Consider the following 922,746-nt stretch of genomic DNA (forward strand, 5'->3'; position numbering starts at 1 on the left):
TGTTCTTTATGCATAGCCAAGGCAGCTTCAATTTCAGACCATTCTCCGAAAAGTACAAGTGAATTGCCTTCGCCAAATATTTTTGTGTTTTCTCCGAAAGAAAGATTCTGTAAGTTCTCACCATTTACATAAGCCTTTACCGGCGTTGATTTTTTAGCGTGTTGAATATAAGAAATAATTTCATATGCATCCATCTGCTTCATTCTTGTTGAACTCCTTTCAATCTTAAATATGGACTAATTGTACAGGAAATCTGAAAATATTACATCTATTTAATTTGAATAATCATGCAATCTTTTTGCATGTTCTTCCACAACACTCACAAATGCTTCTACTTGTCTCAATTCAAAAGCTGATTCATAACCAATTAACCAAGTATCACGAGTCAATTCAAATTCTTCTGCTTGATTCGTTAAGGCAATTTTATTTACTTTTTCCAATCCACTTAACGTAATTGATGGCAGGATAGCATAGCCAATTCCATTCAATGCCATTTGTTTACATGTTTCTATCTGATCCACCGTAATCTGGCGCCTAGGACTCGAAGAGAAATGGCGTTGCCACCACGCCTGAATTTCTTGATAGTAATTGGAATCACTTTTGAACTGAATAAAAGGTCGGTCTGTTGACAAAACATCTTCTACTTCCTTTAGCTCTTGATCAACCAGATACAAAGTGTCGCGGAAAAGATGAATTTTCGTACCTTTCCATTCCGTATGTCCTCTGACGATGCCGATGTGAGCCTCTCCATCGTATAGAGATTTTACGATTTCTGAACTCCATCCTGTGATAAGGGATATTTTTGCTTCAGGATATTTCGTGACAAAATCTTTCAAGACTATCGGCAACCAGTTCTGTCCGACAATTGAAGCACAAGCAATTTTTAAAGTGCCGTGTACTTTTGATGTCATCGACTGTATGAGTTCAAATATTTCTTCTTGTTTGGCAATCGTATCAATAGCAAATTGGATGACAATCTCGCCAGCTGGTGTCGCAGTCAAGCCTTTTTGGGAACGAAGAAAAAGTTGAGCCCCCCACTCTTTTTCAATGGATTGAAGGCGTTGGGATAATGCTGGTTGAGATAGGAAAAGTCGTTCCGCAGCTTTTCTCATATTGCGTTCTTCGGCCAGAATTTTGATGATTTGTGATTCATTTGTCGTCACGCGCTTCTCTCCTTTATTCAAAACTGCTTTCATCCAATAGATATATTAACGTAAAAATTTTGTACAAACGAAAAAAGAAGACCTCCCATGGAGATCTTCTCTTATTTTTGCATATTACTGATTATTTTGATAGATATGTTTTTTCAATTGCTTCAATACAACTCGTCGAGTTAAAATACCTAAAAAAGTTTCTTCATCATCCACTACACATAAGAAAGGATGATTAATCAAAAGATCAAGTCCTTTTTTGAATTTTTCATTAATATGAATGGTTGGAACAGGTGATTGCATTACTTCATCCACTTTTATATCCGGTAGACGTTCGTACTCGATGTGATCAAGTCCTAAAATGGAATCTGTAATCATTTGTGTACTGACTAATCCTTTTAAACGGTACTTGAAATCTAAAACCGGTACGGATGAATAACCTGTTTTTGTTAATACTAATAGGGCATGTTCTGCACTATTTCCAACTTGCACATGTGCTACTTTTTCTGATGAGATGATGAATTCTTCGATTTGCATATCCAAAAAATCTCTGCTTGTAACCGAAATCATACACTTCTACTCCTTTATCTGCTCTACTTGCGAACAGCATACTACTCTTTTATCATATCATATTCTGGGAATGAACATAGATGTAAACGTTTTATCCATAATAAAACTTCTTCCCTGATTAAGCGGAAGAAGCCATTACGTAATACATGATAATAACGAAGACAAAAGCGCCTGCAGCTACAAATACCCAGAAAATTGGATTAAACGAAATGGGATTATCTTTTACTGATTGTGCAATTGGCGTATCATTCACTTGCTGCCGTCTACTTTCAAGTGTCATAACGCGCCACGTCCCGTACAAACCAATCAAACTTATGATGACGATAACGAATAGCAAAGGCCAAGTCCATATATCCATACTCATCCTACCCTTTCATTGAAGTAAAGTTAGTATGGGTCAAATCATGGATTTTAAGCTTAAAATGGAAACTTATTTAACCATTGACCGCCATCAAGCGTAATGATTTCTCCATTCATATATGAAGCTTTATCGGAAAGCATAAATGATGCAAGATCTGCAATTTCTTCTGGACGTCCGAGTCGACCAAGTGGAACAGATTTGAGCGTACGTGCTGCAGCTTCTTCGGATTCCCAAAGTTTTTCAGCACCACCAGTACGTTCTATTGGACCAGGTGCGATACCATTTACCCGAATTCCATATTGTGTACCCCATTCGACAGCTAATGTACGTGTCAATGACATGACTCCCGCTTTAGCTGCTGCAGAATGAGCAACACCAGCACCGGCATTCCACGCATATGTTGCCAGCATATTTAGAATGGCTCCTTTTTGCTCTTTCTCAATCCAATAGTTACCAACTGCTTGCGAACAATAAAATGTTCCGTTCAAGACTATATCGATTACGGATTTCCAGCCGTTCGGTGAAAGCTTTTCCGCATGAACGATAAAATTGCCCGCAGCATTATTAACCAGTCCATCTATTTTCCCAAATCTCTCGTCAGTGTACTGAACCATTGCCTTCACATGTTCTGGTTCGCGCACGTCCATTTGAAAAATACCTACTCTCTTGGAATCATGTGAAATAGCTTTTTGAGCTGTTTCCAGACGCTCCATATCGCGTCCAGTAATGACAACGTTTGCACCTTCTTCTACGAAACGTTTAGCCATATAGAAACCCATACCACTAGAACCACCCGTAATAATTATGGTTTGATCTTTCAATAACATACTAGACACCCCTTTTATTCTGAATATTCTTTCTTAATCCCAATTATGCCATTACTATCGTAGAAAAGTATATATGTTTTATTATATATTCTTCATTCTTTATCGTCCGGGACCCGATAAGCTAACTTTAAGAGCTCTTCCTGACTGTTCCAGACAGGTTCATCATTTTTCGGCAATCGGTGATGATACTCACCATATTGATCTTGCTCACGGGCCTTCGCTGTATCATCCATTTGAAATAAAATAAGGTTCATAATCCGTTTTTTTATTGTCTCTTCATAAACAGGAAAAAGAATCTCGACCCGTTTGATCATGTTTCTGGTCATCATATCCGCAGAAGATAGATAAACATGATTTTCACCATTATGATGAAACCAATAAATTCTCGAATGCTCCAGAAATCTTCCCACAATACTAATGACTCGGATATTTTCACTGATTCCCTTAATCTGCGGACGTAAACAACAGATACCACGTACGATTAAATCAATTTTCACCCCTGAAATAGAAGCATCATACATTTTCATAATCAGTTCTTTGTCAGTCAATGAATTCATTTTTGCACGGATATAACCATTCCCGTTTTTTTTATGGAATTCAATTTCCTGTTCAATCAGCTTGATAAACTCATCGCGAATATCATATGGAGCCACAATCAAATGATGAAATTTCGGTTTTTCTGTGTAGCCACTTAAAAAATTAAAGAAATTAGTCGCATCAATACCAAATTTCTTTTCCGTTGTAATAATTCCCATATCCGTATAAATTTTTGCCGTTTGATCATTGTAGTTTCCGGTACCTAAATGGACAAATCTTTCAATCCGTCCGTTTCGGCTACGTACAATCAATGTAATTTTGGAATGGGTCTTTAAATTATGCATTCCATAAATGACGAGGCAACCTGCCTGCTCCAGCTCTTTGGCCCAATGTACATTGTTTTCCTCATCAAATCTGGCTTTTAATTCAACTAATACCGTTACTTGTTTGCCATTTTCTGCTGCACGTTTCAGGGCATTTATCATAGGGGAATTACCACTGACCCTATATAACGTCTGTTTAATCGCAAGGACATTGGGATCTTCCGCTGCCTCAGAAACAAAATCTAAAATGGGGGCAAATGATTCATAAGGATGATGGAAAAATAAGTCCTGGTGTAATGCTTTTTCAAATAGGTCTTCCTCAGATTCCAGATCGTATGGCGGTTGAGGAATAAAGTTTTCAAATTCCAGATGTTCACGACCCTCTCTAATTTCTTTAATGAACGAAAAAAGAAAGGTTAAATCGATTGGGCAATCAATGTCATAAACATCGTCTTTATGAATCTCTAGTTCATCTAATAAATACGCTAAAATATCAGTGTTGATTTCATTTGACCGAACTTCCAGACGGCTTGCGGCTCCCCATTTCCTTTTCTTTAATTCTTTTTCTATTTCCACTAATAGATCTCGCGCGCCTTCTTCATGAATTGTTAAATCTGCATTTCGGGTCATACGAAATGTATTGACTGCTTTCAATTTATATCCATAAAACAATGTATCGATTTGATTGATAATCAAATCTTCCAAGTAAATGTATGAATCACTTTTATCCTTTGAAGGGATTTTTATCATCCTGGCTAGAACAGATGGAACCTGCACGATTGCCACTTTTTTATGAATTTCTTCTTCCCCTTTTTGTTCCAGCATGACAATAATATTCATGGTTTTACTCAACAAGGTTGGAAATGGACGATATGCATCTACTGCAATAGGCGTGAGTACCGGAAAAACATGTTCTTCAAAAAAATGTTGAGCGAAGATTTTTTGAGTTATAGATAACTCTGCAATCGATAAAACTTCCACATTTTCTTTTTTTAAATGAATACTAATTAATTGCTGATAAAGATCAGACTGTTTTTTTACAAGGGAATGCGTTTTCTTGGTAATTTCCTTTAGTTGCTCTTTAGGAGTCAAACCTGCTTTGTTTTCAGGTTTTTGAAAACCCGCCCTCACTTGATCTTGAAGACCTGCGATACGTACCATAAAAAATTCGTCCAAATTCGAACTGAAAATCGCTAAAAACTTCAATCGTTCTGCTAAAGGATTATGTTCATCCGCCGCTTCTTGTAAAACCCGATCATTGAAAGCAAGCCAGCTTAGTTCACGATTGTTATAGTAATCCGGTTGATCAATGTCTACCTTTGGATGTTGTTCAGCCATGAATATGACCATCCTTTTCTACAAATTCCAGATCGACGTTGCATTTACATAATCGTTCAAGATGCTTCTTCTGTTTCCTTGCCTGATATTCTTCCGCCATTGCATTCCCATTGACATGAATTCTCATAATCAGTCCTTTGCTGGAAGACTCCATCAAAACTTTGTCTACCACCGAACGTTTTGAACCATTCAAACCATAAGCAAATTTTAATATTGCCCCCAAATCCCTTAAGTGTTTTAGTTCATCTTTTGTCAGCCATTTTTCAAATGGAACCGCATAACGCTTGAGCGTTTCTTTATTTTTATAGGATGCTACTAAGGCCAATTTAATTCGATCTAAGTGATCCAAACCATCAATCGAACGATTCGATAATATATAGAAGGTATGTTGACTTGCTGCATCTGCGTCAATGTATTCACCTAAATAAAATAACGCAGCCGCTCTTCTCAATAACTTTAAACTTTCCTGCGATCGTTCAATCATTTGGTGACTCACGCAAGCTTCATAAATTTGTTCTGCCAAAAATTGAAGGTGCTCTGCCTCATGTCGATTCATTTCGAATTCTGCTGCTAGTGCCTCGCTGCTATGGGTAAAAACATCGTACTTGTTCAGAGCATCCGGATGTATTTGCAGCACCCGATTTAACATAATCCCTTCCCTCAGACCTTTGCGACTGAACACAAACTCCTCGGAATGGACAACTTTCATTAACGCTCTGAACACTTCAAGTGCCGGTAATATAATATCTGCCCTGTCACTCGACAACCCATCTATTTTGTTTAGTTCATTAAACGATAAGTCACCTAATGTATCACTTAAAGTGTATAAATCATGCACTTTCATTTGATATTGATGAACATTGGAAATCGGATATTCCTTCCGTTGTTGATCGATTTGTGCGATATTTCGTGCACTTCCCCCGATTGCGATAACTGGTAAACTCAGCCCATTTAGCCAAGAAAGAGATCGGAATTGGGCTTCTGCAAACAAAGCTAGCTGTTCTCTTTCGACGGGCGTCAACTTCTCATCTTTCATGAATTGTTGCTGCAAGGAAACAACCCCAAAAGGAAAACTATGTGTCTTTTGCAATTTTTTATCTACAAAGTACGTAATCTCGGTGCTTCCACCTCCGATATCAATCGTTACGGCAGACTCAGTCGATACAGAATGAACAACAGCTAAAAAACCAAAATATGCCTCATCTTCTTCACTTAAGACATCGAGATCAAATCCGGTTTCTTTCTTCATGCGTTCAACAATCTGTTGTTGATTGGTGGCTTGCCGAATAGCCGCAGTAGCTGTCGCAAGAACATCTTCGACATCATAGTCTTTAAGCATTTGTTTAAAAGATCTTAATACTTCCTGAAGAAGCAAAATCCCATCTTCAGACATTGACCCATCTGGTAGAATATAAGTGCGTAAGCGTGCAACTGTTTTTATATTTTCAAATTCCCGAAGTCCTCTGACATCATCATAGGAATATATCACTAAACGAATTGTATTTGACCCGATATCTAAAATGGCTGTTTTCTTTTTTTCCATAATTTTATCACCTTTCCCTTAATTTTTTGTTTTCAACTATACAGATTGGGAATGAATTGGTATGATAGTAGTTAATTGAATGCTCTGAATTTTTCTTGATTCTGGCTAATATTCTCAATTTTTCAAGATGTGAAGGGTGGGGTTTCATGAAACAAGATAGGACAGATGGACAACTGGCTTCTGCTATTTATTCAGTTAATCGTCATGCAAAAACTGCTACTGATAATAAATTTCTATATGAATTAAAAAGATTGACCATTGAAAAGATGATTGAAACCGGACGTGCTAAAAAATTGGGATTACACTTTGTGAAAAACCCTCGTTTTAGTCAACAACAATCTTCTGTCTTAGTTCAATGTGCTGATTACTACTTTCATTTATTACCCAAAAAAGAGGATTTTCAAAGTCTTCCACATTTGGGACATCTTGATGAGAACTATCGTAATCCACAAAGACGAATGAGTTTGAATCTTGCCAAACAGCTGTTAAGTGATTACACAGGCTTGCATCAAACGATAATAAAGAAAAAACCCACACATGCCTCCACCCCACTGTCTCGAAAACAACCAGTTAAGAAACGTTCTTATACTTTTGGCAGCACTTATTTAGATTAAATTATTTTTTAAAAGCCGGAACCATTTTCATGGTTACCGGCTTTTTTTGTTCAGCAGTGTTTTAATCCACTGGAATGGTTGAATCATGCTTTAAGCGTAAATGAATGATTAAACCAATAATCGTCATCACAATTAAAGTAGACAAGGCAATGCGACTTGCAATTGTTCCATAATCCTGTAATTGATACGTAATGGTCCCATAAAGTGCAGGGCCAATAATAGAAGACACTTTCCCAGAAAAAGCAAACAATCCAAAGAATTGGCCTCGCTTATCTTCTGGAGTCAGTTCAATTATGAGTGTACGCGACGTTACCCACATGGAACCAAGTGAAACTCCGAACATACTTCCTGCAATCCAGAACATCCATTGCTCGACTGCAAAAACAGCAACAATTAGGGATACAATCATTAATACAGCAACAATTGTCACCCCATTTTTTGCTCCTATCCTCTTTGTAATGTATCCAAATACAAAAGACCCAATAACAGTGGAAATAGTTGAAATAAGATATAAAATGATGAATTGTCCAGAAGAAAAACCGACTATGACAGTTGCATAAATGGCCATCATGGCAATAGTGGTTGAGATGGCATCATTTATAAAGAAATACGCAATCATAAAAGTGAAAACTGATTTATGGGATTTCATATCTTTGAACGTATTTATTATTACTTTATAGCCATCAAAAAATGAACCTTTGACTCTTTGATTTTTAGGAATCGGTATATCCTTGTTTATGAAAAATAATGGCAGACTGAATAGTAAATATAAAATAGCGGTTGGAATGAATGCTTTATGAAACTCACCATCACTGACAAGAAGATACACAAGTAATCCGACAATCGTTCCAATATAACCGACAGCCACTCCAAATCCAGAAATTAATGGCATTTCTTCTTTAGTCCCCAAATCACTCATCATCGAATCATAAAAGACAAGACTGGAGTTGAAAAAGAATTTAGCTATAACGAAACTTATGACCACCAATGCATAGGACATTGGCACGCCCCACATTAATGAATTCGATTCAAGCCCCCCGAATACCCCCATCATGAAAGTTGCTAGGATTGAAATAGAAGCGAACCAGACGATGAATCGTTTTTTGTATCCAGTTCGGTCAATCCATACGCCAAACAAAGGTGTAAACATGACCAAGAAAAAACTGGCGACAGCATTTGCATATGATACAAACGTACTGGCAACTTGCTGTCTAGCTACACTTGTGCCAATTACATCATCTGTGTAAAAAGGAAAGAATACCGTGTTGATATTAGACGAGAATATCGTATTGGCAAAATCATAAAAAGCCCAGGACAAAATCGGTAACGTTAAATAAAGAGCTATCGGACTCCTTGGAGTCGTTTGTTGTTGGCTCACTCTCAGCACCCCGTTATAATCTATTCTATTTTTTGTAAGCCTTTATTAAACTCTGTGTTCCTTCATTTTCAAATCCTTGATCAGCTAAAGATTGATACATGGCATACGCCATTTCTAAACCAGGTAACTTCAGGTTCATTTTTTTCGATTCATCGAGTGCAATGCCCATATCTTTGATAAAGTGTTTCATATAAAACCCGGCTTCAAAATCATCTTTCAGCATGCGCGGTGCAAGATTAGTCAAAGACCATGAACCTGCTGCTCCTTTTGTAATAGACTGCAAGACCATTTCTGGATCGAGCTTCGCTTCCTTGGCATAAGTGATTGCTTCACATGCTGCAATCATGGAAGAGGCAATGGCAATTTGATTAGCCATTTTTGTATGCTGACCAGCGCCCGCTTTCCCTTGATAAATGATATGTTCACCAAATAACTCAAATATCGGAAACAGCTTATCGAAAACTTCTTTTTCGCCTCCTACCATAATTGATAACTTGCCTGATTTTGCACCAACATCCCCACCTGAGACCGGGGCATCAAGTGAACTCATGCCCAGTGACTGGGACTTGTTATAAAGGTCAATCGCAAGTGTCGGTGTTGATGTTGTCAAATCGACTACAACCAATCCGTCTTTTCCGTTTTCAAAGATTCCAGTTGCGCTATTATAAACTTCTGCTACGTCTGATGGATAACCGACCATAGTGAAAATAATATCCACTTTGGATGCAACTTCACCTGGAGACTGTGCCCAATTTGCACCCAAATCAAGTAAATCTTCCGCTTTTTCTTTCGTACGTGTATAAATAGTGACTTGATGGCCACCTGTCAGTAGATGTTTAACAATACTTTTACCCATTACTCCTGTGCCTACAAAACCGATATGTGCTTTTTCAATCATTATATGTAACCTCCAAGTTGGAAAATTTCTGTAATTGACTATAAGTTTATCAAAGTTCCTTGATTTAAGCATCGAAACATTTTGAAATAATGAACTATTTTTCGACTTCGATCTTCCTCACTAATTAGAGAATTGTATCGTACCTGAAACTTTAATAATTTTAGTGGGTTTAGTGGATGGGAAAAAAGCTTATTCGAAGAATTCTTATTAGGTAAGTTTGGAAGACAAAAAAAAGTAGGACACATTCCTTTCGGAAATGTGTCCTATAAAAAGGGGGAAATGAGAATGTTGCTGTGTTCAAATATACTTTCCCCCAAAATTTAAAAAGTTAAACCTCATTTTTAAAATATTTTTTCGAAAGATGATTTAATTCTTCAATAAACCATTTACCATCATGGTCATTCATCAACCCTTTACTATAACGGACGACATCGTAAACGTCATAGAAGCGTTCAGAGACGTGCCATCCTTCTCTGATGAACCATTCCCGTATTGTTTCGTTGTGATTGCGTGTATAACCATGTGAGCTTGCCTCCAATTCATAAACTCGGTATGCGTCTCGCACTACATTGGTCTCCATTGAATAAGTCCATGACATATCCTTCTGTTCGCTTACTTGCATGGTGTTGCTTTGAGTTCTTTCGTATTCCACTTGATTTTCTTTAAGTTCTACAACTTCCGCTCTATTTTTAGCTAAGCGCCATACAATAATAATCAATATGATTAAAATAATACTACCTAGAATAGCCACCCAAGGTATATCCAGACCAAAATCAAGACCCTTAAGTTTATCTGCTTCCGTTTGTTCGAATTGCCCTTTTGGTTTTTCCTGGGAATCTCGGGAAATTGGAGGACTAATAAATTTACTAACAAGAGCATGTAACCCTTCCATTAATAGTCCAAGCGGGTATAAAATTAATTCAATCATATCCCCAAATAATAAGACAATGGATACGCGAGCTTTGCCTGCAAGACCAGCAATCACCGCAAAAGCAATTGCTGCAACGCTTATGATCCCCACATAAAATAATACAAGTTTATAAAAAGGAACACGATTTTCCTTTTTTGAGCGCTTCCATTGAACAATCATTCGATCCAACATAAATAATAGTAGGCCGATAATGGCCAATAAAATTGATTCTCTTATAGCTTCAGGTTTTCTTAATATGGTAGCTAAGAAAAAAGATAAAGAGAATACTACCAGAAGAAGCGTCATGAAGTATCCATCATGTGTGGCATCCTCTTGAATTTTAGAATATCGTTCTTGTATTCTCCAAACCGAAAATACAAATATTGCAGCAAAAAACCACAATGGGGCACCGAAAAGAAATCCTAACAGTCCGAAAACTGCAGAAACAAATAACGATATTGCTATTTGGTATCCCGTCTTGTAGAAAAACAAATTGACCGCAATCGCTATCAGCAATAAAATACCAATCCATACAAATAGAGAGGAAATCGTCGTATCCACTCTAATAAATATGAAAAGAAAGGACATTAACCAAACATCTTGCAAAAACTTTCCGATTGACTCAAATTGAACTAACGGCTTAGAAGAGACGGTTGTTGCCATTTCACATCACCTCCAAGACTATTGGATAATCGTACATCCACTTGAGTTTGTTTGGACCATTTCTTAATATATTTATCCAACTCTTGTGAGTCATGAGTGAATATAATGACTGTCATCGGCAGGTTTTCATGCGTATCCAGATGCATCAGCATACGGTTAAACGGTACGGTTAATTCATTATTAGATAGGACCGACAATAATTCCATTGCTTGTTGACGGTGTTTTTGGCCATCTCCGACAGGAAGATGCAAATATGGGACCGCCCCAAAGGATCTAACATTGACCGTCAACGAAAATGGTATGCCTTCTCTATAAAAATAATCCACAAAAGAGGCAACTTCCTCAATTCGTTCTTCCAAATCTGAAATAATTGAATAATGATTAACGACGTTCAATACTAGCAAGACTGATTCGTTTGCTACTTGTGTGAAAACTTTCGTTTGAAGTTGTTGCATTCTCGCACTTGCTTTCCAGTGGATATGGTGAAATTGATCGCCTGCCTGATAATCTCTTGTACCTATCGGTGAAAACAAATCTTGAAACAACGAATGCTTATACTCATAGTCCCCTGGTTTTAATGGGGAAGGCTTTCTGTTGTCTTTTAATGTATAAATATTTGGATAAACCATTTGTTCCATTCGTAGAAGAGGTTGATGAAGTAAAAGGACAGAGCCTTCACCAAAAAGATGTGGGATAGTCAATTCCAAATTTTTCAATCTGGATAAACCTCTCTTCTGTCCTTCAATCGGAACTTTCACTGTAACAATTTCCTTATATCCGATTGTCAGTGGAACAACGATCTCGATGAGCTTAGTATGACTCATATCTTTATTATTAAGTGGTTTAACAGCATCGTGAAAATGCAATCTGAGTTGTCCGTTCCAAATCGGGAACCCTGTATTTTCAAATTTCAGTTCCCATTCAGATTTTCCGCCTTTAAACATCCGACTTCTTTTTTTGTCATTTACTAGTGTCAATTTTTTCCCGACATTTTTTAAATAAAGAATTTGCATGGCAGTAACGACACCAAAGAAACCAAAAACGCCTGCTGCAACATATTGTGCAACTATGAATGACATTGTAAAACAAAGGGCAATAATTGTAAGAAACCAATTTGTTTTCATAGCACCATAATATTCCCGTTGCCAAATCATCTTGCCATGGCCTCTACAGGTGTTTGTACGGATTCAATGATATCATTAAGAATATGAGATGGTTCACGAATCAATAATCCTTCAGCAGATAAAATGAGTCGATGTGTAGCGAGTGGTGCAACCATTTTTTTCACATCATCCGGATTTACATACGAACGTCCATTAATATACGCATGTCCCTGCGCTGCATGCAATAACGCAAGAGAAGCACGTGAACTTAATCCTAACTCCACTTGTACATGTTGCCTTGTCGCCTGAATAATCTGTAGAATATAGGTTTCAATATCTTCATGAACCGTCACTTTTCTGACTTCACTGCGCCATAGTTTAACATCTTCAATGTCTATGAGCGATGAAGTTTTAACTTCCCCTGGGTTATGACTGAACTCTTTCAAAATTCTTCTTTCTTCTTCAAAGCTCGGGTAATTAATTTCAATTCGGAACAAGAAACGATCCAGTTGGGCTGCAGGTAATGAAAAAGTCCCTTGTTGCGATTCCACTGGATTTTGAGTGGCAATTACCATAAATGGTTCAGGAAGAGCAATCGTTTCTCCATCTATTGTTACTTGCTTTTCCTCCATGGCTTCAAGCAAACTCGATTGTGTTCTGGGTGTTGCACGGTTAATTTCATCAGCAAGCAATATGTTGGTGGCTACAGGGCCTGGGCGTAAGACAAATTCCTGAGCTTTCGGATCAAAATAACTGATACCGGTAACGTCAGATGGTAATACGTCAGGAGTAAACTGTAAACGTTTAAAGTTCCCTTTAAATGCATGTGCAAAAGATTTGGCCATCATCGTCTTCCCTGACCCTGGTACACTTTCAAGTAACACGTGCCCTCCCTGAATCAACGCAATCAGCATAAAATCAATTTCTTTTTCACGTCCCACAATTGATTCATTTAAATTCTTTCTCAACAGATTTAATTTGGACATTTTACTTCCCCCTTTAAGTTATATAAGTATACCAAATAAACCCATTATTCCGAAAAAACTTTACAATAAAAAAACTAAGCGAAAATCGCCTAGTTTTTGATTAATTCCTTATCGTTGGACGCTTTATTTGGGAAGTCTTTCAATTGATAGATATTTAACAGACGATCTAACTTTTTACTAAGTCGGATAGTATGAACGTTTCCAAAACCATTTTCAAGCGCTGACTTAATCATTTTCTCTCTCGTAAGTTCCACTTGCTCAAGAATTGATTCCGGCACGTGATACCTCCTTTACCAAACCCATATTATCCATTATTATACACGAAAATCTTCTCGCAAACACAAGTTTATTCCGACAAAATATGACATTGTTGTTAACTTCGTGCATCAAGATCATAAGTATAGATAACAATTCCGCCCTGTTTAGCAGTTCCTCTTATATGTTTAAAGTCTGCTCTTTGAACCAGCACATCACGAAATGTCAAAAAATCTTCTTTTTCGATTGTAATGGAGGTTAGCTTACCTGCTCTTAAATTCTCTAACTGCTGTTCATATGTATTCATGGAAAGTCTCCCTTTAGTTAAAAATTTGAAATGATTTAAATATGTTTTCAGAAAATACTTTACGTCAGAAAAATTATCATGCACACTATTGAATATGACCGCATTAAGGAGCTGAGTATCTGTGGAAATAGCAACTGTTGGATCAATAATTGAATTCAAAGATGGCTTGCAAGGGATTGTTGAAAAAGTTAATGAAAACTCCGTAATTGTGAATCTTTCCATTATGGAAAATTTCGAAGAACTCGAAATTGAAGAAAAAACAGTTATCAATCATAAACGGTATAAAATAGTATACCTTAAAGAACAAGAGTCTTCACCCATTACTGATGAAGAAGAATGATCACTAAATGCTAAAGTACTGGAGGTGTGCAAGTTGAATATTATGGCTTCTCATCTAAGATGGACTCTCAGTTTAGTTCTCGTCTATTTGCTACTTTTTTTCACTTTTTCATTTGAAGTAATTTTTTGGTATATGTACACATTTACTATGCTGTTATTTATGTCCTTATCATTTGTTCTTGGCAAGATGGAAGATGAAATACAAACATGGGAGTACTTAATTTTCGGAATTGGTTATGGTACACTCACTTATGGACTTATTGCAACTGCATATCGCTTCTTTTCCATATTTACGGATCAAGCAGCAATTTCAGTGGAGCAATTCTTAAGTGACTTTGGACCGACTACTGTTTGGCATTATTTATTGTTGATGTTAATTATTGCCCCAGGAGAAGAATTGTTTTGGCGGGGCTTTATTCAGCAAAAATTAAAAACTTACATGAGCCCTTTCTTCGCTGTGTTAGTGGCCTCCTTACTTTTCGGATTATCCATGGCTTTCAGCGGATTTTGGTTAGGAGTGCTTGCAGCAGTCACATCCGGTTTACTGTGGGGGCTTTTGTATGAATGGAAAAAAAGCATGCCGCTCATCATTATCGCTCATATTACAATGACGATTCTACTGTTTCTGGTTTTGCCTCTCAACTCTTGAAACATATGACAACCACATCACGTCTACTACATAAAGGAGGAAATATCACATGAAAAAATCTTGGCTACTATTTGCATCATTGTCTTTAGCAATTTCCATGCTTTCTGCATGTAACTCCACAGATGAATCTAATGGTTCTGAAAGTGATAAAACTACTGTTGCGGACTCTGGAGAAACAACGGTAGATGAAACAGCTGATGAAGATGAAGCAAAAGAGGAAACAAAAGAACCAGCACCTGCTACTGAAACAAGAGAACCTGAAAAGTCACTGTCATATTCGATCAATGACGAAAAGAAAGAAGAAACCGCAAAGTTGACGGATAGTGATGAACAGAACTATTCGATCTATAAATTAGATGGCTATTCATTAACTGGGGAAGAACCTAATAAAGATTCAATATACTATGACGAAAATTCTGCCGTCTTCATGCGAGTAGAAACGATCTCCAAAGATGAAGCAGACTATGAAATTATTAGAGATACGATGATTGAAAGTATTGCAGCTGTGAGCATTGGCAAAGAACCTGTGAAGATTGACAAACAAGAGAAATTACCTCAAGGCGAAGGGATTTCGAATCAGATTGGATACGAAACTACTTTTGAATTAGGAACTGTTTCAGGGATGGTATTTGAACAAGGCAATCTGATTGTCCGCTTGACAATCTTCGATCAAAACAGTGTGAACTTAACGGATGCATTTTTGAAAATGGGCGAAACAATCGCTGTAAAACAATAAAAAATTCCGGCTCACTAAGTGAGCCGGAATTTTTTTAATATGATAAATCTTTAATTGATAATCCTAATTTTTTCAATAATGTAATCGCTTGCTCTTTCTCATCATTATCCAAAGCACCCATCATTTCATGCAATTGTTTCTCATGCTCTGGGAACAATTGAGCCATGAATGCCTCTCCTTCAGGAGTGATTTCAGCAAATGTCACCCGGCGATCCGAAGGACATGAAACGCGGTGTATGAAGCCTCTTTTTTCCAGCTTATCAATGACATAGGTAATCGAACCACTGGCTAGCAGTATTTTATTTCCTATTTTCTGCAGCGGTTGTCGCCCCTTGTGGAATAACAATTCCAAAACTGCAAATTCAGTAGGGTTTAGTCCATTTGCTTGAAAAAATTGATTCGTACATTCATGCAATGTTTTATATGCTCTAGAAAGCACGATAAATAATTTTAACGACTGTGTCAGTTCTTCGGATTTCATCTCTATCACCTGTATTCCATTCTCTCTAATTAAAACTAGTATATAGGGAATAGAAGAACTTTGTCAAAATGGTTTGGAATTGATGTGTTTTTGCTCTAATTCGAGCAGATATTGTTTAATCGGTGTAAGAGAACCCGCATAGCCTTTCAATGATTTGTCTTTTCCTATAACACGATGGCAGGGTATGACTATCGGTAATGGATTTTTTCGATTTGCTTGTCCTACCGCACGACAGGCTTTTGTGTTGCCAATTCTATTTGCCAACTCTTGATAACTGATTGTTTCTCCATAGGAAATACCAGGCAATTGACGCCACACACTCTGTTGAAATAAAGTTCCTCTTGCAGACAGTGGCAAATCAAATTGTATCCTCTCTCCCTGAAAATATTCGTTTAATTGCTTCTTTACATTTTCATACACTGATTCATCTTGCTGGATTGCTACCGTCCCCAAATGCATTAGTGGTTCATCAAAATAAATAGCTGTTAATTTTCCGTCATCAATTTGAAGATATAACTTCCCGATTGGACTTTCCAAAGCTTTTATCATGTACCGTATGTCCCCCTTTAGCCTCCAAATGATAAACTGGAAGGATAATATGAAAAGTAGTACCGTGAGTTAACTCACTCTCTACCTCTATACTTCCCCCATGATCTTCGATTGTTTGAATTGCATGGGCAAGTCCAAGCCCAGTCCCTTGTTCTTTCGATGTATAAAAAGGTAAAAAAATCTTCTGCATCTGCTCCTGAGTCATCCCCCCACCTTGATCTTTTACGGACACACAAACTTGATTGTTATCACGTAAGGATTGAGTTATGAACACTTTCCCTCCATTAGGCATGACTTCCATTGAATTTTTTAAAACGTTCATAAATACTTTTTTTAATTCATGTGCGTCACCAAGAATCCAATCCGAGTCATTTTCACATGGTACCATTACAAGTTCAATATTTTGTATGATACCTTGTGGGTGCATAAAATCAACTACTTGCGAAATGATGGAAGAGACAGAAATAAATTGAAATGATTGAGAAGGCGGTTTAGATAAAACTAAAAACTCATTGAGTATGGATTCCATTCTAATGAGTTCACTATTGATAATGTCTAGATATTCGTATCCTTGTTCAGTTACTTGCGATGTTAGTAATTGTGTAAATCCTTTCAAAGAGGTCAAAGGATTTCGAATTTCATGCGCAATACTTGCAGCCATCTGACCGAGAGTCGATAACGAACGTGAGTGTTCAATTTGCTTTTTCAATTGAACATTTTCGGTATCATCACGAATGACCGTAACGTACATGTCCAAGTTATTATTGAACGCAGATGTAAAATGATAAAACTTTGGTTCACCGATTGTATCTAGTTTAGATACACTCATTTCGGCAGAACCTTTTAGTGAAAGTGTTTTGAAAAATTGTTCGAAATCAGATTTTGAATGAGGTAACAAGTCAAAAATGTTGTGTGCTTTTTTGCCTTTTAATTCATGTGGAGCTACGTCAAATAAGATTGTGGCTTTCTGATTGAAGTCAATAATGGTTCCTTCAGTGTCGGTCAAAATCAGTCCGTGCGGAGCATATTTAAAGAGAAATTCATATTTCATTAAACCATCTACTATATTATGGCTTAGAATTTCGTGTGGGCGTTGTTTGAAGCGGATCAGATATTGGGATGATGATTGATAATAATTGCCCTGGAGTTCGATAAATCTATTGCCTTTTACATTATCCGTTAAGCATATTTGACATTTTGCATTATTTGAAAATGTCGCTTCCTTTAAAAAATTTCTCCAGGTTTTAGAAGAAGACTTGTCCATTTGTGTGATAATCTCTTCAACTGTGTTGTGTGAGAAAAATTCCTTCGCCATTCTATTTAACTTAATCCCCTTGCCATTCTCGAGTAGAATGACTGGTTCTTTATCGTTCCAAAATAAATAATCGAACATCTCTGTGATTTTTTCGCCAAACAAGTCATTCACCGGACCTTTCTCGTTCTTTTTATACAAATTATGCTGTGAAATGCCTTTATATTCTGGATAGCTAAAAAAACAAAGATTAAAATTAATTCAGATTATTTCATATAGATTTAGCTAATATTGACTTATATTGTTTGAATCAACTTTCCTTGTTAAAATAGAATGATGTAAAGAAGGAGAATGCTTAATGAACATCGTCTTAGCAACGCTAAATGCAAAATATATTCATACCAACTTGGCACTAAGGTGTCTTAAAGCAAGTGCACAACCTGAATTTAATCCAACCATTGCTGAATATACAATAAAGGATCCAGCTTTTAATATTGTTTCTGATATATATTTAAAGAAACCTAAAGTTGTCGGTTTCAGCTGTTACATTTGGAACATTGAGGAGACTTTAAAAGTTGTTCGTCTTTTAAAAAGAGTGAGCCCAGATACTATTATTGTACTTGGCGGACCAGAAGTATCCTATGACTCAAACTACTGGTTGAGACGCATGAAAGAAATCGACTTTATTGTCATGGGTGAGGGCGAAGTATCGTTCAAACAGTTGCTTCATTTTGTCGAAGGAACGCTTCCTTTAAAAGAAGTACCTGGTATTTGTTTTATCCAGGATGAAAAATTTATGATTCACCCGCAAGGACCTAAAATTGATTTACGTGAAATGCCAACACCGTTTCGCTTTGAAGAAGATATTCCTCACTTGTCCAAACGAATTACTTACATTGAAACCAGCCGTGGCTGTCCCTTCTCATGCCAATTCTGCTTATCTTCCATCGAAGTCGGTGTCCGTTATTTCAATAGGGAAAAAGTGAAAGAAGATATTCGTTATTTGATGGATAATAATGCGAAAATCATTAAATTTGTAGACCGGACATTTAATATTAGCCGTAGCTATGCGATGGAAATGTTTCAATTTTTGATTGACGAACATCGCCCTGGTGTTGTTTTTCAATTCGAAATTACAGCTGATATTATGCGACCTGAAGTCATTCAGTTTTTAAATGAAAATGCACCTGCTGGATTATTCCGATTTGAAATCGGCGTTCAGTCAACGAATGAATTGACGAATGAACTCGTAAAAAGAAAACAAAACTTTGCCAAATTAACACGTACTGTGACAATGGTAAAAGAAGGCGGAAAAATTGCGCAGCATTTAGACTTGATTGCCGGGTTACCTGAAGAAGATTATGCTTCATTCAAACAAACGTTTAATGATGTATTTGCAATGGGACCTGAAGAATTGCAATTAGGCTTCCTGAAACTGCTACGCGGGACAGGGTTGCGTGTCCAAGCTGAAGAATATGGTTATGTATATGTGGATCAAGCCCCATATGAGATCTTCGCCAATAATGTCCTGTCGTTTGATGATATGCTCAGAATCAAACAAGCTGAAGATGTTCTTGAAAAATATTGGAATGCACATAGACTCGATCGGACAGTTGGCTATTTAGTCTCTGAAACGTTTGAAACGCCTTTTGATTTCTTCCAAGACTTTGGCAGCTATTGGGAAGAAAAAGGTTGGTCCCGAATTGGCCACCAACTTGAAGACTTATTTAAACGATTAGAAGAATTTTTACTTCAGGACGGCCGTGCTGACATGGCAGTCGTTAGAAGTTTGATGAAGATTGATTACTTGGTACATCATCAATTCCAACCGCGCAAGCCATGGTGGGAAAAAGAAATGGAAAAAGAATCACAGTCTGCAATTTATCGAAAAATTATTGAAAATCCAAGTCTAGCCGGTCAGTCTTTTGCAAAACTCAATCTTCATGAACGTGAAGTTTACAAACAGACGCTCCTTGTTCCCTTCTCACTTGATTTACAACAGCTTGACCAAGAGCAAGTCGTATCGAAGGATGGCTATTTACTAACTTTCTTCAAATCGGGACAAGCACCACAATTTTCGTTTATAGCAAAAGAGCAGGTATCCTGAATACAGGACCTGCTCTTTTTTTCAGCCTATGATAACACGTTCTTTTGGATAATGGAATTTGGTTTTGGTTGTACGACCGCCTATAGTATATAGGAAGGAGATTAATCCGATGCGCCCTACGAACATCAAAAGCATAATCAATATTTTACCGAAAGTCGATAATTTATCCGTGATGCCTAAAGACATCCCGCATGTTCCAAAAGCTGAGGTAATTTCAAAAATGATTGCCGTCATTGACAATGTGGGTTCTGAAATTGATAAGGCGATGGTTGCAAGTAACACAATGAAAATAGATAAAATGATTACCGCATATGAACGTAACACGTCGATTAATTGAATTTCACGATTAAATATTTGTATTTCATTTTTCCCACGCGCATAGTTAATCAAAAATAGGATCGCTATTGCAAACGTCGTAGTGCGAATCCCTCCACCTACTGAACTTGGCGAGGCTCCAATAAACATCAATGCACTCAAGAATATGTCGGTACCTTGTGTAAACTCTGTGATATCAACAGTAACAAGACCACCCGAGCGTGACGACACAGAGTGAAACATTGCAGTAAATAAGGCTTCATGCCATGACATACCGCGAAAAGATTTGAACATTTCCAAAGCAAGAATGACAACAGTTCCTACGACCAGCAATAAACCAAATGTAACAGTTGTAATCTTCGTAAACAGCGAGAATCGGAAATTTTTATTTTTATTCGATAAAAAGGCTTTAATTTCGATTAAAACAGGGAAACCGATTGCTCCTAAAATGATTAAGATCATGTTTATGATTTGCACAAAATAATCATCATGATACGGGATCATGGATTCGCCCGTAATATCAAAGCCACCATTCGTTGTTGCTGAAACAGAGGCAAACAAACCATGGAGAAAAGCTTCTGACAGTGTTTCATAAAATTGAGTAAAGTAGAACGTAAGAATGAGTGCGCCCAACAACTCGATAAGCAATAAAATCTTTATGATTTCAATAATTAAATTAACGACCCCAGACAGAGAATGCTGGTTATGATCTATCATGATTAATTGTCGTTCACGTAAGCCTATTTTTTTTCCAACCAGTAACCACACAAATGTACCAAGGGACATGATTCCAATTCCACCAAGTTGGAGGATAATCATTAACATGGCGATTCCAAAAGTTGAGTACGTTTCTGAAATATTTAATACACTTAAACCTGTAACGCTGACAGCACTGACTGCTGTAAACAAACTATCAATAAAAGCCACACTGACTCCAGGTTGGTGAACTCCAGGTAGGTTTAATAACCCCACAGATAACCCAATGGCTAAAAAATAATAAGAAACGATTGCTTGAGCGGGCGTTAAATTTCGTATGCGTTTAATAATTGGATTCATAAAAAGGTCAAGTCCTTTCAAATGACACGAATAGGTCATCTTCCTATTCTAAAAAACATTTTGTGAAAAAGAAAGAACTAGTCTTTATTCTTTTAAAAAAAGTGCTTCTCGATTGAGAAGCACCTGGATTAATGATTTTTATGATTGTTATTTTTGCCTTGTTTTGATTGTTCTTTACCACTTTGGCTTTTCTCTTGTTTTCTTTTTTGATTATTATCTTTTCTTTCATGATCTTTATTTTTCCCTTTTTTATCTTGGAGATGGTTATCGTGCTGGTGATCTGAATTCGTTTTTTTTTCAGAAGGATGGTTGCCCTTTGTTTTTGACTGTCCGTTATCTTTTCCTTCTCTATTCGAATCATTTTGTGGATTCGTCTGATTTTGATGACTTTGAGTCTTTTCTTCTGATTTTGCTGGCTTATCCCACTTCTTGTTAGGCTTAGCTTGTTTAGATTCTTGTTTTTGGTGTTGAGGATTTTGTTTACTTTTATTATGAGTGTTCTTGTGATCTTTCATGTCAACAGCAGGTATTTGCGATTCTTTTTTGTTTTCTTTCTGCAGTTTATTGTTGTCGTCGTGTTTCTTATTTTCATCTTTTTTCTTTATTTCCTGTTGCTTTTCTACCTTATTGTCTTTGAATTGTGCCTTGTATTTCTGTACGGAAATACCTTCATTGTTAGCAGCTTGACGATCCTCTAAAGAGGCTTCATTAACATTTACGGAGTATTTCTGCATCATACTTTTACTGTTGGAATTTGACACTGCCGAAACAATTACTTTTTCCAGCTTTGCATGGTTTTCTTTATTTTCATAGATGGTGGTAATCTCAATCTCCTCTTGTGTCTCGATGGTTGTTTCCGTACGATCTACAATTTGAAGTAAAACCCATGTTAAAGGCTTTCCTTTCCAGAAATCAATATCTCTCTTAAGTGCCTCCCCATCGTCATTGAGTCCCTTAAAAGAATACACTGTCCCTTCCTGATCAAGACCCAGTTCAACACTTGGATTGATATCAATCTGTACATATGCAGACACTGGAGTTTGTGAAGGCAGCAATATTGAAAATAGCAATACAAGTGTCGCCACCATCGAAAGTACCGGCGCTGTCCATGAAGAATTAAATGTTGCTTTATAGCTTCTCTTGTTTAATAAAGGTTTATAAAATGCTTCGTCACCTATTTCAACAGAAGCAGAAAGTGGTATGCCTTTTTCAAATACTCCATCTTCCGTGAAGAAAATGCTATATGAAGATGTTGTCTCAAACACGATCCCTCTTCGCGTGTTCATCATGACATCCGTCCTTTTAAATAATCTTTTATGTAGTGCAGGTCACTTTTTAGAAGAATAGCAATTGCTATTATAAATTTTCGTTGTCTTTCCAAGGTTTTACGTGAAACCTCAACTAATTCTTCCAATTCTTTTATTGGTAATTTCTTTTTTGTTTGAAGAACTTCGTAAAACTCGTCCGTTTCCACAATGAGTTGTGCTATTTGGATAGCGGTCTTTCTTGAGTCTTCATGCGATGGAGAAACTTTAACAAGTTCCTGAAAGCTTAGTCCAAATGGTTTTAGCAAAGATTCGTATACAGCAATTTGATGTTTTCTTTCATCTGCCTGCTGCGTCGCTGTAAATTGTTCAAATGAATGAGAAGATTCTAGGATTGAAAAAGAACTTGATTCAATCTCAGAATCAGAAGTCATTTGACCTAGACTAATTTCTTTTCTTCTTGCTTCTTTTCGAATAAAGTCAATCAGTTTACGCCGAATCAGCAAATGAGCAAATGTTAAGAATGATGCATTTTTATCATGTTCAAAATGAACGATCGCTTCATGGAATGCGTACATTGCAATACTGTACTCGTCATCTTGTTCCCCAATATAACGTTTACATATAAACGAAGCAGTTTTTTTCATAAAAGGAGTGTAGGAAGAAAGAAGTTCATTAAGAACTTCTTCATTCCCTTCTTTTGCTTGAATTACTAGCAATTCAAGATCGTTTTTTGATTGTTTCTTAGGAAAAAGTCCTTGAATCGTTGCTAGTATCACAAGCTCACCCCATTTCCGCACAATAGTTAAGTCCTATCGATTGTAACGGGTTCTTGATAAAATGAAAAGATGAATTGCATTTCATTTTCTTAACAATTAACCCAAGTGTTATTTGTTTTTGTTATCTTCATTATGTTTTTCGCCTTCATGACGATGCTCTTTTTTTGCATGATGCGATGCTTTACGCTCTTCTTTTTTAGCGTGATGTGTATTTTTGCGTTCTTGCTTTTCTACTGCTTTTTCAGCTTTTTTCACTTCTTTAGCAGCTTTATCTGCAGCTTTTTTCTCAGCTTTTACTACTTCTGAATCTTTTTCAGTTTCAGTTTTTTCTTTATCATTCTCCACAGTGTCTTCATCAGTTTGGGCAGGTTCAGTTGCCTCGTCAGATGGTGTTGTTTCTGTAGTTGGAATTTCTTCTTTATCTTCTTCTTTGTTCTTCTCTTCCCATTTGGCAATAGCTTTATCAATATTTCTCTGAAGAGCCGCTTTTGCAGTTGGGTTATTTATTTTTTCAATGTTCAGGGAAAGTGCAAAAATATTATTTGCAAGGTAACCCAAAGGAATATTTGTGGAAATCGTTTGCAAATCTTCAACTGAAGTCGTTTGTTCTTTCAAATTGTTCAATGCCTCTTGTAAATTTACTGTTTCAAAATTGGATGAATCTACTTTTTCGGTGTCATTGGCAAAGGCCGGAAAAGAAGTTGAAGCTACTAATCCTGTTGCTAGCAATGCTGCACTGATTTTTTGGAATTTTTTCAATGTGTGCCACCCCTTGTAAAATGCGTACGCTTTCACGTCATCAAACTATTCGATGCCATATCTAATTTTTTAGGGGGTACAAAAAAAGCTGCGTAAAATCTTTTCGATTTTACGCAGCTTACTGTTAAATCCTGAAATTATTGCTTACGATTTTTGTATCGTCCGGCCATTACTACTCCAACCGTCACCAATGCAATCATAATCCAGCCTACGTACGGGTTAGCATCAAAGAAATCGTGTAAGAACGGTTCATGTGTAATCATTCTTGCTGCCGTGAATGCCAAAACAGCAGATCCGATATAAATGATAATTGGGTATTTATCAATCAGTTTCACGAAGAGCGTACTTCCCCAGACCATAATTGGAATACTGATAATCAAACCAATTACAACTAATAAAAAGCTATGGTTTGAAGCATTTGCTGCACCAGCAACTGCTAATACATTGTCTAACCCCATAATTGTATCTGCAACGATTATTGTACCGATAGCTGACATTAAGGTCTTAGACGCTTTATGATCACCAGCATCCCCATCTTCAACTAACAATTTATAAGCTATCCAGATTAAAATAAGTCCCCCCACAAGTTGCAAGCCAGGAATTTTCAAAATCCATACAATGGCAAGTGTCGCAAGAACTCGAATCACTACAGCTCCAGCTGTTCCCCACATGATGGCTTTTCTTCGGTGATGAATGGGTAAGTTTTTCGCAGACATCCCAATAACGATGGCATTGTCTCCTGCTAAAACTAAGTCAATCATAATGATTGATAGTAGAGCTACTAAAAATTCAACTGTAAAAATATCCATAACGATCTCCTTTAATAAATATTTTTGAAAACAAAAAGACCCCTGCCTTATAAAAAGGCAAAGGTCTTGCTAAGCACATTATGTAAATGGCTATCATAACCGATGGTGTATACCATGTAATGACGACTATGAAATAGGTTTCCCTATAGCTACTCCCCTTTGACAACAGTCAAAAGTATATTAAGTTTTCATGTACAATAATTATAACATATTGAACGGAGTTGTAAACTAACACTACTTTATCTGAATATGATAAGACTGTTCTTTTTTATGAAGCTGATAAAAAGCAATCATACTTGGCAGGGATTCGATAAAATCCGCACATCGAATTCCACTGTCCTTCAAGATAACTTTCGCAACTGTCGTATCGAACTGAGCGTTCCAAGTCAAATAGTCCAATGTTTCTTTTTCAACACCCAAGCTTTTTCTCAGTACTTTCAATTGCATACCCATTTTTGCAAGCGCCAGAGGTATTCGTCCTTTTGGCCATTTTCCGGTTACATGCCAAACCATCTGTCGGTATACTTCTTCCACTGGGTGAGGTTTTGGATCCGTTAAATGAATGGTCTTACCTATAGCACCTACATCCTCACTGCAATATACCACTGCTTTAATAACAAAATCGATTGGTACAACATTTATCAATGATTGAGACTTGCCGATGTAAGGGATCACTGGAAGCTTCCTTAGGTTATCAATCATATTGATGAAGAAATAGGGACCGTCGAATTTTATTGTTTCCCCTGAAATGGAATGTCCCCGTACGATGCCTGGACGGATAATCGTTGTCGGGACTAAAGACTTCATTTTTTCAACCAGAACTTCCGCTTCAAATTTCGTTTCTTCATAATAATTTTTAAACGCCTTCGGACGAATCAATTCATCTTCACGTAGTAGACCTTCTCTGGTCCCTGCTACATATGCCGTACTGAAATATATATACCTCGTTAAGTTCGGTAACGTTTTCACAAAATCATTTACGTGATACGTACCGTGGACATTTACTTTCCACGCGGTATCTCTAGCAACAGCCAAGTCATAGATTGCAGCTAAATGCCACACCGTGTTGACTTCTCTAAAAAGTGTTTCAAGTTCCTCGGTAGCAATATCCAAACCTGGATATGTGATATCCCCTTCTACTAATTTAATCAATACATTAGGAGAATCTTTCATAATTTCCTGGGAAATTTCTTTAGCGAGTTTCATTTGAGAGGATAAGACCAATGTGTATATCGTCTCTACTTTGTTTTGGGCTATCAACTCTTGCATAATCTGCCGTGCAATGAATCCGGGAAATCCAGTAATTAATGGAATTTGCATACATTCTCCTCCGAAACTCTTAATAATTGAATAGTACGAAAATTAACAACAAAAAACAACGTCTATTTATTAATAGACGTTGTCTGTTCAAGATATCGGTTCTTTTGCACTTCGACGTGTTTCACGATCAAATAAACTATAAATTACTGGAATGACATACAGCGTCAGCAATGTCGAACTGATCAGACCACCGATTACGACAATACCCATAGGTTGATTAATCTCAGTTCCTTCACCTATCCCAATCGCTAGTGGCAACAAACCAAGAATCGTGGTTAGCGCGGTCATTAATATCGGTCTCACTCGATCACGTGCTGAGGAAACAATTGAATCATAAGAATTATTTCCTTCTTTTTTGCGTTGATTGATAAAATCGACCAGCATAATCCCGTTATTAACTACAATACCTACAAGCACTAATAAGCCAATTACTGCTGTAATACTGACTGGAGTCTGAGTGATAAACAACCCCAGTGCTACTCCGATAATCATCAGTGGGACTGAGAACATGATGACAAATGGATATTTGAACGATTCAAACTGTGCAGCCATAACAATATAGACAAGTACAATTGCAAGAATGACTGCCAACAACATATCATTAATGGCATTCTCGAATAATTCACGGTCACCACCGAACTTAATATCAACCTCTTCTGGCAAGTTTAATTTTTCAATTGCCTCGTCAACTTGATCGGACATTTCACCTAAAGTATAAGACGATTCATATTTTAGCTTAAAGCTGACCGAAGCTGCTTGGTCAATTCGACGAATGGAAACAGGACCTTCGGCAATTTCTATTTCTGCCACTTCCTGCAATTCAATAAATTGACCTGAAGGTGTTCGCAATTTCAGTTTCTTCAATTGTTGAATGCTGCTACGGTATTTTTCATCATATTTTACATATACGCCATAAACATCTTCATTTTCTGAAATAATTTGTGTAGCAAAATCGCCTCTCGTCACACTGTTCACCGTTTGGGCAATTTGTGCAGGAGCCAGTCCATATTCGGTTGCTGCATCTTTATTCACGGACACTTGCACTTCATCTATTTTCTCATCTAAATCATTCGTGATTTCTGTAATTGAATCAAATTCACTTAAAGTGCCTTGAATATCAGAAACGGCTTTTTCTAAACGTTTGTCATCCGTATCTGTTACAGAGAATGATAATGAATTTGGTGTGGAGCCAGAAGCAGTTTGTAAATTAAAACTTACTTCTGCCTCATCCCCTACGTCTTTCAATACTTTTGGTTGTACTTCATCCACAAATTCAAATACAGAACGCTCACGTTTATCTAAAGGAATGAGCTTGATATATACTTCCGCTCTATTCGATTCTGAAGTTCCTCGAGATTGGCCTTGTTGTGTTCCGCCAACGAGACTCACAAATACATCCACATCTTTTTCTTTGTTTAATTGATTTTCTATTTTTTTCACTACTGCTTTTGTTGCTTTTACAGAAGATCCATTATCTAACTCGACATTGACACTAACGAAACCTTCATCAGTAGCCGGTAAAAACTCGGTTCCCACTTGGAACATCCCATAAGTTGCAATTATTAGCATGATTGAAGTGATAATCAATACCATTAATCGATGTCCTAGAGCCCATTTAACCGAGCGTTCAAAATTATTATATGATTTTGAACGTCGACGTTTTGCTTCGAAGTCGCCTCTAGGTTTTTTCATCATTCTACTTGCAAGCATCGGAATGACGGTAAGTGCCACTACCAAAGAAGCAATTAAACTAAAGGAAATGGTTAAGGCAAACTCAGTGAAAATTTGGCCAATTAAACCTGTGATAAAGATAACAGGAACGAACACAGCAACAGTTGTTAAAGTTGATGCTATAATTGCCCCTGCCACTTCCTTTGTTCCCTCAGAAGCAGCAGGTTTAGAGTCTTTCCCCATACCGAGATGACGTTCGATGTTTTCGATAACCACTATTGCATTATCTACCAACATCCCAATACCAAGAGCAAGTGCACCCAACGTCATGATATTTAGAGCAAAATCAGCAAAATACATTAGCACGAACGTTACGATGACTGAATACGGAATAGCAATTCCAATGATAATTGGACTCTTTATTCCGCGTAAAAAAACAAAAAGTACAAGCATGGCGAAGAGTCCACCAAATACGAGCGAAGAACCAATGTTTCCGATGGCTAACTTCACATAATCACCTTGGTCAAACAAAATATCCGCTTCTACCCCTTTATACTCATCCTTCTTTAAAAGTTCTTCTAAAGATTCTTTTAACGAAGTTGAAACATCTGCTGTATTGGCTCCAGATTCTTGCAGTACTGACATCAAAACCGCGGGTTCATCATTCGCACGAGTTTCAGTTGAGGTTTCTTGTTCTGCCAACTCAACCGTTGCTACGTCTGCAACGGTTATGTTCTTACCGTCCATAGGATTGACAGTCACCACTAAATTTTTTATATCTTCGACATTTGTCAGTGTACTGACAATACGTGTAGTCAGTTGCTTTCCATCTTGTGTTTCGATTGGATCACCAGGAAACGAAACATTATTTGCTTGAATCAACTGCACGATGTCAGATTGCGCTAGTCCTTTAGCTTCAAGTTTTTGTTGATCCAATAAAATTTGTACTTCTTCCACTAACGCCCCTGAAACATTGACACTCGCTACGCCGTCTGTACGTCGCAGTTCTTTTTCCAGTTGTTCTGCGATGATTCGGACGTCTCCCTCATTTTCAGGAGCACGAAGTGATAACTGAATGATAGGGAACTGTGCTGGGTCAAATTTCAAAAAGCGAGGTTTTTGAGAGTCGTCAGGTACTGGAGTTTGATCGATACGCTGCATGATATCGTTTTGTATATCATCAATATTGGTTGACCAATCAAATTGCAATACAATAATATTGACGCCTTCTTGCGAAGTAGATTGCAATGTTTTTATCCCCGGTAAAGTTGACAAACTTGATTCAAGTGGCTTTGTCACTTTTTCACTGACTTCTGTCGGGCTCGCCCCTGGATAACTTGTAACTACCACACCAATAGGAGGGTTCAATTCAGGAATTAACGTAACTGGTATTTTGAAGTACGATACTAAACCTAAGATAATAACCAAAAACATAATGACTGTTGTAAAAACGGGACGTTTTATCGAAAAATCGCTGATTTTCATTTCATAATTTCCTCTCCTGCAAAAACTTCTCTCTCTATCATATTCGTTACGCCCACTTACTTCAAACGTGAATCGTGTAAAACTTTATTCGGAAACGTGATTGACAATATTTCTATATTAATTCACTAATAAATGGCGTTAGCTGCGTCCTTAATTACCGGACGTAAACGATCGATAACTCCTGCGGCTACTCGTCGCAAAGATTAGAACCAAATTGCCTTTGGTCCTAATCTTTCCTGCGGAAAAACGGGCTGGCAAGACCTCACAGCGAAGTACGAGTGAGGAGGCTTGCCTGTTCGTCCGTGGAAAGGGAGCAAATTCCCTCTAATTTATATAAAACACCATTAAAAATTAACATAGCCAACAAAATAAAAAACCTGTCGAAAGACAGGTTTTCTCATTATAACAAACTATATAGCTCGATATTTTCGTTTTTATCTTGGAACCAGCGCATTGCAAAATCATTTTCAAATAAGAACACATATCGATCATAACGATCACGAACGAGCATGCTTCGAGGACTTGACATAGATTCCTGAACTTCACTTTCGTTCTGAATCCAACGGGCAATTTTATTACCGATAGGTTCCATTCGAACCTCTACGTTGTACTCATTTTTCATTCGGTGTTCAAACACTTCAAATTGAAGCTGCCCTACCGCTCCTAAAATGACGTCTTCCGTATGAAGCGTTTTATAATATTGAATGGCACCTTCTTGCACCAATTGCATGATGCCTTTGTGGAAATGCTTTGATTTCATTACGTTTTTGGCTGTAACACGAACAAATAATTCTGGTGTAAATTGTGGAAGTCTCTCATAATTAAAGGACTTTTTACCACCAACAATGGTATCCCCAATTTGATAACTGCCGGTATCATGCAAACCGATAATATCTCCTGCAACTGCGTAGTCCACTGTTTCACGATCGTCCGCTAAAAACTGAGTCGATTGAGTCAGTTTAAACGTTTTACCAGTACGGGATAAAGTCACAGTCATACCACGTTCAAATTTACCCGATACGATACGCACAAATGCAATACGGTCACGGTGAGCAGGATTCATATTGGCTTGAATTTTAAAGATAAACCCTGAGAATTCCTCTGTTACTGGATTAATCACTTCTTCAGCATCAGTTTTTCGAGGTTGTGGAGTCGGCGCAAATTGTAAGTAAGTTTCCAAGAATGTTTGAACACCAAAATTCGTTAAGGCACTGCCAAAGAATACAGGTGTCATTTTTCCATTTTTTAATTTCTCAAGGTCAAAGTCATTACCCGCTTCATTTAACAACAAAATATCATCTAAAGCTTGTTTGTAATAAGAAGTTTGTTTCATTGAATGATCGACAGCTAATCCACCATCTTCGTCTAATGGCAAAAAGCGTTCCTTCTCATCGGTACGGAACTGTTCAATACGATTATTGAAACGGTCATAAATCCCTAAAAATTCTTTCCCCATACCAATTGGCCAGTTCATTGCATACGACTCAATTCCCAGCACTTCTTCGAGTTCTTCCATTAGTTCCAGAGGCTCTTTACCTTGGCGATCCAATTTATTGATGAACGTAAAAATAGGAATCCCACGTAAGCGACAAACTTTAAATAATTTTATAGTCTGAGCTTCAATTCCTTTTGCAGCATCAACAATCATCACCGCGCTATCTACCGCCATTAATGTACGGTATGTGTCCTCACTGAAATCTTGGTGACCTGGTGTATCTAGAATATTGATACGGCAATTGTCGTAATCGAATTGCATAACTGAAGAAGTTACAGAAATCCCACGTTGCTTTTCGATTTCCATCCAGTCCGATGTAGCGAACTTACCGGTTTTTTTAGCCTTTACCGTCCCTGCATCACGAATGGCTCCACCAAAAAACAGCAATTTTTCTGTCATTGTTGTTTTACCGGCATCGGGATGGGAAATAATCGCGAATGTTCTTCTTGCTTGTATTTGGTCTTGAACTTGATTAGTCATTATTAGGTATTCTCCTTCTTTTTTTCCTTTATCATCATATGGAGTTTTTCAAAAAATTACAAGTGAACAAAAAGTCGAAAGAACCGATCGGCAAATGTGATCGGTTCTTTGTTACGATTTCCAGCACTAAGCTCCAGCCCGATTTCTCGCTTCAGTGTAAACTTCTGCTATTTCAAGAACGAGAGGGAGAATCCTGGAATTTCAATTTACCAGCAGCCAATGCTATATCTCCATCGCTATGCGGGAACTTAGTACGTCCAATGATTTGATAATCTTCATGTCCTTTACCTGCAAAAATGATAATATCACCTGGCTCAGCAATCTCGATTGCATGCTTTACAGCCGCTTCACGATTACCAATACACGCATAATTCTTATGCAACATTCCTTTTTCCAGGTCAGTAAGAATTGATTCGTATGGCTCGTCGCGTGGATCGTCCGTCGTTAAAATCACATAATCAGCGACCGAAGCCATCTGTGCCATTGCAGGACGTTTTGATCGATCTCTATTTCCACCCGTTCCTACTAAGAAGATGAGACGATTTGTCTGATACGGTAGGACTGATGAAATCGCTTTTTCAATCGCGTCCGGTGTATGAGCATAATCAATAAAGATGGATATGGGCAACTCACTATCCAACTTTTCCATTCGTCCTTTAACTGGCGGAATTTTTTCAAGTTGTTCAATGATTTGTGGAATTGTATATCCTTGTGTATACAAAGCCGTTGTTGCAGCCAATGCATTATATACATTGAACTCGCCAAGTAGATTCATACGTACAGGAAAAATCCCCTCAGGAGTCTTCATCTCAAATTTTGTACAATTTGATTGCAACAGAATATTACGCCCCTGGAAATGTGCATCCGAATGAATCGCATATGACCATACAGGATAACCCGTCATTTCTTTCAATCGGTTAGACCAGGGATCATCTCCATTAACAATGGCATGTTTTGTACGTTGCAAATCTTGACCCAATTGTGAGAACAATAGACCTTTTGCTTGTCCATATTGTTCCATTGTTCCATGGAAATCCAGATGATCGTGAGTTAAATTTGTAAAGATGGCAATATCAAAATCTACACCAGTTAGACGCCCTAGTACCAATCCGTGAGAAGAGACTTCCATAATCATTGTCTGACAGCCTTCGCTTTTCGCACGTTGAATCATTAATTGTGTGCTTAATGCGTCACTTGTCGTATTCGCAGAATCATACAAAACTCCATTTAAATTAAAACCGATTGTACCAGTCAAAGCAGATTTCACAGCAAGTCCTTGAAGCATATTTTGAATGATGCCACTTACACTTGTTTTACCATTTGTACCGGTTACACCAATCATTGTTAAGTCTTTGGATGGGTATCCATAAAACTTGGAGGCCAGTAACGCGACCGCTCGCGTTGTATCGTCAACGACTACACAGGCGACTCGGGAATAGTCCAATTCCAGATGTTTTTCTGAAACAATTATTTTTGCTCCACTTTCAATTGCTTGCAAGGCATATTCATGGCCATCTACGGTATATCCCTTAATACAGATAAAAATACTTTCTGGTTGAACACTACGTGAATCAACCGCTATATCAAACACTTCGGCTGGAAGTGATCCGTGAATTTCTTTAACCGGCAAGCAGCTGATTAAGTCAATTGACTGCATTTGCTTTCCTCCTATTCTGTCTCCATTGGAGAGAGCACATATGCTTCTAGCAGTGCTGAAGTGTGTTTCAATGAATCAATATGTGTCCGTTCGTATGCATGTGATGCTTCAATACCTGGTCCGAATAAGGCATGTTTGACGTCGAATCCAGCGCGAATTGCAGCCGAGGCGTCAGAACCATAATACGGGTAAATATCCAGCTTATATTCAATGCCTTGCTGTTTAGCCAATTCAACCAAATGTCGTGTAAGTTCGTAATGGTAGGGACCTGAAGAATCCTTCGCACAAATGGAGACCGTGTATTCATCGGATGTTTGCCCATCACCAATTGCCCCCATGTCGACAGCGATATACTCCACTACTTCGTCAGGAATATTCGAATTACCACCATAGCCAATCTCTTCATTGTTCGAAATGTAGAAATGAGTGGTATATGGTAGTTTCAAATCATTTTCTTTTATGGAAGCAATCAATTGTAATAATAAAGCTGTACTAGCCTTATCGTCCAAGTGACGTGATTTGATAAAGCCTGATTCTACTTGCTCAAATCTAGGATCAAATGATACAAAGTCACCCACTTCTATTCCAAGTGCTTTTGTTTCCTCTGCATTCGTCACTTTCTCGTCAATACGTACTTCGATATTTTCAACATTGCGTTCTGCAGAACCGGCATTCTTATAGACATGAACAGTCGTTTGATGCATCAAAATCGTTCCGCGGACTTTTTTACCAGAGGCTGTATGTATATGACAATATTCGCCTTCTACCGCATTCCAATTAAATCCACCAATCATCGATAGTTTAAGTCGTCCACTACCTTTGATTTCTTTTACCATCGCACCGAGCGTATCTGTATGTGCTGTTAACAATCTATGTTTAGAATTATCTTTTCCCTCAATCGTGGCAATTAATGCCCCTTTGTTTGATTGTTGGTATGATACGTGCATGTTATCTAAAAGCGAAGCCATAAAATTCATGATTTCTTTCGTATATCCCGAAGGACTTGGAATCTCTACAAGCTTTTTAAGTAATTGAACTGTTTCTTTCTCTTTAAACACACTTGACATGATTAACCCCCTGTATGATAAATATCATATCAAAATTCAACATGTTCGCACACCGCTAAATCATGTATGATATAGGAATAACTACTTATTAACGAGGTGAAAAATGGACAAATCCATGCTACTGACAAAACGCAATCGATTGTTCATAAATTTATTTGCAGTTGGATTACTTTTACATACATTATCAAGTCTGTTTATCCATTACCAAAATCCAGTTTCCATCCCACTTTTCGCTATCCTATATTGTATCCTGTTATATATTCTTCGTAGAATGAACATAAATAATTATGTGATGCAAACCCTGATACTGGGCGGAATGAATGGATATATTTTATATCTAATTATTGATACACCTTATTACATACATATTTTGCTTTTTGTATATCCACTATTCATCGCTTCATTATACCATTCAATCATTTCAAGTTTAATTCTTTTACCAATTACTGCACTGGAAGTCATTTATCTTTTCCAAAAAAACTATATAAATTTTGAAAGTACCATTGAATTCGGTAATCTATATGTTGTCCTATTGTTTTTGATTTTAATAAGTTTGACGGCTGTTGTCCATTCACTCTTTATGCGCAACACATGGCATCGAATGGAAGAACAGCAATCTACACTGGAAAGAGCCCTAGATTCCAGGGAAGGCTATTTACATATGTTTTTTGAGAATGCCAAGGATGGCATTGCAGTATTTGATTTAGATGCCCGCATTATTGCACTGAATCCAGCTTTTGAGCTGCTCTATGGCTGGAGTCGAGAGGAATGTATCGGCAACCACATTCCACTTGTACCACCTGAGAATGTGGCAGCAGCAAACGAAAGAATCGAAAAAGTTTTAAAAGGAGAAAGTTTTTACTCTTTCGAAACAAAAGATATGAAAAAAAATGGCACTTTCTTTGATGCGCAATTGACGTTAAGTCCCATTTATAACAAAAGTGGGGATATAGTAGCAATGTCCGTTATTACACGGGATATTTCTTATCGTAAAGAAGCAGAAAAACTGATTGTCCAGACTGAAAAGCTGAAACTGGCAGGAGAAATTGCTGCAGGAGTTGCGCATGAAATCCGTAATCCAATGACTGTGATTTCAGGTTTCATTCAAATGATGAATACAGATGATCAACACCCCTATCAAACTTATACAAAGTTAATAGCTTCAGAACTTGAGCGAATCAACTTAATCATCAGTGAGTTTTTAATTCTCGCAAAACCTCATGTCACAAAGGCAAAAGAATTTCATATTGAAAGAATCATTCAAGATGTCGTACTTCTATTTAGTCCAGAGCTTAATTTAAGAAGTATTTTACTGAAAGAATCTTGGAATGCCCAAAATGCAATAGTTATTGGTGAGCAGAATCAAATTAAACAGGTAATAATCAATATTGTTAAAAATGCAATTGAAGCACTGACCAATGAAGGCTCCCTAGAAATCTCTACAGATTTGGAGACAGATGGATTTGTCAGTATTCATATTCGTGATAATGGTGCTGGGATGACTCCGGAAGTTGTGAATCAAATATTTGAACCCTTCTTCACGACGAAAACCACAGGTACTGGACTTGGAATGATGATTTCCGAAAAAATCATTCAGGAGCATGCCGGGAAAATTACTATTAATAGCCAACTCAATAAAGGCACTACCGTATCAATCTTACTCCCTTATAATAAAGCAGAAAAATCAGCGACTTCCAATTAAAATGAAGGTCGCTGATTTTTTAGTATTAGTATATTTTTTTCTTAGCTTTGTAAAACTGTACTGTTCAAGGAACGAAGGCTAAGAAGCCACCTCGTGTGGCAACGCCTTCGTGACAAACCTCCTGTTGGCCCGAGGAGGCTTGCTAGTTCGTCCGCGGAAAGGGATCTGATTCCCTCTAATCTTAATAAAAGTTAACATAACCATCTATTTAAGAAGAGTCTTCACAAGTTTCACTTTGTTTTTATATGGTGGAAATACAATATTCACTGGAAATTTGGTACTCTTTTTCAATATTGATTTGGCATGAGTAAATGCTTCGAAACTATATTTCCCATGATAAGCGTTCAGACCGGATGACCCCACACCGCCAAACGGCAAATGAGCACTCCCTACATGGGTCACTGTATCATTGATACACCCTCCACCGAAAGGCAGTTCATCCAAAAAGTACTGAATGGCATTTTCATTTTCGGAAAATAAATAAGCAGACAATGGTTTTGGTAATCTTCTAATTTGTCTTATTGCACTTTCCAATCGATCATAAGTCATTATTGGTAAAATTGGTCCAAAAATCTCATCTTCCATAGAAGGGCTATTCCACGAAACCCCGTCTAGAATGGTTGGTTCAATATATAAATCACTTGCATCCATATTTCCACCGGAGACAATGTGGGCACCTTCATGTCTGATTAACTGTTTTAATCGATCGAACTGTTTTTGATTAATAATACGGCCATAATCCGGACTCTTTTGTAGGTCTTTCCCGTAAAAGTCTTTTATTGTTTTCCTTAATAACTGAATAAATTGGTCTTTCACTTTGTAATGCACCAGTAAATAATCAGGAGCCACACAAGTTTGTCCGGCATTGACGAATTTACCCCAGACGATACGCTTCGCAGCGACTTCTAAATTTGCGGTATGATCGATGATTGCAGGACTTTTTCCGCCAAGTTCTAACGTCACAGGAGTCAATCTTTCAGCTGCAGCTTTCATGACGATTTTCCCGACTTGAACACTTCCGGTGAAGAAAATTTTATCGAACGGTGCATGAATAAGAATGGATGTCTCATCCCGTTCGCCCTCAACCACACGAATATATTCTGGTGGAAATGTTGATTCAATGATTTTCTTGATAACGACAGCCGTATGAGCAGCCGATTCCGAAGGTTTGACGATAGCACAATTCCCGCCAATCATCGCACCTATCAGTGGTTCCATGACCAGTTGAAATGGGTAGTTGAATGGACCAATAATCAAGACAGAGCCATAAGGTTCACGAATAATGAAACTTTTTGCTGGTTGTAAATGAAGAGCCGTTTTAACTGCTTCCGGTTTCATCCATTCCTCTAGATGTTTCAACATATATCCGATACTATCTAATACAAACCCTACTTCTGTGGCATATGCTTCAAATTCACTTTTATGTAAATCATCATAAAGTGCCCGTACGATTTCTTGTTCATGAAGTTGTATAGCCTGCTTCAGTTTAGTTAATTGCTGCTTTCGAAATGCTGCTGATTTTGTAGCACCTGTATAGTAAAAATCATGTTGAGATTGAATCATATGGTCAACGTCCTGCACTGTGAAATTCATGCTATCACTCCCGTCATCTATCACTTTATTGTAACGTGTAGTGTGATTACACGCAAAAAAGACACCTTCAAAAAAGGTGTCTTCATATGTATTCCACTTGTCTAAAAGGAATTTACTTAAGTCAATAATTCATCAATCCAACGCTGCACGATTAACCCTTCTTCAAAGGACACAAGCGAAGCTTCTTTTCCACTTCTCGCATCATGACAAGCATCCCACAAAGATTTGGTTGTTTTATTGATTTCTACTTTCTTCTCCGGCTCATCCTTTTCGCATACCCATAGTTCTGACCAATTTCTAATTGTCATCACTTTCTTTGTTCCAAACACCTTGAATTCCAAAAGTTCTTCCTGTCCTACTCCACTTAAACCATTGATTAGAATCGGAATTCCACTGTGAGTTTGACCGAGTGCAAATGTCCCTGTTTCAGATAAACTTTGATCTTCTGGATATTTTGTTTGATGCGCAGAAAATGAAAATTCCCCAAAAAGTCGATACATGATTTGCAGATAATGTGGAAATACTTCTCTTATAAACCCACCTTGAGCACGAGAACCAATCCATGGATTCTGTTGCCATTTTCTTGGCCAATGCGGGAAATATGTTTGAAGTTCAACGCGAAGTATTCCTCCAAGTGAATTGTCTGCAACTTCATTCATTAACGTTTGAATTGCTGGACTATACATAAGAGGAAAATGGATCGCCGTTAAGACATTTGCTTGTTTAGCACTTTCAACCATTAATTTCCCGCTTTCCACATCGTGAGCGAGTGGCTTTTCAGATAACACCAAACAGCCTTTTTCAGCTGCTTGTAAAGCAAGAGCGGCATGACTATTAGGAGGTGTACCTATATACACCCAGTGTGGTTTCGTCTCAAATAATTCTTCAATGGAATTTGCTATTGGCAACTCGTATTTACTTTTCATTTCTTGTAATCGTTGTGCATTCTCATCAAACGCACTGACAATTTTGCAATTAGGGTTAGCTAAAAGTTGATTGATAATACGTTCTCCTACAATTCCAGTACCAATAACCGCAAATGTTGTTTGATTCATATCGCTCACTCCTTCGTATAGTTTTTGCATCAATTTAAGGTCTTAAGAAGTATTTATCAAAAAAGTTGTTTATATGTGTAACTTTTTAGGGTAAAGAACTAACAAATAATTTAAGACAATCAAAGGAGGAAATAACATGTTAAAAACAGAAACTTGGTGGGAACCTATCTTTTCAGGAAACTTAAGCCTAGGTATCAATAAGGAACGTTTAGCTGAATTAGAAGAAGAATCCTTCATCTACTTCAATGAAATTGAACAAATTGAAACGACGGAACAATAAATTTGAATATAGAATTTCGATTCCAACCTACATAAGACCGCTTCCCCCTCAAGAAGATGACGGAGAAGCTGTCTTTTTTTGTTCGAATAAATAGAACATGCCGTAATATACAAAAGCGCTTACTACAGCTAGTATCGCAATGATGGTAAATGTCCAAAAGAAGCCGAACCAAACTGTTAGTGGAATGGATAATGGGGCAATCATTCGGCCAATTGTGTAACGTAGACTAGCAGCCGCAAAATACTGGCCCCGCATATGTTCTGGTGCCAATTTTGAAATAAAGCTTTGCTGCAAGCCTACAATCATTAACTCACCAAATGTAAAGATTGCCATCGCCAAAAGAAAAATCCAAAATAAATCAAACAGAGAAAAAACAATCATGGCCAATGCATACAAGATGGATGAGATGAAGAAAATGTTTTTCTCTTTAAACGACGCAACAAACCGTGTAACAGCAACTGTCAACAAAGCTACAAGTAATCCATTCTCTGAAATAAGTACACTAAAGGCAAGTTCACCTGTAAGCTCTACATCTGTTCCAAACCAAGTTCCCAAAGATTGATGTCCGATTACTTCCTTAATATATACCGGTAGCAATAAATCCAATTGCATAAACGTTTGTGCACTTAGTATTCCTGCAATAATGAAAAGCAGAAACAATTTGTCGTTCAGAATCACACCGTAATCTTTCACTTGTTTTTGAATGGCATGCATAAATCCACGAGGTGCCCCTTGTGCCTCATCATCTGAACGAACTGGTTTCGTCTCTTCAGTAAATTTAATGAGGATCCATGCCAGTAATAAACATACGAGACCTGCGGTTACCATCAACCCGAATCTATAGCTGAAAAAGAAAATCCCTCCAAGAATCGGTCCAATAACAACGGCAATATTTATGGAGGTATAAAAAACGGCAAAGACATCACTACGGTGCTCTTCTGGTACTACATCTGCTACCATAGCCTGACTTGCTGGCCAATAGAGAGAGCCAAACATACTTGCGATAGTGAATGCGATAAATCCTAAGCTAGGTGAATCTAAAATAGGTGAATTTGCAAGTGCAAACAGGAAAAACGCGCCCCCTTGACCAAACGAAGATAAGACCATCATCGTTCGTCGACCAAACTGATCAGCACAATAGCCTCCCGCTAAATTGGCTCCTACTGAAAACACTTGCGATAAGATAAGCAATAAACCGGCAGTAGTTTTACCAAACTCCTCTGCAAAATAAATGGCAAGGAAAGGGAAAAACATCCAAAACGTAATGTTCATAAACGCTTCTCCTATTAACCTTGCTCTCAAACTTCTATCCCAATCTCTAATTCTCATGATGTCTACTCCCCAAAATCATTATCTGATATTTCATAAAATTATTGTATCATTGGGACCCATTAATTAGACATACATAATTCGACTGAATGACAGAATTTACTCAATACTTCTCCATAAATAAAGCGATGCGTAGCTTAAATAAGGAGACCATTCCGGAAAATGTGAAGAAATTTCCGCAGCTTTCGGTTTATCTGCTGTTCCCCAAATTTTTTTCAGTGCATTTTGCAAACCGATATCTGCAAGTGGAAATAAATTGGGTCTGCCCAATCCGAAAAGCAAAAAACTTCCCGCTGTCCATGGACCGATTCCACGATATTTCACTAGAGTCTCAATAATTGTTTCATCATCTTGATAAGAAAGTGATTCAAGATCCAGTTCTCCGTTTGCAATCGCTTTTGAAACACCGATTACATATTCTGCTTTTCTCGTACTGAATTGCAATTTCCGCAGATCTTCAACTTGAAGTTGCCCTACTGCAGCAGGATCAGGATACACCCATACTCCTTCCACTTGTTCACCGAATGTATGAACAAATCGCTCTGTTAATGTATGTGCAAAGGATAAATTCAGCTGCTGGTGAATAATGCTTTTCATTAAGGTCGCATACAACGAAAATTCCCGAATGATGGGTGTCCCCCGGTGTTCTTCAAATAGTAAAGCAAGGTTCGTTTTTGCAAAGTGTTCATGAATAGGTTCTAGGGAACGGTCGAAATGAAAAATTTCTTTGATTTTCTGGATTTCTTTATCGTCTTCAGGTCCTATTATTTTGAATGCAGGCTCAACGGTTGTCCCAAAGGCTTGAACCTTATATATTTTGCGCTCTTCAGTTGGCACCATTACATATCGCTTTTCTTTGTTTAAAGAAATTAATGGATCCATTGATAATCGATCGAGCACACGCTCGAAATTATAAGGGAAATCTAAATGAATAGTTTCTGTCATAGTCGTTTCCTTCCTGTTCGGTTATATTTAGTACATACATTTTGACAGTAAGAATCGAGGGATATAAATGAAAAAATGGTTGTGGCTCCTTCTCGTTCCAGTTCTCTTCGCAGGCTGTGATGTGAGTTCGAATTCTACTGATAAATCAACCAGTGCAAACGATACGATTCCAGTCGAATTGATTGCTGTCATTGATGGAGATACCATTAAAGTAAAGTATAACGGAAAGATAGAAACTGTCAGGTATTTATTAATCGATACTCCCGAAGTAAGACACCAAACACTTGGGAATCAGCTTTTGGTGACGAAGCGAGTGAACGCAATGAACAGTTGCTGAAGAATGTTGCTGTGTCTCTCAAATTTGATGAAGGAGACCGCTATGATGATTACGAGCGTCTTTTGGCATATGTTTATGCAGATGGACAATCCGTCCAAGAAATATTGCTATCCGAAGGGCTTGCTCGTGTTGCCTATGTTTTCCCTCCAAATGATCGTTATGTAGATGCTTACAAAGAAGCTGAAGCAATTGCCCGTAAAAACAATTTGGGAGTATGGGAATATAAAAACTATGTAACCAAAAGAGGATTCGATGAAACAAAAGTTGAAGAAGAAAAAACAGAAGTAAATAAACATCCGAGCGAATGCTTAATTAAAGGCAATATCAATCGTGAAAACAAGAAAATTTATCACATACCAACAGGTAAATATTATGATCAAACAAAACCAGAAAAATGGTTTTGTTCAGAGCAGCAAGCATTGGATGCAGGATTTAAAAAATCTGGGAATAAGTAAAGGAGAAATGAATATGCAAGTACTTGTCTTAAGGTTTGATTACAAACTTTCCACAAAATTAGAGCATGATAGCAAAGACTTACACTTAGCTTCAAGACGGGGCAATGAAACGCAAATGCCTCCTCATATCAGCCTGTTTTCTTTTGAAAAGATCAATCCGGCGACATTAAAAGAACAAGTAAACAAATGGATAGAACAACAAAAACAACTAGACATTTCTTTTTCTTCATTAGGTTTCTTCAAACAGACTGGTACTTTTTTTGTGGCTCCCGTCGTTACAAAAGAATTGGAGACGTTTCATCGGGAATTATTTTCATTAATTTCGCATTTACATACTATTGAAATATCTCCCTACCTGCCAGGTAAATGGGTTCCTCACTCTACACTGATTAACAAAGTGCCTCTCACAGCGTGGGGTCCTCTTTTCCAGAGAGCCAGCTTAGCGTTTGAACCGCAATCAGGCAAGGCGGTCGCGCTGGAATGCTGGTCGATTGTAAATGGACATGCACAAACTGAATGGACATATTTTTTAAAGTAATTTATTCGCATATTTCTTTACTAAGTCATTGACTATTAGCCTATGAACGATATAATAGAATTTGTCCTAGTAAAAACGATCTTGTAGCTCAGCTGGGAGAGCGCCACCTTGACAGGGTGGAGGCCGCTGGTTCGAGCCCAGTCGGGATCATTATTTAAAAGCGCCTTAAAACATTGGTATATCAATGTTTTAAGGCTTTTTTTGTTTTTGTTTTTGATAAACATACTCCATCCATTTTTTCATATGTCCGCATTTTGTCCGCAGGATTTTTTAATACTCTTCATTTTGCACGGCTTTGTGAAAAATATCTGCAATATCATTATTTCTGTTTGGTAATAAATGTGCATAAAATTCTAATGTGGTTTTAGGGCTTGTGTGACCCAGTCGATTAGAAATTTTAACTATATCTACACCTTCTGAAATAAGAATTGAAGCGTGTGTGTGCCGAATATCATGAAATCGAATGTTAGAAACCCCTGAGCTTTTTATAATACGTTTCATAACACGTAATACATTACGAGGATCTTGAAAAGAACCCGTATGCGTGCAGATAATTAGGTCTTGATTCTGGAATAATTCCCCCACCAGTTGTTTCCATTGTTCCTGGCCATTCTTAACGGTCCGTAATTCATTTAAAACGAATTCTGGAATAGGAATTTGTCGTATAGAATGTTTCGTCTTGGGAGTAGTAAAAAGATAACCCACTTTAGGAACTCTAACTAACGATCGATTAACATAAATCGTTTTTTTATTGTAATCAATATCACTCCATTTTAGTCCTAATATTTCCCCACGTCGCATTCCTGTATAAATAGCCAGTAAAAAAGTTAAATAATGACTTTCATCTTTGCAATACTGAAGAAACTGATTAATTTCATTGAGCGACCAAATAGACATCTTCTGATGTCTTACGGAAGGTGGATCTGCATCTCTTACAGGATTAGAAGCGAGTTTTTTCCACTTAACTGCTTGATTAAATGCTTGATTTAATAACTGATGCATTTTTCTGATATAACTTGTACTATATCCATTCTCTAATTTCAAGTTATAAAAAGCATCAATATCAGCAGCTGAAATGTTAGAAATCTCCTTATGACCGAAAGGATTTTCTTTTAAAATATGTTTTTCTATAAGATATTTACAATTCGCTACACTAGATTCTTTAATTCGCTTTTTATAATGATTTTCAAACCATTTTCCTATGAAGTCAGAGAAAATCTCTTTGCTCTCCACTAACAAACGATTTTCATCATTCAATAGCTCGATTTTCCTCGCTGCAATTTCAGCATCTTTCTTACGAATAAATCCCCCTTTATTTATTTGTTTTCGTTTCCCAGTAATCGGATCGATTCCTATATCTATTGTATACGAATAGGTTTTGCCTCTTTTTCTTATGTGCGCCACTAACTAATGTACCTCCTTAATTTTTGCACAAAGAAAAGTAAACAAGTGGTCTATTACCAACCTGTTCACTTTCTTAAATTTTTATAAGAATTAAGGAAACTTTTTCATTTTCTTCTATTGTTGATTCATTAACCAACGAAAAAATTCATCCCTTAGAACTCGCTTACATCTTCCAATTTTTATCAAAGGAAAATCTGATCTGTTCATTACCTCATATGCACTGGGTTTTGATATTTTGAGAATAAAACTAAGCTCTTTAGCCGTTAATACAAGAGGAAATGTCTCTATTTCATATTTCTTCATTAGAACTCTCTAGATTACTAGTGTGATTTGATTTCAAATGAGACTCGTTTAGTACCCTGTTTTTGTCCAACTGATATTCCCACTCTTTAATTAATGCTAAAGCTTCTATACGCTTTGGTTCCAGCTCCTGTTTATTTTCCATTAAAAAACCTCCTAAAGAATTTACTTCTTTAGAAGGCTTTCTAAATTATCCTTTTTCTCTTCCTTTGGCCATTATTATGTCCAAAGAAAATATATTGTCCGCCAGTAAATCATTATTCAAATAGGTGATATCAGGAATATAAGAATCATCAATTGTTATTAAGAAAATTAATTTTTTATTTAAACGTAAAAATGCCTCTCTTATATATATTCTACTTCTAGCATTAATTAATCTTTGTAATTTTAAAAAAACCGGGTACTTTAGGTTTGCATCATTTTTAATATGAATTTCAATCGTAAAATATCTAGCCCGAATATCTACTCGGGTGTTTAGGATCCCCTCCCCTAATAATAAAAAATCATCTTGTTTTACTTTTACCCCATAAATTTTTCTTTGGTCTCCTACCATTACTTTTGATTTATTAGCTGCATCTTCTATAAGTTCTTTAAAAGAAACCCTTTGAATATTATTACGATCATATTCATCAAAAGAATCAATGTAATCAAATAATGTATCTGGATTTGCAAGATATCTGAATGGAATATCTAGAATAATCGCTAAATCATAGAGTAATTCTATTTTAAATTGTGGGTTTTTAATTGTAGAATCTTGTGATTCATTGGTGAAGTTACTTCTAATGAACTTGCTAATAGTAGTCTTAGAATTATAAATTTCAGACATTTCTATGAGTTCTCTATCATCTAAATCGAATACTGTTTTCATTACTAAGCAACGTACACCTATAGTAAGTTTTGATAAAAAATGGTCAAATATCAAAGGATTTGCATTTAGTAAATGTTTAACTTCAGTTAATTTTCCACTTGGAGTTAATCCTCGCTCACTGAAGTATTTTTCAAAATTCATTTCACCTTTTATAAAGCTGCTTATCAATTTTAAATAATCAGTTTCAATCATCTTAGACATCACCTATTCAGATGCTAATACGATGAAACTTTAAAGTATCACTTGGCCATAATTGTGTCCAAGCTTTTATCCTTTGAAGTTTAATACCATACTTCAAAAGCCAGTAATTCATGGACTACACTTTCTCATGTATTGCTGCGCAATGTAATAATAATGGGTTTTTATTCATAAAACTCCTCCTTAAAAGTTGCGGGGAACTTAAATTCCCTGTCAGTTTGTATAGATCGAAAAAAAGGTGGGAATAAGTAAATTAAATCTTATTCGAATATTCATTCGAACCTTCCCTCCATTTATCAACCCCGTGCAATAAAAAAGCACTTTTGATAAATGGACATACGAATCCCTTAATGGGAAAACGTCTGAACACTTACCAAAAGTGCTTACAAATGCCTTTATACCGCTTGGTTAAGGCCAATTAAATAAATTATTATTTTAATTATAAATTAAAATAATTTCAATAACAATAAGAATATACAAACTTAAACAATTTTTCAAGGTTTCTTAAAAAACTAATAAATAATAAGGAGACATAATGGGACAAACAATTACTTCCTTTCCTAATATTATTGAAAAACCTTTCTGTGGAATTTTTGAAGAATTTATAAATTTACAATCCAAAGCAAACCAAGAAAATAGTGAGAAGTTTATTCTATTTTTTTATAAAGAATGTCAAAAAGAAAAAGAAATTTTCGAAAACCAAACTAACACCGTACATTTTAGTAAATTAGAGATTAAGCATATGTTAAAAATTCAGGCACAGATTGAATTGTTAATTAAACACAATCAACTTGAAAAGATAGAAGCTTTAATTTTTCTAGATTATCTAACTAAATTTTGTAAATTTCTCACAAAAAAAGATATCGCAAAAATATATTATAAAAAGCCTCAGAAAAATGTTGAATCTCAAAATACAAGCATCATAAATTCACCTATTCTTTTGGAATTTGAAAATTTCATGAAAGTAAAAAATTATGCATTAGCAACTAGCCACGGATATGTGACTAGCGTTAAATGTTTCTTGGACTATTCAAACTATAACTCACAGATTCAAAATAGTAATATATTTTGGTCAACTTGTGTTAATCAATTCGAAGATTATTTGAATAAAAAAGTCCTATTAGAAAAAATTGAGGCTAATACTGCATATGCGTATTTAAAAGCAATTAGGTTATTCATTCAATTTTTATTTGAAAAAAGGTACATAAGTTTTCAATATCAAATCCCAAAGAGAATGATACAGAAGGGGAAAAGAAGTAATGAGTACGTTAACATCCAAGATGCTCTGTTAGTGATGGACAAAATTTTTGAAGTTTCTAATGACATTTTACGGGATATTTCAATATTTTTATTGCTTCTTGAAACTGGATGCCGGCCAATAGAACTTGTTAATTTGAATATTGACGACATTTATATTCATGAAAAACTTATCGTGCTAAAAAGTATCAAATCGCATCAAAGAACTTTAAGTCTTTCAGAATCTACCATAAATATAATCAAGGATTATTTACAAATCCGAAAAAATTATTTACCTAAAGAGACACAAGCATTGTACTTATCCCCTTCAGGAACTCGAATGTCTAGTGAATATATAACTAACCTGTTCAGAAAATACAATTTTCTCACCTTTAAAGAAATACGATTTACGCCAAAAAGCTTCAGACACACTTTTATAACAAACGCGATAAATAATAATAACAATATTGATCAAGTAAAAACAATTGTTGGACATAAACATTTAATATCGACTCATTACTACTATTATCGAGATATTAACAAAATAAAATCATTATTTATTGGAAAAAAACTATTTAATGGAGGCGGCAATGACCATGACAATTAATAAATCAATAAATATATCTTTTGAAGAAATTTGTAATCAATTAGGTATTTCAGAAAGTAAATTAATAAATTTTCTAAATGATAATGATACAAATATAGAAAAAAGTTCAATAAGTAATGAAAATACAGCTTTATTCGTACTTGAAAAATATCAAGAACATTTGAAAAAGATGGTTAGTATTGGTAAAAGATCTGAAGAGACTGCAACGACTTATAATAACTTTATATTGAGAATAAAGAAATATATATTAAATAATAATCCCAACTTGAATGTAAACGAATTGAACGAAATTGTATTAAATGAGATTATTATAAATCGTAATTCCGAGAGAAAATTTTCGATAAGAACTATTAATAAATATAATGCCATTATGAAAAGTATTTTAAAGTTTGCATTTGAAATGAATTATACAAATAAAGATTATAGATATAAATTCACATTAGAAAAAACTTCTTTAATTCCTCGTTATATTAAAGAAGAGCATATTCCAAAAATTTTTGAAACTATTAAAGAACTTTCAAAACCCCATCGTTGCAGAGGCATGATTATGTTTTTATTATTAACAGGTTGTCGAGTAAGCGAAATTTCGAACATTAAATTAAGAGATTTCGACATAGAGAACGACTTAATCACCATCTACGACGGTAAAGGCAATAAGGATAGAGTTATTCCAATGTTCTATGAATTAAAAGTTGAGATATTATTATATCTTCAAAAAAGTGGTATGTCAGATTGGAATCGAAAATGTGAGGGATATCTCTTTGCTCGAGATGAAGGTATTGAACGGAAGAGAAAATTTCCAATTAGAGCTTACCAGCATCTAGTTGAAAGAATTAAAAAACGTATGCCTGAACTTTCAGAAATAACTGCTCATTCCTTCCGACATACTTTCGCAGTCTCTTGTTTAAAAATAGGAATAGAACAGCATCATCTTACTGAAATTTTAGGACATTCCGACCCTAAAACGACAATGACATACACTAAATTACGTGGTGAAGATTTAAGAGATGCAATTAACAACAGGTTTCCTTATCCATTCGAAATTCTTTTAAAAACAATTAATGAGGATAGTAATGCGACGAACAATAATAGATGAACTTAAAATTTATAAAGACAATGTACGTTTAGCCAAATCAACTCTTTCTACTTATTCTCTTTACTTAAAGAAATTTATTTCTTTCTTATCTGTTGAAATGAATAATCCTAAAGATATTTATTTAGATCAAATTGTTTCATTAACTGATTCAACCGGAAAATTCATTAGATATTTACCAATAAATAGTGATATAATCGACAATTATTTTTATTTATTACTATCAAATAATAAAGGTTATAACGTCCTTAAAGACAATCATAAATCTTTAACAAGTTTTTTTAAATTTCTTGAGAATAATAATAACCTTGAAAACCCAATGGGTAATATTAAATTTCAACTTAAAGATTATTTACCGGAAAAAAAGTTCTCGAAAATTTTAACAAGAGGAAATATATTGAAATTTTTCAATTCAATAATTACTCATTCTAATGATTTACCTACAGATGCACTTCTGTTTACTATCCTACTTTCAACAGGGTGCAGAGGCTCAGAAATTTGCAATTTAAAATGTAGAGATATCGATTACAAAAATGATACATTTCTTTTAAAAGAAACGAAAACTAAACAAGAGAGAAATATATTTCTTTTAACTGGAATGGGATGTGAAATACAAAAGTATTTAACGAATTGTAACAGAAAGGATTCAGATTATTTATTTTTGAGAGACCACAAAGAACAATACACTCGTAAAGATATAGACATTTTATTGAAAAAGTATTTAACTTTAGCAAATTTACCCCCAATTAATGTACATGGATTAAGGCATTCATTTGCAACCCTGATGGCAGATCAAGAAACTCCTTTAGATATCATTAGACAATTGTTAGGTCACGAAAGTTTAAGTGCGACTAAGGGATACATAAATCCACATTATGTAAGAAACAAGAATATTAACATGCCAGAAAACAAAATTATTATTAACTATATAAAGAATAAACTATAATCCAAATTTGTAGAGTTCTGTATTTTAACAGCAAAAGTAATTAAATCATTTGTATTCAAAGTGCCCTTGTTGTAACTCCAAGTTTCCAAGGGTTTATTATGGGGCTTTTGGATATTCGCCTATAATTTCCCCTTGAGTTTTCCTATTCGAAATCCTTTCCTTGCGGGGCACTCGGGCTTTATTTATGCATTGCATACTGACCCAATTGTCTAAGCTTATATGAAGTTCGTTTACCACAGAACGGAGATTTGCTGCTAGGTTCCTACAGATTGCACGTCACCATGGAACCTTTGCATTAAGCTAATTGTTATTTCTAACTTCACAGTTCGAGTTTTTCACCCTATACATTACGCCAGTGTTGGTGCACAATGAGAAAAGAAGCCCATTAAAGGGCTTCTTTTTCTTTACCTCATTATTCTATTGATAGTTGAAATAAGGTTGTTGTTTTCTTCTGTTAGGACGAGTTTTTAATAAATAGTTGCTTTTAATTAGTTTATGTAGGGAATCTTGCGGTTTACTTTTAAGGACGGACGTTACGAATACTCCGTCAATAGTTTCAAAGGTCTGATTTTCATTCAACGTTCCTACAACTTTGTTGATACTTCCAAGGAGGGCGTATTCTTGATGTGTTGCTCTAAGGTGGTGGGTTCGTATGACTCTACAAGATCCACAAAAGATTGAAGGATTTTAATATCTTTCTTTGCTGCATCAACCGTTCTTAACAACTTCATTAATTTTCCCCTTTTTATGAGTTTTTGGTCATTATTCATAGTAATTAATATCCTTATTTTTCACTGTACAATCTAAATACTAATTTATCTGGCTCAAAAACAATTCCTCACACATACTTTCTTATACTAAAAAACCCTCAGAAAGATGAACGATATAAACAGATTATTCAATTAAATTACTTTTATTTTTAACATTTCTTATAAATTCAATTCCCAATGGACATAAGTTATAGCATAAGTGACAAATTATGAAAGGTTCACTTTTTCTTGTTTAGAAATTTATTATGTTGTTCTTTAATCATCCGATCTAAAAGCTCATGTACATCATCATACTTTGCGTTGTCTCTCAAAACGGTGAAAACAAACATCAATTCATCCATATCAATGTCGCCCTTCTTTTCATTTAAAGAATCAAGAGCAATTTTCATTGACAATGACATAGTTATTCCTCCTTACACACCCAAAAGTAAAACACGCTTATTTATTCTTTAATTTGTTAATTAAATGTTCTATATCAGATTTCATTTTTTGTGTATCGTTTCTCAAAATAGTTAGCGTTTGGATCGAGCCGTTGTCGGCAAATTCCATTTCGACAATATCGCCTTCTTTTATTCTCTCAGGTAATTCCATTGTAGGTACTAACTTTTCGATGGATTCATCATCTTTTAAAAGGAATACGGCCAGGTCATTTTCATACCGGTCTAACGTATATTTAATTGAGTTCACTCACAACAGCCCCTTGAGCATTTAGAAGTTTAGCAGGATCTCCACTGTTAAGCCAAATGTTTGCAGTTGTCCATTTTAGATAACCTGTAACTGACTTGGCATTAGGACCGCTTGTTACATATACCGTTTCTCCTGCCGCTAAATTATAGCTTGAGAATTTGTATGTTTGATTACCTTGTACAGAAAGCAATGTCCATCCATTGAGATTAACAGTAGTTGTACCTGTATTTTTAATTCCTACCACTTCTCCAGATAAATCTTTGCTAACGATTTTCACTGAAGATGTACCTGGTTGTGGTACTGGAGTCGGTGTTGGTGTTGGACTTGTCGTTGGTTTACATACATTTGCAACTGTATGTCCTTTACCGCTAGTTGTAACTGTTATGTCGCAATAGTCTACTGTGTTATAGATTTTCGTACCTATGGCTTTCAAACGGTTCATTACCTCCGAATGAGGATGGCCATAAGAGTTATCCTTACCGTATGACAAAATAGTGGTTACTGGTTTTGCTTCATTTAGGAATAATTGAGAAGTAGACGTGTTGGATCCATGATGACCGGCTTTCAGCACAGTCGCCTTCATATCATATTTCTGAACTAGTTCTGCTTCTGTAGCAGTTTCAGCGTCACCCATGAATAAAAACGATTCCGAGCCATACGTCATTTTTAAAACAATAGATGCTTCATTGTTATCGTCACTTGCTTCAGCCGCATTCAACACCTGTACATTCATGGACGAATCCACGGGTAATTTATCACCTACAGAAGGAACTATATACTTGATATTTTTCACGTCAATCAAGTTCAGCATTTCCTTATAGGTTTCAGTAGTATGAACTTTGCCACTATCCACGAAAGTACCTATAGAGATGGAGTTTAGGACAGAAATTAAGCCCCCGATGTGATCAGCATCTGGATGCGTAGCCACTACATAATCTAGCTTAGAGACGCCCTTAGATTTAAGGAAACTTACCACTTTTGTACCTTCTGATTTTTTCCCGCCATCAATCAGCATGTTCTTTCCATTTGGAGATTGGATTAAAATACTATCACCTTGATCAACATCTAGAAAATGAACTTTCATCACGTTAGCCGTAGTAGCTTTGTATCCCATCGCTCTTGCTAGGAATGCCGATATTTGACCTCTTGTTAACGTATCATTGGGTTTAAACGTACCATCTGGATACCCAGCGGTTATTCCTGCTTCAATAATTTTTTTAATGGAGGCATATGAAGCCATGTTTACTGAAATATCTTTAAATGATTTAGTTGATTCTGTGTTAAGATTGAAACCTCTAGCTAAGAAAATCGCCATTTGATCACGATTTACGATGGTTTTAGGTTGGAAGTTCCCATCGGGATAGCCTTGAAGAATCTGTGCCTTCGCAGCCGAGTTAATATAACCGGATGAAGCTAATGATTTTGGAACATCTTTAAATGGTGTTGTGGTTTGTGTTCCATTCAGTCCTACCGCTTTAGAAACCATAACCGCAACTTCTTCACGAGTTACTTTTTCGTTTACTCCATAGCGAGCACTATCCTTAATGACTCCTTTTTCTAATAGGAACATGATCTCCCCGTAAAATCCGTATGACGGAGTGACATCAGAGAATGATGCAGCTGACGCGTCTTGTCTTGGCAACACTGCTAAGAGCAAAAGTATTGCTATTAGTAAAGAAAATACTTTTTTCAATTGTTCATATCCTTTCCCATCCAATTTTTTATCTTAATTGTAATACTTGGAAATAGACAAGTCTATGAAATTACAAATTTAACGCTTTGATGGCAAACTATTTCCTTTTAATCAAAAAAAAAAAAAGAATCTCTCCTAAGAATAAGGGGTTCTCTTCAGAGGTGCAAAACACAAAATCGAGTCTCAAACAGCAATGTAAAACGATATGATATTAGCATCGCTTTTAACGGTTTTTTTTGTGGTTTTCTGACAGAAAGTAATAAAAAAAAACACTGATTATTTTCTCAGTGTTTTCTCTGGTTATAATTTTTAGTAATCTAGTTTTCATCTCTGTTTTTTAAGCTAAAGCAACCGTTAGTTTAATAAGAAATCTCTTTCTACTTTTGCAAAATCAGTCCATAATTCATTTTCATTTACCTTGTTTTTTTCTTTTTTTAATCTTTTTACCATTAACTCTAATGCTTCTTTTAGGTTATCAATAAGATAAATTCTGATATTTTTTGCATTAATACCTTCCCATCTTGACCGTGGCATCCCAACATCTATTGTAATATATCGATACTTTTTGCTAAGTCGTAATTTCTCACAACCTTCAAATCCCCAGTACGCCAAGTCACCATCTACACGTAGAATTGGTGCAATTTCATCTATCTCTTCGCAATAAATTTTGTCGCAAAACCTATAGATTAATTTCCTTAATTCATAAAGGTGAGGTGAAACGGCTTTACCTGCATTTACATCTCCTATGTCAGCTCCAAAGGTTATATAGTATTTAGCGATATTTTCCATCAGTTCACCTTCATTCTTAAACTTCTTATTATCATAACAGCTTGTTCCCTTATTAAACTAACCTGCCCCGTTAGTTCAATAAGAAAAAAGGTTTCACTCCTTATTGAAGTAAAGCCCCCGTTAGTTTAATAAGACATACCAGCTTCTCTAAAGGCATTTCGATAAATCTCAGTGTTTATTCTTTGAACATCAATCTGCAATAATTCTTTTCTAACGGTACTAAATAGGTCACTTGGAATATTAGGAAATTTACCTTCAAAATCCTCTCTTTTATCTAAATGATTTAGCGTTTGAATAATAACAAAATAAATGTTTGGATATTGATTTTTAATGTTGGAAGAATGTTTTAGAAACTCTTTGAGGTACTTATCAAAATAGTGTCTGTTGTATCCTTCTATACCTATATAGAATGGAAATCCACTTCGGTCTTCCCAGTCTATCAAAAGACCCCAAAAAGCAATAAGGGAACCCCCCCTATATCTCAAATTATCGTCGTTAAAGTGCTCATAATAAGGGTAAAACAATTTTACACACCAATCAAAGTCTACTATCCCATTCACTTCTTTTATCATATTATGTAATACGTCTAATTTTTCTTTGATCGAATTCATTAGTAACCCCCTCTGGAACGTAATTAACAATATCTCTTATACCTATTTTTATCGCTTTTCTTATCGAACTAACCTGCTGCGTTAGTTGAACAAGAGAATTTCCTTATTCAGGCAAATGTTGCGTACAATCCCACGTACTTTCGTTATTATTAAGAATAGTTAATGATGTATTTTCTACCCCACTTATTTAACCTTTCTTTAGTTATACCTTCGATTTCTCCACAGTTAATAGTTTCTCCTGTCATTAATTCAAATATAATAACCTAATGATTCATTTAATAAATACAATTATAATAATAAAACTTAATGAATGTATTAGATTTGAAACTTATTCTATTCCTTCTGCCTCTAATAAGTGAAAGGAGGTTGCTACATGTCGTATTCAACCGAATTAGTCGAGTCAGCCATAGCTGGAAATAAACAAGCATTTGAACAACTACTCAAATTTGAAAGTGAAAAGTTATATAAAATTGCTTTTATTCACATGCGTAACAAAGAAGATTCTCTTGATGTATTACAAGAAGCTACTTTTAAAGCCTATATTTCCATTCACCAAATAAAATCACCTGCTTATTTTAGTACATGGCTCGTAAAAATCTTAATTCGTATTGCGTATAAGGAATTGGAGCGTAAAAAGAAATTGATTCATCTACCAGAAGAAACGATCTTATTTCTATTAGAGGCTAATCAAGTACCAGATGCATCAATTGATTTATCCGACGCACTCGCCTCCCTAAGTGTAGATTATCGCAATGTTATCACGCTTTTCTATTACTATGAGTTACCGATTCGAACAATTGCTAATGTACTTAATAAGCCACAAGCAACCGTTAAAACTTATTTACGTAGAGCAAAGTTGGAATTAAAAAAAACGTTAGGGGATGAATTTTATGCAAAAAAATTTATTTGATTCTTCTACAAATGATATTGAACTACCTAAAGATGAAATGATGCTTGCGATTGATAGAGGAATTGAACGAGGCGAAAAATTCCGTAAAACTAACAAGCTCACGAGCGTATTAAAACGTACTTCTTTTTTTACATCTACAGCAGCTGCTCTGCTTCTTACTTCTGGATTTATTTTTTCTCCCGTTACAAATGTTTTAGCTCAAGTACCACTTATTGGAGGTATATATGAGAAATATCATTGGCAAATGGGACAGGAATTAGCTTCAGAACAACTCATCACTGAAATAAACGAAACTGCCCAAAATAATGGCGTAGAAATGGTGATTACTTCGATTTTCTATGATGGTTCCTATGTCGGATTAACGTTTAAAGCAACTGGTGAAACCTTATCTGATTCTATTGGAGGAGAAAGCAGTCCTGAATCTGGCCTTACGTATGAAATGTTTGATGGCAAAGATACATCTACTTGGCCAGGGACTATGGGTTCTTTAACAAAAGAAGGTGATGGTTATGTAGGTGCACTTATTTTAAAAAATCCCAATTCAATTGCTGAAAGCTCCCTAACTCTTCCGATTACTTTTACACATATTGCTGGTGTTCGTGGTGAATGGGCATTTAATCTAGCAATTGAAAAACTTCCATCAAAACAATATGCTATTGGGCAAACTGTTGCTTCTGAAGATGGAAAGTATCAAATCGAATTTCAATCCATCAATGTTGGGCAAACCAATGCTATTCTCTCTTATAACATCCTAAGTACCGCAGGAGTTGAAGGAGAAGTATTCCATCTAAAAATTTACGATTCAAAAGGAGAAGAATTGCTTCAAAACTCTCTTTCTCATTCAAAAGCAATCTTTGATATGAATAGTGGAAATGCAGATGATTTTATAACCGTAGAAACAAGTTTTAAAATAGGAGACAAAGAAATAAAGCTAGAAGCATTAAAAATCAACCTAGACTAACCAGATGCAAAAATCCGAACTCCTTTATATTAGTTCGGATTTTTTGTATTATATACCCCGATTTTTAACTATGCTTATTCAACTAACCTGCCCCGTTAGTTCAATAGGCAAAAGGGCTGACTAAGCAGACCAATGATCTTCAACTAAAGCACCCGTTAGTTGAATTAGACAGATTAATTTTACGGTCCATATATATCTATATATTCCCAGTGTAAGCATTCAACAGATGGTTCACTACCGATAAATTTTATTGTAAAAAAGCCACCCATTAGTTCAACAACTCATGCAAATCCCCAAAATTATTGCAATTATACGATTTTTTTTTGCGTTTATTCGGTAATACAGTCTTTTTTTAGTCACAACCACTTATTCCGGATTGTGTTTGCCATTGCCAATATAGGCCGGTGCTATTTCCCCATCAATATACATGAATCCATAATCAGTTTCTGGCTCGTCTGAAAAATAAACAATAGCTTTATAGCGTTGAATCCCCGTTTCTTTCAGAGCGTCAAATCTAATATCAACTTCGCGAATTTCTTCCTCAGTATATCCCCGTTCTGTGTAAAGGTATTCCCGCACATCTTTTTCCATTTGTTCTTCTACTGATGCCCGTGGTGTTAAGTAATAATAACCTCCAACAGCAGCAGCCAGAATAATTACTAGTGAAACGATGCTTATAATCACTGATTTTTTTTTCATTCTTCCAACCTCCACTTTTTAAAAATTTTATTATTCCTTATGTGGCCACTATTAGGGGTACAGTTCAAATGAGATATTAAGTAGCTTTTTTCTCTAATAATTATTTGAACTAAACTGCCTCGTTAGTTGAATAAGAAAAAAAGCTGCCAAGGCAGCCTAATGATCTTTAACTAAAGCACCCGTTAGTTGAATAAGAAATAGAAGCATATTTATTTAAATCTATATTGTATTAATTGGTTTTCCGTTCCTAAGTATTCTTCATTTCCAATCCTACTTATCTCTATAAATCCTATTTTCTCAAGCATTTTTCTGGAACGAATATTCTCTTCGTGAGTTTCTGCATTAAAAATTGTAATTCCTAAATTTTTAGAAGCGTAATTCATCATACATAGAATAGAATTAGCCCCAATTCCTTTTCCCCATAATGTACTCTCGCCAATTGCAATACCTAATTCAGCTGTATTATCTTTAATACAGGCTAAATCTGCATACCCAACTAACCTTTCTTCCAATTCTATTCCCATTCGAACAAAATCTTCAGATTCATTACTTATACAATTAAGCCACCATCTATATAATTCTTCTTCACTTCTATTTTTCTCCCATCCATTCGCTGAACAAAAAATGTCATCCTTACTCCAATTTAAAACAATTTCATAGTCATCTATGCATAAATTTCTAATTTTTATGGAGTGTATATTGTTGTTTTTAGTATCCATTTTTCTATCCCCCAATAGACTTCTTTGTTCAACTAACCTGCCCCGTTAGTTCAATAAGAAAAAGGCTTCACTCCTTATTGAAGTAAAGGACCCGTATAAGACTTATTTGATTTTTTGTAACAATAATTCAGAATCATATTTCAAGTTACTTCTTGTTTCTTCATCAAGCTCTCCTGAAACTTTTTTCACAGGGTATTTCTGCTTATTAATTGTATAATGCTTCAGTTTAAGGAAGGTACTCAAGGGGAAATCAAAATCATACCATTGTTCTCTGTAGCCAATAATTCCGTGTCTTTTAATTAAGGCATCTAACTCAATTAAAACAATTCTTAAGAATTCATCATATGGATATTCAGTTTTAATTAGTGTTTGAGAGTTATCTTTGCTGCCTAATTCTTCATAATGCACTACCTCAATAAAAAGTATTTGGTTTTCTTTTAATTCAAAAGACCAAACAATTCCCTCTGGCTCACCTTCCCATTCACACTTAGTTTTTTTCATTACCTCATCTTTTGGGACACAAAAAGAGTTTAAATACATTAATGACTTAAGAAAATCATCTAAACAATTAGTTAAATAACTTGTGGTGAATTCTAATTTTTGTGCATTTACTTCAACAATACAAGTAGCCCAGCCAATTCCACTAAGATAATATTTGAACTCCATTTCGATCTCACCTTTCCCCATACTTCTAACTTCGTTTATCCTTGTTCCACAATCCGTTAGTATAGATATTGTTAATAGCTTATATAACTAACCTCCCTCTATAAACATTGATGTATCAACGGTTTACATCACTTCGTGATGTGAGGAAAAATATTTTTGACGGTTTCAATAAACATAGATTTGAATATATAGTTTTTATTACCAACTTAAGAGTACGCTTCGCTAAAACTAATGGAAATCATTAGCTTTTCTTTGCCATTATGTGATGCACAATGGATCTCTGCGAAACTTATGATGACGGACCCTCCCATGTCTCTTAGCGTCAGTGCGCTTACATTCCTTCGTTTGGTCTATTCATAAGGCAGAGGCCTGCTAAGCTGCCCCGGGGACTCATGGTCTTAGTTTAGTTATGTTGCTGGCTTCTCCGTGTCATCCTTCTTGTCATAAATCGATCATCGAAATGTTTACGCTGCCTCTGAGAGGCAGTAAAGATCCTTCATCATATACTGCTCATTAAAATGGACTTTCTTTTTACATATGCCATGTAATACTTTCAGTAATTTACCGCACAAGACCACCATTGATTGCTTACCCCGTAAGGGATTTTGTTTGCGTGTTGTGTAGTATTCATGAAGCTGTTTAAACGCCGCGTTATGACGTATGAGTGGAACTATTACTTTGAAGAGGATATATCTGAGTTTCTTTCGCCCTCTTTTCGAGATATGTTTTTGTCCCTTATGTTGACCAGACGAGTTTTCACGTAGTGTTAATCCCGCTAGTTTGATAAGTTGGCGTGGATTTTCATAAAGTGAAAAGCTCCCTACTTCAGAAAGTAAATCAACAATCGTCGCATCTCCTAAACCAGGAACGGAACTGAGTAACTCATATTCCATTGTTGTTTGTGCCATTTCGGCTAATTGATTATTTACAGAGGCAATTTCGGTTTCTAATAAGCGATACTGACGTAGGAGCGTGGCGATTTCATGTCGGGCCATCTTTTCTCCTTCTTTCAGGCCGATTGAGTTAGTCGAAGCTTCAATGAGAAGCTTTGCTTTCGGCAACTGTGGCGTTCTCATACCCTCTACCTCACGGTATAGAAAAACCAACTCCTCAGCTGTTTTCCCTTCAATATCCTGTGGAAATGGAGTCATTTCCAATGCCGCCAACGCCATCTTTCCAAAAGACGGAAAGACTTGAGTAAACTCTGGAAAATAGCGATCAAGCCAACGGACGATTCGATTTTTAATACTCGCTAAATCTTCCGTTAACTTTGAACGGAGAGTAGATCCGATACGAAGTTCAGCTTCTACCTCTTTTAACAAACGTGGATAACTAAAACGGCCATCCTTCAATAAGCGTGCGATGACCAACGCATCTTTTTTGTCGTTCTTTGTTTGTAAATTATCGTCCAGTTCCTTCGAACGTTTGACGTGCATTGGATTTACCATGACGAGTGGAATGCCATAGTTACCTAAGAAATAAGCCAAGTTCATCCAATAGTGGCCTGTAGGCTCAATTCCAACGATAACGTCTGTTTTCTTAGCTTCCTTCATGGTTTGACGAATCTTTTCATACAAACTTTCAAAGCCTTCTTTTGATTGATTTACTGCAAAGGATTTTTCAATCACACGCCCTCGTTCATCGACAAAGCACGCATAATGAACACGCTTGGCAATATCCATACCGACAACGAGTGTATTTTCAGTCACTTGATTAATTTTTTCATTGCATTTAAACTGCATAGAGAAGTCCTCCTAGTTAGCTGATGGGTCAATGGTCGTTGACACTCACATCATACTAGAGGGCTTTTTTTCTTTCAAGATGGCACAAATCCTTCAAACAGGAATGCTGCCCCGTTAGTTCAATAAGAAAAAAGGCTTCACTCCACCTTATTGAAGTAAAGCACCCGTTAGTTCAACACTAGATTTCTAAATAAATTTCACCAAGTCTGGATTTAATGCAATGTAATGAGGCATCCAACAGTCAGAACATTCTGTACCTATTTCGTGATTACATTTACAAACCCTATTCATGCCATCACAACCATCATAACCGCAACAACCGTTTAATCTTCTCTCATCTGAATGGTAGTTTGAATTGATTAAATCCTTAATGTTTATTATGATAGTGCCTTTATGTCTTGGAATGAAATTATCATCATCATGTACTATATAAAAACCTTCTGGAATATAATCTTGACGATCGTTTCTATTCAGTAAATTCAAGTCTTTTAACTCCAATACTTCTTTGGAAACATCTAAATTACATAATTTACAAATCAGTTTCAATTTAGCGTTCCTCCTCCGTTATGAATGTATGTTTCTTTGTATGATTCACTAACCTGCTGCGTTAGTTGAATAAGAAAAAGAGCTACCCTAGCAGCCCGATGATCTTTAACTAAAGCACCCGTTAGTTGAAGAAGATTAAGATGCTTTTTCAGGTTCATCTCCAACGTCAAAGAGGGTACTTTTCTAAGGAATTCACCAAATCTTTTAATTCTTTACTATTATCATCATCCCACTTTTCTCTGTCTATTGCCCTAACTACCTTTTTTGAAGTAGGCAGTAAACTATCTCTTAATTGTTTAATGGTACACTCTGCCTTAAAGAGGACTTTCGATGAATTATTTTCGTAAAATGAAAGCTCAGCTTTGTCAGTGCTTATCTTCTTAGCTAAGACAATGGGAGAGCCATCCATAAAATCAAAGTCATATGTTCTTCCAATTTCAGAAATAATAATCCCCTTACAGGATTTAATCCACCAAGATAAAATGATAACTACAAAGTCTGACCAGTCTTGTTCTGGAAAGTAACGATGATAATCAATAGTAAAAAAAATATTGCCCATAATATTTGTCCTCTTCTCTAATGAGGCCAAATCAACTTCTATCACTATTTCCTGTACCAAAACATCAGCCCCTTATTCAAGCATAGGATTTAAAATGTATTCGACGTTATTGAACTAAACTGCTCCGTTAGTTCAAGAAGAAAAAGGACAGCTTAATCAGCTTGATGTTCTTTGACTAAAGCACCCGTTAGTTGAATAAGCACCTTCTCTTTTATTACACATTATGGTTGAACTACGAATTAAACTTTACTGTACATATAACTTAAATTTTCCATACAGTTGAATAATCTTTTATACTCTGGACATTCTAGTAACTGTATGAAAAAAATTACTATTAGTTAGGGAGTGTGATTATGGGAATATTAAGTGGAAATCCAAAAGATGAACCGTTACATTATGGTGAAGTGTTCGGTGTCTGGACAAATATGGCTACAAACAATGGATTGATTGCTGCATATCAAACGTTTATTAACCACACTGGTGACCAAGATTTAGCAAAACTAATTGAAGAATTTATTCTCAGTATGAAAGACGAAAATAAGCAATTAGAAAAGATATTAAAAGTAAATGGCGTCGGGCTTCCTCCAGCACCACCTGAACGTCCGGAAGCTAGATTAGAGGACATTCCACCTGGTGCAAGATTTTACGATCCTGAAATTAGCGCTTCACTTTCAATGAATGTAGCTGCAGGTTTAGTTGCTTGCAGTCAAGCTATGGGAACGTCCATAAGAGAAGATATCGGTTTAATGTATGGTCAATTCCATCTGAATAAAGTTCAACTAGGTGCCAAATTGTTACGATTGAATAAAAGTAAAGGTTGGCTTGTTCCTCCACCACTACATGTAGACTTTCCAGATAAACAATAATAATTCCAAGGGCAATCTATATTTGATTGCCCTTTTTAATTTTCTTAGTACATATAATGTGTCAAATGCGACATAAAAACTCCCATTCTCATCTTCAACTAACCTGCCCCGTTAGTTTAAGTGTAACATTTCACAATGTATCGCCGAAAACTACTTGATGTTTTGAACGTAAAAATAGACCATCGAAATGATGGTCTTGTTGAACTAAAGCACCCGTTAGTTGAAGATTGGCTAAATAACATAATTGGTCTCTGATATAGAAAGTATTTCGATTTCGGAGCAAAAAAAGTGAAGTGTATTTTCTTCATAGTCTTCCACTTCAAATTTCATCTTCTCCCAACCTCTTTCTGTTATGTCCTCAATATTTAAAGAAATTTGATGATAAAGCCCACCACTTTCAAAGCTGATACTCTGTGTGTTGTGGAAGCGAAATTGAACAAGATAACCATTACCATTTCCTTCGATAATAAAATCAATATCAAGTAAAGAACTATGAACATTGAATTCCTTTTGAAAACTCAAATTGAAATTTGAAATACACTTTATATCTGCAAATGAAAAATTCTGCAACTCATCTGTAATTAAACCAATATTTTTTATCATAAAGACCACCTTATAACAACTCTTTAATTTACATTTTAACATCTTTCTTGTTGAACTAGCCTGCCCCGTTAGTTCAATAAGGTTAAAATTATCCCTGACGTAGTATCTTTTGAAACATTCTCGGTTGATGTTCTTCAAAACCCTTAATCAATTCAATCCCAAAAATAGTTATGGTTTTTTCCCAAGGGTGTCCCAACAATCCCCATTCGAAATTTTTATGAATAAAAAAGTAATAATCACCATCTGGATAGATAGGTACTGTCCATTCATCAAATTCATTTTTCAGAAATTCTAAATGTGGGTTTATCCAATAACAAGGATGATGCCAATCTAATGCATACAAATATTCATTCTTCTGTATGCGTTCTTGAAAGACAAGCAATGACTTTTCCTCTAATTCACTATAAATCTCATTATAAGTATCTATATCTACTGACCCATTTGAATATAAGGATGTATCATAAGTGATAAATGGACTTGGCACTTCAAAAGATGGGAAGTTCGACACACTTGGTTTGAAATTAAATTTATCATATATTCTATCCCATACTTCCCTATATTCTAATGAGGATAATTCAATCCAATTCTTCATTTAATTTCCCACCTTTAGGATGTCTTAATAGGGATTATTATGACCCTTTATTGAACTAACCTGCCCCGTTAGTTGAACAAGAAAAAAGAGCCACCTAAGCAGCCCGAGAATCTTCAACTAAAGCACCCGTTAGTTGAAAAAGGTTGATATTATTAATGTTTATTATTTGTTTTCTAAATAAAACGTTTCTTCATTTCCGTCCCACTTAACAATCACTTTTAGTTGATCATCTGATTGTGCAACATGGCATCCTTCACAGGAGCTTCTGAATTTAACGGTTCTATCCGTTAGTGATTTTTGCTTTATTCCGCTTTCATCATCATTAATCATAATGGAAAAATCTTTAAAGTTGATTTCTTTATCGTCTTTTTTATACTTAAAGATAAATTCTCCGTTTTCCTTGTCAGTATTATGGATGTTTACCCTATAATCCCCTTCCCAACTTTCACTAGCACCGGAAAAATGCAAATTATCAGAACTACTACATCCAACAATAACCACGGCCATAATAGCTAAACATAATAGGTATAAGTAGTTTTTCATCTTTTGCCTCCTTGGTTCATGTTATGTAATTATTACCACTTAAAAGCTTCAATAATTTACATATGTTAACTTATTCAATAGCATTCCAAAAATCCCTATTTATTGAACTAACCTGCCCCGTTAGTTCAATAAGAAAAAGGGTTATTAAATCAGCTTTCATTCACATTGCACCTGTATCTCGGTAAAATGAAATGATCGATAGCGATTATTTCATTTTAAGCTGAGAAATCACCAATAATTTCTACCACTTCGATTTTTCCGTCAATTAATAACTCAGGAAGCACGTTTTTTAAATTACCCTGCCAATATTCTCTAGCTTGTTCAATTTTTTGAGAGAATGGGACCCCATCTTCCTTTGGTAAAAGGTTTCCATCACCCTCAAATGAATTTCCAATAACTCGAAGTTTAACAATCTGCAATACCTTCCGATTATACGAATCAAATAATTCTTTCCATTTCAATACATCTTCATAGCTTTTTGTAGCGTATAAACAAGATATTCTTGAAGGATACTCAGGAAATTCTTGTAGTCTGACCATTTCTACAATCACTTCTCTAATAGCTCTGATTGTTTGATCTGCATACTTAATTGCTACATCGGCATTTTCTTTATTCAAGTTCAAGCCTTCGTTTGTATAATGATCTTGTAAAATCCGAACAAAGTCTTCGCCTTTAGAATTCAATTGTTCCCTTTCAAAAAAGAAGCTATATAAGGTGTTTTTTTGGTTCTTGTCAAAGTTATTTGCCCTAGACTCATTTTTTTCCTAGTAACAATGTGATAAACATACAGTTCATTATCTTTCATAGTCTATCTCCGATCTGTCTTCAGCTATATTATCTCGTATCAGAAAAAAGGGGGTACCTTGTTCAACTAACCTGCCCCGTTAGTTCAATAAGAAAAAGACCGCTTAAGCAGCTCGATGTTATTCAACTAAAGCACCCGTTAGTTGAATAAGGAATTTAAATAAGTTCAATTGTTAAGGATGTCCTCTTTACCCTTTTTTTTACGTTCAAATATTAAAAAACAAATATAAATAACCAACAATATCATCGTAACGTTGATTGATATTTCATATCCAGTCCTAAATAAATCGGAGTTCCAGTGTCCAAAATGGTCTTCACCAAAAACATAATATGCCAACGAGTTGGAAACAGAATAACCATCGCGTTCTGGATAAGGTATTAAGTTATAATTATAGTTTTGTGCTAATGCAATATTAAAAACCAAAGATGTTATTAATAAAACAAGTGTCGATTTTGATTTACTATCATTCTTATCTAAATTTCTAAGAAGAAGGTACAACAATAAGAATGCAGGTAATAGAAACTTCACAAGAATTATAAACATATATTTCCTCCTCATAATTTTTATCCATTAATTTAATTTTAGTCTTTCGGATAATCATATATGCTGACCTTACTATCATAAAGCTGAATAAAAATTGTTCTAGTCACAGAACTCCCATCCTTTTGTTGATAGTTAAGCGGAACTTCAAAAACTGGCTCTGCTTGACTAGGTACAATGTTATCAATGGTTAGAGAGCTATAATCAATTTGTTTATATTTTTTCATCAAAGTTTCAATTTGATAGTCCTCTTTAAAAACTGAATATTTTTTGATTTCATCAGAATCACTATTTTTAAGAGCTTCTAAATATAAAATAAGGATTTTTGCTGCATCTTCATTTTGAATTTTTTCCTGGATAAATTTATACATATTGTTGTAATACGGATGGCTTAAAACTAAAAAATCAATATCATAATTATGTTCTGATGTAGATGAAGTAGGATCTGTTATAAGTAAATCTTGAGAATTATCCTCAAACTCAAAAGTAAAAGTCAAAAAACCGAGTGTTGCAAATGCAAATAAACTAATAAAAATAATGCCTAGTCTCTTAGGTAATCTGATTAAATTACTATCATTGGTTTTAGTGATTTTTTTTCTTAAGGTAGATACGAATGTCGGATCGGGTTCTAAATCTGGTCTCTCTAATAAAGGTTTTAGGAAATCATAATCCGTTTTATAATGATTTTGATTCTTCACGGTAATTCCCCCCTTTAATAATTATTAACTCTTTCTTTAATTGATTAATGGCTCGATGAAAATCAACTCTCACTTTTCCTTCAGTGCATCCTAAAATTTCTGCAGTTTCCTTCACACTAATCTCATTAAGGGACCTCAGAATAACTATGCTCCTATAATGTGGCTTAAGAGTTAATATTGCATTTTGGAGTTCACGCCAATTTTCCGTGTTAATTAATCGACTCTCGTCTGTTGCAACGTAGTGGCTCTTATGGTCATTTCCTTTTAAGAGTTGCGGGAGAAAATTAATCAACTTCTGCTTTCTTATAAGATCAATGGCGGTATTCTTTGCGATTGAAAGTATCCATGTCTTTTTCTTGCTCACGTCTTTTAATTGATGTATGTTTTTCATCACTTTTATAAAAGTTTCTTGCGTTATGTCTTCTGCTTCCTGTTTGTTATGTGTAAAGAACAATGAGAAACGATAAACATCATTACGATACTCATCATATAATTCTTCAATTATTCCTTGCTCCGACATCATTTTCATCCCTCCAGTCCAATACGGTAACAATAAGTCGTCTGGGAAAACGATTTGTTTCAATAGTCGAAAAATAAAAAAGGCAACCAAGTTGCCTTAAAATCTGTGTAACCATCTTTTTATACAATTCTCAAGTCTGCTTTAGCAGCCCAATGATCTTGAACTAAAGCACCCGTTAGTTGAATAAGGATTAAAGTACGTATTCAAATATTGCCCAAGGAAGCCATAATACTGATTCAGTTTCTAGTTCTTCATCATTGCTATATTCACAACACTTAATAGCCATCTCACGATTAGGTATAAATCCGTTTTCGTTTAAGCTAAATTTAAAATTATTATTATAGTCCTTTTCTAAACCATTACAAATATATGAATGGAACTGTCCAGATTCAAAACCTAGAACCTCATAACCGTTCTTCTTAGTCACTTCCATATCCATCGTCGTTTTGTTCATTAATAATGTTTCAATACCATATCGTTCTTTGGCAGGCTTAGATAGTGTTTCTTCTTCATCTAGAAATTCTTCTGCGAAATTTTCTTCTAATCCAATTCCAATTATTCTTATGTCATTTATGTGATTTAGAAATGTTTTTTTAAATTCTCTTGCTAAATCAACCGTTGTAAAAAGTTGAGGGAATTTGAACGTTCCATCCTCGAACTTTTTCTGTACCCATCCTTCCAATTCCTCGAAGGCACTATTAGAGAGATTTAACTCCTTAGAATAAGTTTGTTTCTTTTTTTGTGACCCTCCCCAAAGTATGTTTATATCGGGTTGGAAATCACACAGACACACACTAGCCGACAATATTGTTTCTGGTAGTAATGTTTTATCCATATAGTCTGCTCGTTCTGATGGTGAAACAATATAATAACCGCCTGAGATGTACTTCATTTAAACACCCCTTTTTAATTCTTAAACTTATTGTGTTTAATAACTAACCTGCCCCGTAAGTTCAATAAGCTCACTGATTTTCAACTCAAGCACCCGTTAGTTGAAGATTATCCTCTCTTTTTTTCAGTTATTTTGGGTTCTTCATACGAAATAATATCGATTATATGATTTAAGCAAGGAACTTGATAATGAACAAATTTGTCTTCGGGAAATATATCTTCTGCTATGGTTCCAGCTTTAATGAAATCTAAGTATCTTGATTTGGTGTAAATCTTAAATATTTCACCTTGAAAAACTTCATAATCATCCATCACTGTAAAGGACTCGTTTATTACCGAATAAGATACATAGGACTCAAATTCAAGATGAATAGCTGGTAATCCATCATCCACTTCAATAGGATAATAAGCTTCTGTAAGTCGTTCACCTAAATCAATATCCTCACTTTTGTTACCGATTTTGCATCTATCAATTAATATACATAGGGAATTTTCTTCAGGTTCTGACAAGTTGTTCAGATAAATATAACCTTTTGATTTCATTAAATCATTGTAATTCATATCATCATACACTCTTTCTTTCCACACTTTCATATTCATTTTAACATTTCCGTTCTTCAACTAACCTGCCCCTTTAGTTGAACAAGAAAAAAGTGCCACCTAAGCTGCCCGAAGATCTTCAACTAAAGCACCCGTTAATAAGAACAGCGACACTTATTAAACAATAGCGCCCGATTGCTGAACTGTTTTAGAATTTGGGATTAAGTCTATTCAATTATGATTACTTCTCCATCCCTCAATGCTTTAAATAGAATTTTATTCTCGATCATAAATTCAATTGCTCGGTCCATATCTTTAGATTCTTTGTGGTCTGATTTATAATGTGGGGCAATTACATAATCCAAAATGCATAAACCTTCCCATATAGCTTGATGTTCATTTCCGTAAGGTTTCTGCTCAGGTTCGTCTGCTAAGTGTATGCCTTTTAAAGTTGGTCCAAGAATACATCCACCTGCACTATATCCCCCATATAGAATATCTCTTTTTTCTCTATAATACTTTTTAATGATTTCATCGAAACCGCTTAATCTCATTGCTTGTGCAAGAACAAAAGTATTGCCACCTCTTACCCAAATAACATCGTATTGATCAAGCTTTTCTTTCAATCTTTCGTGGTTATGGAAGTACATTTTCAAGTCTAAAATATCCACTGTGAAACCTATTCTTTGCAGTTCACTTACGTCTGCAACATCACTTTTATTTTTTCTTTCTAAATCAGTCGCAAAGTCTAATGCATTATTAATATATGCAACTTTTTTATTCCCATTTTTCGTTAATTCGATTAGTTTCCGTTCTTCATTTCCAATTTTAAAAGATGAAAGATAAAATTTCATATTGTCCCCCTTATTGTGTATTTCAATTGCTCACTTTTTAAGCTTTCCTTTTCTGTTAAATGGCACGATTGTTGAACACAAGTTAAACAACACTCTTCAACTAACCTGCCTCGTTAGTTTAATAAGAAAAAGGGCTGCATAGCAACCCGATGATCTTTAACTAAAGCACCCGTTAGTTCAATAAGAAAAGGGCCCAAAGCAACTCAATGATCTTCAACTAAAGCACCCGTTAGTTGAAGAACGTTTTTTATCGTATAAAAAGCATCCTTACTTTGATTTTCTCTTATAAACAAAGGGAGCTCATTTTAACTCCCTTTGACTTTTATTTAATGCTTTCGGCTATTGTTATGATTTCTTTTTCTGTAAGTTCAGGTGCACCTTTTTTCCCATCGAGGAAATCGGCAAAGCCAGAAACAACAATTTTCCAATCACCTTGCTCAATATAAATATGATAACCATTTATATCCTGAATTCCAATTAATGTACCAGACATACCATTGATTGAAATTTCTTTTTCTATTACTGTACCTTGTGTTGTATTAGCAGTAAACTCTGGTTTTTCTTTTGAAACGTTTGTTGCTGTTATTCTATACATTCTGTCTTCTGTTCGAAGATAATAATTATATGAAACAAATTTGTCTTTACTTGTATTCACTGTATATTCCTTTACTGATGAATTTTCTTCGGCAACGTGTAATTGTTCTGGAAATGGGATATCCATACTATATTTTTTTTCAATTTCATCGACAGAGCTATAAATAGTAGCATCATTGCCTGCTATTCCTCCCCATGTCCAACCAATATTTGTTTGCGACATTTCCTCTACTTGATTAAAACTAAATAGATTCTCAATTGTCGCTTGAACGGATGGAGAAGCTAATGAACCGATTCCTAAAACAGAAATCATGACTGCTGCAACCCATAGTGTTGTTAATTTTCTTTTTGGTTGTTCTGATTTTGCTTTTTTTACACCAAGTTTTGACCTTTCGTGTAATTCTTTTGGAATCTGGATTCTTTCTAGTTCTTGCTTTATATTACTCACTAATATCAGCCTCCTTAAATTTTTTACGAAGTTTACCTAATGAACGGTACAACACAGATTTCGCCGTTCCTAACGGGATATTTAACATCTCCGATATTTCTTTAAATGAATAACCTTCATAGAATCTTAAAATGACTATACTTTTTTCATCTTCATTTAACTGTTCTAATAATTCTTGAAGTGTAATCGAAAGAGAAACATCTTCATCCTCCGAGCCAAGAAACTCTTCATACTCTGGTTTAAGTTGGACCACCTTTTTATTTTTTTTAACTAAATCAATTGAACAAGAGATAGTAATCTTTATTAACCAAGTCTTGAAATACTCTGGGTTCTTCAATGTATTTATCTTTTTAAATGAACGATATGCTACCTCTTGAACCACATCTAAAGCATCACTTTCATTTTTGACATATACATAAGCCATTCGATAAATATCTTCTTCATGTTTTTGGAAAAGTATTAAAAAGGCTTTATCATCACCTTTTTGTGCTTTTTTTATTAAACTAATGATTGTTATTCCCCCTCCCTACAATGTCTTACACCCATTAGACAAATTAAATTATCATTTGGCTCATTTTTTCAAAAATAAAAACAAGGATATAAATCCTTGTTTAAAATAACAGTGTAATTTCACTAACCTGCCCCGTTAGTTCAATAAGACCTAACGTTTATCTAAGAATTTATTTAATTTAATTAGTTCTTCATTCACTTCATTTCTTAGTTGTTGTTCTGATATTTCAAATGAAGTCTCTTGTCCAGGAAGACACTCGTGCCAGTAACAATCTGCTGATTCAAATACCCCATTCAGAATTTCAAATAAGGTTTCGTCCATTCTATCGTCCCATTCAATAAACTTTTTAAGATATTGTGTTTGAAATTCATCTGCGGACGTCTTCTCTTCTAAAAAATCCACCATCATTTGTTTGTATTTGTTTACTTTCATTTTTTACCCCCTTCAAGTGGTGAAATTAAGGATATTATAGCATTCCTTATTAAGCTAACCTGCCCCGTTAGTTGAATAAGGAATTTCACATGAAGATGACCAGGTAGTTTAGGTAGTTATTTTCATGAAGATCTTCCATCTCTCTGCCATGAGTAGCAAAGCATCAATGCTTCTTCTTGAGTAGGGATCCTCACCCTCCTGCCATTCGGGCTCACGCAGAATCTCATGATTAGTTATGGTTTCTAAGGCAGATAACCTTTTTCCAAAAGTACCAATCCTACCAAAACGAGCATCCTCCGCTAATCCAACCACTAAAGGTTTAATGAACTCTTTGCTTTTTATTGTAGCTGCTAACTTGCAGGCATTATATCGAATATCCGTATTATCATCGTTTATCAAACAACTAAGGTTCGGTGCTAATTCACCCCAAAAATTTGAACATAAACCAAGTGCATATAGACCTCCCATTCGTACATTAGGCGAATCATCATTTAGACATTTCAATACTTCTTCCCTTGTTATAAATCTAGGCTGAGTCGATAAAACGGTAATGGCAGCTGTTCTGATTTGGTAGGAAGGTGATTGTAAAAGATTCTTTACAGAGTCAATTTCTTCGATAGGCAACTTCTCAGGTAAGAAAGATAACAGAATATCCAGTTTCTCCGTCTGTTGGTTTCTAATACCTTCTACTCGTTCGGGTATTGATCGTTCTTTCCATTGGACCCATCGCAAATACATGGAATGTCCTGTGTTAGTAACACCCCCCTTTTGGGGATCGAAGGTTAAAGCTTCCGGAGATACTAGACCGGCTTTTAATGAAGCCCATTTATCATTTGTTAGAGATGTCAAAACTAATGCTTCCTTGACCTGATTAGAAGTCCAATCGGGATGTTTCTCCCAGATGCATGCGGCCAACCCCAAAACGATCGGGGCAGCATATGACGTACCCCATTGTCGAACATGATTTGGTGGAGGTTCATCGTCCGTTACCGTAAAATGATTCAATCGCTCTTCTTCTGATTCAAACGGGTACGGCAACACAACATTCATTGCAGGTGCCAAAACATCGGGATTCCATCTGTCTTCAAAGGTAACTCCCTTACTGCCTGGAAATACAATTGCATCTTCTTTCTTGCCATTCTGATGTATTACTATGCCACCAACAGACAAAACAGATGGAGAGATGACGGAACTGCTGACAAGCTCTTTAGTATTTCCAGATGCAACTACCACCAATATCCCTTCCTGAACTAAATCTTCACATAAAATACGAAGTGGATCGGCTTGCCAAGGGAGAAGTCCTGTATCCCGTTGACCTATAACAGTCAAAGCCACTGCTCGAATCCCATTTTCCCTGCCGTTTTGTTTCACCCAATTTAATGAGGCCCCCACATTTTTTTCGATTTCTTCAGGCGTTGAGAGTGGTCCCGTCTCGATTAAATACATATCTGCCTCACTTGCGACCCCAGAATATTTTCCATATGATAACGAACCGGATCCACCAGATGCAGCAGCCGTCCATAACCCATGAGTTCCTTTATTCCATGCCTCTTCACATAATTCCATTTTTACCGGTTCCTGAATAGAAGAATATGGTTTGACCAAATACGTATTTCGATTTTCATTTGAGACAATGTCTGGGTGATAAGGAAATAGCCCATCAATAATAGCTATTTTCACCCCTTTGCCGGTCAACTCCTTTGGAATATCAAGAAAGTCTCTGATAGAAGGCCAATTCATTTATAGTTCCTCATCATAGTTAAAAATAAAGAAGTCCAGGCATAAAAAACCTTGGACTCCTTTTAATAATTCATAATTTTTCCTATTTAATTATATCCTCAATCCTCTTCTTGAACTAAAGCACCCGTTAGTTGAATAAGTCGGTTTAGCTATCAGTATCTAAATCATCATCAAGAAAAGATTTTTTAACATCTTTAATTCCATACTTTTTTTTAAGAAAATCACCAATTATTGAATTGTTAATACCTCTTTGAACTGCTTTTTCAATAACCGCAAAAAGAATAAATAAGCCAACAATATAAAAGATAATATATAGAACAATAGCCTCCATAATAATCCCCTCCCACTAAATCTTACCAAAAAATCTAACTTCTTGTTTATAGCTAACCTGCCTCGTTAGTTCAATAAGAAAATATGCTTTACTGCTTATTGAAGAAAAGCACCCGTTAGTTCAGCAGTTGAAATTCATTAAACCTTTATTTTCCTTTACGTAGAAACTTTAAATAAAGTATTAATGAAATTAGCAATACTATTCCATAAAACCATATTGAACGGTACCAAACATTCTTAAACTCCATCAAAAAACTCATTCCGCCTTGTTCTGGAGGTAAAAGAGAATACACTGACACTTCAATAAATAACATAAAAACAAAAAACAAGAAGAAAATCAGAAAAATCATCCACTTGAAAAATTTGGATTTCATTAAAAGTATCCTTTCTATATCATCGTCATTTTAATAACAATAAAGTATATATCAATGCCATCAATGATGAAAATTTCTAGTATAAATATGATTGTTTTTCACTAACCTGCCCCGTTAGTTCAATAAGAAAAAGGCTTTACTCCTTATTGAAGTAAAGCACTCGTTCCTTTAAGTTCAATTTTTCACAAACTCTTTCAATCACATTAAATTACCATAACTTTTTTAAAAGGAATGATTTTTTGTTAATATGTTTTATCTTTCACATGCCCAGTTGTCTTTATCACGATCCATTTTTGATTGGTATGCACCGTGTCCTTTTGCTACACCATTTGGGTATTTCTTGCGTAACTCAGTACAGTTCTGAAAGATTTCAGTTTTTGCTGGAGTAGTGGGTTTAGGCACTGGTTTGGGTGCAGGAACTACTTTTGGTGCACAACCACCATTTATTGCATTTGCGCTTGACCATATACCTAGTTTTTTACCTTTTGCTGCTTTTTCTACAGCTTGTAATTCTTCCAAATATTTAGTGTTGGGCTTATAAATAGCAACACGAGCCAATCCTTTTTCAAGTAATGTCTTGTTAAACATCACATCATTAATATATATATAAGCAAGCAGCCGACCATATTGATCACGTGTTTCTACTCCTAATTCAACTTTAACCTCTTTATTTAGTAAAGCATTCTTTGTAAAAGCAGAGGCTTCAGCCCCAAATAATTGAACGCATGTTTGGGGTTTTTTCGTTTCTGGAGTGTCAATCAGAATGAAACGAACAGTTTCAGATTTTCCTTTATAATTTAATTTAATCGTATCACCATCAATTACTTCAGTAACTTTCGATTTCACAGCAGTTGCAGGTGGTTTTGCTGCTGCATGAACGATTGATGGTTCATTAAGTGGAGAAAGTGGGGATACAGAGCCGAAAAATAAGGATACAGATAATACTGTTGCTAAAATTGGTTTTAAAAGTTTTGATTTAAACATATAAATTCTCCTCTTAATATGGATTTTGCAGTTAAAAAAATGAGTACTAAATCTTTTTCTTATTTTATTTTCCCGAAATTAATAGATGTCTAATATCCTCCTATGTATGTTATTTGACATAAAAAATAGTCTAATATTTGGATAATATTAAAACAATCGGCCTAATTATTACATAATAACATAAATATCCATTAATCCTTTCAAATCTTGGTAAAAAAAGCACCTATGAGTTAACAAAAGAAAAGAAGTCCATTGAAAGGACTTCTTTTTCTATTGAAATATGTATTTATAATGCCATTTGAAATCATAAGTGACACTCCTTTATTATTTCACTGGTACCAAACATAAAAAAAGAGCATCGATTTTGAATGCTCTCTTCGTCATCCTATTCTATTCGTAATAAATCTTTTCCATTAGTAAGCCATGCCTTTACCTTTTGGTGTTCGGACCGTAGCTGGTCATAATCTTGTTTCAGTTTTTCATATGCTTTTACCAACTCATCATAAGATATCATCGCTTGTTGTAGATGACTGTGAACTTCATTGGGTTTGGATCGGTTCACTCTTTGTATATTGTACTGTTTTCGCAATGTTTTATTCCAACGGAACCCACATGCCTGCTTAGTACGGCCAAGGATTGTTGCGGTTTCTTGATAAGCTTGTAGTTGCGTTTTTCCTTCACGTATAAAAGTTAAAACCGTGTCAGCAAGAACCTTATCATCTTCTACCGTCCAACTATCTTTTCTTGTCTTCTCGTCCAAGCTATCACCCCCGTTTTTACTTACTATATGCAAAAGTAGACCGAACTTTAACATATTAATTGAGGAGTTAAGCCAAATAGCAGGGACAATATGCTAAGAGAGAAAACCTACATCTGTTTTTGTTTCCCAAAAATCCTTTTGACCGTTCAAAATAATAAGCATTTCTAGCGCAGACATTTGAGGAAGATTTTCCAGGAAAGATTGTGCTTCATCAAAATTTGAGAAGGCAAACGCCTGTAGTTCCTCTTTAAACGCCCATCCTTGATCTACAGTTTCTAACATAAATATTCTTACTATCGGACATTTTGAAGTTGGGTGCAAGTTTTCCCCTGCAATTGCGAGTCCAATATCATTTGTCGGGGTGAATATAGTCGCAATGACCTCCATCTCATCCTCGAAATTCTCCGGCATAAATATGTTTACAGCCTCATTATTCATCGTTTAAATTCCTCCCTTATCTGATTATCTTTCACCTATGTAATTGTGTTCAACGTACTGAAATGCTGTGTGCGCAGGGGTTTTACTCGGTTTTTTTCTTGTGTGACGCGTTTTATGTAAGTAGTGTGCTTTCATACGCTTATGTAATTCATCTTGCGGTTTGCTTTTGAGCAGATTAGAAACGAATGTGTGATCAATCGTGTCAGGACCAAATTCATTATTCATGTTTGCAACAACTTTGGCGATGCTTCCTGAATAGGCATAAGCCTTTAATATCTTTTGTACTAATGTCGTTGCTTGATAGTTTTCTACGAAAGACACAAAATCTTCAAGTACCTGGATTTCTTTTTTTGCTGCATCAACTGTTTTTATACTCTTCATTTGTCCTCCTCTACATAAGTTTTATCGCACTTTTACAGTATTCTCCATTTATTAGAGGATTCCCTCTAAAACTAGACCATATAGAATCAAATACCTTCGAGGGCGGTAGCACGAAAGCTCCTAACAAAGCAGCAAACGCTTTGAAAGAAGCTCTAACGTGTCGCTTTCCTCTAAAAAGCACGATAACCACGAACTTTACAGCATCGCCTACATTTCGTAGGTTCCTGTTCTTTTCTTTACGAGGAAGCGAGCCGAAGGGAGTAATTTCAAAAAAAAATGAAGAAATGGAGGTCAGCCCAGTGGCTGCCTTTTGTTGTTGTATTTTTTGCTTTTGTCCTCCGGATCGTACAGATTCCCAACCTGTCTAAGCCCGAAAGAAAGGCAGATTCCTAGGCGTTCGCCCTCCATCTATTTCGGACAAAGACAGGAGCCGACTAACCACCAAAATAACAGTCAAGGGGCGAAAAACTTTTTCACATCACGCTTGCGCAGAAAAACTTTTTACGCTGGTACCCTTGACTGGTCGGCTATTGGATCTGTTCGTCCTTCGTGTCAAAAAATGCAAAAAATAATCCCGTTTGGGACATTTACCGCCCGGAGAACAACACAAAAAAAGGAGCGACACAAATTCTATGACATTACAATTCTCAAAAATCGCTACAAAAACATTAAAATTCAAGAAGAGGTTCGGAATGTGAATATTACGAACATCTTTTTATCCTCAAACAGAAAAATTATCAAGAATTTTTTGAAAATTTACGGATAGGAAAGAAGTTATACAAATAGTTTAATATTTACAATTATCACAATTATTTATATCATTAAAATAATGATTCTAATTAACTAAATATTGAAAGGTGGTGGAACATTGAGTGTTGGGTTAATCATAAAACAAGAGAGATTAAAACAGAATATGAAACAGATAGTTCTCTGCAAAGGAATATGTTCAGTATCATATCTAAGTAAAATAGAGAGTAATTCCTTTCAACCAAGTGACGAAGTACTAGGGTTGCTCCTAAAACAATTAAAGCTGAATCCAAGTGAGATAACAATCGAGGATGAAACAGAAGTTATTACTCATTTATATGAAGTATATAAAACCGCTATTACTAAGAGGGATATAGAAGCTATTAATTGCTTCCTAGTTCAAGCTACTAACAACCCTGTACATTTTTCTAAAGCTTCTAATTATACCTCTTATTTATTACATATCTTCCGTTTGTATTTAATTCTGAACGATGATATGAATGAAATTAGACATTTGGCCACAACCATCCAGTCACTGGATAAATCTCTCAGTGATAAAGAACAGTTTCTTTTAAATTATAACTTGGGGCTATTTCACTATGAGGATAGGGAATATATTGCATCATTAAACCATATGGAAAGAGCCTTAGAATACTTAGAAAGTCGTACCATTAAGGACTGGGAAGTAGCGGATTTTTACAATGCCTTAAGTCTCACATATTATCAGAATCAAGAATTATTAAAAGCATCCTATTATGCTTCATTATCACTACCCATATTTAAGGACCAACTGTTATTTGATCGTGCAGTTGACAATTATATTGTATTAGGAAATATTAGTAAGGGCTTGAAGGATTATGCGAAGGCAGAAAATAATCTATTGATGGCTCAACGTTTAATAGTCGAGTTAAATTTAACGACTAAAGAAGCCATGATATTGCATAATATCGGTTCATTGAATGCTCTAAAGGGAGAAGCAGAAATAGCTATTCACTATTACAGTATGAGCCTAAGTAAGAGGGAAATGGGTTCTGAAAAATACTACCTTACCGTATTATCAATCATCAAAGAATACTCTAAAGAAAAGAATTTTAAGCAAGTTATCCGCTGGTGTGATGACGCTTTATCTTCCCTTGGCAATGTACCTCCTATTAACAAAAGACTGAAGCCGTATTATGTACACTTTACTCTATATAAGGCACTTCATAGTTTCGATGAAAAGTTGGAAAGTATATTAAAGAAAGCAATTAAATTTTTTGAAAAAGAACAGGATTTAAGGCATGTACAAAAATACAACTATTTGTTAGCTGAGTATTATACGAAACACAATAAATATAAAGCAGCGGTTAGTTATTATGAAAAAATAAAAGAGATCAGTTTTTCAAACAAAATGATCAAACATTGGGAGGATTTATAATGAGAAAAAAGATTAGTTTACTGTGCACCGCTTTACTTTTAAGTTTGGGTTTATGTTTACCAGTAAGTGCAGAAGATGATATGCCGGGACCAAAGTCAGTGGATATTGAGCTGATTGTAAAACAATCTATCTCTAATCCTTAAGTTATAATTGAAGCACTCAGAGTTGTCTGAGTGCTTTTGCATTTTTCCTATCAAGTGTAAAAACTCAAAGAAAGACTCAAAACTAGAGGAATAACTTAGAATGTATGGATTATCGTCGGCTAGGACGCGTATGGTACAGCAATTATCAAGTCTTAGAGCTCTTACTTTTCGATATTTTGATTAAATAGAACATCTGTGTAGATAATAACAATAGAAATCCGAAATTAAGTATTAATGCCTCTCCAAAAAACCTAAACCTTTCAAATAAAGAAGTTTGAAAGGTTATTTGGCATGAACAAATAAGTAAGCATGAAATATTTTAAGTTTTCATTAATAAATATTGACAAACTATTGGCTGGTTTAGTCTAATAAACTGATAAATATTTATTGAGGGTTATAAATTATTTGAAACCCTAGAAACTCCGGCAATAAGAAGATCAAACATAAACCCGTAAACGATAATGTTATAAATTTTTTCCTATCGAAGCCGACTCTTAATTCCCAAAGTCCCAGACATACTAAATACAAACCTAACAGTGTACTAATCGATGGTAAAATATTAATATCCATCACGTTTCCCCCTTATTATTAAAAGTCCTAATATTACCTCTTATAGAATGAAACTTAACCTAATTAAAATAACCCCTTCTTTTTTAACTAACCTTCCCCGTTAGTGAAATAAGGAAAGTGGTTTTAGTTGTTTTCCGTTGATAATTGTTCAAGAGTTTCCCACTCAACAATTTTGCCACTTTCTTCTCCATTAACGTTAAAATTGATTTTCACTTTTCGGTCACTCTCTCTCTTTACATCTTTAGTTGAAATTTTAAGTACAATTTTTCCTTCACTATTGATTTCTAAATTATTTATACTTTTTATATCACTTATATCTCTGTCACTATTCCTGTCACCATAAATTCCTGTTTTCTTTAATGGGTCTGCACCAAAAAATTCATACTTTATGCCATCTTCTTCATATGTAATAGGATTATCATCTCTTTTTACCAACTCCATAATAATTCCCCTACCTTTTTCAAAGTAATTTATCCATTAAATATCCAGTAATCGTATGGACTCAATCTTCAACTAACCTGCCCTGTTTGTTGAATAAATTGAAAAACTAACGTTAGTATAGTTAATAGAAGAAAACCTTTTGTTATAAAATACTAAAGGGTCATTATTCCGAATAACTAACACTCCCTTCTTTAAATAAAGCATCCTTTAGTTGAAGATTTATTAAAGCTACCAAGTTAATTCAGGTTCAAATTTAATTTAATCAACAGAAGACAGAAAAGAGTCAACTCTTTTCTGTCTTTTTGTTATTACACCAGTTTCTAAAATCTTGACACCTCTCATCACTTAATCATTTCTCTATTAGTTTAATTTTTTGAACTGGTTTGTTTAAATCGATCATAAGGGCAAGTGTCAGAAGATGATCCTTTTCTACTCCATGTAAACCATGCAATGTAAAGATTTTTTCTATCGCGTATACCTGTATCTTCTTTTGTTTATCGGAATAATAAGCATCATAACCATTGATTCGTATAGGTTCTTCGTCTGGCCCAATTTTTGTTCTTGTCTGCTTATGCTGATTTATATTTTCGGGAAGGTCGACATTCTCAATCATCTCAATTTCATAATCATCTCCACTATATGTTAAGAAAACACTGTAACCATCAGTTGTAGTCCTTCCGGATATTTGAGGTTGTTCTATAAAGGAAGGTGCCACATTTTGAATTTCTAAAGGTAAACTTAGACTCACAAGTAATTCATCATTGATGGCGATGGGGACATCAGCTGAAAGTTCACCATTTAGATCAGCACTAATTGGAATATTCTTTCCTTCCGTGGATTGAAAGGGTTCTTGTTTGGTTAAACCAATTTCTTGAAAAATATAAAAAATTCCTAGACCAAAAAATCCTAATGCAACTGCTATTGTTAAAATTTTTGGCAAGAAAAACATTTTTTGTTTTTGGATTCTATTCCGAACCTTTTTCTGGCTTTCCTCAGAGAACGTCTGTCCTTTATAAACTCCGTTTTCCATAATGGTTCTTAAATCCTCTAATTTATGATTCATTTCGAAAACTCCCTTCTAGTTTTTCTTCGAGCATTTCCCGTCCTCTTTTTAATCTGCTTTTTATTGTATTTTGATTTGTTTTCAACATATGACCGATTTCCACTATTGTAAGGTCCTCGTAATAATACAAAAGAATTACTTCTCGGTATTTGACCGGGAGCGATAAGATACCATCGGCTAGTATTGCATTAATATCCCTGTTTACAAAATGTTCTTCTGGAGAAAGTTCTGGGGATTTTCGAGATGCAAAGAGTTCACTACCGACAATAACTTTTCTTACAAAGTTGGTCCTTAAAACATCTTTACAGCGGTTGATGGTTATTTTGTAAATTAAAGCCTTAATATTTTCAGCTTCCGAGTAATGACTGTAATGTTTATAACAAGTAATGAATACTTCTTGCACAACTTCCTGTGCCATCCCCCAGTCTTTTAAGTAACTGTATCCAACTCGAATCATCTTATCGCCATATGCTGACATTATTTCTTCAACCCATATTTCTTTTGAATCCGAAAGAACTTTATTTTTCATATTGATTAACTCCATTTTGTCACCTCGTTTAAGTATCACTATAACGAGTGAGATTGTTTTTTGGTTGCATAATTAGAAAAATTTTTTAATAAATGGATTGAGCGAAAAAAAACAAAAGTGGAAAATAAAAAGACTGTAGGTGATTTATCTACCACAAACAGTCTTGCTTAAGCAGCACTTTATTATTTAGCCTCATCAACATCATCAATCCCCTTGCGTTGCGCTTCACTGTATTGTTTATTTGATGTAATTTGCATTTTTAGCAACCTTCAGTCCGAATACGGAAATCTTCTGCATCCTATTCGTTTTCGCCATTATAATCGTGTTCGATAAAAATGTCATTGCAGTCATCATCAGAATCCCAGTTATTCGCTTCTTCGGATATCAAAGAGATAATTCACCTTATGAACAACCCTATTACCACAAAAACTCCAACCAAAGGGGCAATAAACTTCATCAGGTGCCATTAAAGAAGAAGGTGATTAACAGTATCCGCATGTATCGCCATGCTAGAAGGTTGTTGCCAATTAGAGAAGCTGGCACAAATGATCCGCTCTTTACCACGAACACTGGTAAGTCCTTTACCCTTCATACTTTTCGCAGCATGTCAGTACTCAGATTAAACAATTAGATTCTAGAAACTACAATGATTTATTGTATTTACGAAGGAACGACATGAGTGTACAAAAAACACATGGGATTTTTATTTTACAAATAAATAGTGGTCCTCTTTCAACTCAAGTTTTAGTAACGCGAAAAAAATTTAGAGATATTGCAGTTATTAATCGTAATCTAAACTATTAATTTTTCAATATTAATATGTTTAATACGTATTTAACTTATAGAATATGGCTATTTGATATGAAAATAGGAAAAATTAAAAAAAGGAGTATGTTAAAGTAAGTATTTTTTTTCTATTTTCCTAAATACCTTTATTAATCTATTGAAACAGGGTTTGTGACATATTAAGAATTATGTAATAATCCAATTGTAAGCTTACAAAATTTTGAATATTTAATCATCTAAATATAATATGAATGGAGAAAAATGAATGAACACAATTAAGAAAATTTTATTTGTTTGTTTAGTTGGCATTTTCGTTTTGGGAGGTTTATCTCCAACAACCTTAGCAGCGGGTAATGAAAACAACGCTGGTTTAAATGGTGCCTTTGATCCTAATAATTTACCGGAAAATGTAACAGCAAGTGAAGTAATGACTTATGATGAAATGATTACTACTATGGCTAAAGATATGGATATTACGAAAGAAGAAGCAATTAAGATAGCGCCCGCTAAAGACAAAAGTGTAAGACAATCCACATTAACTTCAGATTCTTCAAATGCTGTAGCAGCGGCAGCAACTTATAGAACTTTCACTGTTTATTTACAAGAATTTAATAATTCATATGATGGTTATTATCAACCAAGTTTAAGATTCTATTGCGAAACAAGTGAATCTGGTTCGTTTCATGGAATAGTAAAAATTATTAATACTACTTTGAATAGAGATTGGTTTGCGGAGGTCAAAACTTTCACTGGTACTGTATTTGTCTATTTAGAACATGCGGGTAAAATTCATTATATTGTAAATGGAGATTGGTATGACATATCTACTGGTCAATCTTTTTCTGGTGGTGCTTCAATAACTATTGGAAAGAGTATTACCATAAATTTCAGTTCTAGTAAGAGCAACTATTTTGGATATATGGATGAAGCAAGGGATTTTTTCTGGTAAATTCAAACATTCTGAAAAAATGCACATAAATCGGTATACAAACTAAAGGCAGAATCACTTTGAGTTTCTGCCTTTTCATTATTTATTTGCTTTCATTTTTTAAATTGTTCTTATTAATACAAAGGAAGTCTTCAATATGGTAAGGTTCCATTTTAATAAGAGGTTCTGGTAGAATATCTGTATAAATATATGGATAGTCTTGGTCTCCACAAAAGTATTTAGCGTTAACCACAACTACTTCTTTACCTAGAAGCGCATACGCGCCCTCAAGTGCCCCTTGATGTAAATAAACAACTGTCGGATAATTTAGAAACGCGAAACAGATGCCGATCTCTGTTCATCCGTGGCTCCATACCCCATACAGCATCTTCTATTAATTCCTCAAGGAGTTTGGTACGATTTTTGAAATCACTTAATTTCCAATCTTCATTTCTTGCATGATTGCGTTCATATATTTGAACTAATTCCTTTAAACTTTTCAGCAAAGTTCTCCCCCGTTCCATTCTAATTCCGATAGCGTATGTTTACGTTAAATCTATCTATATATAGGAAATGTTCACTGTCTTTTTTAAATCCTTCTTTAGTTCTTTCTGATAGTAAGCTAAGAAATCTCGTATTGGGTATTGAATGAGCTCATCTTTCTGATTAAAGGTAAACCTAGTAGTTGCCCCCCTTATTTAACGGTCTCTTTTATCGTTCCGAACTATTTTGTTTTTGTTTCAATGCGAAAGCTTTTGCTTACGTTCTTTTAATTCCATAAAGTGAATTTCGTTTATGTTAATTTTTTCTGAACTTAAACGTTCAAGCGCTTCCTCAATAATTGCAATCTCGTTGTCGTAGTCTTTGAGTTTTCGATAGGTCATTGCATACGATCTATATAATGCTGGAGCATTGTAGCCGTTGTATCGTGCTATATCAAATAACTCAATAGCGCGTTCAAGGTTACCGGCTTTTCGTTCCTTATTGCCTGTTACCCAATACGGCATACCTCCGTCAAAGCCTTTTTCCCAGTCGTACAGGTTCTCTATATCTTTAAATGGAACTCGATTGTGGATTGGATTAATAAGGAGCTCTTTTGTTGAAATTGTTTCAACTTCGCGAAACTTTTCTTTTAAAAGCTTCCAAACATCAATTAAATGATAAGCTGGTATGTTTCTCCCTAATTTTTCTAATGCTTGCTCTTGGTCTTTTTCATAATTCATCACGTAATCATCACCAATGTATATCCAAGCAGTAACTGATTTTGCATATTTGCTTTTAAGTATTTTGTTGCCGTTTGTTGACAATGTTGCTAGTGTTTCCCCTTGATACTTGTCTAATTTTCCGCAATAAATGATACTAATTTCATCTCGTAAATTTCGAGTCATAAAGACTACCGCTTTTAAATTTTCGTACTTAACTTCATCAAATGTTCTAGATTTTATGCCAAAGTAATGTTCGTCTAACTTAATTTTAACATAAATTTACAATTATCGTACTTAGTAATTTGGAAATGGTCTGTTGAAAAAATGGATATGTAACAAAACTCGTCCTTTTCTGAACACGATACTACTGGTTCTAAAACATATCATTTTGAATCTATTAAATGTAACAAAACTCTGACCAGTATTCTATGTTCAATAACCATTAATAAATAGTCTTATGTTACAATAAATGTAGGATTATTATGGAAATGAGGAATAGAAATGCTAATTGGTTATGCCCGTGTATCAACAGGTTTACAAAACTTGGATTTGCAAACAGATGCACTTAATCAATATGGATGTACAAAGATTTTTCACGATAAGATGAGTGGATCAAAAAAACAACGACCTGGATTAGAAGAAGCGCTTCAAAATACTCGTCAAGGAGATACCATCGTTGTGTGGCGATTAGATCGTCTGGGTCGAAACATGCAAGACTTGATTGACCTCGTCAACACCTTGAATGATCAAAACATTGGGTTTCACAGTCTTCAAGAGAATCTAACTATGGATCGCAGCAATGTTACCGGCCAACTTATGTTTCATCTCTTTGCGGCATTTGCTGAATTTGAACGAAATCTTATTCAAGAACGTTCAGCTGCAGGCCGAGTGGCAGCTAAAGCACGAGGGCGTCTTGGTGGACGGCCAGAAAAATACGGAGTTAAAGATATAGAAATGATGAAGGCTCTTATCGATGGGGGTACACCAATCAAAGATGTGGCTGAAAGATGGGGTGTTTCTCGAACTACCATCTATCGCTATTTAGAACGTAAGTAATAAAAAAAGAGAAAATTATTAAAAAAGTTTTAGCTTATGAGAGTCATTATAATAGAAGAAACTCACGTGACGATAAAGTTGTAGTAGAAATGAAAGCGAAAGGGGTAGTTATTTTGGAATTGAATCATTTACCATTAAATCATTTAGAAAATGATAGATTGGGGTTTATCGAGAAGGCTGAACATATAGCAAAAAACATTAATAATCACCCTTCATATTTACCATATGCTATTAGCATAAGAGGTCCGTGGGGTGCAGGGAAATCTACGATGCTTAATTTTATAGAAAACTATCTAGATACAGAAAAATGTAGTGTAATTCGTTTTAATTCATGGCTAGTAACAGAAAAAGATTCTTTAATTATTAATTTATTTGAAGAGATATACTATCAAATTGACGGTGGTTACACGGCTATAAAAAAAGGATTTAGAGAGTATGCAAAAAAAGTTATTCCACCAGTATCAAAAGCTGTTACATACTTTACATCTGTTTCTCAAGGAATGGATTCAGCGAGTGCAAACATGGTGGCAAATAGTGCGGGCGAGGCGACAAAAGGGATTGCCGAACTAACTTTCGAAAAACCTTTATCAATGAGAAAAAAAGAGTTATATAATGAAATGCTGATGCATTATCAAGGTACCGACAAAAAAATTGTAGTTATGATTGATGAAATTGATAGGTTATTTCCAGATGAACTAATAACCATATTTCAAATGGTTAAATCAGCCTTAGACTTTCCGGGAATAGTATTTTTAGTAGCGATGGATGAATCTGTTATATGTGATGCTCTCGAAAAAAAAGGCATTATAAAACCTAAGGAATATCTTGAAAAAATTTTTCAAAAGAATTATTACATTAATACAAAATATCAACTCCAAACACTAACAGATTCATTAATGGTAAATTTTTTAGGAAATGAAGAGTCAGATGCGAAATTATTAGAATGTATAAAATCCTATTTGTTTTTAAAACAGGAAAACTTCACAAATGAACATCCATCACATGTAGAAATTCAAAAAAATAATTTAAATGAAACATTTTCTCTTAATGCTGTGGACTATGAAAAACTAAAAGAATCTTATTATAAACTGTATTGGTCACTTATTGATGATTGCAATCTATCAAATCCTAGAACATTTTTGAAATTTTCACAGAACCTTTTAGAGGTTTGGCCGGAATTTTATAGAGATTTTATCTATAATAAAGAAATGCAAAAGTATGAGCTACATGCTGCCTTTGTTACACTAATTGCATTTATTATTAAACCTCAAGAATTTTCTTATGACATTTTAAGTAACTCTTCAGAACAAAAGATTGAAGATTCATTATTAAAAGTAGTTAAAGTTCATCTTTCTTTATTACTACCAGACCTTATAAAACACTTAGATGAAAAACGTACTTCATACAGTGTTAATGACAATATAATTAGGGAAGCACTTTATTATTTTAATAAATATCCTGATTTATCGAGAAGTAGGTTAAGTGATTAATCCAATATGAAGCTTTTCATACCGAGTATACGAAAAACAGGACTGTTGCCTTTTATTAGCAGCAGTCCTGTTTATTTAATTAGTTATTTAAAGTGAACATCTTAAGAAAGACTTTTTCTTCTTTATATTTTGTAGGTGGCATTATCATTGCAGAATCTATAATCTCATTTTCTATTTTTTTCTTTTCATCATAATCTAAAAACTTAATTGAAGAAATTTTGCTTCCGTATCCGTTCAAAGATGTCCCAAGATTCATACCTGCGGAATCTGATATTATAAATCTATCATGTAGTGGTGAACTTCCAGAACCAGTTGCAAGCATGTATATATGAGTCTCAGGGGGAACATTGTCGCATATACTTTTCCAATGAGCTTTGTACAAATCTGGCAATTTCTCAAGGTTTGCAGATTTCGTAGAACTATAAATGAAAATTCTAGAATCATTTCCTATTTGTTTTAAAAGGTTAAGCATATTAACATCAAAATATGGATCGTATATCTTTAAATAGGTACCTACATTATTGTTAATCCACTGCTGAATGAGGGAAAAGGCATCTTCTTGTTGATTTAAATCGAACGTTTGAATATTAGTTGCAGATAACACTTTATAAAAATTTGCTTCGTGAAAATTGTCTTTGTTATACATTGTTGTTTCAACGTTTCTAATTAACTCTAATAATTGGTAAATCCTCATAAAAAAATCGTCCAGTGAAGATTCGTTATGATTTTTTGTTCGCGCAATTATATTTTCAACATACCATGAAAGTCCCAAGGCAATGGTCTCAAAGCTTTTACCTGCTGAATGCTTAAGACTTTCGCCAATCACTTCATCATGTTGTATTGTCCCTCTACTAGAACATAGTGTGCGGACCATTTTTTTATAAAAATCATGTAAAACTTCGTTAATTTCGCTTGGGCTATATTCTTTAATCTTTTGAGGATCTGAATGCAAAGTCAAAGTTTTCAATCTATCATTATAATTTGAAAGGTTTTCAATTGATTCTAATTTTGAAGCAATGTTTTGAGCCAAGTTGGGATCAATTGTATGTGCTAGTTCAACTAATCCTCCTAACATTTGGTCCCTTCCATTTTCGTCCGCATAAGACTTTGCTAGACCTATTGCTTGTTCCAATAAATATTTTGCTGCCTTGTTATTAGATATCTTTTGATAAGATTCGACAATCAATTCGTGCCTTTCAATTCTATCTAATGGATTATTTAAGTATTTTAAGTTCATTTCTGCTTCCTTGATGAGCTTATCTCCCATAGAGCTATTTTCATAGAGTGCGTTTTTACCTAGAGCTGCTAATACAAAAATTTTATCTGATGTATTATTAATTAATTTTGCATTCTTTTCTAAATCCTCTCGAGAGGGTATTATACTATTCCATCTCGGCATAGCTCGAAAAGAAGCAATATCACGTAGTAATGCTAATGAACCAAAGGCGGCTATTTTATATCCTTCATGTTTTATATTGTTTTTATCAGGCAGTTTAGTGTCTATAACCCCTTTTATTTTTGTTACTATTTCTAATAGTTGTCTTTCTTTTATTTTACTGATTAGCTTATTACTTTGCCCTTGCCTCTCTACTAAAGATTCAATTAATGTTTTTATAGAGGCATATATGTTTATATCCACATTAAGATTATCAATTAGCTCACATATTTTAATCGCCGTAGAATAGTTAATTTTTTGTTGGAACATTTCAAAATCCAATGGGTCTTCTGGTGGTCTCTTCGTAATTAGATATTTCATAACATTTCTAATTGCAATATCCCTAAGTTCATCACTTTCTAATGTATTGACTCTTTCAAATAGTATACTTTTTTCATAGAGATACAGCAGGGGGGAGATTTCCAAAATGATATTTCTGCTTGTATCGACATCTTCTTTACAATTATCCAGAATGTCTAAACACTTTTCTGTTATTTCATTAATTAATTCATTATTATCATTTGCAGAACACCTAAGAGCAATATTTGAAAGCAAAGAAGCCTGATGATAAGACGAAGGGATTGTTAGAATAATGTTTTTTAGCATTCTAATTTTAAATTTATAATCTTGGGATTTTAATATATCCGGAACCATTCTTATCATTAAGTTTACTATTTCTATAAAAGGTTCACTTAATCTTGTATCAAAAATATTGTTAGTTACATAATTTTCAATAACCTTCTTATATAATTGCTCTGCAAAAGAATTATGATTCTCGCTTATTATTTGAACTAATCTAAATCCTAATTCTCTCTTTTCATTAGTCGCATCAATTTTATCTAAGCAATTTTTCATTTCCTCAAACGCGGAAGTATATTTGTCAACGTCTTCTTTCATCCAATTCATATAATAAGCAAACGATAACGCCTTTATTTGTACACTATCAATGTCCTTTATGGTACCAAAAAAAATTCTTTTAATACTACTATCAACAAATTTTTCAGATTCAACAAGTTTTTTTAGTAATTGTAAAAGTACTCTATCTAGCAACGGCTTTTCATTAATTAAATCGATTACCTGATTAATAAAAACAAAATCGATATCATGTTCTTTTACATGTACTTTTAAAATTTCCGAATATACTCTATATCTTCTTAAATTAGTATTCAATTTACCCGCAAAATTTAAAGCAAGGTTTTTGTCTATTTTTGTTAACCGTTGGATTATCTTCCTTGTAACTTTAAAATGTTCTGCTGAAGCATTTATTAATCGGCTATAATCCATGATGAGCTGGTCCCTTAACTCAATTTTTAGCTTTGGATCGTTATCCATTATATCTTCTAAAGAATCTAATAAACGAACTAAGATTAAACATTTAGAATCATTATCGTAAACATCCTCTAATAAGAAATAAACCTTGAAATATCTCTCAAGAGCAGCATCTTTACTCCATTTTTTTTCAATTTTTGCTAAAGCTAATTCTACACTTGCATATTCATCAATAGGATTTTTAATAATAGTTGCACTTAAGTTATCTATTTTTTCTATTAGTTTTTGAGCAACACTTGACTCTTTAGTTTTTTCTAAAGCCTCGGCAAAGTTCCTCAAATGCATTTGTGTAGGTGTGTATTGATTATTCTCAATCATAATATTTAATGCATATTCCACAATTTTAAAAGCTTCACTGTTATCTTTGTTTTTATAGCACCAATTCTCTAAATAAAATAACTTAGCAGAAACATCATTAATTAGTTCTACCTTACTAAGTATTTCATCAATGCTCTCTAAATTGAATATATCTGAAGTGATTTTAATATAATCTTGAACATCATTATCACCTATATTATTTGTTATATGATCAATATCATTATTAGAATTATCTACCCTGGCTAATAATCTTATTAATAGATAATCCATTAACTTATCTTTCTCAATATTTTCTCCAGACTTACTTACGATTCTATCTAATAGGTTAATACTCAGCGCTGCATCGACACTGAATATATTCGATGATATATTAATTAGTTTTTCAATTAATTCTTTATTTAAATCTACAGTTGCATCAATTAAATTTATGAGTTCTTTAATACTGTCTAATAATTCAGGAGAAATGTTAATGCCATTATGCTTCATATAGTTACATATATGAGAAAGCAGTAATAACCGGTCTTCGGGTAGTATACAGGCATATGCAATTTGCAATGCATCTTCATATCTGTTTAATGCTAATAAGCTTTTCAACTGATTTTCGACAGCTGGTGAGCCAGAAGCAATCTGATTAAATACAGAATCTGCAAGGTTTGACCAAGATAAACTTTGCCAATCTTTATGTGTATAAGACATTTGTGATAAAATTTTTAAATTATTACGGACAGAAGAGATATTTCGAGATTTTTGTACGGTATTGTATATATAATCTATATTTACTAAGTCGACTAGCGGACCAAATTTATTTGCTTCCTTATAAATTTCTGGTAGGAATGTCAAGGAGCTATTGTTTAAAGGAGACTTTTCATAATAATCTATCATTAATTGTAATATCTCATTTTTGATTTCCGAGAGTTTATTTATTAAAAATATTCTATAGGGATTTATTAAAGTTATTTTTTCATCTTCTAATGAAATAAAACTGATATCATCAACAATACTGTAAATTTGATACTCATTAAGAGATAGAATTTCCGAAATAATACTTACAGTCAATTTTTCTGGTGAATATATAATTAATGCTATTAATTTTTTATAATCTGATTCAAAGTTATAATTTGACCATGTATTTTCTAGAAGTAAATTAAAACTTGTGGGTAGGTTATTAAGTATTTCTTCTTTGCCATTGCCTTCTTTAAGTTGCCTGATAAGCTCAGATATATATCCAGGCATGCCACTACTAAAATCGTAAACTTGATCTATCTCTTCATTAGATAAATAACCGTCTAGTAATTCTTTTGTTTCTAATCGTGAGAAAAACTGTATTTGCATACTATAATTATTAAGTGCAAATTGATTGTTGTTTTGACTACTTAAAAGAACATACACTCCATTTGGATCACCGTTGGGAATGTATTTTAATATTCCATCATTAATATTGTTGTTATTTAGTTTTTCTAACCCATCAATTACAATATAAAAAAATTTGTCTCCTCGTTTTGATTGTTTACACAAATCAGTATATAAGCGCGAAAAAAGTCCTATCAATTCATGTTCTTGAAGGAGTTCTATATCAGTTTGAATAATTTTATTTTTCAAACCATCACTGCTTACAGCTGCCATTTGTAGACATAGTTCTTTTAAAAAAAATGATACGTTTGTTCTCCAATAGTCATCTCCAATAAAAAATGATACACAATTCGATTTATGTCTTCTAACAAATTGTGCTAATAATGTAGACTTCCCTGTTGCATTTAATCCTTCAATCATTATGCAAGTTTTATCCTTTGAAAAAGTATCTTCAATATTCTTAATAATATTTTCACGTTCAATTTCATTAGCATTTACATCGGGTAAAGTCGATGAAAACTCGGTTATATTAATGTCATTCACGTAACTTAAGATAGGAATTTGTATACCCATTATGTTACCCCCAGTTATATTCTTTCTTAAAATATAACAATAATATTCAGAAAATAAAGTGATTCGACAAGAATAGACATAACACCAATCATAAAAAACCGTAACAGGCATACAAATTTTATAATAATTTATTAATGCGACCCCTAGCTCTAAAGAGGAAGGTACTTAACATCAATTGAAAGTGTTGTGAGAGATATAGAAATTCCATAATTATCAGTTCATCATCTTTTAATTTTCATATTACTCAATATACAGTTCGATTAACTATCATAGAAGGAATGAATGTGAAGTTCTCTCGGACTTTCCCCTGCCGAATGTAACGAAATACTATAAGTGTTACATTCGCCTGTTTTAACATAATAAATGATCCAAACAACTGTCGAATATCCCCAATACTCCATTTCGATAAATTCCCTTTACTGGAGATGCTGAAAGTGCCTTCTTGTGGAACTATGATGGTAGTCATCAAATTATCTTTATTACGTATAATTCTTCCCCTTAAGTTGTATCGTTTCTATTCCGCATGTTCCACTAGTCTAGCATCACTTCGGCTTATATCTTTAATGAGTGCCCTAATCTTGTTAATCCGTCTTGGAACAATGCACCGAGTTGATGAAGAAAAAAAGCTAAGAGAATTTCTCATAGCCTACAATATCAGTAATTATTCTTTTACTGTTACATACTGTTTCACTTAAAGAAGTAATACAGACCACCTGTTTACTCTCTTGTCTGCAATTTGTCCGCATAATTAATTTTCTGTATTGAACTTAATTTACTGAATTGATGAACTCAGTCAATGAAACCTTTAATAATCAGACTTATTTAACCTGGTTTACTCCTTTTAACCAGGTTATTTAAGGGATACAAAATTGACAGGGTGGAGGTCGCTGGTTCGAGCCCAGTCGGGATCATCATTTGAAGGCTTTTCTTTTTGTAATTCAGAAAAACATATTCCATTATTTTATTGATTTGTCCGCATTTTGTCCGCAGGATTTTTCAAAAATCATAACTCTTCATTTTGCACGGCATGGTGAAAAATGTCTGCAATATTATTATCTCTGTTTGGTAGTAAGTGTGCATAAAATTCTAATGTGGTTTTAGGACTTGTGTGACCCAATCGATTAGAAATTTTAACAATATCTACACCCTCAGATATAAGAATTGATGCGTGTGTATACCGAATATCATGAAATCGAATGGTAGTAACCTCTATGCTTTTTACAATGCGTTTCATAACCCGTATAACATTACGTGGATCTTAAACAGAACCCGTATTCGTGCAGATTACTAAGTCTTGATTCTCGAATAATTTACCCACTCTGTCCTTCCACTCTTCATGACCCTTCTTAACAACCCGTAATTCATTTAGAACAAATTCTTCTATTGTTGGCTCATTAACCAACGAAAAACTTTATCTCTTAATACTCCCTTACATCTTCCAATTTTTATAAGTAGAAAATCTATTCTTTTCATCACCTCGTATGCATTGGGTTTAGAAATTTTCAGGATTGAACTAATCTCTTTTGCTGTTAATACAAGAGGGTATGACTCAATTTCTTCTTTCTTCATTAAATATCACTCTTAACACCTCTGGTTATAAGTCCATTTTCTGTGATTTGATTAATATTAGACACGATTATTTCACTTCCCTCTTCTAGTCTCCTCTCCCACTCCTCTATTAATGCTAAAGCTTCTTTACGTTTCTGTTCTAAGTCGCGTTTATATTCCAATAAAAAACCTCCTAAAGAATTTTCTTCTTTAGGAGGCTTTCTAAACTATCCATTTTCTTTTCCTTCGGTCACTTTTTTGTCCAAAGAAAATAAATTTTCAACAGTACCATTGTCATAGGTCCCAATAACCATAATTTACAAAATAGTAACATAATTATACATTTTCTTAATTTAGTTTCTATAAAAACCATAAATTCCTTTTGTATGATTAAAGTAGAAATACATAAATCGATTAGGAGGATTCATTATGATGACAAAATATCAAAGACGAAAAGCAGTATCGTTCATGTTGACTGTTGCTTGTGCCATTGTTGCTCTTTCTGGTTTCGGACAAAACTCCTTTGCCGATGAAACCGAGTTCCCACGCGGAGAATCGGTTGACGTTAAGGTAATGTCTTATAACATTCATCACGGTGAAGGGACAGATAAGGTTTTGGATTTGGAACGGATTGCTCAGGTTATTGAAAACTCGGAGGCAGATATCATTGGCTTGCAGGAAGTGGACAATCATTGGTCTAGTCGCAGCAACTTCGAAGACCAGGCAAATTGGCTGGCAAAACGGCTTGGCATGTTTTATGTGTATGGAGCAAACCTTGATAATGCACCATTAATCGAAGGGGAACCGCGCAGCCAGTATGGGACAGCGATTTTAAGCAAATATCCAATCTTAGATTCTGAAAACCACAAACTTACTAAAATTGGAAACACGGAGCAGAGAGGCCTGCTAGAGGCGACGATCAATGTTAAAGGAAATCAAGTTCACTTTTATAATACTCACCTAGCGCTGACTTCCGCAGAACGCGAAATCCAGATTCGGGAAGTCAATGAACTTGCTGGGCAAGTTAAAGGACCTAAAATTATCATGGGTGATTTAAACGCAAAACCGGAAAGCCCGGAAATGCAGCTGATGATTTCCAATTATAGTGATGCTTTTGCTGATCAACCTACAGCTTACACTTATTCTTCAATAAACCCTACTGTGAGAATCGACTATATTTTCACAACCGATAATATCGAAACAGTCAATGCCGAGGTGATTCGAACTTTAGCTTCTGATCATCTCCCAGTGACCGCTGTTATCAAACTTGAACGAAACGAGCCATTTAATAATGGACAAAAGTAGATGGGTGACAGCTTACACTATTTCCGGTAAGAATTTTGGATTTTTGAACATAGGAAACACTTTATGCACTTAAGAGCTAAACATTCACAATAAGCCAAACAGGAATACTATGAATGAATCCTCTCTTCTCGGATCTGAATTGGAAAACAACCTTGCATTAAAGACTCCGGCACCTAAGCCGATTTTCCCTGATCCCAGAAGAGAGATACATTATTTTTTTTGGTGCAGCTAAAGCGTTGTCATAGGTATTGGGATGACGCAGCTTTTTCTTTAAATGAAGTTGCCGACTCCCTAAGAGACGGAGAGTAAGCAAAGGAAAATTTACTAAATTGAAGGGTGTGTAGAGGTGAGAAAGTTCGTTTTATGGAATATGATGCTCTTATTCATTATTACGATAACGTTGTGTCCTGTTAACGCTTCAGCTCACACAGATAACAGCGAGGGATATTCAAACATCACTCTGGATCGAGACAAGCTGAATGTAGAGCTTTATATAGACTATTTTGAGCTTGGAAGGTTGATAGATTTCGAGGTTAATCCAGGTTCCTCTAAGGACCAATTGACAAAGGCATTGGAAGATAAACAGGATGCTGTAACGGAATACCTGGCCTCCCATTTTCAACTATTCACGGATGGAGCTAAATCTGAAGGAATGATAAAGGCAACAGAGGTTGTAAAAAGAACGAACCGAGATTATGCCAAAATCACGCTTGAGTTCCCCCGCCCTGCCAAAGAGAAATCGATCCAAATTCAGTACAGCGTCTTTTTTGACGATAATGACCCCATGCACAGGAACATCGCAACCTATAACTTGGATAAAGTAAAAGGACAATTTGTTTTTCATGGGGGTGAACGGGAACTGCAAATCGGCAAGGAAACCATCATCGGCCAAATCATCCGGTTTATTCAACTCGGATTCCACCATATTATGATCGGGTATGACCATATCCTGTTTGTGATCGCTCTTTTACTTGGTACGCGCCGATTTTCAGATATTCTCAAAATTATTACTGTGTTTACTTTGGCCCACAGTATTACACTAGGCCTCACTGCCTTAAAGCTAATCAATCTCCCTTCCGAGATTATAGAGCCTCTCATTGCGTTAAGTATTGCATTCGTCGCCCTGGAACATTTCTTCGGATTCTCTACGAAGCTCCGTTTTGCCGTCGTATTTGGCTTTGGACTGATCCATGGGGTGGGATTTGCCGGTGCATTACAGCTGTCAAATGATGTAACCTGGCGTTCGCTTTTGTCCATTTTGTCTTTTAACGTTGGTGTTGAAGTAGGACAAGCACTGATCATCATGCTGCTATTTCCCATTCTTCTTTATATCCGCCGATTCAAATGGTCAACTGTCGTCTACGGATCGGCAACCGCTGGTATTTTTGGAATGGGATTATTCTGGTATTTTGAGCGATTTTTAGCCTAATGCTGAATCTCTTTCCTTTTCATATAGGAGGTGGTTCAAAAAGAGTAGCTTAAGGGTGTTAAAAATACGAGATTAATAGGAGGAATAAGAATGAAACCTTTAAATGAAAAAGGGAAAACGGTGAAGGAAAAGCTTAAACCGATTACCGTAGCCGTGATGTGTAGTCTTGCTTTGGCGGCTGTCGTCAAACCGGTTGTCGCAGATAATCCTAATGCTACTGTTACGGGAACGGTGTTCGCAGACAAAAATGGAAATGGAGTCCGCGATAACAACGAACAAGGAATTCCAAATGTGTCTGTATCAGATGGTAAGAGCATTTCCGTTACCGATGATTCAGGAAAGTATACACTGACGGCAAACATTGAAAGACGCCAGTCGGATATCGTCTTTGTTACCGTTCCTAGCGGGTATAGCGTCCCAACAGACGAAAACAAAACACCCCAGTTCTATAAGCAACTTGGCAACCTCGAGGCCGGTGAAACACGAGAACAAAACTTCGGACTGCTACTTAAGCCTGAAAGCAATAATCCTAACTTTTCCTTTGCCAACGTGGCCGATGTTCACGTGGAAGCAGGGTCAAATAATAACCGTGAACGATTCACATCACAGCTAGCGCAAATTAACGAATCGACAGGAAACCCGGCCTTTATCGCCGTTAGTGGCGACTTGACCAACCGGGCGACCGATGCAGAATATCAGGATTATACATCGAGCACAGCTACATCTGCTGTTCCTGTCTACCCAGCTGTCGGAAACCATGACTTTGCCCCAGGTTCTAGCTATCAAACAAGAGTGGACCGTTACCGCAAGTATCTCGGACCTGAGTGGTATTCATTCGATTATGGCAACAGGCATTTTGTCACATTGGAAAATACATTGGGCTTCAATGAAAATGACCAATTGGAATGGTTAAAACAGGATCTCGCCCAAAATGCAAAAGACAAAGAAGTAGTAGTATTCGTCCATAAGCCTTTGAATACACCGGAAACCCCGTCACCTGATAACACGAAGAAGTTTATTGAACTTCTTAGCCAGTATCAGACACGACTGGTGATGGTTGGACATACCCATGTTAACGATGTGGCACAAGATACGATTCCAGGTGCTAACCATGTAACGACTGTTTCAAGTGCTTATACGATCGATCAGTCACCGAACGGATTCCGAATGGTTTCTTTCCAGGGCGACCACAAGAATGCTAAGTATAAGATGTATGACGTTAAACAAAGCGCAGCGATTGTCCATCCAGCGGCCGGAAGCGATGTTCCAAAGGGCGAAGTGGACATATTGGTAAATGCCTATAATACGACAAGCAATGTCTCTAAAGTGGAATACAGAGTAGATGGCGGCTCATGGAAAAAACTGAAACAAAGCAGCGGAATGGCCTGGTTTACCCAATGGAATGCTAAAAAAGCATCAAAAGGCAAGCATGCCATAGAAGTTAGGGTAACCGACGATGCAGGAAAGGTTTGGGTTAAAAACAACACGTTCAACATCGTAGACTCTCAGCGTATCTCACCTAAGGGCGGTTCTGACTGGACGATGTTCCACGGCAATGCCCAGCATACCGGAGAGGCAAAAGATACACTCGAAGCGGGTATGCGATTAGGTTGGACCTACCGGACACCAGGTACGATTCTTACCTCCTCCCCTGCCATTGCAAATGGAATGGTTTATATCGGGACACGTGATGAAAACGGAACGGACCAAAATGCTATCCATGCGGTTGACCTGGAAACCGGCCTAAAGAAATGGGAAGTAAAAGCAGATGCCCAGGTCCAAGCATCCCCAGCGGTAGCAGACGGAGTCGTTTATGCGAATTCGATTCGCGGCACACTCTATGCGATGAATGCAAAAACTGGGGAAAGGATTTGGGAAAAATCCGTTGGCAAGGATCAAGTACAGAGATCCTGGATGTATTATTCTCCAACAGTAGCCGATGGAGTCCTATACCAGGCATACAGCACAGGCAGCGGAGGTGCAATCATGGCGCTTGATGCCAAAACTGGCGAACAATTATGGAATGCTCCTTTAGCAGGCGGCTGGATCGTTGAATCCACACCTGTAGTACAAGATGGCAAGGTATTTGTTGGTGCAGACGGCGGCTGGCTGATCTCTCTTGACGCTGCTACAGGCAAGGAAATCTGGCGCAAAAAACCAGCAGGCGGCTGGATGCACTCCATGCCTTCCATCTCAGATGGCCGTGTGTTTATGGGGTACCAGGGCGGTTTAATCGTCTCACTCGACGCCTCGACAGGCAACGAGCTATGGCGCTATAAGAGCTCCGATAAATCCTACATTCATGGTCAGGCAACTGGTTCCTCCCCTGCCGTAGCGGATGGAGTCGTCTACATGGGATTCCCTGACGGAAACGTTGCTGCAATAGACGCGGGCACAGGTTCCTTAAAATGGAAATATCGTACGGATGGCGGAATCATTTCATCAGCAGCCGTTAGTGGAGAAACCATCTTCATCGGTTCCAACGACGGAAAGCTTTATGCGCTTGACCGAATAACAGGACAGCCATTATGGCATCATGAAATTGGAGCTTGGGTGGCATCTTCCCCTGCGATTTCAGGAAATACGCTTGTTGTTGGTGCTCATGATGGAAATCTTTATGCATACACACCTGGAGGAAAATCTGCCCAAAGATGGCCGCGAGTAACCGGTAAGGTGACGGATGCTGATACCGGAAAACCGGTAGCCGGTGCGACCGTTGTAGCGACCGATACCGAGGGGAACCGCCTGACTTCAGTAGCCAATGCTGATGGCCAATACCTGATCGGATTAAAGCCAGGCAATTATACTCTTTCTACAAAACGAAGAGGGTTTCATTCAGACACTTCTCTTTCTGTCACGATGGTAGAGGGGAAAAATGAAACGAAGGAACTAAAGCTAAACGCCATAACCGAGCCGATTGCAGGAGAATCTCAGGAAGCTCCAGATTTTCATGCAGGAAGCACCCGCTTGGACGCAACAACAGACAACCCGTACCATTACATTATCAATAACAAGGTAGAGGCGACCATCTCTACACAAGTGGCTGCCAATAATCAGGCCGGTACTTTCCAGCCAGGATGGCTAGGCGATTTTGCCCTACAGGATGATAATGCCATGGAAACCTTGGATTGGAGCGAGTTAATCCTTTCACCGACTATGAATGATCCACAAGTTCCATGGAACCGTTCTGGAGAATGGCTGTCTCTTCCTAAAATCGAGACCTTAGGAAACGCAATAAAAGCTTCCGGAGAAGCACAAATTGATCCGTCCATCAAGACGTCGGTCACCTACCAATTGCTTCCGGATGCACCGGTGGCCAAGCTAACCTTGGAATTAGAAAATACCGGAACAAAAGATTTCAAAGGATACTTCCAATATTTACTCGATCCAGACAGTTCTGATGACACGGCAATAGTTCCAGGTTTTGCAAACGTTAATCCCGGCTTCAAGACTTCCGGATGGACGGGGAATTATGTGTATGATGGGCCTAAAACCGCTATAAACAGCCCGGCACATGGGATTGCCTGGGTCAAAGACAAACCAACTGGGATCAGTGCCTTCGGTTATATTTTCGGTGCCTCCTTTGATGCAAGTGTAGCAGCAGGCGAAAAACGGACAATCAGCTGGTACCACATCACCGACTATCCTGCCGAAGGAACGAACCCCGCAGCTAATATTGAGCGGTGGGCAACACAGCTGGAAACATTGGATCCAAATGCAGCAGAGTAATCTCTACATCCACTTTTACTTGACTGTTTTATAGTTTGATAGAATACTCATTAAATTGACCCTAATGAAAAGGAGTGCCGGAGTTTTCGGCACCCCTTTTTTAAGTGAATGTTGGGCAGTAAATGTTTTATTTGAAAGGGGATGCCCTTGCACATTGGTTGACATACTTCCGGATGAGGAAGTGATTACCTTCAGTTAAAAGTTGAACTAGGGGACATCAGGAAGGTAAACAAAAAAACCGAAGGCGCGACAACGCAAACGGCTTAAAGAAAAGAACGCCCCCTATTGCCACTCCGCACTAACCCGCCATAATCACCCTCTGCATTAACTATCAAATGCTACTATAGTGAAGTCATTAACTTCATTACCATTAAGAAAAAGCTCCGTGTAAAGGCAGCTTAAACTAAGCAGTTAGCCATCCATGTAGCGCAAAACCAGGCTACTACACAAGATGCTGTTTTTAAATAAAGTCACGATGTTTTTAAAAAAGACGCGATGTTTTGAATAAAATCGCGACGTTTATAAAAAAGTAGCGATGTTTTGCCCCTTTGGATCTGTTTATATAAAGGGGTGTTTTTATAGTGAAAAGTGAAAAGAAGTTCTGAACGGAAAGCGCGGATTAAGGAACTATTGAGTAGCAATAAAGTTACTCAACTAAAGGGCCATTTAATTGAATAAATCTAACCGTTTCTAGAGGAAACGGTTAGATTTACGAGAGAAAGTTTATTCACTCGTATTTTTTTAAAACAATAGCCGCATTATGACCTCCAAAACCAAATGAGTTAGATAGCCCCATATTTATTTTCACTTGGCGAGCAACAGACGGTACATAATCTAGATCACATAATGGATCAGGATTTTCTAAGTTAATTGTTGGAGGAACTATCTCTTCCTTTATGCTCATTGCTAAAGCAATTGCTTCAACTCCACCAGCTGCCCCTAACATATGACCAAGCATAGATTTATTAGCTGTTATTGGAATCTGATAAGCTAGCTTTCCAAATAGCTGCTTAATAGCCATCGTTTCAGAGATGTCCCCCACTTTTGTACTTGTTGCATGGGCACTAATAACATCAATTTCCTCAGGAGATATATTGGCATTTTTTAAAGCTGATCTCATTGCAAGATAGGCCCCTCTACCTTCTGGGTGTGTAGCTACCATATGGTGTGCATCTGAACTTGCACCATATCCAATGACTTCTGCATAAATCTTTGCCTCTCTACGTAAAGCATGAGATAAGGATTCTAAGATTAGAATTCCAGCTCCTTCTGACATGACAAATCCATCTCGATTTTCATCAAATGGACGACTAGCTTTAGTTGGATCGTCGTTTCTTGTTGATAATGCTGTAGCATTACCAAAGCTTGCTATTGATAAGTCTGTTATAGCTGCCTCTGTTCCACCCGCAAACATAACGTCAACTTCTCCAGAACGGATTAGTCTAAAGGCTTCTCCGATAGCTGTATTTCCAATTGCACATGCGGAAACAGGAGACATAGAAGGTCCCATGGCGTTCCATTGGATACTAATTTGTGCAGCAGCAGCATTAGAAATCATGGCAGGTACTAGAGTTGGGCTGACTCTTCTTGGTCCCTTCTGTCTAAGCGCATCAATATTTTCAATTAAGGTTTCAAGTCCCCCTATACCTGAACCTACGTATACGCCTAACCTTTCTCCGTCTATACGTTTGAGGTCTAACTCAGAGTCTGTCCAAGCTTGTTCGGCTGCAGCCAAAGAAAATTGAGAAAAGCGATCTAAACGTCTTGCTTCTTTCTTTCCAAAAATTTCATCTGCATCAAAATCTCGTATGACACCTGCAATTTTTGCCTTATGATTAGTAACATCAAATGTATCAATAAGGGATATACCAGACTCTCCGTTAATCAGATTGTTCCAAAATGTCTTGAGGTTGTTTCCTATAGGAGAGACTACTCCCATACCTGTAATCACAACTCTTTCCACTGTTCATCACTCCAAATCAATAATATACTTGTATTTTACAGTCACTTTATCCTATTACAAGTGATTGTTTATCCTGGTATAATTACCACTAGGTTAAATTGGTATGATGAGGAGTTTTAAAAATGAATGATAAAACTAGGCTTGAAGCTTTGTCGACATTCTTAAAAGCTAAGCGTGCTCAAATTAAGCCAGAGTCAATTGGTTTGCCTGTCGGAACCCGGAGAAGGACACCTGGGTTACGAAGAGAAGAGGTTGCACAACTAGCAGGTGTAAGTACCACTTGGTATACATGGCTAGAGCAGGGAAGAGATATAAAAGTTTCTTCAATCGTATTTGATTGTATTTCTACAGCTTTGCAATTAAATAATGATGAAAGAGACTACTTATATGACCTGGCATTAGAAGCAAAATCGGAAATTACACATCCAAAAAAGGATCAATCAGAGCTTAGCCCTTCTTTAAAACGAATACTAGCTGAATTAACATATTGTCCGACTATCATTACGGATCGACATTGCCATATTGTGGGCTGGAATCCTGCAGCTGCTCATGTTTTTTTAGATTTTGAACAAATACCGAATGATCAAAGAAATTTGATTCGTTTAGTGTTCACCAGAAAAGAATTCAAAGCATTGGCCGTCAATTGGGAACATTTTGCGAAAGGTTTTCTTGCCATTTTCCGTACCTATTATGGACACTATTTAGGCGATGAATGGTACAACCAATTTATTAAAGAAATGAGTCATTCACATCCAGAATTCCAAGATTTATGGCTAGAAAGTCAAGTGAGTAAGGCTCCAGAAATGATAATTGAATTCAGACATGCTAAAGCAGGCAAAATGTTGTTTAATTTAACTTCTCTCCAAGTTCAAGGTGATATGGATTTACGGTGCAGTATCTATACACCAGTAGAGGAAACAGATACAGAAAAGAAATTAAAGCGATTAATGAAGAGGGTTTCCGTTGAAAATTAATAAAGTAATTTCGTTATTCCATTATAGGGCGCTATTGTTGTGCAAACACAGGTAGAAAATGATCAAAACTTTTTTATAAAAAATTATTCACTAGCAACAAACAACCCAAGCATTTTGACCAAACTTTTTTCAAAATGTTTGGGTTTCTTCTGTTGAAAAATCAATTTTTGTAGCATGCTTTTGATCAAACTTTATTACAAACCAACACAAGAGAGGATTCGTTTTTAATGAATCCTGATTGGATAGCTTCAGCAACTTCTTTTGCAATCTCTATAATAGTTGAGTTCTTACAAATCTTTTTGTGCCAAATATGTGCTGATGGTCCTTCTGAATTGAAATCTTTAATTAATAGGAGTTCATAGAATGTACCTTCTTGTTTACACGTAACTATGTATACTGAAAAATTTAATGCTTCAAATATTTTTTGCTTAATGATATATTGCTTGTCAATTTCTTTAATATTTAGGGTCATTGGTAGCACTTCATTATTATTTTCAGACAATGTTAACATTGTAAGCCCCCCTAGATTTATAATTGACCACCCAATTTTATTAGTAACGAAAGAAACGAACAAAAAAATAAAACGAAAAATAAAAAGGTATTGGCTCCTCCTTCGCCAAATACCATGATAGCCACTCAAGCTATCCCCACTAATATATAGATTAACGATGTGTTGTTAATATAATACGTCCTAGATGTTATAAATTTGTAAATGATCTATTATTAAACATTAAAGACTATAAACCTTCCATTCACAGTAGGTTGACATTACTTCCGGATTATAAAGTAATCAACTTCATTACTCCATAAGAAAAAGCTGCCCTGTAAAGGCAGCCAATTCTTCAACTAAGGTACCAGTTAGTTGAAGAAGCTAATAGGAATAATGATGTCATTCATCTTCTCCCTTAATTTCATCCGAAACATTCCATGTTAATTAACCCAATAATTAAGTTGGGTTTAGTTCGCTCAGAATTGACGACTTTTATTTTTTTCCAATCATTATGCTCGTGATTTGGGTTTTCTTAAAATCAAAACGATTATTATTACTAATAGGCTAACTACAATCGTCTCATATGCATTCTCTCTAATACTAGATCCTACCACCATTAACTCAGGATTAAATAATAGTAAAATGATACCTATGCCAATCGCTTCTGCAAATTTGTTTATAAACGTTTTCATAAGAGTTATATCCTCCCTTCTTCTTTTCTCTTTCATATAGCAACTCAAGAAATAACCCTATTACATATTTTATTTTATATACTGTATCTACTATTTGATAAGTTTAAGGACAAATCTATTAATAAAACTATAACTATTAATTCAATAATGAAGAAAATGGTCATTTACTTATATTATTAACAACTAATTTGACTTTTATACATACTTTCAAAAAAATTTTGAATGTAACAAAATACATTCATGCCCTTTTCATCATCCAAGAAATTGTTTCTTGTATTCCTTTTATATATGGGGGTAAATTGTTAATTTTTTTTCATACTTTTCTCCACTTAATTGAACTGGATTTTCTGTTAAATACATCATTTCAACCGCGGTTCCTTCTCTTGAAGAAAGAGAAAAGTGAAATAGTATAAGGCAATCAGGTATCTATAATATGAGCTAAGAATGTTTCTACTTTCCTTAGCTCATAAAAACAAGGCCAATCCTCAGAAAGGATTGACCTTGTTTTTTGTGAATTTATTGTACTTAATGTCTAGTAGTACCTGAAGTTGTGTGTAATTCATTGTTAACGAATGAATCCGTTTTTCTGGCATTCGGAACTAACAATACGAGCAGCTTCCCATCTTTAACATCCCGTACGTATTAATCTGCCTCAGCTTCCGGAATGCCCATCCCAATTAATGCTCCAGCTAGTCCGCCTGTACCTGCACCGACTGCAGCTCCGGTTAACATAGCTACAATAGGACCTGCTGCCAGAAGTGGCCCAATTCCCGGAATTGCAAGCGCTCCTACACCTACCAATAATCCCGCGGCTCCCCCAAGAAGCCCTCCAGTTGCCTTTAATTCCTCAACCGCCCGAAATAGTAGACGAATAACATGGGATGGCAAATATATAGTTTTTTCTATTTTTTCTTCTTGTTCTTCAACTCACGGCCCCGTAAGTTGAAGAACGACTAAATTTACAATCGTACTATTTTGCCCCTCACTCTTTTGATTCATTTTCATTTGCAACTTTATTTATTCTTTCTAGCATTGTCGGATGTGAATAACGAAACCATTTTACGAGTAGTGGAGGATTCACCTCATTCAATCCTGCCTTCGTAAGTTCTTGAAAAGTTTTGACAGCTGCCTCCGGGTCGTCCATTAGGTTTATTGCATACTGATCAGCTCTTGTTTCCTGATATCTAGAAATATAATTTGAAATTGGACTTGAAACGAATAATAGAAAAGATGTAATAAGTAAAAATAATGGCAATGAATGAATAGCGTTTACTCGTTTAATTTTTAATACACGTCCAAAGCGATGGATAGCCCAAGGCATTATTTTAGCGGTTAACCAGAGCCCGACAAGCATCATTAGGATATAACGAGCGATTCCAAAATATATATGTTTCTCCACATAATGCCCCATCTCATGAGCCATGATGAAGAGAATTTCATTTTCTGATAAGCGGTTCAAAGTCGTATCCCATAATACTATTCTTGAATTATTCCCAATCCCCGTAACATAAGCATTTAGAGCATTTGTCTTTTCCGCCATGTTAACTTCATACACATGTTCTGTTGGAATTTTTGCTTGCTCAGCCAACGTGAGAATTTTCGTCTCTAATTCTTTATTTGTTAGTGGATAAAAATCATTATATAAGGGGTCGATTATTACTGGTTGAATAAACATGAGGAAAATGGAGAAAGGAATCATTAGTAACCAGGCATTGAACCACCATCTCTTTGTGCTTTTATTTATAAGCCAATAAAGAACCGTTACAATCACTACAGTCGTTCCTAAGTTAACCCAAAAATCAATGACATTATCTCGCATCCAAGAATTGAAATCCTGGGTACTAATCCCATATTTTTTACTTAAGAAATATCTGTAATAGTCTAAAGGAAATAAAACAATAAACGTAAGAACAGACAGTAAAAATACATATACTGCATTTTGCAAAATTGCCCATTTTTTTTGCAAAGGAATCCATCTTTCAAACGCTTGTGAAAGTCCAGTAATCAGTATAAATAAATAGACAAGCCATTCAAACGGTATTGATACAAAAAAGAGAAAATTCTTTATTCTTGAATACTCCTCACTAAGGTACAATTCTCGATCCGACATAAAAACATGCGGATCTGCAACAGTTCCTTTTAAAGTTGCAGGTATACCCCCACTGCCACTATGGAAGATATAAACATACATCAGGAAAGCATATACCCCAAATAAGAAAAGAGCATTAATTCCCCATTTTTTCGTCAAATCCACTTCACCTCCACTCACTCTCTCTTACATACATTTAGTGTAATCAAAAACGGAAAAGATAGAACCATATTCTAACAAATATGCTTTATTTCCAACTATTCTATTAAGAAAAGCCCACTTTGGACGGACTTAGAGATATCATCACAGAGTATTTATTAAAATGAAAGGAGTGCTGTATTAAAGCCAATATCTAATCAAAACCTAACGAACAATTGGCATGCACATCCGAGTGGACAGATTCTTTTGGTTACTGGCGGAAGAGGCTGGTATTAGGAAAAAGGAAAACCTGCTCAAGAAATATATCCAGGAGATGTAGTGGAAATACTTCCAAATGTAAACACTGGCATGGTGCTGCAGCTGATAGTTGGTTTGTTCATCTTGCCATTGATCCAGATACAACAGTAGGTCCTCCTGAATGGTTCGAAAAATGCGTTAATCCTTCTTTCTATAACCTTAACACCTAAACAAAAAACGCCTAAAACCTTTATCTATCAAGGGTTTTGGGCGTTACAAGAATGGTGGGTTATTTGCGTTAAAACGATACATGCGGAGCATACCTGTAAATACCGAAAGCTAAAACTGCTCCGATAGTTCAATAAGAAAAAAGGCTTCATTCCTTATTGAAGTAAAGCACCCGTTTGTTGAAGAAGGTTATTTAAAATTATCAATATTAAAGTGGAACCAACTTTATCCTACTATTTTAGGCGATGAGCATTACCCTTCAAACACTACATTGTTTTCTTCGTATGTCAAAGGACCAACTACATTGATTTCATTTCCAAGTTGCGCTGCTAATTGGAGTACATAAAATACTGCCTATTCAGGCTCTTCATTTTTTAATTCCGTTTTACATACTAGCTCATACTTTGTCTTATCTTTCCAATATTGCTCCAAAGATATAGTTACAATTTTATAGTTTACTGCAGACGTTGAAGCAACCAATAAAATGCTAAAACAAAAATAAGGCAAGACGCTGAGATCATCATTTTACGATACCATGGGAACCTGCGCAGCCAATTCAAGAGAGGCAGTAATAGACACAATACCATGAACTGACCCGTTTCCACTCCTAAATTAAATGAGAGGAGTGTGCCAATCAGATTGCTCTTTGGAAGTCCTATTTCAGTCAAAGCCCCGGCGAAACCCATACCGTGAATCAGGCCAAATATGGCTGTCAATAGCCACCGCCATTTCACCTTTTGAACAAATATATTTTCCACTGCCACATAACAGATGGTCAGCGCTATAAAAACTTCGACCCAATGCGAACTGACCTGAATACGGTCGGTGGCCACCAAGAATAGTGTTATGCTGTGGCCGATTGTAAAAGCAGTAACAATTTTCAACGCATCCTTGAAGCGAGATGCGATTAATACTAAGGATAACAAAAACAGCATATGATCGAACCCGGTCAAAATGTGTTCGATTCCAAGTACAAAGTATTTCCATAGGACGGATTCACTTTCAGGCTGAGCAATGGTGATCTGAACATCTTTTTTTTTGGTATCAAGAATATTCTGATAGAAATAATCCCCTGAATGGACCAAAAGTACATTCGTATGTAGAGGCGCATCTTCAAACATCAGATTGTAATGAAGATTAAATTGTTCGATAGCTTCATCGGCGGTTATCCTTAATTTAAAAATTACGCCAATCGTGGAACCCTTTTCTGCCAACTCCATCGAAAGCATTTCCATCGTTAAGGGCTTCGAATCCACATCTATACGAAGATCTTTCTGTAATACCGATTCGATTCTTTCTTTCTGCGAGGACAGTTCCTCGTTATCCAGATATTTATCCTTGTTGGTATCAAATTGTTCCAGCATGTCTATTTGATCAAGAAAAAGTTCATAGTCAATCGTTTTCCCTTTAATGTTTAAATTCGAGTAACCCCTACTTTTGTCGGTATGGGCAAATGAAGTGCTGGCATTCGCACAAAATAATAAGGTGACTATGAACAAGGACAGGAATGCACGTAGTTTCAAAGCGAGACCTCTTTTCATCAAAGTTAAAATCTAAACCCTCGGAGCGAATCGTAATTGTGTCAATAAATATTGAGCGCCTTAATATAGAACGTCCCGCAGCAAATATTTTGCCGCGGGACCTCTTTTCATCAAAGTTTAAATCTAATCCCTTGTGCGAATCGTAATTGTGTCAATAAATATTGAGCGTCTTGCAGCACATGCTGCTGTGATTTCCTCCCATACAACATTCACTGCCCCTGTTGTTCCGTCATTGTATATGGCCTCAACCTTTGCAGGAAGTGCGGGTATTGCCTATGCTCGTATTCACGGCAACCGGTTTGAAGTCTACGATGTCTTCGGTATTACACTTTCTGTTTCAAGGACGCTAATCTCCGTAGCCGGAAGCACTGGCGCTAAAATTTTCATTTCCGACAAACCGACATTTGGTCCGCTTCCACCGGATACCTGGAATTTGACCCATGTCACCGTCTTGTCAGGGAAAGTTACAGAATAAGCGCTCCCGTCATTCGGGATTCCTGAAACCGTCACAGTGCTTCCGTCGCTAAAGGTAAGTGTTCCGCCGGGCGCCCAGTCAGCTAAATAGGGCCGATCATAGAAGGTAATCTTGCTGATCGTTTGATTCGTCGTCCAATTCACCTGGATCCATGGATTCTGTTCTCCCTTGGACGCCCATTCGCCCGATTGCCCTATGATGCCATCGAACACTTTGTCGGGAGAACGAGCGGCATCGTAATACGATGAAGCGGTAACTGCGGCGGTCCACGCTGGGATCTTATTAACAGTTACTCTAATGCTTGTTGTTAAAGGCACGTTATTGGGATTTGCCACCCCATTTGGCAAAGTTACAGTTCCATTTACAGTGAAGGTCTGCGCCGTCGTGGCAGTGGGATCATAGTTTGAAGCATCTACATTCCATGTCACATTGGCATTATCCACCTTGCCTGCATCGGTATCCAAGGATACTTTCTTTGGAAATCCAAGGGCGTCCGCTGTCTTCGCCGTTCCGATTGCCACCTCTGTGATGTCAGCAGGTACTGTGATGCTGTTCAATTTTTTTTCTTGAATTTCTATCAATTCAAACCAGCGAAAAACCCAAAAACCTGCATTTACATTCAGCCTTATTTTATGTGAGCCTTCACTCAGTCTGACCGTTTCGGATTTAATGACATAGTTGGTCGGACCCCCGGTTGAGATTGAGGTTCTCGTTTGAGGTACTCCATCTACCAGGAATTCAACCTCTCCCGTATACCCCGCGTTTGATGCTACCTTGTAATTTAATTGATAGAATCCCGATTTTGCCACATCTACGTTATATTCCATCCAGTCGCCTATTTCCATAGCACCCACTCGCCATGCGGGTCCGCCATCATTAATCCGTTGATTTCTAAGTACAGCACCCTGTTTCGAATTGTAGTTTGCACTTTCTATCCTTCCTGGCACCAATGCTGAACCAGGCAATACATCTAAAATATTTACATTAAAGCTGGCTGTCTTTCCACCTAGAGTCACAGCCAGTTGCACTTTTCCTATACGAAAGGACTTAAAGCCGGTAATATTATCAACCGTTACGTTTTCCACTTTTGTTGTTCCATCGCTGTAAGTGCCTGTCACAACCAGCCCGTCTATATTAAGCCCATCTCCCTGCAGGTAATTCAACTTTGTTGGCAGTTTAGTTATTTCGATGCTTTGCAACTTAACGTTAGAAGTCTCGTTGGCAATTGCCATGATCTGATCTGTAGACAATGCTTGATTGTAAACCCTTACTGCATCAATACGTCCATTGAAGCTTTGTTGGCCTCTACTGTCTGCACCGATATACGTTCCCGTTGTTGGCGTATAAGGAGCTGTTGTATTATTGGTTACCGGTGTGCTCTTGCCATTGATATAAAGCTCCCAGGTGCCGCTTCTTCTTGCCGCCGTGATATTGGTCCATTGGCCCGCCGTCAAAGCAGTCTGCGATCCAAGGATCGTCTGCCCGTTGATTGCAATGGACACCTTATCGCCTTGGTCATGATCCAACACGATGGAATATCCATTGGTAAAGCCATCACCATTGGACAATATTTGTTGAGATCCTGAGGTTGCACCATTCCACTTCACCCAGGCTGTTAGCGTTAGATTGTTCTTTTTATTGGATACAAGATCTGTACTTGCATAATTACCGTCTGCACCGTTCAGGATGAGTGAAGCGGAACCTTCCATTTTATCCGTCTTATCAAAGGCAGCACTTCCATGCAAAGTTGCATTAAACCCATTCTTGATACTGTCGTTGCCATTGCCGTTAAATCCCCACATCCTTTTGGGATCGTTACCATCTATAATTTGGAATTTATCTATGTTCACACCCGCTGCGTTGCTATCGCTTTTTATGACGATCTTGTTATTTGGACCCGGATTCAGCTCAACAGGTACCACCAATTCGTTATACGAACTCATGCTTCCGGTAGTAGGAAAGCTGAGCGTCTGTACTTTGGCTCCATTTACATATATTCCCTTGGTAACATTGGCAGCATCGGTAGCATACCTGATTTTCAATATTTTGTTGCCGCCAGAAGCTCCTCCGTCAACCTTGAGCGACTCGATATATGCTTTTCCATCGTTCATTTTCACGTACTTTCCGCCGGACGGATTTATGTCTTCGCCAGCGGTTGCATATGCAAATACACTATCCTCGGCTTCATACATGCCGGTTGTATTCGGGTGCAGACTCATAGTACCTTCCCATATGGTTTTTTGTGTATTTACATCCCTTCCCTTTATATGTAACTTGTCTTTATATACATCAACAATCATAGCTTGATTATTTAAAACGGCACCGTCTCTTACTGCAGTGAATCCATTGGTGTACATGTTGCCTTCTATCTTAGTATCGTCGTGAAGATGTCCTGTTGTTAAAATAACCTGTGGATATTTTTCAAGGATATTTCTGAACTTCTGTTCCTGTACCAAATTTTCATTATAATTATCCGAAGAATATGACTTGGATACAGTCTGGTGAACAGGATTATGCGTGAACACAAAAATCGGCTTGTCCGGAACAGCATTTTCAGCAAGCTTGCTTTCAAACCAGGCTAACTGTTCGTCGGACATATACGCGTAATTGGTCGGTTTCTTATCAAACCCTAAAAATATGAAGTCATAGTCTTGTATTTCCCGGTGGTAATACACCTTCTCTTCTGGTATTCCTGCCTTTTGTATAAATCTGTTCTTCGCTACATTAAAATCCGGCTGCCAATCGTATTCATGATTTCCCATTGCATAATACACCGGCGGATGATCTTTTACAGAATCGATAGCATTTCTTATGGCGTCATATTCACCGCTATCCCCGAGATTGGTTATATCCCCGGCTAAAACTATTGCACTTACATTATTATTTTTAGCATCCGTTACAGCTTTAGCCGTTTTACCCGTATCGCTATGCGTGTCCGACATTGACATGAAGCTGAAGATAGGATCTTCCGTAGTGTTTTCTGCCCCTGCTGCAGAGCTTTCTGCCGAGATACTGCCTACTACACCCAACAGGGCTACATTCACCAGCATGAGTGATAGAAATGACTTTTTTAGCCTTTTAAGAAATAGCATAATTAATCCTCCTGTTTTTTCTTGTAATACTCAATATGCCGTTTGTCGTCTTGCTTAGCCCGTTAAGGGGTCCCTTAGAGGGGTTGAAAATCAGGGTTTTATATTACTTGATCACTTAGCTGGAAAAATTCGCGTTTTGAAGGCGAAACCCCGTTAACGTCGAATCTTGTTGTCCCTCACTCGTCGTAAAGTTTTTGAGCTAAATTCGCAAGCATTGATCCTATACAACACTTGCTACAAGATCCCCCCCTCCAGAATCAAATTTGCTTAACTGCTTAATAGTAAGTGATAAATTTTAATAGAGTGTATATATAACGTAAATGTTTTGTAATGTTGATATATTGTTATAACCATATAATTCGAAACATTAAGATAATTTCCTATTGTCTTAACCTAAGGCCACCGTGAATATTTGACCAATCGTAATCTTTAGTCAGACAATCCGGTATTGTCTTAACAAATTATAGTAAACTTTATGAAGCTTTAAAAAAAGTTTGATTAAAATTTAGCGAGCATCCTCAATTTCTAGGTAAAAAATAAACCTCGTATTTTGAACAAAGTTTGATCAAAATACGAGGTTTCACCTGTTTATTGCTATTCACTTTTTAAAAAAATGTCGGATTATTTCGGAAATTGAATCTTCAACTAAAGCACCCGTTAGTTGAGGAAGACTTACTTACTGACTTAGCAACCACACTGTCTACTAAGCAGTTTTATTGTGTAATAAATAAATTAAATTGAATGACTATTACTATTGCAAGTAACATTATTACCCCTTCGCTAAGAGTTAGAATATATTGTTTGGGGTTCTGCGAATATTTCCTCTCAAAAAATGCTCTTACAGGATAATCTAATCCAATGCAGAAAATTGGTATTAGTAAAAGGTAATTTGGATAATTTTCAACTATCACCAATATATTGGTAATTATAATTGTGATAATAGAAGTAATTCTGATACCCCAATCAATTTTCCTGTGCAGATTGTTTATGTGGTTGTAAGAAAAAAAGGAATTTTTTTCTTTTTCAATCTTAAGTACTTTTTTCAAAAGAAGCTTTACTACCACATTTAAACCAAACACTATCAACACAAAGAGTGCCAACTTTATCAAGAACATATGATCCTCCCGTTATTAAAATGACCTACTCTATAGTTGTAAAAGTAACTTAGGAATCTTCCACTAAAGCACTCGTTAGTTAAATAAAATAGCAGGTTAATTTGTCGACTTCTTATGTACCCATTTATTTCCAAACTTCCAAATATAGAAAAAAGTACAAGTAAGAATTGCACCCATAATCATCCCAATTACTGTTAAGTTTATTCCTGTCCCCGTGTTAGTACCATCTGCACGAAAAGATGCATTAGCATATATCGAGACGCAAACGATAATGAAACCAATCCATTCAAAAATCTTAGTTCTCATCACTCCCCCCCCTTATAAATAAACTATAACATAATTTACCAATTAGAAGCTCCCCACCTTCTTCAACTAAACTGCCCCGTTAGTTTAACAACATAGAAATCCAAAAACGGTCTGATGTATTTAATAAACCCACAACACTTGAAGCTATTTCCTCAAAATCGTCTTCTGTTTTTGCATTCTCAAAATCAAACCATATTCCTTCTTCATCAACTGATTTTGCTCCTAACCTAAACCGATTGTTTAGATGATGAGTAGTTGCTTTGTTTGGTGGGATTTTTTCTCCCCAACTCATAGTTACACCTTCTATTGGACACGTTTCCAATTCAACTCCAAATGAACCACCCAATCTGTTGAATTGGATAGTAATTAAATCTATAATCTTTTCATTTGTCCGTCTAAAGTGAGGAAACGAGCCTTTAAATTCTTGTTTTCTTAAAGCCGGTATCACAATTTTTTTCAAGGCATTATCCATCATTTTTCTTTGATTCGATTCCATTTTTTCTCCTTTCTCAGGTTAATTTGTTCAACTAACCTGCCCCGTTAGTTCAATAAGAAAAAAAGCTGCCTAAGCAGCCCAATGATTTTTACTAAAGCACCCGTTAGTTGAAGAAGGGTAAAGATGAACAAGCATTTGTTGGTCAAAATAATAAAAGACCGTCACAGAGTAACCGGATCTGTTTTGAGGTACAAGTAAGCAATTACTAAAAAGAGTCCTGATTCTTTTATGAATCGGACTCTTTATTTTTCTATATGTCTAAGCATTTCCGCCGTAAAAAATGATTGCGGTTTATAATTCCTTTTCGGTTGTGTTTTAATGTTTTGTGCACCTAAACAGAACCTGTTAGTCACAGCACAGTAATTTCTTCAACAAAAGTCCCCCTCAAGTGTTTTCATAATCACTCTGAGTTCTAATGCTAAGTAAAAGGAAATTGGCGATTTGATAAACATTGTTCGACCAAAATTGCCCTAAGCAGGTCGAATTTAGTGAGCGCTAAAAAGGTATAATTTATTGCTTAAAGTAAAAAATATAATGGATGTGATACTTGATAATAATTGGATTAGGGAAGTGAAGAATTGAAGGGAAAGTATGTTTTAGTGTTATCTACAATTATTCTTGTAAGTTCCATTTTCCATGTTGGATTTAATGTATTTGCTGATAAGGGACGTCGCCATTACGAACAAACTGGGGAAGTGGTGTGGGATATAAAAACGGAAGAAAAAATAGTAGCTCTTACATTTGACGACGGTCCCCACCGAAAATATACTGCTGAAGTTTTAGATTTATTAGCTAATTACGATGCTAAAGCTACTTTCTTTATTATTGGAGAAAATGCAGAAAAATATCCGGAACTTGTATTAAGAGTACACAATGAAGGGCATGAAATAGCAAATCACACATATACACATCCTTTAAAAACAACAATCACAAAATTAGAGAAAGAATTAAAACAGACCAATGAAACAATATACAGTATTACGGGTTCTTACCCAAAGTTGTTTCGACCTGTTGGCGGGCAATATACAGATGACATGATAAAGTTGGCTGTGGACAAAGGATACACAGTTGTAATGTGGTCATGGCATCAAGATACAGAGGATTGGAAAAACCCCGGTGTTAAAAAAATCGTCAATAAAGTATTGAATGTTACAAAGCAGGGCGACATCATTCTTTTCCATGATGGTGGCGGTAATCGTAAACAGACGGTGAAAGCACTTAAGGAGATTTTGCCTGAACTTCAAAAACAAGGGTACAAATTTGTAACTATTTCTGAACTTATTGAGTATAAAAATAACGAATAAAAGTGGTTGAAGCAGAAGGTTTTCCATAATTTCCACGTTATTAGGGTTATATAGGTAACCTTCCGATTTTCCCCTTATTCAACTAACCTGCCCCTTTAGTTCAATAAGAAAAAAGCTGCCTAAGCAGCCCGGTGATCTTCAACTAAAGCACCCGTTAGTTGAATAAGCTCTAACGACTATTTAACAGGTTATTTAATTTAATTAATGCTTCATTTATTTCTTTTCTTAGTTGTTGTTCTGATATTTCGAATGGAGTCTCTTGTCCAGGAAGACACTCATGCCAGTAACAATCTGCTGATTCAAATACCCCATTCAGAATTTCAAATAAGGGTTTGCCCATTATATCATCCGATCCTTTAAACACTTTAAAATATTGTGTTTGAAATTCATCTGCTGACATCTTCTCTTCTAAAAAATCCACCATCAATTTTTTGTATTTGTTTACGTCCATTTTTCCCCTCACAATAAGTAACTTTTAATTTTCTTCTCTCTACTGCTTTACTTGCTTTATTATTGTACTAAACTGCCCCTTTAGTTCAATAAGAAAAAAGGTTCACTCCTTATTGAAGTAAAGCACTTCGTTAGTTGAATAAGATTTATTCGTCCTCAAAGTCATCCTCGGCCTCTTCTTCTGATATTAAAATAATAAATTCTTTCAAATTAAGGGCATATTCTTCAAGTTCTACATCTTCGTGATACCAAATATAAATCTCATTCTCCATTCTTCCGTTATTTACTTTAAAACATAATTTATCTCCCGAACCATCTTCACCGATTGAAATAAGGTCTTTCGACATATCTTCTTCTCTGACTTCGTTGTTTTGTCTAACAACATCATCCCAAGTCTTTCTTGAATTTCTATGGTCTTTGATAGGATAAAGTGTCCATTCACCTATTTCTGCATTATTGATTAACTTGAAAAGTTCCTTATATTGTTCTGGGAAGACTGCATCTAACTTATTTTCTGTTGCCTTTATGTCTGATTCATCAACGCCTATTTTCCTTGTATGTATTAGTCCTATTACATCTTTCATTAAATAACCTCCCTGTTAGTTTTATGAAATATCCAAATTTTATAATGCATGTCCTTGTTCAACTAACCTGTCCCGTTAGTTCTATAAAAAAAAGGGCTGTTTAAACAGCCCGATGAACTTTAACTAATGCACCCGTTACTTTAAAATCACTTTCCAAGATTTTGAGGATTCTCAACATATAAGCCTAACACATACCCACAATTCGAGCAGTAAAATGAGGAAACCTATTGCAACAGCTGTGCCGTCTTCTGATTATTAAAAATACCACCTATTTAGAATTCGTTGATCCAGCCATTAGTTACCGAAAAAATCTGTTGTGTATCTCTATTACGAATTTTGTACATGGTCATAAAAATAATCCATCCTTTCTCTCTCTCAATAGATGTTTCCATAACTTATCTAATAGTTTTGACTATATAATATTCCTTTTAATTAATACGAGAATGTCTCATAATAGGATTTAGGGACTATTTAGAAGGAGATAATAAAAAGGAGATTGTGCCTATGAATCTATTTAGTTACGAACTAACAAGATTAGTTGATGATTATTTCAAGTGTGACTGTCCTAAACTGAAGTCTCAGATACGGGAAGATATTCAATTGTTAACTGATGCTTTTATACAAACCGAAGAAAACAAACAACTTATATAATAATCCAGTTTGCCTCACACTTCCTTTTATGATGACAGTAAGCATTATGGTGAGGGCAAACCTCCCATGTAGAATTATAAGGTTTTGTATAAAAACCTAAATTATCGAATCGTATTACGCTTACTTCCTTTTCCCCAAGAATTTTAGGTCCTATTTCAACATTTCCTTGTTCAACTAACCTGCCCCGTTAGTTCAATAAGCGTTAATCCTGCTCGGATCAACACAACTTTATTTCAAAACTACAACTCAGCAGTGCTATCTTTATTCAAATATAATCATTTTTGACGAAAATGTCCGGATATTAATGTTTGAATTTTCAATCTTAAAAGGGGTTAATTATGAAGTATATTGCACATATACGTGAAAAAGATGGAGACATACAAACAGTTCAAGAACATTTAAATGCTGTTCAAAAATTATGTGAGAAATATTGGGAAAAAATACAGATAAATTCAAAGAATATATTCGAGAAGCAATTGCGAATCCAGGAAATCCGCATCGAAAAGGGTCTATTGATCATTTAACTGCTGGCGGTAAATTACTTTATGACCAATCCCATAACTCCTGTCTGTAATGTTTCTTACAGAGCTGTATTTAGAGAGGAACTACAGACTGTGACAGGCTGAGCTAAAAATAGACAAAAAAAGAGCCCAGCATCAGCACAGCTCCAATTTCCTACTTTATGTTGTTACCATCCTCATCCACCTGATTTGTACCTCCACCATAATGCCATCCATTGGACTCCACAAACTCAATGAATTTATCAAGGAAATCATCTAGGTCAATATCTCCATTATCAGCAAATACACAGCCATCAATCTCTATACCTAACTGTTTTTTCTTTTCTAAACTGTAACTATCATCCTTTATATCCTGCTCTATCCTTTTTAATTTTTTTTCATAATTGGCTTTATCAATATATCCCTCATCCAATAGCTCCTCAAGTTTTTCCATTCTTTCCTGATGGTTAATAGGTATATTTTCAACCTCTATGCCATGCCTCTTATATATATTATCCCTCTTAGCTTTACAATCTCTATAGGTCATCTTATAATCTTGATACTCTTTAATGTATTTCTCAAGTTCTTCATCTTCCAGTAGCAAGTCAAACTGTTCATCAGTTAAAGCCATCTTTTACCCTCCATTTTGTTATCCTTCTAAAAATATACAATGATATTAATTATTTGTAAATGTATTCCAGTATACTGTAATTCTAAAAAGTTGAAAAAAGGAGAGCCAGCATATAACCTCAGCTCTCCCAACTGTTTACTTACTGTTACACTGTACATCCTTTCCAAGACCTCAGGCTGACATTCTACCATGTACATAGCAATCTCATAAGCCTCCATAGTTTCTCTCCCTGCATTAGCACTCTTACTCCTAAAACAACGGTTAACGAGTTCATACAAGAGCAGATCTTACTCCAAATATCCTTTTCTTCCATGTTATTCTTATCTTTATAAGCAACAAAATAAAGCCTAATGCAATCGTTATGGTCGTGGATTCACAAATAAGGTAAAGAATTGCTAGATAAAATTGAGGCAGTTGAATTAGGGTTAGAAAATTGTACCTGAAAAAGAAGAATTGAGTGAAGAAGCGAAAAAAGAACTCGAAATATTACAAGAAAAATTAGGAATTAAGGAAGTAGCTGCTACCACTCATTAAAATTTCCAATCAATTTTAAAACAGGCGAGTAAGAGGAAATTTTCTTCTACTCGCTTTTTATTATGCGGTAGCTTTGAAGTTTTAGTTTTTCTTGAGTAAGAATTTGAGTTGCTAAAAAGTAGATTGCAGTATGTTATTTTATAAAAAAATCGAACTGAAGAAGTAATTCACAGTGTTATATATTCATCAGTTCGATTTTTGATTAGAATATCTTTAAAAGTATATCCAATATGAATACGTTCATTCACGATTAATTAAGGATTGACTACTGTCTAAGTTTACTTTACAAAAGTTTAAAAATTCTAATAAATAAAAAGGAATTTAGAAAATATTGTAGAATATAACAAATGTAACACAATAATGGTAAAAAAATGGAGGCTGGAAATTATGAAAAAGAAAAAGAGATTATTGTCAGTAGCTACAGGATTTCTATTACTATTGAGTTTATCTTTTGCTACGGGAGCAAGTGCCATGGACGATCACGAAGGTAATGGTCCTAAGCCTATCTGTACTAATAATGGACATTGCTACTATCCGTGAATACTTATTATGTGAACTAAAGCATCTCTTCGGAGGTGCTTTTTATTTTCTTGAAAAAGAAATTGAAGCATTTAGGCGCTCACAAATTGTGGGTGCTTTTTCTAGCTCATTAAGGTCGGTGGTCATTCTTGCAATACTCTAAGTTAAATTCGAGAAATGGAGAGTGATCTATTATCTTCGAGCTATCGGTTAAATAGTAAATATGATTGTGGAGGGTTGAAGGATGGCGAATGAATTCAAAACAATATCAATTGAAATAATTGGCTTAAACAAACCACCAACAATTAAATTAGATGGCGTCAATGTAACCTTTGAATAAATAAACCTCGTATTTTGAACAAAGTTTGATCAAAATACAAGGTTTTACCTGTTTATTGCTATTCACTTTTATAAAAATATTTGATGATTTCGGAAATCGAATCTTCAACTAAAGCACCCGTTAGTTGAACAAGAAATATTCATTTTTCAACTCTAACTAAAGTTTTTCGGGGATTTCAATCTGGTCAATATCAAAGTTGTTTGAGGAATTGAATAGGAAGAAATTAGAGATGGTGTGAGCCTTCTCTTTTTTGGTGCAAATAAACAAGCCCTTCCACAAATCAGTGGTTGGACTTTACATATTTATATACATCTCAAGCAGTTCCTCGACACGATTACGCAACCTGACATTCAGATACCTTCGATGCTGCTCGTATCCTCCATAATAGAAAGCGTATTCCGTACATGCGTCGTCATTTATGATTATTATGAATTTTTTATTCGTAATTGAACTCTTTGATTTTAACAATAACGCAGAAGAAAAAGCCTTCTCAAATTTTTTTTATAAACCTCATTTACTTTTGGTACGGTTCACCGTTTCACTCGAGATGCGAATTTTTATCTCAAAGAAAAGAACAACCTATTTGGATGGTTGTTCTTTTCGCATATTATGAAGTTCAATTATACGCTTTCACTTGACGCACTCGTCCAATTACAGATAACAATAACAAAATCAATGTGACTAGTAGATAATATCGATAGTAACCTCTGTCAAGGGATTGTTGTGTAGTACCTATAAAGTCCATAATACCCCATTTGTTTAGGGGACCCAGATACCACATTAACATAAATACCACTTGGAATAGCTTTCCATTCCCCGACCATACACCTAAAGCTATAGCCAGCGTTGGAATAAACAATCCGCCTACTGCCATGGTCGTTAAGCTTTCCCACTCACCTGCGACAAGAAAATGAATCATAGCCCCACTGCCTGTCAAATAAGCAACGATAATTCCAGACATCCACAATACAATAAATTGATTTCGAACAGGATGCATGGCAGTGAAAATCAATTGATGGGTACGATGATACGTTTCATTCGTGCCCATTGACGACCAAATCAGAATTGGCCAAACCCAGGTAAAGGGTAAAACAAACTTTATTACGTCATCTATTGCCAACAATAAACCTAGAACGATTAAAACTAATGCGATCAAGTACCACCAAAAATGTAAGCCTTTGAGCATGAGACGCAGTTCCATGGCTAATGTCTTGATATAGCTGGATTGCCCTTGTGTATGATTATAAGGAGTTAACTTTATTTGAATGTCATTCCTAAGCACAGGCTTAATGTGTAGCTCAGCTTTTCTAAATTCTTTGTGTTTACCTTTTATATTTATTTTGGATGAACGTGTTAGATCAAACCGATGAAAGAAGATTGAAGCCACTACTACAATCACTACCGCCACGGCTAACCAAATATAACGTTCTAAAAACATCTGTAAAGTCCAGTTTACACCGTTCCAGTTGTATGTTAATAAATCTTCCTTCAACGGACTTATACCAGAGATATGGCCCCCATCGTTATGAGGAAGCCTCGCATTCGCCTCGCTCGACAGCCTATTAAGGATCGGAGAAAGGCCGAGCATATCCTGGCTTGAATGAATCGCCGTTGTAGAAAATTTAAGAGAAACGCCCCATAAAATAAAATAAATAAAATTGCCAATTCCCTTACGTAACAATGGTACAGATTCAAAAAGTATGGCAATTGAAGCCACCAAAGCCATAGTCGGCAATGTAGAGTAAAGAAATGGAAACAATAGATTCACCAAATCAATCGTATAAGCTTCCCCTCTAATCAGTTGCATGGCAATAGCAGATACAATTAATACAGCAACATAAGTCATCAAGAGAGCTAAGTTACTCCACATTTTGCCCATGGTGTATATCCATCGGGTAATTGGAGTCGTTGCTATTATTTGTCCCACCCCAGTTTGCATATCTCGCTCAATCGCATTATTCACGAGAAAAAACGCTGGTAGGCTTAACAGCATTGAGGCTAATACAGCTATTGCACTGCCGACCCAAGCGGAATTATATATGCCTCGTATACCGTGTAGCGATAAAGTTAAATAATTGTCATTACTTGAAGGAATGTACTTAAACACAATAAAAATCGATACTAGTACTGTAATCAAAAAGCTGTATCTACGGACCCTTTCTAAATAATCAGCTTTCATCATATGAAATAGTATACGAAGCGATGTCATGCTTTCGCCTCCTGCTTATTTGCCGAAATGTAATACAAATACGCATCCTCCAAAGTCGGTGTCACCAAGCGACTTTCTGCTGAAGGCTGAATATCGGCGATGACTCTCACACGCACTCCTTCACTGCTTTGAATGGTGCTGCTGATTAACAATTGTTTGCGCACTTCCATCCAAGTATCACTCGGTATCAACCACTCCCATACTTTTCCCTCCACCGCTGCCAATAATCTGCTCGGAGCAGCCTGTATCACGAGCCGTCCTTGATTAACAATAGCAATATCTGTTGCGGTCGCCTCGATGTCGGATACGATATGGGTTGATAGGATAATAATTCGGTCGCCTGATAATTCAGATAATAGATTGCGGAAACGAATACGTTCTTCTGGATCAAGTCCAACCGTTGGCTCGTCAACGATTAATAGCTTGGGGTCGTTCAATAAGGCCTGAGCTATACCTACACGTTGTTTCATACCACCTGAAAAACTATTTAACGGTTTTTTGCGAACCTCATAAAGATTGACCAAATGAAGTAACTCTTCAATTCTCTTTCTTGCCATTTTATGATCCAACCCTCTAATCGCCGCTAAATACTCCAAAAACTCAACTGCATTTAAATGAGGATATACGCCGAAATCTTGCGGCAAATAACTTAATATGGCTCGTACAGAATTGGGATCTTTCGTAATATCAATCCCGTTCCAACTCACCTTACCCTCGGTAGGCTTAGTAATTGTTGATAAAATCCGCATCAATGTAGACTTCCCAGCACCGTTGGGACCTAACAATCCCAAAATGCCTGTGTTGATCTCCAGCGATAAGTCACGAAGCCCGTAAAAATTCCCCTTATATTTTTTACTCACGCTTTCAATAATAAGCTCCATAAATTACCTCCTGATTATCTTCATGAAAAATCCGTAATCCGTAATGGGTAATATTGGTAAAACTACTTGATTATTTAAATCTTAATCTGCAGGTTCTTTTTAAGCAATCGTTATTTAAAATAAACTTTTTGCTTTCCCACTATGCGTAATAAGCGATTCGCGGCAGCTTATCATCACTAATGCGAAAAATCACTTATGGCCCAAATTTGCTCGCCACGGAGCTCAGTAATTCGCCACAATGTATGCATTTGATCACGAAAAAAGAACTCCCTAGATTCAAGGAGTTCTAATTAATACCTATAGAAATAGATTCCAAGTCACCATGGACACCCTTGCGTTAAGCTAACTACTACTTCTGTCTTCGTAGTTCGGGACTTACACCCTATATACTACGCCCATGCTGGGCGCACAAACAAAAAAGACCGTCAAATGACAGTCTTTTCTTCTTCAACTAAAGCACTCGTTAGTTGAAGAACTTTTCCAGGATATTAGCTACACCATCTTCATCATTTGAAGTTGTAATTTCTTTTGCAATACTTTTTAATTCGTCAATCGAATTGTCCATAGCTATTGGAATTCCACATAGCTTAAATAAACCTAAGTCGTTAAAATCATCACCGAAAACCATTGTTTTTTCTAATGAAAACTCTAATCTTTCAGCAAGATTTGCTATTGCAGATTCTTTTGAAATACCTAATCTCATTATTTGTGTAAGTTGATTCGAGTCCGTATTAATCACTTCTAATTTATCACCGAACTTTTTAGTAAAGTCTTCTATATTCTTTAAGTTTGAAACAAGTATTTTGGTTGGGCTTTTTAATTTTATTTCAACAATCTCAATAATTTCAGGATTCTCAGAAACCTTAGTAAATGAGCGATAATCAATATCTTTATAACTGTACCAAGTATCATTGACTTCAATAGAAAATAAGTGTTCAGGTTCATTGGTAATTAAGTATTCAATAATTTGTTGATTTATAGTTGAATCGATAGAATAATGTTCGTTTAATTGTAAGGGGTTATTAATAATTAATGCACCATTATAAAAAACAATAATTGCTACTTCATGTAATTCCTTTGGAAGAAACTCTTTTACTGTTCTTGGAGGTCTTGCTGTTGCAATTATGATTGGTATTCCAAGTTTATGTATTTCTATTATTGAATCTAAATTTCTATTACTTACTTTCTTATCAGAATTTAATAATGTACCATCCAAATCCAATACTACCGCATCTACTTTATTTCTATCCGTTAAAACTCTCATAAATACCTCCAATTTTTTCTACAAGTTTGGTAGTAATTAATATTCTCTATCTAATAAATTTTCCCTCTTCTTGTTCAACTAAACTGCCCCGTTAATTCAAGAAGAAAAAAGAGCTGCGTATGTAATATTTGAAAAACGATTGATTAATATTTAGCGAGAATACTCAATTTTCCAGGTAAAAATAAACCTCGCATTTTGAACAAATTTTGATCAAAATATGAGGTTTCACCTGTTTATTGCTATTCACTTTTATAAAAATGTTTGATTATTTCGGAAATCGATTCTTCAATAGGGATTTGGTGTTATTCGTGAGATAGTTATAAACGATTTAAAAAAGGCAGGGTTTAAGTAATTGTACTTATTCCTTGCCTTTTTTTTATGTATCAGTCCTCGTCCTTACTTTTTAACACCTGTTCCGTTCCGTTTTTACACCCAACACTATAACCAGTATCATAAGCTAACTTCATAATTAAAGTTTCTTCTTCCGTTAAATTCCTGTCTATGGAATCCTCAATATGATTCTTTGTTGCTAAAGTCATATCACCTATTGGTCTTGAATAGAAATGGTTATGAAATAACCAATCTAGGTATTTAATTCTTTCCCCATTATCCATGTTTTTCATTAGTTCAATCATTTGTTCACTGGTCATTTTTTGCATAGCTGCGTTGCACTTCCTTCCCTAAAAAGTTCCTAGAAAAATGGTGAAATTTTTTTTAATGATTTTCTATATTCTATTTTACCAATAACTCGGTAACATAAAGAATCTGATCAAAATTATATAGTCTACAAAATACATCGAGGAAGTCTCTAGATTTTGTTAAGGCGTCTTTTCCATACATAAGTTAAGGTAATAAAGATGTAGATGCAAAGTGTAATGATCGTTACGATGATAGATGTCGTAAAAATGATTCCGATTAGGATCGTAATTAAAGCGATGATCGCAGCCCAAGTCGTATATGGGAACCATTTAACTGTATAGGCACTTGTTTTTCCAGACTGTTGTTTACGTGATTTTAAATGAGCGAAGGCAATGATTAACCAGATGAATAATACGGTATATCCCAGTGATCCCATCAGGAAATCGAAGGTCTTGCTTCCAGCAAATAAGGAAATCAGTACACCACCATATAAAGCGGAAGTACACATTAATATTGCGTAAACAGGCACTTTCTTCTTGGATAAACGTGAAAATATTTTCGGAATGCGACCGTCGATGGCTTGTGTATACAGAACGCGAGATGAACCATACAATCCAGAGTTCATTGATGAAATAATCGCTAGTAGAACAACGGCGTTCATAATATGGTCAGCACCTGGAATCCCTATTTTTTGAAAGACCATCACAAACGGACTTTCAGGCACCCCGTTTACTTCATTCCAAGGAATTAAACTAACGATGATGGAAAATGGAATGATATAGAAAGAAATAATCCTGACCAATGTACTGCGAACAGCTTTTGGAACCACTTTTTCGGGATTTTTCGTTTCTGCCAATGTTACCCCAATAATTTCTGTACCACCATATGAATAGATTACCACCAGCATCGCTGTGATTAAACCTGTTGATCCATTCGGAAAAAAACCACCATGGTCAGTCAAGTTAGAGAAACCAATTGCTGTATGATCACCAAAAGTCACTAGCAGTAACAATAATCCAGCTATGATGAACACAATGATGACGGTAATTTTAATTAAAGCAAGCCAGTACTCCGTTTCAGCAAAAACCTTTACCGATAGCAAGTTGATCGCTGTAACTAACACCGAAACAGCTAATGCCAGTATCCAGATTGGATATTCAGGCAGCCAATATTGAATGAAAATAGCCGCAACGACTGATTCTGCGGTGATGTTCAATACCCACATTTTCCAATAGATCCAATCCAGGAAATAGGCAGGATACTTTCCTAAAATAGATTGGACAAGATCCCTAAATGTTCTTGCACCGCAATTGCTGACTGCCATTTCAGCTAAACCTTGCATGATGAATAATAGGATGATGCCCCCTATCAAGTAAGCAATTATTACGGATGGTCCTGCCATATCAATGGCTGAACTGCTTCCTTTAAATAAACCTGCCCCAATGGCACCGCCTAATGCCATCATCGTAATATGTCTTGAAGTCATTGTCCTCTGTAAATTCTGTTTGTCGGTTTCCATATCCTAACCTCCCCAAAAATCAAAAAAGGCATATCGTCTCTTCCTTCACAATCAAATGAAGAAAGAGACGATATGCCTTAAGCTTACCGCGGTACCACTCTTATTGGCTCTTTACGAACCCTGCTTTAAAAACCTTGTAACGAAGGTCAATCGTTAAAATTAGAGAATAGATTAAATCTAAACTTTCACTTTACCACTCCTAGGCAAGTTCAAAGTATCATTGGACTGCGTTGCACCAACCCGCAGCTCTCTTTACCGAATAATGAGCTTTTACTACTCCTGATCTTTGTGTTTTGAAAACTATATCTGATTTTTTTATAATATCCCATACTATACGGATTAGAAGTGAATTTGTCAATAATTATTTCAGAATAATATTTTTAACGAAACAATCTTGGTAATATGTGGTGAAATAGCTAAATAAGTCTGCAAAATGCTATTTCCGAAAAATATTATACCTAATCCTTTGGGAGTTACGAGTGGCAATAAGGATTCAGAAGGTGAATCAATTAACGTGACTGGGTTCACAATTAACCCCTCAATAAATTTGATTAATATAACCAATCTTATATTCAATGTTTTTTTCATAATAATCCCCACTGATAATACGAGTCACTCCTCACTTCTTTTCCCTGTCGGATGATTCGTCATGGACTTTAGGCAACTAAAAAAAGACCGCCTTTGACGATCTTCTCTTGTTCATGGGCATGATTATTAAACCAAGATTATCCAGTAAAATATTGAGCGATTAGCAAATTCTTCAAATTACCCTTCATCTTCAGTCAATAAAATTAGATCTTCATTAAAAATAAACTGATTTATATAATCAACAATTCCTTTTTCGCCGTAGTATGGTATGTCACCTTTCATACCTATTCGTTCTTGAGAGTTTAGAGGCTTTCATTCGGAAATTTTTTTTGATAATGCGCAAGTGCAATTAGAGGGAAAATATATCGATAACTATGATAATGAATATAGAAACTGCCAGCCATTCCCTGTCCTTTTGGATAAGAAGTTGTCCAGTCATCTTTGTCATTATTTTCTAAAATATATTTGATGCCGGATATTATTCCTGGTGTGAGTTCGTCTTCAGCAGCAATCAGCGCATCCAATGCCCAGGCTGTATGAGTTAACGTACTGGCTCCCAATGGAACGTACGTCTTCATTTTATCACTTTTACAAGACTCTCCCCATCCCCCATCCGAATTTTGAATATCACGAAGCCATTTGACTGATTTTAGAATAGAAGGATGGTCCGATGATATACCTGCTGCAACAAGCCCGGTTATAGCAGCCCAAGCACCATAAATATAACATATGCCCCATCTGCCATACCACGATCCATTCGGTTCTTGATGATCGAATAACCAATTTACACCTAACTTGATAGAGTCGTGACTCTTCTTTAAATCGGTGAATTTCCCGAAAAATTCCAATGTTCTTCCTGTTAAATCTGCACTTGATGGATCTGCGAGTAAATATTCAGCATCTTCAATTGGAATCATAGACAGAATGCTTTTATTCACACCTTTTTCGAATGATGGCCATCCTCCATCATCATTTTGCATTGAAAATACCCAGTTGATTCCTTTGTCCCAAGATGTATGGACCTTGGGTTTTTTAATGACAGTTTTGCAAATTGACCTTAAGGATGCAGTAGTATCATCAATATCAGGGTTCATTGTATTTACATTTGAGAAACCCCATCCCCCTGGAAGACTATGTGGACTGTGTATGACCCAATCCCCATATTTATAATGCTGTCGTGTTAATAAAAATTGGTTTGCTTTTTTTATAACGGGATCTAATTCGGAAACGCCTGCTTCTTGCATGGCATAACTAATTAAAGCTGTATTCCATACCGTTGCTGTGGTGAATTGCATATGAGTCTTCCCATCAACTTGGCATTTCATAGACTTTAAACCGTTTACCGCATGAATGATTGTGGGATGGTCTTTCTTATATCCAAGGGAAAGCAACGCGAAAATTAGCAGAAATGTCGAACTGAAGTAACTGTATAAGGTGCCATCTGGTTCAATTCGTTCCAGCATATACTGTTTTGTCTTATCTACTGCAAGTTCCTCAATTTGCTTTGGCAAACCAATTAGGTCCTCAATTCTTTTTTGAATGGATAAAAGAAAAGGACTCCATTCATTTGAGAGGATTCTTGATAAATATTCTTCATCCCACCTGTTGTGGTTCAAAATATATAAATCTGAAATGTTTGGACTTTTATTTGTTTTAATTATGTATTTCTTATCAGCGAGAATCATGAGTGGAGCGATATTTGCCCTACCAAAGACAGAAAAGTCGAAAAAGTTCATTGGGAATGAGTGTGGTAGTAAAACAAATTCTGTCGGGACAGTAAAAATTTTTGACCATGAAAATTGCCCAGTTACTGCCAGCATAATTTTTGTTAGTAAATTACTTTTGTCTATTCCCCCATTTGATAAAATAAACTGTCTTGCTACTTGCATTCGTACATCATCGTGAGAACAATAGCCGGAATATAGAAGGGCGTAATAAGCTTCAATCGTGGCAGCTACATTACCGTCATCTTCTTCATCATAAAACAGCTTCCAAGCCCCACTATCTTGTTGTTCGCTTAAAATCCGATCTACTAGTTCCTTTATTAATTTTTCATCATCAATAGTTAATGAACGCAATAAAATAATCATATAGGCATCCGTTGTAATACCTGTTTCAAAAGGATAATCCCAAGTTCCAACTTCAGATTGATCCTTCTTCAAGATGCTTATAATTCGATTAATTTCGTCTGATAGGGTACCGTTCACAAAATTCGTCCTTCCTATAGCATAAATTCAATACACCTAAACATATTCGTTTAGTTTTTAAAAAATGCGAGGAAGTGATTAAGGTCTTTAGTCGGAATCCAAACCATTAATCCCAAGAGAATAGGAATAATCAACTTCATTCTTTTCTAAGTAGCGATAATGATGGTTATCGCTACTTAGAAAATTTTAAAGAGAATTAAGTTTGGAATTTATATATCTAAACCAATTTCTTAATTTAGTTATAACATCATACTGATATAAAGGCGTTTTAAAAGAGCCCAATTCGTATGTGAATTTGGGCTCTTAGTTCAAAACTATGGTATTCCTGAAAACCATCTCTATCTAGAATTACACTGGTACAATATACAAGATTTCCTTAGGATATAAAAAATGTATAAATTAAAGCGTTTTTATATTTTGTCCCCAATTCCAGTCATATCACAAAAAGAAGCAGTCAGATTCAGTTACGAAAATGACTGCTAATTGGTGCTATTTAATTTTTTGTACTCGAAAACAGAACCCGTTAATTGCTTTTACCTAAATAACTAAGTCACTACGTTTTATAATAATTAGCTAGTAAAAAACTCAGTCATGCTTGAATCCGCTTCCTCTATGCGGCAGAGCATAATCGTTACCGCCCATAGACTTCAAATTCATAAATATTTGCTGTTCCTGTTTCCGCATAATTTTGCGGCGTTGTAATATAAAGTCTTACATACCTTGCGGTGGATTTCGTTATATACCTGTCCGTGCTGTTCGAAACGTTTCCTTCTACTGAATCTAGGTCAGTCCAGGTAGTTCCATCCAGACTTCCCTGAAGCTTATAATTTTTTGTATTCAGGGATAAGGTATCTCCGCCTTCTCCAGCATGCTTTACTACCCACCTGCTTATATCATAATTTCCTCCAAGATCGACCATCAGCCATTTGTCCCCGGTCGTATTGGAAGACCACTTTCGGCCGCTCTCAGCCGATCCATCTACTGCCTTGGACGGTTCGTATCCCACCACACTTCCGTTGGCTGTAATCTCCTTATTCAGAACCAAATTTACCGAAGCTGGATCGAAAGCTAAAGTGGTAACTTTTAATGGACTACTGGCCACTGAAACATTTCCTGCTGTATCCCTGGCTTTTACAGTAAATTGATAGGTCTTTTTTTTCTTCAGCCCTGTCACTTTAAAGTTCGTACGCCCTGTTGTAGATCCAATCAGTTTTTTTCCATTATATATATCGTAGCCTGTAACACCTACATTACCCGTAAAATTATCTGTAGCTGTATCCCATGACAGCATTGCCATCTTGTCTGTTACTACTTTCGTCGAGACATTGGTTGGTGCGGTAGGCGCTTGTTTATCTGCTGCAAGTGCATCCGCAGTGTAATTATTTATGGTCCAGGTAGTTACCGTACTTTTTTTCGAGAAGTCTCTTCCATTTATTACCACCCTATCGGCATAAACATCTAAAATCAAGCCTTGACCTGAATCCTTAATAGCTCCATCTCTCATCATTGTAAAGTACTGTTTGTTATAGAAAGTACCCGGTAACGTGAGAGGATAATGTATATGTCCCGTTAAGAAAACGCTTTGAGGATATTTTCCAATTATGTCCTTTAACTTTTGATCCTGTACCTCATCGCTTTGATAAGGATCCCAAGGATATTCCTCATATACAGTATTATCTAGTGGCTGATGAAGGAAGAGAAATATGGGTTTGTCTTTACTTGCATTCTCCGCCAACTTATCGCTTAACCACTTCATCTGGGTATCCGATATATATGCACTGTCTTTATCATCAGTCTCCGTTGCCAAATAGATGAAGTGGTATCCGCTTATCCACTTATCATAATAAACACCTGGCATACCAGTATGTGTCAAAAATCTGTTTTTAGCAGTTTCAAATCCTCCCATCCACCTTACATCATGGTTCCCTAAAATCAAGTTGCGATCAAGTTGAGGATATTTGTTCATTGTTTTCATTAATGTATTATATTGTGCATCTGTGCCATATTCAGTAAGATCTCCACCAATGCTAACGGATTGCACATTATTGCTAACTGCTTCCTGCAATGCATTGTCAAGTCTGACATCTGCGATATCCCCTTGTACATTTGCATGTGTATCAGAAATGGACATAAAGCTGAATTTATAACTAGTATCCCTGTCAGGTGTTGTTGAAGCAAGAACCGTAACATTGATGCTTGTTGACAATGCTACATTATCCGGATTTGTAACCCCAGTAGGCAGATCTACTGTTCCCTTTACCGTGAAACTCTGCTCGGTTTTTACGGACGGATCATAGCCTGATGCATCTATATTCCAGGTTACAGGTGCATTCAAATTACCGCCGTCGGTCACCATTACTACTGTGCTAGGCAATCCAAGGGCCACCACTGTAGGCGCTGTTCCGTTTACTACACCAGTAATCGCTGCAGGTGCTGTGATGTTTGTTAGTACCTTCGGCTTTATTTCTACTGGATAAGTTACTGTCTTACCGCGTACTGTGACGGTTAGTATCTGGCTTGCCACTGCAGATGAACTGTTAAATCCGCTTACGTCGGAAGCTCTGACTTCCTCCCCCCTAGTCGAACCGTCAATATAGGTGCCTGTGACTTCCATACCCGTGACATCAAGGCTCTCTCCAATACGGTATACAGTCTTTGCTGGTGTTTTTGTAAGCTCAATGCTGTTCAATGTCTTTGAAAACTGAAACCAGTTGAGGTTGGCTACATATGTTTTTCCCGCCGCTACCTTTACTACAAGGTATACATCATGAATTCCTGTAACGTCAGTAATATCGGTTGACATAGTTTTATAGACATTCCAGTTATCCGGTGCGGTAGCTGCGGTAGTAAGTGTCCCCACTTTTTTACCATTCGCGCTTGTCGGACCGTCAATCCATACTTCAATATTTCCCCCTGCATTTGATCCCTTAACTGAAAGTCTTGCACTAAATTTCGTAGCGCCATTAACGTCGCTACCAAAGTCAATATTGTTATATGCTAAATACTGGTTGTCATTAGTACCTCCTATACATTGTCCACCATCTGGGCAAGCTTCGACTTTTAGGTAGGCACCCGACTTGGAACTAAAGCTTTCTGCTTCTGTCAGACTATATGCATCGCTTGCTGCATGCACCGGCATATAGCCAACACTGGTGCTGAGCAGGAATCCAACTATCAGGATAAATGAAAATAATGACTTGTTAAACTTCGTTAAGGTAACCATAAACATCTCCCTTAATTTTTTTTATACGACGTAGTTTATTTTTTGAAAAAAGATTGATCAAATCCTTTAATCCTCTCATGTTGACCACATTTTCAGAATAAAGTTCGATCAAAAAACATTGATAAATCATGATTTATCAATGTTCTTATAAAATATGTACTGTATTCTAATCAATCTTTTTTATAAACGGTGCAATTTTTTTACAAACGGCCGAACATTATTTTAAGCCCCCCTACAGAATCAAATTTGCTTTTCTGCTTAATGGTAAGTGATAAATATTAATAGAGTGTAAATCTAATGTAAGCATTATGTAATATCCGATATATTGATATTATGTTATAACAATAAAATTCAATCCCTGGCCTCCTTAGACATGTCAATGGCTTTAAAATCTTCTATTCTATTTAAATACTCGTTACTACTACTTGTTTAAGGTTAGATGCACTTTCCTTAACTAAACATGAAAATAAGAAACGCCTGAAACCCATATATTTCAAGGGTTCATGAGGAGCATACCTGTAAATACAGAAAGCTAACGTCTTTTCTCAGACGTTAGCTTTTTTCTTTTTTCTTATTCAACTAAAGCACCCGTTAGTTGAACAAGACTTATTGTAGTGTTGACTTAAACTACGCACTAAAAGGATTACTAAGATAGGATGCATTTACTCTTCTCTCATATGAGTTTGAAAAAGTATTGAAAAATTGATACCAAAACTCTAAATGAGTCTTGGTATCAACGTTATGCAAAATGATGTCGTAATTCTATTATTTTCTGATTATGAATTTTGTAAACAGCTATAGTCTCAGGAGTTGTTTCTTCACCATTAGAGTCTATGATTCCAGTGAATCGCTCATGTACTGACACGAAATCACCTACACACGTAATATTTACAACTTCACAGTGTGCGTTAGGTGATGCTTGGAAAGCAGATTCATAAAACTTAAATACTTCTTCCATTGTTAATATTTTGTCGGTAGATGCATAACGGAAAGTACAAGAGTCATCATAATAGCTCTTGAATAGTTCTAGTTCTCCTGAATTATAGGCTTTAAGAGACTCAAGTACTACTTGGATCTTCTCAGTCATTTAATGTTCCTCCTTTCTTTGGTATTATAAAACCATTTAAAGTGAAATATTTTACCTTCAATTCTAGATTATATTATTAATTTCTAATTTGCACCAAATAGGTACTGCACAAGTTCGAACAAGATGTGTCGCACAGTTCAACCATACTACGCTTCTTCAACTAACCTGTCCCGTTAGTTTAACAAGGTTTAAATTATCCCTAACGTAATATCTTTTGAAACATTCTTGGTTGATGTTTTTCAAAACCTTTTATCAATTCTTTTCCAAAAATAGTGAGGGTCTCTTCCCACGGGTGTCCCAATAATCCCCATTCAAAATTGTTGTGAATAAAAAAGTAATAATCACCGTTTGGAAAAATAGGTAATGTCCATTCATCAAACTCACTTTTTGGAAACTCCAAACGGGGATTTACCCAATAACCTGGATGCTGCCAATCTACGGCATACATATATTCTATATTCATTCTTCTGTACGAGTTCTTGAAAAACAAGCAATGACTTATCCTCCAGGTCATTATAAATCTCATCATAAGTAACTGAATTTCCGGACCAATTTAAATACGGAGATACATCATAGGTGATAAATAGATTTGGAACTTCAAAAGATGGGAAGTTTGATATGCTTGGTTCAAAATTAAATTCATCATAATCCTATCCCATACCTCTTTCTATTCTAATGCGGATAATTCAATCCAATTTCCCATTTGAATAGCCACCTTTACGATGCTTTTATTGGGTGCATTATTTGCGTTAATACCGTGCATAAGAATGACTACTAGCATCTAATAATTAATAACAGTCCTATTTATTTAGTAAAATTATTTAATTAAAGTATAAGTAGCCAATTAATAGACAATAAATATTGTATAATTGGAGGGAAAGATAATTATGATAATAAAAAGTGATGATAAAATAATTTATTGCTACAATTGTCTTAAAAGAACCTTATTTACACGTAGAGATATGAACAATAATAGTGGTGTAGACAATCATTGTAGTGAATGTACGTTTGTTTGGTTTGAATGGCAAAATCGAGCAGTAGAGCGAGAAAAAGAAAAATGGCTTGAATATAATGGAGAATTAGTAAATAAAACTAGAAGGTCACTTTCAAATTACTCAGGCGTGATGTAAAACTGGTTAGGTATACTAACCGGTTTTTTTATTTGGCTCTGTTAAATTACGAAATGGCTATCGTTTTTCGTTTGAAGGTTGAGGTTTTAATAGGCTACGTTTTGATTGAAATATTATGAGTAAAAATAATCATTGTTTTGTATTGCATTATGTTCTATTATGATAACAGTCGTGAACTTTAAGTTCACTGACATATTGTAGTTTTGGCTTCCAATAATTTGGATTGTTAGTTTGAAGTTAATGTTTTGTCTCAGTCAGATTTATTGGGTGCCAAACCCTCGAGAACTCTTAAGGAACGAAGAGTTCTTCCAAAAAACACTATCTCTTATGAGATGGTGTTTTTTCTTTTAATGATATAGTGTGTTACATATAGCTCAGTGGGTGGCTTTCTTCTTTGTTTTTTACTCCGAGTGACCAAAAATAATAGCCCTTCCACAAAACACTTAACCCGTTCAATTATCTGGAACAAAATCTAAATTAAACATACAAAAAGAGCCCAAATTCGCATATAAATTGGGCCTAAGCATCCTATCGATTAGTCAATTGCATGTACTAAAGGCCACATGCGGACCTCTATTTTTTTTGAGAAATGCAAGATAGGCTGGCCACTTTCAACTTGAATTCCCTGGCTGGATAATACCGTGTTATGACTTATTTCTGCTTCTGCGTGCTGAAGCATCCATGGTTGATGCAAAATATCACATCGTAAGGGTACTCCCCTTTTGTTCAGTGTATATAAACAATAGCGCTCGGACATCCATTCATCAAAAGTGCCTTTAGCTGCGTGAAACGGTTCAGAAATTGGCCAATAGCTACAGAGCAATTTTGAATTATCGTCACTTAGTCTCCTGCTTTCATATTCAACGGTAGGTCCATTATGCTTCACCACAATATCAGCATATAAATATGGTAAGTGGTAAAATGTTTTAGCCGTCTTTATTGCAAGCAAATTGGTAGCATCCAGACTAAAAAAGTAAATGCCTGGCTTACCATCAATAGTTACATACGTTCGGACGTTGAGCTCAGGAAAGCGATTAGTACCAGGCAGAGGCGGCAAGCCTCGTAATCGTATGCCAGTCATATGAAATGGAACTACACCTATCCAGCCCATATCATTAAAAGAGTCTATCGCTAGCACATCGGGTACTAGTCTTCGTAACACCTCAAGTTTAATAGGATAGTGGGCAAATAAAAGGTCGTTCCAAGTCTGCTTCATCGTCCATGGTAAATGTGGTAGTGGCCATTGGCGATGACTGTCGTCCCATCGGGTTATTTTCGAGTCAATATTTTCTCCCATAACTAATCCACCGCTCTTCACCATCATTTACAAATGTAACTATTCTGCTACAGTTATCTCAATTAGAAAATCCTTGTTCTTACTTTAATAAAAAAGTGCAGTACACCTTACTTTTCCATAAAAATCGATGAATTGATTAGCCTTTTATATAATAGATCAAACCTAATAAAAATAAGAGGTTCAATAAAAAAGTCCCCAAAATGTGGAATCTTCTAGGGCATATAACCTTGCCCAGCACCTGCTGCACCCCAAGCAAAAAATCTCATCACGATTAACCTACCTCCATGTTATGCTTCGAAAGTTTAGTTAGTATTAGGAATCTGGAGTTAATTATACTTAAATAAATTAACTTCATCTTGCTGTTATATGCATATTGTATGGAAGTAATCGAATTAATTACAGCTAACCTCCACTCCTCCTCTGTTTTATGATTTATTAAGGAAGAGATTAAGAATGTTATTGATTAGTATTTTTATTGAACTGTCTTATCTCTTTTTTTTTTATAGAGGGAATAAGAATACCAAGCAGTTTATCGTTAACAATATTTTTATAAAATGATGATACACCAATAGATGGAGAGCCATTTCGCGTATTACACATTTCAGATATGCATCTTGAAAATATATCTGTTTTACCTTCTTAACTTTCTTCAATTCTGAATAATCAACCCATAGATTTAATTACTTTGACGCGTGATTTCCTAGATCGTGAGCGTACGATACCAAAACCACTGCCTTATTTACAAGTTTTGAATTTTATGGGCTTCGCATACTTTTCAGAATTCAGGAAGGGCTTTATTCTTCAACTTCAACGACGATATTGACGATAGAGGCATCGTGATCTTTGATGCGAAGCGGTGCTGTAAAGGCAGAAATGAGCTTTTTGCCGATCAATGGCTCTGGATTGATGTCTTCATAGATGAGCATCGTCGGTTCTTCATACTTTTCATGATCCAAGAAGGCATGGTGCACAAAATAGCCGTTTCCTTTTGCTTCTGTCAGGTTTTCAATGCTCAACGTATCAATGGCCACAGCTTTGCAGTTAGGCAATTTTGTTCGGATATATTCGGCGGCTTCCGGGGAGACAGCCGGGAAATTATTGGCGTATTTCTCGAAATCCGTATCCCGGTGTTTCCAATGACTCGTATTGAAGATTAGAATATCTGCTTCGTTCAGCTCTTCATATTCCTCTAACTTTTCAATGGTGATAAAGCCGTTAGGGCCTACCGGGCAATCGATTACCAAAGGCTTCCGATAGATAAAATCTTCAATAGGAATAGCGTCTATTCCCTTGCCATTATTCAAATGATGTCGCGGGGCATCAACATGGGTCCCGGCATGAAGATACATACTCAATACGCTGCCGTTCCAGTCATCTCCTTTGTTCAAGCGTTCTCTTGGTTCTAATTTCACATCAGGCAAACCTGGATAAACGGGCATTCCTTCATAAATTGGGTAACCAATTTCAACGTATTTTGACATACTGACACGCTCCCTATATTTTAGTTTTATTAGATCCCATATTTAATCGCGACATTTTTTACTTGTACGTAATTGCTCAAGGCAAGATGGCTTTTTTCTCTGCCAATTCCGCTTTTTTTGTATCCTCCAAAAGGCATTTGGACTCCTCCGGCAGCGCCGTAACAATTGATAAACACCTATCCCGCTTTTCAGAATTGGCACCATATCCGGATCTTACCGAACTCTAGACATTTTTATTCCTCTTTAGCATCTACTTTTGCATATCATCATCGAACTGTGAAGCAACTAATTACATCTGAAGTTCCTCTTGATTTTGAATGTCATACAAACAAAATCTTAGTGCTAATTTTCGTATAAAGGTATAATATTAGTATCTTAAAATCAAAGGAGTCTTGCCTTATGAGTCAAAGAGTTCCCTATTATGATATTGCACCTGATGGTATGAAAATTATGATGGATATGGAGAAGTACACTAAGCAGACTACAATTAATAGAACTACCAGAGAGTTAATCAAAATTAGAGCCTCTCAAATTAACGGTTGTGCCTTCTGTATAGATATGCATACATCTGATGCTCGTAAGATGGGTGAATCCGAACAACGCATTTATTGTTTAAATGCTTGGAATGAATGTTCTTTTTATACACCTGAAGAGAAAGTTGCTCTCGAACTATCTGAGCATATTACTCTAATCCCTACTAAAAGAGTTCCTGATGACTTATACAAGCGTGTCCGAGAACATTATGATGAAAAACAATATGTTGATCTAGTTCTTATTATTAATCAGATAAACAATTGGAATAGAATCTCTATTGCAATGGGCAATACACCAACAAAGATTTAACTTCTTAACGAACATCCTTTGGTGTTCGTTTTTTCATTTATTTTGTTGCACAGTTTGTGTCAAAAGCAACATTACACAGTCATTCTCTTATTGAACTAAACTGCCCTGTTAGTTCAATAAGAAAAAAGGCTTCACTCCTTATTGAAGTAAAGCACCAGTTAGTTGAAGAAAAAATGCGTTCTGTAAAATATCTATTCTATCGCTGAACGAGTGTGCTGCATGCACTCCTAGTAGACATAACACCCGGATTGGGAAGTATTCGATTTCATAACTCCATAAGAAAAGCTGCCATTTAAAGGCAGCAGGCTTCACATTTGTATATATACCAACTGACATAATGTTAAATAAAAAAATCGTCCGTTCTATCGGACGATTTTTTCTTATTGTGCTACTTCGCTGGCAATGCTTGATTCTGCTAAGCCAACTTCTTTAAGTACCTTATTTAATTCAGCTTCAGCCTCTTCAAATTTAGCATTTGCCTCATCTAATACAACGTCACCTTCTGCAGCTAATGCGTCTGCTTTCATTGTATAAGCTTCTTGAATTTTGTTTAATGCTGAGTCAATTGTTTCTTGATGATCTTTTAATTCAGCTGGAACTTCTAATTCTTCTACTTTAACCGCAGCATTTGCAGCAGCTGTTTTTGCAGCATCCCGCATTTTTTTAAGCTCAGCAGCTTCTGGAGGTGCTTCTACATCTATATTTTCATAAGCATTTAGATCTGCATCTACAGCATTAATAGATTGAGAGATTGATAAGTAAAACTTCATCATATCTCCAGCAGGGTTCGCTTTTTCTTCAGATATAGTTTCTTCAGATTTAGTTCCTTCAGTCGTTGTAACTTTTTTCTCTTCTTTGTCTTCAGTACAAGCTGCAAGAACTAAAGAAAGTGAAGCAATAAGCAATAATAGTTTTTTCATCATTCAATCTCCTTTAATCTTGGGAATATTTAGTTATATTATCACAGATAAACTCCCCTGTAAATGAATTACCAAATATTCAGTGTTTAGTAACGATTTATTCAAAGCTCATTGGCGAACGCGTTTCTAAACGGAAAGTATTACTTAGTATTTAACTGATCTTTTAATTCTCATATAATGCAAACTAAATCACAACGAATGAATCCATTTTAATCAATCTTTTTTAAAAATTTATGGTAATTAGCTAACCGTTTTTCTATTTGTATAATTGATAAATTTGGTGCATCGTAAAATGCAGTTATTTTTAGTTGTGGTCTTATACATTATTTTATTGATAGTCTCATGATAATTTCTTCGCCGATACGTCCTATTTGTCTCTCATTTGTATCTTCAAATCCTACTTTTAAATATAGTTTTTGTGCTGGAATATTATCTTTATCTACAACTAATACAATTTCATCACATTTAGGGAATTCTGATTTAACAAACTCAATCAGTAATGACATCCCTTGTTTAGCGTAGCCTTTTCCTTGCTCTGTATTATTAATTGAGAGAGCAGTTAATAACAAAGCGTTCAGATTAGTGGAGTATTTCTTTACTCGGTCATTTGAATTTAGTAGAAAGAAACCAACAGGTGTATTATCACTTAAAATAACAATACGATACTGTCCTTCTGTAACTTCCCCAAATTTGTTTGGTAATGCAGAAAATTGTTTTTGTTCTTCTGTAAGTACAAAAGAGTTCAATACTTTCATATACTCACTTGAAAAATGCTTTAGTTCGACACTGTTAAACTTTTCCATATAATAATTCCCCATTCATTTTTTCTATATCCTACCACTCTAAATGTAGTGATTACATCATTAAAGATAATTTATTTAACTATCCCTGTTGAACTAAACTGCCCCGTTAGTTCAATAAGAAAAGTGCTTTGCTTCCCTTATTGAAGCAATGCACTAGGTAGTTAAATAACCTATATTTGTTCTTGTTCTATTTTTAATGGTATTTTAAACTCTTCAAGATTTTCGACCAAATGATAAAAATCATCCACATCACCATCGGTATCAAAATACCATTCTGACGTTTCCAAACTTCTAAGTTCAAAATACAAATTCACAATGGAGTTGTTCCATCCCAGAATATTCGTTATCTTCATAGACAGAAAATTGTCTAACGAAATCAAAATAAAATAATTTTTCTCCTGTAAAATCGTATACTCCACATTGGAAGAGTAAAGCTATTTCCTCTTCTCCTTCAACTGGTTGTCTTCCAAACGATTTAAATTCATTCCAAACATTTGCTATATTAGTTGTATTTTCACCAATCTTCTCTTTGAGGAAATCTTCAGCATTTTGGACAGTAATCATATCGTCTCTCCATTAATCAACTTAGTATATCGTCCCTTTTGTACCAAATCTTTCTTCAACTAAACTGCCCCGTTAGTTCAAAAAAAGAGCTGAAATCAGCCCAATGTTCTTTAACTAAAGCACCTGCCGATATATTTTTACTCTTAATTGGGAAACTCTACTCTACCCATACTTTATATCTCTTAGGTTCATCTTCTGATGTATATACTTTTATTTCTTTTGCAGTAGCTAACCTAAAAGCCAATGCACAAGTAATTTTATAATCCGGAGTAATATAACCATTAAAGTTTCTACCATAAATTTCATTCACCAATGAAGCTGCCCATACATCAGGTGGTCCAGATAATGGAATCCTTTCGGTTTTTCATCCAGCAAAATAATTTGATAAGCATAGCAAAGCTAAAAAACGGAAAGAATAATAGCAACTAGAAGTCGAGGCGAGGAGTATTCTAAGATGAGTTTCTTTAAAAAAAATTCATTACACAATTATCATGTCAATGAAAGCGATCAACAACTTACTAGTGATATTAACAAAAATATACATACTATCCGAGAATATCTTTGTCAAACAGAAGACTTAATGGTTAAAGATATGATGTTTAATAACAAGGATTGCACTATTCTTTTTCTAGATTCGATGGTGAAAAAAGATTTTCTTCAATCTTCTGTTATAGGTCCTATATTGGAAATGAAATCAGGAGAAATTCAAAATGTAGTGAAGGCTACTGAATTGAAATGTTCTTCAAAAATTTCAGAAGTAGGGGCTAGTTTATTAGAAGGTTTCTGTACTATTTTATTAGAGGATGATGCGATTGCAAAGTCAGTCGCTGTAGGAGAAATTTCAGCGCGTACTATAGAAGAACCTGTTAATGAACGGAGTATTATAAGTTCTCATGATGGGTTTGTCGAAAATTTAGGTACTAATATTCTACTTTTGAGAAGGAGAATAAAAAGCCCTCAATTAAAAGTAAAATTTTTCACTTTAGGAAAACTTACAAATACGAAAGTAAGTATGGTGTTTATAGAAAATCTTGCAAATAAAAAAATTCTAGAAGAAGTTGAACGAAGAATTACTTCTATTGAAGTTGATCAACTACTTTCAATTGGCGAAGTAGAGGATTACATTGAGGACAATCCTTATACTCCTTTTCCTCAAATGTTGTCTACTGAAAGGCCTGATAGAGCTGCGTCGTACTTAACCGAAGGGAAAATCATATTACTTGTTGATGGTAGTCCTAGAATTTTAATTTTGCCAATTACTTTTTTTGCATTTTACCAATCGCCTGATGATTATAATAGTCGTTGGCTAGTAGGTTCTTTTTTTCGATTTATTCGCTTCTTTAGTTTTATCATTGCTATCAGTTTGCCGGCAATTTACATTGCCATCGTTTCTTTTCATTCTGAAGTACTTCCAATTGGAATTTTATATTCCATCAGGGTTTCATTAGAATACGTCCCCTTTCATCCTTTAATAGAAGCTTTTACGATGCAAATCATTCTTGAGTTACTAAAAGAAGCTTCCATTCGTTTACCTACTCCGATTGCTCAAACAATTGGTATTGTGGGGGGGCTTGTAATTGGGACAGCCGTAGTGGAAGCGAATTTAGTTTCAAATACGATGATTGTTGTAATTGGACTCACTGCCATAGCTTCATTCATAGCACCAGTAAATGAAATGGGAACCAGTGCTAGGTTATTGGGATTTCCTGTCATGATAGCCGCATCATTGTTCGGGTTTTTTGGAATTGTACTTGCATTAATGGTGCTCGTTATTCACCTTTGTAAATTAGAATCCTTTGGTATGCCTTACTTTGCGCCATTCGCACCTTTTAACATAGCGGACATAAAAGATACATTCGTGAGACTCCCTTTTTGGAAACTTAACACACGACCAACAGACTCCAAGCCCGTATACAAAAAACAACAATGGCATACACGGGGGTGGAAGAAGAAGTGATTACTGAAAAAATATCAATTACAAAGTTTCAGTTGTTTTTTGTATTAATTCAAAGTCAGATTGGTATTGGTCTTTTTTCTTTACCAAATGTTGTCCAAGAATCAGCAAAAGGGGACTCGTGGATATCGATCATTTTAGCAGGGATAATTGTCCAATTCTTGTTGGTTGTATATTGGTTATTATTAAAAAGATTTCCAAATGATACATTTACAAAAATAACCCAGAATATCCTTGGCGGTTTTTTGGGAAAAATATTAAATTTTATCTTTTACTTCTATTTTATTATGACCGGAAGTTTATTAACCATTCTAATGGTGAAAGTAATAAAATTACTATTATTGCCTTTAACGCCGAACTGGGCTATATCCTTGCTTTTATTAATCACCAGTATTTATTTGACCGTCAGCAATTTAAAAATAATAGCCAGATTTTTTGTTCTAGCTTCTACGCTGATAATCGTATTACTGTTTATTACTCTTTTTACTCTAATACTTCCGAAAGAGATTCAATTCATCCTTCCAATTGGGAGTTCAGGCATTAAAAACATTCTAATTGGCAGCAAGAGTGCATTATTATCGAAGTTGGGTTTTGAAGGATTATTGTTTTTATATCCCTTTATTATTCATAATAACAAAGGAGTATTAAAAACCATATCAATGGCAAATATCTTCGTCACAGGCTTCTACACCTATTTAGTCTTCATTTGTTTAATCAGTTTTAGTCCTGATCAAATGAATCAAATAAGAGAGCCAGTGTTATATCTTTTAAGGGGACTATCTTATAAAATGATTGATCACGTAGATTTGATTTTTCTCTCGATTTGGATTGTACCAATGACAACGTCAATTATTGCTTATTTATTCCTTGCAAGTAAAAGTATTAGTAATGAGAAAAAGTCTTATAAAAAGACTGTCGTGATAAATGGAATTCTTATATTTTTGATTTCACTTATTCCTCATACTGATGAAATCACGCTTCTTTTTAGCAAATATGTTACTTATTTAAGTTATGCCGTTGTCTTTGTCATTCCAGCTCTCTTATTAATTCTGTCAATCATATTTAAAAAGCATGAAACTGGTGATACAGCTTGAGAAACAGACTCTTACTAATTTTGATAATCATAAATATCTTTTTGGCAGGTTGTTGGGACCAACACCAGCTTGTTAATAAAACACTCGTAAACGGAATCAGTTTTGATTTAACAGAAGAAGGCAAAATACACGCTACAGTTCGAGCCTTGAATATAAAAAGTAAAGGAGGAGGACAATTTGAAATTGAAGATGAACTTGTGAGTGCTGAAAGACCTACTTTGGCGGGTTTAGGAATCGATATTAATAGCATGACAGCTGGGCAGGTGGATTTCAGTCAAGCACATATTATTTTAATCGGTGATGAATTGGCTCAAAATGGGATTCTTCAATTACTAGATCCTTTTTATCGAGGAAAAGACTCGAATATTGTAGCCAAAATTGCGATTACAAAAGGCAAAGCAGAAGATATCATATCTTCGGAAAAAGAAAAAAGCCCGATTGCATTCTTTATTTTACAAACGATTGAAGAAGCAGAGGAATCTACCTTATTACCAGAAGAAACTATTTTTACTGTATGGACAAACATTCTAACTACGGGCAAAGACTTTATCTTACCATATTTAGAAAAAGGAGAATCAGATAAAATTGCGATTGCTGGGGTAGCCCTTTTTAATGGAGATAAGTTTTCTGGAAAAACCTTATCAAAGGAGCAAAGCAGTTTATTATTACTATTACTCGATCAATTAAAAAAGACGAACAATATGGAACTCATGCTAAATCAAGCGAGTGAAGAAGATCGATCCATTGCTTTTTCTACACGGAAGATGAAAAGAAATATGGAGATAAAGGTAGACAAAACAAGTGGAGATATAACTTGTAACATAGATATTAGCATCCAAATAGAAGTGAATACCTATCCACAAAATCTCACTAAAGATTTAAATATAAAAAAATTAAATAAAGAAATTTCTGTAGAATTAACCAATCAGGCTAAGGAAGTAATAGCTATTCTTTTACAAGCAAATTGCGATGCATTTGGTATTGGAATGAGATTAGCTAATACACATCCTGACTTATGGAAGAAAATGAATTGGGATGAAGATTATAAAAATGTTCAAATAGAGCCAAAAGTAAATGTAAGTATTATAAAAACAGGTGCTGTCTATTAGACATTACCTGTTTTTATTTTTCAATAACGAAGAATTTCGGGACTTGGTAACTGTGGAACTCTCATCCCCTCCTCATGTTTGGTTGGTAAATTATCATCTAGTTCTTTCGAACGTTTGACGTGCATTGGATTGCCCATGACGAGTGGGATTCCATATTGGTCTAGGAAATAAGCTAAATTCATCCAGTAGTGACCCGTAGGTTCAATTCCAACAACTACTTCTGTCTTCTGAGTTTCTTTCATCGTTGAAGGCTCTTTTTCTTGCAAGCCTCCGGAAATCTTTCTAACAGGAATGCTGCCCCTATAGTTAGGATGCAACTTCTCTTCTATTACATATCATTTATGACGAAGTAAACTTCATTCAAATCTTGCCTTAGTATTTATCTCATCTTTAGCCCATCTTTATTTACGAGCATTATCATTATTGTTAGCAGATTAATAGTAATAATTTGTAAGTAGAGGAGAGCGTGGTGAAATATAGATGAGATCTCGAGAAACGAGAAAACAAAAGAGATTAAAAAGAGGAATTGTAAGCCTGTTTGGGTTAGTAATTGTATTCTCACTCATTTACCTTTTCATTGGAATGTTAAAAGATTTTGGAGATGTAAATGTAGCAAGAGGTTCAGTGAATGCACAGCAGCAAATAAAGAAACCGAAAAATGGCACCAAAGAGATAGCAAACGACGATACAAACCTTTCAAATGATATGAAACCACCTGTGGAGAAACCAAATGAAAAAAAAGAAAATAACCAAACTGATCCAATTAATCCAAACCCAGAAAGTGATGTAATTCAAACAAATAACAAACAACGCTCTGGCAAAAATCAGAAAGTCGTCTATTTGACATTCGATGATGGACCTAGTGAGTTGACACACCAATTTCTTGACGTATTAAATAGGGAACAAATAAATGCGACTTTCTTTATGGTTGGAGACCGTATAAATCGCTATCCCAATGAAGTGAAACGTGCCGTTACCGAAGGTAATTATGTCGGAGCTCACAGTATGACGCATGACTATCATAGCCTTTATAAAGAAAATCAATTTGTACTAGAAATGCAACAAACAATCTCCATTATCAAACAAGTGACAGGTGAAGATACCACTTTAGTACGCGCCCCTTATGGATCGAAACCAGGTTTGAATTTAGGACTTCGCAATGATTCAGTTGAAGCAGGATTTAAAATTTGGGATTGGAGTGTGGATACACAGGATTGGAGGGATTCTGTTAACTCTTCAAAAGTTGTAAATGAAGTAAGAAGGCAAACAACAAAAAATATTGAAGTCATTTTATTCCATGAAAATCAATCGACTTTGGACGCACTTCCAGAAATTATTAACTATTTAAGAACCGAAGAATATGAAATTAAGGTATATAATCCCGAAGAACATTTCCCATTAAATTTCTGGGACGATGGGCGTCTTTAAAATGGATAATCTACATACTCATATCTAAAATATTGATTTTATCGCCATTAACAACAATTAGACTTTTAAAATCTAGAAGATAGTTATTAAAATTAGGGGGAATATTCATGCGAAAGAGAAAGAATAAGAACGGATATATTTTTTTATTAGTAATGGCATTTATAGTGGTATTTTCTATCATAAAACTTCAAGGTAATGGAATGATGGGAAATAATGAAGGTTTAGCTAAAGAATCTTCTGTAAAGATTGTGAATTCAGCTGAAGCATCTTCTGAAAATAAAGTAAAAACTACTACAAAGATCTTAACAGGTAAAACAATCGTAATTGATCCCGGTCATGGCGGAGGGGATATTGGTGCAAGTGGACAGAATGGAACAATTGAAAAAGATGTAACATTAACAATGTCTAAAAATATTCAAAATAATTTAGAGGAACGTACTGGTGCTACTGTTATTTTAACCCGTAAAGACGATGTGAAAGTATCACTTGAAGATCGTGTGAAAGTTGCAGAAGAAGAGAATGCAGATCTGTTCGTTAGTATACACTTTGATGCCTTTTTTACAAATGATGTTGAAGGCATTACAACTTATTATAATAATACGGACGAGCCTATAGCGAAATTAATACATGAAAATATATTTAAAAATGGACTAGATGCTAGAAATCGTGGAGTAAGATTAGGAGACCTTTATGTATTAAGAGAAAACTCAAGACCAGCCATCTTACTTGAGCTTGGGTTCATCTCAAATTCAAAAGATGAAGCGCGTATGACTTCAGAAGAGTTTCAAAAAAACACGGCAAATTCAATTGTTGATGGAATAATCGATTCTTTAAGATAAGTAATATTTAAACCACATATAAAAAAATAAGAAGTTAATGTCTATAAAAAATAATCAAAAATACTTCTGAACTGCATTGACAAGACTAATTGGATTTTAAAAAAATTAAACAATAACGGCAAGTATCTTTATGGTAAGTTAATCGGTAATCTTTTGGTTTAAAATTCCACAAAATACAAAAACTTTATTTCCAATTGACACCTTCTTGACTTCATCTTAACATTGTCCGGTGATAATCATTTTGTAAGACAAATAAAACAATGAAATGAGGGATATTAAAATTTCACAGAAGTTAAAAAACTTTATTTCCAATTGATATCGTCTTGGTTTCATCTTTACATTGTCCAATTATAATCGTTTTTGTAAGGCAAATAAAACTATGAAATGAGGAATTTAAATGGGTAAAAAGAATTTATTCACTGTACTTAGTATTTCAACAGCATTATTAGTAGGAACTGGAAGTGCCTATGCTACACAAAATCAGAAAGATGTGTCAGTAAAAGCGGTACAAATAGTTAAATCGAATGAAATAACAAAACAAGAAGTAAAAGTACAAGAAAGCAAAAAAATACCAACTCAATATAGTTTTACTGATGAGGCTTTTTTCACATGGGATGGTCAGCCTGATTACTTTGCGAATGAGTTTTTAAATAATCAAGACCTATTTTCTTTATTAAATATGAATGGTGCAGAATTAATACAAGAATTAGCAACTGGAAAATCGGTTGATGAAATTGCATCATCTAAAAATGTTTCTACACAACAAGTGATTGAGGTCATTGCGAAAGCACAAACTATCGTGCAGATTCAAGGTGAAGATAATGGAGAAGTTCCTAAAAACTCTGCTTCAATGGAACAACGTTTAAAAGATATTGAACCGAAAGTATTACAAGTAATTGAGCACAAAAGTAATTGAGCACAGAACTGAAACACCTTGGAAGTAATATTCTGTTTCACCGCTTTACCGATTTAAGAAAATTCGAATATTAAAATCTTAAGTAAAACAAGAAAGCCTCCTCTTTTTGACTGGGAACTGACCCCATAGTTTGAGACAAATAAAAACACCTTAAGTTGAAAAACAGGTATGTAATACCTAAAGACAACTTGGAGGTGTTTTTATATGGATACAATAGTAAGTTATCCAGCAGAAGTTAAAAAGAGCAAGTGAATTAAGATAACTGAGTACCTATAAAACCAAATAAACACAAATCAAAACATGGGTGAGATTTGATCCCTGTCTCATAGCAGTTCGCTAGGAGGACGCTCTTTCTTTCATACCACATTTAATAACAGTCATCTACTTCAAATGAAAGATTGGATGGTAACGTGATGTTTAAATACAGTACATTTCAAAGATTCATATTTAAATAAAAGTAGAATAGTACTCCATCTGAAGTATTCATGACACCACACTTCACACCATGTAGATTTAATATATTTTTCGAAATGGCAAGGCCTAATCCAGTACTACCTTCTGATCGTTGTCTAGACGTATCACCTCGATAGAATCGTTCCCAAACCTTTTCTAATTGGTCAACTGGAATATGCGACCCTTTATTTTCCACGCAAACTTTTACCTGCTCATTCTCTACGATGGTCGAAATATAGATATGCTCATTCAAAGGCGTATAACGGATTGCATTTGTAATGTAGTTCGTAATGACTTGTTCGATAAGATGTTGATTTGCTAAAACTTTTATTGAATTCAATTCTTTATGAATGGTTAATTGCTTTTTCTCTATTTCTAAATGTAATTCATGACAAATATGCTCAATTACTTTGTCTAAATAAAAAGATTCCATTTTCATTCTGTACGTTCCGGACTCGTACTTTGCTAGTTCAAGCATATCAATAATTAAACGATCCATCTTGTCGACTTCTTTTTCCATCGCTTCAAAGTAGTAATCCTTCTTATGACTAGCAACACCGTCTCTCAGGATCGAAATACAACTTTTCATAATACTTAGTGGGGTCTTCAATTCATGTGAGACACTTGAGATAAATTCTTTTCTAGTATTCTCTAACTGTTTTTCTTTTTCAATGTCTTGCTGTAGCTGAGTAATGTGCGAATGTAGTGTATCCGATAGTAAATTTATATTCTGAGATAAATCGCCTATTTCATCTTTAGAGTAATATTCAATTCGTTCTGAAAAATCTAAGCCTGCAATTTTTCTAGTTGAATTGTTGATTTTTAATAATGGTCTTGCAATTTTGATTGAATAGTAAAAAGAAGCCAAAATAGTTAGTAGTAACACAAAAGCTATCAAATATATAAAATAATCGTTGACCATTTGTGCAGCTTCATCTACAGGTTGTAAGGAAGCCATTGAAAAGATATAACTGATGTTCCCATTTTTTTCTTTAACCGGATCAATGAATAGCTTATATTTTATTCCATTTTGCTCATAATCAAGCGTTTTGATCGTTGTGAAATGATTTTCTTCATTAAACAATAAATCTGTTTGGAATTCACTAATACGCTCCATAAATAAGCTATTACTATAGATGATACTGGAAACATCATTTTGATCAGGAAATCGTACATTCTGTATGATTCCTTTTGATTGACTGATTTGAAAATTAGAATGATATTGAGATTGATATTTAATTGTTAATGCTATTTTATCTTGCAGATTAAATTCTTTATGATGATCCATTTGGAATTCCTTATCAAGTTTTGTCCAAATAAATTGATTTACCAAATATGAATCATTCTGTGCCAAATATAGATAAAACGGGATTATTATATTATTTTTTTCAATCGTATAAAGATCCACTTCCTCTCCTATTATAATGGTTGGAGTATCTTTATAAACATCTTCTCCTTTTAATAAATGATACAGTGGAATCGTTACGAATTGATTTGAATTTTTAGCGTCACTTATTTTAATTTCTGCATAATAATCATTTGAAGATATAATATTTCCATTTTGATCCAATGTGGTTATCCATGTATTGTGAGTACGATAAAAATCTTGCTCTAATTGCTGGATGGATTGCACATTTCCATTACTTTTTAAGTATTGTTTCTCAAATGATTTGATACTTGATTTCAAATCATTTACTTTCTGATTTTCATAGTATTGCTTAAAGAAGATGGTCTGACCAATATAAATTGTACCTGTAATTAACAAACATAACGTTGTTGTTAATAAAAATAATTTTAAAACAATACCGAATTTCATAAACTCTCCTCAAACTTATATCCTGTTCGAATAATCGTTGAAATCAGTTTTGATTTGCTTCCTAATTTCGCTCGTAAATTACGAATATGTGTATTGATCGTTCGATCATCACCAAAGTAGTCATGTCCCCAAATCTTATATAAGAGTTGTTCTCTTGTAATCACGATTCCTTGATTTTGCATTAAATATGTTAAGATTTCAAATTCGGTATGTGTTAAATTAATATTTACTCCTTCTACCTTTACTAACCTTGAAGAAAAATCTACTGTAATACCATTTTTAGTTAAAGTATCTATTGATCCTTCATTCAATCGATATCGACTTTCAAGTAAACGTTTGACTCTTGCTAATAAAATTGGTGGACTATATGGCTTTGTGACATAATCATCAGCACCTAGCTCAAACCCAAGTAATGTATCATCCTCATCAATACGTGCAGTTAACATGATGATTGGAACATTTGATCCCTTACGGATTCTTCTACAAACAGTCCATCCATCTACTTTTGGCAACATGATATCAAGAATAATTAGATGAAAAGCATGTTTTTGAAATGATTCTAATGCTTGTTCACCGTCAATGGCTTCAACCACCTCATAACCCTCGTTTAGGAAATAATCTTTCACAATTTCACGTAAAATAGTCTCATCTTCTACTATTAAAATTTTGTACTGCATTATCAATTCACACTCTCTTTCAATGCTCCTTATTCTTAGATTCTATCCAATAACTCTTCGATTACTCCATTACTTAAATGAATAAATCGTTCCTATTAAGAACGGGAGTAGATTTAAAAGAGAAAAAACTGGAAATAAGAAAAATGTTGCAACTTTACCATTGTTATTTAATTGTTTACCAATGGTAATGTACTAACTTCTTTCAATATTTGAGTTTCAATAAATTTAATTTTTAATTCTGTTTCAAAAAAGTATAGCCTGACGAAATAAAGATTAGGTAAAGATACCGAATAAAAGTTTACGATCTCAAAAAATAAATAGTCCATTTTGTCATGGCTTCAGCAACCTTCTGGTGAGCTAATTAGCTGCTCATTGATCTTAAACTCAAGCACCATTAGTTGATTAAGCACTTATGCTTCTTTACTTCTCATTCTAAACCCGTTCGCTAACCTTGACTCTCCAAATCATATGATCATACCCCTCGTCCCAATAATCCTTTAACAAGTAATCAGGTTCTCCAAACTTCTTTTTCCATATTTTTTGTGCACTAGTATATCCACTATCTAAACAAAATTCTTCTATGCCTTTATTCTGTAAAGTAAAATACATTTTATTTAATAGCAAATTCCCTACCCCAATCCTCTGGTAGTCAGGAAGAACAAATACCGTACCTATTTCAATTAGCTCTTTGAAAGTATTGTTTGTACAATCACTAATGAGATCGCTTGCTGGGCCGTATTCAATTGAACCAATAATTTTATCACCATCTAAAGCAATCAAAAAATATCTTTTTTCACCATTGCTTTCAAAATCACTTTCTAAGTATTTTTTCTTAACTTTAATTTCATCATTAATATCATCCGACTTCTCCACTATACCTTCCTTATTAAACGTATCAATAATAACAATTCTAAAAAATTCATTTAACTGTTTAATGTCCTCAATACTTGGCCTTCTAATCACCACATTAATCACCTAAAACCCTCCCAACTCCTATTCACTTGAAACGAAATTGCAGTAATCCTTTTTAAAGTGTCCTGCCTCGTTAGTTGAATAAGAAAAAGAGCTGCTTAAGCAGCCCGATAATCTTTAACTAAAGCACCCGATAGTTGAATAAATAACATTGTCAAATTCCAAAAAAGTTATGTCTCTCTACTTTACAAACTCTGAGAGAAAAGTTTTTATACCATTCAGATTTCCCTTTATTTTGTGCTACTCTATGGGCTGAAATTTCCTTCCATTCTTTTATGGATTGTAAAGAATCCCAATACGAAACAGTAATTCCTAGTCCTTCATCCCGTGCATCTTCGACACCTAAAAATCCATTCTGCTGAGAAGCTAATTCCACCATTTTATCCGCCATTCTGCCGTAACCATTATCTCCTTCAGTTCTTTGTGAAGAAAAAATCACTGCGTAATAAGGTGGTTCAGGAGTTTTCGCAATTCCACTCATATGTAAGTCCCCTTAGAAATTTATTTTTCATTAATATAAAAAATTCCAGCATAATCTCAGGTCTTATTATTGAACTAAACTGCCCCGTTAGTTAAATAATAAATGCTTTAATCTATGCACCTGTTAGGGGAAAACGCACTTTTCTAAAAGGATGGAAAAATAGCATCCAACAAGAAAATTAATAATACGATTATAGCGAGAATAGTAAACTCTTTTTTATCGAAATTTTTATCTTCGCTGTATTTTTGTTTAATACTCCTATATTTAGCCTGTACCTTTTTTTGTATATGTTTTTTATCTTCTGACATCAAAACAGACTCCTTTCCATTTTCAATCGTCACCTCTGAATTTTTATTTATATTCCTTTCATTCTATACCTTGTGAATAAAAACCTTCTTAAACTAACCTGCCCCGTTAGTTGAATAATAAAAAGGCTTTACCCCTTATTGAAGTAAAGCCTCCGTTTGTTTACGTACATTTCTTCACAAAAATGAACTACCTCCCTCTAAATCCATTGCCAAAAAATTACCAAATCCCACTAAACCACCACCCAATAAGAATGAGACTCGCTCCACCCCAAACTGTGGTTCCCACTATCCACCAAACTATGGATTTAGTTGAACTTTTCTTACTTTCCATATTTCTTATTATAAAAGTGAGCTTACTATCCATATTTTTTTTCATAGAAGCGAGAACAATAAATCCGATTATGATGAAACCAACAGTTATCCAAAGTAATAAATCCAATTTTTTAATACACCCCCTTTTTGTGAATTACTTTCCTAACTTGCTGCGTAACTTAAGAACTTCCCTTCGCAATTTCTATTATATTTTAAACAAAAATATCCAATTATCTTCGTAGAAAGTCTTCTTGTTGCTTTGGAATAAAGTTTGATTAAAAAGTACCACTAAAACCCATATTTTACAATAAATTAAAAGAATCCATTTTGAAAGAAATTGTTCAAAATGGATTCTTTTTCAGCAGATTTAAGTCTGGTTTTATAAAAAAGTTTGATCTTTTTCTGTCTGTGTTGTTCCACAATCGCGCCCTTTAATGGAGTAACAAGGACTTCCGCTTTTGCATACTTCAATATTCTCCTTTAATTACAAAAAACGAGCCCCGAATTGTTCCAGCTAGTTTAGACTTCTGCCTAGCAAACTTAAACTTCCCTTCTAACTCGTTTGGTACCTCCATCCCCTCAGAAAGCTTAAAACCAACGGCCCGCTTCCTAGGGCCATCAACCGTATACATGACGTTGACCACAAGACCATCCTCATAAATGACGTAAGCAAATTTGATATTTTCCAGTTGAAAACGCGACGTTTCTAAAGGTTGGGCCGCAAACTCAATATCACGATCTTCTTTCAAAATTCGGTTCACATAATCAAGGGTCTCCTGGCCTTCGCTAGCTGGTACAACCGTAAATTCATGCTTGTATTTGTTCATAAAGTAACGGGCTTCATTAGCACGTAAACCAGCAAGCGCCTCTACTACAGGTGAAGATTCTAAACCAACCGTAGACACATTTTTAAAATCAACGATATAGGACATTTCCATCTCTCCTTTTATCTTTTTATTTCCTAACAACAGGAATCCACATTTCACCAAAAACTAAGCCGTTTCGCTGCCCCATCTCAACCGTTGCATTTGGCCCACCAACATAGGCAAAATTCTTTGCTTCTGGCAAGACTTGACCGAAGGCAAGGCCAACAAGCTTATTATTCAATTCATCAGCCGTCTTACCTTCCCCATTAACAACTAGGTATTCCCCTTTAGGAAATTGGATTACTCTGGCTTCTTCTGGTGCCGATGCCTCTGTCATGACGCCAGCATAATGCATCATCTTGTTATTCACTGCTTCGTTCACGGCAAAAATGTAGTCATTTGTGGCTATGGCTTTTAAAGAGTCAAGCCTTCCATCTTGGCTGAAGGCTTGCCAAAAGTCTGACTTTTCCTTGTTTATGCCAGCAAAGTCTGTGTAATCGCTCTTAAGCTCAGTTCCAAAACCTAAAACGGTAAAGCTGTCTTTTTCTTCTAAGGTATAATCTGCCATATTCAAAACCTTCCTCTTTTTTATATTTATCAAATGAATTGTCTTCTTCACTTGATAGGTTTATGATAGCCTTAAATCATGTCAAAAAATGATACTGTTTAGGAGTCACGATGAAAAAAGTTGAACGGATTAATATCATTATGCGGTATATCAACAACCGCGCCCACTTTACAATTTCTGAAATCATGCGAGAATTTAACATCTCTCGTTCGACAGCTATTAGAGATATCAGAGAAATTGAGGCCATGGGGATGCCACTTGTCGCTGAAGTTGGAAGGGATGGGGGTTATTTTGTCATGCACAACTCTGTCCTGCCCGCTGTTCGCTTTACCGATAATGAGGTCAAAGCTCTTTTTATTGCCTTTATGGCCACAAGAAATCAACAACTTCCCTATCTAAAGAGTCGTCAGTCTTTAGCTGAAAAATTACTAGGCCTCATCTCAGAAAACCAGCAAAATGACCTTGTTCTTTTAAATCAAATCTTGCTTTTTGAAGGGACCAACCCCAATAATCCCGACCTACTTGATCTTTCAGACCTCCCCCATCCCATGTTAGAAAAACTCATCCAAATCCTTCTTTTGGATAGCTATTTATTGATTACCATCAAAGAAGAGAAGGTAATAAAGTCTTATCCAATTTATCTCTTGCACCTTTATCATGAAAAAAGCCTTTGGCTGATTGAAGGCTTTGACTTAAAGGAAGAAAAGAAGCAGATTTTTCCTGTCGAGCATCTCACCAATGTCAAACCTTACCCGACGAAAAAAAGATTAAGTAAGAAAAAGATTTTAGAAAAACTAAGTAAGCAGGAAGAAGTAATCAACCTTGTCCTTGAACTTGGTCCAAAAGCGATTGCCCAGTTCAAAAAATACCATCCTTTAAAAGTTTCAATTTCCTATACGAATCCTTACCAAACCACAGCCATTCTAAAGACTTTTATCAATGTTAATAAGCCCGAAGAAGTGACCGAAATAACAAATTGGCTACTTTTCCTAGGTGGGGATATCAAGGTCAGGGAAGTGCCAGAAGAAGTCTTGGAAGGTTTACAGGAGAGATTATGCTTATACTGCCCATAAAATGTATCAATCAAGGAAACAGCGTTACTGCATGGTGAGTTTTTTGACATCGAAGCAAAAAGACGATCGTTGGAAAACCTAACTATAGTCTTTAGTTGTCCTTATTCAACTAAAGCATCCGTTAGTTGAATAAGAACAGAGACACTTCTTAAACATTCGCGCCCGTTTGCAGAATCACCGTATACAAATTATCCCCCAAATCCAAATAAAACCATAAGCAACAGTGGTAAAGCTAATCCAATAACAAGAAGAATTATTACTAAAAATCCTATATATTTGAGAATTCCCTTCTCCTTTGTCTTAAAGGCACAAATGCCCGAGATAATACCGCCTACCATAAGTATAATTCCAAAGATAAAAAGTATCCCAATAACGATTTTTTCTATAAAAGTCGGATTTTTAGATATAAAATAGCTAACTCCAAATGCAATTACTCCTATAATACTGAAAGCAAGTGACCATTTACTCTTCTTTTGTGTAGCCAATAATTTCACCCCTCATACCCCGATTGTTGAACACAAGTTATACAACACTGTTCAACTAACCTGCCCCTTTACTTTAATACGTTTGAAACGAATAAAAGCTCCAACTTTAAATAAATTTTCCATATATATAATTATCAAAGAGACGGAAAAGGTAAGATCTTTTTCCGTCTCTTTTAATGATATTTAATAAGGACCTAATGAAAGGTCCTTTTGTTGTGTTCAATATTCAAGCGTTCATCTAAAACCAACTCAACACTGTAGCAGTTAAACCACAGATTACCATAGCAACTGCTAACATAATATACCTCGAGAAATCCCTCTCCCATTTTTGTAGAAAGTTCTCTTGCTTATTTTTTGCTTTATCAAATTCTTTCTTGAACTTAAATAGTTGTATTAGTAAATAAATACCTAAACAAATTGCGATTAGACCAAAAAACACTCTTAACAATTCCATAACCTTTTTTCACCACCATTTTCGCGATGAGTCCATCATATGTACAACTATATTTAAAAAAGTTTCATTTAGCATTGGCAAATTATCCTTTGTTCTCTTTTTAACTATGTTTAATTAGAATACTTAACAGAATTCCGGAAAATCTACGGTTACACTACGCAATTTAAGTTAACTGGAATTAGTTATCTACATTAGTGGTGATTTCATTTTTCATTAAAGCAGCTTCATTTTCACTAATCTCTCTAATTTTCACTTTTTCATCAATTAAGTCATTAAGAGCTTTATTAAAATTCGCTTCAGATTCTAATCGATCTTTTTCCCTCTCCAACCACTCAATAGAAGTACGTCGTTTTAAAATTACATTTTCAACAAAGTGATTAAATTTCTCCTGTGCTTCGGAACGTAAATGAACAGAAAATAGGATTATATTATATGGCCACTCTTTATTTTTTTTATAAGAGGAATCAAAAAATAGGGTTTTCTCGTCCTCTGAATAATCATCGAAGTATATATCCCACTCTCCCTGGTCATTTTTATATCCAATTGCCTCGATACCCTCATCTTCATTGTCTTCAAAGTAATAGCTAATATGCCAATGGCGCCCTTTCAAATGCTCCTTTATTTCTTCAGAATCAAGACTAGTAGCAGTTTCTATATCAATTATTTCCATCCCTTCTAGTAGGTCTTTGCTTTGAATAGGTAATGGCTTTGGAAGGTCTTCATTGTCATATAAGATCCCAGCTAAAGAAAAGGCAAGTTGCTTTTGGGCTTCTTTTATCGCTTCAAGTCTGGTTGTTCCTACTGCTAATGGATATTCCCAGCCATCTTCAGGAAATAGATTAGGAAAATATATACCAAAATCCCCTTCTTTGTGTTGTTTAATACATGCTTGATAGACTAGTTTTTTGTATTCCATTCTTACAATGTCCTCTTCTCCATAAGTATTTTTCGAGTTTTAATCCAATATCTATGTAAAAATCATAAATTAGTAGATTCAGATTGTATCTAAAATCTCTTTAGCGATTTCATTAAGTTCTTCGTACAGTTCACTTTCTGTAGGTGCCTCGGCAACTCTGGTTAGATACTCTTTAAATTGCATTCTAGACTCTATAGGCAAGTAGTTGACTAAATGATTTAATATAAAATACTTCCAACTATCATCATCTGATAATGTTAATACATTTTGCACATGGGGAACAATTTCTTCTGGGAAGGTCAATAGTAGTTCCAATACGCCTCGTGCCACTGGCCAATTCATATCTTGGATCCATTCGAGAAGGCTAGGCAACAATGGTAATACTTGAGCTCTATCCATTTTTTTAATCATTTCAACTCTTTCATCATCAGTTTTATGTCGTGGCAGAAAATCTTTAAAGCTTCCCAGATGTATCACTCCATTTCAATTGTAAGCATGACGCTAATATCTGTTGAGTCAACCATTATTCCAGAGCTTAATCACTGATTATATCTGCTTGAATTCTTTTAGCTATATAGTCCACTCTCTTCATAATTATTGTCCAAAGATGAGCATGCAAAGTAAAAGTAAAATGAGTTTAGTAGCTTGTTAGCCCCAGTATGAATATTAGAACTGTAAGACAATAAACAGAACGCCTATTCCAAAGCTTGAAAGATAGACCCAACTTTTTTCTTTATGCAAATAAGTTTCTAATCCTTCGATAATGAAACTCACTCCTACTAAAATGAATGTTAGACGAACATAAAAGCCTTCAAAATTATTGATGATTCCCATTAACAAAACAAATCCAATTAACATTACCATCAGGACATTAATGAATATAAAAGGTTTTGTGCTTTTATATTTTCTCTTCTCAAAAAACAATCCCATTTAAAAACACATCCTTAACTTTTTTTCAATCTATATCTCCAAGCTATCCCATTGATAGATTGGAGATAGTATCAAACTCAATATTATCAGGTGGACCATTGCCATCTCGGGTAATAATATTCAGGAGTTAACCAAGGGTATTATTTTAGCTAAAACAATACCCGAAGAGTAAAATGACGAATAGTGTTCACTCCCCTTCCTAGGGTCATTTCGCAAACCAATATTTTACGACAGACAAAAAGAAGCCATTTTGAAAAAAGATTGAAAATGGCTTCTTAATTTGTTATTAGTTATTTCGTTTTTTATAAAAAAGTTTGAGCTTTTTTTAGTGGTCCTTATTCAACTAAAGCACCCATTAGTTCATTAAGGATCACTATTTTTCATTTACTTTCTTTTTCCAATACATTAAATCAGAAAATGCCAATCCAATTGATACACCCAAAGGAGTACCTAAATCCCAAACATCCATTTCCGAACGTCTGAAAAAATAAGAAAGAAGATAGTGCAATGCACTTAAAGAAATAAACCAAATAATAAACGTAAAAAACCTTTTTCTTATTTGAATACAATTTAATTTCCTTGTATTCGCAATAACTAAAAAGATGAAGAACAAACCATATAGAAGAAGATAAATTACATATCCTATAATAAATTTAAGAGATAGCGAAGTATCAATATCCTTATATATTATAAATATCGTAAGTATGGTTCCTGTCAAAAAAGCAGTAAACAAAATTAAGTTTAACGACATATATTTCTTCATCTTTTACCCCTTACCTTTAAAGTCTAGATACTGTTTGATTGTCTCAAAATATCAGAACTTATGTATTGGTAACTAATTCCTTATTGAACTAACCTGACCCGTTAGTTCAATAAGGAGCGTACTAATAACGGGGAAGGTTAATTAGAGAGGAAAATCAACACGCGTCTTTAACCGAGCCTTTCGGAAGTGAGTGTATGAAGCATGCATGCTGGGTTGAAATAACCCCCGCAGGTAATCGCACCCTGATTTATTTGTATTAGAAACACATAACATTACTAGCGTTTTTATAATTGTCTAGAGAATGTGTTGCTCAGATACGCGACAATTAATATTAGCTATTTACTTCCTTTATCTCATAACTTTTGCCTTTATTAATCGATCACTAATTAATAAGTTCAACATCATGAAAATGAAAATAAGAACAAACGATGCAGCAGCGATAATCAATATTGTTTCGTCCTTTAAATTTGAAAAACGGTAAAAATAATCAGGTATGAACAATAACGTTGGTATCCAAATGGCTGAAAAAGTCTTACCCCAAAAGGCTAATAAGATAAAAACTGCTACGCAAATTACTATAATGCCCAAGGTTACTATAGGGCTAGCTTTGTAGAACGGTTCTACTAGAAAGTTACTTCCTAACAAAAGAAGGATGAATAATGCAGTAACACTTGAACTGGCAATGATTCCAATAAAGAAGAGTTTCTTTGATGAATATTGATTTTTCCCAGCTTTTTGGAGCAAAAAAACATAAATGAGTAGTCCAATTACTGAAATTATTGGAAACCCAATTAATTGAACAATGTTCAATTCAAATTCACCCCTAATTGCCGGTCCCATAATAAAATAAGCAATAATCCCTAAAAAGTATATCGGAATGTTTTTCACAATACTTATATAATCTGTTTTCATCTCAAGCTTGATGGAGTCCATATAAGCTTCAGGAGTACCCCCGACTATTTCATCTATACTCTTTCCACGCTTTTCAGATTCAATTAAATGATCACGCAATTCTTCTGTTACTTCTTTCACTTCGTTTTCATTTTTCCCTGAAGTGAGTAAGTACATTCGAAGGTTATCAATGAAATTCACACTTTTTGTTGTTAGCATTTATTCCACTCCTTTGTTTATGTCATTATCAAATAAAGCATGCACTGCCTGAGAAAGTTCTTTCCACCTTGCATGGTAATCAGCTAGTTCATCTTGCCCTGCTTCGGTGATTGTATAGTATTTTCGGTTCGGTCCATTTGGTGAAGCTTTCATTACTGTTGTGACCAGATTTTCTTTCTGCATCCTCATTAAAACAGGATAAATACTCCCTTCACTGACCATATTGAAACCAAAATCTTCTAATTTCTCAATCATTTCATATCCATACGTCTCTCCGCGTTTGATAATCGCCAACAAACAACCTTCCAAGATTCCTTTCAACATTTGGGTGGACGTAGCCAATAAACTCACTGCCTTTCATTAAATGATACAAAGAAAATAAGTAACTTGTAATACACTATAGCTAATAAAAAGTAATAAAACAACTAATTTGCATTACAAGATAGCGGTTTATTGCTCCTTGGTGGATTAACGCACTCGTTTTGCCATGAAAGGCAGCCAAATGTTCAACTAAAGCACCCGTTAGTTGAGCATTCATTAATTTAGATTGTTTCTAAAACTTCTTTTGCGAGTTCATCATATTCTTTGTGTGGGTGTTTCGTCCAAATACTTAATATTCTCTGCTATAATAATACACATATATTTGAAGTTAGATTTGAACAGAGGTGAATCAATATGTATTGGACTCCATTATTTGAAAACGATGTACCAGTAGTACTCTTCTGCTCTTAATGGAGTGAAGGTGACTACATCTCTCCGTTAGGTGCATTTTCGACCTAAACAAAAGACGGAGGGTACAAAAAATGAAAAACAATACCTTATTAGGTTCATTATATTTAGTTTTAGCATCCAGTATTTGGGGCGGTATGTATGTTGTTGTTAAAGTTGTGGTATCTGTGATACCTCCACTCGAACTTGTGTGGATGCGATATTTAGTGGCAATTGTTGCACTTCTCGTTATCGGCTTCATAACACGACAAAACTGGCGAATTGAGAAACGTTATTTCTTATTAATCGTAGCTATTGGGGTCATTGGTAATGCGATTTCAATTGTTGCTCAGGAAACTGGTACAATGCTATCCACAGCACAAATGGGAGCCATTATAACTTCTTCAACACCAGCATTTATGGTTATTTTTGCTCGCTTAATCCTTAAAGAACGTTTGACATTAAAAAAGGGAATCTCCGTTTGTTTAGCAACAATTGGAGTACTACTCATTGTTGGAATTGGTAATATGAGTATGTCCAGTACACTTGGTGGGATTTGGCTTCTTATTGCTGCTTTAACATGGGCACTCATGTCTGTACTTGTAAAAAAGTTGCCGAGTGATTATTCACAAATTGTGGTAACGACCTATTCTATATTGGTTGCCCTAATTGTATTGACCCCTTTTGTTTTGCCGCGGTTACACGAAATTAATATCTCTGAATTGACTCACCCGACTATTTGGGGAGGACTTTTGTATTTGGGTGTTATCTCAACAGCAGTTGGATTTTTACTTTGGAATCGTGGATTGCAAATGCTTAACGCCTCAAATGGCGGGTTATTTTTCTTCTTTCAACCCGTGGTTGGAACATTACTTGGATGGCTTATTTTAGGCGAGAACATAGGTGTAACGTTTTGGATAGGATCTATCCTAATTCTCACTGGTGTTTTATTCGTTATTAACGAGAAAAATTAGTATTACAAAACCCCTTCAACCTTATTTGAAGGGGTTTTGCATGTTAGAAATTAATCTTCCTTATTGAACTAACCTGCTGCGTTAGTTCAATAAGAAAAAACGCAAAAAATGCTTTACTCCTTCTTGAAGTAAAGCACCGGTTTGTTGAAGATTGGCTTCAGTTTTTTGATGATAAAGCCCCCTTAAGATTGGGTAATCGAAATTTTTTTCTAAATAAAGCGATATCTACGAGACAATTGCGTGATAACCAAAATGACCGTTAACCCAACAACAAGATACCATAATATATTTAAAGGGACTATAAACATTAATACGCTAAATAGAATACCCATTAAAGAGCTAATTGTAATTGATTGTACAGACGTAAATTTATTTTGAATTAAATAATATAGAGCGAATGGTAGTGCTAACGTAAATATAGGAATATAAACTGTTTTAAGGGCTAGTGAAAGTACTGCAATTATAAAACCTATTAATGTAGTAAGTGTTCTACCTACAAATACTTTACCCGAATAATAGCCGTATAGCAGAATCAACATAATCGTTAAACTAGCACAAATCCCCGTTATTGAAACAAATGAATATCCCATGTTGAAAGACAATATAGAAAGACAAATTAATGAAACACATGGTAACCATAATATTAAATAATTTTGCACTTTTTCCATATTCATTACATTTGTAAAACCTACAATAAATAATAAAGAAAATGGAATCGTCAAATATCCTAATTCGATTTGATTACCATAAATTAGATTAAAATAACTAACATCAAGTTTACCGACCATTATTATTACAAGTGAAGCACTAATCTGACCAAGCAACTCCCAAATTCTTGATAATTTAAAAATTTGCGTAAGTTTAGTTATAATGACAATTAAAACGATACCAATAAATAAAGATAAATATAACAAACCTTTCCCCCCAAAAAAATAAATCTTTAAAACTGCTCCAGATTTGAATATTCCGATACCGATAATATCTTAATTCAATTATACAGTATATGGGAAAAACAACCCCAATAATATGGTTATGCTTCTTTAACTAACCTGCTCCGTTAGTTCAATAAGAAAAAAAGGCTCCACTCCTTATTGAAGTAAAGCACCCGTTAGTTGAAGTTGAAATTATTGCGAATCACTTGTTTTGGTACCCTGGTGAAAGGACATTTGCCACCTGTCATTTTTTAATTTCCATATTGAACTACGCAAAGAATGTTGGTTTTTTATCTCGTCAAATATACGGTAGGTAGTTAGAACAATATCTTCCGATAATGGATGTATTTCAAAATCACTTAATGTCATCTCTACCAAACCTATCCCCTTCTCCCCAATACCATTCTCCTTGTACAACATCTTACCCGAACTTCCAATTTCAAAAAAATTGTCTGCAAGTAAATTATTTAGCTCTGTTTGGGATGAACGAATTTCCGGTTTTAACAACTTCTCTTCCAAGTGACATAAATGTTCTTTCAATGAAGATTCACTATTCATTTTCCACTCTCCTTAATTATTGTTCATAATAAAACTATACTAATAACTCGTCATATCATCTTCAACTAAACTGCCCAGTTAGTTGAAGATGAAAATATATCAATCGAAGTCTCTTTAAACACATATCTTTTAAAGAGATTAAAAAAATTAAATGACTAAAACTTAGATTTTCCATGCACCATTTTCCATTATTAGAATTTCTTCTTGGTTTAATAATCCGTATACACTCATGGAGCTATCACCAATCATAATATCCTCATGAACGGCTGATCTATTCATACCTATCTCAGTTAGTTCTTCTTCAGTTTTTAAATGTCCATCCAAAATATTATCAATGTATGCTTGACCTAGTGCAATATGACAAGCGGCATTTTCATCAAATAAGGTACTTTTGAAAGTAATCCCCGTTTTAGCAATACTCGAATTTGCTGAAACAAGTGCAACTTCGCCAAGCATTCCAGCCCCCTCATCTGTTTGAAGAAAATCAAGAAAGCCTTGGTGTTTTGGTTCGATTCTTGTAACTTTCCCATTCTCAAAGAATATCTTTAAATTTCGAATAGTTTGTCCTGCTAAAATAACTGGTTTTGTGGTGGTAACATACCCATTCGCAAGAAACTTATTTGGCATTGTCCAAACTTCTTCAACAGGAATATTAGACATGAATTCCTTACCGTCTTTAGTAGTTTCTGATCCACTTAACCAAACATGATTTTTGACTAACGAAACAGTTAAGTCTGTTTTTTCACTAACATATCGCAATGCAGAAAACTTATAATTGTTCAACTTTTTAGCTATGCTTTTCAAGATATCATCATGTTGTTTCCAAGCTAATTCAGGATTAGGCTCATTCGATTTTGATGCGTCCAATATATGTTTCCATAAAAGTTCGGTCGCTTCATTTTCAGGGAGGTCTGGAAAAACTTGCAGTGCCCATTCCTTCGTTGGCGCATTGACAAGTACCCATTTATTATGATTTTCCATACCATAAGTTCGACGTGGACTCATAGCGATTGATTTTGCTTTATTGACTATCGAAGCTCTTTCGCCCCAATCAGAATCCTCATCTGAAAACGTTGGTGCAACTATTGTAATTGTCGAATAGCCAGACTTCGCATAATTCAATTCATTTTCAACTACTGATTTTGGGAAAACCTCTAAAAACTCGTCTTTTAGATAATGCACTCGATCGTTTTCAATTTCCGAATCCCGTAGATCAAGCGAGACAAATTGCGCCCCACTCTTATAGGCTTCTTTTGAGATTTCACGTACTAAAGGCAAATGTTCCGATGAAAAATTGATCTTAATTAAATCTCCCTTTTCAACTGTCACCCCAATATTTACAATTACTTTGGCATAATTATTTAAATACATAAACTGCTCACTGCTCCTTTAGTTTAATAGCATAAACCCCTTCTCGTTCTATCATTACCCAATACAAATTCAACGTTCTACCTAAAACTACCTTCTTTAAATAACCTGCCCTGTTAATTGGTAATCCTTCTTTCTATAACCTTAATACCTAAACAAAAAACGCCCAAAACCTTTATACATAAAGAGTTTTGGCGTTTCAAGAATGGTGGGTTATTTGCGTTAAAGCGGTACATGAGGTGTATTTAAATAGAACAAATACCATTAGCGTAATCACTAATGGTATCATTTGTGAAAATTTCATTCTGTTTCGGCAACGACTGTGAAACGTTCGTTTTTGTGCTGTGGATTTTCAATTTCATCTAACAACGCAATCGCATAATCAGCATAGCTGATATAGCTTTCGCCTTTTGCATTCAGAATCAGATTATCTTTTCCTTTCTGATAAGAACCAGTACGTTTACCCTCTGGATTAAAGAATCCTGCAGGGCTAATATAAGTCCATTGAATACCAATTGTGCTTTGTAGTTCATCAAGATTTTTGCCCATGTTTGTAGCAGTTTGAAGATAAGCTTCAGGAAAATCAGGTGTATTAAACTTTCTTAATGTTTTGGCCTCATCCACAAATAAACTTCCTGCCCCACCAACAACTACTAATCTTGTCTGTGGAGCACTTTTAAGTGCTTCAATTAGGACTTTACCAGCTTCAACATGTTGATCTTCTTGTCCTGGAGCAGCATTAAACGCGTTTACTACAACATCGAACTTCTCAACATCTTGTGAATTTAAGTCAAATACACTCTTTTCTACTACATTAATTTGTTGGTTTCTTATTTTCAAAGCATCTCTAACAAGAGCAGTAACTTCATGTCCTCTTTCTACTGCTTCTTTTAAAATTAACCTACCAGCTTTACCACTTGCACCAATAATTCCAATTTTCATTTTAAAATCCTCCTAAGTGTTTTATTAATTGTAACCAAATCGATTACTTGTAATCATTGTAATTACAAGTGAATTAAAAGTCAACAATTTAAATGTTTATCTTATTTTAATTTTTAAGGTATAATTAACCTGTAACTAAACTAATTACATTGTAAGAAGGTGATAATTCATGTCCATCAGTAGTAGATTTTCTGTTGGAATTCATATATTAGCTTTACTTGAATTTAATAAGGAAGGGATATGCTCATCGGAGTTTTTAGCTTCAAGCGTAAACACGAATCCCGCTTTAATTAGAAAAATTACAGGAATGCTAAAAAAAACAGGATTAATAGAAGTTCATCCTGGTATCGCAGGAGCTAAACTTGCAAAGAAACTAAATGATATTACACTGCTTGACATCTATAAGGCAGTTAATGTTGTACAGGATAAAGAGTTGTTTAGCGTACATGACAAACCAAATCCAGAATGTCCAGTAGGAAGAAACATCCAAGATACAATTGAACCCTTACTTTCAGCTGCTCAATTTGCCATGGAGAAGGTTTTGGGGAGTGTAACTCTAGGTGATGTTGTAAATGATATTACTAATAAAGAAAATATGATTTATTAGACAGAAGACATTACAGAGGAATGTCTTCTGTCTTGGTTGTTCAACTAACCTGCCCCGTTAGCTCAATAACATTCGTCTCTGTATTTTTAAACAGGATTATCCTCTTCTTTGATTGTTTGCTCTCGGTGATTATCAAGCATTTGTTTTAAATGTTCTTCAGATCTCCCCTTTGGAATACATGCCGTTACTTTAAGAACCATTCATTTTCCTAAGTTCCATAATCCCGCCGATGAGACCAATAAACCCACCGACTGTAAATGTTATAGGAACAAATAATGCATTTGAATTTGGGTACTCAACTATTAAACGATACAATCCAAAAACGAATAATATAATGCAACCTACTAAACCTATAATCACTCTTACATACTTATTAATTGCAGATACCTCCTGATGTAGTTTTAAACTAAAGGTTGATTAAAAATATCGTGTTAACCCGTATTCTACGGTAAAGAAAAAAAATCCATTTTGAAAAAAGATTGATCAAAATGGATTCTATCTAGCAGATTTAAGATTGGTTTTTATAAAAAAGATTGATCATTTTCTACCTGTGTTGCTCTACAATTGCGCCCTTTAACAGAAGACTCGATTTCAAGATAATCTTAACAGACATTAATATCGATCTTCAGTTACTGCTCCTTATATGTCCTAGTGGCAGGGTTCTTAACATTGACCGCAAAGCACCATGATGTCAATGATTCTCCTAATTCGAATGCTCTTCTTTTATGATTTAAATGTAATGAATTATAGTATTTCTATATACCCTTCTGTTCCATTTACTCGAATACGTTGCCCATCTTTTATCATATTGGTAGCATTTTCCACCCCGACAATTGCTGGCAAGCCATATTCACGTGCGATAACTGCTCCATGGGTCATCAATCCTCCAACTTCGGTCACTAGGCCTTTTATGGATACAAACAATGGTGTCCAGCTAGGGTCAGTAAAGGAGGTGACTAATATATCTCCATCTCCTAGATTAGCATCTTCCATGTTTATGATGACACGTGCTCGTCCCTCTATAACTCCGGAAGAAACAGGTAGACCTACAATAGCTTCGGCAGGGAGATTTTCTCGTTTGTACTCACCTACAATGATTTCACCATCAGACTTAATAACACGTGGTGGAGTTAGTTTTTCATATAATTTGTACTCGTCTTTTCGTTCGCTGATGATCTGGTAATCTAGTTTATTTGTGCGAACGACTTCGTGAAGTTCTTCAATAGTGAGATAGTATATATCTTCTTTTTCATGAATAACGATGGCTTGTACGAGTTGTTCGGCTTCTTTCAGTAAAGCCTGCTTATAAAAGAAGTAGCGATTAACCATGCCGTATTTTGGATATTCCCTATAACCGATGAAATTCCGGATTAGGTCGATCATTCGTTTTGTTTCTTTGGCTTTTTGTTCACCATCCGGTAATTGCTTCAATCGATCTAATAACTCTTGTTCTTTTTTCAAAGCTTCCTGTCGCCCTTGCTCAAATTTCCGATTGCTAGCATTAGGCTCAAAGTTTTTGATGTTATTGAGAATCATGGGGACAAGTGTAGTTGGTTTTTCGCTCCAACGAGTTTTAGTAATATCGATTTCTCCGGTACATCGCATTCCGTATTTGCTGAGATAATCATAGATAGCGTCTTGGGTTTCCTGTCCACCATTAAACTTAACCAGTTCATCCAAAAAGGTATCATCTTTTACAAGTTGCAAATAATCAATTACTTCTGGATAAGGACGAATCACATCTGCGACATCCAATAGCGCCAGACCCATTTCCGAAGTAATGTTGTTTGGTACAGATTGAGAAAGCGTATCTGCTACGTTTTTTTCACCTAACCACTTGTTCATATTTGCATTAATCCATGATGAAGCATCCATAGCAGCCATAATCACACCCAAACTTTGTGGGTCAAATAAAATCTTCTTTAATTGCTGGATATCTTCTAGAATAAAATCAAATAAATCGGATCCTGATTTCGTTTGGATGACTTGTTTTAACTCTTCTATCGATGTTTGACTACTCTTAATCAAATCAGAAACGATTGTCGGATCGTTTTCGATTTGTGCTTGAAAACCCGCAGACGACATACCTTTATTGCTTTTACTGGGACTCAGTTCTTTTTTATCATTTGGTAACGATTTTATAAAATCTCCTCGCTCTATTATGGTAATAAGTGCGTCTTTTATGAGCGGATCGGATTGTCCCAGGGTATCTAATAAAATTTCTCTGCTAACAGGTGAAGCTAGTTTATGTGTGATATCAACAAACAACCTTCCACCAGCTTTAAACCTTGGTCCAAAAGATGTTAACTGGAATATAGACATTCCCAATGGTTTCAAGGGGTCGGTCATCATTTGTTGATGACCGACAGATACGTAAACGTGATTTTCTTGATCATTTGCTTCAGGAATCGGGAATAAAGTAGTGATTGGCCGGCTCTGGACAATATAAAATGTATCATCAACCAAACACCATTCGATATCTTGTGGGCAACCAAAATAAGCTTCGATCTGTCTTCCTGTGCGTGCTAGTTGTAAAATTTGTTGTTCAGTAAGTGTTTGAGTCTTTTGCTGATCAGGATCGATCTGCTGTGTCTCTGTTCCGCCTTCTTTTAGTCCATAGATAGCCAATTTTTTGGTTGCTATCATCTTATCGACGATTTTATCTTCTTGCACCTTATAGCAATCCGCAGATACCAAACCAGAGACAAGTGCCTCACCCAGCCCAAAACTAGCATCGATTGATAGCAACTTCCGATTGGAAGTAACGGGATCTGCAGTAAATAAAATTCCAGAAGCCTGTGGGAACACCATCTGTTGGACAACAACGGATAAATACACTTGGTTGTGGTCAAAACCGTTTTGCATGCGGTAAACCACTGCACGATCCGTAAATAGGGAAGCCCAGCATTTTCGGATGTGCCGCAAAATGCCTTCTTTACCGGTGATATTTAAATAGGTGTCATGCTGGCCGGCAAAAGAGGCATATGGCAAATCTTCTGCCGTGGCACTGGAACGCACAGCATAAGCTTGCTCATAGCCAAAAGTTAAGAGACATCGATCGACATCTTCTTCGATCTCCTTCTCGATTTCGCTTCCCTCAATCAGCTCACGAATCTTCTTGCTAATCAAACTAATTTTTTCCCGTTCGTCCACTTTTAGAACGGCCAATTTATCCAGTAGTTGATGAAGCTTCTCATTTTTTCCGATGACTCTTTTATATGCCTCTGTAGTAACACAAAATCCCTTTGGTACAAGTATTCCTTCAATCCTCGAACATTCTCCCAAATTCATCCCTTTGCCGCCGACCACCGTTTGTTTCGTTTTATCGATCTCACGAAACTCTAGTACATATCGTTTCATTTCTTTCCCTCCCATTTATCGGTCAATACCAAGACGAATCATATGACAAAAATTGTTCATCTGATTAACCAATTACGCTGTCCACTCGTTCTTGCTCCTGGCGAAGTTCCATGTTCATAGGTTGGGCCTGGTTCCAATGACGACTGTAGCGTCAAGTTCGTCGTAATATGCCACCTGTGTTATTAGCCCGTTTTGAGCAAAAATCTCGACGGTCAACAGTGCCTGTCTCTCGCTAGTCTCAACCAGCAGATGACCGCCCGGCGCAAGCCAGAGTGTTGCCTCAGCAGCTACTCGCCGCTGGACGTCAAGCCCGTCCGCACCCCCGTCGAGTGCCACCCGCGCCTCATGTATGCGGGCCTCCTGGGGTAACAGCACGATCGCTTCGGTAGGGACGTAGGGTGCGTTTGCGACCAGGACGTTGACACGGCCCCGTAATGTGGCTGGCAGCGGCTCATAGAGGTCTCCTTCATACACGTGCCCTCCGACGGAAGTTACGTTTCGGCGGGCGCACCGCACCGCGGCTGGATCAATGTCAGCGGCGTACAACTCGATTCCTTCCATAGCTACGGCCAGCGCTAAACCCACCGCGCCTGTGCCGCAGCACAGGTCAACCACAATGGCGCCTTGTGTTACGAGAGCTGCTGCTTGGCGGACTAAAAACTCAGTGCGACGGCGGGGTACGAATACTCCCGGGTCCACCGCTATCCGGATACCGCAGAATTCAGCCCACCCTAAGACGTATTCAAGGGGCAAGCCGTTTATTCGTCGTTCCACCATGGTGGCAAATTCAGCCGGCGTCCTTGCCTCAGAGAAAAACAACCGTGCCTCATCTTCTGCGAATACACAACCGGCTGTCCGAAGCCTGGTTATTATACTTTTTGTTTCATCGTCCATATAAAAATTAATTTGCTCTTCTATTAATATCACCTAATCTTGATAGCTTTTAGTATTATTTGTAATTCGTTAAAAATAGAAGAAATCCTTCTTGAACTAACCAAGCTTTTCATAATACCACTCCACTTTTTCGATTAGATGTTAGAAGAATTTATTCATGGTCTTTTAGCTCTGATGTAGATCTTTGAGGTGAGAACTTCATTTCATCCATAAGAAAAAGCCACCTGTAAAGGCGGCAGCAAGTTCCAACTAAAGTACCCGTTAGTTGAAGAAGAAATTTTAAGTTAGTTCAATAAGAAACCCTGTATGGAAACAAAGAAAATAAATAAAGAAACAATAATGAACATATACCCTTCAAATCTCTTTCTGTCTTTCTGAAGTTCGAATAATCCTGTTACCAACATAAACGCACCTAAGAACAACATCATAAACGGCATCAACTCAAAGTTTCTACTTATTAAACTATAACTGGATAAAGCAATAACAATTATTCCTAATATAATTCTTATTATTTTCATCAATATAATCCTCTCAAAAATTATTTTATCTTATCATATAAAGTATTCATTTTGGTGGAATGAAGAGAACGGACGCTTACTAATCCGCCCCGTTAGTTGGACAACAAATACTGTAATATTCATTTAACTGAATTAGCCATTTTTAAAAAATCCTTAAGTGTATAGTTTTTCTTCTCTCCCTTGTGAGGAGGTATCATTAAACCGATGTCCACATTCTCTTCACTATCGTGCCACGAAATTACTTTAGCATCTCCTTGATCATCCCATTGAGCGTCTATTCCATTACTTAACTTCACTGTTTCCTGAGCGGCAAACGTATCGATTGCTTTGGTGAAAAGGTTGGATACGTGTAATTAGAAAAATCCTTTCATTTAAATATTAGAGTACATCCTTTTCGAACTAACCTGTCCCTTTAGTTCAATAAGAAAAGGGCTGACAAACAGCCCGATGATCTTTAACTAAAACACCCGTTAGTCGAATAAGAAATGAGGAATTATTCAAACACAATGCCTTTTATTTTTTACACTCAAAAGAATATTCACTTGTGAAATTATTATGGATTTCTAATATGACTTCTCCACCAATTTCATAACAGCGAGTACTAGCTAAATTTATTTCTGAAGTATTGAAATAACTAGATGAAATCGTTAAAAAAGCGAATCCAAATAAAGCTAAAACTAAAATCAATAACCCACCTGTAAAATGCCTATTTTTAAATACAGTCATTTTCAGAACACCCCTTATTTAAATTGAACAAACTTTCCATTTACTTTAATACGTTTGAAACAAATATAAGTTACAAAAAATTTCCATATGAAATCAACAAAAGTCCATTTCTGCTTATTGGAGTACCTGCCCCTTTAGTTTAAAAAGAAAAAGGCTTTACTCCTTATTGAAGTAAAGCATCCGTTAGTTGAAAAACACAATCCCTTATTTCGCTTCCACAACAAAACTTGTATAGGGTTTTTCATCAATAGTTACATCAATTTTCCATAACCCTAATTTGTCAAATCCGAATTTCGCTCCATTCTGTTCCTTTTCAATATTTTTTTCATGAAGCTAGACAGATTCGCCATTTTCTTTATGTGTAGCCGTCATTTTATATTTTTTCCCATTAAGTTCTTCGAGACTATTCAAGAAATAAACTGCATAAAGTCTTCCTTGTTTTGCTGGAAACTCAAGTTCATTGCTTTCTCCATTTACTTTAATAACACCAAATTCCCCTTCAGTTCCATGCAAAGTTAGATTATCGACATTGAATGCAGGACTTAGATTCCAATCTCCATCATTATCTTTTTCTTCTGTACATCCTAAGAGTAATAAAACTAAAACAAGCAACAGAAAACTTATTCTCTTCAATCGAATAATTGAAATGTCATTTCCTCCTTTTTTTCATCTGTTTATTCTTTAAACATTTGATAAAAATGCACATAGAAATATTCTTCAATTCAATCTAATCTCTTTATGTTACCTATTTCGGCGTCCTTCCAAATATACCTGCTTATTGAAGTAAAGCACCCGTTAGTTGAATAAGACAGATTAATTTAACGGTCCATATATATCTATTTATTTTCTAGTGTAAGCATTCATAATTGGACCAGATTGTGGAATAAGCGATATTTGATATTTAAAAATTGGATTTAAGGAATAGCGCTTTTTAATTAAAGTAGAATGGAAATTTAAAAACCTAAACTCTTTGTTCAATATGAACAAGGAGTTTAGGTTCAAAGATAAGAGTATGGCTTTTTGAGTAAGAGAGTTTTCTAGCTCCACATGGAAGCTACTTCGAATGATCATCACAGGAACAATCTTGGCCTTTTATTGTTCCGAAGGCCATTGTGCTTTTCTAATTAATTCGCTAAACTTTCTGCCAATTCGTTTTCTTTCCACATGACTGTAATACATAGGCCAAAGACCATAATGACAGCTGCGAATAGATAAGGATAGTGGATGTTTACGTCAAATAGTATTCCGGCCATGGCTGGCCCTACGATATTACCTAAGCTCGTATAGGTTGAATTCATTCCTGCAACAAATCCTTGCTCTTTCCCGCCAGCTTTTGATAAAAATGTCGTCACTGCCGGACGAAGCAAGTCAAATGCGAGGAAGATGAAGCAAGTTACCACCAGTACTGCCAAGAAGCTAGAGACCAAGGTGGACGCCACCGCCAATATTGCACCTACAATCAAACATAATTGGATCAGTTTCTTTTCTCCGAGTATATCTACCATTTTTCCAAACATAAATACTTGCACAACAACTCCAAAGATTGAGCTTATTGTAATAATAGCTGCAAGGTCTTTAGGCGTGAAGCCGAATTTATGATTAGAAAATAGACTAAAAACAGTTTCATATGCTGATAAACCGAAAGCGAGTACAAATACAATGATAAATGCAATAAAGTAAAGCGGATGAAGTGATCTTTTTAAATCGCCAATAAAGTTTGTTTGCTTTGTATTAGCAGAAATTTCCGAAAGCTGTTCCTTTGTTAGAGGCTCTTTTAAAATAAACATCGATGAAATGCATGCTAAAAAAGCAATTGCTGCCGCAAAGAAGAAAGGCAAGCGAACACCATATTCTGCAATAAATCCACCTATACCAGGTCCTATAATAAAGCCAGTGCTAATGGCGGCAGAAATATAGCCCATTGCTTTTGCCCGTTCCTGAACTGATGTAATATCTGCAACATATGCAGTAACACCAGGCATAATAAAGGCTGCACTAATTCCCCCTAGAAACCTTGATATATAAAGAACCGATACGTTCGTGCCTACACCAAAGATAAGTTCTGAAACACCAAAAAGGAATAAGCCGAATATAATGATTTTCTTTCTACCGTAACGGTCAACCCATCGACCTGCGAATGGTGACAGAAGCAGTTGCGCTACCGCAAATACGGCAACAAGATAGCCCATCGTACTTCCTGATAAATCCATGATATTCATAAATGACGGCATAACGGGGATGATGAGTCCAATTCCTAGAAATGCAATGAATATATTGCTTAAAAGAATAATTAATACCATCTTTTGTTTTTTAATTGGTTTTTTCATGTTTTAACACCTTTTTTCTGTATGGCTCATTGATGTGAAATACCTCTCCAAAATACTGTCCAAGAGGCTGCTAATTTGTCCTTCAGCCGTTTCTCATTATTGCCGTAAACAAGCTCCAGCAGAATGGAATCGACTACTCCTAAGAAAGCATAGGTAGGCGTTATTGCCTCATCTCCGAAGATTTTTTTTACATTGATCCAATCCTGAAATTTTCTTTCCAATATCATCTGTACCTTTTCCTCGATATCTATGACTTCCTGTTCAATTGCTTTTTCAAGATGGGCTGGCGGAAAAAAAGACATACGCAGCCAAAACTTTAACTGCTCATTTTTTTGGAAAAGATCGATGACCAATTGTAGAAATCCGTATAAATCTTTTTCAGGGTTTTCTGAATCAACTTGACTAAAATATTGAAGTTTTGAAGATAGCTCCGTCTCTTTCGCATCCCGTAAAACTTGCAGAAAAAGATCATCCTTTCCTTTAAAATGGGCATAAATGGATTGCTTTTTCATGCCGACTTCTTCAGCTATTAGAGAAAGGGATGCTCCTTCATAACCATGAATTGTGAAATATTTTAGAGCTGCCTTCTTAATTTCATTGCTTTTCAATAATATCACCTCAAATTTAACGAACGTTCGTTAGTTATATTAGCAAACTAAATAGATATAAGCAAGCAGATTAGTTTATAGAAAGGTTTTACAGCACGGTAATGCAGAAAAATATTCCATAATCGTCCGCGATTGTGGAACAAAACAAGTAGAAATTAACAGGGTTGGTGAATCGTCATTTATTAAATGATCACCCCACTCAAGCACTTAATCAGGCAAATAAAATTGGTATCATGTTATCGATTTGTACCGTTTTAAGTACATAAATGACACGTTAGGACATACCGTAGGCGATCATTTATTGATGGAGGTTACCAAGCGAATTCAAGCCGGCGTGGTTAAAGAGGATACAGTGACACTACGTTCATCATGTCTAGATGGAGTTCGAAACTTAGATAGTATGCATAATATAAAAGAGGAAATCGTAGATTGTTTGAAGAATACATTACTGAATACTTGATAGAATTGCTAGTTACTTAATTTACACTTGGAGGTAGTCATGACACTTAAAAAATATTGGTTGCCAGTGCTCATTCTATTCATGAGCATTCTCTACATTTTCATCATTCCTAAAGATACACTTGCTGTTAAGCTCTTGTTTAAATTAATTCCAATGTGGCTGATTATTTACTTTGCCTATTTACAAGCGCCAGCTAAGAAATTGCTTACACATTGGCTTCTGTTAATCGGTCTATTTTTTTGTATGCTCGGAGACGGCTTTCTCGTCTACTGGTTTGTCGTTGGTTTATCCGCTTTTCTGATTGGACACCTGTTTTATTTTGCGGGATTTTTGAGTAGATGGAACTTTTCAAAAATCCGTTTTGCAACCATCGTACCGATTGCGATATACGGTTACTTTTTCGGTAAAGAAATCATCAGTGCTCTAACTCTTGATGGCAACGATTCATTAGTATTACCCGTCTTGTTTTATATCATCGTCATTTCTTTGATGGCATGGTCCGCATTTATGACAGGCAACAAATGGGCGATTGTTGGAAGTATTTTGTTTGTCATTTCCGATTCCATTTTGTCCTGGAATATGTTTGTGTCCGATATTCCGTATTCAGGAATCCTTATTATGACGACTTATTACAGCGCACAATTTTTGATTGCTAATAGCATACGTTCCATTGTATCTGAAACTAATCGACCGTCTGCTTTCTCTTAAATAATTTTTCTAGTTCTTTAATCTTGTTACAACATTCTCCATTTATTACTATGATCCCTTAAGATATCATTAAAGTTTTAAATGCTCTTCCGCTTCTGAAATACTTTTAACACAATGTCATCTGAAAGAATATTGTTAATCAAGTGAAAAAAGTATCCTAGAAAAATTGCCAAAATAAAAGCCCATCCACAATAACTGTGGTTGGGCTATTTTAATTCTTCAAAAATTCCTACTACATCAACTTCATTATATTGTTAATTATGCTACCAATTAAGAGAACAAAGAACTGATTAAACTGCTTAAAATTACGAAAGTGTACATAGTCCTTTAAAAGTAAGAAAACGTCCAGGCAATTGCCTAGACGCTTTTTTGGTTTGACTGACAACCTGGTTAAGTTCCGCAGTCAATATAGTTTATGCAATACCATCCTGTTTATGTACAGAATTGCGTATCAAACCATTGTTAAACTTTCCCTCAAGTTTATATTACTCATTAATTTTTTGAATTACTTTTTATTTTTGATGGCTTTTTTGCTTTAGGATATAAGTGTCCATAAGCTAAAGTCACCTGCATTTATATATTATTTGAGGGCAAGTTAAAAAAGAATAATTATCTCTTTAAGAAAGGCCAAAAATCATGGACCGTGGATAATATTCGAACAGGCAAGATATTAACTGCCATATGACATCTGCAATATTGTTTAGAGGCTATTTTTTTATTCTTCTCTGGCTACGGTTATTGGAGCAACTTTGGGGAAGATTAATGATGTTGTTTTATTTAATGAAAGGAGGATTACAAAATTGGCAAAGATTGCAGTAGAAAAACCCTATGAAGACGTAAAAAAGGCTTTAGAAGAAAAAGGTCACACTGTGAAGATGTTCAGCACTGATGAGAATGTTTCAGGTTACGATATGGGTGTTGTAAGGGCGATTAACGAAGGTCATAATGACGAATTTGAATTTCCGGTTGTTGCGATGTCAGGAATGTCTATTGATAACGTAGTACAAGCGGTAGAACATCGGCTAGGTCAGATGTAATCGGAATTAATCAAATCAAAAAAGAAGCTCAGTCTACTTGAGCTTCTTTCTTTAACTCCTTTGTACGATAAAAATTAAAGACCCACTAAAATGCGTGGGAACAGGCTATTTCACATGGCGATCGCGAAGATCATCTTTTCGTTTTAGGCCCATTAAACCAATCAAGCCTAACAATCCTAGCCAACCCCATTCCATATCACCATCGTCGTCGTTTACGTCATCCACGACATCGTTATTTGTATTAGGGGTAGCGTAAGTAGTTGATTCTGCAAATGAAAAAGCAATCATAAAAGCGAGGAAAAGTGCTGCAAGTTTTTTCATTAATAATTCCTCCTCAAGTAAGTTAGGTACACTTTTATCTTTACCATAATCAAAACCAAATATTCACAAAATAAATGATTCATGGATTATAGTGTATATGATTGGGAAAAATTAAAAAGAAAAAAAGATGTCAGCACATTACTTCAATGTTTTGAACACTCCAAATGAATATTAAGTAATGCGCAAAAATTTTTAAACGTGACAAAAAAGCATCATCCCATTTGAGATGACGCTTTACATCATATTCTCTAAGCTCTCCAAACTCCACGTTCCCACTTCTCAATAAATTGCTCAAACGTAAGACCATATCGTTCTCTAATTTTATGATACACGAAATATTGTCCCAAGCTTTCAATGAGTCGCTCTTCCATTTAAACTCCTCCTGCTGTTTTGATGGATACATTTATTCTATTCATCAATAGCTTGTCCATATACATGAAATCATATTCAAGTTTTTATAAGGATAAGGGTGATTCAACATGTGTTTATCAGAACAAAAAAACGTTGAAGACGAAAATCCTTCAACGTTTTTCTATAACTCTAGCTTAAAAAGATGGTACTACTTTTTTCTTATTAGGTCGTTGTTCCTTCAATATTTGTTTCTGGAGCTGTCTCTTCTGGTTTAATATCGGCAAATGTCTCATTATGCTCTTCTAAGTCCCGTGTACGGTGTGCAATTCTTGACGATGCACATGCAGCGATACTTGCAACAAGATCGTCCAAAAATGTGTGTATGCCTTCACCTATTTTTGTATCCAGTTTTTTGATAATCCCAATTTTATTCTTATCCAGATGACCAAATGTGGTTACCGCTATACTTCCATACGTAAAAACGGAACCTAATGCAATCGTTTCATCTACTCCAAATAATCCTTCATCCGCTTCAACAATCTGTTGCAATGGCGTAGAGAGCATTTTCTTCTCTGCCAATTCATCAAGCTCAATGCCAACCAAAATGGCATGTTGCATTTCTCTTTTTTTAAGAACACTTTCGACCGATTCTATGCAATGTTCCAATGTAAGGCCTACATTGTATGCAACTTGCATTTCGTATACAATTTTCGCTATTTCTTCAATTGATACACCTCGGCGCTGCAAAGCCTCTTTTGTAGCTTCGAATACTTGCTTAGAGTGTACGCGCAAACCATTCCTATCCATTGTGCCATCTCCATTTCTTTCAATCCTTGTTGTCATTATTCATAATTATACCTTCCACCTTCAGTATGGTACAATTTCTGTAGCAAGATTTAGAGGAGGTTAAACCGTTGTCTAAAGGTACAATCCAAGACGTAACGCTATTTAGTGACGCCTTACAAGAAGATATGCAACTGCTGATTTATATACCAGCAAATTATTCACCACTTTATAAATATACAGTTTTAATTGCGTCTGACGGAAAAGATTACTTCCAATTAGGAAGAATTTCCCGTGTTGCGGACGAATTACTCGAAAACAAAGAAATTGAAAATATGATCATTGTCGGTGTCCCGTATAAAAACGTGGAAGATCGACGTCGTAAATACCATCCGTCCGGGGATCAGCATGATGCGTACTTACGTTTTCTTGCACATGAACTTGTTCCTTATTTGGATTTAACCTACCCTACATATCAGATTGGAATGGGACGAGCACTAATCGGCGACTCATTGGCAGCAACTGCTTCCCTTCTTGCCGCTATCAAATACCCCAATATATTTGGAAAAGTTCTTTTACACTCCCCGATGGTCAATGAAGATGTATTGGAAAAAATTAAAAATGTCCGGACACCGCATTCGTTCTCGGTTTATCATGTCATTGGAACTGGCGAAAATGCAGTAAAGCTAACCAATGGCGAGATTGAAAACTTCCTTGAACCTAACAGGGTTTTAAATTCATTGATGCAAGACAAAGGATTTTCGTTGTTCTATGACGAATTTGAAGGAGAGCATACTTGGAAACATTGGCAACCGGATTTGAAACGTGCGATTAAAATGAATTTCGGACATTGATCGTCAAATGAAGCCTTATCCAGAAAATTTGCTATACTATAAGTATGTACTTACTTAACTAAAAGGAGGTTTTTAGGATGAAATATGGAGTCGTTGCATTCCCATCTAAAAAACTACAAGACTTGGCAAACTCATACCGCAAACGTTATGATCCACATTATGCACTCATCACCCCCCACATGACGGTCAAGGGCGTATTCGAAGCTAGTGACACTGAGATTGAACAACTTTCTACAAAAATCAGCAACGTTGTCAAACGTCACAGCCCCTTCAAAATACACACAACTAAAGTTAGTTCCTTTTCACCGGTTACGAATGCAATTTATTTCAAAGTGGAACCGAGTGAAGAATTGCTTAATTTACATGAAGATTTGCATTCTGACGAAGTGGGTGGCAAAGCTGAATATGCCTTTGTCCCTCATATTACCATCGCACAAAAAATGTCATCAGGTGAACATGACGATATTTATGGCCAATTGAAAATGATTGGTGTCGATCACGAGGAAACTATTGATCGCTTGCATTTGCTGTATCAACTTGAAGATGGCTCTTGGACGGTTTATGAAACATTCCGTTTGACTGGAGCTGAAAATTGATTTGATTACTGCCAAACGAGTGGAAATACCAAAAGAGCTGGATGATGCATTTTTTGTTCGTCAAAAAGTATTCGTGGATGAACAGGATGTCCCAGTACATTTAGAGATGGATGAATATGATCAGTCTGCTGTTCATTTCGTGGCGTATGACGATGAAATGCCTATAGGTGCGGGCCGAATTCGAGAACCTGAACCAGGTGTCGCAAAAGTTGAACGTGTCTGTATCTTGCCTCAATATCGTGGCAAGCATTTAGGAAATTTGATGATGGAAACGATGGAAAGTTATGCGAGAGAAGCTAGTTTAACGACAGTTAAACTAAATGCTCAGTCTTATGCCGTTCCTTTTTATGAAAAACTCTCTTATCAAATTACCTCGCCTGAATTTATGGATGCAGGTATACCCCATCGTGCCATGGAAAAAAATCTATAATAAAAGCACTTGTTCAACTGAACAAGTGCTTTTTTTTATTCGTTTTTTTGGTTCATCATGTTTGCTATCTCATTAAGATTTAGCTTGTTTCCTTTTTGAACAACTGATTGAACAATTTGGTCTTCGAAATCGCTTGAAATCTGTTTTCCAGCAATTTTCGACACTCTTCGAACAATTTTTTTCACTTGGCGTTCATCTGAAAAATCAGCGTGCTGGATGGCATTGGCCAATGTAAAAACTTCATCCATCGATACACCAGTTTTTTGCTCAATCTTCTTAAAAAATGAGTCTTGCATTTGTTCCCCTCCTATCTGATGAAACTACTCCCTACGATGATTAATAGGATGAATAGTACAACTATGAGGATAAATGTTGACCCTTGATAAGGAGCACGAGCTGGATACATTTTTGGATAACCACCGCAAGGACTATAACCCTCACACATACGATTCCCTCCCTTTCCATTCGAACTAGAATATGCGAACGAGTTTAAAGGAAGAGGGCATTTTCCTCAGGACACTTTACCTTTGGACTTGAAAATGATTGCTGCAACCACACCGAATATTATGGCTGCACTGATACCTGAACTTGTCACTTCGAACATACCGGTTAATACGCCGATAAAGCCATGTTTTTCTGCCTCTGCCATAGCTCCATGAGTAAGTGAATTACCAAAAGAAGTAATGGGAATAGTTGCTCCTGCTCCTGCAAAATCGATGAAAGGCTCATATAAGCCAAACCCATCTAAAACAGAACCAATGACTACCAATAAACTTAATGTATGCGCTGGCGTTAATTTCGCCACATCAAAAAGTAGTTGTCCCACTACACAAATAAGTCCACCTGCGATAAATGCTAAAATGATTGAAACGATCATATTGTCACCTCATTCCATCGACAATTCAACAGCATGCGCAATACATGGGATCGTTTCACCCTGTTGAAATGAAAGTGGGGATAATAAAGCACCAGTGGCTACCAGCAGTATTTTCTTATATTGTTTCGCTAATAATTCAGCATAAATTGGTCCTAGATAGACCGTTGCAGAACAACCAGCTCCGCTGGCTCCAGATAAAAATTTATCGTCATTTCCGTAAAATTCCGATCCTGCATCACGATATTTATCAACAAGATAAGAAGAAACTCCACTTGTTTTGATAAGTTCCTGTAAAATGGCAAAGCCATTCTTCCCAAGATCCCCAGTCATGACAAAATCATAAGAAGTTCCTTTATTTTGAGCTAAATGTCGCTGAATTGTATCAAAGGCTGCCGGTGCCATAGCACTCCCCATATCAAGTGGATCCGTACATTCACAATCCATAACTTGACCAATTGTGGCAGACTGCACGAACGGTTTACCAACTTGATTGTGGGAAAGAACTCCGTAACCTGCTCCAGTTACAGTCCATTGGCCTGTAGGAGGCTTTTGTGCACCGTATTCAATTGGGTACCTAAATTGTCTCTCAACAGCGTTATGCTGGCTGGCTGCACCAAATAAGATCCGATCCATTTGTTTGGTTTCAAGAAAGAAACTTGCTGTAATTAGAGAAGAAATGCTTGTTGCACAAGCAGAAAACATGCCCATAAACGGAGTAGCGAGCTGGCGTGCCGCAAAATTGGTTGGTGTCATTTGATTGACTAAATCCCCTCCAAGAAACAAATCGATATCCGGGAGTTGAAATCCACCTTTCATGATGGCCAAATTACAAGTATCCTCTATTAACTGGGAATGCCCTTTTTCGTTTGTGTCTTGTCCAAGACGTTCATCATCGTAGACATGGTCGAAATGAGGATGGAATGGACTTTCTTTTTCTAGGGGACCAACAGCAACTGCCGTTGAAACGATACTTGGCTTTGTAGCAAACTGATACGTCCGCGAATTACTTACCAAGAGATCACCCCCATCTTAACGAGTATGGTTTTGATGAGCGCTACGACAAAGGCAGAGAAAGTACCATAGACGATAACTGGACCTGCCAGTTTAAACATATTGACTCCTACTCCTAAAATAAAACCTTCCGATTTATGTTCAATTGCTGCAGAGATTACGGCATTACCAAAACCTGTTACAGGTACTGCCGAACCTGCACCACCAAACTGGCCAATTTTTTTATAAATACCGAACCCTGTTAATAACATGGAAATAAAAACCATCGTGGCTACGGTAGGATTGCTCGCTGTTCGCTCAGTAAATGAAAAATAGGCCATGTAGAAAAATGAAATGACTTGTCCGACAGCACAAATGATACCGCCAGTCAGAAATGCTTTCAGACAGTTCTTTAAAACGGGTCGCTTCGGTGCCATCTCGTCCACTGTTTGTTGATATGAATTGGGATCCATTACGTATTCTCCTTTGCCAATGCTCGAAGTTTATCTAAATCTTTTTTCAAAGCATCCTCTGTCGGTTTCTTTTCAATAATTTTCTTAAGTTCCCAAGTGATTTTCAAATCAGGAGATACAAATACATCATGATCAGGGAAAAGCGATTTCACTTCTTTTTCAATTGATTTTGCAATTTTTTCTTTGCTGAATTTCGACATTGGTTCTACTTGCAAGGACACAACCAACTGATGATCAAAGAACACGGCAGCAGCCTCGCTTATTTTTTCATTGTCCTGGAAGATTTTCTTGAGTGATTCAATTTCTTCCTGATCATCATCAACATGATAAATGGATACTTGCGGTTGGTCATTTGAACAACCCACCAATAGCAATAATATACAGATCAACAATCCGAATTTTTTCATTTTCAATTCACCTTTTATCCTAGTATGATGTTTTTCCAAAAATTTATGTATAAATTGGTTACGCGCCCTGACCAACGAACACAATCTACATATTGTATAAAGACTCTTAAAGAGAGTGAGGTGAAAACAAAATGGGATGTGGACGTAACTTGGAATCATCATCATCATCATCGTCATCGTCATCTTCATCTTCTGGACATTTCAAGAAGAAAGATCAATGTATCTGTGATGTAGTTCGTGCAATCAAAGACATTCAAGATCGAGCAACGGACATGGACTGTCCGGTATGTCCAACAAATTGCTTCTTGGAGCCACTTGGTGGATTAGTAAGTCCTTCTCGTCACCAAGCTGATACTCGCGTATTCATGCTTTTGACGGATGACGGTACACCGTTCAAAGCTTTCTTCCGCGATAATGATCGTAAAGACTGTGATTGCTTCTCTGTATTCTTCCGTGTAGAAGAAATATTCGATGGTTGCTGCGCAACACTTCGTGTACTAGAACCTTTGGATCATCATCATAAAGAAGTAGATCTTTTAAACGACTGTGGTGACAAATTGGATTTAAGAAAAATTTGTAAAGTTCGAGATTTCAGACTTTCTAATAGCTGTATTACCGTTGACTTGAATTGCTTCTGTGGCATTGAATGTGTAGCAGACGTATTTCTAGGTGTTTGTGACTAATAAATAAACACGTCAAGCGTGCAGTGTCTAATTAGCTCGACTTCCTATCAAAAGGAGTCGGGCTTAGTTTTGTTTTATCAACAGAATGTGTAAAATGACAAAAATAATTCGGCTAGTTCCAGATAAAAAGAAAAAACATCCACTATGTTAAAATGGATGTTTTCTTCACTACTATTCACACTCGAATCGGGAGAATTTTTCCTCCCCACCAAATCTCTTTAATTTCGTTAATTTCAAATGCCATAATCTCATCTTCAGCTGATTTAATTTGGACACTATCTTGATAAAGCACATCCACGATTCCGCCAATTTTTTCACCATCTTTTAATTGAAAAAAAAGTGGCTTATACACAAACTTTGCAAAATCTGACGTCAAAAAGCGCAATCTTTGCCACATCAATGGATCGGTTTCAATTACGGTTTCGACTTTGGCTTCAACTTCGGCTTCGACTTTGGTTTCGAGGGCTTTTACAACAGGCTCCGGGAAGATTGAAGTACTTTCTTCTTGCCAACGAGACACCTTACGTACATACCTATAGACCGGCGGACCTTGGACAAAAAGGAGCGGATCATTTTCCAATGGAATACACACACCCTTTTTGAAATAGCTTATGCTGCAGGTTTACAATATGTGAAAACCGCTGTCACAATGAATGGTTTCACCTGTAATCCCGCGTGATAATTGACTAAATAAGAACAGTGCCGTATCCCCTACTTCTTCAGGTGTAGTATTGCGACGAAGCGGTGCACGTTCTTCGATCTCTTTCAACACACTGTTAAAATCACTTACACCTTTAGCAGACAACGTGCGGATTGGGCCAGCTGAAATGGCATTGACACGGATGTTATATTTCCCAAGATCTGCTGCCAAGTATCGTACTGACATATCAAGCGATGCTTTGGCAACACCCATGATATTGTAATTCGGTACCACTTTTTCTCCGCCTAAATAAGTTAAAGTGACAATACTTCCGCCTTCTGTCATTAATGGCTTAACAGCTTTCGCTACCACCGTTAATGAGAAAGCACTTATATTATGTGCAAGCAAAAACCCTTCACGTGAAGTATCTGAGAAGTTCCCCGCTAACTCTTCTGTTTTAGCAAATGCGATACAATGGGCTAAACCATCTACTTTTCCTACTGCTTGTCCAATTGTTGCGAAACATTTCTCCACATCTTCGTCATTTGTTACATCACATGGAAGAACAATTTCATGTTTCCCTTCCAATGTTGCTACTAAATCACGCACGGGTTTCTCGAATCGTTCCCCCGCATACGTGAAAATGATATTCGCTCCAGCTTTATCCAACGACTGTGCGATTCCCCAAGCGATACTGCGTTTATTTGCTACACCCATGATGACAAACGTTTTCCCCTGCAATGACAAAGACATATAAAAATCCCCCTAATTAATATTCTTTATTAATACCTGGTACTAATAATACATCACAAAAAAAGAAAGTGCAAAAAGAATATGACACTAGTAATAGCTAGTGGGTTTGTGAAGGCGCTTTTCATATAACAAAAAACCAGAACCCCAAATCAATGGGGTTCTGATTTTCATTAAGCTAAAGTTGTGTGAGAAACATGCTAGCCAATCCTAAATAGATTAAAATGCTGATAATGTCGTTGAGTGTCGTAATAAATGGTCCAGACGCCACAGCGGGGTCGATATTCATCCGGTGAATGAGTAACGGAATGAAAGATCCCGATAAGGTAGCAACAAAAATGGAGCCGAAAATTGCTGCCCCGACTAACAGTCCAAGCAATAAATCGTGTTGACTGAAAAACACAATGCCCACGCCAAATACCGCACAAACAATACCGGTGATTAGGCCTGTACCCGCTTCACGCATCAACAATTTCAATTTGCTTTGTTCGGCGATATCGCCTGTTGCAATCCCCCGAACGGCTACAGCAAGTGCTTGGGTCCCACTATTGCCTGCCATTCCTGCAATTAACGGAATAAAAACGGCTAAAATGGCAACCTGGTCTAGTGTTTCCTCAAAAATACCCATCAAGTTTGCAGTGAGCATCCCCAAAAACAATAAAATGATGAGCCATGGCAACCTTTTTTTTGCTGCTGTTAATGGCCCTTTATCAAATGTATCCATCTCTGATACGGCTGCCAATTTCGAGTAATCATCATTCGCTTCTTCTTCGAGTACATCTAAAATATCATCAACTGTGATGATTCCAAGTAAATGATTTTGAAAATCTACTACAGGCACTGCCAGGAAATCATAGTCTTTTATCATTCTTGCTACTTCTTCCTGATCGTCACTGACTGACACACTTACTACACGTTCATTTCGAATCGTACGTATAAGAGTGTCTTCTTCGGCAATAATTAAATCACGTAATGAAACAACTCCCGTCAGCTGGTGATCATCGTTGACGACGAAAAGGTAGTAAATGGTCTCAGCTTCAGGGGCAGCGTTTCGCAAGATGGTCATCGCAGAGCGACATGTTGAATTTTCGGGAATTGCTACATATTCGGTCGTCATAATGGATCCGGCCGTATATTCTTCATAATGGAGCAAGTCTTTGATTTCCTTAGCCGACTCATCATCCATGATAGTCAAATAGCTGGCTACTTGATCTTTGCCCAGCTCATTTAGTACGTCTACAGCATTATCGGCATACATTTCGGATAACATATCCGCCGCATACGTATTGTCCATTTCTTTTAGAAAAGGTTCATATTCATCGTCATCGAGTTCAATCGACTGGAAAATTACTGCCATTTCTTTCGGAGAGAGATACTGATAGATAATTTGCCTGCTGTCAGGTCCCACCTTTTCAAAAAATTGTGCCTGATCATATGGATGAAGCGCTAAAAATTCATCTCTGAATTCATCTACTTGTTGGTCAGTCAAAAATGCTAGCAGTTGTTCAGCATCGAATTGGTTTTCTTCGTTATGTTTACGCTCCTCTGTCATGTATGCCCCCTCCTTTCTTTGCCCGTTACAATTCTACATTCCCCATTGTATGGGGTAAACTGAAGTTATAGCAAACTATTTTTATAATGAGGTGAACGAATTGTTGTACGATATCGTTGGAGATATCCATGGATGTTACGAAGAACTGACTGCATTGATTGAAAAATTAGGCTATCAACCGACTGAAGAGGGATTCGTTCATCCACATGGACGCAAACTCGCCTTTGTCGGAGATGCAGCTGATAGAGGACCGCAATCCTTGGCAGTCCTGAACTTATTGTTTGATTTGCAGGATGCCACGCAATTAATTTATTCCCCGGGAAATCATTGCAACAAACTTTATCGCTATTTTAAAGGTCATAAAGTTCAAATTACTCATGGTCTGGAAACGACCGTAGAAGAATTTAAGCAATTATCTCCAAATAAACAAGAACCATTTAGAAAGCGATATATTGCTTTTTATGAAGCACTTTCACCCTACCAGCAGCTTGACGATGATCAACTGATTATCGCTCATGCTGGAATACGCGAAGATATGATCGGTAAACCGATACAAAAAAATATTATTGTTTTTGTCTTATACGGTGATATTTCCGGTAAACAACATGCTGATGGTCGTCCAATACGGGGAGATTGGGCCAAACATTATAAAGGTCCTGCATTTATTGTATACGGTCATACACCTACCAAAGAAGCACGCTTCAAAAACCGAACAGTGAATATCGACACCGGCTGTGTGTTCGGCGGGAAATTATCTGCCCTTAGATATCCTGAGATGGAAGTGGTTTCAGTACCTTCAATCCAGCCATATGTAGAAGAAAAATTTCACGACTATGAAAACTATGAAAACTAATGGAGTAATTTACTCATATCGTCTGGCAATGGACTCGTAATGGTTAAAATTTCTCCGGTTAAAGGATGTTTAATATCTACAGATGCACAATGGAGTGCCTGTCGTGTAATTAAGTCCAGTTTCCCCCCGTATAGATCATCTCCCATGATCGGATGACCAATATGAGCCAAATGTACACGAATTTGATGAGTTCTTCCCGTGTGCAATAGACATTTCACGTGTGAAAAATGTGAATCATATCGAATGACACTGACATCGGTATGAGCAAATAGACCATCTTTCCGTACTTCTCTCTCAATAATACTGCTTCCTTTACGTCCAATCGGTTCGATGATTTCTTGTGTCTGTTTCTCGACTCTGCCGTGAACAATGGCTTCATATGTCTTATTCATGACATGTCCTTGATTCATGATGTGATGGATGTGTCGATTTTTAACTAAACAGACTAAGCCAGATGTATCACGGTCTAGTCGAGTCAAAATATGGACTGTCGAAGGAATCGACATTTCTTCATAATAGTGAGCTACATAATTGGCTAACGTGTTTGATGGATGTTCCCTGGAAGGAATGGTGCTTTGACCAGGCGGTTTATTGACAATCAAGAGGACATCATCTTCGTAAATGATTTCCAGTGGACCTTCTTGGCGAATCAGCCCTGCACTCACTTCTTCATAAGGAAAAAGAACGGTCACTACATCCCCAACTGAAAGTGGATGTCTGACCGTTTTTTCTTGTCCATTTACTAGTAAGGAACCGCCGTCAAATTTAATTGATGTTAAAGTGCGTTTGGAAATCCCCCATTTACCTAGGGCTTCACGAAGTAATATAGGCTCTGTTGCGTTAAATAGTAAATGAAATTGTTTATACATCGCTGTCGATAAATGAATCGTGTACACGTTTCCAGAAAGGAAATGGACGGAATCGAGCAAATCGCACTTTTTCTTTTGCTACACGATATTGGATGGATTTTACGTCTTTATGGAGCAATTGCAAATGATCAATCGTCACCATGAAATCGACGGCCTTCACTGGTTTCAAAACGCATGTATGATGTGATGGTAAAACCAGAGGAGCGCCGACTGTACGGAAGACCCGATTGTTGATGGACGCCATTTCCGTCAACTGCATCGCTTCCAAAGATGGGTGAATAATTGCTCCACCAAGCGCTTTATTGTAGGCGGTACTTCCTGAAGGTGTCGACATACATAACCCATCGCCACGGAAACGTTCGAAATGGCTGTCATTCAGTTCGACATCCATCACCAATGTCACATCAGGAGATTTGATTGTGCTTTCATTTAAAGCCAAATAAACACTTTCTTCATCCGTATTACGATAATTAATTGTCGCTTCCAGCAAAGGATATTGAATCACTTCGAATTCTTTTTTGGCAATGGAAATCACCAACTTCTCGATTTCAGCTGGTTTCCAATCTGCATAAAATCCTAAATGACCTGTATGAATTCCAACAAAGGCTACTTTCGACAATTGTTCACTATAGCGATGAAACGCGTGCAACAATGTCCCATCTCCACCTATTGAAATCACGATATCAGGTGACTCTTCATCCCACACCAGTCCAAAATCCGACAAGTAGGTTTTGGCATTGGCCATCAATTCGTTTGAGTGTGCATCATTCCTTGATTGAATGGCAAATTTCATAAATGCTTCGACCTACCTTCCCCAGAGTTAGATGGGAAATTCGCATTTCCACTCTCTTTATATTCACTGAAATATTTTTGTGCTTCCTGGATTTCATCACGGATTAGTGACATCTCTTCATCTAAACGAAATGCTGCTTCAGCTGCACTTTGCAAGCGGTTTTTTATTTCTTCGGGAAATAATCCCTTATATTTGTAGTTTAACGAATGTTCAATGGATGCCCAAAAATTCATTGCCAACGTGCGGATTTGAATTTCCACCAGGATATGAATTTTCCCATGAATGGTTTGGACGGGATATTCAACAATCATGTGATATGAACGGTAGCCACTTGGTTTCTCATGTGAGATATAATCACGTTCTTCAACCACTTTGATATCGTGACGATTACGCAGTAACTCTACCACTGTCTCTATGTCATCAACGAATTGACACATGATGCGCAACCCTGCAATATCTTGCAGTTCATTAACTAGTATGGCAGAGGGCTCGAAAGCAATTCCTTTTTCAAGTGTTTTATCATAGATACTTGCAAGAGGTTTCACACGGCCAGTAACAAACTCAATTGGTGAGTTTGTATTTGCTATTTCATATTGCGTCCGCATACCCTTTAATTTTATTTTCAATTCATCTACTGCTTGCTTATAAGGCTCTAAAAAACGTCTCCATTGCCCCATGACCAGTCCCCCTTGCCAATGCTATCTTCGTGAATTTATTATGAATTCAATTTGCAGCCAGTTGTTCTTTAAAAGCTTCTTCTACTGCATTTGCAAATTCTTCACCGTAATTGTGATTTCCTTCGATATTGAAGATCAGCATATTTAATTCTTCTCTGAAATTATCAAGCACAATATCCGTCTTTCCCCAAACTAACACTGGGTCCTTGTCTGCACCAAGTGACACTGCCAGTAATGGCCACACTGTTTTGGGAAATAGAACATATGTATACCCATCGGAGTCATCCATTAAATAAACGAATGCATTCTCATCTGAATCAGTGATTAACTGACCAGCCGCTTTTACTTCCTGATTGGTTGGATCTTCTTGCAATAAAAAACGGATATCGTTTTCATTTTGCACGCCGCTATCGACAATATAAGTTTTACGCAATGTTTGCTCTTCCTTTCAATCTTTACTACCCCATATTTTATCATAGGTTCCCATATGTTGCAGTTTGCAATTTTTTCAGCATAATAAGAAGGAAGGTGGTGAATCACGATGTCCATTCAAAAAGAAATAGAATTTAAAAATCTGTTGGAAAAAGAAGAGTTTCATAATTTATGCCGTGAATTTGGCGTATCTGAGCATGACTTTCGCATGCAGACAAACACATACTTCGACACGAAGGATTTTCAGTTACGTGATGCTTACATGGGATTTCGTTTACGAGTCGTTGGACAGCGCACTGAATTAACCTTAAAAGCACCTGGTGAAAATAAACATACCATGATTGAAACTACACGCCTGTTAAGTGCAACAGAAAAAGATGAAATTTTGCAAAACGGCTTTATTATGCCCCAATCTTACAGTGAATTCCAGTCTTTACCCGAGGTTCTATTCGCATTTGGATCTCTTCATACACATCGTGTAGAAATTCCGTATCAAGATGGCTTGCTCGTATTGGATCGCTCCGACTATTTGGGGAAGACAGATTATGAAGTTGAATTTGAAGTGAATGATTATTTAAGTGGACAACATAGCTTTAATGAAATGCTTTCAACTTATAGAATTCCAATTCGTAAAACACCAAAAAAAATTGCCCGGTTCATGAAAGCGGCTCAACATAAATAAACTGTATGAATAGTAATACCGCTTGTACATTTATAAACTTGCATTCGTTGTTACGAAAATAAAATTGTATGTAAGAATTAACAAAATCGATTTGTTTGAGAAATATACGTGAGGTTGATAGAATGGGAATACAGCGCAAGCAAAGGAGTTTATAAAATGACCCGAAAACCTATTATTCCTTATGAGGAAATTGGTCCGGATAAATTGTCGCAACTTGTTGATGCATTTTACGAGAGAGTCGCGGCACACCCAAAGCTTAAGCCTATATTTCCAGATGACTTGACGGAAACAGCTCGTAAACAAAAACAATTTTTGACACAATATTTAGGTGGACCAAATATTTATTCACAAGAACACGGACACCCGATGTTACGTGCCCGACATATGCCTTTCCCTATCACACCAGACAGAGCACAAGCATGGCTTGAGTGTATGCATGATGCAATGGATGAGGTCGAGTTAGAAGGAAAAATCCGTGACGACTTTTATCATCGCCTTGTGCTAACGGCTCATCATATGACGAACCGGCCAGATCAAGAGGAGGAAATCGAGTGAATAACTTGCAGATTCCGCCCGAAGCGATAGTTTCTACGAGTTCAACAAAGCCAATTGAGCTTTACGCATTTATTGACCCACTCTGCTCTTCATGCTTTGATTTACAACCGATTGTGCGAAAATTACAAGTCGAATATGAACAATATTTCACGTTACGTGTAGTACTTAGTACGAAGCTTTCTACTCTTAATTCATTTTGTGCAAATGATTCGGTAGATGCCGATGATTTTACACATCCAGCACTTCCCTCTGTTGCCATTAAAGCTGCGGAGCTACAAGGTAAACGAGCTGGAGTCCGATATCTTCAAAAACTTCAAGAACAGTTTTTCTTGGATACAAAAAACGTTGCTTCATTTACAAGCCTCATAGCAATTGCGGAAGAAGCACAGTTGGATGTAGAAGAATTCAAGTCAGATATTCAGTCAAAAGAAGCCACCCGCGCCTTTCAATGCGATCTCCATATCAGTCGGGAAATGGAAGTCAGTGAATCGCCTAGCATGGTATTTTTCAATGAACATATTGAGGATGAAGGACTGAAAGTGTGTGGTGTGTATTCTTACGAAGTATACGAGAAAATTTTGGCTGAGATGTTGGATATGGAACTAAGTCCTCAAGAACCACCCACACTAGATGAACTTTTTATACGCTATCATACATTGTCTACTAAAGAAATCGCTTCCATTTACGGTGTGACAAACTATGCCGCGGAGCGAGAATTAAAAAAACGAACACTACTACAGCAACTTGAACGCATTCCATTGGCAGATACAAATCAATGGAGACTCAAATCTTATATGCAAAAAGCGTGAAACCTCCCTTTAAATAGGGCATATACTTTATAAAAACTATCCAAAGACAAAAGTAACTGCCCCCCACTTGTTAAACACAACTAACAAGTGGGGGGCAGTTTTTATGGAGATATATCCATTAAACATGGTTTGTTAAAGAATGCTGTTAATACTACTCATTAAAAAGAGAGGCAATCGGCTCCCTTTTCCTTTCCGTGGACGAACAGGCAAGCCTCCTTGGCCAACAGAATGTTGGTCACGAAGGCGTTTCCACAAAGTGGTGTTCTTAGCCTTCGTTCCATCGTTATCGATCCAGGGTCTTACCCACTGGAGTGTTAACGCAAGAGCGTGAATCGTGAGACCCGCAGGTAATTGGTTTTAATACTTGAAGGCTCATGCGGAACAGGCTGCTAGCGCAAATGTAAGATAAACAACAGTATAGTTTTAGAAAAAAATAAAGAACCGTCCTTCCATTTCTGGAGTGACGGTTCTTTTCACAAAGGGGATGGGAGAAATGTTCACGTTCAAACAAAGGGGTGTATGTTTGTGTGTGATTTATTTCACATTTAAACGATATCATGACATAACGAGTAAATCAATCCTTCACAATCTTTTTCACAAAATCGTCATAAGGTAAGCGCTTCCAGTAAAATGCGAATCTATTTCTACCATTTGAATGATATACCGATATAACTAAAATAAAAAAACACCTCCATCTATTTCAGATGGAGGTGGATAATGATTATTTTAATAACAGACTTTCAAGTTCAGCTAGCTTCTCTTCAAACACTTTACACGCTTCTTCAATCGGTGCAGCGGATGTCATATCAACTCCTGCTTTTTTCAGCACTTCAATCGGCGTATCTGAGCATCCCGCTTTCAGGAATTGGTTGATATAGCGATCAACTGCTGGTTGGCCTTCAGAAAGGATTTGATTGCTCAAAGCGACTGCAGCACTGTAACCAGTCGAATATTGATAAACATAATAATTGTAATAGAAATGTGGGATACGAGCCCATTCCAGACCGATTTCTTCATCAACAACCAAGTCGTCACCAAAGTATTTTTTATTCAAATCATAATAAACTTCAGTCAACTTATCTGCTGTCAATGCTTCCCCGTCTTGGTTCATTTTATGAATCAAATGCTCAAACTCAGCGAACATCGTTTGACGGAAAACAGTACCACGGAACCCTTCCAGCCAATAGTTCAGCAAGTAAATTCGTTTTTGCTCGTCTTCAATTGTGTTTAACATATATTCGTTCAATAATGCTTCATTACACGTTGATGCAACTTCAGCTACAAATATAGAATAGTCCCCATAAATAAATGGTTGATTTGCGCGTGAATAATAGCTGTGAAGGCTATGACCAAACTCATGAGAAAGTGTGAATAAATTATTTACATTATCCTGCCAGTTCATTAGTACATAAGGATTTGTTCCATATGCACCAGAAGAATATGCACCTGAACGTTTTCCTTTATTCTCTACAACATCCACCCAACGATTTTCCAATCCTTGTTTGGCAATCGATACATACTCTTCACCAAGTGGTGCAAAGCTCTTAAGCATAATTTCTTTTGCTTCTTCATAAGGAATTTCCATCTTTGCTTCTTTAACTAATGGTGTGTAAAGATCCCACATATGCAATTCGTCGACACCTAATACTTTCTTGCGTAAAGAGACGTAACGTTGTAATAAGTGCAAGTTCTTATTTACGGTATTAACCAAGTTATCATACACTTGCTCAGGAATATGATTTTCAGACATTGCAGCGTGACGTGCAGAAGTATAATTACGAACTCTAGCATTCACGTTATCGCGTTTAACATTCCCAGCTAATGTTGAAGCGAATGTGTTACGGAACTTTCCATATGTACCATACATGGCACGGAAAGCATCTTCACGCACTCGACGATCAGAGCTCTCAAGTAAGCGGCTGTATCGACCGTGGGTCAATTCCAGATCTTCCCCATTTTCATCTTTAATCGTAGGGAATTCTAAATCGGCATTGTTCAACATTCCAAATGTTTCAGATGAAGCATTTGCCACTTCCGCGAATTGAGCCAATAACGCTTCTTGTTCTGCAGGAAGAACATGTGGACGCATTTCATTAATTTCTTTTAATACTTGTTTATATAATTTCAAACCTTCATGTTCTTCTACATAATCTTTGACTTTCGTTTCATCCAACGCCAATAGTTCTGGTGTCATGAAAGATAAACCTGTTGATACTTTTACAAGCAACGTCTTAATACGGCTGTCCATTGCTTGGTAGTGGCTATTTGTTGTATCTTGATCGTAACGCATGTGAGAGTAAGTATATAAGCGATAAATACGCTCCAACACTTCATCTTTATACGTAAAAGCATTGAAAAGAGCTTCTGCCCCGTTCTCAAAGGTACCTTTAAATGTTTCTGCTTTTTCTGCGAGCCCACTTACTTCTTTGTATTCACTTTCCCATGCTTCATCGCTAGAGAAAATGTCTTCAAGCTTCCATGTCAAATCTGTTGGTACTTCACTACGTGATAAAATTTTGTTTTTTGTTTCTGTCGTCATTTCCGTTCCCCCTTGAGCCGATTTGATAGAAAAATCGAATAACTTCTATATTTTCTCAATTTTCCTAACGTTTTGCAACTATTAACCTATGAAAAAGTTGTTTTAAAAATGTTTCTTGCATGATTTGTTGTGATACTAATTTAGATAAATCGAAATTTATTTCTTGAAGCAATTGGCAATATTGCATGACTACATCTTTCGCTATTTTAAAGTCTATTACTCTACAGTATTCGGCAAGAAATGCTTCGATCCACACTTCGCTGATATTATCGAAATCTACTTGCTTTTGGGATAGCGCGCATACTAGCGCTAACTGCCATTCTGTAGAATGGTTTTGGAAGACTTGTGATCCAAGTAGTGGAAAGCCTATATATAACGGTAAATCTTTTGGTAGAATGCGTTCAACATAACAATTGTTTAAAAACTTATCTCTGGTACCAAATTTACTGGAATAAATTCGATTGGTTAAAAACTTTGAGCGTTTATGCTGGTAAATATTCCAATACTGATTTGCTTCGGTCTGAGTAAGTGGTTTTATGTGTGCAAAAGGAAAAGTTTGCAACATATTCGGCAAAGTACAAATCTTGGCAATAAATGATGACCCGCTAATATGTAATAGATGACTAATATAAACAAATTGAGTACTGGTCGGATCATAGGTGATTAACGTGGGCTTGGATGAAGAATCTATTGTGATAAACGACTGCTCAAACTTGGATAATTTGATGAAAGTTACGCCAGTTGCCTTGACATTAATATTAGCAGGGGTGCGAAGTAACCAAACGGATGGAATTTTCACTTGACTATATCCAAGATTTCTTTTATAGACATCGTCTATGGGTATTACACTGCACTGAAATTCTACAGCAAATAAATTTCTTCCTTTTTGCACTAATAAATCAGGTCGTTGTGAAATTTTCGGAATGAATGCTTCGACCTCTACTTGAAAACCTACTCGTGTAAAGAATTCAGCAAGCTGCTGTTTTCCAATTAAATGTGTTGGGGATTCTCTTTCTGAAAATGAAGTAAAACAATCGCTTAGCACGATATGGGCGAAATGGGGAGTGACGACTTTGCCAATTTTTAAGCGAAGGGGGTTTCCGCATTGGGGGCATGTAAATTGGCTTGTACTTCGTATTAGTTCCAACTGACTTTTTGTCATGTGTCTTTCCAGTGTGAAATTTTTCTCGTTATTTATTTGTGCCGTTAGAATACACAACACCTCCTTTTGAACATTTTACGAATATTCCGACATAAAGGCAATTAAAAAATTGTCACGCACCTCTTTAGAACAATTACAGCAATGCAAAAAAGAATATTTATTTTGAAGCAAGACATAAAAAAATCCTCCCCGTTAAGGGAGGCGATTAACTGAAATATTTATTGATTTGCTCAAAAACCTCATCGGCCATTATTTCTTTGCCATACTCTTTCATACGATGAACCGTCACAGTTGAACCGGACGTATATTCAGAAAGTATGCTGACCATATTTTCAATTTCTTCGTCATTCATTAACTCAGCATCTGCTTTAACGTATAAGTAGTAACGATCTTTATAAGCGAATAAAGACGTTGATACATACGTAGGCAAATCAATGCGCTTAGCTAATGGAATCAAATCTTCAAAGTCATTCACAAAAAATGTGAATTCACTTTGAGGTTCATCTGAATCAGTAAAAAGTCCACCATATTCATCATAAGATTGTTCGTCTGATGAACTTTCAGACATATTAGAAAAGTATTGACCCTTTTCATCCATTTCAAATGGAGAGTCTACTTTCTTCCCATCACGATTAATTTGTGCCCGAGTTACTGTTACTTCAAGTCCTTTATCCATTGCATGAACTTGAATCCACAATGGACCTTCGACTTCAAAGTCTGATTCATCATTAATTTCATCCATCATTTCCCAAAAGAGTTCTTCGCTTTTATCTCGATTAAACCAAATTTCGTCTCGGCTGAAGCCTCTTTTTTCAATGTCGATGTATGAAATGTAGAATTTGACTGTGTTTTCATTAATGCGTTCGATATCCATTTTACACATCTCCCTTCGATCGCTTTAAAGGGATTCCCCTTTTTTCAGCAACACTTCAAGCCGCTTACCGATACAGTGTCTGTTTCTATTGTATGACGGTCCAGAGAAAATGAAAAGGATATGCTCCTACTCTGGAAAATACAATTTATTAGCATTGTAGTAGAGCGAGAAGAGATTGGCAAGCTGAAAAATGCAAAATGACTGACGTTTCTTCTCAATTAAAATTAAAAGAAGAATCAATCAGTCATTTTTCATCCGAATTTAGTTAACCATGCGTTGTGCTTCAAGCAATTGATAAGCCCGAACTTTACGAGGTAAAAAACGACGAATTTCATCTTCGTTATAACCTACTTGTAGACGCTTTTCATCTAGAATAATTGGACGACGTAACAGTCCAGGATGTTCTTGAATTAATTCGTACAAACGTTGAAGTGGTAAGCTTTCAACATCAACATTTAATTTTTGGAATATTTTAGAACGAGTGGAAATGATCTCATCAGTACCATCTTCCGTCATTCGAAGAATTTCTTTAATTTCGCTAATACTTAGCGGTTCCGAAAAGATGTTACGCTCAGTATATGGAATGTCATGCTCTTCTAACCATGCTTTCGCTTTTCGACATGATGTACAGCTAGGAGAAGTAAACAATGTAACCATCATAGGAACACTTCCTTTCAAATGTGTAAACAAGTTCAAGTAAATTGTAACAACTTTTAATTTAGAATTACTTTAATATAGGTTAACAAAATTTATTATACACCATTTTCAAGATTTTTAATATAGAATATGAAGAAAAAGTCAAGTAATTTAATGTGGCGTCACATTTTAGCAATAATATGTAGGAAGCACGCACTCTAACTCAATTTCTATGCTATACATTTAAAATATACCCGCATCTAACCTGTTTTAAACAATAAAATTTGTTTGGATTTTCAATTCTCAATTAGAGAATGAAAATGACAAAATGTTTTTTCTCTTCATTAAATAATACGTTTAAAACACCCAAAAGGTTTCATATTTAGAAAAAAAAAAAAATTCTCTTCCATACGAAAGAGAATTTTTTCTGTGTTATGGTGTGTAATCCACACCTGGCGAATAACGATTGCCCGCATTCCATAATAAGTATTCTTTTATACCAGCTTCACTTAACGCACGTATTTGCGCTTCCACTTCTGCAGCACCGTATTTCTTGTAATTCCCTGCTCCTAAGTAGGAAGCTGTGAAATCCTGTAACCATGGACGTGAAATTGGCGGACTTTCAAGTTTGCCCAGTGTGGCATTTTCAGCTTTTGCATATTCTTGGACAAGTCGATACGGTTCTAAATCTGGCTTAGCGATGCCAAAATAAGACGTCCAGTGACTTGGGTAGATCATTGACGAAATCACATCAACGTTTTCGGAAATTTTTCCGAAATTTTGTCCGATTCCTGGTGCTTCAGGTAAGGTTGCGGCATACCCGAAGATATCCACAGATACTTTTACATCATAAGGTTTTAATTTCTCACGTGCATACGCTACAAAATCGGTCACTGCATGAACACGTAGTTGTACATCGTCATCTTTAGAAGTTGCATAGTCACCTTTTCCATATTTAAGTGAATCAGAACGCGTTTCAAATCCTTCAGGGAAACGTACATAATCAAATTGGACTTCCTGGAAGCCCATTTTTGCAGCTTCTATTGCAATGGCAACGTTATGATCCCAAACTTCTTTCATGAAAGGGTTTACAAATGATTCTCCGCGACCGTTTTTCCAGACTGTTGAACCTTCCACAAAGGAAAGCTCTGGTTTGGCATTAGCAAGGTTGGAATCTTTGAAAACCACTACACGTGCGATTGGGTATACTTGTTTTTCCTCTAAAACTTTTAACATCGCTTTTGGATCTTTAATATATGGGTTTCCGATATTTAAAGGTTTTAATGGTGAGTCGTCGGCTGGAACATATGTTAAATCGCCAAAATCATCTTTAATATCAATAACCATGGCATTTAATTCAGTGGAATCCATTAACTTCAACAACTCTTTAAAGCGTGCTCCTCCTGCTGAATGACCAGTTACATAGACACCACGGATGGCATCAGGATAAGTGAAATTCATACCCGAATCAAATCGAAACAATGCGGAAGCAGTAATCATTTCTTCTTCAACCGTAGTAAAGCCATATGTACGTTCAGTAAAGTCCTTGAAGATTACTTCTTTCGCTGCATAGCCTGAAGTAGGCATTAATAATGCTGCAACTAAAGCACTTGTTCCTATGTATTTTCTTACTGTCATAATTTGTACTTCCTTTCTATTCTCTACCATTTTAGCAAGTATACATATGCATTTAAAGATTAATTTGTCATATAAAAAAAGAAAGCCTATGTTAAACTTTCTCGGTTGTTTTTAAAAAATAGGCTCTGTTTAACTTGATTGTTGTTTTGTATCAAATTAAGAAGCGTATTCGATATTTTGAGTCGAATACACTTCTTGTTCTTTCGTATGGAGAATAATACTTACATTAAACTCCCTAATGCAATATAAAACTTTGGATAGATACGAATAGCGAAAATGCAAATACGACTATCAATAACCAACCTGTCAGCTTTTTATTTTGTTGGAATTCTTGTATTCCCGTCACCAACATTGATAAACCTAAAAATAAAATCAAATATGCTTGAAATTCAAAATTTCTTGTAATTAATCCATAACCAGCTAATGCTAATGTAATAATTGAAAATAGAATCCGTAAAATCATTAACAAAGTTTATCTACCTCCTTAAACTAAACTCGCCTATTTTCTTAACTAAGGCAATTTTTTTCTTACATTATATAATATAATTCTACAAATATTCCCAATTTTTTTGTTATGCTGTCCTTTTTCTTAATGGAATCGTTGCGTTAGTTTCGTTTATTGGGTATAAACATATGTTCTAAACAGTCGAATATCACAGTATTATTAAACAGATCCAAAAAAAGGAATCTGTGCCATTTCCGCAGCCGAACTAACAAGCCTCCTCGGGCCAATAGGATGTTGGTCACGAAGGTGTTACCACAAAATTGCATTTTGCGACTAGTAACCGCAGAAGCAGCCTTATCTTTGCGACGAGTAACCGCAGGAGCAGCATTTCCGAAGAATGAGACCCACAAATATGTGGTTTTCATACTCGCTGGCTTATGCGGAACATACGGCTAGCTTAAATGTACGAGAAACAAACTTCTCTTTTAACATAGCCAAAAGAAAAAGCCATTCCTTATGAAGGAATGGCACATTTCATTTTTCCCGTGTATCAAAGTTCATTATACACGAGCTGCAGAAGTTAACTTTAATGATTCAAATTCACGTTCTGAACAGAATACAAAATGTCCAGGTGTTACTTCACGCATCGCAATTTCTTCCCCATCTTGATAATTATGAGATGTAGGATCATACGATTTACGTACGCGTGTACGCTCATAGTTAGGATCTGGAAGTGGAATTGCAGATAACAAAGATTGTGTATAAGGATGTAATGGGTTATTGTACAACTCTTCGGCAGGAGCCAGTTCAACCAATTTCCCGAAATACATCACACCGATACGATCGGAAATGTATTTTACCATCGACAAGTCATGTGCGATAAATAAATAAGTCAATCCTTTTTCTTCTTGTAGTTCTTTTAATAAGTTAACTACTTGTGCTTGAATCGATACGTCCAGCGCAGAAATTGGCTCATCAGCGATGATGAATTCAGGATCTACTGCAAGAGCGCGAGCGATACCAAGACGTTGGCGTTGTCCACCCGAGAATTCATGTGGATAGCGGTTTGCATGTTCTTTATTAAGACCAACAGTCTCTAAAAGTTCATGGACACGATCTTTACGCTCTTTTGAATTTTTTGTTAAGCCATGAATATCTAAACCTTCTGCAATAATATCCAATACTTTCATACGTGGATTGAGCGACGCATACGGATCTTGGAAAATCATTTGCATTTTACGGTTAAATATTTTTAAATCCGACTTTGATTTTTTCCCATGAACATTAATTCCATCGAAAATCACTTCGCCGTCTGTTGCATTATATAAGCGGATAATTGAACGGCCAGTTGTTGATTTCCCACAACCAGACTCTCCAACTAATCCAAGTGTTTCACCTTTGTAAATATCGAAGCTAATGTCATCTACTGCACGCACTTCATTAGCTTTGCCTTCATTGAAATATTGTTTTAAGTTTCTAATTTCTAGCAATTTTTCAGCCATCAGCGCGCAACTCCTTCATAGTATCGACTTCCCGGGAATTTCTTCATACGTTCCACAATGGCAGCTGGCGGCTCGACTTGAGGTGCCTCCGGATGTAGTAACCAAGTCGCAGCATAATGTGTATCGCTCACTTGGAATACTGGCGGAGCCTGTTCCAAATCGATTGCAAGTGCATAGTCACTACGAAGTGCAAATGCATCTCCTTTTGGTGGATCCAATAAATCAGGAGGTGTCCCTGGAATTGCATATAATTTTTCATCTGCTGTATCCAGAGAAGGCATTGAGCTTAATAATCCCCATGTATACGGATGTTGGGGGTTATAGAAAATCTCATCCACTGTACCCATTTCGACAATACGTCCACCATACATAACCGCAACTCGGTCTGCAACGTTTGCTACAACACCCAAGTCATGCGTAATGAAAATGATAGATGTATCAATTTTCTTCTGTAAATCTTTCATTAATTCAAGAATTTGAGCTTGAATCGTAACGTCCAATGCTGTTGTTGGTTCATCCGCAATCAGAATCTGAGGATTACAAGCAAGAGCAATCGCGATAACGATACGTTGTCGTTGACCACCAGAGAATTGGTGTGGATATTGCTTAATACGTAATTCAGGTTTAGGCATCCCTACCATACGCAATAAATCAATCGCAATTTTTTTCGCTTCTGTTTTCCCTACTTTCTGGTGCTTTAACAATGGTTCAGTAATTTGACGACCGATTGTCATTGTAGGGTTAAGTGAAGTCATCGGATCTTGGAAAATCATTGAGATATCTTTACCACGAATTTTTTGCATTTCTTTATCTGAGAGCTTTGTTAGATCTTTGCCATTGAACAAAATTTGTCCGCTTTTGAATTCTGAACTAGATTCTGGTAAAAGGCGCATAATCGCTTTTGTTGTTACTGATTTCCCTGAACCCGATTCACCAACAATCGCTAGCGTTTCCCCTTTTTGCAAATCGAAGTTTACACCACGAATGGCTTTTACTTCCCCTGCAAAAGTGTGGAAGGAAAGCTGAAGGTCTTTTACTTCTAAGATTTTTTCCATTGTCGCTTTCCTCCTTCTTAATCTTTCATTTTCGGATCAAGTGCATCACGTAATCCATCTCCGAGTAAGTTAAATGCCACCATCAATAAACTCAAGACAATTGACGGGAACATCAAAATATGCGGTTGGAATTTGATTAGTTTATAGCCATCGTTAATCAATGTTCCAAGTGATGCAGCTGGTGGTTGTAACCCAAGACCGATAAAGCTCAAGAAAGCCTCGAAGAAGATTGCACCTGGAATTGTGAACATTGTGTTGATAATAATAATTCCTAGAATGTTAGGAAGTAAGTGTTTAGAAATGATGCGGTTGTTGCTTGCTCCTAAAGTACGTGAAGCCAATACGAATTCCTGGTTTTTATATTTAAGAACTTGTCCACGTACAACACGTGACATCCCGATCCATCCAGTAATTGTAATGGCGATAATAATGGCCATGATACCTGGATCCATGACGAGAATCATTAAGATAACCACGACAAGGTTTGGAATTCCGTATAAGATTTCAACGACACGTTGCATGATATCATCTACTCGTCCACCATAATATGCAGAAATACCTCCATAAAGAACGCCGATGACCATATCTATTAAAGCTGCAATGAATGCAATGAATAATGAGATTTGAGTACCTTCCCATACACGTGAGAACATATCACGTCCTAATCCATCAGTACCGAACCAGTAGTATTCGTCTACATTTTTCAGTTCATACAAATCTACTTCTTTACCTGCCAAATTCCCTGTTCCATCCCAAATACCGATGTTTTCAAAACCTGGAACTTTCGGTGGTAAGTTTGCATGAGTAAGAGTTTGTGTCTCTGCATCATGCGGACTTATCATTGGCCCTACAAATGACATGATTATAATCAAAAACAAAATGACAATACTAACGATGGCCGCTTTGTTTTTACGAATGCGTAACCATGCATCTTGCCAGAAGCTTAAACTTGGTTTAGTAATACGTTCTGCTGCACTGCTATCTATTGTAATACGGTTAAAAGAACCAGCAGGTAATTTATCTAGATTTTGTGTCATTAATTATTACCTCCTGATAAACGGATACGTGGGTCGATTACTCCATAAAGAACATCGACAACTAAGATAATGAAAATCAAGAATACAGAGAAGAACAACGTTGTTCCCATAATAATTGAATAGTCATTGATCATAATCGCTTTTACAAATTGCTCACCGATACCTGGAATCGCAAATATTTGCTCGATAACAAGTGAACCTGTAAGTAATCCAGCAGCAACTGGTCCTAAAACCGTTACCAAAGGAATCAAAGCATTACGGAAAGCATGCTTAAATGCTACTTCAAATCCACTGGCACCTTTAGAGCGTGCTAGAGTAATATAATCTGAGCTTAAGACTTCGATCATTTCTGTACGGATGAAACGTGAAGCAATTGCAAGTGGTCCCATTGCTAATGCAATGGAAGGCATAACACTGGACATCCAGCCGTCTTTCCAAAGAGCTACTGGGAACCAGCCTAATTGTACGCCGAACCAATATTGAAGAGTTGTTGCAAAAACGAATGATGGGATAGAAATACCGATAATAGCAATTAATGTACTACCGTAATCCCAAATCGTATTTTGTCGTAATGCGGCAATCATCCCAAGGATAATACCGATGAAAACTCCTAAAATCATACCTTGTGCACCTAGTAAGAAAGATGGTCCTAAGCGATTGAGAATTAAATCTGTTACGCTCGCACCTTTAAACTGGAATGAGTTACCTAAGTCACCTTGTGCTAAATTTAGCATGTATTTACCATACTGAACTGGTAGTGGTTCATTTAAACCATATTTCGCCTCTACTACCGCTAGCTGGTCAGGGGTAAGTTTCGAAGCGGATGCAATAGGGGAACCTGGTAGCGTTTTCATTAAGAAAAATGTTGCTGTCGCAATCAGGAAAAGAGTAATGAACATATAAAAAACACGTCTTGCGATATACTTAGCCATTTTTGCACCTCCTAAGTGAATACGAGCAGAATTTAAATTCTACTTTTCTATATAAACAGATGAAACTAGTTAATGTCAAATTAATATTTGAAAATAGTAAATTTTTAATTAATTCACTCTCATTTAAAAAGAGAGTATATGGCCCTATTGGATACCATATACTCTCTCTCTATGAGATTTTTTTTCTTAGTTAAAGATTACTCTTTACCTGAGATGTACGCCCATTTGTATGAGTAGTCTCCACCGAATGGGTGAGAAACAATACCTTTAACATAAGGTTGTACTAATGCCATTGTTCCGCGTTGGTAGATCGGTCCAATTGCATAATCTTCTTGAACTAACATTTTCTCAGCTTGAGCCATTGCTTCCCAACGACCTTCTGCATCAAGTGCAAGTTCACCTTTAGCTGATTCAATCAACTTGTCAAACTCAGGGTTAGAGTAAGACATTAAGTTATGAGAAGAACCTGTTACGAACAAGTCTACGAAAGTCATAGGATCTTGATAGTCAGGGCCCCAACCAGAAACTTGGATATCATAATCTTGTTTTTCATCAAGTTCTAAACGAACGTTGAATGGTACTTCTTTAAGTGTGATTTTTAAACCTTCAAGGTTAGTCTCTAATTGAGATTTGAAGTACTCATCCATTTTCTTAGAAAGGTCAGAGTCTCCACCTAGAATTTCAAGAGATAATTCAGTAACACCTAGCTCAGATAAACCTTTTTCCCATGCGGCTTTAGCTTCTTCAACATTGTAAGTAGCCATGTCGCCATTTACTTCGCGGAAGTCAGCACCTTCAGCAGTGAAAGTGAATTCTTGTGGTACTAAGTAGTTAGCTGGAAGAGATCCGTTAGCTAATACTACATTTGCTAAATCTTCTTTGTTGAATGCTTTAGCAAGTGCTTCACGAATGTTTACGTTAGCAAGTGGTGTTTTCTTACCGTTACGTTCTTGGTTATATTTGAAGTAGAACACAGTTGGCTCTAATTCTTTTAATAGATTTTCATCGTTAGCATATTGCATAGCATACTCACCAGAAAGACCAGTACGATCTTTTTCGCCAGTTGTGTAAAGGTTAACTGCAGTAGCTACTTCTTTAACAACGTCGAAGTTGATTTGAGTAAGTTTTACAGTTTCTGCATCCCAATATTGTTCGTTTTTCTTAAGTTTCCAAGTTAAACCAGTGCCATCCCAATCAGTCATAGTGAATGGACCGTTGTAAAGAATTGTTTCAGAATTTGTTGCATATTTATCGCCTTGTGCCTTAACGAATTCTTCTTTCAGCGGGAAGAATGTTCCGAATGACATCAATGAGATAAAGTAAGGAACTGGACGCTCAAGAGTAACTTCAAGAGTTTTCTCATCTAGAGCTTTAACTCCAAGGTCAGCAACTTCAGCTTTTTTCTCACCGATAGCAGTTGCGTTTTTGATAACGCCAGCCATCATGTAAGGACCGTATGGTGAACCAGTTGCTGGGTCAATTGCACGTTTCCATGCATACTCGAAGTCGTTAGCAGTAACAGCAGAACCGTCAGACCATTTAGCATCACGTAACTTGAACGTGTATGTTAAACCATCTTCAGAAATTGTTGGTTCCTCAGCAGCCATAGCTGGAACAGGAACATTTTCTTGATCCAAACGCATAAGACCTTCGTTTACGTTACCTAACATATCGAAACCAACTTGGTCTTCAACGATTGAAGAATCCAATGATGGAATCTCAGCGACGTGGTTTAGATTAAGGATTTGCTCCGCATCTAAAGCACCTTCAGCTGGTTCTTCTGTACCTGTATCGCCGTCTCCTTCAGTTGCTGGTTCAGTTGAAGGTTTTTCTTCATCTTTACCACAAGCAGCTAAGAACATACTAAGTACTAGCATAAGACTTAATAGCCAAACTAATTTACTTTTCTTCACTTAAAATGACCTCCTTAAATATTCTGAAAAATTGTTACAATGTTAATTATACATATTCAAAAAAATCTGTACAGTCTTTTTTTGAATATTTTTTACACTTATGTAACAGAAAGATTACAAGAACATAACAGAACCGTTGGTAGTCTAAGGTTTTTCGAGAATTGCGAATTATTAATTCGTTTAGCGAAATTTTGATTTTTTCCGTCAATTCTTCTACAATATGAGAAGGATTGAGGTGTTTTTATGAAAAAGTTGATTAATTGGTTTATTGCTTCTCAGTTACTTATCATTGCATTGATGTTACTCATTATTAAAGAAGTGACACTTACCTCTTATATAAACATGTCGTTTTTTGTCGGAGGAACGATCACTTTTATTGGGTTATTGGTCTATGTTGTGTCAAATGGATTTTTCGATATTTTTACTATGAGCTTCAGAAAAGTTTTCTCATCGAAAAGAAGTTTAGTGGATACGGAGTCAATGCGTGCCCCTTCGGAGTTGCTGGATTTCCAGACAAAACCTTTTTTCCAGTTAGGTGGGTCCATTTTACTCGCAATGTTGATTGCACTGATGATTTATTATTTAGCATAATTTGTACTTGATTTTGGAGTTTCTTCTATATTATAATGACAATCAAAATACATGATAAATGCAAAGACGAAGAATAGTACTTTTGAATGGGTTGTCCAGAGAATCTGTATTTGGTGAAAACAGATCTTCCCATCATTAGGAATGGACTTCTGAGCATGGTTTACGAACCGGATTTCGGTGTAGTTCATCACGTACCTTCACGTTACGAAGTTAAAGAGGCCAAGATTTTTTGGCAATCTGGGTGGTACCACGGATTCACACATCATTCGTCCCTTTTTGAGGGAGAGTGATGTGTTTTTTTTATTTTTAAGGAGGAAACCACATGAAGAAAATTTTTTCAGGCGTACAGCCAACAGGAACGGTCACACTCGGTAATTACATCGGTGCTTTCCGTCAATTCACTACCTTGCAAGACGAGTATGAATGTATTTTTTGTATCGTGGATCAGCACGCAATTACGGTTGCACAAGATCGACTAGAACTTCGTAAAAATATCCGATCACTTGCAGCGCTCTATTTGGCAGTCGGTATCGATCCAAAGAAAGCCATTCTATTCATCCAGTCGGAAGTTCCTGCACATGCTCAGGCGGGATGGATGATGCAATGTATCTCTTATATCGGTGAACTTGAGCGCATGACTCAGTTTAAAGATAAGTCTTCGGGGAAAGACGGCGTATCTGCCTCTCTTCTCACTTATCCACCACTTATGGCAGCAGATATCCTGCTTTATCAGACCGATATCGTGCCTGTAGGTGATGATCAAAAGCAACATGTGGAATTAACACGTGATCTGGCTGAGCGTTTCAACAAAAGATATAATGACGTTTTGACGATTCCAGATATTCGCTTACCTAAAAATGGAGCACGTATCAAGGCTCTACAGGATCCTTTGAAAAAGATGAGTAAATCTGATCCAAATAAAAAATCGACGATTTCTCTATTGGATACACCAAAAGAAATTGAGAAAAAGGTCAAAAGCGCAGTAACTGATTCAGAAGGCATTGTTGCTTTTGATGTAGAGAAAAAACCGGGCGTTTCCAATCTGTTGACGATTGAAGCTGCGTTGACCGGTGAAACAATCGAAGCATTGGTTGAAAAATATGCTGGTGTTGGATACGGTGATTTCAAAGCTTCTGTTGCGAATGCTATTATTGATCACATTACACCTATTCAGGAACGCTACGAAGCGCTGTTAAATTCGGATGAGTTAGATGGTATCTTGGATGATGGTGCGCAAAGAGCACAGGCTGCAGCTTCTAAAACACTCAAAAAAATGGAGAACGCGATGGGCTTGGGTAGAAAACGATAAACGTCATAAGAACAAACGAACAAGCAAATATGAAGAAATCGGGTGTCTGGAATATAAATGTCCAGACACTTTTCCATGTGTATCCCAGTGAAAGATAATTTAAATACAATAAAATCTGCATAAGGCTTATGACAATGCAAATGTAGCTGATTAAGAACATTAACCATTTGATCAATATTAGCACCCTTTTTCACTACTATATGAAGTGTTTGTACATGTCAGTCTGAAAGCTTGCTTCTTTTTACAAGAAGGCCTCAAATCAGCACTTTTCCAACTTTACTCTTACTTGTTCCAATTGCCGTTAATATTTAACAAAAAAAAACGACTCATCATTTTCAAGATGAGTCGTTTTAATTTTCATTATTTTACTGGTGCGTTAGCAGATATTGCAACTTCATCCCAGAAAGTCATTCCAGCAGCGATATCATAGTTAAGAACTCGCTTGTTAGTAGATGTTATGCTGTAACGGAACAATGTAGGAATTACAGGAAGCTCTTCGTTCATAAGTGCTTGCCATTCTTTGTAGACGCCTTGACGGTATTCAACATCGAATGCATCTTCAGATATACCCTTTGCAAGTAACTCGTCATTTTTTTCGTTTGTCCAACGAGTGTAGTTGAACAATGCTTTACGACCGTATAATCCTTCTGGATCCACGTCTGATCCTGTACCCCATGCTGCAGCAAAGATATCAATTTTTGGATCATTTGCTTCCACGCGCTCGTAGAATGAGTTGAACTCGTGTAATTTGCCTTCTAACAATTCAACTTTAATACCTACATCAGCCCAGTTTTGAATGTAGTGTTGAGCTAATGGCTCAGCTACATCAGAACCTGACATTGATGCAAAGTTTAATTTGAATTCTTTACCTTCAGGATCTTCAACAAAACCATCATCATTTGTATCTTTGTAGCCAGCTTCAGCTAACAATTCTTTTGCTTTCTCTGGGTTGTACTCGATAGCTTTTGCATCGAAATCATGGTAACTAGGGAAAGATGGTGGAATTAATGTAGTAGCCGGGAAACGTAAACCATGGTACATTTTTTCGCCAACTGGCTTGTTGTTAAGAGCTACAGCCATTGCTTGACGTAATTGTTTGTTTTCTAATTTCGGGTTGCCCATAATGTTTTCGCCTTTTTTAGCATCCCATTTACCAAGGTTGAAACCAATGTAAGAATAAGCTAAGTCAATTTGACCAAGTAATTCAGTATTTTGAAGTTCTTTTGCTGATAAATATTGGTCAGCAGGTAAGCTTGCAATATCAAGGTCGCCATTTTGCATTGCTTTAACAGCAACACTTGGGCTTACAACTTTAAGTACGATAGATTTAAGCGCAGGAACGCCTCTCCAGTAATCTTCGTTGCGTTCGAATTCAACAGATTCACCTGGAATGATTTTCTTAACTTTGAAAGGTCCGTAACCAATTGGAGTTGTACGAATCTTGTCAGATTCAAGTATTTCTGCAATTGTCATGTCACCCAAGTAGTGACGTGGTACTGGGTAAGCCCAGAATCCAGTTGTTAAAGAAGGACTAGCTTGCGTGAAAGTGATTTTAATTGTTTTTTCGTCTTTTACTTCGATACCAGAAATCGTTTTAGCTTTACCAGTATGGTATTCTTCCATACCAACTACCATAGGAACTAAACCTGAGTAACGAGCTTCAGTATAGTCTGGATGACCAAGTAATTCATAAGCATATAATAAGTCGTCTGCTTTAACTGGCTCACCATCATGCCAGTTTACATTGTCTTTGATTTTTACAGTAATAGATTTTTTGTCTTCTGATATTTCAAATGTAGCAGGACCGTCATTTGTAATTTCGTAGTCACCATTAATTGCAAGTAAGCTTTCATCAAAGAATTGAAGAACTTCAGAATCAGGGTTACCTGAATAGAATACATAGTTCAAAGTACCTTCAAATGGTGTATCTGAAATCAAACCATAGTTTAATGAACCATCTTTAACTGCTTCACCTTCAGCAGAAACTTTTGTCGGGAAAGCTAAATCAATTTTGTTTTCATCTTCCCCTGCTTCTTCATTATCTTTCTCTGGATCTTTCTCGCTACCTTTGTCTTTACCAGTACAAGCTGCTAAAAAGGCGCTTAGTACAAGCATCAAACAAAGTAACAACAGTGAACTTTTCTTCATTTTTCTTCCTCCCTTTTTATGTCAATCTTTGTCTTGCATCAGCCGCACGTTTCAACGCTTGACCGATGAAATTTATACACAGCATGATTACTAATATCAGTAATGATGCAGGTAACCAAACCCACCATCTATTTTCGATGACTTCTGGATTACTGGCGTACGCTACTAATGTTCCTAGTGAAGGAACACTTTCAGGTAAACCGAATCCGAGATAAGTTAATCCAGTTTCAATTCCAATATTACCCGCTAACGTTAACGTCATGTTTACGATAATAATAGAGCTCAAATTTGGTAACACTTCAAACATCATAATTTTCCAGTTTGGTGTTCCAAGAGTTTTTGAAGCATTTACGTAATCCAGTTCGCGTTCAGCAAGTGTCTTGGATCTGATTAATCGCGCTTTACCTGTCCATAAGAATAGAGACAGGATCGCGATGAACGTATAGACGTTGAACACAGGTACAACTGTTATCAATACGATAATAATCATCAAGAAAGGTAGGATGATGATGAAATCGATGAAACGCATAATAATATTATCTACAGCACCCCCGAAGTAACCGGCAATCAATCCTACCGTTAATCCGATTATTGCCGAAATTAACGTGATGACCACTCCGATGGTAATGGAATTCTTTGCTCCAATGATTAACGTGCCAAAAACATCACGTCCGCCATAATCTGTACCAAGCCAATTGGCAGCAGAAGGTTCAGCATAAATGTTAAAAACATCAATTCTTCTGATTTCCTCTAAGTCAAGAAAATACGATCCTATATACACCGTCAACAAAATACCGCTCAATAAGATAAGTGAAAAAAGCGCCATCTTATCATGTTTAATTTCACGCCACATCGTTTTGGCTAATGAAGTGTGCGTACTTTTAGATTTCATTGCACCCGTTACGGGCGTTTCATTTCCCATATTTACTGTCATTTTTCTCTCTCCAATCTAGTATCCTCAATCGATGCGAATTCTTGGGTCCACCCAGCTTAGAATAATATCGGATAGCATGGTGCCGACAATTGCAGCAATACCTGATATTAATACTAGGATTGTTACGACACTAAAATCTCGTGAACTGATTGATGATAAAAAGAGTTGGCCCAATCCTGGGTAACTGAAGATTGATTCTAAGAATATGGAGCCGCCTATTAATCCAGTAATTTCATAGCCTAGAAAAGCAGCAATCGGTAATAATGAGTTGCGTAATATGTGCTGCGTATAAACTTTACGTTCTGGTACACCTTTTGCACGTGCAGTTTTGACGAAGTCTTTAATTTTTGTATCAATGATTTCATTTCTTAAGTACTGGATTGTACCGAATGTAGCGAGTAATGCACCAGCCATTGTTGGTAACACTAAATGCTCTGCCTTACTTAAGACATATTCGAAAGTTCCTTTATCAGCCCTAATGTCGACCGAACCACCTATTGGGAACCACTGGAGTACAAAGCCAAAGATAAACAATAAGATTAAGGCAAATACGAATAATGGTGTGGCAAACGACAAATAGTTATACCAGACAATAATTTTGTCCGCCCACGAATCTGTCCACCTACCGGCTATAATTCCGAGTGGAATGGCAATTAAGTAACTGACAATTAAAATACTTGCGGATAACAAGAGGGTATTACCCACTCGGTCACCGATCAAGTTTGTTACCTTTTGTTGGTAGACCGCTGATTTACCAAAATCACCTTGGACGGCATTACCAATCCATCGGGTATATTGAACATGCCATGGATCATTAAGGCCAGCTTTTTCACGCAGTTCCACAATTCGTTCCGGATCAACATCCCCTGCACCGAGTTTTCCAGTCAATGCGTCCCCAGGCATTGCTTTTGCTAAAAGAAAGATTAAAACACTGAGTATGAATATTTGAGGAATCATAATCAATGTCCGGCGAAAAATAAACTTTAACATTGTTATGTCCTCCTATTGCATCGCAACTGAGTGCGTGTCTGTAATTTTCTTTAAACCGTAAGAACGGCCATCTTGATCGAAAAATTGATCTCTAGTTTGTCTGTACTCTTCCGCAATTTGTTGGCGAATCAACGTCTTTTCTTTGCGATGTCCTGTTTCCATTTCTGGAATAGCCGCAATCAAACGTTTTGTATATATATGTTGTGGATTGTTGTAAATTTCTTCGCTTGTCCCTTCTTCAACAAATTGACCGCGATACATAATTCCCATTCGATCGCACATATGACGAATAATGCCAAGATCGTGACTGATGAATAAGTACGTAAGGTTAAATTCTTTTTGGATGTCCTGCATGAAGTTCAAAACCTGAGCTTGTACCGAAACATCCAATGCCGACACCGGTTCATCTGCAATAATTAATTTCGGATTTAACATTAAAGCTCTGGCAATCCCTATACGTTGACGCTGTCCACCTGAAAACTCATGCGGATATTTATAAATAGCTTCTGGGTTCAACCCCACTCGTTCAATGACAAACTGTACGCGTTTGCGCTCTTCATCTGGTGATAACCGTTCGAAGTTACGAATCGGTTCTGCAACAATATCAAGTACACGCTTCCTTGAATTCAGTGATGAATAAGGATCCTGGAAAATCATTTGAATGTCTTTCGTATATTTGCGGCGATCACTTTTTGACAGCTTAGTCAAATCTGTTCCATCAAATAAAATTTCACCCGAAGTGGCTTTATTCAATCCAATGATTGTTCGTCCGGTAGTCGTTTTCCCACAACCAGATTCACCTACAAGACCGTATGTTTCACCTGCTTGAAGCTCAAAACTGACACCGTCGACTGCACGAACATGATCTTTTACGGTTTTAAAAACCCCACCGCGAATTGGATAATGTATTTTTAAATCGTTCACTTTAAGTAAGGACATAGTGTTTTTCTCCTGTTTTCCCTTCTGGGAAGTAGAAATTACGATAGCATGAGCAACGCACCCAGTGATTCGGTTCTACTTCTTCCAAAACGGGATTCTCTTGATGTTCTTCCTCACCAATCCATTCGATTCGAGGAGCAAAACGACAACCAGTTCTCTTCAGATTTTGAATCGATGGGACAACCCCATCAATTACGTGCAAACGACCTTTGTTTGAAAAATTACTTGGGATTGAATTCAATAAAGAGCGTGTGTATGGATGAAGCGGATTCGACAGGATTGTATCCACAGCTGCCACTTCAACAATTTGACCCGCATACATAACTGCTACTCGGTCTGCCATTTCGGCTACGACTCCCAAGTCATGTGTAATTAGGATAATGCCGGCCTTTGTATCTTCCTGTAGTGTTTTCATCAAATCCATAATTTGTGCCTGAATTGTTACATCTAATGCGGTTGTTGGTTCATCCGCTATCAATAGCTTCGGCTCGCAAGCAAGTGCAATCGCTATGACAACACGTTGTCTCATTCCACCTGATAATTCATGAGGATATTGTGTATAAACGCGTTCTACGTTTGGAATGCCCACTTTCCCAAGTAACTCATGCGCCTTTTTTTTACGCTGACTCCCTGGAAGTTTCGTATGATACTTCATGGACTCTTCAATTTGTTTCCCGATGCGCACTAATGGATTCAGAGCTGTCAAAGGATCTTGAAAAATCATACCAATATCATTCCCGCGGATTTTGTTCAAATTCGCATCGTTTAAACGCAATAAGTTTTGATTATTATAATTAACTTCACCATCTAATTTTGTTCGCTTTTTTGTGTGAAGCCCCATAATGGAAAGAGCTAATGCGCTTTTCCCACATCCCGACTCACCAACAATCGCTAGTACTTCGTTTTCATTTACAGTCAACGTGACATCATCAACCGCTGCATAATACTGCTCTTTAATCTTAAAAGATGTTGAAAGATTGCGAATATTTAACACAGGATTACTCAAATTAACGCCTCCCACATGTTGGTTTATCTTAGCTGAATAGTATGTATTAGTTCGTTTTATCAGAAAAGTCGAACACTTTTTAAAAATATACAATATCTTTCCAAATGTTACAACAATTATTTTTATATTAAATTTACTCATACTGTGTTTAAAGTATGAATGACACGTAAATTAAATAATCATTATTATTAAATTTAGTTATTTTAATATAGTTATAATTTTAGTTGAATTGATATCTATAGCCTTTTTATTGAGAATTTTAATATATTGCAGTAAATAATATTTAATTCGTTCATTTGATATGCATATAAAGTTTTTCTACTAAGTAACCATTGAAATTGTTTTCGTCTCCCTAATATTTCGACATCGTCCGACATTATCTAATGGATAAAACTAACAAAAAAAGTCTCAATAGCACTTACATGCTACTGAGACTTTAACTGTTTAATTACGAACTTTTTTGAATAAAAGTGACGCGTTATGTCCACCAAAACCAAGTGAATTACTCATTGCATACTCGATTTCTTTTTCACGTGAGGCGTTTGCCACATAATCAAGATCACAAATCGGATCAGGATTTTCCAAGTTCATCGTTGGAGGCAAAATACTATCATGTATTGCAAGCGAAGTAAATATCGCTTCAATTCCGCCAGCTGCTCCAAGCAAATGTCCTGTCATTGATTTTGTTGAACTCATAGCAAGTTTGTAAGCATGTTCACCAAATACTGATTTAACTGCCATTGTTTCAAATTGGTCGTTGTAAGGTGTACTCGTACCATGTGCATTGATATAGTCGACATCAGAAGGAGAGATTCCAGCATCCGTAAGTGCTTGTTGCATTGCACGGGCAGCGCCTTCACCCTCAGGAGCTGGTGCTGTGATATGATGTGCATCACCAGTTGAACCGTAGCCGATAATTTCTGCATAAATTTTCGCACCACGTGCAATGGCGTGTTCATACTCTTCCAAAATAACAATACCCGAGCCTTCTCCAATTACAAATCCATCACGGTTTGCATCAAATGGACGTGAAGCGGTCTTAGAATCTTGGTTAAGAGTAAGAGCAGTATTCGAACAGAAACCTGCAACTGACATATTTGTTATCGGTGCTTCTGCTCCACCAGAAATCATTACATCAGCCTCTCCACGTTGAATCACTTTAAATGCATCACCGATTGAGTTAGTGCCTGATGCACAAGCTGTCACGGTACAAGAATTCATTGCTTTTGCACCGAAATGAATCGATACTTGACCCGCTGCCATGTCCGGAATCATCATCGGGACGAAAAACGGACTTACTCGACGATAGCCTCTGTCTAGAAATGTACGGAACTGTGCTTCATATGTTTCCATTCCACCAATTCCAGACCCAATCCATACGCCTGTGCGAAGACCCAGTTCAGGTGTTAATTCCAAATTTGCATCTTTCATCGCCATAATGGATGCTGCCAGTGCAAAATGTGTAAAGCGGTCCATTTTTCTTGCTTCTTTACGCTCGATATATGTTTCGATATCAAAGTCTTTAACCTCTGCTGCAACTTTTGCAGGAAAATCGTCCGGGTTGACGCGAGTCATTGGTCCAATGCCCGATCTGCCTTCTTTAATCCCCGCCCAAGTTGTTTCAATATCATTTCCAAGCGGTGAAACCGCTCCTACTCCCGTTATTACAACACGACGTTTTGTCATGATTTTTTCTCCCTTCATGTGAAAATTGATTTTTATATTAACTGTTTAACATTGCATTACTTGACTGGGTGACAATCGTAACCCAACTGACACTCCATCAAAATAACTCTATCTTCCCCATTTTAAGCAAATGGCCCCCCATGTTAAACCGCCGCCAAATCCAACAAGAACCACTACATCATCGTCTTTCACTCTACCCACTAAAATATCTTCTTTTAATGAGATTGGTATAGATGCAGCAGATGTATTACCGTATTGATTAATTGTTTTGGACATTTTCTCTACAGGTAATTCTAATCGCTGTCTTGAAGCTTCCATAATTCGAATATTCGCTTGATGAGGCACCAAGAAATCGACTTCATCTTTTGTCAGTCCAGCTTTGACAATGACATTTTCAGCTGATTCCCCCATTTGACGGACAGCAAATTTATATACTTCCCGACCATTCATTTCAAGGAAGGGACCGTTTTGGAATAAGTGTTTTCCTCCGGAGCCGTCTGCACCAAGTTCAAATGATAGAATACCTCTGCCTTCCGAAACCTGACCAATGATGGCCGCTCCGGCACCGTCTCCAAATAAGACAGCGGTATTGCGGTCTTCAAAGTTCGTAATTTTTGATAGTTTTTCAACGCCCACAACTAGAACATACGGATAGACACCCGTCTCAACAAATTGTTTGGCTGTAATCACTCCGTACATAAAACCTGCACATGCCGCCGAAATGTCCATTGCCGCTGCATTCTTTGCACCGAGTTTCTCCTGAATCATCGTCGCAACAGTTGGAAAAGGCATATCAGGCGTAACCGTAGCAACCAAAATCAAGCCAATTTGATGAGCTTCGATCCCTGACTCTTCTATCGCTTGTTTAGCTGCTTCGAAAGCCATATCTGAAGTATTAACATCATCGTCCGCATATCTTCTCTCTTCTATACCAGTACGAGTACGAATCCATTCATCGGTAGTATCCATTTGTTTTTCCAAATCAAAGTTTGTAACAACACGTTCTGGCACATATCTTCCTAAGCCGATAATCCCCACACTCATATGACACCCTCATTTCAATTATTATCTTCTATTAGTACCTGGTAATAATAATAACGAATTAAGCATGAAATTTCAACTCATCGTCACGAATTTGCCAAACTTAGAGAAGGTTCTATAAAAGATTCTTTGTCACATTCGGCTCATATGCTATGATGGTAGAAGTAAATAGTCTGTCCAGAGGTGAAACAACATGAAATTTGTCATTACATTAATTTGGTCATTTCTACTTGTTACAATGCTGAACTATGTAGTAAGTTCAGTGGCAGCAGTGCCATTCGACTTTAACTTGGGTGCTATCATCTCACTTGGGTTTGCAGCACTTATCTTCTTGATTTCTGCAATTATTCCTAATGAGCCAGCAACACACGAGCACCACTAATTCAACAAAACAAAAACGGTATCTCCGAAGCTTCCACTTCAGAGATACCGTTTTTTATTAATTGATTATAACTTCTCCATTTTCAAGGGATACTTCAACATTGCTTCCGGGAGTTAAGTTCCCACCAAGGAGAACTTTTGCTACAGCTGTTTCAACGTGTCGCTGAATAAAGCGACGCAATGGGCGTGCCCCAAACGCTGCATCCGTTCCCTCACTAACCACCCAATCAATCAATGGCTGGGTGAAAGTAATTGTGATTTCCTGCTCTTTCAACCGATTTGCTAATTGCGCCAAATACTTCTCCGTAATTGACGTGAAGTGAGAACCTTTTAATGAATGGAACAAAACAATTTCATCCATTCGGTTCAATAATTCTGGTTTAAAATGTGTTCGAAGTGCAGTCATCACCAAAGATTCCGCTTGGTCGCTATCCTCCAACAAATATTGTGATCCAATATTTGAAGTCAGAATCACTACAGTATTTGCGAAGTTGACGACCCGCCCCTGACTGTCCGTAATCCTTCCATCATCCAAAAGCTGGAGTAAGATATTAGCGACATCAGGATGTGCTTTTTCTATTTCATCGAGCAAAACGACCGAATATGGATTACGTCTTACCATTTCTGTCAGTTGCCCACCTTCTTCATAGCCGATATATCCTGGAGGAGCTCCTACAAGACGTGATACGCTGTGTTTCTCCATATATTCGGACATATCAATGCGGATGAAATGATCTTCGGAATCAAATAAATTGGCAGCTAATGCCTTGGCAAGCTCTGTTTTTCCTACACCGGTTGGCCCCAGGAATAAAAATGAACCAATTGGTTTTGTAGGATCTTTAATACCCGCACGTGCACGCCAAACGGCTTCCGTTACAAATTGGACAGCCTGATCCTGCCCCACTACACGTTCCTGTAATGTTTCCTTCAATCTAAGAAGCTTATCTCTTTCTCCTTCAACTAATTTCATCACGGGTATTCCTGTCCAACGAGAAACGATAGAAGCAATTTCCTCCGAAGTCACTTCTTCGCGCAATAAACGATTTTCAGAAGTTGATTCAAGCGCAGACTCAAGTTCAGCGATTTCTTTTTCGAGCGTTGGTATTTTGCCATGACGAAGCTCGGCTGCTTTATTTAAGTCATAGCTATTTTCCGCCAGTTCCAGATCTCGTCGGTAACCATCCATTAACTCACGTTTCTTTTGAATGTACTGAAGGGATTCTTTCTCTTTGGACCATTGATTACGCATAGACTCGGTGGACGTTTTCAATTCATCGAGTTCCTGTCGTAGTTTAGATAAACGTTGTTGACTTGCCTGATCTTTTTCCTTCATCAATGCTTGTTCTTCTATTTCCAATTGCATCATTCTTCTTGTCACTTCATCCAGTTCCTGAGGCATGGAATCAATTTCTGTTCGGATCATCGCACATGCTTCATCCACTAAATCAATTGCTTTATCCGGCAAAAATCGTTCCGTTAAATAACGGTCAGACAATTGTGCTGCTGCAACAATCGCCCGGTCATGTATCCGTACAGCATGATGCAATTCAAAACGTTCTTTTAATCCACGTAAAATCGACACGGTATCTTCAACAGAAGGTTCCCGTACCAAAACTTGTTGGAAACGTCGCTCCAGTGCAGGGTCCTTTTCGATATACATACGGTACTCATCAAGCGTTGTTGCTCCGATACAATGCAATTCTCCACGTGCCAACATAGGTTTAAGCATATTGCCCGCATCCATCGCACCTTCTGTTTTTCCAGCACCGACAATGGTGTGAATCTCATCAATGAAAAGAATAATGCGTCCTTCACTATCTTTAACTTCTTTTAACACCGCTTTTAATCGTTCTTCAAACTCACCGCGGTATTTAGCACCTGCAATCAATGAACCCATATCCAGTTCATAAATATCACGTTCCTTCAATCCTTCAGGAACATCCTTCCGTACGATTCGCTGTGCCAATCCCTCAACTATCGCTGTTTTACCAACACCCGGTTCCCCTATCAGCACCGGATTGTTTTTAGTTTTTCTGGAAAGAATACGAATGACGTGTCTGATTTCCTGATCTCGCCCAATAACGGGATCCATTTTTCCATTACGAGCCTGTTCTACTAAATTGCGACCATACAGTTCTAGTGGTCTTTTCTGTTCTTGTTGCTGTTGCATATTCGCGCCACTCCTTGTTTGACCTTTTTTGACTAATTGATTTTATTATAGGATGCTGGGAGGAATATTGTAAAGAAATGTGCATAGGATTTTTGTGGTGCATAATGTTTGTTTGGTGAATTTCGTTGTTTAGTTGGGGAAGCATTCATTTGAAATTAAAATACTATGTTAACCTTTACAGTGGTTTATCGTACATTTGCGAAGGGTCTGATACTTCACGCTCTTGCGGCTTGCTAGGCGCAAATGTACTCTCTTGTTTTCAATTCAATATCCACAACTTTCTATAATAATGGCATAAAAAATCCACTCACTTAACTGTGAGTGGATTAATAGAATATCTTATCTGACACCGAGTGCCATTTTTGCGTAGCGGGACATATTGTCTTTTGACCAACCTGGAGTCCACACAATATTGACATCGACTTCTTTAACTTCCGGTAATTCGTATAATGCAGTTTTTACTTGGTCAACAATCATTGGGCCCATTGGGCATCCAAGTGAAGTTAATGTCATAGTCACAACTGCAAATCCATCTTCTGATAAATCCACATCATAAACAAGTCCAAGGTTTACAATATCAATACCAAGTTCTGGGTCAATAACATTTTCGAGTGCACCCATCATGCTGTCGCGCATATCTTGATCCATGTTCATACCCCTCTCTAACTAACGTATATATTCATCATAACAAATGCAGCTTACTGAGACAAATAGTGTGCAATGAAGCTGGTTGATTCCAGCATCCCTTTTCTTGAAACGGCATGACCCGCAGATTTATCCGTCATAAACTGGAAACGTTCAGGATCATGCACATATGATTTTTTCAACGCATTGAAAAAGTTAAAGGTAGGTTCATAAGGAACCACATTATCTTGAACCCCATGCCAGAAAAATACTGGCCGGCCATTCAATGCACTCGGGTTTAAAGTAAGATCGAATTTTCTTAACGTATCAAACATCTGCATACGCTCCACGTCAGTAATCGGTAATTTAAAGCCACGTGCTTCATACTGAGCCATTTGTGCCTTCGCCAAATGGACATATCCAGGAGAACCCATCATCACGGCAGCCGTGTCTATCCACGGATAAACATTCAGGCACCCTAATGTTTCAATGCCTCCCATTGATGTCCCAGCTAGCCCTATTTTTGTATGGTCCATTATTAAGTTTCGTTCAATTAATTGTTCTCTTAACATAGCTACTTCTTCAATAGATGTTAAAATTATTTCCCAGAAGCGCAGTGACAATTGAATTTCATCAAGATTTTCTTGTCTCTCCCCATGCAAATGGGCATCAGGCAGTAACACTCGAAAGCCTTTCTCGGCCAATTGATAGGCATAATGTAAGTTGTGTTCTTTAGCACTTGTGAAGCCATGAAGAAAAATCACGACTGGTACCTGTTGTTCCCGTAGGGATTCTTTGTATACATGCAATAGTGGAATATGTCCCCACCGCTCATTTTCAACGTTCACTTTTCCACTTCCTTTGTATCTAATACTTGTTATCGTAGCAAAACAAATCAAAAACTTCAAAAATGAAGTTGGATTTTTTTGACTAATGGATGTCCATGACGATACACTTTACTCTAATAGGAAAGGAGTCATTTAACATGCAACCTCATTTAATCGTTTTGGATCTTGATGGAACATTATTAACAGATGAAAAAGTCATTTCTGAAAAGACTTTACATACGTTATTTAAAGCAAAAGAAAAAGGTCATGAAATAATGATCGCGACTGGACGACCTTATCGTGCCAGTGAAGTTTACTACCACCAGTTAAAAATGCAAACACCCATTGTCAATTTTAATGGTGCCTTTGTCCATCATCCCACTGACCATACATGGAATCCGATTCATGAACCCATTAATTTGAAAGTCGTAAACGAAGTGATTGATGCCATTCATGATTATAAATTTCATAACATTATTGCCGAAGTTATGGATGATGTTTACTTGCACTATCATGATGAGAAACTGCTCGACATTTTCAGCTTCGGAAAACCACAAGTAACAACAGGTGATATACGAAATTATTTAAAGACCGACCCTACCAGTTTGCTTATTCATGCAGAAGAACATGAAGTTCCTGCCATCCGTCAACACTTACATGATGTACATGCAGAAGTGATTGATCACAGAAGATGGGGCGCGCCATGGCATGTAATTGAAATTGTACGCAGCGGCCTAAATAAAGCTGTAGGTATTTCGCATGTATCGAAACACTTGAATATTCCAAAGGAACGCATTATTGCATTTGGTGACGAAGACAATGATTTAGAGATGATTGAATATGCTGGAACCGGCGTTGCTATGGGCAATGCCATTGCGAAACTCAAAAACATTGCAAATGAAGTAACAACTTCAAATAATGACGATGGGATTGCGGATTTCTTACAAGAACGTTTAAAATTATAGAAATAGTTGATTCAGGAGGATACAAATGAGAATATTTGCAGACAGTGCTTGCGATTTACCGAAATCTTTTTATGAAACAAATCCGGTCACGTTGATTCCATTACGTGTACATATTGATGATGCCGAATACTTGGATGTCATGACAATCGATTCGACACAAGTTTACGCGGAAATTCGTCAAGGGAAACAACCAAAAACTTCACAAGCTTCACCAGAACAATTTTTGTCGTTTTTTGAAGAACTTGCGAAGTCCGGAGAAGAAGGCTTGTATATTGCCTTTTCTTCAGAACTTTCAGGAACACATAATACCGCAGTTATGATTCGGGAACAGGTAAAGGAAGACTATCCTGATCTTAAATTAACAATCGTTGATTCGCGATGTGCTTCACTTGGTTATGGCTTGCTTATAAAGGAAGCCGTCCGATTGATGAAATCTGGAGAACCTATGGAACGTATTGTCGAAATAATCCGTTTTAAAGCACTACATATGGAACATTTGTTTACAGTTGAAGATTTAGATTATATGGCTCGAGGCGGACGCGTGTCCAAGACCAGTGCTATTATTGGAGGATTATTAAACATCAAACCTCTTCTTCACGTGGAAAACGGCAAGCTTGTACCGATTGAAAAATTAAGAGGACGCAAAAAAGTAATGAAACGGATCATTGAACTCATGGAAGAACGCGGTGAGCGTTTACATGAACAAACTATTGCAATCAGTCATGCTGACGATGAAGCATTTGCAATGGAAATGAAGGCAATGGTTGAAGAAACATTCCATCCAAAACATGTAGAAATTCATATTATCGGATCTGCGATAGGTGCACATACTGGTCCTGGTGCATTAGCTTTGTTCTTTTCAAATCAGATACAGCCATAAGAAACGGAGCGAGTGAACATGAAGAAAATCGTCATCGTTGGAGCTGTTGCAGGAGGAGCGACTGTCGCTTCCCAAATTCGTTTTTATGACAAAAACGCAGAGATTGTTGTGTTCGATCAGGATGATACGATGTCGTATGGTGCGTGCGGAATGCCGTATGTCATCGGAGGGAAAATTTCAGAGCACAATCGTTTGATTGCGGCAACTCCTGAAGAGTTTAAAAACGAGCGGAAAATCAATGTTTTTCTGAAACATCGTGTGACAAAAATTGATCGCCAGCTTAAGACGGTAGAAGTCTTGAATCTCGAGTCCCAGCAATCCTTTAAAGAAACTTACGATTTTCTTATCCTCTCTCCAGGTGGTACACCGATTGTGCCTGAAACAACCGGTCTGGAAAGCGCGATCATGTTCACGTTGCGTAACTTCAGTGATATGAAAAAAATCAATGGATATATATCCACTGAGAAACCTAAAAGCTGTGTAATTGTGGGTGCTGGATTTATCGGTGTGGAAATGGCAGAAAATCTTGTTGACCTTGGTTTGAACGTATCAATTGTCGAAAAATCCCCTCAAGTGATGAACATCATGGACGTGGACTGCTCTACCCTTGTGGAAAAAGAGCTAAGTGATCATGGTGTGCGCGTATATAAGGAAGATTTTATTACCAATGTAAAGGGTTCTAATCTGGTTCTCGATTCTGGCAAAACGATCCAAGCCGATTTCATTCTTATGAGCATCGGTGTATCGCCCAATACGAAATTGGCTGAAGACGCTGGTTTAACGATTGGCGAAACGCGAGGGATTGTCACAAACGAATATTTGCAGACAAATGATGCTTATATATATGTAATCGGAGATGCTGCAGAAAATAAAGATTTCATCACTGGCGACGCCAAACGTGTTCCGCTAGCCTGGCCAGCTCATCGCCAGGCGTTTATCGTCGCGAAGCATATCACCGGAGAAAAAATTCCTTTCAAAGGATTACTTGGTACAACGATTTGCAAAGTCTTCTCACTGGATGTGGCATTAACTGGATTAAATGAGCGAACATTGAAAGATAGTCCGCTGAAGTTTGAAACGATTATTCAAAAATCTAAATCCAATGCTGGCTATTATCCGGACCATGCAAACATATTCTTGAAAGTTCATTATGATTCTGTAACCCGCAAAGTATTGGGTGCACAAGCAGTTGGTGGTAAAGGTATCGATAAACGAATTGATGTCCTCTCCACTGCCATTTTTGCCGGTCTCACAATGGACGATTTACAAGCTTTGGAACTGGCCTATGCCCCTCCCTATTCATCACCAAAAGATCCCGTGAATATGGTCGGTTACCGAGCTAATTAGAAAAGCGAAAAGCGTCACTTTAGCTCGACGTCAGTGCTGGAAAGGTTCTCATTGCGACGAGTAACCGCAGGAGCAAGACCCATGCGAAAGCCTGCTTTCGCCTGAGGTTCTGAAGCTTAGGTGCGAGCTGACGCTTAGAACTAGACATCGCGATCATTGAAAGAATTAATATTTCAGTAGAATCCATCTTAATGAAATTGAAAAAATCGCTTGGGACTGTATGTTGTCTCAAGCGATTTTTGTTTTTCGAGGAATATTGCTATGCGTTGGTAATCCTTTTGAAAAATCATTATATAGTTGACTGAGTCAACTATATACATTATACTCTTTTTAGTTTAAAATTTCTGAATATTGAGGAGGAGTTTTTATGGAAACAATTCATTATGTAGAAAAAATCCGGAAATTCAACAGGTTTTATGCAAATGTTTTAGGTAAAATCGATCAAGAAATTTATAATCAACCTTTTCCATTAACAGAGGCGCGGGTTATCACTGAACTCAATTATAGAAATGGTTGTACTGCAACTGAAGTCAGAGAAAAACTTGGAATAGACAGAGGTTATATGAGCCGAATTGTACAGCGATTTGAGGACGAAAATATTATCATTAAAAAACAGTCAACAGAGGATAAACGTCAATATTCCCTCTTTCTAACACAATATGGCAAAGAAATTTTCAATGACTTGGTTGAAAATGCAAATAGCGGAGTAGATAAAATGATTCAAAATTTATCAAAGAAACATCTGACAGAGCTAGTCCAATCTATGGAATCAATCGAATCGATTTATTCAAATGAAAATGATTCCTCACTGGTTGTCTCCATTCATCCATTTCAACCCGGAGATATTGGATATGTCGCCCACCTACATGGAAGGTTATATGCAAAGACATATAAATTCGGACGAATCTTTGAATATTACGTCATGAAAGGTTTAACTGAATTTATGATCGATACGGATGGTGGAGAGTTATGGGTTGCTGAAGTGAATGGTGATATCGTTGGTTCGATTGCAATTACTAAGTCGAGTGAAAACGTAGCACAGCTAAGATGGTTTGTTTTAGATGAAAACTTTCAAGGAATGGGCTTAGGAAAAAAACTAATGGAGCATGCTCTTAATTTCTGCCAGGCACAAAATTATCAGCATGTGTTCTTATGGACGGTAAGCACGCTCGAGACCGCTCGATATCTTTACAAAAAGTATAATTTTAGGCTGACCGAAGAAAAACCAAATGAAGAATGGACTGGAGAGCAATTAATAGAAGAACGATGGGATCTTGACTTTTCCGATGCAAACCAATCAAAATAAAAACGAAAAATCAATCTTGTTGGATTCATTACCGATGGGAAAAGCTTATCCTCTTTGGAAGTATTATAAGATGATGGGGATGTTATGCTTTCTGTTTATACATAAGTATGTTCTTTTAGAACCATTGAACATAAGTAAAAGAATAGAAAAAACTTTCACTTGGTAAAGCGAGGACTCACTAAAAATTAAGCCGGTTATTCCAATTAATAGGAAAACCGGCTTGATCATTGGGTACACGATTTTGCTGCTGGTGGTATACAGTCCCATGCAATAGAATTACAACTATCCTATATTTTTCTTTTCATCTAATTTTCGTTGCTTACCTTTGCGCCAAACAAGATAAATGAAGAACATGAATAGAATGTAGACTAAAACAAGAGCTGCTAAATACCCTTTATTGATTCCTTTATCATCAGTTACTTGATAAAATTCGGCAATTTCTCTGTCCACTACCAGACGATAGTTTCCATCATCTCTTTGTCGTAAAATATCCCCTTCAATTAAACCACGAAGTTGTTTATTATCGCCAACCACTTCTCGTGGGATATCAAAGCTTTGAGTACCACCTGTATTGTTGATGGCGACAATCCAAGTTTCCTCATCATTCGAACGTTCATACACCATCAAGCCGGCTTCGTTATATAACATTTCCATTGAACCTGTCCGAAATGCTGCTGAATCATTTCGAAGCGATTGTACATCTCCAATATATTCAATCAATTCTTCATCAGTCTTAAAGTCCATAATCGGGTGAGAAGCTGGAGGCTTCTCTCCGTTTACTGCAATCTCAGAACCGTAAGTCATCATTGGTATACCGGGCATTGACAATAAAGTAGCCATTGCCATTTTCCAACGTGTAGGCGGAAACATATTTTCTTCGGCCGCATTGGCGGTGAATCGTTTTGAATTGATCGTATCAATTTGATGGATGACTGGATTTTCAGTCGATATTTCTTCCAATGCCTTTGAATCTAAATCTACATTTTTGAAAATGTTTCGATACATATCTTCTTGTCCACTTACTAATGTGGCATCGAATTTAGCTTCACTAGATTCGGAACTGAGCACAGATAAATGTTCATTGTCTTTTTTAAGGCTCTCGATCAATGAATTTAAAAACGCAGAATCGATTCCTTCAATTTCAGTCAATCGCACGGCATCTACTTTATATTTTTTTACAAAATCAAGCGCTGCCTGTTCAATCGCTTTTTGTGCATCTTCATTTGTTAAATCCCATGAGATCGTTCCATCTTCATTGGATTGTACCCAGGAAGCCTTGTCCTTATCTTTTGCCCAAACGTGCTTCGCACTTACATTTTGAAGCGGTAAATCAATCATGACGCTCATGTTGTTTTTATGCGCTTTTTTGATCAAAGCTGTAAGCTCTTCGGATGTCCCAAAATGACGTTCTAGTTGCCCGTAATCCATGACACGTTTCCCGTCATATGTCTCTGTTGAAAAGACGGGTCCTAAAGACACCATCGTAAAGCCCATCTTTTGGATGTGATCCAATTTTTCCGCCACACCTTCGAAATCGCCACCTGCAAATGCACTGGGCTCCCTCGCATCAACTTCAAAATCATTTTCAATTGTTTTATTGAAATAGCGGTCGACTAGTAAGTCGTATATACTTTCGTTTTGAATGGATTGTTTTGATGCCGCCTGTGTAGTTAACGGGGCAATCAAACCCATAAGTAATGTTGCTGCAATTGTTGCACGAATCCATTTATCTATTTTCAATTGAGGTCCTCCTCTAACGAATCTTCCTACGTTATTTTATCAAACGGAACATTGCCACGCCATGATTAGCAAAGATTTAAGTAGTATTTACGTCAAAACTGTGAAAAATAACATGGATACCTCAAGGAACCTTGTAAGAGTCCGATTCCACCTAAACCTCCAGATTTCCCAACTAACCCTCCACTGACCTTCAAATCACGCAATAAAAAAACCACTTCACTCCAAATAAATGAAGTAAAGTGGTTTCTTCCTTTGTTTATGCTAAAAAGCTGCTGCCTAATGGTAATGAGAACCCTAGGAACATTGTGATAAACAAGAACACAAACAATAATACCCAAAACATCGTTGTTGGTTTTTGTTTTTTCATACGAACCAAAATCATTTCCATCATGCCGATGACTAAAATTCCACCAAGGAACTTAAATCCATAAAGCATGCCCATATCGGAATCCATGCCAACCATGAACAATGCCACACCTGTCAAAATGATGAATACGTAAACTAAACGTAACACCATATGTGTGATTTTTTGTCCTTTGCCTGTCTTAAGTAAAACAGAGACAAAGAACAAGATAATACCTAGTACCCAAGCTGTAATGTGTAAGTGCGTGTTAGCTAAAAAATCCAAAATCGTCACCTCATCTAATTAATCGTTCAATTCTATCGTATCATATCTCGCTGACTAATAAACTTTTTAACCTACTAGTTTCAATTTATAAAAAAAGTGTGAATCTCTGCTCCCTTTCCGCGGACGAACTGACAAGCCACCTCTGGCCAACAGGATGTTGGTCACGAAGGTGTTGCCACAAAATTGCATTTCGTTCGTTTATTCTCACTGAAGAGTTTTGGCAATCCATTTTTCAGCAGGAGTCACGAAGATTCTCTTATTCAATAACATGATGTTACAAAGCCTAAATAAATCTTTATTCAAATCGGTTTACCAATGTGCCAATTCCTTCAACAGACACCTTCACTGTATCACCGGCTACCAAAAATTTTGGGGGATTAAAGCCTTTTCCCACACCAGAAGGAGTTCCTGTCAAAATTACATCTCCGGGTTCAAGTGTTACCAATGCAGAAATTTGTGCAATCAATTCTTCTACAGAAAAAATCATATCATCTGTATGTCCATTTTGGCGTACTTCGTCATTCACTTTTGTCACAATGGATAGATTTTGCGGATTTGGTAACTCGTCTTTCGTCACTAAATATGGACCCATCGGACAAGATCCTTTCAAGCTTTTGCCAAGGAAAAATTGCTGGTGTTTCTTCTGTAAATCACGCGCTGTTAAATCGTTTGCGATTGTATAGCCAAACACATGATCATAAGCAAGTTTTTTAGGAATATTTTCTCCCTTTTTACTGATAACAACGGCCAGTTCACCTTCATAGTCATATGAAGAAGTGGCATCTGAATGTACTGAAAGTAATTCTCCGTCTGCTGCAATTGTTGTCGGTGATTTTGTGAAAATCATCAAATGTTCTGGTGCAGCTTCTGAACCCATTTCTTTTGCATGCTCTGCATAGTTTCGACCCACACCAAAAATATTTTTCGGTGTTCGTGGAATCGGAGATAGCCATTCGATGCTTGTAAATGGTCGTTTGAATTGATTCGGCTCTTCAGAATTCAGAGCAGCATCTGCGAGCTTACGCATCTGCTCAACAAAATCCATTCCTTTTTCAATTCCATCAACAATGGTCTGAGGAAAATCGGGCAACACTTGGAGCGTCTGTTGTATCGCCACCACGTCCCATATGGCTTCTTCTTTCTTCACCTTGGGACCGAAACGAATTTGACCTTCATAACGAAAAGAAACGATTTTCATACACTGACACTCCCTCTGAATGAAATTTTGTTTAATTCAGTCTACGATACTTCGACAAATTTTTCATCGATTTTTTTTATTTAATTTTTCCATACGTCGCTCTTTTCCAGAGCATTTCAATCGGTCCTTGCTTAAACTTGGATAACCAGATTTCTGCGAATATTATTTGGACGATAAAGATTCCGACAGCTAGCCAAGTTCCTGTCAATACATCCACTTTGCCATACAAGCCAAACCCATAAGAATAAAAGATGGTGGTGGCAATGACTGATTGTGTTAAATATGTCGTCATGGACATTCTTCCAACTTTAGCAACAGGCGAGAAGAGCTTACGGAAGACAGTTAATTGACATAACAGTGCAATCAGTCCTGCATAGCCAATAGCGACCAAGGGACCTCCAAATATATCTTGCACATACATTGTGAAAAAGTCCGCTTCTTTTGTGAAAGGCAAGAACTTGATGAAATAGCCCACTGCCAATGTTAGTACCGTCAATCCAATCCAAAAAATCTTCTTCTCTGATGTGCGTTCAATCAATTTCGCTTTAGCCGCCGCAGCACCAAGCAGCATATAAGGGAAAATCGTTATACCTATTAATAATAAGGTCCCCGACTCAATATTGGCATAGCTCCAATCGGCTGCCCGCTGAATGAAAATATCAGTCCAGCTTCCAGAACCAAATGCCAGGATAGAAGATTCAATCTCCTGTACACCGGCATAAAATTCTTGGCCAGTTTGCGCTGCGTAATAAAGTAAAAACGAGAAACCTAAGTTCGGTATGAGATAAAGAGGTAACGCAATTCCAAGTAACCAGCCACTTGAAAGTCGCAACAACAAAATGATAATAAACCCACTCAGTGCATATGTGATCAATATGTCACCTGACCAAATAAGGAAAGCATGTAGAATTCCGATGATCAATAATACGCTTAACCTGCGTATTGCAAGTGGTAGGAAAGATCCTCCTCGTTGCTTTGATTTAAGGAATTGCATCATCAATCCATAGCCAAATAGCATGGAAAATAAAGGATATACACTTCCTTGTAACACTATATCTATCCATTGAAACGTTTCTTTATCACTCAGATCTGTATACCAAGTGTACGGATTTATGTAGTAATAGGGAGTATGAAACGCCAGCATATTGACGATAAAAATCCCTAGGAGTGAGAAGCCGCGCATCATATCGATTGCAACGACCCGTTCCTGTAATTCTGTAGGTCTTAAATTCACCTTCAATCCTCCAATACAATGATTTGATTCGAGTCAAACAAATACAATATTTTTTCCTTGATGGTGATGGAAAGAATATTTTCTATAGCTTTTTGATAGAGCGACAGCTGTAAACCATAGCGATGCTGCATTTCCCGCAAAATCGAAGTCTCGTTATGGAAAACACCTTTAATTCGATCGGTTTTATAGTCGAGTAATACCCACTGTCCATCTTCTTCCTGGAATAAGCAATCTGCGATACCCTGCAAAATTTGAATGTCCCCATCCTCGTCTTTCATACCATACGTAAAAGGTACTTCACGCAGGACTTCGGAAGCATGACGCAATCTGTCCACAAGCGGTGATTGCAGGAAGTTTTCAATGGCATTCACTTTTATGGCTTTTGCTTCATTTGTAGTCAACAACTGACGATCTGCAAGCAGTTGAATAAAGGATTCAATCATTTCCCTGCCAGGATGTAAATTGAAATCGAGGTGCTGCATGGCCGTATGCATCGCTGTACCAATTTCTGCACTAGTTAGTTTGTGCTCCCCTTGTTGTAGAAAAGCAGGCCGTTTATGAACACTGGTAATGGCTTGCTGAACTTCTTTCGTCCTGAAAAATTCGGGTTCTTCTTCTTTTCGCAGTTGATCAATTCGTTTCAGTTCACTTACCGATTGCTTGGAACGTTTGACGGTTGAACGCTCGTGAATATAGACTGTATTGAATCGACGTTCCACTTCACTCATTATTTCCGGGGAAATTCCTTTTTGCTTCGTGGCATCAGACGGCTCTGAAGTAGTATCGATTGCAATGACCTGTCGTAATTCTTCTACATGAATCGTTTCAAACGACCATTTTGATGGATGTTGCAATGCATCTGAATCCACCTGTCCTTGCCACAACGCGAAGTCATGATGTCTAGCGACGGCAGGACCAATCCAATCCAGGAACCCCTTCGCACGTGAACGTACATATTCCGGTAACATATCGCCACTGGAAGCGGAAATATCCTGCCACTTGTCAATCGATTTTTGTGCATCCTTAACAGTCGCGACGAGCATTAACTTTTCCTTTGCTCGTGTCATCGCTACGTATAAAACCCGCATTTCTTCCGACTTCAGCTCCAGCTGCTTCTTTTCTTTCATGGCCAAAAATGGCAGTGATGTAAAGGAAATTCGTTTATCCGGATCCACTGCTTTTACAGCCAAACCGAACGTCTGATCAAATAAATACAGTTCATTGAAATCCATTTGATTGAAGTCACGGCCAAGACCGGCAATGAACACATAAGGAAATTCAAGTCCCTTGGAAGAATGGATTGTCATTAAACGGACGACGTTTTCTTTTTCACTCATTGCACGTGCTGTTCCCAAGTCGTCTCCACGCTTTTTCATTCGGTCGATAAATCGCAAAAAGCGGAAAAGTCCACGGAAGGACGATTTTTCATAAGACAGTGCACGGTCATGCAACGCACGCAAGTTCGCTTGTCTTTGTTTTCCTCCTGGCATGGCGCCGACCATTTCGTAATAGTGGGTATCCATATAAATTCGCCAGATTAAATCTGCCAATGATCCCCGTCGTGCCAAATCACGCCATTCTTCATAATGAAGGAAGAATCGCTGCAGCTTTTCAGCTGTTTCGGAAGCGATGCCACTGCCACCCATTCGGACGAAGTTTTTAAGTGCTTCATAAAATGGTTCTTTAGGAGCGGATAGACGGATATGGGAAAGCTCTGCTTCCGTTAACCCGACAAATGGTGCCCTTAGCACCGAAGCCAGGGGAATATCCTGATATGGATTATCGACAATACGCAGGGTATTCAACATAATCATCACTTCAAGCGCATCAAAATAACCTTTTGAAAGGTTAGCATATAACGGAATGCCCGCCTGCTTGAATTCTTCCGTTAGATCAGCTGACCAAGTCATAGATCTCGTCAGGATCACTATATCCCGGTATTCAAGTGGACGTTCTTTTTTTGTCCACGCATCGACGACCATCGTTTTCTGATCCATTAATGAGCGAATTTTTCGGATGATATAGCGAGCTTCCCACTGGGATTTTTTCAACTCGTCAATTTCTAAGATTTCTTCATTGATTTCTTTGTCTTCACTCGCACCTTCATCGACATCTTCCGTTTGCTGAGACAGAATCGTAAGCTCTACTGAAGATGGCTGATCCGGATACGGAGCTCCTGCTTTTAAGGCTGCCGCTTCATCGTACTGAATTTCCCCAACTCGTTTCCCCATGATTTGAGAAAATATAAAATTGGTTGCATCCAAAACTTCCGCGCGACTTCGGAAGTTGGCATTTAAATCGATTTTCACACCTGTATGTTGCGGTTCTATCGTAAACTTCAAGTACTTCTCCAGGAACAACATCGGTTCAGCCAATCGGAAGCGATAAATCGATTGTTTGACGTCACCCACCATGAACATATTGCCATTTGCTTCCGTACCGGTTTTGACAATTTGCAAAATGGTTTCTTGCAAACGGTTTGTATCCTGATATTCATCCACTAGAACTTCTTTGTATTGCATCATGATGTCATGTGCCGTGCTTGAAGGAACAAGTTGGCCATCTTCTTCTTCCGTCAATATTTGCAAGGCAAAATGCTCCAAATCCGAGAAATCGACTAACCCTCGCTCACTTTTTGCCAAACGATATTGGTCACCATAAGTTAATGTCAGTTCCACCAATGTTACTAGAAGAGGGTGCATCATTCTCATTTCCTGCAATAATCTTGCTGGTGTTCGTGTGAAATAGGCTTCTTTCACACCATTGACGCGTTTCTTCAATTGATCACGTTTATCTTTCGCTTTTTGAACGAGTTCGTCGTCGAACGTATCTTTCGGGATGCGGGCAGCCGTCGCAAATTTCAACGTTTGGAAAAAGTCAAAAGTCGACTGCCACGATTGTGTGGAAATACGACGAATCGCTTCAGCAATTACGAGTTGATCTTGTTCCACTGTGGTCCCGTAAGGAGCTGGACCTGCCGGAAGCAACGCATATTGACGAATCTCTTCCGTCATCGCATACGCTTCTTCCATAGCATGCTGGATGGTCAGTTTAAGCGCTCCGATAAAGGGCAGATCATCGATTACCATATCGTCAGGCACATTATAGCTTTGTGGGATTGACTGTAACCATTTCTTCGGTTCCGGATGTACACTTGCTGTGTCATATAATTTATCAATCAACGTTTCAATCATTTGATCGTCCCGGTCTGTCGTGAAACTGTCAACAAGTCTGTACAGCGCTTCCGGATTTTCCGCTTTATGCGCCGACTCCAATATCGCAGCCAATACATCATCACGAATTAGAGCTGCTTCCGCTTCGTTTGCCAGTCTGAATCCCGGATCCAAATCGAGGATGTAAGCGTACTGCTTAACAATGGATAAACAAAAAGAGTGAAGTGTCGAGATTTGCGCTTTATTCAATAGACTCAATTGTCTTCTTAAATGACTGGAATTCGGATTTTTCACAAGCGCTTTTTCCAGCGCTTCCGCCATCCGGTGTCGCATTTCGGCCGCCGATGCATTGGTAAATGTCACAACGAGAAGCTCATCCACATCAATCGGATTATCTTCACGAATCATCTTTTGGATTAGACGTTCAATCAGGACAGCCGTTTTTCCTGAGCCAGCTGCCGCTGAAACGAGTATGTCACGTCCTTCTGCAAAAATGGCGCGCCATTGAGCGTCAGTCCATGTAACATCTTGTGGTTTAATCGGTATGAGCATCAGGTGAGACCTCCTCTTTAATTCGTTGCGTGACTTCTTCTAGTGTACCTACCGACAGTTTACGATAGTGCTGTTCAGGATCTGTAGGATCAAACTGGCATACACTACGGAAATTACAATAGTCGCATGCTGTTTTATCCTTCATCCTGTAGGGCAGAACCCGTGTATCGCCAGCGAGCATCCCATCTCCGGCTTGCTGATGCTTTTTACGTACAAATGTCCGCAAATTCGCCATGTCCTGTGTGGACACAACTTTCGAAAAAGATTTGGATATGGAGCCATCTTTATTGATGCGGGCTGGTATAACTTTTGAAGTGCCTGCTATTTCCGTATCCATTTCACTTAAGACGTTGGCATCGTCTATCAGTAAACCGCGCATTTTATATTTCTTAAATACTTCTTCCGCAAGGTCCATGTCAGAAAGCTCTTTAGCCAATTTCAACATTGGATTATGAACATGCATATATAACACGCCTGCCGGACTGGCATCTTCACCTAACCAAATTGCCGAGTTACTGACAGCCACATCCAAATACGTAAGCATCTGCAGGGAAATTCCATAATACACATCATTTAAATCAAGTCCTTTAGCGGACGATTTGTAATCAACGATTCGCACAAATGGCTGGCCATCCACAACAGCTGCGTCCACGCGGTCTATTCGACCACGCATTTTCATGGCGTGACCATTTTTCAATGGGATTTCCAATGTGGGCAATTCTTCTCCAGGACCAAAACCAGCTTCTATCGCGATTGGAACAAAAGTCGAGACACTGGCATGATCACGTAAAGTCGTCATGGTGCGTTGCAAAATCTGGACGAGTTTACGTTGAATATAGGTATATCTTTTTGTGCTGAGTAAAATTTGATGGACAAAAAATGGCGAAATTTCTTCTACTGCTTGTCTCGCCAGTTCCCAAGCCTGAGTAGTTGAAAGCTGTGCCCAAGTTAACCCCAATCGCTTCGTTTCGTCAGAAATCCATTTCAAAGCGGCATGGAATAAATCTCCGATGGCCGGGGCTTCTAGTAAATATTCTGCGCGTTCTTCCAAGCGCAAACCATACGTTGCGAAATGTGCAAAAGGACAACTGTAATATTTCTCGACACGTGACACACTGGATGTAAACGTATCCCCATACAAGGCATTGGTCGTTTCACGGTCCAGACGCTCTGCGATTATTGGATTCGTCAGTGGTCGAATAATCCGTTCGAAAACGCTATGCCAAAATGGATCATTTTCATAATAGGAAGCAACCGCCTGCCATTCTTCCTCCAGATTTCCTTCTACAACCGCTTGTTTTAATTTAGTGGCAAGGTACGGCAAAGTTGCCCGAGGATGTTGGATATAGTAATCTGTACTGTCTTTCAAAACAGCCGGATCAATGACAGCCAGTTCCAATTCGATTTTCGGCAACAATTGTTGCAATCGTTTGATGAATGTCGAAGGAAGCAGTGCTTTCCCTTCTTCATCCGCAACAGCGTATGACACAAACAGTTTTTCGGAAGCTGTTGTCACCGCTCGGTACGCCATATAGGATTCGTCCATCAGACGCATTTTTGACGTCGGAGCCAGCTCAAAGCCAATTTGCATAAACCATTCCCGCTCGGTATCCGAAAGCAACCCTTCCTGTTCGAGTCGTTTTGGAAATACCCCGTCATTGACGCCAATTACAAATGCTGCCCGAATATCAGACAATCGGGATAAATCAACCGTTGCTACGGTTACTTGATCGAGTGACGGTGGAATGCGGGAGAACTCCAACGTGTCAAAACCTTCTTCCAATAGTAGCAAGCTTTCTTTAGGAGTCAGTTTTTCATCACCAAACATCAACACAAATTGATCCAGTACATCTACCCACTGTGACCAGGCCTGGTCATGCTCGGTAGCTAACAAAAGACGCCCCTGTTCATTTTCCTCATCTTTTAACCCTTGCAGCTTATCGTAAATCTGTAACTCTTCGATTAATTCAAATAGTGCCTGTGCGACGTCTCTTCCTGTCCCGCATGCCTCTATTTTCCGTCTAAACTCCTGAAGAGGGGTCAAAACGATGTTTCTCACTGCAGTTATGTCAGCTTGGATAGCACGTTCTTCATCTGTTTGAACTTTTGAATGGAATTCAAGTCCACGGTATTTTTTCACGAGCCAGCGTCGTTCATCCGACCAGCGATCGCCATAAATCCCTTGTGAAATCACGAAATTCTCTAAACGATCTGCGCGTTCACGCCATACTCTTTTATTTGCTTGTAGCGGGAAGAACAAATCCGTTTTGATGGCCCTGAACATTGGCTCATATTGAAAATCATTTAAAACTGCTTCAAAAACAGAACGACTGAATTCGACCAATGGATGATGAAGCATGGCCTTTTTCCGATTGATGAATACAGGAATATCGTATTGAGCAAATGTGGTTTCAATCAATTCATCGTACACTTCGGGTTGGCGATATAAAATCGCAACATCACGATAGCGAAGCTGTTCGTCACGAACAAGACTTCGGATATGTCTTGCAACTGCGTGAATTTCTGCCCTTCTACTGTCCGCTTCCACCACAAGTACATGATTATGATCGTCAATGGATGGTACGGGATAACTATGTAAGTTCGCTTCAATATGTTTAATCTCATTTGTCATAAAACGCTTGTTTTCGTTTAAATGGATTGAAGGTTCAATTGCTATGGATTCAGTACGTGCCACTTCCTTTAAACGTTCTGCAGTCTTAGCGGCACTGTGGAATAATGACTGCTCATCCATCAAATCAAGGCTTTCATCATCCAAAGGCAGTGCAATGGTGACGCGTTTCGCATGTTTAATCAGTTCTCCGATAATTTCGTATTCCCGGGTTGTCATCGTCACAAAACCATCAATATAAACGTCCGCCTCAGCAATTAATTCCGATTGAACAATTTGCTTGGACAGCAAAGCATAGTAACCTTCGCTGTCAATATAAGCAGTTCCAAGCCGTTCCTCCAAAGCACGCAACAAAACCGACAAGTCATGTGACTTATCTTGTAAAGTGCGCGGGGCATTCAGTTGTTTAAGAGATTCCTCAAGAGAAATTAAAGTTGTACCGTCAAGGCAGTATCGGGTGAACTCCTTTAACAGCATTTCCATCTGGTTAGTAAATCCTCGTTTATTGGCGGCTTGCTTAAAAAGAGAGAACTCTTCCTTGTGTTCTTCAAGCAATCGGCGGATTAACATGCGGTAGCCGAATCCACTGATTTCCTGACGGCTTATCCCTCCGGTTTCCTGTAATACACGCCAAGCCAGTCGTTTGAATGTAGTGACTTGTGTACGGATGATTCCTTTTGAATGATCCATTGCTGAAAGTGCAAATTCAGTGGAAAAGGACATTTGGTCAGGTACCACAAAAAATATAGGCGCACCCAGTGGATTACTCATGGCATTTTCAGTTACTTCATGCCGCATGAATTCAGATTTCCCTACACCAGCTCGTCCGGTAATTAATCGTAATGACACATCCATGCCCCCCTATTGAATCATGTATAAAAAACAAACAAAATCCCGAATATTTTCCTTCCCTCTATTGTACCTAACTACTGCAAGAGGGGGAAATTATTCGGGATTTTCACCTGAGAAATTCATTGTTGCTGATTCAAGTGGCCAGTACCTTGCGACTACTTTTCCAACGATATCTTCTTTGTTGACGAATTGAAAATAACGACTGTCCAAACTTTGTCTGCGATTATCACCAAGAACAAAATACGAATCAGGGGGAATACGTACTGCCCCAGTGATTCCTTCAAGCGTAAAGTTCTCTGTTAATCGGTCGTCGGGGTTTTGATAGGCATCATATGACTGCAAATACGGTTCTTCCACTCTTTGGTTGTTGATAAAGAGCTTGTCGTTCTTGTACGTGAGGACATCTCCTGGTATTCCAATGACTCGTTTTACAAAATCTTCATTGTCAGCGGAATGAAAAACCAAAACATCCAGACGATCAATATCACCAACGGAATACGAAATTTTACTCACTAGTACTTTATCCAAATTGTGGAGTGTAGGCTCCATCGAATGGCCAGAGACGGCATAATTCGTGATAAGAAATGAACGAATGATGACAATGATCATTACTCCGATGACAATCGCTTTTAACCATTCCCATGCCTCTTTTTTCATTGAAGTCAAACCGTTGGCCCCTTCCCTTCCTGTCGTTCTTTTTGAACCAATAAAAAGTTAGCTTCCACCCGTGCATTCAATCGACGTTCAATTTGTTTTCCGATGAACCAAAGCAAAATGATTACGCCAATGACTATAGCAGTCCGTATCGGCTGTGTAATTAGGGCTTTGATATCATAACCGATGAAGCTGATTGTCAAAATCATCACAAATTTCCCAGCCAACAATGTCCATAAATAAGAATTCTTTTTCATGTTAGACAATCCTGCTACCAAATTGACTAATGCTGACGGGGTAAAAGGAAAACATAACAGCAAAAATAATGGAGCGAAACCATGGGTCTCAACCCAATGGATTAATTTTTGAACACGCTCGTGTTTGGTCATGAAACGAAGAAAGCGCGCCCGTCCATATTTTCGAACCAGTAAGAAAACTAAATATGAACCCACAACTGTCCCCGCCCACGATAATAAAAACCCTATCCATAAACCATATGCGCTAGCATTTGCAAAAACGAATACAAATAGAGGTAAAAACGGTAAAAATGCTTCTAAAAATGGTAACAGGAAGCCAATGAGAGGTCCCAGTGAACGATAGTCCCTTGTTAGTTCCAATAAATTTTCAGTTGTTAACCAATCGAACATGTTCCTCATCCTCAAAAAAATTATAGTTATCCTTCAGTTTCCCCGTCGACTGCCAACATCAAACATACTGATAATGGATGATTAAATGAATGACCGTCGTTTCTTCGCTATTATTCACATACCGATGTGTCTGATTTCCGGAAAAAACAAGTGTGTCTCCTTTTAGTAAATCAACTTGTTCACTTTCAAGGATGACTTTCAGTTGTCCATCTACTATTGTAAGCGATTCCTCGACACCTTTCAGGTGAGGGGCACTTTCATAAGAACATAAAGGATCCATTTCAATCCGATAAAACTCCCAGCCCCGTTTTGGATCATACGGAATAATGGAAAATACACGGTAACGGCCTTCGTCTTCTGTTAAAAAAGGAATATCTGTAGGTGATATTTTTTTTGCATTCAGCCTCGGTGGTTGCAATAAAGATGAGAAGCTGATTTTAAGTCCGTCTGCAATTTTCCAAATGGTAGAAACCGTAGGATTGGATTCACCTTTTTCCATTTGCGCCAATTGTGCTTTACTTACATCCGTCAGTTTGGCTATATCATCTAAACTCATCCCGCGTTGTTGTCGTATCATTTTTAATTGTAGGCCTAAATTACGTCTCATCTGTTCCATCTCTTCACCTCTTATTGTTTACTTTACCATACAGATGTATAATATATTAAACTTTGAAGCGGGAGGAATTCGACCAATGACATTTATGAATGGAATAAGAGCTGGGTTAAGCATTGCCATTGGCTACTTTCCTATCGCATTAACCTTTGGATTACTAGCAAAAACAACCGGGTTGTCTATGTGGGAAGCAACAGCCATGAGTATATTCGTTTTTGCTGGTGCTGCACAATACATATCGTTAACTCTGATATCAACAGGTGTAGACCCTATCTTAATTGTTCTTAATACGTTTGTTGTCAATATCCGACACTTTCTTATGACGGCCTCATTAAATGAAAAGATGCAACCTGAAGCACGTTGGAAAAAAGCCATATATGCGTTTGGGGTGACGGATGAAACGTTCTCCGTATTAGCAACAAATAAAGCCGACAAAATCCGGACTCCTTTTGCAGCCGGTGTTATTCTGATTTCTTACGGCAGCTGGGTGGTCTTCACTGCTATAGGTCATGTCATTGGTGCCAATTTACCCGAGTTCCTTCAAGCAGCCATGTCGATTGCTTTATACGCAATGTTTGTCGGACTGCTCGTTCCATCCATGAAAGGTAACCGTAAAGTGATGCTGCTGGCTTTCTTCGGTGCAGTGATTCACAGTGCTTTGTATTGGAGCGGCCTCCTTTCAACAGGATGGTCCATTTTAGTAGCGACGCTCGGTTCAGCCATTTTGGTTGAAATGCTGTATGCGAAGAAAGGAAGTGCAAGTTAATGGAAAAATCGTACTGGTGGATGTTACTTGGAATGGCTGTGGTCACCTATATACCACGCGCATTTCCACTAACATTTCTGGAAGGCCGAGAATTGCCTCCCATTGTCAGCGGAATACTGCGTAATATTCCTTACGCTGTTTTGGGCGCACTGATCTTTCCCGCTATGTTGTTTGTACAGGAAGGAAATATGTTATTCGGGCTTATTGGTGCACTTGCCGCTTTTACACTAGCATTTGCTGGAGCGAATGTAATTATCGTTGTCATGGGGTCCATTGCTGTTCTGGCGATATATGGTTTGATAGGTTGATGTAATATATTTGGATTATATGACAAAAAACGAATAGCATCATAGCTATTCGCTTTTTATTATACTTCAATTCATTATATGTTCGGCTAGCGCAAATGTAAGATAAACTAGGCAGTCCCTTAACAAATCCCCTTTTTAAGCTTTTACAAGTTCCAGAACTCGATCCGGATCGAATCCCAAAACCCATTGACCGTTAATATTTGTTTGTGGAACTCCCATTTGCCCAGTTGTTTCCACTAATTTTTGTGCTGCTATAGGATCTGCTTGAACATTCACTTCCGTGAACTCCATTTCATTTTGTTTCAGGAAACTTTTCATCATGTCGCAATATGGACATGTGTTGGTTGAATAAACAGTAATTTGTGGTTTCATTTTGTATACCTCCGATATTATGCTTTTTTATAAGCAACATAATTGCCAGTTAAATGTTTAATATTTTCGCTTGTCTTGCTAATTTATCATAAAAAATGAGATTGAAAATACATTTACTTTCCCTCCAGTTTTTATGAAAATCCACATTTTATTTACAATATACTACTAGGGGTCTACAAGTTCAAATAATTAGTATTCACAATGTTTCCCACAAAAAAAACGTCTCTACACATAAGTGTAAAGACGTTTTGTTAATCATCCTGTCTTTTTCCTCGTTCCATCATACGTGTCGCGTACCAAAATCCGATTGTCAATGATAATGCATCAACAATAAATAACAGCCATGTATGCGTATACCCGACATAGACGGAGGCGGTTATAAGAGCTACGGTTAAAATTAAAGCAACGATATGTGAAAATGTGATTCTTGTAAACAGTACGACGAGCAGTCCTGGTAAAAATAATGCAAATAGTATTTTTGTAAACATTGATTCCATTATTGCTCTCCTATCTTACAACCAATAAACCGAGTCGATGATGATCGTGACGATAAATAACATGTTGTCTTAATCTGACTTCACCTTGATGATCCAATACTTCAAGTCGGCAATGTGCAGCATTTATTTGAATCGCTTCATATAATTCCCGTTCATTCGTGACCGTCTGCCCGTTAACCCTGCGGATACATTCTCCAATAACAAGTCCCATCTTATCCGCTGGAGATTCCGGTAATACGCCTGCAATCATCACACCTGAATCTTGTGGAGAAACGGCGTAATTTCCTTGTCTTTCCTTTATGGCAAAATACATCCATACCCCTATTCTTGCAAAAGCACCTAGAGCTAAACTAATAGCCGCGACAATTGGTAGCCAATAAGCAATGAGTGATAAACCTATTGTGGCCACCCCAACGATGATGACGGCTTTACCTAACTTCGGATATAAATTCACAGGGAGTGTCCTGCGTGCTTTTTGCTGGAACCCGATTACAATTGGAAATAACACAAAAGCAAACGTTTCATTTCCAATTGTAAATTGTGGCCAATAAGTCATGAAATCCGGTACTACACTTCCAGGTACAATGCCCAATACAGGCAACAACCACAGTCGTTTTGATAAATAACTGGCAGATGTCAAACCACGTGCCGATTTTTCCAATATAGGAGATGCCGATTCAGCACCTGTTTTTCGGATTAGCAACCCCTCTGCAATTACCGCTGCCCCCATTAACAGACTGACAGGCAAAGACAGTTCAATCCAATTGCGATCCCCGACCCATTCGAAATTCAAAATTGAAAAACTAGTATTCATTTCATAGCCAATCCACAATGCGCAAGTTGCAAGCGCTGCAGAAATGACGGGCGATCCAATCTGATACATAAAAAGTACGACAATAATCGCACTGATCAAACTGAACGTTACCACCCAATCTGTCGTAAGCGTCAGACCAATACCTGTACTGAGTAAGGATAAAATCAGTGCATACATCCATATATCCGTGAACATTCTCTTAACCTCTGTCCAACCCCAAAGAATCCGTGTACGGAATGAACGTCGTTCCCTCTTTACGCGTACGTATCCTAGAAGCACCGCAAAACAGATTGCCACATAAAATAATGGATTAATAAAAAATTTTCCGATTCCCTTAATCAATTCTAGTCCAATTTCTTGCCACATTTACGAATCACCACCCAATCAACGGTTCGTGCATTTCTTTCCATTGTAACAAACCGTTGATGGAATGCGTATAGGTTTTTTCTACTTTTGAATAGAGTGGAATAAATAGCCTAGAGACATTTGAAGCTGATTATCATGTTTCTTGCTTGATTTATAGGTCATAATGGTCTCTCTGACTTCTTTATAAAAAACGATATCCATTTTCGCTTCTGCCTTGAGTTTCTTTTGTTCCTTGAAAGATTTCACGGCTCTTGCTGTATCTTCATCGAAATAGCCATCGACTCTTGTAACAGGGAATCCTAATGCCTTCAGTACCTTTTGGCCATACTGTACATCTACATTAAAATCTCCTACTTGATAAGTTCCACTCATCGGAAGGGGTTCGAGCTGGTAAAGTTCGCTTGCTTTCACTTCAAAATCCGCCTTAATCCCAGTTCCATGAATCCACTGCTGTTTAGGTGTTAACCATTTGTGCGAAGATAACTTCATTTCTCCCCCATTTGTTAACTCCCATGTTTCTTGCACGGTGCCTTTTCCAAAACTCTTGGAACCGGCGATTAGTGCCCGTTGGTTGGATTTTAAAGCACCACTCAACACTTCACTTGCAGAGGCGCTACCTTCGTTCTGTAATAATACAATCGGAATCTTTTTCATAACTTTTGTATAGTCATCTTCATTTGTTGATTTTACGGCCAATGGCTCGAGTGCACCTTTTGAATCTTGCATGTAAGCAAAGATTTGCCCGCTTTTCAACATGGTGCCAATTACTTGTTCTACACTATGTAAATATCCTCCTGGATTACCACGCACGTCTATCAATAATCCATCAATTCCCTGTGTTACGAGTGTGCGGGTTTGCGTTTCCCATTCTTCTGCTGTTTTTTCTCCAAACACGGAGATGCTTACATAGCCAATCGAAGAACTATCTTGTTCAATTATCTCACTAGTCACCGTTTGTATCTGAAGTGCGGATCTGGTCATCTTTAATTCCACATGTCGATCTTCCGTTTCTCTGAAGACCGTTAATGAGACATTGGTTCCTTTTTTTCCTTTTATGGCCGACAGCAAATCAGCTAAGCTTTTTCCCTCTACTCGCTTCCCATCTACTCTTACAATTTCGTCATACGGTTTAACTCCTGCTTTTTCAGCAGGTGATTCTTTCATCGGTGTCACAACTATAAATCGACCTTTATTTTCTACAATCTCCAGCCCTATTCCCACGCGTTCGTCCGATAAGGATTCACGGTGAGCCTTTGCTTCCTCTTTGGTCATGTATTTGCTATAAGGATCTCCAAGTGTATCTGCCATTCCCCGTAATGCACCTTCAATCAATTGTTTCCCCTCGACGGGATGAACAGAACTTGCCAAGATACGTTCATAAGCCTGATCTATCGGTGACAGTTGGCTGATTGGTACACTTGCCACCTTGTCCTTTTTAAAAGGCGCCCAAAAAATGAGGAATAGAAGAATCAAAATCACTAAAAAACCAAACAAAAAAACCCTGCTTCGTCTCAAAAAATCGCCCCCTACTTTCTTCGTTTCAGTGTATGAACGAATAGGTGACGATAGGACAAGAATAAGCCAGATTTATTTTTATTGGCTATGTTATTTTTCACTGTTGATTTTATGAAAGAATGAATCTGTGCCCTTTCCGCGGACGAACTGGCAAGCCTCCTCGGGCCAACAGGATGTTGGTCACGAAGGCGTTGACACAAAATTGTATTTTGCGACGAGTAACCGCAGGAGCAGGGAGGTGGTGGTGTCCTTAGCCTTCATTCCTTTATCCTCACTGTGGGGTCTTGCCAGCCAAGATTATGGTCAAAGGTGTTTGACCATATCTTTGCGACGAGTAACCGCAGGAGCAGCTTTATTCTTTGCGACGAGTAACCGCAGGAGCAGACCTATTCTTTGCGACGAGTAACCGCAGGAGCAGCCCTATTCTTTGCGACGAGTAACCGCAGGAGCAGCCCTATTCTTTGCGACGAGTAACCGCAGGAGCAGCCCTATTCTTTGCGACGAGTAACCGCAGGAGCAGCCCTATTCTTTGCGACGAGTAACCGCAGGAGCAGCCCTATTCTTTGCGACGAGTAACCGCAGGAGCAGCCCTATTCTTTGCGACGAGTAACCGCAGGAGCAGTACTTTTGAAAAATGAGACCCACAAGTATGTTTTTCATACTTGTGGGTCTCATGCGGAACGTGCGGCAAGCGCAAATGTACGATAAACATCCATACCTATTAACAGATCATTTTTATTCTAAATTAGACACAAAATCTTTAATCATTTGGTCATCCATCGGTCCTACAATCTTGTTCTGAATGCGGCCTTTAGTATCAATCATATATGAAGTAGGTATAGTGATGGCTTCAAAGGTTTGACCAACGGCACCTTCAGTATCCATAGGAATCGGAAAAGTCAGCCCGTAGTCCCGTACAAAATCGTTCACTTTCTCTTCACTGTCTCCGCTTGTTAGATTGACAGCTAATATTTCCACATTTTCTTCTTCTGCGAAATCTTCATAGTAATTTTGCATATGAGGCATTTCGGCCTTACAAGGAGGACACCACGTCGCCCAGAAATTAACGATTACTTTTTTCCCTTGATAGTCAGAGAGCTTCACTTTTTTCCCATCAAGTGTTGTTAATTCAAAATCTGGTGCTGTATCGCCTTTATTCAATCCTTCGGATGCAGCAACACCTGTCATTTCGATACCTAATTGTTCATTTTCAAAGGACTTTGCCTCATCGATGTTATTTTTCACCATCGTCGCGATGACAATCGTTATAAGAACAGCAAGTATCACGAGTCCAAATACTTTTTTGGTCATTTGTTCTCCTCCATTTGTTGTTTATTCAAAAATATAGAAACGGTAAAACCGCAAATCACGAATAGTACCGTGACCATCAGCGGACTTTGGAACACACCTTCAGGCTGTAAAACGGCCGCAAGGATATGTGTAAATAAAAAGAGAGTAAGCAATTGTAATCTCCAAACATTTGATGCAAATGCTTTCTTCCAGGTTAAGGTAGTCATCCCAGTAAAAATAACAATTGTCATCAGTTTCTGCCAAATTTCCGCTTCATTCATAACAACCATAAGGAATTGATACAAAGATTGCAACAAAACGAACCCAATAAGCATCGCGCCAAACTCGCGTTCAGGCAAACCTCTGCTTCTTATTTGCCATACTAAACGACTAAGTGCTATAACCAATGCAATGTAGAAGCCGGTTTCACCCCCATTGAAATAAAGAATCCCAAGTGGGTATTTAACAATCATATCAAAATCAGTAAACACTACACTAAATTTCCATACAATTAAAAAGAGTATTGCTGCATCCGAAAACCAATCTACTGTATCTTTCCCAAATTTCATCCTTAATACGATTCCCGTAATAAATAACGCCAAAAGTATTGCTATCCACGATGAAGGAATTGTTAGAGACTTGATAATAAACCAATCCGTTACCGGCAACACTTTTCAACTCCTCAAGACATTCCAAATATACCCTATATCGTATATCAAACTACTTAATATGTGGAGAAATATGCTTGTGAACGTCAATAAAAAAGCTCACACTCAGTTTACCTGAGAGTGAGCTCAATTGACTTACTTTAGAATGATACATAACGAATCGGATTGACCGCATTTGAACGTTCACTATTCCAAGGTCCTTCATGAACTTCAAAATGTAAATGAGGTCCAGTCGAACGACCAGTATTTCCCATTCTACCTATCATTTGTCCTTTAGAGACTGATTGACCTGAACTTACATTGTATCCACTTAAATGCGCGTAGACAGTCGTGAAAATTTGACCATTAATAGAATGTGTAACCATAATTACATTTCCGTATGTTCCCATTGGCCCTGCATGAGAAACAATGCCATCCGCTGCTGAGACAATCGGTGTACCGATGCTGTTTGCAATGTCACTGCCGTAATGGAATTCCGCGCCTGATCCGATATTACGACCACCGAAAGTGGAAGAGAAACGTCCTGCAGCAGGGCGTGTCCAATCACCAGAAGATACTACTGGTGGAGGTGTTCCATTTGAATTTGAAGAATTATGTTTATTGCGTTCAGCAGCATCTTTTTTCTTGCGTGCGATTTCAGCTTGACGTGCAACTTCGATTAATCTCTCTTGTTCAGCTACTATTTTACTCTCTACCGCTTTACTGATTTCGAGTGTTTCAGAATATTCTTTTTCAAGTGAATTCTTTTGTTGGATTAATTTTCCTTGTTCCGCTTCTAGTTGGTCTACTAATCTACCTTTTGAAGCTTTTTGGGAATCAAGATTTGATTTAAGACTTACTAATTTATCACGGCTTGTCTTTTGTTGAGCCAATTTTTCTTCAACCGAAGATTTCTGCGCTTCCAATGACTTTTTATCTGCAGCCTGTTCTTCCAAAATCTTGCGGTCTGCATCCATTAGCGTATTTACAGCTGAGAAACGGTCAATGAAATCTGAGAAACTGCTAGCTCCAAGTAACACATCAAGATAATTGACGGAACCGCCACTTTCCTGAACGGAGCGAAGACGCTCTTTAATTAACTCGTCACGATCAGCGATTTTCTTTTCTAAAACCGTAATACTTTCATGCAATTTTTCAATTTCTAAGTTCGTGCGTTTAATGTCTCCAAGCACACGATCTATTTCGCTATTTGTCTCAATAATTTTGCTATCGAGAGCTTGAATTTGAGCAAGCAATTTTTCTTGGTCCGATTGATTTTCTGAAATATCGCCTTTTTTCTGATTAATAGTCGAATTCAATTGTGATTTTTTATGATCCAATTGTTTCTGTTCATTTTTCAAATCGTTCAAGGAGTTAGCCAATGCATCCGCAGGTTGTGTCATAAATAATGAACACCCCAATACTGTTGCAATGGAAACTGCCATCCATTTAGATTGTTTCTTTCTCATGTTCTGCCCCTTTCAAGCTCGCGTTTAAACGCGTAAAAACTTACGTACTGACATAAAACTTCCCCACACACCAATGAAAATGCCCATCAATAAAATGAGGCCGTTAACTTGATACAAAAATGGAGTAAGTGGTAATAAATTAAACAATTCGCCTTTCAAATAAGGTTGAACAGCGTGATATAAGTTGTAATAAAGTAAAGTGACGAGAGTTATTGGCAATATTGCACCAAGGATTCCGATCCACATTCCTTCTAAAACGAACGGTATACGAACAAACCAATTTGACGCTCCTACCAGTTTCATAATTTCAATTTCACGTCGACGTGCAACAATTGTGATACGGATTGTATTCGAAATTAGGAACATCGCAGTAAATAGTAACGCTAGGATTAATACTAAACCTATATTTCTAGCAACATTCAGGAAACTGAATAGTTTCTCAATCTTTCCTTCACCATATTCGACAGAATAGGTGTTTTTAAGACGATCTATTCGTTGAGCAACTTTCTCAGTTTCCTGAGGGTTTTCAGCCTTCACGTAGTAGGCTGCACGAAGCGGGTTATTTTGATCGGACAATCCCATTGTCGCTCCGAAATCTTTTATTAAATCTTTTAATTCAGCTTCTTTTGTTGAATAGACGACTGTTGCAACACCATCTAATTCTTTAATATCTTTTTCTAATTGCGTTGCAGCTTTGTCATCTGCAGTAAGTTCAAGCAACACTTTTATTTCAACATCTTTTTCTAAATCATCAGCCACTTTACTTAAATTCATCATGATCATTACGAATACGCCGACAAGCAACAACGTGACAGTCACTGCACTGGCAGATGCAAAAGTCATCCAGCTATTTCGGCCGAGACTTTTAAAACTTTCACGGAAATGACGTCCTACAGTCCTAGCTTTCATAACCGTAGTCACCTCCGACTTCATCACGTACGACGAGTCCGCCTTCAACTGCAATTACTCGATGTTTGATTGTATTAACAATTTCTTTATTATGGGTGGCCATTATAATGGTTGTCCCACGACGATTGATTTCCTCGAACAAATTCATGATATCCCAAGAAGTTTCAGGATCTAAGTTTCCAGTTGGCTCGTCCGCAATCATCACTTTTGGGATGTTGACAATGGACCGGGCAATCGATACTCGCTGTTGTTCTCCACCAGACAGCTCAGTTGGGAACATACGAGCTTTATGTTTAAGCCCTACCAAATCCAAAACTTCCATAACACGTTTACGAATCACTTTTGGCGATTCTTCAATTACTTCTAAAGCAAATGCTACATTTTCAAAAACATTCAATCTCGGTAATAATTTAAAATCTTGAAAGACAACACCTATTTGTCTTCTTAAATATGGAACTTTTTTCGACTTCAATGTCGCCAAGTTTATGCCATTTACTAGTATATCTCCACTCGTAGGACGCTCTTCTCTGTACATCATTTTGATAAATGTAGATTTACCAGCCCCACTTGGACCTACAACATATACAAATTCACCTTGTTTGATTTCTACATTAATTCCGTTTGCAGCAACAATGCCGTTTGGATATTTTTTGTAGACATTTTTCATTGAAATCATATTTTTGTAACCACCTATGTTTTTTCCTAGCTGTTCGAAATTTTTTCCGACAAGCTCATTATATCAAGTTTGTCGACAAAATTTTATTACAGTACTATTACAAAATTTAGACAGAAACCTTGTGATACCTCCTCATTAGTTCTTTATCCCTAAAATTCAACACGATATTTCGACCTATTAAATACTAAAATTCGGCATTAGGTTCCTGAAATCCTCCTTTTAGTTCGACACTTTTTTGACAAAAACAAAGACCAATGACATAAACAGTCATTGGTCTTTGTTTATTACAATTTATTTTTTATTAGCCAACCATTCTGCAACTACTTCAGCTTCTGCGCCTTCAATAATGTTCGGAGGCATTTGACCACGGCCTTTTTGAATTACCTGTAAAATTTCCTCTTCAGTAAGGCGGGATCCCACATCTGTCAGATTTGGGAAGTTGCCTTGCCCTTCTAAATTACCACCGTGACAGCTTGTGCAATTACCCTGTACAATTTTTTCAGCATCCTGTGTATCAGTTACTTCTCCGCCATTTTCATCATTGGTTGGCGTCGGTTTTTCATCATTTCCACCACCACATGCGGCAAGCATTAGTGCAGAACCAAAAATAGCTGCAAGAAATTTTTTGTTCATCTTGTTCCCTCCCTCAAAATAGTTTATATATACTTTTTAAGTATACCTAAATTATGGACGTTTGAAACCCTCACCGAGTACTTCGTAGGCATCTGAAACAATGACAAATGCTGATGGATCAACCATTTTAACTAATTGTTTCAATTTCGTGAATTCGGTTTGATAAACAACAACAAGTAGCATTGGTCGTTCTTGTTCGGTATAGCCACCAACTGCCGGAAGCTTGGTTACACCACGATTTATTTCGGTATAAATAGCATCCCGTAATTCTTCCTGTTTATTCGTAATAATGTAAACCATTTTCGATTGGCTGAATCCAAGTTGAATAATATCAATGGTTTTGGTTGTCACAAATAGACCAATCAGAGCATATAATCCTTTTTCAATATCGAAAACTAGGGCTGCAGAAAGAACAATCAGTCCGTCAATCAGCATAACGCTAGTTCCAAGGGTAAATCCGGTGTACTTCGCTAAAATTTGAGCCGCTAAATCTGTTCCGCCAGTTGATGCATGTCCTCGGAAGACAATACCCAATCCAACTCCTACTGAAATCCCGCCAAATAGTGCCCCGAGTAACGGATTTAATGTTGCGGGTTCCCATCCTGCAGTTAGTAGGACAAACATGGGAAGCGTAAGTGTTCCGACTAGTGAACGTGCGCCGAATTGTTTACCAAGAAAAATTACTCCTGCAATAAATAAAGGAATATTAAATGCGTATTGCACATATCCTGGATTCCAATTGAACAATCCTTTTAAAATCGTACTGATTCCACTAACTCCGCCAGATGCCACTTCGTTCGGCAATAAGAAAACGTTAAAACCTACAGCGATAATAGCAGCACCGGCGATGATATACATATATTCTAAAACGGAAGCCAAAATAGGATGTGGCTCTACCCGTGTTTTTCTATTCATAAAATTTCCTTCTTTCTATTATGTCCATTTTTCCCTAATGAAGTATAGCAGAGGATATATAGTGTGTGAACTTCATCATGTTAAAGTGAGCCTGTATGAAAATTTTCTTTCAACGTAACAATTGGCATATATACGTTGATTTATCGTACATTTGCGCTGGCCGCATGTTCCGCATGAGCTAACAAGTATGAAAACCACCTACTTAATTGTTTTCCCTTAATTTTAGTAAGCTATGTATTATTTCTTTGTTGTTGTTTAGGGATATGGAGCAAAACAGCAAAAATTAACTGAGCTTTTTTATCCTTCGTAAGAGTTTACAGAACCATAAAAAAACGGACACCTCTGTAGGATGTCCGTTTTTGCCTTAATTCATTTTTGATCGCAAGTAGGAATTGATGAACAAATCGATATCGCCGTCCATTACACCTTGCACATTGCCACTTTCAGCATTTGTACGGTGATCTTTTACCATTGAATAAGGATGGAAGACATATGAACGAATTTGAGATCCCCAACCGATTTCCTTTTGCTCCCCTCGAATTTCGAGCATCTGAGCTTCTTGTTCTTCGATTTTCAATTGATACAATTTCGCTTTTAACATCGTCATTGCTTTTTCACGGTTCTTGATTTGAGAACGTTCTTGTTGACACGTAACGACTGCACCTGTAGGTAAATGAGTGATACGGACAGCGGAGTCAGTCGTATTGATATGCTGACCACCTGCACCACTGGCACGGTACGTATCGATTTTCAAATCTTCCGTACGAATGTCAATTTCGATTTCATCATTAAATTCAGGCATAACTTCACAGGATACGAAAGAAGTATGACGTCGGCCAGAAGAATCGAAAGGAGAAATTCGTACTAAACGATGAACCCCTTTTTCAGCTTTCAAATAGCCGTATGCATTGTGGCCTTTAAAGCCTAGTGTGACGGACTTAATTCCAGCTTCGTCACCAGGTAAATAATCGAGTGTCTCCACTTTGAAGCCACGCTTCTCGCCCCAACGTGTATACATGCGCAGTAGCATGGAGCCCCAATCCTGAGACTCCGTTCCTCCTGCTCCAGGATGAAGTTCAAGAATGGCATTGTTTTTGTCATACGGTTCGCTCAGTAATAATTGCAGTTCAAAATCGCCCAATTTCGCAGTAAACTCTTTCATCTCACTGCTGAGTTCTTCTTGTAATTCCTCGTCAGGTTCTTCGCGTAACAATTCCAATGTCATTTCTAAGTTTTCCTGGGTATCAAGCAATTCGTTATATTCGTTCACAATTTCTTTTAATCCATTTGCTTCACCAATGACCACTTGCGCTGCTTGTTGATCATTCCAAAAGTCAGGCATCGACATATTTTCATCCAACTCAGCAATTCTTGCCTCTTTGTTTTCTAAGTCAAAGAGACCCCCTAAAGTCGGATAATTTTGAAGCTGTTCTGTCTAATTCATTACGTACATCTGATAATTCCATCATGTCTAAATTCCTCCGTTATCTTTCAACAGCACCATGGCAATTTTTGAATTTCTTGCCACTGCCGCATGGGCACATTTCATTTCTTCCTACTGAAGCTTCTGTACGAACTGGCTTTTTCTTGACAGATCCGCCTTCTTCTTTCGGATTAACAGCTTGGCCCTTCGCTACTTCTTCACGTTCCAGGTTATTGCGTATTTCTGCCTTCATAGCATATTTCGCAACATCATCCTGTACAGACTCAACCATCGCTTCGAACATCGCAAATCCTTCGTTTTGATACTCACGAAGTGGATCGATTTGTCCGTAAGCACGCAAGTGAATTCCTTGGCGCAGTTGATCCATCGCATCAATGTGATCAATCCATTTTGAATCAATTGAACGCAACAGGACAACTTTTTCAAATTCACGCATACGTTCAGGAGACATTTCCTCTTCTTTTTCATCATAGCGTTTGTAAACTTCCGCTTTAATAAATTCTGTGATTTCGTCCGCAGATTTACCTTCCAACTGCTCACGAGTTATGGCACCTTCAGATAGTAAATTTGCTTGAATTGTATCTTCCAGACCTTTATAGTTCCAATCTTCGTGCTTGTCTGAAGCAGTATGAGCTGCAACTGATCGTTCAATAACTTCGTCGATCATCGTTTCTACCAATCCACGCATGTTATCGGTTTCCAGCACTTCCAAACGTTCTTTATAAATGATTTCACGTTGTTGACGTAAAACATCATCATATTGAAGCAATCGTTTACGTGCATCAAAGTTATTTCCTTCGACACGTTTTTGTGCTGATTCAACCGCACGTGTCACCATTTTCGACTGGATTGGCTGAGAATCATCCATACCCAATCGAGACATCATAGCACGCATATTATCCGAACCGAAACGGCGCATCAAATCATCTTCCATTGATAAATAGAACTGAGTCACACCAGGATCGCCTTGGCGTCCTGAGCGTCCACGAAGCTGATTGTCAATACGACGGGATTCATGTCGTTCTGTACCTATGACAGCTAATCCACCAACTTCGATGACACCTTCACCAAGTTTGATGTCTGTTCCACGTCCAGCCATGTTCGTAGCAATCGTTACAGATCCTTTATGGCCAGCAGTTGTGATGATTTCAGCTTCACGTTCATGATTTTTCGCATTCAGTACATTGTGGCGAATGCCATGTTTTGTCAACAAGTTCGAAATAATTTCAGAAGTTTCGATAGCCACTGTACCAACAAGAACTGGTTGACCAGCTTTGTGTCGTTGTGCAATATCTTCCGCTACGGCTTTATATTTACCTTCCATTGAAGCGTAAATTAAATCAGCACGATCATCACGTCCAATGACACGATTCGTTGGAATGGCAATGACATTCATATTGTATATATTGCGGAATTCTTCTTCTTCGGTTTTGGCTGTACCCGTCATCCCAGAAAGTTTTTCGTACATACGGAAATAGTTCTGGAATGTAATGGTTGCCATGGTCATCGATTCATTTTGAATCTCAAGGCCTTCTTTCGCTTCAATCGCTTGATGAAGTCCATCCGAATAACGGCGACCTTTCATCAGACGTCCTGTAAAGGAGTCAACAATTACGACGTTGCCTTCTTGAACCACATAATCAACATCGTTATGCATACTTGCATGTGCCTTCAAGGACTGGTTAATGGCATGGTTTAAGCGAACATGTGTTAAATCGAATAAATTGTCGATTCCAAACGCTTTTTCAACCTTTTCAATTCCTGCCTCTGTTAATACGACACCTTTAGTCGACTCATCATATGAAAAGTCTTCTTCCTTACGAAGTACACGGACAAGAGCATTTGATTGTTGGTAAAGTTGAGCAGATTTTGCTGCTTGTCCTGAAATAATCAATGGCGTCCGTGCTTCATCAATTAAAATGGAATCGACTTCATCGATTACTGCATAATAGAGTGGTCGCTGAACATGTTCTTCTTTGTACAACACCATATTGTCACGTAAGTAGTCGAATCCAAGTTCGTTGTTTGTTGAATACGTAATATCAGCTGCATACGCTTCACGTTTCTCGTCCTTATTCAAACTGTTTAAATTCAATCCAACAGTTAATCCTAAGAAATTATACAACTGACCCATTTCGGCAGCATCACGGCTTGCCAAGTACTCATTGACCGTAACCACATGAACTCCTTTTCCAGTGATGGCATTTAAATAAACAGCCATAGTGGACGTCAACGTCTTCCCTTCACCGGTTTTCATCTCTGAAATATTGCCTTCATGAAGTGCAGCCGCACCCATAATTTGAACGCGGAAAGGATACATACCAAGAACTCGTTTGGCTGCTTCCCGAACTACTGCGAATGCCTCCGCTTGAATTTCCGATAAATCGGAACCACTTTCCAATCGCCCTTTAAATTCATCAGTCTTAGCACGTAACTGATCATCAGTTAATGCTTCCATGTCTTTTGCAAACGCCTCTACTTGATCGGCAACTTTTTCTAATCTTTTTAAATCACGCTTATTTAAGTCAAATACTTTATTTAATACTCCAAGCATTTAAATTCACTTCCCATATAGTCTCAAGGTTTTTTTATATAGTCTCAAGGTTTATTTTACCACTGCAACTATAGGGGTGCAAATGACGGCTATATCTCTACAGTGTTTGTCTATCTTTTAGAAAATCATGCAGTTGTGTCCAGTTCAAAGGTTTGCTGCCATAAAACCCTTGAATGACATCTGCATTCAAAGCCTTTATTAAGAAGAGCTGTTTTTGTGTTTCCACCCCTTCTGCAACTACGTTGAATCCTAAATCGTGGGACAAGTCAATGACGGACTTAATAATCGCCTGCACACGCGAATCATTCTCCATTTTCTGAACAAATGAACGGTCAATTTTCACACGGTTTATCGGTAAAATACGCAAATAATTTAATGAGGAATAACCTGTTCCGAAATCATCAAGCGCAATGGAAATGCCCATTTCTCGAATTTTTTCGAGCGTTTCCAACACTTCTTCTCCACCCTCAATAAAGATGGACTCAGTTATCTCGATTTCGATGAGGCCAGGATCTACATGATATTTATTCAACAACGATTTCAAGAGATGAATGAAGGTTGTTTCCCGTAGTTGAATCGTACTGACATTGATCGCTACAGACGACACATGTGGGTATTCCATATGAATACTCTTAATTTCGCGAATGGCTGTTTCAAGTACCCAATCACCTATCTCCTGAATTTTCCCAGACTCTTCCGCCACGGGAATAAACTCGGCAGGAGAAATCATTCCCCATTCTGGATGTCGCCACCGCAGCAATGCTTCCAGACTTTCGGTATTGCCTGTTTTTAGGTTGAACTGTGGTTGGTAAACGAGTGAAAGTTGATTGTACTTGATGGCCTCACGTAAACCTTGCTCCATCATATGCTGTTTTTCGAATGCTTCCTTCATTTCATAATTGAAATAGAGGACTCTGTTTCTTCCTACTGCTTTTGCTTTATAAAGTGCGGTATCTGCATTGATTAGTAATTGCTCACATGATTGAGCATCCGTGGGATAAAGTGAAACTCCTATGGAAGAAGTCACAAAAAACGCTTGTTCATTCAAATAAAATGCTTTTGCGAATGAAGTATGTATTGCAGTAAGGGTTGCTCGGACACCCGGGAATTTGTCTTTTTTGGAATGTAGCAAGACAATGAATTCATCCCCACTGAAGCGACCAAAGCAGCTGTTTTCTGGCAATAAGTCTTTTATCCGATGTGCTACTTGTACTAATAGCGAATCCCCGTAAGCATGTCCTTTCGAATCATTGATTTGTTTAAAATGATCAAGGTCAATAAATGCCACAGTTATCATTTGATCGGAATCGGTTAATTCTTCGATCCATCCGGCAAGTTCACGTTCAATCGAAAAACGGTTTGGCAAGTTCGTTAATGAGTCAAATCTTGCCTGATAGTCAATTTCTTGTACTTGTAGGTTTAGCAAATTGCCCATCTGCTCGATAGATTGTGCAATTTCACCAATTTCGTCCTTACTTTTGATTCCCATCTTAGCGACTAAATTCCCTTGTTCCATTTGACGGACATGCTTCACAATGGTCGGTAAGTCTTTTAACATGGAGCGAAGCAACCAGGATAAGGTGATTAAAATAAGAATTGCTGCGATGATCCATGATAAACCGATGATTTGTCCAAAACCTGCAAGTGGTTGGGTAACTGTTTTTTCGGGTGCATAACTAATCAATTGCCAACCAGTACTATCAATTTCTCGTGTTTGTACATAAAAGTTTCCTTTTGATGTTTTAACTAACTCGAATACATTTTCAGCGAGTGAAATGTTTTCGAATTCACTATTAATGTTGTCAGAGTCAAATAATGTTTGCCCTGTCTCTGTCAATAAAATATGCTTGTTTTCCTTTGTTTCATATGGATCTATCAATTTAGGAATCGTATCCAGGTGCATGTCCAAACCAAAATAACCGAGACGTCTGCCCTCTGATTCGACTGGATAAATGACACTCACGGTTAATTCCTTAGTTGTGTAATCGACATAAAGATCTGAGTATGATAAGCCTTCTGCTTCATTCGCTTTTTTAATCCACGGTCGTTTATGTATATCATAAGCGGCATCGGTAACGTATCCATTATCTGCAATTAAAAAATTCTGCTCGAGAAAGGCCATCCATACTAAACCAACACCATCTGTATTTTCTTGTACTCTTGTCATAAGCTGATTTGCTTGCTGATATGTATTTGACTCCTCTACATTTTCCCGTTCAATTGAAGATTCCATAAGTTCCCGTACATCTTCAAGTTCTCCAAGTTGTTTTGTAATTTCACTTTTACTACTTAACAACGTGTAGATTTGCTGAACCACCAATTCGTTTTCAAGGGCCAATTCTTCTTCCATTTGTGATTCAAATAAGTTTTTTGAATAATTGTATGAAAAAGAAGCCATCACAAAGAGGATTGGGATGACAATTGCACTCATGGCAAATAACACTTTCCCACGAAATCCAAGTCTTTTCCAAAATCGACTTTTCTTCATCCAATCCCCTCCCCTATTTAAGTGAAGTACCTAGCAATTAATAATGTAATAATTCGCTTCATTCGAGTGAATTCCTCCTCAATCGACAAATAAATCAATTTTAAAGGCTATGTTCAGCAATACTGTTGCTTTTGTCCGTTTGTACTAGCCATTCGCTCCGCTTGAGGCATTCTGGCGCAAATCATTTTTTAACATCAACTGCATTTATACAAATCATAATTTTTACTGCTGTTAAATGATGCTGCTGTTTATCGCCATTCGCGCTAGCCGCATGAGCCAACAATTATGCATATCACATATTTGTTAGTCTCACACTTGGGCCAACATGAAGTGGGTCATGAAGGTGTTGCCACAAAATTTCTCGCATTGCATTTTGCAACGAGTAACCGGAGACTCAGGACAAGGCGTTTTTAACCTTCTTCCCCTGGAATGCAGGCGCAAATACACTCTTTCTTATCAACAGCTTTATTTTGCTTAATAAATAAAAAAAGAAAGCCCAATTCTTTCTGGGCTTTCTCATTTATTGATTAAGATTAATTTGTTTCGATTAAACCATACTTACCGTCTCTACGCTTGTAGACGATATTTGTTCCATTAGATTCTGCATCAGTGAATACGTAAAAATTATGTCCAAGCATATCCATTTGAAGAACCGCTTCTTCCTGATCCATTGGTTTCAATTCAAATTGTTTTGTACGGACGATGTGTAATTCTTCTTCACTCTCGTCCTGATATGCCGCTTGCTCAGGAGAAACAACGTTTGCGAAGTATGCACCTACTCCTTCACGTTCACGGAACTTACGGTTTACTTTCGTTTTATATTTACGAATTTGACGCTCAAGTTTATCGACGATTAAATCGACCGCTGCATACATATCATTGTGACGTTCTTCAGCTCGAAGCGTTAAACTCTTCAAAGGAATTGTTACTTCCACTTTCGTTTGACTGTCGTTATACACTTTTAAATTGACATTTGCGTTCGCTTGGAGATCTTCGTTGAAATAGCGCTCTACCTTATTGATTTTGCTTTCAACGTGCTCACGAATCGCAGGAGTTACCTCGACGTTTTCACCACGGATATTAAAATTTAACATGTAAACTCCTCCTTTAATTAAGGCTATGTAAACCTTATTCTACATATCCCCTATAAACTCCTGCTACAAACCAAAAACTTTTCTGGATTTTGTCGAATAAATGCCTTTTTCTGTCGCATCATGCTCGAATCAATGTAATTGCATCTACTGATTCAGCCCCCGCTTTTTTCAAAACAAATGCGGCATGATGCAGTGTGGTGCCTGTTGTATATAAATCGTCGACCAATATAATGTGTTGATTTTGAACACTCTTGGACACGGAAAAAATTAATTCGGAGGACATCCGATCTTTTCTTGTTTTTCCGACTTGTGAACGATTTACAGTTTTGTCCAACACATGCGTATAAGGAACATGTGCAGCCATGAGCAATTGATCCACTTGTGAAAAGGTTCTCTCCTGTAACTTTTCCGGATGTAGAGGAATAGGGACTATCAACTTCTGAACATTTCTTAACGGTTTGAAATCTTCAGCAAAAATCGTTGCCAGCTCCACGTCCAACTGGAATTTGTATTGTTGAAACACATGCTTCATCCAGTCATTGTAAGTGTATATGGATCTGACGGTATCCAGTGCACCTTCATATATTGTCCCCGACCATTCATTTTCAATCTGATTATTTTGTACTTTTTCAAATTTTGCTCTGCAACCATGACAAAGAACGTCCGATTGTTTTAAGAAGAATAGTTTTTGCCAAGAAGCACTTTCTAAAAATGGTGTTGAACAGAGTAAACACGTCATTGCCTGTATCCACCCTGCTTATTGTGAGCTTCTATAGTAGCTTTGGCTGTATCCATGGCAGACGAAATTCCATGATGAAAAAACACCAGATCTCCATCAGGATAATCTATCGCTCGACCGACACGCCCACCTATTTGGATTAATGCACTGCTCGTAAAAATCGTCTCATCAGCACCTACTACTGCTACTTGAACATTAGGAATCGTGATTCCTCGCTCCAAAATGGTCGTTGTCAGCAAGCCACAAACTTTTTTCTGACGCAATTTAATGACCTTATCTTTTCTATCATTGTCTTCTGCATGGACTGACAAAATTTCCGGATGCAACAGCTGAAATAAGGGCAAAGCTTTTTCCATGAGTTCAATAGTAGGGAAGAAAATTAAAAAAGGTCGGGAGTGGTTCAAGCAATTTAAAGTCCACATCTTTAATTTTGGGGGAAGTTTACCTTTCTGAATGTGCTTATGATAATTCCACAACCCGACAAAACGTGGTATCGGTAGAGGAAAACCATGAAACCTTACAGAAATGACCGATTTATTAACAGCTTGTCTTAAAAGTTCATCAGATGGTGTAGCTGTAATAGTATGGACAACAGCTTCTTTCTTTTTCGCTTTTTGCACTGCATATTGCAGAGCTTTATCCACTGTATATGGGAAAGCATCCGCTTCATCGACAAACACGACATCAAAAGCTTCTTCAAATCTGTAAAGTTGATGTGTTGTTGCGATGATGAGCTGTGCGTAGTCCGTGTAACCCGGAGAGCCACCATATAAAGCATGAATAACTGTTTGCGGAAAAACTTGCTGGAATCTCGGCGCAAGCTCCAGTACAACATCTGTCCTTGGAGTAGCCACACATACACGTTGTCCCCTCTCAAGCAAATCAAATACAGCAGGAAACAATAATTCCGTTTTTCCAGCTCCGCATACGGCATGAACTAAATGACTTTGATTTCGACGGACGCTGGCTAGCAATTCATTTGAAGCTCGTTCTTGTTGGGATGTCAATTTGCCAGACCATGAAAACCGATGTGACTGGACTTGTTCAATCACAGGTCCAGTCCATGTTATCAACTCCGTGCAACTGCTCACTCTGCCCATACGAATGCAATGCCTGCAATAAAAGCAAACACCTTTACATTTTGCACAGTGGAAAGAGGTCAATTGGTTAACTCCGCAACGACGACATTGGTGTTGATTGGTTTTTAGTAATGGTGAAAAATGAGTTGATGAAATGCCTTGATGAGGGGTAATAAATCCTTTTTCAATTAAATCTTCTATGTCGGATAAAGGAAATGGGGTTTGTTCCTTCAACCATAATCGGCCACTTAAAAATGTTTGTATCTCTTTCATGAGCATCCCTCCAATACGGATATCTCATTCCTACCATTTAATCATAATCCCCAATTGTGGAACTCGCCAATTTAAGATGGGCATATTGGTGTATGGAGAGGGAAAATTTTTAACAAAGAAGTTGATATTATGAAGGAGTGTATTTGCACCTTAAATGCCGCAAGAGCTTGAAGCGTGTGTTAAGCGGATTTCATACTAGTTAGCTCTGGCGGAAGATTGAAGATAGCTCAAATACGTTGATTTACAGTTTAATGTAACTGGGCCTAAATAATAAGAACCTCGCACTTATGCGAGGTTCTCGTCTTCTTTATTCCGCTACATCACCGATGAAGTAGACACTGCTGACACGCCAGTTTCCATCCTCTTTGGCAAAAACGGTTACTTGTCGACCTGTTCGGTCAAGTTTAGCACCTGTTGACTCCTGTTCAAGCGAGATTGCAAGTGACGCAAAGACCTGTGCTTGGCTTTTGTCATACTTAATGACTGTCACATCTTCAGCTGTCCGTTTAACTTTATATTCTTTAAACGTTTTTTTAATCATCTCTTCTTCTTCCTTGTAATCAAACCCTTCAGGTTCTTTAGCGATGACAGACATATACGTCTCAAAGTCTTCGTTATTAAAAGAAGTCATATAGGTGTCAAACGCAGCCAATATTGCCTTCTTTTCATCTGCTGGCACATCTTGTGCCTCTTCAATATCAGAACCCGACATCTCAAAGCCAACATCAGATTGTTCCTGATCCTGATTCTTCACACCATGTTCTAATGCGTTATTTTCACTTGAAGTTTCCCCATCGGAAACGGAACCTGCACCGCCTCGGTCTTCTTCACTTGCACAAGCAGACAGTAATATTGAAATTAGCGCTAACACCATCATATATTTGAATTTCATTATAATTCGTCCCTCCTACTCGGCTATTTTGTCATAAAATGATTGCCCTTACAATAATTATAGCCGCAATCAGAATAGAGACGACACCCATCATGTGAAAGTTTCGTGTATTAAAGCGTAGGATTGTTGGATGGCTTCGGATTATAGTGGGCTGTTTCCATTTTGTGCAACCTGGAAGGCTAAACTGTCTACCTGGAATCCAATCTGTCTACCTGGATGGGCATTCTGTCTACTTGGAAATCTTTTCTAGTAATTCAGTTGCAACTAGATGGATAAAAATGCTATTTTTACATTATCCCAAAGACTAGAAGGAGTGATATTTTATTGTCGGAAATCGAGAAACACCTAAATCGTTAACGGTTTACCTTCGCTTACTAAATAGAGTACCCAAAGAACATCCGCTTTATAAGGAAATCGAATCGAGAATCAATCGGATTCGTGCTGGGTACAGCGGTGAAACGTATGTGGACAATTTTTTAAAGAATATTGATTTCCCATGTCCATATGTCATCTTTAAAGACATTAATGTTCAAACTTCAGCAAACACAAAAGCCCAGTTTGATACATTAATCATTACACCAAAGTTTGTATGTATATTAGAAATAAAAGCATTGAAAGGTCGAATCTCTTTCCACAAGACTCCTGCCCAATTAGTCAAAGAAGTCGACGGAGTTAAAACTTCAATGAAATGTCCAGAGGAGCAACTGAAACGTCATGAAAGAAGATTGGTTAAATGGTTGAATACAAATCAAATATATCTACCCATACGAAGTGCTATTGTTTTCGCATTTTCTAGCACCCTTGTAGATTTGCCCCCTAGGTATTCCAACATAGTGATGGGCTGTGATGTCGGTTCTTATATTGAAGACCTATTTGATCTCCCTCCCGCACTTACAGAAAAAGAATTCAATTCATTAATCGACTCCCTGCAACAGGCTAAAACGAATTATTCCCCCACCCCACTAGTAAATACTGTCCCAATTCTAGATTCAGAGATTGTCAAAGGATTACTTTGCCCGCAATGCTCTATGAATATTGGCTCTCTTTATAAATGTCCTACCTGCAAAATTACGAGGAAAGTAATCATTGCGAATGCTCTCGAGGATTGGTTTTATCTAATGAAAAGCACTATTACTACAAGAGAATGTCTGGATTTTTTGCAACTAAGGGATAAAACATCTGCATCACATATTTTAAATAGAGCTAAATTGATACCTAAAAACAATGGTCGCTATAGATTTTATAAATTATTTGACGATGACTATGAGGGTTCTTTTTCAATTCGAGCTGAAGCGCTTGAAAAAAAATAGGAGTTTGTGCTTCTTGGACGTTTATTCTGTCCCATGACAAGTTTTACATGAAAATACCATGTCACTTTTCATTTTGTGCAACCTGGATGGCCATTCTGTCAACCTGGAACCCAAAACTGTCTACCTGGATCCTCATTCTGTCAACCTGGATCCTCATTCTGTCTACCTGGAACACTAAACTACACACCCGACCCATTGTCATCTCACTAAAAATCAAAAAACCCCTCACATTTGTGAGGGGTCCAATTAGTAATTAGCGTACTTCAACCCAGCCATTTTTAATAGCTGTTACGACGGCTTGTGTACGGTCGTTTACATTCATTTTTTGAAGAATGCTAGAGACGTGATTTTTCACTGTTTTTTCAGAGATGAACAATGTTTCACCGATCATGCGGTTACTTTGGCCATCTGTTAATAATTGAAGAACTTCACATTCACGTTTTGTTAGTAAATGGAAAGGACGTCGAATTTCGGATTGGTGGAACGTTCCTTTATTTTCACGTTCACTCAAACGACGGAATTCCGCCACTAAATTACGTGTTACTTTTGGATGTAAGTAAGATCCACCTGCTGCAACCACTTTAATGGCTTGTACAATTGCGTCAGCATCCATTTCTTTCAACATGTACCCAAGAGCACCTGTTTTCAGAGCGTGCGTAACGTAAGATTCATCGTCGTGGATAGATAACATGATTACTTTGGCTTCTGGATATTTCGCCATTAGCTCACCTGTTGCTTCTACTCCATTTTTACGTGGCATGTTGATATCCATCAATATAACTTCCGGTGCATATTGCTCATACAAATTTAAAGCGTCGCTTCCATCATCGCCTTCAGCAATTACATCAAATGAATCTTCAAAGTCTAGAATTCGTTTTACCCCTTCACGGAATAATTGGTGATCGTCTATAATTACAATTTTCGTCATCGTCATTTCCTCCTAAATATAAGCAGACCTTATCTCTCTTTTTCCTCAATTAAAGGAATTCGAAACATCATTGTTGTTCCTTTGCCAGGTGAGGATTTCACAACCATTTCACCTTTTAATAGATCGACACGTTCTTGCATTCCAAGTAAACCAAATGAACTATCCCGAACAAGGCGCTGATCAAAACCAATTCCGTTATCTTTCACCGTAACGGCTACTTTGTTCTTATTCCATACAACTTCTACCCAAATTGTTTGGCATTTGCCATGTTTTGTCGCATTCGTCACAGATTCCTGAATCAGGCGAAATAGCGCTACTTCATAATTCGGTAAAAGTCGACGCTGTTCTCCATTTGAATGGAAGTGTATTTTGCACCCCATATTATATTCTTCGATAGTCATTAAGTATTTTTTGAGGGTAGGGACTAAACCTAAATCGTCCAATGCCATTGGTCGCAAGTCATAAATAATTCGTCTTACTTCCGACAGAGCATTTCGTACCATCAATTTTAAACTTGAAATTTCTACTAGTGCCTGATCAACACCTTTTTCACGATAAGTCCGTTCAATCAAATCTGATCGAACTAAAACATTGGCCATCATTTGGGCGGGACCGTCATGTATTTCACGAGATAGCCTTTTTCGTTCTTCTTCTTGTGCTTCAATAATTTTCAAACTGAAATCTTGTTTTAATTTCGCGGTTTCCAATGCTTGTCCAACATTTTTCAAATCCGATGTTAAGTAGTTGGTAACCACGTTGGCCTGTGTAACAAGTTGATCGGCATGCAAAATAGCATCGTTTAATTCATTTAAACGACGTTCCAAATCATCTCTACGTTCCCGTAGTTGGCGATCTTCCGTACGATTAATTGAAAGTTTAATTTGTAAATCGTTTGCTTGTTCATAAGCCTCACGCACTTGTTCTTCCGTAAACGTGTTAAAATGCTTGGATACATCGCCGAGCCGCTTTCTTGAAAGACGGGTATCTTCTTCAAGCAAATCACCTTCTATTAATACATCAGCTAATTTCGAATGGACAATTTCCAATTCTTTTTGCATTTGTAATAAGCTTTGTCGATTTTGTTCGCTTATAATGAAAATATCGTTTTTGGAGCGGTCCATCGTTTCAACCATTTGGCTGAAAATATGATCTAAAGAATTGATATCGACCTTTTTCCCTGACATCGGGTATTCTCCTTTTTCGAGCAACTGTCTGATGAATGCTTAATCATTCATTTCTCTATCTATATAATACGTCATATATGCCTTTATTCCTGCTATGACTGCATTTATTATATCACTATATACACAAAAACATATTAAAATTAGATGACAACTAGATGTCAGCGAGGAGTGGAAAGATTTGAGAAAAGATTATGTCACAGTTAAAGGCTTCGGAGAATCAGAAATTATTATTCAAAAATCCCGATTCCTCACTTACGTAAACCGAGCTGAGACGGAACAACAGGCTCAAGCCTTTATTGATGAAATAAAATCTCAACATAAATCAGCGAATCACAATTGTTCAGCTTACATGATTGGAGAACATGACTCCATTCAAAAAGCAAATGATGACGGGGAACCAAGTGGAACAGCTGGTGTTCCAATGTTGGAAGTTTTAAAAAAACAAGGCTTAAAGGATACTGTCGTTGTCGTAACGCGATACTTTGGCGGTATTAAATTAGGTGGAGGCGGTTTAATTCGTGCGTATGGAAAAGCTACTACCGAAGGAATTCAGGCAGCGCATATTGTCGAACGCCGACTCCACCATTTAATGAAAGTTTCTGTCGATTATACGTGGCTGGGTAAAGTCGAAAATGAAGTGCGTGGGTCCACCTATCCACTCGATCGTATAGATTACGCAGATACTGTTGAAATATTTCTCTACGTGCCTGTATCAACAGAAGAGACATTTGTAGAATGGATAACAGAAATGACGAATGGGCAAGCTAAAATCGAGCAACAATCTTCTAAATTTCTTGAGTTTGACACCTAAATTCGAGCCTTTATTGCGTATATATAGCAGGAAATATTTAACAGATGTAATGATTTTAAAGAAAATGTAAAAAACATTTCCTTTTACGGTATAGGTAAAGCATTGTATAATGAGGAGTGCTGTAGCTAGAGACGAAACAATGACCTAACTTGGGACGTCTTATTGAGTAGTAGGGTTGAACCCTACCCAGAGGAGATTAAAAATGAATCGAAAACAATATAAAACGACAAGTAACGGTACCTCGAAAAAGTCATTAATACTAAAAATTTCAGCTATGCTTGTTGCGTCCCTCCTAATCAGCTTAACTGCTTATGGAATTTATTTAGCTAAAAAAGCAGAATCTGCTGCAGACAATTCTTATGAAGCAGTTCAAGATCGCGCAGGTTCAGAATTACGTGAAGAAGCTGTGAAACCCCTTGAAGATAATGTATCTATTCTTTTCATTGGCGTTGATGATAGTGAAGCACGCGGTCAAGGTGAAGGCAACAGCCGTTCAGATGCATTAATGCTTGCAACACTTAATAACAAAGATAAAACCGTAAAATTAGTCAGCATTCCACGTGACTCACTTGTATACATCCCTGAAGTGGGACACAAAGATAAAATAACTCATGCACTTGCTTATGGCGGCACGAAAGCTTCCATAGAAACTGTTGAAGAATTACTTGATGTACCTGTGGATTATTATGTTCGAATGAACTTTAATGCATTCATCGATGTTGTAGATGCACTAGATGGCATTTATGCACATGTTCCTTATGATCGACTTGAAAAAGATGAAAATGACATATACTCCATACAATTAAAAGAAGGCTATCAGAAATTAGACGGCCGCGAAGCCCTAGCTTTGGCCCGTACCCGTAAACTGGATAATGATATTGAACGTGGCAAACGCCAACAAGAAATATTAAGTGCAATTATGAAGAAAGCATCTTCTGCTTCATCCTTTACAAAGTATGGCGATGTAATTGATGCTGTTGGAGATAACATGAAAACAGATATGACGTTTAGCGAAATGAAATCATTCATTGCCTATATCAAAGATGGTGCTCCTCAAGTTGACACACTGTCGCTTGAAGGTTCAGACGACATGTCGACTGGCGTTTATTACTGGTTATTGGATGAAGAATCATTAAATGAAACGCAAGATGTGCTAAAAAGCCATTTGGGCTTAAATCCTGATGCATCCAGTTACTCCGATAGTGGTTCTGAAACAGACTCAACTGAGTTTGCAAAAGAAGACGATTTAGACAATAATGAATAACTTTAAAATCTCGACACTTCAAACAGTGTCGGGATTTTTTTATGCTTAAAGCGACATCTTTCATCTAATGGCAATTTGTTTCAATATGTTTATCTTTTCCCTATCAAACCATAAAAAAACCTCATGCGAATTTCGCATGAGGTTTTGATCATTTGCCGATCATTCGGACAAAGTTGATTAATGGTTTATAGTTCTTGCCAGCCAAGCCAACTGCTTCTACGAACAATTCGATAGCTACTAACATAACAGCGATTAATAAGATTGCCCCCCACAACGTTGCTTGTGAGAAAATCAAAGCTGCCAGACCAAACATCGATGCCAGTGCATAAATGATAAGAACAGTTTGACTGTGAGTAAATCCTACATTCAATAGGCAGTGATGTAAATGAGATTTATCTGGTGCTGAGAGCGGCTGTTTCAAACGCACGCGTCGCACGATGGCGAAAAATGTATCGGAAATCGGAACACCCAACATAATAATCGGGATAATCAACGAAATCACCGTAACATTTTTGAAACCAAGCAATGCAAGTACACCAATCATATATCCAAGGAACAAAGCCCCTGTATCACCCATGAAAATTTTCGCAGGGTGGAAATTGTAGAATAAGAATCCAGCAGAACTCGCTGCAAGTAGTGCAGCCATTGCAAACACGAACATGTTACCCATCATAAATGCCATTCCTGCAAGTGTGATTAATGCGATTGTAGATACTCCTGCAGCCAATCCATCAAGACCATCAATCAAATTGATTGCATTGGTGATTCCGACAATCCATAAAATCGTTAATGGGATACTGAAGTAACCAAAATCCAATTCCCCACCAAAAGGTAAGTTAATGAAATCAATTTCCAAGCCGCCATAAATGACGATTCCTGCCGCAATGAATTGTCCAAGCAATTTTGCTTTTGCCGTTATTTCAAACATATCATCAAGTACACCTGTAATAATGATCATAAAAGCACCTAAAATAATATAAAGTGCAGTTGGATCTTCCGGGTGTAGCACAAAGTAACCAATTAAAAATGAACCAAATATGGCTAATCCACCTAAACGTGGCATTATACGTGCGTGAACTTTTCTATAATTAGGTCGGTCGACGGCGCCCACCTTAAACGCGATTGCCTTCACCACTGGTGTTAGTAGTATCGAAGCGACAAATGCCAGAACCAAAGATAGGTAGAGCATGTCTTTCCTCCTCAAGTTATTACATAATCGTTTATACATATAAATCCATAAGTATTATAGCATGAAACCGATGATGGTAAACAGTATTCGTAAAAATGAATGTTTCTTCCTATGAATATAACCATTAACTTGTCAAATAAAACACTTTCATCCTATTAGACGTCCGAAGTGATTATATGTTTCATAGTATTTCCTTCAATTTTTTGTTAAAATAAGTAGGTGTATAGAAATAAAAGGAGCGTAAAAATTATGATTTCCCTTTTTAAACGGTCAACAGAAACTAGCGAACGCCAATTAAAGAAGTACCGTAAATTAGTAGATCAAATTAATAACCTGGAAGATACATATTCTCAAAAATCAGATGATGAATTAAGAGAAGCCACTCAAGTGTTCAAAAAACGAATTGAAAATGGCGAAAAAATTCAGGCCATTATTCCAGATGCTTTTGCTGTTGTTCGTGAAGCTTCGAAACGCGTCCTAAATATGCGTCACTTCGATGTCCAGTTAATTGGAGGTCTAGTATTGACTGAAGGCAATATTGCCGAAATGCCAACCGGAGAAGGTAAAACACTCGTTGCATCCCTGCCTTCTTACGTGCGCGCACTTGAAGGGAAAGGCGTTCATGTCATAACGGTAAATGAATATTTAGCGAATCGTGACTTTGAACAAATCGGACAGATCCATCGCTTTTTAGGATTGACAGTCGGCATCAATCTGCCATTGATGCAACCGGCCATGAAACAAGAAGCCTACAATGCGGACATTACGTACGGTGTGGGAACAGAGTTTGGTTTTGACTATTTGCGTGATAATATGGCACCTGACCTTTCCCAAAAAGTTCAACGCCCTTACCATTTTGCCATTATAGATGAAGTGGATAGCGTATTGGTTGATGAAGCCAAAACACCGTTGATTGTGGCCGGCAAAATGTCAGCTGATGCAGATTTACATATGATTGCGGCTCGTTTGGCTAGACGATTTATCATAGAGCGGGACTACGATTTCGATGATGAAACGAAAGCAACATCATTAACTGAAACCGGAATCGAAAAAGTGGAAGCGGCTTTTGGCATTGATAATCTTTATGATTTGGAGCATCAGACTTTGTTCCACTATGTCATTCAGGCAGTTCGTGCTCATGTAATGTTTGAACGCGATGTTGATTATATCGTTAAAGAAGATAAAATCTTCTTAGTCGATATGTTTACTGGACGAATCATGGATGGCCGTACATTGTCTGATGGATTACATCAAGCAATTGAAGCTAAAGAAGGCGTTACGATTACGGAAGAAAATAAAGCCCAAGCCCAAATCACCATTCAAAACTATTTCCGGATGTATCCCCTACTTTGCGGGATGACGGGTACGGCAAAAACGCAGGAAAAAGAATTCCTTGAAGTATATGGAATGCAAGTTCTGCAAATTCCGACAAACCGCCCACGCATTCGTAAAGATGAAACGGATCAAGTCTATGAAACGATTGAGCAGAAATATACAGCTGTTGCCAAGGAAGTAAAAGCCCGTCACACAACTGGACAACCTGTTTTAGTCGGAACTACTTCTATTTTGCAATCAGAAGAAGTAGCGAAATATTTAAAACAACTAGACTTGGAATTCCAACTGTTGAATGCAAAAAGCGTGGAGCAGGAAGTATTCTTGATTTCACAAGCTGGGCAATTAAACCAAATTACCGTTGCCACTAACATGGCTGGTCGAGGAACTGATATCGAACTGGGTGATGGTGTTTCTGATGTAGGCGGACTATTTGTCCTCGGAACTGAAAAGCATGAAAATCGTCGAATTGATAATCAATTACGCGGTCGCTCTGGACGTCAAGGCGATCCAGGTGAGTCTCAATTCTTTATTTCCCTCGAGGATGATATGTTCAAACGTTTTGCAAAAGATGATCTAGAGAAATTCAATAAAAAAGTGAAAACTGATAGCTTAGGTCTTGTCCTTGGTAAAGATGTTCATGAATTGACGGAACGTACACAGCGTATTGTCGAAGGATCTCATTTCTCCATGCGTGAGTACAACCTTAAATTGGATGATGTCATCAATGAACAACGAAAAGTCATTTATACCTTAAGAGACAAAGTGCTTGAAAGAAATGATTTGATTGATCAATTACACAAAATGTTGGATGAAACAGTCGAGTTTGTTGTAGGGGAAAGTTGCTCAGAAGACGAACTTTCTGCACACTGGAATTTCGACCAAATCGAACAAACGATGAATCAAATTCTTCTAGCACCTGTTACATTGAATCGTTCTGTTTCTAAAGTGAAAGATATTATTAAACAACTTCAGCCGGCAGTAAATGAATTGAAAGATTACATGTCCACTTTCTCTGAGCAGCCTGAGGTTATGAATACCATTCCACAAGTGATGCTTGCCTACCTGGATTCGACATGGGTACGACATTTAGAGGCGATGACACGATTGAAAGAAGGTATCGGTTTACGCGCATATCAACAAGAGGACCCAATGCGTATTTACCAAAATGAAGGTCTGGAGCTTTTTGAAATGCATTACCAGGAGCTACGCCGTTCAATCGCAACTGAGATTATCAACTTTATGAAAATTATTTCAACTCGAGAGGAGACGATTTAATGGGCATTTTTTCGATTTTCAAGAAGACCGAAAAAACGGGTGCTGATAGTACCGTTGAGTCAACAGAGTTAGTTAATGGCACTGAACCGAGTGCTCAGTCGGAAGAAGTCACTACAGCATTGTCCCTTCATCCTGCTTGGGATGTACCAAAAGAACAACAATATGTATTCAGCTTCCTTTCGAATGAGCTTGAACCATTAAAACCAAATCAAATTTCTTTATCAGGCATCGATATTGAGCAAGACGACAATACACAAGCTTGGTTGGTTAAAGCATTTTTACGGACATCATTGGCTACTCCCATTACATTGAATACAGCTGAGCTCGTGCTGATCGATCAAAATGAACAAGTGGTGGCAGCAAAAGAATTCAATCTTGCGGAACTAGGCGAATTGCCTGCAACCAGTGCACGACCTTGGGTATTTGTTTTTGAACAGCCGACTTTAAAAGGAGAACTTCCTAAAGATGGTTGGCGTTTAGCTTTCAACGTTCAATCGTTGGTACCACACAAGATCGAATTGGATGCAGCTTGGGAAGAAGCTCTAAGCGACGAACAAAAAGATGGCTTAAAGAAAATTGTTGATTCCCTGCCTAAACTTCATGACAGAGAAGTAAACTTCAGTGGATTCCAAGCAAAAGTTCAGCCAGATGGTACACTTGCGGTCTCACTGTTTATTAGAAATGGGCACTCCCAGCAAATCACATTAGAGCAACTTCCACTGGAAGTGCTCGATGCGAATGGCAAAATTGTGGCACAAGGCGCATTTACGATTGATCAACTTAAGGTTAATGCAAATACTTCTAAACCCTGGACCTTCTTGTTCCCTAAGGAAATGGTCATCAATAAAGATTCTGATATGTCTAAATGGACCGTCAGAGTGCCTCAGAGCGCTTAAAAACCATTTATCGGTAAAAGTTATCATATTAAATAGAAAAAGCATGTGAGCAATCGCTCACATGCTTTTCTTATTGCACTTTAAATTCCGTTATCGAGTCTTTTACCATTCGGACACCTTTTCCATTCGGTACGAAATGTGTAACGACTAGTCGATAGGATTTCCCTTTCACATATCCTCCCGTTGGTGCACTGACGACAACCTTAGTTGCATCACTTCCCGTACGGACGGCTACACTTTGGCGAGCACCGAACTCATCCTCGACATAAACATGCTTCGTGTTGAAAAATGCGGAATTCATTTGTTGATTGAAAGTCACCGTAAATTGTTTATTTGTATCCACGACTCTCGCTGACGAAGAAGGAACAAACGATTTTGTAGGAATTGGTTGATTTGAATAAACGGCTTGGACCTGGTCAATCCAAATCGAACCCTTACCTTTCTTCGCTGAAGAAGTTTCAGCAATATATATCTTGTTCAATTTCACTGGACTTTGGACATTAGTCGGAATCGTTGCTTCAACGTATTTCCAGCCTACCCAATTAAGTCCTCCATCTTGAGTAAAGTCAATCACTGTTTCGCGACCATTAGCATCTGTAATGGCTGCGCGTAACCAATGATTTGCACCATCTCCATACACCCATGCACCAATTTTCTTAGGTGCCGCAGGAATGGACAAACCGTTCGGCCAAGTCAAGTACGATACGGAGGTACCCTCAGCAAAGCTTGAAAAATCATAAGACAACTTAAGGGAACTGGATCCTTCTTTAGCCTGCAACGTTTTTTCTAAACCAATGGTTGCAGATGAACGGATGGTTTCTGCCTTTAATCCAGTGAGTGAATCTAATCCACTGACTTGTAATGATTTATTTGAAACCGTAACAGGAATCGACACACGTGCAGACCCGAATGTTCCTGTGATTGAACCCGTAGCTTCACTATTTCCTGCATTGAAAGTAGTGCCGTTGATTGAACCTACGCCTCCTGTTGTCGTCCAGGAAACAGCTGCAGGATTGAAAATGACTTTTTGATTTTTACTGATTCCATTCACTTGGAAATTAGCTGATTCTCCAAGTCCGACACGAACTTCTGAAGGAGATGCCACTAATTGTTCAATCGTATCGGTAACTGTAACAGGAATTGAAACCGTAGCGGTATCGTATTTTGCGGTGATTTGCCCTGTTCCTGCTTTCACTCCGACGAAGCGATTATTTTCAATCTTCCCTACTCCATTTGAAACTTCCTGAAGTTCTAGTTTCGTAGAATCTACTTTTAAAGGATTATAATATTGATCTAACACATAATTTACTTTGAAACCTAGAGAAGCCCCAACAGCAACGATTCCCTCTTGATCTTGAGAGACATTTACATGAGTGGCTTGTCCATTAGGTGCAGTACTAATTGCTTCCAAAATAGCAGAGACGGAACGTTCAGAACCATCCGAAGGTCGGTTAATTAGAGATGGATATACATTTCCATAACGGCGTGTAACCATTGCCGTTGATCCACCACCATCCAAGTTGATGGCATTATAAGCACCGATTGAGACAAGGTACTTTGAAAATTCAATAAGTGTCATACCTTGGCTGTAACCAGACTGACGACCATCGACCGTTATGAAATATGCACGACTGCCAGTGGCATCGGTCGCAACAGCGGTACGGGGAGTTCTTTCAGTCGCACGACCGGCAGTGATATCAATTGTCAAAGCAGACTTTCCATCCTGTACGAGTAAAGGACCTGATGCCAACATGAATTGTGAGCCTTTCCATGCAGAATCAACATCAACTGTCAGTGAAACGTCATCTCCTATTTTCATAGATGATAATTTAGCACTCGATGTTCCAGATGCGGATAGAACAAAACCATCTTTCGGGATTGTCGAAGAAGTATACTGACCATACGGACGTATAGCGGATACTTTACCGGTCACTTTTTCTCCGAATTTCAACTGGGAGTCTACTTTTTTTGTTACTCCCGTTACAACCACTTCAATTCCATATTGGTTTTGACGGGTTTTATCTTCACGCAAACCTTCCGTGTATAAAATTAATTCGTTATTTGCTCTATCCCGGTTCATATCTGTCGTCTTAAATGACGACCCATTATGTTCAATCGTACGTTCTAACGAATAACGCCCAACTTTCGCTTTATTTTCAGCTGTCACACCAAATGCAGCTGGCACGTACATATAGTCATTAAAATTAGTCGAAACTCTTCCTAAATTAACGATTTGATCATTTTTTGCCAGTAAATATGAAGGATAACGATTTTCGAAGGTGTAAAAAGATGCATTAATTGCACCAACTACATTATGGCTCGGATATGTATGTTCTTTTGATAAATTAGTTACTGTCTTAAGTGTATTGATTGGATTGGATACCCCGTATTCAATTTTAGTATACGGATTTGTGACATCGATGGAGAGTTTGTTTACTTTTTGTGGGTAACCTCCCACTGATGTCGAGATAGTTTCGTGGTGTATACCAGGAGATAACGTGGCGGCAGAAACGGGTAAACTTGAAAAGACTAGAATGAATGCTAGTAGAAAAGCAGGCATTCTTTTAAATTTTAGGTACATGATGCAGCTCCTTTATGTTAGATTCTACTAATAATTATACTAAAATATAGTAAAATAGAAATAGTCTATATGTAATTGTTTTCCATAAACGAAAAAGAATCCACAGGAGACCAGTCCCGTGGATTCTTTTTCGCGCATCAACCAAGTTTTTAAGTTTATGAAAATACAAAACAGGAAGTTTAATACGTTTTCATTGTATCACAATTCAGAATTAGTACAAGATGGTAATTTTTCATTTTACAATTTAATCAACTGAAATTACTTCTGGGGGTGTAAGTGACCCAGCAGTTTCTGCACGGTAGATGAATAAGGCAAATTCACCTCGTGTAATATTTGCTTTAGAACCAAATTCAGTAGCCGTTTTCCCTTGCGTAATATTACTTTCAAGCAAAGCTGCTACAAAAGGTTTCACTGTCGATAGAACATCAGTAAATGGAATATCCATTGAAGTAGCCTTTAAATCGTATGTAAGTGCAATGACCTTCGCCATTTGTTCACGTGACATCGATTGATAACTACCGAATGTATTCGTAGATAATCCGTTCATAATACCATTTGCGGCAAGAGCATTAACAGCCCATTGACGATCTTTAGGTACGTCCGTGAATCCTGCTTGTTGATAATTTCCTTCCGGAGTAAAACCATTTACACGGGCAATCATGACTGCTGCATCAATACGTTTGATTTCGTTGGAAATACCGAATTGCGTTTCACTGATTCCCTGTGCATAACCTTTACTGACAATATGGTCCACAGCTGGTTTATATGTATTATTTACATCTGAAAAAGCCGCAAGAACCGAGTTCAAAGGAAGTAGGACGACAATTGCCAATGACAAAAGCAACAAAGTTTTTTTTAACATTTTACTGCTCACCTCTTTTTAAGTCTCTTATTAGTGTAACAATATATGGAAATGAATACCACCATGTAAATAGTGCCAGGCCCTCCCTCTCTCAGTTGGGACGATTGAGATTCAAACGGAATGACCTGACACTTAGTTTTGAATGCTTTATGGTACTAGTTTATTAACGAGTGGAATTTTTTGAAGAATCCACACGATGACAAATGATGAAAAGAATATAGCAATCCACACTAGCGGCACTGCAAGTACCGGATGAACCCAATATTCGTCAAACCCTATACGGCGACCATATAACTGAATGATGGGATGTAATAAATAGATTCCCATGCTGGCTGCACTGATTTTTTGTATAACAGTATTCGGCTTGAAGACATTCGGAAACTGCTGAAATAATACAAATAAGAAAACAGCAATAGCCACCGTATTCGGTGCAATATACAAATAGAAGAAACCATCCAATCTCCCGTCATTCTGGAGAGTCAAAACATATGTGCCATAGGCTGTTACTGCATACCCGATAACGGCTAACAGTCCAAGTAAAGGCAACCATTTCCGTTTGAGAGGATATAAGATTAAATACGCGCCTAAAATAAAGTAGCCAATATACGTACCGAACAGTCCAGCAGACAAAGCCAGCCCAAAATCGAAGAATTTTGGTACGAATGGAAACAAGCTTGACATGACAAACCAAGCTCCTATAAAGTATTGCAGCATTTGTTTAGAAGAGGAACTGACAATTTGTCTTAAAAACGGGGTCATTAAATATAAACCCAAAATAACGTATAGAAACCATAAATGGAAGAACACAGAGTCCGTCAACACCATTTTAATCATTTGTTTCCACGTATGTTCTTCAAACCACATGAATTTGCGATAGACGATGTAAATAATACTCCACGCCAGTAACGGTATTGCAACCTTACTAACCCGCTTCTTGAAAAAAGGGATTAACGGTTCCTGTTGTTTGCGCGTCAACAATAGTGCCCCACTGATCATGAAAAATAACGGGACACTGTTACGTAAGGCAGAATCCAAAAGATTTGCAAACCACCAAATTTGGTGACCAATCTCCATACTTGATACTAACTGTGCTACTACATGTATACCTACGACTGAAAAGATGGCGAAAACTCTCATCCAGTCCATATAATCATAACGCTCATTCGACATTCTCTCATATCCTTTCTACATCAAAAAATCTTGAACTAACTTCATTTATAAACTTCTTTGCTCTCGCGATTCTATTTCGAAGACTCACATCATATTATTCCATATAAAAACGCCTTATCGCAAATTGAATTTGCGACAAGGCGTATGAGAATGTAAGTTTATTTTTTAGCTGAAGCTACTTGGGATACGTTTGCAACACGCTTAGCGCCAATGTATTTTGAACCCCAGTAGTAGGGATCGTTAAGTTTTGCAATTGAAACACCTTTGCTAGATGATGAGTGAGCGAATTTTCCTCCACCGATGTAAACTCCCACATGAGATACACCCTTACCTGAAGTATTGAAGAAAACCAAATCGCCCGCTTGTAGATTTTTCTTAGCAACTGAAGAGCCTGTTGAGTACATGCCTGCAGATGTTCTTGGAAGATCAACACCTACTTGGTTGTAAACATAACCGATAAATCCTGAGCAATCAAATCCGTTTGCTGTCGTTCCACCACGTAAATACTTTGTTCCCATAACATTATTTGCTGCAGATACAAGCTTGCTTGAATCAACACCACTTGAAGCGTCCACTTCATTTGCTAATGGAGCAACAATTAATAGTATAGCGAAAGTAATCATCGTAAGAACTTTAAGGAACTGAGACTGTAACTTCATGTAGAATCCTCCGGTTTGGCCCATGGCTAAAAATTTTCTGAAAACTTAACTAAAGTCATCTTACCATGAAATATACCTGTTTTATTTTACAGTTGTGTAACAATGTCGTTACATTATGAGTCGAATTTAAGATAATCTTGTAATAATAGAATGTTCAGACTATTAAACATAAAAAAAGCAGTGACCGCTTTGGTCACTGCTTTTGCATGTTATTATTTTAATAAGTACTTACCAAATCCATCTGTACCTTCACCCAAGTAGCTGATATTACCACTAGTAGGAATAACTTCAACCGCTTTTTTAGATGATTCAAACATTACTTTAGCTGATGCAGGCAATGTTGTAAACTTCCAGTTGCCGTCAGCAGAAGGATCTATTGTTTTCTTTTCGATAATGTAGTCGATCACCGCTTGGCGGTTTTCAACAGTATATATTTCGACTTCTTTAGCATTTCGTACGCCCGGGAAATTACCGTTTGCTCGGTAGTTGTTTGTAGCAACGATGAAATCCTGTTTAGGATCGATTGCTTTTCCATCATACTTCAAGTTTTTGATACGTGCTGCATTGGCATTGATTTCTTTGCCATCAGCGTCATATTTTGCTGGTTGTGTTACATCGATTTCATACGTAACTCCATCAATTACGTCAAAGTTGTATGAACGGAAGTTAGTATTGATCAGAGATTGTTCTACTGTTTTCGTTGCGTCGATTTGGTTGAACTGACCTGCAGACATCTCAAGCCATTCTTTCACGTCAGCTCCTGTAAGTTTTAAAGTAGAGACAGTGTTGTCGTATAAGTACAAATCTGCGACGTTCTTGATTGCCAATTCACCTTTTGGTACATATGTGTAATACTCTGGATCGCTGCGGGTACCTGCTTTGAATGGTGCTCCTGCAGATAGAATAGGCAACTTGGCGTCAGCAGTTCCTGCTAATTCTTTTTCAACAAACCATTTTTGAGCATTTGTTACGATTTGAATTGATGGATCATCTTGAACTTGTGAGAAGTAACTATGGATGATGGCAGTCGTTGTTCCTACTGCTTTACGCACATATTTAATTGTTCCTTCGTGTGCAACTTTAACCGCTTCTACTACTGTAGCATCTACATCACTTTCATCTTTTGCAATCGCTCGTACTTCAGCTTTAGAAGAAGAAACTGTCCAATCTTTTCCTTTCTTAGCTAACGTCAAATCGATTACACCCAAATGGCTGCCGAACTTGCCAGACATTACTACAGGTTTTCCGTTGATCGTACCTTGTTCAACATTCACGCCAGTCAATGAAGCATCAACTTTCCCAGGGAAAACTTGATGTGCATGTCCTGTAATGATTGCATCGACGCCTTCAACTTTTGTCATCAAATATGACACATCTTCTTCGCCTTTTTCGTGAACCATGTCACCCATACCCGAGTGGGACAACACAACAATTACGTCTGCACCGTCTTTTTCCATTTTAGGAATAAGTGCTTCTACAGCATCCACTGAATCGTCTACAGTGACTTTTCCTTCTAAATGAGACTTGTCCCATTTAAGAATCGCTGGAGGGACAATTCCAGTTACACCGACTTTAATGGTCGTTTCTTTTCCTTTAGAATCTTTCACTTTTTTATCAATGATGACATACGGAGTATACATATTCTTCCCTGTCTTAGCGTCTTTCACGTTTGCATTTACATAAGGGAAGCCAGCATCGTCCATCACTTCATTCAAGTATGGAAGACCATAGTTAAACTCATGGTTCCCAAGAGTGGCAACGTCATAATCCAACAAATTAAGAGCCGCTATCGATGGGTGAACTTCCCCATCTTTCAATGGCTCCACTGATGATTTGAATGAGCCTAGTGGAGTCCCTTGAATCAAATCTCCATTGTCGAATAACAAAGTATTGCCATTTTCTTTACGGGCATTTTTGATTAATGTTGCTGTCTTTGCAAGACCCAAGCTGTTGGATGGTGTATCTTTGTAATAATCATAGTTCACTATATTCGTATGGATATCAGAAGTTCCAAGAATTCGTAGCGCTACTGTCGTATTCGCCACAGATGCCTTGTATTCTTTCAGGAAACGTTGCACGAGTGCACGCATTTCCCCTTTGCTTACATGGTGACCTGGTCTTACTGTTTTGTCGGCATATCCAAGTAAGAAGCCCATTCCAACTCCTTTTGAAAGATCAGAGCGTAAACTTCCGCTGATTTTGTTGCCATCCTTGAACTCTTTTAAGTTACTAATCGGAAAACTCTTATCAGTCCCGATACCACGAACCGCAATTACAAATGCTTGTTCACGATTTAGAGTTCCGTTTGGATCAAATTTTGTTGCAGATTTGCCATTGATTAGTTTTAACTCAACTGCTTTTTCAATATACGGTTTCAGTTCATTTGGAACGTCATCAAATTTAATTGTTTTTCCAGTTCCAAGTTCCACGCCCATAGCAGTTATTAGTGCCTTCACATATTCTCCGCGCGTAGCATCTTTTTCTGCAGCAGATGTTTCTTGGCTTATCCCCAGACCACTTACAGCTAACGACATTGCTAATGCTGAAGCGGATACTTTTTTCCACATTGTCATGCAGTTCTCCCCTTAATTCGAAATAGTGAAACAAATCCATTATACCAAATTTAGGATGTCGAAATGTTAAGTCTATGTGACTGTTTTATGAAGTTTTTCTACTATTTTCCTATTCTTAAAGCTCATTTTTTATTGGCTATATTAAATGGTATTGTAGATGTTCCGCAATACCGCTCCGCTTTCGTGGGCGAGCGCAGAGCCTCGGTCTCGACTGTCTCGCTTTCCCACATGAGTCTCCGCTGTTTTGCTGCATATCTCTTTATATGGAAAAATCAAAAGTGACCTTTAACATATCTTCTTTATTATCGATTAATATTAGTTCTTCAAAATAATAGAAAAAGAAAGAACCTATCTTTTTCACAGATAGGCTCCTTATACTCTATTTAGTTAACAGGATAGTACTCAGTTAGTTCACCAGTATTTACATCAAAGACATACGTTGTTTTCCCATTCACCTTAAACAAATCCAGTCCTAATCGAGGTTCTTTTCCTGTATGTTGAATGGAATCAACTTCTTCCTGGTAGTAAAGAGGAATAGCATATTTCAAGTAATCAATTGATTGCTCAATTGTGAGTTTTAGTGGATCTTCTTTAAACGTACGTGGGACGTACGATTTGATTTTCCATGTATCATTGCTTCGTACTAATTCAATCGTGGCACGGTAACCCGAGTTAATCCCATTTGAAGGAACGGTCGCATCCACTTTTAGGACATTGTCCGTTTTCGCAACGACTCTGAATGGTAATCCAAATTGGAAGTCATGTATAACATTTGCGTTATCACAGTTATAACATGAAGCTTCATATCCTTTTAATGCTTGTGATAAGTATGGCTCCACCACTAGCTCTGACAAATCATCCTTAATATCTGCAGCTTTATGATTCGGATGATATTTTTCAAGACCTTGAATCATGATAATTCGTGTTTTGCGAGTAGCTTCATTAATGGCATTCATCACTTCGAAGTCATTATAAGTAGATCCCGGAACCTTTTTAAAGGCACGATACATGAAAGCTGACATTTCACCTCGCGTCAACTTTTTATCCGGTGCAAACGACGTCGCCGTTACACCTTTGGTCACTCCATTGCGGAAAATCGCATCAACGTAAGGCGCCCAACGTTCATTGACATCAGTAAAAGGTACTTTAGCATTCATTGTCACTGAATAATTGAAAGCTCCTGACAAGATGCGCGTCATTTGAGAACGTGTCAATTCAACTTCAGGACGGAATGTCCCATCTTCATAGCCATTGACATACCCTAGTGAAGCAATTGTGGAAATTGCTTCATAATGGGCACTGTCGGATTTAACATCTGGGAAGCTCTTGCTGATTTCTGGCTCCATGCCAAGAAGCATATACAGCATGTATGCTGCTTCCCCACGAGTGACGATTCCAGCGGCGTCAATCAACACTTTACCATCATTCGTATATTCTGCTTCCCATACTTCTTTCATGTTCATGGAATAGACAGCCTCATAAAAAGTGTTGTTCATGGATAAATCGGTATAGATTGAATGTTTTACGCTAGCATCGGCTTCATTAACAAATGAACTTGCAAACAAGACTCCTAGTGCCAAGGATGCAATTGCTTTTTTCATCATCATATCCCTCTTTCCATTATTATATTAATTCCGTTTCCAAGCTTCATTGGCAGCGTGCAAACCGACTTTATGATTCTGTTTCCAAATGCCATCCCAATAAGCAAGTGGAACAGGCGCCTCTCCAGCATACGGAGCAATCTCCACTGTAACACCAGGCATCTTCGTCACTTTAATAAACCAATCCGCGGAAGATCCTGTTCCTTTTCTATAATAAGGTGGGACAACTGTATATCCTGTAATCGATTTGAGCTGATTCACATATTGAACATCCCTGCTCAGTTGCGCTCCTGCTTGGAAATTGAACCAATACAGGACTTGTCCAGAGGAATGATAAGAGACATTGGACATAAACTTATGTTTCTCGACGAAATGCTTCAACGCAACTGCTTCTGGTTCAGAAAACGCACGTGGTCCACGGTAACCCATCCAGTTTGGCTTAGTAATATTATTATCAATATAGCTCCATCCTGCATCAAAGTTTTTGTTTAAATCGACTCCCCGCACATTCGCTTTCCAACGTGCAAAGTTACTCGAACCGTTGATTTTTCGAGCAAGTGCGCCATTTGTAACAGCACCTTGCCCACCCTGAACCAGCGTAACACCGTCAGGATTCATCATTGGAACGAACCAAATGCTCGTTTGATCCAATACCGTTTTAACGTTATATCCAGCAAAGGTTGTTTTGTTATTGTAATGAAGAGAGTAAGTATCAATCATTTCTAAAAGTACATTGGTTGTCATGTGCTCCCGTGCATGCATGGATGCATCAAATAAGATTTCTTTCTTACCATTTCCTACTCTTAAAGCGTAGATCCCCCGTCCTTCTACACTCTTACCGATGAGTTCAAACTTAGTGAACTCCGGGTACATTCCCGCTATTACTTGCATCCAATAGGACATTTCTCTGTGAGAAATGTTTTTCTTTGGTTGAACAAGGTTGGAATGTGTCACATTTTTCAAAGGAATATACGCAACCGAACCAAGAAACTCAATTACGCCTTTATCTTTACTGAAGTTATGTAATGTCAGCATGCTTCCTCGACTCAAATAACCAATCGTAGTTCCCGAGCTGTTAGTGACAGCAGTTTCATTTTCCACTCGTACAGACGCGGGAAACATCGGTTTAGAAGCAGGTTTGATTGTTGCAGCTGTACTAGATGGCCAAGTGCCCTTTACAGGAATTTGATATGTCTTCCCTTTTGCGACAAATTGATGATAACCATTAACCTCTTTCTCACGATTAATGACAAAACCAGAAGCTAAGGATCCGACTTGAATTCGCTCACCACTACGTACTTCATATAACGGAAGCTTAGTTTCTAAGACTTGAATCGACATTGCAGGTTTTGAAAAAGAAATGATGGCATCATTCCCCGGGAAATATCCGATTTTCCCTGCAACCAAAACTTTGAAGAATCCATTTTCGTAGCCAATTGTCGTGAAAGAAACTGCTGAATTCCCACGAACTAACACATTGCTTGACGAAGACTTTTCACCGAAAATTGTAAAGTTGGTTTTTGTATTAATTTGTCTTTCGGTGCCAGTTTGAACGTCCGGCAATACTTTGTCGGTTGGTGCCAAAAATCGACTTTCCATGAAAAAGGTTTTTCCACCGATAGACACTTGCAACATTGCTGCATTTTGTGTCGGCTGGTATTGAACTGTGTTGCCTGCACCTTGCAAAGTTGCGACAGCATTTGTCATTCCCATTGATGAATACAATGGTACTTCATCATTAGTTAATTGACCATGCATCATAGTATCATTTGCGGAAACCAGTTGTGGAAGTGAAAATCCAATTCCGATAACAAATAAAAAGATTAATAGTGATTTTTTCATCTCTTTGCTCCTTCAGTATGTAATATAGGTAAAGTATATTTCATATAGAAGGCAGTTTGTGTGAATATTTACTAAATGAATCTATCTGCTTACTACTTACTACTATACAATATTCATTCCCTGTTACTATTAGTCCTATTTGCTTTACTAGTTAAAGGAATAAATTTAGTGAATATACGATTACAATTTTCTATCCTCATCAAAGGTAAACAGTTTATATATTATCTTATTTTCTATAAATTAAAATACCATCAAAATGTGTTCACTTACTTAATTTATCACAACCTAAGTAATGATTGAACATACTATTTTCTCAGGATGATTCTACCCCAACGGGCAATGTAAGAATGAAAAACCATTTCAATTCTTGTTTCTAGACAAAACAAGTTTAGAGGCTGTTCCTGTTACACTTACAGTTACTGCCTGTGAAGTGTTGTAAGTTGGAACTGTTAATGAAAAGTTTGTTATCTCCTACTACTCCATCAACAACAGCTGTGTAAGCTACTGTATTACCGTTGATTTTAACAACAAAGTCGTTAAAATCTGCAGCTAACAATGCTGCATCAACATTTTCACTGAAAGTAAGTTCAACAGAAGTTGAAAAAAGGAGACCTAAAAGGCCCCCTGTTTCTATTTCATATCATAAAAATTGAGTTTATTTTATTATCTGCAACTTCAACAGTACCAACATATTGGTTTAAATTGTTTCATGATATAGATTTAACTCCTGTTACAGTTAAAACTGCAACTTTTAAAATAAAACTTCACTACGTTCAATTTGAAGTTAGTACTAAATTTAGTCATAAAAAATTGCACCTCCAATTGTTAGTTGTGACTAACAATTGGGGTGCAGTTCATTTACATTTATTATAGAACCATAAAAGAAGCCCTGTAGAGAATTCACTCTACAGGACTTCGAGAAAATCGAGAATTATAATCCCCAACTTTTAATAAAATTAGTTAGCTGTTACAGCAGTTCCTAATTTAATAGTGTTACCAGCAACATCTTTAACAGAAGCAAGAGCAGAATCAGTAGTTACTGAAACAGTAACTGCTTGTGCTGTGTTATAAAGTGCAGTTGTTAATACAAGCTTGTTATCGCCTGCTACATCAGTAGTAGCAGTGTATGCAAATGTTACTCCATTAACTTTAACAACGAAATCGTCGTTAGCAAGTGCAGCTACTGTTGCATCATCAAGAACTTCATCAAAAGTTAATTCTACAGTTGTAGCAGAAGCTTTCTTAGCAGATACTAATGTTGGTAGAACATTATCAACAAATCCAGTAGAAATATTTATAGTTTTTGTAGCAGCTGAAACTTTGCTTCCAGTAGTAGATACTACGCTGTCAGAAAGTGTTAATACAGCACCACCTGATGATTTAACTGATCCAGCTGGAAGTTCAATTTTAACGCTCTCTGTGTCGCCGTCAAAATAGATATTTGTTCCAGCAGGTAAAGCTTTTCCATCAAGTTGATAGTTAGCTAATGTTGTAGCAGAAGTAGTCATAGGTGTACCTGTGAATTCTACTGCAATTACATTTACTGCTGCTGTAGCAGTTGCCGTTACAGTTGCTGCAGATGCAGACTTAGTAATTGCAACATTAGCAGCTGCAGAACTGTTATTTGATGCATCTTTAACAAATCCAGCAGGAAGATTAATATTGTAAGCACCAGCATTAATTGCTCCAGATGTCTTCACATTTGTTGAATCAATACGTAATACTTTATTGTCACCAGCAGCATTTGGTACAACTGTAGCTCCTGTAACATTTTGACGAACACCGTTTTTATCTGTAAGTGTAACTTGGCCAGTAGTACCAACTAAAGTTATTACTTCGTCAAAGTGAATATCGAAGAATTCATTTACAGCAGGTGCAGTTCCAGTATTAGTGATTGTGTTGAAACGGCTTACTACAGTAGGTGCAACTTTATCTTTAGATAAAGTAAGAGCTGAAGAGTAAACGTTTCCTACAATGTTATTAGCTGTCGCTTTAAATCCAGAAACTACAAGCGTTACATTAGAAGTGTCTACACCAGCATCATAAACTGTTACTGGAGGTACATTTGATAATGTTAAAGTAAATGTTTTGTTATCAGTAGTTGCAACAGCTACACCAAGATCATAGCCATTCTTTTTAACTTGGAAGTTACCAGTTCCTACTAGAGTAACAACTTTATCAAAAGTTACTTTAACTGTGTTATCAGCCGATTGTACAACTTTTGATACAGATGGAGCAGTAGTATCACTAGAAATTGTAACAGTAGAATTTAATACTGATGATTTATTACCAGCCGAATCAGTTACACCACTCACTAATACTGAATGTGAACCTGCTGCTAATCCAGTTGCTCCACCAGTAATAGTAATTGTTTTAGTAAGTCCTGCGATAGCTACAACGTTAGAAGTTTTGTCAACGCCATCAACTTTAGCAAGATCTAATGCAGAAACATAGTCATCAAAAGTAACTTCTAAATCGTTACCATTTCTTTCTACACTTGTGATAGTTGTAGCAGTTGTATCTGAGAATACCCAAGTTTTAGCGTAGTCTGCAGCTGCAGCTACTAATGATTTAGAAAGAACAGATTTTTTAACAGTAAGTTGTACCGCTTCATTGTTTGCTAATTTAGCAGCATCAGTTAAAGTTAATACAACTTTCTTAGCATCATCTTCATCAACTACAGCTGTAAAGTTAGCTTCAGTAGCTCCAGCAACCAATAAAGAGTAATTAGACTCATCTTCAGCAGTTACTGCGTCCATAGCTTGATTGAAGTTAATTTCGATTTCTTTTGCGTTAATCGCACTTACTGATACTACTGACGGTGCAGCAGGAACAAACGTTTCAGCACGGTAAACGAACAATGCGAATTGACCGCGTGTTACGTTTTCACCAGTACCGAATTTAGTAGCAGTCAAACCTTTAGCTACACCAGCTTCATTTAAAGCGTCAACATATTGTTTGAAAGTATCAGAAACATCAGTGAATGGGAATGTGTTTGTTGCATCGCCTACGAATTTATAAGCGTTAGCAATAATTTTTGACATTTCTCCACGTGTAGTGAAATCGTTAGCGCCGAATTTTTCAGCTGTTTTACCAGAAACGATTTTCTTTTCAACTAGGAAGTTTACAGCCCATTGACGATCCTTAGGTACGTCAGTGAAACCAGCGTTTGCATAAGTTCCTGTTGGTGAAGCTCCTAGAGCTTTAGCGATCATTACTGCAGCATCTTGACGTTTGATTTTGTCGTCAGTACCGAATTTACCGTTAGGATATCCTTGTGAGATACCTTTAGTAGATAGGTAATCTACTGCTGTTTTGTATTGCTCTGCCACGTCCGAGAATGCAGCCGAAGCTACTGGTGCGATTGCAGATGCAACAAGTGTTGCTGTCGCTGCTGTTGCAACGAATTTTTTGTACGACTTTGGTTGATAAGCCATGTTAAGTATTCCTCCTGTTTTGTGTATAGTCTGTGTTTTGAGAACGGCAATACCGCATCAAAAATATTTCACAGTTTAAATTGTACCAACATTTGCAAGTTCACGCCAGTTTTTTCTATTTACCTAGTAAATATATATCTTCTGCGCAAGAAGAAAGGTTTATAGAAATGGCAGTAAAAGGACAAAGTTTTACAATTAAACTCCTATTTATTCTAACAGATTACATTTACATTTCAACTATTTTATAAAGATTACGTCAAATTAACTGTCGCTTTTTAGGAAATTTCAGATTTTTCTAGTCTAACAGCCTATTTTTATAGGTCTATTAGCTTCTCTCTGACATTTAACATCGCTAAAATGGATGCGATATAGATAGAAACTGCTGGAGCAGTCAGTACATGGCCTGCTGTATATGCAATCCCCACTGCCAATAAGAAGGCCACCCCGTATAAAATATATAGATACGTAAAGTGTGTTTTAATATTTCGTACAAAATGTAGTAAAAACTTCCCTGTATACCAGAAGAATGGAGCCATTAAATAAAAGAAGCCAATCCATCCAAATGAATAGAACAAATCATGGAAGTCCATTTCAATCATTTTCAAGTCTTTTCCTGGTTCAGGTTCTTCATAGTTTCCTGCAAAGCCCATACCGAACAACTTTTGTGTGATTGGTGAAGAATTGAAATCTGCATTGAATTCTTTTTCATACTTTTCTCGTGAACTGAAAATCAAGTTTTGAAGTTGTTCATTTGTTATTTCGGGATCTTCTTCAATAATTTCTTCCCCGTTGGCATCAAATTGGGGTTCATCATTCTCAGAATCTCCGAAAAGATCAATATTCAAGATGTCCAAATGAGCGTACATATTTCCGAAAACAGGTGTAAATGGTGTTGCAGCTGCAAGCAAAACAATTAATCCAAATGAAATGATCAAACTTGATTTTACTTGTTGCGTTTTAAGCTTCATGAACACATACATGATGATGCTACCAATCAGTACTGATAAAAGGACAACCAGTATTCCACCGTAACCAACCTTAGTTCCTAATGCCAGCATTCCTAGTGACAACATGACAAATGGAATCCAGAACCACGGTTTCTTAGCATTTGTTGTTCGTTCGATTGCATACAGTGCAAGAATCGGTAAGATAATCGCCATAATTGCCCCTATTTCGTTTCCTGCATAGAACCAACCGGAGTAACCAACTTTGGTATGTGCATAGTTGGATAAACTCGTGCCAGTAAGCTGAGCTATGATAAATACTGCGCCGATAATAAAACCTGCTAACCACATATATTTCGTCGTATGTTTCTCGATATCCCAATCACGTGCTTGTAATTGTTTATACACAATCATGAATCCAAGGAACACGATATTGAAATATACTACTTTATTGAAGAACTTTAATTCCTGGAATAGATAATAAGGATCTTTAACGCTTATATTCAGGAAAATGTTAATACCAATAATTAGTGCTAAGCCAACTAGGTATATTATGTAGCCGCGTGCCAATTTATTCGAGCGGGCCATCCATAATAAAAATAAACCCATTGTTCCCATATAAGCAAAGCGGAGCATGACTCCGATTGTAATATTCGAGCCCAATAAAAGTTTGGACCCAGCTGTTAATACATCAATGACGGGTTGAAGCACAAGAAAAGCAATAAAATAGATTAGAAATTTAGTTTGATTCATGGCAAGTTAAAATCCTCTTTCGTTAGTTGTTTGTGGATTCAATTCATTAAAAATAGCTGAAAGCTTCGATTGAATTGTTGTTTGTTCATATTGTAAGGCGGTTTCATAAGCTGCTTGAGAAATCTTTTCATATTCTTCATTTGACAGTTCATCAAATTTAACCAATAAATCTTTTAATTGAACAGCGTCCCCTGGGGTAAATAACCATCCATTTTGACCATCTTGAACATAATCAAGGATGCCCCCTATTGCACTTGCAAGAATCGGAGTTTTGCATGCCATTGCTTCTAGTCCAACGAGACCCAGGCTTTCCCCTTTTCTGGTTGTCGGAAATATGAATGCTTCGATGACAGTATAGATATTTGCTAGATCAGATTGTTTCATCAAAGGATAGTGAATGATGACATCTTCAATGCCCAATGATTTCGCAAGTTCTTTAAATGCATCATCTTCTTTACCGGAGCCTACTGCAATAAAACGGGTACGGTCTCTTTCCTCTGGCTTTTCGTTCATATAAAACGAAATGGCCCGCAAATAATGATCCCAACCTTTTCCGACATCCAGTCTCCCTACATATCCGATATAACGGAAAGCAGGATCTAGTTTTAGTTGAGATAAAATATCTATTCGTTGGTTTTTTTTCGGATGGAAGACTTCCGCATTCACCCCACCAGATGGAAACACGCGTATAGGTGTTTTGACACCATATTTTTGTTGCACTAATTTTTCGTAATAATGAGAAGGTGTAATTATGAGTGATGATTGTTGAAGCAGTTTTTTAACTGCCGGTTGGTATTTTTCCTGTGAAGCAACTTCCGGTACCACATCGCTACCATGAACATTTGTCACAATTCGGACAGAAGGCTTCAGCTTTTTCAACCATAAAAGAGGCATGGCATTATGAGAAGCATAGTGCACATAAATTGCATCGTAGTTTCCAGTTAAACCTTTTGATAAGATTTTGCTGTAATAAATAGCGTAACCCAATATTTTAGACAGTTTAGATGTTTTCTTCTGTAAAACAGCTTTATCAACTTGAAAGCCTTCATTTTGTAAAATCTTTTCGGTGTTTTGTACAAAGACACCGTAACTTGGGAAGTTTGAGGATGGATACATATTGGCTACCAATAAAATCTTCATCTCTCACCCTCCTTTCCAATTAGTTCTAGACGCAAGTACATCGCGATTGCTCGCGATGTCTTATTCATACTGTTCAATTTTCTTTTTCATGTAGGCGATTAAATCATCTTTTAAATCTGGACGTTGCAGGGCAAATTCCAAAGTGGTTTCGACAAAACCAAGTTTTTCACCTACATCATAACGATTTCCTTCAAAAGCAAAGCCATAAACGCCTTGTTCCCCGTTCAACTTTTCAATAGCATCCGTTAATTGGATTTCGCCCCCCGCTCCTATTTCCATCTCATCTAAATACTTGAAGATTTCAGGAGTAAACACATAACGACCAATAATCGCCATATTTGAAGGAGCTGTACCTTGTTTTGGCTTTTCTACGAATTTACGAACTTTGTACCGTGAACCGATTTGTTCAGAAGGATCAATGACGCCATAACGGTGTGTTTCTGATTCTGGAACTTCCATTACACCAATCACTGAGGAAGCCGTCTCTTCGTAGTTCTCAATCAACTGTTTCAAGCATGGTGTTTCAGCTTGGACAATATCGTCACCGAGTAAAACCGCAAAAGGTTCATCCCCAATAAACTTACGTGCGGTCCAAACAGCATGTCCCAATCCAAGGGGTGCTTTCTGACGAATGTAATGAATTTCAACTTTTCCGGATTGTTGTACTTCTTCCAATAAGTCAAATTTCTCTTTTGCATATAATGTATTTTCAAGAAGTGGCGCAGAATCGAAATGATCTTCGATGGCACGCTTGTCTTTTCCTGTAACGATGATAATATCTTCAATACCTGAAGCAATAGCCTCTTCTACAATATATTGAATGGTCGGTTTATCAACAATAGGTAGCATCTCTTTTGGCATTGCTTTCGTTGCTGGTAAGAAACGTGTACCTAAACCTGCAGCTGGAATAATTGCTTTGCGTACTTTTTTCATCAACAATGCCTCCCTTAATTCTTGGAATCACCTAAAAGATATACATCAAATCCAGCTGCTTCCCATTTCGCACGATCAATACAGTTTTTAGTATCGATGATGATATGGTTGGTCATATGTGATTTGATTTCTTCAGGATTCAAGTCTCTAAACGCTTGGTGATCAGTTAATACTAAAATCGCCGAAGCATGTTGAAGCGCTACAAATTGATCTTGCGTCTGTTCCGGCAAATTGTTGTGTTTAATATGTGGATCGTATGCTGACAAACTCATTTGTCGCTCACGAAGTTGTTCCACTACGTCAACAGAAGGACTTTCACGCATATCGTCAATGTTGCCTTTAAACGCTAATCCCAGTACAGCAATTTTCGGATCCTTAATGCCTTTTGCATTTAAAATATCTGCCGTTAATTGAGCAGTATAGGATGGCATGCCATCATTTGTTTGTCGTGACAAGTGAATGATCTTCGCTTGTTGCGGATCAAGTTCCACCAAGAACCAAGGATCAACTGCGATACAGTGTCCACCAACACCAGGGCCTGGCATATGAATATTCACCCGAGGATGGAAGTTAGCAAGCTTGATTGCCTCCCAAATATTCACTCCAATATTCTGTGCGATTTTTGCCAATTCATTTGCGAAAGCAATATTAACATCTCGGTAGGTGTTTTCCATTACTTTTACAAGTTCAGCAGTCGTTGCATCGGTTTCATGCATCGTACCTTTTACGAATGATTGATAAAGTGCTGTCGTTTGTTTAGCTGACTCTACATTGACACCACCAATAATACGGTCGTTGGAAACCAATTCTTCAAATACTCGACCTGGGATCACGCGTTCAGGTGAGTGGGACACTAACAATTCCATGCCAATTTCCAAGTTCGCCTTAATCAATTCAGGCATCATTACATCTTCTACCGTGCGTGGAGGAACAGTTGATTCCAAAATAACCAAGTTACCTTTTTCAAGGAAAGGAACTGTAGATGCAGTAGCTATTCTTACATATTCTAAATCAGCTGTTTTGTCCGCTTTGATTGGTGAAGGAACAGCGATAATAAAGACGTCCGCCTTGATTGGTTCTGTAGAAACAGTCAGTGAACCAGAATCAATGGCTTTATCTAAACGCTCCTGTAGACCGTTTTCTTCGATATGTAATTGTTTCTTTTGAATCATTTTAACCGTGTCTTCGTTAACGTCCACTCCGTGAACTTGGTGTCCATGATTTGCAAACATGACAGCAGTCGGTAATCCGATATATCCGAGTCCAACTACGCAAATGGTTTTTTTCATAAGTATTCTCCTTCTGAATGAAAATAAATTAGTTTCTTCTATTATAAGTGTGTTTTGTATTGGTCACTCAAGTACCGCAATTATAGGAACAGAAATCACACGATTTCAATGTTATTTCTTACCTATTAATACTCGCCATAAAAAGATCGGCAAGTTCATTTGACGTTTGATACGTGATGGGTTACTTGCCAAACGATATAACCATTCTAACCCAAACTTACGGAAAAGTGCGGGTGCTCTTTTGACCATTCCCGAAAATACATCAAAACTCCCACCGACCCCTTGAAAAACAAGAACGTTTGGAAGGTTAACCAGGTTTCTCTTTATCCATATTTCCTGTTTTGGGCTGCCGAGTGCAACGAATAATATCTTCGCTCCACTTTCATGAATACGTTGTACCAAAGCTGCCTCATCTTTCTCATAACCATTTGTATATCCAGCAACGGTCAGAAGTGGTCTCTCTTTTTGAATCTCTGAAATCGCTTTAGTCACGACTTCTTCTTTTGCCCCATAAAAATAAACCGGATGGCCTTGTGATGCGGCGAAGTCCAGTAGTTCCCCCATCATGTCTACCCCAGTAACACGGGAAGTAATCTTGCCACCTCTTAGTTTTGATGCCAATAAGACACCAACGCCATCAGGAATCTGGAAAGTTGATTCATTAATTAACGTTTTCACTTGTGGATCCCGATTTGCAGTTATGACTTTTTCCGGGTTTACTGCGATAATTGTTGACTGCTCATTACGAGCCATTTTCTGTTGTAATTCACTGATAATTCCTTCATATGTTAATGGCGATACATCCACGCCTAAGTAGGTCTCTTTCACTATTTACAGCCTCATTTCGTTCACATTCAATTGATATAGTATAGCAGATTCTTTGTTTAGTTGCATAGCATCCGTGACAAGTGATAAAATTTGGACATAAGACGCTTTCACTTCGTTGTGAAAGCTTTTGTTATGGAAATTAAAAAGATAAATTTCTGTTATTATTATGTCTAGCTACAAGCGCCAGCTCACACTTAAGCTTCAGAAACTCATTCGGAAACAGGTTTCCGATTCGCTTCTTCCAGCGCCAGATCCAGTTGCACAGGCCAACCCGCTCCTAAGCTTCGCAACTTCATTCGAAAACAAGTTTTCGATTCAGTTGCTCCAGCGCCAGAGTCGGATTAGATTGGCCTGTTCCACATTTTAGAGCGTTGAGCTATAGTGGCGCTTTCCGCTTTTCTTAAAAGGAGGACTTCATTTGAAAATTGTATTATCCGGCTTCTATGGTCTTGGTAACACAGGAGACGAAGCGATACTAAAAGCGATCGTAGATAATCTGCGTTCTGAATTAAACAATCCTGAGATCACTGTGTTTTCCCTATCGCCTGAATTAACAGCGAAGGAACATGGCGTGAAATCTGTTTATCGTGGATGGAGACATCAAAATAAGGAAAAAGTAAGAGCGTTGCGTGATGCAGACTTATTGATTTCCGGTGGTGGCGGCTTGCTTCAAGACACTTACCCAACGAAGTTTTTATTCGGCCCGCTTCCTTATTATTTACTAATTGTGTTCTTAGCTAAACTTTGTGGAGCAAAAGTAATGTTCTTTTCACAAGGAATCGGCCCCGTTACCTCTACATGGGGTAAGATTTTGATGAAAATCTTTGCTAACCTGGCTGACTTCGTCACGGTTCGTGACCAATATTCAAAAGACTATCTGCATTCACTCGGTGTTAAACGACCTGAAACAGTGGTGACTGCTGATATCGTTTTCGCATTCCGAGCAGACGAAGAAAACTCGGCATATGATTCACTTCCTTTAAAAGGTGACGAAAAAATCGTTGCCGTTACTGTACGTCCATGGTTTGAGCATCCGGACTACATTGAAAAGATGGCTCATTTATTAGATGAGTTAATAGAACAACGTGGCGTTACACCGGTTTTCGTTCCAATGGAAGGAAAATATGATGTACCTGCTTCCAATGATGTATTGTCACATATGAAACATGCAGACAAAACATATATGCTTGGTTCTGATTTTTCACCAAATCAATTCTTAAACTTTATCCGCCATGCGGATTTAACTGTCGGCTTGCGTTTACATGCTTTAATATTCTCAGCACTCAGCAATGTTCCTCATCTTGGGTTCAGTTACGATAAGAAAGTAGAAAGCTTCCTAAAACGTTCTGGCATGTGGGACTACTCATTCCGTTTAGGTGAAATTGATCAGGCAAAACTTCTTGAGAATGCCCTTTATTTACTGGACAACAAAGAAGCTGCACAGAAAACAATGGAACCTAATGTCGATCAACTTCGTCGTGAAGCTATGCGCAACTTGGATTTATTAAAAGAAAAATTCGGAAACTAAAGGAGATTGTCATTCATGAAAATATTATTAGTCACGTCGTATGACTATCCTCATTTAGGTGGCCTTTCGACACATATGACAACATTACAATCCGGGCTTGAAGCTCGTGGACATCAAGTGGATACTTTATCTTTCTCTGATGTACCAAAATGGAAACGTGATTTTATCGCACGTGGTCCGTCGTTTATTTTAAACAAGATTTCTTTAGGTGCTGGTTATGTGTGGACGTTAGAACGTCGCCAGGCATTCCTCGAAAAAATGTTACGTGAAGATAAATATAAAGCGTATGACGTAGTTAATGCGCAAGACGTATTCGCCACTCGCGCTTCTCTTGCAGCAGGTCTTCCGACAGTTACCACTGTTCATGGTTATTTAACGTATGAAGGTATTTCAAAAGGATCTGTTGCTGAAGGATCAAAACATGCGGACAAGCTAATGGCAGTAGAACGTGTAGGTTACACGGCTACGCGCGAAGTCATTACAGTTGATACACGCATTAAAGATTATGTGAAGCGTGAAACAGGCGTTGACGGAACAATGATTAAAAACTTCATTGATGTAGATTCATTTAAACCAGAAGTTGAACGTCGCCGTGAATTCCGTGACAAATATGGCTTAAATCAAGATGAACTTATCTTCTTTGTTCCACGTCGTTTAACTCGTAAAAATGGCGTTATTTATCCAGTATTGTCATTCCCGCCTGTTTTGGAGAAATTCCCGAACGCTCGTGTACTATTTGCAGGCACAGGTGAAATGTTTGATGAAATCAAATCTAAAGCTGCAGAACTAGGCGTAGCAGATAACGTTACATTACTAGGAGCCGTAGCTCATAAAGACATGATCGAGTACTTTGCTCTAAGTGATGTTGTATTAGTTCCTTCTATATATAGTGCAGGAGTTGAAGAAGCGACATCCATTTCTGCTCTTGAAGCAATGGGCTCAGGTGTACCACTAATCGCTTGTGCTGTAGGTGGATTAAAAGAAATTGTTGACCATGAAAAAGATGGTCTACTTGTTGAAGAAAGAAACATTGAAGATCTTTCAAATGCCATGATTCACCTTCTTGAAAACCGTGAAGAAGGATCACAGCTGGCTGATGCTGCGCGCAAAAAAATCGTGGACCAGTATTCTCATTACGCAGCTGCCGAAAAATATGAAAGTATCTATAAACGTGCAATCTCTAAATAATCTAAGGCTCCTTGCTCCTATAGCAAGGAGTTTTTCTAAATAGGTAGGTGTAAGATGAGTAACTTGAAGAAAGCAGCGTTATGGTCAACAGGACTTGCTTTATTACTGAAATTATCAGGGTTCGTTCGTGAAGCAGTAGTCGCGAATGAGTTTGGGGCATCAAATGAAACAGATGGCTACTTCCTCGCTTTCGGTTTTATTACATTAGTGGTGGCCATGATATCTACAGGCTTCAATAATGTATTTTTGCCAATGTATATTAAACGTAAAAAAACTGGATTGGATACTAGTGAACAAAATGCGAATGCCCTCCTGAACTGGACAATGGTCATCTTTGGTTTTATCAGTATTTTGGGATGGTTTTTTGCGAAACAGTTTGTTCCCGTCATTTATCCCAATATGAAGGAAGGCATAGAGCCATATGCCGTTGAAATGACTCAGATTTTCTTTGCATTCATGATGTTAATCGCGTTAACCGGACTATTGGATTCCTATCTTCAGTCCCGGCGCATATTTGTACCTTCACAATTAGCGAAGTTGTTAGCTACATTGATGGCAGCCATTTTCGCCATTTTCTTCAGTGAAGTATGGGGAATTTATTCACTGGTCTACGGATTTTTATTCGGAACGATTTTAGGTGTTGTTATTCAGTTATACTTCCTAGGCCGTTCCGATTATAAATGGCGTATGGATTTCACTATGGAGCCGGATTTCAAGAAAGCTTTCATTATATTGATTATCCCCTCTTTATTGAACTCTGTGGTTGGACAAATAAATCTGTTCGTCAATAAAGCTTTCGCATCTGGTGTGGGTGTCGCTGACGGTGCTGTTACGTATTTAAACAACTCATCGCTTCTAATCAGCATACCGAATGCGATTTATGCGACGACTCTAGCCGCGATTATATTCACTTTGATGAGTGAACAAACGGAAGATATTAAGAAATTTAAAGATACTTTTTTCCGTGGTATGGAAATTTCTCTTGTTACGTTGTTACCAATTACAGTGGGGTTATTGGTTGTTGGTGACGCTGCTGTGTCGTTCATTTATGAGCGTGGAAAATTCTCAGCGCAAGATACAGATAATACGTATATTGCCTTGTTATTTTACCTACCAATTATCGTTTTCCAGGGAATGCAATTGATTCTATCCAAATCGATGTATGCTCGCGGAAAAACAGCTGTTGTATTCCGAATCAGTGTCACTACAATTTTATTAAACTTCTTATTAAACTGGTGGTTAGTTGATGATTACGGCTACCCTGCACTCGCCGTCTCGGCGTCAGTAGTCAGCATTTACTACTTTACAGTGTCTATGATTGTGGTTTACAGAGATTTAGGAATGTCTGAGTTTTCTCGATTTGCTCGTATGAGTGTCAGAGTGATCATACCGGCAGTCCTTATGGGGCTTGTGGTTTGGGGAGCTAAGATCGCTTTAGGTGCAGAGGATTGGTATTCGCTAATCCAGCTAGCAGTGCTTGTGCCAATCGGTATAATCGTATATGCAGCGTCATTAAAAGTCACTTACCCGACTGGCTTCAATCGCATGTTGAGTATGGTGAAACGATCTAAATAATAGTTAGTGAGCTTTTGGCCAGTGCCAGAAGCTTTTTCTTTTGATAAAGTCATTGTTAAACAATCATAATGAGTGAGGAGGCTTGCAAGTTCGTCCGAAGAAAAGAATCTGATTCGCTCTAATTTATATATAAAAAAATTGCCTTAATATAAAACTCAAAAGACCGTTTCGTAAAAATACGAAACGGTCTTTCCTATTTGCTAGTTAATTTTCTTTACAAGTGTGTTGTTTGCATCTTTCTCACGAATCCACCCGAAATCTGCAGGTGAATTTTGATCTGATAACACTTTAAACCACTTATATCCATCCGCGCCAATGATTTCATCTAAAATCACCAATGGATAACCAAAGCTATTGTTAGCACCTAAATCTTTTACTTTGTATGTGAATAATAGATTATCGGATTTGACTTCAGGAGTAGACCTCACGTTGATTACACCATTATGAGCTGTCATTGCCAATTGTTTCGCATTTACTCCACTATCCTTGTAACCTAGTAAAGTATCCCCACGCCACATATATTGAGCAATCTTAGCTCCCCAGTTTGGATCAGAAGCATAATGAACATTCATTCCTGAAGATTTATTTCCAGGCGCCAAACCTTTAGCATATGAGCCAGTAGGTGGACCATAGTTTAAGTTCACATAACGGGTCACGAATGCCACGACACTATCTTCAGGTTTGATATATGATTCTCCATCTTCAGGTGTTGAATCGAATACTTTAATACCGAAAAGATTGTTCTTCGTCTGTGCATTCACACTCATTCCTGAATCACTCTCATGCATCGCCGCACTAAGGATGAAGAGCGCGTTCACATTATACTTACTTTCCACTTCTTTTAAGAAAGCACCTAGCCCAATCAGTTTCGATTTAGTTAATGCCGTAGGATATTTTGAAGAAACAGTCTGTAAACGTTCCATAATGTATAGATTCAATTCATCTGCTGTATAGTTCGTTTTACTTCTTGCTGATAAGTATTGGAAATATGGATAGTGCTGACCTGCGAATACACCATTCTCATGATAGAAATTGACGCCATCCTGAGAATAATATTTTTGAAGATTCGTCATAAATATTGGTGCAGGTCCAATTTGATAGCCACCAAAACCAAATGATTTATTGGCATGATTATAAGTGAAATGTGTTAACACACCTGTAGATGACGGCATGTAGTAATCTTTATTTGTAATCAGCTCTTGCGGAATATATTCAATTTCACTTTGTTTCGCAAAACCAATTGTCCCACCAGCTTGAACTTTTACATATTTGTCATTGGACTCCAGTAATTTTAATTCTCTACCATATTGAATATATGTGACTTGTTTTGAAAAAGTGTTATCTGAATAAATGACAGTAGTTGATCCCGGTGTGTAATGCTTTGCATAAGCAAGGCCATCTTTAATTTGAATCATTTCATTGCCTTTATAGATTGCTTTGGCAGAAGGGTTACTTCTGAAAGCAGCAGCTGCAGCATCATATGTAATATATTCCGATTGCCCTTTCACAAGTTGACCATCTTTAATTATGGCATTGTAGTATTTAGTTGTATCAATAGGTGGCTCAGGTTCAGGTTCAGTGGGTGGTGTTGGCACATAGCTCTCTTTCGCTTCTAAGAAACGTACGATAAATGCGGCTGCTTGCGCTCTAGTCGCATTAGACTTCGGTTCAAATCTCATTGTCCCATCGTCATTCGGAATACCGTTTATAATTCCGTAATTAGTTGCATGAAAAATTGCTAATTTCGTTGCTGATGTCATTAAACTAGCATCTGAAAAAAGGGTTTCTTTTTTTACTAATTCCATTTTACTGTAAATCAATGCATTTTCAATGGTCAAAGCAACTTGCTCACGTGTAATCAAGGCATCAGGATTAAATCTATCTGACGTTACGCCTTGCATAATACCTGCACCAGCCACAGCATTAACAGAAGCAGCTAATGTCATATTTGGTGTAACATCCTTAAAAGTGGCTTGTGCTTCAGGTAAATTTAAAGCTCTTTTTATGAATGCTGCAAATTGAGCACGTGTTACTTGTTCTTCTTGGCCGTATTTTCCTTCTCCATAACCTAACAATATTCCCCGTTTAACAGCTTCTCTCATCTCAGGTGCTAAAGTACCGGTAATATCATCATGGCTATCGGCTTTTACTTTTTGTGTCGTCAATAACATCGTAAATGCCAACGTGAACATGACCACAAGAAGCAAACCCTTCTTTATATGTTTCATTCTCATTTCCTCCAATTATTGTGACTATTTCCATTTTAATAGAATAATTGGTATAATAAAAGGTTTTTTGGGTAATTATAAAATAGATAAAGATTTTTACCCATAAAATGGAACAAAATGAAAAGCCATTCGTCTAAACTAGTACGAATGACTACTTTTTAATTAATAGGTTTAACCCTACAAAATTTGGGGATATTAATAATAAAGAAAAGCCATTTGCCTCATTAGACAAATGACTTCGAACATAATATTATTTTGCCATTATAGCGCTGTACACCGCTGCTGAGAATTCAGCACGAGATGCTTCAGCATTAACTTTGTAATACGATGTTTGGAAAACTGTTGTTTGGTCAATTGTTTTTAATGCAACAATTGGATCGTGAGCCCAATACGTTTTTGGAACATCATTATATATAGAGGCCGTGTGAACTTGATTTTCTGTTGCAGCAGAAATTTTGAATGCACGGTCTAAAATTACGGCTAATTGTGATTTTGTTAAAGAATCATTCATTCCAAATCTTCCTGAAGTATAACCACTTAATATACCTGCTTCGTTCATTGCCGCTATATCTTTAGCAAAAGTATGATTTGTTGGAACATCAGAAAATCGAGATTGATTCTTAGGCGTTAATTTTAATACTCTATTTACCATCGCGGCAGCTTGTCCACGAGTAACTTCAGCATTCGGACGGAATTGTTGGTTTTCAAAACCATTGATTACACCATCCATATTTAGTTCCTTAATTGCTACATAGGCTGGATGCGTTGATTTCACATCCGTGAAATTACCATTTGTTACGGGTGGTGTAGATGCAACTGATGCACTTCCAATTCGTTTAGCACCCATATAATATTTTCCCCAGTAGTATGGGTCGTTTATGCTCGCTATTGCAATTCCTTTAGAAGAAGTTGCTGAGATAAATTGGCTATTTCCAATATAAATTCCTACATGAGATGTGTATCCCAAGTTATCGAAGAAAACTAAGTCTCCCGGTTGAAGATTTGATTTTGAAACAGAAGTGCCCTGTGAATATTGATTGGCAGCTGTTCTATTTAATGATATACCAGCAATATTTTTGAAAACATAAGATGTATATCCAGAGCAGTCAAACCCTGATGGAGTAATTCCACCATATTGGTATGGGACGCCCTGTAATGTTTTAGCGTAGTTCACGATTTCATTTTCTGTTGAAGCACTGGCTTGAGTCGTCATAAATGGCGCCACTGAGATCAGTAACACAGCGATGATCATCTGAGTAATACGTTTCTTCATTTTCCACCTCATGTAATTTTTGGAACCTAGACATAATATCTGGTTCATTTCTATAGTTTTAACAATCTATTTTAAATAATATCAGACATTTCATGATAGTTACTTTACGTTTAGGTTACAATTGTGTAACAATCGACAGAAAATTAAAAAACTCGAGGCGATAATCGCTTCGAGTTTTTCTTTTTTATTTAAAGACTGTCGGTTTTTGGGCTCTTGCTAAGAACACACTGTACGTTGACCTTGTCATTTTTGCATGAGGTTGGAATTGTGTTGTCGAAATACCTTTTGCTATTCCTTGTTGAACTAATGCCTGAATGGCTTCATAACTTGCCATGCCTGTATTCATATCAGAAAAATGTAAACCTTTATTAGGATCACTTGGGAACATGAATGCATTTTGTATGAGAATAGCCATCTCTGCGCGAGTCACAGCTTGATTAGGCTTAAATGTACCATCCGGAAAACCTGATAGAATTCCTTCTTCTAATGCAGACTGGATGTAGCCAGATGCAAAATTACCAGAACCTACATCTTTAAATGAAGTGACTCTCTCCTCCCCATTCAAATCCTTTGCTCGTCCAAGTAATGCTACTGCTTCAGCTCTTGTAATTTCTTTAGTGGGCTTAAATGATCCATCCTTATAACCATTCATTTGTTCTTTAAAGAACAAATAGCTGACATGACTTGAATACCACTGGGATTGATTCAAGTCAGTGAACGCCGGATTTTTTAATGTCACATTAACTTTTTCTGTTACAGCAGCTCCATTTTTCATTACAAAAGTAAAATTAAATGAATAAGTTCCCGCAGGACGATACAATTCCCACTTTGAGCCTGTCACTTCTTTTAGGGTAGTCCCATTTTCTGTTAGCTTCCAACTACTCACAGCATCTTTATTTTGTAATGTAAACAAGATCTGACCATTTGCTACTTTGGATTCCAAGAATGGTAGTTCTGTAATGATAGGCTCATAGGTAGCGACTCCATACCCAAACGTTTCATCTCGTCCTACTGCACCTAAATCCGTGGCTGTCACTTGCAACATTTGACGCAATTTTACATTTGATGCATTTGGGAATCGTTCTTTATAAAGTGCCAACACTCCGGTAACATGTGGAGCAGCCATAGAAGTACCTGATTGAGAAAAATATCCGTTCTTTAGGCCATCCGTTGTATCCAAATTTCTCGGATATGTACTAACTATAGATGAACCTGGTGCTGCAATTTCAACTTCTGGTCCACTTGAAGATTCAAGCAATTTCTCGTTTGTTGCAGTTATAGCAGCAACACCGATGACGCTGTCATATTTTGCGGGATATTGAACACTATCTTTTTGCAAAGACTCTCCTTCGTTCCCAGCAGCGGCAACTAGCACCATCCCACTTTGATACGCTTTATCCAATACCATTCGAAGCGCGGGGTCATCCCCGTTAGTTGTAACACTTATATTTAAAATATCTATATCATTCTTAATGGCCCACTCTACACCAGCGACTAAACTGGCAGTAGAACCGCCTCCATTACGATTTAACGATTTAATTGCAAATAATTCAACATTTGGCGCTACACCTTGAATACCTGCATTATTCTTCAGCGCAGCTATTGTTCCCGCAACATGTGTTCCATGACCGTTGTCATCATCGTAAGACACAGATTGTGGGCATTTCACTTCTAAACTGCAAAAGCCTCCACGAACAAACAAATCGGAATGCTCCGTGTCAATTCCTGTATCCAGAATACCTACCTTAACGCCTTTTCCTGTATAGGGTGTAACTTGTGTAGGCGTAACTTTAAGTTGTTTAAAGGATACTGGGACTGAATCCGCTGAAATTTGATAATCAAAATCTGGCAGGATTTGAACATTTGATGAATCCATCTTAAGTTCATTCAGTTGTGAAGATGTTACTTCAAGTTCAAATACCGGGATAGTGTCGAATTCACGCAGTATCTTGTAATTATCGAGTAAATCTTTCTGGCTATCGTTTACTTTTACTAGAATGTGATGCGTTGTTTCCGCAACTACTTCATGATTGGGTAAACTACCAAAAAGTAAAAGCGCAGACAAAGCAATACTCCCAATGTATTTCACGCTATCGCCCCCTATCTCTTTTTCTCATTATACTTTTAATTGACTCATATGAAAAACGCTGACCTAAATTTTCTTTAGATCAGCGTTTTTGGTTTAATGAAGTTTAGGAGAAGGTTTGCCGTTTACCGTGTTATATAATGGCAACACATCTTTTCGCCCTTCATAGTGGTAGAAATAGTCAAGAGTTGCCATGAAGATAGCTTTTGCCATTTGGTCACGACGTGTAGATGATGCGATATACGCATTATCAGTCTTGTTATCGATAAATCCGATTTCTGCTAAAGCTGCAGGCATTGTATTCTCACGTAATACATAGTAGTTCCCAGGTCTAGCACCACGATCTGCCAAATCCCATGCTTCTAGCATACGATTTTGAATATATGTGGCAAGAGCCTTGGAATCATTTACATATGGATTAGTTGCAGCTGTTCGATAATAATAAGTTTCTGTTCCATTCGCTGAACCATTCAGTGCATTTGCATGCATACTGATGAAAATATCACCATTGTTTTGCGAAGCAAATTTAGTACGTGCGCCCAACTCAAGAAAAACATCTGTGGATCTTGTCAATTTTGCCTGAATTGGTGTTTTATCGAAATATGTCTTAATTAATTTGGAAATGCTCAATACGACATCTTTTTCTTTATAACCAAACCCCTGAGCGCCTGGATCGTGTGCACCGTGACCTGGATCGATGATGACAACTAAATCGCTAGGTACAGTAGTAGGTGGCGGTGTTACGACAGGAGGCGTTGGATTATTCGGATCTGGCACATCTATTTGGATATATGAACTATGTACAAATCCTTCTTTTCCATTTACACGTATGAAAGACCAATCTCCAATTGTATATCCATATTCAACGACTTGTCCCTTGTTTACTTTTACCAAAGAAGGGTATTGTGTATTAGGACCAGTGCGGACGTTTAAACTATCTACATTTACATACATAGGACGGTTAAACGTTTGTTCATCAGACGTACGGAATTGACTATGAATTCCACGAGCTAAGAATACAGAGAAGTCTGCTCGAATAATCGTCTCAGATGCACCAAATGAACCGTCAGCATAACCTTGTGCGATTCCTTTTTCCATCAGACGAGAAGAAGCAATTGATACAGAGTTTGCTCCATAGCCAAATGAACGACTAATTAAAAGAGCCATTTCACCTCGTGTCAAAGTTTTGTTAGGTTGGAATTGACCATTAGGATAACCTGAAATAATCCCCTTATTTACCATTTGTTGAATATAACCAGATGCAAAATAGTTTGAAGAGACATCCGAAAAGGATGTTGGCTTTTTCTCTCCATTCAAACCAAGTGCACGCCCTAGCATAGCAGCAGCCTGTCCACGCGTTACTTGTTGGTTCGGTGAGAAGGATGTCGAAGAAATTCCGTTCGCAATTCCCCCTTCTACTAAATAATAGATTTCCTCTTGGGCCCTATGAGTAGTTCCAACATCACTAAATGATGTGTTAGCCGAAGCTTGTGTTACAGGAAACCCTAATCCAATGAATACTGCAGCAAAGAAAGCATACAACCATAATTTTTTCAAATCGCAAAATTCTCCTTTTTCTATGTTGTAACGGAATCGTAACATAAAATTTGCCAAATTTCTATGTTTCTATTGGTCTATATTTTACCAATAATCGACTTTTCACTCTAGTTTGCTGTATTTTAATAGGAAAAAGACCTCACTCTGTGAGGTCTTTTGTAATTTAGTTAATGAATTTGACAGATTGTAAGAAGTTATAAAGAATTTTTGCCATTTGGCCACGTTCAGTATCTTGTGAAGGACCAAACGTTCCATTGCTGTAACCATTGATGTATCCAGCTTGATAAACTTTTTGAACGTGTGGTCGTGCAGTGTTACCGATGTAACGGTAATCTGTAAAATTCGTAATCTTTTTAGTCGTGTCTACTTTAACGCCATCAGTGCCGATAAAATCAAGTGCACGGCTAATCATGATTGCCGCTTCATCACGAGAAATTTCATCATATGGACGGAATTTACCTTTCGCATCACCCTTAACAATTCCAGCTTCAACTACTGCTGCAATTTCACCATTAAGATTGAAAGCTTGTTTTGAAGAGACATCAGTAAATTTAACATTTGAAGATTTCGAAATTAATCCAAGACCACGAGATAAAATTGCAGCAAACTCACCACGTGTAATTTCACGGTTTGGAGAGAATGTTGTTGCAGTCGTCCCTTTAACTACCATACGAGAAGCTAATTTCTCAACATATTCTTCTGACCAGTTTTTACCGTTATTTACATCATTAAATGTCTTGAAGTTCTCAATTAGTGTGTAAACCGAGTTACTGTTACGGTAAAGATTAGCTCCTTTATCTTCTACAAATGTCGGAACTGCTACGACTGAACCGTCAGCATTGACTACCACACCAACTGTTGTTAATGGGTTTAAGGTTGTAGGAGTACTAATTGAACGTTGAACAGGTTTACTGAAGTTTTTCAATTCGATTGTTTTATTATCCGGTGCTACTAAAGAAAGTTTGAAATCAATTGCATCAGATAGTGTTTTAAACCCAGCTTTTCCTGCTAGTGGGTTTGCGACTTCATCAACTGTTACTACAAATTTTAATTCAGCAGAAGCAACACCTAGCGACGCAGCAGCTGCCAAAAGGTCAATCTGCGAAACAGGAACTTCATATGTAGCGTCTCCAGAAACGATAACAACAACAGCCTCGTTATTTTTGTTTTCAAGAGCAGCTAGGATTGTTGCAGGAATATTAACAACTACAACCCCAGCATCTAATTTAACAACTAACGCTTCAACAGTTGCCGCTTTCGTAATTGCATCGATTACAGATTGTGGATTTGACTCAATTGTTGATCCACCCGTTGATACCTCACCTTTATTTACCTCAACTGGAGGTGGTGTTGGTCCTGGAGTACCACCGCCTGGATTTCCTGTGTCGACACCGAATTTTCCGTCATAAATAGTCGCAACTTTTGCAAAAGCAGGTTTAGCGTCATTAATTATTCCAACACTCAAGATATCTTGGAGCTCATCAAAAACTCTAGTTAATACGAACTTATCTGTAATTGCTTTTTTTACATCTGGATAACTTGTTGGGGAAATTAGTGCATTCACAAATTCGTTAAATAAAGTTGTCCCTTTTGTATTGTTCGCATAGTTAGTAAAAACTTTAGTTTCAGTTTCTACTAAGAATGAAGTAAAAGTAGCTTTTGTAAATGTAGTAGAACCTACTTGTACATCAAATGCTTTTTGTAATTCAGCATCACTTACCTTTGAGTAGAAACTATTAATAGAAGCTTTTAAGTTAGTTGTTGTACTTGCGGCAAATAAAGGAAGAAGATACGTAAGAACTTTCTGCTCTTCAGCAGTTAAAGTACTTTTATTAAGCATTCTTTCTGCAACATCTACCCAGTCACTTTTGGCAGCTAAGTAATTTCGGGCTGCATGTAATTTAGATAAGTCATCTTTAGTCAAACTTGGATCCGCATAAACTACATCTAATTGATTAAGGAACGTTTCCACGTTACTAGGTAGAGAATCCTGCTCTGCTGCACTAGTCTTCTCAGCATTTATACCTACTGCTATCACGGGTGTGAATGCAACCGCTCCTGCGATTATTGCTTTTATAGTCTTATTATCACTAGAAAATTTAATCATTATATCACCTCTTGGTTATATTTGCTTATTACGTAGTGTTTATTATAGTCCATAGATTTTCCAACCACAACCGAATTTACCAAATATATTGAAATTGGATTGTCTTTTCAATAATTCTACTTGGTTCATGTCGAATTATGGTAATCTTATAGTAGAATTTATTTAGGAGGCGTCTGCGCGTGAAAAAGCATTGGAAGAAAATATTAGCTGCTTTCGTAGCTTTATTTTTAATCGTTGGTGGATATTTAATTTACATTTTTCAAATTAAGGAATATGATATAGCCGATTCAGAAGTCACAGAAATTACTAAAGAAACATATAAAATTGACTTACCAGATGGCACTACTATTGAATTAGATGAAGATGGCAACATTGTTGAATCGGAGGTTAACAATAATATTCCGGTCGTGTCTACTGACAATGGATCTTCAGGTACAAATTCTAGTAACGGAACAACAAATGACGACTCTTCTTCTGGTACAAAAACGAGTACAACTGGTAATGCGGGGAATTCATCAAAGGGAGGATCCAGCACAGGCAACACCCCTGATAGTGGTGTAACAGTTGCTTCTATTAAACAGAAATATGAACCCGTAATGTCGAGTCTGCAATCTCAGGCAAATAGCCGTATTGATGCATTAGTTGGTCGTGCATATTCAGAGTATCAAGGAAAAAAAGCAAATGGTGAATCAATTAACTACGCTTACTTCTACAACAAATACACTTCAGCTGCTTCTGAATTGGAAGGCCGAACAGACAAAGTATTTTACTCAGCAATTTCAGTTATTGAAAAGGAACTTGTAGCAAATGGTTATGGAAAGTCCCACGCTCAAAGTTTAATAAATGACTATGAAGCTGAAAAAGAAGCTCGACGTAGCGCACTATTAGATAAGGCAATGAATAGATAATAAGTCTTCCTGACCGAAATACCGGTCAGGATTTTTTAATAGAAAAATTATCTATTAAACATTACTATTATTGAGTTGTATATTATAAACTCTTTTTTAAAATACAATGACATACCCTCACTCATTTCATCCTTAAAAAAACAATAACCCCGACATCAAAAGATGCCGGGGTTATTTTACAATTTATTAATTACTCAATTAGTTAGCAGCAGGAGTAGCAACGTCAACGATGCGACCTTCTACTTTTGGATCAACTTTATCCAATGTCTTGATGTAATCGATGAAGCTTGTGTAATCAACGATACCTGGTTCAGACACACGGCCTTCATTGTAAGCCGTTTTGAACATTTCGTAACCGTCCCCACCTTTAGCAGTGAATGTGTTAGTTGCTACGAAGTAGTTTTTCGCATCTTCAAGAGCCACATATTCAGGTCCAACTTTTACTTGAACTTTTGTTACACGTTTGCCCGCTTCTTTTGAACTATCATACTCAAATTTCATGCCAGCTACGTGTAAGAATGCACCGTTTTCTTTTGGTGCTTGAGACACTGAATGTTCCAAAGCAGCTTTGATTTCAGAGCCTTTAAGGTCTATGATTGCCAATGCATTACCAAAAGGCATAACTTTCAATACTTCACCAACTGTAATGTCACCCGCATCGATTGAACTACGGATACCCCCTCCGTTTTGAAGAGCGATTACCGTATCTTTATTGATAACTTTTGCTTTTGCAAGCATACCGTCAGTCATCAAGTTTCCAAGGTTTGTTTCATTGAAGCGGACACTTGACTTGCCTTCTGTATCACCAGCACGTTGTCCATCTAACATCGCTACTGCTGTTGTACCTGTAGATTGAGTTTTAATAGCTTCAACTTCTGCTTTATACGGAGCTAATAATTTCACAGCGCCTTCATCAGCAGCAAAGTTTTCAGCCTTCATTTCTAAATATTCTCCAGCAAAGACTGAAACTTCGCCTTTTTTATTGAAAGTAACATCAAGAGTTCCTAATAATTTACCATATTCATTTGCCGTTACGATAACTGTTGGAGCGTCGAACGCTTTAGATACTACCGGAGCAGAAATTTTCGAATGTGTATGGCCACCAACAATAACATCGATACCTTCAACTTGTTTCGCTAATTCCAAGTCATTATCAAATTTCAAGGAATCATCTAAACCAAGATGAGTAAGTGCGACAATTTTATCTACGCCTTGTTCTTGAAGTGCTTTTACAGACGCTTTTGCTGATTCAATGTAGTTTTTGAATTCAACTTTCCCTGTTGAAGAAATTGTTGGTGTTTCTTCAGTTGTTAAGCCAAACACACCTACTTTTTCACCATTAACATCTAAAACCACACCATTATAGATTTGTCCATCTTTGTATGATGAAGCGTAAGTTTTTGATTGAAGTCCGTCAAACAATGGGTCTTTCGAGAAATCCACGTTAGCAGATACCAATGGGAATTTTGCATTTTTGATGAATTCCGTTAAAGACTTGTGGCCATCTTTTGAAGATCCCAAATCGAATTCATGATTACCAAAAGTCATGGCATCATAACCAAGGTAGTTCATCATCTCAACGTCTGCAGCGCCTTCAAATGCGTTGAAGTAAAGATCTCCAGAGAATACGTCACCAGCATCTAGTAAAATATTGTTTTCATTTTCTGCACGTACTTCTTTAATTGCAGTAGCACGGAATGGAGCTGTTTCCAGGTATGCATGTGTATCATTTGTATGCATGACAGTTAAATCATAGAAACCAAAATGTTCTTTTGCACGATCAAGGAACAACGCAAGTTCACCACGTCTCACTGCGTACCATGAACCATACTTTGTTTCTGTTTGTCCATTTGTGATTCCAGCTTTAACAAGTGCATCAACATATTTTGCAAATCTAGGATTTACATCTGTAAATTTAGTCTTTGTAACGCTCTCATCGATTGGTAGCTTAGCAGCATTTGCTAATATCTTAGAAGTTTCATCACGAGTCAAATCGTCATAAGAGCCAAACGATTTATTCGTCTTACCGTTTACAATCTTCGCTTCTACCAATGCATCAACTGCCCATTTTGCACGAGCTGGTACATCAGTGAATCCAGAGCTCTTATACTTTCCATCTTCAGAAAAACCTAATGCACGTGCAACTTGAACCGCTGCATCTACTCGGTCAATGTTTTTGCTAACACCGAATTGTGTATCAGTTAGCCCTTTAGATATACCGCTTCCCACCAAAAAGTTAACCGCATCACTATATTTCTCACCTACATCAGTGAATTTCACTTCGTCAGCTGATGCAACTGGTGCAAATGCCATGGCTACGGCCGCAGCAGTAACAGTAGTAGCTAAGAATTTCTTATTAGACAATTTCGACATGTACAAATTTCCTCCTTCGAATATGTAGGTTATTAGGTAAAAACTCTTACCCTATTAATTTTACCAATATTCCCATTAATAATATAGTTTATTTACAAAATCTTCATTTTTTTGCAAGCGTTTTCTTATCATGTAAAAAAGAAGCCCATTTTAAATGGACTTCTTTTTTTTAGACCTATACTTTTCAATGAAATAAATAGAGATTAATGCCAAACCCGCACCAAATGAATCCAACAAAACATCATGTATCGTGGGTGTCCGCCCGCCTGTCAGTGATTGATGAAATTCATCAGCAATCGCCAGTACTACTGTAAGGATGAATGCCATCCTTAAGCGACCTACCATGATATACGCGGCAATAGCAAGAGCACCAAACGTAACAACATGTGCTCCTTTTCTGATTATAAATTCAATAAATGCATGGTACCCACGTTCTTCCACAGAAACGATTGTCCCCCAATAAGGAATTTGCAAAAGAGATAAACCACCTTTAAAAGGTTCGTTCGGGAGCCATCTAATGAGGTCAGGAATCAACGACTGTTCTTCATACGTTTGAGCAGAAGAATAAAATAGTGTTGCTAGGATGAAGATAAATAGAATGTACTTTTTCATATTTTCAAGTTTAGCACACTTCCTAGATTTATTCGTGCTGAAGGGTGATTGTGGATCAGGAGTTGGAAATCTGCATTTCGTGCATGGTTATCTAGATTTCGATTAGCGTTATCTTGAATTCGTGGTGTGTTTTCAGGAATTGGTATCAAAGTAAATTGGTATCTACATTTGGTGCGCAGATATCTGTATTTCGTGATGACTTATCTAGATTTCGATTAGCGTTATCTAGAATTCGTGATGTGTATTCTGGAATTGGTGTCAAAGTAAATTGTTATCTACATTTGGGGCGCAGATATCTGTATTTCGTGATGACTTATCTAGATTTCGATTAGCGTTATCTAGAACTCGTGGTGTGTTTTCTGGAATTGGTATCGAAGTAAATTGTTATCTACATTTCGTCCGACGTTATCTGTATTTCGTGCTGACTTATCTAGATTTCGATAAGCGTTATCTTGAATTCGTGGTGTGTTATCTGGAATTGATGTCAAAGTAACTTGTTATCTACATTTGGTGCGTAGATATCTGTATTTCGTGCTGACTTATCTGGAATTGGTTACACCCTTCATAACATTGAAAAATGGCAGTCTAAGTTAGACTGCCACATAATTTCTCATATCTATTTACTTGAAAACATATGAACCCAATAGATTCGGCCATTTGAATCTTTCTTTATTCCAGCACCGATATTGGTATAGTCTTTGTTTAAAATATTGGCTTTATGACCTGGTGAATTCATCCACGCAGTTACAACTTCCTGCGGTGTTCGTTGACCATATGCAATGTTTTCTCCGAAGCTGCTATAACTATAGCCGAACTTCTCAGCCATATCCCAAGGCTTCCCATACGTTGGAGAGGTATGATCGAAATAATTGTTTTTTACCATGTCTTCCGCTTTTACTGTAGCTATTTTAGATAATGGTGCATCTGCCACTAATGCAGGAAGACCCGCTTTCGCGCGTTCAAGATTCACCAAGTGAATGGTTTGTTTTGCGGTATCATCAATTGCAAGCGTGGAATCGACATAGACTTTATTTGTGCTGTCATACTTAATCACACCTGAATCTCGTTTTTGATCCCAAGTCATCGCACGATCGATGAAGACCGACAATTGCGCACGTGTGACTTTGGCGTACGGACTGAAATAGTTCCATGAAACTCCTTCAGAAATTTTCACTTCTGCCAAAGTAGTAATGAATGGTTTCCAGTTGTCTTGTGGCACGTCTTTGAAAGTAACTTGGTGATTATCGTCAATTTTAATTTGGTATGCCACTACCAGAACTTTAGCCATTTGCGCACGACTCAATGGTGCATCAGGGTTAAATGTTGTCGCATTTGAAAAGATTCCTTTTTCAGTTAAAGCGCGTATTTCTTTAAATGCCCAGTGCGTTGAAGGTACATCTTGATAACTCGTTTTGAAAGTTGAATCAAGCGGTAGCTTTAACGCACTCGCCAATATTTTTGCGGCTTGTGCACGGGTAACTTGATTGTTCGGACCAAACGTCCCATTACTATATCCATTAATTATTTTTGCATTTGAAAGCGTTATAATTGAGCTATATGCCCAATGTTCCGTTGAAACATCCGGAAAACCAGCAGCTTGACTACTTGTCGGAACGAACAAAGTAATAGCGAGTAATGCCGCAACAATAAACTTTACGGGTTTCATTCTCCCACATCCTCTCCATATTACTCTACCAAAAAATAGAATAATTTTAATGAGGATAAGGAGGCACGAAAATAAATCTATGATATTGGAAGATTGTTGAAATTTGAAGGGATTTATGTTGGTGTAGGGTGATAAGTTTTAATAAATCTTGTGAGATATCATAATATTTGATAAATTCATAAAAAGGAGATGATTTTTATTCAACTAAATCGAGATATTCCTGCAGGATTATTTTCTCTTCGGCGATTGCATCGTCGATTATCGGTAAATCACCCCCAATTTACCGACATTAATCAAGATTTGTATAATTCCAACGCAGGTCATGCTGGAGAAGCATATATTGATTCTGTCTTATCGACCATTCACTTCCCTATCCCCCATATATTACTTCCCAATATTCGAATCCATGAAAAAGACATTCCTTCCACCCAAATTGATATTTTAATATTCACAACCGCTTATGCATTAATAATAGAAGTAAAGAATTGGAGTGGAACAATATCCTTCCAACAAGTCGGACAAGTATTACAAACAAAAGATGGCATCGTAAGATCAATGGATTGTCCTACCGTTCAAGCAGATTACTATGTCGGGAATTTGCTAGATTGGTTTGTAAAGCATGATACACAATTACCTGTACATCGAATTGTCAGTTTCCCCTTTGCTTCCACCTTACTAATTGGAGCTGAGAATCGGGGTATTCATTCTGCAAAAGAGTTACCTATAATTCTTCGGAAATTAAATAAGCTCCCGCAGCAACTTACTCATTATCAATTTCAAACACTTTCTAGGAAATTACAAGAAGCAAATCTACCTTTCGAACACGCAACTGCATGCCAAAAATATGGAATACATCCCTCTGATCTTCTGAAAGGAATTTTCTGCCCGAAGTGTGAGAGCCGCTTATTGAAAAAAAGTAATCGAGTATATGTATGCTCCTCATGTCTTCATATTCCTGACAACCCTTTTTACGATACGATGATAGATTGGTTTACATTGGTCGGTAATCAGATTACAAATAGACAATTACGTTTATTCGCAGGTGTAGACAAATCCTATACGGTCGGTTATTTTATGAAAAAATCAAACTTCCCTTACTCAGGTCAAAATAAGGGAACAATCTATCATGTAAATGCTGAAGAAATGCATCGCTTTCTATCCAAAAAGGAAAAAGCTTGCTTCCGGAAATGACCGGAAGCTTTTCTATTGTAAGTAAGAATTATTGATTGATAAACTTCATGCAATTTGCTGCCAAATGCATATTTTTTGCCGTAAGAAATTTTCGGTTTTCATGAATTTTAGATATGAGTACTCGATTTCTAGATAAACACTGTCCAATGCGAGATATCACCTATTGAAATGTAGATATCACACGTCGAATCCTCGATATCCACCCGCGAATCCATGATTCCAGCGATAAACCCACAGCAACGTGCCATTTGCGGTGCAAATGGCACCATTTCAGCGCGTTTGAATTGTACGGTTTTCGTGAATTTTAGATATGAGACCTTGATTTCTAGATAAACACTGGCCATTTCAAGATATCCCTTTCTGAAATGTAGATATTACACGACGAATACTCGATATCCACCCGCGAATCCTTGATTCCAGCGATTAACCCACAGCAACGTGCCATTTGCGGTGCAAATGGCACCATTTCAGCGCGTTTGAATTGTGTGGATTTAGTGAATTTTAGATATGAGTACTCGATTTCTAGATAAACACTGGCCAATTTGAGATATCACCTATTGAAATGTAGATTTCACACGATGAATCCTCGATATCCACCCGCGAATCCTTGATTCCAGCGATTAACCCACAGCAACGTGCCATTTGCGGTGCAAATGGCACCATTTCAGCGCGTTTGAATTGTGTGGATTTAGTGAATTTTAGATATGAGTACTCGATTTCTAGATAAACACTGGCCAATTTGAGATATCACCTATTGAAATGTAGATATCACACAACGAATCCTCGATAGCCACCCGCGAATCCTTGATTCCAGCGATACACCCACAGCAACGTGCCATTTGCGACGCAAATGGCACCATTTCAGCGCGTTTGAATTGTGCGGATTTCGTGAATTTTAGATATCTGTATTCGATTCCTAGATAACCCAGGCACATTTCAAGATATCCCTTTCTGAAATGTAGATATCACACGACGAATCCTCGATATCCACCCGCGAATCCTTGATTCCAGTGAAAAACCCTCAGCAACGTGCCATTTGCGATTCAAATGGCACCAATTCAGCGCGTTTAAATTGTGCGGATTTCGTGAATTTTAGATATCTGTATTCGATTCCTAGATAACCCAGGCACATTTCAAGATATCCCTTTCTGAAATGTAGATATCACAAGGTGAATCCTCGATATCCACCCGCGAATCCTTGATATCCCCAGCCTGATATCCCCACTCGATATCCCCAGCTGATATCCTGAAAAGTATTACAAAAATCCCCCACTCTTTCAGAGAGTGAGGGATTGGGTCAGGCTTCTATTTTTTCCAAAAGGACTTTTTTCACTAAATTCTCGAGTAACTGTGGCAATTCAACGAATGCACTTTGGATGTGAAGCCGTTCCGTACGTTTGTGTGCGTCTTTTCCGAAGGGTCCCACGTTGAGAACTGGAGCTTTTAGATTTCGCATTTCATTAAAGGGAATGGAGTACGTATCGCCCCATACAGGTGTGTTGGCTTCAAACACCTGCCATCCCCCATTTGTATCTTCGTAGTTCACGTAACTCAAATCAGAGATTCCATTAAAATAATGAATCTGTTCAATCGCTAGATTAAATTCCGATTTACCCAGCTCTTTTATAAATTCCATACACTCTTCCACTAACGGATCGTCACTCGTATTGACTGCAGGATAATATGGTGGGGCAAAAAGGAGTACGATTGCAGGTGCCAACTCCTGACATTGAATCATCAGTGTATCAACGATTCGGAATGATTTTTCACGATCATCCAATTCCTGTTGATCCCGAACGGTCGTTTTGACTAATTCTACATAATCGTAGCCAAATTTCGAAACTGCGTGATTCATCAATTCCTCGTACTTCAATACCCGTATCTCACCAACTGGTGCTACATCCTCACGAGTACAAATCGCTTGATAGCTTGAGTTGCAATCATCCGCAGCTTCATTCGCTACACCTTCAAAAATCGACATGATTTCAGCAGCATTGCGTTTCATCAGAAACACATTATATAATGCTTTCGCACGATACGGTGTCTGCGCTGAATACTCCATTTTCAAATCTTTTTGCTGAATGGTTACGGGTAATGGAGTCTTCTCACCTAGAACAGTTTCCTGAAATAATGGATTATATTCCATACGCTGCGTTAAAAATGAAGCAATATAATTGGCCGTAATTCCACTAAGCGGTTCTCCCACATGTGTCTCCATGCCGTAAAAAAGGGCTGACGGCATAATTTTTCCGATGGATCCCGAATACAAATAATATTTATCGTCACCCGGTTGTTGTGCGAAAACGGGCTCGCTGTTTAAAAATAGCTTGTATGTGAGATCATGTTGCTCACGATATTCATTCAATTTAGATACTGCCGCTCTCATGCCAGAGCTGTTTACTTCTTCGTCTGGAACCGTCAATAACAGGATATTGACCGGCCATTGTTCATGACATGCTTTTTCGATAAGGCTCATGTGCAATACTAGACCCATCTTCATATCCATCGTGCCACGACCAAATAAATAATTACCTGATTCCAAATCAAGTCGGGCGTCTTCAGGCAATTCTTCTTTTACATCATGCAAGGCTTTCGTCAACATTTCCGGTTCAAAAGCCAATGCTTCGAGGTCACCGTATTCTTCGGTATTAACCGTATCGAAATGACTAATTAGCACAATCGTTTCTTTCGCTTCTGGATGTTTATATAAAGCAGTGAGAAACTTCCGACCAAGATCTGCCTCGCTTAATTCAATGTTTTTATAATGATCTTGGAAGTATGGAATATCCTGCAGTTTCGCTTGAACCTTAAACGGAAATTCTCGTTCTCCATCTGATAGCGTCATACTTTTCCAACTGACTACTTCACATAACAAGGTACGGAGTGCTTCTGGTGTTGACCACATAAGTTCTGTCATGATGTATTCCCCCTGTTTTTAAGACAAATATCTTTTAATGGTGCCCTAACCTATACGATTTTAAGTAATTCCCTTTGTTTTGAAATGAATGCTTCCATTCGATCCATTCCTTTTTCCAATACCGGCATTGCATATGCATATGAAATGCGAAGGAACCCTTCACCATATTCACTGAAGGCACTGCCTGGCACACATGCAACGCCTCCTTCTTTCAACAGACTTGTTGCAAAATCAAAGGACGTCATTCCGAATTCTTTAATAGAAGGAAAAATATAAAAAGCGCCATTTGGTTTAACCACATCAAGTCCCATATCAATCAGTCGGCCATATACGTAATCACGGCGGACAATGTACTCTTTATTCATTTCAGCAGGAACATCCCTGCTGTTGCTTAGCGCCTCGATTGCTGCATATTGGCTTGGAACTGGTGCACAAACGGAATTATATTGATGAATTTTAATGCAATGTTGCATTAGTGCTTCAGGACCTAATAAAAATCCGATGCGCCAGCCTGTCATAGAGTGAGATTTTGATAATCCGTGAATGAGGAACAAACGGTCTCTTAATTCTGGATAAGAACCAAATGAACGATGTTCGCCAGAAAAAGTGTTTTCACTGTATATTTCATCGGACAATACATAGATTTCCTGCTCTTTCAATACATCCGCCAAGGCATCCATTTGCTTGGAATCAATGGTGACACCTGTCGGATTTGATGGGAAATTGAATAGAACTGCTTTCGTCTTCTCGCTAATTAAAGCTTTCAGACGTTCGGGAGATGGTTGGAAGTCTGTATCTGAAGTATCTAAGTACTTTACCTTTGCACCACACATGGTAATGATTGGAGCGTAACCTGTATAGCATGGCGCCGGCAAAATCACTTCGTCTCCTTCTTCCAGGATGGTTCGGAAAACCGCATCAATGGCTTCGCTTGCACCTATTGTGACGATAACTTCAGTTTCCGCTTTATATGCAAATTCATATTTCTCCAAGAAAAAGCGACTGACAGCATTGCGCAACTCAATCATGCCGGCATTATGGGAATACCCAGTCAAGTCATTTGAAATAGCTGCAATCCCTGCTTGTTTGACGGCTTCAGGTGTTGGGAAATCTGGTTGGCCTATCGTTAAATTCACTGCATCCGGATAATGTACAAGCTGATTGGAAAACTGACGGATGCCTGAAACGGCAATTTTGGTAATGCGCTCATTTATCGTAAGTGGCATGGAATCTTCAACCCTTCTCATAGTAATGAAGAAATCTTCTTTCAATATTATCCATATGTTCCAGCATGGCATTTATGGCACTAGATACGTCTTGTTTTTCAAGAGCGTTGACGATGTCTTCATGCTCCCCGCTAGCTTCCATTGCAGAAACGGGGTACGTATTCGCAAGGATTAAAAAGGCACGATTAACACCAGTATTGATGGTATAAATCATTTCACATAATTTTGTATTCGGATTTTGATCAGCCAATAATAGGTGAAACTCCCGATCCAGTTCAATAAATTCATGAAAGTCATTTTTCTCCGCTGCCCGTTTTTGAAGCTTAAGATTACTCTTCAGAGATTTAAGAAATTCTGGCGTTGTAAATTTGGCAACTTGCTCAATATTGTACGTTTCGAGTAACTTACGGACTTCCATATGATGAAGTGCATCCTCTTTCGTGAAGGATGAAACACTCGCTGGTTTGCCAGTTTGTAAGACCACGAGTCCATCAGTTGCTAACCGGCGAATTGCTTCCCGAAGTGGTGTACGACTTATGCCCAATTCCAATGCGAATTTTTCTTCACGCAGTTCTTCATTAGGCGCAAGAGTACCCGTCAAAATATCTTTGCGGATTAAATCATAGGCTTGATCCGCTAATGAATCGGGTTTTTTTATCTTTCTCAACAGATGTCAACCTCTTTCAAAAACAACTTGTATTCTGTATACAGTATATGTGAATTATAACGTACAGGTGTCTCAAAGTATAGAGTGATTGTTTGATAAATTCTGTCATAATTTATCAAATGCAGATGAAGACAACATTGTATTACTAATTATCCACGATATTTTATAACAATAAATAATTATTAATTAAGAATTATTAATATTTTTTCAACCCATTTATTAGCATATTGTGTAAAATGATAGATAAGTGATAGTGTGCGTCATTAAGTAACTGAATGGGGGTTTAGAACATGGACTTTCCAAAAGAGGAAGTTGGTAAAAGAATTAGGTATTTAAGAAAATCGCAAGGATTTACTGCGGATGATTTAGCGAAAAAAGCTGGGGTCAGCCAAAGTATGATATCTCAAATAGAACGTGGACAAGTATCGCCTTCACTGGATACATTGTGGAAAATGAGTCATTGCTTAAAAGTTCCCGTCTTCACATTCTTTGTAGAAGAAGAGCAAGAAATCGTTACAGTTCTACGTAATAATGAACAGCCTGAAATGAAGCAACTGCGTCCGAATGTTACATATCAACACCTGTCACCTACTCAAGGGAAACAAATCAACTTTTTTAAATTGATTTTAGAACCAGGTGAACAATCAGAAAATCCCTTGATGTTTCACACGGGGGAAGAATGTGGGTATTTATTGACAGGGCAAATTCGTGTAGAGGTCGATGGAGAAGTATATGAGCTTTTTGAAGGGGACAGTATTTACTTCAACAGCAATCTACCTCATCGTTTTGAAAATGTCAGTCCACAAATAGCAACAGCAATTTGGGCCATGACTCATCCTTTTTGAATCTTTTTCGCCTGTGGTCCGTATACTAATGTATCGGAATCAAAAGGAGGAATAATTCATGCTAAAAAACCCAGGCATTGCCGCTGTATTAAGTTTCTTTTGGACCGGCGTCGGGCAAATATATAACGGCCAAATCATGAAAGGCTTAATCTTGATTGGCGTTCAACTAATCAACTCATTATTAATGTTCGTATTGATTGGCTTCATCACTTTCCCGCTTGTTTGGATATGGGGAATGTACGACGCATACCAAGTTGCCGATCGAATGAATAAACGCACTTACTGACCACTTCCAATTGGGAGTGGTTTTTTTATTCGCGGTTTTGAGTGATCTATTCGCGTTATTGTTCTTTCAATTCGCGGTGTCGACTCTTCTATTCTTCTTGTCCCATCAAAAAAGAGCCTTCCACAAATTCGGAAGACCCTCATTTTATATCCTTCTCACTCTGAGAGGGACTTTTTCAATTTATATTTTCTCCAAATATCTTCAGCAGCACCAGAGCCCAATATTACGCCTGCGACAATCAAAACAAGTCCGTAAATATGACGACTTGTGATGGTTTCATTAAGAAATACAGACGAACCCACCAAGGTGAACAATGTATTCAAATTCATGAAAATGGCTGCTTTAGAAGGGCCTGCCTTTCCTACTGAATAGTTATATAGCATATGTCCAACTGCTGTTCCAATCATGCCACTTCCAAAGAATGCTACCCAAAACATCGGTGGAACTTCTAAAAATGCTCGAATTTCGCCAGGTTCCTGGAACAAACTGATCAAGAACAATACGAATGATCCGATTAAGAACATGTAAGCTGTAAGCAACCTGGGATCCAGTGTTTTTGCAGCTTTACTGATAACCAAGTAACTGAAAACCTGTGTCAATATGGCTAGGAACACGAATACGTCACCAAAAGATAACCCAGAGGTTCCTTCTCCTGCAGCTAGTACTGTTGCGCTAACTCCGAACAATCCGAGTATTACTCCTACCCATTGCAATCTAGAGGGATAAATCCTCATAATCATTGACACTAATACCGCGGTTAGTACTGGACCTGTGCCAAGAATTAACCCGGCATTCGAACTTGTCGTCATGGTCAGTCCGATCGACAAAAAGTAATGGTGGCACACAACATTAAGAAGTGCACCAAGGACAATGAATTTCCATTCTTGTTTTGTCGGTTTTCTGACGATGCGAAGTACCGCTAAAATCGAAAATACGGTTAAACTGGCTAAAAAAATGCGAAAGGCAGTCATTGTTACAGGACGCACTTCGCTAACTAAATATTTTACGGCAGGCAAATTAAAGCCCCATATGAACATAACGAAAACGAGTATGCCATAGATTTTCCATTGTTTCACGTGGTTTTCACCTCACCATTTCTTCGTTTCTATGAAAAGCCTAAAGCGCTACTTTAGCCCGACGCCGGCGCTGGAAAGGTTCCCTTTGCGACGAGTAACCGCAGGAGCAAGATTCCCTTTGCGACGAGTAACCGCAGGAGCAAGAACCGATGCGATAGCCTACTTTCGCCTGAAGGTCTGAAGCTAAGGTGTGAGCTAGCGCTTGGGGCTAGACATAGCAATTCTATAATTTTAGATACCCCTTAAATAATTTAGCATGTTGATTGTAGCTAAAAAACAATAGAACAACCATCTTAATCCTTTAACTGACTAAAGTAAATGATTTATTTCTCGATATCGTATTGTTGTCTATTACAACATACTTTGCCACACAAGAGCTTTGCCCTAAAATCGATTCTTCCATATAATACTTTTAAAAATTTACTTACTCTTATTATCCCAAAAAAGAGCATCCACATGGATACTCTATCGTCTGGTTTTATCATGAATTATGACTTATTCTTCTAAATTAGGTTTTTGCTTTTGACTGCGCAGAGGAACTTCTTTAATGGTAAATGTCAAAAGTGTAGCGATCGCCATGACAATTGCCGCTACTAAAAATACATTTGATAAAGCAAATGTTAATGATTGTTGTAAGTGCAACATTAAATCATTAAATAGTGGCAACATTTGTTCAGGTAACTGTGCCCGAATGGACTCGAGTTGTGTATGATCCAATAATAAATTGGGGTTTTGGAATTTGCTTAATGTTTCTCTTGCAGCTTCAGGTACATTGCTTGAATCGAATGAAGCCATTTTATCTTTCATCGATGTATTCAATACTGTTCCGAGAACTGCCACACCAACTGTTCCTCCCAGGGATCGGAAAAGTTGAGTAGATGCTGTTGCTACACCCAAATATTCAGATCCAACGGAATTCTGAACAGTCATAGTAAATACGGTCAAGCCCATTCCGATACCAAAGCCCACCAAAATTAAGTAAAGCACAAGTAGCCACTGGGAAATGTCCATGTCCATTTGGGACAATAATAATAGACCAACGACAGAAACCGCCAGACCAAAAGTTGCTTGTCGCTTATATTTCCCTGTTTTTGTAATCAATTGTCCACCCCATGCACTCGCTCCGACTAAACCAAGAGTCATGGTCATCGAAATGAAGCTGGAATGTGTTGCGGAATATCCTAGTACGCCTTGAACGAAATAAGGCACATACATGAGACCACCGAACATGCCTATTCCTACCGCAAAGCCAATAATATTTGAGAATGTAAAATTGGCATATTTAAACAAGTGCAAAGGCAATATTGGACTCTTCGCTCGGTTTTCAGCCCAAATAAACAACCCCAAGGAAACAATCGATCCTGCGAATAACGACAAGATGATGTCTGATGACCAATCATATTTAGAACCAGCCCATGAAAACGCAAGCAACATTGGAACCAATGTTCCGGTAAGGAAGAAAGTGCCTAAATAGTCAATGGTCTCATTTTGGCGTCTTTCTGTTTTAGGGAACAGCCTTAATATCAATACAAAAGCGACAATACCTAGTGGCAAGAACACCCAAAATACCCATCGCCAGTCTAGATTATCGACAATATATCCACCAATAGTTGGTCCAAGAACACTGGATATACCAAATACAGAACTCATAATACCTTGCCATTTTCCACGTTCTCGAGGGGCAAACAAGTCTCCCACTGCCGCAAAGGCTGTAGGAATAATAAGGCCTGCACCCACACCCTGGATGGCACGATAAATGATCAACTGTTCAATATAAGCGGATGTGCCACACAAAAATGCGCCAACAGAGAATATTAAAATACCGATCAGAAAAAACGGCTTTCTTCCATAGATATCCGAAAGTTTACCAGCAACGACTGTCATAATAGCACTCGTTAACATAAAGCTGGTAAATACCCAACTGTAATAATTCAAACCACCTAAATCAGAAATGATTTTTGGCAAAGCATTGCTGACGATTGTTTGGTTAACTGCTGCAAAAAATAGTGCCCCAATAATCGCAATCATAATAGTTACTTTTTCTTTTTGTTTTAAATGTTCCATGTAGAAATCAAACCTTTCTCTCGTTTGGCTTAATTTTCTGAAGAATATTCATGACTGAGAGCATTTCTTCATTTGAAATATCGCCAAACGTTTTACTGAAATATGCAAACATTATTTCGTCCATTTTCTTCACGAGCGTTAATCCTTCATCAGTCAAAGTCATATAAACCGTACGTCGATCTGAATCATTGCGTTCGCGGATGAGATATCCTTTTTGCACCAATTTATCACTCGTCAATGTGACATAACTATTGGTTGAATTCAATCTTCGTGCCACATCGGACACACGAAGTGTACGATCTTCTTCCAATGCACGTAGGACCGTAAATTCATTAAATGGTATATATCCTTCAAATTCGACCGCAAAATCTTGTCGAGTACTTCTTATTAAATAGCGGAAAGATCGGACAAACTCCTGAATTATTTCTTTGCGATCGTTCATGGAAAAACCCCTTCAACATTAAATAGTTTAGTAACTTAACTACTTTAGTATAGTAAGCTTGGAACTGACAGTTGTCAAATTGTGTTGCTTTCCAAAACAAAAGTCAAAATTGTGCACACAAAAAAATCCATTCAACAGAAACCTGTCAAATAGAGTGAATAAGGCAGGACTGATAAATCTTGACCCAAATATATATAATATTAAGCAAGTATTGACGAAATAGCAGAATATTATTATGATACTATTTGTGTTAACTAAAATTAATAAATAGTTCACTTAATGAAAAGAGGTTATACATATGAGAAACGAACACCTTAAGATGTTAATTGTTACCGCTCTATTCGCAGCAATTATTGGGATTATGGCACAAATAACTATTCCCCTTCCACTAGTTCCAATTACTGGACAAACCCTTGCTGTTGGACTGGCGGCTACCATTTTAGGCAAGCGTTATGGGGTATTGTCCGTCTTAGTCTATATAATGTTGGGAATTGCAGGATTACCTGTATTTAGTGAAATGTCATCAGGGATCGGAGTAGTTTTTGGTCCTACTGGAGGCTATATAATTGGATTCATTCCAGCAGCCTTCTTAATAGGCTGGCTACTGGAGCGATTCGGATTTACAGTTAAAAATGCTGTCATCGCAAATATCATTGCGATGATTATTACTCTATCATTTGGTGCTGTTTGGTTGAAATTCGTCGCTGAACTAAGTTGGACTGCAGCTTTAACTGGCGGTGTAACTCCATTTATTCTGGTGGGAATAATTAAAGCAATACTTGCTGCAACTACAGGGATTCTAGTTCGTAAACGTCTAACATCTGCAAAGCTATTACCAGCTACAATTTCATAAGCGAAGACAATTGATTAACCCCGTATCTAAAAAAGAGCTTTGTAGATATGGGTTATTTACGCCCATCGAGTTTTCGATTCTCAAGGAACTATTTTACATAACGGAAAGTTAAAACAAGCACTGGAGATACTCACTCCGGTGCTTGTTTTCATTTAGTCCGTTACAACATTAAAACGTTTAAACGCGACAAAGTGTAGTTGCCAATACGGATTATCAAGTTTTGTGATTTCTACACCTTTTGATCCGGCATGAACAAATGTATTTTCTCCCATATAAATGCCCATATGGGAAATTCCTTCTTTGTATGTATCTTTAAAGAATACTAAATCACCTACTACAGGTACATTCACTTTGGATGATAATTTGAAATAATCTTCACTACTCATCCGAAGTATATCCAGCCCCGCAAACTGATGAACGTAATGAATAAAACCACTACAATCAAAGCCAGCAGGCGTTTTCCCACCGAAAACATATGGCGTTCCGACAAAGTTAGGAGCGATCGAAGCAATATTTGCATATACTGCTTGTCCAGTTATAGAAACTGGTTTGGCAATCGGCTCAACTGTTTGAGTTTTTTTCTTGAAAATAGAAGATTTCTTTAACTGTGCCATAGTTGAAGTATGTGTTTTTGTTGTGCTGTATGCCTCTACAATCGGACTTAAAGTTAAACTGAAAGTCGATAACATTAGACAAATTATTATTATTTTTTTCTTCACTATCTCTATCCCCCATCTAATCTCTGAAAATCTTATACTCATCATATTAAAATACGAAAATTCAGTCAATATAATTTATATTATAGAAACAACTCGTATTAAGAATAATTTTGTCAGTAATTACTCTCGTGATTTGTTATTGCCCGGGAAATATTTGGAGACTATTGTCATTTACAGGTAGAAAGGACAATTGCCAATAGCAGCTTCACACAATTTCTTAGTTTTTCAGAAACTATGTTATTGGCTGTATGTCCACTCAAAATCGACTTAATTACTCCATCTTTCATCGACAAATCATTTGAAAGTACACCGATTTTCTTTTGACTATCACTCTTCAAGTAATTCCAATGATTATTAAGCAGTTTTAATCCATTCTCAACAGAAGTAAATATATTTTCCCATTCTCCTATTGAAAGTCAGCTTAGGCGGACTTGTTGGAAACATCATTTATATGACGGATTTTCATTCTACTATCGCCAATATTCTAAACGCACAAAACCCCTTACAGCCGCTGAATTCTGTAAGGGGTTTTTCTATAAGGAGGTCATCTTATAGCAATAGTATGGGCAGCATGGCTACCATTTATTAAAATAATTTGCTGTTTGGGGGAACTTCACGAAGATATTTATCTCTATCTAAGCTTTCCTCATATTGATTCGTTGTAACATCTTCATCTTCATCGACACCACCTAAGGGAATTTCATTCTCAGTAGAATTCGTGTCGAATGCAAATGCATTGCCATGTCCTTCATTTTCGTAACCAGTTTCTCTATACTCTGGCTCTTCGGATGTGTTGTACTTATTTAAAGCTTTTTCTTCAGATTGATTAGTTGGTTCGTTATGTTTACCTGCTGTATACTCAGTCCCAAAAACTCGTTTTTCTTCCGTTCGAGGATCTCTATCAAAATCGTGTTTCATTTCCTCAGTGGATTTATCATTATTTAATTCACTACCAAATGCTGCAGGTCCTAAATTAGGGTCTGCACCAGGAGATTGGAATCCATCTGTCTGTTGTTCATTCTTAATCGTATCCTGAATATTCGGACGATTCTCCCGAACCATTCTATCTTCCTGCATTGAATGACCAATATGGTCTTCTTCTTTGGCCAAATATGGATCCGTAGCGAAAGTTTCTCCTCGCCCAAAACGATCTGTAGGTTCGTCGAAACGACCATCTGTCTCATTAACAAAATCATTTGTTGACGGTTCAAATCCCTTTTCTTTAGCATATTCTCTTTGAGGATTTTTACCACTGTCAAAAGTCATTTCGCTTCGCGGTTCTTCTGCACTAAAGGTTGTGGAATCTCCAGTAAGATTTTTATCTGTTTCATTGAATCGTGATTCAACAAAGTCTGTACGTGCTGAAGCGGTAAACTCATTTGAATGTCTTGTCGCTTCGTTACGAGTCGTGTCTTCGAAACCTGGTTCAATTGGTTGAACTGCCCGCTCTTCTCCATGATAAGATTCATAACTGTTTCCAGTTGATCCAAACGTATCATAGCCTTCTTCAAACTCATTCTGGTGAGAATCTGTGACTCTATCGTTTAGCGATGCATCGGTGTACAGTAAAAACCCACCACTAGCAACATCTTTTGAATAGCGATCAGTTTCTGCGTCATTTAAATCTAATTTCCTCAGACCTTCTTTAACGGAATCTTCTCCCGTAAACCATGATTTGAATTTATCCATGAATGTACCCGCTTCATGCGTCGAAACTTCAGAATAGCGATTTAATGTACTCATGTGTGCATGATCTTTTGAAATGACATGTATATCACTCTCGGAATAACCTTGTGCTTTTAGTTGTTCTAATTTTTCATACATTTCATCCTCTGTACGAGCAACTTCAATTTTACGATTTGATTCAAAGTTCATGGGGTTACCTCCTATTTTTTGATTTACATTCTATCTACCCAACGCTTTATTAAAGTTAAACACTTTTGAAAACTTTTAATCAGACTGTAATATGATTGCACAAAAAAACCTGTGCTCAGCTGAGCACAGGTTTATCTTAGTCTATTTCATTTGTAATGCTTGGGATAGATTTCCAGCTATATGGATGTCTTTGAAGTTCAAACCCAGATGAACTGCTGTCAAAGCGATTTCTGGTCGAACTCCGGATAATGTAGTCTTAACTCCGACAATCTTCAATGCATCTATTAATTGGAAAATTTGCATGGCTACCATTGTATCAATTACATTTACACCTGATAAATCTACATACAAATGAGTAATGCATTTTTTCGTGCATTCCATCAATGTATTCTCCAACAAATATTTAGCTCGTTGCGTATCGATTTCACCCACTACAGGAAGTAAACCAACATCTTGATGTAATTTAATCACCGGAGCACTCAAGTCATTAATCAATTCTTGCTGACTTTTTAGCCTTCGCAAAGATAGCTGATCGTGTACTTCTACAAATCTAGTCATAACCCTACTGAACGCTTTTAGAATAATATGATTCCATGAATAAATTTGTTCTTTTGTATAAGTTCCTTCATTCTCTCTTTCAAAACTCTCAATCATACTAAGATATTGTCTTTGTACATTGAGGAATTCCTGCAAAATTATATGAGTGGGTGTAGATTGATGACCATTATCGGTAACAATTTCGTTTAACCAAACTTCAAAAGCTTTAAAGAATTCATGTTCATCTTCCAAAAAAACCTGAATTAAATGTTCATGAAAACTATAATTTTGAGATTTTAAACGATTAATATCTTTTGCATCTTTAGATGCATATACACCTACTGCAGTAGATTGATCAATCGATTTGTACCAGTCATCAGTTAATTTTTCGGCTTTTGTTATTAAGTATTTATAAAGATCCATATTCCTGTGCATGCTGAGGGCACTCCTTCACATTTTAGAATCCTTTCTGTGACGATATGTAGAAAGGAGATGATTTCGGTTGGTCTTGGATTTACTTTCTTCTCAAACCTCAATTCGTACATATAAAAACAAGAAATTGTCAAAAGAAGAAGTTTTGAACTTATTTCAGTTGCTCAACATGCAGCGAGTTCTCATTTTGTACAAGCTTATAGTGTTATTTGGATAACGGACGAAGTTATCAAGAACAAATTGGGGCAATTATCAAAAAAACCGACACAAATGAAAACAGCTGGAGCTATTTGTTTGTTTTGTTGATTTTAAGAGACTTCAAATTGCTGGTGTAATTAATGATACTACTATTGTAGCGGATACAACAGAAAATGTAATCGTCAGAACAACGAATGTTGCAATTTTCTCACAAATTTTCGCTATAACGGCTGAATCAAAAGAGGACCAACTGTACCCAATCAATGGCTAAGTTTTTAGGGGAAGCCCGTCTGTAACATATGAAAGATTTCCTGAAAAAACAAGGTTTTACTTGGAAATAATTTGATTGAATTCATAGTGATTAAAACGAAATCTGTGAAACATCTATGCTCTTGTTTCTGCATCGCTTCGCTAGATTCGAAACATGAAAGGACGTTGCATCGCTTCGTTAGCTTCGTCGCAAAGATTATGACCAAAGTAAGTTTGCCCATATTCTTTGGCATTACCAAAATTATGTTCTTTTTTTCAACAAAAATACGAACATATATTCTGTTTATGTTATAATAAAAGAAACAATTGTAGATGACAGGTAGCGGATGATCACTTCCAGGGAATGGAGGTGATGCCTATGACAAGTTTTGAATCGATGAGTTTGCTTATGCAGCTTGCAACTGTAATGATCGGGGGCTTTTCAATCGTTGTATCATTAGTCATTTTTTTCGCTAAAAAGAAATAGCCGTCCCCACTGATTAGGCGAGACGGCTTTTTCTGAATTAATCTGGATCAACCGCTATTTTGTACATTAGCGATTGTTGACTAGGTGCTGACACACCTAGTCTTTCTAATTTAAGTATACACTATTTTTTGCACTTCTCAAAGGTTTCTTATGTCTAATCTACTACTTGTTTTTGAGAAGCGACTGCTCTTGTTCAATTGTCGGCCCCGCCTTTAACTCTCGATTTATTGCCCATTGTCTTGTATCCTGTGCAGTCGTGGCTAAAGGTCTAATGGTCAGCCCGTTGTCGATTGCTCGTTGATTTTCAACAATGATAAAACCTTCGGGATAGTCTTGTGAAATGGATACCCAAAAAGGATATCTTCGGGAACCCAAGTCCGTTGATTCCAAAACGGCGTCAGGAATCCATTGTTTTTCAATTGTAGCTGTCGTTATACTGTCAATGAATTTTTCCATTGACAGTGGATTTGAAGCTGCATTAAATGTACCAGTTGTCCCATTTTCAATCATTTGCACAATCCAACTAGCCATATCCCTTACATCAATCCATTGGACCATGCGATGAGGTTCATTCCCACCGGGTAAAGCAACTTTCCCGTTTTCCATTAACCTTTTCGCATAGTACGTGAATCGGTCTGTAGGATCATGCGGACCTACAACGATACATGGACGAATAATCAATGCACGGTCCTTAAAGGTTTCGTTGATTAATTTTTCGCACATAACTTTTAATGGTCCATAAGTTTCACCAGTCACTTCATCTGACTCGATTTTTTGTGCAAAAGTAGAACTTGACTCATTAGGTCTGCCTTTTTTGTAATCGTCATAAACCGAAATGGTCGAAATGAACATATAACGATTTGTTTTATTTTTCAATACGCTTATCACTGGATGCAGGTCTTGAGGAGAATAAGCACATGTATCTAAGACTGCATCCCACTCTTTTTCACGTAACTTCTCCGCATCTTTCCGCCGATCTCCTTGAATATGCCTTAACTGTTTGAACACTTCAGGATTCGTTTTTCCCCGGTTAAATAATACCACTTCATGTCCGTTTTTGACTGCCGCTTCCACTAAGTGACGTCCTACAAAAGATGTTCCACCAAGCACTAAAATTTTCATTTTCCCATCTCCTCTACTTCTTACAATTTCTTCGCATATTAAAAAAAACCTTTAAAAATTTCAGTTAAAGCATTGCTTCTTGTTTTTAAAGCATACTAAATACGACATAGGACGTTTTAGTTAGATATAAAAATGGATATAGGGTATGGAGTAGCAAACCGTGTGGGAAAATACTCGCATTTTGTCGAACTGTGCTATAGATTCAATGCGTGCAATGTTAAACTTACCTAATCTTATTGAAGATAAAGGAGCATTTCATGGATATTCAATGGACTCAACTTCCTCAAATAAAAGCGCTCCACGTATATGGACCGTCTATGCAGCTAACGGTTGGGATTGTGTACGATTCAAGAGATGTACAAAATCAGTATGCCTTTTTTTGCATTATAGGAGAAGAAACCGACGGTCACTTATACATAGATGAAGCAATTCAAAACGGCGCTACCACTATCGTAGGTTCAGACAAAAGTACCCTCGAATCTTATGCTTCTTCCCATCCCCTATTATCTTTTGTATTAGTGCATGATTCACAGGAAGCCTTGGCTTTTATAGCGATTGAATTTAATCATTATGTCTCAGATAAATTATTCAAAGTCGGTGTTACCGGTACGAATGGAAAAACAACAGTTGCTACATATGTAAGAAACTTATTAAATTTACTCGGTTTGCCTTGTGGGATGCTCGGTACGAATGGCATTTTCACTTCAGATGAACAACTTCATATCAAGAAAAGCACGCCTACCACCCCGATGTCGTCGGATGTACAAGCTATTTTCACTGAGCTTGTGAACCATGGGGACAAAGCGGCATCCATGGAAGTGTCTTCGATTGCATTAGATCAGCATCGTGTAAGTGGATTTGAATTTGATGTAGCAATTCATACAAATATTTCAGAAGAGCACATGGAATATCATAAGACGTTCGAACATTATAAGATGTGCAAGCTTCGATTGTTTACACAGGCGAAAGCAAGTGTTATTAATTTGGACGATGACGGGATGAGTCAAGACATTATTCAAGCCGTACAAGGATCTATACTGACATATTCCAGTAATGTGGAATCCAATGCAGATTTAGTATGGACAAACATACAGCATCATCTTGATGGAATGTCTTTCGATTTAATTTACGAAGACCAGACTTATCGTATTAATGTCCCCATCTACGGGGAATATAATGTAGGTAATTTAGTTTCCGCGATTGGTGCTGCTTTATTTGCGAATGTCTCCCTACAGGAAATATTGCAAGTCCTCCCCAAGATGCAACAAGTAGATGGCCGCTTCCAAGTTATTCACGGTCCTGAAAATAGAACAATCGTTTTGGATTATGCACATACACCTGTTGCATTAGAAGCGATTATGCGGGCTGTAAAAAAATTGCCTCATAACCGATTAATCACTTTAATTACTGGAATAGGCATTAGAGATTTCTCTAAGATGCCCAAAATGGCAAAAACAGCAGAAGGAAAAGCAGATGCGTTGATTGTCACAGTTGATCATCCTGGCTATAATGATCCTTGGAATGTTGTTGACGCTGTCCTGAAGGGTTTTACCGAACCATATTTACAAGAAGTTTTGACCGCTTCTTCAAGACATGAGGGCGTTATGAAAGCGTTGGAAGCAAGTGAACCTGGTGATATTGTTTTACTGACGAGTGGATGTATAAACGGCTCCCAAATTGTAAAAGGGGAATATATTCCTCATTCGGATGAAGAAATTATTCACAATTATTTTTACAATACAAAATTGAGCGTATAAAACTTGTTGGCCTCGCGCCAACAGGTTTTTTGTTTCTTAAATGAAACTAAAAAAGAACTGCCAATAAGCCGGCAGTTCTTTTTGGTTTAGTTATTCTTCTCTTTTCGTTTAATCGCTGCATCAATATATGCCTTAAAGACTCGTTTAGACGGTTCATCTCCAGCTATTGCAAATTCCTCTGGATGCCATTGAAAAGCAAAAACGAAGGAATGCTCCGTACTTTCCACGCCTTCAATGATGCCATCTTTAGCTCGTGCTACTACTTTTAACGGTCCACCTACTTCATGACAGGCTTGATGGTGGAAAGAATTCACTCTGAACTCTTCTTCTTTAAGCATTTCAAACATTCGACTATCTTTGTCTACTTTTACTGGATGAGAACGATGAGTACGCTCTGCTTGTTGTTTATGTTGCATTACTGCTTCTTCTCTTTGAGAGTGAATACTTTGGTAGAGAGAACCTCCTGTTGCAACGTTTAACATGTGTAAACCGCGGCATACACCGATATATGGTTTATCAAGCTCCAACATTTTTTGCACTAAAGCATGCTCCATCGCGTCCAAACGTGGAGCGATTTTCCCTAAATGCACATGAGGATCTTGGTCATAATAAGAAGGATCTATATCTTCCCCTCCTGTTACAAACAGTGCATCAATTTGTTCACAAAGTGCATCGATATCTTCTCCCGGAATAAGAGGAATCACTAAAGGAATTCCACCTGCCTGTGTCACAGCATCTGGATAGATGCTGGGCATGAAATATCCTCCTCCCTCTGTAATTTCTGCGGTAATTCCAACAATTGGTTTCATGTATATTCTCCGTTCTATTAATAAAAGTTCTTATTCCTTTATCTACCCTCTTAGATTCAGGAAAAACGTAACTAAATATTCCAAATGTCATCATTTATGTGTTGAATGAGGAAGTTAAATCCATCGCCAATGGAAAAACTTTCAATAAATAGTTCGAGGGAGACACTAACGGTCCCAATACTGGAAATAGGAAATGGCATTCTTACAGATAGCTTTTCGCATAAGGAAGGATGCGCAGAAATTTTGATTGAAAAAGCAGGAGTATACGAAATCCACTTTCAAATTTCGGGTCTTCATCGAAATAAATTCTCCATTATCATAAATAATAATCCGATTCCGCATACTACCTTCATCTCTCCTGAAGGATATCCCCCTCCTTAATACTGGTTTAGTCATTCTTACTTTAGAATCTAATAGTAAATTGACAATATGAAATCAAACATCATCTTCTACTTATGTAGACTTACAGACTGATATCGAAAGTGATGAGATCATCTTAAACGCAGCAATCACTATTAAGAAACTTGTATGAATCAAACGTTGTCATAAAGGCAACGTTTTTTCACGTTTGAATCAGCCTGTGAAGGGAATAATTTTTATATATCATAATTTTTGAGGAGGCGTATCATGGCAAAAGATAAATACGAAAAAATTCACGAAGAAATTAAAGGTCAAACCCAAGATCACCAACCTGGAATTGAATCAAAAATGAATCCCGAACCGATTTACGACGATATAGATTATAAAGGATCTGGCAAACTGACTGGAAAAGTGGCACTCATTACAGGTGGAGATAGTGGTATCGGTCGTGCGATTGCCGTGGCTTATGCCAAAGAAGGTGCGAATATTGCTATCGCCTATTTAGACGAGCATGATGATGCTGAAAAAACGGTGAAGCTGGTTGAAGGATATGGCGGTAGAGGGATGAAAATTGCAACTGATTTGAGTGATGATGAAAATTGCCATGACGCCATTGACCAGGTGATTGCAGAATTTGGTCAGCTAAATATATTGGTGAATAATGCTGGTAAGCAATTTCCTACAGGGGACTTCTTGAAAATCACTCCGGACCAATTGCAAGAAACATTTTCAACAAATATCTTCTCGATGTTTTACTTATCTCAGGCAGCACTTCCCCATTTATCAAAAGGGGACACCATTATCAACACGTCTTCAGTTACTGCTTACAGAGGATCGCCACATTTAATCGATTACTCGTCCACAAAAGGTGCCATCACTACATTCACCCGCTCCCTGGCACTGAACTTGATCGATAAAGGTATTCGAGTGAATGCAGTAGCGCCAGGACCGATTTGGACCCCTTTGATTCCTGCAACATTTTGCAAAGAAGAAGTAGCTAAGGCGGGAGACGACACACCAATGGCAAGACGTGGACAACCTGCAGAGAATGCTCCGGCTTACGTTTTCTTAGCATCTTCTGACTCAAGCTACATGATCGGACAAACGATACATGTAAATGGTGGAGACTTCGTTACTTCGTAGAAAATCATAAAATAAGAAAAAGCACATCATCAAAGATGTGCTTTTTCTTATGGTTATTTGTTTAACGTTCGCAAGCAATCAGATCGTTGTCACGATCACTCTTAGTATTTAAATCATACAATTTCTGATTAACGAAAGGTTTGTACTTAGTTGCCCCACCTTTATTTTTCACTGTTGATGACCGTGCAATCCCACCTGGATAAATCTTATTAATTTCTTTGCAGTTACTATATTCCTTTACTGTCACCTTAGGAGCTGCTTCCACTTGTGTATGTCCTACCATTCCTCCGATTAATGCAACAGAAAGAAGAAGACTAGTTATTCTCTTTTTCATTAATATTCCTCCAACACTACTTAATTACCAATATCATACATTAAAAATAGACTATTTGTCCAGAGAATCTAATTTATTTGTAATTATCAAGTGTGCTTTACTAATCTCCCTTTTAATTTTTTCATCACTTTTAAAATCGATACACTCACTTCTAATTGCCACTATTGCTGGATATATTGTGAAGAGAGGTGTTGAAATACAAGTGAAATGGATGTTGGGTCATAAGCTTATCACGATCGTTAGTTTCTTATTTCTGGTTACAGGATTTGCAATTTATCATGTCTATTCAACTGTTGAATCCACAGTTGAACAAATGCACGAACCCTTAAAATTTCCTGAGTCTACTTTCCGATCTACGCCTATACTAATTGAAGAGAAGCCCCCACTTTCTTTTCTGTTATTGGGAGTGGATGAGAGAGAAAACGACAGAGGACGAGCGGATACAATGATTGTAGTCACCGTAAATCCAACTGATAATACGACGAAAATCATTAGCATCCCTCGAGATACCTATACAACATTGATCGGATTGAACAAAGAAGATAAAATTAATCACTCCTATGCTTTTGGTGGTGTAGAAATGGTCAAAGCTACCGTTGAAAATTTAATGCAGATTCCTATAGATTATACAGTTTCGATTAATATGGAAGGATTTATCGGTTTAGTTGATGCCGTTGAAGGTGTAGACGTAGAAAACAATTTAACTTTTGAAGTGGATGATTTTAAGTATCAACTTGGTCCCATTCATTTACAAGGTGAACAAGCATTGGCATTCGTTCGAATGAGGTATGATGACCCAAATGGGGATTTCGGAAGACAAGAACGTCAAAAAATAGTACTTAATGCTATTTTCAACAAACTGAAATCTTTCAATAGTGTGTGGAAATATAAAGAATTGTTAGCTGTTGCAGGCGACAATGTGCACACGAATTTAACGTTTGATGAAATGAAGAAAATTTTTAAAGATTATAAAGAGGCTTTTAGTCATCTAGAATCACTTTCTTTACAAGAAGGACATGGGCAAATTTCGGATGGTGTCTGGTATTACGTGTTAGATACACATGAACTTGAAAAGATACAGCTACAATTGCAGACACATTTAGAATTGAAAGATTGAAAAAAGCTCTATTCAAAATTGAAGAAGCTTATTTGTATGATTTCTGATGCAATTTTAAAAAATCCCGCCCTATTTTAAATAGAGGCGGGATTTACAAATTAATTAGCTAACGTTACTGAATAAAATTCATTAATATCTTTATAATATTTATTTAATGAATGAGTTGATACTCCATACCACTCAGCTATTTCTTTAACGCTCCAATATGGTCCTTCAAACAATTGATGCTCTTGCCCAAATCGAATGGCACCTGCAGCTACGGCCGCTTCTTTTCTGGCATTCGGTTGATTAGTTACCAAATAATCTTCGATGATATTCAACAATTGCTTAGGATTACGATTTTGTTTCTCGAGTCGATCCATTACTTCAAGTAGGATACCAGCTTCAAAATCGGTAAATTCGCCGCCAGCGTAACCGTTTGCCCCTAATAGTTCCCAAAAATCGATGAGGTGTGTTTGCAAGAAGTTGGCTGCCTCTTCCTTTGTACTGACAGCATTTGTTTGTGCGTAGGTATTGATAACATCCCGATGGTCAGTTGGGAGGAATATTAAGCTTGAAACCGCCAAGAAGTGATTGTCTTTTAAACTGATATCCGGCAGCATGAAGCAGAAAACATGCACGCCAACAGGAACAGGCTTTTCACTTTCACGTTTTAAATAAAGTGTTTCATTCGTAAGGATATTTTTTACTTTCATAAACTCTTGTGCTACTTCTACGACTTCTCCCAAAAGTACGGAAGGCGTTTTCCAATGCTCCAGAACATTGATAACAGATGGTCGCACCGCTTTCTTTTGTTGCTTTTCAACATATTTCAACCAGATTTCTGGTTTATGATGGAAGAAGAATTCATCGATTGCAATAGCTTCTATCATTTCTTCAAGCAAATACTTCTCTAGCTTCGATTTCCATTCCTTAATTACACTTAGCAATGCTGGAAAATCCTTGCGTTCGGGATACTCGTCATAAAATGATTGGAGCATTCTATCCAACTCTTCCGAACGAACAGCTTCAATTGATGGCTCCTGATTGCGTTCACAACATTTTTTAAATTTTTTCCCGCTTCCACATGGACACGGATCATTACGTCCTACCATTCAAACACGTCCTTCGATTAATAAAGTTTACGCCCTAGTGTAACATGCAATCCAGCATGAATACAGGGTACGAAGGATGTGGGACTTACGGAATAGCGCGGATATGGATAAATTCATTATTAAGATATGCACGCTGACAGGGATTAGCTGTAAACAAAATTGTCATACAACAAGAGTTGGATACTTTTTGATGATTTTTCTGTCTATTCGTGGTTTCCTCAGATCTATTCGCGAATCCAGGTTCTCTATTCGCGGTTTCCTGTCGACTATTCTCGCTCAGGTACATTCTATTCTCGTTTCAATAAATTTAAACAAATCTTGACCTAATTACAAAAGGCATGACTAAATTAACTTTCAACGGTTTTCATTGCTTTATGATTAAATGGACATTTCCCTTTAATGGGTTCAATGTCGTCTCCGATAAAGAATTGTTTCCATTCATTATGCTCTGGATCACCGAAATGGCTGATATCCGGATGCGTTGGCAGGTGGTCCCATGCCTCTACGCGTTCGCGTACTTTTTCGCGGGACATGATGCCACCTTTTTCAGTACCTTCTAACCCTTGGAATATTTTTCGTGGCTGGAAACCGAGCACCATGGAGTTACCTAAATGTCGTGTTTTTCTTTGTTTGTAAGCTGGAGCATTACCAAAAACAAAAATAGGTTCCCCATGAAAACGGAAATCCCATAAATGGTGGGCTGGATTCCGTGGTGCATCTTCAGGCCATTCCACTGGGTCGACTTCGTGTAAATACTGAAGAATGTCCCAAAATTGTTTGCGGTATTGCTCTAATTTGCCTTCGACTTCAAATGGTTCAACAAAAACAAATAAGCCATGACGCTTATGTTTAGGGTTATTAAACAAGTCCAAGAAACCTTCCAACGTTTTGGGTAGATTTGACCAATCGTCCTGTGTGATATAGCCATAACGCAATTCGCCTTTTAACTCTCCACTCATCCCGAAATAACAGGGAAAAGTTTTATCCGTAACTGTATTATGAAAAGTTTGATATTCATCGAGTAACCATTGTGGTAGATCCGATCGTGTAGAAAAATCCTCTTTTGTCAATAAAGCCAGTTCCTTTCTTATCATCCAAATTCCCTCCACCAAATAGCATGTATGTCATATTTTATTAATCAAATACCCTCTACCTTTGATTCGAAACAATCTCATCTAAATATTGAAAAATTTTTTCTTTCTTTTTATGTTAATTTATTACCGTTACGGGAATAACAGAAGAAACCATTACAATTTCATGGAGGATGAAAGATGAGCATTGAAAGTACCGATTCTATTCAAACGAGTTGCCAAAGTGAATATGACACTTTGCGAAAAGTTATTGTTTGTGAACCCCAATTTATGTCGATTGATGAAATTATCAACGATGTTCAAAAAAAATATAAAGATGAAAACATCAATATTGAACGTGCTTTGAATCAACATCATGATTTTGTTGAGAAAATGCGTGCAGAAGGCGTCGACGTCATTACACTGCCTGCTAATGCCTCTTATCCTGAACAAGTTTTTACACGGGATATAGGATTCACTCTTGGCAATCAGACCTTTGTATCTGAAATGGCAAGCAGTATCCGACAAGGAGAAGAAACCGTTCTAGAGAAGTGGTTAAACACACATCATGTACCTTTCCAAAAATTATCTCAAAACCATATTGAAGGTGGAGATGTCATTATTGACGATAGGACAATCTATATAGGGCTTAGTCATCGTACATGTAATTCAGCAATTGAACAGCTTCGCTCCGATTTGCCGAATTATGAAATAGTTGCGATTCCATTTGACCCTAAATATTTACACTTGGATTGTGTATTCAATATACTTTCCCCCACCGATGCATTAATATTCCCACAAGCACTAGACGCGGAAACTGTATCATTTTTAACAAACCGCTATCACTTAATTGAAGTAAGTAAGGAAGAACAATTTACGATGGGTACGAATGTGTTATCCATTGGACATAAAAGAGTTTTCAGTTTGCCTATCAACGCCCAAGTAAACAACAAAATGCGGAGGCAAGGCTATAAAGTGATTGAAGTGGACTTTTCAGAAATCATCAAATCTGGGGGATCTTTCAGATGTTGTACTATGCCAATTGCACGAGGATAAAGTGGCAGTTTTATAAAATTGCATACTAAATCACAATAAAAAGAATCCATTTTGATCAGTCTTGCTTCAAAATGGATTCTTTTTGTTTAATACAATATAATACCCTAAAGAAACACTTTCATTTATCACATGTTTATATGGTGGTTATCATTGAAACGGTTAAACAGTATGAGTTCTATAGTGTCATTTAATATCTTCTGTGCCAGCAGAAGATATTAAATTACTAATCAATCTTTCAAATCTAATACACCGTTAATCATTCACCCTAGGATTATGGAATGAAGTGATCATAAATACATGATTTTTGTAACTACTTCTCTAGGGCTCAGACTAAAGAATTCTTATGCACATTCAGCCCAAACGCTGACTCCCCACTGGGACCATTTCCAGTTGCCTGTGAATTTTTTGCCTTGATACACAACACACCAAATCATTAGACCTGCAAAAATAGTAAATGCCAAACCTAATAATACTGCTGCAAAGATTAAAAACCAAGCATCACTTTTAACCATTTGCTTTTGAAAAGAGTTAATAGCTTTCACCTTCATGGTTTGTAGAAAAACCAAAATACCGATTAAACTGTTATTTATGGACATTGTCAATTTATTCACCTCCTTTCAATTGAGAACTGAGATATGCTTTAATAATCATCATCCCGTCTCCAAAGGGAGGCAAGAGAAAGATTATGTGTAGAAGAAAAATATAAGAGACATACATCATTAACTGAGAACTAGCTGTCATGAAAAGAATCAACCCTATAGTGAAACAAATCAATGGTCCCATCATAGCCATCATCACTATCTGATAGTTACTTAGGTGAAAAAGAGGGATAATCGAAATTCGCAAAAATGTACTCTCAATTCGCACAGCACCTTTTTTTTTCAAAATCTTAAATGATAAGATATGAAAGTATTCATGCAGCATGAATGAAATAAGCAACGAACTAATCAAGGTGAATTGTTGGACTGTTAAAAAAGCAACTTCTAGTTTCAAAAACAGTGGCATTGGTAATAAGATGCTTACCATGATCATTATCACCAGTGGCTTATTGATTTTAAGGAATAACCATGAAAAATTCATAAGATTTATGTCTTCTACTGTTTTTGTGACTTGTTTCATGGCCTAATTATGGCTATTTTTAAGTTGGATTTGTTTTTGTCGTAAAAGTTTATAAGTAAAGAAAACAATCATATAAAATATAGTAAGTATAATCACTGTAAGGATTGCTGGAAGATAATTTTCAACTCCAAAGTGTAAAGAAACGGAACCATCAGCCTTATCGGCTGAATCGAAGAAAAGAGTGTCAAAGTAAACTGTTCTCTTTCCTAATTTGCCGCCATCACTGAACAACATGTAAAGAAATGAAAGAACTAGAATTACTAAAGTTGTGACAAAGGCCCCCAAAAACGCATTGAATCCTATAAAGACTTTTTTCATTTTATACTTCCTCCCTTATTTTTTTCAAGCCAAATATACTGAAATATATAATTACAAAAAAGATAAAACCGACAAATATAAAATTTTGGGTAGTAGACAATTGAAGAATTGCTATCCCTATCGCCAAAACAATTATTATCGTGAAAATAATTACGAAACTGATAATAACAGAGAATGGATTATCATCGTATGGTGGAAAAAGGATACCCACCAGTGTAAATAAAAAAACAGCAACAGTTACAGATGCTAAAGCCATAAAGTTTGTTGTTAGGCTTGTATTAAAAATTAATACAATTATCACCAATGGTAATGAAATGAACAGTATATATAAAATCTGACTACTAATAAGGAATACGTAGTCTTTCCAAACCGTATAATTCGTTTTCCACCATAATTTTCTAATAGAATTGGTATTTACATAATGATAAATTCCATTAAACGCCAAAGGTAGAAGTGCATATAATGAGTATTCACTTTTATTATCCATAAATAAATAGAGGAAGATGATATACGAAACACCTATGTAATTAAAGGTATCTTTCTTCCTGAGAATACTATACACATAGGAGACCAATAGGTTATTAAATCGTTTAAATAATTCAATTTTCAAATAATTTTGCGTAGACATGTACGCTTTATCAGGTATTTTGATATTCAAGAAACTCAAAAGTAAAAACGATATAATAAAAGTGACCAAAATAATCCAAAAGTCGAATCGTTCAAAGAAAATCGACCATGATATTAAAATATTAAATCCAACATCCTTTTCGTCGAGATATGCATATACAACTGACTCTGCCACAGAATTAGCATCTTGGTATAAAAAGAAGAACACTAGGCTAAAAATAAAGATTGTCACGATGTCTTTTAAAGGATTCAGGTTGAAAAAATTGAGAATAAAGACGATGACTTTATTAATAAGTTGTAAGATTAAATACGTAATAATACTAGAGAAGAAGACTGTACTAATTAATAACAAAATGAATTGAGTTCCATATGTAAGGATCAGTGAAAGGACAACAGCACTTGACAACAATGAGATTAAAATAATAGATATCACCGTTTCAAAAATTAAAAGTGCGCTATTTCTTTCATTCATCGTTACAGGAAGAGTGGTTGTCATCTTAAGAAAACTGTTGGACTTCATAAAAAGTATTTTGACAAACATAAAAATAATTAAAGACCAAAACATGATTGTCATACTATAAACTCTTAAGATAAGTGGAACTTCAAGGTTTTCATTCCCAATTAGATTAAAGAATGAATACAACATAAAAGTGAAAATACCGAGCATCATTACTAGGACTAATAGAAAGATAACTCTAAATGCTTTGCTTTTTAGAGGACCGATGTTAAAAACCTTTCTGGTGAAATATAAGCTAATCAGATGTACTAAATTGAAAACTTGTGCGGATCTCATTTTTCACCTCCTCTAAATTCATCAACTCTTTAAATGAATCTGAGAGTGATCGTGTAAGATTGCTTACGAGATCGTCCAGATATACTTCCCCTTTATAAAAAAGAATCACCCTATTACTTATCTCCTGCATCAACTCTAAATCATGTGAACAAATTATAATGGTGCCACCATTTTTCGTATACTCATTGAGTAATATTTTTATAATTTCTTTCGCCTCAACATCAATGCCATTTAAGGTTTCATCTATAATCATTAATGGAGGATTTAATAAAAGAGCATTTATTAATTGAAGCTTTTTTTTCATTCCATGGGAATAGGATTCCACCATCTCCGAAAGTTTCTTATTCATGCTTAAGTGAGATGAAATTACTTGTAAATTTTGTTCGTCTATGTTCTTTTTATATAACTTGGACATTAACATAATATACTCTCGACCTGTTAAAAATTCAGGAATATAATCGTCACTAGGTAAATAGACAATTTTACTCTGTACAGACAAAGAAGTATGAGATGTTCCATTGAAAGTGATGGAACCCTTTTGTAGCTTCAGTAAATTGCATACCAGTTTAATTAAAGTGGTTTTTCCTGATCCATTGGGTCCAGCAATTGCTACAAATTCTCCTCTCTTAATTTCCAAATTGATATCATTAAAAATTGGCTGTTCTTTATCATAAGAATGGTGAATTTTTTGAATAGATAGCATTTTTTACCCCCCGCAAGGCATATTAAAATCCATTTATTGGTAATGAGTAAATTTTAAGTTAAAAAATGGTATTTTTAATGTAGCATAAAGGAAAAATTAGTCAATGATTTATTTCAGAATATTTAAAATTTATTATAAAAAACTTTAAAAAATGCTTTTTGTTTATTTAACTGAGAAATGTAAAATGACAAATAGGAAAAATTCTTGATGGCTACTCGTTTTGTAATCTATATACTTATTTTACTATTATAGAAAAAAAAGGCTACTTATTTAAGTTGAGAAACTTTTTCCGAAAAAGCATTATTTTCCATAATTTTATAAATAAATTTCCCATTTTTTACTCTAAATTTAGTTATTAGAAATAGTAGGTATTACGATTACTTTTCACAAGTGGCTATGATATGCATGCTTAGATTATTGAATATAAAACGTGAGAGTGTATTACGCCTTGCATGCCGCAAGTGCGTGAAGAATGAGACCCACAAGTATGTGGTCTTCATACTTGTGGGCTCACGCGGAACATGCGGCTTAGCATAAATGTAGGATTACAACACATTAATGTTTACATATCCAATTACAAAACAAACACCGTAGCTTTTCGCTATGGTGTTTGTTTTGATTTAATAGATTTCTCGGATAGCACTGTAATGCAAATCGATATCGCCTTTTTCAAATCTTTGTGCGACCAGCTTGGGATGTTTCCATGTTGGATGGCTAATTCATGGGAAGCTGGTATATGAATAAATCCGGATGGGATATTTAAGTTGGTTGTATGAATTGTATGTAGTCCTTCGTACATCACGTTATTGCACAAATATGTACCCGCAGTATTTGAAATGGATGCAGGAAATCCGGATTCGTTTAATTTTTCTACCATCCCTCGAATCGGTAACGTAGAAAAGTAGGCTGCTGGACCTTCAGGATGAATAAGTTCGTCCACAGGTGTATGTCCTTCGTTATCTGCAGCACCATCTTTCACATTGATCGCGATGCGTTCTGGTGTTATTTTTGAGCGACCTCCTGCCAATCCCAATGAAATGACTGCATCCGGCTGTAACTCTTCTATCAATGCGACTAATTGGTCCCCTGATGACTTAAAATCAACCGTCATCGTTTTCCCTATAATTTGATAATCTCCAATCGTTTGTCCGTTTAATTCCTCCACTATTTTCATAGTTGGATTTACCGTGAACTTTAAAAAGGGTTCAAAACCTGTCAGTAACAAAGTTTTCTTCATAAGCTAGTAACCTCCTTTTCCCGTAATTTTATTGTACCGTATAGCTTCTTTTATTTCGAAAAGCAAACAATTTATGGATAATATTATTTGGAATTTTATCGATTTCAGTCCAAATAGATAGACCACTCCATTGGTATTTCTTCGTATAAAATGAAATTCAATTAACAAATCTGAGTAATAAGTATCACTCTGTAATGTTCATATAAATTCGAAAGATATTTTTACGCATAATTATTAGAAGTACAATTTTGATTTTGAGTTGAATTAAAGTTATTCAATTCAAAAAGATGTACAACACGAAATCTCCTAAATACCATCGTATATACCTTTCATCCTTACGATTAAATAGTATCCATCAGAATTATTTTAGGAAAGCAAATTGGAATTATGAAAGAAAATGTGTGATTGTTTGTGAAAGTGGGTATCATATAAGATAACTGATTTTTAACAACAATTGGAGGGATGACGATGTCTAGAGGAAATACACGTTCATTATTAATTGGAGGTCTTGCAGCTACGGCTTATATGTTTCTACAGAAAGCAGAAAATCGTGAAAAAGCCAAAATCATGATGAATAATACGATGACAAAAGTGTCCTCATTCATGGATTCAAAAAATGTAAAACAATGCCAAATGACAAAATCAGGTTTCTCAGATCCTAACGATCCGGATGACAATCGTATGGTGGAAGAAGGCGCCATGACCAGTGTTCAATATTATATCGAAAGTGTACTAAGCAAGGACACTAAGAAAGAAGCAAAACAAGCTTTCCCAAAATCTCAGCATAAAGCTGCACCAAAATCAAAAGAATCACTGCCTGAAGATAACAATGACTCACCAGCGAAACAAGAAAATGCAAAAAGATTGCCAAATGAATAAACAAAAACCGTGATCCTTATGGGATCACGGTTTTTTGATTAGTACCCTCCACGCTCATCCAAGTGATGGTTATTCTGACCATCTTTCACTTGAAGTTTTTCTTTTTCTTCTTTACTTAGCTGGTCTTCTTTTTGTGTTTGTTCAGTAGCTGATTGATTTGCAAATTCTTTTGCAGATTGTTTTTCATTGTCTTTCACTTTTTTTCACCTCTCCATTATAAAATTTCCGTCATAGTTGATTTTCCCCTAATAATCAAACTTATAACATGAAATTTAAATATTTATGTATGAAGAGTTAGATTACATCGAAAGTACTATTCGTTTACAAACGGTTTAATTTCACAATAATCCATGCAATTTTGATTTTTGTTTGTCAATGAATAGCTCATATTTTCTTTCAACAATTCACTCATGAATCCTGTCCAATAACTCAGCATTATAATACATTCTTGATCTTTATTAATTGATTTGAAAACCCTATGTTCCCAGCTATTGTGAAGTTCAATAATCACCTTTCTATCTTCTTTGGAAAACTTAGTGATTTTTCACATTTCCCCAACCGGCATTGCGATAATATCACTGAATTGAATTAAAATATTTTCAAGATCCATCCGTTCAGAATAGTACTTACTTGCTATTGCTCCCATGCGAAATCCAAAGTCCTTCAATATTGTATTGCTCTTTTCGATATCCAAGTGTTTATCCAAAGTTTGCAATAAGATTTCAATTTCTAAGTCCCATAATACGATTGCAGAGGCATCATTTTGAAAGAATAGTCCTCTTTCCATTTTCCATATAAACTCATCTCTGTTAATACTAAATTCTGTGATAGAGTCTGTCATTCACGAACTCCCCTTAAAATAAATTTTTCCTACAACAGTTTAATAGATAATTTCAAACATTCAATGCGGAATTTCCTGATTTTTTAACTTATTCATAGAGAAAACCGATTCTATTAGCTTTACGAAAAAATTACATATTTACTCAAATTTCAAAAAGTAGTCTTAATTGCACGTGAAACTTAGTTGTTTCAACATTGTTAAGAAGTAAATTTTGTAAACTTTCGAATGAATTACCCTTTTAATAGGTTAATAGTCTTGTATCTTTAGTTAGCTATTATGATAATAGTAGTGTTAAAATGATAATGTGATGGAATATTCATATATTTCTAAACAAAAATAACCAAACGGGGGATTGACGAATGTCTATTCATGTTAAAAGGTATCAAAAGTTCGTTGCTACAGCAGCCACAGCAGCTTTAGTCGCATCTACACTTCCGATTGCCGCTTCTGCAGCATACAGTGACGTACCAAGTACACTTAAAGCAGCAGTCAATTACGTAACAACCGAAAGTATCTCACAAGGGTATAGCGAATCAACATTTGGAACAAACGATTCATTAAAACGTGGAGATGCGGCAATCATGATTGCTAAAGCAATCGGTCTTAATGTGGCCACCGCACCAAAATCTACTTTCACAGATTTAAATGTACGAGTTGAAGGTTCAGTTAACGCTCTATTTGCAGCTGGAATAATTAATGGAAAAACGAAAACATCTTTCGATCCAGATGCTAAAATCACTCGTGGCGAAATGGCTAAAGTTTTAGCAATTGCATACAAGTTAGATGGCACGGGGGTTAACAACACATTTACAGATGTAAATAATCGCTGGGATTCATATGTAAACGCACTATTAAAAGCTGGTTTGACTGAAGGGAAAACAGACACTACATTTGGTTCAAACTTAGCGGTGACTCGTGGCGAAATGGCTATGTTCCTATATCGTGGTAAAGACATGAACCAAACAACTGACAAAGTAGCACCTACTTTCACTTACACAGGAGCTACTTCTATAAATGTTGCACACAATGGCCAATTTGCTGTTCCAGTTGTTACAGCTACTGATAACAAAGATGCTAGCGTTCCCGTTAAAACAACAATTCGTAACAGTGAAGGTGCTGAAATCAGCACGATTAACACAGCTAACTCAGGTACGTACACGATAACATATAGTGCGGAAGATAAAGCTGGAAACAAAGCAACTAACTTAGTGTTAACAGTTACTGTTGCGGCACCAGTAGTGGTTACACCACCAATAACACCCGGTAATCCAAATCCTTTCACACTATCACTAATGCATACAAACGATACACATGCAAATTTGGATAATGTGGCAAAACGCATCACGGCAATAAAAGAAGTGCGCGCTGCGAAGCCAAACGCTCTATTACTTGATGCTGGGGATGTTTTCTCGGGAACTTTATATTTCAATAAGTTCCAGGGAAAAGCAGACTTAGATTTCATGAATTTAGCTAAATACGACATGATGACATTAGGTAACCATGAGTTCGATCTTGGTTCTACTCCAGAAGGTCACAAAGCGCTTGCTGATTTCATCAAAGATGCTGAATTCCCAATTGTCAGCAGTAACGTTGATTTCTCAGCAGATGCTAACTTAAAAGATTTAAAAAATAGCGGCGTTGGAATTAATCCTACAGGCGGCAAAATGTATAACACAGTTATTAAAAATGTAAATGGAGAACGTATTGGATTCTTCGGATTAACAACAGAAGAAACGGCTGAAATTTCAAGTGCAAAAGATGTGAAATTTAAAAATTACATTACATCTGCAAACTCAGCTGTAGATGAGTTGACACGTCAAGGTGTAAACAAAATCATCGCAATCACTCACCTTGGCTATGATGACAATCCTGCATTCGACAATGATCTACTTCTTGCGAAATATGTTGATGGAATTGACGTAATCGTAGGCGGTCACAGCCATACAAAATTGGATGCACCAGTTCAAGTAAACTTGGATGAATATGGTGTAGCGAAGAGCCCGACAATTATCGTACAAGCCTACCAATACAGTGAATTCCTTGGAACACTGGATGTAACGTTTGACAAAAACGGAATTGTAACAGGTAAAACAGGTGGATTAATCACGATCTCTTCAAAAACTGAAGATGCTGAAGCGAAAGCTTTGCTGCAACCTTATGCTGATCAAATCGCAACAATTAAACTCGAAGAAACTGGAGCTACAGCTGTTTCAGCTTTAGACAACCCACGATCAAGTGATACCGGTCCAAGTGTTCGTTCAAACGAAACTAAATTAGGTAACTTGATTGCAGACGGTATGCTTTGGAAAGCAAAACAATTCAATCCAAACGTGGTCATATCAATGCAAAATGGTGGCGGTATTCGCGCTCCTATCAACTCTGGTCCAATTACAGTCGGTGAAGTATTAACAACTTTGCCATTCGGTAACACATTGGCAACAATGAACCTTTCTGGTACTGAAATCAAAACAGCTTTAGAGCACAGTGTTAGCCAATCACCGAAAGAAAGCGGTGGATTCTTGCATATTTCTGGTATGAAATTTACTTACGACAGCACACTTGCAGTCGGTAGCCGTGTTACTTCAATGAAAGTTGAAAATACTGACGGTTCATTCTCAGATATTGTTCCAGCAAGCAACTATGTAATCGCGACAAACGCATTTACAGCTAAAGGCGGAGACGGCTACACAGTTTTCAAGAATGCATATGAAGCAGGCCGCGTAACCGACCTTGGCGCTGCTGACTGGGAGAACCTTCGTGACTACGTTAAAAACTTAGGCACAGTCGACCCTCAAATTGAAGGTCGTATCGTAAACACAGCATCAGTAGTTATTCCAGGTCCTTTTACGTTGTCATTGATGCACACCAATGATACTCACGCTCGTTTAGACAATGCTGCAAAACGCTTAACCGCCATTAAAGAAGTTCGTGCAGCAAAACCTGATGCATTGTTACTTGACGCTGGGGATGTCTTCTCTGGAACATTATATTTCAACAAGTTCCAGGGACAAGCGGACCTTGCTTTTATGAATTTGGCCCAATATGATTTCATGACTCTTGGAAATCACGAATTCGATCTTGGCTCATCACCTGATGGCCATCAAGCACTGGCTAATTTTATTAAAGACGCAGAATTCCCGATTGTCTCAAGTAACGTGGACTTTTCGGCAGATGCAAACTTAAAAGATTTGTTCAACGATTCGACTGGTATTGATCCGGTCGGCGGTAAAATGTACAACACGATTATTAAGAATATTAATGGTCAGCGAGTTGGATTCTTTGGTTTGACAACGGAAGAAACAGTTCAAATTTCAAGTGCCAATGATGTGACGTTCAAAAATTACATCACTTCTGCAAATGAAGCAGTAGAAGAACTGGAAAGCCAAGGCGTAAACAAAATCGTGGCAATTACCCACTTAGGTTTTGATGATAATCCTGCCTTCGATAACGATCAATTATTAGCGAAGCATGTAGATGGCATTGATGTAATAGTCGGTGGCCATAGTCATACACAATTAAAAGCTCCTGTCGAAGTGGCAGTAGACGAAAATGGTGTGGCAAAGGACTTAACAATCATCGTACAAGCCTACCAATATGGTGACTTCTTAGGCACGCTGGATGTGACTTTTGATAAATCAGGTATCATTACTGCGCACAATGGACAATTGATCGCAACTGCTGGCAAAGCGGAAGATGCGCAAGCAAAAGAATTGCTTCAACCTTACGCTGATGAAGTTGCCACAATTAAAAATGAACCGACAGGCGCTACTGCACTTGAAGAACTAGCGAACCCACGCCTTGGACCTACTAGTATGGAGAGTGTCCGGGCAAATGAAACAAAACTTGGAAATCTAATCACTGACGGCATGCTTGATAAAGCGAAAGAATATAACTCCAAAGTTGTGATTGCAATGCAAAACGGCGGAGGAATTCGAAATCCAATAGACGCAGGACCAATCACAGTTGGCGAAGTGTTGACTACCCTTCCATTCGGTAATACGCTTGCAACCATGACACTGTCAGGTGCGGAAATCAAAATGGCACTTGAACAAAGCGTCAGTCTAGCACCAGGCGAAAACGGTGGATTCTTGCATATTTCTGGTATGAAATTTACTTACGACAGCCGCCTAGCAGCTGGAAATCGTGTTACTTCGATGAAAGTCAAAAACACAGATGGCTCTTTCTCGGATATCAATTTAACATCTGATTATGTAATTGCGACGAACGCATTCACTGCAAAAGGTGGAGACGGCTTTACAATTTTCAAAAATGCTTACGACCAAGGTCGTGTTACAGATTTAGGTTTATCAGATTGGGAAAATTTACGAGACTATGTTCAAAAATTAGGTACTGTAAATCCACAAATTGAAGAACGTATTTTGGACGATGCTAAAGCTCCTGTTGAACCGACTGGACCATTTGAAGTTACTCCGGAAGAATTTTCTGGATCTGCTGAGACACCAAAAACATTTATTGGCGATGTTATTGTAACCATGGAAAACGCTCAATTACTTCAACATGCAACAATTACAGGCGACCTGGTGCTCAAAGGAACTTCTTCAACTAACTTGTCATTCTTGAACATTCAAGTTGAAGGCAATATGGACCTTTCTGGACTAGATTTAAACAATGTTAGCCTTGATGGCATTCAAGTGGATGGCGACATCATTTTCTAAGCACCCAGAAAAAATTCAAATAGACTGGAGCGTACTTAATGACTTACTTAAAACGTAAAAAGACTAGTCTCCTTGGACTGGTTTTCATCTTATTACTCAGTATGGTCATACCTTACACATTACAAGTGGCAAAAGCCGAAGAAGTTAAGACAGTGTCAGATGCCATTGCCAACAACAGCGGTAAAGCAACCGTTCGCGGCTATATTATCGGACATATTAACAGTGCCACAAATGTCTCCAAAACTAATCTGCCTGACGATTTCAACTTCGCTATTGCAGATCGTGCAGACGAGACAAATGTAAATAACATGCTTTTCGTAGCTGTAACTTCTAGTTTCCGAAGTGATTGGGGATTAAACTCAAACCCTTCACTTATCGGAAAACAAGTTGACATTTCAGGTGACCTGACAGCGTACTTTACAAAGCCTGGTTTGAAAAACCCTTCAGCTATTGCATTTTCAACCATTGAAGAACCAATTGAGGTAACACCGATTACACCAGAAAAAACATTCAATTTCACAAATATACAAACGAATAAAATCACTATCGATGACCCAAGTATTTCCGTTACGATGGACAGTTCTTCGAAAATCACAGAAGGCCTCTTTGTAATAGGAGCATATGGTGAATTTCATGGACAAGGATTCTCGTCGAACAAACTGACACTTAATCCAGTATCTGCAGAAGCAATTTTTGATTTCAAAGGTAATATTGCTTCCAAAGTTGTGGTGGATGGACCGAACGTCAAGGAAATCCGTGGCGCTGAAAACATTCAAGCCCTAACTTTCATTAACGGTGCTAATCCTGAAACAATCGCATATACGAACGTAAAAGGCGAGGTAATTGACTACCCTGCAGATCCGAATGCAAACCATTCACCAATCCTGGCAAATACATTCACGAACAAATCAGTGAAAACAGGTGAAACCATCACCATAAACCTAGCTGAACATTTCACAGATGTGGATAACGATGAGTTAACCTACACGTCTACACTTGGTACAATTACAGATTGCGTATTGACATTATCACTAGCTGAAGGCTCGTATATTGTCGGAGTTACAGCAACTGATGGCGAATTCGAAGTAACAGGAAGCTTCTCAGTAACTGTATCAGATACTGAAATCCCACCTACCGCTGGTGATTATTACAAAGATGCAGAAGGTAAACAAGGTCAAACGCTAAAAACAGCTTTACACGATATCATAAAAAATCACAAAGTCCTATCATATGACGCGGTTTGGGCAGCTCTCCGCGAAACAGACGAGGATCCGAACAACCCGAACAACGTCATCTTGTTCTACTCAAAAGTATCAAGCCCGAAAAGCAATAACGGCGGGAACACAACTAACTGGAACCGGGAACACGTTTGGGCAAAATCACATGGCAACTTCGGCACAAGCAACGGCCCAGGTACTGATATCCATCACTTGCGACCAACCAACGTTCAAGTTAACAGCTCCCGAGGAAACCTTGACTTCGATAACGGCGGAAGTCCAGTAAGTGGCTGTAATGGTTGTTTAAAAACAGGCAGTTCATTCGAGCCACCTGATAGCGTCAAAGGCGACGTTGCTCGCATGCTCTTCTACATGGCAACACGCTATGAAAAAGGAGATAAAGTGGATTTAGAACTGAACAACAATTTAAACAATGGTTCAGCACCATACCATGGTAAACTGTCCATATTGCTACAATGGCACAACCAGGATCCTGTTGATGCATTCGAAGCGAACCGCAACAATGTCATTTACAGCATCCAAGGAAACCGCAATCCTTTCATCGATAACCCACAATGGGTAGAATCAATTTGGAATGCAGCTAATCCAAACGAATTGGAAGAAGCATCATAAACAAGCCTCCTCCCCTTCATCATCATGATGAAGGGGCTTTTTTTGCAATGTAAGACTCAAAATTCTTACCCCCTCCCTCCCTCCCTCCCTCTCTGTCGTATTGGACATGCTGCCTATTTACATAGAAGAAACTCATTTCACATATTAAATTTTCCCAAGGATTGTTCCGTTTTTATATTGGAACAATTCTTTTTACAATCTATTGCTACTGTAATTCTTAATAAAATCCGTATGATATTTTTACAATTTTCACACAAAAAATCACACCAGCTTAATATAACCAGTCTACAATGACTTTAGTAGTGAGTAATTAGACTGGGAGGAGAGGTATTTACTGGTTTTTATTTATTTTATTTGAACTATAAAAGAGGAGGAAGAAAGAATGAAGCGCCAAGTAACTAGTTTATTTATTGTATCCGCTGTTTTATCGGGTAGTTTATTTGCTCCCGTAGCAATTAATGAAGCACATGCTGCAGTCGTGCAACAAAATATGACTGTAAAAAAAGAAATGGTCTTAGTTGAGGGTATGGAAAAATCAGTTTCATTTATTGAGATCAACAAGATTAAGCTTCACTCCGTACAAGAATTGGCTAAAATGATGTCTGCTTCCATCACTTACAATCAAAAAACAAAAACATATACGATTACAAAAGGAATCGGGAAAAACAAAAAAACAATCCAGTTAACTCAAAACTCCAATGTTTATGTAGTGAATGGTAAAAAAAGTAAGTTAGGGATTCCAGCAAAGCTAGAACAAAAAACATTATTTGTCCAAGCAACACCCCTCGTTAAAGCATTAGGTGGAGATATATTAACAGATAAAAACCTATTAATCTCTGTAAATGGTAGTTTTAAACTTGGATCTTCCAAATTAATGGTAGACGGTACCGGAAAACAAGTGAATACGTTCACTGTAAACGGCAAACAGCTTTATTCTGTTCAAGATATCTCAAAATTATTTTCTGCAACCACAACAATCGGAAAGAATAATGAAATCACTCTTTCTAAGCAAGGTAAAACTTTGAAATTTAAATTATTAAGCAAGGTATTACAAAATAATGGAACATCCATGAAGTTAGTAGCAAGTCCTGTCCACGTGAAAGGCATTGTTTACGCTGATCTGAACGATATTGTTACTGCATTTGGAGGTGATGTTCAAAAGTTAAATAGCAGTTTATTTGTTGCAACTTCTGGTTTAGTAAGTGGAGATACGTTTGCGCCACAATTCATTAATGAAAAAACACTGTTAGTTACTAATAATGATCGTTCAGTGCTATTAGACACCCAAACTAAAAAAGCAAGCTGGACAATTAATGCAACAGATTTAATTGTTTCACCCAATGGCAAAAAAGCTGTTTATTCGGACGAAACAGGATTTATGCATTTAGTCGACTTTGAAACGAAAATGGATACTGTTGTAAATGCAGAAGATGACTCACTTAAAGTTGAATTTGTTTGGTCATCTGATGGAACAAAGGTTTACTTCCTTCAAGGAGATAAAAACGAAAAAATTTCATATATGACAATTACTGATGGTAAGGTTACAAAAGTTTTTGAAGATAAGCTGACCTACAAGTCGGATTTACATTTATCTTTTGATGGAAAAAAAGTTCTGTATGTAGTGGGTAAAGAAGGAACGACAAAATATACAGATGATGACAAAACAGATGTGGACTCTATCGATTTAACTGGCACTGAGCCTCAGATTTACTCTATAGACCTTGAGAGCAAAGAAGTGAAAGCAGATCAATTGACCACGACGAATGATAATAAAGTTTTCTCTATGTTCCTAAAAAATGCGGGCATCGTGTATTTAAGTGCTAAGACAGATAGTGAAGAGCTTCCAGAGTTAAAGATTTTATATGGAGTGGATGAAACGACTGTACTTGTTAAGAACAAAGACATTATTTCATCTCTGGTAACACCACAAGGAAAACTAGTGATTCTAGTTGCTGAAGAAAACAGCATGAGCACACTTTACGAAGTAAATACAGATACAAAAGGGTTAAGAAAATTAGCTCAAACTAACCTTCAATTAACATCATTCACAACTTCTCCTGACGGTAAGTCACTTGTTGCGACTACACCGGGTGAAGACGGCGAAATTGTGGTTGTATGGAAAAACGGTCAATTTGAAGCATTAACGAAAAATAAAGGAGCGAATAACAAATGAATATCTTGAAACGATTTACAGCAGCGGCACTAGTGGTTGTCGCATCAGTGGGTTTAACTTTTGGTGGAATAACAACAACAGCTCAGGCAGCAACAAGTGGGAAAATCGTCGTTGCAGGTTCTTCTGCTTTATTACCTTTAACACAACAAGCTGCAAAAGAATTTAAAAAAGCTAATCCTAAAGTTTCTATTTCGGTATCAGGTTCTTCTTCAATTGCTGGTCCTCAATCTGTTATGAAAGGTTCAGCAACAATAGGCGCAGCTGACTGGGATGCAACCAAAGCTGTTCCTGGATTCAGCGCATTTGATAGTTTAAAAGCTCACAAAATTGCAGTTATTCCATTTGCAACAATCACTCACAAATCAAATCCGGTAAAAAATTTATCAACAAAACAGCTTCAAGATATTTTTTCAGGGAAAATTAAAAACTGGAAGCAAGTTGGTGGAGACGATTCAGAAATCGTTGTAGTAAATCGTAAACATGGTTCTGGTACACGTGTTAACTATCAAATGAAGGCTTTAGCTGGAAATGATTTTATGTCAAAAGGTGAAAATTATAAAGAAGTTAGCAGTAATGGAGATATGGTTAAAAATGTCGGAGCAAATCCAAATGCTATCGGTTATACAGATTTAGCTTATGTAAAAGGTGATATTAAGGCTCTTAGCTTCAACGGTGTATCTGCAACTACGACAAACGTTGTGAATGGTAACTATAAAATTTGGGGTTATGGATACTTATTGACAAAAGGCACTCCTAAAGGTGCTGAAGCTGCATTTATTAAGTTCATTCAAAGCAGTAAATTCCAAAATGGTTCTTTAAAGAAACTAAAGTTTATTCCTATTAGTGCAATGAATTAAGTTAAATCTATGTTTACCATAAACATAGAAAGCCAGCTCTAATCAGAGCTGGCTTTAAATTAGTTTGGAGGATTTTTATGGCAAAGATCGCACATCCACTACCCACTGTAAATGTTTCATTTGCAAAAAATCAAATGAAGAAAATGAAACTTAACTACTTTAATAATCGATTATTTCAAGTCTTCTGTTTTACTAGCGCACTTTTCATGGGACTTGTTCTTTTCGCTCTTGTTCTTTTTATCGGGCGGACAGGATTTTTAGTCTTTAATGATGTTTCTCTGACTGAATTTCTCTTTTCTACGACTTGGGAGCCTTATGAAGAAAAGTATGGTGCTGCCGTCTTTATCATAGGTACACTTTCTTTGACCGCATTAACCCTGTTGTTTGCTGCACCGATTTCCATAGGACTAGCAATATTCACGGTTGAAATCGCACCAGAATCACTAAAACGTATAATTCGGCCTGTTTTGGATTTACTCGTGGGGATTCCGTCTATTGTCTATGGCTACTTAGGTTTGACCATTCTTTTGCCGTTTTTAAGACAAGTGACTGGAAGTCTGTTAGGAGATGGTTTGTTAGCTGCAGCGATTGTTTTGACGATTATGGTATTACCTACGATTTCAAGAATTAGTGATGATGCGATCACTGCTGTTCCTCGGGAGCTAAGAGAAGCGAGTTATGCTATGGGGAGCACAAGATTTCAAACAGTGTTTGGGATTGTTTTGCCAGCAGCAAAATCGGGGATATTTACTGCAATCATTTTAGGGATGGCTCGGGCCATTGGTGAAACGATGGCTGTTGTTATGGTGATAGGGAATACAGCACAACTACCAACTGATTTGGTCACACCAACCGCTGTACTTACCAGTAATATCGTTAACCAAATCATTGATGTTGAATTTGAATCAACATGGAGTAATGCCTTGTACATGATGGCTTTCATTTTATTAATTATCTCGTCACTTATGATTGTCCTAATCCGCAAACTTCGTCCAAAAGGGGTATAAGTATGAGAAGTGGTATTTCAAACGAACTGATAAAAAATAAAAAATCAAGATACCTTGTTGATCGTATACTGACAATTAGCTTATGGATATTAACAGTGATCGTTCTTTTTCTCATCGCTGCGTTACTTCTATTTATTCTTTCAAAGGGTTTACCAAAATTGACTCCTCACTTTTTCTTTGGATTACCAGATGAAATTTTAGCTGGAGGAGGTGTTGGGCCGTTTCTGATTAACTCCTTTTACGTCTTATTTATTTCATTGGTCATTTCGATTCCAATTGGTGTTGGTTCAGGGATTTATCTATCAGAGTACGCGCCAAATAATCGATTAACTGAATTTATACGAACATGTGTTGAGAGTTTAGCAACCGTACCTTCGATTGTATTTGGATTATTTGGCTATGTTGTATTTGTAGATATCTTTAATATAGGTTTAACCATTTTAGGAGCTGGTGTTGCCTTATCGTTGCTTAATTTACCTGTTATTACACGAGTAACAGAGGTGTCGCTTCAAGCTGTTCCAGCCGAGTTAAGAGAAGCATCCTATGCGTTAGGATCAACCAAATCAAAGTCGATTGTCAATGTAGTCGTTCCTGTGGCCATGGGTGGGATATTAACTGGATTAAGCTTGGCCACCTGCCGTGCTTTCGGTGAATCTGCTGTTATTTTACTTGTTGGTGGAACGGGGACATCGGGGAATATGTGGGACTTTAACTTGCTTTCGCAAGGTGGGACCTTACCTGTCCATCTTTGGTATCTTCAATCAAGCGCGATTGTAGAAGATGCTGCAGATATTGCAGACATGTCTGCAGCGGTTCTAGTGTTAATCGTCTTAATAATTAGTTTAACGATGAGATTTCCACTCTGGTTGAGAGATTACAAAATGAGAAGTCGTATGAAATAGGCAGTAACACCTCATTACTCCATAAAAAAAGCTCCCTCTTAAGGCAGCTGGTTCTTCTTACTATGGATGACAACTTCACTTATGAAGAAGTAACCCATCTTTTGCGTCTAACTAAAGGATGGGTTATTTGTTTCGGGGTAAATGACAGAAATGACACGATTAATGCTGCAAATGTTACCGCAAACATCTTATCAAGACTAATCTTAAAAATTTAAGTTTCTCTAATTCTTCCTAACATCCTTCTTACGCTAACCTGCTGCGTTAGTTTAACAAGAGTTTATTAACAAATCTTGTGTAGCACTTTTTTTAAAAAAATAGTTCGGAAAATAAACTACTTAATATTTTTATTACTTTCTAATTGTTTTTGAATACCTGACCTATCAATCTGAATCCAATACTCTGCAATTTTTTCATTTTCTATTTTATATACAGCACTCGCAATTTCAATTACTGGCAGACCCGTTGGGGGAAAACCATCGATTTCTCCTACGTGTTTACCTACTTGTTTCCAACGTACATATACTTTATTTCCTTGTACTAAAAATTCTTGAATTTCTAAAGAAAAATTACCATATGCTTCAATCATTTCTCTTACGTGTTCAGCATAATCTTTAGGTGTCCTCAAAACTGTTTGTTCTACTTCAGATACAATTTGATGTGCCAATACTTGTTCTGCCATTAATTGATTTGAGTAATCAGGATTATTACCTGAACGTACTTCTTCAAAAAATTCTCTAACAATTTGTTCTGGTGTCATTTAAAAACCCCCTTGTTAATAAATTCAAAACTAATAATATCATAGGTGATTTTATTCTAACTATTAAACTAGCGAGTGCGTTAGTTTAACAAGAAAAAAGAGCCGTCTATGCAGCTCATTGATCTTCTACTAACGCACCCGATAGTTTAAGTGTAATACTTCACAATTCCCTCCAGAATAAATAAAAATGGCGAGAAAAATGTCACAGGAAGGTGTATTACTCCTTAACTTCACCATTAATTTAAATGGATAATTTCCCAATTAATAAAGGGTCCCCCCTGCTACTTAATCAAGAACATCTCCCCTTTTTCATCAAATGCATGCTTAAAATCAAATGCAAAAGGAGTGGGACCATGCTGAATATAATAGTTGTATCTCTTGAATGCCTCCTCCCATGAGACATCATTAACCTTTTCTGTCCACCAAACTACATAAGAAAGGTGTTTCTTTGGATACGGCTCGATCCATCTGCTTCTATCTCGTAATGCTTGCATATGCTGTCCTGAATAGGTAAAGCGATATAAGGATTGAAGGCTTCTCCATACTGTTAGTGTAAGAATAGGAGAACCAATTCCCTTTACGGTTTCTTCAGGGAAAGGGACTCCTTCAGGTGAAAACGCCTCAATAAGTCCTGACTTAGTTGCCTGACGATATACTTCATTTCCCACTTGAAAAAATTCACGAGAGGCAGGGTGGTCATTGTGGTGGTTTAGCCTACCAACAGTATAGATTGAAACTAATGCCATAAACAGCCCTCCATCTATAGTCTTTTCCTAGATATATTCAAGTAAAAATGTGAAAATTCCTTCTTCAGCTAACCTGCCTCGTTAGTTGAAGAAGAAATACGATCTGTAACATATCTATTCTATCGCTGAACGAGTGTGCTGCATGCACTCCTAGTAGACATAACACCCGGATTGGGAAGTATTCGATTTCATTACTCCATAAGAAAAGCTGCCCTTTAAAGGCAGCTGGCTTCACATTTGTATATATACCAACTGACATAATGTTAAATAAAAAAATCGTCCGTTCTATCGGACGATTTTTTCTTATTGTGCTACTTCGCTGGCAATGCTTGATTCTGCTAAGCCAACTTCTTTAAGTACCTCATTTAATTCAGCTTCAGCCTCTTCAAATTTAGCATTTGCCTCATCTAATACAACGTCACCTTCTGCAGCTAATGCGTCTGCTTTCATTGTATAAGCTTCTTGCATTTTGTTTAATGCTGAGTCAATTGTTTCTTGGTGATCTTTTAATTCAGCAGGAACTTCTAATTCTTCTACTTTAACCGCAGTATTTGCAGCAGCTGTTTTTGCAGCATCCCGCATTTTTTTTAGCTCAGCAGCTTCTGGAGGTGCTTCTACATCTACATTTTCAAAAGCATTTAGATCTGCATCTACAGCATTAATAGATTGAGAGATTGATAAGTAAAACTTCATCATATCTCCAGCAGGGTTCGCTTTTTCTTCAGATGCAGTTTCTTCAGATTTAGTTCCTACAGTCGTTGTAACTTTTTTCTCTTCTTTGTCTTCTTTGTCTTCAGTACAAGCTGCAAGCACTAAAGAAAGTGAAGCAATAAGCAATAATAGTTTTTTCATCATTCAATCTCCTTTAATCTTGGGAATATTTAGTTATATTACCACAGATAAACTCCCTTGTAAATGAATTACCAAATAATTCGCCATTTAGTAACGTTTTCAAAGATCTTATAAAGACCGATTCAATCACTGAACCGAAGGGTTTTGTTCAGTAAATCAGGAGTTAATGAACACCCTATATTTACAGTGTTTTGTGAGGTTAATTCTTTTATTAATGTTCAAGAACTCGTTCAATAATCTAAGTTCAGTAACCTATACGACACCTAAGTATAGTTACACGATTAAATCTAGGCCATAAGAAAAAACCGCCTTGTAAGGCTGTCGGTTATTCAACTAAAGCGCCCGTTAGTTGAATATGAAAAAAGCAATTTATCACATATTAAATTTAGGAGTCTTCATTAATCTTTGGAAAAAGTAGTCCCGTCCAGTCGGAATTGGCTGATGGCTGCTTTATAGCAAGCTGCATCACCAGTGAAGCATCGATTCCAGGAGTCGTTGCAGTAGGCGATTTATTGAAACATGACTGCATTTAATTTGATTGCAGGTACATTTCAAGACGCAGCCAACACCATTAACAAAGTTAAGCAATACATCCAACCGGATGCTGCTAGTCTGGGGATGATTTCATCTCACAATGAGGTCTTTAAAACTCGTAATAAAGAATTAATAAAAGATTTGATTAAAGAAAAATACAAGTTTGAATGAACCACGAAAATGCATCAAAGAAGAATGTATTCACTTACACATAGCCTTTCACACTTAGCAGACTGTATTTTCTCTTGAAGCGTTCCAAGATTTTCGTCCAGCTTGCCCCGAAAACTAAAATGAAAAATACATTCGATAATCCATGCGCCAAATCGAAATAGATGCTGGAGACATAGACACCGACAAAAAATTCCCTTGTCAAAATCTCCATGTTGCTTACAATGATCCACATGTTCATGAACCAACCGAATAAATATCCCCAAAGGAACCCGAAGATGCACTTACCCCACATTTTCTTCATCCACCAAACGTTACGCAACAGACCGGCACTCATCCCAAGCATTCCCCACGCATACATTTGCCATGGAGTCCAAGGTCCTTGTCCCAAGAAGATGTTGGAAACGACCGCTGCGACAGCCCCTACGATGAAGCCCGATTCCGCCCCGAAAACAAGACCGGCCATCATGATGACGAATGAGGTGGGCTGGACACTGGGCAGGCCCGCAAAAGGAACGCGGCTAACCGCCGCAATGGCCGCGAGCATCGCCAAAATGACGATTTCCCGCCCTGCCAATTCCCTGAATTCAAAACGGGAAAAGAAGGGGAGCATGGTACACGCGATAATCGCAAGGCTCAGCAGCAGATAGGCATTGTAATCGAAATAAACGATGGAAACAATGAGCATGGTGAGCACAATAAAAGAAGCGGCCATCAAGTAAATGTGGGAGCGGGCCATGTTTCGATCGCCTCCTCTAACGTAAGTGCTTCATATACATTGCTTGACCTTGTCGCCCGGTTGATTGCCGTGGTGTAGAAGTAATTCCCTTTGAATAATTGATCCGCCGTGCCGGCAACCGTTATTTCCCCATCAAACATGATAGCGCATCTTTGTGCATTCCGGGCAGCGAACTCGATGTCATGCGTCACCATCATGATGGTCAATCCTTCACGATGGAGCCTATAGAGCACTTCGGAAAAGCGCTTTTTCGAGATGGGATCCAGCCCTTTTGTCGGTTCATCGATGAACAGGATATCAGGAGAGCCAATCAGCATGCAGGCAAGTGCCGCCCTTTGTATTTCTCCGCCTGAGCAATCATACGGATGGCGATCCCGCAGATGTGTGATATTGAATGCCTTCATCAATTCCTCCATTTTGGCAGTGCCGTTTTTCACATCGTGTCGCACGACCGCTTCTTCCAATTCCTTCACAATGGTATCATGGACGAAATAGGTCCGTGGATTTTGGGGAAGGTAGGCCATTCTTTCATACAGTTTCCTGCCCTTCAGCTTACTTACTTCCATTCCTTCATAGCATACTGTTCCCCGTTTCGGCTTGATGCTTCCAATGCACGCCTTCATAACAGTGGATTTTCCTGAACCGTTCCCTCCGACCAATGCAAAGAATTCCCCTTTGAAAATATCCAGCGAAAGACTTTTCAAGATCATCGATCCTTTTTTCTCGTATTGGAAATATACATCCTTCATTTCCAGTACCCGCTGCCTCCCAGTTCCCTTAGTGGCATCGGCATCCGCAACTTCAAGTGCAGGATATACCGGCAGTGTTCGGATCCACTCTTTGCTTTCCTTCACGTTCAATGGTATGCCATCCAGTCTTGGCCAAACTTCTTTTTCCATATAAAGCCTAGATATTGAAGGTACGTAAGGGATGAATCGTTCGTCTCCCCGCGCATATAGTTCAGTGATGACCGCTTTGCTGTTTCCATCATAAACGATTTTCCCGTCCTCCATCATAAGTACCCGATCCGCAACCCCGAACAGTTCTTCCAACCGATGTTCGACAAGAATGACCGTCATGCCCATTTCCTTGTTCAACCTTTCCAGAATGAGAATCAACTCTTTGGCCGCAATCGGATCAAGCTGGGAAGTCGGTTCATCCAGTAGCAGCACCTTGGGCTTCAATAACAGAACGGAAAGCAAATTCAGCATCTGCTTCTGGCCACCGGATAGTTCCGATGGCTTCAATCTCAGCAATCCTTCCACTCCAAAAAAATGGACCATCTCTGCAACCCTTTTGCGCATTTCGAAATTCGAGTAGCCCAGATTTTCCAAGCCGAACACAATTTCCTGCATCACTTCATCCATGACGATTTGATTGTCGGGATCTTGAAAAACAAGGCCAATTTGTTCAATCAATAACCTTTCTTCCCAGTCCTCCAAACGCTTTCCTTCGTAATAGATTTCCCCTTTCCTCCTGCCTGCAGGGGCAAGCTCTTTTTTCAAAAGACGCAGCAATGTCGTCTTGCCGCAGCCGCTCGGGCCGCATAGCACTACAAATTCCCCTTCCCTCACACTTAAATGGATATCCTTCAGCGCTTTCCATTCCATGTCGGGAAAGCCGAATGTCATTTCTTCTATACGGAAAATTTCCACTTCAATTGTTCTCTCCCTTCAACGAGCAATGGAAATGATACCAATAACATCATACAAATAAGCAGGACCCAATCCAGGAAATAAAGGTGCAATGTCCCCAGAGCTGGATAGATAATGATTTTGCCGTACCCAAGCATCCCGCCTGTTACACATAGCGCAAAAAGAGCAGTCATTGTCACGAGCCACCCCTTATCCCGTTTGTTCATTCTGTAGGGAATATAAGGATTCCGCTTGCCCGTCCCGTATCCCCTCGCCTTCATTGAATCCGCCGTGTCCAATGATTCTTGCAAGGACCATGTCAACAAAATCTGCAGCATGGTCATCCCATTTCCCACTCGCTCCCATACGGTTCCTGTCGAGGCTGTCGTCCCTTTGATGCGCTGCACGTCGCTTATTTCATCCAGCCTTCTTTTCAAAAGGGGGACGAAACGGATGGCCAGCATGGTCAAAAAGGCGGTTCTTGGCAAGAATGAAGAAAAAACGAACAGAAATTTATTGCCGTTCAAAATGATGTTGAATGAAATGAACATCAGCAGGATCATGACAATCGACTGCGCCATTACGACACCGTACATCGTGGCTTCCAGGGTAACCTGCTTCCCTCGAAAGTAGAAGAAAATGTGCGTACCCCTCGAATTCAACAATGGATTCAAGACAATAATGGCAACGCTCATCCAGACGAGTGATGGAATCCATTTCCTGAGCGCTTTGCCGCCGCCATGGGCAAGATTGGCCCCAAACAGCAGCAAGCACGCCACAAGCAGAAATGCTGGATGATTGAAATACATGGCGAGAAAGCCGACACATAAATAATAGAAGAAAACCACGAATGGGTGGCAGCTGCGAAAGCCACTTTCCATATTTGTACACCTTCTTTCATTTAACGTTTCTCATGCAGAAAACCGGCCGCATTGCACTGGCCGGTTTTCGCTTGGCTGAATTAACGGCGAAAAGGTTTCAGGTCGGCTTTCAGGTCCTCCCCAAGACTGGTCGTATAGAGCCATTCGACATGATCATCCACCATTAACGGGACCGTGCCTGCCCCACGATCCGGAAATACCCCATTTACACGGTACATCCAGCCGCTCCCCTGTCCACGATCAAATTCATAGACATTGGCGATACCTTCCACGTAAGCACTGGCGCCTTTCCCGCCACGGTAATCCATTTGGATTTTATGTTTTTTCGTGATTTGGATCAATGCGTCCAGTACGGTATCCCCTTCCTTGAATTCCATTTTTACAGGAGTCAGAGGGACCTCACTTGACGAGATGACGATTGAGAAGACGATTGTGGATGCTTGCTCTTCAGGTTCCTTTTCTTTTTCAGCGGGGCTTTCCACAGGCGGTGCCGGTGGCTTGGAAGGGACCTGTACGGGTGCTGCCGTTTTTGGGAGATTGCCGGCAGTGGCGTTTGAAGGTTGCTTGCCATCTTCCCCTAAAGGCCCTGACGTATGATTTTCGGCTTGTCCTGGCTGCTTTTTAGCCTGCTCCTTTGCATGAGTAGGCTGCTGCACTTCTTTCTTTGCCGACGCAACCGTTTTTTCCTGCTCATTTTCCACCCGTACCTTGGTTTCTCCTGCTTTTTCTTGCTCTTCCTTGCGGGAATCCGTTATTGATTCTTCAGAGATGCCCTCGTTCTCTTCTACGGGTTCCTGTTCCGTCAGCTCCTCGCTTGCATCCGTTTCCTGGCTGCTCTGCGGTTTTTCCAGCCCTGTCGGTTTCTGCAGTGACGATCCGCATGCGCCCAGCAAAAGAACCAATACAAAAGCGGCGGCCAAATTTCCGAAGAACTTCACATGGTTCCTCAACGATAGTCCCCCTTTACTTACATTCTTTGAATTGAATGTCCTCCATATTGCAGACAATCCAGCACCTTAGTGGAGGAATGCTGGACCGTCCTTGAAATACGATATTTAATGTGAACACTTGATAAAATGAACGCGACACTGTTTATTTCTTGTTGTTCAGTGAACGGGAAAGGAACACGGCAAAATGCGCGCGGGAGACAGACCCTTTAGGATCGAAATTTCCGTTCCCATTCCCAAGCGTGATACCATTTTGATATAAAATTTCTGCATCTTTCCGATGTGCATCCGACACACTGTCCAGATCAGCCAATTTCACTTTTTCATTTGTGGCTTTCAATCCAAAAGCTCGGACAAGCACGGAAGCCATTTGTTCACGATTCAGTTTTTCACCAGCACCGAAAGTTTCCCCGATCCCCTGACCTCTGAAAATGCCTGCCGCTTTCGCAGCATGTGCGGCTTCATAGAATACGCTAGATTTGGCTACATCCTTGAATCCTGCCGGCGACTCCGGAGCTTTCAAATCCAGTGCTCTGGCAAATAAAATCGCCGCTTCCCCTCGGTTCAATTCTAGGTTTGGCTTGAACGTCCCATCCAAGAAGCCAGCAATTACACCTTTTTCAGCAAGCTCCTGTATTTCTTTTTCCCCAAAAGATCCTTTCTTGACATCCGGGAATGAAAGATTCGGGGCCGATGCCTTTACGTCTCCCATATCATACAGGCCGGTTTTGCCAGTTTTGAGACGGTCATAGGCGACCAAAGCCATCATCCCTTGCTGGGTGGCCATGTAGTTGCTTTCCGCGCCTTTCGTATGGGAAATCCCCCCGTCCATATTGACAAAGGTTTGAAGTGCCGAAAGCAAATCGCCTTTCTCTTTCTTGAAGCGATTGTCTTCCAAGTCAATCCCAAGACTTGACAGCGCAATGATTACTTGCGAAACGCTTTCACTGTTGACTGATCCTGCCGACTGGAATCCACCTTCAGCCAGTTGTTGCTTGGACAGCCAATCCAATCCTTTATTCGTTGCATCCTTTGCTTCTTTCGTTTGCTGGTATTTCGCTAGAGCTTGCAGCGCCATGGCAGTCATGTCGATATCACTTGCAGCTCCATCCGTCAGCGGAAAGCCACCATCGCCGTTCTGTTCCGCAAGCAGCCAATCCACCAGCTTTGCTTTCGTCCATACCGCATTCGCAGGAACTTCGTAATTTTTTGAGTCCAAGGCAAGCAAAGCGAAAATGACACCGTTTGTCCCTTGCATCGTCATGCGTTCATTGTTGTAGATTTTTTCAATGAAGTCATATCCCGCGATATTTCTCGGATTTTTCCCGATCGAGGTGATGGCCAACGCCATCCGCTCATAGTCGGTGACTTTCCTGAACTCTCCTTTTTCCGCCTTTACATAGCTCTCGAACGCAGCGTAGTAAGAAGCTGGAACTTTTTGAGCCGCCCTCGCCAAACCAAGTACATCCCAATCGATGAAATGATCATAATTAGTGAAATCACGGGTTTTTTCGATCCATTTTGCTGCATTGGCAATTGATTTTTGTATCTCGATCTGGTTGTTTCCATTGCTATTGCCGTTTCCGGGACTGCCGCCCCCTCCGTTATCCGGAATATTTCCTTGTCCTAGATCATGCCCAAGATCCTTCGTATATTGCCAGCGGAGAACATCTCCGTCTTTCAACACATAGTTCCCTGCACTGTATTCCGGGAAGGTTCCGTTGACCGAATACATCCAACCACTTTGTGAACCATGGTCAAACTCCCCAAGATTTTCTATCGCCTGAACGTAAAGCCCAGCCCCGGATCCAATATAATCAATGGATACCCCTTTTTGGTCGGCCACTCTTTTCAATAATGTGAACGCAGTATCACCATTTTGCAGTGCCACTTCCATAGGCACGATGATATCTCCCAGACCTATTGTGCGCTTCTCGACGGACAGTGTGACCGTTTTGTCCGACGGGATGGCACCGCTGTCGGGGTCTTCCTCAATGATGATCTTACTTGATTGGCGCAGGAGCCTTGGATAACTACCGTTAATGTCTTTCGTGACCTTCAGCTCATACGTCCCGACCCTTGCTTTTTCACCAGGTATGCGTGCGACTCCGTTGGCATCCGTTCTGAATGTCTCCCCATTGAAGTGGATGGCCGCGTCCTTGATCTTCGCTACCTCGTTCTCTTTTTCCAGTTCCCAGGAACGGTTGTACACATTGTATTCTGCCGTCACCGTAACTTCAATTTCATCGCCTTCAAGTAATTTCGGCGCAATTGAAATGTTTGGGCGGAGGGTCAATTCCTCCACTTCATCGGCTATATCGATATCTTGGTAAATGTCCCCCACGTTCCCGTAAAACCAGACGATTTCATCTCCGTCTTCAATCGGGTACTCTCCGACAGACACACCCGGATAGTCATCATTCACTATATACTGCCAGCCATCCCAGGCCCCGAACGTCGCTTGTTCCTCTGGCCCTATTTTGGCAATATAGGAACTCGATCCTTCAAACGGGATGCTTGCTTCGGCAAGCGCCTGCTCCGTCGCATCGAAAGCATCGGCGGCTTCCATGAATGTCTCCACTTGGACATCTTTATTCATGAGTAGCGTATCGTTGATTCCTTCCACTCTTACCGAGACATTCGTTTGCTTGTCCAGTTCTTGCTCCTTGTAGTCTTTCAGCCGCACGAAAGTCGACTTTCCTGCAACGGCATCAGAGATGGCAAGCAATCCTTGCTCGGTTGCCAACTGCCAGGAGCCCAAAGTGTTCTCCTGCCAAGTAAATCTGCCATCAGCCATTTGATAGCGGTCCACAAATCGTTCAATCAGGTTGACCGATCCGAGCTGCGTCGTTTCCATGGTCCACTTTTCCGAGAAGAGGTCCTCGCCTACCGCCGCCAAGCCATTGATGATAGGCGCGACGCTATTGGAGTTTTCCCCGAACATCTGCCCCATGACTTCGCCCGTGGCTTTGTTCCGGTTGTCATGTATCCCTTGGACCGCCTTGTCGACAGCGGCTTTCACATCCGGCCGGTCCAAATGTGGGGCTAGGGCGATCAGTATCCACCCTGTCACATCGGAATCGCCAAAGTATCCTGTCGTGGCATTTTGCTTACTCAATATATATTGGATATGTTTATCCTGGTCATACTCCGCTTCCATCAGATCAAGCGCGACCATTGCCCAAGGCTCTCCCCAAATAGTAAAGAAAGATCCGTTCTCTTTCTGCTTCGCAACTAAATCATGCACTATGTCCCGTGTCCCGAATTTATATGGGTTTTTGCCCAAAACGATGGAACCGATAACAATTCCTGCATCCTCGTTCGAGGAAGTAGTCACCTTTTCCTTGCCGACGGTCCAATAAGACGCTGGATTCCATGGGGAAGCATTTTCTTTCCATGGAACGTCGTTTTCCAAGTCCGTCCCTGCACCCCATAAAGCGGACATCAGCCAATAATTGCTATGTGAAGTCCCTTTGGAATAGTCAGGGGGGTTCTGTATGTAGTAGTTTTTCGTTTTCTCGATTGCTTGTTCCACTTTTGCTCTTATCTCGGCGCTACGGTCGGTTTGTGTCGACTGCGTTTGTGTATTAATTTGCCCTTCGGCAAGCTGGCCTCTCGTCTCCTGAGGCAGCGAAGCATTTCCGCTTTCCCCTATGGCTCCTGCCTGGATCGGTGAAATCAAGGACCCGAGCATAATCAATGCCAATAATGCAGGAAGAAGGCGTCGCAATTTCTGTGTGTAGGTAGTCAAGTGATGATTCTCCATTTCTCATAGAATTTTTGATTAACGTGTTGTTGCGGTTCCGTGAAATCCTCCCTTTTTCGAAATCAAACAAAAAAAGCGCTTACCCCCGGAAGAAAGGTAAGAGCCTTTGTATTCTCACAAATTCAAAAAGAAATTCAATGATCCACAATGCAACCTTTTCCCGGAAGGTATTCTACATCTATATTTAGGCAAGTCTCCTGACTTATGAGGTTGGTACGTTTCTTCCGCCTTCCCAGTTTTTCAACTAGTGGCTCATGGAAGTCACTCCCTCAATTACAGTGGCCGGACCGTCCAGGATTTTAACCTGGTTCCTTTTTAATCTTTACCCGCAAGTAAAGAACCAAAATATATAACTATTCAATTATTAAATCGCTTTCATTATAGTTTAATGGAAATAGAATTACAATAATTGAATTGGTAAAGTTTGCCTACAAAAAACGGATGATTTTTTATATAGAGATAAAGTGGGGGTTATCGCTCCTACGATTAAAAAGTCTCCAGGACTCATCATCCTCTTCTGAAGTGTCTGGGAATAATTCCAATATATAACTTTTCGATAAATAGACCTTTAGCCCACCTACTTCATCTGAGTCAATGATTTCAACAATCAAATGTTCTTTTCCTAAAATATCCTGCTATGCGTTGGTAGTACCATTAGTTCAAAATGCTTCTTATTCATTTGGTAAATTAATCCTCTTATTGAACTAACCTGCCTCGTTTGTTCAATAAGAAAAAGCTGCCTAAGCAGCACGAGGATCTTCAACTAAAGCACCCGTTAGTTGAATAAGAAGTTTTATTTAATTCTCTTGATGTTTTTTCTTATACATCTCTTTTAGTACATCTACATATTTATCGCTTGTAAAGTCATCTTTTCCGTCTTTTGCCATTTCCAAATATGCGGCGGTCATCATTTCAATGCTTTTTAGCATCTGACTCATCTAAGGCAATGATTTTTTCTTTTGTTTTTCTAAATCCAACATAAATTATCTCCTTAGTTCTGAATGAAACTATAGTAAATTCGCTATAAGGGGTAGCGTCAGGAAAATGCAGATTTACAACGTTAAGGAAGTTTCAATATTAAAAAACCTAATTTCTCATTTAATGCTGAAAAATTAGGTTTTTTCATTAATAGAAAAAGACTTATAAGTATTTATCACTAATCACTTTCATATGGTGTAACTCGTGCCCGGCAATACCATATGCAATGGTACCTATCGAAACTGGGCTGTTCATTACAGTTCCATTACGAACCCACGCTGCATCATCAATGGTTGAAATAAGGCTTAACGTGTTGGAGCGTACTGTGTCAAAACCAGCTAGTAACTGCTCCCAGGATAATTTGTTGAAGTTTGCCGCAGCAACGTATTGATCCTGATCCATTGCTGGGAGTGGTGCACTTTCATTTCGTGCAATGGCAAGCATTCGATACGACATCACACGTTCCGAGTCGGTCATATGCCCAATCACTTCTTTTAAAGTCCATTTCCCTGGAGCGTACGACTTCCTTGCTGCCTCCTCTGATACGCTGCTTAAGAGGGTAATGGTCTTAGTTCGTTGCTTACTAAGTATTTCTTCAATATCTCCATCTGGCACAAGACTAACAAACCTAGCATGCTCTGGATTTTCAATAAATAATGGTCGTGGACGCACAAGAATCCTCCTCATCGGAATAGTTAATTATGGTTCTAGGCAAATATTCGACAGTAAGAAGATATTTCCTTCATTATCTGTACAACTGATTTATGCAGTTAACATAATACAGATAATAATGGATTAATTCACTTTTTATTCCACTAACCTGCCCCGTTAGTTCAATAAGAAAAAAGAGCTGCCAAAGCAACTCCACGATCTTTAACTAAAGCACCCGTTAGTTGAATAAGGAAAATGTTTATCTCTTTCGCTTTTCTAGCCAAGGTTGGATTTTCTTTTCAATTAATTTAACTCCAATATAAGCATCCAAGACACCAACTAATAAAACAATAATTATCATACTTATACCAGTAGAATCAGCATTTACAATCGGTTTGAAAATTCTAAAAACGACAGATAAAAGAATGGGTGATGTTATTACAACCCAAACAACTACAAAAATGTTAACCACTTCAAACGCCTCTTTTAATATTTATTTTAGGATAAGATAAAAGTTTTCTTTAGCTAACATGCCCCGTTAGATGAAAAAGAAAAAAGGGCTACCAAAGCAGCCCAAAGATTTTTACAAAAGCACCCTTTAGTTGAATAAGAAAATATCCGTCTTATTCAATAACCAAAAGCTTAACTTGCTTCCAACCTCTAATAAATATTAGTAGAAGGAAAAATGTAATAGCAAATGTAATCGGTCCGTACAATGCTAATTCCCCTATCAATTGTTCTCTCGAGGGCATGGCTAAATCAGTCAAATTTGGAGAATCGAATGTACTCAAAAGAATAGCTACAAGGTTTATTACTGCATGTAAAATAATTGGTATCCAAATGTTTTGTTTCAATAGATAAAAATAAGCTAACATACATCCCATAAGAAATGCATGAGCTATTCCAATGAAACCACTATGTACTATGGCGAAAATAAGAGAAGAAATTAATATTGCAGTAATAGGCTTAAATCTTTTTGTTAACTTTCTTAGCACTATACCTCTAAAAAACAGCTCTTCCCATATTGGAGTTAATATCGCTGTAGAGATTATAGGTATTATTAAACTTAATGCACTCCTAGATACGGGTTCAATATTTTGTTCAGAAAGAAAGTTAATAAAATAATCAAAAAGTGATGGGAATAGAATAACGAACAGCGTAAAACTAATTGCTGCTATGAAAGTAAAATTAATTTTTAAAATGATACTCAAAGAGACATATTTTGCCCATTTGATACCTGACATACTCTTTTTAAGAGAAACATTATTAAATTCAATTCTATACTTTTTAATTTGGTAGATGAAATAAATCAAGATGGCTATTTTTAAAACTAACACAAGTGTTCCGTTTGGATAATTCTTTAACATAAAACCAAAAAAAATTATTCCCGAAATCACTATAGACATATAAAAAAGAACAAATGACGTAATATTAAATTTCCGATAATTGTCTACATCCATTTACAAATCTCCCCCACTAAATTTTACCACAAAAAATCTTATCTCTTATTGAACTAACCTGCCCCGTTAGTTGAAGATGAAAACGGAATACTATTTCACCAATTTAATATCAACATTAAAATGCTTGAAATGAGGAATACAACAAAAAAGGCAAGGATGTAATATGTTTTTCCTTGTTGCTGTGTCTTATGTTTCTTTTCATAATCCTTCCAACCAATAAACACACCCAAAAACATTCCTATAATTCCAAAACGTAAAATCGCTATAAAATAATCAAGAAACGGTTTATACGTAATTAGTTGACCACCGTTATCTACCTCTTGAATTTCTTTGTAACTAACAAATAGAATGGAAACAGCCAATCCGAACACTAACCCATACAGACCTGATTTTCTTAATACTTTTTCCATAGTTCTCCCATCTCCCTTCTCCACAAAATGTCCCAATTGTTGAACAAAAGTTATACCACACTCTTCAACTAACCTGCCCCTTTAGTTCAATAAGAAAAAAGGCTTCACCCCTTATTGAAGTAAAGCATCCGTTAGTTTAAGTACAATTTTTCACAAACTTCGTTAATTATTTACTATATTTTGTTCCCCAAACTTTTCCTTCGTGTTTATTAAAACTAAAATCATATTTACTACACTTAATAATAGAACAACTAAAAACATATAGAAGATAATTGGGTCTCCTCCAGATGGAACTTCATCCGCTATATATCCCGAAATAAACATATTTACTCCCGATACGATACAAGAAACAAATACCAACATACTGACTGAATATCCACTTATAACGGACTTTTTCAATAATATTAAAATTAATGTAACTAACAAACTAAAAATAAAAACACCAATTGAAAATTTAAGATAATAAAAAACATCTACTAACATTAATTCAGCTCCTTTTCAAATTTGACGTTTACACATATTACCAAGTTCCACAATGATAACCCTACTCATTATTTTCATAATTCCTCGAGCAGTTATTCAACTAGACTGCCCCGTTAGTTCAATAAGAAAAAGGGCTGAATAATCAGCCCGATGATCTTTAACTAAAGCACCAGTTAAATAGTTGAAGTGTAAAGTCATCAATTTAGTTTATATAGTGGTTCTGCAAGAAAAATATAAAGTTGTTTTAACTTAAATTATTTCCCCATAAAGCATTTAGAAATACCATATATAACGTGAAGAATCCTGTTAATATAGTGAAGCTTAACGGGATAATTCTTAAGGTTTCGTTTTTTCTAATTGTTATTATAAAAATAGCAAAAGAAAGGATTGCAACAACATAAAAAAGATAAATCATAAGATAGTGAGTTAGTGGTCCCAAAAATAATCCAAGTACCGCAAATTGAATTAAAAAGGCTAATATAGAAATAGCAACCCACTTTAGTCTACTTTTGATGGATACTATATTTTTAATTGAGAAAAGTACTGAAATTAATACAATTGCAACAAGCAGCCATTCATACAAGTAGAACAATGATTCTTTGTGGACGGCAAAATAATATCCAAGAGCGGATAATGGTATGATTGTGAGCAGTAAATATCCATTTAGTTTGAGATAAAAGGTTTCGTTAATTTTCTTCTCCTCCTTTTAAATTCCCCATTTACGCCCAGTATTAAGATAACAGTCCAATTAATTTTAACAGATAATTCCATAAATCAAAATAATTTCTTTTAGTAAACTGACCTCTAAGCCACCCATGCAGCGAATAATCACTGCACCACAAAGGATGAAAATTTGTTCTTAATGGGTATAAATCACTACGGATGACGAAGAAGGTCGATGAACTATGGTGCCATAGAGCCCAACCGTTAGTCTGACTCCAACGACCACGGTGCATCACAAAACTGTCGCCCCAATATGAGTAGCACTTACGGGATATTTATCCTACTTTAGTTACTGCACCAGACTTGCCTTTATTCTTAGTAGATTGGAGATACTTCTCGATTTACTTACCAACTCCAAATAATTTCTCTTAAGGCTCAGCTTTTTTCGGGGTCCTTTTGATATGCACTATTATTGATTTTGAGCGTTTTTTAATTTTCATGTGAGTTCAATAAGTTAAAAAAAGAGCGTTATTCCTACTCGGATCATCGCAACTTTATTTCAAAACTACAATAGAATAAAAACCTCGTATTTTGTTTGATCAAAATACGAGGTTTCACCTGTTAATTACTATTCATTTTTATTTAATAGCTCCCAGCTAAACTGGCCAAAAGCCTTTTCTGATTGTGACACCCTACGTTCATATTGTCGAACTAACCTATCGAACGCAATAAATTCACTTCACAAATTGGATTGATTTCTGATTCCTCTGCCACACGACACTTACCAAGATTGTAATCCCTAGTACGACGAATCCTAGCAAGAAAGGATATATAATATTCACGTCATATAAAACACCAGCAAGTAGCGGTCCAACTACGTTACCAATACTCATATAGGCGTTATTCATCCCCATCGCGAAGCCTTGTTCATTACCTGCTAGCTTTGAGATCAGCGTATTCAGCACTGGTCTCAAAATAGAAGTTGCAAGGAACACCACTAACGTAATCATAAAGAACAGCACATAGGTGGAGGCAAATAAAGATAAGAAGAAACATAAAGCTGTCAGGGCGATAAAGAAATTCAAAATGATTCCTTCACCATACCTTCGAACGAGACGATCCACCACCAATAATTGCATCACAACGCTGACAATCCCTGTTGACGTCACCATCACTGCAATCTGTTTCGGTGTTGCGCCAAATTGATTATCCACAAACAGACCTAATACCGATTCATATGCCATCAACCCAAAACTCATGACGAGTGTAATAACAAGTGGGATAAAATAAGGCTTTTGTACAGACTGTGCAAGTTTTTTCACCATTGATTCCTGTTTAACTGCGCCTAAAACATCTCCAGTTTCCCTGCTTTCCTTCAATACAATTATTGAGAATATCACAGACAACAACGATACCAATGCGGAAACGAGTAATGGAAGCTTCAAGTCATAATCCGCCAAAAACCCTCCGATTCCAGGTCCAATGACAATTCCGAGTGACATCGCTGCGGAAATGTAACTATTCCCTTTTGCACGCTGATCCATAGTCGTAATATCTGCTACATAAGCGAAAATCGCAGGAATTAATAAGGCTGCTCCGATACCGCCTATCACTCGCGATGTATACAGCACCCATATTGAATCCGAGAAATAAAACACAAACATGGAAAGCGTTAATCCGCTTAGACCTGCAATAATCATCTTCCGTCGACCAACTTGATCTGCCCACTTACCGGCAATCGGTGACATGACGAACTGTGCCCCCGCAAAGATGGCAATCATAAGACCTGCCGCCATGCCCCCTTCACCAATCGACATTAGATAGGCTGGCAGTATCGGAATGATTATGCCAAAACTCCCTATTGCGATAAACATATTTATCATTAAAACAATTATTTTCTTTCGTTGATCTTGCATCATAACTATTCCTCATCTCATTTAACATACTTTCCTATCTAACCCTACCTACCAGTCAAACGTCAACTCTTTCGGTTCATTTACTTGAAATGTAATCTTTTTTTATGTTGGGTACGATTGTGACGAATTAAACAACTTTTTCGACTATATTCGACTTTATTCATTATTTGGTAGGTAAAATCCTTCTTATCAACTATAATAAAAAGGAGTACTAGCTACTATAATACAAAAATATTGTTATATATTGTAAAACCTTGAATTATTTACTTAAGACACTTTGCAAAAACCTTATTATAAAGGGGGGATTTGAATGCAAGCACAACAATTAAATTTACAGCTAATTGAACAGTCGAAAATGCGATGTGAAGAATGGGGATTGGATCCGACGATTATTCCCGACCCTTTTGAAATTGGCCATGAACAACTACAACAAATTCAAAAAGAAAATAAAGAAGTCTTGAAAGTGGTGGAATTTTTTATTCCAGAATTTTTGAAGATGGTAAAAGGAACTCCACTTTTGATTGTTGTTACCGATAATCAGGGCATCGTTACCTATATGGAAGGTGACAATACGATTAAAGATGTCATTCAACAACTTGGCTTCAGAACAGGCGTTCAGTTTACGGAGAAATACAATGGAACGAATTGTATCAGTCTTGCACTGAACCACAATCAACCGGTGGAAGTAGTAGGCTCTCAACATTATCATGATTTCCTCTATCAGTCGGCTTGTTATTCCGTGCCAGTTACAGATCATCGTACGAACGGCACTCTTGGAACAGTTTCCATTATGACCGCTTTGAATTTTGAAGACCCTCTACTCCTTTCCTTGCTTTCGATTGTCGGAACGAGTATCGAACGTGAAATCCAATTGCAAGAACAAAACAAAGATTTGAATGTGCTGAACCAAGTGTTAACGGAATCCTCACATACTGCCATGATTTTGACGGATCATTATGGTCGTATTATGGAATTTAATCCATATGCAGAAAAACTGACAGGATTGAAACGCCAAGATGTGATTAAAAAGCCTGCGTCTGAGCTGGCTATTCTTAAGGATTGGATAGATCAAATCATCCAAACGAAAGAAAGCTTCTCCGATATCGAAGTGAAATTCCAAAAACCGGATTCGTCAAAAGAAACCATATGTCTATTTGACGGCCGTCCAATTTACAGTGTGAATCAATATTTCATCGGGACAGTCTGCAGTTTCCGGGACATAACGGAACGCTATGAAAACCAATTGATCATGCAACATCACGCACATCATGATGATTTAACAACATTGCCTAATAGACGCTATTTCCATAACTATATAAATGGCATTCTGGATTCATCCGATGGGAAAAATATTTCATTGGCGGTTTTCCTGCTAGATCTTGATCGTTTTAAATTAATCAATGATACATTGGGTCATGCAAAAGGTGATACGTTACTTGTTGAAATCGCTCAAAGATTAAATCATTATTTACTCGACAAAGGAAAGCTGTTTCGAATGGGTGGCGATGAGTTTACCATCGCTTTGACAGATTTCAATTCAGTTGATGAAATAAAAAAAATTGCCGACGATATTATTGAAGTCGTTCGGAAACCATTTTTCCTTCAAAACCTGGAGTTTCATGTTAGCACGAGTATCGGTATCGCCCTCTATCCAAATGACGGGTCAGATATCAATACCCTATTCCTACATGCAGATACTGCTATGTACCGTGCAAAAGATCAAGGGAAAAACGGTTACTGCATATACAATTCGGATATGAACGAGGAATCTCTCAAGAAACTGACGCTCGAATCGGAGCTCGAATTAGCCATAAAAAATAACGATCTTATCCTGCATTACCAACCGCAGATTGATTTGCACACTAAGCAAATTGTGGGAGTTGAAGCCTTATTACGCTGGAATCATCCTGAACTCGGACTTATTCCTCCAGCTGATTTCATTCCACTAGCTGAAGAAATGGGATTGATGGTACATCTTGGTGAATGGGTACTCAATCACGGCTGCCGTCAAATGAAAAAGTGGCACGATCAAGGCATGACGTCATTGAAACTATCCATCAACTTGTCTCCTCAGGAATTTTTAAAGCAACGTCTTGTGGATAAAGTCAAACAAGTATTGCAAGAAACTGGGCTTGCACCACATGGTTTGGAACTGGAAATCACGGAATCTATGACAATGGATGTTATTCGTTCCACATCAATCTTGGAAGAATTGCATGAGCTTGGTATCCAGATAGCCATGGATGACTTTGGTACAGGCTACAGTTCACTTAACTACTTGAAGAACTTCCATATTCATCGTCTGAAAATTGATCGAAGTTTCATTCGTGACATGCTGAATGGACCGAAAGATGGCCAAATCGTTAGCACCATCATTTCCATCGCACATGCGCTGAATCTAAAAGTCATTGCAGAAGGCGTAGAAACAAAAGAACAGCTTCATTTCCTTGAAAAATTACAATGTGACGAAATACAAGGCTACTATTACAGCAAACCGTTATCAGCTACCGATCTCGAAAAAAAATATGAATTTAATTCATCTAGAGGTGTCATTCATCCATGAAATCAATTGCATCATTATTGGTCGAACACTTAAAATCATTTCAAGTAACTCACGCATTCGGTATTCCCGGTAAAGCGGTTGTTCCTCTTCTCCTTGCAATGGAAAAGAACGAACTTGAATTCGTATTAAGCAGACACGAATCTGGCGCTGGCTTCATGGCTGCAGGTTATGCACGCCAGAACAATACGCTTGGGGTCGCGGTCGGAACTTCAGGACCAGGTGGCACGAACTTGCTGACTGCTGCTGGACAAGCAAAAGCCTTCCACCTGCCGGTACTTTTCATTACTGGACATCCTTCAGTCAAAGATTCAGGACGTGCCATGGGTCAGGATTCCAGTATTTTCGGGACAGATCTTGTAAAAATGTTTGAACCAGTTACTCTTTTCAGCGCAAGAGTCGAACGAGCTGATCAGTTCCAAGTATACTTCCAGCATGCACTTCAAAAAGCACTGACTGGAACAAAAGGTCCTGTTCATCTTTCCATCCCTGCTGACGTGTTGATGGAAGAAATCGAGCCCTTTACATTATCGCTTCCGGCCTTGGAACCGGCGGTCTCGCCATACATGGGAGAAGTGAAATCCTTGCTGGAGCAAGCGAAAAGACCTCTCCTGTTCCTAGGGAAAGGTGTGCATATTTCACAGGCTTATGACGAAGTTAGCCAACTTTCACTTCAATACAATGTGCCCGTCATCACTACACCGGGCGGAAAAGGAACAATTCGCACTGACCATCCGGGTTACCTCGGTCCTTTCGGATTGGGGGGAACGCAAGCTGCGACTGATTATTTAAATGAAGGCGTTGACTTGTTAATTGTCATCGGAACGAAACTGACGGATATGACGTTAGCCGGTTTCACTCTGGACATGGCGCCTGAACAAATCATTCAATTTGATATTGAAGCGACATTTATCGGCCGGTCACTACCTGTTCCTACCCTGCCTGTCATTGGGGATGCAAAAACGAATCTACATGCCATTCTTGACCCGGCATTTCGTGAAATTGCGGCAACAACTTTCGCTGAGAAAGAAGCAATTGAAGTTGACATTCTTCCTTCAACTACCGAAAGATTGTCAGCAGTTACTGCTGTCCAATTGATGCGCAAACATCTGCCCTCAGAGACCATACTGTATGGGGACGATGGAAGTCATACTTTCTACGCAATCGAGAATTTCACGATTGAACAAGAAGGTACATTCTTTATGGATGATGTCTTCGGGACAATGGGACATGCAATCGGCTACGCCATCGGTGCTAAATTTGCAGATCCCAACCAAGCCATCGCCTGTCTGACTGGCGACGGCTGCATGATGATGCACGGCACAGAAATATCAGCCGCTGCATGCCATGACCTGCAAATTCCATTTATCATCCTGAACAACGGTCGCTTAGACATGGTCGACAAAGGCATGCGCTATAATTTAGGGCGATCAGTCGGAACGGTTTACGAATACCCAGCAAACTTAAGCCTATTCGGCGAATCACTGGGTGCAGCATCTTTCCGTTGCTTCACTGCTCAACAAGTTGAAGAAGCCCTGACCTTCGCAAATGCTAACAAAGGGCCAACCGTCATCGAAATAATGGTGGACCCTGAAGAAATCCCACCTACTCTGAAACGCGGTTAATAGATACCCCACCAACTTTTTTCGAGTTGGTGGGGCTTTGTTTTGTTAACTAAAGAAGTGTCACGTTAATTTTGATAAGAGGTTGCTGTTGTTTGTTGGAAAATGCCGTTTCAAACAAAAGTTGCGTTTTTTCCAACTAACATTTCAGATTCCCTAACTAACAATCAGAATTTTCCGACTAATTAGCAGTGGTTATGTTCGGAAGTCTATAATGGGTGTCTGGTATTTTTCTTTATATTAGAATTATAAAAGATTCCATAAATACAAAGAATTTCATGATAAACTAGAATTATCAGAACAGGAGTGATCACAATGCGCGTAGCCATTTTCGACTTTGACGGTACACTGTACCCGCAAGAAACATTTACATTAATGATGAACTATATGAAGAAACACCCTGTCCACTCATCAAAATATCAATCATTTTACCGAGCGCTTATGAAGCCATACCTTGCCTATAAAATGAAAATATACCCTGAAAATAAAATGAAAGCCAAATCAATGCAACTCTATCTAGACGCATTCAAAGGTATGTATCAACGTGAAATCGAAAAATACTTTGAGGATATGTCCCGTGATATGCACAAAGACCTTAACTGGAATGTTGTCGATCGTTTGCAAAAGCATTTAATCGAAGGTGACCATGTCCTTCTCGTGTCAGGTGCTTTCACTCCCATGCTAAACGAAGTTACCCGTGACTTTGCTATTCACGATGTCATTGGTACAGAAATTCCAATGCGAAACGGCAAAATCGATACAGATACTGGCATTTACCATATCCAAGGAGAACGAAAAAACGAAATGATAGAGAAAGCACTTGAAGGCATGGAGATTGACTGGGAAAACAGTTCAGCTTATGGCGACAGTATTTCAGACATCACCGTTTTGGAACTTGTTGGAAATCCGGTGGCGGTCCGTCCCGAATCCCGACTGAAAGCAGTAGCTGAAGAACGCAAATGGGAGATTATTTGGTAGACAGAAAAGTGGAGAAGCCCACTATAGCTCGACTCCAACGCTGGAATGGCCGAATCGAAAAACCTGTTTTCAAATGTTGTTAGGAAGGAAGGCTAAGAGCCCGACATCGTGTCGGAACGCCTTCATGATCAACATCCGATTGAACCAAGCTTAGGTGCGGGCTGGCACTTGTAGCTGGACCGCACAATTAATGTAAAAGCGACTGAAGATATAATTTCAGTCGCTTTTTCTTTTCCCGAAGCCTACTCAAGAGTGTTTCAGACGCGAGTGATGATTTTTCCGATGTCACCATCTTTTCCTCAAACTGAGATTTCGCACTAGTAAAGTTCAATGAATAGCCACCCCCGTGCACTGGTACGTATGATACACTTAAAAGAAAAAAGGAAGTATTCATAAATGAAACGTTTTAAATTTATCATTCCGATTATGGTAGTCGTCGCGGTTCTTTCGTTATGGCACTTAAGCACAGATTATTCAGAGGTTCCTCTTGCAACACGTATTTTGATTGCAGCAGGCGGTTCCGTCGTGTCAGGCATTATCTCCTACTTTATGCTGAGAAAAGATGTTCATAAAGTCGACCCAAAACCTGCAGAACCTACCAATAAAAAACGCTAAATATATTTACGTGCACTATAAATATGGACAACAAATACTACCTCCAATTGTTAGTTGTGTCTAACAATTGGAGGTGCAGTTCATTTTGACGGTGCTTTCTCTTTCCTTTCGAGACTTCTTAAAAATCTCATAGACACCTTTTACCTCAAAATTTATCGCTCAAGCACATCTCAACACCAACTTCACTTGTTGAGACACCTCTCACCTCAAAACAAAAAAACCTTCCCTAATCGGGAAGGTTCATAATTATTTCATTTGATATATACGTGTTTCAAATGGTGCCATCTCGAAACTATTCATTTCTTCGTGAGGTTGCACGTCTTTGTTCGCCAATAATAAGTTATCGAAATTAAATGCGGACTCCGCCATTTTTTCAATGGACACGGTATTTGCTCCCAAATTGGAAATGACAACTACTTGTTCGTCACCCAAAGTACGCGAATAAGCATATACGTATTCATAATCAGGCAGCAATAAATCGTACGTGCCATACGTAAAAACATCGTGTGATTTTTTCAGTTGAATCATTTTTTTGTAAAAATGATAGATGGACTGTTCATCTTTCAACTGGTTTTCAACGTTGATGTCAACATAGTTTGGATTGATGCCAATCCAAGGAGATGCTGTAGAGAAGCCAGCGTTTTGTTCAGACGACCATTGCATCGGGGTACGTGAATTATCACGGCTTGATGACCAAATGATGTCCATGATTTCTTCATGCGTCTTGCCTTCACTTATCTTAGAAGCGTACATCCCTTTGATGGCCACATCATTATAATCTTCAATCGATGCGAACTGTACATTGGTCATGCCGATTTCCTGACCTTGATAAATGAATGGCGTTCCTTGCATGAAGAAATACATAGCTGCGATAGATGTTGCACTTTCGTACCAGTACTCTTTGTCGTTCCCCCATGTGGAGACGATGCGGGCTTTGTCATGATTTTCGATGAACAATGCGTTCCAGCCATTGTTCTCAAGCCCCTTCTGCCAACGCGTCAACACTTCTTTAAGACCTTGGATATCCAGTGTTTTCTTACCTTCAGCATCCCATAATCCCAAGTGATCGAATTGGAACACCATATTGAACTTACCGTTCTCTTCTCCAACCCATTGATCGATTTCGTCGAGACTGACACCGTTTGCTTCGCCAACAGTCATGATATCATATTTTGAAAACGTCTCTTGCTTGAGTTCTTCAAGGAATGGTTGGATTCCCTCGACGTTCATATATTTTTCCCATGCGTGAATATATGGTTGATCCGTAACGTTTTCCATATCTGAAAACGTTTGGTCTTTTTTAATATGGCTGATTGCATCCACTCGGAAACCATCAATGCCTTGATCCAGCCACCAATTAATCATGTCATAAAGGGCTGTTCGCACGTCACCATTTTCCCAGTTCAGGTCAGGTTGTTTTGTCGAGAAGATGTGTAAATAATATTGCCCACTTTCTTCATCCAATTCCCATGTTGAACCGTTGAAAATACTTTCCCAGTTGTTCGGCTCTTTGCCATCTTTGCCGTCACGCCATACGTACCAATCACGTTTCGGATTGTCTTTTGACGATTTGGACTCGATAAACCATTGATGCTCATCACTCGTATGATTAATAACCAAATCAATAATCAGCTTCATCCCACGTGCGTGAACTTCTGACAACAATTGAGTGAAATCGGCCATCGTGCCAAACTCATCCATGATGTCCTGATAATCGCTTATGTCATAGCCATTGTCATCATTTGGTGATTTGTACATCGGACAGATCCAGATAACATCAATGCCTAAATCTTTCAGATAATCCAATTTTGAAATGATTCCTTGAAGATCGCCAATGCCATCTCCATTTGAATCCATAAAACTACGAGGATACACTTGATAAACAATTGCTTCTTTCCACCAGTTTCTAGTCAAATCTTTACCTCCTTCAGTCTTTCAAGATAACTGCACATTTCATTTTTCATTTAACTTTTTTCAACTTACCTGTTTTACTTCACATCACCAGCCGCTTCTCCTAAGATCCCTCTCGGTCGAAAACTTATTAAGACTATTTGTAACAATTTCATATGTATTAATCATTCTGTAAGGGGTCTCAACTTTGCCCCATCGATGTTGATATTGAATTTCCAAAATACGAAGAACAATGGAATCATGATTCATTGGAACGGATACCATATACTTTTCTTACGAGAAAGTATGTATGCTGCCATCGAAGAGATAATGATGATAAGAATGATTACGCTCGGGGTCATAATCATGAGGGTATTGAAAAAAATATTGGAACGAAATCCAAACGCTCTAAAATATCATTGTCATCATCCATATGAAAACAACGAAACATATAAAGTTCATTGTCCCAGCAAATAGAACATTTCTTAAAATATGAAAACGCTTGCATAAACTTTCCAGGAATCTGTGCAAACGTTTTCACAAATAGGTAAACTTATCGTATCACATGACGTTTCTTCATTCAATAACACTTTTTATATTATTCAATTACTTTATTTTACTTAATGCGTAATTCACTTTCTTTATCAAAGAAGTGTCCTTTTTCCAAGTTGAATGCAAGATTGATTATATCGCCAGGCTGAACATTGCTGCTAGCATCTATTCGTGAGATGAATTCTTGATTGTCGATGTTCGAGTAAACCATCAATTCCGCCCCAGTAAGTTCTGATACTTCCACTTTTACAGGCAAAGTTGGTGATCCAACAGGTGCTTCATTTGAAATATGTTCAGGACGAATTCCTAAGATTACTTCCTTACCTTCGTAGCCTTGCTCTTTTAAGTAAGTTGCATGTGAAGCTGGAATTTCAAGAGAAGTTTCCCCAATCACAAAATGTCCTTTCACGACTTTTCCATTGAAGAAATTCATAGAAGGTGAACCGATGAAACCACCAACGAATACATTATCCGGCTTATCATATACTTCTTTTGGCGTGCCGATTTGCTGAACGAGCCCGTCTTTCATAATGACAATACGTGAAGCCATTGTCATTGCTTCTGTTTGATCATGTGTTACATAAATAGTTGTTGTCTTCAGTCGTAAATGTAATTTGGCAATTTCAGCACGCATTTGAACACGCAACTTCGAATCAAGGTTCGATAATGGCTCATCCATCAAGAATAGATTGGCATCACGGACAATCGCACGACCTAGTGCCACGCGCTGACGTTGACCGCCTGATAGTGCTTTTGGTTTGCGATCCAAATAAGGTTCCAAACCAAGAATTTCAGCAGCATTTTTTACACGTTCTGCAATTTCATCTTTCGGGAACTTACGCAATTTCAATCCGAACGCCATATTTTCAAATACCGTCATGTGAGGGTAAAGTGCGTAGTTTTGGAAAACCATTGCAATATCACGCTCTTTTGGCGGAACATCGTTCATGCGTTTGCCATCGATATAAAAATTACCATGCGAAATATCTTCAAGACCGGCAATCATACGCAATGTGGTTGACTTCCCACACCCTGAAGGACCAACGAAAACAATAAATTCTTGTTCTTCTACATGCAAGTCAAAATTTGAAACGGCAGTAACGTTGTTATCGTAAACTTTTGATATGTTTTCCAACACTAATTTTGCCAATCCATACACGTCCTTTACTTATTTTTTCTCTTCTTCGCCTGACCATACCAGTAAAGCAGCACCAAGCATACCTGCTTCATTGCCAAACGTCGCTCTTCTTACTTCCAACGGCTTCAGCAACAACGGTTCGAGTGCCTCCAGTAAGTGAGACCACCATCCATCTGCCGATTCGGAAACACCGCCGCCGATTACAACACAATCCATATCAAGGACTGCCTGTAACGAACTGATAACAATAGCCAAATCACCCGTGAATTTTTTCGTGATAGCTAATGCTTCCGTATGGCCTTCACCAGCAAGTTCAAACATTCGGTTCGGTGACACTAACTGATTTTGATTATCCACAATATTACGTTCAGCAATAAAGCGTCGCAGCGCCGTCCCTGAAACATATTGTTCACTGCAACCCGGTCGACCACATGCACAGACGTGACCATTCGGATATAAAATCATATGACCGACTTCCCCCGCACCGCCGTGGGCTCCATTCATAACGTGACCATCGATGACAAAACCGCCACCCAGTCCAGTACCAACCGTTAAACAAACCGTGCGTCGGAAACCTTTTGCTGCGCCAAGTCGATGTTCAGCAAGACCGGCACAGTTCGCATCATTATTGACCTCGACTCGAAGTCCTGTCGCTTTCTGTAAAAGCGCTTTCACTTCTGTGCCTTGCCAGCCGGGCAATGTCTCGGTTTCGAAAGTGATCACGCCTTGTTCCGCGTCCACCATGCCTCTCGTGCCAATCCCAATCGCCTCGATGTGCGGATGGTTCTGTAAAAATTCGACTACTTTTTCTTCTAAATAAGGATACAAAGGGATCTGAGTTGGAACAACATGATCTTCAATCACTTGTCCCGTCGAATCGACAACGCCGAATCGAATCTTCGTCCCTCCAATATCCACACCAAGGACTACCATCTACTCTTGACCTCCATTATATTGAAATCTATTAAACGATGAAGTTATCTTTTTTATCATACATGATTTTACCGATTCGTCTATATTTGATTTTTCACAAAATTCATTCCGACGCAGATGAGTAAAAAATCAATGCCTCATATGGTCGCAACTCAATTTTATCAAGCAGATCAACAGAAGGATAATTATGGCTGATCAGTTTACTATTACAAATATAGTTTTTCACGACATCATCTTTTAGTAAAATTTCATCCTTACTGAAATTACATAACACCAACAGGCTTTCTTTCTCAGCTCTGCGTTCATAAGCAAATAGCTGTGCATGATCCTTGAATAATATTTTGAAGTCACCGATTGTGATAACGTCCAGCTGTTTTCTCAACTTGATCAGCTGCTGATAATGTGCAAACACCGACTGTTCACTCTGTAAATCATTCGCCACATTAATTTCTGAATAACTCGGATTAACTTCGATCCACGGAGTCCCCGTTGTAAAACCACCATTTTTTTCAGATGACCACTGCATCGGTGTGCGTGCATTATCGCGACCTTTTGCATAAATGGATTGCATAACGGTATCGTGATTGGCACCCTGCTCCATTTTTTCATGATACATATTTAATGTTTCCAAATCTTTGTATTGGTCAATTGTTTCGAATGCCACATTCGTCATGCCAATTTCTTCGCCTTGGTAAATATAAGGTGTCCCTTGCATCATATGTAAGCAAGTTGCGAGCATTTTTGCTGACTCCACACGATACTCCCCATCGTTGCCGAAACGCGACACAATCCGTGGTTGATCATGGTTATTCCAATAAAGACTATTCCACCCTTTGTCTTGAAGCGAGATTTGCCACTTTTCAAGATTGTCCTTCAGATCGATTAAATTCAAAGGTTTTAGATCCCATTTACCATTAGAACCATTATCTAAATCCATATGTTCAAATGTGAAAATCATATTCACTTCTTTATTTTCAGGGTTCGTGTAATCGATTGCTTCCTTTGGTGAAGCTCCTGGCATTTCGCCAACTGTCAAAACGTCATAATGCGAAAGCACTTCTTGATTCATCTCTTGTAAAAAGTCATGTATCTTCGGACCGTTAATGAAATAGGGACTGCCATCCCCGTAGACTTGTCCTTCATTTTGTGCACCATTAGGCAAACCTGGCTCCTTAGAAATGAAATTGATTACATCCATACGGAATCCGCCAATCCCTTTATCCAGCCAAAAACGCATCATGTCATACACCGATTGTCGCAATTCATCATTTTCCCAGTTTAAATCAGGCTGTTTTTTAGAGAACAAATGAAGGTAATAATCTTGTGTTGCGTCGTTCAATTGCCAAGCGGACCCACCAAAAACCGATCCCCAATTGTTAGGCGGCTGTCCGTTTTTACCCTGTGCCCATATGTAAAAATCTCGTTTAGGATTATCTACACTCGACTTCGACTCAACAAACCACGCATGTTCATCCGATGTATGATTGACGACCAGATCCATAATAATTTGGAGATTCCGTTCCTTTGCCGCTTCCAATAACTCATCAAAATCCGCCATGCTTCCGAATTCATCCATGATGGATTGATAATCCCGGATATCATAGCCGTTGTCATCATTTGGAGAATCGTATATCGGACTCAGCCAAATCACATCCACACCAAGCTCCACCAAATAATCCAATTTTGAAATGATTCCTTGTAAATCGCCGATTCCATCACCATTAGAATCATAAAAACTGCGTGGATACACTTGATACACAACACTTTTTTTCCACCAGTTAGTTTCAATATTCATGTCATTTCCCCCGTTAATTTTTGAAACTAGCGTACCATAATTTTCACTAGACCGAAAATTTTCATTTTTCTCTTATCTTGAGGCATAAAAAAAGAACCTACAATGTTTAGACGCTTGAAGATTCTCTTTAACGATATTTTAATTGTATGACACAAAATTAAAGCTCAATTATATTCCTTGGTATCTATTCAGTAATGAATCAAGCTCCTGGCTGCATGCGACTACGCTGGAATGCGTAAAACCAAAATGCTTTGCTTTGTAATACATTACTCTCCTTTTAATATTGATTTGTCCAAGTAAAAACATTTTAAGGTGAATATTTGTCATGATTACCCTTTCCTCCACTTAATAATTTTTGGTATTTTTTGTATACGAATTAGAGACGTTGTACACTCAAAGAACATCTTAACTAATTGGCTTTGTAAAAAAATGTCGCATTGTGGTGAGTTTTTAAAAATTCACTAATTTGTCACATTCACTAAATTATTTGATGTTTAATATTGAAAAAACATGTTTTTTCTGATTCGCAATTTTAGTAATACGAAATAATATTTTGTTCATCCAGGTGCTTCATGAATTTTATTTGTATTTGAATTTCCGGCAAGAGATTTACACAGTAAAAATGCTAATAGGATACCAATCATATCAACGCCTACATCAAAAAGTCTCCCATTGCGTTGAAAATATAGCTGTAGGATTTCTGTAAAAAACGCAAACATACTGCATAACATAAACGCATGGCCAAACCTTTTGATCGTTGTAAAAAGGAAGAAAAACAGAAGTCCAAAAGCAGAAATGTGACCGATTTTTTGTATCACATAGAACTCTTTCTCGAGGTGAATATCATGTGTAATAAACAAGTCACGAAAATTCGGTTTGACATCCAGATGAAAACTGATTGCTTGCTCATATAAAAAAGCGTGAGCATCCGCGGTACAGCCTGCGACTAATATCGTGACTATCCAGAATAACAGGAGGAGTGGTTTTAAACATGTGGAAAGCGCCATGTTAGTTCAACTCCAGCCCAGGTAGAAATATACTCTTAATAAAATTTTTAAGCTTTATTAATAAATAAAACAAAACCGCACATCCTTTCATCGAATGTCATGTAAAGCGGATATGAGGAAAGACTATCTGTGGCTATTGAAAAGGTTGACCACAATTTCTATCAGTTATTCGCACAAAATAAATAAAAGCCGACAGAATGAACTGTCGGCCCGTGTTTTATGAATTTTGGTTACCTCTTAATTGTTGTTGGGCTTGTGCTACTAATCGCTTAGTGATTTCTCCGCCAACGGAACCGTTAGCACGCGATGTAGCGTTTTCGCCTAATTGTACTCCAAATTCTTGTGCAATTTCATACTTCATTTGATCCAAAGCTTGTTTTGCACCTGGTACTGACAATTTGTTGCTTGAATTGTTGTTTGCCATGTTACTCACCTCCTTGTTGCATATAGAATGTCTCATTTTTAAAAAATCATACAAGAAGGTTATATATTTTGTTCAAGAATGGATGTTTTTTATGAAGCGATTTAGGCTGACCATTGTTTTGTTGGAACAATAGAGGGTTTAGTTGAAAAAAAGTGTGGCTTAATTGGAAAAAAGGAGATTTTAGTTGGAAAAATTGCAGCAATCGTTGGAATTATACCTATAGTGAAATCTATATGTGCCTATATTATTAATAACTCCTTTCATATATATAGAAACAGAAGGAGGATTCCGATGAACAAAGTGATGTATACCGTATATGAATGTTATAAAGAAGTTTTCAACCCACTTGAAATAGTGACGTCTATTTTTAGATACATTAAAATAACCAGTTGGAAAAACCGTTTGATTCTTGCTACCATGCCAACTTCGTTACTTGTCTGTCTATTTCTGTATTTCAATAATTATTTTGTCCTAGCCACACTAACTATTTTCACGGGATATTTAGTATATGCCATATTTGAATGTTATTTAAAACATGATATTTCCATTAACAACTCTATTTATCATTTCAAACAGGACTATGAAGAAGAAGTATCGACGTGGATTAACTTACTGGAACAGAAACTTCACTTTTCTCTTATGGATCTGAATAATCTCCAAATGCTAGAGGTCATTGTTCGAAATGAAATTGAAAATACCATGACCAAAAAATCGTTTGGAACCCGTATGAGTAGTTCCATTCAAATTTATTTAATTCCTTTACTAAGCTTTTTAGGCGGGATTCTCTTTTCCCAATCGATTACGATTCAATATTTGGACATGGTGTTCCTGGGAATTGTCTGGTTTTTCCTTCTCCTCGCAATTATTAATGTGATGGCACATACAATCTTTGATTTCTCGAGTCAAACGAAACTTCGGGATATTTTATCCTTGCTTTTGGAAATCAAACTCAACATTATTTCCTCACAGAAAAAATGATATTCCACACGAATTTAATTAGGCAATTCGATTGATTTTTAGATATGTTTGAATGATTTCCAGATAAACCACGTTGATTTAGAGATATCACCATGCGAAATATTGATATGTACGAATGAATTTCAGATATCCACTTGTGAATTTCAGATAATCTATAAAAGACCTATTTTTCAACACAAAAAAACCTTTTGGAACTCAAGCCAGAAGGTTTTTGCTTTGATTATAAGGAAATAATGCTTACATTTCTTCTGACAAGGTAAGAGAGTTCTTAAGGTTAACCGAGAATAATAAAATAATGAAACGACACATTTACACAAGGAGGTACATATGAATGAACAAAATATCACTAATTTAGTTGCTATCCTGCAAGACATTCAAATTGAGCTACATCACATCAGTGATTCGTTACATACGTTAGCACACCATCCTCCCATCCACGATAAAAGTTTCAACGGAATGGAAGAAAAATTAAGGCGCATCGCCTGTTTTCTGGAGGATATCTCATATAAAAAATAAATGATATGTAAATTTTTTGATACAAAAACCCACTAGAACCAGCTCTAGTGGGTTTCGTGCGTAAACTCTTTATTCATTTCACAGATACGCGATTGCGACCTGCTCCTTTTGATAAATAAAGAGCTGCATCCGCTTTAGAAAATAATATACTGGAATCGTTGCCTTTTTCATACGTTGTCACACCAATACTGACAGTCACACGTTTTTGAGTCCAGGAGCCATGATCGAGATTCAGTCGAATCCGTTCCGCCATCACCCGTGCGCTTTCTTCATTCGTATTCGGAAGCAAGATTATGAACTCTTCTCCACCCATGCGGGCAACAACGTCATGCTCTCTAGTCTCTCTTAAAAGCTTCCATGACAGCTCGCGAAGCACGGCATCGCCCATTGGATGGCCAAACGTATCATTGATCTGTTTGAAATGGTCGACGTCAATCAGCAACAAGGAAAAAGTCTCATTCTCTGAACTCTCCGCTAACTCAACGAGATCCATTAGTTTTTTCTCCAAGAAACGACGATTCTTCAATCCCGTCAGTGCATCCGTCATTGCAAGTTCCTGCAATTCCACATTTAAATCCAACAATTCCTGTTGTTTCCCTTCGACTTCTTTCAGTAACTCTTGCAATTTTCTGTTGGCTTCATCTGTATCATGAAGAATCCGCTCAGCATTTCGTCGAGCAAGCAACAGCTCATTCTCATACTCATCGCGGACTGCCATCTGAACCAGTACACAAGCAAATTGGTCATTGTGTTTAATCGCATTCATCAAAACCGGAAGATGATGTTCTTTACCTTTTAACATCAAATACATCTCATTGACTTTTCCGTGCAACATAATAGATGGAGCGAAGTAAGTTTGAAAATAAATGCGGGAAGGCACCGTCAAAATGTCATGTAAGTGAATAGGTGTATCTTCTACACCGAGCATATCACGCAAGGTACGATTCATTTCCACCACGTGAAAGCTTTGATTCATCACCAAATAACCACAAGGCGCCAAATCCAATTGCTCTTCCATTTAATTTCCTCCCTTCACTTCGTCAAATACGCTTTTATGCACGTCACAGTCTCTTCAGGATAACTAAGATGCGGATTGTGTCCTGTAGCTTCCATCAGCACAAACTCACTTGTAGTAATTTTCGTATGTAGGTATTCGCCTACTGCCACCGGGGCAATAGCATCGAATTGTGTCTGTAAAATTAAGGTTGGTGACGTAATTTCACCAAGTATATCACGCGAATCGGAAGTAAACGTCACTTCAGCAAACTTCCGTGAAATGACAGGATCATTCGAGCACAACGTGTTCTCAAAATTCTTTGTTATTGTTGAATCCGAATCTTCACCCATTACAACTGGCGCTAAATATTTCGCCCATTCCCGATAATTAATTTCCATCATATCTAGCAACGCATCAACATCCGATTTATCAAAGCCGCCAACATATCCTGGTTCATTCAAATAATGTGGTGAAGGACCAATCATTATTAATTTTTCTATTATCCCGGGTCTCTCAATACTAGCCAATGCACCGATCATACTACTGACAGAATGCCCAACGAATACGATATTTTCCAACTCAAGTGCGTCACACACATCAATTACATCTTGGGCATACCCATTCAAAGAATCGTATCGTTCTGTCGAATACCTAGACTTATCACTGTTGCCAGAACCGACATAATCAAACAGGACTACACGATAATCCGTTGAAAATGCTGGTGCTACATCACGCCAAACGGACTGATCACAGCCAAAACCATGAGCAAACAATATAGTCTTTTGACCTTCCCCAAACACTTTCACATTATTCCGTTCAACTATATCATTGTACATTTACCTAATTTCTCCTTCGTGACGTATTCCATTATAGGTTAATTATACCATAATAAACTCCACAATATGGTAACTTACCATCTATTTTAACAACTTCAAATATACATCTATTTACTGCTTGCTTAACATAAAAAAATAGAATTAACAAAACAACAGAACCCAGCGAATAAAACCTGGCATGGAGAAAGCTGTATCTTTCCTAGAGTCTCGCAGGTATGGAGCGATGTTAGATGCGACTTCCGAGTTTAACAAGATGGAAGGAATTGCAGAAGATAGTAAAGCCTATATCGCAATATCTTGCATTTTATTCTATGACGAATGTTACAACACAAAAACACTTCCAGTTACATGCACCGGAAGCGTCTATCAATCGCCTATCAACTTAAAAAATTCTACCTCGAGCTGTTCAGGACGAATCGGTTTACTGAAAAAATATCCTTGGCCCATCGGACAGTCCAATTCCGCAAGAAGATGAAGATGCTCCTCTTTCTCAATCCCTTCAGCGACAACATTGAGATTGAAGGTTTGTCCGATTGAAATGATGGTCTTAACCAGAGATAGGTCCTGGCTATTGCCAATCAAATCACGAATAAACGATTGATCGATTTTCAACGTATCAAATGGCAAGTTCTTCAGCATACTCAGCGACGAATACCCTGTACCGAAATCATCAATCGAAATACCTACTCCAAGAGCTTTCAGCGAATTAATTTTGGGCATAACCAAATCAATATTTTCGATTACACTTTCCGTTACTTCAAATTCCAAATATTTTGCTTCAATACTATAAGAATAAAGACACGACTCGATAAAAGGAACGAAATTATTATCACGGAATTGGCGCTGGGATACGTTCACTGAAACTTTAACAGGCGAATACCCTTTGTCCTGCCATCTTCGCATCTGGTACAGAACATCATTGATGATCCAGTTACCAATCTCATTGATCAACCCTGTATCTTCAGCTACCGGAATAAATTCCATCGGCGAAACCATGCCAAGAACCGGATTGTCCCATCGTATTAAGGCTTCAATGCCTGCCAGTTTGGAATTGTGCAAATCAAACTTCGGTTGATACACCACATAAAGCTCCTCATTGCGAATTGCTCTTCTCAATTCTATTTCTATGAGCGTTCTTCTTTCACGCTGCTCTTTTAACTCATTATTGAAGAATTTATAGGTGTTTTTTCCATCCAATTTTGCATAATACATCGCAGTGTCTGCCATTGTAATTAATTCATTCATATCGTCCGTATGTTCTGGACTGCCGCTAATGCCTATACTGGCCGTCACAAAGATTTCATTGCCTTTAAGATAGAAAGGCTCTTTTATGTATTCTCCAATGTCCATTGCGATATTTTTAACGAAATCCATGTTCTCTTTAAGAATCAGGACAACAAACTCGTCGCCACCTAAGTGATACGTCTTAATCATACGATTACTGAAGAAATTCAATCGTTCCGCTACCTCAATTAGTAATTTATCTCCCACTTCGCGGCCCATTGTATCGTTGGTTATTTTAAATCGGTCCAAATCAATAAACAACAACGATGATTCTAAAGATTGTTCTTTGAATATTTCTAGATCTTGATTCAACTTGCGGCGATTTGGAAGATGAGTCAATTCATTATGTTCAGCTTTATACTTCACCATGGCTTCGTATTGTTTTTTCTTTGTTATATCTCGAATAATCACGAGTGTTTTTTGAGTTTCATTTAATAGTGACATCGTGATTTCCAAAGGAAACGTGGACCCATCACTTTTAAGTCCGGTTGCTTCACTTCTGTCATACCCATTTTTTTTAACTTCAGAAAAGAAGTTTTCATGAAAGTAATCGATGGATTCTTGTGTAAAAAGTTTTTCCCAATGTATTGTTAAAAGCTCGTCCTTTTGATAACCATACAATCTCGCCAATTCTTCATTGACAAATTCATGGTTTCCTTCTTCATTCGTTATCCCAATCGCATCAACCGACGAATCCAATGCATACGTATAATCAACCAACACACTTTTCGTCGAATCAAGTTCTCTCTTCGAATGCAAATACTTATCAATCTGTAGCCCAACTACCCACCCTAAAAACAAATTAACCGGTAATGTAGCCAGACGCCACCACGAAAAGTTTTCTTGAATGACCAAGACGATTAAATTTAGGAGTAGTGCAATAGATGTAATTAATATTCGCCATTTAAATCGCTTTGATATACCCACTCACCCCTATCATGTTTTTCCTTAACAACAACGAATTGATTAAATTCGCCTTCGTTGATTTCAAGGCAATTTAACTGATGCCCATATACACAAGCCCCATCTATGCCGATTTTCTTATTTCCAAAATATATATCAGCCTTTTCATGTAAATAAATCGCTGGAGTATGACCATGAATAATCGTTTTGTCAAACTTGTGATTGACGGTCAAAAACGGTTCCCTTATCCAAACTAGATCATACTCACTTGTCGTCTTCCAATCTTCGTACTCTGGATTAATCCCTGCGTGAACAAAGATAAATTCCTCTGTTTCAAAATAATATGGTAGGTCTTCGATAAAGTTAACAATCTCTTCGTTTGATTCTAAAATCTCCTTTGCCCACTTCTCATAAGTCGAATCAACAGGGTTATCTATATTAATTTTACCGAGAAAAGAAATAATGGTTTCCAATCCACCACTCCTAAAATAAGTATGTTGTTTACCGATTGGATCTTTTAACCAATCATAAAATAGCTGGTCATGATTCCCTTTTAATGCAATCGCTTTTTGACGCTCTACCAATTCTTTGACGAAATAGATGACGTCCTTACTATATCTCCCTCTATCCATATAGTCACCTAGTAAAATTAAGTCATCTTTAGCAGAATCATAATTCACCAATGTTAGTAATTCTTTAAATTCATCTAAACAACCGTGTATATCGCTAATGGCAAGTATTCTTTTGCTAATGGTAATCAACCTCATCTTCATCGTAATTTCCCTGTTACATAAGATAGGAACGATAATTGCTTTATTACTTCCGTAATCAACTTGTGCTTTAATTTAAGATAGCCAAGTTACTTGTCCACACTCTCAAAGTATTTTTTAACATATTCTCTTATAAAGCTGTCTCTCTTCAGCAAATCTTCTTCCTTACGGAAAAACCCGACTTTTTTCATCTTTTGCTCAATCGGCAGCTGTTTCCATTCTTCAATCGCTTTTCCTTCAATTTCATAACCCTTCCGAACGGAAGAAATCATGATATCTATTTTTTCGGCTCTAATTTCTTGGGCTGTTTTTGGGACTTCCAACCTGTTCAATACCTGTTATTCAAGTTCCTTTTTCTCTATTATCATAATTCATCAACCTGAAAAAAGTCTATGTTTTCTAGCAATTTTGTAAATATCTTCATATGGTAGAGTGCGAAATTAAACACAAAAAATGGCCGTTCGAAACTGCCATCCTTTTTAAGCTAAAACTACCTAACACTCAACCATATGCTTAGTTGCCGCTTCCCGTGAATCATCACTTTCCCTCGTTGTTCGATGGTGTAAACACTGTTATGATTTCATGTATTTTTTACATCTTTTAACATCTTAAATTGCATATTTAACCTATTGATGCTTCGCATCCATTTTTCAATTCAAAGGGGGTATTTTGTCACTTTTCCAACTAAACCTACATTTTTTCCAACTAAACTTTTAATAACTCCAACTAAACCTGAGATTTTTCCAACTAATGCCCATTTCTTACACAGAAGCCCCAGCGCCATTTGTAAAAACTTGTCTCTTCTATTACGTAACAATTCTCTTAAAGTAACGATCCGTCACTAAACCAAACACCGAAGCCAATGTCTGTTGAAAAAGCATCCCCATGATAACTGGCACAGCAACTGCTGCCGGGAAGTATGAAATCGCGAGCACCGCACCCGCACTGATATTTCGCATGCCGCCATTGAACATTAGCGCAATCACAGTCTCTTTATCCTGCTTAAACAATTTTCCAGCGAAAAAGGAAATCAAATATCCGCTACACGCTATGAAAAATACAACGACCGCTATGGCAATCAGCTTCCCGCTTACGTCAAGCAAATACGGCGCAACTACCGCTCCATTCAACATCACAACAAAACCCATCCCAATTTTCGAAAAAGGTGAAAGGCTATCACTTAATCTCTTCACCTTATCACCGGTCGTCAGTTGATTCAGCATCATCCCCACAATCGAAGGAATCACAATCATCAAAATCAATCCTTGGGTCATACTGATAACATCCATTTCGATGTTTCCACCCACCAACAACGACATCGTAAGTGGCACAATCAACGGTGACAGCAATGTATCAATCAAAATAACTGATAGCGACAGCGCTATATTGCCTTTATAAATAGCGACCCACACAACACTCGAAATACCAGTTGGTATGGCCATCGACAACACCAAACCAGTTATGGTAAACATATCACCACTAAACACCACGTGACCTATCCCAAGCGCCAATAGTGGCATAAATACATGCAACACGAAGATTGTTAGCACCAAAGGCAAAGGAGAAAGCATTGCTTGTTTCATCGATGCAAAATTCGAATTCAAACTGCCGGCAAACGTCATGAACGCAAATATCCATGGAATCAGTCCCGAAAAATCGTGAAGCGTCGCAGAAAAAATAACCCCAATTACCAAACTGATTGGGATGAACAACGACATTATTTTTTCCAACTTTTTATTTATTCTATTTAACATGCAACCAAATCCCCTAAAAAATACGAAGTCTTTACACATTATAATCCCATTTGGTCTTTCGTGACCCTAAGAAAATATTTTTTTAAAACGTCACATGATAATGCTGATTCAAACTCAAACTAATTCAAACTGAATAGGCAACTTGATTAAGGAGGAATTCACATGGAACTGAACCGCATCAAACAAATCGTCAACTCTCCAAATGATATCGAAGTCACGTACAACGGAGTTTCCGTCTGGATCGACCAAGTTCACGAAAACGGCAAACTCGCAACAGTCCATCTTCGTCGCTCACTCGAAGAGCGTTCTGAAGTCGACATCTCCGAACTAAACGAAGTGGTACACTAATACGCCGATGTCTATTTTTCCAACTAACACGGAGTTTTTTCCAACTAAGCTTTACCCCCCTGCTGTAAACGAAAGAATTATCTCCATATTTCCATAAAACAGGCGGCTGAAGATGCAATTTCAGCCGCCTCCTCACTTTCTCCATAAAAAGAACCCAACAACTTAAAGTTGCTGGATTCTATCATCACTTTCTTTATCCTTCAGCCCCCTCCCCCTCAAACAAAACATCAAAGAGCATAATGGAATCCATAAAAAAAGGCAGTCGAATATGAAATTACGACCGCTTTACTGTTAATCTTACAATCGATTACTGCCATAAACATCGAGTCTAAACCACAAAAAAACGACCGAAATAAAAATTTCGACCGTTCATTTCATTTATTTAACTTTCGAGAGTGAATCCAATTTTCTTTATTGATTTCACGTAAATTAAGCACGCTATATCCCCAATTCATCTCTCCTAATCTATTATTTTTTTATTAAATTTGTAATATTGATGACTTTTTTTCCATAAATTATATCTTATTATCATTATTACTATTATACTAAAAATAAAAACACATAATTAGGAGTTTGGACATCATTAAATTAAATATTAGGCACTTCACTATGGTTTTTCTATTAATTATTACACTATTTTGTAATCCTTTTGAATCAAAAGCACAAGAATCACTTTCACAGGGTATCAAACCGTTATTCAATATCGGTGGATATGTACATATGGGCAATGAAAAAATGGGTTTTGCGACGTTTATGAAAGGACAAACATACTACATAGAGTCAGAGGATGAAAAATTTTATCACGTTTCATTTGGTAATGGATTTGTTAATGTAGATAAAAATCATGCTGAAAAAGTAGAGTTCCCAAATAAACAAGTTTTAGAATCAGGTACATCTTCTGTCATCGCAAAGAATAGACTTGTGGTTTTTTCACAACCTAAAAGCTCACCTTCACTGGGATATGTGAATTCTAATGTTCGCATACCTATCATTAAAGAGGACAAAGAGTTTTATGAAATTAATTTCGGTGGTTCAAAAGGATATATCAAAAAGTTGCAAACACGCACAGATAATGGCATTCCTGTGTTGATGTATCATCACATGATGCATAACAAAGCTCAATCTAATCAAGCTTTTAATAATATGACGATTGAATACAAGCAATTTGAGGATCAAATGCGCTACTTGAAAGAGAATAAGTGGAAAACAATATCCATGCAGCAACTAGATGATTGGCTGACTTATCAAACGAACCTTCCTGAAAAAGTCGTTGCCATTACGTTTGATGATGGAATAACCTCAACTGTGGACTTAGCGTATCCTCTGTTAAAAGATTTGGACTTTCATGCTACGTCATTCGTTATTACAGGAAAAATTCGGCAATCTTCAGATTACTGGATTGCGAGTGATTTGCAATATGTAGGGCTAAAAGAAATTAGAGAAACTTCCGATGTATATGACTACCAACATCATTCCAATGACATGCACCTATACAAACCTGGTGCTAGATCGGGCATGTACACAACGGAATCTTATGACGCAATCTTAAAAGATATTCAAAAGGGCACTGCCCAATTGGGAAAAGCATTTTCAAATGACCTTCTCAGAACAAAATATCTTGCCTATCCATTTGGTCATTACAATCAAACGACCATACAAGCTACTCAAGATGCCGGCATACGATTGGCGTTTACGACCATGACGGGAAATGTAAAATTAAGTGACTCTCCATACGAATTGAAAAGACAAGGCATTGCTCCCTATCATTCGATGGAAGACTTCATTCGTAAACTAGAAGGCACCTATTAAAATTTTATGATAAACACAAAAAAGGCGGCCGGTAATTCGGCTGCCTTTGCAATTTATATTATTCAAATCAATCCCAGGAAACGCGGTCTGATCCTTCCAAGCGATGTCCATATTTACGTTTTTTCCGTCGCTCATCATTCTCAAGCTTCGCTGCAATAAGTCCATAAGCGATTCCAAATAATGCGCCACCCAGTACTTCAATTGGTTGATGGCCAAGTAGTTCTTTAAGCTCACCTTCACGCTCCGTGTACTGGAAACTTGGATAATCACCAGAAAATGCGACCAATTCATCTTCTAAATCATTTACCAGTTGTGCAATCTCACCCGTATGACGACGAATTCCTTGCGCATCATACATAACGATAAAGCCAAAAACGACGGCAAGAGCCGTTTCAGTGTGACGAGTCCCTTTATTCGCTGCAACGTAAGAAGCAAGTGCCGCTACACCAGCTGAATGTGAACTCGGCATGCCACCCGTCTGAAACAATGGTCGCCAATCCCATACACCTGTATTTTTCTTATGTGTAAAAACCTTTAACCCTTGCGCAACGCCAATGGCAGATAGTGCCGTAATGATTCCACGATTCATCTTTTTCATTCTCATCACCCTCAGCTCTTTTATTGTTGAAAATGCTTTTAAATATTTTCTTCTTCCTTTTATTACCCCACTTGCTCATTTTTATTCTAATATTTTTTGGAAAGAAAAAATCCAGCAAAAAGATTTGCTGGATTTCCACTTATTCTTTCTCAGGATTAACCGTTTCAACTGCAAAGTAGATTTTTTCAAATCCTAAGTACGTTTTCTGTGAATCGCCGATTTTCACTTTTGTTAAAATCAAGAGCGAATCACTTTTCGCATCAAAGAACATATAATCAATTTCACCGTATGAAGTCAATTGATAAATCGATTCAAACGTATCGTAATCATAAACAGTAATTAGGTTCTTGCCGTTCGATGTATACAGCTCGCCGTATGTCAAATCATAGGCTGCAGCTGTAAATGGACGATCCAATTTGCCAACATACGTCATATCAGCAGCTGTATTGACACTAGCACGGAAAATCCCACCAAGACCATTGAATAAATAACGGCCATCTGGAGAAACTTCCAAATGTTTACTCAGATCATAGTCTCCATGATAAGGAGAATCTTTTTCAGGTTGAAGCTTGCCATCAACAATCGTATATGCCGCGAAATCTCTCGGTGAAGAATCGGTATCAATTGCATAAATTTTGTCTTGTTTTGGAGTCATATCGATATAAGAACGTTGGCGAATCATTTGGGAAGACAAAATTGCACCAGTTTCTCCATTGTAGCTTTCTATGCGTGTCCATTGACTAGATCCACTTGAAATATAAACGACGCCTTGATTATCTGCTTCAATGTCATATGGATCCAAACCGATATGGATTAGTTTCAGGCTTTCCAAAGTGTCCGCACTATACACACCAAATGCGCCTTGCTGTTGATCTTCATCCATATTTGAACTATGTGGGACCTTCACTTGTGTCACATAAACCTTACCGTTTGCATATGCAAGCTTTTCAGCTGGGTATGGTAATTCTACTGTAATACTTTCATACGTGTCCGTGTTGATCGCGTTCAATGTATTATCATTTCCATCGATTATATACACGATTGGTTCAGTCGGATGCTTGATAGCGTCTGTTGCAAGCATATCCCATGCATCTTCCAAATACGCATCCGCCACTGATGGTGAATACGGTTTGAACGCAGGATTCAAAATACGTGCCATAAATGCTGCAAACTGTGCACGATCAATCGTTACACCCGGCTTAAATGTACCGTCAGGATAACCAACTGTTACATTGTTTGCCGCTAAGGACGAAATAAACGGGTATGCCCAGTATCGAGTCGGAACATCCTTGAAACCTTTTGGATAAATACTGCCAAGCTCATATGCATTCACTAGAACCTTCGCCATTTCCGCTCGAGTCAATTTCCCTTGCGGATCAAAACGATTGCCCTCTTTCCCAGAAATAATGCCTAGTTCAACAGCAGCTGCCACTTCGGCATATCCGCGGTCAGCTGGCTTGATATCCACAAAACCAGGATCTTTAGGTGTTTCATTTGGCATACCCAAGTCGCGCATGATCATCATGACCGCTTGGACGCGTAGAATCGGTGCAGACGGACGATACGTCCCATCTGGGAAACCATTAATTATACCGGCTTCTGTTAAATACTCAATTTCCGTTTTAAAACTCGAAACATCACTAAAACTAGCAGCAGAAACACTATGGGTAGATGACAACATCATCAAACCTACCATCAATAAAGCCAGTCCGGCTCTCAAACTCTTTAGCACTTTCAACTTCCTCTCAAATTACAAATTCAATTTATTATAATGTTCTAGTAAATAATTTTCTTATGGCATTGGAACTATTTTTTCACAATAGCTTCAAAGTTTTGACAAGCAATTTTATTATCTATTTGAGCTTCATACCATTATTGAGGATAAATAAAAAAGGACTCCATTTGGAATCCTTTTTCTTAACTATTATCTAGATAATAAAGAGATGACCCACGTGAATGAACCGTCCATTTCCTGTGCAACTCCTACGCCCATTTCTTTGCGACTTGCGTCATACAAATAAGGTTCATTGATTGCCTGAGACAATATTTGTTGTAATGCAGATTCCACTGAGCCATTTGCATAACGCTCACTATAATCTCCGTTTAGTTTCTCTCCATATTTATCTTCATAAAATTTATATATGTCCATGACTCTCTCATCAGATGGATATTTAGCCATCGCTCTAATTTTCAAACCAGCCATATCCTGTAAACGCTCATTTAAAACGATTGGTTCATACCCCTTTTTTATACGGGCATTGTTAATCAACTCAATCATTTCAGTTTCCATTGCATTCAATTGTTGTTCTGTCAGCCATGTCGTTTTCACCCGCTGCAGAGTGTCCGGGTCGTAATGAACATATTCCATATACATTGGGTTAAATTCTTTTTTTACTGTTCGTCCAAGGAATCCTGCAAACTCTTGTCGGGTAATTTTTGCATAGGGCTTAAAGTACAAATTTTCATAGCCAAATGATATTCCGCCATTGAATAACGCATCGATTTCCTTCTTCCCAGTTGTAGTTGAAGAAACATCTTTAAAAGGAATGTCCCTACGATCTAGCGGAATATCATACGCACGTGCCAATATGATGGCCATTTCCGCACGAGTCAAGGAACCACTCGGATCAAAATAGCGTGTACCATCCTTGGCCACTTTCCCTTGAATCACACCATGTTCAACAGCTTCAGCTACTTCTGTATAAAAACCGTCACCTTTTTTAAAATCTGTAAAGCCTGGATCCTTAGCACCATCCCATCGTATTCCAAGTTCACGGACAATCATCACTACGGCTTCGCCTCTAGAGACAGTTGCATTGACTCCAAACGTACCATTAGTATATCCTTTTGCCACATTGCGCATCGCCAAATACGTTATTTCTTTCTCAAAACGTGGTCCGACGTCCGAAAACTTTCCGGCTGCCCCTGCAGACAGTGGCAAGACAAGCGACAAAGACAATGCCGATAAAGCGATTTTCCATTTCCACTTCTTCAACGTTAAAACCTCCATTATTCGTTTATGTTGGAAGAGAAATCACCAAGAATGTAATTAAAATCCCCTAATGCCTAAACCTTCCATTTGAAGTATATAGGAAATTTCACTATAAATGGCAGTGTCCTTCCAAAACCATCCCTTATACCTACACATTTCTTTGATTCCCCCATTTAATTGGGATTGCACGCTTCGCTTTCTAATCTTTACTGTTGGCGTAATGTTTCACTTAATTATCCTACTTCTAAGTTGACAGAACGGGTCTCCAGTTTGCACAATACCTTATCATCAAAATGAGAGAAACGACATGGTCGCTTCTCTCATCCTCACTTCTTATAAATAAACCCTAAACGCTTCATACCCGAAATACACCGAAAGAACCGACAGTGCAGCGAGCACGAGTGATTCCACTGTGCCACCTGTTTTAGTCGTCAATGGGAATCGTACACGTATTTTGAATGGAAATAGCAACTTAATGCCATTACGTGTCATCATGTCCAGCACATAATGACTGACCATCCCGACCAAAATTCCTTCTATCACTGCTTCATTTGTTACAAATGATTTCATTAGAATCGAAATGATGAATAAAAATAACAAGCTGTGAGTGAAAGAACGATGTCCGAAAATCACATTAATCATTTTCGAAATGAACGGGAATGTTCGTCCAATTTTACTGCCGCCATGACAAATATCCGGAATCAACGCTCCGATAACCCCCGCCCCTACCAATAGTACGGGATCAGATGTTGTAAATTGTGCGTATGCAAGACTTGCTGTCAAACCGCCTATGATGTGTGTCTTTCCTGTCATGCTTTTGCTCCTTTTTCATTGGTTTCTATACGGAACCAAACGATTTCATCCAATCGATGCCCTGTCCAAACTTTTCCATCAATAACTCTACAACAAGTCAATTATTCGAAACAAGCGGCTGAAGATGCATTTTCAAGTTCTATGGCGAAAAAGTTAAATTTTACGGTAAGGTTATTCAAGTGATGGAAGGCGATGGTGAAACCCAAGTTCGAATTGCCGTCAATGACGATTACGATAAGATTATTTATGCAAGTTACGTTTCATATATAGTAGATTCTCGTATTTTAGAAGACGACTTGATTACTTTGATGGGTACATCAGATGGTTTGTTAACTTACGAATCGACAATGGGTGGAGAAATCACCATACCGAGTATTATCATCGATAAAATCGAACAGTAACAACTGCTTCTCGGATTACCCACCACACGTAACAAATTACATGTGGTGGTGGGTTTTGTTATGACTTAAAGACAAAAATCCAGTAGCCTGAAAAGCTACTGGATTTTCATTTCTATCATGTGTTTGAAAAGGACCTTTTAGCTCTCAACTCGATAAACCAGTGTACGAATAAATTGATCCATATCCGATAAATATTCATATTTTTTCCCGTTCAATTCAAGTTCATAAATACCCGATTCCCTAATTGTAAAGGTGTTATCCCCTAAAAATTCACCCGCACGGTCTGTCGGGATCTCGTCATCGACATAACTGATGAACATGCTCATTGTATGAAAAATGGCGGCACTATCCGGACCGGTATCATGACAGATAAGCCTCATTTCAATGATTTCTTCGGTTTCGTTATTTACCGTGTAGACCAAGCTGATTTTCACCGCAGTGTTGAACTCATGCGAAAACGTCGTAACTTCATCATTGGATTTCATTTCATCTTTTACTATCCGAGACGCATCAAACCTGAACTCAGGATACCTCTCTATGAACTCAGATGCTGTCGCATTCCATTTTGCAACCTCGTTTTCCGCGTTCGGCAAGGTTTCCAACTGCTCGACTTTTTCAGGCTGTTCAACTACAGGCAGTTCATCGTCTTCCTTAGGTACGTTCCCCTGTACTTTTACAGTCTCTTCTTTCTTAGCCACTCGATCCAACGCAAAAAAACCAACAAACAACATCCCCATACTCATCATCATACCTACAATTATCGTCACTGCTTTACTTTTCACAGGATTCCCCTAACTGTAAAACCTTCATTCTCACGCCAAACTAAACATTACAAAATACTGCCGCTTTCCACTCGCTGTTCCCGCAACAAGAACTTTTGAATTTTCCCACTAGCATTTCGCGGCAATTCATTAACAAACTGATAATGCCTCGGACGTTTATAACCAGCCAGTTTGTCGTTTCCTTTACAGAATTTTTCAAGCTCTTCCGCCGTAAGTTCAGGATTCTGCGTCACGATAAACGCCAGCACCGACTCCCCCCACTTCTCATCAGGAATCCCAAGCACCGCTACATCCTGCACCGATTCGTGTTCATGCAGCACATCTTCCACTTCACGCGGATAAATATTTTCGCCACCACTGATGATCATGTCATCCACACGGTCTGCCACATACAAATAGCCGTCTTCATCCATGTACCCCAAATCACTTGAATGGTACCAACCTTTATACAGCGCCTTTTCAGTCGCGTCCTCGCGATTGAAATAACCGGCCATCATGCAAGGACCTTTTACGATGATTTCGCCCACTTGGCCCGGTTTCAAAATAGCATCTGGCTCGGAAGGCCCAATCTCATTCGGCTGGACAATGCGGATTTCATGATTGTATGCAGGTTTCCCAGCTGAACCCACTTTAGTTAGCTGCTCGTCTTCCTCTAGAAACGTAATCGCCGGCCCCATTTCCGTCTGGCCATATGCCTGAATCAAATCGATACCCAGAACTTCTTTTACTTTCTTAACAAGAATGGGAGCCATTGGCGCAGCACCATACAACCCTCGTTGCAACGTCCCGACTTTCGACGCTGCCCCTTCAAGGTCCGCCATCATGCTCCACATCGTTGGAACCGCGAACATCACCGACACTTTTTCTTGCTCGATCGTATCAAGCGCAACTTGCGGATGGAATTGATGCATAATAACGCTCTTCGCACCTGCCTGAATCCTCGGAATCACACAGCAATGCAGTTCAGCACAATGAAACATCGGTGCCGTTACAAGCCCAACATCATTTTTCGTATACTTCAACACCGCCGTGCAAATAAGACTTTGCTCCGCCATATCACGGTGACGGTGAATCACGCCTTTCGGACGCCCCGTCGTTCCACTCGTATACATGATGGCATACGTATCCGACTCGTCTACTTCCACTGCTGGAGCAGTCGACTGCGCACTGCCAACCTCCGAGTGATAGCTGATTGCGAAATCTGGTGTATTCTCATTAATAAACCAAAACTGAATCTCTGGAAACTGTGGCTGAATCACTGCCACCTGATCCTTCAGAATATCTTCAAACATCACAACTTTTGGTTTTGCATCATTTAAAATATATGCCACTTCCTCCGACTTCAACCGGAAATTTATTGGATTAAAAATAGCCCCAATTTTGGCACACGCAAATAAAGTCGTCGCAAGCTCACTCGTGTTGAACAAAAACGTCGACACCCGATCTCCTCTTCCAACCCCAGCCGAACTCAGCGCATTCGCCAAACGGTGTACTTCGTCCCGCCACTCCCCATACGTCCAACGCTGCCCCCGCTTCAAATCCACAAGCGCCTCTCGATTCGGAAAATTACTCACCGTCTGATCGAAAATACTCCCTAAAGTCGCATACATCATCCCAACCCCCATCAGTCTGAATCTTCATTCATTTCATTTTGTCAGAAAAGAATGAAGATTTCAATAACTTTTCAGTTTACTAAAGAAGCGTCACACCATTTCACAAAAGAAGGCGGCTGAAGATGCAATTTCAGCCGCCCCCTTGCCTTAGATATATGCTCCACTTCTCCCATTTTTCCAACTAAGTTAACTCTAGACACAAAAAATGGCTTTTGTACCTATCCTCTTCTATTAAATTTTCAGTAAAATGGAAATCTAGGGGGAAATAACCATGAATAACTGGAAACTCGCCACCATCATACTTGCTATCCTGCTCGGCATATCACTTATGTGGAGCGTTCAACAGCGCGCCAACTTTGAAAAAACACAACTCAAAGCATATGTACTCGAGTACGCCCAGCTTGAATACGCTCTAAAGGATACGATTGAAAGTTACGAACAAGGCGGAAGTCAAAAAGAGCTGGGAGAACGGCTACACTGGTTGTCTGGATTTGTCGTTAACATTAATCCAGCAGGACAAACCGTAGCTTATCATAGCTTTGACTTCGATTATGACACTAACGTTGTTCTCAGCGAAGTCCACCGCAAAGCAAGAGGCAACCAAGCCACAGAAGAAGATATAGATCGCCTTAAAACATTGCATCAACTAATCAATAGATTCCAAAAATCCGCACTCGACAACGTCGAACACAAAACCGTCGCCGATTACGAAGCCGACTTTATTGAATTTATGAAGTACTACGAAACCCAAAAAGAATACCTGTTTAAATAGAAAAGCAGCCGAAGATGTATTTTAAAAGCCTTCGGGTTACGAAAGAATAGACAACTTCATACCTAGAAAGGAAGCTGCCGAAAATACAATTTCGGCAGCTTTCTGCATTTCATATAGCCTAAACGGCTTCACTTTCGATTAATTGACACCGGCTGCTAATTAATCCGCATCGACTGCAATTTAATCGGCATCAAACCTGTGTTAATCCTTTCCATCCAGTTTCTCCGACCAAATATGATGTAACAACTAACATTCAAATATATTTCCCCACCCTATCAAATACTGGCATGTCCCTGCATATACTCCACAAAGGAGGCGGTACATATGTCGTATTATTTAGCGCTTACAATTGGGTTTATATTGTGTTTGGCCATGCTCGGGGGTGCGTTTTTTTATTTCCTTTCCCATGGATTAAAAACTCGTGATGCAACGAAAATCGATCCGAAATAAGAGAATTAAAGTTTCATAAAACAAGCACCCGTCGATAAAGATGAGGTGCTTGTTGCTTTGTTTATTTCGGTTGAATATAAACCTCGTCTGTGTGTCTCCCCACTCCAAGCAAGCAGTGTGACATATGCTGAAGGGTAGATTACGAGGAATGAGGTAGAAGTTTTGACAAATAATCCTTTTTATCGGAATGGAGATGAATTTGATTCATCACGCTTTCCACAAGGGTTCCAACAAGAGCTCTCAAATGATTATGTTGAGCCACCCCCATTTGGATCCCCACCCGGTGCTACCCTCCCACCAATGGTACCACCCCCTGACTTCTCTCCACCGATCCCCGCATGGCAGGTCGGACCCAGCAGAATCAGGAATTGTTTATACCGCAACACCTATATTTGGCTAAGAAACAGCAGAAGCTTTTGGTTTTCCCCTACCTTCGTAGGAAGACAAATAATCGTTGCTATCGCTGGAGAAGAAGGCGGGGATGGACATATCACATTTTGAATACGCACAAGATTCGTTCCTATCAATGCTTCTAAACGTAAAAGAACGTGGCCAACCATTTGAAATAGTTATCATTCATATAATTGGTTGATTCTCATAAGGTGAAAAATGAAAACAAGGTACGGAGTGAACATTCACTCCGTACCTTGTTTTTTGCATCAAAAATTTCGTTGTATTAGAGAGAATTCACTATTAATTTGACAACCGATACATAAACACTGCCAATTGACCACGGGTTATCGAATTAGAAACGCCATATTTCGTAGGAGAGATACCATCTGTAATATAGTTTGCAACCAAAGCGCCGACTGCATCGCTGTATTTCGGAGATACATCAGAAAAAGGGTATTTACTTCCGTCAGAAGAAAGCTTGTACGCACGTTGAAGGATAATGGCCACTTCTCCACGAGTCAATGTATCGTAAGCTCCGAATCTCGTGGTCGTTTTACCACCAACGATTCCTGCTTCTTTAAGTGCATTGACTGCCCCAATCGCGCGGTCTGGTACGTCCGTAAATCCAGATGCTTTTGCAGTTTCCTTATTCAAGCCAAGTTCTTTGGCCAACCAGATGGCTGCATCCGCGCGTTTGATATTTTTCGATACGCCAAATTCAGTCGTAGATATGCCACGTGTAATTTGATTTTGGACCAAATACGTAACTGCTGGTGAATAGAAAGATGTGACATCCTGGAACTCCGGAGCCGCTTGTGGATTTGCTTTTTGGAAATCAACCGGATCCAGGAAAGAAGCTGCCTGGATAAAACCGTAACCAAAATACGGATCTCTCCCTGCCGCGCCTAGATCCTTAGTATGTTCAATCAGAACGAGTCGAAGCTGCTCATTTGTCAATTCAGGATATGCTTGCTTTAACAACGCAAGTTGACCTGTCACATATGGCGTCGCCATTGACGTTCCGCTCATATAAGCATATTGATTGTCTAAATAGGTACTCAATATTTCCACACCTGGAGCTGCCACTTCGACTTCTGGACCAGTGGAGGAAAAGGGTGCCCGTTCAAAAAAACTGTTAACAGCACCGACACCGATTACCGAAGCATAACGCGCTGGAAAATCGACCGTGTCACCCAGACCATTCGGGGCTCCATCATTTCCAGCGGCCGCCACAATCAATAACCCACTGTCATAGGCCTTGTTAACGACATTAAGGAATGAACGAGTACTTGTTTGTGTTCCTGAACTCAAATTGATGATGTCCATGCCGTTTGCAATCGACCAATCGATTCCCTCGATTAAATCCGATAAGTAAGCCTCGCCGTTACGGTCAAATGCCTTTACTGCATAAATTTCCGTCTCATAGGCGACTCCTCTCACCCCAAAACTATTATTGCGTGCACCTATGATTCCAGCCACATGCGTTCCATGTCCTTGATCATCTTTGTAGGAAGAGGTGTAACCAACCGTCGAAATACCTCCAGCAATGTCAAGGTCACTATGCGGAGAAATTCCTGAATCTATGACTGCGACTTTGATTCCTTTACCTGTAAATCCAGAATCCCAAGCTGTTGGAACTCTAGTAGACGCAATCCCCCAATCTTCCCATTGGTTATTGAGCTTGAGGATGATATCTTCCTCGACAAGGTGCACAAAAGGGTCTTTTCTTAGATTTTCAGCTTCTACTGAAGTCAAATCGACCGACGCCATATCCACCTCTGTATAGGCTTCTGTCATTTCACCGCCAGCTTCCAACACCGTCTCTTTCATTTCCTGCTCATTAAGTTCTTCATCAAATACAACGAGCATTCGTTTCTCTTCGTACTCTTCGGCAGAAACAGTGGCATTTCCATAAGAGCATAATAGCCAAGTCACAGATAAACCCATAACGAAACTTTTCAATGTGACTTCCCCTTTCAAGTAAACTTGGCATTGTAAAAACAAGTTCAAGAAAAACATTCTATATGTATGAATAGCGCTATTATTCTCGACATCTCTTATCATTTTAATTACCTATAACGAAACCGACAACAAAATCTTTTTAGTAACTTCCCACTACTATTTTTATTATCGGTTAAAAGCTTTCACTATGAACAAAAAAACGAACGTTTATTAAAGCTCGGACCCCATTCGCTACTCTATTTGTTTATATAATTTCCAATATTTATATTTTCATAGTGCTTTTATTACGCACATATGGTATTAATTGTATTGTTGAAATATTGCAACGAGAGGAATTGTTATCATTGAAAAAGTTAATTATTTTGTTGTTATCTGCTTTTTTATTTTTCACAGTCTCAAGTACGCCCGTTTCTGCAGCGTCGAAAAACATGTGGGGCAAGATTGAGATTCAAACTGGGATGGTCGGTAAAATCCAGATTTTGAAGGATACTGATTTATATTCGGTTAGTAATGGTAAGTTGAAATTTGTGAAGAAGTTGAAAAAAGGAAATGAGCATGGGATTTTTGGAGAGTCAAAAAGCTTTGGTGGTGTCTATAAGCTGACTGGGAGTAATGTTGTTAAGAAGTCTTCTTCCATTAAGTATATACCAGTTCCAAAAGCAACCAAAAAAGTCTATACAACAAAAGAAATTGTAAGCTTAAACGATGCCAAGATTGTGCTTATTGATACTGATCAAGGACAAGGCAGTGGAATCGTCGTTGGAAATGGCTTGATTTTAACAAACCACCATGTCATGGATGGTGTGACGAATGCGACTGTCACTTTCACTAACGGTCAAAAGTTGGATGTAAAAGGCATTGTGGAATCCGATGCCAAAAAAGATATTGCCTTAATCAAAACAACGAAAACGTTCAAAACAGCAACTGTTGCAATTCGTCCTTCCAGCAAAGGGCTCGCTAAAGGTGAAAAAGTAGTTGCAATCGGAAGCCCCATCGGCTTGCAAAATACAGTTTCGGAAGGCATTATTAGTTCGTTCCGTACAATTAATGGCGTTTCATTGATTCAAACTAATGCAGATATTGACCACGGCAGTTCTGGTGGTGGATTATTTGATACGAGTGGGCAACTAATCGGGATGACAAGCAGTGGTTTTGATAGTTTGAGTGCTAACCTGAATTTCGCGATTTCCACAGAAGTGTTTATGCCTTTAGTGAAGAAATATAGCAGTAAAACCCATGCGAGCATTAACGCTTCGTTCCCAATACAAGTACAAACTCCCACCCTTGATAAGATTTCACTTGGGATGACGATGGAACAAGTCAAGAGCCTCTCAGGTGGTGTTTTCTACAGTCAAGAAAATGAGTATTTGACCTACACGGATGTAACGGTTTACGGATTAATGGCGGACGTGGATTACGAATTCGAAAACAACAAACTCGTCTCCATATCGGTTTATCACTATGTGGCAGATAATGCGCCTGACTTAGAAACAATTGAGAACTATTTCGACTACATGTACGATCAGCTTCGTTTAACATACGGGGAAGCTGATGAACTTGAATCGGATTGGGTAGAGGTGGATGATGGTTATCGTTTAGCTGCTTACTGGGCAAACAATAAACATGACGCTTTTCTATTGGTTCAAGTATTCTTGAATGACGAAACGTTTGGTGGCGTTCAGTTCACCATTTTAGAACAATAATGAAAAGCAGCCCCAGAAATCGATATAGATTTCCAAGGCTGCTTCTTTTATATGCTTTATTATTTCCTACTCTACCTTCAACTCACTAGTCGCCAGTATCTCAATCCCATTCAATGCCTGCGTCGCTAATCGGTCCGCTTCGGCATTCGATTTACGTGGAACCAATTGGTATTCGGGCTGGAGACCAAGTTCATTTAGCTTTTCGTCAATCCGGTCTGCCCACTGGGAGAGATTAGATTCGAGCGCTGGCCATTCCCCATTCAACTGATTGATGACCACTTGGGAATCCCCAACGATTTTAACCGGGAGATGATGGACGTTCAAGAGCTCGAGTTCCTGCAGGCATAAGTAAAGTGCCGCATATTCCGCCTCATTATTTGAAATCAGTTCGGCAGAAGGCGCGTTCCGTCGCAATCTGTATGACTTCCCGCTCTGTTCATAATAGATGACGCAGCCTAATCCAGAACTGTTTGTCGCGACATCAAACCCACCATCGAAATGAACCGTGATGTTATGTGGTTCGGTTTCAAGCCCTTTCAAGTATTGTTTCATTTCTTTCACCGTCCACGTGCTATCGTGCTCATCCGTGTACGTTACCTTTTTTGTACGCTTCGTCCGCTCTAAATCTTCCGCAATCAGCAAAGCATGCGCAATCGGCAATTCTTCGGATTGGAAGAAGGTTTCGGTTCCTTTCGGTGTTCTGTAATTCCATTCGATTCTGATTTTCATGGCCAGTCCTCCCTTTTCAACAAAACTATGTATGTATATTATTCCCTTTTTGCCCCGTCTAAACAATATGAGTTTTCCCAAGGCTGTTTATGTATATGCAAGTTCCGTTGGGCAAACGAAAGAATTGAAAGCTTATTTACAAAAAGGAAGCGGCCGAAGATGCAATTTCGGCCGCTCCTATGCTTTTGATTATGAATAAAAATTAAACCAGCGCTCATCCTTTCTCCATTTTGAGATAGGGTGGCTTTTCTGTTTTAATGGCCCTGTTAAACGATTTTGTAGATTTTCGTTACAGGCGGACGCTTTCCGCGGGCGGTCTGTAAGCCTCCTCGTCGCAAGCGCCTGCGGGGTCTCACCTGGACACGCTTTTCCCGCTGGAGTCGCCGCCTTTCACTACAATCACCTACTAAATTTAAATGATCAGAGATTTAGGGCATAGTTTTTGTATAATAAAAGTACTTAATATAGGTGGTGTTTTGAATGATTTCAAATCAACAGTCTCTTATTTAAAGGGAAAGCAAAATCTCGTTATAAAATTGAAGCAAAAAACAGTGAGTTAAAACATAGATATGCAAATACAAGGAACCACCGCCATATTCGCAGTAAATCTCAAACGAATTATAATCTTAATGAAGGAATCAAAGTATAGAATATCAACGGACAAGGAGAGATTTCGTTCAATTTTTGAACGAAATCTCTCCTTTTTTAATTGGAAGCACTTACTCCACTCTCTAACACATCTTTTTCAGTTGCCTCCCTATGAGGTAAATCACTTCTTTCTATTGAAAATCATATATGTCTACAATATTGTCCGCTCTAACGCGGTTATGACAAAGCTTGAACAACTGAGTCAAAAAATCCTCGATTTCCACAGTTGATGTTGGAAATGGAATATTCATTGTCGTCGATCCAAAGATTTGCTTATAATACGACTTCCGAATGTCATTTTTGCCATCCCTTTTTAAAGGGTTGTATTTCCACGATAGAAAGTTGACACCATTTTCTTCGATTATTTTGTTCAGCTCGGCAATTGTAGTGGATTTATCATGCGCATATATCACCAAGTAATAGTTGTCATTTCGATGCCAATCGATGAGTAAGAAATAATAGCTTTCTTCCCCGGGTTTAGCTACGTCATAGGCAGCAATCACCGGCTTGCCATTCGCCCATTGATGGAATTGACTCAAGGTGTTATTAAGTGTAGGCAATTTACTCACTTCATAAGTAGGCTCTTTGTATTGTTCCAGATATATGCTTAAATGATGAGCTAGTTTTTTTTCCATATTCCAGATCCCTTTATGTTGAATTTGAATTTACGTATACTCACTTACTTGTTTAGTAAAACCGTGATAAACTCTTCCAAGATTTTATGACTTACAGTAAAGCCTTTACGTTTATAGAATTCTAATGCGGCTTCGTTACCATTTGAGACAAAGATAAAATAATCCTCCACATCTTCAAATTGTTTCAACCACTCCATCGACAACTTAAAAAGCGTCGACCCAACTCCGTATTGTCTATATTCTTCTTTAATATAAAATTGCGATAAACACCCTACATTCATTCTATTAACACTAGATAGGTCAAAAAAAGTGGCAAATTCATTTGAATATGTTTCTTTAGGAGAGATATTCGAATAGACATACCCAACAATCTGCTCACCATCTTTAACGACTACCGTGTAATTATGTAATGCTTTTTTAACAGAAGGCATCAACCGTGTGTCAAAATTCATGTTGTCAAAGAGTTCTGGAGTTATGTATGCTTTTGACTTTTGAAAAGTCATAAGTTCATTGCAAGTATCTCGAAGGCATTCAATCTTTTCGTCAGGTAAAATTTCATAAGTTAAGTTCATTTTCCCATTCCTTTCTTAATAATAATTACCAATTATTAAACTTTTTTAATTCTATAACAGATTTCAATACAATGATATGTAAACATCACTTCTATATTCCAACCCTCAATTGTGATTAAAATCTCTTCCAATATGGGCCATTTGAGTAAATGCTACTTTTTAGCTTGATGCTTTTATGTCATGCAAGTTGCTCTAACGCTCTCACTCCTTATATCGGAAAAATACGTAAACGAACAACTTTCATATGGTAGTTAATAGGAATTAAGAACAAGCTTTTTTTATGTGAAAATGATTTTTCACTAAAACTTTAATGACCATTTTTAATCTCCTTTTTACTGTTTCGACTTTTAAATACAAAGAAAAATAGGTTATCGACAGAAGATTACAAAACCTCTTATGTACTAATAACTTTTTATGACTTAAATTAAGGTTGTAGGAAAAACGAATCAATGAAAAATGAATCGTTTTATTTTTTGTAAATAGAATAGATATTTATATCTAATTTATTAGTAATAAATGTAAGAGTTTTCATTTTGGGTATAAAGTGAAACTTCACTTTTACTATAAATTATTCTGGTCTATTGGCCCCAAGGGAGAGGTAGAATGAATCAACTTTTCAATTCAGCTTATTCGTAACAACATTTGCATCAGCTATTTGCTCCAATTGTTGCTGACCGTTTTGAAAGAATCGTACAAGCAATTGGAAGGGAGAGGAATTATTGAAAAAGATTTTTGGAATTATTATTGCATCCTCTGTGCTACTTGGTGCAGGAACCATGTATGCAAAAACCGATTCTGCAGCCAACCTTTCTAATTGGTATGAGCATTCATTTCAAAATGAAAGCATGAAATTAGGGGTGGAAACAGGTGCTGGACTCTGGAGAACGTTTTCGAACGTTAAAATCTTTGTAAGCGAAGCCAAACAATCTTTTGATACCTCGCTTGCAAGCTTCACGGCAAAACGTGTTAGTGAAGCAACAACTGAAATTGAACAATACCAAATCGATACAGAAAATCGCTTGGAACAAACAGTTTCAGAATTAAAAGATGAAAACCTCAAAGTGTATTCAAAACAAGCGAATATTAATGAGGATATCGAAGAAGACATCGAACAAAGCGTAGAAGAAATTTTAGAAGAAGTATTAAGTGAGTAGCATTCAAATGGATCTTGCAAAATGCTTGAATTCATTCAAAAAACCAACCACAAAGGGGACATTCAAATGTTAAAAACAATCAAAGGTAAAGTAATCGCAGGAACAGTATCAGTAGTATTATTATCAAGCGCTGGAGCAGCATTTGCTAATTCGGATGCTGGAGCAAAATTGCAAAATTGGTATGCTGGTCAGTTTGGTTTAGCTACTTCAAACATCGTAAATGATGTGGAAGATAATGTGAGTGGAAAAGTTAATGGTTGGGCTAGTGAATATGAAGGCTTAAAAACAGCAGCTGGAACAAGTATTGTAGCTGATGGAACTAGTGCAACTAATAAAGCAAGTGATAATATCGATGCGAAAACTCAAGAACACATCGCTTCTATTGATGCAAAACAAGCACAAATTGAAAGATATATGGATGGTCAGTTTGCAACACTTAAATTTGCGGCAAATGGATTAATCAATGAAGCTGGAAGAGGAGCTTTAGCATATGCAAATTCTGATTTAACTTCTTTCACTGGAGATAAAGGTGTTACTGCACGTGCTAACTTGACTACAGCATTAGAAGCTGATACGGCTTCAGCTGTTGCTGAATTAGAAAAAGCAATTGCTGACGCAAAAGGAGAACTTCAAACTCAATTAGATACAAAAGAAGCAGCAACTACAGAAGCGATTATAGCTGCAATTGATGCTAAGATTGTTGAACTTCGTGGCACCATCACTGCTAAACGTGATGCATTAGTTGCTGCTCAAAAATTACTTATTGACGCAAAAGCACTTGAAATGGAAAATGCTGCAAAAGATGCATTACAAGCTGTTGTTAACGGCATTTAATTAGTAATTTAATACTCAATAAGGACCTCGTAGTTTGGGGTCCTTATTGTTGTAACTGGAGGTAACGAAATGCTGAGCAGACTTGAGAAATATAAAAAGATTCAAAAGAGAAAAAAGATAATTTTGTTGGTAGCCGTAGTAGTGCTAACTCTCGGGATTGGCAGTGGAGTGAAAACTACGTTCGCAGATGCAGATGTAAGCACGCTATTGATTAATTGGTTTAAAAATAAAGAATCCCAATCCCTTAATGAAATTGATAAAGCGATTACGGATGAAAAAACAATACTTCTAGCTCAATTGAAAGTAGAATTGAAAAACGAAATGGATTCTGCTAAACAAGAACTAGATGCATTTACGGAAAAACAGAAGTCTGATCGTATTGCTTCACTCCGTCAGTATGCAAATGAGTTAATTGAGAATTTGAATGTTGATACAACTGAACAACAAGATAAAATTACTGCACAAATCAATTCAATCATGAACGAAGCAATCGCTCAAATGGACCAAGCGGTTATTATTGTTCCTGAAACGATTCCTGAAGTCCCTCCTGTCTCAGAAGGAGAAAATTCATCGAAACCAAATGAAAATGAACAGGAACCAGCAACCGAACCTGTTCAAATTCCTGCACCTTCAACACCGGTTCCTGAACCCGCTCCTATTTCTGACCCTTTGCCAAACCCGGAATCAGATTCCACATCTGCTAATGGTGTTGATAACGTTCAAGCTAATCGCAATCCAAGTACTGAAGACGAATTAGAAAACTCTGTTGAAAACGACTAACGCTATATCACATGAGACTCTCTTTGGAGAGTCTTTTCTTTTTCGATTCATAATGGAGTCAACGGAAAATTGCCATACGGATTTTTATTATGAAGTCTCAATCGGTAGCAGTCTTTAGAGCAACAGTTTTGCGTCTTCAATTTGATGACCGACTTCCCTTCGTGATAGCAGTGATACTACCAACCAATTGCCAATCTCGGTGTCCATCCTACTCTTTGAATTGAAAAAGTTAAGAAAAGGAACTAAGTCATCAACTGACTAGTTCCCTTTTGATTTACAAATCTAATTTAATATAGTCGAAACCATCTAATGCAAATCTTCTTTAATCAAGAAGGTTGCAATCTCTGGGAATATCGACAGTAGGACCATTAATAGTAGCATGATAATAGCATAAGGAATCACGCCTTTTACGATTTCGTCGATGGTATTTGTTCGATCGATTCCTTTCAATACGAACAAGTTCAGTCCGACTGGAGGTGAGATCAAAGCCAGCTCCATGTTGATTACCATGATGATTGCGAACCAGATTGGGTCAAAGCCTAATGCCACGATGATAGGATATAAGATTGGCAATGTTATAACCAAAATCGAAATCGTTTCCAGGAACATACCTAAGATCAATAGCACAATATTAATCAAAATAAAGACGACCCATGGGTTGATGTCCTGTTCAGTTGCATAGGTAGTAATAGTTTGTGGAATCTGCAAGATTGTCATGATATAGCCAAGCAGCATCGCACCGACAATGATGAACAATATCATCGCATTTGTTTTAACAGTAGAAATAATGATTTTCTTGAAGTTTTCCAAGTTCAAATTACGGTAGAAAAATGCAGCAATCGCAAAGCTCAACACGACACCTACTGCAGCCGCTTCAGTTGGAGTAAAAATACCTGTGTAAATCCCTCCAATTACGATTACAGGCAGCATCAATCCCCAGATGGCTGTTTTGGTCGCATCCATTCTCTCTTTCCATGTCGCAGGTGCATCTTTAAGGTGGCGTGCTTGGTAGGCAGCAAATACCATGAAAGAAAGCGTCAGTATGAGTCCAGGTATAATTCCAGCGATGAACAGTTTTCCGATGGATTCACCGGTCACTGATCCATAGATGATCATTGGTACGCTTGGTGGAATCAAAATCCCTAATGTACCACCGGCAGCAAGCAGACCTAATACATGTCTTTTGTTATATCCACGCTTGACCATCTCTGGCAAAGCAACCGAACCAATAGTTATCGCAGTAGCTACACTCGATCCAGATATTGCAGCAAATATGGCACAGCAGAAAAGTGTGGCAATCGCGAGACCGCCTGGGAAATGGCGGAACCAGCGGCTAGCCATTTCGTATAGATCACGGCCAACTCCACTGACCAATAAAACCTGGCTCATCAAAACATACATCGGTAATGCTGTTAGAGAAAAGTCATCAAGTGCCTTATAGGAAATGATTGGAACTTGCATAAAAGAAAAGGTTCCGCCATTAAAGAAGAACATCCCCGCGACTGCGAGAGTAGCAAGAGCAAACGCAACCGGCAGTCCGAGCAATAAGAGAGTTCCCAAACCACCTACAAAGAAAATATTCATATGTGCTCCCCTCCCTTATGTATCCCGCCGTCAACGATCTGCAAAATGAACGCCAGACACAATAGTACGCCACCGATAGGAAGGAACATTTCAGGCAGGTACATCGGAACACGCAACAAAGATGCAGAAGTAACTTCCAGTTCTATGGTATTCATCACGTGATGAATACCATAATAAGTAAAGATGATGCTGAATGCTAATCCCATGGCATTTGATAAATAAGCAAGCAATGTCTTTATGCGATCGTTAACATTGTTGATTAGTAAATCCACTGTTATATGAGAATAGGTTCGTACCGCATATGCACTTCCTAAATAACAACTGGCGATGATTGCATAAATAGACAGTTCAGTAGCCCAGATTGTCGGTTTGTTGAAAAGCCATCTAGAAACGACTTCAAAGAAAATCATGAAAGTTGTCACCATAATGAAAAATCCGGATGCATAAGCACCAAACCTAATGAGCAAATCGGAAAAATTATACAGCGATTTCATTAGTTTTTTCCTCCTTACTGCTCATCAACCATTTCAAGCAGTTCTTTCCCTAAATCGCCAGAGTTTTTAGTGAATGCCTCCCAAGCAGGTTTTGCTGCTTCTTTCCACTGCGGTAAGTCCTCTTCAGGCACTACATAAACTTCCATTCCTTTTTCCTCCAACTGCTTAGCAGTCTTTTCATCTTCTGACTGGGCTTGTGCACGAATCCATTCTTCTGATTCCTTAGCAGTTTCAGTCAATAGCGTTTGTGTTTTTGTAGGAAGTTTATCCCAGAAGTCCTGATTAATTGCCAATAAAAACTCGAGGTACGCATAATTATTGATAGTTAAATATTTTGCTACTTCATCATACTTTCTTTGAACCATTGCCGTTGTTCCTGATGTTGCTCCGTCAACTGTATTTAGTTTAAGTGCCATATATACCTCTCCACCACCCATGAATACAGGGGAAGCTCCATATGCTTTGATCATTTCAGAAGGAATGTCACCGATACTGCGGATCTTCAATCCTTCAAAATCGGAAGGTGATTCCAAAGGACGTTTGTTGTTTGCGAATTGTGCATAACCATAGTCAGCAAACATGAGAACCTTGGCACCCTTTTCTTCCATAGCAGTACGTAATTTATTCCCGAATTCACCGCTTAAAGCCTCACCAGCTTTTTCATAGTCTGAGAATACGTATGGAACATCAAAAATACCCATTGCAGGGACTGTACTTGCCCAAAGCGTCGAAGAATTGACACCCATTTCAACGCCACCAGTAAGAATGGACTGGTTCATATCCTTATCATTTAATAATTGGCCTGCTGGATATACTTGCATTTTTATAGCACCATCAGATTTTTCAGTGACATCTTTCACGAATTTTTCAAGCCCTTTAGCGATGTGGTGATCTGCCGGCAAGTTATAAGCTAATCTGATAGTCGTTTCTTCGTACCCGTCCCCAGTTGCATTGACTGCTTTTGTTTCAGGTTCTTTTGAGTTACATGCTGACAATAAGAACATAGAAATCATTAAGAACATAATTGCCTTCATCCATTTTTTCATGCTAATATCCCCTTTGTTTGTTTTCTTTCTACATGTCTAATGCGACCCAATGGATTTTTCGAAGAAAGACTCGCTGCATAGTCAGCAGCATCAAGTAATTTTTCAAAATCCAACCCTGTGTCGATGTTCATTCGGTGAAATAAATACACTAAATCCTCTGTTGCTAAATTTCCTGCTGCACCCGGTGCAAATGGACAACCACCTATGCCAGATACCGCCGTTTCAAAAATCCGAACGCCTACTTGATAAGCAGCATACGCATTTGCAGATCCGAGCCCCCTTGTATCATGCAAATGTATAGTAACAGGTGTTTCGCCTGCGACTTCAATAACCTTTTTCATCAATCGTTCCACTTGATCTGGAGTGGCAATTCCAATTGTATCGGCAATACCTATTCGATCAGCACCAGCATCTTTCACTCGTTTTACGAGATTCAGAACTTGCTCTTCCGACACTTCACCTTCATATGGACAGCCGAAGCTCACTGCAATTGAAAAGCAAGTTTTGATCCCATCCTTTTTGGCTTGTACCACAAGCGTTTCAAACTGACTAAGGTTTTCATCGATGGATAAACCAATATTTTTCTGGTTAAAACTTTCAGTAGCTGAACTGACCCAGTTAACTTCAGAAAGTGAATGTTCTTTTGCTCGCTCATACCCTTTTAAATTTGGTATAAGGGTTATGGCTTGCAAGCTTGTCCATTTAGTTACCTCTTTCAGTACTTCTGAAGCATCTGCCATCTGAGGCACTTTCGCTGGGTGAACAAATGAAGTTATTTCCACAGTATTTAAACCGGCCTCTAGCAAATGTTTTACTAGATTCACTTTTTCCACGGTTGAAATCAGCTTGGGATCATTTTGCAGCCCATCGCGGGGACTGACATCGATAATTTTCACATCCGCCATTTATATGACTCCTTGTTCTTTCAGTTTTTTGAACTCATCAAAAGAAAAATTCATAAACTCCGTGTAAATTTCCTCGTTGTGTTGACCAAGACTTGGACCGCTCCATTTGATTTCTCCTGGCGTTTCCGAAAGCTTTGGCACAACCCCCGGAACAAGAACTTTAGTTCCGTCAGGCAAGACTATTTCCTGCAGCATTTCCCTTGCCTTGTATTGCTCATCTTCAACAATTTCCTTGATGCCATATATAGGACCTACCGGTACGGATACCTCATCTAATATTCGCTGAGCCTCTTTTAATGGATGCTGTTTCGTCCATTCTTCAATGGTTGAATCAATGAAAATTACATTGTCCGCTCGCCCTTGGTTGGTTGAATAAGTCGGGTCATTCGCCAGGTCATCTCGGCCAATTGCTGTCATTAGACGTTTGAATATCTGATCCCCATTCCCACCAATAACCAAATGCTTTCCATCAGCACATTCATATGTGTTTGAAGGGGCGATTCCTGGTAGTGTACTACCTGTCCGTTCTCTTACCATCCCCGTTAAATCGTATTCGGGTAAAATTCCTTCTAGTAAACTAAAAACAGATTCATAGAGTGCGACATCAACGAGCTGGCCTTGTTTTTCTGGATTTTCTTCTCTTGCACGCAACGCCATCAACGTTCCAATGACTGCATAAAGTCCAGCAACCAAATCTCCTAATGCAATGCCGACCCGCACTGGAGGTAAGTCAGGATAACCGGTTAAATACCTTAAGCCACCAATTGCCTCGGCCACACTTCCAAATCCAGGTTTTTCTCGATATGGACCCGTTTGACCATAACCTGAGACCCTGGTCATGATGATAGATGGATTGACTTTACGTAAATCTTCCAATCCAAGACCCCATCTTTCCAAAGTTCCAGGTTTGAAATTTTCAAGAACTACATCCACTTTCTCTGCAAGTTGACGAATAATATGCTGACCCTCAGGATCACGCATATTCACAGTTATCGATTTCTTATTTCGAGATTGCACATACCACCAAACCGATGTGTCATTGTGCATCACACGCCAATTTCTCAGTGGGTCCCCTTTCGCTGGTTCTTCAACTTTGATAACCTCAGCACCAAACTCGGAAAGGATTTTCCCTGCAAATGGAGCAGCGACCAAGTTTCCTAATTCCAAAATCTTTACACCTTCAAGTGGCAGCTTTTTTGACATTTCTTACCCTCCTAAATCTTTCGAGCAAAATTCCATAAACAAATTGTAATCGCTTTCAATATGAGCTTTCATTAAACGCTTGGCTGCTTCCGCATCCTGATCCACAATTGCCTGAAAAATCTGTTGGTGCTCATGAATGGCATGTTCCATATGGAGCGGATTTTCTTCGAGTATCGATTTGCGGTAAAAACTATTAACTCCTCGAAATGCCGTCAGCATGGTAACGAGAAACTTGTTTCCGGTTGCCATAACAACGGCTTCATGGAAATTCACATTCGTATCATGGACTTTTTTCAGGTTATTCGTTTCTGAAATTTTACCCATCTGCAATAAAGAAGTACGAATGGTCTCAAGTTGTTCATGGGTCCTGCGTTCAGCTGCATAAAAAGCGGCTAGCGGCTCCATCTCAACCCGGCACTCATACAGATGTTGATAATCTTCGATTGACGGCTCAACAACCGTCACCCCGCCAGAATTATTTACGAAAAGCAGCCCATCTTTTTCAAGCATACGGATTGATTCACGAATCGGGCTTCGGCTGACCTGCAATTCCTCTGCAATCTTTTCCTCTATCAATCTTTCACCAGGCTTCAAACGACCCATAAGGATTTGTTCTTTCAAGTAGTCATACACTTGAGTTTTTAAAGTAGCCCTTTTTTTCACGATTGCTTTTATGATCCTCATCTCATTTCTTTTTCGTCGACTGTCGACTGTATACAATTTAGCTTTATGTTAGAATAATCAAAATAATTAAAACCGTCAATAAACTTTTTTATGACATTTTCAGTACTTAACCTTAATACTTACTCCTAACAAGGTTTTTTCCCCCGAAAAATTTTTTCCAAATTAATTTGATTTAATTCAAATAGTCCCTCTCCTAACATTCGCATTGAAAAATCGGATGAAGGAAGTATATGAGTACACTACTTTTTGGGGATATCTCGTAGTATTGTTATATGTCACCAACTCAAAAACATAAAAAAATCCAGAACCAATTGGTTTCTGGATTTCTAAATTAAATTATAAAAAAGTTGTTTGCTGCGGAACAATCATCTTTTTGATTCCCGATACCCAGCAGCCCGCGCTGCGGATTTTGTACAGAAAGTATCTTCAGGTTCTGTTATATCGTAGAAGTCTCCTGAAGGCACATGAAAAATCTTTTCCCCTGAGCTGGAAATATTCCCTTTGATTTTCAAGCAGGAACGTTCTGAATTTTCCTTAGCAGCTTGTTCGGCCTTTTCTCTTGCAGCCTGCGCCGATTTTTCCTTCTCGGCTTGTTCTGCTCTTTCTATAGCAGCCTGTTCAGCCTTTTCTTTTTCATCCTGTTGCTTTTTCTTTTTATCAAAGTCATCAGTCACTTTTACGGGTGCAATTAAACTTGTATCAGACTCTGTATCAGTGTCCGATTCAGATTCACTTACAGGTTATTCATACCATTCTTTATAGTGTTCAATAATGCAAGGAATCAAAAACCATAGCAATAAAAGTAAAGCTAGTATAATCACGAGTCTCCATTGCCATATGGATTGGCCCTTTTTCTTTCTAACCTTGTACCATTTAGCAACTAGCAAAATCAATATGACGAGAAGAATATTCCACCAAGCAGAAAAGATGCACACGATGATAAAGTATATAAATAATAAAACGTATAACAGGAATATCCCTATTAAGCTAAGCAGGTCTAGCAAAAATGTTCCCTCCAAATTTATGTATTGAACCATTAGTTTTTGGAGACTACGATTCCACTTAAATCATTGTTCATCCTTTAGTCCAATAAAACCATGATAATATTATCATAGAAATACATAAATATTGAGAGAAGTAAAAATTACCAATATTTAAAGATGCCTGTTACTCATTTCTAAATGAAGCAACAGGCATCTTTTCATCTTCTTATTAATAAACCAACTGCCCAACTTCATGTAGCATAGTCCCATTTTGTTTAAGGTTGGTATGCCACGAGAAAGCTTTTTCGAGTACGTGTGGGGTCTGGCCGCCACGTGTTAAGGCTTCTGCGTAATATTCCAATAGTTGTGCACGATATGTTGGATGTGCACAGTTTTCAATAATTACTAGTACTCTTTCTCGTGGAGCTAAGCCTCGTAAATCAGCGTAGCCTTGTTCGGTGACCACGATGTCCACGTCGTGTTCGGTATGATCAACATGTGACACAAACGGGACGATGCTTGAAATATTGCCGCCTTTTGCGGTGGATTTCGTAACGAAAATCGCAAGACGTGCGTTTCGGGCAAAGTCGCCGGAGCCTCCGATACCGTTCATCATTTTCGTACCTGATACATGAGTCGAGTTGACGTTTCCGTAAATGTCGAACTCTAAGGCCGTATTGATTGAAATGAGTCCGAGACGACGAATGATTTCCGGGTGATTCGAGATTTCCTGAGGACGCATGATGAGTTTATCGCGGTACTTCTCAAAGTTACCGAACACTTTGTCCATTTTGTCCTCTGATAATGTAATCGAACAGCAAGAAGCTGATTTCACTTTTCCTGCATCAATTAAGTCGAAAACCGAATCCTGTAACACTTCAGAATAGACATCAAGATCGGTGAATTCCGAATCGATCATCCCGAGTAACACAGCATTCGCCACAGAGCCGATTCCTGATTGAAGTGGTGCGAGTTTATCCGTCAGTCTTCCTACGCGAATTTCTGAACGTAGAAATTCGAGTAAATGGTCTGCCATTTGCTTAGTTTCAGCATCTGGAGCGACGATCGTAGAAGGTGAGTCCATCTGATTCGTGAACACGATTCCTTTAATCTTCGCTGGGTCAATCTTAATACCAGAGGTCCCAATTCTGTCATCTGGGTTCATTAACGGAATCGGTTTACGTTCACCTTGTTGTCCAGTGTCATAAATATCATGCAGCCCTTCAAGCATTTCTGTCTGCGCCATATTGATTTCCACAATGATGTGCTTCGCATGTTCCGCGAAAATCGATGAGTTTCCAACCGATGTCGTTGGGATAATCAAGCCATCTTCTGAAATTGAAACCGCTTCCAAAATTGCAAAGTCAATTGGACCAATAACTCCCGCACGAATAAATTCTGCCGTATGCGACAGATGTTGATCGACAAACAGCATTTCCCCATCATTTATTTTGCCACGCATAGTCGGATCTGCTTGGAATGGCAATCGTTTTCCGACAATACCCGCTTCTGCAAAAGCCTTATCGATATCCGAGCCAAGAGAAGCACCAGTATATATATTCACTTTGAATGTTTCAGTTTCGGCACGCTTGATTAACGCAAATGGAACCGCTTTCGCATCTCCTGCACGTGTGAACCCACTTAGGCCTAGCGTCATCCCATCATTAATCCACGTTGCCGCTTCTTCAGGCGTAACTACGCGATTTTTTAAATCCGGATGTTTGATTCGTTTTAATTTTTCTTCCATATTAAAAACCCTCTAATTCATGACTTTTTTAATAATTCTAACAAACAAAATCCTGATTTTGAGGTTTAGGGAAAGAAACAGGGATTTACCCGCTGAAACAGGCAAATCCCTCGCTGAAACAGTAGATTAGAAATCAAGTAACTTCCGAAAATAGCTGGCATAGGATTGACTCACCGGAATTTTCGTTCCGTCATTCATCAGCAACACAAGTGTAGAATGCGTATCCGGAAAGACTTCGCGAATCTGGTGGACATTGACGATAAACGAGCGATGGCAACGAACGAACAACTCACGTGGCAAAATAAATTCAAACGCCTGGAGAGATTTGCGATGAGTACCCGAAACTCCATTTGCTTCTATATACGTTTTCTTCTCTCGCACTTCCAGAAACTTCACATCTGTAAATGGCACTGGAACCCACCCGTCCTGAGTCTTCAGCATGACGACAGACTTCCCTTCCGTGAAAGAAGGATAAATGGCTGTTACGCTTCCAACGACTTTTCCATCACGGTGGAAAGGTACGGCCATGCCATGGTATGGAACAGCAAACACATCACGATTGATGAAGTCCGAGACCTTTTGTCCAGAGGATAGTGCCTTGTGGGCTAGCGAACCTGGTTTTACCATGTCCCCCGCCTTTATTTTCAAATCCACTCGGACGCTTGGACGGTAATACACATAGTGTTCCCCGTCGGATACAGCAATCGAGATTTCATCCGAAAACAACTCCCCAATCACATCCAGCATTTCATAATCCTGAAAATCCTTCATCTTGCAAAAGCACCTCTCTCGTAAACTAACATTCCTTCCTTCAATAATAACTGGTAATGGGGTTGTATGGACAAAGACTGCTCATATAGTACAAAAAACGAAGGATGTGACCACGTCAATTCCTTCGTTTCTGTTTGTCCTTATTTTAAATAATTGATCGCTCGTTTCAGGTAAATATCTATATCTGTTTCGTTAAAATACGAAAAATGATTCCATCCATTTGTAGTGTGAGGAATTTTGATTTCGTTAATGGTCACCATATTGTCCGTATGTACGATCCCGTCATTCAACAGACCCAGATTTTTCCCGACTAATGCAAAGTACTTTTTATTGGCATCTATTAAATCACTTGAATTTAATTGGCTAATAAAATCTGAGTTATTGGCGAGATCATGGAAACCTTGTAAATTCCCTGGCCTTACCAAGTGCCAAAAGTCTTCACTTTTTATTGAGTTTTTGCCCATTATGTTACTAAGTATGCCATAAAGGATTAAGCATTTTCGAGCTAACATTGGGACACTAATCAAGATCGAGCCATTATTCGGTGTTCCAGCCATGATGATTTTATCTATCGGTGCCTTTTGTTCGATATAAGCAGAACGGCTGACCAGTCCCCCCATGCTATGAGCTACGATTAATATTTCCTTATGAGGATACTTCTTCTTTAAACTCTCTACTTCTTTAGCCAAGAAAATCCCATTGTCTCTTATTCTTTCATCTACTGTGAGGTATTCAAAACCAAAAACTTCATAGTCATGACTTAGTGTATTAAACAAATTGAAGAATGAAGCACCTATACTGGATACCAATCCGTGGACGATGATTGCTATAGGTTTGTTTGGATCTATGGGTTCATCAGCTAGTTTTTCCTTTCGGAATGAATCGTCTCCATCTTTTATTAATCTGAAAAGACCGAGTTCACTTGGTTCGCTTTGAAACTTATTTAATACAATGTAAAAACTTTTATCAGAGGATGAACCAATCGTCTTTGAACTTAAACTGTCTACATGACTTGAAATTCTTTCAAGGTCTTCTATCGAATTATTGGTCAAGTAGTTAATCTGTCGTTTAGTAATTTTAGCTTCCACAGCATTATTGCCTTCAGAGTGTCTGAGTACTTCAATTCTCGGAGAAATTTGAGAAAACAACTCAACATTATTCTCAATATTGTCCAGGTCCAGTAACTGAAGAAAATTATCTTGTATCGCTAGAAAGTATTCATCGTTTTTTCCTTTTAACCGAAAAGATTTTTCTATGTTAAAGTTTTTAATATTAACTTTAAACAACTGCTTAGTAGTTGAATGAGGCATGCTGCTCAGGAGGTTGCTACTTCTCTTTTCAACTTGTTCAATGGAAAGTTCTTGATTATTAATTAAAAATGCATCGTCTGCATTTAAACTGTTAACTTGAGGCGAAAGTGTATTAATAATAATTTCATGATCATTTACGTAGATAAATTCCTCATTCATCTTGTCCCCTCCTTGAAACCCTTTGGAACTTCATTCGACAATATGTAATGGAAAACCTTCATTCATTTCATTTTAAGCATAGAACAAGCGACCGAAAAATCATTCGGCCGCTCACAATTTTTTTTATTTAAATACTGCTGAATTGAAACGGTTCAATCATCTTCAATTCGTATATAATTTTTTTAGCTGTTCCAATCTTTGTTTTATATTCATCGTGCGGATTCTTTTTAATGGGTTGTGGCGTTGCCCCTTTGAAACGAGATACACCCATGCAATTAAAGAAACAGTACCAATTAAATAACCAAGAAAAACCAATGTCGCTTTCAACATTATCCAATAGCCCGTCTTCCAATTTACCTCGATTAAAGTTTTTCCTGTATATCCTTCAATCACCTGTGGACCGAATGTAAACATGGCTAAGAATGCACCGGCTAAAACTAATATGAAGCTCCAAATCTTATACGGTTTATACCAGCCAATCCCTAGCATCAGCACAGAAAGGCCCAATGATAGTAATCCGTAACCGCGAAATGACTCCAGAAAAGGATTCAGGACAAACGACAAGACCAGTACAAACATAATAAAGAGGACTGGAATTGACATGACTGCTGTATATCCGAAAACTTCGAAAATTGATCGAATGAAACTGTTACGTTCAATGTTATCAATTTCCTGTACTCGATCTCGCTTCTTCGAATTAAAGATTTTCTTTGTTTTCATTTTCCGGTAATATTCCACTGTTTGATTAAATCGCACAGGTAAATTAAGATTTTTCACTCCACTAATAAATGACCGTATAAAATGCTGAGAATATTTTTTTGCAAAGTTCATGGGAAAACCTCCATCATTTTACAATTAATATCTACAGTCTACGATTCAAGGTGCTTGTTTTATACCTAGTATTATCATTAAAGTAAGCTCTTCTAGAAAACAAAATTAATTTCTCAGCCGATATGACAACAAAAAAGCTCGTGGAAAATTAAAAATAACTGTCCAACTCATATTTATTACATAATTCTTTTATTGATAAAAATTAACATAATTGAATTGTAGCAATTAATCAAAAATCTATTAGTAATAAATTCCCACCTCATATATAATAATAATTGTTTGAATTGGAGGAAATTTTCATGAAAATAGACCCTAGAATTATTGATTTATTAAAAAAAGAAGAAGCGCAAAAAGCCTTATGGAAGGTGGGGGTAGAAGTTTTACCTGATGTGGTCAAAGGGATTCCCTCTTTTGCAAAAGGTAGTGCTAGTAAGGTGAAAAATACCATTATTTTAGGAAAGGATAAAGTAAATGAAGGTTATGAAGCTTTAAATCATGAAAAATTATTTTATAAAAAAATTAAAGATAAAGTTATTCCCTTTCCTTCAAATTACACCAGAGTTGATTTAAAAGATTTTTTGAGTCAATCTTCTATTTATTTAAAGCAAAAAAATATTAAACCAGAGAAAAAAACCATACAAAAGAAATTTGATGAGTATCATACACTACATAGTTTACTCGATGAAACAATTCAAAATAAAGATTATGAAGAGTATATTAAGATTTATATAGGTAAAATTGAGGGTAACTATTTTATTGAAAGTGAAACCTTAAAGAACGATTTTATTAGTGTAAAACATGATTATAGGAAAGTTATCAGTTTCCTATACAATGTTATTGATGGAAAAAAGAGTGAAATGGATATTATGAAAGAATTATCAAAAGAAAAACCTGTAACTAACATTTAAATTATGCATATCTATATATGAAGTATCGATACCCAAAGCGGCTCTGTACATACATCTTCTTCCCTCTTGTGATGAACCTTGGATATGATTCTATAAAAAACACATCCAACGGACTGGATGTGTTTTTGGTCTTTGATATTATATTCCCTCAGATATCATTCGGGATTACTAATTCATCAAATTACTAACCTCCAAAAACCTCGCCAAAATCTTAGCCATTTGATCACGCTTCGTGAAGCCATTCGTATCAAACGTACCGTTACTCTTACCGTCAATGATACCCGCTTGGTAAACGTTTTCGATTCCTGCTTTAGACCAGTCTGTCATTTGCTTGGCATCTTTGAAGTCTGCTAGTTTTTTAGCATGGTCTAATTTTGCAAAATCGAAGTTCAGGAATTTTAGCTCCATTGCTCTTGAAATCATGACGGCTGCTTGGGTGCGTGTCAGTTTTTCGTATGGAGCGAATGTTCCGTCGTGTTTTCCGTTAATGATTCCGTATTGAACGGCTGCCATTAGTTCTCCATTGGCGTTGAACCATTCTGTTCCTTTTACATCTGAGAAGCGTTTGTCATACGCTTTTTCCGGAAGTCCTAGTGCACGAACCAATAATACGGTGAATTCGGCGCGGGAAATTTCTTCTGCTGGTGCGTAAGTTCCGTCTACTTTGCCTTTTATGATGTATTTAGATGCTAGTTTTTCAATCGAGTCTTCTGCCCAGTTGATGTTGTTCACATCCGGAAATGTCTGGTTGTTTTCAACAATCGCATATATTGAGTTTGTCAGTGACTTCACTGTTGCGATTTTGCCGTCAAATAAAGTAGGAAGTGAAGTGAATGTTCCATCTTGATTGAACTTCACTGCGACCATAGTTTTCGGATTGAATTCTTTATCGCCGACAATTTCTCGTTCAACAAATGAACCATATGCTGTGATTGTCACTTTCTTATCTCCAGCAACTGCTTCGACGTGGAATTCAATTGTATTGGATACAATCTTCGCTTTAGTCGAAGGAGATTTGACTACATTCACAGATACCGTGATTTGGACATCACTTTCTGCAACCCCTAGCTTTTTAGCTAAGTCTGCGACATTAATTTCTGATGCAGGAAGCTTGTAGCTTGCTTCATCAGATTGAATCTCGATCATTGCCTGTTTGTTTTTCTTTAACGCTTCTTTAAATAAACTGCCAGGAACCTGTGCTTTCACCGTTTCTCCAGTAGCCGGTTTTTCTAACTTAAGCGCTACGACAAATTTCTCAGGTGTGATTGCATTTACAATTTCCGTTACTTTTCCTGGAACAATTTTAGTTACGACTTCAATCATTCCGGAAGGATTTTTCTCTTTCACTACTTCTGCTGCTTGAGGTGGAAGCACGATTGTGTTCGGTTTTCCATTTGCAGGTGGTTGATACCCATCGTTCCCATTGTTCTTCGGTTCTTCTGTAGCTTTTCGATCCAGTTTGATTACAACTGTTGTTAATGGATCAATCGTCATGTTTTGGTTCGATAAGCTAAATCCTGATTTTTTCGATACGGGATGTGTTCCCGCTTCATCATTGTCTACTAGGACTACACCACCAGTGAAATCATAATCTCCTAATGTTAACGTACGAGCTTTATTGTCAGCATTTACAAATACGTAGTAGTTGCCTGTTTTATCAGTTGAGATATTTTCGTATGCAATAACTAAATCGGAATCTTTCATCTCAGGGAAATCAAGTAGCGATACGTTTGTATCTACTAGCGCTTTTTCACCTAAACGGAAAGCATTGGTTGATTTTCTTAAATCAATTAAGCCTTTCGTGTAAGCATTTGTTGTTGTATTGACTGCAAATTCTTTTTTGTTCGTTGCTTTTTGCCAGTCAAATTTATTGATGGCGTCTGAAGAGTCATAGGAATCATGGACGAAATAGCCAAATGTGTTCCCATCCATATCTTTCAATTCATGATATTTCTGTTCAGGTACACCTTCACCTAACCATTGCTTCGTTCTGCCGTACTCCTGCCCTGCATGAAGGAAAGCAGTGCCTTGTGATGTTAAAATCAATGAGTTCCCGATACGGATTCGTTTATGAATCTCCAAGTCATTTTCAGGAATTGCCGGATCCTTTTTAATGGACTGGGCAATGACATCATATAAAGGCAAGTTGTCGTGCGCTTCGATGTACTGTACCATATCGCCCGGATCATCATCAGCCGTATTGGAAGGCTGTCCTTTAATATTGTTGAAAATCGTATCAATATTTCTTGCGCCACCTGTAATGAATCTAGGCTCACCTTCTGAACCGAAACCAGATTTCAATTCATTGCGGATTTCGTCAGAGAATACACCAACGTCATCTGTTTTATCCATCCAATCCTGGTCTGCACCCATTCCTGCAAGTGCTGGATCAGCCAAATGACCAGCAAATGTTCTCCAGCCTTCTCCAATAAATAAAGCATCAGGATTAACAGAAGCTGCTACGTCATACGCCTTTTGAATGGATGGATACGTTGCGTCACCCATCATATCAAAACGCATGCCGTCAATTTTGTATTCGTCAAACCAATATTTCACTGAATCGACCATTAGTTTTTCAGCCATTATGTGACTTGTTGCCAAGTTGTTACCAAAGCCACCAAGGAAGTTACCTTTCGCATCCTGGTATGCATAGTAATTTGGCACAATGTCATTTAACATACTCGCTTTTGCCATATGCGTGTATACGACGTCAAATACAACACCCATATCCGCATCATGAATGGCATCAATTAATTCTTTCAGCTCTTTCACTCGCAGTTCAGCGTCTTTTGGATTTTCCGAATAGGCACCATCTGGTGAGAAGTAACTGTGAGGGTCATACCCCCAGTTGTATTCATTGCCACCCGCTGAGTAGTCAAGCTCGCGTTCGTCCATCTTCGTTTCATCACCATAATACCAAGCCATGACAGGAAGTAATTGAACATGTGTAACACCTAGAGATTTAATGTAATCAAGCTTGTCGATAAATCCTTTATACGAGCCCCATCTTGATTTCAAATCCTTTTCAATCGAAGGATCTGACGTAAAGTCACGTACGTGAACTTCGTAAATCACAGCATCTTCACGTTTTTCATACCCATCAATTGAAGCATGATCGAAACCTTTAGGGTTCGTGCCGCTTAAGTCGACAATCGCTGCTTTCCCGACCGTATCGCCGTCTGGTCCTGCATCACCTTCTGTATTCACCGTAAAGGTTGCCATGGATTTGGCATAAGGGTCCAATACTGTTTTCATTACGCCATTATTCGTTACTTCGTATTGATAATAGTAGCCTTTAAGATCAGTTACACCCAGATCACTTGGGTTGATATCTTTCGACCAGACACCTTGTTCGCCGAGCGTTAACTCTACAGTGTCAATTGGAGCTGTCGCATCTTCTTTATCGAAGAAGTTCGCCACTACTTTACTTGCTTTAGGCGCCCATAATTTCAATGTGGCACTTCCATTTTTGTACGTTGCACCTAGATCATTTCCATCATAAGCATACAGCTTATCAAGCATTCTCCAGCCTGTAGATGCTGAAACGGTTCTGCCTGAATACGTAATCGACAATGGAAGTTTATCTAAGTTCAGTGTTGCTGTTACTTCAACTGTTGTTGCTCCAGTAATTTCAATGCTTTCAATCGAAACATCTGCTCCATCAACATCTTTAATGGCCAAATCATCTTTCAGTTTTTCTGATGTTAATCCGTCTGTCATCGTGAATCCTAATAAAATCGTATCTTCAGAGATCACTTCACCCGATACAATGCCCGATGCCACTTCTCCATAAGGGGAAATGTAGACGTTATTATCACCTTGTTTAATCCATAAGTGATTATACTTATCCAATAAATTGAATGATTTATCTCCTGCATCTTTTTCTTGCGTCTGTTGATTGACGATGAGGAAGCCTATATCCTTCGCGCCTTCTTTCAGCTCGATATCCGCATATGCACCATAACGATCTGTCCCGTCTAAATCAACTGCTCCAGTTGGCCAACCGTCAGAAGGAGCTGCTGTATCGCCCCAGTTCCAAATGCCAAGGTTTTCGTAGTCAGCATTTTCACGCGTGTAGTGAATGCGGACCGTATTTGCAGGCAAATTAACCGGTTCGTACGTATACACTTTATCTGAACCTTGCTTAATCCATATTTCATTCATCTCAGGTTGAGAAATCGTAAAGCCTTTGTCTCCGCCATCTTTACCGGCGTCACCTTTTGTTATATCCATTACAAGGAAGCCAATATTTTTCGCACCGTTAGCCAGTGGTACGTCAATGTAAGCACCATAGCTATCCGTTTTTTCAAACATCGTTGCACCCACTGGCCAGTTAGCCGAAGGTGAAGCGACATCATTCCACAGCCATGCACCAAAGTTTTCGTACACATTGTCTTGTCGGTTGTAATGAATTCGTATCGTGTTATCAGGAATTGGTTCTACTTCAGGGTTACCGTCAGCCGTAGCAACCGCACCTGTAATATTTCCACCTTCAACTGTCAAAAGAACAGTGCCCCCATCAACTTTAGATGGAAGTGTTAAGTTAATTTCTCCTGTGTCGTTTGCTTCGTAAACTTCGCCTGAATAATAATCAGTCACTACTGCATCCGCCGAATCAACTGTTAACGTCACATCTTTCGCTTCTTCAGCGACGTTCAATCCCACGTATACTGATTGATCTTGATAGTCACGAGAGAATAATAGAAACTTATCTTTATCGGATCCGCCTACAAATGTTCTTTCGCCTTTCGCAAACACTTTTGAATGCTCACTTCTGAAGTTAAGAATCTTTGTGTAGTGTTCCAATACATCATTGTTTTCCACTTGATCCCACGCAAAGTTATAGCGGTTATCATATTGCGGGTAGTTGTTGGCTCCACTTAATCCAAGCTCTTCCCCGTAATAAATGACTGGCTGCCCTTTCGCTGTTGCCTGCAAAGATGCCGCAACTTTCAACTTGCCTTCATCGCCACCTAGTGAATGAAGGAATCCGTCTTCATCGTGGCTACTTAAAAACTGGCCAAATGTTCCAGCATTGTCGATTTTTCCGTTGCGATCAACAAGCGATTCATTTGCTGCTTTCAATTGACCATTTACAAAGTTTCGCGCTGTATTTTTAAACTCAAAATCAAGTAATGAATCCATCGTGCCTGTGTTCAGGTAACCGAGGTTATTATTAACGTTTGCACCCCAAGCTTCACCAATCATCTTAAACTCAGGCATTTTGTCCGTTAACGAATTTTTAAACTTCATCCAAGTAGCATCTTCCACATGCTTGACGGTATCTACACGGAAGTAGTCAATTGTGTTTCCATTTTCTGTAGTTGCTTGCTCAATCCAACTCGTTTGCCAATCAATGATTTGTTGACGAACTGCAGGGTCTTCCGTCTTAATGTCAGGAAGTCCAGCCAATTCACCAACAACCTCATCCGTTCCAACGTCAGCTCCTTGACGGACGATATCACTAAAACTCGCACGCTCTTCGTCTGTCGGGAAACCTGCAGGCTTGTTTGCCATAGCTCCATCGATTTCTTTCAAGCCATAGCCGGTATGATTCACTACGACATCCACCATGATTTTCATATCACGGGCATGCGCTGCATCAATCAGTTCGTGGAAGTCTTCCATCGTTCCAAAGTGCGGATTCAATTTCCCAAAGTCACTTGCCCAGTAGCCATGATAGCCGTAATATGGATCAACAGATGACCCGTTTGTTTCGACAGAACGGACATCATATTTGATGTTTTCTACAATTGGACTAATCCAAATCGTATTCACACCGAGATCATCAAGATAATCCAATTTAGTCGTAATCCCTTTTAAATCCCCACCTTGGTACGTTCCACGTTTAGAAGTATCATAGTTCAAATCGTAAGGGTCATTGTTCGATTCATCACCATCAAAGAATCGATCTGTTAACATAAAGTAAATCACAGACTCGTCCCAATCAAAATCAGACGTTCCTGTCGATTGTCTCGTTTTCACTTCAACTTCCGCTGTTCCTTCATACGTGTTTCCATATGAATCAACGACTGTTAAAGGAATCGTTTTGATGCCAACAGTTGTGTCGTCGTCTACTGCAATCGCAATCTCTTTTAAAGATGGATCAATCTCAAGTTTAGCTGATCCACCTAAAGAAGAAGCATCTGCGGAGATTTTGCTGATTTTCACATCGTCTGTTAGACCTTGAATATCAACAGTTAAGACAGCATTTTGATTATAATCAATCGCTACAGGTTCCACTGATCCTGAAACCGTCAAGTCAGCTTTCTTGAAGTCAATTGTTGAAACTCCGTCTGTTGTATTGTAAGGATCAGTTACTTCTGTTGTAATACCACCTTTTGTTACAAGGAATGAGTATGAGGTTTTACCATTTGGAATGTTGTCGTATGAGAATACAAATCTCTCATTTTCAGGTTCATATGTCATTTCATTCGTTTGGCCATTAAACTTTAACTCTACTTTTTCAATCGTGTCCATGTCGTCACTAGCGAAAAGGGCTTTGTCCCGGTAATAGAAAGTTGCGTCCCCTTTATCAATGACTGGAGCCGAACCATCCGGAACGATGCGAATTTGCTCGACACCGCTAGTAATATAAGCCTTTGTCAGTGAGTCGTTCTTATTCACTTGAATAAAACGATCCCCAAACTCTTTTTGAGCAGTATCCCAGTTATCAGTACTACGAAGAACAAATCCAAGTTGCTTCGTTTCAGGAGCAACCCCAATATTAACTGATGCCACTCCTCCTTCATACGATTCGAAATTGATTTGATCATTTTTAATGCCTGTATTCCATGCCCAAATATTCCAGGTACCATAGTTTTGATCTTCGCGAATATAAGTGAATCGTACATGACGATTCGAAGAGTCCGTTAATTCATTTACAGTTGTCTCTGTTGAACTCGTGGCATGTGCCTGTTGAGCTGGTATAAATGGTAGCCATAAGCTCAAAACCAGTACTGAAACGATAAACATATTTAGTTTGCGTTTAACATCTATTGCATTTCTCACTCAGCATTTCCTCCTTATTCTTTCGGTGTAATAGATTGATAGATTAATGCCAGTCCGCCTCCCTTTCTTGGTTAGATTTGAACCCACAACTCGATGTGAAACCGTTTGCACAAATAAATCAAAAGCGCTAACATATTACATTTGGAAGAAGGAGATTCTAGCTGAATTTATGCAATGAATAATATATGCAAGCGTTTGCAATACATGTAAAATTTTACTTTAAATCTAAATAAACGGCAACTTATAGTTAGAAGATTCAGAATAATATTTTGAGTTTAGTGAGCTAAATAAAGTGGCTGGCAATGGCTATTTGAACAAATACCCCATTTAAGAAAAAGATGTCCTTCTCCTCCTTGACTTCAGTCACTGAGAAAAAGGACACCTTTTTATCGTTTATTCATTAAATATAAATCGTTCCGAAATAGTAGTTTCAATTATCGATTCATCGAGCTAAAATTTGGTGAATGCAAACAGTTCTTCAGTTTCCTCGAAATACGTTCAGGAACTCACTGTTTAACCCTACTGCTAGCCATCAATCCAATAGCTTTCTCGCTTTATTTAACTTATTACTGTGCATTTCAATCTTATTGATAATCTCGTTCCTAAGGATAGGACAGACAGCCCCATTTAACAACGCTTTCTGATAAAACAAACAACACCTGCGCCAAAACATTACCACGCGCATCATCCCCTAATCCCTTATACATTGTAAATATCATAGAATAAATTCAGGAAATATTATGTGGTTAAATAGAATCGTTTTATCAATATAAAGTTATGCCCTTTGGATTGGGAGATATGACTAAATAACCTACATGGACAATTTAAAGTTCTTCTCCCCACGGTTCGTCAAGTAGAATGTACTAGAGAGATGTTCAATCCTTATTGTTTGTCGAAGCTGCCTCCACAAGGAAATCACCTATTTGGTCTCTGTATTTTGCGACCGTTGCGGATGAAACATCAAAATAAGTAGCAAGATCTTTCATCGTTGAATAAACAGGCCCCACCAGCCCGAAGTCATATGCCACTTGAATAGCACCAGCAGCCACAGCTTCCGGTTTCTTTGCTTTGACGCCATGTTCCAACAAAAAGGCACTCAGCAGTTTTTCGACCATTTCTTTGTCGTGACTGTGCTGATCCATATATTGTGCAGCCATATGCATGATTCTACTTTGGAAAGGCGTGAAGGAAAACAGAGATTCGACGTGACCGAATGACGCGTATAAATCTAGATAGTCTACGTCTTTTGCTTTCATTTTTCCTACCAGTTGTTCAACTAAAGAAGATCGGCTTTTCGGAATGAACACAATACCACTGGTTCCGATTAGACCTCGCTCACCTTCTCGTGGATCCAGCAAGACAATGCCAAATAACCACTCACCAATGACGGAATTCAATCCTCCTCCTGGCAATGTATAGTCCTCTTTACTTAACGAGTCCCGCACAACCAATCGGTCTCCTTGTACACCCGTCACTTCGCCGAGGAGCAAGAAAGGATGTTTCCAATCCGTCAACACATCGATTACTTGTTGTCTGCGCTGCTTCGTGATTTGCTTCTCCACAAAGCTCGTCCATAATTCCGAATGCTCCAGATAATAGTAACTATCCATAGCGATGGCTTCGATTAATTCCGGTTCAAAAATCGAACGAAGCTCAGACATCCATTTCCGTACACGCACGTCCAGCTCACCATAAGTACGCGGACCGATCCCCTCGTTCGCAAAACCTTCCATAATGCGTTCTAGTTCACCATCTACCACATCTGATAGATTGACGACATTCGTCTTGCCACAACATTTCTTATATTTTAGCCCGCTTCCACAAGGACAGGCATCATTTCTTCCTACCATATTAGGTCACCCTTTTCTTACTCATTCTACTAGTAAGGGTAACATATGTGTTTGTTTAGATACAATTGAGGTAGAAGCATGGATAATACAGAATTTTATTGTTGTCTCGTTAATTAAAAACTCATCATCTTATTTCGTTTAACAGTACTATTGACTGAGTTTAATTCTTCGAGAGGTGTAACATCTTCTCTTTTCGTATTTTGTCACGTAAAGCCGAAATCTTTCAATTTACTGGATCAAAAAAAATAATTCGTGATTATCGACCAATGTGTTTCTTCCTGCACTTTTGTTACATCATTTAAGATTTTCACTCTAGCGTAAAGAATAAATTTGTATAAGGCAAACGTTCAAAACACTGATTGGAACGGATTTTATGAATGCCCTACAATGAGGCTACCTAGGAATAACCCTAATGTGCGCATTGGCAAGGCAGCTCAAAAATGGACAATTTTAATAAAGTGTTAAATCAGTTTGAACCAATGATTCATGCATGTTTACGCAAGCTCCGTATTTATAAAAATCATGATGCGTTCATACAAGCCGGGCGTATTGGGCTTTGGCAGGCGTGGAAACGCTATGACAAGACTAAAGGAGACTTTGCACCTTTTGCCTATAGATGTATTTATGGAAGTTTACTGGATGAATTGAAAAAAGCGACGACCGAAGAATTGCTTATGCCAGCAGAAGATCAAACGCTGGAGCTTTTATTGAACCAACCCGTTTTGGGATCGGAAAATTGGGAGCAATTGAGTGAGGCCGTGTCTCGTTTGCAGCCCCATGAGCAACAGCTTATTCATTTGTTATACATGATCGGGAGTTCACAGGACGAAGTGGCCAAGCATTTGGGGATTACGAAAGCTGGAGTCAAAAAAAGAAGAGAGCGTACTTTGGCTAAATTAAAACAACTGATGACAACATAAACCTGCTTTCAACATTCAACGAGGTTCTATTATAAACCTGTTACCCAACAATGTGGATGCAAGAGTTTTGAGTGGAGCATCAATCTTTAAATGGACATGCAAATGGTTGTAGCACAAGTTTGCTTCATCATAAAAGGAATAGGAGACAACTTTTATTTTTTAGCAAATTGGCAATCGGTAAACCATCTATGCATGTTGGATGTATTTATGAGTAAATTATGTGATTATTCGTCGGTGGGTGGTGAATCTCTTCGTATGTAAGGTTTCTTTTGTCGGTGGATAAAGCGATAAGTATCTAAGGTGAAGTGGAGTCTTTGCTGTTGTTTCAAAAGGATGTGTTTGGAAACATGGACGGTAATGGACATCCCATTTGGAAACGTCACCAGACATTTCCCCTTTTCAAACTCTTCTACGACGAAGGGGTGATTGAACAGCCAGACACAATCTTGACGTTGATAGGACATCGTCGGAAATGCACCGATTTCCGTCGGTTCGATGAGGATTGGCGTTTTATTGGGATATTTCATAAAAATCCTCGTCGCCTGCATCCGGCCTTCCATTGTAGAAGCATATCGAATACATGCATTATTCAGTAATTCATGAACAGTCATTTTAGAATAATATGTCCCGTGGGTTGTCACGATTTTTGATTTATACTTCCCTGTAAATACAGGCTCAAGCAATAAGGCTTGATTGTCGATTAAATTAGAATCACAGTTTCTCAGAATAAATTCTCCTTTGCGTCTCCTATAGTTAAATTCTACTAAATTATCAGATAATTGTATAGTGTAAATTGACTGAATTATTAATTTTAATAAGATTGTTTTATATTCTGAGGTCTTTTTTCTTAGATAAGTACCTTTGCATTTCCCGTTGAAAAGTACCACCCATTCGAAAATTAATTCTATTTCATTTTATTTCACATAAAATAACTAAAAAGCAAACTGTGAAAGCGGTGATAAATTGAGTAAGAACAACGATTTCCAACCTTTTTCAAATGAGTCTTCTAATTGCTTCAAACCATTTATCAGTGCCAGTCCCATCACTTCATTTCATCCGGTTCCGCGTTACCCACATATTGATGACACCGCATTTATTAGCCCATTTTCCAGTGTGATCGGTGATGTTGTCATTCAAGATAACGTCTATATTGCTCCAAATGTTAGTATCCGTGCGGATGATGGAACACCTTTTCATATTGGGTCTAATGTTAATATTCAGGACGGCGTCATTTTACATGGTTTATTAAATAAACATTATTTGGTGGGAAATCACAGCTATTCGATTTTCATTGGAAATGAAGTGACAATTGCACATGGATCACTTGTACACGGGCCTTGTTTCATTGGAAATAACGTATTTGTTGGATTCAGGGCTATGGTTTATAATGCCATCGTCGAAGAAGGAGCCTTCCTATCTTACGATGCGATTGTAACCAATGGTGTAAGGATTCCACCAAATCGATTCGTACCACCTGGAGCGCATATTGATACGCAAGAAAAAGCAAATATGCTTTCACAAGTACCAAAGGACAGTGAAGAATTTGCAATGGAAGTTCAGCGTGTGAACCAAGAATTCCCATCTTCTTATCACCTACTGTTTGGCACAAATCGTTGTTCTTGCGGGCTTGCCTATACCCATTAAGTGACATTAGTTTGTTTATGGATTTTACGAAAAACCCTATAAATAGAAGAAGCGGTCGAACAATGTCGGCCGCTTCTTCCATTTTCAATAAAGTTGCCATCGTATGCCATGTATAGATTCCGTTACTTTTATCATATGTCACAACCTTATTTTGGAGGACGTGTATCACATCAATCCCCCTGTGATGTTTGTTCACAGGGGGATTGATGTTTTGTCTAGTTACCCTTCCAAATAAGCTCCCCATTTTCCAAGAAAATTTTATTTGGTGAATTTTTTCTTGATAGTTCTAGTAACTTGCCTTCTCTTATAACTTTATTGGAAAAATTTTGTTCAATATAGATTATTCTTAAGGTACAAGCAAAATATTCTTCATAGCCTTCTTCTGTTAATTCTAATCCATTATCAGTTTCATAAATTGTATCCAATTCTGCTTTAACTTTTAATTCGTTTTTCCACTCAACTAAAACTATTGTTCCATTTGGATACTTGTTTAATGCTGAAATTAAATCATCCATTTTCCACACCCACTTTCTATGGTCTTGCAGGTACAATATGGGCTCCGTTTTTCGAATAATGAATAATAACTTTGGTTGTATTAAAACTCTTTTTAGTAATTGGATCAACCCATTTTCCTATTACCAGCCCAATAACAAGGTTTAAATTATCCCTGACGTAATATCTTTTGAAACATTCTCGGTTGATGTTTTTCAAAACCTTTTATCAAGTCTTTTCCAAATATAGTGATGGTCTTTTCCCAAGGGTGTCCTAATAATCCCCATTCAAAATTCTTGTGAATAAAAAAGTAATAATCACCGTTTGGAAAAATAGGTACTGTCCATTCATCAAACTCACTTTTTGGAAACTCCAAACGGGGGTTTACCCAATAACCTGGATGCTGCCAATCTACCGCATACATATATTCATTCTTCTGTGTGAGTTCTTGAAAAACAAACAATGACTGATCCTCTAGGTCATAATAAAATTCATCATAAGTATCTGATTCTCCGGACCAATTTAAATACGGGGATACATCATATGTGATAAATGGATTTGGAACTTCAAAAGATGGGAAGTTTGATATGCTTGGTTCAAAATTAAATTCAACATATATCCTATCCCATACCTCTTTATATTCTAATGCGGATAATTCAATCCAATTTTCCATTTGAATAGCCACCTTTACGATGCTTTTATTGGGGTTACTATATCATTTTTTATTCAACTAACCTGCCTCGCTAGTTGAATAAGAAAAACGAGCTGCTTAACGCAGCCAATCATTTTCCCACAATAATAACCGGAAGTTGTCACTTAATTTTAACGGCTAATGATTCTTCATGTTGTTTCACCAGCTTGTAAAAAGAAGTCTTTTTTAATTCGCTTTTTTTCATGGCTGCTACAGTAAATGTCCCGGATTTCCATTCATTTATAGATTTCAATAAATTCCTCTGAAATTACTGAAGGTCTACCAAACTTAACACCTCATATTTACTACCCTATAACCCAAAGTGATAGAGCCTAGCAAAGTGACTATTTCACTTCGCTAGGCTCTTTTCTTACCGGTAATCTTGAGGTTGGTGTGCGTCTGTCACTTCCCATTGGAAAGCGAACAGTCACGGTTGTACCTTGGTTTATCGCACTCTGGAACCGGATCGTTCCTTTGTACTTTTCAACAATGTTAAAGCAGATCATAAGTCCGAGTCCGGTTCCTTTACTTTTTAATGAGTAAAATGGAGTACCCAAGGCTTGTACCTGTTCTTCTGACATGCCTACACCTTCATCAATTACTTTTATTTCAATTTCTTTGTCTTTTTGCAATGCCCTGATGACAACAAAATCTTCTTTAGTAGAAACTTCAACTGCATTTTTCACTAAGTTCATAAATAATTGTTTAAATTCAATGGTATTGGCATTTATGTATAGGTCTTCATCCACTTGCAAGTCAATCTTATTTTGATGGTAGAGACCATAGGACATAAGCAAACCTGTCACACTTTCCAAGGCATCCCGGACATTTACGGTTTCCATGTGTTGATGTTCATCCGGTTTTGCGATGGCCAAAAATTGGGATAAAACATGTTCCGCCGTCTTCAGCTCATCAATCATCAAAGATAAGTGCGCTTTCCCTTCCTTGCTGAAAGAGTTGTTCGTTTCATAAAACTGTAATAATCCCTTTACTACCGTTAGCGGATTTCTTATTTCATGTGCGACTGCAGCTGCTAATTGGCCGGTTGTTTTCAGCTTCTCTGATTGCTGCAATCTTTCATAATACATTTGCTGTTTTTTGATTCTTTGAGAAGTTAAATGAAAAATGAAATAGAGAATGACTTGTGTCCCCATGAAATTGTTAATATTCCCGAATACGTCCAGCTTGATATGCGCAAACTCATTTCCTTGGTCGAAGAAAATAATATAAATGAACGTCAACGTAATCAACAGGAAATTGATGACAAAAGAGAAATAAAACAGCTTTGAATCGAAAAACAAGATAGAAAAAGCCGGGATAAAACATAGCAAGGTAAAAGATGACCATGTATCAGGATATAAAAAGAAAAGCATATACAAATAAATAGACGCGAATGTAATAATGATCTTTCTAAAAAAATGGTTTTCATACTTCGGATAAATAAACAAACTCGCTGACAATAAAACGACTAATGCACCATGAAAAATGTATCCAGGGTCTGTTCCTCCCAATCTCGGATTGAAGAACAAAACTCCATTCACCATTAGTACAGTAGAAACAAATGCGGTGAGGTAATATAGTTTTTGGTTTCTATCTTGTTTAATATGCTTCACGGATACACACCTTTTGTTTTCTTCATTTCCTCAATTAGTATATTATACTCGTTTTCCGACTGTTTTGACTATATATTCTAGCAATAAATACCCATGGCGCATCTATTAAAAAAAAAGACAAAAAGAGAACTAGATATTTAAGCTAGTTCTCTTTTTGTTCTATTTAGAATGCCATTTCCAAGCACTCTCAATAATCTCTTCTAAATGATACTTTGGCTTCCAACCTAGTGCTTTGTTTATCTTTTCTGAAGAAGCCACTAATACAGACGGATCCCCAGCACGGCGATCAGCATATTCAATGAGAGCTGATTTGCCTGATACTTTCTCACAAACTTCAATAATTTCTTTTACGGAATACCCAGCACCATTTCCTAGGTTATAAACTTCATTAGATACATCACCACTGACTAATCCTTCATAAGCTAGTACATGGGCAGTGGCCAAATCAGTTACATGAATATAATCTCTAACGCATGTCCCATCTATTGTGTCATAATCACTACCATAAACAGAAATCTTATCTCTATGTCCTAGCAGATGTTGTAATACAATTGGAATTAGATGTGTTTCTGGATTATGACTTTCTCCTATGTCACCCAATTCATGTGCTCCAGCTGCATTAAAATATCTCAAAATTACATATTGCAAATCATGAGCATGAGCAACATCGGCCAAGATTTCTTCTACCATAAGCTTAGATCGGCCATAAGGATTAATAGGATTTGTAGCTGTCTCTTCAGTAATTAAATCTGTTTTGGGTATACCATAAGTGGCTGCTGTTGAGGAAAAGATAAATTTCCCCACACCATACTCAACCATCTTCTTTAATAAAGTAATTGTTGAACTCACATTATTAAGATAATACATTAATGGCTTTTCAACAGATTCCCCAACCAAGCTATTTGCTGCGAAATGAAAGACAGCGTTTATCTTGTGTTCAGTAAATACTAAATCAAGTACTTTTTCATCACCTAAGTCTCCGTTAATAAATGTTACCCTATCGTCCAATAAAAAAGGATAACCAGTAGATAAGTTATCCAAGACGACGACTTCGTATTTCCCAATGAGTTCCTTCACTGTATGGCTACCAATATAGCCAGCTCCACCGCATACTAAAATTGACATGTTATTCTCCTTTTACTTTGAACTCTATAGTTTATTTTACAATTATGTAGAGTCTGACTCTTCTCTTGTAGATACATAAACAAATCTATCCGACTTGCACTACTATCAAAGAAATACCGTGTTAATACACTTTCCACCTAGACCTATTATAGGAAAATGTTTGTTCATCGTGTGTGTTAGTCATTTTTATAAAATCCTTTAATTTATAGAAGCGGATTTGGTCACCAAATATATACTACAATGGTTGTTTAAAGAAAATTAGGATCGACCTACTGATTTTTGCTTACTTAAATTATTCATTATCATGATCCATACTAAATATGTTATTAATAATATTGAACCATATATTGTTAAATAGTTTTCAATACTAAGTTTAAAAATTAAAGCAAAATAAAAAATAGAAATTGTTTCAATAAGTAAAATTGATTGAAGAACTAATTCTATTTTTTGCTTCCCTCCTACAATAAAGCTTAGTGATAAACTCGAAGCTACAATTCTAACCGCAAACATGGGTGACAATATTTGAACTATTACACCTGCTCTTCCCCAACCAACACCAAAGGCAAACTCGAAAAATCTTTCTGCAAAAATCATAAGTAATAAAAATAGGGGTACAGAAAGAATAGTAAGACCTAACGCTGTTTTTTTAAAAACATCATGAAAGTTACCATTTAATTGTAATTCCTCACTAGCTTTGGAAAAGAAAACTCTACCCACATTCATACTAATAAGCGTGAGTGGTAGAACTAACATACTATATGCAATTGAATAGTATCCTGCATCCTTAAGACTATATAAACTATTAATAAAAAGAGTCATTAATGAAAAAGACAAACTATTCATTAATATCGCAGGTGAAGAATATAATGGTTGTTTTTTATATTTTTTAACAAGCTTAGTAATTCCAATAGTTTTTGTACGCATATATAATTCATGGAACTTCGGCATAAATTTAGCTTGCTTTTTAAGACCCACAAGGGAAGATAATAATAATGAGATAAGTAAACCTAATATTCCAAATTTCACAATTCCTAAACTTACTTGAGTTATAGCCTTATATAAAGCTTGAGTTACATAAACTGAAGCCATTAAGTTATAATTCTTATGTCTATTATGATAATTTGCTAATATATTTATGAAAGAATTCACGAGCAAAATTGGTAGAGAAAGATATATTAGATTATCTATTCCATTGAAAACAGTGCTATTAACTTGCATAAATATAAACAAACAAAATCCAATTATTATCAAAAAAAGTATTCCAAATAAAAAGCTAACGACTATTAATGATTCGGATTCTTCATCGCTATCAGATAATACGATTGCCATATCATATCTTCCATTAATTACAGGTGTAAAAATACTTACTATAGTAAGAACTGAAAAATATGCACCTAATTGTTCCGGCGCATATAATCTTGTAATAATTGGTGTTGTTATAACATTAATCATTTGTGCAAGTAATGTTCCAGAACTGAGTATAACCATATTTTTAATATATCTATTTTTTAATAGTGATTTTATATTATTCACTCCATTTATACTCGTTTGGAGAAGTTGGATTTTTAATTAATTTAATAATTTCTTGAGCTATTCGATCAGGAGCAAAAAAAGGTGAAGGAACAAATTGTAACTTACTGCATTTTATTTCTCTAATAGCTTTATTTATACTATCTACATTATTTTCACATAAAAAGTATCTATTAAATTGCTGGAAATATTCCCTCAGTTCATTTTTATATTCACCATCTAATATTATTAGTATGGGTTTTTCTGTTCCAGCATAATGATAAACTTTGCCCGGAATTTGTGTGCTATTTTTATTACAAAGGCAAATTAATAAATCACATTCTTTTTCGAATATATTCACCTGTTCTAAATTTACTCTAGGATTAATTTGAATATTTTTTAATTTTTTTATTTCTAAATTACTATTTCCACATATTAGTAAATTGTCTCCTAGAATTGAAACAGCTTCATATAGAGGTGAAATATTTCGATCTTTAGAAAAATAATCGCCGAAATAACCTAATTTAAAAATCTTTATACTTTTATTTTCTATTTCTTTCTCTTCGATCTTATTTTTATTATTTTTCAAATAAGGAATAGGTAAAAAAGAAAACTTCTCCTTAATTAAAGGGAACATTTGTTTTTGTTTTTCCAAAGTGAAAGGAGAAACATAAATAATTTTATCTGCTTTTTTTAGTATTCGATATTCTTCTTTTTTGATTAATCTACGAGGAATTAAAGATTTATTATTAATATCAATTGTAAAAGGATCTCCCCAATATTGAAGCCACATTTTAGATATTTGAGGAGTTCGTTGAATTAACTTCTCAGCTATTAAGTGTGAAGATTTAGGATCTGATGATGAAATAATCAAATCAAAGGTTTCATTTATAGTAAGGTTATTAATTTCAGATGTTAGTTTTTTTCTAGGATCATATATAGAAACAGCATTATAAAGTCTATAAACATTTTTCTTTATGTTTTTTTTAAATCTTGATTTGAAGTTATTTTTTTCATTTTCTTTCTTACTAATGAATTTGGCATGGGTACTACTAATTTCTAAATAATATCGTTTTATTATATTTAACTTATTAATGGATTTATCGTAGTATAAATCGTTTTCATCTGGTCTCGCTGCTAAAATTGAAACTTGATAACCAAGATTTATTAACCCGTAAATTAAAGCAACATTTCGAATATTTGCAGATGAACTATATTCGATCGGAGTACTTACAATGTATAAAATTTTCATATTATCCCATTCCCTTTATTCTTTAACTTTTGATTACTTGTAAAAATAATAGAAATTGAAAGAATTATAAGTATAAAATTCCCTTTAATTATTGGTTCAAGATCTGCAGTTGACACTATTATAAATGTATTTATTACTAACGCTGAGCTTACAAGGTTTTTTGTAATGCCATTTGGTAATTTATTTAAGGATTTATCAATAATTCCGAATATAAATCCTAATATACTAGTAATCAATATTACTCCTATTGTCTTAAACTGGATAAATCCAAAAGTAATAAAGTCATTAGGAATCCCCCCTAATATGTGCCAATTCTCACCTATAAAGTATAAGGATGTATTTTCATATGATTTAGAAAAATCTAGTCCTGGTAACAGACCAATAAATGAAGTAACAAAATCAATGCCATTTCTTAAGCCAAAAATATTCACCATTTCGGTCAAATTCAATATATTTCTAAATGGATGTATAAATTGATAGAGATAAGCTGAGTAATCAATTGTTGTCAATTCAAGTTGATGAGTAGAAAAAAATAAAAACACTTGATCCATAATATCAAGTAAAGGTAGAGATACTACACCTAAAACTATGATTAATGTCCATGACTTACGAATATACTTTTTAATATAAATAAAAGCAAAGCATAACAAAAAAGCGATTAAATGTGTCCTCCCAGCATTAAATAAAAAGAAAATAATGGCTAAAAGAAAAGATATAGAAAAGAATAATAAATATGATGATTTTCTTTTTTCTATTAACAGTAATAAATATAGAAACGGTGTAACTGTAATTAATCTTGCTGGGATAACCAGTAAAGGATACTTAGTAAATTCCTCTAAAGATACTGCAAATGATCGGTTTATTTCTGCAATTTTTAAAGCACTTGTTATCCCACCCATAGATATTAAAAGAAATAAAAAAGCTCCTCCCCCTACTATTAATGTTAATCTAGCAAAAAAAGAATAGATTTTTATTGCCTTCTTTTGATTGTATTCCCTGACAATATTAATTGGATAAATACTAAAATTCCTCTTATATGAAATGTTGTAAAACATTGTAAAAATAAAAAAACATAAAAGAGTTAAAAATAAAGATAAAATATACGACTGAGAATCTTTTTGGACTATAAATGTGTAAATATTGCTATATTTTAAACTCATAGATTCAATATTCGATATCAAAATAATGGGTATAATTATATAATAAATCAACATTGCAAAAACAAAGCCACTATATGTTCCAACCATTTCCAACCTTTTATTATTTCTATATATAGAAAACAGAAATAAAACCCCGAAAAGTATATATATAATCAAAAAACTGGCTATTATTTCCACCCGCTTCATTTATTTCTTTAATATTGTTATCTAACTAGAACTTTTTGTAATGCAGGGTATACATATCTTGTGATTAAATATAAAGATAATTTCTGTTGATATTTCATTAAGTAAAAATATACATATTTATATTTATTTAAATCTTTTGGGTTTATATATCTAATACCATTTTTAAAATCATCATTAGTTAGAATTTCTGATATTAAGTGTATTTTATGCTTTAATTCCCCATTATTTTTAGAATTTCCAACTTCTAATATCCTCCAAAATGCTATAGAGACATTTCTTTTATACACTTGATTCTCCAAATTTGGTTTGTTAGTATATAAGTTTTGAATTGCTTCATTTGCAGAAGTAAACTTATTTTCCATTAAATTAATCATCTTTGTTACAGATTGTTCATTATTCCTATAAATATAAATATGTTCATTTTTGACTTTTACAATTTTACATTTTTGAAGATAAGCTAAATTGAAAATTCCATCTTCATTATATTTGACTCCACTGACAAATCTAATATTGAAATCTCTAATAATACTTGTTTTATACAAACAAGACCATACACTCCCAAATAATATACCGGACATAGTTCCATCATCAATTAATTTATCACTTAAAGAATTAACAGAATAAATTCCCTCTGTTATTCTTGCTATCTTTTTAACCCTGATCCCTGAATAATCATACTCAAAATTACAAACAACTAAATCTGTTTGATTCATTTTGATTTCTTCATACATTATTTCTATTGCTTGATTTTTCAACATATCATCTGAATCCACAAATGTTATGTATTCACCCTTGCTCTCTTTAATTCCTAAATTCCTAGTATCCGATACACCACTGTTTTTTTTTGATAACAACTTAACTCTATTATCACTTTCAACAAACATTTGACAGATTTCAAGAGAACAATCATTTGAACCATCATTAACAAGTATTAACTCTATATTTGAGTAAGATTGATTTAATATGCTTTCAATGCAGTCAAATAAATATTTTTCTGAATTGTAAACTGGAACAACAATAGAAATCAAATCCAATATATTTCACCTACTTATTCCAATTCTTTTCTGTATATTCTTTGCATTTCTAATTTAATTTTTTCAATATCAAAATCTTTAATATCAACTAAATTATTTTCACTCATTTTTTTTCTTACTAAGTCATTAGTTGCAAGCGAGCTAATTGCATTCGCAAATCCTTCTGTATCTCCTGGATTTGCTAGTAATCCATTTCTATTTTCTTTTAATAAATCTGTATTACCCCTGATTTTTGATGCTATACAAGGCAGTCCTGCTGCCATTGCTTCCATTAATGAGCGGGGGAGACCTTCTTGATAAGTTGTAAATAAAAAGATATCTGCTATATTAAGAAGTTCTTTAATATCATTTCGGTAACCTAAGAAATGAATTTGTCTCTCTATTTCTAATTCCTTCGATAAATCCTCTAAATTTTTCAATTCTGGCCCACTGCCACAAATCAATAAATGCAAATTAGGATTAGTAGCTTTAGCTATAGCTTTAATAGAAGTACTATAGTCTTTCCTAGCAATCAAATCACCCATTGAAATGAGCACAATATCATTTGGTTGTAACCCTAATGATTCTCGAATTGGCATTTTATCTATCTCTTCAAGTATGTATTCTTTTGTATTAACTCCTACACCAGGAACATAGTAAACAGTACCTTTATTTCGTAATTTGAATTTTTTTGCCGCTTGATAATCCTCTTGATTTATAGTGATTATTGCATCTGTATAACGAGCCATCCACATTTCAGCCCATTTTAGAATAGTTCTATTAAATAGTGGAGCACCCTCATAAAAATGAAAACCATGTGCGGTATAGATTACTGTTGGTACTTTTGCTAATTTCCCACAAAGACGCCCCATCATGCCGCCTATTGGAGTATTGCAGTGGATAACCTGGATTTCTTCCCTTTTCAAAAGTTCCATTAAATTTTTTAACGCTTTATAGTTGCTTTTAAAGTCGATTAAACTTCTATAAGTACTTGAGTTGTAAAACTTTATATCGTAGTCACATTCAAGATCTTCTGCATTTGTTCTGTTTACACCCATAAACACTTCATAATCCATGTTCATCGCCGCTTCAACACTTGGTAAATTCACATTTGATAACTTAACTTTTTCTCTACTGTTCTGTTGATCAATCGTAGGTTTTGTACTGTTAGAAATAAAAAGGTACTTTTTCATTACGAGCTTCCCATCCCTATTAATATTCTAATTCAATAATAATTTTTTCAATTGCTTCTTCACAAGTCTTGATTGCATTCAGCGTATCATTAGAATGAGCTACCACATATCCAACTCTATCAAGACTACTATTTATTTCCTGTATAGTATCTCCTATAGTTTTGTTTATATATATTTCTTTAACACCATTCATTATCATGGCTTCTTGTTGACCAGAAATGGTTCTAATTTTACCTTTTGGTGTATTAAGATATCGTATCGCTGAACCCATAGAAATACTTTTATCAAAAGCAGGATTTTTACCTAAGGCAATCTGAATGCAGGCTTCTACCATATCAATTCCAGTAGCAAGAGGAACCAAATGTGTTGTAATATTATCCCCACCCAACCGAGCTCCTAACTCAACAACTTTAGGGCCTTCTTTGGTTAAAATAATTTCAGTATGAGATGGTCCATTATTAATACCTACAGCTTTTATTGCAGCTAATGCAACCCTTTCTATTTGCAACTTATTTTCATGAGATACTTGTGAAGGTATAGAATGCCCCATTTCTACAAATTTTGGTGCTCCAGTTGTCATTTTGTCAGTTACCGCAATAATATGAGTTTTCCCATCAAAGCTTAATGTCTCTACACTCACTTCGGGCCCTTCCATATATTCCTCTAATATAATTTCACCGCTTCGAGAGTGCTTTTTACTATACTCAAAAGCATTATTTATGAATTTATCGTTAGTAATATCTTCAACTAACAATACCCCTCGACTCCCTGAATTATCTGCAGGCTTGACAATAAACTTACTAGTGAAGTTGTTAACAGCAAGATTAAATTCATCTAGAGTAATCACCTTGAAAAATATCGGTACAGGAACATTACGCTGTTTCAAAACTGCCCTCATTGAAGCTTTATTAGTTACATTAATAGCTGTTTCATTAGTAATTCCAACTATGTTTAACTCTTCTGAAACTGCTGCCACAGTTCTCATTGGCATATCACTTGCAATGGTTAGTATCCCATCGATCTCATACTTTTTAGCTGCTTCAACAACTTTAGGGATGTCAATAGTACTTATTTCAAGACTTATATCTGCATGTTTAAATCCAATTGCATTTATGTCCATATCCACTGCAATTACTTTTATACCCATTTCTTTTGCTTTTAATATAGCGGGAAGTTGTAATAAACTTGCACCCAAAATCATAAGTTTTTTTTTCATTTTATTGATAACTCCTTTAGAAGAGATTACATACTATTTATTCTCCCCATTACCAAGACATTATGATATTCACCATCTTTATACCAATGTTCTTTTAGCATGCCTTCTAATTCATACCCACATTTTTCAAGCATATTTCTAGAAGCTGAATTGTATTCGAAAAGATAACCATAAACCCTACGAACATTTAATACTTCAAAACAAAAATCAATAATAAGCGAAAATGCTTCTTGCCCTATTCCCTTTCCCTGAATATCTTTTTCACCAATATATATAAATGGGTAGGTTGTTCGATTTATAGAATCATATTCATTATTTCCCACTAATCCAATAATCTTATTACTTTCCCTAATTTGAATAGCAAATGTTTTATTATACTTATCCATTATTTTTGCTTTAAACCACTCTTCATGTTCATATGTAGATACTGGAAATTTAGCACCTGTAAACATTCTAATACTTGGATCATTAACCCATTTTAGTGTCAATTCAAAAGACTCTCTATCTAAGGGAATAAGCTGTACTCTTTTACCCAATATCATAATTATTCTTCTCCCTCACTTTTACCAGTGTATATATTTTTTTTTATAAATACATTCTGTCTAAATAACACGCTAAGAATTGTTTTAAAAATAATCTTCGTGTCTAATAAAAATGATAGATTGTCTACATAATATACGTCGTTATTAAACTTATCTCTAGATAAAACCGAATTCCGGTAATATGCTTGATTATATCCAGTAATACCAGGTCTAACTTTCAATTTTCGCGCTTCAAATGAACTATAAATACTCTTGGCTTCTGGCAAATCCGGTCTTGGCCCAACTATACTCATATCACCTTTTAGAATATTAAGAAGTTGAGGTGTTTCATCAAGACTTGTTTTTCGAATAAACTTCCCTATATTAGTTAATCTAGGATCATCTATTCCATTAAAAGTCGACCCATCTTCATTTCTGAGATCAGGAGCATTCATTTTCATTGATCGGAATTTATACATCTTAAATAACTTGCCATCTTTACCTAGTCGTGAAGCATTATAAAATATTGACCCTTTGTCTTGAAAGTAGATAATTGGTCCAACAACAGCTAATATAATAAACAAAAATGGAAGTACTGCTAATGCTAGAATTAAATCAAATACTCTTTTTAATAAATTCTTATACATTCTTTTTCCCCACTTCAGAGTTCTTTCATTAACTTCATTAAACTCTCAATTACATACTCAACATCCGCATCACTCAACAAAGTATGGAGCGGCAATGTAATCTCATTCTCATACATACCAAATGCATTCGGATAATCCTTAATATCGAACCCTAAATTCTTATAAGCTGTAAACATAGGTAATGGCTTATAATGAACGTTACACGCGATTCCAGCATCAGCCATCTTAACAATAATTTCATTTCTTTCAGATTCTCCAATTCCAGGAATCCTAGCTAAATAAAGATGTCCTGAAGAGGTAAAAACTTCACCATAATGTTGCAAACTCTGTATTCCTATAGGTAGTAAAGCTTTATCATACATCTCAATTATCTCTTTTCGTCTTCTCATTAATTCTTCATATCTCTTTAACTGAATCAAGCCAAATCCAGCCATAATATCGGTCATATTACATTTATACGCTGGATAGACAATATCGTATTCCCAAGCGCCTATTTGTGTTTTAGCCAAGGCATCTTTAGACTGGCCATGCAAACTATACAGCATAAATTGTTTATATAACCAATCATCATCTAAACCAAGACCACTTCCCCAAACAACAGCACCACCTTCGGCTGTTGTTAAGTTCTTAACAGCATGGAATGAATAGCATGTGAAATCTGATACTTGGCCACACTTCAATCCATTTCTTTCTGCTCCAAAAGCATGGGCTCCATCGGTCATTACTATTACTCTATTAAATAATTTTTGAATATCATTATTAGCTTTAAAGAGTTCTTTTTTACTCTCTACTATCTTGAAGATCGTATTGTAATCACACATTTTCCCCGCAATATCAACTGGTATTATTAATTTTGTTTTTTCTGTGATTGCATCTCCAAGTTTTGAATAATCCATCTCAAATGAATCTTTTGCTGTATCTACCAGAACTATCTTTGCTCCTACATGATCAATAATAGAAGCAGAAGCTGTGTAAGTATAAGCAGAAGTAATAACTTCATCTCCTGGGCCAATGCCTAAAATACGAAGAGTGAGTTCCATAGCAGCTGTTGCAGAGTTCAAACAGACTGCTGTATTTACACCAGTAAATTCAGCAATTTTCTTTTCAAATTCTTTAGTTCTAGGTCCAGTTGTTATCCATCCAGACTTCATTGCCTTAATTACTTCACCAATTTCTGCATCTGTGATATCCGGTGGAGAGAAGGGAATATTTCTGACTTTAGTTTTTATCATTATTATCTTCCTCTTAATATAAATATTTTTAGTTGCTTAGTACTTACTTGGAAATTACTCTATTAAATCCAATCAACTACGAAACTACTAAAGTTTCTTCTTTTAATAAGTACCCCGTTCAAATAAGAGAATTAATTAAATAAACGGGGAGCACTAGATTATCTCGCTACTTTAGATAAAATCCCCTCAAGATACTCAACCAACTCATCTCTCAATTCCTCATGTTGTAAAGCAAACTCAATAGTAGTCTTAACAAACCCTATCTTCTCACCAACATCATAACGCTTACCCTCAAAATCGAAAGCAAACACTCGCTGAATTTGATTAAGTTGCTCAATCGCATCCGTTAACTGAATTTCTCCACCCGCTCCTGCACCCTGTTTTTCAAGGAAAGCGAAGATTTCAGGTGTTAATATATAACGACCCATAATTGCAAGATTTGAAGGCGCAGTGCCCAATCGCGGTTTTTCTACAAAATTGTCAACTTTATAAAGTCTTCCGTCTCGTTCTTGCGGTGCAATAATCCCGTAACGATTCGTTTCACTATCAGGTACTTGTTGCACACCAATGACAGAAGCACCAGTTTCATCATATTGATTGATTAATTGTCGTAAACATGGTGTCTCAGCTTGTACTATGTCATCTCCCAATAGAACTGCAAAAGGTTCATCACCTATAAATTTTTTCGCACATAGTACAGCATGTCCCAGTCCAAGTGGTTCTTTTTGACGGATGAAATGAATCTCGACCTTAGAACTTTCTCTTACTTTTTCGAGTAATTCGAACTTTTCTTTTCGAATCAGGTTTTCTTCCAATTCAAAAGCATGATCGAAATGGTCTTCAATTGCTCTTTTTCCTTTTCCTGTCACAATAATGATGTCTTCGATGCCTGAAGCAATCGCTTCTTCAACAATATATTGAATGGTCGGTTTATCAACAATTGGCAGCATTTCTTTCGGCATCGCTTTCGTTGCTGGCAAGAAACGTGTTCCTAAACCTGCAGCAGGAATGATGGCTTTTCTGACTTTCTTCATATTATATATACCTCACAATAATCATATTATTTATCGGAAACCAGCTCTTGGTGAACTTTCCAATTAATAGTCAAAATAAAAGGGCGTATCTCACGCCCAAATCATCCGACTACATTCAACATTTGAAGGGTCTTAACCTCAACATTCCTCCGATTAGCAATCCCAACCAAAGTATCCTTCAACTCTGATCCTGCAAGTGTTGGAATCTTATCCAACAAGAAAAAAAGCTCCTGCTTCGTAATCGGCGTAGCCTTCCCAATATAAATCTTCGGAAACACAACATCGCTCTGACGTTCGCTTTCATTCATCAACTCTTCGAAAAGCTTCTCTCCAGGTCTAATTCCAGTCTCTTTAACTTCGATTTCACCATCGGAATAACCAGAAAGTCGAATCAAGTTCTTTGCTAGATCCACTATCTTAACTGGCTCGCCCATATCCAGTACGAATACTTCCCCACCATTGGCAAGAGTTCCAGCTTGAATCACAAGTCTCGATGCTTCTGGAATCGTCATGAAGTAACGAGTCATACGTGCGTCAGTTATAGTTACAGGACCACCTTTTGCAATTTGCTTCTTAAATAGAGGGACCACACTACCACGAGAACCCAAAACATTCCCAAATCGTACTGCTGCGAACTTTGTCTTACTATCTTTCGCAAGATTCTGAATAATCATTTCCGCAAAACGTTTTGTCGCACCCATCACGTTCGGTGGATTAACTGCCTTATCAGTTGAAACTAATACAAAGTTACTAATGCCGAACGTATCAGCCGCTTCTGCCACATTCTTCGTACCAAAGATATTGTTCTTTACAGCTTCCATTGGGTTATATTCCATTAAAGGCACATGCTTATGTGCCGCAGCATGGTATATCACATCTGGTCTATACTCATCTACAAGGTCGAAGATTCTCGCACGATCTTGCACGTCAGCAATGATTGGACGAATATCTGTCCCTGTTCCTGCAATTATTCGCATTTCCTGATCAATCAAATAAATCGAGTTTTCCCCATGCCCTAACAAAATCAATTGTTTTGGACTGAATCGCATAACTTGTCGGCAAATCTCTGATCCTATGGAACCGCCCGCTCCAGTAACCAAGATTGTTTTGCCAGTAATGTTCTCAGAGATCACTTTCATATCCAGCTGAACTTCTTCTCGTCCTAGTAAATCCTCGATTTTCACATCGCGTATTTCGTTGACTGAAACTTTACCGGTCATCAAGTCTTCAATACGTGGAATCTGCTGTGTTTTAGCGCCCGACGCCACACAAACTTGAAGAATATCAACCATTTCATGTTTTGATAATGATGGAATCGCGAGTACAATATTTTCTACATTATGTTTTTTTACTATTGCTGGAATGTCTTTTATGTATCCTAGTACTTTAATCCCGTAAATCTCCAAGTTTTGTTTGGTGTGTTTGTCGTCTACATAACCAACAGGAATTAGTTCCGCATCGTGACTGTGCATCAACTGCCGAGTAACCATTGTTCCGGCTGCACCCGCTCCGACTATTAACGTTCGTTTCCTTACATCGGTCTTTTCAAATCTGTATCTTGAGTCGGCATAAAGGCGCCAGGAAAATCTGGATCCTCCAATTAAAAACACATGCAGCATCCATGTTAGTGCCAAAACTCGCCAGTAGATGTTTTGTTGTAAAGCATATTGAATGACCATAACCGTTAGGATTGTATAAGTAACAGCACGCACAATGGATAAAACTTCTCCCACCGATGCGTACGTCCATACTTTTCGGTATAAGCCTAAACGCCAGGAAAAAAAGTGATGGGCAAGGAAAATGGTGAGCGAACTGACAACAAGCATATCGTTGTTAAATATGTCCAAATAAGGATGTAGGACGAAATAACATGCATAAATCGAGAAAAGTACGATGATTGAATCTAGAAGAATCAATAAATAGGTACGTTTATGAATAGTCATCGTCGCTACCTCCTTTTGAATGAGTTGATTAAACAAGACCGAACAGCTTCTTTCGTTGTTGAATTCGTTCTGGCGCTAATTTCCGCATCGAACGTCCAAGCAGTACATCTTCTGCTTGAAGATTTACCAGATTCACCATATCTGAGCCAAGTTTTTTATCGAGCTTGTTCATCGCTTGTTTCCAGACACATGCACGATTTGTGATGTTATGAGCATCGGTTGCTACAAAGTGGGCGAGTTGGTGTTCAAGCATATTCAAACTCAATTTCTGTGTTTTCTTACCGAACATACCAGCTACGCTTGCTGCCGTCACTTGAGATAAAGCACCATTTTTAATCAAGCGGTATAGCTTGTCCGAGTTTTCGGCAATTTCCGCATTTCGTTCAGGATGAGCGATGATTGGTGTGTAGCCATTAACGAGCAAGTCATAGAATAATTGCTCCGTATATTTAGGTATATTAGATGAAGGAAATTCAACCAATACATACTCTGAATCATTTAAAGTAAGCAATTCTTCTCCTCGGTTGAAGATGTCGACCATTTCACCAAATAAGCGAATTTCCTGGCCAGCGTATAGATCCAGCTGGATGTTCTGTCTATTTAATTCGGCTTTCACTTCTTGAACTTTAGAAAGAACGTCTTTTTTGTCATTTGTAAAGCTGGGGTGTCTATGATGCGGAGTCGCTATTATCGATGTAATGCCTTCCACAACCGCTTGCTTCGCCATTTCGACACTGTCTGATAAGTTTTTCGACCCATCATCCAGACCCCATAGAATATGTGAATGAATATCAATCATCTAAATCCCCACTTTTCCCTTTTTATTAGTCCTTATTACCCTAACAACGCAACTATAATCATATATTAGCACGATAAAGGCACTATTAATAGGGGATTAGAAGTGAATAAATTGTCGAAATGATAGGTAAATAGTCTCTATTTTTGAAAGAAATTAATCGTTATGTCCATAATAATAATAATACTGTGAATCCTTTGCTTTTTTCATATTAAGCACGGCTCCAATCGTCTTGCCTTTAGCGGAATCCAATAGGTCTTTGGCTTTGCGCGCAGCTTCATGTTCCGTCTTCCCACTACAGATAACTAAAATCGAACCATCGACTTTGTTCGACAAAATTTGTGCATCAGCTACAGCTAACACAGGAGGTGTGTCAAATAAAACTAAATCGAATTCCGTTTTCACCTTTTCAATAAATTGCGACATTGCCTCAGATCCCAGCAATTCTGCCGGGTTAGGAGGAATCGGACCACATGTCAAAATAGATAAGTGTTCCACTTCTGTCTTTTGTACCGCTTCAGCCAATGTCGTTTGTTTAGTCAGGACGTTCGTCAATCCTCTGACGTTTTTCAAATTGAACGTATAATGCACGGTTGGTTTACGTAAATCGGTATCGACAAATAATACTTTCTTTCCTTGTTGGGCAAATGTAATCGCAAGATTGGCTACAGTGGTTGACTTGCCTTCTGCCGGACTTGAAGACGTTACTAAAATCGTTTTGTATTCTGTATCAATGGAAGAGAATTCAATGTTGGTACGTAACGTTCGGTATTGTTCTGTGATGGGCGAACGTGGACTGTCAATAGTAATTAATCGGCGTTCCATTTCTATCGCACGTCTTTTCTTAGCCATTGATAATCTCTCCTTCTGGTTTCAGTTTCTGTTGCACTTTATTCATCTTGTCTTGCTCTTTTTTCTCCATAGAAGAAATGGAGCCAATGACAGAAAGACCTAGTAAAGTTTCAATCTCTTGTTCGGTTTTGATTGTATTGTCCAGGTACTCAAGTAGGAACGCCAAACCAACACCTAACATCAAACCAACAACCATGGCGATTGCCATGTTCAACATTTTGTTTGGTTTAATCGGACTCTGTGTGTCTGTTGCAGTTGCTTTTGCTAGAATACTAACGTTGTTAACGTTCATAATATCCATGATTTCACGTTGGAACACACTTGCCGTTGTATTGGCAATATCACGGGCAACGAACTGGTCAGGATCTTGAACGGTAATCGTTAATACTTGCGATTCACCTACCGCAGAGACGGTGATTTTCGAGTTCAAGTCTTCAGTAGTTAGTTTTTCAAGTGCCAGATCTTCGCGGACGATATCCAAAATCGCCGGGCTCTTGATAATGACGTTATATGTATTAATCAATTGTAAGTTTGTTTGAATCTCACTGACATTTAATATTGGTGTTTCTGTTTTCTCTTGATTGACTAATAGTTGCGTAGACGCTTGATAGATGGGTGTAACAAAAAAGTAACTAACAATTCCGCTGATAAGAGTCGCGAGAATAGTTAGTGACAGGATTAACAGCATTCGTTTTTTTAACGTTTGAAATAATTCTTGTAAGCTGATTGTTTCTTCCATAGTTCAAAAGACCTCCATCGGTACAATAAGTATCCATATTATAGCACATGTAGCTACCGTCGAATTGTCTTGTTTTGTCGAATCGTGTTAGGTAATCGGTACCAAAAGTCTTACATTTCCTTTGCGAACCATAAAATTAAGTAAGGAGTCTTGAATGTTGAATCTACCTATTATGACTTTTTTACCAATCCATGACTTTGGATATAGATTTATATGAAAAACCCACCCAAGCTTCACTTGGGTGGGTTTAGAATGTGATTACTTAATATGTTTGAATTTCCACTTCTTCGATTTGTTGTCGTAGTAAGCTACTTCAATATCTAGCTTCTTACCTTTAGTTGTCGTGATGAAGAAGTAGTCTTTAAATCCGTTCGTGATTTGATTGCCTTTTGTATCAGTGAAGGACAGATCATTTAATTTCAAGTTTTCTTCTTGTTGACCATGATGTTTCTCATGGCCTTTCCCTTTTCCTTGGTGATTGTCATGACCGTTACCATTGCCTGGGTGGTTGTCATGTCCTTTTGGCAAATGATATTCCAGGGTCAATGAAAATGCGCCAGATTTAGCCAACACGTCAAAGTTCTTTGTTGTGATGGTGAATGATGACCCGTTAGCCAGTTTCAAGATGACTGGTTTGTTTACTGCATCGATCTTCTCCACAGCTTCCTCAGTGAATCGAATCTCGACTTTTCCATCGATATGTTGTGCAATTACTTCAATGAAGATGACTGGTTTCGTTGTATCGACATCGTCTGCCGTGACGATTTCAACTCCTTCTTCAGTTGCTAGCACTGTAACTTTGATTGACACTGTGTTTACTCCAACAGTTGCTGTGATTGTCGTCGAGCCAGCAGCTTTTGCTGAGATCAATCCTTTTTCAACTGAGATTACGTCTGTGTCATAGCCACTGTATGTTGCAATAGCAGTTACATCTTTATCAGAAGAAGTTTCATCTGCTTTAGTCGTTGTTTCTGTTACTATCAGTTGCTCCGTTGCACCAATTTCAAGTTCAACTGCTGATTTATTTACCTTCAATGTTTTCACATCTGGTACTTCGTCTTTTAAATCTACTTGAATCAATATTGGGTCATGGTCAGATGCGCGACCGTGAATTTCCATATAGTTTGCATTGATGTGAATCATATCAACTAAAGCTGTATCAGCTAAGTTGTTAGTTACCAACACGTGGTCAAGCACTTGATTGTTTCCTTGGTAGTAATAAGAGAAACGATCGCCAGCTGGTACTTTTTCCACCATGTTTGTCAAAATACCACCTTTAAGTGCTGCAAGTGTTGGTGTAAATTCGAAGTCATTCATGTCACCAGCCACAATTACTTTCAGGTTCGGATCTTGTGCTTGTCCTTTTTTGATAAATTCATTGATCATAGTTGCAAGTTCGATACGTTCTGCTTCAGAACCTAAGAATGGAGGTTGGTTTTTCCCGAATAACGGTTGGTCTCCACCTTTTGAGTTTAAGTGGGCTCCGATGACTACTACTTTTTCACCTTGGAACTCGAACTGAGCTGCCAGTGGTTTACGTGTGTTTGCTTGTGGCAAGTCAAGGATACGACCAGGGTTTTTAGATAGTTCTCCATCTACCCATGTTACCGCTTCAGTTGAACCACCTTTCGTTCCTGTTGCAAGTGATACACGTTCAGGATTGTATAAGTAACCAACGCGAATGTTCCCGCCTGGTTGTCCACCATCTTGATTGTATTCAGGTGCGATGTCAGTCCACTCATAGGCTGGACCTCCTGCCGCTACTATCGCTGCAATCAGACGTTCATAGCTTTCTGTCGCATCAGCGTTGTTAGAAGCCGTTGCTCCGTCATTATCTTGTACTTCTACAAGAGTAATAATGTCAGGTGATTTCATGTTTTCTACGAATGATTTTGCGATTTTCTCCACTTTTTCATCCGGAGTTTGTTCAATATTATTAGAGAAGTTCTCAACGTTGTAAGAAGCAACGTTCAATTTGTCTTCCGCTGGTTTGATATCTGTAATTGTCACTGGTTTTTCAACGCGTGTGATTTGTGGAAGTGTGTTTTCTTTCGTCCACAGTTTGTAGTTACCAAAGCCGAAGCCCATAACTCCAACAATGTTGCCAGTATAGTAGTCTCCAGATTTTGCGTCGTATGATTCGTTATCGAAGTCTACGATGACGCGTTCTGGATTGTAGTCAGTAGCAGAAATATTGATTCCGCCAAGTACGTTGAATACAGTTTTTGTAGAGTTTCCTGCTACAACCACCACTTCACCGTATTTTTGCGGTCCAACTACTTTCGCATTTGGAACTGCTAGACGCATTAATTCAACAGATTCCCAGAAATCAATACCGTCTTCAGCTGGATCGAATGAAGTCAATCCGTCGTTGTCGATGATTTCAGTTGCCGGGAAGATGTCTTCACCGATTACTAATGGTGCAGGAAGTTCATGTGTTCCGTTAGCTACTGTAGCAGTTGCTCTGATACGAGTAACTGGTAAATCATTTGTTTTCATATCTGAATAGCCTTCGTAATACCATTCTTCAACTGTTCCTGCAACGGTAACCAAGTCACCGACTTTAAGGCCATTTGAAGTTTTGTTTACGATGATTGCTTCAGATGTTGTGTTATCATCATCCGGATTTACATCCTGAATAACAAAGTTAGCCGAGTTGTATAGGTGAGTAACAACCCCAGTGATTTCTTTGACGGTAGCCCCTTGGTAATCCGAGTAATGACCTTCACCTTGAATGTCACGGATTTGTAGGTTGTCCACTTTCAATACGTTGTAAGTGAATGTGAATACTTCAGAAGTCGTGTCACTTACTGCGATTGCTTTGATTGTTGTGTCTTTCGTTAATTCGATTGGAGCAGTGTATTCTGCACTTGCAGACGTCGGTGTTGAACCATCTATTGTATAGTAGATTGTCGCACCTTCGATTGGTGAAATTAAAGAGATTTTTGTACCTGCAGACACTGTTCCTGGGAATACATCTGTGTAAACAGCAGGTTTGTTCACTAGGTCAAAGCTTTCAAGCCCTAATGTTTTTACTTGGTAAGTTGTGTTGAATTTAGAAGCAATACCTGAAATGTTTACAAGATCTCCTGCTTTATAGCGTTTGATGAATTCATCGTAAGCCAATCCGTTGCGGTTATCGTTACGGATGACCACTGATTCACCATTTTCATATGTAGCTGTGAATTCGAATGTTCCGAAGTCATTTGATTTTACTAAGTTCGTAATCTTTACGTTGTTTAATAGAATGCGTTCACTTTGTGTTTCTTCATTTACGCCAGCAGGAGTGATTTCTTGTGATGCCGGCAGTTCGTTGCCTGAAGAAATCTTCGTGATTTTCGGTTGTTCCATTTGAAGTTCGCCGCCATAGACGGTTACTTTTCCTTCTAGTTCAACTTTGTCACCAGGAGAGACATCCGCTGTAGAAGTGAAGATATATAGTCCAGCCGTGCTGTCCTGAACATAGAACGCTTTACCGCCCCAGTATCCAGTACCAGTCGTAACTGTTCCTTGTACTTTGATTAATTTATCCGATCCCACTTCTGTACGAGCAGCGGCAAGGTTCTCTTTCAGTTCCGCTTCAGACTGAGGTGGTTCTACTCCTCCATCCAGGAAGCTCATTGCATTAACAGCACTAATACCAGGTACCGAGAAGTAAGCACCTAAAGTACCTGTAATTTCAACTTTTTTCCCTTGATTAGCCGGGTTCGTCAACAATCCAAATTGTGCACGGAAGTTCGTAGCTAAACGGACGGGCATCATTTTCTTAATGTCAGTTTCATTTGGAGAATCCGCAATCACAACATTGGTGTCTGCAGGAAATGGCGCTGTCAAATCCACACTTGTCGTGCTGTTCATATAGCCTACGATATATCCATGGACCGTTGCAGAACCTGTATTATTTGCGATTGCATCGGCAACCGTTATCGGTTCCGCCGCTTGGGCACTTGGTGTTGTGATAAATGGTCCAACCATTGAGATCACCAGTAAGAATGCTAGTAGAATCTTACTGAAAGTATGTCTAAAAATGCCTTCTTTCGTCATCCATTTCACTCCTCAAAGAGAATTTATTGTAATTCCCCTAGATTATAGCAAAGGATTGTTATTATTTTCTTAATTGTTTGTAAGTGTTGTTAAGAAAACCCAAAAACAGTCAGTAAGTCTATTTAGTTGGAAGGAAAATGGTTTTTAACTAATACGAAGTTTCCATACGAATATACCTATAATATCAGGGTGGGTTTATGCTTCTTTTAATAGAAGAAGTTCAAGTTTCAATAAGTCTTTATATTTATACGAAGATTTTCATTTATTCTCCTTCGCTCGATGTGTTTATATCCTTTCGGATGCACTTTATTCCATTTCACACCAGGGTTATTCCTTTTCTACATCGATTTATTCCCTATCACCCAGTTATTCCCATAAAAAAGGAGCCAGCAATCGCTGGCTCCTCTTCGCTACTTAGAATTCATTCATTTTGTCCAGTGCACGATATAGCATGACTGCAGCTTCCGCACGTGTTGCGTTTGCTTTTGCAAAAAATTGATTACCACTACGGCCGTTAACGATTCCTAAGGCCACTGCTTGTTTTACACTAAGTTTCGCGAACACGCTGATGCTAGAATCATCTGCGAATACTTTCGTAGTATCCAGACCATTCAATATTGTAGCATCCGAATAGTTGACAGCGCGGATGATAATAGCCGCGATTTCTTCACGAGTTATTTGAGCGTCCGGCAAGAATGACCCATCCGCTTTCCCGTTTATGATGCCAGCACGGGATGCTGCTTCGATTCCAGCATACGCCCATTTTTTATTTGTGGAAACATCCGAAAACTTGCCCTCGTATTCTTTTACTTCTAATTCCAGAGCGCGTGCAACCAACACGGCAAATTCAGCTCGCGTTAATTTATCTTCCGGTGCAAACAGTTCTTCTGTTTTTCCTAAAAAGATTCCTTTCGATACCAAAGCTTCTATTTCTTTCTTCGCCCAGTGCTTCTCAACATCACCGAACTGTATTATGTCCTCTGGAAGAGGAACTGTCGGTGGCACAACTACTGGTGGTGTAGTCGGCGGTGTTACAGGTGGCGTCACTGGCGGACTAACTACCGGAGGGGCAGTCACCGTAATGTCCACTGAACTTGTTACTCCCTGATATTCAATCGTTACCTTCGTTTTACCTGGTGCTTTTGGCGTTACCAATCCATTAACGACCGATACAATTGATGAATCTGATACTGAATAAGATGCTAGCGTTGTTACATTTTTCACCACATCTGCTTTATTCGGTTCCTTCGTTACTTCCATGACTGCCATTTGATGACCCTCCCCCATTGTTACATTAAGGGATTCTTGATCCACTTGAAGAGAACGGCTGAATACGACTACATTGACATCCACTGTTTGCTTCCCAAATCTGACGGTAATTTTTGTCTTTCCTGCTTTGTGAGCTGTAATGACTCCCGCTTCCATCGAGATAATTGAATTGTCTTCTATTGAATAATTGGCGATTTTTGTTACGTCTTTTTCTTGCTTTTCATCTACACTTATTTCCGTTGTTTCCGTTACCTTTATTGAAAAATTTTTACCAGTTTCAATAAAAACTTCTGGTTCATTGACTGTAAGGGCTACAATTGGTTCCTCAGGCTTTGAAATTGAGTATACTTGCTCTGAAACCTGCGTTTCATTACCAGCGATGTCTTGAATGTTAATAGATACTTTATAGAACTTATCATATTCAAAACTCTCTAAAGGAAACTGAAATGATCCATCTTGATTTAATGTGAATTCACCACGGTCAATTACTTCATACTTGTAGTTTTGAATAACGAAAGATGCTTTTAAGTAATCATTCACATCAAACTCTTTAATGCCAAAATGTTCTTCTAAATCAGATTTGTAATCAACGAATCGATCGTTTACGAATCCCTCCAACATTGGTTTGTCATATGTCAGATAATCAATATGATCTATAAATACAAGTGATTTACTTGATTTAACAATAAACGGTTTTAATTCTGCTTGAGCTTCATCATCTCCTACTGATGTTTCAATTCTCATTCCATATAAACCATCATGCATGTCCCATTTCATATTATATGTTGTGTTAAAATACTTCGCATTCACTACCGCAGTCCCAGATTGTGGGTTTGATGTATCCAATAAGATATATCCCAGTTCATTCGCGTTTGAATCAACAAGCGTACTGAAAATATTGACTCTAACGGGAGAAGTAGGCTTTTCTTTAAATTCGAATGCCAATTGTGCTGAATCCAATCGTCCATCATTGTCTGGGGAAATGGCCATTGTGTTGACTCCGAATGATTTTACAAATGAATTTGATTCCTGGATAGGAGTTGAAGGGCGTAACGCAATCTTCTCTACCTCAACAGGTGTGTCCGGGTCCTGAACCTCTTCTTTTGCAAATATGAAGTCTTCATTTTTGTTACCTGCAGCGTCAACGATTAGAATAGAAATCATTTCTGTTTCTTCGTTTATTGGCGGCAGTTCGAAATCAAATGTTCCATCCTGCTCGAGTTTAAATTCTATAAATCTGCTCGCATTTTCATTAGAGTAAATTTGATAATAAGCCGACAATTTTTCGTTGAGATCATAGCTTAGTCCATGCTTCGCCAATTCAGCGTTATAGTCAATGTATTTATCTATCACTTGACCTTTTATTTTTCCTTCTGCATAGGTTCCTAATATTTGCGGAGTCGTTGTTTTAATCACGATTGGTCCCACATGACTCTGAATGGTTGCAGGATTTCCGGATACGGGCTGTGCAGTAAATTCAATATTATACAAGCCATCCGGAATTAGCTTCCATGGAGTGACATATTTATTTTGTTTGTAACGTCCATCCAGCAACAACAAATGTTTTCCTGCATATAGAGAATCTCCATATTCCAAATAGCCAAGATGGCCGTCTCCCAACTCACCAGCTTTCGGATTCATGAGATCGAAGAGTTGAATACTGTAGGAATTAACATCTCCCGTAGTCTCATATAAAAGAGTCGTCTGATTACTAAAATAGTCATTGCCAACGAATGACAGATCTGATTTTAAAATTTCCATATTTTTTATTTCCGTACCCACTTCAAGTGCCGGTAACATTGAGGGTATACTTCCATCTTCCGTCATAGAGTGGTTAGTATCCGATGCGATACTTTGTTGCGTGATTGGATTTGGACTAACTAGCTTAATAGGTTGTGTTGGTTGCATTGCAGATGCAGAAATTGGTGTTGCCAAAGACAGAACCATAACAGAAGCCAGTAAGCCGCTGAATCCTTTCGCGTACTTACCTATTTTCAATTCTCATTTCCCCTTTTCTCTATATTCCAACAAATTAGAATTGTGTGACTTTATAACATTATCACGAATTTCGAGGAATAAAAATAGTTTTACCAAAATTTTGTACCTATTATTTTTATTGGGAATTAGAAGGGTCTTATAACTCATCTTAAGCTAAGTTCAATATACCCAAATTCAGTTCCTAGCCATGATAATAAAATGAAAAGGAGCCAGCGAATGCTGACTCCTTTTGTGTTCTAAAATTCGTTCATTTTGTCTAATGCTCGGTAAAGCATAACTGCCGCTTCCGCACGTGTTGCGTTTGCTTTTGGATCTAATTTGTTTCCAGCACGGCCGTTTACAATACCTAGTCCTACAGCTTGTTTGATCGATACTTTTGCGAAGTCTCCAACTGCTTTTTCATCCGCAAATGTTTTCGATGTGTCTACATCTTTCAATAGATTCGCATCTTGGTATTTCACTGCGCGAACTATCATCGTTGCGATTTCTTCACGTGTGATTAACGCATCTGGATCGAACGAGTCTGTCGTCTTGCCATTTACGATACCTGCACGGTGAGCCGCTTCAATTCCTGCATATGCCCATTCCTTGCTTGTTGTTACATCTTTAAAAGTCCCTTTGTACTCTTCCATTGGAAGATTCAGAGAGCGAGCAATCAACACGGCGAATTCAGCACGTGTTACTTTACCTTCAGGGTTAAATGTCGTGTCTGTTTTCCCGCTTGTAATCGTTCGAGAAGCCAGCACTTCAATTTGATCCTGTGCCCAGTATTTTTGAATATCCGAGAATGTTTTGTTGTTTTCTACAACAACGAATTTCGAGAAGTGGTTTGTCTTGAAGACTAATTGACCATTTCCGTACGTTCCACCTACATATTCCAACCCATTTGTTAATTCGTTCACGTAGTAAGCAGCCACTTTTCGTGGGTCTTTAATTGCTGCAGCTACAGGAACTGTTACTTCAACTGGTGTTGAGAATGTAGTTACTTTAGTTGTGTTACCATTTTTGACTGTTGTGATTGTAAATTCAAACGTCGCAGATACCGCTCCGTTTACGTCAGTCGATTTAGCCATTTTCACAGAAACCGTCATACTTTCAGGATTGCCAGCTGCAATTTTTTTCAATACTTCATTTGGTACAACTACTTCTGTATTACCAGAAGCAATCACCAATGGTTTAGAAGATTGAGCAATTGTTTGCAACGAACCTGTTGGTACTTTTGCACTTACTTCAGGTTGAGCATCTGTTAGAGCTGGTACTGCTACTTTAATTTCTTTAGTTGCAGGATCATTCGCTTGATTTGATACTGCGTTTCCATCCACAGTTATATGACCAGGGTTTGTTGGTGTTACTGGTGGTTGTGGCGGGCTTGTTACTGCAGTTACTGTTACTTTTACAGTTTTTGAGTTGTCGCCAACTGTTACTGTAACGTTTGTTGTGCCAACTGCTTTAGCCGTGATCAAGCCATTTACAACTGAAATCACGCTTGTGTCGTGACCACTGTATGTTGCAGTATTTGTTACATCCGCATCAGTAGAAGTTTCGTCAGCTTTTGTAGTTGTTTCTATTACTTTTAATTGCTCAGTTTTGCCTACTTTTAGGGTAACTGAATCTTTGTCCACTGATAATGTTTTCACATCTGGGACTGGTACTGCTGTCACTGTTACATTTACCGTTTTAGTGTTGTTACCAACAGTGATCGTGATTGTTGTGGTACCTGCTGCTTTTGCTGTGATTAAACCATTTACAACTGAAATCACGCTTGTATCGTGACCACTGTATGTTGCAGTATTTGTTACATCTGCAACAGTAGAAGTTTCGTCAGCTTTTGTAGTTGTTTCTGTTACTTTTAATTGCTCAGTTTTGCCTACTTCTAGGGTAACTGAATCTTTGTCCACTGATATTGTTTTCACATCCGGAACTGGTACTGCTGTTACTGTTACATTTACCGTTTCAGTGATGTTACCAACAGTGATCGTGATTGTTGTGGTACCTGCCGCTTTAGCTGTGATTAAACCCGCTTCTACAGAGATTACGCTGCTATCTGATACTGTGTATGCTGCAGATGCTGTTACGTCTTTGTTAGTAGAAGAACCGTCGGCTTTAGTTGTTTTTTCTGTTACAACTAATTGCTCAGTTTTGCCTACTTCAACAGAAACATCGTTTTTGTTTACATCTAAAGTTACTACGTCTGGAACTGGTACTGCTGTTACTGTTACATTTACCGTTTCAGTGATGTTACCAACAGTGATCGTGATTGTTGCTGCACCTGCTGCTTTAGCTGTGATTAAACCAGCTTCTACAGAGATTACGCTGCTATCTGATACTGTGTATGCTGCAGATGCTGTTACGTCTTTGTTAGTAGAAGAACCGTCGGCTTTAGTTGTTTTTTCTGTTACAACTAATTGCTCAGTGTCTCCTACTTCAACAGAAACATCGTCTTTGTTTACATCTAAAGTTACTACGTCTGGAACAACTACTGGATCTTTCAAATCCACTTGAACCAAAATTGGATCATGGTCAGATGCACGACCGTGTTCTTCCATGAAGTTTGCGTTGATGTGAATCATGTCAATTAAAGTAGTAGCTGCTAAGTTGTTTGTCACTAACATGTGGTCAAGCACTTGGTTGTTCCCTTGGTAGTAATAAGAGAAACGTTCGCCAGCTGGTACTTTTTCTACCATGTTAGTTAAGATATTGCCTTTAAGTGCTGTAAGAGTTGGTGTGAATTCGAAATCATTCATATCACCCGCAACGATTACTTTAAGGTCTGGATTTTGTTCTTGTCCTTTTTTAATGAACGCGTTGATCATTGTAGCTAGCCCGATACGTTCTGCTTCAGACCCTAGGAATGGAGGTTGGTTTTTACCGAATAACGGTTGGTCTCCACCTTTAGAGTTTAAGTGCGCGCCGATTACGACTACTTGTTCACCTTGGAACTCAAATTGGGCTGCGATTGGTTTACGAGTGTTCGGTTGTGGAATGTCCAGGATACGTCCAGGGTTTTTAGAAAGTTCACCATCTACCCATTTTACTGCTTCTGTAGATCCACCTTTTGTTCCTTCAGATAATGTTACACGCTGAGGGTTGTATAAGTAACCAACGCGGATGTTACCACCTGGTGCCCCACCGTCTTGATTGTATTCTGGAGCAATGTCAGTCCAATTGTATTTAGGTCCTCCTGCAGCAACGATTGCTGCGATTAAACGTTCATAACTTTGTGAAGCGTCTGTATTGCCTGAAGCTGTTTCACCATCATTATCTTGAACTTCTACTAATGTGATAATGTCAGGAGATTTCATGTTTTCAACAAATGACTTCGCAATTTTAACAACTTTTTCATTTGGTGTGTTTGCCGTATTGTTCGAGAAGTTCTCTACGTTATATGCAGCAACGTTTAGTTTATCTTCTGCGAATGCAATTTCCGTTACTTCTTTGATTATTGGAGCTTCTACTAATGTTGGTAATGCAGCCACAGTTGTCATGATGCGGAAGTTTCCGAATTCGTAACTTACTGGACCTGTGATTGTGCCGTTGAAAACATCCCCCGATTTAGCTTTGAATGTTACAGAGTTCATATCAACTGTGATACGTTCCGGGTTATAGTCGTTAGCAGAGATATTGATTCCGCCAAATTTATTGAACGTTGTTTTACCACCGTTGTCAGTAGCCACGATAACTTCACCGTATTTTTGTGGTCCAACAACTTTTGCATCTTTAACTGAAACTAGCATACCTTCGATAGATTCCCAGAAGTCGATTCCGTCTTCTGCTGGATCGAATGAAGTTAATTTGTCGTTATCGATAACTTCTGTTGGTGGTGAAAGTTCTTCCCATTTAAGTGCTGCTGGAACTGGTTTTGTACCTATCTTATCAATTGTCGTGCTTGAAATTTCTGTTGTTGATAAATCAACAGATTTCATGTCAGAGTAACCAGCAATGAAGAATTCAGTCACTTTTCCGTCAACCGATACTAGATCGCCCGGCACAAATGTGTGCGCTTTACTGTATACAAGAACCGCGTCAGAAGTAGCAGGATCGCTGTCTGGCGTTAGATCTTGCATGAAGAAGTTGTTGTTATCAAGTTTGTAAGTTACTACTCCTTCGATATCAACTACTTGTTGATCAGCGTATGGTGATTTGTGCTGTTTGCCTTGGATGTCTGCAATTTGCACACCAGTAGATTTGATTACTTGGTATTCAAACGAGAATACTTCAGAAGTTTCGTTGCCTGATACTGCCAATGCTTTGATAGTTGTGTTTTCTGTCACATTAATTGGTGCTGAGTATACATTACTTGAAGTTGTTGGAGTCGAACCATCTACTGTGTAGTAGATTGTCGCATCTGCCCAACCACTTGCAAGAGTGATTTTTGTGTTTTCAGTTACGAAACCTGGGAATACATTAACGTATACTGCTGGTTTGTTTACTAGGTCAAAACTTTCTGCACCCAGTGCTTTAACTTGGTATACCTCGTTAAATTTAGAAGCGATACCTGAAACATGCACAAGATCGCCTTCATTGTAATGTTGGATGAAGTTATCATACGTCATGCCCGTACGATTATCGTTACGAACGATTACTGATTTTCCTTCTCCGTCGACAGCAGAGAATTCAAATGTCCCGTAATCATCTTTTTTCGCTAAGCCAGTAATTGTTACTTTGTTTAATTGAATGCGTTCACCTTGAGTATCTTCATTCACTCCAGTAGGCGCAATAACTTGTGCCGCTGGAAGTGGGTTGCCAGAAGATTTCACTGTGATTTTTGTTGGCTGGATTTGTAGTTCGCCTGCGTACGGGCTAACTTTCCCTTCAAGCTCAACGATGTCACCTGGTTTTACGTCAGCTGCAGAGACAAATGCATAAAGACCCGCAGTATCGTCTTGAATGTAGAAGCCTTTTTGACCCCAGAATCCAACGCCTGTTGTTACTGTACCGCTTACTTTGATCAATTTTGCTGGATCAGTTACTGCACGGGCAGCTGCTATATTGGCTACTGCTTCTGCTACAGGTGGTGGATCTACTTCTCCTCCAACGAATGTCATTGCCGAAACTGGCGCCTTTAGACCAGCATGGTTTCCAAAATATTTTTCAAGTGAAGCACTAACAGATACTTTTTTACCGATATTACCTGGGTTTGTTTTAAGTCCAAATGTTGATCTTAATGTAGTAGGTGTAGCAGGAACTTGTACATAAATCATTTTTGATAAATCGGTTTCATTTGCTGAGTCCGCAATTGCATAGTTGTTATCATCAGTAGCACCTGTCTTAACTACCGATGTTTCCCCTTTAACATAACCAACAATATAGCCATCCACTGTAACATTCTTTTTAGCAGCCACATCGTATTGTGCAAGTGCCTCAGCAACGGTCAATGATGTTGCGGCCGAAGCACTTGGTGCTGTGATAAATGGTGCCATCATTGAGATAATTAGTAAGAAAGCTAGTGCAATCTTACTTAAAACATGTTTCTGAATACCTTCTTTTGTCATCCATCCCACTCCTCGAAAAGTAATTTTCTAGTACTATCTGATTATATCAGACTATTGTAAGAGTTTTCTTAAGAATTTGTAAAATTCATAATGATTAAGTAAAAATAGGTAAGAAGTCCGACTATTTTGTTAAGTTATCATTAAGGAAAGTAAATATAGCTTATATTAATAGAATTAATTCTACTAATAAGATATGGGATACCTATTCGAAATATCACAGTTAGAGTTATTTCCTTTTAAATCGATTTGTTCCGTTTCTTCCTATTGTTTCCAGTGAATATACATACAAAAAGGAGCCAGCAATCGCTGACTCCTCATGTTTTTTTATAGATCGCCTAGTTTGTTAAGGGCACGGTACAGCATAACTGCTGATTCAGCGCGTGTTGCATTGTCTTGCGGAGAGAAGACGTTGCCGCCACGGCCAGATACGATTCCTAAAGCCACTGCTTGTTTAACGCTTAGTTTCGCAAAAGTACTGATATTTTTATCATCAACGAACACTTTTGAAGTATCAAGATTGTTCAATAATGCAGCATCTTCGTGTTTCACAGCACGGACAATGATTGCTGCGATTTCTTCACGTGTGATTTTCGCGTCTGGATTGAACGTTCCATCAGTTTTACCGTTGATGATGCCAGCGCGAGCTGCCGCTTCGATTCCAGCGTAAGCCCAAGCTTTGTTTGTTGTTACATCTTTGAATGTACCAGCATATTCTTTTGTTTCTAAACCAAGAGCACGCGAAACCAATACAGCGAACTCAGCACGAGTCAATTTATCTTCCGGTGCAAACAAATCAGCTGTTTTACCAAGAATGATTTTCTTCGTTGCTAATGTCTCGATTTCTTTCTTAGCCCAGTGGCTAGCGATATCACTGTATGTTACTGGTTTTGGATCAACAACTGGTGGTACTACCACTGGTGGTTGCGTCGGCGGCGTAACAACTCCATCTTGTTTCATAACCGTGATGTTCTGAGTAGCCTCGTGACCTACCATGTCAACTACTTTCAATTCGAAGTCATTTTTGCCATTTACTAATGGAAGAACAACATCAACTGTTTGGCTGTAACCTAACATTGCATAAGGTTCAGATAATGGATTTGCAAATACTTCGTTACCGTTGAGGTATAGACGAAGTTCATCGAAGTTATCGCCAACCTTAACTTTGATTGTTGGATCTGGCGAAGATGTTTTTACTCCAGATGGTACAGTTGCCGCAACAGCTTGAACTGTCGGTTTTGTTGTATCAACAAAGATTTTACGACCGATTTGCATTACGTTGCCATGCTCGTCAATTGCCTCCACTTTCACGTCTTTCACACCGTCAGTAAGCTTCAACTTATGAGTGAACTTAGAACCGTCGAATGAATCAGCAACTACACCATTTACTTTCAGTGAAACCACGTTCGAATCATCTTCAACCGTACCAGATACCACTACTTCTGAAGTTTTGTACTCCACAAAATAGTCCGATGGAGTTTCGAAGAAAATAACTGGCTCTTTTGTTTCGAATTCATTTTGCATTCCCGTCACGTTACCAGCAATATCCCATACCTTAACAGATACTTCGTCACCAATTTTAAGAACTTCATCAAGAACGTATGGTTCTACTGATGCTACATCCTCAAATACCAATTCTCCGTTCGCATACACTTCAACTCTATCTAGTCCTACCCCACCCTCATTATCTGCAAGGTTTGCAAGAGATAATGTTCTTGTTTCAGGATCGAAAGAAATGTCTGCAGTAGGTGCTTTAGTATCGAGGATGATTGGGAACTTGATTGATTGCCATTCAGCCCCCTCATAATCGATTACACCGCGTAATTCAATCGTATATTGGCCATCCGGAGCAGGTTTTCCATTGATTTTCCCATCCCATCCATTATCTCGATTGTACTTATAAGCTGGATTTGTTGCAGAATCAATATAGTTTTTCGTTAAATTGGAATCAGTTCGGATTGTACGTACTTTGTTGCCGTTTGCATCTAATACATTTACTTCTAATTTCTTAGCATTACGCATTAATGAGTAAACCGGGACTGCCAAGTCGATGTTACCATCGCCATTTGGTGAGAAAGCAAATTTCGATGGGTTGAAGTTTTCATCTAATGATGGACCAGTGATAGAGTCACCGTTTTGGTCAGCCAATCCTTGGTAACCCCAGTAAGTGGATTCTTCCCAAGCACTGCCGTCAAAAATTGATGCATCATCCCATGAACCATTGAAGCCAAAGAACGGAACTGTCAAAGGTACATTTCCTGATGTTTCTTCGTTTGAATCTTCAAGTGTAACGAAACCGTCAATGAAGAATCCGTTTACGAATGTTTCGAAGCCTTCCATGTCTTTCAATAGAGAAGCATCTACAGATACTTGAATTTCAGTTTCGCCATTTGCAGCGATTTCTATAGACTCAGGAGCCGTAACATCCACTAGGTCCGTCACGATATTTGAACCTGCAATGTTTGGTACAACTACGTTATATCCAGAAGTTGTCAATGCATGGTCAGTTTGAAGTTGAACATCAACATTGAAGTTTTTCGCTTCATCCGAGAAGTTTTTCGCTTTCAATGTGAAATTAAATTTGCCATCTTTGATTTCTTTCAAGGCTACTTTCGCTTCGCCTGTTGCTTTGTTTGTTACCATTACATCTGTTTCCAAAGCGTTTGCAAGCTGCATGATTCCAGCCCCTTGACGACGTGGTGATACGTATTCTTTCATACCATCGTATTCAGCCAAAACTACTGGTTTAGCTGTGTTCATCATCAATTTTTTAGCAAACTGTACGCGAGCTGCGCCAGTCAAGCCGAACTCTTTGTTCACACGTTCCATTACCAATGCCGTACCTCCGGCTACGTGTGGCGCTGCCATTGACGTACCGCTCATCAAACCGTATTCATTGTTATTGAATGTCGAGAAGATGTTTCCACCTGGAGCTGTGATTTCAGGTTTGAAATCCAAGTTCGGTGTCGGACCCCAAGAAGTGAATCCAGACATTTTTCCTGCAGTCGGACTAGCCACTTCGATATATTGCCCATCGAAACCTACAGTAACTTCTGTTCCTGCAACAAGTGCTGCTTTTAGTGCCTGTCCATCCACTTGAAGTGCTGACATATAAGGAATTTTAATCTCTGAACTTGAAGCCATGCTGATTGTACCTGCTGCATTGTTATAAACAATAACACCAGCTGCTCCTGCAGCTTGTGCATTTAGACCTTTTTCAACGAAAGAAATACTTCCGCGAGATACTAAAGCAAATTTACCTGTTAAATCTTTCCCAGCGAAATCAGCTGGTGTACCGAAACCTGCAAATTCGATTGGGTATTCTTCTTCAGGAAGATCGTTCGGTTCTGCATCATTGGCTAGCAAGAACATTGCACGTCCTGTTTGGACACCATCAAATTCATATGTGAAACTTGAAGCCGTAACGTGGCTATTTTCGAATGAGGCAACACCGAATGAATCTTTAGAAACAGATGGTGATCCAGTCAAACCGTAATCTTGGTTATCTGCCATTGGATAGAATGTACCAGAACCAAACATATCTGAGTTCCCCGCAGAAATGGCTACCAAAATACCACTATCTTGCGCACGTGTTACAGCCATTTGTTCTGGATTCGAATTATCCACATACCCGGCTGTTGAACCTAATGACATGTTAATGACGTCTGCACCAAGCTTGATTGCATCATCCATTGCTTTTACATAAATGTCACCAAAGGTTGATGGGAACAATGGATCGTTACCAAATACTTTAAGTGCCAAAAGTTGAGCTTCAGGAGCTACACCTTTAATCCCACCGTTTTCCTCGTCACCATTCGCTCCAACAGTACCTGAAACGTGCATACCATGCATTGACGCTCCCGGACCGATGTCTCGGATTTCCAGGTTGCCGTCCATGTAGTTGTAACCGTAAGGAACTTTCGCAGTGAAGTATTTACCCGCTTCTACTGAACCATTGCCAACCAATGTACTTACTTCTTCTGAAGTGATGTCACCAGTCGCATTATCTGTAAGAATCATGTCTCTGTGAGACGGGTCAATCCCCGTATCAATGACACCAACAACCATTCCTTCACCTTTGAAGTTATATTTTTCCCACGCTAGTTGGGCTTGTACTAATTCTTTTGAGTGTGTCATTTCTGGTGTTGCTACTGGGCGTGCATATTCAGTAGATTCGTGTACAGACTTAACACCAGGAGTAAGTGCGATACGTGCTACATCTTTTGCATCGACTACAGCAGAGAAACCATTGAATACAGTTGTGAAGTTTTCCTTGAAATCAATGTTCTTAGCAAACTTCGAAATGTTTGTTTGAACCCTCTTTTGATCTTGTTCAATTGAATCTTCTAAACTATTACGTTGGGATTGTGGAAGTTCTTTGTAAAGAACACCCTTTTGAGTAGCCGTTTCAATCGCTGGAGCTTTTTCAAGTTCAACGATGATACGCACTTTTTCAGTTGGATTTTCAGGCGAAACAAATCGATCCGGAATCTTTTTAGCCGGTTTTTGCACATTGATAACAGGAACCTGTTTTTCTAATTTCGCAGCATCTGCTGGAGCTGGTGCGCCGATTGTTGCTGTACTAAGTGCTAGTGAAGCTGCCATTGCAACCATCATGCTTTTTCTAGAATTACTCAATCTGCTTTCCTCCCTTTTTGAGTTTCATAACTTAGATTAATTTCCATTCATTAGATTTAACTAAATTATGTGACAATTAGAAATTTACCATATATTTTGATTGTTGCAAATATAAAAACGAAATAACTTATATTACATTTTGATTACAATACTTGGAAATTGAATTTTTATAGATAAAAAGTATTGCTTTAGTAAATAGATAATAGTTTTAATTGACCATTATTTTTTTATAATATTAATAGATCTAAAGTTCCTCATTTATAAATCATGTCTTTTTATGGATAATAAGGAAACTATTCTGATATAGCATAAGACTTTTATAATAGATTATCCAGTTAGTATGGATTGCAAAGTACCTACTCAAATATTGACTGGATTTATATTTGCGCTGGATTTTACGATATCATATTGCTAAATATGTAAGTTCTCCTGCACATTCCGAAAAATTATTTTACTTTAAAAAATATAGAAAAGAGCCAGCACGATGCTGACTCTTTTCTTTGGCATTAAAATTCATTCATTTTATCCAATGCGCGGTATAACATAACTCCCGCTTCCGCACGTGTTGCATTTGCTTTCGGATCGAATTTGTTTCCTGAACGACCTGTGATGATGCCTAAACCTACTGCTTGTTTTACGGATACCTTGGCGAAATCGCCGATTGCTTTATCATCCGCAAATGATTTAGAAGAATCTACATCTTTTAGTAGTGTCGCATCTTGATATTTCACTGCACGAACAACGATTGCTGCAATTTCTTCACGTGTGATAAGCGCATCTGGATTGAACGAGTCTTTCGTTTTCCCGTTAACGATACCAGCACGGTATGCAGCTTCAATACCAGCAAAAGCCCATGCTTTGCTTGTTGGTACATCTTTGAATGTTCCTTGGTACTCATCAATCGGAAGATTCAACGCACGTGCAATCAATACAGCAAATTCAGCGCGTGTAATTTTACCTTCCGGGTTAAATGTTGCATCTGTTTTCCCGCTTGTGATTGAACGAGAAGCCAGTACTTCAATTTCATCTTGTGCCCAGTACTTTTGGATATCGCTAAATGTTTTCGCATGTTCGATTACTACGAATTTCGAGAAGTGATTTGTTTTGAAAACAAATTTCCCTTCGGAATACGTTCCACCGCTATAGTCCAACGTATGTTTTAACTCATTCATGTAATAAGCTGCTACTTTACGTGGATCTTTTACGGTACTTGTTGTAGGAATTGTCAGTTTAACAGGTGCTGAGAACGAAGAAACAGTTGTCGTTTTCCCGTTTTTAACTGTTGAGATTGTGAATTCGTATGAAGCAGATACTGCACCCTCTACATCATCCGATTTCGATTTTTTCACGGTAACTGTCACACTATCAGGTGATCCAGCCGCGATTGCTTTCACTACTGCATTAGGCACGTTTACTTCTGTGCTTCCTGAGTTTATCACTAATGGTTTTGAAGATTGAGCCACTGCATTAATTGACCCATAAGATATTTTCGCACTCACTTGAGGCTGAGCATCTGTCAATGCAGGCAATTCCACTTTAACTTCTTGTACTTGCGGATTGCTTGTTTGGTTCAAGATCGTCGAGTCATTTACCACTACTTCGCCAGGAGTTATTGGTGAAGGAGTCGGCGGTGTTACGATTACTTTATTTTGTACTATGACATCAACCGTTGTGGAATGACCTTCGTATTCTACGGTAATTTTCGTTGTTCCTGCAGCTTTTGCAGTTACCAAACCTTTTTCCACTGCAACAATTGAAAGGTTCTGAACTGAATACGATGCATCAGTCGTTACATTTTTAACGATATCTTCTTTTCCAGTTTCTTTCACTGTTTTCAGAACCGTTAATTGTTCTTTACCATCTACTACTAGGTTAAGAGAATTTTTATTTGTGGATAATGATACAACAGGTAAAGCGACAACGTTCACTGTCATTTCTGTCGTTTTTCCACCATACGTAATCGTCACTTTTGAAGTTCCTACAGCTTTGGCTGTAATTTCTCCTTTATTGACCGATATGATCTCTTCTTTTTCAACAGCATAAGTCGCATCTGCTGTTACGTTCGTTACGATATCTTCTTTTCCGTCTTCCTGAATCACTTGTTCAACCGTGATTTGTTTCTTTCCTGATACTGGAAGGTCCACTGATTTAGGATTCACGGATAATGATACAACTGGTTCTGGCTCGACAACTTCTTCAGTAACTGTTACTTCGAATGTCGTTGTGTGACCTTCGAATTGAACCGTTACGTTTGTTTTCCCTGCTGCTTTTGCCGTAACTAGCCCTTTTTCTACTGTTGCGATGGAGTCATTTTCGATCTCATATGTTGCATCAGCCGTTACGTCTGTCGTTACATCGGCTTTGCCTTCTTCTTTCACTGTTTTGCTGATTGTGATTTGCTCAGTGCCATCAACAATCAGTTCCACTGCCGCTTTGTTCGGTGCTAGAGATACAACCGGTTCAGGAACGACTACTTCATCCGTTACCGTTACTGCTACTGCTACTTCTTTTCCACCGTAAGAAACAGTGATTGTTGTTGAACCTTCTGCTACTGCTGTTACAACGCCTTCAGAAACCGTTACAACGTTTTCATCCGCAACTGTATATGTTGCTTGTGCCGTTACGTCTTCTTCCGTCGCTTCACCTTCAGGAGGTGTTGTTGTTTGTGTAACTTGTAATGTTGCAGTATCGCCTGTTGTCATATCAAGAGCTGATTGATCTACAGAAAGTGTAATCACAGCATCAGGTGGATCTACTTCACTGATCATCACTTTTTCACCGACGTTGCCAGCTGCATCTTCCACGATGACTTTCACTGAGTCCGTTACTGCATTGAACCCTGAAACAGGGAATGCATATGAACCATCTTGCTCCAATTCGAATGGAACCGGATGTTCCTCAACGCCATCTTTAGAGACTACGTAAGAAGCAGATAGCTTATCATTCAAATCGAATTCAAGGCCATACAACGATAATTCTTCGTTGTAGTCCAAATATTTATCAGTCACTTTTCCAGTTGCCTGGCCTCTTACAACAGAGCCTGCGATTTCCGGTTTTGTTGTCTTAACAATAATCGGTCCTACATAGTCCCCAATATCTTCTTGTCCAGCCGTTGCTGAGAAGTCTATTGTGTATAATCCGTCTGGAATCGTTGTTGCCGGTTTTGCGCCCCACGGTTTGTATTGACCTTTAATCGGTAGTTTATAAGATCCTGCCGCTAAAGATGATGCTGCATGCAAGTATCCGATATAGCCATCGCCAAATTCCCCACCTTTAGGATTCATGATGTCCCAAAGCTCGATAAAGTTCGTTGTAACAGCACCAGTCAGTTTGAATGTCAGTTCCGCTGCATCTTGTACACCGTCCCCATTAAATGACAAGTCTGTCTCAGTAATATTCATGTCTTGTATTTCTGCAGAAGCTACTGCACCGCTGAAATCAGCTGCGAATGGCAATGAAATTTCTGTTTTTCCACCCTTAATGTGGATGTATCCAAGAAGTTCAGAACCTTTTGGAGCTTCCGCTTTTGAAGCAGTCAATGTGACATTCAGCAGTTGCTCGCCATTTAATGTGAAAGCCGTTTTATCGACTGTCAGCTTCGCGTCGCCAAATGATTTTGTAACATCTACTGATACTGCATAATCTCCACCGTCACCTGCCATATCCTTAACCCGGATTTGTTTAGTGACAGAAAGATTTTCTTTTAATGATTGAGGACCGAATGTAACTGTCCCTTTTAAGTTATCCACTATTTGTCCGCTACCGTTAAGAGTAGCTTTGTCTAGTGCATACGCGAGTGCACCTGGATGTGCAGCTGCATAAGCATCCACACGGCCAGCACCTTGAGCAAATACATCGTATTTTTGTGTATTCAGGATTTTTGCTGTATTGGAAAGTGCCACTTTCACGTCAAACGCATTCCAGTCTGGATTTGCTTGTTTAACAAGTGCCACGATTCCCGCGATATGTGGTGTAGCCATTGATGTTCCTGTATAACGATCATAAGCTTGGTCATATGAAACATCCGGATAATCTTCTTTGTACATCGCGATTGATGACATAATGTTTGTGCCCGGCGCTGTTACATCCGGTTTGATATCAAAGTTCGGTGTAGATGGACCACGTGAACTTGAATCATTTACATCGTCACCAAGTGTTTTTGCTTCACCATACTTGCCGAACGAAACTGTGCCTGCACCATTTTTCAATGCTGCACGGATTGCATCTCCGTCTGTTTGGGACAAATCAAACGTTGGAATGAATCCGAATGAATCACCAAGGAATACACCTGATTCATTTGGAGCATTTGTTCCGCCTGCGAAGTTGTGAATCAGTACTCCAACTGCGCCATTCTCTTTTGCAAATGCAATCTTGTCAACAAAGGCAATTGCACCACGTGAGACAAGTACAACTTTACCATTCACGTCAAGGCCATTATAGTCAGTAGCTGTCCCGTTTCCAGGAACTGCAACCAATGGTAGTTCTCCTTGAAGTTGTGTAGCCAAGTCTTTACCAAAAGTCGTTCCCATCAATTGCAATTGTTTGGAAAACTTATAGTTACCAACTTTGACATTTACTTCACCGTTGTACATCGTTTCAGGATTCGTTGAGTTCCCAACTGCTATTCCTAAACGAGCAGTTCCTGGAGTTCCCATTGTTCCACGGTTAGGACCTGAGTTACCTGTTGCAATAACTGAAATTGTGCCAGCCATCATTGCGTTATTAATCGCAAATGAACCGCTGTCCGTTTCAGTGTTCGATCCACCGCCAAGTGATAGATTAATAATATCCATCTTTTCAATTACTGCTGTTTCAATTGCAGCAATGATTCCAGAACTTGATCCGCTGCCGTAAGCACCAAGTACTCGGTATGCGTAAAGATCAACATCTGGCGCAATTCCTGAGATACCGTATTCGTTATTTCCTGCAGCTGCAATCGTTCCCGCTACGTGAGTCCCGTGAGACGTGTAGAATGGGTCCCCTTTTGAGTTGAACTCAGGCGTTCCAGCCGGACGTTCAGACGGTAATGTTTCAGATGCGTCATCCGCAGAACGTGTTTTTGTATATGTTGAAGAGTTCGGAATAAAGTTTTTCCCGCCTTTATATACACCTTCAAATTCAGGGTGATGTTTATCGATCCCTGTATCAAGGACAGCCACTTTAATGCCTTCCCCTTTATATCCTTCGTCCCATAACTTTTTAATTCCTAAGAATGAAAGGCTCGTATTCATTGCCGCTTCCATCTTGCCATCCTTATCAAGATTAGATGTTGACTTCGTTGCAGTAGCTTGCTTGTCTCCCAATGCATAAACCGTTACATCCGGTTCTACTAAAGTAACGCCTGGAATTGAAAGCAATTTTTTAAGGTCATTCGCTTTTACAGTTGCTGCAAAACCGTTCAACACTGTATTGAATGTATAGCCTTGCTTGACTGAAATGCCTTTCAAACTCATTTGTTTCTTAACGAGGGACTGTTGCGCATCTACATCCGCTTTCACTTTAGCCGCTTGAGCGTTCGTGAACTTTTTCCCAGCCAATTCGTTAATTCCCTGTTTCAGTGCTACAGGTTCCTCAGACAAATGAACAATAACCGCTACTTCTTTATCGCCTGAAACACCTAATAAATTTTTGTGAAGTCTTGGTCCGCCCTCTAAGACGTCCATTTGCTCTGCAATAGCTGCTTTTAATTCTAACTGCGTTTCAGTTTGAACATTCTGCTTAAATGGTTTCAGCTGTTTCGTGTTTGCCGATGCCGACATTGGCGTCAACAATGAAAGAACCATAAACATTGCAAGAATGCTACTGAAGAACTTATTCAACTTGTTTTTCTTCAATTCTCAATTCCCCCTAAATGATTTTATGTCTCAATAGTTGCTAAAGTTCCCCTCCTTTTTTTATGTCTGAAGATTCAAACATCGTTACCCATAAAAGGCAACACGGTAAATTTTACCATAATAATAGATTAATAGTTACTTATTTAGAGTGATTTTATATTACTTTTGTATTTCAAAAATGTAAATTAATGTCGATTTCTGACAACGAGATTGTCGGAGTTTGGAGGGTTAGTTATTGAATTTAGAGCCATTTCGACAAACTCGGGGTTGTTTATAACAAAATCGCGATTAATAACTGCTTAAACAAAATAAAAATGACCTCTCCCTATTGTTAGGAAGAGGTCATTAGCTGTGAGTATTAAACCTTATAACTCGTTCAGTATATCCAGTGCGCGGTATAGCATGACTTCTGCTTCAGCACGCGTTGCATTTGCTTTCGGATCGAATTTACTACCTGCTGTGTGACAGGTTATAAATCGATTATTTTCAAATCCCCTTTGTTCAGGTGAATCTACTATTTTTGGCCGTATGACTTGAATTTCTCCGCCATATGAGCCATTTCGTTATCGTCCAAAATTACTGGTTCCCCCACGGCCTTTGCTTTCAAATACACTTCGCAGCAAAATTCGATTTCTTCCGCGATGGCGAATGCGGTAGCAATATTGTTCGCACCTGCCAATAGCCCGTGATTAGCCAGCAAGACAGCTTGTCGATCTTTCATCCCTTCGAAGGCATTGGTCGCAAGTTCTGATGTACCAAAACTCGCATACTCCGCACAGCGTACGTCTTTTCCTGCATAAGCAACCAAATATGACACTGCTGGCAAATTCCATCTTAGTGATGCAAGCACGGTGGCGTGCATGGAATGAGTATGGACGATTGCATCTATGTCTGTACGTTGTTGATAGAAAATCGCGTGCATCGGGAATTCGCTTGATGGCTTTTTATCGCCAGCGATGACTTCCCCTTGCAGATTACATACGACTACATCTTCAGCTGTCATGATGTCGTAATCGATGCCGCTTGGACTGATGATCATATGGCCGGATTCACGGTCGAAGATGGAAATATTGCCCCCCGTCCCTTTGGTTAGGCCTCGTGTTCTCAATAACTTACAATAATCGACAATTTCATTGCGTTCTTTCATAAACATAGGTTGTTCCTCCATTCATGGTGTATATCTACTATGTTTAGCGAAATAGTTTTTTCAGGTTTTCTTCGTAAGGTGCACGAACAATTCCTTTTTCAGTGACTATGGCCGTGATATGTTCGTGTGGTGTGACGTCGAATGCGGGGTTGTACACATTAACATCTGCCGGTGCCGTCAGTCTTCCAAAGCCTTCGATGACTTCGGATTTATGTCTTTCCTCAATCGGAATTTGCGTGCCCGTTGGTGTATTTAGGTCAATGGTTGGTGTTGGTGCTGCCACGTAAAACGGAATGTTGTAGTGTTTTGCTAAAATGGACACTCCAAGCGTACCGATTTTATTGGCCGTATCACCGTTTGCAGCGACGCGGTCGCAACCGACGATAACAGCTTGAACTTTGCCTTGGGACATGACCATAGCAGCCATATTATCCGTAATGACCGTTACATCGATTCCCGCTCTGCTCAATTCCAGTGCGGTCAATGTAGATCCTTGTAGACGAGGGCGTGTTTCGTCAGCGTACACTTTGAAATCCCAGCCTTTTTCTTTTGCAAGATACATGGGTGCAGTAGCTGTTCCGTATTTCGAAGTGGCTAGAGCGCCAGCGTTACAATGTGTCAGGATGCCCATGCCGTCAGTTAGTAACGTTAATAGGTTTTCGCCGATGGTGCGGTTGATTTCTTCATCTTCTTTATGAATGGCTTTTGCTTCCGCTAATAAAGCTTCTTTATAAATAGCGTCCGGCGCTTTGACTGCTGTCATGCGGTCAAGAGCCCAGAACAAGTTGACTGCAGTCGGTCTGGACGTAGCCAAATACTCTGCGCTTTTCTGTACTACTTTCACCAAATCGGTTTCGGAATTGCGAACAGCCAAGTAAACGCCGTATGCTGCGGCAACGCCAATCGCTGGGGCACCGCGGACTTTCATCGTGACGATGGCATCCCAGACGCTTTCAACAGTTGTGAATTCTTCGTAGACAATGTCGTTAGGAAGCTTGGTTTGGTCAAGCAGGACGAGTGCATCGTTTTTCCATTCTATCGGGTTCAGTGCTTCAGTCATTTGTTTTCCTCCTGTAGTGCGTTTTGTAGCGCTGTTAAGTATTGTCCGCCTGTTTGAAATTCTGACGGGTTAAGGATTAGTTCCACTGCGACACGCAAGCAGAGTCTTTCTGCTTTCAGACGGTTTTCGATCGATTCGATGGTCGTGATGTCTTTCACTTTCGCCAGTCCAACGATGCGGCGTGCTAGTTCAAGACCTGCCATGCCAGCTGTGTCTTTCAGGATATTTTGTAAGTAATGTTCTTTGAAATCTACGTTTTTAGCAACGAGGTCCGTTGCGTGGTCGTCCCAAGCAATGCGGAATTTCGTGTCGAATAAGTCCATTACGTCGAATAATGTATTTTCAACCCACTCAGTGAATTCTTTGTTTTGGTATGCATCACCGCGAGCGAATGCAAAAATCAGGTTGGCCATGACGTTACCGATATCGTAGCCCATAGGTCCGAAGAATGCGAACTCGGGATCGATGACTTTTGTGTCGTTCTGATCGATGAAAATCGAGCCCGTATGTAGGTCGCCATGAATGAGTGATTGACTGTTGTTCATAAACTGGAACTTCAATTTCGCTACTTCCAAGTGAAGCGCTTCGTTTTCATAAAGGTGCGTCTGGACAAATTGTTCATTCCCCGGTGTCACTTCGTTGCGGTTAAAGTTGTTGTGGAACGGCTCTGTGAACACGAGGTCTTCCGAAATTTCACAAAGCTCTGGGTTCGTGAATTTTGCGACCAGTTCTTTCTTATCTTTATGGTTCAGGACAACGTCACTTGTGCGCAACAATGTGTTCACGAGGAAGTCCGTGATATGTTCCGCGAAATGAGGGAACGTCTCGAAATTTGCCAGCGCTGTGCGCATGATTGTCAGATGCGACAAGTCCTCCATGACGCAACAGCTCATCGTTTCATCCAACAGATAAATTTCAGGAACCAGTCCCGGTGCCAGCGTATGTTGCAGTTGAAGTGCTTCGGTCTCGATTTTGTTACGGCTAGTCGACAGGACGAATTCATCTGAAATGCGTGCAGTCGTGCCCGCTTGTTTGACGATGACCGATTCTTTCGTTTCCTCGTTGACGACGCGGTACACATAGTTCAAGTTGCCGTCACCAATTTCTTTGCAAGTAATCTGTTGTGCATTTTGGAATGACTCTATTTTGGCTTTCACATATTGAATGACGTCATCGGTATTCATCAGGAAGTATTGTTCAAAAGTATGCATAGGTGTTTGCATCTGCAACCGCTCCTTTGAAAATAGGTTTTTTTCTATCATAGCAAATTTCTTGTGAGAGTATTCTAGTTATTGAGAATTAGGTTGTATTTTCCCAACGGTTGGTGGGGGTTTTGGCGATTTCTAGTGGGGTTATTACTAATTCGCTCAGTGTTATAGCGAGTTGGCGGGGATATCTCGATTTCGTAGGTGGATATCGAGAATTGGATGATGGATATCTATATTTCGCGGGTGGATATCTCCATTTCGTGCACATATATCTATAATTCATGTCTGTTTATCTAAAATTCACCTTTTACGTACAATAAAACACAAAACCCTTTCTCCTATTTAAAGGGAAAGGGTTTTGTAGCTAGATCAATCGGTTATTTTTTTTGTTTTGAAACTTTGATTGTTTGGGTTGCTTCATGGCCAACCAAGTCCACTACTTTCAACTCGAACGTGTTGTTGCCTTTTACCAATGGAAGTTCCACATCAACAGTTTGGCTGTAGCCATTCATTGCATATGGTTCTGAAATTGGTTTGTAGAATACTTCACTGTCGTTTACATATAGACGGATTTCATCGAAGTTGTCGCCGACTTTTACTTGGATGATCGGGTTTGCTTCGTTCGATTTTACCGTTTTAGGTACTTTTACCGCAGCTACTGTTGGTTTTGTCGTGTCCACGAAAATGCGGCGTGTGATGCCCATATCATTTCCAAACTCGTCGATTGCTTCCACATTGACTTGTTGCACACCGTCAGCCAGTGTCAGTGTGTGTGTAAAGTTTTTGCCGTCAAATGATGTCGGCGTTTGCCCATTTACTTTCAATGAAGCGATGTTGGAATCGTCTTCAACAGAACCTGCCACCACTACTTGTGATGTTTTATGGTTGCTGAAGAAACTAGGTGTATTGATAAAGATTACCGGTTCAATTGTTTCAGGCTCGTTCGGTGCTGACGTATCGTCATCAGACCCGCCGTCACCAGGTGTTGTTCCTGGTTCTTCGCCTGGTTCTTCCCCGTCTTCTTTATAATCAGCACTTGTTGTTTTGATTGCAAAGGTTTGTTCTTTTACGTTCCCAGCAATATCCCAAACTTTAAGTGTGACTTTGTCGCCTTTTTTCACATTTTTAACTTCATATTCTTTTGCAAGTTCTGCAAGTTCTTCACGTTCAACACCGTTTACATATACTTCTACTCGATCAAGACCAATTCCAGCATCTTGGAGTGTGTTTGTCGAAATGATGTTTTTCTTTTGATCGAATTTATATTTAGCTTCAGGTGCTTTCGTATCCACATAAATCGGGAACTCAACAGACTGCCATTCTGCACCCTCGAAATCAATTACACCACGCACTTGAATGAAGTACTGGCCATCTGCAGCGAGTTTTCCATTAATCATTCCGTCCCATGCATTAGCTGAATTTAACTTGTACGCAGGGTTTGTAGCTGAATCAATATAGTTTTTCGTCATGTTCGTTTCCGTACGGATTGTGCGAACTTTTTTACCGTTGGCATCCAATACGTTGACTTCCAGGTTTTTCGCATTGCGTATCAACGAGTAAACTGGAGTGGCTGAATCGATGTTACCATCGCCATTTGGAGAGAATGCAAATTTCGAAGGATCGAAGTTCTCACCTAATGATGGTCCTTTAATATAGTTCCCTTCTTCATCCACCAAACCTTGGTAGCCCCAATAAGTAGATGATTCCCAAGCACTGCCGTCAAAAATTGATGCATCATCCCATGAACCGTTGTAGCCAAAGAACGGAACTGTTAAAGGTACATTTCCTGATGTGTCTTCGTTCGGGTCAGTTAATGTTACGAAACCGTCAATGAAGAATCCGTTAACGAATGTTTCGAAACCTGCCGTGTCTTTCAATAATGAAGCATCGACAGATACTTGAATTTCTGCCTCGCCATTTGCAGCGATTTCTACAGTTTTAGGGGCTTGAACATCCACTAAATCCGTCACGATATTTGAACCTGCAACGTTCGGTACAACTACGTCATATCCAGAAGTTTTCAATGCATGGTCAGTTTGAAGTTGAACATCAACATTGAATTTTTTCGCTTCATCTGAGAAGTTTTTCGCCTTCAATGTGAATTTGAATTTGCCACCTTTGATTTCTTTCAAGGCTACTTTCGCTTCGCCTGTTGCTTTGTTTGTTACCATTACATCTGTTTCCAAAGCGTTTGCAAGTTGCATGATGCCAGCCCCTTGACGACGTGGTGATACATATTCTTTCATACCATCGTATTCAGCAAAAACTACTGGTTTAGCTGTGTTCATCATCAAGTTTTTCGCAAACTGCACGCGCTCTGCACCAGTTAGTCCGAACTCTTCATTCACTCGTTCCATCACTAGCGCAGTACCCCCCGCTACGTGTGGAGCTGCCATTGACGTACCGCTCATCAAACCATAAGAATCATTGTTTAAGGTCGAGAAGATATTTCCACCTGGAGCCGTGATTTCCGGTTTGAAGTCCAAGTTTGGTGTAGGACCCCAAGACGTGAATGAACTCATTTTGCCTGCAGTTGGACTTGGTGCATCGATATATTTCCCGTCAAACCCGACATTTACGACTTGCCCTGCGTCAAGACTTGCTTTCATTGCTAGTCCATCTGCTTGAAGTGTGGACATGAACGGAATCTTGATGGCTGGATCAGATGCCATGTTGATAGTACCTGCAGCGTTATTGTAAACAATGATTCCTTCAGCGCCCGCAGCTTGTGCATTCAGTGCTTTTTCAACGAATGAAATTCCTCCGCGAGATACAAGTGCGAATTTGCCTGTTAAGTCTTTACCAGAGAAGTCGGCAACTGTACCAAAACCTGCAAATTCGATTTCATATTGATCTTCCGGTAGGTCGTTCGGATCTTGGTCATTTGCAAGCAGGAATAATGAACGTCCTGCTTCTGTTCCATTAACTTCATATTTGAAACTAGAAGCTGTGATCATATTATTTTCAAATGATGCTACACCAAATGAATCTTCAGAAACAGAAGGTGAACCAGTCAAACCGTAGTCTTGGTTATTCGCCATTGGGTAGAATGTACCTGACCCAAACATATCCGAGTTACCAGCAGAAATGGCTACTAATAAACCGTTATCTTGTGCACGTGAAACTGCTTGCTGTTCTGGGCTTGTGTTATCGACATATCCTGCAGTCGAACCAAGTGACATGTTAATTACGTCTGCTCCAAGTTTAATTGCATCGTCCATCGCTTTTACGTAAATGTCTCCAAACGTTGATGGGTATAATGGATCATTCCCAAACACTTTAAGTGCTAATAATTGAGCTTCAGGAGCTACCCCTTTAATTCCACCGTTTTCTTCGTCACCGTTTGCGCCAACTGTTCCTGAAACGTGCATACCGTGCATGGATGCATCCGGACCTAAATCACGGATTTCCTGGTTGCCGTCCATGTAGTTATAGCCATAAGGAACTTTATCAGTGAAGTATTTACCTGGCTCGATTTCTCCACCAGCTAACAATCCATTTACTTCATCTGCCGTAATGTCTTCATCCGTTTCTGTAGAAAGAACCATGTCGCGGTGGCTTGGGTCGATACCTGTATCGATGACACCAACGACCATGCCTTCACCTTTGAACGAATATTTTTCCCATGCAAGTTGAGCTTGAACCAATTCTTTGGAATGAACCATATTCGGTTCTTCGCTTGGTCTTGTATATTCGTTTGTTTCATAGATGGCTTTTACGCCTTCCGTTTGTGCGATACCCGCAACGTCACCCGCTTCTACTTCAGCAGAGAAACCATTGAAGACTGCATTAAACTCTTCTTTAAATTGAACATTTTTGGCTTTACCTTTTACTTTATCTTTTACTTTCTTTTGATCTGCTTTGATTGCTGCTTCTACATTTTTACGTTCCGACTTCGGAAGGTCTTTGTAGAGCTTGCCTTTCTTTGTAGCAGTTTCAATTGCCGGTGCTTTTTCAAGTTCCACGATAATGCGAACTTTTTCGCTTGGGTTCTGAGGAATCGCTAAACGTTCTGGTATTTTCAACGCTGGTTTTTGCAAGTTAAGTGTCGGAATTTGTTTTGCTAATTGTGTCGCTGCTGTTGGAGCCGGTGCACCGAAAGATGCAGTGCTAAGTGCCAATGTGGTTGCAAGTGCAATAAACATGCTTTTCTTTTTCATACTCAATCTAGTTTCCTCCCTAATTGTGTTTCTTCTATTTCTGACAAATATTTTAGAAACGTGACAACCTTGTCGAATTAATTAACAATTTGAAATTTAACATATATTAAGAACCTTGAAAACCTTATTTTATTTACCATAATTACTAAAATGATTACATTTTTTGTAATTTAGAGATTTTTAGATATATAGTTACTCATTCTTGAAACGTTTATAGGTTATATGAATCTATTAATTTTAATTGATAATAGGTCTTTTGGTTTTGAGAGTAATAACTTAGGTATTTCTTTTTACTCATTTTCATTAATTGGTGGGGATTCTATATTTTTGAAGTTGTTGAGGGAATATTGATTTACCAAGGGTAGAGTGGGGTTCTTTATTTTTTACTATTAGAAACAATCACTGGAAACTAGATTAGTTTTCACGAATTCAATAATTATTATAGCCAATTCATGAGTAGGGGTAGCGAATTTGCGTGGATATCTAGAATTCGCTGGTAGATATCGAGTATTCATAATGAGATATCTCGATTTCATATTTGGATATCTGCATTTCGACAGTCGTTATCTATAATTCGCGACTACTTACCTAAAATTCATCTTTTACGCACAATTCCTCAGACCTGTATTTGGTGGCTGACGGCTGGCGCCTGCCACTTTTCTGTTAGTACCTCAAGGTGTCACTAACAGAAAAATTGCCAGTTAGGTGGTCAACTGGCACCACTAATATCGCATTTATTGTGATATCTAGAATTCGTGAGTGGATATCAAGAATTCCATGGAGGATATCTCGTTTTCGTGGATGGATATCTCGATTTCGCGCATCGATATCTTTGTGTCGATGGTCGTTATCTATAATTCGCGACTACTTATCTAAAATTCATCTTTTACGCACAATTCATTCAGACCTGTATTTGGTGGCTGACGGCTGGCGCCTGCCACTTTTCTGTTAGTACCTCAAGGTGTCACTAACAGAAAAATTGCCAGTTGGGTTGTCAACTGGCACCACTAATATCGCATTTATTGTGATATCTGGAATTCGTGAGTGGTTATCAAAAATTCAATCCCGGATATCTCGATTTCGCGCATGGATACCTTGTGTCGACAGTCGTTATCTATAATTCGCGACTACTTATCTAAAATTCATCTTTTACGCACAATACCCTCAGATCTGTATTTGGTGGCTGGTGGCTGATGGCTGGCGCCTGCCACTTTTCTGTTAGTACTTCAAGGTGTCACTAACAGAAAAATTGCCAGTTGGGCGATCAACTGGCACCACTAATAGCGCATTTATTGTGATATCTGGAATTCGTGAGTGGATATCAAGAATTCCATGTCGGATATCTCGATTTCGCGCATGGATATCTTTGTGTCGATAGTCGTTATCTATAATTCGCGACTACTTATCTAAAATTCATCTTTTACGCACAATTCATTCAGACCTGTATTTGGTGGCTGACGGCTGGCGCCTGCCACTTTTCTGTTAGTACCTCAAGGTGTCACTAACAGAAAAATTGCCAGTTGGGTTGTCAACTGGCACCACTAATATCGCATTTATTGTGATATCTGGAATTCGTGAGTGGATATCAAGATTTCAATGGAGGATATCTCGATTTCGTGGATGAATATCTTTGTGTCGATAGTCGTTATCTATAATTCGCGACTACTTATCTAAAATTCATCTTTTACGCACAATTCCCTCAGACCTGTATTTGGTGGCTGACGGCTGGCGCCTGCCACTTTTCTGTTAGTACCTCAAGGTGTCACTAATAGAAAAATTGCCAGTTGGGTGGTCAACTGGCACTACTAATAACGCATTTACTGTGATATCTGGAATTCGTGAGTGGATATCAACAATTCAATGCAGGATATCTCGATTTCATATTTGGATATCTTCATTTCGACAGTCGTTATCTGTAATTCGCGACTACTTATCTAAAATTCATCTTTAACGCACAATTCATTCGCAAACAAAAATGACCTCTTCCATCGTTAGGAAGAGGTCATTTTATCTATCGTACTAAGTATTTCAGGTAGTTTTTCCATCCGAATGCTTTTACTGATTCCCATGAAGGTGAATCCATTGGCATTGGGTAGAAGATAGCAGGTGCATAACGGTAGTCGTTGATTTGTGGTTCGTAAACAACCACTGAACCAGCTTTAAGTCCTTCGCCGATGACTGAGCGTGTTTTCAAGTCAAATGCGATGTTGACCGGTGTTTTTACTGCGTAGCCGTATTTATTAACGACATGTGCACTTGCTGACCCAGCGAAGCGATTGTCTAACCAAGCGGTCTGAACAGAGACAGCTTTTTGTGCTTCGTTTATTAATACCATAGCGTTTGTCTTGTTACCGAAAGGCAAGTCTGTGATTGGTTCTTTCGGTTGAATACGAACTTCATAGTATGCTAGCGGGTTCTTATGGTCTTTTGGATCGAGCGCTTTATAGGCAGTCAGGAATTCGGAGTCTTTAGCAGGAACTTGGGAAACTTCTGTTACCGTTCCTTCTATTGATTGATCGATTCCATCCGCTTGTAGGCGAACACGGTCGTTTACTTTCACGTCCTGCCATTGTTCATCTGTTGCATACGTAACAATGATTTTTTCGATGCTGTAAATTTCGATTGCCAAGCGGTCATTGTTGTCTCGAATCGCGGATACTACGCCTTCGACCGGACTAAGGATGGCAGCCGCTCCCTTTTGAGCAAGCTGTGCATCAACGACTTGCAATTGCTGATTGACTTCAGATAGTTTTTGTTCCGCTTCAGCAATCGCATGTGCGAAAGCACCATCTTGAGAAACGTCCACGCCGAAATCTACATTTACATCAATATTAACCATTTTATCATCGGTGTTTTCAGTGACGTTGTCTGTCGCGTTGTCTGTCGAATTACTTGAGCTCTGCGCGGTCGCGCGGTCAGATTGTAAGGACTTTATTGTTGCGTTGGTTTCAGTCACTTGACGTTCAAGTGCTTCCTTTTCCGCTTCCCATACTTCACGTTGCTCGTCAGCCGTTGATGTGTTAAGCGTAGCGAGTTCGTCACCTACTTTTACTACAGCACCTTCTTTGACCAACCAGTCTTGAATCGTATCTTCACTTTCCACGTAAACCGTTGTCGTGTCGAGCGGTGCAACAAGTGATTCTTTCGGTAAGGATTGTACAAAGTCCCCTGTTGCGAGACGTTCGTATTCATTTACGTACACATCTTTAGAAATTACGCTTTTTTCGCTGAACAAGAGAATCGCGTTGGCTGCAATGAACGTAGAAACTGCAATGGATATACCAATCGTTAACCATTTATTCATTTGACGGCACCCCCTTCAACAAAACGTCCGTACCATTCTTCGAGTGGAAGAAGGCCAGCTGCCGAAGTAATGAGTGCCATACCGATATGTATTCCAATAATAATCAGTAAAATCATGCGCGGGTTCATATCCGTGAATGCACGGATGAATCGAACTTGTAATGCAATGATAAGGGCAGTAAAGATGGATAATTGATTAAAGAAAAATACTAGGAATGGATGATCGAACACCGTTGCTGCTAGTGGACCGAATGAAAACAGTGACACCGGAGTGGTTGCACCGGTCATAAGAAAGATGATAAACAGTAATGCTTTTTCAATTAGCAGGATTCCTACCACATACAGTTGCAACACGGCCAGTTTAGGTAAATCAATGCCCGTGATGCGGTTCAATATGAATGCAATGCCTAAAAAGTGAAATGCCATATAAAGAACTGCCCATAGAATGATTCCGACAAGTGAGACAAGACGTGCCAGTGTATACGGGTCATTGCCACTAAATGCGTATACGGATGTAAGGTGCTGTGTGTTCATTCCCCACAGTTCTTGTGTAACAAATAAGAGTAATCCGAATAGACCAACCATCCATACGCGTTTTTTAAAATCGCGCATCGTGGCAGAATCGAGATTATCTATTAATTCTTGCTGGTTTGCTAGATATCGCCAAAATCGAAAGTCAAATATCATATTTTCAAAAATCCTTCCCGTAACTACCAGTAGCTATTAATCTTCCTTTACTTTACCAAAATTCGACATCAATTGTAACGTACGAAGGGTACAGATAAAGAAAAATTGGTGAAAAAGTTGTGGGTGTTTGGAAAGAGATTCATAGGTTTGTGCAGTTTGTCGGATAATTTGTCAAATTATTGTCATTTTTGGTTATTTTGGGAAACCGTGAACAATATTTGCGCAACGTTAAAAGTGCGAGCACCCAAATTTGCTCACACTTTTAACGTCAGTTTAATTAAAGATTTAGGCCCCCGCCTAAACAGGTCGACTGGTCATACAGCCCGAAAGCTTAAGTGCATGCGGCGTAGGAATGAGGTGAGATTTCCGCAACGCTATGTATACAATCATTCGTCCTCTATCTCCCCTTCCCCAAAAGGTTCAATAGCTTCATTTAAGTGTAAATGGCTATTGTCAAGATGGAAACCTTTGCCCCCAAACTTGAATTTTGCCCACCTACTAAGCTTACAAAAATAAATTTTGACTTCGAAAAGCGTATCAAAATTGAATTTTGTAAAATGAAAAACTGAAATTCACATGAAATTGAATAAATTTTTCCAACAAAACCTAAACTTTATATAACCTATCAAAGGAAAATTTCTACATATATTAACTTTATCGTATTTCCTGCGATACGTTTGGACAGGCAAGGCGCCATGCCGCTTCCATAAAATCAATTAGCAGAGAAAAAAGTAGAGAGGATGTGGTAGATGTGAAATTTAATAAAATCCTTGAATTAACTGCTGTCGATATATTGTTCGGCGTCATCGGCTCGAGTGTATCTGTCATAATATTGTATATGTTGACTTCAATTTAGGAGCGTGATGTATGTACAGGTACTACTAGAACCCTTCCCCGATCGTGTCATATTCGGAGAAGGGTTTTTAATTTTGCTTTTTAACAGTAGCGCAGCGAAAACCAAACCAATTTGCCCCCAATCACTTCGTTTTCGGGGTTTTTCATGTAGGAAATACTAGGTGGACTGGAATAAACCTTGTTCGAAGAGGAATAAACGGGTTGTCAAACGGAATAAAGTGCACTCGCGAAGGAACAAACATATCATGAGAATGAAGAAATCAACAAGAAAGGGAGTAAACATGAATCCCTTAAAAACCACATAAAAACACCTCCCTCTTTTCATAGGCAGGTGTTTCTAACTTTTATTGAATTCCATGGTTATCCTCCAACGGTTAATGTGTCAATCGATCAAATAGACTTTGATCTCGCATTTGAAGTGCGTAGTCAATCATCCGGCTGCGATTTGCTTGCTCGAGTAACGAAATAAATTCGTTTGCTTCTTTTTTTACATCGCTGGCTGGTTCTCTGTCTTCCGGCTCGCCATGTTGTAATATGGTTTGCAAATGCATATGAATATCAGACACTAACAACAATTGATAGAGTGGTAAGCGGATGAAGCGATTGCCTTTTTGAAAGACGAAGACTTCGGATAAGTTTTCGACTTGGTACGTATTCATATTGACGATAATTTCTTTTCCTTCCACTGGAATGAAGTGGAATAGTTCGTCATCTTTTTTAATTGAGAAATATTGATAGGCAAATACCAGTTTCATCTTCTGGCCTTCCAATTTCGAATAAAATGGCTTCATAAGTTGTACGTGTAACATTGTGTTCCCCTCCTTTTTTATCAAAATATTCTGATTACTACTAGTGTATCACAATCCCGTATGTTTCGTGCATGACAAATCCGAAAAAAATGCTACCAGTATTAGGTAGCATCGACGTCTTTATTCCTTCTTTTTCTGTAAGTGAAAAAAGCGATCGATTGCTTGTGATACTGAATAAAGAACCCGAGAAGTATGTTTTGGATGTTTGAAACGACTTCCGTTTCAAGGTGGTTTTCATTGTATGTAAATGAGCATTTATTGTTCAAAAAATCAATGTGCAAATCTTCAATTTCAAATGAATCAAAAGTCAGGCGTTCAATGAATGCCTTTCCAATTTTATTGGATACAATAATTGCAGCTTTCCTCTCCCCGTTTGGCGTAACGTAGAGAATGTATTCTTGGTCTTTTTGTTTACATTTGGTACTCTGCAACCTTGGCAATACGATTTCATATGTTGGGCAAATGAGACAACAACCTTTCCTGCTTTGATTTATCTTGAATTTGGTTCTTTTGAATGGGATATTGCATATTTATTTTTTACTAAATATTCAGTTTTTATTAATATGAATATATCAATTATGAAACCGCGTTTCAAAAATAGGATATCTACAACCAAAGGAGTTAAAATTGTCTACACTACCTGCAACTAAGGTGGTGTTGATTTTGCAATTACATGAACTTATTACAGAGTCACGAATTCTAGCTCAATTAACTCAAAAAGAAGCTGCAAAACTACTGAATATTTCAGCCAGCACGTTATCGCGTTATGAAACGAATCCACAGAGCATTTCTCTACCTGTATTTCGAGCGATGTGTGAACTCTATGGAATCCCAAGAGATATAAGCAATAAGGTCATCTATCATTCATCCACAATTTCTTGTAAAAAATTGAGTGTAAAAAAATCGGTGGACGATTATGGTGATAAATCCTTGAACCCTGTCTACCTTGCATATAAAGCCGATCCTACTTTTTTTTCAGCTATTCCAGTGGTTTTATAGGAAACCAACCCCTGAAAAAGAGAAGTTCAAAGAAATTTTTTGAAAGCCTATCTGCATTTAAAACCTTAAATCTTTCCTTTCACTTACGGTTTTCCGAGAAAAGCCGTATAATGAAAGGAAAGATTTTTTTTGGAGATGTTGTTGTTGAGCCATTCTTTATTTAATATTGCCGTACGCTACCAATCCCATATCCAACAATGGATGGAGACGATTTCGGAAGATTTGCATCCCTCACATCAAGAGGATGAGGAGCTTGTCCGACGTGCTTCGTTTTCCGTTCGTAACGGAGCGGTACGTGCGCTTTCATATGACCCGTACGAACATTTACTCGAAGCAAAAGTGCAAGATGTGAGTCCTTGCATTGTGACGCTTCATTTAGTCGACGAACAAGTTACGTGTTCTTGTCCAGAAAAACGTCTATGTCGTCATTGCTTAGCCGTTTTATTCAGTTTATATATGCAGAAGTTTTCTTTATCCGAGTGGCTCCAGGAATGGCGCTTGAAGAAGTCGGAGCAACTTTCGTTACTTGCCAATGAACGTACACCGGAAAGCTGGAACGCAATCGTTCAATCGACGTTCAATGCTGTTTCTGGTGATTGGTCTTGGAAAGAGCGATACTTTATCGACAACTCGATTATTCAAATGAAACAGAAATTGAAGAAGTTCATGCCTTTTGAACGTGAATGGCAACCTCTTTACGATGTCTATACCAAAACTATGCTGCTTCGTTTGTTGTTTGATGTCAGCGAAGATATGAATGAAAACATGTTCCGCGCTACCATCCAGACCGATATTGAAGATATACAGCATCAGCTGCTGAATCTCTCGAGCAAACCACGTTTGTTCTCAGCTGATCCTTTTTATGATGCACTTGTGCTACATGTTCGTCATATCGTTTATGAGTTGGAAACGATGGCTGATCTTCGTTTTAATTTGTTTCACGCATATTGGGTCATACTGTTAACGGAAAAAGGCCGTCGTGAACAAGAGTTTGCTTATTTACAGGAAAACAAAAGTCTAAATAACGACCTGTTTCGGGCTTTATTTTGCTTATTGCTAAAAATACCGGATGAATTGAAACTCATTACGGACCGTATTCATCCAAGTGATATGCCTGAATGGATGCATTTGGCGAAACTTGCAAAAGAGCAGGAAGATCTGCCGTCGCTGACGATTATATTGCATGCGATGCGTCCACATATTTTTGATTATGTGAACAGTCATCTGTCTGCATGGAACCGTTCCGTGTTCGTTTCGAAATTATATGCGTTGTATAAATTCATCGAAATGCCGGATGCTGAACGTGAGCAGCTGTTCTGGCAATTTGGTTCATTTGGCGTCCGTGCCTATTCCGATTTCCTGATTGATCAACACCGATATAAAGATTGGGTGGCTCTGCATCACCGATTCGGGTCAACACTCGATTATGCGGAATCATGTGGTATGAAGACTGTCCTCCAGGAAGCACCTGAAACAGTGTTGCCGCTTTATCATGTACTTGCACTGACCGAAGTGCGAGAGCGCAATCGCCATAACTATAAACAAGCCGTTCGCATTTGGAAAAAAATGAAATCGGCTGCAAAGAAAAGTGGCAAAACCGAATATTGGAACAGCTACGTAAGCGAACTTCAAGCGAAATATCGTCGATTGCGCGCTCTCCAAGAAGAGATACAGAAAGGAAACTTGCCTTTATGACTTCCCGTGTATCGCCCTTTATGAAAAATTTAATACTGTCATTCGATCAAATGGATGATGGATTTACAACCGTGCATGCCTACAATGATGAAGGCATGCGTTTATTTACGGAACAATGGATATCTTTTATCTCATTCCAACATGAACCCTCTTTTTACGGTTTGAATCATGATGAAGAAACTCGGTTTTCTTCACTTGAATTAGTGGAACTGTTCTCACCTATCGTTAAACACCCTTACGTACACGTTAGTGGCTATGCACAGGAAGACGAGTTGACGATATCAACCATTCAACAAGCTGCAAACATATGGAGTGCGCCAACTCTTTGGAATGATATTGAGTTTGAAGAAGGCTCACTAGTACTGACAACTGAAGAAGTCCCACCTGCTGCAAAAGTGATGCTTACTTCTGCCATTCAGCAGAAACTGTATGGCGCAGGGTTGACGTTATCGGATATTCCTACGTTACTTCCCTTTTTCAAACAAGGCGGTTGGCCTCTGCAAGCTCAAAGCGGGCATGCTGATGTCATTGTGGCACTGCGGCTTAGTGAGCCTGAGTCCTTCTCGGATGAATGGCTATTGGAAACTGTGGTTCGCGGCAAGAAAAGTTCTGTGCACTGGACTCCCGCTTTTCGGAAGAAAGATTCTTCAATCGCTAATGCGCTACCTGATAAATGGAAAGTTCATGCTCCTTATGTGTATGAAACGCAATCCAATATGCTGGAATTAATGAATATGGAATCGGATGCGGATCGGTTTTTATCTAGTTCGTTAAGTGATTTGGACGTCCGCCATTTCTTGCGTGACGATGCAGCACGCCTGCAAGCTCTTGGTTTTGAAGTGATTTTGCCAGGTTGGTTAAAAGCGGTGAAAGAATCCAAACTGCGCGTCAAGTCGAATGCCAAGACCGCTTCGTTTAAAACAACAGCCGGTCTGAATGAAATTTTAACTTTTGATTGGCACTTCTCGTTAAATGGTCAAGCGATTACTGAAGATCAATTCAAACAAATGGTTGAAGAAAATCGTGAGTACATACGTGCCGGTAACGAATGGTTCCGCATCGATTCACACTGGATGCATGAAATCCGCCAGTTGATGGAACAAACGGAAGCTGAAGACTGGACCGTGAAAGAATTATTGTTCCGTGAACTGCCTGAAGCACTCGTACTTGATGAAGATAATTTGGAAGAAGAGGACGATCCATTATTCCAGTTCGAACTGAATCAATCCCTTCAAAAGTATTTGGAACAGCTACAGGATAAGAAAGGTCTGCCTACTACGACTGTTTCCCCTCATTTGTTGACGGAACTGCGTCCTTATCAGCAACAGGGCTTTGACTGGATTGTGTTTATGCGTGAACAAGGATTCGGCGTCTGTTTAGCGGATGATATGGGTCTCGGAAAAACAGTACAGCTGATTGCGTACTTGCTCCATGTACATCGCACAAATCAAACGGATAAGCCATCGTTTATCATTTGCCCTACTTCCGTTTTAGGAAACTGGCAAAAAGAGCTGGCACGATTTGCGCCTGATTTGGACGTCCATGTGCATTACGGGCAAACACGTTCCAAAGATGAATCACTGGCTACTGAACTCATTTCCATGAAACCGGATGTCGTATTGACGACTTTTGGTACGGCTTCTCAGGATGCTGAAGCGTTAAGTGAAATCGAATGGGCCAGTGTGACTCTGGATGAAGCTCAGAACATCAAAAACATGCACACGAAGCAAAGTCGTGCGATCCGCAAGTTACGCGGTGAACATCATTTGGCATTGACAGGAACACCAGTTGAAAATCGTTTGTCTGAGTTATGGGCCATTTTCGATTTCATTTATAAAGGCTATTTAGGTAGCTTCCGTAAGTTCCAGGATAACTTTATTGCACCAATTGAACGCGATGAGTCGGAAAATCATAAACAAAAACTACGAAACAAAATCCGTCCTTTCTTGTTGAGACGTACGAAGCAGGATCCAGACTTGCTGTTGAACCTGCCGGACAAACAAGAACAGCGTGAGTATTGCCCATTGACGACGGAGCAAGCAGCACTCTATGAAAGCTTGATTCAGGAGACGCTGTTCAAACTCGAAACATTGACCGGCTTTGAGAAAAAAGGACTTATTTTAAAAATGTTGAGCAAGCTGAAGCAATTGTGTAATCACCCAGCCCTTTATCTGAAGGAGGGGTTTGGTGAAGCGGAGTATATGATGGAGCGTTCTGAAAAACTGGCGCGCATCGTCACTTTGGCAGCAGAAATTGCCGCTCGCGGTGAGCAATGTCTCATTTTCACCCAGTACATTGGAATGGGTCATCTGCTACAGCATTGCTTAAGCGAGTTGCACGACATCGATCCGCCATTCTTAACTGGCAGCATGCCAAAAGCACAGCGTGACCGTCTGGTTGAATCCTTCCAGGAAAAAGAATTCCCTGTGTTTCTTTTGTCACTGAAAGCTGGTGGAACGGGACTTAACTTAACTGCTGCAAATCATGTATTGCATGCCGATCGTTGGTGGAATCCAGCGGTTGAAAATCAAGCAACTGACCGTGCCTACCGCATTGGTCAAACGCGTTTTGTCCATGTGCATAAATTCGTGACAATTGGTACGATTGAAGAGAAAATCGACAAATTGCTAGCTGATAAACAAGCTTTGTCGGAAGACTTGATCCAATCCAGCCAGTGGATTACTGAACTAGCGGATGATGATTTAAAAGAACTTCTTACATTAGGTTAACGTTTATATGGATGCCTGTCGGATTTCCGGCAGGCATTTTATTTTATAAAAATTGGAGGGAATCGGCTCCCTTTCCGCGTACGAACTTGCTAGCCTCCTCTGCTGAGTTTTTCTATATGTCTAGTTCTGCTGGCCAGACAGTACCTCCGTTTCACTGTCTCATTCGAAAACAGGTTTTCGAGTCGGCAGTTCCAACGTCGGAGTCGGTCTATCTTGGCCTACTACACTTTTCTTATGTCCAGCTTCAAGCACCAGCTCACACCTAAGCTTGGGCCCACAGGATGTGGGTCATGAAGGCGTTCGGACACGATGTCCGGATCTTAGCCTCCCCTCCCAAATACATGCGAAAGCGGGCTTTCGCTTCGTGCCTTCCAGCGCCGGTGTTGAGCTAGAGTGATGCTTTCCGCTTTTCTATATGTCTAGTTCCGCAGGCCAGACCGCACCTCCGTTTCACTGTCTCGTTCGAAAACAGGTTTTCGAGTCGGCAGTTCCAACGTCGGAGTCGGTCTATCTTGGCCTACTACACTTTTCTATGTACAAGACCGACCGTGCTTCACGCGGCCGGTTTCCTCTCTTGCCAATCTAGTAAAATCTTATTTGCCCACTACGCGTAATGTGGGTTCGGTTAATTTGTGTTCGAGCACTTGAATTCGCTCATTCAAATTCGCAATCATACGAATTAGTTGTTCCATATGTAGTTCCATTCGAATGAGATGATCAGATGATGAAGCTTTCATTGGGTGAATTCCTTTCTCTTGGATTGAGAAATCTTGTGTACTAACCAACGGTGCGGTCTACCGTGGAAAACATAGTTACACAACCGGTAATTCTTTGTGCTCTTCCTCAGAGAATATAAAGTCTTCTTTCGCTTGCGACTCTTTTTTCATATGAGGAATTTCTGAAGATTGTCCTGCTTTCGGTTTCGTTTGTAAGAATTGAACTTCTTCAACGATGACTTCGGTTACGAAGACTCGATTGCCATCTTCTTTTTGGTAGGATCTCGAGTGGATATGTCCACTGATTCCTACAAGCGAGCCTTTTCCACAATACTTCACTGTGTGTTCAGCAAGTTTCCCCCATACAGTGCATAATACAAAATCTGCTTCATCCGCTTTTGCACTTTTGTAAGTACGTTGTACAGCCAACACAAAACTTGCTTGCACCCTTCCTTCAGACAATTGCCGAAATACTGGATCTTTTGTCATGCGGCCAATCATCCCGATTTGATTCATTTATTCACCTCCTTTCAGGTTACTGAATTTATTGTACAAAGCACATTTAATTGTGTGCAAAGGACCAAAAATTAATTTTGCCCTCTTTTGAGCCTGTAAAAATTTAATTTTGCAAGTACCACATATTAACAAAGTTCTTCTTATACCATGTGGCTCTAAGTGTGAAGCATTTCTTTAAAATGCGGTTTTGGCTAGTTCTCTAAGATTTTTGAAGTCTATGATATAATAGAGTCAATTAAACTTTGCGGAAAGGCTGTGAGCTTATTGAAAACCTTTAAAATGTTGTCTATGACATTGGTTCAAGGGGACCAAACCATTGCGATTCCTCTCGTAGATGGCATCATCATCAATCAAGAAAACAGCCACCGATCATGGATATTAGAAATGTATGTCGATAAAAAAGACAGTACGATATTTGAGCAATACAATGGTTCTGGGGAATTGGTTGAAGTGAAAGTTGTCATTTCGTATCCTGAAAATGAACCTGCAAGCTTTGAAGTTGCAGTATATGCTGTCAAAGAAATTGGAGATTATGTTTCGGTGCTGTTGAAAGGGATGTTAATTCGCACCCGGCGTAAGTATGCCTTGCAACTTTTGACAGAACTTGTCCAAGATGGATTAACAGGTGAAAAGCTTATTACTCGCTTTGAAAACGATATGCGACAACGACCTCATTTAAAAAAAGACTCGGCTGAAATTTAGCCGAGTCTTTTTTGTATTAAAGCGAGCCCAATTCGCGTCTTAGCTTCAGAAACTCAATCAAATTTTCGATTCATTTCGTCCAGAAAAGACATTCGGGATTCTTCACAATTCAGTATTATTCGTCTTTGTTATCCGCGTCACGTCTATCCATGTCATCTTCAAGGATTTCTTCTTCATCTGTATTCGCGTCTTTCATCATGTCTTTATCATTATCTTTGTTTTGATCTTCGTTTGTTGGGTCCACATGATTTTCACCTTCAGTACCAGGCACTAAATCTTGGGTATCTTCTCGTACGTCATTTACGTCGTCATTTACATTGTTTTCTACGTCATTTACATCGTTTTTTACGTCGTTTTCCATTGGGGTTTCGTTTCCTGGTACTTTGTCGTTATTCATGTTACATCCGACAAGTAAAAGTGCACTCATACCAAAGACCATCGTTGCTTTTTTCCACATAAAAAATTCCCTCCTTTCCGGCAATTGTTCACCACAATTAATGTGATTCACTGTAGGTTGCCCGGGAAAGGAAGGAACTATCCGACTATGCGTTTAGTTTTTCTTTTAAAATGGATTCGACGTATGCCGCTTCCGCTTTACACGCATAATCATAATGAGTGTTGAGTTGTTCTTGCATAATTTCAATTTTTGCAACTTGTTCTTCAGACGGTGGCTCATTCAAAATTTTATCAATGGCTTGATTCATTTTTTTGGCAATTTCTTCGTGAAATACTGGATCTTGCTTACATTCTTCAGAAATCTTGTCTGTCCATGTAGCACTTTCACTTATATATATGCGCCAAGTTTGAATGAAGTCTTCCATACTGAAACGATTTTCAGACCATTCAATCGAAGCCATATAATGTTCGAAAACGGTTTTGATGGAGCGTGTAATGCTACTTTTTACTCCGGTTGGTAATTCTTTATACATGAAGCGGAAAACCTCCTACTTGAAAGGCTACACCGTCTGTTTTATTATTCCCTCAGACGATTAGCATTAAACAACTTGTACTTGTTGAATAGTGATTATTCTTTTTCAACAATTGGTCCGAGAGCAAATAAAATATCGGTTTCGCATGCGATTTCGCCGTCTACTGTCGCGATGGCATGACCTTTGCCCATTGCCCCGCGAAGTTTTACGAATTCCACTTCCAAGCGAAGTTGATCGCCAGGCACGACTTGTCGTTTGAAACGGCAGTTATCTACACCAGTCAAAAATGCAAGACGTCCTTTGTTTTCTTCTTTGTTCAATAACGCTACTCCACCAACTTGTGCCAATGCTTCGATAATTAAAACACCTGGCATTACAGGATATCCTGGGAAATGCCCATTGAAGAAATCTTCGTTGATTGAAACGTTTTTCAAACCAACTGCACGTTTGCCGTCTTCAATTTCAGTAATTCGATCGACCAATAAAAATGGATAACGATGTGGTAAAATTGCTTGAATTTGTTGAGCTGATAATGTCACTGTAAAACCTCCATAAGAAAAGCGTAAAGCGCCACTTCAGATCGACTCCGATGGTGGAAGAAACGAATCGAAAATCTGTTTTCGAATTGTTTTGGTATGAAGGCTAGTGTCCCGACATCATGTCGGGACACTAGCCTTCATGACCCATGTGTACCTAACCGGAGGTGTGAGCTGGCGCTTGTAGCTAGACAATATTTTTTTCTAAAGACGTGCAAAGAGTCGATTTACTTCTCTTTCCCGTTTAAAATGTCCAAAATGTGTTGCCATGTTTCCCACTTAAGGGCGTCTTTTGGTTCACCATCTCCGATGTAACCATAGCCAATAATTAATCCTGCTGCAATTGCAGCAACGACAAGAGCTAAAACCAAAATAATACGAAGCCAAATCGGGAAAAGACGTATTTGAACCCACCAAGTTTTCTTTTGACCCTTAGCTTCGGCTTTTTCAGCTTTGTGCTGTTTTCGGTTTGAAGCAACTGGCTGCGTTTTTACCTGTTGTTGTTCGTCTTTTACTTCATTCGTCATTCGCCGTTCTCCTTATCGTCCATCAATTGTGCATGTATATTTGTTGGTAATCTTTACAGTCGAGTGGAAGCTTTGCCAATATTGTTTAGCAAAATACCTGTACCGATGGCTACACAGTCCATTGGGTTTTCGGCTATTAAAACCGGTACTTTCAATTCCTGTGCAAGCAAGAAATCAATGCCGTGCATCAGTGCGCCACCACCTGTTAAAATCACGCCACGGTCGATAATATCTGCAGATAATTCTGGAGGTGTCTTTTCCAGAACATTTTTCGAAGCCTGCACGATCATGGCAATGGATTCTCGCAAACATTTTTCGATTTCCTCAGAAGTGATTAGAATAGTTCGTGGCAAGCCTGTAACCATATCTCGGCCGCGGATTTCCATTTCTTCTTTGCGTCCACCAGCGAATACCGTACCGATTCTTATTTTAATATCTTCAGACGTACGTTCGCCAATCAATAACTTATATTCGCGTTTTATGTACTGTAAAATATCATTATCAAACACATCACCGGCTACTTTAATCGATTCGGACGTTACAATGTCGCCCATCGAAAGGACCGCGATATCTGTTGTTCCCCCACCAATATCAACGACCATATTTCCGCTTGGCTGGAAAATATCCATGCCCGCTCCAATCGCCGCCACTTTTGGTTCTTCTTCGAGGAAAACTTTTTTGCCGCCAGATTTCTCCGCCGCTTCACGAATCGCTTTTTGTTCCACACTTGTGATATTCGTTGGGCAACAAATTAAGATACGTGGCTTTGATAAAAATCCTTTTACATCCAATTTATTAATAAAGTGTTTCAGCATCGCTTCAGTCACATCAAAATCAGCGATTACTCCGTCTTTTAGCGGACGAATCGCCACTATATTTCCGGGAGTACGCCCTACCATTTTACGTGCTTCTTCGCCTACTGCCAACACACGTTTCGTTTTGCGATCCATTGCTACTACTGAAGGCTCGTTTAATACAATGCCTTTACCTTTTACATGTATTAAAACGTTAGCCGTTCCAAGGTCAATTCCAATATCTTTAGCAAACATGAACCTTGTTTCCCCTTCCTACAAATCCCATAATAGTTGACTTTCTCTATCTTTGTCTCTACTAACTGACTATTCTATCATAGCGAGCAAATAATTACATCTTTTTTAGTAAATAGTCCTGTTCTGAAAACGAAGCTTCGGTGTTCTTTTAACCGCATGAAAAAACGCCATGACGAGTAATCGTCATGGCGTTTCTTCTGTGTGTTCCTCTTTAAGTTTCCACATCTGTTTCGTTGCTTCCCCGCCCCGGATATGCCGAATCGACTTATGATAGGCAAGGATTTCACTAACTTCTTTGGCCAGTGCTTCATTTACTAGTTTTAAACGTTCTGTTAAATCTTTGTGCACCGTGCTTTTCGAGTAGCCCGTTTTCTTTGCAACCGCGCGTACCGTTAAGCCCGTTTCATGCACCAATACGCCAAGCTCTAGGCAACGTTTCCGGATCTGTTCGTGCAAGACCGCATCCTTCCGTACCGAACGTTTCCTATACCGTATGCCTTAAAGTTGGGAATTAGAACGCTAAGTACGTACGTGGATTAATTGCTTCTCCCTTGTCATACACTTCAAACTGTAAATGAACGCCAGCTGTTGGGTTGAATTCATTTTCAGTAGCAGTTGCCATAGGTTGACCTTGTTGTACATGGTCACCGGCTTTCACTGAAATTTCTTTTACGGAACGGTATTGTGTAAGTAGGCCGTCTTCATGTTCTAGAACGATTTCGTCCCCAAGGAATGGATCAAGATTTACTTCTTTTACTGTACCACTCATTGCAGCTAAAATTTCAAACGGTTCGCCTTCAATTGAGATGGTCACACCGCTACTTGTTTCGTAAGTTTGGTTGAATACAAGAAGAGAATTTTCTTGTGATTCGTCCGTTGCAGTAGGATCATAGAAATCTTGCAGAATTGTCATTTGGTCAAGCATCGCTTCGTCAAATGGGAATTTCATTGACTCTTTTTGAGACGTTACAGCAACTTCTTTTGCTCCCGTGTCTTCTGTTCGTGGACCTTTTGCGACATTATCAGAATCAATAAACGCATTGTACCCCCAGATCATGCCGACAAATAGCAGCGAAAACCCTACGTAAATCGCTGGCCATAGCCACGTTTGTTTTTTACTTGGTTTTTTTGGTAGAGAAGGATTATTAGATTTTTCCTCTCGCATATTCATCACCTCTGATGCTAGTGTTGTCAGCGATTCAAGGTTTTAAACATCCTGGTTGAATAGATTGGAAATTTTTTATTTCCGTCTTCGGATAGTAGTGTTTCAAAATCTCCTCTACCTTACTCCCTTCCTGCGCCATAGCGTTTGCTCCGTATTGACTCATCCCGACGCCATGCCCGTATCCTTTCGTTGATACGGTGATAAGATTTGGATTGGATGCATCAATTTCGAAATCCGTGGAGGGGAGCCCTAAAATATCCCTTATTTCACGGCCTGTCCATTCGTGCTGAGTGGTCGTCATTTGTTTGACTCGTTGTGATTCATTTGGCGTCAGCACCAGTGTCTTGAAGTGATCGGCTGTCCAATTAAAGCCGAATGCCTCGTTCCATTCTTTCAGGGTGAATGTTTTCGTGTTGTTGAACTTCGGAGATATGGTATCCCCCAGGCTATCCGTGATGACTAAATATGGAATGTCGTTGCCACTATACCCTTTCGCGCTTTCCGTTTTCCCATTGCTCGTGGAGAAAAACATGGCTGTGATGAGTTCATTATTATAGGTAAGAATTTGTGAGGCAGTTTCCGTGATTGCTTGTGCGATATTTGGAGGGGATATGCGTTCACTCGGTGAGATGAACGCTTGGTGTGAAGTAGTTGGTTTAATAGATTTTGAACCAAAATTGGTTGTTTTGAGTGCGAATGTTCGTGCGGCAATTGCTTGCGCTTTTAAGGCCTCTAGCTTGAACGTAGCTGGCATTTCTGCTTGTACGACACCTTTGACATAGTCCTCTAATGGAAACGGCTCAGCATGCCCTTCCACGCGAATTAGTATAGGTTCACAAGCTACAACATTGTCGGTTTCGGGTTCGGGTGCTGACACTTGCCCTTGTTGCGGTAGTTTCTTAATTATTTGCAGTGGCAGGAGGAATAAACAGAGACAGGTGATAACAATGGCTAAGTATCTCATGGTGGAATATATGATGATAGAGTAAAGAATATGAATTACAGAGAGCATTAGAATTTATCTGGATTTAATGCGAGTAAATCTAGATTTCAAATGGGTTTCTTCATATCGTACGTCGAGATCTCTTATCAGCATCGCAACGGAAACAAAACCATTTTACACTTCTATGGATATTTTTTGGAAGTAACTGGGCGAACGGGAATAAAGTACTCGCGAGAGGGATTAAACGTATCCTTAATAGGAACAAATCTTGAAAGGGAATAAAAATTCCCTCCCGTTAATATTGCCACACTTCTAACAGGAGTAAAGCGTAAACAAACCAACTTGCCCCCTCCCACTTCATTCGGAGGGGAATTACTGTTATGGATTAATATAAACAAAGTGAGCTTCCCGAATAGGAACAAATAAAAAAGAAATGGCATACACTAAATATCCCCATACCCCCTCTTTCCAAAACTGAGTATTAACGGGAATAAAATTTTCCACAAAAAAACCGACATCTTGGGTATAAGATGTCGGTTTTTGGAATAGGATAGGATATGGATTAAACGGTTTGTTGCATTACTTTTTCATCAGAAGATTCAGATGAAACGCGTTCAATGTCTGCTCCAAGTGCTTGTAGTTTCAAGTGGAAGTTCACGTATCCACGGTCAAGATGGTAAAGTTCAGTAACGCGTGTTACGCCTTCTGAAGCCAAGCCCGCTAAAATTAATGCTGCAGCTGCACGTAGATCAGTTGCTGCCACTTCTGCGCCTTGAAGTTCAGATGGTCCTTGCATAATAACCGAGCGACCTTCAATTTTCACATTCCCGTTCATGCGACGAAATTCTTCTACGTGCATAAAGCGGTTTTCAAATACCGTTTCAGTCAACATTCCCGTGCCAGTTGCCGTTAACATCAATGCCATCATTTGTGATTGCATGTCAGTCGGGAAGCCAGGATGCGGCATTGTTTTAATATCCACGGATTTCAATGTTTCAGTTGCACGGATACGAAGTCCGTCTTCTTCTTCATTGATATGAACGCCCATTTCTTCCATTTTGGAAATTAACGCTGCCATATGCTCAGGAACTGCGTTTTCGATTGTTACATCACCTTTTGTGATGGCAGCTGCCACCATGAATGTACCTGCTTCAATACGGTCAGGAATGATATGGTGAAGTGTACCTTCTAATTCTTCTACACCCTCGATGCGAATCGTGTCGGTACCAGCCCCGATAACACGTCCACCCATTTCGTTGATGAAGTTCGCCAAATCTACAATTTCCGGCTCTCTTGCAGCATTTTCAAGAATTGTCGTTCCTTCTGCTAATGCTGCCGCCGTCATGATGTTTTCAGTAGCCCCAACACTTGGGAAGTCCATATAAATTTTAGCACCTTTTAAGCGACCATCTGTTCTTGCCTCAACAAATCCATGACCAAATGAGATTTCAGCGCCCATCGCTTCAAAACCTTTTAAATGCTGATCGATTGGACGAGAACCGATTGCACAGCCCCCTGGAAGTGCTACACGCGCAAAGCCGTTACGAGCTAAAATCGGTCCCATTACTAAGATCGATGCACGCATTTTACGAACGTATTCGAATTGAGCTTCACTTGATAATGTAACTGAAGAATCGATAATGACTTCGTTTTGTTTTGGGAAATATTGCACTGATGCACCTAAACTTTTCAATACTTCATTTATCGTGTAAACATCTGCTAAGTTCGCTACGTCACGAATGATGTTTTTTCCTTTTGATGCTAAAAGAGCTGCTGCCAATACCGGTAGTACCGCATTTTTTGCACCCTCTACTCTTACTTTCCCTGTTAACTTATGGCCGCCTCTTACAATAATTTTATCCAATGTTGACCCTCCATGTTTTATATAATGATTTTTCTCTATGTGTCGATTAAACTCGTATGATGTCATTTATTAGGAATAAAAACATTACTCATATTACAGACATTTCTCGTATAACACAAGTACCCATTCCCTCATTTTTTGTGAACTTTTTGACAAGTAACTGTTTTATATGATACGTAAGTCACAAGTTCTTTGTGTCGGTCAAAATGGAACTCTTTTAAACTCTTTTTTGTTAAGTTATTCTACCTACTAATTCCCTTCGACACTAGGATTAAACCATCCTTCGACAATTTATTTCCCGGGTAATATTTGTTCTCTCCATGGCCATAGCTACGAAACTCGTTCATCTTTATGGACATAAAGAGACTCTTTATGAAAAGAGGAACGGAATCTGTTTCGACCAAGTCGACATGTGCAGAAAGAAGTTCGACACTGAAGAACCGATTGCAATGCTCAAAAGAATGTATAGTAGTTGCACTTGAAAAACATGTTGCTTTTTGACAACTTTTTCGATCATGACAGCACGAAGTGCAAAAAATGTAATTCCGATAAAAAATGTATGCGATAAAATGCCAAGGATTGCTTGTTGCCCAATTTGTGTATACATGGTGATTGCTCCTTTTTGTATGAAAAGTGGTCGAATTAAGTAAGGAAAACACTTTTGTTAAGATGTTGTCTGGCAGCATACGTACGAATGTGAAAAATTAAGTTAATAAACTTATCACGTTACGAATTGTGTTGAAAAATGAAATTGGAGATTGAAAACTCATTTCCAGAAATACATTCATTACATTCAGATATAACATTGCGCATTGTAAATAAACAACAGTGAATCCTCTATATCGATCTGTGAAATAGAGAGACCCCCACCTATCAAATAAAAAAACGAGTCGAGGAGAATACTACTCCTCGACTCGCCATCTTTTATTAGATGTTACCCTCATTAACGTTGATACGATTCATTGCGCGTTTCAATGATAGTTCCGCACGTTTGAAATCGACGTCGTCTTGTTTTGATAAGTTCAGACGTTCTTCAGCACGTTTCATTGCTTCTTTCGCACGATTGATATCAATTGTGCTAGCTACTTCAGCTGATGGAGCTAGAATGGATACTTGGTCAGGTCGGACTTCCAAGAAACCGCCGCTTACTGCTACGATTTCAGTTGTTCCTTCCTTTTTCAGACGAATGGCACCCACTTTAAGTGGAGCAACCATTGGAATGTGTCCAGGTAGCACACCAATTTCACCAGTTGTTGTAGAGGCAATGATCATGTTGACTTCAGAATCGTATACCGGGCCGTCGGGAGTGACAATATTGACTTTGATGGTCTTCATTTTTTCCCCTCCTGGTCCCTGTTATTAAACTTCAACGCCCATGCTTTTCGCTTTTTCAATAACCTCTTCAATGCGTCCAACTAAACGGAATGCATCTTCAGGTAGGTGATCATATTTACCATCAAGAATTTGTCTGAATCCTTGAACTGTTTCTTTAACCGGTACGTATGAACCTTTTTGGCCAGTGAATTGCTCAGCTACGTGGAAGTTTTGAGATAAGTAGAACTGAATACGACGAGCACGGTTAACCGTTAACTTGTCATCATCAGATAACTCATCCATACCAAGAATCGCGATGATATCTTGAAGTTCTTTGTAGCGTTGAAGTGTTGATTGTACTTGACGAGCAACTGAGTAGTGCTCTTCGCCAACGATTTCAGGTGACAATGCACGAGAAGTTGAAGCCAAAGGATCTACCGCTGGGTAAATACCCATCTCAGAAAGTTTACGTTCTAAGTTTGTTGTTGCATCTAAGTGAGCAAATGTTGTTGCTGGAGCTGGATCCGTATAGTCATCGGCAGGTACGTAAATCGCTTGAATCGATGTTACAGAACCTACGTTAGTAGACGTGATACGCTCTTGCAATTGACCCATTTCAGTAGCAAGTGTTGGTTGGTAACCAACGGCTGATGGCATACGACCTAGAAGGGCTGATACCTCAGAACCTGCTTGAGTGAAACGGAAGATATTATCGATGAACAATAGTACGTCTGCACCTTGCTCATCACGGAAATACTCAGCCATTGTCAAACCAGTCAAGGCAACACGCATACGTGCACCAGGCGGCTCGTTCATTTGACCGAATACCATTGCTGTTTTCTTGATTACGCCAGAATCGCTCATCTCGTGGAATAAGTCATTTCCTTCACGCGTACGCTCACCAACACCTGCGAATACCGAGATACCGCCGTGTTCTTGTGCGATGTTATTGATTAATTCTTGAATAAGTACAGTTTTACCTACACCGGCACCACCGAAGAGACCGATTTTACCACCTTTGATATAAGGAGCTAATAAGTCTACTACTTTGATTCCTGTTTCAAGAATTTCAACTTCTGTTGAAAGGTGTTCGAACGTTGGTGCAAGACGGTGAATCGGGTCACGGCGTAATTCAGCCGGGATCTCTTCGCCTAAGTCAATTACTTCACCAAGTACGTTGAATACACGACCTAATGTGATGTCACCAACTGGAACTGTAATTGCTGATCCAGCGTCTGTAACTTCCGCACCACGTTTCAAGCCATCTGTAGATGACATAGCTACTGTACGGACAGAGTCGTCACCAAGGTGTAACGCAACTTCAAGAGTTAACGTTGTTGGCTCTTGGTTTGGACGTTCAATCGCAACTGTCAATGCGTTATAGATTGCTGGTAACTGGCCGTTGTTGAACTTAACGTCAACAACTGGACCCATTACTTGAAGAACGTGTCCTATGTTCATACTTGTTCCCTCCTGTCTTACTTACTTCTTCTATTCTAGAGCCGCTACGCCGCCGACGATTTCCGTAATTTCTTGGGTAATCGCTGCTTGACGTGCACGGTTGAATTGTAATGTCAATGAACTGATTAGTTCACTTGCGTTATCGGTTGCGCTCTTCATTGCTGTCATACGTGCAGCATGTTCACTTGCTTTGCCGTCTAGTAAAGCACCGTAGATCAAGCTTTCCGCATATTGTGGAAGTAGTACTTCAAGAATTGCTTCGCCTGAAGGCTCGAATTCATATGAAGCAGCCGTGCTTGTCATAGCGATGTCCGTTAACGGAAGCACCTTTTTCTCTGTAACGTCTTGTTGAATGGCGCTAACAAAATGGTTGTAGTACATATAAAGTTCATCATACATACCTTCTGTGAACATACCAACAGCCTTGCGCGCTATTTCTTTAATATCAGCAAATGAAGGCTGATCCGGTAAACCGACTGCACTTTCAATTACTGTAATGCCGCGTTTCGTGAAGAAATCACGACCGATACGTCCAACTGCAAAGACTACAAATTGATCATTTGATGTGTGACGTTCACGAATTGCATTCGTTACAGCACGTAACACGTTACTGTTGTATGCACCCGCAAGTCCACGGTCAGCAGTGATGACGAGGTAAGCTGTCTTAACTACAGGGCGAGATTTGAGCATTGCATGCCCATTATCGCTAGTTCCTGAAGCGATTGCTCCTACGACATCTTCAATTTTCGCCATGTAAGGAACGAATGATTTCGCATTCAATTCTGCACGGTTCAATTTCGAAGCCGACACCATTTGCATCGCTTTTGTAATCTGGCTCGTTTTCTTTGTCGATGTTATTCGGCTTTTAATGTCGCGTAATGATGCCACTGGTATTTCACCACCTTATCGTTTTTTATTCATCCAAAAAGATTACTCTGATTTAGCAAATGTCTTTTTAAACGCTGAGATCGCGTTTACTAAGTCTTCGTCAGCAGGAAGATCTTTTGTTGTACGGATGTGATCTAAAACGTTTGTGTGGTTTGAATCTAACCAGCTGTGCAATTCGTTCTCGAAACGAACGATATCTTGAACTGGAATATCATCTAAGTGACCACGTGTAAGAGCGTAAAGAATAATAACTTGTTTTTCAACCTTAAGCGGTTTGTTCAAGTCTTGTTTCAATACTTCTACTGTACGTGCACCACGGTTTAATTTTGATTGAGTTATTTTATCAAGGTCAGAACCGAATTGAGCGAATGCTTCAAGTTCACGGAATGCAGCTAAGTCAAGACGTAGTGTACCCGCAACTTTTTTCATTGCTTTAATTTGAGCTGAACCACCAACACGTGATACTGAAAGACCCGCGTTGATTGCTGGACGAACACCTGAGAAGAATAGGTCAGATTGTAAGAAGATCTGTCCATCCGTAATCGAAATTACGTTTGTTGGAATATAAGCAGAGATATCTCCAGCTTGTGTCTCAACGAATGGAAGAGCTGTAATTGACCCTGAACCAAGTGTTTCATTCAACTTAGCAGCACGCTCTAACAAGCGGCTATGTAAGTAGAATACATCCCCTGGATATGCTTCACGACCCGGAGGACGACGAAGTAATAATGAAAGTTCGCGGTAAGCAGCAGCTTGTTTAGATAAATCATCATAAACAATTAGTACATGCTTGCCATCAAACATGAATTCTTCCGCCATTGTAATACCTGTGTAAGGAGCTAGGTACAATAATGGAGCTGGTTGAGATGCTGATGCAGTAACAACGATTGTGTATTCTAATGCGCCGTTTTTACGAAGCGTTTCAACTACGTTACGAACAGTCGATTCTTTTTGACCGATTGCTACGTAAATACAAATCATGTTTTGGTCAGCTTGGTTAAGGATTGTATCGATCGCAACAGCTGTTTTACCTGTTTGACGGTCACCGATGATTAACTCACGTTGACCACGGCCGATCGGCACTAGTGCGTCAATTGCTTTGATCCCAGTTTGCAATGGTTCATGAACCGATTTACGGGCCATAACACCTTGTGCTGGGCTTTCGATTGGACGAGTTTTTGTTGTGTTGATTGGGCCTAAGCCATCAACTGGTTGGCCTAGTGGATTGACAACACGGCCAATCAATTCTGGTCCAACTGGTACTTCCATAATACGGCCTGTACGACGTACTTCATCGCCTTCTTTGATATCTGCATATGGTCCTAGAATAACGATACCTACGTTGTTCGCTTCTAAGTTTTGTGCCATACCCATAACACCGGTAGAGAATTCCAATAACTCTCCAGCCATGACGTTGTCGAGACCATGAGCACGAGCGATACCATCACCAATTTGGATAACTGTACCCACATCGCTAACTTTCATCTCAGATTGATAATTTTCAATCTGCTGTTTAATCAAGACACTGATTTCTTCAGCTTTGATGCTCATGTATGTCACCTCTTTCGTTTCATAATATTAACCAATAAGTTGTTTTTTCAAGCGGTCTAGCTTAGCGCTTACGCTGCTATCGAAAATACGATTCCCGATTTGAAGACGAATGCCACCAATCAATGATGGATCAATTTCGTTTTCAATGCGTAAAGAGTTCACCCCTACTTTGTGTGCAAATGCAGACGAAATCGCCGCACGCTCATCATCAGTCAAAGGACGTGTAGAGAATACTTTCGCGTCAGCAATACCTTGTGCTTCGTTTGAAAGTGTTTCAAATTCAGTAGCTACTGCCACTACTTCATTGATTCGTTTACGGTCAATCAACACTTGCAGTGTATTCACTACGAATGGATTAGCTTTACCGAATAACTCACGAATCAACTCTTTTTTACGGTCTAAAGAAAGCTTTGGAGAAGCAAGCATAACCTGCAATTCACGATTTTCTTTAAATACCACTTTCACTTCACGGAAATCTTCTTCCACGTGAGCTAGTTGGTTATGTTGTTGTGCTAGTTGAAACAATGCTAGGGCATAACGTTTCGCTGCAGTTGATTGACTCACACTACATCGCCTGCCTTCGCAATCGTTTCTTCGATTAACGCACGGTTATCTTCTTCAGAAATTTGTTTTCCAAGAACTTTAGATGCTGCAAGAACAGATAGAGATACAACTTCTTCGCGTACTGCTGCGATAGCTTTTTCTTTTTCTGTTTCAATCTCACGGACAGCTGATTCTTTCAAACGGCCTGCTTCAGCGCGTGCAGTTGTGATGATTTCTTCACGTTGTGCATCGCCTTGTTGCTTCGCGTTTTCAACAATCGCTTGTGCTTCTGTGCGTGCTTCTTTTAATAAGGCACGTTGTTCTTCAAGTAATTGATGTGATTCTTGGCGGCTTTTTTCAGCTGCTTCGATTTCACTAACAATTAACTCTTCACGTTGCTTCATTACTCCCATCAACGGACCCCATGCGAATTTCTTCAATAGGACCATTAAAAGGATGAAAACGATTAAAGTAGCAAAAATGTCACCAGTGTTAAGTGCTTTTACAGCATGTTCTGTAGTGGCATTTAGGACGAGGTAATCCAAAAACACGATTGTTTCACTCCCTTCAAGAGCTTCAAGTCTTTATCTGAATCTAAACAGATGGATTTTCTATGTTTAAGAACGATCAATATTCATAAGAGAATGACGAAGAATCGTCAAAGATCAACTTCGCCATTACCATTTGTGAGTATATATATATTATTTGTTTAAAACGATGAACGCGATAACTACTGCGATGATAGGAAGGGCTTCTACTAATGCAACCCCGATGTACATTGTTGTTTGTAATAATCCACGTGCTTCAGGTTGGCGAGCCATACCTTCGATTGTTTTTGAAACGATTAATCCGTTACCGATACCTGCTCCTAGAGCTCCTAAACCGATTGCGATTGCTGCTGCTAAAATACCAATTGAACCTTCCATGTGTGTGTTGCCTCCTTGAAATTTGTTTTTTCTTTGTTCAAGTATTGAACAAGTTATACTTAATGATCATGACTCACTTTGTGAGACATATAAACCATTGTTAAAATGACGAAGATGAACGATTGAATCGTTCCGACGAAAATCGAGAAACCTTGCCAAGCTAATGTTGGAATCAATGCTCCTGCAAAACCAAAAATACTTGCGCCACCAATACCTGCTAGTAACCCTAGCAATACTTCCCCTGCATAAATGTTCCCGTAAAGTCGAAGACCAAGTGTCACCGTATTGGCGAACTCTTCTACAATCTTAAGGGGCAGAAGGAACGGTAAAGGTTTCAAGAAATCTTTTCCGTACTCGGAAAGACCTTTTAACTTGATGCCATAGTAATGAGTTAATATCATGACCATAACCGCTAACGTCATCGTTATGATTGGATCTGCGGTTGGAGATTTCCACCACAATTCACCATTGATAACGATTGAAAATGGTAGACCTAACATGTTCGCTACAAAGATGAACATGATAAGCGTAATACCTAGAACATGGAATCGTCCACCTGTATTCCAGTCCATATTGCTTTTGATAATCCCTTTTACGAAGTCCATTAACCACTCCATAAAATTTTGCATACCAGTTGGCTTTAAACTTAAGTTCCGAGTAGAAACTACTGCGATTAATAGAACGATAAGTGCCGTTACTGTTAGCATCATAACGTTTGATAGGTTGAACGTAAGCCCAAGCCATACCACCGTCGGGTTCTCATGATGCACGTGCATTCACCTCTCTTTCACAATTCGGTATAGAGTTTTTCATGTATATAATCCTGTCTACTATTAATAGAAGACAATCGAGATTACTGAATTCATGCTTCTTCCTGATTTCGACATTCTCCATGTCAAACCGAAAGAAATTCTTGCAAAGGGTGTTTAAACGGAAAGTAGTTTCTATGTATGGTCTTACTGTTGAAACTGTTAAATGAGTTTCTTCCTATACATAAATAACGGTTTAAATCATGATTCACTCTTTTGAATGGTCAAGATCATGGCTGTTACACCGACTGCAAGGCCAATGAACAGAAAAAGCACTAAAAATAACGGGGTGGTGTCTATTTTGTCATCGAGCCACATTCCAGTGAAAACTCCTATTAAAATAGAACCAACAAGTTGTGAGAGAATAGCCGAATAAAGGGCCATTTCTTGTAAAGGACGTCTCGTTTGACGCATGGTGATCCTCACGTTTTTGCATGACTTTGTAAAAATCGCGAATCTAATAGAAAGCAGATACGACAAGGTTTCAACGTGAATTATACACATGAAAGCCCTCTCATTCATACCCTTTGTAAGCATACAATAGGGGTAAAATGATGTCAATTGATTCCCGTGAAAAACTTCACAAAGTCGCCTCAATCGACATATTGTCGACAAATTTGCAAACAGCAGGCTGAGTTGTTATGAAATATCTTTTTTTGGTGCTGGTGCAGATTGTTTAGTAGTGGTTATCTCGATGTTTATCTCGTATTCGAAGAAGGTTATCTGCATTTTGTGTGGTGATATCTTCAATTCGAGTAACGTTATCTAGATTTCACCTAAGTTTATCTAGAATTCGGACAACTATATCTAAAATTCACGTTTTCTAATACAATTCCCTAACAATGTCATAGTGAAAGGGACTGCCGAGGCTGTCCCTTTTCCTTTTTTCTACTTATTTAAATAGTCTTTCAGCGCTTCAACGATTCGTCTTGATGCTTCACCGTCACCATACGGGTTAGACGCATGAGACATCGATGCATAAGCTTCTTCGTTCGTTAGCAATTCTTTTGCTAAACCATAAATTGTTTCTTCGTCCGTACCCGCTAGCTTCAATGTTCCTGCCGCGATTCCTTCAGGACGTTCAGTCGTATCGCGCAATACAAGAACCGGTTTCCCTAAAGAAGGTGCTTCTTCCTGCACTCCGCCTGAATCAGTCAATATAATGAAAGAACGTGCTGCGAAGTTATGGAAATCGAGTACTTCTAGAGGCTCGATCAAGTGAATGCGTGGATCATTTCCAAGGATTTCACTAGCTATTTCACGTACAGCAGGATTCATATGAACTGGGTAGACAACTTGTACGTCGTCATGTTCTTCAATCAAACGTTTGATTGCACGGAACATGTTGCGCATCGGTTCACCCAAGTTTTCACGACGGTGTGCCGTCAATAAAATCATTCGGTCTGAGCCGATTTGTTCCAGTACAGGATGAGAGTACTCTTCGCGAACCGTTGTTTTCAACGCGTCAATCGCCGTGTTGCCTGTTACGACAATGCGATCTTCCGGTTTGTTTTCACGGCGAAGGTTATCTGCAGATACTTCCGTTGGTGAGAAATGCAGGTCTGCCATAACACCAGTTAATTGGCGGTTCATTTCCTCAGGGTATGGTGAGTATTTATTAAATGTACGAAGTCCCGCTTCTACGTGACCAACTGCGATTTGGTTATAGAAAGCCGCTAAGCTTGCAATGAAAGTCGTTGTCGTATCGCCATGTACCAAGACGATGTCGGGCTTCGATTCTTTCATGACTACATCCAATCCTTCAAGTCCACGTGTTGTCACGTCGATTAAAGTCTGGCGGTCTTTCATAATGTTCAAATCGAAGTCAGGTGTAATGCCGAATGTGTCCAATACTTGGTCAAGCATTTGGCGATGTTGCGCCGTTACGGTCACGATGGATTCGATTTCGTCTGTATGTTTTTCTAATTCCAATACGAGTGGTGCCATTTTAATTGCTTCTGGGCGTGTCCCAAAAATCGTCATGACTTTCCATTTTTTCGTCAAGGTCAAAGCACTTCCTTACTTATTTTGTTCCGAACAAACGGTCACCAGCATCGCCAAGTCCTGGCACGATGTAACCATGGTCGTCCAATTTTTCGTCAAGGGCAGCAATGTAGATATCAACATCAGGGTGTGCTTGTTGAAGAACCTCTACACCTTCTGGAGCAGCGATTAAGCACATAAATTTAATGCTTTTTGCACCGCGGTTTTTCAAAGCATTGATTGCAACAAGTGCAGATCCACCCGTTGCAAGCATTGGATCAACTAATATAAAATCACGCTCTTCAACGTCCGCTGGGAGCTTCACATAATATTCGATAGGCTGTAAAGTTTCTGGATCACGGTATAAGCCGATATGTCCGACTTTAGCCGCTGGGATTAATGTTAAAATACCGTCTACCATACCGATACCGGCACGCAAAATTGGCACGATGCCTAATTTTTTACCAGATAAAACTTTTGCTTTAGCTGTTGTTACTGGCGTTTCTACTTCAACATCATCAAGAGGCATATCGCGTGTAATTTCAAAAGCCATCAATGTTGCTACTTCATCTACCAATTCGCGAAATTCTTTCGTACCCGTCTTCTTGTCACGGATGTATGTTAATTTATGTTGGATCAATGGATGATCAAATACGTATACTTTTCCCATTTTGTCCTCTCCTTTAACGTTCAAACTTTATCTATTATAGCAGAAAAAAACGGTTACGCTCGACTCCCTTCATATTTACATTTTTAAGAAAGTTTCGTTTATATGACAAGATGATTGATTGAAAGGTTCCTTTCCAATTGGAGAGGAGTGTTTATTCCCTCTCTTATTTTGATTTGTTCCCTTTCGCGAATGTTTATTCCTTTTATATAATTTATTTGAATTCTCAATACATGCACACCAAGTTTTTCCTAATGGAAATTACCTTATAATGTATTTAACCCTATTTTTATCCTTTCAAATCATGTCTGTCGAAAAAATAAGAAAAGCACCACAGACTAATCGTCCATGGTGCCTTAAAATTCCACACTATTTTACTTCGTGTGATGGGCTCGGTTCTTTTTGTGGAACCCTTTTCCATAATAATAAACTGTTAAGAAAACTAGCCATAGTGGCCCAACAACAAGTGCGATTCTTGTATCCGGGGAATATGCCATTACAACGATAACAAACACTAGGAAAGCAAGTGCAATATAAGATGTGATCGGGAAGAAAGGAACTTTGTATTTCAGTTTTGCTTTCTCCGCAGGTTTTAGTTTCTTACGGAATTGGATTTGAGAAACCAAAATAATCCCCCACGTCCAGATAGCACCGAAAGTTGCGATGCTCGTTACCCATGTAAATACTTTAGCCGGCACTATATAATTCAAAATTACCCCAACCAGTAAAACTATTGCTGTTGCAATAACGGCTTTTCCTGGAACACCGTTTCTTGTCAGGTTTGCAAATTTCTTTGGAGCTTCACCGTGTTCTGCTAAGTTAAACAACATTCTTCCAGTACTGAAAATCCCACTGTTACAAGAAGATAGTGCTGCTGTCAAAATAACGAAGTTGATGATACCAGCTGCGCCCGGAATACCGATTTGTTCAAATGCCATTACAAACGGGCTTCCTTTTGATCCGATTTCCTCCCATGGATAAATGGACATGATGACAAATAGTGCCCCTACATAGAAAATCAAAATGCGCCAGAAAACCGAATCAATCGCTTTTGCAAGCGATTTCTCTGGATTTTTGACTTCTCCAGCTGTTACACCAATCATTTCAATACCAAGGAAAGCAAACATAACCATTTGCAGAGATAATAAAAGTCCTTCAATTCCGTTCGGGAAGAAGCCCCCGTGTTCCCATAAATTACTGATACCGGTTGCGATGCCCCCGTTACCAATACCAAATACAATCATGCCTGCCCCAATAAAGATCATCGCGATAATCGTGACGATTTTAATTAAAGCAAACCAGAACTCCAATTCACCATACGCTTTGACTGCTAAAAAGTTAATCGAAGCCATTGCAACTAATGCTGCTAAAGCCCAAATCCAGCGCGGCGTGTCTGGATACCAGTATTCCATATAAATACCAACAGCCGTGATTTCGGCCATACAAGTTACGACCCATAAGAACCAATAATTCCATCCAGTTATGTATCCTGCCAACGGTCCTAAGTAATCACGTGCGTATTTACTAAACGAACCCGCTACTGGTTTGTGAATAGCCATTTCCCCAAGTGCTCTCATAATAAAGAACATCATCATCCCGGCGAATGCATATCCAAATAAAATACTCGGTCCTGCTAACTTTATTGCAGTTGCAGATCCAAGAAACAGTCCTACTCCGATGGCTGCTCCTAAAGACATCAGTGTTATATGCCTTTCTTCAAGCCCCCGTTGAAGACCTTTTGGTTGCGTCTTGCCCTTCATATTTAAATCCCCCTTAGTTCTTCTGTTCTTCGTGATGAAAAATAGTTTTTCAATTTATAATACTCTTTTAAAATAAGTATTATATAAATATAAAACATTTCTAATAGTTTGACTAGTTACATATGTGCTAGTAGCAAGCGACGATTTTACTATTCAAAATAGATGAATATGCCTCCCACACTATATTTTGGTAATTATTCCCCAAACTTTACGGTCTTGAGGTAATGGTAGGAATACCCCAATATCACTCGGCTGAACATTATTTTAGCCAAAATAATTTCTAATATTGAATTACTATTATAGTATTTCAATATTTCAAATAGAATGATTTTCCATAAAAAAGAAGGGCTTCTCCAAATGGGAGAAGTCCTTCAATACATTATGCAAAAATCAATTCTTCTATACCTGATAAAGAGGGAACTTAGAAGTAAGTTCTGCTACTCGTTCAGCCGCTTCTTTATGAACTGCTTCGTCTTCGTGGTTTTTCAATAATTTCGACATGATTGACGCGATTTCTTTCATTTCTGGTTCTTTGAAACCACGAGATGTTACAGCTGGTGTTCCAATTCGGATACCTGAAGTAACGAATGGGCTTTCTTTATCGAAAGGAATCGTATTTTTGTTCACTGTAATGCCAACCTCGTCCAATAACTTTTCTGCTACTTTACCAGTTAAGTTCAAAGACTTTAAGTTAACGAGCAGTAAGTGATTGTCCGTGCCGCCTGAAACAACATCAATGCCTTCATCAATTAAGCAGTTAGATAATGCTTTCGCATTTTTGACCACTTGTTGAATATACGTTTTGAATTCAGGTTGTTGTGCTTCTCCAAATGCTACTGCTTTCGAAGCGATTACATGCATCAATGGACCACCTTGAATCCCCGGGAAAATTGTTTTATCAATTTTCTTCGCAAATTCTTCGGTTGTAAGAATCAATCCGCCACGTGGGCCACGAAGTGTTTTGTGTGTCGTTGACGTTACAAAGTGAGCATGAGGTACTGGATTTGGATGCTCTCCAGCTGCTACTAAGCCAGCAATGTGAGCCATATCAACCATTAAGTACGCTCCTACTTCATCTGCAATTTCACGGAATTTAGCAAAATCAAGTGTACGTGAATACGCGCTTGCTCCAGCAACAATCATTTTTGGTTTATGTTGCAAGGCTTTTTCGCGCACATCCGAGTAATCGATTGTTTCAGTCATTTCGTCCACACCGTATTCAACGAATTTATATTGAATCCCGCTGAAGTTGACCGAAGAACCATGCGTCAAGTGACCGCCATGGGATAAATTCATTCCCAAAACCGTGTCGCCTTGCTCAAGTACAGTCATGTAAACCGCCATATTTGCTTGAGAGCCAGAATGTGGTTGCACGTTCGCATGTTCCGCTCCAAAAATTTCTTTCAAACGGTCACGCGCAATGTTTTCCACTACGTCTACGTGTTCACAGCCACCATAATAACGTTTTCCTGGGTAGCCTTCTGCATATTTATTCGTTAATACAGATCCTTGAGCTTCCATTACTGCTTCTGAAACAAAGTTTTCAGATGCAATTAATTCGATATTCCCTTGTTGACGTGTTTTTTCAGCAGTCATTGCTTCAAAAATAGCTTTGTCTTGCTCAGCAATCTTCTTCATGTGTCCATATCCCCTTTATGTCTACTTGATTTTATATACTGCTCGCTCTCCGCCGATGAGTTTCGGACGGGTAGTAGCGAGTGTGACAATCGCTTCACCAATTTGTTTTACAGATGTTCGGATCGGCACTGCTACAGGCTTGATGTGCATGCCGATCAAAGTTTGTCCAATATCGATGCCACCATGGGCTTTTACTTGCTCGACCACAACCGGATCATTGAAATGTGTATAGGCGTAGGCAGACATGGAACCTCCCGCTTTTTGAACTGGAATGACATTTACCGGTTCTAGACCATAGGTATGTGCCGTTTGTCTTTCCATCGTTAGCGCTCGGTTAATATGTTCGCATCCTTGAAAAGCTAAATGAATCTCATGCTTGCTTGCAAATGCTTGCAACGGTTCGAATAAGCTTTCCGCCACTTCAAGCCCTCCTGCCGAGCCAATTCGTTTTCCAACAATCTCAGAGGTCGAGCAACCGATAACAATGATTTGCCCTGGTGTGAACGTGACTTGTGTCGCAAACTCACTGAGCAATTGTTCGAGTTGCGGCTGCCACATTGTGTGTGCATCCATATGACCAAACTCCTCTATTTGTTTTCGAGTTCTGAAAGTTTTGCGACGCGACGTTCGTGACGTCCACCTTCAAATTCGCTTTCCAACCATGTTTTCACAATTTCACGAGCCAGGCCGCCACCAATTACGCGTTCGCCCATTGCTAATATATTGGAATCATTATGGCCACGTGTCGCTTTTGCGCTGAACACATCGTGAACCAATGCACATCGGATTCCTTTGATTTTATTGGCTGCAATTGACATGCCAATACCTGTACCGCAAATTAAGATGCCTCGGTCAAATTTCCCAGTAGCAACCCCCTCTGAAACAGGTCCTGCATAGTCCGGATAATCGACTGAATCGCTCGTTTGTGGACCGAAATCCTGATATGTGTGTCCCAGCTCGTCAAGTAAAGAAGTAATTTCTTTACGCAAAGTATTGCCCCCGTGATCGGAAGATATCGCGATATTCATTTCAGTCCCTCATTTCTATTCATATTCGCTTTTATCTTACCATTTTTACTAAGAAAAGCGCAAAGTGCCTTTCTAGCCATTCTTTGATTTGGGTTAACTTGAATTCGTAAGGGGATATGGAGGAATCAGAGGTGGTTTTCTTTATTTCATTGGCGCATATCTCCATTTCGAAGTTGTTTATCTAGAAATGAAGCCTGCCGTCTCCTTAAGTTAACTTGCCAACGAGACTTGTTTGAGCGATAAATCATTCAATTTGATTGATAAATCTCCAGGTTGAGTGATAAATCTCTAGATTGATCAATAAACTAGCCAGTTTGAGCGTTAAATTTTTCACAAACGAAAAAGACAGCAAAAACTTGTCTCACAAGTCTACTTGTTGTGAGATATCACTTCTTCAAAACAGGAGCGTAGCGAAAACAAAACTATTAAATCTTAAAACCTGAAAATCTAGCTTTACAAAAAAACAGCTCCCAATCATTAAGAGCCGTCATTGTTCTTCATTTAATTTTGAATGTAATTCATTCGTCAGTTGAGTGAGCTCCTGGAAAGTTTGACGGTACATGTACACGTCACCGCCAAATGGATCGGACACGTCGTGGGAACCGTATGGGCGTACGTATTCTTTCAAGGTGAATATTTTGTCTGCAGCAAAAGGAAAAGCTTGCATGATTAGTTGCTTATGTGCAGAGGTCATGGTCAATACAAGGTCTGCCCAGCGTACATCCTCTCCACTTACCTGACGGGAATAGTGTGTGAAATCAATGCCGGCTTCACGAATGACTTGTTTGGCATTTTCCGAAATGTCACCATCGTCCATTGCATAGATTCCTGCTGAACGTACGTGCATTCCTTCTTTATTATGAGATTGGAATATTGCTTCCGCCATCGGACTGCGGCAAGTATTTCCTGTACATATGAAATAGATGTTCACGTGAATCCCTCATTTATTTAGCAAAGTGAGCAATCCCATCAACATGAGACATACTCCTGATATGCGTGTTAGCAATGGTCCTTTGATCAGTTTGCTTTTTAGCGCAACATATGAAAACGCTAAAGCGAAAAAGCCGGCACTGAATAAGAAAAACCACTTTTGTAATTGAAGCATACCAAAAGAAAGGCTAACTGAAAAGGTATCAATGCTGACAACAATGGCAAGAAAAATGGGGGGAATGAGTGTGGATTTTGGTTTTTGTTGATATAAGCATAAATGAACACCTGTAAGAAATAAAAGAATACTGGAGATGAAACGTCCACCTTCAACGATGAACGAGGTAACCCACTCTCCTGCTAGAAACCCGAGGAGCGGGAAAATCATATGTAAAATTCCTGTCCAGATGGCAAGGATGAGCGGGAAGCGGATTTTTGGTAATACACTATAAAGTGCGACGACATCCAGTGCGGTAAGTAGCCCCGCAAGCATTTCTGTAGACAATGAAAAAATCTCCCCCCTCTATTGCACTGCTTCTAGCTTATGCAAAAAAGGAAGAGATTAGGAGTGCCACCAGTTGCCATCGGCTGCTTTTTCTAGACGATTGAAAATGGCTGCACCAACACCTGTTTTTTCAGGTACCGTAACGAGTATCATATCAGCCGTTGTTTCATCGCACGAACGTAAATGTGCGTATAAATGTTGTGCAGAAGTTTCGAGATTTTGTTGATCGCCGAGCGAAAAGAACCAGTCTGCCCCTCCTTGACTGAATTCATCTGTAGCGAGTAAAGCAACTTTTTGTTGGTTCATATGTATTGTCTGAATGGCTTTCTTTACCGAGTTCACATCTGGTTGAATTAAATACACTGGCGCATCAGGTGCATAATGTGCATATTTCATGCCAGGTGCCCGTGGTACGGATGCTTCATCCACTTTGGTTGTTTCTGGTTCAATTACTTCGCCAATAACTTCCCGTAGCATGTGCGCTGTAACTCCGCCTGGACGCAGGATCACGGGTGGATCAACAGTAAAATCCACAACGGTTGATTCAAGTCCGATTCCGGTAGCCCCGCCATCTAAGATGAGAGGAATTCGTCCGTTCAAATCTTTCTCCACATGCAGAGCAGTCGTTGGGCTTGGTTTACCGCTGCGGTTTGCACTTGGTGCGGCAACGGGGTGATTAAGCATGGTCAGTAATTCCAGTGCAACTGGATGATCAGGCATGCGTAATCCTACTGTTGATAATCCAGCGGTTACATTCGGAGCAAACGTATTCGGTTTTGCGTCTAAAATCAGTGTTAATGGACCCGGCCAAAACGCTTTGATGCACGCATCTGCTTTTTCTGGAACAGAAGTGACGTATTTTACGATGTCGTAAGCTTTACCAACATGAACAATCAATGGGTTATCGGAAGGTCTGCCTTTTGCCTCGAAGATTTTCGCGACTGCTTGTTCATCCGTAGCAATGGCTCCCAAACCGTAAACTGTTTCAGTCGGAAATGCGACAACTTCACCAGACATTAATTTTTCCACAGCTTGTGAATAAACTTCGATTTTATTCACATTGTTATCCACAATGAGTTTTTTCGTTTCCATGCGATATTTCTCCTTTCTATTAGGATAATGTGTTAGTTATGCACATGTTGTTGATAACCATGTGTGTAAATGTGTATAACTCTTACCAAAACTTGCTTTTTATCCACTCCCATGTCCAAAACTTCACAGGCTCTTCTTCTATCACTTCTTCTTCTTCTTCTTGATAACATACCTTTGGAAATAATGCGCACCACCAGTTGTCACCTTTGCCACTTCCGATTGTCACAACAAGTGATTGGTGAAAATCTTGTGCATAAAAGTAAGTGCCATCTGTTTTTGGTGGAATCAATGCTTTTGCCAAGCTGATATGGATTGCCTGTTTTGTGAAAGCTTGTGCTTTTAACGTGATTTCCGTAGATAGCTCATTCAATTCTTTTTCAAGTTGTGCCGTTGTTTGTACGCTGGCAGCTGCTTTTTCAAGAAGTGGTTGAATTTCTTGCTGAATTAACGATTTGATTTGTTGATCTTCGCTTGTGTTGCTGTTTGCAACAATTCTTATTTGAATAGCGTCTGCTGGTACTGCCTCGGCTGCACCGCTAATAACTGGCAATAAAAATAGTAATGTTTGAATGAGTAAGAGCGACAGGATGAGTTCAATCCATGGAGACCGCTTCGTTTGCTGTTCTTCGTTTCTGAAAATCTCGTAATCTTGTATCACTGTTCATTCCCCCTTGACATCATTGTGGACAAGGTGTTGATAGTTTATTCACGAATCTCACAGAAAATCATTCTTTCTTTTCCGTTTATATCTTTTACTATATCAACTTGAGCAGTTGGGAACGATTTTTGGAAGAAAGATTGGACAGCGGGACCTTGCGCATAGCCGATTTCCAGACCAATCAGTGCAGGTCGATTCATGATTGCAGGGAGTTCTACAGCTAACCTTTTATATAACTGAAGTCCTTCTTCATCAGCAAAAAGAGCACTATGAGGTTCATAGTTTAATACAGTATCTGATAGAGTCGTAGCTTCTTCGTGTGCAATATAAGGAGGGTTAGATAATACGATATCCCACTTTTCATTGGCAATAGGAGCGGTTAAATCACCAAGCTTGAATGTGATGTCTGCATCAAGTTCAGCTGCGTTTGCTTGCGCCACTTTCAGTGCCTGTGGGGATAAATCGGTTGCTGTGACTTGTAAAGCAGGAACTACAGCCTTCATTGTAATGGCGATTGCCCCACTGCCTGTCCCAATATCCGCAAGATTTAACTCCGTTTTATTGTTGAACAAATGCTTTATACGGGCAGTCGTTTCCACAATAAGTTCTTCCGTCTCAGGGCGTGGAATAAGAACATGTTCATTGACAGAGAACGTTCGACCATAAAATTCTTCCGACCCGATAATGTATTGAACAGGCTTTCCGTCTTTGTGCTGTTCAATAAGTGACCAATACTGATTGAATTGGCTGTCTGAAATTTCTTCACGCATATCCATGAGTAACTGGACGTGTGTTTTATTTAAAACATGTTGTAGCAACATACGCGCGACAGGTTCTTCTCGACCGTTTTCTATTAAAAAAGACGAGGCTCGCGCGAGAGCCTCGTATACATATTTACACATTGGTTTCATTCATGCGCTCAAGTCTTTCGGATTGGTCCGTCATTATGAGAACATTCACGATTTCATCGAGTTTACCTTCCATGATTTGATCCAATTTTTGAATGGTCAATCCAACGCGGTGGTCGGTCACGCGATTTTGTGGATAGTTGTATGTGCGAATTCGTTCTGAACGGTCTCCTGAACCGACTGCAGATTTACGGACAGCGTCATACTCAGCCTGTGCTTCTTGACGGAATTTATCTGCAACACGTGCGCGAAGAACCGTCATGGCTTTAGCTTTGTTTTTAATTTGTGATTTTTCATCTTGGCAAGTTACTACTGTGCCAGTCGGAATATGTGTTAGACGAACAGCTGACATTGTTGTATTAACGGACTGACCGCCGGCACCTGAAGATGCATACGTATCTGTACGAATATCATTTTCATGAATTTCTACATCTACTTCTTCCACTTCTGGAAGACATGCAACGGTTGCTGTCGACGTATGAATGCGTCCACCAGACTCCGTTTCAGGAACACGTTGAACACGGTGAGCACCGTTTTCATATTTCATTTTCGAGTACGCTCCGTTACCGTTAATCATGAAGATCACTTCTTTATAGCCACCAATTCCAGTAGGAGAAGCATCCATAATTTCAATTTTCCAGCCTTGCGTGTCTGCATAGCGGCTGTACATGCGGAATAAGTTCCCTGCAAATAGAGCAGCTTCGTCTCCACCGGCAGCTCCACGAATTTCCATGATTACGTTCTTTTCATCATTCGGGTCTTTCGGAATCAATAACAGTTTCAAACGTTCTTCCAGCTCTTCAATTTGAGCCGCCAAATCGTTCATTTCTTCTTTCACCATTTCACGCATATCTGCATCGAGCTTATCGTCAAGCATGGCTCTCGCATCAGCATGCTGCTCTTTGACTTGTTTGTATTCACGGTATGCATTGACCGTATCTTGTAAGTCCGACTGTTCTTTCGAAAGCGTACGTAGTTTATTCATATCATTAACAATCTCAGGGTCACTGAGCAATTCATTTAAGCGGTCATATCGGTCTTCTACCGATTGTAAGCGATCAAACATACTTTCACCTCATCCGTTCATGTGATTAACAGTATAATTATATAGAAAAAGAGGCGAAATTGCCACTACAGCTTAGCTGGATATAACGTAAAGGAATCTGCTCCCTTTCCGCAGACGAACCGGCAAAGAGTGCTGTTGAAATTGAAAATCAAACGAAAGAGTACATTTTCGTCTAGCAAAAGAACAGTATTGTTTTACAAAGCCAAAAAGAAAAAGAGCAGCAATCGCTACTCTTTCTCGTACACTAATGAAGTTTGATGAGTAACGCCTGCTGGTACTTCGTGGTGGTGACGGCAACGAGGTTCGTAAGCTTCTGTTGCTCCAATCAAAATAATTGGATCCTCATAGCCAGCTGGCTCTCCGTTAATAAGTCGTTGCGTTCGACTTGCAGGTGAACCGCACACTTGGCAAACAGCCTGTAATTTCGTTACTTGTTCAGCACCTGCCATTAGTTTTGGCATTGGTCCAAATGGTTCCCCTCGGAAATCTTGATCCAGACCAGCAACAATAACGCGGAATCCATGATTCGCTAGACGTTCCACGACATCCACAATTCCTTCGTCAAAGAATTGGGCTTCATCGATTCCAATGACATCATATTCATCCGAAATATACGCCCATATATCTTTTGCGCGCTCAACTGGCATCGCAATCACTTTCGTGCCATTATGGCTTACAACTTCTTCTTCACTGTAACGATTATCTATACGTGGTTTGAACACGGCAATTTTTTGTTTCGCAAATTGCACGCGTCGTACACGACGAATTAATTCTTCTGATTTCCCAGAAAACATACTTCCGCAAATGACTTCTACCCAGCCAGTTTGTGACATCACGTACATGGAAGTCACTCCTTTCAAAACTCTCTATTCCCTATCATACAGAAAATTATGTTGCATTTCCCGTCTTTTCTTTCATAAAGTTATGTGATATAGAGGAAAATATTTATTCTAGAATATCAGTCATCATTCTATCAATTGTCTTCTCAAATAGAAACACCACTAAACATCCGTGTGTGGCGCAATTCAAAGGTTTTAATAACAGGGCTATTCGCTTTGCTCGGCAGCCTTTTGCTTAACTTTTAATACATACAGTAAGAATTACACTCCACTTAAATAAAAAAAGTATCAGTCACCTCAAATTTGCTAATAATAACAAAATAGGAGGTGTGATACTATGGCTCAAGATGTTCTGTGTGAAGTGAATAACTGTAAGTATTGGGACTCCGGAAACAAATGTAAAGCGGATTCTATTTATGTAGTCAGTCATAAGGGCAAAAAGGCATCCAATAGTGAAGAAACGGATTGCAAAACATTTGTAACAAAAGCTTAAACTTTTGAGGGTAACCATCATTTTGGTTGCCCTTTATTATTTATAGTAATGATGATAATTATCTTTTTCATTCAAGTTTATGAATTCATTTTATTTTTTCTATCCGCTTTGAAAAAGGAATGGAGTAAAAATATTTTATACCAGCTGTGTTATGCTGAGGTACCCCAAGTGGAGTTAAGGATGAAAGTGTATGTTTTTTTCAGTTTTAAATAGCAGGCAATGTGCATTTCCCACTTTTTCTTCTAAATAGTCAAGTGAATAATTACCCAATGGATCTGATAAATCGCCGATTGCCCGGGATAGATTATCAATCACAAGTCTTGTATCAAATCGTCTTAGCTCTTTCCTTACATTCATCTCATCCATAATTTCATGAGCAAGATGTTGGATTCGACGTAAGCGCATTTCTTTTGTTTGCATGATCTACTCATCCTCCTATATCCCAACTTATATTGTTTAAATATATGGCTAACAATAAGGATTCATGAGACGTTTTTTTATGTGAAGCTTACAATAAAATAAAAATCAATAATAGAGCAAATACAATCTGGAATAGACCGATTCCCCCGGCATAAGCTGATAACTTCCAGCCGTGCAGTGTAAGGTCTTTTATTTTCACACTCATTCCAATCCCCGCCAAAGCGATGATTTCCAAATAGTTTCCGAACCCCTTGATTGAATGTGTAACTGTTGCAGGGAAATATAAAATACTATTCAAACAACATAGTATGAAAAAGCCCCCGACATACCATGGAACGATTGTACGCCATTGAAATGACTCCTGCGTTTTTGGCTGTTCTCCATTATTAAGTTTGATCTGTTTCAAAACAAAAACAACAGCTACCAGAAAGATAATTCGACTGATTTTAAAGACGGCTGCTTGATCCTTTACCGCTTCACCAACAATGCTACCACTAGCTACTACTTGTCCAACAGATTGTAATGTTCCACCTATTAATGCAGACGACTGCAATACATCGTTTTGAAAAATCGCACTTGTTATCACTGGTAACAAGATCATCAAAACCGTACCCAACAGATTGACAATCGTAATAGAAACGGCCACATCAGATTCTTTAGCCTGGATAGCTGGTGCAGTCGACGCAATCGCAGATGAACCACAGACCGCATTTCCACTTGCCATCAGCAAACCAAAATCTTCACCGAATCGCAGTTTCTTTCCTAACCAAATAACAAACAAAATCGTTCCTGCCATTTGAATGAGAATATAAGCAAGACCTAACATTCCAATTTCAAATAATGAATTGAATGTTAAGGTTGCTCCTAATAAAACAATGGAAAAGTACAGTAAAGTACTTCCCGAAAACTTTTCCCCCGGCTTTAATATGGAATAAGAACCTATTTTTAAATTACCAATTAATATACCAATTAGAATTGCAAATAAACCACTCCCTAAATTAGGGAAAAATCTTCCGAGTGCTATACCTATCATTGCAATTGCAATACAAACCAGTAGTCCAGGTAAAATGTATACAACTTTTCTCGTCATTTCTCTACCTCACTAAATAGTTTTCTTTCGCTCACGCCCAAAGATTATTTTAACATATATTACACTTTATCTATTTTGGGAACCGTCTAGAATAATACCAACAACAGGAAGATTTCATTTATCAACTAAGGAGTGCTTAGTTGAAGAACCGACTGCCTTTACAGGGTAGCTTTTCTATTTGTGATGAGATTAAGAGTTCACTTCCATTATTTATTCAATTCAATCAAATTTCTCTTTTTACAACTAAACTCCCCAGAATTCAACTAACTGACCGCTCACCTTAAATAAAATAAAAAATACCCGCATAGAGTCGAAACTCTAAGCGGGTATTTTGTGATTATTCGTTGATTTCTTCTTTAAGACCGTATTTTTTGTTGAAACGATCAACACGGCCATCCGCTGCTGCGAATTTCTGACGGCCAGTATAGAATGGATGACATTCTGAGCAAAACTCAACTTTGATGTCTTCTTTTACTGATCCTGTTTCGAACGAGTTACCACATGAACATGTAACTGTAGCTGTTTTGTAATCGGGATGAATTCCTGGTTTCATCTTAAATCTCCTCTCGCCCTGAACCATCTGGAACAGAGTGGGTTATTTAACTGTCACCTTACACGACCCGTTCAGTTCAGCCGTATATGTCACAGAGTATGGTAAATCTACCGAACTAAATTATAGCAAAAAGGACTTACGAAATCAACCCTTTTGTTTAAATAAGGAACTACAATTTATCTTATAGCAGTCCCTTGCCACCACGATGAGCTTTCATATCGTCATTGAGCTGGTTGAAGAAATCTTCGTTTGATTTCGATTGACGCAATTTTTTTAGGAAGCGTTCGCCGAAATCGTGCGAATCCGAGAATGTTTTGCGAATTGCCCATAGTTTTTCGAGTTGATTTGAAGGAATAAGTAGTTCTTCTTTTCGTGTTCCCGAGCGACGGATGTCGAGTGCCGGGAAAATACGACGCTCTGCCAAATTGCGGTCTAGGTGAAGCTCCAAGTTTCCTGTTCCTTTAAATTCTTCGTAAATCACTTCATCCATACGTGATCCTGTATCAACTAGAGCTGTTGCAAGAATTGTTAAGCTTCCGCCTTCTTCAATGTTACGTGCTGCACCGAAGAAACGTTTTGGACGATGGAATGCAGCAGGGTCAATACCACCAGATAATGTACGACCACTTGGTGGAATCACTAAGTTGTACGCACGTGCCAGTCGTGTAATGGAGTCCATCAGGATGATGACGTCACGTTTGTGTTCAACTAAACGCATCGCACGATCAAGAACCAATTCCGCAACTTTTACGTGATTTTCTGGTACTTCGTCAAACGTTGAGCTTACAACATCGGCATTCACAGAACGCTCGATATCCGTAACTTCCTCTGGACGTTCGTCAATTAGCAAGACAATCAGTTCTGCATCCGGATAGTTTGTCGTAATCGAGTTTGCCACTTCTTTTAGTAACATCGTTTTACCCGCTTTTGGCGGTGCCACGATTAAGCCACGTTGACCGAATCCGACAGGTGCTACTAAATCCATGATGCGGGTTGATAGTTTGTTTGACTCTGTTTCAAGCTTGATGTGACGATCTGGATATAACGGTGTGAGTGCCGGGAAATGCACGCGTTCTTTTGCAGAATCCGGGTCTTCACCATTTACTAATTCTACGTGCAATAGGCCGTAGTATCGTTCATTTTCTTTTGGTGGGCGTACTTTTCCTGTTACTTTATCTCCGTTACGTAAGTCGAAACGGCGAATTTGAGATGCGGAAATATAGATATCTTCTGAACTTGGAGAATAGTTGATGGGGCGCAAGAAACCGAACCCTTCAGATTGAATAATTTCCAGGACACCTTCCATGAAGAAGTAGCCTTCTTGTTCTGCGCGTGTTTTTAATATCGCAAAAATAAGTTCTTTTTTCGTTAGTTTGCTGTAGTACGAGATTTTGAACTGGCGTGCAAGTGCATACAGTTCTTTTAACGTCATACTTTCTAGTTCAGCAATCTTTAAGGTTGTCATAAAATGGCACCACTCTTTTACATATTTTGTTGTGTCGATTCAAGTTGAAGGTAGGATTGGTTCTGCAATGAATTGATTTTAGTAGAAGATGCCCGGCCAAGTTATGGCCAGGCACATATTTTTGAAGTTAGTCTTCCATCATAAGATGAGGTTTTTTCTTCAAGCTGTGACGCCCTTCTACGAAACGGACTGTGCCTGATTTCGCACGCATAACTAATGAATGAGACTCTGCATATGATCCCTTGAATTGTACACCACGCAGAAGTTCTCCATCCGTTACACCCGTTGCCGCAAAGATTGCGTCGTCACCTTTTACAAGGTCTTCCATACGGAATACACGGTTTACATCAAGTCCCATACGAATACAACGTTGTAATTCTTGTTCGTTGGTAGGAACTAATTTACCTTGTATTTCGCCACCTAGACATTTCAAGCCAACTGCAGCAATAACGCCCTCTGGCGCGCCACCCAGTCCAAATAAAATATCTACGCCTGTTTCATCGAATGCTGTGTTGATTGCACCTGCAACGTCGCCATCATTGATCAATTTAATTCGAGCACCTGATGCACGAATCTCATCAATAATTTTTTGGTGACGTGGGCGGTTTAAAATTGTTGCCACAACGTCTTCGATGTCTTTGTTTTTAGCACGGGCAACCGCACGTAAGTTATCTGTTACAGAAGCGTTGATGTCCACTTGGCCTCTTGCTTCAGGTCCTACTGCCAATTTGTCCATATACATATCCGGTGCATTCAGCAGGTTGCCTCTGTCTGCGATTGCAAGAACTGCAAGCGCATTCCATCCGCCTGAAGCCACGATATTTGTTCCCTCGAGAGGGTCAACTGCGATATCCACTTCCGGACCGCCAATGCCAAGACCTAGTTCTTCACCGATATATAGCATCGGTGCTTCGTCCATTTCACCTTCGCCTATTACGACGACCCCTTGCATCGGGATAGAGTTAAAAACGTTTCGCATAGCTGTAGTCGCTGCGTCATCCGCTTCATTTTTCAAACCTCGGCCCATCCAACGTGCCGAAGCGATTGCTGCTGCTTCTGTTACACGCACTAACTCCATTGATAAACTGCGTTCCATTTTGTGTGTTCCTCCCGTTATCCGGTCATTTATTTGCGTCATTCTTCCACCTGTCATTGTACCATACGTGACAAGTGGTCAGATTTTTATTTTTCGTTGTCTTCTGTGCTCGAATGTTCGTGTTCATCTTCGATAGTTTCGCGGCGAATATCTGCACCGAGCCCATGCAATTTATCAATTAACGAGCTGTAGCCTCGTTCGATATGATAAATATCGCGAATTTCAGTTTCTCCTTCGGCAATCAATCCAGCCAATACCAAGGCTGCTCCTGCACGCAAATCTGATGCACGAACTGAAGCGGATTCCAATTTCGTCGGACCTGAAATAATCGCTGTACGCCCTTCTACACGTGCACTGGCATTCATACGTTTCAACTCATCGATATGTTTGAAACGGGCTGAATAAATGGTGTCTGTAATGACCGATGAACCTTTGGCCTGGGTCATTAAAAGAGAGAACGGTTGCTGTAAATCCGTTGGGAAACCAGGATACACCAGTGTTTTCACATCCACTGCCTGCAAGTTCTCTGATTTCGGAATGAAGATACTTTCTTCGCCTTCTTCGATCTTAACGCCCATTTCGCGCAGTTTTGCAGTCAGCGCTTCAACATGGAATGGGATGACATTGTCAATTGTAACACCGTCACCAGCCACTGCAGCCATTATCATGAATGTTCCTGCTTCAATTCGATCGGGGATAATCGTGTGGTTCGTCCCATGTAGTTCATCAACTCCATCGATTCGAATGACGTTCGTTCCTGCACCCTTGATTTTCGCTCCCATGTTTGTTAACAAAGTCGCTACATCAATGATTTCAGGTTCTTTCGCGGCATTTTCAATGGTCGTTTGCCCTTTAGCCATTACGGCAGCCAGCATGATGTTGATGGTGGCACCAACACTGACAACGTCTAAATAAATTTTAGCTCCACGCAATTCATCCGCACGCAAATAAATGGCACCATGTTCGTTCGTCACTTTGGCACCAAGCGCCTCAAAGCCTTTGATGTGTTGATCGATCGGACGAGGTCCTAAGAAACAGCCTCCTGGCAAGCCAATGACCGCTTTTTTAAAGCGACCTAGCATGGCACCCATCAAATAATAGGATGCTCGAAGTTTTTTAACGTTGCCGTTTGGCAAAGGCATGCCTTGCATTTTAGTAGGATCAATGTTCATAGTGCCGTCGTCGAAAGATACATCCCCACCGATTTCCTCTAGCAACTCTTTCAGTGTCCAAGCATCCGAGATTTCCGGTAATCCTTCAATCGTGACAGGAGAATTGGCTAAAATGGATGCCGGGATTAAAGCAACTGCGCTGTTTTTGGCACCGCTCACTTTAATTGTTCCTTGTAAACGTTTTTGCCCATTAATTTTATACACTTCCATGTAATTCACCTACAATCAATTCAAGAGTTAACTTATTCTGCACTTAAACGGTTATTCCAATCCGCTAAAAATGCTTCAATTCCTTTATCCGTTAATGGATGTTTGAACATTTGTTTCATTACGTTTATCGGCATTGTTCCAATGTGTGCTCCGTGAAGCGCTGCGTCTGTCACGTGTTGTGGATGACGAATTGATGCAGCAATGATTTCTGTATCAATATTGTGCAATTCAAAAATTTGTGCAATCGTACCGACTAAATCCATGCCGTTGTGACCGATATCGTCCAAACGCCCAAGGAATGGTGATACATAAGTTGCTCCAGCACGTGCTGCAAGCAAAGCTTGGTTTGCGCTGAAAATCAACGTGATATTTGTTTTAATGCCTTCTTTTGAAAATACTGAACATGCTGCTAGACCGTCTGGTGTCATTGGTAATTTCACTGTGATATTTGGTGCAATTGCCGCTAGTTCACGACCTTCTTTAATCATTCCTTCAGCATCCAAAGCAATTACTTCTGCACTGACTGAACCTTCTACTAGTGAAGTGATTTCACGTAAACGATCGTGGAAAGAAATATTTTCTTTTGCCACAAGTGATGGATTTGTAGTTACGCCTGACAAAATACCCCAAGCGTGTGCTTCTTTAATTTCTTCAAAGTTTGCTGTATCGATAAAAAATTTCATTTTTAGTTGCCTCCATTTGATGGAAAAAGAGGAGAAGGCCGTATTCCGACACTTCTCCTTACATTCTCTTGTTTTATTTATGCTATTTTATTTATGCTTTTCCAGAACTTCCGAAATCGCGCATTTTTCCTTGTACAGTGTTTTTGATTGCGTCACGAGCAGGAATTAAGTATTTACGTGGATCGTAAACATCCGCATCGCTATTCAAGAAATCACGAATTGCTTTTGTAGCTGCAATTTGATTTTCAGTATTAACATTGATTTTCGCTGTTCCCAGTGAAATCGAACGTTGAATATCTTTTACAGGAATTCCGGTTCCACCGTGCAATACAAGTGGAAGATCTGATAATTTCGAGATTTCTTCCATTTCAGCAAAACCTAAATTCGGTTCTCCTTTGTAAGGACCATGAACAGAACCCAGTGCAGGTGCCAAGCAATCGATATCAGTGCGTGAAACCAGTTCAGCACATTCTTTTGGATCTGCATAAATGACGCCTTCTGCGATAATGTCATCTTCTTGTCCACCCACAGTTCCAAGCTCAGCTTCAACAGACACGCCATGAGCGTGTGCATATTCCACTACTTGAGACGTGGTTGAAATGTTTTCTTCCAATGGATGATGTGATGCATCAATCATGACTGATGTGAATCCAGCATCAATTGCTTCTTTACATTTTTCAAAACTTGAACCATGGTCTAAATGAATCGCTACAGGAACCGTAATTTTATAGTCGTGCATCAATCCTTTAACCATGTGAACAACGGTTGTGAAACCGCCCATATATTTAGCTGCCCCTTCAGAAACGCCTAAGATTACTGGGGATTTTTCTGCTTCTGCTGCTTGTAAAATGGCTTGCGTGAACTCCAAGTTGTTGATATTGAATTGTCCGATTGCATAGCCTTCTTTTTTCCCTTTGATCATCATGTCTTTCATCGATACTAAAGCCATTGAGGAATCCTCCGTTTCATGAATAGGAAATATTGCTTTTAACCATCTTTTATAATAACAAAAACAGGCAGTGTTTGCCACTGCCTGCTTATGTCAGTCTTTTAACATTCCGTTTACAGCATCGCGCACTTCATAAATATCAAAGGGCTTTGTGAAATAATGTGAAGCGCCCAAATCCATTGCTTCTTTGATTAAATCAAGTTCTCCATATGCCGTCATCATGACGACCGGCAAGTCAGGAGTACGCGCTTTGATACGTTTCAAAATTTCTATTCCATCCATCCCCGGTATCTTCATATCTAGGAGCACACCGTCTGGCTTAACTCTCTCAGCTAGTTCTAATGCTTCAATTCCATTCGCAGCCAAAAATGTCGTGTAACCTTCACGTTTAAACACTTCATTTAATAACAAACGAATCCCCTGTTGATCATCCACAATCAGTAACTGTTTCATGAAAACGTTCCCCTTTGCTTGCACTGGTACTATTTCTAATAATTCTACAATCTTTTCCATAATCCTGCATAAAAAAGATATTTTTCAATAATAATTTGCTTTTATGAAGGAGAAAATGTAATCCCTTTATTATAATACAGGATATTCCATACCTGTAGTGCATTTTTAAAAAAAATATCTAATTTTATCCATAAATAGTATAACAAAAGCCCGTTCCTTCATTTTCAAAGGAACGGGCTTTTGGTTAAATTATTCCCCTACTGCCGCTTTGATGAACTCGCGGAATAGTGGTTGTGGACGTTGTGGACGCGAGATAAATTCTGGGTGGAACTGAGATGCGACGAAGAATGGGTGATTTGGAATTTCAATCACTTCAATTAATCGACCATCTGGGCTCGTACCAGAGAAAATGAAGCCAGCTGCTTCAAATTGCTCGCGGTATTCGTTGTTGAACTCGTAACGGTGACGGTGACGTTCGTACACTAACTCTTGTCCGTAAGCTTCATATGCTTTTGAACCAGGAATTAGTTTACATGGTTGTAATCCTAAACGAAGTGTACCACCTAAATCTTCAATATCTTTTTGTTCTGGTAACAAGTCGATAATCGGGTATGGTGTAGCTGGATTTAATTCAGCAGAATGAGCGTCTTTTAAATCAAGAATGTTACGTGCAAATTCAACTGTTGCCAATTGCATTCCTAAACAAATACCAAGGAACGGTACGTTGTTTTCACGTGCATAAGCAGTTGCAGCAATTTTCCCTTCAACTCCGCGGTCACCGAAGCCACCTGGAACCAATACGCCGTCAACATCGCTTAACCATTCTGCAACGTTTTCCTCGTTTACGTGCTCAGCGTTAATCCATTTCACTTCAATGTCCGCATCGAATGCAAACCCTGCATGTTTCATGGCTTCTACAACTGAGATGTACGCATCTTGTAATTCTACATATTTACCGACTAAGCCAATACGAACTTTTTTCGATAAATTTTTCACGCGGTCAACTAAAGCTGTCCAATCCGTCATATCCGCTTCAGGCGCATTAATGCCGAAGTGATCTAGGACGATTTGGTCCATATGCTGTTCTTGAAGCGCTAACGGTACTTCATATAAAGACTCCGCATCACGCGCTTCAATTACTTCGCTCGCTTTAATGTCACAGAATAACGCAATTTTATCTTTCATATCTTGTGGTACTTCATGTTCGGTACGCACCACGATGATGTTTGGCTGAATCCCTAAACTACGCAATTCTTTTACGCTATGTTGCGTTGGTTTTGTTTTCATCTCACCTGCAGCACGGATGTAAGGAATTAACGTACAGTGAATGTACATAACATTTTCTGCACCGAAGTCGCCTTTCATTTGGCGGATTGCTTCTAGGAATGGCAGTGACTCGATGTCCCCTACTGTTCCACCGATTTCAGTGATGACCACATCTGCATGTGTTTCTTTTGCAGAACGAACTAAACGTTCTTTAATTTCATTCGTGATATGTGGAATAACCTGTACAGTTCCGCCCAAGTAGTCGCCACGACGTTCTTTTTTCAAGACCGCAGAATATACTTTCCCTGTTGTTACGTTTGAGAATTTGCTGACGTTAATGTCAATGAAACGCTCGTAGTGACCAAGATCCAAGTCTGCTTCGGCACCGTCGTCCGTCACGTAAACTTCCCCATGTTGGTACGGGCTCATTGTACCTGGGTCTACGTTAATGTATGGATCGAATTTTTGAATCGCTACGTTAAGTCCACGATTCTTCAGTAAACGGCCGAGTGAAGCCGCGGTAATTCCCTTACCAAGTGAAGAAACTACGCCACCTGTTACGAAAATATATTTAGTCAAAGCTAACTCCTCCTATTATGGTGTATTTGAAATGAAGTTGGGTGAGGCGTGCTGTTAAAAAGTTCAAGATCGTTTCAAGCTTCGGCTCGATTGTAAGTTTTGAAACTTAGTAAAAACGAGTTTTCATGCTATTTTCGACAACTCTGAACTAATGTTGCGCTTTACACTTGTAAAAACAAAAAAAGCGCCCTCCCTGCAGTGTTTGCAGGGGGAGCGCATTATATAAGCGTTCAATCTCCCTTTTAGGGAGCCCAAGTAAAAGATTAATCTGAATGAACTAAGAAGTCAAGGGTTATTATACTTCGTCTTCTTCGTCTTCTTCATCTTCCTCATCTTCTTCGTCCACGATTTCGAATTCATCGTCTGTATCAAGAAGTTCTTCAGCAGCCACTTCTTCGATTTCTTCTTCATCGTCGTCCTCGTCCAACTCGAAGTCTTCTTCGCCATCTACGTCTTCAACAAATTCATCGAAGTCCTCTTCGAATGCGATTTCATCATCATCTGAATCATCTTCAAGATCGTCTTCATCCACATCAGCTTTTGCTTTTTTCTTGCGAACTTTTACAGTAGGCGCTGTTTCTTCTTCAATTTGTTCAACAGGGTACCACTCGCGTAGACCCCAACGGTTTTCAGAAATCGCCAGGAAGCGACCATCGATGTTCATATCTGTATAGTACTGAAGCATACGTTCTTTCATTTGAGCTTCAGTAAATTTATTTAATTTTTTGATCTCATCTAGTAATTCTTGTAAAGTCAGAGATTCGTGTTTTTCTTCCAATATTGCATATCCCAAATCGATAAACGATTCTTCACTTAGTTGTTCTGTTGTCATTTCACGAAATTTCAAATCGTGCACGTCCTTTCTACATACGTTGGCATAATAACCATTATATACAAACCTCATTGAAATATGCTACCGTGATTTGTTGTTTTTTGTTTCCCTTATCGTAGTCCACCCGAAATAAAACAAGTAAATCGATAATATCAGTAAGGGAATCGACCCCATTTGCTTGTTATACAAGAAAAATGTCCCGATAAGGCATGCCAAAACCACGACAATATGTATGCTGTTTTTCATTGTGACATCCTCCCAATTCCTCTTGTTCTATTATACCCAATTAAGTTAATAAGTTTATCTTTTTAAAATGGAATTTATGAATATTTTTAATTTTGGCATTGTAAACTTTTATTTGTACTTTTTTAATAAGAGTGGGTATCGGCTCTCATATAACATTACCTTTAAAAAAGAGTTTATGTTCATGAGACTCACAATTATACATTCTTACTAGTTGGCTCATACGAAACCTGCGGCTCTAGCGCAAATGCATGATAAATAGTTAGATTTTTTGAATAAGCCCAATTGTTAATATTTATCCGATTGGAAAACTATGCCATACTAGTAATAAATACATCTTTGATGCAAAGGACCCGATGATGACCAGAAAACTCAAATTATACACCTTAGGACTCTTACTCCTATTGATAGGTTCCCAATACTGGGTTAACTTGAATGAACAAAAAGCGCCACCTTCTCCTGAATGGAGCCGATCATTTCCTACTGATGAACAGGCAAGTGATTATATAAAGCTTCAAAGTGTACCGACTAAAAATGGCTATGCAGTTAGCTTGCTTAATTTTAGACAACTGGATTTATATGAATGTTCATTGACTATGGATTGTGAGAAGGCATGGTCGAATTCAGATTTAAATGCCAAGAAAAATACATGGAGCGATGGAAAAACTTCTTATACTATCGTTGAAGATTCGCTAATCTACTCTACTGAATACGGTAATAATGAAATGATTGCTGACCAGGTTGAGGATTTCACAAAGTCCGACGACACGCTTGTTTATTGGACAACTGATCAAAAAGTGTTCGTTCAGCAAGGTGATGGTGCGGTGATGCCTTTCACCACTGAGAAGCCAGTTTTCACAGCCAAAGTTTTGGATGATCATATTTTCATCGTGACTCGTGACATTCTCACTAACCGGTTCACACTTTACGAAGCTGGTAGTGAATTGGAAGAATTGTTCCAGTTCACCACGAATTCAAGTGAAATCATACAATCGATGACGCTTTTCTCGAAGCCAAACAATCTTTTCGGAATGCTGTTGGATATAGAAATCAATTCCGGTGGTTCTCGACAAAAGTCTATAAGAACGGCCACGTTTGAGTTAACGGAGCAAGAGACACCTTCTTTCTCACAACTTGCTTTTTTCGATAAGAATACCGGCATCAAACTGACAGATGTCCGTTTTCCAAGTATTTTTCTGAGTGAAGCCGATACATATATTTCTTTCACCGCTTCGCATTATGATTCAACTGGCAAAAAAGTGAATCAGGCTTATGTTGGACTTGCTGACAATGAACACATTGAAGCGGCAGCTGCAACGAAAATTGGAGATCTTTATACCAATCCAATTTTACTTAATATAGATACCCTGGCTTATTTCCAGTCAAACGGAACCGTCCAAAAACTCATGTATTCTTCAACTACTGAAGAAAAACGCGCACAGAGTTTAGACGGTCTGGAAGGCGACAATAAAGAAGCACTTTATACCATGTTAACGATCTTGTTTAACGGTTTCGTGATGATGTTGCTGTCTTTCGCCTGGCTTGTTCCGGCACTAAGTATTGGCTATGGCGCACTTGCTTTACTTCATAAATTGCGTAGATCCAATGCCTACTTCATTGCCTTATTGGTGAATACAGTCGCTTTGGTTGTCAGCCAACTTGTCTTGTTCGCAACCGTCTTCAATCCGGAAAAAATCGTTCAGAAAGCTCCTTATTTAACGGAGCTCTGGCAAGTATCGGCAGTAATTATTGTGGCAGGAATAGTATGTTTATTGCCAGTTTTCCTTTCGCGTACAAAAGTGTCGGAAGACAATGGTAATATGCTGATATTGTATACGACGGCTGTTAATTTCATGATTTTATTTTTCCTGATCGGTCCGTATTTTTTATAGGTTATAGGTATGATTTATAAGAGTTAAATGATAATCCCGCTTCCCTGGAGTTGTTCCATGGAACCGGGATTTTCAAATATAGCAAGCTTCTTTCACAGAAAAGAGCCAATGCAGCGATTTAGCGAAATTGCTCCCATTCAGGTTTAAAGATTTAATGGTTTTGTTTTCGCTTCGCTCCTGTTGTGTATAACACTAGTTAGGATGTTTATTCCTTTACGACGGCGGTTTATTCCCTCTCAACCATTTATCTCGACTTATACTCCTCGCAAAATAAAGTGTGAGTCGCCGTAACACCCTATTCTTCATATTCCCAAACAGAAAAGCGACCCACCAAAGTGGGTCGCTTTTTTCGGTTTACATATTACGACGGTATTGGCCGCCTACTTCGTATAAAGCATTAGTAATTTGACCAAGTGAGGCCACTTTTACTGTGTCCATCAGTTGTTCGAAGATGTTGCCGCCTGTTACTGCTACTTCTTTCAGGCGTTTCAGCGCAGCTTCTGCTTCTACAGAATTGAGTTGTTGGAAGGCACGCAAGTTGAGAATTTGCGTTTCTTTCTCCTCTGTTGTTGCACGTGCAATTTCCATGTTGTCAATGCTTTCCGCTGAAGGCGGGTTTGGGTTCAAGTATGTGTTCACACCGATAATCGGCAGTTCCCCCGTATGTTTCAGCATTTCGTAATGCATGGATTCTTCCTGAATTTTTCCACGTTGGTACTGTGTTTCCATGGCACCAAGTACGCCACCACGGTCGTTGATACGATCAAATTCAGAAAGTACCGCTTCTTCCACTAAGTCGGTCATTTCTTCAATAATAAATGCACCTTGTAGTGGGTTTTCATTTTTCGCAAGACCGTGTTCTTTTGTAATGATCATTTGAATCGCCATTGCACGACGAACGGATTCTTCCGTCGGTGTTGTAATCGCTTCGTCATAAGCATTTGTGTGAAGTGAGTTACAGTTATCCTGCAACGCCATCAATGCTTGAAGTGTTGTACGGATATCGTTGAAATCGATTTCTTGCGCATGCAAGCTTCGACCTGAAGTTTGTACATGGTACTTCAATTTTTGGCTACGGTCATTGGCACCGTATTTATCACGCATTACAACTGCCCAAATACGACGAGCCACACGGCCGATTACTGTATATTCAGGATCCAAACCATTCGAGAAGAAGAATGATAAGTTTGGTGCGAAATCATCGATGTTCATTCCGCGGCTCAAGTAATACTCAACATATGTGAAGCCGTTTGCAAGCGTAAACGCCAATTGCGAAATCGGGTTCGCTCCAGCTTCTGCAATATGGTAACCAGAAATCGATACTGAGTAATAGTTGCGTACTTTTGAATCGATAAAGTACTGTTGGATGTCACCCATCATGCGAAGTGCGAATTCCGTTGAGAAAATACATGTATTTTGCCCTTGGTCTTCTTTTAAAATATCCGCTTGAACAGTCCCACGAACGACTTGCATCGTTTTTTCGCGTACTTCGGTGAATTCTTCAACCGTTAACGTACGACCCAGTTTTTCTTCGTTCAACTTCACTTGCTGGTCAATTGCCGTGTTCATAAACATCGCCAAAATGATTGGAGCAGGTCCATTGATTGTCATTGACACAGAAGTAGAAGGTGCGCATAAATCAAAGCCATCGTATAGTTTCTTCATATCATCAAGTGTACAAATGCTAACGCCTGATTCTCCGACTTTCCCGAAAATATCCGGACGCTCATCTGGGTCTTCTCCGTAAAGAGTTACCGAATCGAAAGCTGTTGATAAACGTTTCGCATCGTCATCTTTTGATAAGTAATGGAAGCGGCGGTTTGTACGTTCCGGTGTTCCTTCACCAGCAAACTGACGTTTTGGATCTTCCCCTTCACGTTTGAATGGGAATACGCCCGCTGTATATGGGAATGAACCTGGTACGTTTTCTTTATAAACCCAGCGTAAAATTTCACCGTAATCCACGAACTTCGGCAATACGACTTTCGGAATTTTCAGACCGCTAAGGCTTTCTGTACGTAAGATCGTACGGATTTCTTTATCGCGTACTTGAGTGATGAACTCGTCGCCGGCATAAGCTTCTTTGAGCGCTTTCCAGTTGTCTAAAATGCGTTTTGATTCCGCAGTCAATTCGTCGCGAACACCTTGTGCAAGAGAAGTCAATGACTCGACTAATGCATCGTTCGGTGCTTTTTCGTTAACCGCTTCAATCGCGCCTTCTAATTGGAATAAACGACGTGCAAATTCCACTTGTTGATTGGACTTTTTGTGGTAGCCACGTACCGCATCCGTGATTTCGCGCAAGTAGTAACGACGGTCATTCGGAATAATAACGTTTTGCTTTTGCGTTTTCACAAATTGCTCATACGAAGTTTCCCAGTTCGTTCCGCATACTTCATTTACGCGTGACACTAAAGCTGCGAATAATGAGTTAGTGCCTTTATCGTTGAATTGACTAGCAATCGTGCCGTAAACAGGCATTGTATCAATACTAGCATCCCATAAGCCGCGGCTGCGTTGGTATTGTTTTTGCACTTGGCGAAGCGCGTCTTCAGAACCTTTGCGCTCGTATTTATTGATGACAATCAAGTCAGCGTAATCAATCATATCGATTTTTTCAAGTTGAGAAGGAGCTCCGAATTCACTAGTCATGACGTACATAGAAACGTCTGCTACGTTTGTGATTTCTGCATCCCCTTGCCCGATTCCACTCGTTTCCACGATGATTAAATCGTAGCCAGCCACTCTGACAACATCCAGTACGTCGCCAATAGCACCTGATAATTCAGTACGAGAACCACGTGTTGCCAAACTGCGCATGAAGACACGTTTGTTGAAAATTGCATTCATACGAATACGGTCGCCAAGCAATGCCCCACCTGTTTTTTGTTTTGTCGGATCTATTGATAGAACCGCAATTTTTTTATCCGGTAATTCCGATAAGAAACGACGAATCAATTCATCTGTCAAAGAAGACTTACCAGCTCCGCCTGTACCTGTGATCCCGAGTACTGGCGTTCCTTTAGAAAGTCCGCGCGCTTTTTCTACTAATGCTTTTGCTTCGGCATTTTCATTGTTTGCGCCATCTTCAGCCACACTGATTAAATGTGCCAACACTTCAGGATGGTCCGTATCAACTTGAGCCAATTGCTCTACAGCGTTATTTGCTTCAACAGCTTTATCACAGTCTTCTACCATGCGATTGATCATACCTTGAAGACCTAGTGTACGGCCGTCTTCTGGTGAGAAAATCCACGCGATGCCGTAATCATGAAGTTCCTTGATTTCTTTTGGAATAATTACACCACCACCACCGCCGTAAATGCGGATATGTGGAGCTCCTCTTTCAGCAAGTAAATCGTACATGTATTTAAAGTATTCAACGTGTCCACCTTGATAAGATGAAATCGCAATACCGTGCGCATCTTCTTGAATTGCCGCGTTCACAACTTCTTCCACCGAGCGGTTGTGCCCTAAATGAATGACTTCAGCACCTGTTGATTGTAGGATGCGACGCATAATGTTGATTGACGCATCATGCCCATCAAATAGACTTGAAGCCGTCACGAAACGTACGTGGTTTTTTGGACGATAAATTTCCACTGTTGCTGTCATGCTGTTCCCCCATTCCCTTGTATCCCTTGTAAGAAAAATGTTGTTTGCTGATCAATGAACTGTTCGATGGTCAGATCACGGTGGAGTCCCCAACGTCTGAAAGACCACATCTGACCTTGAACCACGATATGGTGCGCTGCCAATTTCACGGCATCTTGAGACAGTTGAAATTCCCCTGATTTGCGGCAAGCGTGAAGAATGTCTTCAAAGATGGCCACCATCTCGAGTTCTTTTTTCAATACATATTGCAATGCATCTTTTGGCAGTGATTTTGATTCCTGGTACATAACCATGAATTCATCCTGCATTTCATCAATAAGCAAGTAATAGTGACGGATGGCTGTTTTCAAGCCATCCAGTGTACCAGCTTGCGTTGGAAAAGCTGTAAGACGTTCCTGCACTTTTTCGTAAATGCTATCACACACTAAATACAATACGTCTTCTTTCGTACGGATGTATTCATAAAGTGTGCCGATGCTAAATCCTGCTTCTTTTGCGATTTCACGAGTCGTGGTGCGATGAAAGCCCTTTTGTTTAAAGAGCGCGACAGCCCCCTGAATCATTTGATTCCGGCGTTTAGAAATTAGGCTTTCATCTTTCACTGACGACTGGACTTCGCGCTTGGGCTTCATTTGCGTCACGACTTACTTCGTTAACATACGAGAAATAACAAGACGTTGAATCTCTTGTGTTCCCTCGTAGATTTGTGTGATTTTCGCGTCGCGCATGTAACGTTCCACTGGATAGTCTTTCGTATATCCGTAACCACCGAATACTTGAACAGCTTCCACTGTTACTTTCATCGCTGTATCCCCTGCCATTAATTTCGCCATCGCTGATTCTTTCCCGTACGAATGACCGTTTGATTCCAACCAAGCTGCTTGGTACGTCAATAAACGTGAAGCTTCGATTGATGTTGCCATGTCAGCCAATTTGAAAGACACCCCTTGGTTCGCAGCGATTGATTTACCGAATTGAACGCGTTCTTTCGCATATTCTACTGAAGCGTCGAGTGCACCTTGAGCGATACCAACAGCTTGTGCTGCAATGCCGTTACGTCCTCCATCAAGCGTCTTCATTGCGATGATGAATCCTTCGCCTTCTTCACCTAGCAAGTTTTCTTTCGGGATGCGGCAGTTGTCGAAAATGATTTCCGTTGTTGGTGATGAACGGATGCCGAGTTTCTTTTCTTTCTTCCCAACTGAGAAGCCTTCGAAATCAGCTTCAACGATGAATGCACTTGTACCTTTATGTTTTGAAGTCGGATCCGTTACTGCAAATACTACATAAATGTCAGCAATTCCACCGTTTGTGATGAAGATTTTCGAACCATTCAACACATAGTGATCACCATCGAGTTTAGCTGTTGTTTTCATGCCGCCAGCATCAGAACCCGAACTAGCTTCTGTTAAACCGTAGCCACCAATTTTTGTTCCTTCGGCCATTGGACGAAGGTATTTTTGTTTTTGTTCTTCGTTTCCGTATTTGAAAATCGGCCATCCAGCTAAAGATGTATGAGCTGAAAGTGTTACACCCGTTGATGCACAAACGCGTGAAAGTTCTTCTACTGCGATACAGTAAGCAAGGTAATCCGAACCGATTCCGCCGTACTCTTCAGGCCAAGGAATCCCTGTTAATCCTAGCTCAGCCATTTTGTCGAAAATCTCACGGTCAAAGCGTTCTTCTTCATCACGCTCTGCAGCAGTTGGTGCTACTTCTTTCGTCGCGAAGTCACGCACCATTTTACGAATCATTTCATGTTCTTCTGTTAGTTTGAAGTTCATTTTCTATTCCCCTTTTAAGTGAAATTAATATATAAGATTTGTTAACTATAAGTTGATTTTTATCAAAACGAGGGAATCTGCTCCCTTTCCGCGGACGAACTTCCTTGCCTCCTCGGGCCAACAGGATGTTGGTCACAAAGGCGTTGCCACACGAGGTGGCGTTCTTAGCCTTCGTTCCTTTGTCTTCGCTGTAGGGTCTTGGCAGTCCGTTTTCCCGCAGGAGCACAAGCTTGTCGCAGATTCCTTTACTATCAACAAAATAATCGCCAATATTTTAGTAGTCTTTATTTCAGTAAGTGTTTCCCGATTACTAGTCGCTGGATTTCAGATGTGCCTTCGTAAATTTCGGTAACTTTCGCGTCACGGAAATAGCGTTCTACTGGATAGTCTTCTGTGTAGCCATAACCACCAAATACTTGAACTGCTTCGATGGATGTTTCCACTGCGGTTTTAGAAGCGAATAGTTTTGCCATTGACGCTTCTTTTCCACAATTTATGCCGCGTGAACGTAAATCTGCCGCGCGATAAACCAATAATTTAGATGCTTCGACAGCTGTAGCCATGTCCGCGATTTTAAAGCCTACACCTTGTTGTGCTGCAATCGGTTTACCAAATTGAACGCGCTCTTTTGCATATCCAACTGCAGCCTCGTATGCTGCTTCCGCAATTCCTAAAGCCTGTGCTGCAATTCCGATTCGACCAACATCCAAGTTTGCCAAGGCAATTTTAAAGCCTTCGCCTTCTTGACCTAATAAGTTTTCAACCGGAACTCTCATATCTTCAAATGTTAGCTGAACTGTACGTGAACCGTGCAAGCCCATTTTGTGTTCATCTTTACCGATAATCAAGCCCGGTGTGTCTTTATCGACGATGAAAGCAGATATCCCTCTCGAACCTTGCGTCGCATCCGTTGAAGCAAACACAATATAAACGTCAGCTTCTCCACCGTTTGTGATGAAAACTTTTGAACCGTTAATTTTATAATGTTCCCCGTCTTTAACTGCTTTTGTTTTCATAGAGCCTACGTCTGATCCTGCTGATGGTTCAGTTAAGCAAAATGCTCCTAAATATTCTCCAGCCGCTAATTTCGGAATATACTTTTGTTTTTGCTCTTCGTTTCCGAAATACAAAATCGGATTCGTCCCAACAGATGTATGTACTGATAAGATAACGCCAACTACAGCACTCACTTTTGATAATTCATGAATCGCAATTATGTAGCTTGTGAAGTCCATTTCAGATCCACCGTACTGCTCTGGAATGGTGATTCCCATCAAGCCTAACTCCGCCATTTTATTTAAAACTTCACGTGGAAATTCACCTTGTTCCATTCTTTCAATGAATGGTTCAATTTCCGTTTTTGCAAAGTCACGTACCATATTGCGCATCATTAATTGTTCTTCTGTAAATTTCAATTCCATTGATGAAACCCCCTATTCGTACTCGTAAAAACCGCGACCTGTTTTCTTACCTAACCAGCCAGCTTTTACATATTTTCGAAGCAATGGACACGGACGATATTTGCTGTCGCCGAAGCCGTCATGCAGGATTTCCATAATGTACAAACAAGTATCCAGACCAATGAAATCAGCTAATTGCAGAGGTCCCATTGGATGATTCATTCCAAGTTTCATGACATCGTCAATGGCTTCTTTCGTAGCCACACCTTCGTACAATGTATAAATCGCTTCGTTGATCATTGGCATAAGAATGCGGTTAGAAACGAATCCTGGGAAGTCGTTTACTTCAACAGGCACTTTATTAAGTTTTTTCGTCATTTCTTCGATGCTTGTGTAAACTTCGTCCGTAGTTGCAAGTCCACGAATGATTTCAACCAGTTTCATAACTGGTACCGGATTCATGAAGTGCATGCCGATTACTTGTGCCGGACGGTTTGTCGCTGCAGCGATTTCCGTGATTGGTAGAGATGATGTATTTGAAGCCAAAATTGTATGCTTCGGTGTAATTTCATCAAGTTGTTTGAAAATCTTTTGTTTGATTTCCATGTTTTCGACTGCCGCTTCAATCACTAAGTCAACGTCCGATGCATCGTTTAAGTCTAGTGACTTTGTGATGCGAGAAAGTACTTGCTCCTTCTCACCTTCTGTCATGCGTCCTTTTTCAACATTGCGTGATAAGTTTTTCGTGATTGTCATAAGACCGCGTTGGAAAAATTCTTCTTTCATGTCATTCAGTTTTACGTCGAAGCCAGCTTGTGCACACACTTGTGCAATTCCTGACCCCATTTGACCTGCTCCGATTACGAGTACTTTTTGAATTGTCATCTTGTTGTCCTCCTCTATACGTTCACACTGTTTAAATTAAGCTTTAGGCACTTCAATCATGATGGCATCGCCTTGACCGCCACCAGAACAGATAGCTGCGATTCCGATTCCGCCACCGCGGCGTTTCAACTCGTAAGCCAAAGTTAAGATAATACGAGCTCCACTCGCTCCGATTGGGTGTCCAAGTGCTACTGCTCCACCATTTACATTGACTTTCGTTTCATCCAGGTTCGCGATTTGTGCAGATGCCAAAGCTACTGCTGCAAATGCTTCGTTGATTTCGAACAAGTCGATGTCTTCTAATGTTTTGCCTGTTTTTTCTAAGATTGCATTGATAACAAGACCCGGTGTTTGTGGGAAGTTTTCTGGCTCAATTGCAACTTCCGCGTGACCGATGACATAAGCAAGAGGTGTCTTGCCTTCTGCCTTCGCTTTATCTTCGCTCATCAACACAAGTGCCGCAGCTCCATCATTTACACCAGGTGCGTTACCTGCTGTGATGCTACCCTCTTTGCCAAATACCGGTCTTAATTTTGATAAAGATTCGACTGATGTATCACGACGGGGTGCTTCGTCTTGTTCAATTTTCAATGTGTCACCTTTACGTTGTGGAACTTCCACTGGCGTAATTTCTTCAGCGAAGGTTCCGTTGTCGATTGCTTTCAACGCTAAATCATGACTGCGGAATGACCATGCATCTTGCGCTTCGCGAGACAACGCGAATTGCTCAGCTGTTGTATTGCCGTAGGTGCCCATGTGTACACGTTTCGGGTTGAATGAACATGAAAGTCCGTCATAAATCATGCCGTCTATCATTTGTGCATCGCCCATGCGTAACCCGAATCGACCTTTAGGCAAATAATACGGAGCGTTTGACATGGATTCCATGCCGCCTGCAACGATTGTTTCTTCTTCACCTAAACGGATTAATTGATCTGCTAACGTTACTGCGCGCATACCTGATGCACACACTTTGTTGATTGTTTCTGTTTTAACGCTCCAAGGAAGGCCTGCTTTTGTAGCTGCCTGACGAGAAGGAATTTGCCCTTGCCCAGCTTGCAAAACCGTACCCATGATGACTTCATCCACTGATTCTGGTGCAACGCCTGCACGGTTCAATGCTTCTTTGATGGCTACTCCACCTAAATCGCTTGCAGTAAGTGAAGAGAGTGCACCTCCCATTTTCCCGAATGCTGTACGTGCGCCATCTAAAATAACTGTTTTTGTCATGATTGTTGCCTCCTTTGAATGTATACGCTTACAGTTTTGTTTTTTTAAAGAATTGCGACAATTTATTATGTGGATCTGTTGGTTATTTTTGGTTTCGTCCACTCGTGATGAGTTTCTGTCCATTCGGTGAGTGTTTTCGTCCACTCGTGATGATTTTTTGATCACTCACGGAGTGTTTATGACCGTTCGCGATCGGTTTCTATCCATTCGGCTTTTTCTGGTATTGTCGCAGTAACCATTTGCTCCTGCGGTTACTCGTCGCAGAAACTATTTGCTCCTGCGGTTACTCGTCGCAGAAACTATTTGCTCCTGCGGTTACTCGTCGCAAATAAAAAACTCTTCGAGTTTTTTATTGACTGAACGCTCGCTCGACTTTACTTCAAACGAAAAGGGAGTGCTACGACTCCCTCTTTGATTTGATTTTATTGTATCGAATATTTACTAATTTATCAATCTATTGAAGGATTGGTTCTTCTTCTTCCACTTCTACTGGAGGCATGTAGTCTCCGAGTACAGAACGTTCTAGTAATTCTGCGATGTCGTATGTGCCTACTGTTTCTTCTACTTCTTTAGCTTTCGTTCCATCGGATAGCATTGTTAAGCAGTAAGGACATCCGGATGAAATCATGGTTGGGTTGACGGCAAGTGCTTGCTCTGTACGTGCTACGTTCACACGGTTCCCTACATGTTCTTCCATCCACATCATGCCGCCTCCAGCTCCACAGCACATGCCTGTTTCGCGGTTACGTTCCATTTCCACAAGTTTGACGCCTGGGATTGCTCGCAGGATTTCACGTGGTGGATCGTATACGTCGTTGTAACGTCCTAAGTAACATGAATCATGGAACGTGATGGTTTCATTGATTGTATGCTGCGGTTTCAAGCGACCTTGTTGTACAAGGTCAAACAGCATTTCGGTATGGTGAAGGACTTCTCCATTCCATCCGAAGTCTGGGTATTCGTTTTTAAAGATATTGTATGCATGCGGATCGATTGTGACAATCTTCGTTACGCCTGCTTTTTCGAACTCGGAAATATTTGATCCGGCAAGTTCCTGGAATAGGAATTCATTTCCTAAACGACGTGGTGTATCGCCAGAGTTCTTTTCTTTGTTTCCTAGAATAGCGAATTTCACGCCTGCTTCGTTCATTAAACGAGCGAAGGCCAAGGCGATTTTTTGTGAACGGTTGTCAAATGAACCCATCGAGCCCACCCAGAACAAGTATTCAAATTCTTCACCAGCTTTAGAAACTTCTTTCACTGTTGGAATGTGCACGTCTGGACGTGCGTCACGCCAGTTTTCTTTTTCTTTACGGTTAAGCCCCCAAGGATTTCCTTGGCGTTCGATGTTTGTCATCGCACGTTGAGCATCTCCGTCCATACGTCCTTCTGTCATGACTAAGTAACGGCGAAGGTCGATGATGTGGGATACGTGTTCGATCATTACTGGACATTGGTCTTCACAGTTACGACAAGTAGTACACGCCCAAAGCTCTTCTTCTGTAATAACGTCCCCGATTAATGCTGGGTTATAAATATCTTCGATGACTGCTCCATCCACACGAGCTGCCACTGCCAATTGATTTCCTTGCGTATTGGCGAAGGCCATTGCAGGAACCCATGGTTTTTGTTGCGTCAATACAGCACCTGTATTTGTTAAATGGTTACGTAGTTTTGTAATTAAGTCCATCGGTGACAGCATTTTGCCTGTTCCTGTAGCTGGACACATATTCGTACAACGTCCACATTCTACACAAGCATATAAGTCGATCAATTGCTTTTGTGATAAATCTTGAATTTTACCAACACCGAATGACGCTTCTTCTTCCGATTCTTCATCTTCAGCTTCTTCAAAATTAATTGGACGAAGTTTTCCGACGTTATCCGTACGGTTGAAGTACGTATTTGCAGGTCCTGTAATCAAGTGGAAATGCTTCGATTGAGGCACGTACACTAAGAATGTAAGCAGGAATAGCAAATGAACCCACCACATGATATAGAAAATCGTAATGGCTGCTGTTTCAGGCAGGAATCCAAAAATCGTTGCGATAGAAGATGCAACTGGCTCCGCCCATGTCGCTGCGTGATCATGCCAGATCATTCCCATGCCGTTTCCGACTAATACGGAAACCATCAAACCGCCGATGAATATAAGAACTAGTCCTGATTTCCATCCACGTTTCAAACGCACCAATTTTTCTATGTAGCGACGGTAGAATGCCCACACGACCGCAACAAGAATCATCAGTGTGACGACTTCCTGGAAGAATGTGAATGCAGGATACAATGGCCCTAAAGGTAAATGTGACCCAGGCTTCAAGCCTTTCCAGATGAAATCGATTGCCCCAAATTGTACAAGAAGAAATCCGTAGAAGAACATCACATGGATGATTCCGCTTTTCTTATCCTTCAATAATTTCTTTTGACCAAATACATTGACCATAATTTTTCGCATACGCTCTTTGAAGTTATCTTCAAACTCCTCTTTCTTGCCGAGTTTGATGTATTCATAGCGTGTCTTCAGCAAATAAGTAAAAAGACCAACTGCGTAAGCGGTTACAACTAAGAATAAAAACCAGTTTGCAATTAATAACGGGTTCATCGCTCTCTCCCCTTCCCTTTGTTAAACAATAGTTAATCTTTCTAATGACATAGTTTAGTAGATTGATGGATTATTGTCGATGTTAAGTTATAGTTTAAAACTGAATGAGCATTCAGTCAATAGGAAATATTAGAAGTTTTCAGTGAAATGAATATCCTCCAAATCTAAAAATGAGGTGTCACCATTCATTAGCAGAACATACTAAGTAGCTATATCTTAGCTTCCTTTTACTAAAAACTGGAAAGAAAAAAATCCTTCAGCTGTGTCTGAAGGATTAATGATTTATCGTTAATTCTCTCAATTCATTACCAAAATGAATTGATGCTCGCTCGATTGATTCTTTTTTGACACCAACTAAAACGACAGTACAAGGTCCAGCTGACTTTTCGACATCCACATCCGAATGAACAAATAGTTTATCATTTGCAAACAGAATCCTGACCTCTTCCTGAATCCCTTTTGATCCGACTGGCCAGATAGACGTCACAAAACCACCATCTATTGCTAACTTCACTTTTTTCAAGTCAGCTATGACTTTAGAATTCTCAAGTACTTCATTACCCACAAAGGGTTGGCCATAAATAAACCAAGTAACATCACTCTTAAAAACTTCTCTGCAATGACCAATCATTGTAACTGACATAGCGGATTGTAAAAGGTCCATATTAGTTTCACTACTGCCTGTTACTAAAATACGCTCTAAATCTAAGTCTTTCAGGATTCGATTAACACCTTGAACATAACCTTGCCATGCAGCTTCACCTGAAAAGTTGTGGATAATTACAGATTCCACTTGGGCATTTGCAGCCCACTGTTCGAGTAATGCTACACGAGCTGCAAAATAACTGACGACATCATTTGGTGCAAATACAAGATCGGCTTGTTTTTCACCTATACCTCCAGAGTTATCAGTTGTAACGACAAATCCGTTAGCCAATTTCAGCGCATTTCTCATTTAACAACGACTCTCTGAAATAGTCGCTTCATTACTGGTTCTAATAAAAATGCAATGACTGCATTTAAACATGAAGCAAGTAATAATGATGGCACAGCTCCATAGAAAAAAGCAGGACTAATCAAAAAGTAAAATGGTAGCGGAGCAATTACGCTATTAGCTAAAATGAAAAAAAGCCATTTCCATCTAATCCATCCTTTTTGATGAAGTACTGCAAAAATCCACAGTATCCCAAACATTTCTACTGCAATTAATGCATGAAATGGTCCTAATGGCATTCCTATTGATAAAGCAGACACTAAATGACCGACCGATGCCGCTATTCCTGAAAATACAGGTGGTAAAATTGCAATGGAAACTAACGCAGGCACTGCGTCTAAAGCTGCCGAACCGATTCCCACAGGTAATTTGACGAGCGCACCAATCGCACATAAAGTTGCAACCATAGCGGTTACTGTTATTAAACGAACATTCATCGATTATTCCTCCACTTTTTTCGCTCGTCCACCATTTCTAAAAACTTTTGCAGAACGCACGTATTCGTTGTCTGGTACGTTGACCCGCGAGTTGGCTACTCGTGAAGCAGCAAACAAATAGTCTGACAAGCGATTCAAATAACGTTGCACTACAGTAGGTATGTCTTCTTCTACTTTCATCAAGGTCACCATTTGTCTTTCAGCACGACGTGTTACAGTTCTCGCGATATGCAGAGTTGCGGCAGCTGGTGATCCTCCTGGTAAAATAAATCGTTCGAGCATTGGCGGTTCTTCCATTAGTTCATCAATTCGTTTCTCTAATACTTCTACTGGCTCTTCTGTCATTTTATATGTCCGATTTGGCTTGACGTTTGCTAAATCTCCGCCACAATCGAATAATTCATTTTGAATTGCTTCTAAGTCTGTAAGCAAGTCCGTGAAAATGGTTGGATCTAGTTCTGTCATTGCTTTGCCAATAAACGAATTCACTTCATCAATTGTTCCATAAGTTTCAACTCGTGGATCATCTTTATCTGCGCGTGCCCCAATTAAACTTGTTTGTCCTTTGTCTCCAGTTCGTGTATATATTCTCAACTTGATTGTCCCCCTTGAAGTGATTTGAAGTGCTATTTTAATGATTCAGTTAAGCCATACCAAATACGTGTAACGTTTGTTGCTTCTTTGAAAATCTGTTGGCATAACCTGCCAAATCGATCTCGAAGTTCACGTGTTTCGGCTTCGATTGGTACTATTCCACGTCCGTTTTCTGTCACAATCAATATGACATCACTTTGTGCGCGATATGTATTTAATGTTTTCATGAAATCTTGAATGACCCGTTCTTCTGGACTGTTTATATGATGCTCAACAAAAGCTTCCACCCCAGCAAGAACGATTGTCTGAGCGTTCGCTTTTGGCAAGTCCTTATTATCTGCACATTCAATCCATTGCACTTCTTGTTCAACTACTAGTTGTCTGACATACGCTCGCTTGCCGTTATTCGCTCCACCGATATAGACTTGCATCTTCTTTCCTCCTCAAAGCTCTTACGACTGTCCCAGTGTAATGTCCATTTGTCCCCGTGTTTGACATCCCTTGACCAAAAATCACGCACATCTGGTGCAAACTTATGGAGCACAATACGAATAGGTCCACCATGTGTTACTACAACTGGATGATTGCAAGGAATACTTTTTAGACCAATTAGAACGCGTGTAGCCATCTGGTGTAAAAACTCACCGTTTGGAGGGGATATTTCATCTGGATTAGACACCCACTTTTGATAGTTGGCATCTTCCTTTAAGTCCTCATAAGTCTTTAGCTCCCAGTCACCAAAGGACATCTCACGAAAAGCTGGTGAACTTTGGTAGGATGATTTAGGATAAAAAATGGAAGCTGTTTGATGGCACCGTATTAGGTCACTTCCGTAAATAATCTCCGGGGACAAAATCCCTTGAATATCTACATATGACAACTGGTTAATTGATTCGTCACTCCAACCGATGTAGCGTCTTTCAACATTCGCTAAGGTCGGCAGATGCCGTATTAAAGTAAGACGAAAATCAACAGCCATAATATCACTTCCATCCCTTCAACGAAAGCACCTGAGACATCTCCCGTGACTCCTCCGAAATGTTTTTTCGTCCAAAGTTTATATGCATGTGCACAAATTAACAGAGCAACAAGTGTGGTGATGGCAAATAACATTTCCACACCGACAATAACGATAAATCCAAGGCCTATAGCAATTGAAATGAATGTCGCTGTGAGTAACATTCTGTGGTCATAACGTTTTTTAAAGAAAGCTGCCAATCCTTTATCCTTTGCTTCAGGTGTAATGAGAAAGTAGTAAACCATTGTTGCTCTCGCTAAAAACGGGTTAACCACTAACCACTCCCACTTCATCCCGTTTTGCGTAATTATCTCTGCAAGCAAAACGATTTTTCCCACAATAAGGAATAGTAAAGCCATTGTGCCAAAAGCACCAATCCGTGGATCGTCTAATATTTCATGGCGTTTATCTTGGTTACGATAAGAAAAAAAGGCATCACTCGTATCAGCAAATCCATCCAGATGCAGTCCACCTGAAAGCACAATACCGATTAACACGATGGTAAATGCTAAAAAAAGAGGACTTACATCAAGATACAACCAAACAATTGAAGTGATCAGCCCGAATGCCCCCCCTATCCAGGGGAGAGTGGCAAACATCATCGTTACTGATTTCCGATTCATATTCAGTTCTTTATTAATTGGGATAATGGTAAAAAATTGTAGAGCAAGCAATACCCCGCGTATCATGGTAGCTTCACCATATTCTTTATTTTTTCCCAATCTAAATGGGATGCAACATGAAGAGCCCATTCATCATATTTATCTTCACCAGACTTGTTTGAAATTGAATCATGTTGAGTAATATAAGAATCTTCCTCTTCAATTTCGTGGTTATCCATAAATGGAATAACGCCGAGAACTGGAATTCCTGTGTAGGACTCAATAAATGATACGCCCTCCTGAAACAATTCCTTATCTCCACGAAACTTATTAATAATGATCCCCTTTACTCGATCCCGATGATTTGAAGACAATAATTCCAGAGTCCCAACGATTGTTGCAAAAACTCCACCACGTTCAATATCAGCAACAAGCAATACTGGCACATCCGCTAAATCAGCAATTTTCATATTGACAAGTTCTCGGTCAGTTAAGTTTACTTCTACTGGACTTCCAGCTCCTTCTAACACAACTACATCATAGTGCTCACTCACAAACGAAAGCGATTGTTTGATAACTGTCAAACCATGATCATAAAAAGATTCACGATACGCTACCCCGGACATTTCCTCCACTTTTTCACCTAACAACCATACTTCAGAAGACATATGTCCAGAGGGCTTTAATAAAATAGGGTTCATTTGTGGAAGAGGTTGAACTTTCGCCGCTTCTGCCTGTGCAAATTGAGCGGTACTGATTTCTAATCCATTACCTATTTTTGTAGAAAAGGTCGACATATTTTGAGATTTAAATGGTGCTACATGAAAACCCTCATTTGCAAATAACCGGCAAAGTGCTGTACAGATCATGCTCTTTCCGACGTTAGAAGCTGTCCCTTGTATCATAATACCGTGCATATGTATTCCCCCTTACTTCCACTTCTTTGCTAGTCCATATGTAAGTTCATATGCATAATCACTCTCTTTGACGAGCCACTGGTGGAGCATTCCCAGCCATTGCTGATAGATTACTACATCTGGAATTTTCGAAATAGGCTCATCTAATACTTCATTAGAAATGACGACTACGGTTGTCCCGTTTTTCAGCAACGAACTAATCGTTTCATGGAAACGTCTCTCTTTTTCATGCATGCAGTTTTCACGTTTAAAGCATGGGTCATCCATTGCCCATCCTTCGTACAATTCATTAGCTAACCACGTAGTGATGCAGTCAATCAGAACCCCATCACCAGGTTGGATGGATGGCAGAACTTCTTCTATTTGACGAGGTTGTTCAATCGTCAGCCAGTTGTTTTTATAGTCTTTTCGATCCTGTTGATGTCGTTTGATTCGTTGTTCCATTTCACTGTCGTTGGCAACGCCCGTCGCGAGATAGATTAGTCGCGAACAAGATTGATTCATTAGCCATTCTTCAGCAAAACCCGTTTTTCCACTTCGTACACCGCCAGAGATAAATGTTAGCGTGCCTCGAACCATACTGTTAACTCCTTTTTAAGGATTTCCATATCTTCTGCGGTCTTCATACCAATTCTGTACCATTGACCGTCAAGTCCTTGAAAATTCTCGGTATGTCTTAAAACCAACCCTTGTCTTAAAAAGTATTGGAAAAATTCACTGTCTGGTTGTTGTAACTTAAACAATAAAAAGTTGGCTTGTGATTGTGTTACTTCGCAACCTTTTGCTTTTAGAAAAGCACTCATGTCGAGCAGCATGTTTTTGCTATGAAGAATTGTTTTCTGCCGGAACTCTTCATCTTTTAATACGAGAGAGCCAATTTCAGTTGCTATCCTATTTACATTCCAATGTGGTGCCAGTTGTCGAATTTCTTTGACTATGGAAGGGGCTGCTGCCATGTATCCTAGCCTTAGACCAGGCATTGCGTACATTTTTGTCATTGAGCGAACAATAATCAAATGACTAAAATTTATGTCAGAAATTAATGATGATTGTTCTGAAATGAAATCAATGAAGGCTTCGTCCAATACGATGTCACAGTTTACTTTTTTCGCGTATTCTACTAAATCCACTAACACTTTGCGTTTTAGCAATGTGCCAGTTGGGTTATTCGGTGTACATAAGTATAGGACTTCGGCTTGTTGCATATGCATTTTCATTTCATCAATCGGGTATTCACCCGTAATGATATCAGTCATGTGCAAGTTCACAATTTCCACTTCGCGTGCTCTTAAAGTCGTTTCATATTCAGAGAAAGTTGGGTGAACGATTATCGCTCGTTTGCCTCTGTACCTTTGTGCAAGCAATGAAAATATTTCTGCGGCTCCATTTGCAACGAAAATGGAGTAAGGCGAGATGTTGTGATACTCAGCGATTGCTGTTCGAAAAGGTTCACCAAGTGGATCTGGATACCCCATCATAAACGGTTGGAATTTGTACCAGTCAGTTTGTATTGAGGTAGGGGGACCGAATGGATTGACGTTTTCACTAAAGTCTATCATTCGTTCGGGAGGATTAATTCCCAAACTTTTATATAGATGATGTGGATTTGCACCATGGTTAGGTAATGCCACTTAAAACACCCCCGATAACCATCATCATTATCCAAAACAGAAATATAGCGATATGCATTTGACGGATTGTATATAAAATATGAATTGCTCGAAGCGGGTTTTCTGAAATTCCCATACGTGGACGGTTAGAAGGAATTCCTTTATACATATTAAGACCTCCCAGTTGCACGCCAAGTTGATAGGCAGTCGCAGCTTCCAAGTACCCACTATTTGGGCTTGGATGCTTTTTGGCATCTTTCCACCAATTAGCTAATCGAGTGCGAAGGGTTTGTTTACTAAAATTTTTTGTCCATGTAAGAATGATATAGCCTGTGACTCTGCTCGGGATATAGTTCAACACATCATCCATTTTGGCAGAAGCATAACCAAAGTCTTGAAACTTCTCATTTTCGTGACCCACCATCGAATCTAAGGTATTCACTGCTTTATATAACCAAAGCCCAGGTGCCCCGAAAAGAAATGCGAAGAAAAGTGGAGCTGTTATCCCGTCACTTGTATTTTCTGAGACAGTTTCTACCACAGCTCGTGTAATTTCTGATTCAGATAACTTTTCAGTATCGCGACCGACAATCCATGATAGTTTCATTCTAGCTTCTTTCAAGTCACCATTAACTAGTGGTTGATAAACGGACATCGCGGCGTCTTTCAAGCTTTTTTGGGCAAACCCTATTGCACACAAAATACTTTCAACAACGATGCCAAAAACAAAGTGAATCTTGTATGCTGTGAACACCAAGGCAAATACGCTAGCGAATGTAACCGCAACAACCGATATCAAAAGGATTATTCCTTTGATTTTTCGATGACGGCCTTTATTCAACAAAGTAGTTAAATTTGTTATTAATCTACCAATCCATCGAACCGGGTGTGTCCAATTGGGTGGATCACCTATTATTCGATCAAGGAGTAAGCCGAAAGTAAGCGCGATGATATGAGCAGACATACTTAAAGTCCTTTCGCTACTTTATAACGTTTGATAGCTAGTGTAGTACACTCAAAAACGCCTCGCCCAATGCATTTCCCTAGCTCTGTAATAGGTCCAGCATACGGTAAAAGATCCCCTTTTTGGGTAGCCGCTATAAGTAAACTGTCCGTGGAGGTTCCAGTTGCAAGTGTATTTGTTATAGAGTCTCTTACATCTTCGTTTTGAAGAGCTTTTGTTTTTGCTTCTGTCGCTGTAATCATAGCTTGAATGAATGCTTCGTCAGATAATTTCCCATTGACAATTATCCAGGTATTAATCGTACCTACATAAAGTTCGTCTTCGCGGTCAAATGCTTTTGACACATCCACTGCATTTCCTACGCCCGCTGTAACGGCAATGATAATGGATCCAAAAGTTCCACCATACTCTTCAATGACCACATGTTTCGTTTGAACAGCCGTCATCATTCCCACTGTATCTGTTGTCGGAAATCCTTGTGCTTGCAGATAATCAAACATCTCGTTTGTGCTATCGTCACATTCATAATCAGCTTTCACATGACGATTAACAAACGTACGGTACCAACCAAACCCCGGATTTACAACTGCTGATGATACTGTTTTTAATGGGAAGTTTGCTTGCATGACCACATACTCATTTGACACAGCAAAATGGTCTTTCTTAATGATGTGCTCTTCCTGCAATTCACTCAAATTTGGCAATAATGTAATTTGTGGTTTCGGTTGTTCTGGATGTGGGTGGCTTCTTACCCGAGCTTTGTAGACACTTTCTAGCTGTTTTTGTTTTAGTACCGCATGCGGTTCACCAATTATTTTCACTTCGCCATCTTCCATTAATAACAACCGATCGCAATACAAGGAAGCTAAATTTATGTCATGAAATACTGAGATGATTGTTAATCCATTCTTAGTGGCTTGCATTCTAATCGTGTCCAACAATTGTTGTTGATGTGCAATGTCTAAATGGTTTGTTGGCTCATCCAGTAATAACACTTTTGCTTGCTGTGCAAGTGCTTGCGCCACAAAAACACGTTGTTGTTCTCCTCCAGAAAGCTGATCGAGATAGACATGCTCATACATTTTCACGTCGGTTAGCTGCATTGCATCTTGAATTGCTTGCTCGTCTTTCTCAGACCAAGATGAAAAGAATCCACTTTGATGAGGGTATCTCCCCAGAGAAATCGTGTCTCGCACTGTATATGAAAAAGCATTTGCGTGTAATTGAGGTAACACAGCCATATGCTTAGCGAGTTCTTTTGTAGTATATGTTTCGATTGGTTTGCTACCTAATTTGACCGTACCTGCTTTCAAAGGAAGTACACCACTAATGATTTTCAGTAAGGTCGACTTTCCACTCCCATTTGGACCTAATATCCCAAGAACTTCCCCTTTAACAACATGAAAAGACACGTCTTTTACAACCGGTGAGTCGTGATAACCACCTGTTAATCCTTCGACTTTTAGCATGATTACGCACCCACCTTTCTTCGTTGTTTCCAAAAAATAAACGCAAACACTGGTGCACCAATGAAGGCTGTAATTACGCCTATTGGTAGCTCAGACGGTGAAATTATGGTTCGCGACACTAAGTCACAAATAATGAGTAATGAAGCACCATTTATAAATGATAAGGGTAATACATGACGATGATCCGATCCCCACAACATACGTGTCATATGTGGAACGACGAGACCAACAAAGCCAATGGTTCCAGAAACCGATACCGCAGCACCAGTTAAAATCGAACCTCCTGTTAAAATCATCATTTTACGTCGTTTCACATTTACACCTAAATGCATGGCACGTTCCTCGCCAAAAACTAATGCATTAAGCTCGCGTCGATTTAGCCATAATAGTAAAAAACCGATCGTCATAAACGGTAATGCCATTGTGACATAGGGCCAACCTCGCATTGACACACTACCAAGCAACCAGCCAATAATTTGACGGAGCTCTTCACCTGAAAGTGAAATCATAAGAGAGATGACAGATCCCAAAAATGCACTAAATATTATTCCTGTGAGAATGATCGTTTCCATCTTCATCGCGCGGTCTATGAGCTTGGCAAAACTCATAACAGTAACCATAGTTAAAAAAGCACCGAGCATACTGAAAACTGGCAATGTGAACAAGCCTAGAAAGGGTACAGAAATTCCGAAAAAGAGTGTCACCACGGCGCCAACTGAGGCACCGGACGACACTCCTAACGTATATGGATCCGCTAATGGATTTTTCAACAATCCTTGGAAAGCTGCTCCCGCTATAGCAAGTGATGCACCAACTAAACCAGCTAGCACAACACGAGGTATGCGAATATTCCAAAGTATGTTTGATGCAGCTTCATCCATGTCAGGATTCCACAAGACTTGCACAGGAATCGAAACCGATCCAGCCGTTACCCCAACCAGCACAGCAGCAATCAGTACGAATACAGAAGCTACATAGGCAAACCAGGTTTTATTCACTGAAGACCTCAGGATGAATTGCTTTTGCCAATTCTAATAAGCCTTCTGTTAAACGAGGACCTTGACGACTTGTCGTATCACCATCCACATCCATTACTGCCTTGTTTTTCACAGCTGTAACTGTACCAAAACCTTCACGAGCCAAAACTTGCTCCGCTGCATCTGGTACATAGTTTCCGTAAGTTGTTAATATTACATCCGGATTACGCTTTACAATTTCTTCAGGGTCCATCATGATCCAACCTTCTAGATCTGATGCAATATTTTCTGCGTTCAATATTTCGATCATTTCGTTCATAAATGTGTTTTTACCTGCTGTATAAATTTCTGGAGCTGGAGATATTTCCGCAAATACTTTTTTCTTCGTTTCAATGGTTGAAGCCTTTTCTTGAATCGTTGCTACTTCATCCTTCATTGTTTGTACCATTTCTTCAGCTTCTTTAATCTTACCTGTCGCTTGGCCAATAGTAGCCATCGTGTCATACACTTCATCAAAACTTACTGCAGATTTCACAACATACACGTTTAACCCTGCATCACGCAATTGTTTAATTCCAGCCTCACCTACTCCGAGACCTGATTCATGTGCAAGTACTAAATCTGGATTTAAAGAAATAATTTTTTCTACATTAAATTCTTGTCCACCAATTTTTTCTTTAGAAGCAACTTCTTCTGGGTAGTTATCGTAATCCGAAACTCCCACTACTTCTTCTTCTAAGCCAAGAGCATACAAAATTTCTGTATTGCTTGGAATCATTGAAACGATTGCTTTTGGTGCTTCTTCCAATGTGATTTCATTATCAGTGACATCCTTAATTGTTAGAGGAAATTGGGAAGCCTCTTGTCCAACTTCTGTCTCTTGTGTTTTGCTGTCTGCAGGTTTTGCTTCTTCCTGCCCACATGCTGTTAATAATATCGCTGCAAGCGCAGTTGCGAGCCATAATTGCCAAATCTTTTTCATTGTTGATTTCCTCCTTGATGTTTATGTTTATGTTTTTGGACACAAAAAAATCCTCCGCTTTTTGTCGGAAGATGGTTGGTTGAATTTAGGCTTTTGCTAAAATGAGCACGAGCTGATTCACACCATTCCTATCCTCGTAGGGTTGCGGGTGTTGCGCACGTAGGCAGGTCTCCTGGCTTGTGATCAGTGGTTGGCGCGTCTTCCCAAAGCTAAGTTTGCTTCAGTGACTTGATGCGCTTCCTCTCACATACAGTGGCGGGACCGCGTCGGATTTGAACCGACTTCCCTTTTAACTCTGCGATTGAAGCAGAGCACCTTCGTGTTGGGGCTATGTAATTCATTTTTCATTATACAGGATTTCTGATGGGTGTCGAGAAGGTTTTTGTGGGTGACTCGGATTGCGTGAAATTGAAGATTTCTCCATTTCGAGGGTGGAAATCTGGAATTCAAGTTGCGTTATCTGCATTTCATGAGGCTTTATCTCGAATTCGAATACGTTTATCTAGATTTCGCATTCACTTATCTGAATTTCGTTAAATTTGCATGCGGTGCCGGGCACCAAAAAAGCCATTCCACATCTTTCGAGTGAAATGGCTTTGGTTATTAAAATTACATTTTTTCAGGTGCGCTTACACCAATCAGACGTAGGGCATTTGCGATAGTTGTGCGGACTGCCGTAATAAGGGCAAGACGTGCACGTGTCATGTCTTCGTTCGTTGCATCCAATACTTTTTCTGCATTGTAGAAACTATGGAAGGTTGCTGCAAGTTCTTGGATGTATGTCGCAACGCGGTGTGGTGAGCGGATTTTCGCTGCATCAGCCACAACTTGCGGGAAGTCACCCATTTTCTTCAGAACATCTATTTCTTTTTCAGCTTGCAATAAATCCAATTGAGCATCCGAAGCACTGAATCCTTGCTCTTCAGCAGAACGTAAAATCGAGCTGATACGCGCGTGTGCATACTGTGCATAATACACAGGATTTTCATTTGATTGTGAGACAGCTAAATCTAAATCGAAGTCCATATGTGAATCGCCAGAACGCATCGCGAAGAAGTAACGAACAGCATCCAAACCAACTTCTTCAACAAGTTCACGCATCGTGACGGCTTTACCAGTACGTTTACTCATCTTCATTTTTTCGCCGTCTTTATACAATTGAACCATTTGAATAATGCTTACTTCAAGCGTATCGCGATCATATCCAAGTGCTTGGATTGCCGCTTTCATACGTGGGATGTAACCATGGTGGTCCGCTCCCCAAATGTTGATTAATTTATCAAAACCGCGTGCAATTTTGTCTTCATGATATGCAACATCAGGTGTTAAGTAAGTGAATGAACCGTCGTTTTTAATCAGCACGCGGTCTTTGTCATCGCCAAATGTTGTCGAACGGAACCAAGTTGCGCCTTCTTCTTCAAATACGTGACCATTCGCACGTAATTTATCCAAAGCGACTTCAATCTTGCCGTTTTCGTATAGAGAAGTTTCTGAATACCACTCATCAAAGTTAACACGGAAATCAGCTAAATCTTTTTGAAGTTTTGCAAGTTCCACTTTTAGACCATGTGAACGGAAGAATGCAAAGCGTTCTTCAGCAGACATCTGAAGCAATGCATCGCCATGCTCGCTTGCCATCTCTTTTGCGATATCAATGATATCTTGACCGTGATAGCCATCTTCAGGCATGTCAGCATCTTGACCCAATGCTTGCTTGTAGCGCGCTTCCAATGAATGTGCCAAGTTGTTGATTTGGTTCCCGGCGTCATTGATATAGTATTCACGTGACACGTCATAGCCTGCAAAATCCAATACATTACATAATGAATCTCCGACTGATGCACCACGGGCATGCCCTAAATGCAAATCACCTGTTGGATTCGCCGAAACGAACTCCACTTGAATTTTTTCACCAGCGCCAGCTTTTGAACGGCCATAATCAGCACCTTGTTCCAAGACAGCTTTCACCACGTCCGCCAAGTAATCTTTGCGAATTGAGATGTTAATAAATCCTGGACCGGCAATTTCGATTTTCTCGATAACTGTGCCAGTTGTATCAAGGTTTTCCAAAATAGCTTCAGCAATAGCACGAGGTGGCTTCTTCGCAAGCTTCGTCAGCTGCATCGCAATGTTTGTAGCGTAATCACCATTCGCTTTATCACGTGGGGATTCCAAATGAATGCCAGGCATTCCTTCTGAATCAGTTAATTCGGCTTTCAATATAGCTTTCTGTAATGCTTCTTTAATGGATTGTTGAACTTGTTCTACTGCGTTCATTGCGATCCCTCCGTGTAATGAAATTCAAGTGTGTATTCGCCAACGGGTTGCCCGCTCACGTCTAAATCATATTGAACGACAAAATGGCCGTCGTGTTCATTTTGCTCAAACGTCATCTGCCGTGTATTGGTTGTCACCATCAACATGCCATATTCGCTATCGTAACTGCCTGTCTGCTCTGAGTCCTTAATAAAAGGGAGACGCATATTAATTCCGCCGCTTCGCAGTACCAGGGCTTCGGTTTCACCCATTTTGACAGTGGTGTTCACATCTTTGTCATCTTGAACTTCCGCATATTTTAAATAGGATGTCTCATCTTTTTCAATCAAAGTGCCATTTGCCCATAATTCATAGATTTCCGGTTCTTCATTAGGTTGCCGGATGGTCGTTTTTAACCTTACTTTTACTTTTGTATTCATAACAAGTCCACCCGCTTCCTTGTGATTTTGTTTAATTTCCTTACCAAGGAAATGCTTTTACGCTTTTCTATGTCTAGCTTCAAGCGCCAGGCCGCACCTAAGCTTCAGTTCCTCAGGCGAAAGTGAACTTTCGCATCGAACCTTCCAGCGCCGGCGTCGACCTAAAACGGCGCTTTACGCTTTTCTATGTCTAGCTTCAAGCGCCAGGCCGCACCTAAGCTTCAGTTCCTCAGCGAAAGTGAACTTTCGCATCGGACCTTCCTGCGCCGGCGTCGACCTAAAACGGCGCTTTACGCTTTTCTATGTCTAGCTTCAAGCGCCAGGCCGCACCTAAGCTTCAGTTCCTCAGGCGAAAGTGAACTTTCGCATCGGACCTTCCAGCACCGGCGTCGACCTAAAACGGCGCTTTACGCTTTTCTATAACCTTTTTATTATAAGTGATTTATATACTTTATTTCAAATGTCGTTTTAAAGGACATCGATATTGTAATAATTTGTTAAAATTTACTTAATCGTTTTTTTAGGTATGTTATACTAACGCTAGAATTTCTCACGGAGGAAAAGTCATGCTTTTCGAATTACTTATTAACTTTTGTATTTTATTCACTTTCGCGGTTTTGTCCTATTGGCCCTTCCAAGATGTTGTGCGATCGAATTTCCCTTTCCCGAAAACACATCCTTATATCATTGGAATTATTGCTGGATTGGCTGGTTTTATCTTAATGGAATCCGCTGTCAATCTGTCTGATTTGATTATACTTGATGCAAGACACGTAGTAATTGTGATTTCTGGAATTTTTGGCGGACCGATTGCTCCTATCATCAGCGGACTGATTATTGGTGTGACACGGATGTTTATCCTGGAGGAATTCACTACGACTGGAATTCTTGCAGGATTGAACGTTATCCTCATGGGAATTGTGATTGGGGCGTTCAGTTTTAAATATAGGATGACATTTAGAAATGCTCATCTTTATTTTTATTATGCAACTGCTCAAACTGCTCTTTTAATCGTCTATATCATGTATCCAGCATTGAATAACGTTCACGAAGTCCTGTACTATATCATTTATTCCGCCTTTTCATTCTTTACTGTACTGTTCATTTTAATCGAATTAAACGAGCATTTTAAGAAAATCCGTCATACTGAATTATTATCAGAGACCGATTATCTGACTGGTCTTTATAATAATCGCAAATTCCATCAGCTGACACATTCTTACATTACAGAATCAACCAAGCCTTTCAGCATGATTTCCATCGATATCGATTCTTTCAAAAAAGTGAATGATATTTACGGTCATCCAGCGGGCGATGAAATATTAAGGGAACTTGGCAAGCGTCTGAAGGATCTCGTTTCGGAAAATGAGGGATACGTCACACGAAATGGCGGCGAACAATTTGCCGTATTGATTGCTAATTCCCCTCCTGCAATGGGACTTTATCTAGGTGAACGCATACGCTCCTGTGTGGCAAGCACCCCATTCCTCGTTTCAGATAACCTGGAAGTCTCAATTACGGTATCCGTGGGAGTCAGTTCCTATCCGGATAATGGCTCAACGATTCAGGAACTTTATAGTGCTGCTGATTCAGCTATGTATGAGGCGAAAGCGAACGGACGTAATCGCGTCATTCATTTCACAAATAAAAAAGCGTGATGCTTCTCAGAAATGAGAGCATCACGCTTTTATTATTGTCTAGCTCCAAGCGCCAGGTCGCACCTCCGCTTAGGCCCACAGGATGTGGGTCATGAAGGCGCTCCGACACGAGGCTAGGAACTTAGCCTCCCGGTGTGCCTGCAGTTACTTGGCACACAGTAAACTTTGCTTCCAACTTCGGAGTCGAGCTAGAGTGGCGCTTTACGCATTTATTTTACCCAGCCTAAAAGCATTTCACGGATGAGTTTGCTTGCAGTGTTTGCAGTTTGTTCAGATGAATCGTAAATTGGCGCTACTTCCACTAAGTCGAAGCCAACGACGTTTACGTCTGAACCTGCAATCGCATGGATAGACGCCAGTAATTCACGAGATGTAATACCTCCGCAGTCGACTGTTCCAGTACCTGGTGCGTGTGCAGGATCAAGTACATCAATGTCGATTGTTACGTATACTGGACGCCCTGCCAATGTTGGCAACACTTCTTTTAACGGCTCCAGCACTTCAAATTTTGAAATGTGCATGCCGTTTTCTTTTGCCCAGACAAATTCTTCTTTCATGCCTGAACGAATACCGAATGAGTAAACATTTTTTGGACCGATGTGATCGGCGATTTTACGAATTGGTGTGGAGTGTGAAAGTGCTTCTCCTTCGTAAGATTCACGTAAATCAGTATGTGCGTCCATGTGAATGATTGCCAAATCCGGATACTTTGCAGCGACAGCTTTCATAACTGGCCAAGACACTAAGTGCTCGCCACCCATTCCGACTGGAACTTTTCCGTCAGCTAACAATTTTGTCACGAACGTTTCGATTTCGTCCAAACTTTTTTGCGGGTTCCCGAAAGGTAACGGAATATCCCCTGCATCGAAGTAATTTACTTCGTCAAGGTCACGATCCAAATACGGACTGTATTCTTCAAGGCCGATTGACACTTCACGAATACGTTGTGGACCGAATCGTGAACCTGGACGGTAGGAAACTGTCCAGTCCATCGGCATGCCGTAAATGACAGCTTGTGATTCGTCGTAATTTGGATGACTTTTAATAAACACATTGCCTGAATAGGCTTCATCAAATCTCATTAATTATTCCCCCGCTAAATCTTTCACGAACTTCGGTAACACGAATGCTGCTTTATGCAATTCTTTCGTGTAGTATTTCGTGTCGATTTCGTGGAAACGTGCATCTTCTACTGTCAAAGGATCGTATTTTTTCGATCCAAGTGTGAAGCACCAAAGACCACTTGGGTACGTAGGGATGTTTGCCGTATATAAACGAGTGATAGGGAAAATTTCTTTCACGTCTTTTTGAACTTGCTTGATTAAATCTGGTGTGAACCAAGGGTTGTCCGACTGTGCAACGAAAATTCCATCTTCTTTTAGCGCTTTTGAAATACCTGCATAGAAGCCTTTTGTGAACAAGTTCACTGCTGGACCTACAGGTTCTGTTGAATCTACCATGATGACATCGTATTGGTTCTCAGATTCAGCAATGTGCATGAAACCGTCTCCTACTTGTACATCGACACGTGGGTTTTCCAATTCTGATGCGATTGTTGGTAAATATTTTTTCGAGTACTCAATAACTTTGCCATCGATGTCTACAAGTGTCGCTTTTTTCACTTGTGGGTGTTTCATGATTTCACGAATTACCCCACCGTCTCCGCCACCGACAACTAAAACGTTCTCTGGGTTTGGATGTGTGAATAAAGGCACGTGTGCCACCATTTCATGGTATACGAATTCGTCTTTTTCCGAAGTCATTACCATGCCGTCCAGGAATAACATATTGCCCCATTCAGCCGTTTCCGCCATTTCGAGCAATTGGAAATCCGTTTGCTCCGTATGCAAGGTACGGTTCACCTTCATCGTAATGCCAAAGTTCTCGGTTTGTTTTTCTGTAAACCAAAATCCAGCCATAATGCATTCTCCTTTACTTACGAGGTTAGTGGATCCGTTCCCGGCATGTAGCGAAAGTGAACGCGGTCTGCCGAAAAACAAATACAGAAAAAGTATAGATGTTTTTGACAAAAGTGCAACTATTATTTCTTAACAGTTCTATTTTTGATTTGGTAACTGAATCATTTAGCTGCCTAAAAATGATATACTACTCGTTTTTGCATTTGTCATTTTCTCTATTCACGCGTTTAATCCTCCCATGAATTTACCATACTACTAAAAAGCATGGATGAACGGAGTGAAAGCAATTGCGACGAGCTGACTTACAACAAAAAAAACGAAAGCACCAAAAGCTTCGATCCGTTATCTGGTACTCCATTGTGTCAATCAGTGCATTGTGCACTATTCTTTTGGCATTGCGTATATATGCACAAATTCTTGGTCCACCATCTCTTGCCGTCCCTCAGGCAACCGTGTTTTTAGATCGCAACGGCCATTCCATCGGGGACCGTTTTGCCGAGCAAAGACGCTACTGGGTGAAGTTAGAGGAGATGTCCCCTTTTATAAGTGACGCCATTTTGGCAGTTGAAGATCAGGAATTTTACGAGCATCATGGTTTCGATTACACACGAATTGCGACGGCTTTATTAAAAGATGTAAAAGCCATGAAAAAAGTGGAGGGCGCGAGTACCATTACTCAGCAGTATGCCCGAAATCTATATTTAACCCATGATAAAACTTGGACTCGTAAAGCGAAAGAAGCCCTGTTTGCTTACCGTATGGAAACCTTTTATGAGAAAGATGAATTGTTGGAAGGTTATTTAAACACGGTGTACTTCGGTCATGGCATGTACGGAGTGGAAGCCGCAAGCCGCTTTTATTTTGGCAAGCCAAGTAAGGACCTGACGTTGGCTGAATCAGCTTTGCTCATTTCGATTCCAAAAGGGCCGAGTATTTATTCACCGTTGATCAATGAAGAGAACGCCTACAAACGCCAAAACATAGTCCTTGGCTTAATGGAATCACAGGAAATGGTATCAACAGAAGCCGTGCGACGTGCACGTGATGAGCAAATTGTTTTGAAAAATGAGGAATGGAAGGGAACTAAATCGGTAGCACCTTACTTCCTCGACGAAGCATGGGCTGAAGCGGATCGTATTTTAGCCAAAAAAGGACGCGCCATCGCTGAAGGTGGCTGGACAATCGAAACCACTTTGAACACCCAACATCAAAAAGTCGCAGAAGAAGTAGTCGCTGACTGGATGCCGAAAGACAGCCTGGAAGTAGGATTTGTCAGTATGGAACCTGAAACAGGTTATGTAACGGCATTAATCGGTGGGCGCAATTATTCGGAAAGTTCATTTAACCGTGTGACTCAGGCAAAACGCCAACCTGGATCCACCATCAAACCACTGTTATATGCAGCGGCTCTTGAAGAAGGGTTCTCCCCTTTGACATTCCTTGAGAGCGAGCGCACCATTTTCACCTATGACAATGGCCGTTCGCAATACGAGCCTAAAAATGTTAACGGCGAGTTTGCGAATCATCCGATTTCATTGGCACAGGCAATAGCCATTTCAGATAATATATATGCCGTAAAAACACTTGAGAAGGTAGGCTATAAACCGTTTGAATCGTTATTAAAGCGCTTAGGAGTTGAAACCTCCGTGCAGGAAACGCCAGCAATGGCACTCGGCACGTCCGAAGTGACGTTGAAAAACTTGACTGGCGCTTTTAATAAAATAGCGAATGGCGGCATCGATCAACCGTTTCGGACCGTGCTATCAATTAGAGACAGTCATGGCGAAGTCGTTTTTGAAGCAGACCCGAAAGAACGGGATGATGATGACCGTGTCATGTCAGCTCAAGATGCGTTTATTTTAACGCACTTAATGACCGGCATGTTTGACCCCGTTTTCAACGATTATGCGCCGGCAACCGGATTGTCGATTCGCGGAAAACAAACGCGACCATATGCGGCCAAATCGGGAACGACGATTTCCGATCAAGTACTCGTTGGATATACCCCAACTTTAACAACGGGTGTTTGGAATGGATATGACGCCGGCAAGCAGCTCCAGCTAGCAGAAGACAAACAAGCAACGAAAAATATTTGGATTGATTACATGGAGAGAGTTCATCAAGGCGTAACCGCCGAACCATTCTTGCCTCCTAAAGGTGTGACCGGTGTCATTGTGGATATCGAAACTGGCGGTCTGGCAGTTTCAGCCTGTACGAAACAGCGCTTAATGTATGTAAAAAAAGAAGACATACCAAAACGGCTTTGTACCGATCCGAAGCTACAGAAACAATTGTTGGAAGATGTGAAAACAAATGAGGATGCCGATGAAGTTATTGAAATGGATAGCGACGATCCATGGTCACTGTTCCCGTTTTCTTTCTTTAGAAACGATGATGACGATTAAGGTTTATTCCCTTTCAATCAGAGTTTATTTCTTTACAGCCATTTTCCCCCAACAAAAATACCCCTCGAATGAACTTTTCGAGGGGACCAATAAGGCTTTTCCAATAACTATTAAAAACAAATAAAAACAAATAAAAAAGCTTTCTCTTTCTCGGAAATGATTATCCGATGAAACAGAAAGCTTTTTTCTTGGTTGGCGCTGACATGAGAAACATGAGGCATTTGGCTTGGGTTTGACACAAATGTCTCACGGCGCTCATGTACAGACGCGTTTCCAATTGTCCTAGCTCACTTTTTGTCAGCTATGTTTCAAGTGTACTTGCTTTTTTCGACATATTCAACCATTGAACAGAGGTGCATGAAAATGTCACATTTTGTACAACTGTTTGACAATATTAGGAATTCAATTCATGATGAAGTTTTTCTTCACTACGTGCCCACATTTCTGGGTTATGCGATTGTAAAAAGTCCCGCAATATTTCCTTAGATGAATCGTCCATTTGGTCAACAATGATATGACGTTTCATTGATTTGTCCATCTTGTTTACGTGGTCAGCCAGAATCTTGAATCCTCTGCGCTTTTCACGGTTGATGACCATTTCACATCCGGTCACACCTGCATAGTAGGGTCCTGTTGCTTTGTGGTCAATGGTAACCCATACAAGCCAAAATAATTTACCACCTTCAGAATCTTCACGATTCGTTGTGAATTTGATCCCGCGTTCCGTATCGCTTCTTGCATGCATGGCACCAATTTCAACTTTGGCGGTTTTTTCTTCGACGTCAATGATGACCGGTGATACATGTTCAAGTGTCAAAGAACCTACACCGAAACCACCGTGACCATCTGTTGGATCATTTTTTATGATTGTGAATCCAAGCTTTTGTTTTGGTTTTTCTTCATTTGTCATACGCTAGTCCCCTCCGTTCTGTTATTATAACGAATAGATAAACTTTTGTGAAAGAGGAGGAACTCCAGTGCCATACGTAACTGTAAAAATGCTTGAAGGTCGCACAGACGATCAAAAACGCGCGCTTGTAGAAAAAGTAACCGCTGCTGTTGCTGAAACAACAAATGCTCCTGTTGAAAACGTAGTTGTCTTTATCGAAGATATGCCAAAAAATCATTACGCAGTAGCTGGAAAGCTGTTTAGCGATAAATAAGTTAATAATGTGGATTCCCACTTTATTATGATTGACCTAAGCTGATTACATTAGACCATGTAATTAGCTTTTTTCATTGGCCAATTTATGTACGCAAACGTTTGGGATAACGGACAAAGTGTTTATATTAAAGTTCATTATTTTTATAAGTTTCAAATCGGGGAAGCGACCTCATAGTCTGTTTTATTAATACAATAATATAGGCAGGTGACTTCTTTTCCATCTAACCTTTCCAATATCAATTTTTTATTGAATTTGTATTGGAATCCACATTTCTCATTGACCCTTTTAGAATTAAGATTGAAATCATAATGTCCACACCAAATGATATCTAGGTTTAATTCTTCAAATCCGTATTTAAGTAAGCCATTTACAGCTTCAGGGACAAATCCATTCCCCCAATAATTAGGATTTAAGACATATCCTATTTCTTTTTGACTTAAGTGTGATAATAGTTCATCTGGCTTTCTGTCATGAAGTCCTATTCCGCCGATCACCTTATTTTCAGAAATAAGTTCTATTGCATACGTATCTTTACTTGCAATAAACATTTGAATAATATCTTTGCTTTCTTTCTCATCTTTATGAGGTTTCCAACCTGCGTTTGGTCCAACCAAATCACTTTTTGCATACTCATATAAATCTTTATAGTCGGTCTCTTGCCATTCTCTCAATAATAATCTTTTGGTAAAAATTCTTTGCATATTATTACCCCTTTTCATTTTTTACAATTATAGGATAAAACCCTATTAAAAGGTGCATTTTTAGAAAAAGAAAAAGCAGAGCGAATTCATATGTGAATTGCTCTGCTTTTATATGTTTTCATATGTATTACTGAATACACATTTGAAGATTCTTGATAAAGTCAAACGCCGCTTCAATTTCTGTTTCCGTAAAATTCAATTTCCCTTTAACGACATGCAATTTCTCTACTTGTTCTGTGCGTTCTAGATGGTCGAAGTATAACAAAGTTGAGACCATTTCAAGAAAGCGTGAACTTTTATCATTCAAGCGCTCTATACATAAATCGAGCTTTGGATGATTGCCATCCACTGTTGATAAAAACTGACTTCCTTCTTCGGTACATGCGTACGTATATTGCACGTAAGAGCCTTTGTCTTCTTTTTTCTCAGACAAGAACGCCATATTGCATAATTCCTCTACACGTAAAGTCAGCTCTTCTGAATAAGGCCCATACATGTGGAATTGGTATTTTTCCTGGAATGGAAAGTTCATTTTCTTCGCAATGTACACCATTTTTTGGAGCTTCTTACGCCCCGTTACTTCTCCCGCCAGCGTGATGAACTGGACAATTTTCGCATGTTCCTCTAACAATTCATGCAACCTCCTATTCTATGCTTGTCCGTAAAGCAACTCTAAAATTTTCTTCTTCACGGCTTTTTTCTTTGTATCTTCTGTCAGTAAATCTTCGGGGAAATACAATTTATGATCCGTTCTTCGTTTGCCTGAAATGGCTTCAACGATTTCAGAAGACCTCGATAGCTCACGTAGTTCGTTGTTTGGCATCAATAAATGAATCGGCACACGTTCGCCCTCCTCACCTGGTCGATAAAAATCATATGGCAAGTCTGATGACGAATCGAATACCAAATAGTAAGCAGGGCTGATGCCCGCTTTATTAAACAATTTCTCGAGTTCAGCCAGTTTCCTGTAATCCTTTGCCGGGTCAAATTCAATGTATTGGAATAAACGACGATTCACAAAGCGGTCGCATAGATCAGCGAGAATGTCATCTTCTTCGTGCACCCATTCCTGGAAGTACGTCATAACAATGCCTTCGTCGAGTGCAATGTAATCAGTCAATGAAAATGTTTGATCAAAGAACGTCTTGAAATGACGCGGTTCATACGCAAAAGTGTAACCACTCTCACTCAGTTCTTTGGCACGGTGAAGTGCTTTCGTTAGAATTACTTCCGCACTGCGGGACACCGGATGGAAATACACTTGCCAGTACATTTGGTAGCGACTCATGATGTAATCTTCTACCGCATGCATGCCGCTTTGTTTAATGACGACTTGATCTTCGCGCGGGCGCATGACACGTAAAATACGCTCCATATCAAAATGCCCGTAACTTACGCCTGTAAAATACGCATCACGTTGTAAATAATCCATGCGATCTGCATCGATCTGGCTTGAAATTAAACTTACCGCTTGTTTATTGCCGTATGTTTTGGCAATGACATCGGACACATGTTGGGGAAATTCCGGAGCCACACGTTTTAGTATTTCATTTACTTCAGTGTCTCCAAGTAGAATAGCCTGCGTGAATTTCTCATGGTCCAGATCAAACACATGTTCAAACGCATGTGAAAATGGACCATGACCGAGATCATGAAGAAGTGCTGCACAAAGAACCACCAGTCTCTCAGATTCATCCCATTCAGGTCGGCCTGTAAATATATCGTCAATGATGCGTCTTACAACCTCGTAAACGCCCAGTGAGTGGTTGAAGCGGCTATGTTCAGCCCCGTGGAAAACGAGATACGTTGTGCCGAGTTGTTTGATACGTCGCAATCTCTGAAATTCTCTCGCGCCAATCAAATCCCAAATCACTTGATCGCGGACATGTATGTAGCGGTGTACCGGGTCTTTAAATACTTTTTCTTCAGCCAACTTTTGCGTTGCATAACTCACATGGACACCTCTTCTCATTAGAAAAGCGAAAAGCGCAACTCTAGCTCGACGCCGGCGCTGGAAGAATGAAAGGCGAATTTTTCGCCTTTCCGCCCCCTATAGGGGCCAGCGAGCTGGCGCATATAGCTAGACAAAATGACACTTTTATATTAATTTCTTCTCTTATATTTACCTTTTATTATAAAGAAAAAGCCTCCTTCAGGGAAGGCGGCGAAAGTATGAATAGCTATTTTTAAACTTTTAATCGAAGTAGCGAGATTATGCCTTTAGCTTGGCGCGTACCTTATCCATTAATTCGTCTTCAGAAAGCGCTGCTACAGGTCGGTTGTTTACAAACGCGAATGTTTTTTTACGTCCTGGACCGCAGTAAGACTGACACGCAATATCAATCGATGCGTTAGGATCGATTTCTTTTAACTTAGGAATTAATGTTTTTAAATTTACGGCCTGACAATCATCGCAAACTCTGAATTCGTTTGCCATTTGCCAACAACCCTTTCTTTTTGAGAGTAGAAGTCTACAGGTCATTGTATCTTATTTTTCCATACTGATTCAAGTGAATCTAAATGTTGAATGAATAAAACCTGCGAATCTTGTACAAGCTTGAAGTAGAACAGCAAAACTATTAACAATTCAGGAGGGACATTTATGGTAAAAATTAGACAAGATGCTTGGTTAGATGAAAATGATGAATTATTGGCAGAAACCGTGCTGCGACACGTTCGCGAAGGAAGTACGCAATTAAATGCATTTGAAGAAGCAGGAGATGCCTTGAATCGAACAGCAGCGGCTTGTGGATTTCGTTGGAATGCAGTTGTAAGAAGAGAATACGAGAAAGACTTGCGTGAAGCAAAAAAAGATCGCAAGCAAAAAATGCGTGTGCTTGGGAAAGAATACCGTCGCAGAGGGCAATCTCTGTTTCTCGTAGGCAGCGAAGAACAACCACAGGAACGCGTCCAAATTCCGTTATCGGCACTATCACTTGACGTGGTCATCGCCTACTTGTTACGTCTGCAACAAAATGGCACTGGCGAAGGCGAATCTCATCGCTGGCGCGCACTACTATCTCATTCTCAAGAAAAAATCAAACAATTAGAACGTGATATCGCGAGATTGGAAAATGAGAACTCGACGATACGCGAAGATTACGAACAGTTTGTTCACATCATGAACCGAGCTCGCCGTTTAGTGACTTTGAATGATGATGCTGAAAACATCTCACCTGTATTCCAAATGGAACGCAATGGTAATCTAGTAGCGAAAGAACCACCAATCAACTGATTGGTGGTTTTCTGTTTTGTAGTGTTCTATCGAGTGTCTATTCACGGTTTTGTTGACTCTATCGTTTACTATTTCCAGTCAGTACATCAAAAAAACTACTACAGCGAATAGTCATGGACGTTCATATATATCTAGTAGGCTTATGCCTCTATTTTAGCCAACATTTTTTGATTGCGTTCAACAACTCGGGTTAAGTAGTACATATATAAATCCGTTTCGTCTGGCTGCAGTGATTGCATGTGAACATTTCGCATCAAATGGTTCATTAATCGTTGCGCATGTATGACTGTATCTTGAACGGTGACAGTTTCTCCGATGATTTCGCTGACCGAAGCCATAACTTCTGGCACAATCATCGGATAAACAAATTTAGTTTGTTCACCTTTCAATCCCGCTTCGTAAAAGTCACGAATCAAAGCTGCCCGCTCTGCTCCGCTCCCTTCAATACATAAATAAATTTGAACCGCTATGCCATGACGTAATCGTCTTTGTGAAATGCCAGCGAATTTCTTGCCCCCCACACTCAAATCATAAGAACCTGGACAGTATGAACCTACAATTTCATATGCCTCTATCGAATCAGCTATTTGCGGAAACAGATGTCGAACGAATTCGAGCATGATATCATATCCCGCATTGATATCTATTGCATTATTCTTTTCAGAAACAACGATCGAGATATTCAGAACCCCACTGTCTAACACAACGGCAAGTCCACCCGAGTTTCGGACGATGGATTGAAAACCATGTTCCTGCAATACATCACGCCCATCTCCTATATGAGGTAAGCGGTGATCCTGTATCCCGAGAACTACTGTATTTTCGTGTACCCACGTTCGGATGGTCGGAAGGGATTCGCCTTTTCCAACTCGTTCACACAACATATCGTCCGCTGCAAACGATTCAAGAGCGGATTTCGATCTACCGCTCATGGACTGATCCCAAAATCGCCATTCTTTATTTACAAATAAGTCATTAAACCCAGACATCTTTATTCCCCTGCCATAACGCTTTGAGCTGCGGTCATTAATACTAATTTATATACATCATCAGACGAACAGCCACGAGACAAGTCATTCACGGGCATATTCAATCCTTGTAATATCGGACCTATCGCTTCAAATCCGCCAAGTCTTTCCGTTAGTTTGTAGCCAATATTCCCTGCTTCAAGTGAAGGGAAAACAAAAACATTCGCATCGCCTTGAATACTCGAACCGGGTGCTTTCTTCTTCGCAACAGCAGGTACAAATGCTGCGTCAAATTGAAATTCTCCATCAATAATGACTGAAGGTGCTTTTTCTTGCGCGAGCTTCGTGGCTTCGACTACTTTTTGGGTTTCTGGTGAAACGGCAGACCCTTTTGTCGAGAAGGACAGCATCGCTACTTTCGGCTCGATTCCGAACGCTTTCGCCGTTTTGGCACTTTCCACAGCGATTTCAGCTAAGTCTTCACTTGTCGGTGCAATCGTAATGGCACAGTCCGCAAATATATAACGCTCGTCCCCACGCACCATAATAAATGCCCCACTTGTTTTGGACACGCCCGGTTTTGTTTTGATAATTTGCAATGCAGGGCGTACTGTTTCAGCTGTCGTATGCGCTGCACCACTTACCAAGCCATGGGCATAACCTGTGTAAACAAGCATTGTGCCAAATGAATTGACGTCTTTCAGTTGAATGCGCGCTTGTTCTGGCGAAGATTTACCATTACGGCGTTCCACGAATTTCTCAATGAGTTCATCAAGCTTTTCGAAATAAACAGGATCGATTACTTCGATTCCCGTCAAATCAATCCCAGCTTGCGTCGCTGCTACTTTCACCAAATCATGTGAACCCACTAAAATAGGCGTCACAATTCCTTCGTTATGCAATTTAATTGCGGCTTGAAGTATACGCTCGTCCGTTCCTTCAGGCAAAACAATTCTTATCTGCTTATCGGTAATGTTTTTTTTGATTTCATCAAATAAGTTCGTCACACGGCATCCGTCCTTTCGGTATGTTAAGGCTGTTTTTTAGTTAAGTTAATTGTGTTTCTTCGCTTATGTTGGTGTCTAGCTGCGCAGGGTAGGCATCACCTAAGCTTAGGCCCACAGGATGTGGGTCATGAAGGCGTTCCGACACGATGTCGGGATTTTAGCCTTCCTTCCATTTCTCATGCGAATGCAGGCATTCGAATCGGTTGCTCCTGCGGTTACTCGTCGCAAAGAAAATCTTCTTTCCAGCGCCGGTGTAGGTCTTTCACACCCTGCTCCGCTTTTCTTGTTGTCTAGCTACAAGCGCCAGCCTGCACCTAAGCTTCAGTCTCTCTTGCGAAAGCGGGCTTTCGCATCGAGCCTTCCAGCGCCGGAGTCAGGCTAGATTGGCGCTTTCCGCTTTTCCCTTCATAATAACACGAATTTGTCATATCTCATCATGTGTGAATGGTGAGAATATAGGTTTCTTAAAGGCTTTATGCTAAACTTAACTTGAATATTTAATTAGATGAAGGAGTGTCCCATACATGAATGAAGCAGCGCAAACTTTAGATGGTTGGTACGCATTACATGATTTTCGCACGATGGATTGGACATCTTGGAAACAATTATCAGCTGAGGATCGTACAGCAGCTGTTAATGAGTTTTTAGGATTTTTAGAAGAATTAAATGTTGCACATGAAGCGAAAACTGGCAGCCATGCTTTCTACACAGTTATTGGTCAAAAAGCAGATTTCATGCTGATGACATTACGCGAAACGATGGATGAGCTTCAACAAATTGAAGCGAAATTCAACAAATTAACAATTGCTGAATACACTGTTCCTTCGTATTCTTACGTTTCTGTTGTTGAGCTTTCAAACTACTTGGCAGGCGAATCCAGTGAAGATCCTTATCAAAATCCGCATGTTCGTAGTCGCCTATATCCAGAGCTTCCACGTTCTCAATATGTTTGTTTCTACCCAATGGACAAGCGTCGTGAAGGCAATGACAACTGGTATATGCTATCGATGGAAGACCGTAAATCGATGATGCGCAGCCATGGCATGATTGGCCGTGGATACGCTGGAAAAGTGAAACAAATCATCAGTGGTTCTATCGGATTTGACGACTTTGAATGGGGTGTTACGTTGTTCTCGGATGACGTCCTTCAATTCAAAAAATTAATTTACGAAATGCGTTTTGACGAAGTAAGTGCACGTTTTGGTGAGTTTGGCTCATTCTTCGTTGGAACATTGCTAGATGCAGACAAAACTACTGAATTTTTAACTGTATAAAACACAGGGCTACGCAAAAATGCGTAGCCTTTTTTGTTCTAAATTCCCAAGTGCTACGTATAATAAGTTGCGAGGAGGTTGTGCTGTGGCGGTAATCCAGGCAACTGAAAAAGATATTGAAACTCTTGCCCGTTTAATGCGTGCAGAGGCAGAGGGTGAAGGCAAGGAAGGGATGCTTATGGTCGGTAACGTCGGTGTGAATCGAGTGCTTGCGACTTGTCTTGATTTCAATGATATTCGCAACGTGCAGCAAATGGTTTTTCAGAGTCCAGGTGGATTTGAAGCGACGACCAAATCTTATTTCTACCAACGTGCCCGTGAACAAGACAAGGCACTTGCCCGTCGTGTGATTGCTGGTGAACGTTTCCACCCTGCTACACGTTCTTTATGGTTTTTCGAACCACCGGGGGGATGTCCTCCCACATGGTATAACCAAGCGAACACAGGTCGTTATAAATCTCATTGCTTCTTTTCGCCTAGCCCCTCCGATTGCCCAAATCTTTAAAATGGAAAGGATGATTTCTTGGTACAATATTATTGGAATCCTGCTTATGCTCAACAAATGCAACAACCGCAACAACAAATGATGCCTCAACAACAAATGCAACCTTCTACATTACCCGCAGGAGGACGCCCTACTTCTCCACCGGCTGGTGAAGAATCCTACATCGAAAACATTTTACGTTTAAACAAAGGCAAACTTGCGACTGTCTATTTAACATTCGAAAACAATCGTGAATGGAATGCCAAAGTTGTGAAAGGCATCATCGAAGCAGCAGGCCGTGATCATTTAATTGTCAGTGAGCCAGGGACAGGAAAACGTTATTTAATTCCATTGATTTATTTGGATTACGTAACGTTTGATGAAGAAATCAATTACTTTTAATCTTCGGTGAAAGAAAGTGGAACTAGGTCTCTAACTTGGAACTTATTTTTCAAATATTCATTTGCTTATAAAAAATGCCCTTCCACTTTGTTTTGTGAAAGGGCATTTTGATGTTCACGGATTATGTTTATCAGGCAACCACTTTTCCATTTGTTCTTCGAATTTGATTCTGAATTTTCCTGGTTCTTCCAATCGTATATGGGGGTTTTAGAAAGATTCGTTTTTTGAACGAATGATGAATCATCCTATCCTTAAAGTGGAGTCACTTCATATTCGAACGTTTCCAAATCAATCGTTGCCGTATAGGCTTTTTCATTATCAGCGTAATCCGTAAACTCAATGATGAGCAAATCATTCTGAAGTGCTACAAGTTTGTAACCGATTGTTGCGTTAATGGCATCTTCAGTTAAGAAATGGGCAATTCCCTTTTCGATTTTCCTACTGAGCTGATCGTCATATAAAGTAACTGACTTGATTGTCCCCTGACTCGGATAGGACTCCAATACCACCCCTGTATCCTCATATTCAATTAAGCTCCCTGCTTGAATATCAGATGGTTCAATTTTATCTCCTTGTTTGGTTCTCAATTTCACATTTTCTTTATATTGATAAGTTGTGTGATTTACGAACAGACCTTTATCGGTAGCACTTTTTACAATATGTACATGATTTTTCAAATCTTCGAATGTTGGTTCCTGAATGCTGTCTTGATTGCATGCACTAAGGAGTACGATTAAAGTGATAAATATAATGATTTTTTTCAAAGCTATTCCCCCTATCTCTAAAACATTAGACCGTTTCGTCGGAATTTTCGTTACAATATTTATCCAACAAAAAAACGTCCTTCACTTGGAAGGACGCAAAATTTCAATTCATATGTTTGACTGCAGAGACAATCACGAGTACCCAGGCTGCAAGAAATGCTACGCCTCCTATTGGTGTGATGGCACCCAAAATGCCGATGCCACTTAGACTCAATACATAAAGTGAGCCAGAGAAAATCACGATGCCTGCTAACATTAAATAGCCTGCCCAGCTAAGTTGCGACACATTGCCAATGATATTCGAGCTCATCAAAATCCCAATGACGATTAATCCAATCGCATGATACATCTGGTATTGGACTGCTGTATCCCAAATCGCTAAGTATTTCTCGGATAGTTTTTCTTTCAGTGCATGTGCACCAAAAGCTCCAAATGCAACGGCCAAAAATGCATTAACGGCACCTGCGATGATAAAAAATGGCATAATTATTCCTTCTTTCATATGAGTTGTTGAAACGTCCTCAATTAATAGTTGTCGGATTTCTTCAATGCTTGCGGCTCAGCTGCTCACGTATAAAATATACGTTCCGCTGCCCACTGATTCCGTTGATCTCCCCGGCTCTTTTTGTACTCTTTATAAAATTCTTATTCAGTTAAAAATCAAATAAAGAATCACCGTTCGCGTCGTCTTCCTTCATACGTTCGCCAGCTGAAATGGAAGGTACAGATGAAGTAGATTGTACCGTGTGCACTGGTTGAACTGGTTGTGCATATTGAATCGGCATGACTTGTAGTTTGACTTCAGGCTGTTCACTTAATGCAACATCACATAAAGCTCGAATCGCGACCAAGGATTCACGGATGCTTTGCTCGTCACCTTTACCTTTTGCCACTGCGACATGTTTCTCGATTTCGGTGACAACTCGACTTAATGGAATCACGTTCGGTCACTCTCCTTTTACTGATTGTTCTTGTCAGACTACACTTTACCATGAAATCTACTTCAAACAAAAGTCTATCGGGTCTAATCCCCATTGTGATAGTTGTTCATTTATTTTGGAATAGGGTTTACTACCGAAAAATCCTCTATGGGCACTGAGGGGGCTTGGGTGAACGGATTCAATGATTGCATGCTTGGACGTATCAATTAGCTTTCGTTTCAATTGCGCAGGTCTTCCCCATAATACAAATACCACTGGCTCTTCTCTCAAAGAAAGTTTGCGGATAACTTCATCCGTAAAGAGTTCCCACCCTTGTCCTTTATGTGAATGTGCATCACCTGCTCGCACGGTGAGAACCGTGTTTAACATGAAAACGCCTTGCCTTGCCCATTTCGTCAACATGCCATCTGGCGGAATCTCGCATCCAAGGTCTTCATGAAGTTCTTTTAACATATTTCGTAAACTCGGAGGATGCTTGATCCCTGGTTTGACAGAAAAGCTCATGCCGTGGGCTTGTCCCGGACCATGATAAGGATCTTGCCCGACAATCACCACTTTAACATCGGTAAAAGAAGTTTCTTTAAAAGCGTTCCACATTTCATCCAATGGTGGATAAACGGTTTCATGTGCATATTGCTCTTTCAAAAACTCCCGTAATTTCAAGTAGTACGGTTGGTCGAATTCATGTTCAAGTACTTGTTGCCAGTCGTTATCAAATATCTCTTTTTCCAAGATACTCACTCCTCAAATTCAACGGTTACATTATACTCCACCAAGGAAAACATTTCAGAAACGGACCGAGCGGCATTTTCTTCAGCAATTTGCAAAACTCCTTGTTCAGTTGTTTCTTCAATCATCAATTTTTCCGCTTCTGCAGCCAATTCGTAAGCCTCGGTAATGTCAGCTTTCTCGCGGAACAATCCTTCATATGAAAATACTTCGACTTGATCGAATAATATTTCGGGTCTACCTAAAAATTCTGCTTTCGGTAAAGTTAGCGTTGCAGTTTTTGCTTCTTCATCCAGTACAATATCTTCCGCTTCGACTTTTGAGAAATCAATGCCCGCTTTCACTGAACCAGGAATAACGACCAATAACTGACGTTTTGTCCCTGGCAGTTCGAGGCCGATTTCTTGTCCAAAAATCTTATTGTCCTGTCTTTTAATTATAGCTTTCGTGTAAGCCTCTGCTGTTGCGAGTTCATTTATCGATTGAATTTGCTCCAAAAAAGCCCCTTTATTTTCCGTGAACGTACTGCCTTTAATCATCCAAAAAGTTATAACTGGAACTGCAATAATCAGTACAATCATAACTGTAATAAACCATAGCATTTTCCGTTTCCACATGGACTTAAAAAGTGAGCCAAGTTGCCAAAATCCAGATGAACGTGGCTGAACACTTTCCAGCGTAACGGCTGTTTCGTCCTGAGCTTTTAATTCTTCAAGCAATCGTTCAATATCCTTAATTCGCTGATCTTTTGACATCGTTCTCCCCGTTTCTACTATATTAGTCAATGATTCTAGTACGTTTACGATAATGGAAAGTTTCAAATTGTACAACCTCGAGGCGAATGATAGGATATTTTTAGAGGTGATGTGAAATGGCGGATTACCAGTGGCGAGAGAAAATACGAAACGTAGAGCGTTCGACAAAAGAAAAAAGCCAAGTGCCCGAACGTGCAAAATCACTTGGATTTGGTTGCTTTACTATCGGGATGTTGCTTGTTGTATTGTTATTTGCTTTTATTAGTTTCGGACTCCTTTCACAGAATTACTGGATTGCCGGAGGATTTTCGCTGATTTTCACGATTGGATTAGCCTTTATTTCCATCCAACTACTGCGGGCGGATAAGCTCCAATAATTGAATTATTGTGAGTTTTTGGTACGATAGAACACAGAAACTTATTGAAAAGAGGAATCCATTCATGTCTTTGAAAAAAACATTAACCATCGCTGGTTCTGATACTTCTGGTGGTGCAGGCATACAAGCAGATTTAAAAACATTCCAAGAGCACGGTACTTACGGCATGAATGCCCTGACAGTTATCGTGACAATGGATCCTGATAAAGGCTGGAGCCACGGAATTCATCCGATTCCTGTTGAAACATTACAAGCACAGTTGAAAACAGCTCTTTCTACTGGCGTTGATGCCATCAAAACAGGGATGCTGCCAACTGTTGACATTATTAAAACAGCAGCGGAAGCAATCGATCGCTCTGGTTTAGAAAAAGTAGTTATTGACCCGGTTCTTGTGTGTAAAGGTGAAGACGAAGCCCTTTTCCCTGAAAATGTGGAAGCAATGGTCGCATCATTATTGCCTCGTGCACTGGTTGTCACTCCTAACTTGTTTGAAGCTGGACAACTTTCAGGTCTTGGAACATTAACAACAATTGACGATATGAAACGTGCTGCTGAAAAGATTCATGAAGCAGGCGCTACAAATGTAGTTATCAAAGGCGGCAAGCAGTTGAAGCATGAAAAAGCCGTTGATTTATTCTTTGATGGTTCAACATTTACTCTACTTGAATCAGAAAAAACGGATACGTCTTACAATCACGGAGCTGGTTGTACATTCGCAGCTGCAGTGACAGCAAACTTAGCAAACGGTCTTCCAGTAAATGAAGCTGTTTTGGAAGCGAAGAAATTCGTATCCGCTGCAATCGCTAACGGCTGGAAATTAAACGAATACGTCGGTCCGGTTATGCACGGAGCTAAAAACCGTTTCGGCGCACCAGAAGTTACAACATCAGAAATTTAAGTATCAATCTAGCCACTCTTTCATAAAGAAAGAGTGGCTTTTTTATGGAGTTTTTGTGGTTATTTGGAAAAATCACAGGTTTAGTTGGAATAGGTTACTTATAGAAGTGAAAGAGGTATCTCTTGAATAAAGTTTGATTAAAAATAACACACGAACCTGCTTTATTGCGGCAAATTCAAAGAATCCATTTTGAAAAAAGATCGATCAAAATGGATTCTACAGTTTAGAATACATATGGAATTTTCATAAAAAAGTTTGATCATTTTTGGGTAAGCTTCTTGAACATTGGCATCCGTTCGTAATATAAGGTTAGTCAGATATTTAAAATGTATCGGTCCTTTTCTGTTACCATCTATGTCCCGGCTATTTTTTCTCCCCTTGGCTGGCTGCTGTTGGCGTCCGGTTCGACGGTGATGCCGATTTGATCAAAAGTCTGCCCTTCGGCGAGCTGGTAGGTCAATATTCCGGATCCGTTTTCGTCCGGCTTGAATATGCCGCTATTTTCCCTCGTGCCGTTTTTCAGCAACCAAACCTGGTAAACCTGTGAACCTTCGACGCCGGGTAATTCGTGAACCTGCAACACCAAATTTTTCTCTGATCCCTGCTGGACAATATATGCGATGCCGTTTGTTCCCGGGTGACTTTGATTGGCTGCTTTTAAGGGAATGGCCGTTAATATCTCAATGGGTATATTTTCGGCATGGCGATTTTTTTCCTGTACATTCGCTATTCCAAGGCCAATAATCGCGAGCAACAATACGGCCACGATACTGGTTGAAACTGGGGTGAAATGACTTTTGAGCATCATGGCGAGCTTGCTCATCTTAGCCATGAATGTTTCCGTACCGCTTTTCGTTTTGTGATCAAAAACAAACCCCATCACCTCGCCTTTTAGCGATTCAGGCACCTCGATTTCGGTATAATCAAACGGCATAGCATGCCAGGCCTGGGACAATTCCTGATATTCTTTCTTACACTCCGTACAATTCTTTAAATGTTCAACAAAGGACATACATTCGCTCTCCTTGAGCTCATTTGCTATATATGGAATTAAATGTTCACAATCCCTTCTCATTTTATATCCTCCAATTCCAGATGCTTCCTCAAACCTTTAAGAGCTTGGTGCAGCCTACTTTTAATCGTGCCGAGCGGCTCTTGTTCCAGCTTGGCGATCTCTGAAAGAGAATACCCTTTCCAATATAGCAAATCGATTAATTTTCTTTGCGCTGTCGGCAATTTGTTTTTCGCCATCTCAATATTATTCGTATTTACTCGTTGCTCGATTGCATTGGCAAGGTCGGCGATCTCTTCATGTTCCTCTTGATAGTGTTGCGTATGTCTCTTCTCTTTGCGGTGGTAGTCAATGCAAATATTGCGAGTAATCGTGAGGAGCCAATTTACAAAGTTGCCTTGAGCGGGATCGTAATGGCTGTTTGTTGTCCATAGCCTCAAAAAGACCACCTGAATAATCTCTTTCGTTTTTTCCTCATTCCCATTACAAAACTTCATAACAAAGCCGTAAACAAGCTTGATATATCGATCATAAAGCTCCTCTAATGCGTGACCGTGTTTTTCGTTTACCAATCTCATTAATTCCGCATCGTAATTTTCTTTCATGTGGCACTCCCTGCTATTGGAAAAAAATATATTGCCATTATACTATTTTAAAAATAAGGATGGGAACGACCGCGACTGATCGTTCCCTGGACAGGCTTATTCAAATTCTGTTTCGCTGTTTACGACAAACCATACATCTTTTACTCCTTGTCCGTTTACATCCCCTTCTTGCTGGTCTTTTGCAAAATAATAGAGAGGAAAGCCTTTGTACGTGACCTGCTTCTCCCCGTTGTCTTCTCTTGTAATTGTATCGAAATCCTTTTTGTCAAAACCTTCCGGTACGGCGAAATCCTCTTGGGTAAATGATGGCCAGTTTGCTAGGCAGTCTCCGCCGCAATTGCTTTTTCCTGCTTGGTCCTTTTTAAAGTAATACAGGGCCATTCCCTGTGGATCCGCCAGGTACTCTCCAGCTTTCTCATTCTCCAAAAGCTGAAGGCTGTCAGCCGGGGCTTGTTCCGTTTGGGCTTGATCGGGTTGATCCGTCTCTTTTTTTTCCTCAGTGCTATTTCCACAGGCAGCCAAAGCAAAAATAATCGAAAGTATCGTGAGCGTAAAAATTCCTTTTTTCATGTTTGTTCCTCCAAGTTTTTTAGATTTAAGGCTTACCCTTACTTCCAGCCCCATTTTTGAAAGATTTGGTGAGACTCTTCCGTTTTTAAATAATCAATAAATTGCTGTGCCTCTTTTTTCTGATCGGTGATTTTCGTCAGGACGATCGGCGTTCCACGATAGAGCTTTTCTTCTTCGGGCAGTTCGATCAGGTCGGTCACATCCTGGAGCCGGTAATGCCATGATTCATAGGTAATCCAGGCGTCTAGACTGGAATTCGAATTCCATCGTTCAATGGCTTCGGCACTCGACTTTACAGAAAGGTTAATATTTTGGGAAATGCCTTCGATTAGCCCTTTTCTGCCTGCCATATCTTCCCAAAGTCCAAGCTGGCCAGCCCCATTCACATCAATTATTTTTACTCCATTTTTCGTTAAATCCTCCAGGCTTTCAATCTTCTTAGGATTTCCTTTCCTCACCAATATTCCTGCAGCACGCGGGTAAAGCTCCGTACGTGATGTAGTGTCGATCATTTCGGGGTGGTTAAAGATGAAGTCCTGCAGCATATATTCGGAGCCACCGAAAATAATATCTGCATCTTCCTTTGCCTGGCTGATCCACTTGCCTTCTGGTCCAGCTGTTACTTCCACCTTGATTCCCGTTTCAGCTGAAAAATGTTCAGCAGCTTCCTTAATCGGTCCAAGTGGTCCGCCTGGTCCGTACACCCGGATGACATGATCACTTTGGCTGGAATTTGGTGTTTCCTGGGACGTCGGCTTACGGTCCATATTTGCATAGGCTGACAATCCGGTAGCCGTAATGACAAAGAGCAGTAAAGCTGATAGAAATACGGTCTTCTTCATGATTCTCCCTCCATTTTATATATATTTTTTAACGGTACTATCAGAGGAAACGAAGGGAGTTCGTAAACGGTTTGATTATAATTGCAAAATAGTTAGAAAGTTTCATTTAAATCATTATCCCTATTCCTCTTCGCTCCTGTTTGTAACCAAAAACACCACAACGACTGCTTGGATTCCAGCAAACGTTGTGGTGTTCATTATTATCATTTAGCGGTTTTTTGAAGAAAATTCATTTTTTCTTTGAGCTGTTGTTGGTTCCACTCGATGGTTTCTTCTGAAACAAAGGCCATTCGCTTGCGTTTCGGCAATTTGACTTGACCGTTCGTTGCCCGAGTATAGCCTTCAATCATGGCTGCGATTGCCAAAATAACGAGAGCAAAGCTGATGGCTGGACCCAGGGGCAACCAAGGAGCGCCTTGCAGGTAGCGGAAAGAGTTACCGAAAAGCCCTGCCCATTCGTATGAAATGGATCTAGGGGGATCGCCGAACATAGCGTCATAATCAACGTCTGTTCCACCTAAAAACAATTGAAGCATCCCTAAATGGGCAAAGACGATCAGCGATTCCACCACTTGTTGTCCGTAAAGAACCAACAATTTTTCACGCATTTGGGGGAATAAGTGACGGATGATCAGACGTCTGCGACTGGCTCCCAGTGTACGTGCCGCCAATATATATTCCTGGTGGTACAGTAGGTTGGCTTCATTGCCTACCAATGCTGCCACAATCGGAACCGTCATGAAAGCCATAATGACGACCTGAATGACTAACCTTTCTGTAATGGTCGTCGAGAATCCTTCTGGCGGCATCCAAAGAACTGGTGACAACAATAGCACGGCAAATATGGTCATGGGTACATAATGAATCGGATCAATTAATCCATTAATCCATGAGCGCTGACGTTGCAAATAAGTCCCAAGTGCAAAGCCTAATGGAATGGCAATCAACATTCGCAAAAATGCCACTGCCATGGCTGCAATAATCGTGTATTTGGCACCAATCATGATTTTTGCCAACATATCGTAGCCAAATTGGTCCGTTCCGAGCGGATGCATCCATTTTGGTGAAATTGGTGGTCCTTCCACTGCACGACCATTTTCTTCAATGAAAAACGTTTGCTTTGGAACACTTCCGAAAATCCATTCAAACACAAAACTGCCGACTAAAAAGAAAGCGATGATGCTGAATCCAATGAGAAATAAAGGTTGTCTCCAAACGGATTTCATCCAACAACACCTCCTCTTTTTAATCGATGAATAAAGTACCATTCCCCAAGGCTATACAAAAGGAAAATTGGCAGGAAGAAACTTATGATTGTCACTAAGAACAATGTGCCGCTCAAGTTTTCATACATGTACAACATAACGCCAGGAATATTGAACATCAGTTCGAGAATGAAGAGATTGGATAGCATAAACCACATCGTTTTTTTCGATTGGAAAAACACACTGATGATGGCATTGCGGAAAATGTGCATGAATAAGATGAATGCTTTTCCGAAGCCTAAAGATTTTGCCAGTTCAACATACATGTTCCGCTCTTCTGCTTCGAATGTCAGCATGCTCAATCGGTACAATTGAATCATCGGTAAAATCATCAGACATAGAACCGGTAGCCAATATATGCGATCGTCACCAATCACTGCAATTTTGGACACGAGTACCCCTGTATTCTGGAAAATAATTACGACAAGCAATTGGGCAAGCACGATGATTAGTATGTCAGGCATTGATTCCAGGAAATAAAAGAAAAGTTTGACACGTGCGCGTGCCTTTTCGCGCAATAGCATCGTGATGAAAGTGCCGATTAATGCGAACACCACAGCTACAACCAGTGCCAAAAATAATATTTGAAGTGAATAAGTGATATTTTCCAGAAGCTGTGGGAATATTGGGACTTCCCGTATTTCGCCACGCCCAACGAAATGGGCCACACTTAACTCACTAATATTCATTAGAGATGTTGCATGCAATTGAATCGTTTCTATGTATTCTTTCCATAATAATTCCCCCTGCTGTAAGCCGGCAATCAGCACAGGTGCTCCACTTATGAGCAAAATACTCACCAATGCAGCTACGAGCTGGATAACCCACTTGAGAAATCCTTTCATATTACCTTCCTCCTGTTCTCTAAAAAATCAGATAGTTTAATAATACCATATTTTTCTATTTCGTGGAACGAAGAAATTTTAGACGATCCTTATTCTTTCACGATTGTCTTCGTTCTTCCACCGTCGGAGTCGGGTTAGAGTGGCGTTTTCCACTTTTCCTACTGTCTAGTTCCAAACGCCAGCCCGCACCTACGCTTCAGAAACTCAATCGAAAACAAGTTTTCGTTTCGTTTCTTCCACCGTCAGAGTCGGGTTAGAGTGGCGTTTTCCACTTTTCTTACTGTCTAGTTCCAAACGCCAGCCCGCACCTCCGCTTCAGAAACTCAATCGAAAACAAGTTTTCGTTTCGTTTCTTCCACCGTCGGAGTCGGGCTAGAGTGACGTTTTCCACTTTTCCTACTGTCTAGTTCCAAACGCCAGCCCGCACCTCCGCTTCAGAAACTCAATCGAAAACAAGTTTTCGTTTCGTTTCTTCCACCGTCGGAGTCGGGCTAGAGTGGCGTTTTCCACTTTTCCATGAGCATGCTAATCGCATTAATCAGCAAAATTCACTATACTTATGTCTAGAAGTTTTGTTGTTAAGAGGGGGATAAAAAAGTGGACGTAGTACATGTAGCAAAGTTACAGGAATTGTTAAATTCCTTTGCAGATAAAGATGTTTATCTTCATTTGGAAACGACGAATGGTGCTTATGCATCTCATTTTGACGAGACTGTGTTTAATGCAGGGGCATTCATACGTAATATTGTCGTGAAGTATGAATTAGGAAAAGTCGCGGGTGACAGCCCTCACCGTGTTGGCTTAAAATTGCCACATGGCTGGGTGTATGCACAGGGGATCACTCATTTTGAATTGGATGAGTACGGTCGTTTGTTGATGGCTGGACACGATCAATCAGGAAAATTGGCAGTTGCGCTTCAAATCAGCGAAACGCCATTTACGTATTAAGAAGGAGGAAATCATATGACTTTAACACAAGAAAGACACGTACTCGTTGTATTTCCTCACCCAGATGACGAAGCATTTGGCGTTTCCGGTACCATCTCCATGTATATCAAACAGGGAACTCCGGTTACATATGCTTGTTTAACATTAGGCGAGATGGGACGTAATTTAGGAAATCCACCTTTTGCGACACGTGAGTCTTTACCACATATCCGTAAAGATGAATTGATTGCTTCCGCACAAGCGATGGGCTTGACCGATTTACGCATGATGGGTTTGCGGGATAAAACTGTAGAGTTTGAAGATGATGAAAAAATGGTTCAAATGATGACGAAGCTGATTGAAGAAACGAACCCATCACTCATCATTACGTTTTATCCGAACTACGCAGTGCATCCAGATCATGAAGCGACGGCTCGTGCGGTCGTACGTGCTGTTCGCCGTATGGATGAGAATCTGCGTCCGAAATTGTATGCGGTGGCGTTTGCAAATAATACAAAGGATGATCTTGGAGAACCTGATGTCGTTCATGATATTCAGGAAGTACGAGATCAAAAGATGGGCGCAATGCGTGCACATATTTCCCAGACAGCTTGGATGTTGGCGGAAATGGAGAAACGCTTGGCAGAAGGAGAACCTGAAGCTGAGAACTGGTTTACCTATGAGCGGTTCTATAATTACCGCTGGCATGAAGATTTTGAAGAAACATTCTAACTCTACAAGTAAATGATTATTTCCTAATGAAATCCTGGAGATTCCACATAAAATGGGTCTTTCAGGATTTTTATTGTTTAAGTTGTGGAATTATAAGGAATACATACAAATGTGGACTTTTTGAGCTTCGGCAAGTATCATTACTAGAGAAGTTGAATAATTATACATCTTAGGAGGACCCATTTTTGAAGAAGTTTTCACTTTCCACATGGTTATTGTTTCTAATACCATCAATTATTGGAATATTATTATTCATGATTCCATTCAAAATCGAGGGCGAATGGAAGATTCCTGTAGCCATATTGGCAAATATGGTCGCTGGAGTAGTAGAGCCAATCATGCCTTGGACCGTTACCGTTGTCATGATTATGGCAGCGATTGGATCGCTCGTATATCAATTTAAAAAAGATTCGAACCCTGAAGATCAGGCATTTTTCGATAAACTATTCCAAGTGAATTGGTTCTGGACGATCGTCCGTGTCATTGGGGCAATTTTTGCTGTCATGGTCGTTGCGAATATCGGACCAGAAGCAATAAGAAGTGAAGATACTGGTGGAATGTTGCTGTCACCTACTGGTTTACTATCATTCTTGTTCACTATTTTCCTATTTGCCGGATTACTATTACCACTTCTTCTAAACTTCGGATTGCTGGAGTTTTTCGGAACGATGATGGTAAAAGTCATGCGTCCTCTATTCAAATTGCCTGGCCGTTCTTCGATTGACGCGCTTGCTTCTTGGATTGGCGATGGCACAATTGGTGTTTTATTGACAAGTAAGCAGTATGAAGATGGTTTTTATACGAAAAAAGAAGCAGCAATCATTGGAACTACGTTCTCAGTGGTGTCGATTACTTTCTCGATTGTCGTTCTTGAAGAGCTTGGACTGGGTAGCTATTTCCTTCCATTTTATGCGACAGTTCTTGGAGCTGGAGTTGTTTTGGCATTCATCATGCCTCGAATTTACCCTTTATCACGCAAACCTGAAGAATACGTAGATGGACGTCCATACGATGAGCATGCAGAAACATTGCCTGAGGGCTATAATGTTGTAAGTCATGGGCTGGAAAACGCTTTGACAACGGCAGATAAAAACCGTTCATTCACTAAATTCATGTCCGACGGCTTAAAAAACGTATTGGATATGTGGATGGGTGTTGCACCAGTCGTGATGGCATTTGGTACGATTGCGTTGATGCTTGCGACTTACACAGATATATTTGTTTGGTTAGGCAAACCGTTTGAACCGTTGCTAATGGTTCTTGGTGTTCCAGAAGCCGCAGAAGCAGCACAAACAATGGTCGTTGGTTTTGCAGACATGTTCCTCCCAGCTATTTTGGGCGGACAAATGATTGAATCTGAAATGACCCGTTTCGTTATTGCGGCAACATCGGTTACTCAGTTGATCTACATGTCTGAAGTCGGCGGATTGTTACTTGGTTCAAAAATCCCTGTCAACTTCCTGGATTTGATTGTGATTTTCTTGTTGCGCACTGTGATTGCATTACCTATCATCGCAGGTGTCGCTCATTTATTGTTCTAAATTAAATTAAGCTGTCTCCAATGCCGCAATATCGCGGAGTTGGAGACAGCTTTTTCGTTTTTCTAAACATCTGGCCCAATTGGAAATCAAAAGTCTTTCTTTCAATAGCTTAGAAGTTCTTCTTCATTCATTGTTTCGCCAGTTTTAGAAACAATCATTGCCGCGACCATTTCTCCCCACTTCTCGTCAGGCATACCAATAGTGGATATTCAAACAACTTCAAAGCAAGAAGGCTCAATCAGTTCGTTTACGTACTCTATCTTATTTTTAGGATGCCATGCACGTTATGGACAAGTATATGCTCGGTTTAGAAATATCTAATCGTGTTTGGTTCCATCGACTATTTCTTATCACGAAAAAGCTGATGTTTCCATTTAACAGGAAACATCAGCCATTCTAAATTCGTTTTATTTTTCCGCTAATTTCGCCAGCATGTCCGCTGTCATTGCGTCTAAATCGTATTTTGCTTTGAAGCCCCACTCATTTTTAGCTGCCGTTGCATCAATGCTATCCGGCCAGCTGTTGGCAATTTCCTGACGCACTGAATCTACGTCATAAGATAATTCGAACGTAGGAATGTGCTTGCGAATCGATGCTGCAATTTCTTCAGGTTCAAAGCTCATAGCCGTAACGTTGAAGGCATTGCGATGCTGAAGTTTCGATGCATCCGCTTCCATTAAATCGACGATTGCTTGTAGTGCATCTGGCATATACATCATATCCATATATGTACCTTGTTCGATGTACGACGTGTATTTCCCTTCAGACAATGCTTTGTAATATATATCTACTGCATAGTCTGTCGTTCCGCCACCTGGAGGCGTAACATATGAAATCAACCCAGGGAATCGGACACCACGCGTATCTACCCCGAATTTTTGGAAATAGTAATCACATAGCAATTCACCTGACACTTTGTTCACGCCGTACATGGTGGTTGGACGTTGCAATGTATCTTGTGGCGTATTTTTCTTAGGTGTTGAAGGACCAAATGCGCCGATAGAACTTGGGGTAAAGAATTGAAGTCCTAGTTCGCGAGATGTTTCAAGTGCATTCACCAAACCGCCCATATTTAAATTCCAAGCAAGTAGCGGCTTAGCCTCAGCAGTAGCTGATAGCAATGCTGCCATGTGCATCATTGTATCTGCGCCGAAATCCTTCGCTAGCGTGTGCATGCGTTCTGCATCCATTACGTCCAGCAATTCAAACGGCCCGTTTTCTACAACCGGCGAATCTGTTTTGCGGATATCTGTCGCCAAAACATTATCTGCCCCATAAATTTCACGTAGTTTTGTAATTAGTTCCGATCCAATTTGACCTAAAGCACCGGTTATCATAATTTTTTTCAATTGAATTTCCTCCTCGTCAAATAAACACTTGTACTTTTCAGGGATACATATTATTTCAATACAACGTTGATATGATTACATTTTAATCAGTATTCATTATAGTGTGTTCATCATGAAAGTACAATACACATCATTGGTAAGTGTTTTTTCGCCGGCCCTTCCAATTCCCCCTATTTTTTTCCATTCAGCTCTTATCAATCGTTTGGTATAGTAATAGAAAAAAGGAAGTTTTATTATGAACATCAAATCACTGGCCATTACATACAGTTTGGTTTTTATCGTGACACTTGTGCTGTCCTTTCTACAATTCCCATTTGGGGCAATTTTATTGATTGTTTTTTTTACCATCATTCTCCCTTCTATATTGTGGCCACTCCATGCCATTTACTGGTCTAATGATCTGAATAGAATCGAAAAGTTTTTGCAAAAAAACCGTAAAAAGGCCGTTTTTGCCTTTCCTCTTGCTTTGGCCCATGGGAACCGTCAAGAAGTCGAAGAGAGCCTGCAGACCATCTTAACTAAGTACAAACAGCCCTCAATGCAGCAAGTCTATACGACTATTCTGGACATATTCCTCGGTGACTATGATGCTGCTCGAATCAGTGCAGAAAAAATCAAGAAAAAGTCATTGCGTACCTATTATTTAGCTAATATAGCCGCTAAAAGAGGGGACATTGAAGAAGTGATGCCACATATAGGATCGTTCGAAAAACCTTGGATGAACCATGTCATGAACTCATTCATCGCTCATCATGAAGGGAACGAGACTTTGGCAAAAACCGAATATCAAAAAGCGATTGACTCGTCACGTGGTTTACAAAAATATGTTGTCGTCCACTCACACAAGCATATGTAACTATGATTTGCCCACGCGAAACGTTCATTCGCGTGGGTTTTTTTGTGAAAATTAGAAGGTAAATGATTAGTTGCAACGACGAAATTCTATTGAAACCTACTATTCAGCCTTCAACAAAAAACCTCGACGCATCTTACCACGTCGAGGTCCATCTAGTTTTCTAACTCTTCTTAACATCTCACTGTTTTTTTCTTTTTTGGTTCACCACGCGCAATAACTTTTTCGATGTAATCGAAAGCAAGTGGGACTTTACAGGCGGTGCCTCCCATATCCACATGTACTTTGCCGATTTCAGTTGCCACGTGTTGAGCATCTTCCCGTAATTCCGGTACGTATCCACCAACGGAGATAACAAAAGCATTCATATTGTAACGTACCCGGTTCGGTGCCTGGTGAATGCCTACTCTTATTACTTCCAGCAATCGAGAAATTTCCTGCAAGTCTAACTCACTGGCTCCTGCATAGGTCAAGTAGTTCGTATATGTGCTCCACCCCGCACAAGCAACCATTTCATTGTCGGATTGCATCCACTCTCTAGCCAGTTCCATAGCAAACTGGCTTTCAGACGCTACCCAAGCGACCGAGTACTCAGATAGCATAGACCAATAGGCTGCCTTCACCCAATTTTGTAATTGATCTTTCGTCATCAGTTTTGGATCGATAGCTAGGGCCGCCAAGTACATGGCATCCGAAACTCCTGAGTCGTATAACTTCAATGCCAACTCCTGATCTTTCTTTACATGCTTCAAGATCTTCTTCATGTCACCTACCTTGACTCCGTAAAATTCACCAGTCGCTCCATGATTGACAAATGTCTTCTTTGTTTGCTCCGTACCAACTTCCTTTAGATAATTCATTACTTCTTCATATGTCACAAGCCCATCCCCCATCACCGAGTCATTTTCTAAAGATAATTCATCACTTCATATAAAAAAACACCCGAACGCTTTTACACATTCGAGTGTTCATCTGTCTTACTTAATTACGCCAAGTTCTTTACCGACTTTTTCATAGATGGCAAGTGCATCATCCAACATTTCTTTCGTATGGACTGCAGTAGGCATGTTACGAACACGGCCTGTCCCTTTTTGTACAGTTGGGAAGACAATCGCTTTCGCATAAACGCCTTCTTCAAACAGTCGTTTGGAGAATTGTTGCGTCAGTTTTTCATCGCCGATGATACAAGGAGTAATCGGTGTTTCAGAAGCACCGATATCGAATCCTAATTTCTTAAGACCTGCTTTTAAATAATCGCCATTATCCCAAAGCTTGTCGTGAAGCTCTGTTGAGTCGATAATCATTTGCAATGCTGCCGTAATTGCCGCAACATCACCTGGTGGCACGGCTGTTGAGAATAGGAATGGACGTGAACGAACTTTCAACCAATCGATTAATGATTGTTTACCAGCAACATATCCGCCTACTACACCCACGGCTTTAGATAATGTTCCCATTTGGAAGTCGATATCTTTTTCCAATCCGAAATGTTTAACTGTTCCTTTTCCTTTACCAGTAACACCTGATCCGTGTGCATCATCCACGTATGTGATCAAATCAAATTCCTTCGCGATTTCCACGATTTCCGGAAGTTTCGCAATGTCTCCATCCATTGAGAATACTCCGTCCGTGATCACCATGACTTTATTATAAAGACCTGATTCTTGTGCTTCTTTTGCTTTCGCACGTAAATCTTCCATATCAGAGTGCTTAAACGCAATGATTTTGGCTTTCGATAGTCGGCAGCCGTCAATAATGGATGCATGGTTCAACTGATCTGAAAGAATAGCGTCATTTTTATCCATAACGGCTGAAATAGCAGCCATGTTACAGTTGAAGCCTGATTGATAAGAAATTGCCGCTTCCGTTCCTTTGAATTCCGCCAGCTTTTCTTCTAACTTCACATGAAGGTCAAGTGTTCCATTAATCGAGCGGACCGCACCTGCTCCAACACCGTATTTATCAATTGTTTCTTTTGCAATGCGTTTCAATTCTTCATTTGTTGCCAATCCCAAATAGTTATTTGAAGATAAATTGATAAGTTCTTTACCGCGAACTTGGATTTTTGCTCCGTTCGGGCCTTCTACTGGATCGACTTCATTGTATAAACCTTGATCACGTAATTCTTGTAAATTTTCTTGTAAAAAAGCATCTAATACTTTAGACAAAAAACATCTTCCTCTCAAGCGAATTTATGTGCCACACCACTATCATTGGCAAATCGCTGGTGTATTATAATCTATTACATTTTAACATAAGCGCATTAGAAAAGTGCAAAGCTCCATTCTGTTACGACAAAAGGAATTTATATTGGCTTGTAAAAAATTTAACGTTCAAATTAATGGATTTATCAATCAAACTGGAGATTTATCGCTCAAAGTCAGCTATTTATTAATCAAACAAGTCTCATAACCAAGTTAACTTTTTGAACCACGGACACAAAAAAACGAGCTCAATTTGAGCCCGCGTTCATTTAAAAAATCATTTATATATAGAAGAATTATCTAACTTTTGGAAGAGATCATCCTCAATTTCCTGCCATTTAAAATTATTTACACACGCATCCAATGTCTCTTTTATTGTTTCGTCATCCGTACAATATACTTGTAGATATTCGGTTGCATGCAAAATTTCTTCTTTGTATCGAGCAACAATTCCATCTACTAATTTCTGATCTTCTTCATTTAATTCGCGGAATTTTTTAACGTCGTAAATTTCGTCTCCAGATCGTTCAGGCTCATATTCATGCGGAGCGGTGCTATCGAACAGTATAGTTTGCAGCTCAGGTAACCACACATAATCAATGCTGTTGCAGTCGAGTCCACACCAGCCCCACTGGGTATCAAGCCCTAAGCTCTCTGCTTTCTCGGCAAAGCTTTTCATCAATGTCGATTTTCCGCCACCTGGATACCCTTTGATGAATATGCGCCTTTTTACTCCTTTTGTTAAGGAAGCGAAATGATCTTTTGCGCCTTCAGGAGTTAACGTGCCCATCAATCGATGAGTTCGATGAGGGGTTTTATTGAATTTAAGCGTGGTGAAGGTTTCATCGAACAGTGTGTTCGCTTGCTCATCAAAGCCACTCCAGTCCATCCCATTTACATATGGAATTTCCCATTCGTCGTGAATCTTTTTCGCATTTGTTAATGTTTGCAATGCTTTTGCCAGCCACTGCTCACTGTGCAACGTCTTTTCCCGTAAAAAGCCACCGTGTTCACGCAACTTGTTTTCGTCATAAGCCTCATAGAATGAAATAACGTGATGGGTACTGCCATAATATTTAGGTTCAAAAGAAACTGGATGTGCAGCCTGTATAAATAGGATTCGATTGCCTCTTACAAAAGTGGCTTCAAGTGTATCTGCATGCAAAGGATCGTAAAACCACTCAATATCGTAGCCTCTTTTTACGTAGTGATAGCCAACTTGTCTGAATAATTCCGACAGTTTGAATGTCGGGGGAGATTTAATAAAATAGACTTTCCGTGCTTCGTTGATCAAATCGGCATAAATATTTTTTTCACCTTGTCCTGTAAAAGCACGTCCAAACTGATGCGTGATTGTTCCGTTCATCGACTCATCCCTTTCATTGTGTTGACTGCATCTACTATATGAAATGGGATGACAAAACATGAAAAAAAGCAGCCACTAAGAGTGCCCGCTTTCCTTGATTATTTAGAAACTGTCGTTAGTTTTTCAATCCATTTTTGTGATAGTGGCAATGTAAAATGCACGATATAACCGAGTGTCAACGCAATGATTACAGTCCCTACCCCTACAGGTCCTCCGAGAAGCCAGCCAATGACTGCAACAATCAACTCAAGTAACGTACGGACACGTTTGACTGTCCACCCCGTCTTCTCAATAAGAATCAACATGAGTGAATCGCGAGGCCCAGCCCCAATATTTGGCGCAATATACATCCCAACCCCGAACCCCATGATTGCTACACCTGCAATGAATAATCCGATTTCGGCAATTGGATTGTCTACAATCGGCAATAACCAAAGAAACATATCGATAAAAACTCCGATTAATATCATATTGAGCCATGTGCCTATTGGTGGCCAGCGCTTGGAATAGAGGGAAGTGGCAAGTACGATCAATAAACCGGTTACAATAGACCAAATGCCAATCGATAAGCCAAAGTTAATGAAAAGTCCTACATGCATAACATCCCATGGTGCTATACCAAGTATTTCTCCTCTAATGGTCATCGCAATGCCAAGAGACAGCACTACTAACCCGACTAGAAAGAAACTCCATCGTATGTAAATTGTGTTTGTCATCTAAAAGTGCCTTCTTTCCGTAAAAAATCCACTCATGCTTCGCATGAATGGATTCGAATCAATACTGAAAAGTATATCAGCATTATGTTTTAAGTGTTATATAAATTTATTCCTATTTGGTCAAAGAAGCAAATACCCCTTTGGTGCAGTATGCTAAATCAGTTGGATGCAAATGAATCTGCATTCCGATTTTGCCGGCACTGACAATCATCGTATCAAGTTCTTTCGCAGTTTCATCGATGAACGTGGGAAATAGCTTTTTCATTCCAAGCGGTGAACAGCCTCCGCGTATATAGCCAGTCACCCCTAGCAGATCTTTTACCGGAAGCATTTCAACTTTCTTTTCTCCGGCAGCTTTAGCGGCTGCTTTTAAATTTAGTTCCTGATCTACTGGCACCAGGAAAACGGATACTTTCCCTGGACCTGCAGTAGCAACCAGTGTCTTAAATACTTTTTCAACCGGCTGTGCAATTTTATGCGCAACAGAAACACCATCGATTTGTCCGTCGGATACTTCATATTCAAATAAGTCATAGCTGATTTTTTGTTGATCCAGTAAGCGGACTGCATTTGTTTTTGTTGGTTTGGAAGACTTGGCCATAGACATTTCCTCGCTTTACAAAAATCTTTATTCCTGATTCAATAATTTCTTCAGTGCTTCAGCCATTGCTGTATTTTGAGGTTCATCTTGTTGTTTCAAGAATTTCTGTACATCTTTCTTATTGGCTTTTGCTCCACCTGAAGATTCACGACGTTTTTCAAAGGCCGACAATTTTTCTCGATGACCACATTTACAAACAAACAGTTTGCCATCTCCTTCACCACGCATTTCCATCCGTTTGTGACACACTGGACAACGTGCATTGGTTTGCATGGACACCGATTTTTTGTAGCCACATTCACGATCTTGGCATACAAGCATTTTGCCACGTTTGCCGTTTACTTCAAGCAAATTCTTTCCACAAGTCGGACAGGTCTTACCCGTGACATTGTCATGTTTGAACTTTTGATCGCTTTGTTTGATTTGCGTCACAACCGTTTTTGAAAAGGTTACCATGTCTTTCATGAATTGTTCCTTTTTCATCGTACCCTTTGCAATTTTCGTCAATCGCTGTTCCCACTCACCCGTTAAGGACGGGGATTTTAAATCTTCAGGGACCAATTCAAGCAACTGTCTTCCTTTGGAAGTCGTGTAGATATCTTTGCCTTTCTTTTCAATGACAAAGCTATTGAATAATTTCTCAATAATATCAGCGCGTGTTGCCACTGTTCCAAGTCCACCCGTTTCGACTGCTGTCTGGATAATGTCTTTAGACTCCCCAGCCATAAATGACGAAGGATTCTCCATCGCAGAAAGTAATGTCCCTTCATTGAATCGGGCAGGTGGTTTCGTTTCACCTTGTGTCATGGAGATAGCACGAATTTCAATCGTGTCTCCTTTTTGTACAGGAGGCAACGTGCTTTCTGTGTCGTCTTCTTTGTCTTGATAGACACGTTTCCATCCTTCATCCCGGACGGTTTTTCCTTTTGCCGTAAATGTTTCTCCAAGCACTTCCAGTGTAATGACTGTTTGATCATATGCATAAGGAGGCAGGAAAACGGCTAAAAATCGCTTAACGATTAAGTCATATAATTTTCGTTCTTTGTCTGATAGATTTTGCATGACCGGCGATTCCTCAGTCGGAATAATCGCGTGGTGATCGCTCACTCTTGCATCGTCAATTACTCCTTTTTGCGGTTGGATATTCGCTGAACGCAAAATACTGTTCGTCGCAGCTCTGTAAGGTTGCAAATCTACTGCTTTAATACGTTCTTTCAAGGTCGACTTCATGTCGCTTGATAAATGCTTCGAATCCGTCCGTGGATACGTCACGATTTTATGGCGTTCGTATAACCCTTGCAACGTGGACAGCGTTTCTTTCGCTGACCAGCCAAACAGACGATGGCCTTCTTTTTGAAGTTCGGTCAAGTCAAACAATGGTGGTGCAGGTTGCTTTTTAGGTGTTGTTTGAATGGACTTGATCTTTCCTTCTTTGCTCTTGTCCAATTTCTTCAGAACTTGCTCGACCTGGTCCTTATTGAAATTGCTCGACTGATTATTCGGGCCAAATGACCATGTATAGTTTGCCTCTTTCGTTAATGCTTGCAAACCGTAATATGTTTTAGATTTAAAGTCGCGAATTTGTTTCTCGCGTGCTGCTATCATTGCGAGAGTTGGAGTCTGCACTCGTCCCGTCGATAATTGCGCATTGTATTTCACTGTTAGTGCACGGGTTGCGTTAATACCAACCACCCAGTCGGCTTCCGCTCGTGCAACTGCTGCTTCATACAAATGTTCATAGGCTCGGCCGTCTTTCAGTTCACGGAATCCTTTTTGAATCGCTTGATCCGTTACCGAAGAAATCCACAATCGCTTCACCGGTTTACGGCTTTTCGCTTTTTCTAAAATCCAACGTGCAACCAGTTCCCCTTCACGTCCCGCGTCAGTCGCAATAATGACTTCTTTAACGTCCGGTCGGTTCAGTTGTGCTTTAACAGCATTAAATTGCTTCATCGTTTGTTTAATCGGCACCAGCTTGAATGGCTGAGGCAAGATCGGCAAATCCTCTAGTTTCCATTCTTTATAGCTGTTATCGTATTGTTCAGGGTCAGCATGCGTGACCAAATGGCCAAGTGCCCAAGTAACAATGTATTGTGTTCCTTCTAAAAAGCCGTTTCCTTTTTTATGACAACCGAGGACGCGGGCGATATCGCGTGCTACGGATGGTTTTTCTGCAAGTACTACTGATTTTGACAAAGTGTCCGCCCCTTTCTTACATTCATCTATTATAACGGAAAACGGTGGTGGCTGTTTAGTGCGAGCTGGGGGGCAATTTGATTTATTCCTCTTCACGATAGGTTTATTCCCTTTCGCAAAGACCTCATTCCCTTTCACCCACTAATTTCCAACAAAAAAACCACTTCGCATGGATTTCGCAAAGTGGTCTAACTGTCTTTTAAGATTGGTCAATTGTTTCTTTTGATAAGTGTTTGCCCATTTCGACGTACTGCACAAATACGCGAGCAAGTTCACGCAAGCGATCATGTACATCTTCATCGATGATAACATTACCCTCACCGAAATGACTGCCGGTTGTGTACACGTAATTTGGTGTCACCAGGCAACGGAAGTAATCCAGGATGGGCTTCAATTGGTTTTCAATGACCAAGTGATGCTGGAACGTTCCGCCATTGGCGACAATTGAAACCGGTTTGTACCGCATTGTTCGCGGGTGCAGCATATCGAATGCATTTTTCAGAACACCTGGAATCGATCCTTGGAAAATCGGTGTTGCCAACACGTAGCCATCCGCTTCTTCGAACTCGCGAATGAGGCGACGCATATCATCGTTGTACTCACCCAGTGGTCGACCATCGACAAATTGATGGTCAAAATCGGCCAGCTTCATAATTTCAAGATCGAGCTCACTATTCAATTGTTCAATATATATTTTCACTTGATCCAAAATCGCACCTGTTTTGGAGCCAATAATGGTCCCGTCGATAAGTAAAATTTTCATGTCCATTCTCCTTCAAACGCTTTTCTATTAGAAGTACAAAAAGGAATTTGAACTTCCTATATCCTCATTTTATCAAAAAGAAAATCCTTGCCCTAAGCACCGGGTGTTGAAACTACACAAGTTCATTCTTTTGACGGAGACTGTGTCGCACAATCCGCTTCAAGCCGTTCCTGCACTTTTACGATTTCTTTAGTTGGCGGGATCAAACTCACAGCCGTATCACCAGAAATGGATTGAAGTTCTTTCTTGTCGGTGTAAATTTCAATTCCCCATATTCTTTCATGATGTACAGGAGCACTGTTTCTTCCTCACAGTCGCGCAAGTAGCGTGTGGACGTTTTTTTTATTTAATTTGTGCAATTGCTTCTGAATCATAAATAGCGACAGTTCTTGAAGGTGTCCGCAAAGCTATTTTCATCATGGCAAATGCCACCTGCTTCGCTTCAATCGAACGGTATTTTTTCAAAGGACCTAGAAAAGCCGGTTTTAACAGAGTCATTGTGATTTCTCCAAAGCGCTCCCCTAAACGGAATTCTTCTCGATTCCCGGTCAATAATGACGGTCTAAAAATGGAAACGTGCGGAAGTGAAAGCATCGAAACTTTATCTTCCATCGTTCCCTTTACACGGTTGTAATAGACATTCGATTCAGGATTTGCCCCCATTGCCGAAATGACCAGCATATGCTTTGCCCCTTGTGATTGTGCAAATTTGCCCATCTGGATGGGTGCGATTAAATCCACTTGTTCAAATGCTTCTTTCGATCCCGCTTTTTTCATCGTCGTACCTAAGCAGCAAAAGAAATCATCTACCCCAACAAAGTCATCCTTGGTCACTTGATTCAGGTTTTTGACTTTCGTGACTAACTTCGGATGGCTGAAGGAAATTGCATTCCTGACAATAATCGTGACTTTTTCATAAGTCTCGTTTTCACAAAGAAACTTGACGAGTTGTGAACCTGTAAGTCCTGAAGCTCCTGCTATCATCGCAGTTCTTTTTTCCAATGTCATCACTCAATTCTTGTAATCTAGTGTTTTGAGTTTACCATACGCACCTGCAAATTCTAATATTTACTCATACAGAGGTTGTAGTTCCCATACGTTAAATAGAAGATGAAAGGTGGGAATGAAATGAGCAACCAAATTCAACAAAAAACCATTTTATTTACGATTGGACGGGCTGGCTATCCTGTCACGAGGTGTGTCCACATTGCGAAGTTACTGGCTTCTCATCGCATTCTTTTTGCAGCCCCTGAAAAACAAACAGTGGTTCTTCGTACCCTCGATCAACAGGGCTTTGCCCCTCTCTCATATGCAAGAATCGCTGATTTGAAGAAGTTATTGATTGAACACCAGCCTGATATGGTTATTACCGATGGCTATGATACAGATTTTGATGAAGGAAAAATGTACGCTTCGCATGTTCCGATTACCCTGCATTTTGACGACTTTGGAGAAGGCGGAAAAGCTGCAACTCATGTAGTTCAATCTTTGTACCGCGAAGACCGTGAGCCAGTTCCTTCCCATTATGTGATAGGATCCACAGGTTTTGTGGTGCCTGACGAATTGGAGCCATACGCGAATTCCGGCCTAAAGCATGCATCAGCACTGCCTCTTCCCCACGTCGTTGTGACATTTGCAGATGAAGATGCAGATAACTTGTCTTACCGTACACTTCGTCATTTGCTGCATTTACAAATCCCACTTGCCATTACAGTCGCCCTACATTCGAGTTACCGACACAGTCGCGATGATTTGAAACTGATGGCATTGGGACGAAAACAAACACGTATTGTAGAATGTGATGATCCAATCCAACTGATCAGCGAATCCGATTTGGTTATTTGTGATGCTAGCTTCACTCCTTACCACGTCGCAGTAATTGGTAAACCATGCATTGTCATCGCAGAAGATGAAAAAGAAGCGCAGCATGCTTTCCCGAAGGAAGGAAATGGTTTCATTTATTTAGGTCTGGGACGCAAATTGAAACAATCCCATTTGCAAAACGCCGTGATGGAGACAATTCTCCATCCTAATAGAAGCGTACGGGCAATTAAAAAACAGTTGGGCTTAAAAATGCATTTAAACAATGCGAACATGCAACAATTTTTAGAAAAAATCATCCAAGAAGAAGCACGAGAAATCACCAGATAAGCTATTCATGTGATACAATAGGTGAAAAAAGAGGAGTTTCTCTTACATGACTTCACAAGAAATTCAAGCACAAATTGCCGAACTGAAAATGGATTATATACGTTTGCAAGGCGACATGGAGAAGCTGGAGTCAACTGGACACCCTGGCATGGTCGAAAAAGCCGAGCAACGTTTAGCTAATATGGAACTACAACTCGCAGAACTAAACAAAAAGCTCGCGGCGCTGTAACACGCCGGCGAGCTTTCTTTATGGAGGAATGGAATCATGGCATTATTGACAGTTGAAAATCTCGGTCACTCATTTGGTGACCGCACACTATTTAAAGACGTATCATTCCGCCTAATTGAAGGCGAACATGTTGGACTGGTTGGTGCAAACGGTGTAGGAAAATCTACATTGATGAGCATCATTACGGGCGAAACCATCTATGATTCTGGTCGTGTGGAATGGTTACCTGGTACCCACTACGGATATTTGGATCAGCACACTCGTTTGGAACAAGGTCGTTCGATGCGCGATACTTTGCGTGACGCGTTCTTGCCGCTTTACAAAAAAGAAGCGGAAATGAATGAAATCACTAGCAAAATGGGTGAAGCAACACCTGAGGAATTGGAAGATTTACTTGAGCAAATGGCGGACATCCAAGATGCACTTGATGCAGGTGACTTCTATACGCTTGATATGAAAATAGAAGAAATCGCACGTGGTCTTGGTCTTGATGCGATTGGATTGGACCGTCCTGTCTCCGCTCTTTCAGGTGGCCAAAGAACGAAAGTATTGTTGGCAAAACTACTTCTTGAAAAACCAAAAGTATTGTTGCTGGATGAGCCTACCAACTATCTAGATGAAGAACATATTGGCTGGTTAACGAATTATCTAAAGAATTATCCTCATTGCTTCCTGCTTATTTCGCATGATACGGAATTTATGAACGGAATTGTTGATGTCATTTTCCAACTGGAATTCTCTAAGCTGTCCCGCTTCACGGCATCTTATGAAAAATTCCTTGAGCTTGCAGAAATCAATAAACGCCAACATATCGACGCTTATGAAAAACAACAGGACTTCATTAAAAAGCAAGAAGACTTTATTGCAAAAAATAAAGCACGCTATTCAACAACTGGCCGTGCCAAGTCCCGCCAGAAGCAACTTGACCGCATTGAGCGAATCGATCGTCCGGAAACTGCTGCAAAACCTCAATTCGGTTTCAAAGAATCCCGCAGCCCTAGTCGCTACGTAGTGGAAGCTGAAAACTTATTGATTGGCTATGACAAGCCATTATTGCCGCCATTGTCTTTCTCAATTGAACGCGGTGAAAAAATTGCCCTTGTCGGGATGAACGGTGTCGGTAAATCGACATTGCTTAAAACGATGCTTGGTAAAGTGAATCCACTCGGCGGAAGCGTTAGACGTGGAGATTTCTTAAATATTTCTTACTTTGAACAAGAAGTAAGAGCGGATAATGTAACGCCGATTGAAGAGATTTGGAAAACGTATCCGAGTATGGAACAAAGCCAAGTGCGCGCAGCATTAGCACGTACTGGTTTGAAAAATGAACACATTTCTCGTCCAATGAACAGCTTGAGTGGTGGCGAACAAGCGAAAGTCCGCCTATGTAAGCTCATGATGGAAGAAAGCAACTGGTTGCTTTTCGATGAGCCGACGAACCATTTGGATATTCATGCAAAAGAAGAATTGAAACGTGCGATGAGCGAATACAAAGGCACCATCGTATTAGTAAGCCATGAACCTGACTTCTATGAAGGTTTAGTTACGAAAATTTGGAACGTGGAAGACTGGTTCCAAACGGGTGTGCACGTAGACGATTCAAACAAATAAACAGAAAGATCGCTGAAGTTCAGCGGTCTTTTTTTATTGTGTTATGGGGTAATATAGATTTCGCGGGTCGATATCTGCATTTCCCTGTGGGTTATCTCCATTTTCCGAAGTGTTATCTCGGATTCACCTGAACTTATCTAGAATTCGCACGAACTTATCTACATTTCGCTATATATGCACATTCTGACGTGCTTGAAATTGTGTTAGTTGGCATGCCAACTGACACGTATCTGTGGGTGTTACGCTTGGGAACAAAAAGAAAAACCCTGCGCATAACCGCAGGATTTCCTCACATCAATATGTCGTTACTTTGATTGCTTCTTGGAATGAATAAATCCATCGTTGCCACCATGTGAATTCATTTTGGAATTCTTCCATGTCGAGCGTGTACATAGCATCTTTATTGTTCCAGAGGCGATCAAAATAGGCCTCCATTTCAACTGCGAGCTCGCTGTCATTAGGTGCGATGACACGTAAATTATTTTCAAGATTGTAATTATCCAATGTACGTTCCGTATAGTTTGCGGAGCCATTTGAAATAATCGTATGTTCATCGGTCTGAATCCAGATCGCTTTCGTGTGATACTGTCCAATTACGGTGTTGTACCAACGAACATTAATCTTCCCTTTAGTATCTTCCACCAGTTCCTGTACCACAGGACGATTGGGTAGTCCTGACTTCTCCTGCCCAAATGAATTTTGATTCGGATCCAGAACCATATTGATTTCCACTCCACGGTTGGCCGCATCAACGAGCGCATTCACGATATCGCGTTTGGCAATGAAGAACATGCCTAGCCATATTTTGTCGCCTTCTTTCGTATCGGACAAATCTTTAAGTAATGCATCCAATATCTTTCTCTCTGTAACATATTGAACTTCATATTGCCCTTCACTTTCTTTTACGTCAACTCGAGGAATTTCTGGACCTCCCGAATAGAGTGATACGGCTTCCTCTGCTTCCAACATATCGTTGAGCACGGGACCAGTTACTTTTAAGGCAATATTGCCGTTGAATCCACTTGCATCATGTGGATTCGATGAAGTGACCATCGCTTCCTTGTCTGTTATCACTGCTTTTCGATGATTGGCCTTTACGTTCAAAAGGGTCATATAGGATGCAATCGTCATTTTAGGTGCATCACTTGCCATTGCATTGTCAATCCACCCTTTGCCCCCAATATCAAACCATTGGAACATCGTGCGGTAAATACCTGAATAAATAGGTGTGGAATCGCGTAAAGAATCTAAATCAGTATAGACAACTTCGACTCCCGCATCGCGCATTTTTTTAAACCACTTATTCTCATAAGAGCCATATCCTCGATTGAGGGGATCGGTAATAAACACAATCGGCATGTTTGGATTTTCTTTCTTTTTGTTCGCTATTGTCATGGATAATGTATCTGCAATTTTAGGGAAATCTTCGTTCTCATCGTAGTAGCCATCGAATAGAAAAAAGTCGACCACAACAAACTCTTCGGCATCTTCAATCATGGTGTATACTTCATCAAAAATTTGATTTTCATGAACTATGCCTTTACCTTTTTGATCTTGTGCATAAGTTAAATCCGTAATCATTTCGATATTGTCCGTTTTGTGTAACTCCCCTGCATATGAAATTCCTTTTGGCAGTGGTTTAAACGTGTGCCACATGATTGCAGCAATATATATCAGAGCAAATACGCCCAACGAACCTATAATAATTCGTTTACGCTTGCTCCATTGTTTGCGCGGCTTGTTGTCCATACGCCTTTCCCCCTTGAATCGTGCAAGTGTTTTACTACGTTATTCCCTTCTTGGAATTTTAACAAACCGCACTTGGGATGTATTAGAATATATATTTTTGCACTTGGTACTCAAATGCATTGAAATTGTTTTGTTTACGCTACGCTCCTGGTTGAGAGATGAGTTCGTTTCATTCCCTAGTAGACTTAAATATTGAGACGCTTTCCAATAGCAAGTTTGGCTTGTGTAAAATTTATCACTCAGATTGAGGTATTTATCGATCAAACTGACGATTTGTCGCTCAAACTGGAGATTTATCAATCAAACTTAAAGATTTATCGCTCAAACACGTCTCTTAGGCGAGTTAACTTGTTGAGAAAGCAGAACATAACTCTCCATAATGCGCAAAAAAATCACAGTCGCAAGGACTGTGATTTCGTTAGGCAGGTATATATTCGACAGCAGCTGTATCTGCCATCATCATTTCTTTCAAGCGTTGTTTTGCACGGAAAAGACGAGATTTAACGGTCCCGATCGACACTTTCATCAAGTCGGCAATTTCAACGAGTGAATATTGATGGACATAAAAATACAATACTGTCGTTTTATAAATACCATCCAATTCTCCAATTTTTTGTTGAACCATTTCAGATAAATCATGTTTTTCCATTAAATCTTCTGCCGTCAATGTGTCACATGGGATCAAGTCCATAATTGGAACGTCCAATTGGTCGGGTTGATTCATGACATGTTTGCTACGGCGAACATTTTTACGGTAACGATCACGGAAAGTATTCATGCAAATGGTCGTCAACCAGGCCTTTACATGATCCACATCTTTAACATAAGCTTCGTAGCGAACGACTTTAACCCATACTTCCTGCATCAAGTCCTCTGCTTCTGTTTGATTGCGTGTTAACTTTAAACATAAATGATATATATAGCGGTTATATTCCTCATACACTTGTTCCAATTGCCCGTTCATTTGTTTTTTCCTCCGTTCATATCTTGCTGATGTCTTTATTTTGCCAAAAAGAAACCTTACGCTCTATCGGATTCACTTTCAAAACTCTTACAAACGTGTAAGCCAGAAATGTGGAGCAGGCTACGTAGATCACTTCGACATTGGACCAAGCTCTCTTTGACGAGTAATCGCAGTCGCAACTGAATTGAAAACTCGTTTTCAATTGCCTTTGGATGGAAGCTACTTCCTAGTGTGCCTGCGGTTACCTCGTCGCAAAATACAGTTCCACAAAATTCCGCAACGCCTTATGGCCCATATCCTGTTGGCCCAAGCGGAGATGCGGTCTGACCTGCGAAACAAGACATTGAAGAAAAACATATGTGTCATCTTAGCGGTTCAACGTAAGATCACGAGACAACATACTAAACTTAACGTTAGACAAAAAAAGTGCTGAATGACTATTCGTCATCCAGCACTTCATCTTTTTCTTTAATTGTAATTGTTAATTGCAAAATTCGGTTCCAGTCCATTTCGTTTACTTCAAAGTGAAGATTTTCGTATGTGAACTGTTCTCCGTTATCCGGCATATGCCCCAATTGTTGAAGGACGAATCCACCAATCGTATCGTGATCATTTGGAATATCAACTTTAAACATTTCATTCACGTCTTCGATTTCCAAGCGACCGTGACAGATGAGACGGTCTTCCGTCATTTCATATACTAAAATATCTTCATCTTCGTCAGATTCATCTTCGATTTCCTGACCAATCATTTCTTCAATGATATCTTCATGTGTGATGATACCGAGTGTCCCGCCGTATTCATCAAGAACGATTGCCATATGCTTTTTCTTCGCCAGCATTTGCTTGAAGACTTTTTCGACGCTTACTGTTTGAACGACGAACAAGGGTTCACGGTCAATTAATTCGTGCAGTTCCATTGTTGGGTCCATTGACCATTCAATCAATGTTTTCGAATAGAACATGCCAACGATGTGATCCATACTCTCTTCGTATACTGGGTATCGCGTGTAATAATGTTCCAAAATGACGTCGCGTACTTCCTCGTATGTAGCATTTGTTGGAATCCCGACGATTTCCGTGCGGTGGGTTTCCAATACATCTTGTACATCTTTATGTGGAAAATCCAAAACGCCTTTTAAACGTTCAGATTCTTCTTCTTCGAAAGTTCCTTCAGTTGATGCGATATCAACCATCGAACGCAGTTCTTCTTTGGTAAGAGTCGCTTCTTTTACAGCACCTTTAGAGATAACGCGAATGAATACATTGGTAAACTTCGCAATCAAAAACGTCAGGGGGCGTAAAATTTGAACGAGAATTGCAATAAATGGTGCAACAATATAAGCAATTCGATCTGAGAATGTAACTGCAATCGTTTTAGGTAGCACTTCTCCAAAAATGATGATAATGATCGTCAAGATGGCAGTTGCAAGCGCAATATCCCAGTCATAATTAATTGCAATTAATGTTAAGATCGTCGGCATTGCTATATTTACGATATTATTCCCGATTAGAATCGTTGTTATCATGCGGTCCGGTTTCGCGATTAACAAGAGAAGTTTTTGCGACATTCTGTCACCTTGTTCTGCACGAAGCTGGACCTTCATCCTATTTACTGCTGTGAGTGCCGTTTCACTACCTGAAAAGAAAAACGACAACATTAAACTAATGGCTAAACCTATAAATTCCATTAACCGTGTTTCCTCCTATATGAGTCAAAAGTTTCGCTCAATTTTTAGTAGCCTTATCATAGCATATTCCGAAATCCCATGTCTCATTTCCAATATATATAACTATCAATAGAATATGATATACTATTTCCATTCTCGAAATTTTGTGAAAAGAGGGATTCCCATTGAGTCATTTACAATCATTGAACACATATTTTGAAACGAAGCGTGAAGAGCATTTAGACGAATTAAAACAGTTTCTGCGCATTCCAAGTATTAGTGCATTATCTGATCACAAAGATGACATGAAAACTGCTGCAGAATGGTTAGCTGAATCAATGAAATCAGTAGGTCTGGAAAATGTTTCAATCGATGAAACCAAGGGGCATCCTGTTGTATATGCAGATTGGCTGCATGCAGAGGGGAAGCCGACTCTTTTGATTTATGGACATTATGACGTACAACCAGTTGACCCTTTAAACTTGTGGGAATCCGAACCTTTCAATCCTCAAGTTCGTGACAATAAACTTTTTGCACGCGGCGCAAGTGATGATAAAGGACAAGTATACATGCATGTTAAAGCCGTGGAAGCATTGATGCAAACTGAAGGTACTCTTCCTGTGAATGTGAAATTCTGTATCGAAGGTGAAGAAGAAATCGGTAGCCCGAATTTACCTGAATATGTCTTGGCAAATACTGAAAAACTTGCGGCCGATATTATTGTCATTTCAGACACAGGTATGCAAGGACCAGGTAAACCAGCTGTTTGCTACGGCTTGCGCGGCTTAACAGGTGTTCAGATTGAAGTGAAAGGTGCGAAAAGTGACCTTCATTCCGGTCTATACGGGGGCGGCGTACAAAATGCAATTCACGCACTGGTCGAAGTGCTGGATTCTTTCCGTGATGCAGAAGGAACGATTCTAGTAGAGGGCTTCTATGATAACGTTCGCGCAATAACAGATGAGGAACGTGCTGCCTATGCAGAACTGGACTTTAATGAAGAAGCTTTAAAAGAAGAACTTGGTGTGGATGCCTTATTTGGTGAAAAAGGATTTACACATTTAGAACGTACGTGGGTGCGTCCTACTTTGGAAATCAATGGCGTTTTCGGTGGATTCTCTGGTGAAGGGATTAAGACGGTACTTCCTGCAGAAGCAGGAGCCAAAATTACATGTCGTTTGGTTCCCGATCAAGATCCTGATGAAATCGTTGAGAAATTAACGGCACATATTGAAAAGCATAAACCAGTTGGGGTAACAGTTGAAGTTACGGAGTTTGATAAAGGAAAACCATTTATCACACCTTTCGACCATCCGGCGATTCAAGCAGCTGGCCGTTCATACGAAAAAGTATATAATGTGCCAACTGCTTATGTCCGTGGTGGAGGCTCAATTCCGATTGTCGCTGCTTTTGATGAAATTCTAGGATTACCAGTCGTTCTTATGGGCTTCGGACTTGCTTCTGAAAATTTCCATGCACCAAATGAGCATTTCCATTTGGAAAATTTCGATCAAGGTCTACGAGTAATTGGCGATTACTATCATGAAATTGCACAATTCACTGCACAAGATTTGAAGAAATAAGACCATAAGAAAATCCCGGTTCTCGCAATCACTGCGAAGAACCGGGATTTTTTTAGTTTTTAGTCGTTTGAACCGAAAAATGTAACGAATTCCTCAACATCTTTGCGTGGTCTTGCTTTTGGCATTTCATCGAAATATCCAAACTGCAACATGCTGATGATGCGCTCACCTTGTTTAACCCCTAGTGCTTCACGGAATTTTGGAGCATCAATGAATGGCGGAGTTTTCCAACATGAACCGATTCCCAAATCCCAAGCAAGCAGTTGAGCATTTTGGATATAACAACTTGTAGCTGCATAGTCTTCCAACCGTTCTTTTTGACGGACGTCTTCATTAACAATGACAAATGCATATGCCCCTGGGGTAGTGAATTTCTTCATTTGTTTCGTTAACTCGTCTTCAGAAAGATCTTTCCATTTTGTTACGCCAAACTCTCGCAACACTGTATGTAGTTCATTCAATTCTTTCCCACAAGCGACAACCAATCTCCAAGGCTCACGATTTCCGTGATTTGGTGCCCATTTAGCTTCATCCAAAACTGTCATTAATGTTTCGCGTTCCACAGGTTGTCCGTTGAAATTTTTGACCGAGCGACGTTGAAGTATTGCTTCGCGTACTGATAAAGATTGTTCATTCATGTGTGTAAGTTCCCCTTTTCACTAAATAGTTAAAACCAAAAGTGTGCGATATCACCTAAAATAATTACGTGGAAAATCTGATCGACCATAATGCTGAGCCATTTGGCTTCCTGGCCTTCTGTTCTCATGATTTGTTTAACCCACCATGCAACAAATATACGACTGTCCAAAAATAAATGACTTAAGAACAGTAGAGTGATTGCACCCATTAGCAACAAACCAACTCCTAAGTGTGCAACAGCAATTACAGACATTATAAAACGACAGAATGAACCAATAAAGGAACAGATCGTTGCACGGTTGGCTCCACAATTTTAAAAATCATCAACTACAGACTATTGTAGCACATGGGATAGACCGAGTTGTCATTCCAGATAAAAATGGGATGGAAGTGGGTATCCGAACGGATTGAAAGAAAACGAGATTCATATTTACGGAAGAATCACAGCGATCGCTGATGTCTTCGATGCCTTATCAAGTGAACGGGTTTACAAACGAGCATGGCCCATTGCTAAAATATTAAATTATATAATGGAACAACGCGGGAAACATTTCGATCCGAAATTGGTTGATTTGTTTTTCCAAAACGTCGATACATTCTTGGATATTCGTGCTAAATATGCCGGAGAAAGTGAAGGAGACTGACGATGACCAAGACTGTTCCATTTCATGAAGAACGCGAATTTGAGACCTGCGACAAGTCGTAGGCTTTTTTGTTTGGGGAAAATATGAAGGTGCACGGTTTTGGAACAAAATCACAATCTTTATTGGTCCTCCCTATTTTAATTGTTATTTCCCAAACCCTGCTTTTCCTTCATAATAGAAAGAAAGCATTTTCGGGGTGTTCGCATGATCATTTATTTCTTGGCCAGCTATTTAGTGGGCAATATTCTGACCGCCTGGTGGGTAGGGAAATTGTATAAAACCGATTTACGCCACTACAGAAGCGGTAATTTAGGAGCGCGCAATGCAGGAGCCGTGATTGGCAATTTCGCATTTCTGCTCACTTTTTTAGGTGATGCATTGAAAGGTGTACTGGTAATCTTTGCAGGAAACTATTTCGGCTTTGCCGAATGGGCAGTGGCAATGGGTGGTCTGTTGGTCATATGCGGACATATCTTTCCTTTTTGGTTGAAAGGTAGAGGCGGAAAAGGCATTGCCACTTTCGTCGGAATTGGCCTGACATTCAATCTATTATTTGCATTGACGTTCATTATTGTCTTTTTACTGGTGTTTACGATCATTCGAAGTGCAACACTGAGCATGATTATAGCTTATTTTGCGTATATTGGATCAGTAATCTATTTAAATGAACTTCAAAACGCATGGCCAATCGTACTTGCCATACTTCTCATAATGTATCGACATCGCTTTGACATCAAACAATCTTTGGATGAACAAAAATGGAAACGCTCGTAACATTATGAAATGAATAGCTTTATTTCTGTTTAAACCATACACCATCGCGAGAAAATACTTTTCATGTTATAGTAATAAATAGTCGAAATTTTTAATTAAAGATAGGGTGTTTACTAGATGTCAAAAAAACCAATTGCATGGGTTGTGGATAGTACCGCTTATATCAGCGATACACTTGCTGCCCACCCCGATGTACATGTTGTACCATTAGCCATCCATTTTGGACAGGAACAATATGCGGATGGAATTGATTTAACTTCGGATGAACTTTATGATCGTATTCGGAATGCAGAAGAATTCCCAAAGACTTCACAACCAGCTGCAGGTGAATTTGCCAAACTCTATGAACAAATTAGTGAAAACTATGAAGCTATTCTGGCTGTGCATGTATCAGCGAAATTGAGCGGAACGATATCTTCATCCAAAACAGGTGCAGAAATTGCAGAAGTCCATATGGAATGCGTTGACTCTCTTGCTCTTTCTACAGGCATTACCAAACTTGTAGAACGCGGAATCGTTTTGCAAGAACGTGGAATGAAACTGGAAGAAATTGCAGCACAACTTCGTAACGAAGTGAAAAACTTGCGCAATTATATTTTAATAGGAAACTTGAACCAACTATATAAAGGCGGACGCATGAATGGCGTTCAATTTTTCTTGGGAAGCTTATTGCAAGTAAAACCGATCATCCAAATTACTGCAGAAGGTGAATTGAAAGCGTTTGATAAAGTTCGTTCCCAAAAGAAAGCGCTCAACTACTTAGTCGATAAAGCCGTTGCCGCTTATGAACAGGATAACGTACGTTCGATTGACCTGATGCATGGCAATGTTGCGGAGCAAGCGGAAGCATTGAAAAACCTGATTCAAGAGAAAGTACCCGGCTTGGAAGTTCGCGTAGGTGCCATCAGTTCGGTCCTGGCAGTTCATGCTGGTGAAGGCACAATCGCTATATTATGGCACGTACCAGCTGAATAGAAAAGCGAAATTTTAGTCTGTCGCCGGTGCTGGAAGCAAGGGTTCCTTTGCTACGAGTAACCGCAGGAACAGATTGGTGCTTGTAGCTAGACATAGCAAAATGTAAAAGAGTAGAAAAACCCTTGGAAAATCCAAGGGTTTTTTCATGTGAACGAATCTTTAATATGAAAGAAAATATACCTCGTATCATCTGAATAAGCCGGTGACGTTGTATAGCGCCAATTCCTTTGGCGTGCGAAAACCGTATGTGCATTGACAAGTGGCTCACCGTTTTCATTGAAGCCCGTCACGATGGTCGTGTGATCAAATCTGCCGTCACCCTGGAAATCGTAACTGATTACATCTCCAAGTTTCAACTCCCATGCGCTTGCTACTTTTACTGCCTGTAAACCGGTTCTGGATGTTTCCAAATACCATCGGAGTGCATGTGAGGTACTCCAGCTGAAGCTCCACGTGCCTCCTCTAATCCACCACCCTTTATTACGGTTTGGATAGCCACGCATTGGCGCTCCTCCTGCACGCAAGCACTGTGAAATGTAATTCGTGCAATCGACATCAAATACAGGATAAGCTGGATTATTGGAGTTCCACCATGTATTTGCATAATCCACTGCTGCTTGACGGTTGTATATAGAAATCCCTCCTTACGGAGAGAGTATGTATAAAACGAAAGAAATAGAAGATTGGAGAGGAATATAGTTGAGAAGAATCGTATTTGGTAGCATCGTGTCGATTGGACATGGAAGACTGTGACTATCCATCATTCTTCGCAATGGATTCAGACTCGCACTCGCTATTTTTGCCATTCCATTTATCATTCTGTAAGGTATTCCCGTTAGTTATGTGACGATGAGAGGCAGTCTATATGCGCTTATTTTCATTCCCCTCTCCCCTTAGTTTTACCCCATTAGAAGCTTTTCTGAAGCAACAAAAAACCACTCTTATATTACGAGAGTGGCCTTCCGATTATCATTCATAAATAGAATAGAACAAATTCATTACCATATCTATACTGTTTCCGATGAATGGAAACAGTGTACTATCCCCAATCGGTGTCAGTACCACAATTAAAAACAAAATGGAGCCGTAAGCTTCTAAGGGCACAAGTTTCTCTTGAATTTTAGCAGGAAATAAACTGGAAATGATTCGATACCCGTCCAATGGTGGTAGTGGTAACAGATTAAATACGCCTAACACTACATTCAACATGACAAAAACATTTAGAAATTCATCCATTGTTTGATTTTGAGGAGAAAAGTAAAAAATGCTAAACCCAATAAACGCCAGGACAAAGTTACTGAGAGGGCCAACCAAACTAACAATGATGGATTGTATACGTCTCGTTGCGAAATAAGCAGCATTAACTGGAACAGGTTTTGCCCAACCAAACCCCGCTATAAAAATCAAAAGTGTACCAGCGATATCCAGGTGTTTTAGTGGATTAAGAGTTACCCTTCCCTGTCTTTTTGCCGTATCGTCTCCAAATACTGAAGCCATCCAAGCATGCATAAATTCATGCAATGTAAAAGCAATTACCAATGTAATGAGCACAAATGGGATCTCTTCTAATGAAAATGCAAAAAACTCTATGTTGTCCGCCCGCTTTCATTTCATTCTTTTTACAGTGAATGAATAGGCACATCATCCATCTTTCACTGTTACACTAATGTACCATTTCACTCACTGGATTTCACTAACCCTTTTCTATATATGTCCGTTTTTAACAAAATAATCCTCTTATTTTCCCATCACATATAATAAACCCTTTTTCTTAGGCTTAAAATGATATCGTATTCAGCTATTAAATATCGGATTGAATTGAAAGTGATTGTTTTGGCCATGGAATTTCAGAAGCTCGGTGTCAGCCGTTAGGCAAGCCTTTTTATGCCAACAATGAAAAAGGGTTCGGACTTGGCTTAATGCAACCTACAAAGTCATTGAACATCATCATGGAAAAGTAACCATTGAAAGTAATGTTGGCGCTGGTACCCAAGTTGCCGATTTCCAGTTAACATCCACTTAGAAAAGGCATTCACGAAAGTGAGTGCCTTTTTTATTCGTAATATTTTTCAATAAATTGTTTTTCTTCTTCATAACTGAGAATTCCCGTAGCCCTGCCGACAGTCCCTCCCTGCATAGTCCAAATCGTATTGTGATCTTTATCTATTTGTGTGAAATCATTTTCCGCCCATCGATTAAGAATACTTATATAACGGCTTTTATTTTGATAATCACCATTTTCTACAACTTCTTTTAACCTTGCCACTCTTTCAGCGGTTAGCGGGAGAAACCCCCACTTTTCTTCAGCCTCGATTTTCTGATGACTCATTTGATGAATCACTTGTCCGACTTGAAAGTCAGGCATATCCATCGGAAATTCTTCTTCCACAGGCATATTTCTCACTTCTTTAACTTCAATAATTTTCCCGCCATCTTCAGTCGTTTTTTCCATAATGGTTCCGTCTTTTTTTATGATAGGTGCTTCTTGTCCATAAATAGCGTACAGGATAATTCCCACGACTGATAAAAAAGTGAGTATTAACAATCCTTTTTGGATTTTGGTCAATTTAAATGGTCCGCTAGTTTCCTTCATATTCCCCTCCATAGAGACACTGAATTAAAATTTTTAAAAGGTAATATCTACATTTTACTGTAAGAAACTTACATCATAAAGAGATTTTTCAGATAATTATGTATAAAACTATAGTTCTGAAACGAACAACAAAAAAGACTTACTAAATCTGATTCGATTAAGTAAGTCCATATATTAATTTTTTTACCATTTCAATAAAAATACAGCTTATTATGATTACAAAATCAATAATACAGCTCCACAATAATCTCAATATGTTGTCATTTTAACAAAACAAAAACCACTCAATCCATTGATATGAGTGGTTTTTGTAGATGGAGTATATCGGGTTCGAACCGACGACCTTCACACTGCCAGCGTGACGCTCTCCCAGCTGAGCTAATACCCCTTTATCAAAATATTTGGTACAATAATTAGTATATAGCATGATAGTTAGTTGATACAAGAGGCGAGAGGGTGGCGAAATGCAAAAAGTGCGACAACATGCAGAGCGTGAAATTATTACGCCCATTGCATTATGCGATTCGAAAGGAAATTTGAACCCTGCAGCAATAGGTTTTTCCCGAAAACCGTTAATCGATAGTAATTTATCCGGACATTTTATGCGCAAGAAAAAATGGAATTACTGGTGTGTGTATGGTGAAGATATTTTATTTTCAGCAAGCATTCGCCATTTGGATTACGCAGCGGTTTGTTGTGTATATTTCCTTGATTATGAAACTCAACGCTTTTTTGAGAAGACTATTACGATTCCATTGGGTCAACGTGTACAAATGCCGAATCAAGTACTTGAAACTGTGAAATTTTCAAATAATGAAATGAGTGTTCAGTTGTTCCATATGCAAAATGAAACGCATATGACGGTTACCATTCCCGACTTTGATGGTGATTTGCTCCATGCGGATTTACATATTGAGCATCCTGAAAATGACGATACTTTGAATGTCGTCATTCCGTGGAATCGTCAACTCTTTCAATATACGGCCAAGCATCATACTCTACCGACGCGCGGTTTTGTGAAAATTGGGGACAAGCGTTATTCATTTAATCCTGAAGATAGCTATGCCGTGCTGGATTATGGTCGCGGCGTTTGGTCAAGAAAAGCTTCGTGGAACTGGGCGATGGCCTCTCAACGTGTTGGCAAACAGCGCATCGGCCTTAACTTAGGCGGAAAATGGACCGATGGAACAGGTATGACGGAAAACGCAGTATTTGTCGATGGTCACATGTCAAAAATCTCGGAAGATGTCATTTTTTCTTATGATGATACCGATTATATGAAACCTTGGCATATCCGGTCCAAATTTTCACGTGATGTCGATTTGACGTTTACCCCATTTTTCAAACGTGAAGCGAAGATAAACGCTCGTCTCGTCACATCAGAAATCCATCAATTAGTCGGTTACTATCACGGCTTCGTTTATTTGGACGATGGCTCTCGCCTACCTATCACACAATTGCTAGGAAGTATCGATGAGCACAAAGCTAAGTGGTAATTAGTAATAGAGGAGAGCACTTCTGTTCCTCAATAATGGTACAAGAAAAAAATATATGCTTTGCACTATCCAAGCATTTTTCCTATTTAGGAAATTCTTGCTGATGGTGCTTTTTTTATTTTTGTTATTAAAAACATTTCTTTTCACTTTGATGCCACATTGGCTCATGTCCTTAAGCATAAAATAATTCATCTAAAGGAGGATGAATATTAAGAAACAATTAAAGATTTTCTTATTTGCGTACATATTCTTTTGGCTGCCTGCACAATTTGCCGGAGCTGAAGAAATAAAAGTAGAACCGAAAATTTCTAAATTCAACATTGAGGCATTATTTGATGATTCCAAGGACTTTTATAGTAATCAATTAATTGTAAACTTCAAAGCTTCAGCTACAGGGAGCGAAAGGAAACAAATTCTGGACTCTGTAAATGCAAAAGAACTTTCGAAACAAGTAAATGGAAGGTTCGCCCTGGTTTCAACACCAAAGAGCTCTGATTTATCCGCAGTGGCGAAGGAATTATTGAAACATAAACAAGTCGAATTTGTTGAACCAAACTATCAATTGGAAAATACGTTTAGACCAAAGGATCCATCGTATTCAAAACAATGGCATTTAAAGAAAATTCATGCCTCCAGTGCTTGGGATCAAACAAAAGGAAGTTCTGGAGTTATTGTTGCTGTAATTGATGAAGGTGTTCAAACAAATCATCCTGATTTAAAAGGAAAATTTGTCTCTCCTTATAATGCAGTAACCGATGAACCTCCTTTTATTCTGGAGACCATGCAACACATGTTGCAGGCATTATAGCGGCATCCTTCAATAATTCGGGAGGTGCCGGAGTCGCCCCGAATATTAAAATCATGCCAATCAATGTTTTTACAGGGGATTCCGCGAGTAGCTATGATGTTGGTGAAGCCATTATTTATGCTGCTGACCACCATGCTGATATCATCAATTTGAGTCTAGGTGGGAGCTATACCTACGCAATGGATTACGCCACACAATATGCAAAAGCAAAAGATGTATTGATTATTGCGGCTGCAGGTAATGAAAGAAGTTGCGAATTGAGTTATCCCGCTGCACTTGATGGCGTTATTGGGGTTAGCGCCACTGATTCGAATGACGAAATTACCGAGTTCTCAAATTATGGAAGTTATATTGATTTAGCTGCCCCTGGCGAAGGTATTTTTTCTTCTCTTTCCGGAAGTAAATATGGAGCATTGGACGGGACGTCTATGGCGGCTCCCGTTGTTTCAGGAGTTGCTGCTTTGGTTCTTTCTAAAAATCCTTTGTTAACCTCTGATCAGCTAGAAAAAATCCTAACTAAGTCTTCAGTCGATTTATACCATAGAGGCTGGGACGATTTTTATGGATATGGTCGCGTTGATGCATATCGGGCACTTCAATTCACTACTTCAGCCATATCAAATCTCAAATTATCCTCTACAAAATTTACGATGAATGGATCAAATAAGACTGCTTTTTCATTTGAAGGTGTTAAAGGTTCAAAAATCTCGTTGTATCTTCAGAACTCGAAAGGCACCACCATCAAAAAAATCGTTTCCTATAAGGATTGGTCCGGGGGCAAGTTTTCGGCATCATGGGATGGAAGAATGGATAATGGCATGTATGCTTCCACCGGTACTTATAAAATAATAGCTGCAGTGAGCGGCAATGGAGAAAACCTTCATTTATCTGCTACTTTGAAAGTAATTGATAAAATAGTTCCATCTATTAATTTATCTGGATCAGTCAACTATTCCCCAACTGTTACTGGAAAATTAACTGTTCCCTACGAATTGAATAAGAATGCTAAAGTTACTGCCTTTATTAAAGATAAAAATAATAAGATCATTAAGTCCATCTTAAACAATTCCTCTGTTTCAAGAGGTCAAAGGACTGTTCAGTGGGATGGGAAAGACAGCGAAGGTAACCGAGTAAAAGATGGAGTTTACAGCCTTGAGATGTCACTGGTTGATGCCAACAAAATAAAAGGCACCTCTCGCAAGTTCAGCATCACCGTGGACACAATAATTCCAACAGCAAAAATAGCTTTGTCTTCGGAACTGATGAAGTTAAATGGGTCTTTGCTGAATATGGGCAAAATCGATGTGAGTGAAACCGTATTTTTAACCACTTATGTTGCAAATGATATGGGAGTTAAAGTCAGAAAAATTGATACTGAGAAATCCATTAAAAAAGGAGCATATTCATTAAGTTGGGATGGAAAAAATGACAATTCAGAGTTTGTAGCTGAAGGAAACTACCACTTATTAATCGAGCTTCTTGACAGTGCTGGAAATAAAGCTTCTTTGAAATCCACTACTTTCGCCTTTCAGGATTGGAATCAGCCCGTTATTGAAGGCGCTGCAAGTTACTTTTTTACAAGTGACGGAAAACAAACTTTTTCATATAAACTAAGCAAGCCCGGCATCGTCACCATTCAACTATTCAAGAATGATAATTTGGTAAGCACGATTGAGCAGAATGTTCCCAAATCCCAAGGAAATCAATCATTCGTTTGGGATGGAAAAGACCAGTCTGGAACAATCCTTCCAGACGGACAGTACTCTTATAAAATTTCAATTGTGGATGCATATAACTTATCCCAGACATACAGAGGAATTATGAATATTGCTTTAACGCAAATTGAAATTCAATATCCTACTGTTGTTCAGTTTATTGATGACGATACAGCAGAAATCTTCTATAAATTATCTCAACAAGCAAATGTCACAATAGAAATTTATGACGGCAATGCCAAGATACGGACTATTATTAGCGACAAGAAAACTGACAAAGGAATTAATCATTTTATATGGGATGGTTATGATGACAATGGTGATCTGGTCTATTCAGATGAATTAATATATAAAATAAAAGTCATCAATACTTCAGGCAACGAACAAACAGTATTAGGAAAAATTACAAATGATGACCTGCCGATTTGGCTGGTGGATCACAAGTACACTTTTTCTTCATCAGATAATTATTCTACCTACTACACGCATCTAAAATTGACACTTGTTGTAAAGGCTCCTGTAAAAGTTGAATTATTTGTATGGGATTCCTACAACGACTTAATCGACGAAAAAGAATATAACTTAAAAAATGGCATCAATAATTTAGTCTATACCAAGTTCCCAGTTGCCTCTGTGAACACTTACGGGTTGCTATATACAGACTCTTTAGGCAATCAATATTTCTTTACGATTGAAGAAGCATACTAGAACTATTTGCACAAATGCGAAAGGGAATCTCCATATCACTGGAGATTCCCTTTTATTCTTATCGCTAAAACCCTTTATCAAGAGCCTTTACCGACCGCTAGCAACATTTTCTCTGGATAATCAGTAAAAATTGCATGTATACCAATTTTCTGCAATGCAATCGCATTCTCAACATCATTCACGGTGTAGACGCGAAGGATCGCTCCTTTTACTAATGCCTCTTTCGCCATTTTGCGAAGGGCAGTCGGAAGGAATATATGCAGTGCGTCCGCTGGAATGAAACGTGCGTAGTCATATGCATCCACCAGTACTTCCATAGTCAATATGGCGACTTCAATATGAGGAGCTAGTTTCTTGAAATCCTGAACTGTTTCGTGATCAAACGATGAGATGACGACCCTTTCCGCCATTCCCATCTTTTCAATCACGTGCAGGACCTTCTCCCCCATGCCTTCATATGGAAATATATCTGATTTCAGTTCGATATTTACGTGATATGTTGTTTGTTGGAAAACTGCTAATACTTCTTCCAGAGTAGGTATCTTCTCTCCTGCAAATTCACTTCCGAACCAGCTGCCGTAGTCAAAAGCACGCAGTTCCGCTAACGTTAAGTCTTTTACATACCCTTCACCATTGGACGTACGGTCAATTGTTTCGTCATGAATTACGACTAGTTCTCCATCTTTTGTTAGATGGACATCGAATTCTACTCCATGAATATCGAGTCGAGCTGCTTCTTCAAATGCAGCGAGTGTATTTTCAGGAAACGTGCCTGATGCACCGCGATGTGCATAAATCTTCACGTGACGACCTCCTTAAATTTCTGTACGTAAAGTCCATAGTTCCGGGAAGAAATATTGGTCCAGCACTTTTTTTAAGTAATTCACACCTGAAGAACCACCTGTCCCCATCTTAAAGCCAATGATTCGTTCGACTGTTTTCATATGTCGGAAACGCCACTGTTGCAGCCAGTCTTCGATATCCACGAGCTTCTCCGCTAATTGATAGAGTTCCCAGTATTGATCGACATCCCGGTAGACGGTCTTCCATGCTTCCAATACACTGTCGTTTGGCTCATAAGGAGTCGATACATCTCGCTGAAGAATTTCTTCATCAATAGGAAGACCTGCACGAGCCAGCTTTCTGATCGCAGCATCGTATAAACCTGGTTGATGGAATGCATCTGTCAACGTGTTCAGCAATGCTTCATCTTTTTCATAGATTTTCAGCACATGCTTCGTTTTATAGCCGAGTGCAAACTCAATCATACGATATTGATACGACTGGAAACCACTTGCATTGCCAAGTGACGAACGAAACTCCATGTATTCCGCAGGTGTCAAAGTGGACAGTACATCCCACCCTTGTATGATTTGCGTCTGAATCTTCGATACGCGCGCTAATTGTTTGAACGCTGGTTGCAAATCGTCATTTTCAATATTTTTAATGGCTGCACGCAATTCATGCAAAATCAGCTTCATCCATAACTCTGAAACTTGATGAATCATAATAAATAATGGTTCATCGTGGTGATCGGTTAAACCGTCCTGCGCTGTCAGTAATTTATCGAGATGAAGGTACTCCCCGTACGTCATGTTTTCTTTAAAATCTGTATGTAGTCCTGCTTCTCCAAGTGCTGCGCGGTTTTGACCGTTTTCCATTGGTTTCTTTTCCATATTAAAATCCCCTTATGGCTCTACTTTCACTCAACTCATCTAATTGTATTATGACATGAGATTTACTACTTTAACAGACTACTTGAATTTTTTGAAAATTCTTATTGCATGGAAATACCAAACTATGATACAATTCTATTCTGTTTTCAAACCCCAACATCTTCGGATAAGCGCAATGCGCCTTTTTAGCTCGTCATCGGCGCGGGAAGAACCGTTGCAAAGCCTGATTTCTCCTGAGGTTTAGGAAGGAAGACTAAACTCGCGACATCGTGCCGCAACGCCTTCATGACCCACATCCTGTGGGCCCAAGCTTAGGTGTGAGCTGGCGCCTGGAGCTAGACATTTCATAATTGCAGGACGCAAAATCTTCATATCGGAGGACTGTATGACACAGAAACATCCTGATTTTGAGCAAGAGCAAGAGCGCCTGACCTACACTAAACACTATATGCAACAGTTACTCGATGAATCGAAACGTGATGTGAAATCAGCACAGGAAAATATACGTCACGCAATGGCTGATTTAGATTATTTGGATTCCAGTTTAAGCTACATGAACATTTTAACTAACGCACGGTTTTTCGAAATGGCCTGCTCTCAAAAAGAAGGACTGGAAGCCATTCAGCAAAAACCTTATTTCGCACGCATTCATTTCCAAAAAGACGGCGAAGACAGCGAAATGCTGTACATCGGAAAAACTTCTTTATTCCATAGGGAAACGCAGGAACCGATTATTGTAGACTGGCGTTCGCCAGTGGCGAATGTGTATTACGATGGGCGACTCGGGGATATCGAATACGATGTACGGGAAGACACTTTTACCGGTCACCTATTTTCAAAACGCCAATACAACATTGAAAAAGGCGAATTGCAGTCCGTACGCGACATCGATTTAACGACCAATGATGAGCTTTTGCAAGAAGCACTTTCAGGTAAAGCAGATGTTCGCTTGACTGAAATTGTGTCGACCATTCAAGCTGAACAAAATGAAATTATTCGTGCTCATTTAAAACAACCCATTATTGTGCAAGGCGCGGCAGGCAGTGGAAAAACGACCATTGCATTACATCGAATTTCCTATTTCCTCTATACGATGGGCGAACATTTCCCAGCCGAAAAGTTAATGATTTTAGCCCCTTCCAAACTGTTTATGGACTACATAGCAGATGTATTACCTGAGCTCGGTGTCGGTCAAATATGCCAGACAACCTACTCTGAATATGTCTTGAACGCCACGGGTATAAAAGTGAAACTTAAAGATGTGAATTTGAAGCTTTCAGCATTAACTGAACAAGAAAACCCTGATGAAATGATGCTTTGGATATCTCAAATGAAAGGCTCTCTTTCCTATACACTGTTAGTAGACGCCTTTCTATATGAATATGAAAAATTGATAGCCAACCAATTCGAAGATATATATATTGAGAAATACTGCATTATGCGTGGTTCGAAATTAAGAAACTTATTCTTGTCCGATTTTTCCTATATGCCACTAGAAAAACGGTTGGAACGAATCAAGACGATCTTGCAATCGCATGTGCGACAAAAGAAAAAAGAAATCCTGAATGTATTAAACAAGAAATACGAAGATGCCCTTGATAAAGCGTTGGTCGTTCGTGATGCTGCAAAACGCAAAGCGGAAGTGACGAAATTCATCGATGAGCGCGATCGCCGAATTCCATTAATCGAAAAAGAATCCAAGACCACGGCCAATGTTTACATGAAACGTTTTAAAAAAGCCAACATCAAAAATATGTATCGTGAGTTTGTCACAAATGGAAAGTTAATAAACGAACATGCTACACTTTGGACAGCGGAACAGAAAGACTCGTTTCTGCGAAGCCATTCGATGGAGTCATGGGAAATAGAAGACTTGGCACCTCTTTATTACATGCACGCCAAGATTAAAGGCATTTCGGACAAGTGGAAAATGCGTGTCGTCTTCATTGATGAGGTCCAGGATTACAGCGTATTTCAACTGGCCGCCCTCAAAGAAGGCTTGGAGACGGATATGTTTACAATGGTTGGAGATTTGGCTCAAGGCATTCATAGTTACCGGGCCCTCACTTCCTGGGAGCCGATTATTGAATTATTCCCACGTGCCACTTACACGACTTTGCAAAAAAGCTATCGAACGACAATTGAAATCATGGAAATGGCAAATAGTATTTTGATGCAGATGGACGAAGACTTACCATTGGTGGAACCCGTCGTCCGTCATGGCATCGATCCGCAGTTCCACGAAATGAAGATGATTGATGGCAATCGGATTGTCACTTTAATGGACGAAGTCCGAAGTCGTGGTCATCGTTCGATTGCTCTTATCTGCAAAACGACAACAGAGGCAAAAGCTGTTGCGAAGCAACTTGATGATTTCCTTGAGATTCAGTTGCTGAGTGATCATTCAGATATACACCAGGAAAAGCTACTCATTGTCCCGAGCCATCTAGCAAAAGGGCTTGAGTTCGATGCAGTTATTGTTGTGGCGTTTGACAACCCGTTCCGCGAACATGCAATCGACCGCAAGCTTTTGTATGTCGCGATGACCCGTCCGATGCATGAGCTACATTTAGTCGGACCAAATCGGGAACATTTTTTATTGCCCGCTACATTAACTAAATCGTGAAATCTATTCTGACGTTTCTCTTACCCAGGAGAAACGTTTTTTCTTTTCCCCTTGCAGGATTCCTGTTTGCTGACAGATGAAGAAATGACTAGTGATTGGTCCACGTTTGCAGACCCTTTACCACCTTTTGTGGCTGCTAATTAATGCAGGGACTCTATTCAAAATAATGTTACTAAAAACCGAAAAACCCCACTGCAACTTAATTTGCAATGGGGTTTTTCACGTAATAATCAACTTGCAATACTGGTTTAAAACCTGCTTTTTTATAAACCGATAATGCTTTGTCGTTGTCAATTTCCACATCGAGCTTAACGGATTCACAATTTCTTTGCTTTCCTTCTACTTGTGAAAAGGCCAACAATGCGGAACCAATGCCTTGACCTTGTCTTTCGGAATCTGTAGCCAATGCAGTTACCCAAAGAGTTTTTCCATCTTCCACAAGTGTTAAAGTACCGACGACTTGCCCCTGTTGCTTCGCTACAAAAACATGTCGTGAAGGATTGGATACATTGTAATCCAGCAGTGTTTGTACTTCGTCTTCTGTATCACCAAATGCATTCATTAAAATACGTGTAAGTTCCTGAGTTTCATCCGTTAATGGTACGACATCCACCGCAGGATTTTCTGCTACTGAATTCACGTCTGCTTTCAATGTCGCTTCAGTGAAGTTCCACTCATAGCCTGAGTGTTGCAGAAAAGCTGCACCGGCTTGGGATTCTTTCATATTCAATGCAAGCTCACCTTCAGCGCCTCGTACTTCCAAATTATGTTGCAATTCTTTTATCAACGCCTGCCCGAGCCCTTGTCTGCGATATTCCGGGTGGACCAGTCCACTCCATTCATAGGAGTGAATGCCAATCATATCAATGGCCGAAACAACTCCGACCACATCGTCTTCTGCATATGCAAGCACTGCAAAGCCTTTAGTTACTGGATCCGTCATGACGGGAATATTTAAGACTTGGTCGTAATTGGTGCCTTCTATTTCTTCACTTGCACGCAGGAGTCCCTGTATTTCACTCGATGTTTCTACATCTAAAGGGAACGAAACTGTCAATATGGCAATGTCCACAAGTATTTCCACCTTTCTTTCATTGTTGTGACTAACGTGTTTCATTATGGTAACAACTGTTTATTTCCTCTCACAATCGGTTATATAATAGCGAAAGTGTGAATTTATGGAGGAGTTAAATCATGGATAAGAAACGATTATCCTGGGTGGACGTGACAAAAGGATTTTTAATGATTCTTGTCGTAATCGGCCATTACCCAGGTCAACTTGATTTCCCTCTTGGGAAGTATATATATTGGTTCCACATGCCTGCCTTCTTTATTTTAAGCGGGATGTTTTTTAAACCTGTTCTGGAAAAAGGGCTTTCAAAACAAGCCATTCATAAACGTTTTATGCAATTAATCGTACCATATTTGTTTTTCCTTGTAACGATTACAGTCATTCGCTATGGAATGGAAATCGGTTCAGGAAACATGGATTTATCATGGTATTTGAATGATATTTGGACACTTGTAATTGGAGGACGATTTGCTCGTGGTGCTTACGGAGTTTTCTGGTTTGTCACAACGTTGTTCTTTACGTATTTGTTCTTCTTATGGATGACAAAATACTTCAATCGTACGAAACAGATTGTGATTTTAACTGTCTTCTACTTAATCGCTCATATGGAAAGTTTGTTTGCGATGCAAGTAATTGGTGGTGCGCCTGATAAAGCCTCTCAAACCATTCCTATGATTTGGAATATCGACGTAGCACTAATGGCGGTTGTCTATTTTGCACTTGGATATTATATGAAGAATATTTGGATGAATGTTACGAAGCCTTGGTTGATTACAGGGCTTATCGGAACGGTGTCCGCCATTTCGCTCGATTGGTTCGGCGTAATGGATTATCACTTGAGTATGAAGTTCCTGCGCTATGAACATGTGGTGTTGGATTTAGTCATTCCGATTTCCATGACTCTGGTTATTGTCGGAGTATTTCAATGGGTTGCTTCCCACATGTCATTGAAGTGGCTGCAACAAATTGAAAAGCACTCAATTGCCATTATGTATCTCCACATTTTCACAGATATCGTATTGAATGATTACTTCAATTACGGAATCATTGGATTCACGGCATTTGGATTGCTGGTACCGATTGTTGCATCAATACTCATTCAAAAACTGGTCCCTTACGGTAGATTGTTCCTAGGCGGTTTTTCGCCGAAAAAACGCAAAGCTGCTAAACCAGTGAAATTAAAAGAAGCAGAGCCTCAATACTAGAGGCTCTGCTCAGACTGTAGACAAACTCATAAATTTTGAGTTAATCTACAGTCTTTTTCATTTAAAAATTTAGACGAATCATTCGGAATCTGAGACCTTTCCTGCGGACGAACGCCTCAATCTCCTCGACCTAAAGGTCTGCGGGGCTTTCGCCATCCGTTTTTCCGTGGGAGTGGCTCGGATTCCTTCCCTTTTTTTAAAAAATCCTTACTTATGGTGACTACAATGCTTTCAAAACATAATTCCATTCAAAGAGACCAAATTGAAATGTTTTTATATATGCGATTCCGTCAACATGTTGTAATACAGCCCTTTTTGATTCACGAGCTCTTGTTGACTTCCAGATTCGACGAGTTGTCCTTGATCCATTACATAGACAACGTCTGCCTTTCTGACGGTATTCAATCGATGAGCGATAACAAAACTCGTCCGGTCTTTCATCAATCTTTCGAGTGCTTCCTGGATTTTCATTTCGGTCACTGTATCGATGCTGCTAGTTGCTTCATCCAACAGCAAAATGACGGGATCCGCTACCAGAGCGCGTGCAATTGACAGCAATTGTTTCTGGCCTTGACTGATTTCCCCTCCATCTGCGGTCAGGACCGTGTTGTATCCTTCTGGTAACTTAATGATGAAGTCGTGTGCATTTGCTTGTTTGGCGGCTTCTATCAATTCTTCATCCGTTGCATTCAATCGGCCGTAACGGATGTTGTCTTTTACTGTAGCCTCGAATAAAAATGGATCTTGCAAGACAAATGCAATTTGACTGCGCAATGTTTGGCGAGCCAATTGGTCAATCGGGATATCATCAATCCGTATTTGACCATCATTCGTTTCGTAAAAACGGGCCAGTAGCTGCATGATGGTCGTTTTTCCTGCACCGGTTGCACCGACCAATGCGGCTGTTTCTCCAGGATTCAGGATAAAACTGACATTTCGAATCGTATGTTCAGCATCTGTTTGTTCATATTTAAAGGAGACACGATCGAACTCGACTTTTCCTTTTAACACAGTATCTAATTGAGTCGTGGCTTCATCTTTTTCAATCGGTTCATCAATAATGGCGAATACCCGCTCCGCTCCGGCAATTGCAGAAAGGACGGTATTAAATTGATTCGCCAGGTCATTCAAGGGGCGGGTAAACTGACGAGCATATTCAGAAAAAATTACGATAGTACCAATCGATACGTGACCGTTCAGGGCAAGCAAGCCGCCAACACCTGCAACGATGGCAAAGCTGGCATTGTTCAACATGTTCATTACTTTCGGGATGAAACCTGAATAAGTCAACGCCCAAAATCCGGTATGGCGTAGGCGTTCACTTTTTACAATGAACTCATCAGTGACGCGTTCCTCTTGTGAGAAAGCTTTGACGATTCGCTGACCCGAGATTGTTTCTTCAATCATGCCGTTCAAATCCCCAACTGCCTGTTGTTGCTGTTTGAATAGTATCCCTGTTCGTCTTGTAATCCATCTCATGGAGAAAAACATGACCGGAATGATTGTCATGGTCAGCAATGTCAGTAAAGGACTTAACGTCAGCATGACAATGACGGTTCCGGTTAGCGTTAAAATACTCGAGAACACTTGAATAAATGAACTATTTAAAGTGGCACTGACGTTTTCAATGTCGTTCGTCACACGGCTCATGAGTTCACCATGCTGACGTTTATCAAAGAAAGATACAGGCAACTTTTGAAAATGGGAGAAGAGATTCGTTCGCATCCGATAAATGGTTTGCTGCGCAACGCCGATCATCCAATAGTTTTGGAAAAACATCGACACCGAGAGGAAGAAATAAATACCTATCAACCACGTCATCATGTTTTGCATACCTGCAAATTGACCTGGCACGATATACTCATCGATAATTTTCCCAAGTAGATAAGGCCCAACTAAAGCTAGAGTGGAACTGACAACGACTAGCAACAAAACCGTAATCAATAGTGCTCGTTGTTCATCCACGAGGTGCCAAATTCGCTTCAATACACCTTGCCAGTCCCCTGCCCGTTCTCCTTTTTTCTTTTTGACAGGGGTAATATCTTCTTTCGTCAGAACCGGATCGTAGCCAAATGGTTTAGTTAACATCTGTCGCATTTGCTTCCACCTCCTGTTCTTGTTGCGACTCCGCAATTTGACGGTATAATTCGGACTTTTCGATCAGTTCCTGATGAGAGCCATAAGCAGCAATCCGTCCATTGTCGAGTAAAATGACACGGTCTGCGCCTTTTGCAGTTCGGATTTTTTGCGTAATGACGAGCATGGTTGCTTCTTCTTTATCCAATGCCTCCCATAGCAATGCTTCAGTTTTCACATCTAGCGCACTGGTGCTGTCATCCAACAGAAGAATTTCTGGCTTTCGGACCAACGCGCGTGCGATGGACAGTCTTTGTTTTTGACCGCCAGACAAATTTACACCTTTTTGACCAACACGCGTATCATAGCCTTTTGCGAACTGTTCAACAGAAGAATGAATTTGCGCTTGCTTGGCAGCTTGTTGCAATTCTTCTGTTGATGCTTCGACTTTGCCCCATGCCAAGTTTTGATAAATACTTCCCGTAAACAACAATGACTGCTGGGGAACGAGCCCTATGGCTTGTCGTAATTGATCCAACGGCCATTTGTTAACGTCTTTCCCGTCAACTGTAATGGAACCCGAGGTTACTTCAAAAAAGCGCGGGATGAGTTGCATCAAAGTTGATTTACCGGCACCGGTAGCTCCCATGATGGCCAATTTCTCGCCAGATTTCACATCAAATGTAATATTGTTCAGCACTAGTTCAGAAGAATTCGGGTAGCTGAACGTCACGTTGTTGAAACTGATTTCACCTTCAAGGGCTTCATGCATTTTACCTGTTTCTTCATCGCGTTCCAGCCCTTCATTGACCAGTAACACTTCTTCCATGCGTTCTGCAGAAGCTTTCGCACGGGCAAATGCCATGATAATAAAGGCGAACATTGAGAAAGCCCCCGTCATACGCATTGCGTAGTTGACGATTGCGACCAACTCGCCAATTTGGGCATTGTTCAATTGAATTTCACGTGCACCAAACCAAAGAACTGCCAGCAAACTGATGTTCATGACGAGTAGAAGAAGTGGAAGAATGATTTCCATAATACGAAGCGCTTTCACTGTATCCATTTTGAGGAGGTTCGACACTTTTTCAAAACGAGAAGACTCGAACGTACCGCGCAAATATGCTTTAACCAACCGTACTGCCTGGAGATTTTCCTGTAGGACACGGTTCACACGGTCGAGTCGAACTTGCACAAGTGCAAAAAAACTGACCCCTTTTTTCACCATAATATAGAGAAAAATCAGTAGGAATGGTGCCCCGATTACAAGGAACATCGCGAGGTAGGCATTGACGATAAACGCCATAATGACACTGCCGAGTACGAGTAAAGGCGCCCGCAACATAATACGCAAACTCATAAAGAGTACGTTTTGCACCATGGTGACATCACTTGTAAGCCTCGTGATTAAGCCGGCAGTCGGGAACTTCGTAAACGTGGCAACTGTAAACTGCTGTACTTGCTTGAATAAAGCACTGCGGACATCAAAAGCAAAACTTTGTGATGCATGCGATGCAAAGAAAGAGTTTGTTGCGCCAGACAAGAAAGCGACGAAAGCCATGAGCATCATGACTCCTCCCCACGTCCAAATAACTGACTGATCTCCTTGCATAATGCCATCATCTATTATTTTGGCTATAATGAGTGGCTGTACAAGTTCGACAGAAAGCTCGATTAGCATGAGGAAAAGCGCAATGGCAATTGGCCATTTATATGGTCTGACATAAGAAAATACGGTTTTCACTAGATGCCCCCCTGAAACTTCTTCGTTAAACGAATTAATTATCTGATTGTTCACTATTATGCCACAATGAATGAGTAAAAGGTATCATTCATTGTGATGAAATATTCTCTGTTGGATACGATTTTTGGGTGAGCGGTCGCTTAGTTGGAATCACCCCGAATTGACACTCGTCCAAGGACAAAAAAAAAATCACCTATCCCCAAAAGGATAGATGATACTCTAGCAAACTTATTTCTTGTTCCGATCTCCCGCAATCGATAGCCACGTGACACAAATCAGCATGATGAGAGCCCCCATCAGCTGCCATTTCCCTAACACTTGTTGCAGCCAAATAACAGAGATAATCATAGCAGTGAGTGGCTCCATGCTTGATAAAATACTGGTCTCTATCGCACTTATGTATTTCATACTGCTCAAAAATAAAATGAAAGCCACTGTACCTATAACGATGACTGTCAATAAAAGAACGGACAATTTCCAATCCAATAATAAAGCCCATTCGTCGGATTGCCACACGCGACTTATACTTCCCAGTACCAGACCGCCGATCAGCATCGACCAACCAACCACCAGCAAAACACCCCATTCTTTCATGAGGGCACCGGGATATAACGTATAAAATGCAAAGCTCAGGCCGACAGCGACTCCCCATGCCAACGCTTCAGGGCTTAACAGTAATTTGGTGAATGAACCATTCGTCAATAAGAAGAATAAGCCGATCAACGTTCCGGCAATTCCAATCAACTGATATTTAGGTGGCCATTTCTTCATACTCCAAGATACAAATATAACCACAAAAATAGGTGCTAAAAATTGAAGCAACGTCGCAACTACCGCATTGCTTGATTCAATTGCTGCTACAAATGAATATTGAACCCCTAGCATGCCGAACATGGCGAAGATAATTAATCGCTTGACCCAATATGGCTGTCGCCAAATTGGTCTTAATTGATTTCCTGTTAATTTTAGAAAAGCGAGCAAAACAACTCCTGCAACAAGTAACCGAATAGTCAACATAAACGGAACAGTCAGCATTGAGTTCGATAATATCCATTCCATCAATGGACCCGTCGCTCCCCATAACATGGCTCCGGTAATAATTAATACGATTCCTTTTGCGCGATTCATTTACTCACCTCTTTATCTACAAGTCTACTTTTCATCTTACTATTGTTCAAGGTGAATTCAATGAAAAACTTGCGAACATTTCATTTCCACCTCCAATAAATCTCCTTGAATTTTCCTTTATTTTTCAGAATAAAACATTATTTATTTTAATGACTTGATGCCAAGACTTCTCTATAATAGGAGTTATTAGTATACAAACAAGGAGTCCTGCGAAATGAAAGGTATGCAACAAGTATTGGAAAATGGTAGCAGTATATTGGACCATGTTCCTTTTCCGATGATACTGACTGCGAGTGACGCAACGGTACTTTGGTGGAGCAAAGAAGCTGAGAGAACATTTGGTTTTACTGCGGACGAAATCGTTGGAAAATTCTATCCTTTTTTCGAAGAAAACCGTTCAGCCATACATAAATCAACGTGGAGTCAAGTGGTTCAAAGTGAGAACCCAATTCGTTTTGAAAATTTCATTATTCATTCAAAACATGGCAAAGCTGTTCATGTTTCGGCTGTTTTAAATTCAATGACAATCGATAATGAACAATGCGTCATGTTCTTATTTGAAGTTAATAATGTTCCAACAATGGATCAAACATCAAGTACACAAGAATTAGCTAGCTTTAAAATGGGAATCGATGAAACCTTTATGCTCACTTATTTGGACCCAGATGGGCTAATTACATATGCAAATACATTGTTTTTGAAAACAAGTAAATGGACGCCAAAACGTATTATTGGTAAGTCATTTTGGCAGCTTTTCCCCGAAGAGTCAGCTGAGAAATCGGTCAACCCAATATGGTACACCCTGAATAGCAACCGCGTTTGGCAAGGGTCTGTTGAAAAACTGACTAAAGATGGAGAAACATACTGGGTAGATATGACGGCCATCCCTGTTTTGGCGACGAATGATGAGCCTATGTACTTTGCCATTTTGGAAAAAGATATCACGGATAAAAAACGCCTGCAATTGCATCTTGAGCAAATTGCTTATGTGGATTCAGAGACAGGATTAATGAATCGCCATCGTCTTGAAAATATCGTGTCCGGACTTATTGCAGAAGAACGTCACTTTTCTTTCATCTTTTTAGATATCGATAAGTTTTACACATTGAGAGACATGCACGATGAAGAGTCTGAAACCACTCTATTACTGGAATTTGCAAAACGCCTGAAAATGTATTTCCAGGATAGTGATATCGCACGCGTGGGTGAAGATGAATTTGTAGTGTTGACGCCTTTGAGTGATTGGTTTATTCAAGGTTTCTTAAGTTACTTGAAGCAGCATCCGATTTACATTCGCAACAAAGCTATCCCGATTTCAATCAGTGGCGGGATTACGAGATACCCAGAAGATCAATCAACATTTTTACATATGATGAGGGCGTCTAGTGCGACCATCCATAAGGTGAAGCAAGAAGGCGGAGGAAATATCGTCAGCCTTTCAAAAGCCAATCATGTCGCGTTAAGCCGAAAGGCCATGATTGAAAAACGTTTGATTGAGGCGTTGCACCATAAAGATTTAACTGTTATGTATCAACCACAAGTTGATTTAAAGACTGGCAGGATTGATGCAGTGGAAGCACTGGTTCGTTGGGAAGACGCTGTACTTGGAACCGTTACACCGAACGATCTCATTCCAGTTGCAGAAGAGACAGGCATGATTCATGATATTGGGAGCTTTATGTTGGAGAAGGCATGCGAGCAAGCCGCACTTTGGGCAAAAAACGGCAAGCCGATGAAAGTGAGTGTAAACTCTTCCATTCGCGAATTCCGTGATAAAAACATGGTAAAGCAAGTTAGACAGACATTAGAGAAATTTGGCTGTCCTGCTCATCTACTGCAAATTGAGATTACTGAGAAGTTTGCACTGGAAGCGGAATCGGAACAATCCATCATTCGCCAAATGCATCAGCTTCAAAGTGAGGGCATCAGGTTTGTTCTCGATGATTTCGGGACAGGCTATGCGTCTTTCCGTTATATGCAGATGCTACCGATTACCGAACTTAAAATCGATCAATCATTTATCGCGTCCATTACGAAACAAGAGAAATTGCAAAAACTAGTACACGGCATGATTCAGTTTGGAAAATCAATGGAGATACGCGTCTTGGCTGAAGGTGTTGAGACAAAAGAACAACAGGATTTATTGACAAAACTCGGCTGTGACGCCATTCAAGGTTTCTATATCAGTCATCCTGTATCTGCTGGCGAAATTGAAAATTTATAAAATAAATGCGCAAAGTGCCTGTTTAGCTTGACACCTTGCTCAGACATAAAAAAGACGGTTTCTCAAACATTCTGAGAAGCCGCCTTTTTTCTACTTAAATACCTAAATATCAACTGCATCAAAACTTCAGCAAACACCAAACCCATTGCGATCGCACCTGATGTCATAAATGCTTTGGAAGCGTAAGAGATGGCGGTTAAATAGTCATTTTCCACAATGTTGCGCATCGCATTGTATGCAAGTCCTCCGGGAACGAGTAAAATGATGCCCGGTACACTGAAAATGATCATCGGCATACGGAAACGTTTAGATAAAATATGTGATGCCAGCGCTACGATAAAAGCTCCTGCAAAGGATGCTTGAATTGCATCACCTGAAACCATTGTAAAACCACTGTAAATTACCCAACCGCACATCCCTACTAAGCCGGCTGCAACTAGTTTTTTTCTAGGGGCATTAAATATAATGGCAAATGACATTGCGATAATAAAACTTAACACCGCTTTTACAATCCAAATCATGACACCCCTCCTAAAATGATAGTACGAGTGCAACGCCTGCACCGATTGCGAATGCTGTCAACAATGCTTCTGCACCTTTTGATACCCCGGAAACAAAATGCCCGGCCATAAGATCGCGTACTGCATTTGTAATGAGCAATCCTGGTACCAATGGCATGACACCACTGATAATGATAGTGTTCAAGTCTTCCCCAACTTGCAGCAGAACCGCTAAAAAAGCCAGGGTTCCAACGATTGAGGCAGCAATGAATTCCGCGAAAAACTTAACACGGGTCAATTCATGTATTAATGTGACCACAACGAACCCCATTCCACCTGCAATGGTCGCTGCCGGAACATCTTTCACGACACCATCGAACAGGATAAGAAAACACCCGCTAGCAACTGCAGCTGCTATAAACTGTAATAGAAAAGGGAACATTAAGTTGGCACTGGCAACTCGTTGTAGTTCTTCATATGCTTCTTCGATAGTCAGTTCAGTGGTGGCCAGTTTTCTTGATACTTGATTCACAAGTGCTATTTTCTCTAAATCTGTCACCCTGTCCCGAATGGTCATCAACCGTGTCGAGCCATCTTTTCCAAGCGAAAACATGATTCCTGTTGGTGTGACGAAGCTTTGGGTCCCTATCAGACCTTGTGAAATCGCCATACGGGTCATTGTATCTTCAACCCGATACGTTTCCGCACCACTCTCAATCATTAGTCGACCCGCAAGCAGGCAACAATCTATTGCCAAATCATTCTTCTCATTTAGCACGTCTTTGCCCACTCCTTTCACTTATCACCTTTGCACAATCTTAACGAAATGTGCAGTAAAAAACAAATATTGTTGGTACTTTACATGAATCTATTGCTCATACCGAGTACAATGATATAAACGTGAGTAGCCATCCATTACATATTCACTTTTCCGGTTCTATAAACTATTCATTTCGTATATACGACAGTACAATACCTATAAGTAAATTCTTTTCATAAAGGGGGAAATTTCATGCAAGGTTCAATCGATACACTCAAAAAAATCATCGCGGTATCCCAACAAAAACAGCCTGCTGATTTCATTTTGCGCAATGCGCGTGTAGCGGATGTATTTTCACTTGTTTGGGCGAACGCAGATATCGTTGTCTCGGATGGCTTTATTGTCGCAATTGATTCTACTCGCTCATTTGAAGCAATTGAAGAAATGGATGCAGGGGGACGCTATGTCGTACCCGGCTTGATTGACGGACATATCCATATTGAATCGTCGATGCTCACCCCATCTGCTTTTGGTGATGTTTTATTGCCCCACGGCGTAACGACTGTTGTGACCGATCCACATGAAATTGCAAATGTTGCAGGAGTTGAGGGCATCCAATTCATGCTGAAAGATGCAGAAAAAAGCCCAATGGATATTTTTGTCATGCTCCCTTCGAGTGTACCCTCCACATCCTTTGAACATGCAGGTGCAAGACTGGAAGCAGAAGATTTACAACCGCTTCTCTCCCACCCTTCCGTACTCGGACTTGCAGAAGTAATGGATTATCCAGCGGTTTTGAGCGGAGACGAAGGAATGCTTTCAAAGCTCCTGATGACCAAGGAAGCGGGTCTTCGAATTGATGGGCACGGAGCGGGATTGCAACGCGAACAGATTCGAGGATATCGCGCAGCCGGCATTCAGACAGACCATGAATGTGTGACAGCGGATGAAGCACGTGACCGCATTACCCAAGGCATGTATGTGTTAATACGTGAAGGCTCTGCTGCGAAGAATCTACATGATTTGCTTCCTGCGGTAACACCTCACAATGCAAGAAGATTTTTATTTTGTACAGACGACAAACACCTGGATGAACTGGTGGACGAAGGCAGCATCGATCATGCTATACGTCTCTCCATTAAAGCTGGAATGGAACCTCTTCAAGCGATTCAATTGGCCACGCTGAATGCTGCGGAATGTTATGGTTTGTCTCAAAAAGGAGCATTGGCAGCGGGCTTCGAAGCAGATTTTCTATTGCTCGATCATCTTGAACTTTTCAAAGTAGCTGCTGTATTCAAGAAAGGAGTCAAGGTGGCGGAGCATGGCCGCATGATAAACGCTACTGAAACTCAAACGGATTGTACCGTTCGAATTCGCCATTCCGTTCATTTGCCTACTTTGACGGTCGAAAATTTGGCTATCCCGCTCCCGCAAGGTGCCAAAGCGAATATTATGGAAATCATACCAGACCAGATTGTTACCAATAAAGTGGTTGAAAAAGTTGAAATTATAAATGGCGCATTCGTGCAAAACATGGAACGGGATCAATTGAAACTGGCTGTAATTGAACGGCATCATCAATTACACACCATTGGATTGGGCATTGTGAAGGGCTTCGGCCTAAAAAAAGGAGCAGTCGCGACCACCATTGCTCACGATTCCCACAATGCGATTGTTCTGGGTACGAATGATGAAGACATGATTGCGGCTGTACAGGCGTTGCAGGATATGCAGGGTGGATTGGTCGTTGTCCATGATGGTCAAATCATGGCTTCGCTTGCATTGCCTATAGCCGGATTGATGACGAAAGTTCCTCTCGAGGAAGCAGTACAATCACTGGCAAACTTGCATGAAGCAATCCATACCATTCATCCGAAGCTCGATTTTCATTTATTTTTGACCTTATCATTTCTAAGTTTGCCAGTCATTCCATCACTTAAATTAACTGATACGGGATTATTCGATGTCACCACATTCCAGCATATCGGAATTGACGCGAATACGAACGAAAAAGCAGACCACTAAGCGAATCGCGTTAGTGGCCTGCCTTGTTATTAATATGTGACTACACCAATCTCTTTAAACGTATTTAAATCATAACTCTTCGTTTCTTTCATTGAAATAGTATAAAGTGTATCTCCAGCATAAACCATCCGTTGAACGAGCTGCTCCCAATCTTCGTTTTGTTGCTTGGATGATTTAATCATGTTGGCCACTTGCTTGATTCCTTCTTCAGCCGTTATTTCATACATCATTGCACCTTCGCCTGCATACTGATCGTATCCATCCTTATTAGTACCCTGATACAACGTCACAGGAAAACCGTATAAACCTTTGCCTCGGTGCTGGAATAATGCCTTGTGATCGTATTGCAATGGGCTGTAAGTGCCTTGACCACCCAAAATTTCTACGTCTTTTTCTTTCGGATTAGCAAAATCTGTTACGTCAAATAATGAGATTTTCATGCCCCCAGTAATGGTTCGAGGTTGGCTGCCATTTTCGCCTGGAATCGTTTTTGTATCGTAACCGAAACCGATTAGATGGTTTTCGTCCAATGGGTGCAAGTAATTACTGAAACCTGGAATTTTCAACTCCCCTAGTACTTTTGGCGCTGATGGATTTGAGACATCCATCACAAACAGCGGATCAGTTTCTTTAAACGTCACCATATACGCTTTGTCTCCCATAAAACGAGCTGAGTAAATGCGTTCCCCTTTCGCAAGTCCTTCGATGGAACCCACTTTTTTCATACCGGCATCTAGAATATATAGATTGTTCTCAGAAAGCTCATCCGTATTCCACGCAAAGCCTTTCGTAGTTACGACACGGAAATAACCTTCATGCTCATCCATCGAAAACTGATTTAGGAGCATGCCCGTCACTTCTCCAGATGATACAAATTCAACTTTAGTTCCATCTAAATTGAACTTGAATATTTCCGTATTGGTTTCCTGGGGATTCCAAATTCGATCAATGGCATTATTGTTATCATCATTCTTTGAAGGTACATAGATAGGGGCAGTTAAATACAACGCCTCTTTAGACATATACATGGCATTGCTTCCGCCCAGATACCCTTTCGTTACAACTTGGGATTGCTCTGGATTCTCAATATTCATAGCCGTAATGACGCTATACGTCCCCTCCAGTGTTCCCGGCAAGATGGATAAATCAGAAAGCGGCATGGATGATACTTTATCCTTTTTCTTACTGTCAAATGTGTAAGGACGCAACTCTACATCTTTTGCCCCTTCCATTGCCCAGAAGTTTGGCATCACATTGGTCACGAAATACAACATGTCTCCTGTCTTTCTAGCCCCGTTCAAGTATCCTTCCGCACCGATTTCCCGTATCAGTTTCGGATTCTTCGCATTTTTCACATCATAGAAACGTACATTTGTGGAACTGTTAACAGGCATCATCATTTTACTGGAGACTTTTCCTGAGGTTTCCTCATAATCATATGGTACATGCCGATCTCCAAGCACAATCAATGTATTTTCATGTAAGAATAACTGTGTTGGATAGAATTCTGCGTCGAATGACAGTTCAGCCATTTTCTTCATGTTTGCAGGATTTTGAATATCCGTTACAATTACACGTCCATTTAATATAGAGTAAGTAAATTTCCCGTCTGTCTTCACCATATCCGATTCATCTACGCCTTCCACTTGATTGTTCGTTTCCGAGTGGTCAGCTTCTCCTCCACTGCTTGATAGAGCAGATTTATTGCTTGAATCCATCGAGTTTTCGCTTTCAGCTGAATCTGCCCTTGAATCAGTGTACATCTGACTCATTTGTTTCTTTAACTTAGCGAAGTAATCTTTCAATTGCTTTTCCGATTTTACAGTTTGCAAATCTTTGTGAACAGTAAACGATAATTTACTGGTCGACATGGATTTGAAGAATCCGCCTTGAATAGCTTCCTTCTTGATGTGCAATATATACGAACCCGGTTTGATTCCGGTCACTTTAACTGAATGACCGTTTTGTGTAAGCTGCAATTTCGCATTCGTTTTCTTTCCTTGCTGATCAACCAAATATATCGTTCCATCCGATATGGCTGAAGCTTTTAACGGCTCCGAAAAATTCGCTTTCCATCCTTGCTCAGACAACGCAATCGATGAAGCACTGACTGTCACTTTATCAATATAAAACGCAAACGATAGGACTATTCCTGCAATCACTGCAGCGACCATGAGCCAAACACTTCTTTTTTTCAATACCATCTCTCCTCTTTTTTTAAGCTAGTTATTTCATTAGACCGATAAAGAGCAATTTGGTTTCAATTATTCTGAAAATAATTTATTTAATGAATTTCTTATTAAATCGCATAACGCAATTCTTGCAATTAGGACAAGGTAGATACTCGGCGGGGGTGAAGATTGTTTTTATTCTTATGAGGGCTGGGTGGGGGATTTATCGAGAATCCGTAGGGGGATATCGAGGATTCACGGATGGATATCTCCATTTCGGGGAAGGTTATCTGGATTTCGCAATCGGATATCAAGTATTCGGCATCGCTTATCTAAAATTCATGTTTTCTAAACAATTTAATTGACCAGTAAGCGAAACAAAAACGGAACCGCTGAAGGCGATTCCGTTTCTCTAGTCCACTTCTATTACAATAACTGTCTTTAACTTTACATTTTCTCCGGTCTGCTCGACTTCAAAATCAGTGGTTGCGGTGATTTCGTATTTACCCTTTGGGAAACCATCTTTGTTGAAATACTCTTTTATGAATTCATCCTTCGTTATTTCCCCGGACTTCGAAAAAGGAACTTCTAGCCACTCATCCTTTTTTAAAGTTGTGGAGCTTAATATAGTCTGAGAAACTCCGCCTATGTCTTTATTTTTGTTCAATTCCTTTACCGAGAATTCGATTGGCGAAAAACCACCATGCGAAATCCTTACTTCATTATCCGGCCCAGTATATTTCAGCCGGGCAGTAATTGAATCTTTTTCATGTTCTTTGGACTGTTTGGCAATTGAAGTCAACTCCAATATGAATGCATCCTCACTCGCTTTGCTTGATGCAGTAAGCTCAACTTTAGTGGCAGCTGAAGAACATCCAGTCAGTACGAAACAACAAGTTAGCAAAAACAAGACACATCCATATTTCATCTGACTCACTCTTTCCCTTCTCTTTTAATTCACGCCTCGTATTTAAACCAATCCGCCATTAGTTCTTCCAAACGTTCTTCTAGTGATTTCTTTATCACTAATAAATTTTCGTATTCTTGCCAATCCGCTTCAGCTTCAATTTGAGCAGTGAGAGTCGCTAGTTCTTCTTCAACATCGGCAATTTCCTTTTCAAAAGAACGAGGTTGTTCCTCCCGTTCACGGATAGTTTTGACTCGTTCTTCCTTTTTGACCGGTTCTTCTTTTTCAAGCGAGGTCTGACGTTCTGCCCATTTCGAACGTGCCCATTCATAGGCTCCTTCGAAGGTAATGAATGTTCCCCGATCCAACCAAGCGGTGCGAGGGAATAGTTTATTCAGGAAGTAGCGATCGTGGGAGACAGCCACTATGGTCCCTTGGAAATCTTCGAGTGCTTCTTCGAGCACTTCTCGCGAATCGATATCCAAATGGTTTGTTGGTTCATCAAGCATCAATAAATTGATGTCCTGGTGCATGAGTTGCGCAAGACGCAATCGCATCCGTTCTCCTCCGCTTAAATCTCCAACCCGTTTGAAAACGTCGGGTCCATAGAACATAAACTTCGCGAGAATGTGGCGCGCCTCCCCTTCAAATACATTGACTTCCGCTCGGAAGACATCAATGAGGCGCGCTTTCGGGTTGGCAATCTCGAAATGTTGAGACAGGAATCCTACTCGCACATTACTGCCAAGACGTGCGGTGCCTGCATCGACTTCGAGTTCTCCACGCAGTAATTTCAGAATAGTGGACTTGCCAGTTCCGTTTCGACCGACGATTGCAACACGTTCTTTCCACCTAACATTAAAGTCAGCTCCTGCAAGCAACACATTGTCGCCGAAAGATTTGTACACTTGTTCCATGACCACCACTTCCTTGCCACTTCGTGGAGCTGCTTCAAATGATAGAGTCATTTTTTTCGGATCAATCAGCGGCTTCCGTACTTTCTCCATGCGTTCCAAAGCCCTTTCCATATTGCGTGCACGACGGTGCAAAGCAGCATTCGGCGGAACTGCTTCATTTGCCCAAAGTTTCAGGCGCTTGATGGCTTCGCGCATTTTCTTGATTTTTTTCTGCTGTTCCTCGTATTCCTGGAACTCCCGCATGATGCGTTCTTCTTTTTGGATGGCAAACGATGAATAATTGCCATGATATAAAATCAATTCGCCTTCTTCGAGATCCGCAACTTTTGTGACGACCTGATCCAGGAAGTAACGGTCATGCGAAATGATGACGACCGTACCTTCATAATCAACCAAATACTGTTCAAGCCATTCCACGGCAAACAAATCCAAATGGTTCGTCGGTTCATCGAGTAACAATAAATCTGGTTTCGTCAGAAGCAATTGACCGAGCATGATTTTTGTTTGTTCTCCACCACTCAACGATGGGAATGACCGATCAACAAAGTTTTCCAATTGCAGCCCCTGTATGACCTTATCAATTTCCGATTCATATGAATATCCGTCACGCAGCGTGAATTGTTCCTGGATATTTCCATATTGACGAAGCAATCGTTCCATTTCTTCAGACGTTGCGCTGGCCATTTTCATTTCAAGGTCCGTCATTTGCGTTTGCATCTTGAGCAGTTCTTCAAAGGCCATTGTCAGAACATCGAGCCCCGTCACTTCCTCTGAGTAGGAAGGAATCTGGGCCAAGTAGCCAGTCCGATTTCCTTTTTTGAAATGAATGCTTCCCGAATCAGGACTTTCTACACCAGCTAACAATTTAAATAGTGTAGTTTTCCCTGTACCATTACGTCCTACAACGGCTAATTTATCACCTGTTTTGATTGCCAGTGATAAGTCCTCAAAAATGATGTTTCCACCTAGCATTTTACTGATTTCCTGTATTGTACATATCATATTTTCCGCTTCCTTTCGAATTCAGCTGGAAGCAATCCATTCTTCATTTGCAGTAGATTTATTTTTGCGTACAAAAAAAGACTGCCTGAAAAGCAAGCAGTCTTTTCTCGATGTCTGGCTCCAAGCGCCAGCCCGCGTGCCCCTTAAAAGGGGTCAGAAAGGCAATTGCCTTTCAACCGAACAGCGCCGGTGTTGGGCTAGAGTGGCGCTTTGCGCTTTTCCATATGGAGAAGAAAGAATGTCTTGTCAGCTGTGATGTGCATGTAATTTTCTAAAATTGGACAGACCTGTCCCGTTGTTAGAAATTTCATGAGTAATCGCACATGATGTGGATAAAAATTCCAGTATAAAACCACGTGCATTCACAGCGTTCTTCATTCTTTCTTCACCTCCGTTCATTCAAGTTGAGAATATTCTATCATATTTATTTATCGATTTCAAATGGCCATTTTGGCAACATGTTCGATAATTTTTTATCTTCACGATACCCAAGTACATATTCCGCTTGCATAATTGTATGGATCTCGCGCGTTCCTTCGTAAATAACCGGTGCTTTTGAGTTGCGCAAGTATCTTGCGACTGGATATTCATCCGAATAGCCATACGCACCGTGAATTTGCACAGCGTCATCTGCTGCTTGGTTCGCAAAATCACAAGCTTGCCATTTCGCTAATGAGGTCTCGCGCGTATTACGCACGCCTTTATTTTTCAGTTCACCAACACGGTAGACAAGGAGACGGCTCATTTGAAGACCTGCTTCCATTTTCGCAACCATTTGCTGTACCAATTGGTGTTTACCAATTGGCTTGCCGAACGTTTCGCGCTCGTTACAATATTTCACACTTGCTTCAATACACGCCATGATTAAACCTGCAGCGCCTGCAGCAACTGTAAATCTTCCGTTATCCAAAGCCGACATGGCAATTTTAAACCCTTCGCCTTCTTCCCCTAAACGGTTTGTAGCCGGCACTCGAATATCATCAAAGAAAATTTCTCCCGTATTTCCTGCACGAATGCCGTACTTCCCTTTAATCGCTTTCGAACTGAAGCCTTCCATCGTGCGTTCCACAATAAACGCACTGATGCCGTGGTGTTTCTTCGATTTATCAGTATATGCAAAAACGATGAAATGATCCGCTTTATCACAAAGGGAAATCCAAGTTTTTTGACCTTTTAAAACGTAATCTTCCCCGTCGCGAGTCGCTGTTGTTGCCATTGCGGCTACGTCCGAACCAGCGCCTGGTTCCGTAAGACCGAAAGCACCGATTTTTTCACCTTTCGCTTGCGGTACCAAATACTTTTGCTTTTGTTCCTCTGTGCCCCACTGCATTAACGTCATGGAGTTCAATCCGATATGCACGGAGACAGCTGTACGAAACGCTGTATCTCCCCGTTCTAATTCTTCACAAACAATTGCAAGTGAATTGTAGTCCATGCCGCTTCCACCGTATGCTTCAGGGACACAAACGCCCATGAAACCTAGTTCCGCTAATCTTTTCCATACTTTTTGATCAAATCCACCCGTTGCATCCCATTCAGCCATATGGGGAATAATTTCTGCATCCACATATTGGCGGACCGTTTTACGAAGTAATTGTTGTTCTTCCGAAAAATCGAAGTTCATGATGAGTGCCTCCTGTTATCCGTTACCAACCGTAGTTGATTGTTGTATGGATTCTTGAATTTGTACGCCTCGTTTTTTCATTTCATTAATGTAGGTATCGCCAGGCACAATTTGTTCAGGTGCGTATACGCCTCGTTTTGTGATTTCCCCATTGCCGATCATCTGTGCAACAATTGAAATCGTGTTTGCCGTTGCACGCGCCATTGCGGTTACTTGATCCGTCATATCTTTCTTCGTCACGAGTTCGTATTCATATTTAACCAGTTCCCCATCTTTGTCACCGGACACAATTACACGTAACAGTACGGCATCTTGTTTATCACCAAGTAATAAACCAGGCGTCAAAGCGGCTTTCAGCACTTCACGCGTACTGATTGTTTTTCCATCCACTTCAACTTTTGTCGCTTTATTTGTTAAGCCTAGATCCACCAATACTTTGAATTTTTCTGCGTGGCCTGGGTAACGTATTGTTTTATATTCGAGTGTTTCCACTTTCGGAAACGTTTTTGTCAATGTAGAAGTTCCCCCTGATGTATGGAAAGCTTCCAGTTCACCGAATTCATCAAAATGAATCGGCTCGATTTCGGAAAGGGATGGCACTTCGATCAATTCACCATTTCGGACAACGTGTGATGTGTCCGTATAATGGTCCATCACCCCGTCCAATGAAAAGACGATGTTGTATTTCAATGGACCTTCCGGTTCAACTGGAATCCCACCTACATACAGTTTGATAGATTTGACTTCATCTAACTTACTTGCACCATATCCAGATAAAATATTGATCATTCCTGGAGCTACCCCTAAGTCTGGAATGAGAGTAATGCCTTTCGCTTGTGCTTCAGAAGCCAAACTTAACACCGCATCCGTCGCTCCTCCAATGTGACCTCCTAGATCCACTGAATGAACGCCAACTTCAACTGCTGTACGCGCTACTTTTTCGTTGAATGAATAAAATAATGCGTTAATGACAACGTCGCCTTTGCTCATGACTTCTTTCAATTGCGCATCATCATTGGCATCTAACCGAACTGCTTCTATTTTATCGGATTGAATTTTCTCCTTAAAAGCCTGCACTTGCTCCACTTGCACGTCTGCTAAAAACACTTTTTCGACGTTTTCGCTTTTGACTAAATCACGCGCCGCTTCTTTCCCCATTAATCCTGCACCTAATACAACAACCTTCATTCTTACATCCCCTTTGTAAAACGTTTTCTTTGCATGTATATGTGATGCTGACAGTCTTTCATTCAAAACTACTTAATTATCAATTTGAGCTCGTTGTAACTTACCGCTGAAGTCGACATAAATGCTCTTCCATTCTGTATAAACGTCAAGTGCTGCCACGCCGGAGTCACGGTGTCCGTTACCTGTCCCTTTTGTCCCGCCGAAGGGCAAATGAATTTCAGCACCAGTAGTGCCGGCATTTACATACACAATCCCTGTATCCAGATCACGCTGTGCCTTGAAAACAGTGTTGACGTCACGCGAGAAAATACTACTGGATAAACCGAATGAGACGCTGTTATTCACTTCGATTGCTTCGTCTAAACTCGAAACCTCAATAAGTGAAACGACCGGACCAAAGATTTCTTCCTGTGCAATGCGACTATCTCTCGCAACGTTTGTGAATAGAGTCGGAGCATAGTAGTTTCCGTTTGCCAAATCGCCATCAGATAGAATCTCTCCACCCGCTAGCAATGTAGCACCGTCTTCTTTTCCGATTTGGACGTAATTATGGATTTTTTCCAGTGCTTTTTTGTTAATGACTGGACCGATTTTTACGGATTCGTCCATACCGTCACCGATAGCCAAACCTTTCATCGCTTCCTGAAGCCGCATTTCAAGTTCTTCTTTCACATCTTTATGCACAATGACGCGACTGCATGCTGTACAACGCTGACCCGCTGTTCCGAAAGCACTCCACAAAATCCCTTCAACCGCCAATCCAAGATCTGCGTCGTCCATGACGATGACGGCATTTTTACCACCCATTTCAAGTGATACTTTTTTCAAATGACGACCGCCACGTTCAGCAACCGAACGACCTGTCTCAGTCGACCCAGTAAATGAAATGACTTTCACGTCCGGATGTTCGATCATCGCAGTTCCAACATCTGCCCCTGATCCGAATACAATGTTCGCAACGCCTGCTGGTAGTCCTGCTTCTTCAAACACTTTCGCCATTTCATAAGCCATCATCGGTGTTTCCGTTGCTGGCTTCCATAAAAACGTATTGCCAGCAACAATCGCAGGGAATGATTTCCACGTGGCAATCGCAACCGGGAAGTTCCAAGGCGTAATGAGCCCAACCACACCGATCGGAGCACGTACGCTCATCGCAAACTTATCAGCCAGTTCCGATGGCGTCGTTTCGCCGAACAAACGGCGGCCTTCACCTGCCATGTAGAATGCCATATCGATTCCTTCCTGTACTTCTCCGCGACCTTCTTCAATGACTTTTCCCATTTCTTTCGTCAACACTTGTGCAAGATGCTCTTTCTTTTCTTTCATAATACGCCCAATTTCATATAAATAATCTGCCCGCTTCGGTGCAGGGACCAGCGCCCATTTTTTCTGCGCTTCCTTTGCTGCCAAGACAGCTGAATCCACATCTTCTTTAGTTGATAATCGCACTTGCGCTAACTCTTCTCCATTAGCAGGGTTAGTCACAGGAACGTACTTTGCATCTCCAGCTTCCTGCCACTTTCCACCGATGTAATTGTTCAATTGCATGTACCTTACCCCTTTCGATTTGAGAACGCTTTCACTTTACTTATTCGACACATGGTCGTTTAAACCTTTCAATTTTTTGAAAAAACGGATTATTTATAAATAGTGACGTTTGATGAAACTTTTTGTTGCGAGAAGCGTATGAATGAGTAGATTAAATTACTGGAGGAATGTGACGCATGAACAACCACGAAATTGATTACAAATTACACGGTGACGATATGCAGTTTGTGGAAGTAGAACTCGATCCAAAAGAAACGGTTGTTGCAGAAGCAGGCAGCTTAATGATGATGGAAGACGGCATCTCTATGGAAACTATTTTCGGAGATGGCTCTTCTTCAGGAGGAGGAGGAATCATGGGCAAACTGATGGGTGCCGGTAAGCGTATGCTTACAGGAGAAAGTTTATTCATGACGACATTCACTAATAACGGATCTGGCAAAAAACATGTGTATTTCGCTTCCCCATATCCAGGAAAAATCATTCCAATGGATTTGAGTGAAATGGGCGGCAAAATCATTTGTCAAAAAGATGCGTTCCTGGCAGCGGCTAAAGGCGTATCGGTCGGCGTTGAATTCCAACGTAAACTTGGGACTGGTTTCTTTGGTGGTGAAGGCTTTATCATGCAAAAGCTTGAAGGTGACGGACTCGCATTCGTTCATGCTGGAGGTACTATTCATAAGAAACACTTACAACCTGGCGAAGTGTTACGTGTCGATACAGGATGTTTAGTGGCAATGACCAAGGAAGTTGATTACAACATTGAAATGGTGCCGGGCGTAAAAACGGCGTTGTTCGGTGGAGAAGGATTGTTCTTCGCTACATTGCGTGGACCAGGAACCGTATGGATACAATCGTTGCCATTCAGTCGATTGGCAAGCCGAGTCTTTGCAGCAGCCCCACAAATTCCTGGCGGCAGCTCAAAAGGTGAAGGTAGCTTGGCAGGCGGGCTATTTGATATATTAGGCGGGAAATAAATAAAGTTACTGACAGTGTGCCTTTAATGGTGCACTGTTTTTTTGTGGTTGCGTCATTTATTCCCTTGCACCAGTAATTCCCCCATATATCTACCTTCTGATTTGCTCTTTACGCTTCGCTGTAAAATAAAAAACCTGATACGTATTCGCACCAGGCACTTAATCAATCTATGAAACTTTCATTTTCCTTTTCATCCGCCATAAGAAATAAAGCACCGGCAGGATTAACGACGCAGAAGAAGTAATCCCTCCTGCAATGGACGTGTACAACGCCAGCATGCCGACGAGTGGTCCACCGGCAATCTGTCCGAATGCATCAAGCTGCCCAAACATGGAAAGTGTTGTGGCACGCCCTTTTGATTCTATGCGTTCATTTGTAACGATGCTCATCAATGGATAGTTTACGTTTCTCAGTGCACTTGTCACCCAATACATGGCTACCGCCACCCAGAAATGACCTGTCCAGGCGAAAGCAATCATCGTTGCAATCAACACGGTGTTAGTAATCAATAATACATGTGCATAACGTCCTTTGACATGTCTCTCGACGAAACGAAGGATCACGATATTCAGTAAAAACGCGACCGCATAAAATGTACCGAACCAATAAACGTTCTCACTTTCCGACAACTGGTAGTCCACAATGAAATGGGCGCCGTACAAACGATCGAAGCCTTCGCTGGCGAGCCCCCAAAACAATGTAACCATCGCAATACTGACCAACACTGTGTTCCCGCGAATTTGAGAAACACCAGCTTTGATGGTGTTCACCATATGCGTGACACCCGAAACACCTTTTTCACGAGTAACTCTAACAAACTTTGTTTCAGGCAGCTTGATGAAAGCCCATACCGCCATGACAATGAGCATGATTCCCGCAACAATAATTGCAATTTGTACGGACCAAATCGCTGCGATGGTCACACTTGCCAGAATTGCCGCAAAGCGAGCCAAGGATGAAAACTGCGATCCACGTAAGAACGTCTTTTCCAAACTTTTAGCGTTCAGTTCATCAGCAATCCAAGCTTGTTCCGCCCCGCTGATGAATGTCCAGCCGATTCCCCACATCGCAGAAGCTACCGCAATTGCCCAAAACTCAGGCGTACTGCCTTCCAAAACATGTGCTAACCCGATGACGAGTGTTCCGAAAGCAAGTGACCTTTTCCGTCCGAAATGATCCGCAAATAAACCTGTGGGCATTTCAAACAGTAAAACAGACACTTCCATAATCGTACCGATCAATACGAGTTGCAAAGCATTCAATTCCGCTTGAGTTACATAGTAAATGGCGTTTAATGTGAACACCATCTGAATGAAAAACGACCGTGAACTTGTTAAAGTGTAATAAAAATTTTGTATACTCAATTCTAATTTCCTCCGATTTTTTGATTTGGGTTAAAATCAAATCGGAGTTCACATTTTATCCCAACATGCCCTCCAATTTGTATGCTGAAGCCAATGTTGTTCTTTTCATATGCTATCTCTCCCTCTCTAAAACTTTATTCATTATAATTTCTATTCAGAATATTGTCATGGTTTTTTTAGATACAGAAGAGCGGATTTGGTGTGGGTAAATTAATCAGAGTATTTTATTCGGCATGAATGAACTTAGGGGTTCCTTGTTAGGATTCTTCAGGGCGTTCTTCCTGGGAGCCGGTGCAACACTTGACCGAGCTTTATTCCCATTCACCCATTTTTCCCCAACAAAAAAGGCTGCCAGTAACATCGGCAGCCCCTACTATCTTTCACAGTTTGTTATTCAGCTTGTCCTTTTTCGAAATTCAGATCCCATGTGTACCCAAACTGGTCGCGCACTTTAGCATATTTGGCTCCCCAAAACGTGTCCTGAAGTTCCATGATTGCCTGACCGCCCACTAATAATGCATTGTACAGACGATTCACTTCTTCTTCGCTTTCACATTCAATCATCAATGAAACATTTGTCGTACCTGATTCGCCAGGGGTTGAGGAGTCAGCAAGCATAATGCTGAAGTTTCCATTTGTTAAGTGACAATGCATAATGTAATCTGCCGCTTCAGGCGGTGATGGAAAATCACTATCCCCATATTTAAGCATACCTTGGTTCTCTAAACTGAATGTTTCTTCATAAAATACAGCTGCGTCTTTGGCATTTCCGTAAAACGTTAAATATGGAAGTACTGGTTTCATTCTCTACATCTCCTTAATGAAAATTAAGTATCTCTTATAGGATTCGCCAGACCTCTTTATTATCCTTTTACATCTTAAAATGTTTATTTGTTACTCTTTTGATTATTTAAAGGTCACTTGTACAAATTTATCGCTCAAACTCATCGCACTACAGATTCAACTCACCTTATGAAACAGCGTTCTTCCCAAACTTCCTATAAATCATCAAACCCATTGTCTTGCACATTGACTTTTACATATTGACGAGACTTTTGCTCAAAAAAGTCGGTTTTGCCCAAATCCACTTCTTCGTAAGCCTTGATCCACTTCAATGGATTTTTGCGATACGCCGGGAATGGTCGTTCATAGCCAAGTTGAGCACAGCGGACATTTGCATAGAAGCAAATGTATTCTTCCACATCCTCGACGTCCAGACCGTCAATTCGATCCCCTATCACTTCACGTGCCCATTCGATTTCAAGTGCAGCCGCTTCTTTGAAAATATTTTCAACTTCACGAGCTCTTTCTGGCGTATCGTACTGAGGATATTCTCGCAACAACTCCTGATAAATTTTCACGAACAAATCAACGTGAATTTGTTCATCTCGATTGATGTAGTTGATCATTGTGCTCGTGCCGACCATTTTTTGATGACGTGCGAGATGATAGAAGAAAGCGAATCCAGAATAGAAAAATAACCCTTCCAAAATGACATCATAGACAATCGCAGTCAATAATGAATCAACATTTGGCTCATCTGAAAAAGCTTCATACCCTTTCATGACGAATTCGTTTCGCTTTGCTAGGACCGGTTCCGTGCGCCAGAAATCAAACACCCGGTCTTGCTCTTGTTTCGACACCAAGCTCGACAGCACATACGAATACGAATGATTATGAATCACTTCTTGTTGTGCCAAAATTATCATAAGCGCATTCAAACTGGAATCCGTTAAATAATCAGCAACTTTCCCTGCGAAATCAGTTTGAATACTATCGAGCAATGCCAATAAGCCGATGATTTTCAAGAATGCTTCCCGCTCCGCATCATTTAATCCGCCGAACTGCTTCACGTCCGAACCCATATTAATTTCAAAAGGGGTCCAGAAGTTTCCGAGCATCCTTTTATATTTCGGATACGCCCAACTGAACCGGACATCATCCCAGTTCAGTACATTCGATGAAGCCCCATTGACGATGCCGGTAGAACGGTTTGGTGCCTCTTTATCCATGAGCTTTCGTTTTTCAATCGTTGTCATTCAATTTCCTCCTTAGCTTGAGCAAGACTCACATTCCATCATTTCCACCGATGTGGAGCGCACATAATAGGTCGTTTTCAAACCACTTGCCCACGCATCCAAATGCAAGTCCAGCAATTCTTTCGCCTTAATTGTGTTTTGGACATATAAATTCAACGATACCCCTTGATCGATATGGCGTTGTCGTGCAGCGTTCTGTTTTAATGTCCAATGTTGATTGATGAAGTACGCGGACTTATAAAACCATGTTGTTTCTTGATTCAAGTCAGGTACTGTTACCGGAATTTTGTAGTCTTTCTTCTCTTCCGAATAGCTTTTTTGGAATATAGGATCGATGCTTGCTGTACTTCCTGCCAATATCGACGTGGAAGAATTCGGTGCGACGGCCATGAGATACCCGTTTCTCACGCCATTCATGGCAACATCCAGACGAAGCTCACGCCATTTCAATGAATCGTAACCACGGGATTCAAAATACTCTCCCGTATGAAATGCCGATCCAACGAATAATGGATAAGGTCCTTTTTCACGAGAGATATTCATGGATGCTTGCACTGTCAAATAAGCAATCTCCTCGTACAATTCATCCGCAAATTCTACCGCTTCGTCAGATTCCCATCGAATTCCTTTCAGCGCTAATAAGTGATGCCAGCCAAATGTTCCAAGTCCGATTCCACGGTATCTTGCGTTTGTTCGTTCTGCCTGTGGCACTGGAATCATGTTCAGATCGATGACATTGTCGAGCATGCGTACTTGTACTTCGATCAATCTTTCCAACACACCAGCTGGAACTGCTTTTCCTAAATTGATGGAGGACAAGTTACACACGACAAAATCACCAGGCTTACGACGTGTGACTATGACATCGTCTTCCAACGTGATCGATTCAAATTCTGTCGCACTCATATTTTGAAAAATTTCCGTGCACAAGTTACTGCTGTAAATCATGCCTTCATGTTTATTTGAATTTCTTCGATTTACTTCGTCTCGATAAAACATAAATGGCACACCCGTTTCCAGTTGGCTGCGCATGATGCGTTTCATAATATCAATGGCCGGCATTACTTCTCTCGATAACTGTTCGTTCGCTACACACTCTTCATATTTATCTCGGAAAGCACCTTCCCCCCGGGTTTCATCGTAGAAATCTTCTAGAGAATAACCCATGACAGTACGTACTTCATGCGGGTCAAATAGTGTCCATTCTTCGCGTGCTTCGACTTTCTCCATGAAAATATCCGGTAGGCACACACCTGTGAAAATATCATGTGCGCGTAATCGTTCATCCCCGTTGTTTAGCTTCAAATCTAGGAAAGGCAAGATGTCCTTATGCCACACATCCAAATATACGGCAATCGCTCCTTGTCGTTGACCTAGTTGATCCACGCTGACCGCTGTATTATTCAATTGCTTGATCCACGGCAGCACACCGCTCGATGCTCCCTTGTATCCTCGGATTGAGGAACCTCTGCTTCTCACTTTCCCCATGTAAATGCCTATACCACCGCCATATTTCGATAGCGTGGCAACATCTGTATTCGAGTCATAAATCCCTTGCAGACTGTCGTCAACTGTATCGATGAAGCAACTCGATAATTGCCCATGTGGCTTCCCTGCATTGGAAAGGGTTGGTGTTGCAACGGTCATATACAAGTTACTCATTGCCCAGTACGCTTCCTTCACTTTCTCCAAGCGATTCACGGTTTCGTTTTGCATTAACGTCATAGCAATGATGAGCCATCGTTCTTGCGGTAGCTCTGCGGGTGAAAGGTCGTAATCTCTTGCCACGTAACGGTCCATCAATGTCTTTAATCCAATATATGTGAATAGTCCATCGCGTTCCGGTTCAAGCACTTCACCTAATGCTTTGATTTCTTCTTTACTATAGGTCTTCAGGAGACGGGCATTATATAAACCCTTGTCCGATAAGCGCTGAAGGTGTTTCTCAAAATCCTTATACACATTTTGACTTGAACATTCTCGACTTACAGCGAGTTCGCTGTAAACTTGTGCCAAGTAAACACGTGCAGCGACGAAAGTCCAGTATGGTTGCTCTTCATCCAGATGACTAAGTGACTCCATTACCATGGCTTTTGACCACTGTTCATCGGTTGCTTGTGGATTTTTCTTCAGCCATTTTTCATGGGCACGCAACAAGGGAGCCAACTCATTCTCTTTAAACTGCTCCAGCAGTTGATCTATAAGTATTTCTTTGTCTGTTAATACCTTTTGTACCATATGTATACCCACTCCAATTCAACAATTTCAGAAACACAAAAAAGCGATGGAACAGCCTCTTCGGCTGAGCCATCGCTCAAGATTGAAAGAATGGAAAGGAGTAGAATTGGTTTGCGAGAAAATGGAATTTCGCTCGCTACAAATAGCTCGCTTCCACTCCTCAACCCCCGAAGAAAGTGTTGCTTCATCGAAAAAAAAGGCAGGTCTCCTGGCTCGTGCATTATCCTTCCGTACCCTTCCCATGCTGATGCACAGTGGACTTTGTACAGTCGTTTACACTTACAGTTGCGGGGACAGCTTCGGCATGTACCGAATTCCCTTTTAAACCATTACTGGTACCTCTTTTTCGTTTTTACACTATATATTGTGTTTTACATAATATCCAATCTAACATATAGTGTTTTTTCTTACAACCGATGAATCATCGCTGAATTCGTTCAACCCTTATCTACACTAGCCAATTCGCTTAAAAAATATTTTTTGTCTGGTTCTTTCGCGATATTTTCGGCCGCTACTTGCCCGCGTGCCAACCAAATATTCATTGACTCAGAATTGCCCCTACACTTTTCTGCACGTGCTATGGATTCATAAGCAAAGGCTAAATCAAAATCGCCAAATCCTTCCGCTTCACATAGTTCTGCACCCGCCACGCCGTAAAAATATGCAGTATCGCCTTGTCCGAGAATGACATGGACACGGGACACTTGCCAATAGCCTCTAGCCAAATTAAGCTTCGTGCCGATTTGGCGCCAATGATAGAGCGAAGCATATGCCTTCTCCAGCATTTGTGAATCCTCATCACCTGTTCGGTCTTTCTTCTCCATCAAATCCCATGTTTCATTAAATAATCGAACCGCGATTGTACGGTGATCGATACTTATCGTCTCGGTCATGTTGTCTATCCCCTTTTCTCAATTGTTTGTATTCAGTTATAAATGTGGCAAAGTAGACGTTATTTCGTATCCTATGTAAATGTATTTGCTAGTCTAACCAATTATATTCGACAGAAACAGTCAGCTTCCTTTCAAGCCTTAACTCTATTCGCGGTTTCCACCATTCTATTTGCGCATCACAGAAAAACTCGCGGATTCTCCTCTTTTCCACAAACAAAAAAACGGCCTCATATTGAGACCGTTTTCGAATCCATTATAGAACATAAATCACGAACAACACTGCCGCCAATACCAATCGATAAATTGCGAATGGCGTCAATTTCACGTGTTCGATTAACTTCAGGAAGAACTTGATGGAAATCAGCGCAAATACGAAAGCACTGATAAATCCTACGACATAAAACGAAGTATCGCTTGGATTTATATCCTCCCAGTTTTTCAAAAGGGACAAGAAGCTAGCACCGAACATGATCGGAACAGCCATGATAAATGTAAAATCAGCTGCCGTCCGGTGACTCATCCCGAACAATACACCACCTGAAATGGTCGCACCCGAACGAGAAAAACCTGGCCATAACGATAAACATTGCACAAGCCCAACAGTAAATGCCTGCTTGTATGTAATTTGATCCAACGTCTGTGTTTTCGGTTTTTTAGGTCCGAATTTATCAGCCACAATCATTAAAATCGCACCAATAACCAAGCCAATTAATACCGTCTCGGTACGGAATAAATGTTCATCAATAAAGTCTTCGAACAATACCCCCAGCACACCAGCCGGGATTAAACCTACGATTACATGCGTCAATTTTAACTTTGAGCCTGTAGTTGTATCTTTCAATTTATAAAGACCAACCAAACTGAATAAACGTTTCCAGAACACCACAATTACCGCCAAAATCGATCCAAGCTGAATAAAGATTTTAAACGAGTTAGCCGAAGGTTTCCCAAGAAACTCAGATGTTTTTAACCACATATCGTCCACAATAATTAAATGTCCGGTAGAAGAAACGGGTGCAAACTCCGTCATCCCCTCCACAAATCCTAATATTAACGCTTTAAGCAAATCAAATAGTTCCATAATATCTCCTTATGCTCTTCTTTTTCGGAATCGTAAATACCACCAGATTACGGCAAGTCCTGCAAGTACAAGCAAGACGTAAACAATATTTGAATACACGTCCATTACGCCAACGATTGATTCCCAGTTATCGCCCACTGCTGCTCCGACCGATACTAAAATCGTATTCCAAATAAGTGTTCCTAATGTCGTAAATAACAAAAACAATCCAAATTTCATATTCGACATCCCGGCAGGAATCGAAATCAGACTGCGAATCAATGGAATCAAGCGGCAAAACAATACAGTCCAAATGCCATATTTATCAAACCAGCTATCTGCTTTGTAAATATCTTTTCTCGTTAAACGTAAAACACGTCCATAACGATCCACGATTTTCTCCAAGCGTTTTACATCCAACATTCGACCGATTCCATAAAGAATCACAGCCCCTGCGATAGAACCTGCAGTCGAAACCAAAATGACACCCATTTCCGTCATACTCGATTGCGTTGTCATATAACCACCAAACGTCAAAATCACTTCTGACGGAATAGGTGGGAAAATATTTTCAAGCATGATTAGTAAAAATATACCTATGTAGCCGTACTGGCTCATAATATCAGTAATCCAGTTTTCCATGTCCAGCCTCCAAGCAACAATTTCTTTCCAACTTCTATCGTAACAAGATTAATGGGCTTTTCCCAATATTTATTTCGACGATACTGTAATTTTGATTGACCAAAGCTCCGAACGCGAACCCAATCGAAGCGGCGGACCCCAAAACCCAAAGCCAGATGACACAAAAGCGTGCAACTGACCTTTAAGTTTATACCCATAATCAAGCTCAAATAAACGACGTGTGAATAAATGATTCGGCCACATCTGCCCCCGGTGCGTATGCCCTGATACATGTACATCCACTCCGAGCTCAGCAGGCGTGTCTAAATCAAAAGGCGTATGGTCCATCACAAGCCATGGAAGCTCATTCAACTTTGGCTTCAAACTCTCCAAAGACTGTCGCTTCCCATTCGTCGCATCTTCCCTGCCCGTTACATAGAACGCATTTTCCACACAAATGGTTTCGTCCAGCAACATGCGGACGCCCGCTCCCCTCATTTCTTCCACAAGAAGCGGAATTTTACGTCCGTAATACTCATGATTACCGACAACTCCGTAAACACCATATGTCGCCTTCAACTGCCTCATGACCTCGGACATCCCGTCTTTTACAAACCAAATCGGATCATCATCGACCAAATCACCCGCAAGCAACACCACATCCGGCTGCTCTACGTTAGCCAAATTCACAAAACGTTGCAAGTGCTTTTTGTTGGAAAGAAGACCTAAGTGAAAGTCAGATGCTAGTACCAACTTTAACTCGCGAAGCGAACCAGAATCCTTGTTGATATGTATTGTCTTATAGCGAATAACCGGTGAAAATGCCATATATGTCCCTGCGATGAAAATAATCAGAAAAATAAACGCCACGATGTTTCCTGTAATAAAAATCGTTTGCTTGGAAGGCAATATCAAATAAACAAGCGTTGCCAGAGGAAATAAAATCAAGCCGTACTGCATCACAATGAACCAGTACGACCCGATGATACTGAAATATTTTAGTCCATGGTTAAACTTGCCGATGATGTAGCCAAAAGCACAGACAAACCAGAAGAGACCAAACAACACGGGATGAACCGGCAGGGCCCACGTTTGGAGCCACCGATACGTGTTATAGCCAAAATAAAAAACAAGTAGTGTATAAATTGCTAGAATAAGAGTGCCCATACTGATACGTTTCATGATACTAATTCACCTTTACATCTTGTCTCCGGTCATACCGAATCGTAAATGCCACTTTCACTTCAGATTTTGCAGGAACCGGTACAAAGATTTGTATATCGTTATCTTTCCGTTTCCAAGTGTGTGTTGATTCAACTACATCAAATACGCTATAGCTAGTGCCATGATTGATGATAAGTTCAATCGGGTGGTCTTTTTGATTGCGAATCAAGTATACGACTTCCTCATACTCATAGCCGTCTTTCTTGTATTTAGCCACAACATCACTTTCCACCGTGACATCAAAAGCTTCCCCTGATTTGATGCGGACTAGTTCGCCAGCAGCCGTATGCTGGATGTAATCTTCTCCGATAAATTCAGAAGAACCGTCCTTTGGATTTTCTTTGTACAATTTGAATCTCCCTCTTGGAAGTGGGAATCCAAGGCCGTTTTCCGCATCATTTCGGAACGTTAAGTACACTGTTGGATGGTTACTGTACGCATCCACTTCATATACCGTGTGCGATTTGATTTTGTAGGCAGAAAAAAGTTGAACTTGCTTTTGCTGTCGATTCTCCAGCGTCAGTCTTTCAGGGAGCGTATATAGATAGTACTCTCCAAATGCCTGACGTTCCGGTTCCATTTCGGCCATGGCACCCTGCTCAAAACTCATCGTTTTTTGCATGCGAATTGGTGCTCGGTTCACTGTCCCCGCCATTAGTTTTATTGTCGCATCGTCAAACGTCATGCCCGAGTTGTTCGTCATCGTTACCCAGCCTGTCAAATCAAAATCATTCTCCCTAACTTGTGCCACATAGTCCGCTTCCCAACTTAGCCCCCGCGTTAAATACGTAACCCGTACATCTTCTGCCGTTTGTTCATCAAAACGCCAAACGAGTGTGGGCTTTAACATCACTTCTTCCGGACCGTCCGGCAAGCGGATCTCCCCTTCTGCATCAAGAACAATTTCTCTTGTCAGCATGTCTGCAAGGACCAAACCATTTTGGACGCTTAACAGAAGGTATGTCTTTTCTTCGCCTGTTTTCTTATTGACGATTCTGATTTGATGCCCAACATATTTCTCCAGCAACTTGAGTCGATCCATCAAGTCATATTCGTAAGTAAGCTCTGTGACTTTTAGACCTTTCACCTGAACGGAATTCGATTCAATCCGTTGTGGTACGTCCGAATAGTAGATGATATGATCGTCTGAAAGTGGAGGAATGGAGCGGATTTCTTGAATTAATGCAAAACCAGCATTGTAAATCGTCAGCGCCAAGTCTTTCGTCAGGCTCGCTGGGATATTGGTCGGCATAAGAGACACCTCCTCGTTGTTTTTGGAAAGTATATCATGATATGCGTTAAATCCCTTTGCGATACGTTGTATGAAAGACAAGGCGATTCCATTCTTTGAAACATTCTAGAATATCGTTCAACGCGCAGTCAGAATGCTACGGATAATTCATTCGATAACAATAGTAGTAATTGAAAAAGCAACAGAAAAAGCCCTGCCGCTTACTCTACTTTCACTAGGGGCCATGTTGCTGACCAGTTTTTTTGCTTAACTCTATCAAAATATATTTGCGATCCTTCAAAATAAGGGGTGGGAGAGATTTTCATTGCTAATAAGTCTCTGACTCCATGTGGAGCGCATAAATGAAGTTCCCCTTTGTCATCAAAAGTTATGCCAATAGCTGTGGCTGTCTCTGGAAATTTTGACATCCCATCTATTGAGGATATATAGGGTTCTACCTTGTTCAAAGTATGCATCCTTGCTTGATTTTTAACGGACCAAGGAATGGTTGAGTCTAATTTAATTAGTTCTTTTTCATAGAGTTTTTCAATGTGTTCGTCCAAATTTTCCGAATCGAAATAAATGACATCCACATCTGGAAGTATGGTTTTTTCAGAAAATCCATGTAATTCATCCCATACTTTTGCTCTTATGAATCCAGCACATATCCACCAGTCGGGTAACTCTAGTGTAGCTGCTTGTCTGATAACATTCATCATCCACTCGTCATTAGAAATGGCTTCTACAATTTCTTGTTCATTTGATAATTTCATTTTGAACCTCTTTTAATCATCTTCATGGATCCTTTTGCCCTCATCTACAGCCCCATTTTCTTCGCGACAATCACTTTCATAATTTCATTGCTGCCTGCATAAATCGAAGCGACTGGAATATCTCGATAACGCCTTGCAATTTTATATTCTTCCATATAGCCGTAGCCTCCGTGTAATTGCAAGCATTCACCAGAAATCTTCTTTGCAGTTTCCGTCAGCCAATACTTCGCCATGGACACTTTTGAGACAATGTCTTTCCCTGCCATATGATCTTCAATCAACGATTCAAGGAATGAATGACCAAGTTCAACTTCGGTGCTCATTTCAACTAACTTGAATTGCGTGTTCTGGAACGCTCCGATTGGCTTGCCGAATGCTTTACGGGACTTCACATAGTCCAGTGTCATCTCGACCATATCTTCAGAAGCGGTTTGAGCTGAAATCGCCACCATCAATCTTTCCTGTTGGAGCTTCTCCATTAAATAAATGAAACCCTTTCCTTCTTCGCCAAGCAGGTTCTTAGCAGGCACTCGACAATCTTCAAAGTACAGCTCTGCTGTATCCTGCGCGTGCATGCCGACTTTGTTTAGCTTGCGTCCACGTGTAAACCCAGCCATGCCTTCCTCGATTACTAGCAAGCTGATTCCGCGATGCTTCGGTTCAATTTGTGTATCGGTTTTCACGACAACTACAACTAGATCCGCATTGATGCCATTCGTAATGAAGGTTTTGGAACCATTTACGATATACGTATCACCATCAAGAACAGCAGTTGTTTGAATCGCCGCCAAATCAGATCCTGCCCCTGGTTCAGTCATGGCAATAGCGGTTATATGCTCGCCTGTTACACATCCCGGCAGCCAGCGCGCTTTCTGTTCGTCGTTTCCATACGCTTCAATATAAGGAACCACGATATCATTATGCAGTCCAACACCTGTCAAGCTCGCTCCAACACGTTCCATCTCTTCTCCGATGATGACAGCGTATCGGAAATCAACTTCCAGTCCGCCATATTTCTCTTCAACTTGTGGGCTTAAATAACCCATGTCACCAAGCTTCCGCCAAAATGATTTAGGAATCATACGGTCTTCTTCCCACTGTTCGTAATGAGGAGCAGCTTCTTTTTCCAAATATTTGCGAAGCGACTTGCGGAACATCATGTGCTCATCAGTCTCAAAACGGTATTTCCCCATCAAGACTCCTCCTTATTTTGGTTGCATGCGAATGGCACCATCTAAACGGATCACTTCGCCGTTAAGCATTGGATTTATTAAAATGCTTTCTACTAATTGCGCATATTCACTCGGCTTTCCTAAACGATTCGGGAATGGCACGGAACTTGCCAAGGAAACTCGTGCTGGTTCAGGCAAACCTTCGAACAATGGCGTTTCGATTAGACCTGGGGCAATCGCCATTACACGAATGCCGTCTCTAGCAAATTCACGGGCAATCGGTAACGTCATGCCAACGACACCACCTTTAGAAGCACTGTATGCCACTTGGCCAATTTGACCTTCAAAAGCTGCGACGGAAGCAGTGTTAATGATGACACCACGTTCCCCTTCTTCGTTCGGATAGTTTTGTTGCATGGCATGAGCGGCAACACGCAATACGTTGAATGTACCGATTAGATTCACTTGAATGACTTGTTCGAAGCGTTCAAGTGCAAGCGGACCTTTCTGTGATACTACTTTACCGGGCGTCGCGATGCCTGCACAACTAATCAACGCATTGACCTTCCCATAATGTGCCACTACTTCTTCTACATGTTGTTCAACTTGCTGAGCATCCGTGACATTTGTTTGAAAGTAAACTACTTGTTCTTCACCTAATTCTTTAACCAGTGCTCGCCCACGTTTTTCATTCAAATCAAAAATGGCGACTTTCCCACCCTGTGCGACCAATCGGCGCGTAGTGGCTTCTCCAAGTCCTGATGCTCCACCCGTTACGATAGCAATGACATCTGCCGTTATCATGACTGTCCCTCCGCTTCTGGCAATCTCTCAATAATAGTGGCGTTCGCCATACCCATCCCCTCACAAATTGCAAGAAGTCCATATCGTCCATTTGTGCGTTCCAGCTCATGCAACAAAGTGACAAGCAGTTTCGTTCCTGATGCGCCTAATGGATGACCTAGTGCTATTGCACCACCATTGCGATTTAACTTAGACGGATCAGCACCTGTATCCTTTAACCAGGCAAGCGGCACTGGAGCAAAGGCTTCATTTACTTCATATACGTCCATATCTTCGATGCTGAGCTTTGCTTTCGCCAATACTTTTTGCGTTGCTGCAATTGGACCCGTCAGCATAAGCGTTGGATCTGATCCAACAACAACACGGGTATGAATGCGCGCACGAGGTGTTAGTCCCAATTCCTTTGCTTTTTCAAGCGACATCAACAATACTGCTGAAGCGCCGTCACTCATTTGACTAGCATTGCCTGCGGTAATTCGTCCCTTTTCATCAAATACCGTTTTCAAACCACCCAGTGTTTCAAGAGTAGTTCCTGCTCTTGGACCTTCATCAACAGAAAACAGCTCAGTTGATCCATCTTCGTTTGTCACTTCTATTGGTACTATTTCACTTTCGAATCGACCCTCGGCAATCGCCTGAAAGGCACGTTCATGACTTTGTACAGAAAATGCATCCAATTGTTCCCGGGATAAATCCCATTTTTCTGCAATTCGTTCAGCAGACAATCCTTGATTAATAATTTCGTATTGCTCCGTTAGTTTCTTGCTTGGTTTGGCGTCTCCCATATTTGAAAACATCGGTACCCGTGTCATGCTTTCAACACCACCCGCAATCACAATATCCATGTCGCCGGATGCGATTGCCTGTGCGGCAAAATGCACCGCTTGCTGGCTGGAACCACATTGACGGTCGATCGTCGTCCCAGGAACTTTGGTTGGAAAGCCAGCTATCAATCCCGCTGTTCTTGCAATGTTGCCTCCTTGTTCACCTGCTTGAGAGACACACCCTAAAATAATGTCTTCTACGTCGCCTTTTTCAATTCCGGCCCGTTCGATTAATTTTTCCAATACAATTGCGGCCAATTCGTCTGGTCGCATTTGTGCAAATTTCCCTTTTCTCCGACCGACTGCAGTACGTATTCCTTCTATAATCACGACTTCTTTCATCGTTACACCTCTTTTATCGGAATTGAATGAATATTCACTCACTATTATTTTACAGAACTATCGTGAAATTTTCTACTCTCTTCTTAGAATCTTCTAAGTCTCAGGTCTTAGTAAAAAATGCATTCCTAGCCCGTTTGGTGATTCATGGCGAGTTGGTACGATTAACTTACAATTTGAAAGGAGAGACAAACACATGAAAAAATTTGGATTAATCGTAGTTGGGGTAATCGCAGGTATTGTGGCGCTTGTCAATTTAGGACCACTTTTAGGTCTTGCATTATCTGCGTTGCTTGTATTCGCAGGGATGCATTTTTATTTAAAAGGAGGATCTAAGCTGGCTAAAATTTCATGGATAGCGGTCGGAATTATTGGGCTACTGACAGCCGTTGCGAATGTGCCCGGTTTCTTCGGAATTCTGGCGATTGCTGGATTATGGTATGTCATTCGTGAATGGAAACAACAACCGATTACCTTCTCAGCTCCAATGACTGCAACATCTTCAGACCCTTTTATCAACTTTGAAAAACAATGGAACGAACTAAACAAATAGGAGGAAAAACACATGACAACATTATGGAAACGATTCAAGTATGCATTCGAAGCAGATCTGCACAACGTATTTGACAAAAAGGAACAGAAAAATCCCATCACCATGTTAAATCAATATATTCGTGAAGCAGAAAAACAAACAGAACAAACGGGTCGGTGGATTGAACGCCAAGCGCAATTAAAAGCAGAACTTGAAAAAGAACTACAAGAGACTACAGAAATGCTGGCAAAACGCTCTTCCCAATTGGAGCTTGCCCAACAAACAAATGAAGGTGAATTAATTGATTTTGCAAAAGCAGAAGTTACAGCCTATACGAACCGAAAAGACGTATTACAAGCAAGTATTTCTCGGACAATTGAGGAATTGTTTGGGCTTGAGCAAAAGTTTGAAGAAATGAAACACAAACTGAAAGATATGAAAGTTCGCCAGTTACAGTTAATGGGTAAAGAAAATGTCACTCGTGCCCATCACCAAATGGACCGCGTCCTTCAACCTGAAGCTGCAAAGAACGGTGAAAAAAGGTTATTGGCCTTTGATGAAATGGAACAGTACATCGAACGACTGGGTCAACGCATTGAAAAACAGCATGATGTATCATCCATGGAACGCAGATTGGAAATGCTAGAAAAAAAAGAACAACCTCAATCTGAAATTGTGTAAAATAAAGTAAAGAATTGGAGAAGGCGCCTGTCCTTCTCCTTTTAATGCATATAATACCTCCTTCGATTTACTTGTGGGAGAGGCTAAGCTGTTACGAAAAAGGAGGAATAGCTTTGCAACGTTTTTCAACTGAACGCATTACATTTTGGCTATTGGCTGCCTTGCTTCTTATATTTATCGAGGCGATGTTCTTCCACAATGGAAGTGTGTTATTCGTTCTTTTTGGTATCGGGTTAATTTATATTAGTTTACGCAGAAAAAGCCGCTTATTTTTCTGGGGTGGTATCGCTTTTTTGGGAATCGCCTTGCTTTCCATGTGGAGTTTACGCTTATTAATTGCCGCAACTATGGTGTATATTTTAGTGCGACTTTGGAAGGGTGATGAAACTCAACAAGTCATTGAGCCATTCCTCAGTGATTTAGAAACATCGAACGCAATCATTCAGAACAAACTCTTTTCAGTTCAATCTACACCTTTCCAGGCATATGAATGGCAGGATGTTCACATTCAAGGTATTTACGGGAACATCACAATTGATACGACCCAAACTGTGTTACCAAAAGGTACTTCACTAGTTTCCGTTCGACAAGGTATTGGAAAAATCAGTGTGGCCGTTCCTTATGAAATCCCTGTGCGAATCCATTACACAACACTACTCGGAGATGCTCGACTTTTTGGTTCCAGTAAAAGACGTTTATGGAATCAATCGATTGTCCTTCAAGATGGCTATGCAGAAGCTCAAGGCAACGCAACGTCTGAATTGGTCATCGCTGTATCGACATGGCTTGGAGATGTAGAGGTGACTCGCAAATGAGTGGATTCATCGGACGCACTTTACTCTTATTTTTAATTCTTATCGCATTCGTTGTGGGGTTATTAACGTATATTTTAGGATGGCCTTCATACGGAACATGGTTTCCTTTGTGGTCAGTAGAAGAAGGGGATTTACCTATTTCCATATGGATGGCAATTTTACTGTTCAGCATCAGCATAGGCACCACTTTCTCCAGCACGCAGGTGGCAAGAAAAAGAGAACGAGCGATCGACAACTATTTACAGGTCGTCACGAATACTGATCAACAAAATGATGGATTGGCTGCTCCAAAAGTTTCCCCCAAGTTAACTAAGACTTTGAGTGATGTGACAACGCTGATTGCTACGCAAAAAAGAAGTTTGCAACGAATGTCAGACGAACGGGCAGAAGGCGAAGACAAGCGAATTCAGGAACGCATCATTCAGGAACGCCAGCGGTTAGCACGGGAACTTCACGATTCTGTTTCCCAACAATTATTCGCTGCATCCATGCTATTATCGTCAATTACGGAACAGCAGGAAAACGACGTTCCCAAACCACTGGCACAAGCTGAAAAAATGGTCCAGCAAGCACAGCTTGAAATGCGTGCCCTTTTGCTCCATTTGCGTCCTGCAGCGCTTCATAATAAATCATTGGCTCATGGTCTGGAAGAATTACTGTTTGAATTGCAACAAAAGGTGCACTTCACCATCCGCTTCCGACTTGAGGATATCTCCCTTTCCAAAGGTGCGGAAGACCACTTATTCCGCATTGCACAAGAAACGCTATCCAATACCTTGCGCCATGCAAACGCCACTGAAGTCGACATTCTCTTTGTGGAGAGAGATGGCCTTGCTATTTTCCGTGTACAGGATAACGGAATCGGATTTATGAATGATGAGGGCAAAACAGGTTCATACGGGTTGCATCATATTCAAGAACGAGCCGTTGAAATGGGTGGAACAAGCAAGGTTGTTTCAATCCCATCACAAGGAACGATAGTGGAAGTAAAAGTCCCGGTTGAGAAAGGATTGGAAACAGATGATACGAATCGTACTCGTGGATGATCATGAAATGGTCCGAATAGGCGTGTCCGCATACTTACAGGCACAATCGGATATGGACGTAATCGGCGAAGCTGTCAATGGTAAGGAAGCTGTTGATCTGGTACTGTCCCTCCGTCCAGATATCGTGCTGATGGATATGGTCATGCCCATCATGAATGGCGCAGAAGCCACGAAAGAAATAATTGCCCAATGGCCACAAGCGAAAATCATGATTGTCACGAGTTTCCTTGATGATGATAAAGTGTACCCTGCCCTTGAAGCAGGTGCTGTCAGTTATGTAATGAAGACATCCAAAGCGAAACAAATCGCCGATGCCATTCGCGATACATTGTCTGGTCAGGCGGTTTTAGAGCCTGAAGTCACAAACAAAATGATGAAACGAATGCGTCAAGGGCAAAGTCGTCCGCTACACGATGAGTTGACTGATCGCGAACACGAAATCCTGTTATTAATGGCTAAAGGCCGCAGCAATCAAGACATTGCAGATGAATTGTTTATAGCCTTGAAAACCGTTAAAACACATGTCAGCAATATTCTTTCCAAGCTCGAGGTGCAAGATCGCACCCAAGCAGTCGTCTATGCGTTTCAGCAAGATCTAGTTCCAAAAAATTAAAACAACCTTCCAGTTGGAAGGTTGTTTTTTATTTACGAGAGATGTTTTCACCATTTCGCGGGCTGTTATAGAGAGTTTGTAAATACTTATCTACATTTCGCGAGTCGTTATCGAGATTTCACGATGGTTTATCTACATTTCGACAAGCGATATCTACATTTCACTAAACTTTATCTAGAATTCGTACTCTCATTTCAAAAATTCATCTTTTCCACACAATTTGAACGCGCAAAAAAAATGACTTTGACATTGTTTCTGTCAAAGTCACCTCTTCTATGCTTTAATTACTCCGATACGGCCGTCACTTTATTCAATGCAAAAATGATGCCTGCGTGAACCCCTTCATGCCAGATAGCAAATTGAATAACTGCCTCAACCGTTGCCATGTCATGGAATTTTCCTAAGGACATTACATCTGGCATTTGTTGATCTAGTTTTCCAGTCAGGAATTCTTTGACTCTAGCAGGTTGTTCTGCCAAAGCACTCAGCAATTGCTCGTTCGTTGGTGGGGCATCTGTCCAATCAGATGGCTTTGTTCCAGATCCAAATAACTTAGCCCATTCAGGATGAACAACCTCATATTCAGGCAATCCACGATGAACTAAATTTTCCATCGATACAAAAATATGACCGACATGCCAACGGATTGTATTGTGAAACCCTTCAGGTTGGATGTCCCATTGTTCATCCTTTACTGATTGCAAATGCCCTTGCGTATAAATTCGTGCAAAGTTTAATTGACCTAATGTCTCCATGTCATTACCCCTTTTAGATTCAGTATCAATTAAGCGTAGCTGAATCTCTTACAAAAGGAAACAAAAAAAATTCAATACCATGTTTTATTCAAACGCCACATTATGTTGGGCGGAATCCTGATTTGCCCACGTAATGACTGTTCCAGGAGAGATGGTCATGCTTTCTTCACTAAAAGCGTAATGAGCAATATCTAGTTTCACTTCCCCGGAATTTGAAGCGCCCTCTTCCACATTCACTTTCATCTTCATCACTGGATGCGGTTCACAGTAAACAGAGAACTCTCCATCTTCATTGAAGACAAAGCTAGCCATATCTCCTTTTGAGGTCCTGGGTCCAACTTCGTTTCTCTATTTATAGAATAAAAAAAGCAACTCCAAATTTCAGAGTTGCTGCTTTTCACTACTTAAGGTCGAAATGGATCATCTTTTGGTTTCGTGCTGTTCCAGCTATCATGAGCGTCCTTGTTGAATGAAGATCCTTCATTTGGAGGAGTTTCATCGTATGGATAAACTTCATCCGGTGAAGGCGTGTTATATCCTTCATCAACTGGGTTCACCGGGTTAGCAGGATTCACTTCATCTACATGTGGTGTAAACCCACGTAAACTTTGCTCTTTATTTTTCTCGGGTTGGAAAGATTCTTTCAATGATTCTTTAATTGTTTCTTTTTCAGCTTTATAGTTTTCTTTTGACACTTCAGCATCCTGCAAACTCTTTTCCATCTTACTTAAATAACGAGCAGCATGTTCGCGTCCGCCTAAACCAAATGCCAGACCGAATGCTAATGCCACGCCGCCTAAGATTAGGATAAATGCAGAGTTAATAATCGAAGCTGCAATGCCCAACTGATCTAGAGCCATAAAGAATGCGAATGCAAGAATCGCATATTTGGCAACGTAACGTAATACGTGTGGAGTCCCTGTAGAATGACTCATCACACTGCCAACTAATTGTTCTGCCATATTTGCTAACCAGAAACCAACTGCCAAAATGATGATTGCAGCGATTACTGATGGCAAGTATGCAAAAATACCAGTTGCTAATGTAACCATAAATTCTAGTTCAAGTAGTTGTAAAGCTTCTACAACAAACAATAAGATAATGATTACTTGTACGACTGTACCAAGTAGAGAAGCGAAAGATGGAGCTGAACCAGCACATGATTTAAAGCCCATTTTACCGTAAATTGAATTGACACCCAATTTTTCTAGCAATGAAACTACAATGTCTTTCACCCATTTAGCAGCAACAATTCCCACCAATAAAAGAATGATAGCAATTGCGATTTTCGGCAACATAGCCAAAACATCGTTTAACATACCAACTGCAGGACCAGAAATTCCATCTAAATCCAAAATCTCTAGTGCAGTGATGGATACTGGAATCATGATTAGAATAAAGGCGATTATTCCTACAACTTTGGAAATACTTGTCCCTTCAAAGAATGAAGAAATGTTCAAGCGATCTGCCAAGCGGTCTGCACCTGCTGATTGTAAAAACTTCTCTAGTAAATTACGAACTAGTTTCGCAACAAACCAACCAATAAAGAATACAACTGCCGCAGATACTAGCTTAGGAATAAAGTTGAAGAAGCTAGCAAGCATTCCTTCAAACGGTCCACTTAATCCATCAATTCCAAGAGCATTTAGCACCGCTGGAATGAAGAGTAAGAAAATAAGATAATAAGCAACGTTAGCTGCTGTATCAGTCCATTTAGCTTGATCGGCAGGATTTGGTTCCATACCTGTTTTCGCAACATATTTGTTCAGGTTCAGCTTGTTGCCAGCCATTTGAATGACTTTCTTAACAACTGTCGCTAACACCCAAGCAAATAATAAGATTAAACCAGCTTTCAAAATGTTAAGGAAAGCACCTGTTAAGCCTGAATACATGGAAACAAATGGCATAGCCATAGCATTCAAGTTCAATATATTAAAAAATAATACAAAAGCTAGAATTAGCACGACGAAGAAGACGACTTTACTGATAATCTTTTCGACTGTCCATTTTTCGTTTTTATTTCCTAATCGCTCATTAACACGAGCTTTGCGTAACATTTTGTAAGTAAGATTTTCTAAGAACTTTGCCACGAAAAATCCGATTAATAATACCAATAAAGCTAGCAAAAGTTCTGGTAAAAATGAGAGAGTATCTCTCCAATAGTAACGATCCATCATAGCGTTTCCTCCTTTGAAATTTCAAAATTATTTGTCTTTCATGACAATCTTCATTTACCCTTTGCATTTCTTTTTAAACGCTTCACTAGCAGCTTTCTCCCCGTAAATAATCAGTACATCCTGTTTTTCCAACACGTCATCAGCCGATGGGTTGCTTATGAGTTCTTCACATCGGCGGATGGCCAAAACCGTCACGCCCATCTCTTTTCGGATCGCAGAATCTTTCAGGGATTTTCCAATGTAAGTACACGCTTCCTCAAGCGCCACTTCTTCCAATGATTGTTTCTTTTCTTTTGTATGAATGAGTAAATTCACTAAATCTGTACTTTCTGGGCGCAATACAGAACTCACCAATTCCCGGCCACCAATAGTAGAAGGGTTTATTACTCGACTGGCACCAGCACGCAATAATACTTCTTCGGAGCCTGCATTTTCTGCGCGAGCAACTACTTCAATCTTTTCATTTAAAGCTATAGCCTTGATGGTGATAAACACATTGTCTGAATCACTCGGTAACGTCGCAATCAAGCCTCGTGCTTTTGCCACATTAGCTTCTTTCAGGATATTTTCCTGCAACGGACTTCCAACAATGCGAAGTGTTCCATCCGCCAAATAGTCCACCATTTCTTCTTCGGAGTCATGAATATAGACGACTGGGACATCCTCTTCTTTTAACTGCTCGTAAACCTGTCTTCCCACTCGACCCAACCCGCATACGACGATATGATCTTCCAAATTTTTAATAGCATGTTCCATTCGTTTATTCCACACCTTTACTGAAAGTTGATGTTCAATGAAATAAGAAGCGACAGCCCCCATTGCGTAAGTGACAAAAGCCACACCAAGGGGAATCAGTAATAAAGCAAACTTTTGCCCTGATTCTGTCTCAGGAACAATGTCTCCATAACCCACCGTCATCAGAGAAATGATGGTCAAATAAAAAGCATCGAATAATTTGAGGTTTTCCAATGCCATGAAGCCAGCTGTTGCCACAGCGATTAATACAACCAAGCCGATTATGGCAAAAAGTATATGTCGGAAACGAATTCGTAAGTCCATCCATTTGGATGTATTCATTAATTCACCTGCTCATTTTTATTGTTATTCCTATACTTTTACCCTCTCGCAAACCTTTTAACACGAATTTCGTCCATTTAGTGAGGTGGAAAATACATGAAAAAGTGGACAGTAATATTTTCCTTGATTTCTATCTTCTTTCTACTGTGGATTGAACAAGGACTTGAAGTATCCTATGTATGGAAAACACTTGCCAAAGTAATGGTTTTCGTAGTATTCCCTGTACTTTTATTAAGAGGATATAAATTTGAATTTCTTCAAATAAGAAAAACACAAAAAAAGAGTATTTATCTGGCATTGGGACTGGGAATAGTGGTTGCAGGTACAGTCACAAGTGCATTCATGTTGTTAAATGATTCAATCGACTTGGTAGCGTTGCAAATAGACTTAGAAACTCGGGTTGGAGTAACAGCTTCAGTATTTCCTTTTGTCGCAGTTTACATATTGTTAGGCAATTCTTTTTTGGAGGAATTTTTCTTTCGCGGCCTACTTGTGGATTTATTAAGAGATTCCAAGTTGAAGTGGTTCCTGCCGAGCCTCTTTTTCGCTATTTACCACATTGCGATTTTCCTGCCGTGGTTCGAGTGGCCAATTTTAATCTTAGCAGTAGCCGGTCTCTTTACTGGTGGTCTGATATTCCAATGGATTAATGAAAAAAGTGGGACCATTTATCCTTCTTGGATCATTCATATATTTGCGGATATAGGTGTATTGCTAATCGGTGTTTATATGTTTTATTTCAATTAGACTCTGCCATCTTACAAAAAAAGGGAATCGACTCCCTTCCCGCGGAATTTTCAATAAAAAAACGTGAGGGAATCAAATCCCTCACGTTTCGTTAATCAGTTATTATAGATACAGTGACCTTGAATAAATCCCCATCGACTTCAATTCGCATTGAGCCTCCGTGTAAATCGACAATAGACTGCGCAATAGCCAATCCAAGTCCGGATCCTTCCGTGTGACGGGAAGTATCGGCTCGTTTGAAGCGTTCAAACAATTCATCCACATTTTCACCAAGTTCATATTTAGTCACGTTTTTCACAACAAATTGTGCATAGCCATCTACTTGTTTTAATGTCACATATACGCGTGTGCCGGCCAATGTATATTTGAGGGCATTCACAATCAAATTATCCAGCACTCTCCACCATTTCTGTCCGTCAACAAAAGCGTGTAGAGGATTTTCTGGTGCAGTTACGCGGAAATCAAGGCCAGCCGCTTGAATGTCTTCTTCGTGTTCTGCAAGAGCTTGTTGCATTAGCTGGGTTAAATCCACTCGTTGCTTATGAAGCTCCATATTGCCACTAGCCATTTTGGAAACTTCGAACAAGTCCTCTATCAATGTTTTCAATCTCTGAGATTTACGATCTAAAATCGCGACGTATGATAGACGTTCTTCAACTGTTAAATCCACTTTTTTCAGTAAATCCGTATAGGTAATAATCGATGTTAACGGTGTTCGCAAATCATGGCTGACGTTTGTGATCAGTTCAGTTTTTAACCTTTCACTTTTCGCTTGCTCTGATTGCGACATCCTCACACCTTCACGAAGCATGTTCAAATGTTTGGCATGTTTGGCCAAAACTGATTTCCCACCAATGTGTACATCTGCAATTTGATGTCCTTTTGCCATTTGTTCAGTCGCTAATGCGAGTTTATTGTAAGCAGCGACTCGCTTCAACAATAAATACAACGAAGGCATCAAAACAAACATAAATAGTGGTACATATATAATCAGCAACTCTGGAACAACAAAGGTACCCGCAAGACCTAATCCCGCCAAGAAGACCACCAACAGAATCAAAAGAATCTGAGTACCCAGTCGACGGTTAAGGAACAAGTCCTGGATTATCAAAACCCATTTTTTAAGGATGCTTTTTTCCCACATCGTTCTAATTCCATTTTTCCTGCTATCTTTAAACAACCACACTGCCTGAATGAGTGTCAACGTCAGGAAGACAACGAATAACAACACCATCATGCCTGCATATGCAGCAAATCTAAGATTGGAATAATAATACTCGTAATAGCTCAATTGATCCGAAACTATCGTTGAGAAAGCAAAGGCTAAAACCAACGGAATGAAGATTAACAATAAGCGAATCTCCAATTTTCGTTCCCGAATGAAAAGAAGTGTGGGGGAAGAAAGTACTTCGGCCTTCCTTTTGCTAAATAACCATATGGCTCCTCCAAGTGCGATCAGCCCCAACATCCAAAGAGAGTAAAAGTAGGCTTTGTTTTGATTGAAGTTGGTCAGACCCTGCATATGTTCAGATGCTAGAGTCGTTTTCGGCATCGCGACTATACCAGAAAACTGGCTAGACTGGTTTTCTACTAAATCGTTCATATTAAGGATGTATAGAGGTTTCAATTCTCCATCTTCCACATTCATATAGTCTTGTTTCACTTTTGAAAGATAAAGAAGACCGTTTTTTGAATTGTACTCTTTTTTAATTCCATCCTTGACTTCAACATCTCCAAAAGAGTAATGTTCACCTGTTTCCTCATTGGTCAATTCATAAGCCATTTGCCGTTGCAGTGCCTTCATAAGCGGGAGTGAGTTGGAGATCTTTCGATCATATTCTTCCAATGCCTGCTTTTTCGCTTCCATGATTTTAGTTCGCACCACTTCATCATCGGCAAAGTTTTTGCGTATTTCTGCAATTTTCGCATCACGCTCAATCACCAGTTCAGCCAGAATTTCATCTTCCGACAATGATGTCGCTTCCTCAATTAAACCTTCGTATTGATAACGAACGTCACGGATTTGATCCATTTGGGAACCGTAATACGTACGGTATTCTTCAATTTCATTTTCAGTCACTTCAAGATTCTTAATTTCTTTTTTCACGTCAAACCTGTTGATTAATGTTGGATAGACTTCATTCATTTGGGACTCAACAATCATGTGAAAATGATCGGATTCTTTAAAATCTTTACCCAAGTATTGTTGACCGTGTGAAGTAAATGTAATAATCGCCAATATTGTTAGGCTGACAAGTCCATAAAAAAGCCATGTTGTTCTTTTCATCACTTAGACGCCTCCTTTTAACATGCGGGTCAATTGCACAAACATCCTATTCGAGGAAAAGTTGTCATCTATTAGTTGAGCAACAAAGGAATAACAATACATGAGACTGAGCATGGCTAATGCAAGTGCTACAATGGAAAACCAGTGGGATACCTTACTTTTCGATCTTGTAGCCAATACCCCACACCACCTTTACATATCGCGGATTTTTCGGATCCGTTTCAATCTTTTCCCGAATTTTTCTAATGTGTACAGCGACGATATTTTCGGCATTGTACGCGGGTTCGTTCCAGACACGCTCATAAATTTCCCCGATAGAAAACACTCGACCGGCATTGGTCATCAGCAATTCGGTAATTTTGTATTCGATTGGAGTCAATTTGACGGTTTCCCCATCGAGCGTCACTAATTTAGCTTCCATATCCAGTGCAAGTCCACCGATTGCCACTGTGGCATTCTGTTCCTTGAACGTACCGAGATGGACGTATCGACGCAACTGTGACTTCACACGAGCCATTAGTTCCATCGGATGAAATGGCTTCGTTACATAGTCGTCTGCCCCCACAGATAATCCGTGAATTTTATCTGAGTCTTCCGCTTTGGCACTCAGCATAATGATTGGAATGTTGCGCTCTGAGCGAATTTTGAATGTTGCTTGTATGCCGTCCATATTTGGCATCATAATATCGAGAATGATTAAATGAATTTCATTCGTTTCAAGCAGCGTCAATGCTTCCACCCCATCTGCTGCTTTCAATACGCGGTACCCTTCATTTTTCAGGTAAATCTCAATTCCATCCCGAATATCCTGGTCATCATCCGTTACAAGAACCGTAAATTGTGTCATCCGTTGCACCTCATTTCTACTTCTTATGATACCAATTATATCTGCCAATTCTTAACAAACTATGAGGATAAAAATGAAGAATTTCTTAAGAAAACATCGTGGACTATCTTTCGTTTGATTTTATTTGACTGCATATGCTATTTAATCGGCATCAACTGAGATTTAATCCGCTTCAATTGCATATTAATGGGCATTAATCTAGACTTAATCGGCATCAACAACCTTTTATTCCGATTAGCCCATATATATCCAATAAAAACACTAAAAAAGTGCCTCTGGTTAAAGAGACACTTTCATTTACCTAATATACTTTGCTCGTTTTCTTCCACTGAACGTAAGAACAATAATCCCTCCGAGTAATAGTAAAACGCCTACCCATGAAACGGGGCTTAATACTTCCCCTACGATAAAGACACTCAAAACTGCTGCAGTCAACGGTTCCCCTAAAGATAACGTTACTGCTGAAGACGAAGGGACTTTTTGGAGACCCAATAAATACAGTATGTACGCAACACTGGTCGTCATAAATCCTAAGTATAAAATCGTCCAAATATTCGATGGTTCCGACACCCATGAACTGTCGAAAATGAACAAGAAAGGCATCAACATCAATGCGCTCAATGAAAATGTCATGGCAACTGCCGGAATGGCTTCCACTTTAGAAAGTAATGCTTTACTGACGATTGTATAAATGGCAAAAACAAATCCAGCAATCAAAGACAAAGTTACACCCAGTGGATTAACAGTAAGTGCGTCTTTGTTCAGAAACAAAAGACTGCATCCAATGACTGAAAGGGTTGTGGCCAATACCCAAGCGCGAGATGGCTTCATTTTAAGAAACAACCATTCTATCAAACCAGAAAAAATAGGTGCACTGCCAATAGCGACAACAGTCCCGATAGCAATACCTGTCACTCGTACGGAGGTAAAAAATAAAGGTTGGAACAATGCCATGCACAATGCACATATTAAAGTGATCAGCCATGGCCAGGTTTTGAAATTAATTTTTTTCATCACAATCATTATTAGTAATAATGAAAATCCACCAATTGCTAACCGTGACGCACCAATCGTCAAAGGCTGGGCATTTTGTGGCAAATAGGTTTGAGCTGTTCCAGTTGTGCCCCATAACACAGCAGCTAATAGCACAAGTAGGTAAGGGATCACTGTTTTCATATCGTCACCTCAAGTAGTTGTTGACTGTACCTTACCATATTTTATACATATTGAGATACAGCATATCGTCAACTATACTGTAGAAAAAGGAGTGTTGCTCTATGTATTTAACAATAGAAGAAACAGCTGAATTTTTGAGCATGCCTGAACTGCAAGTACGCCGGTACGTATTGGAAGGACGCATTAAATCTGTTCATGATGGAGAGCAGTATTTAATAAATAAAACACAATTTGATCGACACCTAGAACAAGTGGAAGACGTTAAACGGCAAATAGACGAATGGCGAAACACTCCCATTCCTGAAGATATTGATGTTAAAGATGAAGACTAACCTCGTAATTTTAACAGGCGAAAAATATGAAAATCTGTAAATCATAAAGAAAATCCAAGCATTCTGTTTTATAGAGTGCTTGGATTTTTATTTCATACCGAAGGATTCATGTAGGGTCTACCTCAGTCTAGAAAGCCTCAACTTTCAGGTGCTGAAACAGAGAGATGTTAATAAACAAAAATCAGTCCTAAAGGATTGTTCCAGGACTGATTCATTCGAAAGGTATATATTCCAAATATTTAAGTGACGGGCCGACTCCTTTTTGTTTAATATCCGAAGTAAATGGCTGGAGATAGGTTCCGTCCGTTATCGTCTTATATGTAGCATCTGCTGTTACTTCCACACGCCATTTTGTATCGGACAGCAGCACTTCGAAGTCATCTGCATTCGCTTCGTTGGCCGTGATGGTTGATTGAACTGCACTAAGCAATTTCCCGCGAAGCCCAGAATCTCTAAACGTCTCTTTCATTTCTATTTCAAATTGAGGATGTTTTCTTAATTTTTCAGGAAGTACTTCATTGTATGCTTTGATGTACGCTTGCTGTAAATCTACATCTTGAGAGACCAATTCATCCACTTTGTGATCAATCTGATCTTGAATAGATTCCCCATCTTCCTTTTTTTGTGCGGTGGATTTGGTCAGGTCACTGTCAAAATTCTCTATCCCTTTTTGGGTAACTTCCAAAAAAACGATGGTTCCCGCAAATGCTGCTTGTTGTGTGGCAGTTGAAGCTTGTTGTTTGACCACATATACTTTCGCAATATTGATGACAATGACAAAAATGACAGCGGAAATACCTAAGAGCCAGATAATATAAAAGGCAGAGTTGCCTCTTTCATTGCTTAAATACTTCATGGGACAAACACCTTGCCAGCTGCTTTCGAGTTCAATGAGACCGCGGTCTCTTTCTTCCATTCAGCTGGAATAAAGACAAGAGGGTGCTGGGCGCTGATTGTTAAAGTGAAAGCACCATTTCCTTGTGGATTAATGGATACATTGGGACTGGCCAAAAGTGCACTACCGCCAATGGATTGCATGACAGCACTTTGAGCTTCTACCGCATCTCCGGTCATAGCGTAAACCGACGCTCCATCATTTGCGGCAGACTTCAAACTCATGACTGCATAACCGGAAGCTACCACTTGCCAAAGCAATAAGAAAAAAATGAAATAGAAAGGAAGAATTCCTAGAAATTCGATACTCAATGCACCTTTTTCATTTTTTAATGTTCGTAAGCCCATCATGGGATCACCTCTATCTTCAAATATTGCACAATTCATTTTTTATGAGGTCAACATTACTATGTCTTCATCAATTCAATGATTATGTTGTGGTGCTTTCAATTCTTCGGCACGCTCTGGTGTGACAAGCATTGACGGAGCTACCATCAATGTGAAGAGTCCCAAGAAAAACAAGATAATGGCCACTCCATTGACTGGTGCAGCATCTGTCGCCAACATATAGCCCCATAAGCTGCTTCCCGCTACAAAAACGATGGAAAAGAATGAGAAAACCACTAATTTGAACCCAGTTTTACGTGGATTTAAAAGTCCTCCAGCGATTGCATCATACTTTGAAAATAGGAAAACACTGTACAGAATCAATCCAGCTAAAAGAATCCAAAAATACATGGAAGGATAAATCAATCTTAATACTGGAGATGTCATGTAAAATGCCAGACCCAGCATCATCACTAAAGAGTGAAGTGAGAAATACCTTTTGCTATCATGCTTCTGTTTCGTCCAAATAATGTGATTCACAAATGTTAATAGTATTGCTACGAGTGAATTGATAACTACCCACTGAAGGTATGTTTCCTCAGGTATTAAACTGGCCGGTAAACCCAACATAAGAAAGAGAGTAAACGTAATGAAAATACGATTTTTAACAAACGGAACTGCAAGTTTTTCAAGCTTTTTTTGTTTACTCATGACGTACTTCCCCTTTGTATAAGACATTGACCGAAAAATGGCTATTCAAATTTACTATGTCTTCATCAATTCAATGATTATTTATTACGTACTAACTTTCCCTTTTGTACTATTCGTTCAATTCGACCTTTCGGCAACTTCCCTTGCATTCCAATGCTCATAACGGCTGCAAGTGTTCCAAGCCAACAACCGATGATATATAGGACATATGAAAAATAATTCATGATTGGTTCCTGTCCATAACTTTCTGTCATAATTCGCGTTACCATGAAGTTTCCTCCACCTGAAATTAGAGCAAGTACAAGGAAAACTAGATAGTAGACAATCGTCCATTTTGATTTTTGTTCACCCGCCGTCGGTAAAACAATCTTGTAGAACGTCTCGACTTTGACAAAAAAGATTATATGGAGCACGAGCCAAATCACGATCAAGAGCAATTGAATGCCAATTTCGCCATCAAATATTTTAATTAAAGGCATAATAAAGAAAAATGCGAAAGCAGTAAACATGGCATATCCTGCAAATTTAGGAAAATCCATCTTTCCATTAGATGAGGACATTGCTTTAACGATGAAGAGTAACAATGCATACCCCAAGTAAATGATGGCTGTTAATATCATATACTCGGACTTATAAATGGGAATCCCCAGTGAGATCAGTGCAGATATCAATGGCAAAGCTAAAAACACAAAAATCGATGGATTCGGCAAAATGCAATCTCTCCAATCACTTGTTAACTGTATTCTTCAATCATAAGAGGTGGTCTTGAATTCTTCGTTGGAATGAATTGCCGTCAGGATTTAATTTCTCTATCTCTTAACTCAATCGCTCTTTCAGGTGTAATCAACATGGCAGGAGATACCATTATAAAAAATAGACCAATGAAGAAAGTAATAATTGCCAATCCAACCCATGGTACTGCTTCTGTTGCCAACATATAGGCCAATAATACGCTTCCAGAGAAAAAGAAAATTGCAAAATATGTAAAAACCAACATCTTGAAACCCTTTAATCTTGGATTTAATAGACCTTCTGCAATTGCTTCCGATTAGGCGCATACTAAGTTTAACAACGTTTCAATCTACCTCAATTATGTTGTGGTGCTTTCAATTCTTCGGCACGCTCTGGTGTGACAAGCATTGACGGAGCTACCATCAATAGGAAGAGTCCCAAGAAAAACATGATAATCGCCACTTCATTGACCGGTGCGGCATCTGACGCTAGCATATAACCCCATATGCTACTTCCCGCTACAAAAACGATGGCAAAAAAGGAGAAAACCAATAATTTGAACCCTTTTTTTCGAGGATTTAAAAGCCCTCCAGCAATTGCGTCGTACTTTGATACTAAGAAAACAGTGTACAGAATCAATCCACCTAAAAGAATCCAAAAATACATGGAAGGAAAGATCAATCTTAATATTGGAGATGTCGCGTAAAATGCCAAACCGAGCATCATCACAAAAGAGTGAAGTGAGAAATACCTTTTGCTGTCATGCTTCTGTTTCGTCCAAATCATGTAATTCACTACTGTCAAAAGCACAGCAATGATGAAATTGATCAATAACCATTTAAGGTATGTTTCTTCAGGAATAAAACTTGCTGGCAAGCCCAGCAGAAGAAACAGTGTAAAAGTAAGGAAAATGCGGTTTTTTGTGAATAAAACGCTCTCTTTTGTACTCGTTTTTTCGACTTTCAATATTAACACCTCTTCTTGAACACCTGGTTTACAGGGATGATCGATTTAGTTTGTATTGTACATAGTAGATGTGCATAAAAAACAGAGCATATTTGTTGAATTCAATTTCTGAGTTTTCTTCGATTACTTCTTTAATTCTAAAGATGGAATAATACAAGATACCAACAAATAGAAATGAAAACATCATATTTAAAGAATCGATAGTCAGTAATCCGACTTCGCTTAAAATCATGCCACCAAATAATTGAATAAGTAACAAGACTAAAGAGAGGCCAGTGAATAATTTCCAAGTTCCAAATGACACGTGGTGATTAAGTTCTAACCTTTCTATGTCCTTGCTTCTTTTTACAAACCAATAGCCAATATATGTTCCCATTGTGATGAAAGACAAAATCACCATTAAATACACATTTATCTTTTTGATTTTCTTTTCAGGCGCTTTTTTCCCAACTTTGCTGACCATCTATGTAACTCCTTCCTCAACTAACTAAATATCCAAAGCGAATTCATCGCTTCTATACCTCAAAGACAAATATATGTACAAAATAGGAAGAATCAACACATTAAGAGTGACACGTATGATTAAAAATGCCAAAACATTCGTTTCATAACTTTCCAGAAACATCATCAAACTGGTCCACAAAACAATGTTCAAACCAGCAATCACTAAGACATCACCAATAATCGATAGGTTCTCGTCTCTCATTTTTCTGAAAGTCCGTTTAATAGTCTCCCTGACACTCAGCGATTCCACAAAAAACGGAAAAATGATCAGAAATAAAATGGCAACCACGGTTGGTATGAATAATAAATACATGCCCATCAATCCCAAAGAATAAACAATTGTTGCGACAAGTAAAATCACACCGAATCGTTTGGCAAAGAAAAACAAACCTTCCGTAACTTTTATCGTTTCATCCATTCCATCTTTTTTGACCATTTTCAAAAAAGGAGGGATGCATAAAATGAAATTCAGCATTAGCAGCCACCCTGCGAGAAAAGACTCATTATGCAAAATGTCATTGCTATATACATAGACAATCCCCAAATAACTGAAAACAGTAATGGGTGCTATGATGATGAAACACCACATTAGAATAGGAAACCAGTTACGACTGTAGATTTTGAACGCTTCACCAATCATACTAATGTCCCTGCCTTCCGTTGCTTCATATACACCGTAATGATTGCTACCAACAATGTCAGAAGGACTGCCCAAGTCATGCTCCGCCCAATTCCAGCTGGATCCCACAACACCAAGACATTCAGTAAAAAATAAGAGGTGAGGATGCTGAGGATCGAAACAATTGTTGCCCCCAGGAATGCTGCGGTATAAGGGGTTTTAGGGTTCCACTTCACTGAAAAGTATCCAAGTGAGACGTATGTCAAAATCATTTGGAAAACGATATAGCCATTAAAAGATGGAATATTAAAAAACCCGATTATGAAAGAAAATAAGACCGTGATCAGAATACTGGCTCCAATTGCCTGCATTAATTTCCTCATACTGAACATGTAATCACCTCTCTCAATTAATTTTGGTTAAAGATAAGAGAGGGTTGCCACCCTACATTCAACCCTCTCTTCAGTTAAAAGCCAAATAGACTCTTAGCACCGTCAAACAGACCTTTCGCTCCATCTGCTATCCCTTTTCCTGCAGCTTTGACGCCACTTACTGCGCCATCATAAACAAATTTAACGCCATCCCTGACAGCTTTTTTCACTGCTTTACCAGGACCCGTCTCCAACAGTAATGTGACAGTCAAACCTACTAACAAACCGGCTGCTGCCCCAACAACGGTACCCAACCCTGGAACTACCGAGCCACCTACTGCGCCCGCTGCTATACTGGCCCCTATAGTGGATAACGCAGTGGTTCCGACTCCAATTGCTACATCCGTTGTCAGATCAGCTGCAAAGTCAGTCGACAACAGACCTATTGCCGATTTTTCGCCTCCTGAATAATCGTAGATGCTATTGAATGAACTTAGCGCCAAATTAACGGGTCCATTCAATTTCATCAAATTCGATTTGCCATAGAAGCTTTTCGAAAATACATTGAAATCGGTATTCAAGCTGTTCTTAACACTATTCCAAGCCGAGTTTATAAACGTTTTAGGTGAAGTGAGATCTGCAATTTTTTTGCCATCTAAAAAAGTATTTACTCGATGTGGTCTCGGATTTGCTCCATTGGTCGGCAAATAAGCATTTCTACCATCCATCGTATATTTCTTGAACTTATCATAAAAATGGTTAAAGAATTTGTTGTTAATACTGGATTGACCCGTAACTTTATAATTTCCAGATGCTAATTCATTAATAGTGTATCCGGCATATTGTGCAGTAGCCCCTTGAAGAACCGTATCACCAAACTCTAACACATATTTTTTCACGTTTTCTGTTGTACTTGCGATGGCACCAAATACTCCGCGGTCAGGCCCGCCATTTGAAGCTGTGCCTTCAGAGCCTCCACCAGTTCCTGAAGTGCCACCTTGGCCTCCGCCTGGCGATGTTCCGCCCGGTCCGGTTCCACCAGTGCCACCTTGGCCTCCGCCTGGCAATGTTCCGCCCGGTCCGGTTCCACCAGTGCCACCTTGGCCTCCGCCTGGCAATGTTCCACCAGGTCCGGTGCCACCTTGGCCTCCTCCTGGCAATGTTCCACCAGGTCCGGTGCCACCTTGGCCACCGCCTGGCAATGTTCCGCCTGGTCCGGTTCCACCAGTGCCACCTTGGCCTCCGCCAGGCAATGTTCCACCCGGTCCGGTTCCACCAGTGCCACCTTGGCCTCCGCCTGTAGATGAACCATCTGGGCCAGTCCCTCCACCGTTCGCATCACCACCTGAAGGACCTTGTCCTCCATTAGGTCCTTGTCCCCCAGTAATCGGAGTTCCCGTTTGCAGCCAGCCATTATATGGATTCGGTATGAAATTTGGCGTAATGAAGGAACCATTCGAACTTGGTTGACCCGAGATAATTGGTTGTCCAGATACGGATGAATTACCACCTTGAACTGCTTGTCCAGGCGCAATTGCCTCACCGGGTCCATTAACTTCACCAGGCGCAATGAACTGACCACCTGTAATTGGGCTTCCGCCTGTTATAGGAGAACCTGGAGTTATTGGTGTTCCTGGCGAAATGAACGAAGCCAACATAATCGACGGCCCGGCAGTCCAAAACAAAATGAATGCAATCATGCTTATGGCAAAAAACCTTCTTAATCCACTTCTCTCCACTCGTGCACCTCCTTGTTATGGAGTACTGTTTTGCTTATACGTATCTTCTAATAGCTTCATGGCTTCTTTGTAATTCATTTCATTCAATACTTTCAATTCATCACGTAGTTTGTCATATTCCTGTTCTACCCAAGTGTGATAGTCTTTATTTTTCTGTTGTAAATAATCGTGGCTTTCCTGCGACATCATTTCATGTTCTTGAAGCAAGTAAGTTAAGGTAAATCCAACTTGCTGTCTTTCGTCCACCCATTTTTTAAATTCTTTCGAATGATAGCCAAAAATGTCTAAATCATTATTAGTACGCTCATATCCTACATTGCCTTCTGTTGAGGTTTTCCAGAATCCCCACTTTTCCGCTACCTTTTTTGCTTGATCCAATTCATTTTGCAATCCTTGTGCATCCTGAACGTCTTGATAACTACCTTTCGTAGCCTCTGCTACCGCACGTAATTGCTTTTGTCCCTCACTATCAACATTAAAGCCAATGACATTCATAATCGGTGTAATATCTGATTCATACAATGTTTTTGCTGCAGTGACAGGGTCGTCGTCACAAGTAGAAATGCCATCACTGACAAGATAGACGATATTTGTATTCTTATCGCCTTTGAAAGACGCCAAATCTTTTTGGGCTTCGTTCAGAGCTAATTGAATTGGCGTCCATCCTGCAGGTTTTGCTTTCGCTAAAGCTTGTTCAAACCCATTCGCTTCATAGTTGCCGATTGGGTAAATAAGCTCGCTACTTTTACAGGAAAGTTCTTTATCAGCTTTGCTGCCGCTACCTTCTTGGCCATAGATGCGTAGACCTACGTTTGCATTTTCCGGAAGTCCTTTTACAAAATTCGTAATGGCTGATTTTGCCGCTTCCATCTGGGTTTGACCATTCATGTCTTTGCCCATGCTTCCTGAAGCATCCAAAATGACCATTACGTTCAAGTTTTCTTTAAACTGCATACGTGGATCATCGATATCGGGACTCCCAATTGATTGGAATTTAAGTTCCTGCATCAAATCTTCAGGACCTTCATAATCCTGTTGAAACACGCTGAGAATTGCATTGTAGTAATGGTCCAGTTCTTCGTTTGACGGTTTGCTCGAAATGTCAGGCAAGTCTTTCGTCAATTCATCAATTTTCTTTTGATCATTTTCCTCAATGACAGCCAAGTAGCCGGTATATCCTGGTGTTAATGCCGCCAATTCATTCAAATTTTCAGGTAAAGGTTCAACGATCATTTTATTGTTAGTTTCTGAATCCTTTTCGGGCTCAGAATCATTTGAAGGCTCAAATTTACTAGAAGTATCGTTTTTATTCGATATTTCTTCTCCTGGAACAATCCCTGTCTTCTTTGTTTCCTCATTACAGCCATACAAAGCCATTATGAGTAAACCAGTCAAGATGAGTTGTTTCTTACTCATTCTGATACCGCCTCTCTAAGGTATTTGTCCATGTATAAGGAATTAGCCGACCATTCCGCCGATCTTGGAAACGATTTTACCGATCAAATCTCCGATTGCCCCAGATTGTCCACTTACTGCTGTCGAGATAATCCCTAATACTAAAATCAATAATGCTGCCAGCCCTAACCATTCAAGTGATTGTGCACCTTTTTCGTTTTTCACCGGTACTACGATATTCATCCATGCGTTCATTAATAAGTTTTTCATTTTGTTTTCTCTCCTCTGAGCTTGTTTTTTTATTGGAATAAATCAAAAATGCCTTTGTTTTGGTTGAACATATTTATCATCATCAAGCCTCCGATTAATACGAGCGAAGATGGCAGAACCAAAAATGTCGTAACGAGTGTTACTTTTGGTGAAGCTTTCGCCGCCTTCTCTTTAATCATCTCTTTCTTCAACTTTCGCATTTCTTCGGCTTGTTGTTTGAAAGTATCTGCAATTGGTACACCCAATCGCTCGCCTTGAATCAAGGACTTTATCAATATTTGAAACTCTTTTGAATCATTACGGACAAGTAACGTCCGATAGGCTTCCGCTCGCGGTACACCAACGTTAATTTCCTGAATGAATCGTCCGAATTCCTCTTTCACTGGTCCTTCAAAATACGGAACAATGTCACGAATTGCTTGATCCATCGCGACCCCAGCCTGCAAAGTAACGCTCATCGTATCCAGAAAATCCGGTAACTGATACGAAATTTCCTCCTGGCGATTTTTCGCTTTGGAGCGAATCCACATAATCGCACTCATATAGCCAAAAATCGGCAACAGGATAATCATAAATTGTGAAAAGGGCAGTAGTAGAATGAGAGATATTCCGCCTGCAAAGAATCCAACAATCATTAAAAAGATTTTCAATCCTTGAAAGCGTTCAACTGTCAGTTCATAAGGATATCCGGCCTGTATCAACCACTTTTTAACTTCCTCATTTTCACTGAAAAAATTAATGCGTTGGCCCAAATCTGCGAAATCATCAGCAAATTTGAACATCTTGGCAACCAGTTTCTCTTTACGTGTGATTTTCCGATGGAAGGTATCGTAAATAAAAAGTGATTCTTCTACTTGTTCTTTCAATGCTTTTCGTTCACGCCAGTACACAAATAATGAGTGAAGGGCAATTCCAACAAAAATTATTGACAACAGTACAGATAAAGCAATAATTCCATCCATTTCATCACACCCTTATATTAGTGATTTTACGGACAATCACGAATGTTAGAATTGTACCGGTCAAGAAGAAAGCAAATAGGATGAATCCCAGTCCGGTAAATAAGGGATCCAAAAAACCATCGATAATGTTGTTCATCATCAGTACTAGGAATATCGGAATGACCGGAACAATGTAGGAAATATAACGTTGTTCTGCAGTCATCGTTTTGATTTCCTGTTTCAATAACTTACGTTCATCCAGTGTCTGACTCATTTCATCCAGTACAGCGTACAAATTACCGCCGGCTTTCTTCTGGATAAGCATAGTAGCTGTGAACAATTGAAATTCTTTATCATCCACTCGTTTTTCCATGCTGCGTATCGCTGCACCGAAGTCTATTCCAAGAGATAATTCATGCGCCAATCTTTTAAACTCTGATTTTGCCGGTTCTGCTATTTCTTGCGCTACAAGTTGAATTCCTTGATTTAGCGTCATACCAGATCGTGTAGCATTAGCTAGGATACGGCAAATTTCTGGAAGCTGTTCGACCAACAATTGCTTCTTCTTATTTTTACGCACCATGAACAATACACGGCGCCCTCCCTCTACGAGTAACAGGGCAACGAACAAACTAGCAAGCATGTTCAGATTGAAAAAGTTTTGCAGACCAACAATCAATCCCATATATGAAACTATTAACGCTCCCAAAAATTCTGATGGCGTGAAGCCAATATTTGCATCTACCAGCTTTTGTTCCAGCGCTTTTGCCGACTCGGTTTGATCGTACTTAGCTCCAATGACAACCAACACACTTTTACGACGTTCTCCATCTCGATAAAACTGTTGGACTTGTTTACGCCACTCTCGTTTTTCTTTTCGATAGCCAAGATAGAAATAAAAACCTACGATGAACACGAGAATGGTCAGCATCGCCAGTAAGCCTTCGGTCATACGACTACACCTCGTTTCACTGGCTCGAATAACGATTCGTCCATGTCAATTCCAAAGACACGGATTCGATTTAAACACTGGGGAATTTCACCAGTCGGAATAAAATGTCCTTCGACCTCTCCATCCTTCGTTAAACCGGTCCTTTGAAACTTAAAGATTTCAACAATCCGATGTTTGCCATCATTTTTTTGCACTTCAGAAATCGAAACGATTTTCCGAGTTCCATCTGTCAGTCGTGTTGCCTGAATAATGATGTCTAAAGCTCCGACAATGTATTCTCGAATAATAGTAGAAGGTAAATCCATTCCTGCCATGATGACCATCGCTTCCACTCGGCGCAATGCATCGTCCGCATTATTGGCATGGACAGTTGTGATTGACCCTTCGTGCCCGGTGTTCATCGCTTGGAGCATATCAAATGCTTCGCCACTTCGAACTTCCCCGACAATGATACGGTCTGGCCTCATACGTAGCGCGTTTCGCACCAAGTTTCGGATGCTGACTTCGCCTTTTCCTTCAACGTTCGCTGGTCTGGCTTCCATTCCAACAACGTTAGGTCGGTCGAGTCGAAGCTCTGCCGAATCTTCTATCGTAATGACCCGTTCTCCGTGAGGAATGGATGTTGCGATTACATTCAACAAGGTTGTTTTACCAGATCCTGTACCGCCACTGATAAGAGTGTTCATTTTGGCTCTGACAATCCCGTCTAGAAACGTTGCCATATCTTTGCTCATGGAATTAAACTGCAGTAAATCCTCCACTTTAAATGGTTCTGCTCGGAATTTCCGGATGGAAACCAGTGTGCCTGATAAACTGATTGGTGAAATAACTGCATTTACACGGCTGCCATCTGGCAATCTGGCATCTACCATTGGTGAGCTTTCATCGATTCGTCTGCCGAGTGGTGCAACAATTCGGTCCACAATGTGCCGAACGTGCTCATCATTCCTGAAGGCAATTTGTACTTCCTGAAGCTTTCCTTTTCTTTCCACATAAACTTCCTGATATCCATTGATCAGAATCTCCGTAATATCGGGATCATTTATGAGAGGTTCGAGCGGTCCAAAACCTACTGATTCGTCTAGAATTCTAGTAATTAACAGTTCTTTATCATGCCTTGAAATAATCACTTTCTCTTCGGACATGAAAGTAGAAACATATTGTTCGATGCGTAAACGCATTTCTCCTGAAGACAACTGCGTTAAGGCTTCTAAGTTTGTGTCGCGCAATAAACGTGCCTTATAATGTTCGACTAATTCATCGACGAGGTGGTTTTCATATTCGTAAGAGGTTGGCTTTTTCTGCACAAGCTTCTCTTTTCTCTTTTCAAACAGTGAGCTCATCCCTCTTCACCTCCTATTGCTTTAATACATCTCGTGCAAACTTTCGAATATCTTTGGCAAATGGGATTAATTTACGCTCTTTCTGCACTTTTCTGACGGGCATGCCTTTATTGATATAGGGTTGTAACCCCTTAATGTCCCTGCGAATGGAAGCAGCAACCGGAAAACGCAGTACATTTTTCAAATCACTTTGCTGGACTTCGTTTTCTTTGGCCAGTTCATTCAGCACGATTTCCATGCGATTTGCCAATGAAATGCCGAGCCTTGTGCTCAGTGTCTCGAACTGCTTCAACGTTTTGAGTGCTGAAGTTTCAGGAGCTAATATGTAAAATACTTTGTCTGACTCTTCTAATGCTGTAACAACCTGTGTATTCATATGACTTGGCAAATCAATTAACACGTAATCAAATGAACGTCTGCATGTACGAATCAATTTGGCAATAAACTCTTCATCGATTGATTCTGCAATTTCCGCGTCACAAGGGCTAATGAGAATTTCTAGCTTGGAATCTTCCTGCGTTTCCGATACATTCCGGATATGACTTTCATTTAATTCCTCAACTACTGGCATTAAGTCGGCCAGCGAACGGTTAGATTCAATAGAAAAGACGTTTTCGATTCCACCGTACTGAGTGTTCAAATCGATCAAAATCACTTCCGCCGTTGACTCAAGCTTTAAAGTTTGAGCAACTGAAGAAGCAATTAATGTACGGCCACTTCCACCTTTTCCACTATAGAAAGAAAAAATCTTCCCCCGATTCCTCCCATAGGTTACAGCTGCTTCTTCCATCGAATTCTTCTTAATTTCATAGTTTTTTACGATAGTTGGGAATCGGCTGGCAAATAAACTGGCTTCATCAGGGAATACGAAGAACTCATCCGCTCCTGAACGAATGATTGAACGGAGCAATGAAAAGTCAGATTCATTGGCAACAAACAATAGCAGACATGCCGGGTTAACCATTCGAATCGATTGAACCAATTCCACAGAAGCTTCTGTTTCAAATTGAGAAACAATCACAATATCTCGTGTTTCCCGATTCATTTCACGAATGGCTTCTGGATAATTAACCGTAGTTACGCTTTTTGAAAAACTTTCAGCAATTATTTTTAGTTGCGCCGTGCTTTGCTCCCCTTCACTAACAATCAAAATATTTATATGTGATTCCATCTTGTCAGCCTCTCTTCTTTACCTTACTGTCCGCTGCCTGAAGTCGTTCCTGCTGCTTTCGGTGTTTCTTTTTTTGTATTATCTTTTGGTTGTGTAGGTGCAGGCTTCGTTGCTGGTGGAGTTGCTGGTTTAGCTTCCGACTTTGGCTGTGCGGCTGCATCCTCCTGCGTTGCTTGTTCTTCAGTTTCTTCTAGAGGCAGGCTATTTTGACCAACATTAGCTTTTAATATTCGAATATGATCAGCATAATTTTGCATATGTATTAGTTTAGGTGCTTGTTCAGCCGTCACTTCGACTGCAATCCCTCTCATGCCTTCTTTATCACCTAACGCCCATCTTACTACCACATCTTTCATGAACATGGTCGTTTTGCGATCGCCATTATTATCAGTCGATACAACAATATCTACTCGATCTAGACTTTCGATTACTTGGTCAAATTGAATTTTTTCTGAGCTATTTAAGCTGACCAACCTATTATTTTCATTTTGTAGTGTTGTAGCTGGTTTGATCATGCTTTTGGTGATGATATCCCCTTCCTTGAGAGGCAGGACGGAAACTTGGTACTGCAGTTCTTCGAACGATGTGATATGAGAATCTTTAACTACAAACTTATTTGGAATTTCCATAACGGTTACTTGGTCTTCCTGAATTACTTCTCGAGAAAGAATCTCTCCATTAGCCACATAAATTTTTGTCATTGCTCCTAATTCGGAATTTAAGTCTTTAACTTTCTGAAGGACCATATACCCAGTGGCGGCCGCTAAAATAAAGGCCAAAATAAAGAATACAGCCGCACGCCTTTTTGCCTCTAACATTCATTAATCCCTCTTTTCAAAATGGTTTCTTTTTTACTTATTTAGGTATAATCCTTCAATGAATACCTCTAAGGTCATATATTATTTACCACTTCCTTACCTCTAATGTCAAAGTTGGATAATATTCCCAACACACTTTTCGTAGTTCCCTTGTACCATGTATATAAACCTATTTCACGATATTTATTTTTACCTAATCACCAAAACGTTGATATAATGCGATTCGTTAAATTTGTTATAATTTTATATCACAACTATTTCACCTTTAATAAACCTTTTTTTTACAATTATAGGGTATAATGAATCTTTATTTTTTCCATGTAATCCCAATAACCTCGACTTCAAGATACTTAAAATCAAGTGTTTTGAATGTATTCCTTCTATATAATAAGTGCGTTATTTTTCCCAATAGAAAAACCGCTTCATTTCTCCATTTGGAGAGAATGTAGCGGTTCGATTTTCTTATATGGTAACTAAAATTTGAGTCCGTTTGCCGATAATTTCTGCATAATCTTTCACCATGGCACTTGCAGTCGGTAATTTACCTGCTCCCGGGCCCACTAAAGTTAAAGTTCCCATGTAATCCGTTTCAAGTGCAATTGCGTTATTTACTCCCTCAATTGCATACAAAGGATGCTCTGGACCTACCAATCTTGGACCAACACTTGCATGTAAGGACCCATCTACCTTTTCGACAATTTCTGCCACATGTCTGAAACGCAAACCCTCCCTTGCAGCCCCCAGTACTTGTTCAAGAGTGATATCTCCTATTCCTTCAATCGATACATCATCCCACTTTGGTTGTTTACCGAATGCTAAATTACTCAATATCATAAGCTTTCGAAATGCGTCTTGACCTGAAATGTCATTGAAAGGATCTGCCTCTGCGTACCCCAGTAACTTTGCTTCCTCCAAAGCATCCTGAAAACTGCTTTCTTGCACCCTCATTTGAGTTAAGATGTAATTTGATGTTCCATTTAATATCCCTTGAATTCTTTGAACCTGATTTACTAGAAGAATATTTTTCAAAGTTGAAATTATGGGAACACCGCCAGCTGTAGTTGCTTCATATCCCACATGGACACCTTGCCTATTTGCAAGTTCCTGTAACTCCAAGCCATGCTTTGAGAACATGACTTTATTAGCCGTAATGACATGACAACCTTTTTGAATGGCCTTACATAAATAATCGTAAGCAGGGTCTTCTCCCACAATGGCTTCAAAAACAATTTGAAGATCTGGGATAGCTTCAATTTCATCAAAGTTGTCAGTGAACAATACATCTGGAGCTGCCATGCGGCTTTTTGTCTTATCCCTTATCAGAATTGCTTTGATGTCTATATCTAATCCAAGTGATTCTTTTAATTGATCCTTTTTCTCATTAAGTATTTGGTAAATACCTTGACCAACTGTGCCAAAACCTAAGATTGCTGCTTGAATCGTCGCCATGACTTTACCCCCAAGTGAACAGATAATATATCTCCCCATGTCTCAAATTCAGTCAGAAAGCCATCATGACCGAATCGTGTGTTGACCATACAGAAATGATGATCAGGAACGAGATGCGCAAAAGAGCAAATGTCCTCAGGTGGATATAGTAAATCATATGTGAATGCTATGGTAATCACTTTTGCTTCAAATTGCTTTGCCGCAATTTCTATACCCCCTCTATCCCTTCCGATATCATGGGTATTCATTGCTCTTAACAAGGTAAGGTAGCTATTCGCATCAAAACGGTTAGCCAGTTTTACCCCTTGATATTTCATATAGGATTCGATTTCGAACAATCCATCGCTTCTGGTCTTTCTGGCAAAACGGTTCTTATGTAATTGTTCACTACGATAAGTAACCAGCCCCGCCATTCGAGCCGTTTCAAACCCCTTGATATCCGAGGAACAGGTATAGTTTCCATTGAGATAATTCGCATCCGTCTCAATTGCATGGATTCCAATGTAGTTAAAAGCAATACCTGTGTCACTTAGATAAGGGGTAACTGCTAAAGGAATAAGAATATCCATATCTTTTGGATAAAGTAATCCCCACTCCAGAACACGCATGCCACCAAGTGACCCACCAACTACCGCATGAAGCCGATTAATACCCAAAGCCTGTAATGCCTTTTTTTCCGCATGAACCATATCGCGAATTGTAATTGTCGGAAAGGATGATCGATATGGATTGCCTGTAGAGGGATTGATGGTCAACGGCCCCGTCGTACCCGAGCATCCTCCAAGGACATTCAGTGTAATAACTCGAAAAGAGTCGGTATCAATATTCTTTCCCGGTCCAATTAACCCGCTCCACCAGCCCGGTGATTCCTTTGATCCAACGGCATATTGATTGCCAGTTAACGCATGACAAACCAAAACAACTGGTGCTTCTGAAGGACCAAGAGTTTCATATGAAAGTTCAACATGCTCAAGCCATTCTCCAGACTCTAGTTGAAAATTCCCGATTGTCACACTTCCTGTTGCCATTAAATTCACCTCCACATTAAACCGTTACGACGGTGGCATGTTCTATTGCTTTCCCCAAATCGGCTACCAGGTCTTTCACAGATTCCAATCCTACTGATAGACGAATCAACTCTTCCGTTACACCCGATTGCTTCAACTCTTCACTGCTTAACTGTTGATGGGTTGTTGAAGCAGGATGGATAATGAGCGATTTTGCATCCCCTACATTAGCCACATGCGACCAGATTTGGACATGGTCGATAAGTTTTCGTCCTGCTTTCCGACCTCCTTTAATGCCAAAATTCACAATCGAGCCGTATCCATTCTTTAAGTACTTGTTTGCCAATTGATGAGATGGATGAGATTCGAAACCATTGAAACTTACCCATTCTACTGCCGGATGATTTGCTAAGTATTGTGCGACTGCAATTGCATTTTCATTATGTTTCGGTACGCGGAGATGCAATGTTTCAAGACCTTGCAAAAAAGCGAATGCATTATCCGGGCTTAGGCATGGACCGAAGTCACGCAGTAGCTGGACCCGCAGTTTAATCGCGAAAGCCACTTGGGGGACATCAATCCCGTAACGAAGGCCATGGTAGCTCGTATCCGGTTCCGTAAAGCCAGGAAACTTCTCGCTGTTCCAATCAAACTTACCTGCATCCACAACGACACCGCCGATTGACGTACCGTGTCCCCCAATCCATTTCGTAGCTGAATGAACGACTACATCCGCACCGAATTCGATAGGGTTGCTTCCGTATGGCGTTGCAAACGTATTATCGATAATCAACGGAATTCCGTTCTCGTGTGCAATGTCAGCTACAGCTTCTACGTCCAAAACATGAAGGCTTGGGTTTCCGATGATTTCCCCGAAAATGGCTTTCGTTTTATCGGTAATGGCCCCGCGGAAATTCTCAGGATCGGTGGAATCTACAAACTTCACCGTGATTCCATACCGTGGAAGTGTATTGGCAAATAGATTGTAGGTCCCACCATACAAATTGCCAGCAGCGACGATTTCATCACCGGCTCCTGCTACATTCAGAATGGAGAAGGCTATCGCAGCCATGCCACTCGATAGGGCTACCGCTGCTGTGCCACCTTCCAATAACGCGATTCGCTGTTCAAATACGTCCACAGTCGGGTTGCCGATGCGTGAATAAATGTGTCCAGTTTCCTGCAAGGCGAATAAGTTTTGGGCATGTTCCGTATCTCTGAAAACAAAAGAAGTTGTTTTGTGGATTGGCACTGCACGGGAACCCGTGATTGGGTCCGGCTGCTGACCTCCGTGTAAAAGTAGAGTTTCCGGTTGAAGATTTGTCATTGTTTTCCCTCCTGGATTGTGTTTTAGATGGAAGTGTGGAGGCGAAAGAGGAGTTTTATGAACAGAAAAAAGCCCCGTCTTCGCTTAAGAAGAGGGGCTCACAAGTGCGTGATCCTCCTCTTATCTTTCAGATCTCCACTAAAGAAATCTGTAGGAATTAGCACCTTTGCAAGTTAATCACTTGCCGGTTGCCGGGCATCGCAGGGCCTAGTCCCTCCGCCACTCTAGATAAGAGTATTTGATTTAGTTTTCCATCTTGAGAATCAGTATATGTTTAATATCCATAAATAGTCAAGAATTATTTATATAATTTTTTGAAACTTCTGCCAACACTCAAACGTTTAAAGAGTTAGTGAAAAAAAGGGGTTGGGAATATGAATCTTGCATTATGGGTGCTAATCACCTTACTATCAGGTTATTTAATTGGCTGTCTCCATGGTTCAAATGTGGCGCAACGGCTTTCTGGGGTGAATGTAAAGGAACAGGGAGTAAAGAATGCGGGGGCATCCAATGCCACTATTGTATTAGGCTGGAAATACGGGGCACTCGTTGCATTTGTTGATATTGGTAAAGGAATACTTGCAATCGTCCTTTTGCGTCTTATATTCGAATCTACTGATCTTTCCTTGGAGTATCAATGGGTCCTATTATTTCTTGTGGGGGCATCTGTCGTAATAGGTCACAATTATCCATTTCAGATGCATTTTGATGGTGGTAAAGGAACGGCATCTGTTATTGGAGTGATGTTAGTACTGGATTGGAGAATCGGATTGGTTGGACTTATCTTGCTGATTGTCGTTTCATTGGTGACAGATTACTTATTAATCGGTGTACTGTTCTTATATATTACATATATCATTTTAGCCTTTTTGATTACAGAAAGTACTATGCCAATTGTCATAACCACCGCACTCTTCTTACTTGCGTTATGGAAGCATCGCGAGAATATACACCGTTTGAGATCCGGGATGGAACCACGAGTTTCTTCGGTTATCAAAAAGAAAAAAGTGACTCACTCCAATTAATTGGGGAATCCATTTTTTATTCCGAATTTACTAAAAAGTCGTTAAAATTTCATTCGGCCAGAACAATCATTATTCCGTGAACCGAATGAAAGTGCTAAACTGAGGTAAGGGGTAAAGACTACTGGCCCGCATCATGTCGGTCAATATCTGCCCGACTCCGAACCAACTTTTCTAAGGGAGATGAAACCATGCAAGAAACATTAATCGAACGCCTTGTACGTTATGCCAAAATTGATACACAATCAGATGCTGAAAGCACCACTTGTCCATCTACACCAGGTCAGTGGGACTTATTGCACGAACTAGAAAAAGAATTGGCTTCAATCGGAATGGAAGACATTTCACTTGATGACAATGGTTATTTATTTGCCACTTTGCCTGCAAATTCAGAACGTGAATTGCCAACAATCGGCTTTTTAGCTCACGTCGACACAGCAACTGATTATACAGGTAAGAATGTAAACCCTCAGCGTATCGATTGCTATGAAGGTGGCGACATCCGATTAAACGAAGAAACCGTTATGTCTCCTGACGATTTCCCAGAGCTTAATAATTATATCGGGCACACTTTAATAACAACAGATGGCACGACTTTACTAGGTGCCGACAACAAAGCAGGAATTGCTGAAATTATGACAGCTATGGAGTTTCTAATTAATAATCCAGACATTAAACACGGCAAACTTCGTGTTGCCTTTACTCCAGACGAAGAAATTGGGCGTGGGCCACATAAATTTGATGTTGAAAAATTTGATGCCAAGTATGCTTATACAATGGATGGCGGACCTCTTGGAGAACTTCAATTTGAAAGTTTCAATGCAGCTGGTGCTAAAGTTATCACACGTGGGACAAGCGTTCATCCAGGTTCAGCTAAAAACAAAATGGTCAACGCTCTGACCATCGCCATGAAGTTCCAATCTTATATGCCTGCAGATGAAGTGCCTGAGAAGACTGAAGGACATGAAGGATTCATCCACTTGATGAATTTCAACGGGCATGTAGAAGAAGCCAAATTGTCTTATATCGTACGTGACTTTGACCGTGAAAAATTCGAAGCGAAGAAAGCATTATTTGAAGAAGCTGCTTCAAAAATCAAAGCAGAATACGGATCAAATGCAATTTCGTATGAACTGCATGATCAATATTTCAACATGGGTGAAAAAATTGAGCCTGTAAAAGAAATTGTCGATATTGCACATGAAGCGATGACGAATCTATCAATTAATCCATTAGTCATCCCAATTCGTGGAGGTACTGACGGTTCACAATTATCATATATGGGCATGCCAACACCTAATATCTTTACAGGTGGCGAAAACTATCATGGAAAATATGAATACATTTCAGTCGATAACATGGAAAAAGCAACCAAAGTCATGATTGAAATGATTCAACTGTTTGAAAGACAAGCTTAATATTGCCATAACACAAGCATTGACTGTCCTCCTGACAGACTGTGCTTGTTTTTTTATGGAATTTCCTATGACATTGAATTTCCCAATAAACGTCACCTAATTTTGCACCATCCGGCATATATTTTATGGGAATCGTAGAAAACATCATAAGCAGGTCATGATTACTTATCCTGCACCGACAACTTCACAATTTTGTAAAGACTTTTCCAGTAATTAATGAAAATCATTCTCATTAATTCTTTGTTTTATGGTATGATGTCTTAAGTGAGAACACCTATCAGTTAGATGGAGGTTACAATGATGCATACTGCTGTTAAAGCTGAATCCCTTTCAATTGGATATTCTGATCATTTACTATTTGAGAATTTAAATTTACATATACCCCGTGGAGAAATTTCCGTTTTTGTTGGCAGCAATGGCTGCGGAAAGTCAACGTTGCTTCGTTCTATTGCACGTTTATTGAAACCGACAACCGGTTCTGTCCTATTGGAAGGAAAAGATGTTCACCGCATGTCTTCCAAAGAAGTGGCTAAAAAAATGGGTATACTGCCTCAATCACCCGTTTCACCAGAAGGTCTGACGGTTCATGATTTGGTGAAGCAAGGCCGTTATCCCCACCAGTCATGGTTGAAGCGCTGGACTGAAGAAGATACAGAAAAAGTGGAAGCCGCAATGGAAGCAACGCGAATTAGCGATCTTCGTGACCGCGCCGTTGATACATTATCCGGTGGCCAACGACAACGTGCTTGGATTGCAATGACACTCGCTCAAGATACCGATCTCATCTTGCTTGATGAACCTACGACTTATTTGGACATGACGCACCAAATTGAAATTTTGGATTTGCTGTTTGAATTAAATGAGAAAAAAGATCGTACCATCGTGATGGTATTACATGATTTGAACTTAGCATCCCGATACGCCCACAATATCATTGCCATTAAAAATGGCGATGTCCATGCTCAAGGTAAACCGGAAGATATCATTACTTGTGATTTAGTTAGATCAGTATTTGGTATGGAATGCCAAGTTTCAAAAGATCCAATGTTCGGCACACCTCATTGCATCCCTTATGGTCGGGGACGCTGTGTAGTACCAGAATTACGAGTTTCTACAGGTGCGTAAGTATGAAGAATACTCTTAAACAACTTTCTGTGTTTGTCGATGATGACCGTCAGCCCGTTATGACACTCGGTGAGGCTCATACTGCACATGGCATAAACAGAATGCTTCAAACTGTTCGAGACATAACGGATGCACCAACGGATGCCGTTGCTGCATCTGTTTTTTTTCGCCGCATTGGTTTCTTGTTAGCAGCTCAATTCAATACGATTGCGGTACACAAGCAAGTTTTTGCCGGACCTTTAAACCACATTGGTATTATTCAGGACGACTATACAATTAAGTTCACAGTACCAAGTGAAGGCTATATCAAAGTGCAAGATGAAGAACAAGCTTTGCGATTCGTTCTGGACACCTATGGTCATCCTCTAGTTGAATTCTTTAGTCAACATGCGAAGATCCCTAAGTTGATTTTATGGGAAAATATATGGGGGTACGTCATATGGGTTTACAGTCAACTTATTCAGGATGGTGTTACGACCGCCTCATCGAATCTGGAATTTTTGTTGCTAGAAAGCACGTGGAAACCGCAAATGAGACGTTCACCTTTTAAGCAATTTTTGCAAAACCAATCAGCCCTTAATGCAATGAAAGACTATAAACGAGTTACATGTTGTTTATTAAAAGAAATGCCTAATACCAATAGATGCTCCTATTGCCCACACGCTGACTAAGCGTGTTTTTTTAATCTTTCCGAATAAATTTATTGTCCGACCCCCTTAAGTTATTAATATATTTCGAAAAATGTATTAGCGTCTAAGGGATGCAAATTTATTAAGAGGTGAAGAAAATGAAAAATTGGAAAAAAGCAAGCGCTGCTATATTAGCTGCAGGACTTATTACAACTTCTGCTGGACAAGTTTGGGCCAACGAAACTGAAAAAGTAGATTCTAGTTTAGAAGTTTCTCAAGACACTACTGTTACAGCTGAAGATTTAGAAATCGCTTCATTAGTTCCAACTGGTTATACTGCCAACAATATTTTTGCACTATCTAAAAACATTGAGAAAATTAGTAATCCAACTGCAAAAGCTGCATTGCAAAAAAACATTGATAAAGCATTAGCTAAATGGGCTGAGAAAAATGCTGAAACACCTGAAGTTCCTGAAGTAGAACTTCCTGAAACTCCAGAAGCTCCAGAAGCGGAACTTCCAGAAACTCTAGAAGTTGAAGTTCCTGAAACTGATGTTCCTGTAGTTGAAGCTCCTGATACTGAAGTTGATGAAGAGAAGGAATTAAATGAAAAAGCTACAGCTGCTCTAGCTAAAGCTGAAGAGAAAAAGGCTGCTGCTCAAGCTAAAGCTGAAGAGAAAAAGGCTGCCGCTCTAGCTAAAGCTGAAGAGAAAAAAGCTGCTGCTCTAGCTAAAGCTGAAGAGAAAAAGGCTGCCGCTCTAGCTAAAGCTGAAGAGAAAAAAGCTGCTGCTCTAGCTAAAGCTGAAGAGAAAAAAGCTGCTACTCAAGCTAAAGTCGAAGAGAAAAAAGCTGCTGTATCTGAAAAAGCCGCAAAAGCTAAAAATGGTAAAGAATAGTACAAATAACTAAATTAAGCATACAAATTGAGCCCAATTCGCATCCGAATTGGGCTCTTTTAATATGCCTTATATCAGCTTTGAATATGATTAGCACTCGCTTTAAGCCAATCTTCCCTTGAGTAAACTATCAATTCTCTATATTAATTGGATTTGCAATGACTGTTCTATTTCTTCCTTGTTGTTTTGCTTGATATAATGCTTTATCTGTAGCGTGAAGTAACTGAGAAAAATGATTTGCGGTCTCTGAGGAATTTCCTATCCCCATTGAAACAGTGATCGGTTTTCCAGATGGGCTTATGGTGTTTTCAGTTTTTTTTCTAATTCGTTCTGCAATCATATTAGCCGTCCCAATATCGGTTTCTGGAAGAACAATCAAAAATTCCTCTCCACCCATGCGGAAACACATATCGCTTTCCCTTGTCTCATTTTTTACTAACGTGGAAAGATATTTTAATACTTCATCTCCCACTTGATGTCCGTATTGATCGTTCACGGTTTTAAAAAGGTCAATATCAAGGAGGATAATCGAATACATTTCTAACGAATTAACTTTCTCTTCTAACGAACGACGATTATAGTAACCTGTCAATGGGTCCAGGTTAGATTCACTCTCAACATTGATGATTTTTTTTTCATAAAATTCAACAGCTATTAAAATAGCACGTTCCAATTCTTTTAATTCAAAATACCAGTCTGGAATGTGAGGTTTCGGTACCGAAGAATCTACTGTAATCTGTTGGGCATAGAAGGATAAATTTCTTATCGGGTCCACAATTTTCTTCAACATGACAAGAGACATTAGAAAAACAAAAATCATAAATGGAATAGCGATTAAACACACCTGCTTCGCCATTTCTATTGTTGGTTCTAAAATTGCTTTTTTAGGTGTTTGCGATATAATTCCCCAATTGTTTGCAGAGCTTGCATATGCTGCTAACATAGGTATCCCTTTAGTATCGAGAATCTCTTGAGCTCCATTTTCTCCTTTTAACACTTTCTGAATGATTTTGTTCTCTATTGCATTTTCTCCAATTCTAATAGGATCGGGGTGATAGATAATATCACCATGAGAATCAACTACATATACATACGAATCATTTTGATGTTTTGGATGTTGACCAAGTACTTTTTTCAGGCTATTGTCCTCATGTAAATATATGGTTCCAGCAAGAAACCCTAAGTATGAACCATTATCGTCAAAGACGGGCACTGAAATAAGCAATATCATTCTTCCTGTCACACTTATGTAAGGCTGTGATATTAAGGGTACTTTTTGTATTAAAGCTTCTTTTGCACCCGGCGTGTTCAATTGTATACCCTTCAAGTTTACTTCTGGTGCTGAGGCAACGACCTTTCCTTTTGAATCAACAAATAACGTAGAATTAAAAAAAGTAGTAGAATCCAAAAAATGCGTTAATTCTTTATTTATTGCGGTAGAATCTGTATGTAAATATTCACTATCTTGAGATTCCAATGTTAGACTTTTTAACATAGTACTAAAAAGTGAATTCGTTGTATCAGCTAACTTTTCTGCATAAAATTGATTTTCTATTAAGTAATTCTTCTCAAGGTTATTTTTACTTACTACTACTCCTGAAATAACACTTCCTGCTAAAGTACCAATCATGGCAAAGCCCAACAGTGTTAAAATTAGCAATTTTACACTCAGCATTTTTGGTTTCATATTTTTTTCTCCAATTGATTTAGTCCAATAATCCATTCATATATTACACTATTTAGGAATTGATTGGTTATAAACCATAAAAATGTATATTATCAGAAAACTTCGACAGGTAATTCGGAACTCTTTCGTTCCTTTTACATCTATTAAGGGTCAATGTGAATAGTCTATTAATTATCACCTCATTATTGGACATTCTGAAAGATAATAAATGAGTTACATAATGTTTTATGATTACTGCAAAACAAAACAGCACAGTTAATTAACTGTGCTGTTTATTAAAGTTTCTTATGTCACAATTCGTATTAGCTAGTTATGCTTTCAATAACGATTGGGTAATAGTAGGTAATATTATTTCTATCGTTGTTCCCTCATTTAATTTACTTTCAATTGTTAACTTACCGTTATGACTTTCGATTATCTTATAACAGGTCATTAGTCCAAGACCAGTACCCTTTTCCTTTGTTGTATAAAATGGCTCTCCCAGTGTTGGCAATCGTTCTGTTGGAATTCCGATACCTTCATCAATAATTTGAATAGAAATTTTATCTTCTTCTTTTTTCTTAACCTTAACCTCAATACTTCCCCCCTGAGGCATGGCTTCGATTGAATTTTTAAGAAGGTTTAGAAAAACCTGCTTTAACTGATTTTTATCGCAACTCACCATTGGCAAATCACTTTCAAACTCAACAAAAATTTGAACATTGTTCAATATTGACTGAGTATTAATTAAGGTTACTATTTCTTTTATCAATACCGTAATATCTTGTTCTAGAAAAGTTGCTACGCTTGGTTTGGCGAGAACCATGAATTCACCTACGATTGAATTTATCCGTTCAAGCTCTGATTCTACAATATCAAAATATTCATCTTTGAGCTCATTGGACTTCAATAGATATATAAATCCTTTGATGGAAGTTAGGGGATTACGGACTTCATGGGCTATACCTGCTGCCATTTGACCCAACATAGCCAGTTTTTCTGACTTTTGGAGTTGCTGTTCGTTCTGTGCTTTTCTTATAGTGATATCCTTTCCAATTGAAAGGATTGCCTCTTTTTCACCAAAAACGATATACAATGAAGAAACTTCAAAAAAGAACATCGATCCATCAAAACGTTTCATTCTGTGTTCTATACTGTTTAACGGAAGTTTCTGTTTCATTGCCTGTTTTACTCGTTCATGAATACGCTCTGTGTACTCGGGCTCAAAAAAGTCATGTATGGATTTTCCGATTATGTCTCCCATATTGGAAGCTCCAAACATGCAAACAGTGGCTTTATTTACATAAACAATCCTATTATCCTGATGGATAATAACTGATTCAGGCAATGAATCAATCAACCTTTTATAGCTTTCCCCACTAGACCGTGCCTGTTTTTCATAGTAACGAGCTTTATCATATTGCCTTCCAACAAGCCAAGCAATAAATGTAAATATAAAAAAGTCTATCGTAAAAAAAACCTCATAATTCACAATCTTTTGAAAGGTAGTAAATGTTATCGAAATTAACACCAAAATAATTTGACCCGAATTATTCATTTTATCCCTCTTAAATAAGTATATTTGCAAACAATTATTGTAAATTATTTATTCAACGATTTGACGATATATTTCTTTATCTATATCTTTTTCCACGATATTCCACTCTTACAAAAAGCTACTACTATTTAATTCGACATTTTAACATTAAAACTCCTCTTTTCCTTTGAAAATTGCATATACAATATGTGAAATGCGCGTATCTATTTCATTATTTATTCTGTGCTATGTAGATAAGCAACTTCAAAAAATATCCTTTTTCAACTAACACGTATTTTCATATTAATATAACTACCCCAGTAATATTAAAGAAAGACTACTATTGTCACTGGTCAGTTAGTTGAAGAACAAAAGCCTCCACTTAATAATATTATCGCTTGGATTCTACGCTAAAAAAAATCCATGCACAAGTGCATGGATTCATAGTCTTGACTAACACAACTTAACGATGAGGGGGGTTAAGAATGTGTTTTTATGATCAGCATCGATTTGGAGAAAAGTCGCTGACATGGCTTCTTCCCTAATTTTCAGAAAGATTGTCTTTGGTATACGATAATGATAATCATTATCACTAAATATGTCAACACTTTACCGGTTAATTTTTTGTATACTACATTTATGACTACTTTAACGAACGATCAAATCCGACAATTAAATATGTATAGCACTTATATCATTCCTCCTGCTCACCCACTGTTTACACGTAAACAAATGGAAGACATTGATTTCCTGGCAGTAGTACAAACAATCACGGGTATTAGCAACAAAACGGTTGCTGCTTCTTACCTTATGCGTCGCTATGGGATGTTTATATCGACACAATTTGTCATGCTGGCTACTTACGATGAATTATGGTTGGGACAACATGAAGATTTGATGTTTGCTGCTAATGTTGAATATGGAAATAAGGGTATCAGTATGTATATCGATAAGAAAGACTTTATGGATGTAGAGAACCTTCCTCGTGAAGCTCTCATACAGAAAATATTGAAGGAACAAACTTATTCATTGATCCTAGAAATTCGAAAGCACTCTTCTGTCTCTCCTTTGACATTGTGGGAAAACGTTTTTGGATTTTTACTATGGCACTACTCTGTTCTTCTTGGAAATCCTGCGACTGAAAAGCAAGCTCGCATTGATTTGGAGATCTTAAAATCATCAAACGTTTGGGAAGGAATCGCAAATCATTCATTATTTAAAGCCTACTTAAAAGACCTTGAGCCAGCACAGCTTTTGAATTCTCCTGTACGAACTACATGTTGTTTCTCCAAAGATGTTCCGGGATTGCAAAAATGCGGTTTCTGTCCTCTTCAATAGTTAAAAATACCCATTTGGACATTGGGATGTTTTAGCAATGACTAAATAGGATAAACCTAACATTAAGAAGATGAAAAGGAGCGTGTCAATGACATGGAAAACATTCAAGGTAAAGTTCAAGAGGAATTAAATAACGTAAGTTCAGAAAAAAAAGAAGAAATCTTAGCGAATTTTTCAACCTTTAAATCTTATTTAGGCGATAAAGTAGCAATGGGTGAAAAATTAGGTCTTGGCGAAGAGCAATTAGCAAAGACTGCTGAAAAAGTAGCAGGCTATTTAGCAAATAATGAAGAGCCTCGTAACAGCGAAGAAAACTTGTTACAAGAATTATGGAAGTCTGGCGATAAAGATCAGCAACATGCTTTGGCTCACATGTTAGTTAATATGGTGAGAAAATAAGCATTTGAAAGGTGTGGATTCGTATGACGAACAACCCTTTTGACGATAAAGAATGTGAAAATCAAAAAGGTCGTAAATTAGACAATCCAGATGTAGTGGAAACAGACAAGGAAAGCCTTTTCGATATGCATGAAGACATGCAAACCGTGGATGCTGTTCCTGTTGAAGAATTAATTGAAAAAGTAAAAGATGAAGAAAATAAACGACATTCAAAAGATACTTCTTCAAGTGAAAAACGTTATCCAGAATAAGCGAAAGCCGGACTCTCCTTTTGGAGATCCGGCTTTTCACATTTCTATCATCATTCTTCTTCAACTGTTGAAGTTGCAGCTTCTTTGATTTCCGCGCGTCTTGCATAAGCATTTTTCAAAATCGTCTTAATCACTGCGTAAGTTGGAATCGCAAGAATAATCCCCCATAACCCGGCAATATTTCCTGCAGCCAAAATGACTGTAATAACGGTCAAAGGATGAATATCTAGAGCTCTTCCCATGACATTCGGTGAAATTAAATTACTTTCAATCTGTTGTGCAACCAGCATAATAATCGCTACATAAATAGCCATTTGTGGTTCTTGAATGAAACCTATAATAAGAGCAGGAATTACAGAAATATAAGGACCTAGGAAAGGAATGACATTCATAAACATCCCAAAAATAGCGAGAATGAGTGCATAATCTAGTCCAATAATTAAGTATCCAATCAACAACATCATACCAACTGCAAAACTTACAAATAGTTGTCCCTGAATATAGGATTTCAGTGTGATATCAATATCGACCAATGTTTTACGAATCCATGTTTTCCGTTCCCCACTAAAGAAATTGGCAACAAATGGTGCGAACTTCTCGTGATCTTTCAATAAATAAACAAGGAAAAACGGTATCAATACCAATAAAAATAACCCTTGGAACATGCTTTGAATAAATGTGATTAGCCCAACACCGAATCTTTGTGCAAAGTCATTCACTTTTGAAGACTGATTATCAATTGATTCTTTTATCGAATCAGGTAAACGATTTTTTTGATCAAGTGCATAATCAACCATGGTTTGAACATCTTTAGTAATTTTTGGTGCATCTTCAACTAATGAATTCACTTGCTTTGTAACTGCCGGACCAATCATGAATGAGAACAACCAAAGGAAAAATCCAATCGCGATAAAGATAGCTAGAATGCTTGTCCATCTCGGCCAGCCTTTTGACTCTAAAAAATTAAGCAGAGGTCTCGTTAAATAGAATAAAACCCCTCCAAGCAATAAAGGTAAAAATATGGTTTGCCCTATAATGACAAGCGGCGAAAATATCCCTTTAACTTCAATAAACATTCGTATAATAAGTAAAGCCAGCAAAATCCCGACCCCAACTTGAAACCAAAGCTTTTTCGTCAATACATTCACGTCCTATTATGTTTGTTTTTCTTATTATAAGTTATTTTTGGTAATAACGGGTATACATACTTGAAAATGGTTAAGTGAGGAAGTTTCTAATGGATTATTACGAGGAACTTCGACATCATATGGTTCACCGTCCCCTTCTCCTACCGGGATCCTTTGTTATTATTTTAAATGATAAAAATGAAATTTTATCGCAAGAACGTAAACCCGGAGTTTTTGGGTTTCCCGCTGGTTTAATGGACATAGGGGTAAGCCTCGAAGAAACAGTTAGACGGGAAGTACTGGAGGGAACAGTCTGAACGTAATGGACTTGAAATTATGTCATGTTTTTTCTGGACCAGACTACTATTTTAAAATTGATAATGGCGATTAGTTTTAACTTCTGTTACTTTCGTTTAACAAAAAAAGAATTTTACTGGAGAACTTTCAAATATGTGAAGATGAAACACTTAGTTTAGGCTTTTATTCATTAAACATGTTTAGAGTTGTGAGGTTTTGGGTAAACATAATACCGAGGATTTTCTCGCCTACTTTGTTCCTCTTATTTTCGCGCAACAAAACAAAAACTCCAGGCAAAAGATAATTTTGGGAGGAGAAAGTTTAAATGAATTGGTATGAAAAGTTAAATCAATATTTTCCAGTCGAAGAAATGAAATCAAAAGAACATATGGAGACATTGCTGACTGAAAAGGGTAATGTTTATATAAAAGATGAAGGTCCAAAACACGTGCTCATGTACGTTGAGTTTGAAAACTTTGTATTTGTGGATTATCTTTTTGTGTCGAAAGAAGCCCGAGGTGAAGGATTAGGTCGCAAACTTCTGAACAAATTAAAAGAAAAGAACAAAGCAATTCTCCTTGAAGTCGAACCTGTAAATTATGAAGATACGGATACCGAAAAACGCCTTAAATTTTACGCCCGGGAAGACTTCAAACATGCATCCCGCATTGGTTATACTCGTCGATCTTTAGCCACCGGCGAAAATACCGTTCTTGAAATACTCTATTGGTCACCTACCGATCAGGATGAAGAAGAAATTTATAACGCAATGAAGTGGACTTATGAAAATATCCATACCTTTAAAGATGAGCAGTTTTATGGTGATTCATACGACCCTTCCAGCGAGGTACTCGTCTTTAAGACAGACAAAAAACCAAATATGCTTGAATCTTATTAATACAGTACAGACGAAAGAGCCGTTCATTCCGGTCCTTTCGTCTTTTTTGCGGAAACGGCTGACTTAGTCGTTTTCATTTTTGTATAGATAGTAATCTTGGGCATGCACTACTTTAAAACCCACGGATTCATATAAATTCAAGGCATGAGCATTTTTTGTTTCCACTTCCAGATACACGGAATGGCCTTGCATACTTTGTTCTTTGACGACTTTTTGGAGCACTTTTCGACCTGTACCTTTCCCCTGGAAATCAGGAAGAATGGAAAAACCATATATCCATGCTTGCCCATCTTCACGCTTAATACGAATCTTTCCGATTGTTTGAGTGTCCACTTCGATCATTAACATATCGGTATCTTCATCGCTTTCTATTCTGCTTTCTATTCTGCTTTCCATTGCTTTAGCATCTTCCTCTAGTACACCGAACGCCTCGACGTCCAAACGAATTCTCATGTCCAGATCTTCATTCTTTGCCTCTCGTAAAGTCACACCCTCTACTTCATTAAGAGGTCTTTCCTGCCACTCCATTTGGTGTTCGGAAAATGCAGGAACGGCGTCATGTTTATTCAAAAAGGCCTTCGCTTCCTGAGATTCAGCTGGTGCGTTGAGCAAAATTTTCTTGAATTTCTGTTGTTTTGCTTTTGCCATCGCCTTCATAAACAAACGTTTAAAATGACCTTTCCGGCGTTCGCTTGGCTTTACCATACCGCATACTTCCGCAGTTGAACCAAAAGCGTAAATCCCTAAAAATGCAACTAGTTCATTTTCTTCATAATAAAGAAAGTCACGTTCCTCCAAATCACGGGTCCTTAGCATTTCCCAGTTCAGTTTCAGTTGTATCCCATCATGTGCTTCACATTCTTTTTGAAGAGTCTCAATGTCTTGCAATTGTTTTGTCGTAAACATATATTTCTCCTTCTATTCTGATTATTTCTACATAAAAATAGCTTCCCACATTTTAGAGCGGGAAGCTACTGATTATTTAGATTTTGTATAACTTGCAATCGCTGTGGCAATTTGGTCTTCAATTGGCGTCACAGCTGCCAAATCATTATTAATCAGAATGGAGAATGTCAGCAACTCACCATCTTTTGTGGTGGCATATCCAGATAAGGCAGATACGGCGGTCAATGTACCTGTTTTTGCTTTCACATTTCCGACAGTAGGTTCAGTTTTCATTCGATTGCGTAAAGTTCCTCCGGTAAAACGGTCACTTATCCCTGCAACTGGCAATGAAGATAAGAATGTTTTGTACCATGGCTCATTTTGTACAGCCACAAGAAGATTTGTTACTTCATTGGAAGGAATCAAATTGACGTGAGACATGCCCGAAGCATCGCGGATCATGATTGTTTCCATATTCAAACCCATTTCCTCTGAATTCTCTTCTATCACCTGAAGTCCCTTCTCCCAGCTTCCTTCCCCGTAAACCACTTTGCCCATTTCCTTTGCCAATACTTCAGCGTGTCCGTTATTGCTAAGTTTCATGAAAGGAATGAATAGTTCTTTCAGTGCCATTGAGTTTTTAAAAGTCAGCAATTGAGCATCACTAGGCGTTTTGCCTAACGTGATTTTGTGCTTACCGACAAATTTAATACCTTGTTCCTCCAAAGATGTCTTGAACAAGTCCAACGCATAATAGGAAGGCTCCCAAATCGCAATCCATTCACGGGTGACAGTGCCGCCCGCTGGGACTGTTCCCTCAATAATGATATTGTTCGATCCATGTTGCCGTTCAATTGTTATGTCTTTCACTTCTCCGGCAGCAACCGTTTTAGAACGATTGATGATGTTTACCACATCAGTTTCAGGCAATACTTTAATCTTTGCCGGTTCACCGACAATTGAATTTGGATGTGCTTCCACAATTACTGTACCTGCATCATAATCTGCATTCGGAGATGCCGTTAGTGCTGATACTTGTGCAGCGTAATAATAGGATTCATCCGTCCAAGTAATATCCTGCGACAAACGGACATCGTCATACCAGGTATCGTCACCGATTAAGTTTCCATTTATCTTCTTAATACCACGAGCTGCAAGATCCTTGGCAAATACGTCGAAGTCCTGCTTTAACAACGTAGGATCCCCTTTACCTTTCAAGTACAAATCTCCCGACAACATTCCCGCTTTTACAGTGCCATCACTCAACACTTCCGTAGAGAACTTATAATTTTCTCCGAGTGTTTCGAGAGCAGCTGCTCCTGTGAGAAGTTTCATATTCGATGCCGGATGCAACCTCGTTTCACCAAAATGGTCATAAATAAGTTCTCCTGAGTTGGCTTTCCTAATACTCACACCTGTGGTGGCACCGTCGAGACGTTCGTCCTGAAGAATTTTATTAATGCTGATTCCTAATTGGGCATATTCATCTGTTGCAATAGCCGTTTGTTGTTTGGTTCCATCCGTAAATGGATAAAAAGCGAGCATCACTATAAAAAGAGTTAGAATATACTTTTTCACTTTCAACTTCGTTCCTCCTAAAAATAGTATTGGAGAGAGCATATCATAAAATAATTTGAATATTATGTAATTTTTAGAGTGATTGTAAAAAACGTTCTTTTCTCACATGCGCTCTGTCGAATGTCTATTTCTATATATGTGGACTGAATGAAGGTTATGTAAACAAACGGGAGATTTTCACTTCTTTCGTCACACTAAAAAAACTCACTTCAGAAAAGTGAGTTTTGGACGTGTGGTTAAGTACACTCCACACAGTATGACAACCAATCCAACTATCATATGAACAGAAATCGCTAAGAATTGAAATGAATACGAATGATATACCCCAAAACAGACTTAAGGCAATTAAAGCTATGTATTCACGCATAAGAAGTACTTCCTTTACTGAACCTCCGTTCGATAATGTGTTGGGGACTGATTGGTGTATTTATGGAAAGCTGTTGAGAAATGGGCGGCATTCAGATAACCGACAGATTGAGCAATATCGCTTACTTGCAAATCAGTCGTTAGGAGTTGCTGTTTTGCTAGATCCATTCTTGCTTTCATTAAATAACGTGTTGGTGATACGTTCATTTCTTTCGAAAATACTTTCTGTAAATAGGTTGGAGAAACAAATAGTTGCTCAGCCAATTTTTTCAATGTAAGAGGTTCTGCTAATTGTGTTTCAATTATTTCGATGGTTTGATTGACAATTTGTGAACGCGGCTGAACAAATGCCACATCATCTGGACAACATCGTTTACATGGACGATACCCAGCCTCCAAGGCTGCACCCTGTGATAAAAAAATGGAGACGTGCTGACGAAGTGGCAACTTGGAAGGGCATGATGGCCGACAAAAAATAAGTGTTGTCGAAACCCCATAAAAGAACCGACCATCAAAGCGATTATCATTGTTTCTGATGGCTATCCATTCAAATTCTTTCATGGGCAATGCCCCCCTTTTATGTGGCTTTCATACTTGTCGGCTCATGCTAAACATGCACCAAACTGTACGATAAAAAACAGAATCGTTTATCAAAACTTTTTTCTTTATAGTAACACATTACTTCTGTCTGAAAATTAAATGCCAACAATTGAAAAGCATACAGAACTGAAGTTATTTATAATAGGACTAGGGGGTGTTCATATGTATAGAGGCTATTTGAATTCACCAATTGGACTCATTGAAGTAATAGCAACTCAGGAAAACCTTATATCTGTATTGTTCGTAGAAGAACAAAAGCATTCCCATGAAAATGAAATCGTCAAACTTTTCCTTCATGAGATTGACTCTTATTTCAAAGGTCAACTTATACACTTTACGATTCCATCGTTGAACGGCACCATTTTTCAAAGTGAAGTATGGAATGAGCTCATCCACATCCCATATGGTAAACGAAGCAGCTACTCCGAGATTGCTCACCAAATTAATAGACAAAAAGCAGTTCGGGCAGTTGGATCGGCTATCGGGAAAAATAAATTAGCCCTCATTGTGCCTTGTCATCGAGTGGTCGGAAAAAATGGATCTCTGTCCGGATTTGCGTGGGAAACATGGCGAAAAGAATGGTTACTTGAACATGAAAAGAACCATTCACAAAAGTGAACGGTTCTTTTCTCTTATTTACCGTGATAGCCAAAATTCATATGCTGATAGCGTCCACGTATGATTTGATAAATACCGTATAAAATCAGACCTAGAGCAACCATAGCAAGAATCAACTGGCCAAATGGTTGTCTGGCAAGTTCCGCTAATGCCCCACCCAAACCTTTGGATTCTTCTGGGTTATTCGTATAGGCAGTACGGATAAAGAAGAAACCTACCATACTCAGTACCACTCCACGTGCGTTCAATCCGATTTTTCCTGAAAGTCGTGCTATTTTACGTTCTTTTTCATTCATTTCATATGTTTTGAATTTATCCATAAACTTTTCTTTGACTCCACTATAGAGCTCATAAAGTCCATAACCAATGATGATAACTCCCACTAAACCGACTATCCATTCCCCAAAGGGCTGCTCCATCAATTTGGCTGAAATCGTCTTTTCGCCTCCACCTTCAGCGTTTCCAGTGTGACTTGCCAGTTTAATTGCCCCAAAAGCTAAATTCGCATAAATAATCCCACTAATAAAATAGCCGGTCCGCTTAATCAGCCCTTTTGCATCATTTCCTTCGTTTTCAGGATCTTTAAAAGCTTTTATGAAATCCCACATGATATAACCAATTAAGCCGATGCCAATGACCCATAAAACAAAATCTCCAAATTGCATTTCTGCAATGGATTGCAATGCACCCGAAGTTCCGGTTGTATCTCCTCCGGGTCCGAAAGCAGCAAGTGCCGCCAGGATTCCAATCATCCCGTAAACAACACCTTTTGTCATATAGCCGAATCGCCCGAATCTCCGTACCCAAGGTTTCGCTTCTCTCATTTTATCTTTCGCATGTGCTGTTGATGTGTTCATCACGGCCACTTCCTCTACATTTACTCTTACAACTGAAGTTCCCTTTTGAGTGAGATTGGAAACCTTACAACAGAGGCGGTTTTAATTAAATTAGAAGCGATTACTGGGCATAAAGGGAAACTATAAGAATTTTAGAAGTATATACTAATATTTGGTGCAATCTATTATACTTTTCTGGAATCGATTAGAAGGAGACGTAACATTTGAAGAAATTATTAACTGTTGTATGTATGTTAACTTTTTTGATATCTGGTTGTTCAGATGATGTGAATAAAAAAGAATCAACTCATCCAAGGAGTGAATTGGAAAAAAGCATCGCAAATTCTCTCATAGAAAATTTCGGTCATCGCCATGAATTTCCTGAAGACGCTGTAGAAGTTCTGGAGTTCGATGAGACGACTGGCAAAATGAAAGTCATCGCATTGACCTATATTTATGAAGATGACATCTATGCAGACTTTAAAGCCGAAATCCTCTCAAGTTGTGCTAGTGTACTACAGGATATAAAGAGACAATCGGAAGTGACAGAAGTTGACTTTATCGTTGCTGTCCCGGCTTTAGATGAAGATGGAAATCAGATGAAGAATTTAGAAGGTAATCCGATTGATAACATGACTATTTTCAATATGGTGTTTGAGAGAAAGAACTTAAAGAATATTAATTTCAACGAATTGGATCCTTTAAAACTCTCCAAAAAAGCAAATTTCTATTTTGAAGCTCTGATTGAATAATTGCGTTACGGTTTATTTGGCATGGATAAAGATTTATTCGGCATCAACTTCAGTTTAATCGGCATGAGCAAAGTTTTATTCGGTTTCGCCCATTAATTTCCTCCTGATAGAATTGAATTACATGATTGAATAGCAAAAGACAGGGCCTCTGCCCTGTCTTTTATTTTGTTGCATGCGCAATCCAGCCACCAAATAGAGTGGTCGAAAAGAATTGTGTTACCCGCTCGAAACCAGCTTGTTGTAAGAGTTCTTCAATCTGAGTTGCAGGTATGAATGACAGTTCACGAACCGACTCTTCCATCGCCTCCACATCTTCTTGTGTTAAATCAGTTAAATCCAGCCAAATCGATTTCCATAAATTCATCCGCTCATCGAATTCTGGATTCGATTGATCACCAAACATCGATACGAGTACAAATGGAGCTCCCGGTTGCAATCTTTCTCTTACTGTTTTCAATAAACTCAGTTTTTCTTCAACTGTTTCAACGAAATGGAGGACAAGCAAACATGTGGCAGCATCAAAAGTTTCATTAAATTCGATTTGTTCAACTATCCCTGTATGTATGGACACTCGATCTTCGATTCCTGCGTTTTTCGCTTTTTGCATAGCGACTTCAAGCATAGCTTCTGAAGGGTCTACTCCGGCGAAAGTCCACGTAGGATTTGCTGTTCCAAAGGTCACGATTTCATTTCCTCCGCCAGCTCCAATGACCAACACTTTTGCGGAGTCGTTTACATTCGCACGAAGGAATGACTGAACCATCCGGAACAATGCATCGTAAGTTGGTAGAGCACGGCGAATGCCTTTATCGTATTCTCTTGCCATTTCCAGATCAAATTCCAAATCATCTTTCATTGTGTTTCCCCCATTAATTAATCATTTATTACCTTCTATTATGGGACAGTTCATTGAAACTTTCAAACCGCTACATATTCGCTATCTTAAGAGACTAAATGGTACACTTTTACAATAAAAGCGAAAAGCTTCTTTCTAGCCAGACACTGGTGCTTGGAGCTGGAACTAATAAATCATATGCCCTTTTGGAGGCTGATATATATGGAAAATACTATGATAAAGCGGACTCTGGGCCAAACAGATTTACACCTGTCCCCCCTTGGACTAGGGACTTGGCAATTCAGTAAAGGATCAGGTGTCGTTGGCAGATTTTGGGGAGCACTGGATGATGAACTTACGGAAAACATCATTAAAACGTCATTGGATGGCGGCATCAATTGGTTTGACACTGCTGAAGTATATGGTGGCGGTGAGTCCGAAAGAATTTTAGCGAAAGCGCTTGAAAATATAGGTGCAAGCCCTGAAGAAGCTCGAATTGCGACTAAATGGTGGCCTATGCTTCGAACAGCAGGTTCCATTCCGAAAACGATTAATAATCGTAAAGAGGCTCTTCAAAATCGCAGGATCGACTTGTACCAAATTCATCAACCCTATTCACTCTCATCTGTTGAAAAGCAAATGCTGGCCATGATTGAGCTAGTAAAAGCTGGTCATATTAACCATATCGGCGTTAGTAATTTCAACGCTTCTGCAATGGTCAATTCCCACCGGATTCTTAGTGAAAACGGACTGACACTGGCTTCGAATCAAGTGAAATACAGTTTACTGGACCGACGTATGGAGGAAAACGGAGTTCTGGATCGCGCGAAGGAATTAGGCATTTCCATCATTGCTTACTCGCCACTTGAGCAAGGAATACTAACTGGGAAATTTCATGATAATCCTGCATTGATTCACGATGCCAAAGGACCTCGTAGATTTCAACGCAAATTCAAGGAAATAGGATTGGCAGAATCTAAACCACTCATAACTTTACTGGATGCCATTGGCGAAAAATACAATGTCAGTGCCAGCCAAGTAGCTTTGAACTGGACTATCCATTATCATGGAGAAACGGTTTTTGCGATTCCCGGTGCCACTAAAGTTCATCACGCACAAGATAATGTCGGTGCATTAACGTTTAAACTCGATGCGGGAGAACTCGAAGAAATTTCACGCGCTTCCTGGAAAGTTCTTCAAAAATAACAGGAGTAGTTATATTTCGAGGAGTGAGTTCATGTTAGAAAAATGGATTGAAGAAGCGACCGGACATCGTGTTAGGAGAAGTGCCACATTAAAAGGTGGCGTTTCATCCGAGATGACTAAGCATGAGCTTTTAACAGGACAATCTGTCGTCTCGAGGCTTATCACGAATCGTGAATGGCTTTCTGACGAGCCAGATTTAATTGAACATGAAAAGCAAAGTTTATTGCTCATGGAGTGTATGTCCGTACCAACTCCACACTTCATTTCGGAAGCAACTCCTAGATTTGAAGCTTTGTTGATGACTGAAATACCCGGAAAAGTTCGATTGGATATATGCAATCTACCAACCAGCTTAAATCAATTAGCTGGTACACTGCATGCTATCCATCAAACTACAATTCCCGATACCTTTAAATGGACTTACTCTTCCTATGTGGATATTACAAATGTGTCGATACCTACATGGACTGCTCAACAACAGGCGTGGTTATTTGCCATTGAGTTTGTTAGTTCAAATTCTCCCGAGTTTCAACCTGTTTTAATTCACCGTGATTACCATCCGACCAACATATTGTGGGAAGGAAATGAATTGAATGGTGTCGTTGATTGGATCAATGCTTGCAAAGGTCCGTCTTTGGTAGATGTTGCACATTGCCGAATAAACTTAGTGATGCTATATGGTATTAAAATTGCCGATTATTTTCTGGAAGCGTACATGCAATTATCCAATGAAAACTATACTCCCTATTGGGATATTCTCGCTTTCCTGGATTTTGTGGATGAGCATTTAGATGTCTATGAAGGTTGGACCGATTCCGGTATCAATGACCTGAACCAAAAAGTCTTGAAGCATCGTTCCGACGAATATATTCAAAATTTAATAGCCAAATTGGACGCCTTTTGAAAGGCGTTTTTTTGTTGACTTTTATTTCAAAACAAATAAATTTTTAGAATATTTTAAATTACACTTGTAATTAGATTATTCAGTATTGTATAGTCTTATACAATACTGAATAAAGGAGTTAGGAATGAATACAATGTTATTACTGCCAAATACCGATGAAGAAATAATGGACACACACGACGAAGACATTATCATCACAACTCGGGAAGGAAAAATCATTAAAGTCACGCAAATCAGCGGCGAACATTATGGCCTGACCCCTGTGGAACTTTTAGGAAAGTCTGTTTTTGACTTGGAAGCGAAAGGAATTTTTTCTCCAGCAATTACTCCTGAAGTTGTGGAAAAAAAGAAGAAAATCGTGACCGTTCAAACTACACCCTCTGGACGAAAAGTATTAATTACCGGCATTCCCCTTTTCAATGAACAACGTGAAGTCGAGTTCGTCATCAGTTATTCTTACGAACTGTCAGAGCTCATTGTTATGAAAGAATACTTGCAAGATTTAGAGACTGAAATGTCTAAGGTCAAAGAAGAACTTGCCCATCTAAGAGATCAGCATATTCAAATTGATGGATCCATTATGGAGAGTCAATCTTCTGCGCGTGCAGTTAATACAGCCCTGAAAATCGCACGCATCGATGCTCCGATTGTCATTCATGGTGAACGTGGTGTCGGCAAGACTACCTTGGCAAAATTTATTCACAGTCAAAGTAATCGAAGTGATGGTCCATTTATTGAAGTTAACTGCAGTACAATTCCTGAAGCTGTATTTGAAATCGCTTTCATTGGTAATCAAGAGTCCCAATCACAAGGCTATTTATCCATAGCTTCTGGCGGTTCACTTGTATTAAAAGAACTGGATCAACTATCGCTAGCTTCACAAGCAAAATTATTCTACCTTTTGAACAAAAACACTACAGCCAGAATTATAGCGTTGAGTGAAACTCCATTCGATGAATTAGCCAAAGAAGGAAAACTGCGGGAAGACTTATTCTATCTTCTTCATATCGCCCCCATTCATTTGAAACCTCTAAGAGAAAGACCCGAGGATCTTGAAAAAGCGATTTCCTTATATGTAAAGGGCTTTATCGATCAGTATAACGATGAAAAGAAAATAGCAGATGATCTATATATTCACCTTCTCCAACTTGAATGGAAAGGAAACTTCCGTGAACTGAGAAATGTTTTGGAACGGATTTTCATCACAAGTGATTCGAATAAAATAACGCTTAAAGATTTACCATTACACTATCAACCTTCTGAAGGAGAACAAATAGGGATTGACTTTGATGGACAAACCTTGCCACATATTTTGGAGTTTGTAGAGAAGAAAGTACTGCTGAATACACAAAAAAGGTATAAAACGACAACAGAAATGGCCCACGTCCTTGGAATCAGCCAACCTTCAGTCGTTAGAAAGTTAAAAAAATATACCAGCTCCCCTATGGAAGATGAAATGGATAAAATCACTTAAACATTAAAAGAGCAATACTTGTTGGTTAACCTTTAAGAGTATACTTTCCTAACTCACCTACCCATTATTAATTTTCAGAATCTCGAAATCATCCGGTAACACGATTAAGCCCCTACTGGCCAGGGACTTGATATTTTAGATAGTCACATACTTTAGTAATAGGGGGAAATTATGTTGAAAAAATGGTTGTTAGTTTTATGTTCGCTTATGTTGCTAGTCACGTTGGGCGCATGTGGTAAAGAAGGTGAATCCACTGCTTCTGGTAAATCAGGAGAACCGTTAAAAGTAACTCTTCCTACATGGACAGGTTATGGACCACTGTTCTTAGCGAAGGAAAAAGGCTTTTTCGAGAAAAATGGTCTGGATGTGGAGCTTTCAATTATTGAAGGTTTGGGAGAACGTAAAGCTGCATTAGCAGGTGGCAAAATTGACGGAATGGCGACTGCTTTAGATGTACAAGTCACATTAGCAGGAGCTGATATTCCTGTCCAAGTTGTATGGTTATTGGATGATTCATACGGCGGTGATGGAATTCTCGTGAAAAGTGATATTAATGATGTGAAAGACTTGAAAGGCAAACAAGTTGCTTTTGAAGTTGGTTCAACTAGCCAAATGCTTGCCTTAACAGCATTAGAGCAAGGTGGATTAACGGAAGATGATATTACTGTTGTTCAAATGTCAGCTGGTGACGCTGGTGCAGCCTTTGCAGCTGGTAAAGTAGATGCCGCTGTTACATGGGAACCTTGGTTGACTAAAGGTGCGGAGGCTAACGGAAAAGTTTTATTAACAACAAAGGATTTACCAGGCATCATCCTAGATACAGTTGCTTTTAAAGAAGACGTGATAAAAGACCGCCCAGAGGATATAAAAGCCTTTGTAAAAGCAATGGGTGAAGCAATGGATTATTGGAAAGAAAATGAAAAAGAAGCAAATGAAATTATGGCAAAAGGTCTTAATATCGACGTAAAAGAATTTGAAGCAACAGTCACTGGATTGAAATTCTTTACAAAAGAAGATAACGCGAAATTATTTGGTACTGAAAGCGAAAAAGGTTCGATTTATCAATCAGCAGAAAATGCTATTCAGTTTTATAAAGATCAAGACATGCTTGAGAAAGACTTAAAAGCAGATGATGTTGTGAATGGAAGTTTTCTTCAAGAGTAACTAATTACTAATTCAAATGAGCTAAACGGCTTTCAATAGGATGTATGAATTGTCACGTACCATCTTGGTGATTGATATTCAGGGTTTAACTTGATAGGCGTTGGTTTTTGCCTATTCAAGTTAGGCTCAAATCCAAAATACATACATAGATGGAGGGTACTAAATGGGAACCAAATGGTTTACACCAAATAAAGAGATACCTAAAAAGATTTATACTTCTGCTGGTCTTATTACATTTATTTTTGTTCTAGGGATCTGGTCGCTACTAAGTTATAGCGGGTTCGTAAATCCCTTGTTCTTACCCACTCCAACCGCAGTCTTAGCTACAGCAACAGAAATGTTTATGAGCGGAGAGATTTTCTCTGATATCGGCATCAGTTTTTCGAGGGTATTTACAGGATTTCTTATCGCCGCATTAATTGGCATTCCTCTAGGAATACTCATGGGATCCTTAAGAATTATGGAAGGTGCTTTTGAACCTATTATTGGGTTTATTCGATACATGCCTGCATCCGCATTTATTCCTTTATTAATTTTATGGATTGGTCTTGGCGAATCCGAAAAAATGGCCGTTATTTTCTTAGGAACGTTCTTCCAACTTACACTCATGGTTATGGATGTTACCAAAAACGTGCAAAACGATTTAATCGATGTTTCTTATACACTTGGTGCCAAGAATGCTCAAATTTTCACTAAAGTAATTTTACCCGCTTCATTACCGGGAATCGTAGATACGCTTCGTATTACGTTTGGTTGGGCTTGGACGTATTTAGTGGTAGCAGAAATTGTTGGAGCATCCAGTGGCTTAGGCTACATGATTATGCAAGCCTCCCGCTTCCTCCAACCAGAAAAAATTATCGTCGGTATTTTAATTATCGGTTTGTTAGGACTCATTACAGATATCATGTTCAAATCCATTTACCGCGCTTCGTTTTCCTGGATGAGAAAGGACGGTTATTAAGATGGTCGCACCAAAACTAGAAGTGAACGCAATAGGAACACCCAATATATTAAGTGAAGGGAAAACAGCTCCACGAATTATCACACCAAAATTGGAAATCAAAGATGTAGGTAAAATATTTAAAACGAAATCTGGAGAAACCACAGCGCTTGAAAAGACATCTTTTACTGTGGAAGACGGTGAATTCGTCACCATATTAGGACCTTCAGGATGCGGGAAATCAACCATACTACGTATCGTAGCAGGCTTGGAAGTGTCTACTTCGGGTCAGGTCCTGCTTGATGGACAAGAAATTAACGGTCCTGGTCCGGATCGTGGCATGGTCTTCCAATCATACACTCTCTATCCGTGGTTAAATGTCAAAGATAACATCACATTCGGTTTAAAGTTAAAAGGCGTTTCCCAAAGAGAGCGGGATGATCTTGCTGGACATTACCTTCAGTTAATTGGGCTGGAAGGTTTTGAAAAGCATTACCCTATTCAATTATCTGGAGGTATGAAACAACGCGTAGCCATTGCACGAGCTTTGGCTAATGATCCAAAAATATTATTGATGGACGAACCATTTGGAGCACTGGATGCACAAACAAGAACCATCATGCAAGAAGTTTTGCTAAAAGCATGGGATGAGTCCAAAAAGACGATTTTATTTATTACACATGATGTCGATGAATCTATCTTTTTAGCTGACTCTGTATATGTGATGACCGCAAGGCCAGGACGTTTAAAAAAGAAAATTCCAATCACGCTGGATAGACCACGGGAATTCAGTATGAAAAACACGGCAGAATTCGGACATTACAAAGAAGAACTATTGTCTCTCATTCGGGAAGAAAGCCTGAAATCAATTAAGTAAGAACCGTTTTCTTAAATCGAAATAATGCTCACTATGATCTTGGAGGTCAATTGTATGGAAAATAAATGGGACCATCTGGTCAAAAACATGCCAAATCGGTTAGCTCCGAGCATGGCCAAAGATCATCCGAATCTTCCTGTCATCAAAGAAGAAGGTTGTTATTACTTCGGAGTAGACGGAAAGCAATATCTTGATTTCACGTCCGGTATTGCTGTAACAAATGTCGGTCACAGACATCCTAAAGTGGTTCAATCTATCAAAGACGCAGCAGATGGTTTAATGCATGGCCCATCAGGTGTAATTATGTATGAATCTATTTTAAGACTGGCAGATGAACTTGCCGACATTATGCCTGGTAACCTAGATTGCTTTTTCTTCGCCAATAGCGGTACCGAAGCGGTAGAAGGCGCACTTAAACTTGCAAAATATGTGACTAAACGACCGTATGTTGTTTCATTCACAGGTGGTTTCCACGGGCGTTCATTAGGTGCGTTAGGTGTTACTACCTCGAAAAGCAAATACCGTAAGTTTATGCAGCCATCAGGACTTACATATCAAGTACCTTACGCAAACGTGAAAGAATGTCCGGCCGGTTTAGATCCAGAAGCTTATGTCATGGAGAAATTGGAAAGAGATTTTGCTACTTTGTTTAGTCATCAAGTAACACCAGAGGAAGTAGCTTGCGTTATTTTAGAGCCAGTCCTCGGCGAAGGTGGTTATGTTGTCCCTCCAAAAGGCTGGTTGAAAAAAGTTCGTGAAATTTGCGATCGTCATCAGATATTGCTTATTTTTGATGAAGTACAAACTGGATTTGGTCGAACAGGCGAATGGTTTGCGGCACAAACTTTCGATGTCACCCCAGATATCATGGCGATTGCTAAAGGAATTGCATCTGGCTTACCTCTTAGTGCCACCGTTGCGTCCAATGAATTAATGAAGCAATGGCCACTCGGCAGTCATGGGACGACATTTGGAGGAAATCCAATCGCTTGTTCAGTCGCTTTGACGACATTGAGCATAATAAAAGAAGAAAATCTCCTTGAAAACACAAAACAGATGGGTTCATATGCCGTTCAACAGCTTGAAGAAATGAAGAAAAGACATCGTGTCATCGGTAGTATCCGTGCTGTAGGATTAATGATAGGAATTGAAATCATTAATCCACAAACGGGTCAACCCAATGGTTCGGGCTTATTAAAAATTCTGGATGCGGCTCTTAAAAAAGGCGTGTTATTCTATCTATGCGGAAATCACGGTGAAGTAATCCGAATGATCCCACCGTTAATCGTCACAAAAGAACAAATTGATGTAGGACTTCAATTACTCGATGAAGCTATAATGGAATACGAAGAAACATTAATGAGTTTAGAGGGTATATAGAGAATGAAATGACTAGAGGCTGACTCACTATTGAGTCAGCCTCTTTCTCTATTATTTTGAATAACGCCTTCATAGATTGATATATCAAACATATAATGGATTAAAGAAAGGAGAGCTTCGTAATGACCGATCCCATTCAAACAATGATTCAATTATTACAAACGCTGATCCCCCTTATACTGGGTACCATTCTCTTTTCCAGCACCCTGATGTCTCCAAAAAGATGGCTTGTCGCCATCACTTTATTTATAGGAATTAGCGGGCCATTCATTTATTCCCTGTTTAATGAACAATCTCATCCCGCAATCGATGCAAATATCGGTTTGGGTCTCTCCATGCTTTTTGTATGGATTTGCTCAGGACTGTTGGTACTCTTCGCCCTCATTCGAATATATCTCAACATAAAACAACAAAAAAACTAGAACACGCGACTTATTGTCGTATGATTCTAGTTTTCTTTTGTTCTGCATACATTTCGCTCAAATGTGACCAATAACAAGAAAATTTACCAAAGATCGCATAGCCGAGGTTTAATTTTTCAACTTGTCTCTTCATTCGCCAAATCTAAAATATTTTCACCAATAGGTTCCCACAATTCGATTTTGTTTCCTTCCAAATCTAAAATGTGTGCAAATTTCCCGTAACTTTCTTCCAAAATAGGTGCTAGGATTTCGACACCTTTCGTTTGAAGTTCTTCAGCCAATTCAACCAAATCATCTACGCGGAAATTAATCATGAACTGCTTCTGTGATGGTTCAAAATAAGTCGTCTCTTCTTTAAACGGCGCCCATATCGTCCTCCCTATACCTGGTTGCTTTACAGAATTCCAAAGAAACACTTTGCCGTATTCATCCGAATCTATTCCTAATTTTTCTTTATACCAGTTTCGCAAGGCTATTGGGTCCTCGCTTTTAAAGAACACTCCACCAATTCCTGTTACACCTGCCATTAATATCACTCCAATTTTTTATAGGTATTGTTAATCGCACACTTGCGCTAGTCACATGAGCCAAAAAGTATGAAAACCACATACTTGTTGGCATCAAACTTCACGTTCTTGCGGCAAGCAAGGTCAAATGCACTCCTTCGGTTTTTATTCAATTTTAACAGCTTTCTATAGCATAGCCCCTTTTAAAAAAATATTTTCTATAGATTAAAACTTTTTTGCCAAAATAAAGTCAAATGTAGTATTAAAAATATGAAAGGAAGAATGAGCAAAGTGAAAAAGAGGAATAAGGCAATTCCACTGTTCATCACTTTTACTGTCGCATTGTTGATTGCACTCAGTTTGCAAACGGATAAAGGAACGGCGTTTATGAAAGAAATTAAAGATATGTTTCTCCCTGAGAAAGAAGTAATTCAAAGCATTGAAGGAGAGGATGAAGAAACTGAAGTCCAGTTAAATAAAGGGAAACATTCGGAATATGTGATTTATGTAGATGAAACACGCTACAAGCTGACCCACGGTGAGGAATCAGATATCATTACTCCTGTTTACCCAGTGCCTGAAAATTATCCGGAAGTGACGATGGACATCATGCAAGTTCCCGATGAGAAACCAGAAGAACTTGTTGTTAAATTTGGAGCCGTGCTAAAAAAAGACTTTCCCGAGCTACGGGATGTTGTAGAAGTAACGGAACCTGTAAAAGGATATGAGTTACATGGTGCAGCAGGCAATGAAGCAAACAGCAAAATCGTTCATGCTTACGTCATCAGTAACGGGAAAGATGGAAGTTTTGTCATCACGCAGTACTATTTCCTCGAAGCTGCTGAAGGACATGGAGCAAGATTTCATCATATGCTAAAAACCTTTGAAATCGTTGAATAACCTTTAAGAGGAGCCGGCCAATCCCGTTCCTCTTAAAGGTTTTTGTTTTCCACAAATAAATACTGGTTTACGTGATGGTTAACCGAGTTTCATCACGTGTGTCGTATCAGGCGTATCATGAGTTTCTTCAAATCCGTTCGCCCGGTAAAAAGCATCTGCTTTTGCAGATTCAGTACGACATGTGATTTTTGAAAAATTGCCTTTGGCATGGTTCACAAGTTCGGTGAGTAATTGAGAGCCTACCCCTTGTCGTCTGGCAACTCCGAGTGTATAAAATCTCCTTAAGCGAGCTTCATCTTTGTTTTCCGTATACGGATTTTGATTGATGCCGCCGATTGCCACCAATTTATCGGGACCTTCCCACACTCCGAAAAGCGCTTCCCCGTCTTTGTTGAACGTATTTGATCCATCTTCATAATCATGTACTAAACGAGTCAAGAAACGGTAACCTTCTTCTTCACTTTCTGTTACCAGCTGCGATACGTCTACTTTCTTCAAATCTTCTATTCGTTGAACTTTGAACGTCATCTGAGTTTCTCCCCTTTAGTTAATAGTTTAATTATTCTAACTATATACTATTTCGCTAAACACGGACTCATTCCCTTTATTTTTGGCACTTTTAACTTCTTTTGATTTTTAATAAAGAGGATTGTTTATCGTACATTTCGGCTGAATGTATGTTCCGCTTGAGCAAAGAATATGGTCAAACTACCTTTGACCATATTCTTTCTTGCGGCTCGCTAGGTGCAGAAGTAATCTTAATAAAAATCAGCTTAAATAAAAGATGGACTCTGCTCTCTTTCCACGGACGACCTAGCAATTCTTTAATCACTTGAGATGTACACAAAAAAAGAGTGGGAAATTCCCACTCTTTTTCATTACGTTAAACTTCCACTGTATTTTAGCTCGTCTATTGAAAGTTGATCCGCCTTGCCATCTAAAATGGCTTCAACGTCTTGCAATGTTTGTGACAATGCCACAGTCTTTCCTTTTTGGCCCGTAACAGATTCTGCTACAAAAAATGGTTGCGTGAAATATGCTTCCAACCGTTCTCCCCGTAGATATGTTTCCACCTCGGCTGCAGGAATTTTCTCCTTGCCATGCACAGCTACTACTGATCGCAATTCACGGTAGCGACGCAACAATTTTTGTGCACGCTGTCTCAAATTAAAATGACGTTGGTCCAAATCAATCCCTTCCAAAATCGAGGAAGTTGAATAAATCGGGTGGACAGCTGGGTATTGGTGACGGCTTGCCAAATCCGCATCCAGTTGCCACAACGTTTCAAGTGGACCATATGGCATGTCTTCATCCACCACTTCCCCAGATAAATCTACAAGAATGGTTGTTACATTTTGCACGCGTTCTGCAACTAGTTTTTCCTGTAAGTCCAACAGTTCACCAGACACGATATAACTCTTGTCTGTAATGAATATCACTTCTCCATTTTGTGAAGTTAAAGTCGAGTATGTTTCATTGATCGTAGTTGTGACGATATCAGCCAATTCAGTTGTCCCTTCAAGTTCAGGATGACTCCCTTTCGGCAGTAAAAAGACTGTGGTGAGGTCGCTATCTTTAAAGCGATGCATCAATTCAGCCAGGATCACCACTTGCCCCATGCCTGGACGAGCCACTATACCTGTCGTACCGCCTTTTACAAGCGGTGCAAAGAAATCCAAAGTCTTAATTTGCGTTTCAATCATATTCAATTTCTCCCCTCGAATGATTAATTCGTCTATTGAACAATTAGCAAGTGATGCAAGACCAACCAAAGTGCGAACCTCCGCTTTTCCTAAATCAATTTTTCCCGTGCATAAATTAGACACAGTTGCTGGCCGAATGCCAATTGATTTCGCTGCGGTTGTTAAATTTGGAACTTTTCTTCTGAGTAAAGCGACATTTAAACGAATATTGTCCATTATTCAATCCCCCTTCGTTACTTTTAATAGTAATTTAAATTACTTTACAATGCAATAGTTTTTTCTTTTTACAGTAAAAATAATTACTTTAAAAGTAACTATCAATTGCTCTAGTGGTAAACTTTGCAAATAGAAAATCATGTATGAGGAGAAATTTATCAATCAAATTGGATCAATTAATTAGTTAAAATGAGGCATTTAACAATAAACGTCTCACAACCGCATACGAAATCAAATATTAAACAATAAAAAAAGCCGTCCTTTACAGGACAGCTTTCAATAATTAATGTGTAAACTTTTTATCGACATTGTATTTCGCAACAAATTTATTGATGGCATACGTCTCATAAATTTCACGTTCCATTGCATCATCAACATAGAAAATCTTAATTTTCGCTACTTCATCACGGTGCTCTTTAAGTGGTGAAACATTATCTTCAAAATGTTTTTTTACACGCTGTCTTACTTTACGTGCTTTCCCAACGAACAAAAGCTCATCTGCTTTATTGTAAAACATGATGATGCCGCCTTTGTCTCGTGCAATTTGATGGAAGTCGATGAAACCATAAATTGATGGAATTTCTGGCTCGTCGTTTGATCGGTCTTGTTCACGTTGAACAATCGTTAAGTCTGGTTTTGGCATTTCAATCTTAATCATATTCAGTCACGTCCTCACTTCTTTAGAGTGTAATGCTATCACAAATAGCGTTAAAAATCTATCAGTTATACACAGTTCACCTATAGAGAAAGTTTTAGCCAATCCAATAACGTTTAATCACATTTCCATCATCTTCAACAAAGTCGTTGTCTTCGACGCCACCATTCTTACGGATGGTTTTTTCAGAGCCGATATTAATTGCGTCACATACGACTAATACACGCTTGATACCAAGCTCTCTTGTTTTTTCAAGAGCCAATCTCAGAATTTCTGTTGCATATCCTTTTTGGCGTTCAGATGGACGAATACCATAGCCAATATGTCCTCCGGCGTTCATCAAGTGATTAGTTAACGAATGTCGAATATTGACCACTCCTAGAATGCGGTATTCTTCATCAATTAACCAGTAGGTCGAATCAGGCACCCATCCTTCGGGTAAGCCAATCCCTTTTTCAGCTTCCAGTAAAGACGAAACCATCCCTTCAAAATCTGTGGGGTCTTTACCGATTACCCAAGGAATCATTTCTTCTTCGCTTTCTTTCCATTCCTCATAGTGAGACATATAAGCCAGCTTCAAGTCCACACTTGGTTTTACCAATTTCACCATGTATTTCACCTCACTACCTTTATCTTAAGCTTTCAATTGCCTGCTTCACACTGCCATATGTATTGAATGAAGTAAAGTCAATTCCTGCTTGAACAACTGCCATTGATAAGTTCGGCCGAATTCCAGTAAACATGATGTGAATGCCCAATAATTGCAACACATTATGAATAGTGAAAATATGTTGAGCGACTTCTGAATCAATCGTTAAGATACCGGAAAAATCGATAATTAAATGATCGATGTCTAGAGTTGGTATAGTCGGTAGAACATTGTTCAATAAATGCTGGACTCGTGAATAGTCAATAACACCGATTAAAGGTAAAACAGCAATACCATGTTGGATTGGTACGATTGGTGCAGACAATTCGTTGATTTCTTTTTGGCGATCTTTCAATTGGTCATCACGGTAAGCCTCATATGCAAAAATCGTTTCAATCATGCTGACATCCAGTAGATAGCTTACACGATTGTTGATTTTCAAAACATCTTCCGTCGATAAATCATGCTCCATCGATATTCTATTAATGTTTTCCAAGTACATCAAACGATTTTTTGCATAAGGTTTGATCATTGTCGATAATTGAGAAAGCATAGCAGCTTGTTGTTCTCCGTTCTTTTTACTCCATTTGACCAATTCCGCAGCAGCTACTTCATTGCTATCTTCAAATGAATCAACCAATAACGTCAAAAATTCGACATTGATTTTGATTGATTGCTGAATCATTTCATCTGTTACTTCAAATTCCACGTTTTTAAGTGCAGAATCTATCATTTCTGTAACAATTTCTTCTGCATGATCCACCAAATATTTACCTACTTTTAAAATATCATCCACAATTGTGCACATCCTCAGTTTATTATTGTTAACTATTGCTCTGTAAGAGAATATTACTATAAACATAAGTGGAAAGCATGAATATTCAGTAATTTAGTAATTAAAGAGTAAAAACCCACTCGAGTAAGTGGGTTTCGTTTTTTATCTTATCCTTGGGTACTTTGAATAGCCTGACCAATTTTTGATTCGGTAATGTTCCAGTGAGAAGCGTGCCAGACTGGCTCTTCATTCGACACGATGAAAATTTGTGGTGATTTATGCTGAACACCTAAATTACTTTCGATTTCATTCGATACTGGACGACTTTCAATGACTTTCACTAAGTAAGCGTCAACACCCGTTTCAAATGAAGTGAATTCGCGGTAAGCAGCAGCACTCACAGGACACGTAGTACTATGCTTGAACAGTAAGACAGGCTTTTCTTTTGATTGTTGAAGAACATTTTCCCACTCTGGAATTGTTGTAATTTCTGTATAGGTTGCCATCAATCATCATCCTTTCAATAGTTAGATTTCCTATTATCTCGAATTTCAAACCGATTTGCACATAACTTGCCTACGTACAAACAGTTTAAAATTTTCATCCTTTAGGGATACTCATAATGTACTAAACAAAACTAAACCAACACAACAATTTGAAAGGAGAACAAATCATGAAGACTAAAAAATATGCTTTTTATGGACCCTTCCTATTAACGACTGCGTTGCTGTTAAGCGCATGCGGAGAAAAGGAGGAAGTGAAAAATGGACCTACCGGGGAACAAGCCGAAAGTGAATTTGGATTCCGTTCTTTTGATTTAAATATAGATACGGCAGATCAGAAAGACGCAATTGATGTTTCGTTTGACGTGGATGTATCCGAGACCGAAGCGGAGTACTTGAATAAGCTGGAATCGTTAAATTTGTCGGGAGATAAAGCTTATAAAAAGCTTGAACCACTCTTTAAAGAGCTTGCACTTACGAAAGACATGAGTAAAGAAGAAGTCATTGAAAAAGTGGCAAAGGCCTTTGGCGTGGAAGAGTACAAGGAATTCGATTTGGAAGTTGAATTTTCCGACGGGGACGACCAAGAATTTAAAGATAACAAATAGCCAAAAGCCAAGTAGCATTCATGATTCGCTACTTGGCTTTTATTATGGAAGTTCTCTGGAGGCATCGGCACAAACACACTACTTTTAAATCACGGTTCCCTGGCTGAAAAAAATACAAAAAAGCCTTAACGCACATTTTGTCGTCAAGGCTTCTTTTTATTGATCGATTAAACTGACGGATACTTTCACATCAAGCTCGTGGCTGCCACCTCGGTAAACCCCTTGCACCGGACTGACATCCCCGTAATCACGACCCACGCCAACCCGAATATGGTTTTCGAGTGCTTCCACATTATTTGTTGGATCTAGTCCTACCCAGCCTATACCGGGTACCATGACTTCAACCCATGCATGGCTTGCTGCGTCCCCAACTAATGCCGAATTTTCTCCGACATACAAATATCCGCTGACGTACCTTGCCGGAATGTGCTTAGCGCGAAGTATACCAAGCATGATGTGAGAAATATCCTGGCAAACACCTTTCTTCAAATCAAAGGATTCCAACGCTTTTGTTGAAACATTTGTCGAGGAACCGTCATACGTAAAACGATTGAACAAATAACCCATAACATCAATTGCATATTGAACAGGATTGGCCATCTGTCCGGTATCCTTATCGACTTGTTCCATTTGTTCTGGAGTTAAATAGGTGTATGCCGTATTACTTAAATAAGCTAAATAGTGACTGCTGAATAAATCGGAATGGAAAATCGCATACATTTCCGGTGAATAATCAATGCGGTGAATCCAAGGACTCTTTTGAATGCTAACAATGGAAGTTGCCTTAACTTCCAGATGCTTATGATGATCCGCTATAAAAAATGATTCGACACTGTTCCCCCAAATATCCACATGTTCTTTCGTTAGAGCAACCGGATTAATATCCGTTCGATATGACAGCAATCGTTGACACTCATCCGTACGGGGCTTTAATCGGATTGAGTTCATGCTTTGATCCACCCATGAATCGTAATCAAAAATGTTGGTATGTTCAATTTTGTATTTCATGGAGGAAGCTTTTTCTGTAATCGGTTGTTGAGGAAAATCTAAAAATTGAACTTGTCGTTGCGTACCAATTGGTTCAATTAAATAATAAGTCTTCGAGAAAATTTGTCCAATTTCATTACATTTGTTTTGGAACGTGTTTAAAAAGGCCAGCATATCATCAGAATTTAACTCTTGAATTGACATTTCATCAAATTCATTTTTCACATTCTCAAGGGCGTAATATAATTCGGAAGAATAATGTGCAACTTTTGCATTCTCCAAAATATCAATGGCTGCCCTTACATGATTGATATTGTAATGAATCGACTGTGGGAACGACTCATCAGTAATTAAAAAAGTTAAGATGGTCTTCGGATCCATCTTGGGACGATTTACTTTCAAATAGGCTTCATAACCATTCAACATGCGAAGTGCCGATAACCATGCATAGTAATCGTCGCCTTTGTAAAACAACTGGGTTTCCCGTGTCTGTTCACATACCACGTTTAAAATACGTGCCGTTTTTTCTGCACGTTCCAACCACTTCCCGATTTTCATCATGCGATATGCGACACTGCGGGACATACCAGATTCAATAATCCCTTGGGCAGTCAGGCACGTCAATTTCACTTTACGCAAAAACGTGCGTAAGTGATGAATCGAAAAACTTTCCTGTTCTGCTTGAATGGTAAACAGATACAGATCATTTAGAACTTCAAATAGTTCATTCGGCAAGTGATCCCTACTGATTCGTGCATTTTCCCGGGCTACGCGAACACAACTGTATATTGAATTAAAATTATCTATATGGAAGGCTATATAACGAATATAATCTTCATCTTGAACATCTTCACTACTTTTTAGCTTATCTAGTTCGTCTTTAGTTGAACACGCTTCAAACACTATTTGCCAGTGTTTACCGTCTAACAAATCTTCACTCGAAGTCTCAACCATCTGTGTTAAATGAACGTCCAAAATTCGCGCGTTTGTTTCTGTACGTTCAATATTCCGTGCCATCCAATAGAGTGAATCTGCTACACGACTTAACATTAGCTCATCCCTCCAGACTTCATAACCCATGTATCTTTACCACCACCACCTTGCGATGAATTCACGACAAGGGATCCTTTTTTCAATGCTACTCGGGAAAGCCCCCCTGGGAATACATGTGTTTCTTTTCCTCTCATGACAAACACTCGTAAATCCACGTGACAAGGATAGAATTCTTCCCCTTGGTAGGAAGGAGCTCTCGATAATTTTATCGTCGGTTGTGCAATATATTGATGAGGGTTTTCAAGAATTTTTTCACGGAATTCCTCGATTTCCACTGAGGTTGCATGAGGCCCTACCAGCATGTCATAGCCTCCTGATGCCCCTACGTTTTTAACTACCAATTCGTGTAATCGTTCCAGTACCCAGTTTCGCTGTTCGGCATGATCAAGACGGTAAGTCATGACATTATCAATAATTGGGTCTTCTTTCAAGTAGTAACGAATCATATCTGGCACGTAGACATACATCGCTTTATCATCCGCCACTCCATTGCCAATTCCATTCAAAATTGCCACATTTCCTTGACGATAAGCCTCAAGCAAACCTTCAACGCCTAATGTTGAATCTTCCCTGAACGCCAGAGGGTCCAGGAAGTCGTCATCAATTCGACGATATATGATATCCACTTTTTCAAGACCACGGATCGTTTTCATATAAACAATGTTGCCGGAGACGAATAAGTCACGGCCTTCAACCAGATGTAGACCCATTTGTTGTGCCAGAAACACATGATCATAGTAAGCCGAATTATAAATACCTGGAGTAAGTAGAACTGCTCGAGGATTGTCTACCCCTTCAGGAGCATGGTCCATAATCGCTTCGTGCAAATAAGTCACTTGATGCTCCAAAGTCTGAACGGAATGTTTTGCAAAAAATTCAGGGTATACCTGACGCATTACATAGCGGTTTTGGTAAACATACGAAATGCCTGAAGGGTTACGTAAATTGTCTTCCAGTACTAAGTATTTGCCATTTTCATCCCGGATTAAATCGATTCCGGCAAGAAATATATGATTATTCAATGGAATTTTTATTCCCTGTACTTGTTTAACGTAATAATGAGGGTTGTCCACAACCAGTTCCTTAGGGATAATCCCGTCTTTAATGATTTGCTGTTCATTGTATACATCGTGCAAAAAGCAATTGAGTGCATTTGTACGTTGTACCATTCCTTTTTCAATTGTTTCCCAATCTTCTGGAGGGATGATGATCGGCACAAAATCAAAAGGCATTGTGCGTTCAGCTCCAACATTATTATGATAGACAGTAAAAGTAATGCCTTGTCTCAAAAACGATAATTGGGCTGTTTCATGTTTTTCTTTCAATTCATCAGCAGAAAAATTATGGAGCATTTCATAAAATTTTTGATAATGATCCTTCGGTTTTCCGCTTGCCTTCAACATTTCGTCAAAAAACGGCTTAACTTTGTACGTAGTAAACATGAAAACACCCTCTCTATATATGAAGTTGGAAAATTAAGAAAATAGTACGTTAAGTTTATCATAAAGTTCCTCTTTTCATTACCCATACTCCTAAGTTTTGAAGCCTTCAAATAGAAATAAAATACACACTGGCATCACTAAGAATATGTGAATATAGGAGTCAAAAATGCACACATCTAAATGTGTTTTTAAAAAAGGATATATTTCAAAATAACTGCTCTCCATATAAATAAAAAAATGAGCTGCTACCCGTGATTTTTCAATCACGAAGGAGCAGCTCATTTTTATTTAGTAAGACCTTCTTTTTGCTGTCTTTTTTTGACTACTGTACCTAACCCAACAATTAATAACACAAAAGCAATCGGGATGATATATTCAAGAATTGGCCAAGTACGTTCTACAAATAAATGGCCATATTTATCATCAACCATCATTTTCCCAGCAGTATAGGCAATGATGCCCGAACCTGCCCACACAAGGAGCGGGTATTTATCCATTAGATTCATAATGAGCTGACTACCAAAAATAATCAGTGGCACACTAATAGCCAGTCCAATGACAATCAAGACGATATTTCCTTCTGCAGCTCCTGCAATAGCCAGTACATTATCCAGACTCATGACTAAGTCAGCAAAAATAATCGTACGAATAGCGCCAAACAGCGACGCTGAGGAGTGCAAATCTGGATCTTCATTAGCAGATTTAATTAAATCAAATGCAATATATAACAACAATAATCCACCAATAATTTCTACAAACGGGATTTCCAAAAGATAGACAGCCGCAAATGTTAGCACTACACGCAATCCAAGTGCACCAACTGTTCCAATGAAAATGGCTTTCTTGCGTTTGTCTTCGGATAATTTTCTGCTTGCTAGCGCAATGACGACGGCATTATCGCCACTTAATACGATATTAATCAAAATAATTTCAAGTAGTATGCCAAAGAAATGTGCATCCATTTTTTCATCTTCTTTCATTTTGTTCTGTAACTCTTATTACATCATACTCCTCAAACAAAATCTTTCAAGTTTCTTTCCAATAAAAAGCCCATGAAAGCTGCCGTATGGCAACCCGTCATGGACTGAAATTTATCATTCATATTTGCCAATGATTTTAACTGCTTTTTCCGTAATGTCTGTATCAATGGCTTCATCAAAATCAAACTCGCCTCTAATTGCACCATTCTTCTTATACAGTTCGTACTGATCACGAATATCATCTGTGAACATTTTGCCATTTGGATCAAGTCCAGTGACAAATACATCTTTCCAGACAGCTGCATCTTTTAAAGCTGTGTATTCTGTCATGATGTCGATGATTTCATCTGTGCCTTCGCCTTTTTTGAAGGCATCATTGTAATCTCTTACACCTTTCAAGTAAGCTGCCATGAAACGTAAGGACACGTCCTGCTCGTCATTCATGAACTTCGGTGAACCTAGTACCATGGCAATTTGAGCTTTCGGTGCAAAGTCGGTTGCATCACCTAATCGAACATGAATACCTTCGGCAACGCCTTGCGTGATTAGAGGTTCAATATTCAAAGCTGCATCAATGGAGCCGTTTTCGATGGCTGCCATCATGTTTCCGAAATCCGGCATAAGAACAAACTCGACGTCATCCTTCGACAGACCTGCGTGGTCAAGCATTAGATGGTATATATAATCGTCAACTCCATGCTCCCCTGAAACTGCAATGCGTTTTCCTTTTAAATCACTGTATGTTTTGATTTCATCCTGTTTATCAGCACCTATTACAAATGTGAAGTAGGACTTCCCTATTTCATTATGGCCTTTATCGGCAACAATTTTCACATCGATTCCTTGTGCAATCGCATTAAAGAAGGCAGCTGAGGAAATACCTCCTGCAATATCCACATCCCCTGATGCCAATGCTGGCAACATGTCGTCACTATTCGCGAATGTTGCAAATTCCACTTCGATATTATATTCAGCAAAATAACCTTTTTCATTAGCAATATAAAAGCCTGCCCCAGAAGCAGAACCGTCTTCTGCAATGACTACTTTCGTTTTCTTACTTAAAGGTGCTAAATCACCAGAAGGATTATCTTTACTTACATCGTCATTCACTTTCACTGCTTCCTTATCAGAGCAACCCCCAACAAGTAAAATCAAAACGCCCAACATGCCTAGCCACTTTTTCATCTATTCACTCCTCGATTACAATCTTGATCCTTGTACTTCTATTTGCAAGTGACGCCAGATTTCCAGAAATTTCGAAGCCATTTCCGGATTCGAGCGAAAGTCTTCTAATTTCCTTGGACGAGGCAGATCTATTTTCATTTCTGCCACGATTTTGCCTGGCTGCGCACTCATGAGTAATACACGATCACTTAAATACAATGCTTCGTCGATGCTATGTGTGATGAATAACACCGTTTTCTTTGTTTCCGACCAAATCGACAATAATTCTTCTTGTAAAATGTATTTATTCTGTTCGTCTAAAGCTCCAAATGGTTCATCCATCAATAAGATTTCTGGGTCATTAGCAAACGCCCGAGCGATGCTGACACGTTGTTTCATGCCGCCTGAAAGCTCTTTCGGATACATTTTGGCGAATTTCCCAAGACCCACTTTGTTCAAAAAATACGTTGTTCGTTCTTTTACAATCGATTTTGGCAAGTGCCGCATCGTCAGTCCGAACGCTACATTTTCCTCAACAGTCAGCCAAGGGAGTATGCCACGTTCCTGAAACACCATCGATTGACTCGGTCGATCTTCATCTCCGGGTTCAATGGTAAAATCTCCTGAACTTTGATTTTCAAGACCCGCCAGAATGCGAAGTAACGTTGTTTTTCCACAGCCGCTCGGACCAACGAGACACACAAATTCCCCGTCTTCAATATCGAGCGAGATATTTTCAAGTGCAGTGACACTATTTTCTTTCTTGTAAAATACTTTCGTTAATTCATGGATTGATATTTTGGATTTTGAGCTCACGTCGTCACCTCCACGGAACTAATTTTCGTTGTAAGCCACGTAATAACAATGAAAAGATATATCCAAAGAACGAAATCAGGATTAATCCGACAAACATCTCTTTTAATAAAAACGCACTGTAGGACGTCCAAATCAAATAACCAATTCCTGAAGTTGCGCCCATCATTTCTGCTGCAACAATGGTAAGCAACGCAATTGCCTGCCCCATTTGAATGCCTTCCAGCATGACGGGAAGCGAACCAGGTAAAGCGATTTTCAAAAAGAAATCCTTACTGCTTGCTCCATAATTCTTCGCCACATCCAAATAAATGGAGTCTATCGAAATAACGCCAGCTACGGTATTGATCACAACTGGAAAGAAGACACTACCCGCAATGGTAACAACTTTCGACACTTCACCAATACCAAAAATGATTAATATAATCGGTAATAATGCAAGTGTGGGAATAGGCATCAATGCCATAATAATTGGAGAAATAAAATGGCGGATTGGCGCGTATAACCCCATACACAAACCGATGATAATTCCAGGAATAACACCTAGTAAGAAACCAAACCCTATTCGGAATAGTGATATGTTAATGTGATGAAACAATTCACCAGTCGTGAGCAATTCGAAAAACGTGGTAACAATTGCAGTTGGCGGAGGGAAAAACCTCGCATCAATCAGTCCGGTTTGAGATAGAAATTGCCAGATGAGCAAGAGACATACTGGAGAAAAAATGGTTAGCCACGTCTTCAGTCGATTCTGTCTTTGCTGCTTTCGCCATTCTTGTTGTTCCGTTTCTATTGGATTTTTTATATCCCTCATTTTCCACCACCTCTTCATCCAAATAATATGAAGATAAGAGGAAATGTGTTCTCACTAAATAGCGTCCCATATCGTTTTCAGACGTCGATTATGTAATTTCAGACGTGGTGTCATTTTATTCACACGTCACAAACTATTTTTCAGACTTCATTCTTAAAAAGACGGACTGAGCCAACTGCATTCTAAAAACTCTTCTCCAAATAAAAAAGACCCGAAAAATCCGGGTCCCAATTTCTTCTTATTCAACTTATCCGTTTCGGTAAATTTTGGCGCTGGTTTTTAATCTCTCAGTCGATTGTGATTCTTCTGTGTTACCGTTGACTTGTGATTTGGTCCTCTTTGGCCTTGTCCAGTTATGATGTAATTCCGCTGATTTTGAATCCAGTGGTTGTTTTTTACTCATTGCCTTTCACCTCTTTTTTTAAGAATGAAAAGAAGAAATCTTGTTCAGTATGCGTAATACTCGTTAATCTATGAGTTGCGAAAAATTAATTTCTATTTAATTGCTGAAGAATTAATTCATTAAACCTACGTTCAAAACTCTCATTATCTTCTTTCCTTCTCTTTTTTGGCCCTTTCATTCGACCACCTGCCTGGCGAATTTTCTTGGCAATATGACGACTATCCAATAGCTGATCTATATTTTCATTCGTATACTCGCGACCATTTTGATCCATCACTAATCCTCGTTTGGCTAATACCATTGCAGCCAAACCGTAATCCTGTGTAATAACAATATCTCCAGGTTTAACGCGATTGACAAGCACAAAATCCACAGCATCCATGCCTTTTGATACCATCACTGTTTTGGCACCTTCACGTTGCATATTGTGTGCTGTATCGCAGAATAAAGTGACAGGCATTTCATAACGTTTAGCGATTTGAATCGTGCTATCTACTACTGGACATCCATCTGCATCAACTAATATGTTGATCATTTTTCACATTTCCCTCCACTTCAAAACAAATTTCCGTCAATGTCCTTTGCTTAGCTTTCCATTAATCAACCGAATCATGTTCGTTATCTAGCACATGCAAATAAAAACGTGTAAACTTAAGCTTACAGATTCTGGCGATTGGAGATAGTTACATGCATTTTTTTTTGAAAGTTGGATTAAGTCTAGTCCGCATGAAGAACTTAACTTTATTATTTGCAGCACTACTCTTTATTGTATTTTGTACGGTGACGATTTACTTGTTGGAACCTGATACGTTTGAAGGATTGTTAACATCATTTTACTTTGTAATGACCACCTTTGCTACTGTAGGCTACGGTGATTATTCACCAGTTACGGGAGTAGGTAAATTATTTACAGTCATTATGTACTTATTGGGAATTGGATTACTCGGTGTTGTTATCGGGAAAATAGTAGATGCGTTTTCCATATTCAGAAGACGCAAGGAGGAAGGTAAGTTGTCTTATACACATGAACATCACATCATCATTGTCGGGTGGGGAAAGAAAACTGAAATGGCCTTTAAGGAAATTCTTTCATCTGACCCATCGGTGGAAATTGTCATAATTGATACTCTTCCTACATCTCCTACAGATGTCACCATGGATCGTGTCCATTATGTACAAGGTGATCCATCTGAAGAAGGACCATTTGTTCAGGCGAATATCACGAAAGCCAAGTCTGTCATCATTTTTGCTGATGAAAACATCCAAGTCGCGTCTTTGCGAGATGCCAAGACATTGACGATTGCTATTACTTGTGAACGTCTTGCTTCAAATGTGCATACGACAGTTGAAGTGATGACGGAAAAACAACTCGCCAACTTCTCACATGTCAAAGTGGATGAGTTTATTTTGTCCCAGGAAACCATTTCTCTACTAGCCGTTCGCTCTGCTTTACATCAAAATGTTGGCAATATCGTGACACAACTGATTAGTCGCACTGTGGGCGAGGATTTGTTTGAAGTCCCGACACGCTCTGAATGGAAGACATATGGGGACGCATTTCATGCATTATTAGTACATGGCGCAACATTGATTGCCGACCGTCAGAAAATGGACATTAATCGTCGTTTACAGGAACACATTCCATCTGATGCAGTTCTTACGGTCATTTGTGATGAATCAACCTATCAATCTATTATTTCGAAAAGTGGGCAGTGAGAATTAAATAAACAAGTAAAGCCATTCTATCGCAGAATGGCTTTTTCTACTTTGCTTATTCAGCTAGTTGTTCCGCTAATTTCAACAACTCATCCTTCAATTCATTCTCATTCAGCTCTGACATATTTAAAGTATATGAATACGTAACATCTTTGACAATTACGTCAAGTTGATTGGGTAAGGTATATTGAGCTTGATAGCCATTATTCAAAGTGATTTCTTCCGGATTGCTATCTGAATAATCTATGTTACCCGTTGTAGTAGAAAGCAGTAGGTTATTATCTTTCTTATCTGAAGCCATAAATTGTGCATCCGGATTTTGACCCTTTCCACCGATATCCGTAATTCCTAAAGATTTGAATCCCACAGTTTTGAATGGCAATTTCTCGGGCAAGTTGACTTCATAGGGTAAAGCATCAATGGCCACGTCCACTGAAGGTGCGCTGTAAAACTTGATGAATCCGTCTTCACTTTCTTTTGATTCAGTTAATTGTGATGTATCTAAGCTATTCGAGCATCCAGCTAACATTAGTAAGCTGCCTGCCAATAAGAATTTTTTCATATTTATTCCCTCTACTTTAAAGTATACAAGTTTCTTCTAAATTTTGGAGGTAATGTAAATTAATTACCACCATATATAACTACAAGCATGGAGTTGTTGAAACATTGGTTAAAAAGCCTAATAATAAGCTATTTTTATTGTTAAGTTGCTTCACTGCGCTTGGTTTTATCCTAATTGCATTCATGGTCGAACAAAAACAAATTGAACAATTTGACAGCCCCATTGCCACTTTCATTCAATTTTTCGAAACTCCCTTCTCGACGAATATGATGCTTTTTTTCACAAATATTGGATCAGGAACTTCCATTAACATTATTGCTTTTATCATTTTCATTATCTTTTATTTCTTTTTAAAATTTCGGGCAGAACTCCTTCTATTCATTGTCGTCCTGCTCGGTTCCCACTATCTTTTTCGCGTAATAAAACTACTTTTCAAAAGAGAACGACCAGATTTACATCGCCTTATTGAAATTGGTGGGTACAGTTTTCCAAGCGGACATGCAACAAATGCAATATGTATATATGGAATCCTAACATTTATTTTGTGGCGTCATATTCCATCTCGTATCGGTCGATTTCTTCTGTTATCTTTCAGTACTTTCATGATTCTTATGATTGGGATAAGCCGAATCTATTTAGGCGTCCATTATCCAAGTGATGTTCTAGCCGGCTATTTTGCAGGTGGCTGTTGGCTAACAATTGCCATATGGAGTTATCATGTTGCGCTCGTTAAGCTTAATTAATTTGAGATGTCGCACCAAAAAACGCTTTTGGATAATGTAATTCTCCAACGGTGTTTTCAAGTTCTCTATCTTTCAGTTCGCAAACCATGAAAACGTCATCAGGCACTTGATATTGTGTCAATTCCAATCCATGAGCTCTAGCCGGTTGAAAACCAAACTTCGGATAATAGGCTGGGTGTCCAATGAGTAAGACTAGTCCATAGTCCAGGTCTTTCGCTCTTTTCAAACCTTCTTCAATCAATTTGATGCCAATGCCTTTTTTCTGAAATTCTGGCAAAACAGCAACAGGTGCTAGGACGACTACCTCTTTTTCGCCATTTTCATTGATAATTTTCGCCTTACTTAATAGTAGATGACCAACTATTTCACCTTGATCATCTGCCACTATCGATAATTCCGGAATGAAGCCATCTGAAAAACGAATGCGTTCCACAAGTTTTGCTTCATCGTCTCTATTTCCAAAAGCCGTGTAATTCAGATTGAATACATGTTTATAGTCATTTTTCGTTTCAGTTCGAATTTGCATTCTATTCACCTATTTTCTTTAAACTTCACTCAGTACTAACTTCTACCTCTAACACCACAATCCCTTTTTCTCAAACATCTTGTTTCCAAGAGTATAACTAAAAAAGCTTGAAACGGGCTGTGATGGCTCGTTTCAAGCTTTTTTGTGTTAAGTTTCACGGTTGATTTTATTAAATGTTGGCTCACGTGGAAAGTGCGGCAAGCGCAAATGAATGATAACCAACCATACCGTTTATTAAAGCCATCAGTATTATTGATATTCTTTTGCAAATAACCGGACATCTTCTGAAGTAGACGCGTATTTTATCGTGCCTTCATCTTTCATTCCCAACTTTTGTAGAAGGTTCGCAGATTTTTCATTATCGAGTGATGTAAATCCAACAATTCGGCGATACCCTAAATCTTCTGCACCATAAGTTAAGGTAGCTTCTGCTGCTTCGTATGCGAAGCCTTTACCCCAATATTTTGAGAGTACCGCAAATCCAAGATCCACATCTCTCAAGAAATCACGATGAAGGAGTCCACAAATCCCGATTGGTGTTGCATTTTCTTTCATTTCAATTAAGTACAAACCGATTCCATGCTCTTTATACATGGTCATCGGTCCCTCCACGATGTATTCCTTCGCACCTTCTGCCGTGCGAATACCTCTATCACCGATATATTTTATCCAGTCTGGTTCATTCATGAGTTCTACTATAAACTCCGCATCATCTTCATTTAAATGACGAAGTATGAGTCTTTCTGTTTCTACTATTTTCACGCAATTCACCTCTAATTTTTACGGTACTTTTTAAGAGCCACAATATTAAGCAGTATAAATACAATTGCAAAACCAAGAAGTACAAATACGTCCAATTTCACGTCACTTAAACCATACCCTTTATACATTATACTCTTTAACGCGTCTGCACCATACGAAATCGGCATCACTTTAGATAAACCTTGTAGCCATTCAGGCATTCCATTTACCGGAATAATTCCCGTAAAAAACACTTGAGGCACAATCACTAGAGGGATAAATTGAATCATTTGGAATTCAGAAGATGCAAATGATGAAAGTAGAATCCCCAAACTTAGTGCAACGAGCGCAATTAACCCATTTATCACAAGTACATGCCAAATTGAACCGACCAAAACCATGTCCAAAACATTTACGGCGTACGTAACGACGATGATCGTTTGTATGATGGCAAATAATCCATACCCTATCAAATAGCCAAAGACAATTTCCCATCTTTGAATCGGGGTAGATAATAACCGTTCGAGTGTTCCTGTCATTCTTTCGCGTAGCAGACCTATTCCCGAAATTAAAAACACGAAGAAAAACACAAAAAACCCAACTAAAATAGGGCTTAATACGTCAAAGAAAGAAGTGTTTTCACTTCCATATACATATTTCGTTTCTATTTCTGACGTTCCAGCTAAATTGCCGAACAAAGCTTGTTGAATTTTTGCTCTCAACATTTTCGAACGGGAAGGATCTGTATTTTCAACTGTCAATGTCATTGTATCCCCATTAACAACAAGGTACCCATCCAATTCATTATCTATGATTGTTTTCTTTATATCATTTGTCTTTGGAAAAGAGATCAACTCTAACTCATTACTCTTCCATTGCTCTATCATTCCGCTGGATACACCTTCTACACCTAGCCTGGAAGGTACATCATTGCTAGTAAACAAAAAATGCATAAGCGTTAAAATCAGTAATGGTGCCATAAACAGGAGAGCCAGTGTCCGTTTATCACGAGCTAGCTGTAATACAATTCGGTTAACGAGGGCCCTGATGCGCATCTAATACCCCTCCCGCTTTTAAAAAGACATCTTCCAAATTACTGACTTGATAAGCCTCTTTTAATGCTTGTGGTGATCCTGTTGTAATGACTTTCCCTTCTCTTATCATGGTGAGCTCGTCACACTTCTCAGCTTCATCCATGACATGAGTCGTTACAACAATCGTCTTTTGTTCATCATTCTTCAACCGGTCAAGTTCCTGCCAAATGGATTTTCTTAACTCTGGATCAATACCTACTGTAGGCTCATCAAGTATCAAAATCTCAGGGTTTTGAATAAGTGCGATTGCTAGTGAGAGCCGACGTTTCATGCCACCAGAATAAGTTAAAACTTTCTTCTGAATGGCATTTTCGAGTTGAACAATGCGTGTCACATAAGCAATCCGGTCTTTTTGTTCGTTCCTATTCATCAAAAACATGGAAGCAAAAAATGACAAATTTTCTAAGCCAGTCAAATCTTGATAAAGCGCATCCGATTGTGCCATGTATCCAATTTTCTGGAGCAGGTCCAGATTCGGAACTTTTTTTGAAAGCACTTCTACCGTTCCAGTTGATGGTACCTCCATTCCCATGATGAGTTTTATTAATGTTGTTTTGCCAGAACCTGAAGGTCCAATAAGGCCAAGGATTTGACCCGTATTCGCAGAAAAATTCACGTTCGACAGGATTTGATGCTTCCCGTAAGACTTGCTTACATTGGCAACATGTAAAATCGGCATCCTTTACCACATCTCCTTTTTAACCCGTCACTTTTTCAATCAATTCTGGTGCATTATTTTTGGGAGAGTTCACTTTGTCGGACACTTCATATGCTTCGAGCAAGCCATTTTCCAATGGAATTAAAAACGGTCTCAACTCATCCACATGATTCAAATTTGGATTTAACCACTTTTGTTCATCTTCTTGTTTAAGAATGACTGGCATCCGATCATGAAAGGATGACATCAATTCATTCGCTTCGGTTGTAAGAATGGTGCATGTGTGAACAAGGTTGCCTTTTGCGTCTTTCCACGACTCCCATAATCCTGCCATCGCAAAGAGATCATCGTTTTTCATTTTAATACGCATCGGAATTTTGCGTTCTTCCGTACGTTTCCATTCATAAAATGAGTCTGCGACAATTAGGCATCTTCTCTTCTTGAAAGCTTCACGAAAACTTGGTTTTTCATGTACAGTTTCCGCTCTGGCATTAATCATTTTAAAAGCGATTTTCGGATCATTTGCCCATGATGGAACAAGCCCCCACTTTAAAAAGCCCAAACGGTTTTTCTTACCATCATTTATCACGGAAAGGACCATTTGGGAAGGTGCAATATTGTAGCTTTCTTCATAATCTTCTTCATCAAAAGTGGCTTCACCAAAACGTTCTTCAATGATTCGAAATTCTGCAAACAAACTGTAACGTCCACACATATTTACTTCCACTCCCTTTCTTTTAGAATCAATTCGCTACAATTAATTGATTTCCTTTATTCACAAAAACAAAAACCGCCCTTTCTCAGCCGAGAGATGGACGGTTTGTATTGATAAAGATTTATTGATTGATATACAACTCAAATGTATCTGTAAAGTCTTTTTTTGCGTATTTGGAGCGATTTTCCTGCATCCAGTCATGTGCGAAACGAGTGATTTCTTCAAACGATTGAGCAGGCGTTACTTCATCATTTCCAATACGCCCCATCGACTGGGATGCGTAAGATAAACTGTTTTCTGCAATGGCGTACTTTTTCTCGTTTTCTTTTACTTCAATAGAAATCGCAAACAACACTTTATACAAATCTTTAATTTCTGCCAAAAAGCGTTTATGGATATCCACTGTCATAGGGATGCTACCGATGGTAAATTTAATTTCCACGTCCAAATCAATTGTTCCGGCCGTTTCCAAGGTAACATTTGTAATCGGATGGTATGCATAGTCAAAACGTTTGAGTGTGCGTTTCTTGCTGATGGCATTTGCTCCATCCACATGAATCAGCGCTTTGTTTGTAAAACAATACTCGTCTGCTTTTGTCTTAATCAGGAAGAAGATTTCTTCACCCGATTCATGCATAAGAAAATCATCAGACTCCGTTTTATCAAAATCCGCTTTCGGTACGACAATTCCAATATCAGATAAACCAAGTGCATCTGCTGCTAATTTTTTAAACAAGTGTATTCCTCCCGACAATCTAGACTTCTCTTATACATACGAATTAATTCGCTGAAGGTTTCAAAGATAAGGACCAAAGGTAATTTGGTCCTTATCTTCCCTACCAACAACATTATTTAACAGAGTGAACCAAAGAAAATGTGGATAACTTCGTGGATATTCGAAAATGGTGTTGGATTACTTTTCTTTCATAATCCACTTATAGTAAAAGACAATCAGTACGACGAAACCACCAAGTGCCATATACAAGTTTGCATATCCCATATACGCTACGGCAATGCCAAGCACAAAGGACCCTACTGCAATGCCTGTATCAAAAAGTGTAAAGAATGTGGCAGTTGCATAAGCACTTCTTCTGTTCGGCGATGCCTGAATGGCAAGCGTTTGGAAACTCGGCAATAACGTACCGTAACCCAAACCGATCAACGCGCCTGCCAGTAGTAACATCCAGGCAGACGAAGCCAAACTGAGGACAAACAAGCCTGCTGCAAAAATCAGGATCGAGGGAATGATGATGATATTCGGTCCCATTGTATCAAACAGTCTTCCTGTGATAGGTCGTGAAATGAGCATTGCTGCTGCAAAGACTAGAAAGAAGTAACTGGCTGTTTCAATTAACCCGATTGACTGTGCATATAACGAGATGAATGACATGATACTCGCATATGCAAACGAAACGAATATCCCTACAGACGAAATTGCAAGTGCCTTACGTTCAAATAGATCAGACCAACTCAGTTTACGCTTAGCACTAGGCTGAATTGCTTGAAGGGTATCTTTAACAAAAACCCCACAAAGCCAACCAATAATCATAATCACACCAAATATCAAAAATATGGAATGATACGAAATAAGCGGTTGAAGGGTCAAGGCAATAAACGGGCCAACGACAACTGCCAAGTTCATCGACATGCCAAAGTAGCCAAGTCCTTCTCCTCTTCGTTCGGGAGGAACAATATCCGCTGCAATCGACAACGTCACTGTTGTGGCTATGCTGAATGAAACGCCATGAATAAATCGTAAAATAAGTAGCAACTTGATGTCTTCCGTCAATACATAGGAAAATGTAGAAACTGCAAATGCAAGCATACTTAATCCCAACATGCGTTTTCTACCGAACTTCTCGAGGATCAGACCAGAAAAAGGCCGGACGAGAATGACAGATAACAGGAAGATGGTCGTGACAAGCCCTGCTTTGGAAACGGTTCCTCCTGGCAGATCAAGAGCATACATGGGCATTAACGTTAACAATGCATAAAACACTACAAATATGAAAAAGTTACTGACGGCAATGTTGATGAAACTTTTTGTCCATATGGATGATTTATTTGATTGCTTATTCATAATCCTTACCTAATTTCTTTAACAGTCGGGTCAGTTCATTTACTTCATCGTCTGACAATGACTGCAACAATCTACCTTCAACTTCCGCAATTTTCCCTTCAATTTTTGGAATCAAATACATCGCTTCTTCTGTCAACTCGACAATTCTCTCCCTTTTGTCTTTGCCTTCCTTACGGATGATGAAGTTCCGTTGTTCCAACTTCACCAAAGTTCTCGTTACAGTTGGAGCTTCGACATTTAAATACTGCCAAATTTCGGTCTGTGTCATGATACCGAATCGCTTCAGGCAAAACAGAATGGACCACTGTGCGCTATATAATCCAAAATCTTTTAACGCTTCGTTTACTTCCTTATTTGACAATCGTGCTTTCTGATGCATTTCGTGAAACACTAAATTCTTCATCGTCATCTCTTTTCTTATTATTTACCTAGGTAAATAATTTACTATTCTAGTATATAATTTTAAATAAAAAGAGTAAAGAAAAAACCTGCAGTTCGCAGGTTTCAGCTTTAATGGCTTCATTTATTTCAATGCACCAGCACTCAGAATTGTTGTTTCGGCTTTAATTTCAAATTCAGCTTTGGCCATTAATTGTTGGGTCAAATCACTGGGCCAATCTCCCTTATAACGCATACGCATAGTCTCAAACAACCCAGTAGGCTCAATCGATAATTGCCGACATTTTTCCAACAGAATTCGCACATCTTTCTCAATACTTTTACTTACCTCTTTTTCGAGATTTGCCAATTCATGATCGTTCGCCAGATTTTTCCCGCCTTCGTATTCACTTAAATTCCCTTCAAATTCCATGGTAATAAAGACCTTCGGTGAATTAAAGTTTTGATTGGTCTTAATTTTAGCTTTCGATTTAATAAATTCCAAAGCAACTTTCTCTTTTTCATCATTATCGAGAGTGGTGGTAAGTACAGAGAGCTTCTTCTGTCCACGCAGTATTTGTATGGCCTTCCCTTCTTGTTGTGTAAACATGGTTACCATCTCTCCATCAGCAAATACAGCAATTCCTTTAATATGGATGATGCCTTCTTTATATTCGACATAAGGGGCAATTGAATCCAGCAGTGGATTCGTTTCGTCATAGACAAAGTCATGAATCGTTGTGAACGGACTAAAGTACGTATATTGTCTTGGTTGGAATAAATTGTTGAGATAGACACTTGTATTCTGTTTATCGGGATAATCTTTCCTCAATAATTCTTCGGCCGAATCTTTAACTACAGCCACAAAAGTGTTCGATCGCACTTCCGTATCCTTATATAAAAACTCTACCATTTCTTTCATTTGACCTTTTTCAGCAAATTCTTCACTGAATAAGGCGACACGAAGTTGTTCCAAAGTAACGGCTTTATCTGCTTTGGATGCGATTTCAACCAGCCCTTTATGGAGCATGTCTGTTTCTACTGTAATTGCTTGTGTATGCTTCATGGCTTCTGTGGCAGGCTGGGGCATGATAACGGTTATTTTCATTTTATCCTCATCAATATAATCGAAAGCTATGACACTGATCATCCCCAATCTCTCCAGGGAGGGTTGAGAACCTTGCTCAGTAGAACAGCCACTCAGCAAGAGAAGGAGAGAAACCACAAATAGCATCAGGTAATTTTTCATTTCTTCGCCTCTTTCTTCTTCCTTCTGACCAAATGCAACAGGCATAACAGGATGGGCCATAATATTAGGCCGTAACTCACATAGAATATTTTTTCATATAATGCTTTCCTCATCAGCTGTGAAATCGGGAGATTGATTATGATATACGTCATCACAGCCATGACATAAATATGATATTGACTGTTTTTATTGCGGACAGAGTCCATCCCTTTCTTTGCTGTCCATAAATAAGCGCCAGCCGTCGTTAAGATTAAAAATACCCAAATGGTAATACCAAACGTATCGATTCGCTCGACAAACGCTAAGTCCACAGCCTGGAACAGTTTAAGTACAGGAAAGAGCACATGTTCAAGCTGCCATTCCGAAAAATACATAACGCCTACAATGGTGACCGCCAAATAAAAAGAGGTCGTCAGCCAAATGCCAATGGAAGCATGTTTGAAAGCTTTTTCTGGTTTACGTATATAAGGAAAATAAAACATGATCAATTCATACCCTACCAATGTGTTGTAGCCTTTTTTGGTTGCATCCCAGAATTCCGATGCCGTGAAATTAAAAAGAGGCAATAGATGGCGGATTTCTCCCTCTGCAATGCCCCATCGCAAAAAATAGATCATCCATCCCGTTAAAAAGAACGTCAGTATACAAAACCTGGCAAGTGACTTGATGCCCCCTTTAATGATGAACACTGTCAACAAGATGAACAAAATTAAATGTCCTGTCATCAACCGCCCGGGCAAAGCAGTGCTTTGGATGAGATCCAGGTAATTTTGAATGACCGCAGCAAAAAGCACAGTGGCATACAAAATCAACAAACTATTTAATGTCTTCCCAATCCATTTTCCGAACAATTTTTCATGAATGTCAAACAAGTCATCATCTTTGTACTGCAAGGCCAACCAAATTATGGGGATGAGTGTTGCATTTGCAACTAGTCCAAAAAGAACAGGCAACCACCATTGACCATAGCCAACGGGACTCAAAGAGTTATTCAGGGACAACAAACCCATGCCTACCATGATATTTTGCACTAGGAAAACTACGTGGTACCCATTCAACACCTTCTTTTTAGTTACATCCACATTCAATCACCCTTCTATTTTGTAGGCTTATTCACTTTCTTAGCTCTAGACATGCCTGTTCTCTTTTGGAGAAACGCCAATGGAAAACGAACAATGCTGTCTCTCAGGTCAGACCATGAGCGCGGTATCACTGGCGTCATATATGGTGTGCCGAGTGATGTTAAATTCAGTAAGTGGTTGAATAACCAGGCAAGAGCCAGCATTTGACCAAGCAAACCAAATAATCCTGCTGCCAAAATGAAAATGTATCGAACAAATCGACTGGCATTGCTCATGAGGAAATTTGGCATCAGGAATGACAATAAAGCGGAAACCGCTACAAGCACAATGAGTGTATTACTGACAAGTCCTGCTTCAACTGCTGCCGTCCCTATAACGATACCGCCTACAATACCAATTGTTTGACCAATTTTTGTAGGCATCCGCGATCCGGCTTCTCTCAGAATCTCAATTACCAATTCAATGAACAACACTTCAATCACAGGAGGAAATGGCACTCTGCTTCTAGATTCCTGGATCATGATTAATAGTTCAAATGGAAGAATGCCTGGATGATAGGAAAGAGCCGAGATATACATAGGTGTAAGCATAATGGTAATAAAGAATCCTGTGAATCGTAATATACGCAAAAGAGTAGCTGTGGTCCACCGGTTATAAAAGTCTTCAGATGAATTGAACATTTCGATAAATGATGAAGGACAAACCATTACAGTTTGACTATTTTCCATTGCAATAACAATTCGCCCATCAAGTAGTGAGCCGACAGCAACATCCGGTCTGGACGTTGCACCATATTGGGGAAATGGGGAAAAGGGATTGTCTTCTACCAATTGTTTAAGCATGGTGATATCCAGAAAACCCGTGTAATCCAGCTTTTCGATGCGGTCCTGAATTCGCTGAAGGTTTTCATCATTCACAAGATGTTCAATATACATAACCGATATTTTTGTATTCGTTTCCGTCCCGATTGTATATTCTTTACTTTTCAATCCCGTTTGCTGAATTCTTCTTTTTATTAAAGATAAGTTTGTGTTCAAGGATTCTGTAAATGCATCTTGTGGTCCAATTACGCTGGACTCCATTTCCGAGCTGGAAATGGCTCGTACTGGAGGACTGAATGTTTGAGCTTTTAAATATTGTAGTTTGTCATGATGATAGATAACCGTATTGCCATTGACAATGGACATAAGTATCTTTTGCTTATTCCAACCTTCCATTGCATCAAAAGACTTCAAGACTTCTCCCTGATCATTAACTAGCGGCAGGATGATGGCTTTATGTAAAATCAACGGATCAATCAGCGTGCTCAAATAGACAACTGTAACAAGACCTTCTTTTGTTTGATAATCTTTGAAAACTGCATCATCAATATCTTTGAGCTCGTCTTTAATAGATGCTAGGGAAACAGGTTTCAATTCAGGTTGTGTTGGTGTTGGTGTTGGTGATTGTGATTGTGATTGAGGTTGAGGTTGAGGTTGAGATGATAACTTGTTTTTGCTCTCTACAACCACTTGCCGTGCACGTTTCCATATTTTCATCCGATCACTTCCCTTTACATTGGAGGCATTTCTATTTGATGTAAGTCTTGACTACTGAAGGAAAGTTTATTCGAAACAACGTAAGTGTTGACATACACAGCAAATTCCCGTAAACTAACTTACATAAAGTAACTAGCTTTTAAAATGTAACCGAAAAGGAGAATGATTATGACATTCCATCAACATCCAACCACTTATACAAAGCATGTCCAATTACAAGTAGCGGACTTATCTCGCTCTACTATTTTTTACGAAAACATATTGGGACTTCGTATTTTGGTTCAAACAAAATCAATTGTCAGTTTTACTACTAACGGACAAGATGCTATCTTAACAATTGAACAACCTATAGAAGTCAGCAACCACCCCACAAACGCTGCAGGACTGTACCATATGGCCTTGCTACTGCCTTCCAAGAAAGAACTAGGAATCGTTTTCAATCATATTCGCAGCACCGGTTATCCGTTTAGCGGAGCGTCCGATCACATGGTGAGCGAAGCGCTTTACTTGAATGATATAGATGGAAACGGCATTGAGCTCTATTACGACCGTAGCCCTGATGTGTGGAAATGGCAACGTGACATGGTTGAAATGACCATCGATCCACTTGATATTCAGAGTCTTGTGGCAAGTGCAGAGCAGACACCATTCAATGGCATGCCTGAAGGAACCGTTATGGGTCACGTTCACCTCCGTGTCGCAGATCTCGATGAAGCAGAAACGTTTTATGTAAAAGGATTAGGATTCGATGTTGTGAATCGTTATGGAACACAAGCATTGTTCATATCTTCAAACGGCTACCATCATCATATTGCTCTTAATACATGGGGAAACCCTAGTTCGATTAAACGCACGGAACAAACACTTGGAATGAAAAGTTTTTCAATCGTTTATCCAAGTGAAGAAGCAAGACAAAAAGTTGTTGCACAATTAAAAGAAATCGGTGCAACCGTTTCAGTTCAAAGTGATTATGTAAGTGTGATAGATCCATCCGGTATTGAAGTTCAATTGTTTATCGCATAATTAAAGTCCCAAATAGAGAAACAAGTCGATACGATACGACAAAAAGCCAAACCTAAACGGAAAACTTCCGAATATGTTTGGCTTTTTGTCTATGATCAAATTTATCACAAAATCCATAAAAATCATCATACACACAAGTGTCTCATCTGGATGAAACAATTAATTCCATATTAAAAGTCAATGAATTACTTGAACAATCAAATTTGAGAGTTCCATAACCTAAACATTCATTTCAAACTTGCATAAATTAGAAAGATTTTATAATGAGGAGTGTAGTTAAATGGTTATGCCATTCGGAAGAGATGAAAGTCCACGTTCGCGACAACGTTTCCCAAGTTTCCCAAGACCCCGAAGATTCCCTAGGTATCCGTTTTATCCGTACTATCCGTTTTATCCGTATTATCCATTTTATCCTTATTATCCTTACTATCCTTATTACCCGGGATATGGAGGGTACGGTTATTAACAATTATTAAATGTTCATGAAATACACTTGATACTTTGGAAGAATTCTACTCTCTATGTCACAAAGTATGTACTCAAATAGGTAATTGAATGATTTACAGTGGGATTATTGTACAATTTAAAAGAGATGGTGATTCCATTGTGGAATTCACCATCTCTTTTACTCATTTCGCGTTTAATCTAAGCTTCTCTAACTCTTCTTCGATCAGATTTACATCAATTCGTTCAAATAAAGGACTTACTTGGAAAACTTGATAAGCTACTTTTTCAATTGGCTGCCATGAAAATGGAGCCAATTGTAACATTTCATTAACTTTTTCACTGGAAAACGGCAGAAATGGCGCTAACAGTTGGGTGCAGTTAGAAATGATATGCACACAAGTAAGCAGTACGTTTTGACAGGCTTCCCGTTTTTCATGAATGGTTTTCCACGGTTGCTGGGCGTCGAAGTATTTATTTCCAAAGCGGATTGTTTCAAAGATGACTTCAATCGCTTGTTTAATACGTCCGTTTTCAATGAGTAGCCCGACTTCATCGTATTTCGTTTTATTAGTGAAAGTTTCTTTTTTAGTGACACTATTGTTATACTTTTCCCATCACAGATTTTTCATATTTTTTACATAAGAGGAGCAATTAACATGATAGAACAAAGAAATTTACGCCTGGTCGTATCAGGCTTGCTTTTAGCGATTTTGATGGCTGCGATGGACAATACGATTGTTGCCACTGCACTTGGATCGATATTGGCAGACTTAGGTGGAGTCGAGAGCTACGTGTGGATTACATCAGCATATGCTGTAGCCGTCTTGGCAGGGATGCCAATTTTCGGGAAATTATCCGATATGTATGGTCGCAAACGGTTCTTCGTCTTTGGACTGGCAATTTTCCTGATTGGTTCTGCTTTATGTGGAATCGCACAATCTGTCCCTCAATTGGCTGTATACAGGGCTATTCAAGGAATCGGTGGTGGCGCATTGATGCCGATTGCTTTTACGATTGTCTTTGATATCTTCCCTCCCGAAAAACGCGGAAAAATGACTGGATTATTGGGAGCTGTATTCGGTGCTTCCAGTGTTCTCGGTCCGTTACTTGGAGCCTTTATTACCGACACAATCAGCTGGCACTGGGTGTTTTATGTGAATGTGCCAATCGGAATTGTATCTCTATTTCTGATTCTGAAATTCTACAAAGAAACGAAGCAAAATGCAAAACTTAAGATTGATTGGCTTGGCGCCATCACCTTGATAACAGCTGTTGTCAGCCTAATGTTTGGACTAGAGCTCGCCGGCAAAGAATTTGCCTGGAGTTCATGGCAAAGCTACACATTATTCGGGATTTTCATTGTGTTTTTGATTGTCTTCTTATGGGCAGAAACGAAAGCATCCGAACCAATCATTTCGTTTTGGATGTTCAAAAACCGTCTGTTCGCTTCTTCACAAGTACTCGCATTTATTTTTGGTGCGACATTTGTCGGATTGACGATTTTCATACCTATTTTTGTTCAAGCCGTGTATGGGGGTTCCGCGACGAATGCCGGTATTATTCTGATGCCGATGTTACTTGGATCTGTTGCCGGAAGTGCATTCGCAGGGATTGCACAAACCAAAATTTCCTATCAGAAAATAATGGCTATATCCGTAGTTTTCTACGCAATTGGAATGGCATTCATGTCGACAATTTCTCCTGAAACAAGCCGTATTTTACTTACTTTGTATATGGTATTGGTTGGGATGGGCGTAGGGTTTTCATTTTCATTACTGCCTTCGGCGAGTATGCATAAGATGGATTATCGCCATCGCGGTTCTGCCAACTCGACAAATTCATTTTTCCGGTCATTGGGTTTGGCGCTGGGTATTACCATATTCGGGTCATTGCAGACGAAATTGATGACTAATGAAATACAAGACAAGCTTGGGGGTTCTGGTCAAGATGCATCGCAGACAATTGACAATTTACAGACCGTATTCCAACCCGAACAACGACAGATGATTCCATCAAACATTTTGGATGTCATTATCAATGCCATGTCGAATTCCATCTCGGCTACTTTCCTTTGGTCACTCATCCCGATTGCCATTGCAATCGTTGCTGTATATTTCATGGGGAATGAGAAGCTGGAAGTTTCAAAAGAAAAGTAACTGAAGACGACAATAATTAAAGGGCTTTTCCTCCGTCATGAATGATGATGACGGAAAAAGCCCTGTTTTTGTGTATTACCCCTCAACATCGACAAATAGACTGAGGAGAAATCCAGCACAAAATATTGCCAGTAAAAAAGACGGTACTGCCAGTACTATTTTCAACCACGTGGGAGTGTCCTTGAACCTGTTAAATAACCGGAAAGCAAACCACAAATGCATCCAACTAATGATGGTACGAATGATGGCGCTTTCCATCTTCATGTCATCGAAATGAACATATCGCTGAAGATTATCCATATCAGCAAAGAGGATTCCCATAAAAGCTAGTGCAGTTATGAAAAAGAGTAGACGAAAAATCTGAAATGATCTAAAATCCTAGGTCTCATTGATTGATGGCATTCAAAAATGCCACTCCATATTTCTCAAGTTTATTGGCACCTACACCACTGACTTCAAGAAACTCTTCCTCGGTTTTCGGACGTTTGGCACACATGTCTTTCAATGTTTTATCCGAGAAGATGACAAATGGCGGAACATTTGATTCGTCAGCCAATCGCTTTCTCACGATGCGCAGTTCTTCAAATAACGGATCATTGTCAGTAACTTGTTGGGTAACAATCGCCCCTTTGCGAAGGACTTTTTGATTTCCTTTCAGTACTTCTTTACTTTTCTCGGTAACATATATTGTTGGAAATGATCCATGTTCGACTGCGAGTAAGTCCTGTGAAATCATGAACTCCATCAAGTTCGCTACATCTTTCGCACTGTAGTGCTTTAATATACCGTACGTTGTCAGTCTGTCAAATCCAAATTCAATTACCTTTTTGTTTCTGGATCCCGTCAGTACTTGGGCTGTCAGCATTTTTCCGAATTTCTGTCCCATTCGAATGACGCATGAAAGGACCATTTGGACATCTTGTGTAACGTCCTGACTTTCTCGTTGATCGGTGCAATTGCTACATTGGCCGCAAACGCCTGCATCGGCGTCACCAAAATAGTGAATGATGAATTGCTGCAGACAATTTTCTGTATGACAGTAGTCAACCATTCCCTGCAACTTGATGAGTTCGCCGGGTATACGACTTGGGTCTTGTGCTTGATCAATCAGGAATCGTTGGGTCTGAACATCCTGTGAGGCATAGAGTACAACACACGCACTCGGCAATCCATCACGACCTGCACGTCCTGCCTCCTGGTAATAACTCTCCATATTTTTCGGCAGTTGATAATGGATAACATAGCGAATATTTGATTTGTCGATACCCATTCCAAAGGCATTTGTCGCCACCATCACCTGGACTTCATCTTTAAGGAAACGTTCCTGCTCATAGGTGCGGTCCTCATCGAACATACCGCCGTGATATTTTGCCACGCTAATTCCTCGTTTTTGCAGCATGTCGTGAATATGATTGACTGTTTTTCGAGTAGCTGCATAAATAATGCCTGATTCGTTTTCATTTTTCATTAAATAATCTTTGACAAATTTTTCACGGTCTTGTCCACGAATAACAGAGAATGTTAAATTTGATCGTTCAAAACCGGTCATTACAGTGTTTTCTTCCGTGATATTCAGAATTCGGCAAATGTCTTCGCGCACTTGTGGTGTGGCAGTGGCAGTTAATGCAAGGACTGTCGGTTTATTCGGGAAAAGCTCGGTCATTCGACTGATTAATCGGTAACTTGGACGGAAATCATGTCCCCATTGAGAAATACAATGTGCTTCGTCAACAGCTATCAATGGTACTGGAATATCCCGAAGTTCATTCAAAAAGGACTGGGAGTCCAATCTTTCTGGGGCAATATATAAAAGTTTGACAGCTCCGCGTTGCACATCATACAGTACTTCACGCACTTCTTCATGACTCAATGAACTATTGATATATGCCGCATGAATGCCCGCTTCCAGTAAGGTATCCACCTGGTCTTTCATTAATGAAATCAATGGAGAAACAACAATCGTAGTACCTTCTAAAACTAGTGCCGGTATTTGATAGCAGATAGATTTCCCGCCACCAGTCGGCATCACGCATATTGAATTGTCGCCATTTAGTACTTGTGTAATTACTTGTTCCTGTCCGGTTCGGAATGACTCATATCCAAAAAAGGTTTGTAAGTATTTTGTTGCTTGTTCTAACACATGTGTCACTCCTTATCTGTTACAGATTGAAAGTTAATGATATTCAAGTTCTTCATTTTTTTGGTAGTACATCGCCCGTGACCCTTTGTGATTCCTCTTTTAATTCATCAATTAACAGCTCCGCTGCTCTACGGTACGAGTTACTGATGTTAACCAGTGAGGTGATCAGAAGAATTTTCTCCAATTTTTCCGCTTCGCTGTCTTTCATTTGGGCCACTTCTTTGTGGACATCTATTGCTCTTTTTTGGAATTCCGACTCGAAATCCGAGGCATTCCCACTCTGAATAGCAAGATAGCTATTATAGAATTTTTCTAACTCAAAGTCTTCATTTGTCAGTTTGGAATTAAGACCGTCCAGCGTTGACTTAATGTCATTGATTGATAGAGCACCTTTTAATTGATAGACCAAACTGATCAAGATGAGATGCTTCTTCGAATATTTTTTATTTTTTATAGGAATGAACAGCTTCGCTTTCGCATAGTTGTTGATCATAGTTTTGGTCAAAACTTTTTCTTCTTCATTGCGCTTTGTACTTTTAAAAGTGTGATCAAATAATTGAATGACTTGATCCATATATAAATCGATATCGGGCATTTCCTGAAGTGAAATGTTCTTCTCTAAAGAAAGTTTCCTCAATAATTCTTGTGTGTTTTCCATCTTGTATCCCTCGGTTTTCATTGGCATTTAGTAGTTTCAGTGTAACTTAAAAAAGACCAAGCGTAAATATTGACTAGATGGTGATATAGTTATATCGTTAAACATAGTATTAATAACTACATATTGAATTGGGGGCATTTAAATGCACGCTTATATTCGAGAACCTTTTAATAGTTTATCTCATTTAGTCGGTGCGGTATTATCTGTCATTGCGTTAATTGCTATGACTGTCAAAGCATCTATAAGTGATGTGCCTGTTCTTCATATTGTCGCCGTTATCATATTTGGCATCAGCATGGTTTTATTGTATACAGCATCCGCCACTTATCATATGGTACTTGCGAAGGACAATGTCATTGCTTTTTTCAGAAGACTTGATCACTCCATGATTTTTTTGTTGATTGCAGGATCGTACGCTCCTTTCTGCTTAATTGCTCTAAACGGCAAGAATGGATTTGTTTTATTTTCTGTCGTTACTGGTTTAGCGATCGCAGGTATTCTGTTTAAAATGGTGTGGTTCAACTGTCCGCGATGGCTTTCCACTGCGCTTTATATTGGAATGGGTTGGATTATTGTTTTTCTTGCCTCACCACTTGCGGCAACTTTAAGTGCGAAGGGACTTTGGTTGCTCGTTGTTGGTGGAATCATGTACACAATAGGAGGCATCATCTACGGTGCCAAGCCCGGTTTCCTGCAATCCAAATACCTCGGTTTTCATGAAATTTTCCACATCTTCATTTTACTTGGAACCCTTTGTCACTTTTTAAGTGTATATATGTACGTTTTATAGAAAAGTAACTAAGTGCCAGGCACCGGTTTTCTCAGAAACCTTTGTCTGGCACTTTTGTGTTTTTACAACTTGCGAATGAGTAGAACCCAAACGCTTCTTTGACAAAGCCATATACTAACTCGAATACAGTTTAAAGGAGGTACTCATTTTGGTTAATCAATTTCCCCCATTTTTACCTGGTGATGACTCGCCAAACTTCCCTGGACGTGGCCCTGGATTCCCACCAGGCTTCCCTGGACAAGGAGGATTCCCAGGTCAAGGTGGTTTCCCCGGGCAAGGTCCTGGATTCCCTGGTCAAGGAGGAGGCCAACAACCTTCAGGCGGCCCGCCGTCTGGTCCACCACCATCTTTCGTTCCTCAGCAAGCTGCTGGTGCTCGAGGTGGAGTTTCGGCTTTTGCAGTAGATCCCGGTGCGATTAGGGGCTGTTTGTTCCGGTTTACGTTTATATGGCTACGAAATGGTCGTTCTTTCTGGTTTTTCCCAACATTCGTTGGTAGACAATCTGTTGCAGGTTGGCGTTGGAATGGCCGTAGATGGACTTATTACGGAACAGATTTAGACAGAATCTCATCTTTCCAGTGTTTCTAGATCTTTTTTCTGTGCAAAAATGAAGAGGACGCTTAAAAGTCATTAACCATGACTTTATCGCGTCCTCTTTTTTATTTAGCTATGTTAAAGAATGTTGGCTCATGCGTACATGCGGCTAGTGAAGATAAACAACAGGATAGTTTAACAGAGCATTTTATTAATATTCTATTGTTTAATTACTCTTAAAAAATCTTCTTCATTATCGACTTCAAGATATGAAAAGGCTGATTCCCCTGAAGAATCTTCAAGTTCGGGATCTGCTCCGTACTCATAGAGCATTAATGCAAGTTCATAATTCTCGTTGTATAAAGCATCCATCAAAACAGTCGAATAGTCATTTAGAGCATTCGGATCTGCTCCCGCCTCCAAGAGAACTTGTGCGACGTCGTTATTCTGTAAAAAACCTGCGTATGCAAGAGCAGTATATCCCTCAGCATCTGTTTCTTCCAGGTCGACACCTTCATCAATTAAGGCATTTACTTCTTCAATATCCCCATCGTATGCCGCAGTCATAAGAGGTGTTTCTCCTTCGGTAGGATAATAGTCTTCCTCTGACAAGTCGAATGTATCCTCTGAAAGAAGAGATGGAATGAAGCTTGAATAGACCAATCCCCCTGCTGAGAATAAGAACACAATCAGCAGATAGACTCCAAACATCCCACCAAATAATAAACTGGCACCCAACACTATTTTCCCTTGTTTCGGTTCATAAGAGGGTGTTCCCTCTACACGCATAAACTGTCCGACAGCTTGGATGCGTTTTGGTAAGCGAGGATGACTAGATAAGACTTCACTTAACCACACAGCAACATTGGACTCACTCTTGATTTGCTCTAAATAAGCTGATTCGTTCACTTCTTGATACAAATCCTTGCCAGCTCCAAGAATCGTTAATGCCCGTTTTGCAGCAATTCCATTTTGAGTATAGAAAGCCGCTTCGCGGTCACATGTATATTCGCATGAACGACTGTAAGCTTGTGATAAGAAAGGAATGAAAGTTGCAGGAAGCAGTAGGAAGTTTTTCCATACATGGCGTCGTTTAATATGAGCAAGTTCATGGGCAATGATGAAATCAAGCTCAGCTGCTCCCCCCTGTCTTGCAAGTTCGAAAACTTCTGAATAAATAACAACCATATCACGACCTAAAAAGCGTGTTGCAAATGCGTTTAATGCTCCTTCAGACTGAACAATAAATACATCGGGTACACGTTTCAGGCCCATTTCTTGCGATAAAACCACTACCCGTTCGTAAACATCCGGGAATTGGTTTTGATTAATACGAATTCCATTCCCTCGGATTGATCCAAGCATAATCATATTTGCATAAAGCACGATGGCTAATAAACCCAGCGCTATGCCGATTCCGATAATTGAAATGGCCGCAATGATATAAATAAATATACTGAATATAATACTCAATACGAAATATATCGTTTCTCTCTCTGATGTTACATTTGGTGTTCTCATTTTGCCGTCCCCTCTTGTATAAAATTTACATGCAATACTGAATTTAACGGATAATACAGAAGTGGTCAATAGAATAATTTTTGAAAAATAAAAACAAAAAACGCAAAAGACCAAATCGATGGTCAATTGCGTTTTGGGGTACTTAAGATTTTAAGAAATCTTGAATTTCGGATAGTAATAAATCCGGTTTTTCCATCATGCTCATGTGTCCGGCACCTTTAATCAAAGCTTGGGAAATGGTTTCTTTATGAACAGAAAAAGTTTTTTCGGGAGGGATGACTTGATCCTTCTCCCCAGCAATCAGTAGCGCAGGTAACTTGCTGTTTTTGATGACATGATTTCGGTCTGGTCGATTTTTCATTGCTGTTAACATTCCGATTGCGCCTTCTTCAGTTGTTTCCTTCCCAATTTCTTTTGCTTTTTCTACATCTTCTGCATGCGTCTCCAAGTTTTCAGGCGCAAATAATTTAGGAATTAACCCCTCAATTAAAGCAGGGATTCCTTCCGATTTCACTTTCTCAATGGATGCATCGCGACCTTCTTTCGCTTCCTCAGAATCTGGATGCGCAGTAGAATGAATCAACGAGAGACCATTCAGTCGTTCTTCATATTTTTCTGCGAATGCCAATGTTATGTAACCACCCAAAGAATGACCAAACAATGTTACTTTCTCCAACTCCAATTGATCCAGTAGTTCTACTAACGTATCTGCCATGTATTCCATTCCGTAGTTCCCTTTAGGAAAAGTGGAGTCTCCGTGACCCGGTAAATCGGGCACAATCACTCGATTCGTTTCGGATAATGCCGGAATCACCTTGTCCCAGTATTTATGACTTCCACAAAAACCATGCAGGAGGACAATTGCTTCACCTTCACCACTGTCTTGGTATGCCAATGTCAGATTTGATAATTCAATTTGATGATGCCCCATCTTAACAACTCCCGTTTTCATGTTTGTCATACACTTATACCCATTATTTAAACTTTTAAGCGAGGAAATCGGATAAAAAACAAAAATAAGATAGAAGATACATTTTAAACACAAAAAAAGCATGCGCACTGAGTGTACGCATGCTTTCGATCATTTATTGGAAGAATTTAATCAATTGGTTGCTTGACGGTTCTTGTAAAGGAAATGTCTCATCACTGTCAGTCTGGCAGACCACGTGCAATGTCGGTGTTTCCTTTACAATAAATTTCCAATGAGCCGTTTTTGAAGTACTCGTAGCTTTCAGTTCTTCACGCATCATTTTCTTTCTGAAATTGGCAAGCTTAGCAATCAAGAAACGTTCTTTGTAACGAATTAACAAATACCCATTATGGGCAACACGGTTGTATTTGTTTAGACTAACTTCTCTTAAATCAAATCCATTAGACTTATTTTGAACAGACGGTGACAATACAAAAAAGTCACGTTTCTTAAAAATGGTTGTATTTAAATGTTGTACTAACCCTAATTCATTTGTCAAAAAGTCCTTGTTAACAGCACTTGGAATTTGATTATTATCCATTCTTCACCTCTTCTAAAAGTTCTCTTATAATAAGTATACACCTTTATGGATGAAATTTCACCTCTTCATGGCTTCAAACCACTATAGAATGCATGTCACGACAACATTTCTCACCCATTAATCGTTGCTGTTCATGATATTACTCCGCTACTTGAACAAATAATAATAATTTTAGTTTTAACTGTTATCAAATGAGATTATTTGATTTCTCCTGCTTAGTTTGCTTAAAAGTGGCTCATACTATTCCAATTAATTTTCTTCATTACATCAAAAAAAGAAGTTGTTGCTTATCGTGTCATTAGCGTTATCTGAATGAGCCAACAAGTATGAAAACTACATACTTGTAGGTCTCAAGCTTCGAAAGTGTTGCTCCTGCGGTTACTCGTCGCAAAGAATAGGGTCAAACTACCTTTGACCCTATTCTTTCCTGCGATATGCTAGGAGCAAATGTAACCTTTCGTTTTTTTCAATATCAACAGCTTTCTTTCATTGGAACTGATGTCTTACTCCAGAGGAATCGTGTCTTTCTCCAGGCGAATGAACAAATACGGTAGGTGAGTGGACAAAAAGCATAGTTGAACGGACTAAAACTCACAATGAATGGAAGAAAATCAAAGTTAAATGGACAATAACTCACAATGAGTGGACGAAAACCAATTTCCTTGTACCCTTTCGTACGTTCTTCAGTATCCACAGCTTTCTTCATATAGATAAAAAAAAGCAACCTTGATCCTCCTCAAGGTTGCTTTGGAATGACAATTTTATTTATTTTCCATAAATACGAGTTAAAGCCTCTTTGAATTGAGGTTTTACGTTCACTTCAGAACGAATCATTTTCACTTTCGCTTCAGCTTCTTCAATTGAATCAGCTAAACGGAGTTCCATCAACGTAGCCACAGCCATAGTTCCTGCTCTACCGCGACCGGTATTGCAATGGAAGAAGATTTTCTTGCCATCTTGGTAATCCTGAACAATTTGTTTGACACCAGTCCGAATCGATTCATCTTGGAATTCCCCATCATCCACAATTGGCTGATGTTTGCTGATTTCACTTGATGAAGCCGCAACTTCCGCACGCAAATCGTATACCACGTCGATTTTTTCGTCTTCAATCGCGTGTGGTACGTCGTTAACCCCACCAATAAATATACGATCGTCGATTAACGCTTGATAATTTTTTTCGTTCATTGTGTCATCCTCCTAGTTAAAATCCAGTTTTAATTGACCATTAGTGAACGTCAGCTTGGCATTGAAGTTTTTGCCCGTTTTTGAAACAAACCCTTTAATTAGGTCTGTTTTCCCTTTCACACATAAATCTTCAATGTGTTTGACGGACAACCGTTTCTTTAGGAACATGGCCGGAAACGTTTGTTTACACCCCTCTTTATAGCTAGAGCAACCATAAAAATTCTTCCTTGAAATAATAGTTCCTTTTTTACAGGTCGGGCAAGTCGCAACTTCTTTTCTACTGACAAACGTTTCCGTCGTCATGTGAAAAGTCTTATCGCTCAGCTGCGTCGGCACATCATGAATCAATTGATTCAAGTATTTAGCTATACTGCCTAAAAACAATTCGGATGAGCCATTACCCGTTCCGATTTTCTTTAAATAGGCTTCCCATTTTGCGGTCATGACAGGACTTGCAAGTAAATTTCCTTCAATCGCTTCGCAAAGGACACGTCCTTTTTCAGTAATGGAAACGATATTTCGCTTAACTTCAATATACCCATGTCGTTTAATCGTTTCAATTATTCCGCTCCGCGTTGCTTCCGTTCCGAGCCCTTCCACTTCTTTAAGAATTTCAGTATCCACAGCATCTTCCACAAACTTCCCACAGGTTTTCATCATAGCAATGAGCTGGCCTTCTGTGTATGGCTTTGGCGGCGTAGTTTGACCTTCTTTAATTGCCACTTTACTTTTCACTTGTTCGTGCAGTGAAAGCCTCGGTAAATTGGGCTCTTTTGCTGAAGTCGGTTCTTTTTCATTCGAAAACAATGCTTTCCAACCTTTATCGATTTCCGTTTTGCCGCTCGAGAAAAAGTCCAGTCCATTTACATCCGTTGTCATCGTTGTTTCTTTGTATAAGTAATCTGAATGGAACATCGCGAGTGTGGTTCTTAACACTTCTTCATACAAATTTTGTTCCTCACGAGACAAACCAGCCAATTGTTTGTCGCTCGGAATTTTTTTCGTTGGAATAATTGCATAGTGTTCCTGCACTTTTGAACTGTCGACATACCGTTTACTTGGATTCCTTGAAGCAACTTGGAAAGGATACTGAATAAGCTGTTGGTAAGCTTCAACCTGATTAACAAGATACGAGAATTCATTTGGTGTAATGTGCTGAGTGTCTGTTCTCGGATAGCTGACAAGTTTCTTTTCGTACAGACTCTGCATCGTCGATAGCACTCTTGCAGGACTATATTTCCATTTGCGATTGGCTGTTGCCTGAATGGTGGACAATGCATGAAGTTTAGGGGGAAGAATCTTTTTATCTTCCGTTTTCAGTTGCTTCACAGTGCCTGGAAGCAAGCCGTCTATTCGATGTTTGTTTAATAAATGTTGAGCTTCTTCAATGCGCTTCATTTTGCCTTTCGCTTTTCCTTTATAAGAACCATGTTCAGCTTTGAACATTCCTTCCAATTCAAAAAAGGATTCAGGAACAAATCGTTCAATTTCAAGGGCGCGTTGGTAAATCAGGTAAACTGTAGGTGATTGGACTCGTCCTATAGAAAACACTTCACGAATTCCTTTTTGTTGAATGAGCAACGTGTAAAGACGAGAACCATTCATCCCAACAAGCCAATCACTCATTTGACGCGCCTTCGCTTCTTCATACATAAGCAAATCCTTGCGGTTGTCCTGCAACTGCATAAATCCTTTACGTACTTCATCCACTTCCAGAGAATTAATCCATAAGCGTTTAATTGTCTTGTTGCGGGCACGCGTGTAATCAAAGATACTATAAAAAATATTGGACCCCTCACGATCAACATCACATGCATTGATTACCGTATCAGTTTCATAAATCAATTTCTTAATGATTCCAAACTGTTTTGCCTTGCCTTTAGCAATTTGAAATTGAAATTCATCAGGCAAAATAGGTAATGTCTGAAGAGACCACTTCGTCCATTTAGGATTATGGGACTTTGGATCGCGCAGTTCGACCAGATGCCCGATTCCCCATGTAATATAGGCGCCTTGCGGGAAAGCCTCGCATGGTTGTACATCAAAAAAGCCTTCCTGCTTCTTCACTTTGAAAGCATCTGCATATGCCTTCGCCTGACTCGGCTTTTCTGCAACAATAACCGGTTTCACAAAACCCCCACCTTTCTTTTTAGCCTTATGTAAAAAAAGTATAGCATCTACCGAACGCACATTCTACTTTTCAATGACTAGTCTCATTGTTTGCCTTGCATTAATCGTCTCATTAAACAAGTTAACTCGACACAGAGATGGTAGTTACATAGTTGTAAAGATTTATCGCTCAGATTGGACGATCAAACTGGAGATTTATCGCTTAAAATCGAGTTTTATCGCTCAAACTAACACATTTATCAATCAAACACGTCTCATCAGCAAGTCAACTTGGAGAAACACATACAAAAGAAGCCAGGTACCTTATATGTCACGGGAAATTTACTGCCCCTCTCCACATGTCGGCACCTGGCACTAACCAGCAAGCTTATTTTTTACCAGTTCCAATTCAACTGGAATGGATTCTTCAACTTCTTCACCTTTTAAGTGAGCAATAGCTGTTTCAAGTGGTGTCACTCCTATTAGATCCGGTTTTTGAGCAACACTTATATGAGGTATTGATGAATTTGCGACAAGTATTCTTGTCCAGTAAGCTCGGTCGTCCCTCCACCTTGAGCAAAGCTTTCTGAGCCGCCACCCTTACCGTTGATAATCGGCAAAATCTGTGCAGACAATTGCTTCATATTTGTATCGTTCTCAAGTCCGCGGGCAAGAACGACCTGTAGCAAACCTTCATTTTCCGCAATAAAGATGACCCGAAAGGCAGGTACTTCAACTACAAGAAGACGAGCCAGTTTTTGCAAATCCTGAATCGGACGTTGTTTAAAAATACGTTCAATGAAATCGTTGCTGACATTATCCGCAAGTAACTCCTTCACTTCATAGCTCAGTAATTGCTCACGAGATTCATCGATCAGTTTCTCATTCCTCTTCCCATTCTCGAGCAGTACTTTTACTGTCTGTGACAACCCTTCTTCAGATGCGCTCAACAGGTGTGTCACTTCTTGCAAAGTCTTTTGCTTACGGTGAAGTTGATTCAGCACTCGTCCTCCACAAACAAAATGCACTCGTACTTTTCCTTTTTGCATTTCAGTATCAAGAATCTTTAGCGAACCGATTTGAGCAGTGGATGATGGATGTATTCCTCCGCAACCGTTGTAATCGAAATCTGCAATAATCACCAAACGAATGTCTTCTTCAACTGTTACTTGCTTTCGAAGTGGGTAATCTGACAATTCGTCTTTTGTGACCCACTTCGTTTCGATTGGCCGGTTATCTAATATGATTTGATTTGCGCGTTTCTCCACTTCCAGCAATTGCTCGTCTGATACATTCTTCACATCCAAATCAATCGTAACCAGTTCTTTCCCTAAATGAAAACTGGTCGTTTGTATGCCAAACAATTCAACAAAGGCAGCTGTCAATATATGTTGTCCCGTATGCTGTTGCATGAAATCAAATCGACGGTTCCAATCAATTTCAAAATCAACCGCGTCCCCCACTTCGAGCAATGGTTCTGATATGTAATGTCGGATTTCACCGTCTACTTCCTCCACATCAATGACTTCAACTTCATTTATGGCACCTGTGTCGTGGGGCTGTCCTCCACCAGTTGGATAAAAGAGTGTTTCTTCTAACGTGACATACCATCTATCGGATTCGTCTTTCATCTGACTCACTACAATTGATTTTCCTTTTTGGCAGTAAGCATCTTGGTAAAATAATTTATGTTTCAATTTAAATATTCTCCTTTTATGTTGCAGATTTTGATGCATATGACTTATCACCTTGAAAAATGGGTATATAAAATAATGTACCATCAATTAGCATAGAGGAGCCATGGAATGAAAACAGATATATACCAATCTGAACCTGGACATAAAACTGATTTTCCACTTCCTTTATCTCATGCGAATAGTTTAAATAGGTATCAAGGGATTATTGTAGCTAGTTTTTTTGATTCTACAATGTGGATGGGGAAAAATGCAAAACGAACATCCTATCTGGAAGTGGATATTCTTCAATCCATTACCCGCAATACGGTTCAGCAATTCAAATCGATTTGTGAAATTAATACCCCTGTGGAAATGATGGTGCAAAAAAAGCTTTTGACTGATTAAAGTCAAAAGCTTTTTTCGTTCGGTTATTTGGATATTACAATAAATAAAAACCAATGCCCATAATAAGATAAGCGGCAAGCAATGTGAGTCCTTCAAACCAATTGGACTCCCCGTCGTTGGAAACGCTGATCGTTAAGAGAACTGCCGTAGCCATGGCAACGAGCTCCGGCATGGTAAAAACTAGCGGCATTGCAGTAGGCATAAATAAAGAAATAATGACGAGCACAGGAGCTACGAACATAGCAATTTGCAACGTAGAACCAATGGCAATTTCCACGGCAACGTCCATTTTGTTTTTCAGGGCCATTAAGATAGCAGACGAGTGCTCAGCTGCATTCCCAACAATCGCAACGATGATTACCCCAATGAATAGTTCGGACCATCCAAATTGCTCTCCTACCGCTTCAAAAGTATGAACTAGATTTTCAGACACATAAGCAACAGCCAGTGTCGATAGCAGCAAGATGGTCAAAGCTTTTTTCTTCGACCATTCAGGTTCTTCATGTTCTTCAGTTGTTCCATCACCCTCAGTGTGTGCATATACACCTCGATGTGTGACCAATTTGAAAACCAGTCCCGCTAAATACAGAACAATCATGATAATTGAAATCCCGACGCTTAACTGCAACGTTTTCGATTCATTCATGGACATAGAAAAAATTTCCGGAATAACGAACGCCACAATAACTGCGAAAACGAGTAATCCAGAATTATGACGGGCATCATGGATGCTAAATTTCTGGCGTTTAAATTTCAGTCCACCCATGAAGAAGGAAAGTCCTCCAACTAACAATAAGTTCCCGAGTACCGAACCAGTCAAAGAAGCCAAAACGACGCCAATTAAACCAGCTTGTAGGGCAAAGATAGAAATAATCAACTCTACCGCATTCCCAAACGTGGCATTCAGTAACCCACCAATTCGAGGCCCACTGACCACTGCCAAACTTTCAGTCGCTCGTCCCATAAAGCTAGATATCGCGATAACAGTCACCGAACAAATAATAAACATGGCAATACTCGACCAATGCAATAATGATGCCACAAATGTTAATGGTACCCCGACCAGTACAAGAATAGTAAAAATCCGATTCATACATTCACTCTCCAATAAAAGAAATTCTAAATTATATGATATTCCTTTATCCATACCCAATCAACAGGAGATTCTACACGTTTTGAAAAAATTTAATGGGCGGGCAACTTTGGGCTAAAGTGATTTCATAGATTAAATCTGAATCAAAAATGATTTCTCAGATTCTGTAATAAAAGGATACCCATTTTTCACTTTTCCAATTAAGCAAATATCATTATCAAATTGAGGTCTCTTTTTGTAAAAAGAGCTATAAACGTTAATTGCAATAAAAAATGCCGAGCGGATGGCGAAATTCGCCCATCCCTTGACATCATTTTAGAGATTCTATGGATTGGTTGACCACAGTCCCGCTTCTTTTATAAAGATTCGCTTGTTTAATTTTAATTGGGCAACGATAAATTCTGCAATATCTTCTGGTTGCATCACTTTATCCGGATTGCCATCAGTCAAATCATTGTCGATTGCTAAATCTGTAGCTACTGTACTTGGCGTCAACGCGGTGACACGGATATTGTGCTTACGTACTTCCATTGCGAGTGATTCAGTGATCCCAAGAACCCCAAATTTCGAAGCACTATATGCACTTGTAATCGGTGCACCCTTTTGTCCCGCAGAAGAAGAAATATTGATAATGTCTCCCGCTTGTTGCTCGATCATTCCCGGCAAAACAGCACGAGTAACATAATAAACACCCATCAAATTCACTTGAATGATTTTTTCCCATTCCGCAATTTCAAGGTCCATAAATTTACCGAATTTCGCAATGCCTGCATTATTAATCAATATATCGACTGTACCCAGTTGATTCGTCAATGACTCAATTGCACGTGTCACTTCGTCATTTGAAGAAACGTCAGCGGTTGCGAAAACTGCTTTCACACCTGTTCCTTCCACTTCTTTTACAACTTGTAGCAAATGATCTTCAGATCGAGCAAGGAGCCCAACATTCACTCCCTCTTTAGCTAAAGCTAGCGCAATGGCACGGCCAATTCCGCGTCCTGCACCTGTAATTATGGCATTCTTACCTTGTAGAGATGTAGCCAATATGATTTCCTCCTATTCATCGTGTGTATAAAAATCCACTTCCCATATGAGAAGTAATTCGTCTTCTAGACAAGCAATGTACGTGTGGTGGAATCGCGAAAGCTATTGTCCCGTCTTTCAACGCACTAAATTATTTTAACCAATCGATTGGTGAGATAAAAGCAAACTGTCTCGTCCGTAGATCACCCATTTCACCTGGTTGCATAAACATTCAAATTGAAAATTTATTATGCACACAACTGGCGATTTGTTACAATAATTTATAATCTACATTACACGCTTGGAGGAATGACAATGGAAAAACTTTTGCTACATAAATTGGAACAAGCCTTCGATGAAATGGTCGCTGTTCGTCGTCATCTACATATGCATCCTGAACTGTCCCACCAGGAAGTGGAGACACCAGCATTCATCGCTGCTCAGTTAGAGTCAATGGGTGTAGAAGTGAAACGCGGGGTAGGCGGACGAGGTGTCGTCGGTACAATCAGAGGCGGTAAGCCAGGAAAGACCATTGCCTTCCGAGCGGACTTTGATGCATTGCCCATTCAAGATATGAAAGAAGTCCCTTATAAATCGACCGTTCCCGGAGTGATGCATGCATGCGGACATGACGGGCACACTTCCGCTTTGCTTGGATTTGCGAAAGCCATGATGGAAGTGAAAGAGGATATGCCAGGCAATATCGTGCTCATCCACCAATTCGGAGAAGAATTATCCCCAGGTGGAGCGCGTGCCATGATTGAAGACGGTTGTCTTGAAGGGGTTGACTACGTTTACGGTGCCCACTTGCAAAGCAAAATGGAAAGCGGTTATGTATATGTACGGAATGGTTTTCTTCAAGCCTCTGAAGATACTATTAAAATAGTGGTGCGTGGATTCGGAACACATGGAGCTGAACCGCATAACGGCGTCGATCCCATATTGGCAGCGAGCCATATCATGGTGGCCTTGCAAACCATCGTCAGTCGAAATACAGATCCTTTAAAGGAACTAGTCGTTTCGATAGGGAAATTTCATGCCGGCGATGCCGACAATGTCATTCCAAGTGAAGCAGTGCTCGAAGGGACCATTCGGGTATTCGATCCGGAGCTGCGCAAATTGGCCAGCTGTCGAGTGCGCGAAATCGCTGAAAATGTGGCAATGGGCCTTGGCGCAAAAGCAATTGTCACCATTGAAAATGGCTACGACGCATTATGGAACCATGCCGAAGCGATGGATACAGTCCGACAGGCAGGTTATGAACTTTACGGAGCAGATGCAGTCATTGAAACAATGCCAGTCATGCCTGTAGAAGATTTCAGTTACTACACACAAGTTGTGCCGGGAGCCTATTTCTTCGTGGGTGCAAAATTACAAGACGAATCGTGCGTATTTCCCCACCACCATGAACAGTTTGATTTTGACGAAAAAGCCATGTTGATGACTGCCAAGCTATTCGCTGCCATCTATTTAAAAGCACAACAATAAATACGAGCGGTATCTAGCCAACTCCTTGGCCAGGCACCGCTCGTTTTTCTATTCTAAACAACTTTGTCTTACTCAGCTCGGTAAATCAGCACAAGCGAGATAACTAAACAAAGTGCCAGATTCCAATAGGTACAAGGGACATTAAAATCTTCCCACCATTGGTTTCTGGCACTTCTTACTTGATGTAATGTTGGCTTTCCAGTTCAGTAACAATCGATTCGACTTCTTTTCGAGAAATTTTTTCTCGGCCGATTTTCATCGCTTTTAACGTACTGTTCGCCAAAGCCAGCGGCACTTTACAAAACATCGTAATGCCACGATTGTTAATATCTTTCACATAATCGCTTCCCATTGCCAAGTTTTGCTTTGCATATAAAAATAAATCCTCACGCTCCCACCCATCAGGTAAGAAACGTACTCCACGTTCCCAGTCTTCATCTTGATTACGCAGAATGTTTACAGCTTGCAACCCTCGTCCAAAAGCAATTGCTTTTTCCCGGTCGGTTTCTGTATTATCATGCCATTTCCACAAATCGGACAGCATGCATCCCACAAGTCCTGCTACATAATACGTGTAATCGTCAAGATCTTCTTTGGTTTTGATACGCCAGTCCTTGTCCACCCATTTGGCCATACCTTCCGCCATAATAGCAGTCGACTCTTTTACCTTTTCCACCACATCTGGCGGACACAATAAAATCCAGTCACCGAGGCGTTGCGTCACAATAGGAAGCAAGTTTTGATAAGGACGTATAAGTGTTCGGTATTTTTCAGAATCAAATGTTGTTTTCATAATTTCGCTGATCGACGTTAGTAATTGACGTTTGGTTTCGGCCTTCATGGATGGATGATCTTCGATTTCATCAATCGCTCGCATACATAAATACGCAGACGCCACCGTTTTTCTTAACGTAGGTTCCAAAAAGTTAATGGGAATGAAAAATGTACGACTTGTTTGTTTTAACACATCCATCGCTTCCCGTTGCAGTAAGACTGCCTCACTCATACTCGATTCCTCCCGTTCCGATCCTTATGTATTTCTATGTTATGACCATTTCAAAAGGTTTTAATCCTCTTATCATACAATAAAAATTAGGTTTCGTACGCAACGAAGATAGAAAATTCAAGAAACTAGTAATAAAGACCGATGGCCAACCTAAAAAGTGCCATATATCTTTTGGCTTAATAGGACATTTAAAATCCCAGTAATCCATTGATACACAGCACTCTCTCTTTGTATACATTCCGTATTATTTTTTTAATTTCCGATTGAGCTCTGTGGCCGCGGAGATTGCACGAAAATCTTCTGAAATATCACCGGGACGACTTGCTTTTCCGAGAACATACCCTTCGAAAGACATTCCCATAAACTGAAATATATAATTGAATTGTTGAATTAGAGGAAGGCCTTTTACATGAGGGGTGTCGCCACCTACAGCAATGACATAAGCTTTTTTCGTTCCTAACTGGTCTTTGAATCCAGGGAACTTCTCATCCCGCATAGTATGAGACCATCTATCAATAAAGTTTTTCATGGTCCCAGTCATACTGTACCAATAAATCGGTGTCGCAAATATGAAGGTCTCATGTTTCATCATCCGCTCCACTAACCCGTTGTAATCATCATTCACATCCGAAAAGCCACTTTCAGAATGGCGGCGGTCGTCAATTGGTTCAATTTTATAATCACGCAAATAAATTTGTTCAACTTCAAGTCCGTCGATTGCAAACTTGGTTAAATACTCTGTATTTCCATTCTGTCGGGTACTACCGTATATCACAGCAATGCTCATAACGGTCTATTCTCCTTTATGTTGATTAAATTATGAAGGCAATTAATAGTGTATGCCACAATCCTTGTAAAAATAACGAAACAAGCTCTGTTAACTGTTACTGTTGATTTTTCACAAAAGCTATATTAAATCTTGCTGGTTATATTCCGCAAAACAGCTGCGTTTTCCGCTGTTTTGACATAGCCTTTACAAAAAGAAGGAATCTGCCTCATTCCGACGAAGCAGCTCAGCGTTGCAAAGCTCTTTCAAGTTTCGAAGCTAGCGCAGCGATGCCGAAACAGATACAGATAATAAGTTCTTCTTTATCCACATGTGGATAACCCTTCATTATCCCAATCTATGCACAAAGTGTGGACAGATACCCTTTTATCCGTGCATAACTTTTCCCTCACTCGCCTTTTATACGTCTTTCATAGGAAACTGCAAAGGCATCTTTGCGGAATGGCATTATTTCATCATCAGAACATTCGATACCTGTGGGTAAAACGGTCGGATCAAAAATTAAGGAATAATAGTCTTCTTTCGCTTTTGAATGGACGCACAATACTCCTGCATCTATTCTATACCCCTCAACACCCACTAAACTATGAATGTCTACTTCAGGCAATTGATTCACCGTGCGTATGGCCAACACTGTTTCATTTGTGTTTTCAATCATATCGAAACCTCCTTATTTACTGTAACTCGTAGTCCAAACTCCGTTAAACGTGTACACTGAGAAAAGGGTTACTTACTGGACAAGATACCCAATAAAGAATTTAAACTAAATTATGAAAAAAGGCGGAATCTAAAATGACAAATCCTGAGCAAACGAATTTACCACCTAAAACATGTTCAATCGAACGTCTAATTACGATGGAATCTGATATTGAAAAAGTACTGCAAGGTGTAAAAACTGCAACACGTCGTAACGGTCGTTATGCCGATATTGGTGAGATTATGGAATTAAACGGTCAGTCCTTCATCATCAACAATGTGTACATCCAAGCACTTGGTGACTTAAACGAAGAACACGCACGTCAAGAAGGTTTTCAATCGGTCGAAGACTACAAACAATCGATTTTGTCATACCACCCTGGCATGCCTTGGTTACCTACAATGACTGTATGGGTTCATGAATTTTCCCCGGTAAAAGCTTAACCTATGAATGATTTTTCCATTTACATCGTCTTCATCCATGTTTTAAGTGCAGTTTTGTCAGTAGGTCCCTTGTTTGTGTTGTTTGTTGTTCTACGGAAAATGCAAGAAAGTGATCGCCAGCTTGATCAATCACACATCTCCATTTTTCGTTCAGTTGTTCGACTCATAAAGCATGCCGGGCATGTCCTCGTCGGCTCCGGAGTTTTACTCATTATCATTGGACCTTGGTCATGGTATACGTCATGGATTGTAATGACTATTGCACTTATGGTGGTTTCCATTTTCTTTCTTGCCCGTGCATTTTCAAGCATTCTCAAGAGATTTGATGACGTTGAAGCTGATCGTTTTTCTTTAATTTCCAAACTTCGGAAAGCAACATGGATTTATATTATATTATTGGTACTTATGCTTGCTTTAATGGTTATAAAGCCAACATTGTGGTGAATTGAAACGATGCAGGATGAACTTTCATCCTGCATCGTTTTTTTCGTTCTTTTATATGCTTCCTTTTTAATGAATAATTTGGGCAATTATTGCCATAGTAAGACGGATGGATATATTTATTGGTTAAATATAAGGAGGACTTTCTATGGAAGACCATACACAAATGAGCTGGAAAGAAGATACAATCATTGGGCAATTACACAATTCCGTAGACAATGCTGCGATGGCGGTCGGACAAGCTTTAACGAACCCCTCTGAGCAATTTATCCACCAAGCCCACGAAATGATTGAGCGTGCTGATCGAGCGGTCGAAAATGCACTGAAAAACCAAGGGCAAACAGATCCGGTTAGTTTACTTCAGGATCAGTTAAGCGCACAAAAAGAAAAATTGAATCGACTTCACTAGGCGAAAGAGAAATTCTTTATTTTTATCTATTTATGAATGCTGTCAGAGTGTCTTTGCGGTTAGCGTAAATATAAGATAAACAACAAACCAAATTTTCAATTTAAGTATGCCCGCAAATTGGATGCTCATGCTTTAATCAATTAAAGAGACCCATCAGTTCGCTGATGGGTCTTCACCGTTTTATACAAACTTCATAAGGGTATCAATAGAAGTAGACGAATAAATTCGGAGGTGCTTCACAAATGGAAGAACAAACAAGAACGATTGTTCAGCAATCATTGAATGCATTATTGGAAAATGAATCATTTCTGCCTGAATTAAAAGGAGACATGCGCAAAACGGCGTTCACTTCTCTCAGCGCAATCCTTTCAACACCGAACCAGATACATAAATCATTTTTACGTATTCCCCTGGAAGCAGGGGAAGTAATCCGCATTCCTTCCTATCGTGTCCATCATAACGATGCACTGGGACCATATAAGGGTGGGATTCGTTTTCATGAGTCCGTCAATGAAGAGGAAGTCGTGAATCTAGCTTTTTTAATGACATTAAAAAACTCCCTACATAATGTTCCTTTTGGAGGAGGAAAAGGCGGAATCATTATTGATCCCAAAGCATTTTCTGAACAGGAATTGCAACGCATTTGCATTAAGTATGTACGCTATTTCAATAACGTCTTAGGTCCAGACAAAGACATTCCGGCACCGGATGTAGGCTCAGGCGAACGTGAAATGGACTGGATGATGGCTGAATACAAAAAAATCAATCCTGGTCAACCTTACCTCGGCAGTTTCACAGGGAAAAGTGTAATCAACGGAGGGTCTTTAGGTCGACGTGAAGCAACCGGTAAAGGCGTCTACTTCACTTTCCGTTACTTACTGAATGACTACGTAAAAACAAACCAAGAAACATTAACTACATCTTCAAATCCCTTTGCCAAGACAGCTGTGGAGTATGTGGATCGACCTTTAAGGGTAGCTGTTCAAGGATTCGGAAACGTAGGATCGGTATCCGCATTGGAAGCCTTCGGATGTGAGCATATCCAGAACCAAATCGTTGCGGTAAGCGATCGGAATGTAACTCTATTCAATGCAGATGGGCTGGATATACCTGCACTCGTGAACTTTTCCGCAAACAATCACGGGGATTTACCAAAAACTCCAGAACAGTTGAAAGAAATAAATGTAAGTGCTGAAATTCAATCACGCGAAGATATTTTAACCATGAACGTTGATGTGTTGTTCCTGGCAGCTTTGGAAAATCAGTTGACAGATCAAAATATGACAGAAATTAAAGCCCGTATTATTGTCGAAGGCGCAAACGCTCCCACCACTAAAGAAGCAGATGATTATTTAAGCGCAAAAGGAGTCGTTATCATTCCTGACATTTTAGCAAATGCAGGTGGTGTAATTGTTTCTTACCTGGAATGGCTTCAAGGTCGCGAAACCCAGTTCTATACAGAAGAGCAAGTCCACTCACAGTTACTCGAAAAAATGAAGAACACGTTGGATATTATTCTTCCGCAATATTTTGGCGATCCCTTCCCTCTTCGTCAAAATTGTTATATTCACTCGGTAACGCGATTATCGACTGTCTTATACAAACAAGGGAAACTATATTAAAAACCAAAAAGTCGCGGGTAGAGTCTTCTACCATGCGACTTTTTGATTTAATTAAATAATAGTAACTTTTTCTTTTTGAAGCTCTAATAGCACCGGATCTTCTGTTTTCGTAAAATCCAATTTCAGCTTTTCTAATTCAAGGCGCATTTTTTCCGTTTCCGCGATAAAATTTTCACCCTTTAACTTTTCAAGTTCCAACTCATCTTTTAGCATTTTAGCTCTCAACTTCTGATTTCCTCGCAGATGTCCCAAAATAATAGCTGTGAGCGGAATTGAAAATACCATGACGACTGCAATCAATCCTATTAAATTCTCCATGAAATCACCTCAATTTTATAAGTAGTGTATTTCTAATATAGTCATTTGCTTTATGTGTTATACGAGCTTAAGGTAGACTTGGTTTCAATTGGAATAGAAATTCCACTTTCAGCTTCTGCATCTTCAGGACACTCAAATTGCTTCAGGTATGCAACCTTACCGTTCTTCATAATGATATACGAATAAATCACCGCTTCTTTTATAACCAACCCATCATCATTTTTCCAAATACCTCGATGTTTTAAAACCAATTTTTCTTCTTTTACATAACTATTCAAGGTTTTTAATGTCATTCCCGTTCGTATAATGCTTTTCACCAAAGATTGCAACCCAAAATTCGACTCTTTATCATCCACAACTTCAACGTGTTCATCAGTTAACTTTAGCAATCCATCAATATTACGTTCATTCCAATATTGCTGCCATTTCGCAGCAACAATAAGTGTGAGCTGATTTTTCATAAAGATAAGTCTCCCATTTGTATGATTTGAGACATTAAAGGTTCTAACATTATAGTTTTCACAACTTTTGAATTACATAGGTTATAGATTTCGACAACAATTCCAGAAAACCTGCTTCTTATGTCACATAATAACACCGTTTTCAATTATTTTTCTATTGAACAGCAGTTTAAACCATTAAATTGAAACTCCACCTAACGAGAATGTCAAAAAACGCCAGGCACATTGAGCTCACGGAAGTGTAATTCCAAAATGCTCTCTATGTTTCCTGACGCTTTTAGATCATTCTAGTTTGCACAAAATACTTTCGCTACTTTTATGAAGCGTGCTAAGTTGCCTAAAATAAGAATCTTTAAAGGCTAGACTTTCATACAAGAGTTATAATTTAATAAATTTTTTCTTCTAGTCTGAGAAAAATAGTAAGTAATAAAAACAACTCTTCTAATCATCCTGACCTATATGATAGATGTCATGCCTTCCACTTGACGTTTATGTCTTTTATTATCTGCTCCTAATCCCTATTCTTAAGGTAACAAGTTTTTAACTAAAAATTAAAATACATTTTTTCCAAGGAGGACGCTATGAGTAAGGAAAAAACAATGCAGTTACGTAAGCAAGTGGCGCCATTTGAAAAATCTAATACGTCAGCGAGTATCATGCAAATTATTAATACGATTCCCCCGTTTTTCATTTTATGGTACTTAGCATATTTGAGCTTAGATGTTTCAATTTTTTTAACAATCGCTTTGGCAGTGGTTGCATCAGGCTTTATCGTTCGAATCTTTATCATTTTTCATGACTGTACACATGGTTCATTCTTCAAGAGCAAGAAAGCCAATTCTATCTTGGGAACCATTACAGGTATTTTGACATTGTTTGCTTATGAAAAATGGAAACGCGATCACTCGATTCACCATGCAACAAGCAGTAACTTGGATAAACGCGGAACTGGCGATGTTTGGGTTATGACGGTTGATGAATATATCGAAGCAACACCTGGTCGTCGTTTTGCTTATCGTCTATATCGCAATCCACTAGTAATGTTCGGTTTAGGACCGTTATTCTTATACTTGGTATCAAATCGTTTCAATCGTAAAGATGCACGTAAGAAAGAGCGCAACAACACATACTTCATCAACGTTGCAATCGTTGCCTTGTATGCTTTTATGATTTGGTTGGTAGGCATCCAAGCGTTCGCAATTATTCAAGGAACGATCTTGATTGTTGCCGGTTCTTTTGGAATCTGGTTGTTCTACGTACAGCATCAATTTGAAGATTCTTATTTCGAAGATGAAGATCAATGGGATTATGTAAAAGCAGCAGTTGATGGCAGTTCATTCTACAAATTACCTAAAGTGCTTCAATGGTTAACAGGAAACATCGGTTACCACCATGTGCATCATTTAAGCCCACGAGTACCTAACTATTTGTTGGAGCAAGCACATGAATCGACACCACCTCTTCATAAAGCAACGACCATTACATTGAAAACAAGTTTACAATCGATTCACTTCCGCCTATATGACGAAACGAAAAAAACGTTTGTGAGCTTCAATGAAATTAAACATTTACTGAACGACACGAAAACTTCCATGCAAATGCAAGCTAAACGTTCAAGCATTCAAGAGAAATAGTCAGATAGAAAACCATTCCGCATAGGGAATGGTTTTTCTGTCTGTTATAATTAACTCAAGACAAAAGCACCTAATTTATGGAGGCACTTATGCAAAGTTGGTATCAAATTTTCCCTAAAAACCCTTATGTCAGTATTTACATATGGATTATTTTTTGTATTTTGCCGTTATTTTATATATTCAAATCGTATTCTCCATCGGAAAGTTTCCTTGGACTGCTGTTAGTTTTAGGGTTCTTTTTAACGTATCGCCGATCGTTCATGTCAAAAGGATGGCGTATGTATGTGTGGATTGCTTTTCAAATTGCCATCAGCATAACGTTGATTATATTATTTGGTTATCTTTATTTTTCATTGTTCCTGGCATTTTTTATAGGTAACATTCGCAACAAAGCTGGATTCATCACGATGTACGTCGTTCATCTTGTAACCACGATGGTGTCTGTCAGCATTGGGTTCTTCACACAGTATGACCTACTTGTATCTCAATTTCCGTTCATTCTAATCGGCATCATCGGTGTGATTTTATTGCCTTTCAATTCGTACAATCGCAATAAACAGGAAAAGCTCGAAGGCCAGCTGGAGGATGCCAACAAACGCATTTCGCAATTGCTTGTCATGCAGGAACGCCAACGAATTGCACGTGATTTACACGATACATTGGGTCAAAAGCTTTCTTTAATTGGACTGAAAAGCGATTTAGCCAGTAAAGTAATCGAAAAAGACCCCGTTCGGGCTAAAAACGAGCTTCATGATATCAATCACACTGCTCGTATAGCGTTAAAAGAAGTACGAGAACTAGTTTCAAATATGCGATCAGGCAAGCTAGTGGATGAACTTTTACGTGTCCAGCAAATCTTGAAAGCTGCAGAAATCGACTTCCGAGTAAAAGGGAATTCAGTGCTAAAAGATACTCCATTACTCGTTGAAAATGTTTTAAGTATGTGTTTAAAAGAAGCGGTAACCAATGTTGTCAAACACAGTCAGGCCACGTTTTGTCACGTGTTAATTAAACAATCACAGACTGAATTGTTTCTTCAAGTACAAGATAATGGCATTGGGTTTGAAGGAGATAAACAATTTACAGATGGCAATGGCTTGCGTGGAATGAAAGAACGTCTAGAATTCGTCAACGGAATCATTGAAATATTAAGCATCGAAGGAACGACCCTTAATATCCGGATCCCACACGTCATCTTACAATCAGTTGAGGAGGAAAATTCATGATTCGTATTGTCATTGCTGAAGATCAACGCATGTTACTAGGAGCTCTTGGTTCATTACTCGATTTGGAGGATGATATGGAGGTTGTCGGTAAAGCACATAATGGGGAAGAAGTATTGTCTTTAGTCAACCAATTGAACCCCGATGTATGCATTATGGATATTGAAATGCCTTCGAAAACTGGTTTGGACGCTGCTGAAGAACTGAAAGATCACGATTGTAAAGTAATCATTCTTACGACATTTGCCCGATCAGGTTATTTTGAAAGAGCTCGAAAAGCAAATGTCATGGGATATCTCTTGAAAGACAGCCCGAGTGAAGATCTAGCCAACTCTATTCGCAGTATCATGGAAGGACGACGCGTATACGCACCGGAGCTCATCGACCTTGCGTATAGTGGCGACGAAAACCCTTTAACTGATCGGGAACATCAAGTACTCGAATTGATAGCTAACGGTAAAAACACAAAAGAGATTGCGAGTCAGCTATACATTACAACCGGTACGGTCAGAAACTATATTTCCGTAATCTTAGACAAACTGGACGTAACCAATCGAATTGAGGCCATTTCACGTTTTAAAGAAAAAGGCTGGTTTAAGTAAAAACTCTACAAAATAAAACACGCTTAGTTGCATTTCCTAAGCGTGTTTTATTTCTTATTAGATTCCTGGTATTGTTCTGAGATGATGAAATCATCTTCCATTAGAACATAAGGATGGGTTTCCATCAAAATCTTTTTAATATAGTCTGGCATTCTCTTTCCTTCGTACGCACAAATTAATGGAAACGACAGCTGATTTACAGCTTCGTCTACTATTTTCTCAAAATCTTCTATGAGATGCAGGGGCTCTTCCATAGTTGCCCACTCCACATGCGCCCACGAACGGAAGGAGATATTATTGTCCACGTAGGGCTGTACTGTTTTATTAAAGTAATCCGTGATTGCAGGAGGATGATAACTGCCACTAGAAAAATAAAAATCGAAGCTGTTTACAAAGTGAATGAACTCCATTTGTTCTTTCGTTAACTGTCTGCTCAGCTCTTTGTGAATAATAGGGTAAAGACGGGCATTTTCAATAATAATTATGTAATCTCCTGCCGCAATACCATCTAGTATAAAATTCAAAATCTGTTTATGGTAATTATCCATGCCATTGTATGAATACAGTACATGCACATTCCTTTGGTCCTCAAACAACTGATTCATTTTACTTTTCATGTAATCATTCCTTCTCTTCTGTATCTCCTTAATTATACTAGAATTATGTAAATGAGGTATATCAAGAATTTCCAGTTACATTCACGAGGACCATTCGTCTAGGTACGTTAGATTGATTTATTCAATGTACATTGTTTCTGTCTTTATCTCCTGCAATCTTCAGGTACTGAACGTGCCATTCTTCAGTCACCGTGCTTATACTTACACCAATAAATCCTTCGTTTAAAAGTCGTTGCTGCGTGGCGGTGTCTGACATCGGAATCAACCTCTCTTCAGACGACTGAACATCATTTTGCTCATCTTTGAACGTTTTCATAAACACATATCGAAGTTTGCCACCATATTTTTGGCTCATGGCCACAATATGAAGACCCAGTACAAATTTATCCTTTAGGCTAGGAATGTTAAACGGCGCAACTGTTGAACAAACATAATCGTATCGAGAGCGATCGATGGCGCCCATTACAATCTTCCCCATTTGAAGCTGAAGACCTTTTCCACGATAGTCTGGGTGAACGATGGATAGTTCCAAATAAATGACTCGACTTAATGCCCCCAATGATAGACCCGCATCTAACCCTAAGTGGTCTCCATCAATGAATGGCATCAGCAACGCGCGGAAAGCAACCAGTTTTTGTCCTTCAAACAACCCAACTATTAACCCGTTACCATTCAAAATAAATTCAAATTCAGATCGAGATAATGGTTGTAGCGTATCTGAAGAAGCCATATGTTTTTTTGCAAGTAGCTGCAGCTCCAACATGTTTGGCAAGTCATGATGCTCCAAGACTTTAGGTGAGAATACCATTGAATCTATAATGATTGGTTCCATTAGTTGATCACCGCTTTCTTTTGAGTTGAACTAAAATTTATTCCTGAATTAGCTATATTCATTGTTTATGTGCTTGCCCCAATACCGCATGGTACGATGTAGACACAATTAATAAGATTAGTATTATCTTTCTTAAAGGAGATTTGAAATGATGGACCAAAAAACTATGACCGACTACATCATCCAAAAATATCAAGAAGACGAACATGTGATGATTCAACTATTTGTGCAATGGTGTCAAAACTATGAGATTGACCCTTTATCTTTATATCAAAAAGCATACCCTACCCAAGGTGCCAATGAAACTTTGAAATCAATCATCGAAAACAACGAACCAATAGATTTGGACATTGATTCAGGCACACTTATTGAGATTCTTCAAATGTTTGGGAACGATGATCTCGCATTTATGGTGTCTGAAGAGGCTAATAAGCTTAAAAAGTGAAAGTGATGCAAGAAATTACCAAATATTTTACCATTCTAACTAACCTCCCTCTTTTTCCAACTAAAGAAGTGTATCCTTCAATTGTAAAAACGAAAAACCCCGTTCATCCAGAGATGTACGGGATTCTATCTTACTTATCGAATCATTTTCGAAGGGTCTACAATTCGATCGAACTCTTCTTCCGTCAGTAGTCCACTTTGAAGCGCGGCTTCTTTCAGCGTACTGCCAGATTCATGTGCCTGCTTGGCAATTTTCGCTGCGTTTTCATAGCCAATATGCGGATTAAGAGCAGTGACCAACATCAACGAATTGCTCACATGGTGGGAAAGCTGTTCCACATTTGGCTGAATGCCAACTACGCAATGGTCATGGAAGCTTCTCACACTGTCACTAAGCAATCTCACGGATTGCATAAAGTTATAGAAAATGACGGGTTTAAAAACATTCAACTCAAAGTTACCTTGGCTTGCTGCGAAACCAATTGTCGCATCATTACCCATTACTTGTGTAGTAACCATCGTTAGCGCTTCACTTTGTGTCGGGTTCACTTTACCAGGCATAATCGAACTTCCCGGTTCGTTAGCAGGAATGGTAATTTCACCGATTCCGCTACGAGGTCCACTTGCTAACCAACGAACGTCATTCGCAATCTTCATTAGATCTGCAGCCAGTGCCTTAAGTGCGCCATGCGCATACACAAGTTGATCATGACTGGTCAAGGCGTGGAATTTATTCGCTGACGACACAAAATTCAAACCAGTCTCCCCGCTCACTTCAGTCGCCACACGTTCACCGAATTCCGCATGTGCATTGATGCCAGTTCCGACGGCTGTCCCTCCTATGGCAAGCTCGCCCACATGAACAATGCTTTCACGAATCATCTCTTCGCTTTTAACGACCATGTGTTTCCACCCACTGATTTCCTGACCTAAGGTTAATGGTGTGGCATCTTGCAAATGCGTTCTGCCGATTTTAATAATATCTTTAAATTCATTTTCTTGTTTCTCGAAGGTTTGTTTTAAACGAGCTATTTCTGGTAATAACATGGTCTGCAGTACTTCCACTGCCGCAATATGCATAGCTGTCGGGAAGGTGTCATTCGAGCTTTGCGATTTGTTCACATCATCATTTGGATGGAGTAATTCTTCACTACCGGTTTCTTTCAACAACTGATTCCCTCGATGGGCAATCACTTCATTCACATTCATATTCGATTGTGTACCGCTCCCAGTCTGCCAAACGACTAATGGAAAATGTTCATCCCACTTACCTTCCCGTATTTCTGAAGCTGCACGAGAAATCGCCTGCATCTTCCCTTCACTCAAGGTGCCTAAATCAAAATTAACTTTTGCAGCTGCTTTCTTCAATACGGCAAATGCATAAATTAATTCAATGGGCATCAATTCGGTGCCAATCGCAAAATTCTCTTTGCTGCGTTGCGTCTGTGCACCCCACATTTTATCAACGGGTACTTGAATTTCCCCAATGGAATCGTGCTCTATTCGAAATTTAGTCATGTTGAATACTCCTCCTTTGAGTAAGTTTAAAGAAAAAGGATTTAAAAATTCAAATATTTCAACTTAAAGCATTCGCATATTCTCTACAATACATACGCTTTTCTTAACATGAATAATAGTTTGTCACACGAAATGAACTAAAATTATTAAGTTCAGTAGATGATGTGTTTTGGAACAGTACTAGTTCCTATCTTTATTAAATAATCTAATGGAGCAAAATTAGCATTATGCAATTAAAAAGACATCCAATTAAATTGTCTAATTGGATGTCTTTTTTCGTTGGGATCAATTTATTGTAGCAAGTTCAGGAATTGACTTGTCCGTCCTTCTTTTGGATTTGAGAACATGTCTATTGGTTTGCTACGCCTAGTCAGTCCAATGAGATGAGCGTTTCAAGTATGAAGGTAAAATTGTTTCTTTGTCACCTTTAGCAGAGTTAATTTGCATTTGCGTTAGAAACATACTTGTTGAAAGATTCGCACCACTTAAATCTGCATCACGTAAATCAGTACCAATGAAATCGACACCTCTTAAATCCGTATTTTGCAAATCTGCTGCAATTAAATATGCTCCCCTCAAATCAGTCGCTCTTAAATCTTTTCCTTTTAACTTTTTCCCAATCCAATCGATTCCTCTAAAGTCATGTTTTCGTGTATTCTTAGCACCGAAAAACTTTAATATTAATTCATTCCTAATATACTTACTAGATTCTAAAAGTAATTCATTTACAGGCAGTCGATAAGTATTTATATCTAATAATAATAATGCATCAGCATCAAGCCGCGTTAAACTCTCTAATTGAACTAATTGTAAATTCAGTTTAACTGTTAACGTATGTGAAACCTTGTAGGATAATGCTTCTGCAATATACGCAATCATTTCGTACAGTTGCTCCATAATTGGAAATACACGAAACATTTTCTCGCCAACTTCAGGATTTTCTCGCCAGTCTATTCCATTGAAAGTATCTTGAGAAACCTTTTGTCCAGCTCCTAAGCAATCGAATACTGTACACCCTTTAAATCCATTTTCTCTAAGACTACTGTGAATTTGACAACGGTAATCTGACTTTAAATTAGGGCAAGGTATTCCAGATGCTTTATTAATTGCAAAATCACTTGATGCAATAATATTTAGAGCTGTGCAACATAGACCAAAACAGTTTGTACAATCTGCTTGCAGACTCTCTCTAATTTCTTTAGCCGTTGCTAATCTTTTATCTCCAGACATTTCTCACACCTCGTAATTTTTATATCTTCCACACCAACATTTTATAGACAAGTAACTGATTAAAAATAGATTGCATTCTCTTAGTGGTTAGCAAGATTTTCAATGGAATTTCACTATAATTTAACATTATTTTCTTAAAATGAGTAGCCTCTATTTAAAAACGGATTGAAAGATTTTTAACAAAGTTCATTATTATAAAAAAGACATCCAATTAGACTGTCTAATTGGATGTCTTTTTACGTTGAATCAATCTCTTTTATTGAAGCAAGTTCAGGAATTGTCTTGTCCGTTCTTCTTTTGGATTTGTAAACATGTCGATTGGTTTGCTGCGCTCGATAATTTTACCTTGATCCATAAAGATGACTTCGTCCGCCACGTCGTTGGCAAATCGCATTTCATGAGTTACTACTACCATTGTGATGCCTTCGCCAGCTAAATCTTTCATCACTTGCAATACTTCCCCAACTAACTCGGGATCCAGTGCAGAGGTCGGTTCATCAAACAGCATCACTTTCGGTTCGAGCGCCAGCGCTCTGGCGATACCTACACGTTGCTGTTGACCACCTGAAAGTTGATGGGGATAGAAATCAAGCTTGTCCCCTAGACCCACCTTAATCAATAACTGCTCTGCCTTTTTACGCGCTTCTGCTTTTGACAGTTTCTTCACAGTAACGGGACCTTCCATTACGTTTTGAATGGCTGTCATATGTGGAAACAAGTTATAGTGCTGGAAAACCATCGCTGACTTTCTTCTAAATAGATCAATCGTTCTTTTAGGGACAGATTTCGAGAAATCCGCCGTCTGGTCATCGATTGTAATACTGCCTGAAGTCGGAACTTCCAATATATTTAAGCATCGAAGCAATGTCGTCTTGCCTGATCCAGAAGGGCCAATAACCACAATAACTTCGCCTTTATTAACTTGCAGGTCGATTCCTTTTAAAACTTCTAGATCGCCAAATTGTTTTTTTAATCCATTTATTGAAATCATCTCTTACTCCTTTCTTCATCCTTTTGTTATCTCGATACATAGCGATCGAAGCGATGTTCCAGTCGACCTTGGATAAGCGAAAGGAAGAAACAAATAATCCAATAAAGAATCGCTACTTCTGTATATAACAGTAAAACTTCATAATTTGTTGCCGCAATTTCCTGGGCTCTTCTGAACATTTCCGTTACGAGAATCAGAGATGCCAATGATGTATCTTTTACCAAACTGATGAATGTATTCGACAGTGGTGGAATGGACACACGGGTTGCTTGTGGCAAAATCACGCGCTTCAAAGTTTGAGAGTAAGACATCCCAATCATATGTGCAGCTTCCCACTGACCTTTAGGTATAGAGAGAATGGCCGCACGAATTACTTCTGAAGCATAGGCGCCAACGTTTAAGGAAAATCCGATTACCGCTGCTGGAAATGGATCAATGACAATTCCTACAGAACCCAATCCATAAAATAAAATGAACAACTGTACCAATAATGGCGTACCGCGAATCGCAGACACGTAAAAACGGGCAATCCATTGAAACGGCTTAACGGTCGAGATTCTCCCCAATGCCGTCAGTATGGCTAACGCAAGTCCTAATATAAAGGAGATTAAAGACAATGGAAGCGTATATACAACAGCCCCCTCCAGCAAAGGCAGGAGGGATGATTGCGCGATATCTAGATAGCGCTCCATTTTTTCAGGGTCGACGAAAAAACTATTCCAAGACATTTTCGCCGAACCATTTTTCCGAGATTTCGTCGTACGTGCCGTCTTCAATCATTTCGTTCAAGGCTTTGTTTACAGCCTCCACTAAAGTTTCATTACCTTTGCGGAACATTAATCCACTTTGAGCCACGTCGTCTGCTTCATCTACAATTTGAATTTTTGCATTCGGTTTTTGTTTTTGGAAATCCAAAACGGAAAGTTTATCATTAATCGTTGCATCTACACGTTGAGAGTTCAACAATTCAATTGCTTGGTTAAATCCATCTATGCCTACCAATTCTGCACCATAAGATTTAGCGAGTTCAGCATAGTTACTTGTTAATGACTGCGCTGATTTCAGCCCTTTAAGATCTTCAAAGCTTTTTACTTCTTTGTTATCTGCATGTGTCACTAGTACAGCTGCTGAAGAAATATACGGCTCCGAGAAATCATATTTCGCTAGTCGTTCTTCTTTAATTCCTACTTGGTTAGCTATCATGTCAAAACGTTTAGAATCTAAACCTGCGAACATTGCATCCCACTGTGTTTCCATGAATTTCGGTTCCACGCCTAGACGTGATGCGATTTCTTCAGCAATTTCTACGTCAAATCCAGTTAACTTACCACTTTCATCATGGTATGTGAATGGTGGGTAAGTTCCTTCAGTACCAATTAATAATTCCCCATCTTTTTTCACTTTCGCTAACAAATCGCTTTCAGATGAACTTGTGTTCTTTTCATCTTTAGATGCGTTATCGTCCTTCGAACCGCAAGCTGATAGCATAAAGACTGCCGTAAGTAGCAGTGCTAATAATGTAGTTAATTTCTTCATTTTTATTAATTCCTCCTAATTCATATAGACTTACTTGGTATTACTAATCTTATAACATCGGATTAATTGCGTCAAAACAAAAATCTCAGTGCATTAAAACGCGAATAATTAAGAATTATCTCATTAATTCTGTCTCTTACTATGATGATGGAAATGAACCATTTCTATCCTGCTTTTTTGGTATTTTTTTTGATCATATACACTTGTTATCCCCGTTTACATATTGATGAAACTTAATCTTTTAAAGACATACGGTGAACAGAGCTTAAAAAATTCAGGGTTTAGGAAATCTATTAATTCCATTTAATTTTTCAAACAATAAAACTTTATAAAAAGAGTGAATTTTTCAATAAATAAAGATATAATAGTTTTTAGTTCGACATCCGTGATAAAAGGGAGAGATGAAAATGGTTCAAAGTTTACCTGCACGTTCAGATGTCAAAAGAGAAGAAACGTGGAATTTACAAGATTTGTTCACTTCAGAAGAAGCTTATCAAGATGCAATTGTCGCGCTTGAAAAAGAAGTGGATGCTTTCCATCAACAATTCAAAGGTCAGATTAAAGATGCACATTCTGCTGAAGAAGCATTAAAAGGATATGAAAGCTTATATAAAATGTTCGTTCCACTTGGCACCTATGCCGGCCTTGCATACAGTACTGATCAAACAGACAGTGATGCACAAATGCGTTCTGCTCGATTCGGTTCAGTGTCAGCGAGCTTAAGCAGTAAATTATCTTTTGTGGATAGTGAATTACTGGAGTTGCCTGTGGAAGTTTTGGAAGAAGCAATGAAAAACGCAACTGAATTCGGACATTATTTGAAGACATTGATTCGCAAAAAACCACATCAGCTTCATCCTGAAGTGGAAAAAACATTGGCTGCATACTCTTCTTCATTTGATGGTCCTTACGAGTTGTATAATACGACGAAAATGGTCGATTTATCCTTTGAAGATTTTGAAGTGAATGGTAAAAAATATCCGTTAAGCTATGTGCTTTTTGAAGGCGATTGGGAAGCGGAGACAGATACCGATGTTCGCCGTGCTGCATTTAAAGCATTTTCAAATCAACTGAAAAACTATCAGCATACAACAGCAAAAACGTACGATATGAATTTACAAATCGAAAAAACAACGTCTGATTTACGTGGCTATGACAATATTTTTGATTATTTGTTGTTTGGTCAGGAAGTGGATAAGTCATTGTTTGACCGTCAAATCGACTTGATTATGACTGAGCTTGCACCACATATGCGTAAGTATGCGAAATTGCTTCAAGATGTTCACGGATTGGAAGAAATGACTTTTGCGGACTTGAAGATTCCATTGGATCCTTCATATGAACCAAAAATCACGATCGAAGAATCCAAGAAATATATGAACGATGCACTTGCGATACTGGGTGATGACTATTTGGACATGGTCAACCGTTCATTCGATGAACGCTGGATTGACTTTGCACAAAATAAAGGGAAATCTACTGGTGCTTTCTGCTCCAGCCCGTACGGTTTCCATCCTTACATTTTAATTTCATGGTCAAGCCGTATGAATGAAGTATTCGTGTTAGCACATGAACTGGGACATGCAGGTCATTTCTACAATGCCCATAAAAATCAAAATGTCTTTAACTCCCGACCATCCTTATACTTCATTGAAGCACCATCGACGATGAATGAAATGCTGATGGCGAACCATTTGCTGGAAAACTCGGACGATCCGAAGTTCAAGCGATGGGTCATTTCTTCTATCGTGGCACGCACTTACTACCACAACTTCGTGACACATTTACTTGAAGCTGCTTATCAACGTAAAGTCTATGAACGCGTGGATGCAGGTAAAAACGTCAATGCGGGGATTTTGAATGAAATCAAACGAGGTGTACTGGAAGAATTCTGGGGAGATGCAGTTGAAATCACGCCAGGAGCTGAATTGACATGGATGCGCCAACCTCATTATTATATGGGCTTGTATCCATACACTTACAGCGCTGGACTGACAATTTCTACACAAGTTTCAAAACGGATTTTAGAAGAAGGCGAACCGGCTGTAGCTCAGTGGTTGGAAGTTCTTCAAGCAGGCGGTACGAAGTCGCCAGTTGAACTTGCTCAAATGGCAGGCGTTGACATTACAACAGAACAACCGCTTCGTGACACAATTGCCTACATCGGCGAATTAATTGATGAATTGGTGAAACTGACAAAAGAAATCGAAGCAGTACCAGCAAAATAAATTGAGCATAAAAAACGAACCTTGGTCTATATTTGACCAAGGTTCGTTTTGCTTCTGACATTTCAATTATTTTCTAACGATAGCGACCTGGACACTCTTTTTCCCAAACAGCTGGAATTTTCCTAGGAACGGCTTCGCTTTAAAATATGTAAACAATAAGCAACCCGTGATAACTATCAAACTTCCCATTCCTTGTATCCAAGTCATACGTTCCCCTAGTAAAAGATAAGCAAGAATGGCGGTGAAAATCGGATTAAAATTCAGGAAAATGCCTGACGTCGTTGCACCTATTTTTTGAACAGCTATGTTCCATAACAACATACAGATTACCGTAGAGACGACCCCGGTATAAAGAACTGATTGAATGAAAGGTGTATCCATGTTGCTAATAGCAAAGTCCTTCATATTAAATGGGATTAACATCATTACGCCAAAAACCCCAGAATACAATGTAGCTTTCAAAGGTGTTGTATATTTCATCGCCCACTTACTGATAACCGAATACACCCCCCACATACATACCGCAGCCATCATTAATAAGTCGCCTTTATTGAAACCTATGGAAAAAAGTACTTCGACATGTCCTTTTGTAAGAACCAACAATACACCCGTGAAAGAAATAAACATAGAACCTATCTGGAATCTGTTGATTTTCTCCTTTAAAAACACGAATGAAAACAAGGCAATGGAAAACATATTAAATGTTGAAATCAATCCTACATTTGTTGCAGACGTGAAATTCAAAGACAGGAATTGAAAAAGGTTAAATAAAACAACTCCTGTTGCCCCCATTAATACGAGTGGCAAGACGGCTTTTCGGGAAAGCACGAGACTCTTCTCTTTCCACCACACAATTGGAATCAGGCAGATAACAGCGATTAACCATCTCAATGTCGTTAACGTTACTGGAGAAGCATGGTCCACTAATGATTTCCCTACAACAAAATTGCCACCCCACAACAAGCTTGTAAACAACAACAATAGATAATAAATGTGTGGTATATCATCCACCCCCTCTTCCTATTAAATTAATTTTAGCACCTTTATAGTTTTTACAATATATTATTTTGTCATATCCGTTGAATTCAAAATAAACAAAAGAATATACTATAGATACTTAATATTATTCCATTAAACACTTAACCAAGAGGCTTTTTTGGAATAAAAAAGAAAGAGGTAAAATCCATGGAATCATTGATTAGTAAAGTACTCGATCCAATTGATATTCAAATTCTCGATATTCTGCAAAGACAAGCGAATATCAGCAACGCAGAGCTCGGTCGACGTGTCAGTCTGTCCCCCCCTGCTACGCATGCGCGCATAAGAAGGCTGGAAACCGAAGGATATATCAATAGACAAGTCGCCATTCTCGATCAGCAAAAACTCGGTTTCGACCTCTTGTGCTACATCTTTATCAGCACCGATATCCATCAGGCAGAGAAACTTGAAATTTTGGAAAAGAATTTGGAAGCCCTCCCCGCTGTTTTGGAATGTCATTGCCTGACTGGCGAATACGATTATTTATTAAAAGTAGCGAACAGGAACCGCCATGAACTCGAACAATTCATTCGCAAACTGAATAAACTAGGCATCTCTCGAATCCAGACCAGTCTTGCCTTACGGGAAATCAAACACTCCACCGTTTTGCCCATCAATAATCTATAAATAATTTAAATTTTCATTTCATATAAAAAAGCGGCAGTTAAAAATCTGCCGCTCGCTGCATAATAAATATTAATATTATTTATCCGATTTTCGATGATGACAACTGATGCGGAATCAGATGTTTTTTATAGAAGAAAGCTAATGTGTTCATAACGCCAGCCGGAATTTTTTTCGGAAAGAATCGCTTCGTATAAAATTGTAGATATACCGCTTTTAAATCATTCCATTGGGAACAATCTTTTGTTTGCCTGAAACGAGCGACATCAATTAGCTTGATGTCGTTATTTGCAGTAATAATAATATTCCTTAAGTGAATATCTGAAGGATTCAGCCCCTTCTTTAATGCCATTGATAAAGCCCGATCAATCTCATCAATATGGCCGGAAGTAATGGGAATGCCTTGATTAACACATTTAAAAAGAGTACGTCCTTCTATATAATCCATAACAATATAGTTCTGTCCGGTATCATAAATGCTCGGGAAATACGAAATACCATGCAGTTCTTTATAGATATCCGCCTCTTCTTTTGCAATGTATGTGAATTCCGGAAAAAAGATTTTAATGGCTTTACTGGAAGACTTAATCCGAAAGACAAAAGCACTTCTTCCGGTACCTACGAGTGTCAATGTATTGTCATAACTGAGAAGTCGATTTTTTTTTGCGGAAATGACGACTGAATTTGCAAGTTCTTGATAAGTTTTCAAACTTAGACCCCCCTTTCTATTATAATCAACAAAAAGAGACGTTATAACCAAAAGACCTCACCAAATAATTGGTAAGGTCTCGCAAACAACTTAATGTTAGTTGCCATCAAAGCCGAGGAAAAATAACCTAATTAAAGTTGCGCCCTTGCTTATTGGCAATGTCATACGTCAAATCATTTAAGTTCTGTTCATTTTGGTTTGCATTGGATTGATTGTTCAATTCTTTTTCACCTTGAATATCCTGCTGTTGATTATTGCGATACTGTTCCACACGATTGTCGTGCAATTTTTGATTTTGTTTTAACTCTTTTTCGTTTTCTTCTTGCTGTTTCTGCCGTTTTTCAATTTCTATAGGCTCTGGCTCAAATTCAGGAAACTTCTCTTTTTCACTCATGATAAATGCCTCCTTTAGAATCTTCATCTTATGCTTATTATTCCCTTCAATTTGGAGGTAAAACATATGGCTTGTAAAACATATTTAATGTCCTATATATATTGTCTTATAGAAACATTTTCATACAAACAACAGGAGGTTCTTCATGGTATATACATATATTGACGGTATTCCCGAAGAAAAGTATATGATTGGCATTCAACAACTTCATCAACACGTGTTCGAAGGAGCAGAACTCTCTCTAGAGGAATTGCACAACAAGCATAACTTACTTACATGCCTTGTAGTTTCCAATGATGAAGTAATCGGTTTTAAAATGGGATATGAACTCAGCCCCGATATATTTTATAGCTGGCTTGGTGGTGTACACAGTTCTTATCGCGAACAAGGAATTGCTTCCAAACTAATGGCACTTCAACACAAGCTACTTAAGAATGCCGAATACAAAACGGTTCAAACGAAATCCAGAAATAATCGAAAAGAAATGCTGATTCTTAACATCAAACATGGTTTTAATATCATTTCCACGTATACGAGTGCTAAAGGGAAACATAAGATTATTTTGGAGAAAGATTTATAAGAACTTCACTATCCTTATCGCCATTTTACGGATAAACAATTGTAAGAGTCGTCTCATCCTTTCGACTGAAATGTGCGTGATAATGCTTATATTACCAACGGTAGTGGTAGACTCATGGTAGACACTCAATGGACAAGGGGCTCGATTAATATGAAAGTATATGATGTAACAATAATAGGCGCAGGTCCTGCTGGATTATTTACAGCTTTCTATGGCGGTATGCGTCAAATGTCAGTCAAAATAATTGAAAGTTTACCCAATGTAGGTGGCCAATTAACCGCACTCTATCCGGAAAAATACATATACGATATTGCTGGATTTCCTAAAGTGCGTGCAAAAGAATTAGTAGCCAATTTATCCGAGCAACTATCTATTTTCTCACCCACTATCGTCACAGATCAGTCCGTGGAAGATATGACAAGACTTGAAGATGGTACATGGCAACTGACAACTGAAAAAGAGAAGCACTTATCAAAATCAGTCATTTTCACTACTGGGAATGGCGCGTTTGAACCAAAGCGACTGGAACTCGAAGAAGCAGCCAAATACGAAGGTACGCAACTTCATTATTTTGTAGATGACATGGGCAAATTTGCAGGAAAAGACGTTGTATTATTTGGTGGAGGGGACTCAGCTGTCGATTGGGCACTCATGCTTGAACCCATCGCGAAAACAGTCACTCTCGTACATCGACGTGATTCTTTCCGCGCGCACGAACATAGCTTGGATTTGCTTCATCAATCATCTGTCGTCATCAAAACACCATTTGTAGTGGATCATTTTGAACCAGAAGGTGATACGTTTACGCATGTGGCAGTCCGAAAATCAGATGGTGATATTGAATTACTAAAGGCAGATTATGTCATTGTCAATTATGGATTCCGCTCACATATTGGCAACATGAAAAATTGGGGCATGGAGATGGAACGACATGCAATCAAAGTCAATTCCAGTATGGAAACGACTCTGCCGGGCGTTTACGCAGTCGGGGACAGCAACACGTATGAAGGTAAAGTTAAACTTATCGCCTGTGGATTCGGCGAAGCACCTATTGCCATTAATTCCGCGAAACACTTCGTGGATCCAGAAACAAAGAAACATATGAAGCATTCAACCGATTTATTTTCGCATTAAACTAAAAAAGAGCAGTGAATTCATGAAGAATTCACTGCTCTTTATCTATTTATACACTCTATAGCAAAACAGACTCATTACATAAACGTTCACGTAACTTCGTTACCGGTCGATAGAAGAACTGAATCATTGGACCAATCATAAGAGTCACAAAAATAGTACCCAATCCAATTGGGCCACCGAGAATGAACGCAATCACCAACACGCCAAGCTCCATCATGGTTTTAGAGACAGCCATGCTTTTGCCAGTCAAAGTTTGAATTGCCATCATCAAAGTATCCATAGGGTTACGTGCAATTTTCGACTGCAAGTAACAGGCAATTCCTACTGCAATCACTGCAATACCGCCAACCAACATGGCAAATCGAATTGGAAGAATCGGTGCCTGATAGTTAGCAAAAACAAATAACAACCAGAAATCAATCAAAAAACCAACCGTTACTACAGGGATTACTGCAGAAATATCAATTCGCTCTCTTAATAGAAGAGCATTGATTAAAATAAGTAATATCCCTACAATAAAGACCCACGCACCGACACTTAGGCCAAAAAGATTATTTAGCCCTACGTACATGGCATCCCATGCTCCAGCCCCTAAATCAGCCAATATTATTAAACTAATGCCCAAAGACAGAAAGGTTAATCCAATTAAATAAAATATAGCTACAATACTTCGATTTTTCATAAAAACTCCTTTACATTCCGCAAAAATGAATGATTGAATCATCTTATCATGAAATAAACTGTATTCCCAATTTTTCAATTCACAAAAAATAGCCTTTTCACTGTTTCAGTGAAAAAGCTATGACATTATTCAAAATAGAATAGCAGTGCACAAAATCGCATGCAGTCCTATTTATGAACCTAATTTTTCTATTAATTCTTTTACAACCATTTTGGAGTGGATTGTGGATTTTGACCTGTCATCAATTTGCCATCCACCACAGATTTCTCAGACCAATTTTGCCCCGTCTCTACTGTTGCACTGACCCGCTTTCCTTCAACCAATGGTTCGCCATTTGAAAGCGTTGCACCTACTAATCCAGCTGGACCATGACAAACTGACACTACGTATTTATCCTCTCATCACGAATAGGGATTACATCGTAGGATTATTTTTAAATGGTTTCTTACGTATGAGATTCCAAACAGCCATTCCGTCACTCGGGTTCTCCCCATGCCATATGGGAAATAGTGAAAAGAAAATGAAATAGAAAGAGAAATAAACGAATTGATACAAGAAAATGCCGGGTTCCAGTTCACGCATCAAAATCAAGCCATTCAACAGTAATATAGCGGTCAAATTAAAAAGCGATCCACCCAAGTAGACCAAAATCAGCTGCCATCTACGTCTCTTTTTAGCCAAAGAAATATATTCACACCAACCATCATAAAAGTACAACCGTCGTATATGTAGAGGTCCAATCTTCGTCAAAATTTTTCCCGATCCAATGTGCATATTTACCTTTCCTCCAAAAATGCGCGCGAAAAACATATGACCCATTTGATGAAGAATTGTCACAAGAGGCATCACCAAGAAAAATGAAAAGAAAAATTTCCACATATCATTAAATCCAAACATTATGCCACCCGCTTTCCAGTGTTGAATTGAGGTCAGTGTAAAAGATGCCAAGCATGAATACAAATATTATCCTCCAAATTCCTGTGGTAATAATGTCCACCTACGTACTCCTCAACACCTTTAGTCTGGTATTATTTATCATCTATTTAATATTACTGGAATATGATATAAATTAAAATTAATGCTAAATTCAAAGTGCAATATATCACATACAGAGTATTTGTTGTATAATGGAAGAAATCATCCATTTTTATACATATTATTTCTTGATAGGAAAGGTTGTTACCTATATGCCGATACCCACTAATCATGCCAAACCCATTCGCATCTCTGCCAAAGAGAATGCTTTTAACCAGTTGCAGCAATGGATTATTGACGGTACATTACGTCCTGAAGAAAAATTGAACGATACGGAATTGGCTCAAGCATTGGGTGTCAGCCGAACACCTATCCGAGAGTCGTTACAATTGCTTGAAGTTCAAGGTTTCGTTGAAATGTTTCCCGGAAAAGCCACGCAGGTCACAACTGTGAGAAAAGAAGACATTAAAGATCTCCTTCCTCCGTTAGCCGCGTTGCAGGCACTGTCTGCCGAATTAGCCATACCCAACTTAGATAAAAAAACGATTCATAACATGGAAGATACAAATGAACGATTTTCACATGCAATCCAAACAAAAGACTATTTTTCAGCCTTGAAAATTGATGAAGAGTTTCATCAAATTATTGTAGATGCCGCAAACAATCCCTATATCACATCGATGGTTGCTAATTTACAAGCCCATGTACTCAGACAGTTCTTCCATAATTCAATCGTTTTGACGACCCATTCTATTAAGGAGCATGCTACCATCATCGAATTATTAAAAAAACGTGATGCCGCATCCGTCTCCCAAGTGATGCGGGACAACTGGCTACGTGCAATAGAAGAATTTTATACTCGTGAAGAACTATAAAAAAACCCTCAAATCTTGATACTTTAAAAGTATCTGAGATTTGAGGGTTTTTAGGTTAAAATCATTGTGAATAAGCGAGTGAAGCTTTTCTTACGTAAGCGAGAATTCCTGTAATCACCATGACAATGAGCACAGGAATCAGCCAGCCCAGACCTTGTTCATAAAAAGGCAAGTAGTTTTCATAAAACGAAATGACTGGTTTCATCCAATCGAAATACTCCATGTTTAATGAAGTGCATAACGTTTTCAGTCCATCTATGCTGCTCACCATCAATGTAACGACCGTTGCCGAAACATAAACCATGCGCGAATGCTTAAACAACGGTGATGCGAACGTTAAGATAATCAAGACGATTGCCAACGGATACAAGAACATCAACACGGGAATCGAGTACGTAATAATGTTCGATAAGCCGAAATTGGCTATGATAAATGAAAATGTTGAAAAACCGATGATGAATAATTTATAACTCACCTTAGGGAATAGGCTATGGAAATACTCCCCACATGCCGTAATCAGACCGATACTAGTCGTTAAACAGGCAAGAAAAATAATGACAGCCATCATTAGGGTACCAAATGTTCCAAAATAATAAGCGGCTGTATTAGTAAGCACTGGTCCACCAGTATCAAATAAACCAAACATTTCCGTACTCGTCGCTCCTAAATATGCAACACCTACATAAATCACGCCAAGTAAGACAGTAGCTACTGCGCCTGATTTAGCTGTAGCCTTTAAAATTCCACGAGTGGATGTAACACCCATTTTTCGAATAATATCAATGACGATAATCCCGAATACCAGTGATGCTAGCGCATCCATCGTATTATAGCCTTCAGTGAAGCCTTTCATGAATGCACCATTGGCATATGAGTCTTGAGGTGCTTGGATCGAGCCAAGCGGATTAACGATTACCATGACAAGTAAAGTTCCTAGCAGTACTAAAATAGCTGGAGATAATAACTTCCCGATACGATCAACCATTTTCGACGGATTCAGAGATAACCAAAGTGTTATAGCAAAGAAAATGATGGTGAAGACAATTAACCCAATCTGTTCATGGCCTGCTCCTAAAAATGGAGCCACACCGATATCATAAGAAACCGCACCAGTTCTAGGAATTGCGAATAACGGTCCGATTGTCAAATACAGCAAGGCAGTGAAAATGACGCCATATACCGGATGGATACGGCTTGCAAGGTCTTGTAAACTGCGACTTCCTGAATAGCCCATTGCGAGTATGCCAAGAAACGGTAAACCAATTCCAGTTAATAAAAATCCAGCTACTGCCAACCATACATTCGTGCCTGCATTTTGACCAAGAGTTGCCGGGAATATTAAGTTTCCTGCACCAAAGAATAAAGCGAACAGCATCAATCCAATGACAGAGTATGCTGATAACGATAATTTTTTATCCATTTTGTTTACCTCCTGCAATTTAAAAACTGTAGTTTATGCAACTCCGATATATTGCATACTGAAACTATCACTGTCAGTAATCCTACTCTCTTTTTAAATGAAATGCAATATATTGCATAAAATATTTAAAATTTTTATATAATTAATGTAAAAATCCACCTAAATAATATATCTGACGCTCCTTGAGACAAAATGATGCCTTCTCTGTTGCGCATTTGGCTTGTCTAGACGAGTATGCTTGTTCAGGTTGACAGTTCGGCGATCCAGGTAGACAGAATGTGGGGTCAGGTTGCACAAAATCTTTAAACGTTCATATAAACAAAAACGTCTGCCTCCAAAAAGAAGGCAGACGTCTCATTATGATTATGTTTGATAAATTACTAGCCGTCGCCACTTCCAGCAAGCCCTGCTCCCACAACAATTACATCAACCTTCATACCAATACACCACATTGAATTAAGTTCATTTGGATACCTATTTGAGAAAATATGGACGTTATCCGTTAAAGGTTTTTTCGATATCTGGATTAAGTGGGGGGATATCGAGAATTCAGTGATGGATATCTCCATTTCACATAGGCTTATCCAGCATTCGCCATTCCTTTCTCCATTTCACCCCCACTTATCTAAAATTCACTTTTCCTACACAATTTAACAGTCTGATTTCCCTGTTAGCACTGTTCATTTCATCACTTTTATGCTATATTTATTGATTGAATTACCATAAAATTAAGGTGGTTAAATTAAAATGGAAAACAATGCTTATCAAGTCTTGTTATATTATAAATATGTATTAATAGATGAACCTGAATTATTCGCACAAACTCACTTGGCTGCGTGTAAAGAAATCGGCTTATTGGGTCGTATTCTTGTATCTCATGAAGGAATTAACGGAACCGTTTCTGGAACCATCGAACAGACCCAAGCCTACATGGATATGATGAAGAGTGATGAACGTTTTGCAGATATGATGTGGAAAATTGATGCAGCGGAAGGTCATGCGTTTAAAAAAATGCATGTACGTGCGAAAAATGAAGTGGTACATCTTGGTCTTGGAGAAGATGATATCAACCCGAACGAAATTACTGGTCAATACTTGTCCCCAACAGAATTCTACGAAAAAATGCAACAGGACGATACAATTGTCATCGATGCACGCAATGACTATGAATTCGATCTAGGTCATTTCCGTGGGGCAGTTCGTCCAGAAATTAAAAACTTCCGTGATTTGCCACAATGGATGCGCGAAAACAAAGAACAATTCGAAGGTAAAAAGATTTTGACTTACTGCACAGGCGGAATTCGTTGTGAGAAATTCTCCGGTTGGTTAGTCAAAGAAGGTTACGAAGATGTGGGTCAACTTCACGGTGGAATCCACACTTACGGTAATGACCCAGAAGTGAAAGGTCAGCTTTGGGACGGACAAATGTATGTCTTTGACGAACGCATTGCTGTGCCGATAAACAAAGTCGAGCACGTAATCGTAGGAAAAGATCATTTCGATGGTACACCTTGTGAGCGTTACGTAAACTGTGCTAACCCAGAATGTAATGATAAAATTCTTTGTTCAGAAGAAAACGAGCACTTGTATTTGCGCAGCTGTTCGGATGCTTGCCGCACGAATCCACGCAACCGTTATATCGTGGAGCATACCTTAAGCGAAGAGCAAGTTCAAGCTAGACTTGAAGAAGTTGTACGCGTAAAAAGTAACGTAATAGCATAAACAATGGAATTCATTTCCCGAATTTACAAAGAGAGACGCAATGTGATTTTGTCATTTCGCGTCTCTCTTTATCTTTACTTATCACTGTTCCAACTAACACCTCATAAAAGTCACGACTTAAATCCACGAGTTATAGTTTATGATTTATTTCCAGAAACGAGAGCATCCTTTCACTAAGAGACAATAACTGGGGAGCCCACACAACAAAAAAGTCGCCACCCCATACATAGGGATTGGCGACTTTTTACGTTATAAATATTCTTATTCTCCTAACCAAGCAAGACCGACAGTTCCTCTTCCCGTATGAGTGCCTGGCACGGGACTAAGTTCTGTTGTAGAGAAAATAATCTGAGGATGTTGCGTTTGAAGTTCTTTTTTCAATTGAGTCGCTTCTTTCAAATTATCCGCGTGGAGGACAGTCACTTCTTTTACGTGATTTTTTTCGGCTTCTAAATAGTCGGCCATTTTGGCGATGGCACGCTTATGACTTCGTACTTTATCGGACAGCACTGCACGTCCTTCATGAAATTTCAAGACGACTTTCATATTCAATAGAGTTGCAAACACGGCTTGTGAACCCGTTACACGCCCACCTTTGTGGAGTTGTTCAAGGCTGCCAGGCGTTAAGAACAGGCGACCTTTTGCAGGCAACGTCTTGATTTCAGTAACGATTTCTTCAAACGTTTTTCCTTGTTGCTCTAACGCCACAGCACGCTCCACCATTTTTCCAAGTGGAAATGATCCAATTTGAGAATCCAGAACAAACGCATCTACTCCAGCTTCTTTTGTCGCCGAGACTGCGCCACTATACGCACCAGTCAATGCACCTGTCGCATGAATGGCAATAACGTGCTTGTATTTGTTTTTTATTTCATTAAACAGCTCCAGCATTTCGCCTGGAGAAGGTTGTGAAGTTTTAGGTAAATCATTAACGGACGCAAGTTTTTTATAAAATTCGCTTGAACTGATTTCAACGTTTTCTTTGTAAGCGGTTTCTCCGAAAATAACGAATAACGGTACCACATAGATATTATGTTTTTCTATAAATTCTGTAGACAGGGTAGCAGTTGAATCCGTAACCCATGCAATATTTGATTGGTTCATGGCCATAGCTCCTTTAAATACCACTTAAGTGATTAATGAAAATGGTTAATTTAGGAAATCAACAGGATGAATGGAGACTCCTTTGAATGTATTAGTATGGTAAGAAGCAATGTTTTTCACAAGTGTAAATATCATAAGAGTAGTATGACAAACGTCATGTTTACAAAGAAATATATGCGATTGTCATTAACTGTACACATACACTTTTTAAATATCCCATTATATAGAAAAATCCAAACCAGGTAATTTCCTGATTTGGATTCTTGTTGCCAATATGCTGATTATGAAAGTTCCTGATATTTTGCTTGAAATTTTCCTTCTACTACATCAGTATGGTACATCGCTTTAAGGGCGAAATCTTTTTCAAGCTCATGTTCTTTCATGATTTGCTTTAAGCGTATCTTCAGTTCCTCATTTTCTTTTACGAGTTGCTTCATTTTCGATTTTACGAATTTCAATTAAAGGTCCTCCTTTTCCGTTTGTTTTGGTCACGTCCAATTAACCTTGTATTGCTTATACTAGCACAAAAAAGTACCTCTCAGTCATAAACCGAGAGATACTTCAGTAATTGTGGATGTTCAAAGTTAGCAGTTAGAATCAAATCACGCTCATATGTTCACTTTTTAAATCTGTGATGAACATATGACCAGGTGCGTGAGTGATCATCAATGGAGGCTTCATATGCATAGCAATTGCTTGGGGTGTCACACCACATGCCCAAAAGACGGGTACTTCTCCGTCTTTAATCGTCACTGCATCGCCAAAATCCGGATGTTGAATGTCCTTTATACCGATTGATTCTGGATTTCCGATATGTATCGGTGCACCGTGAACCGATGGAAAACGACTGGTGACTTGAACTGCCCGAATGACATCCGCTTCTTTCATTGGACGCATGCTGACGACTGTCGGTCCCGCAAATTTGCCTGCAGGCGACGTTTCAATTGATGTTTTATACATAGGCACATTAACGCCTTCTTCATTGTGTCTCATAGGAATGCCATTTTTAATTAGCGCATCTTCGAATGTGAAGCTGCAGCCAATCAGGAAACCGACCATTTCGTCAGTCCAATACTCTTTAATATCTGTAGGCTCATCCACGACTTCTCCATTACGATAGACGCGGTATCTAGGTAAATCTGTACGTAAATCAGCTTTGGGTGCAGACATTTTCGGAATATACGAACCTGCGTCTGTGACGTCAATTAGCGGACAAGATTTGGGATTTCTTTGACAGAACAATAGAAAATCAAAAGCCAAATCTTCCGGTAAAATAACCAGATTTGCTTGAATGTACTCTTCACACAACCCAGAAGTTGGTGAAGAAATCTCACCACTGCGCATCTTTCCTCTTATTTCAGATGGTTGCATCAAGTTAAACCCCCTTTCTTTTAAGGCATTATAAGAAGGATGATAAATATCGAAATAGCGCATTTGCGGCATGCATCACATCAAAGAGAGTGTTGGCTCATGCGGAACATGCCGCTAATGGAAATGTACGATTAACAGCGATTTCTATTTAAACAATTGAGGAATTCCTTCAATTAAGGTGTAAACACCCATAATCGACATCGCGATAACAATAATGATTCCAAAAATAGTCATCCACAATGGATGTTTGTAGTCACCTACAATTTTCGTTTTATACGCCGCAATAAGCATAACGCCTAACGCAATCGGTAAAATCAAACCATTTACAGATCCAACTAGTACAAGAATACTGACCGGACGACCGACGAATACAAAGACGATGGTTGAAATCGCAATAAACGCGATAATGATTTTTTGATGATGCTTTTCTAACCACGGATGGAATGTACGGATGAATGAAACGGATGTATAGGCCGCACCTACTACGGAAGTAACTGCTGCTGCCCACATTACTATCCCGAAAATTTTATAACCAAAGTTACCAGCTGCCAATTGGAAAACAGATGCAGGTGGATTAGAAGGATCAAGTTTTAACCCCTGTGACACAACACCAAGTACGGCAAGGAACAAGGCAATTCGCATAATAGCAGTAACTACAATTGCAAATACTGCACTACGGTTCACTTCAGGAAGCGAGTCTACACCTTTGACACCTGCATCAATCAATCGGTGACCTCCGGCAAAGGTGATATAACCCCCTACCGTTCCCCCTACTAATGTTACAATCGCCAAAATATCAATCTTGTCTGGAACAAAAGTTTTCACAACAGCTTCTCCTACTGGAGGCGATGCAGTAAACATGACATATACAGTTAATGCAATCATGATGAAACCTAATATTTGCGCGAATTTATCCATCGCTTTGCCCGCTTCTTTAACAACAAAAATACCGATGGCAAGAATTCCGCTGAGAATGGCTCCCGTCTGTGCAGAGATTCCGAATAAAACATTTACTCCAAGACCAGCACCTGCAATATTTCCGATATTGAATGCAAGACCACCCATAACAATTAAAATTGCAAGAAAGTAACCAAGGCCCGGCAATATATCGTTTGCAATATCCTGTGCCCGTTTTTCAGAGACGGCAATGATTCGCCAAATGTTCAACTGAGCGCCGATATCGATAATAATGGAAATCAGAATCACGAATCCGAAACTTGCAAGAAGGGATTCGGTAAAGACAGTCGTTTGAGTTAAAAATCCTGGACCTATCGCAGAAGTCGCCATCAGGAAGGCTGCACCTAGCAATAAACTCCTGTTTGTGTTTTTCAATTTGTTCTCAGTTTTCATGTGGATCCCCCTTATGATTTATTTGAACTCTGAAATTTTTTGAATATCAATTCCAGATGAATTCAAGTCTTGAGAAATACGTTGTGCAAAATCGAGTGCATGCAGCCCATCTCCATGAATACACACAGTGTCGGCTTGAATCAAAACTTCTTTTCCGCTGATACTTGTGACCTTGCCTTCTTTAACCATTCGAACGACTTGGTGAATGGCTGTTTCCGTATCCGTAATCAGTGCATTAGCTTCTTTTCGGTTCGTCAATGTTCCATCTGCTTGATAAGTACGATCGGAGAAGACTTCATTCGCAGTGCGTAAACCAATCTTCTCACCTGCTTTGACGATTTCACTACCGGATAAACCAAAGAGAACCAACTCAGGGTTCACCGCATAAACCGCTTCGGCAATTGCTTCAGATAACGACGCATCGGTAGCCGCCATGTTGAATAACGCACCATGTGGCTTGACGTGTTGCATCACGCCACCCTCCGCTTTTACAAAGCCAAACAATGCCCCAATTTGATAGACCACGATTTCATAAGCTTCCTGAGGTGTAACTGAAAAATTTCTTCTACCAAAGCCAGTCAAATCTTGAAATCCAGGATGCGCACCAATGCCTACGCCTTTTTCGAGTGCGAGTTTGACCGTTTTGCGCATCGTGGAAGGATCGCCTGCATGAAATCCACACGCGATATTTGCAGATGTCACAAAATCCAGTATCTCTTCATCGTTTCCCATTTTGTAGGCACCAAAGCTCTCACCCATATCACAATTTAAATCGACTTGATACTTCATTTTCATGTACCCTCCTTAAATTTAAGTGAAATGGATTGCGTTAATTGATCGATCAATTTTCTCTGCTCAATCATTGATTTTTGTGATTCTTCCAAAGATATTTTTTCAAAACGAATGGTTTCCCCAGGCTTCAGCTGGCTCACTTTCGGCAAATCAATAAATGCAACTTGTCCTATTTTTGGATAGCCACCAGTCGTTTGTCGGTCTGCCATCAAAATGATGGGTTGTCCATCGGGGGGCACTTGGATGGAACCAAATGACACTGCCTCTGAAAGCAATTCTTTCGGTACTTCTAATCTAAGTTCAGTTCCTTTCAATCGATAACCCATCCGATCAGAATCTGAAGTGATTTGGAAAACTTGATTAAGGAAATCATCTTTACTTTTTTTAGAGAATAAATGTGCTTGTCTTCCTTCTATGACACGCACCGTCTCATCCTTTTGATAGCTGGGAATTGCTTCGGACTTTAATGTCCATTCCACTTGCATAAATGACCTATCGTTTATTTCTTTAGAGAGCTTGTTGATAAAACCTTTAACTTGTTGTGGGGCGTCATTAACCGGAATAACATCTCCTCTTTGCAAGGCTCTTCCGTTAAACCCTCCGATACTCGCTCGTATATAGGTAGACTGACTCCCCATCACTTTAGGTACAGCAACACCTCCAGCAACCGCCATATACGTTCGGCAACCTGTTACAGGCTTTCCAAAAATCAGCTTGCAACCTTTTCTGGCAAAAATCGGGCGCCACATTTTTATGGGTACACCATCAATGACGGGTGATAGATTCGCGCCAGTTAATGCAAATAAACAGTCTTCAAGAAATGTTATATGTGGGCCCATTAATGTAATTTCGATCGTTGCTTTCGTCTCTTCATTGCCGACCAATATGTTCGCCAGACGATGTGCATAAGAATCCATAACGCCACTAACAATAACGCCATATTTTTGAAAACCATTCCTGCCAAGATCTTGAACAGTCGTTTGCAAACCTTCCTTATCAATCATCAGCATGAGTTGTCCCCTCCCATTCTGCATACTCCGATTCTGTTATTGGCTTGAAGACTATGAGATCTCCCGCTTGGAGCAAGCTTGGAACGTCTTCATGCGGAAGGAATAAATCCATCGGCGTCCGACCGATCAATTGCCAGCCACCAGGCGTCTCAATCGGATAAACACCAGTCTGCATTCCAGCAATTCCGACAGACCGTTCAGGGATACGGAGCCTAGGAGTCGAGCGACGAGGAGCAGCAATTTTTTCGGACATGCCTCCAATAAACGGGAACCCTGGGGCAAATCCAATCATATTCACTTCATATGTACCCGAAGAATGAATGGCAATCACTTCTTCAACTTTTAATTGATTATGTGACGCAACAAACTCGAGATCCGGTCCGTGCTCGCCTCCATAGCAAACGGGAATCTCAATGGTCCGTTGGTCTACTTTTTCCGAATCATTGTTATTGTGCAGTATCTTGGTTAGACAATCCTTCATATCTTCAAATTGATTGTCGGCAGACACTCTATAAAAAACAGTGACGGTCGTAAATGCAGGAATTACTTCTACAACTGAGTCAATAGAAGCTTGTTCGATTCTACGGGTGATTGACCGTACCAGGTTGGTTGCTTCTTTTGTAATTTCTTGTCCAACTTCTAAGACAATTGCTTCTTCTCCAAGTGGTGAATAGGTGATTTCCATCTTTACACTTCCAAACATTTTCTGAAATATACGATAATTATAAAGAAGAATATATGGGGATACAACCGTAAATTAATAAATATGCACATATTGTATTGAAAATACAAATATTTCAAGTTCTGTCGGAATTACAAGATTCGTATGTTTGAACATACACATTTGGGGAAATATTCAACTACAACACTTTTACTAAAATAAATCAGGAGGGTTTGATAATGAAAAGAAATACGATGGCATTGGCAGCACTTGGACTTGGAGCGGCTTTCCTAATGCGCAACAAAGATTCTCGAGAAAAACTTAAAGGGCAAGTCAACGAATTCACGAAAAATGGTAATGGTAAAGGCATGCTTGATCAAGTCATGAATGCCTTTGATAAGAAAAAAACAACGACAACGATATAAGAATTTTTAAAAAGGCACTTTACAAAATTAGTGTATAAAAAGAGGCCATTCCAACGTTGAAATTTCAACTAGGATTGGCCTCTTTTTCTATTCAGTTTAATTTATTTTTAGTTTTCTCATCTTTCTTCTTGATGCCTTTAACGCCTTCTAATCCACTTGCTTTGTCTGCTTTGTTGAACTCTTCGTTGTACAACACTTCCTGCGCAGCGGACAAACCATTATTTTCTTCAGACATTTGCTGATGTGGAGGTTTTCTTTCACTCATTTTCGAATTCTCCTCTCTTACTTATTGAAAACCTTAGTTTGTCCTTAGTGAACTTTCTTTATTCCTCCTATTTTTTTATCAAAGGCAAGTACCCGAAAACTCGGGAAAGCATTTTGTGCAACCTGGAAGGCATTTTGTGCAACCTGGAAGGCATTTCTGTCTACCTGGAGTTCCTTTCTGTCTACCTGGAACTAAAACACAGTCTCACCCTGTTGATTGATTGCGTCTCCTTAGCACGTGCTGCTTGGGGCGAACATCATATCGAAATTATTGAAGATAATTAAGAATTAGAAACACCCCCGTAGAAAAAAGTTCTACGGGGGTGTTCGTTTTTTTGTAACTCATACGGTTAGTCTATAATTGCACCTGACACATCGTACAAAGCCAAATCGATATCGACTTGTTCATCAAGCGCGAGCTTCGACAGTTGTGCACCTAGAAATGGTCCGATAGTTAATCCCGATGCCCCAAGCCCGTTGGCGAGAAGAAGTCCTTCCCAACCCGGAACCTTCCCGATGATCGGCAGAAAATTAGGTGTAAATGGACGGAAACCGACACGGGTTTCAACAAATGTACTATCTGCTAATCCAGGTGCCACGGACAACGCTTTGTGAAAGACTTCATGTAAACCGCCTGCAGTGACGCGTAAATCAAACTCTTCATGGTCTTCATGGGTGGCGCCTATTACCATTTGGCCGTTATCAAAAGCGAGAATATATTGATCATTTGGAGGCATTACAACGGGCCAATCATCCGTTTTCATATTTTCCATTTGAAGATGGACGATTTGTGCTTTTTGGGAGGAGAGCTGAAATTCAATACCCATTGGTTTTAATAATTGATCCGCCCACGCTCCGGCAGTAATGATTATCTTTTCAGCACTGTAACGTTCATTGCCGACACGAACTCCAGTGATAGCTGGATCATCAAATTCAATTTCAGCAGAGCCCTGAATGAATGTTGCTCCATGCTTTTTTGCCGAATTGATTAAGGCTTGTCGGAGCGCCCTTCCGTTGACTCGAGCAGCTCCACTAACATAAACCGCTCCAAATTCTTCAGCTAACGGAGGAAATAGAGAACCCGTTTCATTCGGCGTCAGTTGAAGAACTTCTCCAATTTCCGTTGCATCCTCTCTTCTTGTAACCGCGCGTTCTTCCATTTTGATGAGTTTGCTTTGATCTGTATGCAGACTGAGGGCTCCCACGCGTTTGTATCCCGTATCTGTTTCACCATCTTCTTCAAGTTGGGCTATCAGTCCCTCATAATAGGCCGCCCCACTTTTAGCGAGAGAGTACCATGCTTTATTACGTCTTTGTGAAATCCACGGACATATAATACCTGCTGCGGCGTCCGTTGCTTGTCCTTTATCAAAGCGATCCACGACGGTAACTGTTGCACCCGTTTTAGCTAGGTGATAAGCAGTTGAAGCCCCTAAAATTCCAGCACCGATAATGATATATTTTTTCATGAAAGCACCTTTTCCCAATTGAATTTCTACAATCATTTTACACGTTTGAACACAGAGTCTCAAAACGACTGTATCTATCTGAACAAATGTGCACTATCAAAGTATCTTAACAAGCTAAAAAACCCCTGCCGTGAGATACAGGCATTTGCGCGCCTTCCTCTTCGACAAGGGAATTTTATCGTATGACAATATTATATTGTTTCAACAGTTGAGTGTATCTAGATGAAATAGAGTATTGTGGCTTCACCCTACTTCTTGATATGGAAACATCCCTTGATATTGATTCAAGAGTTGATCCAGTTCTTGACTACAAGTCACCACCAATGAATGTGTGTAGCCTAATTGCTTAGCCTTTTTGTACATGTCTTTCTTTTTACGGTTAATTTGTTTCAATAAAAGATGTTGCTTATACACTGTCTTTGTTCTCATCTGTTTACATCCTCCAACTGGTTTAGCTTTTATTCATGAAATCACTTATTTACCAACTTAAAATTTTCACGTAAAAGTAAATTTATGTATTAATTATTTAACCAATTATTTACTGAGATAAACTTCCTTTTAAAACTTTAATCGATTAAATTATATTTTTTTTTCGAAATGACCAAATTTCTTTATTTTCTAGCAGTAATTAATTGGCGGCAGTTTTACACCTGCGGCTTTGTTTGGAGCGGAGTTGATTGATCATTTGACGGGATCGGGCACCTTTCAAATGAATTTAACAAAAAAAACAGGCCAATATCTCCCGGCCTGTTTCCTGTTTCTTATTGAAGTTCATCCATCGCTTCTTTCAGTATCTCATAAGAACGTTTTCGTGCTTCCCGATCGTAAATGTACGTCACAGCCATCAATTCGTCCACTTGGAATGTGTCCTGGAATCTTTTCAGTTGTTTCTGAATTGCATTCTTGTCACCTTTAAAGGAATATGTAGACATACTGCGGACGGCGCTTTCTTCAAATGAATTCCATAAACCGTCCATTGATTCTACCGGAGGCTTCAAGAATTCCTCTGTGCGTCTCACCACGTTTAAATAGAACCGATTAGTTGAAGTGGAAAGTTTAGTGGCTTCTTCAATCGTATCCGCCGCTACGACATTTACACAAACCATCACGTATGGCTCGCTTAAATACTCAGACGGCGTAAATTGATTGCGGTATATCTGAAGTGCTTGCTCGAGTTGAGCCGGTGCAAAATGGGCTGCAAATACATATGGCAATCCAAGTCTTGCAGCCAGCGAAGCACTTGATGTACTAGAACCGAGAATGTAGATTGGCACTTTGGCATCTACACCTGGAAATGCACGAACTTCCCCTTGCTGCTCAATGGAACTGAAATATTGTTGCAGTTCCACTACATCTTGAGGAAACGCGAAAGCAGTTTCCTGTGTTGTTCTACGAAGTGCATGCGCGGTACGCATATCTGTTCCAGGTGCTCGACCGAGACCCAAGTCTACTCGTTTCGGATATATGGCTTCTAATGTTCCGAATTGCTCTGCTACAACCAATGGTGCATGATTCGGCAACATAATTCCACCTGACCCTACTCGAATGGATTGAGTATTTTCCAACACATGTCCTATAAGAACTGACGTAGCTGAACTAATTACTGCAGGCATATTGTGATGTTCAGTTAACCAATAACGTTGATAACCAAGTTTTTCTGTATGTTGAGCTAAATTGACCAAATCGCCAATTGCTTCTTTATGTGTTTGTCCTTCAAGTACAGCAACCAAATCCAATACGGAAACTGGAATAGATTTTTCATTTAAAGTCATCATCAAAATCCTTTCGCAAAACTAATATCTTGAGTTGATAATATATCGATGAGATTTATACATCAAGCTATCTGCCTACGAGAAACTTCCTCCCTTAAACAACTCATGAGAAAGTGACTTTAAGATGTGTATGATCAGCATTTTCTATAAATAAAAATCAGTTATTTCTGATATCGTTCTGTTCTGATGTTTTTCAGATAGTATTAAAGAGTAGGTTTACGATTAAAAGGAAAGAATTTCCGTACAATCTCAATACGTTTAGTGTACATGTTCGTGAAAAAAGATTTATAATAAAACGATATCATTATACACATGATAGGATTAGTGATTTTACGGATGCAAGACAACATATAATGAATTTTTTTTAGGAGGCAAAAATCATGTTAAAAGATGTATTTATGGCTTTATCAAAAAACCAATTGCTGACGAGTGCGGCTAAAAAATATGGTTTGAAATTAGGCGCACAAACTGTTGTCGCTGGAACAAATGTTGAAGATACAATCAAAAGTATTCGTGAGTTAAACGCGTTGGGCATCAGTGCAACCGTTGATAACTTGGGCGAATTCGTTTTCGAAAGATCGGAAGCTTTGAAAGCTAAAGAAAGCATTTTGGAAGTAATCGAAGCAATTCAAGCAAATGGTGTGGACGCTCACATTTCTTTGAAACCAACTCAACTTGGTCTCGATATCGATTATGATTTCTGTTATGACAACTTACATGAAATCGTTGCTGCAGCGAGCAAGTATGACATGCACATCAACCTTGACATGGAAGATTATGGTCACCTTCAACCTTCATTTGATCTAATCGATACTCTTTCTGAACAGTACAGCAATGTCGGCACAGTAATTCAAGCTTACTTCTACCGTGCACAAGACGATATCGAAAAATATAAAGATATGCGTTTACGTATTGTAAAAGGCGCTTACAAAGAATCTGCTGAACACGCTTACCAAACAAAACAAGAAATTGATGCCAACTACATCAAACTGATTGAGTATCATTTACTGAATGGTAAATTCTCTTCAATCGCGACACATGACCACAATGTTATCAATCATGTGAAGAAGTTTGTAAAAGACAATCAAATTTCAAACGACAAATTTGAATTCCAAATGTTGTATGGTTTCCGCAAAGACATGCAAGTGGATTTAGCGAAACAAGGATACAACTTCTGCACATACGTACCATTCGGAGATGATTGGTATGGTTACTTCATGAGAAGATTAGCTGAACGTCCGCAAAACTTGAACTTGGTTGTCAAACAAGTATTCAATAAACGCACAAATACTGCTATCGGAGTCTTTGCTGGCGCTTTCGCATTGAGCCGTATTGTTTCAAAAAAGAAGAAGTAAAATAAGTGTACTGCCCTTTTTTAAGGGCAGTTTTTTTATGCCAATTCATCATTTTTTACCCATTGTACGGAGTCTTTAGACTCAAATGAAAAATCCCTCAATTTACCTGTATTTATGCAAAACTATCCATGGTAAATTAAGATGTATTTGAAAATAGTTTTATCCATTAATAGGAGGAAAGATCAATGTTTACTAGTCTTAAAAAATTTATTGCTGCTAGCTTAGTAGCTGTCCTGGCAGTATCTGCCATCGTTCCATCTGCTTCTGCAGCGGAACACCAATTTACGGATGTTAATTCAAGTTATGATGAAGCTGTCAGCTTCTTTTATGAATATGAATTAATCAAAGGAACAACTCCTACCACTTTCGGAACAGATTTAAATATCAAACGTGGAGATGCTGCTGTCATTTTGGCAAACACGCTTGGTCTTGATGTCGATAATGCACCATCTGCAGGATTCAAAGATTTAAACCCACGTGTCCAAGGTGCAGTAAATGCTTTGGCTGAAGAAGGAATTATCTCGGGAGTATCTAAAGATAAATTCGGTCCAGATCAACTGTTGAGCCGAGGCGCAATGGCGAAGTTATTGACTATTTCATTCGGACTTGAAGATTATGCAGAAACAACACCATTCACGGATGCTGTTGGGGTATTTACACCTTATATTGAAGCTTTATATGGCTCAGGAATCACAAATGGTAAAACAGCAACTTCATTTGGTACGAATGACAACATCAAACGTGGTGAATTTGCCAACCTTCTATACAATACAATTATGTTCTCTTTCTATATGCCTTTTGCAGAATCAGCTAAAATTCTGACTTCGACAACGATTGAAATCAAAATGGAAGAAGCTGCACCTAAAGAATATTCAGTTACAGAACTTGCAGAAATGTTCTTCATTGAAGCGTATTTCAAAGATGGTTCAGTAAAAGAACTTCAGTTTGTTGGAACTTCATTATCTGATGATCGTACAACTTTAGTAGTGGAACTTTCTGCAGACAGCTCATTGGCTGGCAAAAAAGGGAAAATCGAAATTGACGGATTGAATGAAATTGATTTTGATTACACAACACCTGTTGCACCACCAGTTGAAGAAACAAAATAATAAACATAACTCATCCTCAGATATTAATGAGGATGAGTTTTTTTGTGTTATTTGTCACGACCAGATGGATTTTTACACATTGTATAAGAATAAGCGTTTAATCTGTTGGAATGGTGGAAACCACTTATGAAAGACTTTTGTACATACAGATTACACGTTGACAGGAAACTCACCTTAAAGGAGAAGAAATACAATGGGAATTCATCGATTTTTTACGAGCATGAACGATTTAGAACGTATCATACGCTGTCCAGGAAAATTTAAATTTGAAGAGCATAATGTTGCCGCACATAGTTGGAAAGTGTCCCAATACGCCATGTTTTTTGCTACGATTGAAGAAAATAAAGGAGAAGTCATCGATTGGAAAGCGCTGTACGAGAAAACGATTAACCACGATTTCGCGGAAGTTTTCATTGGAGACATTAAAACACCAGTCAAACACGCCTCGCCTGAGCTGAAGCAAATGATTGCCCATGTGGAAGATAAAATGATGGAAAAATTCATATTGGAAGAAATCCCCGAAGAATTTCAACCCGTTTTCTTTCATCGTATGAAAGAGGGAAAAGATGCTACCATCGAAGGACGGATTCTTGAATTTGCCGATAAACTCGATCAGTTTTATGAGTCCTTTGCCGAATTGAAGCGAGGCAATACCGACCCAGAATTTATCCTCATGTATCAGGAAGCATTGACGAAATTAATAAAATTGCCGTTACCGGCAAGTGTTGCTTATTTCCGTGATATTATGCTCGAAGACGTGAAACGGGAAGATACGGCACTCGATGTTAAAGCATTTACTCTTAAAGTACTACAGACCCCATGACAAATTTAGCCTGTTTCATGAACATACTGGAAACGTAACTATATATTGATGTCTAGCCAACTCTGATAACCATGTTAGACTTAAAAGGTAGACGGAAGAGGATGCGCATCGTCTTTCGTCCTACAAATATTTCATATTATGTTTCAACACATAACCTACCTGTTTTGTGTTATGTGGTCTGTGGAAAAAACGTCCGGAGTGGTTGCCGGACGTTTTTTTATGTATTTTTTTACTAAGTCTTTTCAATATCCGCCTTAACGATTAAATTCATAAATATTCTCTACATAAACTTGATGCCAAACCATAAAGATAAGAATCGTCCAAAGCTTCCGGCTATTGTCTTTTTTATTGTTCACGTGATCCGCTAGTAAATTAAACACTTCCTGTTTATTGAAAATAGTTTCTGTTTGGCTGATATGTATTAAGTCCATTGCCCATTCATATAACTCATCTTTTAACCAATGACGAATGGGAACAGGGAAACCGAGCTTTTTCCGTTCCACCACATGTTCAGGCACGAGTCCTTCTGCTGCTTTTCTCAAGATGTATTTGGTTGAATGGTTTTTTATTTTCAGGTAGGTATGTAGCTTCGATGCTACTTCGAAAACGTGTTTATCTAGAAATGGAACACGCAATTCAAGTGAATGGGCCATTGTCATCTTATCTGCTTTGACTAATATATCGCCCTTTAGCCATGTGTGGATATCTATATTTTGCATTTTCGTGACCGAATCATAACTCATTGATTGTTGATAAATTGGCTTTGTGATGGTTGTATAATCCAAATTCGATTTATAGGTTCGAAGCAATTTCCTTTTCTCATTTTCTTCAAACATCTTGGCATTTCCAATATATCGTTCTTCCAACGGTGTAGTCCCGCGTTCAATGAAGCTTTTCCCTTTAAATCCTTCAGGAAATATACGACTGAGGACTTTCAATATTTCTTTAAACCGTGGAGAAATATGATTAAACATCCTTAGAGAATGCGGTTCTCGATAAATATTATAGCCACCGAATAACTCATCTGCCCCTTCTCCTGACAATACAACTTTTACATGCCTTGCCGCTTCCCTTGCCACGAAGTATAGCGGAACTAATGCCGGATCGGCCAAGGGGTCATCTAAATGCCAAACGATTTTAGGAAGTTCTTCAAGAAATTCCTGTGATGAAATCATATAGCTGATATTTTCTAATTGGAGGACATTTGCTGTTTCTTGTGCGACATTTACCTCACTGTAACCACTTTTTTCAAAACCGACCGTAAACGTTTTCAGCCGTGGATTCACTTCCTTTGCCAATGAGACAATAAAGGACGAATCAATCCCTCCTGAAAGAAATGCCCCCACCGGTACATCACTGCGCATATGAACATGAACTGAATCGGTTAATACTTCGCGGATCTCATGGATTAGTTGATTTTCTGAAGAATGAACTTGCTGGAATTTCGGGGTCCAGAAAGAATGAATTTCCATTGGTTGCTCCGGTTTCTTAGTGAAATAATGACCAGCCGGCAACTTTTTAATCAATCTCGTCATGGTGTTGGGTTCAGGTACATATTGGAAGCTCAGATAATGATGAAGTGAATCGTCATCCAGTTCATCGGATTCGACATAAAGGATTGCTTTCTTCTCAGAAGAAAAATACGTCATTTCCTCATTTTCTAAGTAAAAGAAGGGCTTAATGCCGAAATGATCCCGAGCTCCGAATAAGTGTTGTTCCTCTTTGTCCCAAATGACAAATGCAAACATCCCTCTTAATTTGTGCACCATTTTTTCTTTAAGCTCACTATATAAGGTAAGAAGGACTTCCGTATCCGATTCACTAGAAAATTCATGACCTTTGGCTATTTGTTCTTCCCGTAGTTCAACGTGGTTATAAATTTCTCCATTAAAGATAATCCAGTAACATTCATCCTCATAAGAGAACGGTTGATGACCACCTTCGATATCTAGTATACTCAGCCTTCTAAATCCAAAGCTTACATATTCATCAACAAAACACCCTTTGTCGTCAGGCCCTCTATGGGCAAGTAATGAAATAATTTCATTCATTTCCTGCGTTCTTAGGTCACTTGTTTCTTGAGGTTGATTATACAAAAACCCTACAAATCCACACATAATAATCTCCTGCCTACGTATATTTCCAACGATAATGATTGATATGCGGGCTGCCTTTCACCTATGTTCAAAATTTGTGTACTTTTAAACAACCATCATTTCTTTCAGTGCTGTAGAGAATTCTGAGTTCTGTATTTCAATTGTGGCTTGGTTTACTAAATGTGCAAGAAACGCTTCTTCATCAAAATCTTCAATATCGATTTCGAATCGGTCCAATTCCAACTGGACTTCTTCGTTAATATTCGTTTCAATTTCAATTAAATCCGAAAAAATCAAGCCCCATCTTTTCTCTTCATATAATGTTCCAGCAATTTTTATGATAGTTGAACTGACCGTGGAAGATGGAACAGAGTAATGATTCTTAATCCAGATAGATGTCTCATCATGATTTGCAACAAATTCTAGAACTTCATATCCTAAATCAAAATTCTTCTTAAACTCTACTTTGTTCATAATCTACCTCCCCAATTTTTAATAGATTACTGTCACTATATCCATTTAATCCAGAGATTATACCAATTTACTATGTTGTTCTACTCTATTATTTTTTCTTAAATAGAGTAGAACAACATATCAACCAATGTGCTATTTTCAAACATTAAGAGTTTGGTAAACTTGATAGAATATGTTTTTGCTCACAGCTTCAAAAATTTTTGTCTTTTTCAGACTTATAATCAGCAACAACTAACACATCTAAATGTCGGACTAAACGCAATAGCTTTTGAACTACCGATCCTTTCATGATTTCTTCCACACGTGTTCTAGCTGACTGTCCAATAATGACTTGTGTTGCTTTTCTTTCATTTAGCTTTTGAACTAATTCATACACGACTTTTCTTCGATGCGATGTTTCATATATCTCAAACTCTCCGCCAAGTCTTTCTGTTAATGACTTCACTTTATTTGACATAGATTCCTCTGATTCTGAAAGAGCAGCATGATCTTTTACATAAATTACATACCACCTGGCTTTCAATCGATAAGCAATACGGAATCCCCTTCGAATTAGCCGTTCACTGTCATTCCCTAAATTTACACAAACAAATATTATTTCCTGTTTCCGCCAAGGCCCTCTTAACGTTCGACTTCTCTCCAGAGACTCCAATCTCTCGTCAACATCATCTGCTACTTCACGTAGCGCCAATTCCCGTAACGCAATCAAGTTACCTGTTCTAAAAAAATTATTTAAGGATTGTTCAATTTTCGTTGCAGCATATATATTCCCTTGCCGCATCCGTGTTCTTAAAGCTTTAGCTGAAATATCGATTAATTCTATTTCATCTGCCATTCGAAGAATATTGTCTGGAACCGTTTCGCGAACTCGCACTCCCGTAATTTGTTCAACACTATCGTTTAAACTTTCCAAGTGTTGAATGTTCATAGTAGAAATCACTGAAATACCTGACTTTATTATTTCTTCGACATCCATATATCTTTTTGAATACTTACTAGTAGGAATATTCGTATGGGCGATTTCATCGACAAGAACAACCTCAGGGTTACGCTTTAAAATAGCTTCTGTATCCATTTCTTCTAAAATGACATGTTTATACTTCACTTTTTTTCTAGGAATGAACTCAAGGGTACCAACTTGTTCCAGCGTTTCTTTTCTTCCGTGGGTTTCCAATAAGCCTATCACTACGTCAATTCCATTTCGCTTCAAGATATTTGCTTCACGAAGCATCGTGAATGTCTTACCAACTCCTGGGGCAGAGCCGATGTAAACCTTTAAGGTGCCATTTTTAATTTTATGTACCTCATTTTCAAGTTCTTTATGTGATAGTCGTCGGTATGGATCTGACGTCGGAATTTCTGATTTTTTTGCAGGTAGAATCCGTTCTCCTTCTTTTTCTGCACGATCTGCTACGATAAATAAATCTATATTTTTTGTTTTTCGTAGTATTTTGTTCAAAATTGACCCATACATCACTTCTTCCAATCTGCTACGTTTTGTTTGCCCCACGACTATACGGGTGATTTTTTTCTTCGTAGCGTAATTGTAAATTTCATCAGCTACATCCTCATTTATAATAGGACGTTCTTCAAAAGAACCACCTATTTTTCCCACAAGTTTTTTTATCTCGCGTCTGAACGATTCTTCATTTTTGGTGAGGTTTCTTTTTGATGAACGAAAACAGACAACAAGGAGTTCTGCTCCTAGTCGCTTGGCTATTTGTTGGCCTCGACGGATTAAGATGGACCCGTTCCAATGGTATTGAACGGATACCAAAATTTTTTCAGAGGCACCTGATGCTCCTAACATCCCTTGTTTTTCTCTATAAGAATCCAATACCTCATTTACTTCTTCTGCTACAAACCTTAATGAGAGCTCTCTAAGAACCGCAAGATTGTCACGCAAATATAATTTATCTCTTCCTTTTGATGTAACAATGGTTCTTTCAATTGTTCCATCATGTAATCGCTTTAGTATGGATTCAGGGGTCACATCAATGAGTTTTACTTCATCAGCTAAATCTAATGTATCTTCGGGGACACAATGATCAACCTGTACGCGAACACCTAAAGTTTCTTCAGCTACTTCTCGTACACCTTGCAAATCATAAATATTGACCGTTGTAATCACACTTATTTTTTTATTGATTAATTCTAAAACATCGTCTAATCTTGTTTTATTTTTAGCTTGTGGGGAATTTCGATGTGCTAACTCATCTACAAGAACTAATTCAGGATTTCGCGCAAGAATCGCTTCCATATCTAAATCACATTTTATTATTCCTTCATTGTTCCACTCAATCGGAGCAATATTTTCAAGCTGTCCAGTTTGTTCAACTGTTTTTGGATGGTTCGATACACTAACTAGTCCAACCACGACATCTATCCCACTCTTTTTCATTGCATTCCCTTCTAGTAACATATGATAGGTTTTACCTGACCCGCTCACTGCTCCTAAAATAATTTTCAAGTGACCTTTATTTACTTTCACTATTTCCTGAAGCAGTGCTTCAGGTGACTTCCTCCGAAATTGGTCTACCATGTATCAATCACCTTCCTTTTGCAAGGTAAAAAGAGAGAGTCATTTCACTCTCCCTTTTCTCCTACTTATCGCTATTCATCAAGAGCCAAATTGAGATTCAATACATTTACACGTGGTTCACCAAACACACCTAACTGACGTCCTTCCGTATGTTCCTTAATTATTGTTAATAATTCTTCTTCACTAACTCCCCTTTCAGCTGCAATTCGAGGAACCTGTATCTCAGCAGCTAATGGTGAAATATGTGGATCCAGTCCTGATCCAGAGTTGGTTAATAAATCTGCTGGAATATCTTTCTTTTGAATATCAGGATTATTTTTTAGAAATATGTCAATATCCGATTTAGTTCGTTCAATCATATCTTCATTCGAAGGCGCATAGTTTCCGGACCCAGAACCTGCTGCGTTATTATCTATAGAAGAAACTCTTCCAGAAAAGTACTTTGGGTCATTAAATGTTTGGCCGATTAGCTCAGATCCAACTACTTTCCCATCTTGATCCGTCAATAAGCTTCCCTCTGCTTTTGCTGGCATAATTAGTTGCGAAAAACCTGTCATCGCCAATGGGTAACCTACCCCACATATAAAAAGTAACACGAGCGTTAATCGTAAGTTTTTTAACATGATTCGTCACCTTTGCCTTCATTATTTTATGTTAAATTTATCAAAACTAGCATCAAGTCAATTATTTTTATACCAATAAAAGGAATCATAACTCCGCCAAACCCATAAATAAACAGGTTGCGGTTTAAAAGCTTAGTCGAGCTCATCGGAACATATTTTACGCCCTTCATTGCTAAAGGAATCAACAAAGGAATGATGATGGCATTGAAGATCAGTGCAGACAATATCGCACTTTGCGGTGTTGCCAAATTCATAATGTTCAGAGCAGCCATTTGAGGAATAGCTACCATGAACATCGCAGGAATGATGGCAAAGTATTTTGCTACATCGTTTGCAATACTGAAGGTTGTCAATGCTCCCCTTGTCATTAACAACTGCTTTCCGATTCCCACTACTTCAATGATTTTTGTTGGATCCGAGTCTAAATCAACCATATTAGCAGCTTCTTTAGCAGCAGTTGTTCCACTATTCATGGCAAGACCAACATCTGCTTGAGCAAGAGCTGGGGCATCGTTGGTTCCATCACCTGTCATCGCAACAAGTTTACCCTCAGATTGCTCTTTTTTTATAACAGCAATTTTATCTTCTGGTTTTGCCTCTGCAATAAAATCATCAACCCCGGCTTCGCGGGCAATAGTTGCAGCTGTTAAAGGATTATCGCCAGTACACATCACCGTTTTTATTCCCATTTTTCTTAGTTCATCAAAACGCTCTTTCATTCCTGGTTTAACTGTATCTTTTAAATAAATTAATCCTAAAATTCGGTTACCATCTGCTACGGCAAGCGGCGTACCACCTTCCATCGCAATTTCCTTCGTTTTCTCATCCAAATCACTTGGAACTGTTCCACCTTTTTTCATTACGTAATCTTTGATGGCATTGACTGCACCTTTACGGACTTGACGCCCGTTTGCAAAGTTCGTTCCACTCATTCTCGTCTCCGCTTTAAACTCTACCCCCTCAGATCCGGCTACATTTAGTTCTGATACAGAAACACCCATTTTTCTTGCTAACTCAACGACTGATCGGCCTTCTGGCGTCTCGTCATAGAGTGAAGTATGAAGAGCCACTTTATTTAATTCTTTTTGATTTACATTTTCTACTGGAATAAACGTTGCAGCCATTCGGTTACCAAATGTAATTGTTCCTGTTTTATCAAGGATGATTGTGTTAATGTCACCAGCAGCTTCTACTGCTTTACCTGACATGGCAATCACGTTAAACTGTGTAACCCGATCCATTCCTGCAATACCAATAGCTGAAAGAAGGCCCCCAATGGTTGTTGGAATTAAACAAACTAGCAAGGCAATTAGTGTTGAGATCGGAATGGTCGCATCCACATAAGATGCAATGGGTAATAATGTTGTACAAACAATTAGAAAGATTAACGTTAAACTAACGAGCAATGTATTCAGTGCAATTTCATTCGGTGTTTTTTGACGTTTCGCCCCTTCAACCAAACTAATCATTCGATCAAGGAAAGATTCACCTGGATCTGTCGTTATACGAATTTTGATGCTATCACTTATTACTCGTGTACCACCAGTTACCGAGCAGAAGTCACCGCCTGATTCTTTAATGACAGGTGCAGATTCACCAGTAATTGCTGACTCGTCAACAGAAGCAACACCTTCAATAATTTCTCCATCACTCGGGATCAATTCGTTCGCTTCAACAACAACGATGTCCCCTTTTCTTAAGTCAGTTGAGCTGACCATTTTAAAGCTTCCATCTTTTTGGAGCAGCTTTGCTTTTGTATCTTGTTTTGTTTTTTTCAAGCTGTCCGCTTGCGCTTTTCCTCTTCCTTCAGCCAAAGCTTCTGCGAAGTTGGCAAATAGAATAGTAACCAATAGGATAAAGCTGACGATTCCGTTGTAAAAGGCATTGGACTCTCCGCCAAACATCGTTGGAAAAATTGTTAGAAATAACGTAACAATAAATCCTATTTCAACGACGAACATGACTGGATTTTTCGCCATAAGTCGTGGATCAAGTTTTTTAAATGAATCAATTATTGCCCGCTTGACAATATCATTAGTCAGCGTAACTTTACGCGTTGTGTTCATTGGGGTACTCCTTTATGTTCTATTTTCTTTGCTTATCGAATAGTTAACCATTCAGCAATCGGCCCTAACGCAAGTACAGGGAAAAATGTAAGCGCACCTACGATGACAACTGTTGCCAGTAAGATGACCAGGAATGTGCTGTTGTCTGTTTTAAAAGTACCCATTGTTTCGGGAACCGGTTTTTTGGCTAGTAATGAACCAGCTACTGCAATCATCGCAATCATTGAGAAGTAACGGCCAAATAACATAACCAAACCAGTTGAGATATTCCAAAACGGCGTGTTATCTCCTAACCCCTCAAATCCAGAACCATTGTTTGCTGCCGAAGATGTAAACTCATAAACAACCTGAGAAATCCCGTGATATCCTGGATTCGAAATCGCTGATGAGCCCATCTCAGTAGCCAATGCGATTGCTGTGGGAACAAGAATAATTAACGGATGAATCAATATGGTAATCGCAATCAATTTCATTTCTTTTGCTTCGATTTTTCTTCCTAAAAACTCGGGTGTACGACCTACCATCAATCCTGCCAGGAATACGGCAAGAATAGAGTACATCATGATATTGATGAAGCCTACTCCATCTCCACCGAATACACTGTTGAACATCATTAACACTAATGGAACGAAGCCTCCTAGGGGTGTCAATGTATCGTGCATGTTATTAACTGTTCCTGTCGTCGCTGCGGTTGTAACTGTGGTAAACAAGGCACTTTGAGCAATTCCAAAACGAACCTCTTTGCCTTCCATACTTCCATTTTCTTGAGAAAGACCAATTTTCTCCAGTTCCGGATTTCCATTTGCTTCACTAAAATAAGTAAGTGATAAAAAGGCGAGGAACATGAGTCCCATGGTTGAAAATAGGATGACCCCTTGTTTACGGCTTTTAGCCATTGCTCCGAATGCAAATGGCAAAGCAGTTGGAATCAAGAACATGGCCAGAATCTCTATGACATTTGAAAATGGTGTTGGATTTTCAAAAGGATGAGCCGAGTTAACACCAAAGAATCCTCCACCGTTTGTACCTAAGTGTTTAATTGATTCCAGCGCTGCAACAGGTCCACGCGCAATTTGCTGCATCGCACCTTCAACTGTTGTCGCGGATATTGTGGCACCCATCGTTTGCGGAACACCCTGACCAACTAGAAGCAGTCCTACAACTATGGATAACGGGATTAAGATACGTGTATTTGCCCGTACTAGGTCAACATAAAAGTTCCCGACACTTTTTTGACCAGTGATTCCACGCATGAATGCCAAACATAAGGCAAGACCCGTTGCCGGTGTTGTAAACATCAAAAATATAATGACGGTCATTTGGGAGAAGTAAGATAACCCTGATTCCCCGCTATAATGCTGTAAGTTCGTATTCGTCAAGAAGCTAACTACTGTATTGAAGGCTAAGAGAGGATCCATTGCAGCAATCCCACTTGGATTGGCCGGTAATATCCCTTGCAAACGAATAATGGTGTAACAAGTGGCAAACATGACGATGTTACTAATCAATAAAGCTTTTGCATATTGTTTCCAGTTCATGCTCATTATCGAGATACCCGACATCTTATAAATGGCTTTTTCTACGCCACCAAAAACTTTATCAAGCTTTGTTTCTTCCAAAGAAAATACTTTGGCAATATAGCGCCCCATCGGAATTGCCAGTAGCACAACCAGTAGTAATACAATTCCTATTTGTAAAAAATCCATTTTTGTTTCCTCCATCTATTAAAAAATTAATACTTCTCAGGATGAATTAAGGCATCGATTAGGTAAACTGTTAGTCCTCCGACTAGAATCAATAAGAAAATCATTACTTTCCGCTTCCTTGTTCATCTACAACTTTGTCGCAAAAATGAATGAACCCCAAAAATACTGCAAAAGATGAAATAATTAATGCAATTGAAACGATATCCATACTTTATCTCCCTCTCTTTATTTGTGAATTATATTTTCTCAAGCTCCGTCTTCAAAAATCACCTCCTTTAAAATTGTCCGTACAAAACGCACATCTTTGAATGGTCTCGAGCGTTTGCCTGGAAACAAAAAATAGGCCAATGTTTACTTCTTCCCCACAGTTAAATTCAAACAAATCCATCTCAATCCACACCCCAGTGGGATGTGTCGATGAAAATTTTTGAAATTCAACTTTGTTGGAGAAAAAGTACACATTGGCCTACTTAACGCCCAGCAAGCAATAGCTCTAGCTCTCTTTGCGTTCTGTCTTCCTGTTTCCTTTTTCAAAAGTTCAGTTAAAGCGCCTTAAGAAGTTGGCACTCTAGCTAAAAATCATATATTAATAAACATATAAAAAGACCTACTACAGTCCCCGAGCTTCCTTTTCCGCCTAAAAAAGGCAACAAAAAAAGACTCCCGAAATCAAGGTGGTCTTGTGACCTCCTCCGCTTTAGCCGACGAAGTTAGCTGACGGGTAGGATGGCGAAAGAGCATCTCATCCTTTCTACAGACAAATGTAGAATTAACCCCAAAAAATTGGTTCCTCCGTTCCTGATTGCTCAGGACTAAGCCGATATGTTATTTTCTGTTAATAAAATGTATATTACTCTTGACCCTTTTTTATGTATACAGGTAATTAGAACTATTTTAGACTTTTGAATGTTCAATATCAATCGGAAAATTCAAAGTTCCTATTATTCAGGAATTTTTACGTTTGTATTTTAACTGTGTGACTATAAAAATAAATTCATATTGACAACTTTAACAACACCTCAGTAAGATAAGTCGTTAAGAAGATGTAAAATATAGTCCACCGGAGGAAATACAGTTGCCAATCTCACAGAAGAAAAAGTTAGAAGCTGATTTAAGTGAAGCATTTATAAAGCTGCAACGAGAATTACTCGGTCGTGGCCCACAAGAAACGAAGACCTATATTGTAGGAGATATGGTGATTGCACGATTTAAAGGGGTTCTTACCGTGGAAGAAAAACATCTTGTTTCTCATGACAACGGACGGAAACTGGTTAAACAGATGCGACAAGTCCTGCGCGAAATGTACAGTAAGGATTTTGAGGGCATAGTTGAAAAATGTACAGGTTGTAAGGTACTCTCAAGCCATGCAGATATAAGTACCAAGATGGGTGAACGAATTGAAGTTTTTATTGTGGACAAGGACTTGGAGAAATCTTTAGATTAAATACGATAAAAAAATAATAAGATTCATGTTTCAAACCTATTCATTTGTATGTGATTTTTCGACGATTACTTTTCCACATTTTACCAATACCTCACTATGGCAAAGGATGGTTTCTGACCAAACTCTTTTGTTTTTATTCTCCTTCCTTGAATCCTCTTGCCAGCTTGTCGTGGGAGAATTATTCAGTTTAGATGCTGCCTCCCAACGATTTCGAAAATAGAAAAGAATCCAGCAAATTACTTACATGCTGGATTCTATTATCTAATTTAGTGATAGAAATAAGAAAATACGAATTTCAATCAAGCTTTTGATTTTTCATGAAATGACTGCAAAACCTGCTTTAACGCATCTCTGAACTCAGGTTCTGTAAACTTTTTAATGCTTATGAACTGTCTTTTATCCATACGATGACGATATTCAGACAAATAGCCAACAAATAAATAACCATTTCCCGATAAATGCAATTCTTGTAATACATTCTCTTTGCGAATTGGACTATTGGGATAATAATAGGTCGAGCGATTATTCGAGACTTCTTTACGCTTTAACTCTGGAAACTCATCTAAGACATTTACTACCTGTTCATAAGACATCGGCATGTTTTAGCTCTCCCTTGTTCAGAGTATTATTTCTTTCCTCTCATTTCGAAATATGCCCCTAAATAAGATTTTTCATCCTGACAAGTAATGCTGTAATTAAAAGTTACTAGAAGTCTATACACATAATGAAAAGTTCAGCCTCCCTCGCTAGCCTTATCATTGTAAATAGACCGAAAATTCCACGAATGGTGTCCCATTCATGAGTTCGTAATTATTTTCTGACAACTTTCATATACTACTTCTAAAAAACTATATTAGGGGAGTATTTGACGATGAAACCTGAATATGTGAGTCAAAAGGAAATGGAATTACGTCAAAATCAAGATTTTATTGCTTCTCAAAATATGGTCGCTGAAGGTGCACCCATTTATCATCTGGATAAAGACGATACAGGAGTTGAAAAAGATGATACACTTTAATTCTCGGGCACCAATAATCTTCATAAAATAATAATCAAAAAACCCAGTAACTATTAGAGTCACTGGATTTCTTTTTTATTGGCTCTTTAAAATTTTATTGTTGTTTATCCTACATTTGCGCTTTTTGGAGAAGTACCGAAAAAATAACGAACTCGTTTAATCATTATAAGTAAGGGGTATCATTTCATGGAGAATTGCTGTCCAATTTTCGGATGATTTTCGTCGTAAGGAACCATAAAACTTTAAATAAGGAGGTTAGGGTCATAACAGAATTGAAATGGGATGGAAAAGTCACCGCAGATGTAGATCAAGCTACGTTTACTTTTACAGTTAAAAATAATAGTGAGCAGCCAATAATTCTAGAATTCCCAACGAGTCAGTCTTATGACTATTCAGTGTATAATGCCCAAGGAGAACGAGTGTATCATTTTAGTAAAGGGAAAATGTTTCTCCAAGCACTTCAATATAAAACGTTAAACAAAGGAGAACAAATTCAATTTGAAAGTATCTGGAATTACAAAACGAATGAAGCGGAGAGAGTGCCGGCAGGAATGTATACAGTAAACGCAATATTGACCATTCGGAAAATAAATGACACACTCGTTCATTCACAGCCTTCTACTACGTTTGAATTTTATATTCCGGCTGAAAATACTGCTTTCAAATAGTGTAAATTGAGGGAAAGTGTAAACTAATACAATATAAGTTGAGAGCTCTTTGTTTTCGATTGAACGGGAGTTAAAATAAGTATCAATGGGTTAATAGCAACACTAAAGGACTGACGATGAATATCGTCAGTCCTTTAGTGTTGCTGGTAAAATATCACATAAATTAGATGCGCTTTTCTAGAAATATGGGATGAATATTAAAGTACTCTTTGTGCCCACATGAAGTGTTTTTGTGTCCATGGTCCCCAGACAGAAAAAGTTTTTACACTGTTTGCCGTGTTTAGATTGCTGATCCATTGTCCATTCCCCATATAAATCCCTACATGAGAAATAGTTTTGCCGTTGCTCGCAAAGAACATTAAATCCCCTTTTTTCATATTCTTAAATGAAATTGACGTTCCGATATGTGATTGCTCACGGCTAGTTCTAGGCAAGTTCACGCCAAATTTAGCATAGACATGTTTAGTCCAGCTACTACAATCTGCTTTGTAAGGTGCTAGGCTATAATCTGCTCCGTACACGTATTTTGTTTGTGTTTTAAGAACCTTTGCATAGTCAACAAGATCAGATGGTTTGTCCGGTGTTCTAACAACAATAGATTGACCAATATTAAGTTGATGAGGATTTTTGATTTGCGGATTTAATGATCGCAAATCCTGATAGCCCATTCTGTATTTATAAGCAATGCCGTTTAATGTATCACCTTTATGCACTGAATATGTTGCACCTGCGACTCCTGAAAATGAAAACGCTAACATAAATGATAGAATCAAAATTCTTGTAAGCTTTTTAATAGAAGTTCATCTCCTCGTGAATAATTAGTTGGTATTTTTTTCTTACACTTGGTACAAATTTTGAAATATGTTTTGGTAAGGTCTACTATGTAAAAATATGTAGGTAGAGCGCTTGCAAACTGTTGGCTCATTGATTTAAAGCTACAGTACGAAGGGTCGTTATGTATTTGGCTTAACTTTTTTTTGAGTATAGCATGCAAATTATATAGGAAGTGGTGGTAATTATTACCGAACATTATTTCCCCTACAACTGTCCACACTTCCAATATTTACTGGCAGGTAAACTTTAAAGATTTCAATTAAACTATTGGCTAGAAATTAAATTTTCTTTAATAAATCAAGTATTTTTACATACAAAAAACCAGTATCTCGATGAGGTACTGGTTTTAGATCTGTAGTTTTATTCAAGGAAGTTGTTCTGCTAACAATCAGACAACCACCATCCGAAACACGAGTTTAATCACTTAATAACAAATCGTGTCTCGCTATAGCCTTCTTTCGACTTTCTCACTTCCAATATCGCTGGAATAGCTGTTTTCAATTCCTGAACATGAGAAATGACGCCAATCATACGACCTGATTTTTGCAAGTCGATTAGTGTGTCGATTGATTTGTTCAATGATTCTTCGTCTAGCGATCCAAATCCTTCATCAATGAACATCGTATCGATGGAAACATTGCCTTGGAAGCTTTGAATGACATCGGCCATACCTAACGCTAAGCACAATGAGGCGTTAAATTTCTCTCCTCCGGAAAGCGTTTTGACATCGCGTGTTTGTCCCGTATAGGCATCATAAACATCTAGTCCCAAACCACTTTGTCTTCCTCTTGCTTCTTGACGTTCACTTCGAATCAAATGGAACTGTCCATTCGATAAGTTCTTCAATCGTTCATTCGCCGACACAATAATTTGTTCAAGGTATTCAATCTGCAAGTAGCGTTCAAATGAAATCTTCATTCCATTTTGGCCTCTGATCACGTCATACAAGTCGGTGATTTGATTGAATTCCTGTTCTTTCGCAATGGCTTTTTTACTGGATAACACTATGCTACTGATTAGATTGTTCGCTGCTTTTTTAAAGTCATTTGATTGATTTACTTCCTGTAAAGCCTTTTCATAAACTACTTTCAAAGAAGCCAGTTCATTTTGCAAATCGTTTAAATCGACTTTCGTTTTGTTAGTAAGTTTTATGGACAATTCAGCCACTTGTTCAATCAGTGTATGTCGAGATTGTTTAAACTCCAGAATCTGCTCTTTCAATGAAGTTCTCTCTGAATCTCTTAACTTCGCTTGTTGATAAGGTTCATCTGATTCAAAAGCCGAGGACTCGAGGGCCTTCTTAAATGCAACATTTGCCTTATCTAGTTTAGCCTGTGTCTCTTGCAAAGCTTGTTCGGTATGTGCAATCGTCAAAATAGAAGAAGCATGTTGTTCCCTAGCTTCTTGACGAAGTTGTTGCACCGCTTTCCATGCATTTTCAAGATTGGTTTTGCGTTCACTTGTTTCACGTACTTGTTGTTCTAATTGAGACAAGATGCGCACTTCGGCTGGAATCGATTGTAATTTATCTTCATAAATCGCTTTGCTTTTTTCGTAAATAGATTGTGCTTCTTGATGATTTTTTGTTATCTCAACTTTTTTAACATCCAACTCTTGTACAGCTAGTGACAGCTCTTGGTGTTGTTGTTTTATTTTTCGAAGCACGTCTTTATCTTTTCGCATTTGACTCACTTCAACATCAAATTTAAGACGAGATTCATCCAAAGTTTCATAGACCTTATCAGAATGCGTTAAATCAACACCGAACCCAGCTACTTCTTGCCCTTTAATCGAGAGTTGCTCCATCATAGCGTTTTGTTTGGCTGAAGCATTTCGATAGGAACTGTCTACTTGATTCAAAGTCAATTTTACTTGATCCAGTTGTTCCTTCGAAGGAGCAATAGTTTGATCTTGCTCGTTCTTATTTGGATGCTCCACACTGCCACATACTGGACATGCATCTCCGTCATGTAAATGAGCCGCTAAAACTCGAGCTTGATTAGCAAACCATTCATTTTCAAGCGTCGTGTACTCTGTTTTCACCGTATTATAGCGTGTTTCTTTATCAAGAGTTTCAGTTTCTAGTGTTTTCATTGATTGCTGAATGGACAGAAACTCTTTTAACACTCGGCATTGTTCATTTAACTCGCTAAGTTTTTGTAACTTATCATCAAATGGAATCAACTGATTTTCGAGCCGATCCATATCAAGCTTTATAGCTGTAACAGCTTCATTTTTAGAGTTTATTTGTTCCTCGATTTCCTTGACGTTTACTGATAATTTATCGACTTCATTCTCCATAACTTTTAACTCGGACTCTTTCGAAGTCATATCTTTTACTATTGGCAAGAAATCATATAAACGGACAAGTGACTCGCTTAATTTTTCACGAATCTCCTGCTTGTTCTCTTCTTCAATATATTGAAGGTTCATCTGCTCTAACTTTTCCTTCGCTTTTGCCTCTGAAGTAACCGCTCCATCCCAAAGCTGCTGTTTCTCCAGTACTTCTTTTTGAAGTTCTTTATAGTTTCGTTCGATCCCTTCGATTACGCTTGCTCGTTCTGCCTGTTCAAGCTGCTTTTCTTTGCCTTCAAATAAAGGTAACTGGTCCGTCAACGCCTGCAGCTTCTGTTCTTTTGTTTCCCATTCCTCAAATCGTTCATTTAAGCTTTTGGCTTCATGGAATTCACCTGACTTACTTGTATGGTTCTGGTAAGCATCTTCGTATTTAAAGTGATCTTGGCGAATTTTCTCTTCATAGAAAGAAGCCTCTTCTTCCAATCCCGAAATGACTTGGTGAATATTGTAGTGTTCCTGAGCAAGCACCTCAAATATGGTGGATTCGCGTTTCGGAAACGATGCAGCGATATTTTGAATGTAACTGTTAATCGTGCGTTGCTCAATTTTCAATTCTTCTTCAGCAAGTGCTTTCTTTGTCTTAAGTCGTTCACTAATCATTTTATAAGGCTCGGTTTTAAAGATTTTCCGTAGAATATCTTCTTTGTTTTCTGTCTCAGAAGTTAGTAATTTTCGAAACTCGCCTTGTGGCAGCATCACAATCTGGATGAACTGATTTTTTGTTAGCCCAATAATTTCATCGACTTTATCATTAATTTCTGACACGATTTGCCGTTCAACACATGGAACTTCACGGTCTATTAGCTTTTCATAAAACTCATATTTTTCACCCGTCGCTCCTTTATTGCCTTTTTTCACATGCCCTATTTGGCGTAGGATTCGATACGTTCGCTGATGCATTTCAAATACCAGCTCTACAGATGTATGGACATGGTCCTCTGCAAAGTCACTGCGCATTATACGTGATTCACTTCGATCCGAACCACTTGCCGAACCATATAAGGCAAAGCAAATCCCATCAAAGATGGTTGTCTTGCCCGCTCCGGTGCTGCCGGATACGACAAATAATTGGTTGCCTTTAAGTTCTTTGAAATCAATAATTTCGGTATGTTTATAAGGACCAAAAGCGGTCATCTTTAAGGTAATGGGTCTCATATTTTCAGCCCTTCTTTCTTACCTGGGCTAGTGATTTCCTGTTGCTCCAGTAAGAACTCTTGAAGCACTTCTTTAAAAATATCCTCAGTTTCTTCCGATGCAGGTACCCCTTTTACTTCTTCGTAAAAAGCGTTAAATAACGCTAAGTCATCCATTTTACGACGTGAACCTACCGTGGTTTCTTCATTATCTTTTACAGCAGACAATAGTTTACGTTCTACATGCATTGCATTTGGGTAAACCGAGCGAATCTTTTCCATAGGGAATAAAATCGGTGTTTCATCCAGCAATTTCACAAACACATAATCGTGATTCATTTCATGCTGTAAAATGTCTTCCATTTTCCCTTCAACGGTGCGAATGTCACGTTTAGGTTTGAGTAAACGCTTTTCTACACTGACATTTCCAAGCTCGTCCATCTGAACAATATGGAAACCTTTTTGATGATGCTCTTCAGAAATCGAATATTTCAGTGGAGATCCCGAATAGCGGACCGTCTCATTCAAAACATAATGTGCTTGATGCAAATGTCCAAGTGCCGTGTAGTGGAACTTTTTGAAGTGTGAAGCACTTACATACTCCGCTCCACCAATTGCAAGCGGCCGCTCCGAATCACTCGTGTTTTGATCTTCTTCCCCGTGAGGTGTCACAAAGGCGTGTCCTACCAGCACATGTCTCTTAGATAAATCCATCGAAGACTCAATATGTGCAACCATTTTCTTCATGGCATCATCATGTGTGCGGATCTCTTCATCTTCTAATACATGCCGAACTTGAGAAGGATCAGCATACGGAACTAGATGGAAATGAACTTCTCCGTGTGCATCCTGTAGCACAATCGGCTCTAATTCTTTCTTCAATTGACCCGTAATATAAAAACCATTCGATTTCATCATACGGCTACCAAAGTTCAAACGCCCCGGGCTATCATGGTTCCCCGAAACGGCAATGACAGGTGTTTTCAGTTTCAATACAATCGTTTCAAGTACTTCGTCCAACAAATTCACCGCGTCCGTCGGCGGTACTGCCCGGTCGTATAAGTCTCCCGCGATAATAACGGCATCCGGTTTTTCTTCGGCAATCGCCTCAGTAAATTGTCGTAACACGTATCGTTGTTCGTCCGTCATTGAAACTCCTTGTACTAACTTACCTAAATGCCAATCGGCTGTGTGGAAAAATTTCATCATGTGCTCCTTTCATCATTCATCTGGATTATTATTCTCAGTAGTTTCTCTACATTTATCTTACCTATATATTAAGCCAACAAGATTTCCAAAATAAGTATTATTATACATGATTACGATCAAGTTCTTGGAATCAAAAGAAAAAACACCAGTAAGATATGAATCTTACCAGTGTCTATGCTGTTTCCAATTTTTGAAGCTTGCGATCGAATATGATATTGCCAAACGGAATGAAGGCAACAATCACAGCGATAACACTATAAATAAACGGCCATCTTACGATAAAAGTCATGTACGCAATTACCAGGCAATAGCTGACAAACAGAAACCCGTGGATTGAACCAACGACTCTCACAGCTTCTGGCATTCCAAAGAAATATTTTAATGGCATCGCCAGGAATAATAAGATTAATAGAGAACTGCCTTCCAATAATCCCATGAATCGAAATCGCTTAAGTGGTTTTTCAGACATTATAACCCCTCCTGCTTTCTACACCCCTCATTATAGAGAGGCGTGGGGTAGAGTGTACAGTCATACCGTCCTAATCAAGTGATTTTAATCGAAAGGGTCTTCAAAGATTTGTCACAGTTATGGTCTACTTATTTACGACAGGAATCCAGATCTCTGAATAATAATCCGCCTGACTGGCATCTTCGATCGAATAAACTTCCATTTCAGCCGAACCGCTTGGGCGATAAGAGCTCGACGGGAACCATTCGCTGTAGATTTTCTCCCACATTGATTGAATTGCTTGAGGCATCGGGCCTACTACTTCAAAAACAGCATAAGTCGCCGCGGGGATTTCCATACGGTCATAACGTGCTGGAATCTCTTCTCCATCATAAGCAGTAGCAATCCAATACTCTAAAGTACTTGCAGCTGTATCAATCATGCGACAGACTCCAAGCATTCCTTGCACTGCGCCATTATTCAACGCGACCAATTCGTCATCCACTCCGTTTTGATGAACTTCTTGCCACATTTTTGGAATCTCTCGTGTATTTTCCCCGTTTTCACACGAGAACTCTCTTTTCACACCAATAATCGGAAATGCCTCTTTTTCTTCTATTCGTACCTTCATCGGTAACGCCCCTTTCAATTGTACAGAGATGACCAAACGATTGTAGGAAGTGAATCCTTTGTTCGAAGATCGAGCTTCCGATGGCGACAACCCATGCTGCCGCTTGAATGCCTTCGCAAAAGATTCCGGCGTCTCATACCCGTATTTCAATGCTACATCGATGACTCGCGCATCCGTCAAAGCAAGCTCCTCCGCAGCAAGAGTCAATCGGCGGCGACGCACATACTCCATTACACTCATGTCTGTCAGAACCATGAAAATTCTTTGAAAATGAAATACAGATACATTCGCCTCTGCAGCGGCATCCTCCATTTTGAAAGCAGTCTCTAAATGATTCTCCAAATAATCTATTGAGCGTTGCAGTGCTTCTATCCAACTCATTCCATCACCTCGTAAATTTATCTTATTCCTATTTCGACATTGAATCCTGTCTTTTCCTGCTCGATTCGGACAGGTGGATGATTTTCGCCATATTTATCGGACTCTCGGTCTGATTTTTTGGCGTTGATGTCTGAAAAACCTTCATTTGATCTAAAAAATCTCCCTCTAAAAAACGAGAGAGATTACATATTAGATATTGGTTAACTTGTAGTCTTATAAAATATCGTCAATCTGGATAACTTAGCTACTCGCATCAAGAGCTTGATGAATAAGAATCCAACCGCCGCACCAATCGTATTGAGAATAATGTCGTCAATATCAAATTGGCCAATTTGAAGAATAAACTGTAACACTTCAATAGTAAACGCTATGAACATGCTACCCACAAACACTTGAGTGAATGATTGATATTTTTTAAATAAGATGGGAAGGAAAATGCCCAGAGGGATAAAAATCAACACATTCCCTAACGTATTGTTGATGATAATGTCCACATTGAATTTATCCGCACCCATTAAATATTCAAAAGTATTTCCAAATGGGATCAAATTCGAATTTTGTTGCCATGTGGCTAAATCAAAGAATCCATTAGATTCTGGCGAGATATAAAAGTATTTATTGAAATCACTTTTGTAATTAATGATTATCGATAATATCCTCAAGAAAAGTAAGTTACTTAGAACAATTAAAGAATAGATGCCAAATAAAAGCCAATTAATCTTTCTGAACATTTTATAGTATGGAAATATAGAGTGTTGGAATCCTTCTTCTATACTTTTCTCATCCCCAAAGCTTTGCAATGCTTTTTGTGTGGATTCTGAATCCGAATATCCCTGCTCCAGAAATTCCTGTTTCAATAAAAGGATATGCCCTGTCATTTCTTCAGTCATTTCACTTTTTTCATGTTCATCGCAATTAAGATCACTTACGATCTTCCTAATGTAGGCTTCAATGGTTTGATCCACGCTATTCCCTCCGAACATACTTTGATTAAGTCACTTATCTTCTCCCATTCTTGTAACTTCCGAGCCAACTCTTTTTTCCCCGAATCTGTAATACGATAATATTTCCTTCTGGCACCGACCTCTGGATTATCCCAATAAGATTCAAGCCATTTTTTGTTTTCCAAACGTTTCAAAGCTGGATATAATGTTCCCTCACCCATGTTGTAAAGTTCTCCACTATTATGTTTTAATGTCTTCACCATTTCATAACCGTACATGTCTCTTGTATTTACAATGGACAGAAGTAATATATCGATACTGCCTTTCATGATTTCCTTATCCATTAACACCCCACCTTATGATTAATAACTTTTTACATCGTAACACGATGTATGTTGTTCTACAATGTTTATCAAGAATATTTTTCCATAATTATTTTTAAGTGAATGACTTCCTTTAATTAGTATGGTTAAATGACTTCAATAGCGCTAAAAAGGAGAATACCAATGATCATTCACGGACATCTAGTAAAAGGGAATGATGTCGATAACGAAACACGTTGCCTTCATTACCATTCAGAAATCGATCGAATCGCCATCAAGTTTTATTGTTGCGATACCTATTATCCTTGTTTCTCCTGCCACGAAGAGGTTGGATGCGATTCTCCTCAAGTTTGGCCAATTGAACAGTTCAATCAAAAAGCTATATTGTGTGGCGCTTGCGGACATGAATTGACCATTGATGAGTATCTGTCTTGTAACTCCACTTGTCCTTCATGTCATAGTGCATTCAATCCGGGATGTAGCCTTCATAAGCATCTATATTTCGAGACGTAAATGAAAGAACGTAAGGAACTTCCTAAACAAGACGTTCCTCTTTTTATACGATTCCCTTTATATTTCAGTCATTTGACGGAGGGGAACGAAGAACCATTGGATGAAAGTGCACGATTATAATAAAGACCATTATTTTGCCACACTCAGAAATGCAAATTAAATAGAAACCAAAAAGGACCATTCTATGATTAGAAAAGGTCCTTTTTCTATGATTAGGAAACTGTAGTCCCCAAAACTATGAGTTCTAACAATTACTAGTTCTTTTGCTCGGTTAAATAGTAGTGTTGTGCACCTTACACTAGCGCTAAACGCACGTTTCGAATGAGACAGCAAATATGAAAACCACCTGCTTGATGGTCTCAAAATTCACGCTCATATTGTAGCATAGAGCAAATGAACTCTCTCGCTTTTCACTCTTTAACATAGCCATTTATACTCTATTTCTATTTCAAAATTAAATAGATTCTTTTATTCTATTAGCCCACTCACTTTTCTATCATTTTTATACTCTATTAACAAAGGAGGTGAAAATATTGCCTTATAAAAAACATCATGCACCACATTGTAGCAAGTGTCCGAAACGACCTGGAAATGATCGCTTTAAAGTCTTAACGTTTGAAAACTGTGCCCCTTTCGCTGGTACCTCGAACACAGTTGCTAACATCATTTTTGACGTAGAACCAAATTCCTTGCCCGTTGTTTTGGCTGGAACAATTGAGAACTTCAGCAATGACGGAATTAACGTCATTTTTGAAAGAAGCTCTGGAAATATCACGCGTACTATTTTAGCCCATTCATCTTTGTCATTTATTTATGACGACGTAACGCGTATCTCAGTCTTCGGTTTCGGTCAAGCGTACACTGGATCTTTCAAGTTCCAAGCTACGTATACGTTTGAAGTTGAATAACTTCATTCAAGAACAGGCATGTCTATTTTTCTTTTATGCTCTATTTCAATTGATCTATTTATAGAATCTTTTTTCTATTAGCCCTTACATTACTATCTCGCACTAAAAACGAAAGTAGACAACGATTGTAAAGAAGGATAATTCTTTACGGCTTCTTCCAACAAATTCACTTCGGATTTGATTAGCTCTTTTAATTTCAATGGCATATGGTTAATTTCCTCGAGTTCTTTTTGGTAATCACTTAAAGTCATATCAACTTCCCATTTCCCATCTTGGAGCTTTGTAGAAGATATGGATTGCTCATCGTTAATCGTCCAACCAGCACTCTCAGCAATAGTCGTTAAATCTTTTGGTGTGAACAATGTCCGTACATTTGAGAAGCTGTTCTCTTTGAAGCACTCGTATTGAGCTTGAATATGCACCGCTAAAAAATGAGGATATTGCTCAATGTTTTGAAGTCGTGGATCCCATTCAGCAAAACACAATTGTTTCGCCCATTTCTTCGTTTTCTCCAACAATGCTTGTAATTCATCTGCCGATTTCAAATACCAGGAACAATGCGACAGAACAACGTAATCAAATGAGTTTTCAGGAAAATCGACTTCTGAAGCTAACACATCCAATTCAAACTCCATGCGTATTTGTTTTCCGAGCTTTGACTTCATTAAATATTCTGCTGCGTCTCCAACAGTTATTGGACTTCCATAACTAGGTGGAGCAATGTCCACTCCGTGCACAAAGCCTCTATCCCCTACTAAATACGCAAGAACCGCCGTCGTATCACCTTGTCCACAGCCTATCTCAAGTACACGACTACCTTCTCGAATTCCCCAAAACTCTACAAGCTTCAGGCGGTGTTCAGTTTGCACGAACTGTACGTCTCTCATATGTACATTCGTCGCCATACAGTCCACTATGTGTCGAGTTTTTTCAATGCTCATCGGACACCTCTTTTTTGTTTTATCATATCATTCCATCTTTAATTCGGTTGATTATCCATTGGAGAATGTAGGTCAAAAATCCTTTTTATTCAATTTTCTATCTTTTCCCGTAACTCTTTTTGCTTTCTCACGGTCTAATTAGTATTAATGAAAGGTGGTTTTAAAGATGAAAAATATGCTGAAAGTGACTTCAACAGCAATCGTCCTCATCGCATTGGGAGGCTGTGGAACATCTGCAAATACAAGTGATTCAGAAGAAGGAAACACAGGCTCTGGAAATGAAAATAACGAAATCGTCGCTGGCTCCGTTGTGCCAAGTCTGTCAGAAGAAAGTACAGATGGCGCCCACCAATTTGTTTTCCAGTTGAGGAATGACAAAGAGGAAGACGTTAAATTATCGATGAATAGTTCGCAGTTGTTTGATTATCAACTAATCGATAGCTCAGATACAGTTGTTTACAAGGATTCCGATAACAAGATGTACGCACAAATGTTGCAGGAAAAAATCTTGAAACCCGGTGAAATTCTTGAGATGAAGTTTGATGCAACGGAAGGTCTCTCTAAGTTGCCTGCTGGAAAATACACACTTGAGGTTTGGTCAACTGCCAATGAAGCTGAAGATTGGAAGGCCTCCACAGAAGTAAGTTGGGATGGCACTGGTTCTTCATCTGCTGGAGATAAATTGAAGGTTGAAGAAACATCAGTTACTTATGTGGGACTCCAGGATGTGAACTCCATCGAAGTGAAAAACGAACAAAATGAAGCGGAAGCAATGAGATTGTCTGAAACAGCGAAACCATTCTTTGCTGAATTGGAAGAAGGCGCAAAAATTAAAGTATTCTACGTGATCATTGATGGACAAAAAGTCATTCAATCTGCAGAAAAAGAATAAACCACTGCAAAAAAATTAGGACCGAATCAGTCTTTTTGAACTGATTCGGTCCTTTTTGTTGGTGCGAAAATCATTTTGTGCAACCTGGCGAGGCATTCTGTCTACCTGGACCCTTAATCTGTCTACCTGGACCCTGATTTCTCGATTTTCTTCTACCATAGTGGAAAATCTTTATGAAACTCATTCTTAGTGAGATTTCAAACTGAATAAAATCAAAAGAATTCCACTGAAGAGACAAATCATTTTGGTTAACGGGATTTTATCGGCTAGTCCAACTAATCCAATTCCTGTGGTAAGGATTAAAATAGTAGGCCCCACTAAAGCGAGTAGAGTATTAATATAAAACGCTTTCTCCAAGTCATTGAATTTGAGCATTAATAAAGCCGCTGTTACTTCTACACTTCCCCCAATAAGTCGTAATACTATCATGAAAAGAAGTGCCTTCTCAATATGATTGATCTTGATCACCTTCTCCCGGGTAAACGTTTTCTATGTAATATCAACCTGCTTTCTACTATATGTATGCACGACCGTAAATATTGAAAATTAACTTTTTAAATTGAAGTATCCTTCTCTACCACCTACAACCCTTCGTATAAATATGCATTTTTTTATACATAAAAAAGAGAAATACATAAAACATTAGCACTCACAACTCCTCTTAATGCCTTTACCACAACTTTTTACCTATAAAGTTCTGAAAAATTAAATTTTTAATTTTTGAATAAAAATGCTTCACAACTTATAAATATCGTGATAAACTCCATTTAACACAAAACTATATATTAACGGGAGTGATTATACATGATGAAAAAATGGAGTTTAATTGGAACACTTACACTTGGAGCAATGCTTATGAGCGCGTGTGGAGACACCGCTTCGAATGATACAGGAAATGATACGGCAGGTTCTGGTGATAAAAAAGTATTGGAAATGGCTACATCTGCAGACTTCCCTCCTTTTGAATCACGAAATACAGCGGGTGAATTCGAAGGATTTGATATTGATTTGGCCAACTACATTGCAGACGAACTAGGATATGAGCTTAAAATTAATGACATGAAGTTTGATGGTTTAATTGGCGCTTTGCAAAGCGATCGAATCGATATGGTACTATCCGGTATGTCTGCAACTGAGGACCGTAAAAAAAATGTTGATTTTTCTACTGAATATAACCAATCTGGCGAAATGTTCGTTACATTAAAGGATTCGGATATTAAAACAATTGAAGATTTGGAAGGCAAGAAACTTGGTGTCCAACTTGGTACTATCCAAGAAGACGGCGCTAACAAAATCAAAAAAGATACAGTCGACTTTGAAATCAAAGCTGTCGATAGTGCCAACGTATTAATTCAGGAATTGTTGTCAAACCGAATTGATGTTGCTTACATGGATAAAGCGGTCGCTGAAGGATTTATTGCTGAACAGAATCTGGTTGGTTTTGACGACACTACGTCAAGCTCTCCAGGGATGGCAGTGGCTTTCCCTAAAGGAAGCGAACTGACTGAAAAAGTGAATGAGGTTCTAAAAGAAGCGGAAGAAAACGGAAAACTACAGGAATTAAAAGACAAGTGGTTGTCTGAAGAATAAAAAGTCAATAAAGACTTACTGAATCAAACAAAAAGAGAAAAATAGAAATGAGGTGTAAGGCATGAATTTGGACTTTACGCAAATCACGCCTTATATTCCTTTTATGTTAGAAGGAATTTGGGTAACGTTAAAATTTGTCGCCGTCGCATTAATCGTTGGATTTATCCTCGGAACGATATTGGCATTGTTCAAAATTAGTCACATTAAGCCATTAAATTGGTTTGCTCGTGCGTATACTTCGATTTTCAGAGGAACGCCATTAATTCTACAGTTGATGACATTTTATTTTGCCGTCCCTCAACTGACAGGCTATGATATCTCTCCATTTTTATCAGCCGTTTTGGCTTTTGGATTGAATTCTGCTGCCTACATTTCTGAAATCATCCGTGCCGGTATTCAGGCAGTGGATCGAGGACAGACAGAAGCCGCTATGGCATTGGGTGTTCCATACAGACAAATGATGAAAGACATTATTTTACCGCAAGCAATGAAAAACATTCTACCGGCACTCATGAATGAAGTCATCACTCTGACGAAAGAGTCCGCGCTTGTTTCAACGATTTCCGTATTGGATTTAATGCGTCGTGCACAAGTAGTTGGTGCGGATATTTACCGTAATTTCGAACCGCTGCTGTTCGTCGGCTTTATCTATTGGATCATGGTCGTTGGTCTATCGACAATCGGTCGAATGATTGAAAGGAGGTTGAAGGTCAGTGATCAAAATTGAGAAACTATCTAAAAAATTCGGCAACAACGAAGTACTGCATGATATTTCCACTGAGATTGCCAAAGGAGAAGTTGTTTCCATTATCGGACCTTCAGGCTCTGGAAAATCAACGTTTCTACGTTGCATGAATATGTTGGAAACACCAACGTCAGGTAAGATACTGATTGAAAACCAAGACCTAACCGATTCAAAAACGCCGATTCATAAGTTGAGACAACAAATTGGCATGGTTTTTCAACACTTCCACTTGTTTCCTCACCTTACCGTTCTTGAGAATTTAACGTATGCACCAATGAAAGCTAAAGGCGTTAAAAAGCCAGATGCTGAGGAAAAGGCACGACAACTGCTGAAAAAAGTAGGCTTATCCGAGAAAGAAAAGGCTTATCCAGGTAGTCTTTCAGGGGGTCAGAAACAACGTGTCGCTATCGCCCGTGCGCTTGCCATGGAACCTGAGCTCATGTTGTTCGATGAACCTACATCAGCTCTTGATCCAGAAATGGTGAAAGAAGTATTGGATGTCATGAAAGATCTTGCCAAGTCTGGGATGACGATGGTCGTGGTCACACATGAAATGGGCTTTGCCCGCGAAGTTGCTGACCGCATTCTGTTCCTTGATCATGGTGTTTTACTAGAAGAAGGCAAACCAGCTGAATTTTTTACTCAGCCACAAACGGCGAGAGCAAAAGAATTTCTGGATAAGATCTTATAATTAATGATATTGAGTAAAACGCTTAATGGTCGGAAATTACTTGTGACTGGACAATAACGTCGGTTGAGTGGTCAAAAAATAAGACTGAATGGACAATAACCCGCTCCGACTGGTCGAAAACCTAAGCTGAATGGTCAAAATCTAAAAATGCATGTAAAACCAGTAGGCATATGCTCTACTGGTTTTTTCTTGATATATTATTAATCTTGTTGGAACTGCTCTGCTTCAGTAGAACCGGTTAACGCAGTCGTCGACGATGTGCCTCCTGAAATAACAAGCGATACCTCATCAAAGTAACCTGTTCCCACCTCGCGTTGGTGACGGGTAGCCGTGTAACCACTTTCTTCAGCCGCAAACTCAGCTTCCTGCAACTCAGAATAAGCAGCCATTCCCCGCTCCTTGTACCCTTTTGCTAGCTCAAACATCCCGTAATTCAGAACATGGAATCCAGCAAGTGTGACGAATTGAAATTTGTACCCCATCTTACCTAGCTCTTGCTGGAAGTTGGCAATCGTTTCTTCATCCAATTTCTTTTTCCAGTTAAACGATGGCGAGCAGTTGTATGCCAGAAGTTTCCCGGGAAATTTATCGTGAATTGCTTCTGCAAACTTCCTTGCTTCATCCAAGTTTGGCTCGGACGTTTCGCACCAGATTAAGTCGGCATATGGAGCATACGCAAGTCCCCTAGCGATTGCCTGGTCAATTCCATCGTTTGTATGGTAAAAACCTTCCGGCGTCCGCTCACCCGTAATGAATGGATGATCATATGGATCCACATCACTCGTAATCAAATTTGCCGCATTCGCATCCGTCCGCGCAATGATAACCGTTGGAACACCCATCACGTCAGCAGCCAAACGGGCAGCAATGAGATTGCGGACGGCTGTTTGTGTTGGAAGTAATACTTTCCCACCCAAGTGACCACATTTCTTTTCTGAGGATAATTGGTCTTCCAAATGCACACCACCGGCCCCAGCTTCGATCATTGATTTGGTCAACTCAAATACATTCAATGTTCCGCCAAAACCTGCTTCCATATCCGCTACAATGGGGGCGTACCAATATGTATCGCCCTTTCCTTCAGCTTGCTGAATTTGATCAGCACGTTGTAACGCCTGATTAATTCTTTTCACTACCTGAGGTACGCTGTTGCTCGGATATAAACTTTGATCGGGATACATGTGCCCAGAGAGATTGGCATCTGCAGCCACTTGCCAACCACTTAAGTAGATTGCCTTCAACCCCGCCTTTACCTGCTGCATCGCCTGGTTTCCTGTCAGCGCGCCTAGTGCATTGACGTAGTCCTCCGTATTGACAAGCTCCCAGAGACGCTTAGCACCTAAAGTTGCAAGTGTCTGTTCAATGACGATGGACCCTCTTAACTTTACGACATCTTCCGTGCTATATGGTCGTTCCACTCCTTGCCAGCGGCTGGAACTCCAACTCTCCTTTAATTGGTCAGCTTGTTGTTTCCGGTTTATCATGTCACAATCTCCTCTTTCATTCATTTTATTATCAAATGGTTTTAAAACAGTTGACTGGAAAAATTAGTCCAAATCTGCGCAACATTGAATCGACTCTTTGAAACTATCAAATTCCTGTCCGCAAGCGAGGCAAATATTCAATGGTTTTCTATCCATTTTGGATTGATACATAACAGTTGGTGTAATCTCGTTTGTATTGATATCCGGTTGATTTTCAAACACGAGGTTTCCTCCTTTTCATTTTTCTTTACTCAAAAGTTTGCTATTTTCACTAGAATTTTGCGCTTTATATTGCAGTCTTCTGCGATGCAATATTGGCTCCGTATACCCACTCGGCTGGTCTTTCCCGTCAAAAATAAGTTCACAAGCTGCTTGAAAAGCAATAGATACATCAAAATCAGCAGACATTGGATGATACATCGGGTCCTCCCCGTTTTGCTCATCTACTATTTTGGCCATTCGCTTTAAAGTCTCCAAAACTTGCTCTTTTGTACAAATTCCGTGTTGTAGCCAATTTGCCAAATGCTGACTTGATATGCGCAATGTTGCACGGTCTTCCATCAATCCTACGTTATGAATGTCAGGCACTTTCGAACAGCCCACTCCCTGCTCCACCCAACGCACCACATAGCCAAGCAGTCCTTGTGCATTGTTATCCAGTTCTTGTTGAATTGTATGTGATGACCATTCTTCCTTAGCTAAAGGAAGGGTTAAAATATCGGTCGTTCTGTCTTGAATCTCATGTTTCAGCCTATCTTGAACCTTCGTCACACAGACTTGGTGGTAATGTAGTGCATGCAAAGTTGCGGCTGTTGGAGAAGGTACCCAGGCCGTATTTCCTCCCGCTTCCAAATGACCGATTTTCAGCTCCATCATTTCCTTCATACGATCAGGCATCGCCCACATGCCTTTCCCGATTTGAGCGCGTCCCGGAAAACCACAAACCAATCCATTATCAACATTGGATTTCTCATATGACTGTAGCCATGATGAATATTTCATGTCATTTTTTTGAATGACGGGACCTGCGAGCATCGATGTATGGATTTCATCACCCGTTCGGTCCAAGAAGCCTGTATTAATAAAGACAATCCGTTCTTTTACTTCACGTATACAATTTTCAAGATTAAGAGAAGTTCTTCGCTCTTCATCCATCACGCCTATCTTTAACGTATAGCGTTCCATTCCCAGCAAATCTTCCACCTTATTAAACAGTTCATTTGCAAAGGCAACTTCAGCCGAGCCGTGCATTTTCGGCTTCACGATATAAACTGAACCTTGCTCGGAATTACGGAAACTCGCTGTTTTCAAAAGATCATGTTTTGCAAGTAAACTGGATATCACAGTATCGATTATTCCTTCCGGTACTTCCTGATTACGTTCATCAAGTACCATATTGGAAGTCATTAAGTGACCAACATTTCGTACAATCATTAGGGAACGACCGCGTAACATTCGTTCTTCTCCAGTTGGCGTCAAGTACGAACGGTCGATGTTCAACTCCCTTACTACTTCTCGTTGCCCCTTTTTGAAAGTTGCTTTCAAAGTTCCTTTCATGAGACCAAGCCAATTTCGATACACGAGCACTTTGTCTTCCGCATCAACTGCCGCCACCGAATCTTCAAAATCCATAATGGTCGATAAAGCCGATTCGATGAATAAATCCTTTACTCCTGCAGGGTCAGCCTTACCGATTGGATGCTGTCGATCGATTTGAATTTCCAAATGGAGACCATTGTTTCGCAGGAAAATGGATGACGGCAACGCTTTATCTCCCGTGAATCCAATAAATTTGGATGGATCCTGCAAAGCTGAATATTCGCTTCCCAAATCAACGATCAGTTGATTCTTTTCGATGCGATATCCAGTCGATTGCGTGTGAGATCCTTTTTCAAGAGGTATAATTTGGTCCAATAACTTACGGGCATACAAAACTACATGCTGTCCACGTAGTGGATTATACATAGTCCCTCGTTGTGCACCATTTTGTTCATCGACGACATCCGATCCGTATAGCGCATCATAAAGACTTCCCCACCTCGCATTGGCCGCATTTATTGCATACCGGGCATTATTGACCGGTACGACAAGCTGAGGTCCCGCAAGCTTTGCAATCTCGTCATCAACTTGAGTTGTTGTAATCTGAAAAGGCTCTCCCCTTGGTTCCAAATAACCTATCTCTTTTAATAAAGCTTCATATTGCTCCCGATTCTCAAACCAATTGTGTTTGGTGTGCCAATCATTAATTTTTGCCTGCAACTGTTCTCGAACAGTCAACAGTATCCGATTGTTTGGAGCCATATCATGGATAAGCTGGCTGAATCCTTCCCAAAACCTGTCGCTTAAAACTTCACTCCCTGGCAATGCTTCCTCCTCAACAAACCGATAAAATTCATTCGCAATTTTTAAACGGTTACGCTCAATCACATATCCGCCTCCCATTGTTATAGTACAGCTGATTTTTATTATTCTATTACATAACAAATACTTTCGTGCAGTCCTTTTCATCCTTTTTTATTAGTTAGTTAATTTTATTCCTTTACAATTTGACGCTTTGACGTTTACTGATTTCACAGTGGTTTTAAAGTGAAACAAATCCCTTGCTTCAATAGTTTGCAGATGTTTCTTTTTATAAAAAACCGTGGGAATAATCGCTAAAGCGAGTCTATTCTTTATTGTGAATCCAACTAACAACAATACTTAGATGACATGCACCATACACCTAAACCTATTATTTTCTATCACATAGATTATGTATAAAAACTAAAAGAGGCTTTGATATGAATAACACTAAACACGTAATAACGATATTGGGCAGTGCAGGCGGTGTAGCGAACGGGATACTATCAATTCTAGATACCTCCGTGCAGGATAAGCAGGATCCATTAAATGAAGTAGTGAATAATTGCTGTATTCATTTAATTGATCATGAACAGAAAGAAGCATCTCACTTTGCTCTCTCTTATCCACACTTACAGGATAAATTTGAATATCATGAATTCAATTTGAGAGACACCGAGCAATTTATGGCTCATTTAAGAAACACCCAGACATCTGTTGTCATTGACCTTTCTTGGGCGGATACAGTTGATATGTTGCACTGTTGTGATCAGCTCGGTGTAAGCTATGTGAATACTGCATTGGAGAATACCATGATTGATGAGAACGAAGAATTATATGAAGGGTTTGGCTTGATTGAACGATTTAGGCATTTGGAAAAACATAAAAATAAACTCCTGAACCACACAGCTATTATTAGTTCTGGTATGAATCCAGGTATCGTTCAGTGGATGGCTCTGGAACTTCTAAAGAAAGATTCATCAGAAAATCAGCCAATCGGCTGTTACATCGTAGAGCATGACAACTCGTTTTATAAAAATCCTAAACTAGCCAAAAAGAATGTGATTTACACCACATGGTCAACCGAATGTTTCCTCGACGAGGCTATTCTTAGCCATCCCATGTTCATAAAGCACCATAACCCCCTCTTCTTATATGAGAAAGTCTATGATCTTGAATTCAAGGTAACGTTGGGAAAAAAACGATTTTGGGGCTGTTTAATGCCCCATGAAGAAGTTTGTTCACTTGGTAAGCTATATGATATGGAATTTGGATTCTTGTACAAGGTGAATGACCATACCACGAACTTGATTCGTGAAAATATAGAAGACGTGGATAAATTGTGGAATCATGAGATGAAGGTTCTCGACCCTCGAGACGCAGCATTAACTGGCGAAGATTTAGTAGGTGTCTTGCTTGTTTATCCGGACAAAGAACGGTACATGTATAATGTATTGAACAATGAAGCCATCTTTTCTAAGTACAAAACAAATGCAACTTATTTCCAAGTAGCCTGTGGAGTCTATGCCTCCCTAAGCGTGTTGCTCTTGGATCAAATACCTAAAGGAGCATATTATGTAGATGAATTAATATTGAATACCGAGAACAATTACGGAAAATATTTATCGCATTATATGACCGAGTTTATTACAGGAGAAAACAAACAGTCAGACGGCCTGTTACACCAACGAATGCAAAACCTTCGAAAATCAAATACGGAAGACATTTGACCTCGCTTACTGTTCATTAATAAAATTTCTTACTCATTGAAAGAGCCCTTGCCTCCAAAAAGGGAAGGACGTCATTTCATGTATAATCATTTTCGTGACTAATCACCCTATTTTCTATAGTGAAATTTTGTCGTTAATTATTTTATCTTCCGGAGTGTTAATAAATCCGTGTTAGAAATCACATCAATTTGATGATTGCCTTTTATGTAATAAACCGAGGAGCCTTCGCTTTCTCCTTTTTCCCACCCATTTACTTTTAGCACAAGTTCGTATGCTACCGGTATTCCATGCTCTTCGGATGCATGAGACCACTCGTACGTCTTACAATTTGTATTTTCTTCAATAAGTTCGGCATGTTTAGGTACAGGGAAGTTAAACAACTCTTTCGAAGAGTGATAGGCAAATACGGTTGTTGAATATAAACCAACCCCAATAAATACTAAGACGGCAAGCACCCACCCAAAAATCTTCATCATAAAGCTTTCCCCTTCCTCATTAAACACCCTCGAAAATTTGTAAATTATACCCATTATAATAACACACGACATATTGATTCGTTAGCATTATTTTACAATTACGAGGAAACCATGTTGGGAATATTTGATAAAGTTATCAATTTGACACAAAAAGATGGCTGAAAATAAATTTCCAGCCACCTTAACTATATTTGATTCCTTATTCACGTATTTGTTTTATAAGGATTTTTCCATTCATCAAAAATGCATGATGTTGGGACTGCTCATCATTCAAATAAATTGGTATCAGACAAACTGTCATGCGCACACACCTAAGTATAAATGTGATGACTGGATCTTTAATTCCCCAGCTACCACTCTTTCCATATGTTACTGTTTTCTCTACGTCACCATTGGAAATTCAATCGTAAATATTGTGAAATTGCCGAGCTCACTCTCCACATGAATTTCCCCACCCATCCCTTTAATCAGACTGAACGATACCATCATTCCTAGTCCTGTACCGTTGTCTTTCATCGTGAAATAAGGTTCGCCAAGACGATTGATTTGCTGTTGCGTCATGCCTTTTCCTTCATCACTTATCGCGATGCGGACTTTAGGATATTCTACAACTGTATAAATTTCCAATTCCCCGCCTTTCTGCATGGATTCAATTCCATTTTTCACAATATTAATCAAGGATTGTTCCAGTTTTTTTCGATCACCTGAAATATTGGCATGCCCACTTTGATCTGGGTGGTAAAAAATTTGGACATCCTGCATATTTGCCAAAGGTGTAAGAATGTTCAAGACATTTTGAACCGCTTCATTTACGAAGACTTTTTCTACCTTATCTGGAACAGGTTTCGCAAAAGTCAAGTAATCATTAATAATATCCGATGCTCGATCGAGTTCCTGTAAAGCAGTACCGAGGTATTGTTTGATTTCTGGTGATCGTTCTTCATCATAGGATAATTGCAAAAATCCTTTGCAAGTTGTCAGCGGGTTTCTCACTTCATGGGAAATGCTCGCTGCAAGATGGCTGACTACCTCCAATTTCTCTGCTTTCATGAGCTTTTCCAACAGATCCGAGTTCATTCGGATTACTTCAATTAGTAGAGTAACAATCACTGTTCCTAAAAAAGTGATGAAAAAAAACTGAAGCCACATATTCACACTCACGATTACATTGAAAAATAGGGATACCACAATAAATGTGATGACCGTCGACAATAACACTAATGAACTGCTCGTCAATACCTTTTGCTCCAGCGTCATTTTCAGATAATAGCGGGAGACAAAACTGACGGTAACCGCCAAAAGAGTGAACGTAATAATGGTTATATAAAACCCATCATTTACTCCCAACATAAAATAACGCGCTACAATCACGAATATGAGCAGTAAGAACCCATTTTTCGGCCCGCCATATAAAACACCTATAACGAATGGTATTCTCCTCAAATCCCAGATAAGACCATCCCCTACTGGAAAAGGAAATAACATGCAAAGAAAAATGGAGAACAGGGAGAGAACCGTAAAGAGATTTTCTTTCATTTTTTCAATTCGATAAACGAACTTTAACAAATAAAACATTTGCAGTAATAATAATGGAAGAAGAATGAATAGAAAATTGATAAGTAAATCTTTCGTGATAATCTCCATTTATTCACCGATCCTTCTAATTATTTTGCTGCTATAATATTTGAATATTCTAACTTAGATTATCTAAAATTCCCTTGCTTAGCAATATTAATAATGATTTTCTTTCAATTCGTTTATTCTTTTTGAAAAAGAAATTAAATCTTTTAGCAATACATTCCGACTCTCAAATGTTATAATATTCTAACTATTGTATTTTTTTAAATATAATTCAAATATTTTACATGAAAAGGGAATGAACTTATTGTTTAAAATGGGGAACAAACTAAAAGAATTAAGAACGAAAAAATGTATCACATCTGAACAGTTAGCTGAAAATCTGGATGTTGCAAAAAGCATTATCTGGAGTTACGAACTAAATAAAAAAGAGCCAAGCAATAGTCATTTAATTAAAATTGCTGATTTTTTTGATGTCTCGGTGGATTATTTATTGGGTCGGGAACAGAAGAACAATACGGTTAATTTTCAGTATCCTTTCGATGACATCATCGATAAATACACTTTCCTGATCGACAATCATCCGATAGGCAAAGAAGAATTGTTGGATTCAATTGCTTTTATTAAAGCCAAACGAATCATGATAGCTCAAAATCTAGTTAAATAGATAACACCAATACATGGAGAATTTAATGGAGGCTACAAGGCATGTGGGACCAACAACACGTTGAAACAGCTAGGGGAACTTTTGAGATTTTCATAAAAGGAAATGGCGCACCCATCTGTGTGACTCATTTGTATAGCGCCTATAATGCAAACGGAAATACATTTGCAAATGCATTTACTGATTATTACACTGTTTATCTCGTTAACTTGCGTGGCGCAGGCAAATCAGCCAAATACATACGTGATGAAGATTTAAGCATAAAAGAGTCCATCGGCGATTTGGAAGCCATTCGAGAGGCGCTTCATTTCGAAAAATGGGCATTTGCTGGCCATTCCACGGGAGGTATGCTTGGGCTCGTGTATGCCATACAAACACCACGTTCATTAACGAAAATCGTCATTGGAGGAGCTTCAGCATCTAAAGAATATATGAATCATCCAGGAAGTATTTACTGTAAAGACAATCCGAATAACAAACGTCTGCTTGAAATACTCAGTATACTAAACTCACCCACTAGCGCTAATGAAATAAAGAGGGCTGCAGGACGGGAGTGGACCGAAATGTCCATTTACCACCCGGAGAAATACGAGGAGTATTTCAACACCCCAAATAGTGGAAGTGTAGTACCTGCGCGACTCAATTATTATTCCTACTCTGAACTGCCTAACTATGACCTTGTGCCTCACTTAAAGACGATCACTGTACCGACAACAGTTTACTGTGGTTCGTATGATGCTCAGTGTCCTTATTTGTTTTCTGAACAAATCGCACATACCATCCCAAATGCAAACTTATTTACATTTAGAGAAAGCAACCATTTCCCTTTCACTGAAGAACCCCAAAAATTCTTGGACATGATTGCGAGGACTATTTAATTAAACGAATGCTAACAATTCTTGTGAATAGGTTAATATTCACGATTATTTGGCTATCTTTCCTTCAGATCATCCAGTTTAGTCATTTGTCTGTTGTGTAAACCGTTCAAAATAAGGATGGATAAAATGGCACCTAAAAAGGCACACGACATATCCCATTGCGCGTCCCACTGATCTCCTTGCATGCCTAAAAAGTCTTTGGCTACTTTTTTGGCATTTGGCAATTTTGTACTCAACCATTCAACGATTTCATACAAAGCTGCAAGGGCAAGTACCATACTGATGGATATGCCTGTCAGCCAGCTCCCTTTAAATAACGGGGTTTTCCTCACTAAAATTTCCCTAATAACAATAACTGATAGCCCTTTTAGAAAATGTCCAAATCGATCGTAATGATTGCGAGCTAAATGAAACTCTTCTTTTAGCCAATTAAATAGAGGAACCTCGGCATAGGTATAGTGACCACCGATAAATGTAAGGATGGACAAGAGTGCGATAATGAAATAAGAAAGGTTTGTCAGGCGAAACTTATTGTATGTCGCCACTACTACAATTAATGCGACCACCGCTGGCCCCACTTCTGCTACCCATGTCATAAAAACGGCCGGTTTGATAACAGACCACACTAAAACAGCTATAACCAATATAAATAGAAATATATGTACCTTTGTCTCCTTACTAAAACCCACCATTTTCACGTCCTTCCACTCAACAGTATGCGAAAAAACAGATTGGTATATACTAGTCGCCAGACCTATTGAAAGAAAGTAACGCTTAACTCTTCAGTTTATGTGTTAACCTGCATTAAAAATAGGTTGACTAATAAACTCTATTTTTCTATACTGATGCTATATTGAGTTTTGGGAGGGTTACCAAACATGACAAGTAGCACAGCAACAAGAACAGTCAATCATTCACGCACTTTACAGTTGGTACAAACAGCGATGTTTGCCGCATTAATGATGATTGGAGCCAACATATCTTCATTTCTAATAATCGGCGGTGTCCCAATCACTCTTCAAACGTTTTTCGCTATACTTGCTGGTCTCTTATTAGGAAAACGCACTGGCGCTATCGCCATGCTTGTATATGCATTGATTGGTTTGGCAGGGTTACCTGTATTCGCAAACTTTTCCGGTGGATTTGACACAATTCTAAGCCCAACGTTTGGCTTTATTGTTTCCTTCATTTTTGTAGCATATTTCGCAGGTCTCATTGTTGAAAAGTTCCCAACGAAAGTTGGTTTTGTAATTGCTGCATTGGTCGGAACTGCAGTCAACTACCTATTAGGAACGAATTGGATGTACGCTGCATATAAACTTTGGTTTGCAGCACCAGAAGGCTTTTCATACCAAATGGCTTGGGCTTGGATGGCCGTACCATTGCCAAAAGATCTCCTGCTAGCGGTACTTGCCGGTTTGTTCGGCTATCGTTTAAAACCGATTATTCAAAAACAAAAATAAATGTGGTCACACAAACACCCACACCAATCAGGTTAATCTCCGATTGGTATGGGTGTTTTTCTAAACAATAACAAAAGCCTTCTTGTGATGTTAATCATTTTATAAAATTGTCTTTGTTCTTCTGATAGTCGATTTAAAATCGATTTAGTAATTTGAGATTGCATAAGATTTTTGTTGCGGCAATGTAAAAGATGTAAGAAAACTTGATGCTAATAATTTCGAAGTTTTTTCTTCTTTCGAAATTTCATCCATCAACACTCTCCTTATAATAAAATAGCAAAATAACATTTACTGGTAGTAAAATGGTTGGATATTCCATAGTAGTTCCTTAGTACATTGCATTCCTCCCGAAAGAAGGATAGTGTAATATAAGAATGCAAATAATTTGAAAACTCCATTAATTTATATTATACTTAAGCATTTATGTAAGGAAATTGTTCATCAATTTGCTCATATTTCAAAGCAATGTATATTAAAATATTAAATTTTACAGAAAATATCACCATAACTTGGGGGGAATCTGGGTTTTCTATTACTCGAACACGTTAAATAATATTTGTTAAATAATATTTTTCTAAAAGGAGAATTTCCTTATGATTGAGGGGAAAATCATTAAATATTATCGCGAAAAAAACAAATTAACTCAAGAGCAATTAGGAAAAGGGATTTGTTCTGGTACACATCTTAGTAAAATTGAGCGTTTACACACTGAATATGCACCTGAAATTATTACTCTTTTATCAGAACGTCTAGGTATAAATATTGAATCCGAAATAACAAAACTAAATAATATAAAAAACCTCTTAAATGATTGGCAAGATGTTATTATCATGCAATTGTTTGATGAAATGGATCTTATCAATCAAGAACTTGAGCAAGAAGACTTAATTCAAATCTCAGATTATAAAAATCTTTATAAATTACTTCGGGTTAGATATTTACTTATGCATAATTTAACTGAGGATGCATTATACATCATCTATGAAATACAAAAGAATGAAGATAAATTATCATCCTACGAAGCTAATCTATTAAAACACGTATTAGGTATTTACTATTTAGCCAAACATGAACATCTTAAAGCAATACAAGCGTTAAAATCAATTAATGAAACAGATTATAATAACAAAGAGTATACATACCATTTAGCAGCCGCATATCATTCCATCGAATCACCAGTCATGGCTTATTTTTACGCAGATAAATCACGTGAATTTTTTAAAGAAATTAATAACTATCTCAGAGTAATTGATGCAGAAATGCTAATGCTGATTCAAGTAAAAGGTGATGGAGATTTTAATGAATCCATTCAAAGGTTCGAAAAGTTAATCAAAAGCTGCGAACTTTGTAATTCACCTGTTCGGAAAGCAAGGTTATTACACAACTTAGCTTTTGAATACTATAGAAGAAATAATTTTGAACTAGCAAGTAAGTACTATAAAGATTCAATGAGTATGAAAGATAATGAATCTAACCCTTATTTACTTTCTTTAGAGGGTTATATTCGAAGTTTATTAAATGGGAGCATACTTCCACGTGATAAATTATTGCAGATAGCAAAAGAGGGACTTGAAACTGCTATTAAGAAAAATGAAAAGATATATATAAATTTATTTAACCTACTTTGTTATTTAATTCAAGATAAGGAACAAGAATACCATCAATTCTTACGTGATCATGCATTACCTACGTTTAAACAATTTGGTATTGTCTATTGGATCAATCGCTCAAAAAAAGAATTGTTTAACTATTACATTAAAATAGAGCAAACTAATAAAGCTTTAAAAATGGCGGAATTACTAATCAATCATGAATAAAAGGCGTGTCACTTATCATAAGTGATATGCCTTTTTTTACCACCACAAATCAACCAACCAGCAAAAGCACCTAGAATAGCTAATAGTAAACTCTTCACAAATTCCCGGCCTCTACAAAATTCTATTTAGTTAAATAAAAAGTGCATTTCTCTTTCTGAAGAAAGCGCCCGATTGTTGAAGACATTTAAAATGTACCCTTATGGAACTGATGCTTTTGGAACGCAGAGAGATTGATTTCAAAAGTAATTAAAAAACCTTAACCCAATAAAATACAGGGCTAAGGTTTCTTAAAATCCTATTTTATTACTGTCTATTCTGGTTCTTCATTTGATTATAGAAACTAGCTTAGGATTATTTTAATCCTAACTGATTTAACACAGTATCTAATGTAGAACCTTTATACTTAGTTTTCGCTTTAGGTGCATTCGGAACTGTACTATTTTGTAATCCATAGTTTTTAATAAGAAGATCCATATCCTTTTTATCAACAACTCCATCGAAGTTCAAATCTGCACCTGATTTATTTGTTCCCCAATTTGTTTGTAGATATAATGCATCCATTATATCGATTACATTATCTTTATTTGCATCCCCAGCTTTTGCTCGAGCAAGTGCAGAACCATATCTATTTCCGATTGCTTCTCCTCGAACGTCATAAGATAGTACTAACGACTTATACATCGTAAAATGACCTGGTACATCTACTTTTAATGTAGAAGCATTTTTATCAGCTTTTATTCCATCTGCAATGTAGCTTCCATTTTTTATTGGAGCAGCCTCAATAACAGTTTTACCATCATAAGACGTTACAGTCACTTTTGCACCAAGTTTGGTTTGATCTAACGCGAAATTCTGTTGGCCAGTTAAAGGATCAGTCGTTCCTTCTAAATTCAAGGTACCCTGTATCCTTGAATATGTGTTTTTCATTTTAACACTTTCCATACTAGTATATACATTATTTGTTACTACATTTGATTGATCAACTGTAGTTCCAGTCATTTCCATGTCAAACCAGTCGACAGAGAAATTTGTATTTGGCGTATAATGTTTAACTGTATTTAAATCGAAATTAACTAATTGCATATCTTCTGGTAATGCTTTATTTCCTAAATAGTTAAAAGTAATTGTATAAGTCGTCTCAATATCATCAGATGTTGATGTTACAGATACTTGTGCATCCCCATATTGCTTAACTGCATCACTTACAACAACATTATTAATTGTAGCTAAGTCACCATTGTCTTTTGCTACTGGAATTGTAATCTTTGATGTTTTTAGGTTTTTAATATTATTCGAACTAATAGAATAATTTATAGTATCTCCGGTAGAAGCGGCTTGTTTATTTGCTTTTAAGTAATAGTAAGGGTAAGTATTAGAAACAAAAGCTACCCTTAGCATTGACGTAGCATCTGAAGTAAAGTTTCTTGCAGCATCATAAGCATAAAACTGAACCTTTAAAGGTTGCGTTCTTTTTTTAACTAAAATTTGATCATTGTAATTTCCCTTTTTATCAGTGTTAATTGGTAATGCTGAATATGCACTATCGTAAAATGAAACCACTGCATTGCTAGATTGATCAATTGGAATTCCAACACGATTAGCGTCAGCCACTTCAGGATCATTTACATTAATATTGAAATCATATAAATATTCTCCATTTGAATCAAATTGACTGTCTTTATATTCAATAACCTTTTGATCTAACGAATCAAAGCTTGAAGACATTGTTGGTGCGCCTTTTTCATAGATGAAATCAGCTGATTTTGAGAATGTTTTCCCTTGATCATTTGTTCCAATCATTTTTAATTTATAGTTACCTGTTTTTGCATAAACATAATTACTGTTAATCGGATTTTTCGGATCACCAGTGAATGGGAAATAACCCCCTGTAAATGCATATGGAATCCCGTAAACTGTGTTTTCATTTACTCCAAAACCATTGAAAGTTCCAAGGTATCCAATATCTTCACCAGTTGTTGCATCTTGGACTACCACGTCAATAGTTTTCATGTGCGATCTTACTGAAAAACTAAATGACATGCCTGGAGCTGCTTGTTCTGGCCAACGTGTATCACCAGAATACATTGGATTAGCAATGGTTAGTGTATCAAAACCTTCACTTACTACACGACTACCAAATGGAATTTGATACGTTTCAGTTGGATCTGCATTATTTGTAAAGACGATATATCCCTCATATGTTCCTTTTTCGGCTGTTTTCGGAATGTTCAAGTCAAATTTAATTGATTTTTGATTAATTCCATTTACTTTAACTGAAGTTGGACCTGTTAAGGTCACTCCATTTTGAGCTGCATCTTTGGAACCTCTTAATCCTGTTTGGAAATTAACATTTACACTAAATGTTTTTGCTTGTTCACTTCTATTTTTCACTGTAATCTTACGTGAATCATAAATATCTTGGTCATCAAATCCATATGAACCAAAACTGATTCCGCCCGTTAATTCTTTGATTAACTTTTGTTTTCCATTGATACTTGTAGGTGTTTCATCTACTACTTCCAATTCAACATTCGAATGAATTGCTTCATATGCATCAACACGACCACTTCCTACTTCAAACACACTATAATCTTTTGCTAATGGATCAGCTGTATTCATTAAAATCGCTTTTACATCAGCTGGCTCAAGATCTTTATTCGATTGAAGTAATAATGCTGAAACACCTGCCACATAAGGTGTTGCCATCGATGTACCTGATAATCGTTGATAAGCATACTTGTAGTCTTCAGCTTTTGATCCATCAACAGTTTTATCATTTACATAAAATGGAACGGTTGAAAGGATTGATACTCCAGGTGCGACAACCTCTGGTTTAATATCATAATTTACACGAGAAGGACCTCTTGAACTAAATGGTGCTAACTCATCGGATGCTGTTTGTATCTTAGTAAAATCGCCAAATGTGAAATCAGTTTTACCAGTTTTTAATGCTTCCAAGATCGTTAATCCTTCTTCATTTGAAACAGAGAATGAAGGAATCGAATTAACTGATTCACCTAAAAAGGACTGAATTGCACCCTCTGCCTTGTTTGCATCATCATTATACATGATAACGCCAGCAGCACCTTGTTCCTTGGCATACGCAATTTTAGAGGCCAATGTATAAACTCCTCGGCTCATGAGTACAAATTTCCCTTTTACGTCTTTTCCTGTATAGTCATCTCCGAGCCCCACATTAACAAGTTGGAGAGTTTTTCCTTTTAATGTAGATAAATCATCTTTATAGTTTTTTGCTAATTGTCTTAAATTGTAATTCTCCCCATTATGTGCACCTGCATATTGATAAATATCAATTGCAACAGATGATGCACCAACAGTTAACGCTAAGGCTGCAGCACCTGGTGAACCTAGCGTATAATTTTTATCGCCACTATTCCCTGCTGCAACAACGGTTGTTACTCCACTTAATACTGCATTGTTTACAGCAATTGAAGTTGCATATAATGGATCATTAAGTGAATTACCTAATGACATATTAATAACATCCATATCATCCTTCACAGCTCGATCGACAGCTGCAATTATGTCATCACTTTGTCCGCTGCCATATGGTCCAAGCACTCGGTACGCATAAATATCTGCTTCTGGTGCTGCTCCAACTGTTGTATACTCAGTATCCTTCGCTACTCCACGGCTTCCAATAATCCCAGCAACATGTGTACCATGATTAGTATAATAGGTCGACCCATTCATCTCTGGTTTACCTGATTTTTTCCAATCAGCATAGGTTGTTTCCATCGGATCACTATCGTCATCTACAAAATCATGTCCACCTTTATAAGCATCCTTTAAATCTGGATGGTTATAATCAATTCCAGTATCTAGAATACCGATTTTAATCCCTTTACCGGTATAGCCTTCTGCATGTAAACGATTTAATCCATCATAAGGTGTATAATTTGCGATATTGAATTCATCTGCTTTTAATGGATCATTTTCTTTTCCTTGAACAGGCGGATCAATCGTAAACGTTTCGTTACTCCAAACTGATTTGACAACTTTTGATTTTAATAGATTCTGAATTTGATTTGCAGGTAAACTCATTGAAACACCATTTAATGCATTTTTATATGAGCGATTAATCTTATAATTTACTTTTTTACTTTTTTCATCAACTAATACTTGTCCTAAATCTTTTTGAAATATTTCATGATCTTGATCAACTAAATTTGATGCTTCAGAATATGATAGTTGTTGGCCTTCTGATGCCGCTTCAATCTTAGCAACTTTTGCTGGTTTATTTGCAAACTCGACAATTACATGGGTTTGTTCCGTAGTCGTTAAATCTGTATCTGAAGAAATTTGAAGACCTGTTGATTCATTTGTAGTCATCTGGTTAAGTGCTGCTCTTTGTTCTGGTGTTAAATTAGCAAGTACATTTTCAGTATTCGAATAACTAACCGCTTTCGCATTAGTTGGTACTTGTACAATAGAACCTAAAATAAAACTAGATGATAGAGCAAATACAGCTAAGCTTTTTAAGACCTTACTTTTGTTGTTTGCTTTTTTTCCCATTTTCTTTCCTCCAAGTCTATGCCTTTTTATTACATATGTAGTGAAATGATTTACGAAAAAATGATTCTAATAGGTTTTAAGTATTTATATAGAATTCATCTATTTTCATTGGGTTCATTACAATTACACACCTGTTATTATTAAGAATATTTGGAGTTATGTAAATTGGGGGAATATTGAATAAATAAATGATTCAATATACGTTTTTTTCATCAGTTTTTTAGTCATTAAGATGTAGTTATGCCCTATTATGTTATTTGTTTTGTCAAAACGATGAATGAAGGGACTCTAAACTTGGGGGAATATTGTACAAAACTATTAAATACTGTTGATTTGGTATAAAATATTTTTTCAATACGATCTAGATTCTTAAGAACAATTAAAAACTATTATAGAAATAACAAAAAACAGAGAAAACCTATCAAGTAGATTTTCTCTGTTTTCATTATTTATCCATTTGAATCTGTTTCACTAGATAGTAGTTGAATTCTTAATTTAGACATCTCTTTGTCCAGTAACGAGGAAGCATTGGATAGCTCAATTAATTGTTTTTGAGCTTCTTCCGGTATCGATTCACCTTGATATTTATAGTTAAGTTTATGTTCTGTTGATGCCCAAAAATCCATAGCGGATGTTCGGATTTGGATTTCCGCGGGAACCCATATCACTTCATTAGATAAGATGACTTGCGTTTCTACAACAAGATGAAGGCTTTTGTAGCCACTCTTTTTAGGTTCTTTAATATAGTCTTTTACTCTAATCATACGAATATCTTCACGCTGCTCGATATGTTCCTTCAGCAAATATACATCCTCAATAAAGCTAGTGACAATTCGTACTCCAACAATATCTCGAATTTCTTGTTTAATGGATTCTTGAGTCAGCGGTATTTCTTTATTTTCAATCTTCTCAACCAATGACATAATAGTTTTCATGCGTGTTTTCATATGCTCAATGGGAGAGTATCCGTGTTTCGATTTCCATTCAAGATCAATAATATTGAAATCACTCTTCAACTCATATAATGCCATCTCATATGGGATGAAAAAGCCTTTCCAGTTTTTTATAACCGTTTGCACTAAATCGATCTTATGTATCTCTGGATACATATTAAACACCCCTTGATTAAAATCACACTTTATTATTCTGTCATCATATCACAGGTGGTTTGAATCGGAAAGATATATGAGAATGACTCGCCAGGGGATGAAAAGGCGACACTCCTGCGGGAATAGCGTTAGCAGAAGACCCCGCAGCGAAGCGAGGCGGCTGAGGCAACGCCCGCGGAAAGGGAGCCTTTTCTACGATTTTCTTATTTATTGGACAACCTCATCTGGCAATCGTCAATAAAATCGCTGGATTACTGATGATTCTCTTGGGTCTACTGTCAATCGGAGAATTAGTGAGTTGATTCAAAATATAGAAAAAGACGACTGAACAAAAAACTTCAGTCGTCTCTTTATTTATTTCCAATTCGTGTGAAAAGAGCCTTCCATATCCGTACGTTCATACGTATGTGCCCCGAAATAATCACGTTGTGCTTGTAATAAATTGGCGCTGGATTGTCCCGTTCGGTAGCCATCATAGTAGGCGAGCGCTGCACCTAATGCTGGAAATGCCATGCCGGACATCGTGCTTTCAGCCAAAACTTTTCTCATACCTGTTTGATAGTCTTTCGTTTTTTCAACAAAGTATGGAGCAATCAATAAATTATCTGTCGTTGACTGTTCTTCATACGCTTCACTGATTGTGTTTAAAAATTCAGCGCGAATAATGCAACCACCACGGAAAATAAGTGCGATATCTTTTAACGGCAAGTTCCATTCATTCAGTACTGAAGTCATTTTATATTGGGCGAACCCTTGTGCATAAGCACAAATTTTCCCCATATATAATGCTTGTCTTACGTATTCAATCCACAACTCACGATCTAAATCTTCATTCGCCAGTTTAGGTCCAGCCAATATGGTTGAAGCATGAACTCTTTCCGCTTTCTGGTGGGAAATGTAGCGGGCAAATAGCGATTCCGCAATGATGGTAACAGGAATACCATGGTCGATAGCTTGCACGCTCGTCCATTTCCCTGTCCCTTTTTGTCCCGTTTTATCTAGAATCACATCCACAAGTGGCAAACCTGTTTTTTCATCCACTTTTCTTAAAATATTCGACGTGATTTCAACCAGGTAGCTTTTTAATTCCCCATGGTTCCACGTTTCAAAGATATCCGCAATTTCGTCTAGAGGGATATGAAGTCTTTCTCTCAAGAAAGAATAAGCTTCCGCAATGAGCTGCATATCCGCATATTCAATACCGTTATGGACCATTTTCACAAAATGGCCAGCGCCTTTTGGACCCATATACGCACAACAAGGCGTTCCATCTACTTGCGCGGCAATTTTTGTCAGAACAGGTGCCACTTTTTCATACACTTCTTTATCTCCACCCGGCATGATAGAAGGACCTTTTAGTGCTCCTTCTTCACCACCAGAAACACCTATGCCTAAATAGTCGATTCCCTTGGACTTCAATTCATCAAATCGGCGTGACGTGTCTTCGAAATGAGAATTCCCGCCGTCCATAATAATGTCTCCCGGTTCCAGATAAGGTACTAATGATTGAATGACAGAATCGACGATATCACCTGCAGTAACCATAAGAAACACTTTTCTTGGAGATTGCAGAGACTGAACAAATTCTTCTACACTATAATAGCCATTCACTTGTTCTGTTTCTTGCAAGAGTAAGTCTGTTAAATCTCTCGTATAGTTATAGACTGCTACCTTTTCACCTTTACTAGCCATGTTCAACGCGATGCTCTTACCCATTACACCCAGACCTAAAACACCAATCGTGTTGTTCATATCTAATCCAATCCCTTCTTATACGAATAAACTTAACAATAGAATGAATAGTAATCCCGATACCGAAATAATAGTCTCAAGCAATGTCCATGTTGCAAACGTTTCTTTTAACGTTAAACCGAAGAATTCTTTAAACATCCAGAAGCCAGCATCATTTACATGCGATGCTATTAAACTACCTGCACCAGTTGCTAGAACTACCAACGCTAAGTTGACGTCTGTTGCACCTAACATCGGAATAACCAAGCCTGCAGTAGTTAATGAAGCAACAGTTGCTGATCCTAAAGAAATACGCAAAATGGCAGCAATCACCCATGCAAGAATGATTGGAGAAAGTGTGCTGTCACTGAACAATTCAGCTACATAATCACCGACTCCACCATCAATCAACACTTGTTTAAACGCACCACCGCCACCGATAATCAGTAGCATCATTCCGATACTTGCAATTGCACTAGAGCATGAATCCATGATGGATTTCATCGGGATTTTGCGTGCCAATCCCATTGTATATACTGCTAGCAATAATGATAGAAGCATCGCTGTTGAAGCATTCCCAACAAAACGAACAGTTGCAAATATAGCGTTATCTTCAATGCCATTTGTTTTTTGCACCATTGTGATGACTGTTGCAATGGCCATTAGGATAACCGGGAACATAGCTGTGAATACACTGATTCCGAAACCAGGAGTTTCTTCAAGCTTAAATGTTTTTTGTTCACCAAGTGAGGCGATATCACCAGTTTTATTGAATGAGTTCGGTACGATTCGTCGGGCAATTTTCGTAAATATAGGTCCCGCAATAATTACAGTAGGGATCGCAATGATGAAGCCGTATAGCAATACTTCACCGATATTCGCTCCGTATTCACCGGCAATAACTGTCGGGCCCGGATGCGGCGGCAAGAATCCGTGAGTTACGGATAACGCAGCTACCATCGGAATTCCTAAATGTAAAATGGACACTTTCAATTGCTTAGAAATTGAAAATACGATTGGAATTAATAACACTAATCCTACTTCGAAGAACAAAGCGACACCGATAATAAATGAAGCCACTACCACTGCCCATTGGATTCTTTTCTCCCCGAATTTATCAATCAGGGTCATCGCGATGCGTTGTGCACCGCCTGCATCAGCAATCAATCTTCCCAACATGGCACCAAGTCCAAATATCAATGCCAAATGACCAAGCGTACCACCCAGTCCACCTTCAATGGATGCAACAATGCTATCAAGCGGCATACCTAAAGCTAATGCAACTCCAAATGCAACAATGATCAATGAAACGAATGTGTTCAATTTAAAGCCCATAATCAAAACAAGTAACGAGACAATCCCTATTGCAACAATAATTAACGGCATGACAATACCTCCATTTTCTTAGTTATTATTTTTTATTAACCTTCTTTGATACTTAGCGATACTTGAATATTCTTTTTCCAAAACTCTAGATAAATTAATAAATATGGGCAGCAGCTCTCTATATTCCTGTACATCGGATTCTATAGGAAAGTGCTCGAATGTACTGCCGATCATATCGGAAACTACATTAAATGAGTCAATTTTTCCTGTAGCATAAAGTCCTAAAATACATGCCCCAAGACAAGAACTTTCATAACTTTCCGGAACAACAACTTCAAGATCGAATATGTCTGCCATCATTTGGCGCCAAACATCTGATCTTGCGAAACCACCAGTTGCCTGAATTCGAACGACAGGTTCATCCATCACTTCAAGCAATGCCAAAAATACGGTGTAAAGATTATAAATTACACCTTCCAGGGCAGCCCGAATCATATGTTCTTTTTTATGGGACATCGTCAGTCCGAAAAACGAACCTCTAACGTCAGGATTCCATAACGGTGCACGTTCACCTGCCAAGTATGGATGGAACAGTAAACCATCTGCACCTGGTCTTACACGTTCTGCTATCTTGGTTAACACTTCATATGGATCAATGCCAAGTCTTTTCGCTGTCTCCACTTCTGCAGAGGCAAATTCATCTCTGATCCATCGAAGCACCATACCTCCATTATTTACAGGCCCGCCAATGACCCAATGTTTTTCAGTCAATGCGTAGCAGAATATGCGTCCCTTTTCATCTGTTTGTGGATGGTCAATGACCGTACGGATGGCTCCACTGGTACCGATTGTAACGGCCACTTCCCCTTTACCAATCGCATTCACACCTATGTTTGACAGCACTCCATCGCTTGCTCCAATGACAAATGATGTTTGAGGACTGATGCCAAGTTTTTTTGCCAGCTTCGGATTACAGTCACTGAAAATCTCGGTTGTCGGCACAAGTTCAGATAACTGGTCTGATGTAACGCCAGCGATTTGCAATGCCTCTTCATCCCAAGCCAGGTTTTTGAGATTCATCATCCCCATAGCCGAAGCCAATGAATGATCGACAACATATCGATTAAAGAACTTGTTGAAAACATATTCTTTGATGCCTATATATTTTTTCACTTTGGCCGCAAGCTCAGGATGATCATTCACAATCCAAGCAATCTTGCTCAATGGTGACATTGGGTGAATAGGCGTTCCTGTCCGTTTATAAACCTCATGGCCATTTAATTCTTGCTTTATTTTACGTGCCCAAGCCTCGCTACGGTTGTCCGCCCATGTGATGCACTGCGTAAGTGGCTGATCATTTTCATCAATCGCAATGACACTGTGCATCGCGCTGCTGAACGAAATGAACAACAATTTATCCGGGGCAATCCGTGAAAGGCACATGACATTGGAGATTGATTTTACGACTGCTTGAAATATTTCTTCAGGATCTTGTTCCGCAGTTGAAATATCCGGTGTATACAATGGATAACCGATATTCTCTTGTTGAACGATTTCACCTGATTCAGTAAATAAAACCGCTTTCGTACTCGTTGTCCCTATGTCGACACCTAGCATATAGTTAGTCATATATTTTGCTCCCTTTCTTTTGTGAGCATTTGTTGAGACATCCAAAGGTCTTCCACTTTCTCTTGAACATCCTCGAAGTTTTGATGCAACGCTTGAACCATGACATCCCGATCTTTAGTTTGAATCGCTTTTATATAAATATCGTGATTGTTTAAGACACGTGAATAGTCTTCAAACTTTTCTTCCATTCGCATGCGCATTGATAAAAGAATCAAACTTTCCATGACCGGTTTTGTATTGTTCCAAATCAACAGGATATAGGAATGGTTGATGGATCGAACAATAGTTTCATGGAATAACACGTCCTGGTAAGAGAACTCATCCGCATCTTTATACTTAATGGCAACTTCCATCATTTCACGTATTTTGCTAAGTTCCTTCACCAAAACAGTCGTATCTATTTTCAATATCCGTTCATATACAAATGTTTCAATCATCAGTCGAACGTCATATAGCTCTTTTATGTCCTTTTCTGCTAATCCAACGACAACAGCACCCATCCGTTCGAGACGAATGATATTTTCCGATGCCAATATTTTAAGAGCCTCTCGAATAGGCGAACGGCTCACATTAAATTCTGTAGCTAATTTGTTTTCCGAAAGTACGGTGGCAGGCTCAATAAGACCGGCAATTATTCTGATTCTTAGCTCACACGCTAACCGCACACCCATGGAAGCGTTTGCATTCCACTTTTCAGGATAGATAAATTTTTGTTTTTCACTCATTCGTACCTTCCTACTTTCACAACCGACATACTTGTATACAAGTATAGTAATGGACTTAAATGAAAATGTAAACGCTTTTACCTCATGTACTTTCTTCCATCGATAAAGGCTCAGTTTAACTTTATGGTTGATTCTTTATAAAAATTAAAGGGAATCGGCTCCCGTTCCACGGACGTACCAGGCAAGCCTCCTCTGGCCAACAGGATGTTGGTCACGAAGGCGTTGCCACAAAATTGCATTTTGACAAGTAACCGCAGGAGCGGCACTTTTGAAAAGTGAGACCCACAAGTATGTTGGTTTTCATACTTGTTGCCTCATGTGGAACGTGCGGCTAGCACATATGTACGATAAACAACCCTATCGTTTACCAGAGCCTAAATAAAAAAAGAGCTAGGGATTCACCCCAGCTCGACTTGTTCATTATGAATTTAAGGTTACTCTTAATTCACTTGGAAATCACTTTTTAGTTAGTAGGTAAATAAAATATGGTGCACCGATCAGTGCCACCATGACGCCTGCCGGAAGTCCATTCGGTTCAACAATATTGCGGCCGATTGTATCCGCAATGAGCAGGAGCCAGCCACCAATGAGTACGCATAGCGGTAGAAACAGCTGGTGTCTGGGACCAATAAGCGTACGTGCAATATGTGGTGCCATCAACCCGATGAACGAAATCCCTCCTGTTACAGAAACAGCTGATGCTGCAAGTGCCACAGCTGCAAGTGTTAGGACAATACGCTCTTTCTGAACGGACAGACCTACGCCAATTGCTACTGGTTCACCCAGCCCAAGGATGTTCAACCGGTTCGCTTTAATGATAGCAAACGGGATTAGTACGACCAACCATGGCAAAATTGCCAATACAAACGGCCAGTCCGTCCCCCAAATACCCCCGGCAAGCCAACGAGCAATGAAATCGACTTTAATTCGGTCAGCAGAAGAAATCAATACAATCATGGCACCTGACAATGCCATGGACATACCGACCCCTACCAATACTAGACGCACTGGTTGCATACCAGTCGTACGGCTGTAAGAAAACGCATAAATAATTCCAGCTGTCAGCAAAGCACCGATGAAAGCAACGAAAGGCAATACATAAATAAATGCCCCCACCTCCACTGGGAAGTACAAAAAGAAAATAGCAACGGCAACCCCTGCTCCAGAATTGATGCCGATAATACCGGGATCCGCCAATTCATTGCGGGTAATCCCCTGCAACAACGCACCTGATAAGGCTAGCGCCATTCCCGCCAAAAGCGTAATGACTATCCGAGGCAGACGGACCGAGAAAAGAACGAATTCTTCTTTAAAATCCCCTTGTCCAAGAATTGTCGGAATGATTCGGTCGTAGGAAACGGACGAATAGCCGAGACCAAGACTGATGACCGCAGTGGTCACAATCAATATTGAAAAGACAATCAGCAATAACCGTTGTTTTCGAATAATGGATTTTTCGATCATGAGAAACTTTGCCCTCCTTTACGTACAATGTACAAGAAGAATGGCAAGCCCATAATGGCAACAACAGCCGCCACGGGAGTTTCATACGGAGCGTTAATTGTACGAGCGACGGTATCCGCGAGCAACATGAAAGCCGCTCCAAGTATGGCTGACATCGGAAGCACAAAGCGATAATCCGTACCGACTATTGCCCGCACAATATGAGGCACCATCAGCCCGAAGAATGCCAAATTGCCGACAAGTGCCACAGACGCGCCTGTTAAAATGATGACGAGTACAAACAAAATCGACTTGATCAATCGGACACGTTGCCCGAGCCCAAGTGCCATTTCTTCACTCAATGAAAGAATGGTTAATTGGCGTGAACACATCAAAGAAATGATAATCCCGACCAAAACAATTGGCGCAATTAACAACACTTGATTCCAAGTCGTCCCGACCATGCCACCTGCAGTCCACATGGAAACCTGTTGCGATATTTTAAAATATAAACCGACACCTTCAGCAATAGCATAGAGAAAAGCTGAAATGGTTGCTCCTGCAAGCACGATCCGTAAAGTTGTAAAGCCTTCTGGATGAAACGAGCTGAACCCGAATACGAGAATCGCTCCGACTGCCGCTCCCGCGAAACATGCGAGCATTACACCAAAATAATTAACAGTTGGCCAAAATGCCAATGTTATAGCAAGCGCTGCATTGGCACCGGCAGTCAATCCGAGTAAGCCTGGATCGGCAAGTGGGTTACGAGTCATCCCCTGAATAATAGCACCTGAAACGGCAAGAGCCGCGCCTATTAGGGCAGCGGCTACTTCTCGCGGAAAACGTATCTCCCGCAACATTATGGCTTGGTCATTCGGAGCACTTGAAAGTAAGGCAGATAAAACATCTTTCACGCTTGTATCTGCCGCCCCGAAAACTAATGCCATGCCGAAAAGTACGATCATCAGAATCAAACTCATCCCCAGTTTAATAGAATAAGGAATGCGTTGAAGCCGAAAATTGAACATGATTTAGTTCCCCAAGAACGATTCTTTGAAGAATTCCAATTGATAATCCAGTGTCAAAGGATCGTTGAAGTAAAACTCCATTGCATCCACAGTATACATCTGGTTGTTTTTTACTGCCGGGATATTCTTGAATGTTTCTGTACCTTCAAATGAGTTGTCTGCATCTTTATTTTTGCTGAAGATTAAATAGTCTCCAACATACTCAGGTAAAACTTCAGCAGATAATGCATAGTAACCATCTTTCAATGCCATTTCTTTTACTTTCTCAGGCATTCCCAGACCCATTTCCTGATAAAGGATTTCTGTACCGCGGCCCCAGTTGTCGCCGAATACATACAATTCTTTGTCAAAGCTTTCAATTACAGTGACAGTCGCATCTTCACCAATTTTCGCTTTGATTTCATCGCCTGCTTCTTGCGTACGTTTTTTGAAATCGTCTACCCAAGCTTGTGCTTCTTCTTCTTTATTAAGTAGTTTCCCTATTTCTACGTGCTGCGTTAAATAGTCAACCGCTCCATACGTAAAGGTAACAGTTGGTGCAATTTCATTCAGTTTGTCCACATTTTTGATATTAGAAAGACCGATAATTAAATCCGGTTCCATTTCAATGATTTTCTCCAGGTTTTCATCCGTTACTTCCTCAACGCCTTCAAGTTTTTCTTCAAAGCGTGGATTCATTTTCGACCAAGAGTCAACACCAACTAAAGGAACATCTAATGCCATGACATTACCTGCAAATGATGATAAAACTACGACACGTTGTGGGTCAGCAGGCACTTCAACAGGTCCGTTTTCGGATTCATACGTGATTGTTGATGGCTCTGAAGAGTCACCTTCTTTGGAAGATGATTTTCCTTCTTCTTTATTGCCGCCGCATGCAGCTAATACAAACATCACAAGTAGCGCTATGAATAGGTATGAGTATTTTTTCATTTTATGTCATTCTCCTCTTACTAAATTATAGGTAATACAAATCGGTTTTCCTGTACGTGGATCTTCGCCAATTTCAGCATCGATTTGAAACAGTTCGCGTAATACAGGTTTCGTGATAATTTCTTCACTGGGGCCAGACTTCACGATTTTCCCAAACTTCATCCCGATAATGTAATCCGCAAAACGGGCAGCATGATTCAAATCATGCAACACCATCACAATGGTGCGTTTTTCCGTAACGTTCAACTGCTGCAACAATTCAAGAATCTCCAGTTGATGCGCCATATCCAGATAGGTTGTTGGTTCATCCAAAAAAATCATATCGGTTTCCTGAGCAAGGGCCAGGGCAATCCACACACGTTGACGCTGTCCACCCGAGAGTGAATCAACGGGATGTGACTTGAAGAATTTAGTTCCTGTAACTTCAAGTGCCCAGTCAATCATCTCCAAATCCTTTTTGGTCAAGCGGCCGAATCGATTCTGATGCGGAAATCGTCCATATGAAACCAATTCTCCAACAGTCAGTGCACCTGCACTTTCTGGAGTCTGAGGCAGTACTGCAATTTTCTGTGCAAGCCTTTTTGTGGGTTCTTTGACAATGCTTTCGCCGTCAAGAACAACGGAGCCTTTTTGATGAGGAATGATACGAGTCATTGCTTTTAATAAGGTGGATTTCCCACAGCCATTCGGACCGATAATGACAGTGATTTTTTCATCTGGTATGGAAACAGATAAGTTCTCAACAATTGTTCGATCACCATATCGGATTTGCAGTTCTTTTGCTTTTAGCCGAACCATTTTCAACCTCCTTTCACCAAATTATTTATATTTACTGATAACGATTATCAATATCATTTACAAACTAACTATAATAGGGTAAGCTAAGCCTGTCAATAGCACTATACTATATATAAAATTCGAAATCACACGATTTTACCTGTTGAGGAAGGATTGAAAAAATGAAGCATTTAGAAGAGTATGATGTAACCATCATTGGTGGAGGACCTGCAGGTTTATATGCCAGTTTTTACAGTGGACTTCGCGGACTAAAAACGAAAATTATTGAATTCCAACCTCAACTTGGCGGCAAAATTCATGTGTATCCTGAAAAGATGATTTGGGATGTCGGAGGACACCCTCCACTGCCAGGAGCCATGCTTATCGATAAACTGGTTGAGCAAGGATTGACGTTTCAGCCAACCGTCGTGCTGAACACAAAAATCGGGGCCATCCATCAGAGGGCAGATCAATTATTCGAACTGATTACCGATAAGAATGAACAGCATTTATCCAAAACAATCATCGTCGCAACTGGAAGCGGTATCCTTACTCCACAAAAGCTTCAAATTGAAGGTGCTGACCGATTTGAAGTAAGTAACTTGAATTATACCATTAAGTCCTTGATGCACTTTAAAGATAAAAAGGTAATCATTTCAGGTGGAGGGAATTCAGCCATTGACTGGGCCAATGAACTCGCAGCGATTGCCAAACAAGTCATCGTGGTCTGCAGAAAAGACGATTTCACGGGACATGAAGCACAGGTCACCAAGCTTTTGGAAAGTAATGCAATTTGCATATTCCAAACGTCCATATCTAAATTGATTGCTTCTACGGATAATTCTCGCATTGAAACGGTCGAATTAACAGATGCCATGACTGGTGAAAAACAATACTTGTCAGTGGATGAAATCGTTATTAACCATGGATTCGAACAAGATATCGCGTTGCTAGAAAATAGTTCTGTAAAAATGGAACTGGCAGATGGCTACTTTATCGCAGGAAGCGTGAACAGTGAATCCTCAATTCCAGGTATTTTTGCAGCTGGCGATATTTTGAAGCATGAAGGAAAACTTAACCTGATTGCAGGAACTTTCCACGATGCTGCGAATGCAGTAAATAAAGCAAAGAAATATATTGAACCTGAAGCGGATCAAATAGCCATGGTCTCTTCACACAATGATGTCTTTAAAGCACGCAATAAGGAACTTGTGAAAGAACTGCTTAAAGAAAGTGTTCATTCATAAGTAGATGCTGAAAAAGGGGACTGAATAATATTTATTCAGTCCCCTTTTTCCATGCTTTTCTATTGATTTTCTCCCGTAGGTGCAAAGACTCTCGATACAAGCTCAGCTACATAAGCACTGCCTCCGTTATCTTCCACCCCTTCAATCATCATCGCCAAAATGAAATCTGGATTCTCTGAGTTGTAAGTAACAAAAAACCCATTTTCCCTACCATTATCTTCCGAAGCCGCTTTGAGTTCTGCCGTTCCCGTTTTTCCTGCAAGCGGAACCGACGGCAAATTGGCAGCTTGTGCAAAGCCATCCACCACAACGTTTCGTAGACTGGTTCTAATAATTGACGCATTTTTTGCACTCACAAGTCCTTCCTTCCAAACTTGAGCGTCTTCTTCCTCCAAAAACAAGGTAGGTTTATACATAAGACCTTCTGTCAGAAAGACTTCATACATCGATGCAAGATGAAGGATATTGGTCAACATTTGGCCTTGGCCGAATGACGTATCCGCAAGCTGACCTTGTGACCCAATTGTCCCCTCATTTGAAATTTGGGAAGGCTTCATCCCATAAGTGAACGGAATTTCTTCATCGAAACCGAAACGCTTCAGTCCTTCCACAAATGTCTTACTCCCCATATCAAGTGCTTGCTGCGCAAAGTAAATATTGTCCGAATAGACGAGAGCTTTATTCAAATCAATCGGATTGGGTGCTTCAGCGTGGACACGCGTGACCTTGTAATCGCCCCAAGATGCATCTTTTTGCCATGTCTTTCCGTTAATCGTCAGCCCTTCAGTTGGATTAAGTGTACCCGCCTCCAACCCGATTGCTGCCGTGATCGGTTTTAATGTCGATCCCGGAGCGTAAGCGGCTGTAAAACGATTGAACAACGGTTTCAGCGGGTTCGTCTCAAGTGCTTTGTAGCGCTCGCCACTGATTCCCAGCATAAACTCAGTCGGATTGAACCCTGGGGAACTGACAAGAGTTAGTGTCTCACCAGTTTTGGGATTTACGGCCGCACTCGTACCCGCTTCGCCACGCATGGCTTGATACGTTTGTTTTTGTAACTGGGCATCAATCGTCAATGAAACCGTTTCCCCGTCTACTGCCGGCCTTTCTGCAACTGTTACCGCTTCGGCACCTTCTTCTGCTTTATCGATGTAGATAAGAATCCCGTTTTCTCCCCGCAGTCGATCTTCGAGTAATCGTTCCAAGCCTTGTCTGCCAATGAGGTCGCTTTCTGTATACCCTTCATCTTTACGCTTTTCCAACTGTTCCGCTGTAATCACACCAATAAAGCCAGATAAATGGGAAAGTGCTTCTCCATACGGATATTCACGCATCGGTGTTTCCTTCCGTGTGACGCCTGGAATTTCAGCAAGCTTTTCCAGTAATGGAATGTCATTGTTCGAAACTTTTGCAATCGGCACAAAATAATCAGGCTTGACCCAACTCTGGTTCAACTGACTGTCAATGTATTTTGCTGTAGTACCGAGGAGCTCGATTAACTCCGCTTTTTTCTCGTCATCTGTGAACTTCCCTGGCACAATTCCGATTTCATAACCAGTTCCATTCACAGCAATCGGGAGTCCGTTGCGGTCAAGAATTTCACCACGTGCAAAAGTCGTTGTTGAAATCCTTATCGTATCTTTTTCTCCTAGCTCAGGAAAAATGAATGATGAATCCCAATCCACAAACCAATCCTCTATCTCATCGTGTGTTTCGTGGACCAAAGTCATTGTTTTCTCGAATTCAACCGGTCCAGCAACTGTTTCCATTTTTACTTGTATTGGAAAATTTGCCGGTTTCTCGCTGTCCCACTCAATATCTTTAGCTGGCTTCGTATACGTTACTTCCACATTTTCGATACCTAAATCTTTTTGCAGCTTTTCCTGCCTTTCCACAAAACCTTTCTTTCCATATATGTCTTTCGTTTCTTCATTCAGATAGTTGCTATACATATCAGCGAATTCCCCATTGTTCCAATGCCCCAAATATTCCGCCAATCGTTCCTCCGGTGTCACTTTATCCCGACAACCTGAGAGGAAGATGACGATCAAAAAAAATGCAGCGAATACTGCCCATCCCTTTTTCATTTTTTACCCTCCTTCTTGAAATACATTGAATTTTGAGCGTTTCTAACGGCCAGTGATATTTGTATATTAATGGTAACACACTATGGTTGAACTTGATAAAATCTCCCTATTTCCTAATTTCAAATAAGATTGAGGTGGGAAAAATTGATCAAATATTACTTTTTATTGCTATGAACTTTAAAAATAACAGCCAAATAGTAATTTATAGTAAAATATTGTTATAAATTACCTATTATTTTCTTCCAATTAATGCTACCTTTGAATCTATTTTACTTTTCAGAAAATTGATACTATTAATATACATCCAGATTTCGCTTACTAATAATTTGAGGAGGGGGAACATGGAAAAATTAGTACAATTAATACCGTACAGCGTAGTAGAGCAACTGGACATGGTGAACGAAATTCCAAAAGGGGTCGAAATCATTCAAGCCCCTGAAATGTGGAAAGAAACAAAAGGAAAAGGCATTACCGTCGCAATTTTGGATACAGGCTGTGATACGAACCATCCTGATTTAAAGGAACGTATCATAGGGGGGCGCAATTTTACGAATGATTACAAAAAAGACCCTGAGAATTTCGAGGATAATAATGGTCATGGAACCCATGTGTGCGGTACGATTGCGGCAACTCTCAATAACCAAGGTGTCGTAGGTGTTGCTCCGGAAGCAAGCCTCTTGATATTGAAGGTTCTTGGAAGAAATGGTTCTGGTCAATATGATTGGATCATCAATGCCATCCATTATGCAATTGAACAAAAAGTGGATATTATCTCGATGTCTTTAGGTGGGCCATCAGATGTGAAAGAACTTCACGAAGCTATTATCGAAGCGGTCAATCAAAAGATTTTGGTAGTGTGTGCTGCGGGTAATGCAGGCGACGGCCAAGATTCAACGGATGAACTTGGATATCCTGCCTGTTACAACGAGGTAATTAGTGTTGGGGCTGTTAATATGGAGCGCGAGTCCTCTGAATTTACCAATTCCAATAACGAAGTTGATTTGGTCGCACCCGGTGAAAAAGTGACGTCCACATATTTAAACGGAACGTATGCCACTTTAAGCGGCACTTCAATGGCGACCCCTCACGTAACGGGTGCCTTGGCATTAATTAAAATAATGGCGAATTCATCGTTTAAAAGAGAGCTGACCGTTCCCGAATTGTATGCCCAACTAATCAAACGGACGGTACCGCTTGGAAACTCTCCCAATATTGAAGGAAATGGCTTAATTTATTTGACACTTCCAGATTATATTAAAACAGTTTTCGATCAAAAAATAGTAGAATCACTTGTTTCAATATAATAAATAGCAGGTGCCTTTGATTAAAAGGCATCTGTATTTGCGATTGTTTCGTTGCTTACCTAGTTCTATGCATAAATATCAAATTTTTTCAATAAACTTTTTCAAGGAGTTGTGAAATGGTCGCATCTATCTTCTTTATCAAATAAATACTAATAAAGAAGGCGGGGATATTTCATGAGTACAGTAGATGTTCCATTATGGACGACAGTAATAGGTAATTTTGGATTTCCGATTGCCATCACTATTTATCTTTTCTATCGATTTGAGAAGAAAATTGAAAAATTGGAAGATGTCATTTTTCAGTTGAATGAAGACATCAAAGATTATTTATAACAACGAAATTGAAGTTTCTTTAAATTTTTTTAACCGCTTAACCGAACTAGCGTTCTTTGCGGGGGGTATAAAGATGAAAGAGTTATTCGATCATCATAATCAAAGTGTTGAGACTTACTGGGATAAACTGGAGAAACACCGTCAAAATCCTATCATCAAATCGTTTTTGGAAATTCCAGAACATATTGCATTGTTGATAGAAGTCAGGAATCAACCCACTGCCGAATTAAAGAAGAAATTAGATGATACGTTCAGGGAATTTTACTTCAACATCAGATTTACCACTTATTTATCACAAACCATTTATTTTAATGCAATCAATTACGATAAGAAAATTAAACTGATCTCCGAACGGTACCAGTTAGTTTTGGACAGACCTTTAAAAGAAGATGGTGAATTAACATTCCTTGATTTACTGAGTTCTTCGGAAAACATGGAAAATACGGATATTTTCATTGCTTCATCCACTATTGGGGACCATTTGACAAGCTATGAGATTTTTCATGCGATTCAATCACTCACAGAAAATCAGCAGCAAGTACTGAGTTTGGCTTACATTTATGGGTTGAACGATTCCGAAATCGCATGCAGCCTGAATAAATCCCAGCAAGCCGTTTCCAAAAGTCATACAAAAGCATTAAGAAAGATTAGAGAGATAATAGAAACCGAACTGAGAAGGAAGGGGCAGTAATGAGTGAAAGTTTATTTACTTTAGTAAAGCAGTCAAGAACGGATAACGATTCACTGGCCATCGTCATTGATTTGTTTGCTCCGAAAATTGATCGCTCTTTACATCAGACAAAATGGCAACACAGGGAAGACTTGTCCCAAGAACTGAAAATCAAATTGCTTGAATGCATCCGAAATTATGAAGTCGATAACATTCCCGGCTATTTTCAAATGCTCGACCTCTTGGAAGGACAAGATGCTCAATACTATGAGCAAAAATAATTGGCTTGTTTTTGGCGACACCGACAAAGCATAGCCATTTCCTAAAACTCCTCCTTTCTAAGTTGATCGGAGGTCTTTTGCTGAAGTTGGTGAATTTTTGTACTGGGATTATCCAAAGATGGTGTGTTTTCGTCCATTCGGGATATATTTCCGTCCACTCAGTTTGTTTCTTTGTCCGCTGGCGATAGGTTTTCGTCCACTCGCAGAGTGTTTCTGACCATTAGTGATGATTTTCCGTCCACTCATCACTAATTGACTATAGCCTCCCTCTGACTCTTCTCCAATAGATGACTAGTGCCACCACTTACATGATATTCCGATATTTCCTTAAACCGTGCTCTCACTTCTGCTCTCTTATTCATGATCAAATGTTCGGTGTAGCCCCATTTGTTCTTGATCAGGAAATCTACGCCTTTGTCATAGTAATCAAACGGGTTGGTGTATTGGAAATAAAGTTTAAGCATAAGAATTTCATCAAGAGCATCTGCTTCTACCAAATCTTCTTCATTCATTTTCATTGAATAATAAAGCATGAATTGACCTGCATACTCTCCTCTTAATATTTCCACAACGCCAAGGCTAAATGTAATAGCTGCACTCAAATCGATTCTCACTTTCGGTAAATAGAATGTGGCATTACGGATATACTGAGTCGGGGTGATTCCCATCCCCACATTCCCAGACCTGCTCCCTTTCCATAATTCCAGAAAAGCTTGATAGTGATTCTTCTTCAATCGTTCCGTTTCGAAATAGGCTAGGCTATCCATGTTATACCATTCATCTACAGAATAAGTTTCAAAGTCTTCGTCAAGAACGATTATCGAGACAATTGCATAATCGAATCCGTGAATTAATTGTTCTGCATCTACTATTTTCTCAATGAAATCAATCATCCGTTCATTACTCCCATCTTCTTTGCTTTATAAACATCTTCCACTTCATACTCCCCGATAATTCCAACGAGCTGGTATCGGTCCTTTCCATGCTCAATTACAGTGTACGTTCCACCGATATGCTCTATTTTCAAGTTTTTCATATTCATCTCTCCTTCTACTTATATAAGGTACTTTTATTTTCTAAATTCCCACGGGTAGAAGAAAAAAATTGATTATGAGCTGTAAGTAAATAGAAGAAACGAGCTGCGACTAAGTCTCAACTCGTTTCTTAATTTTTGTCATTTAATACGTTCGAACAGGTACTATTAATTGCAGAACCGCGTCATCGTGAACAGAATTCAAGATAAATGGTCGCATGGTTCCTGTAAATTGAACTTTTATATCGTGGCCACCAAAAGATTTTAACGCATCCATCATATATTTCGCACTGAAGGAAATTTTCAGCTCTTCTCCTTCAATAGATGTTGCCTGAATTTCTTCTTCTACTTGTCCCACTTCGGGTGAACTGGAGGATATTTCAATGAGGTTTCCACCCAATGAAGTTAATCGCACAATATTATTACGTTCTTCACGTGCGAGTAACGAAGCACGATCAATTGCTTGAAGTAAAGCCTTTCCATCAAGCGAGATTGTCGTATTATATTCGTTTGGAATCAACCGGGATGTGTCTGGATAATTCCCTTCTAGCAAACGCGAATAGAATAATACACCTTCTGTTTTAAACAACACTTGCTGTTGTGTCATCATAATATGTACAGGCTGGGAAGAATCAGCAATGACTTTATTTAATTCACTTAAGCTTTTACCAGGGATTACTACACTGAACTCTTCCTCGGGCAATTGCTTTAAGTTCATTTTCCGCCTTGCCAAACGGTGACTATCCGTCGCTACACACTGAAGAACTCCGCTTTTCAATTGCCAGTGAACACCGGTTAATACTGGACGGGTTTCTGATGTAGAGACTGCAAATACTGTTTCACGAATAGTGGATTTTAGTAAATCTGCTGGAATGCTAAACTGTCGATTATCTTGAATTTCAGGAAGTAAGGGATATTCAGAAGCATCCAATCCGATTAAATGAAATTCTGACTTACCTGAACGAATATGCGTCCGATTTTGCTCATTGACTTCAATTTCAACAGCATTTGTTGGCAGTTTTCGTACAATCTCATTAAACATTCTGGCTTGTACCACAATAGTTCCGTTTTCAAAAATATTGATAACCTGTTCGCCATTTTCTTCGGCTTTTATAAAAGTTTGAATCGTGATATCGGAATCACTACCCGTAATATGTAAACCTGCTTCTGTAAGTTCTAATTTAATCCCGGTTAAAATTGGAATCGTTGTCTTAGAACTTACTGCTTTCATTACATCATTTAACCCATCTAATAATCGTTCACGTTTGATTTCAAATTTCATTATGATACCTCACTTGTATGTATTTTTTAAAATTGAACATTAAAAAGTAATACGATGACGATTAATACTGACTGGATTGAAACGGGTAACTTAATACTTCTTCAATTTGATCTGTCTTTTCATATTGTAAAGGCTATCCACTCATCTTTTTGTCGCTTCATGTCGAACCACGACAAATATTTAAAGACCACTGAAGATTAAAATTCAGCGGTCTGATAATAATTAGTATGCTTATGGTTAGTATAACTCACTAATCACCTTTGCTAATTCATTGCGTGTTCTAGGCAGTTTTTCTTTAAGGTCTTCATTGTCCCAAGGTTCTTCTGTATAGAAACTTGCGAATGATTGATTTTCATATCTTGGCACAATGTGCATGTGGTAATGTGATAATTCATCGATTGTGCCACCGTTTTGACAAACCGTTATTCCATTGGGATTAAATATATTTTTTAAGGCTTTTGAAAGTAGTTGAGATGCTTTCATTACAGCAATTGCAGTTTCTGAATCAAATTCATCAACATAGCGAAAATGCTGCTTAGGTAAGATTAAAGTATGTCCTTCGTTAAATGGATCATGGTCTAAAATGCAACAAACGAACTCATCTTCATAAACCACGTGAACAGATAAATCTTTTTTTGCCAACGCGCAGCCCATACATTCCATACCACCAAGCTTATGATTAACTGTCATTTAGCTCACCTCATTTAAATTAGAACTACGTTAAATGTTGATGTTAATATTTCGCAAAACAGCTACGCTTTTCTAGGGCGAGCGCCAAGACTCCTCGGCGCTTGGAAAACCGGTGTTTCTGTTTCGGCATCGCTACGCTAGCTTCGAAACATGAAAGTGCGTTGGAACTGAGATCAACAATATAGTTTATCAGAGCTTATATAAAAGTTATGATGTCGGTTGATCAAAGTAGTGTTTTCTTAGACGGCTTGCTTCCTTCTGATTAAGTTCCGTTTCAAATTTCACATCGAATTGGCCCGTCCACGTATTCCAGACACGTATAAAAACAGTATCTTCAGTTGTGTCATGCATGTGGAATTCGAAGCAAGCTACTCGTAATGTGTCTTGCAGTTCAATTGTGCAAATCTCTTCAATCTGTTTCTGACCGTTCTCCACTATAAATTCGAAGCCCGAGTCCTCGATGATTTGTATTATTTGTGAGTCTTTCAGTTCGTTCACATTTAATTGATTGTTGTCTTCACCAAAACGATAATCAGGAAGTTGATCGTCTGCCTCTACTGACGTTTGATTGGTATCTCGAATGAGAGCATCGTTATGATAGGGACTAAATGCAACTTCGACCTCTTCCTCTAAGGAATCATGCACGAACGTACCTACTTTCAGTTGTTCAATCCCAAGGTCGGTCAGCCGATAGAAACCTTCATTTAACTCAACCATCTGATTTTGTATCATCAGCTTCAGCATATGATCCACAAAAATGTTTTCCACCGCCAGCAATTCGCTGATTTCTTCAGTGTGTTTGACGTCCAGTTTCCCCAAAATCTTCAAGATCATTTTCATCAGGACATCCATTTGACTTCGGATACCCGTTGTCATCTGAATGTTCGCAAGTTGAAGCGGAAACCCCCAACTCTCACTTCCAAGCAAGCGCAGATGGCGTTGTTCCAGCAACACGGTCGATACTTTCGACATTTCTGTATCAAGTTGTTTGCTCATAAAATCACTTCCTGCCTGCGTTAGTTTCCAATTGTTTCAATCCCTCGTATTTCTCTACGACATTCAATACGTGTTGGAACATGATCTTTTGGGATTCGCCGTGGGCTTTTTTCGTGAACATGTCCGCACTGCCGACAATCATAAGAAGTTCACGTGCTCGAGAAAGTGCCACGTTTAATCGTCGGTAATCCTTTAAGAACCCAATGTTCCCATCCTTCTGGTGATGATTACGCACGAAGCTCAGAATGATAACATCCATTTCCATCCCTTGGAATTTATCGACTGTTCCTGTTCGGCAATGAAGGTGAGGCAGGTCGAGTTCTTGGCTGAGAAGACGATCCACTTTTTTCACTTGTTCCCCGTAAAAACTTATGACGCCTACTTTCTTCTTCACGTTGGCATTCAGACGGCCATCCTTTTTCGCGTGAGCCGTCGCCTGATCCAAATCCAGTAATAATTCACGGATTTGTTTCAGCTCAGCTGCATTGTAATAGCTACGGCTATGCTGCTCCCGCTCCTCAAGAAATCCTTGCTCATTCGGCATATCGTACCAAATGATATGCTGCCCACGTTTGAACAGCTTGCCATCCAGCAAGTGATCACGATCTTTGTTCGAATCAGCCAGTCCGCATTCCAATCCGTAATTGTTTTCACGGTAGAATGGGTTGATTGTTTCCATTATGTGCTCATGCATTCGGTATTGAATGCGAAGCGTTGCCTTGCTGTCTTCAGGCAAATCATTGAACAATCGTTCAAAAATAGATTCTTTCAAAATCGATGTCAAATCAGCTTTCTCTTGTGCATCAGTCATATCTTCGAGCACTTCGTCCATCGTGTCCTGTCCGACCAACGGAGGCAGTTGATGATGATCGCCAACCAAAATGATTTTCTTCCCTTTTAACATCGGCAGAAGTAATTCAGGTGGTGTTGCTTTTGATACTTCATCAATAATGACCACATCAAAATCGGGATACTGTGTCACAAAATCCTTACTTGCCGAAATCGAACACGTTACACCAATCACATTCGCATACTGAATATACAATTTCTTGATTTCATCCATATCATAAGCAGTTGATTGTCCCAGCATATCCTGCCACTCGAGACGAATGTCGTTGGAAACGTTCAGGAAAGTTTCTTTTCGTTTTAATTCGATTAATTGTGCTGACGTTTTCTCGAAGTTCGTTTTCACTTCGTTCAATAAAGCATCTACATCGATACTGATAATTACTTCAAGGTCGGTCACTTCTTTATTGATCGTCGATTGCTTGAACTGTTCGTCAGTCAATTTTTGTGCTAAATCTGCCATCGTATCTTGGATTAGGTTCATTTCGTTTTCACGTTTTTGCATAACCTCTTGTTGCACGGAAGTTGCTTGTACCAAACCTTCTACGTAGCTCTCTTCTGTTCCCATCCGCTCAAGCTCTGCCTCTTTTTCCACAAGAGCCTTTTTGATTTCGACCATTGGAACAAGTACTTCTTGATTGGGTATCGTTTCACGCATACCGGAAAGATTCTTTTCAATAGAATCAATTTCTTCAACCAGTGCAGAAAGTTTTGGAGTCAATAAAGTGGTCTCTGAAGCTAACTCCTGCAGACGTGTTACAAGAGTTTGTCCAACGACTTCTTTCAGCTGTTCAAATGAAGTCAAAATTTCATTCTTTATTTGCGCGTTTCCTTGTGCACCATTACGTGTTAATCCAACATTTCTGGATGCTTTCAGGACCATCATATGTTCATAAATTGCCGACAATTTTTGTCGGTCCGTTTGATTTAACGGCTCCCGGAATGCGTTCATTTGTTTGGCATAATCCCGAAATGCGTCTACCACTTTTTTTACATACCGATCTTCAAGCTTCACTCCAACAACATGAGGCATCATCGATATCTTTTTTGCGAGCATCTTCATATTGTATTGATGCGCGTTTAGTTGCTGTTCTGCATAAATAATGGCTTTATTCAACGTGTCATCCACTTCGGAATGATTCCCAGTTTGAATCGAAGCTTGATAGTTCATACGCAACTGTTCCATATGATGAAGAATCGAGTTGATTTCAGAAGAACGAGCCCATGATTCCTGCCCCATCAACTTTTGTAATTCAGGGATTTTCTTAACATTTGGGATTTGCTTCGCTATATGTTCTAAAGTCGCTAGCTGAGCAGAGGCCATCTTCAATTGGTCCACATGATCCTGATGCTCATTTCTTCTCTGTTGAAGAGATGTTGCCGTTTGTAAATATGCTAACTGTTTTTGAAGTACTTGAACTTCATCATTGAGTTTAATGTGAAGTTTAGCAAATTCATCTGTGCCCGAAAAAAGAGATACTTGGTCATTCAACCGTTCATATCGGCTTTTTGCATCCTCAAAAATGTCCTGACTCATAATCAATTGAAAATCAAATTGATCTTTTTTTCGCTTCAACTCTTGAACGTATGACTGACTTGACTTCAGTTCGTGCTGAAGTCTGTTCAAATTTTCTTTGGCTTGATTCTTTTCCGTTTTCTTCGTTTCAAGAGTCTCTATTTCACCCTTCAGACGGTCGATTGTTGCTTCAGTTTCTTTAATAGAAGTAAGAAGAACCTGTCCCTCTTTTTCAAACTGATTTACATGCGTCTGGATCGACAAAAGCGTCTGTTGCTTCCAGTAAAGAGCAACTTGTTCTTCAACAAAACGCTGCCCTTCTTCCTCGATGCTTTCACTTCGACCGATTCGTAAAATTCGTATGTCCTGATCCGTCAGTAATTTACCCAGTGCATTATCAACCGCCAAATTCGATTGTGATGCTACTAGCGTTTTCAAACCCATTTTCGCATGCTGATAACAAATTTCAGAAATAACCGTGGTCTTTCCTGTTCCGGGTGGCCCTTGTATGACATACATATCCTGTGCGGCAATCGCGCCTTCTACTGCCTGTCGTTGAAATTCATTCAGATTTTGCTTGAAGGTTAAGTCTTCCGGAACCTTCCCTTTTCTCACAGTCGGACGTTTCTCGAATAACAGCTTTTCCAGGTTCGGATTAACTGCCCAGCCATTTTCCAGACGCTTGAACCCATCTTTCAAACGATTAATTTGTGCCATTTCCGCTACATTATCGAATGCAAGCTTTCCGTTTGCCGGCACTCGCCATTTTCCCGTTCGTGCTTTTTCCTGAAGATCCTTGGCAAGTTCTACATCAATGGTTCGTTTGCCCATTTGCACCTGCACAACATTCCCAAGACTTTGGTTCGTCGCTACTAACTTAACAGCCGACTTTTTGTAATACTTATCAAACCCATTCGGCAGCTTATGAAGCTCAAATGTGACTTTACGGAAATCCATACTTAATCGGGCATTACGGATTCCAATTTCAAGTCTTTCGACATCTGCATTACGCTCCATTACCCGTAAATAAGATTCCCAGCTCGAAATCCGTTTTTTTACGTACTCCGATCGGTCGGAAGCAATAGGTAGAGACTGAATAATCCTATAAAGAGCGAGCGTCATTTCCGTAGACACCAAACCTTTACGGTCAAATGCCATCCTCATCTGCAAATGGCGGTTATTTCCTAATTGAATACGCTTTTTAGTTATATAGAAATGAACGACCTCAAGTCCGTTACCAATCCATTCGCACTCCATGACTGGCGTACCTTCAATGGCTTCTGACTCTATATATAAAGACACGCGTTTTTGATTCGTCTGTCCATCTGAAAGGCGTTCCATATGAACATCCACAACTGGAGACACATTCAACAAGTTCGTCATCTCTTCAGCCATTTTCGGTTTATTTTTCTTAAACCGGCTGCTCACGGCTAAGTTACACCGTGTTATTTCACTTACTATCACACTCACCTCTGAAACACTCCTAACCCGTCCAAACCATATCTTCCTATTGTAAAGGATAGTTGTCCTCAAATCGACCGCTCATGAAGAATCCTTTTTGCCCTTTTTTTGGAACTCATTATCACAGAAAAAAGCGACTGAAGTTGTATTTCAGCCGCTTTCGAATTTCTTTATGAAATTCCAACAATATTTCAATGATCTTATTTTAAGGAATTATAAGGTCCCTTTTATACAACCCCTTTAGTTCAATAAGTAAAAATAGCCGCGTATGCAATCCAACCAAAGCATCCTTAACTTAAGTAAGGTTATTAATTTCTTTCTTCTGTTTCCTCCTGTAAAGAAAACGCCATAAATAAAAGGTAATCACTGCTATTACTAACATTGAAAATTGAACATATTGATATTTGTGTTTACCATAAAGCAGAATTAAGCCTCCTACAATTACAGTTGGGCCCATCAAATAGAACCACATTCTTACTTCCTTATTTTTAAAACTTAATTCAAATCGTTCACTCATATACTCCACCCCATTTATATGTTTCTTTAACTAACCCGTGTTATTTTTTCAACTCATAGTAAAATTTTGTATAAGTCCTTTATTTCTACTACTGTTTCGTATTGCTTGTACTTCAAATAAACCCCTTTAGTTGAAGTACACACACTTTAAAAAGTTAACCCGTATATTGGTAGTTGGGAATATTTGTAGAATGATAAAAAATAAGTTGCTCTTATGCAAGATCAGGGAAGCATAAGTGAGTCTTAAATTAAGATAAAACGTATATGTATTAATAGTTAAATGGTGAGTGGGAAATTTATTATTCATTAGTATAGTGATATTAATTCCGTTATACGGATTATGCATTTGGAGTCTTTATGAACCAGAGGAAAGTGAATAACTATTTCTCTAACTCAAAGAATAAGCATATTCGAGAGAAATTTGAATATGCTTATTCTTTTTGAGAAAATTAACAATAAATTAAACAGAGCCTATTTAATAAATTGGTAAGTAAATCTCAACATCTTCCTCATCGTTATCACTTGGATGATAGGTCTCGATAATATAAGATTCCATGTTCCTTTCAAAACCTTGCTGTTCCGCCCATTTCGATAATTGTAAATGTAACTCCCCTACATCGCTTATTTTCCCTCTTGTGGTCGCGTAATTGTGAGATGCTTTAATATAATCCATGCCAGAAGGAACTTCATTTACATGATTATCCACAATTAACCCTACAAAATAGTGTCCTTCCAGATGATCTTCATCTCTTTTGTGTTCATAAAGTGCAATTTCCGTGTCAGAGCGATTTTGAATTTCGTGTGAGCGCTCTAAAAATCGACCCGCAGACTGAGGGACTAAAGTTCCAAAATCGGCAAACACTCCACTGTTTTTCATACCTACCATATTAAAGTCTTTATAAACCTTTCTGCATTCCATCATCATTCCCCCTCAAAATGAATCTTCCTATGCTTAATTCTCTAAAGTAGGATGATTCCCTTCACAGAATAGGTAAATTTTTCTTTTAAAATACCAAAAATAGTCAACCCAACATGAGTGGGCTGACTATCCTCTATCACCTATTTAGATTCATTCGCTTTATGCAGGTACATCGAGCGTTGCGCACCTTCCCCATTCACAACTAATGTGCCGTCCTTCGTGAATCTGGGTTTCACGAGTCGTTCGTTTAGTTGTTCGAAAGTCGAAAGTGCTACAACACCATCTTTCTTGAATTGAAACAATTTCACTGTATTTGTATCTTTTACTGGAACACTCAGGGCTACATAATCACCATACACGGCGTAAGCTTCAAATGTTGGTACGTCTACTTCATAAAATTTACCGTCCTTAAAATCGATATAGCCTAGGACTACTTCTTCATCCTCGTTTTGGAGCTGAGCAAATATTTTATCGTTGGTCAGCGTAACATTTACTGCCATTTCATAAGGTACCGTGTATTCCCTCACTTCTGAGGATCCTTGCAAATCGTGTACATAGAATGTCACCATGCCATCTTCACCGAATTGCTGTCTTTCAGGAATTACAATCAAGCCATCATTAATAGCCGCTTTACTATTTGATCCGTTCACCAGTTCCTGTATCTCTTTTGTTTCTCCAGTCGGTAAATCCATCGCGACATAACCTGTATAACTGTGATCTTCATTTCCCATAAACATATATGTCAATGTATCTCCTTCTATTTGCAGATCACTGAGACCCATATTTGGAAATTCTTTGATTTCCGAACTCGTCCGATTTAATACATATAATTTCAATGAGCTAATTTCTTCCCATACGAGCCATTCATCATTGACGGCCAGGTTAAAAATACGAGCGTCTTCTTTTGGTTCAATTAATACCTCTTTCGTCTTTGTCGCAATTGAATAAGAATAAATGGCTTCATGATCGGTGTATATCATTTCATTTGTTTCATCCACATAGTGAGCGTTGATTAACGAATCATACTCAACACCTGGAATGGTGACTTCTGTTAACAAATCATGTTCAGATGAATGCAACGCTTTTTCCTCAGACCATTCTTGTATATACGGGAATGCAAGAAAACAGGACAAGCCAATAATTGCCACGCCAACGAGGGGTTTCAAAAGCCGCTGATTGAAAATGTTCGGTCGAGACATTCGTTGGTTCGCTTCCATCAAAATTTTACGTTTGTGCTCTTCGGATAACGTAAGTTGTTCTGGTATAGTAGCGTCCAATTGACGTTTAATGTTCTCTTGCATGTTCAATCTCCTCCTCGCTCATCGTTAATCTCGCTTTTTCCCGGCCTCGGGCCAATCTAGTTTTCACTGTGTTTGCGGAACACTTCAACACTTCTGCGATTTCTTTGACCGAAAGTTCGGCATAGTAATGAAGCCACAATACTTCTTTATTTTTAAGGGGAAGTTTTTCAATCAATTGTGCTACATAATGGATGCTTTCATTCTTTAACAACGTGTCTTCCGGAGTTTGTTTATTTACAAGCAAAGCTCCCGCCAGATTGGTCAGTTCTGTCTTTCGGTAAGTCCAGCTTTTAAAGTAGTTATGACATTCGTTGACTGTTATGCTATATAAATATGTTTTGACACTGGAGCGTCCCTCAAAGTCTTCAAGGTGTATGTAATAGCGGATAAATACTTCTTGGACAATATCTTCTGCTTTTGTCTGATCTTTTACAAAGGCATAGGCGAGGCGGATTAAATAATGTCCATATTCATTCATTGCTGCGGTCAGTAATCTGTCTCTTTCTTGCTTATCCAAATCCTTCCCCTCCTTTCTTTCTTTCTTTCTTACCTGTTAGACAAAGCAAAACGAATGTCGGTTTCATTTTTTTGAAAATTCTTTTGCATTTTGGATGGATATACGATCCAAGAAGTTTTTCTTCTGGATACCATCCATGTTATTAAAGAAAGCACCCCTAATCGGATTGACAGTCGATTGGAGGTGCTTCTTTTTCAGTTCAATTCACAAAAATATAGAACTATTTAATGGATGAAGAAGTAGGAGATTAACGTGTTTAACAATAATAGGAACGATACGCTCTCTCGTCAGGCGCACAGGTGCAAACAGGCAATGGATGGCGAGTCCATCCACCAACGCATACAGTGTTTCGATTTCTTCCTGAAGTTCAATTCCTGGTTTCAATCTTCCGTGTGCTTCCAGTAGAGAAAGGAGTTGCTCTAGCGCCTGCAAAATCCCATCATCTCCCTCGAATTTATGACGGAATTGGACGTTGGCCATGAAGTGGAACCAAACTGTCATTTCGAGACGGGACTGGTCATCCAAAGGAATAATTTCCAAAGAGAAATGAACAAGCAACTCATCCATTGGTATGTCCTGTGCAAACTTTTTCTCAATCCGTTCCGTCACTCTTTCTTTCACCAACTCCATCGAATAGCTCAACAGCTCTTCTTGAGAAGAAAAATAATGGCGCAAAGCACCTAATGATAGATTTGCTTCATCGGCAATCGCACGGACAGTTGTTCCTTCAATCCCTTTCTTCATAATCATTTCCCACGTGGCTTCTGCAATAATTTGTCTTCGCTCTTCGTGATTCACTTGTTTTGGCATAGGTTTATTATAGCTACTAATGTACAGTCAGACAATCTTTATAGAACACTTGTATTAAATAAAACCTGATGGTATATTTTAATTAATACGAACGTACTAAATAAAACATGGAGGTGTGCACATGAATGGAATTGCTTGGGCCATTGTCATTTGTGAAATTTTATTTTGGTTATTTATCGTCAGTGGGCTTATTGTTCGCTATATAGGAAAAAGAGAAAAACTTGGGTTTATACTTTTAGCAATGACACCTTTGGTGGATTTGGCTTTGCTTGTATTAACGGGATTCGACTTGTACAGAGGTTCGACTGCCACGATGGCACACGGAATTGCTGCTATCTACATCGGGGTTTCCGTGGCTTACGGTAAATCGATGATTCGCTGGGCTGATGATCAGTTTTGTTTTTATATCCTAAAAAGCAGGAAAAAGCCCGCAAAAAAAACGGGAATGGCTTTTGCTAAACAAGATTTCCTCAATTGGATTAGGCATCTCTTCGCCTTTTTAATCGGTGCTGGGTTATTACTCGGTTTGACAATATGGGTGGGCAATGCCGACAGAACGGAAGCTTTTCAACAAATTCTTTGCGTATGGGCGATTGTACTCGGCATTGATTTACTCATCACCTTGAGTTACTTTATCTGGCCACGCCCAGCGAGGCATTCAGCCTAACTCTGCAAGTATTGATAAAAACAAGGAACAGCTTTACAAGTGAAATTCAGCCATAATTAAAAGAGACTCTATAAATTGAAAGTCTCTTTTAATTTGCTTGATATTGGATATAAGAAATGAATTTTAACGCCTGCATATGTTATAGTTTCTCATTTTTTTTAACACCAAGCGGACGCTTTTCGTTACGCATGTTATGGCCAATTAAGTTATGTTCAACCTAATAAAAGCCAAGCTTATTGTTTAAGTGGACCCAGTAGTGAAATTTTTGCTTTTCGGTATCCCTCAAAAATATCAATGGCCGCAAACACTACACACACGATGATGATGCTTTGATATGCCCAATCATACAGGTTGGAATCAATCTTCAGTTGTTGCAAATAGACAACGAACTGCTCACTCAAAATCGAATCGTTTCCAATGATTGTCGCTAAAACCACCAAAGTAATGAGGTGTGTAATGGTATTCAGACTTGCAACTTTTATCGTCCATTGTCCGACAAAACCCTTATACAATGCCAGAGCTACCTCCAATACAATTACAAGGACTACTAGCAGCCAGTAAGAATTCAGTATTTCCTGATTAAAAATGGGGAATTGAAATTTGATTCCGTTCGCTCCATCTTCATAGATTCCTACCAATTTAGCAGCGTTGAAGTAAATAGCTACCCAGGTGGCCGTCCATATTAGACTGCCTAAAATCATACATTTTTGAATGGCTTTTTTCTTTGGAATTGGATTTACGTCCTTTAAATCTTCCGGAGTCCATTTCTTCATACTCATCGTGAGTGGTGCCTGGTCTCTGGATTTGTCCGTCCATTCAATAACAGCAAAGACCAAAGTTAACCAAAACGCTGTTTGCATGGCAGTGCTCAACAATTTCCAAATGGCTATTCCGAAAATGTTGAGAATGACGGTTATGATTTCTTCCTCCCCTTTAACCGAAACAAGTGCATCCGCCACCGAGGCAATCAGAGTGATTGTCAATGCGATTGGTAGGATAAGTTTCAACAGATTGATATATATATCGAAATACTTCGGTCCGATTAGATGCATGGGCCGATCCAAATAATTGTGTGCCATCACCGACGGATTTCCAAGCTCGGCGAGCACTGCCTTCACTTGAGCTTCGGTCGGTTCATCGGGAAGCATGTCTTCTATGGTAGAACGCAATTCTAAAGCAATGTCTTCCCTTGTGTTTTCAGGCAACCTTCTTGTAACTTCATGGACGTACAAATCAATCCACTTCATCTTGTTCGTCTCCTTTCAATAATCCGTACAGTTCTTGTGATGTTTTTTCCCACTCTTCTTTTAGCTGTTCAAAAATTTTCACACCGAATGCACTCAATACGTAGTATCGGCGCGGTCTGCTCTCTGTTGTCTCCCATGTACTGGTCACGAGCTCTTGTTTTTCTAAACGCCTCAATAATGGATAAAGTGTACTTTGATCAATTTTGATGCCGTTCTTTTCCAATCTTTGGACGAGTGAATAGCCGTATTGTGGAGTTCTCAATTGACTCAATACCGCCAAAGTTAATGTCCCCCTGCGCAATTCAGTCGTCAAAGAACCCAATAGTTGATTCATTATTTCACCTCTTTCTCTATACTGTATGTCGCACACCTTCATACTGTACATCATACATTATTGTATTCTGAATAGTAAATTAAAATGAAGGCTTATGAAAAAGAAAAAGAGACTTTCAATTAATTATTAATTGAAAGTCTCTTTTTGTAGCTGAAAGAAAAAATGAATCACAGGAACTTAATCTTTATCGCCAGATTTCTTACACCGCTTGCTGTTTTTTACGAATATACAGGGACAGACACATGAACAATACTAGATAAAATGCCAAAATGGCTATGTTTTTCACTTCAGGTACATTTCCACGAATGATTTCCCATGCCCCGTTGCCGTAATTGTATGCGGGCAACCAAGACCCCAATGTTTGGATTGTTTTCGGCAAGACTTCCATTGGCATCCACATACCACCTGTGATCGCCAGAAGCATATAAACCATGTTACTGACCCCACTTGCTGTTTCTACCTTCTTCATTGTCCCAACCAGGACACCAATACCAAGGAAAGGAATAGAACCTAATAAAATCCACAATCCACACATTATCCAGTCCATCGCAGGCAAGGATACCCCATTAATCAAAACCCCTGCAACGAAAAGCACAACAATTGACAATACATGAATCATCGTTTGCCCCAACATTTTCGACAGGAAATAGACCATTCCAGAGAGCGGCGTCACTTTCATGAATGTTGTCCAGCCCTGTGATTGTTCCTGTACCATCCGTATGCCCAACGTCATGATGGCACTTCCCATTACACTGAACGTCGTAATGGACATCAGGAAGTGAGCATTCCATAGTTCTCTGTCAGGAACATCCGTATTCATGATTTTTGTAAAGATCACATAAAACACAATTGGCATAAAAAGTGACCAGAAAAGATAATATGGGTTACGGAAAATCCGTAAACCTTCAATTTTGCATTGATTTAGGAACATATTCATTTAGATGACCTCCTGCGGTTCAATTGTCAATTGTTCAAATGCTTCCTCAAGACGTCCTTTTTCAACCGCAATATCACTTACTTCAAATTTAGATTCAAAAATTTTATGTAAGACCGCATCTGTGTTACTGGTGAACACATGAATCCGTCCGTTCTTTTCAAGGACTTTTGACACGTAGGGCTCTTGAAGGAAAAGCATTTCAGATTCCACTTTTGAGGCAATGAATGAAATAGACTGAGTCAAAAGATTGCCTTTGATTTTTTCAGGGCTTCCGTCCGCAACTATTTTTCCTTTATGGAATAAAATGATTCGGTCAGCTATATCATCCGCTTCTTGCAAGTAATGCGTGGAAAATAGAATCGTCTTTCCTTGGTCGGCCAGTGTTCTCACGGTATCCCAAAAAACTTTACGTGCTGCTATATCCATTCCGACCGTCGGCTCATCAAAAAACAAAAGATCCGGATTACCCGCAAGTGCTAAAGCAAATCCGACTCTACGTTTTTGGCCACCCGATAGCTTTTCAGTTCGTTTGTTCAATTCTTCTTCGTTTAATCCCGTTAAGCCGATTAGCTGATCGAGCGACAGCGGTTCTGGATAGTAACTTCTAAACAGACGGATGATTTCCTTCACCTTTAGACCATCCATCAGACTGACTTCCTGCAGCATCACGCCTATTCTTTCACGAACCTTTACTTCTTTCGCATTTGATTGGAACAACTTGGATTCGCCACTTGTCGGATGCAATAGGCCAAGCATCATGAGGATGGTCGTGCTCTTGCCAGCCCCATTAGGACCTAGAATCGCAACGACTTCTCCTTTCTCAACCGAAAACGAAACATCGTCCACCGCTTTATTGTCTTTAAATGTTTTTGTAAGTCCTATAATTTCAACAACTTTTCCCAATCCTTCAGCCCCCATTAGCATTATGCTTTTTCTCTTTGAAATTTACGTTCATATCCAGTCGATTATGTCTTGAGATACACGCATTTGGCTCTCCCCTTTGTTACATCCCTTCCATCTCGATGGCAAAATGAATCCCACTAGTTGAATGTCCATTATCAATGACTTGTTATAAATTCCTTCATGCATGTAAACAATTGCGCAAGTGTACATTTTTGTTTTCGTTAAGAGTTACAGAAATCCCTCTTTTTTACAATAACTAATATAAAGTTTCGCTAAGTTATCCCGCGCCACGCCTTCTCTATTAACTAATGTGTAGTCCATGTTGGCTCTGGTTGGACGAGTTGGTCCTTTACACAAAAAAATGGCCAATCCACATTGGACTGACCATGATCAATTACTTCTTATAGATTTCTTTATAAGCAATGACTTGCAACGCCAACATTTCTTCTTCCGTTAAGTCCTCGTTGAGGGCCTGCAATACTTCTTCTTTAGATGCAGATCCACTTTTCACTTTTGCTTGTAAATCTTGAAGCTTAGTGACGCCAACCTTTTTGACCAGGACGCGTGTGGCTTCTCCTTTAGTAGTAAAAGGCAATGTACTTTCATCTGCCGACTCGGCTTCCTTCATCATTTCCATCAGTTCAGGGTCATTTTCTATATAAGATTTCACTTCATTTATTTGCCCACTAGCCTCGAGTTCCGTTGAAACGGAATCAACCACTTTTTCCGAAGCGACATTGGTTCCGAAATAATAAAGTCCATAGCCTGCTAGTCCTAAAATCAGGATTACAACTAACAATTTCTTCATCTTCTCACTCCTTTTTTACGGTGCATTCTATAACAGACGTCTGGGAACACAAAAAGTAACGGCTTTCATCTGTTCAATTTTTACCAATTATTTTTTTATTTTTTGTATCATTTGATTATTTATGGCATATACATATTGAATGTGGTCAAAATTGAAACCATGTTTTCATTAGAATGACATGTAATGAAATGATCATACGCAAAAACTAAAAAGAGAAGGTGAGTACATGATTAATCATTATGAATTGCAACAAATGATGGAAGCGAAAAGAATGGAGATAGATCGTCAAATTGAAATGCAGTCTTATTTCTTACAGGGAGAGCAGACAAAAGAAAGTTTGAGTCTGTTGGAACTGTTCAAGAAAACGTTCAGCAATCGAAGAAATAGCAAGGACGATTATTGTGAAAATTGCTAGAAGCTTAGATAAGCATGAGGGAATTACGTTACTTCTTTCATTATCTTGATAAAAACTTTGACATACAAGTTAATTTGTTATAAGTTACCCTATGGACGAACAATTACAATTAACTTAGCTTTAATATTCGTGTTTAGGGGTGCTTATTATGGAAAATGTGTTTGATTATGAAGATATTCAATTGATTCCGGCAAAATGTATAGTTAATAGTCGGTCAGAATGTGATACAACAGTCGCTTTGGGCGAACATACTTTCAAGTTGCCTGTGGTGCCAGCAAATATGCAGACGATTATTGACGAAAAGATTGCGATTTACTTAGCTGAAAATGGTTACTTCTATGTAATGCATCGTTTTCAACCTGAGAAGCGAGTAGACTTTATCAAAGATATGCATTCCCGTGAATTAATCGCATCAATTAGTGTTGGAGTCAAAGAAGAAGAATATCATTTCATCCAACAATTGGCTGATGAGCAACTTATACCGGAATACATCACGATTGATATTGCTCACGGGCATTCTAACGCTGTGATTGAGATGATTCAGCATATCAAGAAGCACTTGCCTAAAAGTTTTGTTATTGCCGGAAATGTCGGAACTCCGGAAGCAGTTAGAGAATTAGAGAATGCAGGTGCGGATGCGACTAAAGTGGGCATTGGACCAGGGAAAGTCTGTATCACAAAGATTAAGACCGGATTTGGAACGGGTGGTTGGCAATTGGCTGCACTTCGTTGGTGTGCCAAAGCTGCAAGCAAGCCGATTATTGCTGATGGTGGTATTCGTACACATGGCGATATTGCGAAATCAGTCCGATTTGGTGCTTCCATGGTTATGATTGGTTCATTATTTGCCGGTCATGATGAATCTCCAGGAGAAACAGTTGAAAAAGATGGCAAGCTATTTAAAGAATATTTTGGTTCCGCTTCGGAATTCCAAAAAGGCGAAAAGAAGAATGTTGAAGGCAAGAAAATGTTTGTTGAGCATAAAGGTTCTTTGGAAGATACGTTGATGGAAATGGAACAAGATCTTCAATCCGCTATCTCCTATTCGGGTGGAAACAAGTTAGAAGCCATCCGCAACGTGGATTATGTAATCGTCAAAAATTCTATTTTTAACGGTGACAAAGTGTATTAAGATTACGCTGAATTTCTTATGAATTTCCAGTAAAATGATTGGCATATTCATATAAAACGGGCGGCTGAAGATTGTACTTCAGCCGCCCGTTTTCTCTAAAAAATTCAAGTAAATAAGACCGTTATCGAATGTTTTCCTACTTACCGCCATATCCTTTAGGACTCTTTTATTTTTTGTGCGGAGGTTGGAATCCATGAAAAAAATGTTGCTCCTTATTGTCATGCTTTTCATATATGGATGCACGCAACCACCTAGTGAACCTCCAACTGAGCGTACGACTCTTCCCAAGAATGATTTTCTGATCATTGCCCATCGCGGTGCATCTGCCTATGCTGCAGAGCACACACTTTCTTCATACGAGATGGCCATCCAGATGGGTGCTGACTACATTGAAATTGATCTTCAAATGACGAAAGACGGAAAATTAGTAGCGATGCATGATACTGTCGTCACTTTTCACAACGCTCAACAAGCGGTAACGGATGTCACGTTTGATGAAATCCAGCTTCATTCTCCTGAAAAAGCGTTCGATAAAAACCATCTTGAGTACACCCTACCGCATTATGATGATTTGCGAATTGTTGATTTGGAGGAGATTCTCCTTCATTTCGGTGATACCGTCAATTATTACATTGAAATAAAATCACCCAAAACGTATCCAGGAATCGAAGAGGAGCTGTTGAAACAATTACGTGAACATAACCTCCTAAATAGGGGTGACATCATTCCAAAAGTAATCATTCAGTCCTTTGACGCAAAAAGCTTAAAAAACATATTCGCTATGGAGCCTTCCATTCCCTTGATCAAACTTTATACATTCGAGGAAGAAGCGCATATTCCCAAGAAACAACTGAAAGAACTCTCACAGTATGCTTCGGGAGTTGGTGTAAATTCAGTTGCCGTGACTAAGAAGTTCATCGATTTGATGCACAGCAAAAACTTGATTGTTCATCCTTACACGGTCAATGATGCAGAAACGATGCGTTTCCTAATTGATTTAGGGGTAAACGGATTTTTCACTGACAGACCCGATGTGGCAAATTGGGTTAGAAGTGAGACGAACAAGATTGGAGAATAAATAGAACAATACCGCCAAGCTGATGCTTAATGGTTAAAGCTTATTTTTCACTCATTTCGTATATCCCTTCGTAAACTAAAATACTGCGTTTGTTAAGAATGAATCCTCTAATTAGCGTATCCTTCTTTAATAACCGAAGTCACCATGTGTAACGAATCCCATTCCCCCATTGAGAAGCGTACAATGGGATATTTCTTGGGGAAGAGGATTTTATTGATTTGTTTGGGTGGTAGGCCTTTGTTGTGGAGCACAATGATTTTGCTTTGAAGCTCCAGTAGGTATTCGAGTTTGCGATTAAGATTGTCTCTGCCGTTCTTTAAGTACCCTGCATGATTGCAGTATACTTCATTGAAATCGTAAGTAAGGGCTCGTTGCAGGGAATTGATTAGGGTCGGAATGCTTTCGTCTCGAAGAACTACTTTTGTCCGTTCCTGACAATATAGGTCTCCGGTGAATAGTTGGCCCGTTTCTTTATTCAGAAAGGACATATGATCCTGCGCATGACCAGGGGTGTGAATAGTCTCCCATGTTGCCCCTCTGCTTGAGAAAGTGCTCTTTATCGGCTCGGCATTGAATGGTCCTCGTTTCCCCCAGAACAACTTCCTATATAAAGGATAGTTCGCTTTTGACTGACAGTCTTCTATATATCGTTCATGCATATAAATTGGTTTTCCTAACTGTTGTAGATAAGCTGCCCCACCTGTGTGATCTTCATGATGGTGGGTAATCATGACTTGATTGATTTCGTGTTGGTCAAAAAATAGTTGAAATTCTTTTTCGAGTGACTTTGCACCAGTATCTATTAATACGCCGTCCGACACAAAACAGTACACATTTAGGTTTACGCCTTGAAATGCCACATTGCCATTGACCATTTGAACTCCACTTACTTCGGACAGCTCCACCTTTTTCTTGAAAATCATTCATCCCACTCCTCTTGAAAAACCTCTCTGTTTAGATGACTTTAGCATAAAATGAATGACTATTCACTTCAATTTCTCCTGTTATGATGAATGAATTCTCTTCACATTCCATAAATGTTATTGAAGTGACAGATTTTTCACCTCATTTCAGTTACACTGTATTAAGTGCCTAAATATTGTAATTATTGGAGGAATTGGATGTATAAGAATATATTAAATCCCTTATTTTTATTGTTAATTCTTTTTTTCGTTGCTGCTTGTTCCGAGGTAAACGATACATCTTCGCAACAAAGTAGCGAAGATGATGTTCAAGAAGTTGTTCCTGAGGATTCAGATTCACAATCTGAGAAGGATGATGGCGAGACAGCTCCTGTTGTGAACGAAGAGCCAGAAGTGTTAAGTGATGCTGAAATAAGAGTGGTCATGGATAAGTTTCAAAAGATAGAAGACATTGTTAAAGAGACGAATAGCAAGATGACATTTTCTGATGAAGAAAGTACCCAATCAGAAGTGATGGCAGCTAAACTTCAAGAAAACTTACCGGAAAGTATAAAGGAATTGGTATCAAGCGAAATGCTTAACAAGGAATTGCCGGAAGAGCTTCAGTATTGGTATTATTCAAGTGGAGAAGATGGGTTCTTCCCTGAAGTTTCTTTGGATGCACGGATGGAAGTTATTGAAAATACTCCACAATTCATTAAGGTGAAAACCTTTCAATTGAATGAATTTTTTCAATGGCATGGAAATGTCTATATAACAGCAGTGAACGAAAATGGGCAGTGGTTAATTGATGGCGGTTACGAATGGGTAGATGTAGACAAAGAACCTCTAGACTTGTCAAAAGAGGAATTACTTATCCATGAAGAAACGATTAATGATTCCGAAATCGAGTTTATCGCAGAAGAAACCATAACGAGCACCCTGGCTGATGGCACTTCAAAAACGGCAAATGCGATTATTGTTAAGATTGTTAAAGATAACATGCTAAAGGGACGGTTTACGGATACAGGGGAAGTCGTGAATGAGCTACCTGAAAAATTCAAGTCGGCCGAATGAGATTAGTACAGAAATATCTGTAAGAAATAAAAGAATGATGAGGTTTTTCAACTAACTTACTGCGTAAGTTAAAGTGAAAACATTCACACCCATCCTTCATATTCTTTAAGAATTAATAAACCTTTGACTTTAATAAACCCATTAAAAAGGAGCGGCTGAAGATAGATTCAGCCACTCCTTTTTTCACTTGCTATTAAGTTTTTCGGTAAATAATTGATCCATAAACGGATTTTTTACGGACAGACCCAATGTGGCAAATTGGGTTAGAAGTGAGACTAACCGACTGGATAGTGAATAGAATTCATTTTTCCCAACAAGAGTTCAGCTTGGGATAGGCAGAAGATGTAGACTGGTTTAACATTTGGATTTCGGTAGAAATACTATTCGTCACCGACTTCAGAACTTATTTCAAGATGGTTTTTAAGTAAGTTTTTCGTGTCTGTCAACGATTCATCATCTAATAGCCAATACCACGTTCCAGTTGAGTTATCGTCATGGCCATCAAGGGATAGGGTTTCTACTTGTGGCATACCTTCTTTTATGTAAGTTAGAAAAGATTTCATCTCGTCAAATGTCATATCCGTTTTCATATTGTCACCAACGGCTGAAATCACATCATCGTACTTCGTGAAGGAAGAGGCAGAAGAAGCTTTTTTTACAATGGATGATAGGATTTCCTGTTGACGTTTACCACGTTCGATGTCATTATCCAATTTCCTTGTACGGGCTAAAGCAAGCACTTGTCGACCATTGAGTTTTTGATAACCCTTTGTTAATTGAATGGTGTAATTATCTTTTTCATCTTTTTCTAATCGATCATATGGAACATTTGCGTAAATACCATCCAAAGCGTCTACTACATCAATAAAAGCATTGAAATTCATTCGTACGTAATAGTCCACTGGTACTTCCAATAAATTCTCAACCGTCTCTATTGTCGCTTTTGTTCCACCTTTAAAAAGGGCGTGATTGATTTTATCTTTGTACCCTATTTCAGGTATATACACGTAAGAATCTCTTGGAATACTGACTAATTTCACGTCTTTTTGTTTATTGTTGAGAGTTGCAAGCATTAAAGCATCGGATCGACTATTATTCGTTCCTTGATTACGTACGTCACTATCATCTACTCCAATAAATAATATGGATACATTATCATTAATCGGTTCAACTGGTTTCTCTCGAAGAATAGAACCTTCACGGTTATTAATCGCTTCATATGATTTTTCCGCGGCTACCTCAGCTTTTTTCACTAAATAGAACCCGTACGCTGTACCAGTAATCAGAAGACCCGTTACCAAGAGTGCCGAGATTTTTATAAACAATTTCTTTTTGGATTTCTTTTTTTGGTTTTTATATTCTTTTCGAATCATGCGAAATCTCCTTCTTATTAAACCGAATTAGCCTCCTTTATAGAATGGCTATTCTTCTCCTCGTAAGGATCTGGAATCATTAAATCTGATATCTATCATTATTTCCAGGGCAATAAAAACGTCAATAATTAATTTTTCTAATCCGAAAAAAATGTCGGCAATCCTACTTCCCGTAATAAGTCATTGAATGAAGACCGTCTCACATTCTTTTCACCTGAAAATAATAAGGTTCTCATTTGACTGAAAATTTTCTGGTCCATTTCCGGGAAAACGTGTTCAAATGCTCTTTTTTTATCCAATTCGGACAAATAATAAACAATGTAGCTATACATAATCGGGAAGTCATGTTCTATCTGTGAAACATGTTCTAAAAATGCCGATAAATAGTCATCAAAGGAGTAAAATGATGTTGGCGGTGAGTAAATGGCATGTGGACTTGTATAAAAAACATCTGCCGGGCCATGATACCAATTGCCAACCATTGAAGTGAAAGCCAACAAAGACAATGATCGAAGCTCTGGATCCGGGTCGTCAAAGTATTTGTAGTAATAGTCATTGGTTTCCTCACCCCAATTTTTTGACGTATCAAAATACCCAATCTCGATTCCCGCTAATAGTTTTGCCAATTTCTGTTTGGTCAGATTTTTATCCATTCTTTCCGCACCTCCGTCTTCAGTTGTTTCTTATCCAGTTTCCCCAAAGGCGTGTAAGGCATCTGATCAACGAAGACGATTTCCTTTGGCACTTGAAACCTCGCCACTCGAGGGCGTATCCATTCTAAAAGTGCAGCTTGGGTCAAGTCTTCATTTTTCCTTGTCAATACGAATGCTTTCAATCTCTGACCAAAATCTTCATCTTCTATCCCTACCACGGCCACTTCCTCTATCTGCGGGTGTTTTATCAATACGTGCTCGACTTCAATCGGGTACACATTCACTCCAGCAGAAACCACCAGTTCATCAGTTCTTCCACATAAAAAGTAATATCCATTCTTATCTTGAAAACCCAAATCACCAGCTTCTATCCAGGTACTCGTTCTGTTTCTCATGGACCATTTATTATTGATGCAAAATTGACCGACTGTGCCAACTGCAACCTTCTGCTTATCATGATCCATAATATTCAACCGTACACCTTTAATTTTTTTTCCGATGGTAGCAGCCGAATATTTCAAGTCCTGTGGGGTTGCGATTATATTCAGCCCCGCTTCTGAAGTGCCGTACAGATTGTACAAGACATCGCCAAGTTTACTGAAGACTTCATCCACCAGTTTCGGATTGAGCTTGGCCCCTCCTGAAGCAATACAAACAAGGGAACGCAAATCTTCCACATTGTGGTTTAACATCTTTTGTATCATCAACGGGACGACTGTAACCACTTCAATACGGTGTTTACTTATCAGATGACATGCTTTTTTGGCATCAAATCCTTTACTGATGACCACTTTTTTACCTAATGCAAGGTAGGAAAACAATATCGCAATTCCATAGCCATGGTATATTGGCGTGGCAATATAGGCTGTTTTGGTATTCAACAGCTTCAGCCTGGTTAGTACAGCCAGGAAAGGATTCAAGAAATGGAAGAGGGAAGGTTTATAGGCAACTTCCTTCGACTTTCCTGTGGTACCACCTGTAAGCAACATTATTTTGCTTGTTGAAGATCTCGGGAGTTTGAAGTTCCCCTCAACCTCCGTTTGAAGCAAGGTATTTACTGCGGGCAAATAATCATGCTTACTCAGAAGTCTCTCTTTCCGATAAAGTGATTTTTCAATCAAAGAACTCGATTCAACGTCGTAAACAAGAAAGTCAAAATCTTGGTCTTTAACTAATTGATCGAACTGAATCTGGCTCATGTCAGAATTGAGCAGATAGATATCCGGTCCAAGCTGGGCAGCAGCAAAAATCGATTTAACCAACGATCCATGGTTTTTACACAAAAACGCAACCTTCTGCCCTCTCTGAAGTTTGTATCTTTCCTTGAAAATGAAAGATAGCTTTTCTGATTGGGACAATAATTGTCTGTAAGTAATGGTTTCTTCATCCTCCACTAAGGCAGGCTTATCGCCATTTGTCTTTTCAGCCATGCGTAGCAAAAGCATGATATTTATTCCGTATTTACAGATGAAAACAATTAATCCGCACAATCCCAATAGGGAAAGGAATTTCATTTTATATAGAACGTTTATCAGGTTGACGATCGTCAATTTCCTTCTCCCCGTTTTCTTAAAATCTTGGGCATGGATAATTCCCAGAGGCCTCTAAAAAGAGTGGAGCCCAACTGCCCGAAAATCAGCCACCAAGGCGTATATGTTTTTCTTTTTGTATACATCGACCTGCAAATGATTTTAGCCACATGGTTCGGGCACATTGCAGGCATTTTTTCGTAAGACACAGTCGGCACAATCATGGGGGTTTTCACCAACGGCAAATAGATGGATGTTGTCGAGATTCCCATGGCATTCAACTCGGCAGCAGCCGAGCGGAACCAAATATAAAAACTGACTTGGATGCCTGATAGGCCGCCCAATGGGGAATGGGCAGTAGCAAGGCATTAACTGTCGATACATTGATTACCTGTCCTTTATTCTTTTCCAGTAAAGGAATGACTGACAGCAGTATTTGAACCGGCGCAAAATAATTGATGGCCATCGTTCGTGTGAAATCGTGATAGCGATCCAATGAATGGGATATGGAGCGATTGATAGAAAGACCCGCATTGCTGACGACCACATCCACTCCACCCGGTAATTGATGTAGAAAAGTCAGTAACTCCTTCATCTCTTGCTCATTTCTCAAATCTGCCCGAAAAACACTTACACGGGACCCATTCTTTTCGATGTTCTTTTTTATAGTCAAAAGTTTTTCTTCTCTTCTGGCGACCAAGATTAAATGTGCATCTATTTCACCCAATAGGTAAGCTACTTGCTCCCCAATCCCCGAACTGGCTCCTGTAAGTAGAATTGTTTTTCCTTTCATCTCATTTCCAAGTTTCATCTTGTTCAAAGATGTAGAAGCAAATAAAAGTCGCTCCGTAAGGTTATATGTATGCATAGGAACTTTCCTTTTCTTTTAAATTCTTTCAATAGTTATATCGATAATTCCATCATACCAAATATATCCATCTACCTGTTGTGGAATTCGAATTTTCTAAAAACATACGATGTGACATGTCATTTGAACACAGTGCTGTACATACAAAAAAAGCGGCTGAAGCAATCAGCCGCTTTAATGAACGTATTTTACGCGAAGTCTCTTTTATTCATTACTGAATCTGGTTATTTCGTAAAAAGTTGATCCATGATTGGATTAGTTTTGTCTTTTGCCTTTTTAACGAATAAAGGATTAAGAACGATCAATGCGATGACGTTAGCCGACAGTCCCCAGAACCCTTCATAAATCCCGAATGTCTTTCCTGTAGAATACACAGCAAAAGTTACACCAAGCCCTACAAGTAAACCGATGATTGTTGCTTCTCTTGTCTGGTTTCTCCAGAATAAACTAAAGACGATGGCTGGGAAGATTTGAACCATCCCAGATACCCCTAGAAGTTGAAGTGACACAAGTGCTGTCGGGAAAAGCATACCGAAAATTAATGCTAGTCCTATAACCACAAATACCATCGAACGAGTAATCATCGTCAATTTTTCCGGTTTGACGTTTGGATTAATAAAATCACGGTAAATATTATTCGCAAATAAATTCGAAGCTCCGATTGCCATGATTGAACATGGAATCAATGACGCTAGTGCGATTGTTGAATAAGCAAGTCCTTGTACTACCCCACCGTAAGACACTTGAATTAAATTCAACAATGCAAAACGCGGATCGCTTCCTTCTGGCAATACAAGGTAAGCTGCAAAGCCAAGGAAAACAACAAGAATTAAGACGATATTATAAAACGGTAAATAGATGGCATTTTTACGAAGTACATCTGCATTTTTCGCTGTGAATACACCTGTTACCGCGTGCGCCCACATGAATAGTGCCAAGCCTGAAACCAATGAAGCAGTCAAGAACCACGGAATCCCCTTTGGTCCTGTTGTCGGTATGGTTAACAACTCTGGGGAGTCTGTGACGATTTTGTCAATCATCGAGCCCCAACTTCCAAAGTGAATGATTGGAATTGACACAACCAGGAATAACATAATGACCCATACTAAAATGTCTTTAATGACCGCGGTATAAGCTGGTCCTTTTATTCCGCTGAAGAATGTATACAGTGCCACTAACAGGAATGAAATAATAACAACAACTTTTATATTAATATAACCTGTACCCGCAACTGTTAAAGTATCTTGAATACCAGCTAATTGTAAATCAATGTACGGAACCAGCATTAATACACCGACAATTGCGATTAGCAACGATAAGAATTTACTATCAAATCGTCCTTTTGCATAATCTGCAAGTGTCGTTAATTTATGCTTCTTAGAAACTTCCCATAACTTTGGAAGATAGAAATAAGAAACGAAGAACGCAATTATCGTATATGGAATCGCGAAGAACGCAATACTACCAGCTGCGAATGCAGTACTCGTCAATCCTAAGAATGTGTACGCTGTATATAAGTCTGCTCCGACTAAGAGCCATACGAGCAATGGACCGAAACGTCTTCCACCAACAGACCACTCTTCTACCGAACTCCGGCTTGATTTATTTCGTCCAGCGATAAATCCAATTAAAACCACCGATAAAACTATGAAACTAGTAATTAATAACGCTGTTAAATTCCCCTGCATCATTCAATACTCCCCTCTGACTTCTGTATGCGATAAATGACATACGTACATAATGGAGTAAGAATCATCCCTAAAAATAACCAAAAATGAAGAAATGGTAATCCAAAAATAATCGGTTCAATTCGATTAACAAATGGAATTGCGCCAAGCATAAGAACAAACGGTAAAATAGTTAGAATTACAATAATCAATTTTTTGCTCATCTGTATCCTCCTAGGTGTAAATTTAGATAATATATTGGAATAGTTATAATTATCAATCATTAATATTATCAGATAGAAATTTTAATACAAGGGAATATCGTGAAAACGGTTACAAAGTTCCAATTAAACTAGATGAAATAACGTTTCAAGATTTTTCCCACTAACTACCCCTGCACCATTACCTATAAAAAAAAGACAAACAAAGTGAAATCACTTTGCTCGTCTCAGTTGTAATTACTATTTGAGGAAATCTTTTTCTTCTTCCAAGGTTTAAATACGGATATATAAGAATTGTTACGCATGAGGTATTATTTATATTTATGTAACCACATGTTTACATAATGCATATACGTCTACTTTCATTAAACAAAAAAAGGACTGTCAGATTAACAGTCCTTCTGGATCTCATTCTTTCACTGATGTTAGTCCCCACTAATTCTTTGCAAAATTACCATCAACCTCAACAGTCTCAAATATATTAATAAAGGCATGTTCATCATATTTCCGGACAATTTTTTTGATTTGCAATGTTTCATAACGTGTAACAACCATCATTAATATTTGTTTCTTTTCTTGTGTGTAGCCTCCGTAACCTTCAGTAATCGTCATACCTCGATAAATGGACTCCAGTAGATCATTGCGTATTAAGTCGCCTTTTGAAGTGACTATCTGCATCGTCAATTTGACATGATTGGTGAAGATCGTATCAATCATTTTACCGGTCAAAAATATGGATAATAGAGTGTATAATGCGATATCCCAGCCGAAAACAAATCCAGAAATCAGAACAATTACACCGTTCATAGCTGTGAGAAGTAGTCCAATACTGACATTACTGATTCGGGAAACCATAATCGCTATAATATCCAAACCGCCTGAAGTTCCAGAGTATTTCAAAATAAGACCGATACCCAGGCCACCCAAGCCTCCACCAAAAACAGCGGAAAGCAAGATATTGTCGGTAACTTGAACTACCGGCAATATATATAAGAAGACTGACAGTGAAATGACACAAACCATAGTATTGATCGTAATGGTTTTTCCGAGTTTGAAATAACCCAACACAACTAAAGGTAAATTAAATAGTAGATTCAATAAGCCAGTATTAAATGGTGTGATCAACCCAACCAATATAGCTATTCCACTAATTCCGCTGCTTAATATACCATAAGGAACCAAAAAGAAATTAAAAGCGAATGCCACAATTAGTGAGCCTGTGATGACAATGGTATTTTTTAAAAACATAAACATTCCTCCAACTTCTTTGAATAAGGCTCTGTTAAACGAAACGGTCGTTTATCGTACAGTTGCGCATAGGCCAACAAATATGAAAACCACATAATGGGCTTCACGCTCTTACAGCATTTATTTTGCAAATGTACTCTATAAAAAAGCAACAGCTTGCAAGACCGTCAGTAATGCGCGAGCCAATTTATACTATTACTAAACCTGCGATTTTTCCAACTAACCATCAATTATTTCCAACTAAACTTGCATTTTCTCCAACTAAACTTAATTTTCTCAAACTAATCGTCACTTTTATCAAACTTGAGCCTAAAACTTGCTCAACATTCTTGATATTGACCTATTTTACATGAAAAAGCGTCAAACTTTAAAAAAACTGCCAATTCCCCATAGAACATTAGGCAGTTCTATCTTTTTATGGTAACAATTAATCCCTAAACTGAGTGAAAAGGCTTGCAAGTTCGATCGCGGAAAGAGCAAATTCACTATAATCAACAGTCAGAGCCGTGCATTAAAAAACTCGCCCCTACTGGAGGGACAAGTTTTTGCTCGCAAACTATCGGTTTCCCACACTTCCGTCTCTGTAAAATTGTTCTCTGCTGGCTAGAATTTTATTCATTCTAATCATTTAAAAAGGCTGAACCACAATGGGCTCAGCCTTTTTCTTATTATTCCTCAACGGGTTTTTGTTTATAAACTTGTTCCTTCTCTTCCTCAGTAACCTGTCTGTTCGGCTTTTTGATAAAGAATGTCAACACTAACCCTACAACTGCAATAAATGTAGAGACGTAGAATGTATAAGTGATTCCTTCCATCATGGAGTTCTTCATGATGTTCATAGGGTCACTTCCGCTTTTCGCCAAGTTTTCCGCTGTCGAAGTCGTGCGAGTATTCATGACGGTGATTAGTAACGCAGAACCGATGGCACCTGATACTTGTTGAAAAGTGTTGTTCATCGCTGTACCGTGTGGGTAAGCTTTCATTGGCAACGTATTCAAACCGTTCGTCATTACCGGCATCATTACCATTGAAATCCCGAACATGCGGATTGTATATAGGAACATTATTTCAAGGTACGTTGTATCCAAACTTAATTTACTAAAGTAATACGTTGAAATAACAACAATCGACATCCCTGTAATTGCAAGCACTTTGGCACCGTATTTATCGAACAATTTACCGGTAACTGGTGACATGAAGCCCATCACCAAAGCACCTGGAAGCATGAGCAAGCCAGAATCGAAAGGTGAAATCCCTTTGATTGTCTGAACATAAATCGGCATAAGGATCATGGCCGAGAACATGGAAATGGATAGAACGATTGAAATCGCTGACGATAATGCAAACATTGGATGTTTGTAGATCCTAAATTCGAGCAATGGTTCACTCAATTTAAGTTGGCGGAGAATAAATGTAACAAGTGATACTACACCGACGGTAATGGTTCCTAAAACTATCGGGTCGTCCCAACCATTTTGACCAGCAGAACTAAATCCGTAGAGGATTCCGCCAAAGCCAAGACTTGAAAAGACTAAAGACATTTTATCCAAACTTAATTCTCGGTTTTGGAACGTTAAATTCTTTAATTTGAAAATTCCTAAAGCTAACGGGATTAAAGCAACAGGCAGGACAATGAAAAACAATACTCGCCATGAATAGTGTTCAACAATGTAACCGGAAAGTGTTGGACCGATTGCCGGTGCAACGATCATTACTAGACCGAAAACACCCATCGCCGCTCCTCGTCGTTCAACAGGAAACGCAGCAAGCATCACGTTCATCAGTAATGGCATCATCAGTGCGGCACCAGCAGCTTGAATCATTCGAGCTGCAAGAAGCACACCAAAAGTAGGGGCTAAGCCCGCAAATAATGTCCCTAGCGCAAATATGGACATGGCCAGGATGAAAATGGATCTATTGGAATAACGTTGTATAAAATAGGCACTCGCGGGAATTAAAATCCCATTGACCAACATATAGCCTGTTACGAGCCATTGTACTGTAGATGCATCCTTAATATTTAAATCCGTCATAATGGAAGGCAATGCGATATTCAATAACGTCTGGGTGAAGATCGCCACAAATGCCCCCATAAATAATATGGCGATATTGCCATATGGTGGTTTTTTCTGTTCTGTCATCCTTTTTTTCCTCCGTATAGTTTAGTCGTCTATTACTCGCTTCATGAAATTTCGTGGGTTTACTTACATAATCCTTTTTTCATTAAATTCACTTCAGCTGTATAGTTTTGCATAGATTGTTCTATGGACAAGTCTTTTGCGAATACTTGAATCAGATTTTGGAATGTTACTGCCTTCATGATTTTGAAAATATGAATCAATTCCATTTCATCTGAGATATTCAATTTATCTGTATCAACCAAGCCCATAACCTCTTTTAAACGAGTATTCATTTGCTCTTCATTTACTTCAGGTGTTAATGTATTTTCTGCTTTATAATTCATGTTCAAGAATGCATTTCTGAAAAATTGACGAAATTCCAAGCTTTGCAAGCTGATCAACATCCTCCGGAAGGATTCGATAAATGACTCTATTAGATCGCCATTTTGATCTTTCAATACTGAAATGAATCTGCTATTCAGTCTCTGAGAGTTTTCATCTAACAAGAAATAGTAGAGATCCTCTTTATCTTCAAAATATTGATAAAAGCTACCCCTTGGGATACCAGCATCTTTTACGATATTAGAAATGGAAGCTCCAGATAACGGGACTCTTGAAAATTCCTTCATAGCTGCTTTTATTAATGTTTCTTTTTTTTCATTGGGTAAATTGATGAAGGTTTGTTTAGGCAACCTTATAACCTCCTATCTGAATTTAAAGTGACACGATGTCACAACCGAACTTGATTCATTATATATGACACGATGTCACAATTCAACTAAAACATGACACCTTGTCACATCACGAACTATTTGGACAATTGAAAAAGTCTATCAGTCTGTCTTATTGATTTTTTATTTAAAAGAGAGAATCGGCATCTTTGCGACGAGTAACCGCAGGAGCAGATTTTCTTGTCGCAGATTCTCTTACTATGAACACATTGTTTTAACAAAATAAAAAGAGAAAAGTCATTTTTGACTTTCCTCTTTTTATATATGCCGTATTACAAGTTATTGAAGAACACTCTAATCACATCTGCCCCGCCGATAAAGGTTCCCAATGAACCTCCTAAGTTGGTCAGGACAACCACCAACAACACGCGGGTGACCTTGTTATCCCAAAATCCTTTTATGGAAAACACATCCTCCGAAAGTGTTTCGAAGTCTCCGATATTCGGTCGGCGAATATACGCTTGTACAATTCCAGAAACCCAACCAGCAGCAATCAACGGATGCAAGGCAGTAAATGGAGCAGCAACAAAGGCTGACAGTACGGCTAGCGGATGCCCAAAAGCAACGGCAGCTCCTACAGCAGCAAGAGATCCAGTCCACAGAAACCAGCTTATCGCTTGATCAAAACCTGCAGAAGGATTAGCGATAAAAGTATAGGCAATGATTGCTATAATCAGCAGAGGAATCGCCCAACCAATAATTTTAGGTACGATTGATTTAGGTGGCGTTTGTGACAAAGCCATTAAATCATGCTCTTTATGAATTTCTTTTGTAATGCCCTGTACATGTGCCGCACCCAATACCGCAACAATTTTATTTCCTGGAGCATCCTTAATTTTTTGGGCTAAATATTGATCCCTCTCATCAATTAAAGGCGTCTTTAACTTCGGAAAAGCTTCCGTGAATTCAGCAAGAGCAGCGTTTAGCGTATCTTGTGATTTCATTTTTTCAAGTTCATCTTCCGAGATGGTCTCTTTACTGAAAATACTAAAGAATATTGCATTGAGAAGTTGTGCCTTCCCTGACAGGCCGAGATTGCCCCAAATTCTGCTAAAGGTGATTTGTATATTGCGATCAGCCAAGACCAGATTTGCACCTATCTCTTTTGCTGATTCAATACCCTGAATCATTTCCTGTCCAGGCTTGATATCAAACTGTTTTGCTAAACGATTTTGAAAAGAAGAAATCGCCAAATTCATCAATAGAAACGTGGCTTTCTTGTCTTTAATCACTTTGAAAATATCAGTCTCTTTATACTTGTTGCTGTCCATAACTGACTGGTATCTTTGTTCATCCAACTCGATACATACTGAATCGGGTCTTTCTCTTTCGATAACCTCTTTTACTTGTTCAGCACTCTGTCTCGATACATGGGCAGTTCCGATTAAAATTAGTTCTTTGCCATCTAGGCTGATTCGCGTAATATTTTCTTCCGGCATAAGCTACTTCCTTCATAGAATGTATTTCTCTACGCAATTCCTGTATCTATTAATTACGAAAAGACTGTCTACTGTTAATAATGAATTAGATTATAAGAAATTTCAAATTTGTTTTGTTTATTATAGTAGAAAGATTTTTACATATGTCTGGAGTGCTTTAAAAGCATCATAATCCCTCAGCAAACATCGATTTTTTGGGGGAGATTGCTTTAGAAAATAGTATTTTGCAACCGGCAGTGCACTTCTTAATAAATGATGGCAAGCTAGCGACATCTCGAGTCAAGATGTCTTTGTTATTTTCCAAATAACGCCTGTTCCAGGTACTGCTGACTCTTCTGTAAATAAGCCAAAGTCAGAGACATACAGTGCGCCATCAGGACCGAAAACGGCATCAATGGGCCGTTCTAATCCGCCTCCATTTGTATCGGATGCAGCCAGACCTGTTCGATTTATTGCAAAAATATGAATCTGCCCTGTTTGCATGTCGATACGGGAAACGCGATGGCCCACATAGGGAAGCGGTATCCCTCCTGTTGTCTCTGGGTCTTCAGCTCCAAACTCCGCGATAAAAACATCCCCTACTGGTCCAAATTCAGGATTCTCATTAAAACTGAACCCCATTGTTGCGGAGTGAGAAGGGAATGAAGCCACAGGCATTGGTGGTTGCATAGGATGTTCTGCTAATAAGAAAGCAGGTTGAGGTTTTCCTTCCGGTTTAAATTGTGGCATTGTAACCGGCAATCCTCCGGTAAAATCCGGAAATCCATACCAGAATCCAGGACGAATCCACTGAAATTCATCCGGGGAGTTGGCCACTGGACGACTTCCGCGAACATCCATCCCATGATTGGACGCAAACAATCGATTGAATCGATCGAATCGCAATCTGAAAGGATTTCTTAGACCCCATGCCACCAACTCAAGCTCAGAGCCATCTGGATTGGCACGTAATATACTTCCGCTAGCACGAATGATTCCATCCACTGTGTTCCCGGGATAGGTTTCAACCCCAAAAGGAACAAATGCGCCAGTTGTCACAACACGGTCTGGAAATGCCTCTAAAAATCCTGATGTTTGAAAGTTAGAGCCATTTAAAGTCACCCTTGAACCGGGGTAATCATGAAAGAATGGATGTTCTTTTACCCAGGAGTTGTCCTTTCCTACAACCCCACTATTGGTCGCAGTTCCTTGCCCAAAATACATTTTTCCATCAGGGCCAAATACCACTCGATTATTATGATGATCACCAATACTGGGGAGCCCTTCAATAATATCCACCTTCGTCCCATCAGGCTGAATAATCGTTACGTAACCTCGATGCGCAACATAAATGTTGCCTTGGTATTCAGTAATCCCAGTTAGAGGAGGATTAAATCCATCACCTATAACAATAAAACCTTGTTGCGTTAGTTTTAACACCTTTCCGTTCCCATCCGTGATACCGGAATCGGCAACCAGCAATTCCCCTTTGCTTGTAAAGGTTATATTTATGGGAGTTGTTAAACCATCCGCGAATACTTCAATGTCATAACCGGGTGGCAACAGGATGTCACTCGGATCTAGTTTTCGTTCAGGCATTGACACCTTTCCCCTCTCTTCATTTTCTCTATCAATTTATTCAACCATTGGGCATTCTGGCACTCATTTCATTCTTTTTTATAGTATATAAAAAGACTTTGTGAAATAAGGAAATTAACAGAGGGATGGAATTCGGTGAAATTTAGAACTATAAGGAGAGAGACAGTGTATTTTAATAAGCCTATCCCGTCGCATCCAAAGGACATTCACCAGGTTTTCGAGAGTTGGTCACTTACAAAAAAATTAATGTTTTCAGCATTGATGGCAGCACTTGCAGCCATTTTGCAATCTGCAGGGGGGCTGTTTCCAGGTATCGGCTATGCTTTCAGCCCTCTTGCTACAGCACCGATTTTTTTAGGTGCACTGATCTCATTCCGTTCAAGCATGTTGATTTACTTTTCAACAATTTGTTTATTATTAATAATTCAACCAAGCGAATTAGTGATTTTCCCCTTTACTACGGGGTTACTCGGAATTGGCCTCGGATGGACGTTCCTCGCTTTAAATCGGCGTCTAGGAATAATATTCTTGAATGGTTTACTATTGTTTATTGGCATTTGCATTCCATTGTACGGGTTCGGCTTCCCTGTTTTCGGTCCCACTGTTTCTTCTTCATTTAATATGACGACTTTAATGATTATTTTTGGATTTTCACTTTTCTACAGCTGGTTATGGTTAGCTATTGGTTTATTTTTGCTTCGAAAAATTAGGATGATTATAGCTTTGGAATAAGAGGCGTTCTTTTCTTAGCTAGCTTTAACAAAACATATAAAAGAGAGAAAAGGCCTTTCATAAGTTCAATGAACTCACGAAAGGCTTCTTAATTTACAATCGGTTATATCAGTGACATTTCCATCTACATAAAATAAATCATCTCCTGCATAGCTAAAAGCTGTGCTAGGGATGGGCTTATTCTAGTCGCCGAATTGTCACTAATAAACGGTGTATCTTATTTCATTTAATATTTTGTTCTTTATAAAAAAATAAAGGCTGAAACTCAATATAGAGTTTCAACCTTTATTAAATATCATTTTAATTCAATTACCGGCCTAGGAATTTCTTCTTCTCCAGAAATTGAGATTACGTCAGAGTTACCTTTATTAATTCCCAAAAATAATATACTTATAATTGCAAAAAGCATTAATTTCTTTTTCATCTCACAAATCCTCCCATTTTAAAAACTTATTTTTTAATAGTAATGCCTCACTTGCAAGTTGATAATAAACTCCTGAATTCTTCAATTTTTTATTCAAATAATAATATTTTGCAAGTAGAACTGCATATTTATAAACATGACGATAGTCTTTTTTCAATTCAAAGTATTTTATAGCTTTAATTAATATATTTGTAAATTCAGTACCACCAACCTGCTCTGCTTCAAAGATCTTGAAATGATAATAATAAGAAAGATTCTTTTCCTTTGCTTTAGAATACATTTCAAGTCCTTTTTCACACCACATCAAAATGTTTTCAGGACTTTTTAGTTTTGAATATTCTTGAATAATGGATAAAATCGTTACGTAATAACCTTCAGTAGTCTTCTTGCAATCCATACTAGACAAAAAGTATTCGATGGCTTTATTTGACTCACCTTGTATTGTGAATAATGTCCCTAAATTCTGTGTAATAATTCCCTCAAAATCAAATAATCCACGATCTTTTAGTAATCTATAAGCTGCTTGAAAGCTTTCTTCGGACTCTTTGTATTTATAATTTCTTTTATAACTAATTCCAATGGAAATATAACAATCAATGGCCCTGTTAAATAATAAAAGGTCACGGTATATATTTAGCGCCTTTCGAGCAAACTCGATTGTACTATAATTATAATTATTTACTAGGTAACAAATCGCCATGACATTGTACAGATCCGCTAATTCCCAATTTTCTAATACTATTGTTTTTTGATCTTCTAACGCCTGCTCAATGTATTCTACTGATTGAAGATATTCATCCGTGTAGAATGATTTTAGTGATTTATTGATATTGAAAACGCACTTTTGATAGTTTGTTAAATTCTCTTCATGATGTTCTATAAACTCAAACAAAGATTCTACACAAGACATTTCTTTACCACTTATTAAATACAATCTAGACAGAAAGAGTACGGAATTGATAGAGTATACCTGGTTTTTAAAAATAGTTCTCTTCTCTTCAATTTTGACGATTTCATTTGAAATAGACTTATGATTTCTATAGATTATTGCTGTTTTATAGAGCTCTTTAATTGAATTAAAAGTTGAAATTTCTTCTTCATCACTAACTTCAGTGATAGTTATAGAAAGTCTATTTAATAAGTTAACTAGGATTTCATCGCTTGGGACAAGTTGATTATTTTCAACTTTACTTAAATAAGATATCGAACATATGCCTTTTGCTAAATTCAATTGCTTAATCCCTTGATCAACTCTTGCTTGTTTAATAATCAATCCTATATTCTTCATCTATGCTCCTTTGCGAAATTGTAAATTGTAAGTGAAATACACGAAAATTGAGAACTATTAAACAATTATAATTATACCAATAAATAGAACTTTGGTAAATGTTTGTATTAATTTAAGTGAATTTTTACTATAAAAGGGATTAAAGTATATAAATTTACAATAAAAAAACGAACCATCCGCAGAATGGTTTGTTTTTTTTTTGATATATTAAATCCAATAAAAATAAGGTCAACCAGTAAAAACTGGTTAAACTTATAATACGAAGCATTCGTTGATTGAAGTTATAACATCATTCTTTTTCTTTGATACGATTTAAATGGTTTCTTAATTTTTCCCCATAACTATTTTCTACAATTACTTATGTCAGATTGACCCAAAGGCAAGCTCTTGGGTCAATCTTTCAACTTATCATTCTAGTTCTGAAACGGTTACAAACTCATATCCTTCACTTGTTAAATAAGCAAGCACACTGTCTAATCCTTGAGCAGTCGATAAATGAATATCGTGCATTAATACGGTACTGCCGTCATGGACGCTACTTTTTACAGACGTTAAAAGTTGAGCAGCATCACGGTGTTTCCAATCGAGTGTATCTACATCCCACAAAACAACGGGTAATTGCATCACGTTTAACATGTCATCCTTGAAAGCACCGTAAGGAGGACGAAAAACAGTTGGTGCTTGTCCAGTGGCTTGTTCGATGATGTTATTTGTCCTTGAAACTTCTTTTGTAATCGAATCCGTCGCCATTTTAGTTAAGTTTGCATGGGTCCAAGTGTGGTTGCCGAGCTCATGGCCAGCAGTCAACACATCTTTCGCGATCTCCGGGTAAGATTCTACTCGACTGCCTAGCATAAAGAATGTTGCTTTTGCATCATACTTCGCTAGAGTGGCAAGGATTTGCGGCGTTACTTTTGGATCTGGACCATCATCAAACGTTAGGGCGACTTGCTTCGTATCCGTTTCTACAGGTTGAACATCATCACTGTCATCCGGTTCTTCTGCAGGTTCTTCTGTAGGTTCTTCAATCGGTTCTTCTTCTGCTTCATCTGAAACTTCTTCAACAGGAGGTTTTGGTAATACTTCTACATCCGGTTTATAAGGCGCTACTAATTGTTCAGTTAGCGCAGCAAGTGGCACGGCAATAACCGGTGCACCTGCGGCATCACTAGCGATTTCGTACTCATCGAAATATATGACGAGCGAATCGTCTATGAGGGCAAAGTTCTCGAAGTTGCTCCACTTCGGTTCGGTAGCCAACATCATGTCTTCTTCTAGGACTCTATTTGTTAAGCTTGGATCTTTCTGAATTCCATCTCGTACAAGTGATGAAAGCTTTACAAGCTTAGATTCGTCATGTCCAAATAAATCAGCAACCTCAATAATTTCACCTGAATCCGGGTCAAAATGAATGGTGTTAAAATTGGTAAAACCATTTGCACCGCCTAAATATGTTCCGGAAATCATAACAAATGAATACGATCCGGATGCATGTGGAAATGTTTCGAAAGCAATGTTCAACTCTCCAGGAGTCTTACTACCGATTCGCTTATTTTCTTCCATTGCAATTAAATAAGTATCCCGTTGTTCATCTATGTATTTTTTGACACGATCATTAAATGAGACTACTTTACTTTGTGGATACTGAATGGCATAAGGAGAATAGTCATCTTTTTTAACTTCAGTTGTAATAAGTATTCCAGGAAAAGCTGATTCTATCGTTGACACATCTTTTTTTACTTCTGGGGCGTGTCCGTTGTTTGTATTTTGTTTTGCATCGCTCTCTGTTGAGTATCCGAGAAAAATGAGGGTCATACTCAGAAATACAATCATACTGATACAGGCAACATCAATCCAGGGTCCGCGTTTCTTACTTTTGGATCTGGTCATTATCTCTAATTCTCCTTTTGTTAGTTATACGGCTTGAACGTAATGGTACAGACGTGAGTTCATAAATAGGGGAAAGACCTGTGCAACTCGAAATCCTAGCCGTCTGAGGTTTTTGTAAACACCTCAACGGCAGTTCGATTGCAGGTTGGGGCAGGACTTGCCAGCTATTTAGCAACACGAAATCCGCAACACATTTAGGAAATCTGATTGCGATTTGAAAAATGATGACTTTTAGGTGACTATTTAATGTAGTTGTTGCTGACTAAGGCATCCGAAAGAATATCAGATGGAATAATAAATTCAATAATGCCCATAGCCCCAGGAGCAACTTCATATTTATCAAATGAAATGACTAATTGATTGTCTTTATTAATATAAAAGTTTTGTTTGCTACTAATCTTATCAAACAATCCAATCGTCGTTTCATCCCCTTCATCTCGAAACCAATATAACTTGTTTTCGTCATGTTTCATTTGTTCTTTCATTTGCTCTTTTATGTTCTCACTAATCAAATTAATATATGTTTCATCTTTAAACAGTAATGGAAGGGTTAATAAGATTTCATTTTTCTTATCAATGGTGTCATATGTCATGGTTGTAGATGAAGATCCAACGGTATTCACTACGTACCTTCCAATCGATAAAATATTATCCGTGTCTGTCTTTATTTCATAGCCACTATCTATTCCTAAGTGACCTCCATTTTCTTTTTTCATCTCGTCCATTTCTTTCGTAAACGTATCATAGAGTTGTTTGTTTTCGTTCAAATATTTTTGATTTAAACTATTTTCAAGATCCTTGTTTTTTAAGTTAGAAACAGCAGGAACCTTTAAATGTGCCTGATAAGTTTTTTCATCTACAGTGTATTCAGTAAATGTCAGGACATCTACTAAATTTCCAACAATCGGAACATCAGACAATGTTTTCGCAAATGTTGGGCTACTATTTATGGAGAGAATAAAAATAGCAGATGCAGCTAAACCAATTACTGATTTAAATGGAAATTTTCTTACGCTAGAACGACTAATTGCGTTCGCTACGATGAAATCCAAATTATCTGGAATCGGGATGTTCTGGTAATCAGATTTTAATTCTTCTAATTTTTTATCCAATATCATTTTCCTCCTAAAAATAAGATCATGCCATTTGAATTCGGAGTAATTTTAGAGCTTTGGTTAATCGTGTTTTAATGGTATTTGGGTTTTCGTTTAATATTTCTGCGACTTCTTCTATTTTTAAATCTTCAAAATAGCGAAGAACAATCACACTTCGGTATTTTAGAGAAAGAGATTCTAAAGCTCTTTCTAAATCAATATTTGAATACTGATTTTCTACTCCATCAGCGTATGACTCAAGTGCTTCTTCATCAACAAACATTAACTTTTTCTGTTTTTTTAAAAAATCTAGTGATGTATTCACTACTATTCGATAAAACCAACTTTTTATATATTGTTCATTCTTTATGTGTCGTTTTGATGAAATGGCTTTTTGTATAGAATCTTGTAGTATATCTACTGCATCATTTTCATTTTTCACATAACTATACGCTAATCTATAAAAAGCTTCTTTGTTATCGGTTATACATTCTACAAGTTTCTTTTCTATGTGCAAATTCCCCTTCATCTAAAAAGCTCCTTTCTTAGAAGGTGTTCTATAAATAAGTCGTATTAGTTTAAAATAGTTTTAATTATATAAAATAGACTTCAACAAAACAGTTCTACTTATGTATTCTTGCTAAGAAGGTTAGCAAGGGTGTTATTAATCAAAGGACTTCCTTAAAAAGGAAAAATCCATTGAACAGTTAATTGGGCAGATTATTGAGTATTTACAATGTAATACCCAATAATGCACTCATTAAAATTGTAGCTGATGCGATTGTTCCGATTATTATTTCTTGTGTTTTATAAAATCTCCTTTGTGTTGTTCAATTTAAAACCTTTACATATATTAGACGAACGAAGTATGTAAATAGTTTTGATTATTTTTTATTTATATTTTTCCAATTCCCTATTATCTTCTCAAGTTCATACAAAATAAAATTCGTAATGTCACTGCGGATCATTATAATAAATATGAATAATTTAGTGGAAATGTGGGAGATTCAGTTAGATGAAATTGAACATTGGCGGGCCGATGCTAAGACCTTTATGAGAAAAGTGGAACAGTATGCAACCGGTATTGTAGAGGAGGCCAAAACCTTAAAGGTGGGGGCAATAGATTTTGAGGAATCGTTAGGAAACTGTCCAGGTTGTGGAGAGCCAATACGACAGTCTGAAAAACGGTATTTCTGTTCTTCTGCAAGCGGCTGCACCTTTTATATTTAGAAAACTCAATACTTCAAAAATGTGACACCTAAAATGTTAGCGATGCTATTGACAAAAAAGAAAACAAATACGCTTTCCTTTAAATCTAAGACTGGTACTTACAAAGCCGTTTTGACACTTGAAATGCCTGTAACCGAAGGGCAACTTGTTCGAGTGTTCAAATAAGATGGTTTTTTGCACCTCTTCATATCCCATTATAGTATTAAATCAAAGTTCACTAAGTATTTAACCACATTGTTGACAACAAAAAACGAAATATAAGAGTGCGAATATGTTCAGTAACATATGGTACGAAATCAGCTTTCTATCTATGGGATTCAAGGCTTGGAAAGAACGAAAGTCAGTAGGAATACAAAGAAAAGGCTATGTGAAAATTTACGATTATACTAAACGCAAATGAACAGTACGAGTTCAACGATACGCACACCAAGATACGAATATTCTTTGTCTTAAAGAATGGGTACTTCAAGACAAAGAATAATGTTCTTAGGATAAATTATTAAATATCGGGACACGCTTTAAAACCACATCTTGGCGGAAACTTATCGCTTGTATCAAAAGGTGTTGCACCTAGTGCTGAAGTTGATCCCATAAGAATAACAGACAGCAAGAAAGCAGATAGAATTTTCTTTTTCATATTAACTCCTCCTTTCTGAATATTTAATCTATTATAACATTACAAAAATGGGAATAGTAGGGAATAAAGAATGAAAATAACTTCTAAATTCGACATAATATGTCAATTGTAATGTCGAAGGAGAAAAATGAACTATCACGTTTTCGAACATGACGGATTCAAACTGAACCTTTATGTTTTCGGCACAAGATTTAACAGATTTTGTGGACCTTTGGAATTCCGGCATTAGTGCTGAACGATACGCATCATTGACAGAATACGGTGTACCATACGACAATTTGGCGTCTAGTCATTCAAATTATAACGATGAACCGAACACGGAAGGATTAGCATACATCAATAATTCCGAGGGTCATATAGAGAGCAATATAGCCGAGATAGAAGAAGTGTTTCTTCATTTTGTTAACAAATAATAGTTCGCAGGATAACTAGATGTAATCTTTGAAAAAAGTTTGATTAAAATTTAGCGAGCATCCTCAATTTCTAGGTAAAAAATAAACCGCGTATTTTGAACAAAGTTTGATCAAAATACGCGGTTTCACCTGTTTATTGCTATTCATTTTTATAAAAAAGATTGATTATTTCAGAAATCGAATCTTCAACTAAAGCCCCCGTTAGTTTAATAAGAAATCTCTTTCTACTTTTGCAAAATCAGTCCATAATTCATTTTCATTTACCTTGTTTTTTTCTTTTTTTAATCTTTTTACCATTAACTCTAATGCTTCTTTTAGGTTATCAATAAGATAAATTCTAATATCTTTTGCATTAATACCTTCCCTCTTGACCGTGGCATCCCAACATGAAATGAAACGGAGTCGTGAAGAACAACAAAAGGCTGTTACTTCAAATTAGAAAGATAATGGTTAGTGCTTACTTAAAAAACCCAAATGTGTCTAGGGAGAGTTGTTCAGATTGCGGTCAACGTTTAGAGTCTAATGAAACATTTGAAGCCTATGGCAGAATTTATTGTGGACCATGCTATCAGTCCAAATAAGAGCTGAAATGATAAAAAAAAAGAGTCCTGAACTGATCAGGACTCCCAAAGCAAATTGAATTAAGGTGTAACTCCAAGTTCTCTTAAAATATCATCTAATCTTTTACTCTTCACATGATCTGCAGGTTTTGGCGTGTTTTCTACATCTGGATTTACTTTTAAGTAGTTGGTTTTGACAAATCCGATGTCTGTTGCATTAACAATACCATCAAAGTTAATATCTGCTTCGCGTTTATTTGTGCTCCAAGCTTCTTGAATCGCCAGTGCATCGTAAATGTCGATTACTTGGTCTTGGTTTACATCACCTGCTACTGCTTCTTTGTTTTCAATGTACATATATTGCCCATACCACACACCGTTGCGTAAGAAGCCAACTTTTTGATTTTTTTGTATCGTAATAAAGTGCCCGGGTAGGTGTACTTCTTTGGTAAATAGTTGATCGGTTAACGGAAGCTTAGTCACAAGGAACTCTGGTTGGATTCTGCTATTTATAGTTGCATCGTAGACTTTACCCATAGCATCGGAAAAGATTACTTTAGCCCCAGCTTGAACCCAATCTTTTTTATCCCAGATGATAACTTGACCAGATGCATACTTTCTAAAACCTTCTGCTGTAAGGTAGCCAAATGCTTCAGAGAACGTAGGAGTGACGTTCCAAGAAAATGGTGCAAAGAAGGGATTGGTTGATGTGCCCGCTTCATTCACATAAGAAACCTTTGCATTAAATCCTGCTCTTGTAGAGTAAGCAGTATCTTTCACCTTAATAGTTACGTCTACAGCAGGGATTTTGCCAGAAACTTCTTTCGTAGACGCTACATCTAGTTTGATCGATGGTTTTCCATTCGTATAGGTAACGGTTACTGTTCCTTCACCAAACTCACTTAATGCTGCATTGGGTTTTGCCTCAACCACTTCTAGTTGAGTGCCAAATTTAGGACCATAAAAGTCAGAGTCTAACAAATTCCAAGTGGCTGACTTTAATTTTTGTACATTGTCCAGTGTGAGGGTAGTGGTAATCGTTTCCCCTAATGCGATCGATTTTTGTTTACTGGTTCCATAAGCAAATGGAGTACCTTCTTTAACAAAGTAGTAGGCTTTCCTTCCACCTATGTTCCCACCTCCATCAAATCCATCCATCTTAAAGCTTATGACCGGAGTTTTTTCATCCATCGGTATTTCTTCTTTCCATTTTCCCGCTGTGTCCATACGGACAGAGCTAGGTACTGGACTGTTGAAGTACGACAAGAGCCGGTTTTTGGATTGGTCGACTGCCATCCCTGCTTGTTTTGCCGCTTCAATTTCTTTGTCATAGATTTGCACTTCAAATGGATAAGTAGTTTGACCTGATTTGTACTCAAGGATCGGAGACTCTTGATCCAATGAGCTTGTAAAAGTAGGTAGATCAATATCTACTAATAGATCGAAGGATTTGGTAAGAACTTTGTCAGCCTCAGTAGTCGTAATCGTTTTCAGTTGGTATTGCCCCGGTTTTGCTTGTGCTTTTTCTGTAGAGATTCCATCGGCTGTAAACGGATAGTAGTTTCCATTAAACATAACTAGGAAATAGCTTGTATCGACGTTTTTTCCAACCAGATTGTGTCGTCCAACGAAACCAAGCTCTTGCCCAGATTTCCGGTCTACTAAGATCATGTCCATGGTTTTCATTGGTGATTTCAAGTTCATTTGCGCAGATACCAAAGATTGTCTATTAAATTCGCCATAGTGATCATAGCGATAGTAGGCTGGGGAAAATATATTACTACCATCGATATCCAGTGTTTTGAAGTTGTCTTCCGCTGTACGAACACTAAATGGAATCCGATATTGCTCGGTTTGATCCTCTTGGTTGGTCACTAAGAGGTAACCTTCGTAAATTCCTTCAGCAGCAGCTTTAGGCACTTCGATGGTAACATGTAGACTTTCGGTAGAAGCTGGACCCACTGTTAAGGTTGGGTGGAATTTCACTTGTACCTGGTTGGCTACGGCATCTAGGCTACCTTTCACCGCTTGGAACTGAACGTTCAAATTGAAATTCTTTACTTTATCAGTTAGGTTTTGAAATTTCAACTTTTTGGTAACGCTAAGATCTTCACCTGCATAATGAGTGCCAAACGCAATGCCACCTGTTTTTTCTTTGATAGTAGTGATTCCATCAGCGTTAGGAACAAGGGTCGTATCCTGTACTTGAATCTTCATCCCCGTATGGACGGCTTGATAAGGATCCACGCGTCCTGCTCCCACTTCAAATACACTGTAGGAACCATTCAGTGGATCAGCGGTGTTCATCATGATTGTTTTTACATCTTCAGGCTGTAACGTTGGATTGACTTGTAATAAGAGTGCTGCTACACCAGCCGCATTTGGCGTTGCCATGGAAGTACCTGAGAGACGAGCATACGCATATTTGTAATCGGTTGGTGCGTCATGGTTCCCGATGTAAGCGGGTACAGAAGACAACACACTGACTCCAGGAGCGGTGACTTCTGGCTTGATGTCATAGGTTCTTTTGGCTGGTCCACGAGAACTGAAGTCAGCTAGGGTGTCCCCTTGTGTTTTGGTTACAGTTAAATTACTAAATGTGAAGGATATATTTCCTGCAGTTAGTTGCTCCTTCACCTTGAGTCCATCCTCTTGAGTAAGAGAGAAAGTAGGAATAAAGTTTTGATTTTCTCCCAAGTAAGCAGGAATATGGCCAGGTTCGTTGTTATACATTAAGACAGCCACCGCGCCATGTTGTTTCGCAAACTTCACTTTATCTGCAAATGCATATGTTCCCCGAGCAACGAAAGCGATTTTGCCATTCACATCTTTGCCCGTGTAATTCGCGTTACCACCAAGACCTACGTTTACTAGTTCTAAACTTTTCCCTTCTAGAGTAGATAGGTTATCAGTGAAGGATTTTGCCATGTTAAGCAGTTCCAGCCCACTGAGTGTTCCGATCGCCCCTTTCATGGACGAATGAGAAATGGATACATCACTGGCTCCAACGGTGAGAGCGAGTGCAGCAGTTCCAGGAGAGCCGAGAGTGTAAGAGTTAAGTCCTGAGTTACCCGCAGCCACCACGGCAGTGACATCACTTAATACCGCATAGTTCACGGCTGTACTCGTTGGAAAGTATGGATCGTTAATTCCTGCTCCCAAGGAAATGTTAATGACATCCATGCCATCGGCAACGGCTCGGTCGATCCCCGCCATTACGGCTTCCGAAGTACCGCTACCATATGGTCCAAGGACACGGTACACATAGAGGTCAGCATCTGGAGCGACTCCTTTGACAGAGACTTCACTATCATTTTTAGCTTGACCGACGATGATTCCAGATACGTGAGTCCCATGCTCCGTGTAGTAGGAGATTCCGCTATTGAATTCCGGGTTACCTGACTTTTTCCAATCTGCGTAGGTGGTTTCCATCGGATCGTTGTCATTATCGACAAAGTCATAGCCACCTTTGAAGGCATCTGTTAGATCAGGATGATTGTAGTCGACCCCTGTATCGATGACCCCTACTTTTACGCCTTTCCCTGTGATTCCTTCCGCATGAAGCTTGTCTACTCCTACAAGGGGAACACTAGCCGCTTGCGTCGAAGCGTTATTAGATTCTTCCTGTGCGATGGAAGGGGGCTCTACCGTAAAGGTGATATTTTTGTGTACGGATTGGACCACTTCCGATTTCATCAACGTCTCTACTTGGTTCGCAGCAAGGGTAAGAGCCACCCCGTTATAAGAAGTTTTGTAGGAACTGGTGATTTTATAAGAAGGTTCTGCACTTTTGACTTCTGAAGAAGAAGTGGCAGCAGGTAAGATTTTTTCCAGTTCACTTTGGAATGTGGAATGTTCTTGTTCTACCTGTTCGTTGGCTTCTTGTTTGGTTACTTTTTTGCCTTTCAGAGCGGCCTCTAATACAGCTACTTTTCCTGGCTTGGACTTAAATTGTACGATAACAGAAATGTCTTTGTCTGATTTCAGTTCTTCATCTGAAAATCCCTGCAAGCCATAGTTTTCTGTCATCTCGAGTTGGTTTAATGCCGCTTGTTGTTCTGGGGTGAGCGATGCTAAGATTTGTTCTGCTGATTTACCAGTTGCACCCGAAACAGGTCCGATCCCAAACTGGACGGAGGATAAAAGTAAACCCAATGATAAAGCAATGGCAGTTGAAGTTTTCGATGTTTTGCTATACCAACGATATTTTCTCTCTTTCATAGGCTCCCTCTTTCTTGCTAAGAATTTGTAAAGATCGTAACGCGATAGAACTGAGAAAGTGCGCTTTAACAATTTTGATTTCAACAAAATTCCTCTTACATTTTTTAATTTGGCATTAGAGCCATCTTGCCCGAGAATATTATTTCTTCTAAATCACATCCCCTTCCCTTTTATCTGAAAATTATTGTAATTTGTATTATACCTACTCCTTAGAACAGTTTAAATTGGGGGAATTCCATGCGATTCCATTGACCCATTCAACTAAAAAATATTTTAAGTACGTGTCAATAAAGCACGAAAACCTGTGGAAAATAGCATATTTTCAAAGGTGGATGGGTGAAATTTTGTAATAAATTATCAAGTTATGAATGCAATACATTTTAACCTTGGGGGAAAAGACTGAAAATCAAAACCATTCTATCAATTATTACAATTTTAATAGAATCAAATCGATAGATAGTACTAGGGACTCGTATCGAGGAATAGAAGTTTAACTAGGATATTTGTACCAAAAACACCATTAGTGATTAATAGAACTAACTGTCTATGAATGCTACTTTACTCTGAATGTAGATTGCAATTAAGGGAAATTCTAAAAATCAATTAGTGTTAGGAGGATTTAGGGTGAAGTACTTTATGTATCAATACTTTAATCATTGCATGTGTCAAACAAAATTTCAGTAAGTGATGGGTAGTCGTTGCACCACCTGGTTCAACTGGCACTTCGATCTTATTAGCAAGGGCCTCAAAACCAGAGTCCTAATGGAGACTGCTGAGTTTAAAAAAATTGTAGATGAAATAGTTATTTCTAACGGAATGCAAAAAAGAGGTAGCTATTATTATTTAGAAAGTAAAGAAATAATGGTTGTACTTGTTAAACGTATAATAAAGCAATTGTTAATTAAAATAGCAAAAGGCATGACGAGTGAAATCTCGGCACACCTTTTTAAAAAGCTCAACTTATATGAAAGATTTCAAAATTCCCAAAGAAACTTTATGATACATTTTAATATACATATAAATGATTTTCTCTATTATGAGTAGATTTAATTCTACTATTGCGAGAAGTGCTATGGAATTCAAGTAACTGTCCGTTTGAGAATATGCTTATCTTTCAACAAATTGGTTCCAATAACTCCAATAATTATGAGAGCTGAGCCCACTATATGAAATAGATATATTTTTTCATTTAATATTACTCCTCCAGCAATAATAGAGACTACAGTAGACATATTGGAGAAGACACTCATTTGGGACGCTGATATTTTTGAGAGAATAAAATTAGATAATAATGACGTTACGAAAGATGCAAGAATCCCAAGAAATAAAATAGAAACAACAAAGTTTAAGTTAGTCAAAGGGATAAACATAGATTGTAAGCTCTTATTTAATATATGTTGATAAATTGCAATAGTATTAAAAAAGAAGAAACCTATCCCTAACATAAAAAATGTTATATCTAACGGTTTAAAAGTTTTCAATAATGAACGAGCCATTACTGTATAACCTGATAGCGATATACATGAAATCAACAGCAATGAAATACCTACCCAATTTGAGATGGAAACAGTGCCGCCTTTCATCGAAAAGATATAAAAAACACCAAAGACCGAGGTTAAAATAGAAAGCTTTTGATAAGCTGATGTTTGTTCTTTTAGAAAAAATGAAGCCAAAATTGTTGTTAAAATTGGTATGGTTGCAAAAAGTATCCCGGCTTCTGACGAAGGTACTGATTCAAGACCAAACGCTTGAAAAGTAAAGAAAAAAGTCGGATAAAACAGGGTTAATGGTATTAATTTATAATATGACTTTAACATTAAATCTACCTTTACAATTTTAAACATTACTAATAACAATACCGTTATGAAAGCAAAAGTAAAACGGAAGGCTAAGGTATCTATTGGGTTAGAAATATTAATAGCCGTTTTTGTGAATAAGAAAGATAAACCCACTATTACTGCATTTATACCCGCACATACGTAAGCCAAATAAAGTCCTCTATTCATATAACCACGTTCTTTCTTCATTAGTCTTAAATAAATTGTACCATTCCAAATATTGTCTGCACCCTCCATTAGTTTGAATATCATCTACGACTTTTGAATGGAAATCTACCCCTTTGACTGAATATCAACTAATAAGTAAGAGTTTTAAGAAAGTTAGTTGTAATATCTTTATTAAATAATTCGGAAATTATTGAATTTATAATTCCATTATTATAGAATACATTCATAGATGAAGGAGGCACTCGGATGAATCTTCATTATTCCTCGCAACCAATAGAAACTATCTCGATAGAAGTAGAATCTTCACAAGTATGGGAGGTGATTCTTGGAATTACTGGTTTTACCCACACGCAACTAAGACATACTTTTGAGTTCGACGAAATGTGGGAGTCCAATCTGGATTCCATGTCTGAAATTCTCCTCAAGTATTTAGATGAAATAGAAAGAACTAATTTATG

847 protein-coding genes, 2 tRNA genes, 14 pseudogenes, 5 riboswitches and 2 other annotated features (2 of these 870 running past the window's edge) are annotated in these 922,746 nt (G+C 38.8%); of the genes and pseudogenes, 224 read left to right on the forward strand and 639 right to left on the reverse strand.

Going from position 1 to position 922,746, the window contains the following annotated elements; all coding sequences use genetic code 11:
• From dapD to MHH33_RS12430, 7 genes are all read right to left on the reverse strand, one after another.
• Positions 1-203 carry the 5' end (the start) of a 2,3,4,5-tetrahydropyridine-2,6-dicarboxylate N-acetyltransferase gene (gene dapD, locus MHH33_RS12400; protein ID WP_016427860.1) on the reverse strand. Its footprint begins 511 nt before the window's first position, so only the first 203 of its 714 coding nucleotides appear in the window; the start codon lies at positions 201-203; its stop codon lies off the left edge, out of view.
• Between the two features lie 69 nt (positions 204-272).
• Positions 273-1,163: a LysR family transcriptional regulator gene (locus tag MHH33_RS12405; RefSeq protein WP_342541879.1), complete on the reverse strand. Its 891-nt coding sequence runs from the start codon at positions 1,161-1,163 to the stop codon at positions 273-275.
• A gap of 114 nt (positions 1,164-1,277) precedes the next feature.
• Positions 1,278-1,721, reverse strand: a complete 444-nt coding sequence (cbpB, locus tag MHH33_RS12410) for a cyclic-di-AMP-binding protein CbpB (RefSeq protein ID WP_016427862.1) — start codon at positions 1,719-1,721, stop codon at positions 1,278-1,280.
• Positions 1,722-1,839: 118 nt separating this feature from the next.
• A complete protein-coding gene (locus MHH33_RS12415) occupies positions 1,840-2,079 on the reverse strand; it encodes a hypothetical protein (protein ID WP_016427863.1) in 240 nt (79 codons plus the stop codon).
• 59 nt (positions 2,080-2,138) lie between these two features.
• Positions 2,139-2,909, reverse strand: coding sequence for a 2,4-dienoyl-CoA reductase (gene fadH / locus MHH33_RS12420; protein WP_342541880.1), 771 nt, complete (start codon positions 2,907-2,909; stop codon positions 2,139-2,141).
• 92 nt (positions 2,910-3,001) lie between these two features.
• Positions 3,002-5,107, reverse strand: coding sequence for an RNA degradosome polyphosphate kinase (locus tag MHH33_RS12425; RefSeq protein ID WP_342541881.1), 2,106 nt, complete (start codon positions 5,105-5,107; stop codon positions 3,002-3,004).
• On the reverse strand, positions 5,100-6,650 hold the full coding sequence (locus tag MHH33_RS12430; protein WP_016427866.1) for a Ppx/GppA family phosphatase: 1,551 nt from the start codon (positions 6,648-6,650) through the stop codon (positions 5,100-5,102). The genes MHH33_RS12425 and MHH33_RS12430 overlap by 8 nt, the downstream gene beginning before the upstream one ends.
• A 146-nt stretch (positions 6,651-6,796) precedes the next feature.
• Here MHH33_RS12430 and MHH33_RS12435 point away from each other — a divergent pair, with 146 nt between their 5' ends.
• Positions 6,797-7,264, forward strand: a complete 468-nt coding sequence (locus MHH33_RS12435) for a YkyB family protein (protein ID WP_016427867.1) — start codon at positions 6,797-6,799, stop codon at positions 7,262-7,264.
• A 61-nt stretch (positions 7,265-7,325) separates the two neighbouring features.
• On the opposite strand, the gene MHH33_RS12440 is transcribed toward MHH33_RS12435, so the two are convergent.
• From MHH33_RS12440 to MHH33_RS12470, 7 genes are all read right to left on the reverse strand, one after another.
• Positions 7,326-8,642 (reverse strand): MFS transporter, encoded by a 1,317-nt coding sequence (locus MHH33_RS12440; RefSeq protein ID WP_147640290.1) that lies wholly within the window; start codon positions 8,640-8,642, stop codon positions 7,326-7,328.
• A 25-nt stretch (positions 8,643-8,667) separates the two neighbouring features.
• Positions 8,668-9,540 carry an NAD(P)-dependent oxidoreductase gene (locus tag MHH33_RS12445; protein WP_016427869.1) on the reverse strand — a complete coding sequence of 291 codons (873 nt, stop codon included), beginning with the start codon at positions 9,538-9,540 and terminating at the stop codon, positions 8,668-8,670.
• Between the two features lie 328 nt (positions 9,541-9,868).
• Positions 9,869-11,113 carry a hypothetical protein gene (locus tag MHH33_RS12450; protein WP_342541882.1) on the reverse strand — a complete coding sequence of 415 codons (1,245 nt, stop codon included), beginning with the start codon at positions 11,111-11,113 and terminating at the stop codon, positions 9,869-9,871.
• Positions 11,083-12,267 carry a DUF58 domain-containing protein gene (locus MHH33_RS12455; protein WP_342541883.1) on the reverse strand — a complete coding sequence of 395 codons (1,185 nt, stop codon included), beginning with the start codon at positions 12,265-12,267 and terminating at the stop codon, positions 11,083-11,085. Before MHH33_RS12455 ends, MHH33_RS12450 begins: the two co-directional genes overlap by 31 nt.
• A complete protein-coding gene (locus MHH33_RS12460) occupies positions 12,264-13,202 on the reverse strand; it encodes a MoxR family ATPase (protein WP_342541884.1) in 939 nt (312 codons plus the stop codon). Before MHH33_RS12460 ends, MHH33_RS12455 begins: the two co-directional genes overlap by 4 nt.
• A gap of 89 nt (positions 13,203-13,291) precedes the next feature.
• Entirely contained in the window at positions 13,292-13,480 is a 189-nt protein-coding gene (locus MHH33_RS12465) for an aspartyl-phosphate phosphatase Spo0E family protein (protein WP_016427873.1), read from the reverse strand.
• A gap of 95 nt (positions 13,481-13,575) precedes the next feature.
• Entirely contained in the window at positions 13,576-13,764 is a 189-nt protein-coding gene (locus tag MHH33_RS12470) for a hypothetical protein (RefSeq protein ID WP_342541885.1), read from the reverse strand.
• A 121-nt stretch (positions 13,765-13,885) separates the two neighbouring features.
• On the opposite strand from MHH33_RS12470, the gene MHH33_RS12475 reads away from it, so the two are divergent.
• The 3 genes from MHH33_RS12475 to MHH33_RS12485 are packed head-to-tail and all read left to right on the forward strand — an operon-like array spanning position 13,886 to position 15,488.
• Positions 13,886-14,104 (forward strand): DUF2187 family protein, encoded by a 219-nt coding sequence (locus tag MHH33_RS12475; RefSeq protein WP_016427875.1) that lies wholly within the window; start codon positions 13,886-13,888, stop codon positions 14,102-14,104.
• A 42-nt stretch (positions 14,105-14,146) separates the two neighbouring features.
• Positions 14,147-14,752, forward strand: a complete 606-nt coding sequence (locus tag MHH33_RS12480; RefSeq protein WP_036659768.1) for a CPBP family intramembrane glutamic endopeptidase — start codon at positions 14,147-14,149, stop codon at positions 14,750-14,752.
• Between the two features lie 49 nt (positions 14,753-14,801).
• The gene (locus tag MHH33_RS12485; RefSeq protein ID WP_342541886.1) at positions 14,802-15,488 is read left to right on the forward strand and encodes a hypothetical protein; all 687 of its coding nucleotides are present in this window, start codon (positions 14,802-14,804) and stop codon (positions 15,486-15,488) included.
• Positions 15,489-15,522: 34 nt separating this feature from the next.
• On the opposite strand, the gene MHH33_RS12490 is transcribed toward MHH33_RS12485, so the two are convergent.
• The 3 genes from MHH33_RS12490 to MHH33_RS12500 all read right to left on the reverse strand — a co-directional run bounded on the left by MHH33_RS12490 (position 15,523) and on the right by MHH33_RS12500 (position 17,944).
• On the reverse strand, positions 15,523-15,969 hold the full coding sequence (locus tag MHH33_RS12490) for a MarR family transcriptional regulator (RefSeq protein ID WP_016427878.1): 447 nt from the start codon (positions 15,967-15,969) through the stop codon (positions 15,523-15,525).
• Between the two features lie 63 nt (positions 15,970-16,032).
• A complete protein-coding gene (locus MHH33_RS12495) occupies positions 16,033-16,518 on the reverse strand; it encodes a methylated-DNA--[protein]-cysteine S-methyltransferase (RefSeq protein ID WP_342541887.1) in 486 nt (161 codons plus the stop codon).
• Positions 16,469-17,944, reverse strand: a complete 1,476-nt coding sequence (locus MHH33_RS12500) for an ATP-binding protein (protein ID WP_342541888.1) — start codon at positions 17,942-17,944, stop codon at positions 16,469-16,471. Before MHH33_RS12500 ends, MHH33_RS12495 begins: the two co-directional genes overlap by 50 nt.
• Before the next feature lie 184 nt (positions 17,945-18,128).
• Here MHH33_RS12500 and MHH33_RS12505 point away from each other — a divergent pair, with 184 nt between their 5' ends.
• Complete coding sequence (locus MHH33_RS12505; RefSeq protein ID WP_342541889.1) at positions 18,129-19,877, forward strand: DUF4080 domain-containing protein; 1,749 nt, start codon at positions 18,129-18,131, stop codon at positions 19,875-19,877.
• Positions 19,878-19,898: 21 nt separating this feature from the next.
• Here MHH33_RS12505 and MHH33_RS12510 read toward each other — a convergent pair whose 3' ends face one another.
• From MHH33_RS12510 to MHH33_RS12555, 10 genes are all read right to left on the reverse strand, one after another.
• Positions 19,899-21,248, reverse strand: a complete 1,350-nt coding sequence (locus MHH33_RS12510) for a TrkH family potassium uptake protein (RefSeq protein ID WP_016427882.1) — start codon at positions 21,246-21,248, stop codon at positions 19,899-19,901.
• Between the two features lie 128 nt (positions 21,249-21,376).
• Positions 21,377-22,336 (reverse strand): hypothetical protein, encoded by a 960-nt coding sequence (locus MHH33_RS12515; RefSeq protein WP_342541890.1) that lies wholly within the window; start codon positions 22,334-22,336, stop codon positions 21,377-21,379.
• Positions 22,337-22,533: 197 nt separating this feature from the next.
• Positions 22,534-23,292, reverse strand: coding sequence for an RNA polymerase sigma-I factor (sigI, locus tag MHH33_RS12520; protein ID WP_342541891.1), 759 nt, complete (start codon positions 23,290-23,292; stop codon positions 22,534-22,536).
• A gap of 108 nt (positions 23,293-23,400) precedes the next feature.
• Entirely contained in the window at positions 23,401-24,051 is a 651-nt protein-coding gene (locus MHH33_RS12525) for a hypothetical protein (RefSeq protein ID WP_342541892.1), read from the reverse strand.
• A gap of 137 nt (positions 24,052-24,188) precedes the next feature.
• A complete protein-coding gene (locus MHH33_RS12530) occupies positions 24,189-24,860 on the reverse strand; it encodes a TerC family protein (RefSeq protein WP_016427886.1) in 672 nt (223 codons plus the stop codon).
• Positions 24,861-25,094: 234 nt separating this feature from the next.
• Positions 25,095-26,180, reverse strand: coding sequence for an SDR family oxidoreductase (locus MHH33_RS12535; RefSeq protein WP_342541893.1), 1,086 nt, complete (start codon positions 26,178-26,180; stop codon positions 25,095-25,097).
• 87 nt (positions 26,181-26,267) lie between these two features.
• Positions 26,268-29,336 carry an efflux RND transporter permease subunit gene (locus MHH33_RS12540; RefSeq protein ID WP_342541894.1) on the reverse strand — a complete coding sequence of 1,023 codons (3,069 nt, stop codon included), beginning with the start codon at positions 29,334-29,336 and terminating at the stop codon, positions 26,268-26,270.
• Positions 29,337-29,736: 400 nt separating this feature from the next.
• On the reverse strand, positions 29,737-31,311 hold the full coding sequence (locus MHH33_RS12545) for a peptide chain release factor 3 (RefSeq protein WP_342541895.1): 1,575 nt from the start codon (positions 31,309-31,311) through the stop codon (positions 29,737-29,739).
• 172 nt (positions 31,312-31,483) lie between these two features.
• On the reverse strand, positions 31,484-32,968 hold the full coding sequence (locus MHH33_RS12550) for a UDP-N-acetylmuramoyl-L-alanyl-D-glutamate--2,6-diaminopimelate ligase (protein ID WP_342541896.1): 1,485 nt from the start codon (positions 32,966-32,968) through the stop codon (positions 31,484-31,486).
• An 11-nt stretch (positions 32,969-32,979) separates the two neighbouring features.
• Positions 32,980-34,035, reverse strand: a complete 1,056-nt coding sequence (locus tag MHH33_RS12555) for a M42 family metallopeptidase (protein WP_342541897.1) — start codon at positions 34,033-34,035, stop codon at positions 32,980-32,982.
• A gap of 103 nt (positions 34,036-34,138) precedes the next feature.
• On the opposite strand from MHH33_RS12555, the gene MHH33_RS12560 reads away from it, so the two are divergent.
• Complete coding sequence (locus MHH33_RS12560) at positions 34,139-35,737, forward strand: ATP-binding protein (RefSeq protein WP_342541898.1); 1,599 nt, start codon at positions 34,139-34,141, stop codon at positions 35,735-35,737.
• Between the two features lie 204 nt (positions 35,738-35,941).
• Here the strand turns inward: MHH33_RS12560 and MHH33_RS12565 are convergent, their stop codons facing one another.
• Positions 35,942-37,330, reverse strand: coding sequence for an aldehyde dehydrogenase (locus tag MHH33_RS12565; protein WP_342541899.1), 1,389 nt, complete (start codon positions 37,328-37,330; stop codon positions 35,942-35,944).
• Positions 37,331-37,446: 116 nt separating this feature from the next.
• A complete protein-coding gene (locus MHH33_RS12570) occupies positions 37,447-38,385 on the reverse strand; it encodes a Gfo/Idh/MocA family oxidoreductase (RefSeq protein WP_342541900.1) in 939 nt (312 codons plus the stop codon).
• 136 nt (positions 38,386-38,521) lie between these two features.
• Here MHH33_RS12570 and MHH33_RS12575 point away from each other — a divergent pair, with 136 nt between their 5' ends.
• Positions 38,522-38,665: a hypothetical protein gene (locus MHH33_RS12575; RefSeq protein WP_016427895.1), complete on the forward strand. Its 144-nt coding sequence runs from the start codon at positions 38,522-38,524 to the stop codon at positions 38,663-38,665.
• A gap of 48 nt (positions 38,666-38,713) precedes the next feature.
• On the opposite strand, the gene MHH33_RS12580 is transcribed toward MHH33_RS12575, so the two are convergent.
• Positions 38,714-39,994, reverse strand: coding sequence for an MFS transporter (locus tag MHH33_RS12580; protein WP_342541901.1), 1,281 nt, complete (start codon positions 39,992-39,994; stop codon positions 38,714-38,716).
• Between the two features lie 99 nt (positions 39,995-40,093).
• On the reverse strand, positions 40,094-40,939 hold the full coding sequence (locus MHH33_RS12585; protein WP_342541902.1) for a DNA-3-methyladenine glycosylase: 846 nt from the start codon (positions 40,937-40,939) through the stop codon (positions 40,094-40,096).
• Between the two features lie 67 nt (positions 40,940-41,006).
• On the opposite strand from MHH33_RS12585, the gene MHH33_RS12590 reads away from it, so the two are divergent.
• The 4 genes from MHH33_RS12590 (at position 41,007) to MHH33_RS12605 (ending at position 42,419) form a co-directional block, all read left to right on the forward strand.
• On the forward strand, positions 41,007-41,276 hold the full coding sequence (locus MHH33_RS12590) for a hypothetical protein (RefSeq protein WP_342541903.1): 270 nt from the start codon (positions 41,007-41,009) through the stop codon (positions 41,274-41,276).
• Positions 41,189-41,731: a thermonuclease family protein gene (locus MHH33_RS12595; RefSeq protein ID WP_342543773.1), complete on the forward strand. Its 543-nt coding sequence runs from the start codon at positions 41,189-41,191 to the stop codon at positions 41,729-41,731. Before MHH33_RS12590 ends, MHH33_RS12595 begins: the two co-directional genes overlap by 88 nt.
• Positions 41,700-42,269 carry a 2'-5' RNA ligase family protein gene (locus tag MHH33_RS12600; RefSeq protein WP_342541904.1) on the forward strand — a complete coding sequence of 190 codons (570 nt, stop codon included), beginning with the start codon at positions 41,700-41,702 and terminating at the stop codon, positions 42,267-42,269. The genes MHH33_RS12595 and MHH33_RS12600 overlap by 32 nt, the downstream gene beginning before the upstream one ends.
• Positions 42,270-42,346: 77 nt before the next feature.
• Positions 42,347-42,419: transfer RNA gene (locus MHH33_RS12605), tRNA-Val, on the forward strand.
• Between the two features lie 120 nt (positions 42,420-42,539).
• On the opposite strand, the gene MHH33_RS12610 is transcribed toward MHH33_RS12605, so the two are convergent.
• The 4 genes from MHH33_RS12610 to MHH33_RS12625 all read right to left on the reverse strand — a co-directional run bounded on the left by MHH33_RS12610 (position 42,540) and on the right by MHH33_RS12625 (position 45,033).
• Positions 42,540-43,673: a site-specific integrase gene (locus MHH33_RS12610; RefSeq protein WP_342541905.1), complete on the reverse strand. Its 1,134-nt coding sequence runs from the start codon at positions 43,671-43,673 to the stop codon at positions 42,540-42,542.
• Between the two features lie 114 nt (positions 43,674-43,787).
• The gene (locus tag MHH33_RS12615) at positions 43,788-43,976 is read right to left on the reverse strand and encodes a helix-turn-helix domain-containing protein (RefSeq protein WP_342541906.1); all 189 of its coding nucleotides are present in this window, start codon (positions 43,974-43,976) and stop codon (positions 43,788-43,790) included.
• Complete coding sequence (locus tag MHH33_RS12620; protein ID WP_342541907.1) at positions 43,963-44,118, reverse strand: hypothetical protein; 156 nt, start codon at positions 44,116-44,118, stop codon at positions 43,963-43,965. The genes MHH33_RS12615 and MHH33_RS12620 overlap by 14 nt, the downstream gene beginning before the upstream one ends.
• Before the next feature lie 45 nt (positions 44,119-44,163).
• Positions 44,164-45,033, reverse strand: coding sequence for a hypothetical protein (locus MHH33_RS12625; protein WP_342541908.1), 870 nt, complete (start codon positions 45,031-45,033; stop codon positions 44,164-44,166).
• Positions 45,034-45,574: 541 nt separating this feature from the next.
• Between MHH33_RS12625 and MHH33_RS12630 the strand changes: the two genes are divergently transcribed.
• The 3 genes from MHH33_RS12630 to MHH33_RS12640 are packed head-to-tail and all read left to right on the forward strand — an operon-like array spanning position 45,575 to position 48,921.
• The gene (locus tag MHH33_RS12630; RefSeq protein WP_342541909.1) at positions 45,575-46,882 is read left to right on the forward strand and encodes a site-specific integrase; all 1,308 of its coding nucleotides are present in this window, start codon (positions 45,575-45,577) and stop codon (positions 46,880-46,882) included.
• Complete coding sequence (locus tag MHH33_RS12635) at positions 46,866-47,978, forward strand: tyrosine-type recombinase/integrase (protein ID WP_342541910.1); 1,113 nt, start codon at positions 46,866-46,868, stop codon at positions 47,976-47,978. The genes MHH33_RS12630 and MHH33_RS12635 overlap by 17 nt, the downstream gene beginning before the upstream one ends.
• Entirely contained in the window at positions 47,956-48,921 is a 966-nt protein-coding gene (locus tag MHH33_RS12640; protein WP_342541911.1) for a tyrosine-type recombinase/integrase, read from the forward strand. Before MHH33_RS12635 ends, MHH33_RS12640 begins: the two co-directional genes overlap by 23 nt.
• A gap of 988 nt (positions 48,922-49,909) precedes the next feature.
• Here the strand turns inward: MHH33_RS12640 and MHH33_RS12645 are convergent.
• The 5 genes from MHH33_RS12645 to MHH33_RS12665 form a co-directional block, all read right to left on the reverse strand.
• Complete coding sequence (locus MHH33_RS12645; protein ID WP_342541912.1) at positions 49,910-50,092, reverse strand: hypothetical protein; 183 nt, start codon at positions 50,090-50,092, stop codon at positions 49,910-49,912.
• A gap of 37 nt (positions 50,093-50,129) precedes the next feature.
• A complete protein-coding gene (locus MHH33_RS12650; protein ID WP_342541913.1) occupies positions 50,130-50,378 on the reverse strand; it encodes a DUF3006 domain-containing protein in 249 nt (82 codons plus the stop codon).
• Complete coding sequence (locus MHH33_RS12655) at positions 50,365-52,071, reverse strand: S-layer homology domain-containing protein (RefSeq protein WP_342541914.1); 1,707 nt, start codon at positions 52,069-52,071, stop codon at positions 50,365-50,367. The genes MHH33_RS12650 and MHH33_RS12655 overlap by 14 nt, the downstream gene beginning before the upstream one ends.
• Before the next feature lie 354 nt (positions 52,072-52,425).
• A complete protein-coding gene (locus MHH33_RS12660; RefSeq protein WP_342541915.1) occupies positions 52,426-52,860 on the reverse strand; it encodes a hypothetical protein in 435 nt (144 codons plus the stop codon).
• 125 nt (positions 52,861-52,985) lie between these two features.
• Entirely contained in the window at positions 52,986-53,471 is a 486-nt protein-coding gene (locus tag MHH33_RS12665) for a hypothetical protein (protein ID WP_342541916.1), read from the reverse strand.
• A gap of 373 nt (positions 53,472-53,844) precedes the next feature.
• Here MHH33_RS12665 and MHH33_RS12670 point away from each other — a divergent pair, with 373 nt between their 5' ends.
• Together MHH33_RS12670 and MHH33_RS12675 are read left to right on the forward strand one after the other, a co-directional pair.
• Positions 53,845-54,381: a sigma-70 family RNA polymerase sigma factor gene (locus MHH33_RS12670; RefSeq protein WP_342541917.1), complete on the forward strand. Its 537-nt coding sequence runs from the start codon at positions 53,845-53,847 to the stop codon at positions 54,379-54,381.
• Positions 54,362-55,342, forward strand: coding sequence for a DUF4179 domain-containing protein (locus tag MHH33_RS12675; protein ID WP_342541918.1), 981 nt, complete (start codon positions 54,362-54,364; stop codon positions 55,340-55,342). The genes MHH33_RS12670 and MHH33_RS12675 overlap by 20 nt, the downstream gene beginning before the upstream one ends.
• Before the next feature lie 366 nt (positions 55,343-55,708).
• On the opposite strand, the gene MHH33_RS12680 is transcribed toward MHH33_RS12675, so the two are convergent.
• The 6 genes from MHH33_RS12680 to MHH33_RS12705 all read right to left on the reverse strand — a co-directional run bounded on the left by MHH33_RS12680 (position 55,709) and on the right by MHH33_RS12705 (position 60,318).
• Complete coding sequence (locus MHH33_RS12680; protein WP_342541919.1) at positions 55,709-56,041, reverse strand: DUF3139 domain-containing protein; 333 nt, start codon at positions 56,039-56,041, stop codon at positions 55,709-55,711.
• Positions 56,042-56,250: 209 nt separating this feature from the next.
• The gene (locus tag MHH33_RS12685) at positions 56,251-56,760 is read right to left on the reverse strand and encodes a GNAT family N-acetyltransferase (RefSeq protein WP_342541920.1); all 510 of its coding nucleotides are present in this window, start codon (positions 56,758-56,760) and stop codon (positions 56,251-56,253) included.
• Between the two features lie 102 nt (positions 56,761-56,862).
• Positions 56,863-57,426 (reverse strand): hypothetical protein, encoded by a 564-nt coding sequence (locus tag MHH33_RS12690; RefSeq protein WP_342541921.1) that lies wholly within the window; start codon positions 57,424-57,426, stop codon positions 56,863-56,865.
• Positions 57,427-57,890: 464 nt separating this feature from the next.
• Positions 57,891-59,168 carry an IS110 family transposase gene (locus MHH33_RS12695; protein WP_342541766.1) on the reverse strand — a complete coding sequence of 426 codons (1,278 nt, stop codon included), beginning with the start codon at positions 59,166-59,168 and terminating at the stop codon, positions 57,891-57,893.
• A gap of 186 nt (positions 59,169-59,354) precedes the next feature.
• Positions 59,355-59,714, reverse strand: coding sequence for a hypothetical protein (locus MHH33_RS12700; protein WP_342541922.1), 360 nt, complete (start codon positions 59,712-59,714; stop codon positions 59,355-59,357).
• Positions 59,715-59,880: 166 nt separating this feature from the next.
• On the reverse strand, positions 59,881-60,318 hold the full coding sequence (locus tag MHH33_RS12705) for a hypothetical protein (RefSeq protein ID WP_342541923.1): 438 nt from the start codon (positions 60,316-60,318) through the stop codon (positions 59,881-59,883).
• 308 nt (positions 60,319-60,626) lie between these two features.
• Between MHH33_RS12705 and MHH33_RS12710 the strand changes: the two genes are divergently transcribed.
• Positions 60,627-61,139, forward strand: a complete 513-nt coding sequence (locus tag MHH33_RS12710; RefSeq protein WP_342541924.1) for a DUF3231 family protein — start codon at positions 60,627-60,629, stop codon at positions 61,137-61,139.
• Positions 61,140-61,370: 231 nt separating this feature from the next.
• Here the strand turns inward: MHH33_RS12710 and MHH33_RS12715 are convergent, their stop codons facing one another.
• From MHH33_RS12715 to MHH33_RS12800, 18 genes and pseudogenes are all read right to left on the reverse strand, one after another.
• Entirely contained in the window at positions 61,371-61,742 is a 372-nt protein-coding gene (locus MHH33_RS12715) for a hypothetical protein (RefSeq protein WP_342541925.1), read from the reverse strand.
• Positions 61,743-61,830: 88 nt separating this feature from the next.
• On the reverse strand, positions 61,831-62,334 hold the full coding sequence (locus tag MHH33_RS12720) for a DUF2716 domain-containing protein (RefSeq protein ID WP_342541926.1): 504 nt from the start codon (positions 62,332-62,334) through the stop codon (positions 61,831-61,833).
• 162 nt (positions 62,335-62,496) lie between these two features.
• Complete coding sequence (locus MHH33_RS12725) at positions 62,497-62,877, reverse strand: hypothetical protein (protein WP_342541927.1); 381 nt, start codon at positions 62,875-62,877, stop codon at positions 62,497-62,499.
• A 215-nt stretch (positions 62,878-63,092) separates the two neighbouring features.
• A pseudogene (locus tag MHH33_RS12730) lies at positions 63,093-63,682 on the reverse strand (DUF2441 domain-containing protein).
• 581 nt (positions 63,683-64,263) lie between these two features.
• Complete coding sequence (locus MHH33_RS12735) at positions 64,264-64,920, reverse strand: hypothetical protein (protein ID WP_342541928.1); 657 nt, start codon at positions 64,918-64,920, stop codon at positions 64,264-64,266.
• A complete protein-coding gene (locus MHH33_RS12740) occupies positions 64,898-65,443 on the reverse strand; it encodes an RNA polymerase sigma factor (RefSeq protein ID WP_342541929.1) in 546 nt (181 codons plus the stop codon). Before MHH33_RS12740 ends, MHH33_RS12735 begins: the two co-directional genes overlap by 23 nt.
• Positions 65,444-65,630: 187 nt before the next feature.
• The gene (locus MHH33_RS12745; RefSeq protein WP_342541930.1) at positions 65,631-66,332 is read right to left on the reverse strand and encodes a hypothetical protein; all 702 of its coding nucleotides are present in this window, start codon (positions 66,330-66,332) and stop codon (positions 65,631-65,633) included.
• Positions 66,333-66,439: 107 nt separating this feature from the next.
• Positions 66,440-66,892: a hypothetical protein gene (locus MHH33_RS12750; RefSeq protein WP_342543774.1), complete on the reverse strand. Its 453-nt coding sequence runs from the start codon at positions 66,890-66,892 to the stop codon at positions 66,440-66,442.
• 206 nt (positions 66,893-67,098) lie between these two features.
• Positions 67,099-67,725 carry a Type 1 glutamine amidotransferase-like domain-containing protein gene (locus MHH33_RS12755; protein WP_342541931.1) on the reverse strand — a complete coding sequence of 209 codons (627 nt, stop codon included), beginning with the start codon at positions 67,723-67,725 and terminating at the stop codon, positions 67,099-67,101.
• A 322-nt stretch (positions 67,726-68,047) separates the two neighbouring features.
• Entirely contained in the window at positions 68,048-68,767 is a 720-nt protein-coding gene (locus MHH33_RS12760; RefSeq protein WP_342541932.1) for a hypothetical protein, read from the reverse strand.
• Positions 68,760-69,284 (reverse strand): sigma-70 family RNA polymerase sigma factor, encoded by a 525-nt coding sequence (locus MHH33_RS12765; RefSeq protein ID WP_342543775.1) that lies wholly within the window; start codon positions 69,282-69,284, stop codon positions 68,760-68,762. The genes MHH33_RS12760 and MHH33_RS12765 overlap by 8 nt, the downstream gene beginning before the upstream one ends.
• A 144-nt stretch (positions 69,285-69,428) precedes the next feature.
• On the reverse strand, positions 69,429-69,710 hold the full coding sequence (locus MHH33_RS12770) for a colicin immunity domain-containing protein (RefSeq protein WP_342541933.1): 282 nt from the start codon (positions 69,708-69,710) through the stop codon (positions 69,429-69,431).
• A 108-nt stretch (positions 69,711-69,818) separates the two neighbouring features.
• The gene (locus MHH33_RS12775; protein WP_342541934.1) at positions 69,819-71,450 is read right to left on the reverse strand and encodes a S8 family serine peptidase; all 1,632 of its coding nucleotides are present in this window, start codon (positions 71,448-71,450) and stop codon (positions 69,819-69,821) included.
• Positions 71,451-71,595: 145 nt separating this feature from the next.
• The gene (locus MHH33_RS12780; RefSeq protein WP_342541935.1) at positions 71,596-71,781 is read right to left on the reverse strand and encodes a hypothetical protein; all 186 of its coding nucleotides are present in this window, start codon (positions 71,779-71,781) and stop codon (positions 71,596-71,598) included.
• A gap of 625 nt (positions 71,782-72,406) precedes the next feature.
• On the reverse strand, positions 72,407-73,138 hold the full coding sequence (locus tag MHH33_RS12785; RefSeq protein ID WP_342541936.1) for a thermonuclease family protein: 732 nt from the start codon (positions 73,136-73,138) through the stop codon (positions 72,407-72,409).
• Positions 73,139-73,523: 385 nt separating this feature from the next.
• On the reverse strand, positions 73,524-73,898 hold the full coding sequence (locus MHH33_RS12790; protein WP_342541937.1) for a transcriptional regulator: 375 nt from the start codon (positions 73,896-73,898) through the stop codon (positions 73,524-73,526).
• Positions 73,899-73,991: 93 nt separating this feature from the next.
• Positions 73,992-74,336 (reverse strand): hypothetical protein, encoded by a 345-nt coding sequence (locus MHH33_RS12795; protein ID WP_342541938.1) that lies wholly within the window; start codon positions 74,334-74,336, stop codon positions 73,992-73,994.
• Positions 74,337-74,360: 24 nt separating this feature from the next.
• Positions 74,361-74,717 (reverse strand): hypothetical protein, encoded by a 357-nt coding sequence (locus MHH33_RS12800; RefSeq protein ID WP_342541939.1) that lies wholly within the window; start codon positions 74,715-74,717, stop codon positions 74,361-74,363.
• 868 nt (positions 74,718-75,585) lie between these two features.
• Between MHH33_RS12800 and MHH33_RS12805 the strand changes: the two genes are divergently transcribed.
• Both MHH33_RS12805 and MHH33_RS12810 read left to right on the forward strand, forming a co-directional pair.
• Positions 75,586-76,881 (forward strand): helix-turn-helix transcriptional regulator, encoded by a 1,296-nt coding sequence (locus MHH33_RS12805; protein ID WP_342541940.1) that lies wholly within the window; start codon positions 75,586-75,588, stop codon positions 76,879-76,881.
• Positions 76,881-77,024, forward strand: a complete 144-nt coding sequence (locus MHH33_RS12810) for a hypothetical protein (protein ID WP_342541941.1) — start codon at positions 76,881-76,883, stop codon at positions 77,022-77,024. Before MHH33_RS12805 ends, MHH33_RS12810 begins: the two co-directional genes overlap by 1 nt.
• A gap of 693 nt (positions 77,025-77,717) precedes the next feature.
• Here MHH33_RS12810 and MHH33_RS12815 read toward each other — a convergent pair.
• The 3 genes from MHH33_RS12815 to MHH33_RS12825 form a co-directional block, all read right to left on the reverse strand.
• Positions 77,718-78,035: a hypothetical protein gene (locus MHH33_RS12815; RefSeq protein WP_342541942.1), complete on the reverse strand. Its 318-nt coding sequence runs from the start codon at positions 78,033-78,035 to the stop codon at positions 77,718-77,720.
• A 349-nt stretch (positions 78,036-78,384) separates the two neighbouring features.
• Complete coding sequence (locus MHH33_RS12820) at positions 78,385-79,098, reverse strand: hypothetical protein (protein ID WP_342541943.1); 714 nt, start codon at positions 79,096-79,098, stop codon at positions 78,385-78,387.
• The gene (locus tag MHH33_RS12825; protein ID WP_342541944.1) at positions 79,088-79,627 is read right to left on the reverse strand and encodes a sigma-70 family RNA polymerase sigma factor; all 540 of its coding nucleotides are present in this window, start codon (positions 79,625-79,627) and stop codon (positions 79,088-79,090) included. Before MHH33_RS12825 ends, MHH33_RS12820 begins: the two co-directional genes overlap by 11 nt.
• Before the next feature lie 1,051 nt (positions 79,628-80,678).
• Here MHH33_RS12825 and MHH33_RS12830 point away from each other — a divergent pair.
• A complete protein-coding gene (locus tag MHH33_RS12830; protein ID WP_342541945.1) occupies positions 80,679-81,362 on the forward strand; it encodes a hypothetical protein in 684 nt (227 codons plus the stop codon).
• Positions 81,363-82,081: 719 nt separating this feature from the next.
• On the opposite strand, the gene MHH33_RS12835 is transcribed toward MHH33_RS12830, so the two are convergent.
• Positions 82,082-82,729, reverse strand: coding sequence for a hypothetical protein (locus MHH33_RS12835; RefSeq protein ID WP_342541946.1), 648 nt, complete (start codon positions 82,727-82,729; stop codon positions 82,082-82,084).
• A 318-nt stretch (positions 82,730-83,047) separates the two neighbouring features.
• Here MHH33_RS12835 and MHH33_RS12840 point away from each other — a divergent pair, with 318 nt between their 5' ends.
• Together MHH33_RS12840 and MHH33_RS12845 are read left to right on the forward strand one after the other, a co-directional pair.
• Positions 83,048-83,602 (forward strand): recombinase family protein, encoded by a 555-nt coding sequence (locus MHH33_RS12840; RefSeq protein ID WP_342541947.1) that lies wholly within the window; start codon positions 83,048-83,050, stop codon positions 83,600-83,602.
• A gap of 89 nt (positions 83,603-83,691) precedes the next feature.
• Positions 83,692-85,092 carry a P-loop NTPase fold protein gene (locus MHH33_RS12845; RefSeq protein ID WP_342541948.1) on the forward strand — a complete coding sequence of 467 codons (1,401 nt, stop codon included), beginning with the start codon at positions 83,692-83,694 and terminating at the stop codon, positions 85,090-85,092.
• Between the two features lie 79 nt (positions 85,093-85,171).
• Here MHH33_RS12845 and MHH33_RS12850 read toward each other — a convergent pair whose 3' ends face one another.
• The 3 genes from MHH33_RS12850 to MHH33_RS12860 all read right to left on the reverse strand — a co-directional run bounded on the left by MHH33_RS12850 (position 85,172) and on the right by MHH33_RS12860 (position 91,827).
• The gene (locus tag MHH33_RS12850; RefSeq protein ID WP_342541949.1) at positions 85,172-90,097 is read right to left on the reverse strand and encodes an ATP-binding protein; all 4,926 of its coding nucleotides are present in this window, start codon (positions 90,095-90,097) and stop codon (positions 85,172-85,174) included.
• A gap of 1,380 nt (positions 90,098-91,477) precedes the next feature.
• Positions 91,478-91,666, reverse strand: coding sequence for a DNA-binding protein (locus tag MHH33_RS12855; RefSeq protein ID WP_342541950.1), 189 nt, complete (start codon positions 91,664-91,666; stop codon positions 91,478-91,480).
• A complete protein-coding gene (locus MHH33_RS12860) occupies positions 91,666-91,827 on the reverse strand; it encodes a hypothetical protein (RefSeq protein ID WP_342541951.1) in 162 nt (53 codons plus the stop codon). The genes MHH33_RS12855 and MHH33_RS12860 overlap by 1 nt, the downstream gene beginning before the upstream one ends.
• Positions 91,828-92,074: 247 nt before the next feature.
• Here MHH33_RS12860 and MHH33_RS12865 point away from each other — a divergent pair, with 247 nt between their 5' ends.
• The 3 genes from MHH33_RS12865 to MHH33_RS12875 all read left to right on the forward strand — a co-directional run bounded on the left by MHH33_RS12865 (position 92,075) and on the right by MHH33_RS12875 (position 98,108).
• Positions 92,075-92,950: an endonuclease/exonuclease/phosphatase family protein gene (locus MHH33_RS12865; protein ID WP_342541952.1), complete on the forward strand. Its 876-nt coding sequence runs from the start codon at positions 92,075-92,077 to the stop codon at positions 92,948-92,950.
• Between the two features lie 370 nt (positions 92,951-93,320).
• Positions 93,321-94,379, forward strand: a complete 1,059-nt coding sequence (locus MHH33_RS12870; RefSeq protein ID WP_342541953.1) for a HupE/UreJ family protein — start codon at positions 93,321-93,323, stop codon at positions 94,377-94,379.
• A 90-nt stretch (positions 94,380-94,469) separates the two neighbouring features.
• Positions 94,470-98,108, forward strand: a complete 3,639-nt coding sequence (locus MHH33_RS12875; protein WP_342541954.1) for a PQQ-binding-like beta-propeller repeat protein — start codon at positions 94,470-94,472, stop codon at positions 98,106-98,108.
• 727 nt (positions 98,109-98,835) lie between these two features.
• Here the strand turns inward: MHH33_RS12875 and fabF (MHH33_RS12880) are convergent.
• A complete protein-coding gene (fabF, locus tag MHH33_RS12880) occupies positions 98,836-100,071 on the reverse strand; it encodes a beta-ketoacyl-ACP synthase II (protein WP_016427908.1) in 1,236 nt (411 codons plus the stop codon).
• 122 nt (positions 100,072-100,193) lie between these two features.
• Here fabF (MHH33_RS12880) and MHH33_RS12885 point away from each other — a divergent pair, with 122 nt between their 5' ends.
• Entirely contained in the window at positions 100,194-101,045 is an 852-nt protein-coding gene (locus MHH33_RS12885) for a helix-turn-helix transcriptional regulator (protein ID WP_016427909.1), read from the forward strand.
• Positions 101,046-101,229: 184 nt separating this feature from the next.
• Here the strand turns inward: MHH33_RS12885 and MHH33_RS12890 are convergent, their stop codons facing one another.
• From MHH33_RS12890 to MHH33_RS12905, 4 genes and pseudogenes are all read right to left on the reverse strand, one after another.
• Entirely contained in the window at positions 101,230-101,556 is a 327-nt protein-coding gene (locus MHH33_RS12890; RefSeq protein ID WP_342541955.1) for a hypothetical protein, read from the reverse strand.
• A 488-nt stretch (positions 101,557-102,044) separates the two neighbouring features.
• A complete protein-coding gene (locus tag MHH33_RS12895; protein ID WP_342541956.1) occupies positions 102,045-102,227 on the reverse strand; it encodes a hypothetical protein in 183 nt (60 codons plus the stop codon).
• 645 nt (positions 102,228-102,872) lie between these two features.
• Positions 102,873-103,064, reverse strand: a pseudogene (locus tag MHH33_RS12900) (hypothetical protein); the annotation flags it as partial.
• A 145-nt stretch (positions 103,065-103,209) separates the two neighbouring features.
• Positions 103,210-104,475 carry a M48 family metallopeptidase gene (locus MHH33_RS12905; protein WP_016427912.1) on the reverse strand — a complete coding sequence of 422 codons (1,266 nt, stop codon included), beginning with the start codon at positions 104,473-104,475 and terminating at the stop codon, positions 103,210-103,212.
• A 210-nt stretch (positions 104,476-104,685) separates the two neighbouring features.
• On the opposite strand from MHH33_RS12905, the pseudogene MHH33_RS12910 reads away from it, so the two are divergent.
• Positions 104,686-104,942, forward strand: a pseudogene (locus MHH33_RS12910) (cupin domain-containing protein); the annotation flags it as partial.
• 453 nt (positions 104,943-105,395) lie between these two features.
• Here the strand turns inward: MHH33_RS12910 and MHH33_RS12915 are convergent.
• The 5 genes from MHH33_RS12915 to MHH33_RS12935 all read right to left on the reverse strand — a co-directional run bounded on the left by MHH33_RS12915 (position 105,396) and on the right by MHH33_RS12935 (position 111,965).
• Entirely contained in the window at positions 105,396-106,463 is a 1,068-nt protein-coding gene (locus tag MHH33_RS12915) for a HupE/UreJ family protein (RefSeq protein ID WP_342541957.1), read from the reverse strand.
• A gap of 324 nt (positions 106,464-106,787) precedes the next feature.
• On the reverse strand, positions 106,788-110,048 hold the full coding sequence (locus tag MHH33_RS12920) for a LamG-like jellyroll fold domain-containing protein (RefSeq protein ID WP_342541958.1): 3,261 nt from the start codon (positions 110,046-110,048) through the stop codon (positions 106,788-106,790).
• 713 nt (positions 110,049-110,761) lie between these two features.
• A complete protein-coding gene (locus MHH33_RS12925) occupies positions 110,762-111,163 on the reverse strand; it encodes a DUF4181 domain-containing protein (protein WP_016427915.1) in 402 nt (133 codons plus the stop codon).
• A gap of 96 nt (positions 111,164-111,259) precedes the next feature.
• Positions 111,260-111,469 carry a hypothetical protein gene (locus MHH33_RS12930; RefSeq protein ID WP_342541959.1) on the reverse strand — a complete coding sequence of 70 codons (210 nt, stop codon included), beginning with the start codon at positions 111,467-111,469 and terminating at the stop codon, positions 111,260-111,262.
• A 79-nt stretch (positions 111,470-111,548) separates the two neighbouring features.
• Positions 111,549-111,965: a DUF4304 domain-containing protein gene (locus tag MHH33_RS12935; protein WP_342541960.1), complete on the reverse strand. Its 417-nt coding sequence runs from the start codon at positions 111,963-111,965 to the stop codon at positions 111,549-111,551.
• 578 nt (positions 111,966-112,543) lie between these two features.
• Between MHH33_RS12935 and MHH33_RS12940 the strand changes: the two genes are divergently transcribed.
• Positions 112,544-113,269, forward strand: a complete 726-nt coding sequence (locus tag MHH33_RS12940; RefSeq protein ID WP_016427918.1) for a polysaccharide deacetylase family protein — start codon at positions 112,544-112,546, stop codon at positions 113,267-113,269.
• 169 nt (positions 113,270-113,438) lie between these two features.
• On the opposite strand, the gene MHH33_RS12945 is transcribed toward MHH33_RS12940, so the two are convergent.
• Both MHH33_RS12945 and MHH33_RS12950 read right to left on the reverse strand, forming a co-directional pair.
• Positions 113,439-113,720, reverse strand: coding sequence for a colicin immunity domain-containing protein (locus MHH33_RS12945; RefSeq protein WP_016428150.1), 282 nt, complete (start codon positions 113,718-113,720; stop codon positions 113,439-113,441).
• Positions 113,721-113,865: 145 nt separating this feature from the next.
• Positions 113,866-114,303, reverse strand: a complete 438-nt coding sequence (locus MHH33_RS12950; protein WP_016428151.1) for an SMI1/KNR4 family protein — start codon at positions 114,301-114,303, stop codon at positions 113,866-113,868.
• Positions 114,304-115,292: 989 nt separating this feature from the next.
• Between MHH33_RS12950 and MHH33_RS12955 the strand changes: the two are divergent.
• Positions 115,293-115,501 (forward strand): annotated as a pseudogene (locus tag MHH33_RS12955) (hypothetical protein); the annotation flags it as partial.
• Positions 115,502-115,629: 128 nt separating this feature from the next.
• On the opposite strand, the gene MHH33_RS12960 reads toward MHH33_RS12955, so the two are convergent.
• Positions 115,630-116,085, reverse strand: coding sequence for a hypothetical protein (locus MHH33_RS12960; RefSeq protein ID WP_016427921.1), 456 nt, complete (start codon positions 116,083-116,085; stop codon positions 115,630-115,632).
• Between the two features lie 921 nt (positions 116,086-117,006).
• On the opposite strand from MHH33_RS12960, the gene MHH33_RS12965 reads away from it, so the two are divergent.
• Complete coding sequence (locus tag MHH33_RS12965; protein WP_016427923.1) at positions 117,007-117,159, forward strand: hypothetical protein; 153 nt, start codon at positions 117,007-117,009, stop codon at positions 117,157-117,159.
• A 935-nt stretch (positions 117,160-118,094) separates the two neighbouring features.
• Here the strand turns inward: MHH33_RS12965 and MHH33_RS12970 are convergent.
• The 10 genes and pseudogenes from MHH33_RS12970 to MHH33_RS13015 all read right to left on the reverse strand — a co-directional run bounded on the left by MHH33_RS12970 (position 118,095) and on the right by MHH33_RS13015 (position 131,798).
• Positions 118,095-119,687: a hypothetical protein gene (locus MHH33_RS12970; protein ID WP_342541961.1), complete on the reverse strand. Its 1,593-nt coding sequence runs from the start codon at positions 119,685-119,687 to the stop codon at positions 118,095-118,097.
• Positions 119,684-120,568, reverse strand: a complete 885-nt coding sequence (locus MHH33_RS12975) for an ABC transporter ATP-binding protein (protein ID WP_342541962.1) — start codon at positions 120,566-120,568, stop codon at positions 119,684-119,686. Before MHH33_RS12975 ends, MHH33_RS12970 begins: the two co-directional genes overlap by 4 nt.
• 463 nt (positions 120,569-121,031) lie before the next feature.
• Positions 121,032-121,832, reverse strand: coding sequence for an HAD family hydrolase (locus MHH33_RS12980; protein ID WP_342541963.1), 801 nt, complete (start codon positions 121,830-121,832; stop codon positions 121,032-121,034).
• Positions 121,833-122,215: 383 nt separating this feature from the next.
• Entirely contained in the window at positions 122,216-122,482 is a 267-nt protein-coding gene (locus MHH33_RS12985) for a hypothetical protein (protein WP_342541964.1), read from the reverse strand.
• Positions 122,483-122,640: 158 nt separating this feature from the next.
• Complete coding sequence (locus MHH33_RS12990; RefSeq protein WP_342541965.1) at positions 122,641-123,990, reverse strand: amino acid permease; 1,350 nt, start codon at positions 123,988-123,990, stop codon at positions 122,641-122,643.
• A 60-nt stretch (positions 123,991-124,050) separates the two neighbouring features.
• Positions 124,051-124,286 (reverse strand) — a binding site (T-box leader).
• Between the two features lie 70 nt (positions 124,287-124,356).
• On the reverse strand, positions 124,357-124,590 hold the full coding sequence (locus tag MHH33_RS12995) for a hypothetical protein (RefSeq protein ID WP_342541966.1): 234 nt from the start codon (positions 124,588-124,590) through the stop codon (positions 124,357-124,359).
• A gap of 290 nt (positions 124,591-124,880) precedes the next feature.
• Entirely contained in the window at positions 124,881-126,785 is a 1,905-nt protein-coding gene (gene shc, locus MHH33_RS13000) for a squalene--hopene cyclase (protein ID WP_342541967.1), read from the reverse strand.
• A gap of 631 nt (positions 126,786-127,416) precedes the next feature.
• Complete coding sequence (locus tag MHH33_RS13005) at positions 127,417-130,008, reverse strand: carbohydrate-binding protein (protein ID WP_342541968.1); 2,592 nt, start codon at positions 130,006-130,008, stop codon at positions 127,417-127,419.
• Positions 130,009-130,747: 739 nt separating this feature from the next.
• The gene (locus MHH33_RS13010) at positions 130,748-131,095 is read right to left on the reverse strand and encodes a nuclear transport factor 2 family protein (RefSeq protein WP_340920448.1); all 348 of its coding nucleotides are present in this window, start codon (positions 131,093-131,095) and stop codon (positions 130,748-130,750) included.
• A 199-nt stretch (positions 131,096-131,294) separates the two neighbouring features.
• Positions 131,295-131,798, reverse strand: a pseudogene (locus MHH33_RS13015) (DUF2716 domain-containing protein).
• A gap of 259 nt (positions 131,799-132,057) precedes the next feature.
• On the opposite strand from MHH33_RS13015, the gene MHH33_RS13020 reads away from it, so the two are divergent.
• On the forward strand, positions 132,058-132,225 hold the full coding sequence (locus MHH33_RS13020) for a hypothetical protein (RefSeq protein WP_342541969.1): 168 nt from the start codon (positions 132,058-132,060) through the stop codon (positions 132,223-132,225).
• A 535-nt stretch (positions 132,226-132,760) separates the two neighbouring features.
• Here the strand turns inward: MHH33_RS13020 and MHH33_RS13025 are convergent.
• From MHH33_RS13025 to MHH33_RS13035, 3 genes and pseudogenes are all read right to left on the reverse strand, one after another.
• Positions 132,761-133,522: a DUF2071 domain-containing protein gene (locus tag MHH33_RS13025; protein ID WP_342541970.1), complete on the reverse strand. Its 762-nt coding sequence runs from the start codon at positions 133,520-133,522 to the stop codon at positions 132,761-132,763.
• Between the two features lie 794 nt (positions 133,523-134,316).
• Positions 134,317-135,003: a cyclase family protein gene (locus tag MHH33_RS13030; protein WP_342541971.1), complete on the reverse strand. Its 687-nt coding sequence runs from the start codon at positions 135,001-135,003 to the stop codon at positions 134,317-134,319.
• A 29-nt stretch (positions 135,004-135,032) separates the two neighbouring features.
• A pseudogene (locus MHH33_RS13035) lies at positions 135,033-135,191 on the reverse strand (aldehyde dehydrogenase family protein); the annotation flags it as partial.
• A 211-nt stretch (positions 135,192-135,402) separates the two neighbouring features.
• Here MHH33_RS13035 and MHH33_RS13040 point away from each other — a divergent pair.
• On the forward strand, positions 135,403-135,846 hold the full coding sequence (locus MHH33_RS13040; protein ID WP_342541972.1) for a carboxymuconolactone decarboxylase family protein: 444 nt from the start codon (positions 135,403-135,405) through the stop codon (positions 135,844-135,846).
• 138 nt (positions 135,847-135,984) lie between these two features.
• Here the strand turns inward: MHH33_RS13040 and MHH33_RS13045 are convergent, their stop codons facing one another.
• From MHH33_RS13045 to MHH33_RS13060, 4 genes are all read right to left on the reverse strand, one after another.
• A complete protein-coding gene (locus MHH33_RS13045; protein ID WP_342541974.1) occupies positions 135,985-136,182 on the reverse strand; it encodes a hypothetical protein in 198 nt (65 codons plus the stop codon).
• A gap of 44 nt (positions 136,183-136,226) precedes the next feature.
• Positions 136,227-136,769 (reverse strand): hypothetical protein, encoded by a 543-nt coding sequence (locus MHH33_RS13050; protein WP_342541975.1) that lies wholly within the window; start codon positions 136,767-136,769, stop codon positions 136,227-136,229.
• 320 nt (positions 136,770-137,089) lie between these two features.
• Positions 137,090-137,569: a GNAT family N-acetyltransferase gene (locus MHH33_RS13055; RefSeq protein WP_016427939.1), complete on the reverse strand. Its 480-nt coding sequence runs from the start codon at positions 137,567-137,569 to the stop codon at positions 137,090-137,092.
• 297 nt (positions 137,570-137,866) lie between these two features.
• Positions 137,867-138,133 (reverse strand): hypothetical protein, encoded by a 267-nt coding sequence (locus tag MHH33_RS13060; protein ID WP_342541976.1) that lies wholly within the window; start codon positions 138,131-138,133, stop codon positions 137,867-137,869.
• Between the two features lie 454 nt (positions 138,134-138,587).
• Here MHH33_RS13060 and MHH33_RS13065 point away from each other — a divergent pair, with 454 nt between their 5' ends.
• The 3 genes from MHH33_RS13065 to MHH33_RS13075 are packed head-to-tail and all read left to right on the forward strand — an operon-like array spanning position 138,588 to position 142,290.
• Positions 138,588-140,090, forward strand: a complete 1,503-nt coding sequence (locus MHH33_RS13065; RefSeq protein WP_342541977.1) for a spore germination protein — start codon at positions 138,588-138,590, stop codon at positions 140,088-140,090.
• Positions 140,075-141,181 (forward strand): endospore germination permease, encoded by a 1,107-nt coding sequence (locus MHH33_RS13070; RefSeq protein WP_342541978.1) that lies wholly within the window; start codon positions 140,075-140,077, stop codon positions 141,179-141,181. Before MHH33_RS13065 ends, MHH33_RS13070 begins: the two co-directional genes overlap by 16 nt.
• On the forward strand, positions 141,178-142,290 hold the full coding sequence (locus tag MHH33_RS13075; RefSeq protein ID WP_342541979.1) for a Ger(x)C family spore germination protein: 1,113 nt from the start codon (positions 141,178-141,180) through the stop codon (positions 142,288-142,290). Before MHH33_RS13070 ends, MHH33_RS13075 begins: the two co-directional genes overlap by 4 nt.
• A gap of 71 nt (positions 142,291-142,361) precedes the next feature.
• Here MHH33_RS13075 and MHH33_RS13080 read toward each other — a convergent pair.
• Positions 142,362-142,517: pseudogene (locus tag MHH33_RS13080) on the reverse strand (transposase); the annotation flags it as partial.
• Positions 142,518-142,770: 253 nt separating this feature from the next.
• On the opposite strand from MHH33_RS13080, the gene MHH33_RS13085 reads away from it, so the two are divergent.
• From MHH33_RS13085 to MHH33_RS13095, 3 genes are all read left to right on the forward strand, one after another.
• Positions 142,771-143,718 (forward strand): polysaccharide deacetylase family protein, encoded by a 948-nt coding sequence (locus MHH33_RS13085; protein WP_342541980.1) that lies wholly within the window; start codon positions 142,771-142,773, stop codon positions 143,716-143,718.
• 107 nt (positions 143,719-143,825) lie between these two features.
• Positions 143,826-144,557, forward strand: coding sequence for an N-acetylmuramoyl-L-alanine amidase (locus MHH33_RS13090; protein WP_342541981.1), 732 nt, complete (start codon positions 143,826-143,828; stop codon positions 144,555-144,557).
• Positions 144,558-144,954: 397 nt separating this feature from the next.
• Complete coding sequence (locus MHH33_RS13095; RefSeq protein WP_342541982.1) at positions 144,955-145,473, forward strand: hypothetical protein; 519 nt, start codon at positions 144,955-144,957, stop codon at positions 145,471-145,473.
• Between the two features lie 433 nt (positions 145,474-145,906).
• On the opposite strand, the gene MHH33_RS13100 is transcribed toward MHH33_RS13095, so the two are convergent.
• The 9 genes from MHH33_RS13100 to MHH33_RS13140 form a co-directional block, all read right to left on the reverse strand.
• Positions 145,907-147,742, reverse strand: coding sequence for an ATP-binding protein (locus MHH33_RS13100; RefSeq protein ID WP_342541983.1), 1,836 nt, complete (start codon positions 147,740-147,742; stop codon positions 145,907-145,909).
• Positions 147,739-148,419 (reverse strand): response regulator transcription factor, encoded by a 681-nt coding sequence (locus tag MHH33_RS13105; protein ID WP_016427949.1) that lies wholly within the window; start codon positions 148,417-148,419, stop codon positions 147,739-147,741. The genes MHH33_RS13100 and MHH33_RS13105 overlap by 4 nt, the downstream gene beginning before the upstream one ends.
• 432 nt (positions 148,420-148,851) lie before the next feature.
• A complete protein-coding gene (locus tag MHH33_RS13110; protein WP_342541984.1) occupies positions 148,852-149,394 on the reverse strand; it encodes a GNAT family N-acetyltransferase in 543 nt (180 codons plus the stop codon).
• 151 nt (positions 149,395-149,545) lie between these two features.
• Positions 149,546-149,872: an antibiotic biosynthesis monooxygenase gene (locus MHH33_RS13115; RefSeq protein WP_342541985.1), complete on the reverse strand. Its 327-nt coding sequence runs from the start codon at positions 149,870-149,872 to the stop codon at positions 149,546-149,548.
• A gap of 143 nt (positions 149,873-150,015) precedes the next feature.
• Positions 150,016-150,180 carry a hypothetical protein gene (locus MHH33_RS13120; protein WP_342541986.1) on the reverse strand — a complete coding sequence of 55 codons (165 nt, stop codon included), beginning with the start codon at positions 150,178-150,180 and terminating at the stop codon, positions 150,016-150,018.
• A 217-nt stretch (positions 150,181-150,397) separates the two neighbouring features.
• Positions 150,398-150,619, reverse strand: a complete 222-nt coding sequence (locus tag MHH33_RS13125) for a hypothetical protein (RefSeq protein WP_342541987.1) — start codon at positions 150,617-150,619, stop codon at positions 150,398-150,400.
• A gap of 185 nt (positions 150,620-150,804) precedes the next feature.
• On the reverse strand, positions 150,805-150,963 hold the full coding sequence (locus MHH33_RS13130; RefSeq protein ID WP_342541988.1) for a hypothetical protein: 159 nt from the start codon (positions 150,961-150,963) through the stop codon (positions 150,805-150,807).
• Positions 150,960-151,424, reverse strand: a complete 465-nt coding sequence (locus tag MHH33_RS13135) for a phage tail protein (RefSeq protein ID WP_342543776.1) — start codon at positions 151,422-151,424, stop codon at positions 150,960-150,962. Before MHH33_RS13135 ends, MHH33_RS13130 begins: the two co-directional genes overlap by 4 nt.
• A gap of 22 nt (positions 151,425-151,446) precedes the next feature.
• Positions 151,447-151,926, reverse strand: a complete 480-nt coding sequence (locus MHH33_RS13140) for a GyrI-like domain-containing protein (protein WP_342541990.1) — start codon at positions 151,924-151,926, stop codon at positions 151,447-151,449.
• 110 nt (positions 151,927-152,036) lie between these two features.
• On the opposite strand from MHH33_RS13140, the gene MHH33_RS13145 reads away from it, so the two are divergent.
• Positions 152,037-152,999 carry an HTH domain-containing protein gene (locus MHH33_RS13145; RefSeq protein ID WP_342541991.1) on the forward strand — a complete coding sequence of 321 codons (963 nt, stop codon included), beginning with the start codon at positions 152,037-152,039 and terminating at the stop codon, positions 152,997-152,999.
• 188 nt (positions 153,000-153,187) lie between these two features.
• Here MHH33_RS13145 and MHH33_RS13150 read toward each other — a convergent pair whose 3' ends face one another.
• The 8 genes from MHH33_RS13150 to MHH33_RS13185 form a co-directional block, all read right to left on the reverse strand.
• The gene (locus tag MHH33_RS13150) at positions 153,188-153,484 is read right to left on the reverse strand and encodes a hypothetical protein (protein ID WP_342541992.1); all 297 of its coding nucleotides are present in this window, start codon (positions 153,482-153,484) and stop codon (positions 153,188-153,190) included.
• A 632-nt stretch (positions 153,485-154,116) separates the two neighbouring features.
• On the reverse strand, positions 154,117-154,854 hold the full coding sequence (locus tag MHH33_RS13155) for a type II toxin-antitoxin system HicB family antitoxin (protein WP_342541993.1): 738 nt from the start codon (positions 154,852-154,854) through the stop codon (positions 154,117-154,119).
• A gap of 78 nt (positions 154,855-154,932) precedes the next feature.
• On the reverse strand, positions 154,933-155,331 hold the full coding sequence (locus tag MHH33_RS13160; protein ID WP_342541994.1) for a DUF5071 domain-containing protein: 399 nt from the start codon (positions 155,329-155,331) through the stop codon (positions 154,933-154,935).
• Between the two features lie 189 nt (positions 155,332-155,520).
• Entirely contained in the window at positions 155,521-155,784 is a 264-nt protein-coding gene (locus MHH33_RS13165; protein ID WP_016427962.1) for a hypothetical protein, read from the reverse strand.
• Between the two features lie 373 nt (positions 155,785-156,157).
• Positions 156,158-156,547 carry a hypothetical protein gene (locus tag MHH33_RS13170; RefSeq protein ID WP_016427963.1) on the reverse strand — a complete coding sequence of 130 codons (390 nt, stop codon included), beginning with the start codon at positions 156,545-156,547 and terminating at the stop codon, positions 156,158-156,160.
• A gap of 348 nt (positions 156,548-156,895) precedes the next feature.
• Entirely contained in the window at positions 156,896-157,657 is a 762-nt protein-coding gene (locus MHH33_RS13175) for a hypothetical protein (protein ID WP_016427964.1), read from the reverse strand.
• Positions 157,658-157,981 carry a PadR family transcriptional regulator gene (locus MHH33_RS13180; RefSeq protein ID WP_036659785.1) on the reverse strand — a complete coding sequence of 108 codons (324 nt, stop codon included), beginning with the start codon at positions 157,979-157,981 and terminating at the stop codon, positions 157,658-157,660.
• 79 nt (positions 157,982-158,060) lie between these two features.
• Positions 158,061-158,195: a hypothetical protein gene (locus MHH33_RS13185; protein WP_342541995.1), complete on the reverse strand. Its 135-nt coding sequence runs from the start codon at positions 158,193-158,195 to the stop codon at positions 158,061-158,063.
• Between the two features lie 265 nt (positions 158,196-158,460).
• Between MHH33_RS13185 and MHH33_RS13190 the strand changes: the two genes are divergently transcribed.
• Positions 158,461-159,339, forward strand: coding sequence for a DMT family transporter (locus tag MHH33_RS13190; RefSeq protein WP_016427966.1), 879 nt, complete (start codon positions 158,461-158,463; stop codon positions 159,337-159,339).
• A 209-nt stretch (positions 159,340-159,548) separates the two neighbouring features.
• Here MHH33_RS13190 and MHH33_RS13195 read toward each other — a convergent pair whose 3' ends face one another.
• The 4 genes from MHH33_RS13195 to MHH33_RS13210 all read right to left on the reverse strand — a co-directional run bounded on the left by MHH33_RS13195 (position 159,549) and on the right by MHH33_RS13210 (position 163,139).
• Positions 159,549-160,253 carry a hypothetical protein gene (locus tag MHH33_RS13195; RefSeq protein WP_016427967.1) on the reverse strand — a complete coding sequence of 235 codons (705 nt, stop codon included), beginning with the start codon at positions 160,251-160,253 and terminating at the stop codon, positions 159,549-159,551.
• A 210-nt stretch (positions 160,254-160,463) separates the two neighbouring features.
• Positions 160,464-160,829 carry a DUF4440 domain-containing protein gene (locus MHH33_RS13200; RefSeq protein WP_016427968.1) on the reverse strand — a complete coding sequence of 122 codons (366 nt, stop codon included), beginning with the start codon at positions 160,827-160,829 and terminating at the stop codon, positions 160,464-160,466.
• 162 nt (positions 160,830-160,991) lie between these two features.
• On the reverse strand, positions 160,992-162,200 hold the full coding sequence (locus MHH33_RS13205) for an aminopeptidase (protein WP_342541996.1): 1,209 nt from the start codon (positions 162,198-162,200) through the stop codon (positions 160,992-160,994).
• A gap of 297 nt (positions 162,201-162,497) precedes the next feature.
• Positions 162,498-163,139, reverse strand: coding sequence for an NAD(P)-dependent oxidoreductase (locus MHH33_RS13210; RefSeq protein ID WP_016427970.1), 642 nt, complete (start codon positions 163,137-163,139; stop codon positions 162,498-162,500).
• 169 nt (positions 163,140-163,308) lie between these two features.
• Between MHH33_RS13210 and MHH33_RS13215 the strand changes: the two genes are divergently transcribed.
• Positions 163,309-163,746, forward strand: a complete 438-nt coding sequence (locus MHH33_RS13215) for an Rrf2 family transcriptional regulator (RefSeq protein ID WP_016427971.1) — start codon at positions 163,309-163,311, stop codon at positions 163,744-163,746.
• Positions 163,747-164,490: 744 nt separating this feature from the next.
• Here the strand turns inward: MHH33_RS13215 and ppsA are convergent.
• The 8 genes from ppsA to MHH33_RS13255 all read right to left on the reverse strand — a co-directional run bounded on the left by ppsA (position 164,491) and on the right by MHH33_RS13255 (position 172,179).
• Entirely contained in the window at positions 164,491-167,106 is a 2,616-nt protein-coding gene (ppsA, locus tag MHH33_RS13220; protein ID WP_016427973.1) for a phosphoenolpyruvate synthase, read from the reverse strand.
• Positions 167,107-167,220: 114 nt separating this feature from the next.
• Complete coding sequence (locus MHH33_RS13225; protein ID WP_016427974.1) at positions 167,221-168,000, reverse strand: putative protein N(5)-glutamine methyltransferase; 780 nt, start codon at positions 167,998-168,000, stop codon at positions 167,221-167,223.
• 284 nt (positions 168,001-168,284) lie between these two features.
• Positions 168,285-168,518 carry a DUF3953 domain-containing protein gene (locus MHH33_RS13230; protein ID WP_016427975.1) on the reverse strand — a complete coding sequence of 78 codons (234 nt, stop codon included), beginning with the start codon at positions 168,516-168,518 and terminating at the stop codon, positions 168,285-168,287.
• A gap of 119 nt (positions 168,519-168,637) precedes the next feature.
• Positions 168,638-168,814 (reverse strand): hypothetical protein, encoded by a 177-nt coding sequence (locus MHH33_RS13235; RefSeq protein ID WP_016427976.1) that lies wholly within the window; start codon positions 168,812-168,814, stop codon positions 168,638-168,640.
• A gap of 217 nt (positions 168,815-169,031) precedes the next feature.
• Positions 169,032-169,244, reverse strand: coding sequence for a hypothetical protein (locus tag MHH33_RS13240; RefSeq protein WP_016427977.1), 213 nt, complete (start codon positions 169,242-169,244; stop codon positions 169,032-169,034).
• 333 nt (positions 169,245-169,577) lie between these two features.
• The gene (locus MHH33_RS13245; RefSeq protein WP_036659430.1) at positions 169,578-169,877 is read right to left on the reverse strand and encodes a hypothetical protein; all 300 of its coding nucleotides are present in this window, start codon (positions 169,875-169,877) and stop codon (positions 169,578-169,580) included.
• 491 nt (positions 169,878-170,368) lie between these two features.
• The gene (locus tag MHH33_RS13250) at positions 170,369-171,571 is read right to left on the reverse strand and encodes an MFS transporter (protein WP_016427979.1); all 1,203 of its coding nucleotides are present in this window, start codon (positions 171,569-171,571) and stop codon (positions 170,369-170,371) included.
• A 26-nt stretch (positions 171,572-171,597) separates the two neighbouring features.
• A complete protein-coding gene (locus tag MHH33_RS13255; RefSeq protein ID WP_016427980.1) occupies positions 171,598-172,179 on the reverse strand; it encodes a TetR/AcrR family transcriptional regulator in 582 nt (193 codons plus the stop codon).
• Positions 172,180-172,423: 244 nt separating this feature from the next.
• Here MHH33_RS13255 and MHH33_RS13260 point away from each other — a divergent pair, with 244 nt between their 5' ends.
• The 3 genes from MHH33_RS13260 to MHH33_RS13270 all read left to right on the forward strand — a co-directional run bounded on the left by MHH33_RS13260 (position 172,424) and on the right by MHH33_RS13270 (position 174,384).
• Positions 172,424-172,639, forward strand: coding sequence for a diguanylate cyclase (locus MHH33_RS13260; RefSeq protein ID WP_231391064.1), 216 nt, complete (start codon positions 172,424-172,426; stop codon positions 172,637-172,639).
• 39 nt (positions 172,640-172,678) lie between these two features.
• The gene (locus MHH33_RS13265; RefSeq protein ID WP_016427981.1) at positions 172,679-173,347 is read left to right on the forward strand and encodes a lysoplasmalogenase; all 669 of its coding nucleotides are present in this window, start codon (positions 172,679-172,681) and stop codon (positions 173,345-173,347) included.
• An 800-nt stretch (positions 173,348-174,147) separates the two neighbouring features.
• On the forward strand, positions 174,148-174,384 hold the full coding sequence (locus tag MHH33_RS13270) for a YkuS family protein (protein ID WP_016427982.1): 237 nt from the start codon (positions 174,148-174,150) through the stop codon (positions 174,382-174,384).
• A gap of 105 nt (positions 174,385-174,489) precedes the next feature.
• Here the strand turns inward: MHH33_RS13270 and MHH33_RS13275 are convergent, their stop codons facing one another.
• The 3 genes from MHH33_RS13275 to MHH33_RS13285 form a co-directional block, all read right to left on the reverse strand.
• The gene (locus MHH33_RS13275; RefSeq protein WP_016427983.1) at positions 174,490-174,705 is read right to left on the reverse strand and encodes a WGxxGxxG family protein; all 216 of its coding nucleotides are present in this window, start codon (positions 174,703-174,705) and stop codon (positions 174,490-174,492) included.
• Between the two features lie 248 nt (positions 174,706-174,953).
• Positions 174,954-175,076 carry a hypothetical protein gene (locus MHH33_RS13280; RefSeq protein ID WP_342541997.1) on the reverse strand — a complete coding sequence of 41 codons (123 nt, stop codon included), beginning with the start codon at positions 175,074-175,076 and terminating at the stop codon, positions 174,954-174,956.
• Positions 175,077-175,278: 202 nt separating this feature from the next.
• Complete coding sequence (locus MHH33_RS13285) at positions 175,279-175,863, reverse strand: phosphatidylglycerophosphatase A (protein WP_016427986.1); 585 nt, start codon at positions 175,861-175,863, stop codon at positions 175,279-175,281.
• A 107-nt stretch (positions 175,864-175,970) separates the two neighbouring features.
• On the opposite strand from MHH33_RS13285, the gene MHH33_RS13290 reads away from it, so the two are divergent.
• The 3 genes from MHH33_RS13290 (at position 175,971) to MHH33_RS13300 (ending at position 177,719) form a co-directional block, all read left to right on the forward strand.
• Entirely contained in the window at positions 175,971-176,693 is a 723-nt protein-coding gene (locus tag MHH33_RS13290; RefSeq protein ID WP_342541998.1) for an alpha/beta hydrolase-fold protein, read from the forward strand.
• Between the two features lie 77 nt (positions 176,694-176,770).
• Complete coding sequence (locus MHH33_RS13295) at positions 176,771-177,289, forward strand: YjcG family protein (protein WP_342541999.1); 519 nt, start codon at positions 176,771-176,773, stop codon at positions 177,287-177,289.
• Position 177,290: 1 nt separating this feature from the next.
• Positions 177,291-177,719: a GNAT family N-acetyltransferase gene (locus MHH33_RS13300; RefSeq protein WP_016427989.1), complete on the forward strand. Its 429-nt coding sequence runs from the start codon at positions 177,291-177,293 to the stop codon at positions 177,717-177,719.
• A 35-nt stretch (positions 177,720-177,754) separates the two neighbouring features.
• Here MHH33_RS13300 and MHH33_RS13305 read toward each other — a convergent pair whose 3' ends face one another.
• The 6 genes from MHH33_RS13305 to MHH33_RS13330 all read right to left on the reverse strand — a co-directional run bounded on the left by MHH33_RS13305 (position 177,755) and on the right by MHH33_RS13330 (position 180,466).
• Positions 177,755-178,015: a stage VI sporulation protein F gene (locus MHH33_RS13305; RefSeq protein ID WP_016427990.1), complete on the reverse strand. Its 261-nt coding sequence runs from the start codon at positions 178,013-178,015 to the stop codon at positions 177,755-177,757.
• Positions 178,016-178,026: 11 nt separating this feature from the next.
• Entirely contained in the window at positions 178,027-178,164 is a 138-nt protein-coding gene (locus tag MHH33_RS13310) for a YjcZ family sporulation protein (protein WP_016427991.1), read from the reverse strand.
• 66 nt (positions 178,165-178,230) lie between these two features.
• Positions 178,231-178,596, reverse strand: a complete 366-nt coding sequence (gene spoVAE / locus MHH33_RS13315; RefSeq protein WP_342542000.1) for a stage V sporulation protein AE — start codon at positions 178,594-178,596, stop codon at positions 178,231-178,233.
• Between the two features lie 9 nt (positions 178,597-178,605).
• On the reverse strand, positions 178,606-179,610 hold the full coding sequence (locus MHH33_RS13320) for a stage V sporulation protein AD (RefSeq protein WP_016427993.1): 1,005 nt from the start codon (positions 179,608-179,610) through the stop codon (positions 178,606-178,608).
• Positions 179,604-180,059, reverse strand: a complete 456-nt coding sequence (gene spoVAC / locus MHH33_RS13325) for a stage V sporulation protein AC (RefSeq protein ID WP_016427994.1) — start codon at positions 180,057-180,059, stop codon at positions 179,604-179,606. The genes MHH33_RS13320 and spoVAC overlap by 7 nt, the downstream gene beginning before the upstream one ends.
• Positions 180,059-180,466, reverse strand: coding sequence for a YhcN/YlaJ family sporulation lipoprotein (locus MHH33_RS13330; protein WP_016427995.1), 408 nt, complete (start codon positions 180,464-180,466; stop codon positions 180,059-180,061). The genes spoVAC and MHH33_RS13330 overlap by 1 nt, the downstream gene beginning before the upstream one ends.
• Before the next feature lie 149 nt (positions 180,467-180,615).
• On the opposite strand from MHH33_RS13330, the gene MHH33_RS13335 reads away from it, so the two are divergent.
• The gene (locus tag MHH33_RS13335; RefSeq protein WP_342542002.1) at positions 180,616-181,149 is read left to right on the forward strand and encodes a CotY/CotZ family spore coat protein; all 534 of its coding nucleotides are present in this window, start codon (positions 180,616-180,618) and stop codon (positions 181,147-181,149) included.
• A gap of 175 nt (positions 181,150-181,324) precedes the next feature.
• Here the strand turns inward: MHH33_RS13335 and MHH33_RS13340 are convergent, their stop codons facing one another.
• From MHH33_RS13340 to mgtE, 3 genes are all read right to left on the reverse strand, one after another.
• Complete coding sequence (locus tag MHH33_RS13340; protein WP_016427997.1) at positions 181,325-181,729, reverse strand: hypothetical protein; 405 nt, start codon at positions 181,727-181,729, stop codon at positions 181,325-181,327.
• Positions 181,730-181,771: 42 nt separating this feature from the next.
• Positions 181,772-182,542, reverse strand: coding sequence for an enoyl-ACP reductase FabI (fabI, locus tag MHH33_RS13345; RefSeq protein WP_016427998.1), 771 nt, complete (start codon positions 182,540-182,542; stop codon positions 181,772-181,774).
• Between the two features lie 175 nt (positions 182,543-182,717).
• Entirely contained in the window at positions 182,718-184,091 is a 1,374-nt protein-coding gene (gene mgtE / locus MHH33_RS13350; protein ID WP_016427999.1) for a magnesium transporter, read from the reverse strand.
• A 100-nt stretch (positions 184,092-184,191) separates the two neighbouring features.
• Here mgtE and prpE point away from each other — a divergent pair, with 100 nt between their 5' ends.
• Positions 184,192-184,944: a bis(5'-nucleosyl)-tetraphosphatase PrpE gene (prpE, locus tag MHH33_RS13355; RefSeq protein WP_016428000.1), complete on the forward strand. Its 753-nt coding sequence runs from the start codon at positions 184,192-184,194 to the stop codon at positions 184,942-184,944.
• Here prpE and MHH33_RS13360 read toward each other — a convergent pair.
• The 4 genes from MHH33_RS13360 to MHH33_RS13375 are packed head-to-tail and all read right to left on the reverse strand — an operon-like array spanning position 184,941 to position 187,716.
• Positions 184,941-185,813, reverse strand: coding sequence for an RluA family pseudouridine synthase (locus MHH33_RS13360; protein WP_016428001.1), 873 nt, complete (start codon positions 185,811-185,813; stop codon positions 184,941-184,943). The genes prpE and MHH33_RS13360 overlap by 4 nt on opposite strands.
• Positions 185,806-186,606, reverse strand: a complete 801-nt coding sequence (locus tag MHH33_RS13365; RefSeq protein ID WP_016428002.1) for an NAD kinase — start codon at positions 186,604-186,606, stop codon at positions 185,806-185,808. Before MHH33_RS13365 ends, MHH33_RS13360 begins: the two co-directional genes overlap by 8 nt.
• Positions 186,603-187,283, reverse strand: coding sequence for a GTP pyrophosphokinase family protein (locus MHH33_RS13370; protein ID WP_016428003.1), 681 nt, complete (start codon positions 187,281-187,283; stop codon positions 186,603-186,605). Before MHH33_RS13370 ends, MHH33_RS13365 begins: the two co-directional genes overlap by 4 nt.
• Before the next feature lie 46 nt (positions 187,284-187,329).
• The gene (locus MHH33_RS13375; protein ID WP_016428004.1) at positions 187,330-187,716 is read right to left on the reverse strand and encodes a hypothetical protein; all 387 of its coding nucleotides are present in this window, start codon (positions 187,714-187,716) and stop codon (positions 187,330-187,332) included.
• A gap of 108 nt (positions 187,717-187,824) precedes the next feature.
• Here MHH33_RS13375 and MHH33_RS13380 point away from each other — a divergent pair, with 108 nt between their 5' ends.
• The 3 genes from MHH33_RS13380 (at position 187,825) to MHH33_RS13390 (ending at position 189,761) form a co-directional block, all read left to right on the forward strand.
• Positions 187,825-188,397: a CYTH domain-containing protein gene (locus MHH33_RS13380; protein ID WP_016428005.1), complete on the forward strand. Its 573-nt coding sequence runs from the start codon at positions 187,825-187,827 to the stop codon at positions 188,395-188,397.
• A 156-nt stretch (positions 188,398-188,553) separates the two neighbouring features.
• Positions 188,554-188,952, forward strand: a complete 399-nt coding sequence (locus tag MHH33_RS13385; RefSeq protein WP_016428006.1) for a group 2 hemoglobin yjbI — start codon at positions 188,554-188,556, stop codon at positions 188,950-188,952.
• Positions 188,949-189,761 (forward strand): ClpXP adapter SpxH family protein, encoded by an 813-nt coding sequence (locus MHH33_RS13390; RefSeq protein ID WP_016428007.1) that lies wholly within the window; start codon positions 188,949-188,951, stop codon positions 189,759-189,761. Before MHH33_RS13385 ends, MHH33_RS13390 begins: the two co-directional genes overlap by 4 nt.
• Positions 189,762-190,482: 721 nt before the next feature.
• On the opposite strand, the gene pepF (MHH33_RS13395) is transcribed toward MHH33_RS13390, so the two are convergent.
• The 11 genes from pepF (MHH33_RS13395) to MHH33_RS13445 all read right to left on the reverse strand — a co-directional run bounded on the left by pepF (MHH33_RS13395) (position 190,483) and on the right by MHH33_RS13445 (position 203,494).
• Positions 190,483-192,300, reverse strand: a complete 1,818-nt coding sequence (gene pepF / locus MHH33_RS13395) for an oligoendopeptidase F (RefSeq protein WP_342542003.1) — start codon at positions 192,298-192,300, stop codon at positions 190,483-190,485.
• A 64-nt stretch (positions 192,301-192,364) separates the two neighbouring features.
• Complete coding sequence (locus MHH33_RS13400; RefSeq protein WP_342542004.1) at positions 192,365-193,522, reverse strand: competence protein CoiA family protein; 1,158 nt, start codon at positions 193,520-193,522, stop codon at positions 192,365-192,367.
• Between the two features lie 145 nt (positions 193,523-193,667).
• Positions 193,668-194,336 carry an adaptor protein MecA gene (mecA, locus tag MHH33_RS13405; protein ID WP_342542005.1) on the reverse strand — a complete coding sequence of 223 codons (669 nt, stop codon included), beginning with the start codon at positions 194,334-194,336 and terminating at the stop codon, positions 193,668-193,670.
• Between the two features lie 261 nt (positions 194,337-194,597).
• Entirely contained in the window at positions 194,598-194,993 is a 396-nt protein-coding gene (spxA, locus tag MHH33_RS13410; protein WP_162920212.1) for a transcriptional regulator SpxA, read from the reverse strand.
• Between the two features lie 411 nt (positions 194,994-195,404).
• Complete coding sequence (locus MHH33_RS13415) at positions 195,405-196,610, reverse strand: putative glycoside hydrolase (RefSeq protein ID WP_342542006.1); 1,206 nt, start codon at positions 196,608-196,610, stop codon at positions 195,405-195,407.
• A 235-nt stretch (positions 196,611-196,845) separates the two neighbouring features.
• A complete protein-coding gene (locus MHH33_RS13420) occupies positions 196,846-197,073 on the reverse strand; it encodes a YczI family protein (RefSeq protein WP_342543777.1) in 228 nt (75 codons plus the stop codon).
• A gap of 542 nt (positions 197,074-197,615) precedes the next feature.
• The gene (locus MHH33_RS13425; RefSeq protein ID WP_016428014.1) at positions 197,616-198,557 is read right to left on the reverse strand and encodes an ATP-binding cassette domain-containing protein; all 942 of its coding nucleotides are present in this window, start codon (positions 198,555-198,557) and stop codon (positions 197,616-197,618) included.
• Positions 198,557-199,612: an ABC transporter ATP-binding protein gene (locus MHH33_RS13430; protein ID WP_016428015.1), complete on the reverse strand. Its 1,056-nt coding sequence runs from the start codon at positions 199,610-199,612 to the stop codon at positions 198,557-198,559. The genes MHH33_RS13425 and MHH33_RS13430 overlap by 1 nt, the downstream gene beginning before the upstream one ends.
• 17 nt (positions 199,613-199,629) lie before the next feature.
• Positions 199,630-200,649, reverse strand: coding sequence for an oligopeptide ABC transporter permease (gene opp3C, locus MHH33_RS13435; RefSeq protein ID WP_016428016.1), 1,020 nt, complete (start codon positions 200,647-200,649; stop codon positions 199,630-199,632).
• Positions 200,649-201,581 carry an oligopeptide ABC transporter permease gene (gene opp3b, locus MHH33_RS13440; protein ID WP_016428017.1) on the reverse strand — a complete coding sequence of 311 codons (933 nt, stop codon included), beginning with the start codon at positions 201,579-201,581 and terminating at the stop codon, positions 200,649-200,651. The genes opp3C and opp3b overlap by 1 nt, the downstream gene beginning before the upstream one ends.
• A 197-nt stretch (positions 201,582-201,778) precedes the next feature.
• Positions 201,779-203,494, reverse strand: coding sequence for a peptide ABC transporter substrate-binding protein (locus tag MHH33_RS13445; protein ID WP_016428018.1), 1,716 nt, complete (start codon positions 203,492-203,494; stop codon positions 201,779-201,781).
• 243 nt (positions 203,495-203,737) lie between these two features.
• Here MHH33_RS13445 and MHH33_RS13450 point away from each other — a divergent pair, with 243 nt between their 5' ends.
• Positions 203,738-204,085, forward strand: a complete 348-nt coding sequence (locus MHH33_RS13450) for a DUF3899 domain-containing protein (RefSeq protein ID WP_016428019.1) — start codon at positions 203,738-203,740, stop codon at positions 204,083-204,085.
• A 54-nt stretch (positions 204,086-204,139) separates the two neighbouring features.
• Positions 204,140-204,362 (forward strand) — a binding site (T-box leader).
• 45 nt (positions 204,363-204,407) lie between these two features.
• Positions 204,408-205,394 (forward strand): tryptophan--tRNA ligase, encoded by a 987-nt coding sequence (gene trpS / locus MHH33_RS13455; RefSeq protein WP_342542007.1) that lies wholly within the window; start codon positions 204,408-204,410, stop codon positions 205,392-205,394.
• Positions 205,395-205,754: 360 nt separating this feature from the next.
• On the opposite strand, the gene opp4A is transcribed toward trpS, so the two are convergent.
• From opp4A to MHH33_RS13490, 7 genes and pseudogenes are all read right to left on the reverse strand, one after another.
• The gene (gene opp4A / locus MHH33_RS13460) at positions 205,755-207,542 is read right to left on the reverse strand and encodes an oligopeptide ABC transporter substrate-binding protein (RefSeq protein ID WP_342542009.1); all 1,788 of its coding nucleotides are present in this window, start codon (positions 207,540-207,542) and stop codon (positions 205,755-205,757) included.
• A gap of 16 nt (positions 207,543-207,558) precedes the next feature.
• Positions 207,559-208,395 (reverse strand): annotated as a pseudogene (locus MHH33_RS13465) (ABC transporter permease); the annotation flags it as partial.
• Between the two features lie 105 nt (positions 208,396-208,500).
• Positions 208,501-209,466, reverse strand: a complete 966-nt coding sequence (opp4B, locus tag MHH33_RS13470) for an oligopeptide ABC transporter permease (RefSeq protein ID WP_016428023.1) — start codon at positions 209,464-209,466, stop codon at positions 208,501-208,503.
• 12 nt (positions 209,467-209,478) lie between these two features.
• Positions 209,479-210,405 (reverse strand): ATP-binding cassette domain-containing protein, encoded by a 927-nt coding sequence (locus MHH33_RS13475; protein WP_342542010.1) that lies wholly within the window; start codon positions 210,403-210,405, stop codon positions 209,479-209,481.
• On the reverse strand, positions 210,392-211,411 hold the full coding sequence (locus MHH33_RS13480) for an ABC transporter ATP-binding protein (RefSeq protein ID WP_016428025.1): 1,020 nt from the start codon (positions 211,409-211,411) through the stop codon (positions 210,392-210,394). Before MHH33_RS13480 ends, MHH33_RS13475 begins: the two co-directional genes overlap by 14 nt.
• Before the next feature lie 444 nt (positions 211,412-211,855).
• Positions 211,856-213,097 (reverse strand): beta-ketoacyl-ACP synthase II, encoded by a 1,242-nt coding sequence (gene fabF, locus MHH33_RS13485; protein WP_016428026.1) that lies wholly within the window; start codon positions 213,095-213,097, stop codon positions 211,856-211,858.
• 108 nt (positions 213,098-213,205) lie between these two features.
• Positions 213,206-214,141, reverse strand: coding sequence for a beta-ketoacyl-ACP synthase III (locus MHH33_RS13490; RefSeq protein ID WP_342542011.1), 936 nt, complete (start codon positions 214,139-214,141; stop codon positions 213,206-213,208).
• A 190-nt stretch (positions 214,142-214,331) separates the two neighbouring features.
• On the opposite strand from MHH33_RS13490, the gene MHH33_RS13495 reads away from it, so the two are divergent.
• Positions 214,332-214,520 carry a YjzD family protein gene (locus MHH33_RS13495; RefSeq protein WP_016428028.1) on the forward strand — a complete coding sequence of 63 codons (189 nt, stop codon included), beginning with the start codon at positions 214,332-214,334 and terminating at the stop codon, positions 214,518-214,520.
• Positions 214,521-214,577: 57 nt separating this feature from the next.
• Here MHH33_RS13495 and MHH33_RS13500 read toward each other — a convergent pair whose 3' ends face one another.
• From MHH33_RS13500 to MHH33_RS13510, 3 genes are all read right to left on the reverse strand, one after another.
• Complete coding sequence (locus MHH33_RS13500) at positions 214,578-216,689, reverse strand: AAA family ATPase (protein WP_016428029.1); 2,112 nt, start codon at positions 216,687-216,689, stop codon at positions 214,578-214,580.
• Between the two features lie 339 nt (positions 216,690-217,028).
• Complete coding sequence (locus MHH33_RS13505; protein ID WP_016428030.1) at positions 217,029-217,337, reverse strand: metal-sulfur cluster assembly factor; 309 nt, start codon at positions 217,335-217,337, stop codon at positions 217,029-217,031.
• A gap of 50 nt (positions 217,338-217,387) precedes the next feature.
• Positions 217,388-218,161, reverse strand: coding sequence for a prolyl oligopeptidase family serine peptidase (locus MHH33_RS13510; RefSeq protein ID WP_342542012.1), 774 nt, complete (start codon positions 218,159-218,161; stop codon positions 217,388-217,390).
• 137 nt (positions 218,162-218,298) lie between these two features.
• Here MHH33_RS13510 and MHH33_RS13515 point away from each other — a divergent pair, with 137 nt between their 5' ends.
• The 4 genes from MHH33_RS13515 to MHH33_RS13530 all read left to right on the forward strand — a co-directional run bounded on the left by MHH33_RS13515 (position 218,299) and on the right by MHH33_RS13530 (position 222,638).
• Complete coding sequence (locus MHH33_RS13515) at positions 218,299-219,105, forward strand: Cof-type HAD-IIB family hydrolase (protein WP_016428032.1); 807 nt, start codon at positions 218,299-218,301, stop codon at positions 219,103-219,105.
• Between the two features lie 25 nt (positions 219,106-219,130).
• Positions 219,131-219,985: a DegV family protein gene (locus MHH33_RS13520; RefSeq protein WP_016428033.1), complete on the forward strand. Its 855-nt coding sequence runs from the start codon at positions 219,131-219,133 to the stop codon at positions 219,983-219,985.
• An 18-nt stretch (positions 219,986-220,003) separates the two neighbouring features.
• Entirely contained in the window at positions 220,004-221,332 is a 1,329-nt protein-coding gene (locus tag MHH33_RS13525) for a CoA-disulfide reductase (protein WP_342542013.1), read from the forward strand.
• Between the two features lie 367 nt (positions 221,333-221,699).
• Positions 221,700-222,638: a helix-turn-helix domain-containing GNAT family N-acetyltransferase gene (locus MHH33_RS13530; RefSeq protein WP_342542014.1), complete on the forward strand. Its 939-nt coding sequence runs from the start codon at positions 221,700-221,702 to the stop codon at positions 222,636-222,638.
• 282 nt (positions 222,639-222,920) lie between these two features.
• Here MHH33_RS13530 and MHH33_RS13535 read toward each other — a convergent pair whose 3' ends face one another.
• From MHH33_RS13535 to MHH33_RS13575, 9 genes are all read right to left on the reverse strand, one after another.
• The gene (locus MHH33_RS13535; protein WP_342542015.1) at positions 222,921-224,378 is read right to left on the reverse strand and encodes an alpha-amylase family glycosyl hydrolase; all 1,458 of its coding nucleotides are present in this window, start codon (positions 224,376-224,378) and stop codon (positions 222,921-222,923) included.
• A 256-nt stretch (positions 224,379-224,634) separates the two neighbouring features.
• The gene (locus MHH33_RS13540; RefSeq protein WP_342542016.1) at positions 224,635-225,006 is read right to left on the reverse strand and encodes a YisL family protein; all 372 of its coding nucleotides are present in this window, start codon (positions 225,004-225,006) and stop codon (positions 224,635-224,637) included.
• Between the two features lie 295 nt (positions 225,007-225,301).
• Positions 225,302-226,204 carry a fumarylacetoacetate hydrolase family protein gene (locus tag MHH33_RS13545; RefSeq protein ID WP_342542017.1) on the reverse strand — a complete coding sequence of 301 codons (903 nt, stop codon included), beginning with the start codon at positions 226,202-226,204 and terminating at the stop codon, positions 225,302-225,304.
• Between the two features lie 76 nt (positions 226,205-226,280).
• Positions 226,281-227,438 carry a DUF418 domain-containing protein gene (locus tag MHH33_RS13550; RefSeq protein WP_016428039.1) on the reverse strand — a complete coding sequence of 386 codons (1,158 nt, stop codon included), beginning with the start codon at positions 227,436-227,438 and terminating at the stop codon, positions 226,281-226,283.
• 2 nt (positions 227,439-227,440) lie between these two features.
• Complete coding sequence (gene addA, locus MHH33_RS13555; protein WP_342542018.1) at positions 227,441-231,163, reverse strand: helicase-exonuclease AddAB subunit AddA; 3,723 nt, start codon at positions 231,161-231,163, stop codon at positions 227,441-227,443.
• Positions 231,147-234,641: a helicase-exonuclease AddAB subunit AddB gene (gene addB, locus MHH33_RS13560; protein ID WP_342542019.1), complete on the reverse strand. Its 3,495-nt coding sequence runs from the start codon at positions 234,639-234,641 to the stop codon at positions 231,147-231,149. Before addB ends, addA begins: the two co-directional genes overlap by 17 nt.
• Positions 234,642-234,737: 96 nt before the next feature.
• Entirely contained in the window at positions 234,738-235,301 is a 564-nt protein-coding gene (gene lepB / locus MHH33_RS13565) for a signal peptidase I (protein ID WP_036659793.1), read from the reverse strand.
• A gap of 5 nt (positions 235,302-235,306) precedes the next feature.
• Positions 235,307-235,945 carry a TVP38/TMEM64 family protein gene (locus MHH33_RS13570; protein ID WP_342542020.1) on the reverse strand — a complete coding sequence of 213 codons (639 nt, stop codon included), beginning with the start codon at positions 235,943-235,945 and terminating at the stop codon, positions 235,307-235,309.
• A gap of 58 nt (positions 235,946-236,003) precedes the next feature.
• A complete protein-coding gene (locus MHH33_RS13575; protein ID WP_016428044.1) occupies positions 236,004-236,561 on the reverse strand; it encodes an XRE family transcriptional regulator in 558 nt (185 codons plus the stop codon).
• A 76-nt stretch (positions 236,562-236,637) separates the two neighbouring features.
• On the opposite strand from MHH33_RS13575, the gene MHH33_RS13580 reads away from it, so the two are divergent.
• Positions 236,638-237,324 carry an AzlC family ABC transporter permease gene (locus MHH33_RS13580; RefSeq protein ID WP_016428045.1) on the forward strand — a complete coding sequence of 229 codons (687 nt, stop codon included), beginning with the start codon at positions 236,638-236,640 and terminating at the stop codon, positions 237,322-237,324.
• On the forward strand, positions 237,324-237,632 hold the full coding sequence (locus tag MHH33_RS13585) for an AzlD domain-containing protein (RefSeq protein WP_016428046.1): 309 nt from the start codon (positions 237,324-237,326) through the stop codon (positions 237,630-237,632). The genes MHH33_RS13580 and MHH33_RS13585 overlap by 1 nt, the downstream gene beginning before the upstream one ends.
• Before the next feature lie 135 nt (positions 237,633-237,767).
• On the opposite strand, the gene MHH33_RS13590 is transcribed toward MHH33_RS13585, so the two are convergent.
• From MHH33_RS13590 to MHH33_RS13675, 18 genes are all read right to left on the reverse strand, one after another.
• Positions 237,768-238,004, reverse strand: coding sequence for a glutaredoxin family protein (locus tag MHH33_RS13590; RefSeq protein ID WP_016428047.1), 237 nt, complete (start codon positions 238,002-238,004; stop codon positions 237,768-237,770).
• Between the two features lie 251 nt (positions 238,005-238,255).
• Entirely contained in the window at positions 238,256-238,501 is a 246-nt protein-coding gene (locus MHH33_RS13595) for a CsbA family protein (protein WP_016428048.1), read from the reverse strand.
• 10 nt (positions 238,502-238,511) lie between these two features.
• Complete coding sequence (locus MHH33_RS13600) at positions 238,512-239,681, reverse strand: PDZ domain-containing protein (protein ID WP_342542021.1); 1,170 nt, start codon at positions 239,679-239,681, stop codon at positions 238,512-238,514.
• An 81-nt stretch (positions 239,682-239,762) separates the two neighbouring features.
• The gene (locus MHH33_RS13605) at positions 239,763-241,196 is read right to left on the reverse strand and encodes a S41 family peptidase (protein WP_036659439.1); all 1,434 of its coding nucleotides are present in this window, start codon (positions 241,194-241,196) and stop codon (positions 239,763-239,765) included.
• 735 nt (positions 241,197-241,931) lie between these two features.
• The gene (locus tag MHH33_RS13610; RefSeq protein ID WP_016428051.1) at positions 241,932-242,507 is read right to left on the reverse strand and encodes a redoxin domain-containing protein; all 576 of its coding nucleotides are present in this window, start codon (positions 242,505-242,507) and stop codon (positions 241,932-241,934) included.
• Positions 242,504-243,157 carry a hypothetical protein gene (locus tag MHH33_RS13615; protein WP_342542022.1) on the reverse strand — a complete coding sequence of 218 codons (654 nt, stop codon included), beginning with the start codon at positions 243,155-243,157 and terminating at the stop codon, positions 242,504-242,506. The genes MHH33_RS13610 and MHH33_RS13615 overlap by 4 nt, the downstream gene beginning before the upstream one ends.
• A 137-nt stretch (positions 243,158-243,294) precedes the next feature.
• The gene (locus tag MHH33_RS13620) at positions 243,295-244,602 is read right to left on the reverse strand and encodes a M23 family metallopeptidase (RefSeq protein ID WP_016428053.1); all 1,308 of its coding nucleotides are present in this window, start codon (positions 244,600-244,602) and stop codon (positions 243,295-243,297) included.
• 24 nt (positions 244,603-244,626) lie between these two features.
• The gene (gene ftsX, locus MHH33_RS13625; RefSeq protein WP_016428054.1) at positions 244,627-245,511 is read right to left on the reverse strand and encodes a permease-like cell division protein FtsX; all 885 of its coding nucleotides are present in this window, start codon (positions 245,509-245,511) and stop codon (positions 244,627-244,629) included.
• Positions 245,501-246,187: a cell division ATP-binding protein FtsE gene (gene ftsE, locus MHH33_RS13630; RefSeq protein ID WP_016428055.1), complete on the reverse strand. Its 687-nt coding sequence runs from the start codon at positions 246,185-246,187 to the stop codon at positions 245,501-245,503. Before ftsE ends, ftsX begins: the two co-directional genes overlap by 11 nt.
• A gap of 291 nt (positions 246,188-246,478) precedes the next feature.
• Positions 246,479-246,820, reverse strand: coding sequence for a cytochrome c551 (gene cccB, locus MHH33_RS13635; RefSeq protein ID WP_016428056.1), 342 nt, complete (start codon positions 246,818-246,820; stop codon positions 246,479-246,481).
• A 51-nt stretch (positions 246,821-246,871) separates the two neighbouring features.
• Positions 246,872-247,735: a YitT family protein gene (locus MHH33_RS13640; RefSeq protein ID WP_016428057.1), complete on the reverse strand. Its 864-nt coding sequence runs from the start codon at positions 247,733-247,735 to the stop codon at positions 246,872-246,874.
• 364 nt (positions 247,736-248,099) lie between these two features.
• A protein-coding gene (gene prfB / locus MHH33_RS13645) for a peptide chain release factor 2 (RefSeq protein ID WP_147640335.1) occupies positions 248,100-249,201 on the reverse strand; the annotation gives its coding sequence in 2 pieces (ribosomal slippage) (positions 248,100-249,128 and positions 249,130-249,201; 1,101 coding nt in all).
• Positions 249,202-249,219: 18 nt separating this feature from the next.
• A complete protein-coding gene (gene secA / locus MHH33_RS13650) occupies positions 249,220-251,733 on the reverse strand; it encodes a preprotein translocase subunit SecA (protein WP_342542023.1) in 2,514 nt (837 codons plus the stop codon).
• Between the two features lie 97 nt (positions 251,734-251,830).
• Positions 251,831-254,221 carry an EAL domain-containing protein gene (locus tag MHH33_RS13655; protein WP_342542024.1) on the reverse strand — a complete coding sequence of 797 codons (2,391 nt, stop codon included), beginning with the start codon at positions 254,219-254,221 and terminating at the stop codon, positions 251,831-251,833.
• 533 nt (positions 254,222-254,754) lie between these two features.
• Positions 254,755-255,315: a ribosome-associated translation inhibitor RaiA gene (raiA, locus tag MHH33_RS13660; protein ID WP_016428061.1), complete on the reverse strand. Its 561-nt coding sequence runs from the start codon at positions 255,313-255,315 to the stop codon at positions 254,755-254,757.
• A 118-nt stretch (positions 255,316-255,433) separates the two neighbouring features.
• A complete protein-coding gene (locus MHH33_RS13665) occupies positions 255,434-256,054 on the reverse strand; it encodes a ComF family protein (protein WP_342542025.1) in 621 nt (206 codons plus the stop codon).
• Complete coding sequence (locus MHH33_RS13670; RefSeq protein WP_342542026.1) at positions 256,051-257,406, reverse strand: DEAD/DEAH box helicase family protein; 1,356 nt, start codon at positions 257,404-257,406, stop codon at positions 256,051-256,053. The genes MHH33_RS13665 and MHH33_RS13670 overlap by 4 nt, the downstream gene beginning before the upstream one ends.
• A 307-nt stretch (positions 257,407-257,713) precedes the next feature.
• The gene (locus MHH33_RS13675; protein WP_342542027.1) at positions 257,714-258,298 is read right to left on the reverse strand and encodes a nuclear transport factor 2 family protein; all 585 of its coding nucleotides are present in this window, start codon (positions 258,296-258,298) and stop codon (positions 257,714-257,716) included.
• A gap of 434 nt (positions 258,299-258,732) precedes the next feature.
• On the opposite strand from MHH33_RS13675, the gene MHH33_RS13680 reads away from it, so the two are divergent.
• Entirely contained in the window at positions 258,733-259,608 is an 876-nt protein-coding gene (locus MHH33_RS13680; protein ID WP_342543778.1) for a nuclease-related domain-containing protein, read from the forward strand.
• Positions 259,609-259,861: 253 nt separating this feature from the next.
• On the opposite strand, the gene MHH33_RS13685 is transcribed toward MHH33_RS13680, so the two are convergent.
• Positions 259,862-260,536: a response regulator transcription factor gene (locus tag MHH33_RS13685; protein WP_016428071.1), complete on the reverse strand. Its 675-nt coding sequence runs from the start codon at positions 260,534-260,536 to the stop codon at positions 259,862-259,864.
• 29 nt (positions 260,537-260,565) lie between these two features.
• Positions 260,566-261,720 (reverse strand): sensor histidine kinase, encoded by a 1,155-nt coding sequence (locus MHH33_RS13690; RefSeq protein ID WP_016428072.1) that lies wholly within the window; start codon positions 261,718-261,720, stop codon positions 260,566-260,568.
• 178 nt (positions 261,721-261,898) lie between these two features.
• Here MHH33_RS13690 and MHH33_RS13695 point away from each other — a divergent pair, with 178 nt between their 5' ends.
• The gene (locus MHH33_RS13695) at positions 261,899-262,531 is read left to right on the forward strand and encodes a YigZ family protein (RefSeq protein ID WP_342542028.1); all 633 of its coding nucleotides are present in this window, start codon (positions 261,899-261,901) and stop codon (positions 262,529-262,531) included.
• 202 nt (positions 262,532-262,733) lie between these two features.
• Entirely contained in the window at positions 262,734-263,795 is a 1,062-nt protein-coding gene (locus MHH33_RS13700; protein ID WP_342542029.1) for an LCP family protein, read from the forward strand.
• A 148-nt stretch (positions 263,796-263,943) separates the two neighbouring features.
• On the opposite strand, the gene MHH33_RS13705 is transcribed toward MHH33_RS13700, so the two are convergent.
• On the reverse strand, positions 263,944-264,984 hold the full coding sequence (locus tag MHH33_RS13705) for an MraY family glycosyltransferase (protein WP_016428075.1): 1,041 nt from the start codon (positions 264,982-264,984) through the stop codon (positions 263,944-263,946).
• A 249-nt stretch (positions 264,985-265,233) separates the two neighbouring features.
• Between MHH33_RS13705 and secA2 the strand changes: the two genes are divergently transcribed.
• The gene (gene secA2, locus MHH33_RS13710) at positions 265,234-267,594 is read left to right on the forward strand and encodes an accessory Sec system translocase SecA2 (protein WP_342542030.1); all 2,361 of its coding nucleotides are present in this window, start codon (positions 265,234-265,236) and stop codon (positions 267,592-267,594) included.
• On the forward strand, positions 267,594-268,490 hold the full coding sequence (locus MHH33_RS13715; protein WP_342542031.1) for an accessory Sec system S-layer assembly protein: 897 nt from the start codon (positions 267,594-267,596) through the stop codon (positions 268,488-268,490). Before secA2 ends, MHH33_RS13715 begins: the two co-directional genes overlap by 1 nt.
• Before the next feature lie 70 nt (positions 268,491-268,560).
• Here MHH33_RS13715 and MHH33_RS13720 read toward each other — a convergent pair whose 3' ends face one another.
• The 13 genes from MHH33_RS13720 to MHH33_RS13780 all read right to left on the reverse strand — a co-directional run bounded on the left by MHH33_RS13720 (position 268,561) and on the right by MHH33_RS13780 (position 289,105).
• Positions 268,561-271,071, reverse strand: a complete 2,511-nt coding sequence (locus MHH33_RS13720) for a phosphodiester glycosidase family protein (RefSeq protein ID WP_342542032.1) — start codon at positions 271,069-271,071, stop codon at positions 268,561-268,563.
• A gap of 244 nt (positions 271,072-271,315) precedes the next feature.
• On the reverse strand, positions 271,316-271,933 hold the full coding sequence (locus tag MHH33_RS13725) for an S-layer homology domain-containing protein (protein WP_342542033.1): 618 nt from the start codon (positions 271,931-271,933) through the stop codon (positions 271,316-271,318).
• Between the two features lie 147 nt (positions 271,934-272,080).
• On the reverse strand, positions 272,081-273,103 hold the full coding sequence (locus tag MHH33_RS13730; RefSeq protein WP_342542034.1) for an acyltransferase family protein: 1,023 nt from the start codon (positions 273,101-273,103) through the stop codon (positions 272,081-272,083).
• Between the two features lie 158 nt (positions 273,104-273,261).
• On the reverse strand, positions 273,262-273,762 hold the full coding sequence (locus MHH33_RS13735; protein WP_342542035.1) for a C40 family peptidase: 501 nt from the start codon (positions 273,760-273,762) through the stop codon (positions 273,262-273,264).
• Positions 273,763-273,974: 212 nt separating this feature from the next.
• Entirely contained in the window at positions 273,975-276,335 is a 2,361-nt protein-coding gene (locus tag MHH33_RS13740; protein ID WP_342542036.1) for a bifunctional 2',3'-cyclic-nucleotide 2'-phosphodiesterase/3'-nucleotidase, read from the reverse strand.
• 383 nt (positions 276,336-276,718) lie between these two features.
• On the reverse strand, positions 276,719-277,942 hold the full coding sequence (locus tag MHH33_RS13745; RefSeq protein WP_342542037.1) for an S-layer homology domain-containing protein: 1,224 nt from the start codon (positions 277,940-277,942) through the stop codon (positions 276,719-276,721).
• Positions 277,943-277,963: 21 nt separating this feature from the next.
• Positions 277,964-279,778: a M14 family zinc carboxypeptidase gene (locus tag MHH33_RS13750; protein WP_342542038.1), complete on the reverse strand. Its 1,815-nt coding sequence runs from the start codon at positions 279,776-279,778 to the stop codon at positions 277,964-277,966.
• 956 nt (positions 279,779-280,734) lie between these two features.
• Entirely contained in the window at positions 280,735-283,215 is a 2,481-nt protein-coding gene (locus MHH33_RS13755; RefSeq protein ID WP_342542039.1) for an S-layer homology domain-containing protein, read from the reverse strand.
• A 314-nt stretch (positions 283,216-283,529) separates the two neighbouring features.
• Positions 283,530-284,912, reverse strand: a complete 1,383-nt coding sequence (locus tag MHH33_RS13760; protein WP_342542040.1) for an O-antigen ligase family protein — start codon at positions 284,910-284,912, stop codon at positions 283,530-283,532.
• Between the two features lie 6 nt (positions 284,913-284,918).
• Complete coding sequence (locus tag MHH33_RS13765; RefSeq protein ID WP_342542041.1) at positions 284,919-286,052, reverse strand: glycosyltransferase family 4 protein; 1,134 nt, start codon at positions 286,050-286,052, stop codon at positions 284,919-284,921.
• 60 nt (positions 286,053-286,112) lie between these two features.
• Positions 286,113-286,985, reverse strand: a complete 873-nt coding sequence (gene galU, locus MHH33_RS13770) for a UTP--glucose-1-phosphate uridylyltransferase GalU (RefSeq protein WP_342542042.1) — start codon at positions 286,983-286,985, stop codon at positions 286,113-286,115.
• A 14-nt stretch (positions 286,986-286,999) separates the two neighbouring features.
• Positions 287,000-288,274, reverse strand: coding sequence for a nucleotide sugar dehydrogenase (locus MHH33_RS13775; RefSeq protein WP_342542043.1), 1,275 nt, complete (start codon positions 288,272-288,274; stop codon positions 287,000-287,002).
• Positions 288,275-288,385: 111 nt separating this feature from the next.
• Positions 288,386-289,105, reverse strand: coding sequence for a WecB/TagA/CpsF family glycosyltransferase (locus tag MHH33_RS13780; protein ID WP_342543779.1), 720 nt, complete (start codon positions 289,103-289,105; stop codon positions 288,386-288,388).
• A 415-nt stretch (positions 289,106-289,520) separates the two neighbouring features.
• Between MHH33_RS13780 and csaB the strand changes: the two genes are divergently transcribed.
• The 3 genes from csaB to MHH33_RS13795 are packed head-to-tail and all read left to right on the forward strand — an operon-like array spanning position 289,521 to position 293,393.
• Positions 289,521-290,630: a polysaccharide pyruvyl transferase CsaB gene (gene csaB, locus MHH33_RS13785; RefSeq protein ID WP_016428091.1), complete on the forward strand. Its 1,110-nt coding sequence runs from the start codon at positions 289,521-289,523 to the stop codon at positions 290,628-290,630.
• 15 nt (positions 290,631-290,645) lie between these two features.
• Positions 290,646-291,818 carry a glycosyltransferase family 4 protein gene (locus tag MHH33_RS13790; RefSeq protein ID WP_016428092.1) on the forward strand — a complete coding sequence of 391 codons (1,173 nt, stop codon included), beginning with the start codon at positions 290,646-290,648 and terminating at the stop codon, positions 291,816-291,818.
• A 54-nt stretch (positions 291,819-291,872) separates the two neighbouring features.
• Entirely contained in the window at positions 291,873-293,393 is a 1,521-nt protein-coding gene (locus MHH33_RS13795; RefSeq protein ID WP_342542044.1) for a lipid II flippase MurJ, read from the forward strand.
• A 200-nt stretch (positions 293,394-293,593) separates the two neighbouring features.
• Here the strand turns inward: MHH33_RS13795 and MHH33_RS13800 are convergent, their stop codons facing one another.
• The 5 genes from MHH33_RS13800 to MHH33_RS13820 form a co-directional block, all read right to left on the reverse strand.
• On the reverse strand, positions 293,594-295,621 hold the full coding sequence (locus MHH33_RS13800; RefSeq protein WP_342542045.1) for an S-layer homology domain-containing protein: 2,028 nt from the start codon (positions 295,619-295,621) through the stop codon (positions 293,594-293,596).
• Between the two features lie 250 nt (positions 295,622-295,871).
• Positions 295,872-296,894: a C40 family peptidase gene (locus tag MHH33_RS13805; protein ID WP_342542046.1), complete on the reverse strand. Its 1,023-nt coding sequence runs from the start codon at positions 296,892-296,894 to the stop codon at positions 295,872-295,874.
• A gap of 184 nt (positions 296,895-297,078) precedes the next feature.
• Entirely contained in the window at positions 297,079-298,983 is a 1,905-nt protein-coding gene (locus tag MHH33_RS13810) for a S8 family serine peptidase (RefSeq protein WP_342542047.1), read from the reverse strand.
• 93 nt (positions 298,984-299,076) lie between these two features.
• The gene (locus tag MHH33_RS13815) at positions 299,077-300,537 is read right to left on the reverse strand and encodes an N-acetylmuramoyl-L-alanine amidase (RefSeq protein WP_342542048.1); all 1,461 of its coding nucleotides are present in this window, start codon (positions 300,535-300,537) and stop codon (positions 299,077-299,079) included.
• A 163-nt stretch (positions 300,538-300,700) separates the two neighbouring features.
• Positions 300,701-302,644 (reverse strand): S-layer homology domain-containing protein, encoded by a 1,944-nt coding sequence (locus tag MHH33_RS13820; RefSeq protein WP_342542049.1) that lies wholly within the window; start codon positions 302,642-302,644, stop codon positions 300,701-300,703.
• Positions 302,645-302,823: 179 nt separating this feature from the next.
• Between MHH33_RS13820 and MHH33_RS13825 the strand changes: the two genes are divergently transcribed.
• Positions 302,824-303,552, forward strand: a complete 729-nt coding sequence (locus MHH33_RS13825) for a hypothetical protein (RefSeq protein ID WP_342542050.1) — start codon at positions 302,824-302,826, stop codon at positions 303,550-303,552.
• 198 nt (positions 303,553-303,750) lie between these two features.
• Here MHH33_RS13825 and MHH33_RS13830 read toward each other — a convergent pair whose 3' ends face one another.
• The 3 genes from MHH33_RS13830 to MHH33_RS13840 all read right to left on the reverse strand — a co-directional run bounded on the left by MHH33_RS13830 (position 303,751) and on the right by MHH33_RS13840 (position 308,203).
• A complete protein-coding gene (locus MHH33_RS13830; protein WP_342542051.1) occupies positions 303,751-305,925 on the reverse strand; it encodes a 5'-nucleotidase C-terminal domain-containing protein in 2,175 nt (724 codons plus the stop codon).
• Positions 305,926-306,075: 150 nt separating this feature from the next.
• Positions 306,076-306,537: a VanZ family protein gene (locus MHH33_RS13835; protein WP_342542052.1), complete on the reverse strand. Its 462-nt coding sequence runs from the start codon at positions 306,535-306,537 to the stop codon at positions 306,076-306,078.
• Positions 306,538-307,153: 616 nt separating this feature from the next.
• On the reverse strand, positions 307,154-308,203 hold the full coding sequence (locus tag MHH33_RS13840; protein WP_342542053.1) for an S-layer homology domain-containing protein: 1,050 nt from the start codon (positions 308,201-308,203) through the stop codon (positions 307,154-307,156).
• A 189-nt stretch (positions 308,204-308,392) separates the two neighbouring features.
• Here MHH33_RS13840 and MHH33_RS13845 point away from each other — a divergent pair, with 189 nt between their 5' ends.
• Positions 308,393-309,394, forward strand: a complete 1,002-nt coding sequence (locus MHH33_RS13845) for an NERD domain-containing protein (RefSeq protein WP_342542054.1) — start codon at positions 308,393-308,395, stop codon at positions 309,392-309,394.
• A 128-nt stretch (positions 309,395-309,522) separates the two neighbouring features.
• Here MHH33_RS13845 and MHH33_RS13850 read toward each other — a convergent pair whose 3' ends face one another.
• From MHH33_RS13850 to MHH33_RS13870, 5 genes are all read right to left on the reverse strand, one after another.
• A complete protein-coding gene (locus tag MHH33_RS13850) occupies positions 309,523-309,738 on the reverse strand; it encodes a hypothetical protein (RefSeq protein ID WP_342542055.1) in 216 nt (71 codons plus the stop codon).
• A 178-nt stretch (positions 309,739-309,916) separates the two neighbouring features.
• Positions 309,917-310,132, reverse strand: a complete 216-nt coding sequence (locus tag MHH33_RS13855; RefSeq protein WP_342542056.1) for a hypothetical protein — start codon at positions 310,130-310,132, stop codon at positions 309,917-309,919.
• A gap of 559 nt (positions 310,133-310,691) precedes the next feature.
• Positions 310,692-312,311 (reverse strand): M20/M25/M40 family metallo-hydrolase, encoded by a 1,620-nt coding sequence (locus tag MHH33_RS13860; protein WP_342542057.1) that lies wholly within the window; start codon positions 312,309-312,311, stop codon positions 310,692-310,694.
• A gap of 50 nt (positions 312,312-312,361) precedes the next feature.
• Entirely contained in the window at positions 312,362-313,537 is a 1,176-nt protein-coding gene (locus MHH33_RS13865; protein ID WP_342542058.1) for an aminotransferase class I/II-fold pyridoxal phosphate-dependent enzyme, read from the reverse strand.
• Positions 313,538-313,544: 7 nt separating this feature from the next.
• Positions 313,545-314,204, reverse strand: coding sequence for a GntR family transcriptional regulator (locus MHH33_RS13870; protein WP_342542059.1), 660 nt, complete (start codon positions 314,202-314,204; stop codon positions 313,545-313,547).
• Positions 314,205-314,494: 290 nt separating this feature from the next.
• Between MHH33_RS13870 and MHH33_RS13875 the strand changes: the two genes are divergently transcribed.
• Together MHH33_RS13875 and MHH33_RS13880 are read left to right on the forward strand one after the other, a co-directional pair.
• Positions 314,495-315,049: an XRE family transcriptional regulator gene (locus MHH33_RS13875; protein ID WP_342542060.1), complete on the forward strand. Its 555-nt coding sequence runs from the start codon at positions 314,495-314,497 to the stop codon at positions 315,047-315,049.
• 58 nt (positions 315,050-315,107) lie between these two features.
• Positions 315,108-315,335, forward strand: a complete 228-nt coding sequence (locus MHH33_RS13880) for a hypothetical protein (RefSeq protein WP_081637793.1) — start codon at positions 315,108-315,110, stop codon at positions 315,333-315,335.
• Positions 315,336-315,490: 155 nt separating this feature from the next.
• Here the strand turns inward: MHH33_RS13880 and MHH33_RS13885 are convergent, their stop codons facing one another.
• The 3 genes from MHH33_RS13885 to MHH33_RS13895 all read right to left on the reverse strand — a co-directional run bounded on the left by MHH33_RS13885 (position 315,491) and on the right by MHH33_RS13895 (position 318,917).
• Positions 315,491-316,411, reverse strand: coding sequence for a DMT family transporter (locus MHH33_RS13885; RefSeq protein ID WP_342542061.1), 921 nt, complete (start codon positions 316,409-316,411; stop codon positions 315,491-315,493).
• A gap of 495 nt (positions 316,412-316,906) precedes the next feature.
• Positions 316,907-318,475 (reverse strand): MDR family MFS transporter, encoded by a 1,569-nt coding sequence (locus MHH33_RS13890; protein WP_342542062.1) that lies wholly within the window; start codon positions 318,473-318,475, stop codon positions 316,907-316,909.
• Between the two features lie 7 nt (positions 318,476-318,482).
• Positions 318,483-318,917 (reverse strand): MarR family transcriptional regulator, encoded by a 435-nt coding sequence (locus MHH33_RS13895; protein WP_342542063.1) that lies wholly within the window; start codon positions 318,915-318,917, stop codon positions 318,483-318,485.
• A 298-nt stretch (positions 318,918-319,215) separates the two neighbouring features.
• On the opposite strand from MHH33_RS13895, the gene MHH33_RS13900 reads away from it, so the two are divergent.
• Positions 319,216-319,770 carry a biotin transporter BioY gene (locus tag MHH33_RS13900; protein ID WP_016428112.1) on the forward strand — a complete coding sequence of 185 codons (555 nt, stop codon included), beginning with the start codon at positions 319,216-319,218 and terminating at the stop codon, positions 319,768-319,770.
• Positions 319,771-319,922: 152 nt separating this feature from the next.
• Here the strand turns inward: MHH33_RS13900 and MHH33_RS13905 are convergent, their stop codons facing one another.
• The 5 genes from MHH33_RS13905 to MHH33_RS13925 form a co-directional block, all read right to left on the reverse strand.
• Entirely contained in the window at positions 319,923-320,489 is a 567-nt protein-coding gene (locus MHH33_RS13905; RefSeq protein ID WP_342542064.1) for a C40 family peptidase, read from the reverse strand.
• 167 nt (positions 320,490-320,656) lie between these two features.
• Positions 320,657-320,827, reverse strand: coding sequence for a hypothetical protein (locus MHH33_RS13910; RefSeq protein WP_342542065.1), 171 nt, complete (start codon positions 320,825-320,827; stop codon positions 320,657-320,659).
• Between the two features lie 247 nt (positions 320,828-321,074).
• Positions 321,075-322,364: a general stress protein gene (locus tag MHH33_RS13915; RefSeq protein WP_342542066.1), complete on the reverse strand. Its 1,290-nt coding sequence runs from the start codon at positions 322,362-322,364 to the stop codon at positions 321,075-321,077.
• 141 nt (positions 322,365-322,505) lie between these two features.
• A complete protein-coding gene (locus tag MHH33_RS13920; RefSeq protein WP_342542067.1) occupies positions 322,506-323,336 on the reverse strand; it encodes an STAS domain-containing protein in 831 nt (276 codons plus the stop codon).
• Positions 323,337-324,429: 1,093 nt separating this feature from the next.
• A complete protein-coding gene (locus tag MHH33_RS13925; RefSeq protein ID WP_016428117.1) occupies positions 324,430-325,389 on the reverse strand; it encodes an NAD-dependent epimerase/dehydratase family protein in 960 nt (319 codons plus the stop codon).
• A 257-nt stretch (positions 325,390-325,646) separates the two neighbouring features.
• Here MHH33_RS13925 and MHH33_RS13930 point away from each other — a divergent pair, with 257 nt between their 5' ends.
• A complete protein-coding gene (locus tag MHH33_RS13930; protein ID WP_342542069.1) occupies positions 325,647-327,146 on the forward strand; it encodes a UDP-N-acetylmuramoyl-L-alanyl-D-glutamate--2,6-diaminopimelate ligase in 1,500 nt (499 codons plus the stop codon).
• An 86-nt stretch (positions 327,147-327,232) separates the two neighbouring features.
• Here MHH33_RS13930 and MHH33_RS13935 read toward each other — a convergent pair whose 3' ends face one another.
• Entirely contained in the window at positions 327,233-327,955 is a 723-nt protein-coding gene (locus MHH33_RS13935; RefSeq protein ID WP_342542070.1) for a gamma-glutamyl-gamma-aminobutyrate hydrolase family protein, read from the reverse strand.
• A gap of 627 nt (positions 327,956-328,582) precedes the next feature.
• Between MHH33_RS13935 and MHH33_RS13940 the strand changes: the two genes are divergently transcribed.
• Positions 328,583-329,458, forward strand: coding sequence for an SDR family oxidoreductase (locus tag MHH33_RS13940; protein ID WP_342542071.1), 876 nt, complete (start codon positions 328,583-328,585; stop codon positions 329,456-329,458).
• A gap of 61 nt (positions 329,459-329,519) precedes the next feature.
• On the opposite strand, the gene MHH33_RS13945 is transcribed toward MHH33_RS13940, so the two are convergent.
• A complete protein-coding gene (locus tag MHH33_RS13945; RefSeq protein ID WP_342542072.1) occupies positions 329,520-329,792 on the reverse strand; it encodes an excalibur calcium-binding domain-containing protein in 273 nt (90 codons plus the stop codon).
• Between the two features lie 211 nt (positions 329,793-330,003).
• Between MHH33_RS13945 and MHH33_RS13950 the strand changes: the two genes are divergently transcribed.
• Positions 330,004-330,909 carry an LCP family protein gene (locus MHH33_RS13950; protein WP_342542073.1) on the forward strand — a complete coding sequence of 302 codons (906 nt, stop codon included), beginning with the start codon at positions 330,004-330,006 and terminating at the stop codon, positions 330,907-330,909.
• Between the two features lie 98 nt (positions 330,910-331,007).
• Here MHH33_RS13950 and MHH33_RS13955 read toward each other — a convergent pair whose 3' ends face one another.
• Complete coding sequence (locus MHH33_RS13955; protein WP_342542074.1) at positions 331,008-332,003, reverse strand: SEC-C metal-binding domain-containing protein; 996 nt, start codon at positions 332,001-332,003, stop codon at positions 331,008-331,010.
• 347 nt (positions 332,004-332,350) lie between these two features.
• Positions 332,351-333,097: a YqcI/YcgG family protein gene (locus MHH33_RS13960; RefSeq protein ID WP_342542075.1), complete on the reverse strand. Its 747-nt coding sequence runs from the start codon at positions 333,095-333,097 to the stop codon at positions 332,351-332,353.
• A gap of 177 nt (positions 333,098-333,274) precedes the next feature.
• On the opposite strand from MHH33_RS13960, the gene MHH33_RS13965 reads away from it, so the two are divergent.
• Positions 333,275-334,129, forward strand: a complete 855-nt coding sequence (locus MHH33_RS13965; protein ID WP_342542076.1) for a dimethylarginine dimethylaminohydrolase family protein — start codon at positions 333,275-333,277, stop codon at positions 334,127-334,129.
• A 341-nt stretch (positions 334,130-334,470) separates the two neighbouring features.
• On the opposite strand, the gene MHH33_RS13970 is transcribed toward MHH33_RS13965, so the two are convergent.
• The 6 genes from MHH33_RS13970 to pcp all read right to left on the reverse strand — a co-directional run bounded on the left by MHH33_RS13970 (position 334,471) and on the right by pcp (position 338,926).
• Positions 334,471-334,731, reverse strand: coding sequence for a hypothetical protein (locus MHH33_RS13970; protein ID WP_016428126.1), 261 nt, complete (start codon positions 334,729-334,731; stop codon positions 334,471-334,473).
• Between the two features lies 1 nt (position 334,732).
• On the reverse strand, positions 334,733-335,248 hold the full coding sequence (locus tag MHH33_RS13975; RefSeq protein ID WP_342542077.1) for a hypothetical protein: 516 nt from the start codon (positions 335,246-335,248) through the stop codon (positions 334,733-334,735).
• Between the two features lie 3 nt (positions 335,249-335,251).
• A complete protein-coding gene (locus MHH33_RS13980) occupies positions 335,252-335,566 on the reverse strand; it encodes a hypothetical protein (RefSeq protein WP_342542078.1) in 315 nt (104 codons plus the stop codon).
• 1 nt (position 335,567) lies between these two features.
• Positions 335,568-336,053, reverse strand: a complete 486-nt coding sequence (locus MHH33_RS13985; RefSeq protein ID WP_342542079.1) for a hypothetical protein — start codon at positions 336,051-336,053, stop codon at positions 335,568-335,570.
• An 892-nt stretch (positions 336,054-336,945) separates the two neighbouring features.
• A complete protein-coding gene (locus tag MHH33_RS13990) occupies positions 336,946-337,689 on the reverse strand; it encodes an ABC transporter ATP-binding protein (protein WP_342542080.1) in 744 nt (247 codons plus the stop codon).
• A 601-nt stretch (positions 337,690-338,290) separates the two neighbouring features.
• Complete coding sequence (gene pcp / locus MHH33_RS13995) at positions 338,291-338,926, reverse strand: pyroglutamyl-peptidase I (protein WP_342542081.1); 636 nt, start codon at positions 338,924-338,926, stop codon at positions 338,291-338,293.
• A 468-nt stretch (positions 338,927-339,394) separates the two neighbouring features.
• On the opposite strand from pcp, the gene MHH33_RS14000 reads away from it, so the two are divergent.
• Positions 339,395-339,805, forward strand: coding sequence for a hypothetical protein (locus MHH33_RS14000; RefSeq protein ID WP_016428132.1), 411 nt, complete (start codon positions 339,395-339,397; stop codon positions 339,803-339,805).
• Positions 339,806-339,843: 38 nt separating this feature from the next.
• Here the strand turns inward: MHH33_RS14000 and MHH33_RS14005 are convergent, their stop codons facing one another.
• Positions 339,844-340,002, reverse strand: coding sequence for a hypothetical protein (locus MHH33_RS14005; RefSeq protein ID WP_016428133.1), 159 nt, complete (start codon positions 340,000-340,002; stop codon positions 339,844-339,846).
• 347 nt (positions 340,003-340,349) lie between these two features.
• Positions 340,350-340,646 carry a hypothetical protein gene (locus MHH33_RS14010; RefSeq protein WP_016428134.1) on the reverse strand — a complete coding sequence of 99 codons (297 nt, stop codon included), beginning with the start codon at positions 340,644-340,646 and terminating at the stop codon, positions 340,350-340,352.
• Positions 340,647-341,005: 359 nt separating this feature from the next.
• Between MHH33_RS14010 and MHH33_RS14015 the strand changes: the two genes are divergently transcribed.
• From MHH33_RS14015 to pstA, 7 genes and pseudogenes are all read left to right on the forward strand, one after another.
• A complete protein-coding gene (locus tag MHH33_RS14015) occupies positions 341,006-345,322 on the forward strand; it encodes a 5'-nucleotidase C-terminal domain-containing protein (RefSeq protein ID WP_342542082.1) in 4,317 nt (1,438 codons plus the stop codon).
• 101 nt (positions 345,323-345,423) lie between these two features.
• Positions 345,424-345,768: pseudogene (locus MHH33_RS14020) on the forward strand (DUF6359 domain-containing protein); the annotation flags it as partial.
• 696 nt (positions 345,769-346,464) lie between these two features.
• A pseudogene (locus MHH33_RS14025) lies at positions 346,465-347,172 on the forward strand (endonuclease); the annotation flags it as partial.
• Between the two features lie 382 nt (positions 347,173-347,554).
• Entirely contained in the window at positions 347,555-349,345 is a 1,791-nt protein-coding gene (locus MHH33_RS14030) for a stalk domain-containing protein (protein WP_016428137.1), read from the forward strand.
• Complete coding sequence (locus tag MHH33_RS14035; protein WP_016428138.1) at positions 349,342-350,202, forward strand: phosphate ABC transporter substrate-binding protein; 861 nt, start codon at positions 349,342-349,344, stop codon at positions 350,200-350,202. The genes MHH33_RS14030 and MHH33_RS14035 overlap by 4 nt, the downstream gene beginning before the upstream one ends.
• A 134-nt stretch (positions 350,203-350,336) precedes the next feature.
• The gene (pstC, locus tag MHH33_RS14040) at positions 350,337-351,209 is read left to right on the forward strand and encodes a phosphate ABC transporter permease subunit PstC (RefSeq protein WP_231391117.1); all 873 of its coding nucleotides are present in this window, start codon (positions 350,337-350,339) and stop codon (positions 351,207-351,209) included.
• Between the two features lie 2 nt (positions 351,210-351,211).
• Positions 351,212-352,111, forward strand: a complete 900-nt coding sequence (pstA, locus tag MHH33_RS14045; RefSeq protein ID WP_016428140.1) for a phosphate ABC transporter permease PstA — start codon at positions 351,212-351,214, stop codon at positions 352,109-352,111.
• Positions 352,112-352,442: 331 nt separating this feature from the next.
• On the opposite strand, the gene MHH33_RS14050 is transcribed toward pstA, so the two are convergent.
• From MHH33_RS14050 to MHH33_RS14060, 3 genes are all read right to left on the reverse strand, one after another.
• Complete coding sequence (locus tag MHH33_RS14050) at positions 352,443-352,868, reverse strand: ester cyclase (RefSeq protein WP_016428141.1); 426 nt, start codon at positions 352,866-352,868, stop codon at positions 352,443-352,445.
• Between the two features lie 281 nt (positions 352,869-353,149).
• Entirely contained in the window at positions 353,150-353,614 is a 465-nt protein-coding gene (locus MHH33_RS14055) for a DUF3291 domain-containing protein (RefSeq protein WP_016428142.1), read from the reverse strand.
• Between the two features lie 303 nt (positions 353,615-353,917).
• Entirely contained in the window at positions 353,918-354,469 is a 552-nt protein-coding gene (locus tag MHH33_RS14060; protein ID WP_016428143.1) for a hypothetical protein, read from the reverse strand.
• A gap of 516 nt (positions 354,470-354,985) precedes the next feature.
• Between MHH33_RS14060 and MHH33_RS14065 the strand changes: the two genes are divergently transcribed.
• On the forward strand, positions 354,986-355,171 hold the full coding sequence (locus MHH33_RS14065) for a hypothetical protein (RefSeq protein ID WP_016428144.1): 186 nt from the start codon (positions 354,986-354,988) through the stop codon (positions 355,169-355,171).
• Positions 355,172-355,205: 34 nt separating this feature from the next.
• On the opposite strand, the gene MHH33_RS14070 is transcribed toward MHH33_RS14065, so the two are convergent.
• From MHH33_RS14070 to MHH33_RS14130, 13 genes are all read right to left on the reverse strand, one after another.
• Positions 355,206-355,907: an ECF transporter S component gene (locus tag MHH33_RS14070; protein ID WP_016428145.1), complete on the reverse strand. Its 702-nt coding sequence runs from the start codon at positions 355,905-355,907 to the stop codon at positions 355,206-355,208.
• A complete protein-coding gene (locus MHH33_RS14075) occupies positions 355,883-357,562 on the reverse strand; it encodes an energy-coupling factor transporter ATPase (RefSeq protein WP_016428146.1) in 1,680 nt (559 codons plus the stop codon). Before MHH33_RS14075 ends, MHH33_RS14070 begins: the two co-directional genes overlap by 25 nt.
• Complete coding sequence (locus tag MHH33_RS14080) at positions 357,544-358,422, reverse strand: energy-coupling factor transporter transmembrane component T (protein ID WP_016428147.1); 879 nt, start codon at positions 358,420-358,422, stop codon at positions 357,544-357,546. Before MHH33_RS14080 ends, MHH33_RS14075 begins: the two co-directional genes overlap by 19 nt.
• A gap of 80 nt (positions 358,423-358,502) precedes the next feature.
• On the reverse strand, positions 358,503-359,372 hold the full coding sequence (locus MHH33_RS14085; RefSeq protein ID WP_051123197.1) for a DUF4430 domain-containing protein: 870 nt from the start codon (positions 359,370-359,372) through the stop codon (positions 358,503-358,505).
• Between the two features lie 142 nt (positions 359,373-359,514).
• On the reverse strand, positions 359,515-363,120 hold the full coding sequence (locus MHH33_RS14090; RefSeq protein WP_016428149.1) for a DUF4430 domain-containing protein: 3,606 nt from the start codon (positions 363,118-363,120) through the stop codon (positions 359,515-359,517).
• Between the two features lie 184 nt (positions 363,121-363,304).
• Positions 363,305-363,495, reverse strand: a riboswitch (cobalamin riboswitch).
• A 437-nt stretch (positions 363,496-363,932) separates the two neighbouring features.
• The gene (locus MHH33_RS14095) at positions 363,933-364,064 is read right to left on the reverse strand and encodes a hypothetical protein (RefSeq protein WP_255349282.1); all 132 of its coding nucleotides are present in this window, start codon (positions 364,062-364,064) and stop codon (positions 363,933-363,935) included.
• A 211-nt stretch (positions 364,065-364,275) separates the two neighbouring features.
• A complete protein-coding gene (locus MHH33_RS14100; protein WP_016427919.1) occupies positions 364,276-364,785 on the reverse strand; it encodes a DinB family protein in 510 nt (169 codons plus the stop codon).
• Between the two features lie 238 nt (positions 364,786-365,023).
• A complete protein-coding gene (locus MHH33_RS14105; RefSeq protein WP_016428153.1) occupies positions 365,024-365,236 on the reverse strand; it encodes a hypothetical protein in 213 nt (70 codons plus the stop codon).
• Between the two features lie 151 nt (positions 365,237-365,387).
• Complete coding sequence (locus MHH33_RS14110; protein ID WP_016428154.1) at positions 365,388-366,224, reverse strand: CPBP family intramembrane glutamic endopeptidase; 837 nt, start codon at positions 366,222-366,224, stop codon at positions 365,388-365,390.
• Between the two features lie 95 nt (positions 366,225-366,319).
• A complete protein-coding gene (locus tag MHH33_RS14115; protein WP_016428155.1) occupies positions 366,320-366,634 on the reverse strand; it encodes a hypothetical protein in 315 nt (104 codons plus the stop codon).
• A 162-nt stretch (positions 366,635-366,796) separates the two neighbouring features.
• On the reverse strand, positions 366,797-367,117 hold the full coding sequence (locus tag MHH33_RS14120; protein WP_016428156.1) for a hypothetical protein: 321 nt from the start codon (positions 367,115-367,117) through the stop codon (positions 366,797-366,799).
• Positions 367,118-367,361: 244 nt separating this feature from the next.
• Positions 367,362-367,700 carry a hypothetical protein gene (locus MHH33_RS14125; RefSeq protein ID WP_342542083.1) on the reverse strand — a complete coding sequence of 113 codons (339 nt, stop codon included), beginning with the start codon at positions 367,698-367,700 and terminating at the stop codon, positions 367,362-367,364.
• A gap of 814 nt (positions 367,701-368,514) precedes the next feature.
• Complete coding sequence (locus tag MHH33_RS14130; RefSeq protein WP_016428157.1) at positions 368,515-369,699, reverse strand: tetracycline resistance MFS efflux pump; 1,185 nt, start codon at positions 369,697-369,699, stop codon at positions 368,515-368,517.
• 307 nt (positions 369,700-370,006) lie between these two features.
• Here MHH33_RS14130 and MHH33_RS14135 point away from each other — a divergent pair, with 307 nt between their 5' ends.
• The 4 genes from MHH33_RS14135 to MHH33_RS14150 all read left to right on the forward strand — a co-directional run bounded on the left by MHH33_RS14135 (position 370,007) and on the right by MHH33_RS14150 (position 375,471).
• Positions 370,007-372,259 (forward strand): EAL domain-containing protein, encoded by a 2,253-nt coding sequence (locus tag MHH33_RS14135; protein ID WP_016428158.1) that lies wholly within the window; start codon positions 370,007-370,009, stop codon positions 372,257-372,259.
• Positions 372,256-373,881, forward strand: a complete 1,626-nt coding sequence (locus MHH33_RS14140) for a thiamine pyrophosphate-binding protein (RefSeq protein WP_342542084.1) — start codon at positions 372,256-372,258, stop codon at positions 373,879-373,881. The genes MHH33_RS14135 and MHH33_RS14140 overlap by 4 nt, the downstream gene beginning before the upstream one ends.
• 312 nt (positions 373,882-374,193) lie before the next feature.
• A complete protein-coding gene (locus MHH33_RS14145; protein ID WP_016428160.1) occupies positions 374,194-374,856 on the forward strand; it encodes an HAD family phosphatase in 663 nt (220 codons plus the stop codon).
• A 396-nt stretch (positions 374,857-375,252) separates the two neighbouring features.
• Positions 375,253-375,471 carry a hypothetical protein gene (locus tag MHH33_RS14150; RefSeq protein WP_016428161.1) on the forward strand — a complete coding sequence of 73 codons (219 nt, stop codon included), beginning with the start codon at positions 375,253-375,255 and terminating at the stop codon, positions 375,469-375,471.
• Positions 375,472-375,717: 246 nt separating this feature from the next.
• Here MHH33_RS14150 and MHH33_RS14155 read toward each other — a convergent pair whose 3' ends face one another.
• The 7 genes from MHH33_RS14155 to MHH33_RS14185 form a co-directional block, all read right to left on the reverse strand.
• Entirely contained in the window at positions 375,718-377,385 is a 1,668-nt protein-coding gene (locus MHH33_RS14155; RefSeq protein WP_342542085.1) for an alpha-glucosidase, read from the reverse strand.
• 592 nt (positions 377,386-377,977) lie between these two features.
• Entirely contained in the window at positions 377,978-379,063 is a 1,086-nt protein-coding gene (gene ugpC, locus MHH33_RS14160) for a sn-glycerol-3-phosphate ABC transporter ATP-binding protein UgpC (protein ID WP_342542086.1), read from the reverse strand.
• Positions 379,064-379,081: 18 nt separating this feature from the next.
• Complete coding sequence (locus tag MHH33_RS14165; RefSeq protein ID WP_342542087.1) at positions 379,082-379,984, reverse strand: ROK family protein; 903 nt, start codon at positions 379,982-379,984, stop codon at positions 379,082-379,084.
• Positions 379,985-380,087: 103 nt separating this feature from the next.
• Complete coding sequence (locus MHH33_RS14170; protein ID WP_342542088.1) at positions 380,088-381,779, reverse strand: alpha-glucosidase; 1,692 nt, start codon at positions 381,777-381,779, stop codon at positions 380,088-380,090.
• A 168-nt stretch (positions 381,780-381,947) separates the two neighbouring features.
• On the reverse strand, positions 381,948-382,106 hold the full coding sequence (locus tag MHH33_RS14175; protein ID WP_016428166.1) for an aspartyl-phosphate phosphatase Spo0E family protein: 159 nt from the start codon (positions 382,104-382,106) through the stop codon (positions 381,948-381,950).
• Between the two features lie 230 nt (positions 382,107-382,336).
• A complete protein-coding gene (locus tag MHH33_RS14180; protein ID WP_016428167.1) occupies positions 382,337-382,786 on the reverse strand; it encodes a VanZ family protein in 450 nt (149 codons plus the stop codon).
• A gap of 217 nt (positions 382,787-383,003) precedes the next feature.
• Positions 383,004-383,210: an alpha/beta-type small acid-soluble spore protein gene (locus MHH33_RS14185; RefSeq protein ID WP_016428168.1), complete on the reverse strand. Its 207-nt coding sequence runs from the start codon at positions 383,208-383,210 to the stop codon at positions 383,004-383,006.
• A 291-nt stretch (positions 383,211-383,501) separates the two neighbouring features.
• Here MHH33_RS14185 and MHH33_RS14190 point away from each other — a divergent pair, with 291 nt between their 5' ends.
• Positions 383,502-384,188 carry a hypothetical protein gene (locus tag MHH33_RS14190; RefSeq protein ID WP_342542089.1) on the forward strand — a complete coding sequence of 229 codons (687 nt, stop codon included), beginning with the start codon at positions 383,502-383,504 and terminating at the stop codon, positions 384,186-384,188.
• Positions 384,189-384,515: 327 nt separating this feature from the next.
• Entirely contained in the window at positions 384,516-384,704 is a 189-nt protein-coding gene (locus MHH33_RS14195; RefSeq protein ID WP_016428170.1) for a hypothetical protein, read from the forward strand.
• Between the two features lie 73 nt (positions 384,705-384,777).
• Here the strand turns inward: MHH33_RS14195 and MHH33_RS14200 are convergent, their stop codons facing one another.
• The 6 genes from MHH33_RS14200 to MHH33_RS14225 all read right to left on the reverse strand — a co-directional run bounded on the left by MHH33_RS14200 (position 384,778) and on the right by MHH33_RS14225 (position 391,248).
• Complete coding sequence (locus tag MHH33_RS14200) at positions 384,778-385,722, reverse strand: GGDEF domain-containing protein (RefSeq protein WP_342542090.1); 945 nt, start codon at positions 385,720-385,722, stop codon at positions 384,778-384,780.
• A 14-nt stretch (positions 385,723-385,736) separates the two neighbouring features.
• The gene (locus tag MHH33_RS14205) at positions 385,737-386,537 is read right to left on the reverse strand and encodes an alpha/beta hydrolase (protein WP_342542091.1); all 801 of its coding nucleotides are present in this window, start codon (positions 386,535-386,537) and stop codon (positions 385,737-385,739) included.
• Between the two features lie 366 nt (positions 386,538-386,903).
• The gene (locus MHH33_RS14210; protein ID WP_342542092.1) at positions 386,904-388,748 is read right to left on the reverse strand and encodes a bifunctional diguanylate cyclase/phosphodiesterase; all 1,845 of its coding nucleotides are present in this window, start codon (positions 388,746-388,748) and stop codon (positions 386,904-386,906) included.
• Complete coding sequence (locus MHH33_RS14215; protein ID WP_342542093.1) at positions 388,712-389,497, reverse strand: metallophosphoesterase; 786 nt, start codon at positions 389,495-389,497, stop codon at positions 388,712-388,714. Before MHH33_RS14215 ends, MHH33_RS14210 begins: the two co-directional genes overlap by 37 nt.
• A gap of 86 nt (positions 389,498-389,583) precedes the next feature.
• A complete protein-coding gene (locus tag MHH33_RS14220; RefSeq protein WP_342542094.1) occupies positions 389,584-389,817 on the reverse strand; it encodes a hypothetical protein in 234 nt (77 codons plus the stop codon).
• Between the two features lie 483 nt (positions 389,818-390,300).
• Entirely contained in the window at positions 390,301-391,248 is a 948-nt protein-coding gene (locus tag MHH33_RS14225) for a bile acid:sodium symporter family protein (RefSeq protein ID WP_342542095.1), read from the reverse strand.
• 162 nt (positions 391,249-391,410) lie between these two features.
• Between MHH33_RS14225 and MHH33_RS14230 the strand changes: the two genes are divergently transcribed.
• Both MHH33_RS14230 and MHH33_RS14235 read left to right on the forward strand, forming a co-directional pair.
• Complete coding sequence (locus tag MHH33_RS14230; RefSeq protein ID WP_016428176.1) at positions 391,411-391,596, forward strand: H-type small acid-soluble spore protein; 186 nt, start codon at positions 391,411-391,413, stop codon at positions 391,594-391,596.
• Positions 391,597-392,169: 573 nt separating this feature from the next.
• A complete protein-coding gene (locus tag MHH33_RS14235; protein WP_342542096.1) occupies positions 392,170-393,405 on the forward strand; it encodes a polysaccharide deacetylase family protein in 1,236 nt (411 codons plus the stop codon).
• A 67-nt stretch (positions 393,406-393,472) separates the two neighbouring features.
• On the opposite strand, the gene MHH33_RS14240 is transcribed toward MHH33_RS14235, so the two are convergent.
• The 4 genes from MHH33_RS14240 to MHH33_RS14255 all read right to left on the reverse strand — a co-directional run bounded on the left by MHH33_RS14240 (position 393,473) and on the right by MHH33_RS14255 (position 397,808).
• On the reverse strand, positions 393,473-394,003 hold the full coding sequence (locus tag MHH33_RS14240) for a divergent PAP2 family protein (protein WP_016428178.1): 531 nt from the start codon (positions 394,001-394,003) through the stop codon (positions 393,473-393,475).
• Between the two features lie 139 nt (positions 394,004-394,142).
• The gene (locus MHH33_RS14245; RefSeq protein ID WP_342542097.1) at positions 394,143-395,735 is read right to left on the reverse strand and encodes an S-layer homology domain-containing protein; all 1,593 of its coding nucleotides are present in this window, start codon (positions 395,733-395,735) and stop codon (positions 394,143-394,145) included.
• Positions 395,736-395,927: 192 nt separating this feature from the next.
• Complete coding sequence (locus MHH33_RS14250) at positions 395,928-396,998, reverse strand: S-layer homology domain-containing protein (RefSeq protein WP_342542098.1); 1,071 nt, start codon at positions 396,996-396,998, stop codon at positions 395,928-395,930.
• A 330-nt stretch (positions 396,999-397,328) separates the two neighbouring features.
• Positions 397,329-397,808: a metal-dependent hydrolase gene (locus MHH33_RS14255; RefSeq protein WP_016428180.1), complete on the reverse strand. Its 480-nt coding sequence runs from the start codon at positions 397,806-397,808 to the stop codon at positions 397,329-397,331.
• A 179-nt stretch (positions 397,809-397,987) separates the two neighbouring features.
• Here MHH33_RS14255 and MHH33_RS14260 point away from each other — a divergent pair, with 179 nt between their 5' ends.
• Positions 397,988-398,209 carry a hypothetical protein gene (locus tag MHH33_RS14260; protein ID WP_342542099.1) on the forward strand — a complete coding sequence of 74 codons (222 nt, stop codon included), beginning with the start codon at positions 397,988-397,990 and terminating at the stop codon, positions 398,207-398,209.
• Between the two features lie 137 nt (positions 398,210-398,346).
• Here MHH33_RS14260 and MHH33_RS14265 read toward each other — a convergent pair whose 3' ends face one another.
• Positions 398,347-398,991 (reverse strand): hypothetical protein, encoded by a 645-nt coding sequence (locus MHH33_RS14265; RefSeq protein WP_342542100.1) that lies wholly within the window; start codon positions 398,989-398,991, stop codon positions 398,347-398,349.
• Between the two features lie 47 nt (positions 398,992-399,038).
• Positions 399,039-400,601: a fatty acid--CoA ligase gene (locus MHH33_RS14270; RefSeq protein ID WP_342543780.1), complete on the reverse strand. Its 1,563-nt coding sequence runs from the start codon at positions 400,599-400,601 to the stop codon at positions 399,039-399,041.
• Positions 400,602-400,875: 274 nt separating this feature from the next.
• Between MHH33_RS14270 and MHH33_RS14275 the strand changes: the two genes are divergently transcribed.
• Together MHH33_RS14275 and MHH33_RS14280 are read left to right on the forward strand one after the other, a co-directional pair.
• Positions 400,876-401,376 (forward strand): hypothetical protein, encoded by a 501-nt coding sequence (locus MHH33_RS14275; RefSeq protein WP_342542101.1) that lies wholly within the window; start codon positions 400,876-400,878, stop codon positions 401,374-401,376.
• A gap of 324 nt (positions 401,377-401,700) precedes the next feature.
• Complete coding sequence (locus MHH33_RS14280; protein ID WP_016428185.1) at positions 401,701-401,826, forward strand: hypothetical protein; 126 nt, start codon at positions 401,701-401,703, stop codon at positions 401,824-401,826.
• A 693-nt stretch (positions 401,827-402,519) separates the two neighbouring features.
• Here MHH33_RS14280 and MHH33_RS14285 read toward each other — a convergent pair.
• Entirely contained in the window at positions 402,520-404,181 is a 1,662-nt protein-coding gene (locus tag MHH33_RS14285; RefSeq protein WP_342542103.1) for a S8 family serine peptidase, read from the reverse strand.
• A gap of 344 nt (positions 404,182-404,525) precedes the next feature.
• On the opposite strand from MHH33_RS14285, the gene MHH33_RS14290 reads away from it, so the two are divergent.
• Positions 404,526-405,884, forward strand: coding sequence for a trypsin-like peptidase domain-containing protein (locus tag MHH33_RS14290; protein WP_342542104.1), 1,359 nt, complete (start codon positions 404,526-404,528; stop codon positions 405,882-405,884).
• Positions 405,885-405,950: 66 nt separating this feature from the next.
• Here the strand turns inward: MHH33_RS14290 and MHH33_RS14295 are convergent, their stop codons facing one another.
• The 3 genes from MHH33_RS14295 to MHH33_RS14305 form a co-directional block, all read right to left on the reverse strand.
• Entirely contained in the window at positions 405,951-406,613 is a 663-nt protein-coding gene (locus MHH33_RS14295; RefSeq protein WP_342542105.1) for a reverse transcriptase-like protein, read from the reverse strand.
• A 779-nt stretch (positions 406,614-407,392) separates the two neighbouring features.
• Entirely contained in the window at positions 407,393-407,896 is a 504-nt protein-coding gene (locus MHH33_RS14300; protein WP_342542106.1) for a hypothetical protein, read from the reverse strand.
• 44 nt (positions 407,897-407,940) lie between these two features.
• A complete protein-coding gene (locus MHH33_RS14305; protein WP_342542107.1) occupies positions 407,941-408,399 on the reverse strand; it encodes a GNAT family N-acetyltransferase in 459 nt (152 codons plus the stop codon).
• Between the two features lie 788 nt (positions 408,400-409,187).
• Between MHH33_RS14305 and MHH33_RS14310 the strand changes: the two genes are divergently transcribed.
• The 3 genes from MHH33_RS14310 to MHH33_RS14320 all read left to right on the forward strand — a co-directional run bounded on the left by MHH33_RS14310 (position 409,188) and on the right by MHH33_RS14320 (position 411,236).
• The gene (locus MHH33_RS14310) at positions 409,188-409,622 is read left to right on the forward strand and encodes a hypothetical protein (RefSeq protein ID WP_342542108.1); all 435 of its coding nucleotides are present in this window, start codon (positions 409,188-409,190) and stop codon (positions 409,620-409,622) included.
• 66 nt (positions 409,623-409,688) lie between these two features.
• Positions 409,689-410,456 (forward strand): hypothetical protein, encoded by a 768-nt coding sequence (locus MHH33_RS14315; RefSeq protein ID WP_342542109.1) that lies wholly within the window; start codon positions 409,689-409,691, stop codon positions 410,454-410,456.
• Between the two features lie 69 nt (positions 410,457-410,525).
• A complete protein-coding gene (locus MHH33_RS14320) occupies positions 410,526-411,236 on the forward strand; it encodes a hypothetical protein (protein WP_342542110.1) in 711 nt (236 codons plus the stop codon).
• 306 nt (positions 411,237-411,542) lie between these two features.
• Here MHH33_RS14320 and MHH33_RS14325 read toward each other — a convergent pair whose 3' ends face one another.
• The 11 genes from MHH33_RS14325 to MHH33_RS14375 all read right to left on the reverse strand — a co-directional run bounded on the left by MHH33_RS14325 (position 411,543) and on the right by MHH33_RS14375 (position 422,953).
• Positions 411,543-412,820, reverse strand: a complete 1,278-nt coding sequence (locus MHH33_RS14325) for a TRAP transporter large permease (protein ID WP_342542111.1) — start codon at positions 412,818-412,820, stop codon at positions 411,543-411,545.
• Complete coding sequence (locus MHH33_RS14330; protein WP_342542112.1) at positions 412,817-413,314, reverse strand: TRAP transporter small permease; 498 nt, start codon at positions 413,312-413,314, stop codon at positions 412,817-412,819. Before MHH33_RS14330 ends, MHH33_RS14325 begins: the two co-directional genes overlap by 4 nt.
• Positions 413,315-413,328: 14 nt before the next feature.
• Positions 413,329-414,360, reverse strand: coding sequence for a DctP family TRAP transporter solute-binding subunit (locus MHH33_RS14335; RefSeq protein WP_342542113.1), 1,032 nt, complete (start codon positions 414,358-414,360; stop codon positions 413,329-413,331).
• Positions 414,357-415,265 carry a hydroxymethylglutaryl-CoA lyase gene (locus tag MHH33_RS14340; protein WP_342542114.1) on the reverse strand — a complete coding sequence of 303 codons (909 nt, stop codon included), beginning with the start codon at positions 415,263-415,265 and terminating at the stop codon, positions 414,357-414,359. The genes MHH33_RS14335 and MHH33_RS14340 overlap by 4 nt, the downstream gene beginning before the upstream one ends.
• Positions 415,266-416,468 (reverse strand): CoA transferase, encoded by a 1,203-nt coding sequence (locus tag MHH33_RS14345; protein ID WP_342542115.1) that lies wholly within the window; start codon positions 416,466-416,468, stop codon positions 415,266-415,268.
• 3 nt (positions 416,469-416,471) lie between these two features.
• A complete protein-coding gene (locus MHH33_RS14350; protein WP_342542116.1) occupies positions 416,472-417,152 on the reverse strand; it encodes a GntR family transcriptional regulator in 681 nt (226 codons plus the stop codon).
• A gap of 365 nt (positions 417,153-417,517) precedes the next feature.
• Entirely contained in the window at positions 417,518-417,826 is a 309-nt protein-coding gene (locus tag MHH33_RS14355) for a hypothetical protein (protein WP_342542117.1), read from the reverse strand.
• Positions 417,827-418,364: 538 nt separating this feature from the next.
• Positions 418,365-419,882 (reverse strand): acetyl-CoA hydrolase/transferase family protein, encoded by a 1,518-nt coding sequence (locus MHH33_RS14360; RefSeq protein WP_342542118.1) that lies wholly within the window; start codon positions 419,880-419,882, stop codon positions 418,365-418,367.
• A gap of 126 nt (positions 419,883-420,008) precedes the next feature.
• Positions 420,009-420,653 (reverse strand): LytTR family transcriptional regulator DNA-binding domain-containing protein, encoded by a 645-nt coding sequence (locus MHH33_RS14365; RefSeq protein WP_342542119.1) that lies wholly within the window; start codon positions 420,651-420,653, stop codon positions 420,009-420,011.
• A 140-nt stretch (positions 420,654-420,793) separates the two neighbouring features.
• Positions 420,794-422,122, reverse strand: a complete 1,329-nt coding sequence (locus MHH33_RS14370; protein WP_342542120.1) for an alpha/beta fold hydrolase — start codon at positions 422,120-422,122, stop codon at positions 420,794-420,796.
• 162 nt (positions 422,123-422,284) lie between these two features.
• Positions 422,285-422,953 (reverse strand): hypothetical protein, encoded by a 669-nt coding sequence (locus MHH33_RS14375; RefSeq protein WP_342542121.1) that lies wholly within the window; start codon positions 422,951-422,953, stop codon positions 422,285-422,287.
• A gap of 299 nt (positions 422,954-423,252) precedes the next feature.
• On the opposite strand from MHH33_RS14375, the gene MHH33_RS14380 reads away from it, so the two are divergent.
• Positions 423,253-423,861: a hypothetical protein gene (locus MHH33_RS14380; RefSeq protein WP_342542122.1), complete on the forward strand. Its 609-nt coding sequence runs from the start codon at positions 423,253-423,255 to the stop codon at positions 423,859-423,861.
• Positions 423,862-424,029: 168 nt separating this feature from the next.
• Here the strand turns inward: MHH33_RS14380 and MHH33_RS14385 are convergent, their stop codons facing one another.
• Complete coding sequence (locus MHH33_RS14385; RefSeq protein ID WP_342542123.1) at positions 424,030-430,872, reverse strand: pullulanase; 6,843 nt, start codon at positions 430,870-430,872, stop codon at positions 424,030-424,032.
• Positions 430,873-431,747: 875 nt separating this feature from the next.
• Positions 431,748-432,722 (reverse strand): SEC-C metal-binding domain-containing protein, encoded by a 975-nt coding sequence (locus MHH33_RS14390; RefSeq protein WP_342542124.1) that lies wholly within the window; start codon positions 432,720-432,722, stop codon positions 431,748-431,750.
• A 440-nt stretch (positions 432,723-433,162) separates the two neighbouring features.
• On the opposite strand from MHH33_RS14390, the gene MHH33_RS14395 reads away from it, so the two are divergent.
• On the forward strand, positions 433,163-433,642 hold the full coding sequence (locus MHH33_RS14395; protein ID WP_342542125.1) for a sigma-70 family RNA polymerase sigma factor: 480 nt from the start codon (positions 433,163-433,165) through the stop codon (positions 433,640-433,642).
• Positions 433,643-433,866: 224 nt separating this feature from the next.
• Here the strand turns inward: MHH33_RS14395 and MHH33_RS14400 are convergent, their stop codons facing one another.
• The gene (locus MHH33_RS14400; protein WP_342543781.1) at positions 433,867-434,427 is read right to left on the reverse strand and encodes a competence protein ComK; all 561 of its coding nucleotides are present in this window, start codon (positions 434,425-434,427) and stop codon (positions 433,867-433,869) included.
• Between the two features lie 178 nt (positions 434,428-434,605).
• Between MHH33_RS14400 and MHH33_RS14405 the strand changes: the two genes are divergently transcribed.
• Positions 434,606-435,286 carry a carbonate dehydratase gene (locus MHH33_RS14405; RefSeq protein ID WP_342542126.1) on the forward strand — a complete coding sequence of 227 codons (681 nt, stop codon included), beginning with the start codon at positions 434,606-434,608 and terminating at the stop codon, positions 435,284-435,286.
• Between the two features lie 215 nt (positions 435,287-435,501).
• Here MHH33_RS14405 and MHH33_RS14410 read toward each other — a convergent pair whose 3' ends face one another.
• From MHH33_RS14410 to MHH33_RS14570, 33 genes are all read right to left on the reverse strand, one after another.
• Complete coding sequence (locus MHH33_RS14410; protein ID WP_342542127.1) at positions 435,502-435,801, reverse strand: hypothetical protein; 300 nt, start codon at positions 435,799-435,801, stop codon at positions 435,502-435,504.
• A 16-nt stretch (positions 435,802-435,817) separates the two neighbouring features.
• On the reverse strand, positions 435,818-435,997 hold the full coding sequence (locus tag MHH33_RS14415; protein WP_342542128.1) for a polymorphic toxin type 50 domain-containing protein: 180 nt from the start codon (positions 435,995-435,997) through the stop codon (positions 435,818-435,820).
• Complete coding sequence (locus MHH33_RS14420) at positions 435,948-436,451, reverse strand: DUF2716 domain-containing protein (protein ID WP_342542129.1); 504 nt, start codon at positions 436,449-436,451, stop codon at positions 435,948-435,950. The genes MHH33_RS14415 and MHH33_RS14420 overlap by 50 nt, the downstream gene beginning before the upstream one ends.
• A gap of 139 nt (positions 436,452-436,590) precedes the next feature.
• Positions 436,591-436,722: a hypothetical protein gene (locus MHH33_RS14425; protein WP_342542130.1), complete on the reverse strand. Its 132-nt coding sequence runs from the start codon at positions 436,720-436,722 to the stop codon at positions 436,591-436,593.
• Between the two features lie 91 nt (positions 436,723-436,813).
• Positions 436,814-438,082 carry a HAMP domain-containing sensor histidine kinase gene (locus MHH33_RS14430; RefSeq protein WP_342542131.1) on the reverse strand — a complete coding sequence of 423 codons (1,269 nt, stop codon included), beginning with the start codon at positions 438,080-438,082 and terminating at the stop codon, positions 436,814-436,816.
• 159 nt (positions 438,083-438,241) lie between these two features.
• On the reverse strand, positions 438,242-439,207 hold the full coding sequence (galE, locus tag MHH33_RS14435; RefSeq protein WP_342542132.1) for a UDP-glucose 4-epimerase GalE: 966 nt from the start codon (positions 439,205-439,207) through the stop codon (positions 438,242-438,244).
• A 258-nt stretch (positions 439,208-439,465) separates the two neighbouring features.
• On the reverse strand, positions 439,466-440,740 hold the full coding sequence (locus MHH33_RS14440; protein ID WP_342542133.1) for an oligosaccharide flippase family protein: 1,275 nt from the start codon (positions 440,738-440,740) through the stop codon (positions 439,466-439,468).
• Complete coding sequence (locus MHH33_RS14445; RefSeq protein ID WP_342542134.1) at positions 440,733-441,968, reverse strand: hypothetical protein; 1,236 nt, start codon at positions 441,966-441,968, stop codon at positions 440,733-440,735. Before MHH33_RS14445 ends, MHH33_RS14440 begins: the two co-directional genes overlap by 8 nt.
• Complete coding sequence (locus tag MHH33_RS14450; protein WP_342542135.1) at positions 441,965-443,284, reverse strand: O-antigen polymerase; 1,320 nt, start codon at positions 443,282-443,284, stop codon at positions 441,965-441,967. The genes MHH33_RS14445 and MHH33_RS14450 overlap by 4 nt, the downstream gene beginning before the upstream one ends.
• Positions 443,285-443,331: 47 nt before the next feature.
• Positions 443,332-444,348 (reverse strand): glycosyltransferase, encoded by a 1,017-nt coding sequence (locus MHH33_RS14455; RefSeq protein ID WP_342542136.1) that lies wholly within the window; start codon positions 444,346-444,348, stop codon positions 443,332-443,334.
• Between the two features lie 14 nt (positions 444,349-444,362).
• Positions 444,363-445,520 carry a glycosyltransferase family 4 protein gene (locus tag MHH33_RS14460; RefSeq protein WP_342542137.1) on the reverse strand — a complete coding sequence of 386 codons (1,158 nt, stop codon included), beginning with the start codon at positions 445,518-445,520 and terminating at the stop codon, positions 444,363-444,365.
• A 19-nt stretch (positions 445,521-445,539) separates the two neighbouring features.
• Positions 445,540-446,736 carry an ATP-grasp domain-containing protein gene (locus tag MHH33_RS14465; protein WP_342542138.1) on the reverse strand — a complete coding sequence of 399 codons (1,197 nt, stop codon included), beginning with the start codon at positions 446,734-446,736 and terminating at the stop codon, positions 445,540-445,542.
• Between the two features lie 26 nt (positions 446,737-446,762).
• Entirely contained in the window at positions 446,763-447,278 is a 516-nt protein-coding gene (locus MHH33_RS14470; RefSeq protein ID WP_342542139.1) for a GNAT family protein, read from the reverse strand.
• A gap of 2 nt (positions 447,279-447,280) precedes the next feature.
• Positions 447,281-447,904 (reverse strand): sugar transferase, encoded by a 624-nt coding sequence (locus MHH33_RS14475; RefSeq protein ID WP_342542140.1) that lies wholly within the window; start codon positions 447,902-447,904, stop codon positions 447,281-447,283.
• 14 nt (positions 447,905-447,918) lie between these two features.
• Positions 447,919-449,136 carry a DegT/DnrJ/EryC1/StrS aminotransferase family protein gene (locus tag MHH33_RS14480; protein WP_342542141.1) on the reverse strand — a complete coding sequence of 406 codons (1,218 nt, stop codon included), beginning with the start codon at positions 449,134-449,136 and terminating at the stop codon, positions 447,919-447,921.
• A 158-nt stretch (positions 449,137-449,294) separates the two neighbouring features.
• Positions 449,295-450,170 (reverse strand): UTP--glucose-1-phosphate uridylyltransferase GalU, encoded by an 876-nt coding sequence (gene galU, locus MHH33_RS14485; protein ID WP_342542142.1) that lies wholly within the window; start codon positions 450,168-450,170, stop codon positions 449,295-449,297.
• Positions 450,171-450,271: 101 nt separating this feature from the next.
• Positions 450,272-452,113 carry a nucleoside-diphosphate sugar epimerase/dehydratase gene (locus tag MHH33_RS14490; protein ID WP_342542143.1) on the reverse strand — a complete coding sequence of 614 codons (1,842 nt, stop codon included), beginning with the start codon at positions 452,111-452,113 and terminating at the stop codon, positions 450,272-450,274.
• Positions 452,114-452,141: 28 nt separating this feature from the next.
• Entirely contained in the window at positions 452,142-452,912 is a 771-nt protein-coding gene (locus tag MHH33_RS14495; protein ID WP_342542144.1) for a CpsB/CapC family capsule biosynthesis tyrosine phosphatase, read from the reverse strand.
• A gap of 153 nt (positions 452,913-453,065) precedes the next feature.
• Entirely contained in the window at positions 453,066-453,761 is a 696-nt protein-coding gene (locus MHH33_RS14500; RefSeq protein ID WP_342542145.1) for a CpsD/CapB family tyrosine-protein kinase, read from the reverse strand.
• Positions 453,754-454,500 (reverse strand): Wzz/FepE/Etk N-terminal domain-containing protein, encoded by a 747-nt coding sequence (locus MHH33_RS14505; protein WP_342542146.1) that lies wholly within the window; start codon positions 454,498-454,500, stop codon positions 453,754-453,756. The genes MHH33_RS14500 and MHH33_RS14505 overlap by 8 nt, the downstream gene beginning before the upstream one ends.
• Before the next feature lie 258 nt (positions 454,501-454,758).
• On the reverse strand, positions 454,759-458,544 hold the full coding sequence (locus tag MHH33_RS14510; protein WP_342542147.1) for a DUF6359 domain-containing protein: 3,786 nt from the start codon (positions 458,542-458,544) through the stop codon (positions 454,759-454,761).
• Between the two features lie 414 nt (positions 458,545-458,958).
• Positions 458,959-461,811: an S-layer homology domain-containing protein gene (locus MHH33_RS14515; RefSeq protein WP_342542148.1), complete on the reverse strand. Its 2,853-nt coding sequence runs from the start codon at positions 461,809-461,811 to the stop codon at positions 458,959-458,961.
• A 236-nt stretch (positions 461,812-462,047) separates the two neighbouring features.
• The gene (locus MHH33_RS14520) at positions 462,048-467,303 is read right to left on the reverse strand and encodes an S-layer homology domain-containing protein (protein ID WP_342542149.1); all 5,256 of its coding nucleotides are present in this window, start codon (positions 467,301-467,303) and stop codon (positions 462,048-462,050) included.
• A gap of 324 nt (positions 467,304-467,627) precedes the next feature.
• Entirely contained in the window at positions 467,628-471,938 is a 4,311-nt protein-coding gene (locus MHH33_RS14525; protein ID WP_342542150.1) for a S8 family serine peptidase, read from the reverse strand.
• Positions 471,939-472,444: 506 nt separating this feature from the next.
• Positions 472,445-477,772: a S8 family serine peptidase gene (locus tag MHH33_RS14530; RefSeq protein WP_342542151.1), complete on the reverse strand. Its 5,328-nt coding sequence runs from the start codon at positions 477,770-477,772 to the stop codon at positions 472,445-472,447.
• A gap of 514 nt (positions 477,773-478,286) precedes the next feature.
• Complete coding sequence (locus MHH33_RS14535; protein WP_342542153.1) at positions 478,287-478,925, reverse strand: L-fuculose-phosphate aldolase; 639 nt, start codon at positions 478,923-478,925, stop codon at positions 478,287-478,289.
• A 37-nt stretch (positions 478,926-478,962) separates the two neighbouring features.
• Positions 478,963-479,979 carry an S-methyl-5-thioribose-1-phosphate isomerase gene (gene mtnA / locus MHH33_RS14540; RefSeq protein ID WP_016428228.1) on the reverse strand — a complete coding sequence of 339 codons (1,017 nt, stop codon included), beginning with the start codon at positions 479,977-479,979 and terminating at the stop codon, positions 478,963-478,965.
• A complete protein-coding gene (gene mtnK, locus MHH33_RS14545; RefSeq protein WP_342543782.1) occupies positions 479,976-481,190 on the reverse strand; it encodes an S-methyl-5-thioribose kinase in 1,215 nt (404 codons plus the stop codon). Before mtnK ends, mtnA begins: the two co-directional genes overlap by 4 nt.
• Positions 481,191-481,564: 374 nt before the next feature.
• Complete coding sequence (locus tag MHH33_RS14550; protein ID WP_342543783.1) at positions 481,565-485,347, reverse strand: S8 family serine peptidase; 3,783 nt, start codon at positions 485,345-485,347, stop codon at positions 481,565-481,567.
• Positions 485,348-487,358: 2,011 nt separating this feature from the next.
• Positions 487,359-488,651 carry an HlyD family efflux transporter periplasmic adaptor subunit gene (locus MHH33_RS14555; protein ID WP_016428231.1) on the reverse strand — a complete coding sequence of 431 codons (1,293 nt, stop codon included), beginning with the start codon at positions 488,649-488,651 and terminating at the stop codon, positions 487,359-487,361.
• Entirely contained in the window at positions 488,648-489,262 is a 615-nt protein-coding gene (locus tag MHH33_RS14560) for a hypothetical protein (protein WP_342542154.1), read from the reverse strand. Before MHH33_RS14560 ends, MHH33_RS14555 begins: the two co-directional genes overlap by 4 nt.
• A 1,304-nt stretch (positions 489,263-490,566) precedes the next feature.
• Positions 490,567-491,001, reverse strand: a complete 435-nt coding sequence (locus MHH33_RS14565) for a hypothetical protein (protein WP_016428233.1) — start codon at positions 490,999-491,001, stop codon at positions 490,567-490,569.
• 101 nt (positions 491,002-491,102) lie between these two features.
• Complete coding sequence (locus MHH33_RS14570) at positions 491,103-491,441, reverse strand: hypothetical protein (RefSeq protein WP_342542155.1); 339 nt, start codon at positions 491,439-491,441, stop codon at positions 491,103-491,105.
• Between the two features lie 187 nt (positions 491,442-491,628).
• Here MHH33_RS14570 and MHH33_RS14575 point away from each other — a divergent pair, with 187 nt between their 5' ends.
• From MHH33_RS14575 to MHH33_RS14585, 3 genes are all read left to right on the forward strand, one after another.
• Entirely contained in the window at positions 491,629-492,000 is a 372-nt protein-coding gene (locus MHH33_RS14575; RefSeq protein WP_342542156.1) for a helix-turn-helix transcriptional regulator, read from the forward strand.
• 135 nt (positions 492,001-492,135) lie between these two features.
• Positions 492,136-493,695 carry an SWIM zinc finger family protein gene (locus MHH33_RS14580; protein ID WP_342543784.1) on the forward strand — a complete coding sequence of 520 codons (1,560 nt, stop codon included), beginning with the start codon at positions 492,136-492,138 and terminating at the stop codon, positions 493,693-493,695.
• Complete coding sequence (locus tag MHH33_RS14585; protein ID WP_342542157.1) at positions 493,692-496,424, forward strand: DEAD/DEAH box helicase; 2,733 nt, start codon at positions 493,692-493,694, stop codon at positions 496,422-496,424. Before MHH33_RS14580 ends, MHH33_RS14585 begins: the two co-directional genes overlap by 4 nt.
• 593 nt (positions 496,425-497,017) lie before the next feature.
• On the opposite strand, the gene MHH33_RS14590 is transcribed toward MHH33_RS14585, so the two are convergent.
• Entirely contained in the window at positions 497,018-497,161 is a 144-nt protein-coding gene (locus MHH33_RS14590) for a hypothetical protein (RefSeq protein WP_342542158.1), read from the reverse strand.
• A gap of 75 nt (positions 497,162-497,236) precedes the next feature.
• The gene (locus MHH33_RS14595) at positions 497,237-497,656 is read right to left on the reverse strand and encodes a single-stranded DNA-binding protein (protein WP_016428238.1); all 420 of its coding nucleotides are present in this window, start codon (positions 497,654-497,656) and stop codon (positions 497,237-497,239) included.
• 264 nt (positions 497,657-497,920) lie between these two features.
• Between MHH33_RS14595 and MHH33_RS14600 the strand changes: the two genes are divergently transcribed.
• Positions 497,921-498,358 (forward strand): YwpF family protein, encoded by a 438-nt coding sequence (locus MHH33_RS14600; protein ID WP_036659469.1) that lies wholly within the window; start codon positions 497,921-497,923, stop codon positions 498,356-498,358.
• Positions 498,359-498,473: 115 nt separating this feature from the next.
• On the opposite strand, the gene MHH33_RS14605 is transcribed toward MHH33_RS14600, so the two are convergent.
• The 32 genes from MHH33_RS14605 to MHH33_RS14760 all read right to left on the reverse strand — a co-directional run bounded on the left by MHH33_RS14605 (position 498,474) and on the right by MHH33_RS14760 (position 525,937).
• Positions 498,474-498,815: a hypothetical protein gene (locus MHH33_RS14605; protein ID WP_342542159.1), complete on the reverse strand. Its 342-nt coding sequence runs from the start codon at positions 498,813-498,815 to the stop codon at positions 498,474-498,476.
• Between the two features lie 85 nt (positions 498,816-498,900).
• A complete protein-coding gene (locus MHH33_RS14610) occupies positions 498,901-499,287 on the reverse strand; it encodes a hypothetical protein (protein WP_342542160.1) in 387 nt (128 codons plus the stop codon).
• A gap of 95 nt (positions 499,288-499,382) precedes the next feature.
• Complete coding sequence (fabZ, locus tag MHH33_RS14615; protein ID WP_016428242.1) at positions 499,383-499,826, reverse strand: 3-hydroxyacyl-ACP dehydratase FabZ; 444 nt, start codon at positions 499,824-499,826, stop codon at positions 499,383-499,385.
• Positions 499,827-500,050: 224 nt separating this feature from the next.
• Complete coding sequence (locus MHH33_RS14620; protein ID WP_342542161.1) at positions 500,051-500,350, reverse strand: DNA-directed RNA polymerase subunit beta; 300 nt, start codon at positions 500,348-500,350, stop codon at positions 500,051-500,053.
• Positions 500,351-500,403: 53 nt separating this feature from the next.
• On the reverse strand, positions 500,404-501,399 hold the full coding sequence (locus MHH33_RS14625; protein WP_016428244.1) for a rod shape-determining protein: 996 nt from the start codon (positions 501,397-501,399) through the stop codon (positions 500,404-500,406).
• 183 nt (positions 501,400-501,582) lie between these two features.
• Positions 501,583-501,855: a sporulation transcriptional regulator SpoIIID gene (locus tag MHH33_RS14630; protein ID WP_342542162.1), complete on the reverse strand. Its 273-nt coding sequence runs from the start codon at positions 501,853-501,855 to the stop codon at positions 501,583-501,585.
• A gap of 55 nt (positions 501,856-501,910) precedes the next feature.
• Positions 501,911-502,564 (reverse strand): M23 family metallopeptidase, encoded by a 654-nt coding sequence (locus MHH33_RS14635; protein WP_016428246.1) that lies wholly within the window; start codon positions 502,562-502,564, stop codon positions 501,911-501,913.
• A gap of 34 nt (positions 502,565-502,598) precedes the next feature.
• Entirely contained in the window at positions 502,599-503,441 is an 843-nt protein-coding gene (spoIID, locus tag MHH33_RS14640) for a stage II sporulation protein D (protein WP_342542163.1), read from the reverse strand.
• A 628-nt stretch (positions 503,442-504,069) separates the two neighbouring features.
• Positions 504,070-505,371, reverse strand: coding sequence for a UDP-N-acetylglucosamine 1-carboxyvinyltransferase (gene murA / locus MHH33_RS14645; RefSeq protein WP_342542164.1), 1,302 nt, complete (start codon positions 505,369-505,371; stop codon positions 504,070-504,072).
• A gap of 370 nt (positions 505,372-505,741) precedes the next feature.
• Positions 505,742-505,978, reverse strand: coding sequence for a DUF1146 family protein (locus MHH33_RS14650; protein ID WP_016428250.1), 237 nt, complete (start codon positions 505,976-505,978; stop codon positions 505,742-505,744).
• A 320-nt stretch (positions 505,979-506,298) separates the two neighbouring features.
• Positions 506,299-506,706: a F0F1 ATP synthase subunit epsilon gene (locus MHH33_RS14655; RefSeq protein ID WP_016428251.1), complete on the reverse strand. Its 408-nt coding sequence runs from the start codon at positions 506,704-506,706 to the stop codon at positions 506,299-506,301.
• Positions 506,707-506,730: 24 nt separating this feature from the next.
• Complete coding sequence (gene atpD, locus MHH33_RS14660; RefSeq protein WP_016428252.1) at positions 506,731-508,146, reverse strand: F0F1 ATP synthase subunit beta; 1,416 nt, start codon at positions 508,144-508,146, stop codon at positions 506,731-506,733.
• Between the two features lie 30 nt (positions 508,147-508,176).
• On the reverse strand, positions 508,177-509,034 hold the full coding sequence (atpG, locus tag MHH33_RS14665) for an ATP synthase F1 subunit gamma (RefSeq protein WP_016428253.1): 858 nt from the start codon (positions 509,032-509,034) through the stop codon (positions 508,177-508,179).
• A 42-nt stretch (positions 509,035-509,076) separates the two neighbouring features.
• On the reverse strand, positions 509,077-510,585 hold the full coding sequence (gene atpA, locus MHH33_RS14670) for a F0F1 ATP synthase subunit alpha (RefSeq protein ID WP_016428254.1): 1,509 nt from the start codon (positions 510,583-510,585) through the stop codon (positions 509,077-509,079).
• Between the two features lie 27 nt (positions 510,586-510,612).
• Positions 510,613-511,149 carry a F0F1 ATP synthase subunit delta gene (locus MHH33_RS14675; protein WP_016428255.1) on the reverse strand — a complete coding sequence of 179 codons (537 nt, stop codon included), beginning with the start codon at positions 511,147-511,149 and terminating at the stop codon, positions 510,613-510,615.
• Entirely contained in the window at positions 511,146-511,679 is a 534-nt protein-coding gene (gene atpF, locus MHH33_RS14680; RefSeq protein WP_016428256.1) for a F0F1 ATP synthase subunit B, read from the reverse strand. Before atpF ends, MHH33_RS14675 begins: the two co-directional genes overlap by 4 nt.
• Positions 511,680-511,829: 150 nt before the next feature.
• On the reverse strand, positions 511,830-512,054 hold the full coding sequence (atpE, locus tag MHH33_RS14685; protein ID WP_016428257.1) for a F0F1 ATP synthase subunit C: 225 nt from the start codon (positions 512,052-512,054) through the stop codon (positions 511,830-511,832).
• Between the two features lie 59 nt (positions 512,055-512,113).
• Positions 512,114-512,824 carry a F0F1 ATP synthase subunit A gene (gene atpB, locus MHH33_RS14690; RefSeq protein WP_016428258.1) on the reverse strand — a complete coding sequence of 237 codons (711 nt, stop codon included), beginning with the start codon at positions 512,822-512,824 and terminating at the stop codon, positions 512,114-512,116.
• Positions 512,825-513,064: 240 nt separating this feature from the next.
• Positions 513,065-513,277, reverse strand: a complete 213-nt coding sequence (locus tag MHH33_RS14695; RefSeq protein WP_342542165.1) for an AtpZ/AtpI family protein — start codon at positions 513,275-513,277, stop codon at positions 513,065-513,067.
• Positions 513,278-513,751: 474 nt separating this feature from the next.
• Positions 513,752-514,867 carry a UDP-N-acetylglucosamine 2-epimerase (non-hydrolyzing) gene (gene wecB, locus MHH33_RS14700; RefSeq protein WP_342542166.1) on the reverse strand — a complete coding sequence of 372 codons (1,116 nt, stop codon included), beginning with the start codon at positions 514,865-514,867 and terminating at the stop codon, positions 513,752-513,754.
• 19 nt (positions 514,868-514,886) lie between these two features.
• Complete coding sequence (upp, locus tag MHH33_RS14705; RefSeq protein WP_016428261.1) at positions 514,887-515,516, reverse strand: uracil phosphoribosyltransferase; 630 nt, start codon at positions 515,514-515,516, stop codon at positions 514,887-514,889.
• Between the two features lie 371 nt (positions 515,517-515,887).
• Positions 515,888-517,273 (reverse strand): amino acid permease, encoded by a 1,386-nt coding sequence (locus MHH33_RS14710; RefSeq protein WP_342542167.1) that lies wholly within the window; start codon positions 517,271-517,273, stop codon positions 515,888-515,890.
• Between the two features lie 399 nt (positions 517,274-517,672).
• Complete coding sequence (gene glyA, locus MHH33_RS14715; protein WP_016428263.1) at positions 517,673-518,911, reverse strand: serine hydroxymethyltransferase; 1,239 nt, start codon at positions 518,909-518,911, stop codon at positions 517,673-517,675.
• Between the two features lie 21 nt (positions 518,912-518,932).
• A complete protein-coding gene (locus MHH33_RS14720) occupies positions 518,933-519,484 on the reverse strand; it encodes a TIGR01440 family protein (protein WP_342542168.1) in 552 nt (183 codons plus the stop codon).
• 14 nt (positions 519,485-519,498) lie between these two features.
• Complete coding sequence (gene rpiB, locus MHH33_RS14725) at positions 519,499-519,939, reverse strand: ribose 5-phosphate isomerase B (RefSeq protein WP_016428265.1); 441 nt, start codon at positions 519,937-519,939, stop codon at positions 519,499-519,501.
• A gap of 487 nt (positions 519,940-520,426) precedes the next feature.
• Positions 520,427-520,870 (reverse strand): low molecular weight protein arginine phosphatase, encoded by a 444-nt coding sequence (locus tag MHH33_RS14730; protein ID WP_016428266.1) that lies wholly within the window; start codon positions 520,868-520,870, stop codon positions 520,427-520,429.
• A 9-nt stretch (positions 520,871-520,879) separates the two neighbouring features.
• Positions 520,880-521,371 carry a manganese efflux pump gene (locus tag MHH33_RS14735; protein ID WP_342542169.1) on the reverse strand — a complete coding sequence of 164 codons (492 nt, stop codon included), beginning with the start codon at positions 521,369-521,371 and terminating at the stop codon, positions 520,880-520,882.
• A gap of 57 nt (positions 521,372-521,428) precedes the next feature.
• Positions 521,429-522,463 (reverse strand): L-threonylcarbamoyladenylate synthase, encoded by a 1,035-nt coding sequence (locus MHH33_RS14740; RefSeq protein ID WP_342542170.1) that lies wholly within the window; start codon positions 522,461-522,463, stop codon positions 521,429-521,431.
• 82 nt (positions 522,464-522,545) lie between these two features.
• The gene (locus tag MHH33_RS14745; RefSeq protein WP_342542171.1) at positions 522,546-523,121 is read right to left on the reverse strand and encodes a stage II sporulation protein R; all 576 of its coding nucleotides are present in this window, start codon (positions 523,119-523,121) and stop codon (positions 522,546-522,548) included.
• 44 nt (positions 523,122-523,165) lie between these two features.
• The gene (gene prmC / locus MHH33_RS14750; RefSeq protein WP_342542172.1) at positions 523,166-524,032 is read right to left on the reverse strand and encodes a peptide chain release factor N(5)-glutamine methyltransferase; all 867 of its coding nucleotides are present in this window, start codon (positions 524,030-524,032) and stop codon (positions 523,166-523,168) included.
• Entirely contained in the window at positions 524,016-525,095 is a 1,080-nt protein-coding gene (gene prfA / locus MHH33_RS14755) for a peptide chain release factor 1 (protein ID WP_016428271.1), read from the reverse strand. Before prfA ends, prmC begins: the two co-directional genes overlap by 17 nt.
• Before the next feature lie 227 nt (positions 525,096-525,322).
• Positions 525,323-525,937 carry a thymidine kinase gene (locus MHH33_RS14760; RefSeq protein WP_016428272.1) on the reverse strand — a complete coding sequence of 205 codons (615 nt, stop codon included), beginning with the start codon at positions 525,935-525,937 and terminating at the stop codon, positions 525,323-525,325.
• Between the two features lie 334 nt (positions 525,938-526,271).
• Here MHH33_RS14760 and MHH33_RS14765 point away from each other — a divergent pair, with 334 nt between their 5' ends.
• Positions 526,272-526,427 carry a DUF1540 domain-containing protein gene (locus MHH33_RS14765; RefSeq protein ID WP_016428273.1) on the forward strand — a complete coding sequence of 52 codons (156 nt, stop codon included), beginning with the start codon at positions 526,272-526,274 and terminating at the stop codon, positions 526,425-526,427.
• Positions 526,428-526,601: 174 nt separating this feature from the next.
• Here MHH33_RS14765 and MHH33_RS14770 read toward each other — a convergent pair whose 3' ends face one another.
• The 11 genes from MHH33_RS14770 to rpoE form a co-directional block, all read right to left on the reverse strand.
• Positions 526,602-526,847: a hypothetical protein gene (locus tag MHH33_RS14770; RefSeq protein WP_016428274.1), complete on the reverse strand. Its 246-nt coding sequence runs from the start codon at positions 526,845-526,847 to the stop codon at positions 526,602-526,604.
• Positions 526,848-526,935: 88 nt separating this feature from the next.
• Positions 526,936-527,937, reverse strand: coding sequence for a putative sulfate exporter family transporter (locus MHH33_RS14775; RefSeq protein ID WP_016428275.1), 1,002 nt, complete (start codon positions 527,935-527,937; stop codon positions 526,936-526,938).
• 337 nt (positions 527,938-528,274) lie between these two features.
• Positions 528,275-528,490, reverse strand: a complete 216-nt coding sequence (gene rpmE, locus MHH33_RS14780) for a 50S ribosomal protein L31 (protein WP_016428276.1) — start codon at positions 528,488-528,490, stop codon at positions 528,275-528,277.
• 181 nt (positions 528,491-528,671) lie between these two features.
• Entirely contained in the window at positions 528,672-529,955 is a 1,284-nt protein-coding gene (gene rho / locus MHH33_RS14785) for a transcription termination factor Rho (RefSeq protein ID WP_016428277.1), read from the reverse strand.
• Positions 529,956-530,082: 127 nt separating this feature from the next.
• Positions 530,083-531,051: a class II fructose-bisphosphatase gene (gene glpX, locus MHH33_RS14790; protein WP_016428278.1), complete on the reverse strand. Its 969-nt coding sequence runs from the start codon at positions 531,049-531,051 to the stop codon at positions 530,083-530,085.
• Positions 531,052-531,137: 86 nt separating this feature from the next.
• Positions 531,138-532,433 (reverse strand): UDP-N-acetylglucosamine 1-carboxyvinyltransferase, encoded by a 1,296-nt coding sequence (locus tag MHH33_RS14795; protein ID WP_016428279.1) that lies wholly within the window; start codon positions 532,431-532,433, stop codon positions 531,138-531,140.
• A gap of 32 nt (positions 532,434-532,465) precedes the next feature.
• A complete protein-coding gene (gene fsa, locus MHH33_RS14800) occupies positions 532,466-533,116 on the reverse strand; it encodes a fructose-6-phosphate aldolase (RefSeq protein WP_016428280.1) in 651 nt (216 codons plus the stop codon).
• A 91-nt stretch (positions 533,117-533,207) separates the two neighbouring features.
• Positions 533,208-534,065 carry a class II fructose-bisphosphate aldolase gene (locus tag MHH33_RS14805; RefSeq protein WP_016428281.1) on the reverse strand — a complete coding sequence of 286 codons (858 nt, stop codon included), beginning with the start codon at positions 534,063-534,065 and terminating at the stop codon, positions 533,208-533,210.
• Positions 534,066-534,158: 93 nt separating this feature from the next.
• Positions 534,159-534,518 (reverse strand): response regulator, encoded by a 360-nt coding sequence (locus tag MHH33_RS14810; protein WP_036659477.1) that lies wholly within the window; start codon positions 534,516-534,518, stop codon positions 534,159-534,161.
• 249 nt (positions 534,519-534,767) lie between these two features.
• A complete protein-coding gene (locus MHH33_RS14815; protein ID WP_016428283.1) occupies positions 534,768-536,363 on the reverse strand; it encodes a CTP synthase in 1,596 nt (531 codons plus the stop codon).
• 295 nt (positions 536,364-536,658) lie between these two features.
• On the reverse strand, positions 536,659-537,210 hold the full coding sequence (gene rpoE, locus MHH33_RS14820; protein ID WP_342542173.1) for a DNA-directed RNA polymerase subunit delta: 552 nt from the start codon (positions 537,208-537,210) through the stop codon (positions 536,659-536,661).
• A 659-nt stretch (positions 537,211-537,869) separates the two neighbouring features.
• On the opposite strand from rpoE, the gene MHH33_RS14825 reads away from it, so the two are divergent.
• Positions 537,870-539,330 (forward strand): hypothetical protein, encoded by a 1,461-nt coding sequence (locus MHH33_RS14825; protein WP_342542174.1) that lies wholly within the window; start codon positions 537,870-537,872, stop codon positions 539,328-539,330.
• Positions 539,331-539,684: 354 nt separating this feature from the next.
• Here the strand turns inward: MHH33_RS14825 and icmF are convergent, their stop codons facing one another.
• The 22 genes from icmF to MHH33_RS14935 all read right to left on the reverse strand — a co-directional run bounded on the left by icmF (position 539,685) and on the right by MHH33_RS14935 (position 564,106).
• Positions 539,685-542,945, reverse strand: coding sequence for a fused isobutyryl-CoA mutase/GTPase IcmF (gene icmF / locus MHH33_RS14830; RefSeq protein WP_342542175.1), 3,261 nt, complete (start codon positions 542,943-542,945; stop codon positions 539,685-539,687).
• Positions 542,942-543,577 (reverse strand): TetR/AcrR family transcriptional regulator, encoded by a 636-nt coding sequence (locus MHH33_RS14835; protein ID WP_342542176.1) that lies wholly within the window; start codon positions 543,575-543,577, stop codon positions 542,942-542,944. Before MHH33_RS14835 ends, icmF begins: the two co-directional genes overlap by 4 nt.
• A gap of 12 nt (positions 543,578-543,589) precedes the next feature.
• Entirely contained in the window at positions 543,590-544,729 is a 1,140-nt protein-coding gene (locus MHH33_RS14840; RefSeq protein ID WP_342542177.1) for an acyl-CoA dehydrogenase, read from the reverse strand.
• A gap of 284 nt (positions 544,730-545,013) precedes the next feature.
• Positions 545,014-546,150: an acyl-CoA dehydrogenase gene (locus tag MHH33_RS14845; protein WP_016428290.1), complete on the reverse strand. Its 1,137-nt coding sequence runs from the start codon at positions 546,148-546,150 to the stop codon at positions 545,014-545,016.
• A 12-nt stretch (positions 546,151-546,162) separates the two neighbouring features.
• Entirely contained in the window at positions 546,163-547,014 is an 852-nt protein-coding gene (locus MHH33_RS14850) for a 3-hydroxybutyryl-CoA dehydrogenase (protein ID WP_016428291.1), read from the reverse strand.
• Between the two features lie 36 nt (positions 547,015-547,050).
• Positions 547,051-548,244 (reverse strand): acetyl-CoA C-acetyltransferase, encoded by a 1,194-nt coding sequence (locus tag MHH33_RS14855; RefSeq protein WP_016428292.1) that lies wholly within the window; start codon positions 548,242-548,244, stop codon positions 547,051-547,053.
• 454 nt (positions 548,245-548,698) lie between these two features.
• The gene (locus MHH33_RS14860) at positions 548,699-550,846 is read right to left on the reverse strand and encodes a heterodisulfide reductase-related iron-sulfur binding cluster (RefSeq protein ID WP_016428293.1); all 2,148 of its coding nucleotides are present in this window, start codon (positions 550,844-550,846) and stop codon (positions 548,699-548,701) included.
• 274 nt (positions 550,847-551,120) lie between these two features.
• Complete coding sequence (locus tag MHH33_RS14865) at positions 551,121-551,801, reverse strand: hypothetical protein (RefSeq protein WP_016428294.1); 681 nt, start codon at positions 551,799-551,801, stop codon at positions 551,121-551,123.
• Positions 551,798-552,277 (reverse strand): ECF transporter S component, encoded by a 480-nt coding sequence (locus MHH33_RS14870; RefSeq protein ID WP_342542178.1) that lies wholly within the window; start codon positions 552,275-552,277, stop codon positions 551,798-551,800. Before MHH33_RS14870 ends, MHH33_RS14865 begins: the two co-directional genes overlap by 4 nt.
• Positions 552,278-552,280: 3 nt before the next feature.
• Entirely contained in the window at positions 552,281-552,871 is a 591-nt protein-coding gene (locus MHH33_RS14875; RefSeq protein ID WP_016428296.1) for a cob(I)yrinic acid a,c-diamide adenosyltransferase, read from the reverse strand.
• A 32-nt stretch (positions 552,872-552,903) separates the two neighbouring features.
• Entirely contained in the window at positions 552,904-553,302 is a 399-nt protein-coding gene (locus tag MHH33_RS14880) for a bifunctional adenosylcobinamide kinase/adenosylcobinamide-phosphate guanylyltransferase (protein ID WP_342542179.1), read from the reverse strand.
• A complete protein-coding gene (locus MHH33_RS14885; protein ID WP_342542180.1) occupies positions 553,245-553,850 on the reverse strand; it encodes a histidine phosphatase family protein in 606 nt (201 codons plus the stop codon). The genes MHH33_RS14880 and MHH33_RS14885 overlap by 58 nt, the downstream gene beginning before the upstream one ends.
• Positions 553,823-554,578, reverse strand: a complete 756-nt coding sequence (cobS, locus tag MHH33_RS14890; RefSeq protein ID WP_342542181.1) for an adenosylcobinamide-GDP ribazoletransferase — start codon at positions 554,576-554,578, stop codon at positions 553,823-553,825. The genes MHH33_RS14885 and cobS overlap by 28 nt, the downstream gene beginning before the upstream one ends.
• A complete protein-coding gene (locus tag MHH33_RS14895; RefSeq protein WP_016428300.1) occupies positions 554,575-555,408 on the reverse strand; it encodes a cobyric acid synthase in 834 nt (277 codons plus the stop codon). The genes cobS and MHH33_RS14895 overlap by 4 nt, the downstream gene beginning before the upstream one ends.
• A 12-nt stretch (positions 555,409-555,420) precedes the next feature.
• Complete coding sequence (locus MHH33_RS14900) at positions 555,421-555,987, reverse strand: bifunctional adenosylcobinamide kinase/adenosylcobinamide-phosphate guanylyltransferase (protein ID WP_016428301.1); 567 nt, start codon at positions 555,985-555,987, stop codon at positions 555,421-555,423.
• Entirely contained in the window at positions 555,969-557,039 is a 1,071-nt protein-coding gene (locus MHH33_RS14905; protein ID WP_342542182.1) for an aminotransferase class I/II-fold pyridoxal phosphate-dependent enzyme, read from the reverse strand. Before MHH33_RS14905 ends, MHH33_RS14900 begins: the two co-directional genes overlap by 19 nt.
• Positions 557,026-557,982, reverse strand: coding sequence for an adenosylcobinamide-phosphate synthase CbiB (gene cbiB, locus MHH33_RS14910; RefSeq protein WP_342542184.1), 957 nt, complete (start codon positions 557,980-557,982; stop codon positions 557,026-557,028). The genes MHH33_RS14905 and cbiB overlap by 14 nt, the downstream gene beginning before the upstream one ends.
• 2 nt (positions 557,983-557,984) lie before the next feature.
• Positions 557,985-559,451, reverse strand: coding sequence for an adenosylcobinamide amidohydrolase (locus MHH33_RS14915; protein ID WP_342542185.1), 1,467 nt, complete (start codon positions 559,449-559,451; stop codon positions 557,985-557,987).
• Positions 559,452-559,453: 2 nt separating this feature from the next.
• The gene (locus MHH33_RS14920; protein WP_342542186.1) at positions 559,454-560,449 is read right to left on the reverse strand and encodes an iron ABC transporter permease; all 996 of its coding nucleotides are present in this window, start codon (positions 560,447-560,449) and stop codon (positions 559,454-559,456) included.
• Positions 560,442-561,410, reverse strand: a complete 969-nt coding sequence (locus MHH33_RS14925; protein WP_342542187.1) for an ABC transporter substrate-binding protein — start codon at positions 561,408-561,410, stop codon at positions 560,442-560,444. The genes MHH33_RS14920 and MHH33_RS14925 overlap by 8 nt, the downstream gene beginning before the upstream one ends.
• A 144-nt stretch (positions 561,411-561,554) precedes the next feature.
• Positions 561,555-561,744, reverse strand: a riboswitch (cobalamin riboswitch).
• Between the two features lie 275 nt (positions 561,745-562,019).
• A complete protein-coding gene (gene argS, locus MHH33_RS14930; protein ID WP_342542188.1) occupies positions 562,020-563,687 on the reverse strand; it encodes an arginine--tRNA ligase in 1,668 nt (555 codons plus the stop codon).
• Positions 563,684-564,106 (reverse strand): DUF1934 domain-containing protein, encoded by a 423-nt coding sequence (locus tag MHH33_RS14935; protein WP_342542189.1) that lies wholly within the window; start codon positions 564,104-564,106, stop codon positions 563,684-563,686. Before MHH33_RS14935 ends, argS begins: the two co-directional genes overlap by 4 nt.
• Positions 564,107-564,672: 566 nt before the next feature.
• Here MHH33_RS14935 and MHH33_RS14940 point away from each other — a divergent pair.
• The gene (locus tag MHH33_RS14940; protein ID WP_342542190.1) at positions 564,673-565,764 is read left to right on the forward strand and encodes a diguanylate cyclase; all 1,092 of its coding nucleotides are present in this window, start codon (positions 564,673-564,675) and stop codon (positions 565,762-565,764) included.
• A gap of 209 nt (positions 565,765-565,973) precedes the next feature.
• On the opposite strand, the gene speB is transcribed toward MHH33_RS14940, so the two are convergent.
• Positions 565,974-566,846, reverse strand: a complete 873-nt coding sequence (speB, locus tag MHH33_RS14945) for an agmatinase (RefSeq protein ID WP_016428310.1) — start codon at positions 566,844-566,846, stop codon at positions 565,974-565,976.
• A gap of 3 nt (positions 566,847-566,849) precedes the next feature.
• A complete protein-coding gene (gene speE / locus MHH33_RS14950; protein WP_016428311.1) occupies positions 566,850-567,683 on the reverse strand; it encodes a spermidine synthase in 834 nt (277 codons plus the stop codon).
• Positions 567,684-567,970: 287 nt separating this feature from the next.
• On the opposite strand from speE, the gene MHH33_RS14955 reads away from it, so the two are divergent.
• Complete coding sequence (locus MHH33_RS14955; protein ID WP_342542192.1) at positions 567,971-570,088, forward strand: PBP1A family penicillin-binding protein; 2,118 nt, start codon at positions 567,971-567,973, stop codon at positions 570,086-570,088.
• 394 nt (positions 570,089-570,482) lie between these two features.
• Here the strand turns inward: MHH33_RS14955 and MHH33_RS14960 are convergent, their stop codons facing one another.
• The gene (locus MHH33_RS14960) at positions 570,483-570,998 is read right to left on the reverse strand and encodes a YwhD family protein (protein WP_016428313.1); all 516 of its coding nucleotides are present in this window, start codon (positions 570,996-570,998) and stop codon (positions 570,483-570,485) included.
• 67 nt (positions 570,999-571,065) lie between these two features.
• Between MHH33_RS14960 and MHH33_RS14965 the strand changes: the two genes are divergently transcribed.
• Positions 571,066-571,251, forward strand: coding sequence for a 2-hydroxymuconate tautomerase (locus tag MHH33_RS14965; protein WP_016428314.1), 186 nt, complete (start codon positions 571,066-571,068; stop codon positions 571,249-571,251).
• Between the two features lie 152 nt (positions 571,252-571,403).
• Here MHH33_RS14965 and MHH33_RS14970 read toward each other — a convergent pair whose 3' ends face one another.
• The 4 genes from MHH33_RS14970 to MHH33_RS14985 form a co-directional block, all read right to left on the reverse strand.
• On the reverse strand, positions 571,404-571,955 hold the full coding sequence (locus MHH33_RS14970) for a GNAT family N-acetyltransferase (protein ID WP_342542193.1): 552 nt from the start codon (positions 571,953-571,955) through the stop codon (positions 571,404-571,406).
• A 127-nt stretch (positions 571,956-572,082) separates the two neighbouring features.
• Positions 572,083-572,586 (reverse strand): YwgA family protein, encoded by a 504-nt coding sequence (locus MHH33_RS14975; RefSeq protein ID WP_342542194.1) that lies wholly within the window; start codon positions 572,584-572,586, stop codon positions 572,083-572,085.
• An 18-nt stretch (positions 572,587-572,604) separates the two neighbouring features.
• The gene (locus tag MHH33_RS14980; protein ID WP_342542195.1) at positions 572,605-573,909 is read right to left on the reverse strand and encodes an HD domain-containing protein; all 1,305 of its coding nucleotides are present in this window, start codon (positions 573,907-573,909) and stop codon (positions 572,605-572,607) included.
• Positions 573,910-574,167: 258 nt separating this feature from the next.
• A complete protein-coding gene (locus tag MHH33_RS14985; protein WP_016428318.1) occupies positions 574,168-574,392 on the reverse strand; it encodes a DUF1450 domain-containing protein in 225 nt (74 codons plus the stop codon).
• A gap of 165 nt (positions 574,393-574,557) precedes the next feature.
• Here MHH33_RS14985 and MHH33_RS14990 point away from each other — a divergent pair, with 165 nt between their 5' ends.
• The gene (locus tag MHH33_RS14990) at positions 574,558-575,190 is read left to right on the forward strand and encodes an RsfA family transcriptional regulator (RefSeq protein ID WP_016428319.1); all 633 of its coding nucleotides are present in this window, start codon (positions 574,558-574,560) and stop codon (positions 575,188-575,190) included.
• 140 nt (positions 575,191-575,330) lie between these two features.
• On the opposite strand, the gene MHH33_RS14995 is transcribed toward MHH33_RS14990, so the two are convergent.
• Positions 575,331-576,179, reverse strand: coding sequence for a lipoate--protein ligase family protein (locus tag MHH33_RS14995; RefSeq protein ID WP_342542196.1), 849 nt, complete (start codon positions 576,177-576,179; stop codon positions 575,331-575,333).
• A 2-nt stretch (positions 576,180-576,181) separates the two neighbouring features.
• Positions 576,182-577,165 carry a phosphate acetyltransferase gene (gene pta / locus MHH33_RS15000; RefSeq protein WP_342542197.1) on the reverse strand — a complete coding sequence of 328 codons (984 nt, stop codon included), beginning with the start codon at positions 577,163-577,165 and terminating at the stop codon, positions 576,182-576,184.
• Between the two features lie 524 nt (positions 577,166-577,689).
• Here pta and hemQ point away from each other — a divergent pair.
• The 3 genes from hemQ (at position 577,690) to gerQ (ending at position 579,325) form a co-directional block, all read left to right on the forward strand.
• A complete protein-coding gene (hemQ, locus tag MHH33_RS15005) occupies positions 577,690-578,439 on the forward strand; it encodes a hydrogen peroxide-dependent heme synthase (RefSeq protein ID WP_016428322.1) in 750 nt (249 codons plus the stop codon).
• Between the two features lie 85 nt (positions 578,440-578,524).
• A complete protein-coding gene (locus MHH33_RS15010; protein WP_342542198.1) occupies positions 578,525-578,944 on the forward strand; it encodes a cell wall hydrolase in 420 nt (139 codons plus the stop codon).
• An 18-nt stretch (positions 578,945-578,962) separates the two neighbouring features.
• Complete coding sequence (gerQ, locus tag MHH33_RS15015) at positions 578,963-579,325, forward strand: spore coat protein GerQ (RefSeq protein ID WP_342542199.1); 363 nt, start codon at positions 578,963-578,965, stop codon at positions 579,323-579,325.
• Between the two features lie 251 nt (positions 579,326-579,576).
• On the opposite strand, the gene MHH33_RS15020 is transcribed toward gerQ, so the two are convergent.
• From MHH33_RS15020 to MHH33_RS15040, 5 genes are all read right to left on the reverse strand, one after another.
• Positions 579,577-580,089: a membrane lipoprotein lipid attachment site-containing protein gene (locus MHH33_RS15020; RefSeq protein ID WP_342542200.1), complete on the reverse strand. Its 513-nt coding sequence runs from the start codon at positions 580,087-580,089 to the stop codon at positions 579,577-579,579.
• Positions 580,090-580,192: 103 nt separating this feature from the next.
• Positions 580,193-580,573 (reverse strand): DUF423 domain-containing protein, encoded by a 381-nt coding sequence (locus MHH33_RS15025; RefSeq protein WP_016428326.1) that lies wholly within the window; start codon positions 580,571-580,573, stop codon positions 580,193-580,195.
• A gap of 169 nt (positions 580,574-580,742) precedes the next feature.
• The gene (locus MHH33_RS15030; protein WP_342542201.1) at positions 580,743-581,030 is read right to left on the reverse strand and encodes a YwdI family protein; all 288 of its coding nucleotides are present in this window, start codon (positions 581,028-581,030) and stop codon (positions 580,743-580,745) included.
• A gap of 57 nt (positions 581,031-581,087) precedes the next feature.
• Positions 581,088-581,762 carry a uracil-DNA glycosylase gene (locus tag MHH33_RS15035; protein ID WP_342542202.1) on the reverse strand — a complete coding sequence of 225 codons (675 nt, stop codon included), beginning with the start codon at positions 581,760-581,762 and terminating at the stop codon, positions 581,088-581,090.
• A 5-nt stretch (positions 581,763-581,767) separates the two neighbouring features.
• Positions 581,768-582,514, reverse strand: coding sequence for a DUF4230 domain-containing protein (locus MHH33_RS15040; protein WP_016428329.1), 747 nt, complete (start codon positions 582,512-582,514; stop codon positions 581,768-581,770).
• Between the two features lie 116 nt (positions 582,515-582,630).
• Between MHH33_RS15040 and MHH33_RS15045 the strand changes: the two genes are divergently transcribed.
• Positions 582,631-582,891, forward strand: a complete 261-nt coding sequence (locus MHH33_RS15045) for a hypothetical protein (RefSeq protein ID WP_342542203.1) — start codon at positions 582,631-582,633, stop codon at positions 582,889-582,891.
• A 64-nt stretch (positions 582,892-582,955) separates the two neighbouring features.
• A complete protein-coding gene (pdxK, locus tag MHH33_RS15050; RefSeq protein ID WP_342542204.1) occupies positions 582,956-583,789 on the forward strand; it encodes a pyridoxine/pyridoxal/pyridoxamine kinase in 834 nt (277 codons plus the stop codon).
• Positions 583,790-584,141: 352 nt separating this feature from the next.
• On the opposite strand, the gene MHH33_RS15055 is transcribed toward pdxK, so the two are convergent.
• The 6 genes from MHH33_RS15055 to MHH33_RS15080 all read right to left on the reverse strand — a co-directional run bounded on the left by MHH33_RS15055 (position 584,142) and on the right by MHH33_RS15080 (position 588,928).
• Positions 584,142-584,801, reverse strand: coding sequence for an anti-sigma factor (locus MHH33_RS15055; RefSeq protein ID WP_342542205.1), 660 nt, complete (start codon positions 584,799-584,801; stop codon positions 584,142-584,144).
• Positions 584,802-584,860: 59 nt separating this feature from the next.
• Positions 584,861-585,406: a sigma-70 family RNA polymerase sigma factor gene (locus MHH33_RS15060; protein WP_342542206.1), complete on the reverse strand. Its 546-nt coding sequence runs from the start codon at positions 585,404-585,406 to the stop codon at positions 584,861-584,863.
• Between the two features lie 96 nt (positions 585,407-585,502).
• Positions 585,503-585,976, reverse strand: coding sequence for a hypothetical protein (locus MHH33_RS15065; protein ID WP_342542207.1), 474 nt, complete (start codon positions 585,974-585,976; stop codon positions 585,503-585,505).
• 38 nt (positions 585,977-586,014) lie between these two features.
• A complete protein-coding gene (locus tag MHH33_RS15070) occupies positions 586,015-586,818 on the reverse strand; it encodes an extracellular solute-binding protein (protein WP_342542208.1) in 804 nt (267 codons plus the stop codon).
• Positions 586,819-587,021: 203 nt separating this feature from the next.
• Positions 587,022-588,044, reverse strand: a complete 1,023-nt coding sequence (locus tag MHH33_RS15075; RefSeq protein WP_016428336.1) for an ABC transporter permease subunit — start codon at positions 588,042-588,044, stop codon at positions 587,022-587,024.
• Positions 588,041-588,928, reverse strand: a complete 888-nt coding sequence (locus MHH33_RS15080) for an ABC transporter permease subunit (protein WP_016428337.1) — start codon at positions 588,926-588,928, stop codon at positions 588,041-588,043. Before MHH33_RS15080 ends, MHH33_RS15075 begins: the two co-directional genes overlap by 4 nt.
• Positions 588,929-589,525: 597 nt before the next feature.
• Here MHH33_RS15080 and MHH33_RS15085 point away from each other — a divergent pair.
• From MHH33_RS15085 to MHH33_RS15095, 3 genes are all read left to right on the forward strand, one after another.
• The gene (locus tag MHH33_RS15085) at positions 589,526-589,876 is read left to right on the forward strand and encodes a YojF family protein (protein WP_342542209.1); all 351 of its coding nucleotides are present in this window, start codon (positions 589,526-589,528) and stop codon (positions 589,874-589,876) included.
• Between the two features lie 15 nt (positions 589,877-589,891).
• Complete coding sequence (gene bshB2 / locus MHH33_RS15090) at positions 589,892-590,587, forward strand: bacillithiol biosynthesis deacetylase BshB2 (RefSeq protein ID WP_016428339.1); 696 nt, start codon at positions 589,892-589,894, stop codon at positions 590,585-590,587.
• A 185-nt stretch (positions 590,588-590,772) separates the two neighbouring features.
• Positions 590,773-592,128 carry a YjiH family protein gene (locus tag MHH33_RS15095; protein WP_342542211.1) on the forward strand — a complete coding sequence of 452 codons (1,356 nt, stop codon included), beginning with the start codon at positions 590,773-590,775 and terminating at the stop codon, positions 592,126-592,128.
• 407 nt (positions 592,129-592,535) lie between these two features.
• On the opposite strand, the gene MHH33_RS15100 is transcribed toward MHH33_RS15095, so the two are convergent.
• Entirely contained in the window at positions 592,536-593,477 is a 942-nt protein-coding gene (locus tag MHH33_RS15100; RefSeq protein WP_016428341.1) for an L-threonine 3-dehydrogenase, read from the reverse strand.
• 235 nt (positions 593,478-593,712) lie between these two features.
• Between MHH33_RS15100 and MHH33_RS15105 the strand changes: the two genes are divergently transcribed.
• Positions 593,713-594,333 (forward strand): hypothetical protein, encoded by a 621-nt coding sequence (locus MHH33_RS15105; RefSeq protein WP_016428342.1) that lies wholly within the window; start codon positions 593,713-593,715, stop codon positions 594,331-594,333.
• A gap of 170 nt (positions 594,334-594,503) precedes the next feature.
• Here MHH33_RS15105 and MHH33_RS15110 read toward each other — a convergent pair whose 3' ends face one another.
• The 8 genes from MHH33_RS15110 to MHH33_RS15145 form a co-directional block, all read right to left on the reverse strand.
• Positions 594,504-595,208, reverse strand: a complete 705-nt coding sequence (locus MHH33_RS15110) for a DNA alkylation repair protein (protein WP_016428343.1) — start codon at positions 595,206-595,208, stop codon at positions 594,504-594,506.
• A gap of 99 nt (positions 595,209-595,307) precedes the next feature.
• Positions 595,308-596,498, reverse strand: coding sequence for a glycine C-acetyltransferase (locus MHH33_RS15115; protein ID WP_016428344.1), 1,191 nt, complete (start codon positions 596,496-596,498; stop codon positions 595,308-595,310).
• A gap of 313 nt (positions 596,499-596,811) precedes the next feature.
• Positions 596,812-597,900 carry a hypothetical protein gene (locus tag MHH33_RS15120; RefSeq protein WP_016428345.1) on the reverse strand — a complete coding sequence of 363 codons (1,089 nt, stop codon included), beginning with the start codon at positions 597,898-597,900 and terminating at the stop codon, positions 596,812-596,814.
• 98 nt (positions 597,901-597,998) lie between these two features.
• On the reverse strand, positions 597,999-598,616 hold the full coding sequence (locus tag MHH33_RS15125) for a membrane protein (RefSeq protein WP_016428346.1): 618 nt from the start codon (positions 598,614-598,616) through the stop codon (positions 597,999-598,001).
• Positions 598,617-598,728: 112 nt separating this feature from the next.
• Positions 598,729-599,217, reverse strand: coding sequence for a Cys-tRNA(Pro) deacylase (gene ybaK / locus MHH33_RS15130; protein ID WP_016428347.1), 489 nt, complete (start codon positions 599,215-599,217; stop codon positions 598,729-598,731).
• Between the two features lie 27 nt (positions 599,218-599,244).
• Positions 599,245-601,413: a DNA topoisomerase III gene (locus MHH33_RS15135; RefSeq protein ID WP_036659482.1), complete on the reverse strand. Its 2,169-nt coding sequence runs from the start codon at positions 601,411-601,413 to the stop codon at positions 599,245-599,247.
• Positions 601,414-601,612: 199 nt separating this feature from the next.
• Positions 601,613-602,176, reverse strand: coding sequence for an NADPH-dependent FMN reductase (locus tag MHH33_RS15140; protein ID WP_016428349.1), 564 nt, complete (start codon positions 602,174-602,176; stop codon positions 601,613-601,615).
• A 342-nt stretch (positions 602,177-602,518) separates the two neighbouring features.
• On the reverse strand, positions 602,519-603,184 hold the full coding sequence (locus tag MHH33_RS15145; protein WP_342542212.1) for an NAD(P)H-binding protein: 666 nt from the start codon (positions 603,182-603,184) through the stop codon (positions 602,519-602,521).
• 120 nt (positions 603,185-603,304) lie between these two features.
• On the opposite strand from MHH33_RS15145, the gene MHH33_RS15150 reads away from it, so the two are divergent.
• Genes MHH33_RS15150 through MHH33_RS15160 form a run of 3 tightly spaced genes read left to right on the forward strand, consistent with a single transcriptional unit; the run spans position 603,305 to position 606,167 of the window.
• Complete coding sequence (locus MHH33_RS15150; RefSeq protein WP_016428351.1) at positions 603,305-604,327, forward strand: hypothetical protein; 1,023 nt, start codon at positions 603,305-603,307, stop codon at positions 604,325-604,327.
• A gap of 46 nt (positions 604,328-604,373) precedes the next feature.
• The gene (locus MHH33_RS15155) at positions 604,374-604,556 is read left to right on the forward strand and encodes an SE1832 family protein (protein ID WP_016428352.1); all 183 of its coding nucleotides are present in this window, start codon (positions 604,374-604,376) and stop codon (positions 604,554-604,556) included.
• Between the two features lie 36 nt (positions 604,557-604,592).
• Entirely contained in the window at positions 604,593-606,167 is a 1,575-nt protein-coding gene (locus tag MHH33_RS15160; protein WP_016428353.1) for an ATP-binding cassette domain-containing protein, read from the forward strand.
• 294 nt (positions 606,168-606,461) lie between these two features.
• On the opposite strand, the gene MHH33_RS15165 is transcribed toward MHH33_RS15160, so the two are convergent.
• The 3 genes from MHH33_RS15165 to MHH33_RS15175 form a co-directional block, all read right to left on the reverse strand.
• Positions 606,462-607,916 (reverse strand): phospholipase D family protein, encoded by a 1,455-nt coding sequence (locus MHH33_RS15165; RefSeq protein ID WP_016428354.1) that lies wholly within the window; start codon positions 607,914-607,916, stop codon positions 606,462-606,464.
• Positions 607,917-608,334: 418 nt separating this feature from the next.
• Complete coding sequence (locus MHH33_RS15170) at positions 608,335-608,880, reverse strand: RNA polymerase sigma factor (RefSeq protein WP_016428355.1); 546 nt, start codon at positions 608,878-608,880, stop codon at positions 608,335-608,337.
• Between the two features lie 437 nt (positions 608,881-609,317).
• Entirely contained in the window at positions 609,318-610,571 is a 1,254-nt protein-coding gene (locus MHH33_RS15175; protein ID WP_016428356.1) for a CNNM domain-containing protein, read from the reverse strand.
• A 164-nt stretch (positions 610,572-610,735) separates the two neighbouring features.
• On the opposite strand from MHH33_RS15175, the gene MHH33_RS15180 reads away from it, so the two are divergent.
• Complete coding sequence (locus tag MHH33_RS15180; RefSeq protein ID WP_016428357.1) at positions 610,736-612,133, forward strand: dipeptidase; 1,398 nt, start codon at positions 610,736-610,738, stop codon at positions 612,131-612,133.
• Positions 612,134-612,192: 59 nt separating this feature from the next.
• Here the strand turns inward: MHH33_RS15180 and MHH33_RS15185 are convergent, their stop codons facing one another.
• Both MHH33_RS15185 and MHH33_RS15190 read right to left on the reverse strand, forming a co-directional pair.
• Complete coding sequence (locus tag MHH33_RS15185; protein ID WP_016428358.1) at positions 612,193-612,771, reverse strand: nitroreductase; 579 nt, start codon at positions 612,769-612,771, stop codon at positions 612,193-612,195.
• 29 nt (positions 612,772-612,800) lie between these two features.
• On the reverse strand, positions 612,801-613,025 hold the full coding sequence (locus MHH33_RS15190; RefSeq protein ID WP_342542214.1) for a hypothetical protein: 225 nt from the start codon (positions 613,023-613,025) through the stop codon (positions 612,801-612,803).
• 136 nt (positions 613,026-613,161) lie between these two features.
• Between MHH33_RS15190 and MHH33_RS15195 the strand changes: the two are divergent.
• From MHH33_RS15195 to MHH33_RS15205, 3 genes and pseudogenes are all read left to right on the forward strand, one after another.
• Positions 613,162-613,416: pseudogene (locus MHH33_RS15195) on the forward strand (HD domain-containing phosphohydrolase); the annotation flags it as partial.
• 204 nt (positions 613,417-613,620) lie between these two features.
• Positions 613,621-614,190: a glycerol-3-phosphate acyltransferase gene (locus tag MHH33_RS15200; protein WP_016428359.1), complete on the forward strand. Its 570-nt coding sequence runs from the start codon at positions 613,621-613,623 to the stop codon at positions 614,188-614,190.
• Positions 614,191-614,307: 117 nt separating this feature from the next.
• Positions 614,308-615,165, forward strand: coding sequence for a DegV family protein (locus tag MHH33_RS15205; RefSeq protein WP_342542215.1), 858 nt, complete (start codon positions 614,308-614,310; stop codon positions 615,163-615,165).
• Between the two features lie 143 nt (positions 615,166-615,308).
• On the opposite strand, the gene MHH33_RS15210 is transcribed toward MHH33_RS15205, so the two are convergent.
• From MHH33_RS15210 to MHH33_RS15225, 4 genes are all read right to left on the reverse strand, one after another.
• On the reverse strand, positions 615,309-615,797 hold the full coding sequence (locus MHH33_RS15210; RefSeq protein ID WP_036659488.1) for an amidase domain-containing protein: 489 nt from the start codon (positions 615,795-615,797) through the stop codon (positions 615,309-615,311).
• Positions 615,798-616,134: 337 nt separating this feature from the next.
• Positions 616,135-616,716, reverse strand: a complete 582-nt coding sequence (locus tag MHH33_RS15215; protein WP_342542216.1) for a site-2 protease family protein — start codon at positions 616,714-616,716, stop codon at positions 616,135-616,137.
• Between the two features lie 502 nt (positions 616,717-617,218).
• On the reverse strand, positions 617,219-617,758 hold the full coding sequence (locus MHH33_RS15220) for a DUF6241 domain-containing protein (protein WP_342542217.1): 540 nt from the start codon (positions 617,756-617,758) through the stop codon (positions 617,219-617,221).
• Between the two features lie 315 nt (positions 617,759-618,073).
• Positions 618,074-618,146, reverse strand: a tRNA-Ala gene (locus MHH33_RS15225).
• Between the two features lie 76 nt (positions 618,147-618,222).
• Here MHH33_RS15225 and MHH33_RS15230 point away from each other — a divergent pair.
• From MHH33_RS15230 to MHH33_RS15240, 3 genes are all read left to right on the forward strand, one after another.
• On the forward strand, positions 618,223-619,254 hold the full coding sequence (locus tag MHH33_RS15230; RefSeq protein ID WP_342542218.1) for a DUF2804 domain-containing protein: 1,032 nt from the start codon (positions 618,223-618,225) through the stop codon (positions 619,252-619,254).
• Positions 619,255-619,456: 202 nt separating this feature from the next.
• Positions 619,457-620,062: a hypothetical protein gene (locus tag MHH33_RS15235; protein WP_342542219.1), complete on the forward strand. Its 606-nt coding sequence runs from the start codon at positions 619,457-619,459 to the stop codon at positions 620,060-620,062.
• Positions 620,059-622,485 carry a S8 family serine peptidase gene (locus MHH33_RS15240; RefSeq protein WP_342543785.1) on the forward strand — a complete coding sequence of 809 codons (2,427 nt, stop codon included), beginning with the start codon at positions 620,059-620,061 and terminating at the stop codon, positions 622,483-622,485. The genes MHH33_RS15235 and MHH33_RS15240 overlap by 4 nt, the downstream gene beginning before the upstream one ends.
• A gap of 77 nt (positions 622,486-622,562) precedes the next feature.
• Here MHH33_RS15240 and MHH33_RS15245 read toward each other — a convergent pair whose 3' ends face one another.
• Together MHH33_RS15245 and kynA are read right to left on the reverse strand one after the other, a co-directional pair.
• Positions 622,563-623,288, reverse strand: coding sequence for a glycerophosphodiester phosphodiesterase (locus MHH33_RS15245; RefSeq protein WP_342542220.1), 726 nt, complete (start codon positions 623,286-623,288; stop codon positions 622,563-622,565).
• 12 nt (positions 623,289-623,300) lie between these two features.
• Positions 623,301-624,161: a tryptophan 2,3-dioxygenase gene (gene kynA / locus MHH33_RS15250; RefSeq protein ID WP_342542221.1), complete on the reverse strand. Its 861-nt coding sequence runs from the start codon at positions 624,159-624,161 to the stop codon at positions 623,301-623,303.
• A gap of 385 nt (positions 624,162-624,546) precedes the next feature.
• Between kynA and helD the strand changes: the two genes are divergently transcribed.
• Complete coding sequence (gene helD / locus MHH33_RS15255; RefSeq protein WP_342542222.1) at positions 624,547-626,787, forward strand: RNA polymerase recycling motor HelD; 2,241 nt, start codon at positions 624,547-624,549, stop codon at positions 626,785-626,787.
• Between the two features lie 199 nt (positions 626,788-626,986).
• On the opposite strand, the gene MHH33_RS15260 is transcribed toward helD, so the two are convergent.
• A complete protein-coding gene (locus tag MHH33_RS15260) occupies positions 626,987-627,859 on the reverse strand; it encodes a GNAT family N-acetyltransferase (RefSeq protein ID WP_342542223.1) in 873 nt (290 codons plus the stop codon).
• Between the two features lie 122 nt (positions 627,860-627,981).
• Between MHH33_RS15260 and MHH33_RS15265 the strand changes: the two genes are divergently transcribed.
• The gene (locus tag MHH33_RS15265; RefSeq protein WP_342542224.1) at positions 627,982-629,064 is read left to right on the forward strand and encodes an acyltransferase family protein; all 1,083 of its coding nucleotides are present in this window, start codon (positions 627,982-627,984) and stop codon (positions 629,062-629,064) included.
• 273 nt (positions 629,065-629,337) lie between these two features.
• Here the strand turns inward: MHH33_RS15265 and MHH33_RS15270 are convergent, their stop codons facing one another.
• From MHH33_RS15270 to MHH33_RS15280, 3 genes are all read right to left on the reverse strand, one after another.
• On the reverse strand, positions 629,338-631,161 hold the full coding sequence (locus MHH33_RS15270) for an ABC transporter ATP-binding protein (RefSeq protein WP_342542225.1): 1,824 nt from the start codon (positions 631,159-631,161) through the stop codon (positions 629,338-629,340).
• Entirely contained in the window at positions 631,142-632,884 is a 1,743-nt protein-coding gene (locus tag MHH33_RS15275) for an ABC transporter ATP-binding protein (RefSeq protein ID WP_342542226.1), read from the reverse strand. Before MHH33_RS15275 ends, MHH33_RS15270 begins: the two co-directional genes overlap by 20 nt.
• Before the next feature lie 228 nt (positions 632,885-633,112).
• Positions 633,113-634,012 carry an EamA family transporter gene (locus tag MHH33_RS15280; RefSeq protein WP_342542227.1) on the reverse strand — a complete coding sequence of 300 codons (900 nt, stop codon included), beginning with the start codon at positions 634,010-634,012 and terminating at the stop codon, positions 633,113-633,115.
• A 214-nt stretch (positions 634,013-634,226) separates the two neighbouring features.
• Between MHH33_RS15280 and MHH33_RS15285 the strand changes: the two genes are divergently transcribed.
• Positions 634,227-636,236 carry an EAL domain-containing protein gene (locus tag MHH33_RS15285; protein ID WP_342542228.1) on the forward strand — a complete coding sequence of 670 codons (2,010 nt, stop codon included), beginning with the start codon at positions 634,227-634,229 and terminating at the stop codon, positions 636,234-636,236.
• A 62-nt stretch (positions 636,237-636,298) separates the two neighbouring features.
• Here the strand turns inward: MHH33_RS15285 and MHH33_RS15290 are convergent, their stop codons facing one another.
• Positions 636,299-636,757, reverse strand: coding sequence for a threonine/serine exporter family protein (locus tag MHH33_RS15290; RefSeq protein WP_016428377.1), 459 nt, complete (start codon positions 636,755-636,757; stop codon positions 636,299-636,301).
• Between the two features lie 10 nt (positions 636,758-636,767).
• Positions 636,768-637,514, reverse strand: a complete 747-nt coding sequence (locus tag MHH33_RS15295; RefSeq protein ID WP_016428378.1) for a threonine/serine exporter family protein — start codon at positions 637,512-637,514, stop codon at positions 636,768-636,770.
• A 234-nt stretch (positions 637,515-637,748) separates the two neighbouring features.
• Between MHH33_RS15295 and ade the strand changes: the two genes are divergently transcribed.
• Positions 637,749-639,521, forward strand: coding sequence for an adenine deaminase (gene ade, locus MHH33_RS15300; protein WP_342542229.1), 1,773 nt, complete (start codon positions 637,749-637,751; stop codon positions 639,519-639,521).
• 29 nt (positions 639,522-639,550) lie between these two features.
• Here the strand turns inward: ade and MHH33_RS15305 are convergent, their stop codons facing one another.
• On the reverse strand, positions 639,551-641,719 hold the full coding sequence (locus MHH33_RS15305) for a beta-propeller domain-containing protein (protein ID WP_342542230.1): 2,169 nt from the start codon (positions 641,717-641,719) through the stop codon (positions 639,551-639,553).
• A gap of 176 nt (positions 641,720-641,895) precedes the next feature.
• Here MHH33_RS15305 and MHH33_RS15310 point away from each other — a divergent pair, with 176 nt between their 5' ends.
• A complete protein-coding gene (locus MHH33_RS15310) occupies positions 641,896-642,057 on the forward strand; it encodes a hypothetical protein (protein WP_342542231.1) in 162 nt (53 codons plus the stop codon).
• A 47-nt stretch (positions 642,058-642,104) separates the two neighbouring features.
• On the opposite strand, the gene MHH33_RS15315 is transcribed toward MHH33_RS15310, so the two are convergent.
• The 6 genes from MHH33_RS15315 to MHH33_RS15340 all read right to left on the reverse strand — a co-directional run bounded on the left by MHH33_RS15315 (position 642,105) and on the right by MHH33_RS15340 (position 648,878).
• Positions 642,105-642,629, reverse strand: coding sequence for a hypothetical protein (locus tag MHH33_RS15315; protein WP_342542232.1), 525 nt, complete (start codon positions 642,627-642,629; stop codon positions 642,105-642,107).
• 20 nt (positions 642,630-642,649) lie between these two features.
• Entirely contained in the window at positions 642,650-644,518 is a 1,869-nt protein-coding gene (gene abc-f, locus MHH33_RS15320) for an ABC-F type ribosomal protection protein (RefSeq protein ID WP_342542233.1), read from the reverse strand.
• A 246-nt stretch (positions 644,519-644,764) separates the two neighbouring features.
• Positions 644,765-644,896, reverse strand: a complete 132-nt coding sequence (locus MHH33_RS15325) for an RAxF-45 family protein (RefSeq protein WP_016428383.1) — start codon at positions 644,894-644,896, stop codon at positions 644,765-644,767.
• Positions 644,897-644,942: 46 nt separating this feature from the next.
• A complete protein-coding gene (locus MHH33_RS15330) occupies positions 644,943-646,142 on the reverse strand; it encodes an acyl-CoA dehydrogenase family protein (RefSeq protein ID WP_342542234.1) in 1,200 nt (399 codons plus the stop codon).
• A 15-nt stretch (positions 646,143-646,157) separates the two neighbouring features.
• Positions 646,158-647,330, reverse strand: a complete 1,173-nt coding sequence (locus tag MHH33_RS15335; protein WP_342542235.1) for a saccharopine dehydrogenase C-terminal domain-containing protein — start codon at positions 647,328-647,330, stop codon at positions 646,158-646,160.
• Positions 647,331-647,402: 72 nt separating this feature from the next.
• A complete protein-coding gene (locus MHH33_RS15340) occupies positions 647,403-648,878 on the reverse strand; it encodes an aldehyde dehydrogenase family protein (protein WP_342542236.1) in 1,476 nt (491 codons plus the stop codon).
• A 176-nt stretch (positions 648,879-649,054) separates the two neighbouring features.
• Here MHH33_RS15340 and MHH33_RS15345 point away from each other — a divergent pair, with 176 nt between their 5' ends.
• On the forward strand, positions 649,055-649,852 hold the full coding sequence (locus tag MHH33_RS15345) for a TIGR00266 family protein (protein WP_016428387.1): 798 nt from the start codon (positions 649,055-649,057) through the stop codon (positions 649,850-649,852).
• A gap of 168 nt (positions 649,853-650,020) precedes the next feature.
• Here MHH33_RS15345 and MHH33_RS15350 read toward each other — a convergent pair whose 3' ends face one another.
• The 13 genes from MHH33_RS15350 to MHH33_RS15410 form a co-directional block, all read right to left on the reverse strand.
• Entirely contained in the window at positions 650,021-651,217 is a 1,197-nt protein-coding gene (locus MHH33_RS15350) for an MFS transporter (protein ID WP_342542237.1), read from the reverse strand.
• 390 nt (positions 651,218-651,607) lie between these two features.
• A complete protein-coding gene (locus tag MHH33_RS15355; protein WP_342542238.1) occupies positions 651,608-652,021 on the reverse strand; it encodes a VOC family protein in 414 nt (137 codons plus the stop codon).
• 194 nt (positions 652,022-652,215) lie between these two features.
• Positions 652,216-653,256, reverse strand: coding sequence for a ribonucleotide-diphosphate reductase subunit beta (locus MHH33_RS15360; RefSeq protein ID WP_342542239.1), 1,041 nt, complete (start codon positions 653,254-653,256; stop codon positions 652,216-652,218).
• Positions 653,257-653,268: 12 nt separating this feature from the next.
• Positions 653,269-655,494, reverse strand: coding sequence for a ribonucleoside-diphosphate reductase subunit alpha (locus MHH33_RS15365; protein ID WP_016428392.1), 2,226 nt, complete (start codon positions 655,492-655,494; stop codon positions 653,269-653,271).
• Positions 655,495-655,674: 180 nt separating this feature from the next.
• Positions 655,675-655,852: riboswitch (cobalamin riboswitch) on the reverse strand.
• Between the two features lie 79 nt (positions 655,853-655,931).
• Positions 655,932-656,387, reverse strand: a complete 456-nt coding sequence (locus tag MHH33_RS15370) for a hypothetical protein (RefSeq protein WP_342542240.1) — start codon at positions 656,385-656,387, stop codon at positions 655,932-655,934.
• A gap of 253 nt (positions 656,388-656,640) precedes the next feature.
• On the reverse strand, positions 656,641-657,468 hold the full coding sequence (locus MHH33_RS15375; RefSeq protein ID WP_342542241.1) for an undecaprenyl-diphosphate phosphatase: 828 nt from the start codon (positions 657,466-657,468) through the stop codon (positions 656,641-656,643).
• 9 nt (positions 657,469-657,477) lie between these two features.
• Complete coding sequence (locus MHH33_RS15380; protein WP_016428395.1) at positions 657,478-658,089, reverse strand: DedA family protein; 612 nt, start codon at positions 658,087-658,089, stop codon at positions 657,478-657,480.
• A 69-nt stretch (positions 658,090-658,158) separates the two neighbouring features.
• On the reverse strand, positions 658,159-659,250 hold the full coding sequence (locus MHH33_RS15385) for a metallophosphoesterase (RefSeq protein WP_342542242.1): 1,092 nt from the start codon (positions 659,248-659,250) through the stop codon (positions 658,159-658,161).
• 4 nt (positions 659,251-659,254) lie between these two features.
• The gene (locus tag MHH33_RS15390; RefSeq protein WP_342542243.1) at positions 659,255-660,544 is read right to left on the reverse strand and encodes a DUF4139 domain-containing protein; all 1,290 of its coding nucleotides are present in this window, start codon (positions 660,542-660,544) and stop codon (positions 659,255-659,257) included.
• Between the two features lie 200 nt (positions 660,545-660,744).
• On the reverse strand, positions 660,745-661,296 hold the full coding sequence (locus MHH33_RS15395) for a nucleotidyltransferase family protein (protein ID WP_342542244.1): 552 nt from the start codon (positions 661,294-661,296) through the stop codon (positions 660,745-660,747).
• Positions 661,297-661,340: 44 nt separating this feature from the next.
• Positions 661,341-662,489 carry an acyl-CoA dehydrogenase family protein gene (locus MHH33_RS15400; RefSeq protein WP_342542245.1) on the reverse strand — a complete coding sequence of 383 codons (1,149 nt, stop codon included), beginning with the start codon at positions 662,487-662,489 and terminating at the stop codon, positions 661,341-661,343.
• Between the two features lie 12 nt (positions 662,490-662,501).
• Positions 662,502-663,272 (reverse strand): 3-hydroxyacyl-CoA dehydrogenase, encoded by a 771-nt coding sequence (locus MHH33_RS15405; protein ID WP_342542246.1) that lies wholly within the window; start codon positions 663,270-663,272, stop codon positions 662,502-662,504.
• The gene (locus MHH33_RS15410; RefSeq protein ID WP_342542247.1) at positions 663,269-664,438 is read right to left on the reverse strand and encodes a thiolase family protein; all 1,170 of its coding nucleotides are present in this window, start codon (positions 664,436-664,438) and stop codon (positions 663,269-663,271) included. Before MHH33_RS15410 ends, MHH33_RS15405 begins: the two co-directional genes overlap by 4 nt.
• A gap of 193 nt (positions 664,439-664,631) precedes the next feature.
• Here MHH33_RS15410 and MHH33_RS15415 point away from each other — a divergent pair, with 193 nt between their 5' ends.
• From MHH33_RS15415 to MHH33_RS15435, 5 genes are all read left to right on the forward strand, one after another.
• On the forward strand, positions 664,632-664,988 hold the full coding sequence (locus MHH33_RS15415; protein ID WP_342542248.1) for an ABC transporter permease: 357 nt from the start codon (positions 664,632-664,634) through the stop codon (positions 664,986-664,988).
• Positions 664,989-665,000: 12 nt separating this feature from the next.
• A complete protein-coding gene (locus MHH33_RS15420) occupies positions 665,001-665,648 on the forward strand; it encodes a PspA/IM30 family protein (RefSeq protein WP_342542249.1) in 648 nt (215 codons plus the stop codon).
• A 113-nt stretch (positions 665,649-665,761) separates the two neighbouring features.
• Positions 665,762-666,463 carry a cell wall-active antibiotics response protein LiaF gene (gene liaF, locus MHH33_RS15425; protein WP_342542250.1) on the forward strand — a complete coding sequence of 234 codons (702 nt, stop codon included), beginning with the start codon at positions 665,762-665,764 and terminating at the stop codon, positions 666,461-666,463.
• The gene (locus tag MHH33_RS15430) at positions 666,460-667,509 is read left to right on the forward strand and encodes a sensor histidine kinase (RefSeq protein WP_016428405.1); all 1,050 of its coding nucleotides are present in this window, start codon (positions 666,460-666,462) and stop codon (positions 667,507-667,509) included. The genes liaF and MHH33_RS15430 overlap by 4 nt, the downstream gene beginning before the upstream one ends.
• The gene (locus tag MHH33_RS15435; RefSeq protein WP_016428406.1) at positions 667,484-668,122 is read left to right on the forward strand and encodes a response regulator transcription factor; all 639 of its coding nucleotides are present in this window, start codon (positions 667,484-667,486) and stop codon (positions 668,120-668,122) included. Before MHH33_RS15430 ends, MHH33_RS15435 begins: the two co-directional genes overlap by 26 nt.
• A 284-nt stretch (positions 668,123-668,406) precedes the next feature.
• On the opposite strand, the gene MHH33_RS15440 is transcribed toward MHH33_RS15435, so the two are convergent.
• The 4 genes from MHH33_RS15440 to MHH33_RS15455 form a co-directional block, all read right to left on the reverse strand.
• The gene (locus MHH33_RS15440; RefSeq protein ID WP_016428407.1) at positions 668,407-668,877 is read right to left on the reverse strand and encodes a DinB family protein; all 471 of its coding nucleotides are present in this window, start codon (positions 668,875-668,877) and stop codon (positions 668,407-668,409) included.
• 84 nt (positions 668,878-668,961) lie between these two features.
• Positions 668,962-669,189, reverse strand: a complete 228-nt coding sequence (locus tag MHH33_RS15445; RefSeq protein WP_342542251.1) for a hypothetical protein — start codon at positions 669,187-669,189, stop codon at positions 668,962-668,964.
• A gap of 92 nt (positions 669,190-669,281) precedes the next feature.
• On the reverse strand, positions 669,282-671,054 hold the full coding sequence (locus MHH33_RS15450) for a mechanosensitive ion channel (RefSeq protein ID WP_342542252.1): 1,773 nt from the start codon (positions 671,052-671,054) through the stop codon (positions 669,282-669,284).
• A gap of 54 nt (positions 671,055-671,108) precedes the next feature.
• Positions 671,109-672,131 carry a potassium channel protein gene (locus MHH33_RS15455; protein WP_342542253.1) on the reverse strand — a complete coding sequence of 341 codons (1,023 nt, stop codon included), beginning with the start codon at positions 672,129-672,131 and terminating at the stop codon, positions 671,109-671,111.
• A gap of 96 nt (positions 672,132-672,227) precedes the next feature.
• Here MHH33_RS15455 and MHH33_RS15460 point away from each other — a divergent pair, with 96 nt between their 5' ends.
• Positions 672,228-672,878 carry a CPBP family intramembrane glutamic endopeptidase gene (locus MHH33_RS15460; protein ID WP_342542254.1) on the forward strand — a complete coding sequence of 217 codons (651 nt, stop codon included), beginning with the start codon at positions 672,228-672,230 and terminating at the stop codon, positions 672,876-672,878.
• 91 nt (positions 672,879-672,969) lie between these two features.
• Here the strand turns inward: MHH33_RS15460 and MHH33_RS15465 are convergent, their stop codons facing one another.
• The 3 genes from MHH33_RS15465 to MHH33_RS15475 all read right to left on the reverse strand — a co-directional run bounded on the left by MHH33_RS15465 (position 672,970) and on the right by MHH33_RS15475 (position 677,188).
• Positions 672,970-675,165, reverse strand: coding sequence for an ATP-binding protein (locus MHH33_RS15465; protein WP_342543787.1), 2,196 nt, complete (start codon positions 675,163-675,165; stop codon positions 672,970-672,972).
• A 154-nt stretch (positions 675,166-675,319) separates the two neighbouring features.
• Complete coding sequence (locus tag MHH33_RS15470) at positions 675,320-676,012, reverse strand: response regulator transcription factor (RefSeq protein WP_016428413.1); 693 nt, start codon at positions 676,010-676,012, stop codon at positions 675,320-675,322.
• A gap of 297 nt (positions 676,013-676,309) precedes the next feature.
• Positions 676,310-677,188: an EamA family transporter gene (locus MHH33_RS15475; protein ID WP_342542255.1), complete on the reverse strand. Its 879-nt coding sequence runs from the start codon at positions 677,186-677,188 to the stop codon at positions 676,310-676,312.
• A gap of 101 nt (positions 677,189-677,289) precedes the next feature.
• Between MHH33_RS15475 and MHH33_RS15480 the strand changes: the two genes are divergently transcribed.
• Positions 677,290-677,520 (forward strand): excisionase family DNA-binding protein, encoded by a 231-nt coding sequence (locus MHH33_RS15480; protein ID WP_016428415.1) that lies wholly within the window; start codon positions 677,290-677,292, stop codon positions 677,518-677,520.
• 211 nt (positions 677,521-677,731) lie between these two features.
• Here the strand turns inward: MHH33_RS15480 and MHH33_RS15485 are convergent, their stop codons facing one another.
• The 20 genes from MHH33_RS15485 to MHH33_RS15580 all read right to left on the reverse strand — a co-directional run bounded on the left by MHH33_RS15485 (position 677,732) and on the right by MHH33_RS15580 (position 695,056).
• A complete protein-coding gene (locus tag MHH33_RS15485; RefSeq protein WP_016428416.1) occupies positions 677,732-678,376 on the reverse strand; it encodes a hypothetical protein in 645 nt (214 codons plus the stop codon).
• The gene (locus tag MHH33_RS15490; protein ID WP_342542256.1) at positions 678,373-678,801 is read right to left on the reverse strand and encodes a pilus assembly protein; all 429 of its coding nucleotides are present in this window, start codon (positions 678,799-678,801) and stop codon (positions 678,373-678,375) included. Before MHH33_RS15490 ends, MHH33_RS15485 begins: the two co-directional genes overlap by 4 nt.
• Before the next feature lie 36 nt (positions 678,802-678,837).
• On the reverse strand, positions 678,838-679,452 hold the full coding sequence (locus MHH33_RS15495) for a hypothetical protein (protein WP_016428418.1): 615 nt from the start codon (positions 679,450-679,452) through the stop codon (positions 678,838-678,840).
• A gap of 77 nt (positions 679,453-679,529) precedes the next feature.
• On the reverse strand, positions 679,530-680,162 hold the full coding sequence (locus MHH33_RS15500) for a hypothetical protein (RefSeq protein ID WP_016428419.1): 633 nt from the start codon (positions 680,160-680,162) through the stop codon (positions 679,530-679,532).
• A gap of 83 nt (positions 680,163-680,245) precedes the next feature.
• Positions 680,246-680,449, reverse strand: a complete 204-nt coding sequence (locus MHH33_RS15505) for a hypothetical protein (RefSeq protein WP_016428420.1) — start codon at positions 680,447-680,449, stop codon at positions 680,246-680,248.
• 89 nt (positions 680,450-680,538) lie between these two features.
• A complete protein-coding gene (locus MHH33_RS15510) occupies positions 680,539-681,150 on the reverse strand; it encodes a hypothetical protein (protein ID WP_016428421.1) in 612 nt (203 codons plus the stop codon).
• Positions 681,151-681,178: 28 nt separating this feature from the next.
• A complete protein-coding gene (locus MHH33_RS15515) occupies positions 681,179-681,613 on the reverse strand; it encodes a DUF4234 domain-containing protein (protein ID WP_016428422.1) in 435 nt (144 codons plus the stop codon).
• A 24-nt stretch (positions 681,614-681,637) separates the two neighbouring features.
• A complete protein-coding gene (locus tag MHH33_RS15520) occupies positions 681,638-682,369 on the reverse strand; it encodes a hypothetical protein (RefSeq protein ID WP_196930506.1) in 732 nt (243 codons plus the stop codon).
• Positions 682,291-682,656 carry a hypothetical protein gene (locus tag MHH33_RS15525; protein WP_342542257.1) on the reverse strand — a complete coding sequence of 122 codons (366 nt, stop codon included), beginning with the start codon at positions 682,654-682,656 and terminating at the stop codon, positions 682,291-682,293. The genes MHH33_RS15520 and MHH33_RS15525 overlap by 79 nt, the downstream gene beginning before the upstream one ends.
• An 83-nt stretch (positions 682,657-682,739) precedes the next feature.
• A complete protein-coding gene (locus MHH33_RS15530) occupies positions 682,740-684,383 on the reverse strand; it encodes a hypothetical protein (protein ID WP_342542258.1) in 1,644 nt (547 codons plus the stop codon).
• A gap of 15 nt (positions 684,384-684,398) precedes the next feature.
• Positions 684,399-685,799, reverse strand: coding sequence for a VWA domain-containing protein (locus MHH33_RS15535; protein ID WP_016428426.1), 1,401 nt, complete (start codon positions 685,797-685,799; stop codon positions 684,399-684,401).
• A gap of 42 nt (positions 685,800-685,841) precedes the next feature.
• Entirely contained in the window at positions 685,842-686,048 is a 207-nt protein-coding gene (locus MHH33_RS15540; protein ID WP_016428427.1) for a hypothetical protein, read from the reverse strand.
• Positions 686,049-686,077: 29 nt separating this feature from the next.
• A complete protein-coding gene (locus tag MHH33_RS15545) occupies positions 686,078-687,010 on the reverse strand; it encodes a type II secretion system F family protein (protein WP_016428428.1) in 933 nt (310 codons plus the stop codon).
• A gap of 4 nt (positions 687,011-687,014) precedes the next feature.
• On the reverse strand, positions 687,015-687,941 hold the full coding sequence (locus MHH33_RS15550) for a type II secretion system F family protein (RefSeq protein WP_016428429.1): 927 nt from the start codon (positions 687,939-687,941) through the stop codon (positions 687,015-687,017).
• Positions 687,938-689,284: a CpaF family protein gene (locus tag MHH33_RS15555; protein ID WP_016428430.1), complete on the reverse strand. Its 1,347-nt coding sequence runs from the start codon at positions 689,282-689,284 to the stop codon at positions 687,938-687,940. The genes MHH33_RS15550 and MHH33_RS15555 overlap by 4 nt, the downstream gene beginning before the upstream one ends.
• 13 nt (positions 689,285-689,297) lie before the next feature.
• On the reverse strand, positions 689,298-690,455 hold the full coding sequence (locus tag MHH33_RS15560; RefSeq protein WP_016428431.1) for an AAA family ATPase: 1,158 nt from the start codon (positions 690,453-690,455) through the stop codon (positions 689,298-689,300).
• A 23-nt stretch (positions 690,456-690,478) separates the two neighbouring features.
• The gene (locus MHH33_RS15565) at positions 690,479-691,273 is read right to left on the reverse strand and encodes an SAF domain-containing protein (RefSeq protein WP_342542259.1); all 795 of its coding nucleotides are present in this window, start codon (positions 691,271-691,273) and stop codon (positions 690,479-690,481) included.
• Between the two features lie 462 nt (positions 691,274-691,735).
• Positions 691,736-692,722 carry a homoserine dehydrogenase gene (locus tag MHH33_RS15570; protein WP_342542260.1) on the reverse strand — a complete coding sequence of 329 codons (987 nt, stop codon included), beginning with the start codon at positions 692,720-692,722 and terminating at the stop codon, positions 691,736-691,738.
• On the reverse strand, positions 692,695-693,750 hold the full coding sequence (locus tag MHH33_RS15575) for a homoserine O-acetyltransferase (protein ID WP_342542261.1): 1,056 nt from the start codon (positions 693,748-693,750) through the stop codon (positions 692,695-692,697). The genes MHH33_RS15570 and MHH33_RS15575 overlap by 28 nt, the downstream gene beginning before the upstream one ends.
• Before the next feature lie 16 nt (positions 693,751-693,766).
• Positions 693,767-695,056, reverse strand: a complete 1,290-nt coding sequence (locus MHH33_RS15580; protein ID WP_342542262.1) for an O-acetylhomoserine aminocarboxypropyltransferase/cysteine synthase family protein — start codon at positions 695,054-695,056, stop codon at positions 693,767-693,769.
• 117 nt (positions 695,057-695,173) lie between these two features.
• Positions 695,174-695,291: riboswitch (SAM riboswitch) on the reverse strand.
• 139 nt (positions 695,292-695,430) lie between these two features.
• Between MHH33_RS15580 and MHH33_RS15585 the strand changes: the two genes are divergently transcribed.
• From MHH33_RS15585 to MHH33_RS15605, 5 genes are all read left to right on the forward strand, one after another.
• Entirely contained in the window at positions 695,431-696,081 is a 651-nt protein-coding gene (locus tag MHH33_RS15585) for a glycerol-3-phosphate acyltransferase (RefSeq protein WP_342542263.1), read from the forward strand.
• A 188-nt stretch (positions 696,082-696,269) separates the two neighbouring features.
• Positions 696,270-697,496: a peptidase T gene (gene pepT, locus MHH33_RS15590; protein WP_342542264.1), complete on the forward strand. Its 1,227-nt coding sequence runs from the start codon at positions 696,270-696,272 to the stop codon at positions 697,494-697,496.
• A gap of 297 nt (positions 697,497-697,793) precedes the next feature.
• Positions 697,794-698,621 carry an ABC transporter ATP-binding protein gene (locus MHH33_RS15595; protein ID WP_342542265.1) on the forward strand — a complete coding sequence of 276 codons (828 nt, stop codon included), beginning with the start codon at positions 697,794-697,796 and terminating at the stop codon, positions 698,619-698,621.
• 2 nt (positions 698,622-698,623) lie between these two features.
• On the forward strand, positions 698,624-699,292 hold the full coding sequence (locus MHH33_RS15600; RefSeq protein WP_342542266.1) for an IucA/IucC family C-terminal-domain containing protein: 669 nt from the start codon (positions 698,624-698,626) through the stop codon (positions 699,290-699,292).
• A gap of 116 nt (positions 699,293-699,408) precedes the next feature.
• The gene (locus tag MHH33_RS15605; RefSeq protein ID WP_342542267.1) at positions 699,409-700,146 is read left to right on the forward strand and encodes a hypothetical protein; all 738 of its coding nucleotides are present in this window, start codon (positions 699,409-699,411) and stop codon (positions 700,144-700,146) included.
• A 130-nt stretch (positions 700,147-700,276) separates the two neighbouring features.
• Here MHH33_RS15605 and MHH33_RS15610 read toward each other — a convergent pair whose 3' ends face one another.
• Positions 700,277-701,833, reverse strand: a complete 1,557-nt coding sequence (locus tag MHH33_RS15610; RefSeq protein WP_342542268.1) for a sensor domain-containing diguanylate cyclase — start codon at positions 701,831-701,833, stop codon at positions 700,277-700,279.
• A 310-nt stretch (positions 701,834-702,143) separates the two neighbouring features.
• Entirely contained in the window at positions 702,144-703,370 is a 1,227-nt protein-coding gene (locus tag MHH33_RS15615) for an ATP-binding protein (protein WP_342542269.1), read from the reverse strand.
• Between the two features lie 555 nt (positions 703,371-703,925).
• Between MHH33_RS15615 and MHH33_RS15620 the strand changes: the two genes are divergently transcribed.
• The 3 genes from MHH33_RS15620 (at position 703,926) to MHH33_RS15630 (ending at position 705,337) form a co-directional block, all read left to right on the forward strand.
• Positions 703,926-704,687 (forward strand): hypothetical protein, encoded by a 762-nt coding sequence (locus MHH33_RS15620; protein ID WP_342542270.1) that lies wholly within the window; start codon positions 703,926-703,928, stop codon positions 704,685-704,687.
• Positions 704,688-704,780: 93 nt separating this feature from the next.
• Positions 704,781-705,086, forward strand: a complete 306-nt coding sequence (locus tag MHH33_RS15625; RefSeq protein WP_016428444.1) for a DUF3243 domain-containing protein — start codon at positions 704,781-704,783, stop codon at positions 705,084-705,086.
• Positions 705,087-705,109: 23 nt separating this feature from the next.
• Positions 705,110-705,337: a hypothetical protein gene (locus MHH33_RS15630; protein WP_342542271.1), complete on the forward strand. Its 228-nt coding sequence runs from the start codon at positions 705,110-705,112 to the stop codon at positions 705,335-705,337.
• 50 nt (positions 705,338-705,387) lie between these two features.
• Here MHH33_RS15630 and MHH33_RS15635 read toward each other — a convergent pair whose 3' ends face one another.
• Positions 705,388-706,476: an AI-2E family transporter gene (locus tag MHH33_RS15635; RefSeq protein WP_342542272.1), complete on the reverse strand. Its 1,089-nt coding sequence runs from the start codon at positions 706,474-706,476 to the stop codon at positions 705,388-705,390.
• A gap of 98 nt (positions 706,477-706,574) precedes the next feature.
• Between MHH33_RS15635 and MHH33_RS15640 the strand changes: the two genes are divergently transcribed.
• Positions 706,575-706,781 carry an NUDIX domain-containing protein gene (locus MHH33_RS15640; protein WP_342542273.1) on the forward strand — a complete coding sequence of 69 codons (207 nt, stop codon included), beginning with the start codon at positions 706,575-706,577 and terminating at the stop codon, positions 706,779-706,781.
• Between the two features lie 305 nt (positions 706,782-707,086).
• Entirely contained in the window at positions 707,087-707,659 is a 573-nt protein-coding gene (locus MHH33_RS15645; RefSeq protein ID WP_016428448.1) for a GNAT family N-acetyltransferase, read from the forward strand.
• A 63-nt stretch (positions 707,660-707,722) separates the two neighbouring features.
• Here MHH33_RS15645 and MHH33_RS15650 read toward each other — a convergent pair whose 3' ends face one another.
• From MHH33_RS15650 to MHH33_RS15665, 4 genes are all read right to left on the reverse strand, one after another.
• Positions 707,723-708,565 carry a GNAT family N-acetyltransferase gene (locus MHH33_RS15650; RefSeq protein ID WP_342542274.1) on the reverse strand — a complete coding sequence of 281 codons (843 nt, stop codon included), beginning with the start codon at positions 708,563-708,565 and terminating at the stop codon, positions 707,723-707,725.
• Positions 708,566-708,637: 72 nt separating this feature from the next.
• A complete protein-coding gene (gene dacB / locus MHH33_RS15655; RefSeq protein WP_342542275.1) occupies positions 708,638-710,128 on the reverse strand; it encodes a D-alanyl-D-alanine carboxypeptidase/D-alanyl-D-alanine-endopeptidase in 1,491 nt (496 codons plus the stop codon).
• 148 nt (positions 710,129-710,276) lie between these two features.
• Positions 710,277-710,489, reverse strand: coding sequence for a hypothetical protein (locus MHH33_RS15660; RefSeq protein WP_342542276.1), 213 nt, complete (start codon positions 710,487-710,489; stop codon positions 710,277-710,279).
• Positions 710,490-710,503: 14 nt separating this feature from the next.
• The gene (locus tag MHH33_RS15665; protein ID WP_342542277.1) at positions 710,504-711,049 is read right to left on the reverse strand and encodes an Ada metal-binding domain-containing protein; all 546 of its coding nucleotides are present in this window, start codon (positions 711,047-711,049) and stop codon (positions 710,504-710,506) included.
• 201 nt (positions 711,050-711,250) lie between these two features.
• Between MHH33_RS15665 and MHH33_RS15670 the strand changes: the two genes are divergently transcribed.
• A complete protein-coding gene (locus MHH33_RS15670) occupies positions 711,251-711,706 on the forward strand; it encodes a methylated-DNA--[protein]-cysteine S-methyltransferase (protein ID WP_342542278.1) in 456 nt (151 codons plus the stop codon).
• 14 nt (positions 711,707-711,720) lie between these two features.
• Here the strand turns inward: MHH33_RS15670 and MHH33_RS15675 are convergent, their stop codons facing one another.
• Positions 711,721-712,563: a DUF1206 domain-containing protein gene (locus MHH33_RS15675; RefSeq protein WP_342542279.1), complete on the reverse strand. Its 843-nt coding sequence runs from the start codon at positions 712,561-712,563 to the stop codon at positions 711,721-711,723.
• Between the two features lie 203 nt (positions 712,564-712,766).
• Between MHH33_RS15675 and MHH33_RS15680 the strand changes: the two genes are divergently transcribed.
• Positions 712,767-713,294, forward strand: coding sequence for a hypothetical protein (locus MHH33_RS15680; protein WP_016428455.1), 528 nt, complete (start codon positions 712,767-712,769; stop codon positions 713,292-713,294).
• A 160-nt stretch (positions 713,295-713,454) separates the two neighbouring features.
• Here the strand turns inward: MHH33_RS15680 and MHH33_RS15685 are convergent, their stop codons facing one another.
• The gene (locus tag MHH33_RS15685; protein WP_342542280.1) at positions 713,455-714,150 is read right to left on the reverse strand and encodes a class I SAM-dependent methyltransferase; all 696 of its coding nucleotides are present in this window, start codon (positions 714,148-714,150) and stop codon (positions 713,455-713,457) included.
• 201 nt (positions 714,151-714,351) lie between these two features.
• Between MHH33_RS15685 and MHH33_RS15690 the strand changes: the two genes are divergently transcribed.
• The 8 genes from MHH33_RS15690 (at position 714,352) to MHH33_RS15725 (ending at position 722,496) form a co-directional block, all read left to right on the forward strand.
• Positions 714,352-715,335 carry an aldo/keto reductase gene (locus MHH33_RS15690; protein WP_342542281.1) on the forward strand — a complete coding sequence of 328 codons (984 nt, stop codon included), beginning with the start codon at positions 714,352-714,354 and terminating at the stop codon, positions 715,333-715,335.
• Between the two features lie 31 nt (positions 715,336-715,366).
• Positions 715,367-716,239 carry an aminoglycoside phosphotransferase family protein gene (locus MHH33_RS15695; RefSeq protein ID WP_342542282.1) on the forward strand — a complete coding sequence of 291 codons (873 nt, stop codon included), beginning with the start codon at positions 715,367-715,369 and terminating at the stop codon, positions 716,237-716,239.
• Positions 716,240-716,363: 124 nt separating this feature from the next.
• The gene (locus tag MHH33_RS15700; protein ID WP_342542283.1) at positions 716,364-717,713 is read left to right on the forward strand and encodes a sigma 54-interacting transcriptional regulator; all 1,350 of its coding nucleotides are present in this window, start codon (positions 716,364-716,366) and stop codon (positions 717,711-717,713) included.
• Between the two features lie 171 nt (positions 717,714-717,884).
• Positions 717,885-718,877, forward strand: coding sequence for an ABC transporter substrate-binding protein (locus tag MHH33_RS15705; protein WP_016428460.1), 993 nt, complete (start codon positions 717,885-717,887; stop codon positions 718,875-718,877).
• Between the two features lie 163 nt (positions 718,878-719,040).
• Positions 719,041-719,838 carry an ABC transporter permease gene (locus MHH33_RS15710; RefSeq protein WP_016428461.1) on the forward strand — a complete coding sequence of 266 codons (798 nt, stop codon included), beginning with the start codon at positions 719,041-719,043 and terminating at the stop codon, positions 719,836-719,838.
• Position 719,839: 1 nt separating this feature from the next.
• Entirely contained in the window at positions 719,840-720,694 is an 855-nt protein-coding gene (locus MHH33_RS15715; RefSeq protein WP_342542285.1) for an ABC transporter ATP-binding protein, read from the forward strand.
• 54 nt (positions 720,695-720,748) lie between these two features.
• Positions 720,749-722,074 carry an aspartate aminotransferase family protein gene (locus tag MHH33_RS15720; protein WP_342542286.1) on the forward strand — a complete coding sequence of 442 codons (1,326 nt, stop codon included), beginning with the start codon at positions 720,749-720,751 and terminating at the stop codon, positions 722,072-722,074.
• Positions 722,075-722,196: 122 nt separating this feature from the next.
• Entirely contained in the window at positions 722,197-722,496 is a 300-nt protein-coding gene (locus tag MHH33_RS15725; protein WP_342542287.1) for a hypothetical protein, read from the forward strand.
• A gap of 116 nt (positions 722,497-722,612) precedes the next feature.
• Here the strand turns inward: MHH33_RS15725 and MHH33_RS15730 are convergent, their stop codons facing one another.
• Positions 722,613-723,023, reverse strand: coding sequence for a VOC family protein (locus MHH33_RS15730; protein ID WP_342542288.1), 411 nt, complete (start codon positions 723,021-723,023; stop codon positions 722,613-722,615).
• 249 nt (positions 723,024-723,272) lie between these two features.
• On the opposite strand from MHH33_RS15730, the gene MHH33_RS15735 reads away from it, so the two are divergent.
• Positions 723,273-723,902 carry a hypothetical protein gene (locus MHH33_RS15735; RefSeq protein ID WP_342542289.1) on the forward strand — a complete coding sequence of 210 codons (630 nt, stop codon included), beginning with the start codon at positions 723,273-723,275 and terminating at the stop codon, positions 723,900-723,902.
• Positions 723,903-723,980: 78 nt separating this feature from the next.
• On the opposite strand, the gene MHH33_RS15740 is transcribed toward MHH33_RS15735, so the two are convergent.
• The 6 genes from MHH33_RS15740 to ytxJ all read right to left on the reverse strand — a co-directional run bounded on the left by MHH33_RS15740 (position 723,981) and on the right by ytxJ (position 728,406).
• Positions 723,981-724,430 carry a GNAT family N-acetyltransferase gene (locus MHH33_RS15740; protein WP_016428467.1) on the reverse strand — a complete coding sequence of 150 codons (450 nt, stop codon included), beginning with the start codon at positions 724,428-724,430 and terminating at the stop codon, positions 723,981-723,983.
• Positions 724,431-724,780: 350 nt separating this feature from the next.
• The gene (locus MHH33_RS15745) at positions 724,781-725,821 is read right to left on the reverse strand and encodes a hypothetical protein (protein WP_342542290.1); all 1,041 of its coding nucleotides are present in this window, start codon (positions 725,819-725,821) and stop codon (positions 724,781-724,783) included.
• A 283-nt stretch (positions 725,822-726,104) separates the two neighbouring features.
• Positions 726,105-726,479 (reverse strand): nucleotide excision repair endonuclease, encoded by a 375-nt coding sequence (locus MHH33_RS15750; RefSeq protein ID WP_016428469.1) that lies wholly within the window; start codon positions 726,477-726,479, stop codon positions 726,105-726,107.
• Between the two features lie 94 nt (positions 726,480-726,573).
• Positions 726,574-727,086 carry a GNAT family N-acetyltransferase gene (locus tag MHH33_RS15755; RefSeq protein WP_342542291.1) on the reverse strand — a complete coding sequence of 171 codons (513 nt, stop codon included), beginning with the start codon at positions 727,084-727,086 and terminating at the stop codon, positions 726,574-726,576.
• A gap of 19 nt (positions 727,087-727,105) precedes the next feature.
• Positions 727,106-727,921, reverse strand: a complete 816-nt coding sequence (locus MHH33_RS15760; protein ID WP_342542292.1) for an STAS domain-containing protein — start codon at positions 727,919-727,921, stop codon at positions 727,106-727,108.
• Positions 727,922-728,067: 146 nt separating this feature from the next.
• Positions 728,068-728,406, reverse strand: coding sequence for a bacillithiol system redox-active protein YtxJ (gene ytxJ / locus MHH33_RS15765; protein WP_016428472.1), 339 nt, complete (start codon positions 728,404-728,406; stop codon positions 728,068-728,070).
• 167 nt (positions 728,407-728,573) lie between these two features.
• On the opposite strand from ytxJ, the gene MHH33_RS15770 reads away from it, so the two are divergent.
• Complete coding sequence (locus tag MHH33_RS15770) at positions 728,574-729,011, forward strand: YusW family protein (protein WP_342542293.1); 438 nt, start codon at positions 728,574-728,576, stop codon at positions 729,009-729,011.
• A gap of 156 nt (positions 729,012-729,167) precedes the next feature.
• Here the strand turns inward: MHH33_RS15770 and MHH33_RS15775 are convergent, their stop codons facing one another.
• The 8 genes from MHH33_RS15775 to MHH33_RS15810 form a co-directional block, all read right to left on the reverse strand.
• Positions 729,168-731,048, reverse strand: coding sequence for an alpha-E domain-containing protein (locus MHH33_RS15775; protein WP_016428474.1), 1,881 nt, complete (start codon positions 731,046-731,048; stop codon positions 729,168-729,170).
• Positions 731,048-732,493 carry a circularly permuted type 2 ATP-grasp protein gene (locus MHH33_RS15780; protein WP_342542294.1) on the reverse strand — a complete coding sequence of 482 codons (1,446 nt, stop codon included), beginning with the start codon at positions 732,491-732,493 and terminating at the stop codon, positions 731,048-731,050. The genes MHH33_RS15775 and MHH33_RS15780 overlap by 1 nt, the downstream gene beginning before the upstream one ends.
• Positions 732,494-732,777: 284 nt before the next feature.
• The gene (locus MHH33_RS15785) at positions 732,778-733,473 is read right to left on the reverse strand and encodes a TerC family protein (RefSeq protein WP_342542295.1); all 696 of its coding nucleotides are present in this window, start codon (positions 733,471-733,473) and stop codon (positions 732,778-732,780) included.
• Between the two features lie 114 nt (positions 733,474-733,587).
• Positions 733,588-734,658 carry an ABC transporter substrate-binding protein gene (locus MHH33_RS15790; protein ID WP_016428477.1) on the reverse strand — a complete coding sequence of 357 codons (1,071 nt, stop codon included), beginning with the start codon at positions 734,656-734,658 and terminating at the stop codon, positions 733,588-733,590.
• A 15-nt stretch (positions 734,659-734,673) separates the two neighbouring features.
• On the reverse strand, positions 734,674-735,453 hold the full coding sequence (locus tag MHH33_RS15795) for an ABC transporter ATP-binding protein (RefSeq protein WP_016428478.1): 780 nt from the start codon (positions 735,451-735,453) through the stop codon (positions 734,674-734,676).
• A 4-nt stretch (positions 735,454-735,457) separates the two neighbouring features.
• Complete coding sequence (locus tag MHH33_RS15800) at positions 735,458-736,264, reverse strand: ABC transporter permease (protein ID WP_016428479.1); 807 nt, start codon at positions 736,262-736,264, stop codon at positions 735,458-735,460.
• Positions 736,265-736,511: 247 nt separating this feature from the next.
• Positions 736,512-736,667: a YpzG family protein gene (locus tag MHH33_RS15805; RefSeq protein ID WP_016428480.1), complete on the reverse strand. Its 156-nt coding sequence runs from the start codon at positions 736,665-736,667 to the stop codon at positions 736,512-736,514.
• Between the two features lie 85 nt (positions 736,668-736,752).
• A complete protein-coding gene (locus MHH33_RS15810; RefSeq protein ID WP_016428481.1) occupies positions 736,753-737,202 on the reverse strand; it encodes a YaiI/YqxD family protein in 450 nt (149 codons plus the stop codon).
• 152 nt (positions 737,203-737,354) lie between these two features.
• Between MHH33_RS15810 and MHH33_RS15815 the strand changes: the two genes are divergently transcribed.
• Positions 737,355-738,383 (forward strand): ion channel, encoded by a 1,029-nt coding sequence (locus MHH33_RS15815; protein WP_342542296.1) that lies wholly within the window; start codon positions 737,355-737,357, stop codon positions 738,381-738,383.
• 55 nt (positions 738,384-738,438) lie between these two features.
• Here MHH33_RS15815 and MHH33_RS15820 read toward each other — a convergent pair whose 3' ends face one another.
• Positions 738,439-738,945: a hypothetical protein gene (locus MHH33_RS15820; protein WP_342542297.1), complete on the reverse strand. Its 507-nt coding sequence runs from the start codon at positions 738,943-738,945 to the stop codon at positions 738,439-738,441.
• Positions 738,946-739,049: 104 nt separating this feature from the next.
• On the opposite strand from MHH33_RS15820, the gene MHH33_RS15825 reads away from it, so the two are divergent.
• The gene (locus tag MHH33_RS15825) at positions 739,050-739,688 is read left to right on the forward strand and encodes a phosphatase PAP2 family protein (protein ID WP_342542298.1); all 639 of its coding nucleotides are present in this window, start codon (positions 739,050-739,052) and stop codon (positions 739,686-739,688) included.
• Here MHH33_RS15825 and MHH33_RS15830 read toward each other — a convergent pair.
• From MHH33_RS15830 to MHH33_RS15880, 11 genes are all read right to left on the reverse strand, one after another.
• Entirely contained in the window at positions 739,681-740,214 is a 534-nt protein-coding gene (locus MHH33_RS15830; RefSeq protein ID WP_342542299.1) for an N-acetyltransferase, read from the reverse strand. The genes MHH33_RS15825 and MHH33_RS15830 overlap by 8 nt on opposite strands.
• 249 nt (positions 740,215-740,463) lie before the next feature.
• The gene (locus MHH33_RS15835; RefSeq protein ID WP_342542300.1) at positions 740,464-740,976 is read right to left on the reverse strand and encodes a GNAT family N-acetyltransferase; all 513 of its coding nucleotides are present in this window, start codon (positions 740,974-740,976) and stop codon (positions 740,464-740,466) included.
• 11 nt (positions 740,977-740,987) lie between these two features.
• On the reverse strand, positions 740,988-742,010 hold the full coding sequence (locus tag MHH33_RS15840; protein ID WP_342542301.1) for an ABC transporter permease: 1,023 nt from the start codon (positions 742,008-742,010) through the stop codon (positions 740,988-740,990).
• Entirely contained in the window at positions 741,988-742,728 is a 741-nt protein-coding gene (locus MHH33_RS15845) for an ABC transporter ATP-binding protein (RefSeq protein WP_342542302.1), read from the reverse strand. Before MHH33_RS15845 ends, MHH33_RS15840 begins: the two co-directional genes overlap by 23 nt.
• 19 nt (positions 742,729-742,747) lie before the next feature.
• Complete coding sequence (locus MHH33_RS15850; protein ID WP_342542303.1) at positions 742,748-743,422, reverse strand: SOS response-associated peptidase; 675 nt, start codon at positions 743,420-743,422, stop codon at positions 742,748-742,750.
• 121 nt (positions 743,423-743,543) lie between these two features.
• Positions 743,544-744,158, reverse strand: coding sequence for a PH domain-containing protein (locus MHH33_RS15855; RefSeq protein WP_342542304.1), 615 nt, complete (start codon positions 744,156-744,158; stop codon positions 743,544-743,546).
• 177 nt (positions 744,159-744,335) lie between these two features.
• Complete coding sequence (locus tag MHH33_RS15860; RefSeq protein ID WP_342542305.1) at positions 744,336-745,502, reverse strand: MFS transporter; 1,167 nt, start codon at positions 745,500-745,502, stop codon at positions 744,336-744,338.
• Entirely contained in the window at positions 745,495-745,905 is a 411-nt protein-coding gene (locus tag MHH33_RS15865) for a MarR family transcriptional regulator (protein ID WP_342542306.1), read from the reverse strand. The genes MHH33_RS15860 and MHH33_RS15865 overlap by 8 nt, the downstream gene beginning before the upstream one ends.
• A gap of 120 nt (positions 745,906-746,025) precedes the next feature.
• Positions 746,026-747,129: a Ger(x)C family spore germination protein gene (locus MHH33_RS15870; protein ID WP_016428493.1), complete on the reverse strand. Its 1,104-nt coding sequence runs from the start codon at positions 747,127-747,129 to the stop codon at positions 746,026-746,028.
• A complete protein-coding gene (locus tag MHH33_RS15875; RefSeq protein ID WP_016428494.1) occupies positions 747,126-748,211 on the reverse strand; it encodes a GerAB/ArcD/ProY family transporter in 1,086 nt (361 codons plus the stop codon). Before MHH33_RS15875 ends, MHH33_RS15870 begins: the two co-directional genes overlap by 4 nt.
• Positions 748,212-748,225: 14 nt before the next feature.
• The gene (locus MHH33_RS15880) at positions 748,226-749,749 is read right to left on the reverse strand and encodes a spore germination protein (protein ID WP_342542307.1); all 1,524 of its coding nucleotides are present in this window, start codon (positions 749,747-749,749) and stop codon (positions 748,226-748,228) included.
• Positions 749,750-749,917: 168 nt separating this feature from the next.
• Here MHH33_RS15880 and MHH33_RS15885 point away from each other — a divergent pair, with 168 nt between their 5' ends.
• The gene (locus MHH33_RS15885) at positions 749,918-750,772 is read left to right on the forward strand and encodes a VOC family protein (RefSeq protein WP_342542308.1); all 855 of its coding nucleotides are present in this window, start codon (positions 749,918-749,920) and stop codon (positions 750,770-750,772) included.
• 629 nt (positions 750,773-751,401) lie between these two features.
• Here the strand turns inward: MHH33_RS15885 and MHH33_RS15890 are convergent.
• Complete coding sequence (locus MHH33_RS15890) at positions 751,402-751,755, reverse strand: class I tRNA ligase family protein (RefSeq protein WP_342543788.1); 354 nt, start codon at positions 751,753-751,755, stop codon at positions 751,402-751,404.
• Between the two features lie 120 nt (positions 751,756-751,875).
• Here MHH33_RS15890 and MHH33_RS15895 point away from each other — a divergent pair, with 120 nt between their 5' ends.
• Positions 751,876-753,375, forward strand: a complete 1,500-nt coding sequence (locus MHH33_RS15895) for an MDR family MFS transporter (protein WP_342542309.1) — start codon at positions 751,876-751,878, stop codon at positions 753,373-753,375.
• Positions 753,376-753,760: 385 nt separating this feature from the next.
• Here the strand turns inward: MHH33_RS15895 and recQ are convergent, their stop codons facing one another.
• Both recQ and MHH33_RS15905 read right to left on the reverse strand, forming a co-directional pair.
• Positions 753,761-755,515, reverse strand: coding sequence for a DNA helicase RecQ (gene recQ, locus MHH33_RS15900; RefSeq protein WP_342542310.1), 1,755 nt, complete (start codon positions 755,513-755,515; stop codon positions 753,761-753,763).
• A gap of 52 nt (positions 755,516-755,567) precedes the next feature.
• Positions 755,568-756,173: a DUF1836 domain-containing protein gene (locus tag MHH33_RS15905; RefSeq protein WP_016428500.1), complete on the reverse strand. Its 606-nt coding sequence runs from the start codon at positions 756,171-756,173 to the stop codon at positions 755,568-755,570.
• A gap of 142 nt (positions 756,174-756,315) precedes the next feature.
• Between MHH33_RS15905 and MHH33_RS15910 the strand changes: the two genes are divergently transcribed.
• Entirely contained in the window at positions 756,316-756,963 is a 648-nt protein-coding gene (locus MHH33_RS15910; RefSeq protein WP_342542311.1) for a hemolysin III family protein, read from the forward strand.
• Between the two features lie 148 nt (positions 756,964-757,111).
• Positions 757,112-757,552 (forward strand): transporter, encoded by a 441-nt coding sequence (locus tag MHH33_RS15915; RefSeq protein ID WP_342542312.1) that lies wholly within the window; start codon positions 757,112-757,114, stop codon positions 757,550-757,552.
• Positions 757,553-757,717: 165 nt separating this feature from the next.
• Here MHH33_RS15915 and MHH33_RS15920 read toward each other — a convergent pair whose 3' ends face one another.
• From MHH33_RS15920 to MHH33_RS15955, 8 genes and pseudogenes are all read right to left on the reverse strand, one after another.
• Positions 757,718-759,019: a M48 family metallopeptidase gene (locus MHH33_RS15920; protein ID WP_342542313.1), complete on the reverse strand. Its 1,302-nt coding sequence runs from the start codon at positions 759,017-759,019 to the stop codon at positions 757,718-757,720.
• 142 nt (positions 759,020-759,161) lie between these two features.
• Positions 759,162-759,950, reverse strand: a complete 789-nt coding sequence (locus MHH33_RS15925; protein ID WP_342543789.1) for an alpha/beta hydrolase — start codon at positions 759,948-759,950, stop codon at positions 759,162-759,164.
• A gap of 154 nt (positions 759,951-760,104) precedes the next feature.
• Complete coding sequence (locus tag MHH33_RS15930) at positions 760,105-760,530, reverse strand: hypothetical protein (protein WP_016428505.1); 426 nt, start codon at positions 760,528-760,530, stop codon at positions 760,105-760,107.
• A 472-nt stretch (positions 760,531-761,002) separates the two neighbouring features.
• A complete protein-coding gene (locus MHH33_RS15935; protein ID WP_342542314.1) occupies positions 761,003-761,254 on the reverse strand; it encodes a hypothetical protein in 252 nt (83 codons plus the stop codon).
• 41 nt (positions 761,255-761,295) lie between these two features.
• Positions 761,296-761,718, reverse strand: a complete 423-nt coding sequence (locus MHH33_RS15940) for a dual specificity protein phosphatase family protein (RefSeq protein WP_016428506.1) — start codon at positions 761,716-761,718, stop codon at positions 761,296-761,298.
• Between the two features lie 12 nt (positions 761,719-761,730).
• Positions 761,731-763,848 (reverse strand): DNA topoisomerase III, encoded by a 2,118-nt coding sequence (gene topB / locus MHH33_RS15945; protein ID WP_342542315.1) that lies wholly within the window; start codon positions 763,846-763,848, stop codon positions 761,731-761,733.
• A gap of 354 nt (positions 763,849-764,202) precedes the next feature.
• Positions 764,203-764,334, reverse strand: a pseudogene (locus MHH33_RS15950) (D-ribose ABC transporter substrate-binding protein); the annotation flags it as partial.
• A complete protein-coding gene (locus MHH33_RS15955) occupies positions 764,334-765,524 on the reverse strand; it encodes an alanine--tRNA ligase-related protein (protein ID WP_342542316.1) in 1,191 nt (396 codons plus the stop codon). The gene MHH33_RS15955 and the pseudogene MHH33_RS15950, both read right to left, overlap by 1 nt.
• 108 nt (positions 765,525-765,632) lie before the next feature.
• Here MHH33_RS15955 and MHH33_RS15960 point away from each other — a divergent pair, with 108 nt between their 5' ends.
• Positions 765,633-765,908, forward strand: a complete 276-nt coding sequence (locus MHH33_RS15960) for a hypothetical protein (RefSeq protein WP_016428509.1) — start codon at positions 765,633-765,635, stop codon at positions 765,906-765,908.
• A gap of 34 nt (positions 765,909-765,942) precedes the next feature.
• On the opposite strand, the gene cax is transcribed toward MHH33_RS15960, so the two are convergent.
• Together cax and MHH33_RS15970 are read right to left on the reverse strand one after the other, a co-directional pair.
• On the reverse strand, positions 765,943-767,001 hold the full coding sequence (cax, locus tag MHH33_RS15965) for a calcium/proton exchanger (protein ID WP_016428510.1): 1,059 nt from the start codon (positions 766,999-767,001) through the stop codon (positions 765,943-765,945).
• 324 nt (positions 767,002-767,325) lie between these two features.
• Complete coding sequence (locus MHH33_RS15970) at positions 767,326-768,045, reverse strand: 3-ketoacyl-ACP reductase (RefSeq protein WP_342542317.1); 720 nt, start codon at positions 768,043-768,045, stop codon at positions 767,326-767,328.
• Between the two features lie 288 nt (positions 768,046-768,333).
• Between MHH33_RS15970 and MHH33_RS15975 the strand changes: the two genes are divergently transcribed.
• Entirely contained in the window at positions 768,334-769,512 is a 1,179-nt protein-coding gene (locus MHH33_RS15975) for an amidohydrolase (protein ID WP_342542318.1), read from the forward strand.
• Positions 769,513-769,687: 175 nt separating this feature from the next.
• Here MHH33_RS15975 and MHH33_RS15980 read toward each other — a convergent pair whose 3' ends face one another.
• The 3 genes from MHH33_RS15980 to MHH33_RS15990 form a co-directional block, all read right to left on the reverse strand.
• Positions 769,688-770,518: a phytoene/squalene synthase family protein gene (locus MHH33_RS15980; protein ID WP_342542319.1), complete on the reverse strand. Its 831-nt coding sequence runs from the start codon at positions 770,516-770,518 to the stop codon at positions 769,688-769,690.
• A 244-nt stretch (positions 770,519-770,762) separates the two neighbouring features.
• Positions 770,763-771,305, reverse strand: a complete 543-nt coding sequence (locus MHH33_RS15985; protein ID WP_342542320.1) for a flavodoxin family protein — start codon at positions 771,303-771,305, stop codon at positions 770,763-770,765.
• Between the two features lie 388 nt (positions 771,306-771,693).
• The gene (locus MHH33_RS15990; protein ID WP_342542321.1) at positions 771,694-771,963 is read right to left on the reverse strand and encodes a hypothetical protein; all 270 of its coding nucleotides are present in this window, start codon (positions 771,961-771,963) and stop codon (positions 771,694-771,696) included.
• A 134-nt stretch (positions 771,964-772,097) separates the two neighbouring features.
• Between MHH33_RS15990 and MHH33_RS15995 the strand changes: the two genes are divergently transcribed.
• The 4 genes from MHH33_RS15995 to MHH33_RS16010 all read left to right on the forward strand — a co-directional run bounded on the left by MHH33_RS15995 (position 772,098) and on the right by MHH33_RS16010 (position 774,917).
• Positions 772,098-772,445, forward strand: coding sequence for an ASCH domain-containing protein (locus MHH33_RS15995; protein ID WP_016428516.1), 348 nt, complete (start codon positions 772,098-772,100; stop codon positions 772,443-772,445).
• A 3-nt stretch (positions 772,446-772,448) separates the two neighbouring features.
• Positions 772,449-772,889 (forward strand): DUF2269 family protein, encoded by a 441-nt coding sequence (locus tag MHH33_RS16000; RefSeq protein ID WP_342542322.1) that lies wholly within the window; start codon positions 772,449-772,451, stop codon positions 772,887-772,889.
• Between the two features lie 145 nt (positions 772,890-773,034).
• Positions 773,035-773,295: a hypothetical protein gene (locus MHH33_RS16005; RefSeq protein ID WP_342542323.1), complete on the forward strand. Its 261-nt coding sequence runs from the start codon at positions 773,035-773,037 to the stop codon at positions 773,293-773,295.
• Positions 773,296-773,537: 242 nt separating this feature from the next.
• Complete coding sequence (locus MHH33_RS16010) at positions 773,538-774,917, forward strand: Glu/Leu/Phe/Val dehydrogenase (protein ID WP_342542324.1); 1,380 nt, start codon at positions 773,538-773,540, stop codon at positions 774,915-774,917.
• Positions 774,918-774,968: 51 nt separating this feature from the next.
• Here the strand turns inward: MHH33_RS16010 and MHH33_RS16015 are convergent, their stop codons facing one another.
• Together MHH33_RS16015 and MHH33_RS16020 are read right to left on the reverse strand one after the other, a co-directional pair.
• Entirely contained in the window at positions 774,969-775,235 is a 267-nt protein-coding gene (locus MHH33_RS16015; protein WP_016428520.1) for a hypothetical protein, read from the reverse strand.
• A gap of 50 nt (positions 775,236-775,285) precedes the next feature.
• Positions 775,286-775,696 carry a hypothetical protein gene (locus tag MHH33_RS16020; protein ID WP_342542325.1) on the reverse strand — a complete coding sequence of 137 codons (411 nt, stop codon included), beginning with the start codon at positions 775,694-775,696 and terminating at the stop codon, positions 775,286-775,288.
• Positions 775,697-776,277: 581 nt separating this feature from the next.
• Here MHH33_RS16020 and MHH33_RS16025 point away from each other — a divergent pair.
• From MHH33_RS16025 to MHH33_RS16035, 3 genes are all read left to right on the forward strand, one after another.
• Positions 776,278-777,330, forward strand: coding sequence for a fatty acid desaturase (locus tag MHH33_RS16025; protein ID WP_342542327.1), 1,053 nt, complete (start codon positions 776,278-776,280; stop codon positions 777,328-777,330).
• An 89-nt stretch (positions 777,331-777,419) separates the two neighbouring features.
• The gene (locus MHH33_RS16030; RefSeq protein WP_016428523.1) at positions 777,420-778,556 is read left to right on the forward strand and encodes a sensor histidine kinase; all 1,137 of its coding nucleotides are present in this window, start codon (positions 777,420-777,422) and stop codon (positions 778,554-778,556) included.
• A complete protein-coding gene (locus MHH33_RS16035) occupies positions 778,553-779,155 on the forward strand; it encodes a response regulator transcription factor (protein ID WP_342542328.1) in 603 nt (200 codons plus the stop codon). Before MHH33_RS16030 ends, MHH33_RS16035 begins: the two co-directional genes overlap by 4 nt.
• Positions 779,156-779,202: 47 nt before the next feature.
• Here the strand turns inward: MHH33_RS16035 and MHH33_RS16040 are convergent, their stop codons facing one another.
• Positions 779,203-779,772, reverse strand: a complete 570-nt coding sequence (locus tag MHH33_RS16040; RefSeq protein WP_016428525.1) for an MEDS domain-containing protein — start codon at positions 779,770-779,772, stop codon at positions 779,203-779,205.
• A 121-nt stretch (positions 779,773-779,893) separates the two neighbouring features.
• The gene (locus MHH33_RS16045) at positions 779,894-780,604 is read right to left on the reverse strand and encodes a GNAT family N-acetyltransferase (protein WP_342542329.1); all 711 of its coding nucleotides are present in this window, start codon (positions 780,602-780,604) and stop codon (positions 779,894-779,896) included.
• A 151-nt stretch (positions 780,605-780,755) separates the two neighbouring features.
• On the opposite strand from MHH33_RS16045, the gene MHH33_RS16050 reads away from it, so the two are divergent.
• Complete coding sequence (locus MHH33_RS16050; RefSeq protein ID WP_342543790.1) at positions 780,756-781,049, forward strand: hypothetical protein; 294 nt, start codon at positions 780,756-780,758, stop codon at positions 781,047-781,049.
• Positions 781,050-781,183: 134 nt separating this feature from the next.
• Here MHH33_RS16050 and fumC read toward each other — a convergent pair whose 3' ends face one another.
• The 5 genes from fumC to MHH33_RS16075 all read right to left on the reverse strand — a co-directional run bounded on the left by fumC (position 781,184) and on the right by MHH33_RS16075 (position 786,323).
• On the reverse strand, positions 781,184-782,566 hold the full coding sequence (fumC, locus tag MHH33_RS16055) for a class II fumarate hydratase (RefSeq protein ID WP_342542330.1): 1,383 nt from the start codon (positions 782,564-782,566) through the stop codon (positions 781,184-781,186).
• A 366-nt stretch (positions 782,567-782,932) separates the two neighbouring features.
• Positions 782,933-783,796: a pentapeptide repeat-containing protein gene (locus MHH33_RS16060; protein ID WP_342542331.1), complete on the reverse strand. Its 864-nt coding sequence runs from the start codon at positions 783,794-783,796 to the stop codon at positions 782,933-782,935.
• A gap of 256 nt (positions 783,797-784,052) precedes the next feature.
• The gene (locus MHH33_RS16065; protein WP_016428530.1) at positions 784,053-784,787 is read right to left on the reverse strand and encodes an amino acid ABC transporter ATP-binding protein; all 735 of its coding nucleotides are present in this window, start codon (positions 784,785-784,787) and stop codon (positions 784,053-784,055) included.
• A 26-nt stretch (positions 784,788-784,813) separates the two neighbouring features.
• Positions 784,814-785,515, reverse strand: coding sequence for an amino acid ABC transporter permease (locus MHH33_RS16070; protein WP_016428531.1), 702 nt, complete (start codon positions 785,513-785,515; stop codon positions 784,814-784,816).
• Positions 785,502-786,323: an amino acid ABC transporter substrate-binding protein gene (locus MHH33_RS16075; RefSeq protein WP_342542332.1), complete on the reverse strand. Its 822-nt coding sequence runs from the start codon at positions 786,321-786,323 to the stop codon at positions 785,502-785,504. Before MHH33_RS16075 ends, MHH33_RS16070 begins: the two co-directional genes overlap by 14 nt.
• 407 nt (positions 786,324-786,730) lie before the next feature.
• Here MHH33_RS16075 and pepF (MHH33_RS16080) point away from each other — a divergent pair, with 407 nt between their 5' ends.
• Entirely contained in the window at positions 786,731-788,551 is a 1,821-nt protein-coding gene (gene pepF, locus MHH33_RS16080; protein ID WP_342542333.1) for an oligoendopeptidase F, read from the forward strand.
• 66 nt (positions 788,552-788,617) lie between these two features.
• Here pepF (MHH33_RS16080) and MHH33_RS16085 read toward each other — a convergent pair whose 3' ends face one another.
• A complete protein-coding gene (locus MHH33_RS16085; RefSeq protein WP_342543792.1) occupies positions 788,618-789,553 on the reverse strand; it encodes a DMT family transporter in 936 nt (311 codons plus the stop codon).
• A 183-nt stretch (positions 789,554-789,736) separates the two neighbouring features.
• On the opposite strand from MHH33_RS16085, the gene MHH33_RS16090 reads away from it, so the two are divergent.
• Complete coding sequence (locus tag MHH33_RS16090) at positions 789,737-790,216, forward strand: Lrp/AsnC family transcriptional regulator (RefSeq protein WP_016428535.1); 480 nt, start codon at positions 789,737-789,739, stop codon at positions 790,214-790,216.
• 79 nt (positions 790,217-790,295) lie between these two features.
• Here MHH33_RS16090 and MHH33_RS16095 read toward each other — a convergent pair whose 3' ends face one another.
• Positions 790,296-790,922: a protein kinase family protein gene (locus tag MHH33_RS16095; RefSeq protein WP_342542334.1), complete on the reverse strand. Its 627-nt coding sequence runs from the start codon at positions 790,920-790,922 to the stop codon at positions 790,296-790,298.
• Positions 790,923-791,049: 127 nt separating this feature from the next.
• Entirely contained in the window at positions 791,050-791,316 is a 267-nt protein-coding gene (locus MHH33_RS16100; protein ID WP_342542335.1) for a hypothetical protein, read from the reverse strand.
• Between the two features lie 145 nt (positions 791,317-791,461).
• Here MHH33_RS16100 and MHH33_RS16105 point away from each other — a divergent pair, with 145 nt between their 5' ends.
• On the forward strand, positions 791,462-791,896 hold the full coding sequence (locus MHH33_RS16105) for a GNAT family N-acetyltransferase (RefSeq protein WP_342542336.1): 435 nt from the start codon (positions 791,462-791,464) through the stop codon (positions 791,894-791,896).
• 150 nt (positions 791,897-792,046) lie between these two features.
• On the forward strand, positions 792,047-793,030 hold the full coding sequence (locus MHH33_RS16110; protein WP_342542337.1) for an NAD(P)/FAD-dependent oxidoreductase: 984 nt from the start codon (positions 792,047-792,049) through the stop codon (positions 793,028-793,030).
• Positions 793,031-793,088: 58 nt separating this feature from the next.
• On the opposite strand, the gene MHH33_RS16115 is transcribed toward MHH33_RS16110, so the two are convergent.
• The 3 genes and pseudogenes from MHH33_RS16115 to MHH33_RS16125 all read right to left on the reverse strand — a co-directional run bounded on the left by MHH33_RS16115 (position 793,089) and on the right by MHH33_RS16125 (position 794,612).
• Positions 793,089-793,715: a membrane protein gene (locus MHH33_RS16115; protein WP_342542338.1), complete on the reverse strand. Its 627-nt coding sequence runs from the start codon at positions 793,713-793,715 to the stop codon at positions 793,089-793,091.
• Between the two features lie 171 nt (positions 793,716-793,886).
• A pseudogene (locus MHH33_RS16120) lies at positions 793,887-794,110 on the reverse strand (DJ-1/PfpI family protein); the annotation flags it as partial.
• Positions 794,111-794,129: 19 nt separating this feature from the next.
• Positions 794,130-794,612 carry a membrane protein gene (locus tag MHH33_RS16125; RefSeq protein WP_036659896.1) on the reverse strand — a complete coding sequence of 161 codons (483 nt, stop codon included), beginning with the start codon at positions 794,610-794,612 and terminating at the stop codon, positions 794,130-794,132.
• A gap of 290 nt (positions 794,613-794,902) precedes the next feature.
• Here MHH33_RS16125 and MHH33_RS16130 point away from each other — a divergent pair, with 290 nt between their 5' ends.
• Complete coding sequence (locus MHH33_RS16130) at positions 794,903-795,565, forward strand: GntR family transcriptional regulator (protein WP_036659523.1); 663 nt, start codon at positions 794,903-794,905, stop codon at positions 795,563-795,565.
• Positions 795,566-795,626: 61 nt separating this feature from the next.
• Here the strand turns inward: MHH33_RS16130 and brnQ are convergent, their stop codons facing one another.
• Complete coding sequence (brnQ, locus tag MHH33_RS16135) at positions 795,627-796,985, reverse strand: branched-chain amino acid transport system II carrier protein (protein ID WP_342542339.1); 1,359 nt, start codon at positions 796,983-796,985, stop codon at positions 795,627-795,629.
• 380 nt (positions 796,986-797,365) lie between these two features.
• On the reverse strand, positions 797,366-797,554 hold the full coding sequence (locus MHH33_RS16140; protein ID WP_342542340.1) for a hypothetical protein: 189 nt from the start codon (positions 797,552-797,554) through the stop codon (positions 797,366-797,368).
• Positions 797,555-797,732: 178 nt separating this feature from the next.
• Here MHH33_RS16140 and MHH33_RS16145 point away from each other — a divergent pair, with 178 nt between their 5' ends.
• A complete protein-coding gene (locus MHH33_RS16145; protein WP_016428545.1) occupies positions 797,733-798,707 on the forward strand; it encodes a rhodanese-related sulfurtransferase in 975 nt (324 codons plus the stop codon).
• A gap of 261 nt (positions 798,708-798,968) precedes the next feature.
• On the opposite strand, the gene MHH33_RS16150 is transcribed toward MHH33_RS16145, so the two are convergent.
• From MHH33_RS16150 to pxpB, 7 genes are all read right to left on the reverse strand, one after another.
• Positions 798,969-799,811: a DegV family protein gene (locus tag MHH33_RS16150; protein ID WP_016428546.1), complete on the reverse strand. Its 843-nt coding sequence runs from the start codon at positions 799,809-799,811 to the stop codon at positions 798,969-798,971.
• A gap of 281 nt (positions 799,812-800,092) precedes the next feature.
• Positions 800,093-800,269 carry a hypothetical protein gene (locus MHH33_RS16155; RefSeq protein WP_016428547.1) on the reverse strand — a complete coding sequence of 59 codons (177 nt, stop codon included), beginning with the start codon at positions 800,267-800,269 and terminating at the stop codon, positions 800,093-800,095.
• A gap of 139 nt (positions 800,270-800,408) precedes the next feature.
• Positions 800,409-801,182 (reverse strand): putative hydro-lyase, encoded by a 774-nt coding sequence (locus MHH33_RS16160; RefSeq protein ID WP_342542341.1) that lies wholly within the window; start codon positions 801,180-801,182, stop codon positions 800,409-800,411.
• A gap of 144 nt (positions 801,183-801,326) precedes the next feature.
• Positions 801,327-802,532 carry an NRAMP family divalent metal transporter gene (locus MHH33_RS16165; RefSeq protein ID WP_342542342.1) on the reverse strand — a complete coding sequence of 402 codons (1,206 nt, stop codon included), beginning with the start codon at positions 802,530-802,532 and terminating at the stop codon, positions 801,327-801,329.
• Between the two features lie 18 nt (positions 802,533-802,550).
• Positions 802,551-803,321, reverse strand: coding sequence for a 5-oxoprolinase subunit PxpA (locus MHH33_RS16170; protein ID WP_016428550.1), 771 nt, complete (start codon positions 803,319-803,321; stop codon positions 802,551-802,553).
• A gap of 2 nt (positions 803,322-803,323) precedes the next feature.
• Positions 803,324-804,334, reverse strand: coding sequence for a biotin-dependent carboxyltransferase family protein (locus tag MHH33_RS16175; RefSeq protein ID WP_016428551.1), 1,011 nt, complete (start codon positions 804,332-804,334; stop codon positions 803,324-803,326).
• Complete coding sequence (gene pxpB / locus MHH33_RS16180) at positions 804,321-805,019, reverse strand: 5-oxoprolinase subunit PxpB (protein ID WP_016428552.1); 699 nt, start codon at positions 805,017-805,019, stop codon at positions 804,321-804,323. Before pxpB ends, MHH33_RS16175 begins: the two co-directional genes overlap by 14 nt.
• Before the next feature lie 215 nt (positions 805,020-805,234).
• On the opposite strand from pxpB, the gene MHH33_RS16185 reads away from it, so the two are divergent.
• Complete coding sequence (locus tag MHH33_RS16185) at positions 805,235-805,420, forward strand: hypothetical protein (RefSeq protein WP_016428553.1); 186 nt, start codon at positions 805,235-805,237, stop codon at positions 805,418-805,420.
• A 91-nt stretch (positions 805,421-805,511) separates the two neighbouring features.
• On the opposite strand, the gene MHH33_RS16190 is transcribed toward MHH33_RS16185, so the two are convergent.
• The 4 genes from MHH33_RS16190 to MHH33_RS16205 form a co-directional block, all read right to left on the reverse strand.
• Complete coding sequence (locus MHH33_RS16190) at positions 805,512-805,655, reverse strand: YfhE family protein (protein WP_196930516.1); 144 nt, start codon at positions 805,653-805,655, stop codon at positions 805,512-805,514.
• A 379-nt stretch (positions 805,656-806,034) separates the two neighbouring features.
• The gene (locus MHH33_RS16195) at positions 806,035-807,153 is read right to left on the reverse strand and encodes an FAD-binding oxidoreductase (RefSeq protein ID WP_016428555.1); all 1,119 of its coding nucleotides are present in this window, start codon (positions 807,151-807,153) and stop codon (positions 806,035-806,037) included.
• 243 nt (positions 807,154-807,396) lie between these two features.
• On the reverse strand, positions 807,397-807,582 hold the full coding sequence (locus tag MHH33_RS16200) for an aspartyl-phosphate phosphatase Spo0E family protein (protein WP_342542343.1): 186 nt from the start codon (positions 807,580-807,582) through the stop codon (positions 807,397-807,399).
• Positions 807,583-807,914: 332 nt separating this feature from the next.
• A complete protein-coding gene (locus MHH33_RS16205) occupies positions 807,915-808,925 on the reverse strand; it encodes an LLM class flavin-dependent oxidoreductase (protein ID WP_147640343.1) in 1,011 nt (336 codons plus the stop codon).
• A gap of 380 nt (positions 808,926-809,305) precedes the next feature.
• On the opposite strand from MHH33_RS16205, the gene MHH33_RS16210 reads away from it, so the two are divergent.
• From MHH33_RS16210 to MHH33_RS16220, 3 genes are all read left to right on the forward strand, one after another.
• On the forward strand, positions 809,306-810,280 hold the full coding sequence (locus MHH33_RS16210; RefSeq protein ID WP_016428558.1) for a proline dehydrogenase family protein: 975 nt from the start codon (positions 809,306-809,308) through the stop codon (positions 810,278-810,280).
• A gap of 185 nt (positions 810,281-810,465) precedes the next feature.
• Positions 810,466-811,389 (forward strand): S-layer homology domain-containing protein, encoded by a 924-nt coding sequence (locus tag MHH33_RS16215; protein WP_342542344.1) that lies wholly within the window; start codon positions 810,466-810,468, stop codon positions 811,387-811,389.
• Positions 811,390-811,582: 193 nt separating this feature from the next.
• The gene (locus MHH33_RS16220; RefSeq protein ID WP_342542345.1) at positions 811,583-812,212 is read left to right on the forward strand and encodes a YfbR-like 5'-deoxynucleotidase; all 630 of its coding nucleotides are present in this window, start codon (positions 811,583-811,585) and stop codon (positions 812,210-812,212) included.
• 254 nt (positions 812,213-812,466) lie between these two features.
• Here the strand turns inward: MHH33_RS16220 and asnB are convergent, their stop codons facing one another.
• The 6 genes from asnB to kdpA form a co-directional block, all read right to left on the reverse strand.
• Complete coding sequence (gene asnB, locus MHH33_RS16225; RefSeq protein WP_342542346.1) at positions 812,467-814,329, reverse strand: asparagine synthase (glutamine-hydrolyzing); 1,863 nt, start codon at positions 814,327-814,329, stop codon at positions 812,467-812,469.
• 84 nt (positions 814,330-814,413) lie between these two features.
• Positions 814,414-814,782 carry a hypothetical protein gene (locus MHH33_RS16230; RefSeq protein WP_016428562.1) on the reverse strand — a complete coding sequence of 123 codons (369 nt, stop codon included), beginning with the start codon at positions 814,780-814,782 and terminating at the stop codon, positions 814,414-814,416.
• Between the two features lie 190 nt (positions 814,783-814,972).
• Positions 814,973-817,324 (reverse strand): universal stress protein, encoded by a 2,352-nt coding sequence (locus MHH33_RS16235; RefSeq protein WP_342542347.1) that lies wholly within the window; start codon positions 817,322-817,324, stop codon positions 814,973-814,975.
• A gap of 71 nt (positions 817,325-817,395) precedes the next feature.
• Positions 817,396-817,947: a potassium-transporting ATPase subunit KdpC gene (gene kdpC, locus MHH33_RS16240; RefSeq protein WP_016428564.1), complete on the reverse strand. Its 552-nt coding sequence runs from the start codon at positions 817,945-817,947 to the stop codon at positions 817,396-817,398.
• 26 nt (positions 817,948-817,973) lie between these two features.
• Positions 817,974-820,013 carry a potassium-transporting ATPase subunit KdpB gene (kdpB, locus tag MHH33_RS16245; protein WP_342542348.1) on the reverse strand — a complete coding sequence of 680 codons (2,040 nt, stop codon included), beginning with the start codon at positions 820,011-820,013 and terminating at the stop codon, positions 817,974-817,976.
• Between the two features lie 32 nt (positions 820,014-820,045).
• Entirely contained in the window at positions 820,046-821,719 is a 1,674-nt protein-coding gene (gene kdpA / locus MHH33_RS16250; RefSeq protein ID WP_342542349.1) for a potassium-transporting ATPase subunit KdpA, read from the reverse strand.
• A gap of 685 nt (positions 821,720-822,404) precedes the next feature.
• A riboswitch (cyclic di-AMP (ydaO/yuaA leader) is annotated at positions 822,405-822,548 on the reverse strand.
• A 246-nt stretch (positions 822,549-822,794) separates the two neighbouring features.
• On the opposite strand from kdpA, the gene MHH33_RS16255 reads away from it, so the two are divergent.
• Positions 822,795-823,163 carry a DUF2294 domain-containing protein gene (locus MHH33_RS16255; protein ID WP_016428568.1) on the forward strand — a complete coding sequence of 123 codons (369 nt, stop codon included), beginning with the start codon at positions 822,795-822,797 and terminating at the stop codon, positions 823,161-823,163.
• Positions 823,164-823,462: 299 nt separating this feature from the next.
• On the opposite strand, the gene MHH33_RS16260 is transcribed toward MHH33_RS16255, so the two are convergent.
• Positions 823,463-823,762 (reverse strand): hypothetical protein, encoded by a 300-nt coding sequence (locus MHH33_RS16260; RefSeq protein WP_016428569.1) that lies wholly within the window; start codon positions 823,760-823,762, stop codon positions 823,463-823,465.
• Between the two features lie 272 nt (positions 823,763-824,034).
• On the opposite strand from MHH33_RS16260, the gene MHH33_RS16265 reads away from it, so the two are divergent.
• Positions 824,035-824,181 carry a hypothetical protein gene (locus tag MHH33_RS16265; RefSeq protein WP_342542350.1) on the forward strand — a complete coding sequence of 49 codons (147 nt, stop codon included), beginning with the start codon at positions 824,035-824,037 and terminating at the stop codon, positions 824,179-824,181.
• Positions 824,182-824,453: 272 nt separating this feature from the next.
• Positions 824,454-824,849 carry a BsuPI-related putative proteinase inhibitor gene (locus tag MHH33_RS16270; protein ID WP_342542351.1) on the forward strand — a complete coding sequence of 132 codons (396 nt, stop codon included), beginning with the start codon at positions 824,454-824,456 and terminating at the stop codon, positions 824,847-824,849.
• A gap of 197 nt (positions 824,850-825,046) precedes the next feature.
• On the opposite strand, the gene MHH33_RS16275 is transcribed toward MHH33_RS16270, so the two are convergent.
• The 7 genes from MHH33_RS16275 to MHH33_RS16305 form a co-directional block, all read right to left on the reverse strand.
• On the reverse strand, positions 825,047-825,607 hold the full coding sequence (locus MHH33_RS16275; protein WP_342542352.1) for a LysM peptidoglycan-binding domain-containing C40 family peptidase: 561 nt from the start codon (positions 825,605-825,607) through the stop codon (positions 825,047-825,049).
• 496 nt (positions 825,608-826,103) lie between these two features.
• Positions 826,104-829,196, reverse strand: coding sequence for an SMC family ATPase (locus tag MHH33_RS16280; RefSeq protein ID WP_342542353.1), 3,093 nt, complete (start codon positions 829,194-829,196; stop codon positions 826,104-826,106).
• The gene (locus tag MHH33_RS16285; protein ID WP_342543794.1) at positions 829,193-830,380 is read right to left on the reverse strand and encodes an exonuclease SbcCD subunit D; all 1,188 of its coding nucleotides are present in this window, start codon (positions 830,378-830,380) and stop codon (positions 829,193-829,195) included. Before MHH33_RS16285 ends, MHH33_RS16280 begins: the two co-directional genes overlap by 4 nt.
• 175 nt (positions 830,381-830,555) lie before the next feature.
• Entirely contained in the window at positions 830,556-830,852 is a 297-nt protein-coding gene (locus MHH33_RS16290; protein ID WP_342542354.1) for a DUF3817 domain-containing protein, read from the reverse strand.
• A 124-nt stretch (positions 830,853-830,976) separates the two neighbouring features.
• The gene (locus MHH33_RS16295; RefSeq protein ID WP_342542355.1) at positions 830,977-831,843 is read right to left on the reverse strand and encodes an AraC family transcriptional regulator; all 867 of its coding nucleotides are present in this window, start codon (positions 831,841-831,843) and stop codon (positions 830,977-830,979) included.
• A gap of 200 nt (positions 831,844-832,043) precedes the next feature.
• Positions 832,044-832,808, reverse strand: coding sequence for a VanZ family protein (locus MHH33_RS16300; protein WP_342542356.1), 765 nt, complete (start codon positions 832,806-832,808; stop codon positions 832,044-832,046).
• Positions 832,769-833,131, reverse strand: a complete 363-nt coding sequence (locus MHH33_RS16305; RefSeq protein ID WP_342542357.1) for a PadR family transcriptional regulator — start codon at positions 833,129-833,131, stop codon at positions 832,769-832,771. The genes MHH33_RS16300 and MHH33_RS16305 overlap by 40 nt, the downstream gene beginning before the upstream one ends.
• Before the next feature lie 162 nt (positions 833,132-833,293).
• Here MHH33_RS16305 and MHH33_RS16310 point away from each other — a divergent pair, with 162 nt between their 5' ends.
• Both MHH33_RS16310 and MHH33_RS16315 read left to right on the forward strand, forming a co-directional pair.
• On the forward strand, positions 833,294-833,623 hold the full coding sequence (locus tag MHH33_RS16310) for a CHY zinc finger protein (protein WP_342542358.1): 330 nt from the start codon (positions 833,294-833,296) through the stop codon (positions 833,621-833,623).
• 533 nt (positions 833,624-834,156) lie between these two features.
• Positions 834,157-834,531: a hypothetical protein gene (locus MHH33_RS16315; RefSeq protein WP_016428580.1), complete on the forward strand. Its 375-nt coding sequence runs from the start codon at positions 834,157-834,159 to the stop codon at positions 834,529-834,531.
• 92 nt (positions 834,532-834,623) lie between these two features.
• Here MHH33_RS16315 and MHH33_RS16320 read toward each other — a convergent pair whose 3' ends face one another.
• Entirely contained in the window at positions 834,624-835,472 is an 849-nt protein-coding gene (locus MHH33_RS16320) for a class I SAM-dependent methyltransferase (protein WP_342542359.1), read from the reverse strand.
• Positions 835,473-835,638: 166 nt separating this feature from the next.
• On the opposite strand from MHH33_RS16320, the gene MHH33_RS16325 reads away from it, so the two are divergent.
• Entirely contained in the window at positions 835,639-836,364 is a 726-nt protein-coding gene (locus tag MHH33_RS16325; RefSeq protein WP_342542360.1) for a BsuPI-related putative proteinase inhibitor, read from the forward strand.
• A gap of 186 nt (positions 836,365-836,550) precedes the next feature.
• On the opposite strand, the gene MHH33_RS16330 is transcribed toward MHH33_RS16325, so the two are convergent.
• Positions 836,551-836,793, reverse strand: a complete 243-nt coding sequence (locus MHH33_RS16330; protein ID WP_342542361.1) for a YqhV family protein — start codon at positions 836,791-836,793, stop codon at positions 836,551-836,553.
• Positions 836,794-837,168: 375 nt separating this feature from the next.
• On the opposite strand from MHH33_RS16330, the gene MHH33_RS16335 reads away from it, so the two are divergent.
• The 3 genes from MHH33_RS16335 (at position 837,169) to MHH33_RS16345 (ending at position 839,390) form a co-directional block, all read left to right on the forward strand.
• On the forward strand, positions 837,169-837,954 hold the full coding sequence (locus MHH33_RS16335) for a transporter substrate-binding domain-containing protein (RefSeq protein WP_342542362.1): 786 nt from the start codon (positions 837,169-837,171) through the stop codon (positions 837,952-837,954).
• Positions 837,955-838,015: 61 nt separating this feature from the next.
• Positions 838,016-838,681 (forward strand): amino acid ABC transporter permease, encoded by a 666-nt coding sequence (locus MHH33_RS16340; protein ID WP_016428585.1) that lies wholly within the window; start codon positions 838,016-838,018, stop codon positions 838,679-838,681.
• Positions 838,668-839,390: an amino acid ABC transporter ATP-binding protein gene (locus tag MHH33_RS16345; RefSeq protein WP_016428586.1), complete on the forward strand. Its 723-nt coding sequence runs from the start codon at positions 838,668-838,670 to the stop codon at positions 839,388-839,390. Before MHH33_RS16340 ends, MHH33_RS16345 begins: the two co-directional genes overlap by 14 nt.
• 200 nt (positions 839,391-839,590) lie before the next feature.
• Here MHH33_RS16345 and aceA read toward each other — a convergent pair whose 3' ends face one another.
• From aceA to MHH33_RS16360, 3 genes are all read right to left on the reverse strand, one after another.
• Positions 839,591-840,874 (reverse strand): isocitrate lyase, encoded by a 1,284-nt coding sequence (gene aceA, locus MHH33_RS16350; RefSeq protein WP_342542363.1) that lies wholly within the window; start codon positions 840,872-840,874, stop codon positions 839,591-839,593.
• Positions 840,875-840,937: 63 nt separating this feature from the next.
• A complete protein-coding gene (locus MHH33_RS16355) occupies positions 840,938-841,096 on the reverse strand; it encodes a hypothetical protein (protein ID WP_016428588.1) in 159 nt (52 codons plus the stop codon).
• Between the two features lie 15 nt (positions 841,097-841,111).
• A complete protein-coding gene (locus MHH33_RS16360; RefSeq protein ID WP_342543795.1) occupies positions 841,112-843,316 on the reverse strand; it encodes a malate synthase G in 2,205 nt (734 codons plus the stop codon).
• 338 nt (positions 843,317-843,654) lie between these two features.
• Between MHH33_RS16360 and MHH33_RS16365 the strand changes: the two genes are divergently transcribed.
• Positions 843,655-844,944 (forward strand): S-adenosylmethionine decarboxylase related protein, encoded by a 1,290-nt coding sequence (locus tag MHH33_RS16365; protein WP_342542364.1) that lies wholly within the window; start codon positions 843,655-843,657, stop codon positions 844,942-844,944.
• Positions 844,945-845,081: 137 nt separating this feature from the next.
• Here MHH33_RS16365 and MHH33_RS16370 read toward each other — a convergent pair whose 3' ends face one another.
• Complete coding sequence (locus tag MHH33_RS16370; RefSeq protein WP_342542365.1) at positions 845,082-845,420, reverse strand: hypothetical protein; 339 nt, start codon at positions 845,418-845,420, stop codon at positions 845,082-845,084.
• Between the two features lie 381 nt (positions 845,421-845,801).
• Entirely contained in the window at positions 845,802-847,064 is a 1,263-nt protein-coding gene (locus tag MHH33_RS16375) for an ATP-binding protein (protein WP_342542366.1), read from the reverse strand.
• A 250-nt stretch (positions 847,065-847,314) separates the two neighbouring features.
• Between MHH33_RS16375 and MHH33_RS16380 the strand changes: the two genes are divergently transcribed.
• Both MHH33_RS16380 and MHH33_RS16385 read left to right on the forward strand, forming a co-directional pair.
• Positions 847,315-847,665, forward strand: coding sequence for a helix-turn-helix transcriptional regulator (locus MHH33_RS16380; protein ID WP_231391132.1), 351 nt, complete (start codon positions 847,315-847,317; stop codon positions 847,663-847,665).
• A 41-nt stretch (positions 847,666-847,706) separates the two neighbouring features.
• The gene (locus MHH33_RS16385) at positions 847,707-848,540 is read left to right on the forward strand and encodes an alpha/beta hydrolase (protein WP_342542367.1); all 834 of its coding nucleotides are present in this window, start codon (positions 847,707-847,709) and stop codon (positions 848,538-848,540) included.
• Between the two features lie 53 nt (positions 848,541-848,593).
• Here the strand turns inward: MHH33_RS16385 and MHH33_RS16390 are convergent, their stop codons facing one another.
• Positions 848,594-849,232, reverse strand: coding sequence for a DUF2238 domain-containing protein (locus MHH33_RS16390; RefSeq protein WP_342542368.1), 639 nt, complete (start codon positions 849,230-849,232; stop codon positions 848,594-848,596).
• Positions 849,233-849,418: 186 nt separating this feature from the next.
• Here MHH33_RS16390 and MHH33_RS16395 point away from each other — a divergent pair, with 186 nt between their 5' ends.
• Both MHH33_RS16395 and MHH33_RS16400 read left to right on the forward strand, forming a co-directional pair.
• Positions 849,419-850,003: a biotin transporter BioY gene (locus MHH33_RS16395; RefSeq protein ID WP_016428597.1), complete on the forward strand. Its 585-nt coding sequence runs from the start codon at positions 849,419-849,421 to the stop codon at positions 850,001-850,003.
• Between the two features lie 593 nt (positions 850,004-850,596).
• Positions 850,597-851,820, forward strand: coding sequence for a helix-turn-helix transcriptional regulator (locus tag MHH33_RS16400; RefSeq protein WP_342542369.1), 1,224 nt, complete (start codon positions 850,597-850,599; stop codon positions 851,818-851,820).
• Between the two features lie 351 nt (positions 851,821-852,171).
• Here the strand turns inward: MHH33_RS16400 and MHH33_RS16405 are convergent, their stop codons facing one another.
• The 10 genes from MHH33_RS16405 to MHH33_RS16450 form a co-directional block, all read right to left on the reverse strand.
• Entirely contained in the window at positions 852,172-856,356 is a 4,185-nt protein-coding gene (locus tag MHH33_RS16405; protein WP_342542370.1) for a S8 family serine peptidase, read from the reverse strand.
• A 449-nt stretch (positions 856,357-856,805) separates the two neighbouring features.
• Positions 856,806-857,465, reverse strand: coding sequence for a hypothetical protein (locus MHH33_RS16410; protein WP_016428601.1), 660 nt, complete (start codon positions 857,463-857,465; stop codon positions 856,806-856,808).
• A 354-nt stretch (positions 857,466-857,819) separates the two neighbouring features.
• Complete coding sequence (gene gnd, locus MHH33_RS16415) at positions 857,820-859,217, reverse strand: decarboxylating NADP(+)-dependent phosphogluconate dehydrogenase (protein ID WP_342542371.1); 1,398 nt, start codon at positions 859,215-859,217, stop codon at positions 857,820-857,822.
• An 18-nt stretch (positions 859,218-859,235) separates the two neighbouring features.
• On the reverse strand, positions 859,236-860,582 hold the full coding sequence (locus tag MHH33_RS16420; RefSeq protein WP_016428603.1) for a GntP family permease: 1,347 nt from the start codon (positions 860,580-860,582) through the stop codon (positions 859,236-859,238).
• An 18-nt stretch (positions 860,583-860,600) separates the two neighbouring features.
• Positions 860,601-862,151, reverse strand: coding sequence for a gluconokinase (gene gntK, locus MHH33_RS16425; protein ID WP_342542372.1), 1,551 nt, complete (start codon positions 862,149-862,151; stop codon positions 860,601-860,603).
• Positions 862,148-862,876 (reverse strand): GntR family transcriptional regulator, encoded by a 729-nt coding sequence (locus tag MHH33_RS16430; protein WP_016428605.1) that lies wholly within the window; start codon positions 862,874-862,876, stop codon positions 862,148-862,150. Before MHH33_RS16430 ends, gntK begins: the two co-directional genes overlap by 4 nt.
• Positions 862,877-863,332: 456 nt before the next feature.
• Positions 863,333-864,340, reverse strand: a complete 1,008-nt coding sequence (locus MHH33_RS16435) for an iron ABC transporter permease (protein ID WP_342542373.1) — start codon at positions 864,338-864,340, stop codon at positions 863,333-863,335.
• Entirely contained in the window at positions 864,337-865,347 is a 1,011-nt protein-coding gene (locus MHH33_RS16440) for an iron ABC transporter permease (RefSeq protein ID WP_342542374.1), read from the reverse strand. Before MHH33_RS16440 ends, MHH33_RS16435 begins: the two co-directional genes overlap by 4 nt.
• 3 nt (positions 865,348-865,350) lie before the next feature.
• Positions 865,351-866,280 carry an iron-hydroxamate ABC transporter substrate-binding protein gene (locus MHH33_RS16445; protein ID WP_016428608.1) on the reverse strand — a complete coding sequence of 310 codons (930 nt, stop codon included), beginning with the start codon at positions 866,278-866,280 and terminating at the stop codon, positions 865,351-865,353.
• 6 nt (positions 866,281-866,286) lie between these two features.
• The gene (locus MHH33_RS16450) at positions 866,287-867,078 is read right to left on the reverse strand and encodes an ABC transporter ATP-binding protein (RefSeq protein ID WP_016428609.1); all 792 of its coding nucleotides are present in this window, start codon (positions 867,076-867,078) and stop codon (positions 866,287-866,289) included.
• Positions 867,079-867,239: 161 nt separating this feature from the next.
• Between MHH33_RS16450 and MHH33_RS16455 the strand changes: the two genes are divergently transcribed.
• A complete protein-coding gene (locus tag MHH33_RS16455; protein ID WP_342542375.1) occupies positions 867,240-868,304 on the forward strand; it encodes an NAD(P)/FAD-dependent oxidoreductase in 1,065 nt (354 codons plus the stop codon).
• A gap of 59 nt (positions 868,305-868,363) precedes the next feature.
• On the opposite strand, the gene MHH33_RS16460 is transcribed toward MHH33_RS16455, so the two are convergent.
• The gene (locus tag MHH33_RS16460) at positions 868,364-870,391 is read right to left on the reverse strand and encodes a penicillin-binding transpeptidase domain-containing protein (RefSeq protein WP_342542376.1); all 2,028 of its coding nucleotides are present in this window, start codon (positions 870,389-870,391) and stop codon (positions 868,364-868,366) included.
• A gap of 341 nt (positions 870,392-870,732) precedes the next feature.
• Here MHH33_RS16460 and MHH33_RS16465 point away from each other — a divergent pair, with 341 nt between their 5' ends.
• The 4 genes from MHH33_RS16465 to MHH33_RS16480 all read left to right on the forward strand — a co-directional run bounded on the left by MHH33_RS16465 (position 870,733) and on the right by MHH33_RS16480 (position 872,979).
• Positions 870,733-871,695, forward strand: coding sequence for a S8 family peptidase (locus MHH33_RS16465; RefSeq protein WP_342542377.1), 963 nt, complete (start codon positions 870,733-870,735; stop codon positions 871,693-871,695).
• A 174-nt stretch (positions 871,696-871,869) separates the two neighbouring features.
• Positions 871,870-872,028 (forward strand): YvrJ family protein, encoded by a 159-nt coding sequence (locus MHH33_RS16470; protein WP_016428613.1) that lies wholly within the window; start codon positions 871,870-871,872, stop codon positions 872,026-872,028.
• A gap of 73 nt (positions 872,029-872,101) precedes the next feature.
• On the forward strand, positions 872,102-872,719 hold the full coding sequence (locus MHH33_RS16475) for a sigma-70 family RNA polymerase sigma factor (protein ID WP_016428614.1): 618 nt from the start codon (positions 872,102-872,104) through the stop codon (positions 872,717-872,719).
• Positions 872,719-872,979, forward strand: a complete 261-nt coding sequence (locus MHH33_RS16480) for a helix-turn-helix domain-containing protein (protein ID WP_016428615.1) — start codon at positions 872,719-872,721, stop codon at positions 872,977-872,979. The genes MHH33_RS16475 and MHH33_RS16480 overlap by 1 nt, the downstream gene beginning before the upstream one ends.
• A gap of 248 nt (positions 872,980-873,227) precedes the next feature.
• Here the strand turns inward: MHH33_RS16480 and MHH33_RS16485 are convergent, their stop codons facing one another.
• The 11 genes from MHH33_RS16485 to MHH33_RS16535 all read right to left on the reverse strand — a co-directional run bounded on the left by MHH33_RS16485 (position 873,228) and on the right by MHH33_RS16535 (position 884,866).
• Positions 873,228-873,872, reverse strand: coding sequence for a hypothetical protein (locus MHH33_RS16485; RefSeq protein ID WP_342542378.1), 645 nt, complete (start codon positions 873,870-873,872; stop codon positions 873,228-873,230).
• Positions 873,869-874,015: a hypothetical protein gene (locus MHH33_RS16490; RefSeq protein WP_342542379.1), complete on the reverse strand. Its 147-nt coding sequence runs from the start codon at positions 874,013-874,015 to the stop codon at positions 873,869-873,871. The genes MHH33_RS16485 and MHH33_RS16490 overlap by 4 nt, the downstream gene beginning before the upstream one ends.
• Positions 874,016-874,157: 142 nt before the next feature.
• Positions 874,158-875,294: a DNA polymerase III subunit beta gene (gene dnaN, locus MHH33_RS16495; protein WP_342542380.1), complete on the reverse strand. Its 1,137-nt coding sequence runs from the start codon at positions 875,292-875,294 to the stop codon at positions 874,158-874,160.
• 237 nt (positions 875,295-875,531) lie between these two features.
• A complete protein-coding gene (locus tag MHH33_RS16500; protein WP_342542381.1) occupies positions 875,532-875,984 on the reverse strand; it encodes an HIT family protein in 453 nt (150 codons plus the stop codon).
• Between the two features lie 207 nt (positions 875,985-876,191).
• The gene (locus MHH33_RS16505) at positions 876,192-876,980 is read right to left on the reverse strand and encodes a hypothetical protein (protein WP_342542382.1); all 789 of its coding nucleotides are present in this window, start codon (positions 876,978-876,980) and stop codon (positions 876,192-876,194) included.
• Positions 876,981-876,984: 4 nt separating this feature from the next.
• Positions 876,985-880,812, reverse strand: a complete 3,828-nt coding sequence (locus MHH33_RS16510) for an AAA domain-containing protein (RefSeq protein ID WP_342542383.1) — start codon at positions 880,810-880,812, stop codon at positions 876,985-876,987.
• Positions 880,813-881,098: 286 nt separating this feature from the next.
• The gene (locus tag MHH33_RS16515; RefSeq protein ID WP_342542384.1) at positions 881,099-881,320 is read right to left on the reverse strand and encodes a hypothetical protein; all 222 of its coding nucleotides are present in this window, start codon (positions 881,318-881,320) and stop codon (positions 881,099-881,101) included.
• Between the two features lie 474 nt (positions 881,321-881,794).
• The gene (locus tag MHH33_RS16520; RefSeq protein WP_342542385.1) at positions 881,795-882,244 is read right to left on the reverse strand and encodes a GyrI-like domain-containing protein; all 450 of its coding nucleotides are present in this window, start codon (positions 882,242-882,244) and stop codon (positions 881,795-881,797) included.
• 134 nt (positions 882,245-882,378) lie between these two features.
• A complete protein-coding gene (locus MHH33_RS16525; RefSeq protein ID WP_342542386.1) occupies positions 882,379-883,539 on the reverse strand; it encodes a hypothetical protein in 1,161 nt (386 codons plus the stop codon).
• Complete coding sequence (locus tag MHH33_RS16530; protein WP_342542387.1) at positions 883,523-884,056, reverse strand: sigma-70 family RNA polymerase sigma factor; 534 nt, start codon at positions 884,054-884,056, stop codon at positions 883,523-883,525. The genes MHH33_RS16525 and MHH33_RS16530 overlap by 17 nt, the downstream gene beginning before the upstream one ends.
• 204 nt (positions 884,057-884,260) lie before the next feature.
• A complete protein-coding gene (locus MHH33_RS16535) occupies positions 884,261-884,866 on the reverse strand; it encodes a TetR family transcriptional regulator C-terminal domain-containing protein (protein ID WP_342542388.1) in 606 nt (201 codons plus the stop codon).
• Positions 884,867-884,987: 121 nt separating this feature from the next.
• Here MHH33_RS16535 and MHH33_RS16540 point away from each other — a divergent pair, with 121 nt between their 5' ends.
• Entirely contained in the window at positions 884,988-885,533 is a 546-nt protein-coding gene (locus MHH33_RS16540; RefSeq protein ID WP_342542389.1) for a hypothetical protein, read from the forward strand.
• Between the two features lie 233 nt (positions 885,534-885,766).
• Here MHH33_RS16540 and MHH33_RS16545 read toward each other — a convergent pair whose 3' ends face one another.
• From MHH33_RS16545 to MHH33_RS16565, 5 genes are all read right to left on the reverse strand, one after another.
• On the reverse strand, positions 885,767-886,780 hold the full coding sequence (locus tag MHH33_RS16545; protein WP_342542390.1) for a hypothetical protein: 1,014 nt from the start codon (positions 886,778-886,780) through the stop codon (positions 885,767-885,769).
• Entirely contained in the window at positions 886,767-887,114 is a 348-nt protein-coding gene (locus tag MHH33_RS16550; RefSeq protein ID WP_016428627.1) for a helix-turn-helix transcriptional regulator, read from the reverse strand. The genes MHH33_RS16545 and MHH33_RS16550 overlap by 14 nt, the downstream gene beginning before the upstream one ends.
• Before the next feature lie 199 nt (positions 887,115-887,313).
• Entirely contained in the window at positions 887,314-888,051 is a 738-nt protein-coding gene (locus MHH33_RS16555) for an ABC transporter permease (RefSeq protein ID WP_342542391.1), read from the reverse strand.
• Positions 888,052-888,954, reverse strand: a complete 903-nt coding sequence (locus MHH33_RS16560) for an ABC transporter ATP-binding protein (protein ID WP_342542392.1) — start codon at positions 888,952-888,954, stop codon at positions 888,052-888,054.
• 394 nt (positions 888,955-889,348) lie between these two features.
• Complete coding sequence (locus MHH33_RS16565) at positions 889,349-889,762, reverse strand: hypothetical protein (protein WP_016428630.1); 414 nt, start codon at positions 889,760-889,762, stop codon at positions 889,349-889,351.
• 226 nt (positions 889,763-889,988) lie between these two features.
• Between MHH33_RS16565 and MHH33_RS16570 the strand changes: the two genes are divergently transcribed.
• The 3 genes from MHH33_RS16570 to MHH33_RS16580 all read left to right on the forward strand — a co-directional run bounded on the left by MHH33_RS16570 (position 889,989) and on the right by MHH33_RS16580 (position 892,387).
• Positions 889,989-890,177: a hypothetical protein gene (locus MHH33_RS16570; RefSeq protein ID WP_016428631.1), complete on the forward strand. Its 189-nt coding sequence runs from the start codon at positions 889,989-889,991 to the stop codon at positions 890,175-890,177.
• 148 nt (positions 890,178-890,325) lie between these two features.
• On the forward strand, positions 890,326-891,309 hold the full coding sequence (guaC, locus tag MHH33_RS16575; RefSeq protein WP_016428632.1) for a GMP reductase: 984 nt from the start codon (positions 890,326-890,328) through the stop codon (positions 891,307-891,309).
• 193 nt (positions 891,310-891,502) lie between these two features.
• Positions 891,503-892,387: a glycerophosphodiester phosphodiesterase family protein gene (locus tag MHH33_RS16580; RefSeq protein ID WP_342542393.1), complete on the forward strand. Its 885-nt coding sequence runs from the start codon at positions 891,503-891,505 to the stop codon at positions 892,385-892,387.
• 107 nt (positions 892,388-892,494) lie between these two features.
• Here the strand turns inward: MHH33_RS16580 and MHH33_RS16585 are convergent, their stop codons facing one another.
• A complete protein-coding gene (locus MHH33_RS16585) occupies positions 892,495-893,262 on the reverse strand; it encodes an MBL fold metallo-hydrolase (RefSeq protein ID WP_342543796.1) in 768 nt (255 codons plus the stop codon).
• 246 nt (positions 893,263-893,508) lie between these two features.
• On the opposite strand from MHH33_RS16585, the gene MHH33_RS16590 reads away from it, so the two are divergent.
• Positions 893,509-894,366, forward strand: coding sequence for a hypothetical protein (locus MHH33_RS16590; protein WP_342542394.1), 858 nt, complete (start codon positions 893,509-893,511; stop codon positions 894,364-894,366).
• A gap of 380 nt (positions 894,367-894,746) precedes the next feature.
• Here MHH33_RS16590 and MHH33_RS16595 read toward each other — a convergent pair whose 3' ends face one another.
• The 11 genes from MHH33_RS16595 to MHH33_RS16645 all read right to left on the reverse strand — a co-directional run bounded on the left by MHH33_RS16595 (position 894,747) and on the right by MHH33_RS16645 (position 907,793).
• Entirely contained in the window at positions 894,747-895,739 is a 993-nt protein-coding gene (locus MHH33_RS16595; protein WP_342542395.1) for an LCP family protein, read from the reverse strand.
• Positions 895,740-895,876: 137 nt separating this feature from the next.
• The gene (locus tag MHH33_RS16600; protein ID WP_016428637.1) at positions 895,877-896,392 is read right to left on the reverse strand and encodes a hypothetical protein; all 516 of its coding nucleotides are present in this window, start codon (positions 896,390-896,392) and stop codon (positions 895,877-895,879) included.
• On the reverse strand, positions 896,377-897,822 hold the full coding sequence (locus MHH33_RS16605) for an AMP-binding protein (RefSeq protein WP_342542396.1): 1,446 nt from the start codon (positions 897,820-897,822) through the stop codon (positions 896,377-896,379). Before MHH33_RS16605 ends, MHH33_RS16600 begins: the two co-directional genes overlap by 16 nt.
• A 376-nt stretch (positions 897,823-898,198) precedes the next feature.
• Positions 898,199-898,789, reverse strand: coding sequence for an SDR family NAD(P)-dependent oxidoreductase (locus MHH33_RS16610; RefSeq protein WP_342542397.1), 591 nt, complete (start codon positions 898,787-898,789; stop codon positions 898,199-898,201).
• A gap of 224 nt (positions 898,790-899,013) precedes the next feature.
• Entirely contained in the window at positions 899,014-900,477 is a 1,464-nt protein-coding gene (locus MHH33_RS16615) for a sodium:solute symporter (RefSeq protein WP_342543797.1), read from the reverse strand.
• The gene (locus MHH33_RS16620; protein WP_342542398.1) at positions 900,477-900,680 is read right to left on the reverse strand and encodes a DUF3311 domain-containing protein; all 204 of its coding nucleotides are present in this window, start codon (positions 900,678-900,680) and stop codon (positions 900,477-900,479) included. The genes MHH33_RS16615 and MHH33_RS16620 overlap by 1 nt, the downstream gene beginning before the upstream one ends.
• 432 nt (positions 900,681-901,112) lie before the next feature.
• Entirely contained in the window at positions 901,113-901,925 is an 813-nt protein-coding gene (locus MHH33_RS16625; protein ID WP_016428642.1) for a YitT family protein, read from the reverse strand.
• Positions 901,926-902,593: 668 nt separating this feature from the next.
• The gene (locus MHH33_RS16630) at positions 902,594-904,066 is read right to left on the reverse strand and encodes an MDR family MFS transporter (RefSeq protein WP_342542399.1); all 1,473 of its coding nucleotides are present in this window, start codon (positions 904,064-904,066) and stop codon (positions 902,594-902,596) included.
• Positions 904,067-904,125: 59 nt separating this feature from the next.
• A complete protein-coding gene (locus MHH33_RS16635) occupies positions 904,126-904,737 on the reverse strand; it encodes a TetR family transcriptional regulator (protein ID WP_342542400.1) in 612 nt (203 codons plus the stop codon).
• Positions 904,738-905,048: 311 nt separating this feature from the next.
• Complete coding sequence (locus MHH33_RS16640) at positions 905,049-906,215, reverse strand: TraB/GumN family protein (RefSeq protein ID WP_342542401.1); 1,167 nt, start codon at positions 906,213-906,215, stop codon at positions 905,049-905,051.
• Positions 906,216-906,494: 279 nt separating this feature from the next.
• A complete protein-coding gene (locus MHH33_RS16645; RefSeq protein WP_036659539.1) occupies positions 906,495-907,793 on the reverse strand; it encodes a hypothetical protein in 1,299 nt (432 codons plus the stop codon).
• Positions 907,794-907,958: 165 nt separating this feature from the next.
• Between MHH33_RS16645 and MHH33_RS16650 the strand changes: the two genes are divergently transcribed.
• A complete protein-coding gene (locus tag MHH33_RS16650) occupies positions 907,959-908,525 on the forward strand; it encodes a hypothetical protein (RefSeq protein ID WP_342542402.1) in 567 nt (188 codons plus the stop codon).
• 295 nt (positions 908,526-908,820) lie between these two features.
• On the opposite strand, the gene MHH33_RS16655 is transcribed toward MHH33_RS16650, so the two are convergent.
• The 5 genes from MHH33_RS16655 to MHH33_RS16675 form a co-directional block, all read right to left on the reverse strand.
• Positions 908,821-908,949: a hypothetical protein gene (locus tag MHH33_RS16655; RefSeq protein WP_342542403.1), complete on the reverse strand. Its 129-nt coding sequence runs from the start codon at positions 908,947-908,949 to the stop codon at positions 908,821-908,823.
• A gap of 1 nt (position 908,950) precedes the next feature.
• A complete protein-coding gene (locus tag MHH33_RS16660; protein ID WP_342542404.1) occupies positions 908,951-910,237 on the reverse strand; it encodes a helix-turn-helix transcriptional regulator in 1,287 nt (428 codons plus the stop codon).
• Positions 910,238-910,645: 408 nt separating this feature from the next.
• Positions 910,646-912,127 (reverse strand): polysaccharide deacetylase family protein, encoded by a 1,482-nt coding sequence (locus MHH33_RS16665; RefSeq protein WP_342542405.1) that lies wholly within the window; start codon positions 912,125-912,127, stop codon positions 910,646-910,648.
• A gap of 239 nt (positions 912,128-912,366) precedes the next feature.
• Complete coding sequence (locus tag MHH33_RS16670; RefSeq protein ID WP_342542406.1) at positions 912,367-913,239, reverse strand: DUF3298 domain-containing protein; 873 nt, start codon at positions 913,237-913,239, stop codon at positions 912,367-912,369.
• A gap of 25 nt (positions 913,240-913,264) precedes the next feature.
• A complete protein-coding gene (locus tag MHH33_RS16675) occupies positions 913,265-913,750 on the reverse strand; it encodes an RNA polymerase sigma factor (RefSeq protein WP_016428652.1) in 486 nt (161 codons plus the stop codon).
• Positions 913,751-914,199: 449 nt separating this feature from the next.
• On the opposite strand from MHH33_RS16675, the gene MHH33_RS16680 reads away from it, so the two are divergent.
• The gene (locus MHH33_RS16680) at positions 914,200-914,451 is read left to right on the forward strand and encodes a hypothetical protein (RefSeq protein ID WP_342542407.1); all 252 of its coding nucleotides are present in this window, start codon (positions 914,200-914,202) and stop codon (positions 914,449-914,451) included.
• A 499-nt stretch (positions 914,452-914,950) separates the two neighbouring features.
• On the opposite strand, the gene MHH33_RS16685 is transcribed toward MHH33_RS16680, so the two are convergent.
• A complete protein-coding gene (locus MHH33_RS16685; RefSeq protein WP_016428654.1) occupies positions 914,951-915,088 on the reverse strand; it encodes a hypothetical protein in 138 nt (45 codons plus the stop codon).
• A 173-nt stretch (positions 915,089-915,261) separates the two neighbouring features.
• On the opposite strand from MHH33_RS16685, the gene MHH33_RS16690 reads away from it, so the two are divergent.
• Positions 915,262-915,501 carry a hypothetical protein gene (locus MHH33_RS16690; protein ID WP_342542408.1) on the forward strand — a complete coding sequence of 80 codons (240 nt, stop codon included), beginning with the start codon at positions 915,262-915,264 and terminating at the stop codon, positions 915,499-915,501.
• A gap of 641 nt (positions 915,502-916,142) precedes the next feature.
• On the opposite strand, the gene MHH33_RS16695 is transcribed toward MHH33_RS16690, so the two are convergent.
• On the reverse strand, positions 916,143-920,282 hold the full coding sequence (locus MHH33_RS16695; RefSeq protein ID WP_342542409.1) for a S8 family serine peptidase: 4,140 nt from the start codon (positions 920,280-920,282) through the stop codon (positions 916,143-916,145).
• Positions 920,283-920,961: 679 nt separating this feature from the next.
• On the opposite strand from MHH33_RS16695, the pseudogene MHH33_RS16700 reads away from it, so the two are divergent.
• Positions 920,962-921,039: pseudogene (locus tag MHH33_RS16700) on the forward strand (VOC family protein); the annotation flags it as partial.
• 322 nt (positions 921,040-921,361) lie between these two features.
• On the opposite strand, the gene MHH33_RS16705 reads toward MHH33_RS16700, so the two are convergent.
• Positions 921,362-922,372, reverse strand: a complete 1,011-nt coding sequence (locus MHH33_RS16705) for a DMT family transporter (protein ID WP_342542410.1) — start codon at positions 922,370-922,372, stop codon at positions 921,362-921,364.
• A 162-nt stretch (positions 922,373-922,534) separates the two neighbouring features.
• Between MHH33_RS16705 and MHH33_RS16710 the strand changes: the two genes are divergently transcribed.
• Positions 922,535-922,746: the beginning of a winged helix-turn-helix domain-containing protein gene (locus MHH33_RS16710; RefSeq protein ID WP_016428658.1), read on the forward strand. It continues 832 nt past the right edge of the window; only the first 212 of its 1,044 coding nucleotides appear in the window; its start codon is at positions 922,535-922,537; its stop codon lies beyond the right edge, outside the window.

The organism is Paenisporosarcina sp. FSL H8-0542, assembly GCF_038632915.1.
Lineage (GTDB): Bacteria > Bacillota > Bacilli > Bacillales_A > Planococcaceae > Paenisporosarcina.

Coding starts and splice junctions, on each gene's coding strand:
- MHH33_RS15995 (WP_016428516.1), top strand. CDS start 772,098: ATGACAAATCCTGAGCAAACGAATTTACCACCTAAAACATGTTCAATC.
- MHH33_RS13055 (WP_016427939.1), bottom strand. CDS start 137,569: ATGGAAAAGTTTAACAGTGTCGAACTAAAGCATTTTTCAAGTGAGTAT.
- MHH33_RS14970 (WP_342542193.1), bottom strand. CDS start 571,955: ATGCAAAGAATTTTTACCAAAAGATTATTATTGAGAGAATGGCAAGAG.
- MHH33_RS14300 (WP_342542106.1), bottom strand. CDS start 407,896: ATGGAAAAAAAACTAGCTCATCATTTAAGCATATATCTGGAACAATAC.
- MHH33_RS12535 (WP_342541893.1), bottom strand. CDS start 26,180: ATGCAAATTCCATTAATTACTGGATTTCCCGGATTCATTGCACGGCAG.
- MHH33_RS14845 (WP_016428290.1), bottom strand. CDS start 546,150: ATGGAATTGAAATTTACAGAAGAACAATTAATGATGCGCAATATGGTA.
- MHH33_RS14380 (WP_342542122.1), top strand. CDS start 423,253: ATGAAAATAGACCCTAGAATTATTGATTTATTAAAAAAAGAAGAAGCG.
- MHH33_RS12875 (WP_342541954.1), top strand. CDS start 94,470: ATGAAACCTTTAAATGAAAAAGGGAAAACGGTGAAGGAAAAGCTTAAA.
- MHH33_RS15025 (WP_016428326.1), bottom strand. CDS start 580,573: ATGCCATTTTTTATCATCGCAGGTGCCGTTAATGCATTTTTGGCCGTT.
- MHH33_RS14240 (WP_016428178.1), bottom strand. CDS start 394,003: ATGAAAAAGATGAATCGTGGAATCATTACGGCACTATCTGCCATTGGC.
- MHH33_RS12870 (WP_342541953.1), top strand. CDS start 93,321: ATGATGCTCTTATTCATTATTACGATAACGTTGTGTCCTGTTAACGCT.
- MHH33_RS13795 (WP_342542044.1), top strand. CDS start 291,873: ATGAGTAACTTGAAGAAAGCAGCGTTATGGTCAACAGGACTTGCTTTA.
- MHH33_RS13140 (WP_342541990.1), bottom strand. CDS start 151,926: ATGGCAGATTATACCTTAGAAGAAAAAGACAGCTTTACCGTTTTAGGT.
- MHH33_RS16340 (WP_016428585.1), top strand. CDS start 838,016: ATGAATTTGGACTTTACGCAAATCACGCCTTATATTCCTTTTATGTTA.
- MHH33_RS15585 (WP_342542263.1), top strand. CDS start 695,431: ATGAATCTTGCATTATGGGTGCTAATCACCTTACTATCAGGTTATTTA.
- MHH33_RS16585 (WP_342543796.1), bottom strand. CDS start 893,262: ATGGTCAATGGCAATGTGGCATTTCAAGGCGTAAACCTAAATGTGTAC.
- MHH33_RS15045 (WP_342542203.1), top strand. CDS start 582,631: ATGGCGGATTACCAGTGGCGAGAGAAAATACGAAACGTAGAGCGTTCG.
- MHH33_RS13030 (WP_342541971.1), bottom strand. CDS start 135,003: ATGTCAAAATACGTTGAAATTGGTTACCCAATTTATGAAGGAATGCCC.
- MHH33_RS15650 (WP_342542274.1), bottom strand. CDS start 708,565: ATGTTTACGACAAAACAATTGCAAGACATTGAGACTCTTCAAAAAGAA.
- MHH33_RS16435 (WP_342542373.1), bottom strand. CDS start 864,340: ATGATCGAAAAATCCATTATTCGAAAACAACGGTTATTGCTGATTGTC.
- cax (WP_016428510.1), bottom strand. CDS start 767,001: ATGAATCGGATTTTTACTATTCTTGTACTGGTCGGGGTACCATTAACA.
- MHH33_RS15625 (WP_016428444.1), top strand. CDS start 704,781: ATGGAAAACATTCAAGGTAAAGTTCAAGAGGAATTAAATAACGTAAGT.
- MHH33_RS13705 (WP_016428075.1), bottom strand. CDS start 264,984: ATGCTCTACCTATCTTTGGTTCTGGCATTTGTCGCTTCGATACTACTA.
- MHH33_RS15670 (WP_342542278.1), top strand. CDS start 711,251: ATGTATAGAGGCTATTTGAATTCACCAATTGGACTCATTGAAGTAATA.
- MHH33_RS16600 (WP_016428637.1), bottom strand. CDS start 896,392: ATGGATAAAAATCTGACCAAACAGAAATTGGCAAAACTATTAGCGGGA.
- MHH33_RS14940 (WP_342542190.1), top strand. CDS start 564,673: ATGCTTTTCGAATTACTTATTAACTTTTGTATTTTATTCACTTTCGCG.
- MHH33_RS13430 (WP_016428015.1), bottom strand. CDS start 199,612: ATGGAAAAAATCTTAGAAGTAAAAGACCTTCAGCTTTCCTTCCACACT.
- MHH33_RS16645 (WP_036659539.1), bottom strand. CDS start 907,793: ATGCCTGAACGAAAACTAGATCCGAGTGACATCCTGTTGCCACCCGGT.
- MHH33_RS14360 (WP_342542118.1), bottom strand. CDS start 419,882: ATGGAAGAAAAATTAAAACGAATCAAACATCCGGATTTAAAAAATCGC.
- pepF (WP_342542333.1), top strand. CDS start 786,731: ATGGTTCAAAGTTTACCTGCACGTTCAGATGTCAAAAGAGAAGAAACG.
- MHH33_RS12460 (WP_342541884.1), bottom strand. CDS start 13,202: ATGTCCAAATTAAATCTGTTGAGAAAGAATTTAAATGAATCAATTGTG.
- MHH33_RS12540 (WP_342541894.1), bottom strand. CDS start 29,336: ATGAAAATCAGCGATTTTTCGATAAAACGTCCCGTTTTTACAACAGTC.
- MHH33_RS15990 (WP_342542321.1), bottom strand. CDS start 771,963: ATGATTGAAAACACAAATGAAACAGTGTTGGCCATACGCACGGTGAAT.
- MHH33_RS13090 (WP_342541981.1), top strand. CDS start 143,826: ATGCGAAAGAGAAAGAATAAGAACGGATATATTTTTTTATTAGTAATG.
- MHH33_RS15505 (WP_016428420.1), bottom strand. CDS start 680,449: ATGTTGGTTTTTACATATTTTGCAATTTTCTTTTTCTCTGGAAGCGTA.
- MHH33_RS15370 (WP_342542240.1), bottom strand. CDS start 656,387: ATGACCGAGACGATAAGTATCGATCACCGTACAATCGCGGTTCGATTA.
- MHH33_RS16485 (WP_342542378.1), bottom strand. CDS start 873,872: ATGATTGATTTCATTGAGAAAATAGTAGATGCAGAACAATTAATTCAC.
- rpmE (WP_016428276.1), bottom strand. CDS start 528,490: ATGAAACCAGGAATTCATCCCGATTACAAAACAGCTACAGTTACATGT.
- MHH33_RS15125 (WP_016428346.1), bottom strand. CDS start 598,616: ATGACAAACACAATTTACATACGATGGAGTTTCTTTCTAGTCGGGTTA.
- MHH33_RS15330 (WP_342542234.1), bottom strand. CDS start 646,142: ATGAACTTCGATTTTTCGGAAGAACAACAATTACTTCGTAAAACGGTC.
- MHH33_RS15445 (WP_342542251.1), bottom strand. CDS start 669,189: ATGGCTAGCTTTGTCTTCAATGAAGATGGAGAGTTCTCTGTTTACTGT.
- ade (WP_342542229.1), top strand. CDS start 637,749: ATGCAAGGTTCAATCGATACACTCAAAAAAATCATCGCGGTATCCCAA.
- MHH33_RS15065 (WP_342542207.1), bottom strand. CDS start 585,976: ATGAAAAAAGGAATTTTTACGCTCACGATACTTTCGATTATTTTTGCT.
- trpS (WP_342542007.1), top strand. CDS start 204,408: ATGAAGAAAATTTTTTCAGGCGTACAGCCAACAGGAACGGTCACACTC.
- MHH33_RS12990 (WP_342541965.1), bottom strand. CDS start 123,990: ATGGAAACCGACAAACAGAATTTACAGAGGACAATGACTTCAAGACAT.
- MHH33_RS16505 (WP_342542382.1), bottom strand. CDS start 876,980: ATGAGCAAACAACTTGATACAGAAATGTCGAAAGTATCGACCGTGTTG.
- MHH33_RS14480 (WP_342542141.1), bottom strand. CDS start 449,136: ATGATAAAAACTAAAGTCAGAAATATTCCCTTCTCTCCACCGGATATC.
- MHH33_RS15750 (WP_016428469.1), bottom strand. CDS start 726,479: ATGATTAAGATTGAAATGCCAAAACCAGACTTAACGATTGTTCAACGT.
- MHH33_RS13100 (WP_342541983.1), bottom strand. CDS start 147,742: ATGAAATTCGGTATTGTTTTAAAATTATTTTTATTAACAACAACGTTA.
- MHH33_RS15930 (WP_016428505.1), bottom strand. CDS start 760,530: ATGGATAATAATCAAATTCCAAGTGCTGTTAACAAGGACTTTTTGACA.
- MHH33_RS13890 (WP_342542062.1), bottom strand. CDS start 318,475: ATGGAACATTTAAAACAAAAAGAAAAAGTAACTATTATGATTGCGATT.
- MHH33_RS15940 (WP_016428506.1), bottom strand. CDS start 761,718: ATGAACGAAAAAAATTATCAAGCGTTAATCGACGATCGTATATTTATT.
- MHH33_RS14190 (WP_342542089.1), top strand. CDS start 383,502: ATGAACAAAGTGATGTATACCGTATATGAATGTTATAAAGAAGTTTTC.
- MHH33_RS12645 (WP_342541912.1), bottom strand. CDS start 50,092: ATGTCATTGTCAATGAAAATTGCTCTTGATTCTTTAAATGAAAAGAAG.
- MHH33_RS12745 (WP_342541930.1), bottom strand. CDS start 66,332: ATGAAGTACATCTCAGGCGGTTATTATATTGTTTCACCATCAGAACGA.
- MHH33_RS14775 (WP_016428275.1), bottom strand. CDS start 527,937: ATGACGAGAAAAGTTGTATACATTTTACCTGGACTACTGGTTTGTATT.
- glyA (WP_016428263.1), bottom strand. CDS start 518,911: ATGAAGAAGATTGCTGAGCAAGACAAAGCTATTTTTGAAGCAATGACT.
- MHH33_RS13860 (WP_342542057.1), bottom strand. CDS start 312,311: ATGACAGAACTTATGTGGTCAACACCAGAAGCACTCCGTACCTTGTTA.
- MHH33_RS15860 (WP_342542305.1), bottom strand. CDS start 745,502: ATGAATAAGCAATCAAATAAATCATCCATATGGACAAAAAGTTTCATC.
- MHH33_RS15820 (WP_342542297.1), bottom strand. CDS start 738,945: ATGAAAAAATTCTTATTGGCAGGCAGCTTACTAATGTTAGCTGGATGC.
- MHH33_RS12770 (WP_342541933.1), bottom strand. CDS start 69,710: ATGAAAGTAAACAAATACAAACAAATGATGGTGGATTTTTTAGAAGAG.
- MHH33_RS16500 (WP_342542381.1), bottom strand. CDS start 875,984: ATGACAGTTAATCATAAGCTTGGTGGTATGGAATGTATGGGCTGCGCG.
- MHH33_RS14060 (WP_016428143.1), bottom strand. CDS start 354,469: ATGATGAAAAAACTATTATTGCTTATTGCTTCACTTTCTTTAGTGCTT.
- atpA (WP_016428254.1), bottom strand. CDS start 510,585: ATGAGCATCAAAGCTGAAGAAATCAGTGTCTTGATTAAACAGCAGATT.
- MHH33_RS16130 (WP_036659523.1), top strand. CDS start 794,903: ATGCCGATACCCACTAATCATGCCAAACCCATTCGCATCTCTGCCAAA.
- fsa (WP_016428280.1), bottom strand. CDS start 533,116: ATGAAATTTTTTATCGATACAGCAAACTTTGAAGAAATTAAAGAAGCA.
- MHH33_RS13865 (WP_342542058.1), bottom strand. CDS start 313,537: ATGCCACTTACGATAAATGAGCGCATTACCAAAATTGCCGTTTCAGGC.
- MHH33_RS15200 (WP_016428359.1), top strand. CDS start 613,621: ATGATCATTTATTTCTTGGCCAGCTATTTAGTGGGCAATATTCTGACC.
- MHH33_RS15720 (WP_342542286.1), top strand. CDS start 720,749: ATGGAAAATAAATGGGACCATCTGGTCAAAAACATGCCAAATCGGTTA.
- MHH33_RS16040 (WP_016428525.1), bottom strand. CDS start 779,772: ATGAAAAGTAAAATGAATCAGTTGTTTGAGGACCAAAGGAATGTGCAT.
- MHH33_RS15575 (WP_342542261.1), bottom strand. CDS start 693,750: ATGGCAACAGGAAGTGTGACAATCGGGAATTTTCAACTAGAGTCTGGA.
- MHH33_RS16100 (WP_342542335.1), bottom strand. CDS start 791,316: ATGAGTGAAAAAGAGAAGTTTCCTGAATTTGAGCCAGAGCCTATAGAA.
- mgtE (WP_016427999.1), bottom strand. CDS start 184,091: ATGACAGAGGAGCGTAAACATAACGAAGAAAACCAATTCGATGCTGAA.
- MHH33_RS15690 (WP_342542281.1), top strand. CDS start 714,352: ATGGAAAATACTATGATAAAGCGGACTCTGGGCCAAACAGATTTACAC.
- MHH33_RS13040 (WP_342541972.1), top strand. CDS start 135,403: ATGAGTCAAAGAGTTCCCTATTATGATATTGCACCTGATGGTATGAAA.
- MHH33_RS12660 (WP_342541915.1), bottom strand. CDS start 52,860: ATGGAAAATATCGCTAAATACTATATAACCTTTGGAGCTGACATAGGA.
- MHH33_RS15105 (WP_016428342.1), top strand. CDS start 593,713: ATGAACATCAAATCACTGGCCATTACATACAGTTTGGTTTTTATCGTG.
- MHH33_RS15985 (WP_342542320.1), bottom strand. CDS start 771,305: ATGAGCATTGCTGTGATATACGGTAGTACCCGACAGAATGGAAATACA.
- guaC (WP_016428632.1), top strand. CDS start 890,326: ATGGAAAATGTGTTTGATTATGAAGATATTCAATTGATTCCGGCAAAA.
- MHH33_RS15175 (WP_016428356.1), bottom strand. CDS start 610,571: ATGGAATTTATAGGTTTAGCCATTAGTTTAATGTTGTCGTTTTTCTTT.
- galE (WP_342542132.1), bottom strand. CDS start 439,207: ATGTCAATTTTAGTATGCGGTGGAGCTGGCTATATTGGTAGCCATACA.
- MHH33_RS15340 (WP_342542236.1), bottom strand. CDS start 648,878: ATGCAATTGAACAATTACATCGGTGGAAAGTGGCAGGAAGCTGGAGAT.
- MHH33_RS13095 (WP_342541982.1), top strand. CDS start 144,955: ATGGGTAAAAAGAATTTATTCACTGTACTTAGTATTTCAACAGCATTA.
- MHH33_RS14175 (WP_016428166.1), bottom strand. CDS start 382,106: ATGACAAATATTCACCTTAAAATGTTTTTACTTGGACAAATCAATATT.
- MHH33_RS15725 (WP_342542287.1), top strand. CDS start 722,197: ATGACCGATCCCATTCAAACAATGATTCAATTATTACAAACGCTGATC.
- MHH33_RS15405 (WP_342542246.1), bottom strand. CDS start 663,272: ATGATAACGGCAGATGTCATTGCTATCGTAACGGGTGGAGCATCAGGA.
- MHH33_RS13305 (WP_016427990.1), bottom strand. CDS start 178,015: ATGCAAGACTCATTTTTTAAGAAGATTGAGCAAAAAACTGGTGTATCG.
- MHH33_RS12455 (WP_342541883.1), bottom strand. CDS start 12,267: ATGATTTGGCAACGGGAATATTATGGTGCTATGAAAACAAATTGGTTT.
- MHH33_RS14325 (WP_342542111.1), bottom strand. CDS start 412,820: ATGAATATTTTCTTTGTAGGTGGTTTGGGAACTCTCTTATTGCTCGGA.
- MHH33_RS13895 (WP_342542063.1), bottom strand. CDS start 318,917: ATGAACGATCGCAAAGAAATAATTCAGGAGTTTGTCCGATCTTTCCGC.
- MHH33_RS16690 (WP_342542408.1), top strand. CDS start 915,262: ATGTTTTCGGCACAAGATTTAACAGATTTTGTGGACCTTTGGAATTCC.
- MHH33_RS12715 (WP_342541925.1), bottom strand. CDS start 61,742: ATGATAAAAAATATTGGTTTAATTACAGATGAGTTGCAGAATTTTTCA.
- MHH33_RS16535 (WP_342542388.1), bottom strand. CDS start 884,866: ATGCCAAAACAAGTGAATCACGAAGAGCGAAGACAAATTATTGCAGAA.
- bshB2 (WP_016428339.1), top strand. CDS start 589,892: ATGACTTTAACACAAGAAAGACACGTACTCGTTGTATTTCCTCACCCA.
- MHH33_RS14860 (WP_016428293.1), bottom strand. CDS start 550,846: ATGAACCCGTTATTAATTGCAAACTGGTTTTTATTCTTAGTTGTAACC.
- MHH33_RS14255 (WP_016428180.1), bottom strand. CDS start 397,808: ATGACAGGAAAGACACACATCATAGGCGGTTTGACAGCAAGTCTTGCA.
- MHH33_RS13670 (WP_342542026.1), bottom strand. CDS start 257,406: ATGAAAGAGATACAAACATTTTTAAGTGGCCGATTATGGTTGAAGGAA.
- MHH33_RS15790 (WP_016428477.1), bottom strand. CDS start 734,658: ATGAAAAAGTGGCTAGGCATGTTGGGCGTTTTGATTTTACTTGTTGGG.
- MHH33_RS12480 (WP_036659768.1), top strand. CDS start 14,147: ATGGCTTCTCATCTAAGATGGACTCTCAGTTTAGTTCTCGTCTATTTG.
- MHH33_RS15460 (WP_342542254.1), top strand. CDS start 672,228: ATGAAAAAGTGGACAGTAATATTTTCCTTGATTTCTATCTTCTTTCTA.
- MHH33_RS14565 (WP_016428233.1), bottom strand. CDS start 491,001: ATGTTACACGTACAACTTATGAAGCCATTTTATTCGAAATTGGAAGGC.
- MHH33_RS13385 (WP_016428006.1), top strand. CDS start 188,554: ATGACCCGAAAACCTATTATTCCTTATGAGGAAATTGGTCCGGATAAA.
- MHH33_RS14595 (WP_016428238.1), bottom strand. CDS start 497,656: ATGAATCAAATCGGGATGATTGGCCGCATGACAAAAGATCCAGTATTT.
- MHH33_RS15385 (WP_342542242.1), bottom strand. CDS start 659,250: ATGAAACGTATCAGTATGGGCACTCTTATTCTAGCAATTTATACACTA.
- ybaK (WP_016428347.1), bottom strand. CDS start 599,217: ATGGCCAAGTCTTCCAAACCAACAAAAACAAATGCAGTCCGCTTACTG.
- MHH33_RS12570 (WP_342541900.1), bottom strand. CDS start 38,385: ATGAATCAAACAACATTTGCGGTTATTGGTACTGGAATTGTAGGAGAA.
- MHH33_RS13420 (WP_342543777.1), bottom strand. CDS start 197,073: ATGATTTTACGGATTCTATTTTCAATTATTACATTAGCATTAGCTGGT.
- MHH33_RS13700 (WP_342542029.1), top strand. CDS start 262,734: ATGAATCGAAAACAATATAAAACGACAAGTAACGGTACCTCGAAAAAG.
- MHH33_RS16460 (WP_342542376.1), bottom strand. CDS start 870,391: ATGAAAAAGGGATGGGCAGTATTCGCTGCATTTTTTTTGATCGTCATC.
- MHH33_RS12820 (WP_342541943.1), bottom strand. CDS start 79,098: ATGAATCATAAATTAGAGGATTTAAGAACCATTATGGAAAACGGAGTT.
- MHH33_RS13380 (WP_016428005.1), top strand. CDS start 187,825: ATGTCCATTCAAAAAGAAATAGAATTTAAAAATCTGTTGGAAAAAGAA.
- kynA (WP_342542221.1), bottom strand. CDS start 624,161: ATGGAAAAGAAACCAATGGAAAACGGTCAAAACCGCGCAGCACTTGGA.
- MHH33_RS16490 (WP_342542379.1), bottom strand. CDS start 874,015: ATGAAAAACTTGAAAATAGAGCATATCGGTGGAACGTACACTGTAATT.
- secA (WP_342542023.1), bottom strand. CDS start 251,733: ATGCTTGGAGTATTAAATAAAGTATTTGACTTAAATAAGCGTGATTTA.
- MHH33_RS14270 (WP_342543780.1), bottom strand. CDS start 400,601: ATGTATGCGACTTTAGGGAGTATTTTCGATCAGACGGTGAGTAATTTT.
- MHH33_RS16610 (WP_342542397.1), bottom strand. CDS start 898,789: ATGCATACATATAACCTTACGGAGCGACTTTTATTTGCTTCTACATCT.
- MHH33_RS15235 (WP_342542219.1), top strand. CDS start 619,457: ATGAATATTAAGAAACAATTAAAGATTTTCTTATTTGCGTACATATTC.
- MHH33_RS12680 (WP_342541919.1), bottom strand. CDS start 56,041: ATGAAAAAAAAATCAGTGATTATAAGCATCGTTTCACTAGTAATTATT.
- pstC (WP_231391117.1), top strand. CDS start 350,337: ATGAAGAAAATGAAACTTAACTACTTTAATAATCGATTATTTCAAGTC.
- MHH33_RS15920 (WP_342542313.1), bottom strand. CDS start 759,019: ATGAGAACACCAAATGTAACATCAGAGAGAGAAACGATATATTTCGTA.
- MHH33_RS14870 (WP_342542178.1), bottom strand. CDS start 552,277: ATGAATGTTCGTTTAATAACAGTAACCGCTATGGTTGCAACTTTATGT.
- MHH33_RS15620 (WP_342542270.1), top strand. CDS start 703,926: ATGATAATCATTATCACTAAATATGTCAACACTTTACCGGTTAATTTT.
- MHH33_RS13580 (WP_016428045.1), top strand. CDS start 236,638: ATGACATTTATGAATGGAATAAGAGCTGGGTTAAGCATTGCCATTGGC.
- MHH33_RS15140 (WP_016428349.1), bottom strand. CDS start 602,176: ATGAAAATTTTACTTATCGACGGGACCATTATTGGCTCCAAAACAGGT.
- MHH33_RS13280 (WP_342541997.1), bottom strand. CDS start 175,076: ATGGAAGAGCGACTCATTGAAAGCTTGGGACAATATTTCGTGTATCAT.
- MHH33_RS13120 (WP_342541986.1), bottom strand. CDS start 150,180: ATGTCAGAAGATAAAAAACATATACAAAAAAAGGTACAGGCTAAATAT.
- MHH33_RS13960 (WP_342542075.1), bottom strand. CDS start 333,097: ATGATAAGAAAGGAACTGGCTTTATTGACAAAAGAGGATTTTTCTACA.
- MHH33_RS14345 (WP_342542115.1), bottom strand. CDS start 416,468: ATGTCAAAAAAGCTGCCACTTGAAGGTGTAAAGATTTTGGAATTAGGA.
- MHH33_RS14960 (WP_016428313.1), bottom strand. CDS start 570,998: ATGACAAATGAAGAAAAACCAAAACAAAAGCTTGGATTCACAATCATA.
- MHH33_RS12755 (WP_342541931.1), bottom strand. CDS start 67,725: ATGAAATTTTATCTTTCATCTTTTAAAATTGGAAATGAAGAACGGAAA.
- MHH33_RS16010 (WP_342542324.1), top strand. CDS start 773,538: ATGGAAGAACAAACAAGAACGATTGTTCAGCAATCATTGAATGCATTA.
- MHH33_RS12795 (WP_342541938.1), bottom strand. CDS start 74,336: ATGAATAATGAGGCTGTAAACATATTTATGCCGGAGAATTTCGAGGAT.
- MHH33_RS14330 (WP_342542112.1), bottom strand. CDS start 413,314: ATGAAATCGCTGTATAATTTTTCCGATTTGCTCATTAGGTTTGGTGCT.
- MHH33_RS16285 (WP_342543794.1), bottom strand. CDS start 830,380: ATGAAATTTTTCCACACAGCCGATTGGCATTTAGGTAAGTTAGTACAA.
- MHH33_RS12590 (WP_342541903.1), top strand. CDS start 41,007: ATGAAAAAATGGTTGTGGCTCCTTCTCGTTCCAGTTCTCTTCGCAGGC.
- MHH33_RS13210 (WP_016427970.1), bottom strand. CDS start 163,139: ATGAAAATTGGAATTATTGGTGCAAGTGGTAAAGCTGGTAGGTTAATT.
- MHH33_RS13425 (WP_016428014.1), bottom strand. CDS start 198,557: ATGGCTGAAAAATTGCTAGAAATTAGAAACTTAAAACAATATTTCAAT.
- MHH33_RS15755 (WP_342542291.1), bottom strand. CDS start 727,086: ATGGTGAAATTGGTAAAACCAAGTGTGGACTTGAAGCTGGCTTATATG.
- MHH33_RS15365 (WP_016428392.1), bottom strand. CDS start 655,494: ATGGTACAAAAGGTATTAACAGACAAAGAAATACTTATAGATCAACTG.
- MHH33_RS13925 (WP_016428117.1), bottom strand. CDS start 325,389: ATGAAAATTTTAGTGCTTGGTGGAACATCTTTTGTAGGACGTCACTTA.
- MHH33_RS12810 (WP_342541941.1), top strand. CDS start 76,881: ATGAGAAAAAAGATTAGTTTACTGTGCACCGCTTTACTTTTAAGTTTG.
- gntK (WP_342542372.1), bottom strand. CDS start 862,151: ATGACTAACTATATGCTAGGTGTCGACATAGGGACAACGAGTACGAAA.
- MHH33_RS15700 (WP_342542283.1), top strand. CDS start 716,364: ATGAATACAATGTTATTACTGCCAAATACCGATGAAGAAATAATGGAC.
- MHH33_RS14170 (WP_342542088.1), bottom strand. CDS start 381,779: ATGAATATTGAAACTAACTGGTGGAAAAAAAGTGTTGTGTATCAAGTG.
- MHH33_RS16195 (WP_016428555.1), bottom strand. CDS start 807,153: ATGAAAAAATATATCATTATCGGTGCTGGAATTTTAGGGGCTTCAACT.
- MHH33_RS14585 (WP_342542157.1), top strand. CDS start 493,692: ATGACTTCCCGTGTATCGCCCTTTATGAAAAATTTAATACTGTCATTC.
- MHH33_RS16335 (WP_342542362.1), top strand. CDS start 837,169: ATGATGAAAAAATGGAGTTTAATTGGAACACTTACACTTGGAGCAATG.
- MHH33_RS16030 (WP_016428523.1), top strand. CDS start 777,420: ATGCAAAGTTGGTATCAAATTTTCCCTAAAAACCCTTATGTCAGTATT.
- ytxJ (WP_016428472.1), bottom strand. CDS start 728,406: ATGGCAACCTATACAGAAATTACAACAATTCCAGAGTGGGAAAATGTT.
- MHH33_RS15070 (WP_342542208.1), bottom strand. CDS start 586,818: ATGAAGAAGACCGTATTTCTATCAGCTTTACTGCTCTTTGTCATTACG.
- MHH33_RS12830 (WP_342541945.1), top strand. CDS start 80,679: ATGAACACAATTAAGAAAATTTTATTTGTTTGTTTAGTTGGCATTTTC.
- MHH33_RS15675 (WP_342542279.1), bottom strand. CDS start 712,563: ATGAACACATCAACAGCACATGCGAAAGATAAAATGAGAGAAGCGAAA.
- MHH33_RS16205 (WP_147640343.1), bottom strand. CDS start 808,925: ATGACTTTAAATGAAAAATCTATTCCAGTTTCCGTATTGGATTTGGTT.
- MHH33_RS14925 (WP_342542187.1), bottom strand. CDS start 561,410: ATGAAAAAGATTTGGCAATTATGGCTCGCAACTGCGCTTGCAGCGATA.
- MHH33_RS14885 (WP_342542180.1), bottom strand. CDS start 553,850: ATGGCTGTTGATTTTCGTCTTACTTTAATACGGCATCTGCCGACCTTA.
- atpE (WP_016428257.1), bottom strand. CDS start 512,054: ATGGAAGGTTCAATTGGTATTTTAGCAGCAGCAATCGCAATCGGTTTA.
- MHH33_RS14620 (WP_342542161.1), bottom strand. CDS start 500,350: ATGACGAATGAAGTAAAAGACGAACAACAACAGGTAAAAACGCAGCCA.
- MHH33_RS16015 (WP_016428520.1), bottom strand. CDS start 775,235: ATGGAGAATTTAATAGGATTGATTGCAGTCGTCATGGTATTTTCAATT.
- MHH33_RS15705 (WP_016428460.1), top strand. CDS start 717,885: ATGTTGAAAAAATGGTTGTTAGTTTTATGTTCGCTTATGTTGCTAGTC.
- MHH33_RS12855 (WP_342541950.1), bottom strand. CDS start 91,666: ATGAAGAAAGAAGAAATTGAGTCATACCCTCTTGTATTAACAGCAAAA.
- MHH33_RS14065 (WP_016428144.1), top strand. CDS start 354,986: ATGACTGCATTTAATTTGATTGCAGGTACATTTCAAGACGCAGCCAAC.
- MHH33_RS15440 (WP_016428407.1), bottom strand. CDS start 668,877: ATGGAGACATTAGGTCAATTAAACTTTGCACGAATTTATACGCAAGGG.
- MHH33_RS15980 (WP_342542319.1), bottom strand. CDS start 770,518: ATGAGTGAGGCAGTCTTACTGCAACGGGAAGCGATGGATGTGTTAAAA.
- MHH33_RS14655 (WP_016428251.1), bottom strand. CDS start 506,706: ATGAAGACCATCAAAGTCAATATTGTCACTCCCGACGGCCCGGTATAC.
- MHH33_RS13135 (WP_342543776.1), bottom strand. CDS start 151,424: ATGTCCTATATCGTTGATTTTAAAAATGTGTCTACGGTTGGTTTAGAA.
- MHH33_RS15420 (WP_342542249.1), top strand. CDS start 665,001: ATGACAACATTATGGAAACGATTCAAGTATGCATTCGAAGCAGATCTG.
- MHH33_RS12630 (WP_342541909.1), top strand. CDS start 45,575: ATGGGACAAACAATTACTTCCTTTCCTAATATTATTGAAAAACCTTTC.
- MHH33_RS16665 (WP_342542405.1), bottom strand. CDS start 912,127: ATGACCAGATCCAAAAGTAAGAAACGCGGACCCTGGATTGATGTTGCC.
- MHH33_RS15545 (WP_016428428.1), bottom strand. CDS start 687,010: ATGGATGGAATTATTGCTTTATCTGTACTGTTGTCAATAATTTTTGTT.
- MHH33_RS15810 (WP_016428481.1), bottom strand. CDS start 737,202: ATGATCAACATATTAGTTGATGCAGATGGATGTCCAGTAGTAGATAGC.
- MHH33_RS16280 (WP_342542353.1), bottom strand. CDS start 829,196: ATGAGACCCATTACCTTAAAGATGACCGCTTTTGGTCCTTATAAACAT.
- MHH33_RS13980 (WP_342542078.1), bottom strand. CDS start 335,566: ATGAAAAAAGTCTTTATAGGATTCAATGCGTTTTTGGGGGCCTTTGTC.
- MHH33_RS15630 (WP_342542271.1), top strand. CDS start 705,110: ATGACGAACAACCCTTTTGACGATAAAGAATGTGAAAATCAAAAAGGT.
- MHH33_RS13610 (WP_016428051.1), bottom strand. CDS start 242,507: ATGACCAAAAAAGTATTTGGACTCGTGATACTTGCTGTTCTTATAACG.
- MHH33_RS16215 (WP_342542344.1), top strand. CDS start 810,466: ATGTTTACTAGTCTTAAAAAATTTATTGCTGCTAGCTTAGTAGCTGTC.
- MHH33_RS14110 (WP_016428154.1), bottom strand. CDS start 366,224: ATGGATGTAGACAATTATCGGAAATTTAATATTACGTCATTTGTTCTT.
- MHH33_RS15780 (WP_342542294.1), bottom strand. CDS start 732,493: ATGTTTACTACGTACAAAGTTAAGCCGTTTTTTGACGAAATGTTGAAG.
- MHH33_RS13955 (WP_342542074.1), bottom strand. CDS start 332,003: ATGGTAGGACGTAATGATCCGTGTCCATGTGGAAGCGGGAAAAAATTT.
- MHH33_RS15325 (WP_016428383.1), bottom strand. CDS start 644,896: ATGAAGAACGCTGTGAATGCACGTGGTTTTATACTGGAATTTTTATCC.
- MHH33_RS16290 (WP_342542354.1), bottom strand. CDS start 830,852: ATGTCTGAAAAACCACTTAAGCGATTTCGATTCATGGGATTATTGGAA.
- MHH33_RS15830 (WP_342542299.1), bottom strand. CDS start 740,214: ATGCAAATTCGAACTGAAACGAAAAATGACTATAAACATGTATTCAAT.
- MHH33_RS13060 (WP_342541976.1), bottom strand. CDS start 138,133: ATGATTACTGTCCAAAATGCTGAAGATTTCCTCAAAGAGAAGATTGGT.
- MHH33_RS14490 (WP_342542143.1), bottom strand. CDS start 452,113: ATGACTATTCATAAACGTACCTATTTATTGATTCTTCTAGATTCAATC.
- MHH33_RS12485 (WP_342541886.1), top strand. CDS start 14,802: ATGAAAAAATCTTGGCTACTATTTGCATCATTGTCTTTAGCAATTTCC.
- ppsA (WP_016427973.1), bottom strand. CDS start 167,106: ATGAAACGATATGTACTAGAGTTTCGTGAGATCGATAAAACGAAACAA.
- MHH33_RS13820 (WP_342542049.1), bottom strand. CDS start 302,644: ATGATTAAATTTTCTAGTGATAATAAGACTATAAAAGCAATAATCGCA.
- MHH33_RS15270 (WP_342542225.1), bottom strand. CDS start 631,161: ATGCGACAGATGTTAACTAAACCATTTGGCTACGATCCGGTTCTGACG.
- MHH33_RS13115 (WP_342541985.1), bottom strand. CDS start 149,872: ATGAGTGGAATTGCGAAAACTCCTGAACCACCTTATTACGCAGTGATT.
- MHH33_RS14495 (WP_342542144.1), bottom strand. CDS start 452,912: ATGATTGATATTCATTCACATATTCTATGGGGTCTGGATGATGGGTCG.
- MHH33_RS13945 (WP_342542072.1), bottom strand. CDS start 329,792: ATGAAAAAGAGAATAACTAGTCTTCTTCTTTCTGTTGCATTAATCGGA.
- MHH33_RS16360 (WP_342543795.1), bottom strand. CDS start 843,316: ATGGGAGGCGGATATGTGATTGAGCGTAACCGTTTAAAAATTGCGAAT.
- MHH33_RS14055 (WP_016428142.1), bottom strand. CDS start 353,614: ATGGCATTAGTTTCAATCTATACTGTTGGTAGGCTAAACCACCACAAT.
- MHH33_RS14280 (WP_016428185.1), top strand. CDS start 401,701: ATGTCGTATTATTTAGCGCTTACAATTGGGTTTATATTGTGTTTGGCC.
- MHH33_RS15710 (WP_016428461.1), top strand. CDS start 719,041: ATGGGAACCAAATGGTTTACACCAAATAAAGAGATACCTAAAAAGATT.
- MHH33_RS16605 (WP_342542396.1), bottom strand. CDS start 897,822: ATGGCTGAAAAGACAAATGGCGATAAGCCTGCCTTAGTGGAGGATGAA.
- MHH33_RS13045 (WP_342541974.1), bottom strand. CDS start 136,182: ATGTCAGTTGGTATATATACAAATGTGAAGCCTGCTGCCTTTAAATGG.
- MHH33_RS16220 (WP_342542345.1), top strand. CDS start 811,583: ATGGGAATTCATCGATTTTTTACGAGCATGAACGATTTAGAACGTATC.
- MHH33_RS13545 (WP_342542017.1), bottom strand. CDS start 226,204: ATGAAAATCGTTTCTTTTCGTTATGAAGGTCAAATTCGTTTCGGTCCC.
- MHH33_RS15480 (WP_016428415.1), top strand. CDS start 677,290: ATGTATTTAACAATAGAAGAAACAGCTGAATTTTTGAGCATGCCTGAA.
- fabF (WP_016428026.1), bottom strand. CDS start 213,097: ATGACAAAACGTCGTGTTGTAATAACGGGAGTAGGAGCGGTTTCACCG.
- MHH33_RS16000 (WP_342542322.1), top strand. CDS start 772,449: ATGAATGATTTTTCCATTTACATCGTCTTCATCCATGTTTTAAGTGCA.
- MHH33_RS15540 (WP_016428427.1), bottom strand. CDS start 686,048: ATGAAAAACTTATTAATGAACGCATGGATGAATATCGTAGTACCGGTG.
- MHH33_RS14445 (WP_342542134.1), bottom strand. CDS start 441,968: ATGAAAATTTTATACATTGTAAGTACTCCGATCGAATATAGTTCATCT.
- MHH33_RS15745 (WP_342542290.1), bottom strand. CDS start 725,821: ATGGACAATATTCGTTTAAATGTCGCTTTACTCAGAAGAAAAGTTCCA.
- MHH33_RS12515 (WP_342541890.1), bottom strand. CDS start 22,336: ATGGTGGCGACACTTGTATTGCTATTTTCAATATTGCTGCCTTCACAA.
- MHH33_RS14015 (WP_342542082.1), top strand. CDS start 341,006: ATGTCTATTCATGTTAAAAGGTATCAAAAGTTCGTTGCTACAGCAGCC.
- MHH33_RS16470 (WP_016428613.1), top strand. CDS start 871,870: ATGAGTACAGTAGATGTTCCATTATGGACGACAGTAATAGGTAATTTT.
- MHH33_RS15610 (WP_342542268.1), bottom strand. CDS start 701,833: ATGAAACCAAAAATGCTGAGTGTAAAATTGCTAATTTTAACACTGTTG.
- MHH33_RS14560 (WP_342542154.1), bottom strand. CDS start 489,262: ATGCGCGATTTTAAAAAACGCGTATGGATGGTTGGTCTATTCGGATTA.
- MHH33_RS16520 (WP_342542385.1), bottom strand. CDS start 882,244: ATGATGATGGAATGCAGAAAGGTTTATAAAGACTTTAATATGGTAGGT.
- MHH33_RS14200 (WP_342542090.1), bottom strand. CDS start 385,722: ATGGAAGAGCAATTGGATTTGGCGCCTTGTGGTTATTTGGTGATGAAT.
- MHH33_RS15615 (WP_342542269.1), bottom strand. CDS start 703,370: ATGAATAATTCGGGTCAAATTATTTTGGTGTTAATTTCGATAACATTT.
- MHH33_RS14710 (WP_342542167.1), bottom strand. CDS start 517,273: ATGAAGGGCAAGACGCAACCAAAAGGTCTTCAACGGGGGCTTGAAGAA.
- MHH33_RS12505 (WP_342541889.1), top strand. CDS start 18,129: ATGAACATCGTCTTAGCAACGCTAAATGCAAAATATATTCATACCAAC.
- MHH33_RS16385 (WP_342542367.1), top strand. CDS start 847,707: ATGTGGGACCAACAACACGTTGAAACAGCTAGGGGAACTTTTGAGATT.
- MHH33_RS16200 (WP_342542343.1), bottom strand. CDS start 807,582: ATGAGAACAAAGACAGTGTATAAGCAACATCTTTTATTGAAACAAATT.
- MHH33_RS14120 (WP_016428156.1), bottom strand. CDS start 367,117: ATGTTAGTAGATGTTTTTTATTATCTTAAATTTTCAATTGGTGTTTTT.
- MHH33_RS13850 (WP_342542055.1), bottom strand. CDS start 309,738: ATGGCCAGTGTTTATCTAGAAATCAAGGTCTCATATCTAAAATTCACG.
- MHH33_RS16115 (WP_342542338.1), bottom strand. CDS start 793,715: ATGAAAAATCGAAGTATTGTAGCTATATTTTATTTAATTGGATTAACC.
- MHH33_RS15430 (WP_016428405.1), top strand. CDS start 666,460: ATGAGTGGATTCATCGGACGCACTTTACTCTTATTTTTAATTCTTATC.
- MHH33_RS14760 (WP_016428272.1), bottom strand. CDS start 525,937: ATGTACGTGATGTCACAAACTGGCTGGGTAGAAGTCATTTGCGGAAGT.
- prmC (WP_342542172.1), bottom strand. CDS start 524,032: ATGAAACCAATGTGTAAATATGTATACGAGGCTCTCGCGCGAGCCTCG.
- MHH33_RS16160 (WP_342542341.1), bottom strand. CDS start 801,182: ATGCAACCATCTGAAATAAGAGGAAAGATGCGCAGTGGTGAGATTTCT.
- MHH33_RS15715 (WP_342542285.1), top strand. CDS start 719,840: ATGGTCGCACCAAAACTAGAAGTGAACGCAATAGGAACACCCAATATA.
- MHH33_RS15485 (WP_016428416.1), bottom strand. CDS start 678,376: ATGAAGTATTTAAGCAATGAAAGAGGCAACTCTGCCTTTTATATTATC.
- asnB (WP_342542346.1), bottom strand. CDS start 814,329: ATGTGTGGATTTGTAGGGTTTTTGTATAATCAACCTCAAGAAACAAGT.
- MHH33_RS16170 (WP_016428550.1), bottom strand. CDS start 803,321: ATGAAGTATCAAGTCGATTTAAATTGTGATATGGGTGAGAGCTTTGGT.
- MHH33_RS14145 (WP_016428160.1), top strand. CDS start 374,194: ATGCGCGTAGCCATTTTCGACTTTGACGGTACACTGTACCCGCAAGAA.
- prfA (WP_016428271.1), bottom strand. CDS start 525,095: ATGTTTGATCGCTTACAATCGGTAGAAGACCGATATGACCGCTTAAAT.
- MHH33_RS15870 (WP_016428493.1), bottom strand. CDS start 747,129: ATGAAAAATTACCTGATGCTATTTGTGGTTTCTCTCCTTCTCTTGCTG.
- MHH33_RS16025 (WP_342542327.1), top strand. CDS start 776,278: ATGAGTAAGGAAAAAACAATGCAGTTACGTAAGCAAGTGGCGCCATTT.
- MHH33_RS13725 (WP_342542033.1), bottom strand. CDS start 271,933: ATGTTAAAAAAAACTTTGTTGCTTTTGTCATTGGCAATTGTCGTCCTA.
- MHH33_RS16145 (WP_016428545.1), top strand. CDS start 797,733: ATGGAAAACAATGCTTATCAAGTCTTGTTATATTATAAATATGTATTA.
- MHH33_RS13475 (WP_342542010.1), bottom strand. CDS start 210,405: ATGTCCTTACTTAAAGTGAACGATTTAAAAATACATTATCCAATTCGC.
- MHH33_RS14650 (WP_016428250.1), bottom strand. CDS start 505,978: ATGTATACACAAATTGGGCAACAAGCAATCCTTGGCATTTTATCGCAT.
- MHH33_RS14555 (WP_016428231.1), bottom strand. CDS start 488,651: ATGAATAAATGGTTAACGATTGGTATATCCATTGCAGTTTCTACGTTC.
- MHH33_RS14465 (WP_342542138.1), bottom strand. CDS start 446,736: ATGAAAAAAAAACTTATGATTTTGGGTGCAAGTTTATTACAACTTCCC.
- MHH33_RS16045 (WP_342542329.1), bottom strand. CDS start 780,604: ATGGAACCAATCATTATAGATTCAATGGTATTCTCACCTAAAGTCTTG.
- MHH33_RS15525 (WP_342542257.1), bottom strand. CDS start 682,656: ATGAGGAAATTAATGCAGGCAATTGGAGCCAGTATTCTGATCACGGTC.
- MHH33_RS12615 (WP_342541906.1), bottom strand. CDS start 43,976: ATGAAGAAATATGAAATAGAGACATTTCCTCTTGTATTAACGGCTAAA.
- MHH33_RS13505 (WP_016428030.1), bottom strand. CDS start 217,337: ATGGATCAAGATATGCGCGACAGCATGATGGGTGCACTCGAAAATGTT.
- fadH (WP_342541880.1), bottom strand. CDS start 2,909: ATGTTATTGAAAGATCAAACCATAATTATTACGGGTGGTTCTAGTGGT.
- MHH33_RS14420 (WP_342542129.1), bottom strand. CDS start 436,451: ATGGAAAATTGGATTGAATTATCCGCATTAGAATATAAAGAGGTATGG.
- MHH33_RS12600 (WP_342541904.1), top strand. CDS start 41,700: ATGCAGGATTTAAAAAATCTGGGAATAAGTAAAGGAGAAATGAATATG.
- MHH33_RS15185 (WP_016428358.1), bottom strand. CDS start 612,771: ATGAATGAACAATCTTTATCAGTACGCGAAGCAATACTTCAACGTCGC.
- MHH33_RS13990 (WP_342542080.1), bottom strand. CDS start 337,689: ATGCTATCTATTCAAAAAATTCACCATTCTTATGATAAAGAACAGCCA.
- raiA (WP_016428061.1), bottom strand. CDS start 255,315: ATGTTAAATTTTAATATCCGTGGTGAAAACGTCGAGGTAACTCCTGCG.
- MHH33_RS13215 (WP_016427971.1), top strand. CDS start 163,309: ATGTCCATCAGTAGTAGATTTTCTGTTGGAATTCATATATTAGCTTTA.
- MHH33_RS14720 (WP_342542168.1), bottom strand. CDS start 519,484: ATGGATGCACACACAATGTGGCAGCCGCAACTCGAACAATTGCTCAGT.
- MHH33_RS15570 (WP_342542260.1), bottom strand. CDS start 692,722: ATGGCGACGATTCAAGCAGCAATCTTAGGTTTTGGCACAGTTGGTCAA.
- MHH33_RS15435 (WP_016428406.1), top strand. CDS start 667,484: ATGATACGAATCGTACTCGTGGATGATCATGAAATGGTCCGAATAGGC.
- MHH33_RS16620 (WP_342542398.1), bottom strand. CDS start 900,680: ATGAGCAAAAAATTGATTATTGTAATTCTAACTATTTTACCGTTTGTT.
- MHH33_RS14130 (WP_016428157.1), bottom strand. CDS start 369,699: ATGATGCAAGATCAACGAAAGAAAATAATTGTTTTAATGATAAATATG.
- MHH33_RS13530 (WP_342542014.1), top strand. CDS start 221,700: ATGGAAACAATTCATTATGTAGAAAAAATCCGGAAATTCAACAGGTTT.
- MHH33_RS13760 (WP_342542040.1), bottom strand. CDS start 284,912: ATGAATCAAACTAAATTTCTAATCTATTTTATTGCTTTTCTTGTGCTT.
- MHH33_RS13205 (WP_342541996.1), bottom strand. CDS start 162,200: ATGTATTTAAATAATTATGCCAAAGTAATTGTAAATATTGGGGTGACA.
- MHH33_RS15595 (WP_342542265.1), top strand. CDS start 697,794: ATGATGCATACTGCTGTTAAAGCTGAATCCCTTTCAATTGGATATTCT.
- MHH33_RS13180 (WP_036659785.1), bottom strand. CDS start 157,981: ATGTTGAAAGGAATCTTGGAAGGTTGTTTGTTGGCGATTATCAAACGC.
- MHH33_RS14995 (WP_342542196.1), bottom strand. CDS start 576,179: ATGTCTGGGTTTAATGACTTATTTGTAAATAAAGAATGGCGATTTTGG.
- MHH33_RS13950 (WP_342542073.1), top strand. CDS start 330,004: ATGTTGGGTCATAAGCTTATCACGATCGTTAGTTTCTTATTTCTGGTT.
- MHH33_RS16305 (WP_342542357.1), bottom strand. CDS start 833,131: ATGGATAAGGAAATCATGAAAGGCAGTATCGATATATTACTTCTGTCC.
- MHH33_RS16190 (WP_196930516.1), bottom strand. CDS start 805,655: ATGTCTGAAGAAAATAATGGTTTGTCCGCTGCGCAGGAAGTGTTGTAC.
- MHH33_RS13200 (WP_016427968.1), bottom strand. CDS start 160,829: ATGAATAGTGAATCTTCATTGAAAGAACATTTATGTCACTTGGAAGAG.
- helD (WP_342542222.1), top strand. CDS start 624,547: ATGACACAGAAACATCCTGATTTTGAGCAAGAGCAAGAGCGCCTGACC.
- MHH33_RS12620 (WP_342541907.1), bottom strand. CDS start 44,118: ATGGAAAATAAACAGGAGCTGGAACCAAAGCGTATAGAAGCTTTAGCA.
- MHH33_RS16405 (WP_342542370.1), bottom strand. CDS start 856,356: ATGGGAAAAAAAGCAAACAACAAAAGTAAGGTCTTAAAAAGCTTAGCT.
- MHH33_RS14370 (WP_342542120.1), bottom strand. CDS start 422,122: ATGAATGAGGAATTTATCTACGTAAATGATCATGAAATTATTATTAAT.
- MHH33_RS14475 (WP_342542140.1), bottom strand. CDS start 447,904: ATGTATAAGAATTTATTAAAAAGAGTATTTGATTTAATTCTAGCATTA.
- MHH33_RS13665 (WP_342542025.1), bottom strand. CDS start 256,054: ATGACGTGTTTACTCTGTTCAACACCATTTTTAGAAAGTGCTTCTTGG.
- MHH33_RS16705 (WP_342542410.1), bottom strand. CDS start 922,372: ATGATATTCAAACTAATGGAGGGTGCAGACAATATTTGGAATGGTACA.
- MHH33_RS13845 (WP_342542054.1), top strand. CDS start 308,393: ATGATTTTTATTCAACTAAATCGAGATATTCCTGCAGGATTATTTTCT.
- MHH33_RS14390 (WP_342542124.1), bottom strand. CDS start 432,722: ATGGTAGGAAGAAATGATGCCTGTCCTTGTGGAAGCGGGCTAAAATAT.
- MHH33_RS14320 (WP_342542110.1), top strand. CDS start 410,526: ATGCTGAGCAGACTTGAGAAATATAAAAAGATTCAAAAGAGAAAAAAG.
- MHH33_RS13145 (WP_342541991.1), top strand. CDS start 152,037: ATGAAAAAAGTTGAACGGATTAATATCATTATGCGGTATATCAACAAC.
- MHH33_RS13755 (WP_342542039.1), bottom strand. CDS start 283,215: ATGGCTTATCAACCAAAGTCGTACAAAAAATTCGTTGCAACAGCAGCG.
- MHH33_RS15055 (WP_342542205.1), bottom strand. CDS start 584,801: ATGTCCTTTGTTGAACATTTAAAGAATTGTACGGAGTGTAAGAAAGAA.
- MHH33_RS13940 (WP_342542071.1), top strand. CDS start 328,583: ATGGCAAAAGATAAATACGAAAAAATTCACGAAGAAATTAAAGGTCAA.
- MHH33_RS14035 (WP_016428138.1), top strand. CDS start 349,342: ATGAATATCTTGAAACGATTTACAGCAGCGGCACTAGTGGTTGTCGCA.
- MHH33_RS15910 (WP_342542311.1), top strand. CDS start 756,316: ATGCACGCTTATATTCGAGAACCTTTTAATAGTTTATCTCATTTAGTC.
- MHH33_RS13225 (WP_016427974.1), bottom strand. CDS start 168,000: ATGGACGATGAAACAAAAAGTATAATAACCAGGCTTCGGACAGCCGGT.
- pstA (WP_016428140.1), top strand. CDS start 351,212: ATGAGAAGTGGTATTTCAAACGAACTGATAAAAAATAAAAAATCAAGA.
- MHH33_RS15580 (WP_342542262.1), bottom strand. CDS start 695,056: ATGACAAATCTTCAACCGGAAACTCTACTTTTACACGGAGGTCAGCAG.
- glpX (WP_016428278.1), bottom strand. CDS start 531,051: ATGGAACGCAGTTTATCAATGGAGTTAGTGCGTGTAACAGAAGCAGCA.
- MHH33_RS16410 (WP_016428601.1), bottom strand. CDS start 857,465: ATGTATCCAGAGATACATAAGATCGATTTAGTGCAAACGGTTATAAAA.
- MHH33_RS16580 (WP_342542393.1), top strand. CDS start 891,503: ATGAAAAAAATGTTGCTCCTTATTGTCATGCTTTTCATATATGGATGC.
- MHH33_RS14305 (WP_342542107.1), bottom strand. CDS start 408,399: ATGACTTTTCAAAAGTCAAAAGCATACATAACTCCAGAACTCTTTGAC.
- MHH33_RS15645 (WP_016428448.1), top strand. CDS start 707,087: ATGAATTGGTATGAAAAGTTAAATCAATATTTTCCAGTCGAAGAAATG.
- secA2 (WP_342542030.1), top strand. CDS start 265,234: ATGATTTCCCTTTTTAAACGGTCAACAGAAACTAGCGAACGCCAATTA.
- MHH33_RS15155 (WP_016428352.1), top strand. CDS start 604,374: ATGACTTCACAAGAAATTCAAGCACAAATTGCCGAACTGAAAATGGAT.
- MHH33_RS12885 (WP_016427909.1), top strand. CDS start 100,194: ATGAATGATAAAACTAGGCTTGAAGCTTTGTCGACATTCTTAAAAGCT.
- MHH33_RS12550 (WP_342541896.1), bottom strand. CDS start 32,968: ATGCAGTCAATTGACTTAATCAGCTGCTTGCCGGTTAAAGAAATTCAC.
- MHH33_RS16675 (WP_016428652.1), bottom strand. CDS start 913,750: ATGAAGGGGAATTTGCACATAGAAAAGAAACTTGTAGAATGTATAACC.
- MHH33_RS14915 (WP_342542185.1), bottom strand. CDS start 559,451: ATGCTAAAAGTCGAAGGATTAACAGGTGGTTATCACGACTCACCGGTT.
- addA (WP_342542018.1), bottom strand. CDS start 231,163: ATGCTCATACCGATTAAACCACAAGATGTTACATGGACTGACGCTCAA.
- MHH33_RS13020 (WP_342541969.1), top strand. CDS start 132,058: ATGAACAATAATAGTGGTGTAGACAATCATTGTAGTGAATGTACGTTT.
- MHH33_RS12670 (WP_342541917.1), top strand. CDS start 53,845: ATGTCGTATTCAACCGAATTAGTCGAGTCAGCCATAGCTGGAAATAAA.
- gnd (WP_342542371.1), bottom strand. CDS start 859,217: ATGAACAACACGATTGGTGTTTTAGGTCTGGGTGTAATGGGTAAGAGC.
- MHH33_RS13775 (WP_342542043.1), bottom strand. CDS start 288,274: ATGAAAAAAACCATTTGCGTAGTTGGACTCGGATATATCGGATTACCG.
- MHH33_RS14010 (WP_016428134.1), bottom strand. CDS start 340,646: ATGACAGACTCTATCACAGAATTTAGTATTAACAGAGATGAGTTTATA.
- MHH33_RS14070 (WP_016428145.1), bottom strand. CDS start 355,907: ATGGCCCGCTCCCACATTTACTTGATGGCCGCTTCTTTTATTGTGCTC.
- MHH33_RS15885 (WP_342542308.1), top strand. CDS start 749,918: ATGACATTCCATCAACATCCAACCACTTATACAAAGCATGTCCAATTA.
- pepF (WP_342542003.1), bottom strand. CDS start 192,300: ATGACGACAGAAACAAAAAACAAAATTTTATCACGTAGTGAAGTACCA.
- MHH33_RS14050 (WP_016428141.1), bottom strand. CDS start 352,868: ATGACACCAGAACAAATTGTTAGAGAATTTTTTGAAGAAGTACGTTCA.
- MHH33_RS12415 (WP_016427863.1), bottom strand. CDS start 2,079: ATGGATATATGGACTTGGCCTTTGCTATTCGTTATCGTCATCATAAGT.
- MHH33_RS16380 (WP_231391132.1), top strand. CDS start 847,315: ATGGGGAACAAACTAAAAGAATTAAGAACGAAAAAATGTATCACATCT.
- MHH33_RS12895 (WP_342541956.1), bottom strand. CDS start 102,227: ATGAAAACGTTTATAAACAAATTTGCAGAAGCGATTGGCATAGGTATC.
- MHH33_RS14225 (WP_342542095.1), bottom strand. CDS start 391,248: ATGTTAAATAGAATAAATAAAAAGTTGGAAAAAATAATGTCGTTGTTC.
- MHH33_RS14985 (WP_016428318.1), bottom strand. CDS start 574,392: ATGGCAAACGAATTCAGAGTTTGCGATGATTGTCAGGCCGTAAATTTA.
- MHH33_RS16060 (WP_342542331.1), bottom strand. CDS start 783,796: ATGTCTGGAGATAAAAGATTAGCAACGGCTAAAGAAATTAGAGAGAGT.
- MHH33_RS14350 (WP_342542116.1), bottom strand. CDS start 417,152: ATGAGGATCATAAAAGCAATCGTGAAAAAAAGGGCTACTTTAAAAACT.
- MHH33_RS13750 (WP_342542038.1), bottom strand. CDS start 279,778: ATGAAAAAATCACTATTAATCTTTTTATTTGTTATCGGAATTGGATTT.
- MHH33_RS15735 (WP_342542289.1), top strand. CDS start 723,273: ATGAAAGGAAGAATGAGCAAAGTGAAAAAGAGGAATAAGGCAATTCCA.
- MHH33_RS14140 (WP_342542084.1), top strand. CDS start 372,256: ATGAAATCAATTGCATCATTATTGGTCGAACACTTAAAATCATTTCAA.
- MHH33_RS14795 (WP_016428279.1), bottom strand. CDS start 532,433: ATGGAAGTGTATAAAATTAATGGGCAAAAACGTTTACAAGGAACAATT.
- MHH33_RS14835 (WP_342542176.1), bottom strand. CDS start 543,577: ATGAAGCCCAAGCGCGAAGTCCAGTCGTCAGTGAAAGATGAAAGCCTA.
- kdpA (WP_342542349.1), bottom strand. CDS start 821,719: ATGGATTTTTTACAAATAGGAATTGTATTACTACTGGTTGTGCTACTG.
- MHH33_RS12695 (WP_342541766.1), bottom strand. CDS start 59,168: ATGCAGTTTAAATGCAATGAAAAAATTAATCAAGTGACTGAAAATACA.
- rpiB (WP_016428265.1), bottom strand. CDS start 519,939: ATGAATATCGCGATATCTTCCGATCACGGGGGCAATACTTTGCGTAAA.
- MHH33_RS15375 (WP_342542241.1), bottom strand. CDS start 657,468: ATGGAACTATTTGATTTGCTTAAAGCGTTAATATTAGGATTTGTGGAG.
- MHH33_RS15190 (WP_342542214.1), bottom strand. CDS start 613,025: ATGTCTGTAATTGCTGTTGCACACTTAGGAGTTGGTTTGTTGCTAATG.
- MHH33_RS15470 (WP_016428413.1), bottom strand. CDS start 676,012: ATGACACAATTTACGGTTCTTGTAACGGATGATGACCAGGATATTCGG.
- MHH33_RS15345 (WP_016428387.1), top strand. CDS start 649,055: ATGAACAACCACGAAATTGATTACAAATTACACGGTGACGATATGCAG.
- MHH33_RS13920 (WP_342542067.1), bottom strand. CDS start 323,336: ATGCACAGGAATATGGATCTTTATAAATACTTAATAACAAAAGCCGAA.
- MHH33_RS14185 (WP_016428168.1), bottom strand. CDS start 383,210: ATGGCAAACAACAATTCAAGCAACAAATTGTCAGTACCAGGTGCAAAA.
- MHH33_RS12555 (WP_342541897.1), bottom strand. CDS start 34,035: ATGTCAAGTGTGTTTAAAGAGAAAGAAACAGTTCAATTACTTAAAAAG.
- MHH33_RS12985 (WP_342541964.1), bottom strand. CDS start 122,482: ATGACCAGTGAACAAATGATTGAACTAATGAAAAACATGGATAATGGG.
- MHH33_RS14765 (WP_016428273.1), top strand. CDS start 526,272: ATGGCTCAAGATGTTCTGTGTGAAGTGAATAACTGTAAGTATTGGGAC.
- MHH33_RS16555 (WP_342542391.1), bottom strand. CDS start 888,051: ATGAATATGTTCCTAAATCAATGCAAAATTGAAGGTTTACGGATTTTC.
- MHH33_RS13025 (WP_342541970.1), bottom strand. CDS start 133,522: ATGGGAGAAAATATTGACTCGAAAATAACCCGATGGGACGACAGTCAT.
- MHH33_RS16540 (WP_342542389.1), top strand. CDS start 884,988: ATGAATGGAATTGCTTGGGCCATTGTCATTTGTGAAATTTTATTTTGG.
- MHH33_RS14840 (WP_342542177.1), bottom strand. CDS start 544,729: ATGAACTTCAAACTAACAGAAGAACATGAAATGATTCGTAAAATGGTG.
- MHH33_RS12450 (WP_342541882.1), bottom strand. CDS start 11,113: ATGGCAACAACCGTCTCTTCTAAGCCGTTAGTTCAATTTGAGTCAATC.
- MHH33_RS13835 (WP_342542052.1), bottom strand. CDS start 306,537: ATGAAAAAGTACATTCTATTTATCTTCATCCTAGCAACACTATTTTAT.
- spoVAC (WP_016427994.1), bottom strand. CDS start 180,059: ATGGATCCCAATTCATATCAACAAACAGTGGACGAGATGGCACCGAAG.
- MHH33_RS12965 (WP_016427923.1), top strand. CDS start 117,007: ATGAAAAAGAAAAAGAGATTATTGTCAGTAGCTACAGGATTTCTATTA.
- opp3C (WP_016428016.1), bottom strand. CDS start 200,649: ATGACACAAAATCTAGATAAATTACCTGCTGGTTCTTTTAACCGTATT.
- MHH33_RS16515 (WP_342542384.1), bottom strand. CDS start 881,320: ATGAGTGAACGATTTGAATTAAGTTTTAAAAATAAGGAAGTAAGAATG.
- MHH33_RS15165 (WP_016428354.1), bottom strand. CDS start 607,916: ATGGACAACAAGCCGCGCAAACAATGGAGCAAGCGTAAACGAATTATT.
- MHH33_RS15550 (WP_016428429.1), bottom strand. CDS start 687,941: ATGACCGAAGGCTTACTGGCGATGCTGACCATTCTCGTGTTCATCGTA.
- MHH33_RS15665 (WP_342542277.1), bottom strand. CDS start 711,049: ATGAAAGAATTTGAATGGATAGCCATCAGAAACAATGATAATCGCTTT.
- MHH33_RS14205 (WP_342542091.1), bottom strand. CDS start 386,537: ATGTACAATGATATAGTTGAACGGAATAATGTGAAAGTGTTTGGGGAA.
- MHH33_RS13805 (WP_342542046.1), bottom strand. CDS start 296,894: ATGAAGAAACGTATTACTCAGATGATCATCGCTGTGTTACTGATCTCA.
- argS (WP_342542188.1), bottom strand. CDS start 563,687: ATGAACGCAGTAGAACAAGTTCAACAATCCATTAAAGAAGCATTACAG.
- MHH33_RS13365 (WP_016428002.1), bottom strand. CDS start 186,606: ATGAAATTTGCCATTCAATCAAGGAATGATGCACACTCAAACGAATTG.
- MHH33_RS12845 (WP_342541948.1), top strand. CDS start 83,692: ATGAAAGCGAAAGGGGTAGTTATTTTGGAATTGAATCATTTACCATTA.
- MHH33_RS13930 (WP_342542069.1), top strand. CDS start 325,647: ATGGATATTCAATGGACTCAACTTCCTCAAATAAAAGCGCTCCACGTA.
- MHH33_RS16320 (WP_342542359.1), bottom strand. CDS start 835,472: ATGAGCATTGAAAAAACTCGACACATAGTGGACTGTATGGCGACGAAT.
- MHH33_RS15600 (WP_342542266.1), top strand. CDS start 698,624: ATGAAGAATACTCTTAAACAACTTTCTGTGTTTGTCGATGATGACCGT.
- MHH33_RS13975 (WP_342542077.1), bottom strand. CDS start 335,248: ATGAAACAAGTCACAAAAACAGTAGAAGACATAAATCTTATGAATTTT.
- MHH33_RS13675 (WP_342542027.1), bottom strand. CDS start 258,298: ATGAAATTCAAATATATGATGGTGTTAGCGCTAATTTCAATATTACTG.
- MHH33_RS15160 (WP_016428353.1), top strand. CDS start 604,593: ATGGCATTATTGACAGTTGAAAATCTCGGTCACTCATTTGGTGACCGC.
- MHH33_RS13065 (WP_342541977.1), top strand. CDS start 138,588: ATGAGTTTCTTTAAAAAAAATTCATTACACAATTATCATGTCAATGAA.
- cobS (WP_342542181.1), bottom strand. CDS start 554,578: ATGATACGCGGGGTATTGCTTGCTCTACAATTTTTTACCATTATCCCA.
- MHH33_RS12565 (WP_342541899.1), bottom strand. CDS start 37,330: ATGAATTTCACAGTGCAGGACGTTGACCATATGATTCAATCTCAACAT.
- MHH33_RS14850 (WP_016428291.1), bottom strand. CDS start 547,014: ATGACAATTCAAAAAGTACTCGTAATCGGAGCAGGTCAAATGGGGTCA.
- MHH33_RS14000 (WP_016428132.1), top strand. CDS start 339,395: ATGTCTAGAGGAAATACACGTTCATTATTAATTGGAGGTCTTGCAGCT.
- MHH33_RS12975 (WP_342541962.1), bottom strand. CDS start 120,568: ATGGAGCTTATTATTGAAAGCGTGAGTAAAAAATATAAGGGGAATTTT.
- MHH33_RS15075 (WP_016428336.1), bottom strand. CDS start 588,044: ATGAAATCCGTTTGGAGACAACCTTTATTTCTCATTGGATTCAGCATC.
- MHH33_RS16625 (WP_016428642.1), bottom strand. CDS start 901,925: ATGTTTTTAAAAAATACCATTGTCATCACAGGCTCACTAATTGTGGCA.
- MHH33_RS13265 (WP_016427981.1), top strand. CDS start 172,679: ATGACACTTAAAAAATATTGGTTGCCAGTGCTCATTCTATTCATGAGC.
- MHH33_RS16185 (WP_016428553.1), top strand. CDS start 805,235: ATGAAAAGAAATACGATGGCATTGGCAGCACTTGGACTTGGAGCGGCT.
- MHH33_RS16375 (WP_342542366.1), bottom strand. CDS start 847,064: ATGGAGATTATCACGAAAGATTTACTTATCAATTTTCTATTCATTCTT.
- MHH33_RS16110 (WP_342542337.1), top strand. CDS start 792,047: ATGAAAGTATATGATGTAACAATAATAGGCGCAGGTCCTGCTGGATTA.
- MHH33_RS12675 (WP_342541918.1), top strand. CDS start 54,362: ATGCAAAAAAATTTATTTGATTCTTCTACAAATGATATTGAACTACCT.
- MHH33_RS16230 (WP_016428562.1), bottom strand. CDS start 814,782: ATGAACAAAGTAGAGTTTAAGAAGAATTTTGATTTAGGATATGAAGTT.
- kdpC (WP_016428564.1), bottom strand. CDS start 817,947: ATGTTAAAAAACTTACGATTAACGCTCGTGTTACTTTTTATATGTGGG.
- MHH33_RS12930 (WP_342541959.1), bottom strand. CDS start 111,469: ATGAGAACTAAGATTTTTGAATGGATTGGTTTCATTATCGTTTGCGTC.
- MHH33_RS13050 (WP_342541975.1), bottom strand. CDS start 136,769: ATGATGAAAAAACTATTATTGCTTATTGCTTCACTTTCTTTAGTTCTT.
- MHH33_RS15120 (WP_016428345.1), bottom strand. CDS start 597,900: ATGAACGGAACAATCACGCATCAGTTTGGACGTGCTTTTACAGGACAA.
- MHH33_RS16050 (WP_342543790.1), top strand. CDS start 780,756: ATGGACCAAAAAACTATGACCGACTACATCATCCAAAAATATCAAGAA.
- MHH33_RS16365 (WP_342542364.1), top strand. CDS start 843,655: ATGAATAACACTAAACACGTAATAACGATATTGGGCAGTGCAGGCGGT.
- MHH33_RS15040 (WP_016428329.1), bottom strand. CDS start 582,514: ATGTCAAAAGATCAGCGAATTAAGGATATTGAACGATTGCTTGAAGAA.
- MHH33_RS16480 (WP_016428615.1), top strand. CDS start 872,719: ATGAGTGAAAGTTTATTTACTTTAGTAAAGCAGTCAAGAACGGATAAC.
- MHH33_RS15220 (WP_342542217.1), bottom strand. CDS start 617,758: ATGAAGGAAACTAGCGGACCATTTAAATTGACCAAAATCCAAAAAGGA.
- MHH33_RS14095 (WP_255349282.1), bottom strand. CDS start 364,064: ATGCTAAAAAGCATTGAAATGATGACCGCCGCATATTTGGAAATGGCA.
- MHH33_RS13620 (WP_016428053.1), bottom strand. CDS start 244,602: ATGAGAAAGAAACAATCTAAATGGATGGCAGTTTCCATTGCAACAGTA.
- MHH33_RS13595 (WP_016428048.1), bottom strand. CDS start 238,501: ATGGAATCAATGTTTACAAAAATACTATTTGCATTATTTTTACCAGGA.
- MHH33_RS16475 (WP_016428614.1), top strand. CDS start 872,102: ATGAAAGAGTTATTCGATCATCATAATCAAAGTGTTGAGACTTACTGG.
- MHH33_RS15265 (WP_342542224.1), top strand. CDS start 627,982: ATGGATAAGAAACGATTATCCTGGGTGGACGTGACAAAAGGATTTTTA.
- MHH33_RS13600 (WP_342542021.1), bottom strand. CDS start 239,681: ATGTGGCAAGAAATTGGACTAGAATTGATTAAGGGAATCGGAAAATTT.
- ftsX (WP_016428054.1), bottom strand. CDS start 245,511: ATGAAAGCTAGGACTGTAGGACGTCATTTCCGTGAAAGTTTTAAAAGT.
- MHH33_RS16125 (WP_036659896.1), bottom strand. CDS start 794,612: ATGTTTGGATTTAATGATATGTGGAAATTTTTCTTTTCATTTTTCTTG.
- MHH33_RS14315 (WP_342542109.1), top strand. CDS start 409,689: ATGTTAAAAACAATCAAAGGTAAAGTAATCGCAGGAACAGTATCAGTA.
- pdxK (WP_342542204.1), top strand. CDS start 582,956: ATGTCTTTGAAAAAAACATTAACCATCGCTGGTTCTGATACTTCTGGT.
- MHH33_RS15845 (WP_342542302.1), bottom strand. CDS start 742,728: ATGCCGATTTTACATGTTGCCAATGTAAGCAAGTCTTACGGGAAGCAT.
- MHH33_RS15640 (WP_342542273.1), top strand. CDS start 706,575: ATGGATTATTACGAGGAACTTCGACATCATATGGTTCACCGTCCCCTT.
- MHH33_RS12945 (WP_016428150.1), bottom strand. CDS start 113,720: ATGGACGTAAACAAATACAAAAAATTGATGGTGGATTTTTTAGAAGAG.
- MHH33_RS12685 (WP_342541920.1), bottom strand. CDS start 56,760: ATGGATACTAAAAACAACAATATACACTCCATAAAAATTAGAAATTTA.
- MHH33_RS16550 (WP_016428627.1), bottom strand. CDS start 887,114: ATGAATCAACTATTGGGTTCTTTGACGACTGAATTGCGCAGGGGGACA.
- MHH33_RS13585 (WP_016428046.1), top strand. CDS start 237,324: ATGGAAAAATCGTACTGGTGGATGTTACTTGGAATGGCTGTGGTCACC.
- MHH33_RS16570 (WP_016428631.1), top strand. CDS start 889,989: ATGATTAATCATTATGAATTGCAACAAATGATGGAAGCGAAAAGAATG.
- MHH33_RS13175 (WP_016427964.1), bottom strand. CDS start 157,657: ATGCTAACAACAAAAAGTGTGAATTTCATTGATAACCTTCGAATGTAC.
- MHH33_RS15290 (WP_016428377.1), bottom strand. CDS start 636,757: ATGATTTGGATTGTAAAAGCGGTGTTAAGTTTTATTATCGCAATGTCA.
- cccB (WP_016428056.1), bottom strand. CDS start 246,820: ATGAACAAAAAATTTCTTGCAGCTATTTTTGGTTCTGCACTAATGCTT.
- upp (WP_016428261.1), bottom strand. CDS start 515,516: ATGGGAAAAGTATACGTATTTGATCATCCATTGATCCAACATAAATTA.
- MHH33_RS13105 (WP_016427949.1), bottom strand. CDS start 148,419: ATGCAGTACAAAATTTTAATAGTAGAAGATGAGACTATTTTACGTGAA.
- MHH33_RS13515 (WP_016428032.1), top strand. CDS start 218,299: ATGCAACCTCATTTAATCGTTTTGGATCTTGATGGAACATTATTAACA.
- MHH33_RS14410 (WP_342542127.1), bottom strand. CDS start 435,801: ATGGATGATTTAATTTCAGCATTAAACAAGTATCCAAATGGAACAATA.
- MHH33_RS15850 (WP_342542303.1), bottom strand. CDS start 743,422: ATGTGTGGACGTTACAGTTTGTTTGCAGAATTTCGAATCATTGAAGAA.
- MHH33_RS13730 (WP_342542034.1), bottom strand. CDS start 273,103: ATGTCGAATGAGCGTTATGATTATATGGACTGGATGAGAGTTTTCGCC.
- kdpB (WP_342542348.1), bottom strand. CDS start 820,013: ATGAACACAACGCGTAAAGTTACGCTGACTAATGATATTGTCAAGCGG.
- MHH33_RS14880 (WP_342542179.1), bottom strand. CDS start 553,302: ATGCAAGTCTATATCGGTGGAGCGAATAACGGCAAGCGAGCGTATGTC.
- MHH33_RS15905 (WP_016428500.1), bottom strand. CDS start 756,173: ATGGAAAACACACAAGAATTATTGAGGAAACTTTCTTTAGAGAAGAAC.
- MHH33_RS14900 (WP_016428301.1), bottom strand. CDS start 555,987: ATGGTTCGAGGCACGCTAACATTTATCTCTGGCGGTGTACGAAGTGGA.
- MHH33_RS16020 (WP_342542325.1), bottom strand. CDS start 775,696: ATGAAAAATCAGCTCACACTTATTGTTGCTGCGAAATGGCAGCAATAT.
- MHH33_RS14165 (WP_342542087.1), bottom strand. CDS start 379,984: ATGGTAGTCCTTGGTGTGGATATTGGAGGGACGAAGATTCGATTCGGC.
- MHH33_RS15410 (WP_342542247.1), bottom strand. CDS start 664,438: ATGAAAGAAGTCGTGATTATAGAAGGAATACGTACTGCAGTCGGTCGG.
- MHH33_RS14335 (WP_342542113.1), bottom strand. CDS start 414,360: ATGAAAAAATGGATGAAGGCAATTATGTTCTTAATGATTTCTATGTTC.
- MHH33_RS15785 (WP_342542295.1), bottom strand. CDS start 733,473: ATGAAAGAAGATGAAAAAATGGATGCACATTTCTTTGGCATACTACTT.
- MHH33_RS12800 (WP_342541939.1), bottom strand. CDS start 74,717: ATGAAGAGTATAAAAACAGTTGATGCAGCAAAAAAAGAAATCCAGGTA.
- MHH33_RS15150 (WP_016428351.1), top strand. CDS start 603,305: ATGAGCAACCAAATTCAACAAAAAACCATTTTATTTACGATTGGACGG.
- MHH33_RS16005 (WP_342542323.1), top strand. CDS start 773,035: ATGGAAGACCATACACAAATGAGCTGGAAAGAAGATACAATCATTGGG.
- MHH33_RS14150 (WP_016428161.1), top strand. CDS start 375,253: ATGAAACGTTTTAAATTTATCATTCCGATTATGGTAGTCGTCGCGGTT.
- ftsE (WP_016428055.1), bottom strand. CDS start 246,187: ATGATTTCAATGAAAAATGTCTACAAAAAATATCCAAACGGCATTGTT.
- MHH33_RS14805 (WP_016428281.1), bottom strand. CDS start 534,065: ATGGCTTTAGTATCGATGAAAGACATGATGATCAAAGGGAAAAAAGAA.
- MHH33_RS13230 (WP_016427975.1), bottom strand. CDS start 168,518: ATGAAAATAATAAGAATTATATTAGGAATAATTGTTATTGCTTTATCC.
- MHH33_RS14605 (WP_342542159.1), bottom strand. CDS start 498,815: ATGTGGAAAAAAGCAACGATGGTCTTTGGTATGAGTGCACTTTTACTT.
- MHH33_RS12925 (WP_016427915.1), bottom strand. CDS start 111,163: ATGTTCTTGATAAAGTTGGCACTCTTTGTGTTGATAGTGTTTGGTTTA.
- MHH33_RS14520 (WP_342542149.1), bottom strand. CDS start 467,303: ATGACAAAAGAAGGTATTCAGAAACATGTTTTAAGTAAGATTGCACTA.
- MHH33_RS13900 (WP_016428112.1), top strand. CDS start 319,216: ATGAGAAACGAACACCTTAAGATGTTAATTGTTACCGCTCTATTCGCA.
- MHH33_RS15455 (WP_342542253.1), bottom strand. CDS start 672,131: ATGAATACATCCAAATGGATGGACTTACGAATTCGTTTCCGACATATA.
- MHH33_RS16590 (WP_342542394.1), top strand. CDS start 893,509: ATGTATAAGAATATATTAAATCCCTTATTTTTATTGTTAATTCTTTTT.
- MHH33_RS16395 (WP_016428597.1), top strand. CDS start 849,419: ATGACAAGTAGCACAGCAACAAGAACAGTCAATCATTCACGCACTTTA.
- MHH33_RS12815 (WP_342541942.1), bottom strand. CDS start 78,035: ATGGAGTTGGTAAAAAGAGATGATAATCCTATTACATATGAAGAAGAT.
- MHH33_RS16070 (WP_016428531.1), bottom strand. CDS start 785,515: ATGTCTTGGAATAGTTTTTTCGTCGACCCTGAAAAAATGGAGCGCTAT.
- MHH33_RS12490 (WP_016427878.1), bottom strand. CDS start 15,969: ATGAAATCCGAAGAACTGACACAGTCGTTAAAATTATTTATCGTGCTT.
- MHH33_RS13415 (WP_342542006.1), bottom strand. CDS start 196,610: ATGACAGTAAGAAAATACATAGGAACAAGTGCTTTAGTTGCAGCATTA.
- brnQ (WP_342542339.1), bottom strand. CDS start 796,985: ATGGATAAAAAATTATCGTTATCAGCATACTCTGTCATTGGATTGATG.
- MHH33_RS13500 (WP_016428029.1), bottom strand. CDS start 216,689: ATGCAACAGCAACAAGAACAGAAAAGACCACTAGAACTGTATGGTCGC.
- rho (WP_016428277.1), bottom strand. CDS start 529,955: ATGACAACCTTAAAGATTGCTGAACTAGAAAGTATGACGTTAAAAGAA.
- MHH33_RS16565 (WP_016428630.1), bottom strand. CDS start 889,762: ATGAAGAAATTGTTAGTTGTAATCCTGATTTTAGGACTAGCAGGCTAT.
- MHH33_RS13275 (WP_016427983.1), bottom strand. CDS start 174,705: ATGAAAAAACTTGCAGCACTTTTCCTCGCTTTTATGATTGCTTTTTCA.
- MHH33_RS15695 (WP_342542282.1), top strand. CDS start 715,367: ATGTTAGAAAAATGGATTGAAGAAGCGACCGGACATCGTGTTAGGAGA.
- MHH33_RS12625 (WP_342541908.1), bottom strand. CDS start 45,033: ATGATTGAAACTGATTATTTAAAATTGATAAGCAGCTTTATAAAAGGT.
- hemQ (WP_016428322.1), top strand. CDS start 577,690: ATGAATGAAGCAGCGCAAACTTTAGATGGTTGGTACGCATTACATGAT.
- MHH33_RS12635 (WP_342541910.1), top strand. CDS start 46,866: ATGACCATGACAATTAATAAATCAATAAATATATCTTTTGAAGAAATT.
- MHH33_RS12920 (WP_342541958.1), bottom strand. CDS start 110,048: ATGCTATTTCTTAAAAGGCTAAAAAAGTCATTTCTATCACTCATGCTG.
- MHH33_RS12960 (WP_016427921.1), bottom strand. CDS start 116,085: ATGGCTTTAACTGATGAACAGTTTGACTTGCTACTGGAAGATGAAGAA.
- MHH33_RS14275 (WP_342542101.1), top strand. CDS start 400,876: ATGAATAACTGGAAACTCGCCACCATCATACTTGCTATCCTGCTCGGC.
- MHH33_RS16630 (WP_342542399.1), bottom strand. CDS start 904,066: ATGACAGAACAGAAAAAACCACCATATGGCAATATCGCCATATTATTT.
- MHH33_RS15605 (WP_342542267.1), top strand. CDS start 699,409: ATGAAAAATTGGAAAAAAGCAAGCGCTGCTATATTAGCTGCAGGACTT.
- MHH33_RS12470 (WP_342541885.1), bottom strand. CDS start 13,764: ATGAATACATATGAACAGCAGTTAGAGAATTTAAGAGCAGGTAAGCTA.
- MHH33_RS14625 (WP_016428244.1), bottom strand. CDS start 501,399: ATGTTTGCTAAAGATATTGGAATTGACCTTGGAACGGCTAACGTTTTA.
- MHH33_RS15895 (WP_342542309.1), top strand. CDS start 751,876: ATGATAGAACAAAGAAATTTACGCCTGGTCGTATCAGGCTTGCTTTTA.
- MHH33_RS13740 (WP_342542036.1), bottom strand. CDS start 276,335: ATGACAATGTGGAAAAAAGTATCCGCTTCAGCATTAGCAATGTCGTTA.
- MHH33_RS16150 (WP_016428546.1), bottom strand. CDS start 799,811: ATGAACCAATCAAATATTGCATGGGTTACGGATTCAACTGCTACCCTG.
- mtnA (WP_016428228.1), bottom strand. CDS start 479,979: ATGACTGAAGCACTGAACCCGATAGAATGGAAAAACGATGCACTCGTC.
- MHH33_RS15775 (WP_016428474.1), bottom strand. CDS start 731,048: ATGTTAAGTCGTGTAGCAGATTCACTCTATTGGATGGCACGGAATATT.
- MHH33_RS15170 (WP_016428355.1), bottom strand. CDS start 608,880: ATGAACGGGCAATTGGAACAAGTGTATGAGGAATATAACCGCTATATA.
- MHH33_RS13330 (WP_016427995.1), bottom strand. CDS start 180,466: ATGAAAAAATTCGGATTGTTGATCTGTATATTATTGCTATTGGTGGGT.
- galU (WP_342542142.1), bottom strand. CDS start 450,170: ATGAAGAAAGTCAGAAAAGCCATCATTCCTGCTGCAGGTTTAGGAACA.
- MHH33_RS14935 (WP_342542189.1), bottom strand. CDS start 564,106: ATGAATACAAAAGTAAAAGTAAGGTTAAAAACGACCATCCGGCAACCT.
- MHH33_RS14395 (WP_342542125.1), top strand. CDS start 433,163: ATGGACAATTTTAATAAAGTGTTAAATCAGTTTGAACCAATGATTCAT.
- MHH33_RS13590 (WP_016428047.1), bottom strand. CDS start 238,004: ATGAAACCACAAATTACTGTTTATTCAACCAACACATGTCCATATTGC.
- MHH33_RS16260 (WP_016428569.1), bottom strand. CDS start 823,762: ATGCCGATGTCTTATGAACAGGTAGTAAATGTCTTAGATGAGTTTCCA.
- MHH33_RS16075 (WP_342542332.1), bottom strand. CDS start 786,323: ATGAAGAAATTAACTACATTATTAGCACTGCTACTTACGGCAGTCTTT.
- MHH33_RS13190 (WP_016427966.1), top strand. CDS start 158,461: ATGAAAAACAATACCTTATTAGGTTCATTATATTTAGTTTTAGCATCC.
- fumC (WP_342542330.1), bottom strand. CDS start 782,566: ATGACTAAATTTCGAATAGAGCACGATTCCATTGGGGAAATTCAAGTA.
- MHH33_RS13450 (WP_016428019.1), top strand. CDS start 203,738: ATGAAAAAGTTGATTAATTGGTTTATTGCTTCTCAGTTACTTATCATT.
- MHH33_RS15390 (WP_342542243.1), bottom strand. CDS start 660,544: ATGCCGACCAATATCCCAGCGAGCCTGACGAAAGACTTGGCGCTGACG.
- spxA (WP_162920212.1), bottom strand. CDS start 194,993: ATGGTTACATTGTTTACTTCTCCTAGCTGTACATCATGTCGAAAAGCG.
- MHH33_RS16660 (WP_342542404.1), bottom strand. CDS start 910,237: ATGAAGAATATAGGATTGATTATTAAACAAGCAAGAGTTGATCAAGGG.
- MHH33_RS15660 (WP_342542276.1), bottom strand. CDS start 710,489: ATGCGTGAATACATAGCTTTAATTGCCTTAAGTCTGTTTTGGGGTATA.
- MHH33_RS16295 (WP_342542355.1), bottom strand. CDS start 831,843: ATGAGTTGGATAGAAGCACTGCAACGCTCAATAGATTATTTGGAGAAT.
- MHH33_RS15800 (WP_016428479.1), bottom strand. CDS start 736,264: ATGAGGGATATAAAAAATCCAATAGAAACGGAACAACAAGAATGGCGA.
- MHH33_RS15395 (WP_342542244.1), bottom strand. CDS start 661,296: ATGAAATTATCAAATGAACAAGAAATTGTAGAAGCCATTTCTAATGAC.
- MHH33_RS13360 (WP_016428001.1), bottom strand. CDS start 185,813: ATGTATAAACAATTTCATTTACTATTTAACGCAACAGAGCCTATATTA.
- MHH33_RS12425 (WP_342541881.1), bottom strand. CDS start 5,107: ATGGCTGAACAACATCCAAAGGTAGACATTGATCAACCGGATTACTAT.
- MHH33_RS15515 (WP_016428422.1), bottom strand. CDS start 681,613: ATGGTCAGCAAAGTTGGGAAAAAAGCGCCTGAAAAGAAAATCAAAAAG.
- MHH33_RS15280 (WP_342542227.1), bottom strand. CDS start 634,012: ATGAATCGCGCAAAAGGAATCGTATTAATTATTACCGGAGCCATGTTA.
- MHH33_RS13170 (WP_016427963.1), bottom strand. CDS start 156,547: ATGAAGAAATATATGTCGTTAAACTTAATTTTGTTTACTGCTTTTTTG.
- MHH33_RS15490 (WP_342542256.1), bottom strand. CDS start 678,801: ATGAATTGTGCAATATTTGAAGATAGAGGTGATCCCATGATGGGCTTA.
- aceA (WP_342542363.1), bottom strand. CDS start 840,874: ATGATAAACCGGAAACAACAAGCTGACCAATTAAAGGAGAGTTGGAGT.
- cbiB (WP_342542184.1), bottom strand. CDS start 557,982: ATGTCTGCTCATATCATCGCGCTTACTTTCGGCTTACTCCTTGATCGA.
- MHH33_RS12890 (WP_342541955.1), bottom strand. CDS start 101,556: ATGTTAACATTGTCTGAAAATAATAATGAAGTGCTACCAATGACCCTA.
- MHH33_RS13745 (WP_342542037.1), bottom strand. CDS start 277,942: ATGATGATGAAAAAAGCAATTGCATCCTTGGCACTAGGAGTCTTGTTT.
- MHH33_RS16465 (WP_342542377.1), top strand. CDS start 870,733: ATGGAAAAATTAGTACAATTAATACCGTACAGCGTAGTAGAGCAACTG.
- galU (WP_342542042.1), bottom strand. CDS start 286,985: ATGAAAAAAGTACGCAAAGCAATTATTCCAGCTGCAGGTTTAGGTACA.
- MHH33_RS16330 (WP_342542361.1), bottom strand. CDS start 836,793: ATGATAGTATTACGACTTATTGGGGGAAGTGTAGAAGTAACAGCGGCT.
- MHH33_RS16265 (WP_342542350.1), top strand. CDS start 824,035: ATGAAACCTGAATATGTGAGTCAAAAGGAAATGGAATTACGTCAAAAT.
- MHH33_RS14770 (WP_016428274.1), bottom strand. CDS start 526,847: ATGCAAACAAAAGAAATGCGCTTACGTCGAATCCAACATCTTGCTCAT.
- speB (WP_016428310.1), bottom strand. CDS start 566,846: ATGAGATTTGATGAAGCCTATTCAGGCAATGTGTTTATTAAAAGTCAT.
- MHH33_RS12530 (WP_016427886.1), bottom strand. CDS start 24,860: ATGGATATTTTTACAGTTGAATTTTTAGTAGCTCTACTATCAATCATT.
- MHH33_RS15335 (WP_342542235.1), bottom strand. CDS start 647,330: ATGAAGGTTGTTGTATTAGGTGCAGGATTAATGGGGAAAGAAGCGGCG.
- MHH33_RS15415 (WP_342542248.1), top strand. CDS start 664,632: ATGAAAAAATTTGGATTAATCGTAGTTGGGGTAATCGCAGGTATTGTG.
- MHH33_RS12740 (WP_342541929.1), bottom strand. CDS start 65,443: ATGATGTCGGAGCAAGGAATAATTGAAGAATTATATGATGAGTATCGT.
- MHH33_RS13490 (WP_342542011.1), bottom strand. CDS start 214,141: ATGAGTGTGGGGATTATCGGCTTAGGAAGATATGTGCCAGAACGTGTT.
- spoVAE (WP_342542000.1), bottom strand. CDS start 178,596: ATGATCGTTTCAATCATTTTAGCATTTATCGCAGGTGGACTTATTTGT.
- MHH33_RS15450 (WP_342542252.1), bottom strand. CDS start 671,054: ATGATGGATCGTTACTATTGGAGAGATACTCTCTCATTTTTACCAGAA.
- MHH33_RS13370 (WP_016428003.1), bottom strand. CDS start 187,283: ATGGGGCAATGGAGACGTTTTTTAGAGCCTTATAAGCAAGCAGTAGAT.
- pepT (WP_342542264.1), top strand. CDS start 696,270: ATGCAAGAAACATTAATCGAACGCCTTGTACGTTATGCCAAAATTGAT.
- MHH33_RS15880 (WP_342542307.1), bottom strand. CDS start 749,749: ATGAAAATATGGAAACGTGCACGGCAAGTGGTTGTAGAGAGCAAAAAC.
- MHH33_RS12690 (WP_342541921.1), bottom strand. CDS start 57,426: ATGGAGTTCAAATATTATCTTAGTGGAATTGGCTGGGCTACTTGTATT.
- MHH33_RS12720 (WP_342541926.1), bottom strand. CDS start 62,334: ATGAAGAATTGGATTGAATTATCCTCATTAGAATATAGGGAAGTATGG.
- MHH33_RS13520 (WP_016428033.1), top strand. CDS start 219,131: ATGAGAATATTTGCAGACAGTGCTTGCGATTTACCGAAATCTTTTTAT.
- MHH33_RS16175 (WP_016428551.1), bottom strand. CDS start 804,334: ATGCTGATGATTGATAAGGAAGGTTTGCAAACGACTGTTCAAGATCTT.
- MHH33_RS15840 (WP_342542301.1), bottom strand. CDS start 742,010: ATGCGCATCAGGGCCCTCGTTAACCGAATTGTATTACAGCTAGCTCGT.
- MHH33_RS16680 (WP_342542407.1), top strand. CDS start 914,200: ATGAATAATTTAGTGGAAATGTGGGAGATTCAGTTAGATGAAATTGAA.
- MHH33_RS15360 (WP_342542239.1), bottom strand. CDS start 653,256: ATGACAACGATTGAAAAACGAAAGCTCATGGATAAAGAGGCACCAAAC.
- MHH33_RS14895 (WP_016428300.1), bottom strand. CDS start 555,408: ATGCACGGTATTATGATACAAGGGACAGCTTCTAACGTCGGAAAGAGC.
- MHH33_RS12495 (WP_342541887.1), bottom strand. CDS start 16,518: ATGATAAAAGCTTTGGAAAGTCCAATCGGGAAGTTATATCTTCAAATT.
- MHH33_RS14510 (WP_342542147.1), bottom strand. CDS start 458,544: ATGACGAAAGAAGGCATTTTTAGACATACTTTCAGTAAGATTCTACTA.
- MHH33_RS14470 (WP_342542139.1), bottom strand. CDS start 447,278: ATGATATTGGGTAAAAGAGTACAGCTTATTCCCTTAGATAGAGAGTCT.
- MHH33_RS15815 (WP_342542296.1), top strand. CDS start 737,355: ATGCATTTTTTTTTGAAAGTTGGATTAAGTCTAGTCCGCATGAAGAAC.
- fabI (WP_016427998.1), bottom strand. CDS start 182,542: ATGTCTTTGTCATTGCAGGGGAAAACGTTTGTCATCATGGGTGTAGCA.
- MHH33_RS15495 (WP_016428418.1), bottom strand. CDS start 679,452: ATGAGTAAACAAAAAAAGCTTGAAAAACTTGCAGTTCCGTTTGTTAAA.
- MHH33_RS12785 (WP_342541936.1), bottom strand. CDS start 73,138: ATGTTTAAATCAAAACTTTTAAAACCAATTTTAGCAACAGTATTATCT.
- MHH33_RS12575 (WP_016427895.1), top strand. CDS start 38,522: ATGTTAAAAACAGAAACTTGGTGGGAACCTATCTTTTCAGGAAACTTA.
- MHH33_RS14810 (WP_036659477.1), bottom strand. CDS start 534,518: ATGAAACAGTTACTGATTGTGGATGATCAACAGGGGATTCGTTTGTTA.
- MHH33_RS12950 (WP_016428151.1), bottom strand. CDS start 114,303: ATGAAAGATGTAATAGGACTAATACATACAAGGAAAATAGGCGTTGAT.
- MHH33_RS13525 (WP_342542013.1), top strand. CDS start 220,004: ATGAAGAAAATCGTCATCGTTGGAGCTGTTGCAGGAGGAGCGACTGTC.
- MHH33_RS15730 (WP_342542288.1), bottom strand. CDS start 723,023: ATGGCAGGTGTAACAGGAATTGGTGGAGTGTTCTTTAAAAGCGAGGAC.
- MHH33_RS16440 (WP_342542374.1), bottom strand. CDS start 865,347: ATGTTCAATTTTCGGCTTCAACGCATTCCTTATTCTATTAAACTGGGG.
- MHH33_RS16655 (WP_342542403.1), bottom strand. CDS start 908,949: ATGAAAAAGAAATTAATGCTTTTTGCAATTATAAGTATATTATTTTTG.
- MHH33_RS12935 (WP_342541960.1), bottom strand. CDS start 111,965: ATGGAATCGAATCAAAGAAAAATGATGGATAATGCCTTGAAAAAAATT.
- MHH33_RS15355 (WP_342542238.1), bottom strand. CDS start 652,021: ATGAAACCAGTACTTCCATATTTAACGTTTTACGGAAATGCCAAAGAC.
- MHH33_RS14230 (WP_016428176.1), top strand. CDS start 391,411: ATGGAACTGAACCGCATCAAACAAATCGTCAACTCTCCAAATGATATC.
- MHH33_RS14195 (WP_016428170.1), top strand. CDS start 384,516: ATGAATGAACAAAATATCACTAATTTAGTTGCTATCCTGCAAGACATT.
- MHH33_RS12835 (WP_342541946.1), bottom strand. CDS start 82,729: ATGACTCGAAATTTACGAGATGAAATTAGTATCATTTATTGCGGAAAA.
- MHH33_RS14610 (WP_342542160.1), bottom strand. CDS start 499,287: ATGTATAAAGAATTACCAACCGGAGTAAAAAGTAGCATTACACGCTCC.
- MHH33_RS16685 (WP_016428654.1), bottom strand. CDS start 915,088: ATGAAAAAGAAAATTCTATCTGCTTTCTTGCTGTCTGTTATTCTTATG.
- MHH33_RS16325 (WP_342542360.1), top strand. CDS start 835,639: ATGAAAAATATGCTGAAAGTGACTTCAACAGCAATCGTCCTCATCGCA.
- abc-f (WP_342542233.1), bottom strand. CDS start 644,518: ATGATATGTACAATACAGGAAATCAGTAAAATGCTAGGTGGAAACATC.
- MHH33_RS16090 (WP_016428535.1), top strand. CDS start 789,737: ATGGAATCATTGATTAGTAAAGTACTCGATCCAATTGATATTCAAATT.
- MHH33_RS12775 (WP_342541934.1), bottom strand. CDS start 71,450: ATGAATTGGCCTTCTATCAGAGACTTTCTTGATATTCCAAAGGAGTTG.
- MHH33_RS16065 (WP_016428530.1), bottom strand. CDS start 784,787: ATGATTTCAATAAATGGATTAAAAAAACAATTTGGCGATCTAGAAGTT.
- MHH33_RS16430 (WP_016428605.1), bottom strand. CDS start 862,876: ATGAGTGAAAAACAAAAATTTATCTATCCTGAAAAGTGGAATGCAAAC.
- MHH33_RS13720 (WP_342542032.1), bottom strand. CDS start 271,071: ATGTACCTAAAATTTAAAAGAATGCCTGCTTTTCTACTAGCATTCATT.
- MHH33_RS15740 (WP_016428467.1), bottom strand. CDS start 724,430: ATGACGTTCAAAGTTCAACGAATAGAAGATTTGAAGAAAGTAGACGTA.
- MHH33_RS14180 (WP_016428167.1), bottom strand. CDS start 382,786: ATGGCGCTTTCCACATGTTTAAAACCACTCCTCCTGTTATTCTGGATA.
- icmF (WP_342542175.1), bottom strand. CDS start 542,945: ATGACAGCAACAGTGGAAATTTATCGTCCAAAAAACCACGTACGTTTC.
- MHH33_RS16420 (WP_016428603.1), bottom strand. CDS start 860,582: ATGCCGTTAATTATTGTTGCAATAGGGATTGTCTCGTTACTTGTTTTG.
- MHH33_RS13285 (WP_016427986.1), bottom strand. CDS start 175,863: ATGGATAGGAATGGTTTGCGCGTACACTCTAAGCAAGTATTCGAAGCT.
- MHH33_RS12445 (WP_016427869.1), bottom strand. CDS start 9,540: ATGATTGAAAAAGCACATATCGGTTTTGTAGGCACAGGAGTAATGGGT.
- MHH33_RS16615 (WP_342543797.1), bottom strand. CDS start 900,477: ATGCAGGGGAATTTAACAGCGTTATTAATTACTAGTTTCATAGTTTTA.
- atpD (WP_016428252.1), bottom strand. CDS start 508,146: ATGAACATAGGACACGTTCTTCAAGTAATGGGTCCAGTTGTTGACGTT.
- MHH33_RS12430 (WP_016427866.1), bottom strand. CDS start 6,650: ATGGAAAAAAAGAAAACAGCCATTTTAGATATCGGGTCAAATACAATT.
- MHH33_RS13690 (WP_016428072.1), bottom strand. CDS start 261,720: ATGTCAGGGAAAAAGGTCGATATCAATTCTTTAGATCATATTTTCAGC.
- MHH33_RS12510 (WP_016427882.1), bottom strand. CDS start 21,248: ATGAATCCAATTATTAAACGCATACGAAATTTAACGCCCGCTCAAGCA.
- MHH33_RS14030 (WP_016428137.1), top strand. CDS start 347,555: ATGAAGCGCCAAGTAACTAGTTTATTTATTGTATCCGCTGTTTTATCG.
- MHH33_RS16695 (WP_342542409.1), bottom strand. CDS start 920,282: ATGAAAGAGAGAAAATATCGTTGGTATAGCAAAACATCGAAAACTTCA.
- MHH33_RS13800 (WP_342542045.1), bottom strand. CDS start 295,621: ATGAAACATATAAAGAAGGGTTTGCTTCTTGTGGTCATGTTCACGTTG.
- MHH33_RS15925 (WP_342543789.1), bottom strand. CDS start 759,950: ATGGGGCATCATCAAATTGAATTATCAAATCTGACATTGGCATACCAA.
- opp4A (WP_342542009.1), bottom strand. CDS start 207,542: ATGAAGAAAAGTTCACTGTTGTTACTTTGTTTGATGCTTGTACTAAGC.
- MHH33_RS15685 (WP_342542280.1), bottom strand. CDS start 714,150: ATGAAAGATGATTTGGAATTTGATCTGGAAATGGCAAGAGAATACGAT.
- MHH33_RS15805 (WP_016428480.1), bottom strand. CDS start 736,667: ATGAGTAAAAAACAACCACTGGATTCAAAATCAGCGGAATTACATCAT.
- MHH33_RS15565 (WP_342542259.1), bottom strand. CDS start 691,273: ATGTTAGAGGCAAAAAGGCGTGCGGCTGTATTCTTTATTTTGGCCTTT.
- MHH33_RS14740 (WP_342542170.1), bottom strand. CDS start 522,463: ATGGAAACGAAAAAACTCATTGTGGATAACAATGTGAATAAAATCGAA.
- speE (WP_016428311.1), bottom strand. CDS start 567,683: ATGGCTGGATTTTGGTTTACAGAAAAACAAACCGAGAACTTTGGCATT.
- MHH33_RS14340 (WP_342542114.1), bottom strand. CDS start 415,265: ATGGCGGATGTGAAAATTATCGATGTCAGTCCCCGCGATGGGCTGCAA.
- MHH33_RS14550 (WP_342543783.1), bottom strand. CDS start 485,347: ATGAAAAAGAAAAGCATGTTTATTGCACTTGCAACCACATTGGCACTT.
- MHH33_RS16370 (WP_342542365.1), bottom strand. CDS start 845,420: ATGATGAAGATTTTTGGGTGGGTGCTTGCCGTCTTAGTATTTATTGGG.
- opp3b (WP_016428017.1), bottom strand. CDS start 201,581: ATGGCTAAGTATATCGCAAGACGTGTTTTTTATATGTTCATTACTCTT.
- MHH33_RS14295 (WP_342542105.1), bottom strand. CDS start 406,613: ATGAAAATCAGAATCGAATGGAATTACAGAACACCGAAAGGAACCGAA.
- MHH33_RS16235 (WP_342542347.1), bottom strand. CDS start 817,324: ATGGTAGACCAATTTCGGAGGAAGTCACCTGAAGCACTGCTTCAGGAA.
- MHH33_RS14115 (WP_016428155.1), bottom strand. CDS start 366,634: ATGGAAAAAGTATTAAGAAAATCAGGTCTGTATGGGTTAGTGTTCGGA.
- MHH33_RS14500 (WP_342542145.1), bottom strand. CDS start 453,761: ATGGCTAAGAAAAGACGTGCGATAGAAATGGAACGCCGATTAATTACT.
- MHH33_RS16595 (WP_342542395.1), bottom strand. CDS start 895,739: ATGATTCGAAAAGAATATAAAAACCAAAAAAAGAAATCCAAAAAGAAA.
- MHH33_RS16275 (WP_342542352.1), bottom strand. CDS start 825,607: ATGTTAGCGTTTTCATTTTCAGGAGTCGCAGGTGCAACATATTCAGTG.
- MHH33_RS12865 (WP_342541952.1), top strand. CDS start 92,075: ATGATGACAAAATATCAAAGACGAAAAGCAGTATCGTTCATGTTGACT.
- MHH33_RS12750 (WP_342543774.1), bottom strand. CDS start 66,892: ATGAATTACAATGATTTAATGAAATCAAAAGGTTATATTTATCTGAAC.
- MHH33_RS13735 (WP_342542035.1), bottom strand. CDS start 273,762: ATGAAGTTACAGTCTCAGTTCCTTAAAGTTCTTACGATGATTACTTTC.
- MHH33_RS16400 (WP_342542369.1), top strand. CDS start 850,597: ATGATTGAGGGGAAAATCATTAAATATTATCGCGAAAAAAACAAATTA.
- MHH33_RS16035 (WP_342542328.1), top strand. CDS start 778,553: ATGATTCGTATTGTCATTGCTGAAGATCAACGCATGTTACTAGGAGCT.
- MHH33_RS13310 (WP_016427991.1), bottom strand. CDS start 178,164: ATGTGTGAGGGTTATAGTCCTTGCGGTGGTTATCCAAAAATGTATCCA.
- MHH33_RS16640 (WP_342542401.1), bottom strand. CDS start 906,215: ATGCCGGAAGAAAATATTACGCGAATCAGCCTAGATGGCAAAGAACTA.
- MHH33_RS12980 (WP_342541963.1), bottom strand. CDS start 121,832: ATGAGAGTTTTAACGGATAGAAATAAAGTAGATGCGGTAGTATTGGAT.
- MHH33_RS13965 (WP_342542076.1), top strand. CDS start 333,275: ATGAGCATTGAAAGTACCGATTCTATTCAAACGAGTTGCCAAAGTGAA.
- MHH33_RS14865 (WP_016428294.1), bottom strand. CDS start 551,801: ATGAGAAATGCGCTGAAATTGGCTAACGGATTTGTCGTTACAACTGAT.
- opp4B (WP_016428023.1), bottom strand. CDS start 209,466: ATGTTAAAGTTTATTTTTCGCCGGACATTGATTATGATTCCTCAAATA.
- MHH33_RS14375 (WP_342542121.1), bottom strand. CDS start 422,953: ATGAACTTTGCAAAAAAATATTCTCAGCATTTTATACGGTCATTTATT.
- MHH33_RS13655 (WP_342542024.1), bottom strand. CDS start 254,221: ATGAAGAAAAGTCGATTTTGGAAAAGACTTGGATTTCGTGGGAAAGTG.
- MHH33_RS13985 (WP_342542079.1), bottom strand. CDS start 336,053: ATGGATAATAAAAGTGAATACTCATTATATGCACTTCTACCTTTGGCG.
- MHH33_RS13165 (WP_016427962.1), bottom strand. CDS start 155,784: ATGGGATTGTTTTTTGAGAAGAGAAAATATAAAAGCACAAAACCTTTT.
- MHH33_RS15310 (WP_342542231.1), top strand. CDS start 641,896: ATGAGGGCTGGGTGGGGGATTTATCGAGAATCCGTAGGGGGATATCGA.
- MHH33_RS15960 (WP_016428509.1), top strand. CDS start 765,633: ATGAAAACAGATATATACCAATCTGAACCTGGACATAAAACTGATTTT.
- pxpB (WP_016428552.1), bottom strand. CDS start 805,019: ATGGAAATCACCTATTCACCACTTGGAGAAGAAGCAATTGTCTTAGAA.
- MHH33_RS13155 (WP_342541993.1), bottom strand. CDS start 154,854: ATGGAATACAAAAAACTAGTCTATCAAGCATGTATTAAACAACACAAA.
- MHH33_RS13875 (WP_342542060.1), top strand. CDS start 314,495: ATGGACTTTCCAAAAGAGGAAGTTGGTAAAAGAATTAGGTATTTAAGA.
- MHH33_RS13575 (WP_016428044.1), bottom strand. CDS start 236,561: ATGGAACAGATGAGACGTAATTTAGGCCTACAATTAAAAATGATACGA.
- MHH33_RS14135 (WP_016428158.1), top strand. CDS start 370,007: ATGCAAGCACAACAATTAAATTTACAGCTAATTGAACAGTCGAAAATG.
- MHH33_RS15975 (WP_342542318.1), top strand. CDS start 768,334: ATGACAATGGAAAAACTTTTGCTACATAAATTGGAACAAGCCTTCGAT.
- MHH33_RS13640 (WP_016428057.1), bottom strand. CDS start 247,735: ATGAATAGAAAAACACGGGTAGAGCCACATCCTATTTTGGCTTCCGTT.
- MHH33_RS13765 (WP_342542041.1), bottom strand. CDS start 286,052: ATGAAGATTTTATTGGTAGCCAATATGTATCCATCCTCAAACTTCCCA.
- MHH33_RS13880 (WP_081637793.1), top strand. CDS start 315,108: ATGCTAAAAAACCCAGGCATTGCCGCTGTATTAAGTTTCTTTTGGACC.
- MHH33_RS16545 (WP_342542390.1), bottom strand. CDS start 886,780: ATGAAGTGGATTGATTTGTACGTCCATGAAGTTACAAGAAGGTTGCCT.
- MHH33_RS13685 (WP_016428071.1), bottom strand. CDS start 260,536: ATGACGAAAATTGTAATTATAGACGATCACCAATTATTCCGTGAAGGG.
- MHH33_RS13085 (WP_342541980.1), top strand. CDS start 142,771: ATGAGATCTCGAGAAACGAGAAAACAAAAGAGATTAAAAAGAGGAATT.
- MHH33_RS12840 (WP_342541947.1), top strand. CDS start 83,048: ATGCTAATTGGTTATGCCCGTGTATCAACAGGTTTACAAAACTTGGAT.
- MHH33_RS13935 (WP_342542070.1), bottom strand. CDS start 327,955: ATGAAACCAATTGTTGGAATTACCGCAGAAATTACAGAGGGAGGAGGA.
- MHH33_RS15205 (WP_342542215.1), top strand. CDS start 614,308: ATGTCAAAAAAACCAATTGCATGGGTTGTGGATAGTACCGCTTATATC.
- MHH33_RS13185 (WP_342541995.1), bottom strand. CDS start 158,195: ATGAATGCTCAACTAACGGGTGCTTTAGTTGAACATTTGGCTGCCTTT.
- MHH33_RS16140 (WP_342542340.1), bottom strand. CDS start 797,554: ATGGAGATATCCATCACTGAATTCTCGATATCCCCCCACTTAATCCAG.
- MHH33_RS14695 (WP_342542165.1), bottom strand. CDS start 513,277: ATGCGTCAAACGAGACGTCCTTTACAAGAAATGGCCCTTTATTCGGCT.
- MHH33_RS13250 (WP_016427979.1), bottom strand. CDS start 171,571: ATGAAAAAACCAATTAAAAAACAAAAGATGGTATTAATTATTCTTTTA.
- MHH33_RS14505 (WP_342542146.1), bottom strand. CDS start 454,500: ATGGAAGAAACAATCAGCTTACAAGAATTATTTCAAACGTTAAAAAAA.
- MHH33_RS15285 (WP_342542228.1), top strand. CDS start 634,227: ATGAAAGGTATGCAACAAGTATTGGAAAATGGTAGCAGTATATTGGAC.
- MHH33_RS15865 (WP_342542306.1), bottom strand. CDS start 745,905: ATGAAGAATTTAGTGTTTCACGAAATGCATCAGAAAGCACGATTGTCA.
- MHH33_RS15770 (WP_342542293.1), top strand. CDS start 728,574: ATGAAGACTAAAAAATATGCTTTTTATGGACCCTTCCTATTAACGACT.
- MHH33_RS14590 (WP_342542158.1), bottom strand. CDS start 497,161: ATGAAAGCTTCATCATCTGATCATCTCATTCGAATGGAACTACATATG.
- MHH33_RS12585 (WP_342541902.1), bottom strand. CDS start 40,939: ATGACAGAAACTATTCATTTAGATTTCCCTTATAATTTCGAGCGTGTG.
- MHH33_RS16390 (WP_342542368.1), bottom strand. CDS start 849,232: ATGGTGGGTTTTAGTAAGGAGACAAAGGTACATATATTTCTATTTATA.
- MHH33_RS16165 (WP_342542342.1), bottom strand. CDS start 802,532: ATGAAAACTGAGAACAAATTGAAAAACACAAACAGGAGTTTATTGCTA.
- MHH33_RS13915 (WP_342542066.1), bottom strand. CDS start 322,364: ATGAACTTTGAATCAAATCGTAAAATTGAAGTTGCTCGTACAGAGGAT.
- mtnK (WP_342543782.1), bottom strand. CDS start 481,190: ATGCATACTTTTGAACAATACTTCCTGATGAATACCGATGACGTCATT.
- MHH33_RS12545 (WP_342541895.1), bottom strand. CDS start 31,311: ATGACTAATCAAGTTCAAGACCAAATACAAGCAAGAAGAACATTCGCG.
- MHH33_RS14635 (WP_016428246.1), bottom strand. CDS start 502,564: ATGCGAGAGGAAAAATCTAATAATCCTTCTCTACCAAAAAAACCAAGT.
- MHH33_RS15060 (WP_342542206.1), bottom strand. CDS start 585,406: ATGAAAGAAAATTACGATGCGGAATTAATGAGATTGGTAAACGAAAAA.
- MHH33_RS14990 (WP_016428319.1), top strand. CDS start 574,558: ATGGTAAAAATTAGACAAGATGCTTGGTTAGATGAAAATGATGAATTA.
- MHH33_RS12560 (WP_342541898.1), top strand. CDS start 34,139: ATGGACAAATCCATGCTACTGACAAAACGCAATCGATTGTTCATAAAT.
- MHH33_RS16210 (WP_016428558.1), top strand. CDS start 809,306: ATGTTAAAAGATGTATTTATGGCTTTATCAAAAAACCAATTGCTGACG.
- MHH33_RS12665 (WP_342541916.1), bottom strand. CDS start 53,471: ATGAATTCGATCAAAGAAAAATTAGACGTATTACATAATATGATAAAA.
- MHH33_RS15400 (WP_342542245.1), bottom strand. CDS start 662,489: ATGGGGAAATACCGTTTTGAGACTGATGAGCACATGATGTTCCGCAAG.
- MHH33_RS16105 (WP_342542336.1), top strand. CDS start 791,462: ATGGTATATACATATATTGACGGTATTCCCGAAGAAAAGTATATGATT.
- MHH33_RS16525 (WP_342542386.1), bottom strand. CDS start 883,539: ATGCAAGAGAACATTAAACGTCAATTGGACGCTACTATACCAGAACAA.
- MHH33_RS15475 (WP_342542255.1), bottom strand. CDS start 677,188: ATGAAAACAGTGATCCCTTACCTACTTGTGCTATTAGCTGCTGTGTTA.
- MHH33_RS12435 (WP_016427867.1), top strand. CDS start 6,797: ATGAAACAAGATAGGACAGATGGACAACTGGCTTCTGCTATTTATTCA.
- MHH33_RS12725 (WP_342541927.1), bottom strand. CDS start 62,877: ATGAAAAACTACTTATACCTATTATGTTTAGCTATTATGGCCGTGGTT.
- MHH33_RS12850 (WP_342541949.1), bottom strand. CDS start 90,097: ATGGGTATACAAATTCCTATCTTAAGTTACGTGAATGACATTAATATA.
- MHH33_RS13830 (WP_342542051.1), bottom strand. CDS start 305,925: ATGTCGAAATTGTCTAATAAGAAATTCTTAGCTACTACTGTTACTGCT.
- MHH33_RS12580 (WP_342541901.1), bottom strand. CDS start 39,994: ATGAGAATTAGAGATTGGGATAGAAGTTTGAGAGCAAGGTTAATAGGA.
- MHH33_RS14365 (WP_342542119.1), bottom strand. CDS start 420,653: ATGAAGGATTTTCAGGATTATGAAATGCTGGATGTGATTGGGGAGTTG.
- MHH33_RS15560 (WP_016428431.1), bottom strand. CDS start 690,455: ATGGAATCACATATAAATATTTTGATTGTTAGTGAAGGGGAGCAAAGC.
- MHH33_RS15535 (WP_016428426.1), bottom strand. CDS start 685,799: ATGAGTAAGAAACAACTCATCTTGACTGGTTTACTCATAATGGCTTTG.
- lepB (WP_036659793.1), bottom strand. CDS start 235,301: ATGAAAAAAGAGGCATGGGAATGGTTAAAAGCGATTGTCATCGGAGTA.
- MHH33_RS16450 (WP_016428609.1), bottom strand. CDS start 867,078: ATGGTTCGGCTAAAAGCAAAAGAACTGCAAATCCGATATGGTGATCGA.
- MHH33_RS14460 (WP_342542137.1), bottom strand. CDS start 445,520: ATGAAAAAGTACCTTTTTATTTCTAACAGTACAAAACCTACGATTGAT.
- dnaN (WP_342542380.1), bottom strand. CDS start 875,294: ATGAAATTTGAAATCAAACGTGAACGATTATTAGATGGGTTAAATGAT.
- MHH33_RS13005 (WP_342541968.1), bottom strand. CDS start 130,008: ATGGTTACCTTAACGAAGTTTAACAAGTCATTATTTTCATTTATCCTG.
- MHH33_RS13840 (WP_342542053.1), bottom strand. CDS start 308,203: ATGAAACCCGTAAAGTTTATTGTTGCGGCATTACTCGCTATTACTTTG.
- mecA (WP_342542005.1), bottom strand. CDS start 194,336: ATGGATATCGAACGCATTAATGAAAACACAGTCAAATTCTACATTTCA.
- MHH33_RS12825 (WP_342541944.1), bottom strand. CDS start 79,627: ATGAAAAATAAAGTTCTTTCGGATTCAAAAGAAATATGGGTTGAAGAA.
- MHH33_RS12710 (WP_342541924.1), top strand. CDS start 60,627: ATGGGAATATTAAGTGGAAATCCAAAAGATGAACCGTTACATTATGGT.
- MHH33_RS16310 (WP_342542358.1), top strand. CDS start 833,294: ATGATCATTCACGGACATCTAGTAAAAGGGAATGATGTCGATAACGAA.
- MHH33_RS16455 (WP_342542375.1), top strand. CDS start 867,240: ATGAAGCATTTAGAAGAGTATGATGTAACCATCATTGGTGGAGGACCT.
- cbpB (WP_016427862.1), bottom strand. CDS start 1,721: ATGATTTCGGTTACAAGCAGAGATTTTTTGGATATGCAAATCGAAGAA.
- MHH33_RS14215 (WP_342542093.1), bottom strand. CDS start 389,497: ATGAAGATGAGGTTGATTACCATTAGCAAAAGAATACTTGCCATTAGC.
- MHH33_RS14535 (WP_342542153.1), bottom strand. CDS start 478,925: ATGTTTATGAAAGAACGCAATGAAATTGTCGATTATTGTAAGTTATTG.
- MHH33_RS12780 (WP_342541935.1), bottom strand. CDS start 71,781: ATGGAGGCTATTGTTCTATATATTATCTTTTATATTGTTGGCTTATTT.
- MHH33_RS15380 (WP_016428395.1), bottom strand. CDS start 658,089: ATGGAAAACTGGATTACTGATATTATGAGCCAGTACGGCTACATAGGT.
- MHH33_RS13295 (WP_342541999.1), top strand. CDS start 176,771: ATGAAATATGGAGTCGTTGCATTCCCATCTAAAAAACTACAAGACTTG.
- MHH33_RS16445 (WP_016428608.1), bottom strand. CDS start 866,280: ATGAAAAAATACTCATACCTATTCATAGCGCTACTTGTGATGTTTGTA.
- MHH33_RS15080 (WP_016428337.1), bottom strand. CDS start 588,928: ATGAAAGGATTTCTCAAGTGGGTTATCCAGCTCGTAGCTGCATTGGTG.
- MHH33_RS13570 (WP_342542020.1), bottom strand. CDS start 235,945: ATGTTCGATTGGTTAACAACTGAAAATTTATTGGAACTAACAAGGGAC.
- MHH33_RS15555 (WP_016428430.1), bottom strand. CDS start 689,284: ATGAGCTCACTGTTTGAAAAGAGAAAAGAGAAGCTTGTGCAGAAAAAG.
- pcp (WP_342542081.1), bottom strand. CDS start 338,926: ATGAAGAAAACTTTGTTACTGACAGGTTTTGAACCCTTTTTAAAGTTC.
- MHH33_RS12640 (WP_342541911.1), top strand. CDS start 47,956: ATGCGACGAACAATAATAGATGAACTTAAAATTTATAAAGACAATGTA.
- MHH33_RS15145 (WP_342542212.1), bottom strand. CDS start 603,184: ATGACATTGGAAAAAAGAACTGCGATGATAGCAGGAGCTTCAGGACTT.
- MHH33_RS15230 (WP_342542218.1), top strand. CDS start 618,223: ATGCAAAAAGTGCGACAACATGCAGAGCGTGAAATTATTACGCCCATT.
- MHH33_RS13240 (WP_016427977.1), bottom strand. CDS start 169,244: ATGACTGTATTTAAAAATAGGCATTTTACAGGTGGGTTATTGATTTTA.
- MHH33_RS13495 (WP_016428028.1), top strand. CDS start 214,332: ATGAAATTTGTCATTACATTAATTTGGTCATTTCTACTTGTTACAATG.
- MHH33_RS15465 (WP_342543787.1), bottom strand. CDS start 675,165: ATGAAAAGAACAACATGGCTTTTTTATGGACTTGTCAGCCTAACAATA.
- MHH33_RS12970 (WP_342541961.1), bottom strand. CDS start 119,687: ATGACATCGCTTCGTATACTATTTCATATGATGAAAGCTGATTATTTA.
- MHH33_RS14580 (WP_342543784.1), top strand. CDS start 492,136: ATGTTGTTGTTGAGCCATTCTTTATTTAATATTGCCGTACGCTACCAA.
- MHH33_RS13715 (WP_342542031.1), top strand. CDS start 267,594: ATGGGCATTTTTTCGATTTTCAAGAAGACCGAAAAAACGGGTGCTGAT.
- MHH33_RS14855 (WP_016428292.1), bottom strand. CDS start 548,244: ATGACAAAAACAGTTATTTTAGATGGCGCACGTACAGCATTCGGGAAA.
- MHH33_RS13790 (WP_016428092.1), top strand. CDS start 290,646: ATGAAAATATTATTAGTCACGTCGTATGACTATCCTCATTTAGGTGGC.
- MHH33_RS14080 (WP_016428147.1), bottom strand. CDS start 358,422: ATGGAAAGTGGCTTTCGCAGCTGCCACCCATTCGTGGTTTTCTTCTAT.
- MHH33_RS13010 (WP_340920448.1), bottom strand. CDS start 131,095: ATGACTGAGAAGATCCAAGTAGTACTTGAGTCTCTTAAAGCCTATAAT.